Annotated in this window: 712 protein-coding genes, 4 rRNA genes, 31 pseudogenes, 5 CRISPR repeat arrays and 2 riboswitches (2 of these 754 only partly in view); of the genes and pseudogenes, 468 read left to right on the forward strand and 279 right to left on the reverse strand. The window is 44.8% G+C overall.

The genetic code is table 11. The features are described from left to right. Together rsgA and JOE49_RS15875 are read left to right on the forward strand one after the other, a co-directional pair. On the forward strand, nucleotides 1-675 hold the 3' portion of the coding sequence (rsgA, locus tag JOE49_RS15870) for a ribosome small subunit-dependent GTPase A (protein ID WP_209941809.1). The gene continues 423 nt to the left of window position 1, outside the view; only the last 675 of its 1,098 coding nucleotides appear in the window; its start codon lies beyond the left edge, outside the window; its stop codon occupies nucleotides 673-675. 82 nt (nucleotides 676-757) lie between these two features. Next, nucleotides 758-1,096 carry a L,D-transpeptidase gene (locus JOE49_RS15875; protein WP_023988260.1) on the forward strand — a complete coding sequence of 113 codons (339 nt, stop codon included), beginning with the start codon at nucleotides 758-760 and terminating at the stop codon, nucleotides 1,094-1,096. Nucleotides 1,097-1,214: 118 nt separating this feature from the next. On the opposite strand, the gene JOE49_RS15880 is transcribed toward JOE49_RS15875, so the two are convergent. Further along, nucleotides 1,215-2,234: a flagellar motor protein MotB gene (locus JOE49_RS15880; RefSeq protein ID WP_245248386.1), complete on the reverse strand. Its 1,020-nt coding sequence runs from the start codon at nucleotides 2,232-2,234 to the stop codon at nucleotides 1,215-1,217. A gap of 216 nt (nucleotides 2,235-2,450) precedes the next feature. On the opposite strand from JOE49_RS15880, the gene JOE49_RS15885 reads away from it, so the two are divergent. Then, the gene (locus JOE49_RS15885; RefSeq protein ID WP_023988262.1) at nucleotides 2,451-2,600 is read left to right on the forward strand and encodes a hypothetical protein; all 150 of its coding nucleotides are present in this window, start codon (nucleotides 2,451-2,453) and stop codon (nucleotides 2,598-2,600) included. 128 nt (nucleotides 2,601-2,728) lie between these two features. Here the strand turns inward: JOE49_RS15885 and JOE49_RS15890 are convergent, their stop codons facing one another. After that, a complete protein-coding gene (locus tag JOE49_RS15890; protein WP_013370782.1) occupies nucleotides 2,729-2,968 on the reverse strand; it encodes a hypothetical protein in 240 nt (79 codons plus the stop codon). 389 nt (nucleotides 2,969-3,357) lie between these two features. Between JOE49_RS15890 and JOE49_RS15895 the strand changes: the two genes are divergently transcribed. The 17 genes from JOE49_RS15895 (at nucleotide 3,358) to cas2 (JOE49_RS15975) (ending at nucleotide 24,892) form a co-directional block, all read left to right on the forward strand. Next, nucleotides 3,358-3,678 (forward strand): hypothetical protein, encoded by a 321-nt coding sequence (locus JOE49_RS15895; RefSeq protein WP_068940679.1) that lies wholly within the window; start codon nucleotides 3,358-3,360, stop codon nucleotides 3,676-3,678. A 67-nt stretch (nucleotides 3,679-3,745) separates the two neighbouring features. Further along, on the forward strand, nucleotides 3,746-7,741 hold the full coding sequence (gene essC, locus JOE49_RS15900; protein WP_071558844.1) for a type VII secretion protein EssC: 3,996 nt from the start codon (nucleotides 3,746-3,748) through the stop codon (nucleotides 7,739-7,741). Nucleotides 7,742-7,757: 16 nt separating this feature from the next. After that, complete coding sequence (locus tag JOE49_RS15905; RefSeq protein WP_209941811.1) at nucleotides 7,758-8,600, forward strand: hypothetical protein; 843 nt, start codon at nucleotides 7,758-7,760, stop codon at nucleotides 8,598-8,600. Between the two features lie 5 nt (nucleotides 8,601-8,605). Next, nucleotides 8,606-9,142, forward strand: a complete 537-nt coding sequence (locus JOE49_RS15910; RefSeq protein WP_209941813.1) for a WXG100 family type VII secretion target — start codon at nucleotides 8,606-8,608, stop codon at nucleotides 9,140-9,142. 248 nt (nucleotides 9,143-9,390) lie between these two features. Next, nucleotides 9,391-9,666, forward strand: a complete 276-nt coding sequence (locus tag JOE49_RS15915) for a WXG100 family type VII secretion target (RefSeq protein ID WP_013309990.1) — start codon at nucleotides 9,391-9,393, stop codon at nucleotides 9,664-9,666. Between the two features lie 200 nt (nucleotides 9,667-9,866). Then, a complete protein-coding gene (locus JOE49_RS15920) occupies nucleotides 9,867-11,912 on the forward strand; it encodes a serine/threonine-protein kinase (RefSeq protein WP_209941815.1) in 2,046 nt (681 codons plus the stop codon). Nucleotides 11,913-11,996: 84 nt separating this feature from the next. Beyond that, nucleotides 11,997-12,749 (forward strand): vWA domain-containing protein, encoded by a 753-nt coding sequence (locus JOE49_RS15925; RefSeq protein WP_013309992.1) that lies wholly within the window; start codon nucleotides 11,997-11,999, stop codon nucleotides 12,747-12,749. Between the two features lie 12 nt (nucleotides 12,750-12,761). After that, nucleotides 12,762-13,598, forward strand: a complete 837-nt coding sequence (locus JOE49_RS15930) for a hypothetical protein (RefSeq protein ID WP_023988268.1) — start codon at nucleotides 12,762-12,764, stop codon at nucleotides 13,596-13,598. A 265-nt stretch (nucleotides 13,599-13,863) separates the two neighbouring features. Continuing rightward, entirely contained in the window at nucleotides 13,864-14,673 is an 810-nt protein-coding gene (locus tag JOE49_RS15935; RefSeq protein ID WP_023988269.1) for an SDR family oxidoreductase, read from the forward strand. Between the two features lie 246 nt (nucleotides 14,674-14,919). Continuing rightward, nucleotides 14,920-15,493: direct repeats of the CRISPR family, unit length 32 nt; unit sequence GTCGCACTCTATATGAGTGCGTGGATTGAAAT. Nucleotides 15,494-16,348: 855 nt separating this feature from the next. Continuing rightward, the gene (locus JOE49_RS15940) at nucleotides 16,349-16,654 is read left to right on the forward strand and encodes a hypothetical protein (protein ID WP_209941817.1); all 306 of its coding nucleotides are present in this window, start codon (nucleotides 16,349-16,351) and stop codon (nucleotides 16,652-16,654) included. 84 nt (nucleotides 16,655-16,738) lie between these two features. Then, on the forward strand, nucleotides 16,739-19,222 hold the full coding sequence (gene cas3, locus JOE49_RS15945; RefSeq protein WP_209941819.1) for a CRISPR-associated helicase Cas3': 2,484 nt from the start codon (nucleotides 16,739-16,741) through the stop codon (nucleotides 19,220-19,222). A 113-nt stretch (nucleotides 19,223-19,335) separates the two neighbouring features. Next, nucleotides 19,336-20,055, forward strand: a complete 720-nt coding sequence (cas5c, locus tag JOE49_RS15950) for a type I-C CRISPR-associated protein Cas5c (RefSeq protein ID WP_023988272.1) — start codon at nucleotides 19,336-19,338, stop codon at nucleotides 20,053-20,055. Then, complete coding sequence (cas8c, locus tag JOE49_RS15955; protein ID WP_209941821.1) at nucleotides 20,052-21,992, forward strand: type I-C CRISPR-associated protein Cas8c/Csd1; 1,941 nt, start codon at nucleotides 20,052-20,054, stop codon at nucleotides 21,990-21,992. The genes cas5c and cas8c overlap by 4 nt, the downstream gene beginning before the upstream one ends. A gap of 49 nt (nucleotides 21,993-22,041) precedes the next feature. Then, nucleotides 22,042-22,917 carry a type I-C CRISPR-associated protein Cas7/Csd2 gene (gene cas7c / locus JOE49_RS15960; protein ID WP_076156845.1) on the forward strand — a complete coding sequence of 292 codons (876 nt, stop codon included), beginning with the start codon at nucleotides 22,042-22,044 and terminating at the stop codon, nucleotides 22,915-22,917. Then, nucleotides 22,904-23,563, forward strand: a complete 660-nt coding sequence (gene cas4 / locus JOE49_RS15965) for a CRISPR-associated protein Cas4 (protein WP_209941823.1) — start codon at nucleotides 22,904-22,906, stop codon at nucleotides 23,561-23,563. The genes cas7c and cas4 overlap by 14 nt, the downstream gene beginning before the upstream one ends. Then, complete coding sequence (gene cas1c, locus JOE49_RS15970) at nucleotides 23,560-24,591, forward strand: type I-C CRISPR-associated endonuclease Cas1c (protein ID WP_209941825.1); 1,032 nt, start codon at nucleotides 23,560-23,562, stop codon at nucleotides 24,589-24,591. Before cas4 ends, cas1c begins: the two co-directional genes overlap by 4 nt. A 10-nt stretch (nucleotides 24,592-24,601) precedes the next feature. After that, the gene (gene cas2 / locus JOE49_RS15975) at nucleotides 24,602-24,892 is read left to right on the forward strand and encodes a CRISPR-associated endonuclease Cas2 (protein ID WP_023988276.1); all 291 of its coding nucleotides are present in this window, start codon (nucleotides 24,602-24,604) and stop codon (nucleotides 24,890-24,892) included. Nucleotides 24,893-25,073: 181 nt separating this feature from the next. Next, nucleotides 25,074-25,578: a CRISPR direct-repeat array (repeat unit 33 nt; unit sequence GTCGCACTCTGTATGGAGTGCGTGGATTGAAAT). A gap of 591 nt (nucleotides 25,579-26,169) precedes the next feature. On the opposite strand, the gene JOE49_RS15980 is transcribed toward cas2 (JOE49_RS15975), so the two are convergent. The 4 genes from JOE49_RS15980 to JOE49_RS15995 form a co-directional block, all read right to left on the reverse strand. After that, the gene (locus JOE49_RS15980; RefSeq protein ID WP_068940699.1) at nucleotides 26,170-26,793 is read right to left on the reverse strand and encodes a hypothetical protein; all 624 of its coding nucleotides are present in this window, start codon (nucleotides 26,791-26,793) and stop codon (nucleotides 26,170-26,172) included. A 2-nt stretch (nucleotides 26,794-26,795) separates the two neighbouring features. After that, nucleotides 26,796-27,401: a hypothetical protein gene (locus tag JOE49_RS15985; protein WP_209941828.1), complete on the reverse strand. Its 606-nt coding sequence runs from the start codon at nucleotides 27,399-27,401 to the stop codon at nucleotides 26,796-26,798. A gap of 270 nt (nucleotides 27,402-27,671) precedes the next feature. Beyond that, nucleotides 27,672-28,493, reverse strand: a complete 822-nt coding sequence (locus tag JOE49_RS15990; protein WP_245248679.1) for a copper amine oxidase N-terminal domain-containing protein — start codon at nucleotides 28,491-28,493, stop codon at nucleotides 27,672-27,674. Between the two features lie 64 nt (nucleotides 28,494-28,557). Further along, nucleotides 28,558-29,262: a YrpD family protein gene (locus JOE49_RS15995; RefSeq protein ID WP_348635900.1), complete on the reverse strand. Its 705-nt coding sequence runs from the start codon at nucleotides 29,260-29,262 to the stop codon at nucleotides 28,558-28,560. Nucleotides 29,263-29,509: 247 nt separating this feature from the next. On the opposite strand from JOE49_RS15995, the gene JOE49_RS26805 reads away from it, so the two are divergent. The 13 genes and pseudogenes from JOE49_RS26805 (at nucleotide 29,510) to JOE49_RS16055 (ending at nucleotide 41,278) form a co-directional block, all read left to right on the forward strand. Further along, a complete protein-coding gene (locus JOE49_RS26805) occupies nucleotides 29,510-29,677 on the forward strand; it encodes a hypothetical protein (protein ID WP_348635863.1) in 168 nt (55 codons plus the stop codon). A 54-nt stretch (nucleotides 29,678-29,731) separates the two neighbouring features. Next, entirely contained in the window at nucleotides 29,732-29,833 is a 102-nt protein-coding gene (locus JOE49_RS26810; RefSeq protein ID WP_256703524.1) for a CRISPR-associated endonuclease Cas1, read from the forward strand. A gap of 216 nt (nucleotides 29,834-30,049) precedes the next feature. Then, on the forward strand, nucleotides 30,050-30,163 hold the full coding sequence (locus JOE49_RS16005; RefSeq protein WP_231517282.1) for a CRISPR-associated endonuclease Cas2: 114 nt from the start codon (nucleotides 30,050-30,052) through the stop codon (nucleotides 30,161-30,163). Nucleotides 30,164-30,388: 225 nt separating this feature from the next. After that, nucleotides 30,389-30,821: a CRISPR direct-repeat array (repeat unit 32 nt; unit sequence GTCGCACTCTATATGAGTGCGTGGATTGAAAT). 365 nt (nucleotides 30,822-31,186) lie between these two features. Further along, entirely contained in the window at nucleotides 31,187-32,671 is a 1,485-nt protein-coding gene (locus tag JOE49_RS16010; RefSeq protein WP_209941835.1) for an aminotransferase-like domain-containing protein, read from the forward strand. A 108-nt stretch (nucleotides 32,672-32,779) separates the two neighbouring features. Continuing rightward, nucleotides 32,780-33,709 carry a D-alanine--D-alanine ligase gene (locus JOE49_RS16015; protein ID WP_209943639.1) on the forward strand — a complete coding sequence of 310 codons (930 nt, stop codon included), beginning with the start codon at nucleotides 32,780-32,782 and terminating at the stop codon, nucleotides 33,707-33,709. 1 nt (nucleotide 33,710) lies between these two features. After that, entirely contained in the window at nucleotides 33,711-34,895 is a 1,185-nt protein-coding gene (locus JOE49_RS16020; protein ID WP_076294868.1) for an aminotransferase class I/II-fold pyridoxal phosphate-dependent enzyme, read from the forward strand. A gap of 484 nt (nucleotides 34,896-35,379) precedes the next feature. Then, nucleotides 35,380-35,745: a CRISPR direct-repeat array (repeat unit 32 nt). 137 nt (nucleotides 35,746-35,882) lie between these two features. Further along, nucleotides 35,883-36,445: pseudogene (gene cas1, locus JOE49_RS16025) on the forward strand (CRISPR-associated endonuclease Cas1); the annotation flags it as partial. 7 nt (nucleotides 36,446-36,452) lie between these two features. Further along, nucleotides 36,453-36,743, forward strand: a pseudogene (cas2, locus tag JOE49_RS16030) (CRISPR-associated endonuclease Cas2). A 180-nt stretch (nucleotides 36,744-36,923) separates the two neighbouring features. Beyond that, a CRISPR array of direct repeats spans nucleotides 36,924-37,891; the repeat unit is 32 nt; unit sequence GTCGCACTCCATGTGAGTGCGTGGATTGAAAT. Nucleotides 37,892-38,043: 152 nt separating this feature from the next. Continuing rightward, nucleotides 38,044-38,226, forward strand: coding sequence for a hypothetical protein (locus JOE49_RS16035; protein ID WP_209943723.1), 183 nt, complete (start codon nucleotides 38,044-38,046; stop codon nucleotides 38,224-38,226). A gap of 336 nt (nucleotides 38,227-38,562) precedes the next feature. Beyond that, on the forward strand, nucleotides 38,563-39,951 hold the full coding sequence (locus tag JOE49_RS16040; protein ID WP_209941836.1) for a helix-turn-helix domain-containing protein: 1,389 nt from the start codon (nucleotides 38,563-38,565) through the stop codon (nucleotides 39,949-39,951). 361 nt (nucleotides 39,952-40,312) lie between these two features. Continuing rightward, nucleotides 40,313-40,480 (forward strand): aspartyl-phosphate phosphatase Spo0E family protein, encoded by a 168-nt coding sequence (locus JOE49_RS16045; protein WP_019687040.1) that lies wholly within the window; start codon nucleotides 40,313-40,315, stop codon nucleotides 40,478-40,480. Between the two features lie 104 nt (nucleotides 40,481-40,584). Next, entirely contained in the window at nucleotides 40,585-40,779 is a 195-nt protein-coding gene (locus JOE49_RS16050; RefSeq protein ID WP_023988289.1) for a Rha family transcriptional regulator, read from the forward strand. 124 nt (nucleotides 40,780-40,903) lie between these two features. After that, nucleotides 40,904-41,278, forward strand: a complete 375-nt coding sequence (locus JOE49_RS16055; RefSeq protein ID WP_069080479.1) for a DnaJ family domain-containing protein — start codon at nucleotides 40,904-40,906, stop codon at nucleotides 41,276-41,278. 64 nt (nucleotides 41,279-41,342) lie between these two features. Here the strand turns inward: JOE49_RS16055 and gluQRS are convergent, their stop codons facing one another. Next, entirely contained in the window at nucleotides 41,343-42,338 is a 996-nt protein-coding gene (gene gluQRS / locus JOE49_RS16060) for a tRNA glutamyl-Q(34) synthetase GluQRS (protein WP_023988291.1), read from the reverse strand. 322 nt (nucleotides 42,339-42,660) lie between these two features. On the opposite strand from gluQRS, the gene hrpB reads away from it, so the two are divergent. From hrpB to JOE49_RS16090, 6 genes are all read left to right on the forward strand, one after another. Beyond that, a complete protein-coding gene (gene hrpB / locus JOE49_RS16065; RefSeq protein ID WP_209941837.1) occupies nucleotides 42,661-45,189 on the forward strand; it encodes an ATP-dependent helicase HrpB in 2,529 nt (842 codons plus the stop codon). A 117-nt stretch (nucleotides 45,190-45,306) separates the two neighbouring features. After that, on the forward strand, nucleotides 45,307-45,891 hold the full coding sequence (locus JOE49_RS16070; protein WP_028542417.1) for a general stress protein: 585 nt from the start codon (nucleotides 45,307-45,309) through the stop codon (nucleotides 45,889-45,891). 270 nt (nucleotides 45,892-46,161) lie between these two features. Then, nucleotides 46,162-47,334 (forward strand): acyltransferase, encoded by a 1,173-nt coding sequence (locus tag JOE49_RS16075; RefSeq protein WP_023988293.1) that lies wholly within the window; start codon nucleotides 46,162-46,164, stop codon nucleotides 47,332-47,334. 162 nt (nucleotides 47,335-47,496) lie between these two features. Next, a complete protein-coding gene (locus JOE49_RS16080) occupies nucleotides 47,497-48,135 on the forward strand; it encodes a CatB-related O-acetyltransferase (protein ID WP_209941838.1) in 639 nt (212 codons plus the stop codon). 264 nt (nucleotides 48,136-48,399) lie between these two features. After that, entirely contained in the window at nucleotides 48,400-48,762 is a 363-nt protein-coding gene (locus JOE49_RS16085; protein ID WP_013310011.1) for a replication termination protein, read from the forward strand. A gap of 19 nt (nucleotides 48,763-48,781) precedes the next feature. Continuing rightward, on the forward strand, nucleotides 48,782-49,786 hold the full coding sequence (locus JOE49_RS16090) for a Gfo/Idh/MocA family protein (protein ID WP_209943641.1): 1,005 nt from the start codon (nucleotides 48,782-48,784) through the stop codon (nucleotides 49,784-49,786). A gap of 92 nt (nucleotides 49,787-49,878) precedes the next feature. Here JOE49_RS16090 and JOE49_RS16095 read toward each other — a convergent pair whose 3' ends face one another. Next, nucleotides 49,879-50,448, reverse strand: coding sequence for a TraR/DksA C4-type zinc finger protein (locus tag JOE49_RS16095; RefSeq protein WP_053325293.1), 570 nt, complete (start codon nucleotides 50,446-50,448; stop codon nucleotides 49,879-49,881). Between the two features lie 144 nt (nucleotides 50,449-50,592). Here JOE49_RS16095 and JOE49_RS16100 point away from each other — a divergent pair, with 144 nt between their 5' ends. From JOE49_RS16100 to JOE49_RS16130, 7 genes are all read left to right on the forward strand, one after another. After that, nucleotides 50,593-50,970 carry a DivIVA domain-containing protein gene (locus tag JOE49_RS16100; RefSeq protein ID WP_023988297.1) on the forward strand — a complete coding sequence of 126 codons (378 nt, stop codon included), beginning with the start codon at nucleotides 50,593-50,595 and terminating at the stop codon, nucleotides 50,968-50,970. A 97-nt stretch (nucleotides 50,971-51,067) separates the two neighbouring features. Further along, the gene (locus JOE49_RS16105) at nucleotides 51,068-51,502 is read left to right on the forward strand and encodes an Rrf2 family transcriptional regulator (RefSeq protein ID WP_013310015.1); all 435 of its coding nucleotides are present in this window, start codon (nucleotides 51,068-51,070) and stop codon (nucleotides 51,500-51,502) included. A gap of 23 nt (nucleotides 51,503-51,525) precedes the next feature. Further along, nucleotides 51,526-52,026, forward strand: coding sequence for a metallophosphoesterase family protein (locus tag JOE49_RS16110; RefSeq protein ID WP_023988298.1), 501 nt, complete (start codon nucleotides 51,526-51,528; stop codon nucleotides 52,024-52,026). 35 nt (nucleotides 52,027-52,061) lie between these two features. Beyond that, nucleotides 52,062-52,388 (forward strand): (2Fe-2S) ferredoxin domain-containing protein, encoded by a 327-nt coding sequence (locus JOE49_RS16115; protein WP_076160164.1) that lies wholly within the window; start codon nucleotides 52,062-52,064, stop codon nucleotides 52,386-52,388. Between the two features lie 130 nt (nucleotides 52,389-52,518). Next, the gene (locus JOE49_RS16120) at nucleotides 52,519-52,797 is read left to right on the forward strand and encodes a hypothetical protein (protein ID WP_013310018.1); all 279 of its coding nucleotides are present in this window, start codon (nucleotides 52,519-52,521) and stop codon (nucleotides 52,795-52,797) included. A 106-nt stretch (nucleotides 52,798-52,903) separates the two neighbouring features. After that, nucleotides 52,904-53,506: a nitroreductase family protein gene (locus tag JOE49_RS16125; RefSeq protein WP_025722870.1), complete on the forward strand. Its 603-nt coding sequence runs from the start codon at nucleotides 52,904-52,906 to the stop codon at nucleotides 53,504-53,506. 236 nt (nucleotides 53,507-53,742) lie between these two features. Beyond that, nucleotides 53,743-54,666: an NAD(P)/FAD-dependent oxidoreductase gene (locus JOE49_RS16130; protein WP_209941839.1), complete on the forward strand. Its 924-nt coding sequence runs from the start codon at nucleotides 53,743-53,745 to the stop codon at nucleotides 54,664-54,666. 10 nt (nucleotides 54,667-54,676) lie between these two features. Here the strand turns inward: JOE49_RS16130 and JOE49_RS16135 are convergent, their stop codons facing one another. Together JOE49_RS16135 and JOE49_RS16140 are read right to left on the reverse strand one after the other, a co-directional pair. Continuing rightward, the gene (locus JOE49_RS16135; RefSeq protein WP_023988302.1) at nucleotides 54,677-55,006 is read right to left on the reverse strand and encodes a hypothetical protein; all 330 of its coding nucleotides are present in this window, start codon (nucleotides 55,004-55,006) and stop codon (nucleotides 54,677-54,679) included. Nucleotides 55,007-55,148: 142 nt separating this feature from the next. Beyond that, nucleotides 55,149-55,469 carry a winged helix-turn-helix transcriptional regulator gene (locus JOE49_RS16140; RefSeq protein ID WP_007430161.1) on the reverse strand — a complete coding sequence of 107 codons (321 nt, stop codon included), beginning with the start codon at nucleotides 55,467-55,469 and terminating at the stop codon, nucleotides 55,149-55,151. Between the two features lie 290 nt (nucleotides 55,470-55,759). Between JOE49_RS16140 and zwf the strand changes: the two genes are divergently transcribed. The 9 genes from zwf (at nucleotide 55,760) to JOE49_RS16180 (ending at nucleotide 63,880) form a co-directional block, all read left to right on the forward strand. Further along, nucleotides 55,760-57,262 (forward strand): glucose-6-phosphate dehydrogenase, encoded by a 1,503-nt coding sequence (gene zwf / locus JOE49_RS16145; protein WP_023988303.1) that lies wholly within the window; start codon nucleotides 55,760-55,762, stop codon nucleotides 57,260-57,262. Nucleotides 57,263-57,316: 54 nt separating this feature from the next. Beyond that, the gene (gene gnd, locus JOE49_RS16150) at nucleotides 57,317-58,210 is read left to right on the forward strand and encodes a phosphogluconate dehydrogenase (NAD(+)-dependent, decarboxylating) (RefSeq protein WP_053325295.1); all 894 of its coding nucleotides are present in this window, start codon (nucleotides 57,317-57,319) and stop codon (nucleotides 58,208-58,210) included. A 156-nt stretch (nucleotides 58,211-58,366) separates the two neighbouring features. Further along, nucleotides 58,367-59,041, forward strand: coding sequence for an SOS response-associated peptidase (locus JOE49_RS16155; RefSeq protein WP_023988305.1), 675 nt, complete (start codon nucleotides 58,367-58,369; stop codon nucleotides 59,039-59,041). A gap of 20 nt (nucleotides 59,042-59,061) precedes the next feature. After that, the gene (locus JOE49_RS26680) at nucleotides 59,062-59,187 is read left to right on the forward strand and encodes a hypothetical protein (RefSeq protein ID WP_256703523.1); all 126 of its coding nucleotides are present in this window, start codon (nucleotides 59,062-59,064) and stop codon (nucleotides 59,185-59,187) included. Nucleotides 59,188-59,421: 234 nt separating this feature from the next. Further along, on the forward strand, nucleotides 59,422-60,630 hold the full coding sequence (locus tag JOE49_RS16160) for an MFS transporter (RefSeq protein WP_209941840.1): 1,209 nt from the start codon (nucleotides 59,422-59,424) through the stop codon (nucleotides 60,628-60,630). Nucleotides 60,631-60,685: 55 nt separating this feature from the next. Next, nucleotides 60,686-61,132 carry an OsmC family protein gene (locus tag JOE49_RS16165; protein ID WP_013310026.1) on the forward strand — a complete coding sequence of 149 codons (447 nt, stop codon included), beginning with the start codon at nucleotides 60,686-60,688 and terminating at the stop codon, nucleotides 61,130-61,132. A 69-nt stretch (nucleotides 61,133-61,201) separates the two neighbouring features. After that, the gene (locus tag JOE49_RS16170) at nucleotides 61,202-62,287 is read left to right on the forward strand and encodes a lactonase family protein (protein ID WP_209941846.1); all 1,086 of its coding nucleotides are present in this window, start codon (nucleotides 61,202-61,204) and stop codon (nucleotides 62,285-62,287) included. 754 nt (nucleotides 62,288-63,041) lie between these two features. Beyond that, nucleotides 63,042-63,197, forward strand: coding sequence for a hypothetical protein (locus JOE49_RS16175; protein ID WP_023988309.1), 156 nt, complete (start codon nucleotides 63,042-63,044; stop codon nucleotides 63,195-63,197). 173 nt (nucleotides 63,198-63,370) lie between these two features. After that, the gene (locus JOE49_RS16180) at nucleotides 63,371-63,880 is read left to right on the forward strand and encodes a hypothetical protein (RefSeq protein WP_209941848.1); all 510 of its coding nucleotides are present in this window, start codon (nucleotides 63,371-63,373) and stop codon (nucleotides 63,878-63,880) included. 145 nt (nucleotides 63,881-64,025) lie between these two features. Here the strand turns inward: JOE49_RS16180 and JOE49_RS16185 are convergent, their stop codons facing one another. Continuing rightward, complete coding sequence (locus JOE49_RS16185) at nucleotides 64,026-64,652, reverse strand: FMN-dependent NADH-azoreductase (RefSeq protein WP_025723667.1); 627 nt, start codon at nucleotides 64,650-64,652, stop codon at nucleotides 64,026-64,028. Between the two features lie 240 nt (nucleotides 64,653-64,892). Between JOE49_RS16185 and murI the strand changes: the two genes are divergently transcribed. The 6 genes from murI (at nucleotide 64,893) to JOE49_RS16215 (ending at nucleotide 70,406) form a co-directional block, all read left to right on the forward strand. Next, the gene (gene murI, locus JOE49_RS16190) at nucleotides 64,893-65,747 is read left to right on the forward strand and encodes a glutamate racemase (RefSeq protein ID WP_076294858.1); all 855 of its coding nucleotides are present in this window, start codon (nucleotides 64,893-64,895) and stop codon (nucleotides 65,745-65,747) included. Nucleotides 65,748-65,839: 92 nt separating this feature from the next. Further along, nucleotides 65,840-66,688: a phosphotransferase gene (locus JOE49_RS16195; protein ID WP_209941850.1), complete on the forward strand. Its 849-nt coding sequence runs from the start codon at nucleotides 65,840-65,842 to the stop codon at nucleotides 66,686-66,688. A gap of 14 nt (nucleotides 66,689-66,702) precedes the next feature. Continuing rightward, on the forward strand, nucleotides 66,703-67,125 hold the full coding sequence (gene fosB, locus JOE49_RS16200; protein WP_209941851.1) for a metallothiol transferase FosB: 423 nt from the start codon (nucleotides 66,703-66,705) through the stop codon (nucleotides 67,123-67,125). 71 nt (nucleotides 67,126-67,196) lie between these two features. Beyond that, nucleotides 67,197-68,591 carry an MATE family efflux transporter gene (locus tag JOE49_RS16205; protein WP_023988315.1) on the forward strand — a complete coding sequence of 465 codons (1,395 nt, stop codon included), beginning with the start codon at nucleotides 67,197-67,199 and terminating at the stop codon, nucleotides 68,589-68,591. Nucleotides 68,592-68,784: 193 nt separating this feature from the next. Further along, nucleotides 68,785-69,762 carry a S8 family peptidase gene (locus JOE49_RS16210; RefSeq protein WP_209941853.1) on the forward strand — a complete coding sequence of 326 codons (978 nt, stop codon included), beginning with the start codon at nucleotides 68,785-68,787 and terminating at the stop codon, nucleotides 69,760-69,762. A 158-nt stretch (nucleotides 69,763-69,920) separates the two neighbouring features. Then, nucleotides 69,921-70,406 carry a tetratricopeptide repeat protein gene (locus tag JOE49_RS16215; protein WP_209941860.1) on the forward strand — a complete coding sequence of 162 codons (486 nt, stop codon included), beginning with the start codon at nucleotides 69,921-69,923 and terminating at the stop codon, nucleotides 70,404-70,406. A gap of 153 nt (nucleotides 70,407-70,559) precedes the next feature. Here JOE49_RS16215 and budA read toward each other — a convergent pair whose 3' ends face one another. Both budA and alsS read right to left on the reverse strand, forming a co-directional pair. Further along, nucleotides 70,560-71,306 (reverse strand): acetolactate decarboxylase, encoded by a 747-nt coding sequence (gene budA / locus JOE49_RS16220; protein WP_023988318.1) that lies wholly within the window; start codon nucleotides 71,304-71,306, stop codon nucleotides 70,560-70,562. Between the two features lie 162 nt (nucleotides 71,307-71,468). Then, entirely contained in the window at nucleotides 71,469-73,157 is a 1,689-nt protein-coding gene (alsS, locus tag JOE49_RS16225; RefSeq protein WP_209941862.1) for an acetolactate synthase AlsS, read from the reverse strand. A 210-nt stretch (nucleotides 73,158-73,367) separates the two neighbouring features. Between alsS and JOE49_RS16230 the strand changes: the two genes are divergently transcribed. From JOE49_RS16230 to JOE49_RS16245, 4 genes are all read left to right on the forward strand, one after another. Then, nucleotides 73,368-73,568 (forward strand): hypothetical protein, encoded by a 201-nt coding sequence (locus JOE49_RS16230; protein ID WP_209941863.1) that lies wholly within the window; start codon nucleotides 73,368-73,370, stop codon nucleotides 73,566-73,568. 210 nt (nucleotides 73,569-73,778) lie between these two features. Continuing rightward, nucleotides 73,779-75,203, forward strand: coding sequence for a glucuronate isomerase (gene uxaC, locus JOE49_RS16235; protein ID WP_209941872.1), 1,425 nt, complete (start codon nucleotides 73,779-73,781; stop codon nucleotides 75,201-75,203). Nucleotides 75,204-75,475: 272 nt separating this feature from the next. Next, complete coding sequence (locus tag JOE49_RS16240) at nucleotides 75,476-76,876, forward strand: MFS transporter (protein WP_023988322.1); 1,401 nt, start codon at nucleotides 75,476-75,478, stop codon at nucleotides 76,874-76,876. Nucleotides 76,877-76,963: 87 nt separating this feature from the next. Next, nucleotides 76,964-77,968 carry a LacI family DNA-binding transcriptional regulator gene (locus JOE49_RS16245; RefSeq protein WP_069079639.1) on the forward strand — a complete coding sequence of 335 codons (1,005 nt, stop codon included), beginning with the start codon at nucleotides 76,964-76,966 and terminating at the stop codon, nucleotides 77,966-77,968. A 99-nt stretch (nucleotides 77,969-78,067) separates the two neighbouring features. Here the strand turns inward: JOE49_RS16245 and poxB are convergent, their stop codons facing one another. Then, entirely contained in the window at nucleotides 78,068-79,792 is a 1,725-nt protein-coding gene (gene poxB, locus JOE49_RS16250) for a ubiquinone-dependent pyruvate dehydrogenase (RefSeq protein ID WP_023988324.1), read from the reverse strand. Nucleotides 79,793-80,106: 314 nt separating this feature from the next. Between poxB and JOE49_RS16255 the strand changes: the two genes are divergently transcribed. From JOE49_RS16255 to JOE49_RS16270, 4 genes are all read left to right on the forward strand, one after another. Beyond that, nucleotides 80,107-81,600, forward strand: a complete 1,494-nt coding sequence (locus tag JOE49_RS16255; protein WP_209941874.1) for a tagaturonate reductase — start codon at nucleotides 80,107-80,109, stop codon at nucleotides 81,598-81,600. A gap of 17 nt (nucleotides 81,601-81,617) precedes the next feature. Beyond that, nucleotides 81,618-83,117, forward strand: coding sequence for a UxaA family hydrolase (locus JOE49_RS16260; protein ID WP_209941876.1), 1,500 nt, complete (start codon nucleotides 81,618-81,620; stop codon nucleotides 83,115-83,117). Nucleotides 83,118-83,244: 127 nt separating this feature from the next. After that, nucleotides 83,245-83,691: a GNAT family N-acetyltransferase gene (locus tag JOE49_RS16265; protein ID WP_209941877.1), complete on the forward strand. Its 447-nt coding sequence runs from the start codon at nucleotides 83,245-83,247 to the stop codon at nucleotides 83,689-83,691. 185 nt (nucleotides 83,692-83,876) lie between these two features. Beyond that, nucleotides 83,877-84,734 carry a DNA-binding protein gene (locus JOE49_RS16270; RefSeq protein ID WP_209941879.1) on the forward strand — a complete coding sequence of 286 codons (858 nt, stop codon included), beginning with the start codon at nucleotides 83,877-83,879 and terminating at the stop codon, nucleotides 84,732-84,734. 197 nt (nucleotides 84,735-84,931) lie between these two features. On the opposite strand, the gene JOE49_RS16275 is transcribed toward JOE49_RS16270, so the two are convergent. Further along, nucleotides 84,932-85,822: a hypothetical protein gene (locus tag JOE49_RS16275; RefSeq protein ID WP_209941881.1), complete on the reverse strand. Its 891-nt coding sequence runs from the start codon at nucleotides 85,820-85,822 to the stop codon at nucleotides 84,932-84,934. Nucleotides 85,823-86,075: 253 nt separating this feature from the next. Here JOE49_RS16275 and JOE49_RS16280 point away from each other — a divergent pair, with 253 nt between their 5' ends. From JOE49_RS16280 to JOE49_RS16305, 6 genes are all read left to right on the forward strand, one after another. Then, nucleotides 86,076-87,038: an ABC transporter permease gene (locus tag JOE49_RS16280; RefSeq protein ID WP_209941883.1), complete on the forward strand. Its 963-nt coding sequence runs from the start codon at nucleotides 86,076-86,078 to the stop codon at nucleotides 87,036-87,038. A gap of 14 nt (nucleotides 87,039-87,052) precedes the next feature. After that, the gene (locus JOE49_RS16285) at nucleotides 87,053-87,940 is read left to right on the forward strand and encodes a carbohydrate ABC transporter permease (RefSeq protein WP_028542392.1); all 888 of its coding nucleotides are present in this window, start codon (nucleotides 87,053-87,055) and stop codon (nucleotides 87,938-87,940) included. A gap of 26 nt (nucleotides 87,941-87,966) precedes the next feature. Next, a complete protein-coding gene (locus tag JOE49_RS16290) occupies nucleotides 87,967-89,613 on the forward strand; it encodes a type 2 periplasmic-binding domain-containing protein (RefSeq protein WP_028542391.1) in 1,647 nt (548 codons plus the stop codon). Between the two features lie 46 nt (nucleotides 89,614-89,659). Next, nucleotides 89,660-91,624, forward strand: a complete 1,965-nt coding sequence (locus tag JOE49_RS16295; protein WP_209941885.1) for a sensor histidine kinase — start codon at nucleotides 89,660-89,662, stop codon at nucleotides 91,622-91,624. Further along, complete coding sequence (locus JOE49_RS16300) at nucleotides 91,596-92,384, forward strand: response regulator transcription factor (RefSeq protein ID WP_209941887.1); 789 nt, start codon at nucleotides 91,596-91,598, stop codon at nucleotides 92,382-92,384. The genes JOE49_RS16295 and JOE49_RS16300 overlap by 29 nt, the downstream gene beginning before the upstream one ends. Before the next feature lie 131 nt (nucleotides 92,385-92,515). Continuing rightward, nucleotides 92,516-93,328, forward strand: a complete 813-nt coding sequence (locus tag JOE49_RS16305) for a DUF3891 family protein (protein WP_023988333.1) — start codon at nucleotides 92,516-92,518, stop codon at nucleotides 93,326-93,328. Nucleotides 93,329-93,443: 115 nt separating this feature from the next. Here the strand turns inward: JOE49_RS16305 and JOE49_RS16310 are convergent, their stop codons facing one another. Beyond that, nucleotides 93,444-93,581, reverse strand: coding sequence for a hypothetical protein (locus JOE49_RS16310; RefSeq protein WP_023988334.1), 138 nt, complete (start codon nucleotides 93,579-93,581; stop codon nucleotides 93,444-93,446). A gap of 257 nt (nucleotides 93,582-93,838) precedes the next feature. Here JOE49_RS16310 and JOE49_RS16315 point away from each other — a divergent pair, with 257 nt between their 5' ends. From JOE49_RS16315 to JOE49_RS16340, 6 genes are all read left to right on the forward strand, one after another. Then, the gene (locus tag JOE49_RS16315; RefSeq protein ID WP_023988335.1) at nucleotides 93,839-94,984 is read left to right on the forward strand and encodes a glucose-1-phosphate adenylyltransferase; all 1,146 of its coding nucleotides are present in this window, start codon (nucleotides 93,839-93,841) and stop codon (nucleotides 94,982-94,984) included. Nucleotides 94,985-95,007: 23 nt separating this feature from the next. After that, a complete protein-coding gene (gene glgD, locus JOE49_RS16320; RefSeq protein WP_023988336.1) occupies nucleotides 95,008-96,111 on the forward strand; it encodes a glucose-1-phosphate adenylyltransferase subunit GlgD in 1,104 nt (367 codons plus the stop codon). 45 nt (nucleotides 96,112-96,156) lie between these two features. Beyond that, nucleotides 96,157-98,610 (forward strand): glycogen/starch/alpha-glucan phosphorylase, encoded by a 2,454-nt coding sequence (locus JOE49_RS16325; protein ID WP_209941889.1) that lies wholly within the window; start codon nucleotides 96,157-96,159, stop codon nucleotides 98,608-98,610. A 190-nt stretch (nucleotides 98,611-98,800) separates the two neighbouring features. Then, the gene (locus JOE49_RS16330; RefSeq protein ID WP_028542387.1) at nucleotides 98,801-99,352 is read left to right on the forward strand and encodes a DUF2062 domain-containing protein; all 552 of its coding nucleotides are present in this window, start codon (nucleotides 98,801-98,803) and stop codon (nucleotides 99,350-99,352) included. Between the two features lie 153 nt (nucleotides 99,353-99,505). Then, nucleotides 99,506-100,522 (forward strand): hypothetical protein, encoded by a 1,017-nt coding sequence (locus JOE49_RS16335; protein WP_209941891.1) that lies wholly within the window; start codon nucleotides 99,506-99,508, stop codon nucleotides 100,520-100,522. A 157-nt stretch (nucleotides 100,523-100,679) separates the two neighbouring features. Further along, nucleotides 100,680-103,355 carry a YhgE/Pip domain-containing protein gene (locus JOE49_RS16340; protein ID WP_209941899.1) on the forward strand — a complete coding sequence of 892 codons (2,676 nt, stop codon included), beginning with the start codon at nucleotides 100,680-100,682 and terminating at the stop codon, nucleotides 103,353-103,355. A gap of 96 nt (nucleotides 103,356-103,451) precedes the next feature. On the opposite strand, the gene JOE49_RS16345 is transcribed toward JOE49_RS16340, so the two are convergent. Beyond that, nucleotides 103,452-103,628 (reverse strand): hypothetical protein, encoded by a 177-nt coding sequence (locus JOE49_RS16345; protein WP_209941901.1) that lies wholly within the window; start codon nucleotides 103,626-103,628, stop codon nucleotides 103,452-103,454. Between the two features lie 132 nt (nucleotides 103,629-103,760). Between JOE49_RS16345 and JOE49_RS16350 the strand changes: the two genes are divergently transcribed. Beyond that, nucleotides 103,761-104,735 carry an aldo/keto reductase gene (locus JOE49_RS16350; protein ID WP_023988341.1) on the forward strand — a complete coding sequence of 325 codons (975 nt, stop codon included), beginning with the start codon at nucleotides 103,761-103,763 and terminating at the stop codon, nucleotides 104,733-104,735. Nucleotides 104,736-104,881: 146 nt separating this feature from the next. Here JOE49_RS16350 and JOE49_RS16355 read toward each other — a convergent pair whose 3' ends face one another. Continuing rightward, complete coding sequence (locus JOE49_RS16355; protein WP_209941910.1) at nucleotides 104,882-105,862, reverse strand: DMT family transporter; 981 nt, start codon at nucleotides 105,860-105,862, stop codon at nucleotides 104,882-104,884. A 191-nt stretch (nucleotides 105,863-106,053) separates the two neighbouring features. Here JOE49_RS16355 and JOE49_RS16360 point away from each other — a divergent pair, with 191 nt between their 5' ends. Next, entirely contained in the window at nucleotides 106,054-107,244 is a 1,191-nt protein-coding gene (locus tag JOE49_RS16360) for a GTP-binding protein (protein WP_209941912.1), read from the forward strand. A 2-nt stretch (nucleotides 107,245-107,246) separates the two neighbouring features. Here JOE49_RS16360 and JOE49_RS16365 read toward each other — a convergent pair whose 3' ends face one another. Further along, nucleotides 107,247-108,146 carry a LysR family transcriptional regulator gene (locus JOE49_RS16365; protein ID WP_209941920.1) on the reverse strand — a complete coding sequence of 300 codons (900 nt, stop codon included), beginning with the start codon at nucleotides 108,144-108,146 and terminating at the stop codon, nucleotides 107,247-107,249. Nucleotides 108,147-108,240: 94 nt separating this feature from the next. Here JOE49_RS16365 and JOE49_RS16370 point away from each other — a divergent pair, with 94 nt between their 5' ends. The 5 genes from JOE49_RS16370 (at nucleotide 108,241) to JOE49_RS16390 (ending at nucleotide 112,499) form a co-directional block, all read left to right on the forward strand. Continuing rightward, nucleotides 108,241-108,570 (forward strand): antibiotic biosynthesis monooxygenase family protein, encoded by a 330-nt coding sequence (locus tag JOE49_RS16370; RefSeq protein ID WP_025722950.1) that lies wholly within the window; start codon nucleotides 108,241-108,243, stop codon nucleotides 108,568-108,570. A gap of 240 nt (nucleotides 108,571-108,810) precedes the next feature. Next, nucleotides 108,811-109,830 carry a daunorubicin/doxorubicin resistance ABC transporter ATP-binding protein DrrA gene (locus JOE49_RS16375; RefSeq protein WP_023988346.1) on the forward strand — a complete coding sequence of 340 codons (1,020 nt, stop codon included), beginning with the start codon at nucleotides 108,811-108,813 and terminating at the stop codon, nucleotides 109,828-109,830. After that, nucleotides 109,827-110,642, forward strand: coding sequence for an ABC transporter permease (locus tag JOE49_RS16380; RefSeq protein WP_209941922.1), 816 nt, complete (start codon nucleotides 109,827-109,829; stop codon nucleotides 110,640-110,642). The genes JOE49_RS16375 and JOE49_RS16380 overlap by 4 nt, the downstream gene beginning before the upstream one ends. Before the next feature lie 61 nt (nucleotides 110,643-110,703). Continuing rightward, entirely contained in the window at nucleotides 110,704-111,378 is a 675-nt protein-coding gene (locus JOE49_RS16385; protein ID WP_023988348.1) for a response regulator transcription factor, read from the forward strand. Continuing rightward, nucleotides 111,375-112,499 (forward strand): sensor histidine kinase, encoded by a 1,125-nt coding sequence (locus tag JOE49_RS16390; RefSeq protein ID WP_209941931.1) that lies wholly within the window; start codon nucleotides 111,375-111,377, stop codon nucleotides 112,497-112,499. Before JOE49_RS16385 ends, JOE49_RS16390 begins: the two co-directional genes overlap by 4 nt. 87 nt (nucleotides 112,500-112,586) lie before the next feature. On the opposite strand, the gene JOE49_RS16395 is transcribed toward JOE49_RS16390, so the two are convergent. Further along, entirely contained in the window at nucleotides 112,587-113,456 is an 870-nt protein-coding gene (locus tag JOE49_RS16395; protein WP_068940750.1) for a DUF421 domain-containing protein, read from the reverse strand. A gap of 271 nt (nucleotides 113,457-113,727) precedes the next feature. Between JOE49_RS16395 and JOE49_RS16400 the strand changes: the two genes are divergently transcribed. The 33 genes and pseudogenes from JOE49_RS16400 (at nucleotide 113,728) to JOE49_RS16555 (ending at nucleotide 151,053) form a co-directional block, all read left to right on the forward strand. Next, nucleotides 113,728-113,997 carry a glutaredoxin family protein gene (locus JOE49_RS16400; RefSeq protein ID WP_023988351.1) on the forward strand — a complete coding sequence of 90 codons (270 nt, stop codon included), beginning with the start codon at nucleotides 113,728-113,730 and terminating at the stop codon, nucleotides 113,995-113,997. Between the two features lie 142 nt (nucleotides 113,998-114,139). Further along, nucleotides 114,140-115,480, forward strand: a complete 1,341-nt coding sequence (locus JOE49_RS16405; RefSeq protein WP_023988352.1) for an LLM class flavin-dependent oxidoreductase — start codon at nucleotides 114,140-114,142, stop codon at nucleotides 115,478-115,480. Nucleotides 115,481-115,497: 17 nt separating this feature from the next. Then, complete coding sequence (gene ssuE, locus JOE49_RS16410; protein ID WP_029519116.1) at nucleotides 115,498-116,028, forward strand: NADPH-dependent FMN reductase; 531 nt, start codon at nucleotides 115,498-115,500, stop codon at nucleotides 116,026-116,028. 108 nt (nucleotides 116,029-116,136) lie between these two features. Continuing rightward, nucleotides 116,137-117,027, forward strand: coding sequence for a LysR family transcriptional regulator (locus JOE49_RS16415; protein WP_013310069.1), 891 nt, complete (start codon nucleotides 116,137-116,139; stop codon nucleotides 117,025-117,027). Between the two features lie 160 nt (nucleotides 117,028-117,187). Further along, entirely contained in the window at nucleotides 117,188-118,036 is an 849-nt protein-coding gene (locus JOE49_RS16420; RefSeq protein ID WP_023988354.1) for a transporter substrate-binding domain-containing protein, read from the forward strand. 76 nt (nucleotides 118,037-118,112) lie between these two features. After that, complete coding sequence (locus tag JOE49_RS16425; protein ID WP_023988355.1) at nucleotides 118,113-118,892, forward strand: amino acid ABC transporter permease; 780 nt, start codon at nucleotides 118,113-118,115, stop codon at nucleotides 118,890-118,892. Further along, nucleotides 118,889-119,599, forward strand: a complete 711-nt coding sequence (locus tag JOE49_RS16430; RefSeq protein ID WP_071558820.1) for an amino acid ABC transporter permease — start codon at nucleotides 118,889-118,891, stop codon at nucleotides 119,597-119,599. Before JOE49_RS16425 ends, JOE49_RS16430 begins: the two co-directional genes overlap by 4 nt. After that, nucleotides 119,596-120,348: an amino acid ABC transporter ATP-binding protein gene (locus tag JOE49_RS16435; RefSeq protein ID WP_023988357.1), complete on the forward strand. Its 753-nt coding sequence runs from the start codon at nucleotides 119,596-119,598 to the stop codon at nucleotides 120,346-120,348. Before JOE49_RS16430 ends, JOE49_RS16435 begins: the two co-directional genes overlap by 4 nt. Before the next feature lie 15 nt (nucleotides 120,349-120,363). Then, a complete protein-coding gene (locus tag JOE49_RS16440) occupies nucleotides 120,364-121,380 on the forward strand; it encodes an LLM class flavin-dependent oxidoreductase (RefSeq protein WP_209941933.1) in 1,017 nt (338 codons plus the stop codon). A 56-nt stretch (nucleotides 121,381-121,436) separates the two neighbouring features. After that, on the forward strand, nucleotides 121,437-122,594 hold the full coding sequence (locus JOE49_RS16445; protein WP_209941935.1) for an amidohydrolase: 1,158 nt from the start codon (nucleotides 121,437-121,439) through the stop codon (nucleotides 122,592-122,594). Between the two features lie 187 nt (nucleotides 122,595-122,781). After that, on the forward strand, nucleotides 122,782-123,717 hold the full coding sequence (locus tag JOE49_RS16450) for a dockerin (protein ID WP_068940757.1): 936 nt from the start codon (nucleotides 122,782-122,784) through the stop codon (nucleotides 123,715-123,717). Between the two features lie 371 nt (nucleotides 123,718-124,088). Continuing rightward, nucleotides 124,089-125,495: a discoidin domain-containing protein gene (locus JOE49_RS16455; protein WP_209941936.1), complete on the forward strand. Its 1,407-nt coding sequence runs from the start codon at nucleotides 124,089-124,091 to the stop codon at nucleotides 125,493-125,495. A 215-nt stretch (nucleotides 125,496-125,710) separates the two neighbouring features. Continuing rightward, on the forward strand, nucleotides 125,711-126,646 hold the full coding sequence (locus JOE49_RS16460) for an ArsR family transcriptional regulator (RefSeq protein ID WP_209941938.1): 936 nt from the start codon (nucleotides 125,711-125,713) through the stop codon (nucleotides 126,644-126,646). A gap of 213 nt (nucleotides 126,647-126,859) precedes the next feature. Continuing rightward, on the forward strand, nucleotides 126,860-128,581 hold the full coding sequence (locus JOE49_RS16465; RefSeq protein WP_209941940.1) for an ABC transporter substrate-binding protein: 1,722 nt from the start codon (nucleotides 126,860-126,862) through the stop codon (nucleotides 128,579-128,581). An 84-nt stretch (nucleotides 128,582-128,665) separates the two neighbouring features. Beyond that, nucleotides 128,666-129,619, forward strand: coding sequence for an ABC transporter permease (locus JOE49_RS16470; protein WP_209941942.1), 954 nt, complete (start codon nucleotides 128,666-128,668; stop codon nucleotides 129,617-129,619). A gap of 15 nt (nucleotides 129,620-129,634) precedes the next feature. After that, nucleotides 129,635-130,561, forward strand: a complete 927-nt coding sequence (gene opp4C, locus JOE49_RS16475) for an oligopeptide ABC transporter permease (protein WP_209941944.1) — start codon at nucleotides 129,635-129,637, stop codon at nucleotides 130,559-130,561. Nucleotides 130,562-130,574: 13 nt separating this feature from the next. Then, nucleotides 130,575-131,558 (forward strand): ABC transporter ATP-binding protein, encoded by a 984-nt coding sequence (locus JOE49_RS16480; protein WP_209941946.1) that lies wholly within the window; start codon nucleotides 130,575-130,577, stop codon nucleotides 131,556-131,558. After that, nucleotides 131,551-132,519 (forward strand): ABC transporter ATP-binding protein, encoded by a 969-nt coding sequence (locus JOE49_RS16485; RefSeq protein WP_209941948.1) that lies wholly within the window; start codon nucleotides 131,551-131,553, stop codon nucleotides 132,517-132,519. The genes JOE49_RS16480 and JOE49_RS16485 overlap by 8 nt, the downstream gene beginning before the upstream one ends. Before the next feature lie 36 nt (nucleotides 132,520-132,555). Continuing rightward, nucleotides 132,556-132,705 (forward strand): annotated as a pseudogene (locus JOE49_RS26685) (MazG nucleotide pyrophosphohydrolase domain-containing protein); the annotation flags it as partial. A gap of 142 nt (nucleotides 132,706-132,847) precedes the next feature. Further along, complete coding sequence (locus JOE49_RS16490) at nucleotides 132,848-134,029, forward strand: alpha/beta hydrolase family protein (protein ID WP_209941950.1); 1,182 nt, start codon at nucleotides 132,848-132,850, stop codon at nucleotides 134,027-134,029. Between the two features lie 3 nt (nucleotides 134,030-134,032). Then, nucleotides 134,033-134,464 carry a MarR family winged helix-turn-helix transcriptional regulator gene (locus JOE49_RS16495; protein WP_209941952.1) on the forward strand — a complete coding sequence of 144 codons (432 nt, stop codon included), beginning with the start codon at nucleotides 134,033-134,035 and terminating at the stop codon, nucleotides 134,462-134,464. Nucleotides 134,465-134,777: 313 nt separating this feature from the next. After that, nucleotides 134,778-135,047: a 30S ribosomal protein S14 gene (gene rpsN / locus JOE49_RS16500; RefSeq protein WP_209941954.1), complete on the forward strand. Its 270-nt coding sequence runs from the start codon at nucleotides 134,778-134,780 to the stop codon at nucleotides 135,045-135,047. A gap of 248 nt (nucleotides 135,048-135,295) precedes the next feature. Continuing rightward, complete coding sequence (locus JOE49_RS16505) at nucleotides 135,296-136,288, forward strand: cation diffusion facilitator family transporter (RefSeq protein WP_209941956.1); 993 nt, start codon at nucleotides 135,296-135,298, stop codon at nucleotides 136,286-136,288. Nucleotides 136,289-136,495: 207 nt separating this feature from the next. Further along, complete coding sequence (locus JOE49_RS16510) at nucleotides 136,496-138,400, forward strand: heparinase II/III domain-containing protein (RefSeq protein ID WP_209941958.1); 1,905 nt, start codon at nucleotides 136,496-136,498, stop codon at nucleotides 138,398-138,400. Between the two features lie 28 nt (nucleotides 138,401-138,428). After that, entirely contained in the window at nucleotides 138,429-140,351 is a 1,923-nt protein-coding gene (locus JOE49_RS16515; protein ID WP_209941960.1) for a glycosyl hydrolase, read from the forward strand. Nucleotides 140,352-140,405: 54 nt separating this feature from the next. Then, complete coding sequence (locus tag JOE49_RS16520) at nucleotides 140,406-141,527, forward strand: glycoside hydrolase family 88 protein (protein WP_209941962.1); 1,122 nt, start codon at nucleotides 140,406-140,408, stop codon at nucleotides 141,525-141,527. A 517-nt stretch (nucleotides 141,528-142,044) separates the two neighbouring features. Continuing rightward, entirely contained in the window at nucleotides 142,045-142,779 is a 735-nt protein-coding gene (locus JOE49_RS16525) for an SDR family NAD(P)-dependent oxidoreductase (protein ID WP_014277674.1), read from the forward strand. A 75-nt stretch (nucleotides 142,780-142,854) separates the two neighbouring features. After that, a complete protein-coding gene (locus tag JOE49_RS16530) occupies nucleotides 142,855-143,454 on the forward strand; it encodes an NADPH-dependent F420 reductase (RefSeq protein ID WP_209941964.1) in 600 nt (199 codons plus the stop codon). Between the two features lie 1,078 nt (nucleotides 143,455-144,532). Continuing rightward, nucleotides 144,533-145,087: a TetR/AcrR family transcriptional regulator gene (locus tag JOE49_RS16535; RefSeq protein WP_209941966.1), complete on the forward strand. Its 555-nt coding sequence runs from the start codon at nucleotides 144,533-144,535 to the stop codon at nucleotides 145,085-145,087. A gap of 768 nt (nucleotides 145,088-145,855) precedes the next feature. Then, nucleotides 145,856-148,243: a D-alanine--D-alanine ligase gene (locus JOE49_RS26915; RefSeq protein WP_481856238.1), complete on the forward strand. Its 2,388-nt coding sequence runs from the start codon at nucleotides 145,856-145,858 to the stop codon at nucleotides 148,241-148,243. Between the two features lie 79 nt (nucleotides 148,244-148,322). Further along, a pseudogene (locus tag JOE49_RS26370) lies at nucleotides 148,323-148,502 on the forward strand (aminotransferase class I/II-fold pyridoxal phosphate-dependent enzyme); the annotation flags it as partial. 290 nt (nucleotides 148,503-148,792) lie between these two features. Continuing rightward, a complete protein-coding gene (locus JOE49_RS16550) occupies nucleotides 148,793-150,760 on the forward strand; it encodes an ATP-dependent DNA helicase (RefSeq protein WP_209941968.1) in 1,968 nt (655 codons plus the stop codon). Beyond that, nucleotides 150,754-151,053: a DUF6509 family protein gene (locus JOE49_RS16555; RefSeq protein WP_160790527.1), complete on the forward strand. Its 300-nt coding sequence runs from the start codon at nucleotides 150,754-150,756 to the stop codon at nucleotides 151,051-151,053. The genes JOE49_RS16550 and JOE49_RS16555 overlap by 7 nt, the downstream gene beginning before the upstream one ends. A gap of 119 nt (nucleotides 151,054-151,172) precedes the next feature. On the opposite strand, the gene JOE49_RS16560 is transcribed toward JOE49_RS16555, so the two are convergent. Continuing rightward, on the reverse strand, nucleotides 151,173-151,535 hold the full coding sequence (locus JOE49_RS16560) for a hypothetical protein (RefSeq protein WP_209941970.1): 363 nt from the start codon (nucleotides 151,533-151,535) through the stop codon (nucleotides 151,173-151,175). 255 nt (nucleotides 151,536-151,790) lie between these two features. On the opposite strand from JOE49_RS16560, the gene JOE49_RS16565 reads away from it, so the two are divergent. The 4 genes from JOE49_RS16565 to JOE49_RS16580 all read left to right on the forward strand — a co-directional run bounded on the left by JOE49_RS16565 (nucleotide 151,791) and on the right by JOE49_RS16580 (nucleotide 157,335). Then, a complete protein-coding gene (locus JOE49_RS16565; protein ID WP_023988377.1) occupies nucleotides 151,791-152,714 on the forward strand; it encodes a PLP-dependent cysteine synthase family protein in 924 nt (307 codons plus the stop codon). A 1-nt stretch (nucleotide 152,715) separates the two neighbouring features. Beyond that, on the forward strand, nucleotides 152,716-153,846 hold the full coding sequence (locus JOE49_RS16570) for a bifunctional cystathionine gamma-lyase/homocysteine desulfhydrase (RefSeq protein WP_025724184.1): 1,131 nt from the start codon (nucleotides 152,716-152,718) through the stop codon (nucleotides 153,844-153,846). A 135-nt stretch (nucleotides 153,847-153,981) separates the two neighbouring features. Then, nucleotides 153,982-154,320: a hypothetical protein gene (locus JOE49_RS16575; protein WP_023988379.1), complete on the forward strand. Its 339-nt coding sequence runs from the start codon at nucleotides 153,982-153,984 to the stop codon at nucleotides 154,318-154,320. Between the two features lie 258 nt (nucleotides 154,321-154,578). After that, nucleotides 154,579-157,335, forward strand: coding sequence for a PHB depolymerase family esterase (locus JOE49_RS16580; RefSeq protein WP_209941972.1), 2,757 nt, complete (start codon nucleotides 154,579-154,581; stop codon nucleotides 157,333-157,335). 146 nt (nucleotides 157,336-157,481) lie between these two features. Here the strand turns inward: JOE49_RS16580 and JOE49_RS16585 are convergent, their stop codons facing one another. Both JOE49_RS16585 and JOE49_RS16590 read right to left on the reverse strand, forming a co-directional pair. Then, nucleotides 157,482-158,399, reverse strand: coding sequence for a hypothetical protein (locus JOE49_RS16585; RefSeq protein ID WP_209941974.1), 918 nt, complete (start codon nucleotides 158,397-158,399; stop codon nucleotides 157,482-157,484). Further along, nucleotides 158,392-158,544: a hypothetical protein gene (locus JOE49_RS16590; protein WP_209941976.1), complete on the reverse strand. Its 153-nt coding sequence runs from the start codon at nucleotides 158,542-158,544 to the stop codon at nucleotides 158,392-158,394. Before JOE49_RS16590 ends, JOE49_RS16585 begins: the two co-directional genes overlap by 8 nt. A gap of 300 nt (nucleotides 158,545-158,844) precedes the next feature. Between JOE49_RS16590 and JOE49_RS16595 the strand changes: the two genes are divergently transcribed. The 13 genes from JOE49_RS16595 (at nucleotide 158,845) to JOE49_RS16655 (ending at nucleotide 176,596) form a co-directional block, all read left to right on the forward strand. Continuing rightward, nucleotides 158,845-160,647 carry a vWA domain-containing protein gene (locus JOE49_RS16595; protein WP_209941977.1) on the forward strand — a complete coding sequence of 601 codons (1,803 nt, stop codon included), beginning with the start codon at nucleotides 158,845-158,847 and terminating at the stop codon, nucleotides 160,645-160,647. A 24-nt stretch (nucleotides 160,648-160,671) separates the two neighbouring features. Next, complete coding sequence (locus tag JOE49_RS16600; protein WP_209941979.1) at nucleotides 160,672-164,061, forward strand: tubulin-like doman-containing protein; 3,390 nt, start codon at nucleotides 160,672-160,674, stop codon at nucleotides 164,059-164,061. A 3-nt stretch (nucleotides 164,062-164,064) separates the two neighbouring features. Beyond that, nucleotides 164,065-166,431: a transcription initiation factor TFIID gene (locus JOE49_RS16605; protein WP_076160259.1), complete on the forward strand. Its 2,367-nt coding sequence runs from the start codon at nucleotides 164,065-164,067 to the stop codon at nucleotides 166,429-166,431. A gap of 46 nt (nucleotides 166,432-166,477) precedes the next feature. Next, nucleotides 166,478-167,767: a vWA domain-containing protein gene (locus tag JOE49_RS16610; protein WP_023988389.1), complete on the forward strand. Its 1,290-nt coding sequence runs from the start codon at nucleotides 166,478-166,480 to the stop codon at nucleotides 167,765-167,767. Nucleotides 167,768-167,785: 18 nt separating this feature from the next. After that, nucleotides 167,786-168,439 (forward strand): beta-mannanase, encoded by a 654-nt coding sequence (locus tag JOE49_RS16615; protein ID WP_071558813.1) that lies wholly within the window; start codon nucleotides 167,786-167,788, stop codon nucleotides 168,437-168,439. A gap of 16 nt (nucleotides 168,440-168,455) precedes the next feature. Then, complete coding sequence (locus JOE49_RS16620) at nucleotides 168,456-169,721, forward strand: TRAFAC clade GTPase domain-containing protein (protein WP_023988391.1); 1,266 nt, start codon at nucleotides 168,456-168,458, stop codon at nucleotides 169,719-169,721. Next, complete coding sequence (locus JOE49_RS16625) at nucleotides 169,718-172,726, forward strand: GAP1-N2 domain-containing protein (RefSeq protein ID WP_209941981.1); 3,009 nt, start codon at nucleotides 169,718-169,720, stop codon at nucleotides 172,724-172,726. The genes JOE49_RS16620 and JOE49_RS16625 overlap by 4 nt, the downstream gene beginning before the upstream one ends. Nucleotides 172,727-172,955: 229 nt before the next feature. Beyond that, nucleotides 172,956-173,423, forward strand: coding sequence for a MarR family winged helix-turn-helix transcriptional regulator (locus tag JOE49_RS16630; RefSeq protein ID WP_023988393.1), 468 nt, complete (start codon nucleotides 172,956-172,958; stop codon nucleotides 173,421-173,423). 93 nt (nucleotides 173,424-173,516) lie between these two features. Continuing rightward, the gene (locus JOE49_RS16635) at nucleotides 173,517-174,899 is read left to right on the forward strand and encodes an MFS transporter (RefSeq protein WP_028542356.1); all 1,383 of its coding nucleotides are present in this window, start codon (nucleotides 173,517-173,519) and stop codon (nucleotides 174,897-174,899) included. A gap of 80 nt (nucleotides 174,900-174,979) precedes the next feature. Next, nucleotides 174,980-175,549, forward strand: a complete 570-nt coding sequence (locus JOE49_RS16640; RefSeq protein WP_053325330.1) for a hypothetical protein — start codon at nucleotides 174,980-174,982, stop codon at nucleotides 175,547-175,549. A gap of 68 nt (nucleotides 175,550-175,617) precedes the next feature. Next, entirely contained in the window at nucleotides 175,618-175,767 is a 150-nt protein-coding gene (rpmG, locus tag JOE49_RS16645; protein WP_007430271.1) for a 50S ribosomal protein L33, read from the forward strand. Nucleotides 175,768-175,862: 95 nt separating this feature from the next. Next, nucleotides 175,863-176,333, forward strand: coding sequence for a hypothetical protein (locus tag JOE49_RS16650; RefSeq protein WP_023988396.1), 471 nt, complete (start codon nucleotides 175,863-175,865; stop codon nucleotides 176,331-176,333). A gap of 17 nt (nucleotides 176,334-176,350) precedes the next feature. Beyond that, nucleotides 176,351-176,596 carry a type B 50S ribosomal protein L31 gene (locus tag JOE49_RS16655; protein ID WP_013310118.1) on the forward strand — a complete coding sequence of 82 codons (246 nt, stop codon included), beginning with the start codon at nucleotides 176,351-176,353 and terminating at the stop codon, nucleotides 176,594-176,596. A gap of 111 nt (nucleotides 176,597-176,707) precedes the next feature. On the opposite strand, the gene JOE49_RS16660 is transcribed toward JOE49_RS16655, so the two are convergent. From JOE49_RS16660 to JOE49_RS16670, 3 genes are read right to left on the reverse strand one after another with little or no spacing between them, the layout of a single operon-like run. Beyond that, a complete protein-coding gene (locus tag JOE49_RS16660; RefSeq protein WP_209941983.1) occupies nucleotides 176,708-177,811 on the reverse strand; it encodes a CobW family GTP-binding protein in 1,104 nt (367 codons plus the stop codon). Between the two features lie 18 nt (nucleotides 177,812-177,829). Next, nucleotides 177,830-178,807 (reverse strand): TIGR03943 family putative permease subunit, encoded by a 978-nt coding sequence (locus tag JOE49_RS16665; protein ID WP_071558808.1) that lies wholly within the window; start codon nucleotides 178,805-178,807, stop codon nucleotides 177,830-177,832. 8 nt (nucleotides 178,808-178,815) lie between these two features. Next, nucleotides 178,816-179,817 (reverse strand): permease, encoded by a 1,002-nt coding sequence (locus JOE49_RS16670; protein ID WP_068940793.1) that lies wholly within the window; start codon nucleotides 179,815-179,817, stop codon nucleotides 178,816-178,818. Between the two features lie 234 nt (nucleotides 179,818-180,051). Here JOE49_RS16670 and JOE49_RS16675 point away from each other — a divergent pair, with 234 nt between their 5' ends. From JOE49_RS16675 to JOE49_RS16745, 15 genes are all read left to right on the forward strand, one after another. Next, nucleotides 180,052-181,149 (forward strand): CobW family GTP-binding protein, encoded by a 1,098-nt coding sequence (locus tag JOE49_RS16675; RefSeq protein WP_209941985.1) that lies wholly within the window; start codon nucleotides 180,052-180,054, stop codon nucleotides 181,147-181,149. Further along, complete coding sequence (locus JOE49_RS16680) at nucleotides 181,146-182,255, forward strand: FecCD family ABC transporter permease (protein ID WP_209941987.1); 1,110 nt, start codon at nucleotides 181,146-181,148, stop codon at nucleotides 182,253-182,255. Before JOE49_RS16675 ends, JOE49_RS16680 begins: the two co-directional genes overlap by 4 nt. Then, nucleotides 182,252-183,040, forward strand: coding sequence for an ABC transporter ATP-binding protein (locus JOE49_RS16685; RefSeq protein ID WP_209941989.1), 789 nt, complete (start codon nucleotides 182,252-182,254; stop codon nucleotides 183,038-183,040). Before JOE49_RS16680 ends, JOE49_RS16685 begins: the two co-directional genes overlap by 4 nt. Nucleotides 183,041-183,104: 64 nt before the next feature. Beyond that, nucleotides 183,105-184,127, forward strand: coding sequence for an ABC transporter substrate-binding protein (locus JOE49_RS16690; protein ID WP_076160280.1), 1,023 nt, complete (start codon nucleotides 183,105-183,107; stop codon nucleotides 184,125-184,127). 217 nt (nucleotides 184,128-184,344) lie between these two features. Then, entirely contained in the window at nucleotides 184,345-185,052 is a 708-nt protein-coding gene (locus tag JOE49_RS16695; RefSeq protein WP_023988404.1) for a metal ABC transporter ATP-binding protein, read from the forward strand. Continuing rightward, nucleotides 184,998-185,846, forward strand: a complete 849-nt coding sequence (locus JOE49_RS16700) for a metal ABC transporter permease (protein ID WP_028542348.1) — start codon at nucleotides 184,998-185,000, stop codon at nucleotides 185,844-185,846. Before JOE49_RS16695 ends, JOE49_RS16700 begins: the two co-directional genes overlap by 55 nt. 52 nt (nucleotides 185,847-185,898) lie before the next feature. Continuing rightward, nucleotides 185,899-186,885: a metal ABC transporter substrate-binding protein gene (locus JOE49_RS16705; RefSeq protein WP_209941991.1), complete on the forward strand. Its 987-nt coding sequence runs from the start codon at nucleotides 185,899-185,901 to the stop codon at nucleotides 186,883-186,885. A gap of 333 nt (nucleotides 186,886-187,218) precedes the next feature. Then, nucleotides 187,219-187,581, forward strand: a complete 363-nt coding sequence (locus JOE49_RS16710; protein WP_023988407.1) for a response regulator — start codon at nucleotides 187,219-187,221, stop codon at nucleotides 187,579-187,581. 85 nt (nucleotides 187,582-187,666) lie between these two features. Continuing rightward, nucleotides 187,667-188,155, forward strand: coding sequence for a hypothetical protein (locus tag JOE49_RS16715; protein WP_023988408.1), 489 nt, complete (start codon nucleotides 187,667-187,669; stop codon nucleotides 188,153-188,155). A 66-nt stretch (nucleotides 188,156-188,221) separates the two neighbouring features. Beyond that, entirely contained in the window at nucleotides 188,222-188,605 is a 384-nt protein-coding gene (locus JOE49_RS16720; protein ID WP_023988409.1) for a VOC family protein, read from the forward strand. A 154-nt stretch (nucleotides 188,606-188,759) separates the two neighbouring features. Further along, nucleotides 188,760-188,954, forward strand: a complete 195-nt coding sequence (locus tag JOE49_RS16725) for a hypothetical protein (protein WP_013310131.1) — start codon at nucleotides 188,760-188,762, stop codon at nucleotides 188,952-188,954. Nucleotides 188,955-188,966: 12 nt separating this feature from the next. Continuing rightward, the gene (locus tag JOE49_RS16730) at nucleotides 188,967-189,302 is read left to right on the forward strand and encodes a YolD-like family protein (RefSeq protein WP_028542345.1); all 336 of its coding nucleotides are present in this window, start codon (nucleotides 188,967-188,969) and stop codon (nucleotides 189,300-189,302) included. A 121-nt stretch (nucleotides 189,303-189,423) separates the two neighbouring features. Beyond that, on the forward strand, nucleotides 189,424-189,768 hold the full coding sequence (locus tag JOE49_RS16735) for a cupin domain-containing protein (protein ID WP_053325339.1): 345 nt from the start codon (nucleotides 189,424-189,426) through the stop codon (nucleotides 189,766-189,768). Nucleotides 189,769-189,834: 66 nt separating this feature from the next. Continuing rightward, nucleotides 189,835-190,416: a TetR/AcrR family transcriptional regulator gene (locus JOE49_RS16740; RefSeq protein WP_245248388.1), complete on the forward strand. Its 582-nt coding sequence runs from the start codon at nucleotides 189,835-189,837 to the stop codon at nucleotides 190,414-190,416. Between the two features lie 60 nt (nucleotides 190,417-190,476). Beyond that, a complete protein-coding gene (locus JOE49_RS16745) occupies nucleotides 190,477-192,345 on the forward strand; it encodes an alpha/beta fold hydrolase (RefSeq protein ID WP_209941993.1) in 1,869 nt (622 codons plus the stop codon). A 49-nt stretch (nucleotides 192,346-192,394) separates the two neighbouring features. Here the strand turns inward: JOE49_RS16745 and JOE49_RS16750 are convergent, their stop codons facing one another. Beyond that, on the reverse strand, nucleotides 192,395-193,264 hold the full coding sequence (locus tag JOE49_RS16750) for an aminoglycoside 6-adenylyltransferase (RefSeq protein WP_209941995.1): 870 nt from the start codon (nucleotides 193,262-193,264) through the stop codon (nucleotides 192,395-192,397). 405 nt (nucleotides 193,265-193,669) lie between these two features. On the opposite strand from JOE49_RS16750, the gene JOE49_RS16755 reads away from it, so the two are divergent. Continuing rightward, nucleotides 193,670-193,960: a hypothetical protein gene (locus tag JOE49_RS16755; RefSeq protein ID WP_209941997.1), complete on the forward strand. Its 291-nt coding sequence runs from the start codon at nucleotides 193,670-193,672 to the stop codon at nucleotides 193,958-193,960. Between the two features lie 202 nt (nucleotides 193,961-194,162). Here the strand turns inward: JOE49_RS16755 and JOE49_RS16760 are convergent, their stop codons facing one another. The 3 genes from JOE49_RS16760 to JOE49_RS16770 all read right to left on the reverse strand — a co-directional run bounded on the left by JOE49_RS16760 (nucleotide 194,163) and on the right by JOE49_RS16770 (nucleotide 196,547). After that, complete coding sequence (locus tag JOE49_RS16760; RefSeq protein ID WP_209942000.1) at nucleotides 194,163-194,996, reverse strand: class I SAM-dependent methyltransferase; 834 nt, start codon at nucleotides 194,994-194,996, stop codon at nucleotides 194,163-194,165. Between the two features lie 155 nt (nucleotides 194,997-195,151). Beyond that, nucleotides 195,152-196,033: an Hsp33 family molecular chaperone HslO gene (hslO, locus tag JOE49_RS16765; protein WP_209942009.1), complete on the reverse strand. Its 882-nt coding sequence runs from the start codon at nucleotides 196,031-196,033 to the stop codon at nucleotides 195,152-195,154. 31 nt (nucleotides 196,034-196,064) lie between these two features. Continuing rightward, the gene (locus JOE49_RS16770) at nucleotides 196,065-196,547 is read right to left on the reverse strand and encodes an RrF2 family transcriptional regulator (RefSeq protein ID WP_023988417.1); all 483 of its coding nucleotides are present in this window, start codon (nucleotides 196,545-196,547) and stop codon (nucleotides 196,065-196,067) included. Between the two features lie 239 nt (nucleotides 196,548-196,786). Here JOE49_RS16770 and JOE49_RS16775 point away from each other — a divergent pair, with 239 nt between their 5' ends. The 8 genes from JOE49_RS16775 to JOE49_RS16810 all read left to right on the forward strand — a co-directional run bounded on the left by JOE49_RS16775 (nucleotide 196,787) and on the right by JOE49_RS16810 (nucleotide 207,220). Further along, complete coding sequence (locus tag JOE49_RS16775; RefSeq protein WP_023988418.1) at nucleotides 196,787-197,800, forward strand: LLM class flavin-dependent oxidoreductase; 1,014 nt, start codon at nucleotides 196,787-196,789, stop codon at nucleotides 197,798-197,800. Between the two features lie 263 nt (nucleotides 197,801-198,063). Continuing rightward, nucleotides 198,064-200,133 (forward strand): bifunctional aldolase/short-chain dehydrogenase, encoded by a 2,070-nt coding sequence (locus JOE49_RS16780; RefSeq protein ID WP_209942011.1) that lies wholly within the window; start codon nucleotides 198,064-198,066, stop codon nucleotides 200,131-200,133. A gap of 352 nt (nucleotides 200,134-200,485) precedes the next feature. Beyond that, nucleotides 200,486-201,706 carry an L-rhamnose isomerase gene (rhaI, locus tag JOE49_RS16785; protein ID WP_209942013.1) on the forward strand — a complete coding sequence of 407 codons (1,221 nt, stop codon included), beginning with the start codon at nucleotides 200,486-200,488 and terminating at the stop codon, nucleotides 201,704-201,706. Then, nucleotides 201,703-203,178 (forward strand): rhamnulokinase, encoded by a 1,476-nt coding sequence (rhaB, locus tag JOE49_RS16790; protein ID WP_160790248.1) that lies wholly within the window; start codon nucleotides 201,703-201,705, stop codon nucleotides 203,176-203,178. The genes rhaI and rhaB overlap by 4 nt, the downstream gene beginning before the upstream one ends. Nucleotides 203,179-203,198: 20 nt before the next feature. Beyond that, the gene (locus tag JOE49_RS16795) at nucleotides 203,199-203,957 is read left to right on the forward strand and encodes a DeoR/GlpR family DNA-binding transcription regulator (protein ID WP_160790247.1); all 759 of its coding nucleotides are present in this window, start codon (nucleotides 203,199-203,201) and stop codon (nucleotides 203,955-203,957) included. 269 nt (nucleotides 203,958-204,226) lie between these two features. After that, nucleotides 204,227-204,955, forward strand: coding sequence for a (Fe-S)-binding protein (locus JOE49_RS16800; RefSeq protein WP_025724218.1), 729 nt, complete (start codon nucleotides 204,227-204,229; stop codon nucleotides 204,953-204,955). Continuing rightward, nucleotides 204,952-206,472 carry a LutB/LldF family L-lactate oxidation iron-sulfur protein gene (locus JOE49_RS16805; protein WP_209942015.1) on the forward strand — a complete coding sequence of 507 codons (1,521 nt, stop codon included), beginning with the start codon at nucleotides 204,952-204,954 and terminating at the stop codon, nucleotides 206,470-206,472. Before JOE49_RS16800 ends, JOE49_RS16805 begins: the two co-directional genes overlap by 4 nt. Beyond that, nucleotides 206,465-207,220 carry a LutC/YkgG family protein gene (locus JOE49_RS16810; protein WP_075154143.1) on the forward strand — a complete coding sequence of 252 codons (756 nt, stop codon included), beginning with the start codon at nucleotides 206,465-206,467 and terminating at the stop codon, nucleotides 207,218-207,220. The genes JOE49_RS16805 and JOE49_RS16810 overlap by 8 nt, the downstream gene beginning before the upstream one ends. A 12-nt stretch (nucleotides 207,221-207,232) precedes the next feature. Here the strand turns inward: JOE49_RS16810 and JOE49_RS16815 are convergent, their stop codons facing one another. After that, nucleotides 207,233-208,210, reverse strand: a complete 978-nt coding sequence (locus JOE49_RS16815) for a LacI family DNA-binding transcriptional regulator (protein ID WP_209942018.1) — start codon at nucleotides 208,208-208,210, stop codon at nucleotides 207,233-207,235. A 154-nt stretch (nucleotides 208,211-208,364) separates the two neighbouring features. Between JOE49_RS16815 and JOE49_RS16820 the strand changes: the two genes are divergently transcribed. The 5 genes from JOE49_RS16820 (at nucleotide 208,365) to JOE49_RS16840 (ending at nucleotide 215,264) form a co-directional block, all read left to right on the forward strand. Further along, nucleotides 208,365-209,828: a glycoside hydrolase family 1 protein gene (locus tag JOE49_RS16820; protein ID WP_068940817.1), complete on the forward strand. Its 1,464-nt coding sequence runs from the start codon at nucleotides 208,365-208,367 to the stop codon at nucleotides 209,826-209,828. 17 nt (nucleotides 209,829-209,845) lie between these two features. Next, nucleotides 209,846-210,700: a DMT family transporter gene (locus JOE49_RS16825; RefSeq protein ID WP_028542333.1), complete on the forward strand. Its 855-nt coding sequence runs from the start codon at nucleotides 209,846-209,848 to the stop codon at nucleotides 210,698-210,700. Nucleotides 210,701-210,959: 259 nt separating this feature from the next. Next, on the forward strand, nucleotides 210,960-211,802 hold the full coding sequence (gene licT / locus JOE49_RS16830) for a BglG family transcription antiterminator LicT (RefSeq protein WP_209942020.1): 843 nt from the start codon (nucleotides 210,960-210,962) through the stop codon (nucleotides 211,800-211,802). A 116-nt stretch (nucleotides 211,803-211,918) separates the two neighbouring features. Beyond that, nucleotides 211,919-213,808 carry a beta-glucoside-specific PTS transporter subunit IIABC gene (locus JOE49_RS16835; RefSeq protein WP_209942022.1) on the forward strand — a complete coding sequence of 630 codons (1,890 nt, stop codon included), beginning with the start codon at nucleotides 211,919-211,921 and terminating at the stop codon, nucleotides 213,806-213,808. A 19-nt stretch (nucleotides 213,809-213,827) separates the two neighbouring features. Beyond that, nucleotides 213,828-215,264, forward strand: a complete 1,437-nt coding sequence (locus JOE49_RS16840) for a glycoside hydrolase family 1 protein (RefSeq protein ID WP_209942024.1) — start codon at nucleotides 213,828-213,830, stop codon at nucleotides 215,262-215,264. 65 nt (nucleotides 215,265-215,329) lie between these two features. On the opposite strand, the gene JOE49_RS16845 is transcribed toward JOE49_RS16840, so the two are convergent. The 4 genes from JOE49_RS16845 to JOE49_RS16860 form a co-directional block, all read right to left on the reverse strand. Next, the gene (locus JOE49_RS16845; protein WP_209942026.1) at nucleotides 215,330-216,436 is read right to left on the reverse strand and encodes a sensor histidine kinase; all 1,107 of its coding nucleotides are present in this window, start codon (nucleotides 216,434-216,436) and stop codon (nucleotides 215,330-215,332) included. Nucleotides 216,437-216,451: 15 nt separating this feature from the next. After that, nucleotides 216,452-217,153 carry a response regulator transcription factor gene (locus JOE49_RS16850; RefSeq protein ID WP_023988433.1) on the reverse strand — a complete coding sequence of 234 codons (702 nt, stop codon included), beginning with the start codon at nucleotides 217,151-217,153 and terminating at the stop codon, nucleotides 216,452-216,454. Between the two features lie 110 nt (nucleotides 217,154-217,263). Further along, on the reverse strand, nucleotides 217,264-218,454 hold the full coding sequence (locus JOE49_RS16855) for an acyltransferase (RefSeq protein ID WP_209942028.1): 1,191 nt from the start codon (nucleotides 218,452-218,454) through the stop codon (nucleotides 217,264-217,266). 317 nt (nucleotides 218,455-218,771) lie between these two features. After that, the gene (locus JOE49_RS16860; protein ID WP_053325353.1) at nucleotides 218,772-219,197 is read right to left on the reverse strand and encodes a CHRD domain-containing protein; all 426 of its coding nucleotides are present in this window, start codon (nucleotides 219,195-219,197) and stop codon (nucleotides 218,772-218,774) included. 168 nt (nucleotides 219,198-219,365) lie between these two features. On the opposite strand from JOE49_RS16860, the gene JOE49_RS16865 reads away from it, so the two are divergent. The 3 genes from JOE49_RS16865 to JOE49_RS16875 all read left to right on the forward strand — a co-directional run bounded on the left by JOE49_RS16865 (nucleotide 219,366) and on the right by JOE49_RS16875 (nucleotide 221,623). Further along, the gene (locus tag JOE49_RS16865; protein WP_023988436.1) at nucleotides 219,366-219,788 is read left to right on the forward strand and encodes a hypothetical protein; all 423 of its coding nucleotides are present in this window, start codon (nucleotides 219,366-219,368) and stop codon (nucleotides 219,786-219,788) included. Between the two features lie 232 nt (nucleotides 219,789-220,020). Continuing rightward, entirely contained in the window at nucleotides 220,021-221,181 is a 1,161-nt protein-coding gene (locus JOE49_RS16870; RefSeq protein ID WP_209942030.1) for a rhamnogalacturonan acetylesterase, read from the forward strand. 118 nt (nucleotides 221,182-221,299) lie between these two features. Then, complete coding sequence (locus tag JOE49_RS16875; RefSeq protein ID WP_023988438.1) at nucleotides 221,300-221,623, forward strand: MGMT family protein; 324 nt, start codon at nucleotides 221,300-221,302, stop codon at nucleotides 221,621-221,623. A gap of 156 nt (nucleotides 221,624-221,779) precedes the next feature. Here the strand turns inward: JOE49_RS16875 and JOE49_RS16880 are convergent, their stop codons facing one another. After that, a complete protein-coding gene (locus tag JOE49_RS16880; protein ID WP_013370989.1) occupies nucleotides 221,780-221,968 on the reverse strand; it encodes a hypothetical protein in 189 nt (62 codons plus the stop codon). Nucleotides 221,969-222,287: 319 nt separating this feature from the next. Between JOE49_RS16880 and JOE49_RS16885 the strand changes: the two genes are divergently transcribed. The 7 genes from JOE49_RS16885 to glpX all read left to right on the forward strand — a co-directional run bounded on the left by JOE49_RS16885 (nucleotide 222,288) and on the right by glpX (nucleotide 229,658). After that, on the forward strand, nucleotides 222,288-223,454 hold the full coding sequence (locus tag JOE49_RS16885; RefSeq protein ID WP_209942031.1) for a TolC family protein: 1,167 nt from the start codon (nucleotides 222,288-222,290) through the stop codon (nucleotides 223,452-223,454). A 13-nt stretch (nucleotides 223,455-223,467) separates the two neighbouring features. Next, nucleotides 223,468-224,928: an efflux RND transporter periplasmic adaptor subunit gene (locus tag JOE49_RS16890; RefSeq protein WP_053325356.1), complete on the forward strand. Its 1,461-nt coding sequence runs from the start codon at nucleotides 223,468-223,470 to the stop codon at nucleotides 224,926-224,928. Between the two features lie 6 nt (nucleotides 224,929-224,934). Then, the gene (locus JOE49_RS16895) at nucleotides 224,935-225,654 is read left to right on the forward strand and encodes an ABC transporter ATP-binding protein (protein WP_023988440.1); all 720 of its coding nucleotides are present in this window, start codon (nucleotides 224,935-224,937) and stop codon (nucleotides 225,652-225,654) included. Further along, nucleotides 225,651-226,862, forward strand: coding sequence for an ABC transporter permease (locus tag JOE49_RS16900; protein ID WP_023988441.1), 1,212 nt, complete (start codon nucleotides 225,651-225,653; stop codon nucleotides 226,860-226,862). Before JOE49_RS16895 ends, JOE49_RS16900 begins: the two co-directional genes overlap by 4 nt. Nucleotides 226,863-227,100: 238 nt before the next feature. Next, nucleotides 227,101-227,715: a helix-turn-helix transcriptional regulator gene (locus JOE49_RS16905; protein WP_223822107.1), complete on the forward strand. Its 615-nt coding sequence runs from the start codon at nucleotides 227,101-227,103 to the stop codon at nucleotides 227,713-227,715. Between the two features lie 13 nt (nucleotides 227,716-227,728). Then, nucleotides 227,729-228,532, forward strand: a complete 804-nt coding sequence (locus JOE49_RS16910) for a pyruvate, water dikinase regulatory protein (protein WP_025723337.1) — start codon at nucleotides 227,729-227,731, stop codon at nucleotides 228,530-228,532. A gap of 148 nt (nucleotides 228,533-228,680) precedes the next feature. After that, complete coding sequence (gene glpX, locus JOE49_RS16915) at nucleotides 228,681-229,658, forward strand: class II fructose-bisphosphatase (RefSeq protein ID WP_013310165.1); 978 nt, start codon at nucleotides 228,681-228,683, stop codon at nucleotides 229,656-229,658. A 351-nt stretch (nucleotides 229,659-230,009) separates the two neighbouring features. Here glpX and JOE49_RS16920 read toward each other — a convergent pair whose 3' ends face one another. Beyond that, complete coding sequence (locus tag JOE49_RS16920) at nucleotides 230,010-230,180, reverse strand: hypothetical protein (RefSeq protein ID WP_023988444.1); 171 nt, start codon at nucleotides 230,178-230,180, stop codon at nucleotides 230,010-230,012. A 670-nt stretch (nucleotides 230,181-230,850) separates the two neighbouring features. Here JOE49_RS16920 and JOE49_RS16925 point away from each other — a divergent pair. The 10 genes from JOE49_RS16925 to JOE49_RS16970 all read left to right on the forward strand — a co-directional run bounded on the left by JOE49_RS16925 (nucleotide 230,851) and on the right by JOE49_RS16970 (nucleotide 300,720). Beyond that, nucleotides 230,851-232,406: ribosomal RNA gene (locus JOE49_RS16925) — 16S ribosomal RNA — on the forward strand. 404 nt (nucleotides 232,407-232,810) lie between these two features. Further along, nucleotides 232,811-235,735: ribosomal RNA gene (locus JOE49_RS16930) — 23S ribosomal RNA — on the forward strand. Between the two features lie 146 nt (nucleotides 235,736-235,881). Continuing rightward, nucleotides 235,882-235,998: ribosomal RNA gene (rrf, locus tag JOE49_RS16935) — 5S ribosomal RNA — on the forward strand. A gap of 956 nt (nucleotides 235,999-236,954) precedes the next feature. Then, complete coding sequence (locus tag JOE49_RS16940; protein ID WP_028541396.1) at nucleotides 236,955-237,779, forward strand: thioesterase II family protein; 825 nt, start codon at nucleotides 236,955-236,957, stop codon at nucleotides 237,777-237,779. A gap of 216 nt (nucleotides 237,780-237,995) precedes the next feature. After that, a complete protein-coding gene (locus JOE49_RS16945; protein ID WP_209942033.1) occupies nucleotides 237,996-239,891 on the forward strand; it encodes an ABC transporter ATP-binding protein in 1,896 nt (631 codons plus the stop codon). Next, entirely contained in the window at nucleotides 239,866-241,731 is a 1,866-nt protein-coding gene (locus JOE49_RS16950; RefSeq protein WP_209942034.1) for an ABC transporter ATP-binding protein, read from the forward strand. The genes JOE49_RS16945 and JOE49_RS16950 overlap by 26 nt, the downstream gene beginning before the upstream one ends. 50 nt (nucleotides 241,732-241,781) lie before the next feature. Beyond that, on the forward strand, nucleotides 241,782-284,039 hold the full coding sequence (locus JOE49_RS16955; RefSeq protein WP_209942036.1) for a non-ribosomal peptide synthase/polyketide synthase: 42,258 nt from the start codon (nucleotides 241,782-241,784) through the stop codon (nucleotides 284,037-284,039). Nucleotides 284,040-284,205: 166 nt separating this feature from the next. Further along, nucleotides 284,206-295,419 (forward strand): non-ribosomal peptide synthetase, encoded by an 11,214-nt coding sequence (locus JOE49_RS16960; RefSeq protein ID WP_209942038.1) that lies wholly within the window; start codon nucleotides 284,206-284,208, stop codon nucleotides 295,417-295,419. A 265-nt stretch (nucleotides 295,420-295,684) separates the two neighbouring features. Further along, nucleotides 295,685-297,586 carry a serine hydrolase domain-containing protein gene (locus tag JOE49_RS16965; protein WP_209942040.1) on the forward strand — a complete coding sequence of 634 codons (1,902 nt, stop codon included), beginning with the start codon at nucleotides 295,685-295,687 and terminating at the stop codon, nucleotides 297,584-297,586. Between the two features lie 98 nt (nucleotides 297,587-297,684). Beyond that, nucleotides 297,685-300,720, forward strand: a complete 3,036-nt coding sequence (locus tag JOE49_RS16970) for a chitinase N-terminal domain-containing protein (protein ID WP_209942042.1) — start codon at nucleotides 297,685-297,687, stop codon at nucleotides 300,718-300,720. A 310-nt stretch (nucleotides 300,721-301,030) separates the two neighbouring features. Here the strand turns inward: JOE49_RS16970 and JOE49_RS16975 are convergent, their stop codons facing one another. Continuing rightward, the gene (locus tag JOE49_RS16975) at nucleotides 301,031-301,378 is read right to left on the reverse strand and encodes a hypothetical protein (protein ID WP_023988452.1); all 348 of its coding nucleotides are present in this window, start codon (nucleotides 301,376-301,378) and stop codon (nucleotides 301,031-301,033) included. A gap of 365 nt (nucleotides 301,379-301,743) precedes the next feature. On the opposite strand from JOE49_RS16975, the gene greA reads away from it, so the two are divergent. Further along, nucleotides 301,744-302,223, forward strand: coding sequence for a transcription elongation factor GreA (greA, locus tag JOE49_RS16980; RefSeq protein WP_013310174.1), 480 nt, complete (start codon nucleotides 301,744-301,746; stop codon nucleotides 302,221-302,223). A 133-nt stretch (nucleotides 302,224-302,356) separates the two neighbouring features. Here the strand turns inward: greA and JOE49_RS16985 are convergent, their stop codons facing one another. Next, nucleotides 302,357-302,896: a transcription repressor NadR gene (locus JOE49_RS16985; protein ID WP_028541390.1), complete on the reverse strand. Its 540-nt coding sequence runs from the start codon at nucleotides 302,894-302,896 to the stop codon at nucleotides 302,357-302,359. After that, nucleotides 302,893-304,047, reverse strand: a complete 1,155-nt coding sequence (locus JOE49_RS16990; protein WP_209942044.1) for an IscS subfamily cysteine desulfurase — start codon at nucleotides 304,045-304,047, stop codon at nucleotides 302,893-302,895. The genes JOE49_RS16985 and JOE49_RS16990 overlap by 4 nt, the downstream gene beginning before the upstream one ends. Nucleotides 304,048-304,213: 166 nt before the next feature. Here JOE49_RS16990 and nadA point away from each other — a divergent pair, with 166 nt between their 5' ends. Further along, complete coding sequence (gene nadA / locus JOE49_RS16995; RefSeq protein WP_209942046.1) at nucleotides 304,214-305,320, forward strand: quinolinate synthase NadA; 1,107 nt, start codon at nucleotides 304,214-304,216, stop codon at nucleotides 305,318-305,320. A gap of 43 nt (nucleotides 305,321-305,363) precedes the next feature. Here nadA and JOE49_RS17000 read toward each other — a convergent pair whose 3' ends face one another. Further along, complete coding sequence (locus tag JOE49_RS17000; RefSeq protein WP_209942047.1) at nucleotides 305,364-306,719, reverse strand: outer membrane protein assembly factor BamB family protein; 1,356 nt, start codon at nucleotides 306,717-306,719, stop codon at nucleotides 305,364-305,366. A 221-nt stretch (nucleotides 306,720-306,940) separates the two neighbouring features. On the opposite strand from JOE49_RS17000, the gene JOE49_RS17005 reads away from it, so the two are divergent. The 3 genes from JOE49_RS17005 to JOE49_RS17015 all read left to right on the forward strand — a co-directional run bounded on the left by JOE49_RS17005 (nucleotide 306,941) and on the right by JOE49_RS17015 (nucleotide 309,230). After that, nucleotides 306,941-307,270 (forward strand): hypothetical protein, encoded by a 330-nt coding sequence (locus tag JOE49_RS17005; protein WP_223830783.1) that lies wholly within the window; start codon nucleotides 306,941-306,943, stop codon nucleotides 307,268-307,270. Next, nucleotides 307,236-308,069, forward strand: a complete 834-nt coding sequence (gene yidC, locus JOE49_RS17010) for a membrane protein insertase YidC (RefSeq protein ID WP_025721137.1) — start codon at nucleotides 307,236-307,238, stop codon at nucleotides 308,067-308,069. The genes JOE49_RS17005 and yidC overlap by 35 nt, the downstream gene beginning before the upstream one ends. A gap of 486 nt (nucleotides 308,070-308,555) precedes the next feature. Then, nucleotides 308,556-309,230, forward strand: coding sequence for a phosphatase PAP2 family protein (locus tag JOE49_RS17015; protein ID WP_209942049.1), 675 nt, complete (start codon nucleotides 308,556-308,558; stop codon nucleotides 309,228-309,230). A 41-nt stretch (nucleotides 309,231-309,271) separates the two neighbouring features. On the opposite strand, the gene JOE49_RS17020 is transcribed toward JOE49_RS17015, so the two are convergent. Then, nucleotides 309,272-309,922 carry an undecaprenyl-diphosphatase gene (locus JOE49_RS17020; protein WP_160790687.1) on the reverse strand — a complete coding sequence of 217 codons (651 nt, stop codon included), beginning with the start codon at nucleotides 309,920-309,922 and terminating at the stop codon, nucleotides 309,272-309,274. A gap of 147 nt (nucleotides 309,923-310,069) precedes the next feature. Here JOE49_RS17020 and JOE49_RS17025 point away from each other — a divergent pair, with 147 nt between their 5' ends. After that, complete coding sequence (locus JOE49_RS17025; RefSeq protein ID WP_075154156.1) at nucleotides 310,070-310,780, forward strand: response regulator transcription factor; 711 nt, start codon at nucleotides 310,070-310,072, stop codon at nucleotides 310,778-310,780. After that, entirely contained in the window at nucleotides 310,780-312,156 is a 1,377-nt protein-coding gene (locus JOE49_RS17030) for a sensor histidine kinase (protein WP_209942050.1), read from the forward strand. The genes JOE49_RS17025 and JOE49_RS17030 overlap by 1 nt, the downstream gene beginning before the upstream one ends. A 46-nt stretch (nucleotides 312,157-312,202) precedes the next feature. Here the strand turns inward: JOE49_RS17030 and JOE49_RS17035 are convergent, their stop codons facing one another. Next, a complete protein-coding gene (locus JOE49_RS17035; RefSeq protein WP_028541384.1) occupies nucleotides 312,203-312,676 on the reverse strand; it encodes a C40 family peptidase in 474 nt (157 codons plus the stop codon). Between the two features lie 353 nt (nucleotides 312,677-313,029). Here JOE49_RS17035 and JOE49_RS17040 point away from each other — a divergent pair, with 353 nt between their 5' ends. Together JOE49_RS17040 and JOE49_RS17045 are read left to right on the forward strand one after the other, a co-directional pair. Beyond that, nucleotides 313,030-314,064 (forward strand): glycosyltransferase family 4 protein, encoded by a 1,035-nt coding sequence (locus tag JOE49_RS17040; RefSeq protein ID WP_023988465.1) that lies wholly within the window; start codon nucleotides 313,030-313,032, stop codon nucleotides 314,062-314,064. 5 nt (nucleotides 314,065-314,069) lie between these two features. Continuing rightward, a complete protein-coding gene (locus JOE49_RS17045) occupies nucleotides 314,070-314,813 on the forward strand; it encodes a succinylglutamate desuccinylase/aspartoacylase family protein (RefSeq protein ID WP_076295880.1) in 744 nt (247 codons plus the stop codon). Nucleotides 314,814-315,039: 226 nt separating this feature from the next. On the opposite strand, the gene JOE49_RS17050 is transcribed toward JOE49_RS17045, so the two are convergent. Beyond that, nucleotides 315,040-316,383, reverse strand: coding sequence for a sugar phosphate nucleotidyltransferase (locus JOE49_RS17050; RefSeq protein ID WP_209942055.1), 1,344 nt, complete (start codon nucleotides 316,381-316,383; stop codon nucleotides 315,040-315,042). Between the two features lie 61 nt (nucleotides 316,384-316,444). Then, the gene (locus tag JOE49_RS17055; RefSeq protein ID WP_023988468.1) at nucleotides 316,445-317,281 is read right to left on the reverse strand and encodes a DUF6492 family protein; all 837 of its coding nucleotides are present in this window, start codon (nucleotides 317,279-317,281) and stop codon (nucleotides 316,445-316,447) included. A gap of 208 nt (nucleotides 317,282-317,489) precedes the next feature. Here JOE49_RS17055 and JOE49_RS17060 point away from each other — a divergent pair, with 208 nt between their 5' ends. Next, nucleotides 317,490-318,353, forward strand: coding sequence for a YheC/YheD family protein (locus JOE49_RS17060; protein WP_209942057.1), 864 nt, complete (start codon nucleotides 317,490-317,492; stop codon nucleotides 318,351-318,353). Between the two features lie 87 nt (nucleotides 318,354-318,440). Here the strand turns inward: JOE49_RS17060 and JOE49_RS17065 are convergent, their stop codons facing one another. After that, nucleotides 318,441-318,923 carry a DinB family protein gene (locus JOE49_RS17065; protein WP_209942066.1) on the reverse strand — a complete coding sequence of 161 codons (483 nt, stop codon included), beginning with the start codon at nucleotides 318,921-318,923 and terminating at the stop codon, nucleotides 318,441-318,443. A 138-nt stretch (nucleotides 318,924-319,061) separates the two neighbouring features. Between JOE49_RS17065 and JOE49_RS17070 the strand changes: the two genes are divergently transcribed. Both JOE49_RS17070 and JOE49_RS17075 read left to right on the forward strand, forming a co-directional pair. Beyond that, nucleotides 319,062-319,610 carry a CGNR zinc finger domain-containing protein gene (locus JOE49_RS17070; RefSeq protein WP_209942068.1) on the forward strand — a complete coding sequence of 183 codons (549 nt, stop codon included), beginning with the start codon at nucleotides 319,062-319,064 and terminating at the stop codon, nucleotides 319,608-319,610. 195 nt (nucleotides 319,611-319,805) lie between these two features. Continuing rightward, the gene (locus tag JOE49_RS17075) at nucleotides 319,806-320,585 is read left to right on the forward strand and encodes an ABC transporter ATP-binding protein (RefSeq protein ID WP_209942069.1); all 780 of its coding nucleotides are present in this window, start codon (nucleotides 319,806-319,808) and stop codon (nucleotides 320,583-320,585) included. A gap of 17 nt (nucleotides 320,586-320,602) precedes the next feature. On the opposite strand, the gene JOE49_RS17080 is transcribed toward JOE49_RS17075, so the two are convergent. Further along, the gene (locus JOE49_RS17080; RefSeq protein WP_209942071.1) at nucleotides 320,603-321,529 is read right to left on the reverse strand and encodes an AEC family transporter; all 927 of its coding nucleotides are present in this window, start codon (nucleotides 321,527-321,529) and stop codon (nucleotides 320,603-320,605) included. Nucleotides 321,530-321,737: 208 nt separating this feature from the next. Continuing rightward, entirely contained in the window at nucleotides 321,738-322,631 is an 894-nt protein-coding gene (gene trhO / locus JOE49_RS17085) for an oxygen-dependent tRNA uridine(34) hydroxylase TrhO (protein ID WP_023988475.1), read from the reverse strand. A gap of 210 nt (nucleotides 322,632-322,841) precedes the next feature. On the opposite strand from trhO, the gene JOE49_RS17090 reads away from it, so the two are divergent. The 4 genes from JOE49_RS17090 to JOE49_RS17105 all read left to right on the forward strand — a co-directional run bounded on the left by JOE49_RS17090 (nucleotide 322,842) and on the right by JOE49_RS17105 (nucleotide 328,254). Then, nucleotides 322,842-324,131 carry a glycoside hydrolase family 27 protein gene (locus JOE49_RS17090; protein ID WP_209942072.1) on the forward strand — a complete coding sequence of 430 codons (1,290 nt, stop codon included), beginning with the start codon at nucleotides 322,842-322,844 and terminating at the stop codon, nucleotides 324,129-324,131. 225 nt (nucleotides 324,132-324,356) lie between these two features. Then, nucleotides 324,357-325,400: a carbohydrate kinase family protein gene (locus tag JOE49_RS17095; protein WP_023988477.1), complete on the forward strand. Its 1,044-nt coding sequence runs from the start codon at nucleotides 324,357-324,359 to the stop codon at nucleotides 325,398-325,400. 97 nt (nucleotides 325,401-325,497) lie between these two features. Then, nucleotides 325,498-326,193, forward strand: a complete 696-nt coding sequence (locus JOE49_RS17100; protein WP_076160904.1) for a P-loop NTPase family protein — start codon at nucleotides 325,498-325,500, stop codon at nucleotides 326,191-326,193. 321 nt (nucleotides 326,194-326,514) lie between these two features. Continuing rightward, nucleotides 326,515-328,254, forward strand: a complete 1,740-nt coding sequence (locus tag JOE49_RS17105; protein ID WP_209942074.1) for a proline--tRNA ligase — start codon at nucleotides 326,515-326,517, stop codon at nucleotides 328,252-328,254. Here JOE49_RS17105 and JOE49_RS17110 read toward each other — a convergent pair. Then, nucleotides 328,251-329,015, reverse strand: coding sequence for a spermidine synthase (locus JOE49_RS17110; protein ID WP_028541373.1), 765 nt, complete (start codon nucleotides 329,013-329,015; stop codon nucleotides 328,251-328,253). The genes JOE49_RS17105 and JOE49_RS17110 overlap by 4 nt on opposite strands. A 218-nt stretch (nucleotides 329,016-329,233) precedes the next feature. Between JOE49_RS17110 and JOE49_RS17115 the strand changes: the two genes are divergently transcribed. After that, complete coding sequence (locus JOE49_RS17115) at nucleotides 329,234-329,953, forward strand: YebC/PmpR family DNA-binding transcriptional regulator (protein ID WP_013310214.1); 720 nt, start codon at nucleotides 329,234-329,236, stop codon at nucleotides 329,951-329,953. 93 nt (nucleotides 329,954-330,046) lie between these two features. Further along, nucleotides 330,047-330,259 (forward strand): hypothetical protein, encoded by a 213-nt coding sequence (locus tag JOE49_RS17120; protein ID WP_245248390.1) that lies wholly within the window; start codon nucleotides 330,047-330,049, stop codon nucleotides 330,257-330,259. A gap of 29 nt (nucleotides 330,260-330,288) precedes the next feature. Here JOE49_RS17120 and JOE49_RS17125 read toward each other — a convergent pair whose 3' ends face one another. From JOE49_RS17125 to JOE49_RS17135, 3 genes are all read right to left on the reverse strand, one after another. Beyond that, nucleotides 330,289-331,479 (reverse strand): oxalate decarboxylase family bicupin, encoded by a 1,191-nt coding sequence (locus JOE49_RS17125; protein WP_202404205.1) that lies wholly within the window; start codon nucleotides 331,477-331,479, stop codon nucleotides 330,289-330,291. 88 nt (nucleotides 331,480-331,567) lie between these two features. Beyond that, a complete protein-coding gene (ybaK, locus tag JOE49_RS17130; RefSeq protein ID WP_160789993.1) occupies nucleotides 331,568-332,047 on the reverse strand; it encodes a Cys-tRNA(Pro) deacylase in 480 nt (159 codons plus the stop codon). A 17-nt stretch (nucleotides 332,048-332,064) separates the two neighbouring features. Next, a complete protein-coding gene (locus tag JOE49_RS17135; protein ID WP_068938727.1) occupies nucleotides 332,065-332,430 on the reverse strand; it encodes a ribosomal protein L7/L12 in 366 nt (121 codons plus the stop codon). Nucleotides 332,431-332,713: 283 nt separating this feature from the next. Here JOE49_RS17135 and JOE49_RS17140 point away from each other — a divergent pair, with 283 nt between their 5' ends. The 9 genes from JOE49_RS17140 to JOE49_RS17180 all read left to right on the forward strand — a co-directional run bounded on the left by JOE49_RS17140 (nucleotide 332,714) and on the right by JOE49_RS17180 (nucleotide 343,059). Continuing rightward, nucleotides 332,714-333,622 (forward strand): ROK family protein, encoded by a 909-nt coding sequence (locus JOE49_RS17140; protein ID WP_081391285.1) that lies wholly within the window; start codon nucleotides 332,714-332,716, stop codon nucleotides 333,620-333,622. Between the two features lie 35 nt (nucleotides 333,623-333,657). Then, a complete protein-coding gene (locus JOE49_RS17145) occupies nucleotides 333,658-334,266 on the forward strand; it encodes a DUF1349 domain-containing protein (RefSeq protein WP_013310225.1) in 609 nt (202 codons plus the stop codon). Between the two features lie 210 nt (nucleotides 334,267-334,476). Next, nucleotides 334,477-335,892, forward strand: coding sequence for a glycoside hydrolase family 1 protein (locus JOE49_RS17150; RefSeq protein WP_071559638.1), 1,416 nt, complete (start codon nucleotides 334,477-334,479; stop codon nucleotides 335,890-335,892). A gap of 285 nt (nucleotides 335,893-336,177) precedes the next feature. Next, nucleotides 336,178-336,765 carry a sugar O-acetyltransferase gene (locus JOE49_RS17155; RefSeq protein ID WP_068938728.1) on the forward strand — a complete coding sequence of 196 codons (588 nt, stop codon included), beginning with the start codon at nucleotides 336,178-336,180 and terminating at the stop codon, nucleotides 336,763-336,765. A gap of 154 nt (nucleotides 336,766-336,919) precedes the next feature. After that, nucleotides 336,920-337,471: a phosphodiesterase gene (gene yfcE / locus JOE49_RS17160; RefSeq protein WP_023988488.1), complete on the forward strand. Its 552-nt coding sequence runs from the start codon at nucleotides 336,920-336,922 to the stop codon at nucleotides 337,469-337,471. A gap of 118 nt (nucleotides 337,472-337,589) precedes the next feature. Then, nucleotides 337,590-338,621, forward strand: coding sequence for an agmatine deiminase family protein (locus JOE49_RS17165; RefSeq protein ID WP_209942076.1), 1,032 nt, complete (start codon nucleotides 337,590-337,592; stop codon nucleotides 338,619-338,621). A gap of 29 nt (nucleotides 338,622-338,650) precedes the next feature. Beyond that, on the forward strand, nucleotides 338,651-339,526 hold the full coding sequence (gene aguB, locus JOE49_RS17170) for an N-carbamoylputrescine amidase (protein ID WP_209942078.1): 876 nt from the start codon (nucleotides 338,651-338,653) through the stop codon (nucleotides 339,524-339,526). Nucleotides 339,527-339,926: 400 nt separating this feature from the next. Next, complete coding sequence (locus JOE49_RS17175) at nucleotides 339,927-341,948, forward strand: NAD(P)/FAD-dependent oxidoreductase (protein WP_209942081.1); 2,022 nt, start codon at nucleotides 339,927-339,929, stop codon at nucleotides 341,946-341,948. A 190-nt stretch (nucleotides 341,949-342,138) separates the two neighbouring features. Continuing rightward, nucleotides 342,139-343,059 carry an aminoglycoside phosphotransferase family protein gene (locus JOE49_RS17180; RefSeq protein ID WP_209942083.1) on the forward strand — a complete coding sequence of 307 codons (921 nt, stop codon included), beginning with the start codon at nucleotides 342,139-342,141 and terminating at the stop codon, nucleotides 343,057-343,059. Nucleotides 343,060-343,109: 50 nt separating this feature from the next. On the opposite strand, the gene JOE49_RS17185 is transcribed toward JOE49_RS17180, so the two are convergent. Then, nucleotides 343,110-343,541, reverse strand: a complete 432-nt coding sequence (locus JOE49_RS17185; protein ID WP_023988493.1) for a hypothetical protein — start codon at nucleotides 343,539-343,541, stop codon at nucleotides 343,110-343,112. Nucleotides 343,542-343,720: 179 nt separating this feature from the next. On the opposite strand from JOE49_RS17185, the gene JOE49_RS17190 reads away from it, so the two are divergent. The 4 genes from JOE49_RS17190 to JOE49_RS17205 all read left to right on the forward strand — a co-directional run bounded on the left by JOE49_RS17190 (nucleotide 343,721) and on the right by JOE49_RS17205 (nucleotide 347,349). Further along, nucleotides 343,721-344,170 carry an Imm63 family immunity protein gene (locus tag JOE49_RS17190; RefSeq protein WP_028541366.1) on the forward strand — a complete coding sequence of 150 codons (450 nt, stop codon included), beginning with the start codon at nucleotides 343,721-343,723 and terminating at the stop codon, nucleotides 344,168-344,170. Between the two features lie 132 nt (nucleotides 344,171-344,302). Beyond that, nucleotides 344,303-345,286 carry an ABC transporter substrate-binding protein gene (locus JOE49_RS17195; RefSeq protein ID WP_023988494.1) on the forward strand — a complete coding sequence of 328 codons (984 nt, stop codon included), beginning with the start codon at nucleotides 344,303-344,305 and terminating at the stop codon, nucleotides 345,284-345,286. Between the two features lie 33 nt (nucleotides 345,287-345,319). After that, entirely contained in the window at nucleotides 345,320-346,345 is a 1,026-nt protein-coding gene (locus tag JOE49_RS17200) for a FecCD family ABC transporter permease (RefSeq protein ID WP_025721067.1), read from the forward strand. Continuing rightward, nucleotides 346,342-347,349, forward strand: coding sequence for a FecCD family ABC transporter permease (locus JOE49_RS17205; RefSeq protein WP_023988496.1), 1,008 nt, complete (start codon nucleotides 346,342-346,344; stop codon nucleotides 347,347-347,349). The genes JOE49_RS17200 and JOE49_RS17205 overlap by 4 nt, the downstream gene beginning before the upstream one ends. A gap of 272 nt (nucleotides 347,350-347,621) precedes the next feature. Here the strand turns inward: JOE49_RS17205 and JOE49_RS17210 are convergent, their stop codons facing one another. Beyond that, nucleotides 347,622-348,197 (reverse strand): NAD(P)H oxidoreductase, encoded by a 576-nt coding sequence (locus JOE49_RS17210; protein ID WP_160790721.1) that lies wholly within the window; start codon nucleotides 348,195-348,197, stop codon nucleotides 347,622-347,624. Between the two features lie 233 nt (nucleotides 348,198-348,430). On the opposite strand from JOE49_RS17210, the gene JOE49_RS17215 reads away from it, so the two are divergent. Further along, nucleotides 348,431-348,802, forward strand: coding sequence for a winged helix-turn-helix transcriptional regulator (locus tag JOE49_RS17215; RefSeq protein ID WP_160790722.1), 372 nt, complete (start codon nucleotides 348,431-348,433; stop codon nucleotides 348,800-348,802). 101 nt (nucleotides 348,803-348,903) lie between these two features. On the opposite strand, the gene JOE49_RS17220 is transcribed toward JOE49_RS17215, so the two are convergent. Continuing rightward, complete coding sequence (locus JOE49_RS17220; protein ID WP_160790723.1) at nucleotides 348,904-349,332, reverse strand: VOC family protein; 429 nt, start codon at nucleotides 349,330-349,332, stop codon at nucleotides 348,904-348,906. Nucleotides 349,333-349,542: 210 nt separating this feature from the next. Between JOE49_RS17220 and JOE49_RS17225 the strand changes: the two genes are divergently transcribed. Together JOE49_RS17225 and JOE49_RS17230 are read left to right on the forward strand one after the other, a co-directional pair. Next, nucleotides 349,543-349,740: a DUF3934 family protein gene (locus JOE49_RS17225; protein ID WP_013310240.1), complete on the forward strand. Its 198-nt coding sequence runs from the start codon at nucleotides 349,543-349,545 to the stop codon at nucleotides 349,738-349,740. Between the two features lie 115 nt (nucleotides 349,741-349,855). After that, entirely contained in the window at nucleotides 349,856-350,548 is a 693-nt protein-coding gene (locus JOE49_RS17230) for a pseudouridine synthase (RefSeq protein WP_160789654.1), read from the forward strand. Nucleotides 350,549-350,655: 107 nt separating this feature from the next. On the opposite strand, the gene JOE49_RS17235 is transcribed toward JOE49_RS17230, so the two are convergent. The 4 genes and pseudogenes from JOE49_RS17235 to JOE49_RS17250 all read right to left on the reverse strand — a co-directional run bounded on the left by JOE49_RS17235 (nucleotide 350,656) and on the right by JOE49_RS17250 (nucleotide 354,655). Further along, nucleotides 350,656-351,756, reverse strand: a complete 1,101-nt coding sequence (locus JOE49_RS17235) for a GerAB/ArcD/ProY family transporter (RefSeq protein ID WP_023988502.1) — start codon at nucleotides 351,754-351,756, stop codon at nucleotides 350,656-350,658. A gap of 12 nt (nucleotides 351,757-351,768) precedes the next feature. Beyond that, nucleotides 351,769-351,996, reverse strand: a complete 228-nt coding sequence (locus JOE49_RS17240) for a hypothetical protein (protein ID WP_023988503.1) — start codon at nucleotides 351,994-351,996, stop codon at nucleotides 351,769-351,771. A gap of 6 nt (nucleotides 351,997-352,002) precedes the next feature. Continuing rightward, nucleotides 352,003-353,210, reverse strand: a pseudogene (locus JOE49_RS17245) (Ger(x)C family spore germination protein). Nucleotides 353,211-353,224: 14 nt separating this feature from the next. Continuing rightward, a complete protein-coding gene (locus JOE49_RS17250; protein WP_209942085.1) occupies nucleotides 353,225-354,655 on the reverse strand; it encodes a spore germination protein in 1,431 nt (476 codons plus the stop codon). Between the two features lie 309 nt (nucleotides 354,656-354,964). On the opposite strand from JOE49_RS17250, the gene JOE49_RS17255 reads away from it, so the two are divergent. The 4 genes and pseudogenes from JOE49_RS17255 to JOE49_RS26380 all read left to right on the forward strand — a co-directional run. Beyond that, nucleotides 354,965-355,540: a LysE family translocator gene (locus JOE49_RS17255; RefSeq protein ID WP_023988506.1), complete on the forward strand. Its 576-nt coding sequence runs from the start codon at nucleotides 354,965-354,967 to the stop codon at nucleotides 355,538-355,540. Between the two features lie 24 nt (nucleotides 355,541-355,564). Continuing rightward, complete coding sequence (locus JOE49_RS17260) at nucleotides 355,565-356,341, forward strand: AraC family transcriptional regulator (protein WP_023988507.1); 777 nt, start codon at nucleotides 355,565-355,567, stop codon at nucleotides 356,339-356,341. A 15-nt stretch (nucleotides 356,342-356,356) separates the two neighbouring features. Continuing rightward, a complete protein-coding gene (panB, locus tag JOE49_RS17265) occupies nucleotides 356,357-357,208 on the forward strand; it encodes a 3-methyl-2-oxobutanoate hydroxymethyltransferase (protein ID WP_028541360.1) in 852 nt (283 codons plus the stop codon). Then, nucleotides 357,189-357,278: pseudogene (locus JOE49_RS26380) on the forward strand (alpha/beta hydrolase); the annotation flags it as partial. The gene panB and the pseudogene JOE49_RS26380, both read left to right, overlap by 20 nt. Before the next feature lie 176 nt (nucleotides 357,279-357,454). Here the strand turns inward: JOE49_RS26380 and JOE49_RS17270 are convergent. Next, nucleotides 357,455-358,276, reverse strand: a complete 822-nt coding sequence (locus JOE49_RS17270; protein WP_028541359.1) for an NAD(P)H-binding protein — start codon at nucleotides 358,274-358,276, stop codon at nucleotides 357,455-357,457. Between the two features lie 131 nt (nucleotides 358,277-358,407). Here JOE49_RS17270 and JOE49_RS17275 point away from each other — a divergent pair, with 131 nt between their 5' ends. The 3 genes from JOE49_RS17275 (at nucleotide 358,408) to JOE49_RS17285 (ending at nucleotide 361,080) form a co-directional block, all read left to right on the forward strand. Further along, on the forward strand, nucleotides 358,408-359,232 hold the full coding sequence (locus tag JOE49_RS17275) for a MerR family transcriptional regulator (RefSeq protein WP_069080127.1): 825 nt from the start codon (nucleotides 358,408-358,410) through the stop codon (nucleotides 359,230-359,232). 262 nt (nucleotides 359,233-359,494) lie between these two features. Further along, nucleotides 359,495-359,947, forward strand: a complete 453-nt coding sequence (locus tag JOE49_RS17280; RefSeq protein WP_028541357.1) for a MarR family winged helix-turn-helix transcriptional regulator — start codon at nucleotides 359,495-359,497, stop codon at nucleotides 359,945-359,947. Between the two features lie 11 nt (nucleotides 359,948-359,958). Then, complete coding sequence (locus tag JOE49_RS17285; RefSeq protein ID WP_075154175.1) at nucleotides 359,959-361,080, forward strand: alpha/beta hydrolase; 1,122 nt, start codon at nucleotides 359,959-359,961, stop codon at nucleotides 361,078-361,080. 224 nt (nucleotides 361,081-361,304) lie between these two features. On the opposite strand, the gene JOE49_RS17290 is transcribed toward JOE49_RS17285, so the two are convergent. After that, nucleotides 361,305-361,904, reverse strand: coding sequence for a hypothetical protein (locus JOE49_RS17290; RefSeq protein WP_209942087.1), 600 nt, complete (start codon nucleotides 361,902-361,904; stop codon nucleotides 361,305-361,307). Between the two features lie 478 nt (nucleotides 361,905-362,382). Continuing rightward, entirely contained in the window at nucleotides 362,383-362,601 is a 219-nt protein-coding gene (locus JOE49_RS17295; protein ID WP_160789782.1) for a helix-turn-helix domain-containing protein, read from the reverse strand. A 110-nt stretch (nucleotides 362,602-362,711) separates the two neighbouring features. Between JOE49_RS17295 and JOE49_RS17300 the strand changes: the two genes are divergently transcribed. Continuing rightward, entirely contained in the window at nucleotides 362,712-362,990 is a 279-nt protein-coding gene (locus JOE49_RS17300; RefSeq protein WP_160789783.1) for a DUF6809 family protein, read from the forward strand. 189 nt (nucleotides 362,991-363,179) lie between these two features. Here JOE49_RS17300 and JOE49_RS17305 read toward each other — a convergent pair whose 3' ends face one another. After that, the gene (locus tag JOE49_RS17305; protein WP_094155172.1) at nucleotides 363,180-363,416 is read right to left on the reverse strand and encodes a helix-turn-helix domain-containing protein; all 237 of its coding nucleotides are present in this window, start codon (nucleotides 363,414-363,416) and stop codon (nucleotides 363,180-363,182) included. A gap of 339 nt (nucleotides 363,417-363,755) precedes the next feature. Here JOE49_RS17305 and JOE49_RS17310 point away from each other — a divergent pair. The 3 genes and pseudogenes from JOE49_RS17310 to JOE49_RS17320 form a co-directional block, all read left to right on the forward strand. Continuing rightward, a pseudogene (locus tag JOE49_RS17310) lies at nucleotides 363,756-364,724 on the forward strand (WXG100 family type VII secretion target); the annotation flags it as partial. Then, entirely contained in the window at nucleotides 364,711-365,031 is a 321-nt protein-coding gene (locus JOE49_RS17315) for a hypothetical protein (protein WP_237449070.1), read from the forward strand. The pseudogene JOE49_RS17310 and the gene JOE49_RS17315, both read left to right, overlap by 14 nt. Nucleotides 365,032-365,114: 83 nt before the next feature. After that, nucleotides 365,115-365,390 (forward strand): hypothetical protein, encoded by a 276-nt coding sequence (locus JOE49_RS17320; protein ID WP_160789785.1) that lies wholly within the window; start codon nucleotides 365,115-365,117, stop codon nucleotides 365,388-365,390. A 274-nt stretch (nucleotides 365,391-365,664) separates the two neighbouring features. Here JOE49_RS17320 and JOE49_RS17325 read toward each other — a convergent pair whose 3' ends face one another. Further along, nucleotides 365,665-365,898 carry a hypothetical protein gene (locus JOE49_RS17325; RefSeq protein ID WP_209942089.1) on the reverse strand — a complete coding sequence of 78 codons (234 nt, stop codon included), beginning with the start codon at nucleotides 365,896-365,898 and terminating at the stop codon, nucleotides 365,665-365,667. Nucleotides 365,899-366,488: 590 nt separating this feature from the next. Here JOE49_RS17325 and JOE49_RS17330 point away from each other — a divergent pair. Continuing rightward, nucleotides 366,489-368,384, forward strand: a complete 1,896-nt coding sequence (locus tag JOE49_RS17330; protein WP_209942091.1) for a carbohydrate-binding protein — start codon at nucleotides 366,489-366,491, stop codon at nucleotides 368,382-368,384. A 67-nt stretch (nucleotides 368,385-368,451) separates the two neighbouring features. Then, entirely contained in the window at nucleotides 368,452-370,479 is a 2,028-nt protein-coding gene (locus JOE49_RS17335; protein WP_348635864.1) for a beta-xylosidase family glycoside hydrolase, read from the forward strand. A 277-nt stretch (nucleotides 370,480-370,756) separates the two neighbouring features. Here JOE49_RS17335 and JOE49_RS17340 read toward each other — a convergent pair whose 3' ends face one another. Continuing rightward, on the reverse strand, nucleotides 370,757-371,869 hold the full coding sequence (locus JOE49_RS17340) for an alpha/beta fold hydrolase (RefSeq protein WP_160790262.1): 1,113 nt from the start codon (nucleotides 371,867-371,869) through the stop codon (nucleotides 370,757-370,759). Nucleotides 371,870-372,015: 146 nt separating this feature from the next. On the opposite strand from JOE49_RS17340, the gene JOE49_RS17345 reads away from it, so the two are divergent. Next, the gene (locus tag JOE49_RS17345; protein WP_160790261.1) at nucleotides 372,016-372,591 is read left to right on the forward strand and encodes a TetR/AcrR family transcriptional regulator; all 576 of its coding nucleotides are present in this window, start codon (nucleotides 372,016-372,018) and stop codon (nucleotides 372,589-372,591) included. Between the two features lie 169 nt (nucleotides 372,592-372,760). On the opposite strand, the gene JOE49_RS17350 is transcribed toward JOE49_RS17345, so the two are convergent. The 3 genes from JOE49_RS17350 to clpP are packed head-to-tail and all read right to left on the reverse strand — an operon-like array spanning nucleotide 372,761 to nucleotide 374,324. Next, the gene (locus JOE49_RS17350) at nucleotides 372,761-373,426 is read right to left on the reverse strand and encodes an MBL fold metallo-hydrolase (protein ID WP_209942095.1); all 666 of its coding nucleotides are present in this window, start codon (nucleotides 373,424-373,426) and stop codon (nucleotides 372,761-372,763) included. Nucleotides 373,427-373,473: 47 nt separating this feature from the next. Beyond that, nucleotides 373,474-373,680, reverse strand: coding sequence for a hypothetical protein (locus JOE49_RS17355; RefSeq protein ID WP_209942097.1), 207 nt, complete (start codon nucleotides 373,678-373,680; stop codon nucleotides 373,474-373,476). 59 nt (nucleotides 373,681-373,739) lie between these two features. Further along, entirely contained in the window at nucleotides 373,740-374,324 is a 585-nt protein-coding gene (gene clpP, locus JOE49_RS17360; protein ID WP_013310269.1) for an ATP-dependent Clp endopeptidase proteolytic subunit ClpP, read from the reverse strand. Nucleotides 374,325-374,524: 200 nt separating this feature from the next. Here clpP and JOE49_RS17365 point away from each other — a divergent pair, with 200 nt between their 5' ends. After that, complete coding sequence (locus tag JOE49_RS17365) at nucleotides 374,525-375,250, forward strand: RNA polymerase sigma factor (protein WP_068939465.1); 726 nt, start codon at nucleotides 374,525-374,527, stop codon at nucleotides 375,248-375,250. Between the two features lie 43 nt (nucleotides 375,251-375,293). Further along, nucleotides 375,294-375,497 carry a hypothetical protein gene (locus JOE49_RS26385; protein ID WP_068939464.1) on the forward strand — a complete coding sequence of 68 codons (204 nt, stop codon included), beginning with the start codon at nucleotides 375,294-375,296 and terminating at the stop codon, nucleotides 375,495-375,497. A gap of 286 nt (nucleotides 375,498-375,783) precedes the next feature. Here the strand turns inward: JOE49_RS26385 and JOE49_RS17375 are convergent, their stop codons facing one another. Further along, nucleotides 375,784-376,314 carry a DUF4303 domain-containing protein gene (locus JOE49_RS17375; protein WP_068939463.1) on the reverse strand — a complete coding sequence of 177 codons (531 nt, stop codon included), beginning with the start codon at nucleotides 376,312-376,314 and terminating at the stop codon, nucleotides 375,784-375,786. Between the two features lie 248 nt (nucleotides 376,315-376,562). Between JOE49_RS17375 and JOE49_RS17380 the strand changes: the two genes are divergently transcribed. Next, nucleotides 376,563-377,057 carry a DUF2798 domain-containing protein gene (locus JOE49_RS17380; RefSeq protein ID WP_209942099.1) on the forward strand — a complete coding sequence of 165 codons (495 nt, stop codon included), beginning with the start codon at nucleotides 376,563-376,565 and terminating at the stop codon, nucleotides 377,055-377,057. Nucleotides 377,058-377,273: 216 nt separating this feature from the next. On the opposite strand, the gene map is transcribed toward JOE49_RS17380, so the two are convergent. Continuing rightward, complete coding sequence (map, locus tag JOE49_RS17385) at nucleotides 377,274-378,020, reverse strand: type I methionyl aminopeptidase (protein ID WP_023988527.1); 747 nt, start codon at nucleotides 378,018-378,020, stop codon at nucleotides 377,274-377,276. A gap of 26 nt (nucleotides 378,021-378,046) precedes the next feature. Beyond that, a complete protein-coding gene (locus JOE49_RS17390) occupies nucleotides 378,047-378,769 on the reverse strand; it encodes a TetR/AcrR family transcriptional regulator (RefSeq protein ID WP_209942101.1) in 723 nt (240 codons plus the stop codon). Nucleotides 378,770-379,169: 400 nt separating this feature from the next. Between JOE49_RS17390 and JOE49_RS17395 the strand changes: the two genes are divergently transcribed. The 6 genes from JOE49_RS17395 to JOE49_RS17415 all read left to right on the forward strand — a co-directional run bounded on the left by JOE49_RS17395 (nucleotide 379,170) and on the right by JOE49_RS17415 (nucleotide 388,272). Then, the gene (locus tag JOE49_RS17395; RefSeq protein ID WP_160790939.1) at nucleotides 379,170-379,442 is read left to right on the forward strand and encodes a CD3324 family protein; all 273 of its coding nucleotides are present in this window, start codon (nucleotides 379,170-379,172) and stop codon (nucleotides 379,440-379,442) included. 456 nt (nucleotides 379,443-379,898) lie between these two features. Beyond that, a complete protein-coding gene (locus JOE49_RS17400; RefSeq protein WP_209942102.1) occupies nucleotides 379,899-380,870 on the forward strand; it encodes an alpha/beta hydrolase fold domain-containing protein in 972 nt (323 codons plus the stop codon). Then, complete coding sequence (locus tag JOE49_RS26690; RefSeq protein WP_256253353.1) at nucleotides 380,870-381,001, forward strand: hypothetical protein; 132 nt, start codon at nucleotides 380,870-380,872, stop codon at nucleotides 380,999-381,001. The genes JOE49_RS17400 and JOE49_RS26690 overlap by 1 nt, the downstream gene beginning before the upstream one ends. Before the next feature lie 98 nt (nucleotides 381,002-381,099). Beyond that, entirely contained in the window at nucleotides 381,100-383,166 is a 2,067-nt protein-coding gene (locus JOE49_RS17405; RefSeq protein ID WP_209942104.1) for a thioredoxin domain-containing protein, read from the forward strand. 400 nt (nucleotides 383,167-383,566) lie between these two features. Continuing rightward, on the forward strand, nucleotides 383,567-385,567 hold the full coding sequence (locus JOE49_RS17410; protein ID WP_209942106.1) for a methyl-accepting chemotaxis protein: 2,001 nt from the start codon (nucleotides 383,567-383,569) through the stop codon (nucleotides 385,565-385,567). Nucleotides 385,568-385,710: 143 nt separating this feature from the next. Continuing rightward, a complete protein-coding gene (locus JOE49_RS17415; protein WP_209942108.1) occupies nucleotides 385,711-388,272 on the forward strand; it encodes a hybrid sensor histidine kinase/response regulator in 2,562 nt (853 codons plus the stop codon). Between the two features lie 5 nt (nucleotides 388,273-388,277). On the opposite strand, the gene JOE49_RS17420 is transcribed toward JOE49_RS17415, so the two are convergent. Next, entirely contained in the window at nucleotides 388,278-388,964 is a 687-nt protein-coding gene (locus JOE49_RS17420; protein WP_023988534.1) for a response regulator transcription factor, read from the reverse strand. A gap of 592 nt (nucleotides 388,965-389,556) precedes the next feature. On the opposite strand from JOE49_RS17420, the gene ectB reads away from it, so the two are divergent. Beyond that, entirely contained in the window at nucleotides 389,557-390,819 is a 1,263-nt protein-coding gene (gene ectB, locus JOE49_RS17425) for a diaminobutyrate--2-oxoglutarate transaminase (protein WP_209942110.1), read from the forward strand. Between the two features lie 88 nt (nucleotides 390,820-390,907). Here ectB and JOE49_RS17430 read toward each other — a convergent pair whose 3' ends face one another. From JOE49_RS17430 to JOE49_RS17440, 3 genes are all read right to left on the reverse strand, one after another. Then, entirely contained in the window at nucleotides 390,908-391,426 is a 519-nt protein-coding gene (locus tag JOE49_RS17430; RefSeq protein WP_209942111.1) for an NAD(P)H-dependent oxidoreductase, read from the reverse strand. A 169-nt stretch (nucleotides 391,427-391,595) separates the two neighbouring features. Further along, on the reverse strand, nucleotides 391,596-392,720 hold the full coding sequence (locus tag JOE49_RS17435) for a GGDEF domain-containing protein (RefSeq protein ID WP_209942132.1): 1,125 nt from the start codon (nucleotides 392,718-392,720) through the stop codon (nucleotides 391,596-391,598). A 95-nt stretch (nucleotides 392,721-392,815) separates the two neighbouring features. Beyond that, nucleotides 392,816-395,251: a glycoside hydrolase family 94 protein gene (locus JOE49_RS17440; protein WP_209942134.1), complete on the reverse strand. Its 2,436-nt coding sequence runs from the start codon at nucleotides 395,249-395,251 to the stop codon at nucleotides 392,816-392,818. A gap of 225 nt (nucleotides 395,252-395,476) precedes the next feature. Between JOE49_RS17440 and JOE49_RS17445 the strand changes: the two genes are divergently transcribed. After that, nucleotides 395,477-396,211 (forward strand): thioesterase II family protein, encoded by a 735-nt coding sequence (locus tag JOE49_RS17445; protein WP_209942136.1) that lies wholly within the window; start codon nucleotides 395,477-395,479, stop codon nucleotides 396,209-396,211. A gap of 19 nt (nucleotides 396,212-396,230) precedes the next feature. Further along, entirely contained in the window at nucleotides 396,231-397,085 is an 855-nt protein-coding gene (locus JOE49_RS17450; protein ID WP_209942138.1) for a sugar phosphate isomerase/epimerase family protein, read from the forward strand. Nucleotides 397,086-397,177: 92 nt separating this feature from the next. Here the strand turns inward: JOE49_RS17450 and JOE49_RS17455 are convergent, their stop codons facing one another. After that, a complete protein-coding gene (locus tag JOE49_RS17455) occupies nucleotides 397,178-397,546 on the reverse strand; it encodes a DUF423 domain-containing protein (protein ID WP_209942141.1) in 369 nt (122 codons plus the stop codon). 316 nt (nucleotides 397,547-397,862) lie between these two features. Here JOE49_RS17455 and JOE49_RS17460 point away from each other — a divergent pair, with 316 nt between their 5' ends. The 20 genes from JOE49_RS17460 (at nucleotide 397,863) to JOE49_RS17555 (ending at nucleotide 440,756) form a co-directional block, all read left to right on the forward strand. Continuing rightward, nucleotides 397,863-400,811 (forward strand): glycoside hydrolase family 48 protein, encoded by a 2,949-nt coding sequence (locus tag JOE49_RS17460; RefSeq protein ID WP_209943647.1) that lies wholly within the window; start codon nucleotides 397,863-397,865, stop codon nucleotides 400,809-400,811. Between the two features lie 134 nt (nucleotides 400,812-400,945). Further along, the gene (locus JOE49_RS17465) at nucleotides 400,946-401,449 is read left to right on the forward strand and encodes a ferritin (protein WP_013310291.1); all 504 of its coding nucleotides are present in this window, start codon (nucleotides 400,946-400,948) and stop codon (nucleotides 401,447-401,449) included. Between the two features lie 289 nt (nucleotides 401,450-401,738). Then, on the forward strand, nucleotides 401,739-402,287 hold the full coding sequence (locus JOE49_RS17470) for a GNAT family N-acetyltransferase (protein ID WP_023988541.1): 549 nt from the start codon (nucleotides 401,739-401,741) through the stop codon (nucleotides 402,285-402,287). 57 nt (nucleotides 402,288-402,344) lie between these two features. Continuing rightward, nucleotides 402,345-403,463 carry an LLM class flavin-dependent oxidoreductase gene (locus JOE49_RS17475; protein WP_209942143.1) on the forward strand — a complete coding sequence of 373 codons (1,119 nt, stop codon included), beginning with the start codon at nucleotides 402,345-402,347 and terminating at the stop codon, nucleotides 403,461-403,463. A 216-nt stretch (nucleotides 403,464-403,679) separates the two neighbouring features. After that, the gene (locus tag JOE49_RS17480; RefSeq protein ID WP_209942145.1) at nucleotides 403,680-405,707 is read left to right on the forward strand and encodes a S9 family peptidase; all 2,028 of its coding nucleotides are present in this window, start codon (nucleotides 403,680-403,682) and stop codon (nucleotides 405,705-405,707) included. Nucleotides 405,708-406,320: 613 nt separating this feature from the next. Next, the gene (gene fabD, locus JOE49_RS17485) at nucleotides 406,321-407,544 is read left to right on the forward strand and encodes an ACP S-malonyltransferase (protein ID WP_209942147.1); all 1,224 of its coding nucleotides are present in this window, start codon (nucleotides 406,321-406,323) and stop codon (nucleotides 407,542-407,544) included. Next, nucleotides 407,519-420,193: a non-ribosomal peptide synthetase gene (locus JOE49_RS17490; RefSeq protein ID WP_209942149.1), complete on the forward strand. Its 12,675-nt coding sequence runs from the start codon at nucleotides 407,519-407,521 to the stop codon at nucleotides 420,191-420,193. Before fabD (JOE49_RS17485) ends, JOE49_RS17490 begins: the two co-directional genes overlap by 26 nt. A gap of 24 nt (nucleotides 420,194-420,217) precedes the next feature. Then, complete coding sequence (locus tag JOE49_RS17495; protein ID WP_209942151.1) at nucleotides 420,218-429,580, forward strand: non-ribosomal peptide synthetase; 9,363 nt, start codon at nucleotides 420,218-420,220, stop codon at nucleotides 429,578-429,580. A 12-nt stretch (nucleotides 429,581-429,592) separates the two neighbouring features. Continuing rightward, nucleotides 429,593-430,846 (forward strand): MFS transporter, encoded by a 1,254-nt coding sequence (locus JOE49_RS17500; RefSeq protein ID WP_209942153.1) that lies wholly within the window; start codon nucleotides 429,593-429,595, stop codon nucleotides 430,844-430,846. Between the two features lie 172 nt (nucleotides 430,847-431,018). Further along, nucleotides 431,019-432,122, forward strand: a complete 1,104-nt coding sequence (locus tag JOE49_RS17505) for a DNA alkylation repair protein (protein ID WP_209942155.1) — start codon at nucleotides 431,019-431,021, stop codon at nucleotides 432,120-432,122. Nucleotides 432,123-432,299: 177 nt separating this feature from the next. Next, nucleotides 432,300-433,889: an acetate--CoA ligase gene (locus JOE49_RS17510; RefSeq protein ID WP_071558766.1), complete on the forward strand. Its 1,590-nt coding sequence runs from the start codon at nucleotides 432,300-432,302 to the stop codon at nucleotides 433,887-433,889. 47 nt (nucleotides 433,890-433,936) lie between these two features. After that, complete coding sequence (locus tag JOE49_RS17515) at nucleotides 433,937-435,169, forward strand: aminopeptidase (protein WP_209942157.1); 1,233 nt, start codon at nucleotides 433,937-433,939, stop codon at nucleotides 435,167-435,169. Nucleotides 435,170-435,399: 230 nt separating this feature from the next. Then, on the forward strand, nucleotides 435,400-435,990 hold the full coding sequence (locus tag JOE49_RS17520; protein WP_023988547.1) for a TetR/AcrR family transcriptional regulator: 591 nt from the start codon (nucleotides 435,400-435,402) through the stop codon (nucleotides 435,988-435,990). A gap of 18 nt (nucleotides 435,991-436,008) precedes the next feature. Next, nucleotides 436,009-436,635, forward strand: coding sequence for an HXXEE domain-containing protein (locus JOE49_RS17525; RefSeq protein ID WP_023988548.1), 627 nt, complete (start codon nucleotides 436,009-436,011; stop codon nucleotides 436,633-436,635). Between the two features lie 120 nt (nucleotides 436,636-436,755). Beyond that, entirely contained in the window at nucleotides 436,756-437,451 is a 696-nt protein-coding gene (locus JOE49_RS17530) for a DUF4309 domain-containing protein (RefSeq protein WP_209942159.1), read from the forward strand. A gap of 150 nt (nucleotides 437,452-437,601) precedes the next feature. Continuing rightward, nucleotides 437,602-438,129, forward strand: a complete 528-nt coding sequence (locus JOE49_RS17535; protein WP_023988550.1) for a TetR/AcrR family transcriptional regulator — start codon at nucleotides 437,602-437,604, stop codon at nucleotides 438,127-438,129. 213 nt (nucleotides 438,130-438,342) lie between these two features. Beyond that, complete coding sequence (locus JOE49_RS17540; protein WP_023988551.1) at nucleotides 438,343-438,933, forward strand: sulfurtransferase TusA family protein; 591 nt, start codon at nucleotides 438,343-438,345, stop codon at nucleotides 438,931-438,933. Then, nucleotides 438,930-439,445: a DsrE/DsrF/DrsH-like family protein gene (locus JOE49_RS17545; RefSeq protein WP_209942161.1), complete on the forward strand. Its 516-nt coding sequence runs from the start codon at nucleotides 438,930-438,932 to the stop codon at nucleotides 439,443-439,445. Before JOE49_RS17540 ends, JOE49_RS17545 begins: the two co-directional genes overlap by 4 nt. 76 nt (nucleotides 439,446-439,521) lie before the next feature. Next, nucleotides 439,522-439,788 (forward strand): metal-sensitive transcriptional regulator, encoded by a 267-nt coding sequence (locus JOE49_RS17550; RefSeq protein WP_013310304.1) that lies wholly within the window; start codon nucleotides 439,522-439,524, stop codon nucleotides 439,786-439,788. Between the two features lie 287 nt (nucleotides 439,789-440,075). Further along, nucleotides 440,076-440,756 (forward strand): YetF domain-containing protein, encoded by a 681-nt coding sequence (locus tag JOE49_RS17555; RefSeq protein ID WP_028541320.1) that lies wholly within the window; start codon nucleotides 440,076-440,078, stop codon nucleotides 440,754-440,756. 25 nt (nucleotides 440,757-440,781) lie between these two features. On the opposite strand, the gene JOE49_RS17560 is transcribed toward JOE49_RS17555, so the two are convergent. Further along, a complete protein-coding gene (locus tag JOE49_RS17560) occupies nucleotides 440,782-441,222 on the reverse strand; it encodes a GerAB/ArcD/ProY family transporter (RefSeq protein WP_348635902.1) in 441 nt (146 codons plus the stop codon). Between JOE49_RS17560 and JOE49_RS17565 the strand changes: the two are divergent. From JOE49_RS17565 to JOE49_RS17605, 9 genes and pseudogenes are all read left to right on the forward strand, one after another. Further along, a pseudogene (locus JOE49_RS17565) lies at nucleotides 441,222-441,431 on the forward strand (IS3 family transposase); the annotation flags it as partial. The gene JOE49_RS17560 and the pseudogene JOE49_RS17565 sit on opposite strands and share 1 nt — an antisense overlap. Nucleotides 441,432-441,715: 284 nt before the next feature. Continuing rightward, a pseudogene (locus tag JOE49_RS17570) lies at nucleotides 441,716-442,566 on the forward strand (alpha/beta fold hydrolase). 319 nt (nucleotides 442,567-442,885) lie between these two features. Beyond that, entirely contained in the window at nucleotides 442,886-444,808 is a 1,923-nt protein-coding gene (locus JOE49_RS17575) for a BglG family transcription antiterminator (protein ID WP_245248394.1), read from the forward strand. A gap of 133 nt (nucleotides 444,809-444,941) precedes the next feature. Next, nucleotides 444,942-445,259 (forward strand): PTS sugar transporter subunit IIB, encoded by a 318-nt coding sequence (locus tag JOE49_RS17580; protein ID WP_023988560.1) that lies wholly within the window; start codon nucleotides 444,942-444,944, stop codon nucleotides 445,257-445,259. A 58-nt stretch (nucleotides 445,260-445,317) separates the two neighbouring features. Further along, complete coding sequence (locus tag JOE49_RS17585) at nucleotides 445,318-445,632, forward strand: PTS sugar transporter subunit IIA (protein WP_023988561.1); 315 nt, start codon at nucleotides 445,318-445,320, stop codon at nucleotides 445,630-445,632. Nucleotides 445,633-445,701: 69 nt separating this feature from the next. Next, nucleotides 445,702-446,994: a PTS cellobiose transporter subunit IIC gene (gene celB, locus JOE49_RS17590; RefSeq protein ID WP_023988562.1), complete on the forward strand. Its 1,293-nt coding sequence runs from the start codon at nucleotides 445,702-445,704 to the stop codon at nucleotides 446,992-446,994. Nucleotides 446,995-447,098: 104 nt separating this feature from the next. Continuing rightward, nucleotides 447,099-448,571, forward strand: a complete 1,473-nt coding sequence (locus tag JOE49_RS17595) for a glycoside hydrolase family 1 protein (RefSeq protein ID WP_197032078.1) — start codon at nucleotides 447,099-447,101, stop codon at nucleotides 448,569-448,571. Between the two features lie 516 nt (nucleotides 448,572-449,087). Further along, nucleotides 449,088-449,813: a YjjG family noncanonical pyrimidine nucleotidase gene (locus JOE49_RS17600; RefSeq protein WP_209942163.1), complete on the forward strand. Its 726-nt coding sequence runs from the start codon at nucleotides 449,088-449,090 to the stop codon at nucleotides 449,811-449,813. Beyond that, on the forward strand, nucleotides 449,810-450,355 hold the full coding sequence (locus tag JOE49_RS17605; RefSeq protein ID WP_209942165.1) for a GNAT family N-acetyltransferase: 546 nt from the start codon (nucleotides 449,810-449,812) through the stop codon (nucleotides 450,353-450,355). The genes JOE49_RS17600 and JOE49_RS17605 overlap by 4 nt, the downstream gene beginning before the upstream one ends. A gap of 121 nt (nucleotides 450,356-450,476) precedes the next feature. Here the strand turns inward: JOE49_RS17605 and JOE49_RS17610 are convergent, their stop codons facing one another. Both JOE49_RS17610 and JOE49_RS17615 read right to left on the reverse strand, forming a co-directional pair. Next, nucleotides 450,477-452,753 (reverse strand): alpha-galactosidase, encoded by a 2,277-nt coding sequence (locus tag JOE49_RS17610; RefSeq protein WP_209942167.1) that lies wholly within the window; start codon nucleotides 452,751-452,753, stop codon nucleotides 450,477-450,479. Nucleotides 452,754-452,835: 82 nt separating this feature from the next. After that, a complete protein-coding gene (locus tag JOE49_RS17615) occupies nucleotides 452,836-453,822 on the reverse strand; it encodes a LacI family DNA-binding transcriptional regulator (RefSeq protein ID WP_025723649.1) in 987 nt (328 codons plus the stop codon). Nucleotides 453,823-453,999: 177 nt separating this feature from the next. Here JOE49_RS17615 and JOE49_RS17620 point away from each other — a divergent pair, with 177 nt between their 5' ends. The 16 genes from JOE49_RS17620 (at nucleotide 454,000) to JOE49_RS17695 (ending at nucleotide 473,362) form a co-directional block, all read left to right on the forward strand. Next, nucleotides 454,000-455,808: a cache domain-containing sensor histidine kinase gene (locus tag JOE49_RS17620; protein ID WP_209942169.1), complete on the forward strand. Its 1,809-nt coding sequence runs from the start codon at nucleotides 454,000-454,002 to the stop codon at nucleotides 455,806-455,808. After that, complete coding sequence (locus JOE49_RS17625; RefSeq protein ID WP_028541314.1) at nucleotides 455,801-456,904, forward strand: response regulator transcription factor; 1,104 nt, start codon at nucleotides 455,801-455,803, stop codon at nucleotides 456,902-456,904. Before JOE49_RS17620 ends, JOE49_RS17625 begins: the two co-directional genes overlap by 8 nt. A 197-nt stretch (nucleotides 456,905-457,101) precedes the next feature. Beyond that, complete coding sequence (locus JOE49_RS17630) at nucleotides 457,102-458,403, forward strand: ABC transporter substrate-binding protein (RefSeq protein WP_209942171.1); 1,302 nt, start codon at nucleotides 457,102-457,104, stop codon at nucleotides 458,401-458,403. Nucleotides 458,404-458,497: 94 nt separating this feature from the next. Then, nucleotides 458,498-459,376 carry a carbohydrate ABC transporter permease gene (locus JOE49_RS17635; protein WP_209942173.1) on the forward strand — a complete coding sequence of 293 codons (879 nt, stop codon included), beginning with the start codon at nucleotides 458,498-458,500 and terminating at the stop codon, nucleotides 459,374-459,376. Nucleotides 459,377-459,404: 28 nt separating this feature from the next. Continuing rightward, a complete protein-coding gene (locus tag JOE49_RS17640; RefSeq protein WP_209942175.1) occupies nucleotides 459,405-460,247 on the forward strand; it encodes a carbohydrate ABC transporter permease in 843 nt (280 codons plus the stop codon). Nucleotides 460,248-460,735: 488 nt separating this feature from the next. Next, nucleotides 460,736-461,437: a response regulator transcription factor gene (locus JOE49_RS17645; RefSeq protein ID WP_076160469.1), complete on the forward strand. Its 702-nt coding sequence runs from the start codon at nucleotides 460,736-460,738 to the stop codon at nucleotides 461,435-461,437. Further along, nucleotides 461,434-462,420: a sensor histidine kinase gene (locus JOE49_RS17650; protein WP_023988572.1), complete on the forward strand. Its 987-nt coding sequence runs from the start codon at nucleotides 461,434-461,436 to the stop codon at nucleotides 462,418-462,420. The genes JOE49_RS17645 and JOE49_RS17650 overlap by 4 nt, the downstream gene beginning before the upstream one ends. 101 nt (nucleotides 462,421-462,521) lie before the next feature. Beyond that, complete coding sequence (locus JOE49_RS17655; RefSeq protein ID WP_023988573.1) at nucleotides 462,522-463,301, forward strand: ABC transporter ATP-binding protein; 780 nt, start codon at nucleotides 462,522-462,524, stop codon at nucleotides 463,299-463,301. Continuing rightward, nucleotides 463,267-465,279 (forward strand): ABC transporter permease, encoded by a 2,013-nt coding sequence (locus JOE49_RS17660; RefSeq protein ID WP_053325423.1) that lies wholly within the window; start codon nucleotides 463,267-463,269, stop codon nucleotides 465,277-465,279. The genes JOE49_RS17655 and JOE49_RS17660 overlap by 35 nt, the downstream gene beginning before the upstream one ends. A gap of 209 nt (nucleotides 465,280-465,488) precedes the next feature. Then, complete coding sequence (locus tag JOE49_RS17665) at nucleotides 465,489-466,592, forward strand: TolC family protein (protein WP_209942177.1); 1,104 nt, start codon at nucleotides 465,489-465,491, stop codon at nucleotides 466,590-466,592. A gap of 35 nt (nucleotides 466,593-466,627) precedes the next feature. Next, nucleotides 466,628-468,097: an efflux RND transporter periplasmic adaptor subunit gene (locus JOE49_RS17670; protein WP_053325425.1), complete on the forward strand. Its 1,470-nt coding sequence runs from the start codon at nucleotides 466,628-466,630 to the stop codon at nucleotides 468,095-468,097. After that, the gene (locus JOE49_RS17675) at nucleotides 468,094-468,831 is read left to right on the forward strand and encodes an ABC transporter ATP-binding protein (RefSeq protein ID WP_025723380.1); all 738 of its coding nucleotides are present in this window, start codon (nucleotides 468,094-468,096) and stop codon (nucleotides 468,829-468,831) included. The genes JOE49_RS17670 and JOE49_RS17675 overlap by 4 nt, the downstream gene beginning before the upstream one ends. After that, on the forward strand, nucleotides 468,828-470,042 hold the full coding sequence (locus JOE49_RS17680) for an ABC transporter permease (protein WP_028541307.1): 1,215 nt from the start codon (nucleotides 468,828-468,830) through the stop codon (nucleotides 470,040-470,042). The genes JOE49_RS17675 and JOE49_RS17680 overlap by 4 nt, the downstream gene beginning before the upstream one ends. Nucleotides 470,043-470,109: 67 nt before the next feature. Then, nucleotides 470,110-471,003 carry a polysaccharide deacetylase family protein gene (locus tag JOE49_RS17685; RefSeq protein WP_209942179.1) on the forward strand — a complete coding sequence of 298 codons (894 nt, stop codon included), beginning with the start codon at nucleotides 470,110-470,112 and terminating at the stop codon, nucleotides 471,001-471,003. Between the two features lie 40 nt (nucleotides 471,004-471,043). Beyond that, nucleotides 471,044-471,520, forward strand: coding sequence for an RNA polymerase sigma factor (locus JOE49_RS17690; protein WP_209942182.1), 477 nt, complete (start codon nucleotides 471,044-471,046; stop codon nucleotides 471,518-471,520). Nucleotides 471,521-471,760: 240 nt separating this feature from the next. Beyond that, entirely contained in the window at nucleotides 471,761-473,362 is a 1,602-nt protein-coding gene (locus tag JOE49_RS17695; RefSeq protein WP_028541305.1) for an alpha-amylase family glycosyl hydrolase, read from the forward strand. A 333-nt stretch (nucleotides 473,363-473,695) separates the two neighbouring features. Here the strand turns inward: JOE49_RS17695 and JOE49_RS17700 are convergent, their stop codons facing one another. The 4 genes from JOE49_RS17700 to JOE49_RS17715 form a co-directional block, all read right to left on the reverse strand. Continuing rightward, a complete protein-coding gene (locus JOE49_RS17700) occupies nucleotides 473,696-474,478 on the reverse strand; it encodes an HAD family hydrolase (protein WP_209942184.1) in 783 nt (260 codons plus the stop codon). Between the two features lie 29 nt (nucleotides 474,479-474,507). After that, nucleotides 474,508-475,557, reverse strand: a complete 1,050-nt coding sequence (locus JOE49_RS17705; RefSeq protein WP_071558755.1) for a zinc-dependent alcohol dehydrogenase — start codon at nucleotides 475,555-475,557, stop codon at nucleotides 474,508-474,510. Between the two features lie 33 nt (nucleotides 475,558-475,590). Then, nucleotides 475,591-476,832 carry an aspartate aminotransferase family protein gene (locus JOE49_RS17710; RefSeq protein ID WP_023988584.1) on the reverse strand — a complete coding sequence of 414 codons (1,242 nt, stop codon included), beginning with the start codon at nucleotides 476,830-476,832 and terminating at the stop codon, nucleotides 475,591-475,593. 113 nt (nucleotides 476,833-476,945) lie between these two features. After that, complete coding sequence (locus JOE49_RS17715) at nucleotides 476,946-478,154, reverse strand: MFS transporter (protein ID WP_028541303.1); 1,209 nt, start codon at nucleotides 478,152-478,154, stop codon at nucleotides 476,946-476,948. A 491-nt stretch (nucleotides 478,155-478,645) separates the two neighbouring features. On the opposite strand from JOE49_RS17715, the gene JOE49_RS17720 reads away from it, so the two are divergent. The 14 genes and pseudogenes from JOE49_RS17720 (at nucleotide 478,646) to JOE49_RS17785 (ending at nucleotide 532,940) form a co-directional block, all read left to right on the forward strand. Next, nucleotides 478,646-479,554 (forward strand): AraC family transcriptional regulator, encoded by a 909-nt coding sequence (locus JOE49_RS17720; protein WP_209942186.1) that lies wholly within the window; start codon nucleotides 478,646-478,648, stop codon nucleotides 479,552-479,554. A 117-nt stretch (nucleotides 479,555-479,671) separates the two neighbouring features. Further along, the gene (locus JOE49_RS17725; RefSeq protein WP_023988587.1) at nucleotides 479,672-480,736 is read left to right on the forward strand and encodes a Gfo/Idh/MocA family protein; all 1,065 of its coding nucleotides are present in this window, start codon (nucleotides 479,672-479,674) and stop codon (nucleotides 480,734-480,736) included. A gap of 429 nt (nucleotides 480,737-481,165) precedes the next feature. Beyond that, complete coding sequence (locus JOE49_RS17730; protein WP_209942194.1) at nucleotides 481,166-484,006, forward strand: alpha-amylase family glycosyl hydrolase; 2,841 nt, start codon at nucleotides 481,166-481,168, stop codon at nucleotides 484,004-484,006. 265 nt (nucleotides 484,007-484,271) lie between these two features. Then, complete coding sequence (locus JOE49_RS17735) at nucleotides 484,272-485,300, forward strand: helix-turn-helix transcriptional regulator (protein ID WP_209942205.1); 1,029 nt, start codon at nucleotides 484,272-484,274, stop codon at nucleotides 485,298-485,300. Nucleotides 485,301-485,458: 158 nt separating this feature from the next. Next, complete coding sequence (locus tag JOE49_RS17740) at nucleotides 485,459-486,253, forward strand: SDR family NAD(P)-dependent oxidoreductase (protein ID WP_209942207.1); 795 nt, start codon at nucleotides 485,459-485,461, stop codon at nucleotides 486,251-486,253. A gap of 93 nt (nucleotides 486,254-486,346) precedes the next feature. Then, nucleotides 486,347-486,649: a putative quinol monooxygenase gene (locus tag JOE49_RS17745; protein WP_209942209.1), complete on the forward strand. Its 303-nt coding sequence runs from the start codon at nucleotides 486,347-486,349 to the stop codon at nucleotides 486,647-486,649. Between the two features lie 527 nt (nucleotides 486,650-487,176). After that, on the forward strand, nucleotides 487,177-487,704 hold the full coding sequence (locus tag JOE49_RS17750; protein ID WP_028541297.1) for a GNAT family N-acetyltransferase: 528 nt from the start codon (nucleotides 487,177-487,179) through the stop codon (nucleotides 487,702-487,704). Further along, entirely contained in the window at nucleotides 487,701-488,411 is a 711-nt protein-coding gene (locus tag JOE49_RS17755) for an SAM-dependent methyltransferase (RefSeq protein WP_245248397.1), read from the forward strand. The genes JOE49_RS17750 and JOE49_RS17755 overlap by 4 nt, the downstream gene beginning before the upstream one ends. Before the next feature lie 432 nt (nucleotides 488,412-488,843). Next, nucleotides 488,844-489,629: an S-layer homology domain-containing protein gene (locus JOE49_RS17760; RefSeq protein WP_160790265.1), complete on the forward strand. Its 786-nt coding sequence runs from the start codon at nucleotides 488,844-488,846 to the stop codon at nucleotides 489,627-489,629. A gap of 630 nt (nucleotides 489,630-490,259) precedes the next feature. Further along, a complete protein-coding gene (gene fabD / locus JOE49_RS17765; protein WP_209942210.1) occupies nucleotides 490,260-491,480 on the forward strand; it encodes an ACP S-malonyltransferase in 1,221 nt (406 codons plus the stop codon). Beyond that, nucleotides 491,455-497,541: pseudogene (locus JOE49_RS17770) on the forward strand (aminotransferase class III-fold pyridoxal phosphate-dependent enzyme); the annotation flags it as partial. The gene fabD (JOE49_RS17765) and the pseudogene JOE49_RS17770, both read left to right, overlap by 26 nt. An 829-nt stretch (nucleotides 497,542-498,370) precedes the next feature. Next, the gene (locus JOE49_RS17775) at nucleotides 498,371-507,244 is read left to right on the forward strand and encodes an amino acid adenylation domain-containing protein (RefSeq protein ID WP_481856248.1); all 8,874 of its coding nucleotides are present in this window, start codon (nucleotides 498,371-498,373) and stop codon (nucleotides 507,242-507,244) included. Between the two features lie 23 nt (nucleotides 507,245-507,267). After that, nucleotides 507,268-511,893 (forward strand): non-ribosomal peptide synthetase, encoded by a 4,626-nt coding sequence (locus JOE49_RS17780; protein ID WP_209942220.1) that lies wholly within the window; start codon nucleotides 507,268-507,270, stop codon nucleotides 511,891-511,893. 14 nt (nucleotides 511,894-511,907) lie between these two features. Continuing rightward, nucleotides 511,908-532,940: a non-ribosomal peptide synthase/polyketide synthase gene (locus tag JOE49_RS17785; RefSeq protein ID WP_209942229.1), complete on the forward strand. Its 21,033-nt coding sequence runs from the start codon at nucleotides 511,908-511,910 to the stop codon at nucleotides 532,938-532,940. Between the two features lie 280 nt (nucleotides 532,941-533,220). On the opposite strand, the gene JOE49_RS17790 is transcribed toward JOE49_RS17785, so the two are convergent. Then, nucleotides 533,221-534,606, reverse strand: a complete 1,386-nt coding sequence (locus JOE49_RS17790) for an MFS transporter (RefSeq protein ID WP_209942231.1) — start codon at nucleotides 534,604-534,606, stop codon at nucleotides 533,221-533,223. 111 nt (nucleotides 534,607-534,717) lie between these two features. Between JOE49_RS17790 and JOE49_RS17795 the strand changes: the two genes are divergently transcribed. Beyond that, entirely contained in the window at nucleotides 534,718-535,605 is an 888-nt protein-coding gene (locus JOE49_RS17795; RefSeq protein WP_075154203.1) for a LysR family transcriptional regulator, read from the forward strand. A 170-nt stretch (nucleotides 535,606-535,775) separates the two neighbouring features. On the opposite strand, the gene JOE49_RS17800 is transcribed toward JOE49_RS17795, so the two are convergent. After that, entirely contained in the window at nucleotides 535,776-536,615 is an 840-nt protein-coding gene (locus tag JOE49_RS17800) for a helix-turn-helix transcriptional regulator (protein ID WP_081327480.1), read from the reverse strand. A gap of 149 nt (nucleotides 536,616-536,764) precedes the next feature. Between JOE49_RS17800 and JOE49_RS17805 the strand changes: the two genes are divergently transcribed. The 3 genes from JOE49_RS17805 to JOE49_RS17815 all read left to right on the forward strand — a co-directional run bounded on the left by JOE49_RS17805 (nucleotide 536,765) and on the right by JOE49_RS17815 (nucleotide 542,059). Then, nucleotides 536,765-538,825, forward strand: a complete 2,061-nt coding sequence (locus tag JOE49_RS17805; RefSeq protein ID WP_209942233.1) for a beta-galactosidase — start codon at nucleotides 536,765-536,767, stop codon at nucleotides 538,823-538,825. Between the two features lie 263 nt (nucleotides 538,826-539,088). Further along, a complete protein-coding gene (locus tag JOE49_RS17810; RefSeq protein ID WP_023988598.1) occupies nucleotides 539,089-540,018 on the forward strand; it encodes an ArsR/SmtB family transcription factor in 930 nt (309 codons plus the stop codon). Nucleotides 540,019-540,298: 280 nt separating this feature from the next. Beyond that, nucleotides 540,299-542,059 carry a glycoside hydrolase family 2 protein gene (locus JOE49_RS17815; protein WP_209942235.1) on the forward strand — a complete coding sequence of 587 codons (1,761 nt, stop codon included), beginning with the start codon at nucleotides 540,299-540,301 and terminating at the stop codon, nucleotides 542,057-542,059. Between the two features lie 365 nt (nucleotides 542,060-542,424). Here JOE49_RS17815 and JOE49_RS17820 read toward each other — a convergent pair whose 3' ends face one another. Then, nucleotides 542,425-542,766 (reverse strand): winged helix-turn-helix transcriptional regulator, encoded by a 342-nt coding sequence (locus tag JOE49_RS17820; protein ID WP_209942237.1) that lies wholly within the window; start codon nucleotides 542,764-542,766, stop codon nucleotides 542,425-542,427. Nucleotides 542,767-542,872: 106 nt separating this feature from the next. On the opposite strand from JOE49_RS17820, the gene JOE49_RS17825 reads away from it, so the two are divergent. The 4 genes from JOE49_RS17825 (at nucleotide 542,873) to JOE49_RS26390 (ending at nucleotide 546,992) form a co-directional block, all read left to right on the forward strand. Continuing rightward, nucleotides 542,873-543,787 carry an arginase family protein gene (locus JOE49_RS17825; protein ID WP_071558742.1) on the forward strand — a complete coding sequence of 305 codons (915 nt, stop codon included), beginning with the start codon at nucleotides 542,873-542,875 and terminating at the stop codon, nucleotides 543,785-543,787. A gap of 250 nt (nucleotides 543,788-544,037) precedes the next feature. Beyond that, the gene (locus JOE49_RS17830; RefSeq protein WP_209942239.1) at nucleotides 544,038-544,721 is read left to right on the forward strand and encodes a cyclase family protein; all 684 of its coding nucleotides are present in this window, start codon (nucleotides 544,038-544,040) and stop codon (nucleotides 544,719-544,721) included. A 596-nt stretch (nucleotides 544,722-545,317) separates the two neighbouring features. After that, a complete protein-coding gene (locus JOE49_RS17835; RefSeq protein WP_209943655.1) occupies nucleotides 545,318-546,358 on the forward strand; it encodes a glycosyl hydrolase in 1,041 nt (346 codons plus the stop codon). 529 nt (nucleotides 546,359-546,887) lie between these two features. After that, complete coding sequence (locus JOE49_RS26390) at nucleotides 546,888-546,992, forward strand: DUF6254 family protein (protein ID WP_023988604.1); 105 nt, start codon at nucleotides 546,888-546,890, stop codon at nucleotides 546,990-546,992. Between the two features lie 324 nt (nucleotides 546,993-547,316). Here JOE49_RS26390 and dapA read toward each other — a convergent pair whose 3' ends face one another. Beyond that, nucleotides 547,317-548,198: a 4-hydroxy-tetrahydrodipicolinate synthase gene (gene dapA, locus JOE49_RS17840; RefSeq protein WP_076160507.1), complete on the reverse strand. Its 882-nt coding sequence runs from the start codon at nucleotides 548,196-548,198 to the stop codon at nucleotides 547,317-547,319. Between the two features lie 102 nt (nucleotides 548,199-548,300). Between dapA and JOE49_RS17845 the strand changes: the two genes are divergently transcribed. The 5 genes from JOE49_RS17845 to JOE49_RS26825 all read left to right on the forward strand — a co-directional run bounded on the left by JOE49_RS17845 (nucleotide 548,301) and on the right by JOE49_RS26825 (nucleotide 552,020). After that, a complete protein-coding gene (locus tag JOE49_RS17845) occupies nucleotides 548,301-549,182 on the forward strand; it encodes a LysR family transcriptional regulator (RefSeq protein WP_481856249.1) in 882 nt (293 codons plus the stop codon). A 668-nt stretch (nucleotides 549,183-549,850) separates the two neighbouring features. Next, nucleotides 549,851-550,873 carry an NADH:flavin oxidoreductase/NADH oxidase gene (locus tag JOE49_RS17850; RefSeq protein ID WP_202404301.1) on the forward strand — a complete coding sequence of 341 codons (1,023 nt, stop codon included), beginning with the start codon at nucleotides 549,851-549,853 and terminating at the stop codon, nucleotides 550,871-550,873. 123 nt (nucleotides 550,874-550,996) lie between these two features. Continuing rightward, entirely contained in the window at nucleotides 550,997-551,389 is a 393-nt protein-coding gene (locus tag JOE49_RS26815) for an oxidoreductase (RefSeq protein WP_237449179.1), read from the forward strand. Beyond that, complete coding sequence (locus JOE49_RS26820) at nucleotides 551,350-551,694, forward strand: oxidoreductase (RefSeq protein WP_348635865.1); 345 nt, start codon at nucleotides 551,350-551,352, stop codon at nucleotides 551,692-551,694. The genes JOE49_RS26815 and JOE49_RS26820 overlap by 40 nt, the downstream gene beginning before the upstream one ends. A 20-nt stretch (nucleotides 551,695-551,714) precedes the next feature. Further along, on the forward strand, nucleotides 551,715-552,020 hold the full coding sequence (locus tag JOE49_RS26825; protein ID WP_319640947.1) for a beta/alpha barrel domain-containing protein: 306 nt from the start codon (nucleotides 551,715-551,717) through the stop codon (nucleotides 552,018-552,020). A 156-nt stretch (nucleotides 552,021-552,176) separates the two neighbouring features. On the opposite strand, the gene JOE49_RS17860 is transcribed toward JOE49_RS26825, so the two are convergent. Next, nucleotides 552,177-553,289, reverse strand: a complete 1,113-nt coding sequence (locus JOE49_RS17860) for a GerAB/ArcD/ProY family transporter (protein WP_023988609.1) — start codon at nucleotides 553,287-553,289, stop codon at nucleotides 552,177-552,179. Nucleotides 553,290-553,467: 178 nt separating this feature from the next. Here JOE49_RS17860 and JOE49_RS17865 point away from each other — a divergent pair, with 178 nt between their 5' ends. The 10 genes from JOE49_RS17865 to JOE49_RS17910 all read left to right on the forward strand — a co-directional run bounded on the left by JOE49_RS17865 (nucleotide 553,468) and on the right by JOE49_RS17910 (nucleotide 562,800). Further along, nucleotides 553,468-554,997 (forward strand): spore germination protein, encoded by a 1,530-nt coding sequence (locus JOE49_RS17865; RefSeq protein WP_028541285.1) that lies wholly within the window; start codon nucleotides 553,468-553,470, stop codon nucleotides 554,995-554,997. Next, the gene (locus tag JOE49_RS17870; protein WP_209942241.1) at nucleotides 554,978-556,201 is read left to right on the forward strand and encodes a Ger(x)C family spore germination protein; all 1,224 of its coding nucleotides are present in this window, start codon (nucleotides 554,978-554,980) and stop codon (nucleotides 556,199-556,201) included. Before JOE49_RS17865 ends, JOE49_RS17870 begins: the two co-directional genes overlap by 20 nt. Nucleotides 556,202-556,206: 5 nt before the next feature. Then, complete coding sequence (locus JOE49_RS17875; protein ID WP_023988612.1) at nucleotides 556,207-556,437, forward strand: hypothetical protein; 231 nt, start codon at nucleotides 556,207-556,209, stop codon at nucleotides 556,435-556,437. Nucleotides 556,438-556,540: 103 nt separating this feature from the next. Continuing rightward, nucleotides 556,541-556,684, forward strand: coding sequence for a hypothetical protein (locus JOE49_RS17880; RefSeq protein WP_160790025.1), 144 nt, complete (start codon nucleotides 556,541-556,543; stop codon nucleotides 556,682-556,684). Nucleotides 556,685-556,995: 311 nt separating this feature from the next. Beyond that, nucleotides 556,996-557,406, forward strand: coding sequence for a MarR family winged helix-turn-helix transcriptional regulator (locus JOE49_RS17885; RefSeq protein WP_160790024.1), 411 nt, complete (start codon nucleotides 556,996-556,998; stop codon nucleotides 557,404-557,406). Between the two features lie 73 nt (nucleotides 557,407-557,479). Continuing rightward, nucleotides 557,480-559,243: an ABC transporter ATP-binding protein gene (locus tag JOE49_RS17890; protein WP_209942243.1), complete on the forward strand. Its 1,764-nt coding sequence runs from the start codon at nucleotides 557,480-557,482 to the stop codon at nucleotides 559,241-559,243. After that, nucleotides 559,236-561,086, forward strand: coding sequence for an ABC transporter ATP-binding protein (locus JOE49_RS17895; RefSeq protein WP_023988615.1), 1,851 nt, complete (start codon nucleotides 559,236-559,238; stop codon nucleotides 561,084-561,086). Before JOE49_RS17890 ends, JOE49_RS17895 begins: the two co-directional genes overlap by 8 nt. A gap of 120 nt (nucleotides 561,087-561,206) precedes the next feature. Beyond that, the gene (locus JOE49_RS17900) at nucleotides 561,207-561,515 is read left to right on the forward strand and encodes a hypothetical protein (RefSeq protein ID WP_025723019.1); all 309 of its coding nucleotides are present in this window, start codon (nucleotides 561,207-561,209) and stop codon (nucleotides 561,513-561,515) included. 319 nt (nucleotides 561,516-561,834) lie between these two features. Next, complete coding sequence (locus JOE49_RS17905; protein ID WP_237449120.1) at nucleotides 561,835-562,137, forward strand: beta-xylosidase family glycoside hydrolase; 303 nt, start codon at nucleotides 561,835-561,837, stop codon at nucleotides 562,135-562,137. A gap of 243 nt (nucleotides 562,138-562,380) precedes the next feature. Continuing rightward, nucleotides 562,381-562,800: an ester cyclase gene (locus JOE49_RS17910; RefSeq protein WP_160790193.1), complete on the forward strand. Its 420-nt coding sequence runs from the start codon at nucleotides 562,381-562,383 to the stop codon at nucleotides 562,798-562,800. A gap of 115 nt (nucleotides 562,801-562,915) precedes the next feature. On the opposite strand, the gene JOE49_RS17915 is transcribed toward JOE49_RS17910, so the two are convergent. Further along, nucleotides 562,916-564,307, reverse strand: a complete 1,392-nt coding sequence (locus JOE49_RS17915; RefSeq protein WP_160790194.1) for an aminotransferase-like domain-containing protein — start codon at nucleotides 564,305-564,307, stop codon at nucleotides 562,916-562,918. Nucleotides 564,308-564,414: 107 nt separating this feature from the next. On the opposite strand from JOE49_RS17915, the gene azlC reads away from it, so the two are divergent. Then, nucleotides 564,415-565,146, forward strand: a complete 732-nt coding sequence (gene azlC, locus JOE49_RS17920; protein ID WP_160790906.1) for an azaleucine resistance protein AzlC — start codon at nucleotides 564,415-564,417, stop codon at nucleotides 565,144-565,146. After that, complete coding sequence (locus JOE49_RS17925) at nucleotides 565,127-565,459, forward strand: branched-chain amino acid transporter permease (RefSeq protein ID WP_023988622.1); 333 nt, start codon at nucleotides 565,127-565,129, stop codon at nucleotides 565,457-565,459. The genes azlC and JOE49_RS17925 overlap by 20 nt, the downstream gene beginning before the upstream one ends. A gap of 182 nt (nucleotides 565,460-565,641) precedes the next feature. On the opposite strand, the gene JOE49_RS17930 is transcribed toward JOE49_RS17925, so the two are convergent. Beyond that, complete coding sequence (locus JOE49_RS17930; protein WP_023988623.1) at nucleotides 565,642-565,995, reverse strand: winged helix-turn-helix transcriptional regulator; 354 nt, start codon at nucleotides 565,993-565,995, stop codon at nucleotides 565,642-565,644. Nucleotides 565,996-566,126: 131 nt separating this feature from the next. Between JOE49_RS17930 and JOE49_RS17935 the strand changes: the two genes are divergently transcribed. The 5 genes from JOE49_RS17935 to JOE49_RS17955 are packed head-to-tail and all read left to right on the forward strand — an operon-like array spanning nucleotide 566,127 to nucleotide 570,083. After that, entirely contained in the window at nucleotides 566,127-566,783 is a 657-nt protein-coding gene (locus tag JOE49_RS17935) for an ABC transporter permease (protein WP_209942245.1), read from the forward strand. Between the two features lie 9 nt (nucleotides 566,784-566,792). Next, nucleotides 566,793-567,704, forward strand: a complete 912-nt coding sequence (locus tag JOE49_RS17940; protein WP_209942247.1) for a glycine betaine ABC transporter substrate-binding protein — start codon at nucleotides 566,793-566,795, stop codon at nucleotides 567,702-567,704. A 14-nt stretch (nucleotides 567,705-567,718) separates the two neighbouring features. Beyond that, the gene (locus tag JOE49_RS17945; RefSeq protein ID WP_025723011.1) at nucleotides 567,719-568,489 is read left to right on the forward strand and encodes an ABC transporter ATP-binding protein; all 771 of its coding nucleotides are present in this window, start codon (nucleotides 567,719-567,721) and stop codon (nucleotides 568,487-568,489) included. After that, nucleotides 568,486-569,121 (forward strand): ABC transporter permease, encoded by a 636-nt coding sequence (locus JOE49_RS17950; protein ID WP_023988627.1) that lies wholly within the window; start codon nucleotides 568,486-568,488, stop codon nucleotides 569,119-569,121. Before JOE49_RS17945 ends, JOE49_RS17950 begins: the two co-directional genes overlap by 4 nt. Next, the gene (locus JOE49_RS17955; protein WP_160790824.1) at nucleotides 569,118-570,083 is read left to right on the forward strand and encodes a zinc-binding alcohol dehydrogenase family protein; all 966 of its coding nucleotides are present in this window, start codon (nucleotides 569,118-569,120) and stop codon (nucleotides 570,081-570,083) included. Before JOE49_RS17950 ends, JOE49_RS17955 begins: the two co-directional genes overlap by 4 nt. A 197-nt stretch (nucleotides 570,084-570,280) precedes the next feature. Here the strand turns inward: JOE49_RS17955 and JOE49_RS17960 are convergent, their stop codons facing one another. Next, nucleotides 570,281-572,197, reverse strand: coding sequence for a right-handed parallel beta-helix repeat-containing protein (locus tag JOE49_RS17960; RefSeq protein ID WP_209942249.1), 1,917 nt, complete (start codon nucleotides 572,195-572,197; stop codon nucleotides 570,281-570,283). Between the two features lie 118 nt (nucleotides 572,198-572,315). On the opposite strand from JOE49_RS17960, the gene JOE49_RS17965 reads away from it, so the two are divergent. Beyond that, complete coding sequence (locus JOE49_RS17965) at nucleotides 572,316-573,071, forward strand: helix-turn-helix transcriptional regulator (RefSeq protein ID WP_075154208.1); 756 nt, start codon at nucleotides 572,316-572,318, stop codon at nucleotides 573,069-573,071. Between the two features lie 980 nt (nucleotides 573,072-574,051). On the opposite strand, the gene JOE49_RS17970 is transcribed toward JOE49_RS17965, so the two are convergent. After that, nucleotides 574,052-574,945 carry a LysR family transcriptional regulator gene (locus JOE49_RS17970; protein ID WP_209942251.1) on the reverse strand — a complete coding sequence of 298 codons (894 nt, stop codon included), beginning with the start codon at nucleotides 574,943-574,945 and terminating at the stop codon, nucleotides 574,052-574,054. 352 nt (nucleotides 574,946-575,297) lie between these two features. Between JOE49_RS17970 and JOE49_RS17975 the strand changes: the two genes are divergently transcribed. The 3 genes from JOE49_RS17975 (at nucleotide 575,298) to JOE49_RS17985 (ending at nucleotide 579,172) form a co-directional block, all read left to right on the forward strand. Next, on the forward strand, nucleotides 575,298-575,738 hold the full coding sequence (locus tag JOE49_RS17975; protein ID WP_023988632.1) for a DMT family transporter: 441 nt from the start codon (nucleotides 575,298-575,300) through the stop codon (nucleotides 575,736-575,738). Nucleotides 575,739-575,759: 21 nt separating this feature from the next. Beyond that, entirely contained in the window at nucleotides 575,760-577,223 is a 1,464-nt protein-coding gene (locus tag JOE49_RS17980) for a glycoside hydrolase family 1 protein (RefSeq protein WP_209942253.1), read from the forward strand. Between the two features lie 86 nt (nucleotides 577,224-577,309). Further along, nucleotides 577,310-579,172 (forward strand): beta-glucoside-specific PTS transporter subunit IIABC, encoded by a 1,863-nt coding sequence (locus JOE49_RS17985; RefSeq protein ID WP_023988634.1) that lies wholly within the window; start codon nucleotides 577,310-577,312, stop codon nucleotides 579,170-579,172. A gap of 225 nt (nucleotides 579,173-579,397) precedes the next feature. Here the strand turns inward: JOE49_RS17985 and JOE49_RS17990 are convergent, their stop codons facing one another. Together JOE49_RS17990 and JOE49_RS17995 are read right to left on the reverse strand one after the other, a co-directional pair. Then, nucleotides 579,398-580,312 carry a dihydrodipicolinate synthase family protein gene (locus JOE49_RS17990; RefSeq protein ID WP_160790423.1) on the reverse strand — a complete coding sequence of 305 codons (915 nt, stop codon included), beginning with the start codon at nucleotides 580,310-580,312 and terminating at the stop codon, nucleotides 579,398-579,400. A gap of 218 nt (nucleotides 580,313-580,530) precedes the next feature. After that, nucleotides 580,531-581,175: a YczE/YyaS/YitT family protein gene (locus tag JOE49_RS17995; RefSeq protein WP_209942255.1), complete on the reverse strand. Its 645-nt coding sequence runs from the start codon at nucleotides 581,173-581,175 to the stop codon at nucleotides 580,531-580,533. A gap of 114 nt (nucleotides 581,176-581,289) precedes the next feature. Between JOE49_RS17995 and JOE49_RS18000 the strand changes: the two genes are divergently transcribed. The 4 genes from JOE49_RS18000 to JOE49_RS18015 all read left to right on the forward strand — a co-directional run bounded on the left by JOE49_RS18000 (nucleotide 581,290) and on the right by JOE49_RS18015 (nucleotide 583,223). Beyond that, on the forward strand, nucleotides 581,290-581,742 hold the full coding sequence (locus JOE49_RS18000) for a MarR family winged helix-turn-helix transcriptional regulator (RefSeq protein WP_160790592.1): 453 nt from the start codon (nucleotides 581,290-581,292) through the stop codon (nucleotides 581,740-581,742). Nucleotides 581,743-581,768: 26 nt separating this feature from the next. Next, nucleotides 581,769-582,287 carry a spermidine/spermine N(1)-acetyltransferase gene (gene paiA / locus JOE49_RS18005; protein WP_160790591.1) on the forward strand — a complete coding sequence of 173 codons (519 nt, stop codon included), beginning with the start codon at nucleotides 581,769-581,771 and terminating at the stop codon, nucleotides 582,285-582,287. A gap of 84 nt (nucleotides 582,288-582,371) precedes the next feature. Next, a riboswitch (guanidine-I (ykkC/yxkD leader) is annotated at nucleotides 582,372-582,470 on the forward strand. A gap of 93 nt (nucleotides 582,471-582,563) precedes the next feature. Further along, complete coding sequence (locus tag JOE49_RS18010; RefSeq protein ID WP_023988640.1) at nucleotides 582,564-582,905, forward strand: DMT family transporter; 342 nt, start codon at nucleotides 582,564-582,566, stop codon at nucleotides 582,903-582,905. 3 nt (nucleotides 582,906-582,908) lie between these two features. Further along, nucleotides 582,909-583,223 carry a DMT family transporter gene (locus tag JOE49_RS18015; protein WP_023988641.1) on the forward strand — a complete coding sequence of 105 codons (315 nt, stop codon included), beginning with the start codon at nucleotides 582,909-582,911 and terminating at the stop codon, nucleotides 583,221-583,223. A gap of 156 nt (nucleotides 583,224-583,379) precedes the next feature. Here JOE49_RS18015 and JOE49_RS26830 read toward each other — a convergent pair whose 3' ends face one another. Then, nucleotides 583,380-584,933 (reverse strand): helix-turn-helix domain-containing protein, encoded by a 1,554-nt coding sequence (locus JOE49_RS26830; RefSeq protein ID WP_160790662.1) that lies wholly within the window; start codon nucleotides 584,931-584,933, stop codon nucleotides 583,380-583,382. A 311-nt stretch (nucleotides 584,934-585,244) separates the two neighbouring features. On the opposite strand from JOE49_RS26830, the gene JOE49_RS18025 reads away from it, so the two are divergent. The 4 genes from JOE49_RS18025 (at nucleotide 585,245) to JOE49_RS26920 (ending at nucleotide 588,110) form a co-directional block, all read left to right on the forward strand. Continuing rightward, complete coding sequence (locus tag JOE49_RS18025; protein WP_209942257.1) at nucleotides 585,245-586,210, forward strand: flavodoxin family protein; 966 nt, start codon at nucleotides 585,245-585,247, stop codon at nucleotides 586,208-586,210. A 48-nt stretch (nucleotides 586,211-586,258) separates the two neighbouring features. Continuing rightward, on the forward strand, nucleotides 586,259-586,429 hold the full coding sequence (locus tag JOE49_RS18030; protein ID WP_202404242.1) for a hypothetical protein: 171 nt from the start codon (nucleotides 586,259-586,261) through the stop codon (nucleotides 586,427-586,429). Nucleotides 586,430-586,745: 316 nt separating this feature from the next. Beyond that, entirely contained in the window at nucleotides 586,746-587,507 is a 762-nt protein-coding gene (locus tag JOE49_RS18035) for an SDR family oxidoreductase (RefSeq protein WP_160790254.1), read from the forward strand. Between the two features lie 432 nt (nucleotides 587,508-587,939). Then, nucleotides 587,940-588,110 (forward strand): NAD(P)-binding domain-containing protein, encoded by a 171-nt coding sequence (locus JOE49_RS26920; RefSeq protein ID WP_202404241.1) that lies wholly within the window; start codon nucleotides 587,940-587,942, stop codon nucleotides 588,108-588,110. On the opposite strand, the gene JOE49_RS18045 is transcribed toward JOE49_RS26920, so the two are convergent. Then, nucleotides 588,107-589,810: a helix-turn-helix domain-containing protein gene (locus JOE49_RS18045; RefSeq protein WP_209942259.1), complete on the reverse strand. Its 1,704-nt coding sequence runs from the start codon at nucleotides 589,808-589,810 to the stop codon at nucleotides 588,107-588,109. The two genes, JOE49_RS26920 and JOE49_RS18045, sit on opposite strands and share 4 nt — an antisense overlap. A 197-nt stretch (nucleotides 589,811-590,007) precedes the next feature. Here JOE49_RS18045 and nikA (JOE49_RS18050) point away from each other — a divergent pair, with 197 nt between their 5' ends. The 8 genes and pseudogenes from nikA (JOE49_RS18050) to JOE49_RS18085 all read left to right on the forward strand — a co-directional run bounded on the left by nikA (JOE49_RS18050) (nucleotide 590,008) and on the right by JOE49_RS18085 (nucleotide 597,902). Beyond that, nucleotides 590,008-591,633, forward strand: a complete 1,626-nt coding sequence (gene nikA, locus JOE49_RS18050; protein WP_023988649.1) for a nickel ABC transporter substrate-binding protein — start codon at nucleotides 590,008-590,010, stop codon at nucleotides 591,631-591,633. Between the two features lie 19 nt (nucleotides 591,634-591,652). Beyond that, nucleotides 591,653-592,594, forward strand: a complete 942-nt coding sequence (locus JOE49_RS18055; RefSeq protein ID WP_025722474.1) for an ABC transporter permease subunit — start codon at nucleotides 591,653-591,655, stop codon at nucleotides 592,592-592,594. Nucleotides 592,595-592,598: 4 nt separating this feature from the next. Further along, the gene (gene nikC, locus JOE49_RS18060; protein WP_075154212.1) at nucleotides 592,599-593,480 is read left to right on the forward strand and encodes a nickel transporter permease; all 882 of its coding nucleotides are present in this window, start codon (nucleotides 592,599-592,601) and stop codon (nucleotides 593,478-593,480) included. Next, complete coding sequence (locus JOE49_RS18065) at nucleotides 593,443-594,258, forward strand: ABC transporter ATP-binding protein (protein ID WP_209942260.1); 816 nt, start codon at nucleotides 593,443-593,445, stop codon at nucleotides 594,256-594,258. The genes nikC (JOE49_RS18060) and JOE49_RS18065 overlap by 38 nt, the downstream gene beginning before the upstream one ends. A gap of 15 nt (nucleotides 594,259-594,273) precedes the next feature. Continuing rightward, the gene (locus JOE49_RS18070; protein WP_209942261.1) at nucleotides 594,274-595,137 is read left to right on the forward strand and encodes an ATP-binding cassette domain-containing protein; all 864 of its coding nucleotides are present in this window, start codon (nucleotides 594,274-594,276) and stop codon (nucleotides 595,135-595,137) included. After that, nucleotides 595,134-596,363, forward strand: a complete 1,230-nt coding sequence (gene cntE / locus JOE49_RS18075) for a staphylopine family metallophore export MFS transporter CntE (RefSeq protein WP_023988654.1) — start codon at nucleotides 595,134-595,136, stop codon at nucleotides 596,361-596,363. The genes JOE49_RS18070 and cntE overlap by 4 nt, the downstream gene beginning before the upstream one ends. 309 nt (nucleotides 596,364-596,672) lie before the next feature. Continuing rightward, nucleotides 596,673-597,538 (forward strand): annotated as a pseudogene (gene xerS, locus JOE49_RS18080) (tyrosine recombinase XerS); the annotation flags it as partial. Between the two features lie 151 nt (nucleotides 597,539-597,689). After that, nucleotides 597,690-597,902 (forward strand): zinc-binding dehydrogenase, encoded by a 213-nt coding sequence (locus tag JOE49_RS18085; protein WP_069080918.1) that lies wholly within the window; start codon nucleotides 597,690-597,692, stop codon nucleotides 597,900-597,902. On the opposite strand, the gene JOE49_RS18090 is transcribed toward JOE49_RS18085, so the two are convergent. Continuing rightward, nucleotides 597,816-598,031 (reverse strand): hypothetical protein, encoded by a 216-nt coding sequence (locus tag JOE49_RS18090; RefSeq protein WP_209943731.1) that lies wholly within the window; start codon nucleotides 598,029-598,031, stop codon nucleotides 597,816-597,818. The genes JOE49_RS18085 and JOE49_RS18090 overlap by 87 nt on opposite strands. Nucleotides 598,032-598,555: 524 nt before the next feature. Beyond that, entirely contained in the window at nucleotides 598,556-598,855 is a 300-nt protein-coding gene (locus JOE49_RS18095; protein ID WP_049828391.1) for an NAD(P)-dependent oxidoreductase, read from the reverse strand. 157 nt (nucleotides 598,856-599,012) lie between these two features. Between JOE49_RS18095 and JOE49_RS18100 the strand changes: the two genes are divergently transcribed. The 6 genes and pseudogenes from JOE49_RS18100 (at nucleotide 599,013) to JOE49_RS26930 (ending at nucleotide 603,123) form a co-directional block, all read left to right on the forward strand. Then, nucleotides 599,013-599,597 (forward strand): TetR/AcrR family transcriptional regulator, encoded by a 585-nt coding sequence (locus tag JOE49_RS18100; protein WP_028541261.1) that lies wholly within the window; start codon nucleotides 599,013-599,015, stop codon nucleotides 599,595-599,597. 159 nt (nucleotides 599,598-599,756) lie between these two features. Continuing rightward, a pseudogene (locus JOE49_RS26400) lies at nucleotides 599,757-600,025 on the forward strand (manganese catalase family protein); the annotation flags it as partial. Between the two features lie 91 nt (nucleotides 600,026-600,116). After that, on the forward strand, nucleotides 600,117-600,548 hold the full coding sequence (locus tag JOE49_RS18105; protein ID WP_160790872.1) for an RrF2 family transcriptional regulator: 432 nt from the start codon (nucleotides 600,117-600,119) through the stop codon (nucleotides 600,546-600,548). A 672-nt stretch (nucleotides 600,549-601,220) separates the two neighbouring features. Then, on the forward strand, nucleotides 601,221-601,871 hold the full coding sequence (locus JOE49_RS18110) for an FMN-dependent NADH-azoreductase (RefSeq protein ID WP_305953850.1): 651 nt from the start codon (nucleotides 601,221-601,223) through the stop codon (nucleotides 601,869-601,871). 749 nt (nucleotides 601,872-602,620) lie between these two features. Beyond that, on the forward strand, nucleotides 602,621-602,935 hold the full coding sequence (locus JOE49_RS26925) for a LacI family DNA-binding transcriptional regulator (protein ID WP_237449164.1): 315 nt from the start codon (nucleotides 602,621-602,623) through the stop codon (nucleotides 602,933-602,935). Between the two features lie 50 nt (nucleotides 602,936-602,985). Then, on the forward strand, nucleotides 602,986-603,123 hold the full coding sequence (locus JOE49_RS26930; RefSeq protein ID WP_237449163.1) for a hypothetical protein: 138 nt from the start codon (nucleotides 602,986-602,988) through the stop codon (nucleotides 603,121-603,123). Between the two features lie 210 nt (nucleotides 603,124-603,333). Here the strand turns inward: JOE49_RS26930 and rpoN are convergent, their stop codons facing one another. Continuing rightward, nucleotides 603,334-604,716: an RNA polymerase factor sigma-54 gene (gene rpoN, locus JOE49_RS18120; protein ID WP_209942263.1), complete on the reverse strand. Its 1,383-nt coding sequence runs from the start codon at nucleotides 604,714-604,716 to the stop codon at nucleotides 603,334-603,336. Nucleotides 604,717-604,989: 273 nt separating this feature from the next. Between rpoN and JOE49_RS18125 the strand changes: the two genes are divergently transcribed. The 7 genes from JOE49_RS18125 to JOE49_RS18155 all read left to right on the forward strand — a co-directional run bounded on the left by JOE49_RS18125 (nucleotide 604,990) and on the right by JOE49_RS18155 (nucleotide 615,186). Further along, nucleotides 604,990-605,811, forward strand: coding sequence for a Cof-type HAD-IIB family hydrolase (locus tag JOE49_RS18125; protein WP_028541258.1), 822 nt, complete (start codon nucleotides 604,990-604,992; stop codon nucleotides 605,809-605,811). A gap of 49 nt (nucleotides 605,812-605,860) precedes the next feature. After that, nucleotides 605,861-608,641 carry a sigma-54-dependent transcriptional regulator gene (locus tag JOE49_RS18130; RefSeq protein WP_209942264.1) on the forward strand — a complete coding sequence of 927 codons (2,781 nt, stop codon included), beginning with the start codon at nucleotides 605,861-605,863 and terminating at the stop codon, nucleotides 608,639-608,641. Between the two features lie 200 nt (nucleotides 608,642-608,841). Continuing rightward, nucleotides 608,842-609,261 (forward strand): PTS sugar transporter subunit IIA, encoded by a 420-nt coding sequence (locus JOE49_RS18135; protein WP_013309476.1) that lies wholly within the window; start codon nucleotides 608,842-608,844, stop codon nucleotides 609,259-609,261. Between the two features lies 1 nt (nucleotide 609,262). After that, on the forward strand, nucleotides 609,263-609,745 hold the full coding sequence (locus JOE49_RS18140) for a mannose/fructose/sorbose PTS transporter subunit IIB (protein ID WP_160790381.1): 483 nt from the start codon (nucleotides 609,263-609,265) through the stop codon (nucleotides 609,743-609,745). Between the two features lie 39 nt (nucleotides 609,746-609,784). Beyond that, a complete protein-coding gene (locus JOE49_RS18145; RefSeq protein ID WP_023988666.1) occupies nucleotides 609,785-610,555 on the forward strand; it encodes a PTS mannose/fructose/sorbose transporter subunit IIC in 771 nt (256 codons plus the stop codon). 28 nt (nucleotides 610,556-610,583) lie between these two features. Continuing rightward, complete coding sequence (gene manZ, locus JOE49_RS18150) at nucleotides 610,584-611,408, forward strand: PTS mannose transporter subunit IID (RefSeq protein WP_209942266.1); 825 nt, start codon at nucleotides 610,584-610,586, stop codon at nucleotides 611,406-611,408. A 163-nt stretch (nucleotides 611,409-611,571) separates the two neighbouring features. Beyond that, entirely contained in the window at nucleotides 611,572-615,186 is a 3,615-nt protein-coding gene (locus JOE49_RS18155; RefSeq protein WP_209942268.1) for a GH32 C-terminal domain-containing protein, read from the forward strand. Between the two features lie 266 nt (nucleotides 615,187-615,452). Here JOE49_RS18155 and JOE49_RS18160 read toward each other — a convergent pair whose 3' ends face one another. Continuing rightward, nucleotides 615,453-616,427 carry a carbohydrate kinase family protein gene (locus JOE49_RS18160; protein ID WP_209942270.1) on the reverse strand — a complete coding sequence of 325 codons (975 nt, stop codon included), beginning with the start codon at nucleotides 616,425-616,427 and terminating at the stop codon, nucleotides 615,453-615,455. 22 nt (nucleotides 616,428-616,449) lie between these two features. Beyond that, nucleotides 616,450-617,484 carry a LacI family DNA-binding transcriptional regulator gene (locus JOE49_RS18165; protein ID WP_209942272.1) on the reverse strand — a complete coding sequence of 345 codons (1,035 nt, stop codon included), beginning with the start codon at nucleotides 617,482-617,484 and terminating at the stop codon, nucleotides 616,450-616,452. A 506-nt stretch (nucleotides 617,485-617,990) separates the two neighbouring features. Here JOE49_RS18165 and JOE49_RS18170 point away from each other — a divergent pair. The 5 genes from JOE49_RS18170 to JOE49_RS18190 all read left to right on the forward strand — a co-directional run bounded on the left by JOE49_RS18170 (nucleotide 617,991) and on the right by JOE49_RS18190 (nucleotide 627,007). Then, the gene (locus tag JOE49_RS18170; protein ID WP_245248700.1) at nucleotides 617,991-618,875 is read left to right on the forward strand and encodes an ABC transporter permease; all 885 of its coding nucleotides are present in this window, start codon (nucleotides 617,991-617,993) and stop codon (nucleotides 618,873-618,875) included. Between the two features lie 14 nt (nucleotides 618,876-618,889). Continuing rightward, nucleotides 618,890-619,771, forward strand: a complete 882-nt coding sequence (locus JOE49_RS18175; RefSeq protein ID WP_013309484.1) for a carbohydrate ABC transporter permease — start codon at nucleotides 618,890-618,892, stop codon at nucleotides 619,769-619,771. Nucleotides 619,772-619,789: 18 nt separating this feature from the next. After that, nucleotides 619,790-621,409, forward strand: coding sequence for an ABC transporter substrate-binding protein (locus JOE49_RS18180; protein WP_023988674.1), 1,620 nt, complete (start codon nucleotides 619,790-619,792; stop codon nucleotides 621,407-621,409). A 72-nt stretch (nucleotides 621,410-621,481) separates the two neighbouring features. Further along, nucleotides 621,482-623,050: a glycoside hydrolase family 32 protein gene (locus JOE49_RS18185; RefSeq protein ID WP_280922065.1), complete on the forward strand. Its 1,569-nt coding sequence runs from the start codon at nucleotides 621,482-621,484 to the stop codon at nucleotides 623,048-623,050. Between the two features lie 3,192 nt (nucleotides 623,051-626,242). Continuing rightward, a complete protein-coding gene (locus JOE49_RS18190) occupies nucleotides 626,243-627,007 on the forward strand; it encodes a DMT family transporter (RefSeq protein ID WP_348635904.1) in 765 nt (254 codons plus the stop codon). Between the two features lie 107 nt (nucleotides 627,008-627,114). On the opposite strand, the pseudogene JOE49_RS26935 reads toward JOE49_RS18190, so the two are convergent. The 11 genes and pseudogenes from JOE49_RS26935 to JOE49_RS18240 form a co-directional block, all read right to left on the reverse strand. Next, nucleotides 627,115-627,531, reverse strand: a pseudogene (locus JOE49_RS26935) (IS30 family transposase); the annotation flags it as partial. A 374-nt stretch (nucleotides 627,532-627,905) separates the two neighbouring features. Further along, complete coding sequence (locus JOE49_RS18200; RefSeq protein WP_209942278.1) at nucleotides 627,906-628,898, reverse strand: LacI family DNA-binding transcriptional regulator; 993 nt, start codon at nucleotides 628,896-628,898, stop codon at nucleotides 627,906-627,908. A gap of 39 nt (nucleotides 628,899-628,937) precedes the next feature. Then, entirely contained in the window at nucleotides 628,938-630,026 is a 1,089-nt protein-coding gene (locus tag JOE49_RS18205; protein ID WP_160790318.1) for a glycoside hydrolase family 172 protein, read from the reverse strand. Nucleotides 630,027-630,039: 13 nt separating this feature from the next. Beyond that, nucleotides 630,040-630,873: a carbohydrate ABC transporter permease gene (locus tag JOE49_RS18210; RefSeq protein ID WP_209942280.1), complete on the reverse strand. Its 834-nt coding sequence runs from the start codon at nucleotides 630,871-630,873 to the stop codon at nucleotides 630,040-630,042. A gap of 1 nt (nucleotide 630,874) precedes the next feature. Continuing rightward, nucleotides 630,875-631,750, reverse strand: coding sequence for a carbohydrate ABC transporter permease (locus JOE49_RS18215; protein ID WP_209942282.1), 876 nt, complete (start codon nucleotides 631,748-631,750; stop codon nucleotides 630,875-630,877). 98 nt (nucleotides 631,751-631,848) lie between these two features. Next, nucleotides 631,849-633,186 (reverse strand): ABC transporter substrate-binding protein, encoded by a 1,338-nt coding sequence (locus JOE49_RS18220; RefSeq protein ID WP_209942284.1) that lies wholly within the window; start codon nucleotides 633,184-633,186, stop codon nucleotides 631,849-631,851. Nucleotides 633,187-633,240: 54 nt separating this feature from the next. After that, nucleotides 633,241-634,704 (reverse strand): GH32 C-terminal domain-containing protein, encoded by a 1,464-nt coding sequence (locus JOE49_RS18225; RefSeq protein WP_160790158.1) that lies wholly within the window; start codon nucleotides 634,702-634,704, stop codon nucleotides 633,241-633,243. Nucleotides 634,705-635,473: 769 nt separating this feature from the next. After that, nucleotides 635,474-635,989 carry a GerAB/ArcD/ProY family transporter gene (locus JOE49_RS26415; RefSeq protein ID WP_348635868.1) on the reverse strand — a complete coding sequence of 172 codons (516 nt, stop codon included), beginning with the start codon at nucleotides 635,987-635,989 and terminating at the stop codon, nucleotides 635,474-635,476. Continuing rightward, on the reverse strand, nucleotides 635,982-636,191 hold the full coding sequence (locus JOE49_RS26420; RefSeq protein ID WP_245248405.1) for a hypothetical protein: 210 nt from the start codon (nucleotides 636,189-636,191) through the stop codon (nucleotides 635,982-635,984). Before JOE49_RS26420 ends, JOE49_RS26415 begins: the two co-directional genes overlap by 8 nt. A 7-nt stretch (nucleotides 636,192-636,198) precedes the next feature. Continuing rightward, a pseudogene (locus tag JOE49_RS18235) lies at nucleotides 636,199-636,495 on the reverse strand (ABC transporter substrate-binding protein); the annotation flags it as partial. A gap of 535 nt (nucleotides 636,496-637,030) precedes the next feature. Next, nucleotides 637,031-637,414: an Ig-like domain-containing protein gene (locus JOE49_RS18240; protein WP_245248407.1), complete on the reverse strand. Its 384-nt coding sequence runs from the start codon at nucleotides 637,412-637,414 to the stop codon at nucleotides 637,031-637,033. Nucleotides 637,415-637,699: 285 nt separating this feature from the next. Here JOE49_RS18240 and JOE49_RS26425 point away from each other — a divergent pair. From JOE49_RS26425 to JOE49_RS26430, 3 pseudogenes are all read left to right on the forward strand, one after another. Further along, nucleotides 637,700-638,109 (forward strand): annotated as a pseudogene (locus tag JOE49_RS26425) (AraC family transcriptional regulator ligand-binding domain-containing protein); the annotation flags it as partial. Nucleotides 638,110-638,116: 7 nt separating this feature from the next. Further along, nucleotides 638,117-638,509 (forward strand): annotated as a pseudogene (locus JOE49_RS18245) (MFS transporter); the annotation flags it as partial. Between the two features lie 33 nt (nucleotides 638,510-638,542). Further along, nucleotides 638,543-638,766 (forward strand): annotated as a pseudogene (locus tag JOE49_RS26430) (aldo/keto reductase); the annotation flags it as partial. Nucleotides 638,767-639,581: 815 nt separating this feature from the next. Here the strand turns inward: JOE49_RS26430 and JOE49_RS18250 are convergent. Then, nucleotides 639,582-639,935, reverse strand: a complete 354-nt coding sequence (locus JOE49_RS18250) for a winged helix-turn-helix transcriptional regulator (RefSeq protein WP_061828404.1) — start codon at nucleotides 639,933-639,935, stop codon at nucleotides 639,582-639,584. A 480-nt stretch (nucleotides 639,936-640,415) separates the two neighbouring features. On the opposite strand from JOE49_RS18250, the gene JOE49_RS18255 reads away from it, so the two are divergent. From JOE49_RS18255 to JOE49_RS18275, 5 genes and pseudogenes are all read left to right on the forward strand, one after another. After that, nucleotides 640,416-641,543 carry an NtaA/DmoA family FMN-dependent monooxygenase gene (locus JOE49_RS18255; protein WP_209942288.1) on the forward strand — a complete coding sequence of 376 codons (1,128 nt, stop codon included), beginning with the start codon at nucleotides 640,416-640,418 and terminating at the stop codon, nucleotides 641,541-641,543. 38 nt (nucleotides 641,544-641,581) lie between these two features. Further along, nucleotides 641,582-642,547: an NAD(P)H-dependent flavin oxidoreductase gene (locus JOE49_RS18260; RefSeq protein WP_160789931.1), complete on the forward strand. Its 966-nt coding sequence runs from the start codon at nucleotides 641,582-641,584 to the stop codon at nucleotides 642,545-642,547. 36 nt (nucleotides 642,548-642,583) lie between these two features. After that, nucleotides 642,584-642,808: pseudogene (locus JOE49_RS26940) on the forward strand (SDR family oxidoreductase); the annotation flags it as partial. An 87-nt stretch (nucleotides 642,809-642,895) separates the two neighbouring features. Further along, nucleotides 642,896-643,636, forward strand: a complete 741-nt coding sequence (gene nfsA / locus JOE49_RS18270) for an oxygen-insensitive NADPH nitroreductase (RefSeq protein WP_209942290.1) — start codon at nucleotides 642,896-642,898, stop codon at nucleotides 643,634-643,636. Between the two features lie 119 nt (nucleotides 643,637-643,755). Then, nucleotides 643,756-644,181 carry a MarR family winged helix-turn-helix transcriptional regulator gene (locus JOE49_RS18275; RefSeq protein WP_160790819.1) on the forward strand — a complete coding sequence of 142 codons (426 nt, stop codon included), beginning with the start codon at nucleotides 643,756-643,758 and terminating at the stop codon, nucleotides 644,179-644,181. 359 nt (nucleotides 644,182-644,540) lie between these two features. On the opposite strand, the gene JOE49_RS18280 is transcribed toward JOE49_RS18275, so the two are convergent. Further along, the gene (locus tag JOE49_RS18280; protein ID WP_061828399.1) at nucleotides 644,541-644,969 is read right to left on the reverse strand and encodes a MerR family transcriptional regulator; all 429 of its coding nucleotides are present in this window, start codon (nucleotides 644,967-644,969) and stop codon (nucleotides 644,541-644,543) included. A gap of 169 nt (nucleotides 644,970-645,138) precedes the next feature. On the opposite strand from JOE49_RS18280, the gene JOE49_RS18285 reads away from it, so the two are divergent. Continuing rightward, nucleotides 645,139-646,260 (forward strand): NADH-dependent flavin oxidoreductase, encoded by a 1,122-nt coding sequence (locus JOE49_RS18285; protein ID WP_209942292.1) that lies wholly within the window; start codon nucleotides 645,139-645,141, stop codon nucleotides 646,258-646,260. 289 nt (nucleotides 646,261-646,549) lie between these two features. Here the strand turns inward: JOE49_RS18285 and JOE49_RS18290 are convergent. Then, a pseudogene (locus JOE49_RS18290) lies at nucleotides 646,550-646,861 on the reverse strand (Tn3 family transposase); the annotation flags it as partial. Between the two features lie 402 nt (nucleotides 646,862-647,263). On the opposite strand from JOE49_RS18290, the gene JOE49_RS18295 reads away from it, so the two are divergent. The 14 genes and pseudogenes from JOE49_RS18295 (at nucleotide 647,264) to JOE49_RS18360 (ending at nucleotide 665,971) form a co-directional block, all read left to right on the forward strand. After that, nucleotides 647,264-648,232 carry a LacI family DNA-binding transcriptional regulator gene (locus JOE49_RS18295; RefSeq protein WP_061828396.1) on the forward strand — a complete coding sequence of 323 codons (969 nt, stop codon included), beginning with the start codon at nucleotides 647,264-647,266 and terminating at the stop codon, nucleotides 648,230-648,232. A 304-nt stretch (nucleotides 648,233-648,536) separates the two neighbouring features. Continuing rightward, the gene (locus JOE49_RS18300) at nucleotides 648,537-649,490 is read left to right on the forward strand and encodes an ABC transporter permease (protein ID WP_245248409.1); all 954 of its coding nucleotides are present in this window, start codon (nucleotides 648,537-648,539) and stop codon (nucleotides 649,488-649,490) included. A 13-nt stretch (nucleotides 649,491-649,503) separates the two neighbouring features. Then, a complete protein-coding gene (locus JOE49_RS18305) occupies nucleotides 649,504-650,400 on the forward strand; it encodes a carbohydrate ABC transporter permease (RefSeq protein WP_061828394.1) in 897 nt (298 codons plus the stop codon). 125 nt (nucleotides 650,401-650,525) lie between these two features. Continuing rightward, nucleotides 650,526-652,151, forward strand: a complete 1,626-nt coding sequence (locus tag JOE49_RS18310; protein WP_209942296.1) for an ABC transporter substrate-binding protein — start codon at nucleotides 650,526-650,528, stop codon at nucleotides 652,149-652,151. Between the two features lie 24 nt (nucleotides 652,152-652,175). Further along, a complete protein-coding gene (locus tag JOE49_RS18315; RefSeq protein WP_209942298.1) occupies nucleotides 652,176-654,644 on the forward strand; it encodes a PfkB family carbohydrate kinase in 2,469 nt (822 codons plus the stop codon). Beyond that, the gene (locus tag JOE49_RS18320; protein ID WP_209942300.1) at nucleotides 654,641-656,914 is read left to right on the forward strand and encodes a GH32 C-terminal domain-containing protein; all 2,274 of its coding nucleotides are present in this window, start codon (nucleotides 654,641-654,643) and stop codon (nucleotides 656,912-656,914) included. The genes JOE49_RS18315 and JOE49_RS18320 overlap by 4 nt, the downstream gene beginning before the upstream one ends. Nucleotides 656,915-657,104: 190 nt before the next feature. Further along, nucleotides 657,105-661,106: a GH32 C-terminal domain-containing protein gene (locus JOE49_RS18325; protein WP_209942302.1), complete on the forward strand. Its 4,002-nt coding sequence runs from the start codon at nucleotides 657,105-657,107 to the stop codon at nucleotides 661,104-661,106. A 742-nt stretch (nucleotides 661,107-661,848) separates the two neighbouring features. Then, nucleotides 661,849-662,268 carry an SDR family NAD(P)-dependent oxidoreductase gene (locus tag JOE49_RS18330; RefSeq protein ID WP_245248411.1) on the forward strand — a complete coding sequence of 140 codons (420 nt, stop codon included), beginning with the start codon at nucleotides 661,849-661,851 and terminating at the stop codon, nucleotides 662,266-662,268. A 53-nt stretch (nucleotides 662,269-662,321) separates the two neighbouring features. Continuing rightward, nucleotides 662,322-662,585, forward strand: coding sequence for a muconolactone Delta-isomerase family protein (locus JOE49_RS18335; RefSeq protein ID WP_209942304.1), 264 nt, complete (start codon nucleotides 662,322-662,324; stop codon nucleotides 662,583-662,585). 301 nt (nucleotides 662,586-662,886) lie between these two features. Further along, on the forward strand, nucleotides 662,887-663,153 hold the full coding sequence (locus JOE49_RS18340) for a hypothetical protein (protein WP_192513325.1): 267 nt from the start codon (nucleotides 662,887-662,889) through the stop codon (nucleotides 663,151-663,153). 114 nt (nucleotides 663,154-663,267) lie between these two features. After that, nucleotides 663,268-664,314, forward strand: a pseudogene (locus JOE49_RS18345) (alkene reductase). Between the two features lie 206 nt (nucleotides 664,315-664,520). Continuing rightward, the gene (locus JOE49_RS18350) at nucleotides 664,521-664,841 is read left to right on the forward strand and encodes a transposase (RefSeq protein WP_160790967.1); all 321 of its coding nucleotides are present in this window, start codon (nucleotides 664,521-664,523) and stop codon (nucleotides 664,839-664,841) included. Nucleotides 664,842-664,881: 40 nt separating this feature from the next. Continuing rightward, on the forward strand, nucleotides 664,882-665,775 hold the full coding sequence (locus JOE49_RS18355) for an IS3 family transposase (RefSeq protein WP_348635905.1): 894 nt from the start codon (nucleotides 664,882-664,884) through the stop codon (nucleotides 665,773-665,775). Between the two features lie 37 nt (nucleotides 665,776-665,812). Next, on the forward strand, nucleotides 665,813-665,971 hold the full coding sequence (locus tag JOE49_RS18360) for a hypothetical protein (protein WP_014279385.1): 159 nt from the start codon (nucleotides 665,813-665,815) through the stop codon (nucleotides 665,969-665,971). 721 nt (nucleotides 665,972-666,692) lie between these two features. Here the strand turns inward: JOE49_RS18360 and JOE49_RS26845 are convergent. Continuing rightward, nucleotides 666,693-667,592 carry an SbtR family transcriptional regulator gene (locus JOE49_RS26845; protein WP_209942308.1) on the reverse strand — a complete coding sequence of 300 codons (900 nt, stop codon included), beginning with the start codon at nucleotides 667,590-667,592 and terminating at the stop codon, nucleotides 666,693-666,695. Nucleotides 667,593-667,849: 257 nt separating this feature from the next. Between JOE49_RS26845 and JOE49_RS18370 the strand changes: the two genes are divergently transcribed. The 7 genes and pseudogenes from JOE49_RS18370 (at nucleotide 667,850) to JOE49_RS18390 (ending at nucleotide 673,515) form a co-directional block, all read left to right on the forward strand. Beyond that, the gene (locus JOE49_RS18370; protein ID WP_209942310.1) at nucleotides 667,850-668,584 is read left to right on the forward strand and encodes an SDR family NAD(P)-dependent oxidoreductase; all 735 of its coding nucleotides are present in this window, start codon (nucleotides 667,850-667,852) and stop codon (nucleotides 668,582-668,584) included. 242 nt (nucleotides 668,585-668,826) lie between these two features. Beyond that, nucleotides 668,827-669,423, forward strand: coding sequence for an NADPH-dependent F420 reductase (locus tag JOE49_RS18375; RefSeq protein WP_014279381.1), 597 nt, complete (start codon nucleotides 668,827-668,829; stop codon nucleotides 669,421-669,423). A gap of 470 nt (nucleotides 669,424-669,893) precedes the next feature. Then, nucleotides 669,894-670,007, forward strand: a pseudogene (locus JOE49_RS26850) (DUF1349 domain-containing protein); the annotation flags it as partial. A gap of 35 nt (nucleotides 670,008-670,042) precedes the next feature. Beyond that, nucleotides 670,043-670,610: pseudogene (locus JOE49_RS18380) on the forward strand (flavin reductase family protein). A gap of 89 nt (nucleotides 670,611-670,699) precedes the next feature. Further along, nucleotides 670,700-671,266, forward strand: a complete 567-nt coding sequence (locus JOE49_RS26435) for a response regulator (protein ID WP_245248413.1) — start codon at nucleotides 670,700-670,702, stop codon at nucleotides 671,264-671,266. Further along, the gene (locus JOE49_RS26440) at nucleotides 671,263-671,739 is read left to right on the forward strand and encodes a hypothetical protein (protein WP_245248414.1); all 477 of its coding nucleotides are present in this window, start codon (nucleotides 671,263-671,265) and stop codon (nucleotides 671,737-671,739) included. Before JOE49_RS26435 ends, JOE49_RS26440 begins: the two co-directional genes overlap by 4 nt. A 613-nt stretch (nucleotides 671,740-672,352) precedes the next feature. Next, nucleotides 672,353-673,515, forward strand: a protein-coding gene (locus tag JOE49_RS18390) for an IS3 family transposase (protein ID WP_369127583.1) whose coding sequence is annotated in 2 segments (ribosomal slippage) — nucleotides 672,353-672,617 and nucleotides 672,617-673,515 — 1,164 coding nt in all. Because the reading frame shifts where the segments join, the coding sequence is not laid out codon by codon here. Nucleotides 673,516-673,818: 303 nt separating this feature from the next. Here JOE49_RS18390 and JOE49_RS18395 read toward each other — a convergent pair. Further along, nucleotides 673,819-674,304 (reverse strand): annotated as a pseudogene (locus JOE49_RS18395) (PhzF family phenazine biosynthesis protein); the annotation flags it as partial. A 311-nt stretch (nucleotides 674,305-674,615) separates the two neighbouring features. Here JOE49_RS18395 and JOE49_RS18400 point away from each other — a divergent pair. Then, nucleotides 674,616-675,584 carry an NAD(P)H-dependent flavin oxidoreductase gene (locus JOE49_RS18400; RefSeq protein ID WP_209942314.1) on the forward strand — a complete coding sequence of 323 codons (969 nt, stop codon included), beginning with the start codon at nucleotides 674,616-674,618 and terminating at the stop codon, nucleotides 675,582-675,584. A gap of 249 nt (nucleotides 675,585-675,833) precedes the next feature. Further along, nucleotides 675,834-676,904 carry a tyrosine recombinase XerS gene (gene xerS, locus JOE49_RS18405; protein WP_209942316.1) on the forward strand — a complete coding sequence of 357 codons (1,071 nt, stop codon included), beginning with the start codon at nucleotides 675,834-675,836 and terminating at the stop codon, nucleotides 676,902-676,904. A 306-nt stretch (nucleotides 676,905-677,210) separates the two neighbouring features. Here the strand turns inward: xerS (JOE49_RS18405) and JOE49_RS18410 are convergent, their stop codons facing one another. The 16 genes from JOE49_RS18410 to JOE49_RS18485 all read right to left on the reverse strand — a co-directional run bounded on the left by JOE49_RS18410 (nucleotide 677,211) and on the right by JOE49_RS18485 (nucleotide 695,828). Then, nucleotides 677,211-678,530: a TniQ family protein gene (locus JOE49_RS18410; RefSeq protein ID WP_209942318.1), complete on the reverse strand. Its 1,320-nt coding sequence runs from the start codon at nucleotides 678,528-678,530 to the stop codon at nucleotides 677,211-677,213. Then, entirely contained in the window at nucleotides 678,530-679,504 is a 975-nt protein-coding gene (locus JOE49_RS18415; protein WP_023988766.1) for an ATP-binding protein, read from the reverse strand. Before JOE49_RS18415 ends, JOE49_RS18410 begins: the two co-directional genes overlap by 1 nt. A 16-nt stretch (nucleotides 679,505-679,520) precedes the next feature. Then, nucleotides 679,521-681,056, reverse strand: a complete 1,536-nt coding sequence (locus JOE49_RS18420) for a hypothetical protein (protein ID WP_209942320.1) — start codon at nucleotides 681,054-681,056, stop codon at nucleotides 679,521-679,523. Nucleotides 681,057-681,067: 11 nt separating this feature from the next. Next, nucleotides 681,068-681,496 carry a hypothetical protein gene (locus JOE49_RS18425; protein ID WP_209942322.1) on the reverse strand — a complete coding sequence of 143 codons (429 nt, stop codon included), beginning with the start codon at nucleotides 681,494-681,496 and terminating at the stop codon, nucleotides 681,068-681,070. Continuing rightward, nucleotides 681,474-682,142 (reverse strand): TnsA endonuclease N-terminal domain-containing protein, encoded by a 669-nt coding sequence (locus JOE49_RS18430; protein WP_023988764.1) that lies wholly within the window; start codon nucleotides 682,140-682,142, stop codon nucleotides 681,474-681,476. The genes JOE49_RS18425 and JOE49_RS18430 overlap by 23 nt, the downstream gene beginning before the upstream one ends. Nucleotides 682,143-684,248: 2,106 nt before the next feature. Next, the gene (locus JOE49_RS18435; protein ID WP_209942324.1) at nucleotides 684,249-685,223 is read right to left on the reverse strand and encodes a cation diffusion facilitator family transporter; all 975 of its coding nucleotides are present in this window, start codon (nucleotides 685,221-685,223) and stop codon (nucleotides 684,249-684,251) included. Between the two features lie 517 nt (nucleotides 685,224-685,740). Next, complete coding sequence (locus tag JOE49_RS18440; protein WP_245248416.1) at nucleotides 685,741-686,490, reverse strand: class I SAM-dependent methyltransferase; 750 nt, start codon at nucleotides 686,488-686,490, stop codon at nucleotides 685,741-685,743. Between the two features lie 206 nt (nucleotides 686,491-686,696). Then, complete coding sequence (locus JOE49_RS18445) at nucleotides 686,697-686,945, reverse strand: DUF6250 domain-containing protein (RefSeq protein ID WP_028541584.1); 249 nt, start codon at nucleotides 686,943-686,945, stop codon at nucleotides 686,697-686,699. A 37-nt stretch (nucleotides 686,946-686,982) separates the two neighbouring features. Next, nucleotides 686,983-687,456 carry a PTS sugar transporter subunit IIA gene (locus JOE49_RS18450; protein ID WP_023988785.1) on the reverse strand — a complete coding sequence of 158 codons (474 nt, stop codon included), beginning with the start codon at nucleotides 687,454-687,456 and terminating at the stop codon, nucleotides 686,983-686,985. A gap of 45 nt (nucleotides 687,457-687,501) precedes the next feature. Further along, nucleotides 687,502-689,562 carry a BglG family transcription antiterminator gene (locus JOE49_RS18455; RefSeq protein ID WP_209942326.1) on the reverse strand — a complete coding sequence of 687 codons (2,061 nt, stop codon included), beginning with the start codon at nucleotides 689,560-689,562 and terminating at the stop codon, nucleotides 687,502-687,504. A 161-nt stretch (nucleotides 689,563-689,723) separates the two neighbouring features. After that, nucleotides 689,724-690,287: a 6-phospho-3-hexuloisomerase gene (hxlB, locus tag JOE49_RS18460; protein WP_025722481.1), complete on the reverse strand. Its 564-nt coding sequence runs from the start codon at nucleotides 690,285-690,287 to the stop codon at nucleotides 689,724-689,726. A 10-nt stretch (nucleotides 690,288-690,297) separates the two neighbouring features. Further along, nucleotides 690,298-691,350, reverse strand: coding sequence for a galactitol-1-phosphate 5-dehydrogenase (locus tag JOE49_RS18465; RefSeq protein WP_209942328.1), 1,053 nt, complete (start codon nucleotides 691,348-691,350; stop codon nucleotides 690,298-690,300). Next, nucleotides 691,347-692,012, reverse strand: coding sequence for a ribulose-phosphate 3-epimerase (gene rpe / locus JOE49_RS18470; RefSeq protein WP_053325504.1), 666 nt, complete (start codon nucleotides 692,010-692,012; stop codon nucleotides 691,347-691,349). Before rpe ends, JOE49_RS18465 begins: the two co-directional genes overlap by 4 nt. A 22-nt stretch (nucleotides 692,013-692,034) precedes the next feature. Beyond that, nucleotides 692,035-693,288 (reverse strand): PTS transporter subunit IIC, encoded by a 1,254-nt coding sequence (locus tag JOE49_RS18475; RefSeq protein WP_023988790.1) that lies wholly within the window; start codon nucleotides 693,286-693,288, stop codon nucleotides 692,035-692,037. A 14-nt stretch (nucleotides 693,289-693,302) separates the two neighbouring features. Continuing rightward, nucleotides 693,303-693,605 (reverse strand): PTS sugar transporter subunit IIB, encoded by a 303-nt coding sequence (locus tag JOE49_RS18480; RefSeq protein WP_049828419.1) that lies wholly within the window; start codon nucleotides 693,603-693,605, stop codon nucleotides 693,303-693,305. Nucleotides 693,606-695,087: 1,482 nt separating this feature from the next. Beyond that, on the reverse strand, nucleotides 695,088-695,828 hold the full coding sequence (locus tag JOE49_RS18485) for an SDR family oxidoreductase (RefSeq protein WP_028541588.1): 741 nt from the start codon (nucleotides 695,826-695,828) through the stop codon (nucleotides 695,088-695,090). A 177-nt stretch (nucleotides 695,829-696,005) separates the two neighbouring features. On the opposite strand from JOE49_RS18485, the gene JOE49_RS18490 reads away from it, so the two are divergent. Then, complete coding sequence (locus tag JOE49_RS18490; protein WP_068939620.1) at nucleotides 696,006-696,581, forward strand: TetR/AcrR family transcriptional regulator; 576 nt, start codon at nucleotides 696,006-696,008, stop codon at nucleotides 696,579-696,581. A 725-nt stretch (nucleotides 696,582-697,306) separates the two neighbouring features. Here the strand turns inward: JOE49_RS18490 and JOE49_RS18495 are convergent. Continuing rightward, nucleotides 697,307-697,969 (reverse strand): nitroreductase family protein, encoded by a 663-nt coding sequence (locus tag JOE49_RS18495; protein ID WP_023988794.1) that lies wholly within the window; start codon nucleotides 697,967-697,969, stop codon nucleotides 697,307-697,309. 190 nt (nucleotides 697,970-698,159) lie between these two features. Between JOE49_RS18495 and JOE49_RS18500 the strand changes: the two genes are divergently transcribed. Further along, nucleotides 698,160-698,750, forward strand: a complete 591-nt coding sequence (locus JOE49_RS18500; protein ID WP_023988795.1) for a TetR/AcrR family transcriptional regulator — start codon at nucleotides 698,160-698,162, stop codon at nucleotides 698,748-698,750. Between the two features lie 996 nt (nucleotides 698,751-699,746). Here the strand turns inward: JOE49_RS18500 and xerS (JOE49_RS18505) are convergent. Next, nucleotides 699,747-700,820, reverse strand: a complete 1,074-nt coding sequence (gene xerS, locus JOE49_RS18505; RefSeq protein ID WP_209942330.1) for a tyrosine recombinase XerS — start codon at nucleotides 700,818-700,820, stop codon at nucleotides 699,747-699,749. Between the two features lie 221 nt (nucleotides 700,821-701,041). After that, nucleotides 701,042-701,317, reverse strand: a pseudogene (locus JOE49_RS18510) (nitroreductase family protein); the annotation flags it as partial. A gap of 156 nt (nucleotides 701,318-701,473) precedes the next feature. On the opposite strand from JOE49_RS18510, the gene JOE49_RS18515 reads away from it, so the two are divergent. The 3 genes and pseudogenes from JOE49_RS18515 (at nucleotide 701,474) to JOE49_RS26950 (ending at nucleotide 702,115) form a co-directional block, all read left to right on the forward strand. After that, a complete protein-coding gene (locus JOE49_RS18515) occupies nucleotides 701,474-701,707 on the forward strand; it encodes an IS3 family transposase (protein WP_209942332.1) in 234 nt (77 codons plus the stop codon). Nucleotides 701,708-701,729: 22 nt separating this feature from the next. Then, nucleotides 701,730-701,864 (forward strand): annotated as a pseudogene (locus JOE49_RS26945) (IS3 family transposase); the annotation flags it as partial. A gap of 155 nt (nucleotides 701,865-702,019) precedes the next feature. After that, nucleotides 702,020-702,115 carry an IS3 family transposase gene (locus JOE49_RS26950; RefSeq protein ID WP_481856250.1) on the forward strand — a complete coding sequence of 32 codons (96 nt, stop codon included), beginning with the start codon at nucleotides 702,020-702,022 and terminating at the stop codon, nucleotides 702,113-702,115. 16 nt (nucleotides 702,116-702,131) lie between these two features. On the opposite strand, the gene JOE49_RS18525 is transcribed toward JOE49_RS26950, so the two are convergent. The 4 genes and pseudogenes from JOE49_RS18525 to JOE49_RS18535 form a co-directional block, all read right to left on the reverse strand. Further along, the gene (locus tag JOE49_RS18525; RefSeq protein ID WP_160790471.1) at nucleotides 702,132-702,362 is read right to left on the reverse strand and encodes a hypothetical protein; all 231 of its coding nucleotides are present in this window, start codon (nucleotides 702,360-702,362) and stop codon (nucleotides 702,132-702,134) included. Between the two features lie 183 nt (nucleotides 702,363-702,545). After that, nucleotides 702,546-702,902, reverse strand: a complete 357-nt coding sequence (locus tag JOE49_RS18530) for a copper amine oxidase N-terminal domain-containing protein (protein ID WP_209942334.1) — start codon at nucleotides 702,900-702,902, stop codon at nucleotides 702,546-702,548. 230 nt (nucleotides 702,903-703,132) lie between these two features. Further along, nucleotides 703,133-703,426: pseudogene (locus JOE49_RS26955) on the reverse strand (IS4 family transposase); the annotation flags it as partial. A gap of 43 nt (nucleotides 703,427-703,469) precedes the next feature. Next, nucleotides 703,470-703,814: a 2-oxoglutarate dehydrogenase E1 gene (locus JOE49_RS18535; protein ID WP_245248419.1), complete on the reverse strand. Its 345-nt coding sequence runs from the start codon at nucleotides 703,812-703,814 to the stop codon at nucleotides 703,470-703,472. Nucleotides 703,815-704,519: 705 nt separating this feature from the next. Here JOE49_RS18535 and JOE49_RS18540 point away from each other — a divergent pair. From JOE49_RS18540 to JOE49_RS18550, 3 genes are read left to right on the forward strand one after another with little or no spacing between them, the layout of a single operon-like run. Continuing rightward, entirely contained in the window at nucleotides 704,520-705,968 is a 1,449-nt protein-coding gene (locus tag JOE49_RS18540) for a spore germination protein (RefSeq protein ID WP_209942336.1), read from the forward strand. Between the two features lie 46 nt (nucleotides 705,969-706,014). After that, a complete protein-coding gene (locus tag JOE49_RS18545; protein ID WP_245248421.1) occupies nucleotides 706,015-707,091 on the forward strand; it encodes a GerAB/ArcD/ProY family transporter in 1,077 nt (358 codons plus the stop codon). Continuing rightward, nucleotides 707,088-708,191: a Ger(x)C family spore germination protein gene (locus JOE49_RS18550; RefSeq protein WP_209942340.1), complete on the forward strand. Its 1,104-nt coding sequence runs from the start codon at nucleotides 707,088-707,090 to the stop codon at nucleotides 708,189-708,191. The genes JOE49_RS18545 and JOE49_RS18550 overlap by 4 nt, the downstream gene beginning before the upstream one ends. A gap of 903 nt (nucleotides 708,192-709,094) precedes the next feature. Here the strand turns inward: JOE49_RS18550 and rrf (JOE49_RS18555) are convergent. The 8 genes from rrf (JOE49_RS18555) to JOE49_RS18590 all read right to left on the reverse strand — a co-directional run bounded on the left by rrf (JOE49_RS18555) (nucleotide 709,095) and on the right by JOE49_RS18590 (nucleotide 715,489). Beyond that, a 5S ribosomal RNA gene (gene rrf / locus JOE49_RS18555) occupies nucleotides 709,095-709,211 on the reverse strand. 361 nt (nucleotides 709,212-709,572) lie between these two features. Then, entirely contained in the window at nucleotides 709,573-709,905 is a 333-nt protein-coding gene (gene csaA, locus JOE49_RS18560) for a chaperone CsaA (protein ID WP_160789725.1), read from the reverse strand. A gap of 95 nt (nucleotides 709,906-710,000) precedes the next feature. Then, the gene (locus JOE49_RS18565) at nucleotides 710,001-710,324 is read right to left on the reverse strand and encodes a putative quinol monooxygenase (RefSeq protein WP_044785947.1); all 324 of its coding nucleotides are present in this window, start codon (nucleotides 710,322-710,324) and stop codon (nucleotides 710,001-710,003) included. A 111-nt stretch (nucleotides 710,325-710,435) separates the two neighbouring features. After that, nucleotides 710,436-711,533: an FAD-dependent monooxygenase gene (locus JOE49_RS18570; RefSeq protein WP_209942342.1), complete on the reverse strand. Its 1,098-nt coding sequence runs from the start codon at nucleotides 711,531-711,533 to the stop codon at nucleotides 710,436-710,438. Between the two features lie 12 nt (nucleotides 711,534-711,545). Then, complete coding sequence (locus JOE49_RS18575; RefSeq protein WP_044785942.1) at nucleotides 711,546-712,397, reverse strand: SDR family NAD(P)-dependent oxidoreductase; 852 nt, start codon at nucleotides 712,395-712,397, stop codon at nucleotides 711,546-711,548. Nucleotides 712,398-712,759: 362 nt separating this feature from the next. Then, complete coding sequence (locus tag JOE49_RS18580; protein ID WP_209942344.1) at nucleotides 712,760-713,335, reverse strand: TetR/AcrR family transcriptional regulator; 576 nt, start codon at nucleotides 713,333-713,335, stop codon at nucleotides 712,760-712,762. A 238-nt stretch (nucleotides 713,336-713,573) separates the two neighbouring features. Next, the gene (locus JOE49_RS18585; RefSeq protein WP_481856239.1) at nucleotides 713,574-714,686 is read right to left on the reverse strand and encodes an L-dopachrome tautomerase-related protein; all 1,113 of its coding nucleotides are present in this window, start codon (nucleotides 714,684-714,686) and stop codon (nucleotides 713,574-713,576) included. Between the two features lie 521 nt (nucleotides 714,687-715,207). After that, nucleotides 715,208-715,489 carry a hypothetical protein gene (locus JOE49_RS18590; RefSeq protein ID WP_044785939.1) on the reverse strand — a complete coding sequence of 94 codons (282 nt, stop codon included), beginning with the start codon at nucleotides 715,487-715,489 and terminating at the stop codon, nucleotides 715,208-715,210. A gap of 193 nt (nucleotides 715,490-715,682) precedes the next feature. On the opposite strand from JOE49_RS18590, the gene JOE49_RS26450 reads away from it, so the two are divergent. Beyond that, nucleotides 715,683-715,964, forward strand: a complete 282-nt coding sequence (locus tag JOE49_RS26450) for a spore gernimation protein GerQ (protein WP_245248707.1) — start codon at nucleotides 715,683-715,685, stop codon at nucleotides 715,962-715,964. On the opposite strand, the gene JOE49_RS18595 is transcribed toward JOE49_RS26450, so the two are convergent. The 10 genes from JOE49_RS18595 to JOE49_RS18640 form a co-directional block, all read right to left on the reverse strand. Further along, nucleotides 715,865-716,299, reverse strand: coding sequence for an alpha-amylase family glycosyl hydrolase (locus JOE49_RS18595; protein WP_245248422.1), 435 nt, complete (start codon nucleotides 716,297-716,299; stop codon nucleotides 715,865-715,867). The genes JOE49_RS26450 and JOE49_RS18595 overlap by 100 nt on opposite strands. 64 nt (nucleotides 716,300-716,363) lie before the next feature. Continuing rightward, a complete protein-coding gene (locus JOE49_RS18600; protein ID WP_023988798.1) occupies nucleotides 716,364-717,257 on the reverse strand; it encodes a carbohydrate ABC transporter permease in 894 nt (297 codons plus the stop codon). A gap of 13 nt (nucleotides 717,258-717,270) precedes the next feature. Continuing rightward, a complete protein-coding gene (locus JOE49_RS18605) occupies nucleotides 717,271-718,185 on the reverse strand; it encodes an ABC transporter permease (RefSeq protein ID WP_023988799.1) in 915 nt (304 codons plus the stop codon). 62 nt (nucleotides 718,186-718,247) lie between these two features. Beyond that, entirely contained in the window at nucleotides 718,248-719,984 is a 1,737-nt protein-coding gene (locus JOE49_RS18610; RefSeq protein WP_209942348.1) for a type 2 periplasmic-binding domain-containing protein, read from the reverse strand. A gap of 322 nt (nucleotides 719,985-720,306) precedes the next feature. Next, nucleotides 720,307-721,965: an extracellular solute-binding protein gene (locus JOE49_RS18615; RefSeq protein WP_245248423.1), complete on the reverse strand. Its 1,659-nt coding sequence runs from the start codon at nucleotides 721,963-721,965 to the stop codon at nucleotides 720,307-720,309. A 47-nt stretch (nucleotides 721,966-722,012) separates the two neighbouring features. After that, on the reverse strand, nucleotides 722,013-723,419 hold the full coding sequence (locus tag JOE49_RS18620; protein WP_028541594.1) for a response regulator transcription factor: 1,407 nt from the start codon (nucleotides 723,417-723,419) through the stop codon (nucleotides 722,013-722,015). Between the two features lie 2 nt (nucleotides 723,420-723,421). Next, complete coding sequence (locus JOE49_RS18625) at nucleotides 723,422-725,128, reverse strand: sensor histidine kinase (protein ID WP_053325510.1); 1,707 nt, start codon at nucleotides 725,126-725,128, stop codon at nucleotides 723,422-723,424. Nucleotides 725,129-725,675: 547 nt separating this feature from the next. Next, complete coding sequence (locus JOE49_RS18630; RefSeq protein ID WP_209942350.1) at nucleotides 725,676-726,008, reverse strand: hypothetical protein; 333 nt, start codon at nucleotides 726,006-726,008, stop codon at nucleotides 725,676-725,678. 255 nt (nucleotides 726,009-726,263) lie between these two features. Continuing rightward, nucleotides 726,264-726,971, reverse strand: a complete 708-nt coding sequence (locus tag JOE49_RS18635; protein ID WP_209942352.1) for a response regulator — start codon at nucleotides 726,969-726,971, stop codon at nucleotides 726,264-726,266. Next, a complete protein-coding gene (locus tag JOE49_RS18640; RefSeq protein WP_209942354.1) occupies nucleotides 726,964-729,660 on the reverse strand; it encodes a sensor histidine kinase in 2,697 nt (898 codons plus the stop codon). Before JOE49_RS18640 ends, JOE49_RS18635 begins: the two co-directional genes overlap by 8 nt. Before the next feature lie 795 nt (nucleotides 729,661-730,455). Here JOE49_RS18640 and JOE49_RS26960 point away from each other — a divergent pair. Continuing rightward, nucleotides 730,456-730,734, forward strand: coding sequence for a helix-turn-helix domain-containing protein (locus JOE49_RS26960; protein ID WP_209942356.1), 279 nt, complete (start codon nucleotides 730,456-730,458; stop codon nucleotides 730,732-730,734). 653 nt (nucleotides 730,735-731,387) lie between these two features. Here the strand turns inward: JOE49_RS26960 and JOE49_RS18650 are convergent. Next, nucleotides 731,388-732,536 (reverse strand): epoxide hydrolase family protein, encoded by a 1,149-nt coding sequence (locus JOE49_RS18650; protein ID WP_209942358.1) that lies wholly within the window; start codon nucleotides 732,534-732,536, stop codon nucleotides 731,388-731,390. Between the two features lie 137 nt (nucleotides 732,537-732,673). On the opposite strand from JOE49_RS18650, the gene JOE49_RS18655 reads away from it, so the two are divergent. From JOE49_RS18655 to JOE49_RS18665, 3 genes and pseudogenes are all read left to right on the forward strand, one after another. After that, a complete protein-coding gene (locus JOE49_RS18655; RefSeq protein WP_209942360.1) occupies nucleotides 732,674-733,579 on the forward strand; it encodes a LysR family transcriptional regulator in 906 nt (301 codons plus the stop codon). A gap of 1,265 nt (nucleotides 733,580-734,844) precedes the next feature. Then, nucleotides 734,845-736,753, forward strand: a pseudogene (locus tag JOE49_RS18660) (carbohydrate-binding protein). A 296-nt stretch (nucleotides 736,754-737,049) separates the two neighbouring features. Beyond that, a complete protein-coding gene (locus JOE49_RS18665) occupies nucleotides 737,050-739,215 on the forward strand; it encodes an amidase (protein WP_209942362.1) in 2,166 nt (721 codons plus the stop codon). 305 nt (nucleotides 739,216-739,520) lie between these two features. On the opposite strand, the gene JOE49_RS18670 is transcribed toward JOE49_RS18665, so the two are convergent. After that, complete coding sequence (locus tag JOE49_RS18670) at nucleotides 739,521-740,201, reverse strand: winged helix DNA-binding protein (RefSeq protein WP_025723225.1); 681 nt, start codon at nucleotides 740,199-740,201, stop codon at nucleotides 739,521-739,523. Nucleotides 740,202-740,320: 119 nt separating this feature from the next. Here JOE49_RS18670 and JOE49_RS18675 point away from each other — a divergent pair, with 119 nt between their 5' ends. Then, a complete protein-coding gene (locus JOE49_RS18675; RefSeq protein ID WP_245248425.1) occupies nucleotides 740,321-741,040 on the forward strand; it encodes an NAD(P)H-dependent oxidoreductase in 720 nt (239 codons plus the stop codon). Between the two features lie 395 nt (nucleotides 741,041-741,435). Here the strand turns inward: JOE49_RS18675 and JOE49_RS18680 are convergent, their stop codons facing one another. Beyond that, nucleotides 741,436-741,909 carry an ATP-grasp domain-containing protein gene (locus tag JOE49_RS18680; protein WP_025723224.1) on the reverse strand — a complete coding sequence of 158 codons (474 nt, stop codon included), beginning with the start codon at nucleotides 741,907-741,909 and terminating at the stop codon, nucleotides 741,436-741,438. Nucleotides 741,910-743,008: 1,099 nt separating this feature from the next. On the opposite strand from JOE49_RS18680, the gene JOE49_RS18685 reads away from it, so the two are divergent. Beyond that, a complete protein-coding gene (locus tag JOE49_RS18685; RefSeq protein WP_209943664.1) occupies nucleotides 743,009-743,581 on the forward strand; it encodes a DinB family protein in 573 nt (190 codons plus the stop codon). A gap of 473 nt (nucleotides 743,582-744,054) precedes the next feature. Here JOE49_RS18685 and JOE49_RS18690 read toward each other — a convergent pair. Continuing rightward, nucleotides 744,055-744,366, reverse strand: a pseudogene (locus JOE49_RS18690) (AAA family ATPase); the annotation flags it as partial. A gap of 335 nt (nucleotides 744,367-744,701) precedes the next feature. Continuing rightward, complete coding sequence (locus JOE49_RS26455; RefSeq protein ID WP_245248709.1) at nucleotides 744,702-745,121, reverse strand: SDR family NAD(P)-dependent oxidoreductase; 420 nt, start codon at nucleotides 745,119-745,121, stop codon at nucleotides 744,702-744,704. Nucleotides 745,122-745,464: 343 nt separating this feature from the next. Between JOE49_RS26455 and JOE49_RS18700 the strand changes: the two genes are divergently transcribed. Together JOE49_RS18700 and JOE49_RS18705 are read left to right on the forward strand one after the other, a co-directional pair. Continuing rightward, nucleotides 745,465-746,223 carry an SDR family oxidoreductase gene (locus JOE49_RS18700; RefSeq protein WP_028541604.1) on the forward strand — a complete coding sequence of 253 codons (759 nt, stop codon included), beginning with the start codon at nucleotides 745,465-745,467 and terminating at the stop codon, nucleotides 746,221-746,223. Between the two features lie 139 nt (nucleotides 746,224-746,362). Further along, nucleotides 746,363-746,980, forward strand: a complete 618-nt coding sequence (locus JOE49_RS18705; protein WP_028541605.1) for a TetR/AcrR family transcriptional regulator — start codon at nucleotides 746,363-746,365, stop codon at nucleotides 746,978-746,980. 519 nt (nucleotides 746,981-747,499) lie between these two features. Here JOE49_RS18705 and JOE49_RS18710 read toward each other — a convergent pair. Beyond that, nucleotides 747,500-748,159, reverse strand: a complete 660-nt coding sequence (locus JOE49_RS18710) for a TetR/AcrR family transcriptional regulator (RefSeq protein ID WP_025723220.1) — start codon at nucleotides 748,157-748,159, stop codon at nucleotides 747,500-747,502. A gap of 232 nt (nucleotides 748,160-748,391) precedes the next feature. Here JOE49_RS18710 and JOE49_RS18715 point away from each other — a divergent pair, with 232 nt between their 5' ends. After that, nucleotides 748,392-749,387: an aldo/keto reductase gene (locus JOE49_RS18715; protein WP_209942364.1), complete on the forward strand. Its 996-nt coding sequence runs from the start codon at nucleotides 748,392-748,394 to the stop codon at nucleotides 749,385-749,387. Between the two features lie 636 nt (nucleotides 749,388-750,023). Further along, nucleotides 750,024-750,437, forward strand: a complete 414-nt coding sequence (locus tag JOE49_RS18720) for a MerR family transcriptional regulator (RefSeq protein WP_068938818.1) — start codon at nucleotides 750,024-750,026, stop codon at nucleotides 750,435-750,437. A gap of 129 nt (nucleotides 750,438-750,566) precedes the next feature. Here the strand turns inward: JOE49_RS18720 and JOE49_RS18725 are convergent, their stop codons facing one another. Further along, nucleotides 750,567-750,788 carry a hypothetical protein gene (locus JOE49_RS18725; protein ID WP_025723218.1) on the reverse strand — a complete coding sequence of 74 codons (222 nt, stop codon included), beginning with the start codon at nucleotides 750,786-750,788 and terminating at the stop codon, nucleotides 750,567-750,569. 221 nt (nucleotides 750,789-751,009) lie between these two features. Between JOE49_RS18725 and JOE49_RS26855 the strand changes: the two are divergent. Beyond that, nucleotides 751,010-751,439: pseudogene (locus JOE49_RS26855) on the forward strand (LLM class flavin-dependent oxidoreductase); the annotation flags it as partial. Nucleotides 751,440-751,708: 269 nt separating this feature from the next. Here JOE49_RS26855 and ppsA read toward each other — a convergent pair. The 3 genes from ppsA to JOE49_RS18745 form a co-directional block, all read right to left on the reverse strand. Then, nucleotides 751,709-754,321 (reverse strand): phosphoenolpyruvate synthase, encoded by a 2,613-nt coding sequence (ppsA, locus tag JOE49_RS18735; RefSeq protein WP_209942372.1) that lies wholly within the window; start codon nucleotides 754,319-754,321, stop codon nucleotides 751,709-751,711. 619 nt (nucleotides 754,322-754,940) lie between these two features. Next, nucleotides 754,941-755,315, reverse strand: coding sequence for a hypothetical protein (locus tag JOE49_RS26470; RefSeq protein ID WP_226887811.1), 375 nt, complete (start codon nucleotides 755,313-755,315; stop codon nucleotides 754,941-754,943). A gap of 69 nt (nucleotides 755,316-755,384) precedes the next feature. Beyond that, complete coding sequence (locus tag JOE49_RS18745; protein ID WP_028541608.1) at nucleotides 755,385-756,038, reverse strand: GntR family transcriptional regulator; 654 nt, start codon at nucleotides 756,036-756,038, stop codon at nucleotides 755,385-755,387. A 160-nt stretch (nucleotides 756,039-756,198) separates the two neighbouring features. Between JOE49_RS18745 and uxuA the strand changes: the two genes are divergently transcribed. Together uxuA and JOE49_RS18755 are read left to right on the forward strand one after the other, a co-directional pair. Continuing rightward, complete coding sequence (gene uxuA / locus JOE49_RS18750) at nucleotides 756,199-757,275, forward strand: mannonate dehydratase (protein ID WP_028541609.1); 1,077 nt, start codon at nucleotides 756,199-756,201, stop codon at nucleotides 757,273-757,275. Continuing rightward, entirely contained in the window at nucleotides 757,276-758,883 is a 1,608-nt protein-coding gene (locus tag JOE49_RS18755) for a mannitol dehydrogenase family protein (RefSeq protein ID WP_209942374.1), read from the forward strand. A gap of 301 nt (nucleotides 758,884-759,184) precedes the next feature. Here JOE49_RS18755 and JOE49_RS18760 read toward each other — a convergent pair whose 3' ends face one another. The 10 genes from JOE49_RS18760 to JOE49_RS18805 all read right to left on the reverse strand — a co-directional run bounded on the left by JOE49_RS18760 (nucleotide 759,185) and on the right by JOE49_RS18805 (nucleotide 770,855). Next, complete coding sequence (locus JOE49_RS18760) at nucleotides 759,185-760,183, reverse strand: NADP-dependent oxidoreductase (protein WP_028541611.1); 999 nt, start codon at nucleotides 760,181-760,183, stop codon at nucleotides 759,185-759,187. Between the two features lie 178 nt (nucleotides 760,184-760,361). Then, a complete protein-coding gene (locus JOE49_RS18765; RefSeq protein WP_028541612.1) occupies nucleotides 760,362-761,441 on the reverse strand; it encodes an alkene reductase in 1,080 nt (359 codons plus the stop codon). Between the two features lie 47 nt (nucleotides 761,442-761,488). Further along, nucleotides 761,489-762,241, reverse strand: coding sequence for an SDR family NAD(P)-dependent oxidoreductase (locus JOE49_RS18770; protein WP_069080643.1), 753 nt, complete (start codon nucleotides 762,239-762,241; stop codon nucleotides 761,489-761,491). Nucleotides 762,242-762,551: 310 nt separating this feature from the next. Further along, nucleotides 762,552-763,124 carry a TetR/AcrR family transcriptional regulator gene (locus JOE49_RS18775; protein ID WP_023988821.1) on the reverse strand — a complete coding sequence of 191 codons (573 nt, stop codon included), beginning with the start codon at nucleotides 763,122-763,124 and terminating at the stop codon, nucleotides 762,552-762,554. A gap of 101 nt (nucleotides 763,125-763,225) precedes the next feature. Beyond that, nucleotides 763,226-764,263 (reverse strand): aldo/keto reductase, encoded by a 1,038-nt coding sequence (locus JOE49_RS18780; RefSeq protein WP_023988822.1) that lies wholly within the window; start codon nucleotides 764,261-764,263, stop codon nucleotides 763,226-763,228. Between the two features lie 747 nt (nucleotides 764,264-765,010). Beyond that, nucleotides 765,011-766,117: a Gfo/Idh/MocA family protein gene (locus JOE49_RS18785; RefSeq protein ID WP_209942375.1), complete on the reverse strand. Its 1,107-nt coding sequence runs from the start codon at nucleotides 766,115-766,117 to the stop codon at nucleotides 765,011-765,013. Nucleotides 766,118-766,354: 237 nt separating this feature from the next. Beyond that, entirely contained in the window at nucleotides 766,355-767,083 is a 729-nt protein-coding gene (locus tag JOE49_RS18790) for a ThuA domain-containing protein (RefSeq protein ID WP_209942377.1), read from the reverse strand. Between the two features lie 44 nt (nucleotides 767,084-767,127). Then, a complete protein-coding gene (locus JOE49_RS18795; RefSeq protein ID WP_023988825.1) occupies nucleotides 767,128-768,300 on the reverse strand; it encodes a Gfo/Idh/MocA family protein in 1,173 nt (390 codons plus the stop codon). 52 nt (nucleotides 768,301-768,352) lie between these two features. Further along, entirely contained in the window at nucleotides 768,353-769,408 is a 1,056-nt protein-coding gene (locus JOE49_RS18800; RefSeq protein ID WP_209435641.1) for a LacI family DNA-binding transcriptional regulator, read from the reverse strand. A 460-nt stretch (nucleotides 769,409-769,868) separates the two neighbouring features. Next, entirely contained in the window at nucleotides 769,869-770,855 is a 987-nt protein-coding gene (locus tag JOE49_RS18805; RefSeq protein ID WP_245248710.1) for an aldo/keto reductase, read from the reverse strand. Between the two features lie 505 nt (nucleotides 770,856-771,360). Between JOE49_RS18805 and JOE49_RS18810 the strand changes: the two genes are divergently transcribed. Further along, nucleotides 771,361-772,278, forward strand: a complete 918-nt coding sequence (locus tag JOE49_RS18810) for an AraC family transcriptional regulator (RefSeq protein WP_209942381.1) — start codon at nucleotides 771,361-771,363, stop codon at nucleotides 772,276-772,278. Between the two features lie 145 nt (nucleotides 772,279-772,423). Here JOE49_RS18810 and JOE49_RS18815 read toward each other — a convergent pair whose 3' ends face one another. The 3 genes from JOE49_RS18815 to JOE49_RS18825 are packed head-to-tail and all read right to left on the reverse strand — an operon-like array spanning nucleotide 772,424 to nucleotide 774,530. Further along, nucleotides 772,424-773,407, reverse strand: a complete 984-nt coding sequence (locus tag JOE49_RS18815) for an aldo/keto reductase (protein WP_209942383.1) — start codon at nucleotides 773,405-773,407, stop codon at nucleotides 772,424-772,426. Between the two features lie 22 nt (nucleotides 773,408-773,429). Further along, nucleotides 773,430-774,176: an SDR family oxidoreductase gene (locus JOE49_RS18820; RefSeq protein ID WP_209942385.1), complete on the reverse strand. Its 747-nt coding sequence runs from the start codon at nucleotides 774,174-774,176 to the stop codon at nucleotides 773,430-773,432. 24 nt (nucleotides 774,177-774,200) lie between these two features. Then, on the reverse strand, nucleotides 774,201-774,530 hold the full coding sequence (locus tag JOE49_RS18825; protein ID WP_023988831.1) for a carboxymuconolactone decarboxylase family protein: 330 nt from the start codon (nucleotides 774,528-774,530) through the stop codon (nucleotides 774,201-774,203). A 198-nt stretch (nucleotides 774,531-774,728) separates the two neighbouring features. Between JOE49_RS18825 and JOE49_RS18830 the strand changes: the two genes are divergently transcribed. Continuing rightward, entirely contained in the window at nucleotides 774,729-775,271 is a 543-nt protein-coding gene (locus tag JOE49_RS18830; protein ID WP_209942387.1) for a TetR/AcrR family transcriptional regulator, read from the forward strand. Nucleotides 775,272-775,314: 43 nt separating this feature from the next. On the opposite strand, the gene JOE49_RS18835 is transcribed toward JOE49_RS18830, so the two are convergent. Continuing rightward, on the reverse strand, nucleotides 775,315-776,307 hold the full coding sequence (locus JOE49_RS18835; protein ID WP_209942389.1) for a Gfo/Idh/MocA family protein: 993 nt from the start codon (nucleotides 776,305-776,307) through the stop codon (nucleotides 775,315-775,317). A 1-nt stretch (nucleotide 776,308) separates the two neighbouring features. Further along, nucleotides 776,309-777,328 (reverse strand): Gfo/Idh/MocA family oxidoreductase, encoded by a 1,020-nt coding sequence (locus JOE49_RS18840; RefSeq protein WP_023988834.1) that lies wholly within the window; start codon nucleotides 777,326-777,328, stop codon nucleotides 776,309-776,311. Nucleotides 777,329-777,509: 181 nt separating this feature from the next. Between JOE49_RS18840 and JOE49_RS18845 the strand changes: the two genes are divergently transcribed. Continuing rightward, complete coding sequence (locus tag JOE49_RS18845; RefSeq protein ID WP_209942391.1) at nucleotides 777,510-778,376, forward strand: MurR/RpiR family transcriptional regulator; 867 nt, start codon at nucleotides 777,510-777,512, stop codon at nucleotides 778,374-778,376. Nucleotides 778,377-778,483: 107 nt separating this feature from the next. Here JOE49_RS18845 and JOE49_RS18850 read toward each other — a convergent pair whose 3' ends face one another. Then, entirely contained in the window at nucleotides 778,484-778,789 is a 306-nt protein-coding gene (locus JOE49_RS18850; protein ID WP_075154246.1) for an ArsR/SmtB family transcription factor, read from the reverse strand. Between the two features lie 112 nt (nucleotides 778,790-778,901). On the opposite strand from JOE49_RS18850, the gene JOE49_RS18855 reads away from it, so the two are divergent. Then, a complete protein-coding gene (locus JOE49_RS18855) occupies nucleotides 778,902-780,071 on the forward strand; it encodes an MFS transporter (RefSeq protein WP_190299396.1) in 1,170 nt (389 codons plus the stop codon). Between the two features lie 154 nt (nucleotides 780,072-780,225). Here JOE49_RS18855 and JOE49_RS18860 read toward each other — a convergent pair whose 3' ends face one another. Continuing rightward, entirely contained in the window at nucleotides 780,226-781,353 is a 1,128-nt protein-coding gene (locus tag JOE49_RS18860) for an NAD(P)/FAD-dependent oxidoreductase (RefSeq protein WP_209942393.1), read from the reverse strand. Between the two features lie 149 nt (nucleotides 781,354-781,502). Between JOE49_RS18860 and JOE49_RS18865 the strand changes: the two genes are divergently transcribed. From JOE49_RS18865 to JOE49_RS18890, 6 genes are all read left to right on the forward strand, one after another. Then, complete coding sequence (locus JOE49_RS18865; protein ID WP_209942395.1) at nucleotides 781,503-782,210, forward strand: lantibiotic protection ABC transporter ATP-binding protein; 708 nt, start codon at nucleotides 781,503-781,505, stop codon at nucleotides 782,208-782,210. Nucleotide 782,211: 1 nt separating this feature from the next. Beyond that, nucleotides 782,212-782,943, forward strand: a complete 732-nt coding sequence (locus tag JOE49_RS18870) for a lantibiotic immunity ABC transporter MutE/EpiE family permease subunit (RefSeq protein WP_209942397.1) — start codon at nucleotides 782,212-782,214, stop codon at nucleotides 782,941-782,943. A gap of 1 nt (nucleotide 782,944) precedes the next feature. Continuing rightward, nucleotides 782,945-783,703, forward strand: coding sequence for a lantibiotic immunity ABC transporter MutG family permease subunit (locus JOE49_RS18875; RefSeq protein ID WP_209942399.1), 759 nt, complete (start codon nucleotides 782,945-782,947; stop codon nucleotides 783,701-783,703). 37 nt (nucleotides 783,704-783,740) lie between these two features. Beyond that, nucleotides 783,741-784,400 (forward strand): response regulator transcription factor, encoded by a 660-nt coding sequence (locus JOE49_RS18880; RefSeq protein ID WP_068938789.1) that lies wholly within the window; start codon nucleotides 783,741-783,743, stop codon nucleotides 784,398-784,400. Continuing rightward, nucleotides 784,391-785,788 (forward strand): HAMP domain-containing sensor histidine kinase, encoded by a 1,398-nt coding sequence (locus tag JOE49_RS18885; protein WP_069080638.1) that lies wholly within the window; start codon nucleotides 784,391-784,393, stop codon nucleotides 785,786-785,788. The genes JOE49_RS18880 and JOE49_RS18885 overlap by 10 nt, the downstream gene beginning before the upstream one ends. A gap of 495 nt (nucleotides 785,789-786,283) precedes the next feature. Next, nucleotides 786,284-787,246 (forward strand): aldo/keto reductase, encoded by a 963-nt coding sequence (locus JOE49_RS18890; protein WP_068938782.1) that lies wholly within the window; start codon nucleotides 786,284-786,286, stop codon nucleotides 787,244-787,246. Nucleotides 787,247-787,332: 86 nt separating this feature from the next. Here JOE49_RS18890 and JOE49_RS18895 read toward each other — a convergent pair whose 3' ends face one another. Beyond that, nucleotides 787,333-789,384, reverse strand: coding sequence for a stalk domain-containing protein (locus JOE49_RS18895; protein ID WP_209942408.1), 2,052 nt, complete (start codon nucleotides 789,382-789,384; stop codon nucleotides 787,333-787,335). 508 nt (nucleotides 789,385-789,892) lie between these two features. Here JOE49_RS18895 and JOE49_RS18900 point away from each other — a divergent pair. Further along, nucleotides 789,893-790,222: a DUF3817 domain-containing protein gene (locus tag JOE49_RS18900; RefSeq protein WP_071640935.1), complete on the forward strand. Its 330-nt coding sequence runs from the start codon at nucleotides 789,893-789,895 to the stop codon at nucleotides 790,220-790,222. A gap of 207 nt (nucleotides 790,223-790,429) precedes the next feature. Here the strand turns inward: JOE49_RS18900 and JOE49_RS18905 are convergent, their stop codons facing one another. Further along, the gene (locus tag JOE49_RS18905; RefSeq protein ID WP_023988845.1) at nucleotides 790,430-790,681 is read right to left on the reverse strand and encodes a YolD-like family protein; all 252 of its coding nucleotides are present in this window, start codon (nucleotides 790,679-790,681) and stop codon (nucleotides 790,430-790,432) included. A gap of 202 nt (nucleotides 790,682-790,883) precedes the next feature. Beyond that, complete coding sequence (locus tag JOE49_RS18910; RefSeq protein ID WP_023988846.1) at nucleotides 790,884-791,453, reverse strand: TetR/AcrR family transcriptional regulator; 570 nt, start codon at nucleotides 791,451-791,453, stop codon at nucleotides 790,884-790,886. A 126-nt stretch (nucleotides 791,454-791,579) separates the two neighbouring features. On the opposite strand from JOE49_RS18910, the gene JOE49_RS18915 reads away from it, so the two are divergent. From JOE49_RS18915 to JOE49_RS18945, 7 genes are all read left to right on the forward strand, one after another. Then, nucleotides 791,580-793,052 (forward strand): DHA2 family efflux MFS transporter permease subunit, encoded by a 1,473-nt coding sequence (locus JOE49_RS18915; protein WP_053325537.1) that lies wholly within the window; start codon nucleotides 791,580-791,582, stop codon nucleotides 793,050-793,052. A gap of 209 nt (nucleotides 793,053-793,261) precedes the next feature. Continuing rightward, complete coding sequence (gene nikA, locus JOE49_RS18920) at nucleotides 793,262-794,797, forward strand: nickel ABC transporter substrate-binding protein (RefSeq protein WP_209942410.1); 1,536 nt, start codon at nucleotides 793,262-793,264, stop codon at nucleotides 794,795-794,797. Nucleotide 794,798: 1 nt separating this feature from the next. Continuing rightward, nucleotides 794,799-795,743 carry a nickel ABC transporter permease gene (gene nikB, locus JOE49_RS18925; RefSeq protein WP_068938781.1) on the forward strand — a complete coding sequence of 315 codons (945 nt, stop codon included), beginning with the start codon at nucleotides 794,799-794,801 and terminating at the stop codon, nucleotides 795,741-795,743. Next, on the forward strand, nucleotides 795,740-796,594 hold the full coding sequence (nikC, locus tag JOE49_RS18930; RefSeq protein ID WP_209942412.1) for a nickel transporter permease: 855 nt from the start codon (nucleotides 795,740-795,742) through the stop codon (nucleotides 796,592-796,594). Before nikB ends, nikC (JOE49_RS18930) begins: the two co-directional genes overlap by 4 nt. Before the next feature lie 8 nt (nucleotides 796,595-796,602). Beyond that, nucleotides 796,603-797,439 carry an ABC transporter ATP-binding protein gene (locus tag JOE49_RS18935; RefSeq protein WP_209942414.1) on the forward strand — a complete coding sequence of 279 codons (837 nt, stop codon included), beginning with the start codon at nucleotides 796,603-796,605 and terminating at the stop codon, nucleotides 797,437-797,439. Then, nucleotides 797,432-798,274, forward strand: coding sequence for an ABC transporter ATP-binding protein (locus tag JOE49_RS18940; RefSeq protein ID WP_209942416.1), 843 nt, complete (start codon nucleotides 797,432-797,434; stop codon nucleotides 798,272-798,274). Before JOE49_RS18935 ends, JOE49_RS18940 begins: the two co-directional genes overlap by 8 nt. Further along, nucleotides 798,241-799,551: an MATE family efflux transporter gene (locus tag JOE49_RS18945; protein WP_209942418.1), complete on the forward strand. Its 1,311-nt coding sequence runs from the start codon at nucleotides 798,241-798,243 to the stop codon at nucleotides 799,549-799,551. Before JOE49_RS18940 ends, JOE49_RS18945 begins: the two co-directional genes overlap by 34 nt. A gap of 119 nt (nucleotides 799,552-799,670) precedes the next feature. On the opposite strand, the gene katA is transcribed toward JOE49_RS18945, so the two are convergent. The 5 genes from katA to JOE49_RS18970 form a co-directional block, all read right to left on the reverse strand. Next, nucleotides 799,671-801,128: a catalase KatA gene (gene katA, locus JOE49_RS18950; protein ID WP_028541635.1), complete on the reverse strand. Its 1,458-nt coding sequence runs from the start codon at nucleotides 801,126-801,128 to the stop codon at nucleotides 799,671-799,673. Between the two features lie 290 nt (nucleotides 801,129-801,418). Beyond that, nucleotides 801,419-802,021, reverse strand: a complete 603-nt coding sequence (gene cysC, locus JOE49_RS18955; protein ID WP_209942420.1) for an adenylyl-sulfate kinase — start codon at nucleotides 802,019-802,021, stop codon at nucleotides 801,419-801,421. A gap of 60 nt (nucleotides 802,022-802,081) precedes the next feature. After that, nucleotides 802,082-802,981 (reverse strand): TIGR02452 family protein, encoded by a 900-nt coding sequence (locus tag JOE49_RS18960; RefSeq protein ID WP_023988855.1) that lies wholly within the window; start codon nucleotides 802,979-802,981, stop codon nucleotides 802,082-802,084. 5 nt (nucleotides 802,982-802,986) lie between these two features. Next, nucleotides 802,987-803,469 carry an NADAR family protein gene (locus JOE49_RS18965; RefSeq protein ID WP_023988856.1) on the reverse strand — a complete coding sequence of 161 codons (483 nt, stop codon included), beginning with the start codon at nucleotides 803,467-803,469 and terminating at the stop codon, nucleotides 802,987-802,989. A 28-nt stretch (nucleotides 803,470-803,497) separates the two neighbouring features. Continuing rightward, on the reverse strand, nucleotides 803,498-804,403 hold the full coding sequence (locus JOE49_RS18970) for an NUDIX hydrolase (RefSeq protein ID WP_209942422.1): 906 nt from the start codon (nucleotides 804,401-804,403) through the stop codon (nucleotides 803,498-803,500). A gap of 292 nt (nucleotides 804,404-804,695) precedes the next feature. Between JOE49_RS18970 and JOE49_RS18975 the strand changes: the two genes are divergently transcribed. Beyond that, complete coding sequence (locus JOE49_RS18975) at nucleotides 804,696-804,998, forward strand: hypothetical protein (protein WP_023988858.1); 303 nt, start codon at nucleotides 804,696-804,698, stop codon at nucleotides 804,996-804,998. A 110-nt stretch (nucleotides 804,999-805,108) separates the two neighbouring features. Here JOE49_RS18975 and JOE49_RS18980 read toward each other — a convergent pair whose 3' ends face one another. Beyond that, entirely contained in the window at nucleotides 805,109-806,167 is a 1,059-nt protein-coding gene (locus tag JOE49_RS18980) for a DUF1835 domain-containing protein (RefSeq protein ID WP_028541639.1), read from the reverse strand. Nucleotides 806,168-806,302: 135 nt separating this feature from the next. Between JOE49_RS18980 and glsA the strand changes: the two genes are divergently transcribed. Next, the gene (glsA, locus tag JOE49_RS18985) at nucleotides 806,303-807,241 is read left to right on the forward strand and encodes a glutaminase A (protein WP_023988860.1); all 939 of its coding nucleotides are present in this window, start codon (nucleotides 806,303-806,305) and stop codon (nucleotides 807,239-807,241) included. Between the two features lie 73 nt (nucleotides 807,242-807,314). Here the strand turns inward: glsA and JOE49_RS18990 are convergent, their stop codons facing one another. Both JOE49_RS18990 and JOE49_RS18995 read right to left on the reverse strand, forming a co-directional pair. Further along, nucleotides 807,315-808,181 (reverse strand): VOC family protein, encoded by an 867-nt coding sequence (locus tag JOE49_RS18990; protein WP_209942424.1) that lies wholly within the window; start codon nucleotides 808,179-808,181, stop codon nucleotides 807,315-807,317. A gap of 49 nt (nucleotides 808,182-808,230) precedes the next feature. Then, nucleotides 808,231-808,644 (reverse strand): DoxX family protein, encoded by a 414-nt coding sequence (locus JOE49_RS18995; RefSeq protein WP_013310427.1) that lies wholly within the window; start codon nucleotides 808,642-808,644, stop codon nucleotides 808,231-808,233. Nucleotides 808,645-808,913: 269 nt separating this feature from the next. Here JOE49_RS18995 and JOE49_RS19000 point away from each other — a divergent pair, with 269 nt between their 5' ends. Further along, complete coding sequence (locus tag JOE49_RS19000; RefSeq protein WP_023988862.1) at nucleotides 808,914-809,453, forward strand: helix-turn-helix domain-containing protein; 540 nt, start codon at nucleotides 808,914-808,916, stop codon at nucleotides 809,451-809,453. A 122-nt stretch (nucleotides 809,454-809,575) separates the two neighbouring features. Here the strand turns inward: JOE49_RS19000 and JOE49_RS19005 are convergent, their stop codons facing one another. From JOE49_RS19005 to JOE49_RS19045, 9 genes are all read right to left on the reverse strand, one after another. Further along, nucleotides 809,576-809,947, reverse strand: coding sequence for a hypothetical protein (locus JOE49_RS19005; protein WP_237449160.1), 372 nt, complete (start codon nucleotides 809,945-809,947; stop codon nucleotides 809,576-809,578). Nucleotides 809,948-810,184: 237 nt separating this feature from the next. Beyond that, on the reverse strand, nucleotides 810,185-811,306 hold the full coding sequence (locus JOE49_RS19010) for a phosphodiester glycosidase family protein (RefSeq protein ID WP_023988872.1): 1,122 nt from the start codon (nucleotides 811,304-811,306) through the stop codon (nucleotides 810,185-810,187). A 221-nt stretch (nucleotides 811,307-811,527) separates the two neighbouring features. Beyond that, entirely contained in the window at nucleotides 811,528-812,994 is a 1,467-nt protein-coding gene (locus JOE49_RS19015) for a potassium/proton antiporter (RefSeq protein ID WP_023988873.1), read from the reverse strand. A gap of 198 nt (nucleotides 812,995-813,192) precedes the next feature. Then, nucleotides 813,193-814,581: a class II fumarate hydratase gene (gene fumC / locus JOE49_RS19020; RefSeq protein WP_023988874.1), complete on the reverse strand. Its 1,389-nt coding sequence runs from the start codon at nucleotides 814,579-814,581 to the stop codon at nucleotides 813,193-813,195. Nucleotides 814,582-814,746: 165 nt separating this feature from the next. Continuing rightward, the gene (locus JOE49_RS19025) at nucleotides 814,747-816,294 is read right to left on the reverse strand and encodes a 2-isopropylmalate synthase (protein WP_209942426.1); all 1,548 of its coding nucleotides are present in this window, start codon (nucleotides 816,292-816,294) and stop codon (nucleotides 814,747-814,749) included. A 98-nt stretch (nucleotides 816,295-816,392) separates the two neighbouring features. Beyond that, complete coding sequence (locus JOE49_RS19030; RefSeq protein WP_209942428.1) at nucleotides 816,393-817,094, reverse strand: FadR/GntR family transcriptional regulator; 702 nt, start codon at nucleotides 817,092-817,094, stop codon at nucleotides 816,393-816,395. A 154-nt stretch (nucleotides 817,095-817,248) separates the two neighbouring features. Beyond that, a complete protein-coding gene (locus JOE49_RS19035; RefSeq protein ID WP_013310435.1) occupies nucleotides 817,249-818,268 on the reverse strand; it encodes an aldose 1-epimerase in 1,020 nt (339 codons plus the stop codon). A 137-nt stretch (nucleotides 818,269-818,405) separates the two neighbouring features. Beyond that, complete coding sequence (locus JOE49_RS19040) at nucleotides 818,406-819,209, reverse strand: MBL fold metallo-hydrolase (RefSeq protein WP_209942429.1); 804 nt, start codon at nucleotides 819,207-819,209, stop codon at nucleotides 818,406-818,408. 126 nt (nucleotides 819,210-819,335) lie between these two features. Further along, nucleotides 819,336-819,632 (reverse strand): hypothetical protein, encoded by a 297-nt coding sequence (locus tag JOE49_RS19045; RefSeq protein WP_023988878.1) that lies wholly within the window; start codon nucleotides 819,630-819,632, stop codon nucleotides 819,336-819,338. 162 nt (nucleotides 819,633-819,794) lie between these two features. Here JOE49_RS19045 and JOE49_RS19050 point away from each other — a divergent pair, with 162 nt between their 5' ends. Continuing rightward, entirely contained in the window at nucleotides 819,795-821,027 is a 1,233-nt protein-coding gene (locus JOE49_RS19050; RefSeq protein WP_025722749.1) for an aminopeptidase, read from the forward strand. A gap of 75 nt (nucleotides 821,028-821,102) precedes the next feature. Here the strand turns inward: JOE49_RS19050 and JOE49_RS19055 are convergent, their stop codons facing one another. The 11 genes from JOE49_RS19055 to bcaP form a co-directional block, all read right to left on the reverse strand. Then, nucleotides 821,103-821,594: a hypothetical protein gene (locus JOE49_RS19055; protein ID WP_023988880.1), complete on the reverse strand. Its 492-nt coding sequence runs from the start codon at nucleotides 821,592-821,594 to the stop codon at nucleotides 821,103-821,105. Between the two features lie 154 nt (nucleotides 821,595-821,748). Continuing rightward, on the reverse strand, nucleotides 821,749-822,867 hold the full coding sequence (locus tag JOE49_RS19060) for a glycerol dehydrogenase (protein WP_209942431.1): 1,119 nt from the start codon (nucleotides 822,865-822,867) through the stop codon (nucleotides 821,749-821,751). A gap of 36 nt (nucleotides 822,868-822,903) precedes the next feature. Further along, nucleotides 822,904-823,911 carry a biotin synthase BioB gene (gene bioB, locus JOE49_RS19065; protein ID WP_209942432.1) on the reverse strand — a complete coding sequence of 336 codons (1,008 nt, stop codon included), beginning with the start codon at nucleotides 823,909-823,911 and terminating at the stop codon, nucleotides 822,904-822,906. 203 nt (nucleotides 823,912-824,114) lie between these two features. Beyond that, nucleotides 824,115-825,416 carry a hemolysin family protein gene (locus JOE49_RS19070; RefSeq protein WP_175405309.1) on the reverse strand — a complete coding sequence of 434 codons (1,302 nt, stop codon included), beginning with the start codon at nucleotides 825,414-825,416 and terminating at the stop codon, nucleotides 824,115-824,117. 388 nt (nucleotides 825,417-825,804) lie between these two features. After that, a complete protein-coding gene (gerQ, locus tag JOE49_RS19075) occupies nucleotides 825,805-826,260 on the reverse strand; it encodes a spore coat protein GerQ (protein WP_023988884.1) in 456 nt (151 codons plus the stop codon). Nucleotides 826,261-826,316: 56 nt separating this feature from the next. Further along, nucleotides 826,317-826,739, reverse strand: a complete 423-nt coding sequence (locus JOE49_RS19080; RefSeq protein ID WP_023988885.1) for a cell wall hydrolase — start codon at nucleotides 826,737-826,739, stop codon at nucleotides 826,317-826,319. A 120-nt stretch (nucleotides 826,740-826,859) separates the two neighbouring features. Next, nucleotides 826,860-827,609: an SDR family NAD(P)-dependent oxidoreductase gene (locus JOE49_RS19085; RefSeq protein WP_209942434.1), complete on the reverse strand. Its 750-nt coding sequence runs from the start codon at nucleotides 827,607-827,609 to the stop codon at nucleotides 826,860-826,862. Between the two features lie 134 nt (nucleotides 827,610-827,743). Then, nucleotides 827,744-828,139, reverse strand: coding sequence for a DUF2500 domain-containing protein (locus tag JOE49_RS19090; RefSeq protein WP_013371386.1), 396 nt, complete (start codon nucleotides 828,137-828,139; stop codon nucleotides 827,744-827,746). Nucleotides 828,140-828,327: 188 nt separating this feature from the next. After that, nucleotides 828,328-828,510: a hypothetical protein gene (locus tag JOE49_RS19095; RefSeq protein WP_023988887.1), complete on the reverse strand. Its 183-nt coding sequence runs from the start codon at nucleotides 828,508-828,510 to the stop codon at nucleotides 828,328-828,330. A gap of 153 nt (nucleotides 828,511-828,663) precedes the next feature. Then, nucleotides 828,664-829,914: a WD40/YVTN/BNR-like repeat-containing protein gene (locus JOE49_RS19100; RefSeq protein ID WP_209942436.1), complete on the reverse strand. Its 1,251-nt coding sequence runs from the start codon at nucleotides 829,912-829,914 to the stop codon at nucleotides 828,664-828,666. 163 nt (nucleotides 829,915-830,077) lie between these two features. Continuing rightward, nucleotides 830,078-831,469, reverse strand: a complete 1,392-nt coding sequence (gene bcaP / locus JOE49_RS19105; RefSeq protein ID WP_076295092.1) for a branched-chain amino acid transporter BcaP — start codon at nucleotides 831,467-831,469, stop codon at nucleotides 830,078-830,080. Nucleotides 831,470-831,701: 232 nt separating this feature from the next. On the opposite strand from bcaP, the gene JOE49_RS19110 reads away from it, so the two are divergent. After that, the gene (locus tag JOE49_RS19110; protein ID WP_013310450.1) at nucleotides 831,702-832,631 is read left to right on the forward strand and encodes an L-lactate dehydrogenase; all 930 of its coding nucleotides are present in this window, start codon (nucleotides 831,702-831,704) and stop codon (nucleotides 832,629-832,631) included. 118 nt (nucleotides 832,632-832,749) lie between these two features. Here the strand turns inward: JOE49_RS19110 and JOE49_RS19115 are convergent, their stop codons facing one another. Next, the gene (locus tag JOE49_RS19115; RefSeq protein ID WP_028541652.1) at nucleotides 832,750-833,853 is read right to left on the reverse strand and encodes a DUF3900 domain-containing protein; all 1,104 of its coding nucleotides are present in this window, start codon (nucleotides 833,851-833,853) and stop codon (nucleotides 832,750-832,752) included. Between the two features lie 389 nt (nucleotides 833,854-834,242). Here JOE49_RS19115 and JOE49_RS19120 point away from each other — a divergent pair, with 389 nt between their 5' ends. Continuing rightward, nucleotides 834,243-835,460 (forward strand): MFS transporter, encoded by a 1,218-nt coding sequence (locus tag JOE49_RS19120; protein ID WP_028541653.1) that lies wholly within the window; start codon nucleotides 834,243-834,245, stop codon nucleotides 835,458-835,460. A gap of 134 nt (nucleotides 835,461-835,594) precedes the next feature. Here JOE49_RS19120 and JOE49_RS26475 read toward each other — a convergent pair. From JOE49_RS26475 to JOE49_RS19135, 4 genes and pseudogenes are all read right to left on the reverse strand, one after another. Continuing rightward, a pseudogene (locus JOE49_RS26475) lies at nucleotides 835,595-835,798 on the reverse strand (ABC transporter ATP-binding protein); the annotation flags it as partial. Between the two features lie 187 nt (nucleotides 835,799-835,985). Continuing rightward, a complete protein-coding gene (locus JOE49_RS19125) occupies nucleotides 835,986-836,948 on the reverse strand; it encodes an alpha/beta fold hydrolase (protein ID WP_202404184.1) in 963 nt (320 codons plus the stop codon). 229 nt (nucleotides 836,949-837,177) lie between these two features. Then, entirely contained in the window at nucleotides 837,178-838,545 is a 1,368-nt protein-coding gene (locus JOE49_RS19130; RefSeq protein WP_209942438.1) for a sensor histidine kinase, read from the reverse strand. Continuing rightward, entirely contained in the window at nucleotides 838,542-839,216 is a 675-nt protein-coding gene (locus JOE49_RS19135) for a response regulator transcription factor (protein ID WP_023988895.1), read from the reverse strand. The genes JOE49_RS19130 and JOE49_RS19135 overlap by 4 nt, the downstream gene beginning before the upstream one ends. 789 nt (nucleotides 839,217-840,005) lie before the next feature. Between JOE49_RS19135 and JOE49_RS19140 the strand changes: the two genes are divergently transcribed. Further along, nucleotides 840,006-841,967, forward strand: a complete 1,962-nt coding sequence (locus tag JOE49_RS19140; RefSeq protein WP_209942440.1) for an endonuclease MutS2 — start codon at nucleotides 840,006-840,008, stop codon at nucleotides 841,965-841,967. Nucleotides 841,968-842,326: 359 nt separating this feature from the next. Here JOE49_RS19140 and JOE49_RS19145 read toward each other — a convergent pair whose 3' ends face one another. The 6 genes and pseudogenes from JOE49_RS19145 to JOE49_RS19170 all read right to left on the reverse strand — a co-directional run bounded on the left by JOE49_RS19145 (nucleotide 842,327) and on the right by JOE49_RS19170 (nucleotide 848,103). Beyond that, nucleotides 842,327-843,229, reverse strand: coding sequence for an ROK family protein (locus tag JOE49_RS19145; protein ID WP_209942448.1), 903 nt, complete (start codon nucleotides 843,227-843,229; stop codon nucleotides 842,327-842,329). 60 nt (nucleotides 843,230-843,289) lie between these two features. Then, nucleotides 843,290-844,096 (reverse strand): HAD-IIB family hydrolase, encoded by an 807-nt coding sequence (locus JOE49_RS19150; protein ID WP_209942450.1) that lies wholly within the window; start codon nucleotides 844,094-844,096, stop codon nucleotides 843,290-843,292. A gap of 532 nt (nucleotides 844,097-844,628) precedes the next feature. After that, nucleotides 844,629-845,006 (reverse strand): annotated as a pseudogene (locus JOE49_RS19155) (MFS transporter); the annotation flags it as partial. A 36-nt stretch (nucleotides 845,007-845,042) separates the two neighbouring features. Further along, on the reverse strand, nucleotides 845,043-846,044 hold the full coding sequence (locus JOE49_RS19160) for an ROK family protein (RefSeq protein ID WP_068942569.1): 1,002 nt from the start codon (nucleotides 846,042-846,044) through the stop codon (nucleotides 845,043-845,045). Nucleotides 846,045-846,492: 448 nt separating this feature from the next. Then, nucleotides 846,493-847,449: a tyrosine-type recombinase/integrase gene (locus tag JOE49_RS19165; protein WP_209942452.1), complete on the reverse strand. Its 957-nt coding sequence runs from the start codon at nucleotides 847,447-847,449 to the stop codon at nucleotides 846,493-846,495. 381 nt (nucleotides 847,450-847,830) lie between these two features. Then, nucleotides 847,831-848,103 carry a hypothetical protein gene (locus tag JOE49_RS19170; protein WP_209942454.1) on the reverse strand — a complete coding sequence of 91 codons (273 nt, stop codon included), beginning with the start codon at nucleotides 848,101-848,103 and terminating at the stop codon, nucleotides 847,831-847,833. A 169-nt stretch (nucleotides 848,104-848,272) separates the two neighbouring features. Here JOE49_RS19170 and aiiA point away from each other — a divergent pair, with 169 nt between their 5' ends. The 3 genes from aiiA to JOE49_RS19185 all read left to right on the forward strand — a co-directional run bounded on the left by aiiA (nucleotide 848,273) and on the right by JOE49_RS19185 (nucleotide 849,960). Beyond that, a complete protein-coding gene (gene aiiA / locus JOE49_RS19175) occupies nucleotides 848,273-849,028 on the forward strand; it encodes a quorum-quenching N-acyl homoserine lactonase AiiA (RefSeq protein ID WP_209942456.1) in 756 nt (251 codons plus the stop codon). A gap of 69 nt (nucleotides 849,029-849,097) precedes the next feature. Then, nucleotides 849,098-849,277, forward strand: a complete 180-nt coding sequence (locus tag JOE49_RS19180) for a hypothetical protein (RefSeq protein WP_160791029.1) — start codon at nucleotides 849,098-849,100, stop codon at nucleotides 849,275-849,277. Nucleotides 849,278-849,792: 515 nt separating this feature from the next. Then, nucleotides 849,793-849,960 carry a hypothetical protein gene (locus JOE49_RS19185; protein ID WP_007432475.1) on the forward strand — a complete coding sequence of 56 codons (168 nt, stop codon included), beginning with the start codon at nucleotides 849,793-849,795 and terminating at the stop codon, nucleotides 849,958-849,960. Nucleotides 849,961-850,077: 117 nt separating this feature from the next. On the opposite strand, the gene JOE49_RS19190 is transcribed toward JOE49_RS19185, so the two are convergent. The 11 genes from JOE49_RS19190 to JOE49_RS19240 form a co-directional block, all read right to left on the reverse strand. Beyond that, a complete protein-coding gene (locus tag JOE49_RS19190; protein WP_053325571.1) occupies nucleotides 850,078-851,124 on the reverse strand; it encodes a FecCD family ABC transporter permease in 1,047 nt (348 codons plus the stop codon). Between the two features lies 1 nt (nucleotide 851,125). Further along, nucleotides 851,126-852,190, reverse strand: a complete 1,065-nt coding sequence (locus JOE49_RS19195; RefSeq protein WP_025720646.1) for a FecCD family ABC transporter permease — start codon at nucleotides 852,188-852,190, stop codon at nucleotides 851,126-851,128. Nucleotides 852,191-852,414: 224 nt separating this feature from the next. Further along, nucleotides 852,415-853,365 carry an ABC transporter substrate-binding protein gene (locus JOE49_RS19200; protein WP_481856251.1) on the reverse strand — a complete coding sequence of 317 codons (951 nt, stop codon included), beginning with the start codon at nucleotides 853,363-853,365 and terminating at the stop codon, nucleotides 852,415-852,417. 68 nt (nucleotides 853,366-853,433) lie between these two features. Next, nucleotides 853,434-855,149 (reverse strand): ABC transporter ATP-binding protein, encoded by a 1,716-nt coding sequence (locus JOE49_RS19205; RefSeq protein ID WP_209942458.1) that lies wholly within the window; start codon nucleotides 855,147-855,149, stop codon nucleotides 853,434-853,436. Between the two features lie 32 nt (nucleotides 855,150-855,181). After that, complete coding sequence (locus tag JOE49_RS19210; RefSeq protein WP_209942460.1) at nucleotides 855,182-856,189, reverse strand: ABC transporter substrate-binding protein; 1,008 nt, start codon at nucleotides 856,187-856,189, stop codon at nucleotides 855,182-855,184. A gap of 220 nt (nucleotides 856,190-856,409) precedes the next feature. Continuing rightward, on the reverse strand, nucleotides 856,410-857,330 hold the full coding sequence (rbsB, locus tag JOE49_RS19215; protein ID WP_025720638.1) for a ribose ABC transporter substrate-binding protein RbsB: 921 nt from the start codon (nucleotides 857,328-857,330) through the stop codon (nucleotides 856,410-856,412). 33 nt (nucleotides 857,331-857,363) lie between these two features. Then, a complete protein-coding gene (locus tag JOE49_RS19220; protein ID WP_013310465.1) occupies nucleotides 857,364-858,332 on the reverse strand; it encodes an ABC transporter permease subunit in 969 nt (322 codons plus the stop codon). 1 nt (nucleotide 858,333) lies between these two features. Then, the gene (locus tag JOE49_RS19225; RefSeq protein ID WP_023988927.1) at nucleotides 858,334-859,815 is read right to left on the reverse strand and encodes a sugar ABC transporter ATP-binding protein; all 1,482 of its coding nucleotides are present in this window, start codon (nucleotides 859,813-859,815) and stop codon (nucleotides 858,334-858,336) included. 30 nt (nucleotides 859,816-859,845) lie between these two features. Next, the gene (gene rbsD / locus JOE49_RS19230; RefSeq protein ID WP_209942462.1) at nucleotides 859,846-860,280 is read right to left on the reverse strand and encodes a D-ribose pyranase; all 435 of its coding nucleotides are present in this window, start codon (nucleotides 860,278-860,280) and stop codon (nucleotides 859,846-859,848) included. Nucleotide 860,281: 1 nt separating this feature from the next. Continuing rightward, nucleotides 860,282-861,160 (reverse strand): ribokinase, encoded by an 879-nt coding sequence (rbsK, locus tag JOE49_RS19235; protein ID WP_068942581.1) that lies wholly within the window; start codon nucleotides 861,158-861,160, stop codon nucleotides 860,282-860,284. After that, nucleotides 861,153-862,181, reverse strand: a complete 1,029-nt coding sequence (locus JOE49_RS19240; RefSeq protein WP_209942465.1) for a LacI family DNA-binding transcriptional regulator — start codon at nucleotides 862,179-862,181, stop codon at nucleotides 861,153-861,155. The genes rbsK and JOE49_RS19240 overlap by 8 nt, the downstream gene beginning before the upstream one ends. Nucleotides 862,182-862,393: 212 nt before the next feature. Here JOE49_RS19240 and JOE49_RS19245 point away from each other — a divergent pair, with 212 nt between their 5' ends. Further along, complete coding sequence (locus JOE49_RS19245) at nucleotides 862,394-863,122, forward strand: DsbA family oxidoreductase (protein ID WP_160790117.1); 729 nt, start codon at nucleotides 862,394-862,396, stop codon at nucleotides 863,120-863,122. 94 nt (nucleotides 863,123-863,216) lie between these two features. Here the strand turns inward: JOE49_RS19245 and JOE49_RS19250 are convergent, their stop codons facing one another. Beyond that, on the reverse strand, nucleotides 863,217-864,005 hold the full coding sequence (locus JOE49_RS19250; RefSeq protein WP_023988932.1) for an SDR family oxidoreductase: 789 nt from the start codon (nucleotides 864,003-864,005) through the stop codon (nucleotides 863,217-863,219). A gap of 188 nt (nucleotides 864,006-864,193) precedes the next feature. Then, nucleotides 864,194-865,198, reverse strand: a complete 1,005-nt coding sequence (locus tag JOE49_RS19255; protein WP_209942473.1) for a copper amine oxidase N-terminal domain-containing protein — start codon at nucleotides 865,196-865,198, stop codon at nucleotides 864,194-864,196. Nucleotides 865,199-865,448: 250 nt separating this feature from the next. Between JOE49_RS19255 and JOE49_RS19260 the strand changes: the two genes are divergently transcribed. Continuing rightward, nucleotides 865,449-866,366, forward strand: a complete 918-nt coding sequence (locus JOE49_RS19260; protein WP_076159586.1) for an AEC family transporter — start codon at nucleotides 865,449-865,451, stop codon at nucleotides 866,364-866,366. 344 nt (nucleotides 866,367-866,710) lie between these two features. Here JOE49_RS19260 and JOE49_RS19265 read toward each other — a convergent pair whose 3' ends face one another. The 7 genes from JOE49_RS19265 to JOE49_RS19295 all read right to left on the reverse strand — a co-directional run bounded on the left by JOE49_RS19265 (nucleotide 866,711) and on the right by JOE49_RS19295 (nucleotide 878,032). Next, complete coding sequence (locus JOE49_RS19265) at nucleotides 866,711-869,782, reverse strand: X2-like carbohydrate binding domain-containing protein (protein WP_209942475.1); 3,072 nt, start codon at nucleotides 869,780-869,782, stop codon at nucleotides 866,711-866,713. 469 nt (nucleotides 869,783-870,251) lie between these two features. Then, nucleotides 870,252-871,424, reverse strand: a complete 1,173-nt coding sequence (locus JOE49_RS19270) for a M20 metallopeptidase family protein (RefSeq protein ID WP_075154263.1) — start codon at nucleotides 871,422-871,424, stop codon at nucleotides 870,252-870,254. Nucleotides 871,425-871,538: 114 nt separating this feature from the next. Beyond that, on the reverse strand, nucleotides 871,539-873,671 hold the full coding sequence (locus tag JOE49_RS19275; protein ID WP_209942477.1) for an ABC transporter ATP-binding protein: 2,133 nt from the start codon (nucleotides 873,669-873,671) through the stop codon (nucleotides 871,539-871,541). 45 nt (nucleotides 873,672-873,716) lie between these two features. Beyond that, entirely contained in the window at nucleotides 873,717-874,613 is an 897-nt protein-coding gene (locus JOE49_RS19280; RefSeq protein WP_209942484.1) for an ABC transporter permease, read from the reverse strand. 30 nt (nucleotides 874,614-874,643) lie between these two features. Next, entirely contained in the window at nucleotides 874,644-875,570 is a 927-nt protein-coding gene (locus tag JOE49_RS19285; protein WP_076265280.1) for an ABC transporter permease, read from the reverse strand. Between the two features lie 50 nt (nucleotides 875,571-875,620). Continuing rightward, complete coding sequence (locus JOE49_RS19290; RefSeq protein ID WP_209943668.1) at nucleotides 875,621-877,237, reverse strand: ABC transporter substrate-binding protein; 1,617 nt, start codon at nucleotides 877,235-877,237, stop codon at nucleotides 875,621-875,623. A gap of 285 nt (nucleotides 877,238-877,522) precedes the next feature. Then, on the reverse strand, nucleotides 877,523-878,032 hold the full coding sequence (locus JOE49_RS19295; protein ID WP_209942486.1) for a GNAT family N-acetyltransferase: 510 nt from the start codon (nucleotides 878,030-878,032) through the stop codon (nucleotides 877,523-877,525). Nucleotides 878,033-878,148: 116 nt separating this feature from the next. Here JOE49_RS19295 and xerS (JOE49_RS19300) point away from each other — a divergent pair, with 116 nt between their 5' ends. Then, a complete protein-coding gene (xerS, locus tag JOE49_RS19300) occupies nucleotides 878,149-879,249 on the forward strand; it encodes a tyrosine recombinase XerS (protein ID WP_023988943.1) in 1,101 nt (366 codons plus the stop codon). Between the two features lie 4 nt (nucleotides 879,250-879,253). On the opposite strand, the gene mobB is transcribed toward xerS (JOE49_RS19300), so the two are convergent. From mobB to JOE49_RS19350, 11 genes are all read right to left on the reverse strand, one after another. Beyond that, entirely contained in the window at nucleotides 879,254-879,802 is a 549-nt protein-coding gene (gene mobB, locus JOE49_RS19305) for a molybdopterin-guanine dinucleotide biosynthesis protein B (RefSeq protein WP_028541693.1), read from the reverse strand. Further along, nucleotides 879,799-881,076, reverse strand: coding sequence for a molybdopterin molybdotransferase MoeA (locus JOE49_RS19310; protein WP_209942488.1), 1,278 nt, complete (start codon nucleotides 881,074-881,076; stop codon nucleotides 879,799-879,801). The genes mobB and JOE49_RS19310 overlap by 4 nt, the downstream gene beginning before the upstream one ends. A 375-nt stretch (nucleotides 881,077-881,451) precedes the next feature. After that, a complete protein-coding gene (locus tag JOE49_RS26700) occupies nucleotides 881,452-881,583 on the reverse strand; it encodes a hypothetical protein (RefSeq protein ID WP_023988946.1) in 132 nt (43 codons plus the stop codon). Next, nucleotides 881,556-882,104, reverse strand: a complete 549-nt coding sequence (locus JOE49_RS19315; protein ID WP_076159567.1) for an accessory gene regulator ArgB-like protein — start codon at nucleotides 882,102-882,104, stop codon at nucleotides 881,556-881,558. The genes JOE49_RS26700 and JOE49_RS19315 overlap by 28 nt, the downstream gene beginning before the upstream one ends. Then, complete coding sequence (locus JOE49_RS19320; protein ID WP_076159564.1) at nucleotides 882,055-882,768, reverse strand: hypothetical protein; 714 nt, start codon at nucleotides 882,766-882,768, stop codon at nucleotides 882,055-882,057. Before JOE49_RS19320 ends, JOE49_RS19315 begins: the two co-directional genes overlap by 50 nt. Nucleotides 882,769-882,960: 192 nt before the next feature. Continuing rightward, nucleotides 882,961-883,413 (reverse strand): SRPBCC family protein, encoded by a 453-nt coding sequence (locus JOE49_RS19325; protein WP_209942490.1) that lies wholly within the window; start codon nucleotides 883,411-883,413, stop codon nucleotides 882,961-882,963. A gap of 186 nt (nucleotides 883,414-883,599) precedes the next feature. Continuing rightward, on the reverse strand, nucleotides 883,600-884,355 hold the full coding sequence (locus JOE49_RS19330; protein WP_025722664.1) for a DUF4247 domain-containing protein: 756 nt from the start codon (nucleotides 884,353-884,355) through the stop codon (nucleotides 883,600-883,602). Nucleotides 884,356-884,368: 13 nt separating this feature from the next. Continuing rightward, complete coding sequence (locus tag JOE49_RS19335; protein ID WP_007432513.1) at nucleotides 884,369-884,875, reverse strand: DUF4178 domain-containing protein; 507 nt, start codon at nucleotides 884,873-884,875, stop codon at nucleotides 884,369-884,371. Between the two features lie 24 nt (nucleotides 884,876-884,899). After that, the gene (locus JOE49_RS19340; RefSeq protein ID WP_013310484.1) at nucleotides 884,900-885,307 is read right to left on the reverse strand and encodes a DUF350 domain-containing protein; all 408 of its coding nucleotides are present in this window, start codon (nucleotides 885,305-885,307) and stop codon (nucleotides 884,900-884,902) included. A gap of 131 nt (nucleotides 885,308-885,438) precedes the next feature. Then, nucleotides 885,439-886,107 (reverse strand): PspA/IM30 family protein, encoded by a 669-nt coding sequence (locus tag JOE49_RS19345; RefSeq protein WP_013310486.1) that lies wholly within the window; start codon nucleotides 886,105-886,107, stop codon nucleotides 885,439-885,441. A gap of 87 nt (nucleotides 886,108-886,194) precedes the next feature. Beyond that, entirely contained in the window at nucleotides 886,195-887,217 is a 1,023-nt protein-coding gene (locus JOE49_RS19350; RefSeq protein WP_023988950.1) for an NADH:flavin oxidoreductase/NADH oxidase, read from the reverse strand. Nucleotides 887,218-887,522: 305 nt separating this feature from the next. On the opposite strand from JOE49_RS19350, the gene JOE49_RS19355 reads away from it, so the two are divergent. Further along, entirely contained in the window at nucleotides 887,523-888,329 is an 807-nt protein-coding gene (locus tag JOE49_RS19355) for a polysaccharide deacetylase family protein (protein WP_023988951.1), read from the forward strand. A gap of 198 nt (nucleotides 888,330-888,527) precedes the next feature. On the opposite strand, the gene JOE49_RS19360 is transcribed toward JOE49_RS19355, so the two are convergent. From JOE49_RS19360 to JOE49_RS19370, 3 genes are all read right to left on the reverse strand, one after another. Further along, nucleotides 888,528-889,196 (reverse strand): 3D domain-containing protein, encoded by a 669-nt coding sequence (locus tag JOE49_RS19360; protein ID WP_023988952.1) that lies wholly within the window; start codon nucleotides 889,194-889,196, stop codon nucleotides 888,528-888,530. A gap of 6 nt (nucleotides 889,197-889,202) precedes the next feature. Beyond that, nucleotides 889,203-889,371, reverse strand: a riboswitch (cyclic di-AMP (ydaO/yuaA leader). Between the two features lie 234 nt (nucleotides 889,372-889,605). Next, nucleotides 889,606-890,328 carry an amino acid ABC transporter ATP-binding protein gene (locus JOE49_RS19365; protein ID WP_013310491.1) on the reverse strand — a complete coding sequence of 241 codons (723 nt, stop codon included), beginning with the start codon at nucleotides 890,326-890,328 and terminating at the stop codon, nucleotides 889,606-889,608. Continuing rightward, entirely contained in the window at nucleotides 890,315-891,778 is a 1,464-nt protein-coding gene (locus JOE49_RS19370; protein ID WP_023988953.1) for an ABC transporter substrate-binding protein/permease, read from the reverse strand. The genes JOE49_RS19365 and JOE49_RS19370 overlap by 14 nt, the downstream gene beginning before the upstream one ends. A gap of 148 nt (nucleotides 891,779-891,926) precedes the next feature. On the opposite strand from JOE49_RS19370, the gene JOE49_RS19375 reads away from it, so the two are divergent. Together JOE49_RS19375 and JOE49_RS19380 are read left to right on the forward strand one after the other, a co-directional pair. Next, nucleotides 891,927-893,105 (forward strand): M20 family metallopeptidase, encoded by a 1,179-nt coding sequence (locus JOE49_RS19375; protein ID WP_209942492.1) that lies wholly within the window; start codon nucleotides 891,927-891,929, stop codon nucleotides 893,103-893,105. A gap of 42 nt (nucleotides 893,106-893,147) precedes the next feature. Then, entirely contained in the window at nucleotides 893,148-894,218 is a 1,071-nt protein-coding gene (locus JOE49_RS19380) for a glycine-rich domain-containing protein (protein WP_069080604.1), read from the forward strand. A gap of 88 nt (nucleotides 894,219-894,306) precedes the next feature. Here JOE49_RS19380 and glgA read toward each other — a convergent pair whose 3' ends face one another. Continuing rightward, nucleotides 894,307-895,749, reverse strand: a complete 1,443-nt coding sequence (glgA, locus tag JOE49_RS19385) for a glycogen synthase GlgA (RefSeq protein ID WP_076159558.1) — start codon at nucleotides 895,747-895,749, stop codon at nucleotides 894,307-894,309. A gap of 21 nt (nucleotides 895,750-895,770) precedes the next feature. Next, nucleotides 895,771-897,693 carry a 1,4-alpha-glucan branching protein GlgB gene (gene glgB, locus JOE49_RS19390; protein ID WP_053325593.1) on the reverse strand — a complete coding sequence of 641 codons (1,923 nt, stop codon included), beginning with the start codon at nucleotides 897,691-897,693 and terminating at the stop codon, nucleotides 895,771-895,773. 236 nt (nucleotides 897,694-897,929) lie between these two features. On the opposite strand from glgB, the gene JOE49_RS19395 reads away from it, so the two are divergent. Continuing rightward, nucleotides 897,930-899,156, forward strand: a complete 1,227-nt coding sequence (locus tag JOE49_RS19395) for a glucose-1-phosphate adenylyltransferase (protein ID WP_025722655.1) — start codon at nucleotides 897,930-897,932, stop codon at nucleotides 899,154-899,156. Between the two features lie 84 nt (nucleotides 899,157-899,240). On the opposite strand, the gene JOE49_RS19400 is transcribed toward JOE49_RS19395, so the two are convergent. The 5 genes from JOE49_RS19400 to JOE49_RS19420 form a co-directional block, all read right to left on the reverse strand. Next, complete coding sequence (locus tag JOE49_RS19400) at nucleotides 899,241-900,671, reverse strand: sensor histidine kinase (RefSeq protein WP_071641091.1); 1,431 nt, start codon at nucleotides 900,669-900,671, stop codon at nucleotides 899,241-899,243. Further along, the gene (locus JOE49_RS19405; protein ID WP_023988960.1) at nucleotides 900,668-901,366 is read right to left on the reverse strand and encodes a response regulator transcription factor; all 699 of its coding nucleotides are present in this window, start codon (nucleotides 901,364-901,366) and stop codon (nucleotides 900,668-900,670) included. The genes JOE49_RS19400 and JOE49_RS19405 overlap by 4 nt, the downstream gene beginning before the upstream one ends. A gap of 1 nt (nucleotide 901,367) precedes the next feature. Next, the gene (locus JOE49_RS19410; protein ID WP_160790034.1) at nucleotides 901,368-902,702 is read right to left on the reverse strand and encodes a hypothetical protein; all 1,335 of its coding nucleotides are present in this window, start codon (nucleotides 902,700-902,702) and stop codon (nucleotides 901,368-901,370) included. Beyond that, on the reverse strand, nucleotides 902,699-903,424 hold the full coding sequence (locus JOE49_RS19415) for a phosphonate ABC transporter ATP-binding protein (protein ID WP_209942494.1): 726 nt from the start codon (nucleotides 903,422-903,424) through the stop codon (nucleotides 902,699-902,701). Before JOE49_RS19415 ends, JOE49_RS19410 begins: the two co-directional genes overlap by 4 nt. 82 nt (nucleotides 903,425-903,506) lie before the next feature. After that, on the reverse strand, nucleotides 903,507-904,664 hold the full coding sequence (locus JOE49_RS19420) for an MFS transporter (RefSeq protein WP_076295076.1): 1,158 nt from the start codon (nucleotides 904,662-904,664) through the stop codon (nucleotides 903,507-903,509). A 437-nt stretch (nucleotides 904,665-905,101) separates the two neighbouring features. Between JOE49_RS19420 and JOE49_RS19425 the strand changes: the two genes are divergently transcribed. Further along, nucleotides 905,102-906,019: an ArsR family transcriptional regulator gene (locus JOE49_RS19425; RefSeq protein WP_209942496.1), complete on the forward strand. Its 918-nt coding sequence runs from the start codon at nucleotides 905,102-905,104 to the stop codon at nucleotides 906,017-906,019. Nucleotides 906,020-906,085: 66 nt separating this feature from the next. Next, nucleotides 906,086-906,850 carry an HAD family hydrolase gene (locus tag JOE49_RS19430; protein WP_028541704.1) on the forward strand — a complete coding sequence of 255 codons (765 nt, stop codon included), beginning with the start codon at nucleotides 906,086-906,088 and terminating at the stop codon, nucleotides 906,848-906,850. Between the two features lie 67 nt (nucleotides 906,851-906,917). On the opposite strand, the gene JOE49_RS19435 is transcribed toward JOE49_RS19430, so the two are convergent. The 8 genes from JOE49_RS19435 to pdhA form a co-directional block, all read right to left on the reverse strand. Further along, a complete protein-coding gene (locus JOE49_RS19435) occupies nucleotides 906,918-909,266 on the reverse strand; it encodes a type IA DNA topoisomerase (protein ID WP_209942498.1) in 2,349 nt (782 codons plus the stop codon). A gap of 527 nt (nucleotides 909,267-909,793) precedes the next feature. Continuing rightward, nucleotides 909,794-911,281 (reverse strand): glutamate synthase subunit beta, encoded by a 1,488-nt coding sequence (locus JOE49_RS19440; protein ID WP_209942500.1) that lies wholly within the window; start codon nucleotides 911,279-911,281, stop codon nucleotides 909,794-909,796. Nucleotides 911,282-911,519: 238 nt separating this feature from the next. Continuing rightward, a complete protein-coding gene (locus JOE49_RS19445) occupies nucleotides 911,520-912,008 on the reverse strand; it encodes a dihydrofolate reductase (protein ID WP_209942501.1) in 489 nt (162 codons plus the stop codon). Nucleotides 912,009-912,025: 17 nt separating this feature from the next. Further along, nucleotides 912,026-912,820, reverse strand: coding sequence for a thymidylate synthase (thyA, locus tag JOE49_RS19450; protein WP_013310507.1), 795 nt, complete (start codon nucleotides 912,818-912,820; stop codon nucleotides 912,026-912,028). A 254-nt stretch (nucleotides 912,821-913,074) separates the two neighbouring features. Next, nucleotides 913,075-914,496 carry a dihydrolipoyl dehydrogenase gene (gene lpdA, locus JOE49_RS19455; protein ID WP_013310508.1) on the reverse strand — a complete coding sequence of 474 codons (1,422 nt, stop codon included), beginning with the start codon at nucleotides 914,494-914,496 and terminating at the stop codon, nucleotides 913,075-913,077. Between the two features lie 3 nt (nucleotides 914,497-914,499). Further along, a complete protein-coding gene (locus JOE49_RS19460; RefSeq protein ID WP_209942511.1) occupies nucleotides 914,500-916,113 on the reverse strand; it encodes a 2-oxo acid dehydrogenase subunit E2 in 1,614 nt (537 codons plus the stop codon). A gap of 34 nt (nucleotides 916,114-916,147) precedes the next feature. Then, nucleotides 916,148-917,128: an alpha-ketoacid dehydrogenase subunit beta gene (locus tag JOE49_RS19465; RefSeq protein WP_013310510.1), complete on the reverse strand. Its 981-nt coding sequence runs from the start codon at nucleotides 917,126-917,128 to the stop codon at nucleotides 916,148-916,150. 100 nt (nucleotides 917,129-917,228) lie between these two features. Next, nucleotides 917,229-918,296 (reverse strand): pyruvate dehydrogenase (acetyl-transferring) E1 component subunit alpha, encoded by a 1,068-nt coding sequence (gene pdhA, locus JOE49_RS19470; protein WP_013310511.1) that lies wholly within the window; start codon nucleotides 918,294-918,296, stop codon nucleotides 917,229-917,231. 255 nt (nucleotides 918,297-918,551) lie between these two features. Here pdhA and JOE49_RS19475 point away from each other — a divergent pair, with 255 nt between their 5' ends. Next, the gene (locus JOE49_RS19475) at nucleotides 918,552-919,286 is read left to right on the forward strand and encodes an alpha/beta hydrolase (protein WP_209942513.1); all 735 of its coding nucleotides are present in this window, start codon (nucleotides 918,552-918,554) and stop codon (nucleotides 919,284-919,286) included. 144 nt (nucleotides 919,287-919,430) lie between these two features. On the opposite strand, the gene JOE49_RS19480 is transcribed toward JOE49_RS19475, so the two are convergent. Further along, complete coding sequence (locus JOE49_RS19480) at nucleotides 919,431-919,895, reverse strand: low molecular weight protein-tyrosine-phosphatase (RefSeq protein ID WP_053326574.1); 465 nt, start codon at nucleotides 919,893-919,895, stop codon at nucleotides 919,431-919,433. 149 nt (nucleotides 919,896-920,044) lie between these two features. Here JOE49_RS19480 and JOE49_RS19485 point away from each other — a divergent pair, with 149 nt between their 5' ends. Beyond that, on the forward strand, nucleotides 920,045-920,686 hold the full coding sequence (locus tag JOE49_RS19485; protein WP_209942515.1) for a thiamine diphosphokinase: 642 nt from the start codon (nucleotides 920,045-920,047) through the stop codon (nucleotides 920,684-920,686). Nucleotides 920,687-920,966: 280 nt separating this feature from the next. Further along, nucleotides 920,967-921,464, forward strand: a complete 498-nt coding sequence (locus JOE49_RS19490; protein WP_025724146.1) for a C40 family peptidase — start codon at nucleotides 920,967-920,969, stop codon at nucleotides 921,462-921,464. 73 nt (nucleotides 921,465-921,537) lie between these two features. Here JOE49_RS19490 and JOE49_RS19495 read toward each other — a convergent pair whose 3' ends face one another. Both JOE49_RS19495 and JOE49_RS19500 read right to left on the reverse strand, forming a co-directional pair. Then, entirely contained in the window at nucleotides 921,538-922,230 is a 693-nt protein-coding gene (locus JOE49_RS19495) for a response regulator transcription factor (RefSeq protein WP_209942517.1), read from the reverse strand. A gap of 138 nt (nucleotides 922,231-922,368) precedes the next feature. Beyond that, nucleotides 922,369-922,746, reverse strand: the 3' end of a protein-coding gene (locus JOE49_RS19500) for a ThiF family adenylyltransferase (protein WP_209942519.1). It continues 684 nt past the right edge of the window; the window shows 378 of its 1,062 coding nt (coding positions 685-1,062); its start codon lies beyond the right edge, outside the window; it ends in the stop codon at nucleotides 922,369-922,371.

Below are 922,746 nucleotides of genomic sequence, written 5' to 3' on the forward strand. Positions count from 1 at the left end.
TTAATTATGGCTTGGAACAGCGGGGTAAACCCGGTTGTCGTTTTGAGTAAGAGTGATCTTTGTGAAGATGTCGAACAACGGGTTGCTGAAGCGGAGGGAGTTGCCCCTGGTGTACCTGTTATCGTTATTTCTGCTTTGCAGAACGAAGGCAGAGAGCAACTGGAGGCGTTTCTTCAACCTGGCTGTACAGTTGCTTTGACAGGCTCTTCCGGTAGTGGAAAATCCACGATAGTAAACTGGCTCTCTGGGTCTGAAGTTCAACTGACACAGGATGTGAGGGAGGAAGACAGCCGGGGCAGGCACACAACCACTCACCGACAGCTTTTTCCCATCGCAAAGCAAGCCGTTTTGCTGGATACACCTGGTATGCGCGAGTTAAATCTGTGGGATGATTCCATGGGGGTCGCTCATACCTTTACGGATATTATGGAAACGGCGCAGCAATGCCGTTTTGCAGATTGCAAGCATAAGGGCGAAGCTGGATGTGCAGTGGAGGAAGCTATAGAGAGAGGGGAATTGTCGGAATCCAGAGTGAACAATTATCGCAAAATGCAGCGGGAACTGGAATATCAGGCGCGTAAGGAGGCAGACCGGCGCAGGAAAGATAGCCGTTCAAGCACAACCCCGGGTCGTAGGGATCAGCGAAGCGGCTGGCGACGGGATGTGGAGTGGTAAGCCGAACTGCAGTGAAGCATCAAGTGTAAAAATATAAGAAAATCTATGTTGTAGTCGGCATAGGGTATAAAGGGGTGAATATATGCCGAACTACAGCATTGTGGTGGATTTATCGGATCGTCGTTTATATTTGAAAGATGGAGATCAGATTGTTCTTAGTTATCCAGTCGGTATTGGCAAGCTGGCTACACAGACACCGCATGGGCAATTTACGATTATTAACAAACAGCCCAATCCCGGCGGCCCTTTCGGAGCGTTCTGGATGGGGCTGTCCAAGCCGCATTATGGCATTCACGGCACCAATGAGCCATGGTCCATTGGCAAGATGGTGTCACATGGCTGCATTCGAATGCAGAATAAGGATGTGCTTGAGCTTCAGGAAAAGGTAAGTATAGGCACGCCAGTCACGATACAGCCGTAGCGGCTAGACGACACTAGATTCTGTATCTACTCAGACGTGGATACCGCGTCATAGGCTGTATCTGTGAAGCGTATTTCATGGCGAACGGCCGTAACTTTAAGTTAGATGCTGTGTTTAGTTACGATTTGGGTTGGATAGGGATACGGGCTTCAATTTGTTTGGAGCCCTCTTTGTCGTCTGCGGATTTGACTAACGGTCCCGAAAGACGTTCTCCTTGTGTACCATACGCCTGTTTGGCGTTGGTCCACATATCTTCGTTTGGTTCGAAACTTATGACTATGGTGTAACGGTTGGCAAGGCTCGGCTTTTTGACCCTCATGCTGAAGGAGCCGTCAGGCATAACTTTGGTTTGATCATCGTAGCCAAACTGCCATCGTCCCGGAAAATCAATCGTGAGTTTGACGTTCGACCCTTCCAGCAAATTGCTGCGCGCATATACATGATAATAGTTACCTTCTTGCTTCACATCAGGCTTAATCCACACTTGAGGACTACCGTAGTCCTTAGGTTTGTTCCAGACGGGCTTAACTAAAGGGGTATTGCGTTCTTGTTCAGGATCAAATTCAGCCCCAATCCGAACTTCATGCAAAAGCTGTTTGTTTTCTTCGTATTGATATACATAAGGACCTTCCAATTTGTTGCCACCGCTGCCATACAGATTTCGTATCTCATTGTCTTGGTCATCCGGACGGAATAGAACAGTCAGATCCATACTGCCCTGTATTCCAGGGCGTTGCACTCGGAGTATAAAACTTCCGTCCTTTTGAATAGTGGTCTCATCCGTGTACCCAGTTAACAGGGAGTTTTTGACCGCAAGATTCCCTTTGATCCGTGCTCCGGCCGGGAGGTTGGAATGTCCTGTAACTTTCACGGTATTTTTATCAATGCTAACGCGACCTGATATTTCGACATAGCTACTGCCTTGCTGATGAATAGGTGTATGATTGGCAGCTCGTTCATCAAGGGATGATGCGCCTTGGTTGGGATTACCCGTTACGGTGTAGGCACGTGCTTCAGCTTCATGTTGGGCCATACTCCGGGTTGAAGCTTTTTCCCTGCTGCATGCAGCCAGCATCGTTAGGATTAAGAATGCACATAAAAGGTTCCAGCCTATTTTGGTAATCATGTGTTTACTCATGGTTTCTGCTCGCTCCTTGTCCATAGCTTCCAGTCTTAACGTGATAAAATTTTCGAAACTTTATGTATTTACCCTAATTAAAGGGTATGTAATCCCGCCTGCTTTATCCCTTAAGGAACGTACCTGTTTAAACAACGTACAGAATGGTTAAAAATGGATAGCCTGATCATCCCCTTGAAAAGCAGGGGCAGCTTGCTGTAAAGGAGCCTGAGTCATATGTCCATTGACCGTTTTATCTTAAAAAAGCTGGACAACTGCCGGGAAGAGCATACACGCGCTAATTTACTAGAACTGTTTAGAATACGGATTGAGAAGGCGCAGAATAAGGAACGAGGCGGTAAAAAAGGTTATCGCAGAATACTTTAAATAGAGTCTGATCAAATGAATAAGCTGCGGTAAGTCACATGTATCATGTTTCAAAGCTGCTGATATGGAGAGGGTGCTGAAATGCCCCTCTCTTTTTTGTGTCTAATGTGGACAAAAAAAAGTCCCTCTTAATAGAGGGACAATGCCAATGAATCATTTTCACTAACGCTATGCAGGATGGCTTCACAACCGACAATCTCTATACTGATCAAAGAGTTAAGACATTTTTGAAGGGCACGCTTGCCGCTGGAGATTTTATTCTCCAAAGTGTTACTTAGAAGTTTTAAAGTTTTTTGTACCGGTTGCTTATTTTCTTGATTGAAGTATACGGGAATACGTTTGTTTTGAAATGTAATTAATGTTCTCACAAAAATCACCTCGCCTGAGTTATTTCATGGCTTTATTGTAGTGCCCGTTTCTTAAAATTACCTTAAAAACACCTTATAAAAACATAAAGGTCTGAAAAATTTACAAAGTGTTCACAACAATCTAGGGAACAATCGAATTTAGTTCTAACTAATCGACAAAATGACGTATATAGCCGTATTAGAAACGATTAAATACATATTATTGATACCAATGACTCTACTAATGTGAGAGAATATGACTAAAGTCGCTGTTTAATTTTTAGAGTGGGTATTTTGTAACAAATTGACAGTCTAATAGTCGGATGCTACAGTTACGATAGCCATATTTCCGTTGAAATAGGCTTTTTGCGTGAACTTTGCTATATATTAAGGATCGGGAGGGATGACAGATGATCCTGACCGTGCTTTCAGGACGACAGGAAACAGAGTGGTTTGACATCGAGGTAGCTGATGAATACTCGGTGGAACATTTAAAGCTGATGCTGGGTGTGCGCATTTTCGGCGAACCTCCGGTGGAAGGCATGCAATATATTATGGAAGCAAAGTTCCCGGAAGGGCTTTGGTTCAGGGTGGGGGATAACCAGCTACTCACAGGATCAGGCTTGCGGGAAGGCTGTACTGTACGTATTCAGCGCGCTTTTTCGACAACTCAGGACGAAGCGCCTGTGTATGGAAGGCGTTCTCTGTTTCAAAGTGAAAAAAATGGGTAAATACACACATGAAATTATATGAAACCTTGGTAAAATGAAATAGTAAGCGAAAAGGGGGACTTTTGTCTTGAATGCATTATACCAGCGATCCCCGAGATTAAGGCCGGCGCTCCGAGAGGAGAAGCTGGAGATTTTACGGCCTCCGGCTGAGCCGAGCAAGCCGTCTTTTTCTATTATATCTATACTTATTCCGTTAATGATGACGTTGGTGACTATAGGCTTTTACGTATATATGAGCAAAACAGGCAAGATGGGTAACAGTAACTATTTGATGTTCCAGATGGTCACTGTGGTCATGATGCTTACATCTTATACGATTCCTTTTTTCGTCTATTTAAATAATAAGAAGGAATACAAGCGCAATCTGGAGGAACGGGACCGGATGTACCGGGAACAGCTTCAAAAGCATCGTGAAGAACTTGAAATGAAACGCGAGGAGCAAATTCGCACACTATATGAAATTCACGGTGACCCGCAAATATGCACTCAAATCGTCAAAAACCGCAATAGTTCACTCTGGGAACGATCACCGGAGGATGAGGACTTTTTGCAGGTGCGTATTGGGACTGGACAAGTTCCCTTTCATATTAAATTGCAAATTCCACGTCCAGATGGTTATGACCGAGATCCTTTGTTGGGAGCTGCGGATGAACTGGAAGAGGAATTTCGTCTGGTAGACGCTGCTTCCATTGCATTACCGCTGTTTCAATCCAAAGTGGTTGGATTGGTTGGCGACCGGGAGCATACCCTTGCTGCGTTAAGAGTCATTTTGGCACAGGTGACGGTTCGTCACTCGCCAGATGAAGTGAAAATTGCTTCCTTCTATGACGAGCGAGAGGAAAGTGAATGGACTTGGATGCGCTGGCTCCCACATGTGTGGGATGATGACCGCATCCAGAGAATGATGTCAGACCGCAGTAGCAGTGCACATCAATTAGCTGATTTTCTGTTTGCCAGACTGAACCGTCGTAAAAATAATCGCAATGATCGCCAGGGCAAAGGAATGGAAGTCCCGTGTTATATCGTTGTTTTATCTGACACCCAGCTGATTGAGGAAGAACCGTTGCTGCCGTTGTTACTGGAGGACGGTCGAGCCATTGATGCGTGTACGATTGTGCTGGCTTCTCGTAAAGAGGCTTTGCCGATGCAGTGTCAGCTGATTGTGGAGGCTTCCAAAGAGCAGGGCGTATATGCCCGCAAATCAGAATCGGCGGAGGTTGAACAGCAAAGTTTTAAACCGGATCGTTTGTCAAAAGAGGAAGCCGATGCATTGGCGAGGTACATGGCTCCTATTCGCTTGAAGCGTTCCTCTGCTTCTGACATTCCCGCTGTGCTACCTCTGTTTGATATGATGAGCGTAGCGAGTGTGGAAGAACTGGACGTGGCAGATCGGTGGCGACGTAACCGCCATCCCGATACCTTACCTGTGCCGATGGGCGTGCGAGCAGGCGGTAAGAGGATTATGATTAACCTGCATGATAAGATAGAGCGTCAAGGACATGGTCCCCATGGCTTGATCGCCGGTACAACGGGTTCAGGGAAGAGTGAGGTTATCCAGTCCATCGTAGCCTCGCTTGCTGCCGAGTTTCATCCACATGATCTTGCTTTTATGCTGATCGATTACAAGGGTGGAGGCATGTCCAACACGTTCGTTAACTTGCCGCATGTTGTGGGTACGATCACGAACTTGGACAATAATTTGATTGAACGTGCCAAAATATCTCTTAAAGCAGAACTGGTTCGTCGACAGAAGATATTGAACGATGCAGGCAATTTACAGCATATTGATGAATATTACAGACTACTCCGGCAGCGGCAGGAACAACCGCTGCCTCATCTGGTTATTATTATTGATGAATTTGCACAATTAAAGCGGGATCAGCCAGAGTTTATGGACGAGCTAATCAGTATTGCCGCGATTGGGCGGACATTAGGTGTCCATTTGATTTTGGCGACGCAAAAGCCCGCAGGTGTCGTAGATGATAAGATCTGGAGTAACTCCAGATTCCGCATCTGTTTACGGGTGCAAAGCGAAGGTGATAGCCGTGACATGTTGAAAATACCGAATGCCGCGTGGATTACGAAGCCGGGACGAGGGTATTTCCAGGTGGGTAGCGACGAGGTGTTTGAAGAGATGCAGTTTGCTTGGAGTGGTGCGCCGTATATAGGCAACAGCGATATTTCTTCTGCACTACCTGTACATGAAGTGAGATTGAACGGGAAACGTGAAGCGCTACTGACGGGCGGCGAACGGGCAAGCTCAGGCTTAAAAGGAGAAGAAGCCCCTAAACAGCTTCAAGTATTTATTGATTATATTGCGAATGAGGCTGCTAAGGCAGGGATCGAACGACTTCAGGGACCGTGGCTTCCACCGCTGCCTGAATTGCTGGATTTAACAAATCTGCCGGTATGCACCGAAATAGATAGTACATCATCACCTTTGGAGCTGAAGGCTCTTATTGGTCTGGTGGATGATTTGCCGAATCAGCGGCAGGAGCCAATTTATGCATCGCTGGATCATGGTCATTGGGCTGTGTATGGCATGCCGGGCATGGGAAAAACGACCTTTTTGCATACATTGCTGATGTCCACGGCTCAGCGTTTTGCAGCGAATCATTGGAACGGGTATATCATTGATATGGGTCGAACGATGCGCGACTTTGGGGAACTTCCCCAAATCGGGGCTGTTATGATGGCTGAGGAGGATGACCGGATCAAGCGACTGTTCCGTTATCTGTTCAAGATGGTGGCCGTACGCAAGGAAATGCTTTCCGAGGCTGGTGTCAAAACAATAAGCTCTTATCGACGTTCTGCTGTTGAGGATATTCCGCAAATTGTCGTAGTTATTGATGGATATCTTAATTTCCGTAATGCTTATCCAGATGAAAATGAACTGCTGGAATCTCTTTTGCGAGAAGGAGGCAGTCTAGGTATTACGTTTATCATTACAGCGAACCGGATTACCGATGTGTTTGAGAAATTCCGCAGTAACATACCGAATGCTGTTTCTTTTGAAATGTCCGACCCGAGTGACTATTACTATGCGGTAGGACGACCAGCCAAAACGCCAGGACCGTTAATTCCAGGCCGCGCTCTGGTTAAAGGGCATGTTCCTCCGCTGGAGTTCCAGACGGCATTGCCTTCACCAGGAGAAGATGAGGCGGAGCGATCAGCACGGTTACGCCGCAATATTGCTGGCATTGTGCAGGAATGGAAAGGCAAGCACGCACCAGCCATCCTCCCATTACCTGAGCGGATTCCACTGTCGGAACTGCTTCAGCAGTGGGATCGAACAAGTGGACCATCGGGTGCACTTCCTTATGAAGTACCTGTAGGTCTACAGAGTGACGATCTTGAGCCTTTTCTCCTGAATCTGAAAGAAGGGCCCAATTTTATAGTGGGTAGTCCAATGGAGGGTGGAAAAACCTCTTTTCTAATGAGCTGGATTATATCGCTTGCTTATTACACATCACCCGATCAATTGGAAGTCTATACGATCGATACACGCTATGGAGGCGGAGGACTATCTAGATTACGGCATCTTCCTCATGTTAAGGCTGCTGCCGAAAGCGAGGAAGAAATGGGACCTCTGGTACAGAAAGTGTATGATATCGTTCAACAGCGGAACAAGGAGGGGAATGATCCCGAATTGCTCCTGGTCATTGATGATGCGGATATGTTAAGCAAGCAACTGAACGATTTTATGATAAAGGATCAGCTCTCCGCCATTGTACGGTTGGGACGTGATCGCAATGTGCATGTCGTGCTCTCGGGTGTGCCATCTGATTTCCCTACCTTTGGTGTGGACTGGTTTAATGATGTCAAGGCAAGCCAAAGCGGTATGCTATTTGGAACACTAGATTCGAATGATCTATCGTTCTTTCGTATCCCTTATTCGGAGGCGAACGCCGCTGCTGGTGGCCTAAAAGTCCTGCCACCTGGGCAGGGATACTACGTACGGCGCAAATTTACCAGGATAAAAGCGGCAATTCCCTTCTCAGAGCAAGTGAGCTGTGAGGATTGGATAACGAAAATTCGTGACCGATGGCATGTTGTAGTTTGAAGGGAGGTGGCTCATAATGTTAACGTTTCAAGCTTCCAAGCAGAAGTTAATAACCCTCAAGGCGAAGGAACTGTTTTTTCTGGCAGGCGTACTGGGTTCTGACAGACTGCTTGGGGTGGAAGATCCGTTTAAGGGCTATCTAGCAGAGGAGTTGGCGGAAGAGTGGGAGCAGGTAAAAGCTACTCTTTTGGAAAAGGGGTATCTAAAGCGGATAGATAAGGGCAAAGAGCTAGCAATGCCTCCTACCGTTTTTTCAAGAGTCGCTATCGCGGGATTATCCAACAGGGCTTGCCGTATACGCTATGTGCGGGGAGGTAAGCGGTTTGAAGGCTATCTCCATTGCACGAACGAGCGTGTAGTGGAACTCGTGAAATCCGCTGATGAACCCGATGAGTATCGACTGTACGATCTGGGAAATGTGGAAAAGGCTTGCGAGACATTGATTGATAAAATGGGTTGGGTAGATCGACTTGTGCCTGAATCCCCCGCACTTATGTTCTCCAAGCAGGCATTTAATAAAATTTACGAGCAATCGGCAGGAGAAAGTGTGTCTCTGATCAGCAGTAAACTGACCGAGGCTAGCGGAGATGCAGAGGGGGCTGCAAGACTGGCTCAGTCTTTGAGTTCTCGTGTAGCCGAAGGAGAACTGCAATTGCTGGTATGGAACGGCAGGGAGTGGGAATCACAACGGGCAGCCTTTGTCCTGTGTCCTGCAATGAACTGGATATTTCGGATGAGCTCAAGTGGTAACGGAGACTGGCTGATTGCAGCTATGGCTTCAAGGGATCAGTTTGTGGATTTATTATTAAATTGGTTGAAACAGTCGGCAGTGAATGAAGAAGTGACAGAAGAAGGGTGATGGATATGCGCATTCGAGTTGAACCGGATGTGCTTCGGGGGCTTAGCGGGCAGCTACAGCATGCGGCGGAGCAAATTCAACAGTTAACAGCAGGTTTGGAGCAGGCGTTACAATCGCTGGATTGGGATGTATCTGCACGCGAGGCGATCTTGAATCATTGGATGCAGGCCAAGCGGATGTCAGAACAGATTCATGCTTACCTCCATACATCAGGTACACAACTGAACCGAAAGGCAGAGCAGTTTCAGTCTGTTGATCACAACTATCAAACGATTCTGTCATTTGCCAGCCAACCATTGGGACGACCCGTCACAATGCTCGATTGGTCGAATCAGCAATCACCGTCTATTCTGCCTGGGCAAGCTTCGGAAACAGGCAGTCTGATTTCAAACCCGCAGTCTGTCGTACATGCCATTGCTGGTGTACAGTCTTCGGATGTAGAAACGTTGCATCAGGATATTCTGATGCAGGCGTCTTCTAGCAGTCCGCAGGAATGGTATTTTACTGATCCGTCTACAGCAAGAGATCAGCCTGTCGCTTAGTTGGGATCGCGTTCCGGGACAATCTGGATCGACTGCAAAATTTACTTGATTCGTTTCGCAATTCCCGACTTTATGGGACTTATTAGGTGGTTGTTTTGTTAATATTATACTGTTAGATGCTGTTTTATAGTTAAAAAGTGGGATTGTTACAATTAGGTCCTTTGCCTTTTGTAGGGAATTAAATAGCCATAGTACAATTTGAACTAGATAAAACAAAAACATTTTTATCATCAAGGAGGACGCAAAAAATGGCAGGACGCATTTTAATTACCCCAGAACAGGTTGATCAGGTGGCTAACCAATTTAAACAAAGTGGTGAGCAAAGCCAACAGATCGTTTCCAGTTTGACACAGTCCATCTCAGGTATGGAAGGTCAATGGGAAGGTATGACTAAACAACGCTTCTTCCAAGAGTTTCAGGAAGCTAGCAAACAAATGCAAGCTTTCGTAACGACTTTGAACAGCATCAGCCAAGAATTGACAGCTATCGCTAACAAATTCCGTACGGTTGACCAAACGAAATAAGTTGCCTTGCCTGATAGGCATTAACTTGTCATATACCACTCTATAAGAAGCAATATGTGAGCCATTCCTCACGGTTTGGCACAGGATGTTCAGGAAAAACCGGGCGATCTTCGGATACCCGGTTTTCTTGCCATCCATAGATGTATATAATAAGGTGAGGAAAACTAGCATACTGAATGATGTAAGGAGAGGGATGTTTCATGTCTTTTCAACCGAATCCGGGAGACGAATTGATCATAAACGGCACAGCTTATGTGGTTGGACGACATCCCGCTGCACCCGGTTTAGCCTATGCTCAAGCAGGGCGGCAGGGAATTGTATACCAACTGAATGCCAAAAACGGAGCACCGCATGAGGCAAAAGCCCTTAAAGTGTTTTTTCCGAAGTTCCGCATCCCGGCTATGGTTTATCAATCTGAGCATATGGAAGCATACGGGGATATTCCCGGTTTGCAGGTATGCAAGCGTGATGTGCTCACTCCAGAAAGAAACGGAAGTCTGATCGCCGAGCAGCCTGATTTGCTGTATGCGGTGCTGATGCCATGGGTTCACGGTATGACATGGTTCGATTGTCTCACAGATCAGCGTCAGCTTGAGGCTTCCGATAGTCTGGCTTTAGCCAGAGCATTGGCAGGGATCGGTTCAGCTATGGAGCAAAAAGGATTGGCGCACTGTGATTTATCGGCGCCAAATGTGATGCTTCCGTTTTTTTCTGAAGTGGAACTGCCTCAAGGCACGTCAGCTGTGGAATTGGTGGACGTGGAACAAATGTATAGTACTAAAATGGATCGTCCAGACGCTCTATTGGCAGGTTCGCCAGGGTATGCCGCACATCGTACCGTCCACAGCGGGTTATGGAGTGCGTATGCAGACCGTTTTGCAGGGGCAATTATTATAGGAGAAATGCTGGGCTGGTCTGACCGTGTTGTAGTCGACAAAGCGTGGGGCGAGAGTTATTTTGATCAGCATGAAATGCAGACGCCTTGCGAACGTTATTTTATTTTACGAAAATCACTTGAATCCCGTTGGGGCAGCAAGGTGGTAGAATTGTTCAGCCGCGCCTGGGATAGTCAGGATTTAAGCAGTTGCCCTACTTTTGGCGAATGGCTGGTTGTACTTAATGCGGTTACTGAGCAGGAAATTCCAGTTGAGGCTATAGAACCGGAGCCTGTTGCGACAGAAACAATAGAATCGGCAGCGGTGGGCGGTCTTGCCAGTGAAGCTGCACCCTCTTTGTCAGCGCCTGCACCGCTCAAGGCTGAACAGGCTGCATTGCTAAATCAGGCTGCCCTGGAGCAGGGAGAGCGTGGGGTAACGGACAAGCTGTTCCGACAGGCACGTGATTTGGAGCAGCAGAACAAACCTGCTGCAGCGCTGGAAGTATACCGGTCGTTGTATCATTTTGTAGAAGACGGCAGTCCTCTGCATGTGGAGGTGTCGGCTGCGATCACAGGGCTAGAGGAGCAGTTGAATCCCAAGACGCCGGAGCAACCTGAAAAATCAAAAGCCTGGTATCGCTCCAAAGCGTTTATCGTGACAACTGCGGCCGCAGTCGTTCTGTTGGCAGCTGGAATCCCAGCCGTGAATATTCTTGCAGGTCAGTCCAATCAGCGGCAAATCGAGGCGGCCAAGCAGGAAGAGGCAGCGAAGGCTGCAAAGGCGGCCGAGGAAAAGCTGGCAGCCGAGCAGGAAGCCGCTCAAAAATTGCTGACGGAGAAACAACGCCAGGAAGTGGAACAGCAGGCCAAACAGCAGGTACTTGCCGCTCAAAAGCAACAGGAAGAGCAGAAGAGACAGCAAGCCCTTATCGATCAACAGGTTAAATATGAAGCTTATCTCGCCCAAAAGGAACAAAATAAGCAGGCGGCTGCCAAGTTAGCGAAGCAAAAAGCGTATGATCAACAGGCAAAGTATGAAAAATACTTGGCTTTGAAAAAGGAGCAGGAAACCCGTGCCGCCCAGGAAGAGGCAGCTCGTAAGGCAGCAGCCGAGGCGGAACAAAAGCAAAAAGAGTCTATGCATGCACGAAACAAGGAGAACGTTCTTCAGCTTATTTCCCTGTACAACAAGGCATATGCCTCTCAGGAAGGTGGAAGCGCTGCGAAGGCAAAGAGCTTTGCGAAGCGTTTTAGAACACTATATGATAGTAATCCTTCTTATTATCGTTCGGTAGGCGAAGTGGGATATCGGGCTTCCTCGATCTATAATTTTTTAGGCGATACGAATTTTAGACTGCCTAAAATTTAATATTTCATATGTTTATATATGGGCGGAATGATAGCTACAAAACAGATAAAGATAGAAGGTAACTGAGGGGAGCATGTACAAACCATGAATTATACAATACAGGCTTCACAACGCACTCCCGCCCTGATCATTTACCTGATTGACATCAGCGCGTCGATGAACATGCTGATGGAGGGGCGACGGCGTATTGACGTTGTATATGAAGCTATATCGTTGGCGATCCGGCAGATGGTTTTCCGATCAACCAAAGGAAATCGGCTGACAGCGCGCTATCGGATTGCAATTTTGGCTTATAGTGACGACGTGTATGACCTGCTGAATGGTGTCAAGGGAATTGATGAAATCGCGGCCATTGGTTCGTTGCCCGATTTGACACCCAAACGATTCTCAGATTCAGCAAAAGCCTTCCTGCAAGCTGAGCGTATTTTGCAGGCAGAATTACCAGGGATGCAGGACTGTCCTGCACCTTTGGTCTGTCATATGACAGATGGGGTTTCCACTGGCGATGATCCGGAACCGATTGCGAAGCGCATTATGAGCATGAGTGTACCGGACGGTAATGTACTGGTGGAAAATATATTTTTATCCGACAGGTTGCTGGAAACGCCTATTCAGGACCCCCGTCGATGGAAAGGTCTGACACATAATACGCCGTTGCAGGATGAACATGCTGTGAAATTGCGTGATATGTCTTCTGTACTGCCTGAAAGCTATCGGGAAATGCTATTTGAGGCGGATTATCAGTTAGGTGAAGGAGCCATTATGATGCTGCCCGGAACCTGTGCGGAACTGGTGTCCATTGGGTTCCAAATGTCGGCCGCAACGCCTGTACGGTAAGGAGGTAAAAGCATGAATCCACTGCTGTCCCTGCTCCCCGCGAGCAAAAAAAAGGGAATGAATGCAAGGCTGACTCAGCAATTTGCTTACATAAGCTCTCAGACAGGCGATCAGCCTTTATCATCTCATCACAGTCGTTTTATGTGTCGTTATGGCTATGGAAGATCTGCCGAATCTGCCAGTATGGGGGAAAGCGGACAGGATTTCGCCGCAGTACGTATTCATAAATCCGTCTGTTGTTTTGTCTTGTGTGATGGTGTCGGGCTCAGTTACCGAGGAGATTTTGCAGCCCGCTATCTGGGTTCCTCTTTACTGGATTGGATGGAACGGGGACAAGATCTGTCTGCTGATCAGTTGAGGGGGTATCTTGAACGTTTGGCAGGTACAGCGGCAGAGGAACTGGATCGGCAGCCTTTGGATCATGAATCAGGCTTAATGCGCTCGGTATTGGAAGATAAACGTCGTCAGGGAAGCCAGTCCATGTATATTTGCGGTAAAATCGAACTGCCGAAGCGTGGTAGCCGTGGCCGTCTCCGACTTGCCTGGCAAGGGGATTCACGTTTGCGACTATGGAACGGTGCCGAGGAAATTAGCGAGCTGTTCGATCATACTTTTTCTACAGCGGAGCGCTGGTCAACAAGTCGTGGGCCGATTGGTGGGAAGCCTCATTGGTACGAAAGAAGTATACCCGCAGATATGCCGATGAGATTACAGGTGTATACGGACGGTTTATCCGATTTGGACCCCATTCGCGAGCCTGTCCCTGATGAGCAGATACAGGTATTGCTGGACGCATCCCATACCGGGGGACTTGATGATGATGCTGCATTTATTGAGCTTCAGTGGTAAATGAATAAGCAAAAGGACGTATGCATCCATATCCATGGTTGTATAACGTCCTTTTTTTGATGAATACATAGAAAAATACGATTCGTTAAGATATTTATAGAATGTAACGAGGAGGAGAAGGAAATACGCGCTAATGCGCGTAATATTCGTCCTTTTCTCAAATATCGCAAAGGAATAGCAAAAAATGCGCAAAAATGGTGATTATAAAGTATATCCTTTTGGGTAATCTTGTGATTATACAGATTACTGAAAGGGAGCGATACATATGAGCTACACATATGCAGGAGGCGCACGCTTTGAAGGCAAAACGGCTCTGATCACGGGGGCTGGTTCTGGCATTGGCAAGGCAACGGCCATTCAAATGGCTAGAGAAGGAGCGAATGTCGCTCTTTTTGACGTAAGTAATGAGCGTATTTTGGAGACAGAAAGAGAAATTAATGCTATACGTGAAGGGTCGGCGCGGGCATTTGACGTGGACATTGCCGATCCGGTGCGTGTGGAAAAAGCAGTTCTGGAAGCGGTTGAATTATTTGGCGGTCTGCATATCATTTTTGCTAATGCCGGGATTAACGGGGTCGTCGGACCGATCGAGGATCTGAGCATTGAGGATTGGCGGCAAACATTGTCCACGAATCTGGATGGTACCTTCCTGACGGTGAAGTATACAATACCACATTTGAAAAAGAACGGTGGCGGCAGCATTATTATTACCAGCTCCATTAATGGAAATCAGCGCTTTACCAGCTTTGGAATGTCAGCCTATAGCACATCGAAGGCGGGTCAAACCGGTTTTGCTAAAATGGCTGCGCTGGAGCTGGCTAAGTTCCGTATTCGTGTGAATGTCATCTATCCGGGTGCCATTTCGACCAATATTGATGAAACCACGGAGAAATCGGAAGGGTTAAAACAAATTACCATCCCCGTCAAGTTTCCTGAAGGAGGACAACCGTTGGCTGATGGACCGGGTCAACCCGAGCAGGTAGCTGATTTGGTGACATTTTTGGCTTCTGATCATTCGCGTCACATTACTGGCGCACAAATTGTAATTGATGGGGCAGAGTCGTTATTGTTTTAGAAAATAGAGCATTCTCTGGGACAGAGAAATGTTTTGTGGTATCCTGAGTGTATTGTCTTGGTTACGGTGCGAATGTGAAGCTCACATAAAAACCCCGGGTCCTTCGCACCTCGAAATTTGTCGAAATGGATTCGGATTAGCTTTCTTCGTTAGAAGTCAATAGTCGATTCAAGCTTTTTTGGCATCGTTTTTTTCGAAAATGCATGGAATTGATATCATTAGGGTATGAATTCCTTCATTTTCGCTGTCGCACTCTATATGAGTGCGTGGATTGAAATAAAAATACAGCGATTTGAGAGTGCTTACCTTCCTGAGTCGCACTCTATATGAGTGCGTGGATTGAAATATTTCAGCGGTTTAACTCATTAATAGTAGTAACGTCGCACTCTATATGAGTGCGTGGATTGAAATCTTGTGCCATCGTCGTCCACATAATTAATGTAGTGAGAGTCGCACTCTATATGAGTGCGTGGATTGAAATATAATAAGTCGAACCCGAATATCTATGTTTGTTAGTCGCACTCTATATGAGTGCGTGGATTGAAATTATAAAGTAACAGTTGATGAGCTTTTTTTTACCCTGTCGCACTCTATATGAGTGCGTGGATTGAAATTACGACGTCTGCCTTTTCCACACCGCCAGATTGTGCCGTCGCACTCTATATGAGTGCGTGGATTGAAATCTCCGAGTCTTTTATGAGACGATCAAGGTAATATCGTCGCACTCTATATGAGTGCGTGGATTGAAATCATCCTGCTTATTTAAATAATTGGCTACCACATTCCAAGTCGCACTCTATATGAGTGCGTGAATTGAAATACATAGGGAGTAGGGGGAAGATGCTGTTAAGCCTCTCGTCGCACTCTATATAAGCGTAGGATTGAGGGGTGAGCGAGGGACAGGAATGTAGGGGCATATTCTGCTTAGAATCAGTAAATGAAATTAGGCCGAATATATTTCAGTTTTACATCAGATCATATATCCTACATATATCGAGAATCTTCAGAGATAAACTTCTGGGGATTTTTTTGTTTCTGTGTAATTTAGTTCATATAATAAAAATTTATGATATTTTATTTATTTGAAATTAATTTGTTAATAAATACAAAACAAACATGATATAAATGGGTCTTAGCTAAGAAAGCGCATTTATAGTATTCATCGACAGAGAGGTAGAGATATTCGGTTGGTGAAGGGAAGTTGCGCGTATTATGGTGGTGAGAATGGCACCCAGCATTTTATTGGATTATTTGCTTAAGAAGTTCAAGGTATAATTCTAAAAAGCGGTAACTGACTTGTATGTGTCTCCTATACAGCAGTATAGCAATATCTTAGGTAAACAGGAGGAAGAGAGTAGGACGAAGAAACGGAATTTATATTTTTTGAAAAATGAAAAAACCCGCTAAGGGCGGGCTTCTCTAATACAATTATATAATTTTCAATCCACGCTATACAGCGACAAGCCGAGTGTATCATAAATTGTTATTTTAAAGCAATTTTTTATTAAAGAGATAACCTATGCAAAATGTGATTATTGTTATTTTTTAGGGATATATGTTATTGTGTGATTTATATCGTTCTTATAGAATTTAATTAGAATTATCATTGGACTTGGGATGATATTTTATTGATAAACATTAATCAAGTATAACTATAAAGGAGTGACCAAAAATCGTGAGAAAAAGCAGTTCAAAAAAAGTGGATTGTCGGAACGAAATTATTATAGTGTTACCAGTAGATTTATTAGATCGAGATGAGCTATTGGATTATTTTCGTGCCAAAGGGATACTTGCCGACGAAATTGGAATTTGGAATAATATATGTGAACCAGATGCTAAAGAGAAATTTAAACGGATGGAAGAAGAACTTAGAGATACGAAGCGAAAATTAAGGGCGCTTGCTAATGAAGTCAAACGAAAGAATTGTGCAATAGCAGACATTATTACTCCGATAATACTTGGAGAAAAGATCAAATTTTAAAGATAAAACAAACTTAAAGTGGACTTCATTTGCGGTATTTAATTCAACAATGCTCATACCCCAATTGGACAAGGAGATTAAAAAATGCAATATATCGCCCACATACGGGAAAGCGACCAAGAGATTCAAACGGTTGCCGAACATCTATTGGAAACCCGACAAATAGCTGAAGCCTATGGAGACAAAATAGGTATTCGACATATCACCGGACTCGCTGGCATGCTTCATGACTTGGGGAAGTACACGGAAAAGTTTCAAAATTACATACGTTTGGCGGTACAAAATCCTGACAATCCACCGAAACGAGGAAGTGTAGATCATTCTAGTGCGGGTGGAAAGTTATTATTTAATCTTTTTCACATTCAACCTAAAGGCACATTCGATAAGCAGGATTTATTTATCAAATATGTATTGACCGAAGTTGTAGCAAACGCTATTATTTCACACCATTCTTATTTGCAGGATTTTTTAAACCCACAGCTGGAATCAAGATTTTTGTATCGGGTGCGTGACCTAGAGATAGAGGGGTTTGAAGATGCAGTAACGCTTTTCTATAAGCAGGTCATGGAGGAATCTACATTTTTTGATTATGTGAATCAAGCAAAGGCTGAGTTGGATCAATATATGAACCGAGATGATGAGGCAGATTTTGAACTCAAATTGATGTATTTATCCAAGTTTGTGTTTAGCGCTTTGATCGATGCAGATCGAACCAATACTCGCTGCTTTGAAGAAAATAAGAACACGGGCGATAAGATCGCAGTTGAAGCAATGAATTACCAAAAGTTATTTCATGAGTATTACGAAAAATTAATGATGCACATCAGATCCCTACAAGCAGCCAAGGATGCCAATACACCTATTAATCTACTTCGAAAAGAAATGTCCGAACAATGCGAACAGTTTGCAGAAAGGCCCTCTGGAATACATACGCTCTCGATCCCCACAGGCGGTGGAAAGACGCTCGCCTGCTTTCGTTATGCCTTAAAACATGCTGTAACATTTAAGAAGAAACATATTATTTATGTCGTTCCATTTACGACCATTATTGAACAAAATGCCCGAGAAGTTCGCGAAATAATAGTGGACGATGCGAATATTCTGGAACATCATTCTAATGTGGTCATGGACGATGTAGAAGAGGGAGAGAGTAATGAGCTTGAAGATGTAGTTGTGAGTACGCGCCAAAAATTAAAGCTGGCTAAGGACAATTGGGATTCGCCGATCATTTTCACCACAATGGTGCAATTTTTAAATGTTTTTTATGCTGGCGGCAGTAGAAATATTCGTAGACTTCACAATTTAAGCGAGTCTGTCATTATTTTTGATGAAGTACAAAAAGTTCCTACTCACTGTATTTCATTATTTAATCAAGCAGTGAATTTTTTGAAAACATATGCTCATTCAGGTATTGTTCTCTGCACGGCTACACAACCCGAATTGGATTTTGTACATAACAAGCTAGAGATCGAACCAGATGCAGAAATGGTGCATGACCTGAACCATGTTATAGAAGCGTTTAAGCGGGTTGAAATTGTGGATAAAGCAACGGATATGAAATTTAATACGGAGAAACTTGCCGACTTTGTTGAGGAAAGACTTGCTGATGAACAAAGCGTGCTCGTTATTTTAAATACAAAAACAGTGGTGAAAAACCTATATCACAGATTAAAAGAAGAAAGCGGTACAGTCCCGATCTACCATTTAAGTACATCCATGTGTCCAGCTCATCGCAATTCCATATTGGAGAAAGTTAAAAATCACCTGCAACATAAAGAGCCTGTCGTTTGCATCAGTACACAATTAATTGAAGCGGGAGTGGATATCAGTTTTAAGTGTGTCATTCGGTCCTTGGCTGGTTTGGATTCCATTGCTCAGGCGGCGGGCAGATGTAATCGCCACGGAGAAGATAGAATGAAGCAAGTATATGTCATTGATCATGAAGAAGAAGATCTCAAGCGATTAAAAGAAATCAGAATAGGTAAAGAGATTTCCAGAAAAATGTTCATTGACTTAAAACGTAACAAAACTTGCTTAGGCGGAAACGTATTATCAGCTCAGTCCATGGAAATATATTTTCAAAAATATTATTCCGAGTTAAAGACCGACTTAAATTATTTTATTCCTAAATTGAGAAAAAACATGACTGAACTATTATATGCCAATCGTATAGAAAATACTTATTTTCAATCTTATTGCAAAGAAAATGAGACGATTCTTCCCTTATTCTTAGCGAATAGCTATAGGACCGCAGCGGACAATTTTCAAGTCATTGAGGATCATACTACGGCGGTAATTGTTCCTTATGGGGATGGAGAAAAAGAAGGAAAGGAGATCATCGCGGACCTAAATGGACAGCAAAGCATAGAAGACCTTACCGATTTGTTACGCAGGGCACAGCAATTCACTATTAATATATTTAACTATGAGAAAGACCGATTAGATCAAAATAAGGGGTTAGTTTCTTTTTTGGATGGAAAAATATATGCACTAACCGATGGAGCTTATGATGACAGTTATGGACTTAACCTTGAAAATGATAGTCTGCATAGTAGATTTATCCTTTAAAAACACTTTAATTGGGTCTAGGGACTTATATTCTACATTGACTGACCCTGCCAAAAGTAATATTCTGGTACTGGGTTTAGAAAAAATAGTCATAGAAAGGAGGTAAATGCTAGTTGAGAAATGCGATCGAATTTAAAGTTTATGGAGATTATGCACTGTTCACAGATCCACTAACCAAACTTGGTGGTGAGAAATTAACTTATAGTGTCCCAACATATCAGGCGTTAAAAGGTATTGTCGAAAGTATTTATTGGAAGCCTACGATTATGATGGTAATAGACAAAGTTCGTGTTCTTCATGCTATTCGGATGGAATCCAAAGGCGTTCGCCCCATCGAATATGGCGGTGGTAATACCCTTGCTAATTATACTTACTTGAAAGATCCCTGTTATGAGGTTCAGGCTCATTTTGTATTTAATCCGCATCGTCCCGAGATGGAATATGACCGTAATGAGAATAAGCATCATAACATTCTCAAGCGATCATTACTTGCTGGTGGACGTAGAGATATTTTTCTAGGTACACGAGAATGTCAAGCTTATGTAGAGCCTTGTGAATTTGGTATAGAAGCAGGTTTCTACGATAATTATGGTGACATTCATTTAGGCAATATGGTACATGGGATTAACTATCCAGATGAGACAGGCAGGGATCAAATGGAAGTCCGTTTGTGGAATCCAGTAATGAAGGACGGAGTCATTGATTTTATTCGGCCGGAGGAATGCACACAAGTTCGCACAATAGCGAATATGCAACCTAAACGGTTTAATGAAAATAACGTTCAATCCGCTGATGAGCTGCTTGCGCAATGGGAAGGGTGGGAAATTAAATGAGCTGGTTGTTAAATTTATATGAAACGTATGAATCTAATCTTGACCATGTTGGTGTGATTGAGAAGAAACATAATGATCGTGAATATACATTGTTGCCTATTTCCCACACGACCCAAAATGCGCAGATCGAAGTCGAAGTTACAGAACAAGGTGATTTTCATTCAGCCAGGATATTGGATAAAAATGAGTTTAGTACATTGATTCCTTCTACTGAAAAATCCGCCAGTAGAGCCGGCTCTGTCATATCACCTTATCCGCTGCATGATAAATTAAGCTATGTTGCCGGAGATTTTGTAGCATATGGTGGAAAAATAAAAAAAGAAGAGCCGTTTTCTGCTTATATTCAGCAGTTAGAAGGCTGGGCTACTTCAGATTATGCCACTTCAAAGGTGAAAAGCATATATCGTTACTTAAGCAAGCGCCGCCTGATTAAAGACTTAGTAGACGAGTCAATTTTATATCTTGATGCGGATCAGAAATTAATAAGTACATGGGACAAGAAGTACGAACCTATACATGGGGAAAAACCACCTATATTTACAGCGGTTCCTGGTGAACAAGAGAGCGTATTCATTCGTTTTAATGTGTACTCTCCAGATAAAGTTTTAGCTAAAGTTTGGGAAGATAAAGAAATGTATGATTCATTTGTTGGTTACTATAGCCAGTTGCTGGGAGAAGAAGACATTTGCTATGTTACCGGAAGGCAGCTCCCTAGCACAGACAAGCATGCCAATAAAATCAGAAATTCCGGGGATAAGGCGAAGTTGATTTCCGCCAATGATACGAGTGGATTCACGTTCAGAGGACGATTTGCCCACAGTCATGAAGCTGCAAGTATCAGCTATGAAGTATCTCAAAAGGCTCATAATGCCTTAAAATGGCTCATTAACCGTCAAGGTAAAGTCATGGAGCAACGTGTTTTTCTAGTGTGGGGAAATGATGAACCGAGTATTCTGAATTTTACCGAAAATGATAATATCTTTGCAATGGGCTTGCCATCCAAGGCTAAAGAAATAAAAAGTCATACAAACGAAGAGTTTGCTTTTGAATTAGCCAAAGCGTTAACGGGTTATGCCAATACACTAGCTGTCAAATCTAGTTCCAAAGCAAAAGTCAATATTCTTGTACTTGACTCAGCAACAACAGGACGGATGGCTGTGATCTATTATCGGAATTTGGATAAAAAATTGTATTTTGAAAAGCTTATTCACTGGCATTCCACCTGTGTATGGCTTCATCGCTATCAGAAGGATGAGCAAGGTGAATATTTACAATTTTGGGGTGCTCCAGCAACGAAAGATATTGCTTTTGCAGCATACGGTTCAAAGGCTAATGATAAACTCGTTAAGGGTTTGATGGAACGAATGCTCCCCTGTATAGTAGATGGTCAAAACATTCCTCAGGATATTGTGAGGAGTGCTATTAACCGCGCCTCTAGCCCGGTATCCATGGACAAGTGGGAATGGGAGAAAACACTGAGCGTGACATGTGCTTTGGTTAACCAACGGGAGGGATACAATGTGGCATTAGATAAAGAAAATATGGATCGCAGTTATTTATTTGGCAGACTGTTGGCGATAGCAGATGTGATGGAACGAAGCGCATTAGACAAGGATGAGAAACGATCTACAAATGCAATCCGATATATGAATGCATTCTCACAACATCCAGAAAGAACCTGGAGGACCATTCAGAATGCCTTGCAGCCACATCAGGCCAGACTTGGTAAACGCTTAAGCTATTATTCCAATATGATTGATGAAGTGCTTCACAAAATCCCCTTCAACGAATTCAACAATAAACCATTGACCGGGAAATACTTGTTAGGACTCAGTAGCCAACGCTATGAAATCTACCATAATAATCATAAAAAAGATCTTGAGGGTAATAACGACAACAAAGAGAACAACACCTTAGACATGAATGAACAGCAATAATCCTAAGTAACTTTAAAAATATGTGGGTACATTAAAGGAGAGTAATCATATGTCCGTGTTGGATCACAAAATTGATTTCGCAGTTGTATTGTCGGTTACTAGAGCAAATCCCAATGGCGATCCCCTGAATGGTAATCGTCCGCGGCAAAATTATGATGGTTATGGTGAGATTTCAGATGTGGCTCTGAAACGGAAATTGAGAAATCGTCTGCAAGACATGGGAGAGTCTATTTTTGTTCAATCGAATGATCGTAAATCGGATGCTTTTAATAGTTTAAGAGAACGTGCAGATGCCAATCCTGAATTGGAAAAATTCTTCAAGGGCAAGGAAGGCTCAAGTGATGAATTTGCTAAAATTGCCTGTCAGGAATGGATAGATGTTCGTAGCTTCGGTCAAGTATTTGCGTTCAAGGCGGCGAGTAAGGGAGCAGGAGTGTCCGTTGGGGTAAGAGGGCCTGTATCTATACATACGGCAACCAGTATAGATCCTATTGATATTACAAGTATGCAAATTACAAAAAGTGTAAACTCCGAACCAGGGAAAGAAAGAGGTTCCGATACGATGGGGATGAAGCATCGGGTGGATTTCGGCGTGTACCTTTTCAAAGGAAGTATCAATACGCAGCTAGCTGAAAAAACAGGGTTTACCAACGAAGATGCTGGAAAGATCAAGGATGCGCTGATTTCGTTATTTGAAAATGATGTCTCATCCGCTCGTCCTGACGGTAGTATGGAGGTTCATAAAGTCTATTGGTGGGAGCACAATTCCAAACTCGGAAAATACTCATCTGCTAAAGTACACCGATCTTTGGAAGTGAAACCGAAAGAAAATGTAAGTGCAATTGACAAATCGTTTGATACACATTATGAATGTATATTAACACCGCTCGAAGGCTTAGAGGTCCAAGAGTATGCAGGGCTATAACGAAGAAGATTATTTGCTGCTATCCGGTTTACAGCATTTTAATTTTTGTAGAAGGCAGTGGGCGCTTATTCACATTGAGCAGCAATGGGAAGAAAACGTGCGGACGATTGAGGGCAATCATTTGCACAGGAAAGCCGATCAGCCCATGATTCGTGAAAAAAGAGGGGATAAGCTCATCGTACGCGCGTTACCTGTACATTCCAGAGAGCTTGGAATTACGGGAATCTGTGACGTGGTGGAGTTCATATGTGATCCCTTTGGTGTTCCGCTTGCAGGGGAGGAAGGTACCTACCTTCCTTTTCCTGTTGAATACAAGCGTGGCAAACCGAAACGAAATGACTCGGATCATGCACAATTGGTCGCACAAGTGATGTGTCTTGAAGAAATGCTCGTGTGTGAGATTTCAAAAGGCTACTTTTATTACGATGAGATCAAACACCGTGTAGAGGTCATCATCACGGCGGCTGACCGAGAGCGTGTGCGTACAAGCTTGCAGGAAATGCGGCATTATTTTGAACGAAATCATACACCTAAAGCCAAAGCGGGACCACACTGCCTGAGCTGCTCAATACATAACATATGTGTTCCCGAAATATTGAATAAAAAATCAGTTTCAAGCTTTATTGAAAGCAGGATAGCTGAATGAAAAAACTACTAAACACATTATTTGTGACCATTCCAGATACGTACTTGTCACTAGATGGGGAAAATATCGTGATCAAACAAGAAGAGTCCATTCTTGCACGGTATCCTTTGCACAATTTGGAGGCGGTTTGCACTTTTGGCTATTCAGGGGCCAGTCCAGGCCTCATGGGAGCTTGTGCAACACGCAATATAGACCTAACCTTTATGACACGAAGCGGACGCTTCCTGGCGAGAGTTACCGGGGAAAGCCGGGGAAATGTGGTACTGAGAAAAGAACAGTACCGGATTTCCGATGATGATAGAAGAAGTGCTCTTGTAGCCAGAAATATGATTATAGGCAAAATATATAACCATAAATGGATTTTGGAACGGGCAACGAGGGATTATCCACTTCGTATTGATACGGAACGCATGAAGAAGGTGACCGCTTCTTTGACAGAGATCATGAAGCAAGTCCGAGAAGTGGAGGAACTGGACATTTTACGCGGTTTGGAGGGGACGGCGGCAGTTCAGTACAATTCCGTGTGGGATGAGCTGATCTTGCAGCAAAAAGATGATTTTTACTTCCATGGGCGCCATAAGCGCCCGCCGCTAGATAATGTGAATGCCCTATTATCTTTTGCCTATACACTGTTATCCAACGATATGAAATCTGCACTGGAAGCTGTCGGTCTGGATGCTTATGTAGGTTTTCTGCATCGAGATCGTCCAGGGCGAGCCTCCTTGGCACTGGATGTGATGGAAGAGCTTCGAGGAGTATATGCCGACCGTTTTGTCCTTACATTGATTAATAAAAAATTGATTCATGGGAAAGGATTTTACAAAAAAGAAAACGGGGCTGTGATGATGGACGATGATACGAGGAAAATCGTATTGAAGGCATGGCAAGAACGAAAACAGGAAAAAATGATTCATCCTTATTTGAATGAGAAAATGTCTTGGGGACTGGTGCCCTATTCACAGGCTTTGCTCTTGGCTAGATATATTCGGGGAGATCTGGACGAGTACCCTCCATTTTTGTGGAAGTAGGTGTGAACACTTGCTCATTTTGATCACGTATGATGTAAGCACAGTAGACAGAGAAGGTAGAAAAAGACTGGCAAAGGTTGCGAAAAAGTGCGTAGATCACGGACAAAGGGTGCAAAATTCTGTGTTTGAATGTATTTTGGACTCGACCCAGTTCCGCAGTTTAAAGTATGAACTCGAAGAATTAATAGACCCAAAAGAAGACAGCTTGCGCTTCTACAACTTAGGAGATAACTACAAGAAGAAAGTAGAGCATATAGGGGCAAAGGAAGCTTACGATATGGAAAGCCCACTAATTTTATAAGGTGCGAATGTGAAGCTCACATAAAAACCCCGGATCCTTCGCACCGCGAAATTTGTCGAAAAGCAATTAAATCAGTTACCTTCAGTAAAAGTCAATGGTTGACTCAAGCCTTTTTGGCATCAGTTTTTGCGACAATGTGTGGAATTGATATCATTAGGGTATGAATTCCTGCATTTTCGCTGTCGCACTCTGTATGGAGTGCGTGGATTGAAATTCTTTCAAGAATGAAATAACTTCCGTTTCATCAGGGTCGCACTCTGTATGGAGTGCGTGGATTGAAATAAAACCTCCTTCCATATAATATTGTTCGGTAGCCGTCGCACTCTGTATGGAGTGCGTGGATTGAAATTTATCCCCTATGGGGCTAGAAATTTTTATTTGAAGTCGCACTCTGTATGGAGTGCGTGGATTGAAATCTCCTGGCTACTGCGGACATAATGGAGCTAAGCAGTCGCACTCTGTATGGAGTGCGTGGATTGAAATTGCAGCAACCTCTTCATCCGACTTCTCTTCGATTAGGTCGCACTCTGTATGGAGTGCGTGGATTGAAATGCAAAAAAGGAGGAAAAAGAGTGAGAGTTACAATGTCGCACTCTGTATGGAGTGCGTGGATTGAAATCATGTTGGTGTTTGCGAGCCGGAGAACGGCGCACGTCGCACTCTGTATGGAGTGCGTGGATTGAAATTAATGTTATCGAGACATAAACAATGTTTTAAGCGTCGCACTCTATATGGGTGCGTGTTGGAGACGTAGTATATTTCATAAGGAGGTTTTGTATTGGCTCCGGCGCATTATCGCTACTTTTTGGAGTAAGGAAGAAGACAATGACGCTTTTGAGGCAGGTGTTCAATCTCTTCTAATGAAAATCTCAGAACAATACAAACTAACGTATGGCGAAAAAACACAGCTGCTTGCTTCAATGATACTAGAGTATTCGAAATACGTAATAAGATGCGAACGTCACAGTACAATGGATGAAGAAGGAATGTGGGAGTAATTGAGACAAATGCGGCACTGGAGTTGAACGAACTGGACTTGATAGAGGAGAGGAGGAGAGAATGAAAACTTCTGTATGGCTACATAATTATACTCAATTCACAGCCCTAGGACCTATTAGCACCGAAAACAGTACCATTTTGCGTGGCTCTAAGGGGGGAAGAGCAGCCACCTTAGAGCCAGTACATCCCGCCAAGGAATTTAGTAGCAGGACGGCGTGTTTTTATTGAGTGAGTTAATTTGTCCGAAAAGGCACATATAAGTTATTACCTGCCAGTCATTATTTATATTTTTCTAATACACTTTTCTTCAGCTCATTATACTGATTATTAGTAGCTTGTAATGTTTTTTCTTCTGCATCACTCCCAGACAAATCATGCTTTCCTTGTTCTAAAGCATTAATCCAATATCCACCAAGCGGCTCACTCCATACTAAAAATAAGATGTATTCCTTCCCTTCTTGCATTGGTGTGTAATCTTCATAATTCATTCTAATACTGCCCTGTTTGTCTTGGATCACATAGGTAGGCTCGAATGCTACAAGTTCAGAACCGATTTCCTTTTTTATGGAATCTTTATATACTTTAGTTACTTTGACCTTAGTTTCTGTTCTACCTGAAGGCCCCCAATCAAAATTTTCAATGACATTTTTGCTTTCTCCGGTTGCAATGACTTTAACTACAGCATCGGATTGAGCTTCCGCATCATCTGCATTTGTGAAAATTGCATGGTTGGCTTCAATTTCACCTGTACGTAATATAGATGAAGGGTCTTTCATAGCAATTAGATTAGCATTATGTTGGGCTTGCTTACTTATTGCCGCACTATTTGAATATGAATAGGAGAAAATCCCCATCCCAAGTGCTAGAGAAGCAGCGACCGTCAATACCAGTTTTTTCCTCATGTTTAATTCCCCCATTTCTTAACCACATGTGAAGTATCTGTTGATGTAGGTGATGAGAGAGCATATCTACCTGATTTCATCCAATGTTCTCCTGCATGAGCAGGAGCATTTTGAAAGTGGTTTAAGCCAAGTACATGACCAAGTTCGTGACCAGCATTCATAAATCTTTCTGATTGTGACCAGCCGCTTGTCCAGCCTGCATCTAATACAACTCTAGCCACATCATAATTTGACCCATTTGTTATGGCTCCAGCGTCAACTTGCTGTCCGTTAGAAAGAAAGTAAGAGGTTGATCCGTAAGTACCTCCAGGAAGTGAGTAATTCCCGACATAAACTTTTAATTTTGCACTTGAGGAACTTCCAGAACTCCATCCAATTCTAGATGATGTTGCATCCCACTTACTTTTCGCATTGTCTACAGCACCAGTTTGGCCGTATGTTGAAAGAGATGAATCGTACCAATAGGAGATATTACTTGCCCCACCTGATATAGAACCAATTTTAATATGCGCGGCTCCAGTGTCAGCGCTTACTGTTGCTGCCATTAAAGATAAAACAAATGTCATTGAAGTGATAATCAATTTCGTTTTCCATTTCACTTTTCTCAATGTTTGTTCCTCCTATGGAATTTTTTATAAATCAACGATCAACTATATAGACGTTGTTATTCAGCAAAAAGTTTCCATATTATAATATTTATTGTCATTTTTTATTTCAGTAGCCTTGATAAGAGGAGGAGAATGAAAGCCTCTGTATGGCTACATAATTAGAATGGCAAAAGTAAAGCTGATCCCTTCTTGGATCAGCTTTACTTTTAACTCAATTCACACCCTACGACCCATCTGCAAGGAAAACAGTACCATTTCACATAAGGGATTCTATGGTTTTAGCGTTCTTCCCTTAAAGAGAATATACGACAGCTCATGTTTGATAATTTTATTATTCTCAATTGTTTTCACATAATCTATGTCATATTCGCGAGTTACAATTTCATCCTTATCTATATTGGGTCTTTTACGATTTCTATTTTCCCGGGCTGTGCTATTGTCAGAAAAAATAAAAGTAGTATTTAAATCTTCAATGCTCTCACTAATCTTTTTCCCTGTCACATTCTTAGCTGTAATGGCCAGATGAATTTTTTCTCCCATGGTCAATTTGTACGATAACAACTGGAATGCATTTTCATTTTCCACTTGTTCTCTAAAATGATCAGAATCTTCTACATTCTCCATCATAGGTGTCTTCATCAATTCTTTCCCAGAGAGGGAATACAGTTTATTTTGCTGATCCCATTCCTGGTGTATATCTAAGTGCTTAGTAAGTACCCCTAAAGGCACAAACATCGCATTTTTATAAAGTACAGGGACGGTATCCATCACGGACGTGTTCGAGTCGGTAACAATCTCAGTGGAGTTCATTTTAAACTCAACCTTGTGTGTTCCAAACTTAATTGTAGCCGTGTTAGAAGTTGGGTTAAACTTAGTCTGTCCTCCCAACAAATCATTAATGGATCTCAAATGCACCATATAGCGATTGTTCTGATCAATATAAGGTGCTTTGGGGGCTGTGAACAAGACATAGTAATTGTTAATCTTCAAAAATGGAGTGCTTGGAGCTATACTCTGAGCTGACATTTTTCCTGTATTGGGTTGAGAAAAACAAAAAAACAATGCACCTATAAGCATAATTCTGAACAACATCTTTCCCACAAAATTTCCTCCTTAAAAGAGAGGGGCGAAGCAGCCCCTCTCATAAAAATTCAGTCTAAAAATATACTGTCTGTTTCCTCTCCTCCATGCACGTAATCCACTTCAACTTTCTCCGTGGCATAGAACAATAATCATAGGTTTGACTGTTACGCCAAGGGATATTATCTTCTGAATTTGAACCGATATAGGATGTGGCCCAACGAACTCTTCTAATGTAAGATCCATCATTATAGTCTTGTCGATCTTGTATCTGCCCTATACTTGTCGTTCTTTTGATAAGGTTACCGTTGCCAGTAGCAGTCCAACCTGGGGCCGGCTCGACATAGCTCCTACTTATCTTTTCACCGTCTGCATAACCTGTTACAGTCAAGGCAATGTTACCGTCAGAAGGAACATAAAATTTCATTTGTACTTCCTGATCGGGTTCAAAACGTGGCTTAAAAGTATAAGGGTTCTTCACACCTTCAATAAGCATAAAAGGAGCCCAGTCATTATATTTTGTACTATGCTGCAAACCAACATCAACCGCCATATTGGTGTTACTCCAACCACCCATATAGATAAATCCTGTGCTTCCATTATAACCACTATTATTATCACGAATCTCTCTAGCACTTGGTAAATGAACCCGTGTACTAGCCCATGCAAACCCTATATGTGACCATACCGAACGATACGGCCCGTTTCTCAGGTCTCGACATTCAGGAAAGCTCGCGGAGTTAGTGCTAAAATCCATTGGTGTTAATGAGTGATTTCCCATACACGCTGGTTTAGGCTGTAATACGGGTAAAGTATATAACTGCCCCGTTGAATCTTTATACCTATTATTTTTATACGTAGTATCAGTTACGGATGTGAGGGATGAATTCGAATTCTTATACGTAACCTGACTCACTGGTTCCAGGGGGATAACTTCCTGCGTTAAACTTTCCTTGTTTACCAGCACTTATGATGTACATTCAATCTCGTATGATGATGATATAAACAGGGACTATTGAGGTATTTATATGAAAACTGGATTATATTATCATCCAGGCAGAATTAAATCTGACCAATATCCTGTCATCATGAACGCATGGCATCACAGAGAAGTGGAGGAGCTGGTGATTTTACGCTGTTTGGAGGGGAGGGAGGCGGTTCAGTACAATTCCGTTTGGGATGAACTGATTTTGTAGTGAAAAATTGATTTTTACTTCCATGGACGCCATAAGCGCCTGCCGTTAGATCATGTGAATGCTTTGTTATCTTTTGCCTATACACTGCTGCCCAACGATATGAAATCAGCACTGGAAGCCGTCGGCTTGGATGCTAATGTAGGTTATCCGGGATGAGCCTCCTTGACACTGGATATGATGAAAGAGTTTCGAGGCGTATGCCGGCTGTTTTGTCCTGTTTTTGATTAACAAGAAAATGATTAGATAAAGGATTTTACAAAAAAAGAAAATGGGCTGTCATGATGAAACGATGATATAAGGAAAATCGTAATGAAGGCATGGTACAATGAAACAGGATAGGATTATGTATCTCTATTTGAATGTATTTTGGATTTGACCCAATTTAGACGTTTAAAGTATGAACTAGAAGAATTAATAGACGAAAGAGAACTTAGCCTGCATTTCTACAATTTGGGTGATAGCTATAAAAAGAAGAAGAGCATATAGGGGCTAAGGAAGCTTCCAATATGGAAAGCTCACTGATTTTATAAGGTGCGAATGTGAAGCTCACATGAAAACCCCGGGTCCTTCGCACCTCGGAATTTGTCGAAAAGTATAGAAAATGCTATCAGTGAGAAAAAGTCAATGGTTAATTTAAGCCTTTTAGACATTGCTTTTTTCGAAAATGCATGGAAATGATATCATTAGATAATCAATTACTGCATTTTCGCTGTCGCACTCTATATGAGTGCGAGGATTGAAATTCCAGTAGCTTTTTAGTAGACCCACCCTTGCCTATGGTCGCACTCTATATGAGTGCGAGGATTGAAATGGTTTTGGTTGGCTGTACTGCTTCTGCATCTAAAGTCGCACTCTATATGAGTGCGAGGATTGAAATTATGACGAGATGGTACTTGTCTATCAACAACTTAACGTCGCACTCTATATGAGTGCGAGGATTGAAATCGTTACAAGCACGATATCCCCCGCCTGTAGATCTCCGTCGCACTCTATATGAGTGCGAGGATTGAAATTCCTGCATTGCTACTATTGCAACACAGAAAAAAAGTCGCACTCTATATGAGTGCGTGGATTGAAATCTTTTTGATCTTTAACTCTCATAAGCGCATTACGTCGCACTCTATATGAGTGCGTGGATTGAAATATGATGAATGGAGGACGTCCTCAAGAAAGAAATAGGCGCACTCCATGTGACAATTGACGATGCGGCAGGATTCACGGTCAGTCGTTACGGCATATGGTTTTGTTTGACTGGTATGCTTTGCATAGTTCTCAGGGCTTCAGCCGCAGAAGGAAGAAAATAAAATCGAAGTGAAACGATCTTTGTGATATGTACAATGCTCGCAATGGGCGCGATGAGAGGCAATGATGCGGGGGAATGAGGCAAGAATATGAGGGCGTACAGGGGATAAAATGCGGAAGAACCACCGAAGGATGAAAAATCCAGTGCGGTGGTTCTTTTTTTTCACTCGTCTTGTATGCCATCATTATAGGGGGAGGCGATGAAGAATGTTCCAGGATTTCAAGCTCGTAAGTGACCGCCCGGTCTCGATACAAGTAAAAGAATACGTCAATCGTTTAATTATAAAAGGGGCGCTTCAGGCGGATCAGAAGCTGCCTTCCACACGAGAAATGAGCGTTCTGCTTAAGGTGAGCCGCAATACAGTCATTGCAGCCTATGAAGGCTTGGAGGATGACGGATTTACGTATGCGATTCCCGGAAAGGGGAGTTATGTGGCCGCCATGGTGGGCCAGTCGGCCGTAGATAACGGAGGATCTGACGGTTCTGCCACCTGGGAGGTCGACTGGAAGGCAAGAATGAACGAGTATGCTGTATCGGCTGTTGATCTGGATATGATGAAGCAGGGCATTCGTGCCCAAAAGGGAACTATCTCGTTCACAAGCATCGCTCCGGATGAGCAGCTGTTTGATCTGGGGGATGTAAGGCGAGCTTTTATGGATCGGATGGCAATCGAAGGGCAGGTGCTGCTCAACTACGGCTATGCCAAGGGCTACAAGCCGCTGATTGATTATCTGATGCATTATATGGAGAACAAAGGCGTTGATATAATTGGCAAGGATATGCTGATTACAGGCGGGTTTACAGAAGGCTTTGACATTGTGCTGTCGGCTTTACGCCCTTCTGCACGCCGTGGAGCGGCAATTTGTGAAAATCCGACCCATCACACAGCGATCAAAAATTTGAAGTTGCAAGGATTTGAGATTACCGGCATTCCGATGGAGTGTGACGGTATTGATGTAGAGCGGCTAGAGGAGGTACTGCAGAACAATAGCTTCGATTTGGCCTATTTGACTCCTTCCTATCATAATCCGACAGGCATCGTCATGTCGCCGGCAAAGCGCAGCGCTGTTATGAAATTAATGGCACGCCATCAGATTCCGGTGATCGAGGATGGATTCAATGAGGAGCTGCGTTACTCGGGAGCGCATATTGCGCCCTTAATAGCGACAGCAGGCCAAGGGAACGGAGTAATCTATATTGGCAGCTTCTCCAAGGTGCTGTTCCCTGGCTTGCGTGTAGGCTGGGTGCTTGGAGACCGAGCACTGATTGACACTCTGGAAAGCATTAAGCGTGCGCGCACCATTCATACCTCAACAATCGATCAATCGATTTTATACCAATATATGCTTAACGGAAATTTCGATAAACATGTAAAAAAAGCACGTACAGAGTATAAGCGCAAATATGAGCTGACAAAGACATGCTGTGAAGTACATCTTCCTGAGGCGCAGGTAACTGGTGACGGGGGCTTGCATTTGTTCCTTACCTTCCCGACAGGCGTAAATACACGCCAGCTGCTAGAAGCTTGCAACGAACAGGGCGTCATTTTTACACCGGGAGACAAGTTTTTTATTCAAGAAGGCGAAGGGACGAATACATTGCGGCTTGGGTTTTCACGAGTAACGGATGAAAATATCGAACGGGGTATTCAAATAATCGGCAAACAGACACGTAACTTTCTTAAAGCATAATGGTTAGAAAAGAGCTACAGAGACGGAATATTGTTCTGGAGAAGCACCAGCGATCAAAAGAACAATCCGTAGCCACATAAAGATTTTGAAGAAAAATGAGGTGTCATGATGAAAATTGGCGTTATTATGGGCGGTATTTCCTCTGAGCGTGAGATTTCTCTGCAGACAGGTCAAGAGATGATCAATCATTTGGATCGCAGCCGTTATGAAGTGGTTCCAATGGTGATCGAGCAGCGAGCGGATTTAATCGCGCAGGTCCAGCAGACAGGCATTGATATCGCGCTGTTGGCACTGCATGGTCAGTATGGCGAGGACGGCACGGTGCAGGGAGCGCTGGAGACGCTGGGCATTCCCTACACAGGCAGCGGTGTCCTGGCAAGCAGCTTATGCATGAATAAGCAGTTGTCCAAGATGCTGTTGAAGGCAGCGGGTGTGCATACGCCTTCAGGCCTTTACTGGCAGGGGATGGACGATTATGATCCGCAGGTGGTGGAGCGTTTGGGCTACCCGGTTATTGTGAAGCCGAATACAGGGGGATCCAGCATTGGCATCCAGCTTGTACAAAATGAGAAGGAGCTGCTACCAGCTGTTCAGGAGGCTTGCAGCTTGGATCAAGCGATCTTGATTGAGCCCTATCATAAAGGGAAGGAGGTTACCTGCTCCATCGTAGATGGCGAGGTATTACCGATTATTAGCATTAGCTCCGCTCGTTCGAAGTGGTTCGACTACAAAGCAAAATACGAGGTCGGCGGCGCTGAGGAGAAGGTGGTCGAGCTTCCTCCTGTTATTGAGCAGCGTGTGCGCGAGGCGGCACTGGCCAGCTACCGGCTGCTGCAATGTAAGGTCTATGCAAGGGTCGATATGATTTTGTGTCAGGATAGACCTTACGTGCTGGAAGTGAACACATTACCGGGAATGACCGCCAACAGCCTGCTTCCGAAGAGTGCGGCAGCTGCGGGTATAACCTTTACACAGCTACTGGACCATATTATTGCCAGCTCGCTCCATGAGCGGAAACAGGAATGGGGGATGGCGTAATATGTTTAGTGAAAAGGGGACAGGGCGGTTTGTATCCTCGCGTGTACGGGATATTCGGCCATCGGGAATTCGCGCTTTTTTTGATCTGAATGCAGCAGGCGGAGGTACAATCGCCCTTGGGGTCGGAGAGCCTGATTTCGTTACACCGGAAAAGGTACGTGAAGCTTGCATTCAGGCATTGCGTGAAGGACAGACGAAATATACTTCGAATGCCGGCTTGATGGAGCTGCGGGAGGAGATCTCGGCTTATTTTTCCAGCAGCTTCGCGCTTTCCTATGACCCTGAGCAGGAAATGATTGTGACGGTGGGGAGCAGTGAAGCCGTCGACCTGGCGCTGCGAGCAGTGATCGATCCGGGTGACGAGGTGCTGATTCCAGCACCAAGCTATATTGCCTATGAACCCATTACCCATCTGCATGGCGGTAAAATTGTAGAGGTGGCGGCTACGGCAGAGGAGCAATTCAAGCTGACCCCGCAAGCGCTGCAAGCGGCAATTACACCTCATTCAAAGGTTTTAATGATCAATTATCCCTGTAATCCGACTGGAACAGTTATGACGGAGCAGGATTGGCTGCCGATGACAGAGCTCATTATCAAACATAATCTGGTCGTCATTTCGGATGAAGTGTATGCCGAACTGACTTACGGGAGAAAGCATGTCAGTATCGCCTCTTTGCCGGGCATGAAGGAGCGTACGATTGTCATCAGTGGTTTTTCCAAAGCATTTGCGATGACAGGCTGGCGGGTAGGCTATGCGTGCGGTCCGCATGAGCTGATTGCCGGCATGCTGAAAATCCACCAGTACACAGCCATGTGTGCGCCCACCATTGCACAGATTGCCGCGCTGGAATCATTGCGCCATGGCTTGGCTGCCAAGGATGAGATGATGGCGAGCTACAATGAACGTCGCAAGCTGTTTGTGGCCGGCTTGAATGCAATCGGGCTTGCTTGTCATGAGCCTGAGGGGGCTTTCTATGCCTTCCCTTCAATTACTTCTACTGGCATGTCATCTGAGCAGTTTGCACTTCGTATGCTGAAGGAAGCGAAGGTGGCGGTCGTACCGGGACATGTATTCGGATCAGGCGGAGAGGGCTTTATTCGCTGCTCATATGCAGCCTCGCTCGTCGATTTGGAGAAGGCGCTGGAACGGATGGGAAGGATTATGCAGGTAATGCAGCCGGTATGATGAACAGGATTAATAACTCAACTTTTGCCGAACGTTTTCATAAAATATTTTACAAATACCTTTATGATTTTCGAAAACATAAAGGTATTTTTCTGATCAATGTAGTGGATATTTCCGGATGTATTTACCCAAAGCCAGAACATTCAGCTTTGGTGTTAACTGGTGGGACCCTGCTTTTAAATGAGCTATCGATGAATTAAATATATTCGAATGTGCGCTTACTCCTTCACAGGTGGCAGAACTGGCAGAGGTGAAATAAGTCCAGGCAGGTATTTGTTGCTAAGCCAAAAAGCGAGTCTGTCCAGGTGCGAATGTGAAGCTCACATGAATTCTCCGAGAGATTCGCACCTCAGATTTTGTCGAATTATATCGAATGTGAACAAGTTTTAAACGATCGCAAGAGGATGAGGTAATATTAGATGCGTTTTTGCCAAAATAACGCTAGAATGGTACTTAAATAGGAGGCATTTGACCCATTTTCGCTGTCGCACTCTATATGAGTGCGTGGATTGAAATATATCCGTGTCGCCTGACGGCAAGGGCCGCTTAGTCGCACTCTATATGAGTGCGTGGATTGAAATCTATAAGGAGGGATATAACACATTGGATACATGGTCGCACTCTATATGAGTGCGTGGATTGAAATGCTCTTGGACGGAATAAAGCCGAAATGGAACGGGGTCGCACTCTATATGAGTGCGTGGATTGAAATCGCTCAGTCTGCTTCACTTGTTCACCACCTTGGGCTGTCGCACTCTATATGAGTGCGTGGATTGAAATTACGAGTAATACACGTTCAATCCTGCGCGCATAAACGGTCGCACTCTATATGAGTGCGTGGATTGAAATCTTCAACGACAAAAAAGGCTCATACCGAATAATTGTCGCACTCTATATGAGTGCGTGGATCATGACGGAGCAGCCGCCACTTGGTCGTACGAGTGGAGAGCGCCTCTTTATCCGAAATCATGAAGGGGTCCGTGAAGTGAGGAGCTGGAGATTTTACGTGGTTTGGAGGGAGACGGCGTTGGTTCAGTACAATTCCGTGTGGGATGATCTGATCTTACAGCAAAAAGATGATTTTTATTTCCATGGACGCCATAAGCGCCCGTCGTTAGATAACGTGAATGCCCTATTATCTTTTGCCTATACACTGTTGTCCAACGATATGAAATCCGCACTGGAAGCTGTCGGTCTGGATGCTTATGTAGGTTTTCTGCATAGAGATCGTCCAGGGCGAGCCTAATTGGCACTGGATGTGATGAAAGAGCTTAGAGGAGTAAATACCGACCGTTTTGTTCTTACATTATTAACAAAAAATGATTCATGGCAAAGGATTTTACAAAAAAGAAAACGAGGCTGTCATGATGGACGATGATACGAGGAAAATCGTATTGAAGGCATGGCAAGAACGGAAACAGGAAAAAATGATTCATCCTTATTTGAATGAGAAAATGTCTTGGGGGCTTGTGTCCTATTCACAGGCTTTGCTCTTGGCTAGATATATTCGGGGAGATCTGGACGAGTACCCTCCATTTTTGTGGAAGTAGGTTGATCTTGTTAATACTAATTACGTATGATGTAAGTACATTAGATAGAGAAGGCAGAAAAAGACTGGAAAAGGTTGTGAAAAGGTGCGTAGATCACGGACAAAGGGTGTAAAATTCCGTGTTTGAGTGCATTTTGGATTCGACCCAGTTCCGCCGTTTAAAATATGAATTAGAAGAATTGATAGACAAAAAAGAAGACAGCCTGCGTTTCTACAACTTTGGAGATAGCTATAAAAAGAAAGTAGAGCATATAGGGGCTAAGGAAGCTTACGATATGGGAAGCCCACTGATTTTATAAGGTGCGAATGTGAAGCTCACATAAAAACCCCGGGTCCTTCGCACCTCGAAATTTGTCGAAAAGTATTAAAATTACTATTTATCCGTAAAGTCAATAGTTGATCCAAGCTTATTTGACATCAGTTTTTGCGACAATGTGTAGAATTGATATCATTAGGGTATCAATTACTGCATTTTCGCTGTCGCACTCCATGTGAGTGCGTGGATTGAAATCCACAGCTTGCCCATATTAGCTCGGTGTACGATTTCAGTCGCACTCCATGTGAGTGCGTGGATTGAAATACCTTATCTATAACTTTGAAGATTATAAACAAGGTCGCACTCCATGTGAGTGCGTGGATTGAAATCAGTTAATGGAAAAACAATCGACAAAGCTATTGTGGGTCGCACTCCATGTGAGTGCGTGGATTGAAATAAGACAATCGAAGAATGGCGAGATATCGACACTGCGTCGCACTCCATGTGAGTGCGTGGATTGAAATTGTAGTTCTACTAGCTGAAGCTTACCGTCTTTATGTCGCACTCCATGTGAGTGCGTGGATTGAAATAATCGAATAGGCTGTGAGGTTGTAGCTTTCTGCGTCGCACTCCATGTGAGTGCGTGGATTGAAATTGTAGTTCTACTAGCTGAAGCTTACCGTCTTTATGTCGCACTCCATGTGAGTGCGTGGATTGAAATCAGGAGGAGGATATGTTAATAGCGGACGTGACGACAAGTCGCACTCCATGTGAGTGCGTGGATTGAAATTCTGCCTTCCGCCGTGTTATCAATCCGGTGATGACATGTCGCACTCCATGTGAGTGCGTGGATTGAAATAATCGAATAGGCTGTGAGGTTGTAGCTTTCTGCGTCGCACTCCATGTGAGTGCGTGGATTGAAATTTATCCATGGTTTAGACCTCCGATTAGTAGTTTAAGTCGCACTCCATGTGAGTGCGTGGATTGAAATTCATTAGGACGCTTAGCCTTTGCCTTGGTAGTTGTCGTCGCACTCCATGTGAGTGCGTGGATTGAAATCACATCGAATAGTTGAAATAATTTCTATTTTTTTGTCGCACTCCATGTGAGTGCGTGGATCGAAATATCAATTCCATCGGCGTGCCAGCTTTTCAAGATTGTCGCACTCCATGTGAGTGCGTGGATGGTATGAAAAAGAAGGCTTGTTTCGTGGCCTGCCCAGCAGTGAATAGGTGCAAATTTCTTCTTAACGGATTCCTGATTCGGAAAATTCCCCTTACTTTTATGCGACAATTAACTAACATTTACAATGGTTGAAGTATAAATTTAGGTGGGAGTTGCTTATGAGAATTTCCATGAGTAAGTTACTAAAACTCTATGCAGCGATTTTGTTGGGCTACGCAATAGGTATAGGGTTATTTTACGCTTTGGGATATAAGATGAGCGCTATGGGAATCTATGCAATTTTGACAGGAATGGTGACTGGAGAAATAATCAACTTCGCATTATCAAAGCGAGAGAAATGAACCTATGTATCCCTTGATTACATCAACATCAGGGGATTTTTCATGTAATTTAAAGGTCCAACAGAGTTTCTGCATGGGACCTCACCTCTATATCATTTACTGGTGAGAATCCACATGGGAAATGAATTAGTCATATCAACGCTGTGAAATCTTTACTTGAAACCATCCAATGATTCCAGGATGTCGCTTGTCCAACATGTCCCAATATGTGTAAGTTATGCTGAATTTTCGCTATAAACATTAGTTGCATAATATATTGACAGATGGTTAATTATGGAGAAGAATAGAGGGTGATTTTTAAAATAATGGAATTTTTATGTGAAGGGTGGTTATGACTTGAAGCATACACCTACGATTTCAGCGGAGTTTGAGGATTATCTAAAACAAAATGATATGACATTGAGTCAATTTGCCGAATATTCAGGAGTTCATCAAAGAACGCTTAGTAATTGGATTACTCAGCATCGTCCTATTTCCGTACAGCAGCTAGACCGAATTACTGCGGCTATGGATTTGCCAGAAGGCTATTTTTACGATCTATACATAGAAAATTACATCATTGACCTTTCTCCGAATTTTAGGCGAATCGAGCCATTATTGTATCGTTGTGCGGAGCTGGACAAGCTGGATGCAATCCGTCGAATGGTTGGACATATCATGGATAATCCGCTGTATGCGTCCAGGCTATTTGATGTTGCAGAAGCATTATTTGAACAGGGACGACATGTTGCTGCGCTGCCTCTCTATGAGAATGTCGCAGAAGTGGAGAAATATCAGCATTCTGAACGCTTGGCCATCTGTCAATATCGTATATTCTCGATTCAAGTTGGAGACGATCAGAGCCGTAATCTCAAGGCAGCAACGCTATTTGAACCCTTTGTGGAACGTCTGGATGAAATAGACCAACTTGATGCGCTAAAAGATTTGGCGAATGTGTATCGTTCTTTGCGCTTATGGGATCGACTTGATACGACAGCTCGAAAAATGAGAGATAAAGCGGAAATCCAATATTCGATGAAGCATCAGCAGAAGAAGCGAGAGGGTTCTGGCAAGAAAACAAAGTGTCCGTTATTCGCATACATTACTTATGCTGATTTACTGTGCGCCAGTGTCTGTGAAGCTCAAGGTGATTATCAACAAGCCCTACAATATACATACGCCTACGCAAACTTGGATTGGGTCATAGAAACGGATGAGAACACTCAACACTGGGTCAACTTGTACAAACATTGGTCAGAAGGTAATACGTATGTAAATAAACTATTGTCCGGAGATATGAGTGTGCTTCCTGATTATGTTGAATATATTAGTGTATCATCAAATACCACTAAAGAAATGGTTACTCAATTATTGAATATTATGATGGCGGCTAACCGATTTCAAGTTGATGTGGATGAAATACTTAAGCAGTTCGAAACGGAGATAGATTCGATCACCCAGCAGCAACCATCTGCTGATATGTACACTCATCAAGTGGTTCCAGAACAATCAACGCGTTTTAAATATGAACTGGCTAAATACTACTTAAATAAAGGCAATTACTCATATGGATTTAAATACTTACTAGACGTTTTATCTAAATCATTAGTCATTAACAAAGAAGCCTTTTTCATTAGCTGTATAAGATTATTTGAGCAGTTCAAACAATTTGCAGACTTTAGAATGTGTACAAAGTATGAAAGTTTAGTTAGAGAAGGGCGAAAAGAAAGATTATTTTATTATTAATAGTTATTAATCATTTCTCAGTGTTGATTCCAAGTTGAATAAAATAAAATATATATGGAAAACGAAGAAGGTAGAATGTTACTGTGCAAGTAAAGCGGTCGCTTTAGCCACGAATTTTAACCTTCATCGGACTTTTTTTAGGAAATCCGGTGGCGGTGGGAAACACCATCCGACTGCGCAGTGGAGCATAGGTAATTTTTAAGTTCAGTTTGAAGGAGTTTTCTTATCATTTACCAAGTAAACATAAAACGCCAAAAAAGTGCCTCTGGAATGCTCCAGAAGCACTTTTTTTGTCGAGCCAATTTTCAAAAAATCCAAAAGTTTACGTTTTGTATTAGGATATGACACAGAAGGGGGAATCATGCTGATGAATCCAGGTGTGACTTTACTTCGTGTCGAACGGGCCAGAAAAAGACTGTACCAAGTCCAGAAGAAATACGGATTTTTAACGCATCCCAAAGTGATTGAACAATCCATGAAACTGGATGAACTATTGAATCAATACCAAACCTGCAAAATGAAATCTTAGCTAATGTGTGTGCATGACGCGCTTTTAAAGGAAGAAGACGAACTCCAAACCCCAAACCCCAATCAAAATTCTAAATCCTATACTATGAAGAGGTGATAACGTTGTTGAACTTACGAAATCCTGTAACCCCTTTTGGATGGAAAATCAAAGAAAAGCTAGTCGAGAGGCAAATGGATCAGAGAACATTTTGTGATACCTACCATATTCCTGCTAGCCGCTTGTCCAATCTCATTCATGGAACACGTAAGGCCAAAAAATATAGAGTACAAGTATGTCAATTGCTTGGGATCGAAGAATAACCCTCTTTCTCCTTTATGTAAACAGGACATCCTAATGATATGTAAGCTACAGTGGCAAAGGGCTCCAGGTTTCTTTAATATAGATTGTACATAGGATGTTTAATACAAGGAGTGGAAAGGGGCGATGGGGATGTTCTCCAGAATGGCAGAGCAGAAGATTGCCGAGGCGATGGCCAAAGGTGAGTTTGATCATTTACCGGGAGCGGGCAAGCCACTGGTGATCGAGGATTTGTCACATGTTCCAGAGGAGCTGCGGATGTCGTACAAGCTGTTGAAGAATGCAGGCATTTTACCGGAAGAGCTTCAGTTACAAAAGGAATGTGTCCAGTTACGTGATTTGCTTCACGCTTGTCATGAGGCAGGAGAGCAACAACGGATCAGTCGCAGGCTGACTGAAAAATCACTTCGTCTCCGTATGCTGCTGGAGGAAAGAGGGCTAAATACGTCGTCTGTATTTTATGAATATGAGTCCGCTATGCGTAAGCGACTGGAGGAATAGAAGCGAGCGGAGCAAAGGGCGGAATGCCCTTGCCCGTACACTTTGATTTCCGCGCTTTACCTCATTACCGTTGCAGTGCAGATAATCTCATGAGGCATTGTTTCGTCAGGATGACGGGTTCTTTGGGCAGTTTGTCCAAATGAAAGTCATCGATTAAATCCACAGCCTTCACAGGCTCAGGTGAATCCAGCAGCCCGGAAAAATAGGCGAGCCAGCCAATGACTGCTTCCGGTGTGATACCTTGTCGGCGCATAGCTCGGAGTGCTACGCCACCATGTCGTTTGGCCAGCCTTCGCCCATCAGGGCCCAGGACAAGGGGAACGTGTGCGAAACGTGGCGACTGCAACCCCAAAGCTTGGTACAGCAATAGCTGACGGGGAGTCGAATCGAGAAGATCATACCCACGTAGTACGTCGGTCATATACATATCTGCATCATCGACAACGACAGCCAGCTGATAGGAAAACATGCCGTCCGCCCGTTTGACGATAAAATCGCCGCCCTCTGCCGCACCGAAGGTCACATGGCCTGCTACCTGATCATGAAACGAAATAACGGCATCTGGATTTTGCGGTACTTTAAAGCGAAGTGAAGGGAGTTTATGTTGTGCTTTGGCTACGACATCTTGAGAGCTAAGGTTACGACATGCACCTGAATATGCGGGTCCTTCACCAGACAGTCCATGTGGAGCATGGGCGGCAGCCACAATGTCGGCCCGACTACAAAAACAAGGATACAGCAAATCTTGCTCCTGTAGTATCTCCAATGCAGATTGGAAGCGTTCCAGCCGCTGGCTTTGAGTGTAGGGACCGTAGGGACCGCCTACGTCGGGTCCTTCGTCCCATTCCAGCCCGATCCAGCGCAAATCTTCCATAATCCCTTGCGCCAACTGGCTGCGAGCTCGCGTCATATCGATATCTTCCATGCGCAAAATATAGGTTCCACCCAGGGAGCGAACGTGCAGCCAGGATAATAAGGCGGTGCGAGCGTTTCCTAAGTGTATCCATCCCGATGGTGTTGGGGCAAATCGCCCTCTGATGGGTTGGGCCTGTAATTCCATACGAAAGTGACCTCGATTCTATATTCCGTCCTTCAGCAATCCATATCAACCATATTATAAAACGAACTTGCCGCGAGTGCATCTCGACAGGTATAGAAGCTAAACACGAAGCATACATAGCCGCGATGGCCAGACGGGAAATTTAAATATCTGTATAATAGGTTTAGAAGAATTATGCACGACAGACCGAAGAGAAGTCCCAGAGGGGCAGCTTAGCCTTTTCTATTCATTGCTCGATAATTACAGGTAATGAAAAATTCACAATAATAAAGGAATTAAAACTTAGATTCTACGCATCAAGCGTATCATTGGAGAGATTTCATTGACAGATAAACAACTGCCTATTATGCAAGTGATCCCCGAGCTTAAACATACACTGCAATCCCATTCGGCGGCGGTACTGATTGCACAGCCGGGAGCGGGGAAAACGACGGTAACACCGCTGGAGCTGCTGCATGAGCCGTGGCTGGCAGGGCAAAAGATGATTATGCTGGAGCCGAGGCGTTTGGCAGCACGTGCAGCAGCAGCGCAAATGGCGAAAGCGCTGGGAGAGCCCACCGGGAAGACCGTGGGTTATCGGGTTCGTATGGATACAAAAGTAGGACCAAACACGCGGATTGAAGTGGTTACGGAGGGTGTACTGACCCGGATGCTGCAACATGATCAGGCATTGGAGGGAGTCGGGCTGATTATTTTTGATGAGTTTCATGAACGCAGCCTGCATGCAGACTTGGGATTGGCACTTGCCCTGCAAAGCCAGGCGCTGTTGCGACCGGATTTGAAGATATTGATCATGTCTGCCACCCTGGAGGCAGAGCCTGTATGCAGACTGTTAGGGGATTCGCCATTGCTGGAATGTCCAGGCACCGTATTTCCAGTAGAAACCTTTCATATGTCCAAACCTTCATCAATCTCATTAGAGTCTTTTACGGCTGACACGGTAGAAAAGGCGCTTGATGTTCATGAAGGCGATCTGTTGGTGTTTTTACCAGGGGCTAGAGAAATTCATAGAACGGAACGAGAATTGGCTTCAAAGCATTTACCAGCACACGTCAAGGTAATTCCGCTGTACGGCAGCATGAAGCTGGAGCAGCAGGATGAGGCAATACGTTCATCGGCTTTGGGCAGTCGAAAAGTGGTATTGGCCACATCGATTGCCGAGTCCAGCTTGACCATCGCCGGGATTACGGTGGTGATCGATAGCGGACTTTCGCGGGAGTCGGTATTTTCCGCGCGAACTGGCATGAGCCGTTTGACTACCGTCAAGGCGTCCAAGGCCTGCGCCGACCAGCGGCGCGGACGGGCGGGCCGCCTCCAGCCGGGCGTATGCTACCGGCTGTGGAGTGCGCAGGAGCATGCCGCGCTCCACGATGCCAGCCGCCCGGAGATCGCCGCGGCGGATCTGGCCCCGCTCGCGCTGGAGCTGGCGGCCTGGGGCGTGCGCGAGCCCGCCGAGCTGGCCTGGCTGGATGCCCCGCCTGAGGCCGCGTACCGCCAGGCCACAGGTTTGCTGCATCAGCTCGGCTGCCTGGATGCAGCAGCCGACGGCACTACAGGCGGCATCACCGCGCATGGGCGCGAGGTGTCCGCCCTAGGCACGCACCCGCGCCTTGGGCACATGCTGTTGCGCGCAGCAGCCCTTGGCCTGGCCCCGACTGCCAGCCGTCTGGCTGCGCTGCTGCAAGAGCGGGACCCGTTCCGCGCTCATGGCGGAACGGATTTGCGCCCACGGCTGGATGCCCTGCGCGAGGCGGCCCATGCCCGCAGCACGCACAGCCTGCTGCGGGCAGTAGACGATACGGTGATTCGCCGTATCGTGCAGGAGAGCCGGCAGCTGCTAGCCACGCTGCCGACAGCAGCCGCAGCTCAGGACGAGCCTGACGGCTCCGCGGCTTGCGGGCTGCTGTTGGCCTTTGCGTATCCGGATCGGATCGCGCAGGGCCGGGGGGATGGCCGCTTTTTGCTTAGCGGCGGCCGGGGCGCGCGACTCCGACAAGTGGAGTGGATGTCGCGTTCGTCCTATCTCGTCGCCGCTGAAGTGGACGACGAGGGGGCAGACGGTGCCATTCAGTTGGCGGCACCAATTGAACTGCAAGAGCTGGTCGAGCATTGCAGTGAAATGCTGTTGGAACAAGCCAGCGTATACTGGGATAGCTCCGCCTCAGCAGTGAGAGCCCGTAAGGTACTGCGGCTGGGCTCACTCGTCTTAAAGGAAACGTCCTATGAGCGACCTCCGGCAGAGGAAGTAGCTGCTGCCTTGATGCAGGGTGTCCGTGAACGAGGTCTGAAGCTGCTGTCATGGAATCGGCAAACCCTCCAGTTGCAGGCTCGTTTGATTTTTATGCACTTCTCGGCGCCTGAGGACTGGCCGGACTGCACGGAATCGGCATTGCTGGATTCACTGGAATCGTGGCTGTTGCCTTTTGCTCTAGGAGCCAAAAATGTATCCGATTTGCAACGGCTGGACAGTGCTGCATTGCTGCTAGGCAGGCTAGATTGGGAACAGCGGCAGCAGCTTGATCAGGAAGCGCCGACGCATATCCGCGTACCCAGCGGTTCCCGCATTCCTGTCGATTATTCGAATCCTGAGGCACCAGCGCTGGCCGTACGACTACAAGAGTTGTTCGGTATGAGGGATACGCCTCGTATTGGACGCGGACGCGTACCCATTGTATTGCATTTACTGTCACCTGCCCAGCGACCTGTCCAAGTGACGTCCGACTTGTCCAGCTTCTGGAGCGAGGCTTATTTTGAGGTCAAAAAGGACCTGAAGGGTAGATATCCCAAGCATTATTGGCCGGATGATCCACTGGAAGCTGTGGCGACCAACAGAGCAAAGCCAAAGCGTTAAATAGAAGCTATTTTATGCTAATCGACTTTTGAATTTTCATAAAATCGTTTAAACGTCATAATGGCGGGGTAATGAAAGACGAACCACTCAACACCAAAATATTGGGAGGTAACTATTATGGCTAATAACTTAAACGATTATAATGAAAAGAAAATTGTTGGTGTTTTTGATACAGAGCAGGAAGCATCTCGTGCGATAGGACAATTGCAGAGCAAAGGAATCCCAAGCAGTGAAATTTCTGTGATCACCCGTGACCGTGACGAGCTAAGGACGATTAGTGAAGAGACAGGCACCAAAGCACCGGAGGGTGTAGCGACAGGGGCGGCTACCGGCGGTATTGTGGGCGGCGTTGCTGGCTTGCTGGCAGGCATCGGGGCCTTGGCTATTCCGGGTATCGGACCGATCCTTGCTGCTGGACCTATCGCGGCTACTCTTACCGGAGCAGCTGTCGGAGCGGGAGCAGGTGGCTTGGTCGGTGGACTGGTCGGGCTAGGCATTCCAGAAGATGATGCACGTCAATACGAGACATACGTCGATCAGGGCAAGATTTTAGTGCTGGTGGATTCTGCTGACCATCACAGGGATGTTTATGATATTTTCCGCACCAACCGTTCGCTGAATGCGGATCGTTACAGAACGTATGATGATACGGTGGCGGATACGCGGACAGATGCGTACACAGATACTAGAAGGAACCTGTAAACAACTAACGGCTAGTTGAGAACGTGATTTAACAGGCTTTCCTATCTCCTTTGTATATAGGTTGTTTCTACAGCAGCAGTCTCCCCGAGAGGGAAGACTGCTGCTTTTACATGTTAGTGAAACATAGAATAAACCTGAGATAAATGATGCTTTGCTTGCTGTTGGCACGTTTATCCTTCTATATATTTTTACAGAATTGTCGTTATAATAGATTTGAGGATTTTGAAAAATCCTGGATTTATAAATTGCTAGATGTAACAGGAGAGTGACATGAGTCAAAAAGAGAGAATTTCCGAAGTCGCTTTGCTAAGAGGGCTGGCTTTTGCCGCCGTTGTTCTTCAGCATTCCGTCGCACATTATGCGGTTGCGCAGGGGGCGCGCATCCAGGACGGGGTTTTGATGACACTTTTACTGCTGTGTTCCAAATTTGCAGTTCCGGTGTTTGTGTTTATCACGGGCATGGTGCTATTTTACAATTATGATGGGGTCTTAAAGTACGGAACGTTTTTACGTAAAAGATTCATGGACATCATCGTTCCGTATATCATATGGTCTCTTTTATACGAATTGGGAAATCAGCTTGCCCAAAGTGGTGGATATATTCACCCGCTGGATTTTTTCCAGAAGCTATTGAACGGGAAAAGCAGCTATCATCTATGGTACATCGTTATGATTATCCAATGTTATGTGTTATTTCCCGTGTTTCGTTATGCGGTCCGTCATTTGTCTGCGCTACTGCCGTCAAAATGGCGACCCGCTGCATTGGCTGGATTCGGCGTGCTATATATTTTGCTCATGTTCGCCGTTGGACCCGTATACCAAGCGATGGATAAGCTCCAGCTTCCGGTCATTACCTCTTGGTTTACCTTGTACGCTGACCGGAATGTGATCTACTTTTTCTTTTATTTTGTGTTAGGAGCGGCAGCCGGGATGAACGTCAAGCGTTGGAATGCTTGGGTAACCAAAGCACAGATGATATACTGGCCGTTGTTTATCGTGATTACAGGCTACTTACTGTACGAGATGATCGGTCAGTTCCAGACGCCGCGAGGTACAGTTCTTTCCTTTAACTATTTGTCTTTGCTGCGTCCGGTCATGGCTGTATATTGCGTCGCGTCTATTTTTGTAGCTTATCGGGTAGCGACGTGGATTGCTCATAAGGGGGGACGTGCGGCGAGTATGCTGACGGCCATCGGAACGTTGTCCTATGGAGCGTATCTCATGCATGCCTTTATGCTGCGTGTGACCTATTATTTTGACGAGACGTTTTTTGCAGACTGGAGCCACGTTCTTCGTACGCTGGCTTCGTTCGTTCTCTGTATGATCTTTTCCGTTGCCGGAACATGGCTACTGGCACGCTTGCCTCTGGGCAAATGGATCGTGGGGCTTCGGGTTCGTCCTCGCCCGACTGGAGGTCCGCCAGCCTTACAAAAGCAAGCCTGATTTGATAACCCAATCACATATGTTCACATGAGTATCCCAAAGCCAAGAACTAAGGCCAAGGGATACTTTTCTATCTACATTTGTTTAATAGTATGCATACTGATAGACTGGATGTTCCTTTACCAGTTAGGTGAAGGAACAACCATATGGGAGGGTCGCAAAATGAGTGGTCCAGATACAAGAAGCGTTTTTCCGATGAAAAATATTAGAAGTCTGTGTTTTTTGAACAATGTAGTGGTTAATCCATATATCGAAATCGGGGATTATACCTACTATGACGATGATGATAACCCTTTGGATTTTGAGAAAAATGTCCTTTATCATTTTGATTTTATAGGGGACAAATTAAAGATTGGTAAGTTTTGTGCGATTGCAGCCAAAGCCAAATTTATTATGAATGGTGCTAATCATAATACAAATGCATTTACGACTTTTCCTTTTGGAGCGTTTGGCGGAGATTGGGAAGTTGGTTTACCCAATTTAAGTGGGGGCTACAAAGGGGACACTGTGGTTGGAAATGATGTTTGGATTGGTTACAACGCTACCATTATGCCCGGAGTTCAAATTGGTGATGGCGCGATCATTGCGTCAAACGCCGTGGTGACTAAAGATGTTCGGTCATATTCCATTGTAGGAGGAAATCCTGCGAAGTTAATTCGTTATCGGTTTGATGAGGAAACTATAGCTATGCTACAAACCCTGAAATGGTGGGACTGGGACATCCAAAAAATAACAGAATATATTCCTGTTTTGACAAGTAACGATACGGAGGCCTTAAAACAATTAATCCAGTCTTCGTAATCTGTAACTCTATTTTTTTAGTTTTAATTACATTATTTCAACATATGAAAAATTCATAATAGTAAAAACAATAAAATCATTTCTCAGCGCTTCGCACACTACTCTATATCGCCTCATTCTATATCTCTCGCCATCTTAAAACAGGTCACAAGAGATGAAGGGTTCTCATACGCTCTCATATCATCAAAGGAAATAGTGTATGGACGCAGAGTGGTTTATAATGGAAGATAAGGTGCACGAATAAGGTGTGGAGGAGGCTGTGAAATGGCGTTTATGATATCCCAGCGGGCTTTTATCAAAATTTATCTGATCACAATGGTGGAGAGGCATCGCGGTTATGGATATCAGATGCTCGAATCGATGAAAGATGAGTTTAGTGGCTTTGGGTATGTTCCGCCTCAGAGCGAGGTTTACCGGGCGCTGCATGAGCTGGTACAGGAAGGTGTTTTTTACCGTACCAAGCGATTGAAAGGAACAGACCCGCGCGTGGATTTTCAGGAGATTGTACTCTATCACTTTACAGATGATGGGGAGGAGAAAGCACGATTGTACAAGAAGCAGGTCAAAGCTGATTTGGACCGTTGCTTAGGTATGCTGCATAAAGCGGAACAAGACAACTATTCCTAACCACGAAAGGATGAGAATGATGGGTAGAAAGCTGAAATGGGGAATTTTAGGCACTGCGGAGATCGCCCAAATCGCTGTAATTCCGGCAATTCAGCAATCCGAACGCGGAGAAGTGCTTGGGATTGCTAGTCGTAATGCGGATAAAGCCGCTGAGACCGCCCGGGAGTTCGATATTCCGAAAAGTTATGGAAGCTATGATGAACTGTTGGCTGATCCCGAAATCGGAGCGGTGTACATTCCGTTGCCGAACCATCTGCATGAAGAGTGGACCATTCGGGCAGCGGAGGCTGGGAAGCACGTTTTGTGTGAAAAACCATCTTCTCTTAGCTCGGCCGGGACAAGTCGCATGATTGAAGCATGTCAACGTGCAGGAGTGATCTTTGCAGAGGCTTTTATGTATCGCTATCATCCCAAACATCGAAGAATTAAGGAAATTATCAATAGTGGGGAAATTGGTGACATTCGCGGCATCCATTGCACGTTTACGTTTAACAATACCGATCAGGCAGATAATGTGCGCTTTAATAAAAACATGGGCGGCGGCTCGCTATATGATGTGGGCGTCTATCCGATATCAGCCGCTCGTATGTATTTGGATCGGGAACCGGAGGCAGTGACGGTACATGCCTTATTTTCCCCGGAGCATGACAACGTCGATATGATGGCTTCCGGTTTGCTGGAATTTCCGGGTGGAGTCAACCTTACTTTCGATTGTGGCATGTGGGCAGCTAATCGTTCCAACATGGAAATTCTCGGTAGCAAGGGTACGATTGCGATGCCCAAAATGTTCGGTTGGGAAAGAACGTCTGTTGTACCGCAAATTTTCGTCCACGTCGGTTCGGTCACGCGTGAGGAACGTCTGAAAGGTTTTAATTCCTTTGAACTGCAAGCGGATGCTTTTGCTAAAGCGGTGCTTGACGGTGTCCCGTTGCCGTATGAGCCAGAAGATGCGGTGAGCAATATGAAGGTGATCGACGCTTGTATTGAGTCAGCTCGCAGTCGGAAACGGATAGAAATTGGATAACGGGATCACTGTATTCCCGTAAAGACATAAAAAGCAGCCTGTCCAAAGGACAAGCTGCTTTTTTAGATGAACGAATACATAAGCATATAGCATTACATATTTTCATCATAATCAGTGACATCACGCTTGGCGGCAGTTGCAGGCGAGTTCGATGTACCGTATTTCTCCACGGCGTCCCATGCGCCCGCATCGTCAAATCGTCCTGCATTCCGTTGGCGAACCTCACCTGCACCCTTGGGCGGCGGAGTCATGACCTGTTCCTCTACAGGACGGTCATTCGATAATTCTCGAGTTGGCGTGTGCTCGACTGTATAGGCTGTATATGGAATGGCTTGCAACCGTTCAAAAGGAATTTCTTCCCCGCTCGCCACACATATTCCGTACGTCCCATCCTTCATCCGTTGAAGGGCTGCATTGACTTGCTCCAGCTCGTCTTGCAGCGAATCATTAATCGCCAGATCACGGGACCGTTCAAAGGTTTCTGTCCCTATATCAGCGGGGTGGTTATCATAGGACGAGAGCTCACCTGTGGAATCTGTCAGTGTTTCTCCCAATTGAGCGTTTTCCTGACCGTTTTGTTCAAAATGCTTTTCTAAATCCTTTTTCTGCTCCAGCAACATATGTTTCAGCTCTGCAAGCTGCGAATCGTTCAAATGGTTCATGATCATCTCTTCCCTTCGTGGTCTGTATAAGTGACACGTATGCTCTTTTATACCCGTTCATAGGGCCGGGCAATCAGCAGAGACTTTTATTCCCAGCCTAGAATGTGATATAAAAAGAATAGTGTGTTAAGGAGGGAATAACCGATGGATGAACATATGAAGCGTCGTCTGGATAAACAAAAGCAGTTGTTTAAACAACTGGGCATTCAGCTGGACGCGCTCTCCATTCATGAGAAACAGTTTAAGAATAAAATGCGCGGCTATGATCCGGACGAGGTGGATGCCTTTCTGGATGAAGTGATCAAGGATTATGAACGCTTTTATGCGAATATAGCCGACCTGATGGACAAGTGGCAGGAGCAGCAGGCAACCATACGTGATTTGAAAAATGCACCCAAGCCTGCGGCCGACCTTAATGGACTGGACCGTCGTCAACTGGAGGATATCGTTAAGCAGTTGGAATATAGTGTACGCCAATTAAAAGTGCGAGTACGTCCTGAAAATGACTATTTTCCGGAGTAAGGTGCAGTAAGCACTGTGTTGGTGCCTCTATTGTGGTATGATGGAAACAAGCATTTTTCCAAACATTTAATGAGGCACACACATAAAGGTGGTTAACATGAGTACCCATTTTTCCGTTAGTATCCATTGTCTGCTTCTTCTGGCTGAAGGGGCACCGGAGCGAATGACATCGTCACTTATTGCTTCCAGCATCAATACAAACCCAGTAGTTGTGAGAAGGATTATGAGCCGACTCAAACAAGCGGGTTTGGTGGATTCGTCGCCTGGAGCACGCGGCTTTCGTCTAAGCATGTCCAGTTCAAACATCAATCTGAAAATGATCTATGAGGCGACCAAGGATGAAGGTCCGTTGTTCGCCATCCATACCGACAGCAATCATAATTGTGAGGTAGGCAGGAACATAGACGCATTATTGGATGGTTTATATACCGTGGCAGAGCAGAAAATACAGGCGTTTTTCGAGACCGTTACGCTGCGAGATCTGGAGCAGGCACTTCAGCAGCGCGTGGGGCAACAAAGTTCATCCGTGTAAAGACGCTGGTAAGGAGAATTTATATGAAAATCATCGTACTTTCAGACACTCATATGCCGCATAGAAGCAAAGCGTTGCCTAGTCGGCTTGTACAGGAGTTAAAAGGCAGTGACCTCATTCTCCATGCCGGAGACTGGACGGATTGGTTCGTATATGAATGTCTAGCTGAATTTGCGCCTGTGCAAGGCATTGCTGGAAACAATGATGGAATGGACATCGTGGAGCGTTTAGGCTATCAGCGAATCGTTGAAGTTGAAGGCAAGCGGATCGGCATGGTTCACGGTCACGGCTGGCGAGGAACGACAGAAAATATCGCATTGAATACGTTTAAGGGAGAAACGCTGGATTGCCTGATTTATGGACATTCGCATATTCCGGTGGTCAAAACGATTGACGGTCAGCTTGTCCTTAATCCGGGGTCTCCGACGGACAAACGCGGCGAAGACGAATATTCATTTATCGTGCTGACGATTGAAGCTGGTCAGATGGAAGCACAGCTTGTTCTTTATCCAGATAAACATTGATTTAAAACCAACAACTGTTGATTAAAGGGGAAGCTATGGCTATTTTTGAATTAGAACCAATGAAGCATCATGTGTTGATCTGCAATGGAGGCACATGTATGCGACATGAGGGTGAAGAAGTTACACAGGCAATTCGGGATGAAATTCGTAATCAAAATGCAGAAGCATATATTCATACGACCAGAACTCGCTGTAATGGGCGTTGTCATGATGCTGCGGTTGTGATCGTATATCCTCAAGGGGACTGGTATGGTCAAATGACCCCCGACTCGGGGACTCAACTGGTGCAGAAGCTCGTAACGGGAGAGAAGCTGGAACCTCATCTTTTTCATGAGTGTACAGGTAAATCCAGCTCGGAATAATCCAATCAACCATCTATAAGAACATGAGTAGAGAAAATCTTTGCGGAGATTTTCTCTTTTTTGCGTTTAATCCTCGATGTGAAAGGTAAAAGTATACTGTGAACACCAATCCGATAGGGAGGGAAGTAAAATGGCCCCATTTGAAGATAACCTGCACGATCAGAATGAGCAGAAAGGACAGACGGGGAAAGGAACAACGGAGTCTAAACATCAGGAACAGTCGATCAATCGAGATCATGCAGAGCAGTATCCGACAGAGCAGGAAAGCTTGTTTGACCGTTTTGAGATTGAGCAGACGGTAGACGCCATTCCCGTAGAGGATTTGAAGATGGAAAGGCAGGAGGAGAGAGACAAGGATGCAACCAAGCACACCTCTTCCAGTGAGAAAAAATATAATGGTGGCGTATAATCATCAACTAACTGGTAATATTTAAAAAGAAATCTCTTGACTTTAAGATATATGTAATGTATATTAAGTTACGAAAAGTAATTAATTTTTCTCAGGAGGTAACAAAATGGCTAAAGACTTCTTCACAGCTCTGAAAGACAGACGCTCCTATTATGGTATTAGCAAAGAACAGGTCATTTCTGACCAACGGATTCAAGAGATTGTAGAGGAAGCTGTTAAGTATACACCTACCTCTTTCAACTCCCAAACTTCACGTGCTGTAGTGTTGCTCGGAGAGCATCATGATAAACTGTGGAATATTACAGAAGATATTTTGCGTGAGGTTGTAGGCAATGAGGAGCAATTCAAGTCTACTGCCGAGAAAATGAACGGTTTCCGCAGCGGATACGGAACAGTCTTGTTCTTTGAAGACAATAACGTGGTAGCTGGTCTGCAACAACAATTTGAAGCCTATGCGGACAATTTCCCAATCTGGTCCAACCAATCTAATGGTATGTTGCAATTGGTAGTATGGACGGCTCTGGAGCAAGAAGGACTGGGGGCATCCCTTCAGCATTACAACCCATTGATTGATGAAAAAGTGAAAAACGAATGGAACATTCCTGAGCATTGGAAACTGATTGCTGAAATGCCATTTGGTAAACCGACATTCCAACCAGGTGAAAAAGAATTCCAGCCTGTTGAGGAACGCGTAAAAACATTTAAATAATGTTCACGATAAAATGACGTTTCAGGTTCAGCCTGATTAGAGCACTGTGGTTATCTACAGTGCTCTTTGTCATTCTATTTTTAAGGCATGTAAGCTTTTGATATATACGGACACAGGGGTTAATTCATCCGTTAGTGGGTGATATTATGTTTAAAATTGGATGAGAAGTTTACATAGGTGTTATTGCGATTTTATGCAGATGTCTAGGATAACGCGCATTCAAAGGAGGAAAAGTGATGAACTATGATTGCATTATTGTTGGTGGGGGAATTGCCGGATTGCAAGCAGCGATTCAATTGGGGAGATACAGCAGTCATCGAGTTCTAGTGATAGATTCGGGCTATGGTCGATCTACGCTGTGCCACCAGTATCATAATATTTTGGGCTTTCCTGACGGAATTTCTGGTGAAGAGCTGCGACGGCTTGGACGTAGTGAAGCCACGAAACTAGGTACTGAATTTGTTGAAGGGAAGGCGGTAAAAGCCGCCAAAAGAGATGAGCTTTTTGACATTCAAGTGGAGGGAGGATCCGTGTATTCGTCAAAAACGCTACTGTTGGCGACAGGGCTAACGGACCGTTTTCCAAAGCTGGATGGGTTACAAGCCTGCTTGGGCAACAGTGTATATGTGTGCCCGGATTGTGACGGTTATGAGGTTCAGGATCGCAGTACGGTCGTTATGGGGGCAGGCAAAGCAGGAGCTTCCATGGCTCTGATTTTATCAGCGCGCACCGATCAACTTGTTTATGTCAATCATGAGCGTTCAGAGGTGCCGGACGAGCTGATCGTAAAGCTGCGGGAAAAAGGGATTGGCTATAAGGAAGCAGTCATTTCAGAGATTATAACCGGAGAATGGGGCTGTTTTGAAGGAGTGCGGCTGGCTGATGGACATGTGGTTCGAGCAGAGCGGGGCTTTTTAGCCTTTGGCAGCAATCACGTTCATTCAGAGCTGGCGGAGCAACTGGGTGTACATCTGCTGCATAATAAGCATATTGAGACTCATCCTCGCAGCAAAATGACAAATGTGGAAAATGTATGGGTAGCCGGGGACTTAGGAGCTCATGCCGAGCAAGCGACTGTGGCGATGGGAGAAGGAGCTATGTCAGCGATTTGGATACACAAGGTATTAACTGGTATTAGAACAAAAGAACCGCAGCTCTGAGAGCTGCGGTTTAGAACGATGGGTGTGTACTCGTTGGGAGTTGAAGTTCGAAGCGTTTTAATTGATCGCTCATGCCGTACTTACGTAAAATTTCCGTCTGTTTGTTGCCGATAAGATCAAAATGCGGATAGGGCTGACGCTGATGAATATATTGGGGGTTCAATCCGTTATGGTTGCACCATAAGCGCAGCTTGTCCAAATCAGAACATCCCACCTTGGTGACGGTTGTAATGCCTGGAAAGCGATCATCCAGCCAGTAATGTGTCAGGAAAGCAATTTCACCACGACTGACCTCTCTTTTCCAGGCCATAAGCTCCTGCCGGGTAATGCCAAATGCCATCGTTCTCATCCTTCCTTGGCTCATTCTGAAATCATGAGCTGTTGCGCGGTTGTTCCATTATTTTCGTACTATAGTTTGTATTATGATCCACATGGGGTAACACAATAACAGGAGACCCTGTGTGACGACCTCCTGTTAGCGGTTAAAGCCATCTCTCGGCCCAGCTCTCCACACCATTTAATGCATCACCTAGCTCTTTACCCTTGCGTGTCAGCGAATACTCGGTACGCACAGGCCGCTCTGTGATGACATTGCGAAGGATCAGGCCGGAAAGCTCTAGTTCCTTGATACGTTCGTTCAGCATGCGTTTACTAAGATCAGGTATGGAGACGTGAATTTCACTAAATCGTTTGGGATGTTCCATCAAAGTATGAATGATGAGAGCGGTCCATTTTTTGCTGATGATCTGAAAGGACTGTTCCACCTTACCGCACAAAAGCTTAGGCTGCCTGTCGTCGCTCATCTGAATCCCCTCAATTTCATTGTTGTTTTAAACAGTATACTAAAAGTAACTCTGTATACCAATAGTAACTATAACGCTTTGTATCAACTGTGACATATTTAACAGTTTTTTCTCTTTCCTTTCGTCAATCATACCACAGAAAACGTTATCATTACAGGATATATCGAATGTTCACGATTTCGCTAAAATTTGATTGACTTGCCCCTTATTTTGGGTGTATTATGGGTTACGTTAATTCCTCAGGTAACTTTTAATAACCTCATCTTTATAATGGGAAGAAGGAATATTTCATGGATTCAATGACATTTGTCTTATTTGGAGCGACAGGGGATTTGGCGAAACGCAAAATTTACCCTGCCTTGTATAATTTGTTTGTAGAAGGTAAAATTCCGGCTTCCTTTTCTGTAATTGGGATGGGGCGTCGTGAAGTGGCGGACGAGCAATTTCAAAGTAATGTAGAGCAATCCATTAAGGATTTTTCCAGACACGTGAATGAAGACCGTGCACAGATGGATCAGTTCTTAAGTGCTTTCCGTTACAGCGCATTGAACGTCAACCACCCGGAAGATTATAAAAAGCTGCTGCAGCTTGCTGAGCAACGTGAAAATGACTTGGGAATTCCGGGGAACCGCATGTTTTACTTATCGGTGGCACCGGAATTTTTTGATGTGATTGCCCTCAATATTCGGGAGAGTGGTTTAGCTGAAACAAAGGGTTGGAAACGGCTCATTATCGAAAAACCATTTGGACATGATCTGGAATCAGCACGTGAGCTGAATGATCGCCTGAGCAGAACATTTGCTGAGGATGAGATTTATCGTATTGACCATTACTTAGGTAAGCCCATGGTACAAAACCTGGAAGCCTTAAAATTTGCTAATCCATTGCTTCAAGGGATATGGAACAATCAATACATCGCCAATGTGCAAATTACCGCATCCGAGACTGTAGGGGTGGAGGAGCGAGCAGGATACTATGATCATTCTGGCGCTATTCGTGATATGGTACAAAATCACATGCTACAGGTGTTGATGATGACGGCTATGAACAAGCCGGGACATGTCACGGCTGACCAGGTGCGTGATGAAAAAAGCAAGGTGATGGACGCGCTTCGTGCACTTGATCCTTCCGATATTGCTTCCAACGTGGTTAGAGGCCAATATACCAACGGTGAGATCAACGGAAAAGCAGTTCCTTCCTATAATGAAGAGCCGGACATCGGTCCTGATTCACAAAATGATACTTTCATTTCAGCTCGCCTATGGATTGACAACGAACAATGGTCGGGTGTACCTTTCTATATTCGTACTGGCAAACGCATGAAAGAAAAATCTACTCGTATCGTTGTGGAATTCAAAAAGGACAGCACAGATCCTTATGCCGCTCAAGGGCAACCGACTGACCCGAACTTGCTGATCATCCATGTTAACCCGGATGAAAAGGTAACGCTGCGTCTGAATAGCAGAGACCCGTTAAACGCTGGTCAACTGGAAACGGTTCTGATGAATTATCATTCCGAGGCCAAGGATGTACCAGAAGCCTATGAGCGCCTCATCTTTGATGCGCTGCGCGGCGATTCCACCTTTTTTGCTCATTGGAACGAAGTTGAGCTTTCATGGGTGTGGGTTCAACCTGTACTGGAAGCTTTTGCTCGTGGTGAGGTTCCACTTCATACGTATGCAGCAGGCTCTTACGGTCCAGAAGCTTCAGATCAATTGTTGGAAGAGCAAGGCTTTACATGGTGGCTGGACGAAAAGTCCGAAAGCACTGAAAAAGCAGTCGTTCGTTCTTAACATCAATAAGAAAGTATATACAAAATATGTTTGCTACGGCAGGAGGCCTTTACAATGCAAGTAGGATTAATTGGTTTGGGAAAAATGGGCTTAAATCTCGGGAAAAATTTGATCGATCATAAGCATGAACTTGTGGCTTACGACGTCAATGCAGCCGCCATCCAAGAAATGAAGGATTATGGAGCTACAGGTGCTTCCACATTGGAAGAGCTTGTACAGGCAACTCAATCCCCTAGAGTATTGTGGATTATGGTTCCTCACCAAATTGTGGATTCTGTGCTGGATCAGCTTCAGCCGATGTTGTCCAAAGGAGACATCATTATTGAAGGTGGTAATTCTCATTACAAAGAGTCTATTGCTCGCCATGCCCGTCTTCAAGAATATGGTATCAGCTTCATGGATGCTGGAACCTCAGGCGGGATGGAAGGCGCACGCAATGGCGCTTGTTACATGATCGGTGGCGATCCGGAAGCTTGGGCGGTTGTTGAGCCTATTTTCCGCGACACAGCAGTGGAAAACGGATATCTGTATGCAGGTAAATCCGGAAGCGGACATTTTCTGAAAATGGTTCATAACGGTGTGGAATACGGCATGATGGCTTCCATCGGTGAAGGATTTGAAGTGCTGGAAAAAAGCAGCTTTGACTTTGATTATGAACAAGTAGCGCGTGTGTGGAACAACGGTTCTGTTATTCGCTCTTGGCTGATGGGCTTGACTGAACGGGCATTCTCCAAAGATGCAAACCTGGACGAAATCCGTGGGGTTATGCACTCTTCTGGTGAAGGAAAATGGACGGTTGAGGAAGCGCTGGACATTCAGGCTGCAACTCCAGTCATTGCTTTGTCCCTGCTGATGCGCTACCGTTCTCTTGATGCGGACACGTTCAACGGGAAAGTGGTTGCTGCGCTGCGCAATGAATTTGGCGGTCACGCGGTAGAAAAGAAGTAATAACGATATAAGCTAGTATCTATCCCCGTAGCTTCACAACTGCGGGGATATTGCTATATGTTTTGTCGTTTATTGGATGTTTGCAAAACCTGCATATGCATATTTTTCCTTGTATATCCGCACAATAGATGAAAAAGGCGGAAGGATGAATAGCGTATGTGCAAAAGGTTTTCGTTATCGGCTGATTTGGATGAGGTAAGGGATCATTTTGGTATACAACGGGTGATGTATTATTACAAAACACGCTATAACATGAGTCCCACTCAGCATGTTCCAATTGTGCTGCATCAGGATGGAGAACGGGTACTTGATGAATTTCGCTGGGGATTTATTCCCTACTGGGGCAAGGATTGTGTCAATGCAGACTTGAATACGGTTCGGGTAAATCCGAGTTATCGCAAGATGGCGGAAACCCGACGTTGTATTATTCCATGCAATGGATTTTATTATTGGCGCAAATTGGGTAAACGCATGTGTGCTGTACGGGTGGTACTGCCGGAACAGAAGATGTTTGCGGTCGCGGGACTATATGAAGTATGGCAGGATAGTCGTAAGGAGCCTTTACGCACCTGTACGATGATGACAGTTCATGCCAATACGGATATACGTGAATTCGATACCCGTATGCCGGCTATTTTGGAAGCTGATCATATAGATTCATGGTTGGACCCGTCTGTCCAGAACATAGATGAGCTGTTGCCTCTACTGCGCACGTATGAGCAAGGAGACATGAGTATCTATCCAGTGACCCCACTGGTGGCCAATGATGAACATGATAACCGTGAATGTATTCAGGAAATGGATTTGCAGTGGTCCTGGATTAAACCTTAAACGTATGGAGATTTTCATCCATGATTGATCATAAGCTTCCCGCCACCTGCATAGGTATGTATTGGGGAACAAGCGTCATGATCCGGGGAGAGGGGAAACGGCCGAAGGAGTATCTCATGTGGGATGGAGGCGATTGGAATGAGTAACGATACACTCATCCAGCTGCTAGTGCTCATGGTGACGATCATCGGTCTGGTCCAAAACCGGTAAGTGGCAGGTTCCAGAAGGCGGGAGAATTGCCGTAGGCAATCTTCCGTTTTTTTCTGTGTTAAAAAGCTCGCAGATTAAGGAAGCTTACGGTACAATAGATGCTAGGCTACAGGTGACAAGACACCTGAATATACGTCTACATACGATATATTTTTAAGGGAGAGCGAATCATGAGTGAATTAACTTCATTACCACCAGCCAAAAAAAGAAAATTGCTGTTTAGCGCAGGGCTCAGCTGGTTGTTTGATGCTATGGATGTGGGGCTGCTTTCATTTATAGTCGCAGCGTTGGCAAAGGAGTGGCATCTGGGATCTGAGCAAATTGGACTGCTGACTGCAATGAATTCGATAGGAATGGTGTTCGGAGCCGCTTTGGCGGGGATTTTGGCGGATCGTTACGGCAGACGCGCCATATTAGTGTGGACATTGTTGATCTTTTCTATTGCCAGCGGCTTATCAGCTTTGGCGACAGGACTCGGAATGCTGCTGGTGCTGCGTTTTATTGCTGGTGCAGGCTTGGGCGGGGAATTGCCTGTTGCTTCGACGCTGGTGTCAGAATCAGTGCCTGTAAAAGAACGAGGAAGAGCGGTTGTCCTGCTGGAAAGCTTCTGGGCGGCAGGCTGGATCCTTTCGGCTCTTATTGCTTATTTTGTTATTCCGAAGTATGGTTGGCAAATGGCATTTATTCTCGGCGCAGTACCTGCGCTGTACGCTCTTTATCTGCGCAGAGCTATTGATGATTCACCGCGTTACAAGCAGCAAAGCGTTAAACTTCCGCTGCGTGCACGATTGGCTTCGATTTGGTCGGGACCCCATCGCAAGTCTACGCTGATGCTGTGGATTTTATGGTTCACAGTTGTATTTTCATACTACGGCATGTTCCTGTGGCTACCGAGCATTATGTTTATGAAAGGTTTCGAACTGGTTAAAAGCTTTGAATATGTACTGATCATGACGCTTGCGCAACTACCAGGTTACTTTACCGCCGCCTATCTAATTGAAAAGCTGGGGCGCAAATTCGTACTGATCATCTACTTGCTGCTCACAGCAGTGTCCGCCATTTGGTTCGGCACCTCGGAAACGGCGGGAATGCTGCTAGCTGCTGGTATCTGCTTGTCCTTTTTTAATCTCGGTGCTTGGGGAGCCATGTACGCTTATACTCCGGAATTGTACCCGACAGCGGTCCGTTCTACCGGTGTGGGTATGGCGGCTGCGTTTGGCCGTATTGGAGGCGTTATCGGGCCTTTTGCGGTCGGTATACTCGTAGGACAAGGCGTAGCGTTACCATCTATCTTTGTGATTTTCTTCGTAGCTATCTTGATCGGAGCAGTGGCTGTATGGTTGCTGGGTACGGAAACCAAAAACCAGGAGATTGACTAACCTTTACATTCACCTGTGTAAAGATTCATAATATAAGAGAGAGGAGTGACCTGAAATGGAGCATACCTTTCTGCTCAAGGCAGACTGGAACGGGGGGCGCAACAGCGACGGCCGTATTGAGGCTGGACAGTTGCGGACTGCAATTTCGATCCCGGCTGAGATGGGAGGCCCTGGTGTGGGCACCAATCCAGATGAAATGCTGCTCGGTGCCGCCGCTACCTGCTATTTGATTACGTTGGCGGCTATGATGGAGCGCGCGAGTCTCCCGGTGGCATCACTGGCGCTGGAATCCGAAGGGATTGTCGATGTAACAAACAATATTTTTACATATCGCCGAATTGTGCATCGTCCGCAGGTTCAATTGGCCGCCGATGCGACAGAATCGCAGATCGAACAAGCATTGCGACTGGCAGAGCAGGCAGAAACCTCATGCATGATCTCGCGTGCCGTAGCGGGAAATGTGGCGTTGTCCACAGAGCCCGTGGTGGAGCGCGCCTCTTAAAGCGATATTTGTAACAGGAGCAATCATTCCAATTGCCCATCATTTTTTTAATCCAAGGAGGACACAACCATGACAGCACAACAAAAATTGCTCGTATTCGCAGGCTCTTACGCCGAATTGGAAGGTAACGGAGTTTATTCGTACACTTTTAATGAACAGACAGGAGCACTTACACTACAGGATGAGTTCTCCGGCTTGAAAAATCCTACATTCCTGAATGTGGACGTCAAAAATCGGAAGCTGTATTCCATTGGAGAGACGACTTCTGCTGCAGGAGCGAAAGTAGGCGAAGCCTCTGCTTTCGAAATTGACCCAGTTAAAGGAACATTTACATTGCTGAATCGTGCGGAAAACGTGGGTGCAACAACTTGCCACATTCAGCGTGATCCATCTGATCGCTACCTTATTGTAGTCAGCTACCATGGAGGTATGGTGGGACTGGTGTCTCTTACTGAGGACGGACGTATCGGTGAGTTGCTAGATGTTAAACAGCATGAGGGCAAAGGAGCGCATCCTGAACGTCAGGATCGTCCACATCCACATTCCAGTTTCTTTAGTCCGGATGGCCGCTTCCTGTTCGTACAAGATCTCGGTCTGGATCTGATCCGCGTTTACACCATTGATGACAGCAAAGGACAACTGGTGCTTCATGGTGAAACGAAAACCCATGCAGGTGCAGGTCCACGTCATTTGACGTTCCACCCGAATGGTAAATTTGCTTTTGTCATTAACGAAGTGGATTCTTCCATTACTTCTTTTGCATACGATGCAGAGGCTGGCAAGCTCACTGAGCTTGAGAGCGTACCGACATTGCCGTCTGACTTTACAGGTGAAAACACAACTGCTGAAATTGCGATTTCGGGGGATGGAGCTTATCTGTACGGTTCCAACCGCGGGCATGACAGCATTGTGGTATACGCTGTAGACGGAGCAAATGGCAAGTTGAGCTTGGTCGAGCATGTATCTGCCGAAGGGGAGCATCCACGCCATTTTGCTTTGACTCCAAATGGTGACCATATGCTCGTGGCCAACCGCGACACCAACAACATTGTTACGTTCAAAGTGGACAAGGCAAGTGGACGCTTGACCTACACTGGGGAACAAGTAACCGTGTCCAAGCCAGTATGCGTACAGCCTTTTTACTTTTCTGTGTAAAAGGAGCGCTACATTTATATCATGCGGAGTGGTTAAGTGATAGTGATGCGGATAATGGTCGCTACGAGGACGGATCATTCTTCCGATCGCTGTTGCCCCCAGATTTCTTGTTTGTATGTTCAAGGGTAGAAATCCGGAGACAAAGGCGAACGCTCCGCTTCTTCAGAACAATTCCGTCCTCTCCGCTGCTTTAGTGCTTTTGGCGACCATTTTTTTATGCAGAAACAATAACTGAATACGTATATGTTGATGGTACTGATAGATTAACCAAGCATAGAAAATTTTTTAGTGAAAACGGCTCGTAGGATAACCTACAGCCGTTTTTATTTTAGGGCTTAGTCATTTCAAAAGAAGTCACTACCTACAAAAATAATATAAAATTTTATGGTTACAAATAAGATACGAATAATCTCGGCAGGAAAAGGGTACATATGTTATAAGCGGGACAAGAATCTCTCAAGCACTCCGATAATGCAAATCTAGGACAAGCATTGTGAGTTCCATATAAGGGTTAGAGGCTTAAAATAAAAGTATTATATTTGGCCTAAGTATTAGTTTAGGTGGTTGGCTTTTTTAGAGGCAAACTCATGAAAAATGAGCAATGGCAAGGATAAACTGAGTAACGAAGCCGGCAGATGGATTTCGGAGAAGCGATCAAGCTCCAACAGCGATCGGAGAAACCATCTGATCGCGAAGTGGGACACACAAATCGACAGCCTTGGATTGCTCATATTTTACAGGAGGAGGAAACGAAATGAAAATTATCATTACGCAAAAGGAAGCCGTCGACAAAGGAATATGGACAGAGATCATGGGGATGTTTGCTGTAACCAAAGAGGACGAAGTATGGCAAAATGAAGAGTTTATTCTCACCGAAGAACAGGCACGTCAGGTCGGGTTATTAAGATAGCAAAGATAAATAGGACATGTTATCAAGTTTTAAGACCAAGTCTTAAAAAATCGTAACTTCTTTTTTATGTATCTGATACACTTTTTAACCGTGCAACGTTTATGATAAGTACACAAGGGTAATGAAGCTTACAGACACCGTGTACATACCCAAACGGCAAGGAGAGATCAGACATGATGAAACTAGCTTCGAAATGGACCGTATTGGCTTTAATGATGATGCTGATTACGACGGCAGGGGCAACAGCGCAAGGCTACACGCCTGTAGCAGCTGCTGAAAATCAGGAGACCGTATATATAAACCAAATGGAGATTCGTGACGGACAAATTTATTTGTCGGCAGACCCGATTGAATGGTATGAAGGCGCGGCAGCTGACAAAGCATTATTGGAGCATGAAGGAAATACAGGATTGGATGGAGCTCCAGACGGCTATTACATCGTAAACAATTCCGTGCAAAATGACGTGTATCAGGTTGCACCAGATGCTTCGGTAGAGGTGCAGATTTATGATCACACGGGTAACATAGAAGATACAGACGTGCAATGGAACGAATCGATTCCTCTGGCACAGTTTGAGAAAGATTTTGCTAAAAAGGACGTTCTGGACCTCAGTCAATTTCCATACCATATTACGCTTCGTGAGGGTAAAGTTATAAAAATCGTGCAGCAATTCATTCCTTAAAATAGAAGTAATCTCATTTCACAAACACGTGCTTTCACTTGATCATAGATCAGGGGAGCACGTGTTTTTTTATACTTTATAACAAAAAAAGAGGATATCCAGCCCATATAGGGCGCGGATATCCTCTTCTCTTCATAATATATGATTAGAACGATTTTGCTGTGTCTACTGCACGTTGTACAGCAGAAGCAACGATTTCTTGTGCTTGATCTGGAGATTGATTATGTCCTTCCAGAACAACTTTCACGATGTCTTTCACTCCGAAGAAGGATAAGATGTTGTTCATGAAGTTCAAAGACATTTCAGCTGCAGCAGCTGGTCCTTCGGAATAAACGCCGCCTCTTGCATTCAGCAGGGCTACTTTAGTTTCAGTTACGAGACCAACAGGACCTTCAGCAGTGTATTTGAATGTTTTACCAGCTTGGTTCAGGTAGTCAATGTACGTATGCAGTACAGCTGGAATCGTCATGTTCCAGAGCGGGAAAGCAAATACGACTTTGTCTGCTGCCAGGAATTGATCCAGGTAGCCATTAGCAATGTTTGCCAGGCGAGCTTCTTCTGCGTTCAGCTCCATGCCTCTAGCGGATTTGAACGTGCCGTTGATCATGTTAGCGTTCAAATAAGGAAGCTCGACGGAGAACAGGTCCAGCTCAGTGATTTCATCAGTTGGGTGGGAAGACTTGTAGCTTTCTACGAAGGCGTTATACAATTTAACTGTTGCAGATTCTTCAGCTGTACGATCATTAGCTTTAACAAATAATACTTTAGACATGATTTATTTCCCCCTAAGTAAGTTGAATAAGTAAGTTAAGTTAGTAAGTTACCAAGTAATATTACAATATAAAGATAATATCTGTCAACACTTTTATATTAAATTTACTTTGAAAAGCTACTTTATTTTTTACACTGAAAATTTTACGTGTTTCTTTTGCAAAATATCAGTTTTGCGGTAAAATTTAAATGTAAAGTTTAATGAAGAGAATGGTTTGAGTAGGCGAAGAAGAAAATGAACATGGTGCCAGCAAGATATAGCACAATAGTTGAACGAAAAAAGGTGAGTAGCTTGAAGATAGGTTTTTTTGATTCAGGATTAGGTGGAATTACAGTATTGTCCGAGGCACTAAGACGTTTGCCAAACGAAAATTTTGTATACATGGCGGATACCCTCCATGTGCCTTACGGGACGAAAACTCCCCAAGAGGTGCTTGGTTATGTCAAGGCTTCAGTACAAACGATTCTAAAAGAAGATGTTAAGGCATTGGTAATTGCCTGCAATACGGCTACAAGTATCGCGGTTGCGGAGCTAAGGAAAGAATATCCTATTCCGATTATTGGTATGGAGCCAGCAGTGAAGCCAGCGGTCGAGATGAACCGATCCAATGGTAAAAGAGTTCTGGTGTTAGCCACACCATTGACCTTGAAACAATCCTGTTATGCAGCGCTGGTATCCAGGGTTGACGATCATGGGAGCGTGGACTCACTACCTCTGCCGGAGCTAGTACATTATTGCGAACAGTTGAATTTTGATCGGGCAGAAATGTCCGAATATTTTAACCGTGAGCTGTCTTCGTTCAATCTCGACATATACGGTACGGTGGTATTGGGGTGTACCCATTATCCTTTTTATAAGGAGATTCTAAGGGAACTACTGCCTTCTCATATTCAGTTAATTGACGGGAGCCAGGGAACAGTTAGACGGTTGAAACAGGTGTTGTCTGAGCGTAATTTGCTGGAGCCTTCGCCAAAATCCGGTCCATCGCAGGAGGGACACATTACATTTCTATGTTCTAGTCAGGATGAGACCTATGTGCATAAGATGGAGCGGGCGCTTGAAATCTATGCGGAGCATGAAAAGATTTATTTTTAAAAGAAGAGCGGCTGGCGAACGTGTTGGATCTTAATGAAATATCCAAATCGCCAGCCGCATTGTCGATCAGACGCATGGAGGGAGGGCGTAAGATGGATGTTCAACTGATCTTGAATGAGCTTCACGAAACGGGCGTGCTTGAAAGCCATATGCGAAATCTCAAACCGCTGACCGGCGGAACTTCGAGCAAAGTGGTTGTTGTCATGGACGGAACTAAGCCGCGATACGTGATTAAGCAAAATGATCCCGCTGTCGTAGAAGCCGAGGCAGAATTCTTACATACCTATGTACAGGTTGAGAAACTATCGCGTTTGGTTTATGTAGATCCGTTGCACCGTTATTTGGTGTACACGTTTAGGTCAGGGCTCACACAGTATCATGGACGAAACAAAAGCGATTTGTTACTTCGTCTGGCGACGGAGGTGATCTCGCACTATAAGCCTTTTGGTGAGGAACGTCATTATGGTTATCCGGACCACCCGTTTGTGGAATGGAGAGATTTTCTGCTGCACAGAACGAAGGAATCTGAAAAGATCATACAAGACGTTTTACCCCCAGAGGATCATCGGTTCGTCCATACCCTTGTGGCCGGATCGCCGCAACGGAATATTAAATATTTGCTTCATGGTGACTGTGGAGTACATAATTTTGTGTTTGCCGAAAATGGTACGTTGACAGGCATTATTGATCCTGACCCAGTCGTGGGAGAGCCTCTGTATGATCTGATATACGCCTTTTGTTCTTCACCCGATAGGCTGACCGTCGATACTATTTTGCCTGCCTTAGAGAAGCTTGGGCCGGAGATGACAGGGGAATACGAGCTGAACAGGGAGGTACTACAAGGATTATACTTTCGTATTGCTACCTGCATTCGGCATCATCCGGGAGATCTAGATCAATATATAGAAGCGTGGACCTATTGGCTAGACAGGATTTGCTGAAAGGAATAGGGAACATGAGCATACAAGGGTGGAATCATATTTGCTTTTCGGTGTCTGATTTGGAGAAGTCTATACATTTCTATCAGAATATACTAGATGGAAAACTGCTCGTTAAAGGACGTAAGTTGGCTTACCTGGACTGCTTGGGAATGTGGCTGGCCCTCAATGTGGAGGAGGATATCCCAAGAAATGAAATTCATCAATCCTATACGCATATTGCATTTTCGGTAGCGGAAGCGGATTTTGAGAGCATGCTTAACAAGCTGAGAACTTTTAATGCCACCATTTTGCCCGGAAGAGAGCGGAATGAACAGGACAAAAGGTCGGTCTATTTTACAGATCCAGACGGACATAAGTTTGAATTCCACACAGGACAATTGCAGGACCGCTTGGACTATTATAGAAACGATAAAAAGCATATGACTTTTTATGTTTGAGTAAGTGTTATCGATATTGACGTGTAGGTATTAAGTAATAATTGGGTCGCATTTAGGAGGAATACGGAAGGATGTCACTGTCTCAGGAAAACGGTTCCAAGCAAGCACAAGCCGTTAAAACGATGACGGTTTTTGCCATCACTTGGCCGATCTTTATAGAGATGTTGTTTCACATTTTGATGGGTAGCGTGGATACGTTCATGCTAAGCCATGTTTCTGATGAGGTTGTATCGGCTGTGGGTGTATCAAGACAGTTGATTGAATTTACGATTATACTTTTCAATCTGCTTGGTCTTGGTGTAGGTGTGATCATTGCTCAGCTATTGGGGGCGCAAAAGCATGTGGATGCAAGCCGTGTTACGGCTTCGGCACTAACCTTTAATCTGGTGTTTGGTCTGGCGCTGAGTTTGATGTTTATTGTGAGCCGGGATTTTTTACTATCCTTTTACCATATTACCCCGACGATTAAGGAAAATGCAGAGATTTATATGATGCTGGCAGGGGGTTCGTTGTTTCTGGAAGCGCTCATGCTAACTGCAGGTCCGGTTATTCGATCGCATGGTTTTACTAAAGATACGATGATCGTGGGCATTGGTATGAATATATTGCATATCGTGGGAAATGCGCTGCTCATTTATGGCTGGTTTGGTCTGCCGCAGATGGGAGTGGCGGGAGCAGCGATTTCAACGGTTATTAGCCGTGCTGTAGCATGTGTCTGGATTTTTCTACTGCTGTACAAGCGTGTAAGTGCGCCGATTCGCATCCGGTATTATGTACAGCTTCAATGGAGTAAGCTGGTAGCCATCCTGAAGATTGGTATTCCTGCCGGGCTGGAATGGTTGTCTTATCAGCTTAGCCAAATGATGGTGACCCGGTTTGTCAGCTTTATGGGTACAACGGCGATCGCAACCCATTTTTATACGAATACAATTGTGTACTTTTTTATGGTATTTGGAATGGCTGTAGGTGAGGGGACAGAAATTATTGTTGCCCGCCTGATTGGAGCAGGAGACAAGGAAAAGGCCTATCATCAACTTTTACGGAGCCTAAAATGGTCTTTGGTCATTACGATTGCTGTGATCGTGGTAGTATCCTTTTTCCGATATGAAGTGATGGCGATCTTTACAGATGAGCCGGCGATCATTCAATTAGGGGCAGCAATTTTGCTCTTCTGTATATTGCTGGAGCCGGGCCGAGTGTTTAATCATGTTGTCATTAACTCCTTGCGAGCGGCGGGAGATGTTCAGTTCCCGTTGATGATGGCCATTATTTCAATGTGGGGGATTAAAATCCCGCTAGCATATGTGCTGGGCATTCATATGGGATATGGTGTGCTGGGAGTGTGGATTGCACATGCCTGCGATGAGTGGGTACGAGGCATTTTCCACTATTTACGCTGGAAGGGGCGGAAATGGCAGCACAAATCGCTGTTATCTAAGGCTGAACTTCAGGCGGAATCAGCCTAAGGCTGAAAGAGATTCTACAACAGACATTCTTCAAGCGAATTGGAGGATGTCTGTTTTTTTACAAAAATAAGCAAAATGGGGATGTTCAAACTTTTCAAAAATTGCTAGAATATAGTAACCTCGAATGTAGTAGAGGTTTTCAAAGTTTCAAAGACGGATGGTTTCCGATTGAATCCATGAAGGAGGGAATAAGATGGAACGTAAAGTGCATATCATTCCTTACCAAGTGATCAAGCAGGAGCAACAAGTGAATGAAATACCGCGAGGTGTAGAGCTGATTCAGGCTCCTGCGGTATGGAACCAGACTCGAGGCCGAGGCGTGAAGGTGGCGGTGCTGGACACGGGCTGTGATTCGGACCATCCTGATTTGAAGGCGCGCATTATTGGCGGCCGGAATTTCACGGATGATGATCAAGGTGATCCGGAAATTTTCAAGGATTACAACGGTCATGGTACGCATGTGGCAGGAACCATTGCAGCAGCAGAAAATGCGGATGGTGTCGTGGGTGTTGCTCCAGAGGCAGACCTGCTCATCATCAAAGTGCTAAACAAGCAGGGCTCCGGTCAATATGACTGGATTATTCAAGGCATCTATTATGCGATTGAGCAAAAGGCAGATATCATATCGATGTCACTTGGCGGTTCTGAGGATGTGCCAGAGCTTCATGAAGCAGTAAAAAAGGCTGTAGCTAGCCAAATCTTAGTCATCTGTGCAGCTGGAAATGAGGGAGATGGTGACGACAGAACGGACGAGCTCGGCTACCCCGGCTGCTATAATGAAGTGATTAGCGTAGGTGCTATCAATTTTGACAGGCACACCTCAGAATTTAGTAATTCTAATAATGAGGTGGATTTGGTTGCACCGGGAGAAGATATTTTATCAACCGTTCCGGGCGGCAAATATGCGACCTTTAGCGGAACTTCGATGGCTACTCCGCACGTAGCAGGTGCATTGGCGTTGATTAAGCAGCTGGCGAATGCGAGCTTTGAGCGTGATCTCACCGAACCGGAATTATACGCACAACTCATCAAACGCACGATTCCACTGGGCAATTCTCCTAAGCTGGAGGGCAACGGTCTACTGTACTTGACGGCAGTGGAGGAGCTTTCTCGTATTTTCGACGCGCAGCGTGTAGCGGGAATACTAACTGTAGGATCATTGAAGGGTTAAATAAACCGTAACTTCAATTAGGAAATATAGCGGCTCTCCTAAAGGGAGGGTCGTTTTTTTGGATTTCAAATCTTAGGAAAAACTCCATTTACATTGCATTCAAATGTCGGGTAACATATACCTCAAAGATAGGCATGAGTCAGAAGTGGAGGATGAATATGAACGATATCATGGCGCAAGCTGACGAGCATAGACGAACAGGGCAAGCAGAGAAAGCACGTAAGCTTCTTTTAAAGGCATTAGAACAGCAGCAAAATGATGCAGAATTGTGGTATCAGACAGCTTGGACGCATGATTCATTGGGCTTAGAGAGGGAAGCGGTTGCCTATTATGAAAAAAGCCTAGGTATGGCGTTATCCGCAGAATCAAGAAAAGGAGCCATCCTGGGACTAAGCAGTACATATCGTGTATTGGGAGATTACGCCAAGGCGAAAGCGTGGTTGGAAACAGGAATGAACGAATTTCCGGATTACAGACCGTTTCGGGTATTTTACGCGATGGTGTTGTATAATCTGGGGAAATACGGGAAAGCCATGCAGAAGCTGCTAATGGAGGTGGCTGAGACGACCTCGGATTTATCTACACAGGAGTACTCACGTGCCATTCAATATTATGCAGATAAACTGGATCAGATCGAGGCATAGGTGAACCGGAGTGAGAGCATAAGCAGTAACGTGTATATACGCTCGTAAATAAAAAGATCACAGTCAGAGAGCAATAATTCTCTCTGACTGTGATCTTTTGCTGTTTATTGTTTAGCTATGGGGTCCGTAACTTGATGAGTTAAATAACTGCGATTACTGTGCACCTTCAGTAACGGCGATTTCCTTCTCCAGGTTTTCTCTGGATAGGTTGGCCTTCAAGTAGTCCGGGGTATCGGGCAGGACCAGGTGCAGATTGGATTTTTGACAAATGCGGATGGTGCACTTTTCGACGATAAAATCAAAGACATGCCCACCTCCGGTGCGTTCATCGTTAATAAAATGCAGATGAAATCCAGCTACCCCAATACCTTGAGCATAGGCAGGTGTCCAAAAACCTGTAATCACGCCGGAAGCCTCATTAAAAGTGAAGGTAGGCTGTGACTTGGTCGCTTCGATAAACGGTTTGTATGGTTTAACTTGGTGAGGCACGGTCCGTGTCTTTACTTCACGAAAAGTACCATCCATACGGAAGGCATAAAACAGATTACGGCTTGGAAACAACGTTAACAGCAGAGCCTCCAGCTCTTCACGATGCATGGGACGGTCAATAGTATATGTGAAATCTTCATGAAAAAAGGTGACGGTGGAAAATGGAGTAGTTTCTTCTGGTTTTACGCGATGGGCCGTACCGTCTGGAAGCAAGTGATAAAATTCACCATCGAACGCGATCATCTCGCCATTGAGTTGATCAAAGGTACCGAGTCCGAAATCCCCGTGCTTTTGCAGTTCCTCGAACGCAACGACTCCGTCGTAAAGACCATCTAATAAAGCAAGCATGGTGGACGTTTGGTAAATATCATGATCAGTTTCTTGCTTGGTTTCCAATTGTGCAACGGTCATGGCAATACACTTCCTTTTGTAATTGTATGCATTTATTTTCTTTCTTTTTCAATAATAAACGTAAAATTTCAGTAAATAACATGAATAACTCAAAAAAATCATAAAAAAAACGTTATACTCCATAATTGTCATAAAGCCGTCACGAGTGAGGCATGGTTAAGGTTAGTTTAATTGGTTAGGCAGCAGTTTACGTCCCAATTGGATGTTATCCTGATAATCAATCGGAATATCGACAACCACAGGACCATCGGTATGAAGTGCCTGCTGCAATACACTTTCTAGTTCTTCAGGAGAGTGCACGCGTAATCCAGTGGCCCCGAAGCTTTCAGCATATTTCACTACATCAACATCTCCAAATTTTACACCAGACGTTCTTCCGTATTTAATCTGTTGCTGAAAAGCGACCATGTCATAGGAACCATCTCTCCATACGATATGCACCAATGGTGAGTTAAGACGTACGGCGGTTTCGAGCTCCATAGATGAAAAAAGAAATCCTCCGTCTCCGGAAATAGAAACGACTTTTTGACCGGGGTTGACGAGTGTAGCAGCAATCCCCCAAGGAAGTGCTACGCCTAACGTCTGCATCCCGTTGCTGAATAGAAGGCGACGCGGCTCATACGAACGGAAATATCGTGCCATCCAAATGTAGTGTGAGCCGACATCACAAGTGACTGTGACGTTATCGTCAATCAGGCTGCGCAGTGTGCGAATGAATTGTAATGGATGAATCAGATAGTCATGCTTGCGTACAGGTACAGCCTCTTGCTCGCTTAGATCATGGTGAAGACGTTTTAATTGGTTGCAGGAGGCTCTAGATAGCTTTAAGGTAGGCAATTCTTCTGCAAGGCTACTCACAATCAGGGCTATATTCCCGATAAGCTCGTAATCGGGTTGATAATCATGATCAATATCTGCTTGATGATCATCCAGATGAATGAGGGTTCGGTTTGCAGGAATGTTCCAGTTTTTTGGATCATATTCAATAGGATCATAGCCAATCGTCAGTACCAGATCTGCCGCTCCAAGAAGCATGTCACCCGGCTGATTATGGAACAGACCGACTCTCCCAAAATAGTGGCTTTCCAGCTCCCGGGAAATGGCTCCAGCGGCTTGAAAAGTTTCAACTACAGGCAAATCCGTGTTTCTGATCAGTGCACGGATGGCAGCTGTGGCTTCGGGTGTGCTGGCTTTCATGCCGAGGAGAAGTACGGGCAACTTGGCTTTTTTGAGTTGCTCTGCGACTTGTTTGATGAGCCCGGCGGGTGCGATTCCAAGCTGGGGAAGGGAGATCTTCTCAATAGCTGTTACTTCAGATGACGAAGTCAACACGTCCTGCGGCAGACTGACAAAAGTGGCTCCAGGCTGGGCTGAGGTCGCAATCCGAAATGCGTTAGTAATAGCTTCCGGTACATTATCAGGATGCTCTACTTCTACACTGTATTTGGTGATGGGCTCGAATAGTCCGGCGTTATCCATGGATTGATGCGTGCGTTTCAGGCGTTCGGATCTTGGAACGGCACCTGCAAGAGCGACAACAGGATCACTCTCTGCATTCGCGGTGACAAGTCCTGTCGCCAAATTGGATGCGCCGGGGCCAGAGGTGACAAGACATACGCCCGGCTTTCCAGTTAATCGACCGACTGCAGCGGCCATAAAGGCAGCATTTTGTTCATGACGGCATATGATTAATTCTGGGCCCCGATCTTGAAGAACATCAAAAACAGAATCGATCTTGGCACCTGGAATGCCAAAAATATGCGTCACCCCTTGCTTGATCAAACAATCGACAACAAGGTCTGCTCCTCTAGTATCGGTCTTTACTTGGACAGCTTGAACTTTGGTACTCAATGCTACCACCTCTTCTTTTCATCTTTGAAATAAACTAATGAAATACTTTCAATGTAAAACAATGGATGTATATGACAATTATAATACAATAACTGGTATTTTCAAGAAGGAAATTTTCTGAAAAAGATTGAAAATATATAAAGCGTTTTCAAAGTTTGATTCTTCGGGGAAAATAAAAAGTGCGGAGACTTGGAATGGGTTGCTATTGCAATGGCAGATGTGCTCGGCGGATGTGAAGGAAATGGCACCTATCACAATGAGTCTTTTAAAAATTCCTTTTTGGTGTTGGATGGTGCAGGACATAGACGAAATGCAAAACAGATCTGCCCCAAAGAGTGGAAGGTCGGTTTTTTTGTCCTCTCACATGATAAAAATCACTTTCCTCTACAAAGGATAGCGGTTACAATGTAATTGTTGTTAACGTAAACATTAAATTTAAGGTGAAGTAATCCAGCTTGAAATGATGTACAGGTATCGTATTACAGCTTTATTATCTTGTGTAATCACGAGATCTGCTATGTGATGGAGAATGCTATTGTTGAAAAACAAGTAGAGTTCGAACATTTTTGTTAACGTTAACAATTTATTAGGAAACACGATTATAGAAGGGATGAGAGAGTAATGACTAAAGCGTTTTTAGACGAAAACTTTTTGTTGAGCAATCCAACGGCTGAAATCTTGTACCATCAGTTCGCCAAGGATATGCCGATTATCGACTATCATTGTCATTTAAGTCCACAAGAAATTTATGAAAATAAAGCGTTCAAGAATATTACGGAAGCTTGGTTGTACGGAGATCATTACAAGTGGAGACTTATGCGGGCCAATGGGGTTGAGGAACGCCTGATTACGGGGGATGGTGAAGATTATGACAAATTTTTGGCTTGGGCCAAAACCGTACCTACACTGATCGGCAACCCGCTGTACCACTGGACGCATTTGGAGCTTCAACGATTTTTTGGTGTCTATGAGCTGCTGAATGAACAGAACGCACCAGTGATCTGGGAAAAGGTAAACCAAAAGCTGCAGGGAAAGGGCTTTGGCGCACGTGATCTGATTGTGAACTCGAAGGTAACTGTAGTGTGCACCACGGATGATCCGACAGACCATCTCGAATACCACAAACAAATCAGCAAGCTGACCGATTTCCCAGTGGCAGTGCTGCCAAGCTTCCGCCCCGACAAAGCTTTGGAAATTAATCGTGAAACTTTCCAGCCTTGGGTGGCTCGGTTGGGTGAAGTCAGCGGACTGGATGTTTCTGGCTTGGAAGGATTTTTGAATGCGTTGGCGAGCCGGGTGCGTCATTTCCATGCTGCCGGAGGCCGGGTATCTGATCATGCGCTGGATACTGTAGTCTATGAAGAAACGACACTTGAGGAAGCGGCAGCCATATTCAGCAAGGCGCTGGAGGAAGGCCATGTGACTCCTTTAGAGGAGGCGAAATATAAATCGTACGTTCTGGTTTTCCTTGGCAAACAGTATGCAGAACATGGCTGGGCTATGCAATACCACATTCACGCGCTGCGTAACAACAACACGGCTATGTTCCGTCATTTGGGACCGGATACAGGCTACGATGCCGTAAATGATGGCTCCATCGCTCGTCCATTGGCGGCATTGCTGGACGCACAGGAGCTGGCAGGAGGATTACCAAGAACCATTTTGTATTCGCTTAATTCGGTTGATTATCCAGTACTGGCAAGTCTCGCGGGCTGCTTCCAATCCGGTGGAACTGTAGGGAAAATCCAGTTTGGCACGGCATGGTGGTATAACGACCATATCGAAGGCATGCAGGAGCAGATGAAGTTGCTGGCTAACTACGGGGTGCTGTCCCGCTTTATTGGTATGCTGACGGATTCCCGCAGCTTCCTCTCCTACACACGCCATGAATATTTCCGCCGTATACTCTGTGACTTAATTGGGACGTGGGTTCAGGAGGGTAAGGCGCCTGAGGATCTGGAACTGCTCGGAGCAATGGTACAAAACATTTGCTACAATAACGCTGAGCAATATTTTAATTTCCCAACGGTCGTTCATAGTAAGTGAAGCTACCGCCTAAGGTGAGAACTCACTAACTTTATAAAAAATTGCTCTTGCCAGGAGCTTGTTTCAAACTCCCGGTAAGAGCAATTGAAAACAAAATAGTTATCAACTGAGGATTTTGCAAAAATCCCATAAGCGACTTCCAATGAACAAGATATAGATCGAAATGGTTTAGTTCGTCTGTATCTTGCACTTCGGAGCGACTGGAATCGAATTTTGCAAAATCCTGAACTAGATATGTGAAAATAATTACAAACATAGAGGAGTGTGTAGGTATGGGAGTGCCTATCGTGCAGGAGAGCGTCCAAACTGACAACAAGACAGGCGAGCATATTAGCCTGAAAGAAAAGATTTCGTATGGTATGGGTGACTTTGGAAACGGATTCATGTTTGATTTGGGGCAGTTGTATTTGCTGAAATTTTTTACAGATGTAGCTGGGGTTTCTGCAGGAGCCGCCGCAGGCATTTTCTTGGTCAGCAAGCTGTTTGCCGCCATCTGTGATCCCATTGTCGGGTCCTTTGTTGATTATCGCAAACATATCGGTGCACGTGGAAAATTTAGGCCTTTTCTTATCGTTGGAAGCGTTATCCTTGCAATTCTTACGGTTCTAACCTTTATTTCGCCGAATATTTCCCCCACAGGAAAACTCATTTACGCCTATGCGTCCTATATGATCTGGGGGATCGGCTACTCTATTGTAAACATTCCATACGGCTCGCTGGGTGCCGCCATTACGCAGGATACTCATCAGCGTGCTTCATTGTCATCTTTCCGTCAGGCGGGATCTCTGGGCGCATTATTCGTCACCAGTGTCGTTGTCATGCCGCTTATTTTACTGTTTCCTAACCACCATGTTGGCTATCCGGTTGTGATGGGGATTATGTCACTCATTGGTGTGATCGCTTTCATCATATGTTACCGAGGAACGAAAGAACGTATTATTAGCCAGTCCGGGCCAAAAGAGAAGCTATCTATAGGCGTTATTGTGCATACCTTTACGAATAACAAGCCTTTGCTGGTACTCGTTTTGATGACGATTTTCACCATATCCGCCTACAATATCAAGTCCGCACTGCTGATCTATTTTGCCGAATATAACTTGGGGCATGTAGAATTAATGGCTTATATGAATTTTATTATTATCGGTTCGTCGCTACTGGGTGTGTTATTCCTGCCCAAGCTGGTACGGCGCTTCGGTAAACGAAAAACAGCCATACTGGGGATGCTGGTTAGTGTCATTGCCGACTCCATTAACTTTTTTATGCCTTCCAATGTATACATTTTCACAATCCTGGCCAGTATTTCGTTCATTGGTATTAGTATTCCTAACGGGGTGACCTGGGCATTCGTGTCCGATATCATTGATTATGGCGAATGGTCATCCGGAGAGCGTAAAGAAGGGATTACTTACTCGTTATTTAACTTTTCACGTAAGTTGGCTCAATCCTTGTCTGGCTTTCTATCGGGTATTGGACTAGCGCTCATCGGGTATGTTCCGAATGTGGTTCAGTCCTCTGGAACGCTGCTTGGGATCAAGGCATTGCTTTGTCTCTATCCGGCTGTTGCCCTGGCTTTGGCCATGCTGGTCATCGGTAAAATGTACAAGCTGACGGACAGCAGACATGCAGAAATGGTTCAAGAGTTACAACGTCGACATGCGGATAACCGCGTATAATTTGTGAAAGTCTTCTTTTCCGGGCGGCTCCTGTGGTATGGTGGGTATATAATTTTTTTAGAGCCTCACTAAGGAAAGGATACGTATATGGCAGCTACCATTAAAGACATTGCCAAGTTGGCTAATGTTTCCCATACAACCGTCTCCCGGGCGCTCAATAACAGCCCGCTGATTAAAGAAGATACGAAACGCAAAATTATGGAGTTGGCAGAGCAACTCAATTACATTCCAAATTTTAATGCCAAAAGCCTGGTTCTCCAGCGCTCGCATACGATTGGCCTGTTTTTCACCAGTATTTCAGAAGGCACCAGCTCCAGTTTTTTTGCGGATACCATCCGTGGAGTTAATCATGTCATCGGGGTGGATTACAATCTGTTTGTGCGAGGGATTGACGATTACGCCGATTTTTCGGCCATTCACCGCAAGCGTTTTGATGGTATCATTCTGATGAGCCAGAGCGAGGCGGACAACCCTTTTATTTATCATGTGCTCGGTCAAGGCATTCCGCTTGTTGTACTGAATCGGCAGGTATCCGGGGCGGGGATTGTAAATGTGATTTCAAATGATAAGGAAGGGTCCTATGAAGCGGTCTCCTTTCTCGTTGAAAGTGGGCATGAACGCATTGCGATCATTGAAGGGGTAGAAGGCTTCAAGTCTACCCAGCAACGCCGCGAGGGTTTTATGAATGCGTTGATTGATAGTGGTAAGCCGATTCGACATGAATATATCGTGCAAGGCCATTATGATACTGAAAGCGGAAGCCAGGCAATGAAGCAACTGCTTTCCTTGCAGGAGCCGCCGACAGCGGTATTTTGCTCTAACGATGATATGGCTATTGGGGCAATGAATGCGGTATTCGAAAATGGCTTGAAGGTACCAGAGGATATCTCTGTCATTGGTTTTGACGATATCGGGTTCTCAATGTATACGACTCCACCGTTAACAACGGTCAAAAGACCGATTGAGCAGATAAGTGAGCGCGGAGCCGCCTGCATTCTGGAACGAATTCAGTCACCGTCCAATGAGGGTGAGCTTATATTTATGGAGACCGCGCTCATGAAGCGGAAATCAACGGCAGGCAGACCACGCTGAGTCTCGTTTAATTAACAGGCAGGCCAAAGGGGCAGAAACCATGCTAGATGTATGGTTTCTGCCTCTTTTAGGTTAAAATGTGCTCCGCTTCGTCTGTATTTAACGAAAGAGATTGGTTTTAGCTAGTTCTACAATCTCGTCACCGCGTCCGTTCAGCATCGCTTTCATCATCCACAGTGTAAATCCTTCTGCTTGTTTAAGATTAATTTTGGGTGGCATGGATAGCTCTTGACGGTTAACCACCACGTCTACCACAACAGGGCCATCATGAGCCAATGCTTGCTGAATGGCATCCTCCAGCATTGTCGGATCTTCAACCCGGATGCCCTTGAGTCCCATGGCTTGCGCTACAGCACCAAAATCAGGATTCACCAGTTCCGTGCCGTTTTCCAGGAATCCGGCCGCTTTCATTTCCAACTCGACAAAACCGAGAGCGCCATTATTGAAAACAATGACTTTAATAGGCAGCTGATGCTGCTTCAGGGTGAGCAGGTCGCCCATCAGCATCGTGAGTCCGCCATCGCCTGAGAGGGCAATCACTTGTCGGTCAGGCTCAGTGGCCTGCGCTCCGATCGCCTGCGGCAGGGCATTTGCCATCGTGCCATGGTTGAACGAGCCGAGAAGCCGACGCTGACCGTTCATCTGCAAATAACGCGCCGCCCATACAGTGGGAGTACCGACATCACAAGTGAAAATAGCATTTTCCTGCGCGGCGTCACTGATGACCTTGGCGAGATATTGCGGATGGATCGGCGTATGACCTGGTTTACCGACGGCAAGGTCATCCAACTCCTGGCGTACCTTGGTATAGTGGGAGACGGTTTTCTCTAGATGCTTGGAATCATGCTCCGACGTTAAATGTGGTAGCAGCATTTCCAATGTGGCTTTTACATCCCCGCATAAACCATACGTCAACGGAGTACGTCTGCCGAGATGGGCTGGCTCTATATCTACCTGTAGGACAATCGCATCTTCAGGGTAAAATTGTCTGTAAGGGAAGTCTGTTCCGAGCATAAGCAGGACGTCACAATCCATCATCGCATGGTACCCGGAAGAATACCCGATCAGTCCCGTCAATCCAGCATAATAAGGGTTGTCATACTCCAGATATTCCTTGCCTCGCAGAGCGGATACCATGGGGGATTTTAGCTTGTCACATAACTGCATGAGCAATTCATGAGATTGTGCACAGCCAGCACCGCATAGTAACGTAATTCGTTTGCCTTTATTCAAATATTCGGCCAGTCGGGAGATTTCGGAAGCTGACGGATGCACTACAGGTGCAGTGGGATGGTAGACATGTTCAGGCACGGGTACCTTTTCCGCCTCCAAAGCTGCTACATCACCGGGAAGAACAATGACGGATACACCTGAACGTGAAATTGCCTGTTGAATGGCCATGGTCACCGTTCTGGGAATTTGACGCGGTGTCGTAATCACCTCACAGAAGTGACTGCATTCTCCGAAAAGATGCTCAGGATGGGTAGCTTGAAAATATTCACTTCCGATTTCGTCGCTTGGAATATGAGCGGCAATAGCCAGTACAGGCACCCGATTGCGGTGGCAATCATATAAACCATTAATCAGATGTAAATTTCCGGGACCACTGCTTCCAGCACATACAGCAATGCTGCCACTAAGGTCAGCATCTGCTCCAGCTGCAAAGGCAGCCACTTCTTCATGCCTTACATGAATCCATTCGATTTGACCGTTGCTGCGAATGGAATCAACCATATTATTTAGAGAATCTCCAACAATGCCATAAATCCGCTTGACCCCTGCATTGACCAAAACTTGTACAATAGTATCTGCGATTGTCTTCATAGATGTTCCTCCTGCCTAGTAAGTAGTGTTATCCTGCCCGTGCTTTCTTGCGTCTATTCTTCTGAAATGTATATAAGAACAAGGTCTCGGGATAGGGTGATAGTTAGCCTTAACCGTCTTAGATCAGGTGCGAAACAACAGAAAAAGGACGATATACTTGCAGATTTTTATATAAACGTATATGTTAACGTGTTCATATTATTGTCATTATTATTTTTTTAAACTAAAAATGTTGATAAAACTATTTTGTTAACGTGTGCATTGTGATAAAATAACGATGAAATCATTATGGTAATTGTGGGAGGTTACTCCGGATGAAACAAGTAGATGAATTAGACCAATTAAACAGAAAAAGCTTTATCGTTACTGAACCACTTCCTGAGAGGGTGCTGCAATTCGGGGAAGGGAACTTCCTGCGTGCTTTTGTAGACTGGCAATTTGACAAAATGAATAAGCTGGCAGAATGGAATACGGGAGTTGTGATTGTACAACCGCAGCCAGGAGGCCTCGTGGAGAAGCTTAACGAGCAGGATGGCCTGTATACGGTTATTCTTGAAGGGATCAAGGATGGGAAGGCCATGAAGGAGCATACCGTTGTGGAGTGCGTCACTCGTGGGATTAATCCGTACGGTTCGGACTTTTTGGAGTATGAAGCATTATCCCAAAAGCCGGAGCTGCGTTTTGTCGTGTCGAACACGACGGAAGCGGGGATCGCTTATGCCCCAGAGGATCAATTGGGAGATCGTCCGCAAAAGAGCTTTCCAGGCAAGCTAGCCGCCTTTCTGTACAAGCGCTTTCAATTCTTCGGGGGCGATCAGAGCAAGGGACTGGTGATCATTCCGTGCGAGCTCATCGACCGTAATGGAGACGCTCTCAAGGAAATCGTACTGAAATATGCGGACCAATGGAAGCTTGGGGCTGAGTTTATTGCATGGTTGGAGGAATCGAATACGTTCTGCAACAGTTTGGTCGATCGGATTGTACCTGGTTATCCCAAAGACCGAATCCATGAAATTCAAGCAGAAATGGGTTACAAGGACGATTTGGTTGTTGTGGGTGAACAGTATCATTTATGGGTTATTGAAGGGCCACAGTGGCTTAAAGAAGAATTACCTGCGCATTTGGCCGGATTGAATGTACTGATTGTCGACGATATGGCGCCCTACCGTACACGGAAAGTACGCATTTTGAATGGAGCACATACGGCGCTTACACCTGTAGCTTATTTATATGGCCTGGACACGGTGGGGCAGGCGGTCGAGCATGAGATTATGGGAAACTTTATCCAGTCGCTGATTCGAGAAGAAATTATTCCGACGCTGGACTCGCCAGAAGCGGAATTGAATGTATATGCCGATGATGTTATTGAACGATTCCGTAATCCCTATGTAAGTCATTATGTTATGAGTATCGCACTAAATTCGGTGTCCAAGTTCAAGACACGGAACTTGCCATCTTTGCTCCAGTATGTGGAGCAACGTAAGGCGCTGCCTGTCAAAATCGTGTTTTCACTGGCGTCCTTGCTCGTATTTTACCGGGGTGACAGAAATGGCGAGTCGATTGCGTTGGCTGACGAAGCTGAAGTGTTGAGTACGTTTGGTGAACTGTGGAGTCAATATGACGGTACTCTTGCCGGGGCGAAGCAATTGACTGCGCTGGCACTTGGCCGGCAGTCATGGTGGGGTCAAGACCTGAATCAGATCGAAGGACTGACTGAACAAACGGCACAGCACGTGTATGAAATTACAAGCAGAGGAATGAAGGAGACGCTCGATTCTCTAACCGGGAACAGCGTGCCCAGAGCATAAGCAAGGAGGAGACCGGAATGCTGGAATTCATTCAAATTCATGATCAAGATAACGTGGCTGTCGCCTTGCGTGATTACAAGCAGGGAGAGACACTGGCGTGGGGAGCACAAGAAGAACAACGGGTGGAGCTAGCCGAGGATGTAGCACGTGGGCATAAAATCGCCTTGCAGGATATACCTGAAGGTGGGTATGTTCTGAAATATGGATATCCCATCGGTCATGCCATTCAGCCCATTCAGGCAGGTCAGCATGTGCATACGCATAATACGAAGACGAACCTGACAGGCGTGGAGGAGTACACTTATAAGCCTAAGCCAGCTCCTCATTTATATGAACAGGAGAGTCGTACGTTTCAAGGTTTTCGGCGAAAGGACGGTCGTGTGGGGATTCGCAATGAGTTGTGGATTGTGCCGACGGTCGGCTGTGTGAACGGGATCGCTGAACTTATTTTAAACCGTTTTAAGCAGGAAGCTGGAGATATTTCACCTTTTGAAAATGCACTTGTGCTCAAGCATAACTATGGTTGTTCTCAGTTGGGTGACGATCATGCACATACACGCACGATTTTGATCGATGCCGTAAAACATGCGAACGCAGGTGGCGTACTTGTACTGGGTTTGGGTTGTGAGAACAATGAAATGAAAGAATTTAAGGAAGCCATCGGGGAATATGATTCGGAGCGGGTAAAGTTTTTGCTTTCCCAGGATGTGTCGGATGAAGTAGAGGAAGGGGTAAGGCTGCTCCACGAAATTTTTGCGGCCGTGCAAGAAGATCGACGGGAACCTGTACCTTTGTCTGAGCTCAACATCGGCTTGAAATGCGGTGGATCTGATGGCTTATCGGGTATTACTGCCAATCCATTACTCGGACGATTGTCGGATTATATGGCCGCGCAAGGTGGAACAACGGTATTGACAGAAGTACCTGAAATGTTCGGGGCGGAGACGATTTTAATGGAGCGCGCTGCCGATGAGCAAGTATTTAATAAGATCGTACATCTGATTAACGATTTCAAACAATATTTTCTGGATTACAAGCAGCCAGTATACGAAAATCCGTCACCGGGCAATAAAGCAGGGGGCATCACGACACTGGAGGATAAATCACTGGGCTGCACGCAAAAATCCGGGTCTTCCACGGTCACTGATGTCATTCAGTACGGGGAACGTCTCAAGACGAAGGGACTCAACCTGCTCAGCGCGCCGGGGAACGATCTGGTGGCATCTTCAGCTCTCGCCGCAGCGGGCTGCCAGCTCGTCATTTTCACAACCGGACGCGGTACGCCGTTTGGCTCCTTTGTTCCGACGATGAAGGTCTCAACCAACTCGCCGTTGTATAAAGCTAAACCTCATTGGATCGACTATAACGCTGGTTCACTGGTGGAGGATGTCAGTATGGAAGAAGCGCTCCGCAACTTTGTCGATTACATTGTCGATGTAGCCAGCGGAACCTGGGTGAACAATGAGAAAAACAATTTCAGAGAGCTCGCTATTTTTAAAAACGGTGTTACGTTGTAAAAGGCTGTAGTGTAAGGGAGGCGGAATTATTCCGCTTCCTTTTTTGTGTTTGTATGCTTCAAAATAGGCATGTTAGACTTACTGCAAAACATGCAATATCGATTTTTAAATGAGGGGGGAAGTACAAGTGCAAAATGAAATTGTTGCTTATCGTGAAGAAAATCATGATCAACTCGTTGATATTTGGGAGCGGGCTGTACGCCGGACGCACACATTTTTGTCGGAAGAGGACATTCACTTTTATCATCATATCGTACGCAATGGTGTTTTAAAAGAACTTGAAGTTTGGATGGAATGGAATACAAGTCAAGAACCAACAGGTTTTATCGGGCTGGACGGATTGAAAATAGAGATGCTGTTTGTGGACCCTGAACGGCATGGGCAGGGCATAGGCAGCCGACTCATCCAGTATGCTGAAAAAATAAAAGGGAAGCATCTCAAAGTGGACGTGAATGAGCAGAACGAGAAAGCGTATGCTTTCTATAGACATTACGGCTTTGTACAAACGGGGCGATCTGCACTGGATGGATCAGGTAGGGCATTTCCTTTGCTTCACATGGAAATGAACAAGTGAACGATCGATCCACTTACATCGGTATTTTAAAAACTGGAATATATTATCATAATGCACTTGTCATATGCTTGAATTTATGATATAACTTAATTACGTAATAAATACGTAATTAAGTTATTTTCAGTTAGGATTTAGATCTTACTTTTGTTTGGTGAATATAAAAGTCGGATAAGGAGGCGGGAACGGTGGATGATCTTGTTCACTCCGACATCACAGATCTAGACACACTTGTTAACATGATTAAGCTGTCTTTTTCATTTGCGGATGGTGCCAATATGATTGCTTTATGCGACCGACTGTATAACCATGTCAACCAAAAGTATCAGGAATTGCAGCTCTACAAAGCGCGCAAGAAACCTATACAACCCATACATACCAAACGGCCGCTAGTCTACTACTACGGCTACAGTCATCTCATGAAAGGCATGGCTTTCCAAAAACAGGGCAAGTATGAGGCCGCTCGCGATTGCATTGAAAAATATTCAGAATTGGGCTGGTTTAATGGTCTCGATCAATATGGGGAAGCAGAGGTCGAATATTACCGCTATGCTGCCAGAGCTAATTTGTATGCCCTTGATATTTTGTCAGGCCATGCCGAAGTGTTGCAGGAATACATGCAATTTCTTCGTAATAATCCGGAAGAGCTGTTACCGGGGCTTCTTTCCATCGTTGAGGGAGCGTCGAGATATGACTATCCTTTAGAGGCTGTGCTTGAATCATTTGCCGAACAAATTGAAGGTTTTAAATATTTTGAAGAGCCCGTGAATGTATCTTATTATTTTCGCTTTTGCTATCAGTTGGCTCTTTATTATATCAAGCAACAACAGTTTACGGTTGCGTTGGGCTATATCCTGCAATCTCTCATGCTGTCCGATACCCTGGGTATGGAACATGAGCATGAGTTTAGGAAATGTACCGCTATATTTGAAATTTTCAGATCCCAAGCTACAGCAACACAGCAAGACCAATATATAACTATTTTAAAAGGAGTGTTAAAGGATGAAAAAATTGATTTCACGCCCTCTGTCGCTCAGTCTGTTTAGCTTGCTAGTGTTTGTTACAAGTCATGACCTCATCACGGTGTTTTATCATGGAGCCAATCATTAAGAAGGCAGAAGTAAAGTAGAAGTACACCCAATAGCAAGTAAGCTCATTAAGATCAGGGCTTACTTGCTATTTGGCGTATTATGAAGATCGATCATAACGCATATATATAACGTGGTACATGTCCCAAAATTATTTAAGCTGTCGTAGGTTTATGCAGCAAACCTTGTTCTGATGGGTGCAATGAAATTCTTGTCTGTTGGTAGCTCGGGAATGGTTCTTCCGTGCTGTATGATCTGCTTTTTAACGCTGCATCTAGTGCCCGTAGCAAGGAGCCTATGAATTGCTCTGGAGAAAAGAAAATGCTTTTCCCGACCATATGAATGTGAAGCTCGTTATGGTCACGGTTACTTACAGACAGCAATATACCTTGACCCTGAAAACCCGTACCGATTGCGCGTATTTTGTTTATACCCGAGAGCAGCATTTCCGTTTTAACCGCACGCCCCTGTTCCTCCACAAATACAGAAATCAGGCGTTTGTCTGTAACGATAACAATTTGGTTACCCCGAAACGTATGGCTCAGGTGTAGAAAATCTTTATATACCCCAATAGTCTGCTCATGCGGAGAAACAATCCCCATTCGTACAAACTCATCTAGCTCAGTGATATCGGGCTCCTGGTGATTTTTAATTCGTTTTTTGATACTGAACTGAATGGTTAGGATACCCAGAATAGCTATGAGAAAAGCGCTAAGTCGGACGTTAAATATAAAGAACATCAGGACAATAAGGCCGCCTACTAACCACTGTCCCCAAGTTAGATAGCGCAGCTTTTGTTGTACCGTACGACGATAATAACCGTAGCCCTTTCCCGGTTGATACTCCTTAGTAAACTTTGTCATACCACGCATCATGGTTAATCCATAGACGGATAAAATTGTCATCGCGAGCGCCAAGAGCGTCATAAGCCATTCCTGAGCTGCAATGCCAACTAAAGTACACAGGCCAAACATGATAAGCCCCGCCCAGCAGGCAACCTTTTTAATTCGAACCTGTTTCTGAATCGAACGAACCAATTCTTCCATTCTTAATCCTCCTGATCTAGGTATATAGGTAATGATTGGAATCACATATAGTCTTATCGTACCATCTGATAGTCTTCTTCGTAAATTAATAGATGTAAAAATCCAAAGGCTGGAAGAAAACTTGTGCGTATAGTCAGATCTCCACCTGAACTTTAGATACCAAAATCGAAAAATCCAGTACTACTCATTCGAAGCAGAAGCCTCTAAAATAATAAATGTAAGTGCTTACATTACAAAGAAGGGAGGTTTTCGTATGAGTACAGGATGGAAGAATCCGCAGACACAGCCGCCAGTTCGATCGGGGAGAGGGGCATCACTAGCGCGCAAATGGGTTCAACAAAGACATTTGCAGACCATGGCGCTGCTTGGGGTGGTTTGGATGATTATTTTCCATTACATTCCGATGTACGGCATTTTGATTGCTTTCAAACAATTTGACATCATTGGTACCCTATCAAGCGCACCTTGGGCGGGGTTAGAGCATTTTCGGGCCTTTTTGGAGGATGATAACTTTTGGTACATTGTCAAAAATACACTGGGCATTAGCCTACTCAAGCTGGCCATCGGGTTCCCGTTGCCCATTGTATTTGCTCTATTCCTGAATGAAATACGATCTACTCGGTTCAAAAAATCTATTCAGACCATTTCGTACCTTCCTCACTTTTTATCTTGGGTCATTCTTGGCGGGATCTTAACGACGTGGCTGGCAGATACCGGGATGATTAATCAACTGTTGCTAGCCTGGGGTTGGATTGACCAGCCGATCAGTTATTTGGCAGAGCCGAGCTATTTTTGGGCTATCGTCGTTAGCTCGGATATCTGGAAGGAGCTTGGATGGTCAGCTATTATCTATTTGGCAGCAATGGCGGGGGTATCTACAGACATGTACGAAGCGGCCACCATTGACGGGGCCGGACGGTTTCAGAAAATGTGGTACGTCACACTTCCCGCTATCAAGGGGACAATATCTATTTTGTTTATTTTGGCGGTTAGCGGCATATTGAACTCCAACTTCGATCAAATTCTCGTCCTGCGTAACTCGCTGAATGAAAGTGCAAGTAATGTAGTTGATATTTATGTATATCAGGTGGGCATTCAGCAGGGCCGTTTCTCGTATTCTACCGCGGTGGGTTTGCTGAAATCGGTTCTTGCTCTCGTTTTGCTGCTAATTGCCAATTCGGTGACCAAGCGGGTGAATAATACATCCCTATTTTGAAGGAGGACGGCTGCATGCAGCTATTGCAACGCAGAACAGCAGGCGAAGCGATATTCGATTTCATGAACAACGTCTTCATGCTGATCATTTGTTTTGTCACGTTGTATCCCGTGTGGTATGTGCTGGTGAACTCCTTTAACGAAGGAGCAGACGCTATGCGGGGCGGCATTTACTGGTGGCCGAGGGTCTTCAGTCTGGGCAGCTATCAGGCTGTGTTTGCCAACAACGGTATTATGACCGCGATGGGGGTGACTATTGCCAAGACGCTTATCGGCACGATTGTTCATGTGTTTTTTACTGCCATGATTGCATATGCATATTCCCGTAGGGAGCTGATCGGGCGCAAGTTGTATATGCTGATTGGCACCATTACCCTGTTTTTCGGTGGGGGATTGATTCCAACCTATTTGCTGATACGTGATCTTGGACTGCTGGACAGCTTTTGGGTGTACATCATTCCTGCGATGTTCAGTTTTTTTGACCTTATTATTTTTATGGCTTTTTTCCGAGAACTGCCGGATGCACTGGAAGAGGCGGCGAAAATAGACGGTGCGAATGATTTTGGTATCTTTTGCCGGATCGTGCTTCCTGTATCTATGCCGGTAGTAGCGACGATTGCGTTGTTTCATGGGGTATACCAGTGGAACGATTATTTTACCGGAATGATTTATATTAATAATACGGATCTTCAGCCGATTCAAACGTATTTGTACCGGGTTGTTGCCCAATCTAGCTCTAATCAGATGATGGCTGCTGCACCGGGAATTGTTGCCCAGTCCGTCACTTCGCAATCGATCAAGCTGGCGACGATGGTCGTGACGACACTGCCTATTGTACTGGTATATCCTTTTCTGCAAAAATATTTCGTCAAGGGTCTGATGATCGGCTCGATCAAGGGTTAGCACATCATCCAAGGGGGAGATTTATAATGAACATTCGCAAATGGCAGAAGGGGCTGTTGGCCTCTGTTCTGCTGGTGGGTTTGCTCGCGGCATGTACGTCCGGTGGAGGCGGTACTGTCACGGAATTGAAGGACGAGAAGACCAAGGCTACGGCAGATGCACCGGGATGGAAGGCGGATATGGAGCCGATTACGTTTGACTGGTATTTGAACTTTTCCTGGTTCCCGAACAAGTGGGGGACGGATATGACCTCGAAGTATGTTACGCAAAAGACCGGGGTCAGCGTCAATTTTATCGTACCCGCAGGGAATGAAAATGAAAAGCTCAACACCATGCTGGCCTCCGGCAAGCTGCCTGATTTTGTCACACTTGGTTGGGGAGAGGACGCGGTCAAAAAAATGATTGAGGGCAAGATGGTGCTTCCGCTCAACAAGCTGGCCGAGAAATACGATCCGTATCTGATTAAAATAGCTGATCCGGCGAAAATGTCCTGGTATCGCCAAACGGACGGGAATGTTTACGGGTATCCTAACGCTTCTTCTTCGCCACAGGATTATCAAAAATACGGCCAAAATTTTGTTTCCAACCAGACATTTATGGTTCGGAAGGATATGTACGAGGCGATCGGCAAGCCGGATATGAGAACACCGGAAGGATTTTTGAAAGCGCTTCAAAAAGTGAAAGAGAAATTTCCAGAGGTGAACGGTCAGCCTCTCATCCCGATGGGATTCCACGAATTTACGGATAACGGAAATTATTCTTTTGAAGACTATTTACTTAACTTCCTAGCCATTCCTCATGAAAAAGACGGCAAGCTATACGATCGTCGTTCGGACGAAGAGTATATTCGCTGGCTCAAAACATTCCGTCAAGCAAATGAGCAGGGCCTGATCGCCAAGGACGTATTTATCGACAAACGTCCGCAAATGGAGGAAAAGGTGGCACAGGGCCGATATTTTGCCATGTTATATCAGCGCTCTGACTTTGCCACACAACAGGTAATGTTATATGCGAAGGACCCGAACTCCGTCTATATCGCGGTGGATGGACCTTCGAACAGTAAGCTGGACCCGCCGACGCTGGCTGGGCCGGGTATTTCCGGCTGGACGGTGACGCTTATTTCGAAGGATGTCAAAGACAAGGAGCGGGCTATTGAATTTCTGACTTATCTGATTAGCGAGGAAGGAAACCGCGATCTGTATCTGGGGGAGCAGGGCAAGCTGTGGGACATGGTTAACGGTAAGCCAGCCTTCAAGCCAGAGGTGCAGGAGCTGCTGAACAAGGATCGTTCTGCTTTTGATAAAAAATATGGAGCCTCCTTCACCTTCTGGATGCTGATGGATACGAATATGAATTTGCAGTGGGCGCCGCCCAGCGTCGAGCCGTATAAGCAGCCAGAGGATTGGACGAAAGGCAAGACGAAAGGCTTCTCCCAATATGACAATATCAAACCGACCGGAACTTCGGCGGAGGGCATTGCGTCAGGCCAGATAGATAAAATTTGGGGCAAGACATTGCCGAAGCTGCTGCTGGCTTCCTCAGATGAGGAATTCGACCAGCTGTTTGCTCGCTTTTTGGAAGATCGCAGAAAAGCAGGATATGACAAAGTTATGGCCTATCAGCAAAAAGCCTATGAGGAAAACCTTAAGAAAATTGAACAGTTCACCAAATGATTTAATTCGATGACTTAATTTATTGAACCCCTAAGGATGTGATTTCATGCCAGGCCGTGCACGTTCACAGATGAAGAGCCTGCTGCGCCGCACTATATGGCAGTGGATGAAGGGGACGGCCGATCGGCTTGGCGGTTGCTCTCTTCAAGTTAAGCTCATTGTCGCGTATATCGGAGTCATTTTAATTCCGGTGGTATTGTTCTCGCTATATACCTTTCACCAACTGTACGAGAATACCATGCAAGACATTACCGTACAAAATCAGTATGTGTTGGATACAGAGCTGGCCCATATTCACAGCAATATGGAAATTATGGAGCGAACCGCACAGCTTGCGATCTCAGATCGCAACGTACTTCGTTATCTGACCGAGGAACGTGAAATAAGCAGCGATGAGCTGGTCCAATTCAACTTGAATGTGTTTCCAAATTTACAGCACTTGCTGTACAGTAATCCCAATGTAGAGAACATTCGACTGTACACGAGTAATCCTCAGGCACATGAAATATGGCCAATGATTTTTAATGAATCACGACTGCCTAAAGCTTCCTGGCTGAAAACGGCCCAACTCCGACAAGGGAAAATATGGTGGGAAATGTACAAGGGGCCGAAAAGCTTGCTTCTGGGGCAATCCCGGCAGGAAAGTGAGACAGTGCAGTATATGGCACTGCTGCGTGAAATTCAGTCTACCGGAGGAAGACACGCAGGGTTGGTAGAAACAAACATGAGGCTGGAGCTATTTTCACCTAGAGTATTTGGAATCCCACAACGTGACCGCGCATGGCAAATGTTCATTCTAGACGGCGACGATTCCAGCTCAAGGAACGCTGATAAACCAATGTCTTCTACCGATATAGCTACAGCTTCCTCTCAATCAGATTCAATTTCGATCCCTCTGTCCCATGTGCACCATCTGTTTCAGTCCCAGGTTCAGGGACCGGGTGGTGCTTTTGATTTTTCCTATGAGAATAAGCCTTATCTCGGCATGTACCGTTATATAGAAGGGTTGGACGCCTATTTGCTAAATGTGGTGGCGCTGGACGGTCCGCTGGGTGATCTCCGTCAGAAACGCAATGCTATGCTGCTCATTATTAGTATGCTGATTTTGTTTATGTCCGTCATTTCTTATACCCTGCATGCCTTCATTCTCAAACAGCTACATACACTGCGTGAATCCATGAAAAAAGTAGAGCAGGAGGGTGACTTTCAGCTTAGAATTCCAGTATATGGGCGGGGAGAAGTGGCTGAGCTGGCTCTATATTTTCGCAGTCTACTGAGTCGGATTAACGGACTCATTGCCGAGGCAGTACACAAGCAGGCCGCTGCTCAGGAGGCTGAACTGCTAGCGCTCAAGCATCAGATTGATTCCCATTTTCTCTATAATACATTGGAAAATTTAAAAATGATGGCGGAGATAGAACGACAGTATCCGCTGTCGGATGCCCTTACTTCCCTTGGCTCGATGATGCGTTATAATCTCCAATGGTCGGGATCGTGTGTTGCTTTGCGGGATGAAATCCGCCATATTCAGCATTATGTGGCCATCATGAACATTCGCCACGATAACCAAATTGGATTGGAAATTCATCTATCGTCGGCGTTTATGGAACTGGAGATGCTGAAAATGTCGCTGCAGCCTGTAGTCGAAAATGCTATCAAGCACGGTTGGAGTGCATTGCAAAGCCCATTCAGCATCACGATTGAAGTCTGCCCTAAGCAGGATATTATAGAATTGCGCATACAGGATAACGGAGTGGGGATATCTGAAGAAAGAAGAAACGCCATCATGGCTGGTCTAGCGCGAACGGAAATGGATTCCCACGAGCCCGGGATGAATGGGGGAATCGGTTTGTATAATGTGCATCGCCGTTTGAGTATGCAGTATGGCGAAGAGTATGGCATAAGACTGGACAGCATCCCCGGACAATCGACGACAGTGACCCTGATTTTGCCTAAACGTTACATGATGAGGGGGGCAGACCATGACGACCAAGCTGTTGATTGCGGATGACGAGAAAAATATTCGAATGGGACTTCAAGCTATGATCGAACGGGAATTTTCCGGTCTCTATGAATGTGTACTGGTCAAGGACGGAATGGAAGCCTGGCAGCATGTGAAGCAGTTTTTGCCCGAGTTGGTGATAACGGATATCCGTATGCCTGTTATGGATGGCATTATGCTGATGCAGCATATTCACGAGTTGGAGCCGGGTCGCAGACCTTTGGTAATCATTCTCAGTGGATATGACGAGTTCCAGTATGCGCGCGAAGCGATTCGCTGTGGGGCACGGGAGTATTTGCTCAAGCCAATCGTAAGGGAGGAACTGTTTGGTGCGCTGGCAGTTTTGAATGAGGAATTGAAGCAGAGGAACCACCTCATATACGATGGTGTTGTCAGCGTAGGGAAAGATAGACCAGCTGGCGCGAGTGCCATCGTCGATAGAAGCGGTAGCATGACACGTGCTATCCAATACATCCATGCTCATTACAGCGAGGATTTGAATATGGCAGTAGTATCCAATTCAGTATCCTTGAATTATACGTATTTTAGTCAGGCGTTCAAAGCCTATACAGGCCTTAGCTTTGTTCAATATGTAAAAAGGCTGCGCATTACAGAAGCCAAAAAGCTGCTGGAGTGCCAAGGGGGCAAGATTTATGAAATTGCCGCTAACGTGGGCTTTGACAATGCAAAGCACTTTAACAAAGTGTTTCGTGAGCTGGAGGGGATGACCCCGCAGCAGTTTCGAGTGCAGAATCAAAGGGGTAATTAGATATAAAGAGGCGGAAAACTTCACTGCCTTTTTAACCTTATCCTGATATAATAAACGTAAGCATAACCATCGCCTTCAATCAGAGAGTTTGTACACAATCACACGAATCGCCGAACGGAAGGGGAGAGCATATGGTTATTTATGAAACGGACCAAGCTTATATTATGACGACGCAGCATGACCATGCCCATATTTCAGGTGAGTTGGCTTCACAATGGGAAGAGAGTGCCTTCAAGAATAGACGTCATAAGCAGGATTTTGTATATGCAGCAAGGGAGCATGATCGGGGCTGGATACAGTTAGACGCTGCTCCTTTCTGGAATGATCATGTGTCTGCACCTTATACGTTTATTGATTTTCCGCTCAATCCTCGTTTTGTTTTCTATCGTCTTGGGATTGATGAAGTCGAACAAGGTAATACGTATGCGGCGTTGCTGTGTAGCTTGATGTACAAGGAGCTAGTCGGACGGACCGAGCATCAAAACGCTCAGGACAAGCAGATTACGCATGCTTATCAGGAAGCGGAGGCACAGCGTCGTCAGAGGCTCAAACAGGAGCTGGCATGTGGCGTAACCTTCGACCATCAAGTGCGGACGGATGTACGGAGAATGTTGTTTTGTGACGAATTGAGTCTGTTTTTGTGCAGCCGAGAGCCGGGTACGCCTACAGCAGATTATGAATGGTTTGCTGAAGGTTTAAGCTTCCCGGCTGTTCGACATGAAAGCGGGCGAGTTTGGGCCGAGTGGCTATCGGATCAGACTGTAGGTCTTTCCTTTTTTCCTTTCAGGGGCAAGGTAGGGATTACTCATACCTTTAAGAAGGTGGACAAGGAGAAGATTCGTACCTTTGGTCTCCTAGAGGCTTACCGTTCTTCTGAATGGACGCATCGAACCTTTACCGTTGAACATATCATGGAAGTAGAAGAACATAAGGAGAATGCCTGACCGTCTACGGATACAGCCTGGAACAATATTTTGTTCGTAGACGCAGAGAAAAGTCAGAGCAAAGCCTCCCTGAACCATGCTTCAGAGAGGCTCGCTTTTTTCTAGCTTTAACATTTTACGATTTTGCAGATGTTTTCGCACGATTGACAATAGTCTGTACCTTATTCAATACCTTATCGCGTGCCCCTTTATTTTTCATCAGATACGTAACACCCATTCCCAATGCGGCTACCACCCATTTTTTATTCTTCATGAATAACGCCTCCTTATGATCATGTTGTCATACACGCTTGCTTTAAAAGCATCCAAAATGTGAAAAGATGAACGGGATTTTACGATTTAGTGATTCCTTGCACTCGTTCCGCATAACTATGATTTTACCCTTCTCCATCAAATCTTACCCGTTCCTTCGCCAATGAAACGATTACGACTGTCTTTTCATGTTTAATGGATATTATTAAATATCCCGCCACAATTGCTTCAGACGCACATGACAGGGAGGTCTTTGTTATGAGAAAGAAGGAAGTGGTTGCCATGCTGCTCGCCGGCGGACAAGGCAAAAGACTCAAAGGACTTACCCGTACACTAGCCAAACCGGCAGTATTTTTTGGAGGAACTTACCGCATTATTGATTTCCCTCTCAGCAATTGCACTCATTCTGGTATAGACACCGTAGGCGTACTGACCCAATACGAGCCGTTGGTGCTTCATTCCTATATCGGCGTTGGGAGCGACTGGGATTTGGATCGCCTGGATGGAGGAGTTTTTGTTTTACCACCGCACGAGAAAGAAAATGGAAACAACTGGTACAGGGGCACGGCGGATGCAATTTATCGAAACCTGCATTTCTTGGATCAGTATGACCCAGAGCATGTACTCATTCTGTCAGGGGATCACATTTATAAAATGGACTACAGTCGAATGCTCCACTATCACAAGGAGAAGGAAGCAGACTGCACCATTTCTGTCATCAATGTCACGATTCAGGAAGCCAAACGATTTGGGATATTGAACGCCGATGATGATCTGAAAATATATGACTTTGAGGAGAAGCCTGATCAGCCGAAAAGCACATTGGCCTCCATGGGCATTTATTTGTTCAAATGGGAGGTGTTACGTCGCTATTTACTGGAAAGTGCAAGCGATTCTGAATCCTCACATGATTTTGGCAAGGATATCATTCCATTGCTGCTTCAGCATGGCCGGTCGCTGTATGCGTACCCGTTTGCCGGGTACTGGAAGGATGTAGGTACCATTCAGAGCTTGTGGGAGTCCAACATGGATCTTCTGGTTCAGGATCCGCCTTTGGATCTGAACGATCCTTTCTGGCGCATCTATACCCGCAGTCCCAATCAACCGGCCCAGTATATAACCCAACGGGCAATCCTCAAAAACAGCATTGTAAATGAAGGCTGCATGGTGGATGGAGAAGTAAGGCATTCTGTACTATTTTATGGGGTCGAAGTAGGTGAAGGGAGCGTTATTACCGATTCTGTCATCATGCCGAACGTAAAAATTGGGCGCAATGTACGTATCCACCGGGCTATCGTGAATGAGAACATCGTTATTGAAGACAACGCGTTTATCGGACCTGAAGATAGTTCTGATGAGATTATTTTGTTCGATCAGGAAAGCCAGCTTCATGCACGAATTTAACCCGGACAAGGACGGTGTCTGCTATGAGCCGACTCATTGGAGTTATCAACCTGGATCACGAACTGGATCAGTTGAAGGAGTTGACCTATTTCCGGTGCGGGGCCGCAGTTCCCTTTGCCAGTCGATATCGGCTCATTGATTTTACCTTATCCAACATGATGCATGCAGGGGTGCATGATATTGCACTGTTTATCCGCCGTAAATACCGTTCGCTGCTGGATCATCTGGGTGAAGGTCGGCCTTGGGATTTAGACCGCAGACGGGGCGGGTTGTTTATTTTGCCACCGGACTGGAATGATCCGACGGATGCATCACGTGGAGATTTGCAGCATGTGCACAACAATCTGGATTTTTTTCATCGCTCATCGGGGCAAACCATTGTTCACGCAGGAACTCAGCATGTCAATAAGGTTGATATCGAGGATGTATACCGTTATCATCGGGAGAAAAATGCAGATGTTACCCTCGTATATAAACCCATAGACCAGCTCGAATCTGAGCATGCTCCTTGTGCACGACTGGAGATTGATGAGAACGGACGGGTGACTGGTATTCATCAGGAGCAGGATCATCATAATATTTATCTGGAAATGTTCGTGATGGACAAAGGCTTGTATCTGGATCAGGTGAAGCATTGCATAGCCCATCAGGATAATCATTTCTTTCGCGATGCCATCCAGAAAAACCCAAGTGGGCTGCGCATTTATGCGTATCGTTATGAAGGTTATCATGCAGTCATTAATTCTATAGAGAGCTACTATAAAAATAGCATGAAGCTGCTGGATCAGGAGCAGTATCATGCACTGTTTCAGAATCAGCCGGTGCATACCAAAATCAAGTATGAAGCCCCGACCCGTTATACGCACAGCGCCGAGGTGGATCATTCACTTGTTGCCAATGGCTGCACCATTGGGGGCAAGGTCGAGAACAGTATTCTTTTCCGTGGAGTACGGGTGGAGGAGGGTGCGCGGGTAAGCAACTCGATTATTATGCAAAAATGCGTCATCCGTAAAGGGGCAGTTGTGGAGAATGTGGTTTTAGATAAAGATGTACAGCTTTCACCAGATCGAACTCTGATTGGAGACATTAGAGTTCCCTATGTCATTGCCAAGAATAGCGTAATTTAAAGGATATACTTAGCCATTAAAACGGAAATAACAGGAGGTACAACTTTGTTCAGCAATAAAGAAGCATTTAAGCAGGCTTTTCGAGAGCAACTGGTCGGAAGGCTGGGCAAACCGATGCAGGAGGCTCAGTCGGAAGACGTATATAAGGTTTTGGGTGGCATGATTCGTGAACAAGTCGGCAAGAATTGGGCAGAAACGAACCAAGCCTACAAAGAAGGACAAGAGAAGCAGATTTATTATTTTTCACTGGAATTTTTGATAGGTCGTCTATTGGGCAGTAATCTGCTGAATTTGGGCGTACTGGATATGGTTCGGCAGGCATTGGGTGAACTGGGCTGGGATCTGGAGGAAATTGAAGAACAGGAGGCGGACGCGGGGCTAGGCAATGGTGGTCTCGGCCGCCTGGCGGCTTGCTTCATGGACTCGCTGGCATCCCTTGGCTATGCAGGACATGGTTGCGGTATCCGATATAAATATGGTCTGTTTGAACAGCGTATTGTGGACGGCAATCAGGTTGAACTGCCGGATTACTGGCTACAGAAAGGGAATGTCTGGGAGGAACGCCGTCCTGACAAAAAGGTCGAGGTTCATTTTTGGGGAAGAGTGGAAACCCGTGAACAGGAGGGACGTCTTGTATTCGAGACACAGGATGTCGAAACGGTCTGGGCTGTCCCTTACGATATTCCGCTGGTGGGCTATGGTCATGCGCAGGTGAATACGCTGCGGATTTGGAGTGCGGAATCAGCGCTTGATCCCGTTCGAGGACCGATTCGAGGCGAGGGCGGTTATTACCGCTTTCTCGACTACAATCGATCGGTGGAATCCATCTCGGCATTTCTATATCCGGATGACTCCAATTATGAGGGGAAGCTGCTTCGCTTGAAGCAGCAGTATTTCCTGTGCTCGGCCGGATTGCAAAGTATTTTGCGTACGTTTGAGAAGCTTCGTTTACCTTATAGCCAGTTGCCCGATAAAATAGCACTGCACATTAACGATACACATCCGACGCTGGTTATACCGGAACTGATGCGTATTCTGATGGACGTGAAGGGCTTGGGCTGGGACGAAGCATGGGATATTACGACGCGAACCGTTTCATATACGAATCATACGATATTAAGTGAGGCGCTGGAACAATGGCCTGTCAATATGGTACGGGAGCTGCTACCTCGTATTTCCTTGATCATTGAAGAAATTAACAAACGTTATTGCGCTATGCTACTGGAGCGTTACCCAGGCCAGGACATCAAAATTGGTGAAATGGCGATTATTCACGGTGAACAAATCCGTATGGCTCACTTGGCAATCGTCGGCAGCTACAGCGTTAATGGGGTGGCTGCGCTGCATACGCAAATATTAAAGGAACGAGAGATGAAGTCGTTTCACGAGCTGTACCCTGACCGTTTTAATAATAAAACAAACGGGATTGCCCATCGCCGCTGGCTGATGCACGCTAACCCGGAGCTGGCAAGCTTGTACGATGAGACCATCGGCACACGTTGGAGGACCCGTCCAAGGGAGCTCATCGACCTGCTTCGTTACAGTGGGGATGAGTCGTTCAAAGAACGGATACAGGCGATTAAGCGAAATAATAAAGTCAGGCTCGCTGAGCATGCTTTTGCAAAACAGGGAGTACGACTGGATACGTCCTCCATTTTTGATGTACAGGTCAAACGGTTACATGGTTATAAGCGACAGCTGCTCAACATTTTGCATGTGATGCATTTATACAGTCAGCTTAAAAGTAATCCTGGCCTGGATGTGACGCCACGCACGTTTGTTTTTGGAGCCAAAGCCGCCCCCGGTTATTTTCTCGCCAAACAGACGATCAAGCTTATTAACAACGTGGCGGACACGATCAATCGGGATGTAGATGTCAAGGACAAGCTGAAAGTCGTTTTCCTTGAAAATTATTCGGTCTCGCTAGCGGAGCTGATTATTCCTGCGGCGGATGTCAGTGAGCAGATTTCCACGGCAGGCAAGGAAGCCTCAGGCACAGGGAACATGAAATTTATGATGAACGGTGCGCTCACAATAGGTACATTGGACGGAGCCAATGTTGAAATGCATGAAATGGTAGGGGATGCCAACATGTTCATTTTTGGATTGAAGGTGGATCAGATCGAGGCATATTACCGGGACGGCCAGTATTCGGCGCGCAAAACAGCCAATAGTGACGAAAGACTGCGTGAAGTGTTGGATCAACTCGTGAACGATGCTCCTTTTACGCGGCATGAACGGGAATTTGAGGCCATTTATCAATCCCTGATTGATCATAATGATGAATACTTTGTGCTCAAGGACTTCGCATCCTATGTGGATACACAGGTTCATATTGAACAAGTGTATCGGAATCCCTCGGAGTGGACTCGGCGTGCTATTGTCAATATGGCACACTCCGGTAAATTTTCTAGTGATTGTACGATTCAGCAGTACGCGGCTGAGATTTGGGACATTGTGCCTCTCCAAAACGATGTCAACAAGCGAATTCTGTCCTAAAACGGCGAAACAGGCGGAATAACATTGCTTTTCGAACGCTGAGGGTTATAATGACAGTATAGACATAAGTAAGGATGGGAGCTGTATTGACTCATTCCTGAACTTGAATAGTACTGTTGAAGGAGTCCTCCTATTGATAAAGCTCAATCCGAAAAGGCTCAAACCTCATAAATCGAAGAAGAAATATAATATGTTTCAAAATATATGGCGTGCGATTCGGCTGAATTTCATCAAGCTATTGCGCGCCCCTGGTGGAGTTAAAAAGATCTCTTTGGGCTTCGCCATTGGCTTTGCGCTGGAGATGATTGTGATTTCCACGGCTTCTCTGGTATACCTTGTTTTTTATCCGATTGTTCGTCTGTCCGGCGGCTCGTTGCCTGCGGCCATTGTGGGTAACGTTGTAGGTAAGCTAACCTTTTTGCCAATTGTACTGATGCCATTCGCTAAGCAAGTGGGGGCTTGGATTTATCCATCCCATTATCCGGTACATGTCAGGGGCGGACGACTTCACGAGCATTCTTTTATGGAGCTGTTTCACGGCAACTGGTCTGTATTCAGAGACTTGCTGCACGGAGGCTTGCACATCCTGATCGGCATGTCGATTTTCGGTGTGGTGCTGGGTATTATCTCGTATTTTGTCATTCAGGTTCTGTATAATCGTTCGCTGCACAAACGGTTGGAAAAGCGGAAGTTGCGTCATGGTGCAGCATTTTCGGCGGCCAGACTGCTGAAGAATGGATAACGATGCATAAGAAAGAAGCTCTTCGAGCCTATTTATTAGGTCCGAAGGGCTTCTTTGAGTTGGGGCAAGCAACTTTTATTTTTGTATTACGTCTAAGGAATATATGTATCCATTCTTTTAAGTCTCTTTTGAGACATCAGGAGGAATTGCCCCATGAAAAAATGGAATTCTATCACTGCAACAGTTGCGGCAATATCCATGCTTTTGGGAACGGCTCCAGTTGCATGGGCACAGCAGCCCGCCGCTGCCATAGCTCAAAACGCACAAACTTCTGTTAACTTGGACCCAACCGCCACTAAGCGTTTAACAGATGTGCTGAACACATTAGCGGGGAAACAAACAATAAAGTTTACAAGCGCTGATACTGCTTTTGACTCATGGACGGTAAACGGTACTTTGAGCGGGACAGCTAATGCTGATTTCATCCAAAATTACGATTCCAAAAAGGGAATCGTGCAATCCACCAGCATTATTTATGATGCGGCTGATCTCAACAAAGTTATGGACAATAATCTACGCAGCAAGGTTGCATCGTTCCTGAAAACATTTGATTCTGATGGAGTGTTTAAAACGGATGCTGTCTGGCGTGTATATTCCCCGGATGACGAAGGAGAACTCAAAAATTATTGGGTGCTATGGGGGCATGACCAGAGTCTCTACATTGACCTTGATCAAGGAAATAAAATAACGGCCAGCATAATGTATTCGCTCAAAGACGTTAAAGCTTCACTGTCCAACAAAGCGAATCGTTCGCTTAAAACACTTGGTATTGCTTCGAGCAATCCGTTTGAATATGTGTTTCGTCAGCATGAAGGCAATGATACCGTTTGGAATTTCCGGGACGATAATGAGTTAAACAACGTGTTGATTGGCGTGAAAACTGGTAAAGTGTGGGCCGTAAAAAACGAGCTTGGCATGGATTGGACGGGGGAAAAGGATTTTGTCAAAGCATTCGCTAAGCCAAAGCTCAGCCAAACTCAGGCTCTTTCAGCCGCGAAGTCGAAAGTGCAATCTCTTTTCGGAATTAACCTAAAAGGATATACCGTAAAAATTAAGGATAACGAGTATACGTTCTCCCAAAAAGGCGCGGTTACTGTGGTGGGAAAAATCAATAAAAAAGGAGCATTATATTCCCTAGAGGCTATGCCCGCGAATGGAGTTCGAAATTAAGCAGAATGATTTTATTGAAAAGCGTATGATCTCTATAAGAGGCATACGCTTTTTACATATTTTGTAACAGGATTGGCTTCATTCGCTCGAATCGTTTACAATACGTGTGCATACAACAATGGACGACAGGTTAATGTACATACAAGGAGTGATGAAGTTGCGGAAGATATGGCAAATCTACTTAACAGACTGGAGAAATGTATTCAAAGTATCGACCGGGACTTTATTAGTCATTGGCATCATTCTTTTGCCTTCTGTCTATGCATGGGTGAATTTGAAAGCGATGTGGGATCCGTATGCGAATACATCTGGGATTAAAATTGCAGTAACCAGCCAAGATCAGGGTGCAGAAGTGAATGGTAAAAAGATTAATATCGGCGATGAGGTTTTGCATAACCTTCAAAATAACAAGAAGCTGGGTTGGACTTTTGTCAATGAAGCGGAAGCACGAAAAGGTGTGTTGAATGGTGATTATTATGCCAGCCTGCTGATCCCGAAAGATTTTTCAGAGAAAATTACGAGTGTGCTGACGGAAAACCCGCAAAAGCCGGAAATTGATTACGCCGTAAATGAAAAAATTAATGCAGTAGCTCCGAAAATTACATCTTCGGGGGCAACCTCTCTAACGAACCAGATTAGCCAAAACTTTATAGAAACTGCCAGCCAGGCGGTATTGACGAAGTTGAAGAAAGCCGGAGTCAAGCTGGAGGAAGAGCTCCCGACGATTCGTAACATTGAGAACCGGGTGTTGGAACTTAATAATCGATTACCAGATATCGATAGGTTGGGCAAACAGGCATTGGAGCTGGAGCAAAATCTGCCCAAAATTAAGGCACAGGGACAAAAGATCATTGCATTGAAGGAGAAAATTCCTGAAATTAACCGTGCCGGTGACCTGGTGCTCAAAATTGACAAAAACATGCCTGAGCTGGACAAGGTAGCCGCTGTTATTTTGGATATCCAAAAAAGACTACCTGATATTCAAAAGGCCGGTGATCGAATTGTTGAACTAGATCAAAATTTCAGCAAGGTAGAAAGCGCACTGGCCACCGCCCTAGAGGACACGCAAACGGCTCTTAAAGTCATTAATGCTGCCCAGAAAGCACTGCCAGAAGTACAGAAAATAGCGGACACAGGCAAGGATTTTACAACCGGTTTACTCGAATTTCTGGACAAAAACGAGGGTGCGCTTGATTCGATTGGTACAGTAGTTAAAGAAGACTTACAACTGGTACAACAAATCGCGAATGAAGTTTCTCAGATTACAGACATTGTTCGTGGTGTGGATTTTGATCCTAAAGCAGCACAAGCTGCGGTGAATCGTGTCAGCGGTAGGCTGACAACTGCCGTGGGAGTGTTGGATCATATTTCTCAATTGCTGAACCGTGTGAACGGATACTTGCCAAGTCAACCTCTGGATTCACTTATTTCCCGTGTGAGCGGGGTAGAGGATCGTTTCCGTCGTCTGAATAGCACAGTAACTAGCATCGGGGATGCCATTCAGCGCGGCGAAAAGCCTGCGCAAAATCTGCTGGATGACACTGATCGCCTTGCAGGAGAAATCAGTAGCGGAATTGACAGCATTTTGGGCAATTATGATACGGAGTATGCACCCGCCATTCAAAAGGCGCTGGATCAGATCAAATCCGTTGCCCGCAATTCTGCCAATGTGCTGACTACAGCTCAAGAGCAGCTACCGAATATTGAAAAGCTATTAAATGACGCACAGGCTGCAGCAGAATTCGGTCAGCAAGAGCTAACACGTCTCCAGCAGGATCTGCCACAATACCGTCAAAAACTGCATGAAGCGGCGACGACGATTCAGGGGCGCATGGGCGAGTTTACGAATGCTGTGAACAAAGCGGCAGACTTTGTAAATAACGATTTGCCAGCGGTTAAAAGTAAAATTCATCAGGCAGCAGATTTTGTGCGTAATGATTTGCCTAAAGCGGAACAACAGTTTGTCAAAATGGCTGACTTAATAGAAAATAAATTTCCTGATGCAGAAAAAGCGGTACACCAAGTAGCCAATTTTGTAAGGACCGATCTTCCAGCTGCCGAGGATTCCATACGTCAGGCTGCAGACACAATTCGCAAGCTTAAGGGCGAAAATGCACTCGGACGCGCTATTGCATTGCTCAAGGGGGATGTGAAAAAGGAAAGTGATTTTCTCGGCAGTCCGGTATCGTTGAAGCAGGAGCGGATATACCCAATTCCCAACTATGGTTCTGCGATGTCACCTTTTTACACTACATTGTCGATTTGGGTAGGTGCGATGCTACTGGTCTCGATGTTCAGGGTAGATGTGGATGACCCGGAAGGACAATTTAAAAGCTACCAAGTGTATTTCGGACGGCTTATGACATTCTCCACGATTGGCATTTTTCAAGCGCTGAGCGTATCTCTCGGTGACTTGTTCCTGCTCGGGGCGTATGTGGATGCCAAAGTAGCTTTTGTACTATCGTCTATGCTGATCAGTCTGGTGTTTACGGCGATGACCTATACACTAGTTTCTGTGTTCGGCAATATCGGCAAGGGACTGGCAGTCATCCTGCTGGTGCTTCAATTCTCCAGTTCAGGAGGGACATTCCCGATTGCGACGAGTACACCGTTTTTTCAGGCGCTGAATCCGTTCGTACCATTCACTTATGCGGTTAGTCTGTTACGAGAGACAGTAGGAGGGATGTTGCCTTCAACGGTGATACGAGATGTGGTGATGCTGTTTGTATTTATTGGTGTTTGCTTCCTGTTTGGATTGGTGTTTAAGAAGCCGCTCAGCAAGCATACGAAAAAAATGGCCGAGCGAGCAAAAGAAACGAAATTGATTCCTTGATTGTAAAAAAAGAATAAGTTACGGTGGCTGAAGTGAGCCGCTCCGCGAAGGATTTGATCTTACGATCGCTGTTGCCACGGGATTCTTTGGATTGGATTAGGACATGACAAGGTAAGAAGCCCATGGCAAAGGCGAACGCTCCGCTTCTCCAGATTCAAATCCTCCGCTCCGCTGCAACCGCCGTAAAGTCACTATTTTTTCATATGGAGTAGGTAGTATGGTAGGAGATGCCTCGCGCTTGCTGCTTCGGCGGTGCGTGGGGCTTTTTTGCATGCGCTATCCAACCTTAAATTGCATTTGGGGTTGTTTCAATGTGGTTTTTTCTGGTGAATAAACGGAGTATGGTCTTTTTTGGCATGTAATTTTGCGGAATTTTAAAATCCTTAGGCAAAGGCGGGAAGCAGTATGGAGTATTCATACTTAGGAAAGTCAGGCTTGAAGGTTAGTCGGTTATGTCTGGGGACGATGAATTTCGGACCGGAAACCGAAGAAAAGGATGCGTTTAAAATTATGGATGCCGCACTGGATGCGGGCATTAACTTTTTTGATACGGCTAATGTATATGGCCATGATCGTAAAGGTTGGACAGAGGAAATTATCGGACGTTGGTTCCAGCAGGGCGGCGGAAGACGCGAGAAGGTCGTGTTGGCAACGAAGGTATACGGAGACATGAAAAATGAACATGACGGACCCAATGCAGGATCAGGCTTGTCTGCTTACAAAATTCGCCGTCATTTGGATGCGTCGCTGAAACGTCTTCAAACCGACCATGTAGAGCTATATCAAATGCATCACATTGACCGAAATGTGTCATGGGATGAACTGTGGGGCGTATTTGAGTCCGTGGTGGATCGGGGACAAGTTGATTATATTGGTTCCAGTAATTTTGCAGGCTGGCATATTGCGGTGGCGCAGGCAGAAGCGAAGGCACGGCGTTTTCTGGGGCTTGTATCCGAGCAGCATTTGTACAACCTGAACGAACGTTCCGCCGAGCTTGAAGTATTACCAGCAGCTCAAGAGCTGGGTCTGGGTGTGATCCCATGGAGCCCACTGGCCGGCGGACTGTTGGGACGGAATGCGTTAGCAGGTACTGGTTCTCGCAGCGCACGCGCCAAAGAAAAGGTGGAGCAGAATCGTGCGAAGCTGGAGCAATTTGCAGCATTGTCCCGCGAGCTGGGTGAAAAAGAAGACGTGATTGCACTGGCTTGGGTACTGTCCCATCCGGCCGTAACGGCTCCAATTATCGGACCACGGACCTTAGAACAGTTAGAGGATGCTCTACGGGTACCTGAGGTCAAATTGAGCGAAGATGTGCTTGCCAAGCTGAATGAGATTTTCCCCGGTCCGGGAAAACCTGCGCCAGAAGCCTACGCTTGGTAATAATACTTCGTACTCGTAATAAAACATCATTTTTTGTGAGAAATAATCGGCAAAAAGCAGCAGATCAGGAGCTTCCTCTTTGATCTGCTGCTTTTTTTCTGGTGCCTGATCCACACTTGAACGACCGTGACAAGAATAAATATGCGCTAAATGGGATCTATCTTTTTAGATATGATTTGCTGATTGGTTTTCTTATGATGTGTTGCATAACTGTGCAGAATCATGCCGAGGATGACGATGAACATACCCATCCATGATAAAAGAGACGGCATGGGGATAGACAAAAAGATTAATTCTCCCATTAATGCAAAAAGAACTTCCAGAGATTGTGTTGCTTCTACGGTCGCCAGCTTTTGCATATTTTCACGAACCTGATCTGTAGCTTTAAAAAATAAAACCGTAGCGATCACCCCTGAAAACACAGCCACCAAGGCAGACTGTATCGTCTGATCCTTACTCGGCATTCCCGCGCTGAAAACTCCATATAAGGAAAGCAATAACCAGAAGGGCAAGCTGGCTAATGTCATCCCGAGCACACGTTGATAGGCATCCAATCGTCCCGCACAGACTTCCATCATTTTACGATTACCTAATGGATAAGCGAATGAGGCGAGTATGACAGGCAGAATACCGAATAAAAAATCTTGGGTAGAAATGGATTGCGACTGTTCGACTTGCATAACAATAATGCCGATTAAAATAACGAGAGACATCAACAGTCCCTGGAGGGGGATTTTTCCTCGTATTTTGACAGGGCCGTTCTCCGTTTGGACAACCTCAGCAAATAAAGGGACAAGCAAAGAACCAGAAATGATGGTAATTTGCCAGGTTCCCGCGATCAACCACCCTGGTGAATAAGCCGATGCGAAGCATAACGGAGCATAAAATAAGCCAAATCCGATGAAGCTCCACCACAACCACGTTCCTGGTTGTTCCTTCATGACTTTCCAAAGAGGCTTAAGCTTTTGTTGGGTCATCACAATGACGACTAGAATAGGAACCATAAACAGGTATCGCAATGAAGCACTCCAGATCCAGCTCCCGCCAGACAGCTCCATAGACCGGTTCAGAACAAATGTAAAAGCAAAAAAGAAAGCCGCCAACACACCTAACCAGATTGAGCGCATAGCATTCACCTAATTCTTTAAGTATCGTTATTTCTCATATTAATAACTTTAGATCATTCAATTCAAGAGTTTCTTACAGTTGACAAGGTAAAAGGGATGCTGTATATTACTGAAAGTTAATATTAATAGTAATTGTTACGATTTAAAAAGAATGAAAATGAAAAGCCAATATTCAAGGGAGCGTAACGACGATGAATAAGAAAGCAATACCGGTAACAGTGTTGAGCGGATATTTGGGTGCAGGAAAAACAACGATTCTGAATCATGTATTAAACAATCGGGACGGAATGAAAGTAGCAGTCATCGTCAATGACATGAGTGAAGTGAATATAGATGCTGAGCTGGTTAAAAAAGAGGGCGGCTTGTCCAGAACAGAAGAAAAACTGGTCGAGTTGTCTAATGGTTGTATTTGCTGCACATTGCGTGAAGATTTATTGCTGGAGGTCAAGAAGCTGACGGAACAAGGCGGTTTTGATTATATTTTAATCGAATCTACAGGCATCAGTGAACCCGTGCCAATCGCTCAAACTTTTACATACGTTGATGAAGGAACTGGCATTGATTTGGCATCGCTGGCAAAACTGGATTGCATGGTGACCGTAGTTGATGCGAATCGTTTCTGGCATGATTTTGAATCAGGAGAAACGCTACTGGATCGCAGGCAGGCTACTGGTGAAGACGACACGCGTGATATCTCGGACTTGCTGATTGACCAGATTGAAACCTGTGATGTATTGATTCTGAATAAGTGCGATCTGGTTCAGCCTGCGGAGCTGGACAAGCTGGAGGGTGTACTGCGGAGATTACAGCCTGAAGCCCGAATCATTCGTACTTCCAAGGGAAAGGTCGCTCCTTCGGACATTTTGAATACAGGGTTGTTCAATTTTGACAAGGCTAGTCAATCCGCTGGATGGATTCGTGAGCTGGAGCTTGAAAGCCATACACCGGAAGCGGACGAATATGGGATCAATTCCTTTGTATATCGCCGTAGAAGGCCATTTCATCCTGCAAGATTGGCTGAATTTATGAACTACTGGCCGGAGGAGGTCGTTCGCGCCAAAGGTTTGGCCTGGATTGCCACCCCGCAGGATTGGGCAGCGAGTATTAGTCAGGCAGGACCATCTATTCAATTTGGCCCTGCGGGAAGCTGGCTTGCTGCGTTATCTGAAGAAGAACGGCAGGAGATCGTCGCAGCCGACCCTGAGGCTCTGGACCATTGGGATGAACAATGGGGCGACCGCATGAACGAAATCGTCATGATAGGTATCGGAATGAATCGACCAGACTTGGAAGAAGAGCTAGATGAATGTCTACTGAACGATAACGAAATGAATATGGACTGGTCCAGTTTTGAGAATCCGCTTCCTTGGTCGACATGCTGAAGCTAGTTGATCCATTCAGTAATAAAGTCCATACATTTTTTAGCTGCTGGAGAAACATTTTTTAAGGAAGCGGTAGCGATACCGATAGTACGGGAATGCCTTTCGTCCAAAGGTCGAATAGAGATGTCGTAAGGAATGTGAGACAGGATCATTTCAGGAAGAATACTCACGCCTAGGCCATTCTGCACCATAGCCATAATCGCATGGTCATCTTCTAATTCATATTTGATTTTAGGTGACATATTATGCTGTGGAAAAATATTTCTTACATCGGTGTCACAGCCTGCAACAGGCATAATGAAAGGCTCATCTCTGAGCTGTTCTACTCGAATTGAGGCTTGCTTTCCAAGAATATGATCGGAAGGAAGTAGACAAAGCATGCTTTCTTCTTTTAATGGCAACGCCTCTAATGTGTCTAACGTGGGTAGGTTCACAAAGCCGAAATCAGCTTCCCCACTGACTATCCAGCTCTCAATTTCATGGTAGTTCCCATCGAGCAGTTTTACTTCAATAAGAGGAAACTGCTCATTGAATTTTTTTAGAATACGAGGCAGCCAATGAATAGAGACGCTTGAAAATGTACCGATCTTCACGGTTCCGATTTCCAATCCTTTAATTAAAGCTACCTCTTGGTAAAGCTTTTCGTCCATTTGTACAATCTCTCTAAATCGCTTCATTAATCTTTCCCCGTTATTGGTCAATCTGATGCCTGAACGACCTCGGATCAGAAGAGTCAGCCCTAGTTCATGTTCCAACCCAGAGATCGCATGGCTGATTGCTGATTGTGTAAGATTTAAAACTTCCCCGGCCTTTGTGAAACTTCCCATTTCAACTACGCAAAGAAAAATCTTATATTTAAACAAATTCGTGTTCACTCCTATTTTTTTATGAAATATATTCATGCATCATATTAGATATATTCATTTTTTTTATTTAATATTTATGATTATAATCAAATTAAAGAAAGGTTATTTAATTTTATTTTAGGAGGAACATATGAACTCAATTGCTAAAACTCCTCGGCCGCCCTATTATGCAGCTATCTTTACTTCTGAACGTACGGAAGGAGATGGCGGTTATGGAGTGATGGGAGACAAAATGGTGGAACTGGCTGCCCAACAGCCTGGTTTTCTAGGTGTGGAAAGTGTTCGTGACCACAATGGAGTAGGCATTACAGTTTCCTATTGGGAGTCTCTGGACGCTATAAAAAATTGGAAACATAACGAGCTGCACAAGGTAGCGCAGGAAAAAGGGAAATCCGAGTGGTATAAAACATTTGGGTTAAGAGTGAGCAAGGTAGAACGAGATTATTTTTTTACAGTGTAAATAGGTTCAATATCAAAGTTAGTGCTTAGCATGAAGCCAAATCTGGAAATAAAGGTTTAATTCCATTATTCCATTAAAAGGATATCCATAAGTTGAAGCCAAAGAGGTCCCATATGAGGACTTCTTTGGCTTCTCTGTCAGAAAGGCATCGTCGACCATTTTGGAAAACGTAAACGGTTCTATTCATATTCAGTTCATAAACGTGGGTTATCCTCTCTATAGAAACCGTACAGGGAGGATATGAATGTGGATTATACAGACAGAAAAGAGACCTTGGCCATTGAAGCAAGGGGACTCGTAAAAGCTTTTGGTGACAAGCAGGCGGTTGACGGTGTCGACTTGAACGTGCGTGCTGGCACGATCTACGGTGTGCTTGGTCCTAATGGAGCAGGCAAAACGACTACCATCCGAATGCTGTCAACGTTATTGCGGCCCGATGGGGGATCAGCCCGTATCTTCGGGCACGATGCAGTAAAGGAGCCGCAGGTTGTGCGTCAGTTGATCGGGGTGACAGGCCAGTATGCATCGGTCGATGAGTCGCTTAGCGCTACCGAGAACCTGATCATCTTCTCCAGACTGCTTGGACTGGGACGTGCCGAGGCGCGTCATAAGGCAGCGGAGCTGCTGGAGGAATTTGGCTTGGCCGAAGCGGCCAAACGACCGCTAAAGCATTTCTCCGGAGGTATGCGCCGTCGACTGGATTTGGCCGCAAGTCTCATTGCCAAGCCGCCACTGATTTTCCTGGATGAGCCGACTACTGGACTAGACCCGCGCACGCGTGTCCAGATGTGGGACACGATCCGGAGTTTGGTCAAGACCGGTTCCACCGTACTGCTTACAACCCAGTACCTCGACGAGGCGGATCAACTTGCTGATCGAATCGCGGTGATCGATCATGGCCGGGTAGTCGCTGAGGGTACGGTGGATGAACTGAAAGCGGCAGTGGGGGCGTCGACTCTGCAACTCAAAGTGCAAAATCAACAGGACATCGAGAGAGCTGTTCAGATCGTTGAACAGGTGCTTTCAGTTAAGTCCAGCGTGTCAGTGGAAGCTGGAAAGATTATCTCTCCGATGGCCAACGCAGATCGGGTAACGGACCTGCTGATCGCCCTCCGTACCGGAGAGATTCGTCTAGCAGAGATGAGTGTGCAGAAGCCGACGCTCGACGAGGTGTTTTTGTCCATCACTGGTCATGGGGCACAAGTAAACAGACAGCAGACGTCCCAAGGAGCACATGCTGTGGAGGGGGCGAGAGCATGAAGAGTACTACTGTTATAACAGGTTCTGATCGCACATTGAAGAAGTCTGTGAGTTTCAGGCAGGCGTTTTTCAATTCCATGACGATGGCCTACCGGGGCATTCTGAAGATCCGGCATACTCCCGAGCAATTGTTTGATGTCACGCTCCAGCCAATCATTTTCACCCTTATGTTTACCTATATCTTTGGTGGCGCCATCTCAGGAGACGTGCAGCATTATTTGCCGGTTATTATTCCAGGCATCCTCGTGCAGACGGTGATCTCGACCTCCGTCGTTACCGGCGTCCAACTACGTGAGGATATGGACAAAGGAGTGTTCGACAGGTTCAAGTCACTCCCAATCGCACGCATTGCGCCTTTGGCTGGAGCTCTGCTGGCTGACAGTATCCGGTATACTATTGCGACTGTACTTACCTTCGCCATGGGGTATATTTTGGGGTATCGGCCAGAGGGAGGACTGCTGAGTGTCGCTATCGCTGCGCTTTTGGTCATCGTGTGTTCCTGGGCATTCAGCTGGATTTTCGCCTTCTTTGGCGTGATTGCCCGCACTGCTTCCAGTGTACAAGGCATCTCCATGATTGTTCTGTTTCCGCTCACTTTTGTTTCCAATGCATTTGTGCCTGTGGACACAATGCCTGGTTGGCTACAGTGGTTTGTAAACGTCAACCCGATTTCACATCTTGTGAACGCAGTCAGGGAGCTTGCGAATACGGGAACGATTGGCGAGGAACTGGCGATCTCACTGCTTGGCGCTACAGTCATTGTGGCGATCTTCGCGCCGCTTACGGTGCGTGCTTATATGCGTAAAGCATAAGATGGCGGTCTTCTTGACGAGGACGAGAGATTTAAGGCAGAGTTAGTTAGGGGGGATTGAAATGACGTGTGTATTAGTCGTTGATGATGATCCGCATATTCGTGAACTGGTCGGACACTTTTTGAGAATGGAAGGTCTGGAGGTAGTCGAGGCGGTGGATGGTTTGGACGCGATGCGCATTTTTGATCAAATCAAGGTCGATTTGCTTGTTCTTGATATCATGATGCCGGGAATGGATGGTTGGGAGCTGTGCCGTAAGCTGCGAGAGCAGACCGACCTGCCGCTGCTTATGCTTACAGCCAAAGGCGAGACGTCACAGATCGTGAAAGGCTTCGCGCTCGGAACGGACGACTATCTTGTTAAGCCATTCGACCCCATGGTGCTTGTCGCACGCGTGAAGGCTTTATTAAAACGTTATCGTATCATGGCTTCAAAATCAGTGACTGTCGGAGATCTTGTCCTGCGCAGCGATACATTTGAGTGTCGGGCTGGAGAGAAGGAGATTACCCTGCCGCTCAAGGAGTTTGAGCTGCTCTTCAAGCTGGCCAGCTATCCTGGCAAAACCTTTACCCGCGACCAGTTGATCGAACAGATCTGGGGTTATGATTATGAGGGAGACGAAAGAACAGTTGATGTCCATATCAAGCGCCTTCGGGAACGATTTCCGGAGGCAAGGCACTCTTTCCGGATCAGTACGATCCGAGGATTGGGTTATCGGCTGGAGGTAAGGCAATGAAGCGGGAACCGGGATTCCTCCATATCCTTGCGAGACTCATGCTGGTGTTATTGGTGCTGTATCTTAGCTGGACTGCCGCGTACTTTATTACGGCGGCGATCTATTCGCGCATGTCATGGGCTTTTCATGATTTGTTCGTCTTTCTTATTAATGCGACGCTTGGCTTTTTCTTCTTCGGTATTATCAGTATGACGGTAAGACGCTTCATCCAGCCTAGAGAGCAGCACGCTTTTACCGAAATGATCGATGCTTTAAAACGTATTTCGCAAGGAGACTTTCACATTAATCTGGATTGGGACCTCGGCGGGCGGAACGGAAAACATCGGAGGCCGCATCCTTATGTACAGTTGGTGGACAGTATCAATGATATGGCTGCAAATCTGAAGGCTATGGAAAAACTGCGGGAGGAGTTTATTTCGAACGTATCCCATGAAATCGGCTCACCACTGACCTCGATAATCGGATTCGCCAAGGCGCTGAAGGATGAGAAACTGGATCGTGAGCAGCGAGACCGGTATTTGACGATCATCGAGACGGAGTGTATTCGTCTATCCAAGCTAAGCGATAATCTCATGAAGCTGGCGATTCTGGATTCGGAGCGGCATCCGTTTCGTCCGTCCCTTTATCGGCTGGACAAGCAGCTGATTTCGCTTATTCTCGCCTGCGAACCGCAATGGGAGGCTAAAAAAATCGAGATGACTGTTGAGGTGGATATAGTTGAGGTCAACGCGGACGAGGATCTGATGGGCCAGGTTTGGGTGAATCTTCTTCACAATGCCATTAAATTTACACCACAGGGTGGAAGCATATCTGTTTCTCTTTCAAGTAACGGTGATCAGGCGGTTATCTGCATTGCGGATACGGGACAGGGCATCAACGAACAGGATCAGCAGCGCATTTTTGAACGTTTTTATAAAGCAGACCAGTCACGGGCCCGAACTGCTGGAGGCAGTGGCTTGGGACTTTCCATTGCTTATAAAATAACAGAGATGCATACCGGCTCTATCTCTGTATCCAGCAAGGTGGGAGAAGGAACGGTATTTACAGTTATGCTGCCGCTGCACCAGAAAGTAATGAAAGGCAGCAGCAACTGTGAAATGTACAACGGCACAGTAATTTAAAAAGGAGCGTCTTCAAAGCCACAAACGGCTGAAGGACGCTCCTTTTTAGTTCCCATACTTATACTCTTATGGCATATGCGTATGTGCTCAGGACTTAGATGTATTTACCGGCTTCATCTCCTGTATAGCTTCTTTCAAGCTTTGTGAGCATTGCTCATATAGCTGTTTTCTTTGTTGCTCACTGGAACCAGATGCGAGTTTTTGCAACTCCGTTGTGCATTGTTCCAGCAAAGTCAGCACGGTTTGATTCGAATCCTGCACCTTGTTTAGCTGTACATTGTCACTATATTGGTCAATGTACAGTTCTCCTTGCGGATCCACCTGCGCGAAAAACACATCTTTGACTGTTAAACTCTTTTCCTTTAGCTTGGCATCCAGCCATTGTTGAGTGATCCCCATATATGCCATTTGTTGCTCCATAAGTTGTCCATCCATAATGACTGCTGTTGGTTCCTTCTCCGGTAATTGCTGCATATTCAGATCTTTAAGTGTCACAGGCTGCTTGTCTTTGGTTAACAGCACATTGACTTCGCCACTGGTTTCCATAAGAGCAAATTCCACGTCAGATACTTTGAATACATTTTTGCTACGAAGCTGCTCCATGAGTTCATCCAGGGTGAGCCGTTCTTTTCTCAGATTATCCTCTAAAATTTTGCCGTCTTTGATCAGAATTGTTGTCCTTCCATCTGTTATATCTCTGATTTTCTTGCTTTTAATTTGCAAATATTCAATGCCAAGTGTTGTCAGTACCCATACTGACAAGGCTATGAGGCCTAGATACCAGGTGGATTCACGCTCCATAGGAATGGTAGCAGCCAGGTTACCTATCGTGATTCCTGTTATATATTCGAACAAGGAAAGCTGGGATACCTGACGTTTTCCAAGAATTTTGGTGATTAAAAATAATATAGCGACAGCCATTAATGTGCGTATAGCAACCTCGGCCCAATCCTGCATTTGCTCAACCTCATTTCATTTCGCCACAAGGACGCTACTATTCCAAGGATATCCGCGTCAAGGCACATTTAAACTCCAATTCCCCTAAATTTAAATAACCAAGCTGCCAATAAGCGATGAAATACAATATATAATTAAAATTTTCTATCGATGAATTATCATTGTCTATTGCACAAGCGATTGACGGAAAGGAGGGGGGAGGATACATTATAGATATAATTCTTATTTAATTCATCGGGATTATAAACATTAAGCTCACGGAGGTATGTATATGTCGTCCAAACCTAAAGTTGTATTGTGGAGTAAAACCGGCTGTCATTTTTGTGGAGAGATCAAATCGTACCTGGAATCCCAAAATCAGCCGTATGAAAATATCCAAGTGGACGGAAATGATGCGCTGCGTGACGTGCTGGAGACCAAATATGGTATTCGTTATGTCCCTGTCGTCGAGGTAGGCGGGGATAATAAATATGAAGCACTGCTCAACCCGGATCTGGAAGAGTTGGGTAAAGTGCTGGAAAGTTACAATCAAGTAGTATAGGCCAATAGGAAAAGGATCAGTTACTCCGCTGCCTATACAAAATAAGTAGCGGAGACTGCCCTACAAACCATTAGCAGCCTAGCTGCCCTAAAAAAATGATAGCCGTAGGATAACAATTATGTTCAAGAGAGGTGGAAGAGTTATGGCTAAGAATAGACAAATTAAATTTGGTGCGATTATTCACGGTGTTGGGGGAAGCATGACGACTTGGCGTCACCCTGAAGTACCTGCGGATGCGAGTGTTAACTTTGAATTTTATAAAACGCAGGCGCAAAAGGCAGAGGAAGGAAAGTTTGACCTCGTATTTATCGCAGATGGCCTGTTCATTAACGAAAAATCTATTCCCCACTTTCTGAACCGTTTTGAACCAATTACGATTCTGTCCGCTTTGGCTGGGGTGACGAAGCATATCGGACTGGTCGGCACACTGTCGACTTCCTATAGCGAACCGTTCACGGTAGCACGCCAGTTTTCTTCCATTGATCATATTAGCGGAGGTCGTGCAGGCTGGAATGTGGTAACTTCTCCGCTGGAAGGCTCTGCCCTTAACTTTAGCAAAGGCGAGCACCCGTCGCATCCGCAGCGCTATAAAATTGCAGAGGAATATTTACAGGTTACCAAAGGACTGTGGGACTCGTGGGAAGAGGATGCGTTCGTTCGTGATAAGGAGGCCGGCGTATTCTTTGATCCTGAAAAGCTGCATACATTGAACCATAAAGGTGAGTTTTTCTCTGTGCAGGGTCCACTGAACATTGGACGATCCAAGCAGGGACAGCCGGTTATTTTTCAGGCAGGTTCCTCGGAGGATGGCAAAAACCTGGCCGCCAAGGAAGCGGATGCTGTATTTACAGGACATGAAACGTTAGAGGAAGCGCAGCAGTTTTATCGTGATGTGAAAGAACGTGCGGTACGCTATGGTAGATCCGAAGAGGATATTGTCATTTTGCCGGGCATATCGCCGATTATTGGCAGCACGACGGAGGAAGCGGAACGTAAGTATGAAGAGATCACTAATCTGGTGACGATTGAGGCTGCGTTAAAATATTTGGGACGTTTCTTCGATCATCATGATTTCTCACAATATCCGCTGGATGAGCCATTCCCTGAGCTTGATGGTATTGGCAGCAATGCGTTCCGCAGCGGTACAGATAAAATCAAACGAGTAGCCAAGGAACAAAACTTGACCTTACGCGAGGTTGCGTTGCGTTCAGCTACGCCGAGAACCTCTTTTATCGGAACCGCTGAGCAGGTGGCGGATCGAGTGCAGGAGTGGTTTGAAAGAAAAGGAGCAGACGGATTCATCATTGGTTCTGATGTACCATCGGGTCTGCATGACTTCGTAAATCTGGTTGTGCCTATTTTGCAGGAACGCGGTATTTACCGTCAGGATTATGAATTTAGCACACTGCGTGAAAACCTGGGCGTGCCTATTCCTGAGAACCGCTATACAGCAGCCAAATCCAAAGTGAAGGTTGACGCATAACAGAAGGAGGAAAAAATATGTCCAAGGTTGTCATCCTATCAGGCAGTCCGTCTACACAATCCCGTTTATACGGCTTGATTAACTATACAACGGAGCAGTTGCAGCAGGCTGGAGCGGAGGTTACATTACTGAATGTGGTTGACTTGCCGGCGGAGGATCTGGTCACGGCTAACTTTAACAGCCCCGACGTCACAGCATCACTTGCGCTGATTGCAGCAGCGGATGCCGTTATTGTGGCTTCTCCAGTCTATAAGGCGTCCTATTCAGGACTATTGAAAATATTCCTGGATTTGGTTCCGCAGGAGGGGCTAAGAGGGAAACCTGTCTTGCCTTTATTTATCGGAGGTACGCTGGCTCACCTGCTGGTCATTGACTATGCCTTGAAGCCGGTTATTAATGCACTGGGCGGAAGACATATTCTTGGCGGGGTGTACGCAGTGGATCAGTGGGTCGAACGTCTGCCAGATGGAGCATACGGGTTGTCCGAAGAATTGGTTGCACGGTTGGAACGTTCTGTTAAAGAACTAAATGAGCTATTAAAATTATAGATATTTTCAATATTTCCATTGACAGGTCGTTCAGTGAGTTTTATGATACAAAAAAACCAAGTTAACATATTGGATAAATGTATATAAAACTTACTGGGGGACTTGCGTATGAATATCGAGAATATGGAAGCCTTTGTATACGTGAATCATTATGGGAGCTTTAACAAGGCGGCAGAAGCCTTGTTCTTGTCCCAGCCCTCCGTTACAGCACGGATTCAGACGCTAGAGCGCGAGCTAGAATGCAAGCTGTTCGACCGCCAAAGCAAGCAAACGGTTCTGACGGAGGATGGACGAAAGTTTCTTCCTTATGCGGAGCAGATGCTTCAGGTGCTGCAAAAAGGGAAGCAAAAGCTCCAACAGCGTAAGAAAGCCCCTCAGCAAATTCGAATTGGCTGCACGATATCGGTGTCGAACTACATCATTCCTGAAATATTAAAGCAGCTTCGTGCCCGTTATCCAGAGGTTAACTACAAAATTGTGACGGCTACGACGGATCAACTGGTACATAAACTGTTGAACCGTGAGGTAGACATTAGTTTTGTCCGTAAAGTGATGCATCCGGCTATCCGTACGCTTGCTTTTTATGAAGATCCGATTTCCCTGTATGTATACGACGGCCATCCGTTTATGAAAACAGGAAAGGCAAGCATACAGGATATTCAACGTGAAACACTGGTATTTTTCGAATGCGGATCACTAGATTGGATGAGGATTCATCGCGCTTTTGAATCACTGGAGCAGCCACCGGACATTGCTTTTCAGGTAGACAATGTGGTCACGGCCAAAAAGCTGGTATTGGAAGAAGCGGGTATTGCCTTTTTGCCGGATGTCTGTGTGAACCGTGAAGTGAAAGATCAGAAACTATTCCGTATCCATGTTCCAGAGGTAGCTGGGGTGTCTATGCAGATTAGCATAATAGCGACCAAAGAAGACTGTGCAGTGACCTCGGATTTTGCAGATGCACTGACAGAAGGTTTCCGGGGTGCTGTTTTGTTATAGGAATATTCTATAGCTTGGTGGATTGACGTATAGTTTTCCAGGTGTTAAATTAATCACATCCTAAAACCGATTAAGCTTATAGGAATTATAAATTATTGGATGTTGTAGCTACCATGTATGTCGCAAACTGCTGATATACAAAGAGATGAGGGGGATTCATATGAAAAAGTGGTTTGCAATATTGTCTGTTATGGCAATCATCCTGGTGTTGGCAGGCTGCGGTTCCTCAGATAACGCGTCTAGCGCATCAGGTTCAAGCGGAGACGTGAAGAAAATTATCGTAGGCACAGGTACTCAATTCAAAAATGTATGCTTTATTGACGAAAACGGAAACTTAACAGGTTTTGATGTGGAGCTGATTAAGGAGCTGGACAAGCGCCTGCCTCAATACGAATTTGAATTCAAAACGATGGACTTTGGAAATTTGCTGCTAAGTCTCGATGCCGGCAAGATTGATCTGGTATCGCATCAAATGGAAAAAAACCCGGAGCGCGAAGCCAAGTATCTGTTCAACAAAAATCCGTATAGCATTTTTCTGAACAGAGTCGCTGTAGCGAAGGATAACAATACCATTCATTCAATTGATGATTTGAAAGGGAAAAAGGTACTCACCAGCCCAACCAGTAATGCGGCGTATGTGCTGAAAGAGTATAACAAAACCCACGGAGATGCCCTGAATATCGTTTATACGAGTGGTGCAGCCAATGATACGGTGCAACAAATTACGAGCGGCCGTATAGATGCTACCGTTACGACAGACTTTGCGAACCGTTTTAACACCGATGAAAAAGGAGAAGTAGCTCTGAAAACCGTTGGTGATCCTTTGACTCAATCGGATGTACTGTATGTACTGAACAAAAATGAGCAAGGATTGGCGGATGACCTGGACAAAGCCATTCAGGAAGTGAAGGACGACGGTACGTTGTCGAAGCTGAGCATTAAATGGCTTGGAGAGGATTTCACTAAGTCTCTGGAAGATGTGAAAAAAGAAGGTAGCAGTAAGAAGTAAGGATAGACTTGGACATTTCAGCGGTCAGGGTACTCTATGTATTCTGACCGCTGATGTATAGAAAGGAGGCAGGCATATGAGCAGAGAGTTCAATATTGACTATGTTTTTAGCTTTATCCCGAAAATGCTGTCTTACTTACACATCACCTTGTTTATTGTGGCAAGCTCGCTTGTATTGGGGCTTATCATTGGTCTGTTGGTTGCGCTGCCTCGCATGTATAACATTCCATTTCTCAAACGTGTTTCTCAAGTGTATGTTTCCTTTTTTCGCGGAACACCTATTCTAATCCAATTGTTTCTGGTGTATTACGGCCTGCCAGAGCTACTAAAGCTGGTGGATATCAATTCCTCCAGATGGGATGTGCTGTGGTTTGCCGTAGCGACCTACGCGCTCAATAGTGGAGCCTTTATTTCCGAAATTATCAGGTCAGGAGTAGAGGCAGTAGATCGAGGACAAATCGAGGCTGCGCAGTCCGTCGGCATGTCAGGCTACCAGACCTTTACACGTATCATAATGCCGCAAGCGCTGGCTGTGGTGGTTCCGGTATTTTCCAATCTGGTGATTGGCAATCTGAAGGATACTTCGCTGGCATTTACGATCGGAGCGATGGAGATGACAGGGAAATCACAGACATTAGGGTCGGCTACCCAGCATTTTGTTGAAACCTATATCGCGTTATCCCTTATCTATCTGGTGATCAGTCTGATTTTACAAAAATTGTTCAAGGTGCTGGAAAATACGCTTCTCCGGCACGAGCATCGGGATGCAGTACAGAAAGAACCCGAGAAACGAAAAAGCTTTGTGGTGCGCTACCTGAGAAGTCCTCGTCTTAGTAAAGGAGGTAAAGGCATATGAGTCTGGATTTTGGATTTATATATACTGCCTTTTTTGGGTTGTTCTCCGCGCTGCCCAACACTTTAATTATTACGGTGGTTTCCGTACTGGCAGGGTTGGTCATCGGTATTATAACGGCACTGGCGCGAATCTATAAGGTTCCTGTGTTGTCCCAAATTTCTCACGGTTACGTTACCTTTATCCGTGGCACACCGATGCTGATGCATTTGCTGCTTATTTATTTCAGTTTGCCTTTGTTGATTGATGCGGGAGCGAAGCATTTCGGCTGGCCTCTGCATTCCAAAGATGTTCCTTATATGGTATTTGCACTCATTTCGTTTTCCATTACCAGTGGCGCGTATATGTCTGAGGTCGTCCGTTCTGGAATCCAATCGGTCAACAAGGGGCAAATCGAGGCGGCTTATGCCGTTGGTATGACGACGTGGCAAGTGCTGAGACGGATTGTATTTCCGCAGGCGTTCGTGGTGAGTTTGCCAAACCTGACGAATTCCGTTATTGGGATGCTTCATGGCTCTACCTTGGCCTTCACGGTTTCGGTCACAGAAATCCAGGCACAGGCTGAAATTCTGGCATCTACCAACTGGAAATATTTAGAGGTATATATCGCGGCTGCACTGCTATTTTGGGGCTTGACGGTATTAATTGAGCGAATATCCGGCTTGGTGGAGAAAAAAATCAATGTGTTTAATGGAGGTCGAGCATCATGATCCGTCTGCAAAATATTACGAAGTCGTTCGGCAAACATGAAGTGCTCAAAGGCATTGATTTGACCGTGAACAAAGGCGAGGTCGTCGTTATTTTAGGCCCGAGCGGTTCAGGCAAAACGACCCTGCTACGCTGCATTAATTATCTGGAAAAGCCGAATGATGGGGAAGTCAGCATTGGCGATTTTACAGTGAACTGCAAGCGACCTGCGAAGAGGGATGTTTTGGCTCTACGTCAAAAGACGGCTATGGTTTTTCAGCAGTACAATTTGTTCAAGCATAAAACAGCACTGGAAAATGTCATGGAAGGGCTTGTCGTTGTCCGCAAGGTCAAGCAGGAGGAAGCGAAAAAAATTAGCATTGAAGTGCTGGAAAAGGTCGGTCTGGGTGAAAAGCTGAATCATTATCCAAGCCAGCTATCCGGCGGGCAGCAGCAGCGTGTTGGCATAGCGCGTGCCTTGGCGCTGAACCCGGAAGTGATTTTGTTCGATGAGCCGACTTCGGCGCTGGACCCTGAATTGGTGGGTGAGGTGCTGTCGGTGATCCGCAAGATTGCGAAGGAAGGCATTACAATGATTGTCGTTACACATGAAATGGGCTTTGCGCGCGATGTTTCAAATCATGTGGTATTTATGGATGGCGGTCATATTATCGAGGAAGGCACACCGGACGACATTTTTAACCACCCCAAAGAGGAACGTACCAAACAATTCCTGAAACGGATTACACCGGAATATAACTATTCAATTTAGACGGGAGAGGGAGACATGAGTATTAAAATCGGAGTGTTGGATCAAAGCCCTATACACGAGGGGGAAACGGCAGCGCAGGCCCTTCGTAATACGATTAAGCTAGCACAGCGTGTAGAGGAATTGGGGTTTACGCGCTTCTGGGTATCAGAGCATCACGATTCCGAGCAGGTTGCGGGCTCTTCGCCAGAGGTACTCATTTCCCATTTGCTGGCACGCACTGAACGTATTAAAGTCGGTTCTGGTGGAGTGATGCTTCAGCATTACAGCCCTTATAAAGTAGCTGAAAACTTTAATGTGCTGTCCTCTCTTGCACCGGGTCGCGTAGATTTGGGAATTGGACGCGCGCCGGGCGGGTTGCCGAAATCCACACAGGCGTTACAACGAAACGTTCATGACGCGCCTTCTCTCGAAGAAAAAATTGATGAAGTAAGTCGCTATATTCATAATATTCCGTCTGAAGAAGGACCGTTAGCCGGGTTACAGGCGAATCCGATTCCAGAAACACCAGCGGATATTTACGTTTTGGGTACAAGTACAGACAGTGCTGGAATTGCTGCGCGTTTGGGGTTGCCCTACGTTTTCTCGCAATTTATCAATAGTAATGAGCAGGTTGCATTGGAATCATTCCGTACGTATCGGGCGTCTTTCGATTATAGTTATGGACGTGAGCCGAAAGCTCTTTTTGCGCTTTCAGTCATCGTAGCGGACACTTCCGAGGAAGCTGCGGAGTTAGCAGGGGAGCAGAAGCTGTACAAAATTCATCTGGCCAGTGGCAAGACGGCTACGGTGGGCACGCTGGAAAGTGCAGAAGAGTTCGGCAAGCAAACAGGTGAAGAATATACAATTGAAGCTACACAAGCGCAAATTAACAAAGGGAATAAAGACGAAATCTATGCTGTGTTGACGGAAATTCAAGCGAAGTATCAGGCCGATGAGCTAATTGTTACGACAGGAATAAGGGATATACACAAGCGCGTGCGCTCGTTCGAGTTATTGCATGAAGCTTTTGCCGGGTTGCCTGTGCAGTCCTAGATGTTGTTGGTCTGAGAGAATTGTAACTATTTTGGGTTCATGAAGGAGGAATAGGGATGAGTGGATCAACCGGGACGAAGGAGCAGGTTTTGGAGCAGAAGCTGGTGGACATTCGTCGCCATCTGCATCGAAATCCCGAGTTATCTAACGAGGAGGTTGAAACTACCGCCTTTATCCGCCGTCTGCTGGAAGAACAGAACATAACCATTCTGGATGTGCCGCTGCGTACCGGATTAGCAGCGGAAATCGGCGGACAGCAGGAGGGACCAACTGTCGCGCTTCGTGCAGACATTGATGCGTTGCCTATTCAGGAAGAGACGGGATTGCCTTATGCTTCGGTGCATCCCGGCAAGATGCATGCCTGTGGGCATGATTTTCATACCGCATCCCTGTTAGGAGCAGCCGTATTGTTGAAGCAGCGGGAGCAGGAGCTGAAAGGCACGGTTCGGCTGGTGTTCCAGCCAGCTGAGGAAAAGGCCAAAGGCGCTGCCCAAGTGCTGGACAGCGGTGCGTTGGCAGGGGTGCAGGCCATATTTGGCCTACATAACAAGCCGGACCTGCCCGTAGGCACGGTCGGCATCAAAGAAGGTCCGCTAATGGCAGCGGCGGATGGTTTTTACATCGAGGTGGAGGGTCTGAGCACACATGCGGCAGTGCCGCATGCAGGGATTGACCCCATCGTGGTATCGTCACATATCATTACGGCGCTGCAATCCATTGTGAGTCGGAGCGTTAATCCGCTGGATAGCGCGGTCATTAGCGTCACGAAGCTGCACAGTGGCAACGCCTGGAACATCATTCCTGACCGCGCCCATTTGGACGGAACAATTCGCACATTTGACGAAAATGTTCGCGCCCAGGTGATTGAGCGCTTCGAGCAGGTCGTAAAAGGCGTTGCCGATGCTTTCGGCACGAAAGCATCCATCCGCTGGATCGAGGGTCCGCCGCCTGTGCTGAACGACGGTAAGTTGGCCGTCATCGCGGAGGAGGCGGCAGAAGCGGTCGGTCTGGACGTAGTTCGTCCCATACCATCCTCGGCGAGCGAGGATTTTGGGTTTTATCAGAAGAACATCCCCGGTGTATTTGTCTTTGTCGGCACTGCGGGAAGCCAGGAATGGCATCATCCTGCCTTTGATCTGGACGAACGCGCGTTGCCCGGAACAGCGAAGCTACTGGCTTCACTGGCAGAATCGGCATTGATATCCATAGAGTAGGAGTGCGAGCCTAGTCTATGGATACTTATCCCCTCCTTGTAGAGGGGATATTTTTGTTTGACGCTATATCATTCCAATGATAGTATAAAATTGTAATTTTATTCAAAATCGAGAGTGGGTGTAATAAGAGAGTAGGCGTTGTCGTTTTAGATGTCTCGTAAAAATAAAAGGTATGGAGGTTAAATAAATGCCGAAGAAAAATGGAATGATCATGGCTTCTTTTTCATTGGTAGTGGCTGCTTCTTTACTGGTTGGCGGGGCTAACGTTGGTTCAGCAGCCTCAGATTTGGAAAGCACTTCCGATATAGAGTCGACAAATATTAATTTGGCTGCTGCTGATATACCTGCTAAATTTAAGCCATCGGTAGAATGGGTTTGGAAGAATAGAATGGTCAAAGAAGGCTCCACCAACCGTAAAAATTTGATTTTTGATCAAATCTATGCGGGAAAAGGAACGCTAAATTATGTAGTGCGTTGGCAATCCTCTAAAAATATCACTCTTCAGCAGCGTAAAGATATGGCTTCCATGCTGAGTCGCCAAATCAATAATTGGAATAAGCAGTTGAAAGGGTATGATGGCTGGCCTTATAACAATATTACAGTAAAAATAGTAGGCTGGGCCGTTGCGAATCCATCACAGATTCTTAACAAACAATCTAATGAAATCGTTTACACGGATACCATTACGGATGACTTAAGTAAAACAGACCCGAATATTCCAGCTAAACTTCCGGTTGCTCCTAACGCACTATCGAGATTTGAACATTTTATGGACCCTAACTATTCTTACCCAGGTGGCCTGGACAAGCGGTTTGATATGTACTTATGGGGAACGTCCAATTTTCAAGGCGGAGCCGGCGGGGATTGGGGGCAACGTATGCCTGATGATTATATCCTGAACACCTTGAATTCGGATGAAATCCAGATTACAGAGCACGAGATGGGGCATGGATTCGGCTTGCCTGACTTCTATGAAGAACATGAGCGTCCACCCGGTGGGTTTCCTGTGCCAACTATTATGTGGGCCGGAAATTCCCCCAAAATAACAGAGTGGGATACCTGGATGTTGCGTTATACCTGGAGCCAGGTTAAGAAGGATACCTCTCGTTTTCCTAACCGCTAAAAAATGCTAGAGTAGTGTGAAAAAAGCTTATAAATAGAGCCGTTTGTTCCAAAATCAAATTCTATGGTGGAATTGATTTAGTGAATAAACGGTTTTTTCATTTTATGAAATACCAGTTTTGTGCATGCAAAGATCAAGTATATGTTCCAAGATACGATTAAAATGACTAATTTAAATCATTAAGGAAAATATTGACGATGCAATAATCCAGTGATAATATGATTTGTGATTATTTACAAAAAACGACAAGGAGATTTGATAGTGTACTCTTAATCTCCTAGATTAGTTCGCAAACACGAAAAGAGAGGTGATAGAGATAGTTATTTCAAGAAAACTATTGCAATAATACAAATGGATATGGAGGTACATACATGTTGAACAGAAAAGGAATGATGATGGCTTCTTTTTCAGTAGTCATTGCTAGTTCATTACTGATGGGAAACGCTAGTTTTGTATCAGCGGATTCTCATCTAAACGGGGATTCTGTGGTTGCGGCAACGGGTGATTCGACGTTAGCTGATATGCCAGCTTATCTCAAATCCTCAGTGGAATGGGTTTGGAAGAATAGGATGTTGACTGAAGGCTCGACGGTTCGTAAAAATACGATTTTTGATCAAATTTTTGCGGGAAAAGGGACTCTTAATTATGTTATACGCTGGCAATCCTCTAAGCCCGTCACACTGAAGCAACGCCAGGATATTGCTAAAATGATAGATCGGCAGATGAACCATTGGACAGATCATCTTCAAGGATATGACGGTTGGCCCTATAAGAATATTAAAGTAAAAGTGGTAGGCTGGGCTGTTGCCGATCCTTCACTGCTCCTGAACAAGCAGCCTGACGAGGTCATTTATACGGATACCATTACAGATACACTAGCTTCTGAAAAACCGGAAATTCCTGCTGCGCTTCCAGTTGCGCCTAATGAAATATCCCGGTTTGAGCATTTTTCGGACCCGAACTATTCGTATCCGGGTGGAATGGATAAACGCTTTGATATGTATCTCTGGGCCACAGAAAATTTTGCCGGGGGAGCCGGCGGCGACTGGGGACAGCGTATGAATGATGAATACGTTCTGAGTACGGTGAACGCTGATGAGATTGAGATTACTGAACATGAAATTGGTCACGGATTTGGGTTAAACGATTTTTATGAAGAACATGAGCGTCCACCAGGTGGATTCCCAACGAACACCATTATGTGGGCCGGCAATTCCGATCATATCACCGACTGGGATGTTTGGATGCTGCGTTATACCTGGAGTCAAATCAAAAAGGATACGGCTCGTTTCCCAATCACGACTAAAGACGACGAGGGCCCAATTGAAACAGATCCTGATGAAATCGTGAACATAGCACCTGCGGCAACGGCTAGCAGCTCTTATACTTCATCTTGGGAAAATGTAAGCGCGCTAAACGATGGATTTGAACCTGCCAATTCCAACGATAGAAGTCATGCTGTGTATGGTAACTGGCCTGAGACGGGTACACAATGGGTCCAATATGATTTTGATCAAGAATATACGATATCCCAAACGGATGTCTATTGGTTTAAAGATGGCGCTGGCATTGATGTTCCTAAGTCTTACAAGATCAAGTATTGGAATGGTCAGGGCTGGTCTAATGTCAAGCAGGCCAAAGGGCTGGACACCGCGGTAGATCAATATAATACGACTACTTTTACGCCTGTAAAAACAACCAAAATAAGAATTGAAATGGTGTCCAAGGGTTCCGCATCTACCGGAATCCTGGAGTGGAAAGTTGCGGCTAAGCAATAAGTCATTCTAAAGGCTGTCTCTTGCGATATTGCAGGAGACAGCCTTTTCTAATTCATAGCTGGAACAACTGGAGTCTGATCATATCAGGCTTTTTTTGCATCTTGATTATGTCGCTTGTTTCGTTCATATTTGTATGCAAGGATCACAGGGAATGAACGGATGTACAATAATATGTATAATGAACGTCAGACATGATGAAAAGAGGACGGAAAGTGATGACCTACGACGTGAAAGCCCCATACGATGTACATGTGGGATTTGGACCGATGTTTGAGCTACTTAGCAGTTTGCATACCTTTATTTGCCGCAAGGCATACAAGAAGACGGATTTGTCATCCGGGTGGGCCGAGCAGGTACGTGGCAAGCTGTCGCCAGGTCTGTCCGAGCTGCTGGATTCCATGGAAATCAATGCAGACTGGAAGGTCATATACGGACTCGTCTGTATGCTTTCCGATGAAGGGGGCAGTGACGAGGTTATAGATCGTTTGGAGAGCCGGACAGCACGGGAACTGCATGAGCAGGCATTAGCCTATGGTATCCCGTTATCTGAGGATATGGAGAAGCTTCGCAGTCTTGCTTTACGGCTGCTACCTGGTTGGTATGAGGAATACTTTCGCTATACTGACGCTAACATTCTGATTGGGCTGGGACAGGAAGCCGAGCAGAGAAATAAGGAGAAGGATACCTATAGCACTTTGGAATGGGTGGATCGTATAACCAATGGCTTCCAGTTTGAGCCTTCCGATGGACTGACGCGGATACTGTTGGTACCGCATTACCATTTTCAGCCGCTTAATATCATTTACCGTTTTGGATCGCTCCTGCTGTGTCATTATTCGGCGGGCATTTATTTTCAGGAGGACGATTTTTTATCTCCACAGGAATACCGGATGATTCGAAGCTTGGGGGAGAAAAGCAGGCTTAAGATTTTAAAATATTTACACCAAAGTGATGCACCGCGCACCTTTATTGAAATTGTCCGTCACCTCAAGCTATCGAAGGGCATTACGCACGACCATATTTTCAAGCTGCGTGCCTCCGGCTTCATCCATGCCCACTTTGATAGCGAAACGTTGCTCGGTTATAGTTCAAGGCTTTCAGCGGTGAATGAAATACATAGCAGTATCCTCGGCTATATGGAACGGAAATAAGCTGCGGCGTATCCATAGACTTTAATACTTTAAACGAATAGACGTCGGTCACCTGGAGATGGAATCCAGATGATCCGGCGTTTTTTTGTCTAAATATAAAAAAAAGTCGAGTTCTCCCTTTACAGAACCGCATTAGATTCCTATAATGGGATTTATCTTATTAATTACAACTTGTTTGATCGGAATTTAACTAATTAACTCGGGGGGATTATTTTGAAAAAAGGAATCATTCTACTAAGCAGTCTACTACTAGCAAGTTCAGCCTTACTAGCGGCTTGCTCCAGCGGTGGATCGGACAGCGCTAACAGCGCCACTCCGCAGAGTAATGATGCTGCACAGACGGCTGCTACTGTACAGCCTTTGACAAGTCTGGTACAGGCATCCGATTTGACCAAGCTGCCGGATGTGTCCAAAAAGAGAAGCGATACAATTATTGTCGGTCTGACCGACCCGGCTGGGGTGTTCACTCCTTATTTCAACCAAAGTGGCTATGATGGCAACGTGATTTCACAGTTGTGGACTCCGCTGGTCACGGTAGATGAGAAAGGGCTTCCACTACCGAATCTGGCTAAGAGCTGGGATATCTCCAAGGATAATCTGACGTACACGTTTCATCTGGTTCCCGATACGAAATTCAGCGACGGTTCCCCTCTGACGGCAGAGGATGTGGCTTTTACATGGACGCTGATTTATGACAAAGCCTATGCCGGAGACAGCCCCATCCGCAAGCTGAACATCAAAGGCGGCAAGGCCTATACCGAGGGCAAATCGAAACAAATTGACGGGATCAAGGTCATTGATCCGCAAACGATCTCGGTAACGCTGGAAAAGCCAAACGCGTTGGCGCTGACAACTCTAGGCTCCGATGTCTTGTCCAAAGCCTACTACGGCAAGGATTACAAGTTCGGACAACTGGATTACTTTAAAAACCTGCACGGTAGTCCTTTGGGTAACGGCGCTTACAAGCTGGAGAAATTCATTCCGGGGCAAGAGGTTCGTCTGGAAGCCAATGATAACTTCTTCAAAGGCAAACCGAAAACACAGCATTTTATCTACAAAACCGCGGAAGGCGATGCTTGGCAGTTTATTGAGACAGGCGATACCGACTTTGCCCAATTCACCGCGACTCAGGAAAACATTGATAAATTGAAAGGGCTTGGCTTTTTGAACATTTTGCCCTATACCCCAAGCACTTACGGATATATTCAATTAAATCTGGAGAATGAAAAGCTGAAGGATAAGAAGATTCGTCAGGCGTTGACTTATGGTCTGGATCGCAAAACCATTTATGTAGATGCAGCGCAGGGTGCAGGAGCGGTGGCTAACATTCCGTCTTCTCCTATTTTTTGGTCCTACACGACAGACGGGGTAAATCCGTACAATTATGACCCGGAAAAAGCGAAAAAACTGCTGGATGAAGCAGGCTGGGTAGCAGGCAGTGACGGTATCCGTGAGAAAAACGGCCAGAAGCTGACCATTCACATGCTGACCTCCAAACGCCCGGAAACAAATACGTTTATTGCAATCGCGTCTGAAAATTACAAGGAGATTGGCGTTGATTTCCAACCGGAAATTTTCGCAGACTTTAATGCAATGGTCGCCAAGGTAGATGGTAAAGATTACGATATGGCATCCTTCTCCACCCCAATGCTGACCGACCCGTCTGACGGGATAGAGCAATTCGTCGATGGGGAAATCAAGGGGTATAACAATCCGAAGGTAAAAGAGCTGTATGAAAAAGGCTTATCCACGACGAATATTGAGGAACGCAAAAAAATATATAAAGAACTGTACTTACTGCTTAACGATGAGCTGCCCGTCATTTTCACGAACTATAAGAAAACAGTGTATGCCTACAATGGCCGCATGGAACATGTAAAGGTCAGTCCGTTCATTGGCTTGTCCGGCAATCTGTTTGAATGGTCCCTTAAATAAATCCACGCTTGCGAGCCCCTTGTGAAGAATCGACAGGTTTGGATCAAGGGGCCTCCCAAATGGGGTAAATGAAAGGAGTCTGCCATGAGCTCGTTTTTAACGAAAAGACTGACGTATATGGTCATTATTCTGTTGGCCGCTTCGATGATGATTTTTTTCCTGTACGCCATGACACCGGGAGATTTCATCAGCGGCGATCTCAAGCTGTCACCAGAAAGGAAGGCGGAGCTGAGAGAAATATATGGCCTGAACAAGCCTATTCTGGAGCGCTACGGAAGCTGGCTGTGGAATGCGCTGCATGGCAATTTTGGTTATTCACTTGCCCAGCAAAAGCCGGTGCTGACCCTGTTTAACGAATACATCTGGAACTCGTTTTTACTGGCGATTGTATCGACCTTCCTGACGTGGGTTATTGCTGTCATTATTGGTGTGGTTGCTGCTTATAAGCAGTATTCATGGTTCGATACCCTCGTTATGGTGGTGATTTTTGCCGCCATGTCTGTTCCATCCTTTTTTATCGGGCTGTATCTGATCAAGGTTGCAGCGGTCGATCTCAAATGGCTGCCGCCGGGCGGCATGCTCAATACGGGCAGTAACGCTACAGGCATGGAGTATGTGAAGGAGGTCGTTCAGCATATGACCCTGCCGGTGACCGTCATGACACTGCTGGGACTGGGTTCGCTGACCCGTTATTTCCGCAGCAATATGATCGACGTGATCCAGCAGGACTATATCCGCACGGCTCGTGCGAAGGGCTTAAAGGAAAGAAAGGTACTTTTTACACACGCGTTGAGAAATGCGTTGCTGCCTGCAATTACGCTGATTGGCTTCGAATTGCCCGCGTTGTTTGGCGGATCTCTTATTATTGAAAAGATTTTCAACTGGCCGGGAATTGGTCAGCTGTACATGCTATCCTTTTCGCTTCGGGATTACCCGCTGCTCATGGGCTTCACGATGCTGATTGCTATTTTGAGCGTCATGGGGACACTACTGTCCGATATTCTGTATCGTATCGCGGACCCGCGTGTAAAGGTGTAAGGAGGGGGCTATGGAATGTCATCCGTTAGCAGTAATTTGAGCAAAAGCAGCGGTAGACTGCGAATAGCTGCAAAATCTTCAATGTGGCGGCAAGCGCTGCGGCAGTTGTTCAGAAACAAGCTGGCTATGGCCGGGCTGCTCGTCGTTGTTTTTATGTTTTTGATCTGTTTTATCGGCCCGTTATTTTCTCCCTATGCCGATAACAAAACGAATATATTAATCATGAACAAGGCACCGAACCTTCATCACTGGCTGGGAACGGATAAGCTGGGAAGGGATGTGCTGACCCGCGTGATGCAGGCAGGCCAAATTTCCCTCACCGTGGGACTGGCTTCTATGGTATTGTCTGTCTTTTTGGGAGCTACGCTGGGCGTCATATCGGCGTATTTTCGTGGAATTGCAGATCAGATCATTATGCGGATCGCTGATTTGCTGCTGACCATTCCGAGTTTGCCGCTGCTGTTCATTATGGGCGCACTGTTGTCTGACTGGAAGGTTCCGCCAGATCAACGTATGTATATCGTTATGCTGATGCTCAGTCTGGTCAATTGGCCGGGGATCGCGCGGATGGTGAGAGGTCAGATGCTTAGTTTGCGGGAGCGTGAATTTATGCAGGCTGCAACAGTGCTGGGACTGTCGAACCGACGCAAGCTGTTCAAGCATCTATTTCCTAATATTATGCCATTACTGATTGTTATCGCCACTTTGAACATTGGTGGAGCTATCCTGAGTGAATCTGTACTTAGTTTCTTCGGCCTTGGTGTGCTTCCTACAACACCGACTTGGGGCAACATGATTGATGCGGCCAACAATGTGCTGGATTTTCAACAGCGTCCTTGGATGTGGATACCGCCCGGCCTTTCCATTTTTGCTACGGTCATCGCCATTAATATTTTTGGTGACGGACTGCGGGACGTACTTGACCCGAAACATAAGAGGTAGGTGATCATACACCATGAACAATTTACTTTCGATTGAGCATTTAAGCACTCATTTTTATACCGAAGAAGGCACGGTCAAGGCGGTGGATAATGTCAGCTTCCGTGTGAAGCCGGGCGAGACGGTATGCATTGTCGGCGAATCAGGCTGTGGCAAAAGCATTACCGCGATGTCAATCATGGGCTTGATCCAGAGTCCCGGCGGTAGAGTGGCAGGCGGAAGTATTCGCTTTGAGGATACCGATCTGCTGGGGCTTAGCAGAAATGAGATGCGCACGATTCGCGGTCATGAGATATCTATGATTTTTCAGGAGCCGATGTCCTCGCTGAATCCGGTCATGACCATTGGGGAACAGTTATCCGAACCGCTGATCGAGCATTTGAAAATGGGGCGCAAGGACGCGCACAAGCGGGCGCTGGAGCTAATCGAACAGGTAGGCATTGCCCGACCCGAGCAGATTATGAAAAGCTATCCGCATGAACTGAGCGGCGGAATGCTACAGCGCATTATGATTGCCATTGCCGTGTCCTGCGGACCCAAGCTGCTCATTGCGGATGAGCCGACTACGGCGCTGGACGTGACGATACAGGCGCAAATCCTCGACATGCTGCGTGAATTCAAGGCCCAATCCAATATGTCGCTGATGCTGATCACCCATGATCTGGGCGTTGTTGCAGAAATGGCGGATTACGTGATTGTGATGTATGCAGGCAAGATTGTTGAGGAAGGCGAAGTGGTACAGCTATTTGATCATCCCAAGCATCCCTATACGCAAGGATTGCTAAAATCCAAGCCCGTGCTGAACCAGCGGCAAAAGGAGCTGTATTCCATTCCTGGGCAAGTGCCTAATCCGCTGGAGCTCACCACATCCTGCTATTTTCATGACCGCTGCGGGCATTGCATGGACATATGCCGCGTGAAGGAGCCTGTATTAAAAGAAGTTTCAGCACAGCAGAAGGCATCCTGCTGGTTATATGAGGAGGCGGTTGTTCATGGCTGAGCCATTGCTGGAAATCGACCGCTTAAAAACGTATTTTCCGGTCAAGTCCGGGTTTTTGAACCGTACTACAGGGCATGTGCGGGCGGTGGATGATATCAGCTTTACGATCCGTCAGGGGGAAACCTTCGGTCTGGTGGGCGAATCGGGCAGCGGCAAAAGCACTGTGGGCCGCACGATTGTCAGATTGACAGACAAGACGGATGGCACCATTAAATACAAAGGCGTCGATCTGCACAGCCTATCCGCAAAAGGGATGCAGGAGCTTCGTCCTAAAATCCAACTGATCTTTCAGGACCCGTACAGCTCGCTGAACCCACGCGTGCGCATCGGAGATGCCATCGGGGAGGCGTTGCTGGATCACGGTATAGCGACGAAGGAGGAGGTCCGGCAGATTGTGCTGGACGTGCTCAAGCTATGCGGATTGTCGGAGTATCATATTGACCGTTTTCCGCATGAATTTTCGGGAGGGCAGCGCCAACGGATCGGCATTGCCCGCGCGCTGGCGCTCCAGCCGGATCTGATCATCGCAGATGAGCCAGTATCGGCGCTGGACGTGTCCATTCAGGCGCAGATTATTAACCTGTTCTCCAAGTTGCAGGCCGAGCGGGGGCTGACGTATTTGTTCATCTCGCATGATTTGAGCGTGGTGGAGCATCTGTGTTCTCGCATAGGAGTGATGTATCTAGGCTCCATGGTCGAAACGGCTTCGCGTGACGAGCTGTTCGGGAATCCGCTTCATCCGTATACGAAGGCGCTGCTGTCGGCTGTACCGATCCCGGTGCCGAAGCTAAAAAGAGAGCGGATTTTGCTCAAAGGGGATATCCCAAGTCCGGTTAATCCACCTTCCGGCTGCAAGTTCCATACCCGTTGTCCCTTTGCGATTGACCGCTGCTCCAAGGAAGTGCCTCTCTATCGTGAGGCTCGTCCAGGTCACTGGGTGGCTTGCCATTTGGCTGAATGAACAGAGCTAAGTCAGTACATTTTGAAGCCAAAGGGCTCATTTGAGGAAAACAAACAGGAGCTTATTGAATAATTAGGTGATGTATTAGGTAACCTAATTGTGATAGCCAATAAATATGACATTCCTTTAGAAGAAGTATTTCACTCCCATAAAATGAAACTTTCAGAACGGTATTTTAAAATTTAAATTCTTTAGTGAGGCTCCTGTGGCTCAAAGCTGCGGGAGCTTTTCTTGTAACTCCATTTGACAGTTTAATGCATAGCATGCTATGTTATTTTTCGATAGTATGCTATGTATTATTTATGATCTCTTGAGGAGGAGAATGGTTATGAGTATTTTCTTTGAAGACCAAGCTTTTGAGTTTGAAACTATCCGTACTTTGAACTATTATAATTATCAAGGTGCAGAGCTGGGAGAAGTACAAGGTGTTGCCAATCGCATTACAGAAGGAGATTTCGATAGCTGGTATAAAGAATGGTATGACATGGCAGAGAAGGTAAGCGCATTGGCTAACAAGTCATTACAAGGCAAGCATACAGTCAGTGCCAAAGAAGCTTTTCTGCGTGCAAGCAATTACTACCGCACAGCCGAGTTTTTCTTGAAAAATGACGAGCCGATCCGAATGGAGTGCTACAAAAAAAGCGTAGACACATTCAGACAAGCCCTGCAGCTCATGGATGAACATGGTGAGCCAATTAATATTCCTTTTGAAGACGGATATTTGAGCAGCTATTTATTTACCGTTGGCAAAGACGCACCAACCCTGATTTTCGTTGGCGGATATGACTCTACAGTGGAAGAACTGTACTTCGCTGGTGGTGCGGCTGCCCTGAAGAGAGGTTTCAATGTTTTGATTTTTGATGGTCCTGGTCAAGGAGAAGCCATTCGCATTCAAAAAACTGTAGCCCGATATGATTTTGAAAAGCCGATAAGTGCTGCTCTTGATTATTTGCAAGACCATACCGTAATAGATACGAACCAATTTGTAGCTTTATTGGGCATGAGCTTGGGCGGTTATTATGCGGCAAGAGCTGCTGCCTTTGAGAAAAGAATAAATGCTTGTATCTTGTTTGATGTATTTACTGATGTGTGGGAATCAATTAGTAAAAAAAATCCAATGATGGAAAAACTCGAATCCAGCCCGGGCACCATCACATTGGACAGCTCCAGGCTGGATGCGAATTCGCGTTGGCTGATTCAAAATGGATTTTGGGTGTTCGGTTGCAAGAAAATGTCGGAATTGCCGGCTAAAATCAAACCATTCACCGTGAAAGGGATTGCAAACCTGATTGAATGCCCGACGTTATTGTTGGTCGGAACACACGATCATTTTGTTACAGAGGATCAATTGACTTATTTGAAGGATCATCTGGGAGGGCCTTATGATGTTCATATTTTTGATACTACATTCGGCGCTCAAGAGCATTGCCAGGAAGGCAATCATTCCTATGCTCATCAAGTCATGTTTGATTGGACAGAGGAACAACTACTTAAATATAAGGATGCATAATGGATGAATTTATTTAGAAGCCATGGTTTTTTGCTGAATAGACTCGCACATATTGGGTCTAACCAACTGGAAAGAGAGCTATTGTTCCAATTTGATATTACATTGAGCCAGTGGGCGGTCTTGTCGATCGTATGGGAAGAAGAAGGTATTGCGTTATCTAGGATTCAGGAGGTATTGGATGTGAAGGTCTCAACAGCCTCCGGGGTCATCAAACGGATGGAGAAAAAAGGGCTGCTCCTTCGCAAACAAAATGAACATGACAAACGAGAAATTCAACTATTTCCCACCGATCAGTCAAGAAAATTGGAGCAGGATGTTATACAAACGGTTAAAGACTTCAATAACAAGCTTTTGGGTGGTTTTACCCCTGAGGAAAAAGTAATGTTTACGAGTTTTATTCAGCGCGGCTTCAACAACTTGAAGCAACATGAGTAGCAATATGAGTCATAAGGAGGCATCTTTCTTCATTGGAAAGGTTATCTCCGTGTGAACTGGGTCTGCCAGCTTTTGCTGGTTGGCCTTTTTTGCTGTACTGAATTACAGAATGGGAGCTTGCGAGGGTTTCTGATAATTACGAATGAGCAGTGTTGCCAATATGATTCCGCAATAGCAGCGGTAGTATGGAATTCTGATTGGGTTGACAACTCATCTGAAACAACGTTATATTAAATAGTAATCGTAATTATTACTATTTAAATCAATCATGTTTATGTCCATGATTGGCATATATAACAAGGAGGAACTTTACATGGCTAAGAAGTCGAAAGTAGTAAAAGAGAAGAAACGTCAGGAAACTGTAACTAAATATGCAGACCTGAGACGTGAACTGAAAGCAAAAGGGGACTACGAAGCATTACAGAAGCTTCCACGTGATTCTTCCCCGACTCGCCTGAAAAGCCGTTGCGAGCTGACAGGCAGACCCAGAGGATACTTGCGCAAATTCAAGCTGTCTCGTATCGCGTTTCGCGAGTTGGCACATAAAGGCCAAATTCCAGGAATTACGAAATCAAGCTGGTAAATAGGCACTCATGTCAATCGTCAGCGCATGGAGATTATCTGTGTTGTTAACCTGAGGGTATGTCTGATAGAAGGTTGTAACGGGAATGCTTCATGTCGTAGGGGACATGGGGCATTCCTTTTCCATGGAAAATATTATCGTTTGTATTGATTCTCCTCAGCTGGTTAGGTAGAATATGGACGGGTTAAAAATAATACATAACAAACGATGATATATCAGATTATGTATACCTCAGGAGGAGCTACAAGATGGAAGTGAAACAGAGAGAGGACTCCTTTTGGAGTATGGTCAAAAAAGGAAACAAATCCTCGGGCTCGGCGGCGTTAGGTAATACCGGCATTGCCTTGATTAAGGGGATTGCTTTTGCCTTGACAGGCAGCGGTTCTATGTTTGCTACGATGATGCATTCCATTGCGGATGCAGTGAATCAAATGTTTGTATTCGCGGGCAGTGTACTGGCAGAGAAAAAACCGACAAAACGCTTTCCTACCGGCTTTGGACGAGTGATTAACCTGTTCTGTATGGTTGCTGTTATTGTCGTAACGATTATGGCCTATGAAACCGCATTGGAAGGCATTCATTTGCTGCAGCATCCGGCTGAATCTACACATGGATTTTGGATTAATGTAATAGTGCTGATTTTGTCACTAGTGGTGGACGGATTTGTATGGAGCAAAGCGATGAAAGAAGTGCTGCATGAATCCAGAGTAGAAGCGAAGGGGTTAGGCATTTTCACCTCTGCGTTCCGCCATGTTGGGCGTGCTGCACCGCCAACCCGGCTGGTGTTTTATGAAGATTTGGTAGCAACAACGGGTGGAGTACTCGCTTTGCTAGCAGTGGTGGTCACATCGCTGACAGATTTTAAACTGCTGGACGGCATTTCAAGTATTCTCATCGGTTGTCTGATGGTCGGTGTTGCTTTCCGGGTCGGTTACGACAACATGGTAGGTTTGATCGGTGTATCTGCTCCTCCTGATATCGAAGAACGTGTGGCTTCCATTATTCTCGCAGATACGCATGTTACTGATATTTATCAAATGCGTATTTTACAGGAGGGACGCTATTATCACGTGGAAGGGTTGATTGAGCTTACGCCGGGCATGACGCTGGCAGATGCTGACGATATTAAATTTAGAGTCGAGGACGCCTTGCTGCGTGATCCTAATATCTCAGATGCAGCACTGGGTATTCTGGAGGATGACGGGATTAGAAAGTGGAAACAAGAGAAACCCACAGTGTAGAAAACATGATCAAAGCGAATCTGGATGGAGATTGGCACTAGTGTAAAACAAGAACTTCCATGACCACGGCAACGGGGCATAGAGGTTCTTTTATTTTTTCTCAATTGTTTTGCTACCCCTTTGAATTTACAATGATTGTTAGATACAATGAAAGCGTTAACAAAAAAAGAAGGTGAAACAAATGCTTCTCATGAGGAGGAAATGCAGATGAGTCTTCTGAGGGAGGCTTGGCCTGCTTCGCGGCTCGTTAAGGCGCTGGCTGGCGGCATGCAGGATTCAGCAAGGCAACGGTTAAGGAGTAATTGGACAAAAAGGCTGCGGACGACTGTCTCTGAGCCGATATACGCCGACCTTTGGATGGATGTTGAGCGTGTCTGTAAAGATAATCGGGAAGCAACATGGCCTGAACTGCCGTTGTCTCTGTTTCGGCAATTTGCTAATACAGGAGAGCGCAAGCCGTATGAGGATGTGTATTTTGAACGGCGTGGACGACTGGTTGCTATAGTGCTGGAAGCTGTTGTCAAGCCGGAGCCTCGAAAGATGAAAGAGGTGGAAAGCGGTCTGCTGGACATATGCAGTGAGTACACATGGGCGCTTCCTGCACATGTTAACGAAGAGGACACCGTAACACCGCCTTGGCAGCAGGTGGATTTATTCGCGTCCGAAACAGCACAAACGCTGGCTGAAATTTTATTGCTGCTAGGAGAACAACTGGCTAGCCATGTGGTCGCTCAAGTGCACGAAGAGATCGAACGTCGTGTACTGGAACCCGTTTTTTGGAAGCCTCGTCATTTTGGATGGGAAACCGCAGATCATAACTGGTCGGCAGTATGTGCTTCCGGTTGCGGAATTGCAGCACTGCTGCTGGTAGAAGATGACTCTTCCAGAGCGGTAGCCATCGAGAGTATGCTTGGCGCGCTGGATTGTTTTTTGGCAGGCTATAGTGAGGACGGGGGATGCCCCGAAGGCGTAGGATACTGGGTGTACGGCTTTGGTTATTTCATTTATTTTGCCGATATGCTGCGTGAATTTACCGAGGGAGCTGTGGATATTCTGAACTCGAAAAAGGTTAGGCAAATTGCAGCCTTTGCAGAGCGAGTTCATCTGTCGAATGGAATTTTCGCTAATTATTCGGATAGTAGTGAAACTGAACGATTGCCTTCCGGACTCATCTCTCATTTGAATTCATTGCAAGAACGACCATCTACACTCCCTTTCCGCGTACCTGGTCTGTTGGAAGACCCCTGTCGCCGCTGGGCTCATGTATTGCGCAACTTGGTCTGGACGAATTCTTTGGCATTTGGGAGCGGTGAAACCGTTGCCAATTATTTGCCGCAACTCGGTTGGCTGATGTGCCGCAGCCGCAGTTCCAGCCATAGTGGACCCAGAAGCCAAATGGGTGAACCAGGTGTCATGCTTGCTTTTTCAGCGAAGGCTGGGCATAACAATGAACCGCACAATCATAACGATCTTGGACATTTCATCCTTCATGGCGGTGGCGAAAATCTATTGTGTGATCTGGGAGCAGGCTTATACACGAAAGCCTATTTTTCACCGGGACGAGAGTCGATTATTAATATTTCCTCTAGTGGTCATTCCGTGCCTGTCATCAATGGGACTATGCAGCAATCGGGCGCAAAGGCAAAGGCGGTTGTGCTGGATATTGCTTTGGATGAGCAAGAGGAGGTACAGACGGGCACAAGGCTTAAGCTTGATTTGACATCTGCTTATCCCGTAGAAGAATTGGCGGTCTTCACCCGCTCCTTTATTTGGAATGTGCTGGAGGGAAACGAGGGGGCAAGGCTTACCGTCACCGATCATTTTGAGTTTGAAACGTCTGGCGTGAGCATGAAGTCATGGGATGTGGAGGAGTTTTTCATCAGTTGTATTCAGCCTAATCTGGGAACAGGCTTCGTAGAATGGAAGGGAGCGAACGCAGTCGTCAGGCTAGATTATGATGCCGGCGTGCTGCGGGCGGGGTTGGAGGCTGTGAAGCACATAGATCATGACGGAGCTCCCTTTGTGTTTTATAAAACATCGCTGCAACTAGACTCCAATCACTGGAGCGATTCTGCAAGCGTAGATTGCAATCTGTTTTTTACCATACATTAATTTTCATTTTGAATGGGAGGCAGACAGGATGAATAAGCTGCAGACAGGCAGCGTGTACCCTTGGCAGACGGAGCTGGAGGAATTTATAGAGCAGTTGGATGAACAGTTGGAAAACGGGCTGAATCGAGTGGATGACGGCTGGACTCACCAACGTAAGCTTGCCGTGCTGGAAAAGCTGGTTCGTGCTTATACTCCGCATCAGGATGAAAATGGGGCCATTATCGACCCTCATTCTGATAGTGAACGGTATTACTCGACTCCATCTTATGCTTTGGCAGCGGCGGTATTGGTCAAAGAAGGTCGGCATGACTTGCTCGAATCCGCTGCGGCGGCTCTAACACATAGCATAGCATGTGTGGTGGAGGAAAGGGCCCCGGATCACCATCCGGACTTTTTTCCGATCATGATGATGGGGGCGTATCGGCTGCTCAAAAACCTGCTGCCAGAGCAGGCCACAGCATGGAAGCAGCAGTTGAGCCGGATTCAGCCGGAAGACACCTACATTTTTACAATGAGCAAAATGAAAAATCCGAACCGGATGATCAACTGGAATGCGATTATGATTTCCGGCGAGTTTTTGCGTGCAACGGAAGGAATTGCAGCCGATTCGGAATGGATGGAGACGTATATCCGCAGCTACCATTTGCCTCGTTTTACCGGGTTGGGCCTGTATCAGGATGGTCCGTTGGATCGGCCCAATAGCCCATTTGCCTACGATATCGTTACACGTTTTCATCTGGGCGTGATGCTGGAGAACGGATATGATGGCAGCTGCGCACTCGAACTGCGTGACCACCTTCGCAGGGGGGCGCTCAGCACATTACTGGCGCTATCCCCACACGGGGAAATTCCGCCGCGTGGAAGAAGCGCGCAGCATCAGTGGAACGAAGCGGCAGCGGCCTTCGTTTTCACGACACATGCGCAGCAGGCTTTTGCAGCGGGCGAGCATGGGCTGGCAGGCGCATTCCGACGGGCAGCAGATCTATGCTGGCAAGCGATTAGCCGCTGGCAGACGGATGAAGGAAAGCTGCATATCGTCCGCAACCATTATTCGCCCGAGGCACGGCATGGCTTTGAGGTGTACTCGAATCATACCTGCTACAGTCTGTGGACGGCGGCTGTGCTGGCCCACACCCTTCTACATGGGGAGGAGATGGATCGCATTTCCCCAACCTTCATCCCGGCGGAGATCGGCAGCCGGGTGTTGGCAACGGATGGCTGGTTCCAGACTGTCATTGCAGCCGTAGACGGGCAGCAAATGCTTGTGCAAACATCGGTCAACGACCCGTACAATATTCCGGGCATCGTGCGTATTCAGCAGTCTGCGCTGCCGTCGCTGATCGGTCCGTCCTCAGCAGGTCATGCAGACCGCGGCTTTACAGGCTTCGCGGAGGGAGATATTTTCCCGTTGAGCTATACCCCGGCCTGGCAAACGGAGGACGGAAAGTGGCACAGCTTGTCGGAGGGCATTCCCGGTACGCTGGAGTTCGACCGGGATGGAGGCATTGATCCGCTGGACGGCGGAGGATCAGTACAGATGGAGCAAAGCTCCGCATCCAACGGAGCGACTGATTTTACATTGTTGTGGAAGGGTCCATTCCCGGGCGTATGGGAAATTCGAACGCATTATCGGCAGGTACCCGGCAAAATTGAAGTGACATATGAGCTTAAAGGCAATATTCAGTCGGTAGGGGCGCTTATTCCTTTAATGGCCTATGACGGCCAGGAACGCAGTACCATTCATCATGTGATGTCTACAGGTGAAGAGAAGGAAAGCATTCGGGTGGAGTACGCAGGTGCGAGCCTGGAGGTTATTCCAGCAACGGAAGGAACGAATGTTGTGTGGCCGGAAGAACTGGCTTCTGTGGCCTGTCGGAATGGTTTGCTCAAGGGAGCGCGTTTGGAATGCGAGGGTAGTCGTATTTCCTTTATCATTCATTTGCCGGCATAAATTAGGCCGGAACAATAGAGTTTTTAACATGTGGAAAAGGGAGGGTGAAGAGCAATGACTGAAACAGAAGCATGGCTGGAACAATCGTGGGAGCTGGCTTTGGATAAAACGCTTGCCTTGGCGGCAAGACTGGGAAACTCCTTTCCACATGTTGCAGAAGGTGGACGTTATGATCAGCGTGAGGAAGAATGGTGGACGGCCGGCTTTTATCCAGGTTTGCTATGGCTGATACATCGGGCGCGCCCTGATAGCGAAGCAGCCAGAATTGCACAGCAGTGCGAGGAACGTCTGGAAAAGGTGCTCTACAACAGTGAAGCCGTAGACCATGATCTTGGCTTTATTTGGCTGTTGAGCGGTGTGGCAGCCCATCGGTTGACTGGAGATCCAGAATCCAGAAGACGTGGGCTGTTAGCCGCTAACCTGCTGGCTGCTCGTTTTAACGTGAATGGCCGTTTTATTCGCGCGTGGAATTTCCACGCCAAGGACATGGATACACGGGGGGCAGCGATTATAGACAGTATGATGAATCTGCCTCTGCTCTATTGGGCTTCAAAGGAAAGCGGAGACCCGCGTTTTGCCGCTTTGGCTGTACAGCATGCCGATACCGTAGCGCGTGAGTTTGTCCGTGCTGACGGTTCGATTGCCCATGTGGTCGAGTTCGACCCAGAGATTGGAAAAAAACACGCCGAGCACGGCGGACAGGGGTTTGCACCCGGCTCTGCCTGGGCACGTGGCACGGCATGGGCTTTGTACGGTTTTACGCTTTCGTACGGGTACACACGCGATTCGCGTTATTTGAAGGTGGCCGAGAACACGGCAGATTTTTTCCTGTCCCAACTGGGCGATGCTTGCCTGCCTGTGTGGGATTTTAGAGCGGAGGAGGGGCACCGTGAAGCTTGGGATTCGTCTGCTGCTGCGATTGCAGCGAGTGGCCTGCTGGAGCTGGCAAAATACTCGACGCGTGCGGAGCATTTTACGACGGCAGCGAAATCCATTCTCAAGGGCTTGCATGAGACCTGTACAGCATGGGAGCAGGATCATGAGGGACTGCTCATGAATGGAACTGTGCACTATCCCGAGCAAAAATACATTAACGTGCCCATCATCTACGGCGATTATTTCTTTGTCGAGGCACTGGCAAAACTGCGTGGAGAAGAAGGCTTTTTTAGTGTGTAATGTAACAATTTGTTTTACTCCAAAAATCTAAAAAAATATGAGTACCGCAAAAAATTAGGCAGAGCTGGCCAACGAGTTACGCGGGGAGCTCGCAGGCTTGGAGGCTTGATCGAGTCATTTTATGCCTATCGAGCGAACCGGTTGGATTATTTAGCTGCCTCTCGATTCGTCCAAGACAGGTACGTGCACCTTCCCGGGTTAACCATTGCTCCACCAGGGATAATAATTTCCACATGTCGTTTTGAACCTGTCTACAGGCCGAAAAAAGCCGCATATCGTTTCGTCGTCTTCTCTATACAGAAGAAGTTACCCAGGGTAAGCTCTGCGACGACGTCACGCGCGACTGCAAGTAGATGACTCGCATGGTCGCCTTGACAAACGGATCAGTGATCCATTATAATTGGATCACTGATCCGAATATAGTAATCGGTGACTGGATCAGTGAAATCCACAAGATACAGCAATCTGTGCAAATGGGCCAGAGATGCTGTCCAACACAACGAAAGGGTGAAAATTCATGGGAAAGCTTGAAGGTAAGGTTGCAGTCATCACGGGGGGCGCTACCGGCATCGGCCGCGCCGCAGCAAAGCGATTCATCGAGGAGGGCGCCTTCGTCTTCATCTTCGGCCGCAGGCAGGAAGCGCTCGACGCCGCTGTGGCCGACCTTGGGCCCAATGCCCGCGCGGTGAAGGGCTCGGTCTCCGATCTGGCCGACCTCGACCGACTCTACGCGGCGGTGAAGTCCGAGCGCGGAACTCTCGACATCGTCTTCGCCAATGCCGGGGCGGGAAGCCAGCTTCCGCTCGGCGAGATCACCGCTGAGCACATTGACGAAATCTTCGACACCAATGTGAAGGGTTCGATCCTCACGGTCCAGAAGGCGCTACCGCTGATGGGCCAGGGCGGTTCGATCATCCTAACGGGATCGAGCGCTGGCACCACGGGCGCCCCGGCAATGAGCGCCTACAGCGCGAGTAAGGCGGCAGTGCGCAACCTCGCGCGGACCTGGGCGGAGGACCTGAAGGGCACCGGCATCCGGGTAAACGTGCTGTCGCCCGGAGCGACGGCAACCGAGCTCGCGAAGGAATCGCTAGGCGAGGAGGGCCAAAAAGTCTTCGCCTCGATGACTCCGCTCCAGCGCATGGCTGATCCGGCGGAGATCGGGGCGGTGGCCGCCTTTCTCGCATCATCGGACAGCAGCTTCATGACCGCCAGCGAGGTCGCCGTCGACGGCGGCCTAGCGCAAATCTGACACGCTACGCCCGGCCGGTCACTCCATTCGATATGCGGAGCCCGTAGGGCGTGGTAAACCAAAGGAGAAGAATATATGAGCTACGCAATTATTGGCTTCGGCAAGGTCGGCCAGGCTCTTGCTAAGGCGTTTGCCCGAAGCGGCATCGAAGTATCCGTTGCAACCACTCGCGACCCGGAAAGCTTTGCATCCGCTGCGGCCGCGATCGGACCAGAGATCATTCCCAAAAAATTGGCGGACGCCGTCAAGGCGGACATCATCTTTTTGGCTGTCCGTTTCGAGTCGCACCCGGATGTCGCGAAGGCGCTCCCCACCTGGCAGGGGAAGACCATCGTCGATGTGACCAATGCCTACGGTGTGCCCTCTGAGGAACTGGAAGGACAGCCTTCTTCCAAGTTCGTCGCGCAGGCCTTCACTGGTGGACGATTGGTCAAGGGCTTCAACCATTTAGTGGCTGCCGTCCTTGACCAAGATCCGGCCGTTCATGGTGGCAGGAGAGTCGTGTTCCTGGCGAGCGACGATGACGGCGCAGCAGCGGAGATTGGTGCGCTTGCGGAAAATCTCGGTTTCGCGCCGATCAAACTTGGCGGGCTTTCGGAAGGCGGACTGCTTGTGCAGGCGCGAGGAAATAGCTGGGGTCAACTGATCTTTAAGGATTTGGTCAAGCTCGACTGATGAATCGTGATCGCAAATTCCGATGCAATCCTGCCTCGTGGACACAGGGCAGCCACAGTTTGATTGAAGCGAGGGCGACGCCGGTAGACAGACGCTTGCCGATCATCTGGCGTGTGCGTGCTTGTGGGTCTGTCTGACGCCTTCCAGCTCGGGAAGCTGACGGGCATCGCACTCCTGCTTGCGCACCTGGTCGGGCTAAGGGGCTCGGCCCTCGCCTCCTTCGCCAGCGTTTGCCGCTGTGCGAAGGCGCTGCGCAGCTCGCGCATGGACGGTTTGAACGCCGAGACGATGAAGCTTCGGTCGTGGCCTGCACCCGTCGCGCTTGCGGCTGGCCCGATGGTATGAAATCAAGGAATTCAAGCAGATCGTAGAATCGACGGAAAACGCAACATACCTAGACCGCCTATTACCAACGCATCTACTCCAATACTGTTGGTGCATCTTTCGGGGTTTTTAAAACAAATTTACCTGCATCCGACTGGAACACCATCCGTGAACAAGTGCGAAATGATGTAATTGGACAAAAGTTGAAAGGCTATGACGACCAAGGAAGAAATGATGGAAATACTGACGAGGAAGATTGAATTTGATATAATGATAATGCAGCACATTGGAGTTGATATTGGATCATGGCTGGCTCCTTAGGGATTCGGCCTGCCCTCGATTCATAATAAAAGCCTGGCTTGTGGTTTACCACATGCTAGTCTTCGGTATTTTTAAGGGATAATGTTACGTAAGCAATACTAACGTTTCAATTTCGCTTGGCTGGGAAGAAATGGAAGGTCGCATCCGGCGGGAGGCTGAAAACGATAAATTGTGCATTACAATTTTTTCTACACTACCCACGCCCAAGAGCGTATACAGCAACGTCTAATTGATCAATACCGATTAGAAGAACAGTTAAGATCCATTCCCTTTGATACTGAAAGACATACTAGCTTTCGATGGAATGTCCCGAAAACAAATCTTTTTGTGGTTTTTACAGATCAAGTTATAACTAGGCGTATGCCGAGAAAAGTCGCGTACCGGGAACGTAGGGAAAATCAATGCGCATTCGCTATTTGAGTGGGGGGAAAACATGATGCGTGCCGACGCCAGAAAAAATTACAGTCATCTACTTGCAGTCGCGCGTGATGTCGTCGCCGAGCATGGTGTCGATGCGTCTATGCGAGATATCGCCCGCCGGGCCGACGTCGGGTTGGCCACACTGCTTCGTCATTTCCCGACGCGGGAAGCCTTGTTCGAAGCGTTGCTGCGTACGAATTTGGAGGCATTGACGCAGAAGGCAGGCGAACTCGAAACGTCGAATCCACCTGACGAAGCGCTCGTGTCCTGGGTTCGCGAACAGGTGGCTTTCGTCCAAAGCTATAGCGGCGTTGTCGCCTTGATGGCGAGCGCCCACGCGGATCCGGAGTCCGCGCTTTACGCTACATGCGCAGCGGTGCACTCAGCGGGCGAGCGACTATTGCTCCGAGCTCAGACCGAGGGAACGGCGCGCGCCGATATGAATGGGGACGACTTGTTCGCCCTGATATCGGCGCTCGGCTGGCTTGTCGGCCAACCTTCATTCGCGCCACGGACCGATCATCTCTTCAATGTTATCGCAAGCGCCATCTATGCTACCGGAAAATAGCACCCTCCCTGGAGGCCTTAGAGTCTTTCATTGTCGAAATGAAAAGCAAATTTAAACCTGAATAATGTCCTGCAGTTGGGGCATGCCTCCTTCAGATCGACGCATAAATAAAATCCCGCCTGTACTGGCGGGATTTTATTTTGCTAGGACGAAGCGCCATATTATTATAGCTGAATTGAATCTTTACTTGCGTAATTTTCGGTTGCGTCTACGATACTTTGTGTTTCGCTTTAAACTTCTTCTTGATGGCATGTTTAAATCGGGTGGACACAGAGGCAGCTGCGGCGGCTTAGGATCATTGTTATCGTCTTTAACAGTTTTTGCAAAGAGGATGGACTCCAGGCAGCTGCAGGCGAATTCAACCGTTTCTTTCGCACCCTGGAAACCCTTGGACCAAGGAATCCCCTTTCCCCATTCGACTACGTGATTCACCATTTCCATCCATTGTTGTTGTATTTATATTCCTCCTCATCCTTTTGAGCATCTCCGAGTCTGTATATTCCAGGATTCCATCGCTACTGTGTCTAACCATTCAGGAGCCTGTTTTTCCCGTTATCTAAATAAAGCGAAAATTTCAATGTCAATTCATAGTTGAGTAATAGGACATTAGGAATTAAAGTTTGATATAAGGTTCTCACATTTCCTTGAATAATAAAAATAATGTACTATTTAAATGCGATGTGTGCAAAGAACCACGAGGAAACATCTAGGTAGGTGGTTCTTTTTTTATACCTCACTCTGTGACATGATAGCTCTGGGGGCGATGTTGTGTTTCGTGATTTTGAACCTATAGGTGACCGTCCGGTCTATATTCAATTGAAAGATTACATGAAACTTATAATTATAAAAGGTTCCTTACAGCCTCATCAGAAGTTGCCATCTACCCGTGAACTGGGTGTACAGATGAAGCTTAGCCGTAATACGGTAATTTCGGCATATACTGAACTGGAAGAAGATGGATTTTCCTATGCTGTTCGGGGCAAAGGAAACTATGTGGCTGCTGTATCAGGTGGAACAGCGACTCAAGCTTGCCAGATCGATTGGCTGGATCGGATTAGTGATCATGCTAGACTGGCTGAGCAGCTCGACCTGATAAAGCACGGTATTCGTGCACAGAAGAGCACGATTTCTTTTACCAGTATTGCGCCAGACGAAACGTTGTTTGATATAGGTAATGTAAAGCGGGCGTTCATGGATCGCATGTCTGTGGAGGATGATGTACTGCTCAACTACGGATATGCCAAGGGTTATAAGCCGCTTATGGACTTTTTGTTGCGCTATATGCAGCATAAGGGAGTCGATTTGAAGGGCAAGGATATTTTGATTACCAATGGGTTCACAGAGGGCTTAGATATTGTGTTGTCGGCACTTGGAAAAAGGAGTGGCAAGGTGCTGTGTGAAAATCCGACCCATCATACAGCCATTAAGAATTTTAAGTTGCATGGATTTCAAATTACAGGCATCCCAATGGAGGATGATGGTATTAGCTTAACAGAGCTTGAACGGGCGTTGTCTGAACAACCTTACGATTGTGCTTATTTTGTACCTTCCTATCATAACCCTACTGGGATTGTAATGTCCCCGAAGAAACGACAAGAACTGATAAGCCTAATGAACCAGTACGGGATTCCTGTCATTGAGGATGGCTTTAATGAAGAGCTACGCTACACCGGATCGCATGTATCTCAATTAATGGCGGGGGCGGGCAACGGCAATAGTGTGATTTATTTAGGAAGCTTTTCTAAGGTACTATTTCCCGGTATCCGAGTGGGCTGGATATTGGCGGACGCTGAGCTGATTGACTATTTGGAGAGCATTAAGCGAGCGCGTACGATTCATACGTCAACATTGGACCAATCGGTTCTTTATCAATATTTGCACAATGGAAATCTGGAGAAGTACTTGAAGAAAGCACGTACTGAATATAAGCGCAAATATGAGTTGACCATGCAGTGCTGCAAGGAACATATCCCGTATGCTCAGCTTTCCGGTCATGGAGGACTGCATCTATTTGTCACTTTTGATATAGGATTTGATACACGGAAGTTGTTGGAGCTATGTTCAGAGCTGGGAGTAATTTTTACGCCGGGAGATATCTTCTTCACGGATAATCGTGGTAGTAATACGATGCGGTTGGGTTTCTCTCGTGTCACCGATGAGGATATTATCAGGGGAATTAAGATGATTGGTGATTACTGCCAGACAGTTAATGGAATGAGAGGTGTAGAGATGAAGTTAGGCGTTATTATGGGAGGATTATCATCAGAGCGTGAGGTTTCGCTTCAGTCGGGTAAGGAAATCATGGCGCATCTCGACCCGAATCGATATGAAGTTTATCCGATCGAAATAACAAGGCGTGATGAACTGGCTGACAAAGTGAAAGGTCTTGATATGGCTTTGTTGGCTTTGCATGGCTCCTATGGCGAGGATGGTACGATTCAAGGTATGTTGGAGACATTGGGTATTGCGTATACCGGAAGCGGCGTATTATCCAGCAGCCTGTGCATGAACAAGAATGTTTCAAAAAAGTTGCTCCGCTACGAAGGTCTTTTTACTCCAGATTGGCTGTGCTGGGGCAGTATAGGCGACTATTCAGCAGAAGCCGTAGAGAAGCTGGGTTATCCGATAGTTGTTAAGCCGAACTCAGGCGGATCAAGCATCGGAATACAGATTGTAAAGAGCAGCCAAGATTTGAGGGCGGCGGTAGAGGAAGCGTTCCGGTGGGATGTAGAAGTGCTCATTGAGCAATATATCAAAGGGGAAGAATTGACTTGTTCCATTGTAGATGGGAAACTGCTACCGATCATTGGCATCCAGAGCAAGGGCTCGGAGTGGTTTGATTACCATGCCAAGTATGAGGATGGCGGCGCAGAGGAGCAAGTAGTTCATCTGACGCCTGAGGTGGATGAGCGGGTGCGGTCCGCAGCATTGTTGAGTTACTGGACTTTGAAATGTAATGTGTATGCCCGCGTAGATATGCTGCTGAGGGATGGCATTCCCTATGTGCTGGAGATGAACACCTTGCCAGACATGACAAAAAATAGACTACTTCCCAAAAGCGCCCAGGAAGCAGGGGTGACATACAGTCAATTACTGGATGAGAACATATCTTTATCCCTTGAGAAATCTGGTGGAGAGATAGAGACCAGACCGTAACAATGAATTGAAATCAGGGAGTGCTGAGTTATGGGTAAGGGTGAATTTCTCCATTAGTGCGGGATATATCGCCATCTGGCTTACTGCTGAAGCAGTGAAGGAGAAGCTGACCTCCCGCTCAATAGTGTTGATGTTAAACTATCCGAATAATCCCACAGGTTCAATCATGACCTAGGAGGACGGGCTACCGATTGTAGAACTGGTCAAGGCACATAACCTAATTGTTATCTCCGACGAAGTATATAGTGAATTGACATACATGTCAGTATCACATCTCCCGTGAAGTAGCGGAGTGGTCGCCTTTGCCGTGGGATTCTAACCTTGAAAAGATTTATTATAATCAAAGAATCCCAGGGCAACAGCGATCGTAAGATCAAATCCTACGCGCAGCGCCCTCACACAGCCGAACCCCTGCGTCCTTTCTTTTATATAATTTCACGTCGAAATAAAAAAATGTAAGCTGTTCGCACAGTTTCCATGTTCTTTTTAGCTTGTTTTGCGTTATAATGAAAGGATGCACATTATGAACGAATTGGAGGCACAGCCCGATTGACTACTTATCCTTTTGCCTTTGATCCGTCCAAGCCGTTTATTGAGCAGGCAAGTGACTGGATTGCGGATGTATTTTATGAAGTTTTGCCTGAAGTCGGCTTTGAGGTTCGGGATGAACAAATTTATATGGCATTCCAGTTGGAGCGTGCCTATAAGGAAAAGAAAACGATTTTCGCGGAAGCAGGTGTGGGCACAGGCAAAACGCTGGTGTACCTCCTGTACGCTATTGCATATGCCCGGTACATGAGAAAGCCCGCGATTATCGCATGCGCGGACGAGTCGTTGATTGAACAACTGGTGAAACCGGAGGGGGATATCGCCAAGCTGGCGCGGCATTTGAGCCTGACGATTGATGCCCGACTGGGTAAGTCGCCAGATCAGTATATTTGTCTGAACAAGCTGGATAACGTACGAGGCGGATTGGATGATGACGCGGATGTGTTCCGTGATATCTATCAGGACCTGCCGGATTTTGTCCATTTTCCGGATACGCTACAATCCTTTACCCCTTACGGGAACCGCAAAGAGTATCCCGAGCTAACGGACGGACAGTGGAGCAGACTGGGCTGGGATGTATTTCAAGATTGTCTCGTTTGCCATCAGCGGCATCGTTGTGGACAGACGTTGTCCCGTGATCATTACCGCAAAGCAGCGGATCTGGTGATCTGCTCTCATGATTTTTATATGGAGCATGTATGGACCTATGAAGCGAGAAAGCGTGAGGGTCAGCTGCCGTTACTGCCGGAGCACAGTTCTATCGTCTTTGACGAAGGGCATCTGCTGGAGACAGCGGCGCAGAATGCACTTACTTATAAACTGAAGCACGCTCAATTCGAGGCCATTATTACCCGTCTGCTAGAGGGGGAAGTGCGAGAATCGCTGGCAATGACGATTGAAGATGCGATAACCCAAAGTGAGGTTTTGTTCGCTGCGCTCGATAAGAACAGTCAGCCTGTACAGGGTTCTAATCGCAAGGAGTTTACCTTGAATGAGTCGCTGATTCGAGAGGTAAACCGCTTTGGCGATCTGATCGGAACGATTGAAGAAGAGCTTGTATTTGAAAGCGGGTTATTCTCTCTGGATGAGTACCAGGTCAAAATCGTGGAAGAGCATCTGGAAATGATTCAGACGGCGTTGGCCTTGTTTAAGCGCCCGGAACTCCTGATTTCGTGGGTAATGGAGGATCAGGATGGATTAACGCTTGTGGTTATGCCCAAGATGGTAAAAGAGATTCTCAAAGAACGGGTATTTGCACAGCATATACCGATTGTATTCTCCTCAGCTACACTTTCCGTGGAGAACTCCTTTGATTATATGGCGCAAAGTCTCGGTATTGAGAATCCGCTCACGTTTTCCGTTGCTTCACCGTATGATTACAACGACCAGATGCAAGCGGCATTATATCCGTTGCAGGTGGGGCATGATCCAATCCAGAGAGCGCTGACACTGCTGGAGAAATCGCAGGGAAGAGCGCTTATCCTGTTTCCTTCACAGGAGGAACTGGCTGCATTCAAGAAGGATCTCGTTGCTTACCCGGAGGCATCAGCCTATCGTTTTCTGTACGAAGGTTCGGCTGAAATCAGCCATCTGATCTCAGCTTTTCAGAATGATGAGGAAAGTGTGTTGTGCGCTGTTACATTATGGGAAGGATTGGATATTCCTGGACCTTCTCTGTCGCACGTCATTATCTGGTCACTGCCATTTCCTCCGAATGATCCGGTTTTTACGGCTCTGCGCAAGGATGCAGCAGATCCGTTTATTCAGATAGATATGCCTCACATGGCACTTAGACTCAGACAAGGCATAGGGCGTTTAATTCGCTCGCGTAATGATCGAGGCTGGATATCCATCATGGGCCAGGATCTGAACCGCCAAGAAGTACGTACACAGGTTTTACAACTACTGCCTGCGGGCGTAGAATGCACTGTAATCGAAGGAAATCCGGAGGGAATGAAGACATGTTAAATTTTACATCGTACACGGTAGATCAGATTAAAGACGCTTTTGGTATTTTGAGTGGGCAGCGTTATGAATTTATAATTGATGTAGAGGTTGAAGAGGACGACGAGCTTTACACCGAAAACGGGCTGTATATCCGTTGTCTTTATTTAGTAGACGAAGAAAAGACGGGACTGCTAAAGTATGAATTAATTGAAAAAGTAACGAATCGTTACATTGATCTTGAACTTGAAGATGATGAGCTGCAAGCTGTTGCGAACTTCTGTAAAGAACATGTACAGGATGAAACAGTGAAGTAACAGTATAGAACACTTAGCTAGCACAGCTGGTGTATAGCTAACATATAATGAAGATATCAAGGAGTCCTGACATGATCAGGCTCCTTTTTTTATGGTCAAATGAAGAGAACTTATTTGCTCTAGCGCAGTCTATCCCACACATTCACCATAAACAGCATAATACCAGCCGCGAGTAACACCCACCCTATGGCGATCCAAACTCCAGCCTCTGGAATTTCGTAATTTTCACCTATAATTGCCAATATCAACACGGGCAGACCGATATTATGCATCCAAAAATGGATATGTGCCAGAATAGTAACTGAAAGTGCAGGAAAGCTCACATAGATCAGACCTATAATTCCAAGTGCAATCCAACCCAACAAATGGATATGAGACTGAACATTGGACAGACTGTAATCACCCGACACGCCAATAATTACACTAAGCAGCACACTGAGGGCAAAATATACGGCAGCTATCTTCAGAAATTGCTTTCCCATATATGAACTCCTCCTTATGTTGCACGGGGATATTTTGTGACATCTTCTCTATCATATCGAGCAAGCAGGCAGGGTGTGTGGGTATTGTGACTGGTCCATTTGACAAAAGCTTCAAATACACATAAAATCTTATTGCATCAATACTTACCGTATTACTGTGTTTTCTCGGAGATGATAGCGAACTTCTCCGACAATAGGCGTTAATTTTTGACCATTGGTTTATTTTGGATTCGCCATTAAAAGGAGCTTGAAATTATGAATGTATATCAAAATACCCTTGAACTCATCGGACGTACGCCATTAGTGGAGCTGAATAGCTATTCTCTACCGAGAGGAATTCGCCTGTTTGCGAAGCTGGAGTTTATGAACCCCGGCGGCAGCGTAAAGGATCGGGTAGGTAAGGCTCTAATTGAAAAAGCATTGAAAACAGGTCAGCTGAAGCCAGGGGGGACATTAATTGAAGCAACAGCAGGCAACGCAGGTATTGGTCTTGCGATGGCGGCGCTTCATTATAATATCTCAGTTATTTTCGCTGTGCCTGAGAAGTTCAGCCAAGAGAAGCAGGACCTGATGAAGGCATTGGGAGCACGCATCGTTCATACCCCGACAAGTGAGGGGATGAAAGGAGCTATCGAAAAAACAAAAGAATTGGCTGCTGAAATAAAAGATGCATACTTGCCACGGCAATTCAGTAATCCGGATAATCCCGAGGCATATTATACGACAATGGGACCTGAAATATGGAACGATCTGGACGGCAAAGTGGACGTATTTGTGGCAGGTGCAGGCTCGGGGGGAACGTTTATGGGAACCTCGCGTTATCTTAAGGAACAAAATGCAGCCCTTAAAACGGTCATCGTGGAGCCGGAAGGGTCCATTTTGAATGGCGGCGAGTCAGGTCCACATAAAACGGAAGGAATTGGCATGGAATTAATCCCTGAATTTGTGGATAAAGGATATTTTAATGCCATTCACACCATTAGCGATGTTGATGCTTTTGACCGTGTCAAGGAACTGGCTGCACGTGAAGGTCTTCTCGTTGGCAGTTCTTCAGGGTCTGCTTTACATGCCGCTTTACTGGAAGCCGAAAATGCACCGGATGGCGCACATATTGTTACCATTTTCCCGGATAGCAGCGAACGTTATCTGAGCAAAAAAATATATGAAGGCGGGATATAAAATGAAACGCAAAACAAAACTGATTCACGGCGGGCTTCCTACCGATCCCCATACAGGCGCGGTTAACGTTCCAATTTATCAGGTAAGCACTTATGAGCAAGAGGAAATTGGCGTCCATAAGGGATACGAATATTCGCGTACAGGCAATCCGACCCGGTTTGCTCTGGAGGAGCTGATCAAGGATCTGGAGGAAGGAAAGCGTGGTTTTGCTTTCGGTTCGGGTATGGCAGCAATCCATGCGGTATTTTCACTGTTTAATGCAGGGGATCATATTTTGCTGACCGATGATGTATACGGAGGCACCTACCGTATTGTAAGCAAAGTCCTCAGCCGTATCGGAATTGAGTCCACATTTGTGGATACGACTGACCTGGAAGCTATCTCCAAAGCAATTCGTCCGAATACGAAGGCATTGTATGTCGAAACGCCAACGAACCCGCTTTTGAAGGTTACGGATATCCGCGCTGTTTCGGAGCTTGTAAAAAAACATGATCTTTTATTGATCGTCGACAACACATTTGCTACCCCTTATTGGCAGACGCCAATTACACTTGGGGCTGATATCGTCATTCACTCTGCTACCAAGTATTTGGGCGGCCATAGCGATGTTGTAGCCGGTCTGGCTGTTGTGAACAGCGACGAGCTGGGAGAACAACTTCATTTTCTGCAAAACGCCATTGGTGCTATTCTCGGCCCGCAAGATTCTTGGTTATTGATCCGAGGTATTAAAACATTGGGTCTGCGTATGGAAGCGATTGAGCAAAATGCAAAGGAAATTGCAGCCTTTTTGGAAAAACATCCGAAGGTTAGCAAAGTGTACTATCCTGGACTGGAAAGCCATGCACAGCATGAACTGTCCAAAATCCAGGCCGAAGGCTTTGGCGGCATCATTTCCTTTGATGTAGGTAGCGACGCTAACGCGGTTGCACTTCTGAAAAAGGTGAAATATTTTACACTGGCTGAAAGCTTGGGAGCGGTTGAAAGTCTGATTAGTGTTCCGGCACGTATGACGCACGCCTCTATTCCAGTAGAACGTCGTGCAGAGCTAGGTATTACCGAAGGTTTGGTGCGGATTTCGGTTGGGATTGAAGATCTGGAAGATTTGATCGAAGATTTGCAGGCAGCATTGTAAGAAAATAATCGTAATGTTCAAGAGAGGTAGCTGAGGCTGCCTCTTTTTTTGTGTATTGTAGAATAAAGTATTGCTTTCCCTTAATAACCGAGTATAATACTTGGTAATAGATTGAGCCGAAAGGAGAGAGACCCTATGAAACAGATAAAAACACGCAGTTACCTGCAGGTAGATGACTATCTGGATCTTCTTAATTATGCGAAACAATTGAACGATATAGAGTGGCAACAGGAGCTCAAAGAAGCCCTGCGGCATCAATTGCTGGAGAATGGCAAAGAGACTAAAGATTCTGAGATTAATACGCTGTGGCGGCATTTTGATCAGATTAACGATGAATTGCTGAGGTTGTTTGATCTCTTACGAAATAGTAATAACGCGGCGGATCGAAACTCGTGGAGCGAACAGATTTGGGAGCTAAAGTTAGAACGCATTAAGTTGGAAAAGCAAATTCAAGCGAGTTATGCACATTTTTAAAATAGTAACTTATACCCTAGTATTGTTAGCAACAATCATGGCAGCATTAAATAGGTTTTTAGATATAGAAATTTTTAATAACGAAGTGAAGCACTCTGCTTTCTTCGTTTTTTTGTTTTATCATAGCTACTTTTTTGAGAAGAACAGAGGAGTACGTAGAGGTAATAACGAATAGTTTTATATAGTTAAATTGAATGTTAAACGGAATATAACCGCGACTACGTCTCTGAGGAAACAAAAACCTGGAGGGGGAATGTTATGAGGTTCACACATCTGGAAAAAGCAACAACTGTGCTGTCGGATCATCCGGTACGTCTGAGGTCTGCTTATGCAGTCGGTCCGGTCATGCTCCCGGAAAATTGCGGTGTGGGCAGGGAATGGACAAGTTATTTTGCCCATGAGGAATGGAATTTGGAAAAGGCTTGTGATGAAGAAGGAGTAGAGCTTTCAGCCGGAGGAAAGGCAACTTGCCGATTATTGACCGAGCTGGACCCTCGGACTGCCGAACTAAATCTAGGTGTTTTTCCGCCTTTGGCCGAACAAGAAAGGCTTTTGCTGGTTTCAAATCTTCGTTGTATGGCTGCACAGGAAGTGATTTTCAGACCCTTTGAAGGAACGGGACAAATTTGGATAGATGGCACACTGGTATATGCGGAATCCGGTCCATTTCGCTTGTATCTAGAGGAAGGCGATCACACGGTAGTTATCATTGCTGCGTTTATTCCCGAGGAGGCCCGTTCTATTCGTATCAGTGGAAATCAGGTATGCGACGAACCAGATGTGACAGAACTGCATCGTGAATTTGTAGAGCGTAATATACGTTTTCATATGGCTTGGTTAGAGGTTGAGAAAAGTGCTGGCAGGGAGGGTGAAGACAGCCCGATCTTATTTTATTTACTGCGTAAGGATCGGATAGATCTTCCCTTAGATCAAACGTTATGGGTCGAGGTAACGAATGATGAAGGCATGAAGCTGGATCGCTTTCCAGCACATTGGGAGCAGGAGCAAAGCTATGACTGGGACGAGGAAAAGGCCAGGAATACGGGAATGCTGCACTTCACCGTTACATATCGGGATCATGAGGCTGTGGAGCATCATTTTGTGTATTCGGCACTTGTGCGGCCTTTGTCAGTTGTCGTGGAGGGCTTGCAGGAAGAGTATGACCGGTACATTCAAGCCCGCGCTATAGATATTCTTCATTCTGCGCAGAAAATACAAATAGAGGGCCTGCTTGAGGAATTAAAAAGGTTAACGGATTTGCCGGAAGATCCTTTTGAAATCTGGGATTACCGGGTTGTACGTGAATATATCAAGCTATTAAAACAAATCTTCACGTGTGGACATACGGAACAGTCACACTCCCCATCCTTACTTCAAGAAGAACACATCTTTTTGTCTAATGACGGAATTGGGGAAGGATTTTTTGTCTCCCGTTTGGACAATAGTTTGCAACGCTATACCATTCAGCTTCCCAGAAGCTATTCGACTGACCGACAGTATCCTCTGATCGTTCTGATGCCAGGCAAGCGATATGAACTGGGCTTGCCGGATTTTCAGAATCGAGGTTTTGGGCAAGGCTGGGAAGAGGAAGCTATATTCGTTACTTTTTCATGCCGTGGTGTAACGTTGGGCAGTTATATTGGAGAAGCTGCTTTTTTGGAGGCGCTGGATGTCATACTGCAAGCGTACCGAGTGGACGAAGAGCGGATCTATCTGACGGGTTATTCGAACGGAGCATATGCGGCCTGGGCGATGGCACAGGCTTATCCTTCTCGGTTTGCGGCTATTGCGGTTATCTCTGGAGCGCCACATCCCAAGCATCTGATAAATCTGTTGAATATGCCAATATTGAATGTATGCGGAGATCAGGATTACTTATTTGCACAAGCATACACAGCCCCTGTAACAGAGCTTCCATCTGATCATTTTAAAGGTGTCGTAGAGCGGCAGTCTAATCACTGGGATACGCATGAGCTGAGACTTCTGGACGGCGTACTGGGTTGGCTTATGCAATGGAAAAGGGATGTCGTACCTCAGCGTATTGCCTATCGGACGGAACGGGGTAGACATAACCGGGCTTACTGGCTGGAACTGACGCGAATGGATGAAAATGAGGAATATGCCGAGTTGTACGGTGAAATGAGTGCCACAGGTGAGTTGGATATTGAGGCAGTTCACGCCGAAGAATTTATCATTCATCTTTCTCAAGAGGTCATGCCCTTGGAATTGGCCCAAGTTCGTATCGGAGCCCGTATTTTCGTGTTGGACTTGCGGGAATACAGCCGCTTTCGCTTTGTTAAAACACACTCACATAAACGTCCCTCACCTGAATACCGTTTGATTGCCGAACGGGAGGAAGAAAGCAGTGAATGCTTTTCAAAAGAATCGGATGCCAAAAAGGAAATTGTGGATTCGAAAAGCGTGGGAAGAAACGTTTTGAGCCATGGTATGGGTGTGCTTGACGTTTATATGGATCGTCTTCACATTGTCCTTCCATCCAGCTATGCTACACCGGAGGAAGAGCAGGCGGTGAGACGGACGGCGAACGCCTTGGCTAGCCCACGAACAGCGACTTGGAATCCGTATATCGGTGTTCATTATCCGGTGGTGTCTTCCAATGATATTACAGAGGAAGCACTGGCTGATAGCAACGTGATATGTGTCACTTCGGGCTTGTCCAGACATGAGCTGCTTCAGAAGCACCAAGCTGATCTGCAAATTACATGTACGGAGGAAGGGTATACATTGGGCGGCGATTTTACGGCAGGCGAGTATTGTCTGTCATATATTCAACCTAGCCCATGGTCTGCAACCCAGCAAATGCTTGTCGTAGCGACCAATTCCCCCCGTATGTTGGGTAAAAACCTATTTATGCGCAGACTGATTATGCCCGGATACTTTAATGGTCTACACCCGTATTTGAATAAAGAGATTATTGTGTATGATAGCAAGGGAGTGCGTGCTTTGAACTTTACTTCCATTAGACATTCGCAGCAAAAACTGCAAGGCCAATAGCCAATAAAAAAGTAACAATGTTATAATAATCAATAATTAAAAAAACCGTCCGGAGGCACATTGGCGATCCTGACGGTTTTTTGCTGATTCATTGCAGTGATTTGTGATCGGGATGACGTCATATAAAGAAGGGCATTGTGGGCAGCTTAGCTTTTATATTGCTCCATCAGGTACATGATCTTTACTTCATCGGCCAAATCTCCAAAGGGTTCTAACGGATTCTCTTGAATGATATGATATAAACGCTGGACTCGTTCCTTTGGCAGTTTGCGTACATATCTGGAAATGAAAGCGGCATGGGTGACTACGTAGCGCTTTTTACGGACAGCTGCACTGGCTACGCGGACGAGAATATCTTCGCCCCCTGCCAATTCCAGAATACGGCGCTCATAAAAGACTACGTATCGGAATGTCCGGTCCTTGATCAGCTCACGATTGAGTCTGGCAATCTCTCCGATATATCTGACCATAAGCGGCTCAAAGCTCTTGATCAGGAGAGGATCTAGCGTTAATTCCATGTCTTTACGGAGAACAAAAGATTGCAGCAGGGCAACCTGCTGGAGCCTTATCCGATCATTATGAATGAGTACAGCCATCTCACGCAGCATCTCATAGGAGACACGCTCACTGAGCTGCCGCAGGGCAACCGCGTTTTTATGATTAACGTTTAGCCCTTCCTGGATCTGTTCTATACGGCCTCTAAACAGACGTATAAGCTGCCTACGCTGCTCATAAGGATAAATACCCTGCTGTAGAAGCACTAAGGGCAGTAGAAGCAGCGCACCGACGATACCGCATAGAAACATTTGTTGCTGCGAGTGGCCGAAAAAGACAGTAGCGGCCAGCAGTATGACGCCGACGGCAAAGTCTTTACGAAAATAACGTTTGGCTCTAAGTTTGGCATATTGCTCTACAGGAACTAGTGTATCCCGACCACATGATGTACACTTCTCTTCCCAAAGGGCGGTAAATTGCCCACAACGTTTGCAGACTCTTAGCTTTTGGAAGGCGTGCTCTGTGCGGGTAAATGGGCGAAATTGTACAGTTTGTTTGGAACTATTCATTGCGCTCACTTCTCCGGTTCAGCAGTGCCAGAAGCTCGGTGTCGATTTGTGTAATCGACGGGGCGCGTTTTTTATGTATATAGTAAATTAGTGATTTGATGGCGACAAAAAGAAACATAATCACCAGACATCCGTATGAGATCATAGTGTACTTCCTCTTTCTACTTGGATTTTTACTTCAATATTTTACATGGGCGGGTTTCGCTACTGTCATTTTTGTCGTATAAAGGAGAAGGCTGGTGCCCGATTGCCCTTGTTGGGGTATAATTATATCATTACTGCAGGATATTGGTAAAATCACGCGGTATAACAGGCTTTTTGGTTGGATTCAGACCATTCGGGCAGTATTTTCAGCTGGCGCTCATGTAAAACTCATTATAATTTAATAGTAGGGGAGTACAACTGTAATTTAGAATGAGAATTAACCGGCAAAGGGGTACAAGCGATGTTTAGTAGAGACAGAAAATGGTTTTTGGTCATCGGAATCATATGTACAATGATCATGACCTCGATTTTGGCATGGCAGCCACAGATGGCGAATGCCGCTTCACCCTCTGCTTCTAAGGTGGATGCGGTGCTGGTCGTCGATGTAAGTAATTCAATGAACACCAGTGATCCTGGGAAAATTGGCAATGAAGCCATGAAAATGTTCATTGATATGCTGTCGACGCAAAATGACAAGGTCGGGATTGTAGCGTATACGGATGTCGTACAGCGCGAGAAAGCCTTGCTTAATATTACATCCGAAGCGGATAAGCAGGAACTGAAGACGTTTATTGACGGACTGAACCGGGGGGCGTATACTGACACCTCCGTGGGTGTCAAGGAAGCGATCCGCATTTTGCAAGATGGTAAAACAGCTGGACATGCGCCTATGATCGTCATGTTGGCCGACGGTAACAACGATTTTAATAAGACGACAGGCAGAGCCGAAAGCCAATCCGATCAGGATATGGCACAGGCTGTAGCCGAGGCTAAAAATAGCGGCGTTCCGATCTACACCATCGGCTTGAATGCAGATGGGAAGCTGAATAAAAAAAAGCTCGCCGACATAGCGCAGCAAACGGGCGGCAAGTCCTTTATTACAAGCTCAGCGGATGACTTGCCGAACATCTTGAGTGAAATTTTCGCCAGCAATTTGAAGTTGAAAGTGGTGCCTTTGCAGTCCATTACGGCAAACGGCGACTATCAGGATGTAACGGTAACCGTACCGAACGATAGTGTGCTGGAGGCTAACATTTCGATCATGTCCTCGAAACCGGTGGATGCGAGACTGATAGACCCGTCGGGCAACACCAAGCCGATTCCTTCGAGCGATGTGCTGCTGTCCAAGTCCAAAAGCTACTCGCTGATTAAACTGCTCAAGCCTGTGGCTGGTGACTGGAAGCTCCAAGTCAAGGGAGTCCAGCAGGATCAGATTGATATTAATCTGGTGTTTAACTACGATCTGGAGCTGAAAATGGACGCACCGTCCGCCAAATCATACAAAAAAGGCGATGCAGTTCAAATTCGTTCCTACCTGACGAGCAATAGCCAGCAGCTTCAGGATCAGGAATTGTATGCGAATATGAATGCTGTTCTGAAGGTCAAGGATCTGGATTCCGGTACAACGAATGAGGTGCCGTTAACCAATGCAGGGGATTCTTTTACCGGTAGCTATACGATTCCAGATGAGCATGACTACGAACTAACCGTTAGAGCAGAGGAGAAGAGCTTCTACCGTGAAACACAGCCTGTAACCATCAGTGCTAAAGCAGGGGCGACGAGCGGTACGAATACAGGCACAACGCAGCCAACAACACCTGCTGAAAAGTCCAAGCTAATGCCACTCATTCTTTTAGGGCTGGGACTGCTCATTCTGCTGGTTGCCGTATATTTCATCTGGAAGGCTGTCAAAAAGGCCAACCGTGGCTTTGTCGGTCAAATCGTACTGGAAATCCGGGATGAGAACACTGGCGAAAAAACGTATCCACAATACAAGAAGCTGAACACCTTCCGGGGCAAATTTAATCTGCACCAGTTGCTGCAACTGGCACCGGAATTTGCTGGAACCGACAAGGTCGTGTTCACACCAGCCAATCAGGATCGTATCATTGTGCGCAGTACCCCCGAGATTACGATTGAGAAATCCGGACGGGCTGTAGACACAGGCAACGGTCTTGAACTCAAAAACGGTGATCGTCTGACCATCCCGTTAGCCAGTGTGGACAAAACCATTTTACTGGAGTTTATTTCAGTAAACAGCTAAACGAACCCTTAGGAGGTCATATCTATGAAACCAGTAGTTAGAGAGCATATCCAACAATTAGACGTATCACTCGGCGGAGGGATCGTAAGCGATAAGATCAGAGTTGATACAATTGATAATCCTATTTTAATTATCGGACTCGGAGGTACGGGGATTGATGCCCTTCTTCGCTTGAAATATCAAATTAACCGTAGATTCAAGCTTCCAGCAGATCCGATCTCCAAGAAAAAGAGCGATAAACCGGACAATGTGGAATTTCTCGCTTTTGAAACGAATGAACAAGACCGCAACAAAAAATACAAGGGGATTGGTTTGGACCCCATCAATGAGTTTGTATTGCTATCCAATGCGGAAATCGGCGGATTGCTGCAAAACCGCAGCATTCTTGAGCCGTACATTACCGATTGGCTGTCTCCAGAGCTGAGCATTACCGATGGTATGAATGGGGCGGCAGGGGTACGTCAGGCAGGACGATTGCTGTTGTTCACCAAAATCAATCAGGTCGTACAAAGCATTGACAAAAAAATCAAAACCTTGTCTGAAGGCACCAACAAGAAGCTTATGGTGTTCCTGCTATCCGGTTTGTCCGGCGGTACAGGAAGCGGTACTTTCCTCGATATCTCATATATCGTCCGAGGAATTATTGAGCGTGACTATGGCTCTGCAGGTGTAGACCGTGTAAATACATTAGGTTATCTGTTTACACCGGATATTAATTTAGCGAACAAAAGCCTGAGCGAGCATACACGTGAATATATTAAAAAGAACGGCTATGCTGCACTGAAAGAGCTGGACTATTGGATGAATGTAGACAGCCGTGGTGAACGCTTTAAACAGCAGTACGGAAATATTTTGACCGTGAACTCGCCGCTTCCGCCGTTTAATCTGTGTCATCTCATTTCGGCCACGAATACGGAAGGCAAGCTGTTGGAAAATGCTTATGATTACTGCATGAATGTCACCGCCGAGAACATCACCAACTTTATGGCGAGTGAGGAAAAACAGTCAGGTGAAGAGTTTGCCATTCATGACTATATCAGCAATATCCGTACCAACATCGCACAAATGAATAAGGCCTATCCGGCAAACTACGATTACAATATTATCGGGGCTTCCTCGGCGGTACTGCCAATGGAGGAAATGACGACATATCTGGCCTATCGAATGTTTGGCAAAATGTCCAAAATGTTTGAGCAATCGCCAAATCAAGAGGATGTAGAGAAGTTTGCCCGCAAGCTGGGCGTGGATTTGGATAGCATGATCAAAAACTTTGAATCCCGTGTACCTGAGCCGCTTCCGGGCTTTGAAAACAGTGAACGGTTAAGTTATAGCAATGTTGTTAAAATGCAAGTTGTCAATATGGACACCGAGCTGGAGCAAACGTTCCTGACGCGTGCCCGTGAAGAGTATATCAAAGCGAAGAAACAGCTTCCTGGCGAAATTACAGGACAGTTTACGGACCAAATCCGCCGGATGTTTCTGCATCCTGAGCAAGGGCCGTTTTATGTATCCCGCATGATTTATACTGAAAAAGGATTTAGCTTGCTGAAAATGCTGCTGTCATATGTTGAGACGTTGCGTGAATCACTGCACCGTATTCCAACGGACATTGAATGGGCGCGTGAGCAGGCGAACGAAAAGCTGGGCGATGCCAAGAGCGCGTTTGTGTCCAAGGATAAAAAGAAAAATGCGTACATTGAAGCGAAAATTAACGAATATTGGCTGCGGGCTGATGTGGAACGTACAGAGCAGCTCATTGAATTTTATGAAGACCTGTATGACCTGTTGAACAAGGAAAATAGCCGCATTTATAATGTATTTACTGAAATTTTGAACGCATTGAGCGCGATTTTCGAGAAGAATGGCGATCTGCTGATTAACGGCGAGGAACAGTCCGATCACAAAGGTAATAAAACGTACTATTGGAATCTGGTAAGTGTACCGGATATTTCTGAAGTTGTGACCAAGCTGCTGGACAACCGCAACGGTGATGATTTGATTCGTGATTTTGCCCAAGAATTGCTGGAAAATTCAGATCAATGGGTGAAGGATCAGGATATGGACATCATTAGCTCAATCTCCAACTTCTTGACTGATAAGTTCGGTGATCTCATTACCCGTTCCATGGAGGATTTCCTCGTCATGAAATACGGGCAAGATGAAGCCATTGAAAAATTTGTGGAGCGCTACATTGCGAGCAAACTGGATGAGGAAGCTGTACCTGTGTTCCATCTGAGCAATAGCTCTGGCAACTTGTACTTCCCATCATGGGGATTCGTTTCAGTACCTGTACAGTCGCCTAATATCCTGAAAGGCGTTCGCAATTATCAAAATAATGCAATTGGCAAATCACACTTTACTATTAAAGAGAGTGAAGTTCGTAACCGGATTTTCTGGCTCAATACGCGTAATGGTGTTCCTCTGTTTGTATATACGCCGCTCAAAGTGTATGAAGAAAGCTATGAAAAAACGATTCTTGACCGCGAAGGTATTGGCCGTCATCTGGTGCAAACAGGTCAGAACAATTGGACTAATCTGCCGTCGCCGATTCCTGAAAAGTCATGGGGCGAAACTTACGTCAATTCGCGTGTGCAAGCTTACAATGCCCGCATTCGTAATGATTTTGACCGTGCCAAGTCACTTGGCGTGATTCGGGAAAAGGATGTCGATCAGAATACGAGCAGCCGCTTCACTGTAATCCGTTCACATGCGCTAGATCTGAATGCGATGCTGGCAGGCTACGATATGCGCTTGCAGGAATCCAAGCCGAATTTGGGTGAAGTAAAAAGAGCATGGACTGAGTTGAAACGTCTGCTGGCTGAAGGGCTGGAGCAGGCCGGAAGCAAGGACATCTTTGGCAGCATCAATGAAGAGATGGCGAAGGAAAACCTGATCCGTTCACCAGAATTAACACAGGTGGTTCGTGAAGAACTGGCGAAATATACACAAATTGAAGCGAAAGCCGCTGAATTGGAAGCTTTGCTGGGCAAATATCAGGATGAAGAAAAATGGCTGGATCAGTTCATTCAGGCACTCTATACGGACACGATTACGAAAAAAGGTGCTTTGTACGTCTATGATCGCGACGAAGAGGAAGAGGCTTGGGAGCCGTTTGCCAATGTCATGAAGAGCCGTAATTATGTGGAGTTTGAAGTGTTTACAAACTTCCGCGGTTTGGAAGAAAAGAAATTTGCTGCTCTAATGCGCAAGGCGGATCGCCGTGATGCTGTATTGACTTCATCTGAGGATATTACACCATTGCTGGCGAAGCTGGATGAATTGGCTGCAACTTACACAGAGGCCCGCAATCAATTGGAATATGAAAAGGTGGAGCTGGCTAACGGAGCGGAACTTTATGCATTCTATGCTCAAATGGCTGGAAAATTAAACGACATCCGCAGAAAGTTGAAGTAAAGTATGAGAGAGCAGCTGTTACGTTATGCGGCTGACTATGCAGCCGCAGAGGACCAATTAATCGGAAGCGGGGATGGACGCAGTAGCATCCATTTCCCGTCCGTGTTTCTTTTTATCGGTGATCGCATGAACCCGGTGATGAACACCATTGCAGATATCAACCGGACCAAGTGGGATAACAGCACGGGAGTAACGTATATTCAGATCCGCTCGCAGGAAGAACATGCGGCTGTAGATCGTTCGGTGGATGCTATTGTTCATACGATAGCAGTACCGAAGGAAAGTGGCCACCAAACGATACGCCGTGACTTGCACCAGGCTTTTTATACACATGAATCGCAGCTAATTGAGCTTAACACCGCGTTGCGCCGGGCTAGTGGACATTTGGCAGATTACGGTCGGTTGTATTCTTCGTTCGAGCGTGTTCATTTGTCGATTTTGACGACAGCGGATGACCCCATGAACGTATTAATCCCTGAAATTACGCTGTTGGCGGAGTATATTTTTGCACAGTCTTTTAAATCGGTACAAATGGATTTGTATGTGTTGGTGAATGAAAGCGATCAGGCTGTCCAATTCGGCTACAGTAGTGCAACGTCCGTTGCTTTTATGCGGGAGCTGGACTATATCCAGAGTCCAGAGTATACGTTTACGGCACCGCTTCATATGACTGAGGACAAATTGACCATTCCAGTATCCCATGCTCCATCACCGTTATTCGATCTCGTCTATGTGCTGTCCGACAAGAACGAACGCGGCGTAACGGTGCCGAATAGCCTGCGGGAAAGCTGTGACATCATTTGCCACATTCAGCTTCTTAAAAACCGCTATCAGGCAGGAGATTCCTATCGGTCACAGGATGGGGGATACAACAATACATCGTTTAAAAACAACATCATGACGGAATCCGGGCGGCAGGGTTATGTGTCGGCTGGATTTTCCCGAGTCAACCGCCCTAACCAGTCAATCGCACTTACGGTGCTGTATCATTTTTATGTGAAGCTGCTAGAGCGTATGAGAACAGAGCAGGAGTGGGACATACGCGATAAGCTGAATTATTTTGGTTTAGATACTGCTGAGCGCGGTCGCACGCGAAATGATCTCGTTCCTGGTAATGAGGCGATCACGGACATGAGCGCACTGATGACCAGCGGAGCCAGCTACGGCTCCTTGAAGCGAATGACATTACGTGAGGCGGAGGAAGCCTTGTTCGGTCAGGGCTGCGAAGCCTTTTTCCGCGATAACTGTGAACGGATTATGCACAAACGGTTGGGAGATTTTCAGGCGGAATCAGGTCTACAGTCGGCTGTGAATGCAGCTGCTAAGGAATATCCTGAAATCGGCTTATTCGAGTTGACAGACTGGACAGATGAAAATAAAACAGGGAATGTGCTTACGACCATTCGTGGACTGATTCGGGATACATCCAATGACTTGCAGATTAGTGCCGCTGAACTGGACACCCTGTATAGCGGGCGAGTTGAGGACCAACCTTTTCAACGACTGCCACTCATGGATAAGCATAATGTGCGCAGCTTGATTCGTTACCTGACCGAGACGGTTTACGGGCACAAACTGCACATGCTGCGAATTCAAGCCGATTTGGAGCTGCTTCGTCGCTATGAACTGGCACTAGAAAAATGGCATGCACAGGCGAAGCATATTACAGTACAGCTTTCCAGCCTGGAGCGTGAACTGCATCAAGCTGCAACGGATAGTATTCGGCAGGCTGATAGTTACACAGGTCAAAACCTGTTCGAGTATTACGAGCGTGTGACGGAGGATGTCATGCGTGAGCTGGAAAGCAAGCGGGGGAAATCTATATTCTTTGATACCCGGCATATGGGGCCTGTATCCGGATTGCTGGACGGTGGCCTGTCCGCATTGGTGGATCGACTTACGCAGACCTGTCGAACCTTGATTCTCAGTTCACAGCCGTTTAATCAGACCTTCGAAGAAGAATTATTGCGGCGTGCCAATGTAGCTGCTGCATATGAAAATCGGCTGGTCGTTCCGAAGGATGAGCTGTTTAAGAAACTGTATCAAACGTTAGAGGAACATGGTGGAATTAACGTACGTTTGCTCGACTATACCCATGAGCATCGGTATGAAGAAAAGTACTTCTTTGGTGACTACGAAGGCGAATTTCTTCCTTATGCGATGGATGTGGACATTACTTCGCGTATTTACAAGTTGGGTTTTGTACATGAGCGTCGCAGCAGCGGGGTGGAAAAGCTGCATTTGATGGGCGGCTTCCATCTGGAGGATCTGATGGTTTACCGCAACGGCAAAACGTATTATGAGACATATACTGCGAATGGTTTCGTGTTTCACGGAATCGACGTGGACCGGTTGCCGGAATTGCGGTAGCCACATATTCATCCTACTTTAATGATGGAAGGAAGCAACGATTCTTATGAAGCAACGTAAATTTAACGTTCTCCTATTACTGTTCGGCTTGTTGGGCGCTGTAGTAGGCTTCATCTTGGGAGAGCTTATTCTTCACAAATTGATAGGGCACTGGCCGCATATCGTCGTGATTGGGCTGTATTTTGGCATCATGGCACTGTGCATTGGCCTAGGTTGTCTGATTGGCGAACTAATTTCGCCACAGTTAAATGGGCATTCATGGCGGCAGCGCTACTCCGGGTTATCCTGGAAGTTACTGGTGCCTGCTACACTAGTGATGTTGTTCGTGGCAGGTCTGCTATTGGAGTTGGGCTATCAGGTTAACCCTGAAGGGCGCAAGAGCGTACAGGACCTCGTGCTTGTGATTGATAATTCCGGGAGTATGCAGCAAACAGATCCCGATAATGAGCGCCTAACGGCTGCCAAGAGTCTGATTGGCCAAATGGATGGAGACAAGCGGGTAGCCATTGTTTCATTTGAATCTGCTGCGCAGTTGGTTCAGCCATTTACTCCCATTGGCACAGATGCAGAGAAGCAAGCGGTTTATTCCAAAATCGATAGTATGCAGACTATAATGTCAGGCGGTACAGAGATCGGGCTTGCTTTGGACGAGACGATCAAAGAGATTGAAACCCAAGGTAATGCAGAAAAAGGTTCTCTCGTTATCATGCTCTCTGATGGCTTTAGCGATCTGGATACCCAGACAGCATTGGCTCCTTATATCGCCCGCCAGATTCCGATTAATACGATCGGGCTGAAACTGGCAGAGTCGGATGGTATAGCCTTATTGCAAAATATTGCTGACCTGACGGGCGGAACTTATTCTAATGTAGCCAATGCCCAAGGACTTACTCAGGCGTTCGGAAAAATATATAACAAAATCGGTGATCGCACACTGGTAACGGAGCGGACAGGTGAGTATGCCGACAGTCTGTATTTTGCCATTTATCGCGTAACGGCTCTAGTCATTATCGGAGCTCTATTGGGATTAGCTCTTGGGCTGATGTTCGATAACCGTTTTCTCGCACGGAATTTTGCGATTGGAGGAGTCCCGGCAGGCTTGCTCGCTGGTTTTATTTTGGAAAAGGGATTATCTGGATCGCCTATAGGTGACTTGATGATTCGTTTGGTGGCAGCGCTCGTACTGGCAGCCCTTATTGCTGTCTTTTCGCTTGTTTTGCCGATTGCGGAAAATACTCGCCGATCTTCCGGTGGAGGAAGTCAGGGTGCGCCATCAGGACGCCGGAGAGGGGCACCGGAAGCCCCGACGCGCAATCGACGCAGCAGTGGATTTTAGAACGGGAGGCTGGAACTTATGCAGTATAGGGAAGCACAGCCCGGTGATCCTATTATTTCGGAGCTGAGCCACAAAATTGATGACAACCGGGTTGTGTTACGCTGGCAGTGGCCTGAGGGCGCAGCCGTGGTATATATTGCGAAACAATCGGCCGATGCAGGTGTGAATGGGCAAAATGAGGGTGAAGTTTTGCCGCCTTTTTCAAGCCTAAAACTTTTTACACGCGAGGAGTATAAGGCTGCTGGCAGCTATCGTGACCGAATTGAAGGCATTGGACGCGTGCGGTATATCGTATATCCGGCTGTTCGGGAGGATGGAGACACTTACGTGATCCGTCAGCAAGACGGAGCCAACCAACTGGAGTTGAGCACCGGGAGGGCTAAAATCAGATATGCAGTTCACCATAAAAAAAGCTGGTTTCGCAGCCGCAAAACCGTCCAGATTCAGGTGACAGCCGAAGTTCCTGTCCCGCAAGAGGCGCTTTGCTACGTGAAGAAGCGCGGGGGTTATCCAGCAGACCGGGACGATGGAACCTTGTATCCGTTCACGGCACCTTTTGCCGCGGGACGGAATGTTTTACCCGCTGTTGAAGTGGGGGGAGATGAATATGTGCGGCTGTTTTTTACAGATGGCCAGAAATATGGCACGGTATATGAATTAGTCCCTGAATGAAAGGAGGCCGCAACCGATGAGTTTTCTTAGCAATTTATTCAGAAGAAAGCCACAGGCAGCGCCAAGGCCGTTATTTTATGATATTGTGTGCCCTTATTGCTTTAGTAAATTTTCCCCGGAGGAAGTGGTATTCCGTGCTTCTCATCACCGTGAAGATGACGAGGACTACGCTTTGGGTGAAGATGAGCTGTTGAACAAATATCGGGAGCGTTTTGGTTTGGACAGTGTGCATGATATGGAGGCGATTTTGCATCCCCATGATGTCCCTGAGGAACATCGATTGTATTCTGATCATGTACTGACAGGACTGACGGACCGTTATGGCGAGCTGACGCGTCACCGACTGTGCCCGCACTGCCATAACGAACTGCCCGTGACCGCGGGTAAGGTGCCTAGCAATATCATTTCGATCATTGGAGCTTCGCAGGCGGGGAAATCTGTTTATATGACCTCACTGATTCACACGTTGCAGCATGTTACGGCCGATCATTTTGACGCGGCTTGCATGCCGCTCAATGCAGAGATCAGCCGAAAGTTCCGCACCATGTATGAGGAACCCCTATTTGAACGAGGGGATCTGCTTACATCGACACAAAAAGAAAAGATGCAGGAGCCTTTTATCTTCCAGTTTGTATTTAAGGATGAGGAAAAGCCGCCACTGACGCTGGTATTTTTTGATGTCGCCGGTGAGGGAATGGTAGATCAGGACTATCTGGGACTGCATGGACAGCATATTAAGAATTCTGCAGGTATTCTCTTTATGGTCGATCCACTGCAAATCCGCTCTATTCGGGAGCGCATTAAGATTAACCTTGGCGATAAGCCGGGTGAATGGGTCTCACAATACGATGAACCGCGTGATGTCGTACTTACGATGTTCGGTGATTTTATCGCTTATCAGGAAAAAGGGAAAACGGATATTCCGACCGCTGTCGTCCTGACCAAAAGTGATATGCTTACTGCGTTGGCAGATGAAGAAGGCACATACATCAAAACGAACAGCAATATTTTTAATCCGATGGAGCATCGCAAATATATGGATTTGGATGAGTTCGCGAACATTGATGGCGAAGTTCGACGCTTCATCGAAAAGGTGGATAAGCCGTTCAAGGGCACGATGGATGTATATTTTACGGATACGGCCTATTTCGCAGTTTCCGCGCTGGGTAGCAATCCGGTGGAGCAAAAGCTGCAAGGGTTGGTTAGTCCGATCCGTGTGGATGAGCCATTCATTTGGCTGCTTTATAAGTTGAAGTACATTGAGGGGAGAGAATCACAGTGAGTTATTCTACCTCTCATTTAATACAACAGCAGATGTACACACGGGAACGGCGTGGTATTTTCCGTTCTACGGAAGGCTTCGATACAGTGGCTAATTCCAAAGGATTGGATGCTTCTTTTATTAAAAAGGTGCTCCATCCCTTATGTGTATATGATGCGCCTGCTGCTTTGACGGCGCGTGGTGAGAAACAGGAAAGCGTCTATCCGGAAGCTATACATCTGGTACGGACGGAGTCCGGGGATGTAGTGCTTGGCCGCAGTATTTATAAGGCCGCGGATTTTACTGGGCTGCGGAGCGCCTTTTTCACGCACAACTATGTGATTCCAGCCGGACATGGTGAATCTCCGTCTGACTATAAGCAGTGGCTGAACACATCCTTTGTTGATACCTATGATATTGAGCAGGGAACGGATTTGCCGGAATTGGAGCGTCTACCGGGTGGAAGTGTATTTCCGGCTGTTGACCCGTCTACAGTGCTGACTCAATTACAGCTGAGCGAAGAAGTGTTCAAACAGCTTTTATACGCAGTCATGATGTCCGCAGCAGGTCGCAAAAAGGTATATGTAGCGCTGAATGTTCCTGTAGAAGCGGTCGGATCTTCAGCCAAGCAGCTACTGGGTGTGCTGTATGCGGCACTGCCTTATGCATTTCGTAACAGACTCGGATTTCTTACATATGCACAGGAACCGAACAGCAGAAAAGGCATTCACTTGATGTTCGTTGAGCCTTTTAGTTTGCGTCCCGGTGATCGGAATGTGGAAAAGGACTTTGTATTTGACCTGTCTAACCATAGTCGAATACTTAATGTGGATGCAGAGCAGGTGAGACAGCCGTATTTTGACTGGATTGTTCGTACGTTGCTGAATGGTGAGACGCCGGACGATTTCTTCAAATTTGCCGAGCAAATGCTGACGGGTATGGAGGCCGGGCGTGATTTGACGCCATCCAGCTATCATGAGCTAATTACGTTGTACAGAATTGAGCAGGGAGAGCGGGCATTATACAACGAACAACGAATCGCTGTGTTACGAAGCTTGACTGATTATTTATCGCCACCCGATGCGCTGCCACGTAAAATGAGGCTGAATGATCTGTTTCTGTCGTTTTTTGATCATGAATTTGATCGGGTGAAGGATGGATATATTCCAGACGTAGGTCTAGTCGATAGTTTCAAGGACTATTATAAAGTTCATGCACGCAGCAGCGAAAATCGGTTGGTGGAATATTTAATCCGTTCGCTAAACAATGCTTATACTGCCAGAAATACGGAAGCAGTTACTTATATTTATCATACGATTGAAGAAAATCCATCATTAGGCAAGGCATATTTTACGAAAGTGTTGGGTAATCCAGCACTTACAAAAATGCTGTTCATTCCCTACATGGACAGTCAGATGAAAAGAACACCGGATGCCAAGGGACTGCTGGCTGTTGTGCACGAATGGGGCAGTCGGTATATCGAAGTGTCGGCGAATGCCGATTTTCAGCTTTTGGCAGAATCTGCGCTGATGGGCAGACTGCGTGCCGAAAGAAAACCAGTAGAGGCTGTGGCTGCCATTCACCAACGCTTGCGTCAATGGGACAGCAGCTCTGCCGTAGGCAAACTGTCCCCGCTGGAGCAATCTGGACTAACAGAGCGCTTGCAGGAAGCGTCGGATCGGTATTTACTTACTGAAGTAGAGCTAAAAGAAATATCACCCGATCAGGTCGTACAGATTCCCTTTTTCACACGGCCCGATTTGGTGCAGTGGGTTGGAAAGCTGCCTGCTCCTCTCAAGGGACAAGCAGTGCGATTGATTGCGGCTTACGATTGGTTTAATACGGAGGAACCGGAACCGTCGGTGCTGGACGGCCTGGAGCCTGGCGAAGTAGAAAAGGTACAGGATTGGGCTTATGGCTGGCTGCCCCAGCAGCTTGCGGAAGGCCATTTTGCCCGTCTGTTGCCTGCTTTCTATCGTTCTGACGGGCTGGGAGAAGGAATATTGGACTTCGCTCGCCTAGTCGGTTCGATCCGCAAATGGGCGAAGGATAACGATACGATGTACCGTTTTATCCGATGGTCAGAGGAACACCCCGAGTTTGCTACTCCACGTGGCGGTTTCGAACCGGCGTATCGACGTGCGCTACTTCTATTCTTCCAAAAGGAAGGACGAGAGGGATTGCACAAAAAAACGCTGTGGCGTCAATATTTTGAACCTGCAAAGCCTGCTTTTAAAAATTTCTATTTGGCAGCAAAGCGGGAGACTGACACGCCGTTGGTCAAAACACTTCGTCGTTTCCGTAAAGGTGGGGTGATTTCCGGGATTGTGCTGATTGTCATTGCAGGTACGCTAGGTGGCCTTAAAGCAACCGGGGTGATCGGATCTGGTGACACACCTGCGCCTGTTGCTGCCCCGAAGCCTGTACAACAGCCTGTAGAGCCTACAGTGCCCGTAAAAGAGGAGCCTACGGCCATAGTGACACATGTGCCTAATACCAAGTCCACTACGAAAATGGTCAAGCTGCTATTTGCGTTTCAGACATCGACAGAGCAGGCAGAATTTAAGCCGAAGAAGCTCGTCATTGTCGGGGCGGATCAACAGGAGCACTTATACGAAAATTTTACGCTTGCTGAACAGAACGACAAGGAAGCAGCCATTAAAGCGAACAATGATCCATCCAGTGACGTAAACATTGGGAATCCCACTACAAAAAGCACGACAGCAGATGGACAATCCACGGACAGTGGTTCCACAGCTCGTGGTGGTACATCCAGCGGAAAAAGCGGCGATCAGTCTGGAGCAGTGACAGACAATACGGACGGAGGCTCGACTTCAGAGATTTCTACTGAGGGTAGTGATAATGGAACCAACACAGACACTGACGCACCATCGGAGTATGATCTGAAGAAGTATCCTTATCGTACGCTGTTGACCATTTGGCAACGGCTGGAGCTGAATGATGCTAGTACGGTTACCGTTGATGGAGAAGAATATCCGCTAGTTCAAGTGAAAACTGCGGACTAAGCAACAATAAAACAGTAATGAATGATGAATGAAGTAAAAGACGGGTTTCCTTCAAGGGCTCGTCTTTTATTATGCCTATATTTCCATAAAGGATGAATTCAAAATTTGAAATTCACCTTATCTAGTAAAACATCATTTTACGAAAGTATTGACACCAAGTAGGCAGCTGATTAAAATTAGTTGGAATTCAAACTATTAAAATTAGATAGCTATGGAGGTTAGTAGTGAGATGGGAAGTGAGGTGTATCCCGTTTGTCTTCCTTGGGAGGAAGAGAGTACGATGTATTTAATTAAATGGATTTTCACTACCGTCCGGCGCGAAATTGAAACAGCACTGCGCCCTTTGGGGCTCACCTCCCCACAATCGCAGACGCTCTATATACTGGCGATGTCGCCTGGAGTCACCAATACGGATTTGGAAAAGCTATTGCTTATTGATAAATCAAGCGTTACCAGCCTGGTTAACGGGATCGTTAAGAAAAACTGGGCAGTACGCAAAAGTCACCCGGAAGATGCACGAATGAAGCAAATCTATTTGACTGAGGAAGGTTTGGAGATTCACAAGACAGCTGAACGTACCATTGAGGCAATTAAAAGCTCGGTAGGTGAAACGTTATCTGTCGGAGAATCGGAGACGCTGCGCGGCCTGCTTAAAAAAATTCTCCACGATTACCGTTATGCGAACACCCGCGTTTGAGCGGATATATAGAGAGTTTGCCCGGATAGGGATATTCAAAAGCAGTGAAATACGATCTTAGATAAGAGGTTTACAGGAGAGGGAGACAACCAAATGATAAATGAACAAACTTATCCCAATGCGGATAAGCTTATGCGTGTGTTGGCTTTCACACTTGTTTTTTCAGTGATGAACGCTTTTATGTTTAATGTCGTTATGCCTGTGATTCGGGAGGAGTTTCATATTAGTGCTTCCGATGTAAGTTGGCTGCTGACTGGCTATATGATCGTGTATGCGGTTGGCTCGGTGACCTACGGCAAATTGGCAGATAAATATCGTCTTAAGGATTTGCTGACGTTTGGGATTATCTTTTTTGCACTGGGTTCGCTTATTGGACTGTTGGCCAATCAATTTTGGATGCTCATTGTAGCTCGTTTGCTTCAGGCTGCAGGGGCTGCAGTTATTCCGGCAACTGCTATGATCGTCCCAGTCCGTTATTTCTCGGCTGAAAAAAGAGGACGTGCTTTGGGCGTCACAGCAATCGGCTTGGCGTTAGGTACTGCACTGGCTCCGATTATTTCCGGTTTGATCACAGGCTTTGCAAGCTGGCGTTTTTTGTTCGTCATTTCCATGCTACCACTGATCGCATTGCCGTTCTTCCGCAAATATTTGGACGATCAGCGTGGAGAGGATCAGAAGTTCGATTTTCTTGGTGGATTATTGCTGGGTGGAACAGTAGCCTTCTTGTTACTTTCGATTTCGCAAACCAATATGATGTTTTTTCTGCTCGGTATGGTGTTATTTGCACTGTTTATATGGCGCATTAACACTGCGCATGATCCATTCATCCAGCCGAAGCTGTTCCGTAACAAGCAATATTCATACGGGCTCCTTATCGCTTTTTTAGGGACGGGGATTAGCTTTGGATTGCCGTACTTGGCACCGCAGTTTCTGAACAGTCTCAATCAGCTTACGCCGGCAATAATTGGACTGGTTATGTTTCCGGCTGCTATTGCTTCGGCTCTATTGGGTAAAAGAGGGGGGCGTTTGGCGGATAGTAAAGGAAATTCGTTTCTCGTCTATACAGCTGTATCGCTTTTGTTCATCTGTTTTATCAGCTTGTCTACGTTTGTGGGTGCATCTCCATATCTGATTTTATTTTTGCTTATTTTCGGAAACGTAGGTCAGACCTTCATGCAAATTGCCATGTCCAACACGATTTCTCGTACCTTGTCGAAAGACCAGATTGGTGTTGGAATGGGGCTGCTATCTCTGCTGAATTTTATTGCCGGCGCGATCACGACAAGTATTTTGGGCAAAACGCTGGATAGTTCGTCGTCCTTTCATTTGAATCCTGTCGTATCTAATGTGCAGGTGTTCAATTTTAGCAATATATTTACGGTGCTTGCACTGATTGCGCTTGTGACGATGGGACTTTATGCGTTGCAATTCCGAAGGGGTTCACGCCGTAATACGCCTGCTGTTGAGCAAGGATAAACATTTGATGCAAACTCATGCCAAAACAAGGGTATAATATAGAAGGAAAAGTTCATCTATGGAAGGACGGAGTGTCCAGCATGACAAGAAACCTTCAATATGTGCCCTATGGTTATGAGCCTCCGATCGAGACGCATAAAGGGACCATGGTTTACTATGATACGTTCGAGCAAATTACAGCCAGAGAGCTGGAGCTTTTTGCGGAAACGGGGGCTGCATTATCTTTTACAAAGCTGGTGCTGTATCCGCTACATGAAGAAACCGTCAGAAGAATGTGGAAGCAGCCGGTACGTTCGTATTACAAGCGGGTGGACGAGCTGGGAGAGTGGCAGCGGGAGCAGGCTTTGAGTGCTGTTGTGATTGAGAGTTGGGAAGGTAAGCGTAAAAAGTATACGCCGATTGAAGCAGCCATCCGTTTTTTGGCGGAAAAGTATACGACCCCACTTTTTTTGTACATGAGTCCTGAAACTGCAAATTTGTGCGCTTCCTATGCATCGTTTGGAGAATGGATTAGAAATGTCAGATTGCTGCTTTCGAGCGAACCCCAGGAACTTCATCCGAAGCTTGCACAGTACCGTAATCGCTGGAACACGGTAGAAGAAGCGACAAACCGTGACTCTAAGGTTGACAAAGCGGAGCATGAATTATAGAATAGAACTAATCGTAAAAATTACTATTGTAATTGTATACCATGTATTCCAATTAAGGAGGAAGAGAAATGCGCGTAATTGTTACCTTGGCATGCACCGAATCCGGTGATCGCAACTATACAACAACCAAGAACAAAAGAAATCATCCGGAGCGTCTTGAAATGAAAAAATACTCTCCGCGTCTGAAAAAGTACACGATCCATCGTGAAACTAGATAATTTGAGGCTTGCTATATAGCAACCTGAATGATCCTGCATCCTGAACGGAGCCTGTAATTCTAATGAATATAGGGCTTCATGAAAGGAGCTGCGGCATGATCTCTCCAGTTAACGATGAAGAAATCGTGTTAAGTTTGCAAAAGCCTGCGTTATGGAACCGGCGAAAACTTGAATTAGTCCAGTGGACAGAGCGTCCAAAGTTAAAGCTTGCACCTAAGAAAACGGCTTTTTTTCAAGGCTGTATGATAGATGCCGAGCTACATGGCACGCTTTGCCTTTTGAATCGAAAGCACGTGGCTACCGAGTTCTCCTGTGCTGGTGTCAGCATTTGGGACGAGCCGGAGGACCATTCACTATATGCTTATATAACGATGAAGGCTGACGAAAGATCCGGAGCGTTCGTGCAATGGGCGATGCGATATATGCGGCATCGTTTGCTTGTCGTTTACGAGCTTGAGCGCAACCGTTATGATCTGTCGTCTTTTTTTCTGGGACATAACCGTTCCTTTTGCCAACTGATGGAGTATTGCGCCAGTACGTTTGAGTTTGAAACTAAAACTATATGAAAGATTAGGTGAAACTAATGAAAAAAGATATTCATCCAACATTGAACAAAGTTATCTTTTTGGACCCTAGCTGTGGATTTACTTTCCTGAGTGCTTCCACTAAATATTCGCAAGAAACGATGGAATGGGAAGATGGCAACACATACCCAGTTATCCGTGTAGATACTAGCTCCGCTTCCCACCCGTTCTTCACTGGTAAACAAAGAAACGTGGATATCGGTGGCCGTGTGGATCGCTTTAACAAAAAATATAACCTTAAGTAAGAAAAGTCGAGCGTTATGTTTATGGATTATGCTAATAATCCGTGAACATCGCTTTTTAAAAAACCTCCTGCATCTGCAGGAGGTTTTTTTGTCTTAATCTAGACCTGTCATTTATAGCGAAAGGAAGCACTGTTCCCATTGGTCGGTAATGGATGCTTTGTCGAGCTGCTCCCCAATTAGTGTGACATATCCCTGACTCACGGGAAGTGCAGTAGGCTGCCACTCCAAGTGATTTCCTGAAAATTGCAAAAGCATTGTACCTTCCTGAGGAAGCACGCAATAACCTTTCGCACGAAGCAGTGAGGAACCTAACCCGGTCAAAAAGTTTTCCAATCGTTGTTTTTCGAGTGGCTGAGGAGAATATTGATGCAGCGTTAAGCTCTCCAGACGGGAGAACGAATGAGGCTGCTTAGGATCGTGGTTATGACTGTGTGCCGAAATAACTTTGAAAGCCGTACTTCTGGAGACACTACTGGTGCTTCCGATACTTTTGACGGGAATGGGAACGGACGGTGCATCTGCATCAGTGAGCTGGACCTGTGCAGGTGCTGGTTGAGGTGTCTGTGCAGGTTTCGCGGCAACGGATGCAGAGGCCAGAACAGGCTCTAGTAGTGGTTCAAGGTCAACCCGGCTATATTCAGTAGTTTGCAGCTTGGCCGTATCGTTGAGCTTGCGGATGCTCTTGACGACCTTCGTCACTTCACGGCTGCTTGCTGTATCCGTCTTGTTCACCACAATGAAGTCTGCGGTGCGCAGCTGTCCGTGCAGGGTGCGAACCAGTTCTTTATCAGCCGTAAAGCGGCTGTTGTATTCATGGAACAGCTCAGCATCCACAACACTGATGCTGTGAACCAGATAAAGCCGATCTGCCAGTAGAGGGGAGCGAAGCTCCTCCAGTACTTGTTCGGGGTTGGCTACCCCGGTGGTTTCCATGAAGATCAGATCTGGCTCCTGGCTGAGCAGGGTATGCAGAGCCCCTGCCAGCTCATTTCTTTTGCTGCAACAAATGCAGCCTTCTAGCAATCCTTCTACTGTTACGTCAGGCATTTCCTCTGAAATTATAGCGCTGTCTACATCATATTCGCCCATTTCGTTCATTAAAACAGCAGCACGAAGGGGGATTTGACGAGTATGGGCTAATAGGCGCAAAAGCAGTGTTGTTTTGCCGCTTCCAAGAAAACCACTGATTAAAATAACAGGAACTTTATTCATCATTTTTCCTCCTTGGTGGGTTTAGTGTGCTGTGTTCAAGCGATCAAAGGTAGCTACCGAGTCTGCTTGGGTATAGACATAAGGGGATTCTGGCTGCTCGACAGCGGTTATTTTTTCGGATCGAATTTCAAGTACGGGAGCGTTGCCCTTTTGTGTGGCATGCAGTGTTCCTTCAATGGTCACCCAGGTATCCTTGTCAAAGGACGGGGCCTTCTGGGATTGGACGATGATCCCGAATGGCATGGCATCGGCAGTACAGCACATGACGAGGAATCTTCCTACTGCAAATAGGCCTTTACCCGGCAGGTTGTCGTCTTTATAGACAAAGCCAGTCACCTGTACTTTTTTTCCTTCAAAAGCTTGTTTATATAACTCAATGGCTCCAATAGTTTCGGAAAAAATCTCAGGCTTGATCTGTATGATAGGTTGCTGATACAGGCGTTTCGCCAGCTCGGCGAATTCTACATTGTACTTGTCAGGCGGAACGAACAGCTTATCCAGCGTTTCCTGACTCCATTTTCCCTCTGGAGGGGACGAAGTTGGGACGGAAGATGCAGTTGATAAAAGGGAGGCGGTGGATGCTTTCGTGGTCTGTGTATCTGTTTTTCGTCGGATATCCGGGTTGGGATACGTGAAGGACATGCCTTTTTTGGCGGCCATATCACTACCAAGTGCCTGATTGGGCAGCAGAGAACCGAACAGGAGCGGGATGAGCAGCATTCCATATACGAGTGTTTTTTTGAACCAGCTTTGCGGCAACGGATGCTCACAATCACATACATCCTCACCGTCCCGCTCCCCGATGATTCCGTGCCATGCCATCGCCAATGCGATGAACAAGAGTGGTACAGGACAGAGTAGGAGCAGCTTTTGCATATGGGGAGCCAAGTAGTAATGAAGTGCATTCGTGCGGCTTAATGAGACGATGTACACAGCCAATCCGATCAGGAGCAAGGAGCGCATGCCGTATTGCCAGCGAATGCTAAAGGTTGAATTCACGTTTGTATTCACCTCCCTAATAACCATTCAGCAGCTATAGAACCCACTAGGACGAGTGAAACAATGAGCAGGCCCAGGATGGCGACAAATTTGGTGCGGAAGGTGCTTAGCAGCATGAGCGTGCCTTTGAAGTCTAGCATCGGACCGAGTACAAGAAAGGCTGCCAGCGGACCCAGTGTAAAGGTATGTGAAAAAGCAGTGGCTACAAAGGCATCGGAGGTGGAACACAGCGACAGTATGTAGGCAAAACCCATCATAAAGGCGTACGATCCAACCGTTCCGTTGCTTAACGAAAGCAGTTCATCGCGTGGGATGAAGGTTTGAATGCAGGCTGTTAATAGTGCGCCGATAATGAGATATTTACTCATGTCCAAAAACTCGTCACCAGCATGTACAAAAAAGCCCCGCCATGTGCGACTATGCCGATGAGTCTGATTGTTCTGCTTTTGCTGGTTAAAAGAGAGCAACGACCGTTTGAGCGGATGCACTCGTACAAAGGCATACACGATCAGCCCGATGATCGCGGAGACGGCAAAAGCCAAACCCATTCGAACGGCAGTGACCTCGGGATGGGAAGGGAAAGCCATCATCGTCGCAGCCAGTACCACGGGATTGATAATGGGCCCGCTTAAAATAAAAGTGATACCCATATAGGCAGGCATTCCCTTGAGCATTAATTGCCGAACGACAGGGATCATGCCGCATTCACAGATGGGAAATAGCATACCTAGTAAGGAGGCCAGCAGGACACCCGGTACAGGATGCGCAGGCGCTATTTTGCGAATCCATGTCTCCGGTACAAGCCACTGCAAAAGGGATGAGACGAGCACACCGATAAGGAGAAACGGAACAGCTTCCAGAAAAATGCCCATAAATACCGTTTTTAACGGTTGCAGCTGCCCCATATCTAACAAACGAAGCCACTGGGGAGATAGCGTGACAAGCACAGGGATGAGAAAGGCAAACGGAATTATAAAAGGCAGCATCTTCAACAGCGTACTGTTTTTCATTCCACGTCTCCTTGAGAATAAGGGTTCTTATCTACATCCTATGTCTGTAGAGGGACAATCATGCCCGCTGGATTGTGCTTGTCTCACCTCCTATATTGACAATTCAAAGAGTGGTCATATATATTTATGTTTGTTATTAGTAATTATTACGATTAAATTTCGATAAATGATTGCAAGAAGGAAATTTTTACGGTACGATCCATATTAAATGTTGTAAAGACAAGGAGGGGTTATATGATACCGATTGTTGTTTTATCCGGTTTTTTGGGTAGCGGTAAAACCACTCTTCTTCAGCATGCGCTGGCTTACTACAAGGAGAAGGGCTTCAAGCCAGCCATTTTGATGAATGAGTTGGGTGATGTTAATCTGGACGGCAGTTTGGTGAATGGCCAGGCACCCATGAAGGAAATGCTCAGCGGTTGTATATGCTGTACCATTCGCGGGGATTTGGGCGTCGAGCTCATGAATCTTGCTGATGAATATAAGCCGGACGTGATTATTGTAGAATGTACCGGAGTGGCTAACCCGATGGAGATTGTAGATGCAGTGACAGACGCCTCCATCTATTCCTCTATGATTTTACAATCCGTTATCACGGTCATAGACGCGCATCAATTTCTGGACTTTGCCTCGGGGAACGAGAGAAGCAAGTCGCTTCGTTTGATGCAGGATCAGCTTCGGTGCGCTTCCAAACTGATTATTAACAAGACCGATTTATTGGCTGCGGGCGAGTTGCAGAAAGTACAGGCCCTCGTAAAAGAGTTAAATCCATATGCTCTGACTGTGAGCACGCAACGAAGTGACGTGGACGCGGGTATTTTTTTCTCCACTCAAGGAGAGGAGCGTATGGACGTTTCGCGGCATAAGGAATCCACAGTTGATATTAAGAGTAAACATTCTCATTCGGAAAATCATCTGCACACGTATGATCATGATGACCATACAGATCATGATGACCATACAGATCATCATGATCATGATCACCGTGATCACGCCCATGGCCACGAACATGGGGAGCATTATCATTCCTACGACCATGTAGTTGTTCACACGCATTTCTTTGGACAACCTGTGCCACGCTCCGAGTTTGAACAGTTGTTCCGCAGTTTGCCAGCTGAAATTTACCGGGCCAAAGGAATTGTGCGGTTTCTGGAATCAGAGGGCCAGATGATGTTTCAATTTGCCTATCGGGAGCTGGAAATCATTCCGATCCGCCCGCAAAAGCCAGTGAACGATGTAGCGGTTGTCATGGGTGAGAATTTCTCTGCTTCCGAGATCGAGGGACAATTGAGAAAGCTGGAAGCGGCCGAAAAGCCATTGAGTAGTTCATGACTTCGAGAACGAGCAACCTTAATCCATCACAACATAATTCTCGCGCACACCTAGCGGGCAAGCCTACTTGGGGATTTACAACAATTCTGCTGCTGACTGCTGGGCTGTTGCTTTCGGTCACACTCGCGGTTATGCTGGGTCCTGTAGCTGTCGCACCGGGGACGATATGGCGAATTGCACTGTCCCATCTTCCCTGGCTGGACCAGTGGATACCCGTGACATGGACCAAGCCTGAGCAATATATCGTTTGGGAAATCCGCTTTCCACGCGTGCTGCTAGGTGTTGTCGTAGGAGCAGGACTTGCTGTTACAGGGGCGACTATACAGGCATTAATTCGTAATTCGTTAGCGGATCCCTATATTTTAGGAGTCTCGTCTGGGGCTTCGGTAACAGCCACATTGGTGATTGTGTTCGGAGCTTTCGGATTTTTAGGACGACTTGCGCTGCCTTTATCTGCTTTTATAGGTTCGTTAACTGCAATGCTTATGGTGTTCGCGTTAGCCCGTGTGGCTGGGAGCATATCGACGACCCGCTTATTGCTGGCAGGGGTGGCGGTGTCTATGATGCTGTCGGCTGTGACTAGCTTTATCGTTACGATGGCCCCGAATGAAAAAGGCATTCGTGACGCGATGTATTGGATGATGGGAAGTCTGGCAGGTGCTCAATGGGATACGCTTTTTATTCCAAGCCTCATTGTAGCCGTTGGAACGGCTGTGCTCCTGACCCGATACCGTTCGCTGAATGCTTTGCTAACGGGTGAAGAGACCGCAGTAACGCTCGGTGTGAACGTACAGGCGTTCCGCGTATTACTGGTTGTTGTGGCGTCTCTTTTAACCGGAGCAGTCGTATCAGTTAGTGGCTCGATTGGCTTTGTCGGGCTTATGATTCCGCACATCGTTAGGCTGATAGTGGGATCAGATCATCGGCGTGTACTGCCTGTCAGTCTGTTGGCGGGAGCTATTTTTGTCGTGTGGGCTGATGTATGTGCCCGGCTCGTGCTGGCTCCACAGGAGCTGCCGATTGGTATTGTGACGGCTGTGTGCGGAGGACCCTTTTTTGTGTGGCTGCTGCGTCGTAGTTCCTACTCGTTTGGAGGCGAAAAATGAATATAGAAGTCGAATGCGTGACCTTCAGTATTCACGACAAACGGCTGATCGACGGCATCTGCCTCCAGGTAAAAGCAGGGGAGCTGGTCGGATTGATCGGTCCGAATGGCAGCGGGAAATCGACGTTGCTCAAAAATATGTATCGTGTGCTAAAGCCTGACAGTGGTTTGGTTACGTTGGATGGCCAGGATATGCTGCGGATGAAGTATAAAGAGACGGCCCGACAAATGGCAGTGGTGAGTCAGGATGCGCCGCAAACGTTTGATTTTTCAGTACGGGACATCGTGCTGATGGGGCGCCATCCGCATAAGAAACTGCTGGAAGCAGATACTGTCGTCGATCATGAACTGGTCGAGCAGGCGCTGGAGCGGGTAGGCATGGATGCTCAGGCGGATCAGGGCTTTGCCACCTTGTCCGGCGGAGAAAAGCAACGGGTATTGATCGCCAGAGCTTTGGCCGGGCAGGCGAGATTTCTTGTTTTGGATGAGCCGACGAATCATCTGGATATCAGGTATCAGCTGCAAATTTTGGATTTGGTCAAAACACTTCGGATAACTACGCTAGCTGCACTACATGATTTGAATTTGGCGGCATTTTATTGTGATCGAATGTATGTATTAAAAGAAGGCAAAGTGGTAGCCTCTGGCATAACGGAGGATGTGCTTCAGCCAGACCTGCTGTGGAGTGTATTCGGTGTGGAGACAGAAATCTGCATTCATCCAAAAACCGGGAAGCCGAATATTACCTTTTTACCGGATTCTCTCAGGAGAGGAGACTATCCATAACGTCAACAGAAAAGGTGATACGATGAGGAAAGATATACTACAAATAAAAGAGGAGACGGTACATATGAAAAAATATAGCAAGCCCGCGTTACCGCTGGTTATGCTCGCTTTGGCGATGATGCTGTTGTTATCAGCCTGCGCAGCAGGAAACACAGCTCAAACAAGCGATCCATTGGCAAACGGGCAGCAACCTGCCGCATTGCAATCGGCAACCAATAAGACGTTGGTAGAGCTTGAGAACATGGGCGTTAAAATGGTATTTCCCGAGGCGCCCAAACGCGCGGTTACATTGAACCAGCATGCGACTGAGGTTATGCTGGCTCTTGGACTGGAATCCTCTATGGTAGGAACTGCGTATTTGGATGATCAGATTTTGCCAAAATATAAGGCTCAATATGACAAAATCCCGGTACTGGCCGGACAATATCCGTCCAAAGAGGTGTTTATGGCCGCTGCACCGGATTTTGCCTATGCGGGCTGGAAGAGTGCCTTTAATGATAAAAATCTGGGTTCCCGTGAGGAGCTAGCCAAACAAGGGGTGCTGACCTATGTACAGGAGTCCTCCAATAAACCGGGTCCCACGTTAGAAGATGTGTATCAGGATATACTAAATATTGGGCGTATTTTCAGGGTTGAGGAGCGTGCAGAAAAGCTGGTAAATGACATTCGTGAACAAGTGCAGTCCATTCAGACTCAAATTGGTATTGTTGAACAGCCACCCAAGGTGTTTGTCTATGACAGCGGAGAAGACAAGCCCTTTACGGCTGCCAACAATTACCTAACGTCTTTGATTGAAAGTGTGAAGGCGAAAAATATTTTTGATGATATTGACAAAAGTTTTACCGAGGTAAGCTGGGAAGAGGTTGTGAACCGTAACCCTGATGTGATCGTCATCCTCGACTATGGTGATACTTCACTAGCTGATAAAGAGAAGCTGCTCCTAAGCAAGCCTGCGCTGGCTGGTGTGGAAGCGATCAAAAACAAACGGTTTATAGTACTGCCATTATCCGCAGCGGCTGAAGGCGTGCGCGCTCCGATCGCGTTGAAAACCTTGGCGGCAGGCTTATACCCGGACAAGGTGAAGTAAACAAACAAAAGAGTTTCCAAAACATTGACGAACCTTGCCTAAACTGTTAAACTTGCTAATGCGTAAAGGTTACGTTTATCAAACGCTTATTTTTTTATTACCAAATCGTAATAATTACGGTAGATGGTTTAATGATCATAAACGACCTGGAGAATCTGCGCAAATGATGATCGCTCAGATGGCTCCAGGCTTTTTAAAGGAAAAGGAGATTTGCGTCATGTTATTGGCCTCATTGGAACAGGTCACATTTGGCTACGGAGACGTTCCTAACTTGGTGGATGCCAATGTTGAAATTTTTTCGGGAGAATTTGTAGCTATTACCGGACCGAATGGTGCTTCCAAATCAACCATGCTCAAACTGTTGCTCGGCTTGCTTCAGCCTTGGAAGGGCAAGGTGTTCATGTCTAACCGTACAGGTGAAGGCAAAAAGCTCGTTGTCGGCTTTGTATCCCAACAAATTGCTGCATTCAATGGCGGATTCCCAAGTACGATCCTGGAATTTGTCCGTTCAGGAAGATATACTCATGGCTCTTGGTTGCGCCGTATGCGGCCTGAGGATCATGATCTGACTGAGCAGGCGCTGCGTCAGGTAGGCATGTGGGATTTGCGTCACCGTAAAATCGGAGAATTGTCGGGTGGACAGAAGCAACGTATTTGTGTGGCAAGAGCACTCGCTCAGGAATCGGATCTGCTCATTTTGGATGAGCCCACGACCGGAATGGATCAGGAAAGCCGCCATCATTTCTACGATCTGATGAATCAGCAGGTTAAGGAATATGGAAGAACTGTGGTCATGGTGACCCATGGACTATCGGAAGTGCAACATTATCTGGATCGAATTATTGAGCTTGAGAGGAAGGAAGATGGCGGATGGAAATGCTGCACTACGACTTCATGCAGCGGGCATTTTGTGCCGGTGGGGTAATTGCACTGCTGGCCTCGGTGCTTGGAGTTTATCTGATGCTACGGCGTCAGGCTCTCATGGCGGACATGCTATCGCATGTATCGCTGGCAGGGGTGGCAGCGGGTGCCTATTTAGGCATTAACCCAACGATAACTGGATTTATTGTTGCCGTAATCGGCGCGATTATCGTTGAATACGTCCGCAGGTCTTATAAAACATATAGTGAGATATCTGTGGCTATTATTATGGTAGGTGGCCTCTCGACGGCCGTTATTTTAATGAATCTGAATCAGAGCATCAACAAAGGGTTTTCCGCTTATTTGTTCGGTTCGGTAGTAGCGGTCAATCAGACAGAACTGATGTTGATGATTGTAGTGGCTGTGATCGGAGGTATTTTCTTTTTTGTATTCCGGCGTCCATTGTATCAGATTACCTTTGATGAAGAAACGGCGAAGACTAATGGTCTTCCTGTCAAGTCCATCTCATTTGCATTTAGTATTTTAACAGGGATGATTGTAGCTGCTGCAATGCCGATTGTCGGTGTACTGCTTGTCTCCTCACTCATCGTGCTCCCTGCGGCGCTGGCGATTCGAATCGCACCGAGCTTCGCGGCAGCCATCTGGATATCTATGATCACTGCATTGATCGGCGTATTTATGGGTTTAACGGCGTCGTATGAACTTAGTACACCCCCAGGGGGGACAATTGCCATGGTGCTGTTATTATTCCTGATCGTAGGAGCTGGTATTCAAAAGCTGGTCCGTAAGCTGGGCAAGCAGCAGGCTTCCCGACGGAAGAATGCGACAGGCCAGTGAGTGTAATTACAGTGAGAGTGACTAAAAACTAACACATAAAGGAGTAATGAATATGAATACATGGTTCAAAAAATCATTTGTATTGTCTGCGGGACTAGCACTTATTTTGTCTGGCTGCGGAGCCAAATCTGATAATACAGCTACAAATGCTTCCCAAACCGAGCCGAATGCGGCACAAACAGCAGACAAGCTGAATGTGGTCACCACTTTTTATCCAATGTATGAATTTACCAAGCAAGTTGCTGGAGACCATGCTAACGTAACCGCGTTGATTCCTGCCGGTGCTGAGCCGCATGACTGGGAACCGAGCGCCAAAGATATGGCACAGGTTAAGGATGCTGACGTATTTGTTTATAACGGTATCGTCGAAGGTTGGGCAGAACAGGCTTTGAGCAGCGCGTCCAACGATAAGCGTGTTGTAGTTGAAGCGAGCAAAGGGTTAAACCTGATGGAAGGCACTGCTGAGGAAGAAGGAGAAGAAGCACACGCAAAGGAAGGCCATGATCACGATCATGTGCTGGACCCTCATGTATGGCTTAATCCAGTCTTGGCCCAAAAAGAAGTAGAGTCCATTGAAGCAGGGCTTGTGGCAGCCGATCCGGCAAACAAAGCTGATTATGAGAAAAACGCTGATGCTTATATCGCCAAGCTAAAAGAGCTGGATAACGAGTTCAAAACAGGTCTGAAAGATGTAAAACGTAAAGACTTTATTACGCAGCATGCTGCTTTTGGTTATTTGGCTAAGCAATATGGTCTGACCCAAGTACCTATTGCCGGATTATCTCCAGAGCAAGAGCCTACACCAGACAAGCTGGCGGGTATTATCAAATTTGCTAAAGAAAATAATGTTAAAACGATTTTCTTTGAAACTCTTGTTGATCCGAAGGTCGCTGAGACCGTAGCTACTGAAATCGGTTCAAAAACCGATGTACTGAATCCGCTCGAAGGATTGACGGATGAAGACAAACAGAAGAACCTGGATTACCTTGGTGTAATGAAAAACAATCTGGAGGCTTTGAAAAAAGCTCTGAATGAATAAGGAATTCTTAAACGAATAAGTTTAAAAACTGACGTCGGAATGATACCGGCGTCAGTTTTTTTATAACTATCTAAGAAGATTGTACTTTCTGGGCTAGTGCTCTAGATACAGTAGATATATAGTCCTTTGTAATTTGCTTTTCAGAAATGATTTACGTCATTGTGAAACGTTTTTTTGAAAACTAATTCTGTAGTAGCTAGTTTCAAATTTCTTTTATAATTCATTGGTAGCGTTTTTATTTTTACAGATTCTTTCTATTAATATTACTAGTTTATTCACCGATATTGAAGTTTGGGCGTGCATATCATTTGACAACGGATTGGAGAGGTTAATTTGGCAACAGTTATAGTAGTGGATGACTCTTTATTTATGCGTTCTGTGCTTAAGGATATTCTTTTGGATTTAGGTCACGCTGTTATTGCGGAAGCAGAAAATGGGTATGATGCTGTTTTAAAATACGCACACTTTCGTCCCGATTTAATCACCATGGATATTAATATGCCTAAGATGGACGGACTTGAGGCTGTTAAAAAGATTGTAGAGCTTGATCCTCAAGCTAACATTTTAATGTGTTCTGCTTTGGGGCAGCAGGAAGCGATTATAAAAGCATTTCAGGCAGGTGCAAAAGACTTTATTGTTAAACCATTTGAGATGGAAAGGGTCGTGAATGCAGTCACAAAAATGCTGGGGAGTTAAGGAATCAAGATTTTTAATACATAAATATTGAACATGTTAAAGCGAGAATTCCATGCTTATTTTCACGAATATGGAGATGAATAGGATGAGCAATCGAGTGTTGTCTCAAAAAGTATTTATAGACGAACTGATCGCTACGATCAAGAATGGAGGGCTTGTCCCTGTAAATTATGAACACCTCGTCAGCGAACAAAGGGAAAGAATGGATGCTCTTAACAATGAACTTACCCTTCGTATTGAGGGATTAGAGACTGATTTGATCTCTGCTTCGACACATTCCATTCCTTTTGCCAATGGCGAAATTATGTTTCTTGCTCGCTATATTGTACTCATTGGGGATCATACCGAGGGATACTTTGTGTTCTATCGAGCAGAAGACTGTGAAAGTCCAGAGGAATATCAGTTTTTAACAAGCTCTTATCAACTTCCACATCTATTACTTGAATTATCTCTTTCTTTAAAAGAACATGGTACTAATGAGCCGCTTGATATTCTGACTTATTGGAATGGCCCTGTCTATCCGCTGAAAGATTTGAATAAAGAAGATATTAAGCTATCCACCTATGAATTTTAAAGTGAGGAGATGGGATTAGGGGCATCGAGGTTTGGTAATTACTTATACAAAGGAGTTGAAAAATCAATGATTAGTAAAGTCGGTCAAATTATGTTGTATGTAAATAACCAGGATGAGGCACTGGATTTTTGGACAAAAAAAGTAGGATTTAAAGTAATTTCTGAAGAAAATAATGGTCAAGGAATGAGATGGATTGAAATTGCTCCTGCAAAGGGTGCAGAAACAAGCATTATTCTCCACAATAAGGAATTCGTTGCTAAAATGTCACCTGAATTAAATCTCGGTACACCTTCTTTAATGTTTTTTTCGGAAAATCTTGATCAATTATATGACGACTTATCAAATAAAAATGTCAAAGTTGGAGAAATTGTAACTATGCCTTTCGGAAGAGTGTTTAACTTTGCAGATAATGAAGAAAATTACTTTGCTGTAAGGGAACGAACTAAATAATAAATTTTTGTAGAAGTTAAATTTTTAAGTTCAGATTACATTGTTACGAAATCCCTTGAGAGAGTCAAATCCCTCAGGGGATTTTTTTACATTGATAATCAAACGCATGTTCGCATATAATACAAACAAACGTTCTGATAAGGAGTGAAGGATCATGTTGGAAAAATACGTGGGGCAGATCGTGGAAATCGTGTATTTGGATCGGAAGGGCAAACTGTCTCATCGGCGTATCGAGGTGCATCGTGTGCAGAATGGCTTGATACGAGCCACCTGTTTACAGACAGGCCAGCCACGTGTTTTTCGATTAGATCATGTATTGGCATGGCATCCGGTAACCAGAACAGCATAGGAGGGGCTTACGATGGGGAAAAAGCTTGAAGGAAATGGCATATGGGAAAGCTCGCGCATGATTTTGCCTGAGCATCGGGAGGCATATTTAAGACTGATGAAGGAGCAAGGAAGGCGCGGCAAGCCAGCACTGGACGATCAGGAAATGCAGCAGATTGAACAGGCCATTATCGTATCCTATAACGAACGTAAGCCTATTACGCTAAAAGTGTTCAATCCATTTGATGATGAGGAGCTGCGTGGACTGGTCACAGTAATTAACACAAGTCGGCGAGAAGTGAAGCTATCCCGTGGGGAAGAGGATTTTAGCTGGATTAAGTTAGAGGAAATTATCGAGGCGCATATATAAAAACAGTCTGACTAAGTCGGAGTGTTTTTTACATTTGTCCCGCCGTTTTTTAAAATTAAGATTGTAGCTCTATGAATCCATATTTAAAATAAAACTGTAATTGCAAAAGGAGGAGTTCAATATGAAAATAAGTAAAAATAATGCTGAACATTATATATGGGGAGATCAATGTGATGGTTGGCGCTTGGTGAAAAATAATGATTTGAGCATTATTCATGAGCGGATGCCCGGAAATACACATGAGGTCAGACATTATCATCATCATGCGCGCCAATTTTTCTTTATTTTATCAGGTGCAGCGGTACTTGAAGTGGATGGTGAACGAATCCAATTAGGATCTCAGGAAGGGTGTGAGGTTCCTCCTATGGCGCCTCATCAAATGTTTAATGAAACGAATCAGGATGTTGAATTTTTGGTTATTTCTCAGCCTGCGAGCAGAGGTGACCGGGTTCTGGCCGAAAAATAATATTTTGGAGTAGACATGTTCCAGCGAAGGTTGACAAGTCTTTTTTAGTACCGTATAGTGCTAAATATGATGAAAAAAAATAAAATCACGAATCGGGATATTGTTCTGCGCATCGCCACCTCATTGTTTCTTACCCAAGGATATCATGCAACAAGTATGGATGAAATTGTGGCTGTGAGCAATGTGTCCAAAACGAACATTTACTATTATTTTAAAAGTAAAGAAGAGCTACTTTCAGCCATTCTGGATCAACTGATTCAAACGTATAATGAGATGATTTATGAAGTTGTTTCGCGTAAGGATCAGTCTGTTCAGGAACGTTTTGAAATCCTTCTTCAATTGCTGACAGAGCAAGAGACAGATTGTTTGGGAGGCTGTCCCTTTATTACTCTTTATACGCAAATGCCTCAAGATAGCGCCTTGTTTCGGAATAAAATAAGCCAGTTCTTCCAAAGCCAAATCACTACCGTAGAAATATTGCTGAACGAGGGAAGGGAAAGATTAGAGATTCAGGCTGAACTTCCTGCGAGGTCGACGGCCCAATTCATCGTCTCGGTCATTGAAGGTGCGCTCTTTCTGCAGCATGCAAGCCAGGACCCGAGCATACTCGAAAATTTAAAATTTACTTTAGCACTTCTGCTAAAGTGATTTTTTTAATCTTTATTAGTACTACGAAGTACTAAAAATTAAAAAAGGCAGGTTTCGTATATGGCACATATCTTTATCACGGGCGGCACAGGGTTTATCGGCATGCATACGTTACGACAACTTTCCAAGGAGGAACACACTATTACCGTCCTGGTTCGTTCGCAGCAGAAGTGGGAACAAATATGCAGGCAAATGGATTTGGACACAGCATGGCATATCGGGAAATTAACACCGGTTATTGGCGATTTGAGTATACCTGCTCTAGGATTAAATCCTGTTGACAGGCAACTCGTGGAGACAGCAGATGTGATAATTCATGCAGGAGGTCCGATGGATATTCTGCTGGGAGAGGAGGATGCGAGAGCAACTTTTCTACAAGCAGCAGAAGAAATGATAACGTTGGCTACACATATTCATGCGAGCAAAGGGTTACGACATTTTATCCATTTGGTTGGTTACAAAAGCCCTTTTAATGATCATAACTGGATTACTCCCGAGCCCATCATCGATCATTTGGAACAAGCGCCTCCATATGAACGGATGAAATTTTTGGCTGATTTGCGTATTCGTCAAGGAGCACACAAGGAAGGATTTCCGCTTTCGGTTGTCCATTTGAGCGTTGTCATAGGTGACTCAGAGTCTGGGGATACGCCCCAAACTGGTGGGCTAGGCATTCTCGTAGGTTCTACAGCGCGCAAGCTTATGGGACTTGTCCCCGGCGGAAAATCTCATTGGCTTCCCTTGGTCCATGTAGATCATGCAGCCGAATTGATCAGTGTTCTTACGAAGGAATCACATCCTGCTAGTGAAACATACTACTTGATGGATGACAGGCAGCAGAGTCCAACGATGATAGAGCTGGGAACGAATATGGCGAAGGAGCTTCGTGTCTGTAAACCGCTCGGTTCGATCTCGCCAGCTTGGCTAACCAGTATACTGGGTACTCCTCTGGGCCAAAAGTTAGGTATTCCGAAGGAATCACTCGATTTTATCGTGGATGTGGACTACCCACTGGATGCAGCACGAGAGATTCAACGTAAATACGGGTTGTCACAGGCGATGAACAAAAGCGTGTTCCCATTTGTCATTACTGATCTTGATTTCAGGATTGCTCATTCCACCATAGATACAGATGGATATGTCCGCAACAGACGTGGGCCATTAGCTACACTGGAGCGAAGGGTGAAGAATGGAAATCCAACGATCGTATTAGTTCACGGTACTTTCAGCGGGGCAGATTGTTTGATACCGCTGGCAAATCAATTTCCGGAATCCTCTGTTTGCTTGGTGGATCTTCCCGGTTTTGGCCGTTCCCCATACCATCATAAGGAGGATGTACTAGAAGGCCACATTGAATCGTTAGTGCAGGCTATTCAGGCTTTGGAAACGCCAATCTGCCTTGTAGGTCATTCGTTCGGCGGACTACTAGCTGCTAAGGCATGGGAACGCGTACCTGAGCGTATCAGTAGCTTACACCTATTGCAGCCTGTATTGCATACTGCTCCGCGCAGATATCGGAGCGCACGAATTACGGAGAGTATGCTAGGCAGATTCAGCGATTCAGGCTTACGCAAGCAATTGCTTGCGCAGACTTGTTTTGAAAGTATCGACGATATCCCGCCAGCATACATCACGTATGTTCTTGAAGAAATGCGTTCCCCACGCGTAAGAAAGACGACTGCGCAAGCCCTAGCCATGCTAACGAAGTCCGATAGCTTCCGGTCGGTTCCTGAGATATCCGAAAGAATGTATAAAGAGGAGGTTTCGATTCTATGGGGTGTGAAGGATCAGATCTATAAGTTGCCCGAGCCATTTCATGCCCTGCATACGCTGAATATTCCGGCAGCTCATCATTTTCCGATCTCGCAACCGGAACGAACAGCGCAATATCTAAAGCAGCACATAGGACAGAATAACGTTAGTGTATAAAAATAAAACCAGCCTAGCACATATAAATCAAGTGCCGACTGGTTTTTTATCAATAAATGTCCTTAGCATCTGCTGGGAGAGCTTTTACGTGATGGAGATAGTTCGTAACACGTTGATCGTCCAGAGTTGGATATTCGTAACCATAATGGTTCGCTACTTCCAACGCAACTTCTCTAAATAAATTTCCCATGATAAAAAGAGACTGCCACATATGTTCATAATCTGCATCCGCAAACGTTTGGATGTAGAGTGCCCAAAGTCCAGGTTCAAGGTGGTTCTCAAAATATTTTCCCTGTTTACCCGGGTCTGCCGCGAAGTCTGTTCGTATACCAATATGCCATTCCAGCATCAAGTGAAACGCATCTCTCACAGGCCGATCCAGCATAAATTTGGCATAGGGCAGTTCCTGTCGCCATAATCCTTTAGCCACATAGGTACTGACCCACCAGAACTCGTTGCAGGAATTCGCATAGACTTGGGCAGTTGGAGGTATCGTCTTATAATCTTGAAGACTTGGCGGTGGGAAAGGCTGCACAAGCCCGTCTTTATCCAGCAGCAGTACACTTAAGCTGTCTCGGGTCCAATTGGTGATGTTATTCGCAGGGTAGAGTGTAAGATCTATGCGATTGCCGTCTGTAAATAACATGAGAAAAGCAAAGCGATCACGGGGCATCGGAGCAGGTTCCATATGCTCATCGGGCGTCTGCATAATGATCAATTCACCAAAATGGTTGATCCAGCGACGTTCCTGAATAAAGCTGTCCATGGAGGATACGAGAAAGACGATATCATAATCCTGAAAAATGTCCCGTGGAGCATGTGGATTGGCGCGTGAACCATTCAGAATCACGGCACGTACCCGTTCGTCCTCTTGAGCAAAATGGAGAATGGTATGAAGCATTTCATGTTCACTTCTCATAATAGTTGTCTCCACAAGCGGTATCTAAAGGAGAAAAACGTGGACAAGGGAGCAATAGAAATAATGGCCACTAGCTCAAGGATCATCAAGGAAAACAACCTCCTGTAAGTTCTTTTATCTGGGAAAAGTCTCCTATCCTTACAATAGCCTATACACAGAAGCCATTCAATTGTGCTGCCGAGGCCTTCTTCATTACCAGAAGTTCACTTGACCGAATTGTATGTTTTATCCATAATGAAGCGAGGCATCAAGTACAGACCATCTTAGAGCCTAATCCTCTAATACGTTTAAAGGAGTGATGATGTTTGAATACGAACAAACAAAACAAAAAGCTTATGAGAGGTTTATGTATTTAGATGAATAAGAAAGAATCTCTCATAGGCTTATGGGAGGCAAATCGGACAAATGTGTGCTCATCACATGATTCAAGGAATGGAACTCGCGGAATCTTATTTTTATAAGGCATTCGGTCTTTTTATTACAATGAAGCATCACATATCGATTCAAGGTGTTATTAGCGGCACCATACCGGGTAGAATTTTTTTATCTAATAATGGGGATACCGCTGTATTGAGCAACCCCCAAGGCATTTTTCTGGGAGGAAGTCCGGACAATAAAGCCTTTTTAAAAGAAATCAACATGTTGCTTCAAGAAATCCTATTACCTCAACTGGCATCCAAAGGAGAATTAGACTAAGTGCTATATTACCCGGCAGATGAGAAGTGGGAAGCTGCTCTTGAAACCGTGATGAAGGATTTACGGCCTATGAAGAGTGGACGAATGACGTTTACTCAGCATTTGGACGGTATAGCTAACCCGCTTGGAGAGGATATCGTAGCAATAGATCGTGAACTATTAAAGCAGCGGCATCTGACCGTAATTGTAGAGGTGCTGAGTTTTAAGACTTGGTACCTACCGCAAGCATATGCGGGCTCATACCGATTACGGATTCCTGCTCTTCAACCTGCCGTGATATATCCAGCAAGCGGCTGCGATGGGAAGGAAGCACCCACTTTTCCTCAAATCCGGGTGCAATCCAGACGGGTCCTTCCACACCCAGTATACGAGGCTTCGGTAATCCAGCCGCCTGCCAGTCTGCGCGCAAAGCATCCGGTGTATGGAAGTAGGAGCGTGTGAGAAAAGAGGGATAAGCAGCAGGGCGCACATGCTGACCATCTGTTAGCTCCTGTCTGACCATATCCATGAACGCATCTTCCTCCACAATGGTATTGCACTCACCGTACACCGATAGCCCCCACAGTAGCGAGCCAAACCTGGAAATAGCTGAAGTAATCAGCGTTCCACCTTTTTTTAAGACACGCGCCGCTTCTTGCAGTGCTTTTACTCGTTCCTTCTGTTCCGTTAAATGATATAAAGGTTCCATCAATAGCACGATGTCCGCGCTTTCATCTTTACGATCAAGATTTCTGGCATCCGCGGTTTCCAGCTTGCTGATGATGGGTTTATTCAGTTGCTGCTGACGAGCGAATTCAATGGCTTGGGAAGATAGATCAAATAGATGAACTTCGTATCCCAGCTCCGCCAGCCACGAAGAGTAGACCCCTACACCGCCGCCGATATCGTAAATAACATGAGTAGACTCCCTGAGATAACGTGAAATGATTTCTTTTGATCTTTCCAGTTCTATTTTTCCTATGCCTCGCTCTAACCTGCCTATTTCTGCACCGCCATCATAATAAGCCAGAATTTCATGCGTATCTTTTTCGAGCATAGCGCACCTCATCTCAAGTGATTGGAATAATATAACATTATCACTTACATCATGAACAAGTCTACCGTGTTTAGGATTAAGAAACCATCGGAAGCATTGGGAAAGAAAAAAGCTGTTCCCCAGTAGCTAAACCTACTTTTTGGGAACAGCCATATTTAAATGATGTTTGTTTCCAGCATGCCCTCGAGATCTTCTTTGGTAAGATGGTAGTGTGCGTTACAAAAGTGACAATGAGCTTCAGCCTGTCCATCGGTATGGATCATATCTTCTATTTCCTTATTCCCTAAGCTGATAATGGCATTGGTAACGCGCTCTTCTGAGCAGGGACAATGAAATTGTACAGGCATGGTTTCCAGTATGTTTATGTTGCTTTCTCCTAAAATCTGACCCAGAATCTGCTCTGGTGTAAGACCTTCCATGACCATTGCGGAGATGCTTGGAATGCTCTCAATACGTCTCTCGATAAAACTGATAACCTCTTCTGGTGTATCTGGCATCAGCTGAATAATAAAACCTCCAGCCGCCTGTATAGAGTTATCTGGGTTAACAATAACTCCCGCTCCCACAGAAGAAGGAATTTGTTCGGATTGGACGAGAAAAGATGTGAAGTCCTCGCCCAGTTCACCCGATATGAGAGGGACCTGTCCAACAAACGGGTGTTTTAAGCCGATATCTTTGGATACAATTAGCGCTCCATCTGTTCCTACAGCTCTGGCGACATCCAATTTCCCTATCTGATTAAGCTCAAAATGGGTTTGTGGATTTTTTACATAACCTCTAACTTCACCTTTGGAGTTGGTATCGACAAGAATGGTGCCGATAGGTCCGCCACCGTTGATTCTGATCGTCAGTTTATCCTCATCCTTAAGCATGGCTCCCAGCATGACGCCGACCGTCATAGAACGTCCCAATGCAGCCGATGCTGTGGGCCAGGTATAATGACGCCGTTGGGCTTCACTTACCGTTTCCGTTGTTCTCACGGCATAAGCCCGTACCTGATTGTTGTAGGCAAGAGCTTTTACTAAATAATCGTTCATGTTCATATTCCTTTCTGTTAATTAGAGTTCTTTACAAGACCATTTTTTCCTGAATCCAGTTCTCTAAAGAAGTAATTTTGTCATCATATCCTTCTTTAAAAAAGTCAGCGGATAGTGACGCGATGGTTTCTCTTTTCAGAACGGCCTTCCAGGAGGCTTCCGCTTCTTCCATCAAATTTGCCAGTAAACAACACTGATCGTCTTTCTTTAATTCAAGCATTTCGTTGTATATACCACTGGAAGAATAAAGGGTTTGTTGTCCCTCAATCGCTAGATAAATATCAAATACCCGTATATCCTCAGGTTTTTTCTTTAATTTGAACCCGCCCTTGACACCAGGTACAGAAGTAATCAAATCGGAGCTAACCAATTTTCGTAACAGTTTATGAAAATAAGTAGGTGAAGCACCTAACTGCTGGCTGATGGCCTCCCCAGGTAAAACGGCTTTGTCCGGCAGCATCGTGAGTAGAAGAAGAGCGTAGACAGATTGTTCGACACCTGTTTTCATATGCACTAGCAATCACCTCAATATTTATAACCAGGCTAACGTGGATAAATATTATCCACATATATTGCATAATAGATGAGCTTATTATAAAAGTAAACTGTTTTTTGATAAAAACTAAAAATTTAAATCGTTTGCAATTCATAACGGAACACATTATCATAATTGACGTATCAATTGATGGGTCAAAGAATTAAGACGTTGAGGGAAATATGTAAAATAATATTTTGACAGGGGGTTTATATATAATGACTACGCGTAACGTTGCACTATCTATATTAGATCTTGCACCTGTCATTGAAGGCGGCACTCCTGCCGATTCCTTCCGCGACACGGTGGATCTTGCCCAGCATGCTGAACAATGGGGGTACCATCGGTACTGGCTAACGGAGCATCATAACATGCAGGCGGTCGCCAGTGCGGCTACGTCCGTGATCATCGGGCATGTAGCTGCACATACAGACAAGATTCGGGTCGGTTCAGGCGGTATTATGCTGGCTAACCATGCTCCACTCATGATTGCAGAGCAGTTTGGAACCCTAGAGTCGCTCTATCCGGGACGAATTGATCTGGGACTTGGCCGGGCTCCAGGCACGGATCAACCCGCGATGAGGGCACTGCGGCGAGGGCTTCACAGTACTGGGGAAGATTTCCCCGAGCAATTGAATGAGCTGCGTTCTTACCTGAATCCAGCGCTAAACGGAGCCGTTCCGGGAGTAAGAGCGATTCCTGGAGAGGGGCTGGACATTCCCATCTGGTTACTGGGATCAAGCGGATTCAGCGCACAGCTGGCAGGTCAGCTTGGGTTGCCGTTCGCGTTCGCCAGCCACTTTGCCCCGGCTCATTTGTTACAGGCTTTAGAGTTGTATCATCGCAATTTTCGGCCATCCAAAGCACTGGATAAGCCATATGTGATGGTCGGTGTTAATGTGCTTGTTGCAGATTCTGATGAGGAAGCAAAATGGCTCTTTACTTCACAAGAACAGCAGTTTCTAAATGTGCTGCGCGGGCACAGCGGAGGACTGAAGCCACCAGTGGATGACATGGAAAAGCTTTGGAGTGAGCACGAGAAGGAGATGGTTCGTGGTAATATGCTGGGGTATTCAGCCATCGGCAGTCCTGACACCGTCAAGCAAAAGATGGATTTGATAATCGACCAGACGAGAGCCAATGAGCTGATTACAACCTCTCAGGTATATGACCATCAAGCGCGCCTGCGCTCGTACGAGCTGCTAGCCAAAGTGATGCGTATAGTTGGGTAATTAGATGAGTTAAACAAATGAGGCTGTGCCAGAAAGGTTCTTATAACCGATTCTGACATGGCCTTTATTTTCTGCGTGGAAATGATCGTTTTACAATGAATATATCCGTTTTATAGATGGGTAAAAATTAAAATTTATTTTTGATTATTTTTGTATTACTTATTTTCAAATTAAAACAAAAGTGTTATAGTCTCCATAAACAAAGAATAACCACTTTAATAAAGCCTTTCAAAACTAAAACTAAACTTGGAGGTCTTTTTTCTATGGTACAAAGTCTGTGGATTTCTTCACAAGCATCTGAGCAGAAAAGCACGCTGGAACAGCTCGTATACCGTTCTAACCTGATTGGCACAGATAGGAGTGTGTGCAACTGGGGAGGCGGCAACACTTCGGTCAAAACGATGATACAAGATTTTCGTGGGCGTGAAGTAGAAGTGATGTACGTTAAGGGCAGCGGTTCCGATCTCGCAACAATGAAAGCGCATAACTTCACAGGGCTTCGTATGGAGGATATTCGTCCTTTATTTGAAAGGGAAGATATGTCTGACGAGGATATGGTCGCATATTTGGCGAACTGTATGATAGATGCCAAGCATCCACGGGCTTCAATTGAGACGCTATTGCATGCTTTTCTGCCTTTTAGACATGTGGATCATACACACCCGGACGCGATTATTAGCTTGTGCTGTGCGCACAACGGCAAGGAAATCGCTAAGGAAATTTTCGGTGACCGTTTTGTATGGGTGCCTTATATCCGTCCTGGCTTTAAGCTATCGAAAATGATTGCCCAAGGTGTACTCGATCATCCACAAGCTGAATTGGTATTGATGGAAAAGCATGGTCTGGTTACGTGGGGAGAGACATCCGAAGCGGCTTATGCGAAAACAATCGAAATCATTCAAGAAGCAGAAAGCTATATTAAAGCTCGTCAAGAGGAAAAGCAGGCATTTGGAGGCACAAAATATAAAGCGCTTACTTATAAAGAACGCCGTAGCATTGCATCCCAGGTCATGCCATCCGTCCGTGGTGCAGTCAGTGATGAGAAAAAGATGATCCTCACCTTTGATGTCGCGGAGGATGTGTTGGAGTTTGTGAACGGCCGGGATTCTGCTGCTTTATCCCAGGTCGGGGCTGCGTGCCCGGATCATCTGGTCCATACCAAGATGAAGCCACTCTATGTAGATTGGACACCGGATGTGGAGGATGTAGAGGGCTTGAAAGTTAAGCTTGCCGAGGGTATAGCAGCCTATAAGGAGCAGTATCAAGCTTATTTCGAGCGCAATCGGCATGAGGGAGATGTTATGTTTGAGGCTGCGCCACGTGTAATTTTGATTCCGGGTATTGGTATGATCAACACAGGAAAAAGCTGGAGCAACGCGCAGGTAAGCGGCGCCTTGTATCATCGGGCTATTGCTGTCATGCGAGGAGCAACGGCGTTAGGAGAGTTTGTTTCACTCAGCGAGAACGAGTCATATAACGTGGAATATTGGCCGCTGGAGCTTTATAAGCTGTCACTCGCGCCAGCAGAAGCTGAATTTTCCCGTAAAATTGCGTTCATTACAGGCGGTGCAGGCGGAATTGGCAGTGCAACCGCACGTCGTTTGGTGGATGAAGGCGCACATGTCGTACTGGCAGATCTGAATCTGGAAGGCGCGCAAAAGGTAGCCGCAGAGATAAATAGTAGCTACGGAGAAAATCGTGCCATCGCCGTAAAAATGGATGTGACGCAGGAGGAGCAAATTCAGGCTGCCTATGCAGAAACGGCATTGACCTATGGCGGTGTAGATACCATCGTCAACAATGCAGGCCTTGCTACATCCAGTCCGTTCGATGAAACATCGTTAAAGGAATGGAATTTAAATGTGAATGTGCTGGGAACGGGTTATTTTCTGGTTGCACGAGAAGCGTTCAAGCTCATGAAGGAGCAGACACTTGGCGGCAGCATGGTGTTCGTCGGTTCCAAAAACTCGGTCTACGCAGGAAAAAATGTAACAGCCTACAGCTCGGTCAAGGCGCTGGAAGCGCATTTAGCCCGTTGTATTGCCGCAGAAGGCGGTGAATATGGTATCCGTGTGAACACCATTTTGCCGGATGCCATTCTGCAAGGCTCGGCAATCTGGAACTCCAATTGGCGCAACGAGCGCGCTGCCGCCTACGGGATTGAGCCCGACCAGCTGGAGGAACATTACCGCAAACGGACGACGCTGCTGGTCAACATTTACCCGCAGGATATCGCCGAGGGCATTGCCTTTTTCGCCTCATCCAAGGCTGAGAAAACGACAGGTTGTATGCTGACCATCGACGGTGGCGTCCCTGCAGCATTTACGCGCTAGCCGAATTAAAATGAACCTATGTAAGCGATAGACTCATTTCAACGGCTCAACACTTAGGATTATAATGAACTAATTTAATGTACTAATCTATTTCACTAATCCAAGCCACATGACGATAGTTTCGAAGGGCTTATACACACTAACACTTTAAAAATAGAAGTGACTTTATGGGTGGTCAGCAGCAGAGCGGGCGGAATTGTTCTGAAGAAACGATGTGTTCGCCTTTGCAACGGGATTTTAACCTTATCATGTGTTATAAAATGAAAAATCCCGTTGCAACAGCGATCGGAAGAACAATCCGCACGCGAAGCGGCCTCCCGTAACTCACTTCATTTTCCAAGGAGGAACCACGATGAGTGACAAAGCGTACGCCTTATTCGAGGAGCAACAGCAACAACGGGGCATTGACCTGGAGCAAGTAAAGGCAAAGCTGAAAGCGCTTAGCATAGAAACACCATCCTGGGGATATGGCGACTCAGGTACACGGTTTAAAGTCTTTCAGAAAACGGGCGTGCCGCGTGATCCGTTCGAAAAGCTGGAGGATGCCGCGCAGGTTCATGCCGTGACAGGCTTATGTCCATCCGTTGCGATCCACATTCCGTGGGATACAGTAGACAATTACGGCAAGCTTCGCAGTCATGCCGAAAGCTTGGGACTACAGATTGGGGCCGTGAATCCCAACCTGTTTCAAGACGAGGACTACATGCTCGGCAGTGTCACCAATGTAGACCCGGCCATCCGCCGCAAGGCCATCAACCATTTGCTGGAATGCGTGGATATTGCGAAGGAAACGGGCTCTAACGATTTTAGCTTATGGTTCGCAGACGGAACGAATTATCCCGGCCAGGGGGACATTCGCAAACGGAAAAATTGGATGCTGGAAGCGCTCAGTGAAATGTATAAGGCGCTTACTCCTGACATGCGCATGTTGATTGAATACAAGGCGTTCGAGCCAGCCTTTTATCATACGGATATTGCCGATTGGGGTATGGCGTACAATTTCGCAACCAAGCTGGGGCCGCAGGCACAGGTGCTGGTGGATACAGGGCATCATCTGCCGGGAGCCAACGTGGAGCATATTGTCGCGTTTCTAATTGATGAGAAGCGATTAGGTGGTTTTCATTTTAATAGCTACAAATATGCGGATGATGATCTGATCGTGGGCTCCGCGAATCCGTATGAACTGTTCTTGATTTTTTATCAGATTTTAAATGCCGCTCAGGATGTAGATACGGATATTCGCCATACCGTCGACAAAATTGCTTATTTGATTGACCAATCGCACAATATTGAACCCAAAATTCCGGCGATGATTCGCTCGGTGCTGAATGTGCAGACTCAATATGCGAAGGCACTTCTGATCAATCATGCAGAGGTGGAGGAAGCGGCGAGTCGCCAGGATGTGCTGGGTGCGGAGGATGCCGTGCGCCAAGCGTTTGAGTTCGATGTGGCACCATTGCTCAGAGCGATCCGTGAAGAGCAAGGGTTACCGGCAGACCCGATGAAAGCCTACTTAGCGTCTGAGTATGGCACGCAGATTTTGCAAAGAGGCAAGGGTGGTGCAAGCTGGTGAGCATCCTCGCTTATGATTTGGGGGCAAGCAGCGGCAGGGTTCTACTCGGAGAATTGACAGATTCACGTATAGTGGTGGAGGAAATTTATCGCTTTTCGAATGATCCGGTCAAGGTTGGGGAGCGTCTGCACTGGGATCTGTTGCGTCTGTATCACGAGGTTCAGCAAGGATTGCTCAAAGCCAAGCATATGGGAGTGAATCCGTCCAGTCTTGCGATTGACTCCTGGGCGGTCGATTTTGGATTAATTGGGAAAACCGGAGAATTGCTGGGGAACCCTTATCATTATCGGGATTGGCACACCCACGGGGTGATGGAAGAAATACAGGAACGGCTGGGAAAAGACTTCATTTTTCAGCGTACAGGCATTCAGTTTTTGACGTTTAACACGATTTATCAGCTGGCTGCTATGCGAAATGCGAGTTCACCGTTGCTGGAGCAGGCAAAGCATTTCTTGATGATTCCAGATCTGCTGCGGTATTTTCTGACAGGTGAAATGTACAATGAGTTTTCGAATGCGACCAGCACGCAATTATATAATCCGTTGCAGCAAAAATGGGATGATGAGCTTTTGTCTGGAATCAATATTCCCCGTTCCTGGTTTGGTGAGGTACTGGAGCCAGGAAATGTTGCAGGAACTATCCGCTCGTCGGTCATGACCGATCTGGGTATTGGGGCGATTCCTGTAATTGTAGTAGCAGAGCACGATACGGGATCTGCTGTGGCTGCCGTGCCTGCGCTGGAGCACTCGTTTGCGTACTTGAGCTGCGGAACATGGTCCCTGATGGGAACGGAAACGGCACAGCCTGTAATCAATGACGATACGCTTCGTTTTAATTTTACGAACGAAGGTGGGGTCGGTCGAACTTACAGGCTGCTTAAAAACATTATGGGCTTGTGGATTTTACAGGAGGCGCGCAGAGAATGGGAGCGGCAGGGATACTCCTATTCCTTCCCCGAACTGGTTCATATGGCAGAACAGGCTCCAGCATTCACTTCTTTGATTGACCCGGACGATGAACTGTTTCTGCACGCCGGGGATATGAAAACACGTATTCGCCAATATTGCCGCAACACCGGGCAGCCATTGCCCGAGACGCCGGGTGAAATCACGCGCTGTGTTTTGGAGAGTCTGGCGTTAAAGTACCGTTACATTTTGGAGCTTACGGAGCAGGTGTCAGGACAACGGTTTAATGGTTTGCATATGGTCGGAGGAGGGATTCAAAATCGCTTGCTGTGCCAATGGACAGCCAATTCGATTCAAAAACCAGTGTGGGCGGGACCTGCAGAAGCGAGCGCAATCGGCAATCTTGCGGTACAATGGATGACACAGGGAAAGTTCGCCGATATATGGGAAGCACGCCGGGTCATCGCGGATTCTATTTCCGTGGAGGAATATGAACCTGCCGAGTCAGAAGCGTGGGAGGATGCCTACGGGCAATTCCGGCGGGTGGCGGGACTTTTTGTACATTAAAGATGTGGAGTGAGATTGCCATGCTGGTCGCAGAAAGATATGAGATGATTGTGCAGCTCGTTAATGAAAAAGGAAGCATACGGGTGTCCGAATTGAGTGAGTTGTGCAAAGTAACGGAGGAAACGATCCGCCGTGATCTGGACCGCCTGGAGCAGGCGGGACGACTGCGCCGTTCGCATGGGGGAGCGGTCAGTGTCAAAAACGAGCAGCCTGAAACGCCCTATGCGGTACGGGAAATTATGAACGCAGAGGAAAAGCGTAGGATTGCCGAGGAAGCGGTCAAGCAGATTCAGCCGAATGATCGTATTTTGCTGGATGCCAGCACAACCGCCTGGTATATGGCGTCAAGTTTACCGGATATTCCTTTGACAATATTAACAAATTCAATTCGGGTAGCTACAGAGCTGGCGGGTAAGGAAAAAATCGGGGTCATTTCGACGGGCGGGCAGTTGCTTCAACGCTCGTTGTCATTTGTAGGCCCGCTCGCAGAGCGTTCACTAGAAACCTATTATGTGGATAAATTGTTTTTCTCCAGCCAGGGGGTTCATCTGGATCGCGGTATTAGCGAATCAAATGAACTGCAAGCTCGTTTGAAGCAGAAAATGGTCAGCATTGCAGACCGTGTGATTTTACTGGCGGATGCGAGCAAATTTGGGCAACAGGCGTTTACGCACGTCGTGAACCTGTCGCAGGTATCCGAGATTATTACGGATTCGCGGTTGTCGGACCCGATTCGGAGTCAACTTGCGGAGCTGGCTATTCCAGTTACGATTGTGTAAAGCGGGGAGTTTCCAAGGTGAAGGCCGCTTTGCGTTTCATTTGGTCTTACGATCGCTATTGCAGTGGGATTCTTTGATGGTGTAAAAAAGTTATAAGTGAGAATCCCACTGCAAGCTTCTAAAAGTATCACTTCCCCAGATTTTTAGCATTGAGTAAAGAATCTGGGGGCAACAGCGATGGGAAGCACCATCTGACTGCGCAGCGGCACTATAGGTAACCTTTCAGTTATAAAGTAATAGCTATTCCATGGACGGAAGGGGTGTTCCGTATGAAGGTATCTTTATTTATTACCTGCCTGAGTGATGCGATTTATCCCAAGGTAGGGGAAGCAATGGCACGCTTGCTTGTCAGATATGGTGTTCAGCTGGATTTTCCGAAGATACAGACATGCTGCGGACAGCCATCCTATAACAGCGGCTATTGGGATGAAACGAGGGTTGCGGCTAAAACGATTTTGAAAGCGTTTAACGACAGCGATTTTGTCGTATCCCCCTCCGGTTCCTGCACATATATGATTCATCATTACCCGGAGTTGTTTAAGGATGAGCCCGAATGGCTGGACTCCGCACGGAGGCTGGAGCAAAAGACGTATGAGTTTACGCAATTTATGGTGCAGGTGCTTGGCGTGACCGATGTGGGCGCGTCTTTTCCGCATACGGTAACCTACCATCCGTCTTGCCATGGCACACGTTTGCTCGGCGTGAAGGAGGAACCGATGAAGCTGCTTGGCAGTGTAAAGGGGCTGCAATTAGTACCACTTCCCTTTGCTGAGGACTGCTGTGGCTTTGGCGGGACTTTCGCGGTGAAAATGCCGGATATTTCGGGAGCGATGGTGACTGAAAAAGTGGACCACATCAGGGAGACCGAAGCCGAGGTACTGGTCGGACTAGATATGGCCTGCTTGATGAACATTGCTGGAAATCTTCGGTATCGGGAGGAGCCAGTTCGGGTGATGCATCTGGCTGAGCTGCTGTACGAAGGGGTGAAGCACGCATGACCGCCGTACACTCACATTCCATGAACCAAAAGGTCAAAAAACGCGCAGAGCTGGCCCTAAATGATGATTTTCTGCGGAATGCAGTTCGTTTCACTACGGAGCGGCTGCGCAACGGCAAGCGGGTGGCTTCAGAACAGCACGGAAATTGGGAGGAATGGCGTGAACGGGGCCGTCAAATTCGTCTGCATACCATTGCCCATCTGGACTATTACTTAAATCTATTTGTAGAAAATGCCCGTGCCAACGGGGTGCATATTCATTTTGCCGATACAGCAGCCGATGCCGTACGTATTACACTGGATATTGCTGCGCATAGCCAAGCCCGCTCCGTCGTCAAATCCAAGTCGATGGTGTCGGAGGAGTTGCATTTGAATCAGGCGCTGGAGAGTGCGGGTATCGAGACGATTGAAAGTGACCTCGGTGAATATATTATTCAACTGGCAGGAGAGCCCCCGTCTCATATCGTCATTCCGGCGATTCACAAAAACCGCTATCAGATTGCCGAGCTGTTATCCAAAGAAGCAGGGGAGAAATTGTCCGCGGATACGACGATTTTGGCGGGCTTTGTCCGCAAAAAGCTGCGTGAGAAGTTTCTAGAAGCGGATATTGGCATGACCGGGTGTAATTTTGCCATCGCCGAGACAGGCTCCATGGTCCTGTTTGAAAATGAAGGCAACGCACGAATGGTATCCACTTTGCCCAAAACGCAAATTACGCTGATGGGCATGGAACGGATTATTCCATCCTGGACGGATTTGGAGGTGATGGCTACATTACTGCCACGATCCGCTACTGGACAGAAGCTGACCATGTACATGTCTGGTATTTCAGGCCCTCGGCGCAGCCAAGATGCCGATGGGCCTGACGAAATGCACATCATCATCGTAGATAACGGACGTTCACTACAGCTAGGCAATCCCGAGTTTCAAGAGTTGCTGAATTGCATTCGCTGTGGGGCTTGCCTGAATGCCTGTCCGGTGTACCGACACATTGGCGGGCATGCGTATGGCGGGACATATAGTGGCCCTATCGGTGCAGTGCTTACGCCTGCCCTTCATGGCAACATCGAAGAGTGGAACGATATTGCGAGTGCGTCCAGTCTGTGTGGTGCGTGTTATGAAGCCTGTCCGGTCAAAATACCGCTGCATGATATGCTGGTATATTTGCGTAGACGTAAGGTAGAGGCGGGACAAGGAGATAAGCTGGAAACAGTAGGAATGAAAGGTTTTGCGACTGTGGTTTCCAGCTCGAAGCGATTCGCAGCGGCGATTCGGCTAGGGCAGATTGCCCAGAAAGCGGTCGTTCGTAAGGGCAAAATTACCCTAAAGCTGGGCCCCCTAAAGGGATGGAATACGTACCGTGTGGCTCCCTCTTTGGCGAAAAAATCCTTCCGTCAGCAATGGAACACGCTGGAGCATAAGCTGGAGCAGGAACGCAACGTGATGCAGCCGGATGTTCTGAGCCGAATGGAGAAGATTTTGGCAGATAGAAGTAAAGGAGGGATGCAGCATGAGTGAACAGAGTAATCCTTCTGCGCAAGCAAAAGCGGCCCATGAAACGTGGCTTCATCAAATGGAAGCAGAATCCCGTGCCAAGCAGGTACGCTTTATGGACGGCATCGCGAAGCGGCTCAAGCGTCCACGACAAACGGAGCCGCCAGTTCAGCCGTTTCGCGGGGCACCTGCATTTTGGCACGAATTCGAATGGAGCACGGAGCAGCGCATCGAGGAGTTCACCGCCAACTTTACAAGTGTTGGCGGGCATGTCGTGCGTCTGCCGGATTTGGAGCAGACCGCAGACTGGATCGCGCACAAAGCGCGAGAGCTGGGAGCGGCCTATATCGTCCGGCAGAATGAGCCGGACCTGGATGCGCTCCAGCTGGAATCGGTGCTGCCGGAAGTCCGTTTAACGGTGTGGAACACCGATCCAGTCGAGGATTGGAAGGCCCGCGCCGCTGAGGCGGATATTGGCATCGTCATCGCCGACGAAGCGGCTGCTTACACCGGTTCGGTAGCGGTGTTATCCTCGCCGGAGAAAGGCCGTGCAGTCAGCCTTTTGCCAACTGCACTGATCATTCTTCTGCCAGTAGAGCGCTTGCGAACACGACTGGGCGAAATTCTAAACCGCTTTGACAAAGCCGGGCGTGAGCAATTGCCCGCAGGCATTCATTTTATTACTGGACCGAGCCGCTCGTCGGATATTGAAAATGATCTGACGATCGGTGTACACGGGCCGGGTATCGTCTATACACTGTTGATTGGTTAGTTTGTAGATGGATTAGCAGGTAGACTGGCGGACCTTCAATTCAAAAGCAAGGGAGGCTGGCTCCAAAGGCTGTCCGTTCAATTGCTGATATAATGTACGGAACATTTCCTGTCCGATTCGCTGCAATGGGTTCGTAATATTGGTCAGTCCCATGGCGTCGGCTACCTGACTTTCGTCAGCTTCAAAGCCGACCACTGCTAAATTTCCTGGAACCTTCCACCCTTTACTACGAGCAGCTGAGATAATACCGCATGCCACCAAATCATTGGTTGTCATGATGGCATGGGGACGTTCCTTTAAAGACTCCAGCTTGGCGAACGCTCGCATTCCGTCCTGCACCGTATGGATACCACTGAGCAACCATTCCTCATTCACTGGCAGCTTCCTTGCCGCGAGCAGGTCATAATAGGCCTGGAGTCTTCTTTGGCTGTTTACGCTGTTTTTTCTGCCTACGGTGCAGGCGATTTTTCTAAATCCCAGCTCGGCCAAATGCTCTAATCCAATCCGAAATCCTTCATAATGATCGAGATAAATGGATGAAATCTCTTTATTTTTTAATGGCTCGCAGGTCACAATCGGCCCATACTTGGTGTAATGCCTCACAGCAGACCAATCCAGCATACGCCGTAAAATGACGATCCCGTCCACTTTTTTCTGCCTCAAAAGCTCTAACGCCGCGCTTTCCAAATCCTGATTTTCCTCCGTCTGGTAGATCAAAACCTGATAATCTTGCTCTTTACCCGCATTGGATACTCCCTTGATGATTTGCATGTAATAATTGTTAATCGTTGGGGTCATGATCCCAATAACCTTGGTACGGCCTACTTTCAACTGCACCGCATTAATATTCGGAATATAATCCAGTTCCCGAATGACTTCCATCACCCTGGTCCGCGTTGCTTCACTGACATATGGATGATGATTAAGCACCCGAGACACGGTACTTGTCGATACCCCCGCAATTTCAGCAATTCTTTTTATATTATGCATGACATTCAACTCCAAAAATTTAGTTCTTGACCTGGAATGCATCCCAGATTGTAGCATGAAAGCATAAAGCGTATGCAGCAATCCGGGATGCATTTGAAGGACACGGGTTCCGCATACTTCTTCACAAATTATAACCTACTTGGAGGAATGCAACATGGAACAGGCAAAAGGTTTTCCCAAGAACTTTCTATGGGGCGGGGCAGCCGCTGCCATGCAGATTGAAGGGGCTTACAACGTAGACGGAAGAGGGCTCTCGATTTCTGATGTATTTACCTTTGATCCAGCACTCGACAAAAAGCATTGGCTGGATCAGTGGCATATGATGACCCATGCGCAGGTCAAGGAAGCTTTGGACCCAAACAGCACCAAAAATTATCCCAAACGTCGGGGAAATGATTTCTATCACCGTTATGAAGAAGATATTAATCTGCTGGCCGAGATGGGTTTTAGATGCTTTCGCACTTCCATTTCCTGGACACGTATTTTCCCGAATGGCGACGAGACAGAACCCAATGAGAAAGGGCTGCAATTCTATGACAAGGTTTTTGATGCCCTGCTGGCCAAAGGAATTGAACCTGTCATCTCGCTGACCCATTACGATATGCCTTTGTATCTTGTCACCGAATATGGTGGCTGGAAAAACCGGAAACTGATTGAATTTTTCGTCCGTTTTGCCGAGACTGTATTTACCCGTTACAAGGATAAAGTAAAGTACTGGATTACGTTTAACGAAATGAACTGTGTCAAACACCATCCGTTTGTCAGCGCGGGGATCATTGAAGAGAATCACCCGAATCTGGAGCAGGACAAGTATCAATCTGCCCATCATCAGTTTATAGCTAGCGCGCTGGCAGTCAAAGCCTGTCATGAGATTATACCGAACTCCCAGATTGGGTGTATGATCAGCTATCTGTTGCTTTATCCGAATACTTGCAATCCGGATGATGTGCTTGAATGCCAAAAGGAAGAACGAGTGTCCTTCTTTTTCAGTGATGTACAAGCTAGAGGGTATTATCCGTCCTATACCGCACGTATGTTCAAAGAAAAGGGTGTTGTTCTGCATAAAGAACCTGGCGACGATGAAATCTTGCGAGATAACCTCGTGGACTTCGTGTCCCTGAGCTACTATATGTCCAACAATGCCAGTGCCACTGCCGATCAGCATGCCAAAGCAAGCGGAAATCTGATTGGTGGCGTGAAGAATCCTTACCTCGAGCAGTCCGAGTGGGGATGGCAGATTGATCCTAAAGGATTACGTTATGCGCTTAATAACCTGTATGACCGCTATCAAAAGCCACTGTTCATCTCAGAAAACGGCGTGGGTGCGACAGATCAAATGAATCCTGACGGCACCATTAACGATGATTACCGTATCGACTATCTGAAAAAACATATCGAGCAAATGAGGGAAGCCATTGAGGATGGAGTGGACCTGTTCGGCTACACCGCCTGGGGTCCCATCGACATGATCAGTGCTTCGACCTCACAGGCATCCAAGAGATACGGCTTCGTCTACGTCGACCAGGATGATCTGGGCAACGGAACACTGAACCGCTACAAGAAAAAAAGCTTTGACTGGTATAAAAAAGTGATTGAATCGGGCGGAGAAGTGCTCTAAACGGAGGCGTATGATGCATGAAAGGCTTGAGCCTGCTCTTATGCCTGATCTGGGGCTTTAATTTTGTTATCATGAAATTGGGCAATGGAGCCTTTGAACCTGTTCAATTTGCGGCTCTCCGGTTTCTCACAGGGACGCTACTTCTGTTCGGAATTCTGATGTGGAAACGGGTTCCGAACCCTGACAGGCACACGATAAAATGGTATATACTCTGCGGGATTCTCCAGACTACCTATTTTAATATTGCGATTCAGATATCCCTGAACTACATTAATGCGGGCTTAACCTCCGTGCTTACGTACAGCATGCCGCTGTTTTTATCCATTATGGCTCATTTTATGATTCCAGGTGAGCGGCTGAATACACGCAAAACGATTGGAATTGCTACAGGGGTCCTGGGGCTATTATTTGCTATGGACATTCATTTGGGCGGCAATTTGTGGGCCATGCTGCTTGGGGTGAGTTCAGCGATTGCTTGGGCACTTTCGAACCTGATTATCAAGCTCAAGCTCCAGCATTGCGATAAAACCCAGTTCACGACCTGGCAGATGGCGTTCGGTGCGCTCGGATTGTTATTGTACTCCCTGTTGTTTGAGCGATGGGAGCCGAACTTTAGCGCTGCGTCGATCTTTTATATCTTATTTTCCGGCATTGTGGCGTCTGCTCTTGCATTCCTGCTGTGGACTCATATTCTCACTAGAATGGAAGCTAGTAAAGCTTCTGTTACGCTGTTGCTGGTTCCTATCATCGGTGTTGTGTCCGGCTGGATCTTTCTTCACGAGGCGCTCAAAGCGGCTACCTTGCTTGGCATTTTCTTAGTACTGGCGGGCATCTGGATTGTGAATCGTTCAGGGACTCCGAAGCCGCAGTAAGCGGATGGAAGGCTTTTTTTAATAAAGGGTTGACAGAAAAAAAGAAACTCTATTATAATGAAGCCAAGAAAACGATTACAAAAATGAATCTCATAATTTTCAGGGTGTTACTATTTTAGGCATAACCTGAATGGAGTTCCGGTAAATGGGCGATAACGTCTATGAAGCGGTATTCTGTTCAGGTTTTTTAGTGTATGCACATTTTTTAACAGAGTCTCTTTAAAAAATGGCCTTCCAGTAAATAAAAGCAGGTGGTCGCATGATTTTGAAGAAAGCGCTTAACAACAATGTCGTTTTAGCAGAGGAAGAGGACGCCCAAGAGGTCATTGCGACAGGAAATGGGATCGCATTCAACCTGAAACCGGGGGATACCATTGATGAGCGGAAAATCACGAAGCTGTTTGTAGTCAAAACTCAGGATTTATCCGCGAAGCTGGCGGATTTGCTGAAAGATGTGAAGATGGAATGTATTGAAATCGCGGATGAAATCGTGGAGTATGCCAGACCGAGATTGGCTGGAGACATTAGTGACTATATTTACCTAGCCCTGATCGACCACATTTCATTCGCCATCCAACGACATGAACGGGGAACACCGATTGAAAACCGGTTTCTATGGGAGATCAAGCGGTTTTATCGCGAAGAATTCGCGATCGGTAAACATGCGCTGGAGATGATTCGTAACAGGATCAACATCACGTTCGATGAGAATGAAGCCGGGTTTATTGCCCTGCATTTCGTCAACGCCCGCCTGGATAACCGGAAGCTTGATCTGACGCTAAAAACGTCAAAAGTCATCAAGGATATTATGGATATTGTAAAATACCACTTCAATGTCGAGATTGATGAAGATTCATGGAATTACAACCGTTTTGTAACCCATCTTAAATTTTTTGCCCAGCGGCTTTTTGCCCACGAATCGGCAGACCCGCAGTACATGAATTTGTTCGAAGACCTGAAAATCAAATTTCCAGAAGAGCACAGATGTGTACAAAAAATAGGGGTGTATGTGAATAAGCAGTTTGAGCAGAAATTAACCAATGATGAAATGATGTATCTTATGATTCACATTTCCAGATTGGTCAACAGAACTGAAAACTAACAGGGTGTTACCATTCATGGGCATTACCTGAGTGATTTCGATACTAAATTGCATTTTGGTATCGGGGATTACTCAGGTTTTTTTATATCAACCAGAGAGCATTGGAGGCAGGCATTATGAGCAAACATGATGAATTAGCGAAATTCATTGTAACTAATGTAGGCGGAGAAGAAAATATACGTGATCTGTACCATTGTATGACCCGTCTGAGATTTACACTTAAGGATAAGCAAAAAGCCAATAAACAGGCTTTGGAAAATTCCGACAGTGTCATTTCCGTGATAGAAAGCGGAGGGCAGTACCAGGTGGTGATCGGCAATCATGTTAACGAGGTTTATGATACGATTGCGAAGAACTATAACCTTCAGGTAAAAAGCGGCAACGAAAAGAAAGAGGATAATGCAAAGGAAGGTAATTTCATCAGTCGTGCTTTTACCGTCATGAGCTCTATCTTCCAGCCGATTGTACCTGCTTTGGCTGGTGCAGGGATGCTGAAAGCTATCCTGGTTATTCTTACACAGTTAGAGTGGTTGGACAGTGCCTCCAGTACCTATGCTATCCTTGCTGCCGCAGGCAACGGCGTATTTTTCTTCCTGCCACTGATGTTGGCGTTTTCAGCTTCGAGAACATTCAAGACCCAGCCTATCGTATCTGCTGCCATTATGGCCGCTCTGCTGGAGCCTAACTTCACCAAGCTGATGGAAAACACGGGGGATATTGCTTCCTTTATCCACATTCCCGTTGTCCTGATGAGTTATACGACATCCATTATTCCAGCAATTTTAGCCATTTGGCTGTATTCATATCTGGAACGGTTTCTGAAGCGGGTGGTTCCGAAAAGCATTGAATTGTTTATGGTCCCGCTTGTTTCCTTATTAATTATGGTTCCGCTTACCGCCATTGTGATCGGTCCACTGGGAGTGTACACCGGTAAAGGTATTGCGGATGGTATTGAATTTTTGAGTACGCAAAGCGGTCTCTTGACTGGAGCCATTCTGGGAGGCGGCTGGACCTTCCTGGTGATGTTTGGTTTACACTGGGGGATTGCACCTGCGATGATCAACAATCTTTCCCTCAAAGGGTTTGATACGATTCGACCTATGATGGCTTCTGCGACCTTCGCCCAATCCGGTGTCGCTCTTGGGGTCTTTCTGAAAGCCAAAGACAAAAAGCTGAAAGCTTACGCACTGTCATCTATTTTCCCTTCACTGTTCGCTGGTATTACAGAACCTATCGTTTACGGATTGTCCGTGAAGCTGAAAAGACCAATGATTGCCGCCGTCATCGGGGGAATGATCGGAGGGGCCATTGCCGGACATTTCCAAACGACCGTGCTTGCTTATGTGTTCCCGGCAATAACTACTATTCCGGCATTCTTTACGAATACAATTGCTTTTTATTTGATTAGTATCATCATTTCATTTGTGGTTACTACCGTATTGACTTATATTCTGGGCTTTAATGAAGGAAACGGGGCAACGGATGCGGAGACAGGAAAGACGGAAGCAGAAAAATCCGAGCCTGCCTTACAAACTGAACCTGGACATACCGAAGTCACCGAGAATGTCTATGCGCCTATCCATGGCCAAATTGTTCCGCTTCATGAGGTTCCTGATCCTGCGTTCTCTACAGAAGCGATGGGTCAAGGAATAGCCATTCTACCGAGTGAAGGAAAGGTATATTCACCAGTTTCCGGGGTTGTCTCGCTCGTATTTCGAACCGGCCATGCGATAGCCATCACCTCAGATAACCATCTGGATCTGTTAATTCATGTGGGACTAGATACGGTTAAGCTGAAAGGCAGCTATTTCACGAAGCATGTAGAACAAGGGCAACGGATTGAACGAGGCGATTTGCTGCTTGAATTTGATATTCCGAAAATCCAGGCAGCCGGTTATGACCTGACAACTCCAATTATTGTTACCAACAGCACTGCTTACCAAAAGGTTACCCAGACACAGCAAAAATCCGTAGATTTGCAAAGTATTTTACTCACTGTACATTAAATAAAGGAGGAAATGAGTTATGACAGCACAAATAGCCAAAAATTTTCCTGAGAATTTTCTATGGGGTGGTGCTATAGCAGCGAATCAAGCTGAAGGGGCATGGAACGAGGATGGTAAAGGGCCAGCAATCAGCGATGCATTTCGGGGAGGAATAGTAGGCGGGACGTTTGATGATACGATTGATGAAAACAAGTACTACGCCAGCCATGAAGCGATTGATTTTTACCATCGTTATAAAGAAGATATCGCCCTGTTCGCCGAAATGGGCATGAAATGCTTTCGGACTTCCATTGCATGGTCCCGAATCTTTCCGAATGGGGATGATGCCGAACCAAATGAAAAAGGGCTGCAATTTTACGATGATCTGTTTGATGAGCTACTGAAGTATGGAATTGAGCCGGTCATCACCATTTCTCACTTTGAGCTACCTCTGAATCTGATTCGCAAATACGAAGGCTGGAAAAGCCGCGAGCTGATTGGATTCTATGTAAAGTATGCGGAAGTTGTCTTCAAACGTTATAAAAACAAAGTGAAATATTGGATGAACTTCAACGAAATCAACCATTTCCATACCATTCCTTTGGCGGCAGGAGGCATTGTTGTTCAAGACGATGAGCACAAACTGCCGACTATTTATCAGGCTAGTCACCATGTTTTCGTTGCCAGTGCCCTGGCTACTAAACTGTGTCATGAAATTATCCCAGGAGCGATGATGGGCGCTATGCTATCCCTGAGTCCGATCTATCCGAATACCTGTAATCCGGACGATGTGTTTGAAGCCTATGAGCTGAGAAGAAGATCCTTATTTTATTCCGATGTGATCCTTAGAGGCTATTATCCAAGCTATGCCAAACGGATCTGGAAAGAGCATAACATCATGGTCCAAATGGAGCCCGGAGATGAACAATTACTGCGGGAGCATACAGCGGATTATTTAGGATTTAGCTATTATCGAAGTACGACACATAAAGCAGGTATGCCCATCTTGGGCAACACAGGGGGAATTATGGGACTCGACAATCCCTATTTGGAAAAAACGCCATGGGGATGGCCAATTGACCCGAAGGGCTTCCGCTATGTGTGTAATGAGATGTACGACCGATATCAGAAGCCTCTGTTTGTTGTAGAGAACGGCTACGGCAGTCATGATGAAATTTTGGAAGACGGTTCAATTCATGATCCCGGGCGGGTAGACTATCTGAACAAGCATCTGATCCAGCTGCATGAAGCTATTGAGGATGGCTGCGAAGTGCTCGGCTATACCTGGTGGGGTCCAATCGACATTGTCAGTGCGGGAACGGGAGAAATGAAAAAAAGGTACGGCTTTATCTATGTAGACAAAAACAACGATGGTACGGGTACGCTGGAAAGAAGAAAAAAGAACAGCTTCTACTGGTACCAAAAGATTATTGAATCCAATGGGGAAGTATTGTTTGAACAAAATAAAGGAAAATAGTCCTGTATTAAATAAAAGTCAGAAATGAACCGGCCAGAGATACAATCTTTGGCTGGTTCGTTTGTTTATGTGTAGGAGTAGAGGGGAAAACGGGTTTCAAAATCTGTTTGTCTGCGATTGCTCCTAACCGAAATGCAGCCATCATGCAGCTCGGTAATACTTTTTGTAATCGCAAGGCCCAGTCCGGTGCCTCCAGTTTCCTTGGAACGTGATTTGTCCACCCGGTAAAACCGTTCAAACAAGTGCGGGACATCTTCCGCAGGAATTGGGGTGCCGTAGTTAGTGCAGATTACCACCGCCTCGTCGTCTTCGCGTCCTATGGTGATATCGAGGCGTTTGCCGTCTTTTCCGTATCGAATAGCGTTGGAAAACAAATTTTCATACAGGCGTACCAGCTCGTCGGTATCGGCTAGAATCCGAACAGGCTCGACGATTCGGACACGGTAGGACATGTCCGCCTGTTCCAGCGAGGGTACAAATTCCTCAGCAAGCTGGGTAAGCAATTTGCCGAGATCTACAGGCTCCAGCTCCAGTGGCAGACTGCCACCGCTCACACGCGTGTATTCAAACAGCTCATCGATCAGCTTTTTAAGCGTCAATGACTTTTCATAAGCAATGTTCACATAATAGCGCAGCTCAATTTCATCCCGATAGCGGTCGGTTTCAATATATTCCAAAAAACCGATCACGGATGTTAGCGGGGTACGAAGATCATGAGATACGCCGGTGATCAGGTCGTTTTTGGCTTTGGCGGAAGCCCGTTCTTCTTCCAGTGAGAGACGGAGCTTGTCCGCCATGGTGTTCATATTTTTCGCCAAGGTACCCAGCTCGTCCGCTGAAGAAACAGGGATCGTATAGGACAGATCTCCATCAGCAAACTCCTGCATCCCCGTCGTAATTTCGCGAAGATAGCCAATCGTATTTTTGGTAAAAAGGAAAAAGAAATAAATATATAAAGGCAGCCCTCCAATCAGCATGATGAGTGGGGACCCAATATGATTCACGGTCCAGCGAATTAGACGAGTGCCAAAAAATGAACGGGAAGGGTTCAGCCATAGTAGCAAAGATGCTCCATAATAAAACACCATCAAAATCAGTCCGGTTAAAGTGAAGGCGGCAAGGCTAAGGGCTGCCAGCTTCCATCCCAATGTGTCATATCGTTTTGCCTTCAAGACGTGAATCCTCCATTAATCGAATTTTTCCATTTTGTAGCCGATTCCCCACACCGTTTTCAGGTATTTAGGTTTTCTCGGATCAGCCTCAATTTTCTCGCGAATTTTACGCACATGAACCATCAGCGTGTTGTTGGATTCCAGATATTGCTCCTTCCACACTTTTTCATAGATCTGCTCCATGCTCAGCACTTGACCACGATTACGTGCCAACAGCTCGACAATGGCAAATTCACGCGGGGTCAGCTTAATGGATTCTCCGGCGAGAGTGACCTCATGCGTAGCAGAATTAATGGAGAGTTCATCCAGTATCATTTCATGCTCCAATGCAGGGGAGGAGTGGGTATATTTCCGTACTCTGCGCAGCTGGGATTTGATGCGTGCCACCAGCTCCAACGGGCTGAACGGCTTAGTGACATAATCATCGGCTCCAACGCTGAGTCCTGTGATTTTGTCCATATCTTGTCCCTTCGCAGACAACATAATAATCGGAAAATGCTCGGTTTCTCTGATCTTCATGCAAGCTTCAACCCCGTCCATATTGGGCATCATCACATCAAGCACCATCACATCTATCGATTCCCGACTGACTTGCTCCAGCGCTTCCAGTCCGTCTCGTGCCATAAGCAGTCGATATCCTTCATTTTCCAAATAAATTTGCATCAGCTTAATAATTTCAGGTTCATCGTCTACTAATAAAATGGTTCCGTTATGCATGGTTGTGCACCCTTTCTGTTCTTTCCAGCAGTATACAATATGGGCGTATTATATACCTTTTTAAAGATGGAGGCTATGGACACTCATCTCAGTTCGCTTGCTTGGGGTCGTCAGCCTTTGGATAGTGCTGTTTCAGTTGAAGAAATACGGTTTTCTTGCTTGAATTGTCTTTTTTCTATTTCTGGTAGTTGACCGAACAAGATCCAAGCAAATGGCAGGAAACGGGAGATGATCGACACGACGAGCCAAGAGCAAAGAAGTACAAAGAAAAAACCTCCGGCATACCACGCATGAATAAGCTGCGGAGAACCGATATGTGGTGAAAACTGCCGATACAGGAGCAGGAAGAACGGATGAATCAGATACACACCAAAGGACAGTGTGCCCAGACATTCCAGTTTGCGAGTGACAAAGGAATCTTGTCGTCTGTACATTAAAAAGGAAATCTGTAGTATTACCAGAGTGCTAGACAGGCTGTACATATTATACATAAGTTCAAAAACTAGCGAATTGTACGAGATTCCGTACATTCTATTTTCGTACCACATATAGACATGCATGGTGGCTGAAATCAGCCATAAAGCCCAAATTGCGATCCATGTCAGCACTCCGGCAACACTTCGTTCCCCCTTACGCATCAGAAACCACGTTCTCAGCTGTGGGTAGTAGTAACCGAGAGCAGCACCCAGCATGTAGCAGGCTATATAAGACAGTGCCCAACTGCCCTTATTTTGAACCTGAAATAGAAATTTATTTCCAATAACAAATGACCACTGTACCAAGAGCCCAAGGACAATAGACCATTGTGGAAGTTGCTGACAACGCTGGAACAGCCACAGTACGAATGGAAATGCAAGATAGAATTGCATCATGATAAAAATATAATATAAATGAGTATACGCTTTGCCTGTGGCCAGCTTCAGAGCAAAGCTTTTCGCAAGTGTGATTATATTCCATGGTTCGGAGCTGCCAGCCATAAGGGACAGGATGAAATAAAATAGAGAGAACATGACGTAAGGTAAGAGGATGTACAGCAATCTCTGCTTATAAAAGCGGCTTAAGAGCTGTCGTCCCATCGGACGATCCTTGTAGTTGTAGAACAGTACCATGCTGCTAAGCGCGATAAATACGGGGGTTCCATACTTCATCAACACATTGAGCGCATTGTATACAACATAAAGACTGGAATTTGTAAGCTGAACCGTTGCATAAGAAGTGGCATGTACCATCAAGACGGCTAAAATCGCCATGGCTCTGCCCAACTGCAATTCGGGAATTTTTTCTTTGGTCTTAGGCTTCATAAGCTTCATTTCCTTTCAGGAGTGAACTGTATCTTGTTGAACTCTTTCTATTAAAAGATAAAGTTCTTAACAACCCTGAAGGGAAGGGCTTAAGAAACGCTTATGAACTTCTTAACTTTTGTTAAGAATTGAGGATTTTGCAAAAATTCCATAAGCGACTTCCAATGAACAAGATATAGATTGAAATGGTTTAGTCCGTCTATATATGCACTTCGGAGCGACTGGAATCGAATTTTGCAAAATCCTGAATTAAAAAGAACTTCCATAGCCTCAAAATGAGTGGCATGGAAGTTCTTTTTTATACTCATGATCATTCGTTATTTGCAGCGTTTGATAGGTGCGCGTCTAATTTGTCCACGAATGGCACCGTTCGGATGACGGATGGTGTGGACATTGACGTAGGCATTGCCCTCTCTGATTTGGCACACCAAATCATAAATGGTTCTGCCTCTGAGCGGACCGGTAAGATCACATGCACGTAGCACGCCGGTAACGACGCCTCTTCTAACGGTTATCCCAAATTTCGAAGGACCAAACAGTGTAGCAACAACAGGGCCATTTTCACCTCTTCGTCCCAGATGAATATGCGCTTCGGTTACCCGTGAGATATTGCGTACAGTCAGTTCAAAGCTTAATTGTTGGCTCGTTGGACGGTAACGAAATTCGGCTGTTCCCGTCGCATTTGTTCTGACAGGAGGCACTTCATTAGCCCCCCTTAAGGTGGCTCTAAACTTATTAGACATGACATCCCTCCTTTCCCAGTGTTGGTTTAGTGTATTCACAGGGCCAGGGAAAGGGCTGCACATTAGCCTATTCATCAGAAGTTGTGTGTTTTACAAGTTATTCAGTCCAAGCACAAAACAAACTTTTTCATAGTCTATGAGTATCTGGTAGAGAGAGGAGGGGAAACCATGGGAACATTTATTGATGGGAGAACATCCCAAAACGCTTCGACAGCTAACTCTATTGCCATTCCGATCACTCTTTTAAATACGCCTCAATTGTTTGGGCAGATCGGATTAAACACACTGGGAGCTACAGGTACGCCACGGGTTCTGCTTAAAGGAACCATATCGCTTCAACTTCCGCTTGCTTTAGTCGGAATAACGATCACTATTGTAAGAGGTACCCTGGTAACTGACCCTGTTGTTTATTCGGCTACGTCTACTTTCAGTTTGAGTTTATTAGCTCCACAGGTTATTGCGTTCTCAGCCGATGACTTTAACCCGCCGATTACACCACAATTGGTTTATACAGCTTTTGTTTCTTCTAACCTGCTGGGTACAGTACGAGTAGGTCCAGAGAGCTTTGACGGAATTTTGGTTGCGGATTAATGTAGTAATTTTGATATGACGAAATATTGCTTCATAAAGCTTCGCAGTTGTAACTGCGAGGCTTTTTTGTGTACAAGTACAAGTTTCAGCTTAACGAATAAACTACTTTTCTTTTGCATAAGAATTACATAGGCATAACCCTGCAACAATGGGTAGAATTTTATGTATGCGCTTACAAAAAATAAAATATCCTTTGCTTCGTACAATTAAAAATTTGGAGGAGGAATGAAGAATGAAGTGGAAAAAAGGATTGACTGGTATGCTTTTAGTAGCTTTTTTATGTGGTGCACCAGGTGGGGGCATAGCTACGCCGGCACATGCATCCGCTGGCGAGTACAAGTTTGATTTTGGCGGAGGTACGGTCGAAACGGGTTATACCGGTGTGAGTGCTTCGCTGTCCTATGACTCAGCACGTGGGTATGGCTTTCGTACCCCTGAGAATATGCGTAATGTCAGCGCTTCGGGGACTGGAGTGGCAAGTGATGCGGTACGGTTCCTGGCTACAGGTACGAAAAGCGAGAATACTTTTGACGTTGATCTTCCTCCTGGTTTGTATGAGGTGTCGGTTACTTTAGGAGATACCTCTCGTTCGAGTATTGCGGCTGAAGGGGTGTATCAGGTCATTAATATGACAGGGAATGGGGCCAAGGATCGCTTTCAAATTCCAGTGACAGACGGGCAGCTAAATCTGCTAGTTACTGAAGGCAAAGAGGGCGCGGTCTTCACACTCAGTGCATTGGAAATCAGGCAATTATCTAGCAATCCGGTTACGAATCGAACGATTTATATCGGTGGAGATTCTACGGTTTGTAACTATTATCCGCTAGATAGCAGCGTGCAGGCGGGATGGGGCCAACTGCTGCCAGAGTTTGTGAACACGAATACTTTTCAAATTCGCAATATGGCGTCAGGAGGCCAAATTGCTAGAGGCTTCCACCAGGACGGTCAGTTGGAGGCCATCGTCCAATATATTAAGCCGGGGGATTATTTTATTCTCCAATTGGGCATCAATGACACCAATCCAAAGCATAACGAAAGCGAAGCCGAGTTTAAGGACTGGATGAAGGATATGATTCGGCAGGTTAAGGCTAAAGGGGCGACGGTAATCCTGTCAACTCCGCAAGGACGAGCCACTGACTTTAATGCTAACAATGTACACAACGCAGAAAATAGATGGTATAGAAGCGCTATTTTGGCACTGGCTCAAGAGGAACAAACGCCTTTAGTCGACCTGAATGTTCTTAGCTCAGCTTATTTCACTTCTATTGGTAAAGACGCTACACTGGCCTTGTATATGAACGGTGATACACTCCATCCAAACTATGAAGGTGCAAGGGAACTGGCCCGATTGGTAGCACAGGATTTAAAAAGGCAGGGTCTGAGCGGATTCTAAATTTAAACGATGGGTTTTCCCCTGCTTCTTACATTCGTAGGAGCAGGGGTTTTTAGCCTCTGTTCAGGGTGCTATAATTATTGAAAAAAAAGCAATAGTAATACGGAGGAATTAGAACATGCAGCCTTTCACTGCCCGTGTGCTTCAAATTATACTGTTGATCCCTGAGGGAAAAGTAATGACTTACGGTCAAATTGCGGCAGAGGCCGGAAGCCCAAGAGGTGCCAGACAGGTGGTGCGAATTTTGCATACATTGAGCCAAAAACACCGACTTCCTTGGCATAGAGTGGTCAACCGTTTGGGGGAGATTGCTTTGCAGGAGGATGAGTCCGCATCCCTGCAGCGTCTGTATTTGGAGGAGGAAGGCATACGTTTTAATGAAAGCGGGCGTATTCCACTCGATCAATATCTCTATGATCCGCAGGCGGAGATGGAAGAATAGGAACGGAACAAGCTATGCGGTTTTATATTAGATTTGATTATCACAAAAATCCGGGACAAATCAATTATCGATTTGTCCCGGATTTTTTTCATCTAGCATATGAAGCAGATAACTAGAGGTAATCTGTTATTTATAGCATAAGATTCACTTGTCATTTTATCCGATAAGATGCTGCTGATCCCGTTGGGCAAGGTGAAAAGAAATGCTGTTCATCAGCGGTATATCGTTATTTTTCCGGGCTTCCCGGATCAGTTGTTTCTTTTTTTGTTCTGATTCACGTAAAAAGCGGGTCATCCACAAATCAGACGGTTCGTTAGTGGTTGTCATGCGAGATTCTTTTATCATCTATTAACCCTCCCAGTGAGCGGCTGTTATTCTTTCTCTAGTATATGTTCCAAACCTTAATAGATGCTGTTGGTTTCCTTAAAATTAGCTGAAAATTAGGTAAAGTTCAGGTAAAAATAGGTTGAATCAATATCTCATTGGACGAAAAGTAGTATAAAGCGAGTAATCAGGAAGTAAAGGTTACAAAAATGTATTGTTTTGACACCTTGTACCAACATAAACCTGAAAGTACAATTAGAATGCAAAGAGTTCGTGGAAGTTTATGTCGAAAAAAATGGAAAAGATTCGGGGAATGAACCGAAAGGGGAGAGATTCATCTATGAAGCAAAAAGCGGCTGTCGTGCTGCTTGTATTGTCCTTATCATCAGGATTGGCCTCCACTGTACAGTCTGAGAGTTTATCAGGAAATGTAGCATCAAGTACGTCGGTTAGTCCATCTACTGAGGCTACATCGAAGACATCATCCGTAACGGGTCAGGCTTTACCTATATTAACACTCAATCAGGCCGTGGAATGGGCACAGACGAACAGTTACAATACGCGTACCGCCGAACGGGATGTAGAGCGTCGCAGAATCGAACTGAAAAATGCAGAAAAGGAGCTAGGTTATACACCTGTTGATTCGTTTATAGAGGATGAGTTTTTTGATGATGAAACGTCATGGAGGAATTACAGTTCCTCTACGTTATCCTATCTAGCCAGTAAAAAGCAGGCGCAGTTCGCCAAAGACCAGATTTATTTTAATGTGATGAAAAGCTACCAAAGTGTGTTTATAGCAGAGAATCAGGTGAAAAATGATCTGGAAGCGCTTGAAATCGCCCAAGCGGAGGAAAAGATTGCACTTGCCAAATTTGCACGCGGCAAGCTTTCTGAGTATGCGAAAAACGAGAGTACACAGACCAGAAGCCAGGCTCAGCAAACAGTAGAGCAGGGGAAAATTGCGTTGCAAAAATCTAGGGATGCTCTGAACTTCCTCATGGGACAACCTAACGGAACAGCCTATGAATTGGTTGATCGGCCCGTGTACAAGGAACCGAAGAAGCTGGATATCGAAATACATATACAACAGCTGACAGACATGAATCCAAATTTATGGAAGCTGGAGGATAGTATCAAAACTTCGGAACTTAATGTGAGATACTTCGATTTTAACAGCGGCGCAGGTGCTTATGATCTAGCTAAAATGGATGTCGATACGGCTAAAGAGGAGCTCGACAAAGGTCAAAAGGATTTTGCCGAATCACTCCGTAATTTGTATGCCACGGTTAAGGAAAACCAAAAAAAATATGTACAACTGGAAGAAAGCTTGCGTACGGCAAAAGAGGCCTTGGAGTTAGCGCGCAAAAAGTGGGACAGAGGTCTAATTATCGAGATGGAATTGAAAAATAATCAGTTGAAAGTGAACCAGATTGAACGGCAAATGGAAGAGCTGGCGATCGAGTTGGATCAAAATGAGTATACGTTGAACAAGCCATGGAGCACATAGGGAGGAAAAGGCGTTGGCAGAAACGGTTTTAAATGATGCTTTAATCAAGTTACGGAAAAAACGGAGAAAAAAGTGGATATGGACTGCAATTGTTCTACTGGTTGTAGGTGGAGGCGGAACAGCAGTATATCTGAGTCTGCCCAAGGAGCAGGCGGCACCTTTGGTTCAGGATGAGACGCTTAAAGTAGAGCGCGGCGATGTGAGTGAGAAGCTGGACACGTCCGGTACCGTGCAAGCGTCCAAGGAAGTGAAGTTAAACTTCACGAGTGCAGGTGATAACAAGCTGGCAGTGGTAAATGTGAAAGCCGGGGACAAGGTGAAAAAAGGACAGGTGCTGGCTCTTTTGGACAGTTCAGAAATTAAAATGCAAATTCAGACTGCGTCTGATACTTTGGAAATATCCAAATCCAAGCTGGCTGAATTGGAGAAAGGTCCGAAGGCAGAGGATATTGAAATTCAGAAAACAAATGTACTTCGGGCCAAAATGGCTATCGATACAGCGCAAGAATCATTTGAGCTGGAAGAAGCCGAAAGTCAGAAGAAAACTTCCCAAAAACAGTTGGAACAGGCGCGAAAGGCATATGAAGACCAAAAGTTTTTACATGATGCCGGTGCGGTGTCCAACAGTGAATTGGAGCAGGCAGAGCAAGCACTGGATAAAGCACAGACGGACTATGATGGTCTGGATCTGCAGTTCCGCAAAATCATGTCGCAAAAACGTCGCACCATTTCAGAAGCTGAAATCGGATATCGTACGGCAATGGCAGAGCTTCGCAAAATTCAGGTTCCGGCTGATGCATCCAATATTCAAGCCTCACGGATAGAGGTTCGAAGACAGGCGACGGAACTGGAGCAGAAGAAAAATGAATTGAACAAGCTTCAGGTCACAGCACCTTGGGACGGGGTAATCTTGAAGGTGAACGGGGATGTAGGGACCAGTCCGACGGCTCCATTCATTGTCATGAATAACTCGGATTCCAACGATCTTAAGGTGGTTGTGAAGGTAAGTCAGACCGACATTGTCAAAGTAAAGAAGGGTCTTTCAGCCGTGTTGACTACCAATGCATATCCGGGTGAATCATTTCCAGGGAAGGTGCAATTCGTCTCACCGGAAGCCTCTACGGATGAAGGGATGACGACGTATCTGATGGAATTGTCTGTTCATGACCCGAAAGGCAAGCTCAAAACGGGAATGATTATGAATGTGGCCGTTATTTTGGGAGTACACAAAAATGTATTGTTCGTACCTGCTACTGCGCTGAGATCGGAAGGGGGACAGGATGGCGTGTATGTTTCCGCTAATAACGCTGCGAATCCAGGGGCGCGCACATTCAAACCCGTAGAACTCGGATTTTACACGCCAGATCGAGTCGAGCTCAAGTCAGGTGTAAAGGAGGGTGACACGCTTATTGTGCCTGCTCCTGAACCTCCGCCGGACCCTTCTGCTATGGGCGGCATGCAGGGAGGTTTTTAAACGGGTATGAGATACGTCATTCAGATTGAGGATTTGAAAAAAGTGTATCAGGTCGGAGATCAGGAAATTCATGCCCTGCGTGAGGTACAACTTGATATTGCTGACGGTGATTTTGTCGCGATCATGGGACCGTCTGGATCAGGCAAGTCCACGATGATGAATGTCATCGGCTGTCTGGATTTACCTACATCGGGACAATTTTATTTGGATGGCTATTCGATATTAGATGCCCGCGAGGATGAACTGGCTATTATACGTAATCAGAAAATCGGATTTGTATTTCAAAAATTCCATTTGCTCCCGCGAGCAACGGCTTTGGAGAATGTGGAACTGCCTATGATCTATGCGGGTATTCCTGCCAAGGAGCGTCGTTTGCGGGCAATGGAGGCTCTTACTAGCGTAGGTCTAGGCGATCGGATGAACAATAGGCCAAACGAATTGTCAGGCGGTCAGCAGCAGCGGGTGTCTATTGCGCGCGCACTTGTGAACAATCCGGTCATTCTCTTGGCGGATGAACCGACAGGCGCATTGGACTCCAAAACAAGTGTTGAAATAATGGGGATTTTTCAGCGTCTGAATGATCAGGGGAAAACGGTTGTATTGGTTACTCATGATCAGGAGGTTGCGGAATATGCCAAGCGTCTGATTCATTTTCGGGATGGGCGGATTGAAGAGGATCAGCCTGTTGGGAAACGAAGAATGGCGGCAGAGGAAGTGAAGGCATGAAGTTTAAGGAAATTATCCGTGTATCGCTCAACAGTTTGCGAACCAATATGCTGCGATCTTTGCTGACCATGGTGGGCATTATTATCGGAGTGGCTGCTGTGATTATGATTGTAGCCATCGGTAAAGGATCAACGGCTACGATTACATCTCAGATCAACAGTATGGGAAATAATCTGCTGATGATCTATCCTTATGCTCCATATGATGGTTCCAGCTCCATGTCGTTCAGTCAGACGAAAGGAATATCTCTGGAAGATATCGATGCGCTAGAGGAGCAAAAAGCAGTAGCAGAGGTAGCGCCAAGTGCCATGACCAATGCAGATATTACGTGGAGTCGCAATAAGGTCAGCGCGCAAATTGAGGGGACTTCGCTGGCATTCGTTCATGTGAGAAAGCTGTCACTAGCTCAAGGCAGGTCGTTTACCCACTATGAAGTGGATAAACAAATGAATGTGGCCGTGCTTGGGAGTGATGCGGCCCGTAATATTTTTGGTCCGGATGCCTCAAGAGCGGTCGGTGAGACGATCATGATTAAACAGCTTCCTTTTAAGGTGGTTGGTGTGCTGGCAAATTCCAATTCCAATATGAGTAACAGTGGTCAGCAGGTATATGTACCGATTACAACGGGGATGGAACGGCTAGGCAATATGAGTATTCAGCAGGTGAACGCCTCTGCAACAACAGAGGAGAAGATTAATCAGGCAAGTGCTGAAATTCGGCAGGTGCTACGTGCCAGACATGAGCTAAAGCCATCAGAGGGCGATGACTTTCAGATCATGACCCAGACGGAAATCTTAAAAACAGTGTCCGGGGTTGATCGGATTATGAATATGTTGCTGGCCGGTGTAGCTGCAATTGCGCTTGGCGTTGGAGGTGTCGGCATTATGAATATTATGCTGGTGTCCGTCACGGAACGTACGAGGGAGATCGGGATTCGTAAAGCGATTGGTGCGCAACGCAGTGATATTATGCTGCAGTTTGTGGCTGAGGCTGTTTTTCTCAGTCTGATGGGTGGACTGGTTGGCGTAATGGTGGGTCTCGGAGGTGCAAAGCTACTCGAGAAATTCGTCCAAATGCCGATTGTGTATTCGATAGAGCCCGTGCTTTACTCTTTTCTGTGCTGTATGGGGGTTGGAGTGTTGTTCGGAGTATATCCGGCGCGAAAGGCGTCGAAGCTGCGTCCAATTGATGCTTTAAGATACGAATAAGGGAGCGGGTGCTTCGCCTTACTCGAAAGAGCAGGGTGCAAAGTACCCGTTTTTTTGTGTTAAATAAGTGTTTTAAATGATAAAAAGACATGAATAACCGCCTTAATTTTATATATGTGATGTTTTATATGATTTTTAAGGTTGATTTATTGTTATATATGACGTATTATATTCAATATTAGATCGCAAGAAAAAAGGAGGGACGTTCATCATCGACCTTACGGCAAGACAAGTAGAAATTTTAAACATCGTACAAAAGCATGCCCCGATTACCGGGGATCAGATTGCGGAAATGCTTAATCTCAGCAAGGCGACCATTCGGACCGACCTATCCAAATTGGGCATTCTGAATTACATAGATGCAAAGCCCAAGGTCGGATATTTTGTTGGAAAGCGGGGCACGCCGAACCGGGAGGAAAAATTCCGGCTGTTGCAAATGAAGGTCGGCGATCTTCATGGGGTTCCAGTCATCGTACGAGAAACAACCACGATTCAGGAAGCTGTCGTAGCTCTCTTTTTGGAAAATGTGAGCAATTTGATCGTCACCGATGAAGACGGAGATTTGGCAGGGGTAGCTTCCCGCAAGGATTTGCTTAAGGTAACGTTAGGGAATCCCAATGCAGCAACCATTCCTGTCAGCCTTGTGATGACCCGACAGGCGAATGTTGTCACCGTTTCCCCAGAGGATACGGTATTAGAGGCAGCGCGCAAAATTATTGCCCGTCAAATCGACAGCCTGCCTGTTGTCGTCCCTTCCGACTCCGACAAGCCAGGGGAGCACTGGAAAGTTGTGGGACGCATTACAAAAACGAATATTATTAAAATGTTGCTCGATATGGTAGCAGAGGATTAATGGGAGGAATCGAATGGTTCAGGTGAGCAGTCATTTTATAGCGATCTGTTCAGACTCGATTGGCGAGACGGCAGAAGCTGTCGTACAGGCGACCATGCGCCAATTTGAGTTACCGGACACAGAGATCAAAAGATTTATGAACGTGAGGGATGAAGACGAACTGAGCCGGGTGATGGAGGAAGTTGCCGAGCGTAAAGGCTTCGTAGCTTATACGCTGGTACAGCCAGAATTGAGAGAAGCGATGAAAGAGGAGGCTGTCCGGCTGAATGTGCGGGCTGTCGACATTATGGGACCGATGATGCAGGCGTTTGCCGATACGTTCCATAACGATCCCAAAGAGAAGCCTGGTCTGCTGCACCGACTGGACGATAACTATTTTCGCCGTGTAGAGGCCTTGGATTTTGCGGTTCAATATGATGATGGTAAAGATGTGAGCGCCATTCTCAAAGCGGATATTGTATTGCTTGGAGTATCCCGTATTTCCAAAACCCCTTTATCCATGTTTCTCGCGCATAAAGGTTATAAAACGGTCAACATACCGATTGTACCGGAGCTGACACCGCCTGTTCAGTTGAAGGATGTTCAGCGTGGTCGAGTGTTCGGATTAACGATCGAGCCAGAGTTACTGTTGAAAATACGCAGTGAGCGACTAAAGGTTATGGGGCTTCCTAATAATGTGCAGTATGCTACAGCGATGAGGGTAGAAGAGGAAATAGCGTATGCACAGTCTTTGTTTAAAGAGCTGAATTGTCCGGTTATTGATGTTACAGATAAGGCGATTGAAGAGACGGCAGGTTTAATTATCAGAATGTTATAGAGCCTAGTAGCTGCTCATATAACTAAAAATTAAAATCGTAGGATACAGGAGTTTAATAGATAAATAGAAAGATTGCAGCAAAGTTGCCCTAAATAGTTCATTTGCTTAAGGGTAACAATTAATTTTTAGGAGAGGTGGAGGGATAGGTATGGAGAGTCAAATGGCATTGGAATTCGTTCGGGTAACAGAGGCAGCGGCACTGCAATCAGCACAATGGACAGGGCGTGGAGATAAGAATAGCGCAGACGAGGCGGCTACGGTAGCCATCCGCACTCATTTTAATGCGGTATCCATGGACGGCACGGTCGTCATTGGCGAAGGCGAAATGGATGAGGCTCCCATGCTGTATATCGGGGAAAGAGTAGGCAATCGCAGAGGACCGGCTATGGACATCGCTGTCGATCCACTAGAGGGAACCGAAACGGTAGCAAATGGTTTGAATAACGCTCTGTCGGTCATTGCTGCTGCACCTCGTGGTAGTCTACTCCACGCTCCGGATATGTACATGCAAAAAATGGCCGTTGGCCCGGCATTGGCTGGAAAGCTGTCACTTGAGGACCCAATTCCAACTACATTGTCAAAAGCTGCACGAGTACTCGGTAAATCCTTGTCTGATCTTACTGTGTCCATTCTTGATCGTACACGGCATGCCGGGATCATCAAGCTTCTGCGGGAAAGCGGCGTTCGAATCAAACTGCTTGGCCATGGGGATGTGATGGGCGCGATTGAAACATGCCTGGATAGCGGTGTAGATTTGCATATCGGTTCTGGTGGCGCTCCTGAGGGTGTATTGGCCGCTGCAGCGCTGAAATGCATGGGCGGAGAAATCCAGGGTCGCCTGCTGCCTCATGGTGAAGAAGAGATTGAGCGTTGCAAGCGTATGGGCATTACTGATCCCGGTGCGTTGCTCTCCATGGATGATATGGTCGGACGCCAAGGCGTGATGTTTGTGGCTACAGGTGTGACACCTGGGGAGTGGTTGCAGGGGGTTCGTTCTCTTCCTGGTCACAGAGCGGAAACTCATTCAGTCGTAATGCACTCAGAAACAAAAACGATTCGCTTCGTGCGGAGTATTCATCATACAGCGGATTCTTCCGGTACGCTTGCGGTAGCGGCATCCTCTTGAACATTGAAGTCATGGCTTCCTAAATCTGTTCCCACAGTAGGCGAAAGGTTCTTCTTCACCTTGCATCGTCCAGAGGTGAATTCAAAGCAGAAGTTTCGTATGCTGTAAACACAATACGGAGATTAAGTTTATCGTTTAACAAACAAGGAACGATAGTTCAAAAAAACAACGGTATCTAGGACTCATCCAAGGATACCGCTGTTTTTCATATTACGGGGTCAATCTAACTGTCATGGAACAGATGAAATTATCAACTCCATGGAATACGCATCGAGTATAACCTCACTTTCATTGAGTGACGTAAGCATAATTATTTTTGCCGTTTTTTGGTCCGTATTAGAAATGTGGTTTTCATTTACGTGCTTTTTTTATTAAACACACAGTCAGATAACCTAGTGCTACTACTCCTGTGCTTATAAAGCAAACTCTTAAACCATCTATTTCTACTTTTCGAGTAAGTAAATAAATAGCGAAGAGGCCAGTGAAAAATGTAAGGATTAAGTTCATGATAAATTTCTTCATAATTATCAACTCCTTCTGAGAAAAATGCATCCAAAAAGAATATAAATAGTATTACTAGCATCAACATCAAATGAAATACAAGAAGGATCAACCTTCGAAATCAGCCAAAAACTAATTGACAAAGCAAATCCTTATGTAAATTAGAATAAAACAGATTTAAGTAATACTTCCACCCATGGGGAGTATGAATCACTTTGGTGTATTATCTGTAGCTGTTTATCAGAAGGAATTAATTTCAAGTAGAATTAATTTGGTATACGTGTTAAAGTACTAGTCCAGCCGATAAAATAAGATAAAGAATCTTTATAAGTCTGAACAACCTGGAAATTTTTACAGGTAGACTTAATTGGTTTAAATTGATATATTATTATTCCAGCCCGAAAATGATTGTTAAATAGTAAGGTTTGGATAACCCACCTGGAATTATTTACAGGTTGATTAAATTAGATGAAAATGTTATATTATTTTTCTGGCTCAAAAAGCCACATGAAAATTTGATCTTTGAAAACTGAACAACGAGTGAGTACGGATTTTGTTTACAAAATCCAACGCTGAAATTTTGGTACATGCCGTCAGGCTGTATAAAATGGAAGCGAACAAGAGATATTTTTATCTCGTCAGTTTCAAAATGAGCTTATCGCTCTTTCTATAAACCAACTTCGGTTGGTCTTTAATGGAGAGTTTGATCCTGGCTCAGGACGAACGCTGGCGGCGTGCCTAATACATGCAAGTCGAGCGGGGTTGTTTAGAAGCTTGCTTCTAAACAACCTAGCGGCGGACGGGTGAGTAACACGTAGGCAACCTGCCCACAAGACAGGGATAACTACCGGAAACGGTAGCTAATACCCGATACATCCTTTTCCTGCATGGGAGAAGGAGGAAAGACGGAGCAATCTGTCACTTGTGGATGGGCCTGTGGCGCATTAGCTAGTTGGTGGGGTAAAGGCCTACCAAGGCGACGATGCGTAGCCGACCTGAGAGGGTGATCGGCCACACTGGGACTGAGACACGGCCCAGACTCCTACGGGAGGCAGCAGTAGGGAATCTTCCGCAATGGGCGAAAGCCTGACGGAGCAACGCCGCGTGAGTGATGAAGGTTTTCGGATCGTAAAGCTCTGTTGCCAGGGAAGAACGTCTTGTAGAGTAACTGCTACAAGAGTGACGGTACCTGAGAAGAAAGCCCCGGCTAACTACGTGCCAGCAGCCGCGGTAATACGTAGGGGGCAAGCGTTGTCCGGAATTATTGGGCGTAAAGCGCGCGCAGGCGGCTCTTTAAGTCTGGTGTTTAATCCCGAGGCTCAACTTCGGGTCGCACTGGAAACTGGGGAGCTTGAGTGCAGAAGAGGAGAGTGGAATTCCACGTGTAGCGGTGAAATGCGTAGATATGTGGAGGAACACCAGTGGCGAAGGCGACTCTCTGGGCTGTAACTGACGCTGAGGCGCGAAAGCGTGGGGAGCAAACAGGATTAGATACCCTGGTAGTCCACGCCGTAAACGATGAATGCTAGGTGTTAGGGGTTTCGATACCCTTGGTGCCGAAGTTAACACATTAAGCATTCCGCCTGGGGAGTACGGTCGCAAGACTGAAACTCAAAGGAATTGACGGGGACCCGCACAAGCAGTGGAGTATGTGGTTTAATTCGAAGCAACGCGAAGAACCTTACCAGGTCTTGACATCCCTCTGACCGGTCTAGAGATAGGCCTTTCCTTCGGGACAGAGGAGACAGGTGGTGCATGGTTGTCGTCAGCTCGTGTCGTGAGATGTTGGGTTAAGTCCCGCAACGAGCGCAACCCTTATGCTTAGTTGCCAGCAGGTCAAGCTGGGCACTCTAAGCAGACTGCCGGTGACAAACCGGAGGAAGGTGGGGATGACGTCAAATCATCATGCCCCTTATGACCTGGGCTACACACGTACTACAATGGCCGGTACAACGGGAAGCGAAATCGCGAGGTGGAGCCAATCCTAGAAAAGCCGGTCTCAGTTCGGATTGTAGGCTGCAACTCGCCTACATGAAGTCGGAATTGCTAGTAATCGCGGATCAGCATGCCGCGGTGAATACGTTCCCGGGTCTTGTACACACCGCCCGTCACACCACGAGAGTTTACAACACCCGAAGTCGGTGGGGTAACCCGCAAGGGAGCCAGCCGCCGAAGGTGGGGTAGATGATTGGGGTGAAGTCGTAACAAGGTAGCCGTATCGGAAGGTGCGGCTGGATCACCTCCTTTCTATGGAGAATCGTTTCCTGCAACGGAAACATTCAAATCAGCAGGTACAATGTACCTGCGACCGGATATTCAATTCGGTTCATCACGTTCGTGTGAATGAAATGAATATCCTTAACTTACTCACTCGTTGCTCAGTTTTGAGAGCTCAAACTCTCAAGCTTCGACGAATGTTTCATTCACACATCCGTGTGGAACCGAAATATTCATCGGGTTTCGCTTCGATGAAGCGAATTGCACCTTGAAAACTGGATACCGAAACGAAATTGCGTTTTAGAATATTCCTTTAAGCTGATCTTGTGTAAACAAGTGAAATAAAGGTAGCAGGTAAGGAAAGATCTTTTGCCTTTGGCAAAAATCATTCTTTATCGAACATCGACATTTTCTTTCTTTGAAAGAAAAGTCTAGGTTAAGCTACAAAGAGCACACGGAGGATGCCTAGGCGCCAGGAGCCGACGAAGGACGTGGCGAACAACGATAAAGCCTCGGGGAGCTGTAAGCAAGCTTTGATCCGGGGATGTCCGAATGGGGAAACCCGGCTGTCTTCATCGACAGTCACTTTCTGCTGAATACATAGGCAGAATAGAGGCAGACCAGGGGAACTGAAACATCTAAGTACCCTGAGGAAGAGAAAACAATAGTGATTCCGTCAGTAGCGGCGAGCGAACGCGGATTAGCCCAAACCAAGGAGCTTGCTCCTTGGGGTTGTGGGACGTCTCACATGGAGTTACAAAGGAACCGGTTAGATGAAGAGGTCTGGAAAGGCCCGCCAGAGAAGGTAAAAGCCCTGTAGTTCAAAACTTGTTCCCTCCGAGACGGATCCCGAGTAGTGCGGGGCACGTGAAACCCCGTATGAATCCGGCAGGACCATCTGCCAAGGCTAAATACTCCCTGGCGACCGATAGTGAAGCAGTACCGTGAGGGAAAGGTGAAAAGCACCCCGGAAGGGGAGTGAAATAGATCCTGAAACCGTGTGCTTACAAGAAGTCAGAGCCCTATTTATGGGTGATGGCGTGCCTTTTGTAGAATGAACCGGCGAGTTACGTTCCCGTGCAAGGTTAAGGTGAAGAGCTGAAGCCGCAGCGAAAGCGAGTCTGAATAGGGCGAATGAGTACGTGGACGTAGACCCGAAACCGGGTGATCTACCCCTGTCCAGGGTGAAGGTGCGGTAACACGCACTGGAGGCCCGAACCCACGCATGTTGAAAAATGCGGGGATGAGGTGGGGGTAGCGGAGAAATTCCAATCGAACCCGGAGATAGCTGGTTCTCCCCGAAATAGCTTTAGGGCTAGCCTCGGAAATAGAATCGTGGAGGTAGAGCACTGATTGGGTGCGGGGCCCGCAAGGGTTACCAAGCTCAGTCAAACTCCGAATGCCATAGATTTAGTTCCGGGAGTCAGACAGTGAGTGCTAAGATCCATTGTCGAAAGGGAAACAGCCCAGACCATCAGCTAAGGTCCCCAAGTGTGTGTTAAGTGGGAAAGGATGTGGAGTTGCACAGACAACCAGGATGTTGGCTTAGAAGCAGCCACCATTGAAAGAGTGCGTAATAGCTCACTGGTCGAGTGACTCTGCGCCGAAAATGTAACGGGGCTAAACACACCACCGAAGCTATGGCTTGATGCTTGCATCAGGGGTAGGGGAGCGTTGAATGCGGGTTGAAGGTGTACCGTAAGGAGCGCTGGACTGCATTCAAGTGAGAATGCCGGTATGAGTAACGAAAAGATCTGTGAGAATCAGATCCGCCGAAAGCCTAAGGGTTCCTGAGGAAGGTTCGTCCGCTCAGGGTAAGTCGGGACCTAAGGCGAGGCCGATAGGCGTAGTCGAAGGACAACAGGTCGAAATTCCTGTACCACCGTAATCCGTTATGAGCAATGGGGTGACGCAGTAGGGTAGTGACGCGGACTGATGGATGTCCGTCTAAGCAGTGAGGCTGGTGTGTAGGCAAATCCGCACATCGTTAAGGCTGGGCTGTGATGGGGAGCGAAAATTACAGTAGCGAAGGTCATGATCTCAGACTGCCAAGAAAAGCCTCTAGCCAGGAGAAGGTGCCCGTACCGCAAACCGACACAGGTAGGCGAGAAGAGAATTCTAAGGCGCGCGGAAGAACTCTCGTTAAGGAACTCGGCAAAATGACCCCGTAACTTCGGGAGAAGGGGTGCCTCGGTAGGGTGAATAGCCCGAGGGGGCCGCAGTGAAAAGGCCCAAGCGACTGTTTAGCAAAAACACAGGTCTGTGCGAAGCCGCAAGGCGAAGTATACGGGCTGACGCCTGCCCGGTGCTGGAAGGTTAAGGGGAGTGGTAAGCCTTCGGGCGAAGCTATGAACCGAAGCCCCAGTAAACGGCGGCCGTAACTATAACGGTCCTAAGGTAGCGAAATTCCTTGTCAGGTAAATTCTGACCCGCACGAATGGCGTAACGACTTGGGCGCTGTCTCAACGAGAGATCCGGTGAAATTTTAATACCTGTGAAGATGCAGGTTACCCGCGACAAGACGGAAAGACCCCATGGAGCTTTACTGCAGCTTGATATTGAATTTGGGTACGATCTGTACAGGATAGGTGGGAGCCGTTGAACTTTGAGCGCCAGCTTGAAGGGAGGCATCCTTGGGATACCACCCTGATCGTATCTAGGTTCTAACTTGGTACCGTAATCCGGTGCGAGGACAGTGTCAGGTGGGCAGTTTGACTGGGGCGGTCGCCTCCTAAAGAGTAACGGAGGCGCCCCAAGGTTCCCTCAGAATGGTTGGAAATCATTCGAAGAGTGCAAAGGCAGAAGGGAGCTTGACTGCGAGACCTACAAGTCGAGCAGGGACGAAAGTCGGGCTTAGTGATCCGGTGGTACCGCATGGAAGGGCCATCGCTCAACGGATAAAAGCTACCCTGGGGATAACAGGCTTATCTCCCCCAAGAGTCCACATCGACGGGGAGGTTTGGCACCTCGATGTCGGCTCATCGCATCCTGGGGCTGAAGTAGGTCCCAAGGGTTGGGCTGTTCGCCCATTAAAGCGGTACGCGAGCTGGGTTCAGAACGTCGTGAGACAGTTCGGTCCCTATCTGTCGTGGGCGTAGGAAATTTGAGAGGAGCTGTCCTTAGTACGAGAGGACCGGGATGGACGTACCGCTGGTGTACCAGTTGTTCCGCCAGGAGCACCGCTGGGTAGCTATGTACGGAAGGGATAAGCGCTGAAAGCATCTAAGCGTGAAGCCCCCCTCAAGATGAGATTTCCCAATTAGTAAGACCCCTTGAAGACGACGAGGTAGATAGGTTGGGGGTGGAAGTGCAGTAATGCATGGAGCTGACCAATACTAATCGGTCGAGGGCTTATCCTAAGAATAAAACGCAAATGAGTTTCGGATCCAGTTTTCAGGGTGTAAGTTTTGTATTGTATAAGCTCAAGTGGCTTATATGAAACAAGCGAACACACAGCATTTGGCGATGCTGATTCCTGAAAAAGAATTTACGATGTAAATTCATGTTTGGTGGCGATAGCGGAGGGGTTCCACACGTACCCATCCCGAACACGACCGTTAAGCCCTCCAGCGCCGATGGTACTTGGACCGCAGGGTCCTGGGAGAGTAGGACGTCGCCAAGCAAGATTAAAGAGCACAGCCTTAATGGGCTGTGCTCTTTTTGTATACCATAAGGCTTTCGCGTTTTGGAAAATATACAAGAAACCCATACATATACTCCATTCCACTAAATTAATATGATTGGGGGATAACTACAATAAAGCTTACAACACTCTGCATATCGACCGATAGTGAAGTCAAACATAATGAAATTTATAAAGCAGCAAGTCTCCAACAACAGGGAGCCTTGCTGTTTGCCGTTACTGTTTTTTGAGGGGGAAGATTAAAAGTAAGGCTATAAATTTCTAGAGAACAGGTACTTTTGAAGCGAGATAGAAACGTTTCTATTAGAGTTTGAAAAGAAAATTCATAGCTTTGGGAGAGAAAAACTCAATCCGAACTGAATTTTTTAGACGAAGAGTCAGAAAAAAATATGCAAAATATGGTCCTTTAGGACTATGAAATAACAATATTTATTACAAAATTAAAGAGTTATTAATTTTGGTTTATGTGAGCTTGATACAAATTCGATCCATTATTTAGGAGGTTAAAGAGAGTTGCGGAAAAAGGCGGAATTTGTCGGATGATATCAGGTTGAATTTGTTACATTTATGTTAATGGCATGTAAAGATAAAATTGTTGTAGGATAAGGGGTTGGAGCTTCAATGTAAATCATAATGAGTTTAGTTTTACAAAATTCGTGAAAACCAAAAATTTCGTTTTAAACTAAATTAACAGATCATGATTGACAGATAACTAATAAAAAAAGTGAAATTGTTGCTTTTGAAGTTTGGAAACAAATAACATAATATGGATTTTGTTTTATTTTTATGAGCTCCATCAATTTAGCCCTTTTGTCCCATGCCAAGCGGTTTTAAAGTTTGTATATTTAAAAACAGTTAGAAAGTGTTGGAAGAAAAAAAGAGATATAAGGATTTACTGTAAAATTATGAACTGCATAGAGGATGGAGGAATTCATTTGACAACTCGATCACAATCTTGGTTCGCAAAAACAGAGGTCCAACCGACTGCGAAGCTCCAACTATTTTGCTTCCCCTACGCTGGTGGTGGCGCTTACATATTTAACTCTTGGAAGTCTAGGTTCGCGCCTGATATTAACGTGTTGCCTATACAACTTCCAGGACGTGAAAGCCGCTCAACAGAAGCTCCAATGGATACTCTTCAGGACATCGTTCAATCGTTGATTCCCGCTATGGCCCCATACATGCATAAGCCGTTCGCTTTTTTTGGGCACAGTATGGGTGCACTGATTGCATTTGAAACAGCACGACAGTTGTACAGCAAAACTGGAAAGCTACCTGTGCATATCATCATATCTGGTAAATCCGCACCACATCTTCCATACTCCAAAAAACGACTCCATGATTTAGCAGACGATTCTTTCACCGAAGAGCTTCGTTTGATGCAGGGAACACCTGAAGAGGTGCTGCAAAATGCAGAATTGATGCAAATTATTATGCCTCGTCTGCGTGCAGATTTTAAGGTATGTGAAACTTATGTTTATCAGCCGGGAAATCCACTGGTATGTCCGATGACCGTTTTAGGCGGAATGAAGGATTTTGAGGTTAGCACAGATTCACTCCATGCCTGGCAACAGCATACGACATCACCTATGGATGTTCAGATGTTCGAAGGTAATCACTTTTTCATCCATGAACAAGAACAAGAAGTTATGAGCGCAGTCGAGAACATTCTTTCTACATCCTCGCCGATGGCCCACGCGGCGGCAGCTCATACAGCTTACAACACAAGCACCCTACAACCACGATTCAGACAGAGTTGAATGTCCCACACATCACGATACACTTCGTTATTACCATCTCAGCAACAATCGACAACCAACCCACAAACAAGATGCAAATTCCAGCATAGTTCAAAATCGCATTTTATTCTGTACGGATACTCATGCATCCAAACCCAGAGTTTATCTCAACGACGTCCACAGCCAATATAAAAAGTTCGCACTGAAAAAGTGTGGGCAACGAAAAGAGGGATGCCCTTGTTTCGATCAAATTCTGCTTTTCGGAGACTCGCACGTTATGTAAGGCCGTATAATCTATGGGTTTTCATAACGGTGATCGCCTCCTTGTGTTTGGCAGCTATTGACATTATTTTGGGTAAGGCTATTGAGCAAATGGCACAGGGGACATTCTCCTCTACCCAGAACATGATCTATCTGGTTGTTGGGATGACGCTAATTGGAATGCCCTGTAAGTTTGTGATGAGGTACGCTTCAGCGCGTTTTAGTGTTAGTGCTCTGCGCGACTTGAGAGGCGATCTCGTACATAAGTTTTGCGATTTACCGGTTTCCAGCGTGGAAAGGAAATTTACCGGAGATTTGGTATCCCGTCTAACCAATAATACGGCAGTATTACAGAACTTTTTTATCCAGCAGTTTTCCAATCTGTTTTATTTACCGCTTGTGTTTACGGCATCACTCATATTGCTTTTACTGACAAGCTGGAAACTGATATTGGCAAGTCTTGCGCTCATGCCAATAGGAATGATCATAACATCACTAATGAGCAAGCCGATTGAAAAATATTCCGCAGATCTTCAGGAGAAAATTGCTCATTTGAACGCTGTGGGGCAAGATGCAATCGGAGGAATCCCTATCGTCAAGGCATTCAATATGCAAGCTGTGCTGTTGAAGAAGTATATGGTGATTATGGAGGAGGTCGTCAAGCGCGGCTTAAGGCTAGAAAAGCGCTATGCAGCCATTACTCCAGTAGGTGTGATGATGCTGGCAACACCAATTATTTTGGTCATTGTATACGGAGGATACCTGATACAACATGGAGAGCTGAATGCTGGAGGCATAGTACTTTTTTTATACCTGATTTCGTTCATATTACAGCCGATTGCCATGCTGCCGACAATCATTTCGCAAATGAAGGAAGCGGGTGGAGCCGCAAAGCATTTGTTTGAGGTGCTGGATTGGCAGAATGAACGTCAGGACGGCGAAATGACCTTGGTAGATCAGAGGCGAGAGAATAGGGCGCCTCATTTGGAAGACGATGCAGATGGGGAAGCCAACCGAATGAGTGAAGGCGGAGCAGAAAGCGATGATGGCGTTGATGGTGTTGCTGTAGTCAGCTTTGAGCATTTGACCTTTGGCTACGATGAAGGGAACACAGTGCTGAAGGATATCAGCTTCCAGGCAGGGCAAGGGGATATGGTGGCGATTGTCGGTGCCAGCGGTGGCGGTAAAAGCACGATTTTCAAGCTGCTTTGCGGATTTAATGAACCTGGAGAGTATGCCGGAACCATTCAACTATTTGGAAAGAGTTTGACAGATTGGAATTTAACAAGCCTGCGCAGTCATATTTCGATGGTATCTCAGGAGTCGTCGCTTTTTCCGGCCACCATTGCAGAAAATATCGGATATGGACGTCTGGAGGCGACTCGGGAAGAAATTGTCGAGGCGGCGAAAGCGGCACATGCGCATGATTTTATTGTTCAACTTCCCGAGGGCTATGAAACCCTGTTGAGCGAGCGGGGAGGCGGATTGTCTGGCGGTCAAAAACAGCGTATTTCTATAGCAAGAGCATTACTGAAAAATGCTCCGCTGCTTTTATTGGACGAGCCGACTTCAGCACTCGATAGTCAGTCGGAGGCTCAGGTGCAGAATGCGATGAATGCGGTAATGCAAAACCGGACGGTACTGGTCATTGCTCATCGACTGTCAACCGTACGTCAGGCGAACCGTATTATTGTACTCGATCAGGGGAGCATTGTGGAATCGGGTTCTCATGAGGAGTTACTAGGTCGTGATGGTGTGTACCGAAAGCTGTATTTGAAAAATTTTGAAGAAGAACAGCATACGGCGGAAAACGGTAATTCGTTGCCTGAGGAAAGGAGTGAGCGTCGTGACCTTCAAGCAGGGGTTTTATGAATTTAAGCAGTTGATGTCCCTGATGAAGCCGCATCGAAAATGGTATTTTACCGGGCTGGTTGGCAATAGTCTGACCAATGCCAGCATCACGATTTTACTTTCTTTCGTGGTGCATTATTTGCTGAATTTTGCGGTTAATGGCGATGTACAGGAGCTATACCGAGCGGTCTATTTGGTCAGTGGTACATTTTTGGCATTAAGTCTTATTTCCCCCCTGTGCAGCTATATGTATAAACGGTGTGTAAAGCTGGCGATTGCCGATGTACGAATGAAACTATTTGGCCACATTGTCAAGCTATCGTACGAAAAAGCCGAAAAACACCATTCGGGTGATCTTGTATCCCGTATGACGAACGATGTACAGGCGCTGGAGCAGGCTTACACCGTTCATATCCGCTCGATTATACTAGAAATTTCGCTTTTCTTGGGCTCGTTGGTCATTTTGATGGTTCTGGATTGGCGATTTGGGATTATGGCGGTTTTACTTGGGCTGGCTTCAGCCTGGATAAACGCTCATTTCGCGAAGAAAATGCGAAAGACGAGTGAAGAGTTACAGGGACGGATGAGCAGGTTCACGGAACGATTGAGTGATTTGCTTTCCGGTTTGCAGACGGTGAAGTTGTTTGGGTTGAGGACAAAGGTAGGTGGACTTTGTAACGATGCAAGCGAGGACATAAACCGCATCAGCATTCGGCAGGGACGTCATATGGGCTTGCAGGATATGTGCAATTTTGTCATAGAGTTCATCACGCTGGGCGGTGTGCTTGTCGCCGGATTGATTCTGGTATCGCAGAAGCAAATGGAACTGGGGGTATTGGGACAGATTGTGCAGCTGCAAACCGGTATTTCAACGGTGTTTTTGGAGCTAGGGGCGGCTGTAACACTGTTACAAAACTCCTTGGCAGGCTTGGCGCGTATTCGCGAAATTCTGGATGAGTCGAAGGAAGAGGAGCAGTTCCCCGCGGCTAAAAAGAAGGGACCGCTGACTAGGCTTATCGATCCCGAGACGGCAGCTTTATCAGCCTGTGAATCTGAGAAATTCTATGGCGATGTTGAGACCTTGCGTTCAGACCACGCCATTGAACAGACTCCGGCTGCGCTGGAGCTGCACGACATCACCTTTGGCTATCAGCCTGACCATCCAACGCTGCAAAGGTTAAACTTGGTCGTGCTAGAAGGGCAGGTAACCGCGCTTGTCGGCCCGAGTGGTGGTGGCAAAAGCACAGTCATGAAGCTGTTGCTGGGATTTTACCCACCGGACGAAGGTGTGCTGCGGGTTCGTGGTCGCTTGGCAGAAGAATTTCCGTTGGATGAGGTCAGGGATTTAATGGCCTATGTACCACAGGAGGCTACGCTGTTCCACGGTACAGTAGCGGATAATATCCGTTTTGGCTCACCGGCTGCCACGGATGAAGAAGTAGAGGCTGCGGCCAAAACAGCCTATGCCAGCGGCTTCATAGGCGAGCTGCCAGAGGGGTACGACACGATTGTCGGTGAACGCGGAGCCAATTTGTCCGGCGGTCAAAGACAGCGGATCGCAATTGCCCGTGCTTTGCTCAAAAATGCACCGATTTTGCTGTTGGATGAAGCGACCTCGGCTTTGGATGCAGAATCGGAATATGAAGTCCAGCAGGGCTTAAATGAGCTGATGAAGGATCGTACGACATTAGTTATTGCCCATCGATTGTCTACGATTGAACGGGCGGATACGATCTGTGTCCTTGCCGATGGCGAACTGAAAGAGCAGGGTACCCATGATCAGCTCCTTGCCGAGGGAGGTCATTATGCAGAGCTGTATGAGCTTCAATTTCGAAAGCATCCCGAGGAACAAACCGCATAAATATGCGAATTTCCTTTTTACCAATATCTATTTTGCGAGGAGAGAAACGGATGACACAGCAAGATGTTCAATTGTTTTCGCTAAGCCAGCCACAGCAACGGATTTGGTATACGGAGCTTCTGTATCCTAATCGGAACACATCAACAATTATTGCAACAGTAAAAATCAGGGGAACTGTTCGTATAGATGCCTTGCAGCAAGCAATGAACCGGGTGATTGCCCAAAATGATTCTTTCCGTATCAAGATCACTGCTCAGGATGGGATTCCATATCAATATGTAGAGCCGTTTACGGCGGAAAATATAGAAACGCTCCAAGTTGCCCCGGAAGAAGCGAATGTATGGTTAAAGCGTCATAATCCACAGCCGTTCTCATTGTTGGATTCGCAGCTGTACCGATTTGTTATCTTGCAGCTCGGAGCAGAAGAAACCTGGTTTAATTTTAAAATGCATCATATTATTTCAGATGGCGTGTCCATGAATCAGGCCATTAATGAAATCACCGGACATTATATGGATATTGTGCATGGTACAGGTCAAGATGCACCGACCAAAGGCAATCCCTATCTGGATTTTATCCAGGTAGAGCAAAGCTATGAGCAATCAGACCGTTATCAGAAGGACAAAACGTACTGGACAGAAAAGTTTGCCGATTTGCCAGAGACTACAGGTTTGAAATCATATAACCCGCTGACACTGAGCACAGCTGCACGCCGGGAGAGCTTTATACTGGAACATGAGTTGTATCGTGGTGTTACGGCTTTTTGCGAGGAACATAAAATTAGTATTTTCACGTTCTTCCTGGCGGCTCTGTATATTTATTTGCATAAAGTGACGGGAGAGCAGGACCTAACCGTGGGGACACTCTATGCCAACCGTACGTCTAAGAAGGAAAAGGATACCATCGGTATGTTCGTCAGCACCGTGGCTACGCGTCTGTTGGTCGAACCAGAATCCGAACTGCTGACCTTCCTGCAAGGTGTAGGGAAGGAGCAGGCGTCCATTTTGCGGCATCAGCGTTACCCATACAACAAAATTATTCAGGATTTGCGTGAACAGCAAAGCAGTCTGGACATTCAGCGTCTGTTTGGTGCTTCCATCCAGTATCGTACATTGAGTTTCTCCCGGTTTGATGAAGCCATTCAGCAGGTAGATAACGATTTCTGCGGAGATACGGTGAACGACTTCGATATTCACATGGTTGAAATGCTGGATGACGATAGACTCGTGCTGTACCTAGATTATCGTACCGAGCTGTTTAGTGAACAGGAAATTGCTCGAATTATTCGACAATTTTTGAGTGTGGCGGAGCATATGGTGCAGGGCCCACACAAGCGGATACAGGAATTGTCGCTGATCAGTGAGGAAGAACGGGCACAAATCGTCGACGTATTCAATGCTACTGCGGTGGAATATCCACACGAAGCAGGCATTCATGAGTTGTTTGAGGAACAGGCTGAACGTACACCGAATCAGACAGCAGTCGTGTTCGGAAATGCCCGTTTAACTTATGGCGAACTGAATGTAAAAGCAAATCGACTGGCTCACACGTTGCGCGGACACGGTGTTACCGCCGAGCAAACTGTAGGTATCGTTGCTGAGCGTTCCACGGATATGATTGTCGGCATGTTGGCGATTCTCAAAGCGGGCGGCGCATATGTGCCGATTGACCCTGATTATCCGGCTGAACGTGTCCGTTACCTGCTGGAAGATTCGGGGGCGAAGTTGCTGCTGGTGCAGCATGCAGAACAGCAACTGGAGGAATACACCGGAATCGTACTGGATCTGAGCGATGCTAAGGTGTACGGGGCAGAGAATGACCAAGGCTTGAATACCGTACATTGGGAGCAAAACGAGGCTTATCATGCGGATTATACCGATTATACTAATCTGAAAAATGAGATTTTAAATGAATCATCCTCGTCTGTCGTAGACAGCACTGCTGGAGAACAAGAACGTAAATTTGGAAACCGACTAGCTTATTTGATGTACACTTCGGGCACGACCGGACAGCCCAAAGGGGTTATGGTAGAACATCGCAATGTCGTGCGTTTGGTGAAAAGTACAAACTATGCGCAATTAGATGCTGATACACGCATTTTGCAAACTGGCGCCGTTGTCTTTGACGCGTCCACCTTCGAAATTTGGGGTGCGCTATTGAATGGTGGACAGCTCGTGCTGGTAAGTCAGGATGTCATTTTGGACGCTCCAAAGCTCAAGGAAGCCGTGCGCAACCATGGTATCACGACAATGTGGCTGACTGCGCCGCTCTTTAACCAGCTATCTCAGCAGGACTTGGAGCTGTTCGAGGGGGTACAAGAACTGCTGGTCGGTGGTGATGTGCTGTCCGTACCGCACATTAACCGGGTGCTGGAGGCTCATCCGTCCCTGCGGATCATTAACGGCTATGGGCCGACAGAAAATACAACTTTTTCTACAACTCATGCGATTGCCAGCGTGCAATTGGAAGCGGTGCCGATTGGGCGTCCGATTCACAACTCCACAGCGTATGTCGTAGACCGTTCCATGCAGCTTCAGCCTGTCGGGGCATGGGGGGAGTTGATCGTCGGCGGCGACGGGGTGGCACGTGGCTACCGGAACCGTCCGGATTTAACGGCTGAAAAGTTTGTAGACAGCCCGTTCCGCAGCGGAGAGCGCTGCTACCGCACAGGCGATTTGGTGCGCTGGAATGAGGACGGGACGTTGGAATACAAAGGACGGATTGACGCACAGGTGAAAATCCGGGGCTACCGGATTGAGTTGGGCGAGGTGGAAGCACAGCTGCTGAAGCTGGAGGCGGTGCAAGAAGCCGTCGTCATTGCACGTGAGGATGAGCAGGGGCAAAAGCAGCTCTGTGCATATGTAGTCACCCTTGCGAATATCGCGGCTAGCGAGCTGCGAAGTGCCTTGAGCCAAGAATTGCCGGGTTACATGGTACCGTCATATTTTGTGCAGTTGGAGCAATTGCCGTTGACACCAAATGGCAAAGTGGATCGTCGGGCATTGCCGCAACCAGAAGGAAGCGTGGATTCCGGTGAGGATTACGTAGCGGCACGTAATGAGGTAGAACGTACGCTAGTGTCTGTGTGGCAATCTATACTTGGTATTGAGCATATTGGTGTGCTGGATAACTTTTTCCATCTGGGGGGCGACTCGATTAAGGCCATCCAGGTGTCTTCAAGACTGCTGCAAAATGGTTACAAGCTGGAAATGAGGGAGTTGTTCCAGTATCCGACGATTGCTGAGCTGAATGGACGAGTGCAGCGGGTGAGCCGTGTTTCCGATCAAGGAGAAGTCAGTGGAAACGTGGCATTAACACCGATTCAACACTGGTTCATTGAACAGCAGCCATCCAATCCTGAACACTATAACCAGGCTCTGATGCTGCATCGTGAGGATCGATTGGATGAAACGGCGCTTCGTCAGGCACTGCAACGCATTGTCGAGCACCATGATGCTTTGCGCATCGTATTCCGCCAAAATGCGGACGGTGGGTATGAAGCATGGAACCGTGGCGTGCAAGAAGGAGAACTGTACAGCCTCGAAGTAGTTGATTTTACAAATGAGTCTGACTTTGCTCATTTGCTGGAGAACAAAGCCAGCGAAATTCAAAGCAGTATCCGTCTAGATGAAGGCCCTTTGGTGAAGCTGGGTCTGTTCCGTTGCACCGATGGAGACCATTTGTTGGTAGCGATCCACCATTTTGTGGTCGACGGCGTGTCTTGGCGTATTTTGCTAGAGGATTTGGCATCCGGTTATGAGCAGGCTTTACAGGGCGAGTCTGTCCGTTTACCCAACAAAACGGATTCCTTCCGTCTGTGGGCAGATCAGCTATCCGCTTATGCGAACAGTGGAGCGTTGGAGAATGAGCGTGCGTATTGGGAGCAGATTGAGCAAGCAGGGAAGAGTCAGGCATCCTTGCCTAAAGATTACACTCGTAAATCTCAGGCTAAGCCACAGCTTCGCGATGATCGGACACTGACAGTAGCGTGGACGGTACAAGAAACGGAACAATTCTTGAAACAAGCTCATCGCGCCTACAATACGGAAGCAAACGACCTGTTGCTGACAGCTCTGGGCACTGCAATTCAGGAGTGGGCAGGCATCCGTCAGGTGCTTGTAAATCTGGAGGGTCACGGACGGGAAGCCATTTTGCCGGATGTAGACATTACGCGTACGATCGGTTGGTTTACCAGCCAATTCCCGGTTGTACTCGATATGGGCGAGGAACAGAATGTGGGACGGCGTGTCAAGAACGTCAAAGAAGGACTGCGCCGTTTGCCGCATAAAGGGATTGGATACGGGATTTTGAGATATCTTGCTGACAGGGAAGGGGAAGCACCTTTTATCAGCGAGCCGGAAATCAGCTTTAACTATCTCGGACAATTCGATCAGGATTTAAAGAATAATGCCTTTCGCATGTCTCCTTATTCCATCGGAGCTTCCATTAGTGACACGTTAACCAAGCGGTATGCTCTGGATATCAACGGCATGATCACGGACGGTGCACTGGAGCTGACGATCAGCTACAGCAACAAAACGTTCATGAAAAAGTCAATCAAAAAGCTGGCTGATCTGCTTCAGGAGAGCTTGCGTGAGGTATTGGCTCACTGTGTGGAAAAAGAGTTGCCAGAGCTGACGCCAAGCGATTTGTCCTTCCAAGGACTGACGGCTGGAGAGCTGGATCATATTGTAGAGCAGACGGCTGTTGCGGGAGAACTGGAAAACATTTATTCGCTCACACCCATGCAAAAAGGCATCCTGTTCCACGGCTTAATGGAGCCGAAATCCGGGGCGTACTTTGAGCAGGCGACATTTGATCTGCAAGGCAGCTTTCAAGTGGAGGCTTTTGCCGAAAGCTTAAATCAACTGGTGGATCGCCATCAAATATTCAGAACTAATTTTTATAGCGGCTGGAATGAGCAGCCTTTACAGGTGGTGTACCGCCACAAACATGCCGGGTTCCGTTTTGAAGATGTGCGTTCAATGGGACAAGGAGAGCAGGACGCATACATTGCTGATTTTGCTGAGCGTGACAAAGTCGAAGGCTTTAATTTCAACTCAGGCGAGCTGATGCGGGTGTCTGTTTTGCGTACAGGCGAGGAGTCGTACCGTTTTGTATGGAGCTTCCACCATATTTTGATGGACGGCTGGTGCTTGTTCCTGGTTGTGGGGGAAGCATTTAATACGTACTTTGCCATCCTCGAAGACCGCAAGCCGGAGCTTGTCCCGATAACGCCATACAGCGAATATATTGAATGGCTGGAGCGACAGGACAACGCGGAGGCTGAACGGTTCTGGAGTGATTACTTTGCTGGTTTCGAGCAGCAGACGGTATTGCCGCAGGCAAAACAGCTGGACGGTCACGCTAAAGAATATGAAGCGGACAAGCTTTCGTTTACACTGGGCCGCGAAGTGACGGAACGGATGAACAAGCTGGTTAAGCAAAAGCAAGTGACGGTCAACACCCTTCTGCAAGCAGCATGGGGCGTTGTGCTGCAACGGTATAACAACAGTCGGGATGTTGTATTTGGCAGTGTCGTATCCGGCAGATCAGCGGATATTCCGGGCATAGACAAAATGATTGGTTTGTTCATTAATACGGTTCCTGTACGGATTCACAGTGAGAAAGATATTACGTTTGCTGCGTTAATGAAGCAGATACAGGAGCAGGCACTGGCTTCCCGTGCTTATGAAACCTATCCGTTGTATGAAATTCAGGCCCTGACAGAGCAAAAACAGGACCTGGTGAACCATATTATGGTGTTTGAAAACTACCCAGTGGAACAGCGTATGGAGCAAATGGGTAGCCGTGGTGAGAATGGTTTTACAATTACAAATGCTTCCGTATCGGAGCAAACGAACTATGATTTCAACATTACGGTTGTGCCGGGTGATGAAATTCATGTCCATTTAGAGTACAACGCGCGAGTATTGGAACGTACAGCTATAGAGCAAATCCGCGGGCATTTGCTGCATATTATTGAAGAAGCGATTAACAGACCAGATGCGCTGGTAGATGAGCTTGAGTTGGTGACTGCTTCGGAAAAAGCGAAAATCATCGACGGTTTTGGATCAGTGGGCGTATCTGCATGGAGTGATGAAAAGCAATCAGAAGGGTTGTTCCACGCCTATGTGGAAGAACAAGCGCAGCTTGTGCCGGATCACGTGGCAGTTGTATACGAGGAGCGGCAGCTTACGTATCGCGAGCTGAACGAGCGTGGGAACCAACTTGCTCGTAGATTGCGGAATGAAGGCATTGGGCGTGAATCCATTGTTGGTATTTTGAGCGAGCGCTCGGTGGACATGCTGGTCGGCGTATTGGCGGTATGGAAAGCCGGAGGTGCATATGTACCTTTAGATGCGGATTATCCGTCTGACCGTATCCGCTTTATGCTGGAGGACAGCGGCGCTACGGTGCTACTGACTCAAACAGGTATGCAGGAGCGTGCCCAAGCATGGCTGAATGAAAGCCGATGGGCTTTGGCCGAAGGAAAGGCTGAGGGTGAGCTGGAAACGGCGGTTAGCATTGAAACGATGGAAAGAGACAGCCTTAATGAGGGATTAAGCTTGAAATCAGATTCGGAGTCTGATTGCGAAGCAGCATCCGAATCCGCAGCGAACTTGCGTCTGCACACCGTACTGGCGCTGGACGATGAGTCGTTGTACACCGGGGATGCCACGGATGTGGAACATATCAATGAGCCGCAGGATCTGGCGTATGTGATCTACACGTCCGGTACAACGGGGCGTCCAAAAGGGGTCATGATTGAGCATCGCAGCTTGGTGAATACGGCTGCGGCCTATCGCCGGGATTACCGTCTGAACCAGTTCCCGGTACGCCTGTTACAACTGGCGAGCTTCTCCTTCGACGTGTTCGTCGGCGATATCGCGCGGGCGCTCTATAACGGTGGCACGATGGTCATCTGTCCGAAAGATGATCGCATTGACCCAAGCCGTCTATACGGCTGGATTCGCGACTATCAGATTACGGTGTTCGAATCAACCCCGGCCTTGATTGTACCGTTTATGCAGCATGTGCATGAACACGGGCTGGACATGAGCAGTCTGGAATTGCTGATCACCAGCTCGGATAGCTGCAGCGTGACGGATTACCGGGTGCTGCAAGAACGATTTGGCGCGGATATTCGCATTATGAACAGTTACGGCGTCACGGAAGCGGCAATCGACTCTAGTTTCTACGACGAAGAACTGTCGAAGCTGCCAAGCAGCGGCAGTGTACCGATTGGCCAGGCGTGGCTGAACGCACGCTTCTACATTGTGGACAGCCAGCTGAATCCGGTGCCGATCGGCGTACTGGGTGAGCTGTGCATTGGCGGAGCCGGGGTAGCACGAGGCTACCTGAACCGTGCCGACCTGACGGCCGAGAAATTCGTAGCGAATCCGTATGTAGCGGGTGAACGATTGTACCGCACAGGTGACTTGGCGCGGTGGATGCCAGACGGCAATGTGGACTTTATCGGCCGGATGGATTATCAGGTCAAAATCCGGGGATATCGGATCGAGCTGGGCGAGATTGAAACGGCAATCCAGCGGGTGCCGGGTGTGCGTCAAGCGGTAGTCATCGACCGGACGGACGAACGCGGACACAAGTATTTGTGCGGATACATCACGGGAGAAGCGGAGCTGCGGATCGAGGAGGTACAGGCGGAGCTGGAAGCCGGACTGCCAGCACATATGGTGCCGGCACGCTTGATGCGACTGGAGATGATCCCGCTGACGAGCAACGGCAAAATCGACCGCAAGGCCTTGCCGGAACCGGAAGGAAGCATCCATACCGGCGCAGCCTATGTGGCTCCACGTACTACGGTAGAACAGGTTTTAGCTTCAGTGTGGGCCGGGGTGCTGGGTGCCGAAACGGTAGGCACGCAGGATAACTTCTTTGAACTGGGCGGCGATTCGATCAAAGCATTGCAAGTATCATCCCGATTGCTGCAAGCAGGGTATCGACTGGACATGAAGGATTTGTTCAGCAATCCGACGGTAGCGTCACTCAGTCCTTTGCTTCGTACAGATGGCAAGATTGCCAGCCAGGAAGAGGCAGTAGGCCAGGTAGATCTGACACCTATTCAACGGTGGTTCTTCGAGCAGCAGCCGGTTGATCTGCACCACAGCAACCAGGCGATGATGCTGTATCGAGCCGGGCGCTTTGACGTCGACGCGCTGCGCCGTACGATGGAACGTATTGTCCAGCATCATGACGCATTGCGCACTGTATTCCGTGAGACGGAGCAAGGCTATGCCGCTTGGAACCGCAGTGTGATGGAAGGCGAGCTATACACGCTGGACATCGTAGATTTTAGCGGAGTTGAAGATGAATCCACCGCAGTAGAAGCCAAGGCGAGTGAAATTCAAGCGAGCATTCACTTGAGCGAGGGTCCACTTGTGAAGCTCGGTCTGTTCCATTGCGCTGGAGGCGACCATTTGCTAGTCGTGATTCATCATCTGGTTGTGGACGGTGTATCATGGCGCATTTTGCTGGAGGACTTGGCAGCCGGATATGAGCAGGCCGTTGCAGGTAAAACAGGCACAGCCATCCGATTGCCGCATAAAACAGATTCCTACCAGGTATGGGCCAAACAGCTGTCAGCCTACGCAAATAGTGTGACGATGGAGCGGGAGTTTGCATACTGGCAGCATATCGAACAGGCGGAAGCCAGCCTCGCGAAGCCTCTGCCGAAGGATTTTGCGAATGACAATGCTCTGCTTGGAGACAGCGAGGTAGTGACAGTCAGCTGGACGAAGCAGGAAACCGAGCAGCTGCTCAAACAAGCTCATCGCGCGTATAACACGGAAATGAATGACCTGCTGCTGGCCGCACTCGGCAAAGCCGTGTATGACTGGTCTGGTTCCGAACGGGTGCTGGTTAACTTGGAAGGCCACGGACGGGAAGCCGTTGTACCCGACGTGGATATTACGCGCACAGTCGGCTGGTTTACGAGCCAATTTCCGGTTGTACTGGATGGAAGTCTGGGACAAGGTGGAAATACCGCTCGGCTGATTAAACGGGTCAAGGAAGGGCTGCGTCATATTCCGCAAAAAGGCATCGGTTATGGTATTTTGCGATACCTGTCAGATATGAATGTTCTGGAGAAAGCAGGCGTGCAGTTAAAGACTCAGCCTGAGATCAGTTTTAACTATCTGGGCCAATTCGATCAGGATTATAAAGGTAACGATCTGAAGCCTTCCTCCTATTCCATTGGTGTGCCTGTTAGCACGAACGCGGCTATGGATTTTGCACTAGATATCAATGGATTAATCGAGGATGGCGAGCTGATGTTCACTATTCGCTACGGTACCACACAATTCCGGCACGAAACGATTGCACGGCTTGGAGAACTACTGGCATCCGGCTTGCGTGAGGTGATTAGCCATTGCATTGCGCAGGAAAGAACGGTGTTGACCCCAAGTGATGTCTTGTTAAAACATGTAACGCTGGACGAGCTGGAGCAATTGGTGAAAGATACACAAGATATGGGTGAACTAGAAAATGTGTATGCTTTGACGCCGATGCAAAAGGGCATGCTCTTCTTCAGTCTAATGGATGAGAGTTCGGCAGCTTATTTTGAGCAGGCAACCTTTGAATTGAATGGATGTTTTGATGTGGTTGCTTTCAGCAAAAGCTTTGATTTGCTCGTACAGCGTCATGAGGCGTTACGGACGAACTTTATCAGTTCATGGAAGGATGAACCTGTGCAGGTCGTCTTCCGTAATCGTAGCGGGCAATTATATTATGAAGACTTGCGCGGACTAGAAAAAGAGGAACGAGAAGCTTGTGTTGAAGCTTTTGTCATCGAGGATAAAGCGAAAGGATTCAATCTTGCAGAGGATGCACTCATTCGTGTCTCCATTTTGCAAACCGGGGATGAAACGTACCACTTTGTTTGGAGCTTCCATCACATTTTGATGGATGGCTGGTGCTTGTCCTTTATGACACAGGAGGTATTCGGTAGCTATCTGGCACTGCGTGCGGGTCATGAGCCAACGCTGGAGCCTGTCACGCCGTTTAGTCGATTTATTGAATGGTTGGAGCGTCAGGACCGTGAGGCAGCCTTGCAATACTGGCGTGGGTATCTGGCGGACTACGAGCAGCAAATTACGCTTCCTCAGCAAAAAACACAGCCTAAATCGATGCAAGATGGGGAATATGTTGCTGAAGATCTGGAATGTGACTTCCAGCCGGAGCTGGTGGCTCAGATCGAACGGGTGGCGAAGCAAAATCAGGTGACGGTCAACACGTTGATTCAGACCGTATGGGGCGTTCTGTTGCAAAAATATAACAACAGTTCGGATGTCGTGTTCGGTAGCGTAGTGTCTGGTCGTCCAGGCGATATTCCAGGTGTGGAGCACATGATCGGGCTATTTATTAATACGATTCCAGTGCGTGTGCAGTCTGAAGAGGGCGAAGCCTTTAACGAGCTGATGAAACGAACACAGCGGCAAGCGCTGGCGTCCAATGCCTATGATGCGTTCCCGCTGTATGAAATTCAGGCACTGACCGAGCAGAAGCAGGATTTAATCAATCATATTATGATATTTGAAAATTATCCGGTGGAGCAGCAGGTAGAGCAGCTGGGAGGCCAAGGACAGGAACCGTTCACGATTTCGAATGTGGTGGCTACAGAGCAAACCAACTACGATCTGAACGTAGCCGTTATGCCGGGAGAAGGCATAAAGATTCGCTTTATGTATAACACGCTCTGTTTTGATCGGAAAGGCATTGAGCGTCTGTATGGACATTTCACCCGTCTCTTGGAGCAAATTTCGCTCAACCCAAATGTTCGGGTTGAAGAGCTGGAATTGGTCACAGCAGCGGAAAAACAACAGATTACAGCAGCATTTAATGACACTGCTTGTGCATTTCCGTCCAAACAGACGATCCATCAGCTGTTCGAGGATCAGGTGGAGTGTACGCCAGACCAAGTGGCATTGGTGTTTGGAAATCAGAGTCTGACTTATCGGGAACTGAATGAACGGGCAAACTCATTGGCTCGAATGCTTCAAGCCCAGGGAGTAGGACCTGACAAGCTGGTGGGTCTGATGGTGCAGCGCTCCGTGGAAATGATTGTAGGTCTCCTGGCCGTTCTCAAAGCAGGTGGTGCTTATGTGCCAATCGATCCCGAATTTCCGTCCTCTCGTATTGAATACATGCTGGAAGACAGCGAGGCCGCAGTGCTTCTGACCCGTCGTGAGCTGGCAGAAGAGCACCATTGCCATGCCAATACCATGTTTCTTGAGGATGCCGCATTGTATCAGGGAGAAAGTAGCAACCTGGAGACGATTGCCCGCCCAGAGCATTTGGCTTACGTCATCTATACCTCGGGTTCGACTGGAAATCCGAAAGGAGTTATGCTCCAGCATCGCTCGGTACTCAACTTTATTACCGGGATGCGCGAAGCCATTGACTTTGAAACGAGCCAAACCATTTTGTCACTCACGACCATTTCATTCGATATTTTCGTCTTGGAAACCATCCTGCCCCTGCTGGGTGGAATGTCTGTTGTGCTTGGCGACCGCCAGCATCAGGTGAATCCGCAGGCGCTTGGTGAGTTGATTACTCAACATTCTATTGAGATGTTGCAAATGACCCCATCCCGGTTGCAAATGCTGCTGGGTCATGAAGCAGGTTCCCGTGCGCTGCGAAACGTGAAGGTCATTATGGTCGGGGGTGAAGCCCTTCCGTCCAAGGTGCTCACAGCACTGCAAGAAATAAACGGTCCCCGCATTTATAACATGTACGGACCTACAGAAACGACGGTGTGGTCGGCCGTACAGGAACTGACCCATGCTCAAGACATTAATATCGGACGTCCTATCGCGAATACCCAAATCTATATCATGAATGCGAGTAGAGAGTTGCAGCCCGTCGGTGTGCCGGGCGAGTTATGTATTGCAGGGGAAGGATTAGCCCGTGGGTATTGGAAACGTGAAGAACTGACGGCTGAGAAATTTGTAAATAATCCATTTGCTGGTGGCAAGGCAGGCCATGAGCGGATGTACCATACAGGCGATTTGGCGAGATGGACGCCGGACGGCAACATTGAATATTTGGGGCGGATGGACCATCAGGTCAAAATCCGGGGCTACCGGATCGAACTGGGCGAGATCGAATCGCAGCTGTTGCAGGTGGAGTCGGTACAAGAAGCGGTCATCATGGCCCGTGGGGACGAAACGGGCCAAACACAGCTCGTGGCGTACTACGTCGCGAGTCAAGAGCTTGGCGCCGGTGAGCTGAGACATGAGCTGGGGCGGGAATTGCCAAGCTATATGATGCCGTCGTATTTCATTCAGTTGGAGCAGATGCCGCTGACACCAAACGGTAAAACCGACCGCAAGTCCCTGCCAGCACCGGAAGGCAGCCTGCAAAGCGGAGCGGATTATGTAGAGCCGCGCACTGCACCGGAACGGGCACTCGTAGCGGTCTGGCAATCCGTCCTAGGCGTGCCAACCGTCGGAATGTTGGACAATTTCTTTGACCTGGGTGGCGATTCGATCAAGGCGATTCAAATCGTGTCGCGTGCGTTCCAGGCAGGCTACAAGCTGGACATGAAGGATTTGTTCCGCTATCCCATCGTCGCAACCCTGGCACCGCATATGCACGAGGTCAGTCGTATGGCAGATCAGGGAGAAGTGAGCGGAGAGACGGCGTTGCTTCCGATCCAGCACAGGTTCTTTGCACAGGAGCAAGTGGATGCGCATCACTTTAACCAGGCCGTTATGCTGCACCGGGAGCAGGGCTTTGACGAAGCTGCTTTGCGTCAGGCGCTTGGCAAGCTGACGGAGCACCACGATGCTCTGCGGATGGTGTTCAGCAAGACCGAGCAAGGCTATAAAGCATGGAACCGCAGAATACAGGAAGGCGAGCTGTATCACCTGGACGTGCTGGACTTTAGCAATTTGACGGATGAAGTCATGCTCAGCGCGGCAATTGAAGCGAAATCCACCGAAATTCAAAGCAGTATTCAACTGCAAGAAGGGCCGCTGTTAAAGGCTGGTTTGTTCCACTGTGCCGATGGGGATCATCTGCTGATGGTGATTCACCATTTGGTGGTGGACGGGGTATCCTGGCGTATTTTGTTTGAGGATTTGGCTACTGCCTATGAACAGGCCGTTCATCAGGAAGTGCTTCAGCTGCCGAACAAAACGGATTCCTTCCGTTCCTGGTCTGGGCGACTCTCCGCGTATGCGAATAGCACAGCCATGGAAAGTGAACACGCCTACTGGGAGCAACTGAACGCAGCCGCTTGGGCTGACCAAGTGCGTTTGCCTGAGGATCAAGCGCAGGCTGAGCCATTTATCCTAGCTGACACGGATACAGTGGTCGTCCAGCTTACGGAAGAAGAGACTGAACGGCTGTTGAAGCAAGCACACCGCGCATATAACACGGAAGTGAATGATCTGCTTCTGACTGCTTTGGGCATGATGCTGTACACATGGACCGGCCATGAACGCAGCCTGATCAACCTGGAGGGACACGGACGTGAGGATATTTTGCCGGATACGGACATTTCTCGTACGGTAGGCTGGTTTACGAGTCAATATCCGGTATTGCTGGACATCGGTCGTGATCACGCTTTGTCGGGACGCATCAAACAGGTCAAAGAGAGCCTGCGTCATATTCCGAATAAAGGAATGGGCTACGGTATATGGAGATATTTGAGTGAATCCGGCCAAACGGTTGGTCAGCAAGCAGATGCACGGCACCTTGGTCAACATCAAGCTTTTGCCGAGCCACAAGTGAGTTTCAATTACCTCGGCCAGTTTGATCAGGACTTGCAAAACAGCGATATGCGTAGGTCTCCTTACTCGATTGGATCGGTCGTTAGCGACCGGACGAAGATGAAATATGCTCTGGATGTGAGCGGAATCGTAACGAACGGCATCCTGGAACTGGGCATTCGGTATAACGGCAAAGCCTTCCGTAAGGACACGGTCCACATGCTGGCTAATCTGTTAAAATCCAACCTGCTTGAAATGATCGAGCATTGTGTCACACGGGAGCGGACCGAATTGACTCCAAGTGATGTATTGCTAAAAGGTCTGACCCTGGAGCAATTAGAAACGATTAAGGAGCAGACCAAGACGGTTGGAGAACTGGAAAATATGTATCCGTTAACCCCCATGCAAAAGGGGATGCTGTTCCATAGTCTGATGAATGCAGAAACAGGCGTGTATTTTGAACAGGCGACCTTTGATCTGGAGGGCTACTTTGAACCGTCCCTATTCGAGGAAAGTCTGAAGCTGCTGGTTAGCCGACATGCTATATTACGGACGAATTTCTACAGTGGTTGGTATGGCCAACCGTTGCAGATCGTCTATCGTCATAAAAATCCGAGCTTCCGTTATGAGGATGTCCGAGGCCGTGAGCACGTTATAGCTGAATTTGTGGCCCAGGATAAAGCTCAAAACTTTGATTTAGGCAAGGATGCGCTCATGCGCGTAACCGTCTTCCGCACGGGTGATAGCTCCTACCGTTTTGTATGGAGCTTCCATCATATTGTGATGGATGGCTGGTGCCTGTCGCTGGTGACGAATGAAGTGTTTGGTGCATATGTTGCCCTGCTGGAGCACAAGCAGCCAGAGCTCGCACCTGTCAAGCCGTATAGTGACTATATCGAATGGTTGGAAGATCAGGATGCACAGGAAGCGACCCGTTATTGGAGTAAGTATTTGGCGGGTTATGAGCAGCAAACCTTGTTGCCTGGTGAGAACGCACAAGCTTCTGTAGTCGCACGGGATGAAGAACCAGACGGAAGCGGTGCGGGTTCCCATTCCGGCTATGTTTCAGAAAAGCTGCCATTTATGTTGGGTAAAGAACGGACCGCGGCATTGAACCAAATGGCCAAGCAACAACATGTCACGATTAACACCTTGCTGCAAAGCGTGTGGGGCGTTATTTTACAGCAATACAATAATCATCAGGATGTTGTATTTGGTGGTGTGGTATCCGGTCGTCCGGCAGACATTCCAGGCGTGGAGAATATGATCGGATTGTTTATCAACACGATTCCGGTACGTATTTGCAGTGCACCGGATGCTACATTTGCTGAAGTATTGCAGCGCACACAGGAGCAGGCTTTGGCCTCTGGTGTCTATGACACGTTCCCGCTATACGATATCCAGGCACTGACTGCACAAAAACAAGACCTAATTCATCACATTATGGTCTTTGAAAACTACCCGATCGGGCAACAGATGAAGCAGGTGGGTGATTCCGGTGAGACAAGAGCACAAAATGGCTTCTCTATTGCCAATGTGGCACTTGCCGAGCAAACCAACTACGATTTCAACCTGATTGTCGTGCCTGACGAGGATATCTCCATCCTGCTTGAATACAATGCTCTGGTGTATAACCGATCTGCTATGGAGCGTATCCAGGGGCATATCGACCATGTCATCGGGCAAATTGTGGACAATCCGAATATCCGTGTGAATGAGCTGGAATTGGTAACCCCGCAAGAACAGGCACAGATCGTTCAGGTGTGGGGAAATACGACGGCAGCTTATCCGCAGGATCAAACGCTAAGTGCACTGTTCGAGCAGCAGGTAGCGAACACGCCAGAGCAAGTAGCAGTGCTGTGCGGAGCGGAATCGCTGACCTACCGTGAGTTGAATGAGCGCGCGAACCGTCTCGCACGCACCTTGCGTGCCGAAGGTATTGAACCGGATCAGCCCGTGGGCATTTTGGTTCAGCGCTCGCTGGACATGATCGTGGGTATCTACGCGATCCTCAAAGCAGGCGGAGCTTACGTGCCCATCGATCCAGAATATCCGGCGGATCGTATCCGCTTTATGCTGGAGGACTCGGAAGCGAAGCTGGTGCTGACGCAATCGCATCTGGCGGAGCAAGCATCACTGAGTTTCGACGGCAAGGTGCTGTTGCTGGATCGCGAGGACATTTACCACGAAGATGGCTCGAATCTGGAGCCACTGGCCGGACCGCACCATGTAGCCTATGTCATCTATACCTCTGGCTCCACGGGAAAACCGAAGGGCGTGATGGTGGAGCACCATTCTGTGCTGAATCGGATTTTGTGGATGCATGATCGTTACGGCTTGAGTGCGGAAGATACGATCCTGCAAAAGACGGCCTTCACGTTCGACGTGTCGGTGTGGGAGCTGTTCTGGTGGTCGCTGGTCGGCTCAAAGGTGAGCCTGCTGTCAGTCGGCGGGGAAAAGAACCCGGAAGACATCGTCGACACGATTGCTCGCGATGGTGTGAGCACGATGCACTTTGTACCCGCCATGCTGCATGCGTTCCTGGAATATGTGGAGCAGCAGCCACGGGAAGTGATGCAAGCGAAGCTGGGTACGTTGCGCCATGTCTTTGCCAGTGGTGAAGCATTACCGCCACAGCATGTCGCACGGTTCCAACGGCTTGTGTCGAGCCTGGCTGGAGCGAAGCTGATCAACCTGTATGGTCCAACCGAAGCGACGGTGGACGTGTCGTACTTCGATTGCGAGCCGAATGAAACCTATGCGGTCATTCCAATCGGGAAACCGATTCAGAATATTCGTCTGTACATCGTGAAGGAAGGCACGGAGCAATTGCAGCCGATCGGGGTTGCAGGGGAGCTGTGCATCGGCGGTGTCGGCGTAGCACGGGGCTATCTGAACCGACCGGAGCTGACGGCCGAGAAATTCGTAGCCGATCCGTTTTCCGGTGGTGAAGCCGGGTATGAACGGATGTACCGCACAGGCGATTTGGCGAGATGGATGCCGGACGGCAACATTGAATATCTGGGCCGGATCGACCATCAGGTGAAAATCCGGGGTTACCGGATTGAGCTGGGCGAGGTCGAATCGCAGCTGCTCCAAGTGGAATCGGTACGAGAAGCCGTGGTCATGGCGCGTGCAGACGAAACGGGCCAAAAACAAATGGTGGCGTACTATGTCGCGGGGCAAGAAATGGGTGCCAGCGAGCTGAGAAGTGAGCTGGGCCGGGAGCTGCCAAGCTACATGGTGCCATCGTACTTTGTACAGCTGGAGCAGATGCCGCTGAGTCCAAATGGCAAAATCGACCGCAAGGCCCTGCCAGCACCGGAAGGCAGCCTGCAAACCGGAGCGGATTATGCTGAGCCGCGTACCGCGCAAGAACGTGCTCTGGCAGCGGTCTGGCAGTCAGTACTGGGACTACAGACTGTCGGTATTTTGGACAATTTCTTTGATCTGGGCGGCGATTCGATCAAGGCGATCCAAATCGCATCGCGTGCGTTCCAGGCCGGCTATAAGCTGGACATGAAGGATTTATTCCAGTATCCAACGGTTGCAACACTGGCACCGCATATGCACGAGGTCAGTCGTATGGCAGATCAAGGAGAAGTGAGCGGGGAAACCGCTTTGCTTCCGATCCAGCATTGGTTCTTTGCGCAGGAGCGCGAGCGTCCGCAGCACTTTAATCAGGCGGTCATGCTCTATCGTGCCGAGGGCTTTGATGAGACGGCGGTTCGCCAAGTCATGGATCACATCGTGAAGCATCATGATGCGCTTCGTACAGTTTTCCGTCAGACTTCCTCGGGTTATACGGCTTGGACACGCGGTGTAGATGAAGGCGCGTTGTATACGCTGGAAACCGCAGACTACCGTGAACAAGTAGCCTATGCGGAAGCGCTGGAAGCGAAGGCAAATGAAATCCAAAGCAGCATCGCCCTGTCCGCAGGACCTTTGGTCAAACTCGGATTGTTCCGCACAGCAGAGGGAGATCATTTGCTCATAGCCATTCACCATTTGGTGATAGACGGGGTGTCGTGGCGGATTCTGTTTGAAGATTTCTCGACTGGCTACGAACAGGCGATCAAGGGCGAGTCGGTACGATTGCCCTATAAAACGGATTCCTTCCAAACATGGGCACGGGAGTTGTCGTCTTACGCCAATCGTCCTGCGGAGGCATCGGATGAAGCCTACTGGCAGCAGCTGGAACAGGCCAAAGCGGAAGCGGCGCCGCTGCCGAAGGATTTTGCCTACGAAGGCTCCTTGAATGCAGACAGCGAAGTGCTGACGGTAGAGTGGACCGAAGCTGAAACGGAGCAACTGCTGAAGCAGGCCCATCGCGCCTATAACACCGAGGTCAATGATTTGCTGCTGACCGCGTTAGGATTGGCAATGCACAACTGGACAGGCGCGGGACAAGTGCTAGTGAACCTGGAGGGACATGGCCGGGAAGCGATCTTGCCAGAGGTGGATATAACACGTACGGTAGGCTGGTTTACAAGCCTGTACCCGGTGCTGCTGGATACAGATGTCAACCTGACGCTAGCCCAGTGGATTAAAGAAACGAAGGAAGGTCTGCGCCGGATTCCGTATAAAGGGCTGACGTATGGAACTTGGCGCTACTTGTCTCCTGCGTCCCATGCGTTTGCAGTAGAACCGGAAATCAGCTTTAACTATTTGGGACAGGTCGATCAGGATGTGCAAAACAGTGGAATCACATTGTCATCCTATAGCGCAGGGGAGACAGAGGATGCACATTCACCGTTACTTTACACGCTGGATTTGAATGCGATGATCTCGGAAGGCACGCTGCGCTTGACGATCGCTTACAGTCGTAAGCAGTATCGCAAAGAAACGCTGGAACGTGTGGCGGGACTGCTACAATCCGCTTTGCAAGAGGTGATTACACATTGTGTCGCTCAGGAACAGCCGGAGCTGACGCCGAGTGATGTGTCCTTCCAGGGTCTGACGACTGGAGAACTGGAGCACATGGCAGCGCAGGCCGCACATATAGGTGAGCTGGAAAATGTATACGCGCTGACGCCGATGCAAAAGGGCATGCTCTTTTACAATCTGATGGACTCGCAATCGGGAGCTTATTTTGAACAGGCCTCCTTTGATCTGCAAGGACATTTTAATATCGATGCGTTTGCGGCAAGTTTGGATGTATTGGTGCAGCGGCATACAGCACTGCGCACGAACTTCTACAGTGGCTGGAAGGATGAACCGCTGCAGGTCGTGTACCGCAATAAGCACAGTGAACTCTATGTGGAAGATTTGCGAGATATGGAGGAAGTGCAGCAAAACGAGTACATCCTCGAATATACGCGCAAAGACAAGCAAAGAGGCTTTGATCTGGCGCAGGATGCTTTGATGCGTGTCGCCGTTTTGCGCATAGGTGAGGATGCGTACCGTTTTGTATGGAGCTTCCATCATATCGTGATGGACGGCTGGTGCTTGTCGCTGGTGACCAATGAAGTGTTTGCAAGTTATTTTTCGATACTGGCCCATAAACAGCCGGAACTGGCCCCTGTAACGCCATACAGTCAATATATCGAATGGCTGGAGCAACAGGATCGTCAGGCCGCATCAGGTTACTGGAGCAAGGTTCTGGAAGGATATGAGGAACAGTCCCGCCTGCCACAGGCTAAAATTCAGGGCAAAACGGGGTATCAGGCGGATCGTCTGGATTTTGACTTGGGCGCGGAGCTAACGGCAGGCATTCAGCGCGTAGCCAAGCGTTATCAGGTAACGATCAATACGTTGATGCAGACGGTGTGGGGCCTTTTGCTGCAAAAATATAATGGCACAGATGATGTGGTGTTTGGCAGCGTGGTATCTGGACGTCCGGCAGACATTCCAAATGTGGAGCACATCATTGGTCTGTTTATCAATACCATTCCTGTACGCATCCGCAGTCAAGTGGACAGCTTATTCTCAGACGTGATGAAGCACACCCAAGAGCAATCCATTGCTTCCCATGCCTATGATACGTACCCGCTGTATGAAATTCAGGGATTGTCGGAGCTTAAGCAGGATTTGATCAATCATATTCTTATTTTTGAGAACTATCCGGTAGAGGAACAATTGGAGCAATTAGGCAACGGTGATGAGTCCAGCTTCAGCATCACAGGAGCTGAGTCTGTCGAGCAGACCAACTATGACTTTAACCTGGTGGTACTGCCAGGGAACACCATTCACATGAGCTTCGGTTATAATGCACTGGCCTTTGAACGGGAAAGTGTAGAGCAAATTCGAGGTCATCTGGTACAGCTGCTGGAACAGGTGACAGCGAAGCCGGACATTCGCGTACATGAGCTGGATATGGTAACCGCGCAGGAGCGTGAGCAAATCGTCGAGGTTTGGGGCAATACAACGGTAGCCTATCCAAACGAGCAAACGATTCATGGCTTGTTCGAGGCGCAAACCGCGCGGACGCCGGAGCAGACAGCCCTGTTCTTCGAAGGAGAGCAGTTGACCTATCGTGAACTGAATGCACGCGCCAATCGACTAGCTCGTACCTTGCGTAACCAAGGCGTGACGAAGGATCGTTTGGTGGGTCTGATGACCGAGCGCTCGGTGGACATGATCGTAGGTATCTTCGGGATTTTGAAGGCCGGGGGTGCATATGTCCCCATCGATCCGACGTATCCAGAAGAGCGTATCCGCTACATGCTGGACGACTCGGGTGCGAAGCTGCTGTTGACGCAAAGCCATCTGGTGGACAAAGCAGCTATCGACGGTCACGTGCTGGTGCTAGATGGGGAGCAAACGGTGTATCACGAGGATGATTCCAATTTGGAGCCGTGGTCCGGTCCGAATGATTTGGCGTATGTGATTTATACGTCGGGTACAACGGGGCAGCCGAAGGGTGTAATGCTCGAGCATCATGGGCTATGCAATCTGAAAACGTATTTTGATCAGACGCTTCGGATGAGCACGTCGGATCATGCGTTGCTGTTCGCCAGCTATTCGTTTGATGCGGCTTGCTGGGAAATCTTCCAAGCGCTGTTCTGTGGAGCCACGTTGTATGTGCCAACGTCAGAAACGATTTTGAACTACGAGCGGTTTGAGCAATATATGGCGGATCATCAAATTACCGTGGCCGCTTTGCCGCCGACCTATGCGGTGTATCTGGAGCCAGAACGGATGCCAAACCTGCGTATTCTGTTCACTGCGGGTTCTGCATCTTCAACAGAATTAGTGTACAAGTGGAAGGATCAGGTGGCGTACTACAATGGCTACGGTCCAACAGAAAACTCGGTGGCGACGTCCATCTGGCCGGTATCCGAGGATGAGAGAGCCGGACAGCTGATTTCTATCGGACGCCCTGTGCCGAATCACCGGGTATACATGGTGGATGTGCATGGACATTTGGCTCCGGTGGGCGTAGCGGGTGAGCTGTGCGTGTCCGGTCCGGGTCTGGCTCGGGGTTATCTGGATCGTCCAGAGCTGACGGCTGAGAAATTTGTATCGAATCCGTTTGCAGCTGGCGAAGCGGGCTATGAACGGATGTACCGTACGGGTGACTTGGCGAGATGGATGCCAGACGGCAACATCGAATATTTGGGCCGGATCGACCATCAGGTGAAAATCCGGGGCTACCGGATCGAGCTGGGTGAGGTCGAGGCACAAATTTTGAAAGTGGAGGACGTACAAGAGGTCATCGTACTGGCCCAGGCAGACGAGCAGGGGCAAAACCAACTGGTGGCGTACTATGTCGCTGAACAAGATGTAAGCGCGGGTGAGCTACGCAGTTTACTGGGTGAGGAGTTGCCAAACTACATGGTGCCTTCGTATTTCATCCAGCTGGAGCAGATGCCGCTGACGCCGAACGGTAAAATCGACCGCAAGGCCCTGCCAGCACCAGAAGGCAGCCTGCAAAGCGGAGCGGACTATGTAGAGCCGCGCACAGCGCTGGAGCAGACGTTGGTTTCCATTTGGCAGACCGTGTTGGGGACGAAGAGAGTCGGGATTTTGGATAATTTCTTTGATCTGGGCGGCGATTCAATCAAGGCAATCCAGGTATCTTCCCGTTTGCTGCAAGCGGGCTATAAGCTGGACATGAAGGATTTGTTCCAATATCCTTCTGTCTCGTTGCTGAGTGGTTATGTACACAAGGTCAGCCGTACAGCCGATCAGCGGGTGGTTTCGGAGGCAGTTAGATTGACCCCAATACAGCAATGGTTCTTTGGACAATCCTCAGCAGAGCCGCATTATTTCAACCAGTCGGTGATGCTGTATAGAGCAGAAAGGTTCGATATAGATGCATTGCATCAAACGGTGACCAAGGTAACGGAGCACCATGATGCGCTACGTATAGTCTTCCGTCAGACCGAACAGGGCTATGAAGCGTGGAATCGCGGTTTGAACGAAGGTCAGCTGTACAGTCTGGACGTTGTGGATTTGACGGATGTGCAAAACATTACAGATGTTGCAGCAGCCATTGAAATGAAAGCCAATGCCATCCAAAGCTCCATTCGTCTGGACGAAGGACCGCTGGTGAAGCTGGGACTTTTCCGCTGCATGGATGGGGATCATTTACTGATTGCCATTCACCATTTGGTGGTAGACAGCATTTCATGGCGGATTGTGTTTGAGGATTTTGCCACGGGATATGAGCAGGCGGTTCGTGGAGAAGCCATTCGTTTGCCATATAAAACGGACTCGTTCTCCACTTGGGCAGAGCGCTTATCACAATATGCGAATAGTCCGGCCATCGAAGACGAACGCGAATACTGGCACCGTCTTGCCCAAACGGAAGTCGCATCGTTGCCTAAGGATCATGAGAGAGCAGAGGGACAACATTCTCTAATCAGAGACACTGCGACGGTGAGCGTAGCTTGGAGCGAGCAGGAAACACGACTGCTGCTGCAGGAAGCACATCGTGCGTACCACACGGAGGTCAATGATCTGCTGTTAACCGCACTCGGCACAGCATTATATAACTGGAGCGGTCAGGAGCGCGTGCTGGTCAATCTGGAGGGACATGGCCGGGAAGCCATTGTTCCAGATATCGACATCACCCGTACCGTGGGCTGGTTTACAAGCCAATATCCGGTGCTGCTGGGTGTGGACGGAAAGGCAGAAGTAGGGCAGCGAATCAAGCGGGTGAAGGAAGACCTGCGCCATGTACCGCATAAGGGCATTGGCTACGGCATTTTGAAATATATGTCTCAGGATGATGCCCATCATTCCCTTGCCTTGCAGCCTGAAATTAGCTTTAACTATTTGGGACAATTTGATCAGGACTTGGAAAATGGGGATATCGTTCTGTCTTCACATCCAGGTGGAGAGCCGATGAGTGATCATACCGTACTGGAGCATCCTTTGAATGTGAACGGAATGATTACGGCGGGCGCGCTGACACTGGAAATTCGCTATGACAGTAAGGTATATCATCAGCAAAATGTAGAAAACTTTGCGCAGTTGCTGCAGGAAAGCTTGCAGGAAGTGATCGCTCATTGTGCCTCCAAAGAGCGGAGTGAGCTAACACCAAGCGATGTATTGTTCAAAGGCTTGACACTGGAGCAACTGGAGCAATTGACGGAGCAAACAGCTTCTGTGGGCGAGCTGGAAAATGTATATGCTCTCTCGCCAATGCAGAAGGGGATGCATTTCCATAGCTTGATGGAGCCGGAGTCAGGCGCCTACTTCCAGCAAGCGTCGTTTGATCAACAAGGGAGCTTTGATGTAGCTGTGTTCCGCAAGAGTCTGGATGTACTGACACAGCGTCATGAAGCGCTGCGGACGAATTTCCATATGTTTGAGACAGGGCACAGTCAGGAGCCATTGCAGATCGTGTTCCGTCACAAAGATAGCGACCTTTCCTTCCAGGATGTACGCGGCATGCGGGAAGCGGAGCAACAGGCGTATATCCAGGCGTTTAAGCTGGAGGACCAAGCTAGAGGCTTTAATCTCGGTACCGATGCACTCATGCGTGTACAGGTATTGCAGACCCATGAAGAAACGTATCATTTGGTATGGAGCTTCCATCACATTGTCATGGATGGCTGGTGCTTATCGCTCGTTACGGGTGAAGTGTTTGGTACGTACTTTGCGCTGCTGGAGCAGAAGCAGCCGGAGCTCGCTCCTATCACACCGTATGGCCAATATATCGAATGGCTGGGACGTCAGGATGAACGTGCGGCAAAAGAATACTGGAGCAGCTATTTGGCGGGCTTTGAACAGCAAACGTTGTTGCCGGGTGCAGATGCTTTATGGAAGGAGCCAACGCCGGACAGCAAGGAAAAAGAAAAGGAACATGTTCCATCCACTACAACAAGCGACACCAGCAAATATATCTCTGAAAAAATAACGGTAGATCTGGATCCAACATGGAGCGAAGCCATACACCGGATTGCGAAGCAGCAGCAGGTCACGATTAATACGCTGATGCAGAGCGTGTGGGGCCTTATTTTGCAGAAATATAACAACAATGAGGATGTTATTTTCGGTAGTGTCGTATCTGGACGTCCAACAGATATTGCCGGCGTAGAGCATATGATCGGTTTGTTCATTAATACGATCCCGGTGCGGATTCAAAGTGAACGGAATGCCACTTTTGTGGAAGTGATGCGGAAAACGCAGGAACAGGCACTGACCTCGGGAACCTATGACAGCTTCCCTCTGTATGAGATTCAGGCGCTGACGGAGCAGAAGCAAAATCTAATTAACCACATTATGGTATTTGAGAATTATCCGGTAGAGGAGCAAGTTGAGCAGCTTGGCGAAGTTCGTCCGTCTGCTTTTGAAATTACGAATGTAGAGGTTGTCGAGCAAACGAATTATGATCTGGACTTGATTGTGATGCCCGATGAGCTTTTCCGCATCATGTTCAGATATAACGCCAATGTATACGATCGGTCTACGATAGAGCGGATGCAGGGACATGTACTGCATGTCATCGAGCAAATTATCGACAATCCGCATATCCGAGTAAATGAGCTGGAATTGGTGACACCGGAAGAGCAGGCGCAGATCGTTCAGATGTGGGGAGATACGGCGGCAGCCTATCCGCAGGATCAAACGCTAAGTGCACTGTTCGAGCAGCAGGTAGCGAACACACCGGAGCAGGTGGCGGTGTTGTGCGGAGCGGAGTCGTTGACCTACGCGGAGCTGAATGAGCGAGCCAACCGTCTCGCACGCACCTTGCGTGCGGAAGGTGTTGAACCGGATCAGCCTGTAGGCATACTGGTTCACCGTTCGCTGGACATGATCGTAGGCATCTACGCGATCCTCAAAGCAGGCGGAGCTTACGTGCCCATCGATCCAGACTATCCAGCGGATCGTATCCGCTTTATGCTGGAGGACTCGGAAGCGAAGTTGGTACTGACGCAATCGCATCTGGCGGAGCAAGCATCACTGAGTTTCGACGGCAAGGTGCTGTTGCTGGATCGCGAGGACATTTACCACGAAGATGGCTCGAATTTGGAGCCACTGGCCGGACCGCACCATGTAGCCTATGTCATCTATACCTCTGGATCCACGGGGAAACCGAAGGGCGTGATGGTGGAGCACCATTCCGTTTTGAACCGGATTTTGTGGATGCATGATCGTTATGGCTTGAGTGCGGAAGATACGATTCTGCAAAAGACGGCCATCACGTTCGACGTGTCGGTGTGGGAGCTGTTCTGGTGGTCGCTGGTCGGCTCGAAGGTGAGCTTGCTGTCGGTCGGCGGGGAAAAGAACCCGGAAGACATCGTCGACACGATTGCTCGCGATGGCGTGAGTACGATGCACTTTGTACCTGCCATGCTGCATGCGTTCCTGGAATATGTGGAGCAGCAGCCACGGGAAGTGATACAGGCGAAGCTGGGAACGCTGCGCCACGTTTTTGCCAGTGGCGAAGCATTACCGCCACAGCATGTCGCACGGTTCCAACAGCTTGTGTCGAGCCTGGGCGGAGCAAAGCTAATCAACCTGTATGGGCCAACCGAAGCGACGGTGGACGTATCGTACTTTGATTGTGAACCGGATGAGGAATATGGAGTTATTCCGATCGGAAAACCGATTCAAAACATTCGTCTGTACATCGTGAAGGAAGGCACGGAGCAATTGCAGCCGATCGGGGTTGCGGGTGAGCTGTGCATTGGCGGTGTCGGCGTAGCCCGAGGTTATCTGAACCGTCCAGAACTGACGGCCGAGAAATTTGTGAAAGATCCGTTTGCTGGCGGGGAAGCAGGCTATGAGCGGATGTACCGCACAGGCGATTTGGCGAGATGGATGCCGGACGGCAACATTGAATATCTGGGCCGGATCGACCATCAAGTCAAAATCCGGGGCTACCGGATTGAACTGGGCGAGGTCGAAACGCAGCTGCTCCAAGTGGAATCGGTACGCGAAGCCGTAGTCACGGCTCGCGCGGATGAAACGGGACAAAAACAAATGGTGGCGTACTATGTCGCCGGACAAGAAATGGGTGCCAGCGAGCTGAGAAGTGAGCTGGGCCGGGAGCTGCCAAGCTACATGGTGCCATCGTACTTTGTACAGCTGGAGCAAATGCCGCTGAGTCCAAATGGCAAAATTGACCGCAAGGCCCTGCCAGCACCGGAAGGCAGCCTGCAAAGCGGAGCCGATTATGTCGCACCGCGGACGTGGGTGGAAGTGAAGCTGGCACACATTTGGCAGGATGTGCTGGGCCTCACGCAGGTCGGTGTGAAGGAAAACTTCTTCGAGATTGGCGGACACTCGCTGCGGGCGACGACACTGGCCTCGAAGATTCACAAGGAGCTGAACAAGCCACTTCCACTGCGCAGTATTTTTGAAGCACCAACCATTGAACAGTTGGCAACGGTGTTAGAAAGTCTGGATCAAGTAACATACGCGTCCATTCCGGTAACGGAAGAACGCAGCTTCTACCCGTTATCTTCGGCGCAAAAACGACTGTATGTATTGCATCAGTTCGACCCGAATGATGTGAACTACAACATGCCGTCGGTGCTGCAAGTGAGCGGCCCGCTGGATGTGAAACGAGTAGAAGATGTGTTCCGTCAATTGATCGATCGCCATGCAACCTTGCGTACCCGCTTTGAGCTAGTGGACAATGAGCCGATGCAATGGGTTGAGGACACCGTGCCGTTCAAGGTGGAATATACGAAGGTACAGGCAGAGCGTTCGACTTCGGATACAGATCAAGACACAGCTACAGATTTGGATACAGCTATGTACACGACGATCAACCAGGAAGCACAAGAACGGGTTCGGCAGTTTGTCCGTCCGTTTGATCTGCAAGCTGCACCGCTGCTGCGGGTAGGCTTGGTGGACTTGGACGTACAAGGAGCAGAGCAAGAACAACAGCATCTGCTCATGCTCGACATGCACCATATCGTTTCGGATGGTGTGTCGATGGAGGTACTGACCGATGAATTTGTCCGCTTGTATGGCGGTGAAGAGCTATCGCCATTGCGGATTCAGTACAAAGACTATGCGGTATGGCAGCAAAGCAAAGCCCATCAGGAGTGGATGCAGCGTCAGGAAGCGTACTGGCTCGACACCTTCCGGGGCGGAGTGCCTGTGCTGGATCTGTCAACCGACTTTGCCCGCCCGGCGGTGCAGAGTACGGCAGGAGATACGATCGAATTTGCACTGGAGCGTGAAGTTAGCGAACGCCTGAAAGAACTGGCTTCGCAAACCGGCGCAACCTTGTATATGGTGCTGCTGGCGGCGTACACTACGCTCTTGCATAAATACACAGGCCAAGAAGATATCGTAGTGGGAACGCCGATTGCCGGAAGACCGCATACGGAACTGGAGAGCCTGGTAGGTGTCTTCATCAACACGCTGGCAATCCGCAATTATCCGTCTGGCGACCAATCGTTCCTGGATTATCTGCAAGAGGTGAAGGAGCATGCGCTCAGTGCTTATGAGCATCAGGACTATCCTTTTGAAGAGCTGGTTGAAAAGCTGAATTTGACGCGGGATACGAGCCGAAATGCGCTGTTTGACACGATGTTTGAGTTGAAAACATTGGAGCAACAGGAGTTCCAGCTGGAAGGTCTGACCTTACATTCATATCCGCTGGAAAATAATACGGCCAAATTTGATCTGAGCTTGGATGCAATAGAGCAGCCAGAAGGTATTCTGTGCAGTCTGGAATACAGCACGGCGCTGTACAAGCCTGAGACTATTGCGCGATTGGCGCAGCATTTTACCGAACTCGTACGTGCAATTACACTGCATCCACAACAGCCACTGGCAGCTTTGGAGATGGTACCTGCCGAGGAAAAAGCACAAATCATCCATGGATTTGGAAATGTGGGGGTATCGGATGTTGCTGCTGTTGAAGCAGAAGCCTTATTCCATACCTTTGTGGAAGAACAGGCACAGCTTGTGCCGGATCACGTGGCGGTGGTGTACGAGGAGCAGCAGCTTACGTACCGGAAACTGAACGAGCGTGCGAACCAATTGGCGCGTAGATTGCGGAATGAAGGCATTGGACGCGAGTCGATTGTTGGCATTTTGAGTGAACGTTCGGTCGACATGCTGGTCGGCGTATTGGCCGTGTGGAAAGCTGGAGGCGCCTATGTGCCGCTGGATGCAGACTATCCGTCCGAACGTATTCGTTTCATGTTAGAAGACAGCGGTGCCACGGTACTGTTGACCCAAACAGGCTTGCAGGACCGTGCGCAGGTCTGGCTGGAGGAAAGTAAGGTCTCATCGGAACAAGTAAGCGGACTACATTTGCAGACGTTGCTGGCGCTGGATGATGAGTCGCTGTACATCGGTGATACTACCGATATCGAAGCTATTAATGAACCGCAGGATCTGGCGTATGTGATCTACACGTCCGGGACAACAGGACGTCCGAAGGGCGTCATGATCGAACATCACAGCTTGGTCAATACGGCTGCGGCGTATCGTCGGGATTACCGTCTGAGCGAGTTCCCGGTACGACTGCTGCAGCTGGCGAGCTTCTCCTTCGACGTCTTCGTCGGGGATATCGCGCGGACGCTCTATAACGGTGGCACGATGGTTATTTGTCCGAAAGACGACCGGATTGATTTTAGCCGTTTGTATGGCTGGATTCGCGATTACCAGATTACAGTGTTCGAATCGACCCCGGCCCTGATCGTACCGTTTATGCAGCATGTGTATGAACAGGGGCTAGACATGAGCAGTCTGGAACTGCTGATTACCAGCTCGGATAGCTGCAGTGTGACGGATTATCGGGTGCTGCAAGAACGATTTGGCGCAGATATCCGCATTATGAACAGCTACGGCGTCACAGAAGCGGCAATCGACTCTAGCTTCTATGATGAAGAGCTGTCGAAGCTACCAAGCAGTGGCAATGTACCGATTGGTCAGGCGTGGCTGAACGCACGCTTCTACATCGTGGACAGCCAGCTGAATCCGGTACCGATCGGCGTACTGGGCGAGCTGTGCATTGGCGGAGCTGGAGTGGCACGAGGCTACCTGAATCGTGCGGACTTGTCGGCCGAGAAATTCGTAGCGAATCCGTATGTAGCGGGTGAACGATTGTACCGCACAGGTGACCTGGCACGGTGGATGCCGGACGGCAATGTGGACTTTATCGGCCGGATGGATGATCAGGTCAAAATCCGGGGCTTCCGGATTGAACTGGGCGAGGTGGAAGCGCAGCTGTTGACCGTGGAAGGCATTCAGAAAGCCATCGTCACCGCCTGGGAAAACGAAGACGGAGACAAGGATTTGTGTGCGTATATCGTAGCCTCTGAGGCGCTGAATTTGCCCGAGCTGCGTAACATGCTGCAGCCCAAGCTACCGGGTTATATGATCCCGACGTATGTCGTACAACTGGATCATTTCCCGCTGACACCAAACGGGAAAATTGACCGCAAAGCGTTGCCTGCGCCGGAAGCGCGCCTCGAAGGAGGCACGGCGTATGTGGCACCGCGGACACTGCTGGAAGAGCTACTGGTACGTATTTGGCAAAGTGTTCTGAATCATCCGCAGATCGGTATTAAGGACCATTTCTTTGAAGTGGGAGGACATTCTCTGCGCGCCACAACACTGATGGCGAAAATCCATCAGGAGCTGAATTACAAGCTGGCCCTGCGAGATATTTTCCAATATCCGACGATTGAGCAGCTGGTGCAGGTGATGGGAGAAGATCAGACGCAGCAAACGTATGTATCCATCCCTGTGGCGGAGGAGCGTGCATATTATCCCGTTTCCTCGGCGCAAAAACGGATGTACGTGCTGAGTCACCTGGAAGGCGGAGAGGTTAGCTACAATATGCCGGGCGCTTTGATTATTGAAGGTTCCTTGGATAAAACGCGACTGGAGCAAGCCTTCCGCCAGCTGATTGCCCGTCATGAAGCCCTGCGAACCCGATTCGACATGGTGGATGGCGAGGTGATTCAACGGATTGAATCGGGCGTCGCATTCAACGTGGAGCATGTGCAGGCAAGCGAAGAAGAGACCCAGCAGTACGCACAGGACTTTGTACGTGCATTTGATCTCGCACAAGCACCGTTGCTGCGGGTTCAGTTGGTGGAAACCGGACCGGAGCGTCACGTCATGCTCTATGACATGCATCATATTATTTCGGATGGTGTCACTGAAGGAATCATCGTGCAGGAGTTCTCTCAATTGTATGAAGGCAAGGAACTGCCGTCCCTGCGCATCCAGTACAAGGACTATGCCGTTTGGCAGCATGCCGATATGCAAAGTGAACGTCTTCGTGAGCAGGAAAGCTACTGGCTGAACACGATGGCTGGTGACATTCCGGCGCTGGATATGCCAACGGATTTTGCAAGACCTGCCGTACAGCGTCTAGAAGGAGCTCGATTGGAATTTGCGATCAGCCTGGAGGACAGCGAGCAGTTGAAACAGCTGGCCGCGCAAACCGGCTCTACCTTGTACATGGTGTTGCTGGCCGCGTATAGCACGCTCTTGCATAAATATTCAGGGCAGGAGGACATCATCGTCGGCACGCCGATTGCCGGAAGACCGCATGCGGAACTGGAGGGCTTGGTAGGCGTATTCCTCAACACGCTGGCGATCCGCAATTATCCGTCTGGCGACAAAACGTTCCTGGATTACTTGCAAGAGGTGAAAGAGCATGCGCTCAGTGCTTATGAACATCAGGAGTATCCTTTTGAAGAACTGGTTGAAAAGCTGAATTTAACGCGGGATACGAGCCGGAATGCGCTGTTTGACACGATGTTTGAGTTGAAAACATTTGAGCAGCAGGAGTTCGAACTGGAGGGTCTGACCTTTAAGACGTATCCGACGGACAATAACACGGCCAAATTTGATCTGACCTTGGATGCAGTGGAGCAGCCGGAAGGCATTCTGTGCAGTCTGGAATACAGCACGGCGCTGTACAAGCCTGAAACCATCGCGCGATTGGCACAACATTTTACTGAGCTTGTTCGTGCAATTACACTGCATCCGCAGCAGCCACTGGCAGCTTTGGATATGGTAACCGTCGAGGAGAAGGCACAAATCATCTACGGTTTTGGAGATGTGGGAGTATCGGATGTTGCTGCTGTTGAAGCAGGAGCCTTGTTCCATACCTATGTGGAAGAACAAGCGCAGCTTGTACCGGATCACGTGGCGGTGGTGTACGAGGAGCAGCAGCTTACGTACCGCACACTGAACGAGCGTGCGAACCAATTGGCGCGCAGACTGCGAAATGAAGGTATTGGCCGCGAGTCGATTGTCGGCATTTTGAGTGAACGTTCGGTCGACATGCTGGTCGGCGTATTGGCCGTGTGGAAAGCTGGAGGCGCCTATGTGCCGCTGGATGCGGACTATCCGTCCGAACGTATTCGTTTCATGCTGGAGGACAGTGGTGCGACGGTGCTGTTGACCCAAACGGGCTTGCAGGAGCGTGCACAGGTCTGGCTGGATGAAAGCCGACAGGCCTCGACCGGAGGGCAGTCTGAAGGCGAGTTGGAAACAGCGGCTGGCGCTGAAACGATGGAATCAGGTACTCTCCATGGAAATCTGAATGGAACAGCAGATTCGCCATCTAATAGCGAAGCAGCATCCGAATCCGTAGCGAACTTGCGTCTGCATACCGTGCTGGCGCTGGACGATGAGTCGCTGTATACCGGAGACACCACCGATATCGAGCATATCAACGAACCGCAGGATCTGGCGTACGTGATCTACACCTCCGGTACAACGGGACGTCCGAAGGGCGTCATGATTGAGCATCGCAGCTTGGTGAATACGGCTGCGGCCTATCGCCGGGATTACCGTCTGAACCAGTTCCCGGTACGACTGCTACAACTGGCGAGCTTCTCCTTCGACGTGTTCGTCGGCGATATTGCGCGGACGCTCTATAACGGCGGCACGATGGTCATCTGTCCGAAGGACGACCGGATTGATCCAAGCCGTCTGTATGGCTGGATTCGCGATTACCAGATTACGGTATTCGAATCGACCCCGGCCCTGATTGTACCGTTTATGCAGCATGTGCATGAACACGGGCTGGACATGAGCAGTCTGGAACTGCTGATCACCAGCTCGGATAGCTGCAGCGTGACGGATTACCGGGTGCTGCAAGAACGATTTGGCGCAGATATTCGCATTATGAACAGCTACGGCGTCACGGAAGCAGCGATTGACTCTAGCTTCTATGATGAAGAGCTGTCGAAGCTGCCAAGCAGCGGCAGTGTACCGATTGGCCAAGCGTGGCTGAACGCGCGCTTCTACATCGTGGACAGCCAGCTGAATCCGGTGCCGATCGGTGTACTGGGTGAGCTGTGTATTGGCGGAGCTGGGGTAGCACGGGGCTACCTGAACCGTGCAGACCTGACGGCCGAGAAATTTGTAGCGAACCCGTACGTACCGGGTGAACGATTGTACCGCACAGGCGACTTGGCGCGGTGGATGCCGGACGGCAATGTGGACTTTATCGGCCGGATGGACTATCAAGTGAAAATCCGGGGCTACCGGATCGAGCTGGGTGAGATTGAAACGGCGATCCAGCGGGTGCCGGGTGTGCGTCAAGCGGTAGTCATCGACCGGACGGATGAGCGTGGACACAAGTATTTGTGCGGATACATCACAGGAGAAGCAGAGCTGCGGATTGAGGAGGTACAGGCCGAGCTGGAAGCCGGACTGCCAGCACATATGGTACCTGCACGCTTGATGCGTCTGGAGACCTTGCCACTGACCCACAATGGCAAAATCGACCGCAAGGCCTTGCCGGAACCGGAAGGAAGCATCCATACCGGTGCAGCCTATGTGGCACCGCGTACCACGGTGGAACAAGTATTGGCTGCGGTATGGGCCGGGGTGCTCGGTGTGGAAGCGGTAGGCACGCAGGATAACTTCTTCGAACTGGGTGGCGATTCGATCAAGGCGCTGCAAGTATCATCCCGATTGCTGCAGGCAGGTTATCGACTGGAGATGAAAGACCTGTTCAGTCATCCAACCGTGTCTGCATTGGCACTGAAAGTCCAAACGGTGACCAGATTGGCGGATCAGAGCGAAGTGGTGGGCGCTGTGAAGCTGACACCCGTTCAACAATGGTTTTTTGAGCAGAACCTGACGGATGCTCATCATCATAACCAGTCCATTATGCTGCATAGCAAGGACGGTTTTGATGAAACGGCCCTGCGCACAGCGATGGATCACGTCGTGAGCCATCACGACGCACTGCGTATCATTTTCCGTCCTACGGAGTACGGATATGAAGCTTGGAACCGTGCGGTTGGGGAGGGCGAGCTGTATACGCTGGATCGGGCCGACTTCAGAAATGAGTCTGAGGTATCTGCGGCGATCGAGGCCAAAGTAAATGAAATTCAGGCGGGTATTCATGTAAGCGAAGGACCGCTGGTGAAGCTGGGGCTGTTCCATTGCCCGGATGGAGATCATTTGCTGATGGCGATTCATCACTTAGTGGTGGATACCGTATCTTGGCGTATTTTGTTCGAGGATATTACGACAGCCTATGAGCAGGCATTGAACGGACAAGCGGCTCGTCTTCCGCACAAAACGGATTCGTTCCGCACCTGGGCTGATGGGCAGTCTCAATATGCGAACAGTCCGGCCATGGCAGCAGAACTCGCATTCTGGCAGGAAATTGAACAGGGAATGTATGAGCCGCTTCCAAAAGACGAATCCCATTCTCATTCCTTGAATAGGGACAGCGAGAACATTACGGTCACGTGGACAGCTCAGGAAACGGAGCAGCTGTTAAAACAGGCGCATCGTGCCTACAACACGGAGATGAATGATTTGCTGCTTACCGCATTGGGACTGACGATTTATCGCTGGGCGGGCCTGGAACGAGTGCTCGTGAGCCTGGAAGGTCATGGACGGGAGTCCATTTTGCCAGAACTGGATATTACGCGCACCGTGGGCTGGTTTACGACTCAATTCCCGGTTGTGCTGGATATGAGCGTGGGGCAAGACCTTTCACAACGCATCAAACATGTGAAAGAAGGACTACGCCGCATTCCGCAAAAGGGCATTGGCTACGGGATGTTGAGATACCTGTCCGCAGCACGTGAGCAAGAGCGTTTTGTAACCGAACCTGAAATCAGCTTTAACTATTTGGGACAATTTGACCAAGATATGCAAAATCAATCCATTGGCGTATCTCCTTACACTAGTGGTGCAGAGCTTAGCGCCCATGCAGCTAGAACGCACACGCTGGATATGAACGGACTGATTTCCGAAGGCGAGCTGCAATTGACGATCAGCTACAGCAAGCAGGAATATCGCCATGAAACGATGGAGCAGCTAGCTGAAGCGTTTAGAATCAGTTTGCAGGAAATCATTACGCATTGCACAAGCCGCAAACAGCAAGAGCTGACGCCAAGCGATGTCATGCTTAACAATGTAACCATGGCCGAGCTGGATCAGTTGGTAGAGCGGACTCGTGACATGGGGGAACTGGAAAATGTATATGCGCTGACACCGATGCAAAAAGGCATGTTGTTCCATAGTCTGATGGATGCAGAGTCAGGTGCTTATTTTGAACAAACGACCTTTGATTTGCACGGACGCTTCCAAGCGGATATTTTCCAAGATAGCTTGAATCATTTGGCGCAGCGGCATGAGATATTTAGAGCCAATTTCATCAGCGGCTGGCAGGATGAGCCTGTGCAGGTTATTTTCCGCCGCAAGGATGTTGGTTTTAGATGTGAAGATTTGCGTTATCTGAATGAGCAGGAACGTGACGCGTATGTGCAGGAATTTATTCGCAAGGACAAGGCAGCCGGATTTGATTTGTCCCGGGATGCGTTGATGCGCGTGGCGATTTTACGAACAGGTGACGAGGATTATTATTTTGTGTGGAGCTCTCATCACATCTTGATGGATGGCTGGTGTGTGGCGTTAGTCACGGATGAGGTGTTTGAGGCTTATTTTGCAGCCGTGGAGCATAGAGAGCCGAAGCTTGCCCCCGTTACTCCATATAGTCAGTATATTGAGTGGCTTGAAGCACAGGATGTAGGGGCTGCAGCTTCCTATTGGAAGGATTATTTGCTCGGCTATGATCAGCAAACTTCGATTCCGACCGGAAAAGTAGGCGTGAAAGCGGACGGTGCACAATTTGAGCATATCCTGTGCGATCTGGGCAAGGACTTGACCGGACGTATGGAAATGGTGGCCAAGCAGCACCACGTGACCCCGAATACATTGCTGCAAACAGCTTGGGGCTTGCTGCTCCAAAAGTACAACGGTAGTGACGACGCTGTTTTTGGCGGTGTAGTGTCTGGTCGTCCAGCGGATATTCCGGGGATCGAAAATATGGTGGGCTTGTTCATTAACACCATTCCAATACGGATCCGCAGCGGGGCTGAGGACACCTTTGCCGATATGATCAGAACGAATCAGAAGCAGGCGCTGACTTCTCAAGATTATGAAACGTATCCGCTGTATGAAATTCAAGCCTTGAGCGAGCAAAAGCAAGATCTGATCAACCACATTATCGTGTTTGAAAACTATCCGGTGGAGGAGCAGGTCGAGCAACTTGGTGAAGGTGCAGAGTCGGATTTTGAAATTCGCAATGCGGGCATGATTGAACAAACCAACTATGATTTCAATCTGGTCGTTATGCCGCAGGAAGCGATGAAAATCCGATTTGAATACAATGCGAAGTTATATGATTGTGAAGCCGTTGAACGGACTCAGGGCCATCTGATACAGCTGTTGGAGCAGGTGGTGGCGAAGCCGGACATTCGAGTGCAGGAGCTAGATATGGTAAGTGAGCAGGAGCGCGAGCAAATTCTCAGCGTATGGGGAAATACAGCTGCTGAGTATCCAAGCGAGCAAACGATCCATGGCTTGTTCGAGACACAAACGGCACAGACACCGGAGCAGGCAGCTTTGTTCTTCGAAGGAGAGCAGTTGACCTATCGCGAGCTGAATGAACGTGCGAATCGTCTGGCTCGTACCTTGCGTAGTCAAGGCGTGACGAAGGATCGACTGGTGGGTCTGATGACCGAGCGTTCGGTGGACATGATCGTAGGTATCTTCGGGATTTTGAAGGCCGGTGGCGCGTATGTCCCCATCGATCCGACGTATCCAGAGGAGCGTATCCGCTACATGCTAGACGACTCGGGTGCGAAGCTGTTGTTGACGCAAAGCCATCTGGTGGACAAAGCAGCTATTGACGGTCACGTGCTGGTGCTAGATGGGGAGCAAACGGTGTATCACGAGGATGATTCCAATTTGGAGCCGTGGTCTGGTCCGAATGATTTGGCGTATGTGATTTATACGTCGGGTACAACGGGGCAGCCGAAGGGTGTAATGCTCGAGCATCACGGGCTATGCAATCTGAAAACGTATTTTGATCAGACGCTTCGGATGAGCACGTCGGATCATGCGTTGCTGTTCGCCAGCTATTCGTTTGATGCGGCCTGCTGGGAAATCTTCCAAGCGCTGTTCTGTGGAGCCACGTTGTATGTGCCAACGTCAGAGACGATTCTGAACTACGAGCGGTTTGAGCAATATATGGCGGATCACCAAATCACCGTGGCCGCTTTGCCGCCAACCTATGCGGTGTATCTGGAGCCGGGACGGATGCCAAACCTGCGTATTCTGTTCACTGCGGGTTCTGCATCTTCAACAGAATTGGTGTACAAGTGGAAGGATCAGGTGGCGTACTACAACGGCTACGGTCCAACCGAAAACTCGGTGGCGACGTCCATCTGGCCGGTATCCGAGGATGAGAGAGCCGGACAGCTGATTTCTATCGGACGCCCTGTGCCGAATCATCGGGTATACATGGTGGATGTGCATGGACATTTGGCTCCGGTGGGCGTAGCGGGTGAACTGTGCGTGTCCGGTCCGGGTCTGGCTCGGGGTTATCTAGATCGTCCAGAGCTGACGGCTGAGAAATTTGTATCGAATCCGTTTGCGGCTGGCGAAGCGGGCTATGAAAGGATGTACCGTACAGGTGACTTGGCGAGATGGATGCCGGACGGCAACATCGAATATTTGGGCCGGATCGACCATCAGGTGAAAATCCGGGGCTACCGGATCGAGCTGGGTGAGGTCGAGGCACAAATTTTGAAAGTGGAGGACGTACAAGAGGTCATCGTACTGGCACAAGCGGACGAACAGGGGCAAAACCAACTGGTGGCGTACTATGTTGCTGAACGGGAAGTGAGCACTGGTGAGCTGCGCAGCTTACTGAGCGAGGAGCTTCCAAACTACATGGTGCCTTCGTATTTGGTGCAGCTGGAGCAGATGCCGTTGACACCGAACGGTAAAATCGACCGCAAGGCACTGCCAACACCGGAAGGCAGCCTGCAAAGCGGAGCGGATTATGTAGCACCGCGGACATGGGTGGAAGTGAAGCTGGCGCAAATTTGGCAGGATGTGCTGGGTCTGGCACAGGTCGGTGTGAAGGAAAACTTCTTCGAGATTGGCGGACACTCGCTGCGGGCGACGACGCTGGCCTCGAAAATTCACAAGGAGCTGAACAAGCCGCTTCCACTACGCAGTATTTTTGAAGCGCCAACGATTGAACAACTGGCAGCGGTCATGGAAGGTCTGGATCAAGTGGCGTATGCGTCCATTCCGGTGACGGAAGAACGCAGCTCCTACCCGCTTTCCTCGGCGCAAAAACGACTGTATGTGCTGCATCAGTTCGACCCGAATGATGTGAACTACAACATGCCGTCAGTGCTGCAAGTGAGTGGCCCGCTAGACGTGAAGCGAGTGGAGGACGTGTTCCGTCAACTGATCGCCCGTCATGCAACGTTGCGTACCCACTTTGAACTGGTGGACAGTGAGCCGGTGCAATGGATTGAGGACACCGTGCCGTTCGAGGTGGAATATACGAAGGTACAGGTAGAGGGTGCGACTGCGGACACAAGGGTCAGCCAGGAAGCACAGGAACGTGTGCAACAGTTTGTACGTCCGTTCGATCTGCAAGTCGCTCCGCTGCTGCGGGTAGGCTTGGTAGATTTGGGTGTACAAGAAACCGAGCAGGAACCGCAGCATTTGCTCATGCTCGATATGCACCATATCGTCTCGGATGGTGTGTCCATGGGAGTACTTACCGATGAATTTGTCCGCTTATACGACGGTGAAGAGCTTTCGCCAATGCGTATACAGTACAAGGATTATGCGGTATGGCAGCAAAGCGAAGCCCATCAAGAGTGGATGTTGCGTCAGGAAGCGTACTGGCTGGACACCTTCCGGGGTGAGCTGCCAGTGCTGGATGTACCTACGGACTTTGCCCGTCCGGCGGTACGAAGTACCGCAGGCGATACGGTGGTGTTTGGACTGGAACGTGAAGTCAGCGAACGGCTGAAAGAACTGGCGGCGCACACAGGCTCGACGCTGTATATGGTGCTGCTGGCAGCGTACACCGCGCTCTTGCATCAATACAGCGGGCAAGAGGACATTGTAGTCGGCACGCCGATTGCCGGACGACCGCATGCAGATTTGGAACCGATCCTCGGGATGTTCGTCGGTACGTTGGCATTGCGAAACTATCCGACAGCGGAACATACCTTCCGCAGCTACGTGGAAGAAGTGAAAGTTTGTGCTCTGCAAGCCTATGAACATCAGGACTACCCATTTGAGGAACTGGTGGAAAAGCTGAACGTGAAGCGGGATATGAGCCGCCATCCGCTGTTTGATACGATGTTTACCCTGCAAACCACCGAGGAAGGCGAACTGCAACTGGCAGATTTGAGCTTCCGTCCATATGGCTTGGAACAAACGCCAGCGAAGTTTGATTTGACGCTGGAAGCCAGAGAGGAAGAGGCAGGTATCCAGTTCGGATTGCAGTATGCAACTGCGTTGTACGAGCGCGAAACGGTAGAACGGATGACGCGTCACTTTGTTCGCTTGGCCGAAGCCGTCGCGGCGAACCCGGATGCGAAGTTGGGTGAGCTGGAGTTGATTACGGCAGAAGAAACCGAGCAGATTCTGAAGGTGTTCAATGATCCGAATGCGCACAGCCTGCTTGGAGCATTACAAGGCCGTTCGCTCAGCGAACGCTTTGAAGAGCAAGCGAAGCGCAACCCTGAGCGGATAGCAGTTGTGTCTGGGGCCACCGCGCTGACCTACACTGAGCTGAATGAGCGTGCGAACCAATTGGCTCGTGTGTTACGAGCGGAAGGGGTCGAAGCAGATCAACCGGTTGGCGTATTGCTGGAACGTTCTGCGGATATTCTGGTGAGCATTCTGGGGGTACTTAAGGCCGGAGGCGCATATGTACCAATGGATACGGTGTATCCACAGGAGCGCATCGACTACATGCTCCAAGACAGTGGGGCCAAGGTCGTGATTACAAGCAGAGTCGCCAACCTGTCGCTCAGCTTGCCATCCACAGTTCGAGCTGTAGTCTTGGATGACGAGGAAGTTCAAGCTCAGTTGGGAGCACAGGATGCGGGCAATCTGATCCCTGTCGCCGGCCCGCACAACCTGGCCTATATGATTTACACGTCAGGTACCACCGGTCAGCCGAAAGGGGTCATGATCGAGCAGGGCAGTGTTAGCAATCTGGTAGATGCTTTATTGGAACGAGTATACAGCCGTTATGAACAGCCGCTTCATGTCGCATGGCTTTCGGCGTTTGTATTTGACGCTTCAGTGAAGCAAATCTTTGCCAGCTTGCTGTTAGGCCACACCCTGCATGTGGTGTCCCGTGACGTCAGTCTGAGCGGAGAGCATTTGATCGCCTACTACCGCACGCACCGGATTGATCTGTCGGACGGCACACCTGCGCATCTGCATATTTTGAACGAAAGTATCAGTGTGACGGAAGCGCCGGAAGTGAAGCATTACCTAATCGGTGGCGAAGCATTATCCGTGCAGCTGGTAAATGTGTTCCTGCACAAGTGGTCTGGGTATCGTCCAGTCATTACGAACGTGTATGGCCCGACCGAAACGACGGTAGATGCGACCGCTTATACGATTGAAGATGTGGAGTCCCTGAACGTACTGCTGGAAAAAGGGGAGCATACGGTATCCATCGGAACGCCGATAGCGAACCAGTCGGTGTACATCCTGAACAGCCAGCAACAGCTGGTACCGATCGGTATCGCAGGTGAGCTTTATATCGGAGGTGCAGGCGTGGGACGAGGGTACCTGAACCTGCCGGAGCTGAAGGCAGAGAAGTTCGTCCTGAATCCGTTCGCTGATGCGGCAGCAGCCGATCAAGCGGACAGCATTCACGCAAACCGGATGTACCGGACGGGTGACTTGGCACGGTGGTTGCCAGACGGCAGTATTGAGTATTTGGGCCGGATCGACCACCAGGTGAAAATCCGGGGCTACCGGATCGAGCTGGGCGAGGTGGAAGCGCAGCTGCTGACCGTGGACGGCATTCAGAAAGCCGTGGTCACAGCATGGGAAAACGAAGACGGACACAAGGACCTGTGTGCCTATATCATAGCTTCAGAGTCCCTGAGTTTGCCGGAGCTGCGCAATGCGCTGCAGCCGAAGCTGCCGGATTACATGATCCCGACGTATGTGGTACAACTGGATCGTTTCCCGCTGACACCGAACGGGAAAATCGACCGCAAGGCGTTGCCGGCACCGGAAGCACGCCTCGAAGGAGGCCTGGAGTACGTTGCACCGCGGACACCGCTGGAAACCAAGCTAGCCCAAATCTGGCAGGATGTCTTGAAGCTGTCCAGCGTAGGAGTCACCGACTCATTCTTTGACGTGGGTGGACACTCCCTGCGGGCAACGACGCTGGTGGCCAAAATCCATCAGGAACTGGACAGTCGGATTACACTGCGTGAGGTGTTCCAACACTTCACGATTGAGCAGCAAGCCCAGCTCATCGCAACGCACGGTACAGACACCTATACTGTGATCCCTGCGGCGGCGCAACAGGCGTACTACCCGGTTTCCTCGGCTCAAAAACGACTGTACATTTTGAGCCATCTGGAAGGTGGGGATCTCAGCTACAATATGCCGGGTGTATTAACCGTGGAGGGACCGCTTCAGGCCGATCGGCTGGAGGATGCGTTCCGTCAGTTAATAGCCCGTCATGAAACGTTGCGGACTTCCTTTGAAATGCTGGAAGGCGAGGTCGTTCAGCGGATTTACGATCAAGCGGAGTTTGCAGTAGAGCACCTGCAGGCCAGAGAGTCCGAAGCCGAAGCCTATATCGAGTCCTTTGTACGCAGCTTTGATCTTCGCCAGGCACCACTGCTGCGTGTCCGTCTTATTCAAACCGGACCAGAGCGCCATCTCCTGATGTACGACATGCACCATATTATTTCAGACGGTGTATCGTCTAACAATATCGTGCAGGAGCTGGTACAACTGTACGAAGGGCAGGAATTGGAGCCGCTGCAAATTCAGTACAAGGACTATGCCGTATGGCAGCAGCAGGAGACGCAGCGTGAGTCATACCGACGCCGGGAACACTTCTGGCTGGAGCATTTAGCTGGAGAATTACCGGTACTGGATTTGCCAATTGCTTATCCTAGACCTGCTGTTCGCAGCTTCGAGGGTGCGATGTATGAATTTACAGTGGACGCGAATGTATCTGAGCAACTGCGCCGAATTGCGGCACAGACCGGAAGTACGATGTACATGGTGCTATTGAGTGCCTACACCGTTCTGCTGTCCAAATACAGCGGTCAGGACGATTTGATCATCGGTACGCCGGTAGCAGGCCGCTTGTTGCCTGAACTGGAGCCACTGATCGGAATGTTCGTCAACACGCTAGCCATCCGGCATCAGCCGAAGGGCAACCAAACGTTCCACAGCTACTTGCTGGAAGCCAGAGATCGTACGCTGCAAGCCTTCGAGCATCAGGATTATCCACTGGAAGAGTTAGTGGAAAAGCTGGATATAGCACGGGATGCAAGCCGTAACCCGTTATTCGACACTATGTTTGTACTGCAAAATACGGAGTCACAGGAAGCGCAGCTTGAAACGCTGTCCTTCAGCCCGTATGTTCAAGAGCATCGTATCTCCAAATTTGATTTGACCTTGTCCATGAGTGATGAAGATGGGGAAATCAAGGGTTCCTTTGAATATTGCACGAAGCTGTTTGGAGCCGACGCTATTGAGAGATTAACCAGAGATTTGATAGCGATCCTGTCCCAGATTGGAACCGACCCAGATTTGCTGTTAAGCGATATTCAGGTGAACACGGACGAGCAGCCAGAAGGCTTCTCGCCGGATTCCATCGACTTTGTTTTCTAAATCCGTTTTCTAAGATGCAATGATTTCACTTTGCGTGTGCAGAGGGCGGCGGCTTATCCGACTGCCCTTGCCTGCAAAGTATTATTTTTTCGATACAACGCTCATGTACGTAACAACGCACCATTCCAACCGGGGGAACAGGCCCCATGAAGCAGGAGGGATGTCATTGAAAGCCTTATTTGAGAAGGAAAAAAATTACTGGAGTCATAAACTGGAATCTGAGGATCATATCATCTGCCTGCCATACACCAACCATGTGTCCAGAAGTACAACTGTAACGAGTTTAAATTCCCATACGTACACACTCACATTTCCAACTGAAATTTCCCAAAGAATATCATCTATAACAGGTGGCGCTCCATGGGCCGTGTTTATGGTCCTGCTTGCTGGAGTAGAGAGCTTATTGCATAAATACACAGGTGAGGAACGTGTGCTGCTGGGCATCCCGGTAGCCAAGTCTGGCAACGGTGCTACAAAGCCGATCAACCATCTGCTTTTATTGAAAAATACGCTGGATTCCAGCACAACCTTCAAAGCTTTGCTGTCTCAAATCAAAACCTCTGTCGGCGAAGCTATTGAACATCAAAACATTCCTTTTTGGAACTATTCTGAATTACTTGACATTCAACGTAATGAGGATGAAAAGCCTCTTATTCACACCACAGTATCCTTGCAAAATATTCATATTTCTGATTTTTTAAATCACGTACAATCTGAACTGGATTTCCAGTTTCAATGGGAACATGAAGCGGTCTCCCTGAACGTAAAGTATAGTAGCGACCGTTATAGCGAGACGACGATTGAGCACTTTGTTGAGCAGCTTCTGCGGCTGTACACTATTGTTTTGCAGCAGCCAGAGTTGGCGATTTCCACAGCACAAGTACTGTCAGAGCAAGAAGTAGAGCAGCTGGTCCATACCTTCAACGATACAACTGTGGATTATCCACGTCATGCGTCTATTCATGAATTGTTCGTGAAACAGGCGAAGCAGGCACCACAGCAGGTGGCGGTAGTGTGTGGGCAAGATAGCCTAACCTATGCAGAATTGAATGAAAAGGCCAACCGACTGGCTCATTCTTTACGTAAGCAGGGAATCCGCACTGAGCAGACGGTCGGCATTGTAGCTGAACGCTCGATTGAGATGATTGTCGGTATGCTCGGAATTCTCAAAGCAGGTGGAGCGTATGTACCCATTGATTCTGATTACCCGGATGAGCGTATACGCTATTTGCTGCAGGATTCCGGTGCGGACATACTGCTCGTGCAGCGAATGGAACATCGGCCCACTGATTTTAAGGGAATGGTGCTTGACCTTAGCGATGCTGCAATTTATGGAACGGATGATGCTGATCGTTACGATCCAATTTTACCGAATGATCACGGGACGAATACTGATCCGGGATACGTGGACTGCCTAGATCCGTTCTACTCCATTTTCGCCAGTCCCGAACTTGCTTTTACGACAACCATACAACCAGAAACCATGCAACCAAAAGCTACGCAATCAGAACAAGCAGAACAAATACAGCAGGCTTATGCGGCTGGAGAACAACCGAAGGCGAGCGCAGCTGGTCGTTTGGCCTATATTATGTACACCTCAGGGACTACAGGCCAGCCCAAAGGGGTTATGGTGGAGCACCGTAATGTCGTGCGTTTGGTGACAAACACAAATTATGCACGCTTGAATGCCGACACGCGCATTTTGCAGACCGGGTCTGTTGTCTTTGACGCGTCGACCTTCGAAATTTGGGGTGCGCTATTGAACGGCGGACAGCTGGTGCTGGTGAGTCAGGATGTTATTTTGGACGCGCCCAAGCTCAAGGAAGTTGTTCGCAATCACGGCATTACCACGATGTGGCTGACCGCACCACTCTTTAATCAGCTATCCCAGCAGGACTTGGAACTATTTGAGGGGATGCGGGAGCTGTTGGTTGGTGGTGATGTGCTGTCCGTACCGCATATTAACCGGGTATTGGAGGCCCATCCGAATCTACATATCATTAACGGCTACGGTCCGACGGAAAATACGACCTTTTCCACCACACATGCCATTACCAGCGTTCAATCGGCATCTGTGCCCATTGGCAGCCCGATTTATAACTCGACGGCATATGTCGTGGACCGTTCGATGCAGCTCCAGCCTATTGGAGCGTGGGGGGAGCTGATCGTCGGCGGTGACGGGGTGGCTCGCGGATATCGCAACCGCCCAGACCTGACGACCGAAAAGTTCATCGACAGCCCGTTCCGTGGCGGCGAACGCTGCTATCGTACAGGGGACCTGGTGCGTTGGAATGCGGACGGGACGCTGGAATATAAGGGACGAATCGACGCGCAGGTGAAAATTCGAGGCTACCGGATTGAGCTGGGCGAGGTGGAAGCACAGCTGTTGAAGCTGGAGGCAGTCCGAGAAGCTGTTGTAATTGCACATGAAGATGAGCAAGGGCAAAAGCTGCTCTGCGCATATGTGGTCACCCATGCGGAAGTAGCGAAAAGTGAGCTGCGTAGTGCTTTGAGCCAGGAGCTACCGGGCTACATGGTACCGTCGTATTTTGTACAGCTGGAGCAATTGCCACTGACGCCCAACGGCAAGGTGGATCGCCGAGCGTTGCCACAGCCAGAGGGAGGTGTAAGCTCAGGCGCAGAATATGTACCTCCTCAAAATCAATTACAAGCACAACTGGCTAGCATCTGGAAAGATGTGCTGGAGCTTGAGCGCATTGGGATTAAGGATAACTTTTTTGAGGCAGGAGGACATTCCCTGCGGGCGACACATGTCATATCACTCATCTATAAGGAATTGCATAAAAATGTGCAGCTAAAGGATTTGTTCCAGCATCCGACAATTGAACAGCTGGCGCAGGTTATTGAAGCACTGGAGCAAACCACCTATGAATCCATCCCTGTTACGGAGAATAAGCCATTTTATGCGGTCTCTTCGGCTCAAAAACGGATGTATATCCTCAATCAGCTTGATGGAGCGGGAATTAGCTATAACATACCTGGTGCCCTGACTCTGACCGGTTCACTTGATCACAAGGCACTGGATAACGCGTTCCGTCAGCTTATTGAACGCCATGAAACATTGCGCACAAGTTTTGAGACCATGAACGGTGAACCTGTCCAGCGAGTACATGACGAGGTTCCTTTTCGCATGGAATTGACCTATGCTCACGGAGCTGCCTCAAAGGAAACGGATGAGCTGGTACATAACTTTGTTCAGCCGTTCGATCTGGGGCAAGCTCCGTTATTCCGAGTTGGTTTGATTGAAACAGACCCAGAGCATCATATTTTGCTCATAGATATGCATCATATCATTTCGGACGGTACCTCTATAAATGTACTGATTCAGGACTTCATTCATTTATATGCAGGCGACACGCTGCCATCGCTGCGCATTCAGTATAAAGACTACGCCGCTTGGCAACAGAAGCAGCAGCAAAGTGAACGCTACCGGGAACAGGAAAACTACTGGCTCAATACCTTCGCAGGAGAGCTACCTGTGCTTGATCTACCGACTGATTATTCACGCCCAGCGGTGAGAAGCTTTGAAGGAGATGTGCTGGAATTTACGCTTGACCAACGACAAAGCGAAGGCTTAAAAAGCATTGCGGTGCAGACGGAATCGACATTATATATGGTGCTGTTGGCTGCCTATTCGGCTTTGCTTAGCCACTATAGCGGGCAGGAAGATATTATTGTCGGTTCGCCAATTGCAGGGCGGCCCCATGCAGATCTTGGCAGTCTGATCGGGATGTTCGTCAATACACTGGCAATTCGTAATTATCCAGAAGGCGGGAAAACGTTCCGCGATTATGTGTTGGAGGTCAAGGATAACGCGTTAAAGGCTTTTGAACATCAGGATTATCCGTTTGAAGAGCTGGTGGAGAAGCTGGGCGTGGATCGAGATTTAAGCCGTAATCCGTTATTTGACACCATGTTTGCACTGCAAAACCTAGAGCAAAAAGAGCAGCAGCTGGCGGGGCTGCAATTGGCATCTTATCCAAGTGAACAAACGGCGGCCAAATTTGATTTGAGTCTGTTCGCAGTGGAGGATGGAGAACAAATTTCCTGTGCTCTTCAATACGGAACTCGGCTGTACAAACGGGAAACCATCGAACGACTGACTGAACATTTGCAGCAGCTTATCAATGCGGTTATAAAACAGCCGGATATCGTTCTTTCGGCTATTGAAATGGTTTCGGCCCAAGAAAAAGAGCTGCTTGTGCAGAGATTCAATGATACGGTAGAAGACTATCCGTATCCACGAGATCAAGCACTGCATGTGCTGTTCGAGGAACAGGTAGTGCAATCACCAGATCGGCTGGCCGTCACCTTTGCGGACACGCAGCTTACCTACCGCGAGCTGAATGAACGTGCCGACCGTCTGGCACGCATACTCGCTTCCCATGGGATACGGCGCGGGTCCGAGCCAGAGACACAGCGAGTAGGGATTATGGCTGAACGCTCCATTGAAATGGTCGTCGGTATGCTGGCGATTTTGAAGGTCGGAGGGGCTTACGTTCCCATTGATCCCGATTATCCTGAAGAGCGTATCCGTTATTTACTGGAGGATTCCAGTGCGGGGCTGTTACTGTTACAGCGACGTGAGCAGATGCCTTTTGAACCCGGCATTCCGGTCATCGATTTGAGTGATGAACAACGATGGAATAGCAAATCTGAAGGTGACGCTTATACCAATGGAACAATTGCGATTACAACAGGGGGATCTTCCTCGGATCTTGCGTATGTGATCTACACCTCTGGCACGACTGGCAAACCGAAGGGCGTGATGATTGAGCACCGTAATGTCGTGCGCCTAGTGAAAAACAAAAGCTATGCCATGCTTGATGAAAATACACGTATGCTGCAATTGGGTGCAGTTGTGTTCGATGCCTCCACATTTGAAATTTGGGGAACGCTGCTGAACGGGGGACAACTGTATGTGGTAAGTCATGACACTATTCTGGATGCCTCCAAGCTCAAGCAGGCGATTGACAAGTATCGTGTTAACACGATGTTCATGACCACGGCTTTATTCAATCAGTATTCGCAGCAAGAAATCGGAGTGTTTGCGTCCTTGAAGGAGTTGCTCGTGGGTGGTGATGTATTGTCTGTACCACACGTCAATCGTGTGTTGAAGGAGTACCCGCAGCTTCGCCTGGCCAATATTTATGGGCCGACGGAGAACACCACCTTTTCCACCATCTATGACATTACAGAACCGCAAACCCAGGCTATTCCCATTGGACGTCCAATTGATCACTCGACCGCTTATGTGGTCAATCGTTCGTTGAAGCTGCAACCTATCGGAGCCTGGGGAGAGCTGATCGTCGGTGGCGACGGCGTTGGGCGAGGATATCTGAATCGGCCCGAGCTTACGGCGGAAAAATTTATTGAAAGTCCATTCCGGTCTGGAGAATATTGCTATCGTACAGGGGACTTAGTGCGTTGGCGTGCTGATGGTGTACTGGAGTACAAGGGAAGAATGGATGAACAGGTCAAAATTCGCGGCTACCGCATTGAACTGGGTGAAATTGAAACCCGTTTGTCCACGATTCCAGGTGTGAAGGAATCGGTTGTTACCGTGCGGCAGGACGATCACGGACAAAAGCAGCTGTGTGCCTATTTTGCAACAGACAGTGAATTGAGCGCCAGCGACTTACGTAACATTTTGTCGCAGGATCTGCCTAGCTATATGGTGCCGTCCTACTTTGTGCAGCTCTCCAGACTGCCTTTGACGCTGAATGGCAAAGTAGACCGCAGGGCACTGCCCGCACCTGAGCAAAATCTCGATACAGGTATGGATTATATGGCACCCGAAACGGATGTTCAACAGGCACTGGCTACGGCTTGGGGAGCCATTCTTGGTATCCCGAAAGTTGGAATTCAGGATAACTTTTTCCATTTGGGTGGTGACTCCATCAAGGCCATCCAAGTATCGTCCCGCTTGTTTCAGGCTGGATACAAGCTGGAAATGAAGGACTTGTTCAAATACCCGACAATTGCGGGATTAAGCACATATATTCAGCCTGTTAACCGAATAGCCGAGCAGGGCGAGGTTACAGGAAATGTAGTGCTTACACCGATTCAGCGCTGGTTTTTTGAACAGCCAACGGGAGAACCACACTATTTTAACCAATCTGTCATGCTCTATCGTCAGGAAGGCTATGACGAACAGGCACTACGGCGGGCGCTCCATCAGATTACATCGCACCATGATGCATTGCGTATGGTTTTTAGTTTGTCGGAGAACGGATGTACAGCATGGAACCGCAGTGTAGAGGAAGGCGAACCGTACCATCTGGAGTGCTTTGACTATAATGACAGCGATGTAAACAAGCAAGATTTGGCGAAGATAATTGAAGCGAAATGCAATGAAATTCAATCTGGTATTTCCCTAAGCGAAGGTCCGCTGATGAGACTGGGGCTGTTCCGTTGCCCGGATGGAGATCATCTGCTGGTCGTGATTCATCATTTGGCGGTGGACGGAGTATCCTGGCGCATATTATTCGAGGATTTGGCGACTGCCTATGATCAAGCCTCCAAGGGTGAACAGGTGATTCAGCTGCCTCATAAAACAGATTCGTTCCAAACGTGGGCCGAGCAGCTGCACGCTTATGCCAACAGTCCAGCTATGGAACGTGAGCGAGCGTATTGGGGGAAACTTGCACAAGCGGAACTGGCTCCTTTGCCGCAGGATTACGGGCATAACGAGCACGAAAAGCCATTGATTGGCGATAGTGAGTCGGTTACTGCTTTGTGGACACATGCAGAGACAGAGCAGCTGCTCAAGCAGGCCAATCGTGCCTACCGTACAGAAATTAATGACCTGTTGTTGACGGCGGTAGGAATGGCATTGCAAGCATGGAGCGGACATGAGCGTTTCCTGATTAATCTGGAGGGACATGGGCGTGAAGCCATTTTACCAGAGGTGGACATTACCCGAACGATAGGGTGGTTTACAAGCCAATATCCTGTTTTGCTCGAAATGCCGGAAGAACTGGCACTTTCGCAACGGATTAAGCGTGTGAAGGAAGGACTGCGCGGCATCCCGCAAAAAGGGATTGGCTACGGTGTACTGAAATATTTAGCCGACCGCCAGACACAGGCACCGGAGGCATCTCCAGCCATATTTACGACAGATCCCGAAATCAGCTTTAACTATTTGGGACAGTTCGATCAGGATATGAAAGGGAACGACTTGCAATCATCCTCATATGAGGGTGGGATGCCGTTGAGCCCGACCATGGCTCGAACGTATACGCTTGATTTTGGCGGCATCATTTCGGGAGGCCAACTGGGTCTGACGATTAGCTATAGCCGTACGAGCTATAGAGCGGAGACGATCGAGCGATTGGCGAAATTTCTAGAATCGAGCCTGCGTGAAATTTTGGCGCATTGCATCCATAAAGAACACCCGGAGCTTACCCCAAGTGATATTTCCTATAAAGGAATGAGTGTGGAGGGCTTGGACAGCCTCTTATCTGAAATGGGTGCTGCGGGTGAGATTGACAATGTATATGCACTGACCCCGATGCAGAAAGGGATGCTGTTTCACAGCCAGCTAGATAGTCAAGCAGCTGCGAATGACGCGTATTTTGAGCAGGTTTCTTATGATATGCGAGGTCAGATGGACATTCGGGCTTTTGCAGAAAGCCTGAATATTCTGGTTCGGCGACATGAGGCGCTGCGTACACATTTTTATTTTGGCAGAAATACGGAACCGTTGCAGGTGGTGTATCGAAATCGGGATTGCGGCTTTCAATATGAAGATTTACACCATCTAGATGAGGATGAAATAGATTCCTGGGTGAAAAATTTCAAGCTACAAGATAAAGCACGGGGCTTTGATCTGCGTCGGGATGTCCTGCTGCGTGTAGCGATTTTACGTACCGGAGAAGACAGCTATCATTTTGTATGGAGCTTTCATCATATCGTCATGGACGGCTGGTGTCTGTCCCTTATAAACAAAGAAGTGTTTGAAAGCTATGCAGCACTTCAGGAGGGCAGAGTACCAGAACTGGCACCGGCAGTGCCGTACAGCCGCTTTATTGAATGGCTGGAAGCACAGGATCGCAAGGCGGCAACCGACTACTGGAGCAGCTATTTATCCGGATATGAGCAGCAAACAGCGTTACCAGCTGTAAAATCCGGTCGCAAGAGTGAAGGCAACACGGCTAGTGATTGGGTGACGGTTTTGGAACGTGAGTTGACCCTCCGGGTGGAGGAGACGGCTAAGCGATATCAAGTGACCATGAATACGTTATTACAAACCGCATGGGGGATTGTGCTGCAAAAATATAACAACCACAGTGATGTCGTATTTGGCAGTGTCGTCTCAGGCCGTCCATCAGATATTATCGGGGTAGAGGATATTATCGGCTTGTTCATTAATACCATTCCCGTTCGCATTCTTAGTGAGGCAGGGGAATCTTTTGCAGAAGTTATGAAGAAAACGCAGGAGCAGGCGCTGGCTTCTCATGCATATGATACGTATCCACTGTTTGAGATTCAGGCATTGACCGACCAGAAACAGGATTTAATTAACCATATTATGGTGTTTGAAAATTATCCAGTAGATGAGCAGGTCGAGGAACTGGGAAGTGACGGGCAGGATACATTCCCGATTTCCAATGTGGTGGCTGCAGAGCAGACTAACTATGATCTGAGCTTAGTCGTTATGCCGGGAGAATGCATCAAGATTCGTTTTATGTATAACGCGTTAAGTTATGATCAAACAGGCATTGAGCGTCTGCATGGACATTTTGTGAACCTGTTGGAGCAAGTTTTGCTTAACCCGAATGTTTGCGTAGAAGAGCTGGAACTGGTTACAGCGGCGGAAAAACAACAAATTACAGGAGAGTTTAATGACACTGCCTCTGCATATCCAAGCAATCACACGATCCAAAAACTGTTTGAGGAGCAGGCAGAGCGCACGCCGGATCATATTGCCGTAGCTTTGGGTCATCAATCATTGACCTATCGGGAACTCAATGAGACAGCCAACCGTTTAGCGCATACGCTGCGTGATGCAGGGGTGAAATCCGATGAACCTGTGGGCATTTTGACGGAGCGCTCACTGGATATGATTACAGGAACACTCGCTATTTTGAAGGCTGGTGGCGCGTATGTACCGGTAGACCCTCAATATCCGGAGGACCGTATCCGTTATATGCTGGAGGACTCGGGAGCCAAGCTGCTGCTGGCTCAGCAGGATTTACTGGATCGTTGCTATTTTGACGGACAGATTGTCAATCTGAATGAGGATACGTCCTACAGTGCAGATGCTTCCAATCTGGGTATAGATGGAGCGGGTAATCATGCTGCTTATGTCATTTATACCTCAGGTTCAACAGGTAAGCCTAAGGGTGTCGTTGTTGAGCATCAAAGTGTCGTGCGCCTTGTCCGCAATACGAATTATGTGCCATTTGATGAATCGACCCGAATGCTGCAGACTTGCGCGTTTGTATTTGATGTATCTACGTTTGAAATTTGGGGCGCGCTGCTGAACGGTGGTCAGCTTGTTCTTGTGCATAAGGATGATCTATTGGACGCGGCCAAGCTTAAAGAGACGATACGGGATCATCGCGTCACCATGATGTGGCTAACCACACCGTTATTTAATCAGCTTTCACAGCAGGATAGTAAACTTTTCGGCGATGTGAAGTATTTGCTCGTTGGTGGTGATGTTTTGTCTGCACCCCATATTAACCGGGTTCTGCGCGATAATCCGGACATCAACATCATTAACGGCTATGGGCCAACGGAAAATACAACCTTTTCGACGACGTATCACATTACGGAAGAACAGCTGGATTCTGTGCCGATCGGACGCCCCATCCGCAATTCGACGGCGTATGTTGTGGATTCGTCATTTAACCTGCAACCGGTCGGAGCTTGGGGTGAGCTGGTTGTCGGCGGAGACGGAGTTGCACGTGGTTATCTAAACCGTCCTGAGCTGACGGCTGAGAGATTTCTTGCTAACCCGTGGGTGGACGGAGATCGCCTGTACTGTACGGGAGACCTTGTTCGCTGGCGTGAAGACGGCATACTGGAATACGCTGGACGGATTGATCAACAGGTTAAAATTCGCGGTTACCGGATTGAGCTGGGCGAGGTGGAGGCGCGGCTGGCAAGTGTACCGTCCGTGCGGGATAGCGTTGTTATCGCTTTGCGGGATGGAGCAGGTCAGCAGCAATTATGTGCTTACTTCACTGCCGATGAACAGCTGACCATCCGTGAGATTCGAGCTGCGATGTCGGCCAGTCTGCCGAGCTATATGATTCCATCCGCATTTGTACAGCTGGATCGGTTTCCGCTGACGACAAACGGCAAAATCGACCGCAAAGCTTTACCTGTGCCGGACAAAGGGCTGCACACGGGTATAGAATATGTCGCACCGCGAACCGATGTGGAACAGTTGCTGGCAGCCATTTGGCAGGAAGTACTTGAAATTCCACAAGTGGGTATCCACGATGACTTTTTCACGTTAGGTGGACATTCCTTAAAAGTACTGGAGCTTATACGCAAAGTTCACCTTGCTACAGATATTGAGCTTCCCATCCGTAGTGTTCTGGACTTCCCGACTATAGAAGCGCAGGCGTTCACATTATTGAAAGCCGATCTGCAGTACAAGGCCGATAGTCCAATCATTCGGTTGAATGAACACGGTCCGATCTCCATCTTCTGCTTTCCTCCTATGCTTGGATACGGGCTGTCGTTCGCGGAGCTTGCGAAACAACTGGATCAGGACGCAGTCGTGTATGGGTTGGAGTTCGTAGATGATGCTGCGGATGAGCAGGCCATGCTGGCACGTTACGTTGATTTGATCGTCAGCACGCAAGCGCAAGGTCCGTATGTGCTGCTTGGTTATTCCATAGGTGGTAATCTGGCGCATAAGGTTGCTGACACACTGGAACGTCAAGGTCATACTGTATCCGATATTTTTATGCTCGATTCGGTCAAAAGGGCGGAAGCCCTGCCCTTCACAGTTGAAGAAACAGAGCATGAAATTCATGACATGCTGGAACAAGTTCCCTACTCCTACCGTGAGCTGTTGAATGAAACGTACCAACGTAAAATGATCGCTTACGCGGTATATGGCAACCAGCTTGTGAATACAGAGAGCGTTCAGGCGAATATTCACGGCTTTGTCGCCGTTGGATCGGAAACGGTCAAGGGTACAGGAGATAATCGACTTTTATGGAAAGACGCTACACAAGGTAGCTATGAAGAGCATAGCTTGATTGGCAATCATTATGAACTGCTGGAACCCGGATTTATCGAGGAAAATGTAAAAAGTATCCGTGCCACCATACAAAAGATAACTCGGAACACGGACAAAGACATGACACAAGACTTGGCACATCATAAATCTTGAAAATCTACGGTCGATGATGTAACGAACTGAATCACTAATTTTTAATCTGTAACACATGAATCCTGATCGACAGGTAAGAAGCCTTCTGCTTACGCGACTCGATCAGGATTCGCTTTATTATGTGCACTCCCGCGATGGGAAGTGCGATGATTCCATAGCGCCATGCTGATGGCTTCCATATGGAGTATAAATATCTGCTCGCTATGCAATCACCGCACGGTTCAAATCATTAAATCAACTTCATACGTAAGGATGGTACTTCAATATGAAGAATAAAGGCATTTGCTACCTATCCGCTTTTTTAGCAGCGTTGTTTCTCTCGAACCTGCTCATTGCTTCGGCATGGGCAACAGACAGCATAACACCTGATTCATTGGAAAAAACAGTGGACAATATTATGAGTACAGAATTGGAAAAATTGCATATTCCGGGGGCTGCAGTCGTCGTGACCCAGGAAAACCAAATCCTTTTTAGTAAAGGCTATGGATATGCAGATATGGAGCGGAAAGTGGCATTCGATCCAGCGAAGACCATTGTTCGTGTCGGCTCTCTAACCAAATCATTTAGTGCAAGCGCCACGATGCAACTGGTTGAGCAAAACAAGCTTGATTTGAATGAAGACGTGAACAGCTATCTCCACAGCTATAAAACTACGCAATACCAAAATCAGCCTTTCAATTTGCATCAGCTTTTGACACATACCTCAGGATTGGATGAAGCGCTGTACGACATTAACAGCTCGACTCGGGCAGGCGTTTTGCCCACAGAGCAGTATCTCAGTGCGTATTTTCAAAATCAGCCTCCCATCCGCAAACCTGGAATTCAGTATGATTACAGCAATGTCGCCTACGGTCTGATCGGTAATATCGTGGAGCAAGTAAGCGGTCAGAGACTGAACGACTACCTCCGTACACATCTGTTCCAGCCGATGAATATGCCCAGCGCGACGCTGGAATTGCCGTTAAATCATCCGGCACTGGCCCAATCGTATCAGTGGAAGGATGGAGCGTATTTGAAACAGCCTTTGTCATATATCAATCTGCCGGGAGCAGGAGCGTTGAACGTCACACCCAACGAGTTTTCCCATTATCTGATCACTCATTTAAACCAGGGCAAGTATGAGGGCAAAGTGGTGCTCCAGCCACATACGGTAAAAGTGATGCATGCGCAGCAATTTGCAGTCGATGCACGCCTGGATGGCGTAGGCTACGGATTTTTCCGTGGTCATTTGGAGACGGGAGTACCTATGCTGTGGGCTACCGGGGAAATTGATGATTTTATTTCCGAAATGGTACTGATTCCGTCGCAAAAGATCGGTATTTTTGTGATCATTAATTCAGCTGACACGGACACCCTGCTTCATGGAAAAGTCATCCATGCGATAGCCCAAATGCTGCCCTCAGAGCCGAAGGCCGTTTCGCAATCACTAGCTCGTTCTTCCACCCAAGTGAAGCTTTCGCCAGAGATTGAGGGCGTATATCAGGTGGATTCTAATCCTGTTCATGGGTGGGGAAAATGGATTCGGATACTGGGAAGCATTACATACACCGTGCGAATTCAAGATGATCATACGTTAATTGTTAAAGGAAAATATCCAAATGAGAATGAAGCAACAGACAAAGTTTTTCAAGCAGCAGACGATGGATTGTTTGTGGAAAAGGGGGGCCAGCTTAAAATTTTGCTGTATCAGGAAAACGGTACGTGGATGATGGTTGCCCCGGATAGTAAGACCATGAAGCAGACGACACTTTGGCACCGTACCTGGACCCTGCTCGTCAGCTACGCTGCCGCATCCTTATTTTTCATCACAACCTTGCTAATTTGGATCGTAAGATATGTGATCAGAGATATCCGTAAAACGAACAATCACATTTCGTCCAACCTTGCATTCATTGCGTCACTAAATACGATTTTTCTCGGGGTGCAGGTCATCTATGGTAACAATCAGATCGTGTATGGCTATTCCGCGTGGTATATCTGGGGAATTTGCACGCTGCCACTCATTTCAGCACTCATTGCCGTGTGGGTATTAATCGTGAATGGCGCAAAGCTGATTACAGGGGAAAGAAGAACCCGAGCTGCCGGGAAAATCCTATTTGCGGTACTCACATTGCTGCATACGGTGTATCTTTTTTATTGGAATTTCCTTCCTATTCATTATTCCTAAAGATTTACAAAACAATGCATATTCGAACATAAATGAATGCTAAAATTTGTATCTGATGCCCCCAGAGGGGCTTTAAACCAACAAACAGGAGGGAAAGAATGGGAATCTTTCGTCGCTTTACATCCCGTAGCTTCAAATACGCAACTGCTATGGTTTTCACTTTATCGTTGTACGCTGGTGTTGCGGGCAGCATACAACCGGCACGGGCAGAAGGTCCGGCGGACCCAGCCCCCTTCATTGCAGCGAAAGTGGTCAATGAGAACGCTGGTAAAAAAGTGCTGTTTGATAATACACATGGACAGACAGCTGGCGCAGCAGATTGGGTGATTGATGGTGGATTTTCAGACTTCGGCCAAGCCCTCGCGAGTAATGGCTATGATGTACACGAGCTTCGCCAATCTACGCCTATTACTTACAATGATCTAAAGAATTATGATGTATTTGTTACGGCAGAGCCAAATATTCCTTTTAAACAGAGCGAACAGGCTGCAATGGAGCAGTATGTAAAAGCAGGCAATAGTATTTTTTTCATTGGAGATCATTATAACGCGGACCGCAACAAGAATCGCTGGGATGGATCGGAGAGCATTAATGGCTACCGTCGTGGTGCATGGGAAGACCCTGCGAAGGGAATGAGTGCAGAAGAAAAAAGCTCGGCAGCAATGCAGGGCGTAGTCAGCTCAGATTGGCTGGGCAGCCAGTTTGGTGTGCGCTTTCGCTACAATGCATTAGGCGATATCACGGCTAATCAGATTGTCGAGCCAGCGCAGGCGTTCGGCATTACAGCTGGAGTGAGTAATGTGGCAATGCATGCAGGATCAACACTCGCGATTATCGACCCGGCGAAAGCCAAGGGAATCGTATATCTCCCTAAAACCAATCAGGCTTGGGGCAACGCGGTAGATCAGGGCGTTTATAACGGAGGCGGCATTCCAGAAGGACCTTATGCAGCTGTATCGAAAGTAGGGCTAGGCAAAGCTGCTTTCATTGGGGACTCGTCTCCTGTTGAAGATGCAACGCCAAAATATTTGCGCGAAGAGACAGGAACCAAGAAGACAACGTATGACGGCTTTAAGGAGCAGGATGACGCCGTGTTACTGGTCAATATCGTAGACTGGTTGTCCAACAAGGAGGAGTATACCAGCCTGACGGAAGTGAAAAGCTTACAGCTGGACCAGCCGACGGCATTACTGCCTTTTGAAGAGCCACAGACTTCCACGGAACCACAAGCCGAGCCTTGGTCCGCTCCCGCAGCCGGCTACAAATGGTGGGATCAGCGAACATTCAAGGCAGGGTCCTATGGCGGATCTACAGCCAGTGCGCAACCAGTGTACAGCATCGTTCGTCAAGAGCAGCTGCCCAATGCAGAGCCTTTTCAAATTCGAGTTACTGCCGACCAACTGGCTCCTAACAGCACGATTAGCGGATTTAGCACAGGTATTTATGTAGCGGGTGGCAATCAAGTAGCCCAGATTCAAAATCCGGATGGAAGCTGGCCAACCACATACGGCTATAGCGGAACATTTAGTCTGGAGTCCAACGGCAAAGGGCATGCCTATAAGGACTTGACGGTGCGGATCAAGCCGGGAACCAGTGGTTCAGCTAATCTTAGACTGAGGCTAAACGGCAGCAATCTGCTGACCCAACCCGTCGTGCTGGCTGATGTCCCGGCCCAGCCGTTGCCCGAGGAAGGCAATCCGATTCCAGCTCGTATCAGTGTCGCAGAAGCACGGAGTCTCCCGGCTGGCAAAGTCGTGACCTTAGAGGGTGTTGTGACGACAGAACCAGGTGCATTCGGCGGTCAAGCCTTTTACATGCAGGATGAAAGTGGTGGGATTTATGTATATCAGAACCAAAGCGGCTTTCACCAAGGTGATCGAGTAAAGCTTACAGCAAGCTTGGCACTGTATAATAATGAGCTAGAGTTAACCGATCCAGTGGCAATTGAAAAAACGGGAGAAGGACAAACGCCGGAAGCTGTACAAGTCACCGAACTCAGTGATGCGAACCAAGGACAGTTAGTTGAGCTTCCTACGGCAATGATTCGTAATGTGATAGACGCGACTCCCGTAGGTTCGTTTGAATTTGATGCAGTATCTGGTGAAGTAAGTCACCATGTGCGCGTCGATGCACGTACAGGCTTAACACGGACAGCTTTTCCATATCAAGAAGGACAGCAAGTGAAGCTGAAGGGAATTTCGGCGATTTTCAAAGGGAATTATCAGTTAAAACCGCGTGGACTGGATGATTTTTCAGCTCAGACAGGCGCAGCATTGCAGGAAGTAGAGCTTTCACTGGATCCAACGACCCTCAACATTGGGGATACGGCAGCGACACATCTCAAGGGTACGCTGACAGATGGCAGCGAAGCTGATTTAAGCCGCGCTTCTGTTCAGTATATCAGCAGTCATGAATCCGTTTCACTGGATACGTATGGAGAACTTAAGGCCCTAAAAGAGGGGAGCGCGGAGATTACAGCCAGCGTCACCTTGGACGGTCAAACAGTGGTATCCAATCCTGTAGCCGTTAGAGTCAAAAAGACTGCTGTAGGTGAAGTGCCAGGAAAACCTGTGCTGTCGCATGATAACGGGCAGGACACCGGGCTGAAGGATGGCAACTACAACATCACCATGAATCTGTGGTGGGGTACGAATGGTGATGAGCTCAAGTTGTATGAAAACGACAAGCTGATTGGCACCCAATCGTTGCAAGCCGCTTCCCCTGGAGCACAGCATGCAGTCATTCCTGTTACAGGCAAGACCAATGGTACCTACACGTATACTGTAGAACTGATCAACGCTTCTGGTAAAACGACCAGCGACCCGTTAACTGTTGAAGTGACCGATGCTTCGCCTGGTATTCCAGTGCTGTCTCATGACAATTGGGACGGTGACGGCACCTACACCCTTACAATGAACATGTGGTGGGGCACGAATGCGACAAAATACAACTTATATGAAAATGGAGAACTGATCGACGCCCAGGATCTTCCAAGCCAAAGCCCGCAGGCCCAAAGTGCAGTCACCAACATCCAAAATCAAAAGCCGGGTACATACGAGTATCGGGCCGAGTTAGTCAATGCTTCAGGAGAAGTTTCTAGTCAAACGATAAGTGTAGAAGTAAAGGGCCATTAAGTAGAAAGGATGGTCCGTTAAAAAGTAAGAGCATCTATTGACCTTCGAGAGTCTATAGATGCTCTATTTTATTTTTACGATATGTCTGCCACTATGGTGTTCTGTCGAGCTGTATTTATATAAGAGAGAAGCATGAAAAAAGTACCCGCAGCGGGTACTATCATTTTAGGATTGTGTTGGTTGAGCAGACAGTCCCTCTATATCTGAGGAGCCATAGAAGAACAAGGCAACTAGTATCACAATAATGACAACCTCTGCAAAATATTCTCCATCAAACTCACTCACCACAAATATCTCCTTTCGCCACTTGTTAATTGTTTACTTTCTGTGAAAAGGCCTGTATTACCTGGTCCAGTGTCATGTTCCCGTTATCATTTAAAAATTTCACCATATTATCGACATTGGAAGGAGTAGATGCTAATGTTTTGTATTTTCCTGTGAGTCCCAAAAACAATGTTGCTTGTCTGTATAAAGTCACGGAATCGACGTTTAGTTTTCCTGTTAGTAGGAGGGCTGCCACTAAGACCTCCACATTTTTCCCTTGAAGAGCAGAAAAGATAGCCGAATTACTGTTTAATCCATTTTTCTTTTGACCGTTGGGGGGGGATTTGGATTTACGATTCCCATTCCCATTACCATTCTTTCCTAAGGAAGCCATTGAATCTTCCTCCCGCCATATACTGCTCCTGCCTGGTTTTCACAAAATTCGGGACAAGGACAGCGGCACTGCATGTGCTCATCAATATACGTTATGATCATACGATATGCGAATAAGAGAGCATTGGTTACTATAAGAATCACCCTGGCTGAAGGTAGTTGGCTACTATTATCAGTAATTTATTTCGCATGTTGGTCCGATTTAGAGTAAACTACAATAAAGCAAGCCAAATGAGCAATTTGCATACATCCCAAGAGCGTTTCCAATCAGCAATGTTTAGACCGAAACGGTTTAGTTCGTTTATTGTATTTTTGAGCGTTGAATTGGAATTAAGCAAATGCTGAAATAGGAGTTGTAGATAAAATATGTCGAATGAAGAAGTATTGTTAACTAAAGAGGGATTGGCCAAGCTAGAGGATGAGCTTAAGGAACTGAAGACCGTAAAACGTAAGGAGCTAGCCGAACGGCTTAAGTTGGCTATCAGCTACGGTGATTTGAAGGAAAATAGTGAGTATCACTCAGCCAAGGACGACCAAGCATTTATGGAAACCCGCATTCTCATATTGGAGAAGATGCTGACCAAAGCCCGGGTCGTGGACGAGAGTAATTTAGACCTTAGAACCGTTAGTATCGGATCGACTGTCATTCTGAATGACATCGAATTTTCGGAGAAGATGGAATACAAAATTGTAAGTCCTGCTGAGGCGGATGTTCTGGATAACAAAATTTCCTATGAGAGTCCTTTAGGCAAGGCACTTTTGGGGAAAGAAGTGGGCAGTATCATTCATGTGGATGCACCCATGGCTGTAATCAAATATGAGTTGCTTGAAATTAAGCTCACATAGTTCATTCCCGATTCCCTTATATGAGGGGGCCGGGATTTTTTTATTTCTCGCTACTTACATACCGTCCATGTGGAGCACAGTTGCACTCCACATACTGGACAGGATTTTCTTTACTCCGCTATAGCGCACTAAGTTAGTCCGTCATCAGGAAGCCTGCTTGCTCCAGTGCAGCGCAGGCATCGTTAATTTTATCTTCATCCGAGGCATTCAAGGTATGCAGGTGGATGCCTCCCGTCAGCTGGGACAAATAAGTGGCCTGGGTGGAACTGATTTTACGGATAAAATCGTCCACTTCCTTGCGAGTTCCAACCCGTATCGGAGCAGTTAGATCCCCGTATACCGGATGCTCAACAATAACATCCTGCACACTTACACCGTAGTCCACAATCAGCTTTAGTTCCTCTTCTGTCTGTTCAGGTCGATGTTTACACACAATAATACGTGAGGCTAAGGGGGCTGTCTGACCCGCAGGCTCCATATAAATATATCCTTGACTCGTTGCAAGGATAGGCTCTTGGCTTGCTTTTAACAGGGAAATATCCTGTACAATTACTTGTCTGGAAACGGAGGATCTGCGTGCCAGTTCGCTCCCGGTCAGCGGTGATTCGCTCTTCAGCCACAACAGCAGCTGCTCGCGGCGATCCGTACCTGACCGCTTTAAAGATTCAGTCAACGGGATAAGCTCCTTTCTTGTCGATGCGTCAGGTCTGTCAAAATATCTACCAGTACATTCAATTCCTCGATGGTGGTTGCCCTTCCGAAAGAAATACGGATAAATTGTAATGCTTCACGGTCGGATGCTCCAAGCGCTTGTAAGGCAGGCGAAGGATCGTGGTGTCCGGCAGCACATGCGCTTCCGGTTGATATACAGACACCTCTGCGATTACATTCAAGCATAACATATTGCCCCTCGTAACCGTGAAAAAAACATCCTACGATATGATGAAGCACTGCTTTATTCTGGCTTTCCTGTACGACCCAACGTAACGGAATAGATCTTTCCTGAATTTTCGTAATAAAGTGTCTTCTCAGGGTAGCATATCGCTCCTGATGCGACTCCATCTGTTCAGTCATCATTTCTGCCGCCGCGACAAAGGCTGCAATTCCGGGAACATTAACCGTTCCAGGACGGAATCCGTTTTCGTGTAGCGTATCAGGGTACACGGGACGCCACGGGGTTCCGGGTTTGAGATATGCAGCACCGACACCTTTGGGGCCATACACTTTATGGCTCGATACAGAGAGTGCATCTACTCCCATGGCTTCTACATCTACAAGAATATTCCCAAATGTCTGTACTGCATCACTGTGCAGCAAAATACCCCGTTCGCGTAGCAGGGGAGATAAGGCAGCAAGGTCCTGAATCAGTCCCGTTTCCGAATTGGCGTGTTGTACGGAGACAAGTCCGGTGTTTTCTCTCAGGTGAGGTAAAAGAGCTTCGCGAGTCATTCGTCCTTCCCGATCCGGTTGCACAATGGTCAGTTCATAGCCCTGCCGTTCCAGCAAAGTAGCAAGGTTGTACATCGAGTGATGTTCCAAAGCGCTCATGATCCAATGCTTTTTATGCTGTGGCAACCCGTTCAGGATTGATTGCACAATCAACATATTGGATTCTGTTCCCCCGGTTGTAAAATAGATGCCTTCCTTTTGCCCGCCAATCATATTTGCTATTCGTTGCCTGCTGTAATCCAGCGTGTAGGCTGCTTGACCGCCCGCATCATGGAGGCTGCTGGCATTTCCGAACATTTCCTTATTTAATACGTTATACATATTTAAAGCTTCGTCACACATAGGTGTGGAAGCGGCATAGTCCAGATAAATCACAGCAATTCCTCCCTGCTTAAAAATAATTCCATTCAAAAACTCTTGAGATTATTGTAGGCATGTGTAAATATAAGTGTCAAGACACTTGTAAACAGTTATGTACACAAAGCGGTTATCTGTTCGTGAGAGCGGAAACGATCAGCCGCATCGATATGGAGGGATTCTAATGTCTATGCTTGACATTTTACAAGGAAATAGAGGGCTTATACCAGAGCATTATAAGACACTGACGGTTGCTGACATGGAGCAGCGAGTGGCCGAGCTGAAACAAAAATGGGGACCCAAGCTGCTTATACCAGGCCATCACTATCAGAAGGACGAGGTTATTCAGTTTGCTGATATAACAGGAGATTCTCTACAGCTTGCTCAAATGGCTGCACAAAATCAGGAAGCGGAGTTTATTGTATTTTGTGGGGTACATTTTATGGCGGAGACAGCGGATATGCTGACTACCGATCGACAGACTGTTGTACTGCCGGATATGCGCGCAGGCTGCTCAATGGCAGATATGGCGAACATAGAGCAGACAGAACGAGCATGGAAGCATTTACAGGAATGGGTAGGAGATACGATCATACCGTTAACGTATGTAAATTCCACAGCAGAGATCAAAGCCTTTGTAGGGCGACATGGCGGGGCTACCGTGACCTCTTCGAATGCCAAACAAGTGCTGGAATGGGCGCTTAAGCAAAAGGAACGTATTTTGTTTTTGCCGGATCAGCATTTGGGCCGCAATACAGCTTACGATCTTGGAATTCCGCTGGCTGAAATGGCCGTGTGGAATCCCATGACCGATCAGCTGGAGACTGAACAGGACCCGGCAACCGTAAAAATTATTTTATGGAAAGGGCACTGTTCAGTACATGAAAAATTCACGGTAGATCATATTCGCAACGTCCGTGAGCGTGATAAGAACATCCGGGTCATCGTTCACCCCGAATGCTCTTATGAGGTCGTACAGCTCGCAGATTGTGCGGGCTCCACAAAATTCATCATCGATACCATTCGCGCGGCAGAGCCGGGAACCCAATGGGCTGTTGGCACAGAAATGAATCTCGTGCAACGAATCAAACAGCAGTACCCTGAACAGCAGATTGAATCGCTCAATCCCGATATGTGTCCCTGTCTGACCATGAACCGGATCGATCTTCCCCATTTGCTGTGGGCAATGGAGCAGTTTGATCGGGGTGAGCCTGTGGGTGTGATTCGTGTGGATGCTCAGATCAGACAGGATGCTGTACTAGCATTGAATCGTATGCTTGCTATCCGTTAACCTTTTGCTGTTCCAGCGAGAATGCTGCTTAAAATCTTTGGTCTTATTTTAAAGAAGCAGGGAGCTTGACCCCAAGCAGACGGTTTCCGCTTTGAATAAATATCATTCCACCGGATTTGAGCGTTGGACCGAAGGAACGTGAGCCTGTGTTGACAGTAAACACGGGCTTCAAGGTCATCAGGTCATAACCATGAAATACGCCATCCGATTGCCCGACATAGACTCCTTTGCCAAATACGTCAGCTTGAACGGTCGGATTATCTCCACCGTAATGAATGAATTGACCTGAGGTCAACTTCATGGCAGTCAGTATATCTGAACTAGAATTTTCGTAGAAAATGCGACCTTCATGGATGGAAGATAAAGAAGAGAGTTGTTCATAGCTATCTTGCGCCCACTTGCGAGCAGGTTTGCTGTCTGGTTTATAGTTCCAGAAGTCATAGGAAGCTAGTATCTTTCCCTGAAAGACATAAAGGTCTTTACCGTACAAAAAAGCAGAACCGTATATGCCTCCAGATCGGTAGACACCGTCTTTATTTTCAGGCTCGGTCCAGCGATACTGACGATCTCCTTTGGATTTACCTGTCTTGAGGTCGTACTGTGCGATCGTAACTTTATGGTTTACCGGGTCATCATCAATCATAAACGTGTTGGTTACAGAGTACACGATTCCGTCTTTAACCGCCAGTGGAAAAGAACTTCTGAAGCTGTCCCAAAGCTTTTTGCCGGTTTTAGCGTCATAGGCATTAATCTGTTCAAAGGTCAGGCTACCCTGTACATTATAGTTGCGGATAAGCACACCGTCAGTTTCCATTATTTCGCCCAAACCACTGTATGAGTTCTTATCCTCACTGATTTTCCATTTGAGTTTGCCGCTAGCAGCATCAATGGCAGCGGTCTGCTCCGACTGTGTAATGTATACTGTAGAGCCGATTTGATGAATATGATCTGCCTTCGTAAATCCTAACGAAGTGGTCCATAATTTCTTTCCTGATGCTGTAACCGCATAGATAGAGCCGCTTTGTGTCATTCCGTAGATGAGGCCGTTGCTATGAATCAAAATAGGGGTAAGCTGATCACCATATTGCCACAATTTTCGACCCGAACTGGCCTCAAGGGCAACTAGTCTATGGTTCGAGTCAACCGCGAACACCTTACCATTTTCCGCTATTGCTACCGCCTGATCTAGATATCGGTTTCTATCGATTGGGATAACGGGAAAAGACCAGGAAGGTTTGATCACAGGTGCTTGGATTGCGGTGCTATAAGCGGCGTTACTCATGGAAACTGCAGATTGCTCTGCACTTGCCTTTTCAGTGAATCCATCGCTGATTAAGGGCAACCCAATGCTGGCTAACGCCAATCCTGTAAACAATGTGCTGTGTATCATTTTTCTCATACGTGTTGGCTCCTTTAATGGTTAATAGGGGGGAAGGCTTTACAGAAAGTCACCTTTGATTAGACTGTAAATAAATCCAAAAGTTTCATGTTGTGTTTTCGTTTCGATTGTTTAGCATACATAATTAAATTCAGTTGCTTGTGTTCCAACTTGTATCTCTAATTAAAGATTAGTCGCTTGTTCGGTTTTCGTGCTATAATTGTAACAACAAACCGAAGGAGGTGAATCCCTTGTTTGAGCTCCAGGACCTACTCCCTTATTTATTTACAATCGGCTTGCTGTGTACAGTGACTTATACATATCTCGCTCATTTGCATGGCAATGTACCCGAATGCTGGGTCGAAGGCGGGCCCGTAAGGTCTCATGCTTCTCCACAGATGCCGATGTCTGCCCGTGGACAGGACATGCCTGTCCGGCTGGCCCGACATATCCGGCGTAAGGAAGCGCCGGATGAAGATGCATCCGATTGTTCTCCCTCGTTGAACGATGGCACAGCCAATCAACGAGGAGGAACATATGAAACGATTCAAGGGATTCACCTTTTGGGGTAAAAAAGAACGGATATTCGGATTAATGGTAGCGTTGGCGGTAGTCATGCTGCTGTCTGGTTGTGGTGCGAATGCTGCGGAAATAAATGCACAGACACCCGGATTTTTTAATCATTACGTGGTGTTCCCGCTTTCTTGGCTTATACAGCAATTGGCGCAATGGTTTGGTGGAAGCTTTGGGCTGGCGATTATGACTTTGACATTCATTGTCCGGCTGGCCTTACTGCCTCTTATGATGCGTCAAACGCGTGCCCAGCAGGGGATGAAGCGTAAGATGAGCGCCATGCAGCCTGACTTGGACCGAATTAAGAAGAAGTATGAAAACAAGAAAGATACCACCAGCCAGCAGAGTATGCAGCAGGAAATGATGTCGCTTTACAAAGAGCATCAATTCAATCCGCTTAATATCGGTTGTCTGCCTATTCTCATTCAGCTCCCGATCTTGAGCGGTATGTACACTGCAATCCGCTTAACCCCGGAGCTGGCGTCTCACTCCTTCCTATGGTTCCGGCTCGGACAGCCGGACTGGATTTTGGCAATCGTCGTCGCAGTTGTATACTTGGCACAGGCCAAGCTTTCTCAGCTTCAGATGACGCCTGACCAGCGCAAGCAATTTGCGATCATGGGCTATCTTTCACCGATTATGATGGCGGTATTTTCCTTTAATGCCCCTTCTGCCATGCCATTATATTGGACAGTAAGCGGCACCTTTTTGTTGCTTCAGTCGCTGTGGTTCCGTAGACGCTATCCAATAGAGGAAGCAGAGAGTAAGGTTAAACTTGGAGAAGTCACACCAACCTAAATAGAAGATGATGTTTGTTTAACTTGGGAAGTACGTTTGCAGTACGTTACGTGTAATGATAGGATGTCATTCGAGCCGTTTATAAGGCTTAGAATGGCGTCCTTTTTTGTTGCTGCTTTTTCGCTACATTCCGCTCGGGATTTTGTAGTCAATATGAAATCCTTATATTATAAAATGATTCTTAAAGTTGGGAGAGGCTATATGAGAACTCCAACCACGTCCATAGAATGGTATGATAATCAAATAAGGGAGGACGGATGCTATTGCATGAGAAGCGTGCAAAAAGCACCGGGCTATATACCAACAGGGATGCCTCATGGGTGCCCGATCCCGACCTTTTCAAAAAAATGGGTTTCAACATGTGGAGGATGCACCTAGTCTTTGAATGAAATGATAACAGAAAAATGGGTAAAGTAAGATATATACGAAAGCTAATGCTGGACTTTGTTTTATCACGCAATGGATGTTATGGAGGAACTATAGAAAATGAAGCAAACACCAACAAAGTTGCCCATTTCCTTAGCACTGCTCACATGTATAGTATGTGCGCTCGGTTTTGGCTTAATCGCATTATGGGTGAGCGACCATCAAATACGGCATTTTGACCAGAAAATTATTACGGCTATTGGACAGCTGGAGTCGCCCGCCATGACCCGTCTAATGAAATTTTTCACCATGATCGGCAGCGGGATTCCAGTTCTGATCATCATTTTAATTGCCATGTTCGTGCTCTATAGAGTATTGGGACACCGCAGAGAATTGCTTTTTTTGGCGGCTGGCGTGTTGGGATCGGTAATGCTGAATACGATACTGAAATTGATTTTTCAGCGTGCGAGACCGGAGATTAACCGTATTATTGAAGAGAATGGATACAGCTTTCCGAGCGGACATTCCATGACAGCTTTCAGCATGTACGCGGCACTGACATTTTTAGTGTGGAAGCATGTTCCTTCTAAGCTGGGGCGTATCCTTCTTATTGTACTCAGCAGCCTACTGATTGTAGCAATCGGGACGAGCCGCATTTATTTGGGCGTACATTATCCGAGCGACGTTGTGGGTGGCTATTTTATGAGTGGCTGCTGGATGGCGGCTTGTATTTGGTTTTATCAGCGGTACGAAGAACGACGAATGCTGCCACTTCGCTCCAAATCAACAGCATAACGGGTAGCATAAATAATAAAGCTTATAAAAAAGCAGACGCTTTAGCGTCTGCTTTTCATTTGGACAGAGGAAGTGTGTTCAGTCATCTTAGTTCTGGCCTGTTCACCAGGCTTGAGCCCCAGCTTCTTCTCCCATTTTTCATAAAATATAATAGCCGCCTGCATGAAGATGCCAGGAAGCTTCCGGCTTCGAATGAATTGATGAACGCCGACGGCACAACCTGCACCAATAAGCGCACCTGCCAAAATATCCGAGGGATAATGCACTCCGGTCCACACGCGGGATACTGCGATGAGTACAGCTAAGATAACCCAGAGAACACGATATTTTTGATGATGAAGCCATAAAATGGAAGCCAGAGCAAACGCTCCAAGTGCATGGTTACTTGGGAATGAAGCATTAGGATCATGGTGAACAAGCTGAATGACTGAATGTCCGACAAAAGGTCGATCTCTGTAAAACAAATGTCCAAGGCCCCAACTAATTACAAAGCCGAAACAAACTGTTATAACGGCTTCTAAAACCATCATCCGATGCGGCATTTTAAAAGTGAACCAGTAAATCAGCATAGCCACTCCGAATAAATACGGTGCATATTGCGCCAAGAAACGCATGGTTCCATTTAAAAAGGCGAGGGAATTAGCCAGTTCATTGATCCAGTGAAATAAAGCATAATCTACATTAATTAACATGAATAAATTACTCCTTAACATCAAAAAATTGAATAACAAAGTTATATTATAGAGCGACTACACGGATAAAAGCTTAAAATCAAATAAAAAATGAATGTCATTTCCATTACTCATTTGTTTTTTCTATAGAAAATAGGTGGTTTTGCGATGGAAAAGTCGGTGCTGGTCATTGATGATGAAGAGAAGATATCCAGATTGCTTCAGTTGGAGTTATCCCATGAAGGATATGCAGTTGAAATCGCACAGACGGGCAGAGAAGGATTGGAAAAAGCTCTAGCACGTACATGGGATATCATCATTTTGGATGTAATGCTGCCGGAGATGAACGGGGTCGAGGTACTGAAGCAGATTCGAAAAGTGGACAATCATACACCAGTAATTATGGTCACTGCACGTAACACGACTCCTGATAAGGTTTCAGGTCTGGATGAAGGTGCCAATGATTACATTACGAAGCCTTTTGAGATCGAGGAGTTATTAGCGCGGATGCGGGCCAGTATGAGGCATCAAATGGAGCCAACAGCTACCGCTTTACAAGAAGAGGACAAGCCGCCGTCTAGGCTCCAAGTGGATAGTTTGGTGTTGGAACGCAAAACCAGGTCAGTAGTGCGGGAAGGAAACCGAATCGAACTGACGCCAAAAGAATATGATCTGCTTCTTTATCTGATGGAGCACAAAAATCAGGTATTGCAGCGGGATCAAATGATTCAGGACGTGTGGGGATTTGATTTTGTCGGTGATACGAATGTCGTAGATGTGTATATCCGGTATGTTCGCAAAAAAATTGATCATGGATACAAAAAGAAATTGATAAAAACCGTGCGCGGTGTTGGGTACTTCATCCGGGAGGAAGACTAGTGAAGCTTCGGACCAAAATCACCCTGCTCAGTTCTATTTTAGTGATGTCGATACTCCTGTTTGTGGATGTTACAGTTCACCTATTGTTCGTCAAAATCGCTACGCGAAATGAAAGAGAAGTGCTGCAAAATAAGTGGACTGAAATCATTGCCGAAACCGGACCCACGATAATTCTGAAGAATGCATGGGGCCCCAAACTGAAAGATGAGCTTTCTGGAGATACCATTTTGAGGGTATTTGATCAGCAATCCCGACTTTTGTATGAAGTAAGTCGCCAGTCCCGCTTTAAGCTGGGCGATATACGTTTTAACACTTCTCAAAGCTCTCAACTGACAGATGTACAGGGTCATAAAATTCTGGTTATCCATCTGCCTGTGCTTTCTCTGGAGGGCAATCAGAAGGGGACGCTGGAGATCGTGGAAAAATGGGATGCACTCGAAACCAATCTTGATATTTTAAATACGATTCTCATCACATCGACTGTAGGGGCTATGTTGCTAAGCTTGGTAGGAAGCACGATTTTGGCGAATGCCATATTGCTGCCGATTTCCAGTAGTATTCAAACGATGCAGGAAATTGAAAGAAGCTTGAAATTTAAAAAAATCCCCGCTGGCAGTCATAATCAAGATGAATTGTCCCAAATGACCGCCACTTTTAACCGAATGATGGAGAGATTAGAAGAAAGCTTTCAGAGCCAGCAGCAGTTTGTTTCAGATGCCTCACATGAGCTGAACACCACTCTTATGATTATTGAGGGCTATGCCAACATGCTGCGGCGGTGGGGCACGCGTGACGAGGACATTCGTAAGGAATCCATTGAATCGATCTATGAAGAAACTCAGCGAATGCGTACGATGACACAGCAGTTGCTGACTCTTGCCTCCTCACAGCAGAAAGATCCTGAGCCGCATGAGCGGATAGAAATGATCGGTTGTTGTCAACAGGTGGTAGCGCATCTCAAGCCTGTACATGATCGTCAAATTTCTATTTTAACAGAAGAGAACGAAATTTGGCTGGATGCCAATCTGACAAAAATAAAGCAGTTGCTAGTGATCCTGCTGGATAATGCATTAAAATACAGCTCGGATGAGATCGAAATAGGGTTATCTACAGATGAAAAGGATGTCTATATCCAGGTTAAGGATTATGGGATCGGAATACCTGAGGGCGAGATCAAGCGGGTCTTTGAACGATTTTATCGGGTAGATAGCTCCAGGCATCGTAAAACCGGAGGAACGGGGCTGGGGTTGCCAATTGCCAAGGCAATTACAGATGCCCATCAGGGTACGATACGCATGGAGAGCGTAGAAGGAGAAGGAACGGTAGTCATCGTCACGCTGCCCCAAAGACAACAGGAAAGGCTGTTCCTCCAGTAGATATATCTACTAGCGGGACAGCCCTTTTTATCATCTAAAATTTATTCTAAAGGACACGACGTGCTGTTGTGTAATTGCGACTCCACCATCCGGAATTTAGATCTGTAACCGTTACGCCGCCTTTACCATACGTATGCAGAATTTTGCCGTTCCCCATGTAAATGGCTACATGATGAATTGGTGCATAGAAAAAGACCAAATCGCCTTTTTTCAGCTGACTACGCGGTACAAAAGTGCCAACAGTTGATTGCTGTCTAGACGAACGTGGTAGCTTAATGCCATTTTGTGCAAATACATATTGAGTGAATGAAGAGCAGTCAAAAGAGCTTGTATTGCCAGCTGGGGCTCCATGCTCATAACGCACGCCCATAAACTGGGAGCCTTTAGAAATAATCCGATCAGCTTTACTTGCCGAAGCAGCATGAGTGGTGGCTGGTCCAACGACGAAGCTCCCTGCGCTCAATGCCAAAGTCATAGTAAAGCAAATACCCATCCACAATTTTTTAGAAGTATGTTTCATATATAAATTCCTCCGTTATTCGTATTGTGTTGATGTCCTGAAATGACAATAACACAAATAAAATATCCGGAATTTACCACTCATGGTTACAAACCTGTTACCCCAACGCTTTGTCCTCATTTATTAGAAAACGATGAGAATTTTCTCCTTAATTTTGGCTTGACAAATTGTATAGACTCCACTTATAGATAGGCTCGTATGACAAAAAGCGACTTGCAGACGATTGGCACAAGCAATCACGCAAAATATACATACCTATATACTACAATTTATAACTTGTACGGGAGTATGCTCTGATTCCCGTTGACATTGTAAGGATCACACCGTATTTCCGGTCAGGAAGGGGAATTCGTATGGCTTCAAAGCAGAATAAAGCACTCAAAAAACGGCGTCTAACCATTGTTCAGGTCATTTCCAACTATCCAGATGCACAGCCGGTACCCTCCAACAAGGGCGGAACGGAAAAGGTCGTGCATGAATTAACTGAGGAATTGGTGAGACGAGGGCATCATGTATCTCTTTTTGCCGCTCTTGGGAGCAGGAGCAGTGCGCGGTTGATTACCTATCCCAAGGGTTTGAAACATAGTCAGATCCCCCAATATGTACTCCGGCATATGCCTTCCGACACACATATCATTCATGATCATACCTTTCGTTCTGCTGTAGGGCGTAGGAAGCTGCCTTGTCCATCAGTATGCACCGTTCATCTTCCAGTGAAGAGACACGGTAAAAACCCGGTATATGTCAGTAAACGAGCACGTCAGCTGATGGGCAGGGGCAAAGGATTTTATATCTATAACGGCATTAACACACATGAATACGAGTTCAGCAGTGAGAAGCGTGGCTACTTGCTGTTCATGGGCAGAATTATACGAAATAAAGGTGTATTGCAGGCCATTCAGGTTGCAGAACGAACAGGAAAAAAACTGCTTATTGCAGGTCCTATCAAAGCTCCAGAATTTTTCCGCAAAGAGATTCAGAAACGAATTCAGCGTAATCCGAATATACGCTATGTGGGGGCAGTTGGAGGCGATCAGAAACAGAAATTGCTGAAACATGCAGAGTGTCTGTTGTTTCCGACACTGTGGGAAGAGCCATTTGGACTCGTTATGGTTGAGGCCATGGCTTGTGGAACACCAGTGCTGGCATTAAAAAACGGCTCCGTTCCCGAGGTGCTCTCGGGCTTTCCACAGTTGATTTGCAAATCGGTTAGCCAAATGGCACGAAAAGCACAGCAAAAAAACTACCCGTCACCAGCGAAGCTGCGTTTGTATGTGACTCAAAGATTTACCAACAAACAGATGACCAGTAACTACTTAAGACTATACCGTGAAATCATCCGTCGGAGAGAACAAAAGAGAGGACAACGACAGCCTACACGGAGGTGAGGGGAATGCAGGTTAAACGGTATATGCTCGGAAAGGGCTCTTGGGCAACTCCTTATTATATAGCCACAGGGGCACAGAAAGGTCCGTGTGTGATGGTGGTGGCGGGAATACATGGTAAAGAAATAGCAAGCATACGAGCTGCTGAGAAACTGGTAAAGCTTTTGAATCAGCAAAAACTGCGATTTAGCCAGGGTAAGCTTATAATTGTACCGATTGTAAATCAAGAGGCTTACCGCAAACGGATTAGAGGAATACCTGATCTTAATCGAACCTTTCCGCGCAAAAAAAAGCAGCTGGCAACACAACCACTTTCCGCTGCTCTATTCAAATTAACACAAAAGCATCAACCTGAATGGTATCTCGACTTGCATGAGGCTAACGGATTGTCACAAAAGGATGCCAAGGTGCTTGGTCAAACGCTAATCACCAACAAAGCCAATCCGGTGGTTCCTGCGGTTCGCCGGATTATTAAGCGAATGAATCGCTCCATCCAGGTGAGCGACCGACATTTCAACATTCGGCTGCATGAGCTCCCAGGTTCCTCCCGCACTGCTGCAGCCCGCATTTTAGGTGCACGCGCGGTTACCGTGGAAACGGGTTGGAGCCTGCCCAAGAAAGTACGCATACACTATCAGTTAGAGATCGTCCGGCATTTTTTAAAAGAAGCCGGAATAGTCAAAGGCAACGAGGTATATTTATCTGCCAAGGTTAGAACTATTATCTCAAGAAAATATGGCATCACAAAATAAAATCGCTTCTGGAGCAAGGATTTTTTCACCTTGCTCAGGAGCGATTTATTATGTGCGACCTCCGTTCAGAATCCGTAGCGTGCTATGTTATATCTGAGGATTTTGCAAAAAATCCAATAAGCGACTTCCAATGAACAATATATAGATCGAAATGCTCTAGTTCGTCTATATATTGCACTTTGGAGCGACTGGAATCGAATTTTGCAAAATCCTGATCTATGTGTTGTCAGGCCTCGGATTTATAGAAGGCATTCACCAAGCTGTTCCCCAGACGTACCTCAATCAGCTCCAGTGGTGTATCCTGATCGGCACGGATCGTGTGATACGTATCAACCGGTATGCTAAATACAGAACCGCTTGCGGCAGCAAAACGTTCTCCGTTCAGCATGACCTCTCCACGACCGGACACAATCGTCCATACTTTAAGTCCACTGCCGTGAATACGGCCATTCAAGCGGTGATCTGGCAGTACCGTCAGCCGTATGGCCAGTATATCGTTCAGACTCCGATGATCAAATTCGTCCAGCACCCGGTAACTGCCCCAAGAGGTTTCACCATGCATAGGGTGAAGTTGAAGTTTACCTAGCTGCTCCTTGATTACGTGGGCATGGCTCTTGGACGCAATGAGAATGCCGTCGGGACTCGCAGCAGCAATAATATCTTCCACGCCAATGACATGAATTGGATAGGGCAGCTCATTGACGATGTGCGTACCAAGAGTCTGACCACTAATCTGTCCACGCCCGATCACTTGGCTGCTTAGCTGCTCTGTTAGGGCCTGCCAGTTGCCGATGTCGTGCCATTCGCCATCGTAGGGCAGGACGATGGCATGTTCGGCACGCTCTGCAATCTCCTCATCAAAACTGCGAACCGGGAGGCTATCATACATTGCGCATAATGCTTTATCGTTCAGCGGCAAATAACTTCGCTCCATACAGGACAGCATATACCGTAATGTAAAAGCGTAAACACCACAGTTCCACAGCGCGCCCTGATGAATAAGCTGTTGTGCCCCGGAGAGATCCGGCTTTTCTGTGAAGCGGGCAACTTGCGCATAAGAAGTTTTCCCTTCCCGTATCATTTGCAGACCCGGAACGACATAGCCGTATTGGTTGGAGGGATGAGTAGGCCTTGTCCCAAGCATAGCCAGATCGGCTCCGCTCTCAAGCAATAAGCCGGAGAGCGCTGCTATGCTATGGAAGAAATCCTCCCCTGCATACATGTCCGCTGGAGCAATGCAGAGAACTTCATCCAGCCCCGTGCCTCTGGTGTGAAAATAAGCAGCCGCCAGTGCAGCTGCGGTGAAGGTTCCCCGTTTGGCAGGCTCGCCTAGAACGGGCAAACGACCTTCTGTATGGCGAAAGGCTAGATTTACCTGACTCCGATGAGCCAGAAGCAGGGCTGAGGAATCCAGCCCGGCTAAGGTGAGCTGACGGTACACCCGGCTGAGCATAGATTCCTTTCGCCCGTCAGGAGCGGACAACAACCGGAGAAACAGCTTCGACCGGATTTCGTTGGATAGTGGCCATAGCCGTTTTCCGGCACCACCGCATAACAATACGATGCGCACGGACGTTTCCTCCTTCAATGCAGATCCATTTGGAATGCATCATTTTGCAGGATTTTAAGAACTATTTTAGCGATGATTCAATCTTTGTTTTTGGAGCAAGCTGGTACACCTTGCGTTGATGAAAAGATAAGGAGCGATAGCTCTTGGCCAACACATCCAATTGTTTTTGCGACAGGGAAGAAGCCCGACTATGAAGCGCTTTATTCAATGACTTGCGCAAAATCATCCGAGAGGGTTGATTGCTGTATAAATAGTTGGCATACGTTTCATATTCGGAAAACCCAAACTGTTTTGTCCGGTCTATACTGTGGATAATTGCGCTGTACCAAGGTTTTCCATGTCGGGCCTCGATAACTTGCTTGAGCTGGGTAAGCCGAGCTTTTTCAAAAAGCATATAGTGAGTAACAAAGGACTTTGGTGAGGGAGCTTTAACGCCTATCAGCTTGTGATAGGTGCGAAAATACTCAGGCTGGCTCCAGCTGCGGTAGTAAAAAATCGTTTTTCCGTCTTTACGGAACGTATGTGGACGAATCAAAATCGTGTCCGCGTCAATGACGAGAAAAAAAGAGGCCTTACTGATTTTGTCGCCATTCATTTTGAGCAATTGTTGATACAGCCAGCCTGAGCGGTCCCAGCGCGTTGTCCCGTAATGAATATGTTTTTTGGTGATGGGCAGCACCGTTTTTTCGTCTATAAATGTACATTTCTTGTTTACGCACAGACGGCGAATCCCGGTGCTTTGCGGTGAAACGATATAAATAGTTCCAATTCGGTGCTGCACGTGACGGCGCAGACTGTCAATCACCAGCGGTAGTGTGGCAATATCTTTATCAATTGCGGGAATCAGAATATCGATTGTAAGGGAACCCTCTCGTGGCCCATCCGATTGCGCTGACATGTTATTCACTCCCTATATGTGCAAATATACGCTCCCAGCGTCTCCCAATATCGTATGCTTGGACAGGCGTTTTCGACCGGGCAAGGTCAAACGTCCATTTCTATGCAGGACAGGGCTGATGAAGCTTCGAATGGGGAGTTAGCGCATACGATAGATTGATCTTTTTTAACAGGAGCGTTCTACCTGAGAGTAGAGAGGAGAGGGGCAAGTGAATTCTTCACAAGCGCAGGCGTTGCGCAGCAAATGGTATAAAACCCAATTGTTGCTCCAGCATGGCAGCATCAAACCTTATGTACCCGAAACCCGCAAATATAACAAAGCAAATTTGAAGTCAATGCTGGAGAAGTACAGTATGGTCTATGTAAAACCCGAGCGAGGTACCTTTGGTAAAGGTGTAATGAGAGTAGAGCAGGAGGCCGGCCAGCGTTTCGCCTATCAATATGAGGAAACGCGTCAAGAATTTAAACATTTGGATGCACTATATACCAGTCTATCGAAACATACGGGGAAGAAAAGTTATCTCATTCAAAAGGGAATCCATTTACTACGCCATCAAATGCGATATTTTGATATTCGGGTCATGGTGCAGCGTAATGAAAAAGGGCTATGGGAGTCTACCGGAATTATTGGACGTCTTGGTCATCCCCGTAAAATCGTGACTAACTATCATAGTGGTGGTAAGCCGATGGCCTTGGAGCAGTTACTAAAATCCCATTTATCGCAAAGCAAACAGGCGGAGCTGGTCAAGAAACTAAATGAACTGGGTCTTACCATCGCCAAACAACTGCAAAAAACATATCCGAATTTCCGGCAAATTGGTGTGGACATTGGACTGGATCATCGCTTTATCCCGTGGATCATTGAGGTGAATACGAAGCCGGACCCATATATTTTTAACCAATTAACAGATAAGTCCATGTACCGTAAAGTGTTAAGCTATTGGCGAATGGCTAATGAAAAAAGGAAAGTCTCCGTCCCAAGCAAAGATACAAATAAAGACAAAAATAAAGATAAGAGTAAAGATAAAAATAAGAATGTAATTAAAGATTCAAAAAAAGAAAAAATATCTTGACCAGTAGATTGCTTCATTGCGAGCAGCTAATACAGAAAAAAGGATGAATATTTCATAATTCATCCTTTTTAATTAGGATATTTATTTTTAAACGCGCCAAGTACCCAGTTGTTTACGTATAAGTACGATTTGTCCACTATGATATGCATCGTGCAGCGTCCACCGCGATAATTCTGCACCGAGAGTTTCGGAACCGAAAGGCTTATCCAGATCAGCATCAGTCAAAGCAGTAATGGCGACAAGCAGTTGGTTTACAAGAGCTTCTGCTTCTTTCAGTGTCTTTTGCCATCCTTCATGGTCCTCAGCATTCCCCGGCGGACCGAATGTCTCATCGTTGCTTATTCCAGTTGAGCTTACAGGCCGGTCAGTTAAACGTCTCAAAATACGCTCATTATAATAATTAATGTGACGAACCGTTTGCCAAATCGTGTTTCCTCCACCTGGTGGTGTCCAAGTGGCTTCCTGTGTATTCACACCGTGAAGTGCTGCGGCAAGAGGAACAATCCATTCTTCCTTATCCCATGAATTTTCTCTTTGCAATACCAGCATATTTACTCGATCTCGGCTCACCTAACCCAACTCCTTTTGTAGGGATGTAACTAGCTAAATGTAGAATAAATCGTTACAATTAATAATGTAGCATGACAAAATAAGATTTGCAACCAGTTAAAATGATTTTAGTGGTTACAGGCGGTAGGGGGAACTCTTTTGAATACACTTTGGACTGATTTTGTAAACAGCGAATGGCATGACTGGAGAGGTAGCGGGCGTTCAGAAGATCGTTTGTTGAAGCCGGAATGGCAAAATGACTTTCTCATACAGTGGCAATTTTCCGCTCCGGTCCCAGCCAGTGCAGAAGATATCGAAGAAATGCAAATTCTCCGGCGGGAATTGCGTAGCTTCGCTGAGCACCTGACTTCCGGAGGACAAATGACATCTGATCTGGTGGATACGATTAACCGAAAGATGATAGAAGGGGGGCCGGTCACTCGCTTATTAAAGCAAGAGGATGAGCATTTCAACATTGTGCTGGAACCTGTGGCAAATGGTTGGAAAAAAGTGCTGGCAGAGGTGGTAGCCGATTTTGCCCAGGCATTCGTCAATAGCGGCGGCTCCAGAATTCGTATTTGCGATAACACCGATTGCCGATGGGTGTTTTACGATGATACCCGAAATCGGTCAAAGCGATTTTGCGACGATAAGATGTGTGGTAATTTGATGAAGGTACGCCGTTTTCGCGAGCGTAAGAAAAATTAGATGGAGCAAGAGAATTTACATGAGCAGTACATGTTGAGCCCACTCCTATATGAACAATGGAGTGGGTTATTTAAAATTGAACAACCTGTGACCCTGTGCTATGCTTACATAAAAGAGAAGCTAGACGTACTAACGATGATCTTTACTATGCGTATAAACATCTGATGATACGACGAATAGAAAGGGTGTACAGCCATGAATTCTGTCATTGAACTTAATAATGTAAGCTGGAAGAGAGATAACCGTACCATACTGGACCAAATCAATTGGCAGGTAGCTGAGGGGGAGCACTGGGCTGTACTCGGCTTGAATGGATCAGGTAAAACAACGATGCTCAATATGATTAACGGTTACATATGGCCAACCACAGGTAGTGTCGGTGTATTGGGCCATACCTTTGGGGATGTGGATCTGAGGGAGTTGCGCAAATCTATTGGTTGGGTCAGTTCCTCTTTACAGGAAAGAATTAATGGGAGTCAGCGTACGCAGGATGTTGTCATTAGCGGCAAATTTGCCTCCATTGGACTTTATGATCAGACGACGGATACAGAGTATGAACAGGCCATTCAGCTTATGACGCAACTGGGGTGTGCTCATCTCGTGGATCGGTTGTATCAGGGATGCTCACAGGGAGAAAAGCAAAAAGTGCTTATCGCCCGCGCATTAATGGCCTCGCCCAAGCTACTGATTTTGGACGAGGCGTGTAATGGTTTGGACTTTTTCTCCCGGGAAGCATTGCTGGATAGCATTCGCCAGTTATCGGAGTCGCAGGCTTCCCCGAATTTACTGTATGTTACACATCATATCGAAGAAATTCTACCGATGTACACGCATACGATTCTAATCCGCCGGGGCACGGTATTTGCCAAAGGTAAAACGACTGATATTCTGAGTAGTGACACACTTAGTGCTTTTTTTGAAACGCCTGTACAAGTAGAATGGAGACAGGATCGTGCATGGCTCTCTATGGTGTAGAGAGTCTTTTTTGCTCGCTAACCTGCTACCAACATAATCAGAATAGGCAATATCAGGAATGAGGCAAGCGTGCTCCACAGGATGCAGGTGGAAACCAGTTTTGGCGATGCATTAAATTTTTCTGCTAAAATGACAGCATTCACAGCAACCGGCATCGAGGCCAAAATGAAGAGAACGGAGAACAAAAGGCCTGAAATTCCCAGTATCAGCATAGCAAGACAAGCCGCAAGCGGAGAGAGCAAAAGGCGAATTGTTAGTCCGGCGTAGCTGGCTTTTTTAATAGACGACTCCAGTTTGAATATTTTTACATAAGCCATCTGGGTACCAAGGATCGCCAGCACGACTGGAGAATAAGCGGCAGCAATCATCGAGACGCCCGACTGAATGCCAGAGGGAAGATGCCAGTTCAGCAGCCGCAGTCCCATGGCGAGTAGAGCTGCATAGATCGCAGGAAGTGAAAACACCGACTTAACGGCACTTTGAACAGAAAACTCAGAGCGGGCTGCAAAGTAAACGCCAATGGTATTGACCATGATTATCTGGATGACGACATACACGGAGGCTTTATCCAGACCGAGCTGCCCAAAGGCAAGTAAAATAAGGGGCAGGCCATAATTTGCACTATTGGTCAGCGTCGAGATTAAGGTAAGTCCAGCCGTTTCCGGAGTGCTCAGTCTAAAGATTTTCCCCGCTAATTGTGCAATTCCCCACAACAGCAGCAGGTTCAGTATTGAAAAAGCGGCAGTCTGCGCTACATCATGCCAAGAAAGCTGTGCTTTGAGTAGCGTGTCCAGAATCATGGCGGGGCTTAAAAAATATAAATACAAAGTCGAGAGCGGTTTCGTTTCCAGCTTCATGAATTTTCCGAGTAAAAATCCGGCGATCACTGGAATGGACAGCGGAACGATAACGGATAATAGAGTTGAAAGTACGATTTGTATCATGAATTCCACCCATCCTTTCTGTAATGACATTTTCCATTATAAGGCGCTACTTTCGAGCCCGTCCAAGATGAAAACACAATCAAGGTCATAGGTATATACTATGAAGCCTTCGACACTTATTGTAAAACAATAAAAGGGATGCCCTATTAGCCGTTTATCATGGCTGTGGGCATCCCTTTTATTATAATGAACCAATGATACTGCCGATTTATGCAGTAGCCACGGTTTCCGCTTTGATTCGGCAATCGTCAGAGCAATAGTGCTGATGCTGTTCTTCGCAATCCGGACATACGATATGCTGGAGATTGCACACCGGGCAATTGATATAATGATCGCTCGGCGTTTCACAATGGAAGCACTTGCCGACAATGACGTCCTCATCCGTATGATTGATCGGAATCGAGATTCGTTCGTCAAATACGTAGCATTTACCGTCAAACAAACGTCCTTGTACTTCCGGGTCCTTACTGTAAGTCACAATGCCGCCATCCAACTGGCCTACATCGTTAAATCCTTCTTTGATCAAAAGACCGGACAACTTTTCGCAACGGATACCTCCGGTGCAGTACGTCAGGATTTTCTTGTCCTTGAACTGAGTCATATTGTCGCGAATCCATTGTGGAAATTCACGGAACGATTCGACTTCGGGGCGAATAGCCCCGCGGAAATGACCGATGTCATATTCATAGTCATTACGTCCGTCCAGAACAACTACATCTTCATCTTGAAGCTGTTCATAAAACTCCTTTGGTGACAGACGCTTACCGCTAATTTCATTAGGGTCCAGCTCATCTTCATGACGCAGCGTAACAAGCTCCTGACGATGGCGTACAAATATTTTCTTGAACGCATGACCGTCAGACTCATCTATTTTAATAACGATATCGTGGAATTTCGGATTGGCGCGCAAATCACGCATATATTGCTCCGTTTGCTCTACTGTACCAGACAGTGTTCCGTTGATTCCTTCCGCAGCAATCAAGATTCTTCCCTTGACGCCCAGCTCCTTGCAGTAAGCCAGATGCTCTGCCGTAAAGGTGGCAGGATCTTCAATGTTGACATATTTGTAAAACAACAAAATTCGATAAGCATGTTCACACACGTAAAATCACCCTCTGATTCAAGTCAAAGTTTTTTAACAAGCAATTTTAAATGTACCACATTCTTTAAGTTAGTCAACTTAAATGTATAAAAAGTGGAAATGGAAAAGATGACGAGCGACAAAAGTAAGGGTTTACATTATAATAGTAACGTAGTGATGAGGAGATTTTTAGTAGCAGGATGAGTTCTTCTAGATGAGAGGATGAATGAAATGAAACATCATTTGACAGCGCATACACCACCTATGGGGTGGAATAGCTGGGATTGCTACGGTGCAGCAGTACGGGAAGAGGAAGTACGGGGAAATGCTCAATATATGGCGGAGCACCTGAAGGAATATGGTTGGGAATATGTCGTTGTAGATATTCAGTGGTATGAGTCAGGAGCAGTATCTTCACAGTATCGCCCGTTTGTCCCATTGGAAATGGATTCATTTTCACGTCTTATTCCAGCGGTGAATCGTTTTCCTTCGGCAGCAGATGGACGAGGCTTCCAAGCTCTTGCGGAATATGTACACGGACTGGGATTGAAATTTGGTATACATATTATGAGAGGCATCTCCCGTCAGGCGGTGCACCAGGATACCCCGATTTTGGGAACTACAGCCACGGCGAGACAAATTGCGCACCCCAACTCTATTTGTCCTTGGAACACAGATATGTATGGGGTAGATGCATCCAAGGAGGGCGCACAGGAATACTATAATTCATTGTTTGACCTGTATGCGGAATGGGGTGTGGATTTTGTCAAAGTAGATGACATTGCTGCATCACGTCTCTATGGTATTCATTTGGCGGAAATTGAATTGATTAGGCGAGCTATCGCCCAATGCGGACGTCCGATGGTGTTGAGTCTATCGCCTGGTCCGGCACCGCTGGAGCAGGCATCCGATTTAATCGCAAACGCGAATATGTGGCGTATGACGGATGACTTCTGGGATGTATGGCCTTTACTGTATGGTATGTTTGAGCGCTGCGAAAAATGGGCGGAACATGTAGGTCCAGGTCACTGGCCGGATTGCGACATGCTACCACTGGGTCATCTGGGTATTCGTTCGGTAGATTCGGTAGATTCCGGCAGCCATGACCGATGGACACGCTTTACGAAGGATGAGCAGCTAACGATGATGACCTTGTGGAGCATTTTCCGATCTCCACTGATGTTCGGGGGGGAACTGCGGGATAATGATGCATGGACCCTTTCCTTGCTAACTAATGAAGAAGTGTTAAATGCTCATCACAACGGTTTGAATGCGCGGCAGGTGTATAGAAAGGATGAACATATCGTTTGGACTTCACATAACGAGGAAGGTCATGTATATGTAGCTTTGTTTAATGCTGGAGATGAAGCTTCAAAGGTGCGTGTATCCTTAAAAGACCTTGGTATTGAAGGGCATCCAAATGCCAGAGATTTATGGAACCATGTAGATTTAGGTGTTTTAGCACAAGAACTGTCCGCAGATTTACCTCCTCACGGAGCAGCGCTATTTATTTTGAAATAATGTAAGGAAGAACTATGCGCAGTTCCAACCCAAGCACCTTATCGTAAAAGTGGAAGGCATCTTTACGATAGGGTGTTTTTTTGCATGTGTAACTTTAGGATATTTTAACGAACTCGACATTATTCTTGGGAATATGACATTTGGAACGTGTTAATTTTATATAGTGCCTATTTCTGTACAAATTTAAATCATTCTAACGAATAGACTCGAGAAAGGAGTCAAATGATGAAATTAAAAAAAATCCACAAAAATGAACAGGACGAGCCTTGGCCCTCTAGCAAACCAATATTATGTATCGGGGGGGCCAATCTGGATCGTAAAATCATGATTAAAGGTACATTTCAGCTTCATACCTCCAATCCGAGCAGTACAAGGCTGCAATCTTGCGGTGGGGTAGCACGAAATGTAGCCGAAAATTTAGGGAGGTTGAGTCAGCGGGTCAGCCTGCTAACTGCGGTTGGGGACGATGCGGAAGGTGAATTTATTATCGAACAATCCAGCCGTTACATGCACGTGGTTCCTCTACAAGTCAAAGGTGAACCGTCAACTGGGGTTTATACTGCCTTGCTGAACGAGCGTGGTGAACTGATTGTAGCGACAGCAGAAATGGAGATTTATGATCAGATTCGTCCTTCAGTAATTTTTGAAAATGCTCCTTTAATCGCCTCGTCCCGACTGGTTCTGCTGGACACTAATTTCTCTATGAACGTAATTGCGGCCACCATACATGTCTGCCATGAGCATCGGGTTCCGATTGTCGTTTCTTCGGTATCAGCCTCCAAGATGAGAAAGCTTCCCCGAAATTTGCATGGGGTGGAATGGCTGGTATGTAAACCGGTGGAGGCTGAAGCCTATTTGGGGCTAGAACTTACAGATGATCAGCATATGTTGGATGCCACCCGGATTTTTCACAAACTTGGGGTTCAAAATGTCATTTTTATCTGCGGTGCTGATCGTGTTTTGTACGCCTCTCAGGATGGAACTCATGGACAAATTCCTATGCATCCTGTTCAAGAGGTCATTGATGTCACAGGCGCAGATGATGCTTTTATTGCCGGGATGATTTATGGTATTACCCAAGGTTATCCTATGGAGCAAGTGTGCCAATTTGGAATTAGCTGTGTCGACTTGACCCTGCAAACGGATCGGACGGTTTCAGAGACCCTTTCTATGAATAAACTCCATTCTAGGTTTCAGGAGCTGTATGGCACACATTCGCAAAATTTTGTGTTTTTCAAGGGCGTGTATTTTAAAAAGAAAGATACATAAGTAATCAAGAGAACTCTACCCTACAACAACGCGTATTTGGAGCTTCACGTACGTAATGGCCTCAATTATTGAATTTGTAAAAGGAGCATGTTGTCTGATGGACAGTGTGAAATACGTAATTGTTTTTCTGCCACTGTGCCTCCTTTATTTGCTTTTAAAGGGAGGTTCTTTGGTAGTAGGTTTACTCTATCGATTGATCTATTCCATGCGGCCCTTACATGCAGGACAGGATAACGAGTTTCGTGCTGTGCAGCACGCTAAACGTATTATCGTGATCGGCTCGCCGGGAAGCGGTAAGACTTTTTTGGCCAAACGTCTTTCCATGTGGACTCAATTGCCGTATATCTCTTTGGATGATTTGTATTGGGGCCCGGAGTGGAAGCGGAGCACTGACAAACAATTTCTCAAACAGCTGGGTGAAGTGCTCCAAAGGGAAGAGTGGATCATCGAAGGGAATTATCATGAGCGTTATTTTACCGAGCGACTCCAGCGCGCCGATACGATCATTGTAATGGATGTTAGTACGCTTGAAGCAATAACAGGCGTTATCACACGTTCGCTCAACCGTTTTCTGTTTTCCAAGGAGCTACCTAAAGGAGTGAAGGAGGAAGCAGTTCGTATTTGGGATATTTCGCCTCGCTTTGTCCGTTTTGTTCTGGGTTTTCGCAGGCGTATTCGTCCTAAAATCTGGCCGCTCATTATGCAATATGGTAACCAACGGAATTTGATTATCTTGAAATCTAAATATCGTTCATGTCCCTGGACAGCTCCAGATAGACGATCATCTCCTTGACTAGAACTTACGTTTCGTGTAAAGTGGTGAAAATTGTAATATATAGGAATAGTGTAGACCAAGGATCAAAGGTTCAATACCCGCTGTACAGAGAAGAAACTCATGGGCTGAAAGGTTTCTCGCCGCGAATGAACGTTTCCCTGCCTTGCGAGCTGTAGCGGTTTGTAAGATAAACCGTTACCGGCTAGACGCCGTTATCTGATGAAGGACCGTTCCGTGTATGGTTACGGTCAAATTAAGGGTGGTACCACGACACATTCGTCCCTGACGGATGTGTCTTTTTGCGTACATTTTATCGTCCATACAAGGAGGTAGCTACACATGCGCCAAAGCCAATTATTACTGACAACCTTGCGTGAAGCACCCGCAGAGGCCGAAGTGATCAGTCATCAGCTTATGCTGCGGGGAGGATTTATCCGCCAACTGGCGGCTGGAATGTACACCTACATGCCACTGGGCAGACGGGTGCTCAGAAAAGTAGAGCAAGTCGTACGGGATGAAATGGATCGCGTAGGGGCTGGGGAACTGCTGATGCCTGTATTGCAGCCAACGGAGCTGTGGCAAGAATCAGGGAGATACGATGTTTACGGTCCTGAGCTGATGCGTTTGCAAGATCGGCATGATCGTGAGTTTGCTTTGGGGCCTACACATGAAGAGGTCATTACGTCTTTAATACGAAATGAAGTGAATTCTTATCGCAAATTGCCTGTAACCCTGTATCAAATTCAAACCAAATTTCGGGATGAACGACGTCCTCGATTTGGCCTGCTTCGCAGCAGAGAATTCTTAATGAAGGATGCCTATTCGTTTGATGCACATTGGGAAGGACTAGATCATACCTATTGGATCATGTTCCAGGCATATCATCGTATTTTCACCCGCTGTGGTCTAAATTTTCGTGCTGTAGAAGCAGATGCGGGTGCCATTGGTGGCGAAGGTGAAACCCATGAATTTATGGCTCTAGCTGATATTGGAGAGGACACAATTGTAGCATGTACCTGCTGTGAATATGCAGCTAATCTTGAAAAAGCCGTGGCGCGGTCGACGGGGGAAATAGAAATAGCCCCAGTCTCAGATGAAAATGAACATGTCAGCCATCCTTCTTTCGGTACAGCTAAAATGGAAAAATTCCATACTCCAGGTCTGCGCACAATAGATCAACTGGTTGAATCGCTTCACATAGAACCTGAAGAAATCATCAAAACACTGATTTATATGGCTGACGATCAACCTGTTGCTATAGTTGTCAGGGGTGATCATGAGGTCAACGAAGTGAAAGTTAAACATATTTTAGGTAGTGAAAAATTCGAAATAGCAAGTGCAGACACCGTATCAAAGGCGACTGGAACCCCCTCGGGGTTCATAGGCCCATGCGGATTGACGATCCCTGTGTGGGTAGATTACGCCGTTGTCCAAATGTCCAGCGGTATCGCAGGCGCCAACGAGCTGGATTATCATTATCGACATGTGAATCCAAGGCGCGATATAGATCTTCGGCATGTGGCTGACTTGCGGAATGTCATAGAAGGGGATAGATGTCCTCGATGTGACGAAGGGGAATTGAAACCTCATCGTGGGATTGAGATCGGACACGTATTTAAACTAGGCACCAAATATAGTGAGAAGCTGGGTGCGACTTTTCTGGATGCTTCCGGAACTGAGCAAGCGATGATTATGGGCTGCTATGGCATTGGCGTATCCCGGATCCTTTCCGCCATTGTAGAGCAAAATCACGATCAGAACGGAATGATATGGCCTTATGCGCTGGCCCCATTTCAAGTTCAAATTATTCCGATTTCTGTGAAAGACACGCTTCAGATGCAAATAGCCGAGAAATTATATAACCAGCTGCAGGATCGTGGTGTGGAGGTGCTGCTGGATGATCGGGAGGAACGGCCCGGGGTTAAATTCAAAGACTCCGATTTAGTAGGTATTCCCGTGCGCATCGTCGTTGGTAAAGATGCCGAACACGGGAAAGTAGAGTTAATGGAACGAAAAAGCTGCAACAAAGAGACGATTCATATCGAAGATGTAGAGAGACGAATATTGGAACTACACTAAGCATCTGTATCCCGTAGAATATGACCTTCTCCAAGTGTAATCTCATGAAAGTCCGCCATCTGACGTGCCTGAAACCGGATGGGCTTGTCCCGACCAATCATAATGATATTTTGAATGTCGGCAGCGCCTTCCGAGGGGAGCGAGAAAGTTGTGACATAGGCGAATTCTTCACGCAACGTTGTGTGAATGGCATTGATCAGGTGGTCGTGTTCACTTTTGCCCATTAAATTCATGATCAGGGAGCCTTCGGAATCCAGCTTTTCTTTGGTCATCTTGAAAAATTCCCAGGATATTAAATGCAAGGGTGTACCCTGCTCCGTGAAGGCGTCCAAAATAATATAGTCATAAGCATCCGGCGCTTCCTTCTCCAGAATGCGTCGTCCATCGCCAACAGTCACATTATCCTGATCGTATCCAAAGAATGTTCGGCTGAACTCTACGACTTGTGCATCCAGCTCGGCAATCTTAAAGCGTTTATCTGTAAAATGACCCGCTATTGTACCTATACCGTGCCCAATAACAAATACATCTTCAAATGACGGATCGTTCAGCTCCATGAGATGGATGATTGCTCTCGGATATTCGAACACAATGCGTTGCGGATGATTCAAGTCCACCGCGCCTTGGACGGCTGTATTTGAAAACTGCATTACTCGAAATAATCCCTTTTCACCATACAGCTCAGTGGTTTCGTATACTGTGATTTCATGATTATGGCTCAACTTTTTGTACAAGACATCCAAGTGAATGATCTCCTTCAAGTCAGACTTCCTCCTCATCTTAGAGATTGATAGGGGGATTGTCCATAGATGAGGAGAATTGAAAGTTCACATTTCCAAGCATCCCTAATTAGGTAGAATTGTTTATTTTTCCATAACGGAGTTGTTTGAACTTGTTCGTATGTCCTTTAGGAGATATAATATACAAGGATATAATGAAGTTCGTTGTGTATATTCATACAGGAAGAGAGCGGGATATTATGGGACGTAAGTGGAATAACATTAAAGAAAAGAAGGCATCCAAGGATGCTAATACGAGTCGTATATATGCTAAATTTGGCGTGGAAATTTATGTGGCAGCCAAACAGGGCGAACCTGATCCTGAATCCAATCGGGTATTAAGAGTCGTTTTAGAACGTGCAAAAACGTACAATGTACCCAAAGCGATCATTGACCGTGCTATTGAAAAAGCAAAAGGTGCTGGCGATGAAAACTACGTAGAGCTTCGTTATGAAGGTTTTGGACCGAACGGTTCCATGGTCATTGTAGATGCACTGACCAATAACGTTAACCGTACAGCATCAGATGTGCGTTCTGCTTTTACTAAAAATGGCGGTAGCTTAGGCGTGAGCGGATCTGTAGCCTACATGTTTGATTCAACAGCAGTTATTGGTCTGGTGGGTAAAACCGCAGATGAAGTGCTGGAGCTGCTGATGGAGGCAGATGTAGAGGTACGTGACATCATTGAAGAAGATGAAGCCGTCATCGTCTATGCAGAGCCCGATCAATTCCATGCTGTGCAGGAAGCTTTCAAACAAGCAGGAGTGACTGAGTTTACCGTTGCGGAGCTCACTATGCTTGCCCAAAATGATATTTCTCTTCCAGAAGATGCACAGGTTCAATTCGATAAATTGATTGATGCATTAGAAGATTTGGAGGATGTTCAGCAGGTTTACCACAATGTAGACTCTGAGGAATAGTCTTTGTTAATTAGTTTATAAAAACACCGTATTCCGATACGGTGTTTTTTTTGTATAGTCATCGCCGGACCTCAGTCGCTAATCTTTGGCGGAGTGGCTGAGATTATCGGGAAAGTAACAGGCCAACCGATTCAGCATATCTCGTTGTCTGATGAAGAGTTGGAAGTGGGAATGGTTCACGCTGGAATGCCTGAAGAGTATGCAGATATGTTGGCGGGATTGGATAGAAGGATACGTGAAAATGGAAGTAATAATGAAGGGGGGCAATTGAATCAACCCGTCATATTCAAAAAGAAGGTTCACTGATCTAGTGGCGAGCGTGATACCGTTCCCGGTTATTTCTTTTTAGGGTCATAAGAATAACCAGGATATTTGACGACGGGCCATTTTACCTTTCGTAAATTAGAGATCACATCAGTACCTACATGTAAATTACTCTGAATCAGTTCTGTGGGGGTAAGAGCCATCCATTGATTTAGTGAAACATCCGCAAAACGGTCACTCTTAAACATTTCAAGAAACCATAGTGAGCTAGAGCCAGTATTTTGAATATAATGACCATAAGCAAAAGGCACATATCCGACATCTCCGGCTCTAAAATCAAATGTGCGGGCCGCGCCATTACCACCAAAGACAGTCATCCGTCCTTGCCCTGTAAGATAGTATTGCCATTCGTCATTATTGGGGTGCCAGTGCATTTCTCGCATGGCTCCGGGCTCAATCTCAACAAGGGCGGCTGCAATGGTTTTGGAAATCGGAAAATTGGAGGAGTCAACGATTCGTACGCTTCCGCCCGGCGTTTTGATTGGGGGCTGGGCTAGTAATTCATGCTTGAAGGAGTGGGGCAATGTCCCGTAAGGAGAGGGAACAGCTTGGCTTTGGATTGAACCGGGAACGGAATCCTGATAGATGTATACTTGATCTTGAGGAATCGCTGCAAAATCAGCTTCTGGTACACCAAAATTTGCAGAAAGTACGTCTTTGGGAGTATGTGCGAACCAATCCGAGATGGATAGGGTGTTCAGATCGGAGAAACTGCCATCATCAAAAACCAGCAAAAATTCGCACCCATCCTCAAGCCCCTGTATAGAGTGCGGAATGCCAGGAGGAAAATACCAGAGATCCCCGGGACCCACATCAGCAATAAAATTACGTCCATTTTGGTCAACTGCCGTAATGCGAGCACTTCCCAACAGCATATATGACCATTCCGCCTGCTGATGCCAGTGAAGCTCACGTACACCACCCGGTGTTAAACTCATATTCACCCCGGCAAGGGTTGTAGCAATAGGTAATTCCCTTACTGTTACTTCTCTTGACCACCCACCATGATTAAGCTGCATATGAGCATCAGAAAAAGAAAATCTCATATTCGGAATGAGACCATTGTCCGTTACGGGGGGAACCAGCATATCAGGATTCTGTAGATCCCTCATCACATCACGTGGACCCTTGTCGATACCCCCAGCACCATCACTTCTGATGGGTTGGGGGATTCTTGCATTTTTCGGGCAATCATTATGCATCATTAGTTCTTCCTCTCCAGGTTGAAGCTTGATGAAGTATGGGATAAGAGAAAATACGCATAAAGATTTTATGATCATGTGGTAAGTTTTATGCTGAATGCGTCAGATCTGTAAACTGTGCCTGAATGATTTGAGCTAAATCGTGTGGATTCAACTCCAGTTGGGTCCCAATTTTCCCACCGCTCACAACGATGGCTTCCAGTTCCAATGCAGGCTGGTCGATAAAAGTAGGATAGAGCTTTTTCATTCCTATGGGGGAACAGCCACCGCGAATATATCCCGTATACTTTTGCAAATCCTTAACTGGAAGCATTTCAATTTTTTTCTCTCCCGCGGATTTGGCTGCTTTTTTGAGATCAAGCTCTTTATGTACAGGAATTACAAAAACAAACAGATTTTGTTTGCCATGTGCAACCAAAGTTTTGAAAACCATTTCCGGGGCTCTCTCGATTTTCTCAGCCACATTCATCCCGTCTATTTTTCCGTCTTGATGATCATAACTCAAAATATTGTATTGTATATGTTGCCCGTCCAATATGCGCATGGCGTTTGTTTTGCTGGCACTCATCTTATTTCTTCCTTTCTTTAGAGTTTTTCCAAGTGATCCACATAATCCTTTGCATCCTTAAGGGAAAGATCCTTAGCGGTTCTCAGCTCTTTTATGGCTTGAATCTTTTTACCTTCCCTAATTAGCAGGAGCAACCTTTCATTGATATCTTCTGAAGCTCCTGCATCTAGAATATGTGGAGGAGTGGCAGCGATGGTACCTGACAGCGATGCGCCTTGTATTCCTGAACGATTTTCAAGACGCTCCACGTCGGATTTCAAGTCATTAAGCCGAGATTGAAGGCTGTAGACCTTAATTAAAAGTATGACGGAGAGGAGCAACGCGATTATTGCTATATACTCAATAGCTGACAACAGAATCCCCCCAATTTCACTTAGTTTCATCGCAAAGATGCCGCACTAAAAATTTGATTCTTATTTCTAGTATAGCATGATGATCGAAGAGAAGAGGAAAATGTGTACAAATTGACTTTTTGCAGGCAGAGCGTTATATTACAACTTATTATAAACCTTTTAATAAATACTGGAAAAGGAGTGTATTCAAATACAACCAGTCTCCAATAATACCATTCGGGTTAAACAAATTAATGTAGAGTTAGTTAAAAACACACTGAAATCCAAGGAATATGCAACCAAGTCATCCATAGCCAGTATCACAGGTCTTAGTGTGGCAACTTGCGGAAATATTCTGAATGAGCTTCTTCAAACCGGGGAGGTATTAGAGACGGAATTGGAAGAGTCGAATGGCGGACGTCCGGCTAGACGTTACAAATATAACGCTGACTATTCTTATATTATCTGTTTAAATGTGAAAACGGAAGGCGGTATACATTCTCTTACTTATGCTGTTGCCAATTTGCTTGGTGATATCATCATCGAGAATACTTCCAATGTGCCTCATATTGATTATGAAGTCATAGAAACCCAAATTGGAGAGCTGATTAATAACTATGGAAACGTCAAAGCCATTGGGATTGGCATCCCCGGGGTTGTTCATCAAGGGATTATCGATGTTTGTGATCTCGACCTGCTCATAGGAGTCCCTGTAGGTCCACTGCTTCAAGATAAATACGGATTAGAAGTTACCATTGAAAATGATATGCATTTGACAGTCTACGGATTTTATAACATGCAGAATTATGATGAGGATAAAACCTTTGCTATTGTTACGTTTCCCAAAGACAATTTCCCCGGCGCGGGTTTTATTGTCGATGGACATTTGTTAAAAGGAAATACCAAATTTGCTGGGGAGGTTTCCTTCTTACCCTTTGATTTAACAAGAGAGGAACAGCTTAAACAGTTAAATAGCACAGAGGGATTTGTTCCTTTAGCGATCAAAACGATAACTTCCATTATTGCGATTATAGATCCTGTATCTATCGCTTTGACTGGAGAGTTATCCAAGCCGACTCTGTTGGACGATATTTATAACGGCTGTCTAAAAGATGTACCCAAAGAACATATGCCCGAGATTTTTGTGAAAAACGATACACATGATGAATACATGCGTGGGTTGATTTCGGTGACCCTTGAAAGTCTGACGTACAATTTGCAATTGGTGGAGAAAAGGAAATAGGACATCGTTCAATAAAGCATGAGAGGATGAGATTAATGACTCAAAAATCGATTGCATGGACTACAGGGACATGGACTAATCACCCTGTATCATCCATAGAAGAAGATCAGTTCCTTAAAGTTGAAACCAGAGAAGGAAGCGACTACTGGGAAAAAACTTTGTATGGATTTGAACGCAGTAGCGGACATTCCCTGCTTACAGACTGGGAAGAAGGCTCTGCCATCGAAGTCACGTTTCAATTAGGCTCATTTACGGAGCTCTACGATCAGGCCGGTATAATGCTGTATCAAGGACAGCAAAAGTGGATTAAAGCCGGAATCGAATTAAATGATGGAATTCCTCAACTGGCAGTCGTAGTCACGGATGGCTATTCCGATTGGTCATTAGCTCCTGTACCTGATTGGGTAGGGAAAAATGTGACGATTCGTGCTTCACAGCTACAGGATGCAGTTATCATTAGAGCCCGAACCGAAAATCAAAGCTGGCGCACCGTACGTGTAGCACGTTTTCCTTATGAAACGGGACAACAGGCGGGTCCTTTTGCCTGCGCGCCGACTCGAGCCGGTTTTCAGGTTATCTTTACTCGCTGGGTAAGCACTGAACCAGATAGAGACATTCATGTAGATCCGCCATTTGAAGAATAGCCATTTTACTCAATAATAGAAGAGTTATAAATATGGGGGTAATTATTGGAGATAATACAATTATAAGCTCTGGAAGTTTTTAAAATAATACTTGACATGAAACGCGTTACAAACCTTAAGATTCAGTTAGAAGTACTTTATAACACATTAGCATAGAGGTAACGTATTTCTATCTAGTTAATGAAAAACATCAGCAAAGGCGGAGAAAATATGAGTACACAGTTTCCAAAAGATTTCCTGTGGGGCGGAGCAGTTGCTGCTAATCAGCTCGAAGGCGCTTATCAAGAAGATGGAAAAGGCTGGTCCATTCAGGATGTAACTCCTCGTGGTGGCTGGGGGCCCGTTACGGATGTACCAACAGAAGATAACATGAAGTTGATCGGTATTGATTTTTATCATCATTATAAAGAAGATATCAAACTTTTTGCGGAAATGGGCTTCAAAGTGTTCCGTACTTCTATCGCATGGTCACGTATTTTCCCTAAAGGTGACGAACTGGAGCCTAACGAAAAAGGCTTGCAATTTTATGATGATTTGTTTGATGAACTTCACAAATATGGAATTGAGCCACTCGTTACATTATCTCACTATGAAACACCTTTACATTTGTCCAGAGAATACGATGGTTGGGTAAACCGTAAGCTTGTTGATTTTTATGAGCGCTATGCTACAACTGTATTTAATCGCTACAAAGATAAAGTTAAATACTGGTTGACTTTCAATGAAATCAACTCCATTCTTGAAGCACCATTCATGAGTGGAGGAATTAGCACACCAAAAGATCAACTTAGTGAGCAAGATCTTTATCAAGCTATTCACCATGAGCTTGTAGCGAGTGCAAGAGCAGTAAAAATCGGTCATCAGATCAACCCTGATTTCAAAATTGGCTGTATGGTGCTGAGCATGCCTACTTATCCGCTGACACCTAATCCGGACGATGTGATTGCTGCGATGGAATTTGATCACAGAAACATGGCATTTGCCGATATTCACGCAAGAGGTCAATACCCAGGTTACATGAAACGTTTCTTTAAAGAAAACGGAATTTCTATTCACTTTGAACCAGGTGATGCCGAAGATTTGAAGCATACCGTTGATTTTATCTCGTTCAGCTATTATATGAGTACTTGTGAGACAGCTGACGAAGCTAAAAAAGTCAAAGGTAAAGGTAACATCCTTGGTGGTGTCAGCAATCCGCATCTCGAGGCAAGTGAGTGGGGCTGGCAAATTGATCCGCAAGGTCTGCGTTATGTCCTGAATACGTTCTATGATCGCTTCCAAAAACCACTGTTCATCGTTGAAAATGGCCTGGGCGCCGTTGATGAACTGATCACGAATGAAAAAGGCGAGAAAACGGTTGAAGATGACTACCGGATCAACTACCTGAATGATCATTTGGTTCAAGTTGGAGAAGCTATTGAAGACGGAGTAGAGGTTTTGGGCTACACGTCTTGGGGATGTATTGACCTTGTCAGCGCATCGACCGCTCAGCTTAAAAAACGTTATGGCTACATTTACGTAGACCGTCATGATGATGGCAGCGGTACACTTGAAAGATATCCGAAGAAATCGTTCCATTGGTACAAAGAAGTTATTGCTACGAACGGTGAAAGCTTGAAACGTTAATTTATAAATAAACCAGTGATTAAGTATTAAATTTAAAATGAAGGCTTATAGATAGCGATCGCTTCTTCTCTTTTATGAAGCGGTCGCTAATTTTTTAGGGGTATTAGCAACCGGGTTACAAGCTGAGGACGAAAGAGCTTTCATGAATGATTCGTAAGCGTTATTTATTGGTAATTGATGATAAATAGATTGGACAAATATTAATCATTGAGTTATATTAATACTTATTAAAACATCAATAATAACTATGTGATATCTAAGTAAATAAGCAAAGCGAGGATGGACATGACAGAAAAAGAAAGATCACAACTAGGACTCCTATACAATGCTAATTATGATGAAGAGTTAATTGAAGAACGTTTACACGCTAAAGTTCTCTGCCACGAATATAATCAGCTCCATCCTAGAAATATCGAAGAACGAGAAACACTCATCAAAACTTTACTTGGGAAAACAACTGATAGATTCTTGATTGAGCAACCTTTCGTATGTGACTATGGCTATAACATTGAAATTGGTGAAAATTTCTATAGTAACCATAATCTAGTTTTGCTTGATGGGGCAAAAATCGTTTTTGGTGATCATGTGTTTGTTGCTCCTAACTGCGGATTTTATACTGCGGGTCATGCTCTTGATGTAGAACAACGTAATGAGGGATTGGAGATTGCATTTCCAATTACAGTCGGTAATAATGTGTGGATCGGTGGTAATGTCAGCGTTCTGCCTGGTGTTACTATAGGCGATAACTCCATTATCGGTGCAGGAAGTGTTGTTACCAAAGATATCCCTTCTGGTGTGATTGCTGCTGGAAACCCTTGCACGGTAATCCGTAAAATCTCCGAAGATGATAAGACCAAGTATAAAAGGAACTAACAATAAACTACAGCTCACTCGGAGCTGTAGTTTATTTTCTTAAAAGAGTATTATCAAACGAGAGAAAATTTTTGCACAGATTTGTTCAGGGAATAATGCAATAATGTACTTAAGTGGAATGTTTTTTAGCCTATTCAGAAAGGAAAGAACAATCATGAAATTGATGTTTATTTCAGATATTCACGGCTCGCTGCACTGGTTGCAATTGGCACTGGAAAAGTTCAGGGAGGAGAAAGCCGATCGTCTTGTCTTGCTCGGAGATTATATGTACCACGGACCACGTAATCCGTTACCAGAAGGGTATAATCCGGCAGAAGTGGCCGCTCTGCTGAATAAGTACAAGTCCCACATTGCGGTTTCTGTGCGCGGGAATTGCGATGCAGAGGTGGATCAGATGCTACTTGAGTTTCCTATGATGGGTGATTATGCTTGGCTGTACCATGAAGGACGGAGAATCTATGTCACGCACGGACATGGCTTTAGTATCGGAAATTTACCACCACTGGAAGCGGGAGATGTGTTCATCCAGGGACATACTCATATTCCGGTAGCGGATGTGGAAAATGGGGTCTTTATACTGAACCCCGGTTCGATCTCGCTGCCAAAAGATAACTATCCATCCTCTTACGGTGTGCTGGAGGGAGCACATTTCACTGTGAAGGATTTTGATGGGAATACGGTGAAAGCAATCACGTTTTCAAAGTAATTTACCCAAATGTGATTGTAAATTATTAAAACTTTTCCGCTTCGATTGAGACAAAGATCATATTATTGTATGATAGGAGCGGAGTCTACATTATGAAAAAGAAAGAGAGCTTCAATACATGCAAATTAAGGATTCACATTATAAGATGCCGCCTGAATGGGCGCCACATGAACGCACGTATATTTCTTGGCCTGTAAAATCTTCAATGGTTTACCCGAATATGCATGCTGATGTATGCAAGGGCTATGCCGGAATTGTACGCGCCATGGCGGAATTTGAACCAGTTACTGTGGTCGTAAATCCGGATGATCTGGAGAGCGTTAAGGCGCTTGAACTTGGGGAACGTGTAGAACTGCTGCCGATTGAACACAGCGATGCGTGGCTGCGTGACAATGGCCCTACTTTTCTCACAGACGAGCATGGTCAGCTGGCAGGTGTAAACTGGAAGTTTAACGCCTGGGGTGGTAAATACGCTCCATGGGACCTGGATGATCAGGTTGCGCCGCAAATTCTAGACAAACTTGGAGTTCCACGGTTTGATGCACCGCTTGTGATGGAAGGCGGCTCACTGCACGTAGATGGCGAAGGCACACTGATTACAACCGAAGAGTGTTTGCTCAATTCCAACCGAAATCCGGAATTAAGCAGAGAAGAAATTGAACGGTATGTATGTGAGTATACAGGTGTAGAGAAAATAATTTGGCTAAAACGTGGTCTTAGTGGCGACGAAACAGACGGCCATGTGGACAATATTGCTTGCTTTGCAGCTCCTGGCAAGGTCATTATGCAAGTATGTGATGATCCTGAGGATGAAAATTACGAAATCACGCAGGAAAATCTGCGTATTCTGGAGCAAGCAACGGATGCCCAAGGCCGTAAGCTGGGAGTGATTCGGATCGGTCAGCCGCCGCGTGTGGATTATGAAGACAGCCGATTGACACTGAGCTATATTAACTTCTACTTTGTGAATGGCGGTATCATTTTGCCAGTGTTTGGCGGCACTGCCGCTGAGAGCGATCTTGCAGCTGAGCAAGTGCTGGCAAATGTATTTCCAGATCGCACCATTCGGACTGTAGACGGTATGGCGGTCATCCGTGAAGGCGGTAACGTACACTGTACGACCCAGCAGATGCCTGCTTTAAAGCGTTGAACGATACAACATCTAAAAGGAGGACTAAAGTGAGAAAAGTAAAAGTGGCAGCGACTCAAATGAGCTGCTCTAACAATATCGAAGAAAATATAAGCAAAGCAGAGAAGCTAGTACGTGAAGCGGCTGCGCAGGGCGCACAAATTATTTTGCTGCAGGAGTTGTTCGAGACTCCATATTTCTGTCAGAAGGAAAAGTCTGATTATTATTCATATGCAACTGAGCTGGAGCACAACAAGGCGGTTAACCATTTTAAGAAGATCGCCAAAGAATTACAGGTTGTACTGCCCATCAGTTTTTATGAAAAGAAAAACTACGCGCGCTACAACAGTCTTGCTGTCATTGACGCAGACGGTGAAGTGTTGGGTAAATACCGCAAAAGTCATATCCCAGACGGTCCTGGGTATGAGGAAAAATTTTATTTTAATCCGGGCGATACCGGTTTTAAAGTATGGAATACACGTTATGCCAAAATTGGGGTAGGCGTGTGCTGGGATCAATGGTACCCTGAGGCGGCCCGCTGTATGGCGCTTATGGGCGCAGAACTTTTGTTCTATCCGACAGCTATTGGCTCGGAACCGCAGGATTCTGCCATTGATTCCAAAGATCACTGGCAGACTTGCATGCTGGGTCATGCTGCTTCCAATCTGATCCCAGTCATTGCTTCCAATCGGATCGGAACTGAAACAGACGAGGACTCCAGTATTACATTCTACGGTTCATCCTTTATTGCCGGGCATCAAGGTAACAAGATCGCAGAAGCGGGTCGTACTGATGAGGAAGTGCTTACTGCTGAATTTGACCTGGATGAGCTGGAAGTAGGACGGATTGAATGGGGCATTTTCCGTGACCGTCGTCCTGAACTGTACAATATGATTGCCACCTATGATGGTGATTTAAAAGTATAATCTAGACAAGTCTCCCTTGACGTCAAGCTGGGGTGTTTCCTTTCATTGGATTCACCCGGCTTTTCGGACAGGGGATTTTGGAGCGTGTACCCAACGGTTTCAAAAGAACGGATCGGTAGGTGGTCCGGAATATAAGCATGATTTTTTCACACAAAAGGGACATTCCTCACAGGTTTGTTCTTTTTTTATGTCTCAATCCAGTTAATCCATAGACTGAAACTATGATTCACTACATAAAATAGCATTAGAATTTATGAATTAGATGATATAAAATCAAATCATAAGGAATGATCGTACTAAATAACATCTCGATATTCCCAAAAGTGAAAAAAATCACATATGAGAATGCTTTAATGGAAGCTTGAACATGAAATTTGTAAACTCGCAAGGAGGAAGAACAATGAACCACTATCCTGCTATCTTTGAACCTCTAACCATACGACGCATGACCTTGAAAAATCGGATTGTTATGCCCCCGATGGGAACTAACTTTGCTGCCATGGACGGAAGCTTTGTTCAGGATCATATTGACTATTACGTGCAACGGGCCAAAGGTGGTACCGGCTTGATAACAGTAGAAAATGTTTGTCTGGATTTCCCGATGGGTACAAACGGAACAACCCAGTTGCGTATGGATAACGACCAGTTTATTCCCGGACTGTTTAGATTAACAGAAGCCCTGCACTCTTATGGAGCCTGTGTTTCTGTACAAATTAACCATGCGGGTGCTTCGGCTTATGCGGGACGACTGAACGGAGTTCAGCCTGTATCTTCTTCGAATATTCCTTCTAAAAAGGGCGGAGCTATTCCAAGACCTCTGCAAAAAGAAGAAATTTACGCCATTGTGCGCAAATACGGAGAAGCAGCGGGAAGAGCGCAACGAGCAGGATTTGACTGTGTTGAAATTCATGCGGGACACTCCTACTTGCTGAGTCAGTTTCTTTCACCGATGTATAATAAACGCACGGATGAATTTGGCGGAAGCGCAGAAAACCGTACTCGTTTTGCCAGATTAGTCATTGATGAAATTCGTTCAGTGGTCGGCCCATTTTTCCCTATTTGCTTACGTTTTAGCGCGGAAGAGTTCACAGAAGGTGGGAACACACTGGAAGATACACTCGAGTTATTGGAGTATCTTAATGATGAGGTAGATATTCTGAACGTTTCTGCTGCTTTGAATGATTCCATCCAGTTCCAGATTGACGGGATGAACCTGCCGGATGGTTGGCGCTCATATATGGCTAAAGCGGTAAAAGAAAAATTCGGGAAGGTCACGATGACCTCAGGTAATATTCGGAGCCCACAGGCTGCGCAGGATATTTTGGAGAGAGGTGACGCTGATCTGCTGGCTATGGGTAGAGGGTTGATTGCAGAACCGAACTGGGTGCTTAAAGTGCAAAACGGCTACGAACATTTGCTTAGAAAATGTATCTCTTGCAACATTGGTTGTGCCGATCATCGTATCTCCAAAAGTAAACCGATTTGCTGTACGGTAAATCCGGATCTGTTCAAGGAAGCTGAATATCGGAAACAACGTGTTAAAAACAATGTTCAGGTTGTTGTTATTGGTGGGGGCACTGCCGGCATGGAAGCAGCATGTACGGCAGCCGAAGTAGGCTGCAAAGTAACCCTCTTTGAGGAGAAACCAGAGTTGGGCGGCTTGGCTCGTGATATTGCCCGCTTGCCGGACAAAACACGTATCAATGATTTCCCTGATTATCTGATTCAACGCACCAAACAGTTAACCAATCTGAACATTGTAACAGGGACCCGAGCCGATTTGGCGATGATTAGTGCCCTGAATCCTGATATTATTGTCAATGCGACGGGGTCCACACCACTTCTTCCGCCAATTGCAGGTTTGCATGAACAACTGGGCAAACCGGGCACAAAAGTGTTCTCCATCTTTGATCTTTTGCACAACATGGAGAAATTCCAGGAGTTTGAAGGTAAACGCATTGCTGTAGTTGGTGGCGGAGCTGTGGGACTGGATGTCGTCGAATATTACGCAGAGCGTGGAGCAGAAGAGGTTTCCATCATTGAGATGATGCCGCTACTGGGTAAAGACCTGGATATGATTACTCGCATTTCCATGATGAAAATGGTAGAGGAGCGGGAAGTGAACGTCCATACGGAAACAGCTTTGACAGAAGTGTGTAGCGACCGCTTCAAAGTAAAGCATGGAGAACAGGAGTTTGAGATTCCTTTTGACCTTGGATTCGTATGCTTGGGTATGCGTTCATACAGTCCGCTGGTGGACAGCTTGCTCGAATATGGTAAAGAACATCAAGTAGAAGTTATTAATATCGGGGATAGTAAACAAGCTCGTCGTATTATTGATGGCACACGTGAAGGTCGCAATATTCTGAAAACCATTCAACGGGTTGACGAATTTAAACATGAGTTTTCTTATTCTTACTGATTTGACAATACAAGTGATGGGTGTTCACGATGGCAACTCAGTGAATATTGAGGTTGAAGAGACGGCTTGTCTTTTCAGCCTTTTTTATTTGAGTTTTTCCTGGAAGAAGATTGATTCCTCTGTCATTTCAAAGGTAAACTATGGAAAGCAAATATAGTAAGTAAGGCTATCTTAACTTGGGGGGATGAGCGTGAATCGACTCTTTAGTGAAATACCGGGTGCCAGCATGTGGAGCAGCGTGGAAGAGATTCATAAAGGCTGGTCTAGTGACAAAAAATATTATATTCAAACCACTGACGGTAGGGAATTGCTGCTAAGAATGGCGAATATGGTTCATTATGATAAAAAGAAACGCGAGTTTGAAGCTGTAACAAAGCTGGATCACGTGGAGAATCTGTTCATGTCCCGGCCGCTTGAATTTGGGATTTGTCATGATGGTCAATCTGTGTATTCTCTGTTCACCTGGATCGAAGGGAAAGATGCTGAAGAGATTATCCCCACGTTAACTGCAGCACACCAGTATCAACTCGGAGTTCAGGCAGGAGATGCACTAAAAAAAATGCATGAGATTCATGCGGAGCAAGATCGAGTCCCATGGGCTGAACATTATAATGCCAAAATCAACAGATATATTACAAACTATAAGTCATGCGGTATTCCCCTAAAGGGAGCAGATCAAGCCATAAGCTTTATTGAGAAAAACCGCCATCTATTAGAAAATCGTCCCCAGGCTTTTCAGCATGGGGATTATCATGTGGGCAATATGGTGGTTGCCCCATCCGGTGAACTGGGTATCATCGATTTTAATAGAATGGATTATGGTGATCCTTGGGAGGAATTCAATAGAATTACCTGGTGTGCAGCATTAAGTCCTTTATTCGCTTCGGGCCGTATCCACGGTTATTTTAATAACCATGTACCTGATTTATTTTTTAGATTAATGGCTCTGTATATTGCAAGCAATCAGCTTTCATCGATTCACTGGGCCATTCCATTTGGCAAAGAAGAGGTAGACGATATGGTGCAACGAGCTGAAGAGGTTTTGGAAGCGTATAATTATTTTCAAACCTATATACCGAAATGGTACGTGCCCAGTTACAGCGACTTGTAAAAGCGAAGACCGCCGCTCCTGGGGAGTGACGGTCTTTTTTTAGCATTCTATTATTGTTTCTTAATCTTGTACGTAAATTCCCAAACGGCTTGATGACCTGAATAACGTCCACGGTTTTCAGTAACCGTCACTCCTAACTTAACGGTAGAACCTTTAGCAGAAACCGAGGAGACCTTTACATTCTTGGTGGCTTCGCCTTCATCAGGAATTTTGTCTTGTTCCTCAGCGTACGCATACAGCTTTATGCTACCATTCGATTTGACCTTCACCTTCACGCTGTTACCTTCACTAATGGATTGATCTGCCACCTGGGCAGCAATGGCCCATTCATTGCCTACGTGATCGTTGGATACCAAGGTTGCTTGTTGAAACGTAACGATATACGTTGATGTTGCCGAAGCTGCGAGTGCGTACGTTCCGTTGAATATTAAGGATACCACTACCAATAGAATAGCTGATGCTTTCGTCCATACTCTATTCATTCGCCTGTCTCCTTCAGTTGGATATATTGAGGAAATTCCCTCTATTCTAATTATCGTTTGCATCAAACAGAATTGTTAATGGTTGGTAAAAAAAGAATTTGACTTCTTATTGCATCACTTGTGATCTAACATGATTATGACTTGAATTTATTTAGTAGAGAAAGGGAAGGGAAAATCTGATGAAAAAAATATATAGCGAACAAGAACTCATAGATATGACTATTAAACAGCTTGAACAAACTTCAATATATGAAGACCAGTATGAGCAATATGTAAGACGACCTTTCCGTACGGATTTTTATGATGATCTGAGCCCGTATGTGCAAGTGGGCAAGCGGGGTTATACGCTCCAGATGTATGAAAGAGGCATACAGATGCTGAACAAGCTTACGAAAGAGGAAGAGGATGTGATTTATTGGATCATCGAAGATACAATTCACATCATTGCTCATCTAAATTTGCTTCGCAAATATAAAGTGGATAACATAAATACTCATTTAAAATATACCAAGGAAATCACGAAGGAGCTGACAACTGCAATGAACAAAGCATTTTATGAAATTGGAGGAATCTACCAGGAATGGCATGAAGCGAATAGAAGGGGAGCACTGGAGAACCCATTAAAGTAAAACAAAAAAATAAAGAAACAGTTGACAATCACTAATATAAAATTTACAATTTTATATTAGTGATAATGATTATCAATATCACTAATTTTAAGTATGTTTTGCACTTACTATATTTCAAAGGAGATTTACAACATGCATCGTATGATGAACAAGAAATTTCACATGATTTTATGTGCACTATTCGTAGTGATTTTTGTTATTTCAGGTTGTGGGAATGCTGGCAGTTCCTCTGATTCATCTGCTAAACCCGCGTCGCCCACGAAGGAAGAGGTAAGCAGTGATTCTGATACGCGTACAGTCTCTACGGTAAAAGGAGATGTGAAGGTGCCCGCTAATCCTCAACGGGTAGTAGTGAACTGGTATGTTGGCGATGTATTTACACTAGGGATTAAGCCGGCCGCAGTCATGGGGTGGAAACAAGAAACGATGCCTTTTTACGATAAGTTTAACGACATCCCCAATATCGAAAAGTGGGAAACTGAGGAAATTATGAAGTATGATCCTGATCTCATCATTACATATGATACAAAGGATTATGATAAGCTCTCTAAAATTGCGCCTGTTCTTGTGATACCTGAGGATAAAATGACCTCCCTAGAACGTTTGAAATTTCTTGGTCAGGCCACAGGACATGAAGCAGAAGCAGACAAAGTGATTTCACTGTTTGAAAGCAAGCTGAGTCAGGCCAAAGAAAAACTAAATTCCGACATATTCAAGGACAAAACGTTTAGCATTTTCGAGGACTGGGGCAGTGGCTCCTATGGAATTTATTATGAAACAGGCTCACGTGGAGGAACGTTGCTTTACAATTATCTTGGACTTCACAAACCGGAAAAGCTCAACACATTGGTTAAAAGCTCCGGAGAGCGTCGAGGTTCTTTATCCTACGAGGTAGCTGCTGAATACTTTGGAGATTATGTCCTTTGGTTTAAGCAGGAAGGCAAGGAATCCGAATATGCGAAGACAAAAATCTGGAGTAGTATTCCAGCCGTTAAAAACGGACATATCATCGAAATTCCAGCGAAATATGCAGGACTGTTCTATTATTCGGACGTTGCTAGTATGACGGGGCAGCTAGATTATATTATTAGCAAATTGCTGGAACAGACTAAGTAACGTTGCATAATTGACCAACTAAGGGTGTAATCGATGTCTACTCACAAAGAACCAAATAAAAAAGGAATATTTCATTTTATAGGCTATATGATCATGGGCGTGTTCCTGCTCCTGGTGGTTACCGCAGCATCTATTACCTTTGGTGCTGCGGAAATGAGCTTGAAGCTGGCGTGGGGGGCTATATTTCAGTTTGATCCCAACATTACGGAACATCAGATTATTCACACCTTGCGTTTTCCACGCACCGTGGCAGATATCATAGTAGGGTGCAGCTTGGCTGTGTGTGGGGCAATTATGCAGGGAACCACTCGTAATCCACTAGCGGATTCGGGACTCATTGGCATAAGTTCAGGCTCGACATTTGCTATTGCGTTATGTATGGCCTTTTTGCCTGGTCGCACCTACGGAGAAACCATGCTGTATTCTTGCCTAGGTGCAGCAATCACTACTGGCATCACGTATTACATCGCTTCTATAGGCAAGCGAGGAATGACGCCTCAGCGACTGGTGTTAGCAGGAATGTCCATCTCCATGCTTTTTGGTGCGTTTAGTACGTTTATCGCTATTAAGTATGAGATTGGCCAAGCCCTTGATTACTGGTCTGCTGGTGGTACAGCCAGTGCCAAGTGGGGCGAATTAGCTTTCATTGCGCCACTGTTTGTAGTGGGTTTGGTCTGTGCCATCGCGCTTTCTCCCTCGATTACGATTTTGAGCTTCGGGGAGGATGTGGCATCAGGCTTGGGTATTCGTGCGAATAGGATTAAGCTGTTTTCAACCTTAATTGTATTAATTTTAACAGGGTTATCGGTTATTGTGGTCGGCCCTGTTGGCTTCGTTGGTTTGATCGTGCCACACATTATGCGCCATCTGGTCGGAACGGATTATCGGTATATTATCCCGGCCTCAGCTTTGTATGGAGCAGTCTTTCTGTTGGCGGCGGATTTACTCGGACGACTGATCAATCGCCCTCACGAAACACCCCTTGGCATTATTTTTGCCTTGGTGGGCGTACCCTATTTTCTCTACCTTGTGCGCAAGCAGAGGAGGGAGTTTAGTTGAAACTGTCCCGTAATACCAGGGGGATTAGCATTATTTTACTGTTAGTAGTGCTGACGCTGCTAGTGGCTGTACTCAGTATGAATGTTGGGAAAATGAACCTTTCTCCACTCGAAGTTTTCAAGGTCATCATTGGCGAAGGAACGAGCAAACAGAACCTGATCGTGTTTGACTTTCGACTGCCACGTATTGTGCTTTCTATATTGGTAGGTATTGGCATGGGGATATCAGGCTGTATTATGCAAAGCTTGCTCAAAAACGACATGGCCAGCCCGGGGACACTCGGCATCAGCTCAGGCTCAGGGTTATTTGTACTTATGTATATTACGTTGTTCGCTAGTGAAGGATTGCTATCGCCTATTCTTCTTCCTGGGCTGGCTTTTGCAGGCGGCCTTACGGCAGCATTTTTGATTTTTATGTTTGCTTTCAGGCGGGGAAGAGACATCTCGCCTACGGGCTTAATTTTAACCGGTGTCGCTATGGGCAGTGGCTACAGCGCATTATCTCTGATGTTGACACTCCGGCTAGACAAGCAACAGTATGACTTTGCTCTGAGATGGCAGGCTGGAGACCTGTGGGGGGACGACTGGAGCTATATTATGGTGCTGCTCCCGTGGGTGCTTATCATTTGCTTTTACGTTTTTTACAGGTCGAACACACTCAATACGTTGAATTTGGGGAATCAGACAGCATCGGGGCTCGGCGTAGCAATTAAAAGGGAGTTTATCGGCTTGACGATTGCTGCCGTTGCGCTCGCTTCTGGTAGCGTGGCACTTGGCGGAAATTTCTTTTTTGTAGGCATGGTCAGTCCCCATCTAGCACGCAAGCTAGTAGGACCCAATCATAAGCTATTGCTACCTACGACGGCATTAGTTGGTGCACTCGTCATTTTGATTGCTGACACACTTACTCGGACGATTAGTTTTGGAGCTGATATTCCAACCGGAATTATTATCACCATACTGGTTACCCCTTATTTCCTTTACTTGCTGTCGAAAGCCAGTTAAATGCATAATGAAAAGACGCTAACCCATGTCCATGCAAAATATGGCTGGGTTAGTATCTTTTTTTGTTACTACTTAGGTCTCCTTGTGGAAAAACAATTCTTTCTCACATTCTGTTAGGATTTCCGGCCTTCGTGTTGAAGGGTGGGGATTGTAAAAAATTGATTTGCTATAAAGCTGAACAATTATTGTAGGAAACACATTATCATTGTAGGAGTTTTGATACGTTGGGCCAATAAGTTGTCACGATTGTTCAAACTCAGCCTACTTAAAGCCTAATCCTTGGCATAATTCAAACCCAAGTGATAAGCATGGTCCAGCAGCATTTCAAAATGACCGGAATTTGAACTCAGGGTCTCATATAAGAATTCAACCTTGGAATTGGAAACCCCGCAATAATCTGCAATTCCCACATTCAGCAAATGAGTAATCATTTCATCATACTTACGCTTTTTCATCTGTTCCTTCGAAACTCCGGCCAAGCCAATCCACAAGACATGCTGATGATGCAGGTAATTCGAACCGTACGCAAACCCATTGTTCCATACACGGTCAATATAACCCTTCAGCATAGCTGGCAAATTCCACCACCAAAGAGGAAAAATAAATGCCAATGCATCATGCTCCTTCATCCGCCTCATTTCCATTTCTACTTCAGGGGAAAAGGACTGTTCCGCAACTGTCAAATCCGGTTCATCTACTCCTTTTAAAATAGGATCAAAACCAATCTCATGCAAATCCAATATCTCATAATCGTGGCCTGCATCGGCAAGACCCTGTACGAAACGATCAGCAACCTTAAAGGTCAAGGAATCTTTTCTCGGGTGTGAAACAACGGTTAATACTTTCATGCTTCTTCACTACCTTTCTCAATAGTTTACTTCTGGGAATGCTCAATGCTTGATGCTATTATATACAGTAGGAAAATAATCTGGAAGTACGCACTTTCAAGTTCTATAGGATGATACAGGTGCCATAGGAACATGGAAGTGCCCTAGGTAGATTCCCTAGAAACTGATCTGAGTAATGAATTGAAGTGATGGTTGTTCTGAGCAAACGAAGCCTTCTAAAGGAGGATTAAGAAATGACTGAACAGATAAAAAATAGGGTTCAAAAGAAGTATCAAGTTGGAGTGGAAGCGGCTTTAGAGGTGATGGGAGGGAAATGGAAGCCTTTAATTATCTATCATCTGATGACAGGACGGAAACGAACGTCTGAGTTTCGTCGGTTAATACCCGGCATTACACAAAAAATGCTGACTACTCAGCTCAGAGGCCTAGAAAAGGATGAGATCGTTACACGAAAGGTTTATAATGAAATCCCTCCTAAAGTGGAGTATGAGTTAACGGACTACGGCTGGGGATTAAAACCCGCGCTAGACCATTTATGCTACTGGGGAGAGGATCACCTGGATAAGATCCATGGAGACAAATCCAAGGTCTTGGAAGAATTCTAAGGCTGCTGTATAGAGTAACTTCAAGCTAATATTAAGCCCTCACAATGCATTCAATCAGAATAGCTTTCGAGGGCTTAATTGTCGTATAACAATATTAAAGACTAACTGTTGGTCATTCCGTTATCATAACTTAATTGCCATTCAATTCCAAACTTATCTTTAAGGCTACCGTAGCATTTGCTCCAGAATGTTTCTTGAAGCTCCATGTTTACGGTCCCCCCTTCTTTTAACTTATGGAAGTACGATCGAATTTTCTCTTCGTCCTTATTGACGATGGCGAGGCTGATGTTGTTTCCGGCTACGAAAGGCATCCCAGGAAAAACGTCTGAAAACATGACATTACTACCATCAATTTGAAGCCGCGTGTGCATGACCAAATTTTTGGCTTCTTCTGGTAGAGGATAATCGGGATTGGGTGGTGCTTCACCGAACGTCATGATATGTGGTTTCTCAGTCCCAAATGCCTCTGCGTAAAACTCCGCTGCTTCGCGACAGTTTCCATTAAAGTTAAGATAAACATCAACAGACATGTGTTTCACTCCTTCAAGAATCATAATTTTTCCATACTATACGATCTTATTTCATTATTTACCTGCAAACAAACAAAAATACAATAAGATCCGTTTTGCGAAAGTATTTGCGGCTTAACATGTTCAATTTTTAAAACAAATGGGCATTATGATCAAAGTAATGGTATGATAGCTTAGTTAAATCTGAACGACTAGTAATGGAGTGATCATATGGGTGGAAAAAGCAAGGGCGGCGGAACCGGCAGAGGTACAGGTAGTAAGGGCTGGACACGCTGGAACAAAACTGCGAAGCCAGTAAGGACAAAAAGTGCTTCTACAAGCGCACCGGGAAGCAAAGCGGCAGGTGGCACAAAAGGCGGCACTGCCAAACCAACAAGGAATAAAAGCGGCGGTAACAGTAGCAAATAAGCCGGGAAAGTATACGTTGTCGTAAACGGCGAACATCTGATTAAGCAAGAACAATCAGGTGTTTTTTTAATTATTTTACTTAAACTCGCATATTATAATCAGAAGCAGGTGAATCGTGAGAATTAACAAGTACATCAGTGAGACAGGATTCTGCTCACGTCGGGAAACCAACAGGCTGATTGCAGCAGGACGAATTACGATTAATGGAAATGTTTGTGAAGCGGGCGCAGAAGTAGAGCTACAGGATATCGTGCTAATTGATGGGGAAGTTATTCCGCTTAATTCCAGTGAACCTGTATATTTGGCTCTGAATAAGCCTATAGGCATTGTTTGTACCGCAGCAGAGCAAGTGGCTGGCAATATTATTAGTTATGTTAACTATCCTTCGCGGATTTTTGCCATCGGCAGGCTGGACAAAGCGTCAGAGGGACTCATTCTATTAACCAACGATGGAAGCATTGTCAATCAAATGATGCGTTCCGAGCATGGTCATGAGAAGGAATATATAGTGACTGTAGACAAACCTGTTACAAACGAGTTTATGCAAGCCATGTCTCGTGGCGTTGAAATATTGAACGTCATTACCAAACCGTGCAAAGTTGATCGTACAAGCGAATACGAGTTCCGCATTATTTTGACGCAAGGTCTGAACTTGCAAATTCGCAGGATGTGCAAGGCTTTGGGGTACAGGGTGCTAAAGTTGGAACGTGTTCGAATTATGAATATTACCTTGGATCATCTGGAACGGGGCCAATGGAGACATCTTGAGAGGGAGGAACTGGAGTTACTTCTTGCTAAATTGCAATAATGATTACAACAAGAGCAAGTCCCCTAGCCCAATAGGCGTCTTCCATGTCCTTTGGACGTGGTGGAGAGGCTGGAATTGGACAGTATGTTCATACGGTCAATGCAACTTTAGTGATACTTTTTACGGAATTTCAACGAGCCGCCTACCTTACCCACCAGCCATAGCACAATAGGAAACACGATACCGAAAATCATGGCGTAAAAAGGCCATACTGAAAAAAACTTGATTAAAAATTGCATATTTGGCCAAATAGAATGAACCATTGCCATTGCGATTAGGATCAGAGGAACTAAGAGAGAGTTAGCGCTTCGAAGACGAAAAGCATCTGCAAGCCCTTGCGCTGAAACATATAAAAGCAATGCGAGTCGGAAAAAAATGGTAACAAACCAGAACACTGCAACGACAATTTCAAACCGTTGAAGAAACTCCCCGTTACTGATTGTTCGGCTAATAAAATAAGTAGGAAACGTCAAATTAGATACAACACCTTCACTCATCACGGCGATTATTTGTAGAACCATGAAAAAATACATGCCGCCGCTAATCAAAGCACATGTAATCACTGTCTTTCTCCACTTCTTTGGATCGGGAATGTACTGTGCAAAAAAAAGATACAGAATTGCTTCAAGGTAGGGAAAGGCAAACAAATTGAACGAAGCGAGAACGATAGGGTTCAAACCATACTCAAAAATAGGGAGCACATTATTTATGTTGGTCTCAGGAAGAAGGGTAATCCTGACCAAAAGATATAGAACCAGAAGGAAAAAAAACAGGATTTCCGCACAACGGCCAATTACAGCAGGGCCTGATCGAACGGCGAAATAAATGACTATAAGCATGATGAAATATATCGCGTCGGAGGGAGTTTCCGGCATAATATCTATTGTGATAAAGTCGCCTAGATTTCGAAGCGTCATGATGAACACAAGAAAGGGAAAGAAAAAAATGAAAACGATGCTAATCGTCCCGCCCAAGGGACCGAAGAGGCAACGGAGATGCTCTACGAAAGATTTCCCCTGTATTTGCCTAGCGATGGAGGCATATAAAGGTATCAATAACAGATGGAAACCTAAGGAGACTGGGATGGAGAGCCAGGCATCTTGTTTAGCGGCAGCAGTAATTGCCGCTGGGAGCACCAGATATGCGCTTCCTATTTGATATAATGTAAACCACATAATAGCTTGTCTAACGGTCAAGTTGGAATTCATTCCAATGCCCCCTTAAGATAACATTTCTATAAGTAACCGGCTTACTGGTTGGAATAGGATTCGAATGCCCGTCAGTGGAGTCGGCAATTCAATGTTGGCGATCCGTAGGATAATCAATATAACGCCTATAGTCAACAATACCGAGCTGAATACAATTTCACGCACATATTGTTTCTTCTTGAATTTTTTAAACTCATACAGCGATGTTAAAATGGAACTTACGAGAATCACATAAAGCATATGTATTCACTCCTGATTGTGTAGTCCCATATCGATTGGACTGGTGATTTCTCCGAACCGGATCAAACGATAATTGAGCTGAATATCCACTTTAAGCGTTTGAAATTTTTGTGACCAATCCTCTTTCCATCTATGCCATTCACGTGGGAACTTGCGGTGGAAAGCTTCTCCAAACCCGAATATATCGGAACCGATGTGTTGTGCATTTCGAATGCCTTCCTTCAAAGACTGTTCCAGATGCTCTTTAGCTGATTTTTGAAGATCTCTAAATGTCTCTTCATTCTTAAGGTTGGCATTGCACGAGACCGTTCCGACATTGGATTCTGTATCCACAATAAGAGAAATGTGCGGCTCATGGTCTATTATTTCTGGACGCATTTTTACTTTGGAACGGATTACTTCAACAACAAATTTTCCATTGGAATACGGACAATCGATGGAAGCTACGGTGCTGGAAACACGGTTGGATATATAGGTAAAGGCTTTACTTTGTGAATCATCCATCCAATTGAGAAGTCGATCGCCCTTGAAAACACCAATTCCAGTGAAAAAATATTTAACATGTTGGGGCGACTTTGTCACATTATCAATAGTTAGACCTTTTTCTAGGTTTGTCAGTCGAATACCGGTGAGGACTGGTTCAATGCCATCCTCCGTAAATTTCTGCAAAAGATCTTTTACATTGACCGCGGAAGTTGGAGCCCATGCTTTTTCAGAAAGCTTTAATGCCTTATACATATCCATTGCAGGCAAGATCTCGGTTGGAGCTACAAAAGTAACGGCCTCCTTTGCCGAGTTTTCTCTGACAACCGCCAAATAGAAATCAGGCCGAACTTCATGATCACGGAATAGAAAGTCCAGCGGCTCCTTGATTCCTTTTTTGCTGTTTTTTCATCAAAAATTACAAATTTTAAGTGGGACATATACAATTTTCGGGAGGATTCCGTTGTTAATTTTCGAATAGCTTCAAATATGGTATCGGCGCGTTTGGAAAAAACGATCGTTGGCGTCCGTTCCATGGGGGAATTCCGAGACATTTGCGATGGGTCAACCACTTGTAGACTGACTTCATATTGGTCATCCACTGCATCAATACCCATAGCCATCACGACGGAAATTGCACCCAATTCCTTATTGTTCCAGCAACCCGTAAGAAACACCATTAGCCAGGTGCACATTAACAGTAACAAAATGGTGGAACGGTACGAGTTCATGATGGTCTACTCCTTTAGTTTTTGCGATGTTTTTTTTTAGTTCTATATGGAAAACGCAATATTGCGTCCTTCTGCTCCGACGATTTGTAATTGGCAAAGGGGCTCAAATACGGTACACCGAATGAATAAAGTCCATTCAGATGCACAAAGAGCATGAGGATACCAACAGTCAATCCGTACACACCAAACATAGCGGCTATTCCTATGAAAGCGAAACGTAATATACGGATAGGAATGGCAAAGGTGTACGAGGGAATGACAAAGCTCGAAATGGCAGTTATTGCAACAACAATGACCATAACAGCCGAAACGATGTTTGCTTCTACAGCTGCTTGGCCAATTACTATTGACCCGACAATAGAAACGGCTTGACCGACCGTCCGTGGCATACGAAGACCTGCCTCCCTCAGAATTTCAAAAACCACTTCCATGATCATCGCCTCAATAAATGCTGGAAACGGAACTCCTTCACGTTGCGCGGATAAGCTTAATAACAAAACTGTTGGAATCATATCCTGATGGAATGTCGTTAATGCGACATAAATGGAGGGAGCCAACATACAGATTGCCAGGCAGATATACCTTAATATTCGAATGATACTACTGTAAATAAAGGATTGATAATAATCTTCTGCGGATTGAAGGAAATCTACAAACACCGCAGGTGCAAGGATGGCGAAGGGAGATCCATCCACAAATATCGCAATTTTCCCCTCCATAATTCCTGCTGCAATAGAGTCTGGGCGATCAGAATTATAAAAGAGCGGAAATATCGTGAGTTGTTTATCTTCTTGGAGACATTCTTCCAAATATTCGCTTTCAAGCACACCTTCTACATGCATGTCCTTTAACTTGGATATCATGTCCTGCACCTTTTTTAGGTCAGCCACCCCATGTAAATACATGACCGATATATCGGTCTTGGTTTTTTCGCCAACTTTTATGGTAGTTAGACGTACTCTTGTATCCTTCACCCTTCGACGAACCATAGTCGTATTCGTACGTAAAGTTTCTGTAAACGACTCTTGCGGACCTCTGACCACAGGCTGCGTCTTTGAGTCCGTAATGCTGCGTTCTTCCCATCCAGGCAAAGAAATGACCAATCCTTCATCCGTATCGTTCAGTAGTAGGAGAAGACCACCTGAGAGGATCTGTTCCAAGGCATCTTCAAAGTTTTGAGTAAAGCTTGCTTCACCAATGTCCAAAATTGCGTTTTTCAATAACGGTAAAGTGATCTCGTCAGAGGAAACACGATCATGCAACGGACGGATCACGTTGTCCTGTACCTTTTGCATGTCAGTCATTCCATCCAAATAAAAAAGAGCGGCGTGTTTATGGCCAGTCGTGATCTCACGAACAATAAAATCCGAACTGTTTCCCATGAAGTCACAAATGAGATCGATATTCTGGCATAATTGTCTTGAAAATTTGGTATGTAACTTCATTTTCACCCTCCTCAGATACGTAGTATTAACAATAATCCGAAATAATACCACAATAATCCATGATTATGTTTGTTGTCGGTAAGGTTAAAAACATCTTTAACGGTAGAGGATTCGGGCTAAGTAATTTTTGAAGACAGCTACGGACAACAAGGAACTGACAATGCAACTCTTGGATAAGGGAAATTTTGATATAGCAAACAGCGTAGAAGAAGGGGGACTACGAAGGGTACAATACCTGCAATAATATACTATATGCCATTTATCTTAAGATGTATTATTTCATGAGAATACGTTAAAGGAGTTTTCCTCATGAATATTACATCTGTTTTAATTTACTGTTTTATTGCCACTTTTACACCAGGTCCAACTAATATCGTTATACTATCTACAGTCCATAATTTTGGGGCAAAAAAAGCAATGAAATATACGTATGGAGCAACTCTAGCTTTTGGTTTATTACTTGTTATTTCTGCTATTTTGAATACGATGCTTATAACGATCATACCGAAAATTTTAATTGTTATGCAGATAATCGGAAGCTGTTATATGTTCTATCTCGCCTATCAAGTTTACAAAATGGATACATCCAATCCAACCGTCAACCAATCAGCTACCTTTATGTCAGGCTTTCTTATGCAGTTTCTAAATCCAAAGGTAGTACTATTTACAATGACTGTAATTCCTAGTTTTATTATGCCCCACTATATCGCAATACCTGCGGTGACGATAAGTATTGTCGCTATAACGCTTATTGGTTTTTTAGCATTTGTGACATGGGTTCTTTTCGGTGCAATCTTCAAGGAGTTTTTACAGAAGCATAAAAAGACTGTTAATATAATGATGGCCTTATTTTTAGCCTATGCGGCCATAATGATATGGATGTAGGTAAGCTTGTTAGGGGTGATTGAAATGGACAAATTTATCTATAAGAAATCAGCAGGTATTACTGCATTATCAGCAAGTCTTTCTGAATTTAAGTATAAGAAGCACTCTCACATGGAGTATGCAATAGGCGTAACATTGCGTGGAATTCAAGAGTATACCTTGGATGGCAGCTTACAGTTATCCTATCAAAATGGTGTGATGCTTTTTAATCCAGAACAGGCGCATGACGGAATGGCACATAATAAGGTGGGGCTTGATTATGTCATGCTATATATTGAGCCACAATTGCTTTTAGAGATTATTGAGCACAAGGATATCGTACGGTTTTCAACGCCAATTGTGTATGACTATAGCCTTGAACAAAAAATATTAAGTCTTTCTAAGGCTATCTTAAGCGAAAAAGATGAGGCTTTGTGTAGCGAATTACTTTTATCCTTGACGGATAGCCTTTTTCAAACCAATCTTTCTACAGACAATAAGAAAGAGAACGTGTTAATTCGAATAGCGAAGGATATGATTCATACCAACTTAGAACATGTACTTAAACTTGACGAGATATGTAAAGAGCTTAATTTATCGAAATTTCAGTTTATCCGATTATTCAATGCTCATACTGGAATTTCACCATACCAATACTTTCTTAACTGCAAGATCGAACGTGCAAAGCAGTTAATAGAAAAAAATAGAGATATTTATTCAGCAGTAGCAGAATGTGGTTTTGTTGATTTAACCCATTTAAATAAACACTTTAAAAGTGTATATGGAACAACAGCATTTGAATATATGTCACATTTAAATTGAGGAGGAGGGTATACGTTGAAACAAACTACAGATTTGTTGAAAATGAAGCAAAACAATGAAAAGATTGTCATGTTAACAGCCTATGACTATCCTTCTGCAAAGCTTGCAGAACAAGGGGGCGTTGACGTCATATTGGTTGGTGATTCGCTTGGAATGGTGGTTCTGGGTTACGATTCAACAATTCCAGTTACAATCGAAGACATGATTCACCACACGAAAGCTGTTAAACGAGGAGCGAAGGATACATTTATCATTACGGATATGCCGTTTTTAACCTATCATTTGTCTGTTAGAGATACATTAATCAATGCTGGGGAATTAGTTCAAGATGCCGGTGCCCATGCGGTGAAGCTGGAAGGTGCCGATGAAGTCGTCGAACATATCGCCGCCCTGACAAGAGCAGGAATTCCTGTCTGCTCCCACCTGGGACTGACTCCGCAAACTGTTGGAGTTTTAGGCGGATATAAGGTGCAGGGAAAAGATGCATTAGCCGCTAAAAAATTGCTGGAAGATGCTAAGAAATGTGAAGCGGCTGGAGCATTTGCTCTTCTTTTGGAATGTGTTCCAAGACAACTTGCAGATGAAGTAACCAAAGCCCTTTCAATTCCGGTGATTGGAATTGGTGCTGGATTGGATGTGGATGCCCAGGTTCTCGTATATCATGATATTTTAGGCTATGGTGTTGAACGTGTTCCTAAGTTTGTAAAACAATACCATTCGCTGAATCCGTTTATTTTGGAGTCCATTCAAGCTTATACTGCTGATGTGAAGAATAAACGGTTTCCTGAAGAAAAACATACTTTTACGATGAAGGAAGAGGAACTGAAAGTACTTTATGGAGGTAAGGCTGGTGATTCACGGTACTGAAGATCCGATTATCCCTTATGAACATGGAAAAAATTTGGCTAACGAAATTACAGGTGCGGTTTTACTGAGTTCAATAAAACAGCGGCAGTCTAGGACTTTATTTTTCCGTCCATGGCTGCCGCTGTTTCTATTACTTGGATCATCAGTCTAATGTAGTATCGTTTTACTCTTTGCCATTCCTCGTTCAACTAGTGTTAGGTTCAACTAGCGTTTTCCGTTAGGTAATTAGTAAAAGTACATAAAGGGTTATACAAAATAATGCTTGTTTTCATTAACCCATTGAGTAAATGTTCTGGCTGGCTTGCCTGTAACTTGTTCTACTGTCGGTAGAACGGTATAGGCTCCTTTAGGAGGGTTTTTCCCAATCCCTATAATAAAGTATTCAATAAATTCATTGTCATAGCCTTTGCTTTTCCAATCTTGTTTTACTTGTTCTTCTGTAATTTCAACAAGATCAATGTATTTATCTATAACTACAGAAATTTGTTTAACCATACTTCTTGGAGACAATGCTTCTGGTCCTGTCAAATCATATGTCCGCTTATCATGGCCTTCTTCTGTCAGTGCCTTTACTGCGACATCAGCGATATCAGCTTCATGAATTCTAGCGCTTAAACTATCAGGGAAAGCCGTACGAATAATCCCTTCTTTTTGGATTGATTCTGTCCAACCACTGTAAAGTGCATTCTTCATAAATTCCACTGGCTTTAGTAAAGTCCATTCCATTCCACTATTTTTAATAACGTCCTCAATTGGGTTTCCTTCAAAATCTAACAGGGCTACAATTCTTGCAACATTAGCTTGTTTTGCCATCTGAATAATTCTTTTGTTTTTTATAAATTTTTCGTCCGATTGTTCACTCTGAGTGATCAGAAACAAGCTATCTATAGTATGGAGATGTGCTTGTATAGTCTCGGGAATATCAAGGTCACCTAGAACTACTTGTGCTCCTTTAGGTAAGTTGCTTTCCTTCCTTGACAATGCCTTTACTTCTATATCTTTTGCAACTAGTTGTTCAACAATATGACTCCCCACACTTCCTGTTGCTCCTGTAACTAGAACTTTCATTCCTTATATCCTCCCAAGATTAATTATTTAGGTATTACTTTCGATTAGATACTCCTCATGGTCTACTGCTATATGAAGGTTACTTGGTTATAATAAAGTGTGGTGTAACACCATAGTCAAGGAGGGATTTCATGGAGAATAATGTTCAAACTCATTTAACGTCAGGACAATTTGCAAAAGTGATGGGTATTAGCAAGGATACTTTATTTCACTATGATCGACTTGGAATTCTTTCTCCTGAATTTAAAGCTGAAAATGGGTATAGATATTATTCAATTAATCAAATCGATGTTTTTAAAGTGATTTCAATACTTAAAGAATTAGAAATGCCATTAAAAGAGATAAAAGAGTATTTAAATAAAAGGTCACCTCAGGAGCTCATTGTCCTACTTGAGAAAGAAGAGGCAATGCTGAATTCTAAAATTAAACAACTGCAAAAAATGAAAAATATAATATCAGAGAAGAAACGAATTACCCAAGCAGCAACTGAGATCGTTACAACTGATATTATTATTGAGGAAAAAAAGGAGGAGTTTTTGGTAGTAACAGAGGCTGATCCTTACACAAATGATAAAAGCATTTACGATTCTATGATAAAACACGAAAAGTACTTGAACATTTATAGTATTGATGCTTCCCATACAGTAGGCTGGATGAGAGATACTAAAAGAGTCTTAACAAATGAAACATTCAATTATGATTATCTTTTTACTAGAGTTAGTAAAAAATCAAATTATTCAAATTTTAAGCGAGAAAAAGGAACATATTTAATCGCGTACCATACAGAGGGATACTCAAGCGTATGTGACACTTATGATCGAATAATAAGTTATGCTAAAGATAAGAGCATAGAATTACAGGGATTTTTTTATGAGGATGTTTTGTTAGATGATCTTTCAGTTAGAGGTTATGAAGAGTATTTAATTGAGATCTCTGTTCAAATTTTAAAGATGTAGATTAGAAAACAAAGAAGACCCATCAAGGTAAATCAAACTTTCCTGCTGGTTAAACATCCATGCATCCCAATAAAACATTTTCCTCGCTGTAGTGAATGCCTAATGTCTGTTGAGCCGTACTTACTACTATTAATTGGGGTGATCTACAGATCGCAAGAGATAATGAATGCAAACATTCAAAAAATACAGGTTGAAAATAGTACCATATCGAACTATAATATTAGTACGATATGGTACTTTTTTTGAGAAAATGGAGGTGCACATGGGAATTATAAAAGGAAGATCTGTTTTTTTATCAGCATCCATAGATGCATTGCTGGCTAGAATAGTTTCAAGAAAACACAGGGAATCTGAGGTTGATACTTTAACAGCAACTCAAGCAAGGATTTTGTTTTATCTTTGGACGAAAGACGAAATACCTATACATGAAATCTCAAGGGTTACCAATCTTCAAAAGTCAACTTTAACGAGTATATTAGCTAAGTTGGAAAAAGCAGGACATATCAGTTTTATGCCTTGCCAAACAGACAAACGGAAAACAATAGTTAAAGTAGTGAACAGAAATGAAAAATTAGTGGAATTGAACAAAAAGATTATTGATGAAGTCGGAGAGATTTTTTACAAGGGATTTAGCGAGGAAGAAATAGCATTGTATCAAAGTTTCTTAATAAGAACTTTAGATAACCTGATAGAATGCGAGAATGAAAAAAAGTGAGGAGAGAGAGTATGAATAAAAAACTAAGAATGGTATCCTTCGTACTTTTAGCAACATTGGCTTTTGCCACACAAAAGGAAAGTTTCGTAGCTGCTGAAAGTCCTCCTACAGATGTGATTAGTATGGCTCCTACCTATAAAGATGTGGTGTATGCAACCGTAACTAATGACGATGGAAAGAAAAAAGAGTTAAAAATGAACATCTTTAAGCCGGAGGGTGTAACCGAAGCAACTCCTGTCTTGGTATATATTCATGGTGGAGGATGGGCTATAGGGGACTATCAGGGCGATGATGCGCCTAAAGATGCAAAGAAGGAAACAGCCGCGCCACCAAATCGACCAGCACAAATGACAGGTAGAGCTACAGATCAAGTGGCTACAGATTCAGCATATCAAGTTTTCAAAAAAGTATTAGAAGATAAAATTGCTTTCGTTTCCATAGATTATCGGCTAAGTGGCGAAGCTATTTTTCCGGCTCCCATTTATGATGTTAAGGGCAGTATCAGATATCTGCGTGCACATGCCAAGGAATACGGTATTGATCCAGAAAAAATTGCAGTAGCAGGAAATTCTGCAGGTGGACATCTGGCTACCGAACTCGCTGTTACTAGTGATATAAAAGAGCTTGAAGGTGATGTTGGGAGCAATCTTGAGTATTCAAGCAAAGTAATGGCTGCAGTTGATTTTTACGGTCCAACAGATATGTTTACCATGGGCCCTGAGATGGACCCAACCCTGCAATCTCCTGAGGAGGCAGCCGAAACACATGACTCTCCACGAGCAGCTGAAGCCAAACTTCTTGGATTTGATAAAGAAGGACAAGGTGTGGCAGTCCTGAGAGATATTCGGGATAAAAAACAAACCAATTCTCCTTATTGGGAAAAAGTAAAGTTGGCAGAATTGGCAAGTCCTATAAATTATGTATCTTCAGATGATCCACCCATGTTTATTGCACATGGAGGAAGTGACAGTTTAGTATCTATTCAACAAAGTTTGAGACTTAGAGATACTCTTAACCATGCAGGAGTAGAAAATATTTTTATGTCTAACTCTAAAGCTCCCCACGGTGGCCAGGGTGAAGATGTCAATAATGCAGCTATAACCTGGGTAACAAAAAAATTGCTTAATAAATAAGCTATTCTAAATATTTATGTTATTTTATTAAAAAAAGGGAGCCCTATTATGGAGGTTCCCTTATTCTTGTAGTCTAGCATGGGCATCATTTTCTAGGTCGAAAGTCCCGAATGAGGGCTGGCGAACGCCTAGAAAAAATGATAGTCTAAAATACCACCTGAGAAGAGTATTATTATAAAAGTCTCCACTTAAAGACATCACGCCAAGTTTCCTTTCTTACAGATTTAGTTTCTAGGAAGTATTGTCACAACATCAAGCAATAAAAAAGAGGGACTACTACCGCCATTTACCCTAATCTCCAAATCAACGTTAGATTGCCCATTCACATCTGCATCGGAAAAAAATATGCTAAAAGGCTGATAGCTTGTATAAGGTAAAGTGTTTAGAGGCATTGTTCTAGATACAGCAGTATTCAATAGGCTTATCTGCAACACGCCGCTGTTATTGTTACGATCTACAAGTACGTAATAGGTTAGACTATATCCGTTAGAGCCCGGTTGTCCTAGAGTAACTCGTTGCCTGAGATAAGCGCTCCTACCTGGTTGTACAGCAAAGAAAGCAGATTGTGGACCGGTGTAAGGGCGAAGCGTCGATAAATATACTGCTCCTTCTGCCTGCCAAGGGGAAAAATTCGGCATATCAAATCCATAATTTACAACTCGACTCACACGATATTTTCTACTATTAAGTCCTTTTTTTTGACTTGGTTCTTTTGTTTGGAATTTGAGCACTGGGTTTATAAGTGGGGGATTTTTTTTCTTTTTAACATGATTATTTCGAGTGAAGCTTGTCTTTGATTGTTTAATTTTCGATCTTATTAACATGATACCACTCCTCCAAATCATGATGAAATAATATACACAAGAAATTATGAACAAGTGTTAGTCAAAAGTCTCGTTTTTGTTAATGTTTTTCTTATAAATTCAAAATGAGCACAGAGCAGGGAGAAACGGAGAGAAAGATTGGAAATGTAGGAGCGATAGCGACCGCCTATGTTTTTGGATTTCAGCTGTGAGAAGGGTTATGATAATAAAATAAATCCAAAAACAACAGCGACAAAAAGTGCAATCCTTTTTCGGAGAATCGCTTAAGGTCTCTCATGCAAATCTTAAGTTCAATTTAGTTGCTTTTCACTTGAACGGCTCGATAGAAAGCTAATAAAAAAACAAGCTGACTCCTTATTATAAGGAAACAGCTTGTTTTTAGTTAGAATGTTTCGATTTCATCCTCAACCAGTCGTTTCAATTCAGATGCTTTTATGTCGAGGTCATAGGCTTAAAAGTATTTGGTATTTTCTAGGTTCTATCCTGCGGGGTAAGGATTTTTTTGATTAGTTCTATTTAGTAAATAGTCTGTGCTCGTATGATGAAAGTCGGCCAATTTAATTAAAATCGTCGTTGGAATATCTACATCTCCACGTTCATAATTGCTATATATCCGCTGGCTGCAATTCAGAAAATCTGCCATATGAGTTTGAGTCAAATCCTTATCTTCGCGTAAATTTCGAATTCGTGGGTACATCTTGCTCACCTCAAAACAAGAATACCCTAGCGAAATATTCGCTATTGATATTTAGCGAATATTTCGCTAAAATTATTTAGAAACTAATACATATGAAGAGGGGGAAGAAGGTGAGTATCTTGGAGGATTTATATTATGGAAAATGTAACCCAAGTGAACGAGTAAAACCGAAAGATCCCGAATTTGAACTGGTATCGCAGAAAATATCCAAAACTATGGAAAGCCTGAAAATAAAAATACCAGAACACGAGTACAAACTAATTGAAGAATTATCCGATTTACATGATAATTTGATCTCCATATTATCCGCTTCGGCTTATATTGACGGATACAAGATGGGGGCTTTAATGATGGTTGAATTATTTGACGGAAAAGAAGGGATTATATAGGTATTTGAACAATGACATAGTAAGTAGGTAAAGGATTAAAAGGGGAACGAATAATAAGATAAAAGAAGGAGAACGTTTTGTAGAAAAGACGATTCACAATAAAGGAAACAATATTAACTAAAGACTTTGAAAGGTAGCTCTCGTTAAACGGAGTTACCTTTTTTGTTTTTATGAGCACAGGGGGGCAAATCATAAACTTGAGTTATTCTGTTCTACCGGGTAAGCCTTTTTTTCATTAGTTCTATTTAATAAATAGTCTGTACTTGTGTGATGAAAATCAGCTAGTTTGATTAAAATTTTCGTTGGAATGTCTACATCTCCACGTTCATAGTTGCTGTAAATACGCTGGCTGCAATTTAGATATTCAGCCATTTGTGTTTGGGTCAAATCTTTATCTTCCCGTAAATCTCGGATTCGTCTATACATCCTATTCACCTCTAAGCTAAGAATAGCCGAGCGAAATTATCGCTATTCATTTTTAGCGGTAATTTCGCTAAATGTAGAAGGGGACTATTACAACTAGAGCGAGATGGAGTATCATGGCGTCTCCCTTAATTTTGATAGATAATAGCCAACCGTATAATTAATTTTTTATTAAATACTTAAATAAGATATATAATGAGAAAATTAATTACTTGATAAGGAGATTAAATTAACTTTATTGAGTTAATGATAAACAAGGCCTGTTAAATACATAAGTCTGTGGTCTTAGGTAGAAATCCATGTTATTCATATAACAATTAGGAGTAGAGATGGTTTTCCATAATGGAGGATGGGAATCTAGACCCAGGTTGCTTGCCACCTCCACCGAATACTTGCGCAGTTCCTGTTACAGATACACGAAATGCGCTCCAGAAATCGGCGGATAGCTTAACGGAGCTTGGGCAGGATTTTGTAGCAGCTAATTCAGAACGATATGAGAAAAAATTTGATTCAGTCTGGAACTTCCTAGATTATATGTCGTACGGTATTCCGAAGGGAATGTATCAAGGGTACATGGAACGGGCAGCTAAACAAAACGATTCATGGAATGACATGCTCAATTTCGGTACATTTGGAGTATCGGGCATGATTCAGGGAGCATTTAATCCCACAAATGCATGGTCAAAAGAACACTGGGCTAATATGATCGGTACAGCAGGATTATTTGGAGGAGTTAGTTCAGTAATCAAACCTAAGATTAGTTTGAAATCATCGGTTAAGTATGAGGGGGCAGTGGACTTACGACAAATTTCTTCGGACGGTTTGCGTAATGAATTGCCATTAACAGATGTCCAGAAAACGGAGATTATTCAGTATACTAAATCGTTGGATTTTCCCGAAGATAATATAATAATGAGTAGACCTGGTTTTTATGATGAGTGGAATACAGGTATGATGTACGATAGATTTATTATAAATACAGATGTATTACCAGCAGAGCATACAGGAGTTGGAACCTTAAGTGCTAACTCACGTGTGTCAGCCAAGGCAACGATTGCACATGAAATTGTGGGACACTATGAGGCATATAAGGCAGGGAGAGCATTTGAATTATATGATGTTGCTCCAGATGCATTTAAAAGAAATTTTGCTCTAGATGAAGCCCAAGCTAGTATAAGAGCTGCAAGGTTCGCTCCCGATTTAACATCAATAGAAAGGATGACGCTACTGAGGGATGCCATAACCCGATTAAAAAGTGCTGATTTGCGTATAGGTGATGTTAAGGGAGAACTTTATATTGAAGAACGATAAAGGGGTAACGTTTAAAATGGAAAAAATAATGGATGTTAGTTTAACTTTTGAGTCAAAAGATGAAGGTACAATTATAGTAGGAACAAACAAAGGATTAGACCATTTAACCTACCCAGAAATAAAAAAAATCATAGGTGATAAAATTCTTATTAAAAATGCAAATCAAATTGAGACGGTATTAAGCGTTAGCTCTGTTCAAATTTCAACTTCAATGGCTGAAAGGAAAAATATTGGAATATGCATTGGCAAGTTAGCATCTCCTGATCTTGTTCAAGTTGGGGCGAGTATTTACAGTTTAGAACATTAATTAATATCTGTTTAAAGGAGGAATAAAATGAATATATTAAAAAAATTGAAGAAGGAAAATGTTCAATAGATGAGTTAGAAAATTTGCTAGAAGAAAAGAACCCCATAGTTTTATATCATGCAATGACACATATCGGAAAAGAAGGTATTCGTACAGAGGAAATATTTAAAAAATTAAATGGATTATCTTTAAAAAGGGAACATCAAGATAAGCTGATAGGTCATTATAAAATAGGAGACTTAGCAATAGCTACTATGATAAAACTTGGAGAAAAAGAAGATGAGATAACTGGGTTTAAGATATTAGATGAATTTGAAAAAAAGATGCGTTTCCGTCTTTTTGAAGAAGTCGATTGGTAAATCTCCTGTTCATCTGGATAAATGTACTCAGTTAAAAACTTATTTCACCTCGAACGCTGAGGAGAAATAAGTTTTTTTATATCTAAATATAAAAAAAGTGTGGAAAGGGCAAGAAATAAAGAGGAGGCTCGAATAAAAATAGAGAATGCAAATGCAAATTTATTGCTAATTTCAGGTAATCGCATAAAATGGCATGAATATAAGCTTCGCAACAGCCTGGAATTATTAGCATACTCCACAAGTTGCAAAGCTGTCGCCCAATTTGAACGATCTGTTAAAGGCCAGAAGCCGACACTTCTTGTTGTCGATCTTGGCATTTCCCCCCGGCAACGATTAGAATCGCATGCTTTGCTCTCCCCGGAAGGATAAAGCCTTGGCGAACCATGCAGGAATGATGCCCAATAGTATCGACCACTTGTTCCAAAGTGGCGTTTATGGTATTATATTCCTGGATATCGTTTTCCCGACTGCGTAGCCTAAAATTCGCTTCCACGCTTACTAACGACATAATATTCCTTTGTAATTATGTAAAAGCTTTCAAGTTCAACTCTAAAGTTAAAGTTTTCAATCGGTACGTGAAATGAAAAAGAAGGGAGGGGAATTTGGGAATACGATCGGTAGTTCGTCAATATACAGGGTTGCCTATGAACCAGACACTATATTTGAGCACCTTGAACTTTGGGGATTGACATTTGAGCACAAACAGCTCGAAGAGCACCATCTTGCATGAAGACGACTGTTATGGCTTGCCATCGGTGAATTAAGGCGCTGATATCCAAAAGAATACCTGGAACCCGTGCAACGCAGTTTGCTGTATGTACCGTAACCAAGGTAATTATAAAAAGCCATTAACTGAAATTTATTGGGCGAAAATAAAAATGATGAACTGGCTAATTCGGCTTGATTAGAGTCCTCACCGTAAAAATGAAAGCGGTTACAAATTTAGGGGGGAGGCTATAACATCTGCTGAAAATGTTACAAGTCCAAGTTTCGGAGCACCAACCTTCAAATAGGATACAAAATTACTAATTAAATCTATGCATAGGCAATTTGTGAACTTTTAATAGACATGATATATAAAAATGGAGGAATATGTTTATGATTAAAAAATTTTCGGTGTTTTTATTAGCTTTTACATTATTGCTGAGTTGTTTACCAATGGTACCTGTACATGCTGCTAACAATGCAATTGCAAAGCTTCCAGGGAATTCAAATCCTCTTATGGATCATAAATTGGGGGCAGATCCCTATGCGTTGGTCTATGATGGAAGGGTTTATATCTATATGTCAAGTGATGCATATGTATATAACAGTAATGGAACGGTGAAGGAGAATGATTTTAGTGAACTAAATAAAATATTCGTCATATCTTCTGCTGACATGGTGAACTGGACAGACCACGGTGCAATTCCGGTCGCAGGATACAATAACGAAAATAATGGAAAAGGTATTGCAAAATGGGCATCACTCTCATGGGCACCGACCGTTGCACATAAAAAAATAAATGGTAAGGATAAATTCTTCCTTTATTTTGCAAATGGTGCCTCAGGTATTGGTGTGCTAACTGCAGATACTCCGATAGGACCATGGACAGACCCACTCGGAAAGGCTCTTGTTACACACAGTACAACTGGAATGTCTGGAGTTACATGGCTTTTTGACCCGGCAGTATTGGTGGATGATGATGGTACAGGATATCTGTATGTTGGTGGAGGTATACCCAATACTTCGGACCCAGCTTCAATTGCAAATCCTAAAACAGCCAGAGTTTTAAAACTGGGCGCTGATATGACCAGTATTATTGGAAGTGCAGTAACCATTGATGCTCCTTACATGTTTGAAGACTCAGGAATTCATAAGTATAACGGCAAATATTATTACTCTTATTGTATCAATTTCTCCGGTACACACCCGTCAAATTACCCAGCAGGTGAAATAGGCTACATGGTGAGCAGCAGTCCTATGGGACCCTTTACTTATACAGGACATTTCCTGAAAAATCCACAAGCATTTTTCGGAGTTGGTGGAAATAACCATCATTCGGTGTTTAACTTTAATAACCAATGGTATGTAGTGTACCATTCCCAAACTGTCAGCAAGGCTCTGTTGGGAGAAGGGAAAGGATATCGTTCTCCTAATATTAACAAGCTTATCCATAATACGAATGTAACGATACAAGAGGTTCAGGAAAATATGGCAGGCGTGCCTCAGATAGCCAATCTTAATCCATACAATAGGATTGAGGCTGAAACAATCGGGTGGAATGCAGGGATTACAACCGAGGCGAGTCAAGCATCAGGCGGACCGACAAATAATCTTAATGTGACAAACGTACACAATGGAGATTGGATCGCTGTAGGAAATGCCGACTTTGGTAGCGGTGGAGCCAAGACGTTTAAAGCAAACATAGCATCCAATGCAGGCGGTAAAATAGAAATACGTCTGGACAGTGCAACGGGTCCTCTGGTTGGAACTCTTAATGTCAGTTCTACTGGAGGAACACAGACCTGGAAGGAAGTCGAAACCACTGTAAGCAATGCAACAGGAGTCCACAAGGTTTTCTTAGTGTTTACCGGAACAGGGACTGGTAACTTATTTAATATTGATTACTGGCAGTTTACACCCAATACTACTGGAACAAGGGTTGAAGCTGAGGATATGACTCTCGGTGGTACTTACGCTGGGAAGATCAGTTCTCCTTTCAATGGGGTCGCTTTATACGCCAATGATGATTATAGTGCATACACTCAGTATTTTGCCAACTCTATTCATAGTATTTCAGTCAGGGGTGCTTCGAATAACTCCAGTACCGCCAGAGTAGACTTGCAAATAGGAGGAACCACAGTTGGTTCCTTTTATTTTACGGGAACTACGCCGACGGTCCAAACCTTGTCTAATATCACCCATGTAACCGGAAATCAAGAGGTCAGACTGATCGTAACCACCGATAACGGGACTTGGGATGCCTATGTGGATTATTTACAATTTAATTAACTAAAACAAAAAGCTTTTGAACCTATCAAAGATTAGGGGCGATTCTAATATGTATAGGAGGATAAGTGTGCTTTTATTAGTTTTACCATTATTCATGAGTATGATGTCCAATACTTCTGTATTTGCAGCTACTACTTTTACAAATCCGTTTATACATGCTGATTCTCCAGACAACGATGTTATCAGGGTAGATAATACTTTTTATATGACTAGCACGACCATGCACATGAATCATGGAGTTCCGATCATGAAATCTTATGATCTCGTCAATTGGGAAATCGTAAATTATGTTTACGATACGTATGCCAACAATGACGCACAAAATCTTAACAACGGGCAGAACGAATATGGAAAAGGCTCGTGGGCAAGCAGCCTTAGATATTATAACGGCATTTACTATGTGTCCTTTGGCTCCAATTCTACCGGCAAAACATACATCTATCAAACCAGCAATATAGAAACTGGTCCATGGACATCATCAGTGCTTGGCAACTATTATCATGACGCATCGCTGCTGTTTGATAATGGACGTGTATTCTTGGTTTATGGCAGTGATAATATCAGCATTATTGAGCTTACTGCAGATGCAAAGGCTATCAAGCCAGGGGGACTTAATCAGGTGATTATTTCCGCTGCCAGTAATATTGCCGGTTCCAGCTTTATAGTCAAGGCTGAAGGCGCGCACATACAAAAGATCAAGGGAATGTACTATATATTTCTTATATGCTGGCCATCGGGAGGCAACCGCACACAATTAACCTATCGTGCAAGTAGCTTGACAGGACCCTATACAGGTCAGGTGTCATTGAATGATTCAGGTATTGCACAGGGGGGAATTGTTGATACTCCTTCTGGCTCCTGGTATGCTATGCTGTTTAAAGACAGCGGAGCAATTGGACGTATGCCGTATCTTGTTCCGGTTACATGGTCAAATAATTGGCCGGTATTCGGTGTTAACGGTAAGGTTCCTCTTACGATGGATGTTCCTGTTGAAGGTTATCCCGAAAAGAAGGTCTATGCGTCTGATGAGTTTTCATCTTCTCAAGCCTCCAGTCAGCTTATTGCAAACGGTGGATTTGAAAATGCCACCATAAACCCGTGGACCAATAATAACACTGCAATTGTTGCAGCAACCACTACAGACTATTACATCGGCTCAAAAAGCTTGTTTGTCAGCGGTAGACAACAAACAGCTGCTGGTCCAAAACAAGTAATTACCGGAAAAGTAACAGCAGGCGGAATGTATAATTTTTCTGCAAAGGTTAAATACACTGAAGGTCGTGCCACTAAGCAATTTAATTTTGGTATTCAAAATGGTCCAAGTTACACAGGTATATCGATTCTTGGGTCCACCACGCTAACTAAGGGCCAATGGGGCACAATTCAAGGAACATATACACTTCCGGCAGGTGCCGACCTCTCACAAACGTTTATTTTCATTGAGACACCCTACAGTTCAACCCCAGACCCAACAAATGATTTGATGAATTTCTATGTGGACGATGTTTCGTTTACAGGAACCTCGTCTTCTGAAGCGACTCTTAAAAAGGAGTGGCAATGGAACCACAATCCTGACAATACTCATTGGTCCCTTACACAGCGTCCTGGATTTATGAGAATGACTACAGGGAAAGTGAGTAAAAGTATTCTGGATGCCAGAAATACGCTTACCCAAAGGACATTTGGACCGAAAAGTACAGGAATCATTGCAATGGAAACAAGCGGGATGAAGGACGGAGACTATTCCGGTCTTGCAGCTTTTCAGGCTAATTATGGATTTGTAGGCATAAAGATGATCGGGACCTCCAAATCCATTGTTATGGTGAATGCCAGCTCTGGAGCAATGACCGAAGTGGCCAGTGTCCCTTTCACCCAGAACAGAGTATATCTTAAGCTTATATGTGATTTTACAAATCAGATGGATAAAGCATATTTCTACTACAGTCTTGACGGCACAAATTGGACGGCTATAGGCAACACACTTCAGATGTCATATACAATCCCTCACTTTATGGGATACCGTTTTGCTTTGTTCAATTATGCTACTAAATCAACGGGTGGTTTTGTTGATTTTGATTATTTAAACTTGCAGTGACAAACAAGAGGGTTTGAAGCTGTGGATCTAAGTTCGTTTCTTGCGCTCCTTCAAGGTTCTTCGGTTTGAAAATCTAACCATGCTAGGCCGCATGAATTGAAAAGTTCAGAGGAAATTACGGACTTCTCCATTGAGATAACAGGGGGAAATGAATGGACTAAACCGACTCCATAATTGGAGTCGGTTTTTACTTGCCAATTGAATAACAACGATTGAAGCTATGGAACTACGATTTTGATGGGCATGTTGCGCATAAAAAAATATATATTTACAGTTGTTATAGGAACTTCTTCATTTCATTAAATGCTAACTCTCTGTGACCTGCTTGGCAATGTTGCTCACCGCCCGTTTCTTTAGTAAATACTTTGGTTGTAATGGACGCAGCATTGATTAATTCTTGTTGGATTTGTGCGAGTCGGCTAATAGGTACGTATTGATCATCTTCTCCAGCTAATAAAAGAACATCTTGATTAATGAATGCTCCAATGCCTTGCATCGTGTGCTTTTCGAAATTTTTAATGAGATCAAAAGGCGTTGCTACACCGGTGTTTTCCATCCCTTTGGTAATCTTCCAATGCAAATCAATATTGTGAGTCATCATCTGTTCCAATAATGAATTCACTTGATCTACTTCATTACGATCGACTAGCTGCACTATGCTCTGGTAAGTCTCTTCTGACATTCCCATTTTTAAGGCATCTAAACCACAATAGAAAATGTTAAAAGCAACTACTTTATCGATTCTCTTTTCGAAGGCTGCCGCACGCATAGCTAAATATCCTCCCCAAGAAGCACCTACGAGACTAACATGATCTAATTTGAAATAATCAATCACCGTTGATATGGGCTTTTCCCAGTTATGAATGAATTTTAGGCCGTTTTTTAAAGCAGTTCCTTGGCCAGGGCCATCGAATACAATAATATTGTAATCAATTCCCTTCATAAATCTCATCATTTTAAGCATCTCTTCCATGTAAGAATCATACCCACCAAAGACAAGTAATGTCTTCGTAGCTCCAGGTGTCAATAATTTTACAGCAGGAAGATACGAGTCTTCATAGGGAATCTTGTAGGATTCATAATCAAAATCATGAAAGCCTTTATAGAACATTTCTCTATATTTTCGATACATTTTTTCTTTATTGGGGTCTGTAGTTGCAAGATAAAATTCTGCAGCTTGATAGTAGACTGAGGATAAGTCATAGTCCTTGCTGTCTTCGCGTTTCTTTGCAAAATTGAGCCAAGCTTCATACCAGCTATGGGTGTCTTTTAATTTCGGAATCATTTCTTCCAAGTCAGCTTGTGCTCGATCATCTTCTTGATAATAATCATTGATAAAACGATTGATTTGAAGATTGAACTGTTCGTTATTGACATAGGATTTAAACATATATTGTCCTCCTTCAATTTGGGTATGTGCTTACTATAGAGTATAGTTACTACATAAAAAATAATTAGTATCGCATAATCTGTAGGATATCTTACACGGTATATATAAAGTGTTCGAAAACTTACACATAAGGAGCAAGTGGTTAAATGAATGAAGATATCAGAATTTATAAAACAAAAATAGCTATTGAGCGAGCTTTAATAGAATTACTCCAACAACATGATTTTAAAGATATTACGATCAAAAAAATCTGTGATCAATCTCTTATCGGACGTTCTACCTTTTATAGTCATTATTTGGATAAGTACGACTTACTAGAAAAAATAGTTAAACAGTATGCTTCTGATTTTAAAGTTGAAATTGAGCAGCGTTTTGATTCCACGGAAGATGGCAAGGTGGCAAACGCCATAGAACTTGTAACCGATAATATGATTAAGAATAAGCTCGAAATTTCAACATTGTTAGCCGTTCATGAAGTAACAGCAGATCTACGTAAGGAATTTGAACAAATTTTGTTTAGGACTTGCTTAGATTATTTAAAGCAACAGAATTCTTCAACTTCGATCGCATTAGAGTATTTAGCAGAACTATATGCTGCTAACTCAATGATGTCTATTCAGTGGGTTTTGAAAAATGGCAAAGATGCTAACATCATTCTTCTTTTAGATCAAATGCAAGAATATATTTTTTCTCAGTTAAAGTCTGATCTATATACAAGTTAGCACGCGTGAAGTGAGGTTTTTATGACTGATATATCATCAGATGGGTTGCAGGAATAAGCTTTAAAGAAGGGGTCGAAGGGAGGAAACAGTAGAAGAATTGAAGCACTGGTTCAATTCTTCTACGCTAACAACATCGTTCCACCAAAGGTAACTTGCTGGAACTTTAATTTTATAATCCTTGGGTAAGTCCTAATATCTGATCATTCACATGTACATTACTTAATCCCCCGTGATAACAAACTACGGATGCAATGTCGAGATCCAAATACTTTTTCAATGAGAGATGAGCTGCTTTTATATCGGGTGTGGTCGGGACATGAATTCCCGCGAGAATCCCGTTTACACTGTACATCGAATCCCCGGCAATAAGAGTTTTACTTTGCCTTAAATAAAGGCTGATATGACCCGGAGTATGCCCAGGCGTATGGATGACTCGAATCCTGCTGCAAAACGGAAGTTCCTGGCCATCTATTAAGATATCATCCACTTTGCCCTTCGGGGGATTCACAAGGTGACCATCTTTTAAAAGAGGGATCTCCCCCTGAATATACGGCTTATCCAGTTCGTGTGCATAGACTTTAATATGACTGCCACACTCCTGCAAAATCTCAGGAAGACTTCCTATATGATCCACATCTTGATGCGTCAAAATCACAGCTTTTAGTTGGTCGAACGACACGCCTACCTTTTCCATAGCCACGCGTAAATCTTCCATTTGCCCAGGGAATCCTGTGTCTATTAAAACAGCCATTTCTCGATCCCACAAAAGAATGGGGTGAATCATATTCCCATGAAAATCTAGCTGAAGCATTTCTACTCCCTGTGAAATTTCCATAATATCGGGCCTCCGTACATGTAATTTCCACCCATGCTAAAATAGGTTCATGGGGCGAATCCAACTCTGTAGCGTTGCCGTTCCTTAATGTCAATGGATACGGTGCGAATGGATGTAATAGGAACAACAAGCGTCTGATATTGCGTAACGTATTTAACGAACTTGTCGTCAATCTGATCCAATATCCCGTCGCATACATTTGTCCCATCTATAAAATGAATAGTTACTTCCTTGCCTTGTAAGTTTGCTAACATGATATCACCTCGTATTATTTCTTGAAGTTTCTTGCAGATCATTAGGTTTTGAGCATACTTTACAAAGAAGTTATCACTTGATCAATAACACCATATTCCAGTGCCTCCTGAGCGGACATGTAAAAATCCCGGTCCATATCTTTTTCGACTTTTTCAAAAGATTGCCCGGTCCGTTCAGCTGTGATACGGGTTGCCTTTTCACGAGTCCATAAAATTCGTTTTGCGCTGATCGCAATATCGCTAGCTTGACCTTGTGCGCCGCCGTGCGGCTGATGGATCATGATTTCACTGTTCGGCAACGCCGAACGTTTCCCTTTGGCGCCCGCCAGCAAAAGGATCGCGCCAAACGAAGCAGCAAATCCCGTACATATCGTGTGCACATCGGGTTTGATGTACTGCATCGTATCATAAATGGCAAATCCTGCGGAAGTAGAGCCACCCGGGCTGTTGATATACATGTAAATTTCTTTTTCCGGATCTTCTGCCGCCAGGAACAATAATTGAGCAATAATACTGTTAGCCAAATGGTCATCAATGGCTGCCCCGACAAACACAATACGATCCTTTAATAGTCTGGAATAGATATCGTACGATCTTTCACCTTGAGCAGTTTGCTCGACAACATAAGGCACATAAACACTCATTTTTTATACCCCCAATTTCCTGTTTCCAGTTGATTTCTCCTTGTAAACGAACCGAGGCCGTAAAAAGATACGGAGGCTTTAATGGGAAAACGATTTACGTAAATGGTGTAACTTTTACAACCACTTGTTCGTTTACATTGGAGGTAGCAAATGGTTTTGCTCTAGGAAAGGGCAGAATAAGACCGTGGAGGAGAGGACCTATGCGCATAGATGATTCTATACAAATGACAGATAATATAATAAACATCGAGAACTTGGAGGAATTACAGGCGGTCCTGAAACGTTACTGTCTGTCGCTTACGAAATCAAATTGGGATGCGGAAGAACTGGCTCAGGACACTTGGATCAAAGCATTAGGTAAGTTAAATAGCTTCGAGCATACAAATCCCGAAGCGCTTTTGCTACGGATTGCTAAGAACACCTGGATTGATGACATACGGAGAAAAGCAGTCTACACTCGGATATTGAATAGGGAACAAGCGAAAGTAACTGTACCCGATCATGGATCTTTTGAAATCGAGATAGCGCTGCATTCCTTAATGAATCATTTATCTCCGCTTCAGAGAACTGTTTTTTTGCTGCGAGATGTGTTTGGATATTCGATTCGTGAGACATCCGACATGCTTGAAACAACGGAGGGAGCGGTAAAAGTTGCACTCCACCGGGCACGAAAATCGCTTGGAGCAGTCAGGGAGGATCTTCTCAAAGGAGAGTTATCCTTACCGGAAAGTGAAAACTCGAAAACTTTTCTGAGAGCGTTGACGGCGGCATATCAGATGGGAGATATTGCAGCAATGGTTATGCTCTCCCATCAGGATGAAATGGAGCCGGACGTGGTGATCGGAATCGTCAATCATAAGCTGCACCGGAGTCTCGCTACAATAAAACAAACGGATTCCCATACCATGAGTATGATAGCGGCGTAGTTTGCGAAAAGAAATGCAGAGCTGATCATAGTGGTTGTTTCTGATGAAACAAGCTCCCGGTCATTCCAATTTACAGCTCTTAGCTGGGATTAAAATGAAGTATATTAAAGAAGATAGCGGAAGGGGGAAGGTTCAAATAGGTGAATTAGAAAATTTGCTAGAAGATAAGAACCTCATAGTCTTATATCATGCAATGACACGAATCGGAAAAGAAGGCTTCCGTACAGAGAAAATGATAAAAAAATGAAGTGAATTATCATTAAAAAGGGAACCCCAAGATAAACAAAAGAAGAAATATCTGGATTTGAATTTTAGATGAATTTGAAAAAAAGATGGTTTTCCGATTATTTGAAGAAGTCGAATGGTAAGAATTCCTGTTCATCTGGATGAATGTATTTAATTTAAACTTATTTCAACTCGAACCATGAGGAGAAATAAGTTTTTTCATACCTAATGGAGATAAACCAAATGAAAGGATGCGCAATCAATCGGCGCTGGAGAACGAAATGAGTGTAATATTTCAAACTGTACTTCTATTGATAACGATGCAAGAAGTCATCAACTAATTTGGCGTTTGTCATCTGTATTACGGACTGATTTTCCAGTTCCTCGGCCATATCATCATCCGTCATGGACACGAAAAAAATAATATCTTCTTTGGATTGGCCGAATTGATTAAAAAGTACATCGTCTGTTTCCTTAACTACCTTGGCCATAATTTTTATCACTTCATCTTTATAGTCAAACACATTTTCGGTTGCATACAGAAATTTGCTAATATGATTGAGATGTGTTGTATCGCCATATTGATATTCGCTTAATCCCCATCTATAATAATTTTCATCTTCCTTGCTGTTGCACAGGCCTTGGGCTTTCATGTTTGTGATATGTCTAACAAGTGATTCCTCCGTATTAACAGCAAGAAACAAGGTGATAAAATCGCTGTCTGTGCCAAAAGCACAAGCGTAAACCCGCTCATTCTTCACTTCTTCCAGTATGCTTTTAAGATCATCCAAAAATCCTGCCCTAAATCTTTCCTCAAATTCACTTAGAAAATTGCTCATCTGATTCATATACTCCTTAATGTCTCTTTTGATAAACTTAGATTATCAGATTTCTCTAATTAAAGTTAGCTGGAGTTTGTTCAATTAACTGGAAAAAATGTTTTATAAACCCTTTTATTTGTTTAAAAAAAGTTGTTATAATTGTTAGATCAGTGTGTAGAGATATTGGTACTAGTTTTAATGACCAAAAATATATGTCGCATGATACGTCTACCATCTGAAATATTTTTATTTCGGAGGGAAACAATATGTATAAGGAAGAAAGACTGCCTCAAAACGCAAAAGAAGGTATATTATTTTTATTGATTATTTCAATTATTTCAGTAAACACGATCGCCCCAATTATTATGGGATTGGAGCGCGGCTTTAGTAAAGAAAATTATTTAGAAACGCTAAAGATTATTCCGTTTATGTGGATTATCGTTGTTTTGTTAGTAAGATTGGTTGCGGGACCGTTAGTGGGTAAAGTGATACCCAAATTCGTAGGACAAACAGATGGATTTAATGCTAGAGTTTTATTGAATACTTTATTGAATGTTACGGTCTTATCTGTTCTTCTAACCATTATAGGAACTTGGGTTGGTACGAAACAAATAAGCCTAGAACCTTTTCAGAACTTCTTTCATAGTTGGTTTAGAAATTTTGGTGTAGCATTTTGGATTGAGCTATTGATTGCTCAGCCAATAGCAAGATTTGCAATGAAAAAAATACACGCAAGACAGGCTAGCCAAGAGAGAGTGTAAATCCGTAACACGATACCAAAGTCATAATAAAAAACCGCATAACAATGTGGTTTTTCGTAAATCGGTAAAGTTACAAACCATATAAAAAAAGCGCTGGTCCCAGGCTGGAACCAGCGCTTTTTCGCGTTTCAGATTACGAACTTTCGTCAAGCCAGGCAGGCCGGGTTGGCGACTTATTTCCTAAAATGACGCATTGCCGTCCGTTCGCCTCTATTCTTACTGGGCCGTTAAAATCAGTGGTCCGTCCGACGTAACTGCGATCGTATGCTCATATTGCGCTGACAACTTGCCGTCGGCCGTTCTCGCCGTCCACTGATCGTCGTCGATCGTGATACGGAACGTACCTTGGTTGATCATCGGTTCAATCGTAAACACCATGCCTTCCTTTAACCGAATGCCTTTGCCGGCTACGCCGATATGCTCGTAGCTTGGCTCCTCGTGCAGGCTTCGCCCGATCCCATGCGCCAGCAGATCGCGTACGACCGAAAACCCGTTTGATTCCGCATGCTGTTGAATCGCCGACGTTATGTCGCCGAGCCGGCCCCCCGGGAGTGCCCGGGCGATCCCCAGATCCAAGCATTCCTTTGTCACCTTCATTAATTTTTGCGCTTCCGGCCGGATATTGCCCACCGCATAGCACCAGCACGAATCGCCAAACCATCCACCGTATTCCACGACGATGTCGAGCTTCAGCAAGTCACCGTCCATAAGCGCCTGGTTCGAAGGAATGCCGTGGGCCACCACATCGTTGACCGAAATGCAGGTTTCGGCGGGGAAACCGTTGTACCCTTTCGTAAACTGCTTGCCGCCCAGCTTGGTGATGTGTCTGGCAACAAAGTCATTGATTTCCCGGGTGGTGATCCCAGGCTCGATCAGTTTGGCCACCTCGCGGTAGCAGTCCGCAACGATTTGGCTCGCCGGCTTCATCTCTTCGATTTCCCTAGGTGATTTTAGAATGATCATCTTTGTCTATTCGCTCCTTATCAATTCTATAATTTTAAAAACCGGGCGATATCCATGGCCTCCTCGTGCAGCTTTCCGCGGCGAAGCGAAAGCGAGGCGCAGCCGACCAAGGCGGCCAGCAGCATTTCCGCGCGCTGTAGCGGATACGGCGGCTCCGCCGCGTTTCCGCCGGAAGCGGCAGTCCCGTCCGTCGCACGACCGGTTTCCAGCAGCGCGGCAAGCGGCGCGAGCACCTCCCGGCGAAAGGCGGCCGAGAGCGGGGCCGAGCGCGCTTCAGGCAGCGAGGCAAAGCCCTCACCGGCCAGCTTATGCAGCAGGTACAGGGCGTGGTCCTCCGCCCAAAGCTGTAGCAGCCGAATGCCGGCGGCAGCGACGGGGCCAAGCTCTGCGGCAGCGGCCGTTTCGCGGCTTCCGCTTTGGGAATCCGCGGCAGCCGAGTTCCCGGTGTCCGCCGCAGCAGCCAAGCCGAAATCCCCGCCCGCCGGCGCCTCCCCCGAAGCCGAAGCGCGCGGGGCCTCCAGCCATCCCCCGGCCCGCTCCAACGCGTCCCATAGCAGATCGTGGAGCAAATTGCCCTTATTGCTGTAATAATGGTATACCGTGCCATAGCCGAGTCCCGCTTGGACGGCCACATCGCGGATTTCCAGTAAAGGCCCTTTATTCAAAAACACATCGGCAGCGGCTTTCCGGATTTGCGCCAGACGCCGCAACCGGATCTCTTCGTTTTGTTCCTTCGTGCGTGGAGACATCTCGTCCGTCACCTCTTTTATTTTTGACCTGCTCTTATGTCAATATAAAACATCGGCTTGCAAATAACAAGAGTCGGGCAAACAAAAGTCCCGGCAACACCTCATAAACGATATGAAGATCAGTTATATATCAGCTCAATTTTAATAGTTTGATTGTACTGATATCATGTAGCTGCTCCCAGGTGAGCAGAAGTTATGCTATACTTGCGAAGTAAAAGGGGGTGCCTACTGATGGAGAATCTATTGGGATTGTCTGTGACTTCTTACACTCATGCAAAGCCAATTATTAGGAAAGCGTTACTTTGTATGGGGCGAAACAATTTTTAACGCTGAACAAGCTTTTTTAATATTTTTGGCTTTGCACCTTATTTTAAAGAATCAAAATAAGGGGCGAGCAAAATTGAAATATACGAATGCTACAAAAGTTTTACCTCAAAAACTAATTATGGAAATTCAAAAATATGTTCAAGGAGAGACTCTGTATATTCCAAAGCCAAAAACGGAATATATGGATTGGGGCAGTTTGAGTGGGGGGAGAAGGTTGCTTGAACAGCGAAATGCCGCAATCAGAAATGCTTTTCAAAATAGCAGTAGTATCGAGCAATTAGCTAAGGAGTTTTTCCTCTCTACCGAAACTATTAAGAAAATTGTTTATTCACATAAAAATACCTAGTTTGCAAAGTGGCGTGGTACTCTACCCGCATAAATGAATTTAATTTTGGCTTCATAACGTGGTGAGCTTAGGGCGTGATCGGATGATCGCTGTGAACGACCAATCCGTCACGTCTTTTTTATTTGGCAAAAGTTTTGATGTGTGTTTGCATTACCTCCCACATCCAGATTCCGAAATACGTTTTTGGCATTTCATTTTCTCTCTTGAACTTTTTACATACCGTTCTTGATCCCAAAATTCCGCTCACCCTCCCTCGATGATCCAACAGACCCATTCTATTTCAAAGGCTGTACATCATTTTTTCATTATTGTTTTTATGCCAAAAATGATTCTAAATCGTTGTTTTCATTTATAAAGCTTATTTTAATCTTTAAAATATGAATATAAACGACAGCAACAATTGAAATATGTATTGATTCATTGTCTTTAAAACAAGAAAGCGGGGAAACGATTACTATGGGGGAGCAAAAAAGTAGAAGTAGACATCTGATTGATCCAGAAATTATCAGTGCAGTTGATTTAATATCAACAACCGATCTTACCGAATCTACACTAATGGAAGCACGTAAAAATCAATCTCAAATGATGCAACAAATAGATGTAACGCAGATGTTTCCTATTACATTAGAAAACAAGGTTGTGCCAAGTTATTTTAGGGGTCCAGATATTCAATTAGAAATCATTAAGCCCAAACAATCAAAGCATCATAAGATGCCTCTATATTATTCGATACACGGAGGCGGGATGGTCTTAGGAAGTCCAGTCGTGGATCGTCCTGCTAATGCATCTCTTGCTTCACAACATGGTTTTTGTTGTGTATCTGTGTACTATCGCCTAGCACCAGAGCATGTACAGCCAAGTCAGTTACAGGATTGTTATTCGGGCCTAAAATGGTGTATTGAACATGCGGAAGAGTTAGGGATAGATACTCAGAAAGTTGCCGTAGGGGGCAGCAGCGCTGGCGGCGGATTGGCGGCTGGCCTAGCCTTGTACATTCGTGATCAGAAGGAATTCGAAATCCATCATCTAAGATTAATGAGGCCAATGCTAGATGATCGCACAAGCACCGCACCAGAGCATCCATACGCAGGAGAGTTTATCTGGACAAAACAAAGTAATTATTTTGGCTGGAAATCTGTATTAGGTGATGAACCGGGTCAGGAGGAGGTAAGTGAGTATTATGTGCCGGCTCGTGCTAAGTCATTGGCCGGGTTACCACCGACTTATATAAATATAGGTACCCTTGATTTATTCATTGATGAAGCCTTATTTTTTGCAAAACAACTGGCCTTTGATGGTATCTTAGTGGAATTACATGTCTATCCCGGGTACCATCATATGTCTCCCGCGTTTCCGGATGCGCATTTTTCAAAAGAAGGGGCTAGAACAAGTGAATACGCCTTACTGAAAGCTCTGGAGATGTTCTAATGAGTATAATGTTAAACTCCTCTAATAAGCTCCGACCTCAGCGTGTCAATGTCGCCAAGGTGATTGCGTTAAAACTCAAGTTGATCGTGCTGGATGAGCCGGTGAGGGAGAGGGATACTGATATATTCTAATCTGATATTATCTTTTTTCATCCCTTCCGACTTTTACCATTCATTTAGGGTAAAATAGTACCAAGCATAAAATCCAACTACGGAAGTGGTGATGTCCCATGACAACGAGCAGCAAACCGAATAGACTAGCCAAGGAAAAATCACCTTATTTGCTACAGCATGCTCACAATCCAGTAAATTGGTTCCCTTGGTCAGATGAGGCTTTTGAAACTGCTAAGCGTAATAACAAGCCTATTTTCCTATCTGTCGGCTATTCCACTTGCCATTGGTGCCATGTAATGGGGAGAGAATCTTTCGAGGATGAAGAAGTAGCTGAGGTATTAAACAGGGATTACGTATCCATTAAGGTGGATCGTGAAGAACGTCCAGATGTGGATCATATCTATATGTCCATCTGCCAGACGATGACGGGGCATGGAGGCTGGCCACTGACGATATTGATGACGCCGGATCAGAAGCCTTTTTTTGCGGGGACGTATTTGCCCAAGGAGCAGAAATTTGGCCGTGTCGGACTGTTAGAGCTGCTGGACAAGGTGGGTACCCGGTGGAAAGAACAGCCTGAAGAGCTGGTGGAGTTGAGTGAGCAGGTGCTTACCGAGCATGAGCGGCAGGACTTGCTTGCAGGTTATCGCGGTGAACTGGATGAACAGAGTTTGAATAAAGCTTTCCATGAATTCAGCCACACCTTCGATAAGGAATATGGCGGCTTCGGGGAAGCTCCTAAGTTTCCTTCTCCGCATAACCTGTCTTTTTTGCTGCGATATGCACAGCATACGGGGAATCAACAGGCACTGGAAATGGCAGAGAAGACGCTGGATGCGATGTCCCGGGGCGGAATCTACGACCATATAGGCATGGGGTTCTCACGATACTCCGTGGACGAGAAATGGTTGGTGCCGCATTTTGAAAAAATGCTGTATGACAATGCTCTGTTGGCTATCGCGTATACAGAGGCTTGGCAGGTGACAGGCAAGGAACTGTACCGACGGATTACAGAACAAATCTTTACATATATCACAAGAGACATGACGGATGCAGGTGGTGCCTTTTATTCGGCGGAAGATGCAGATTCCGAAGGAGAAGAGGGGAGATTCTACGTCTGGGACGATTCCGAGGTAAGGGCTGTATTGGGCGATAAGGATGCCGCCTTTTTCAACGATTTGTATGGAATTACACCTTACGGAAATTTTGAAGGCCACAACATTCCAAACCTGATTGATATCAATCTGGAAGCCTATGGGATCAAGCATGACTTGACTGAGCAGGAACTGGAGCAGCGGGTTAGTGAGCTACGCGCCAAGCTGTTTGCTGCCAGAGAGCAACGTGTTCATCCTCACAAGGATGACAAGATTTTGACCTCGTGGAACGGGTTGATGATTGCTGCTCTGGCGAAGGCGGGACAAGCTTTTGGAGACACGAGATATACAGAGCAAGCTCGGAAGGCTGAGACGTTTTTGTGGAACCATTTGAGACAGGAGAACGGACGGCTGTTGGCACGTTATCGGGACGGAGAAGCAGCTTATCCCGGTTATGTAGATGATTATGCTTTTTATGTGTGGGGCTTGATCGAGTTATACCAGGCGACCTTCGATATAGAGTATCTGCAACGGGCGTTGACGCTCAATCAAAATATGATCGATTTGTTCTGGGATGAGGAACGGGACGGATTATTCTTTTATGGGTCAGATAGTGAGCAGCTCATTGCCAAGCCTAAAGAAATCTATGACGGTGCGATTCCGTCGGGTAACAGCATCGCGGCCTATAATTTTGTGAGGCTTGCGCGGCTAACGGGTGAATCTCAATTAGAGAACTATGCAGCCAAGCAGTTTAAGGCTTTTGGCGGTATGGTTGCTCATTACCCGTCAGGCCACTCAGCGTTGCTCAGCGCGTTGTTGTATGCGACGGGAACGACGAAGGAGATTGTGATTGTAGGTCATAGGGACGATCTGCAGACCGTACAGTTCATTCAGGCAGTTCGAGCTGGGTTCAGGCCGAATACGGTCGTTATTTTGAAGGATGAAGGACAGTCGGAGATTGCAGAGACGGTTTCTTATATCCGTGATTACAATCTTGTGGAAGGCAAACCAGCCGTATATGTGTGTGAGCATTTTACCTGTCAGGCACCTGTTACCAGGCTTGAAGATCTGAAGGTGTTGTTGGATTGAACTGAATAAAGCGATCAAACTTAATCCCCTTGGGGGTAGTAAGCATATGGTGATTATCGAAAATGACCCTATGTTTGCTACATTCAAGGGGATTATTTTCATGTTAAGAGGTAGGTATAGTGAAATGAAACTAATATTTTCTTAACATGTGCTACGCATTTTTTTTAATATTTTTTAGGTATATTATATCAAAGAACCGGTTCCGACCAGCCTTGCTGTTTTCGAAAATAAGTACATATACCTATTTAACTAGCGTGTTTATATCTTTTATGTCCAAGCGTTTTAGCAGCAGATGTGAAAAATGTGAAAGAGAGTCTGTCGGGTGATTGTCATCATCGGCAAGACGAAGAGGTTCACCATAGGTTAGGAAATCTAGGTAATGAAATGGAGATGTTTATTAATGAAGAAGTTATCGGGAAAAAAGTGGCTAGTCGCAAGGATGCTCAGCAAAAATTTTAAAACGAAGCTAATGGTCGCCTTTATTGCCTTTCTGATTTTACCGTCCATGATCGTGGGGGCTTTGTCGTTTGTGAGCGCCAGTCAGCAGATTCGAAACCAGATTGAAGAAAGTGCCGAGCAGGCTATCATCCGCACTAATTTTATTATTGATAGTACTATCGAACCCAAGGTACATGACGCAGAATATTTTGCAGAAAGACTAAAAGGCAATCGGGTAGAGACGGAGGAACAAGCGGCCAAACTGGAAGAGTTTTTTAAGCAATATGCTGCACTTCATCCTGAAGCAGAATCCATCTCTTATGGTACGAAGGATGGTAAATTTACAACCTATCCACAGAAGCAATTACCGGACAAATATGATCCACGGGTCAGACCTTGGTACGATGAAGCGATAAAAGAGCAAGCAAAGACAGCAATTAGTTCTCCCTATCTTTCGGCAAGCTCGAAGCAAATGACGGTTACGGTGTCCCGGGCAACGTCAGATGGATCAGGTGTTATTGGCATTGACCTGAAAATTAGTGGTATTAAAGAGACGTTGAACAATATTAAAGTAGGTCATGAAGGTTATGCCATATTGCTGGACAGCAACCATACCTACATTGTACATCCGACGAAGGAAGCAGGCACCAAAATTACAGATATTGAATCACGCATGTTTCAGAGCGATACTGGTGAATACGAGTATGAGTATGAAGGCCAGCCCAAATATATGAACTATGCGACTAACAAGCTGACTGGCTGGAAGATAGGCGGAACGCTGTATTTGTCTGAAGTCGATGAAGCAGCAGGACCGATTTTGATCAGCACTTTACTAACCATCGTCGGTTGTCTTGTGATTGGTATTATCATTGTTTATTTCCTGATTCGTTCCATCATCAAACCGATTTTAAAGTTAAAAGAACAAGCGGTAAATGTGAGCGCCGGAGATCTAACACAGGACATTCAAGTAAAGAGCGAGGACGAGATCGGAGAATTAGGAGTGGCTTTTCAAAATATGCAGAATAACCTGCGATCTGTCATTCAGAACGTAGGGAACAGTGCAGATCATGTCGCAATTTCTTCGAATGAACTCACAATAAGCGCGGAACAAACCAGTGCTGCAAGTGAGCAGGTGTCCCAGGCTGTGCAAGAAATTGCCAGTGGTGCAGAGAAGCAGACTACAGGGCTGGAAAATAATTCGGTGGCCCTGGATGAAATTGCACAAGGGATCACCCAAATTGCTGAACGATCGATTTTGGTAGCTGATTTGGCCAAACGATCTGCCTTGCAAGCCGAGGAAGGACGAAAGTCTGTTGAGCAGACAGGCGAGCAAATGAATTCCATTCATCAATCAGTAGAGCGTTCCAACCAGATGATTCAAACCTTGCAAGCCCGCTCTCATGAAATCGGTGAAATTACGAAAGTTATCGGTGATATCTCCAATCAGACAAACCTGCTGGCATTGAATGCAGCTATTGAGGCAGCCAGAGCGGGTGATCATGGAAAAGGCTTTGCCGTCGTTGCTGATGAGGTGCGTAAGCTGGCAGAGCAGTCTCAGACATCCGCCACACAGATTGCCACCTTGATTGCCGAAATTCAGCATGAAACCGAAACAACAGTGAAGACGATGGACAGGGTCACGACTGAGGTGCAGGATGGACTGCAGATTTCCAAAGCAACCATTGTCAAGCTGGGTCATGCGATGGAAGGCATTCGAGAGACAACGCCTCAGGTAGAGGAGGTCGCTGCGATTGCAGAGCAAATATCAGCCAGTGTACAAGAAATTGCAGCGACAGCCAACGAGCTGGCGACGATTGCAACCGGTAATGCCGCCACATCTGAGGAAGTTGCTGCCTCCTCACAAGAGCAACTGGCTTCCATGGAGGAAATATCAGCTTCTGCACAGTTGCTTTCAACGATGGCTGCTGATTTGAAGGTAATGATCAGTCGTTTCAAATATTAAAATGAACTTGAACCCTATGGAATGTATAGTACAATGAATGCTCGGGACAGTTCTTTAAGCCTTATGGCATAAGGAATCTGTCCTGAGTTTTTTTATATTTTCGATATCTCACAAAACATGGAAGATTATAAGGGGGCGAACACTTGGTTCGAGATTTAGTGCTATATGCTATCTTGATTTTATTGTTAGTTTTGATTTTTCAGCGGCAGCTTGTTCGTCAGGCGATTACAGGTGTTTTTTATGGAGTGGCAGGAATTCTGTTCTTATATTTTGGCATAAGTGATAAAACACTGCTGACCTGCGTGCTGGAGCTGGGGATGGGTCAAATGTTCATGACGCTGTTTGTGCACGCTTTAACCACCGCTAAGAATTCATATGGACAACGTTTGTTAGACAAAGATCGTGATCTGCTGAATTTACTTCGGGTTCAACCTGGCTTTACCTTTAGGCTGGAGAAAAGTGGTGATGAATTTTATTATAGGCTGCTTGAAGGTGAATTGCTGGAGCGCGTGGGTCTGAATCTACAAGTCAACTACAATAAAAGGGAGCATGTGAAGCGTCTCGGGGACATTTTGGAGCTTTCCTCTGAAACGATGGAGCAGCTAAGTCAATACTACAAACAGGCCTGGTTCGGTGATCGGACCGTATTTGAATTGGAGTTTTGGGAATATTCGGCTCTCATTACCTTACATCCGGTTAGGGAGGACGGGAATACCAGGCATGTTATCGGTCACGTGTTGGATATTACAGAGTATAAAGCCTCTGAGCAGAAGCGAAAGGAGATGGACGAGGCTAACCGTGCGAAAAGCACTTTTTTGGCTCATATGAGTCACGAAATTCGCACCCCGCTGAATGGAATCATCGGTCTGTCAAAGCTGTTAAATAAGACTGAACTGACTGCCGTTCAAAGAGATTACCTCCACAAGCTTCTCGCTTCCTCTCGTACCCTTTCATCCATGCTCAGTAACGTATTGGACTTTTCCAAAATGGAAGCCGGCAGTCTGGAACTGGAAAAGGTAGAATTCGAGCCGGAAAAAATGCTTCGGCATCTCGCAGATACCGTTGGAACTTTACTTGAAGATAAGGAAATAGAGGTCGTATTTATAACGGACCCGGCGTTACCGAAAAGCTTTAAGGGAGACCCGCTTCGAATGGAGCAGGTGCTTTCAAATCTTCTGACCAACGCCATCAAGTTTACGAATCAGGGACATGTATTGTTACAGGTAAAAATGCTAAGTCAGCAGGAAGGGCGAGTAGGCGTTTCTTTTATGGTAGAAGATACGGGCATAGGAATTTCCGAGACGTGTATAGACAAGCTGTTCGTCCCTTTTATCCAGGCGAGTACATCAACCAGCCGCAGATATGGGGGCTCTGGGCTGGGTTTGGCCATTAGCAAGCATTTGGCTGAAGCTATGGGCGGGAAAGTAGAGGTGAAAAGTCGATTAGGAGAGTACAGTCAATTTTACTTTAATGTCGAGCTGGAAACTGGGGAATTGAATGCAGGAAGCACACGAATAGAAAAACAAATCAAAGGCAAAGCCTTAATTGTTGCGCAGCATGAACTGGTGAGGTACAGCTTGAACGAACTACTGCAAGACTTGGGATTAAAAACATTCACTAATTCATCCTTCCAAGAAAGTGTGGACGCTTTTCAAAAGGGTGAGCATTTTGATTATGTTATCATCGATATGGGGATGGAAGGTTTGAGAGAACTGGACTCCCGGAGGCAGTGGCTTCAAATGCTGGATAGGCAGATAACTCAGATTATTGGACTTACAACCGTGTTTCAGATGGAAACAATAGCTGCAGGGGACATGAATCATAGTGTGGATGCCTTTTTGTCCAAGCCCGTTACCCGAAACGCTCTGCTGGAGGTTCTCTGCTGGAAGAAGGAACAGTCAGTGCCAGCAGATGGTAATACTCTGGAGACTCATGCGACGATGAGTTCCCACAATGAGATAGGGGATACAACACAGAAGTATCAAATTCTCATAGCAGAGGATAACGAAATTAACCAGGTGGTGATTACCGAGTTTTTAGCAGAGCGTAACTTTGAGGTAACGATGGTCACGAACGGAAGAGAACTAATAGCGTTACTGGAACTGTGTTACTGGGATATGGTGCTGCTTGATTTGCATATGCCAGAGATGGATGGTTTTGAGACGGCGAGGCATATTCGGAGAAACAAAGCTTTTAACAGGCTTCCCATTATCGCTTTTACCGCTGATGCTGTGCAGCATGAACAGGAAGTTTGTCTTCGTGCTGGTATTAATGCCGTGTTGTTCAAGCCTGTCCATGAACTGACCGCTGCTAGAGTATTAACTAGCTGGATTAATTTAGCGTGGCTGCAAGATTTACATGGTATTCACGCTGAGCAGTCGATAGCAGGCATGGATGGCAAGGTGTATATTTTTCAATTTGCCCTTTACAAATGGGTACAGGAATACCAGTATCTCGATAAAAGAGTTGTGAGAAAAATGGACAATGGGCAGTTATCTTCTGCTCTTCGATTAATCCACTCACTTAAGGGAGGAACGGGGAACCTATGCGCGCCTGAGTTGCTGGCAAAGGTAATAGAGCTGGAAAAGGCATTGAAGCGCAGCAATGAAACCTCAACAGGAGCACTGTATCCAGACTGGAAAAAGCATCTGAGCACGGTTCAGAAGGATATTAACCAAATCAAGTCATCACTTCCCTGGAGCTGACCGTGTTATTGCATAAATTTGTAGCCGATTCCCCAGATGGTCTTGATTAATTGCGGTTTCTTAGGGTCTTTTTCGATTTTTCTGCGTAAATGGTTAATATGTACGTCCACAGCCCTTTCATTAATAAAGGAGTCTGTGCCACGGAGAGCCTGAATCAAAGCATACCTGCTGAATACAATTCCCCGGTTCAAATAAAAAAGCTTCATGAGCTCAAATTCTGAATATGTTGTCTCCACATTCTGTCCGTTAACGGTAATCATTCTTCTCGCTAGATCCAAAGTAATGCCGGTTTCAGGTTCAGGTGCTCTGCCTCTTCCTTGCAAGCGCGTGATTTCAATACGACGGAAAAGAGCCTCCATCCGTGCTTTTAGCTCTTGCATACTAAAAGGCTTGCAAATATAATCATCTGCTCCCAACGTAAGTGTACGAATACGCTCTGATATGTTGTTTTCTGTAGAAATCACGATGATGGGCACGTCCGTATGCTTGCGTATGAGTGGGCAGGGATTTACCCCATCCAAATCTGGAAGCAGCAGATCCAGCAAAATAATATCGGGTTGTACGATCTCAAGCCGGGCAATACCCTCAGACGCTTGTTCCACTCGAGTAACGTTGTAGTCTTCTCCTGTTAAATACAAGGAAAGGGTCTCTCCCAACATATTGTCATCTTCAATAATTAAAACATTAGACATGATCATATTTCCTTATCTTTCTATCAAATTCGAGCCAAATAGTTAGGATCACTGCAATGTTTACAACAAGTTTTTGGCAGGTCCTGTTGATAGAGTAAACTCCTTTGGACAGTCTGTCAAAAGATCAGGTTTGTTGTGGCAATCCTGTGGACAATTAGTCCAGATATATATCTATTTGATATGGAAATGTACTATTTTTGAGATTTATTTCTATAATACGACATTTTTCGTTTCATTTTAACAATATACTACAAGTCATTGATGATAAATTACAAAAATTTAACAAAACACCTCAGAAACATGCATTGACTTAAATGAAAATTATGGTATTTTATTACATAGGAGTTGACATCCTCTGATAGGCCTCTTAGAAAAACCCACTATTTAATCTTCTGCTAACTTACTCTCAATATGCTATCTCTGTATTTAATTTTCGTACTTTAATTGTTCTTGCGATCATACTTATGATTCTTTGGTGTGGATATCCCATTGTGAATTCAGACTGTCTACTCATTTAGATTACATATTTACATTTTTTTGCTTTCCATGCTTGTATTTTTTTAAAATCAGGTCAGCGGGAGGACGAGAGATCATGAACACATTCGAAGTGCTGGAGTCCAATGTAAGATCCTATTGCAGAAGTTTTCCAGTTGTTTTCAACAAAGCTAAAAACGATGTACTGTACACGGAGGAAGGCAAGAGCTACATTGACTTTTTTGCCGGGGCAGGGGCTTTGAACTATGGGCATAATAATGATTTTATGAAAAACCGGCTATTGGATTATTTAAGCTCCGATCGGATTATGCACGGTCTGGATATGTACACGACGGCCAAGCAAGAGTTTATGGAGTCTTTTTCAGAGCGTATTCTCCAGCCCAAGGGCTTGAATTATAAGCTGCAATTTTGCGGACCTACCGGAACCAATGCAGTGGAAGCAGCACTGAAACTTGCACGCAAGGTGAAAAACAGAAATGGTATTTTTGCTTTTATGGGTGCGTTCCACGGGATGTCGCTGGGCAGTTTATCTATTACTAGCAACAACTCCATGCGAGAGAGCGCAGGGGTTCCCCTGAACAATGTTACCTTCATACCTTATAACAGCACATTTAACGGAATGGATACCATTTTATATATGGAGCAGCTTTTAACAGACACCCATTCGGGTGTGGAAAAGCCTGCCGCGATCATTTTGGAAACGGTACAGGCTGAAGGCGGTATTCATATTGCAGATACCGAATGGCTGCGTGATTTGCGACAGCTGTGCGATGATCATGATATTTTGCTCATTGTTGACGATATTCAAGTCGGTTGCGGCCGGGTTGGATCGTTCTTCTCATTCGAGCGGGCAGGAATCGTTCCTGATATGGTTGTTTTGTCCAAATCGATCAGTGGATACGGATTGCCAATGTCTCTGTTGCTACTGAAGCCAGAATTGGATATATGGAGTCCGGGTGAGCATAACGGCACCTTCCGTGGAAATCAGCTTGCTTTCGTCGGGGCAAAGGCTGCGCTGGAGTTCAGAGATACGGTAGAGCTGGAAGCACAAGTGAAGGAAAAAGAGGCTTTTGTTCAGCAGTTCTTGCGTGAACATATCCAATCAATAGATCCTCTTATTGAAATTCGCGGCATGGGATTGATCTGGGGGATTGATGTATCTCATCTGGGAGAAGCGTTCGCCAAGGAGGTAACGACTCTCTGCTTTAGTAGGGGACTCATTGTTGAGCGTGCTGGGCGTAACGATACAGTAATTAAAATTATGCCAGCGTTAACGATAAGCTTGGAAAACTTGCGTAAGGGCTGCGACATTATTAAAGAAAGTATGGCACAGGTAACCAGTACCTTGGTTACAGTATAAATCGATCAGTAAAGCCCCTTGGCTGGAGCTGCCGTCTGCTATAAAGCAGCTATGGCAGGCACCGTCCAAGGGGCTTTCTAGTAAAAAATTAAGAAATAACCGTTTGCACGTATTGTTGTGCGGATTGCTCTAGTTGCTCATCGGTCAATACTGCAGCACCATATTGTACGAAATAAGGAAGCAATTTGACACCAATCATATGGCCTGTAGCTTCCAGAGGTCTCAACAGCTCTTCGATCGTATACCTGTTCCGTCCGTCATGTTGGTAATTTTCCTCAACGCTGGCAGCAGACAAGGCGATCAACAACTCTTTGCCCTGTAGCTTGCCACCTTCGCTTCCATAAGCCCAGCCGTAGGTTAGAACCTTATCCAGCCATTTTTTCAGTAGGGAAGGAGTGCTGTACCAGTAAAAAGGGAATTGCAGAACGATACGGTCATGCTGCTCTAGCAGTTCCTGCTCCTGGGCGACATTGATTTGCTCATCAGGATATACTTCATACAGGTTGTGAACGGTCACGTCAGATTGTTTCTTGAGTTCTTGCACCCATCTTTTGTTAATGCGAGATTCCGCAAGATCAGGGTGAACGACAATAACGAGGGTTGACATTTAAAAAACCATCTCCTTCGAACTTATTTATTGTTAGTAAATAACCAATACATATGTAACTATTTTAGTTTCAACTTATGGAATTGTCAACTCTATTACATTTTAAGTTCTATATTCAAAAGACTCCGGCAAGCTCATGCCGGAGTCTCATCAAAGAAGTGTTTTTACATTAAGCGATATGATTAAGAGCAACAATTTTGTTTTTCCCGGAGCGCTTAGCTTGATACAGATAGTCATCTGCTTGCTGAAAAAATACATCTTTATCTTTGTTCATTTCCTCTGTATAGCTTTTCAGTCCAATGCTTACGGTTACAGAAACGAGTTGCAATTTCTCCTGAAAGGTCATTTTCTCCACTTCACGACGGATGTTTTCGACGATCTGATAAGCTTCTTCGAAAGTATGCTCGAACATCAAAATAGCAAATTCCTCACCGCCATAGCGAGCCGCAATGTCATTTGCGGTAATCTGTTCTGTAATGATTTGCGAGATGCCTTCCAAAATTTTATCTCCGAACTGGTGTCCGTAAGTATCATTGATCTTCTTGAAATTATCAATATCCACTAACGCCAGATGGATGATCGCGCCTTGTTCGGCATATTCGAGTGCTTTTTCATAAAAGTTTTGAAAGGACAAATGATTGTACAGCTTTGTCAAACCATCAGTCATTGACATTTTGCTGATAATCGCGTTACTGATCATTAATTCCTGTTGGGCGCGCTTTGTTTTATACAAATCCACTAACAAATCGCGGCCGCTGGCCTGAATAATGAGAGCAATAAAGGTGGACATAATCAAAAAGGTTGGAATCGCCACGATATCAAAGCCTGACAAATAGGTACGAAATGATGCATCCACTGCCAGCAACAGAAAAAAGACGACTACTTGTAATACAAAGGAAAGCCATATTAAGCGACGATTGAAGAACAGGATAGAAGAGAAAATAGGCAACAAGCACAACGCTGTAATAATCCGGATATCATAGTTTAGGCGAATAATCATCCAGCAAATGACGGTACTTGCCATAAACAGAATCACAAAAGAATACCTGTTAAATTTAAAATGAGCCAACTCTGCCAGTAAGTTGGAACCACTCATGATTAGCGTGGGAACAATAAGGGTTCCGACGTAAAATTCATAAGGCGAAGCGGAGTAATCAAGAAATAAGTAACTGCCCAGCTGGACGATAAAATGTACAGCTATAATCATCCAATACAGTAATAACATTTTGCGTACCCAGCGGGCTTGCTTTGTTTTGTAATCCATGGTTTGAGTAAGCCGTTTTGTCTTGTTCATGATGTCACCACACTTAATGTATCTTTAGCCATTCTCGTATTATAAGATACTATGTGATGAAGTTGAAGCTAATTTTTTTGAAGGCCATGAACTTGTTAGCCTAGCAACACCTTTACTTGATGGATAGCCCCGTCCCCTGCAACTGGCAGAATATTATTCGTAAGGACGGTGCCATCTACGGTAACTGTGACTACACCCTTGGAGACATGCTGTGGATTCGTGATATGAATCACGTAGGTATCACCGCGGAAGACACGGGTGACTGTAAATTCGTCCCAGGCTGTAGGAATGCACGGATCAATACGCAGACCATCCCATTCGGGCTGAATACCGAGAATGGATTGAGTAATAGCTACAAAGTTCCATGCCGCTGTACCCGTCAGCCAGGAATTTTTAGCTTCACCTGCACGAACAGCATCCTTGCCTGCAATCATTTGAGCGTACACATACGGCTCGGTGCGGTGAATGTCGCTAATGTCCTCTAGATAGGCGGGGGCAATTTTGCTATATAGCTCGAAAGCGCGATCCCCACGTCCTATTCCGGCTTCCGCCATCATAATCCAAGGGTTATTGTGACAGAAAATACCGGCATTTTCCTTATACCCGGGAGGGTAAGATGAGATTTCGCCCAGATTGATGTAATAGCGAGAATATGGTGGATTTTGCAGCACAATGCCGTAGGGAGTTTCTAACCGATCACGTGTAGAATCGAGAGCTTTTTGAGCTAGACCTTCTTCAACGCCAATTCCTGCCATGACACAGAAGCCTTGAGGTTCAATGAAAATTTGGCCTTCCTTACAATCCTTGCTTCCTATTTTGTCTCCATAATGGTCATAAGCACGTAAGAACCATTCTCCGTCAAAACCATGCTCCAATGTGGCTGTTCGCATACGATCCACATATGCCTGAGCGGTTGCTGCTTCTTCATCCAGTCCTCTGCGCTTGCAAAGCTCAATAAAATCCGGTCCCGTATATACAAATAGTCCGGCGATGAACACGGATTCGGCTATTCGACCCTCCAGATTCTGAGTTGTCTGATAGGACTCATCTGGTGTAGCAGAAAAACAGTTGAGATTCAGACAGTCGTTCCAGTCAGCCCGGCCAATGAGTGGAAGACCATGCGGGCCCAGATTACCCACAACGTGGTAAAAAGAACGCTTCAAATGTTCAAACAGCGTAGCCGTACGCTCTACATTTCCGTCAAAGGGCACTTGTTCATCCAGTATGCCAAAGTCTCCCGTTTCTTTGATGTACGCTGCGGTACCGACAATAAGCCACAACGGATCGTCGTTAAAGCCACCGCCAACCTCGTGATTTCCTTTTTTGGTTAACGGTTGGTACTGATGATAAGCTCCGCCGTTTTCAAATTGAGTAGAGGCGATGTCGATAATCCGTTCTCTTGCCCGCTCCGGTATTTGGTGGACGAAGCCGAGCAAGTCCTGATTCGAATCCCGGAAGCCCATTCCACGCCCGATACCAGATTCAAAATACGAGGCGGAACGCGACATATTGAACGTAACCATACACTGATAAGGGTTCCATATGTTTACCATTCGGTTCAGCTTGTCGTCGTGGCTTTGAAGGGTATACTTGGACAGCAGATTATTCCAATAGGTCCGCAGCTCACTCAACGCTCGTTCTACATCAGCTTCATCCGCAAACTGCTTAATCATGGCATGTGCTTGTTTTTTATTAATAACACCGGGCGACTCCCATTTTTCTTCCTCGGGATTTTCCACATAACCGAGTATAAAGTTACAGCTTGTTTCTTCGCCTGGCTCCAGCGTTACCTCAATGCAATGTGATCCGACAGGGGACCATCCGCTGGCAATAGAGTTCGAGGCTTGCCCAGCGGCGACCGATTGAGGCTGATCTAATCCGTTGTAGAGCCCCAGAAAAGCTTCACGGTCTGTATCATAACCCGCTAGCGGACGATTAGCAGAGAAAAAAGCATAGTGATTGCGACGTTCACGGTATTCCGTTTTGTGATAAATGACAGAGTCTTGTATTTCAACCTCGCCGGTGTTCAAGTTGCGCTGATAATTGGTCATATCGTCGTAGGCGTTCCACAGACAAAATTCCACGAATGAAAAGAGTTTGATCTTTTTGGTTTGTAACGATGTGTTCTGAAGCTTAACCTGATGGACCTCGCCGTCAAAGGAAAGGGGCACAAAAGCCAGCTGGGTGGCCCGAATACCGCTGCGTTCTCCCATAATTGAGGTATAGCCAAGTCCATGGCGGCATTCATACTGCTCCAGCTCCCGTTTGACTGGCATCCAACCTGGAGTCCAATAATCCCCATCATCATAAATATAAAAATAACGACCATCGTTATCGACAGGAATATTGTTGTACCGGTAACGTGTTAAGCGACGTAAGCGAGCATCCCGGTAAAATGCATAGCCGCCACTTGTATTGGAGATTAGTCCAAAAAATCGTTCATTACCTAAATAATTAATCCAGGGATAAGGGGTTTGAGGGGTGTGGATGACATATTCTTGATTGACATCATCGAAAAAACCGTACTTCATGGCGCAGAACTCCTTTCGATTTGAAAAAAATAAAAGACCCAACACATGATTATATTCAAACATAGAGCCGTTCTTTCTTTAGAAAGACATTTCCTGCCTTATATAAAATGTGCTTGATTTTCTCAACCTTTCTTCTGGAATTTGCAAAATATTTGAAATGGGTAAATATACCTTTTTATGCTAAAATGAAAAAGTTAGAACTTAGCAAGGCAGGAGGTTGCAAGAATGGCACCTATCACATTATTTTTCATCCCGTATGCAGGCGGATCGGCGTCGGTCAGCTTCAAATGGAAAAAGTTGCTGCTTCCGCAGATTAAGCTTGTTCCACTGGAATTAGCGGGCAGAGGTATTCGTTCTGGGGAACCGCTAAAGGAAAGCATTGAGGAGATGAGCGAGGATCTGTTGCACAAGATCAGCAAAGAGATAGCCCCCGGTGATCCTTATGCCATATACGGCCACAGTATGGGGACGATGATCTCATTCGAGCTGTACTACAAGCTGGTGAACGGTGGATATGGCAAGCCTGCTCATCTGTTCGTTTCGGGTGGACGGGCACCGCATGTCCCAAGAAATTCCCCGTGGTTACACGATCTGCCCGCAGATCAGTTCAGGACGCATTTGCAGCGGTACGGTCAGCTTTCGGAAGCGATTTTTGACAATCGGGAATTATACGACTATTTTATGCCAGTGTTAAGAGCGGATTTCAAAGCTGTCGAGTTGTATAGGTACATGGCTAAAGCCGCACCTTTACATTGTCCTATCACCGCTTTGACGGGAATGACCGATAACACGGTGACCTTACAAGATGCGGAGGCATGGGCACACCATACGGATCAGCAATTTCGTATGTTTACCTTTGAGGGAGGACACTTTTTTATTCATGATGAAGTGGAACGGATTACGAACATCATCAATGAGACCTTGGAGCAGAGTACAGTAACAAGTAGCATACAACAATAAAAATAAGAGGTGATTTTTAGTGACAGTAGGTGTATTGGCACATTTGTTTGGCAAGTTGCCTTATCGTGAATTGGCTGCAAAGGTAGGCGCAGCGGGCTTTACTCATGTTCAGCTGGCTCCGTGGAGAGCGATCAGTGATGTGGATTTTAATAAACCGGGTAAGTTCAATCCGGGATTGGCACTGTCTATCGCAGAAGAATTTCGTAAGCATGGTGTATCCATATCGGTGCTCGGGTGCTATTTACATTTTTTTATACAGGATGAGGAATTGCTGCGTGAAAATGTAGAGCGCTTCAAAGAGCTGATCCGATATGCGGGTCTGTTAGGAGCACCAATGGTTGCAGCCGAAGTCGGACGTAATGAGGATGGTACCGCCTATACGGAACGTGACTGGAGAGTTGTAAGGGAAGTAGTGCGTGAATTAGCAGATGAAGCGGAGAAGTGGGGCGTATTCGTAGGATTGGAAGCTGCAAACGATCACTTGGTCGGAACTGCCGTAGAGTTGGCTGCCTTTCTGGAGGAAGTACCTTCTTCACACATCGGTGTTGTGATTGATCCGGGTAATCTGCTGAAAACGGAAAATATGGCGCAGCAGGATGAGATCATCCGCGAAGCTTTCCAACTGCTGGGCCCTCGGATTATCGCAGCGCATGCCAAAGACCGGCGGTTGTCATCGTCAGGTGAAATTGAGACGGTGCCGCCAGGTTTTGGTGACATGAACTATGCCCTCTACATGGAACTGCTGGAGCAGTACAAGCCGGGGGTTCATATTATTATGGAAGCTGCTCAGGAGCATGAGATGGCAGAATCGAGACGTTATATCGAAGGTCATCGGATAGCCGCTCAGAAGGCGCAACAAGTGCAGACGAAATAATGTATTCTTTCATATACTCAGGAATGCTACGTCAATAATTCGAGAGACTTGGAAGCGCCTCCTTTTCCAAGTCTCTGTTCCTTTATCCTTGTTTAACCTTGCACAACCGCCACGATCACAATGACCCAGCTTGCCAAAAAAGCCAACCCGCCAATGGGGGTGATTGCCCCAAGCTTTTTCACACCAGATATACTAAGGGCATACAGACTGCCGGAGAACAGGAGAATACCCACCAGCATAACCCAGCCTGCGGTAACGATGAGAGAAGAATGGACAAGGCTGTCAGCAAGAACTCCAAGCAGCAGCAAACCCAGTCCGTGAGCGATTTGATATTGAATTCCTGTCTGGAATATGCTCATCATGTCTGCGGAAAGTCTCTTTTTCAATGCGTGTGCGCCGAACGCTCCCAGAGCTACGGCTAAAAACATCACGATACAACCAAGCAATAGCAAAATTTTCATGTTTTAACGCCTCCCTGTGAAATAGTACCGATTCCAATCGATTTCGTCAATTTTCCTTGTGAATCTCTAAACTTATAGAATTTTTCGACTCTCATTTGGCGCCTAGTGTGGTATATTTTTTCCAGGGCCAATGCGAAGCATTTGGAGCAATAGACAGCGTGTCCTCCACCTTTTTTATGGGAAAGTGAGGTGATGATGCTGTCTTTTTGTGCTGTCGTTTTTCGGAATAAAATCTTGTGTAAAGCCAAAATTGATAATGGAGAGGATGAATGCAAAAGTGATCAGCAGAAAATCAGTGTTCAGGAAATCTGTCTCTATGGTCATGTCAGCCATTTTGGTACTTCCGTTAACCTTGGGCTTATTTCAGGCAGGACCCGACCGTGCATCAGCCGCAACACCGGAATCGACACGCTTTTTACTATTGTATAAACAGCTGAAGGATCCGGCTAGCGGATACTTTTCAAAAGAAGGCATCCCTTATCATTCCGTTGAAACGCTTATGAGCGAGGCTCCAGATTACGGACACTTAACGACTTCGGAAGCGTACAGCTACTGGATGTGGCTGGAAGTGCTGTATGGTCATTATACCGGGGATTGGGGGCATTTGGAATCCGCATGGGACAACATGGAGAAATATATCATTCCTGTTAATGAAGGCGACGGTAAGGAAGAGCAGCCGACAATGAGTAACTACAACCCGAACAGCCCCGCCACCTATGCCGCAGAATACTCACAGCCGGATCAATACCCAAGCCGTCTGAGTGGACAGTATGGTGGTGGCAAGGATCCACTGGACTCTGAGCTGAAGGCAACCTATGGCAACAACCAGACTTATCTGATGCACTGGTTGTTGGACGTGGATAATTGGTACGGCTTCGGAAATCTTCTGAATCCGTCGCATACAGCAGCCTATGTAAACACCTTCCAGCGCGGGGAACAGGAATCGGTCTGGGAGGCTGTACCACATCCATCGCAAGACAATCAAAAGTTTGGCAAGCCTAATGAAGGCTTTATGAGCTTGTTTACCAAGGAAAATAATGCCCCGGCACAGCAATGGCGTTACACGAATGCCACCGATGCAGATGCACGGGCAGTTCAAGCGATGTACTGGGCTAAGGAATTGGGATATGACAACTCCGTATATTTGGATAAAGCCAAAAAGATGGGAGACTTTTTGCGGTACGGCATGTACGATAAATACTTCCAGAAAACCGGAAGCGCTTCCAATGGAAGTCCAATTGCTGGTACGGGCAAGGATGCCAGTCTTTATCTGATGGCATGGTATACAGCCTGGGGCGGCGGACTTGGCCAAAGCGGCAACTGGGCTTGGCGTATTGGTGCCAGCCATGCACATCAGGGCTACCAAAATGTCGTCGCAGCGTATGCGTTGTCCGATCAAGATGGTGGATTAATACCGAATTCACCAACGGCGGGACAGGACTGGGCGACCTCGCTGAAGCGCCAACTGGAGTTTTATACTTGGCTGCAATCCGATGAGGGGGCCATTGCAGGCGGAGCGACGAATAGCTGGGATGGTGCCTACAAGGCTTATCCATCTGGCACAAGTACCTTTTATGGCATGGCTTATACAGGGGCTCCTGTATATAACGATCCACCCTCGAACAACTGGTTCGGGATGCAGGCTTGGCCTGTCGAGCGAGTTGCCGAGCTGTACTACATTTTAGCCAAGAAAGGGGATACTTCGTCCGAGCAGTTTAAAATGGCTAAACAAGTGACGGAAAACTGGATAGCGTGGTCCAAGAGCTATGTATTTGCCAACGAACGGCCTGTGAGTGATGCGCAGGGATACTATTTGGACGCTCAAGGTAAGCGTATTCTAGGTGGTAAGAATCCGAAAGTAGCTACTACAGCGGCTAAAGGTGAGTTCTGGCTGCCGAGCAATCTGGAATGGAGCGGAAAGCCTGAAACCTGGAGCGGATTTGCCAATCATAAAGGGAATACCAATCTCCATGTGGTAACAAAGAATCCGGGGCAGGATGCCGGAGTGCTGGGCAGCTATGTTAAAGCACTTACTTTCTTTGCTGCTGGAACGAAAGCTGAAAAAGGAGACTATTCCGAGTTAGGCAAGGAAGCTAAGGATCTGTCTAAAGCTTTGCTTGATGCTGCATGGGGTTATAACGATGGTATAGGCATTACAACGAAGGAAGCGCGCGAAGATTATTATCGTTATTTTACCAAAGAAGTGTATATCCCGAGCGGCTGGAGTGGTAAGACTGGGCAAGGCAACACGATCCCTGGCACCGACGCTACACCGTCTGATCCGTCTAAAGGTGGTAATGGTACGTATTCCAGCTACAGCGATATCCGCCCTAATATCACCAAAGATCCGCAATGGTCCTATCTTAAAGATAAATACACGACTTCATGGAACAAGCAGACCAAAAAATGGGATAAAGGCGCTCCAGAATTTACGTATCACCGTTTCTGGTCCCAAGTTGATATGGCAACGGCTTATGCCGAGTATGACCGTCTCATTAACGGTAGTGGACCAACCGAGCCTACAGCTCCCAAAGCTCCGGCAAATGTGAAGGCAAACGCAGGGGATGCTCAGGTTACACTGACCTGGAGCAAAGCGACGGGTGCCGATAGCTATACGGTCAAGCGCTCCACAACCAGTGGTGGCCCATATACTACAGTAGCAACAGTAACAGACAGCACTTACAAGGATACAGGAGTGGTGAATGAAACCACTTATTATTATGTGGCAAGTGCAACAAATTCTTTAGGAACCAGCCCGGATTCTGCCGAGGTCAGTGCCAAGCCTACGGCAGCACCCATTCCAGCAACGGGAGATGTGATTGCCCAATACCGCGTGGGCGACACCAACCCGGGAGATAACCAGATTCGGCCACTGTTCCGTGTTGTAAACAAGGGTAAAGAGGCAGTTGATCTGAAAAATGTCAAGCTGCGATACTACTACACCGTAGATGGCGACAAGTCACAGGAATTCCATTGTGACTATGCACAGTTGGGCAGTAGTAACGTTCAGGGACGTTTTGTGAAACTGGATAAGGCCGTTACAGGCGCAGATTATTATCTGGAAATCTCCTTTGGAGCTGGTGCGGGAAGTCTGGCAGCAGGGGAAAACACAGGGGACATTCAGATTCGCATGAACAAGACGGACTGGAGCAACTATAACGAAAGTGATGATTTTTCCTATGATCCAACCAAGACATCTTATACGGATTGGGGCAAAGCACCATTGTATATAAATGACAAACGTGTCTGGGGTCTGGAGCCTTGATTGTAAACTAATTGTAGAGATTACGGGCGGAATGTGAGATCATTTAATTCACTTCCGTCCGTTTTTTTGTGATCGGATTCGTGGTACACTATGATCGTTACATTATTACATACATGACCGAGGTGACCTGAGACATGAATGACAATTTGGCACAGGCTCTGAATGAGCAAATGAACTTTGAATTTTACTCCGCTCACGTATATCTGGCGATGGCTGCTTATTGCTCCAGTGAAAGTCTGGATGGGTTTGCAAACTTCTTCCTGGTACAAGCTGAGGAGGAACGGTTTCATGCCATGAAACTGTATAAATACATTAATGACCGTAGAGGACGCGCCACATTGGCTGCATTGCCGGAGCCAAAAAACAGCTACGATTCCATGCTGGACGTATTTGAGCATGGCTACAAGCATGAGCAGCAAAACACGCAAAAATTTTATCATCTGGCTGACTTGGCCCTCGATGGACGCGAGCATGCAACGATCCATTTCCTGAAATGGTTTATTGATGAGCAAGTCGAAGAGGAAGCTCTGTTCGACAGTGTTATCCAGAAGCTTAAGCGCATTGAAAGAGACAGCAACGCCTTTTATATGCTGGACAGCGAGTTTGCCAAACGCAGCTTTACTGCCCCTGCGGAGTAATACAGCATACATGGTGTGTTTTGAATGCCGGAGATATGGCCAGCATTTTATTCGTCTAGAAAGTAAAAAAGCCCGATTTTCGGGCTTTTTTGCGTTGACTTTAATTAACGAATTCCCATCTTTCTAGGGGCTATTGTTATTTTAAATGGAGTTATAGAAAAAATTAATTTGTCGCTGGATGGTGAGCATGCTACAGTTATGTTAACTTTTATATCTCATTAAGTAGATAGGATTAATTATTTTGGTGATTCACGAGCATTATAATAACACTATAGGGAGGCGGGTTAGTATGAGTGAAATCTATCGTCTGGCACTCCAAGAGGATGCAGAAAGATTGCAGTATGTGACGTATGAGGCGTATGAAACAATTCGGCAGTTGGAGCTTCGATGGCCTGCCGCTCAGGCAGATGTTGCTCTCATTCAAGAAAACATTAAAAATAATGATTGCTATGTGCTGGAAGTAGACGGTGTCATTCAGGCTACCGTTAGCCATCTCAAAAATAGAGCCCTTAATTTTATAACCGATCTACCGTTTGTGATGTGGTTTGCTGTAGACCCGGCTGCCCAGGGCAAAGGATATGGGAAAAAACTGCTGAATTGGGTAGAGCAAACGATTATTCGTGACAAGGTCGGTGCTCCTGCTGTGACACTGGCGACTGCGGAAAAGCATCCCTATTTGCTATCCATGTATGAGCGTTGGGGGTATGAACGTATCCATGCTTTTGACCATGGAACAGGGGACGGGACGATGCATTTACTGCGTAAAGTGGTGAATCCTGAATTATTCTCCACCTACATTCGTGAAAAAAATGAAGCTGAGACAGCTAACCGAAATTAGACGCGACCATAGGGAACGGACGAAGCCGATTCGTTCGCAGAAGGGGGGCAGGAGCGAATGAAGTTTGTATTGTTCAGCCTAATGGCTAATCTGCCTAATGCGATTACCGGAGAAGCCTGGAGTTCGCAGCAAAAATTCCAAAATGTAATTAAGCAGGCTGTGCTCGCAGAGGAGCTTGGTTTTGATGCGTATGGTGTGGGGGAGCGGCATGGTGCGCCTTTTTTGTCGTCTTCACCTCCACTCGTTCTGACCGCTATAACAGCGAGAACGGAACGGATTCGTCTGCTGACGATGGTAACGGTGCTTAGTATTCTTGACCCGGTACGCGTAGCTGAGGATTATGCGACATTGGATCATTTATCGGGCGGAAGATTAGAACTGATTATCGGAAAAGGCAATGATCCACGCCATTATCCGTTGTTTGGAATTACGGAGGAAGAGCAGTGGGAATCGTTAGCAGAACGCTATCGTCTGCTCAAACGGCTATGGAGCGAGGAAGAGGTTACGTGGAAGGGCAACTATCGGCCCCCGCTGTATCAGGTCACGACACAGCCACGCCCGTATCAACAGCAAATTCCGATATGGCATGGAAGTGCCTCCAGTACATTATCGACGGAGCTGGCTGCACAATATGGAGAGCCGTTATTTTCCTCAAATTCTTTCCATCCTCAGGCCAAGTATAAAGGCTTAATTGATCATTACCGTGAACGGCTGGCTTATTACGGTCATGACCCGGCTCAGGCTGTAATTGGTGCCGGAGCCGGGAGCTTGTATCTGGCGGATACAGACGAGGAAGCGATCAGACGCTATCGCCCGTATTATGATGCTTACCACTCGACGGCGGCGGCTCAGCATAATCAATCCCCGTTTACAAGTTTGGAGGATAACATCCGCAACGGTCCAGTTCTGATTGGTTCTGCGGACAGCGTTCTCGAAAAAATACGGAACTATTATACTGCGTTCGGCCATCAGGTACTCAGCATAAGCGTGGATGGGCTGGGAGAGCAGGAGCAGCTTGAACAGCTGCATCGGTTTGCCGAGGATATCATTCCTGTGCTGCGGCGAGAGATTCCCAGCACTATTTGGCAGCAGGTGCCGAACCTACACAAAGAAAATGGATCACTGGCTGCTATTCCTAATGGGGCTCCCTCCATTTCTCCTATTTTCCAATTGTGATTGATGAATAACGTTACCCTCTCTCATGAAAGCAACCGAAGTAGCGGTGTTTTCGGGTCGATAGCGACTGAGAGAGGGTCTTTTTAGTTTTAGACAAATTGACAGAGATAAATAAAAAGAGTAACGTAATTGTATATTCATTTAAATCGCATAAAATTAATCGGATTAATTGAAATTTAAAGATGTGGAATCTAATGATATAAAGGAGGAATTTTTTTGAGCGACTCACAATCTAGTACGACCAAGCGCTGTATAACAGCCGAGGATTTATATCGACTTCACTGGGTTAGCGATCCAGCTATTCATCCTATTAGTGGTGAAATCGCTTACGTAGAACAGTATATTAATAAAGAGTGGACAGATTATAACTCAGGAATTTGGCTATTATCGTCCGAAGGCGCTAGCGCATTACCCTTTACATACGGACCGAAAGATGAAACGCCTGTCTGGTCACCAGATGGATCACAACTAGCTTTTCTCCGTACAACAGACGGCAAGCGCCAGGTGTGGATTATTCCAGAACGCGGAGGGGAGGCACGACAGCTTACACACGTAGAGAACAATGTTCGTTCATTAGCCTGGTCTCCTGATGGGACTTGCATATCGTTTGTAGCTAAAACGGCCGAGAACCCGTCAAGCCCTACATCCGATGGAGGAACTCAGGAGGCACAACTTAAGGGACGAGTCGTTAATCGAACGAAAGCTAAATCCGACGGATATGGACTGTGGGATGATACTCGTGATCACTTGTATGTAACTGATGTGACTTCGGGGCACACAGTTCAACTGACTTCCGGCGCTTATGATGTGGCGGAGCCTGTGTGGTCACCGGATGGTCAACGTATTTTATTCGTCGCCAGAATAGCAGAGCATTCGAAAGAGGATACGGATTTACGTAAGCAGAATGATTTGTTTACGATAGCTCCTGCAACTTCAAATGGTGATGCAGCAGCACCGCTTAAGCTGACCCATTCTGAACTGCACATCGAGAGTGCTGCTTATTCTCCTGACGGTTCAACGATTGCCTTTTACGGTCATGATCGACATGCCAAAGGCGCTACTCAGACCCGACTGTACACGGTTCCTTCCAGTGGGGGGACGGCAGTATGCGTTAGTGAGACGCTTGACGCTCACCTCGGTAATGCGGGTATGAGCGACATGCGTTCACATCTTCATATAGGACCACCACGCTTCAGTGCCGACGGTCAATCCCTGTATACGCTAGTAACTCTTGAAGGGAATGTACACGTATATCAGTTTGCGCTTGATGGAACTTTTAAAATTTTAACGCAAGGAGATCGGGAAATTTATCAATTTGAGCTTACTTCGGATGAGCAGCATATCATTGCTGCTTCCACTGATGTGGCTTTACCAGGCGATTTGTTCCGAATTGCGATCCATTCAGGAATTGAGGAACGGCTGACCAGAGTGAATGACTCTCTGCTTGATGAGATTGAGATCAGTGTGCCTGAGAGCTTCTGGACTGAGGTTGAGGATGGCCGACGGGTGCAGGGATGGGTGATGAAGCCTGCTGGGTTTAAGGAGGGGGTATCCTATCCTGCTATTTTGGAGATTCACGGTGGTCCTCATGCCATGTATTCCAATTCTTTTTTTCATGAATTTCAGTTGCTGGCGGCTCAGGGGTATACAGTCATCTACACGAATCCTGGAGGAAGCCGAGGGTATGGACAGTCTTTCACCAATGTCGTCCTTGGAGATTACGGCGGACACGATTACACCGATCTGTTGAGTGCAGTGGACGAGGCTATACGTCAATTTCCATTCATTCATCCGGAAAGGCTGGGTGTAACAGGAGGCAGCTATGGTGGTTTTATGACAAACTGGATTGTCGGCCATACCGATCGATTCCGCGCAGCTGTGACCCAGCGCTCCATATCTAACTGGCTGTCCATGTATGGAGTGAGTGACATAGGGTACTCGTTTACTGAAGATGAAGTCGGCGGGAATCCGTGGGACGATTGCGAGCTCTTATGGAAGCAATCTCCGCTGGCTTATGTGCAGCAAATCAATACACCGCTGCTCATATTGCACGGGGAGCAGGATCTGCGATGTCCTATAGAGCAGGGAGAGCAGCTGTTTACAGCATTACGTCGCTTGGGGAAACCTACGCAATTTGTCCGTTTTCCAGCTTCAAGTCACGAGCTTTCACGAAAAGGGCACCCGCAGCTTCGCGTGGAACGACTGCAACGTATTACTAATTGGTTTGTCAAGCACCAGATATAACACATTATGCGTTTCTTGCACTTACGACACAGAAATTTTTACAAAAATCATTAAAAATTTACAAACAATGCCTAATTTTTAAACAAAAAAGGGTATTGTTTGTGTGTATAATATTTTTATACATTATAACGTCATACTTTAATTTTTTGTGTTTATAATAACACAAAAAATGACATATACATTTTTTTCTTATTAAAGGAATTTAAAAATATTGACATTTTTATAGTCCATATTTATTATGTAAATAAAATATTTCACATTTAATAATTACTTATGGAAAAACATCCTGTATGACCTCAGCAATTTCTCACCACATTCATCTTTGATGCTGAATTTTAGGTTCCAAGCCTGAAATTCCAGTATACTCCAAGGTTTTTTACACTTCCAAGTCTACTCACACACCTGACTTTTGATCTCAATCACACCACGAATGGAAACTCCATAACCAATTCACTTTTACAAGTCGATTACTGTTTTTTTGGAAATCCGTTTTGTTTCTTTTTGCTGCATCTATCTCTACATCTCGATGTCTCCATACATATGTACATTAACACCTGAATCGTAAAAACATTTTTGTTTTGCCACATCTTTGTGGGGAGGAAAGGGGTTTGGTATGAATCGCATGGCTTTGGTTTTTCCAGGACAAGGTTCTCAGTATGTAGGAATGGGAGCGGCATGGCATAGCGATTTTAATGAAGCGGATCGTTTGTTTGAAGAGGCTGCTGATATTTTGGGATATGATCTGAAAGCTTTATGCATGGCAGGTCCGATTACCCAGCTATCCAGAACATTCTATACTCAGCCTGCACTGCTTACGATCAGCGTCATTGCATTTCGGCGTTATATGCATGAAATCGGGATGATCCCTGAATTTTCAGCAGGTCATAGCCTGGGTGAATATTCAGCGCTGGTAAGTAGCGGTGTTCTAGCCTTTGGCGACGCTTTACGACTGGTACAAGAGCGGGGACGCTTCATGGAAGCAGCCGCAGAGGCCGGTCTGGGCAGCATGATTGCCATTCGCGGAGCTGAGTTGAACGCCGTGGAAGAATTCTGTCGTCTGCACTCCACAGTCGATCAGCCTGCTGTCATTGCTTGTTACAATTCGCCCAATCAGTATGTCGTCTCTGGTCATCATACGTCGGTAGCTATGGTAGCTGGCAAGTTAGAACAGCGGGGAGCCCAAATTACTCGCTTGCAGGTTAGTGGTCCTTTTCATAGTCCGCTTATGCAGCATGCTGCGGACAGGCTGACCATCGAGCTGCAAAAATACACTTTCCATGAAGCGCTGTGGCCCGTGATCTCCAATGTGACCGCTCTGCCATACCCCGATGTTGACAGCATCCGTCAAGGATTGATTTTGCAAATGACTCACCCGGTTCGCTGGATTCAAACCATGCAGTATATGGCGAATCGTGGCGTGGAACAAGGCATCGAGTTAGGTCCACGAACGGTGCTGAAAAATTTGGCGAAGGAAATAAACACTACCATTGAATTTCTGTCCGTGGATAGAGACTTGGATCGCGTTGAACTGGAACGCCGCTTCTCAATTCGTGATTGGGTTGCTCGTTCCCTTTCACTGGCGGTATCTACCCCCAATGCCAATTGGAATGAAGATGATTATCGAAAGGGTGTTATTTTACCTGTTCAAAGACTGGAAGAATTACTTCAAAGCTCTGAATCAGGGAGCGGTTCACCTCCTGCTTTTGAGCAAAGACAGGAGATTTTGGAGTGTATTCGCCTGGTGTTGCAAACCAAACAGGTCTCCGAAGGAGAGCAGAAAGTAATGCTAGAGCAATTGAGGAGGGATCAGGATGGAACAGTTTCAAACTTTAATTGAAATCATTCAAGACCGTGCAAGCCGGGATGAGAACGGAATCACCTTTATTTCTGGTGATAAACAAGAGGAATACGTATCCTACTGTAAACTTCTGGAGCAAGCATCACAGGTACTTTATGAATTACAGGAAAAAGGGATACAGCCTGGCGATGAGCTGATCATGCAGATCGACGACAATCATACCTTTGTGAATGTATTTTGGGGTTGCCTACTCGGTGGAATCGTCCCTGTTCCTGTAAGCATAGGGAATAATGATGAGCATAAAATGAAATTGTTTAAAATCTGGAATACACTTTCCCGCCCTTATATGATTGCAGATGACAAGGTATTGGAACAGTTAGAAAAATACTCGCACCAGCACGAACTGCTGGATTCCTTTGAGCCCGTTAAAAAAGCGACTTTTTCAAGCCATATATTCGATTATTCCAATCAGAGTAAAGGTGTTGCCCATATACCCAAACCGGAGGATTTAGCTTTTATCCAATTTTCCTCAGGTTCTACAGGTGATCCCAAAGGAGTCATGCTGACGCATGAAAATTTGGTTTACAATATTCGGGATATTGCAAATCAAACGGGCATGAGCTCCAAGGATGCTTATTTGGGCTGGATGCCGCTTACGCATGACCTGGGATTGATCGCATTTCATTTAACCTGTGTGATCGCTAATGCCAAGCAGTTGATTATGCCAACGGCACTTTTTATCAGACGCCCGTCTTTATGGCTAAAAAAAGTATCGGAGCATAAGGTGACTCAAATATGCTCTCCCAATTTTGGATATAAATTTTTTCTCGATCAGTATAAACCCGAAACAGCAGCTAACTGGGATTTGTCAAGTGTCCGTATGATCTTAAATGGAGCTGAGCCCGTATCTGTGGAGCTTTGTCATGGGTTTATGGATGCAATGAGTGTTCACGGTTTGAATAAAAATGCGATGTTGCCTGTCTACGGGTTGGCAGAGGCAAGCGTGGGCGTTTCCTCTCCACCTCTGGACAAAAGTACCTTTATCCCCATTCATTTGAATCGACAGCAGTTACACGTAGGTGAACCTATAGAAGAAGTGGACAAGTCCGACAAGCGGTGTCTTACTTTTGTGGATTTGGGGTATCCGCTGGCTAGTACCTCTGTCCGCATTTGCGATGAACAAAATCAGGTGCTCGAAGATGGGGTGATTGGACACACACAGATCCGCGGCAAAAATGTGACATCCGGATACTATAACAATCCAGAGGCTACCACGAAGGTCAAAACAGAGGATGGCTGGCTTATCACCGGCGATTTAGGGTTTATGCGGAACGGCCGCCTGACTATTACCGGTAGAGCCAAGGATATCATTTTCGTGAACGGACAGAATGTCTACCCGCATGACATCGAGAGGATTGCCGAGGAACTGGATGGCGTGGATCTCGGGAAAGTAGCTGTGTGCGGTGTACATGATGCGCAGACCAGGCAGGATCGTATTGTTGCCTTTGTGATGCATACGAAAAAGATAGAGCATTTTGTACCGCTTGTCCAAAAGCTGAAAAGCCATCTGAATTACCGGGGAGGCTGGAATATTCAGGATATAGTTCCGATACGGCGTATTCCTAAAACAACCAGTGGAAAGGTTCAGCGCTTCAAATTAGCCCAGAGTTATGAGCAGGGCGAATTTAATGAGATATTGACAGCACTGGCTGAGGCCACTCAAACCGTGCAAGCAGCTGAGCGTGCAGTCTTGCCTCAAGGAGAGATAGAACAGAAGCTGATTGGAATCTGCCAGGATATTTTAAATGTAAAATCGATCGGGACGGACGATAGCTACTTTGATATCGGAGTGACTTCCTTGCAGCTCGTTCAAATTGTGGACGTGTTGGAGGATCAATTAGGGATTCATATTGAGGTGACGGACTTCTTTTCCTATCCGACCATCGCCAAGCTTGCTGCATATATCTCTAGTCAGGGCATGAGCAGCGATCCGGCTGCAACAGCACAGTCCGAGGCCAAGGAGGAAGCAAATGTCCGGGATATAGCCATCATCGGCATGTCAGGCAAGTTTCCTCAAGCGGAAACATTGGAGCAGTTTTGGGCGAATGTGGCATCAGGGGCTGACAATATCGGCCCGTACAGCGATGAAAGAAGAAAAGATGCCGAAGATTTCATTTCCCGTCTGAATACGAAAGGACGGAATATGCAAATTGCAGAAGGCGGCTATTTGGATGAAGTAGACAAGTTCGATTACTCCTTCTTTAAGCTGACTCCACGGGAAGCCTCACTCATGGACCCGAATCAACGGTTATTTCTACAAACAGCCTGGAGCACGATTGAGGATGCGGGGTATGGGGGTAAGCAACTGGCAGGCCAAAAGGTCGGCGTGTATGTTGGCTTCTCCAAAACCAGCTTCGAATACGAGCGTTTGTTGTCCGAGGTGGAACCGGGCGCGCTGCCGAACTTTGCCATTGGTAATTTATCATCCATTATTTCCAGCAGGATTGCCTATTTGCTCGATCTAAAAGGTCCGGCGCTAACCATTGATACAGCATGCTCTTCATCACTCGTGGCAGTGCATTTGGCCTGCAAATCCATCCTTAGCGGAGACTGCGACATGGCCTTGGCTGGTGGAGTGAAGACCATTTTGCTGCCGCTGAAAGCGGGCATTGGCATGGAATCCTCCGATGATCGAGCACGCGCCTTCGACGACCAGTCGGACGGAACAGGCTGGGGTGAGGGAGTTGGAGCCGTTTTCCTGAAGCCGCTGCGCAAAGCGGAACAAGACGGTGACAACATTTTAGCCGTGATCAAGGGAAGTGCTATCAATCAGGACGGCAGCACGATTGGTATTTCCGCGCCGAATGCGCTGGCTCAGGCAGAAGTGATTTTGCAGGCGTGGCGCGATGCACGGATTGATCCTGAAACGATAAGTTATATCGAAGCACATGGCACCGGAACCAAGCTGGGCGATCCGGTTGAGATTGACGGCATTACCAAGGCTTTCCGCAAGCATACACAGCGTAAGCAGTTTGTGGCGATCAGCACGGTCAAAACGAATATCGGTCATTTATACGAAGCCGCCGGAATTGCGGGCTTGATCAAATCCGTATTGTCCATGAAGCACCAACAGATTGCACCGCTCGTTCATTTTCGCACACCAAACCAGAAGATCCATTTTGAGGAATCCCCGGTATATGCCAATACGAAGCTGCGGGAATGGAAGACGAACGGTTTCCCGAGAAGAAGCGGGCTGAGTTCCTTTGGATTCAGCGGGACAAACTGCCATGTGGTGCTGGAGGAATATATAGCGAAGACGGAATCAGAGCAAGCCTCAACGGACAGCAACAATAGATCATCACCACTGCTGCTGACCTTGTCAGCGCGGAGTGAATCCGCTTTGCACGAGCTGGTCGGGCAGTACGCAGAACGGTTCGGACGTGCGGAAGAACTCGTGATGCAGGATGTATGCTATACGGCTAACACAGGCAGAAGTCACCTGAATCACCGGATTGCTGTGACTGCCTCAGGGGCGGATGCGTTGAAAGCGAAGGTGCTTCAGTTGCACGAACAAGGCAGAGTCGTCGAAGGCGTATACACCGGGAAAGCGGATAGTACAGGTGGCGCAGAGATGGTCACTGGAAGCTTGGACACGTTGCAATCACTGGAGCAACTGGCTGCCAAGTATGTGCAAGGAGCGCAGATCGATTGGAATGCCCTTTATGCAGGTAAGCACTATAAAAAGGTTTCTCTGCCTACGTATCCATTCGAACGGAAAAGATGCTGGATTAACGTACCCGAACAGGTTCGAACGGAACAGAAGGTACCAGTTCATGAGAACTCAACAGTAAAGGAGTCTGGAATTATGGGGAACGAGTATTTAGCGCCAGCATCTGCTACCGATCAGCACAAATCATCTATTCTTCAAAAGTTAGCGAAAATGATCGGTAACGTGTCCCAACTCAGCCTGGAGGAACTGGAGCCACAAACACATTTTCTGGAGCTTGGGCTGGATTCCATTAATTTGTCCCAGGTTCGCCACAGTATCAAGGATACCTTCGGACTGGACGTTCCAATGAACGAATTTTTCGAATCGTTGACCACGCTGGAGCTGTTGGCCAGCTACGTAGCCGAGCGGGTGAGCATTTTCACTTCCGCTGAAACCCCGGTTCAATCTGTGGAAAATCGCCCAGAAACAACTCTGAATCAGGTTGATCATGCAGCTTTCCCGTTAACCCAACCGTCTCATGAATCCGCTGTTCCGGCTGCCACATCCGTTTATGCCATAGATACGGCTGGGCAAACACGGGCTCAAAGCTTTCCAATCGCTACAGCTTCTGCGGCTGTAGAGCGAATTTTGGAGCAACAGCTACATCTGATGTCACAGCAGCTCGATGTTCTCCGGCAACAGCCATCTGCATCCGTAATAGCTTCCGAGCCATTTAACCCGGAAACGGGCGTTTTGCTATCATCAAGTAGTGAAGGTGCGCAGATCATCCGTACCGAATCCAAGCAGAAAGTCGCGGCTGCATTAGCACCAGCACCATCCGTAAAGGCTGTTTCCAAGCAGATAGGCAATGAAGCCAAGCCGTATACGCCTTATAAAAAGCTGGATGTTAAAGCACGTGAATTGCTTTCGCTCCGTCAGGAACAACACCTGCAAGAGCTGATTGAGCGCTACACGGCCCGTACGCGTAGCACCAAACAGTACACCCAGCAGTATCGCTCCGTATACGCCAATAACCGTAATGTGGCTGGTTTCCGGCCTGTTTTGAAGGAAATGGTGTATCAAATTGTATCCCAACGTGCAGACGGGTCTAAAATCTGGGATCTGGATGGCAATGAATATGTCGATTTGACGATGGGCTTTGGTGTAAATCTGTTTGGACATAATCCAGCCTTTATTCGTGAAAAAATTGAGAAAGAACTGAAGAACGGCATGTGTATTGGCCCCATGTCCAACATGGCTGGGCAAGTCGCCGAGCGAATGTGCAAGATGACCGGTGTGGAACGGATTGCCCTGTATAATTCCGGCACGGAAGCCGTCATGGTCGCGCTCCGTTTGGCACGTGCTGCCACTGGACGAGCTAAAGTCGTCATTTTTGCTGGCTCGTATCACGGTACATTCGACGGGGTGCTGGCACTGGGGAGCGCGGGTGATGACAAGGAGCATTCGACACCTCTAGCTCCAGGTATCTTGCAGCATATGGTGGACGATGTCGTCGTGCTTCATTATGGGGCGGACGATTCTCTGGATTATATCCGCACCCATGCGCATGAACTGGCCGCGGTTATAGTGGAGCCGGTACAAAGCCGCCGACCAGATTTTCAGCCTAAAGCCTTTTTGCAGGAAATTCGCCAGATAACGGAGCAGTCGGGTACTGCCTTCATTTTTGATGAAGTCATCACAGGCTTCCGGATTCAGCCCGGAGGAGCCCAAGCGTGGTTTGGGGTACAAGCCGACCTCGTGACCTACGGTAAAATCATTGGCGGCGGGCTGCCCATCGGCATCGTAGCCGGAAAAGCTGCCTTTATGAACGGGATCGACGGAGGCACGTGGAGCTTCGGAGACGATTCCTATCCGCAGCATGAGCAGCAGCGAACCTTTGTGGCAGGAACCTTCTGCCATCATCCGCTGGCAATGGCTGCATCCTTAGCGGTGCTGGATCATTTGGAGAAGCATGGCGAGCAACTGCAAAATCGCTTGAACAGCCGCACCTCGGCGTTAGCAGCGGAGCTGAACAGCTATTTCACTGACGAACACGTACCTATGAAGGTCGTTCACTTTGGCTCCCTATTCCGCTTCGTGCTCAAAGGCGATTTGGAGTTGTTCTTCTATCACATGCTGGACAAAGGCATCTATATCTGGGAGGGACGAAACTGCTTCTTGTCCACGGCCCATACCGAGGAAGATATTGCGCGAATCGTAGAAGCGGTCAAAGATAGCGTGAACGAGCTGCGTAAAGGGGGATTTTTACCGGACCCGCCCCCGAATGGAAACGGCCCGGGACCGGGAAAGCAACCTGTAACCGTACCTCCAGAGGCTGAAGCAGCAGAAACTATTATTGCGTTAACTCCAGAGCAAAAGCAGCTTTGGTTCGCTTCTGTTTCAGATCGAAGTGACTCTCAATCTTTACACGAAACCGCCTTGTTGCGGTTTCGTGGTCCACTTCAGCAGCAGGCGTTCAACCAAGCTGTCCAGACCATTGTAAACCGTCATGAAGCCTTACATATCTTTATGAGCGGCGATGGGGAAACTCAGGTGTTCGCTCCTGTGATGAAAGCGGAAATCCCGCTTCATGATTTTACCAGTTATCGCCCAGATGAACAGGAACAACATATCCGGGCATGGATGATCAAGGACAGTGAAACCCCATTTGCCATGACGCCAGGCGAGCCATTATTCCGGATTCATCTGCTGAAAATATCGGATGAAGAGCATCTGGGTGTTTTTACGTTTCATCATTTTATCGCGGATGGCTGGTCAATCAGTGTATTCATTCAGGAATTGGAACACATCTATTCTGCGCTTGTCCGACACGCTGACTACAACCTTCCCGATCCAGTACCTTTTTGGAATTACGTTGTTTGGCAGCAGGATCAATTGAAAGCAGGGAAAAAAGAGGCCCTTGCTTTTTGGTCGGCAGTGCTAGAAAAGCAGCAGCCTGTCCTCCATCTGCCATCTCCGGTGAGGGGAATACAAATTCCGTCTTCCAGAGGAAGCAGACATACCATAATGCTCGAAACGAAGCTCGTTAAACAATTGAGATCTGCCAGCATAAAGCTAGGCAGCAGTCTTTTTATAACGCTGCTGTCCGCCTTTCAGATTTTTCTACATCGCCTGACAGGGCAGCAGGAAGTAACGGTGGGGGTTCCCACCGCAGGACAATCCCATATGGACGCCTTCTCTCTGATCGGCAACTGTGTCAACTTGCTTCCGATGATCAGCGAAGTGCGTCCTGATGCTACTTTTACGGAGCATGTCCAAACGGTCAAAAAGCGCATGAATGAACTGGACAGATTTCAAAAGTATAGCTTTGCCGGACTCGCTGAGCTGGGGCTGAGGCATTTGCCTGTCATTAACGCTGTATTCAATATGGATCGACCGATTCCGCGTTTTCAATTCCATGGACTGGAAGCAGAACTCGTTGAGAATGAGGTGTCATTCAGCAAATACGAGTTGTTTTTGAACGTGACAGAGGCGCAGAAACAATTACGTCTTGATTTCGACTACAATTTGGATCTTTTTCAGCCAAACATTATCGAAGCCTGGTCAGGATATTTCCTGAATCTGCTGCATTCCATTGTAGAGGAAGAAGGGGCTCGCGTTTCTACGCTGACTTTACTCCGTGCGCCGGAGAACGAACAACTTCGAGCTGCATGGGCAGCAAATACCGATGCCAACGGAAACTATCTTTGCGTCCTCGATGTCTACAAGCATTTGGCACCTGTTGGGACAGCAGGGGAGGTGTATCAAGCCTCAGTAGCAGGTCTGTTGGGAACGACCCGGGAATGGGCTTACGTGGAAAACGATGGCAAGCTGCGGCATATTGGCAATTTGAATCGGACTATCCACATTCGCGGACATCAGGTTAATCTGGGGCAGTTGGAGAAACATCTACTGCAAACTTTCCAATTGGAGTCCTGCGCCATTACACCGCAAACGGACGAAGCTGGAAAAGTCTCATATATAACCGCCTATGTGGTCGCAAACGCATCGAAGCCATGGGAAGAAGACGCACTGAAAAAGGCTGTAATCGAAATTCTTCCAGATTATACGCAGCCTCGTTTTTGGATTCCTATGGATCATATTCCTCTTCTGCCGGATGGTCAGTCTGATCTACAGGCTTTGCCAGAGCCGGGACAAGCAAGTGTATTCACTAAAACACACACCGCTTCTGAGAACCACGGCGTAGAAGATCAACTCGTGAACATTTGGAAGGACGTTCTGAATGTAACGGATATCAGCTATGACGATAACTTTTTTCAACTGGGCGGTGATTCACTAAAAGCGACGGTCATTCTGTCGAGAGTCAATAAGGAACTGGGTGTACACATTCCACTTAGCCACATTTTTGAGCTGCAAACGATTGCAGAGCTGGCTACATATATTGCGGGTGGAACAAAGAAGACCTACGAACCGATTGTATCTGTGAAATCGCAAGCCTTCTATCCGGTATCTTCTTCCCAAAAGAGAATGTACGTGCTGGATCAGTTGGGAGGTGGAAAGGCCTATCATGTACCAGGTCAGCTTTTCATAGAGGGAGATCTGGAGGTTCCCCGCTTCATTGAAGCCGTTAGGGAAGTTATTTTGCGTCATGAATCCTTTCGGACGTATTTCGATCTGGAAGACGGAGAAGTGGTACAAAAAGTTCGGGACACGATTCCATTCGACATCCCGTGTACCCGCATTTCCAAGGAAGAAGCAAAACAGGCTCGGACCTTGTTTGTTCAGCCTTTTCACCTAGGAACAGCTCCTTTATTCCGCGCCGAACTGTACGAATTTATCGAAGGTGGCTTCATACTGTTAGTGGATATGCATCACATCGTGTCCGATGGTTTCTCCATGGCCGTGCTGCTGGATGAAATCATTCAACGGTATCAGGGCAGACAGCTTGCGAACATTCAGCTTCATTACAAAGACTTTGTTGCTTGGCAGAAGCAGCAGATCACTGACGACGCATTGCAAGCGCATGAATCATATTGGCTCCAGACCTTGAATGGCGAGCTTCCTATACTGAATATACCTACGGACTTTTCACGTCCACAAACACAAAGCTTTGAAGGTGACAGCTTGACCGTCACCTTGGAATCCAAACTTACTAACACACTCTACAAATTGGCCCAAGATACCGAATCTACGATCTTTATGGTACTTTTGGCGGCTTATAATGTCCTGCTGGGCAAATATTCTGGTCAAGAGGACATTATCGTGGGTACACCTGTTGCCGGAAGACGACATGTGGATACGCAAACGATGATTGGCATGTTCGTCAATACGCTGGTTCTTCGCAATCAGCCGCGATCTTTTTTAACGTTCCAATCCTTTTTGCAGAAGGTTAAGCAAAACTCGCTGCTGGCACTGGAGCATCAGGAATACCCGTTTGATGAGCTTGTAGACAAACTGGAACTGGTACGCGACGTAAGTCGAAACCCGGTGTTCGATACGATGTTCAGTTTGCAAAATGTCGGCACAGATGTTTTGGAAACAGGAGGAATTCGTTTTAAACCGGAAGAATTCAACGCGGGTATATCCAAGGTGGATTTTTCATTGCATGTGACCGAGGAAAAAGAACGTTTGTCCTTCACTTTGGAGTATGGCACAAAGCTGTTTAAACCGGAGACCATCCGACGGCTGGCAGAGCATTTTGTGCGAATTTTGGAAACGGTGACGCAGGATTTCCGGGTACGGTTGGCCGATATTACGATCGTATCTGATGAAGAGAAGCAATTGCTGCTAACCGGTTTTAATGATACCGTCGTACCTTTCCCGTACCATGAGACAGTCCACGGGCAGTTTGAAAAGCAGGTCGTACAGACGCCGGATCATATAGCATTGGTGTTCGGAAATCAGCGGCTGACCTACCGGGAGTTGAACGAACGCGCTAACTCACTGGCACGGGTACTTCAAGCGCATGGTGTAGGACCCGATAAGCTAGTTGGTCTGATGGTGCAGCGTTCGGCGGAAATGATTATCGGTCTGCTGGCCGTGCTAAAAGCGGGTGGCGCTTATGTGCCTATCGACCCTGAATATCCGTCAGCCCGTATTGAATATATGCTGAGTGACAGTGAGGCTGCCGTACTCCTGACCAGTCGCGATCTGGTAGGAGAACACCATTACAGCGCCAACACCCTGTTTATTGAAGATGAGGAAGTATATCAAGGGGAAAGGACCAATCTGGAAGCCACTGCTCAGCCGGAGCATCTGGCTTACGTCATCTATACTTCTGGCTCAACCGGAAATCCGAAAGGAGTTATGCTCCAGCATCGCTCGGTGCTGAATTTTATTACAGGAATGCGTGAAGTGATCGACTTTGCAACGAACAAAACGATTTTATCGCTAACCACTATTTCGTTCGATATTTTCGTTTTGGAAGCGATTCTGCCGCTGCTAGGCGGAATGACCGTCGTGCTAGTCGACCGCCATCATCAGGTCGATCCTCAGGCACTTGGCGAACTGATTACTGCACATCATATTGACATGCTGCAAATGACGCCATCCCGGCTGCACATGCTGCTGAGTCATGAGGAAGGCTCCCGTGCGCTGCAAGGTGTACAGGAAATTATGGTTGGGGGAGAAGCGCTTTCACCCAGGCTGCTGGAGGCATTGCAGAAATTGAACGGCCCCCGTATTTATAACATGTATGGACCTACGGAAACGACGGTTTGGTCGGCAGTGCAGGAACTTACCCATGCCAATCAGATTGACATTGGACGCCCCATTGCGAATACGCACATTTATATCATGGATGCGCAGAACAGATTACAGCCAATCGGTATACCGGGCGAGCTATGCATTGCAGGGGAAGGGCTGGCCCGTGGCTATTGGAACCGCGAGGATTTGACGGCAGAAAAATTTGTGGATAATCCATTTTCAATAGGGACACGAATGTACAGAACGGGTGACCTCGCTCGCTGGAAAGTAGATGGAAATCTGGAGTTTATCGGCCGAATCGACCATCAGGTGAAAGTACGTGGATTCCGGATCGAACTGGGTGAGGTTGAAAATGCTTTGATGAGCCATTCTGCAATTCAAGAGGCTGTCGTCACTGTATATCAAAACAAAGAGCAAGAATCCGTCTTGTGTGCCTACATTGTATTGCATACAGAAGAAACACCAAGCTTAACGGTCATTCATGAACATGCCGCCAAGTTGCTCCCGTATTATTCGGTTCCGTCTTACTTCGTGTTTCTGGATCGGATACCGTTGACACCGAACGGAAAAACCGACCGAAAAGCATTGCCGGAGCCTGAAAAGCTATTCCGACCGGATGTGGCCTATGTAGCGCCGCGAAATGATGTGGAAGAAGCTTTGGCCGCCGTATGGCAAGATGTTTTGGGACGCGATCAGGTGGGCATTCAGGATAACTTTTTTCTGCTCGGAGGCGACTCGATTAAAGCAGTTCAAGTCATCGCACGCATGCGTCTCCACGGGTATTTACTGGATATCCGACACATACTGGAGCATCCGTCCATTGAAATCCTGAGCGGCTATGCAGAAACATTGTCCCGTCCGATAGAGCAAGGTCCGATAGATGGAGAAGTACCACTGACACCGATACAACGACATCTACTCGATGGGTTTGAACGGCATCCAGCATCCGAGGCACTTCCTGCCGCAATGTCGGTACTGCTGTTGGCAAAGTCGGGCTTTGACGAGCAACCATTGCGAGCCGCATTGAAGAAAATCGTAGAGCACCACGATGCTCTGCGTCTTGGCTTACTACAACAGGCTGACGAGTCGGTTACGCAAGCTCACAAAGGACTGCATGAGGAGCTAATCACGCTGGAGGTACTGTCGCTTACGGGAACGGAAAGCGAAGCACGCAGCCACATGGAAGCTGAATGTCAACGGATTCAAAGCAGCCTGCGGCTGTTTGAAGGACCACGAGTTCAGGCAGGGCTTTTCCGTCTGGATAGCGGAGATCATCTTTTCCTTGCTGTAGACCCACTAGTGGCTGACGCCATTTCATGGAATATTTTGCTCGAAGATCTGGCAACAGGCTACGGACAAGCTCTGGATGGGGAAACGATTGTTTTACCGGACAAAACGAACGCTTACCAAACGTGGGCAGAGCATCTTGAGCATTATGCGAATAGTAAAGAGCTGCTCAAGGAGCAGGACTATTGGAACAAGATAGAGTTGTCAGAGTGGAGAACGCTTCCCAAAGACCATGAAGTCATTACGGATTCTGGGTCGGAGAGACAAACACATCAGCTCCACCTGCAATTATCAACTGACGAAACCCAGCATCTGATGACACAGGTCAATCATGCCTATAATACCGTGCCGGAGGAAGTACTGCTGTCCGTACTGGGGCAAACAGTGTCCGAATGGTCAGGACAAGAACGGATTGCACTCTACGTGGAGAACCCTGGCCGAGAGCAGGCTGAAACAAATTCGCTGGATATCTCCAGAACGGTAGGGCAGTTTACGTCCGTGTATCCAGTTGTACTGGACATCAAATCTGCGGATGATATAGCGCTGTTGCTCAAGCGTGTGAAGGAAACGGTTCGGCAGGTTCCAAATCACGGATTGGGCTACGGTGCATTGAGATATCTGACCGAAGCCAGCAATCCAACGGATTCTAAACGTTTTCGTCATCCGGAAATTGGTTTCCGTTATATAGACTCCCCACACCCGGAATCGGTTTATTTTTCAATATCGCCGCTGCAAGCTGAAATTGGACCAGGTACCAAGAATGTGATTAATGGTTCATCTTATGCTCTTTATATGGATAGCCGGTTGGAGGACGGAAAATTAAGTATCCGTATATCCTATGACAGGAATGCATATGAAGAACGCACGGTCAAACAACTTTTCTCCCGCTTCGAAACACACCTGTTGAATACCATTCGTCATTGCCTTGATCAGTCCGGTCAGGAACTGACACCAACAGACGTAGGGGCAGATGATCTGGATTTGGAAGAGTTCGAAGAGATGAAGCATTTTTATGAAAGCCTATAAATATTCGATTGAGGGGGAAATCCGATGAGTAAAAGGCTTGAAATCGAAAAAGTGGCCAATTTAACGCCTTTGCAGGAGGGGATGCTCTTTCATACAGTGATGGAGCCGGAATCACAAGCGTACTATGAGCAAGTACGAATGACCATCCGGGGTGAACTGAACCTGGAGGCTCTGCAAAAGAGCTTCGAGACTCTGGTGCAGCGTCACGAAACGCTTCGTTCGAATATTTATCATAAAAGTGCTTCCCGTTCGCGGCTCATCGTGTTTAAGGAGCGAAATCCAAGGCTTCGTTACGAGAATCTGACGAATATTCCCGAGGCAGAGCAAGCAAAGGCCATTCGCAGCTACGCAGACGCAGACCGAAACCATCGTTACGATCTGAGTAAGGATTTGCTCATTCGTCTGGCTGTGCTTCAAACCCAAACGAACGCATATACGCTGCTTTTAAGCTTTCATCATATTATTATGGACGGCTGGTGCCTCGGCATCGTTATGGACGAGCTGTTCGCGGCTTATGAAGCGCTGAAAGCGGGTAAGACCGTACAACTGCCAACACCGCAGCCCTATACTGGCTATGCCCGCTGGCTGGATAAGCAGGATAAGGAGGCGGCGAAGGAATACTGGCGGTCCATCCTGAACGGCTATGATCAGCCAGCCGTGCTGCCAACCCTGCCAATAGCCCATCCGCTCCAGCCAGATACCGGGTACTTGCTGCATGAGCATAAAATAACACTCACGGATGAAACAACCCGTCAATTGCGGACGGTGGCTGAACGCAACGGAACAACCCTTAGCAGTCTGTTTCTGGCTGCATGGGGAGTGGTGCTTGGAGGATACAACCAAAGTGAAGACGTCGTCTTCGGCACCGTTGTTTCCGGCCGACCGCCGGAACTTGAAGGTGTTGAACAGATGTTGGGACTTTTCATTAACACAATACCGGTACGAATCAAATTGGATGCAGATCTGCCATTCTCAGGTCTGCTTCGTGAAGTGCAGCGCAGCGTGGTTCAATCACGGGCGTATGACTATTTTTCACTCGCTGAAATACAGTCCCAGTCAGCGCTCAAGCAGCAACTCATGGATCATTTTGTTGTATTTGAAAACTACCCGCTGGAGGATATGGTTGGCCGGCCTGATCTGAAGGAACGGCTTGGATTCGTCATGGAGGACGCCCAGCTGTCCGAAGAAACACCTTACCACTTCAACATCGAAGTGGAGGACGGAAAAGCGCTGAGCTTTATGCTGTCCTACAACAACCATGTCTACAGCGATGAAGGGATGACACGGTTAGCCGGGCATTTGGAGCATGTACTCGTCCAGATTGCACGTACACCAGAACTCCTGCTGCGGAACATTCGTCTGCTGACCGCTACAGAAGAGGCGGAACTCACCAATGTATGGAGAGGACCGATTGCCGACTATCCTACCGGAACATTTCATGGAATATTTGAGGCACAGGCAGAACGTATCCCGGAACAGACCGCTGTCATCTACGAAGATACTGCACTGACCTATCATGAGCTGAATGAGCAGGCCAATCTGCTTGCTCAAGCATTACAAAACCGCGGGGTCCAACGCGAACATCTCGTCGCCGTGATGCTTGAGCGTTCAGCAGACATGATTATCGCTGTGTTAGGGATTATGAAGGCGGGAGCTGCCTACGTACCTGTCGATCCGACCTACCCGAAAGAAAGAATTGCTTACATGCTTCAGGACAGCGGAGCTACGATTATGCTCACGCAGTCTTCCTTGACTGAACTATTGGCCGATGTGGATTTTGCGAGTGAAGTGCTGGACTTGCCAGCGTTACTTCAACAAGCTTCACAAGCGGAGCATTCCCATCAACAAGCGCCTATCTACGCACCTATTTATGATCCTGAGGCTTTGGCCTACGTCATTTACACATCGGGAACGACGGGCAACGCCAAAGGCGTGATGATCGAGCATCGCCATTACGTAAATACGGCGTGGGGCTATAGAGAAGCTCACCAGTTAAAAGAGTTTCCCGTCAAGCTCCTTCAGATTGCCAGTATGTCGTTCGATGTCTTTGCCGGTGATCTGGCCAAGACATTCGTGAACGGAGGCACCATGGTCATTTGTCCACAGGATGTGCGCAACGATCCTCCAGCTTTGGCCCAGTTTCTCGAACAGCACGAAATTACGACGTTTGAAGTTCCGCCAGCCTTGTTGACGTTGCTTATGGCCTACGTATATGAACACGGTACAGATGTCAGTGCCATGAAGCTGCTTACTACAGGCGCGGACAGCTTTGGCGTTGAAAACTACCGGACGCTTTTGAATCACTTCGGCGATACGATGCGCATCATGAATACCTACGGTGTAACCGAAGCGGCTATTGATTCCAGCTTTTATGAAGAAACAGCTGAACGTCTGCCTCCGTCAGGTATCGTCCCGATTGGAAAGGCACTGCCGAATCATAAAGTATATATCGTGGATGAGGCTTTGCGTCCGCTCCCTGTCGGCGTAGCCGGGGAGTTGTGCTTGGGCGGCGCTTCTGTGGCCCGCGGTTATTTGAACCGTCCTGACCTGACGGCGGAGAAATTTGTACCGAATCCTTTTGTAAAGGGAGAGCGTCTGTACCGCACCGGAGATCTGGCACGCTGGCTGCCGGATGGCAACATTGATTTCATCGGTCGGATTGACTTTCAGGTGAAAATTCGTGGCTACCGGATCGAACCTGGTGAAATTGAGTCGGCCTTACTCCAATTGGATGAGGTACGCCAAGCGGTGGTCACGGATAGAACGGATAAAACCGGACAAAAGTATTTGTGCGCCTACGTAGCAGGTACAACCGACAAATCCTTCTTGCGGACAGAGCTTGCCAAGCAGTTGCCAAGCTATATGGTGCCCGCACATATTATCGTGCTGGATCAATTGCCTTTGACCCATAACGGTAAAATTGATCGACGTGCGCTTCCAGAACCCGAAGATTTTGTGCTGACCGACGTCGAGTATGAAGCGCCGCAGAGCGAACTGGAGCAAACACTCGCTTCCATCTGGGAGGAAGTCATTGGTGTTAAGCCGATTGGTCTGCGCAACAACTTTTTCGAGCTTGGTGGTGATTCGATCAAAGCGTTGCAAATCGCAGCCCGATTGAACGCGAAGGGCCTCAAAATGGACATGAAGGATTTGTTCCGCCATCCGCAGATTGATTTGATTGCTCCTTATATAAAAAAAGTAATTCGGACCATCCCGCAGGGGGCGGTACAAGGTACAGTGGAGTTGACACCGATCCAATGGGAATTTTTTGAGCATCATCGAACAGAACGTCATCATTACAGTCAGGCTGTCATGCTCAAGAACCCCGAAAGATGGAACGAAACCTTGCTGCGAAGCGCCGTGGACAAGCTGACCACGCACCATGATGCCTTGCGCATTACCTTTGATGAACGTGAAAAAAAACCTGTCGCCTATAACAGAGGCACAGCCGAAGGTGAACACTTTACATTGGAAAGCTACGATTTTTCACATGCTGACCAGCCTGAGGAAGAAATCGCGCAGCTCACTGACGCGTTACAAAGCCGTTTTGATTTGCGTAACGGCCCGCTTGTGCGTTTGGCTTTAATCCGGCTACAGGAATCCGATCATTTGTTAATCGTCATTCATCATCTTGTCGTAGACAGTGTGTCGTGGAGAATCCTGCTGGAAGACTTGGAAACAACCTACCAACAGTTAGCTAACGGTGAAAAGCTACAGTTACCTGCCAAGACCGATTCCTACAAAGAATGGGCAACACGTCTGTCCAAGTATGCGCAAAGCGAACTGGCGCGTCAGGAAATCAGCTATTGGAATACGGTAGAAGCTCGTGAAATACTTTCGCTACCAAAAGATCATGAGGTTCCAGATAGCCTGATCCGTGACGGGCGCAGATCCGCAGTGACACTCAGCCGGGAAGAAACCGAAAACCTGCTGAAACACGCGCACCATGCTTACAATACAGAAACAAATGATATTTTACTGACGGCGCTAGGACTGGCTTACCGGGAATGGAGCGGACATGCTGAAATTGCAGTTCAGGTGGAAAGTCATAGCAGGATGGAATTGATTAAAGACATTGACGTATCCCGTACAGTTGGCAGGTTTACGTCCGTGTATCCGTTTGTGGTAAATGTGAGCAAGCCCGAAGATTTGGCCCATCAAATCAAGCTGGTTAAGGACAATTTGCGACGTGTACCCAACAAGGGTGTCGGCTATGGCATTTTACGCTACTTGACCGACAGGGAGCAGCAGGATAGGGCAGCTCTTTTTTCTGCCAAGCCACCTGAGATCAGCTTTAGCTTTGACGGAGAAGCCAGAGAAGGTACGACATGGCGTACCTCGCCACTATCCACGTTTGCTGGTACTGAAATCAACCCTCTGACTGAAAAAGCGTCCAGCTTTGATATTCATGGTGCGGTGACTGACGAAAGACTCCGCATTGTATTCGAATACAACGGACGTGAATATGAAGCATCGACGGTGGAGCGACTTACAGCCAGCTTTAAGACTCATCTGATCGAACTTATTCGCCATTGCTGTGCCAAGGATACAGCAGAACAAAGCCCGACGGATTTTACATATGGGCAATTGTCTCTGGACCAGTTTGAAAATATTGCAAATCGCTTATCAAATAAGGTGTTAAACCACCAAGTGAAAATTAAAGACCTCTATCCGCTATCCCCGATGCAGGAGGGAATGCTATTTCATTCCATACTTGATGAAAAGTCAGAGGCTTATTTCGAACAAACGATTATTACCATTCATGAAGCTATGGATACCAACCTAATCAGCCGAAGCTTACAAAAGCTGATTGAGCGATATGATATTTTCCGTACGGTATTCATGTATAAGGAGATGGATCGTCCGCTTCAGGGTGTACTGGAGGAACGATTAGCTGCTCCTGTCCATACCGAAGATGTGCGTAGTCTACCGGATGCGGAAAAGCACAGACGACTTCAAGCCATTTTACAGGAAGAGCGGCAGAGAGGTTTTGATCTGGAAAAGGGGGTTCTCATCCGGTTAGCGCTTGTACAGTGGGATGAGGACACCTCAAAGCTCATCTGGATCTCTCATCATATTATTATGGACGGCTGGTGCCTGCGGACGGTAGCCAAAGATTTTTTTGATATTTACACATCACTTCGGGACGATACTCCTTTAAAATTAGAGCCTGTCTATCCATTTAGCAGCTTTATTCAGTGGTTGGAAAGACAAAATAAAGAGGAAGCAGCAGCATACTGGAAACAATATGTGACTGATTTTGAAAATGAAACCGTCGTGCCCGGCTATACTCGATCCGTCGATCCTTCGTTTCAGGCAGAGCAACTCATATGCACATGGGGAGAGCAGCTGACCCAAGGCATGGAACAAATCGCCAAACAAAACCGTGTCACCGTCAGCACCTTATTTCAAACCGTTTGGGGCTTATTACTACAAACGTACAACAACAGTAAGGACGTCATTTTCGGGTCTGTCGTATCGGGCAGACCTGATGAAATCCCCGGTATTGAAAATATGGTCGGATTATTCATTAATACCATACCTGTACGTGTTAAAAGCTCCGCTGACCTGCGGTTTTCCGACTTGCTTACGTCTATACAGGATTCCTTGATGGAGTCCAATCGGTATTCCTATTTTTCCTTGGCTGATATTCAAGCCCATAGTGTACTAAAACAAAATCTGATCCAGCATATTGTCGCCTTTGAAAACTTTCCCGTTTCGGAAGAACTTACGGGCCTGGAAAAAAATCCTAAAGCCCTCCGTGTTGGTGAAATAGAGGATATTGAACAGACCAATTATGATTTGAATGTAATCGTCGTGCCTGGCCGAGAGCTGGAAATCAAATTTAGCTATAACGCGCTGACGTATAACAAAAATGCGATCAAACAATTGGCTGCTCACCTCATCCAAATGATGGAGCAAGTTATTCAAAACCCAAATATCCGGGTTTCGGAGATTGATCTTTTGACAGCGGAGGAAAAACAGCAGCTCTTGTTTGATTTTAATGATACACGGAGACCGTATACATCGGACCACACCATACATCACGGCTTTGAATTACAGGCAGAGAAAACACCGGATGCAGTAGCTATTGTATTTGAAAATCGTGAGCTAACTTACCGCGAGTTAAATAAAAAAGCTAATCAACTGGCTTCGAAGCTGCGGAAACTGGGTGTTACGCCGGATACCATCGTAGGCATTTTGACTGAACGTTCACCAGAAATGATTATCGGTATTCTTGGTATTTTGAAGGCGGGTGGAGCCTACTTGCCACTGGAGCCTTCTTATCCACTGGAACGGATTATGTTTATGCTTCAGGATAGCGGTAGCGAAATTCTGCTAACCCTATCCAACAAGGGAAGACAGATGAACACTTTCGATTTTTCCGGTACTGTTCTGGATCTGGCCGACATCAGCTCCTACGACTCCGACGACTTCATTTTTTCCGAATCGACAACGGCAGACGATCTGGCCTATGTCATGTATACATCCGGCTCGACCGGGCGTCCCAAGGGTGTCATGATTGAACACCGGAATGTCATACGGCTGGTGAAGAACACCAATTACATGCCATTTGCCGAGAACGAGCGCATTTTGCTGACCGGGGCGCTCGTGTTCGATGCCTGTACCTTTGAAATTTGGGGAGCTTTGCTGAACGGATTGCGCTTGTACATTGTACCGGAATCCGTAATCTTGGATGCTGTTCAGCTTGGTGAAGCGCTGAATCGATATCATATTACAACGATGTGGCTGACATCGCCCTTGTTTAACCAACTCACTCAGCATAAACCAGATCTCTTTGCTTCGCTAGAGCACCTACTGGTGGGCGGGGATGTGCTTTTACCTGGGATCATTAATACAGTGAGAGCACATTCTCCGGGGCTGAACATTATCAACGTCTATGGCCCGACGGAAAACACAACATTTTCTACTTATTTCCCGATTGATAAGGAATATAATCGCATTCCTATTGGTCGTCCAATTGGCAATTCAACTGTTTATATTTTGGACTCTTCAAGCAGGCTGCTGCCTATTGGTGCTCAAGGAGAAATATGTGTTGGCGGGGATGGTCTGGCACGTGGCTATCTGAACAGGGATGATCTGACCCAGCTAAATTTTGTCCCTAATCCATTCATTCCGGGCGAAAAAATGTATCGGACAGGTGATTTGGGCAGATGGCTACCGGATGGCAATCTGGAGTATCTCGGACGGATAGACCAGCAGGTTAAAATCCGCGGATATCGTATTGAGCCTGGGGAAATTGAAACCCAGCTCATGAGGCATGATGCAGTTCAGGAGGTGCACGTAGCCGTAAAAAGCACAAACGATGGTCAAAAAACGCTCTGTGCTTATATCTCAACCGACGTACCGCTATCTAAGAGTGATATGAAGACCCATTTGACTGGCCAGTTGCCGGATTATATGATTCCTGCCCAGTATGTGTTCCTGCCAGCGTTTCCTCTGACAACGAACGGTAAAATCGACCGCCAAGCATTGCCTGAGCCAGAAATGACCAGCGGTTCCGATATGGAATACGTTGCTCCAAGAAATGAAGTGGAACAACAGTTGGCGGACCTGTGGCAAGCAGTGCTTGGCGTTGAAAAGGTCGGCATTGACGACGGCTTTTTCGAGCTTGGAGGTCATTCATTGAAGGCCATTCAACTGGTATCCAAAGTACAGGAATCGAACATTCCGCTGGATATACATCAATTGCTTCAATATCAGACGATAAGAAGCTTGTCTGATCTTTTACAACGTGGTGAAGAGGGCGGAGTGAACGCGGATACGCTCATTGCGAAAGCTCAGGAGGTTGAGCGGGCTATTACAGAAGCGTTTGGTGTACAGGTCTTGCTTCAGTCCGTATCCACCGATAAGCAAAACTATTTGTTCCTGCAAGTAGAGCCTTTTTGTGTAGAACAAGTTCAGGCAATCTCTGAATTTATCCAATCTTATATCCATCCAGACCTGCACCCGCATTATATCGTTCGCTGGGGAACCGACGAACCAGATAGAATTCTCGGAGCTACACCGATACACGAAGAACAAGAAACCTTACTTAAACAACAGGCCGATGTATGGCTTGCTAGCATTGCTGAGTTAAATACAGAGTGGAATACCAATATACTAAGTCTGAATGCTATTGGGCGCTATCCGCTTGCACCAGCTCAGCATTACCATTTGCAACATTTTACAGGTTCGGGTATGGCTGTGCAGTTAGATAGCTACTTGGACACCGAGCGTTTGACCGTAACAATTCAGCGGCTTATTCAACGCCATGAATTGCTAAGAAGCGTACTTGTTCAATCGTCCGGAGCATGGGAATGGGAGTTGCGTCCAGTTCCAGAGCATCTTTCTTTACCGACTGTTGATCTCTCGGATCAGCCGGTACAAGCACAACGCAGGCTTCTTTCTTCCATTGCCTCTAACCTATTTTTAGAACCTTATGAACTTGCACAGTCGCTGCAGTACCGGATCGTCCTGATTCGCTTAAATTTGCGGGAACATCTGCTATTGCTCCCTTGCTCGCACATCATTTTTGATGCTACGAGCAGTGACATCCTGCGCAGACAACTCCTTGATGAATATCATCGTCCGCAGCAGACGGCACATGCGACAGAAGAGGTGCAATACGGGGAATATGTAAACCATATCCGCCAAGGCCCTCAAGGAATCGGGGATCAGGAAATCAGCGAGCAATTCAAACTCCAGACGTTTGGTGAGAATAATGATCGTATCCATGTGCTGACCGAAGAACGCAACTATGCGGACACTACCAGATATCGTTGGGAGCTGAATTTAAGCGACATTTCAGAGCAGCACAGCGCTGCGAATATGTGGGATATTTCGCTTCAAATGGCTGTACGTTTTTTCAGCAGCTATTTCCAACTCTCTGATGTTCCGCTTTGGCTTACTAATTATGGAAGACAATATGGCGACCGAAACTATTTTGGAACCGTAGGCGAGTGTATTGATCATATACCCGTTGTACTGCAGGAAGATGACACTGAATCCTATGAAAAGAGTATCCATACCCACCTGGGCTTTGCTTCACGCTATCATTTGAACTTTTTCAATCTGATCTTCAATGCTGAAATGGAGAAAGCTTACCCGGTATCCAGCAGCATTTTGAAAAAAGGACTTGAACAGCTGCCTATCGTATTCAACTATTTGGGTGAGGGACGAGAGGATGCAGAATTGCTCGACAATCTGCATACCGAAGGCACACAGGCCAATGTCAACAAGGTTATTTTCTTTGAGTCAGAGCATGTAGGGGATATTCTGAAAATCTCACTTACCATTCCATATCATGAGAACGACCAGTATATCCATCAAATCTTCCAGACTGCTAGTGACAGGCTCTTGAATGCTTTGACCATTTTGCAGTAAGGAGATGAAGATGTGAATCTATTGTTTAAGGATAGCCGTTTTATCCGTTTTTTTGCATCTCGTACTTCTGCCAATATCGCAGACAGCATTTATTCTATCGTCCTGCTGTATTTTGTTCAGCAATCGACACAGTCGGTGGCGATGACCAGCTTCACGTATACGGCCGTATCTGCGGCGTCGATTTTTAGCTTTCTCGTGGGTCCTTTGGTGGACCGTTATTCACCGCCTTTGTTAGCCAGCATCGCCTTGTTTACGCAGGCTGTGCTCATTTTGGCCGTCCCGTTTCTCATTCAGAACGGGATGGTCAATCTGGTCGCTATCCTTGTTATTGTATTCATTGCATCCTGCTTCTCCACACTCTTTTATCCGGCCAACAGTAAAATGCTGCCGCAATTGGTAGGCTCGCCGGATTTGATTGTCCGGGCGAATTCCATGATTTCGTCGACGGATCAGGTTATTAATATCGCCGGATATCTGGCTGGAGCCTCGCTCATCATCGCAATGGGGATGAAAAATACGTTTTTTCTAGCCAGTGCGATGCTGTTTCTGTCAGGCTTTGTGTACGTCAGGCTCAACAAGCAAATTGATTCTCCTGCGGTGGAAGACACTAACGGTAGGGGTTCACTGAAGCTGGGGTACTATCTGAAGGAGTTGAAAGAAGGGTATCTTTTTGTAAAACAGCACACCTTCCTGAGAATCATGCTTCCATTTTTTGCGCTGACGAACTTTTCGATGGCGATCTTGGTCATTGCCATGCCTTCCATCGCTGTATCCTATGGCTCACCGATCTATTACAGCTTGCTCTATGTAGCCTATTTTATCGGTATTTTTATCGGTTCCTTTCTGGTCAGTGTACTGAAAAAGAACGGCATTACCATCGCGGTTTCCTGGGTAGCTATGGGGCTGGCAATCTATGTGTTTTCCATTGTGCCGGAGATGTGGATGAAGCTGCTGGCAGCTCTGTTATTAGGCGTTTTTACAGGCATCATCAATGTACTGCAAACGTCTTTGATTCAAATTATTACACCGCTGCCGTTACTGGGACGTGTTACAGCCTTTCTTAACACCTTGTCGAGCGCGGCTCTGCCATTAGGGGCCTTGATTGGAGGGGCGTTAGCTTTACGGTTTGCTCTGAGTGAGGTCCTTTTTTTCAGCGGACTGATTACTGGATTGTGCGGATTGGTTATGTTCCTGGTCAAGGATATTCGCCAGTTTGAGATTCCATCAGAGGAGATTGGAGGAGTAGCCCCTTTCCACAATTCATAAGCCACGCATGCAAAATGTCAGGTCCTCATCACAGGGTCTGGCATTTTTAGTATGTCTGGCTTCGCCACGTTTAGGCTGACTATTTTGGCGCTGGTGTTGGAGCGCCGTTTATGGTTATCATAGACGAAGATATCATTCGTAGTTTACATTCACATACAAAAGGAGATATATAATGGCCGAGCCCTTAAAAAATATGTACACGGAGAATTTTCTTCAACTATTCGGTGAAAAAGTACAGTCTGCGTACAGGCCGTTCGATACCAACGGATTCATCCATCAAGTGATGGATAAAAAATGGGATGAGCTGGAGCTAAAAGAACGAATACGGCGTATTTCGTTAACATTAGGGGCATTTTTGCCCAGTAAATATGAAGAAGCTCTGGATATTCTTTTTGCTATAGACGAGCATTGCAGTGGTTTTCCGTACTTGTTTTTCCCCGATTTTGTGGAGGTATATGGGCAGGGAGAAGAGCATTGGGACCTGTCCATGAAGGCACTGGAGCGATTCACCTCTAAGTCCTCTGCGGAGTTCGCCGTGAGACCCTTCCTCCTGCGTGAACCGGAACGGATGATGCGGCAGATGACGATCTGGGCGGGACACCAAAGTGAGCACGTTCGCCGTCTTGCCAGCGAAGGCTGTCGTCCACGGCTGCCCTGGGGACAGGCGTTGCCTGTGTTTAAACGCGATCCTGTTCCAGTTTTGGCCGTATTGGAATTACTGAAGGCCGATCCATCGCTGTATGTACGTAAAAGTGTAGCTAACAACCTGAACGATATTGCCAAGGATCATCCTGATGTGGTCATTGCTACGGCTCAACGGTGGAAAGGAACACATCCTGACACCGACTGGATTGTGCGTCATGGCTGTCGGACCCTGATTCGCAAATCCATCCCCGAAGTGATGGCAATGTTCGGCTATGCGGATGAAACAGACGGGGCGCCGTTAGTCACGGGAGCCTCTTTCACCACAGACCCTGCCATGCTAAAGCTTGGTGATAGCTGTGAGTTGAGCTACGCGCTTCAGCTTCGTGAAGGTGACCCGGTACGAGTCCGCATCGAGTACGGCATCGACTTTGTGAAGGCGAGAGGACAAGTCTCACGTAAACTGTTTTTGCTATCTGACAAAACGGTCCCTGGAGGAACCCATCTTACAGGTACACGGACACACCGTTTTGCAGACCTGACAACTCGTCGCCATTATGCGGGAGCGCACCGGATTGCACTGCTCGTAAACGGTCAGGAAGCGGCTTCTACAGTGGTAGAACTCCAGTTGTAAATCACGATAGTAGTGAAGAAAAAGAGCCTGTAATTAGGCTCTTTCTTTTTGTCGTTCGCTTTACCAAATTTATTTTTTTCCAAAAAAATGATTCTGGTATTAGAACCTGGTACTAAGACGTGTTATACTACAGTAAGAAAGTGGATCTCATCTTATGTATAAAGGGGAAGGTATAATTTGACAGATCAACAACAATGGCTTGCGCCTGAATATTACAATATGACTTCGGAAATGGAACACCATGATGCTGGTAAAACCGCACTCAAGTGGCTGAGTGAGACAGGAGAATACGAAGAAATCACCTACGGAGAGCTGTTGAAAAAGGCTAACCGACTGGCTGGAGGACTCGCAAATCTGGGATTTAACAAAGGTGACAGAGTTCTGGTCGTAGTACCACGGCGTATTATTGCGTATGTAATTTATCTGGCCTGCTTGAAGCTGGGGCTTGCTGTCATTCCATCTTCAGAAATGCTACGTGCCAAGGATATTGCATTTCGTCTTCGCCATTCAGAAGCGCGCGCAGTCATTGCCTGGACCGGAGTAACAAGCGAAGTGGACAAAATAAATGATGATTTGCCTGCTCTGGATTATCGCATCGTGGTCTCCGGGGACGACACGGCAGATGTATCTGGCTGGCTCGTGCTGAATGAGCTGATGGATGGACAGGAAGATACTTTTGAAGCTGTGAAGACGCACCGTGACGACATGGCCATTCTGGCCTATACTTCCGGCACCACAGGAAATCCTAAAGGTGTTGTACATAGCCATGGCTGGGGATATGCTCATCTGCGGATAACATCACCATGGTTGGATATTCAAGCTTCAGATATAGTATGGGCTACAGCTGCACCGGGATGGCAAAAGTGGATTTGGAGTCCGTTTTTATCCGTACTAGGAAATGGAGCGACCGGATTCGTATATAATGGTCCGTTTCGTCCAGGTCGGTATTTGCAGTTTATGCAGCAGTATGGAATCCAAGTGTTGTGCTGTACGCCGACAGAATATCGGATTATGGCGAAAACGGATGGTTTGGATCAATATGATCTATCCCAATTGCGCAGCGCAGTTTCTGCGGGAGAGCCTCTCAATCAGGAGGTCATTAACAAGTTTCAGGAGCAATTCAACATTACGATTCGTGACGGCTATGGTCAAACGGAGAGCACATTAATTATTGGTAATTTAAAGGATGCACCTCTGCGTACAGGCTCGATGGGCAAATCCATTGCACCGGGACTCGTTGAGGTCGTAGACGAGGATGGCATTCCGCTGGCTCCGGGGCAAGTGGGAGATATTGCAGTGCGTGCCGATCTGCCGGCATTATTCCATACGTATTACCATGATCCAGAACGCAAATTAGCTAGTGTCCACGGAGATTATTTTGTTACGGGAGACCGGGCTCGCAAAGACGAGGATGGATATTTCTGGTTCGAAGGACGTGGTGATGATATCATTATCAGTTCTGGCTATACTATTGGTCCTTTTGAAGTAGAGGAAGCGCTTATGAAGCATGACTCCGTGCAGGAATGTGCTGCCGTAGCCAGCCCTGACGAAATCCGTGGACATGTTGTAAAGGCTTTTGTCGTACTCAAAGCTGGGGTAGAAGGATCACCGGCGTTAGTGAAGGAACTGCAACATCATGTGAAAACATGGACGGCGCCTTATAAATATCCACGAAAAATAGAGTTTATTCAAGAGCTTCCTAAAACCAGCTCGGGCAAAATACGAAGAGTGGAGCTGCGTGAACTGGAGAAGCAATCCGTACTGTAGTGATGAAATCATTCAATATAATCAAAACGGAACAGGAGCGTGGAAAAATGAGTACGTTTGAATCATTGTTGGAGCAATACGCAGAACTGGTCGTAAGAGTAGGGGTTAACATTCAGCCCGGACAGGTGTTTTTGGTAACTGCACCACTGGAAACTGTTGAGTTTACACGCCTGATTGTCAGCAAAGCCTATGAAGCAGGCGCTAAATATGTACAGGTAGAGTTCGAGGATGATTCCATTACACGTAGTCGTTTTGAACATGGTGACGAAGCCAGCTTTGATTACTACCCTGCTTGGAAGGCAGAAATGATGGAGAAATTTGCCGAAGAGGGTGGAGCCACACTAACGATTAAAGTGCCGAACCCGGATTTATATCAAGGCATTGATCCACAAAAGGTATCTCGTGCGACTAAGGCGGCAGCTACGGCGAGAGAAGGTTTTTCCAAATATACCCGAAATCATAAAATTAGCTGGTGTTTGATTAAAGCGCCGACGAAGGCTTGGGCCGATAAAGTATTTGCAGATGTAGCAGAAGAGGATCGTATACGTGTCATGTGGGATACAATCTTCCAAATGAACCGTGTAGATGGCTCTGATCCTATTCAGAATTGGCAGAAACATTTGAAAAACCTTGAACAGGTACAAGACAAGCTGAATCATAAAAAGTATAAAAGCCTCCATTATCGTGCACCAGGAACAGATTTGAGAATTGAACTGGCTGACGGTCATATTTGGCGCAGCGGTGGTGGTGAGAACGAGCACGGAGATTATTTTGTCGCGAATATGCCGACAGAAGAAGTGTTCACGATGCCTAAGCGTACAGGTGTGAATGGTCATGTCACAAGTACCATGCCACTCAATTTAAATGGACAACTGGTGGATCGCATAACGTTTACCTTTAAGGACGGTAAAGTCACTGAATATACAGCAGAATCCGGCGAGCAGCATCTGACTCATTTGCTCACTACGGATGAAGGGGCCCGCTATTTGGGAGAAGTTGCACTGGTGCCGCACGATTCACCGATTTCCAATCTCAATCGCATTTTTTACAATACAGGTATCGACGAAAATGCCTCCTGCCACTTGGCTCTAGGCAGTGCGTATCCATTTAATATGGAAAATGGGACACAAATGAACCGGGAGGAGCTGCTCCAGAACGGTGCCAATGTCAGCCTGACTCATGTGGACTTCATGATCGGCTCAGCTGAACTGGATATTGACGGCGAATTGCAAGACGGAAGCAAAGAAGCCGTGTTCCGCAAAGGAAATTGGGCTATTTAGGCCTTTTTTCAATCTCCATTCAATCGACCCGCAAACGATCTCATTCGTTATGCGGGTTTTTCTATTCCCTAAATCTCAAATTGCTCCTTGTTTTGTGAAATATAAAGTGCTAAACTGAGTTCAAACAGTAATTTAAACAACGTTTTAATTATTGTTTGAAAAGTCATTTACATAAAATCGTCCCATTTCATTCATCCGTTATGATTGGACGAAACAGGAGGAGGAAGAACATGAATCACCCAGACAAAAAACAACAAACCAAAGAAAAAATCTTAGACGCTACGCTGGAATTTATTCAAAAGGAAGGTTTTGAGGCGGTTACAATCAGAAAAATTGCCGACCTGTCTGCTACTAATATTTCTTTAGTTAATTATTATTTTGGCTCCAAGGAAAATCTGCTCAGTGAAGCTATTGAAGTGATATTAAATGGCTTTCAGCACACCTTTTCTATTTTGGACAATACAGCGATGCCCCCCCAAGATAGACTGAAACAATTTTTACTTAACTATCTACAGGTCATTCGTCAATATCCAGAGCTTCTTTCGCGAATTATTGCCATGGGCAGCACGCCCTTTACATCTCAACAGGAATACGGAAGGTTTTTAAACATCATGGGATTTCCAAAGGTTCAGAGCACGATCAAGGAGCTGACAGGTGAGCAACAGCCGGAGCGCTTGTTAGCGATGATGCTGCAAATATTTGGAGCTATTTTTCTGCCTGCACTGATGAGTCCGATTCTTGAATCAGGGGCAGTTGTGGAAATACCTTCAATAGAGGAACAATTAAATCTGCTGTTCGAAAGATATTTTGATCAAAAATAAATCATAGGGGTGACTAATATGAATTTTTTAAGAAAATATTGGCAAGATGCAGGGGCTATAATCGGTGTGGTTGTATGTATTGTTTTACTTATGAATCCAGCTATCCTTTCGGATATAACAGGCATGTTATGGTTGAGTTTTGTAGCTATATTATTTCATCAATTTGAGGAGTACCGCTGGCCTGGATATTTTGCTGGTTTATTTAACAATGTTATGTTTAAAAGTGATACACCGGATCATTACCCCTTAAACACTCAATCAGCGATGATTATCAATGTGGCAATTGCCTACGTGTTTTATCTGCTCCCCGTATGGTTCCCGCAAGTAGTCTGGCTTGGACTCGCACCAATTTTTATGGGATTCTTTCAGGTCGTTTGGCACGGTATCGTTGTCAATATTAAAGCAAAAACCTTATATAATCCTGGCTTGTTTACGGCACTTCTCCTGCATGTTCCAGTCGGAATCTGGTATATTCATGAAATAGTACAGCGAGACATCCCAACGGCAATAGACTGGATTGCGGGTACGATCTACTTTGTTTTTGCTGTATACATCTTCATCATTAAAGGGAATATATGGTTGAAGAAGAGTGACTCTCCTTACTCCTTTTCTAAACAACAGCTGGGAGCTTATGGTCGTAAATAGGGTATGTTAGAAAATCATCAATGTCCTTGTTTACAAGTTGGATACAAGTAGAGGTATTCTGGAAACGAGGTTCGGTTACACTTGCTTTGTACCCATGAACAAGGAAAGAGTGATCTTATAATGAAGCATACACATCAATCTTATGATCGTAAAAAGTTGGCTTGCAAGCTAATCACCACTAGTGCTTTCTTGGCTATAGGTTTTGCTGTGATGACAGGATGCAGCAATAGCGGGGAAGTAAAATCAACTGCTCCTACTAAAGCAGAAACAGTCACACCGCCTGCTAGTTCTACAGATCAAAACACGGATCCCAATACTAATGGGCAAGGCACAACCTCTACCCATCAAGAACCTGCCAGTAGTACAGCTTCATCTCACAGTAAACACAGCTCCGCAGCCGCTATATTCAGCGCAGCCAAGCAGGGAACCTTACCGAATTTGCCTAAAGGTCTTGGCTTGGGAACTAGCAGCGATCTGTTATTTGAGCTGTGGGGGAAATCCGAGTCAGGTTCTACAGGTCCTATGAGAAGCTACGCTAAGTATCATACAGACATCGTGCTGGATGGAAGCGATAAAGTTACAGAAATTACATCTTCCGATCCAGACTATAAGAAGTTGCTTATCAAACAAGTTGTTGACGAATTGGGCCAACCTACGGAAACCGTTGACACCTCTAGAGACATACCTGACACAGCAGAAGCTAATTATACGATCAATAACACATCAGGACTTAGTTATTATTTAGTATTTTCCTATCAAACCAAAACGCAAAAGGTCAATTATATCCGATTATATTTTAACTCTAAGACGCCATAATTGGATGTATATAACAGAGTCGTTTCCGTCAGAATTGCGGAAGCGACTTTGTTCAAACTCATTGCATTTTTAGGTTATGTCGTTTATACTGATTTGTAATTGATTAATCACTAATCAGAAAACTGTGCTAAATAAAAGGATGAAAAAAACATGGCTAAAGCTACGTCAACATCTATAAATCGCCAAAAGGAAATCATATCTGCTGCCATTGAAGTGTTTGCAGAGATGGGCTACTACCGAGCTACAACAGCCAAAGTTGCGGAACGGGCCAATATTTCTCAGCCTTATGTCTTTCGTTTTTTCGCTACCAAGGAAGCGTTGCTTGTTGAAGCTCTGAAGGTTTCATTTGCACGTATCATAGACTCTTTTCACAGAGTCATTCATTCGGCCTCATCTGAACAGCTCGAGCAAGAGCTAATTGCAGCCTATTCGCAAATTATGATGGAATACCGCAATGAAACACTTTTGCAAATGCAGGCGCAGACGATCCGCGAGGACGAGATTGTAAGCGTGATGCAGCAAGGATTCCGTGAAATTCATACGACGGTTTATGATGCTTTCCGACGGGCAGGTATTGAACAAGCAATGGAAAGAACGATGCTTTTTCTCGCCAGAGGTATGCTGTGTAATATTTCGATGTCGCTGGATCTGCCAGAACTGATGAAAAAAGACGATTAATTTTGGTTTATGCATTAGAGTCGCGTTTTTGCGCGGCTTTTTTTGCTTTTAATTTTATTTTGTTCAAGACATGATTTCATTTGCTTCTGAGAAAAAACGGCCAAATAAGTTGACAAGAGAAGCGAGTCTCGTTATTCTAATACCCATAGGGGTATATGTATAAAGAGATTTAACTAAACTAAGTCCCCTCAAAAAAAAGACGGAGGTTATAGAATGTCATCAACTAACAATATCCAAGCAGATCATATTCTTGATTGCAAAGGGCTAGCTTGTCCTATGCCTATTGTAAAAACAAAAAAGGCTATGAATGAGCTCGTTCCCGGAAAGATTATAGAGGTTCAGGCGACTGACAAAGGTTCATTAGCCGATTTTCAGAGCTGGGCTAAAAACACCGGACATCAATATTTGGGCACCCTCCAAGAAGGAGATGTAATGCGACATTATTTACGCAAAGCAAATCCGGCTGAAGTGAAGAAGGAGCAAATATTTTCTTCTACGATAAGCCATGAAGAGCTACAAGCAAAATGTTCTGGAAAAGAGAACTTCATTTTGCTTGATGTTCGTGAACCCGCTGAATTTGCGCTTAAACATATCCCTGGATCTAAGCACATCCCTCTTGGCGAACTGGAGAACAGACTTTCTGAGCTGAACTTGGAAGAAGAGATCGCAGTGATTTGCCAAGCTGGAGCACGCAGTGAAATGGCTTGTCAGTTCTTAGTTTCCAAAGGCGCTAAAAAAGTCAAATCTGTGCTTTCAGGCATATCCGAATGGGCTGGAGAAACTAAGGGAAGCGAATCCATATGAGTACGACAGCAGGAATTTATACAAATAATCAAGAACATGTTCAGTCCAAAACAACGATTGTATTATTCAGCGGGGAGCTGGATAAGGCGATTGCTGCATTCATTATTGCGAATGGAGCGGCAGCATATGATCATGAAGTAACTATTTTCTTTACTTTTTGGGGGCTAAATACGCTGCGCAAGGATGAAATCGTGAGCACCAATAAGGGAATGCTCGAAAAAGCCTTTGGCTGGATCATGCCTCGTGGACCCAAAAAGCTTGCACTATCCAAAATGAATTTTGCCGGACTCGGTCCACAGATGATCAAGCATGTCATGAAAAAGCACAATGCGCTTTCCTTGCCGCAGCTTATAGAGTTGGCACAAGAGCAGGGGATCAAGCTCGTCGCCTGTACCATGACCATGGATTTGTTAGGACTGCAGCAAGAAGAGCTAATCGACGGTTTGGAATATGCTGGAGTAGCCGCCTACTTGGGGGATGCTTCGCAGGGGAAGGTGAATCTATTTATTTAGGGTATCCTATTTATTTTTTTGGTTTATAATATACCTATACGTGTATATGGTAAGTCAAAAAAGGAGTGCATTACTTATGGATTACAATTACAGTGATGAACTGAAAACGCGCCTGAGGAGGATTGAGGGACAGGTACGTGGGGTACTTCGTTTAATGGATGAAGGTAAATCGTGCAAAGACGTCGTTAGCCAGTTATCTGCCGTACGTAACGCATCAGATAAAGCGATTGCCCAAATTGTAGCAGAGAATCTGCAACGATGTATATTGGAAGAGCAAGAGGCAGGAGGAGACACGGATAAGCTGGTTAAAGAAGCGATTCAGCTTCTTGTGAAAAGTAGATAATCATGTCTCCAGAGTCCATGCTAGCGGGCAATGATGTTACTATGTACAAAATTACGGGAGCTGGCATACTGCCTTTACCCAGCCACATATATTGGACGTTGTTAAGAAGTTTTTTGATAAACATCTGAGAGATTAAGATTATATACTAGCCATAATTAAAGTTCGCTGCCTCTAGTTGGTAGCGGGCTTTTTTAATCGGACATTTTAGGAATAACCCTCTGTTTATGCTGAGGTAGACAGGTGTAAATAACACATAAGGAAAACAACTTCTTCCGGGAGGCCTATTTATGGAGGTATTTGTTACGATTGGTGTCAAATTGATCATCAGCTTTTTTGGCTTGTGGATCATTACTTTTATTACAGGTCGAAAAACACTCAGTCAGTTAACACCACTCGATTTCCTAACATCATTGGTGTTAAGCGAAATTGTGGGAAATACGTTATATGACGATAAGGTGACCATTGGGCAGCTTTTGTTTGCATTGGCACTATGGTGCGCGCTGGCCTACTTTTTTGAAAAGGCGACGACCCGTTTTGTGAAATTTGGATATATGGCAGAAGGTCGAACAGTGCTGCTCGTGGATAAGGGCCAGGTCAATCAAGAGATGCTTGAAAAATATGATATAGAATTTACCCAGCTGCTCTCCATGCTACGCCAGCAAAATATTTTTTCTCTTCGTGAGGTCTGGTACGCCACGTTAGAAACGAATGGTTCATTGTCAGTCATGCGCAAACCCGAATACGAGCCACCCGCCGCTCAGGATATGGGAATAGATGCACAGCCTGACCTTTTTTCTGTAACAGTCATTGATAAAGGAAAGCTCCTGAACGAATCTATGCGTGGGAAGTCAATCGATATTGAAGAGATTAAAGTAAAGGTGCGCGAGCAGGGATATGATAGTATCGACGAAATCGCCTACGCAGAGTTTAGCGAGGATGGAACAATTCACATCGTGCCGATGAAATAGAAAATGTACAGTAAAAGAGGCTGAATTACGAAGCAGGCTGTTTTTTTAGCTTCTTTCTTTTTCTAATAACTATTACTATAAAAAGCAATAATGGGAGGATAAACTGAAAAACAGGAAACCAAAAAGTAACCACAGTCTTCCGACCCGTCATAATATGATGAGTGTAGTTAGGGGATAGAAATGAAAGCCCATAAATGAGAGCCCCGAGAGGCAGACCCCATTTTTTAAATCCAATTTTAGTTATTCTTTCAAGCCCTATCACAGCACTATTAAAAAATGCGACCATTTTAATAATTAAGCCAAGAAAGAGGAGCAAGGTGAAAAGTGCATCCATGCGTTCGAACACTTCTGCCAATTCAATCAACTGAACAGTTTCCAAAAGAGGCAGTGTGCTGCCTGCGGCGATCTTGGGACCCAGAACAAAAATAATTAGTTGATTAATAAATGTCAGGGCAAGAGCAGTAATCAAGGCGTGGAAATTGCCTAGACAATGCCTGTATAGAATCCTTCTTTTCCCATCTTAAAACAGAGAAGATTTATTTAACGAAACCCGGAACCCTAGCGGAGGTAGAACAACACGTACGGGAGTACATTTCATTTTATAATGAAAATAGATTTCAGAAAAAATTAAACAACCGTTCCCCGATTGAATACCGAGAAACGGTTGCTGCTTAAAGATGTCTTTTTTGTTCTGTCTACTTGACAGGGGTATGACCATTATCGCGTTTTTTTTGTTTCACAAAAGATGTGCTTGTCAAAAATCCAGTATGGATCCCATAAGTCAAGACAAGTAAGACAAAAATAACCCAGTTTTGTTTTTGAAAAAACCATGTTAAACTTTTCTCCTAAAAATAAATGTACTTTCTGAGGTGAGTTGAAGTGTTGGAACGTTCTATGGAGAATACAAGGGAATTACACAAAGGAAAGGGAGTGATTTAAAAAAGAAAAGGAGATTATAAATGAGCACTTATCAAACAGTTATTAGTGATGGATTTGAGCTGAAATATGCTATAACAGGTAACGGAAGGCCGATATTGGTGATCGGCAGTAGTGTATATTATCCTCGCTTATTTTCAGACCATTTATATAAAAAGTTTCAGTTTATTTTTCTGGATCATAGAGGGTTTGCAAAACCGACTCGAGCTTTAAAACCAGAAGACTATACTTTGGATAAAGTTATTAATGATATAGAAACAGCAAGACAATGCCTTAATCTAAACGAATTTATCATATTAGGACATTCCGGGCATGCCTTTATGGCTTTGGAATATGCTAAACAATACCCGGACTATGTTCAAAAAGTGGTGCTTTTAAATTCAGCACCTACGAACAGCCAGGAAAGACAGCGGCGAAGCGCTTCATTCTTTTATGAAACGGCCAGTCCAGAAAGAAAGGAACGTTTTGAAAAGGACATTGTTTTATTAGAGGAAGATATCAAAAGAGACCCTGATGGAAGATTTGTTCACATGTGTATACGAATGGGAGCCAAAGCTTTTATGATTATGCCTATGATGCGGCTTACACGTGGAATGATGTGTACACGAACATGCCTATCATTGATTATTTATGGGGGGAAGCTTTCGGTAACATGAATTTGATACAATCCCTGGCGGATATCCATAAACCCGTATTTATTGGTTTGGGAAGGTATGATTATTTGGTTGCACCTGTTTCATTATGGGATAGGGTCGATGACACCTACGAGAACGTGAAAAAGGTGATTTTTGAACATAGTGGGCATAACCCGATGTTTGAAGAAACACATTATTTTGATCAAACATTAGCCAAATGGATTAATGAAGATCACTAGGATTTTAAACGGTCGATTCCTATTTAATAAGGAGTCGACTTTTTTGATGTTAACAAAGATCATAACTGAGCTTAGGAAAGGCGTATAACATGGAGTTGAAGAAACTTGTAATCACGTTTAATAAGGTCATTAGCAATTGACTTCATGCTGCGCCCAAACAGAGCTTATATCGAGTATTTTCTTCGGATGTCACTGCCATGTTCGGTGAGTTTGTTTGACAGAGAATAAAATTAGTAATACTGTGAATTCTAAATGACACTCCGTCTGTCATTTCCATGACTTAAATTTAATAAGTAAGTTTAAAGAAAGAGGGATAAGATTGTTTTCAAAACGGCAAAAAGAAATACTCTTATACTTAATTAGTTCTAATCATCCTGTTACTGCTGCATGGATTTCTAAAGAATTAAATGTTAGTGATCGAACCATACGTAATGATTTGAAATATATACAAATTAAGTCTGCTTCATTGGGTCTAAATTTAGAATTGATTAGGGGAAAAGGATACGACATAAAAATTACCGATAAAGATTTGTTTAATCAAAATTTCAATGACTTAACTAATGATAAACTCAGTCATTCTACAATTGACTTTTCTGAACAAGATAACCGAGTTATTTATTTGTTGAGCCGTTTCTTGTTAGAAAATAGCTATATAAAATTAGTGACTATTGAAGAAGAAATGTTTGTATCTAAATCTACAATACAAAACGATTTAAAAGAAGTGCGAAAAATACTGGAAAAGTACAACCTGAATTTAGTAAATCGCCCCCACTACGGCTTGTATATAGAGGGTGATGAATTTATGAAACGAACATGTTTATCAAATTATTTATACAAAAGAGAAGAAAACTTCGATCAATCTCATGAGGAATTTCCTTTATTTGATAAAAAGGAATACAAGAAAATTAAAGAAGTAATAATCGAAAAAGTAAACAAATACAAAATTGAAATATCAGATATTTCTTTAGAAAACCTTGCTATTCATTTAATTATTGCTTGTAAGAGGATCGAAGAGGGATTTTTAATTGATAATCCGTCGGTATATTTACAAAAAGACTACCCTTTCGAAGAAATAGTGGCCCATGAAATTGTCAAAGAAATAGAAGACATTACAGGATTGCTATTTCCTGATTCGGAGATCAATTATGTTATTACCCATTTGGTAGGTACTAAATTGCTTCCAAAAGAAAGTTTGTCAGAGTACAGTAAGTTGGATGAAGTCGGATCCATTGTGAGTTGTATTCTGAATAAATTACAGAAAGAATTAAATTGGGATTTCAATCATGACGTTGAATTCATTCAAGCACTCACACTTCACATTAGGCCTGCAATGAACAGACTTAGGTACAAAATGAATATTAGAAACCCCTTATTAAATGAAATTAAAGTAAATTATCCAGCGGCATTTGAAGGAGCTCTTATAGCCAGCAAGTGTATTAACAATTTTTTGAATTTAGAAGTTGGAGAACATGAGGTGGCTTTTATCGCTTTACACATTGGAGTTGCTTTAGAAAGAATGAAAAATAAAAACAACAAGATAAAAAAAGTGATTATTGTATGTGCTTCAGGTGTCGGAAGCGCAAAATTACTGTATTATCGATTGATTAATTTATTTGAAAATAAGTTACAAATTGTAAATACAATCAGTTATTATAAATTAGCAGAAGCCGATTTATCCTCTATAGATTTTATAATCAGTACAGTTCCGATCAAAGAGGATATAGGGATACCCGTCTATGTAGTAAATACCTTTTTAGATGATAAGGATCTAAATCGAATCAGGAACCTCTTATCCTCTTCAGAACAGCAAAGAGAAGCTCATACTTATCTTGAGCCATCCCGGGTGTTTGTGAAAAAAGAATTAACAACAAAGGAAAGCGTTATTCATTTTTTAAGTAGTAAGTTGGTTAAACAAGGTCTTGTACCTGATGATTATGTATCTTTAGTATTAGAAAGGGAGGCATTGGCTCCAACAAGTTTTGGTAATCTAGTAGCCATTCCACATCCGACTCTTCCCGTTACGACAGAAACTTTCTGGACCATATGTACGTTAAAACGCCCAATTCGATGGAATGATAAGCAAATGGTACAGTTGATTTGTTTGTTAAACATTAAAGAAGGAAACAATGTCGATTTAGAAAACATGTATAAGAAACTCGGTTCGCTTATAGAGAATAAGGAGATTGTCCAACGAATTCTTGCCAAAGACTCCGTGGAAGAAATCATGCAGTTACTAAACTGAAACAACAAGGAGCCGTTTTTTACACCACAAACGTTTCCTATTGTTTTTGGAAAAAGGTTCGGTTAAAAAGAAAGCGATTTAATTGTAAACTTAAGTTGTTCAGTAAATGAAGGAATTTAAGGGGGAAAAGATTATGAATACAATTATGTTAGTATGTGCAGCAGGAATGAGTACAAGTTTATTAGTAACGAAAATGCAAAAAACAGCTGAGGAAAAAGGCATAAAAGTAGATATTTTTGCCAAATCGGCTTCTGAAATTGAATTTACTTTGAAAGAGAGAAATGTAGACGTCATATTATTAGGGCCTCAGGTGAAATATTTGAAAAAGCAATTAGAAACTAAATTGGCAGATAAAAATATTTTTATTGAAGCTATTAATATGCAACATTACGGTATGATGAACGGTGAAAAAGTGTTAGAAGATGCATTACAGTTAATAAAAAGCAAATAACAAAGGATTTGAATTAAGAATTTGTTACTAAACAATAAAAGGTAAGAGGGGAGAAGTTATGGTAAAAGAAGAATACTATACGGTGGCGTTTAACATTATTAGTAACGTAGGTACAGCTAAAAGCTTAGTAATTGAGGCACTTTATGCGGCAAAAGAAGGAGAATTTCAATTAGCAGAAGGAAAGTTAGAAGAGTCAAAGCAATTTTTTAGAGAAGGACATAGAGCGCATTCTTCATTAGTAAAAAGAGAAGCAAATGGAGAGCAACTTGATTTCTCACTGATATTAATGCATGCAGAAGATCAACTCATGAGTGTAGAAACCATTTCACTGCTTGTTACAGAAATGATCGAGCTATATAAGCGTTCAAAATAGAGATTGTTCAAGCCAAATAGAAGTGGCATCGCTACAAGAAATTACATCTTCGGGAGAGGACACGATGTTATGGGTAAAATAACTGAGTTTTTAGAAGAAAAGGTAATGCCAATTGCAGGCAAAATTGCTGGTCAACGGCATTTACAAGTACTTCGCGATGCAATGGTTCTAACAATCCCATTTATTATTATCGGTTCCGTGTTTCTAATCTTAGCAAATCTGCCAATTCCAGCTTATATAAACTTCTTAAAAGCTCATCCAGATATCAAAGCAACCTTACTTTATCCTTACAATGGTACATTTAATCTGGTCGCATTAATTGCTACCTTTGCTGTCGGATATAGGCTAGCTGAGAGTTATAAAGTGGACCCACTTGCTTCAGGGGCTGTAGCATTATGTTCGTATTTTGTTGTCACGCCTAATACAACTTTTACGGTAGATAAAGTGGTCACAACAGCAATGAATGTTAATTACTTTTCGAGTCAAGGCTTATTCGTAGGATTGCTTATTGCAATATTCTCGACAGAAATTTACCGTAGGGTCGTTCAAAAGAATATTGTTATCAAAATGCCAGATGGAGTTCCGCCCACTGTTGCAAAATCCTTTACAGCAATTATTCCAGGTTTTATTGTCATCGTGAGTGTATGGGTTATACGTTTACTTGTTGAAAACTTTACTCATTTTGAAAACGTTCACACTATCGTCGCAAAACTTCTACAACAACCTTTAACCAATGTTGGTACAAGCCTAGTTGGTACAATCTTTGTATTCTTATTAATCAATTTGTTATGGGCGATTGGGTTACATGGTTCTACAATTGTAGGTTCTGTCATGTTACCTATCTGGTTACAGTTGACATCAGAGAACGCAGCTGCCTACGCAGCAGGATTACCCGTCGATAATATTGTTACGGCAGAATTTAGATATCTTATCTTTATCGGTGGATCCGGTGCAACACTTGGTCTTGTGCTCGCAATGTTTTTCTTTTCTAAGAGTAAACAATTGAAGCAAATGGGACGACTAGCCATTGGACCCGGACTATTTAATATCAATGAACCGTTAATCTTCGGTATGCCAATCGTATTAAACCCAATCATTTTGATTCCGTTTCTTATAACACCAGTTATTAGCGTGTTGATAACCTATCTATCTATGTATTATGGATGGGTAGCGAGCCCCATTGGTGTGTTGCCTCCTGGGACAATGCCAATACTTATAGGCGGATATCTGATGACTGGTAGTGTCTCGGGGATCGTCTTACAGCTTATTTTGTTTGCTGTATCCTTTGTTATTTACTTCCCGTTCTTTAAGATCATGGACAATCAGAAATATAAAGAAGAACAGAAGGCGCTTGCAAGCTAAGATGAGATCATCAATTAAAGCCTGTTAGAGTTTCTTAATGCATTTCTGTTCATAAAAATAATAGTTTGTTGACATAGGATCTATGTACTAATAGGAGGGTTATCATGTTTCAAATGAAAACAAAATTTCCAGAAGATTTTTTGTGGGGTGGAGCAACGGCTGCAAATCAACTAGAAGGAGCAAGTGATGTTGGCGGCAAGGGACTTTCTCTGGCTGATGTATATACGTTTGATGAAAAGATGCCGAAAGAGCAATGGTCAGATCAGTGGCATTTAATGACTCATAAGCAAATAGAAGAAGCTCAAGATCCTGCAAGTAAAAAATATTATCCCAAAAGACATGGGATAGACTTTTATCATCATTATAAAGAAGATATCGCATTATTTGCAGAAATGGGCTTTAAAGCTTATCGCATGTCAATTGCTTGGACTCGTATTTTTCCGAATGGTGATGAGTTAGTACCCAATGAGGAAGGATTGTCGTTTTATGATCGTGTTTTTGATGAACTGAATAAGTATGGAATAGAGCCTGTTGTTTCCTTATCTCATTATGAAATGCCACTACATCTTTCAACAAAGTATGGTGGCTGGGTGAATCGTAAACTAATAGATTTCTTTGTTCGTTTTGCTTCAACTGTATTTGACAGATATAAAAACAAAGTGAAATATTGGATGACTTTTAATGAAATTAACTGTGTGACCCATCACCCATATGTAAGTTTAGGGGTTATTGAGGAAAATCACCCTAATATTGAACAAGCAAAATTTCAAGGCGCTCATCATCAATTTGTAGCAAGTGCTCTTGCAACCAAAGCATGCAAAGAGAGTAATCCTAAAGCAATGGTAGGATGCATGGTTAGTTATCAGTTGCTTGTTCCTTATAGCTGTGATCCAGATGATGTTCAAGCTACAGTAGATAAACAGCGTACCTCATTGTTCTTTACAGATGTTCAGGCAAGAGGCTATTATCCTGCTTACACAGCTAAAATGCTTGCAGAAAAGAATGTAGTACTGGAAACAGAACCCGAAGATGAACAAATTATGAGAGATTATCCGGTTGATTACGTGTCCTTTAGCTACTATATGTCTAGCGCAGTCAGTGCACATCCAGAAAGAATCGAAGGAGCGGTAGGAAATCTACTTACAGGAGGAGTTAAAAATCCTTATTTGCCAACAAGTGATTGGGGATGGCAGGTTGACCCTAAAGGTCTACGAACTGCTTTAAACCAATTGTATGATCTTTATCAAAAACCATTATTTGTTGCTGAAAATGGATATGGCGCTTTAGATGTATTAGAGGAGGGCGATAAAATTGAGGATGATTATCGTATTTCTTATTTAAAAGAACATATTAAACAAGTAAAAGAAGCAATTGCAGATGGTGTAGATGTATTTGGCTATACGAGCTGGGGCTGTATCGATATGATTAGCGCCGGAACTAATCAAATGTCAAAACGCTATGGATATATTTATGTAGATCAGGACGATATGGGCAGAGGTACAAAACGTCGCATAAAGAAAAAATCATTTTATTGGTATAAAAATGTTATTGCTACGAATGGAGAACAATTAGACTAAATTTTTAAAAGGAGAATGGTTACCTATAGGCTTGTCTCATCAGGGGCAGCTTGAGGAAGCATTCTCCTCTTTTTATAAATCGATATGTCAGCGGCTTGTCAAAACGCATGTGCTTCTCACTAGCTCAAATCATCAATCAGTTCATGTTCGTCACCAATATCCAACTTTAGCGAAATATTGTTATCATAAGTTCCAACGGTAATCTTTTAATTTCAATTAGGACAGCCAGAAAATCAAAAACATATAGAAGATGATAAACAATAAACAAGATTGACGAAATATTAGAAGAAAGATACGATCTCGATTTATCTGATAAAACAAACAATGTAAATAAACTGTTGGGTAATATTACTTCATCCTGGTTGTCGTGACTTGACGGCTTAACCAGGACCTGTATAATAACCGGGAGATCATGTTACATTGATAGTTTAATTCCCGTTTTTTATGCCCTATCAGAAACAATTCTAAGACTCATAGAACTGAACAATTTAGTAAAGCAATGATATGGAGGTCGTTATGAAATACGAAATTATTTTGTTTGATGTTGATGACACGCTGTTTGATTTTAAAATGGCAGAGAGTCATGCGCTACATAATACATTTACCCAATTTGGATTGCCACAAGGGGCCACTGAGTATAAAGCCAGTTATGATGAAATCAACGGCGCGTTGTGGCGAGAGGCAGAGGAAGGACACATTACCTCAGCGCAACTGCGTGTGGAACGGTTTAAGCGATTATTTACTATTCATGATCTAGATTTCAATCCAAATGCCTTTAGTGCAGCATATTTACGTTATTTGGGTGAAGGTGCTTTTTTGATGGACGGAGCGGTAGAATTATGTGATATGCTGTCTGATTGTCGTTTGGCGATTATTACGAATGGAATCAAAGAGGTGCAAACCTCCAGAATTCAGCTTTCACCGCTGCGTGATGTATTTGAGCAGGTAATTATTTCAGAGGAAGTGGGTTGCCAAAAACCACAAGCTGGTATTTTCGATTATGCATTTACTAAGCTAGCCATTTCAGATAAAAGTAAGGTTCTCATGGTCGGTGATTCTTTGACCTCGGATATTCAAGGAGGGAACCAATACGGAATCGATACCTGCTGGTTCAACCCTGCTGGGAAAACAAACGCGTCTGGTATTCAACCCACTTATGAAATAAAAAGCCTGATGGAGTTATCGAATCGTGTGCTTTCAAAGCGTCTCGTACTGAATCGTACATCGGCTGAAATTAGATGAATAATGTCGAAATCAGAAGGCCAGAAATTAAGGACATCGAAAAGATAAATGAATTGTTTAGAATTGTGATTACAGACACGTTTGCTAAAGAAGGCATTGGTCATATGCTGGAAGACATAGATGAGGAAATTGAGACTAAGAGGGTATATTTGGAACGTGACTTTGAGAGTCACGGTGAACAACGATACTTCTTAATCGCTGTAGATGGGAATCATATAATAGGTTCTATTGAATATGGACCAGTAAGTGAACTAATAAGTAAATCTACCAATGCTACATTTAAAAATTTGTGCGAGGTAGGAACTGTATTTGTTCACCCTGACTACCAGAAGATTGGGGTAGGGAATTTATTATTGAAATCAATGTATCTGACACTGAAAAATAGAGGAGTAGAAGAATTTTGTTTAGATAGTGGATATCGTATTGCGCAGAAAATATGGAAAAAGAAATTTGGAACTCCTGATTATTTATTAAAAGATTATTGGGGAGCAGGCTCTGATCATATGATATGGAGAATCAAAGTCAAGGATGCTATTAAATGATCAATTGCTTGGCAATCTCTTGTGTGTCTTTAATCTACAAGGACCAAAGTTATAAAACAAGGCAGGCCGGAAAATCGGCCTGCCTTGTTTAATTTTTTTATCGTCACTGGCTGGTCCATGACTAGCAGGAGACAGCTTTAAGGCGGAAGGTAGAGCTGGCGAAATCCCCAGTGAGATCGGAGACTACAAGCCCAATTCTCATTAGGCGGTCACCTCCAAAAATTTCGCCATCAAATGCTACGCGGAAGGGGGAAGCGCCATCTCCCACTAAGGTATTACCCGTATGGACTGCAGTGTTGCCCGTCGCTCCGTGTTCGATTATATACTTTTTATCTGGGTCAAGTCCTTTTAGAGTTAGTCGCCGGATGGGCCCATTCGGTTCAGCTAGTACACGGAAGTAAGCGACAAAAGCATCTGACTGGTCCTCGCTAACGAACATCCAGGCCGTGTCGCCTCGGCCCTCAAATGGACTAAGGAGTCGATACATATCTCCCTGCTGTACAAGGGAACGAATTTCCTTATACTGGGCGATTTGTTTGGCAGCGAGCTCCTTTTCTTCATTTGTAAAGGCAGTTAGGTCAAGTTCGTAGCCAAAATTCCCGCTCATTGCCACGTCGCCGCGTATAGCGAGAGAGGTGATTCGCCCCACCTGGTGATTCGGTACATTCGATACGTGTGCGCCCATGGTACTGGCCGGATACACGATGCTTGTGCCGTACTGGATAGCCAATCTTTCAATGGCATCAGTATCGTCACTGGTCCATGTCTGCGGCATATAGTAGAGCATTCCGGGATCGAATCGTCCACCGCCTCCGGAACAGCTTTCGAACAAGATGTCCGGGAACTGGGAGGTCAGACGTTCCAACAGATCGTAAAGTCCGAGCATATAACGGTGCGCTGTTTCCTTTTGTCGTTCGCTAGGAGCTGTAGCCGAAGCAATCTCCGTCATGTTACGGTTCATGTCCCATTTAACATAAGATATCGGAGCGATCGAGAATACGGAGCTAAGCGTCTCGTACAAGTAGTCGCATACTTCCTTGCGGGAGAGATCGAGCACCAGTTGGGATCGGCCTTCCGTCCGCCGCCGACCTTCCGCATGCAGGCACCAGTCGGGATGGTTGCGGTACAGTTCACTATCAGGTGATACCATTTCCGGCTCAACCCACAAGCCAAACTGTAATCCTTGTTCATTAACCCGTTTGGCCAGGTCGGCAAGCCCGCCAGGCAACTTGCGACGGTCTTCAAACCAGTCCCCAAGCGAATTGTCGTCGTTGTCGCGCTTACCAAACCAACCGTCATCTAGAACAAAGAGCTCAATTCCAAGGGGGCCTGCTTCCTTGGCAATCGCTTCGATTTTATCGGCGTCGAAGTCGAAATACGTGGCTTCCCAATTGTTCACGAGAATAGGACGCTCTTTGTCACGGTAAGTCCCCCGGCAAAGACGTGTGCGATAGAGTCGGTGATAGGTGCGTGACATGCCCCCAAGACCTTCTTCGGAAAAGACCAATACGGCTTCAGGGGTCTGGAATGACTGACCCGGCTCAAGCCGCCAGGAGAAGTCAAAAGGATTGATTCCGATACTTACACGAGTCTGATTGAACTGCTCTACTTCTGCCTGTGCGACGAAGTTGCTGCTGTAGATTAGACTGAAACCGTACACATCCCCACGATCTTCAGTCGCATCAGGACGAAGCAGTGCCAGAAATGGATTCATTTGGTGACTGCTGGAACCCCTTCGGCTCTCGAGCCGAAGGGAGCCGGGTCCGAGATCGCGGCGTTGGATATGTCTTTCCCGAACCCAGGCTCCAGGTAAGTAGAGAGCTTGGTAGTTGGAATCGGCGAAGTCGACAGAGGCGCTCATGGCGTGTTCAATATTTATGGTAGCGCTTCCCTTTTGTTCAAAAAGAGTAGACCTAGCAATGGCACTGTGATTCGCAAATACAGTATAGAGCAGTGTAGTCTTAAGCCCAGAGTATGGATCCTCAAGGATCAAAAAGAGGGTTGTGGCTTCATCATCCGATTCGGTATAGACGGAAGGAAGTCCTTCGAGCTTTGGTTTACCCGGTTCAATACGGTAACCACTATATTTCAGCTCCGTAGTCCGAGTCCCGTCCGCAAGTGCAACCTGGTAAGCTGGTTGACGAAAGTCGCTTGTTCCATACTGGGGGTATTCCTGTGGAAGCGTGTCCAAAGAAATTGTACGGCTAGAAGAAACGGGAGTGGGAGAGAAGGAGCAACGCTCCCTAAGCTCCAATATACTTGCGAGACTTTGGTCATGATGAAGTTGAGCTCCCCAATAGACATGTGCGGGATATCCTTCTACAAGCTGGATAATATAGCTGCAATCCTTGGACTGCAAATGAAACAAACCAAGCGCCTCGTTAACATGAATGTTCATGATATTCACTCCTTAGGGGGTTATCATTATTGTTTTACGTAAGGATACTGATCAATGACAATAAGGCTCTCAAGTACTGATTTTAGCCTTTTTTGCATGAGCTCTCCCGAATGACAAGCTTAGTCCCGATCACGCTATACGCAGGTGGTTCACGCCCCTCAAACCGTTCAGAGAGCAGTTGCACGGCAGCCTTTCCCATCTGTTCAGGATAGGCACGGACGGTGGTTAGCGGAGGCTGCACGAAGGCTGCCATCTCAATGTCGTCGAAGCCGACAACAGCCATATCCTCTGGTACCTTGACTCCATGTCCATGAAGGGCGCGGAGGGCACCAATAGCGAGCGGATCGCTTGCAGCGAAGCAGGCCGTCGGTCGTTCCTGTTGGGTTAGAAGCTCGTTCATCATGAGATAACCATCCGCGGTACTCCAGGCACCTATACGGACGAATTGAGGATTGTACAACCCCTGTTCCCGCATGAATCGTTCAAAATAATGCGCTCTTCGCTCACCGTCGCTCTTACCGCCGATAAATCCGATTTGTCGGTGGCCAAGCTCAAGTAGATGTCCGAGTGCCTGATCAACAGCTTGCCGGAAATGAAGTCGTACAGAATCATACTCCAGCTGTTCATGGTACTGGTCGACAAGGACAATGGTGTTCTTGTCAGGATGAAGTTTGAATACCTCTTCAGGATCAACGCCGCCCACAACAATCAGACCGTCCGCCTTCTGCAGGGTGCCGATGGATGAGCGGCCTCGCAAGGTCTGGCCCAACGTCAGTCCAAGCTCTTCACAGCGCAGTTCGATTCCACGGCGGATCGAGGCGTAATACGGATCGTCTCTTTCCTCCTCAATAGAACACCACAGCAGGAGGGAGACCGTTTTCCCAGCACGTTCCGTATTCTGCTTTAATTGCCTTAGCCGGGTAGGCTTATACCCGAGTTGCTCGGCAACCAAAAAAATTCTGCTTTTGGTGTCTGGGCTTACGGACAGTGACAGATCGTTATTTAAAACCCTTGAAACGGTTGCGGCAGACACACCCGCTTCGCGGGCAATGTCTTTAATGGTTGCCAAAAGAGCTCACACCTTTTTAGTTAATAATTTTACTAAAAATCGACTTTATCCTAACACATCTTTAAAGCACTTTCAAGATGGACGATTGAATTTTTTTAACATTATTTTTGATCTACTACTGTAGAGATTGTTTGTGTTAACATGATGAATATTCTCTTGATGACGGAGGGGTCCTAGTTGAATATTCTGTCACTAGCTCGTAAGTGGTTTGGTCGACTTCGCTTTAAAAGCAAGGTTATAACGGTATTTCTTCCGCTAATTATTGTTTCTCTGCTTACTCTTGGACTGTTGTCCAACCAGCTTTTCAGCCGTTCTTTGATAGACCGAACCACCAGCAACGTGGTCGATGAGTCTCAGCTTATCTTGTCTCGGACCGATTACATATTCAGCAGTGTGGAAACAGCGGCCAATATTATGGTGACGAATATTAACCGGATGTATGATTCATACGGTGCCAAACCTGGTACTGCGATGGAGTCTATTCAGTTTGGAAACTTGATGCAGAGCCGCCTATCCATTGATTTGTCAATCTTTCGTGAGGTGGATGCCGCTGTATTCATTGATAATGAAGGAACAATTTTCGCCTCTTATACCGAAAGCGGGGATGATCGCAAGATCTATAGCATGCTTAAGCGGGTAAGGGAATCCGAAAGTTATGGACAGGCACTCTGGTTTGATATGGAGAAGAGGGATTTCCTAACACCAGATCCGAACTCTCCGGTTTTGACGTTGGGGAAGACGGTCATTAATATAGACACGGGCGAACCCTATGGAACCCTTTTTTTGTTAGTGAAGGAAGAAGGTTTGTCCGATTACTTCCGTTCCAGCGATCCGGATGCGCCCAAATCTTATTATTTTTTAGATAACGGAATGCGCGTGGCGGTGGCAGAAGACAATGAGATGCTGATGAATCCGGTGAATCCACAGCTAGGTGAGGCCATCCAACGTTGTGCGCCTAATGCATCCCAAGGAACGTGCTCATTCAAGTATGAGGGTAACCTGGTAACGGTCACTGATTATAACCGGATGGAGTGGAAGTTGGTCAATATCGTATCTCTTAGCCTGCTTACGGCTGATGTCCGGCAAAATGTTAGATTGTCGCTCTTAATCGGCGTATTGTGCCTTGTTTTTTCCTGGCTGGGCGCTAGCTTTCTATCCAAAATGGTCGTTAGCCCACTCGAACAACTGACTAGGGCCATGCGAAAAGTAGTAACTGGTGACTTGCAAGCGGTTACGACAGTCCGCACAGAGGATGAGATCGGTACGATTGCTGAAGCGTTTAACTTTATGGTAAGACGAGTTCGGGAGCTGCTGGATGAGGTAAGGCAGGAACAGAACCGTAAGCGTGAATATGAGCTCGCACTGATAAGCGCCCAAATTAAACCGCATTTTCTGTACAACACTTTGGATACCATTTATGCACTCAATGAGTTAGATCGTAATGATGAGGCTAGAGATACTACAAAAGCGCTGGCAGATTTTTATCGAATGGTGCTGAACAAGGGACGGGAATTAATTACTTTAGAAAAGGAAGCTCAGATTACTGATGATTACCTGACGATTTTGCAAATCCGTTATCCCGATGTGTTTCGCTATGAAGTGGATATCCCTCCCGAGCTTGCAGGTACACCTATCCCGAAGCTCTCGCTTCAGCCGCTTGTCGAGAATTCGATTTACCATGGTCTTAAGAAGAAAGGAACAAAAGGTTTTATCCGTATTTTTGCCTTTAAACAGGGCGATATGGTGATCGTTCGGGTGGAGGACAACGGTGTGGGGATGGATGAATTCCAAGTTCAGACTATTATGTCCAGACATTTACCGAAAGAAGGAATACGATCAATCGGTACCTACAGTGTTCAGCAACGACTGAGTCTGTATTTTGGCGAGGAGTATGGGATATCCGTTCAAAGTATTCTCGCGGAGGGAACAACTGTTGACCTGTCGTTGCCGATGCTGCCAAAGGGGAGTGAACACCAAGATGTATAAAGTGATGATTGTCGATGATGAGCCGCTGTTCCGAGACTTTCTGCGTATAAAGATAGATTGGGAAAGTCATGGCTTTCGGGTTTGCTGCGAAGCAAGGAACGGACAGGAAGCACTTCAAGAAGCCGAGCGGCATCAGCCGCATCTCGCCCTCGTAGATATCAATATGCCCTTCATTGATGGAATTGAATTAGCCGAGAGGTTGAAAGTCAAGTTCGAACGCATCGTTATTGTATTCATATCTGGACATAACGAATTTGAATACCTACAGAAGGCGGTTCGAACCGGAGTGCAGGATTATTTGTTGAAGCCGTTCAATGCAGAAGAAATGCTCTCGATGTTGGAACGTATTAAGCCGAAACTACCGGTGTTTCTGCAGGAGAGCGAAAGTACCGAGTGGGGTCATGGTAGCGAAGCGTTGCACGGCAGAGCAAGTATGCCTGATTTGGGCCATCTGCGTGATGCAGTCGTGCTAGACCTTCGATTGAAAGACAGTGAAACGTTAGAGGAAGTCCGTAAGGCAATCCAGCAGCTTAGTATATATAAGTGGGGGGATGAATACGCGGACGCGATGCTTATGGGAATCGTATCTCTAGCACTTTCCTTTGCAAGTGAACGCGGCATTCCTTATGATCGGCTATGGGATGAAGGTTTGAACAAGTCTCCTTACGACCGGCTCCGGGAGTTAGATTCCTGGGAGGCTGCTGAAGGATGGATGCTCGCTTTGTACCGCAGGCTGATCCAATTGATGGAGAATATGCACTCTACGAAGGCTTCCAATCTTTTTGCTGCGGCGATCACCTATATCGAGGAGCATTATGCAGACACAGAGTTGTCTGCTGAGCAGGTTTCGTGCGGGGTTTTCGTCGATCCCAGCTATCTGCGGCGCGTCTTCCGCAAGGAGTCCGGCTTCTCCATAGTGGATCATATTACACATATTCGGATGAAGAAGGCTAAGGAGCTCTTACTGAACAGAAATCGGAAGTTGGCGGAAATCGCTGAAAGTGTTGGATACAGTGACCCCAATTATTTCAGCAAATGCTTCAAGAAACGCTTTGGCATGACACCGACTGAATATGAGCAACTCCAAAAAAGGTAGCTCTTGTCCTGCGAGGCAGAACAACATCGATTTAAGCCTGGCGGTTTTCCTATATGGAGAACCGCTGCTCTATTTGTCCCGTTTTTTACTGATTATGCCCGTTTTATTCCTTAATCAAGAAAAGAAGCGGGAGTATACTGTAGTTATGAAAATGAAAGCGCAAACATAAAACACACTGCATAAGGGGGATTAAACAAATGAAAAAAACTTACAGAAGTTGGGGTGCAGCTTTGCTAGTGCTCACCATGTCTATTGGATTGGTCGCTTGTGGTGGAGATAAATCAGCTTCCTCCCAGGGCGGGACGGGAGACACAAAGATCAAATTGAAGGTATATGCGCAGCATTTTGACGCCGATACCACCAAGCCGTTCGATTATGCGGTGGAAGAACTCAAAAAGGACATGCCAAACGTTGAGATTGAACTGGATCCTGCCGTTCAGGACGGATACCAGAAGCTGAAGACTTATGCAGCGACAGGAAACATGCCGGACATTTATTTCACGGATTGGCCAACTCTGCAAACTTTAGCAAAATCGAAAAATGTCGAGGTGCTGGACAACTATGAGACAACGGCTAAATTCAAGGAGAATCTTAATCCGGGTGTTGAATCTCGTTTAGTAGCTCCAGATAATCATGTGTATGCTTATCCGGATACAGGCATTGAATTCCAGCTTATCTATTACAACAAGTCGATTTTTGAGAAGGCGGGGATCGAAACGCCGATTAAGACGATTGATCAGATGGGCGAAGCAGCTAAAAAGTTGAAAGCTGCAGGTTATGTGCCCATGTCGATCTTTGCCAAGGAAAAGTGGATTACGACTGCTTTTTATAATGGGCTGGTCACAAGAGAGCAGCCGCAAGGATTCGGAGCACTTGATCAGAAAGGTGTAAAAGCATTGCCAGAAGCGTTTGTAACGGCAGCACAGCAGATGAAGCAATTGCAGGAAGCCGGATTGTTCGACGCAAATGCCACGAACACCAATTATGATCAGGCATCGTCCCTGTTCTATCAGGGAAAGGCTGCCATGTTTGTGAACGGACAATGGGAAATTTACAGTTCACAGGAAAAGCTGGGCGACCAGGTCGACTGGATGTACTGGCCAGCAAAGGATGAAGCAACCTACGAGAAGTCCAAATATTTTATCGACGGTGCAGGTTCGCCACAGGGTTACGCAGTATCGTCGAGTAGCGAGAACAAGGAAACTGCCGTAAAGGTAGCAGCATTCCTTGCGACAAAGTCAGCCGAGTACAAATATACCCAACTCGGAAGTCCTATCGTTTCGCCGAAAGTGGATAAGCAAATCGCCTCCAATGTTCCAGCAATGATGCAGCGAGTCGCCAAAGAGTTGCTGCCAAACGCCAAGGAATATGCTCAGCTTCTGAGCAATACCAAAATTCAGAACACAATCAATGACAATACCCAGAATCTGATGGTGGACAACTTTTTGGTAGAGGGTTTTGTGAACAATCTGAACAGTACATTGGAGAAAGAAAACTGAGGAGAAAGAAAACTGATAATCCAGGGACAAGCAACCTCTGGCGACATAAGTCGCTGGAGGGAGCCGTCCCGAAAATAAGGGGTGGAAGCAACACATGAATAAATATTTGGGGAACAAACCGGCGCTGGCACTGTTTCTGCTCCCTGCTTTGATCCTGTACAGTGTGATCCTGATTTATCCTGTTCTGCAGACCGTTCTTCGTAGCTTTTATGAGTGGGATGGCCTTAGTACGCCGATCTTTTCGGGATTGAGTAATTACCGGGAGCTCTTTTCCGATCCTTTACTTTCCACTTCGCTTAAGAACGGATTGATATTCGCAATTGTACTGGTGGTCTTTCAGATTGGACTGGGAACGCTATTGGCGCTGATTTGTGCAGACCCGCGTACACGCGGGCGGAAAATACTGAAAACGGCTTATTTTATTCCGGTTGTTCTGTCGGTAACTGTGGTGTGCCAGCTGTGGATCGCCATTTACGACCCGACCAACGGACTGATCAACCGGCTGTTCGATCTTTTGAATATCTCGTATCAGCAAAATTGGCTGAGCTCCCCGACAGAATCAATTATTGCCATCGCCTTTGTTAATGCCTGGCAGTTTATGGGGTATCAATTCGCGCTGCTATATGCAGGGGTTAAGTCAGTACCTGAGGACTACTTTGAAGCCGCCACGATTGACGGTTGCAGCAAATGGAGAGCGCATCTGCATGTTACACTTCCTCTGATGAGGGAAACGTACAAATTCTGCTTCATTATCGCGATTACCTCTGGGATAGGCGCCTTTGTGCAGATGCTGATTATGACCAACGGGGGACCTGGTACTACAAATTATACAATGACATTCATGATTTACCGCTATGCTTTTATGGAGAGCAACTATGGCTATGCGTGTGCTGTATCTGTGCTGCTTGTACTGATCTCGCTGCTGGCAACTTTAGTTATCAATAAGCTGTTCGATCGCGGACAAACCGCCTGATGAGGTGCGTATTGAAAAGGAGAACGAAATGAGTAAAACCGCTGTGAGCAAGTTCAGACAAGCTGTCCTGCAGATACCGCTGTGGTTGTATATGATTGTTTCGATTTATCCGTTGTTCTGGATGGTTTCCTACTCGTTGAAGAACAATGATGAGATCTTTGTTACCAACCCATTCGGACTACCAACGCATTTTCGTTACGAAAATTACATCAATGCTTGGACGCAATTTAATATTCCTCGTTACTTTCTGAACAGTCTGGTCGTATCAACGATTTCGACTCTGTTCATCCTTTTACTGGCACTGATGTTTGCCTTTGCAGTGGCTCGCATGAGATGGAGGTTTCGTTCTGCTGTCCGAACTTATATGATCATAGGAATGTTTATGCCGCTACAGGTTATTATGATACCGCTGGCGATTCTGGTTCGCGATTTTCATCTTACGAATACGTATGGAGCTCTTATTCTTCCCTATATCGCAATTGGCCTTCCTTTCTCGTCAATGATTTTCTATGGGTTCCTGACAGGAATTCCTAAGGAGATTGAAGAGGCGGCATGTATGGATGGAGCTAATATTTATAGACTGTTCCTGAAAATCATTATGCCGCTTGCAATGCCTGCAATTGCAACTGTAGCCATTTTTCAGTTCTTGAACAACTGGAATGAGTTCACTTTAGCCTATATTCTGATTTCTGATGAGAATATGAAGACCTTGCCGCTAGGCTTGCTTTTCTTCCAGGGCTCCTACAGCACGGATTGGGGGGCCATGGGAGCTGTTATGACTATCGCTTCCCTACCGATGGTACTAGTCTATCTGTTCTTGAGTGAACAAGTGGAACGGGCAATGACGGTGGGTTCCGCTGTAAAAGGATAGAAAGGATAAAATGCCCGGCTTGAGAATCAGAAAAAAGATTCTCTAGCCGGGCATTTTTGTTATGTACATACGCTAGTTTAATCTGACGATGGTTTGTGGCTAATCAGAAACCTTACAACAAAATAAAGGTTTTTGTAAGTTTCAACTGTTGTTCATTATGTAGAAGCTGTTATGCTGGTAAACAGCTAGGCAAGGAAAGAAGTGAGCAGATTTTGAAAGATCCAAAGCAAAGTTTCAATGAAACATTAAAAATTCCTAAAAGAACCATTATAACAGTCACCGTTATCGTTATTATAATTATATTGTTAATCACTCTGGTGCTCGGCACCATGCATATTATTCGGGATTCAATATACACCACCATGAAAACCTCCTAAATCTACAACCAAGGGGGTTAGATTGTTGTTATTGCTTGAACGATTGAATAAAGGCATTATATAGAGAAATCAGTTGTTAAAAATTCAAGCACTAAGAAGGTAAAAAACACGATGCAAAAGATATTAATAGTAGAGGATGATCCTCAAATCAGTTCCTTGCTCCAATCCTATCTTGAGAAATATGGTTATCAAGGGATTAACGTTTCAAATTTTGATCAAGTTCTGGCTATCTTTCAAGAGGTAAAGCCTGATTTGGTACTACTTGATGTGAATCTACCTCGCTTTGATGGATTTTATTGGTGCAGGCAAATACGGACTCAGTCTACATGTCCCATCCTTTTTGTGTCTGCACGCGATGATAAAATGGATCAGGTCATTGCTTTGCAAAACGGAGCAGATGATTACATTACGAAACCATTTTATCCCGAAGTACTGTTAGCCAAAGTAGAAAGCAATCTGCGACGTGCCTATGGCTCTTATGCTGTTGCCCCAAAATCACGTTCCTTAAAAGTGGCAGATTTGACGCTATATCCCGATATTATGGAACTTGTATTCCATGACAAGCAGGTAGAAATTAGCCAGAAGGAAGCAGCACTGCTAGAGCTATTGATGACGTATCCTAAGCAGGTTGTGGGTAGAGTTCATCTCTTAGAGGCTTTATGGGATGATCACCAATATGTGGGCGAAAACACACTGAATGTTTATGTCACTCGGGTCCGCAAAAAGCTGAGTGAGCTGGGACTAGGGGATATCATAGAGACGGTTAGAGGGGCTGGCTATCGGCTTCACTTGACTGAGGAGGAAGAACGGTGAAGCTTTTTTGGCGTGACCATTTTTCGCTGGTGATTTTTAATATCATTCAACTTTTTCTTGTGTTAAGTATCTATTGGATGGATGGTTACCGTAACTGGTCGACGGCCCTGTATTCCGTCTTTTTTGGGGCCTCCATATTGCTGGTTTATTTGCTCTTCCGGTATGTCATGTACTCTGGTTTATATCGCATATTATCCACTGCAAACATTAGAGATTTAGATGAGCTTATTCAGATGAAGGTACTTAATCCGTTAGCCTCTTCTTTGCAACATTTGCTTTTACAATATTATCGATTGTATCAGTCCCGAATTCATCAGTTAGAGCATCAGCAGCGCGATCATATTACGTTTATCAATCAGTGGGTTCACCAGATGAAAACTCCTCTTTCTGTTATTCATTTAATCCTTAAAGGAAAAATAGATCCCGAATCGGATCAGATACACGATGAGATTGATCGAATGGGAAAAGGACTGGACATGATTTTGTATATGTCACGATTGGAATCCTTTGAACCTGACTTTCATGTGGAGCCTGTTGTATTACGAAAACTGGTTAGTGATGTGATTTATGATAACAAAAGATTATTGATTCGCAACGAAATTTATCCTTCCAATGAAGTGGACGAGCAGTTGAGTGTGATTACCGATGCCAAGTGGCTAAGATTCATAATTAACCAATTGGTGACCAATGCGGTGAAATACTCTTCAGGTCATGCCCACAGTCTGAAACTAATGTCTGACGTAAGAGAGCATGTCATTGTGTTGGAAGTACAGGATGAGGGGATTGGTATCCCTAAAAAAGATGTAGAACGGGTATTTGAGGCTTATTATACAGGTGAAAATGGGCGGAAGTATCGTGAATCAACCGGGATGGGACTCTATTTGGTGTCTGAAATCTGCAAAAGACTGAATCATGATATTCAACTGAAATCGACAGTTGGTGAAGGGACAACGGTTCAAATCCTGTTTTCAATTCACAAATGAGAAACCTTACAACACATTTAAGGTTTTTGTAATGTTAATCGATCGCTTCACTTGTCTGGATGGATTATGATCATAACATAGAAAAAGGAAAGGAATGAATTATGGAGATTGTACGAATGGATCAAGTCACCAAAATATATTATGGCAAGGTTCCCTACCGAGCCCTTAACAACATCCATTTAACGATCAAACAAGGTGAGTTTGTTGGTATTATGGGGCCGTCTGGTAGTGGGAAGACCACATTATTAAACATGATTTCGACCATTGATATGCCGACTTCTGGCGAGGTTTGCATTAAAGGGGAAAATCTAAATCAGCTCAAGAAGGATAAGCTGGCTTTATTTCGTCGCAAAGAGCTGGGACTTGTATTTCAGGACTTTAATTTGCTGGAAACCCTCACTTTGGGAGAGAACATACTGTTTCCTCTGATGCTGAATAAAAAAGGATTAAAGGAAATGGAGCTTAAACTGGAAGAGGTAGCGAAGAAACTGGATATTTTTGATGTTTTGGATAAACGGCCTTATGAGGTGTCAGGGGGACAAAAGCAACGGGCAGCCATTGGTAGGGCTATTATTCACTCTCCTTCACTCCTGCTCGCAGATGAACCCACTGGAAATCTCGATTCCAAGTCTTCACGTGTTGTGATGGAAATGCTGGGACTTATCCACCGTGTAGATTATTCCACAATCGTGCTGGTAACACACGGTGCAATGGAAGCCAGTTATTGTGATCGGGTAATTTTTATAAAAGATGGTGAGTTATATAATGAAATCCACCGTAGTCATAGTCAGCAAATATTTTTTCAGGAAATCATAGATATGCTCTCCTTTTTGGGGGGAAGTAGACATGCACATGAGCTTTCGTCTGTTAGCATGGAATAATCTCAAACGCAATGTACGTGCTTATGTACCTTATTATTTAAGCAGCTCATTGATGATTTCGATTTTTTTCGTATATGCGATATTTATTTTTCACCCGGATGTCTCAAATGCAATCACAGCAGCTAATGTAAAAAAAGGATTACAAGTTGCTGATCTGTTGATTTTTGTATTTTCCTTTTTTTTCGTATTATACACAAACCATATCTTTGTTACTGCACGTAAGAAAGAATTGGGTATACTGACCATTTTAGGGACACATCACAGACAAATTTATTTTTTGGTGGCATATGAAAATCTAATTATAGGTTTTTTATCATTGATTACCGGGATTATCGGAGGATTTGTTTCAGCGAAATTCTTTCTGCTTTTGGGCTCCAATGTCATAGGAATGTATTTAACGTTTTATTTTCCTTGGAAAGCACTGGCTTTCACAGGAATTGGCTTTATGTTTTTGTTTATATTGATCTCACTTGTGTCTGTTTTCTTCATACGCCATTTTAAATTACAGCAGCTTTTTAACAAGGTTCCACAGCTCAAAAAGGAATTAAAAGCTTCATGGAGTCTTTCCTTTCTTGCAATAGCGTTAATAGGAGCGGCTGTATATTTAATGAAGCTTGATTTTCCACCATACATTTATCTGGCACCGTATCGTTTAGGGACTCTTTCTTTTTATATATTGCACTATTCGGTTGGAGACACATTTAAATACACAATTGTAATGGGGTTTATTGGTACTTACTTATTTTATACTCAATTATGTGTACTATTCATTCAACTGCTTAGAGCTAACAGGAAATGGTCTTGGAGCGGAACACGTTTGTTATGGTTATCTGAGATCACATACAAAATTAGGAATAATGCTGGGTTATTTTCATTGATTACCTTAATTTCTATCATTTCCTGTGTAGGAGCAGCGTCAACTTTTGACTCCATGCAGCAGCAAAAAAGATTTCTAAGGGAGCAATCTTATTCATTTGCACTTTCTTCTGATGTTGTAAGTTCTATAGAGCTTGAAAAAGAGATTGACCAAAATCTTTATACGGCTGGGGTGGATTATTCGAAAAGTGAAATACTGATCTTTCCCTTTCGTGAACAGTTCGCACCTGTGATGAAACAATCCAACTATGAAGCTCTTACTTCCAGGTTTAAGGAACTAAAACAGACAGCCGCACTTCGGGATCATCAAGGCTTTTTCATTTTTGATTCTAATGGAATGTCTTTAGAAGAACAGAAAACCTTTTTTGAAAAAAAGCTAACTTACAATCAAGAAAAATCTCAGATTATGAATATTCAGATTATGGATACTCAGAAGATAGACCACAGCACAAAGTTTGTTGAAAACATCATCTCTGAACTAGGAAGGTTACTTGTTGTTTCAGATCGAACTTACGACCATTTAGTTGAACAACGGTACTTCAATGTTCCATTAGCATACAAATCTGTTTATTATTTTGTGCCAAAATGGAAGAATGGTCAACTTTCATTAGAAACTTCTGAAACTCAACAGGAGATATGGTTGTATTCCGTGTTGGCCAACAAGGTGAACAAAGGGGTACTTAACTCTAGAGCAGTGGATTATTTGACATCGGAGATGGACCTGAATATTAGTGAATTTATTGGCGGATTTATCGCCATTATTATGTTGGCAAGCACTGTAAGTCTGTTGTATTTCAGATTGTATGTAGATCTTCAACGGGATGAGGAAATATACCGAGCTTTATCGAAAATCGGATTAAACTCAAGGGAAATGAGACGAGCTGCATCCAGACAAATTGCTTTCCTATTTCTTCTGCCATTAGTCGTATCATCCGTAGGAGTAGTGCTTTGTTTATTTATGTCAGAACCATCTGGAATAAATGTAGCACCCTTTCATCTTACGCTTATTCAGATTATGCTTTGCTTTTGGGCAATCCAATTCTTTTCCTTTCTTATTGTACGTTTCCTGTACCTTCGTCAATTGGATTTAAAGATGCTGTAAAGAGCGATAAGCCGTGTGTGAAAGAATAGCAGGAGGGCAGGATTATACCTCCCTTCTGGAATCTGCACGGATGATAGAAGATGCAGTTCTCAATTCATGACATCCTTGATGGAGAGTTGTGCAAAGAAATTGTAATGAAGAGGAAGAATCAAAATTCATATAACAACGTATTTATTAGACTTAATGAAACTTAGAAAGAGGGGGGTTCTATGAAAAAACGTATGTTCATTTTATTGTTGTTGGCCTTATCGGCCAGTTCATTTTCAGAGTCCTTTGTTCATGCAGAGCGGCAGCAGGTTTCCAATGCAAGTGTGAAAATAACACTGAGTCAAGCACAGCAATGGGCACGATCTAATAGCTTTAGCTTGAAGGAGGCTCAGCAAGCGATAGATCGTAACCGGATTAACCTAAAAAATGCAGGTAAGAATCTGGATTTCATCCCAGCAGGTGCGGGCAACGGTGAAGAGGACGCGGCTAGTAGTTCAGCCTGGAAAGGGTATGCCTCATCGACGGTTTCTTATTTGGAATCCAAAAAGCAAATCGAACTTGCCCAAGATCAGGCGGATTACTCTGCAATGAAGAATTATTATGACGTACTTCTAGCTGAAAACAAAGTAAAGAGCAGTGAGGATGCACTTTCGCTCGCACTACTGGGAGAAAAAGCTGCTGAAGCGAAGGCCAACCGTGGAAAAATTTCTCCAGGTGATCAAAGCACGATTATTCAGACTCGTATAGAGGCTCAAAAGAATGTAGACATTGCAAAGGCTGCACTGCAAAAAGCGATGGATTCACTAAATACGCAAATGGGCCAACCTCAAGGTACGGTGTATGAACTGGTGGATCGACCTGTTTACCGGAAGATGGATAACACGAATTTAGATACGCTTGTGACGCGTGCCATCTCGGCGAGTCCTTCGGTATGGAGACAGGAGGAGGCAGTCAAGCTAGCAAAAATGGAAATTAAATATTACACGTGGAACTCGGGAACTGACGATTATGAAATTAAACAGATTGATGTAGACTCAGCGGAAGGCGGATTGGAAAATACCAAGGATCAATTAGCAGAAACACTGAAGAATATGTACTTTAACTTACAGCAGAGTTATGAACAATACGAACAAATGCAAAGTAATCTACAGAACGCTAATAAGGTATTAGATATATCTCGTAGAAAAAAGGAACGGGGATTTGCTACAGGTACGGAGATTGCCACGAATCAGTTAAAAGTGAAGCAAATTGAACGGAATAAGGATGAACTAATTGTTCAAATGACGCTGCTGCAACATGCTTTAAACAAACCGTGGAGCGTATAGGTTTTAGAAAAAATACATTTTAAGGGGATGTAACATTGTCGGAAACAGAAAAGAAAGATTCATTGCAAGTGTTAAGAAGGAAAAAAAGATTGAGAGGGATCATAGGTATTCTTGTCTTGATCATTATAGCGGGAATTGGAAGTTTTGTTTATATGAAAAAGGGGCAGGAAAAGCCCGTGGAGAGTCCTGCGAACCAGATTGTACAGGTACAGAAAACAAACATGACGGATTCGCTTAAAGTGACTGGGACCGTTCAGGCTTCCAAGGAAGTAAATATTAATTTTACAAATGTCGAGGGTGCCAAGCTCATCGCTGTCAATATCAAAGCAGGAGATAGTGTCAAAGCAGGTCAGGTTCTAGCACGATTAGATGATTCGGATGCCAGGCTGCAAATTAAGGATGCCGAATCCAATGTCGCGATTGCAAGGGCCAAGCTGGAGGAAGCCAAGCGCGGACCCAAAACCAATGATATCGAACTCCAGAAAACCAATGTCTTAAAGGCACAAATGGCGATTAAAACAGCCAAGAACGATATGGAGTTAGAGGAAGCCGCTGCACAAAAGGTGGCAGTCAAGGTGACTTTGGATAAGGCCCAGAAGGATTATGATGACCAGGCTTATCTGGTTCAGAATGATGCGGCAGCAGAAAGTGACCTGGCGACAGCCAAGCAAAATCTGGATAAGGCAAAACTGGATATGAGCAATGCGGAGCTGCAGTACAAGAAGGCACAGACCAAACAGACTGAGGCAATTGAGGAGGCAGAAATGGGCTTTAAAACAGCTTTAATACAATTAAAGGCTGCACAGTCCCCGCCTGAAGCTTCCAACATCCAATCTGCACAGGCTTCTTTACAGCAGGCTGAAACGGCATTAGAGCAGAAGAAAAGTGTCCTGAGCAAATTACAGGTTACGGCACCGTGGGACGGGATCATTTTGAAGGTCAACGGCGATGTGGGTACTAGTCCTACTGCACCTTTTATTGTAATGAATAACTCCAATACAGGCGTTATGAAGGTTCTTGCCAAGGTTAACGAAAGTGATATTGCTAAATTGAAGACCGGACTTCAGGCTACAATGCACTCGAATTCATTCCCGGACAAACAATTTAAAGGCGAAGTACGCTTCGTTTCTCCAGAGCCGGTGACGGAATCGAATGTGACTACATACAAAATTGAATTGTCTTTGGATAGCCAAAAAATAAGGCTGCAACCGGGGATGAACATGGATGTATCACTCCTCTTGGCTGAACGTAAAGACGCGCTGTCCGTTCCATTGTTTGCATTGAGATCCGAAGGTGGAGTGGACGGAGTATATGTAGCGAAGAACCCAGCAAACCCTGCAGATTATGAATTCAGACCTGTGAAGCTGGGTGTTTATACAGCGGATCAGGCCGAAATCAAGTCCGGTGTTAAGGAAGGCGAGACCATTATTATTCCGCCTCAGGACGGTGCTGGTTCGAATGGCAGTCAAGAGGGCCAGGACCCTGATGGGGGTCAGGCACAATGAACGAAGTCCAATTAAATAAAAACGTTATTGAAATTAAAGCATTAAAAAAAATATATGAGGTAGGCGGACAGGAGATTCAGGCTCTACGTGGTGTGAATTTATCTATTAGCGAAGGTGAGTTTGTTGCCATAATGGGTCCCTCTGGTTCGGGTAAGTCCACCATGATGAATGTCATTGGTTGCCTCGATCATCCTGATACCGGGAAGTATTATCTGGATGGGTATTCCATATTGGATGCTCGTGAGAACGAGCTTTCCGAGATTCGAAATCAGAAACTGGGTTTTGTGTTTCAAAAATTCTATCTACTTTCCCGAACTACAGCATTAGCAAATGTAGAGCTACCTATGATGTATGCAGGTATACCTGCCAAGGAACGCCGGGAACGAGCCGTGGAGGCGCTTCGAAGTGTAGGCCTTGCAGAACGGATGTACAACAAACCTAACGAGCTTTCTGGCGGTCAGCAGCAACGTGTCTCTATTGCGCGTGCGTTGGTGAATAATCCTGTTATTTTGCTGGCGGATGAGCCAACGGGGGCACTGGATACGAAGACGAGCGTCGAGATTATGGAGCTGTTTCAGGGTTTGAATGAGCAGGGGAAAACCATCGTCTTGGTTACTCATGAGCTGGAAATCGCTGAATATGCCAAGCGGTTGATCAGCTTTCGGGATGGAGATATTGAGCGTGATGAAAGCATTACCAATAGAAGAATTTCATCAAGGATGGCGAGCCTATGAATTTGATGGAAACGATCCGTGTATCAATTAATAGTTTAACGACCAATAAGCTGCGCTCTTTTTTAACGATTCTCGGTATTATTATCGGGGTGGCAGCGGTTATTGCCATTATGGCGATCGGAAACGGCTCTACAGCCCGCATAAAAGCAGAAATTAATAAATTAGGGAATAACGTATTGATGGTTGCTCCAGCTATGACAATGGTCGATGGTGAAATAGATTTGGACAACACGCCCTCGTTTACTTGGGCTGATGTCGAGGCGTTGGAACAAAAGAATTCTATAGATGCATTGATGCCAAATATATCGAGCAATTCAAAAGCTGCGTGGGGGCGATATAACTATAACGCTACTATTGTAGGGACTTCCACTTCATTCTATAAGGTCAAAAAGTTTTCCTTTGCTGAGGGCAGAACATTTACCAACGATGAGATGGATAAACGCATGAATGTCGCCATTCTTGAAAGCCAAGCGGTTCAACGTCTTTTTGGTGGAGATACCCAAAATGTATTGGGACGAACGTTTCAAATTAAACAGATTCCTTTCAAGGTGATCGGAGTATTGAATACTCAGCCAGTTACGAACTTAAGCTATAGTACTAATGAACAAATTTACATCCCTGCTACAACCATGATGAACCGTCTGGGTGAGAAAAACATTACGGGATTGGACGTGTCTGCCAAGTCACCAGCTTTGATGGATCAGGCTCGTCTAGACATATTGGAAAGCTTGCGTGTGACGCATCAGCTAAAACCCTCGGAACCGGATCAATTTCAAATTATGAGTCAGTCAGAGGCAGCAGGTGCAGCTTCCGGTGTAGATAATATCATGACCAGCTTACTGGGTGGTGTAGCCGCGATATCGCTCGTGGTAGGGGGAATCGGAATTATGAATATTATGATGGTTTCGGTTATAGAGCGTACAAGAGAAATCGGTATTCGGAAAGCCATTGGTGCCAAGCCGAGAGATATTATGATTCAATTCCTATCTGAAGCGGTCATCTTTGGTCTGTTAGGAGGTACAATCGGGGTTGTAACAGGCATAGGAGCGTCCAAAATAATCGAAGCAACGACACATATGACCATTGAATTTACGATCTCGCCTATTATATATTCGTTTCTTAGCTCTGCGGGCACAGGCATCCTATTTGGAGTATACCCGGCTTATAAAGCAGCAAGTTTAAAGCCTATAGATGCATTGAGATACGAATAATTTCAATTGGCACATGGTCGCAAAATGAAACGTAAACAGCTTCTAGATTTTTGGAGGAACATATACTATGGAAAAAAGCTATACGCATAATAGAACCAGAGCTCATCGGATGAAGAGAAATAGAAGAAGACTACTGTTTATTATTATCATTTGTATTGTTCTAATTATTTTAAAACTCTTTGATATCTTTAGTAGTAAACAACAGCCGGTATTAAATAACGAATCCAAAGGGAGCGAATCACCTCTAAAAAATGTTTCGGGTGTTGAAGATGCAGCATTTGTTGAAAAATACTTGAATCAGCAAATGCAAGGACATCGGCCTGAGGGGATAGACGGTAAAAAAGTAGTCTATTTATCTTTTGATGATGGCCCATCGGTCACCGTAACGCCTAAGATATTGGATGTTCTTAAAGAAGAAAATGTGAAAGCAACGTTTTTTGTGGTAGGAAAGGCAGTAGAAGAAAATGAAGTGGCTAAAAAAATAACAAAAAGAGTAGTTAAAGAAGGACATGCTATCGGAAATCATACCTACTCACATGACTACAGTTATTTATATCCTAATCAAACTGTGAATTCGAGCATTTTTATGAAGGATATTGAAAAAACAAATCAAGTTTTAAAGCAAATATTGGGGCAGAATTTTTCCACAAGAGTAATTCGTTTTCCAGGCGGCCATATGACATGGCAGAGAAATGATCCCGAGGGTATGGAAGTGCTGGACAAAGCTCTACAGGCTAAGGATTATCATCAGATTGACTGGAATGTGTTACCTAAAGATGCAGAAGGTGCACCTAAGAATGCTGAACAATTAATTCGCGAATTCATAAGGAACATGGGGACTAGAGAAAAAGCAGTGGTACTCATGCATGACACTTATGGGAAAGAAGAAACTGCCAAAGCCTTGCCTGAAATCATAACATATTTAAAAAAGCAGGGATATGAATTTAAGACTATAAAGTGACTTACCGATTCCAATCAAAACAGAAGGGACAAGCAGTAATATGGATATTAAAGATGTGGAGGATCTATATTTATCTTGCAAATCAGATCTCTTTGGCTATCTATTAAGGATATTGCATAACAAACAGGATGCCGAAGATTTGTTGCATGAGTGCTTTATTCGGTTTATAAGAGCTTCACCTGACTTGCCTCAAGATCGTATTCGGTTTTACCTTTTGAGAATTGCCAAAAATTTAGCTATAGATTTAATCAGAAAACGAAAAAAGATGGATGAATACAACTTACGCAAGGAACTGCTTTATTATCACTGGGATATCCTCGATTTTGAAATTCAGGAGGAGGTCAATCGAATTCTTTTGATGGCAAGTAATACTGAGCAAAGGACGGTACTTGAATTGCGTTTAGTCCGAGGATACTCCATAAAAGAAACGGCTAGAATCTTAAACAAGAGTGAAAATTCAGTAAAGTCTTCGCTGCACAGAGCTTCAAAACGCATTAAATTAAGATATATTTCCTGAACTGATTTGGACGACAGCAGACAATCTTTTATTCAGCAAATCGAAAGTACTAAATCTAAGAAAAAGAATAATTTCCGAAAGAGGAGTAGACATAGAGTCTGCTCCTCTTTCGTTCGATACAGAGATAAAGCAATAAGATCGATATTTTCCACCATAATAGATAATAAATATCCCCTTTTTTTGGATTGTTTCTATTTATAATGAAAACGCACCCATAACAATCAAAGGAGCTGATTTGTTTTGACACGTAACAAACGCTTAAGAAGATTGTCCACCGCCATGTTAACGGTGCCTATGCTCACGATGTTCGCTTCAGGTGCAATGGCAGAGCAGGAAATGAACGGACATAAGCCTCCGGTTTCTACTGGAAGCGGCGTATTTTATGAAATTTATATCAATTCTTTTTATGATTCGAATGGAGACGGACACGGTGATTTGAAAGGAATCACACAAAAACTTGATTACTTAAACGATGGCAAACCCCATTCGGGTAAGGATTTGCAGGTCAGCGGCCTCTGGCTTATGCCCCTTAATCCATCTCCAAGCTACCATAAATATGATGTAACTGATTACTATCAGGTGGACCCGCAGTATGGGAGTCTAAATGATTTCCGCACCTTGATGAAAGAAGCGGACCGAAAGGGCGTCAAGGTGATCATGGACCTTGTTATCAATCATTCGAGCAGCGAGCACCCATGGTTTAAGGAGGCCAGTGCCAACCCACAAAGCAAATACCACGACTATTACGTATGGGCGGATGAGAACACAGATCTGGAAGAAAAGGGCTCGTGGGGTCAGCAGGTATGGCATAAGAACCCGAATGGCGAAGGGTATTTCTACAGTACATTCTGGTCGGGCATGCCGGATCTGAACTTTGACAATCCCGAAGTCCGCAAAGAAATGATCAAAGTCGGCAAGTATTGGCTGCAGCAGGGTGCAGACGGGTTCCGGCTTGACGCGGCGATGCATATTTTTAGAGGACAGACGAAGGATGGTGCGGATAAGAACATCGCATGGTGGAATGAATTCCGTTCTGAGATGGAGAAGGTAAATCCAAATGTATATCTGGCAGGAGAGGTATGGGACAAACCGGAGACCATAGCTCCTTATTACGGACCGCTCCATTCCCTGTTTAATTTTGACCTGGGTGGAACGATTTTGAACTCCGTGAAAAACGGCCGAGATCAGGGTATCGCGGCATTCGCCGAGAAAACGCTGCAACTGTACAAATCGTATAATAAGGCGGCACTCGATGCTCCGTTCCTGAGCAACCATGACCAGACCCGTGTCATGAGCGAAGTGGGCGGAGATGTGCGAAAAGCCAAGCTGGCTGCTTCCATTCTTTTGACGCTTCCGGGTCAGCCGTTCCTCTATTATGGGGAAGAAATCGGCATGAAGGGAGAGAAGCCTGATGAGTATCTTCGTGAGCCTATGCGCTGGTACAAGGGAGATGGCCCTGGTCAAACGACGTGGGAGAAACCCAAATACAACACAGGCGAGGTATCAGTGGAAGCGCAGCTGAGGGACGATGATTCCCTGCTGGAAAGCTATCGCACACTCATCCGTCTGAGGGAAGAACATGAAGCTTTACGCAGCGACAGTCTGCAACCTATACAAGCAGGTTCTGCCAGCGTGACCGCATTTAAACGTACTTCAGGCAAAGAAACACTATATGTATATCATAACCTGTCTGGAGAGCCGGTTACCCTGCAGATGAAAGATTTCGATAAGGGTAAATGGAAAGTGGTCTTCTCCACCTCAAAGAATGTAAAGGTGAAGAAAGGAACAGTTACAATTCCGGCTTACAGTTCTCTAATTACCGAAGAAGACAGAAAGAGCTGAATATACGGCAAAATTACTGTTCAGATGAAGCAGGATATATATCGATGAATCCAGTTTGGGGTGTTAACAGCACCCCATTTTTCTATATAAGTTTTGCTGCATACGAATAGAGGATTTAAAACCGTCAGGAGATCAGTTAAATGTCAAAAAGACAGTTTTTACGACGATTGTGTGTTGAACCGGGAAAATTACTCGTTTCAACTAGACCACTTCGATGTAAAGCACGCCCCTTAGAGTACACACAGGGAAGGATAAATGCATTCTCCAGTGTATATTCCAAGGGGCATTATTTAATACCCTCAATCATAGTAAAGATTGGACGATTCCATATGATTATAAAGGGGGTATGCCTTCCGGTACATTTCGGCTCTTGCTCTTAGCAAGCAACTGCTCATCAAACGGCAGATTCTCTCTGATCGCCCACAGGTCGTCATAGCTGAGAATCCAGCGATCGGCTCTAGACAGATCCTGCCGGCCGGAGCCGGGGTTGTGGAAGCCGATGCAGTGCATTCCTGCACTTTTGGCTGCCTGGACCCCGTTCTGTGAATCTTCAATAACGATGCAATGGGCCGGTGCAATGCCTAGCTGTTCGGCGGCGTATAAGAAGATGTCCGGTGCTGGCTTACCCTGCAATACCTCTTCACCGGTGATTCGAATGTCGAAGTAACGGCCAAGTCCTGTCTTTTCCATAATGAGATCAATTAGCGCCCGTGGAGAGGAAGAGGCTACCGCGACCGGAATCCCCTTCTCTTGCAGCCAGTCTAGCCACCGTTCCAGTCCGTCGATCGCCAAAAGGCCCTCGTGTGCAATCATCGTCTGCATCACGTTTTTTCGGTGATAGGACAGGGCCTCTTCCACCGTATTGGTGAGCTGATGTCTGTCCAGTACCTGACGCCACATAGATTCGAGTGTCACTCCAACATAGGTATGGTGCTCTTCTTCCGTCATGGACGCACCGAAATGGGCAAAGGAATTACGCTCGATCTCAAAATAAATCGGTTCGCTGTCTACTAGGACCCCGTCCATGTCGAAGATGACTGCCTTGACCGGAACGGACGCTGATGGGCCTCCCAAGCATTCATTATTTGGCTGCGCATCATGATGAATGGTTGTCATGTCCATTCTCCTCCTTGTTCGTATCTGGATTAGTTACCGGAGCCGTTCGATTGCAGCACAACCTTGATTGCCTGTGAAGAAGGCTGAAGGGTCCGCTCGTTGATATTGCATCCGAGGGTCAGAAAAGCCTCACGGTAATCTTCCAGCGGATAGGAGTGGGTAATGATTTTTTTGGCGGGAACGATCTGCTGCTCAATCAGGTAATGAGCCGTGGAGAACGTTCCTAGGGAATCAATCGAGCCGATGATTTTAAGGCTACGGTCAACTACCTCTTTCGGATTGAACGTGCTTGTCCCATCTCTCAGCCCCACCAGCATCAGATATCCGCCGCTTGTAAGCTGGGACAGTACCTGTGTACCGACCACGCCTGTGGTATCCACAATCATGTCTACCTGATTTTTTAACGGTGCCAGCTCATGAATGGCTGATTCCAGTGTGGCGTGCACGGACCACCGATCAGGGGCCACGGAATCCGCTATGGCGAGCCGTTCCTCCGAGATGTCAACGAGGCAGCCTGTGACACCTTTGGAAGCAAGAGCATAACTGTACAGAATTCCAATTGGGCCTGCACCAAGAATGATGGTTGTGAAGTTCGGCAGCAGGTGAATCTGGTTGATTCCGGTCAGCATACAGCTCAGCGGTTCGGTCAGTGTTGCTTCTTCGTAGCTGATATGATCCTTCAGCTTGTACAGAAAACGATCCTCCGTCACATAATAATCGGTGAACGTCCCGTCGGCGCTGACTCCGGTCTCGGTTACGGATTTATGTGTGCAATGATTCTGTCTTCCTGTCCGGCACATATCACATTGACCACAGTAGTACGTTGGATCAATCACGACCCGGTCCCCGGGCTGCATTGAACTGACGGCTGATCCTACAGCGATTACTTCCCCCGCTGATTCGTGGCCCAGGATAGTGGACGACACGGCATGATATTTGCCACTGATGATGCCTAAATCCGTACCGCATACGCCTGTCGCCCGGATCCGGACGAGTACATCGTTATCTTTTTTAATCTCCGGGACAGGTCTTTCCTCAAGTGCGACATCCCAAGCTGATTTGTATACCAGTGCAAGCATAAATAGTCCTCCTTTTGCCTGTTAGGCAGATGGTTAGTGTAGGGTGGTCAGAACAGTGTCAAGCCGCTTAACAATTTCGACAATCTCATCTTCCGTAGCCGTGAGGGAAGGTCTCACTTTGACCACATTGCCATAACCGTAACGGGAGCCTCTGAGAATTAGCTGCTGTTCGGCAAAAGCGCGGTCGATAATCGCATTGCTCTTAACTGCATCTGGGGCATTATCCTCGTCGACAATTTCCAGTCCCCACATCAATCCGACGCCGCGAGCCTCACCGATGATGCAATCGTGCTTGTCGGCCATCTCCGTCAGCAGGGTTCCGAGCAGGCTTCCTTTGGACCGAACGGCTTCCAGAAAACCGGGCTCAGATACAACCTCCAGCGTGGCTTTGGCTGCCGTAACCGAGATTAGATTGCTGCCTGAGGTGAAGGAGTGCTCGTGCTTCTCCAGGACATTAAGCCGAGACTGCATTAATACCGCTGCTACCGGTACACCAATGCCGCCGAGACCCTTGGCGAGAGTAATGATATCTGGCTGGATATCCAACAACTCACTTGCGAACATGTAGCCTGTCCGCCCAATCCCGGTCTGCACCTCATCAGCGATCAGGATCAGCCCATACTCGTTGCACAGCTGACGGAGCCGCTTAAAATATCCTGCAGGTGGGATGATATTGCCTCCGTTGCCCAAGATGGGTTCAATAATCATGCAGGCCACAGAGCCTGAGCTTGCATACTCAATGGCATCCGATATGGCTTCGACGCATTGATAACCACACTTGTCAGGCGAAGAATTAAACGGGCAGCGATAGCAGTAGGGAGCAGGTACATGCAGGGAATTTGCTGCAGCCGAGTTGGGAAATTTCCTCCGCCGGAAGGCGTTGCCGGATATGCCTGTTGCGAACTGGGTCTGCCCATGATGGGATAGATACAGGCTGATTATATCGAGCGCTCCGGTATATTTCTGGGCTAGCTTCACAGCGCATTCGTTCGCCGTGGAGCCGGTAATATCTCTCATCCATCCCGCGTCGATGCCGTTCGGCGTATACTGGATCAGATGATCCAGGACTTCCTCGACGTAAGGCTCGGTAAAGGATGAGGACATGTGGGCAAGATTGGCGACTTGTTCCTGTACTTTGGTGACGACATGAGGGTGATTATAACCGAGCGATAGATTGAAGGTGCCAGACACGCCATCCAAATATTCCTTACCGGAATCGTCAATCAGAGTAATGCCTTTTCCGTATCTGAAGCGTTCTTTGGTTAAGGTATGCACGATGTTTCCCTCCATATCAGAATATACATTTTCATTAAGTACATCCTTAAAAAGTGTACTGCCCTGTTACAACATAACGCGGTGGGCCTCACCTCCCCCAAGAATAAAGAATCTCATCCTTCCTTGCCCTGATGGACAAGGGAGTCAACTACCCGTCTGCTCCTGCCATTCCACAGATGCGAGAGAATGACTGCCAGCAGTAAAATTAGGCTGAAAGCCGCCAAAATCCAAAGGGTAGTCGTCACCGACCATTCGCTCATGCTCCAGCCTGTTACATATTGAAGAACTGCTCCGCCAATTCCGCCTGACGCAATCAGAATGCTGGTCGTTCTCTCGGTCATTCCCGGAATCAGCAGGTTCGCATAGACGAGGGCAATACAGAAGAGACCGGACATGAATAACCCTGCACCAAAAATCAGAAGGTATGTAGCCCACTGACTGGATACAAACGCCATTGCAACCAGAAAGCAGAAAGTTCCGATTCCGCTCCACAGTAGGAAAGGAATATATCCTGCTGACTCAGCAATCTTCCCTGAGAACATGCGGCCGATGATCATCGCAATCCAGAGTATGCTAACACCCAACGAGGCTACGGATTCCCGAATCTGCAGGGTCTCGATCAGAATAGAGGGCAGGAAGTTCATGAGCCCCAGTTCAAGCCCCATGTAAACAAAGAAGAATACAATGAATATTCCCAGTAACACACGGTGCTGTACCGAGTACCGGGCTTGTTCGACCGATCGCTCAGAGGTTTGGAGATCTGCTTGGATAAGGTGGGAAGAGGAGGAAGCAGGCATGGTAATCCAGAACAGTCCCAGAATAAACGTCAGAAGGGAGATGGTGTAGAAGGTCAGATACCACATTCCAAGCCAGATATACAGGCTTACCACTGCGGGAATGAGCAGTGCACCAAGTGCAAAATAGACATCCAGCTTGGACATGGCTACGGCTTTCTGCTCTTCGGTGAACTCAATCGTGAACGCTCCGATGGACGACTCAATGATGCCTGAGCCGAAGCCAACCCAGATGGTCATCACGATAACCCAGGTCCATGAGGGGAGTACACCCAAGAAGGCATACCCTGCCACGATACTAACCAGAGCAATGGACAGCATAGACTTGCGACCGATGTGTAGAGCCATGAAGGGGGAGAACAGAACGCCGACAAGAAATCCGAAAAACTGAAGGAACAACAATAATCCGCCATCGCTGTACCCCCGTCCATAGTAAGGCAGTAGAACCGGCAGTAATGCTCCAAGCACCACACTAGTAATGCCGATTAGCAGATAGAAAGCACAACTTAAAGCGAATAGTCTCTTCAAGGTCCGTCCCTCCATAAGTCTATATTTTTTATATGGATTCTGTTGCTTTACTAGATTATACCTTTTTATTGGAAATGTATATATCTATTTATATAAAAAATGTAAAAATAATCGTACGACAATTTTACACGTATTTGCTTAATCTAGTTAAGGCGAAACTTGGTTATCTGAAGAAACTGCAAGCGGAAGGGAGAAATAAGATCAGCCCAAATTGTTTTCGGGCGCCAAACCGCTCATAATTGAGGCATAACTTTGTGTTTGCAAAATTAGGTTAGTAAGGATACCTAACAGTGGTTTTACTTAATACAACTATGATTGATAGGGTAGGAAAAAGAATGTTAAACGCTTACAATTCAAAAGGAAGAGGGAATTTTATTCAAAAGTTGAGAAGGAGAAAAATGAAGAGGAGAAGAAGGAATGCAGTGCAGCATAATTATCAATAGTCATGTGTACGGCTTTTTTGAACTTTACAACAAAAGGAGTCTACCAAAATGAATTTTTATTTGGAAATCCCGGAGCTTGACCGACATTTTCCTTTCCGGAGCTTTATTAATAAAGGCGACGTGCTTTGCTATCCTCATTGGCATAAAGAAATTGAAATTATATATGTGACTCAGGGAACCTTGGATCTGGGAATTAACGATATTTCGATACGGATGAAACAAGGTGAAGTTCAGTTTATAAATGGGGGTGATGTTCATTATTTTTTGGCTTCTCCCGATAGCGAACGGGTGGTTATTCAATTTGATCTGAGCTTTTTTCAAGAGGTTTCCACATTAAGTGATCAGAAACGCCCTCTTAGATATATATTTACGGAGATGGAGCAATCAAGCTGGAACTGGCCAGAAGAAACAGCAGCTAAAATGCTTCCTCTGATTCAAAGCATTTATGATGAGAACGTCAACCACCACGAAGGTCATGCTTATATGATCAAAGCCAAGCTGTTTGAGATGTTGACTCTTATTATGCGTGAAGTGCCGAGAAGCATGACGCCAAGGCTTCCTGAAATCTCTGAAAGAACCTTAACACAATCAAAGGACACCCTTTATAAACTGGAACGTATTTTTGAGTATGTGGAATGCCATTATCATGAAACCATCTCGCTGAAGAATGTCGCTGATTATATGGGTTTCAGTCCCTATTATTTCGCCAGACTGTTTAAGAAGAATACGGGGATGACCTTTGTAGCATTTTTGAATGATTACAGACTGAATAAGGCAAAATGGATTTTGTTGAATGAAAACAATCCGATCACTGAGGTCGCAGAGGCAGCAGGATTCAGTAGTGTAAAGACGTTTCATCATCTCTTTAAGGAAGCGACAGGAACATCACCATTGAAATACCGCAGGACAATATTCGGGAATAATACAGCAAGAAATGAGGAGGAAAGCTTTTCATGAGATTTGTATGATAGAGCTATCCGACGAAGTGAAGGGAGAGTTACGAGGACATTGAAATTTATGGATCTATGAGCAACCGCTTGATATGCGGTAGGCTTAAATCAGAAGTGGAGGAAGATGAAAATGGGCAATCGTATATACAATGTAGTCATTATCGGTTATGGAGGCATGGGAAGCTACCATGTTCAATTGATCGAATCTAATCAGCAACTTGCCGTTGGCGGTGTATATGATATTGTTGATTACCGAATGGAACTGGCTGCGGCTGCTGGCTATAAAACCTACGCTAGCCTGGATGCCGTTCTGGCCGATCAGGCCGTGGATATTGTTTTGATAGCAACACCTAATGATGTTCATAAGGAAATCGCGATCCAGGCGCTACAAGCTGGAAAACATGTCATTTGCGAAAAACCAGTTACGATAACGAGCGCGGATTTCTTGGATATTGTTGAGGTGGCGAAGAAAGAAAATCGTGTGTTTACGGTACATCAAAACCGTCGATGGGATGAAGACTTCCGAATTATCAAAGATATAATTGGCAATAAGACCGTAGGCGAGCTTTTCCAGCTGGAATCGCGAGTTCAGGGGGCTAATGGGATTCCAGGTGACTGGCGGCAACTAAAGGCGTATGGAGGAGGAATGCTGCTGGATTGGGGAGTACATCTATTGGACCAGCTGCTTCAGATTACGGACAGCAAAATAGAAAGCGTAGCTGCTACCCTAAGCTATATTTTGGGGACTGAAGTGGATGACGGCTTTACCAGCTTTATTGAGTTCAAGGACGGCCTGAAAGCAGTCATTGAAGTGGGTACAACCAATTACGTAAAGCTGCCGCGCTGGTATATTAAAGGAACCGAAGGAACCGCAGTGATTAGGGATTGGGATTTGAGCGGAGAGATCGTCACCCGAAATCCAGATGTCGCTCACGTGGAACCCAAGCCGATTCAAGCAGGTCAAGGATTGACGAAAACGATGGCGCCGCCGTCTGAGGAATCCACCCTTAAGTTCCCGATTGAGAAAATACCTGCTGCTGCAGAAAGCTTTTATGAAAATTTTGTCTCCACCATCGAAGGAAAAGCGGAGATTGCAATCAAAAGCGAAGAAGTACACCGTGTATTGGTGCTGATTGAGACGATTTTTGAGGCGGGGGCAACCAAAAGCGTGATTCGAAGAACTATTTAGATCTGCTGCTTTATTTTCGATCCGTCATAAGAGAGATATATAGGAGCCTGGAGAGAACCAAACAGATTTATTTAATGAAATTTTGGGATGCATTTAAGTAATCAGAAACCTTTGAAATGGTGAGCAAAATAATTTTGCCCACCATAAAACACAAGCGGGTATCGCTCCACAACCGAATTCTATTGCTTGATCATTTTTAAGTTGCTGAGATTTTGAATAGGTTTAATTTACACGAAAAAGAAAAAGATGTTTTACATAAAATCCGCTATTTCCTCCTTATAAATCAACATATTCCACTCTAAATTCTTCCATAAAAACATAAAATAATCCATGAAAGTGCTAGAATAATCATTTGTATGAGAAAGAGGAAGGGAGAGATCGTTTATTGTACTGTGCGACCAGAAGAATATAGATGAAGGGACGTAGAGAATGAGGAGTTATAAACGAAGATCTTGGAAACGCTTATTTTTACTCATGATCACGGGGATACTTGTATTAGCATCAGTAAGTGTTGTTACGCCGATCAATGCTGATGAATCGCCTAAAAACGTTACAAGTACATCAGTAAAACTTTCATGGAAAGCCTCCGAAGACATCTCCAATGGTAGTAGAGTATCAGATTACGATCTCTATCGCAACGGTTCTCTCATCAAGCAGAATATCTCCGATGCAACATATGCCAATCTGCCGAAGAACCTTGATTTGACAGCCCTTCCAGACAACCAAGCGATAGTTTACTATTTTAAGAAAAGCCGTGGCTGGAGCGATGTAAATATCCACTATGCTCCCGATGGTTCATCCTGGACATCCCCGCCGGGTATCAGCATGAATGAAAACGCTTGCTTGGATTGGGCCAAAAAAACTATTGATCTTGGCTCCAAAACATCGATGAAAGCAGCATTTAACAACGGCTCTGTCTGGGATAATAATAAAGGCGCTGATTATCATTTAGCTGCTGGTTTAAGTACCGTCAAAGACGGTATCGTCACAACAACCGGAGCTAAGAATCCGTGTAACCCTCCGGTTATTGATTTAGAAGCACCTTCTATACCTCAATTATTGATAGCCAATGCCGATGGACTACGAATCCAATTAGAATGGGATCCTTCTGTTGATAATGTTGGTGGAAGTGGAATCGGCGGGTATGAGATCACTCGCACAGGAGGAACTAAAGGCAAAAAGGTCTATACGACGACCCGTACTACCTTCCAAGATTCATTATTGGAGGGGAAAACGACATATACGTATACAGTTAAGGCATACGATAAAGCAGAACCAGCCAACAAATCGGAAAGTAGTATTGAGGTGAGTGCAACAACAGGAACTTCATCACCTCCTGCTTCAAAGGGAAGTCCGATCGGAACAGATATGCGTGAAGATTCAATTTACTTTGTGATGACTGCCAGATTCTATGATGGGGACCCTTCGAACAACCGAGGTGGTGCGAATCATGTTTCAAGCGGCAATGCAGCCAACAGTGATCCAATGTTTAGGGGCGATTTTCAAGGGTTAATCAATAAACTGGATTATATCAAGGCTCTTGGCTTCTCAGCGATTTGGATTACACCAGTTGTATTGAATCGATCTGACTATGACTTTCACGGCTATCATGGTTACGATTTTTTTCGAGTGGATCCCAGGTTAGAGTCACCAGGTGCAACATACCAGGATTTGATTAATGCTGCACACGACAAAGATATTAAAATTATACAGGATGTTGTGTACAATCACTCTAGCCGCTGGGGTGCAAAAGGTCTATTCACGCCAAAAGTATTCGGTATTCGAGATAATCAGTGGACCTGGTACTATGACGAACCTCAAGAAGGAATCGAGTACGATGGCCTTCAGCAGAATGACGCAGGCAAGCCGTATAACGGTGACCTATGGTCAACGAAGGAACCGGAGGGCAACACCTGCCGGAATTGGGGAATCCCAATGAACTCAAAAACCTACAATTGCCAATGGCCCAACCCCACCTCTGGCATGTTTCCTTCACAGTACTATCACAGTTGCTGGATCGGCAATTGGGAAGGGGAAGATTCACGGAGTTGTTGGCTGCATGAGGATCTGGCTGACTTTAATACAGAGTCGAAGCCTATCCAAGATTATTTAATTGAAGCGTACAATCGATTTATAGATATGGGTGTAGACGGGTTTAGGATAGACACCGCTGTGCACATTCCACGCGTTACCTGGAACCGTCATTTTCTTCCTGCAGCGCAGGAGCGGGCGATTGAGAAGTTTGGTGAAAAAGGACGTAATTTCTATATGTTCGGTGAAGTGGGTGCTTTCGTTAACGATAAATGGAACCGAGGTTCTGTGAATCATTCGGCTCAATTCTTCACCTGGAAGGAACGCAAAGAGTATAGCACCAATGATGAAGTAGCAGCGTTGGAACAATATCAACACGAAAATAATCTTGGTACAGCCAATCAGCCTTTATCCGATAATGCATTCCTCAAAGGGAATTTGTATCATGAACCGGACCATTCGCAATCCTCCGGGATGAATGTAATTGATATGAGGATGCATATGAATTTTAGTGATGCAAATAACGCATTTTGGAATGGCAAGGATTCGGATGACAGTTATAACGATGCGACCTATAACGTAGTGTATGTAGATAGCCATGATTATGGACCTAACAAATCATCGACCCGGTATACGGGGGGCACGGCTGCATGGGCTGAGAATATGAGTTTAATGTGGACTTTCCGTGGAATTCCAACATTGTATTACGGCTCAGAAATCGAATTTCAGGCAGGAAAGCCAATCGACTGTGGTCCAACATGTCCATTAGCAACCACAGGACGTGCTTACTATGGAGATCATATTGAAGGTACAGTAGTAGCCTCCGATTTCGGACAGGTAGCTTCTGCTTCAGGTTCGGTTGCTCAAACCCTGCAGCACCCACTTGTAAAGCACATTCAGCGACTGAATCAAATTCGAAGAAGTATTCCTGCCTTGCAAAAAGGACAGTATTCTACAAAAGATGTAAGCGGACAAATGGCGTACAAGCGACGTTATACGGATTCATCAAAAGGCATAGACAGTTATGCTTTAGTTACTGTTAGTGAATCAGCTGTTTTTCGGAATATTCCTAACGGCACTTATAAAGATGCTATTACCGGAGACGTCAAAGAGGTCACGAATGGGACGCTCAATCTGGCAGTTTCGGGCAAAGGAAACTTAAGGGTATATGTACTTGATCTCCCGGGTAATCCTGCTCCTGGTAAGATCGGTGAAAACGGGCCTTTCTTGAAGCCTTAATTTTTAAATATAAGAAGCATGGAGGGAATGACATTCCTAGGAGTGTCGGTGGTTTGAGGTTTTAAAAACACACTCATAAACATATGGGTGTGTTTTTTTGGTGTTAAAGTAGCACAGATACCAAGAAGATGTAACATTTGCCGCAGCTTAGTACGTTAATGTAGACACCTTAACGTACTTAAGAGTATTCTTATGTGTACTTAAGAGGGACCCCATTGCAACCAAAACTAATGAATATATAAGTATATAAAGGAGGCCCATATGTATGAAGTCTCATACCTCTGACCGTATTAATATCCCGCCAGGATTGTGGGCAGGATTATGTCAATTAGGATTTGGCGCTCACGACGTCGCTCGCAAAGCACGATTGCCGATAACCATTGTTACTGAACCAGTAGTCACCACCGCCCAATATTTCGCGATCTGGCAGGCATATTCTGATCTCATTGGTGACACTGCCCAAGGAATCATCAAGCTTGCGACCGTCTTTGATACAGCGAAGTACCCACCGACCGTCTTAGCGACTTACCACGCTCGGGACTACCGCGACGCTCTAAACCGAATGGCTCGGTACAAACAACTGTGTCCCCCGGAAAGCCTACATATCACTGAGGAGGGCGAGCACTGCACAATTGATCTGGAATGGCTGTCTCCCGAGCAATCTGGTCCGCCGATGCTGGTTGGTATCACGCTGGCTTGTCTTCTGGAGATTGGACGCCGGGGCACAGGTCAACCTTTGACCGCGCAGCTTGTTGAATTTTCCCACTCCATGGGTGATGTACAGGCGCTTGAAGCTTACTTCGGCTGTCGTGTCCGGATTGGTGCAAAACGTAACCGATTGACGCTACATCGAAGAGATCTGGGCCGCCCCTTTGTCTCGTACAACGAAGAGCTGCTGGAGATCCTGACTCCTGTTTTGGACCGGTCGTTGGATGAACAGCAGCGCCACCGCTCAATTACCGAGATGGTCAAATGGATCATGAAACGTAGCCTTACAGGAGGGCGCCCTGACATTCAGGCTGTGGCGAAGGAGCTCGGTATGAGCGATCGTACCTTGCAGCGCCGGCTTACTGACGAAAACACGAGCTTCAAGCTTCTGTTGACACAAGCTAGACATGAGCAGGCACGAAAGTACTTGGCAGACCCCTCGCTTGATATTAAAGAGGTGGCATTCTTGATTGGATATGAAGACCAGAACTCGTTTTACCGCGCCTTCCGCCTATGGGAGGGTGATACACCTTCAAATTGGCGGACTGAACATCAAGGTACAAACTCGATATCAGGAGCACGCTAGGACTGCCGACTATTCATTGATACAATTCCTAATGAGTTTTGTTATTTGGCGTGTTAAACAAGAACTTTGGCGCATTATACTAGTTACTGGACAATCCAGACAAGACAATATAATCACTATCCGGAGCACAAGACTGTTTTAAAAAGGAGAAGTGTATTATGGATATGGGATTAAACCATAAAACAGCTTTAGTTACAGGATCAACGAAAGGTATAGGTAAAGCAATTGCCATTGAACTAGCCAAAGAAGGTGTTAATGTACTAATTAATGGACGAAATTATGAAGAGGTAGAACGAACTGTAAATGAAATTAAGTCAGATTTCCCAGCTACCTCTCCTCAAAATGCCACAGCCGATATTGTGGATATTGGACAAAGAGATGCTTTATTCCAAAAATACCCAAATATTGATATTTTAGTTAACAATACGGGTGTTTATGAAATTATGCAATATGAGGACATAGACGATGAAGTATGGGAAAAATACTTCCGCACTAACGTTCTTGCTGCAAATGGATTATCAAAATTTTATTTACCTAAAATGTTGAAAAATGATTATGGCCGCATTATTTTTATTGCGAGTGAAGAAGCAATTATGCCTTCAGGACAAATGCCGCAGTATTGTATGACAAAATCTATGTTGTTATCATTGTCAAAAAGCTTATCTAAATTAACAATAGGAACAGAAGTTACAGTCAATACGATCATGCCAGGACCAACACTCTCTGAGAATGTGCACCAAATCATTGAGAGTATGTATCCTCATGAAGATATGACTTTTTCAGAAAAAGAGAAAGATTTTATGGTTACCAACCTGCCTCAATCTGAAATACAGCGATTTATCAAGCCTATTGAAATAGGTAGACTAGCTACATTTGTATGTAGTCCTTATGCATCTGCATTTAAAGGTTCTCCAATCCGTATGGATGGAGGAATGGTACCGACTATTTTTTAGCGCTTGTGGAGAAGCTTGCTGAAATTAGCGCTGACATTGCGGAACATTATGATAAGATGAAGTCAAACATCACTCGAGGGTAGGATGAGGATCATGAACCATTTTGCTATGTATGGAAAGTTGACGGCACGTCCAGGGCAAAGGGACGCTCTTGCAGACATCTTGCTAGAAGCGGCCGATCTGATGAAGTCGAATAATGACTGCTATTTGTATATAGTCAATGTGTCAGACGACGACCCGAATGCGGTGTATGTGACCGAACTGTGGAAAGATGCAGATGCCCATGCAGCCAGTCTTAAGAACGAAGAGGTACTGGCGTCGATACAACGCGGCCGACCGTTAATTATCGGAGCGGAGCCCATTAAACTGCGTGCTCTAGGGGGAAAAGGCCTGTAGGGTCATGATGCAATTGCTGCTACCACAGCAGCCGATCACTCGGTTGCTTTTAAGCTAACCAGCAGGATAGTCCTAATGAAACGCTTTTGTAACATGTGAAAGGTTGGCAGATAAAATTGGCCCTGGTATAATAAGGGTAATTCACTAAGGAGAGATTTTTTTGTCTGGAGCTGTTCTTTACTAATCCAATTCCATAAAAAGAGGTTTTCATGCACCTACTATTCGTCTGCCCAATTTTTGTATTACGGGTGGGATTTGAAAGCTTCGGAATTAGTTAAGAACAACGGATATTACCAGATCCTTAGGGATACCTGTTATAATGAGTCCAATCCGTGCTGGTTCAGCGCGGATTTTTTTTATGGCTCAAATAGCAGGTGATATGAGGGTAGGAATGACGTATGTTCATTCCTGCCCTTTTCTAATTTTTAGCAAAGGGGGATAGAAGGGAATTACTCCAATTTGGTCAAATACATCCAGACTTCTTGAATGAAAGATTCAATCTAAGTAAATAGAAAGGTGGACAATACATGAAACTTCAAACGAATCGGCTCATATTAAAAACACTTGATCTTAATTTAATCGAAGCAGCAGCCCGACGTGATATAGGTGCTATTGAAGCTTTGGGTTATAAAACCAGTGATGAATGGCCGGGTCCTGATTTCTTTGAAGCTTTACCTTATTTTCGAGAACTTTTGATAAAAAATAATGGCACTAGAGGTTTTGACTCTTGGATCATTGTGGAGAAGGATACCCAAGAAATTGTTGGAGGGATTGGTTTTTTAGGAGATCCTGATCAGAACGGTATGATTGAGATCGGTTTTGCAACGAATGAAAGCCATCGCCGCAAAGGCTATTGCTATGAAGCCGCTCAAAAATTAATAGAGTGGTCCTTAAATCATGAAGAGGTCCAAATCGTAACGGCAAGATGCGTACCTGACAATATCAGCTCTAAGAATTTGTTATTGAAGTTAGGATTTCAAATTGATCACAAAGATGAAGAATTGCTTTATTGGAAATATCAAATGAAGAAAGTAGGAGGGGGTCAGCAGAAATGATCCGTCGAGATCTAGATGACGTAGATTTCATAAGAGCAAATTTAATGGGGCCTAGTTCGATTATCATGCTCGAGGAGCTATCGAAAAATTTGCCTTTGCAGAAAGGAATGCGAGTGCTGGATTTGGGCTGTGGGACTGGACTTACTTCTATCTATCTGGCGCAAAAGTTTGGCATAACCGTGTTTGCTGTCGATTTATGGATTAGTGCAACTGAAAACTTTAGAAGATTCAGAGAGTTTGGTTTGGAAAGCCAAATTATCCCCATCCATGCAGATGCCTGCCACTTGCCTTTTGCGGAACAATACTTTGATGCAGTTATAAGCGTAGATGCGTATCAATATTTTGGAGCGAATGAGCAGTACTTAGATGACCATCTTGCGCCGCTAGTTAAAGAAGGAGGTAAATTGGCTATAGCAATGCCAGGGGTAAAGATGGAGTTTGATGGGGTTATACCCGTGGAACTGCAGCCGTTCTTGTCACTTAGTGAGGTTGATAATCAGTGGCATACATGCGATTGGTGGCGGAAATTATGGGAACAGTCGCCAAATGTTTACGTTGAATCGGTAAGAGAAATGAGATGCTTCTCGAAAGCTTGGTATGAATGGCTTCAGTGTAACAACGATTATGCACGTGCTAATAATGCATTGCTGAATGCAGATGACGGGAAGTATATGAATCTAATCTCGCTTATTGCTACTAAGAAATAGCGATATCCGGGGACAAAAGTTCCCAGTCCTATGGGCTGAAATTCGCTAAAGTAACTGAGAACGATAGTTCAACTCTACCAAAAACAGCCGAGCGCTCGGCTGTTTTTTTAACTAGTGGGCAGATTACATGAAGTGGTTAATCGATGCCAGGGTCGAACTTACAGGCTTAGGTCGGAAGAGTAATACAGGAGAAATTGGCCCATGAAGGCCTCCACAAGCTTTCTCAATTCCCGACGGGCTACCCGAATATGGAGAGGCTTTAGAACTTGTATCCATAGCATTTTTCAAATACTGATTGTCGATATTCCAAAATACTGTTTAACAGTACTTTTTTTCTCTCTAATATCATCATTTTCTTTTGAAATGCCGATATAAAATTGAGTCTTGAGAACTATTTTATACATAAATTTTACCTAAAGGAAGTGTGAAGAGATGTTGAAAAAGAAATGGCTTATCACCCCGTTGGTTGCGACGACACTGTTTTTCGGTCAATCTGCATTCGCGGCAAACACGTTTTCAGATGTGGAAGGAACAAAATATGAATGGGCTGCCGAATCGATTCGTTCCATGGTCGACAAGGGCGTTGTCAAGGGCTATGCAGATGGGACCTTCAAGCCAAGCAAAACTATAACGAAAGCGGAATTTGTACATATGTTTCACAAGCTTTTTCCAGAAATCGATCATTCTTCCGGCAAATCTTCCGACTTTGTGGATGCGCGTAAACACTGGGCGAATAAAGATTTTGCAGCAATATTTAACGGTGACTATGTTTGGCCGTATGCTGAAAGTGTTGGGGGGAAATATCCAAACTATCAATTCTATGTCAAGCCTGACAAACCATTGACCCGCTGGGATGTGATGATGATTGCCTCTCTTCGGACGGATTATACCAATCAGACGCTTCATCCTGAGATTGAGGAAGTGATTTCCGCAGCTGCGCAGTACAAGGATATGAAAGTTCGTCAGGCCAATTACAATGACAATTTCTCGGCCTACTATCCGGTGCTGTACATCGACAAGACTGGAGAAGAGTACTTCTATGATGGCGATTCCCAGGATCAAAAGGCAGAAGCATTCTACACCCTAACCAAGATGGGGGTCCTTACCGCTAATGAAGGATACCTTCGCCCCAAAGCGCAAGTCACACGGGCTGAAGCTGTTACCCTTTTACAGCGTTTGAACGAAGCCACAACGAAGTCAGTGGAGGATCGACAGTAGCCGCTTGCACATTGTAGCTATTAAGGAAACTGCATAAGGAGATAAATCGCTTTGGAGTTCGCTACTTAATTAGTTACGTATCTATGACGACGCCTAACCGTCGATTACTGTCGAAGGACAACAACTATGTATAATAAGTCGCCAAATTGGCGGCTTTTTTTGTTTTAACGATAGATGCCAGTCAATAGTTTAGAATACGAAATTTTCATGTAAATTCATTAAAAAGCTGAAAACAATTCCTTTTTTTAAACAAAAGAGGATATTCTTTTGGTTTATAAAATATATGTAGTATATATCACTGTACTTTAATTCATTTTAATGTTTATAATAAATTAATAGCCTTAACCTATGTCTTACACTCATCTATGATGCTGAAGTTTCTAAGTATCAACTCTGAACTTCCAGCACACTCCATTTTTTTACACTTCCAAGTCTACTTACACACTTTTATTTCTGATTACATCATGAAACTCAAAAACGATTTACTTTAACATGTCGATTACTGTTTATTTGTGGCAAGACATTTTGTTGTTTTTGCTGTATCTATCTTAAATACATAGGAATGTGAACATCTGAATCCCATAAAACATTTGTTTTACCGCTTTTTTATGGTGAGGAAAGGGGTTGGACATGAATCGCATGACTTTGCTTTTTTCGGGACAAGGATCTCAGTATGTCGGGATGGGAGCGGCATGGCATGACGGTTTTTCAGAGGCAGGTCACATTTTTGAAGAGGCTGCTGATATTTTGGGGTATGATTTGAAAACTTTATGTATGAAAGGACCCATCTCCCAATTATCCAGAACATCCTACACCCAGCCTGCACTACTCACAATTAGTGTAATCGCATTCAGACGTTACATGCACGATGTTGGGATTATTCCCGAATTTTCTGCAGGGCATAGTTTGGGTGAGTATTCTGCATTGGTAAGCAGCGGAGTCTTATCGTTTGGCGATGCTTTGCGGGTGGTACAAGAACGGGGACGCTTTATGGAAGAAGCTTCAGAGGCCGGAGTGGGTTGCATGATTGCTGTTCGAGGGGCTGATTTAAATCTGCTAGAAGAGCTGTGCGATCACTATGACGTAACCAGTCAGCCTATTTCCATCGCTTGTTATAACTCCTCCTATCAATACGTCGTTTCTGGTCATCATGCCTCTGTTGCTGCGGTGGCGGGACAATTAGAGCAACGTGGGTTCCAAATTACCCGTTTGCAGGTAAGCGGCCCTTTTCACAGCCCGCTTATGCAGCATGCTGCTGACCGATTAGCATTGGAGCTGCAAAAATATATGTTTCATGAACCGCTGTGGCCTGTCATTTCTAATGTTACAGCACTGCCATATACGGATGCCAACAGCATTCGTCAAGGTTTGCATTTGCAAATGATCCATCCAGTGCGGTGGATACAAACGATGCAGTATATGGAGAAACATGGGGTGAAGCAGGGAATTGAATTAGGACCGCGAACGGTGCTGAAAAACTTGGCGAAGGAAACAAACATTGATTTTGAGGTGCTTTCCTTGGACAGAGACTTGGATCGGATTGAGCTGGAACGTCGTTTTTCGATCCGTGATTGGTTGGTCAAACTGCTGGCGGTGGCGGTGTCTACACCCAATGCCAATTGGAATGAGGATGAGTATCATAAGGGGGTTATTTTACCTATTCACAGGTTGGAGGAGTTACTCAAAAGCATAGAATCGGGCAAATCTTCTTCTGCTTATGAACTAAGACGCGAAGCGCTGGAGTGTATTCGCCTGATATTGCAAACCAAACAAGTATCTGCAGGAGAGCAGGAGGAAGTTTTAGACCTTTTGAGGAGGGATCAGGATGGAGCAGTTTCAAACTTTAATTGAAATCATTCAGGACCGAGCCAGTAGAGCTGAAAATGGAATTATTTTCATTTCGGGTGATACACAGGAGGAGTATGTAAGCTACAGTCAGCTTCTGGAGCAAGCACTGCAGGTACTTCATCAATTGCAGGAAAAAGGAGTACAGCCTGGCAATAAGCTAATTATGCAAATTGAAGACAATCATACCTTTGTGAATGTGTTTTGGGGCTGTCTGCTCGGCGGAATCGTCCCCGTACCTGTAAGTATCGGGAATAATGATGAACATAAAATGAAGCTATTTAAAATCTGGAGTACCCTTACTTGCCCTTACATGATTGCGGATCATAAAGTATTAGAGCAGTTAGAAAAGTATTCTCATCAGCATGAGATGCTGGATTTCTTTGATTCTGTGAAAGAAGCGACCTTTTCTAGCCATGATTTTGATTATTCCGATCAGAACAAAGGGACCATTCATCAATCCAGACCGGAGGATTTGGCGTTTATTCAATTTTCCTCTGGTTCGACAGGTGATCCCAAGGGAGTCATGCTGACGCATGAGAATCTCGTATACAATATTCGGGATATCGCCAATCAAACGGGAATGACTTCAAGTGATGCCTATCTAGGCTGGATGCCACTCACACATGATTTGGGATTGATCGCTTTTCATTTAACTTGTGTCATCGCCCATGCCAAGCAGCTCATTATGCCAACAGCTCTTTTTATAAGACGTCCTTCATTATGGCTAAAAAAGGTGTCGGAGCATAAGGTGACTCAAATCTGTTCTCCTAACTTCGGCTATAAATTTTTCCTTGATCAATATAAATCCAAAACAGCGGATAACTGGGATTTGTCAAGTGTTCGCATGATTTTAAATGGGGCTGAGCCCATATCGGTGGAGCTTTGCCATGTATTTATGGAAGCCATGAGTGTACATGGATTAAAAAAAAATATCATGTATCCTGTATACGGCTTGGCAGAGGCCAGCGTAGGTGTCTCCACTCCACCTTTGGATAATGATAATTTTGTTACTATTCATTTAAATCGGCAGCAGCTGCATGTAGGTGAACCTATAGAAGAAGTAGATTCATCCGATAAGCGTTGTCTTACGTTTGCGGATTTGGGCTACCCCATGGCCAGCACCTCTGTTCGCATTTGTGATGAGCAAAATCAGGTACTAAAGGACGATGTAATCGGATACACCCAAATTTGCGGCAAAAATGTGACTGCCGGGTACTATAACAATCCTGAGGCTACCGCAAAGGTCAAGACAGAGGATGGCTGGCTCATTACCGGAGATTTGGGTTTTATGAGAAACGGACGACTGGTGATTACAGGCAGAGCCAAGGATATCATTTTCGTGAACGGCCAGAACATTTATCCGCATGATATCGAAAGGATTGCAGAGGAACTGGACGGGGTGGATCTGGGGAAAGTAGCTGTCTGCGGTGTACATGATGCACAAACTAGACAGGATCGTATTGTTGTTTTTGTGATGCACACGAAAAAAATAGAGTTATTTTTGCCAACAGTCCAAAGGCTGAAAAGCCATTTGAATTATCGGGGAGGATGGCATATTCAGGACGTAGTTCCAATCCGCCGTATTCCCAAAACAACTAGTGGAAAGGTTCAGCGCTACAAGCTGGCTCAGAGCTACGAGCAGGGAGAATTTGATGTAGTTTTGGCATCCCTAACCGAGGCCGCTCGAAATATACAGGAAGCGAACGATGCCACTGTACCTCAAGGTGAGATCGAGCAAAAACTGATTGGGATTTGCCAAGCTATTTTAAATGTACAGTCAATTGGGAAGGAAGATAGCTACTTTGATATCGGCGTAACATCCTTACAACTCGTTCAGATCGTGGACCAATTAGAGGAACAACTCGGGATTCATATTGAGGTAACGGACTTTTTCTCTTATCCGACTATCGCCAAGCTAGCTGGATATATATCCAGTCAGGGCTTAGGTCATAAGGTGAACACAGCACCGCAATTGGAATCCAAAGAGGAGATAGAGGACCTGGATATTGCTATCATTGGCATGTCCGGTAAGTTTCCTCATGCGGATACACTGGAGCAGTTTTGGGCGAATGTAGCTTCCGGTACAGATCATATCAGTCCATATAGCAATGAAAGAAAAAAGGATGCCGAAGCTTTTATTTCCCGTCTGAATATGGAAGGCCGAAACATGCAAATCGCCGAAGGTGGCTATCTGGACGAAGTGGATAAATTTGACTACGCCTTCTTCAAGCTGACTCCACGTGAAGCTTCTCTGATGGACCCGAATCAACGTTTATTTCTGCAAACTGCTTGGAGCACGATTGAGGATGCAGGCTATGGAGGAAAACAGCTGTCGGGGAAAAAGGTGGGGGTGTATGTTGGATTCTCCAAAACCAGCTTTGAATATGAACGATTGTTGTCCGAAGTGGAGCCAGGAGCGCTTCCAAACTTTGGCATAGGCAATCTTCCGTCCGTTATCTCCAGTCGGATTGCGTATTTGCTTGATTTAAAAGGCCCAGCACTGACCATTGATACGGCATGCTCCTCGTCACTCGTAGCGGTACATCTGGCGTGTAAGTCGATTTTGAATGGAGACTGTGAGATGGCTTTGGCCGGTGGAGTGAAGACCATTTTGCTGCCGTTGAAAGCTGGCATTGGCATGGAATCCTCCGATGACCGGGCACGAGCATTCGACGATCAGTCGGACGGCACAGGCTGGGGCGAAGGCGTTGGAGCCGTTCTCTTAAAGCCGCTCCGCCAAGCGGAAAAAGACGGAGATCACATTCTGGGTGTGATTAAAGGAAGTGCAATTAATCAGGACGGCAGTACGATTGGAATTTCTGCGCCTAATGCGCTGGCTCAATCAGAAGTCATTTCGCAGGCGTGGCGTGATGCACGGATTGATCCTGAGACAGTGAGTTATATTGAAGCTCACGGTACCGGCACCAAGCTGGGCGATCCCGTTGAGATTAAGGGCATTACCCAGGCTTTCCGCAGATTTACACAGCGCAAGCAGTTTGTGGCGATAAGCACGGTCAAAACGAATATTGGGCATTTATACGAAGCTGCTGGGATTGCGGGATTGATCAAATGCGTGCTGTCAATGAAACATCAGCAGATTGCACCGCTCGTTCATTTTCGCACACCCAACCGGAACATCCATTTTGAAGAATCTCCGGTGTATGCCAACACTAGACTGAGGGAATGGAAGACAGACGGATTCCCGAGAAGATGCGGGGTGAGTTCCTTTGGCTTCAGCGGAACAAACTGTCACGTGGTGCTGGAAGAATATATAGCGAAAAAGAGTGCGGACCAAGAAACCACCGACCGAAAAAATGGATCATCGCCATTGCTGCTGACACTGTCGGCGCGAACTGAAGGAGCTTTAAGTGAGTTGATTGCACGGTACGTGGATCGCTTTGAACGTGAGGAAGAATTGCCGATGGAGGATGTCTGCTATACGGCTAACACGGGCAGAAGCCACTTGACATACCGAGTGGCTGTGATAGCCGAAGGAGTGGAGGCCCTGAAAGCGAAATTACTTCAGCTTTATGAGCAGGGCAAGGCCATTGAAGGTGTATACATTGGAAAAGTAGATAGCAGTGGTGGTACAGAAACAGCCGTCGGAGGCTCGGACACTTTGCAAGCACTGGAGCAAGTAGCAGTGAAGTACGTACAGGGGGCACAGATAGACTGGGACACGATATACGCAGGTCACCCGTACAAAAGGGTTTCTCTGCCTACGTATCCGTTTGAAAGGAAAAGGTGCTGGGTTCATGTTCCAGAACAGGTTCGAGCAGAGCAGACTGCGCCCGTTTATAAAAAACCAATAGTAAGGGAGTCTGAAAATATGGGGAATGAGTATTCGACTTCAGCGTCGTTTACTGAGCAGCATAAATCTTCCATTCAACAAAAGCTAGCGAAAATGATCGGTAATGTGTCACAGCTTAGTCTTGAGGAACTGGAACCGCAAACACATTTTCTAGAACTAGGGCTGGACTCCATTAATTTGTCCCAGGTCCGCCACAGCATCAAGGATACATTCGACCTGGATGTCCCAATGAATGAATTTTTTGAATCGCTGACCACGCTCGAACTGTTGACTAGCTACGTCGCAGAACAGGTGAGTATTTCCGTTTCTGACGAGGCAGCAGTTGGTGCTGTGGAAATCCAACCGAAAATACCCCTTAATCGAGTAGATGCTACTACAGTATCAACCTGGACAGGGCAGGATTCCAGCGCAATTGGTACATCGCCTCATGGAATAGTCACGTCCGGGCAAGACCCATTTCAAAGCACATCAGTTATAGCGACTTCTGCTGGTATCGAGCAGATTTTGCAGCAGCAGCTGCACGTGATGTCACAGCAGCTTGATGTGCTCCGAACTCAACCAACTCCTCCGACATCCGTTTCCCAATCATTTCAACCAGAAAGGGATTTGTCGTCAGCAAATAGAGGAAGCGCAGAGAGCTTTGAAACCAAACAGGAGGTCGCAACTGCATTAGCGACAGTTCCACCGGTACTAGCTGTTCCGAAAAAGGCAGGCCATGAAGCAAAACCCTTTACGCCTTATAAAAAGCTGGAGGTCAAAGCCCATGAATTGCTTTCACAACGACAAGAACAACATCTGCAAGAGCTGATTGAGCGCTATACTGCTCGGACGCGAAGCACCAAGCAGTACACTCAGCAGTATCGGTCTGTCTACGCGAATAACCGTAATGTAGCTGGCTTCCGGCCTATTTTGAAGGAAATGGTCTATCAAATTGTATCTCAACGTGCAGATGGGTCCAAAATTTGGGATTTGGATGGGAATGAATATGTAGATTTGACCATGGGCTTTGGTGTTAATCTGTTTGGACACAATCCAGCCTTTATTCGTGAAAAAATTGAGGCAGAGCTAAAGAACGGCATGTGTATCGGACCTATGTCCAACATGGCAGGACAAGTCGCCGAGAAGATTTGCAAGCTGACCGGTGTAGAACGGATTGCTTTGTACAATTCCGGCACCGAGGCGGTTATGGTTGCCCTCCGTTTGGCGCGTGCTGCCACCGGGCGAGCCAAAGTAGTCATTTTTGCTGGCTCCTATCATGGTACGTACGATGGTGTGCTTGCGTTGGGTAGTACTGGCAACAATAAGGAGCATTCCACACCTCTTGCGCCTGGCATTTTGCAGCATATGGTGGACGATATCGTTGTACTTAACTATGGAACGGACGAATCGCTGGATTATATACGTACATATGGGCAGGAGCTGGCTGCTGTGCTAGTAGAGCCGGTGCAAAGTCGTCGTCCTGATTTTCAGCCGAAGGTCTTTTTGCAGGAGGTTCGTAAAATCACGGAGCAATCCGGTACAGCTTTTATTTTTGATGAAGTGATTACAGGCTTCCGAATTCAACCGGGAGGCGCTCAAGCGTGGTTTGGGGTACAAGCTGACCTTGTGACCTACGGTAAAGTTATTGGCGGCGGGATGCCAATCGGCATCGTAGCAGGGAAAGCCGCCTTTATGGATGGGATTGACGGAGGCACCTGGAGCTTCGGAGATAATTCCTATCCTCAGAATGAGCATCGGCGAACCTTTGTAGCCGGTACGTTCTGTCATCATCCGCTGGCGATGGCGGCATCCCTAGCAGTGTTGGATTATTTGGAAAACCACGGCGAACAGCTGCAAAATCAGTTGAACAGCCGTACTTCGACGTTGGCAGCAGAGTTAAATAGTTACTTTACCAACGAGCAGATACCCATGAAGATTGTTCACTTTGGTTCACTATTTCGCTTCGTTCTCAAGGGTGATCTGGAGCTTTTCTTCTATCACATGCTGGAAAAGGGTATTTACATCTGGGAAGGGCGGAACTGCTTCTTGTCGACCGCTCATACAGAGGAAGATATTGCGCGGATCATACAAGCTGTCAAGGACAGTGTAGATGAGCTGCGTAAAGGGGGATTCTTGCCTGATCTGACCCCGAACGGGGAAGGCCCAGGTCCAGGTAAGCAAAGTGTGTCTATAGCCGACCTTTTAGAAGTATCGACAGTGGACGTGGATAAAATGGTCATCCCACTAACCCCGGATCAAAGGCAGTCCTGGTTCACTTAATGTCAAGAAACGAAGTGACTTCCATCTTGATACGCGAACGTATATTAATGTGAGACGTTAAGTGAACTGTCCAATCCAGTATTGATTTTACCGAAAAATTGAGAAAGTGCCCTTCGGCGTCTTTACGCTCCAAATTTGATAAAATGTCAGGTTCTATTCTTAGGACTTGGCATTTTTAGTAGTGTGGGCATCAGTTATGAAAAAGCCAGTCGGAGAGGAAGAAAATCGAAAGTGGGCCGTGAGGCTGCGCTGAATCGACAGGAGTCAACAAAGGTCATATTTTGCAAGTGGTTGTAATCGCTCGCAAAGGGAAGAGCAACCATATTCAAGCTTACTAGCGCAGACATAACTTTATTCGTCATCGTGAATTCTTACAATGCGTATAGCTTCATCGAATTAAATTGTCATAAATTAGATGATGAATTCTAACATTTACTTTTAAATTGAGTCTTTAATTTAAGCTTTGAGTATCATAACTTTTAAACTTTATGAGGACGCATGTCATCGAGTAAAAGAAAGGACTTGAGTTTTTAAGAATCAATACTGGAAAAAAACTATATCCTGCATAATAAGTTGAATAAAAGAATTTAGCCATTAATGGTTTAATAAAACAAATTAGATCCTCGTTTTACCAGATGGATAATTATATTTTATTAGTATAAGGATGGTTCCTTATACAGTGGACCGTTCATATTTACCTTCCTATGAGAACTTTATCTTGTATCCCTAGCTAGGTTATATCGTGCTTTTAGGCTAGCGTCACAGTTGGAAAGGATAAAATTAATTCCTTGAATACCCCATAGTAAAGGAGTCTGAAAAGATGGTGAATGAGTATTTTTCGACGGAATCTGCTTCCAATCCCCAAAAATCTACGATTACTAATAAACTGTCAAAAATAATCGAAAGTGTATCCCAACTCAGTCCAGACGAATTAGAGTCGCAAAAACATTTTTTAGAACTTGGTTTAGACTCTATTCTTCTGTCTCAGGTTAGACACAGCATTAAAAGTACGTTTGGCTTGGATATCCCGATGAACGAGTTTTTTGAATCACTGACTACGCTGGAGTTGCTGACAAACTATATTGCTGATAGGATAGCCTCGACCTCTGAAGAATTGTTCCAGAATTCGGAGGAGCATCAGCTGGCTGTGTCGTCTAGTATCACTTCTTCGGTACCTTCCGTTTTGTCGGGCTGGAGTCAAAAATCTACTATCCCTATAGAAGGTCCCGCACCACAAGAAAGCAAGCTATCAAATAAGGATGTATTTGCGGGGAGAGAACGAATTTTAGAAATGCAACTTCAACTCATGTCGCAGCAGATGGAAATACTGTGTCAATCTCGGCTTGCACCAGTGGCAATGCCTGAATCGCTTTCACTACAAACTGCTGTCGAACCTCAGACATCCGCGATGAAGGAGGTAGCTGCCACAGTTACTTCTGTTTCCCCCGTACAGGCTTCCGTGTCAGCTGTTTTGCCAGACAGAAAAAAATCGAAAGCATTTGTTCCCTATCAAAAAATAAATGTACAAGCCCATAATTCACTTTCACTTAGGCAGGAAAAGCATCTGCAAAAGTTGATTGAACATTACACGATGCGCACACGAAAGACCAAAGAGTATACTCAGCAATACAGGTCTGTATACGCCAATAACCGGAATGTGGCCGGATTTAGGCTTGCTCACAAGGAAATGGTGTATCAGATTATATCCCAGCGTGCAGAGGGTTCTAAAATTTGGGATCTGGATGGTAATGAATATATTGATTTGACGATGGGGTTTGGGGTCAATTTGTTTGGTCACAACCCATCCTTTATTCGTGAATCGATAGAAAAGGAAATACATAACGGAATGTGCCTTGGACCGATGTCCAATATGGCCGGGCAGATTGCCAAAAAAATTTGCCAAATGACAGGCATGGAACGAATTGCGCTATATAACTCGGGGACAGAGGCGATTATGGTTGCCCTTCGGTTAGCACGGGCTGCCACCGGGCGGGAAAAAGTGGTGATTTTTTCTGGTTCCTATCACGGTACCTTTGACGGAGTATTGGCATTGGGCGGAACAACGGATGGCAGGGAACAACATTCCACTCCTCTCGCACCTGGTGTACTACAGCACATGGTGGACGATGTCGTTGTGCTCAGCTATGGAACGGACGAGTCACTCCAATATATCCGCTCCCATGCCCATGAACTGGCTGCTGTTCTCATAGAGCCAGTGCAGAGTCGTCGCCCTGATTTCCAGCCCGCAGCTTTTCTGAAGGAAGTACGCCAGATTACGGAGCAATCCGGGGCCGCGTTCATCTTTGATGAGGTAATTACGGGCTTCCGTATTCAGCCGGGGGGTGCGCAGGCGTGGTACGGCATTGAAGCCGACCTTGTAACTTACGGTAAAATCATTGGCGGCGGTCTTCCCATCGGTATCGTGGCAGGGAAAGCATCGTTCATGGATGGAATTGATGGAGGAATGTGGAACTTCGGAGATGACTCTTATCCACCGCATGAGCAACAGCGGACGTTTGTAGCGGGAACTTTTTGCCATCACCCCCTAGCTATGGCAGCTTCCCTAGCCGTACTAGAGCAGTTGGAGAAGGACAGGGGGCAATTGCATAACGAGCTGAATAGTCGTACGAAGGCGCTCGCAGCAGAACTGAATCGCTATTTTACGGAGGAACAGATACCTATAAAGGTCGTTTACTTCGGTTCCTTGTTCCGCTTCGTCCTTAAAGGTGACTTGGAACTATTCTTCTATCACATGCTGGATAAAGGAATTTATATATGGGAAGGCCGGAACTGTTTTTTGTCAACGGCTCATAATTCGGAAGATATAGAGCGGATTGTACAGGCAATTAAAGAGAGCGTTGATGAGCTGCGCAAAGGAGGGTTTCTGCCGGATCTGCACCCTCATGCAAACGATCTAAATAAGGCTTTTTTTCCTGAAACTGCAACTGCAAACCTTAAGGAATCGACGATTAAGCTGACTCCGGATCAGAAGCAATTATGGTTCGCCTCAGTCTCGGATTCAAAGGAATCGCAGTCGCTTCATGAGACTGTTTTACTGCGTTTCCGGGGTCCGCTACATGTTAAGGAATTTAATGAGGCTGTCCATCGCATCGTTAAACGCCACGAAGCCTTACGCACCTTTATGGGGGAGGACGGAGAAACGCAGATCATCGCCCCGGCAATGGCTGTCAGCATTCCGCTACATGATATCAGCAGTCTTTCTGTAGAGGAACAGAAACATGATATCCGTGCTTGGATGGATAAGGACAGGGAGACCGTATTCCCAATAAGTGCGGGGGAACCTTTATTCCGTATCCAGCTTTTAAAAACGTCGAATGAGAAGCACATCGCTGCATTTACATTTCATCATCTGATTGCAGATGGCTGGTCCATAGGTGTGTTTTTCCATGAATTGGAACGATTTTATTCCGCTTGTGTACGGGGGGAACACTGCACGCTTCCCGATCCTGTTCCGTTCCGAGATTTCGCAGCATGGCAGCAAAACCAGTTAGAGGCAGGTGGAGCGGCTGCCCTTGCTTTTTGGTCAGATGTACTTGCGAAGCCATTGCCCGCCCTTGACTTGCCGTCTATCCAACGCAACATCAGTTCTCCTTCTTCGCGCGGAGCACGGCACACCATTGTGGTGGATGCGCCTCTGGTGAAGCAACTGAAATCAGTCAGTATTCGGCTTGGCAACAGCTTATTTGTGACTTTATTGTCTGCTTTTCAGCTTTTCTTGCACAGACTGACAGGCCAAAATCAAATAATGGTAGGTATTCCAACCGCAGGGCAATCTCATATGGGTGTGTCCCCGCTAATTGGCAACTGCGTTAACTTGCTTCCAGTGATTTGTGAGGTAGACTCTGGAGCAACGTTCACGGAATTCACACAGACGGTTAAGCGAGTAATGCATACGCGGGATGCTTATCAGAAATACAGCTTTGCCGGACTTGCCCAGATAGGATTAAGCCATTTGCCCGTCCTTAAAGTATTGTTCAATATGGATAGGCCCATTCCAGAGTTTCACTATTACGGACTGGAAACAGAATTGTTGGAGCATGAAATATTGTCCTGTCAATATGAGTTGTTTCTGAATGTTACGGAGTCTGGTCAGCAGTTGCGGCTTGATTTTGACTATGCTGCGAGTCTTTTTCAACAAGACACTATGGAAGTATGGGCGCAATACTTTGTACATCTGCTGAGCTCGATTGTGCAGGAAGACGGAATGCGTGTATCTGCGCTGTCTTTGCTTCGAAGTACGGAAAGGAAGCGGCTTCTGGAAGTGTGGGCGACATACGCGGATTCTAAAGGGAATTATCCTTGTGTCCTGGACAAATATAAACATCCGTCTCCTACGGGTACCATCGGACAAGTATATTTGGCCACATCCGCTGGTTTACTGGGAACGACGTTGGAATGGGCTTATATCGAGGTTGGAGGGAGAATTCGACATATCGGTGCAGCCAACCGAGATGTTCTTATTCGCGGGCATCACGTGAATCTTGAGCAGATAGAGAAACATCTTTTGCAAGCACTGGATTTGGATGCCTGTGTTTTGACGGTACGGAAAGACGGTGAGAGCAGTAACTCTTCGTATCTAGTGGCTTATATAGTGGACAATAATTCTAATTCGTGGGATATAGCGAAGCTGAAAGAGAGTGTTAGCTCAATACTTCCTGATTATGGGCAACCTCGTTTTTGGGTTCTGATGGATAGCATCCCTCTTTTGGCTGATGGGAAGCCGGATTTTCAATTATTGCCGAAACCAGAAAATATCAGGATAGAGGACTCGCAGAAGCAGGTTTCTGACGGCAATATGACTGAGGACAAACTGATATCTATATGTAAGGAAGTTTTGAATGTATCTGATATCGGATACAACGATAATTTTTTTCAAATGGGTGGAGACTCTTTAAAAGCGACTGTTCTTCTAAGCAGAATTAACAAGGAATTCGAAGTATATATTCCGCTGGTACAAATTTTACATTTGCAAACGATTGCACAACTGGCGGCACATGTAAAAGGAGGACGAAAGCGAAAGTTTGAGCCGCTTGTTCGGGCAGATTTACAGCCCTTTTATCCGGTATCTCCCGCTCAAAAAAGAATGTATGTGCTGGATCAACTGGGTGGAGGTGCAGCGTATCATGTATCAGGTCAACTGCATATAGAGGGAGAGTTACACGTTTCCAGGTTCATGGATGCAGTGAAGGAGGTTTTTTCACGGCATGAATCCTTTCGGACGTATTTTGAGATAGTAGACGGGGAAACTGTGCAGAAGGTACAGGATATGCTTTCACTGGACATTCCTGTTACTCCAATTTCTGAAGAGGATGTTAATCACGCCCGTGAACTGTTTATTCAGCCATTTGACCTGAGTAAGGCTCCTTTAATTCGTGCTGAGCTGTTCGCAATCCATCGTGACCAGTTTATGTTGCTGATCGATATGCACCATATCATTTCAGACGGCTTCTCGATGGCAGTATTAATGGATGAGATCAGCACACGGTATCAGGGTATGCCACTTGTCCCCGTTGACGTTCACTACAAAGACTATGTCGTTTGGCAAAAACAACATTATGCCGGAGACAGTCAAGCAAAGGATGAAGCATTTTGGTTAGACACGTTGGATGGCGAGCTCCCTGTATTGGACCTGCCAACTGACTTTGCTCGTCCGTCAAGTCAGAGCTTCGCAGGGGACAGCCTTACCTTCATTGTGCAATCCAAGCTGACGGATAGACTTAATCAATTGACAAGAGACACGGGAGCAACGCTCTTTATGGTGCTTTTGGCAGCTTATAATGTGCTGTTAAGCAAATACTCCGGGCAAGAGGACTTCCTCGTAGGTACACCGGCAGCGGGTAGAGGGCATGCGGATACGGAAGCAATGATCGGCATATTTGTGAATACTTTAGTTCTCCGTAATCGACCGCTGGCATCCCAGCCATTCAGTGCTTTTCTGGAGGACGTCAAACATAACACTCTGCTTGCATTGGAGCACCAGGAATATCCATTTGACCAACTGGTCGACAAACTGGATCGAGTACGCGATGTAAGCCGCAATCCCATCTTTGATACGATGTTCAGTCTGCAAAATAAGGGAACAGAGGTCATTGAACTCGGCGGACTTCGTTTGCAACCGAATGAGTTTAATTTAGGTGTATCGAAGTTCGATCTTTCATTACATGTAACGGAAACTCAAGACCAGTTAACTTTAACCTGGGAGTATGCGACCAGCCTATTTAAGTTGGAGACGATTGAGCGATTTGCCCTCCATTATATAAAAGTGTTGGAAATCGTAACTCAAGATGTCGGAATTCGCTTGGCTGACATGGATATGCTGACAGAAGAAGATAAGCACTTATTACTATATGAGTTCAACAACACCTCTGCCTATTTTCCGCGGGATGCAACGATTCACGGAAGGTTTGAGCAGCAGGTTAGCAGGACTCCAGATGACATGGCAATCATATTTGGAGATAAGTGTATGACTTACCAAGAGCTGAATGAGCTGGCGAATCGTTTAGCGCGAACGCTGCGGGCGGATGGAGTGGGACCGGATCAGCCGGTGGGGATTATCGCTCAGCGTTCACCTGAGATGATGATTGGCATCTATGCAATTCTAAAAGCAGGTGGAGCTTATGTACCCATTGATCCGGGATACCCACAGGAAAGAATTCAATATATGCTTGAAGATTCGAGAACACAACTGGTGCTGACACAACCACAGTTTGCAGAACAGCTGAAGCAATATGCGGACTGCAAGGTAATGGTGTTGGATTATGCTCCCACGATCATGGTTTCTCAAACGTCCAGATCGACGGAGCCTACGACCGACTGCATGAGTAGCTGGCATGAAGATGCCTCCAACCTTGCGCCTGTAGCAGAACCAAACCATGCGGCCTATATCATCTACACATCCGGTTCCACAGGGAAACCGAAAGGGGTTATTGTTGAGCACCGCTCAGTGGTGAATCGGCTCTGCTGGATGCACAATAGATATGGGCTGAGCGAAGAAGATACGATTTTGCAAAAAACTGCCTTTACTTTTGACGTATCCGTATGGGAGTTGTTCTGGTGGTCGATGGTGGGCTCAAAAGTAAGCTTGTTGCCAATCGGCGGAGAAAAGTCTCCCGAACAGATCCTGAACACGATTAATGAAGACAAGGTGAGCACCCTTCATTTTGTACCCGCGATGCTGCATATTTTTCTGGAATATCTGGAGCAGCAACCAAGGGAAACGGTGCAAGCACAATTGAAAACGTTAAAACATGTATTTGCCAGCGGTGAAGCATTGCCTCCTCAGCAGGTGGCGCGTTTCTATCGAATTATGTCAGGGATTGGAAGCGCAAAACTAATTAACTTGTATGGTCCAACAGAAGCTACTGTAGACGTTTCATTCTTTGAATGCGAGCCTGTGGAAGAGCACTCGGTGATCCCGATCGGTAAACCGATTGATAATATTCAATTGTATGTTGTACAGGAAGGTACGGAGCGATTGCAGCCGATTGGAGTGGTGGGAGAACTTTGTATCAGTGGTATAGGAGTAGCCCGTGGCTATCTTAATAGACCGGAATTGACCAAGGAGAAGTTCGCTGCCAATCCGTTTAACAGCGGAGCGGAGGATTATGAGCGGATGTACCGCACAGGAGATTTGGCGCGTTGGATGCCTGATGGCAACATTGAGTATCTGGGTCGGATCGATCAACAGGTAAAAGTGAGAGGATATCGTATTGAACTGGGCGAGATCGAAGCGCAGTTGCTGTCTATAGACGGAATCCAATCAGCAGTAGTCGTAGCGCGGGAGAACAAAGACGGCTACAAGGATTTGTGTGCATACTTTGTGGCTTCTGAGCCATTGAGTCCGCTGGACGTGCAGAATGCGCTCAAGCAAAAGCTGCCGTTTTATATGATTCCAGCATATGTGGTGCCAATGCAGCAGCTTCCTCTTACATCCAATGGAAAAACGGACCGAAAAGCGTTACCTGAGCCGGACCGACATGACTCTTTGCAAACGGATTATGTTGCTCCGAGAAATGATGTGGAAAAGGCGTTGGTTATGGTATGGCAAGACGTTTTGGGAAGTGATCATATAGGCGTTCGAGATCATTTTTTTCTGCTTGGCGGCGATTCTATTAAGGCTGTTCAGGTGGCCTCACGCCTGCGTCAGCATGGTTATTCCCTTGACATTTCTCTTTTGATGGAGCACCCGTTCATTGAGGATCTCAGCAAGCTTGTGACAACTTTGTTCCGCTACACAGACCAGAATTCGATACATGGAGAGATTCCAATAACATCGATTCAGCGGCAGTTGAATGAACTGGGCACATTTTACACCTTGCGGACGGCAACATCCATGCTATTTGCAGGCAACCCGGACTTCGATGAGGATCTGTTACGGTCTGTGCTGCAAACATTAACTACTCATCACGAGGGATTACGGCTTGGTCAGGCGTCGATCGACGAACCGTCAATCCTTGTATACCGAGATGAAAATGAAGAATTGTTCACACTTGATGTGTTCTCTCTAGTAGATGATGACCATGAAGCTAGCAAGCAATTACAGAGCGAATGCTTCCAGATTCAAAATAGTTATGGAATGTTTGAGGGACCCAGAGTACGCGCAGGCTTATTCCGGATGTCGGGCTCCGACCAGTTCTTCCTTTCTGTAGATCCGCTAGTGGCTGATCCCACATCTTGGCGTATCCTGCTTGAGGATTTCACAACTGCCTATGAACAAGCTCTCAACGGGGAACCGATAGTGCTTCCTGACAAAACAGATTCTTACCGCTCCTGGATGCGGTGGCTAGAAGACTATGCAGACAGCAAAAAGCTGGCCAAAGAGAAACTCTACTGGCTGGATAAGGTTAATTTTGATGGAGAATTTATACCGAAGGACCATAAGACATCTGCACATTCCGAAACACTTCGTCCAGTAGAACATTGCATCATACAGCTTTCGGACGAGGAAACAAGCCAACTGTTGACACGGGCTAACCAAACCTATAATACAGTGACCGCTGAGTTACTGCTTGCTGCATTGGGACTGACTATAGTGGAATGGTCCGGACAGTCTAAGATTTCCATTGGATTTGAACATTATGATCGGGAGCAACAAACTGTGACTTCGGACAAACCGGACCTTTCAAGAACCGTAGGCCAATTCGGTTCCATATATCCGCTTGTTTTGGACATGGAGCCTGGGGAAGACAGTTCTCTTTTGCTCAGAAACGTAAAGGAGACGGTCCGGCAAGTGCCCAACCAGGGTTTAGGATATGGATTACTAAAATATGGTTCTGCAACCTCCGGCAGATCGGAATTTAATGCTAAGTATTACCCGGAAATTGGCTTCCGCTTGATTCATTCTGAATCGGTCAGTTCCTCTCACTTTCATACATCGCCTATGGATGTTGAATTAGGGTCCAGCCAGAATTGTAGCATTTCAGATTTAGCCTATCCCCTCTATCTGGATGGGCGGCTGAAAGACGGTAAGCTTTCCATCTGCATGCTTTATAACCATCACGCGTATGAAGCAGATACTATCCGAATGCTTCTGTTGCGTTTTGAACATCATTTGTCGGGCATTATTCAGCATTGTCTGGACCAATCCGAACGGCAACTAACACCATCAGATGTGGGAGCACGTGGTTTGGATCTGGATGAGTTTGAAGACATGAGGCAGTTTTATGAGAATCTATAACGATTCGTACGAGGAGGATATCCATGATCAAAGGACTTGAAATTGAAAAAGTGGTCAACTTGACTCCCTTACAGGAAGGAATGCTCGTTCATGCGCTGATGGAACCAGAATCACAGGCTTATTACGAGCAATTACGTATTTCTATTCGGGGAGATTTGGATTGGAATGCCCTGCAAAAAAGCTTTCAGCTACTGGTTCAGCGTCATGAAACGCTGCGCTCGAACATTTATCATAAATCCGCTTCTCGTTCGCGGCTGATTGTCTTTAAAAAGCGAAACACGGCGATTACTTACGAAAATATGACAGAGCTGACCGGAAAGGAGCAAGCCGACGCTATTCGTAGATTTATGGATGTGGACCGTAACACCCATTACGATTTGAGCAGGGATATGCTCATCCGGATGGCTGTACTCCAAACGGATAAAGATGCTTATACGTTGCTTTTAAGTTTTCACCATATTATTATGGACGGCTGGTGTCTTGGCATCATAATGGACGAGTTGTTAACGGCCTATGAGGCCTATCGTACAGGCCGTTCCGTTCAATTGCCTGAACCACGACCTTACACCGGGTATGCCGACTGGCTTGAAGAACAGGATCAGGAGGCGGCCAAGGACTACTGGAGTTCTGTATTACAAGGTTACGAACAAACGGCCGGACTTCCGATGCTAAAAACTTCAGCTACAACTCCTGAAAAAGGTGGCTATCTGCTGCAGGAATATAGAACGACGCTGACGGAAAAAGAGACCAGCACTTTGCGTGCGATTGCTGAATGCAATGGGACCACGCTCAGCAGTCTTTTTCTGGCCGCCTGGGGAATTGTACTTGGCCGTTACAACGGAAGCAAGGACGTAGTTTTTGGCACGGTGGTATCTGGCCGCCCGTCGGAATTGGATGAAGTAGAGCGAATTGTGGGATTGTTCATTAACACTATTCCATTACGAATTAGATTAAATGAAGAAAAGAGTTTTGTTGAATTGTTGCGCGATGTCCAGAGAGCCTCTGTCCAAGGAAGGATGAACGGATACTGTTCACTTGCTGAAATCCAGTCGCAATCTGCACTCAAGCAACGCTTGCTTGATCATATCGTTGTATTCGAGAACTATCCGCTGGAAAACATGATCGGGAGACGGGACTGGCAAGACAAACTTGGATTCATTATTGAGGACGCCCGGTTATTCGAAGAAATACCGTATGACTTTAATATTGAAGTTGAAGACAAGAAGGCAATGAGTTTCATATTGTCCTATAACGGCAAGGTATACAACAGTGAAGCGATGAAGCATCTGGCCCATCATTTGAAGCATGTCTTCCTCCAAGTTGCCAGCAATGCAGATGTTTGCCTCCGTGACGTTCGGCTGTTAACAACCGAAGAAGAGGCTAATTTGACGAAAATATGGAGCGGACCCGCTGTCCAGTTTCCTGCACTTACTTTTCACGGGCTATTCGAAGCGCAGACGGAGCGTACACCAGAACTAGCAGCCGTCATATATGAAGATACGATGCTCACTTACAGACAACTCAATGATAGAGCGGACGCTCTTGCCCATTTTTTGCAGAAGCGTGGAATTACACGGGAGAGTCTGGTCGCTGTCATGGTTGACAGGTCTGTTGAGATGATAGTGGCGGTGCTGGGAATTATGAAAGCCGGAGCTGCTTATGTGCCAGTAGATCCCGTGTATCCAGAAGAGCGTATTGAATATATGCTGCGTGACTGTGGAACGACGATTGTGCTTACGCAATCTCACCTGACGGGCTGGCTGAAAACAATGGATTTTATGGGCGAGGTAGTCGATCTCGCTACCTTGCCACTCCAGCCCGAGATGGATTCGAACAAGCAGTATATCTCCACATATGAGCCCAGCTCTTTGGCGTATGTCATTTATACATCGGGTACCACAGGTAAGCCCAAAGGCGTTATGGTTGAACATCAACAATATGTCAACACCGCACTCGGTTACAGACACAGCCAAGGATTTAAAGATTTCCCTGTTAAGCTACTGCAAATTGCCAGCATGTCGTTTGATGTGTTTGCATGCGATTTGGCCAAGGCATTTGTCAATGGAGGTACCTTGGTCATTTGTCCTGAAAACGTGAGAAATGATCCAGCTACCCTGGCTACACTGTTGGAGCAGCAGGAGATTACTACGTTTGAGACGCCTCCTGTGCTTTTATCTCTGCTATTGAATTACATCTATGAGCATGGTACAAATATCAGTTCCCTAAAGCTGCTTACTACTGGAGCAGATAGCTTGGCTGTTGCAGATTACCGTAAGATGTTGACACGTTTTGGCAGCAAGATGCGGATTATTAATACGTATGGAGTTACCGAAGCCGCAATCGAATCTAGCTTTTATGAGGACGAGCTGGAAAAATTGCCGCTGTCCGGAATTGTCCCTATCGGCAGAGCTCTACCGAATCATAAGTTATATATTGTTGATGAAAGGATGCGTCCGGTCCCTGTCGGTGTAACGGGCGAGCTGTGTATTGGTGGGGCTTCTGTAGCGCGGGGATATCTGAACAGACCGGAGCTTACAGCGGAGAAATTCGTGTCTGATCCTTTCTCGCCCGGTGGACGCTTGTATCGTACGGGGGATCTGGCACGCTGGCAGCCAGATGGGAATATAGATTTTATCGGGCGAGCTGACTACCAATATAAAATTCGCGGATACCGGATTGAGCCTGGAGAAATTGAATCTATTTTGCTCGAAACGGAAGGAGTACGCCAGGCGGTTGTTGTTGATCGACTGGACACGGCGGGACAAAAGTACTTATGTGCCTATGTTGCAGGTGCAGCTGAGAAAGACATGCTGCGAGATAAACTGGCTCAGCAGTTACCAGTCTACATGGTTCCAGCCCAAATCATTGTATTGGAACAGTTGCCATTGACCCATAACGGGAAAATAGACCGATCCAATCTGCCCGAACCGGATGAAATAGCACTGTTGGATAGCGTGTATGAGGCACCACAGGATGAATTGGAAAAAACAATCGCTTTGATCTGGGAAGAAGTGATTGGCGTTAAACCAATTGGATTACACAACAACTTTTTCGAGCTTGGCGGGGACTCGATTAAAGCCTTGCAAATTGCAATCCGCTTAAATGCCAAAGGCCTGAAAATGGAAGTAAAGGACTTATTCCGTTACCCTGAAATTCACTTGATAGCACCGTTTATAAAAAAAATCACCCGTATCATTCCCCAGGGGATTGTAGAGGGTGAGGTAGAATTGACACCCATTCAACTCGATTTTTTTCAGCATCATCGGAGAGATCGTCACCATTATAATCAGGCGGTCATGCTACAAAATGACGGAGGATGGAATGAATTATGGCTGAAAAACGCTATGGACAAGCTGGTAGCCCATCACGATGCATTACGCATCATTTTTGTGGAAGAGGAAAAGGGAGCCCCCGCCTATAACAGGGGAGTGAACGAAGGTGAGTTCTTTACATTAACGAGCTATGATTTGACACAATCAAGCCGGCCTGAAGAAGAAATCCGACACATTGGCGATGAGCTGCAAAGCAGTTTGGATCTGCAACGAGGTCCTCTCATATGTTTGGCTTTATTCCATTTGTCCGGTGAAGATCATCTGATGATCGTTATCCACCATCTTATTGTAGACGGTGTGTCTTGGAGAATTTTGCTGGAAGATTTGGGCACCGCCTATGATCAGGTAGCTTGCGGTGAGATGCCGAATCTGCCTGCCAAGACGGATGCTTACAAAGAGTGGGCTTCAGGACTGACTACTTACGCCGAAAGTGTACAGGTACGCCAAGAAATCAGCTACTGGAACAATGTAGATTCACGCAGGATGCGTCGATTGCCAAGGGATCATGAAATCGCGGTTAGCCTGATACAGGATCGACGCCTAGCGGAGGTGGTACTCGGCAGGGATGAGACGGAAAAGCTGTTGAAGCATGTACATCATGCCTATCATACGGAAATGAATGATCTGTTACTTACAGCCTTGGGTCTGGCTTTTTATGATTGGAGCGGTTACAACGAAATCCCGATTTTGCTGGAGGGGCACGGCAGGGAGGAGATCATTAAAGATTTGGACATCTCTCGTACAGTCGGCTGGTTTACCTCCCTGTATCCTTTTGTAATCGAGGTCATCAGACCCGAAAATTTGGCCTATCAGATCAAAATGGTTAAAGATAAGCTGCGGCGGGTGCCTAATAAGGGCATCGGTTATGGTATTTTACGTTATTTGACCAAAGACCAGACTAAATCCGCTTCTCTAGTCGCAGCACCATTCCCGGAAATTAGCTTCAATTATTTGGGACAATTCGACGAAGAAAACAGCGCAGACATGCCTTGGCGTATTTCTCGATTAGCAGACTTAGCCAATGGTGAGAGAAGCCCGCGTACGGAAAAGACGAATACATTTGACATTAACGGCATGATCACAAACGGAATCCTTCGGTTTGGATTTGAATATAACGGGCTTGAATATGGTGCAGCGACGGTAGAGCGATTAACGATCGGCTTTAAAAAACATCTATTGAATATTATCCATCATTGTTGCACTAAGGATCAGGCGGAGCGCAGCCCTACGGATTTTACATATAATCAATTGTCTATGGGGCAATTTGAACAAATATCAAGCCGATTATCAGATAAGCTGGGAAATCTGTTGAAATAAAGGATATCCGCAAGTTGAAACTCAAATTCTGCATGGATAAAGGAAAGGTGAACGATTTGGCACAGGTAAATATTAAAGATATCTATCCGCTGTCCCCGATGCAGGAGGGAATGTTGTTTCATTCCATCCTCGACGCAAAATCAGAAGCTTACTTTGAGCAGACCGTTATTACCTTTAATGAAGTGCTGGATGTTCATCTGGTTCAGCAAAGCTTGCAGCAGCTCATGAATCGATATGATATATTCCGTACCATTTTTATGTATAAAGAAACAGAACGTCCGCTTCAAATTGTCTTGGAAGAACGTGATGCGTTGCCGGTTCATTTCGAAAATATCAGTGTTTTTCCTGAAGCTGAGAAAAGGGGGCATTTTACTGACTTTTTAAAGACAGAGCGTCAAGCGGGTTTTGACTTGGAAAAAGATGTTCCGATTCGGCTTGCCCTGTTTCAATGGGATGATGACTCTTGCAGGCTTGTCTGGAGTGTTCATCACATTATAATGGATGGTTGGTGCATGGGAACGGTAGCCCAGGAATTTTTCACCATCTATACTTCCCTTCGGTCCGGAGTGCCTGCACAATTGGATACGGTATATCCGTACAGCAGTTTTATTCAGTGGCTGGAGCAACAGGACAAGGAAGAAGCGACAGCCTATTGGCAGGGGTATTTAAATGGGCTTGAAAATGAAACGATTTTACCGGGCTATAACCGTCCATTGAATCCAATCTTCGAAGCAGACCGTTACACATGCAAGCTGGGGAAAGAATTGACTCAAGGAATGGAGAGAATAGCTAAACACTACCACACGACAGTCAGCACTGTATTTCAGACGGTATGGGGATTATTGCTTCAAATGTACAACCACAGCCGGGATGTTGTGTTCGGGTCCGTAGTATCCGGCAGACCAGATGAAGTTCCGGGAATTGAAAATATGGTGGGATTGTTCATTAACACAATACCAACACGCATAACCAGTGATGTGGACCAGAGATTTTCGGATCTGCTTATATCTGTGCAAAACTCCAACATCGAGTCTACTCAGTACTCTTATTCTTCCTTGGCAGATATTCAGAATCACACGGATTTGAAACAAAATTTACTCCGTCATATTGTTGTTTTTGAGAACTATCCTTATTCAGAGGAGCTTATTCATGCGGAAAAAGGTCCTGATACACTTCAGGTCACCGACGTGGAGGATATTGTACAGACCAACTATGATTTTAATGTGATTGTCGTTCCTGGATCACAGTATGAAGTTACTTTTAGTTACAATCGGCTGGTTTACGTTGAAAATTGGATTAGGCTAATTGCAGCTCATCTTAAACGGGGACTGGAACAGATTGTTCAACAGCCGGATCTACTGATTTCCGATTTGGAATTTCTGACGACGGAAGAGAAAAGTCAGGTTTTATCCCAATTTAGCGGAGTACAGATCTCATATCCTTCTAGTGATACCATCCATCTTTGTTTTGAAAAACAAGTAGAAAAGACACCGAAGACAATAGCGGTTGTCTGTGAGAACTCCAGTCTGACTTATGCTGAGCTGAATGAACGTGCTAACCGACTAGCTCGTACCCTACGTAGTTACGGCACAACAACCGATCGGCTGGTTGGACTCATGACTGATCGTTCTATAGATATGGTGGTCGGCATCCTCGCTATTCTTAAAGCAGGAGGGGCATATGTACCCATCGATCCGTCATATCCAGAGGAACGTATCCGTTATATATTTGACGATTCCGGTGCAGACCTGCTTTTGACGCAAAGCCATCTTGTGGAAAAGGTCAAAGAGGCCGCTTTTGGAGGAAAAGTCCTAGTATTGGATGAAGATCCAACTATATATCACATGGAAGGGTCAAATCTGGAGGCTGTATCAGGAGCAAACGATCTAGCCTATGTCATATACACTTCAGGTACTACAGGACTGCCTAAAGGTGTAATGCTGGAGCACCATGGATTGTGTAACCTGAAAACGTATTTTGATGAAACATTGCAGATAAGTCCGTCAGATCGTGCCCTACTGTTTGCGAGCTACGCATTTGATGCTGCCTGCTGGGAAATATTCCAGGCGCTATTTTGTGGCGCGACACTTTACGTGCCTACTTCGGAAATCATACTGAACTACAACCAGTTTGAACAGTACATGGCGGATCATAAAATTACGGTGGCAGCATTACCTCCTACCTACGCCGTGTATCTAAACCCAGAACGAATGCCGGATCTGCGTATTCTGTTCACCGCTGGTTCCGCTTCCTCGATGGAGCTCGTAACCAAGTGGAAGGATCAGGTCTCCTATTTTAATGGTTACGGACCGACAGAAAACTCGGTAGCAACGTCCATTTGGCCGGTGTCGGAGCACCCCGGAGCAATCGATACCATTTCCATAGGACGTCCCGTACCCAACCACCGGGTGTACATGATCGATGCTCTTGGTCATCTTTTACCTGCTGGAATAGCAGGGGAGTTGTGTGTATCCGGCCCAGGACTGGCACGCGGTTACCTGCACCGTCCGGAATTAACGGCTGAACAATTTGTGACCAATCCGTTTGCAGGTGGGGAAGCGGGCTATGAACGCATGTATCGGACAGGCGACCTGGCAAGATGGTTGCCTGACGGCAACATTGAGTACATGGGCCGGATTGACCATCAGGTCAAAATTCGCGGTTACCGGATTGAACTGGGCGAAGTTGAGACGGCTATGCTGAAGGCAGATCGCATGCAAGAGGTCATCGTACTGGCACATGCTAACAGCCAAAACCAACACGAACTGGTTGCCTACTACGTGGCGGAACGGGAAGTGACGGGGAGCGAGCTTCGCAAGCAGTTGAGTGAAGAACTCCCGAATTATATGGTTCCCTCGCACTTTGTTCAGATGGAGCAAATGCCGCTCACACCCAACGGCAAAATCGACCGCAAGGCATTGCCGGCACCGGAGCAGATTTCCCGTTCCACGCAGGAATATAGTGCTCCACGGACGGCAGAGGAGCAGGTTCTGGCTCGTGTGTGGGAGGCTGTACTGGGCGGCGGTCCGGTCGGATTGACGGATCAATTTTTTGATCGGGGCGGGGACTCGATCAAGGCGATTCAGGTATCCTCACGCCTACTGCAGGCAGGATACAAGCTGGATATCAAAGACTTGTTTAAGTACCCTGAGGTTGCTGAGCTAGCTACGCACCTGCGTGTGTCGGATACCCAATTAGCTGATCAGGAAGAGGTCAGCGGAGCTGTGCTGCTGACACCGATTCAGCAGTGGTTTGTGGAACAAGAGCAGCCTGTGCCGGACCACTTTAATCAGGCGGTTATGCTTTACCGGGAGCAGGGATTCGAGGAAGAGCCGCTACGCCAGGCACTGACGCAGTTGGTGGTGCACCATGATGCGTTGCGGATGGTGTTCCGCAAGGCGGAGCAAGGCTGGGAAGCGTGGAACCGCGGAGTGAAGGAAGGGAAGCTGTATGATCTGGAAGTGGCCGATTTCAAAGACGTGCCGATCGGTCCCACATTGGGTCAAGCTATAGAAGCCCAGGCCAGCACTATTCAGAGTAACATCCGACTGGATGAAGGACCTCTGCTGAAAGTGGGCCTGTTCCACTGCGCTGATGGGGACCATCTGCTACTGGCTATTCATCATATGGTGGTAGACGGCGTATCGTGGCGGATACTGTTGGAGGATTTGTCGAATGCCTATGAGCAGGCTGTACGTGGAGAAACCATACAGCTCCCGACGAAAACAGACTCCTTCCGGGTCTGGTCGGAGCGGTTGTCAGCCTATGCCGACAGCCTTGAGATGGAAAGTGAGCACGTATACTGGGAGCAATTGAATGAATTGACGGCATACGAGTCTTTAAAACTTTCAGAATTGCTGGAATATAATAAAAAACCATTGACCATAAATAACACAGCTACTTTGAGCTTGAAATTCACGAAAGAAGAGACTGATCAACTGCTAAAGCAGGCCCATCGCGCGTACAACACAGAAGTGAACGATCTGTTGCTGACGGCGCTCGGCATGACGTTAAGCACTTGGACTGGCAGTGATCAGGTTGCAATTCTTCTGGAAGGCCATGGCCGGGAAGATATCATGAAGGATACGGATATATCACGAACGGTCGGCTGGTTTACGAGTCAATACCCGGTGCTGCTGCGGATTAATCGGGAAGATGATATCTCCGGGTACATCAAACGGATGAAGGAGATGTTACGCAGCATTCCACATAAAGGGATTGGATACGGCATCTGGAGATATCTCAGCCAGAACGGACCGTCCGGGGCAACATACGCCGAGCCACAGATCAGCTTTAATTATTTGGGTGAATTTGATCAGACGCTGCGGCACAGCGAAACGCGCATGTCACCGTACTCCAGTGGAGCAGATGTTAACGAACAGACCAGAATGCCGTGTTCCCTGGATGTGGGGGGCATTGTAACAGATGAAATGCTCGAGCTGGATATTCGTTATAACACAAAAGTATTACAGGAAGATAATGTAATAAAACTAGCCAGGGAACTCAAGCAGAACGTGCTGGAAGTGATCCGCCACTGTGTATCACGGGAGCGTTCTGAATTGACGCCAAGTGATGTGCTGCTTTCGGGTCTTTCGGGTCTAAGCCTGGAAGCATTGGACCGGATGGTGGAGCAGATTCAGCCTGACGGAGAGCTTGAGAATATATACCCCATGACGCCGATGCAAAAAGGCATGCTGTTCCACAACATGCTGGATTCCCGGTCCAGTGCGTATGTGGAGCAGTCCACCTTTAAACTGAAGGGAACGCTGGATCTCGTAGCGTTTGCTGCCAGTCTGGACTTGCTGGTGCAGCGTCATTCAACACTGCGGACTAACTTCCGGAGCGATTTGCAGGATGAGCCCTTGCAAGTGGTATACCGGAGTAAACGCGGAGATTTGTACGTGGAGGATATACGTGAGAAGGAGAAGGCGGCGCAGGAGCAGTATATCGAGGAGTTCGCGCGTCGGGATCAGCAGAAGGGGTTTGATCTGGCAAAGGATACGCTGATGAGGGTATCCATCTTCCGTACATCAGACGATTCATACCATTTTGTATGGAGCTTCCATCACATCATAATGGACGGCTGGTGCTTGTCACTGGTCACCAATGAGGTCTTTGGAGGATATACCACCCTTACAGAAGGAAAGCCACCGCAATTCCCTGTGGTAACACCATACAGTCGATACATCGAATGGCTGGAGGAGCAGAACCGTCAGGAAGCAGCGGAGTATTGGAGTAGTTATCTGCAGGGCCATGAGGAGACGACGGTCTTGCCTCAGGCCAAAACAGGGAAGGCGAAGGGATATGAGGCTGAATATCTGGAATTTGATTTAGGTATAGACCTGACGGCGGAACTTCAGAAGCTGGCAAAGCAAGAACAGGTGACGATAAATACGCTGATGCAAACAGCCTGGGGTGTTTTGCTGCAAAAATATAACCGCACAGAGGATGTCGTTTTCGGTAGTGTGGTATCGGGACGTCCAGCGGACATTGCGGGAGTAGAGCAAATGATCGGACTTTTCATTAATACCATACCAGTCCGTATTCAAGGTGGACCGGCAACTGCATTTGCTGAGTTAATGAAGCAAACTCAGAGGCAGGCGCTTTCTGCCAATGCCTATGACACTTTCCCGCTATATGAAATTCAGGCACTGACCGAGCAGAAGCAGGATTTAATCAAGCACATTATGGTATTCGAAAATTATCCGGTGGAACAGCAGGTAGAACAGCTGGGAAGTGATGGGCAGGAACCATTCACGATTTCGAACGTGGTGGTCACAGAACAAACCAACTACGATTTGAATGTTGTCGTGATGCCGGGAGAAGGCATCAAGATTCGTTTTATGTATAACGCATTGAGCTTTGATCAAACCGGGATTGAGCGTCTGTATGGACATTTTGCCCGTCTGCTGGAGCAAATTTCGTTCAACCCGTATATTCGCGTTGAAGAACTGGAAATGGTGACAACGGCGGAAAGACAACAGATTACAGGCGAGTTTAACGACACGGCTTCTGTATATCCGCGCAATCAGACAATCCAAAAGCTGTTTGAGGAGCAGGCTGAATGTACGCCAGATCACGTGGCCGTCACTTTGGATCATCAATCGTTGACCTATCGGGAACTCAATGAGAAGGCTAACCGATTAGCGCATACGCTACAGACTGCTGGAGTGAAGGCCGATGAGCCTGTCGGCATTCTAACGGAGCGTTCGTTGGATATGATTATCGGAACGTTGGCTATTTTGAAGGTTGGAGGCGCGTATGTGCCGATAGATCCTCAATATCCCGAAGATCGTATTCGCTATATGCTGGAGGATTCGGGAGCCAAACTGCTGCTGACTCAACAAGATTTACTGGATCGTTGCTATTTTGATGGACAGATTGTCAATCTGAATGATGATACGTCCTACAGTTCGGATGCTTCCAATTTGGGGATAGATGGAGCGGGCGAACATGCTGCTTATGTCATCTATACCTCGGGATCAACTGGCAAGCCTAAGGGCGTCGTTGTTGAGCATCAAAGTGTCGTGCGATTGGTACGTAATACGGATTATGTGCCGTTCGATGAATCAATTCGAATGTTGCAGACTTGCGCATTTGTATTTGATGTGTCTACGTTTGAAATTTGGGGGGCGCTACTGAACGGTGGTCAGCTTGTACTCGTGCATAAGGATGATCTTTTGGACGCAGCTAAGCTCAAGGAGACCATACGGGATCATCGCATCACCATGATGTGGCTGACTACACCGCTATTTAATCAGCTTTCGCAGCAGGACAGTAAATTGTTCGGAGATGTGAAGTATTTGCTGGTCGGAGGCGACGTGCTGTCTGCGCCGCATATTAACCGGGTGTTACGGGATAATCCGGACATGAATATCATTAACGGCTATGGACCAACGGAAAATACTACTTTTTCGACGGCTTATCATATTAAGGAAGAACAGCTTGATTCTGTGCCGATCGGGCGTCCTATCCGCAATTCGACGGCGTATGTGGTCGATTCGGCGTTTAACCTGCAGCCGATTGGAGCATGGGGTGAGCTGGTTGTTGGCGGAGACGGAGTCGCACGCGGTTACTTGAACCGTCCTGAATTGACGGCTGAGAGATTTCTTGCTAATCCGTGGGTGGACGGAGATCGCCTATACTGCACGGGAGACCTTGTTCGCTGGCGTGAAGACGGTACATTGGAATACGCTGGACGGATGGATCAACAAGTTAAAATTCGCGGCTACCGAATTGAGCTGGGCGAGGTCGAGTCGGCTATGCTGAAAATAGATCGTATCCAAGAGGTCAGCGTACTGGCCCATGCGACAAACCAAAACCAACACGAACTGGTTGCCTACTACGTGGCGGAACGGGAAGTAATGGGGAGTGAGCTTCGCAAGCAGCTGAGTGAAGAACTCCCGAATTATATGGTTCCCTCGCACTTTGTTCAGGTGGAGCAAATGCCGCTCACACCCAACGGCAAAATCGACCGTAAGGCATTGCCGGCACCAGAACAGATTTCCCGTTCTACGCAGGAATATAGGGCTCCACGGACGGCAGAGGAGCAGGTTCTGGCTCGTGTGTGGGAGGCTGTACTGGGCGGCGGTCCGGTCGGATTGACGGATCAATTTTTTGATCGGGGCGGGGACTCGATCAAGGCGATTCAGGTATCCTCACGCCTACTGCAGGCAGGATACAAGCTGGATATCAAAGACTTGTTTAAGTACCCTGAGGTTGCTGAGCTAGCTACGCACCTGCGTGTGTCGGATACCCAATTAGCTGATCAGGAAGAGGTCAGCGGAGCTGTGCTGCTGACACCGATTCAGCAGTGGTTTGTGGAACAAGAGCAGCCTGTGCCGGACCACTTTAATCAGGCGGTTATGCTTTACCGGGAGCAGGGATTCGAGGAAGAGCCGCTACGCCAGGCACTGACGCAGTTGGTGGTGCACCATGACGCGTTGCGGATGGTGTTCCGCAAGGCAGAGCAAGGCTGGGAAGCGTGGAACCGCGGAGTGAAGGAAGGAAAGCTGTATGATCTGGAAGTGGCCGATTTCAAAGACGTGCCGATCGGTCCCACATTGGGTCAAGCTATAGAAGCCTGGGCCAGCACTATTCAGAGTAACATCCGACTGGATGAAGGACCTCTGCTGAAAGTGGGCCTGTTCCACTGCGCTGATGGGGACCATCTGCTACTGGCTATTCATCATATGGTGGTAGACGGCGTATCGTGGCGGATACTGTTGGAGGATTTGTCGAATGCCTATGAGCAGGCTGTACGTGGAGAAACCATACAGCTCCCGACGAAAACAGACTCCTTCCGGGTCTGGTCGGAGCGGTTGTCAGCCTATGCTGACAGCCTTGAGATGGAAAGTGAGCACGTATACTGGGAGCAATTGAATGAACTGGCGGCATCCGAGTCGCCCCAACTTCCAGTGTCCCAAGAGCATAGCGATAAGTTTATGCAGCAAGACATGGGTATCGTAAATGTGAGGCTTACGAAGGAAGAGACTGATCAACTACTGAAGCAAGCCCACCGCGCGTACAACACAGAAGTGAATGATCTGTTGTTGACGGCACTAGGCAAGACGTTAAGCGCTTGGACTGGCAGTGAAAAGGTTGCGATTCTTCTCGAAGGCCATGGCCGGGAAGAAATCATAAAGGATACGGATATATCACGGACGATTGGCTGGTTTACGAGTCAATACCCGGTACTGCTGCGGATTAACCGGGAAGATGATATCTCCGGGCACATCAAACGGATGAAGGAGATGCTGCGCAGCATTCCACATAAAGGAATTGGGTATGGCATCTGGAGATATCTCAGCCAGAATGGACCGTCCGGGGCAACATACGCCGAGCCACAGATCAGCTTTAATTATTTGGGCGAATTTGATCAGACACTGCAGCATAGCGGCATGCATTTTTCTCCATATTCCAGCGGAGCTAATACTCATGAATTGACCCAAATGTCCTGTGTTATGGACGTGGGAGGACTCGTTACAGATGGCATGCTGGAACTAAGTATTCAATACAACATTAAGGCACTCCAACAAAATGCTGCTGAGCAACTAGCAGAGCAATTCAAGCAGAACGTGCTGGAAGTGATTCAGCATTGTGCATCTCGGGAGCACTCCGAATTGACACCAAGTGATGTGCTGCTTTCGGACTTAAGCCTTGAAGAACTGGACCAGATGGTGGAGCAGATTCAGCCTGACGGAGAGCTTGAGAATATGTACCCCATGACGCCGATGCAAAAAGGCATGCTGTTTCACAACATGCTGGATTCCCAGTCGATCGCCTATGTGGAGCAGTCCACCTTTGAATTGAAGGGAACGCTGGATCTCGCTGCATTCGCCGCCAGTCTGGACTTGTTGGTACAGCGTCATTCAGCTCTGCGGACCAACTTCCGGAGCGATTTGCAGGACCAGCCGCTGCAAGTGGTGTACCGGAATAAACGCGGAGAACTGTACGTAGAGGATATACGTGAGAAGGAGAAGTCGGCGCAAGAGCAGTATATCGAGGAGTTCACGCGTCGAGATCAGCAGAGGGGCTTTGATCTGGCAAAGGATGCACTGATGCGTGTATCTATCTTGCGTACATCAGATGATTCATACCATTTTGTATGGAGCTTCCACCACATCATAATGGATGGCTGGTGTTTGTCGCTGGTTACCAACGAAGTCTTTGGAGGATATACCGCCCTAGCAGAAGGGAAGCAACCGCAATTGCCTGTGGTAACACCCTACAGCCGATACATCGAATGGCTGGAGGGGCAGAACCGTCAGGAAGCAGCGGAGTATTGGAGCGACTACCTGCGGGGCTATAAGGAGACGGCGGTCTTGCCGCAGGCCAAAACAGGGAAGACCCAGGGATATGAGGCCGAATATCTGGAATTTGATTTGGGTATAGACCTAACAACGGCCCTACTGCAATTGGCAAAGCAAGAACAGGTAACGATAAACACGCTGATGCAAACGGCCTGGGGTGTTTTGTTGCAAAAGTATAATCGCACAGAGGATGTCGTTTTCGGGAGCGTGGTATCTGGACGTCCAGCGGACATTGCCGGAGTAGAGCAGATGATTGGACTATTCATTAACACGGTCCCCGTACGTATTCAAGGCGGGCAAGCAACTGCATTTACAGAGCTGATGAAGCAAACTCAGCGACAGGCGCTTGCTTCGGGATCATACGAAACGTTCCCACTCTATGAGATTCAGGCACAGGCAGAGCAAAAAGTGGAACTGATTAATCATATTATGGTATTTGAGAACTATCCGGTGGATGAACAAATTGAGCAATTAGGTGAAAGGGAGGAAGCTGATTTTAAAATAACCGGAGCAGGAGCGGTTGAGCAGACGAATTATGATTTTAACATCGTGGTGTTACCGGGAGAGACGCTACGAGTTCATTTTGGTTACAATGCCCAGGTATATGATTATGAAAGGGTAGAGCAGATCCAGGGGCATTTGCTGCAACTGCTGGAGCAAATCAAGATCAATCCAGCTGGCCGGATTTGCGAGCTGGATATATTAACCGCGCAGGAACGCGAGCAAATGCTGGATGCTTGGTGTAACACGACAGCAGCATATCCACGTGAGCAGACGATTCACGGGTTGTTTGAGGAGCAGGTCTTGCGAACACCGGAGCAGGTAGCTGTATATTTTGAAGGAGCGCAAGTGACCTACCGTGAATTAAATGAGCGAGCGAACCGTCTGGCGCGTACTTTACGCAGTAACGGTGTGATGGCAGACGACCTAGTCGGCCTGATGACAGAGCGATCGATTGACATGATTGTCGGCATCTTGGGTATTTTGAAGGCAGGGGGCGCCTACATTCCGATCGATCCGACTTATCCGGAGAACCGCATCCGTTATATGCTGGACGATTCAGGTACGGAACTGCTGTTAACGCAGCAGCATTTGGTTGAAAAAGTGGAATTTAGGGACAAGGTACTGCTGTTGGATGCAGAAATGGGCGAAGGCAGTGCGGATGCAAGTACGGCTGAGGCAAAAGGAAAAGCTATATCCGCATATCACAGGGATGGTTCGAATTTGGAAGCCACATCCGGTCCTCATAACCTAGCGTATGTAATCTATACGTCTGGAACGACAGGCCAGCCTAAGGGAGTCATGCTCGAGCATCGTGGACTCTGCAATCTGCATACGTATTTCAGGGAGACATTGCGAATCAGCAGTTCCGACCGTGTTGTATCGTTCGCCAGCTTTTCCTTTGATGCGGCATGCTGGGAAATGCTTCAGGCGCTCTTCAATGGGGCCACTTTATGTATCCCGACATCAGAGACCATTCTCAGCTATGACAAGTTTGAGCAGTATATGGCGGATCATCACATTACAATTGCAACGCTGCCCCCAACCTATGCCATATATTTGAGCCCAGAACGAATGCCGGAACTACGCATCCTGTTCACGGCCGGATCGTCGACCAGCACTGAGCTGGTTACTAAATGGAGAGACGGTGTGACCTATGTTAACGCCTACGGTCCAACGGAAAATTCCATAGCAACGTCTGTCTGGCCTGTACCGAGAGGTCCCGAAGCAGGGGGGGCTATATCAATCGGACGCCCTGTACTGAATCACCGCGTGTACATGGTCGATGCACATGGACAGCTTGCACCATCTGGAATCCCCGGTGAACTGTGCGTATCCGGCCCAGGACTGGCACGCGGTTACCTGCACCGCCCGGAATTAACGGCTGAACAATTTGTGGCTAATCCGTTTGCAGATGGGGAAGCGGGCTATGAACGCATGTATCGGACAGGCGACCTAGCAAGATGGATGCCTGACGGCAACATTGAGTACCTGGGCAGGATTGACCATCAGGTCAAAATTCGCGGTTACCGGATTGAACTGGGCGAGGTTGAGGCGGCTATGCTGAAGGCAGATCGCATGCAAGAGGCCATCGTACTGGCACATGCAAATAGCCAAAACCAACACGAACTGGTTGCCTACTACGTGGCGGAACGGGAAGTGACGGGGAGCGAGCTTCGCAAGATGTTAAATGAAGAACTCCCAAATTATATGGTCCCTTCACATTTCATTCAGTTGCAGAATGTACCTCTTACACCGAACGGTAAAATTGACCGTAAGGCGCTGCCGATACCAGAAGATCGTTTGGCCGACCATGTTGCACCGCGAACATGGATGGAAATAAAATTAGCAGATATCTGGCAGGATGTACTGGGTCTACCGCAAGTAGGCATCAACGAAAATTTCTTTGAAATTGGTGGTCATTCGCTACGGGCGACGACACTGACTTCTAGAGTTCGCAAAGATTTAAATAAACCGATGGAATTGCAAAACATATTTGAGGCACCGACGATCGAGCAATTGGCGGCCTTGCTTGAAGAACAGGATCAAATCACATATGCATCCATTCCTGTGGCTGAAAAACGCGACACTTACCCGCTTTCTTTCGCACAGACACGGATGTATGTGCTTCACCAGCTGGATCCTGATGGAATAAGCTATAACACCACATCAGCACTGAGAGTAATCGGTCCGATAGATATGAAACAGGTGGAAGAGGTATTCCATCAATTAATTTCACGTCATGCGGCCCTACGGACAAGCTTTGAACTGGTGAATGGTGTGCCGATGCAGCGGGTGCACGATACGATTCACTTTGAGTTGGAATATGCCACAATATCAGAACTGCGGACAGAATCCAATGAACTTATGCTTGAGAATTTAGCAAAAGAACATACCCGTTCCTTTGTGCGCCCATTTGACTTGAGGATCGCTCCGTTGCTACGTGTAAAGCTGGTCAAATGGGGATTGGACGAAGAAGGACAGGAGCCGCAGCACTTATTGCTGCTTGATATGCACCACATCGTTTCAGACGGGGTATCCATTGAAATATTAGCTGGTGATTTTGCCCGCTTATATAGCGGTGAAGTATTATCTCCGCTGCGTATTCAATATACGGACTATGCTGTGTGGCAGCATAGCAAAACTCAGCAGGAGCGAATAAAGAGTGAGGGAGAGTACTGGCTGAATAGATTTAGTGGTGATTTGCCTCAACTGGATTTGCCAACTGATTTTGAGCGTCCGGCAACACGATGTACGAAAGGTGACGCTGTTGAATTTGAAATGGGACAGGAATTGACCCAGTCTTTAAAAGAACTGGCGGTGCACACGGATTCTACGCTGTACATGGTACTTATGACTGCATACACAGCATTGTTGCATTATTACACAGGGCAGGAAGACATCATTGTCGGTACTCCGATTGCAGGTAGACCGCATGCTGACCTGGAGTCTATGCTCGGTATGTTTGTCGGCACGCTCGCATTACGTAATCATCCTCACGCTGAACAGACGTTTTATAACTGCATTGAGGACGCCAAGACATGTGCACTGCAAGCATATGCGCATCAGGATTATCCGTTTGAGGAGCTGGTGGAAAAGCTCGACCTGAAACGAGATATGAGCCGTAATCCGTTGTTCGACACGATGTTTGTATTGCAGAATGTGGAGAAAAAAGAAGTGAAGTTGGACAAGTTGTTCTTCCGCTCTTTTGGCATAGAGCAGGTTTCTGCGAAATTCGACCTGACGCTTGAAGTCAGTGAGGAGGAAGCATCTATCCAGCTCCAATTTCTGTACACTACATCTTTGTTTAAACGGGAAACGATAGAAAGTATGGCAAGGCATTTTGTACAGTTGGTCAAAACCGTTGTAGCCGATCCCAATACTAAGCTGGGCGAATTGGCGCTGATTTCGGAAGAAGACAAAGGGATTCTAAAAAAACATAGGGACACCCTAAAGGCTTCTCGCTACTGGAGTACTCTGCTCGAAGGCTATGAAGAAGCACCTCAATTGCCATATGCCAATCTGATGGGGCGCAGTCCATATCAGACAGAGCATCTGGAGATTAATTTGAATGTTGAACGAACGGTGGCGCTGCAGCGAATTGCACTGAATGAGCAGGTGACGATAAATACGCTGCTGCAGACAGCCTGGGGAATTTTATTGCAAAAGTATAGCGGTACAGATGATGTGGTGTTCGCTTGCTCCATATCAAGTCCCTTGACAGATATATTGGAATCGAAGCATTTAATTGGACTGGGCAACCACACCTTACCAGTTCGCATTCGAACCCAAGCAGGAGCGAACTTTATCGGGTTGATGAGAAAAGTGCAGCAGCAAACCGATGAATCTGCGGTACATGAACATTTTCCAATGTCTGAAATGGTTACAACGAAAGTGCAACAACTGGCACTCTTTGGCCATAGAATGGTGTTTGAGACTGCTTTAGAAGAGGCCAATACTGAGCAAGAAAGCTACGATTTAAGCATCATAGTATTTCAGGGAGATACGCTACGGATTGATTTTACCTATAATGCCCAGGTATATGATCATCTGAGTGTGTCGCAGATTCAAGGACATCTACTGCAGTTGCTGGATCAAATTATAGCGAATCCGGATAGTTTAATTGAGGAAATGGATCTGTTGACTATGCAGGAGCGGGAGCACATCATCCAGGTGTGGGGAAATACCACGGCAGAGTATCCGCGTGAACAAACAATTCACGGACTGTTCGAGGAACAGGTTTTGCAGACTTCGGATCAGACAGCGGTATATTTTGAAGGTCAACAATTGACCTACCATGAATTGAACGAGCGCGCTAACCGGTTGGCCCGTACTTTACGCAGCTATGGCGTGAAAGCCGATAGTCTGGTTAGTCTGATGACAGAGCGTTCCGTAGATATGATTGTGGGCATATTGGCAATTTTGAAGGCGGGGGGAGCATATATCCCGATAGACCCAACCTATCCGGAGGAACGCATCCGCTACATGTTAGACGACTCAGGTACCGAACTGTTGTTAACGCAACAGCACCTGATGGAAAAGGTGCTGTTTGGAGGCAAGGTGTTGGTGCTTGACGGTGAACAGGACGGAGTTGCTTCCGATACAAGAAAAGCGGATGTACGCGGGGAAATGCTGTCCGTATACCATCAAAACGGTTCGAATTTGGAGGCTGTATCGGGACCAAACGATCTAGCATATGTCATCTACACGTCCGGAACGACGGGTCAACCTAAGGGAGTCATGCTTGAGCATCATGGTCTTAGTAATCTTAAAACCTACTTCGAGCAAAAGTTGAGTATTGGCTTGTCCGATCGGGTTGTCATGTTTGCCAGTTATTCGTTTGATACGTCATGCTCGGAAATAATCCAGTCTTTACTATGCGGAGCGACATTGTATATACCTTCCTCCGAGACTATTTTGAATTATGAACGTTTCGAGCAATACATGGCTGCCTGCAAAATTACAATTGCAACGCTGCCGCCAAACTATGCTGTATACCTGAACCCGGATCGCATGCCTGATTTGCGTGTTCTGCTTACAGCAGGATCGGCCTCTACCGCAGAACTGGTGTCCAAATGGAAGGACCGGGTGGCTTATTACAATGCGTATGGTCCTACCGAAAATTCCGTTGCAACGTCTCTTTGGCCGGTATCGGAAGAAAATTCTGAGTTAGGTGGAATCATATCCATCGGGCGGCCTGTATCTAATCACCGCGTGTATATGGTGGATATACACGGAAATCTTTCACCTGCAGGAGTCCCTGGTGAGCTGTGTGTATCCGGTCCGGGGCTGGCACGCGGCTATCTACACCGTCCAGAGCTGACAAAAGAAAAATTCGTAGCCAATCTGTTTGCAGCAGAGGAAGTTGGCTATGAGCGAATGTACCGTACAGGTGACTTGGCACGATGGTTGCCAGATGGAAACATTGAATATTTGGGTAGGATTGACCATCAGGTCAAAATCCGCGGGTATCGGATTGAGCTCGGTGAGATTGAAGCGCAAATTATTAAGGTGGACGGTGTTAAAGAATCTATTGTCATGGCTCGTGCAGATCAGCAGGGAGACTATCATTTGGCTGCTTACTACGTAGCTGAAAAAGAAATCAGCGGCAGTATGATGTTGAATTTGCTGAATGAAAAATTGCCGAACTATATGGTACCGTCGTATTTTATACAACTGCAGAACATGCCGCTGACACCGAACGGGAAAATTGATCGCAAGGCACTGCCGGCATTCGAGGAACATGCTGATTTGACTGCAGAATATGCAGCGCCGCGCACTGCCATGGAAGTGAAGTTAGCACAAATTTGGAGAGAGGTACTCGACATTCCGTCCGTCGGAATTCATCATAATTTCTTTGCCATTGGCGGACATTCACTTCGTGCGACAGCGTTGGCCGCAAAAATTCACAAAGAACTGAATATCGAGTTACCGTTGCGTTATGTATTTGACTTTCCAACAATTGAGCAAATGGCGCAGGCTGTTTATGAATTGTCTCCAAATCCATTTGCAGCGATTCCTGTTGCCGAATTGAGAGACAGTTATCCAGCATCTATAACTCAAAATAGACTATACGTTTTGAGCAGCATGAATAACTACAATATGTCTGCCATGCTTTTGATGGAAGGGGAACTGAATTTTTTAAGATTAGAAAGAGCGCTTAAGCAATTAGTTCAGCGTCATGATACATTGCGAACCTCTTTTGAATTCGTAGATGATAAACTGGTACAACGGATTCACGACCATGTCGATTTCACTTTGGAGGTTATGCAGGGACACGGCGAGAACGAAGCAAGAGCAATGATGAGACAATTTATCAGACCTTTTGATCTTGGGAAGGCACCGTTACTTCGAGCTGCTCTTTTGCAAGAATCTCCACAGCGTCATTGGTTTATGTTTGACATGCATCATGTGATTTCAGATGGTGTATCCATGAGTATATTGCTGAACGAGCTGCCCGCACTGTATGAAGAAAAAACGTTGCCCGCCTTGCGAATTCAATACAAGGATTATGCGGTATGGCAGCAAGGAGATATTGGTAGCTCATGGATGGAAAAACAAGAAGAATACTGGCTCAAGCAAATGAGCGGCGACATTCCGATTTTGGGTATTCCAGTCGACTTTGAAAGACCTGCAACACGTAGCACCTCGGGCAGCACCGTTTCCTTTGCCATTTCACATCAGGACGTGAGCGGTTTGAAACATATCAGTTTGCAGGCGGGAGCTACCTTATTTATGGTATTACTGGCGGCCTACAAGACCCTATTGTTCAAGTACAGCGGTCAGGAGGATATCGTTGTTGGAACACCTATTGCAGGTAGACAGCATCATGATTTGCAGCCAGTCGTCGGGATGTTTGTCAACACGATTGCATTGCGGAGCTTTCCTGAAGGGGATAAGTCTTTTTACGAATATGTTCAGGAAGTGAAGGACCAGGTGCTTGATGCCTTTGAGCATCAGGATTATCCGTTTGAATTGCTGGTGGAGAAGCTGAATGTACAAAGGGACCTGAGCCGAAATCCGTTATTCGATACTCTTTTTGAGCTAGATAACATGGACTCTGGTACGACGGAATTCCAAGACTTGCAGGTTACTCTGTGCCCGGGCGAACAGAATATGGCAAAATTCGATTTGACACTTACGGCCATGGAAAGCTCTGAAGGTTTGGTTTTCAGTTTCACATATGCCGATAGCCTGTACAAGAGAAGCACGATTAAACGAATGGCCGATCACTTTCTCCAGTTGATTAAAGCTGTTGTAGATGAACCACAGACAAAACTTTCTGAAATTGAGATCATTACGTCACAGGAAATCGAAATGATATTGGATGTCTGGGGAAATACCGCGGTGAAATACCCAAGTGAAAAAACCATTCATCAATTATTCGAAGAACAGGTAGAGAAGACTCCAGATCAAGTAGCTGTAGTTTTTGGAGATAGCCAGATCACATATAACGAATTAAATGTGCGTGCAAACCAACTGGCTCGCGTGCTAAGAGCAGAAGGAGTTCAGGCGGATCAATTGGTCGGAATGATTATGGAGCGCTCTATCGAAATGATTGTAGGGATTTTTGGTATTTTAAAAGCTGGTGGGGGATATGTGCCTATCGACCCTGAGTTTCCGCAGGAACGTATGCTCTATATGTTACAAGACAGCCATATTAAGCTTATGGTTGCCATGCCAGAAATGGCCGCGAAGGTACCGTCGGATGTGCTGGTCATTTCACCTGATAGTCACAGGCTATCTGCAGAAGACTGTTCCAACTTGGCTGAAGTTTGTGACCCTGGCCATTTGGCTTATGTGATGTATACCTCAGGTACGACGGGCAAACCCAAAGGAGTGATGATTCAACACTCTAATGTCGTGAATATGACAACCGCATTTAGAGAACAAGTATATAAGAAATACAAATCGCCAATGCGGATGGCATGGCTATCGCCGTATGTATTTGATGCATCAGTGAAACAAATTTTCCCATGCCTGCTTCTCGGGCATGCGCTTCACGTGGTACCGAGAGAGATTAGCACCAATGGTCATCGTTTGGCTGACTATTTCAGATCCCAACGGATTGATTTTACTGATGGTACACCGGCACACATGCATATGCTGACGGAAATGCAAGACTCCGTTGCAGACCTGAATGTACAGCATTTTATTTTTGGGGCAGAGGCGCTGCCCGGTCATCTCGTTAAAACATTTTTGAGCACCCGGCCCGGATATCGTCCGCAAATAACTAATGTTTATGGTCCTACCGAGTGCTGCGTAGACACAACTGCGTACGACATTGACGGGGAGACGATGACAGCTTGGACACATACGGTGCCGATTGGCAAGCCAATGGCTAACCAGCACGTATATATTATGGATATGAATCGGAAGTTGGTTCCGATAGGAATTGCAGGCGAAATCTACATCGGTGGTGATGGAGTAGGGCGAGGTTATATGGGAAATCGTGAGCTGACAGATGAGAAATTTATAGCAGACCCCTTCAAACCAGGAAAACGTATGTACCGCACAGGAGATTTGGCGCGATGGATGGCAGATGGAAATATTGAATATTTAGGCAGGATGGATCATCAGGTGAAAATTCGGGGTTACCGAATTGAACTTGGAGAAGTGGAAGCGCAAATAATGAACCTGCCTGCGATCCGTAAAGCGGTGGTTATTGCTCGTGAGAATGAATCAGGACAAAAAGATTTATGTGCTTATTTTGTGGCTGATAGGGATATGACCATTCAGGAACTTAAAGCAGCGTTGGTTCCCAATCTTCCGATGTACATGCTGCCAAGCTATTTTGTTCAATTGGAGAAAATGCCGTTGACCACTAACGGAAAAATTGATCGTAAATTGCTTCCTGTGCCGGACGGAGACATTCAAACAGGTGTTGAATATGCAGCACCGCGAAACGACATGGAACGACAAATGGTAGATATTTGGAAACAGAATCTGGGTGTCAGTATTGTTGGCATTGATGATAACTATTTTGATTTAGGCGGACACTCCCTAAAAGCCATTCAATTGGTTTCACAGGGTCAGGCTGTTGGCATTGAAATAGGGATTAATCAGGTGTTTCAATATCAGACTATTCGCCAAATGTCAGAGTATATGCGAGCAGACACTTCGATGCCGGATATGTTAACACGTGATATTGCCGAGGCAATCGACATCATCGAAAAGGCTTATGACGTATATGCTCATTTCCAATCAACAACTGTTGAAGGGCGAGATCAATTAACTTTGCACATAGATCCTTTTGATTCTATACAAGCAGAGGCCCTAAAGAAAGTCATTTTGTCACGCCTTCATCCTGACCTTCATCCACATCATTTGCTTCCTTTTGAAGCAGCTGCTCAAGTACCTGACTGTGAAAAGCTGTACACAGATACGATGGTAGACGATGAAGCTGTGAAGCGGCATGCTGAGGAATGGCTGGAACATCTGCTGCGGATGAATGACCAATGGAATAGCACGATGCTGGCAGGAGAGCCTTTACAACGCTATGCGCTTGCTCCCGCTCAACATTATCATTTGGAGCATCCGCAATCCTCAGGAGGTGTCATTCCTTTTGATAGTTACCTGCTGGATGTAGAACGGTTATCTGCAATCATGCAACGTCTGATAGAGCGCCATGAACTCTTTAGAAGTGTGTTGGTCCAAACGGATGTCGGATGGGAATGGGAAATGTTGTCCATGAAGGAGCGCATGGACATTCCAATGATAGATTTATCGAACTACGGTGCAGAGATGCAAAATCGTATACTCTCACATATATTGCCTGCATTCTTTATGAACCCTTATGAAATAACCGGAAACTTATTATATCGTATTGCGCTTGTCCGCCTCAATTTAAGGGATCATTTGCTGCTGCTCCCTTGTTCACATCTCATCTATGATGGCATGAGCGGAGAGGTCGTTAAGAGTGAGTTGTACCGTGCATATGATGATATGAGCAATGTAAAAGGGCAACTAGCAGGAAGCTACCGTGATTATGTGAGTCAGGTCCGCAAAGGACCTCAGGGCATGGGTGATCAAGAGATTGTTGACAAATTTCACTTGTCCGCATTTGCTGCTGCTTCGGATGCTGTAGTCCTCGCAATTGATGAGCGCAACCATACAACGGGCACAGATGTGACAGTAGAACTTGCAGATTGGAATGATTCTGACGCAATCGGACACATGTGGGACTTGGCTATACGCCTAGCTAACCGCTTTTTCCGCAGATATTTGCAAGTGGACGAGATTCCTATTCTTCTCACCAATTATGGACGGGCATACGAGGACAAGCAGTATTTTGATATTATAGGTGAATTTATAGACCAAATCCCTGTACTGCTTACAGATGCGGATGAACATGGGCATGAGATCAGAAACAGTATGCAGTTGGCCGTATCGCGTAACCTGAATTTTCTAAATCTCATATACAATGATGAAATGGCTTCGTTGTATCCGCAGTCTAACAGGTATCTGAAGCATAGCCTGAATAAGCTACCTATTGTCTTCAATTACCTTGGCGAAGCGTCAGATAAATATCAGCTGTTTAAAAATATCGAGCCAGAAGAGAGGGACATCTATCGGGATCCAATCATTTTCTTTACTGTTCAGCATGTGGAAAATGTATTGCAAATCTCACTGGAACTTCCTTTTGAAGAAAATCCAGAAACCGTTAAAGCGTTGTTGGAAACAGAGCTAGCGAATTTACTAGTAACAGACGAAAATGGAATAATGTCCACCTAATTTTCACTCAAGGCATTAAAAACAAGCTCCGAGTTCAAAATAGGGAAACTGGGCCCCAAAGCTTTCAAATGGCTTTGGGGCAATCTAAACAAACCACAAAAGCCGCAAGTCTCCAATAACCCCGGAGATTTACGGCTTTTGTGGTATGAATGTAGCGAAGTTTTATGTAGCAATGTCGCTGAATTAAAACTTGTTGTAATAGATCTTTATGCCAAATAAATGACATTTGGTGTATGCTGATGGGTGCCGCGCAATGGTTTGAGATATGAACTTAGTGAACCTACGACTCATGCAATTGTGCTGACTCTCGGTGCCGCCGACTCATGAATACCAAAGACAATGCAATTACCGTAAGGATGATCCCAAGCATTTGAAATCCCTTGAAGCTAAACGTACCTCCCATTACGATAGCTATCAATAATGAAGAGATAATGGTTCCCAGATATCTGGATGTGTTAAATAATCCGGATGCTACACCGATTATTTCTTTTGGAGAACTTTGGAACAGGGCTGCTTGCATACCTACATTGTTCAAACCGTTGCTAATTCCGAATGCAGCTAAAGCCAAACACACGCTGATAACCGGTGAAGTTGGATTCAATGTCACGAGCCACACTGACCCCAATGTCATCAGAATTGCGGACACCAGCAATGCCGGTCTGGGTCCTGATTTATCGATCCATTGTCCTGCAATTGGAGAAGTAATTAGCGAGCACAAGCCTAAGCTTAGCATGAGAATGCCTGTTTGGAACTCGCTGACATGACGTACCATTTGCAAGTAGGACGGAAGCCCGAAAAAGAGCGAGTAATATAGTACATTAACGAGCATGAATTCAACATTCACCCAAGTCATTGCAGGGTACTTGGCGAATGTGCGTAAAGGGATAAAGGGTGATGTCGCTTTTAACTCATGTCGTACGAATATCCCCAGCGCAACGAGACCTATCAGCCCGACAATGACATTTCCTAATGAGATATGTCCAAATGATTTTGCTGAGAGTAATCCAACGAGTAGGGTAACCAAAGCCACTGTGAAGAGCAGAATCCCTGATGCATCAATCAATTCAAACCATTTACGAAAGGACATGTTGCGTGCTAAGGATGTTGGCAGTTCATCCTTAGGAATATTCCTCCAAGCCAATACAAAGCTGGCCACCACAAACGGAATATTGATGAAAAAGATAGCAGGCCAATTCCACCAATGAATCAAGACTCCGCCAATAAAGGGGCCAATTGCTGCTGCTCCAGATAGGAATATGGACAAAACAGACAACGCAGTTGCTTGTTTTTCTGTAATATGAATTCGAACAATAGCCATTCCAACCCCAACCATCATGCTTGTTCCGATGGATTGCACAATGCGGAACACGATGAGCCACCCGAAATTTGGTGATAATGGAGCCAATAATGATGCAATGAAGGCTACAACAAGCCCGGTAAGAAATATCTTTCTACGACCGAATAAATCGCTGGCTTTTCCCATGACAGGTTGAGCGATGCTACTTGCAATGTAGAAAGAAAAAATAATCCAGGAAACACCTGTAAAGTCAAGTTGGAACACTTTTTGCAGACTTGGAATAGCAACAGAAACCATCGAAGAATTTAATGGGTTCAATAGTATCCCTAGACCAACTGAAATCATTAACCACCAGCTGCGAACGCTCATTTCTGGTCCCCCCATAGCGAATTAATGTCATCGTACTTGAAACCGATTATTTATTCCAACGCATTTGATGTTATAATCTCATTGACTTGGGGGAATGAATGGGGGATCATAATGGAACTTCTTCAACTGCAATATTTTCTGACGGTAGCTCGTTTGGAACATGTGACCGAAGCTGCACGAAGTCTGCACGTTACTCAATCGTCGCTGAGCAAAACGATTCAGCGCCTGGAGGAAGATCTGGGGGTTCCTCTATTCGATCGAACAGGGAGGAAACTGCGATTGAATGAGTTCGGAAGCAGATTCCTTCACCGTGCAGAGAGGGCTTTATTTGAATTGGAGCAGGGGAAGCAGGAGCTTAGTGATTTATCCAGCCCGGAACATGGCACTCTCGAATTGGCGGTGACCACCGCTAGCACATTACCCAATATCCTTCGAGAGTTTCGGAAAAAGCGACCCTATATTCAATTTCATGTGCAAATGCTGACTACGCAGGAAATGGTAACGCTTCTTCATAGAGGCGAGGTCGATTTTTGCTTGTCCTCACCTCCAATAGAGGGAGATGACATCGAATGCCAAATCGTGTTTATCGACCCAATCCTTGTAGCTGTTCCAAAGGGACATCGGCTGGCAGATCGAAGCAGTGTAACGTTGACAGATCTAAGGGATGAATGGTTTGTCGGTGTAAAGAGAGGCTACGGTACTCGCGATTTAGTGGACTCTATATGCAAATCGGAAGGTTTTATACCTAAGTATGTGTATGAGGGGGATGAACCTGCAAGGCTTAGTACGCTTGTGGAAGCTGAAATTGGCATAGCCTTCATACCAAGCACGGCAAGAAATTCACGGGAACATCTTAAATATCTCCAAGTAGAAAATCACGAATTGGTACGGGAGATCGCTTTATTATGGCACAGGAGTCGGTATATTTCGCGGGCTGCTCTGGAATTCCGTGAGGTAGTTGTAGAATATTTCGGAGCGATATCCAAACAGACAAATTAATCCCAAATATAAGCGAAATAAAAAACATTAACAAAAGCGGTAGCGTAGGACATGTTAACCAAACGTCCTAAGCGGCCGCTTATTCTTTTATTCAACTGCATAATTTGTAATTTCGATTTGTACGCTGCCATACACACACGCCCAGCTATTGAAGGAGTTTTTGGATTGTACTAACCCATCTTTCTCAGCTGGCGAAACTGCTCCGGCGTGATGCCTGTATGCTCCCGAAATCTCTTGATAAAATAGCTGCTTTGATGAAAGCCGGTTTCCAGTGCAATCTGCTTTACAGTGAGTGCCGTAGATACAAGCAATTGTTTGGCCAGCGTTATTCGGCATTGGAGCAAATATTGAGCTGGAGTACTACCCATGATCTGATGGAAGAGTCGGCTAAAATGAAAGGAGCTATAACCTGACGTCGCAGCCATTGTCTTCAAATCGAGCATGTTTCGACAATGCATACGAATATATTCCGCCGTATGACGAATCCTCTCATGGACGGTGCCGCCGGGAGAGGTGCCGAAAATTTGGTGGGAATGATGGACGATCTCCAGAAGGACTTCATAAAGCAGGGAAGAGATCTGTACATCATAGTCGTGACGGTAAGTTTGGGCAAGTTGCAACATTTCTTCCATCAGCGGTTTTAAACGTTCTGGCCGGTGGAGCGAGAACAGATACGGTTCGTGCATGCTTCGACCTTGTAATAGCGAATCTACATCCTGCCCGTCAAAATGAATCCATCGGACATCCCAGGGATCCTCGGGTTTAGTTCGATATTGCTGCGTCGTATGCTTGCCGAAAAGAAAGCCCATGCCAGGGGTAAGCTCGATTTCCTTCCCATCATGCACAATAGCGCCTTTGCCTGCAAAAATGATATGTAAATTGTAATCTTTCAGTAATCCTGCATTCCTTCGCTCCCCATGATTGGGGAAGTTCTTGTAATGTCCTAACGATTCGGGAAACAGTATACCTTTTAGAATGGGTGAAGGAAGATAACAATCTATTTTAATCATGTATCCATCTCCTTGAGTAAGTTAGCAAAAAAGTAATTCAATTAGCAAAATCGAGTTATTCTAATCCTTTTATTCTTATATTACAATAGATACGATTATCAGATAATCACATTTTTGTACTATCACTTCTACTGAAGGAGAATTGGAGCATGCCGAAATCCTTATCTTTAGATCGCTTTCATTTAGGAGCTTGTTATTATCCTGAACACTGGGACGAATCGTTGTGGTCGGACGATCTCATAAGAATGAAGGAACTGGGCTTCAGCATCATTCGGATTGGAGAATTTGCTTGGTCGATCTTCGAGCCGGAGGAAGGAAAGTTCGAATTCACGCTGTTTGACCGTTTCTTGGAGCAGGCAGACGCGAACGGGATTCAAGTGATCATGGGCACACCAACAGCTACGCCACCGGCATGGCTTACTTATAAGTATCCCGAGGTGCTGAACGTATCCATGGAAGGGGTCACGTTCCAACACGGTCAGCGTCGGCATTATAACTACAGCAGTCCCGTTTATTTGGAGCTTTGCGCACGTATTACAAGAGAGATGGCACAACATTACAAAGATCATCCGGCCATCATTGGGTGGCAAATTGATAATGAGCTGAACTGCGAGATAAACGTCTTCTATGCCGAGGCAGATCATCAGGCTTTCCGGCGCTGGCTAGAGGCAAAATACGGTACGTTGGAGCAACTCAACAAGGCCTGGGGGGCTGTATTCTGGAATCAAACTTACGACAGCTGGAATCAGGTCCATCTAACTCGTCCGACCGTATCCGGGTCAACGAATCCTCATCAGGCTTTGGACGAGAAGCGATTTATATCCGATAACACCATTTCGTTTGCCAAGCTACAAGTGGACATTATTCGGTCAGTGGCGCCTAATCAGTGGGTGACAACCAACGGTGTATTCGGGCATTTGGATAGCCATAAAATGACGGATCAACTGCTTGATTTTTTCTCGTACGATTCTTACCCTCAATTCAGTACCATTTATCCGGACCAAGGGGAGAAGCCATTGCTGGATCGCAAGTGGGGGCTTACTTTAAGTAACGTCAGAGGGATGTCACCAAATTTCTGCGTGATGGAGCAGCAATCCGGTCCAGGAGGATGGGTGAACAGGATGGAGATGCCATCTCCGCGCCCGGGGCAGATGCGATTGTGGACCTACCAAAGCATTGCTCACGGGGCAGACATGATTTTGTATTTCCGCTGGAGAACGGCAACGTTTGGTACGGAAATGTACTGGCATGGAATTAATGATTATCACAATCAGCCGAATCGTCGGGTCGCAGAAGCAGGCCGCGTCGGAAAGGAGCTGCAAAAGGTTGGAGGGCGGATTCTTGGCAAACGTTACGTGGCAGAGGTTGCTCTACTTCGTGACTATGATAACGAGTGGGATGGCGAGTTGGATAAATGGTATGGTCCCTTGACAAAGCAAAGTGAGCTCGGCTGGTACAAGGCACTGCAGTATGGACATATACCTTCGGATATGGCTACAATCCGTCCGGGTATGGAATCAGAACAGCTGCGGGAACTGGCCAATTACAAGGTGCTGGTATACACGCATCCGGCGATCCTACGAGACAGTACGGCAGCTATGTTACAGAAATATGTAGAGGATGGGGGCATCCTGATCTTCGGCTGCCGCACCGGTTATAAGAACGAGTTCGGTCACTGCCGCATGCAGCCACTCCCAGGCCCTGCAGCCGCAATGAGCGGCGTCCACGTAGAGGACTTTACGATGATAAATGGGACGGCATCACCTGTATCGGTGCGATTTAAGGATCAAGCTCTTGATTTTTGGGCTCCAGGCTTCAACGATATATTGAATGTTCATGCTGATACGGTAGAAGTACTCGCAGAGTACGCATCAAGCTACTATGAAGGGAAACCGGCCTTGACCGTCAACCGTGTCGGCAAGGGACTGGTCTACTATTGGGGTGCAGCTTTTGACCTAGCATTAGCGGCTGAGCTCCTAAGACAGCTGCCGGTGACATCTCCGCTTGCGGGGTGGTGCAAAGCTCCTTCGACGGTAGAAGTCGCTATTCGTGCGGATGTACAAGAAGAGCTGGTATTTCTACTGAATTACAGCGGAGAAACGGCTCAGGTTAAACTGAGTGTTGAGACGGAGGAACTCCTTTCCGGTAGGTTGCTTACTGGTACCGTACCATTGGAACCGTATGGAGTATGGGTATTAAAGAAAGTTTAAAATGAAGAGAGCATCAGCCGCTGATCTTAATCCGAAGATCAGCGGCTTTTTATTGCATAAAGCAAAGGAATAACGTGTTGCATTTGTATACAGGGTTCCGCTCAAAAATCGCTGTCTTTCCTATGGGTTCTTGAACCAGAGAAATCGGACATGATCGGCATTTAATACAAAATTAATAATTTAATACAAGTTTATTGACTCCTTCAAAGCATACAAGTAAACTAATTGTAATATAATCACAGTAAATTGAGATGGGTGATGCAATGCTTGAGCTTAGTTTTGATGATCCGGACAAGCTGGTAACGGTTACGCATGCTTTATCCACCCGTTCCCGAGTTGATATTCTCCGCCTCTTGATTTCTAAAAACCTTAATATTGTAGAAATAGCGGAAGCTCTTCAACTTCCGGTGTCTACGGTAGCCAACAATATCAAGGTTCTGGAGGCTGCTAGACTGATTAATACAGAGCTGCTGCCTGCCTCTCGCGGCGCGATGAAGATGTGCAGCCGCAATTATGATGACATTCATATTGCGCTAAATCTTGAAAAAGCAGTACCCAAAGGGGATGTACAGATCTACGAAGTGGACATGCCGATCGGTCATTATAGCGATTGTGAGGTTTCACCGACGTGCGGTATGGCCAATGCAGACGGGATGATCATACGCGAGGACGAACCGGCGAGTTTTTTCCACCCGAAGCATATCGGAGCCCAGATGATATGGTTCCGCAAGGGCTATGTCGAGTATTTAATGCCGCTCGAAATACCTGCAGGAGCGCGCATAGAATCGCTTGAGCTATCGATGGAAATGTGTTCTGAAGCACCAAACTATGACAACAATTGGCCTTCTGATATTTCCTTGTGGGTTAATGGCGTGGAGATTGGCATGTGGACGTGTCCCGGTGATTTTGGAGACAGGCGCGGCAAGCTGAATCCTGCCTGGTGGTATGAGTGGTCTACCCAGTATGGGTTGCTCAAGACCTGGCGAGTAGATAAAGAGAAGACTGCGCTGGATATGGAGAAGGTTTCCTCGGTTACACTGGATCAGCTCAACCTGCAAAACAGCCACAAATTGCGTTTGCGGATCGGAATTAAGCCAGATGCGGTGCATCAAGGTGGGCTCAACCTGTTCGGAAAGCAATTTGGAGATTATGATCAGAATATCAAAATGACTGTGAATTATGTCATGGATTGAGATATTGGTGAAATGGATAGGCTTTAGTTGCAGGTGCTCTGTAGCTAAAGCCTTATTCAGTTTATTAGTTACATAAAATTAACTTGAAAGCGTTGACATTAAAAATGCATCACTATATAATCCCCTAAAGATACAATAATAGTGTAACAAATCGATTTTATTGTTTGTATTTCGAAGCGGAGGTAAAGGATGACGATCGGACCTACAGATGATAGCAATGCACTGTAAAGTCATCAGGCTAAGGTGACTAATTATATATCAAAAGATAGGTGGAAACTGTATGACTACAAACGCTTATATCAAAAATTATCCAAGGCCGCAATTTGTCCGTAAAGAGTGGCTGGATTTGAATGGGGTGTGGGATTTCGCCTTCGACGACGGCAAAGTGGGTGAAAGCGAGCAATGGTATCATCATTTTTCGAAGGGAGCCAAAATCCTCGTACCTTTTACTTATGAAACCAAGGCAAGCGGGATTGGAGTCGAGACCTTCCATCCGGTGGTCTGGTACTGCAGGAGCGTGAAGGTCCCACAGGAGGCAATAGCGAAAAGGACAATTCTACATTTTCAGGGTGTAGATTATAAAGCGAAATGCTGGGTGAACGGATTTATGGCTGGTGAGCATGAAGGAGGTTATGCTGCGTTTTCTTTCGACATCACACCCTATATCACTTACGACTCGGAGAATAGCATCGTGCTTAAAGTGGAGGATAGTCAGAGCTGCACGCAGCCCCGGGGAAAGCAGCGTTGGGTGGATCAAAACTTTGAATGCTTTTATGTACAGAGCACCGGAATCTGGAAAAGTGTGTGGATTGAATATGTGAATGAGGTAAGAATCAATGAGGTCAAGATAACACCGGATATCGACCGTCATATGATCCGCTTTGACTTTCAGCTCATGGGTATCGAGGGTAAAGATAATTTACGCCTAGAGACACGGATTGCGCTGAAAGGACAGCAAGTGAAAAAGGTCAGCTTATCTGCCGACAGGCCCTGGATAACGGTAGAGGTCCATGTATTTCATGAAGCCGGTGGTCCATGGAAGCAGTGCTTGTGGTCACCGGAATCGCCAAACTTGTTCGATGTAGAGTTTATTCTGTATGAGGATGAGAAAGTGAGCGACAGGGTGTATTCTTATTTTGGCATGCGGAAAATATCGATTGAAAACGGGCAGGTTCTATTGAATAATGGCCCTCTTTACCAGCGGCTGATTCTGGATCAGGGCTACTGGCCGGAAACTTATCTGACTCCGCCGTCTGAAGAAGCCCTTATCGAAGATATCGGTAAAATAGCCGCGATGGGATATAACGGGGTTCGTAAACATATGAAGCTGGAAGACCCTCGCTTTTTATATTGGTGTGATGTGAAAGGCATGCTCGTCTGGTCGGAAATGGCGGCGACCTTTGAGTTCAATGATCAGGCGGTTAGCCGCTTTACGAAGGAATGGCTGGAAATCGTGCCGCAGCAGTACAATCATCCGAGCATCATAACTTGGGTCCCGTTCAATGAATCGTGGGGCATATCGACCATTGGACATGATGTAAGGCAGCAGCAGTTCACGCAAACCATCTATCATCTGACGAAGACGATTGATCCGTATCGTCCGGTGATTACCAATGACGGATGGGAGCATACAGTCTCGGATATTTTAACCCTTCATGATTATGTGGAGACGGGCGAAGAGTTTTTGGAGCGATATCAGGACAAGGAAAGCATTGTAAACAACAGCATCTCCTTTAACAATTGGAAATATGCCTTTGCAGAAGGATATGCCTACCGGGGACAACCAGTTATCATAAGCGAATTCGGCGGCATCGCCTTCCAGACGGACATGGGCTGGGGATACGGAAACCAGGTGAATTCAGTCGAAGCTTTTATCGAACGTTTCCGTGCAGTCACCGGAGCAATTAAAGCGACCCCCTATCTCTCGGGCTATTGCTATACACAGGTAACCGATGTACAGCAGGAAGTCAACGGATTGTTGACGGAAGACCGAAAACCGAAGGTTCCGCTTGAAGTGATTCGGGAGATAAATCTGGCTTGAAGCGATAATTAAGATAATAGAATTTCTAGAACGGCTGCATGCTGATGTCCAGTCATTGCTGCATTCACCTGTCGTACAAGGTTTTTTGTTACACACAGCTGACGGACGTGGAACAGGGAATCAACGTTCTGCTGACGCACGATAGACACCCGAAGATGCCGACCGAACAAATCAGAGCCATTATGGAAGGCCGCCTTTCCTCTTCGGTTGGAGAATAAGAGGAAGTATATGAATACGGCATCTTCAGCATTTAGAGCTAAATAAACAAAGTGTCACTGCTGTTAACCATAGAGTTTAACTTGGGATAGCAGTGTTGGAAAACAGGACAATTTTTCGCATACAGGATTTTTAGTAGAAAACTGGATTTAATTATTTTGGTTTTTTGTTCCCCACTCACATAACCCTTCCAAAACAGGTAATAGCGTTTCTGCTTTATTTGTGAGACTGTACTCGACTTTAGGGGGGACTTGAGGATATTCTTTTCGATTCACCAGACCATCTGCTTCCAATTCTTTTAGTTGTGAACTCAATGTTTTATAAGTAATAGCCCCTATCTGTCTTTTCAGATCATTAAAGCGAACTGTTCGGTTTTCGGCTAGGAGATAAATAATAACCATTTTCCATTTACCACCAATCAATGAAACTGTATAACCAAAAGGTGTATCTTGAATATTTTTAACTTTACCTTTAAATTCAGCCATACTCATGTTTACACTATCCTTTCGGGTAGTACCTATCAAAATAGTGCGTACTACGTTTTTATTTGTGTTCAGTTTATACTAACCTTACTTTTGAAGTAAAGGAGAGAAAAACATGACTAAAAAAACAATACGCCTGTTAATGCCACAATGGCAAGGGGGAAACAATCCTAATTACTCTTTTGGAGCCGAACTGCTTGCTTGGCTAGCTCCGGATAATGAACAACCTCTTATTCATGTTCCAGTTCAAGCTTATAAGGGTACTCCGCTTGAAAACGAAAACGGTATGAATGGGAGAAAACAGCTACTTGAACAGTTAGAGGCTGCTCAGCATATCATTGATGCTCATAAGCCAGATCGCATTGTAATGTTTGGTGGTGACTGCTTAGTGGAACAAGCTCCATTTGCCTATTTGAACGAACGATACGGTGGGGAATTAGGTTTAATTTGGATCGATGCTCACAGTGATTTAGTTAGATATGTGGGCTATGATAACGGTCATACATTACCGCTCGGAAATCTTTTGGGAGAAGGAGATGAGGAGTTCACAAAACATGTGAAAATCCCACTAAAACCTGAAAATGTCTTTATCGCGGGATTAGCGGCTCCTACAGAACAAGAATCAGAAGTCATTTCAGAAGCGTTTCAAAGACTAGATATAGCTCCTGTAGAATCAGACACAGAAATGATTCAAAGACTAGGAATTAAAACTGCAGGGACCAAAGAGTTAACGAATAGTACTGAATCTATAAGAGAGTGGATTAAAGAAAGTGGCATTAAGCACCTAGCTATTCACCTTGATTTAGATGTGCTTGACCCAAAAGCATTTCGTTCTTTATTATTCGCCAACCCTGAAGCACCTTATAATTTTTCTCCTGCGGGAACAATGCAAATGCCTCAGCTACTTAATCTGATTAAAGAACTATCTGAAGAAACAGATGTAGTTGGATTAGGTATAACGGAGCATATGCCGTGGGATTCTATTAACTTAAAGAATCTGCTTGGAGAGATACCTATTTTAATATCTTAGGATAATCGTTTATTATTTTTATATTATCTTTCTTAAAAGGACAATCAAGGAGAAGTGGTCGTACGATTTCAGGAAAGATAGGGCGATTGAATATAAAATATAAATTAAAATGAGGGAGTTGACCTGTAGGGGTATGGTCTTTTTATCAGTTTGTCTGTTTGTACTCCGCTTATACTTTTCGGAAGCTACACATTAGGCGAATATCCCCTATAATGGATTCTTAAAACTAAAATTACAGGAGCATCTTAGTATGTCAAAATACGTTGAAATCGGTTACCCAATATATGAAGGAATGCCTGTTTATCCAGGAATGCCAGAAGTGAAGTTAGAGCCTAGAGAGCGTTTGGACAAAGGGGATGCCTGGAATGGAAGTGTGTTAAGTATGTATCTTCATGTCGGCACCCATGTCGATGCACCGTGGCATCATTTAAATAACGGTAAGGGAATAGATGCTGTTCCGATAGAATTCATCTATCGAAAACCGCTATTAATTGATTGTCCTCTTGATCCGAACGGCTTTATTACCATTGAAATGCTTCAGGAATATGAAGAGCTGCATGAAGCGGATATTCTCATCTTTAATACAAGCTATTGGAAACACCGAGATACGGATTTTGAGAAATACGCTAATAATTTCCCAGCCGTCTCTCCCAAAGCAGCGGAATTCATCCGTAAAAATTTGCCGAACTGCAAAGCTGTGGCCATTGATACCATGAGCATTGAAAATCTGGAAGAAGCCAAAAGAAACGGCTATTTTGTTCACCATGCCTTCTTAGACCATGAAAAATATGAAGAGCCGACAATGCTCATTTACGAAGACATAAACCCTTCACCATTAATTGGTAAAAAGATATTATCTGCTTTCACAGCACCACTTCGCATTAAAAATCACGATGCATCTATGGTTAACATCATTGTTGAAGTTGAAGAATAAAAGCTAACGAGGAACAATAGGTTTATCGAACACAGGTGCAGACTTCAGCACTGCAAGGAGAGACAACAACATATACGCATAAGAAGTCGCCATTTTGGCGGCTTTTTTTGTTTTAGCGAAAATCTACGCTAAGCCTTCAGATGTAATCAACTTATTTTGATAGACGTTGGTTAGCCGCTATTTATTTCTTTTGATTTTTATAACATGGCGTGTCAAATGTGCGGGCATAAAGTCTTCTATATAGCACATAATAACAATAATTTGAAAAGAATATTTTCATAAGAATGAAAAGGAAAATATTACTTTAAGCATATTCTTATCTCTAACATTCTTTGTGAAGTTGAATGATAGTTGTTATAAGAACTATTTTTTACTCTTTTAGAACTATTTTAATCTATTCATTTGAGGTCGATATAATTGAGCTGCTTTTATTCGTAAAAGTAAAATTTTCTAGGAAGTTGGTATCAACTTCCTAGAATGAAAAATAATGTAGCTTGCAATCAGAAGTGTCATAGGGAGAAATATCACAGTGAAATCAATTAAATGAATACGATGGTAGAAATCGACCAGCCGTTCCTTTAGAGAGGAGGTGGTACATAAGAATATTGGGGATTCTGTTAATCGCTTCGACTTTCTCACAGACAGCATCTGCACATACGGTGAATCCTAATGGACAAGCCACAACCAAGGAAGTGATGAACTGGCTCGCTAATCTGTCATCGGAAAATCGCGTAGTGTCAGGAGCATTCGGCGGGTACACAAATGCGTCATTTTCTATGACCGAAGCTAATCGAATTGAAAATGCAACAGGACAGTCCCCTGCCGTGTATGGCTGTGATTATTCAAGAGGATGGATGGAGACTTCTAATATTGCCGATTCGATCGATTATAGTTGTAACACCGATTTAATCTCTCATTGGAAGAACGGAGGTATACCTCAGATCAGTATGCATCTGGCTAACCCTGCGTTTAACTCTGGAAATTATAAAACCCCAATCTCAAACAGTCAGTATGAAAGAATCCTAGACTCATCAACTGAAGAGGGCCAGCGATTAGACGCTATGTTAAGCAAAATTGCCGATGGCCTTAAGCAGTTAGAAGATGAAGGTGTTCCTGTTCTTTTCAGACCTCTTCACGAAATGAATGGAGAATGGTTCTGGTGGGGACTCACCGACTATAGCCAAGAGGATAGCGAACGTATCACTTTTTATAAAAAAGTCTATCATTATATGACCGATACAAGAGGATTGGACAACCTGATATGGGTATACGCACCAGACGCCAACCGAAACTTTAAGACAGACTTTTACCCTGGATCTTCATATGTTGATATTGTTGGATTAGACGCTTATTTCTCAGATCCTTATTCGATTCAAGGATATGACGAGCTAACAGCTCTTGATAAGCCTTTTGCTTTCACAGAAGTCGGTCCGCAGGCAACCAATGGTAGTATGGATTATTCTTTATTTATCAATGCCATCAAAGAAAAATATCCGAAAACCATTTATTTCTTAGCTTGGGATGAGGGATGGAGCCCCGCGGCTAATAAAGGTGCCTACAATCTTTATAATGATGGTTGGACACTGAATAAGGGGGAAATGTGGGAAGGCAGTTCACTTGCATCATTTGCTGAATAATTGATCAATAGTTCATTAAACAGGACTATGAAGAATGCAAGTTCTTCATAGTCTCTTAAAAAACATGTCCTTTAGGGAGTTACAATAACAGCTAATGTATGAATTTTTTATCACTTACATAACTATTTCTCGGAAACTAGCGGTTCAGCCGATAAGTAGCCTTCTTACACACCTTCCAATCTTTCGGGCGCATCACCGATATTTCTGATTATTTGTGTTGTATTATATGTACTAAATCCTCTTTTCGGAAGGCAAAGGCCGATTTCTAGTATGTTAAGGAGAAATCGGCTGTTTTTTTAAAAATTGTTCCCAGTGCAGCGCTTGAGTTAGCGCCGTTTGCTCAATTAATGCAATCTCCAGCAAACCCAGAATACATGAAGCCATGCTCCCAGCTATTCCTTTGAAACGGTTTGGAACCCCTGAATTATTACAAAAATCCAACGAATTTAGTTTTATGAATGAACAGAGCTGAGAAATGACAACTTAAGAAAGTAGTATACATCACAATTTCCAAAGGAGGATATCTGTTATGGCTCACCAGAAGAAAAGGAAAGAAGCAGCCTGGAAGTCACGAAAGCAAGAACAGCATCCCCATGGTAAAGTCAAATCGCTCAAGGAGCTGTCCAGCGAATAGGAGTGAGGATTATACTGCTTGGAAGAGAAGGACTGTCGGTGAAATTCACCGGCAGCCTTCTTTTTGCAATAATTTCGCTTACATAAAGAATTACCTTAATGCTGCAACTGGATTTACTAACAACCATCTAGCTATTGCTTGTAAGCTTTTCAGATTGCGGACCTCATTAGGATGAAAACACCGATACAGCGTTCTACCATAGAGAGTATCTTCTTAAATTCGTTTTTCTGAAGGTTGTCAGTTCCGGCTAAAAATTGAAGCATCTCCTGTCCAGGAGATGCTTCTTCTACGTTATGATTGGGTAATCTGAGATAAGCTGATTTATCAGGATACGATTGAATTCAGGAGACCCTGCTTCACCTGATCCGACAGTGGCATAAGTGGCAGACGCAATTGCTCGGCGGCAATAATCTCTTGCTGGGTAAGCCACCACTTGATCGCGGCCGGGGCTGGCTCTGCAAATACATGCTGGATCACCGGTTCCAGTAGCATGAAACTGTCTCGCGACCCGTTCATGTCGCCAGCCACAAAACGTTGGTATATATCCACATACTCCTGGATATTGAGATGAGCGGATGCAAGCATACCACCGGCAGCTCCCTGGCATAGCATGGCATGGAAATAGGCATCCTCTCCGCAGAGGACAGGCTTGGTCTCGTACTGGGTCAATTTTAAAAGCAGATCAAGACCGCCCGTGCTGTCCTTGAGCCCAATTACGCCATCCAGGTCCAGCACTTTGCGTATTGTATCTATTGTCATGCGACTGCCCGTGCGAACCGGAATCTCATATACAAGCACAGGCAGGCCTACACGAGATACGACACGGAAATGCTCCAAGATTCCTTCCTGCGTCGGCCGGTTGTAATACGGAGTGACCACCATGGCTGCATCCGCTCCTAATTCAGCCGCCATTTCCGTCCGATGCACCGTTGAATAAGTGTCGTTCGTTCCCGTGCCAATGACGATCGGAATGTTTTTGTTCATGCTCTTCAAAACATCCTGCGTCACCTGAACCATTTGCTTCACTTCATCCCAGGATACGGTTGGCGACTCTCCTGTCGTACCGTTAACGACCAGACCCTGGATGTCATGGCCTGCAAGATAGGTAACATACTTCCGGTACGAATCGATGTCCAACTTATAGTCACGCGTAAAAGGTGTAATCAGCGGTATGAAAATCCCATGAATATGTTGTTCGTTCATCATCATCAGTTATCCCTTCCCGTTGAATTAAATCTAATGTAACATAGGAGACAGCATCAGAGTTATCTATAATAAACGATGATTCTAATCAAAATTTCCGATGGGGTGGCCAGATTGGATTTCATTTATCTTCAAACATTTCGGGAAGTTGCCATTCGTGAAAGCTTTACAAGAGCAGCAGAAGTGCTCGGTTACGCACAATCCAGCGTCACGACCCAGATTCAAAAGCTGGAGAAAACGTATCAAGTCAAATTGTTCGAGCGTTACAGCAATAACAAGATTCGTCTTACCTCCGCCGGGGAAGAGCTATTCAAGCTTGCCGGACAAATGCTGGAGCTTTTTGAGCAATCGAAAGAAAAATTGGCTAAGCAGGGTGGGGGCTCCATGACGATCGGTACTATGGATTCCATCGCTTCGTATTTTCTGCCGCCGTATATGCAGGCGACTCGCAAAGAATACCCTGATCTGAACATACGATTGCATACGGATCGCGAAGAGATGATTTTGCACCAGGTCAGGGAAGGGGAGGCCGATGTCGGGCTGATCCTCGCGGACGATTCAAGCAATCCAGCCTTGCAGTGGATTACGATTCGAGAAGAACCGCTTGTGCTGATTGTCCATCCAAACCATCCGCTTATCGCTAAAGAGCGAATCAGCCTGGATGATCTGGTAGATGCGGAGTGGATTATGCCCGAGCATACGTGCAACTACAGACAACTGTTGGAGAGAGTGCTTCGAGCAAATGGAATCACCTATCGCGTGTGCCTGGAGCTGGGTAATCCGGAAGCGATCAAACGGAGCATCAAAACTGGAGAGGGTATATCCATTCTACCTCTAATGGCTGCGCTGGAGGAGATTGAACGGGAAGAGCTAAAGGTGTTACCCTTTGAGCATGCCGAGCTCAAGCTGGAAATTCAGCTTGTTCTTCATCCCAAGAAGTGGGTGTCCAATGCATTGAGCTTTTTTATGGAGAGCATGAGAATGTAGATTTACCTCCACATCCAAATTAATATACAGTACGAGCGCTTCCTAGTGGATACCAGAAGCGCTCACAGTTTAACGTGCCGAAAAGGATGAGAACTTAGAATGAAAAGAGAAAGCAAAGTTTATTCAAATCATCCACGTATTTTTTTGAAAAATAAGCAATCCATATTTGCATTCAAAACTTGACAGCAAGTAATTTTTTCACTAAATTAAATGCATGCGCATGTTTTTTAATTTGGTAATGTGCTAAACCATTCGGTTACTTAATATTTAATTAGAACAAGATGTCAATGCAGAAGTTCAGTCATTGGTGAATTTCACCATAGACCATTTGGGCCGTGCAGATACATTAATTAATTGCGCAGGCTGCTGCGGAGAATATCACCTATGGCAGTATCCCTCGTAAGGATGTAGCCCGTGCCATTGTGGCAGCTTTAGATGTGAAGAACACATACAAGCGAGCTTTTGATCTGATTACTGGTGACGATTCAGTTGTTGATGCATTGCAAAAAATCTGAAGATGAGGACCAACGAGTAAATGGCGTATTTACTTTGAAGTTTTGAAATCATACCTAAAGTTGACAAATGAAACAAACATGTTAATATATATGCGTGTGCATGCATTTGATTGATGTATTTCATAATATACCTCAGAGAGGAGTCTTTCTCACATGAAAGATTTATTTAGTCCCTATACAATTAAAGGTTTGGAATTGAAAAATCGCGTAGTTATGCCTCCAATGTGCCAATATTCGGTTGACAAAAAGGATGGGGTCGCCACAGATTGGCATTATATACACTACGTTAGCCGAGCGGTAGGCGGAGCTGGTTTTATCATGATTGAAATGACAGATGTAGAGCCGGATGGTCGTATCTCCGATTTTGATCTTGGTTTATGGTCAGATGAGCAGATTCCTGCTCTCAAACGGATTGTAGATGCTTGTCACAGCTACGGTGCCAAAGTGGGAATCCAGATCGCGCATGCCGGACGCAAGGCGGAAGATGCTGAAGTTCCTGTAGCGCCATCTGCCATTGCATTTGATGAAAATTCAAAACAACCTCGCGCGCTTACAACAGAAGAGGTTAAAGGACTAGTTGAGAAATTTCGTGCTGCTGTAGCTCGCGCTGTCAAGGCTGGATTCGACACCATTGAAATTCATGGTGCACATGGCTATTTGATTCATCAATTTCATTCGCCGCTTACGAACAAACGGGAAGATAGATACGGTAAAGACCTTACCCTTTTTGGTCGGGAGATCATTCAGGCAGCGAAGGGCGAAATGCCGGAAGATATGCCGCTCTTGATGCGTATTTCTGCCAAAGAATACGTAGATGGTGGATATGGTATTAAGGAAAGCATTGCTTTTGCCAAGGAATATCAAAAGGCAGGAGTAGATATGTTTGATATTTCATCTGGCGGTGAGGGACCTATAGCTGCATGGGGCAGACCAGGAACTCACGCAGCATATCAAGTCCCCTTGGCAAAAGAAATCAAAGAAGCTCTGGATATTCCGGTGATGGCCGTTGGAAGACTAGAAGATCCAATTTTGGCGAATGCAGTTATCGGAAATGAAGAGGCCGATCTGGTTGCTGTGGGTAGAGGGATGTTGAGAAATCCTTATTGGTCACTGGAAGCCGCTTCAAAATTGAAAAAAGAAACTGCAATCCCTACACAGTATACTACAGGGTTCTAAGATCGACTGTATGCATTATTGGTTGATCCTGCTTGGGTCAGCAAAATTCGGGGCGGAAGATTGGACGATTTAATTTTGTAGAACTAAAAAATAGTGCTGAAAAATCGATTAGGTGTTGCACCTATGACACGCACGAGTGCTTCTCCAGAAGGCTTTGCAACGGATCAAATGGCACAATACTATGCTTCATTTGCACATGGCGGATTTGGTTTGATTATTGTTGAGGGAACCTATACAGATGAGCTGTTTAGTCAGTGTTATTTCAACCAGCCCGGGATGGCCACTGACGAACAGGCTAAATCGTGGGAAAAGGTGGTGGAAGCTGTTCATAAGGCTGGCGGAGCAATTATTGTTCAGTTAGAACACGCGAGTGCTTTATCTCAAGGTAACCGATTCGAATCAAATATATTGGCTCCATCAGCAGTGCAACCACAAGGAGGCAACTTGCGTTTTATGGCGGTGAAGGAGCTTTTCCGATGCCTGTGGAAGCAACGAAGAAAGATATTGAAAACGTAATTCAGGGATTTGTGAATGCTGCTGTTCGTGCCAAATCAGCTGGATTTGACGGCGTAGAAATTTACGGTGCAAATGGTTATTTACTGGATGAGTTTCTTACGGACTATACAAACCAGGGAACGGATGAATACGGAGGTTCCCTCAGCAATCGTGTTCGTTTATTGGTTGAGGTATCGAGTGCAGTTCGGCAAGCCGTAGGAGAAAACTTTATAGTTGGGATTCGAATCTCCCAAGGGAAAGTAAATGATTATGAGCATAAGTGGGCTGGTAAAGAAGAAGAGGCAAAAGTGATTTCCAACAGTTAGGACAGTCGGGGCTTGATTATATCCATGTCACGGAATATGAGGCTTGGCAACCAGCCTTTCCAGACAGTAGTAGACAATCTCTTGCTGAGCTTGCCAAGAAGTATGGAAACATTACAGTGATGGCTAATGGACACCTGGAAGACCCATCTAAAGCAAGTCAGATGGTCGAAAATTGTACAGCCGATATTATTACTTTGGGCAAAGGAGCTCTTGCTAATCATAATTGGCCTGTCAAAGTTAAAAATGATGAACTGCTAGCTATATTTGACCAGGAAAAGATTTTAAGACCGAATGCAACAATAAAGGATTTTGAATTGGTCGATTAAGAAAAAAGTACGTCCTTTAGACCTTCTGTAAAGTACTCTATCAAGGTACTCTACAAAAGGTCTAATTGAATGAACTCTGCGATCACGGAGAGCATGGAAGAAGGTTTGCAATTGTGGAGGGAGAAGTGCGTAAGATTGCCGAATATGCCCCGAAAGTTACGTTAGCTGGTTGTTGTGACTGATACGTTTCCTGATATGATAAACAACGAGCAGGATTAACGGGAAAGCGATGGCATGGGTAAAATCCCAATCTACCCAGTAGGCTGGGATCTCCTTGACGTAGAAAATAATATTTTTTGCAATCAGATGCGACAGTCCGTAAATCAGAAATGCCACTGGAAAGATCAATGGCCGATAGGATTTTAGCTTTAGTAGCTGAGCTGTCCCCAAAACAAATGCGTAAAAGAAAAGCGCTGTTTTGAAATAGGTGCTAATGATCCACGTGGTGGCCATTAAAGCCTCAATCCGCTGCAAAAAATTAGCAATGTTGATTCTCTGGGCAAGAATATAGGCAGCGTAAAATTCGTGTTCTGAGAAATATGCCCCGAGTACTGTTAGGGAGAGAAACAAAATGAGGTTGAGTCCAACAGCTCCGATCAACAAAGAAATGAATATATTGCGGCTCGTATTGCTTTGTTTTTGGACATAGGGATACACCATGAAGAACACGCACATTTCTCCAAAGGGATAAAATACACCGAACATAATGGTGTGCAGCATGTCAGGAAACGATGTATTCAAAATAGGATGGATACGCTCCATCTTGACATCGGGGAACAGGAGAACGATTAGGCAAATCAGAAAAAACGCAAAGAAAGGAAAAAAAATCTGGGCTGCTCTGCCCAGCGTTTCAAGACCCAGCCGCAAGCCATACACCAACAGAAAAATCGCCATGAAGCGAATGACCCCGCCGGGTGTCCCTTCGTAAATCTGTGTGCACATGAAATCTTCGATTTCTCTGATATAGGTGGAGGCTGCAATCAGGAAAAAGAATAAATAACTCAACGCTACAGCTCCACCCACCCATTTTCCTAATACTTGTAATGAAAGCTCAATAATCGTTTTAGTTGGATCAATATTTGATGTAGATATCATCAGCTTTACGCATGCAAGTCCTAGCGGAATACTAATCAAGGCGGCAATCCACGCATCCTCGTGGGCTCCGGTTGCCATTGCTGCAGGATACACAAGTGCCATTTCCCCGATTAGCGAGAAAAGTCCAAGTAACATCATTTGAGCCGTACTGATCCGGTCTTTTTCAAGATTCATGAGATTCCTCCAAATCTGCTGCAAACTGCCCCTCAAGTTTTCTTTTGTCATTTCCTTTAGTATGTGATTTTATAACATAATTATTAATTGATAGTCGAAAAGGAATGTTAAGGGGATAATTATCAAGTTCTTCTGTCATACTATTTGTAGTTTGCTCACGGAATGCGGAGGTTGTGAGATGAAGGATACAATTACTGGCACATTATCACACCGCTTGGAGGACAATTTGGTGCAGTTGGTTCAACTGCTCGGGACAAGCACCGATTTGATCACTAAAAAGCTGGAATTGGATGAGTCTACGCATATCGCTTTGCTTTATATTGATGGTCTTGTGGATACACAGGTTCTGCATAACTCCATATTATTTTCGCTTCAGGAACGTTGTACCCCTGACCAAATGAGAGATCTTGATGCTAATCAGAAGATTGAGCTTTTGCGAAAACGTATGCTGATTGCGGGGGATCTATCCGTCACGCATGACCTTGGGCAATTTGTTCATGAGCTGTTATCCGGTAATATCATGGTGCTGGTTGACGGAACATCCAGCGCCCTACGGATCGGACTGCCTGGATGGGAGGACCGGAATGTAGGCGAACCAAGCTCACAATCAGTTGTACGTGGGCCGATGGAAGGGTTCACGGAAAATATGCGGACAAACACGGCGCTGATTCGAAGGAAAATTAAAGATAGCCAGCTATGGCTAGAAACCTTCCAAATTGGTAAGGTGACTCAAACCAGTGTATCCATTATGTATCTCGCCAACATCGCTAATCCTGACCTGGTGCAGGAGGTGAAGCGCAGATTGGCCAAAATAGATACGGACAGTATCCTGGAGAGCGGATATATTGAGGAGTTTATTCAAGATACGGCTGCTACGCCGTTCCCCACGATCTATAACAGCGACCGGCCGGATACTATCGCAGCGGGAATCCTGGAAGGCAAAGTGGCGATTCTTGTGGATGGAACCCCCTTTGTCCTGTTGGTGCCTACCTTTTTTGTCGCTTTTTTTCAATCTGCCGAAGATTATTATCAGCGGGCCGATATTGCCACCTTGCTACGGTTCATCCGTTTTCTTTCCTTTTTCATTACGTTGCTTGCGCCTTCATTTTATGTGGCGGTTACGACCTATCATCAGGAGATGATCCCTACCAATCTGGTTATCAGCCTTGCCGCACAGAGAGAAAGCGTTCCTTTTCCTGCATTTGTGGAGGCAGTACTCATGGAATTAACGTATGAGATTTTGCGGGAGGCGGGAGTGAGGATTCCAAAAAATATAGGGCAGGCGATATCCATTGTTGGAACACTTGTAATAGGACAGGCGGCGGTTGCCGCGGGCTTTATCTCATCAGCAATGGTTATCATTGTATCCATTACGGCCATATCCAGTTTTGTGATACCAGAGACGGGCATGTCGATCGCTGCAAGAATCATTCGCTTTGTTCTTATCGGACTAGCTGGCTTTATTGGACTATACGGAATACTATTCGGTATCTTTTTAATCGTGCTGCATTTGGCGAGTCTGCGTTCTTTTGGCATGCCCTATATGAGTCCGATCGGTCCATACCGTTCAAATGATCTGAAGGATTCCATCTTCCGCTTTACCTGGCCGCGTTTAAAGACAAGGCCGGCAGAAAGTATGATTCAAAATCTTGACCGTCAAAGCACAACCAAGCAAAAGGAGTCGGCAGATGAGCCCAAAAAACCGTAAAACTGTTTCGCGACTGCTGCTTACCCTTTTGGTCCCTATGCTGCTCAGCGGGTGCTGGGAAAGACAGGAGTTAAATGAAATGGCCTTTGTGCTGGGAATGGGGCTAGATAAGGCTGAATCTGGCTATAAGGTTACACTGCAGGTGGTTATTCCTTCAGCAATTGCCTCGCAGGCGGCGGGAGGGACGGGAGGTGCAGGGGTGCCAGTGATTGTATCTACCTTTACGGTCCCAACGATTTATGAAGCCCAGCGCAAGTCCAGTCTGGAAAGTGCGAGAGCTGGCTACTATGGGCATATCCGTATACTGGTGATTGGAGAGGAGCTTGCCCGGGCCGGAATTAGCGAGGCACTTGATATGCTGAAGCGGAGCCGAGAGCCGCGTAATGATTTCTATGCCATGGTCGCCAAAGACACCACTGCCGAAGATGTTCTGAAGGTCCTTACCCCGCTAGAGAGATTACCGGCAAGTAAATTATATAATTCCCTGGACAAATCTTATAAGACATCGGGCAAAACAGTCGCTGTTTCTTTGAACCAATTTATTGAAGATTTGTTGTACGAGGGGAAGAATCCGGTGCTAACTGGAGTGAAGATGTCAGGCAGTGTTAGTGAGGGCGAAAAGAAGAGCAATGTGGAAGATAGCTCGCCCACAGCCAAATTACAGTACAGTAATATAGCTGTATTTCGGAAGGATAAGATGATCGGGTGGTTAAGCGATAACGAGACGATTGGCTACAATTATATCACCAATAACGTTGTCAAAAGCTCAGGTCCTGTAATAGGAGACGACGGACGGCCCATCGTCATTGAAGCACTTCATACAGACACCAAACGTAAAGTCAAGATGATTGACGGTGAACCACATATTTACATCCATGTAAAGGCCCTGTGTAATGTTGAAGAGGTAATGAGCAAAGATAATCTGGAAGCAGAGCGCGTGATTACAGGGCTGGAAAGGAAATCGGAAGAACGAATTATCTTGCGGATGAAAACTGCAGTTAAGCAAATTAATGAGCGCTATAATGTGGATATTATGGGCTTTGGACAGTTGATCTACCGTGCCAACCCCCAAGCTTGGGCTAGGCTACAACAGAAAAAAGGGGACAATTACCTAAAATCGCTACCTATCCATTACAAAGCCAGCGTGTCGATTAACCGAATTGGTATTACAGACAAATCTTTTATTGAAGATATCAAGGAGTGAGCGCAATGGTGTTACTGCTTTTTCTGGCAACAGCAGCGGTTTGTGCGGTCATCGATGTGCCTTTGCTGACACGAGGAAGCAGGCGCCGTGACCTTCTGGTCTGGGGCTTGTTTTGGATCACGGGCATTGGTGTAGTGGTCTGCTCCTTGTACAAAATCAATGTGCCGAGCCCATTGCTTCTGGTCATGATGATCTATAAACCGGTTAACAATCTGTTTACATCCTGGTTTTATTAGGTTGTAAGGAAATTCACCTTTTGTACCTCGGAAAGCGCTCCGTTCCTAATAGTTTGATCTTGTTGATATCATGGGTCACAGTTGAGTGGCGGGAGATGGTTGCTTGAACAGCGAAATGCTGCTATCAGAAATGCTTTTAAAAATAGTAGTATCTTTGATTTTAATGGTAGAAGTGAATGTTGGTAAAAGCAGCAGCAGTCTAAGACTTTATTTTTCAAGTCCTAGTGAGCTGCTGCTTTACTTTTAGAAGCAGTCTCTTACATATCCCCGATAAGTGAGAAAAGCCCAAGTAATATTATTTGAGCCGTACTGATCCGGTCCTTTTCAAGATTCATGAGATTTCTCCATATCTGCTGCAAACTGCTCCTCAAGTTTTCTTTGGTCATTTCCATTGGACTTTTGTGTAGAAAAATTGGTAAAAATACAAGCTGGTTACGAAGGTTTTTTTGTATTCCATATTTTCTCTAATTGACTTTGTAACCCGACATTATTATTATCTTATACTATAAGATTAATTATCTCATACTATAAGGTATTAGGGAGAAGGTGTTGTGACCATTGGATTATAAAGCATTAGCGAAAGAACTATTCGAGTATATCGTCAAATCGCGGAAACCAGCATTAGAGGAACGAGGGCACTTTTCACGTGGCGAAATGGGGATTCTCATTTGTCTGAATTTCAATAAGGACGGGGTTACCTCTGGCCACTTGAGCGAATACTTGTCCGTTAGTACGGGACGGGTGGCAACGGCACTGAAGAGCCTGGAGAAGAAAGGACTAGTTGTACGGCGTACTGATGTCAACGACAAACGTAAAGTGATTGTATTCATTACGGATTCAGGTAAGCAATTTATGATTGATAGGTATAATGAAGGAATCGCATGGACCGAGAATGTTCTTCGAAAGTTAGACGAAGAAGATGCCAAAGAACTGATCCGACTCATTAAGCTTATTGTCTCTAGAAGCTGAATTTCTATGCAGAGCAGGATGCACTATACTTCACCAAACATCAAAGACTATCAGATAAAAGGAGAGCAACAGAATGCTAAAGATATTCAAATATCTCAAGAAAAATGAATGGATGCTTGTGGTTTGCAGCCTAGCCTTCATCGTTGTGCAGGTATGGCTTGATCTGAAGCTACCTGATTATATGGCGGAAATTACGACCAAGCTGCAAACGGAAGGAACGCCTGTGTCCGAACTGCTGATTCCCGGCAGTTACATGTTGTTTTGTGCCGTCGGCAGTATGATTGCATCTATTATTGTGGGATATTTCGCGGCAAAGGTGGCTGCAGGGCTGGCTATGCGTCTGCGTGCGATGGTCTTTGACAAGACCTTATCCTTTTCAATGGAAGAGATGAATAACTTTTCGACGGCAAGCCTCATTACCCGCTCCACGAACGATGTTACGCAGATTCAAACGGTGGTTGCGCTGGGGCTGCAGGTGATCATCAAGGCACCGATTCTGGCCGTGTGGGCCATTGTGAAGATTGCGGATAAAAACTGGCAGTGGACCGCCTCCACAGGAGCGGCCGTGGCTGCTCTGATCCTGATGCTAAGTGTCATTGTTGTTTTCGCTCTTCCAAGTTTCCAGAGAATCCAGCGTCTCACCGATAATCTGAACAGGGTAACACGTGAGCATCTGATCGGACTTCGGGTAGTACGCGCTTATAATGCAGATCAGTATCAGCAGGAGAAGTTCGAGCAGGCTAACGTCGAGTTGACGAATACAAACCTGTTTGCGAACCGTTTAATGACGATGATTGGCCCAGGTATGACCTTTATTATGTCAGGTCTGAGTGTCTCTATCTATTGGATCGGCGCTTACCTGATTAACGGGGCGGCCGTACCAGACCGCATCACGTTGTTCTCCAATATGGTCGTATTCTCCTCTTATGCAATGCAGGTGGTTATGGCCTTTATGATGGTAAGTATGATATTCATCCTGATGCCTCGCGCCTCAATCTCTGCCAAACGGATCATGGAGGTTTTGAATACCGAATCCAGCATCGTTAATGGGCATGAGACGACTGGAGAAGAGAGCGTTATGGGGCAAGTGGAATTCCGTAATGTCAGCTTCAAATATCCGGACGCGGAGGAGGCCGTGCTTCGCAACATCAGCTTCACGGCGAAACGAGGCGAGACGGTTGCCTTTATTGGCGCTACAGGCAGTGGCAAAACCAGCGTGATCAATCTGATTCCCCGTTTCTATGATGTGACCGAGGGAGAGGTACTCGTGGACGGTGTGAATGTCAGGAACTATAATCAGCAGGCACTCCATAACAAAATCGGGTATGTTCCTCAGAGAGCTGTACTGTTCAACGGTACGGTGATATCCAACGTTTCGTACGGTGATAACGGAAGAGCAGGAGCTTCGGAGAAACTTGTCAAAGAAGCCGTTGGTATTGCTCAAGGAACGGAGTTTGTCGAAAAAATGGATGGTCAATATCAGGGTAGAATTTCGCAAGGTGGAGCGAACGTGTCCGGTGGTCAAAAGCAACGGCTGTCCATTGCGCGTGCCATCTACCGTCAGCCTGAAATTTATATTTTCGATGATTCCTTCTCGGCACTAGACTACAGAACAGACCGGATTCTGCGCTCCGCTCTCAAAAAAGAAACCGGCGACGCTACGACACTTATCGTTGGTCAGCGCATAGGTACGATCAAAGACGCTGATCGGATTATCGTGCTGGACCAGGGAGAGATTGTAGGGAGCGGCACGCATGAAGAGCTGATGACGAACTGCAGCACCTATCAGGAGATCGCATTTTCGCAGCTTTCGAAGGAGGAACTCATACATGGATAAGAATGAACACACCGTCGACAGCCAGCAAATGAAAATGAATCAGGGAGGTCCCATGGGTAAAGGCCCTGCGGGGGGCAAGGGTGCTGGTGAAAAAGCGAATAATTTTAAAAAGACCATCAGCCAGCTTGTATCCTACAGCAAGGCCTATGTGCCTATGATTGTACTAGCTATGGTACTGGCCCTGGTCGGCTCCACCCTCAACGTGATTGGCCCGGATAAGCTCAGTGATATTGCCAACCTGATTCAGGAAGGAATCGTAACCGGGATTGATGTAAGTGCTGTTCAGAAGATTGTTCTTGTATTGGCGCTTTTATATGGATTTGGTCTTATCTTTAACTATTTCCAGGGCTTCATTACAGCAACCGTCTCACAGCGTCTTACAAAGAAGATGCGGACAGAGCTGTCTCGAAAAATCGATCATATGCCTTTGAAGTATTTTGACTCTACGAGTTACGGTAATGTGCTTAGCCGCGTAACCAACGATGTCGATACCATCGGACAAACGTTAAACAACAGTCTCGGCACGCTTGTCGGTGCACTGGCTACCTTCGTGGGCGCCTTGATTATGATGCTTTATACAAACTGGATCATGACCATTACCGGAATTGTAGCTACGCTGATCGGCTTTTGCCTGATGAGCGTGATTATGAAGCATTCACAGAAATACTTTGTAGCACAGCAAGCGGAGCTTGGCCAGATCAACGGTCATATCGAAGAAACCTATGCTGGTCATAACGTAGTCAAGGTATATAACGGGGAACAAGCAGCCAAGGAAGTGTTTCATGGCATTAACAGCCGCCTATATACAAATGCATGGAAGTCCCAGTTCATGTCTGGTCTGATGATGCCAGTCATGATGTTCATTGGAAATTTTGGTTATGTCGCGGTTTGTGTCGTGGGAGCTTTGCTGGTCAACCAACAGACTATAACTATCGGAACTATTGTCGCCTTCATGGTGTATATTCGTCTGTTTACACAGCCCTTGTCGCAGCTGGCACAGGCCGCAACCAATCTGCAGTCGGCGGCTGCCGCCAGTGAACGTGTATTCGAATTTCTGGGTGAAGAAGAATTGGCAGATGAGCGTCACAAGACCATAAAGATGGACACCGCCAAAGGGGATGTCGAATTCAAACATGTCCGTTTCGGCTATAATACAGATCGTATGATTATCAAGGACTTCTCCATGAAAGCTGAAGCTGGTCAGAAAATTGCCATTGTTGGTCCGACAGGTGCTGGTAAGACCACGCTCGTGAATTTGCTCATGCGGTTTTATGAGCTGAACGATGGAGAAATCTACATTGACGGAACCCCGATCAGCCAATTAACGCGTGAGAATATTCATGAATTATTCTGTATGGTGCTTCAGGATACCTGGCTGTTCGAAGGAACGATTCGTGACAATATCGTCTTTTCCAAAGATCATGTTACCGATGAGCAGGTGGAAGCTGCTAGTAGAGCGGTGGGGCTGCACAGCTTCATTAAAACACTGCCGCAGGGCTATGATACAGTGCTGGACGACAAAGCCAATCTCTCCGCCGGTCAAAAGCAATTGATTACCATTGCAAGAGCGATGATTGAAGATTCACCCATGCTCATTCTGGATGAGGCCACAAGCTCGGTTGATACGCGTACGGAATTGCTGATTCAACAAGCGATGGACCAGCTGACTGTGGGGAAAACCTCCTTTGTGATTGCTCACCGACTTTCGACGATCAAGAATGCGGATCTGATTCTGGTCATGAAGGATGGTGACATTATCGAAATGGGTAACCATGAGGAATTGCTGGCTAAAGGCGGCTTCTATGCTGATCTATACAACAGTCAGTTTGAACATGCATCCTAAAAGTAACTGCTTGAAAACATAATAAATATCCATATAGTTCCATCAGCATTGACATCAGCATGTGGACATTATAAGGTATGAAAGCCAGAATTTCTTAATCATAATTGTGGAGGCAGATCAATGAACCAGCGTTTTCGAATCACCCGTTCCATGCAGGAAAGTCCGGTGGAGCAATCTATTTCCCTGGAGGAGTGCAAAGATTACTTTGCATCCCAGCCAGACTTTTCGTATTCACGAGTGCTTATCATACAAGGTGCTGAGAGCACCATGTCGATCGAGGGAGATTTTTTCATGTGGAAGTATGCTGACGTAGAAATACCTTTTCGCCATTACATGGGGGATGTGTATGTGGCTATTTCCGATGAGGCTGTCGTGCCTAAGATGATTGAAATTGCAACAGATTTGCAAGCAGATGTGGTGGATGGGTGAAGAACTATTCACTATTTTTATTCTGCTGAAGGTTATTGACTTCGTAGTGTATCTTTACAGCAATGGACAGTGCTGATTTCTGAATGCTGACATCAAGTTACATAGATGTCAGCATTTTTTGTTAACCACGCAACTGCAGTGGACATAGTAAAGCTACAAAATGATAGACTTCACCCGCTGATTGCCTCTTATTAGCAGATGTGAGGAAAACGGAGGACCTGATATGTCAATATACTGGGAAGAACAATCCATAACCACAAAATAAATATTCATTGGCTGGATGCTAAGAGACTTAACAGCTGGATCAACGAAAGGGGAGTTGACGGTAAACCCCCAGGATGTGGACCAGGCAGCGAACAATCCGATTACGTCCTACAGCAATATTGCGTATACACTTCGCTTTTATGCAGGAACACATTTTCAGTCGCTCAGGAGTTATGACGGTAAAGAATATGAAGCTATTGTAAATGGCTTAGATACCACGATATTCTCTGATGAATATATCAAGTATGGTGAGTTTACAGGTAGTTTTGTTGGCTTGACCTGTGCCGATCGTGTTAAACATCAACAATATGCTGATTTTGATTTTTTCGAATATAACGTTGATGAAATGAATGAATAAATAAGTATTATTAGTTACCAAATGGTTACTATAGAACATTAAGGTGCCTACTTCACAAAAAACACGAGCGTACTTATTATGAATTTGAAAACCTAAGTTAAATTAATATCGTAACTTTGAAGTCTTTAGTTATCAATTATGATATTGATGTGAGGGAGATTTACTGATCAAGCAGGAACCTTTTACTTCAATGGTGATGGGCACGAAACGAAAAGGATAAAAAATTTTGAAAGGAATTTGAGAATGACAATTGAAGCGAATAAACAACAGATGCACCGGTTTACAGAGTTTATAAATACGGCTAGCGTAAAGCAAGCAGAAGAACTTATTGCCCCAGATGCGATTTTCTATGTCCCAGCACGGGAAGATGCGATGAAGGGACCGGATGGATATCTTGCAATTATCCAAATGATGCGAACTGGCTTCCCTGATATCCAATGGACACTGAAGGAGATGGTTGCTGAAGGCGATAAGGTGGCTGCGCGATTCATTATGCGAGGTACGCACCAAGGCAGTTTCTTCGGTTTTCCTCCAACAGGGAAAACCATCGAGGTTCAAGCGATGAATTTTTATCGATTCTCTGGTGGACAAATTGTAGAAGAATATGGTCAACCCGATATGCTTGGATTACTTCAACAAATTGGCGCTGTTCCAAGTTCGTAGAGGTTCATTTCAATACGACCACTGTTTGTGCTGTGAACATTCGTACTTTGTTATGAAATATAAATAAAATAATGCCTGAGCCTTTGAATGTAGCTATACGCATCAAGACATCAATTCATTCGAGGCTCTCTCTTAAAATCTCTAATCCTCTTCTTAATTCCTCTAAAGAACTAGTGGATGAAAGCGCTACTCTTAGATAATTTTCTTCTGCATTCCCACCGCTCAGAAATCGATTGGAATGAAATACACGAACCCCTTTTTCCAGAAAAAAACCTTCAGAATAAGCTTCGTGCATAACTTTTGGTAAACGTAGCCATCGATAAAAACTCAGTGGATGTCCCCCGTGGAGAGTATTTGGGAAGAATTCAGCAAATAACTGGTTGGCTGTCTCGGCCAATTGTTTTTTCTTCGTAACAATCATATTTGCTTTTCCTGACAGAATCAGCTCAGTTACGATCTCTGCGTCCAAAGAGGATGTTTTGACGTTGACGTTGTATATGGCCTTCATCATTGTGTCTTTGAATGCTTCGTTAAACACGATATAGGCCACTCGAAGACCTGAGCAGATGGATTTGGCGGTGCTACAAATATAAACCGTTTGTTCAGGAAGCAGCTGATACATCGGCTGACCATAATGATCTATAATGTTCGCTGACAAAAAGGCATGAATGTCGTCCTCAATCAGGATCAAATGATGTTTTTGAATGACCTGAGCTAATTCTTTTTTTCGCTTTTCCGGAATTATAATGGTCGTGGGATTAGCGCAGGAAGGCATTAAAAACACACCATGTAAATTCGATTGAGAACATTGGTCTTCCAGAGCTTCAGGTAACATACCATACTCATCCCCTGAAATGGGAACTAGTTTGATACGAAACATTTTGGAGACTTCAATAAAATTGGCATACGTATACTGGTCAACCGCAATTCGGTCCCCGGGTTCAAACAGTGCTAAGAGTGTAATAGCTAATGCATTTTGGGCTCCTGAAACGATCGCCATATGTTCAGTATCGGCCTGGATGCCAAAAGCCTTCATCCAATTGAGAGCAGCCATTTTATGATGCGGGATACCTGCAGGATCATTGTAATTCAATAGCTGTTCCAAATAACTTTTCTCTACCACGTGCTTTAAGGCCTCAGTAACCAGATCATTGGTTTGCTCAAATGAGGCAACAAAACCAAGGTCAATATGTACGTTTGAGGATGGATCTTTTGAAATGGTGACCGACCGAGCCGCGTTGGCTGAAACAAAGGTACCGTTTCCGGTCACACCATGAATTAATCCTTTAAGCTCGCAAAGCTTGTATGCGCGTGTAATCGTTGTGAAGTTCACATCCAAAAAATCGGCCAGCTCCCGCTGAGGGGGAAGTTTTGTACCCGGAGCCAAAAAGCCATGTCTGATGTCATGTTCCAGCAATAGGGCGAGAGAGCGATAAAGCGGTCGTTGCAATCTATCCCTGTCAGGTTTCCACGACATCGGATAATGTTCAAACGAATTAAATGGCATAGCACACCTCACAATATTGTAATCCATACAATTGTATCATTGATTGTATGGATTTACATTGCTAAACTAACGAAGAAATGTAATCTTGTCAAGGAGATGTAGCAACGATGATACACAGAAGTAAGCTTCAATTGGCCTTTAAATCAGCTTTCCCTTCCACACTTCCCATACTGGCTGGATTCTTGTTTCTAGGGATTGCCTACGGCATTCTTATGAATATATCTGGCTTTGGTGCGGGGTATGCGATCCTTATGGCCCTATTTATTTTTGCCGGATCCATGGAATTTGTTGCAGTGCATTTACTGCTCGGTCCGTTCAATCCACTAGGTGCCTTGCTAATGGCCTTAATGGTGAACGCCCGGCATTTATTTTATGGCATATCCATGCTTGAAAAATACAGAGGCACCGGATTCAAAAAATTCTATCTAATTTTTGGACTATGTGATGAATCGTTTTCAATTAATTACACAGCAAACATCCCCAAAGAAGTCGACAAGGGATGGTATATGTTTTTCGTAACCCTGCTTAATCATAGCTACTGGGTATTTGGCGCTGCCATTGGTGGATTTTTCGGATCTCTGGTGCGCATTAATATGGAGGGGCTTGAGTTTGTGATGACGGCGCTCTTTGTTGTGATCTTTATTGAACAATGGATGAAAGAGAGCACACATCATAGTGCATTGTTGGGTTTGGGAATTTCGATCCTTTGCCTGCTTATTTTTAATAGCGAAAATTTCATCGTTCCATCTATGATAGGTCTTCTTATCGTGCTCTCCTTCATGAGAAAATCACTAGATAGAATGACAGGTGAGAGACACGATGTCCATGACTTTGTTTGAAAACATCACAACGATAGGAATGGTCGTCTTGGGAACGATAATGACCCGATTTATTCCATTTATTTTGTTCCCTTCGGGACGTCCCACACCTAAATATGTACAGTATCTCGGCAAAGTGCTTCCCTCGGCAGCTTTAGGACTGCTGGTCATTTACAGTGTTAAGGATGTCACTTTTTTCTCTGGGTCTCATGGTGTGGCCGAATTGATTTCCATTGTCGTCATTATTATGCTGCATCTCTGGAGAAGAAACATGCTGATATCCATCGCTGGCGGTACACTGCTCTATATGTTCCTGGTCCAATTTATATTCTAAAAGTTGATCATCTCCGTTGTTGCAGGTTAGCTATTGAAACTTTACACAAAATAGTTGGAGTGACCATCAGTTGCACGAACAATAACCAAGAGGACTAATGTTAACCTTAGTCCTCCGTTGTTTTTAAAATATTCAAAGGCTTGTCATTCTCGTCCTCAAAACACTTAATCGGGCTCAGTTTTTTAAGAATCCTTCATGTTACGAGGAATTTCCTCATTGAGCTTATGATATTCCAAACCCCACGTTTCCATAACATTAATGATGGGTCTTAAAGTATTCCCTAAATCACTCAAGCTGTATTCGACTCTAGGTGGTACTTCGGCATACACGGTTCGAATGACGATACCATCCTCTTCCATAGACCGCAAATTTTCTGTTAGAACTTTTTGACTGATTTCTGGAATACTTTTACGAAGTTCACCAAAACGTTTGGTTCCTTTCAAAAGGTCTCTCATTATTAGCAACTTCCATTTATTTCCTATAAGTCCAACCGTTGTCGCCACCGGACAAAGAGGCAACTCTTTTTTTGTAATCATTCGGTCTAATCCTCCAATAGTTACTTTTTGGTTCCTATCTAATAAAAAGGTGCCTACTTTCAAAACGATTATATTGCTTATATTATAAAGCGGTCGAGGAAAAAGCAAATTAAACGAAAGGTGGAGAAACCTTGAATGACAGCTTATGGATGCAATTAACAGCCTACTTTTCAAATAACATGCATGTTTTTTTAGCAACTGGGAAAGAGCATATAATAATAAGTTTACTAGCTTTACTCTGCTCTGCCTCCGTTGGAATTGTGTTGGGTTACGTAACCTGTAAGTACAAACGAACAGAGAAATGGATCGTATCCTTGTTCCAAGTTCTAAGAATTATGCCTAGTTTAGCTGTTCTACTCCTTCTAATCCCTATTATGGGGACGGGAACAAAACCAGCTTTAATTGCCCTGGTACTGTTGGGAATTCCTCCTATATTAATGAATATGATAGCCGGTTTAGAGTCTGTTCCCTCTTTTTTGCTTGAAGCTGCTCATGGAGTGGGTATGTCAGAACAACAGGTAATGTGGCGAGTCAAATTCCCATTAGCTGCGCCAATTATTCTGACAGGGATTAAAATAGCTGCCATTGAGGTCATTGCAAGTGCTACCCTGGCTGCCAAAATAGGAGCGGGTGGATTAGGGGAAATCATCTTTACTGGTTTAGGACTTAATCGAGTGGATTTACTTTTGATTGGTGGGTTTTCGGTGGGAATTTTAGCAATTACAGTCGGGGTAATGCTTGATATGTCCGAGCGTATTTTGTTTAAATATAGATTTTTGAAAAGGTAGGTAAAAGATATGTCTAGAAACAAGAGAAAACTGTATTTTTCAATTTCAATTTTTCTTGTATTGTCGCTCATTTTAAGTGCATGTGGTGATAAAACAGAAAATGCTGAAGATAAAGCAGCAACGATACGGATCGGTACGAAAGATTTTACTGAGAATTTGATTGTGGGTGAACTTTACGCTTTGGCTTTAGAGGGTGCGGGATATAAGGTAGAGCGAGTACCCAATATTGCGGGCTCCGTTATCCATTCATCTATTGTTAACAACGATATCGATATGTATCCAGAATATACAGGTACCGGTTTATTATCCATATTGAAAGTAGATATGCTCACTGATCCTGACACGGTTTATAAGAAAGTTAAGGGAGAATATAAAAAGCAATTTAAAATTACTTGGCTAGATTACTCTAAAGCAAATGATGGAGCAGGACTTGTTATTCGTTCGGAAGTTTCTAAAAATCTAGGAATTACTACAATTACTGATCTACAAAAACATGTAAGTAAGCTTCGATTCGCCTCACAAGGAGAAGTTGACCAACGTGCAGACGGAATTCCAGCTCTAGAGAAAGTGTATGGTAAGTTCAATTGGAAGTCATCTAAAGTATATGATAACAGCTTGAAATATGAAGTGCTTAAAAACAATGAAGCGGATGTTGCCCCAGCTTACACAACAGAAGGGCAACTAGTTAATAAAGATCAGTTCACACTGTTGAAAGATGACAAACAAGTATGGCCTCCGTATAACTTGGCTCCTGTTGTTCGTGATAATGTGCTGGATACAAATCCAGAGATAGCTGAGGTTATTAATAAGGTGAGTGCGGCGCTGGATACGGAAACGGTAACCGCCTTGAATGCAAAAGTGGACGTGGATAAAAAAGAATATGAAGATGTGGCAAAAGAATTTTATGACTCAATTAAATGAGTGTGGGGGATAACATGAGTCTTATAGCAATTGAATTCCAAAATGTGTGCAAAACATACGCAAACTCCAATGACTTAGCTGTTGATCATGTCAATCTGTCTATTAGGGAAGGCGAATTTATAACCATACTGGGTTCGTCCGGATCAGGAAAAACCACACTATTGAAAATGGTAAATCGTTTAATTGAACCTACCCAAGGGAAGATAAAACTATTTGGTGATGACATTGCTGAAATTGATCCTGTAGCGCTACGGAGAAGGATTGGCTATGTTATTCAGCAAGTGGGTTTGTTTCCTCATATGACCATTGGACAAAATATTGCTACTGTGCCCCGGCTTTTGAAATGGGAAAAAACGAAGGTGGATGAAATGGTGCACAAATTGTTACTTTTGGTTGGGTTAGATCCAGTAAACTACCTAAATCGTTACCCTTCTCAACTATCGGGAGGTCAGCAACAGAGAATTGGACTAGCCAGGGCCTTAGCAACAAATCCTAATACAATGTTATTGGATGAACCTTTTGGAGCCATAGACGCCATGACTCGTCTAAATTTGCAGGATGAACTTCTGCGGATTCATGGGGGAGTTAAGAAAACCTTCCTATTCGTAACGCATGATATCAATGAAGCATTTAAGCTGGGAACCAGGGTAATAATCATGAATCAAGGTAAAGCCTGTCAGTTTGATACGCCAAGAGAAATTGTTGCTCATCCCGCAGATGAATTTGTCGCATCGCTTATTCAATCTTCAAGAGAGCAAGAACGTTTCTGGGAGGGGTTAAAGTGATCGAATATGCCATTAAGCATCCGGATAAGTTAGGAATTGCATTACTGGAGCATGTGGAGATGTTAATTGTGATCATGCTGATCTCCATTGTCGTCACAGTACTCTTAACAATTTTAGCCCTGACTTCAGAAACGATATCCAGGTTACTCATTTATATCTTTTCGATTCTTTATTCAATTCCCAGCTTGGCCCTGTTCGCAATCATGATCCCCGTGACAGGTTTGGGTAAAACGACAGCGATTACCGTGCTCATAGCATATAACCAATATATCCTACTACGTCAGTTTATTGCAGGTTTGAATCATGTTGAACAGTCTATTATTGAGGCAGCCACTGGGCTTGGTATGAGCCGTATTCAGGTATTGCTTCATGTTCGTGTGCCTTTGGCCATCAAAGCTCTTTTTACAGGATTAAGGCTAGCATCCGTATCTACGGTTGGAATGGCGACTATAGCAGCATTTATAAATGCAGGCGGATTAGGCTCGATATTAAATGATGGCTTACGAACCATGAATATAGATAAGATTCTGTGGGGAAGTGTATTGTCAGCGTGTCTCGCTATTGGAACGAATGCAGTATTCATTCAGTTTGAAAAACGAATCTACATTGGATCGGGGAGATCACTTTTATGAAGGCTGTTGTACTGGAAAGGGCCTGTAAACCTGAAGAACTAAAGATAAAAGAAGTTCCAATCCCCAAAGTTAAACCAGGTTGGGTACTTGTTAAGATCAAAGCTTTTGGAATAAACCGCTCTGAAATGTTTACAAGACAGGGACATTCCCTATCCGTCAAATTCCCACGGATTATTGGTATTGAATGCATAGGGCAGATCGAAGATCCATCTGACAGCACATTTCAAAAAGGGGAGCGTGTTGCTTCATTAATGGGGGGATTAGGCCGAGAATTTGATGGAAGTTATGCTGAATATGTTTTGATTCCTTCAAAACAGGTTTATTCCATTCCAATTGAAATGAAATGGACTGAGCTCGCTGCAATTCCAGAAATGTATTATACGGCGTATGCGTCCTTATTCGAATGTCTCCAATTAACTGCTGACGAAGTGCTTCTCATTCGCGGTGGGACGAGTTCTGTTGGTCTGGCTGCCCTTCAGCTAGCAAAAAGTACAGGCGCCACAGTCATATCAACCACTCGGAACAACGGAAAGCTAGCATATCTTCAGCAGGCTGGAGCAGACTTTGCTTTACTCGATGATGAGTATTTTACAAAAGAAGTTTATAAAATCGCTCCAAATGGCGTAGACAAGGTCCTGGAGTTGGTCGGTACCGTTACAATAAAGGAATCATTGCAACTGGTTTCAGAGCAAGGGACCTTATGCATGTCAGGGATACTGGGAAATGAATGGACACTTGATTCCTTTGAACCGTTAATTGATATACCGACAGGTGTTTATTTTACGGTATTTACAAGTGAAGTTATCAAAGAAAACGTACTAATCGACCTGTTCAATCATATTAAAGAACATGGAATTGTTCCGCCGATTGCTAAAGTTTTCAAGCTAGAAGAAATCCGGGAAGCTCATCTTTTAATGGAGAGTAATGATGCGAATGGTAAGATCGTAATTTTGAACGATTAGTTCAGAAGATTAAGATTTCAAGGGTAGTGACACATCGTTATTGATGTTCTCTAGAACGTGATGCAAGCCTAAATGTGCCAGATCATTAATAAAATTAAATTCAAAAATCTTATGTTTGAAAAAAATATTCAAGCGATATCAGTGAAAGAGGCCTTACACCATAATTTATAGAGGTGTAAGGCTTTTTCTATAAGGGATTACCAAACTTTAATATAATTTTTACCTTTTTTCAAAAGTGTAATCGGCCCTATTGGAGACTTTTCTACTCTCTGCATATCCAACAAATCAGTATCCAGGATCACTTCACTACCATCGGGGCGCTCAAATTCAGCGTCAACGATACGTACCCGTGCTAATGTTGCTGTTGAATGTACTTCACCTAGAAAAACATCGAAATTTTCCGGTAATTCACAGGAAAGATAAACTTCTTCTCCCTTATCAACTATTCTAAAGTTTGGATGAAAGCTTTTGTCAACTATCTTATCTTTTTCTCTTTCAAACGGTTCTGCTCCGGCCAAATACGCATTGTTATTAATATAAACAGGTTGTTCCACCAAGTTAAATATTTCAGCGTCTCCGGGATTTTTGTGTACGTTTTCAATATACTCTTCTAAAGAAGCCGTGTGGTTTTTATAATGGGACGTTCCGACACCTTCTAATCCATCAGCTCCAATGAAAATATTATTATAAAAACGGTCATCACCGCCGTAAATAAAAGAAAAACCTGCGATTTTGGTGCTGTGGGGGAGGTGATACTGTGTAGAACGTGTCATTTCTTTCCAATGATTCATCTTACCGCAGATTAGGTTGTTTATGTAAGCTCCACCCTGTGACACATTGTCCAGAGAATATTCAGAAGCCATTATATTGTGATCAACGATATATGGCCCATGGCTTACTTCAACAAACAAATCGCGATTATTGCTATAAAATAAATTCTTACTAATCCTTGTTCCCTGTGTCTGCCAATCTGACCATAATCCTAAAGAGCAGTCATGGATACGGTTATGGTAAATCTGGACATCTATGGCTGCATGGAGCTTGATTCCTGCAATTTCGTGACCGTAGAATTCACGTTTCAGAGCAATTTTATATATATGGTTGTGATGAATTTCACTAAAGACACCGCCCAAGTGACCCACAATTCCATTTTGACCGCAATCATAAATCGTATTATTACGGATAATATGGGAGCCGATTTTTTCCTTGCACCAGCCATTACGTTCAGCAGAAAAGACAGATTCAAGCTGGTACTGGTATCCGGGTTTGTCTTTCCGGACGGAGCGATAATTATGCCCGGTGGAGGCTTCTTTACCAATACTGATGGCGCTGCATTTTGCATCGTGAAGGATATTGTTTTCAATAATCCAACCCTTGCTCCAATTGGCGCCAAGCAGTCCAGGCTGATCCGCTGTCGGAGGTGCCCATGGTGTTGCGGCCTGCGCCATTTCAAAGCCTCTTACTGTAATATAATCAATCCCTGTATCTTGGGGATAGAAACAAGATCTGCGAACGTTAACCTCAACAAATTCTTTGTTCGGATCAGCGCCTTGGAAATTTGCATATATGGTTGTATTATCAGCATTCACTTCTGCAAACCAGACATATTTTGTCTGTTCCTGATTATGAACAGGAACCATTTTTCTTGTCCAGTGGTCCAATACTTCTGTTGTAACCTTCGGATCGATCAGTTGTTCAAAGCGGCTGACTTCATAAAAAGACATACCGTTTAAATAAACGTCTCCTAAATGCTTGGTTTCCTCAATTGTTACGAGCCAATCTCCGGACACTTCAAGAGCATATGGGTTATAGTTACCAAAAAACTCATTCGGCAACACAACCTTCCAAATATTCTCTTCTGCATGCTGCCAACTTTGAATATGCTCTGAGCCTTTAATGATTACTTTTTCACCTTTTGCAGCTTGATAAGTAATTCTTCTCTTGGTGCTTAATCCTTTAAATTTTGGTTTTACCCATTCACGATATACCCCTTCATGGACAATAACCGTGTCTCCTGCCACAGCAGCAGAAGCTGCTTTATTGATTGCCAGAAATGGATCTTCCTGACTCCCCTGGCCGTGATCTGAACCAGTTTTTGCTACGTGATACTCCATAGTCTTATATCCTCCTTTAAATTCAATTTATTTTATTATAGGAAATAATATTTGTTAATTCTATCCAAAATATAGTACACTTTAAGACAATATTAGTGTTCTGGCAAAGGAGAGTTGTATGGTCTTATTTGAAAAACATGGAATGGAGGGGGAAGAATTCTTTCATTTTTTTCCATTGAAGAATTATAGCTTTCCCCTTCATTTTCACCGAGCATATGAAATGATCTATGTTAATGATGGACAGCTATATGTATCCATTGATCAAAAAGAGTATCTTTTGAAGGAAAATGATCTGGTCTTTATCTTTATAAATCAAATGCATGAATTTAAGACCATCGATTACTCTAATATTACAATCATCCTTTTTTCGCCAGAGTTGATCGGCGACTTTTTTATGAATTTAAAAGGCTTAATTCCAAATGACAGTGCATTGCATTTGGAGAGAGCTATTGATTTTAGTAAGCTGAATTCAATCTATAGCCAGAAAAGTTTTTTATATGCTGTTTGTGCTGATCTGATAAATCAGAAATCGTTTACCCTAGTTAAGCAATCACCTCAGACAAAGGTGCTCTATAAGATGCTGCTTTATGTAGAGGAAAATTATTCTACTGATTGCACATTAAAAGACATTGCAAAATATCTGCAGTATGACTATCCTTATCTATCAAAGTTGTTTGTCCAACAAATGAACATCACCTTCACGGACTACTTAAATCATTATCGGATTTCACAGGCATGCTATTTGCTGAAAAATTCCCAGCAGGCGATTGGTGAAGTTGCAATCAAGTGTGGTTATAACAATTTAAGAACCTTTCATCGTAACTTCAAGGAAATAACCAGGAGAGCGCCTAGAGAATATCGAGCAATGGACTAAAGAAGAACGGCATAAGCATAAGGTGAATGCGTTGAGCACTTTGTTGACCTTCAGCTTAAACTAGCTGGTGATTATGTTGAAAATATAATCATTAATTCTCAACAATCTTCAGATCATAATTTACGATCCTTCTAATCCAAAGTTTTGCTAGCAATAAATTAGAAAATCCATAAACGCAGCCATCCAATTACCAAGAATTTTTCTACATGACGCACACCATTTTAAATCGGTTAATGTGAACAGCTGCGGCAATCCCTTGTCATCTAAAAGCCGTGATTTACGAGGGCTTATCAGGATATCTGGTGAGTGGTTTCAAAGGTTTCGTTTCCTGTCTGGTCACAGGGCAGAAGCTCACTCGGTTGTGATGCGCTCGGCAACAAAAACGATTCGATTCGTACACAGTATACATCACACAACAAATGTTTTCGGTACGTTTGCTGTGGCAGTATTCACTTCATTCTTAAGGGTCAAGTCGCCAAAACTTAAAAATAGCAAGTCTCTTGCAACTTAGAGACTTGCTATTTTGTGTTTTCGGTTCATTAAATTTTGTGAAAAAAAATAGTTCCAAAGTTATGAATTTTCTAAAAATTTATACTTTTAACAGCAAAGGGCACTGCGGTTGGTACGTCATGTCGGAACGAGGAGATTGATTCAAAAAAATTGGTTGGTAAACTTGAGCTTTGAGTTAATAAAAAAATGTCGGATGACAAAAGCCATGTTGCATTAGGAGCCGCCTAAATGACGGCTTTTTTGTTTTAAGAAATCAAGTTCATGCTCCGAGCCAAGGACAAGAACTTGATTATTCCATTGCCGATTAGATATCTACCTATTTAATGCTCACTATACCGACCATCCAGTTGTCGCAGGAGCAGACGACCTCATTCTGGAGCGGTTGAAGCGAGGTTCGTTGACTGTCAAATAAGAAGCCCTTAGTGAGCTTTTTTTAGACAATTCTTTAATAGATAACCCAATTTATAAATTTATACTGTGCAGCTTTGAAAAAGCTCAATAAACTTCTGAGCTGCTGAAGAAAGGGGCAAGTCTTTTTTGATAGCAATACTTAAAAACCTTTTAGGTATGATTTCTTGGATGGGCACTATGAATAGCTGTTGTTGATCCAAATCGCTGCGAACAAAATCCTCGATTACACACGATATGCCCAAACCTTTTTTAGCAAACTCAATTAACAGTTCCATGGTACTCAGTTCTATTTTAGGTATTACTTTTAAGCCATATGAAGTGAAAAAGTTGTCAATATATTTTCTTGTATTAAGTCCTTTCTGCATGAGAATGATCGGGTAATTTACTACTAGTTCTTTTAAGAATATTGGATTATCACATATTTCTTTAAATCTCTCACCTACTACAAAACAATCTTGTATTTCTATTTTTCCAATCACCGTCAGAGAATCTCTGCTTCCGTTCAGATTGATGATTCCTATGTCAACTTCGCCTGACTCTAGCTGCTTAATTGTAGAATGAGTAGATTGATCTTTGATATAAATCTCGATATTAGGGTAAGCCAAGGAGAATGTCTCTAGGTATTGCATCAAGAAGTTACTACAAGCTGTTGTGCTTACGGCTATTCTTAGTTGGCCAGCATCTAAATTCCTTAATTCCAAAAATTTTCTTTCAGCCGCCTGTAATAACTCATAGCTTTGTTCTACATATTGATATAATATCTCTCCTTCCGCAGTAAGGGACACTCCTTGTGCCCTTCTATGGAACAACTGTCCACCTAGCTTATTTTCAAGCAGTTTTATGGACTGACTAACTGCCGATTGTGATGTAAATAGTTCCTTTGCCGCATTAGACATACTTCCAGCTTTTACTGTGATATAGAAGATCTTATAGAGTTCATAATTAATATCCATATAAGTATTTAGTATACCTCCTATACTTATTATTAATTTTACTTATTATACTGCGTGAATTATACTCGGGTTGTCAATGATTAATCGATAAATTGAGAAGGTGATCAATCTAGTATTCCCATATTTAAGATATATTATTGACTCATCTGTAGGAGATATTCAATCTTCAGAATTTGAGAGGGGATAATACTGTGAGGCGGGATTACTTTTGCAATGGACACACTTGAAACCGTTCTTTTGGTATTTTCTTTTTTCGTGGTTCTAAAATCGGATAAACGATTTATTGAAGCACTTCATTCAATTTCAGATTGGCTAATTGATCAAAGTAAAAGTAAGAGAAAGGGGAAAATACATGGCTATCATATTCATAATTTTCGCATTATTGGCAGGAATGGCCTTGCCTACACAATTTAGTGTTAATGCGCAGCTAAGGACGGTGGTGGGATCACCTATTGTTGCTTCGGCCATTTCTTTTACAGTAGGTGCCATCTCATTAATAATCATATCTTTTTTTGTAAAAGGATCGTTGTTCAAAAAAGAATGGTTTGAAGCTCCCTGGTGGATGTGGACAGGAGGACTACTGGGTGCTTTCTATGTATTGGCGACAACCATTCTCATGCCCAGAATAGGAGTAGCAGCTACGGTTGGATACGTTTTAGCTGGACAAATAATCGTGTCGGTGATCATTGATCATTTTGGATTAATTGGTGCTAGTATGCACACTTTGAATATTCCTCGATTATTGGGAGCTCTTTTGGTTATTGCAGGAGTCTTTATCGTACAAAAATTTTAAATACATTTGGGGGAAACGTACATGAGCAAAATAAGAAAAGACTTTCTGTGGGGAGGAGCTATTGCTGCTAATCAAGTAGAAGGTGCACATCGCAGGGATGGAAGAGGGTTAAGTACCGCTGATATTCAGCCGTTTATTCCAGGAGCTGATCCTATTGATCTACATTTTAATAACATGGATTCAGAAACATACGAAAAATACAAACATGGGACATACTATTTCCCTAAGCGCCAAGGAGTACATTTCTACGAACGATACCGTGAGTATATCGATGCGTTAGCAGACATGCATGTAAAAACATTGCGGTTGTCTATTTCTTGGAGCAGGATTTTTCCGAATGGAGATGATACCGTTCCAAACGAGCAGGGTTTGGCCTTCTATGATCGATTATTTGAGTACATGAAAGAAAAAAATATTGAGCCAATCGTCACGATTTTCCATTATGAAATGCCTTTAAATTTGGTTGAGCAATATGGCGGTTGGACAAACCCGAAACTGATTGATTTCTTCGTGAAGTATGGGGAAACCGTCCTGCAAAGATATCATCAAACCATTAAATATTGGATCATTATCAATCAAATTAACCTTGTCCACAAAGAGGCATTTGCCTCCCTTGGCATACTGAAAGATAAAGTTGATCATTACGAGCAGTCTCAGTTTCAAGCGGTTCATCACCAATTCGTTGCTTCTGCAAAGATTACTGAGTATGGGCACAAGCTAAATCCATCCCTTCAAATGGGAATGATGTTGGCCGATACGTTAACCGCCCCTTATTCATGTGAACCTGCAGATGTCGAACTGAATTTCAGACGGAATCGAATGCAATATTTCTACAGCGATGTTCTGATTCGAGGAGAGTATCCAGAATATGCATTGACGTATTTCGAAGACCATGACATCCAGCTGGAAATTACGGAATCGGAGAAAGAGTTGCTTTGGAACAATACAGCCGATTTCCTTGCAGTCTCTTATTACTGGTCAAATACTGTTAAAGCTAGTGAGAATACGATGGACCCTAATTCTACTGTCAAAAATCCCCATTTGAAAGCGAATCGCTGGGGCTGGTCTATAAATGCTTCAGGATTATATCTCTGCATGTCTAAGTATTGGGACAGGTATCATGTTCCCATGATGGTGGCTGAAAATGGTCTTGGATTTAAAGATGTTTTAACAGCGGACAATAAAGTTCATGACGATTATCGCATCGAATACCACCAGGAGCATATTGCAGCACTGAAAGAGGCAATACATGAAGGGGCAGATGTTTTTGCCTATTGTACCTGGGCGCCTTTCGACATCATCAGTGCAGGTACTGCTGAAATGAGCAAAAGATATGGCTTTATTTATGTGGACTATGATGATGAAGGTAATGGAAATGGGCAATTCCATTATAAAGATAGTTTTTACTGGTATAAGCAAGTTATTGATACAAACGGCGAGGATCTTCATAGAACACCAACGATTAGGATGAGAATCACTAAATGATGAAGGCACCCCCGGATCATTTTGTATCGTTTCAGTAGTACGGTATGTGGAAAATGGTCCGGGCATTTATAATAGGGGGGACAACTATGAGTTATCAAAAATTGGCAAAGGATATTCTGGATGGCGTAGGAGGAAAAGAGAATGTAAATGCGGTGTGGCATTGTGCCACTAGATTGAGATTTAAATTAAATGATGTGAGTACTGCAGATACCAAAAAGATTGAAAACACAGATGGGGTCATTACCGTCGTCAATAGTGCCGGACAGTATCAGGTGGTTGTTGGTAATTCCGTTGCTCAAGTCTATGATGCACTAACATCATTACCTGGAATGGCATTACATGCTTCTAGCAACAATGAAAGCGCTTCAGAAAAACGAACTGGGAAATTTAATCCTGTCAGTCAGTTGATGGATTTTGTTTCGGCCGTATTTACGCCATTTCTGGGAGCCTTGGCTGGATCCGGAATTTTGAAAGGCATTCTAGCTTTATTTACAACAATGAACTGGATATCGACTGACAGTGGTGCGTATAAAATATGGAATGCAGCAAGTGATGCCATTTTCTATTTTTTGCCGATTTTCTTGGCATTTACTGCGGCCAAGAAGCTTAAAGTCAACCCATTCGTAGCCGTTTCGTTAGCTGGTGCACTCATTCATCCGTCTTTAGTAGAGATCGTATCCAATTCACAAACGATTGATTTCTTTGGCATACCGATCATACCAATTACGTATACGGCGTCTGTGTTTCCCATTCTGTTGTCGATTTGGGGCCTCTCTTACTTGGAACCTTTGTTGAACAAATTCTTTCCGGAATCAATTCGTAATATGCTAACCCCTCTAGTTTCTCTAGTGATTATGTTGCCTTTAACTTTGGCTGTTATCGGCCCTCTAGGCACAAAGATCAGTGACCTGTTCGCCATGGTATTGTTAGCAATCTTTGGTTTCTCCCCATTACTTGCTGGGTTGGTTTTAGGAGCGTTCCATCAGTCGATTGTCATTTTCGGAGTCCATTGGGCGCTGATTACGCTGATGATAAACAATGTCGCTAATCAAGGATACGACCAATGGTTGCCAATTGTATGTGCAGCCGTACTTTCTCAAGCAGGTGCTGCTCTAGGCGTATTTTTGAAAACCAAGGATGCCAAAATCAAAGGCCTATCGGGTTCTGCAGCAATCACAGCCATTTTTGGTATCACTGAACCGGCAATTTACGGCGTAACCCTTAAATTAAAGCGTCCATTCTACTGTGCAATGATCGCTGCTGGTATTGGAGGCGCTGTTATTGGATCGTTTGAAGTACATGCATCCACATTTACATTTCCTAGCTTGTTGGCTATTCCAACTTATTTAGGCCAAGGTTTCATTGGAGAAGTCATCGGATTGATTATTGCATTCTTTGGAGCCGTCATTTTAACTTATTTCTTCGGTGTTTCGAATAAGAGTGTGACGAATTTGAGTGATCAAGCAAATCCAAACGAGGTTGTGGTACCTGTGAATGGCCAAATTGTTCCTTTAAGCAGTGTAAGCGATGAGGTGTTTGCTTCTGAAGCGATGGGTAAAGGAGCAGGGATTGTTCCAATTAGCGGAATTGTTACAGCTCCGGTAAACGGAACGGTAAGCAGCGTGTACAAAACCGGGCATGCGATTGGCATTGTATCTGATTCCGGTATAGAACTTTTGATTCATATCGGTATTAATACTGTGAAATTAAAGGGACAACACTTTAAACCATTGGTTAAGGAAAATGATAGAATTGGCATTGATGACAAATTAGTTGAGTTTAACTTGGAGCAAATTAAGGCTGCGGGTTATGATCCTACGGTAATGGTTATTGTTACGAATTCATTTAATTATGATCAAGTGCATGTGAATCTGGAGGATCCAAATTCAAAACAGTTATTACATGTGATTCCTGCAAAACCTAGCGTTTCATCTTCAAATTTGGTTTAACACAGGACAGCATGGATTTGATCTTGGAAGTAAATTGAAAAAACGTATAACAGCCAGCTATAGCTATTATAGCTGGCTGTTTTTAGTAGATAGTTCTGTTGCTAACGAAGAAAAGGATTAAGAAATTACGAATGCTTGGGCAGTTCAGCATCTGTTCTTCCTCCAACACTCATAACGAAAAATTTTACTGCAAACGTGCTTAGTAGTCTCCCCTTCGAAAAGGTATTAGCCGAATGGTGAACAGAATGTTTCTGTAGACTGAAGATCCTTTAGTATGAATTTCAAGTGTTCTCTAGCTGATTGATTCAATGGTTGTAAGGGCAAAGGAAGACTGGGACTTGAGATCAAGCCACTTATTTCTGCTGCTGCTGAAATAACGCGAAGGCTGCCATATTGACGAAATAACGACCAAAGCGGTTCAAGTAGCGCCGAGAGTTGTTTCGCTTCTTCAGCAAAACCGGACTGGGCCAAACGGGTCATTTTTTGGCACGCCCTTGGAAACAAACCACCAAGAACTGAGTACCATACTTCACAGCCTGCATCCAAGCCAGTGACTGCGGATGAGTCTCCACTTACTCCTATAGTTACATGGGGAGGAATGGCCGTTCGCAGTTTTCTAATGCGTGCCTTGGCTGCTTCAGGATCAGAAGGCACTCCAGGAATCTTGATAGAACGAACGTTAGGCAGCTCAGCAATCCGACCGTGCAACTCATCACTGAAATGAAAATGTGTAGTCCCCGGATTATCATATACGCAGAGCGGAATAGAGAGCGAGCTTGTCACCTGTTCATACAACGAATATACCTCTTCATTTGTTAATGCCTGGTAAGAAACAGGAGCTAACAGCACTGCGCTTGCTCCTGCTCTTTGTGCATCTTCCGCTAATCGAAGTACTTCAGAAGTACGAATCGCACTTATACTTGTCATCACGGGAATCCCCTCAGATGAATGGACAGCAAGTCGAAGCACACGTAAACGTTCTTCTCGATTAAGATATGCATAATTTCCAGTTGAACCCAATGCACCAATTGAGTCTACACCAGCTGCAACTAATCGTTGAATTAGTGTCACAAATGCTTTTTCGTTAATACCTGTCTCGTTAACTGGCGTGAGTGGAAAAGCAGATAATCCACAGAACATAAAGCTACACTCCTTTATTAATTGACCTTCAAAATACAAACACATTATAAAAATGAATTAGACACAATTAAAGTACCAATTGAGAGACAAATAACAGTACCAATTCTTCTAGAGAAACTTAAGATCGAAACAAAGAGATATGAGCATCAAGCTTCAGTATCAACTTGGATATTACATCTTTTAACAGATCAGGTTAGTTGAGAAAGATAAAAAGCATTCTATATAGAATGCTTTTTATCTTTCTCATGATTTAGTGATGTATGAGAGTGTGTTAATATGCGGTCAAGTACTTTTTCAGTAAGTGGCATAAAGTAATTGAGTATTAACCCCCCTAAACAAACGGTTAACAAAGTTCCAATGCCAATGGGGCCATTTAAAATGACTGCTATGATCAAGAATATAAGATAGATGAGTGTTCTCGAAAAAAATAGATTTGTTCTAGTTAATTCTTGTATGATTAATGTTAATCGGTCAACTGGAATTGGTGCAAAATTTGTCTGTAAATATGTTGCAGTTCCTAATCCTACAACAACTAAACCAATTCCAAAACAAACAACTTTGCTGTACCATAGTTCAGGTGCTATCAAATTGTGTAATAAAAAAAGCCACATATCAATACCAATACCCGTTATAAATGCTGTTAACAACCCCAAAACTTCAGGTCTTTGTCTTTTTAAAAGCGAATTACAACATATCAATATTATAGCTATTATGATTTCCCAACTTCCCACAGTAAGCCCCACATTTATGGACAGTCCTACCAAAAGTGCATCAAAAGGTGAAGTCCCAAGGTCTGATTGTATAGTGAACGAAATTCCAAGGGATAATATAAAAATTCCTAATACAAAAAAAATATATTTCACTTTACTCGACCTCTTTAATATATTTTTTTGTTGCAAATGCAATAAAAATAAGGTAAATTCAATATATATCATTTTTATTGCATTTGCAATAAAATAGGGGCAAAGGAGTTAACTATGAAGGAAGTGCTTCGTGAAATTGGAATGATCGCAAGGGCATTAGATTCTATAAGTAATATAGAATTTAAAGAATATGACCTTACAAAAGGGCAGTATTTGTACCTTGTGCGAATATGTGAAAACCCAGGAATCATTCAAGAAAAGTTATCCGAGATGATAAAAGTAGATCGAACAACTGCATCTCGTGCTATAAAAAAACTTGTAATTAATGGCTTTATTGAAAAGAAAGAAGATAACCATAACCAAAAAATTAAAAAACTCTTTCCAACAGAGAAAGGGAACAATGTTTATCCTTTTATAAAAAGAGAAAATGATTATTCCAATAACATTGCATTAGAGGGATTTTCGGAAAGAGAAGTAGAAACCATTTTCAATCTTCTTCAAAGAGTAAGAGAAAATATAGGGGATGACTGGGAATTTGTAAAAAAGGGGAACAAAAGAAATTATTGATTTACATGAAGGAGAGATGCATTAAAGTGACTGTGAAAATAATAAAGTGCAGCCGTGAAGATTTACAAATACTCCAAGAAATAAGTATTGAAACATTCAACGATACTTTTAAAGATCAGAATTCACCTGAAAATATGAAAGCCTATTTGGAAAGAGCATTTAACTTTAAACAGTTGGAGGAGGAATTGTCCAACGTCTCTTCAGAAATCTTTTTCATCTATTTCAATGAAGAACTGGCTGGATATTTAAAGGTAAATATGAATGACGCCCAATCCGAAAAAATGGGTGATGAGTCGCTCGAAATTGAGAGGATTTATATAAAAAACAAATCTCAAAAACATGGGCTTGGTAAATATCTGCTAAATAAAGCTATGGAAATTGCGATTGAACATAATAAAAAGAAGATCTGGCTCGGTGTATGGGAAAAAAATGAAAACGCCATTGCTTTTTATAAGAAAATGGGGTTTGTTCAAACTGGCGCACACTCTTTTTATATGGGTGATGAAGAACAAATTGATTTCATAATGACCAAAACAATAATATAAGTTTAGGGTGATATACGAATTCTTATTAATTTTTATATTGTAATTTATTCACTAATATGTATAATGTTAACTATAACTGAATTCAAAAATGTTTTCTAGGGTTCCGCGATGTAATATCGGCTGGTCCGAGAGAAAACTCACAGTCGTCGTACTGTGCCACGGAGGGATAAAAGCCTGGGAGAAAAACTGCTGTATGCAGTATTCTCTCAGGCTTTTTTTTTGCTGCTATAAATCCATACTACATTTGCAGCATTATCAAAAAGGAGGAAGCACAGAATGAACAAGACATGGTTATCTGTTGTAATTGCGGCATTATTTGAAGTTGGATGGGTCATCGGCCTGAAACATGCCAGCGGATGGTTAGAGTGGGGGGGCACTTTAGTTGGAATTTTAGTAAGTTTCATACTCATGATTATGGCTTCCCGTACGCTTCCGGTAGGTACGGTGTATGCAGTGTTTGTCGGCTTGGGAACGGCCGGCACTGTATTGGCAGAAATTTTGTTGTTTGATGCTGAGGTACAGGGATCTAAATTGTTGCTAATCGGGGTGCTTCTGCTCGGAGTTGTAGGGCTCAAAATACAGAGCAAAGAGAAGAAACAAGGAAAAGAGGTGCACTGACGTATGAACTGGGTATTTCTAATTTTGGCAGGCGTATTTGAGATGATGGGAGTTCTTATGATTAATAAGCTCCATAAAGATCGGAATTTCCTGTCTGCTTTTTACTTGCTTGCAGGCTTTGGATTGAGCTTCTTGTTTCTATCCCTGGCCATGGAAACACTACCCATGGGAACGGCCTACGCTGTCTGGACCGGTATTGGGGCTTCTGGCGGGGCCATATTGGGCATGATCTTTTACAGTGAACCGCGTAATACCGCGAGAATTCTGTTCATTGCGATGGTACTCGGTTCAGCAGTTGGCCTAAAGCTGGTAAGCTGATTAATGATGGAATTAGACATACTGGTCATCTTAGAACAGCAGCGAACTATCTGAATGCTTATGGACTATCATTAAATTTAAAAATAGATAGAAAAGACCAGCGTGCAGACAAAGTATCGATAAGAAATTTTGTCTGCATGTTTTTTTTGCATTTGCTTATCCTTCTATACTCTGATCTTTAGGATCGCCGCGTTGTGTTTTCAGTTTTAGAAAATGAAGAGTCATTTGAAGCTTCAGACGAATATCACCATCGCTTAGATCAATCTCGAAAAGCTCACGTATCCTGTTGATTCGATAGAACAAAGTATTTCTATGAATAAAAAGTGTTTTAGCAGCAATATTTGGAGTGTCCACATATTGAAGATAGGCTTCAAGGGTAGGTAGCAAACTTGTTTTGTGGGCATTGTCATAAGCAATTAACTTTTGGATAACTGGATGGCAGAAGTCAGCGAGATCGTTCTGTTCCGATATGATCTTTCCAATATGCTCGCAGAGATAGTCCTCATACATATACACTGGCTTGTTAGAATGAAGTTGGAACCCAATCTCGATGGCGGTTAGGCATTGCTTATAATATTTTCGCAAAAAGGTTAAATGACTAAAGCAGTCACTCAGCGAAGCAGTTAGGCCGTTTACTTGGAGAAATTCCAGAATTCGTTTGTCTTCAGCAATGATTTTACAGGATGAATCAACAAGGGAAATGAGAAATACAATACGTCCCTGATATACGATCCAACGGCTATCCGGAAGTAATTGGATCATATGCTGTGCAACCAGCTGAACTTTCCCGTCAAAAAAGCCGTTCTTCAGGTCTGTCAAGGTCAGCACTCTCAGGTAAGGTGTAAGCGTCCATTCCAGATGAGCCAGTCGCATTGCGATGACATTAGCATCATTGAGCTCGCCTGTAAGCAGTTCGGAAAGCAAAAAACTATGCATCATTCCTTGATTGCAATTATAAAAGTCGTTCTTTTGCAATTCTACCGAAACTAGCTCACAAAGAAATTGTACGAGTTCAAAATCAATATCTGTAAATTTACGATCCAGTTCCATAACACTGACCTGCGCGAATTCTATACCATGTACGTACACAAAAGCTGTTATCCAACAGTCGTTGGTCTCGGGATCGCGTGAATAATAAGGAATAAGAGCCATACGGGTCAGTTCGTACAGATTGGATTTCTTCATGCTCTCAATATTACTGTCAAGAATATAACCCAAATTTCGCTGCTGTTCGATATCAGGTCGGCTGGGGATGGGGGCCTGACACATAGCGAGTAACTTATAGCCTGCGTCGACAATGATTACCGGATTACCAAAGATGCGGGAGGCCTCGTTTGTCAAGTATTGTAAACCTTTGTTTGAGTAAAGTGCGGATATCAGAGTGTGCATATGCTCAATGAGCCGATTCTCATGAGCAAGTATAGATGAAATCTTTCCCGAAAGATCCAGCAGATCCAGTCCATTTGGCAGAAGGGTAAGACAAGTATAAGAGTCTACAAGTGCATCACAATCCTGAATGCAGAAAAGAGGAGTGTCTGTAGGAAAGTCCTTTGGCAAATCCGAAAGCTTGCCTATATAAGCTGTGTCAGCCTGGAAAATGGAACTCAACCGCAGGATAGTAAATTCACTGATTTCTTTTGTTTGCATGGCCTCTTCGGGCAAGGAAAGATAACAGTCGCTAAGTTTTCTGATTATTTTTTGAATTTTCACGAGAGCAGCCTCCAAAAGCTTTTTAATCCTTGTGCAATATTACAAAACATCGTCACTATATTGGACCATATTTAAATTCCAGCACATGGGATATAACGTTTTTATTATATATACTGAAATTATTACACGCTGCAATAAATGACACTTTAATCAAAAAATGAGTAATATTGTTTAAAATCAGAACTCTGTGAGGGAATATTTTTGGAATTATGTGAGGAAATTTATGCGAAATTAGTGGAGAAAGCTGAAACTCTCGCATGGATTTGCTTCAGGATCTATGCCTAACAAATACAAATTGCAGGAGGATATTAATGAAAATTTTAGGGATCAGTTGCGGTAGAAGGATGAGTAATTCAGAAATCCTTGTCAAGGAAGCTCTGATGGGTGCTGAAGAACTGGGTGCCGAGGTAGAGCTTATACGTCTTAATGACCTGCAAATTAAACCTTGCACCGGTTGTAATGCTTGTGTAGTCAGCCTGCTTGAAAAGTGTGGCTCAGGAGATTGTGTGATAAAGAACGATGATTATGGATTTATTGAAGAAAAAATAATGGAATGCGACGGGTTAATTGTGAGCTCAGTCATTTATGAGAAGAGTCCGAGTGGACTGTTGAAGACTCTGAATGACCGGATGGGCCCTTCCCATGACATTGCCTTCCGAATGATTGCCAAGAAGCAACGCGAAGAAAGAGGAATAACTACTGGTAAAGGCCCAGATGAAAGAAGCTTTAAGCAAAGAGTGGCTTCTCTTATAGCTGTAGGAGGGAGTGAGTGGGACGCACTTGCACTGCCAATGCTCCATCTTTTCACGCTGCCGATGCAAATCAATGTTGTAGACAAAATGCTGGTCAATTGGGTTGGCTTGCCTGGATCAGTAGTCTTCAAGGAAAATGAATTGAACAGAGCTAGGCAATCTGGTCGTCATGTGGCTGAAACACTAATGAACCCGAATACGGAAGCGAAATATATTGGCGAATCTGGTTTATGTCCAATCTGTCATTCCAAACTCGTTGAAATCAGGAATCATGATGATAATTATCCTGCAATATGCGGAATTTGCGGTGTAAAGGGCACTTTGGAGGTTGAACAGGGCAAAGTTAAATTCAATGTCGCGGAAGAAGATAGAGCGCATTCTCATGTTCTAATCTCCGGGAAATTCGAGCATGCGGATGAATTATATAAAGTTTCATTAAAACCTAATTCCAAGGCTGGCGAGTTGCCTGAAAGATTAAAAAAATACAAAAACTATTTATCTTATTCCAGACCTGCTCGTAATTGATATTCCGGATAAAGTGCTTATTCTTTTTTTGAAAGGCTGAGAGCGAATTTGGCTGGTAAGATGCTTGCTGAAGCAGGCAAGGTTGGAGCTGGTCTAAACGGCGTCAGTTTTTCATCTTACACACTCTTTTGGTTTATAGGACCTAAGATCATTAATGATAATTTAGTTGTTGGGAAAACTTCAAAAAGTATCACTCTGGAATATTACTTACTTATGTAAAGACCAGTCAGATGCAATAAGTTTCTGAACATAAATCCTTTGTTGCTGTAACTAACCGCATCACCTGGATCAATCCCTAAAAATTGACCTGACACTAATCGTTAAACTCCTTCGAAAAGATTCATCAGACTAGCTCCAATACGTGAACTAATCACCTACACAGTTCTTCAGGGACTTTCATGAGGCAGCCTTTTGAGGTGCTCGTTCTTGAGATTCCCCCGTTCGGGCGTGTACTTTCGTACAATTGACTTTGATTTAGAATTTGATCCATACTTCAGATGAACGGTTGTTCAAAAAAACATTGGAGGGATTTTTCATGCGTTTGGGAGGAAAAGTTGCGGTCATTACAGGCTCAGCATCAGGAATGGGGAAAGCGATTGCAGAATTATTTGCAAAAGAAGGCGCAAGTGTTATTGTTTCAGACCTGAACATTGAAGGAGCTGAAGCGGTTGCAGCAGGAATTAAATCAGCTGGCGGAACCGCCGTCGCAGTAAAAACCAATGTTGCTGATTTAAATGATATTCATGCTATGATCGATACTGCTGTTAATGAATTCGGAACTCTCGATATTTTGGTTAACAATACGGGTGTTATGGATAACATGGCGCCTGTAGGAGATGTGGACGACGAGACATGGGATTTTATATTCGATGTTAACACAAAAAGCGTTATGCGTGCGATTCGCAAAGTTATCCCGATCTTCCTGGATAAAGGGAATGGAGTGATTATAAATACGGCATCTACGGGCGGCTTCAGCGGCGCGCATGCGGGCGCTGCTTACACTGCCTCAAAGCATGCGGTAATCGGTATTACGAAAAACACGGGGTTCATGTATGCTCAAAAAGGTATCCGATGCAATGCCATTGCGCCAGGAGCGACAGCCACAAACATTACTTCAACGATTCATAACTTAAATGAGTTTGGCGCGTCCAGAACGAGGGTTACACAAGGCGTAATTCCTCGCGTAGGGCAGGCGGAAGAAATCGCAAAAGTAGCCCTTTTCCTGGCTTCAGACGAATCGAGCTTTGTGAACGGGGCTGTTATAGCTGCAGACGCGGGTTGGACGGCAGGCTTCTAATCCACTGTTTAACGAGCACACATGCTTCAAAATATATAATCATCGAAGTAAGATCCTTGCAAGGTTAAAGTAATATTCAATTGAAAGAGATGTAATGTCAAAAATAATGTTATAAAATGACAGGAGCGTTGACACACGATCCCGTCATTTTTTAGTTATATTTAGATATCATTATCATGAATGTGAGCTGCATGTCGTTTTTCTCGTTATTTGCGATCGAATAAGGAAACAATAGTCACCGCATGATCCCCGAGATTTGTGCGAATATTATCTGAATACATACTACAAGGATGTCGAGGGACAAGAACAAGGTCCCATTGAAAGTCGCTATTTTATCGGCTTTTTTATTCTATCGGTACAGTTCTTGTCCCAAGCCAAGATAATCAATAAAAAACTTACAGTGAACAAACATCAGACGAGGAACATTGACATATGAAAAAAACCATTGGATTTATTGGAGTCGGTAATATTGGAAGTACGATTGCTTGTTTTGCAGTGGCTGCAGGATATGACGTTGTAGGAGATAGGGATGTAACCAATCGTAGTAAGAGGCGATTGATTACATCCCTATTTTTGGCGTGGAGAAATCAATGTGGTCATTAGTGACTTTTCTTCAGAATCATCTGAGGAAGCTCTAGCAACAATCTGTCCATCGTGAGCGGATCATCGAAATTGTACTTGTTCTCGGTAAGAATAATACGGTCGATGCTTTTCGAGTTCCAGTATGGTAACTGCATCAGTCTTCTGTATAACCGGATCGTACGGGGATCGTTATCCATGAGAATAAAATGGGTATCGGCTTCATAGCTACAGGCATGTTCCGGTCGCGTCAGTTGAAAAGGAATGCCTGCCCGGATTAGTTCCTTCACCTTCGGAGGAGGCTGCATGCCGTCAGGGTGGTATACAGTAACTGCAAAGCCTTTCATGCTCATGATGTAGAGATTGCCCTCAACGATGGAAAACACAGCTGCTGTTTGCTTAACATCTATATGCTTCGCCAGGCCTATCCACATTCGTTTACTTGCAGCGCGATGCCGATAAATCCATTGTTGTGCAAGCTTCTGCCGATTCATTAGCTCTGCTGTTTGCATGATTCTTGAATAGACGTGTTCATAGCGATCGATGAGGACGGTTGGGGCAATGGATGCCAATTCTTCGATCCAATCTTGACGGAAACCAGAATGAATGATCAGGTCAGGAAGAAGCTTACGTATTTTGCCCGGTTCACCCAGTAATCCAATATCCTCAATACCATTGATGGAATCCCAGTACAGACCTCTTTTACCTATGATCTCCACATCTGCGCCTATCGGCGTGATACCCAAGGACAATAGATCGCCCAGCGAATAACCAACGGCAACGATCCGTTTGTAAGGAACCTCTGGCATGAGCACGGGAGATGAGCTGACTGAAGCAGCCTCCTCGTACTGGCGGGGAGTGATCCCTTCCGTTTGTCTAAACTTGCGCGAAAAGTAACTCTCATCCTTGAATCCCACGGCTTGGGCAATCTGTGCAATCGTGTCCTCGGTCTGTAACAACAGCCGCTTGGCGTGTTTCATACGAATATCCAACACGTAGTCCAACGGTTTTTTTCCTGTAATGGACTTGAATAAGGTACTGTATTGCCATTTAGCCACACCTGCGATGCTGTACAACTGGCGGGCCGTAATGTTTTGCTGATAGTGAGATTCGATATAAGTGACGGTATGCTTCACCGCTTGAATGTTATCGGATATTTCCGTATTCCGTCGAATGTTTTCCATCAGGAACAGGAGTAGTTCCTGCAACGCAATCTGCTGTTTCAATCTCGACTCTTCGGGGACGGGAGTGGGGCGCTTCAATGAGAGGTCGAGCGTTCCTGCCAAATCAAGTAACCTTGATTCGTCAGTAATGTTCATGCGCGTCTCGTACGGAATCATGGACAGTAATTCATTGGCTGGTTTCGACTCTCCAAGCCGGTATACACTGAACACGATGACGATGGCCGCCGCGGTATTCAGCTGCGTGGCGGACGATGAAGCCCCCAATGTTTCTTCGTGCGGATCGACGAATTGAATGCTGGCCTGCGCATCAGGTGCAAGCAGTAAGACATCGTTTTTTTCGGTCTGTACGAAATGCTTCCTCAAGTGTAACACACCGGATGTCGACTTAAACACGACGAGGCGATGCGCCCCAGGCGAGCTCGGGATAAGCTGTTTGCAGGACAGCCTGCGGAAAAGTCTCACGCTTTGAGGGATGTATATGTCGTATCCTTCATTCGGCAAAAAGGAAATTTCTTTTCCGTCAATTGTTGAACGTTCCATGTTGTGCTCCTTAACCAAATGTATTTTGAACCGCGGTTCCAAGCAAGACATGCATAGACAAGTCAATTGTCGCAAGCCCGGTTCTGTTTTTTGTGCTATAAAAAATCAGAAATATATCCATTGTTCAATCATACCAAACTCCTTAACATAAATTGAAGATGATTTTCATTCTCATTAATGTTTTAGGGGGCTTTACCATGCGAAAGAGAAAAATGTTCCAAGGCATACTTGTCATGCTATTTATGCTTCTGCTTGCTGTAACAGCGGCATGTTCCAAAAAAGAGGAGGCAGCACCATCTGCGTCAGCTAACGGGGAACAGGAAAGAGCTAAAGAAATAACGGTTTCATGGATGAGGGATTTGGGTCCATCTAATCCGCACGCGTACTATCCATCACAGCTGTTCTCACAATCCATGATTTACGAACCGCTGGTTGAGTACGGCGAAGGGGGAAAAATCAAGCCTCATTTGGCCACCAGTTGGGAGATTAGCGAGGACGGCAAAGAATATACTTTCCATCTTCGGGAGGACGTCCAATACTCGGACGGAACACCGTTCAACGCCGCTAGCGTCAAGCGTAACATAGACGCGATCCTGCAAAACAAGACGACGCATAGTTGGCTGGGAACGGCCAAATTGCTGGATCACCTCGAGCTTGTTGACGAGTACACCGTCAAGCTTGTCATGTCAGAGCCGTACTATCCGGTTTTGCAGGACTTAACGACCGTGCGTCCATTCCGCTTCTTGGCCGATGCAGGCTTCCCGGAAGGGGACAATACGCTGGAAAGCATTCAGTCTCCCATCGGCACGGGGCCATGGATGCTTGAAGAATACAAGCAGGATGAATACAGCGTATTCGTGAAAAACCCGAACTATTGGGGCGAACAGCCTGAACTGGACAAGATCACGGTCCGTATCATACCGGATGCCGAAACTCGGGTACTAGCCTTCGAGAAAGGCGATCTTGATCTCATTTTCGGAGAGGGTTCCATTAGCCTTGACGAATTCACGCGCCTGCAAAAGAACGATGCATTCGAAACGGAAGTATCGGGCCCGTTGGGCACGCGAAACTTAATCCTGAATACGCAGAATGAAAAGCTGACGGATATGCGAGTAAGGCTTGCATTGCATCACGGATTTGACAAGGCTGCGATGGTCAAAGGCATCACGTCTGACGTGGAACAGCCTGCGACGCAGGTGCTAACGACCGATTATCCTTACGTTAGTCAGACGTTCCCTGGATTTGCATACGATGCCTCCAAAGCAGCAGCTTATCTGGACGAGGCAGGATGGAAGGTTCCGGCATCGGGCGGTACCAGGGAAAAGGATGGCGAGAAGCTGTCGTTTGAGCTGATGTACGATACAACTGACCGCATCCAGAAAGCGATGGGCGAGACACTTCAGGCCGAATGGGCTGGACTTGGCGTTAAACTTCAGTTGACGGGACTTGAGCTGACCGAACAGACCAAACGTTTCCGTGAGGGAGACTATGACATGAACTTCTGGTTCAACTCCGGAGTGCCTTACGATCCACATACATTGGTCAATGCGGTAGCGGAGCCTACCTTTGGCGTTGCAGAGGCACATCTCAATATTGAAGGCAAGGCAGAGCTTGACGAACAGATCAGGCAAGTACTGGCTTCCGTTGACGAGAAACAGAGACAAGAGCTTTATGATCAGATTTTACAAAAAGTTCAGGAAGAATCGGTTATTATACCCCTGTCCTATATTCGTCAATATAACGTATACCAGAAAACACTGGATAACGTTTCATTTCCGGAGAGCAGATGGGATCATCCATTTAATAGCATTCACCTAAAATAAAGAAAAGGAAGGGCCACTCATGGCAGGTTATATTTTTAGAAGAGCACTGACGCTGGTTCCACTCGTGCTGTTCGCCACCTTCGTAGCTTTTGTGCTAATGAGGCTCTCTCCGGTTGATCCGGCCGAGGCGTACTTCTCGGCAGCTCATATCAAGCCTAACGAGCAAATGCTACAGGAGAAGAGGGGAGAACTGGGGCTGGACGATCCCTTTATGTCTCAGTACGTGCAATCTGCTGTTCGCATGCTACAGCTAGACCTCGGGACGTCGTACCTGTCCTCCAAGTCTGTCTGGGGAGAGATCTGGCAACGGTTGCCCGCAACGTTGCAGTTGACGGGGAGCAGTATGTTGATCGCTTTCGTAGCTGTTGTCACACTAGGGTATCTCTCGGCCGTGCACGCCGGGCGGTGGGTAGATTATGCGGTGCGCATTCTTTCCTACATCGGCGCATCCTTACCGCAATTCATGCTGGGTTACTTACTGATCTATCTGTTTGCCCTCCACTGGGACTTGCTTCCCGTGGAAGGAAAAGGCACATGGCAGCATTTGATTTTACCATCATTGACTCTCTCTTTGGCACTTGTGGCAACCTATGCCCGACTGTTTCGCGAGAGTATTCTGGAGCAGATGAAGCAGGCTTACGTGGACTATGCGCATACACGAGGACTAAAGCCGCGCAGCATCATGCTCAGACATGTGGTTCGACTGGCCATCCTCCCCATCATTACCGGATTCGGTATGAATCTGGGTAGGCTTATCACGGGAACGATTGTGGTAGAACGAGTATTCTCCTGGCCCGGTTTGGGGCGGTTTTTCGTGGAATCCATTTTCAACCGCGATTTACCAGTCATTCAGGGCTATGTTTTTTTTGCTGCCTGTCTTTACTTATGTACAAGTCTCCTAACCGATCTTCTGCACATGGCTGCTGATCCGAGGCTTTCCTTGCAAGAAAGGAGCAGGTAGGAATATGAAATTGAAAAGTTTGTTTTTTGGCAAGCGGCTGGTCGTAGGCTTGTGCCTGTTCTTTTTGTGTGTTTGCGCAGTAACAGCTATCTTTGCTCCATGGATAGCTCCCCATGATCCGAATCAGATACGAATGGCTGACAAGCTCGTTCCATCCTCGGCTGAGCATTTACTGGGTACCGACCATTTGGGCAGGGATGTGTTGTCCAGACTCATCTATGGTGTCCGAATTACGTTTGGACTGGTGTTGGGTGTCTTTTCCATATCTGTGCTGGTTGGTGTATCGATTGGCATGTTATCCGGTTACGTAGGCGGTTGGCTGGATCAGCTATTAATGCGGATTTGCGACGGCATGCTTGCATTTCCGAACCTCGTCCTTGTGCTTGGCATCGTTGGTATGCTTGGACCAGGGATATATCAGGTCATTATAGCACTGCTGCTGGTACAGTGGGTGTACTATGCACGTATGACCCGGGGTCTGGTGTTGCATCTGCGTTCCGAGCCGTATTTGCTGGCTGCCCTCATTTGCGGTTCCAGCCGGTTAGCGATCCTGAGAAGACACGTTTTCCCGCATATTTTCCCGCAAATTGTGGTGATCGGTACGCTAGAGATGGGGTGGGCCATCATGGATATTTCAGCTCTTTCCTTCCTGGGACTCGGCATTCAGCCGCCTACCGCGGAATGGGGAGCGATGATTAATGAAGGACGCGGCTATTTGCGCGAACACCCTTCCCTAATGCTATATCCGGGATTGTGTATTTTACTTGTAGTCACCGCGTTCAATGTACTGGGGGAGTCGCTCTCCCAACTGCTCGGCGTAAAGAAAGTGAAGGAGAGGAGCACCCGCAATGTTCGAAGAACATCACGTCAGATCGGCAACTCCTGAACCATTGCTTGCACTTCATAATGTCTGTGCCGATGTGATCGAAGACGGCGCTTCTCAACGATTGCTGCATGATGTTTCGTTTTCGTTGCAGCCTGGACGCGTCGTAGGTCTTGCAGGACAGAGTGGCAGCGGCAAAACGCTAACCTGCCGATCGATTCTTCAGCTACTCGATCCTGCCATCCGCATAAACGGCAGCATCAGACTGAGAGGTGATGAACTGAACGGCATGACTGAAGAGCAGTTACGCACCATTCGCGGAAATGATATTGGATATATTGTTCAAGATCCAATGAATGCACTGGTTTCTGTTCATACCATCGGAAGCCAGTTTGTCGAAACGATCCGCACACATGCCCGGTGTAGTAAAAAGGATGCGTTGACACTGGCTGTGCAGGCACTTGAAAGTGTAAGGCTGCCTGATCCGCCGGAACTTCTCAAACGATATCCGTTCCAGCTTAGCGGAGGCATGCTGCAACGCGTGTTGATTGCGCTAACGATGTGTCTGTCACCCTCCATCGTCATTGCGGACGAGCCCACCACAGCCCTCGATACCATTAATCAATACCATGTATTGGAGGAACTAGAGAGACTGCGGATAAACCAGGACGTTGCCATCCTGCTTATTACGCATGATCTTGACGTCATCGCAGAGATGGCAGACGAGGTCATCGTGATGCATGAAGGACGGATCGTGGAACATAACGACGTATTATCCATATTCAATCGACCACAACATTCCTATACACAAGAATTGCTACGCAGTCGGTTGAATGAATGAACGGAGGGAAGAATAATGGCACTGCTAGAACTTTCCGGCGTCACTCACACGTATGATTCTGCGAACAACTCTTGGTGGAAATCGAAACAGAAGTTGCAGGGAGCTGTCGTGAAGGATATCTCCATGACGCTGGAGGCAGGACAATGCATCGGTTTGTTGGGGGGGAGCGGTGCAGGCAAGAGTACACTCGGCAAAATCATGCTTGGCTTGCAGCGCCCTCAACGGGGCTCAGTACTTATTGATGGTAAGGATATGTATGCTTGTGACAATCGAACGAAGAAACAGTTACGGAAGCATGTACAGGCCGTATTTCAGGGTTGTTATTCTTCGGTAAATCCCAAGATGACGGCAGCACAAATCATCGGGGAGCCCCTGGACAATTTCGAGCGACTAACGAATGGGGAAAAGGATTACCGCATCGGCGAAGCTTTGGACATCGTCGGACTACCTGCAAGTGCCATGAACAAGCTGCCAAGACAATTCAGCGGTGGACAACTACAGCGCATTAACATTGCACGCGCCATGATCTCCAGACCCAGCTTTATCGTGCTCGATGAAGCTGTCAGCAGCTTGGATATTGCCAACCAGGTACATATTATCGATGTTTTACGCGATTTAAAGAAACAACGGGATATGTCCTACGTATTCATCACGCACAACCTGAAGGCTGCTTTTGCACTATGTGACCGATGGACTGTATTAGATCAGGGTAGCTTATGCGGTAGCTTCTCGACGATAGCCGAGATGAAGGTATCCAGGGAACCAGCAGTTAAGCTGTTGTTAGACGCCTCATTATCCGGACATCCGGAGTTGGGTACAATTCGGAAGGATAGGCCTTTCTATGTTGACGCAGGGCAGCGTAAAGGCGCCTGGGCATGAATCGAAGCAAAGATTTGCCATACGCTCGCAACGGGGCATTTTCCCCCGTGTTGCTACGCCTATATACCCTCACTTTTTTGTTTTATAGTGCTAACGCCTTCGTTCAGATGATATTGCCTCTCTATACGCAAAGCATTGGCTATGGAAACGACAAGATCGGTATGATCGTGGGGATGTATTTGCTAGTTAGCATGCTGCTGCGACCATGGGCGGGAATCGTCGTTGAACGATTCGGGATTGCCCGCATTCTACGTTTTATTCTGGCGGGACATCTGTTAGTTTTACTATTGTTTGTATGGCAAGGCAACGTTTCTTACATTATTGTCCGGGGTTTGCAAGGCGCTGTCGCCGCATTCTTTTCGTTGACCGTGCAAATGGCTGTTATGGACCTGTTGCCCGAGCGTGACCGTGCTCAGGGATTATCTCTATACTTGTTGTTTGGTTTGCTACCCTCGGTTATGATGCCTGCACTGGGATGGATCGCCTGGGAAAAAGCTGGACTGAACGGATTTTACGCAGGACTTTTGGTTTTGGGCGCATTGACGCTCATCTCGGGCTATGGAACAGGAAGAGCCACGCAGCACATCAAAGCGGCAAAGCGTCCCGCGGAGCAAACGACAACCAAGCATGAAATAGATAGAAGCGCACGATCCACGCTCTGGAACCGTCACTTCATGCTAAGCAGCCTCGTGATGATGAGCGCAACGATTGGGTTTGGCGCGGTAACGGCGTTTCTTGCCTTGTATGTGATACAGACCGGAATCGGCAATGCGGGGGTGTTTTTTGCTATTCAATCGGGCGTGATCGTGACAGCAAGATTTGCTTTCCGTAAGAATCTGCCTTCGGACGGGAACTGGCATTCCGTATATGTCGGCATGCTGTTGGTTTCGCTCACGATAGGTCTGGCACTTGTAGCTTTTGCCCCAGTAACAGGTAATGCATGGATGCTGTACGGGGGCGGTGCGATGATCGGCTATGGCATAGCTAATGTGTATCCTGTGCTTGCCGCTTACCTGAGCATCACACTCGGAAAAGAACGTCGAAAAGTATGGATGGGGTTATTTATCTCCATGTCCGATTTTGGAACCGTGATTGGTAGTCTCGTTCTAGGCCTGGTGGCAGACTCCGCCGGTTACAGAGCCATCTTCTGGATTTCTGCCAGCGTTTCTCTCTGCGTTGCCTTGTTTGTTGCCTTGAGTAGCCGCTGGATGAAGGCCCAGCCGTAAGATTAAGAGAACATACACTTACCTGATCAAGAATCGAGTTTAGCATTGGCATCGTTGAGAGATGGCAAGCTGCCAGTCATCGGTGTAAGTTAGATATGGGGTAGGGCTTAAATCGTTCTTGGACGATTTAAGCCCTGTTTTGTTCGTCGGCAAATAAGTCTTGAACGTTCTTGAAGTGAATATCGCTAAGAACGCTCGATATTTTTTCTATGGATAAACGGTCCTGTTTTTGAACCCAGTAATGAATAATGCCTGTTATACCAGAGAGCAAATATTCAAGCGAAATCTCGAATCGTTCCAGGGTAGAATTTAGCTACTTTAGAGAAACTAACCATTCGTGAAGTGGAGAATTTTTTATCTTTTTTGGAGTATCAACTCGACAATACTAAGCTAACCATTAACCGTAAATTGTCCTCACTAAAATCCTTATTTGATTACTTACAGAATAAAGCTGAAATAAGTGACCTAGAGCCATATATCCAGCGCAATGTTATGGCCAAAATGGATTTAAATGTAGTTAAAGAAAGCCAAGAGACGATTGCCAATCGTATTGATGGGAAAATTCTTAGAGAAGACGATTTTGAGTCGTTTAGGTTATTTGTAGCCCATGATTACGGAAAGATTAATAAAGAGAATAAACATATTTTCAATTTCCATCAATTTAATCGTGAACGAGATACAGCCATTGTTTCCCTCATTTTAGGATCCGGTCTTAGGCTCTCTGAGGTTGCAGGCATTAACCTTGAAGATCTGGATATGAATAAAGCTTTAGTAAGTGTTATCCGTAAAGGTAAAAAAGAACAATATGTGTATTTCAGCAAGCAAGCTTTACTGGATTTAGAAAATTATCTGCAGATCAGAGAATCAAAATATAAACCAGAGAAAACTGAAAGCTTTTTGTTTATTGCTGCTCTATAGGTCGTAAAGGAAAAAGCCGACGCTTAACTCAGCGATCTATAGAGAAACTGATCGAAAAATACGCTACAGCTTTTGGAAAGCCAGCTTTAACCGTGCACTCTCTGAGGCATTCATTTGCAACGCGTTATCATTTAGAAAACAATGATGTGCCTAGATTGAAAAACCAATTAGGACATTCCTCAATACAAACGACTATGATTTATACTCATTTAACTGATGAAGAAATGAGGAAAGCAGTTAATAATATGGATAAGTAATAAAGCTTCGTCATGTAATCACACAAACTTTGTCCCTTTCGAGGAGAATGACACAAAGTTTACCCTGTTCAAGGGGGAATGACACAAAGCTTCTCTATAGCGACTTAGTACCAGCTGTCATTGAGTGAAATAGGGGATAAACTTGTTGTCAATGTACAATTCTTTAGCACGTAAGAATCAAAATGAATATCGCTTTTTATTTGTGCAATCCAATGGAAGTCAATTACAAGAAATCACTAAACTTGTTGAAAAAGAAAATATCAAGCCCTCTATAGATTCAACTTATACGTTTGGGGACATTAACAAAGCGTTGATTAAAGTGTCGACGGGTCACTCCCAAGGCAAAGTTGTTGTGACCTTCTAAATAATAATCGAGTCCCGCTTCATCCGGCATTTTGGCCATTTGCAAAATAGCTGTAACCCGCTCAGCCGCTTCGATCCTTCGCTTGTGCTGTTCCGCAATCAATTCGCCCAGCGAATAAATGTTTTCCACCCATATTTGACATTTTGGGCAGCCTTTCTTTTAGTTAATTAATAGAGCAGGAACAGCGGTACGAAAGGCAGGATACAGAGAATAATAATCGTCGTCGTTTCTAAGGCCGTCTTTTACCCGAATATGAGTCATGATACTGTAATACCCAAAAGGAGTGCGCCGGCTGCGGCAAAGCCGCTTTTCCAGAATCCCGCGTCTGTTAATTCTACAGAAACATGGCTGCCAATAATCCTTGTATAATCCATATTGTAATTGTCATTTTTTCTCCTTATTTATTAAAAACAATCGGCATTTTTTTGTATATAGGCAGATTTACAAACAAAATCGTACAAGCATTTCGCAACGTTTTCCCGAGATACATTCATGCCTGACTTCGTATCACCGAACGAAATTCCATAGCTCTTGCCGTCTTGTTTGATATTCGGATTGATAATGCGTACGACAGTCCATTCTATGTTTGATTTGTGAACGGTCTTCTTTTGCTTTCACGGTAGGCGTCCCCAGTGTGACAAAACGTTTTTTATTTAAAGCCTGCATGGTTTGAATGATGGTTTCATGAGCCCGGGGATCGACAAATCCTTCACTTTTCTGGATTTATCCTGCGCCGGTCCAAGCGCGCTGATCACGGCGTCTGAATTTGTAAACGCATCTTTCATTTTGCGGTGGTCATCCAGGCTACCGACAACCACTTGTAAATTCGGGTGATTTTCAGGCAGAGCATCCGCTCTTCTTACATAAGCCACTACCTGGTCGCCGTGTGTTAAAGCTTCTTTTACGACCAACTTTCCTATAGCGCCGTTGGCGCCAAAAATTGTAATTATCATAACGTAGCCTCGTCTTTCATACATCTATTATTTCTACAACACTTGTTGTATAGTTATATTGTAAGTACTGGTAGCTACTGTTCAACCGATAAAATTACGTTTTTATCGGATATACGACATATGCAGTGAAATGTCTAAAAAGTGGAGGTGAGATGAGATGACGGAAAACAGGCTCGATCCACGTTTTGTACGTACACGCAGATTAATTATGGATGCATTTCTTCTCCTCTCAACGAAAAAGGATTTTAAGAATATCAGCATTAAAGACATTACATCTGAAGCAACGATCAACCGTGCCACCTTTTACTATCATTTTATGGATAAATACGATCTGCTCGAGAAAACACTGGAAGAACATCTAATGACGAACGTAATGAGAGAAATTTCAATACATGACCAGCTCAATGAAACGACGCTTGCCAGTGTATTTATGTCGGTTACTCAATTTCAATCTTCGCTGGCTTCCCAATGTCGAAAAAGCTTCGAATCATTTACTTCTGTAATAGAAGCGATAATTAAGAAAGAACTTGAGCAAGTATTTTTCGAGATGATGATGAATCAGAATGCAGGAGTCCGTGAGGAATCCGTTCGAATTGCATCTGTAATGTTAAGCTGGAGCATTTACGGGGCGGCCGTTAACTGGCAATATAACGATACAAGGCCAGCTGAAGAATATATCCAATTGGTGATACCTTATCTTTCTCAAGGGCTGAAATTTTTTATTGAGGAAGGTGTACGTTAGTTGTTCAATCAGACAAAGTAACGCTCTCTCTAAGAGAGATCTTCTTATGCCGAACAGTCTTTATTAAAGGGGAACTTAATCTAGGGACATATAGTCAACAAACAGGTCATTATGCTAACTGGGTACGTTAGTTAATAAAGCAGCGGCAGTCTAGTAGTCTTGTTCTACAACAGTGCAACAGGGGTTCCGTTCATCACGACCTACACGCGGCTAGAGGTGATCCACTGGCAGATTTGTATGAGTAAATAGCCGCCGAAGAAAAGGCCCAAGCTACATACCAGTGGCTGATTGACAAGACGGATGATGTGGATCTGTAAGACAGCCTCAAGTTTCTGCGGGAGCGGGAGATTGTGCATGCGCTGCGGTTTAAGGAGTCGGTGCAGATTATTATTGAATATACGGGAAAGAAAAAGGTATATATTCTTTAGCAGAACGAATTGAGAATATTTAAAGCTTATTATCAGTTCCAATTCAGTTTAAATAACCAATAATAACTAAACAGAGAAAAGGTGTGTTCATATGAGTACAGCAAATCGCGGAATCCACATTGGTCCTCCCCGTTTTAAAATAGCCGTTCATTCTGTCGTATGGCTAGCAAAAAGTAACAGCGTTTTATCTAGTGCAATGATTGCGAGTCAAGTTAAATCACATGCTACATTCATGAGAAGAGTCATGCAGTCTTTAACCGTTGCAGGTATCGTGGAGTCAAAAGGTGGACGTGAGGGGGGCTACATTTTACGAAAAGCTCCCAGCCTAATTACTTTAGGTGATATTTATTATGCAGTAAATACGGATATATCAGAATCTGATTTTGATATCGATTGTGGAGATGCCGCTAAACAGCTTGATCTTGAATTGGAAAAAATTCTGTATGAAACTGAACAGCACACTATAAAATATTTGAGTCAGTTTACAATCGATGATGTCGCTAAGCGTATAGATTTACTTTAATTAGTAAAAAAATAAAAAAACAGGCATAAATTTGTAATGTGCTGTTTCAAAGATGCATCTCAAAAGCTTTAACCAATGATGCTGCCTTAGTGGTTAAGAGTTAAAGATGTCGCCATATTGGCGACTTTTTATTTTCTTGCTGGATTTTGTTATAACAGTACACTGATCGCTCATCCCCACAATTGCGCATACTTGCAACTATTGTATATAGAGAACAGCACTGGTATGGTAATACCGGTTAAAGTATTAAAGGATACTACCAGAATAGACCCGTTCCCAATATCTTTTAGATAGTCATATAAATTTTGATGGTAAGTTCAATCAATAGACGAAAGTAAGTTATTTAAAACCCTAGTTGTAAGAAAAATGTTTAAAAGTATACCTTCTCATCGATCACGGTTAGTCATCTATAGATGTATTCAGATGATAGATATATATGGTTACGAATACTGTGAAAGGGCTCCCCCTCAAAACGCCATTGCTTCTACTGACCAAACAATCAGGTGTCACTCCTGTACTACAACGTTATAAAGCATATTTTGTAACCTAACATTCGTACAGAAATAGAACTTGAGATTAAGGAATAAATGAATTATAATGTGCTCATCGAAGTTGCATTTAAAAGTCTTAAATGTGCTTAAAAAAGGCACAATATGAAATGGACTGAGATAAATATCTTACTATAAGGGAGAAATTACTATGTCCAATGTACTTTTTATTAAAGCGAATGATCGTCCAGCAGATCAAGCAGTAAGTGTTCAGATGTATGAGACTTTTCTCAAGACTTATAAAGATACCCATTCGTCTGATGTAATTACTGAACTTGATTTGTTCGTAGAGAACCTTCCTACTTATGGGAATACTGTGATCACAGGCATCTATAAATTAAGTCAAGGTTATGAACTTACGGCAGAAGAGTTGGAAGCCACAACAACGTCCAATCGTTATCTGGATCAATTCCTTGCCGCAGATAAAGTAGTCATTGCCTTTCCACTCTGGAACACCATGGCACCTGCACCGTTGGTCAACTACATCGCTCATATCTCCCAGGTTGGCAAAACATTTAAATTTACTGCTGAAGGTCCTGTTGGTCTTGCCGGTGATAAAAAAATCGCATTGCTAAGCGCACGTGGAGGAATGTACTCGATAGAGCCGATGGCATCCTTCGAATCAGCGGTTAAACCAGTGAAGATGAATCTTGGCCTTTTCGGAATTCAAACTACCGATGTTATTATTGAAGGACATAATCAGTACAAGGATCGTGCAGAAGTGATTGTAAAAGAAGGACTTCAAGAAGTGGCCAAAGTAGCATCAACGTTCTAAGACACTTTCCAGGAAGGCTTTACCTGTTTGGCACCAGCGGCTCTATTGGGCAAATGTTGATACGGCAAGCACTTGAGAAATGTGCTCTAGTAAGGCCTATATACGCGAATCTGCAAGCCTATTCTAGAAGATAAGAAATATAATTTTGCAAACACTATTTAAACGTAAAGGCAGCCGATTATCGGCTGCCTTTACAAATTTAACGTGATCTCTTCGATAAATTGGCAAATGGGACTAAAGAAACGGTGGGCACGTAACTTTTAATAACGCTATTCGTGTCTTTCGGGGGAAATTTAGGATTAACCACTAAAACAAGAAGGATAGAGATGAATATGAACAGATGTAGAGGACAAGGACGTATATCTAATGGAATCCACACTGGCGCTTCAGCTCGGCAGGGAAGATAAAAAGCTTTTATAAAGGCCGTGGGCATTTGTAGTCATGAAAAGGGCAAGCTCGAGAGCAAATCATTTTTCTGACGGATGTACTGGAGAGAACGCTTGAGCAAGCGTAGGCATATTTCCGGAACAAAAATTGATACAGATTTTAACCGTTCTCTCTAATGATAATTTTCATCACAAGCCTTGTTTTTTTAGATCCGCATACAACTGACAATAGAGCTTCATTAAAGCGGCGACATTCTTTAGGAAGCATGAAAACAGTCAGCAAAAAAAGCGTTTCAAACATAATTGAAACGCTTCCATCTTAGTGTTATTATAATATTCATAAAGAGAGATAGGGGGAGGGAGATGCCAAGTATTAAAGATGTAGCTAACATAGCTGGCGTAGCTGTGGGAACGGTGTCCCGCGTTATTAACAACTCGGGCTCTGTAAAACCAGAAACACGCAGGAAAGTGGAGAAAGCTATACAAGAACTGAATTATTTTCCTAATGAAGTCGCTCGAAATTTCAAGATGAGGAAATCCAAGATGGTAGCCTTGCTGCTTCCAAGTATCTGGCATCCTTTTTTTTCTGAACTGGCTTATTACATTGAGGATGAGTTGGATCGGGAAGGTTTTAAGCTCATGTTATGTAATAGCGGCGGCAAGCCCGAGAGGATGTAAAGGTTATCGGCTACGACGGGATTCAGGATCATCCTTATTTTCATCCGATATTGTCTACAATCAGGCAGCCAGTGGAGGAGATGGCACGTTTGACAATCAGACTACTGTATCAAAAGATCGATGGTATAACTTTAGATCAGCAAGTGTATCGTCTCCCCGTTGTCTTCAAGCAAGGCGAAACCACATGATTTTATTGAAAAATATTAGCCTCATTCTTTCGATTCATAGTGTGGATCTACTAACTGACGTTTTTCTTACAGCAAATTGGAAACGTTTCAAAAGTGAAAACATCCTAGTTCAAGAAAGGGGGTGTAATGGTGAATTCAAGAACTAGCGAGTCGGATCAAGCTTTCCTGAGACGTTGCCTGTCTTGCTGCATCGCCACTATCTTTAACCATTCAAACTTCAAACTTTTTTCTTTTGGCAGAAGAAAGATACCTTAGTTCTTCTCGATATTTCGCCACGGTTCTGCGTGATAAATGCAAACCTTCCTTTCCCAGCAGGGTAGTAATAGCCTGATCCGATAATGGTTTTTGCTTGTCCTCATCATCTATCAAATTTTTGATACGCTTTTTTGCACTCTCCGATGAAGCAGCATCTCCGTCCGCTGACGTCAAGGAGGAAGTAAAGAAGAATTTGAGTTCGAACAATCCGCGAGGCGTCTGTATAAATTTATTACTGACCGCCCTGCTGACCGTGGATTCGTGTAAGCCCGTCTTTTCGGCAATCTCCTTTTGGGTGATTGGTTTGAGGAAAGACACGCCATGCTCAAAAAAATCCTGCTGCTTTTCCACAATGGCCTTGGCAACCCGTAGAAGGGTCAGCCGACGTTGCTTCAGGCTATTGATCAGCCATTTTGCCGTATTCATCTTCTCATGGATAAAAAGTTTGGTTTCACTATTCGGTAGATCCCGCATCATTTGCTGGTAAAAAGGGTTGATCTCAACCCGCGGCGCACTAATGTCATTAATCAGGACAAGATATTCGCCGTTGGCTTTTTCGACCGTGATATCTGCTATGATGTATTGCTGCTCTTTATGAGCAAATGCTGCGCCCGGGCATGGATTTAGCTTGCGAATTCGATCGGCCATCTGTATAACCTCTCGCCTACCGATTACAAGAGCATCCGCAATTTTTTGTATCCGATTGTTTGCCAGATCAGCCAGATGGTTGCTTACCATTCTGACTATGCATTCATCATCCATGCCAGCAAGCTGGAGCTGGAGAAGAAGACACTCTTCCAAGCTGTAAGAGGCGATCCCCGGTGGATCAAAACTCTGTATCACCAAGAGCATATCCTCAATTTCGGCTATGGGAACGTCCACTAGTGAGGCGACTGTTGGAACATCAAGTTCTAAATATCCCATTTCGTTCAAATTGCCAATGAGGTACCGTGCCACCATACGCTGTGAATTTGTAAGCCCACATACCAGTCCAAGCTGCCTGTTCAGGTGTTCAAACAGGGTATCATTCGGGTTGGGGACAAAGTCCAGAAATGTAACGGGGGTTGCTCGCTGGACCGATGGATATTTTTCTCCGCCACGATAATGTTCAATCAGCTCTCCTTGATCTTTCTGTGAAAACTGCTCTGCTTCTTCTTTGATACCGCCAATGGACATATTAAACTCCGGCAAATCAATGACTGGATTATTGTTCGCCTGTTCATGCAGAAAGGATATTAAATCAGCCGAAGAATATTGCAAGATCGTGATTGCTTGTCGCAGTTCGGGCGTCATAACCAGCTTGAATCCTTGTTCCTGTTGTAATCCATATCGTATCATTGACTTATTCAAACTCCTTTTCCATACATTTCCGGCACAAATTCACAGTCAGTCATTTATGAAAGATCTACTTCTCTAAGCCTATGCAATTCTCCTGCCTAGATGTTAACGTTCCCGAGTAATTTTATCTGATAGAAACGATTCAAAACAAGCCAAAGCTTGTCGTAATAAGTAACAGTTATTATGTGTGTTGTATTTTTGGTTATATACACTATCTTTCTTGTATACTCATTCATTGAATAACAAAATACACTGGAGCTGGAGGAATCATTTATGGAAACTTATAAAATTGTCTGCATTGATATTGACGGGACGCTGCTTAACTCGGCGCATCAAATCACGAAAGCAACCAAAGAAACCATTCTCCAGGTTATAAATGATAAGCAGATTCCAGTGGTTCTTGTCTCTGCGCGAATGCCAAAAGCAATTATTCCATTGCAGAAGCATCTTGGTATTTCGGAGCCTCTCATATGCTACAGTGGGGCACTTGTTATAGATAAACACGGGAACAAGCTGAACACCCGTTATATAGATAAGAAAATGACACAGCGTTTGCTTGACAGCCTGGCTGCCTATGATCTTCACGTAAGCCTGTATAAGGATGATGAGTGGTATATTGAGCAATTGGATGCATGGGCGCTTCAAGAACGTGACATCACCAATATCGAGCCTCGCATTTATAGTTTTTCTAAGCTTACCAATGGTTGGAGGGAAGAGACTGATGGAACCAGTAAAATTTTGTGCATGGGTGATCCCGAAGAGATCAGACGCGTCCTTCAAGTATTGCGACCCGTATACGGCGAAGAAGTAAATCTCTACTTATCCAAGCCTACTTATCTGGAAATCATGTCAAAAAAGGCTTCCAAAACCGCAGCCATTCAAATTCTGCTAAAAGAGTACCAACTGAAACAAAGCGATTGTCTGGCTATTGGTGACAACTACAATGATATCGACATGCTGGCCTTTGCGGGACTTGGCATTGCCATGGAAAATGCTCCCCTTGAGGTCAAAGCTGTTGCCAACACCGTTACTCTCTCGAATGACGAGGATGGAGTAGCTCATGCGCTGAAAAACCATATTCTGTTCCCTAAATAAGCAGGTTGAAATCAATTTCCAATGACTGATTCAGGCTGGAGGAATACAGGTGAAAAGAATAGATAAGATTTTAGAGTATATTGCCGAAAGCACCAAGAAAATTTCCAAAGAGGCTTTATTTGCGGGGGAAGGGATTACGGCTGCGGAAATTGCTGATGATCAAAAGATGTTGAGAAACAATGTGAGCAAAGAGTTGAATAATCTGCTGCGTGACGATCTAATCCTTAAAATCAAAGGAAGACCGGTCAGATTTCTGCACAAGCAGATTATCGAGGACACCTTTCGGGTTCGGCTGAAAGAGAAACAAATTGAGGTCAAAAGCATCAAAGAGGTATTGCTGCCTGACGAACAGGTCGATCCTTTCCATGCCTTGATCGGTTTCAGGGGCAGCATGCGTAACCAGGTTGAGCAGGGGAAGGCAGCGATTCTGTATCCTCCTAGAGGTCTGCATACCCTGATAGTCGGGCAGACGGGTGTTGGAAAAACTATGTTTGCCAGGTTGATGTACCATTATGGCAAGTATATGAAGCGGTTTTCAGAGCATGCGCCATTTATCGTTTTTAACTGCGCTGATTATTTCAATAACCCCCACTTGCTACTTTCCCACATCTTTGGTCACGTTAAAGGGGCGTTTACAGGCGCTGATCATGAAAAAGCAGGGCTGGTGGAGAAAGCTGACGGAGGCATCCTGTTTTTGGATGAGATTCACCGTTTACCCCCGGAAGGCCAGGAAATGATTTTCTATTTCATGGATACTCACACCTATAACAAATTGGGCGAAACGGATCGAAAAAGAGATGCGAGTGTGTTATTGATTGGAGCTACGACGGAGGATCCCGGATCATCCATGCTAAAAACCTTCATTAGGCGCATACCCATCACAATCAATATCCCTTCCCTTCAGGAACGTGCTATTGAGGAGCAAATGCTGATTTTGAAGCATTTGTTTGCTAACGAGGTCAATAGGGTAAACAAGCCGATTAGGATTGAACCAGAGGTAGTAAGAGCACTGATCGGCAGCGTCACCTACGGCAATATCGGCCAGTTAAAGTCGAACATCCAACTGGTATGCGCTAAAGGTTTTTTAAACAGCATACATGAAAACAAAGAAGAAATAGGACTTGATTTTAAAAACCTGCCGGGAAATATCCGAGATGGTTTGTTTAATATTGATAAAACGCAATATAAGATGAAGGAAATCGGATGTATTTCCTCGTGCCTATACATTACTCCTGAAGGAAGAAAAGCTTTGGAGGAAGAGGTTGTTTCCGAGCTGCCGTTTAACCTTTACAAACTAATTGAAGACAAGATTGGCATGCTGAAGGAAGAAGGGCTAGACGACGCCTACATCCACAGATTTATTGCTACGGATGTCAATATCCATATTAAAAGCTTTTATAACCGTTTTTATAAAACCAAGGGGAGCAGGGAACGAATTCTGAAAATTGTGGACAAAGACATCCTTGAATTCTCCGAGCAGATTAAGGAAATGGCCAAAAAGGTACTAAACCGAATTTACAGCGAGAGATTCGTGTATGCTTTCAGTCTTCATTTAAGCGCCTTTTTCAAGCGCACCAGAGAGAAAAAATACGGTGATGCACGAATCTATGAACCGATGAATGAACATGATGAAGAGTACAGACTGGCCCAGACTATCAAAAGTTTGATCGAGTCTAAGTTTGGTGTACATGTACCGGAGGCCGAAATAACTTATATGGCGATTCTTCTGAAATCTGTTGAGGAAGAACGACAGGGTAGTGTGGGAATTATAGTGGCAGCACACGGTACCAGTACAGCGAGCAGCATCGTCGGCGTCGTAGACAGCTTGCTGGGCAGTTCTAATCTTTGTGCTGTTGATATGCCCCTCGATGTCAGTCCTAGGGAAATTTTGGAGCTTATTATCGATAAAGTAAAGAGCATTGACCGTGGTAGAGGCGTGTTGCTGCTGGTTGATATGGGCTCTTTGCTCAATCTTGAAGAAACTATTATGGAACGTGTTGGAATCAATGTAAAGACTATTGATATGGTTTCAACTCCGCTCACGCTGGAGGCTGTCCGAAAGGCCAGTGTTTTTGACATGGGGATAGAGGAGATATACCAATCGCTAAAGGATTTCAGGGGATATAACAATAGCAGCGCCGCAGTGAAAGTAGTTCATAAGGCAATTGTGACGGTTTGCTCCTCCGGCAAAGGTGCAGCGGTCAAATTGAAAGAGTTTGTAGAGAAAGTTGTCTGCGATTTGACGGATGAGGAGATACTGGTTGTCCCGGCAAACGTAAGAGAGTTGGATAAAGTGGTCCAGGATATGCGGTCTAAGCGAACAATTCTTGCCGTGATTGGAGTAAAACGGCCAAGCGAGCCGGAAATCCCGTTTATTCCCTTGGAAAAGCTGATTGAAGCGAGCGGTGAGCAGACATTGAGAGAGCTACTGCTGAATAACAAGCAGATCCCTGCTGTGGATCAAAGTGTAGTCGTCAGGGAGTTATGCGAGGAAAGTCTGAAAGAATTTATGACTTATTTGAATCCCCACAAAATTCTGGGAATGGTGATGAGATTTGTGCAAGAGCTGGAACTTGGATTAGAAGTCAAATTTGATTATGCAACAAAAGTCCAAATTTCTACTCACACAGCTTATGCGCTGGAACGTATGGTTATTCGCGATGGACTTGTTTATCAGGGGGAAGTGAAACAGCTCGACCAGCACATATTCGAGGTGGTAAACCGTTCATGCAGCATATTTGTTTCTGGTATGAATCTTATACTTTCTGAAGACGAAAAATATTATATTTGCGAAATGTTGAGCGAAGTATATAACTTTATTCCACAGTAATGGCCAAAGAGTATAAAACGCTTTCATATGTGTATGAAAGCAGTGGAGATTGATAAATAATGATCTGTTCAGACTGGAAAAAAACCTCCGACGCAACGGGGGTTTTTTTGTTGTTTACAAAATTTCCTCTGATCTATACAGAAGTTTGGCACAGAACTTGCATCATAGATATGTGGAGAGAAACAAAGGGGGTGAGACAGATGATCGGTGTAATTGTTGGGACACACGGGAAATTTTCTGAAGAAATACTGAGGTCAACAGAAATGGTTTTCGGCCAATTGGATAATGTGGCAGGTGTTACGTTTGAACCAGGTGAAAGTGTCAGCGGACTTGTAGAGAAATATAAGGCTGCGTTGGCATCGCTGGATTGGACGGACGGTGTTATCTTCCTTGTTGATCTATTCGGCGGCAGTCCTTATAATGCTGCCAGCCGAATTGCAGTTAACCATGAAAAAATGGATATTGTGACAGGAGTAAACCTGCCAATGATCGTTGACCTTCTTGCAAACAGAGGAATTGAACAAGTGGAGAATTTGGTAAATTTAGCGATCCATGCAGGGCACGATTCCATGATGTCTTTTCGTGCCATTCGAAACAGTCAATTAGAGGAGGAATTATAGAATGGAAATTGCATTAGTTCGTATTGATGACCGTCTGATTCACGGTCAGGTGGCGACCGTTTGGGTGAAAGAAGCGAAGTGCAATAAGATTATCGCCGTTAGCGATGAAGTCGCAGCGGATACATTACGCAAAACCTTATTGCTTCAGGTGTCGCCGCCTGGAATTAAGGCGTATGTCGTAACGATTAACAAAGCGATAGAGGCTTATAATAACCCCAAATACAGTGATTTTAAAACATTGTTTCTCTTTACCAACCCTACGGATGTACTGCGGGTTGTGGAAGGGGGAGTACCCATCCGCTCGGTGAATGTTGGAGGAATGTGTTTTAAGGAAGGAAAGACGCAGATTACCGGGGCGGTATCCGTAAACCAACAGGATGTAGATGCATTTCGAAAGCTGCATGAAAAAGGCATTGAGCTGGAAATCAGAAAAGTAGCCAGTGATCCGAAAATCAACTTGATTACCAAACTGCAGGATATGTGATCGTAAATACCAGGCGGCAACTAGAGAGGAGTTATAGAAATGACTGTTTTTCAAATTGTAATGGTAACACTGGTAGCGGCCATATGTGGCATGGGTAGCGTTCTAGATGAAGGGCAAACCCATCGTCCTCTGATTGCGTGTACGTTGATTGGCCTTGTCCTTGGCGATCTCAAAACTGGCATTATACTTGGCGGTACTCTGGAATTAATGGCTTTGGGATGGATGAATGTAGGAGCATCCATGGCACCAGACGCTGCTCTAGCCAGCGTGGTTTCAACCATTTTGGTCATCGTCGGCCATCAATCGATCGGCGCCGGAATTGCCGTTGCGATTCCAATTGCAGCCGCCGGACAAGTGCTTACCATTTTTGTCAGGACGATTACTGTCTTCTTCCAGCATTTAGCTGATAAGTATGCGGAATCTGCAAATTTCAAAGGAATTGAGCTATGTCACTTTATTGCCTTACTTTTGCAAGGTCTGCGCGTTGCTTTGCCCGCTGTTTTGGTGGCAGTTGCCGCAGAAACGGGCCTGGTGACTGCTATGCTTAACGCAATTCCGGAGGTTATCACCAGAGGACTACAAATTGCGGGCGGCTTTATCGTAGTCGTAGGGTATGCGATGGTCATTAATATGATGGCAGCCAAATACCTGATGCCATTCTTCTTTCTGGGCTTTGTCATTGCAGCTTTTACCAGCATTAATCTGGTTGGTTTTGGGGTCATTGGCGCGGTTCTGGCTCTGCTTTACATCCAGCTGAGCCCAAAATACAACCAGCGTAATGAGAAGATGGAAGAAATTGAAGAGTTATAGTAACTACCTGAAGGGAGAGGAGAGCACTATGAAAGAAAAGAAGCTGACTAAAAGTGATTTAAATAAGATGTTTGTCCGTTCATGCTTCCTGTTAGGCTCGTTCAATTTTGAGCGAATGCAGTCGATCGGTTTCTGTGTCACCTTGATCCCTGCGATTAAGCGGCTGTACAGCAAGAAAGAAGATCAAAAAGAGGCATTGAAAAGACATCTGGAATTTTTCAACACTCAACCGTTTATCTCGGCGCCTATTATGGGTGTAACGGCTGCGATGGAAGAGCAGAAAGCAAGCGGCCAGCCGATTGACAATGCCACCATAAGTGGAGTCAAAGTCGGTTTAATGGGACCCCTTGCGGGAGTGGGTGACCCCATTTACTGGGGGACTTTACGCCCGGTTCTGGCTGCACTCGGAGCCTCAATCGCCTTATCCGGCAGCCTTGTCGGACCGATTCTTTTCTTCCTTCTCTTTAACACTGCACGCTTGGCAACGAAATGGTACGGTCTGAAATACGGTTATCACAAAGGTACGGAGATTGTCTCCGATATGTCTGGAAACCGGTTGCAAAAACTCACGGAGTCAGCCTCCATACTGGGGCTTTTCGTTATGGGCGCACTTGTTTCCAAATGGACCACCCTGAATGTGCCGCTGGTGGTATCAAGATATGTGGGAACGGATGGAAAAGAGGTTATTACGACCGTTCAGATGATTTTGGATCAATTGATGCCCGGACTTTTACCACTATTATTGACATTTTTATGTATGAGGCTACTGAAAAAGAAAGTGAACGCAATCGCTCTGATTTTTGCTTTATTCGCGGTAGGCATTATTGGGTACGCATTTGGTGTTTTGGCTTAAAACGTGCCGGTCAGGGAGTTATCCTTGGCCGGACCTCGTCGGATTTTTGTGACCAAAGCAGCGTAAACATAAGAAATTGAGTTATAGAGATAAATGTAAACGCTTTATTTGTGACGTTAAGAATAACACTAGGTGTTCAAAATATTAAAAGAGGATGTGAAAGATGGTGAAGAGGAAGTTAAGTATGCTGCTTATTTGCTTTATGGTATTTAGTTTACCATTAACTCCCGCCTTTGCAGCGGATCTTGGTTATTACGATGAACCTTACCGTAATCAGATTCATTTTTCGCCTGAGGCTAACTGGATGAACGACCCGAATGGAATGGTTTATTATAAGGGTGAATATCATCTTTTTTACCAGTATCATCCTTATGGGACGAAATGGGGACCGATGCATTGGGGGCATGCGGTGAGCAAAGACCTTATTCATTGGAAACATTTACCGATTGCGTTGTATCCAGATGAAAACGGTCAGATTTTCTCGGGAAGTGCTGTGATCGATTGGAACAATACAGCAGGGTTCGGAAAAGAAGCGATGGTTGCGATCTTCACTCATTCCGGGGATAACGGCCAGGTTCAAAGTATTGCGTACAGCTTAGATAGAGGCAGAACCTGGACCAAGTATGAAGGAAATCCGGTAATGCCGGATCCCCCGATATCGGATTGGCGAGACCCTAAAGTATTCTGGCATGAAGACTCCAGACAATGGGTGATGTCTTTGGCCGCAGCGAATAAAGTAATGTTGTATACTTCCCCCAATTTAAAACAGTGGACCTATGCAAGCGAATTTGGTGAAGATAATGGAATACAGGCCAACAGTGTGGATACCACTTCGTACGCTATGTCTTCACAGGAAGGCGGTTCATTCACCTATGAGGGAGATATTACCCTTAATAAAAAGAATGGCAGGGAAGGCTCAGGAGGTCTGGTTTTTCGTGCTGACAAGAATGCGAAAAACGGTTATGTCGTCAGCCTGGATGCCAAAAATGATGTCGTTACTTTAAATAAGAATGTCGATGGATCGAATACAGAAATTGCAAGCAAGTCTTTAACCCTGGGAACCTCATCAACTTACAACGTGCAGGTAGACGTATATGGTCATGACATTCAGGTGTTTGTAGATAATCAGTCTGTAATTAAAGAAACGGATACTGAATTTGATTATGGTTATTACGGTCTGACCGCCTGGAATTCAACAGCTTCCTTCCGAAATGTGAATTTCAAGAACACCTCTAACTTTGCAACCAATCTATCTAATTGGACAGCTGTAACCGGTCGGTGGGAAGATACCATGGAGGGGAAAAACGGTACATCTGCAGATGATGCTTTTATCATAAGTGGTAAGACTGGGGACAACTTTATATATAATGCGATTATAGATTTGTCAGAGGGAGGAGATGAAACAGGATCACTTGTTTTCCGGACGGATGCTGATGCGAAAAATGGATATATGGCGAGTATCGATGCTTTAAACGATAAAGTGAAAATTGTGAAACTGGAAGACGGGAATAAAACGGTTCTGGCTGAAACCACAGTAACGCTGGATACTTATCAAAGTCATGATTTAAAAGTGAGCACATTTGGAACAAATATAAAGATGTATCTGGACGGAAATCTCATTCATGATATCGATGATGCAACCTTCCTGTCCGGCCATTTTGGATTACATCTTTTGCACTCTTCTGCGATATTTCAGGATGTTCAACTGGGTAGAAATATCATGACCGATGAGAAAAAAATCATCAATCATGATTTTGAAACAGGCGATTTAACCGGATGGACGGTGACCCAGGGTGATACTTTTTCGGATGATCATGTATCCAGTGAAGCGACTTATTGGGGTGGACCCTTCGGACATGAGGGGAATTATCACTTGTGGGGATATTCCAAGCTTCACGAGGGAGATGAAGCAACGGGTGAACTGCATTCCTCCTATTTTAAATTAAGCGGATCCGGAGAAATCAATCTGTTACTAGGAGCAGGCGATGATGGCGACAATACCTATGTATCATTGGTCAGAGCAGCCGACGATCAAGAATTGATCCGCCAGGCCAATATAAAATTTAATGAAGAAAAATATTCAAAATACGTATGGGACGCGTCCAAATATATTGGTGAAGTATTATATATCAAGGTAGTAGACCATGCCAAAGATGGTTACGGTCATATAAATGTTGATGATGTTAATGTTTATAATGAAGGGACCATATCGGATAAAGTTGACCAGGTTGCAAAAGAGCCGGAGAAAACAGATATGAAACAAAGCGGTCTCCTCACAGATTGGTCCGCTGTTTCTGGACAGTGGATTCCTTCCACAAACGGCAGCATCGGAGGAGTATGGGAATGTCCTACGTTAGTCGAATTGCCGGTTGATGGCGATCCTTCAAAAAGAAAGTGGGTCCTACAGGTAAGTATAAATGATGGTGCTCCGGCAGGCGGATCGGGCATGCAGTATTTTGTAGGCAGCTTTGACGGTAAAACGTTTAAAAATGAAAATACTTCCGATAAAGTGTTATGGACTGACTATGGCGCTGATTTTTATGCTGCTGTGGATTGGAGTGGAGTAGAAGGGAAGAATGGTGAGAAATATTGGCTCGGCTGGATGAGTAATTGGAAGTATGCCAACGATACACCCACCTCAACGTGGAGAAGTTCAACAACACTGCCGCGGAAGATGGAGCTCACTCAAACCACAAAGGGTCTACGTTTAAAACAAACCCCTATTTCGCTAAAAAGCATTCGTGACAGAGGGGATCGTATATCGTATACCAATAAAATGATATCGGGTAACAGCCATCTTCTTTCTAATTTATCAGAAGATACATTTGAACTGATCGCTTTGTTTGATGTATCGGATACTAAGGCAACAGAATTTGGCTTCAAGATCCGTGAAGGAAGTGAGCAATATACTACTGTCGGTTACGATGTCTACAACGAACAATTATTTGTAGACCGGACTCATTCAGGAGATTTCGATTACGGAAGTAGTGTAGTTGGCAAGCATGAGGGACCATTACAGGCAAAAAACGGCACGGTTAAATTGCAGGTAATTGTTGATAGATCAGCTGTAGAGGTGTTCGGTAATGATGGTACGACCGTGATTACCGATCAGATATTCGCGGATTCTGCAAGCAAAGGATTAAAAATTTATAGTAAGGGCGGAAATGTGAAGCTGAAATCTTTGGACCTATATCCTCTAAAGAGTGTATGGAAAGAAAAGAACTCTTCTTTTAAATCAAACTTATCAGGTTGGACCATCGTTAACGGGAAGTGGGCGGACACCATTCATGGAAAACAGGGACAGAGTAAGGGAGATGCTTTCATAGTATCAAAAGTGACCGGCAGGAATTTTGTATATGAAGCCAATATAAACGTGCCAGTTACAGATTCCCACCCCGGTAATTCTGAAAAAGATTTGATAGATAACTCCATTGGAGCAGGTTCATTGGTTTTTCGTTCTGACTTAACTGCAAAGAATTCGTATGCAGCAAATGTTGATATAAAAAATAATATTGTAAAATTAATTAAATTTGTTGATGGAACCGGATATGAAATTGCGACATATAACAATGATGGAAAACTGGATTTACAGCCAAATACAGATTATCATCTCAAAGTAGAAGCGCAAGGCGACATCACTAAGGTTTATTTGAACAATAAATTAGTTATAGACACAAAAGATCAAACTTATAAAGAAGGAAACTTTGGTCTCAATGTATGGGATACAACGGCTTTTTTTAATGAAGTTAAAGTGAAACTAAAACATAAAGATGAATGATTAAAATCAGGCTAAGTGTAAATTGACTTAATGCAACCACTCTATTTGTATAGGCTTGGTTGCACAATTTTTGGTACTTCGCGAATAATTTTTTCTTTCATTTGCGATATAAAAGTTTTCATTTTCATCGACCAAGCTTTTCGTCATTCATTGGAAGGTGCCCTGATCAGCAGCATCTTTCCAATGAACGACGGATCTCTACATAAAAAGATGTCCAGCGACCTTAGAGATCGTCGGACACCTTTGCAGTTCTTACGTTCCTTGATTCAACCTTGCGCTACGAAACGATTAACTTCTTCCAACGACGGCAAGGCTGCAATCGCTCCAACTTTAGTGCACACGATGGCGCCAACTTGATTGGCAAGTGTCACAAATTCCTGCTGCTGCTTCGCGTTAGAGGTAAATGCCTTAGGCTGACTCAACTGGCTGATTTGATACAGCATTGCTCCGACGAAGGCATCTCCGGCACCAGTAGAGTCGATCGATTTGACAGCAATGCTGCCGACTAACGAACGGGAGGCACCACTTGAGATGAGGGTTCCTTCTTTCCCTAAGGTAACTGCCACCGTCTTGGCTCCCAACCCATGCAAAAGATCCAATGAAGCATCGCGGTCAGCCAGCCCTGTAATGATGTTTAATTCCTCTTCGCTTACTTTTACCAAATCCGCATTGTGTATTCCTCTTCTGGACAGTGTGATAAATTCCTCCTGCCTGTCTTTCCAGAGGTCCCCCCGGTAATTGGGATCAAAGGAGGTGAATTGCCCGTTGGCCTTCGCTCCATCCAATAAAGACAAATACGCTTCTCGGAAAGGATCGGCGAGCAAGGCCGTTGCCGAGCCAAAATGCAGAATGGCTGCCTGCCGGGTCCATTCTCTATCAATGTCCTGCAGAGACAGTTGACGGTCAGCTCCGCGGTTGAACACGAAATCCCGTTCGCCGTTAGAGGCAAGGGAAACAAAGGCCAGTGTAGTCGGCGTTGCCGGATCAAAAAGGAGCATGCACGTATCCACATGCTGCTCATCCAGAGTTTGCTTCAGGTACATGCCAAAGGGATCAGCCCCGACTTTCCCCAAGAATGACGCTTTTCCTCCGAGCTTGGCTACGGCTGCGCTTACATTTGCGGGAGCGCCGCCGGCCTGCTTGGAGAAATGCTGACCCTTGGCAAGATTAACATCAATATCCGTGCAGAAAAAATCAATGAGCAGCTCGCCCACACAAAGAACCGTTCTGTCATTTTTCACTTTGATTCACCTCTTGGTAGATTTAGTTTAGAACAGGGGTCGAGTCCCGGTATACGATATCCGTTGCAACATGAGTCACTCGGTATGGCATGTTATTGTCTTTGATTCTGGACAATAACATTTCGGCTGAAATAATACCCATCTGACTACTATAAATATGCACGGTTGTAAGATGAGGCTCGACAACCCGGGATTCCGAAGCATCATCGAACCCGCAGACAGCAACATCTTCCGGAACTTTAATCCCTTTGTTTTTCAAAGATTTGATCACGCTGATGGCAATGAAATCATTGGCACAAATAAAGACGGAGGGACACTCCCTCAGGGCATCCAACTGCTGTTCCATCCAGTTCTCCTCTATAAAGAAGTTGCGGTCAGGCGCTACAATGCTATGAGCAGGATCTACGGCGATTCCTGCTTCAGCTAAGGCCTTATTAAATCCGGTCCAGCGTTCATTGAAGCTTTTGCAGTGATTGTAATCGCCTACAAAACCGAAGCTTTCATAGCCATGATTAATTAATTTCCGGGTAACACAGTATGTGCTGTGTTCATTTTCCATTAATACCAGATCCGCCTTCAATTCTGGATACATCATATCCGCAGCGCAATCAATAAAAATGGTTGGGATGCAAAGATCTGTGATCATCTTGCTGTATTCCTTGCTGAACATTTCGATGCAGAAGATGCCAGCCACATTCGAAGGTTCGAAATTGCCGGGCAGGGTCATCGAATTGATATCGTTCTCACGGACAAAGTAAATGGATAATGTATAGCCCTGGTTGCTGATTTCCTTCTCCAGCCCGCTGATCAGTAGCGATCCAAAGTGTGAACTATTGGGAAGATTACAGGTCAAAAGTGCGATATTGCCCTGTTTTTCAGAGGCTGTTTCCATATAAGAAAATTGTTTGTATTTAAGCTCCACTGCCTTTTTGATCACCTTGTCCCTCGTTACGGCAGGAATATTCTCTACTCCATTAAGCGCCTTGGATGCAGTGTTTCTAGAAATCCCCAAGGCATCAGCGATATCTTGTATCGTAACCTTTGACTTTCTCGTCATTTTGTTCACCTTATTCTCCGAATTAAGATTCTCCATATTTCTAAATATATAGTATTTTCATGTTTTTAACAATGAATTTATTCAAATGAACAATAAAAATTTACATTTGTTTATTTATATCGTGTGTTTTTGATGTATTTTTGCTAAAAACATTATAATTATCTTGAAATATGCTTTTTGAATGAATTTATTCACCCGAAATATATTGACTAATTAAATATACATCTGCTAAATTGTAAGAGTAAAAAGTGTTCAAATGTAAATTGTAAACCCATTCATTTTGGGGATGTGTAAAATTCTAGTTCTGTTGGAGGTGTGGATATTACAAGCAAGTATTTGAAAACATCTTGGTGAATTATGTCAGAGAGGTGACATAACATGGCTTATATTTTGTGTCGTATAACAAGCCGTGAACAGTAGGAGGGAAAACATTGGGGAATTCGATCGTTCAAAAAAGGGGACTAAAGGCTTCAGAAACAAAAAAAAGAAACCATTGGTTAAGCTACATGGTTCGAAATTATATATTGTATTTGTTTCTGCTTCCGTCCATAATTCTTACCGTCATTTTCAAGTATATTCCCATGTACGGCTCGATCATTGCGTTTAAAAATTTCAGCCCAAGAAAAGGAATCATGGGCAGCGAATGGGTTGGATTTGAACATTTTCAGCGCTTTCTTTCATCACCAAATTTTTATGACATTTTAATGAATACGCTTAAATTAAGCGCTTACGGTCTTATTCTCGGTTTCCCAGTACCGATTATTCTGGCCTTAATGCTAAATCTGATCAGAGGAGCGAAGCTCAAGAAGAATATTCAGCTTATTGTATACGCACCTAACTTCATCTCGGTTGTTGTTGTTGCCGGTATGCTGTTTGTTTTTCTATCGCCAGCTGGAATAGTGAACGCTTTGGTAACAACCTTCACCGGCAAGCCGATTTCTTTTATGACTGATCCCGCCTATTTCCGAACGGTATATATTTTGTCCGGTATATGGCAAACAGCGGGCTGGTCCTCTATCATTTATGTGGCCACCTTAGCCAATGTGGACCCGCAGTTGCATGACGCTGCAACAATTGATGGCGCTTCATTGATGAAGAGAATCTTCCACATTGATCTGCCAGCTCTTAAACCCGTCATGGCCGTCCTGTTCATTCTCGCTGCAGGAGGTATTATGTCGATCGGCTATGAAAAGGCTTACCTGATGCAGACGGCTCTGAACACACCAACCTCGGAAATCATCGCGACTTACGTATACAAGGTGGGGTTGCAATCCGGCGATTATGCTTATTCTACGGCAATCGGGTTGTTCAATTCCGTAATTAATGTATTCCTGTTGATTTTCGTAAATACCGTCGTCAAGAAGCTGAACGAAGGAGAAGGGCTGTATTAAAGAAGGAGGTATTTATGGATATTCATTACACCGGGAAGGACCGGATTCTGCTCATCATCAATTATATTCTACTTGGTTTGTTTGTTCTCGCTATTCTGTTACCGCTGGTCTATGTGGTGCTTTCGTCCTTTTTAACTCCAAATACCCTGATTACCAAAGGGTTTGCCATTACATCATCAGACTGGACACTCACGGGATATGCCAAAATCCTAAGCAACAGTGCCATGATCCGCGGTTTTTTTAATGCTATTTTTTATTCAGCAGCCTTTGCGTTCGCAACCGTATTATTTTCCGTCTTCGCGGCTTATCCGCTTGCGATTGAAGAGTTGGTAGGGAAACGGTCCATTATGATCTTTTTCCTGATAACGATGTTTTTCGGTGGCGGTCTGATTCCTACCTATCTGGTGATTAAGGATTTAGGCATGTTGAATACGGTCTGGGCCATTATTCTGCCCGGCTCGATCAGCGTATTCAATATTATTCTGGCAAAGACTTATTTCCAGGGACTTCCGAAAGAGTTGTTCCAGGCGGCGAGTATAGACGGAGCTTCCGAGCTCAGTATTTTCTTTAAAATCGTCCTGCCGCTTTCCAAGCCTATTATTTTTGTTCTAGCTTTATACGCTTTTGTCGGACAGTGGAATTCTTATTTCGACGCCATGATTTATTTGGATGATCCGAAGCTGTTTCCGCTTCAACTGGTACTCCGCTCCATTTTGATACAGAATCAGGTTCAGCCCGGCATGATTGCCGATGCGATGGCACAAGCGGAGCTTAAGAAATTGTCTGAAATGATTAAGTACTCTGCCATTGTCATATCAAGTTTGCCTTTGATTGTGATGTATCCATTCTTCCAGAAGTATTTCGAAAAGGGTGTCATGGTAGGTTCGATCAAATAAAAAACCGGGGGTATAGAGATGAAAAAAACATTACTAACTTTGTCTGTGTTGGTACTTTCTACTTCACTGCTTGCCGGATGTGGCGGTTCAGGCAATAATTCCGCGGCATCCGAAGATTACAAGCTGGAAAATGTTACTCTGCCGCTTAAAGAGAAAGTTACTTTGCATTTTATGACTCAAAGCTCGCCGCTGGCACCTTCCGATCCAAATGAAAAGTTGATTTATAAAAGACTGGAAGAAAAAACAGGGGTGCATATCGATTTTACCAACTTCACCTCCGATTCCTTCATTGAAAAAAGAAACCTGGCTGTTGCCAGTGGAGATCTTCCAGATGCCATACTGGATGCCGGCTATTCCGACTATGATTTGTTGAACCTCGGACAGGATGGAACCATTATCCCTCTGGAGGATTTGATTAATAAATACATGCCGAATCTACAGAAGGTATTGAAGGAAGCGCCTGAGTACAAATCCATGATAACTGCACAGGACGGGCATATTTATGCTTTTCCCTGGATTGAAGAGCTGGGGGCCGGGAAGGAGAGCATTCATTCTGTAAACGATATGCCATGGATCAATGTGGAGTGGCTGAAAAAGCTGGGACTTAAAATGCCAAAAACCACCGAGGATTTAAAAAAAGTTCTGCTCGCATTTAAAAATGACGACCCTAACGGAAATGGCCAGGCGGATGAAATCCCGCTGTCCTTTATACTCAATAACGGCAATGAGGACCTGAATTTTCTGTTTGGATCATTTGGTCTTGGGGACAACGGCGATCATACTGTAGTGACCAATGAGGGGAAAGTGGTCTTCACTGCCGATCAGGACGGTTATAAAGAGGGGATCAAATACCTTAATGAGCTTTATAAGCTGAACCTGATTGACGAAGAGTCATTCGAGCAGGATTACAATACGTATCTGGCCAAAGGACAGAATGAAAAATATGGTCTCTATTTTCAATGGGATAAGGCGAACATTTCAGGAGACAACGATAAATATGAATTGATGAATCCGCTCGCGGGGCCAAGCGGTGAAGTCAATGTGACCCGCACGAACAATCTCGGCTTTGACCGGGGGAGAATGGTGATTACCAGTGACAACAAAAATCTTGAGCTTACAGCAAAATGGATTGACCAACTGTATGAACCCATCCAGTCCGTACAGGACAACTGGGGCACCTACGGCGACAAAACTCAGCAGAACATTTTTGAATACGATGAAGCGAGTCATATGCTGAAGCATCTTCCGCTTAAGGGAACTGCGCCAGTCGAGCTGCGTCAAAAAACGAATATCGGTGGTCCATTGGCAATTCTTGACGAATATTACGGAAAAGTAACGACCAAGCCCGACGATGCAGTGGGGCGGCTCGAGCTCATAAAGAAAAGACTCGTTCCTTATATGAAGGCTGACCATAATTTCCCGAAAGTCTTCTTCTCGCTGGAGGATCAGAAGCAGATCTCCACACTGGAGACCGATTTGTTTGCTTACGTTAACCGCAAACGGGCAGAATGGATCAAAACAGGCAAAGTGGAAGAAGAATGGGCGGAATATAAGGCCGAGCTGTCCAGACTGGGACTAGACAAATGGCTGGAAATCAAGCAGAAAGGCTACGACCGATATCTTAAAGATCAAGGCTGAAATATATAAAAGGTGGTTGGGCTGTTAAACACCTTATCAACAATCAATAGGAGAGTGGATACCATTAAAGACATGTTCCTAACGGGCGACAGTAGCAGCAGAAAAGGATCACGAAACAGTTATTATAGGGAGACATACAGGCCTCAATTCCACTATTCACCTGAGAAAAATTGGATGAACGATCCAAACGGCTTGGTTTACTATGAAGGAGAGTACCACCTGTTCTACCAGCATACGCCCCATGATACGCAGCCTGACTTTGGCCGCATGCATTGGGGGCATGCGGTAAGCAAGGATCTAATACATTGGGACGAACTCTCACCGGCAATTCCGCCTGGAGAGGACGGAGCGATCTTCTCGGGAAGTGCGGTGGTGGATAAGAACAATACAAGCGGATTTTTCAACGAAGAAGGATCAGGATTGGTTGCAATTTATACGAATGAGGGCAACAGGGCTCAGCCCGGCAAGCCGCAGGTGCAAAGCATTGCTTACAGCAGGGATAAAGGTCGAACCTGGACAAAATATGAAGGTAACCCGGTTTTATTCCCAATGGAAACGCTAGACTTTCGTGATCCGAAGGTGTTTTGGCATGATGAATCGTCGATGTGGATCATGGTCCTTGCCGTAAGAGAACGTGTAGAATTTTACACATCTCCAAACCTGAAAGAATGGTCTTTTGCAAGCGAATTCGGTTCTGACATTCCGCATATCCACCGAGGGATATTTGAATGTCCTGATATACTTCAAATCCAAGTGGATGAGGATCCTAATACCACGAAGTGGATTCTGATGCTAAGTGTCGGGGATAGAAATGGTGTGAATCCAGATGATCCGGAACCACCGGCAGGTGGTTCTGGCATGATGTATTTCATAGGCAACTTTGACGGTAAGGCATTTGCTCTGGATGGAACGTTGGAATCTTTCGATACTATTAAATGGGTAGACTACGGATCAGACTTTTACGCGGCCGTGACCTGGAATGGGATTCCAAACGAGGACGGTCGAAAGATTTGGGTCGGCTGGATGAACAATTGGCGTTATGGTACCACGCTACCTTCAGAGGAATGGCGTGGCAAGATGTCAATTCCCCGTGAGCTACAGCTTAGGACTTATCCGGAGGGACTTCACTTAATCCAAGCACCCATAAGTGAATTAAGTCAGCTAAGAAAACCGATTTTGTCTCTGCAAGACTTGACGATTAAGCCAGGTATGAACGTGTTGTCTGATTTCTCTGCTGCAAAGGCAGAAATTATTGCAGAATTTGAAATCAGCACTGCCGTGGAATTCGGGTTCAAAGTGCGGAAGTCTTCTAATCAGGAGACGATCATCGGATACAATAGCTCGAATGGGGAGTTGTTCGTCGATCGGACGAAGTCGAGCGCCATTGATTTTCATTCCGATTTCACAGCAATACACAAGGCCCCTATGAAGCCAGAGCATGGACGGGTACAACTGAGTATTTACGTGGATTGGTCAAGTGTCGAGGTCTTCGGAAATCATGGAGAAACAATCATCTCAGACATGATTTTCCCGGACTTGGAGAGCAGGGGGCTGGAACTCTATGCCATTGGCGGAGAACTAAGGGTCGTATCGCTTCAAATCAATGATCTAGTAAGCATTTGGGGAAATGAGAATGTTTAGACGTTAACTATTGATATCATTCAAATTTTAATTATCTCACGACGGAACTCGTTAAGCATTGGCTTGATTCGACGAAGTGGTTACAGCCCGGTTGCGTGCATCCGTATCTGAAACTTGGTCCTCAAAACCAATTAAAGTAACATTTTTCTGCCTGGACACGTAACACCCGGTCGGCTCACAACCGTATCGGGTGTTTTCATATCCTTGGAAAGTTAGCAGAACTCGAAAGACGACCATGGAGCAATCTCATTAAAAGTGAATAAGGGCTATTGCTCTGCAGTGGTGAAAGGCGTAAGAATCTGTCCGTGCATGCCCTGGTCAATTATCCTCAATTATAATTTCCATAAGAGAGAGAAGATTATAATTGATGGTCTTGAGTTCTTTGAACTATATACTCTAGCTGATGGAACGGGAAAGAAAAAGAACGATATTTAGAAGTGATTTCGTGTATCAAATGAAGATCAAACATGGAAATTAATAAAACATGATTTTATAAGGTTATATGTTTATAGAATATGGGGTGGCAATACAGTCTCCCAAGTTAGAATAATTCGCCACGTTTAAAATCCCCATTACTGCAAGTTGAAAATGCATCTCATACATAAGGCTGCTTAGGAAATGGCTTAGCAGTTAATACAGATAATTAACCCTTCCGTATGACCTAGCTCAGGCAAATTGTGCTCCAATATGTGTTATTCCATATCTATTACCTCTATTAGGTAGTATCACCTAAATAAGAGATATTAATTTCTAAGTAGTGTTAGTAGAGCATGTTTTTATGTTTAGATTTTCTAAGAGCAGTATTGGTGATTTGAAGGAGATAAATTAATAGGTTTTCTAATTTAAAAGTGACTTTTCAAGGGGGATAACAGCTTGGGAAGAGATGCTGTACGCAATTAAATAATGGTCAAGAAACATCCAGACAGAATTAGACTTATTTTAAATTTATATACTATATACAGTATACAAAATATATATAAACACATTATATAGGGTATTTAGGAACGTATTTTTTATTTTGCAATTGGCTTTTACTATAAATCGGACTAAGCTTGAAATAAAAAAGGGCTTATAGCTATGTTTTTTATAGTCTATCTATAAAGAAGAGTTAAACTTGGGGAAACTAACAGAAAGTAACAGACAATTGCATAGTGTTGGAAAAATTTAAACACCTTCAAGATAATACCCTATTTATGAGAGAGATCGGGAATAATCTTGGAGGTGTTGTAGATTAATCACACTGATTCGCTATATATAAAATTTCTCTGGGTGGAAGTACCGCCAAGTAAGGGCTGTGGGAAAGCATCCCTGGCCATACTCGTGATGCCTCGCTCGAACTAACTATGACTTTCAGAGGATGATATTAAGAGTGGTAAAGGTTAGTAGAAAAATCTGGCGTTGACGTAATCCTCGCCAGGTGGCATGGAAAGTTGCAACATATGGTTTGTAGGACGCCTATTAATTGTCTCTTACTTGTCTGAGAAGTCTTATTTTAGCTAAAAAAATCATGTCCGTAGTAAGTGCAGCACAACAAAAATGTTGATGGCTACACAGCCTTACATTGAATTTGATAATTGACGTTCATTTGAGCAAAATGTTAGAATCACATACAATTCAGACAAGCGTAGTGATCAATGGAGACTTGTCTTTTTTTGATGCTTTTTGAACATTGGAGAAATTTTAGCAGCTTATAAATCCTCAAGCTTTCCAAATAGGAGTCCCTAAAGAACATGCGGAGTGTTATTTACATTCCGTTTTTTTTGTACCCTTACCCCTTTTTTTCCCTAAAGTACATTCACCTGCTTCCCTAAAGTACGATTTATCAATTTTTATTTGAATTTATAATGATATTAAGAAAAAAGATAAAAAGGGAAGAGGAGTAGCGAAGTTTTTTTGTATCCGCCGTCATGCCTTGCTTGGCATTTCAGAATGGTATTTGCCGAAATCGTTGGAATGAATGCTTCCGACTCAGTAAATTGAAAGAAAGTCAGTTATGACAGATATTAAACTCCATTTTAAGAATAGTTACAGCATAAGGGGGACATTTCTCTAAAGAATAAATCAAAGAAGGGATAAGAAAGTGGCTTCTGTGTCAGGTTATATTCAGATGTCTAATCAAGCTATAGCGAAAATCGCAAGCTCAGCTATATGGAGCTCGAGCGAAGTAACAGCCATTGCTGATCATATAAAGAAAAGGACAGACAAACATAAATTTTATAAAAGTATTACTGTTCAAATCAAGGAGGGGGGAAAGATTTCAATCTGCTTAGCCATTATTACTACCTTAAGGACTCCTTTGCATCTGTTAGCCGCTTAACTTCAAGCAAACATAAAACGTGAAGTAGAACTGTACACCAATCTGAAGGTTGAAAAGGTCGATGTTATAATCTCAGGAATTAAATAGCGCATTATGAATCTTGGAAAATGGAAGGAACACGAATTTATTTTTTTCGTGTTCCTTAATGATCTCGATATTCGTTAAGGTAACCCCATAAAGATTTTTGTAAGAGGAGCCATAAATTCAAGATTACTACTGACTCCGGCAATTTTAGGATCATAATACGTAACAGATAAGCCACTCGCTCGATTCGTAAGTCATGGAGGTTCAGTAGATTGCAACGCTTTAGACCTTCCACAAGCGAAGTATTCCTTTTCTGGAAGCAGTTTTTACTTGCTAAACGTATTGAACGAAGTGAGATCCTAAAATTGAATTTTAATTCGATATCAGAAAAACACTCGCGAACTAATTAAAGTTGACGGTGTTTGTTTTCTAGCGATGAATTCCGTAAGCACTGAGATTTCATAACATGCTGGGGCGTTTTTGGCCTTGACATCCATTTTAGTGTGGCTTGCTTAAGTTTGAAGACACGGCCTAGTAAATGTAGTTAAAATTTGTGTACCTGATAAAGCTAGTTTGTTGTAAAAGTTTGAAAGGAGCTGAAAGCTGATGATGTATTCACCACTTTTCGAAAATGATGTACCTGTAATTATTCTCCCTTAACGGAAGAGTAATTACATCTCCGTTAAGGACATAAATAAATGTCTATAAAACGGAGGGCAACAATGAAAAATACCTTACTTGGTTCTTTATATTTATCGCTCGCCGCTAGCATTTGGTGCGGAATGTATGTTGTCGTTAAAGTCGTGGTCGACATTGTACCACCACTTGAATTAGTATGACTCCGCTATGTAATTGCTCTTTTAGCATTATTAATTATCGGAGTTATAACAAAACAATCATGGCGTGTCGCGAAACGTGACTGGCTATTAATTATTTTGATTGGGTTAATTGGGAATACGATTTCCATAGTAACCCAAGAGGTTGGAACTATGCTTTCCTCTGCACAAATGGGAGCCATTATTACATCAACGACACCTGCATTTATGGTCCTGTTTGCACGAATTATCCTTAAAGAAAAAATTACTGCAAAGAAAGCAATCTCTATTGTTTTAGCAACAATTGGTGTTTGTGTTATTGTTGGAAATGCTCAAATCGATACCTCAAATCAGCTGGGTGGTATATCACTGATTATCGCAGCACTAACGTGGTCACTTATGTCTGTTCTTGTAAAGCGTGTACCAGGGCAATATTCGCAAATTGTCGTAACAAGCTACAGTATCCTTGTAGCAGTTGCCTTTCTAACGCCTTTTACACTTGGGGGATTAACTAAACTTGATTTTCTAGCGATAATGCAACCTTCTATTTGGAGAGGCCTGCTATACTTGGGGGTCGTATCTACTGCGTGTGGCTTTTTGTTGTGGAATCGAGGCTTGCAAAAGCTTAGTGCCTCCAATGGAGGATTTTTTTTCTTCTTCCAGCCGATAGTTGGTACTTTTTTAGGTTGGTTATTATTAGATGAACAGATTGGTTTGTCTTTTTGGATGGGTACAACATTTATTTTTATTGGGGTGCTATTAGTCATTCGCGACGATAAACCCCAGAAAGAAAAGCCATAAAACGTATTAAATAAATAGTAAAGCTGACAGAAACAGCGAGAGTCTAGAACTTTAATTTCTCTTCTTGGATTGTCGCTGTTGTTCTTTGATCAGGTTAGGACGAATTGTCAAACCAAGTGCGACAGTTTCTCTGTAAAGGATTCATGAGCAGTTTTCCAACCCAGACATTTCCGTGTTAGATCTAAAGTACGTGCCAGTTCTACGTCTTCCCTTGCGCGAAATCGGTCCCCTAGGGAAAGAATTCTCGCAGTAGTCCATTGGCGTTTTCATTTCGAGCCGCGTTGCTAGGAAGAGTAGGGATCAGCAAATTAGACCTGAATCCCATACGTAGCATCCAAACTTGCATAACAGGCAAACTCCTTGCCTCGGTCAGCAGTTGCTGTTTGGAAGGCTTTCGCAGGGTACTGAGAAGCAGCTACGCCAAAGGCAATTTCCATCCGGCATCTGAATCGCAGTGGACAGACGCGAGTTTTGCGTTCAACCAATGTAGCGACGCAGCCCTTACTAACGACCGTATCCAGTTCCTTGATGATGGAGGATTCTAACTTACTACGTTGGACCATGCTAAGATGAGTGTAGCTCATGGTGGATTCTCCTTGTGTGATTGTGGGTGTAGGAACTTGCATTCTACACGAATCCAGCTATGGGCCCTTTTTCATTTACTTCCAGCAGGTGTCGAACTTCATATTACAATTCGTCAACGACAGTTCAAATGGAAAAAGTACTTAATATGTGCAGAGAGGAGTAAAATCGTTTGAGTTAATGAATTAGAAGGAGAAGGATAATCTGTGTAGCGAATGCGAATAGCAGACAAAGGGGGTATAAAAAAGTCGAGCAAGAATTCAATTTATCCTTGTGCTCGACTATTTTAGGACCTTTCTAAAAGCGCATTACAATATTAACTGGTGCGCCGAACCATTAATTCCGTAGGAAATATTTCTTCGACAGGTGCGATGTGCTGCCCGTCAGACTCAATGGATTCTATCATCAACTTAGAAGCGGCCTCGGCCAATTCGTTGATAGGATGCCGGATAGTCGATAAGCTCAGTAGCTCGGAGACGGTCGGCATATCATCGACACCCAAAACGGCAAGGTCTTGTGGAACGGACAGCTCCAAATCTTTGCAGGCCTTTAAGACCCCGATGGCGGAAGTATCGCTTAAACAAAACAACGCTTCCGGTAGCTGGTTGGTTTGGGCCAGATTTTTCACGGTATCGTAACCGAAATTCTCCGTCATATCTCCTGTGATAACGGTCATTAGTTTTCCGTTTTGCTGCAAGGTATCGCTAGCACCGTTTAGGCGGTCGTCGAATCCGGGCACATGACCGTGCGGATAAGTCAAAATAACCAGATTATGAAAACCTCGGGATAATAAGTGATTCACCCCGGTCTGACCGCTTTGGTAGTCGTTGACGCGCAATACGTGTGCTCCATAAGATAAATTGTGGCGTCCAATAGTAATGACTGGTACGTTCAGATCCATCAATTTGGGCATGAATTTTTCTGTACCTATGGTCGCTTTGACGATGATCCCGTCAACCATCTGGATATTCATGAAGATTTCTTCAAAGTCCAACAGGATTATTTTATATCCCAGCATCTTTAACTGCTGCTTAATAACTTTGGCAAAATGGAGGAAGTATAGGTCCTCAAAATAACCGTCATAGGTACTGTCGGATAAAACGAGCCCAATCGTGTGCATTCTGCCGGTAATGAGGCTTTTCGCAACAGGGTTCACTTGGTAACCTAACTTTGTGATCGAGAGACTGATCTTTTCTTTCGTCTGCAAGCCCATTTTCTGAAAGTTGCCGTTCAGAAAATGGGAGACTGTCGCGGGCGAACAGCCCGCGTCTTTTGCCACTTGAACTAAGGTAACCCTTTTCTTAGCCATTTTTTACCTCTACTTTTTTTATTGCGGCTTTTCCTATGATTAGCGAGGACGTCTTTCCAATACGCCAGGCAGTGCGGGAAACACTTGATGCGGTTCAGTCTGGTACCAATAGCATACGGAACTCACGTCGTCACTTCTTTCAAATAACGCTTTTCCATCATGCCCGATCTGTTGAACGGTGACACGTAAATCCTCTTCAAACAAAATGGGGTCAAGTATATGCCAACGATAGAAGCCGCGCATCGGACAAGCAGCTCCATCATAAATATGCGATCTGGTGTTGTCTGTCACCTGGAAATGCGGAAAGCCCATAAAGGGAGTCGAGTACGTCTGTTCCTGCACCGGGTTCCCGTTGTCGTATTTCACAAAGCCCCAAGCGCCGCCGAAGTAATCCTCCGTACCTGTTCCGCAGATGGTCGGCCAATCCAGGTCGCCATCGAGATAAAATTTCACTTCCCCTTCGCCGTACCAGTAACGTGATAAAGAAGTCCATGCCATATAGGTGCCGACATATTTGCCTCTTCCTTTAATTCCATCTATAATCGTATAATCCTGCTTGAGCTTGGTAGGATTTTCTCGGCGGAATTGGGCGTGGAAATACTCCGTATCCTCAGGGAGTTCATCAACCAGTACGTAATCAAACTGGTAGAAGAACGCTTCGATCTCCTGGGGATGCTCATTCGTAATGGTTACTTTGGCGGCTTTTTTGAACGGCATCGCAAAGTAACTGTTCATGCCGCCGACCGGGTTCACCACGATCGGCAAGGAATTGACGATCGCTCTGGCACCGAACCCATTGCAGAAGAAATCGCCCAGCGGAACTTCCACGGAGGGGGCCTCTTCATTGTCCCAATACATCCGCAACACCAGATCACGCAACACGAACCACCCAGTCTCGGTTTGGTCGGTCACGGTCATCCAGATGTGCTGGATGATGCCCGGACCTTCGATATCGACGAGCGTGGCAGTTTCACCTTGGGCCAGCGAGATAAAGGCTTTGCCTTTTCGGGCAATTCCCAAGGAACCCGTGGCTTTCCCGCCTTCTCCTTTCAGGCCTCGTGGGTTTTCCGCTGTGATCGCTCTGCTTTTTCCTCTCATTTTGCCAAAAAGGTGATTCATGGATTGCATAGTTGATCTCTCCTTATCCTTTAACTGCTCCGTCAGAAACGCCGGACATCAAGTATTTGTTTAAAAATAAATATATGATAATGATTGGGATGATGCTGATGCTGATAGCCGCAAATGTCTGCCCCCAATCCGTCGCTCCGAAAGCCCCGATGAACTCCTGAAGCCCCACCGCGATCGTTTTATATTGCTTGTCGTTCGTAAAGGTGTTGGAAAAAATAAAATCATTCCAAATGAGAACGAAATTGATCGATGCGACCGTGATCGTCGTGTTGATGGTAAGCGGTGAAATGATTTTATAGAACACCTGATAAATATTGCACCCGTCCATGACAGCGGCTTCAATCAATTCATTGGGCACGTAACTGTAAAAGCTGGTGAAGATCAAAATCGACAAAGGCAAGGCAAATCCAACTTGTGGAAGGATTAGCGCAAGATACGAGTTCAGTAGTCCGAAGTCTTTGTACATAATAAACAACGGGATTAAGGTGACTTGAATCGGAATCATGATACCGACCGTAAAGAACAGCAGCAGTTTCGAATTTAATTTGAAATTCATTTTGACGAGAGCAAAACCCGCCGTTGAGCTTAAGAAGATGATCAGTAGTAGGCAGCTGAACGTAACGATGGCTGTATTTTTGATATACAGCAGTAGATTACTTTCCCTAAACACACTCCCATAGTTTTCGAACGACCATAACGTCGGCAGCGAAAAGGGTTTTGTCGTCAGTTCGATGCTTGATTTGAAGCTGGACAGCATCAGCCAGACAACCGGGTAGATCTGCACGATCAGGATCATGATGACGATAAAATAGAGCAGGAAGGACCAAGCTGTTTTTTTGGATCGCATGTTATGCTTCTCCTTTCCTGGAATTGAATATGGCCCGGATAAGAAGAACGGCAAGCAGGCTTTCGATCACGATAAATACGGCGATCGAGCTTCCATATCCGTATTGATTGGTTGAGAACGCTCTTTTGTACATATAAGTCGTGACCAACTCAGTCGTCGAACCCGGTACACCGATGATATAAGGGATATCGAAACCTCTTAGCGCACCGGTAGTGCACATGATAAGGGCCAAACTCAGCACATGCTTGATACTCGGCAATTTGATATATCGAATCAGCTGCCATCCATTAACACCGTCTATGGTTGCAGCCTCCTCGATCTCTTTCGGAATCGCGATCAGGGCCGCATAAAAAATAACCATATACATGCCTGTAAAGCGCCAGCCTTCGGGAATGGATACTGCGATCAATGCGGTGTGCGGATTGGATAACCAGGCACTTTGCAAGTGGCCCAATCCGATCCAATCCAGGAACATGTTTAGCAAGCCCAGCGGCTGCAGGGAATAGAAGTTACGGAACATCTGCGCGATAGCGACGGTGACTACCACGGCTGGCAAATAATACAATGTTCTGAAAATGCCGGCTCCTTTTTTGATGTAAGAGAGCAGTAATGCGAAAAACAAACCGATAAACACTTGCATGAGTACCACGATCACGACATACACCAAGTTATTTTGCACGGAATTCCAGAAGTAGGGGTCTTTAAACATTTTGATATAGTTGCCCAGACCAATGTACCTGGCATCCTTTATTCCATTCCAATCTTGAAAGCCGTAATTCAGCGACTGAATGATTGGGACAAAGACGGTTCCTAAATAAAATAGCAAGGCTGGCGTGATAAAAATTAACCATGCCTTCTTGTCCTTGAGTACATTCATATAGAATCTCCCCATTTGTTTGTATTGACAGACTGAGTGAAAGGTAGCCACCCGGCCCTGAATGACCGGGTGGCTGGCAGTTTGTCTGCATGTAAAGACTAGTTGGTGACGTTTTGGGCAATGGTGTCGTCGACTTGCTTGGCGAATTCTTTCGGCGTCGTGGCCCTCATCGTCAATTTGATGATTAAATCGCTCATGACGGAGTTCGTATTGGCATCCAGCAAGGTATCCCAAGGCTTGGCAAATTCTGAACCGTAGTTATCCATATCCTTTTTAATCCGGAGGAACAGTTTGGAGAATTGGGACTCGTCTTTAATCGTAAATTTGAGCGGTGACATCTGCTGTTTAGCTACGTAGACGTCACTGTAATTTTTCAAGACATAACTTAGGAAGTCCTTGGTGGTTTCGTCGAATTTGCTGGTTGTGGCAGCAAGGCCGATCCCGCTGTTTCCAAAAAACTCGTTATCCGGCGTTTTGGCGTTATCAATGGTTGGCAGGTAGAAATAGTCGACGTTGCCTTTAAGTTTTTCCGGCAGATTTTTGTCTATGAAAGACGGGATTTCCCAGGTACCCATGTTATACATAGCAGCTTCACCGTTGAGGAACATGTTCTTGGCTGTCGTATAATCCGTCGTGGCAAACCCTTCCTGAAAGTATTGGCCGATCTCGTAGGCAAAGTTCGCCGCTTTCATTCCGACCTCGTCGGTCATTTTGGCCTTACCTTGGCTCAGGTTACGGGCAAATTCATTTCCGGTAGCTCGGAAAGGAATCATGGCCGCATAGCGCAGCAAGGGCCAAACATCAACGCCATCAACGGCGATCGGGGTAATCCCCTTGTCCTTAAGCGCCTTACTAACCGTGAGCATCTCATCAATGGTTTTGGGAACGGTAAGGTTATTTTTCGCGAATATTTTCTTGTTATACCAAGTCATTTCCAAATGATACTCCAAAGGGAGAAGGTACAGGCTTCCATCAGGTAATTGCTGGTATTTCAGCGCAGGTTCGTAGAACTGATCGTACAATCCTTGTTCATTCAGGAATTTCTTCATATCAACCAGCATTCCGGCATCTGCCAATTGTTGGGCGTACGGATCGGCGTCCATATCAATAAATTCTGGAGCTTCGCCGGAAGCGACGAGCGTTCTCAGCTTAGTTAAATAGGAAGGTCTATCGGACGTCACTTGAATATCCAGCTTGAATCCGGAATGATCTTTCGTATACCGGTCTGCCAGCTCTCGGATCGTTTGGACGATCGCTCCGTCTGCTGGACGAGCCGACAACCATGTAATCGTTTTGCCGTTGGAGGCATCTGACGAATTTTGCTGCTTGCCCGCGTTAGTTCCGGAAGCCCCCCCGCAACCTGCGAGAGTAGTTGCAATCAATGCAAAAATAGTGAGAAGTGAGACGATCTTCGACACTTTTCTTATTTTCTCCATTTTAAAACCTCCATTATATATATCATTACAAATATTTTTTGAAGATTTGTAATTCTAACCTTTTGCTGCCGTCTTGAGCTTGACATCATAGACTTTAACGGAGCCTTCGTTTGCAAAAAAACCGATGTGGCCCGTTTTGAAGTTATAGACCCGTGTTGTCATTGCAATGACAGCGTTGACATACAGACACAGGATGTCATCCTCCAAAATCAGTTTTATCGTAATCCGGTCGTGCTGGCTAAACGGAAATGGTCTTTCCAGTTCGATCATTTGCGGTTTATCACCAGCAATTTGCCATTGGAAAAAACCGGGTTCGGTTCTTGGCCACATATCGAATGCAACTCGATTGTGGAATGGATCAAATTTGATGAAATATCCTATGTCGAGAGTTTTGTCAGTTCGCAGCGCGATGCCGAAGTCTTTGGTCTCTTTCCAGTCCGTAAACGAAGCTTCAATCAGGACTTGGGAAGGTAATTCATTGAATACGCTGTAAGCCAGTCCATCGGGAGACTCTAGTTCGAATTGGCTTCCAGTGTGGCGACAGTTTTTCTCCGCTTCAGGAATAATGACTACTTCGGTATTAAAATGCTCATAAATCGACTGAGGCATCCTTACGAGCAAATCGCCGTTATCGTTTGGATAAACCTCATGAACGACCAAGGTTCCGGCCCATTCCCAGTCACTGTAATCGCTTGCACCTTGTTTGGAAGGAACCCAGCCAAAAGCGTATCTTTGTTGGCCATCCGAAGCCGTTTTCGCCGCATAAAACCCCCTGCCGTCAAAAGTATCCAGAATAGGGGAGGTATACACGCCTTTAATGCTTTTGTTTTTTTTGTAATGTGTCACAAACTTTTCACTGAACGTCGAGTAGACCAGATAGTGCCAGTCTCCCATTTTGAAATAATCCGGACATTCCATAGTGATGTACTTGTCCGGGTTGTAAAACGGCTCCCGAAAACGCCATTGTACCAAATCATGTGAAGTGAGAAGAGCAATGCAACCGCCTCTCTTTTCGGAAGAGTTCATTTGCCTCGCAGTGACGAGCATCCAGTACTCTTGCCGTTCTTCGTTGAAAAACACAAACGGATCGCGCCAATCGAATTGCTCATAAATAACTGCGTCTCCATAAAGCTTAAAATTTTCATCCTTCGTCCAATGGATTCCATCGGTGCCGGTTGCCTTCAAAATGACTTGTAAAGGCTTTCCATCAATGCAAAACTCAGCGCTAGGATTGTGCCCGGTGTAGAAAAGGTGATAAATGCCATTCGGGTCTTTAATCACTGAACCGGTATATGCATTCCGGTCGGGATCGGCTTCGCTTCCGTTGGGCAGAACTACTCCATAATCTTCAAAATCCAAGCCGTTTTTGGTTGTGAGTAGGTTCCACGTCGTATGATTTCCGTAATCTCCGCCAACTCTTTGATCATGGAGATAGTAGAGCTTGTACTCTCCATTGTCATAGAACGGGATCACATCTCCAACCCATCCGTCTTTCGGTTTGTAAAATACTTTTTTCATCACATCATCTCCATTTAGTAAAACGTTTTACAAACACATAATATCATAAGTTATTTAAATGTCAACGCTTACAATACTATTATAAAAAGAATATATAAGATAGTTTTTTGAAGATAAATTGATATAGTAAAACGTTTGCCTAAAAATAAAATAATAATAAAAACACTTACCATTCAGGGGGATTCAAAAATACAATAGGTGCGATTGAAGTAGGGGCACGAAATTGACGGGAATAGAACGGTTCTGGCTGAAACCACAGTAACGCTGGATACTAATTATCACTCGTGGGAATATTCCAATCTTCTCTTAAAACACCAAGCTTCCCGTAATTCATTGAAAGGTTGTTCCAATCAGTAGAACCTTTCAATGATAACGGATCTCTACATAAAAAAGTTGTTCAACGACCTTTGGGATCTTTGGACACCTTTTGCTGTTCATACACTGCAATGCTTGATTCAATGCGTTACGAAACGATTAACTTCTTCCAAAGACGGCAAGACTGCAATCGCTCCAACTTTAGTGCACACGATGGTGCCCACTTGATTGGCAAGTGTCACAAATTCCTGCTGCTGCTCCCCTTTGGAGTAAATGCTTTAGGTTGACCCAGCTGGTTGATTTGAACTGTATGCTGCAGATGTTTCTGAGGTACTAATAAAAAAAACGCTCAAAAAATGAGTGTTCCTGGGAAAGTCAGTTGTCTTCCTCATTTTTCGTTGAAATTTCTTAAGACCTGTTTTGTTTTAACGGCATTTCTTCTTTGCCCCGAGGGTTACGTTAGCTGTTTGTTGTGACTGATACGTTTCCTGATATGATAAACAACGAGCAGAATTAGAGGGAAAGCGAAAGCATTGGTGATTTCCCAGTCTAACCAGTAGGCCGGGACCTCCTTGACGTAGAAAATAATATTTTTGGCAATCAGATGTGACAGTCCGTAAATCAGAAACTCCACTGGAAAGATCAAGGGTCGATAGGATTTAAGCTTTAATATCTGAGCTGTCTCCAAAACAAATGCGTGGAAGAAAAGCACTATTTTGAAATAGGTGCTAATGATCCACGTGGTGGCCATTAACGCCTCAATCCGCTGCAGAAAATTAGCAATGTTGATTCTCTGTGCAAGAATATAGGCAGCGTAAAATTCGTGCTCTGAGAAATATGCCCCGAGCACTGTCAGGGAGAGAAACAAAATGAGGTTAAGTGCAACGGCCCCAATCAACAGGAAGATAAATATATTGCGGCTTGTATTGCTTTTTTTTGGACATAGGGAAGCACCATGAAGATCACGCACATTTCTCCAAAGGGAAAAATACGCCGAACATAATGGTGTGCAGCAAGTCAGGAAACGGTGTATTCAAAATAGGATAAATACGCTCTATCTGGGCTTCGGGGAACAGGAGAACGATTAGGAAAATCAGAAAAAATGCAAAGAAAGAGAAAAAAATCTGGGCTGCCCTGCCCAGTGTTTCAAGACCCAGCCGCAAGCCATACACCAGCAGAATCCTCCAGAGGGATAATGGTTCCATCCTGTCCGAGGTTTAACAAATCATGGTCGGAATAGCCGGCATCCAGTATGGCATTTGGAAGATCTCCGTTGGCAACAGCTAGGTTTCTTTTTTCCGTGAAGGAATCTGAGGTGAAATTGGTAAAATCGATATGCACACCTGTTTTTTCTTCCAGTCTTTTATAAATCAGCTTTTCATTTGGATCGGAAGGTGCCAGCGGCGAGCTTTGAGTCATAAAATGCAAAGTAACTTTCTCTTTAAGCGGCAGAGTGACATTTTCCAGCTTGTAATCTTCGGATTCTGCAGATAATGATTCTTATTATCAATATATAAAGTGTAGTAATTACTACAAAAAATGCAAATACACAAATCGCGAACGCTATATGTAGGATTATCTAATCCAGCCTTGCTGTGTGATTATTTATGATGATCTAATTTATGTGTGTATGCAGAGGGAGTCACACCGAAATTATTTAAATACTTTTGATCTTGAACTTAAATTCTATTTCTTTTAGATGATAGTAAAGTCTATGAATTAATCCGTTTCCTTGGTTAGATAGGATTAAGCAATTGTTTCTATTCAACAAATATCCAAATAGTGATTGAGCTATCGAAAAACGATAGTTCGATGAACAAGACAGCAAGGCTATAGCATGCCAAGTTGCATTAGAATTTAAAGAGCTGGAAGTTGCAGCTTCATCTGCCCAACCTCCAGCCCGCCAAGCTCAACTATCCCGTCGCTCAGGCCAGCTGCAGCGAGAGCTTTCCTAATGAGAACCTTACGGTCATGGAACCCACAATTATAGTGAGTTCTATGATGTCCTTCGTTATTGGGGTAAAGTGACAGACTTGACTTGAGCAGAGGTATTTCCGTAAATATCCTTGGCCAGCACGAGAATATGCAGCGTATCGGCTTGGGAGGAACCACCCTGTTTGTATTTAGTAGTTGGAAGCGTTGCTGACCAATTGGCTTTACCTTCTGTAATAACGACACGAATGCCATTGACATAAACTTTAAGCTGTGCGATATCGCTTTGATCTGTGACTGAACCTTCCAAAGTGAGAACATCATCCGTGATTGAAGCATTCAACTTAAGTTCAGGGGTTCCTGTTTCCTTGCGTTTAGAGGGTGGGAGAGCAGTTTGCGGGTTATAGGAAAAGGTTTCATCCTCAAGCGCTGGCGTGCGTGCTGCAATAGGACGGTTTAACAAACGGAGTTTAACGAAAAGGGATCAGCGATGTTACACGTGAAAAAAACGGCCTCTTTTGAATGATCCAGCATGAAGGCCGTTTATTTATTGTCCTCCGAATACCATTACTCAGATGTCATTTCCTTATCTGATACGACATGTGGCACCCTTTATTTTTTATGACTTTTTACAATTTAGGTCTTGATAATAAAGCTTGAGATGTTTTGTGAAAGCAGAGAGGAGGCAAAAGACGATTGACAACTCATACATTTGACCGTATTAAAATTCCGTCAGGATTTTAATTGGGCTTACGTCATCTCAACATCGCAACTGCCGCCGAGTATTATGGCTCCGTATCATGCTCGAAACTATCGCGATGCCCTAAACCGAATGGTTCGGTACAAACAATTATGTTCTCCTGAACGGATTCAGATGACCGAGGAGGGTAAGTTCTGTACGTTCGAACTTATGTGGCTCTATTCCGAGCATCTGGAACCACCGATGCTCGTCAGCGTTACCTTAGCCTCATTGATAGAATTAGGCCGCCGCGGAACGATAGGCCATTAACGGCGCACACTGTCGACTTTTCTCTCCCTATGGGTAAACTTCCGGCACTTGAGGCTTTTTTCGGTTGCCCTGTCCGGGTTGGATCAGGACGAAGCCGATTAACTCTCCACCGAAGCGACCTTGATCGTCCTTTTATCTCCTATAACGAAGCTGTATACGGTGGCTTTTATTGTGACGCTTCACATCATTCTGATGATCGGATTGGCCATGGTATGGGTTCCTGCTCAAACAAACGGCCTCAATCAATTGCCGTCTAAATTGTATCCGCACGGAACGGCGGTTATGAATACTGTACAACAAGTCATCGGAGCCGTCGCTACAGCCGTCTCCATCAGCATTCTGTCAAGCGGCATGGATCATTATTTACATACCTCTGCTGAAACCTCTGCTGTGTCGAACCAGATGGCGGAATTGGCAAATGCAATGACGGTGGGGTCGGAGCATGTGTTTTGGTTTGCAATGATCGTAGCGGTGATCGGTCTGGTGATCTCGTTCTTTATCCGCCGAGTGATTGTAAGCCAAGCTTCAGCGGTAACTTCACCGCATTAATCATTTTTATTCAATCGGAGGAAAGTAGCCTGGGCGCTAGGAGATTTGATTCAGGCGGAAAAAGATAAACATTGGGGACTGTCGGAGGCGGGCGTGGGAACCATTCGACGCGCGCATTCCGTTCAGCCGCTCACGGCCATCAAGAGCGATTCGTTGTGGTGGAGATGTCCGGAAGACGAACTGCTGCCTACGTTAGAAGAACTCAGTATTGGCTTCGTGCGTACAGCCCATTGGGAAAGGGTTACCTGAGCGGAACTTAGCGGCTTTTTTGTTTTGAGGAACCAAGTTTTTTTCCGAGTTGAGGACAAGAACTTGGTTCCTTTGCCGAAAAGGGAACTCGGTCCGATTACCGACTTGATTAACACCTAATAGCAAACAAGCCAGGAAGACTGTAGGAAGAGACGATAGCGTGATGGTATTCATACTCGTTGCAGAAAATTTTAGGATGATTCGTTGAAATCATGGAACTAATGTCATTCAGTGGGTCGACAGTTGTTTTACATTGAAGGGTCACGTTGTTCTCAATTGGATCGCGCCCCATCCGAAAGCTATTCACTGTTGCTTTTATATCTGCAAATGCAAAAGGAATCCTGAAATAGTAATTTGAGTTCAGAGATACAAAAAGAACTTCTCGTACCGGCTGACGAAAAAGCCTAATGATATCTATAGAATACCAGTTATCCCAAGTGTCTCAAGCGCCAGCAGAAATGACTGACCATACATACCAATACTTACTGCAACACGCACATATCTATGAATGAGGGCATGAAAAAGAAAGCGGTATAGGAATCATTGAAAAAAAATTATAATTTTGTGCTGCTGAATGCTGGCACCCTTTATGATTTTACCGCGCTATTCTTTGTGACGCATAAACATAAACAGCTTCCATGCACTTTTTTGCGTTCACCATATAGACCGTAAAAGGCAACTATATCAACTGTGAAATCGGTTGTATGATTCCCTTGCTCATTCGCACGGATTGCGTAGAAGAAGTTTGGACAAAGACTTAAATAAAAATGTCTTCTTTGGATTCAAAATTTCGGTAATAAGCCTGTTTGGAAACTTCATCAGATTAAGGTTTTTCGCCGTATTCTTTACCGAATTCCTCCATCTTCTCAAGGATCGGTAGTAATTTGATTCCCTTGCCTGTTAATGAATACTCTACTCGCGGAGGAACTTCCGGATAAACATTACGTTTAATAACTCCATCGTTCTCCAACTCTTTAAGCTGCTTTGTGAGAGAGCCTTGTGATAAACCTCCAAGAAATTTTTTTATATCCGTATAACGGCGTGTTTCTCCTTTTAAATACCATAATATAAAATATTTCCAACGTCCTGAAAGAACATTTTGGGTAAATGCTATCGCGTACATATCCCTTTTTTCATCCATAAATTCTTTATCAAATCCTTCATTACAGACCCTCATTGATATCACTCCTAATCTTAAGGTACAAAAAGTTGTACTATGTTCATTTATATTGCCCTCTTTGCAAATGGACATAATGACTTTATGATTGTGTCAACAAACCAAAACAATTAATTTTAATTAACCTAAAATGCGAAAGGATAATGTTCTTGTTTTCGTTTTATAGTTTAATAGGGTAACTAAGATTACGTATATTTAGTAAGCTAAATAAATATAACACAGAAAGGAGTTACTGATAAGTGAATACAGGAAATAGACTACAGCTTTCGATTTTAGACTTCGTTCATGTCTATAACGGAAGTGATGCTAAGAAAAGTCTCCAAAACATTAGGACTTCTGCAGCTGATGGCTGGACCATGTGGGCATTGCTAAGGTCCAGAGAATTATTGGGGGAAATGATTTTCCAGAGCAATTAGATAACCTTCTTTCCTTTTTTGACTGTAACTTTAAAGAACCTCATGAAAGGGAGATCATTCAACAATGGAAGGAAGAAAGTTAAAAATAGGAGGGATTATTGATGGCGTTGGTTGGAATTACACGGGATGGAGACACCCCGCTATTCCAGCAGATGCCAGTGAAAATATTGATTACTACGTTCAAAAAGCCAGGCAACTTGAACAGGGAAGGTTCGACCTCATCTTTTTAGCAGACGTAAGTCATATTGGACCTGGCATGATACCACACTATCTAAGCATGTTTGAGGGCGTATCTATTTTGTCTGCATTGAGTATGGTGACTCATTCCATTGGCTTGACCGCAACAATAGCTACTTCATATGCTGATCCATTTACTGTTGCTAGACAAATAGCCTCACTCGACAAGATTAGCAAGGGCCGAGCAGGATGGAATGCGATCACCTCTAATCCGGGAGGGTTAGCCAATTACAGTCGGTCCCATTTAAGGAAAGCAGATCTTTATCCCATGAAAAAGGAGTTTTTAGAGATTGTTGAAGGCCTCTGGGATTCGTATGAAGACGATGCCTTTATACGTGACAAGAAAAGCGGAGTATTCTATGACCCGAGTAAGATGCATCCAATAAATTATACCGGGAATTACTTTTCAGTGGAGGGACCATTAAATGTTAGTCGATCTCGACAAGGCAGACCGGTCATCTTTCAAGCCGGTACTTCCTTGGAATTCATGGATATAGCTGCACAGCATGCCGAAGTCATCATGGCTCCTGGAGACCAGTTTGAATATCTTAAGAGATTCACTACTGAACTTAAAAGAAAAGTGCAAAATCAAGGGCGTTCACCAAACGATCTACTGATTATGCCTTCACATAGCCCCATCGTTGGTGAAACGGAAAAAGAAGCCTTAGAAAAGCTAAGAGAAATCGAATCATGGATGCCTAAAGGTTATAGATTGCCAAAGCCTCAATTGATGGGAGCTGCGGAGAATGTTGCAGAAAAAATAGAACATTGGTATCAAGAAGGCGTCATGGATGTCTTGCTGATTAGACAAGATTATCCAGCAGGATTTGAGGACTTTATTAAATTGGTTGTACCCATATTGCAAGATAAAGGCATATTTCGAAAGGAATATGAGGAGAACACACTTCGGGGGAATTTAGGGCTACCTTACCCTGAAAATAGGTATAAGAAGTAATAATAAAAAAATCAATTAAACTAGAGGTGAAATCATTGATGAAAAACCGAATTACAGAACTACTGGAAATAGAGTATCCCATTATTTCAGCTGCTATGACATGGGTCACTTCCGCGGAATTTGTTGCAGCAGTATCCAATGCAGGTGGACTGGGTGTGTTGGGGCCAAATGCTGGCCAAACGGAAAAAGCAACGAGTGCAGAGGATATGGCAGATCGACTAAACAAGGAAATTCGCAAGGTTAAAGCATTAACGAATAAACCATTTGCAGTAAATTACATTTTCCCAATGGGAGGGACTTCAGAAGACCCATTTACTAATGCAGTTTTTGATGTATTGGTTAAAGAAAATGTCAAAAACGTTATCGCCATTGGACAACATGTGGTCGATCGTGAACTGAAACGACTTAAAGAACATGACATTAAAGTCGTTTACAGAGACTTAAGTCCGACTGTAGAAAAGCTTGTAGAAGCTGAGAAAACAGGAGTGGATGCCCTTATCGTTACAGGTTATGAGGCTGGTGGTCATATGAGTGATTATAAAATTAGTACGCTTTCCCTTGTTCCACAAATCACTTCTCTTGTAAAAATCCCTATAATTGCTGCCGGAGGGATTATAGATGGTCGGGGAGCGAAAGCAGTACTATCTATGGGTGCAGAAGGTGTATATATGGGAACAAGGTTTATAGTGACCAAAGAAAATCCGGCTAGTATGGAAACAAAGAAAGCCATCATTAAGGTAAAAAGTGAAGAGTTTATTGAATTTAAATCAGGTACAGGACATTTGAGAACCATTCCTACAGAAGCGGGCAAAAAAGCGTTAGAACTCATTAATCAAGGAAAGCCTGCAGAAGCATACAAATATTATGGAGAAGGGTTCAAAATAGGAATGTTAGATGGCGATCTGGTTAATGGGACCGTAAGTGTATCCGAATCAGCCGGTGGTATTCAGCAAATTCTAACGTGTCAAGAAGTAATTGATGAAATTGTTAAAACCATCGGATGAAGATCTCAAAATAATTTTTGACTACAGTTTGCCCCTGATCAAATTCGGATAAATCTAATTCAACCAGGACCTATACAAACAAACATTGTATCTAAAGCTCTAAGTGAAAAAGAAATTGAAGAACGGGTACAAGAAGTTCCCATCAAAAGATTAGGGCAGTCTCAAGAGGTATCTAACCTTGCTTTGTTTCTTGCGAGTGATGAAGCCTCTAATATAACGGGTGCTGATCATGTAATTGATGGAGGATTGTCTGTGATGTGACGTAACATTGAATTGAGTTAGTATATGAGGCCATCTATGCTTGCTAACTCTTTTTATTTAGATAATAACATTGGAGGAGATATTCATATGAATAATACCCTTGAATTACTTCATAATCATACGTCCATACGTTCCTATACAAATCAACCATTGTCACAAGAACAACGAGAAGTAATCTTTAAGGCAGCTAATCAAACATCATCATTTAGTCTTTTACAGGCCGTTTCTATCATTAGAATTACAGATCCAGATCTTCGAAGAAAAATGATGCAACTTTCGGTTAATCAACCTTATATTGAAGAAGCCGCAGAGTTCTGGATTTTTTGTTCAGATTTCCACCGGAATCATCAAATCGCCCCTGAAGTTGACCTTGAATATATAGAATTTCTTTTAATCGGTTCATTTGATGCCGGGCTTATGGCGCAAAATGCTTTAACCGCAGCAGAATCTATTGGACTTGGTGGCGTTTTTATTGGTGGTGTGAGAAGTAACATTAATGAATTATCTGAAATTTTGAATTTACCGAAGTATGTGATTCCTTTGGTGGGACTATGTATTGGTAGTCCATCTGGAAATAAACCTGAACTCAAGCCAAGGTTGCCTAAATCCATGGTTTTACATGAAAACCAGTATCAAACACTCGATAAACTGAAATTAGCAACTTATGATAAGACCATGTTGAAGTATTATGAAAATCGGTCTGTATGCGCGCCTTTCACAGTGAAAAAAGTAAAAGGATGGAGTGATCACATTCATGATCATCTCCAAAGAAGCATTCAGCCACAAATGATGGACTATCTCCACAAACAGGGATATGCCAAAAAATGAAGCAGGGAAGAAACTTTTTTGACCAGAAGGAAGTTCATCATAAATTAATTTGACACATCAAATTCGTCGTGATATAGTTAGCCCGCTAAATAACATTCGAGTCGAGGGATGATGAATTAATGACAGATCAAGTGGATTGTGATATTCGTCAGTCGTTAGATCGAATCTCCTCCCAAATGCGTCGAAATTATAGTGAATCTCTCAGGGAACTTAACCTTTATGTAGGGCAAGATAATTTGCTGTATCGTCTGTGGTTGGGTGATGGGGTAACACAAATGCAACTATGTGAACACTTAAAATGCGAACCGCCTACGGTAACGAACATGGTTAAATCATTGGAGCAGAACGGATTTATATATCGTAAACGTGATGAACAAGATGCAAGGATAATGCGCATTTTCCTAACGGACAAAGGCAAAGAATTAGAGACACCGGTTGAGATAAAATGGAGACAACAGCAGGAAAAACTACTTCAATCCATTTCTACGGAAGATCGGCTGATATTAAGACAATTAATGCAACAAATGGAGAATAATCTATCATGAGTTCTCCATCTTTTTTAATATATTTAGCAAGCTAAACATTGCTGATTTAATAACACAACGAGAAAGGGTGCATTATTATTGGCTGCATCCCTATGTGTAATCATCCGAAGAAGGGGTAGTACCAGCGTCGCTGTCACAAGGGCAAAGTAGATGGATAAATATGTTAAATGTAAGTTCTGGGAATTTCGCTATGATTGGAGAAATACCAGCGTCTCAAACGTATGGAATAAACCTACATTTATCTTGTTGGGTTGTTTACGTTAATGTGCAAAGACAGAGCTAGGCTGCCGACATTGATCGGCAGCCTAGTCTTAGTTGGAGATTGAACTATCGTTTCCTGTTAGCGCAAATACATTACATTAATTCACCGTCTTAATCTCCAGGCCGTGACCGTGACATTTAAAGTTATAGTTAGGGTTTTTCATAACCTCTTCTTTCTGAAGTTCATACATGGCAATTTTATAGTTTATTTCTTCCATGTGTTTAAAACTTTCGTCAATTTTCTTCTGAAGTTCCAATTTATGCTGTATCAACATCTCCTCTCTTTGCAAAAAGGTGCTATTTCCCAATTCATAAAGTTCCTTGTAATCCTTGATTTTTGAAAGAGGCATTCCTGTCTCTTTGAGACAACGAATAAAAGAAATCCAATCTATTTGTTGTTGGTTATAAACTCTACGGCCTTTTTCGTCACGAGATATATTTGGTAATATCCCCTGCTCTTCATAAAACCTAAGTGTTTTTGCAGATACATTTAAATTCTCCACTACGTATGTCATTGAATACAACATCTACTTGTCCCACCTTTAGTTACAGTTACTGTAACTAAATATATATCATAAAGAGAATGAAAGCACAACAATTCTATATGTAATCATATAAAAATAAATCCTTGACCTACTGTAACGGTAACCAATTACACTGAAACAGAAAATAAAATATGATAGCGAGGTTAAAGAAATGAATCAAAAATATAGTAGGTTATTTGAATCCTTCACATTCAGAACTGGAATAACAATGAAGAATAGAATTGTTATGGCACCTATGACAACCTGGTCAAGCAATGACGATCTTACCATTTCGGATGACGAAGTAAAGTATTACAAACAAAGAGTGAATGGAGTAGGACTCGTTATTACAGGGTGTACTCATGTTACACCGAATGGACAGGGTTTTACGAATGAATTCGCCGGGTACAATGATGAATTTACTCCAAGTTTACGAAAATTAGCTGAGGCAGCGAAAAGTGGAGGCTCTCCAGCGATCCTACAGATTTTTCATGCTGGCAATAAAGCTTTGCCCGATTTGGATGCAGTTAGTGCGAGTGCATTGCAACCCGAAATTACTAATTTAGGTTCAACGCCAGAAACAAGAGAACTATCACATGAGGAGATTTTGTCGATTGTACGTGCTTTTGGAGATACAACAAGACGAGCGATTGAAGCCGGATTTGATGGCGTCGAAATTCATGGGGCACATGGATTTTTAATTCAAAACTTCTGGTCGCCAGCAACGAATCAACGGACGGACCCATGGGGAGGATCACTTGAAAATCGCTTGCGTTTTCCATTGGCGATTATTAACGAAATCAAAAATGTCATTGAAAAACATGCTGCAAAACCATTTATGATTGGTTTCCGGCTTTCCCCTGAAGAATCCCACAAAGTGGACGGATTACGTATGAAAGACACGTATGAATTAATTGATTTCCTTGTTGAACAGGATTTAGATTATATTCATGCTTCATTAGATAATGTGTCTTCAAAGCCAGTAGATAGTCAAGATGAAAAAACACGGCTTGAATTAATTCTTGAAAGAGCAAACGGTAAGATACCTGTGATGGCTGCTGGTTCCATACTAACACCGGATGATGCTCTTCAAGCTGCGGAATTAGGATTGCCGCTAGTCGCCATTGGGCATGCGTTAATTATGGATCCTAACTGGGTTGAAAAGGTCGCAAATGGACGTGAAGCCGAGGTAGATTCTGAGTTGAACGTTTCGAAACTCAACCAGCTTAATATTCCAGAAAAACTTTGGAATGTAATTCAAGCAATGCCCGGTTGGTTTAATATTGGGAAATAAAAAGTAGTCCTAAAGGCTACTCAGATTGACGAGAAACCCACGTCTTTTATGAGACTTCGGGTTTCTTTTGCTAATTCTTAAGTGCTCCGTCCATCCGTAGTTCGTTAGGGCAATTCTTACTGTTGCGGACACACATACTGCGAATGTTTCGATCTTGAAGGGGTACCACCAGCAAAACGCAGATTTACAACGCTAAGGAATTCTGAGTACAAAAATAGCCGGTTTTCACACGTTAAGGGTGTAACCGGCTTTTATGCTATCCTTGGTTCAGCGGACGTAATGATTCTAAGATACTAGGCGTTGCATCAGCCATTTTTGTTAAGCCTATATTGGTACCCATAGCCATGAGCGATGCCAGAACAATCGGTTTTTCTTCGGATTTAGGTTGACGATTGGTTGAAGCATGAATGTATTGCTCGTCAAACCCAGTCCAACTTGCTACTTCTAAAAGTAGGTCTGGTAGCTTTACCCGTGGCAACATGCCGTAGAGAGCAGCGCTATATTGTTTCGCCTCTTCTGGAACATCTTTTTCAAGCCGATTAATATGTAGTCTACCTTTTTCAACGTTTACTCCATCAAGCGCATCGATGTTGTCACCAATCTTAAACCGGAAGAGCTCGAGAGAAGAATCGGTCTCTAAAAGGAGATTTTATTTTTTTTGAAGAAGAAATAATAGATGTGATTATCTATTTTACATTGCGGTGGCGGTCATTTTGACCGCCGTTTCTAATACAATAAAGAGCTACAGTTCGCATCAACTTAATCTGAAATAATTAAGTTTTAATTTTATAGAGTTGCCATACATGTTTGTGTCGCTTCGAAAAGTACATTGTGTAAGTTTGTAAAAAAATATAAAAAGCGAATAGGTGTGATTGAATCAGGTGGCACGAAATTCATATGCGGGGTAGGCAATGAAAAAAGTCAGAAAAAAAGCGCTTCAAAGATTATTGAAACGTTTCCAACTTCATGCTATTATAATTCCCATAAGAGATGGGGGGGTTAAATGCCAAGTATTAGAGATGTAGCTAAGATAGCTGGTGTTGCTGTGGGAACGGTGTCCCGTGTTATTAATAACTCGGGCTCTGTAAAACCAGATACACGAAGGAAAGTGGAGAAAGCTATACAAGAACTAAATTATTTTCCTAATGAAGTCGCTCGAAATTTTAAAATGAGGAAATCCAAGATGGTAGCCTTGCTGCTTCCAAGTATCTGGCATCCTTTTTTTTCTGAACTAGCTTATTACATTGAGGATGAGTTGGATCGGGAAGGCTTTAAGCTCATGTTATGTAATAGCGGAGGCAAGCCAGAAAAGGAACTGTATTACCTGGATATGCTACGGCAAAACAAAGTAGCTGGTATTGTCGGCATTACTTACAATGATATAGAAAATAGCGTAAGCAATGACATTCCGATTCTAAGTATTGATAGGCATTTCAACAAAAAAATCACTTGTGTAACCTCAGATAATTATGAGGGAGGCCGTCTAGCTTTGAGGGAACTTGTTAAAGCAGGGGCCCAGAAACCGGCTTTTATGGGAAGTGTAACTTCCGTTTTTAGTGAAACCATGAATCGAAGAAAAGGTTTCATTGATGAGGCGAAAAAATTAGGTGTAGACTATGTTGTATACGAGAAACCAGATCCTATTGTGGACGACGAAGCCTATTTTGGCGAATTTCTATCTAAGCATCAGGATGTGGACGGCATTTTCGCTATTACCGATATGTTTGCCGCCAAATATATAGAAAGAGCAGGTAGGCAGGGGATTCGTATTCCCGAGGATGTAAAGGTCATCGGTTACGACGGCATTCAGGATCATCGTTATTTTCATCCGATATTGTCTACAATCAGGCAGCCAGTGGAGGAGATGGCACGTTTGACAATCAGACTACTGTATCAAAAGATTGATGGTATAACTTTAGATCAGCAAGTGTATCGTCTCCCCGTTATCTTCAGACAAGGCGAAACTACATGATTTTATTGTAAAGATATTAGCTCGTAAAGTCGGATCACAGTCTGGATATGCAAACTTGACTTTCTCTTATAGAAAATTGGAAACGTTTCATTTGACAATCAGACTACTCTGTTAAAAGATCGAAGGAATAAGTTTGAATCAGCAAATGTATCATCTCCCGTTATCTTAGGCAAGTTTTTTTAGATTGGAAAAACTTCAGCTCATTCGGTGGATTTATGGTATGGATCACCGACTGACGTTTTTCTTATAATAAATTGGAAACGTTTCAAAAATGAAAATATCCTTTTACAAGAAAGGGAGTGTAATGGTGAATTCAAGAACTAGTGAGTTGGATCATTCCACGATCAAGCCAAATCGCAAAATATGGAACCAGGTCAAACGTGATTATGAACTGTATCTGTTTTTGCTGCCAATCATTATTATTTATCTCGTATTTAAGTACTATCCGATGTATGGAATACAAATTGCTTTTAAGGATTTTTCACCAAGTCGGGGAATCTGGGGAAGCGAGTGGGTAGGCTTTAAGCACTTTATTGATTTTTTCGATTCCTATAACTTCTGGACGATTATGACGAATACACTTACACTCAGTGTTCTATCGCTTGTGTTTAGCTTCCCAGCTCCGATTATTATAGCGATTATGTTGAATCAGATGTTGGCCAAAAGATACAAGAAAATTGTACAAACTGTAATTTACGCACCACACTTTATTTCTACCGTAGTGCTCGTCGGTATGCTTAATGTTTTTCTGTCTCCAAACAGCGGAATCGTGAATCACATCATCACCTTGTTCGGAGGAGACCCCATTATGTTTTTGGCCGACGAAGGTTGGTTCCGTCCTTTGTATATTTTATCAGGGGTTTGGCAAGAGACAGGTTTTGCTACCATCATTTACCTTGCTGCACTGGCAGGGGTCAATCCAGAATTGCATGAAGCCGCGATTATGGATGGAGCAAGCAAATGGAAGCGCGTAATGCATGTGGATATTCCAAGCATTTTGCCGACGATCGTCATCTTATTGATTCTCGCACTCGGTAACATTATGGGCATCGGTTTTGAAAAGGCTTTCCTTATGCAGAACGATTTGAATTATTCCACTTCCAATATCATTCCGACCTATGTTTATGAAATCGGGATTCAAAAGGCACAATACAGCTTTTCTACGGCAATTGGACTGTTTAATTCAGTGGTAAATATTATCCTGATAATCACCGTCAACCGGATCGCCAAGAAGTTGACTGAAACCAGCCTGTGGTAAGGGGGAGTTCATTTTGAATCAATTATTAAAGAGAAAAAGCAAGGGAGACATGTGGTTTGACATCGTCAACTACTTCATGTTGACCATAGTTATGCTGCTTGTATTATTCCCGTTGTATTTTGTGCTGATTGCTTCACTTAGTGACCCCAATCTCATCTACTCAGGAGAAGTATGGTTTTTTCCAAAGGGTTTTACGCTGGATGGATACGGGCGGATATTCAGTGATTCATCTATATGGATTGGTTATGCCAACTCGATTTTATATGCGGGTCTAGGAACATTAATCGGAGTAGCCGTGACCGTATGTGCAGCTTACCCGTTAGCTCGTAAAGGACTGGCGGGAAAATCGGCGATTATGTGGTTTTTACTGATCTCCATGTTTTTTAGTGGAGGGCTGATCCCAACCTATTTGCTGATAAAAGATCTTCACATGCTGAATACGATCTGGGCACTTGTTATTCCTGGAGCGGGAGGTGTGTTCAATGTCATTATCGTAAGGACTTTTTTTCAGTCGACCATCCCAGATGAAATGTGGGAGGCAGCTTCGATCGATGGTTGTTCCAATACCAGATTTTTTTGGAGCATTGTATTGCCTTTGTCTAAGTCCGTTATAGCCGTAATGGTACTATATCATGTTGTCGGCTTCTGGAATGGTTTCTTTGACGCTTTGATCTACTTGAACGATGAAAACAAGTATCCGTTGCAACTGGTTCTGCGCAACATTCTTGTCCAGAATCAGGCCAACTCGGGCATGATGATAGACGTGGAATCTTACGCAGCGAAGATGCGCGTTACAGAGCTTATCAAATATGGTGTCATCATGGTATCCAGTCTACCGTTGCTGATTTTGTATCCTTTCCTGCAAAAATACTTTGTTAAAGGCGTGATGATCGGCTCGATCAAAGGCTAACATTGTCATGGTGCCTGAAAGGGGGAGTGTGCAACAGAATCGATAGATCCAGCATTCAGACAAATATATAACAAAGGCAAGGGAAGTTTTCAGCTTGTGGAATGACATAAAGGAGGTTATGTACGATGAAATTATTCAAAAGTGCTGGAATTCTAATGTTGGCCGGAGTGTTTGCACTTAGCGGATGTTCGGGAGGCGGTGGCGAGTCAAAAAATCAGATGGTAAATCCGGATCAGGATGCGAATTTTAATAAAACCGGTCTTCCGATTGTTAAAGAACCGGTGACCTTAAAGATGGTCTCCCCGAAAGCTGCTTTAGCGCCGGATTACTCGAAAATGGAAATTTTTAAGCGGCTGGAAAAACAAACAAACGTAAAGATTGACTGGGAGAACATTCCAGACACTGACTTTGCAGAGAAGAAAAATTTGTTGTTGGCCAGCGGAGATTTGCCAGACGCATTTTACGGAGCCGGATTCACAGATTACGATCTAATCAATTACGGTAAAGACGGAACCATCATTCCGCTGGAGGATTTAATTGATAAATATGCGCCTAACTTGAAAGCGCTTCTCGATCGTCGACCCGACATTAAATTAGCCATCACAGCGCCGGATGGACACATCTACGGACTGCCGTCGTGGGAAGAGAATAAGCTCGATACCAACCCCTTCTTTCACGTCATCAATAAAAATTGGCTCGATAAGCTGGGCCTGAAAATACCTCAGACGCTGGATGAATACACTCAGACTTTGATTGCCTTTAAAACGAAGGATCCGAACGGCAATGGCAAGGCTGATGAAATCCCATTAAGCTTTATGCATATGCAGTGGTGTAGTGACATTGCCGGCATATTCGGAGCTTTCGGTCTTTCGGATAATTTGGAACATCGGATCGTCCGCGAAGGTAAAGTGATCTTTACCGCTACGCAACCTCAATATAAGGAAGCATTAAAATATATTCACAATAACTGGTATAAGCAGGGCCTGATTGACCCTGAATCGTTCACCCAGGACGCTGCTCAGTATTTAGCAAAAGGCAAAACACCAGATGAAACGCTTGGCTCCTACGTTTGGTGGGAAGTCGAAGAGGTTGTCGGACCGGAGCGTAGTAAGGATTATGCTTTGCTGCCCCCGCTTAAAGGCCCAAATGGAGATCAAATGATCGGCCGCAGCAACGGCGGCGGTCCGGGACGAGGTGGCTTCGTGATTACAAAGGAGAACCGTTATCCGGCAATGACGATGCGTTGGATCGATCAACAGTATGACCCTTACATGGCGGCTCAAATTCACTGGGGTCCGTTGGATGTCGTATTCAAGAAGGACGAAAAAGGAAAATTGGTGAACCTGCCGCTTCCCAAGGGAGTGTCCGCAGGTGAATTCCGTCAAAAAGTGGCTCCAGGCACGGGAAATCCGGGCGTCATTACTTTCGATGACTTCGGAAAAGTTGTTGATATGGAACCCCGGGCTCAGAAGCGTGCTGATTATTTGGAGAAATATTACACTCCATATATGACAAAGGAAAACTATCCGAGCATCTTCTTTGAACCGGATGAACTAGATAAAATCAATCGGATTGAGCCAGAACTTATTAAATATGTAAATACCCAAAGAGGCAAGTTCATCGTCGATGGCGGCGTGGATGAGCAGTGGGACCGCTATGTGAAGACACTGGAGAAGATGGGTCTGAACGAATTGATGGAGATCTATCAAAAAGGGCTGGACCGTTATAATGCAAATTTAAAAAATAAATAATCAAAGGATAGGTGGGGAGAAACTGTGCTTGATGTAATAACCATTGGGGAAGTATTGATAGACTTTACTCCATCAGGTCGTACAGCGGGAGGCAACGAGCAGTTTGAATGCAATCCTGGAGGGGCTCCGGCTAACGTAGCAGCTGCTCTATCCCGCTTAGGAGCTAGAGCGACATTGATTAGCAAAGTTGGGGATGATCGATTCGGTTCCTTGCTGCACGATACCTTGATGAACGGCGGCATCGACGTGTCTGCGCTTTCGTTTACAGATGAAGCCAATACAACGCTGGCATTTGTCCATCTGGATGACAATGGAGACCGATCGTTCAGCTTCTACCGGAAGCCAGGAGCGGATACATACTTGCGCACGCAGGATGTCCCGTTTGATAGGATTGAAAACTGCCATGCACTGCACTTTGGTTCTGTGTCGATGACCCATGAGCCGGCAAGTACGGCAACAAGAGCGGCAGTTGTGAAGGCTAAAGAGGCAGGAGTCCTACTTTCATTCGATCCGAACATCCGGTTTGCTTTATGGGAGAGTAAAGAGGAAGCGAAACAGAATATCATTTGGGGCATGAAGTATGCCGACATCCTGAAAATATCGGAAGATGAGCTCCACTTTATAACGGGTACAACTGATGTGGAAAAAGGCTCGTTAGAGCTGCAACAACAATTCGGCATCGCCTGGATCGTCGTAACTTTAGCGGAAAAAGGCTGCTATTACCGGTTGACTGGTCATGACGGCTATGTGCCGGGTTTTCAAGTGAAGGCCATCGATACGACGGGAGCCGGCGACGCTTTTCTGGGCTGCTTGTTATATAAGATACTGGAAGCCGGTATTTCTTTGAATCAGCTGACCAAACAGCAAATCATCAGCATGCTAACTTTTGCCAATTCCGGCGGTGCATTAGTAACCACACGAAAAGGAGCTCTTCAATCTATGCCGACGACAGATGAGATTAAACAGATGATCGAGACAAATAAACAGCAAGATGATGATAGATTAAGACCGGGTTTTCATTTTTCACCTCACTCCCATTGGTTGAATGATCCGAACGGATTAGTCTATTACGAGGGAGTCTATCATCTGTTTTATCAGCACCATCCTTATAGCAATCAGTGGGGACCGATGCACTGGGGTCATGCCGTAAGCCCAGACTTGGTTCATTGGGAGCATATGCCTATCGCTCTGTTCCCGGATGAGCATGGCGCAATTTTTTCCGGTTGCTGTGTGGTTGACTGGAATAATAGCAGCGGACTGTTCGATGGTTCCCATGGATTGATCGCGCTCTTCACTCATGCAGACATCTGTCCGGAGACCAGACAACCTCGCCAGCGGCAAAGCCTGGCTTACAGTAGCGATAAAGGACGAACTTGGCACAAATATGAGGGGAATCCAATACTCGCCGAGTATGATATGGTTGACTTCCGGGACCCCAAGGTGTTCTGGCATTCGCCAAGTGAGCGGTGGATTATGGCTCTTGTCGCGGGAGACCACGTTCGGTTTTATCGTTCGGACAATTTGCGTGAATGGTCGTTGTCAGGCGAATTCGGAAAGAATGAAGGCTCGCATGACGGAGTTTGGGAATGCCCTGATCTCTTTGAATTGCCGATTGATGACAGCGGGCGTTCCAAATGGGTACTTATCATAAGCATCGGAGATGATCCGAACTGTCCGGAAGGCTCACGCACGCAATACTTTATCGGAGAATTCGACGGAAATACGTTCATCAATGACAATCCGGCCGATCATATCCTGTGGCTGGATTATGGCCGGGACAATTATGCGGGGGTCACTTGGTCGGATATAGCTGAGCAAGACGGACGGCGCGTGATCATCGGATGGATGAGCAACTGGAAATATGCCAACCAAACGCCTACCGGAGCCTGGAGAGGCGCAATGACTCTACCTCGCGTCTTATCATTGACCAGCCGAGACGAGGGCGTAGTTCTGACTCAAATGCCTGTCCGGGAAATAGAGCAGCTGCGAAAAGGAACGCTCTGCTGGAATGAGGTCAAGGTTACGCCGGTGGTGCCGTTTACGCAGAAAATGAATGATGTTCTGCTTGAGATTGAAGCGGATATCGACATTCGTTCCGGGGATGAGGTTCATATCAAAATGAAGTCCTCTGGGCAAAGTGAGACTATTATCGGATATGACCCTGTGCGCCAATGGCTATTCATCGACCGTTCGAAATCGGGCCTGACTGACTTCCACCCGTCGTTTGCGTGCAAGCACGGTGCTAGAATGGTTCCGGAGAATGGAAAGATCAAACTGCATATCTGGCTGGATCGCAACGCGGTTGAAGTGTACGCGAATGAGGGTTTGGTTGCACTGACGGATCAAATATTCCCTGATGCTCCGATGGATCGTATTGAGATAAGTACGAAATCAGGGGAAGTTGTACTGAACTCGTTTCATATGCATGCTCTTAACTCCATTCATATTCCCAATGGTCCAACGGAGCAGACATCAAGGAGGGTTGAGGTATGAGCCATGCAACCGATAATCGGGGATTGATCATGTATTGGGCGTTCAATGAAGAAACCGGTTCAAGCGCTCTGGAGAGCGTATCCCAAGTCCAGGATAATATCCAGTACGTATTTAACCAAGCGGAGTTTACTAAACCTTGCTCTCCACGGTGGAGACAGGGAGTAATTGGAAATGGGCTCCTGTTCGATGGTTATTCGACTTACATTGCGCATTCGTTCGATGAGGGAAATCAGAACACCGAGCCAGAGTATCGATCAGCGCTAAGCATTGGAGTATGGGTAGCCCCACGCTCTTATGAATGGGGGGATGATGGCAAATTGTCCGCCATTGTGAACCGCTACAATCTGGATCGTAAGCAGGGTTATCTGCTCGGTATGTTCCGTCACGGTTCCTGGTCCTTCCAAGTCGGGCTGGAAGGAGGGGACTGGAAGGAACTTTGGTCGCCGGACGGCCATGAATTGCCCAAGAATGAATGGTCATACGTAAATGCAGTGTTCGATGGGAACCAAGGCGAAATCAAGCTGTATTTGAACGGTAGTGAAATTGCTTCGGCAGCCTTGCCTCGTGGTTCCCGCCTAGCTGAGGCGACGGACTTGGATCTTCTTATCGGCAAGAATAACCATAGCAGCCTGCTGGCGGAAGTGTTCAGCCTGCACATGTTTAGCGGTATCATTGATGAACTCAAGATTTATAATCGGGCGCTGAGCGCGGAAGAAGTGGCCGCTTCTTATCGGCATGTGCTGGATACCTTTCACGAAGGTATCCGGCCGCAATTAAACTATGACGAGATCAAGCTGGACCGGACGCCACTGCTGCTTGATCGGCACAGACCGCAATATCATGTTAGCCCGCCAGCCCATTGGATGAACGAACCCCATGCACCGATCTATTTTGACGGGCAATATCATTTGTTCTATCAGCATAACCCGCATGGGCCGTTCTTTCATCAGATCCATTGGGGACATTGGGTAAGTCAGGATTTGGTGCATTGGCGTGATCTTCCCGTGGCCCTGGCGCCCGAAAAGGATCAGCTCGCACCGGACGGGATCTGGTCGGGAAGCGCAACCTATGATGAAGACGGCCTGCCTGTCTTGTTCTTTACGGCAGGTAATGACAGCGCTTCGCCGAATCAGAGCGTGGCGCTTGCCCGAAGCACCTATACCCTTGACGGAAACCCGGATCTGGTTCACTGGGTCAAACATCCGGAGCCGTTGATCGTGCAAAAGAAGGGAATGGGCGCATTTGGGGATTTCCGGGATCCGTTCGTATGGAAGGACGATGACGGCTGGTATGCTCTGGTCGGGTCCGGAATCGAAGGCGGAGCAGCACTGGCATTTGCGTCACAGGATATGCTGAATTGGACGTATAAAGGGCCGTTTTTTAAAGCAGATATTCAGAAGTTTCCTTACCTTGGACCCATCTGGGAGCTCCCTGTGCTTCTTCCCCTTGGCAGTGACAAGCAGGGGGTGAACAAACATCTCCTGCTTGTCAGCCCTGTGGGGAAGGGAGCGGATGTCGAGGTGTTCTATTGGATCGGGCAACTTGACAAGCAAAATCTTTCGTTCATCCCCGATCAAGAAGAGCCTCAATTGATTGACGTCGGGGATTTCCATTTTACCGGACCGAGTGGAATGGTTGATCCGAAGACCGGCAGAAATATCGTCTTTACGATAGCCCAAGGCGACCGGACGTCCGAGATGGAATATAAGTCGGGCTGGGCTCATAACGGCGGCTTGCCGTTAAGCGTGTATTTGAGGGATGACGGACGTCTGGGAATAGAGCCGATTCAGGAGCTTCAATCGCTGCGTGGCGCCAAGAGGCTATCACTTCGGGACCAGTCATTGGCTGAAACTAATGTACAGCTCAGGGATGTTCATGGTGACATGCTTGAGATTCAATTGGAATTGGAGCCCGGCAGCGCCAAACAATTCGGAATCAAGGTCCGTTGTACGCCGGACGGAGAGGAAGAAACTCTGCTGTATTATGATTGGAATCAAGCGATGCTCGTGGTTGACCGGTCGAAAACGACGCTGTATCCGGGAGAAAAGTGCAGAGGGGTTCAGGGCGGTAAGCTGGAGCTACTTGGGGAGAATCTGAAGCTTCATATTTATTTGGACCGCTCCATGGTCGAAGCCTATGCAAACGGATTGAAAAGCCTGACAACCCGGGTGTACCCGAGCCGTATGGATGCTTTGGGACTTGAGATTTGGGGAGATGGAGAAGCGTTTGTTAAATCCTTGGATATATGGGATATGCAGTCCATTTGGTAAGACGATTGCTTAGGCGCTCCTTACCAATCGGGTCATGCAGCAAATGATCAAGTAACTTTGCATTCCTCCGATTGGAAACGTTTCATTCATATTCTTCCTTCTTCATGACTATTCACTTTGTACAAGGAGAGCATTTCGAAATGAGGTATCGATGTTCGCAAGTATAACAAGTTTCGAAGGAGGCTCGAGAATGAGGAAAGCCAAAAGAAGAAAATCTTGGATATCGGGAATGGTTATATGGGCTATGGTTCTCCAGCTTGTTGTTCCGGGAATCTCTGCCGCATCCGAATCTAAAACTGTTGCTGGAGAAACGCCCATTCCTAAGAATGATGTGAGATCATCGGTTACGGATGCGGTTTATCAAATCAAAAATATTCCTAAGAATGACGTGGGATTGTCAGTTACGGATTCGGTCTATCAAATCCGGAATCCTGGATTTGAAACAGGAGATTTGACGGGATGGACTGTTGTCAAAGGCAATGCGTTCGGTCCGAATAGCGTAACCGACGAAACGACTTGGTGGGCGGAAAAAATACCGTATAACCAGGAAGGCGCTTACCATTTAAACGGCTGGAAGTATGACGAATCTGCAACAGGTGTACTTCGTTCCAGCACTTTCGAGCTGGGCGGAAGCGGTTGGATCAGCTTCAGGCTTGGCGGTGCGAAGAACCCAGACAAGGTATTTATAAATATTGTGGAAGTCGATACGGGACAAGTTATTGCCCGATACGGAAATAGTGCATTCGCCGACGTTGGCTTCCCGGATCCCGCGCTGGGCATGCGGCTTGCCAATATGGTGCAATACAAGGCTGATCTTTCCACACATTTAGGCAAGAAACTGTATGTGGAGGTCGTCGATAATGCAACCTCGGATTGGGGAATCATTTTTGCGGACGCATTCTCCATGTACCATGAATCGGAGCCAGCTGAAGGAATTGTTGCGACGGATATCAAGCCAGATTTCAAACGCTATGAAATCGATAATCCCAGCTTTGAAACCGGAAATCTCGATGGCTGGACGGTTGAGGGAGATGCTTTTGAAGTGACCGATGAAGCTCATGCGAGCAAAGAAGGGAACTTCTATACCAAATCCTCCGTGCAAGGTAAGGGCTCCATCACCTCTAATACTTTCACGCTTCAGGGAACTGGAACAATTAACTTCACTATTTTGGATATCCTCAAACCTGGGAACGCCTATGTCGGACTTTACGATGCGAATAGCAACACATTGCTTATGAAAACCGGGAATGTCAGTGCGAACGAGAAAATCTCATGGAAAGTGCAGGAACACTACAACAAGAAGCTTTATGTAAAGGTCATCGATCATTCCAATGAAGCCAGCATTGCCGTTGATGGGTTCCAAGCAAGTGGTGTGGGTACCATTTTCTACTTAAACCTTGATGAGGGCGCAGGAAAGAAAGTGTTGGAGAATGTACGCAATCTTAAGCATGATGTGAACTATGTATTTAACAACGCCAGATATATGGAATCGAAGGATCCAAGATGGACTCCGCGTGGAATAAAAGGCGGTGCCTTGTTACTCGATGGATACTCGAATTATATTGAAGTCAATGCAAAGGATACTGTGCCTATAAGCGACGCGTTAACCATCGAAGCTTGGGTTGCACCGCGGAGCTATGAATGGGGAGACGGAAACAAGCTATCTGCGATCGTAAACCAATCCGATCAGGATAAAGCGGAAGGCTTTTCTCTTGGAATGTATCGGCACGGTACATGGTCGATGCAGGTAGGCATTGGCGGCCAGTGGATTCAGGTATGGGTAAAGGACCACCCGTTGGAAAAATACAAGTGGAATTATGTGGCCGCTACTTTCAGTAAAGAAGATGGAAAGATTAAGTTATATCTAAACGGTGAGGAAGTGGCTTCCCAAGCAACCCCCGTCAACGTTCCGATCACACCATCTACTGAAAGCCTGATCATCGGAAAAAATAATAAACCAGTAGAGTTGGCAGGGTTGTTCTCCTTCAATATGTTCAGCGGACTCATAGATGAAGTGAAGCTGCATAACAAAGCTCTTACGAACCAGGAGATACTTGCTGGATATGAGAGCGTGAAGGCGCTTCACGGGGGTTCGGTTCCGAAAATTCCGAATGCGGACATGGATGAGGATCCAAGTGTGTTTGACGGAGATCAGCACCGTCCCCAGTATCATGCAATGCCTCCGCAAAACTGGATGAATGAAGCACATGCACCGATTTACTATAACGGCAAATACCATTTATTTTATCAACATAACCCGCAAGGTCCATACTGGCATCAAATCCACTGGGGGCATTGGGTGAGCGACGATATGGTGCACTGGGAAAATGTAAGGCCTGCTCTTGCGCCCGAAGCGGGCACCCTTGATCCGGACGGCACGTGGTCAGGTAGTGCAGCGTATGATCGAAACGGCAATCCCGTTCTGTTCTATACCGCCGGCAACGACTCCCTGTCGCCGAACCAAAGAACCGGGCTGGCAACTCCGGCGGGTTTGTCCGATCCCTATTTGGAAAAATGGGTGAAATATCCTAAACCGGTAACGGAGCAGAACGGAAAAGGCATCCACAACGAGTTCCGCGATCCATTTGTATGGTACGACAAAGAGGTGGACAAGTGGTATCAGTTAGTGACGTCTGGCCTTCCAGACTTCAGCAGCGGCACAGCTTTGGTGTATGTATCCGACGATATGTACAATTGGGAATATAAGGGTCCTTTATACGTTAGTGACAGAAGCCGTTATCCGGAGTTGGGTACGGTATGGGAGCTGCCAGTGTTATTGCCGGTAGGCACGGATAGTACGGGCAAGCAAAAATATATTTTCATGATTAATCCCCATGAAAAGCCGGAGCATGTTCCTCCAGCGAACGATGTGCAAAGAGATGTTGAGGTCTTTTACTGGATCGGGACCTGGGACCGGGATAACTTCAAATTTATTCCTGACCAGGAGGCACCCTCCAAAATGGATGTGGGTGACGGCTATTTAACCGCAGAAAGCGGTCTGGTCACACCTGACGGAAGAACGGTCGTATTCTCCATGGTGCAAAATGTAAGAACACCGCAAGCCGAATATCAATCCGGATGGGCTCATAATTTATCTTTGCCAGTTTCCCTAAGCCTCGATAAGCATGATAAATTGCATATCGAACCGATTAAAGAACTGCAGAGCCTTCGAGGGGAAAAACGGGTTGATTTTTCGGACAAAAATTTGGAGAGTGCCAATCAATTGATTAAAAATGTCAAGGGCGACATGCTAGAGATTGTGATGGAGATTGATCCGCGTGAGGCTCAGAAATTCGGTCTCAAGGTGCGACGCTCGGAAAAAGGCCAAGAAGAGACGCTCATTTACTACGACAAGAAGAACGGGACATTCAATGTGGATCGAACCAAGAGCAGCATTGATCCGGATGTGCGTGTGGACGGCATTCAAGGAGGATATGTAGATCTTGACGGAGAGAACTTGAAACTCCATATCTTTCTCGATCGCTCGGTCATTGAAGCCTTTGCAAATTACAAGAAGAAGCTGACAACTCGTGTCTATGTAGGCAGATACGACTCCTTGGGCTTGCAGATCTGGGCCGATGGCGATATCACTGTCAAGTCTATGCAAGTATGGGATATGAATGCCTTAACGGGTAAAAAGGCTGCTCCGGTCTATGTGCCCGATAACTGGGATAACTCCGTGTATAAGGATATTACAGAGCTGCCTAACCATGATTTTGCTACGGGCGACTTAACAGGATGGATTACGGAAGGAGACGCCTTCCAGAATGTCCATGTGACCAATACCCAGTTCTTCTGGGACACCATTTACTTCAACCCGTCGCATAAAATTCCGGGCGGCTACCATTTATGGGGCTTCAACGAGCAAGCCGGCGGCGACAGCTTGACAGGAGCGCTAAGATCTCAAAATTTCGTCCTTGGTGGGAACGGTAAGATCAACTTCCTTATCAGCGGCGGCCGGGATATAGACCGTCTGTATGTTGCGCTGGTTCGGGCGTCGGACGGCAAAGAGTTATTTAAAGAGACAGCGACCAATTATGAAGAATATCAACGGAAGATTTGGGATGCGTCGGATTATATCGGCGAGGAGCTTTACATTAAGGTGGTTGACCACTCCAAAGGCGGGTTTGGACATATTAACGTCGATGATTTCAACGTACCTGTTCAGGTAAAGAAGAAGACCAACAACTGACCTTGTCAATACAGAACACCCGTGAGTCCTGCAGTCACTCCAAGGAAACCGAATAGTCAGAGCAGCTTGTCATTCGAAATGGCAAAGGAGAACGGCAGGTACTTGTAAAACGAAGCTGAATCAATTTTATTTGGATGGGAGATAAAAATGTATTTAATTTAATGATTCGGTGTAGCAAATGACGTGCTTTATAACTCTGGGATTAAAACAAATAATCAACAAAAGCCTATAATCCCTTGGCGGAGCCAAGGGATTATAGCTTGGTGAGCGCACATTAATGAAGAAATAATGACTTCTAACCTTAGTCAGAGAAAGGTTTCATGATATTGTTTAATATTCAGCTGAAGGATATGCCTTTTTTGCTAATCGAGAAGAAGGTTCGTTCCGGGTAAAGCATGAGATTTTACGTGAAGTTCTAAACACATAACATCGTTGTTTTTCTCATTCTGATCTTGATCATCATGCAGTTTTACTCGGTTCCACACCTCTCATTATTATGACGAATGTTTACCTAGGAGTAGCAGGAGGAGTGCTTGGTAGCTTTATTACAGGTATGCCAATCGGCTTTGCCATCCCCAGTTCGAGGCTTTATAGATACGGGTTATTTAATCCTCTCACCAGGTTGTGGCAGTCTTTTCAAGATGTTCGGGCTCCGCACTTGAAATCATGGACATGTAGTAAGTGAAGCTGACAAAGCACACTGCCCCTGCCATAAGTATTTCGATAGCTGGACGATATTCATTTGGAATTCGACACTAATGTTTTCGGTACACTTTCAATGGTTCGCACGTTTGCACCAGTGATTGAAAAGAATGGGGGAGGTTCGATTCTTAATATTTTATCTGCGTTATCTTGGATCAATATAGGTAACTCAGGCGCATATTCAGCTGCAAAATCTGCTCAATGGGGAGTGACGAATGCATTACGCTTAGAATTAGCTCCTAAGAACGTTCGGGTTGCCGGATTGCACGTAGCATTCATGGACACGGACTTGACAGCAGGCATTCAAGCACCTAAGTCATCTCCAAAGGACATCGCAAGAATTGCGATAGATGGAATCGAAGCGGGTCTCTACGAGATTGTTGCTGATGACACAAGCCGGAATGTGCAACAAGGCCTTTCTGGTGGGATTTCTTCTCTATATCCGCAATTATTCCAATAAAATTACACAATATGCGTTAGAAAATATTATGAAAATATTAGGAGTGGTACAACATGCGTTTTCTCTCTCATGTCAAAATTAAACCAACAACAACGGAGGAAGAAATTAATGAACTGTTACCGGCGGAACAAGCTCGATTTGCTGAATTAGTGGAACAGGGACTGATTAAATCGTTTTACCTTTCCCACACAAGGGACGAGCATTGGTCTATTTTAATTGGAGACAGTTTAGAAGAGGTTCGAGTTGCTGTGGAGTCATTGCCATTTTATAAATTTATGGAAATAGAATACACCGAACTGGTCGACGAGGAGATCTAGGTACAAACGAAGTATGTAATGGTTTGTTGTTGCGTTCTATCGTCATCAAACGGAGGAAACTATATAACGACATAGCAGATTTCGGGGAGAGGGGCGTGATCTTTGTTGTCAGGTTAAGCGGCTAGAGCCTCCGCCTCTTTGTATTCGTGTGCTTATAAGCCTTACTCTGTTTGTCTCGTGAATGTTCGATTTTTGACCACAGGGGCGATATTGCGCTTGAGTTCTTCCAGAAATCGAGCATAGAGGATATCCTTTTGCACGTCGACTAGAGTAATTACTGGAGCAAATTCAGGAATCGGTAATGAGACTGCGTTGGCGTTTGCTGCTTGGGGAAAAAATTGATCATTGTTGCCAGAAGTTAAAGGCGAAAATCTTAACACCAGCTATTACGGAGTCAGAATTTGCACAAAAATCAATAGATACTGAAGCTTTTGATTTTGAAGCAAACATGCCTAAATATCATACTGCTAAGCAAATGGCAGGTTTCATGGTGAACCTATATGATAGCAACGAAGTGGTAAGAATTGTAGATCGAAATTATACCTTCAATTTAAAGAGGAAAAATTAATCCAGTTATTTTATAATTTTAAATCTATTTGTAAATATGTAGAATTCAATTTATCTCACTTAAATAGGAGGAATAAAGATGGCGAGATTATGGAGTAAAACAAAAATTGGAAACATGGAATTGCCTCATCGACTAACCATGGCGCCAATGACACGCAGTAGAGCACAAGAAGATGGTACACCTGGAGAGTTGGCTGCACTTTATTATGCTCAACGTGCCTCCTTGGGACTTCTAATTACGGAAGGTGCACAACCATCAGACGATGGTCAAGGATACTTAAAGACACCTGGGATCTATACAGAAAAGCATATTGAAGGGTGGAAAAAGGTTACAAGTGCTGTGCATGAAGCAGGCGGATACATCTATATTCAATTAATGCATGTCGGTCGTGTATCGCACCCTGATAATACACCACATCATCGGCAGCCGGTTGCACCATCTGCAATTGCCCCAGGAGTAGAAGCGTTTACGGCTACAGGAATGCAGCATATCCCTGTACCACGTGAGCTGAGTAAAGAAGAGATTCAAACAACCATTCAAGATTATCGAAAAGCTGCAGCTGCAGCTATTGCAGCAGGCGCTGACGGTGTTGAAATTCATGGAGCAAATGGATATTTAATTAACCAATTTATTGGAGAAAATTCAAACACGCGGAGAGATGAGTAGGGTGGTTCTATAGAAAATCGTGCTCGCTTTGCGATTGAAGTAGCCAAAGCCGTCGTTGACGAGATTGGACCAGAGAGAACTGGTTTCCGTATTTCTCCAGGAACCCCTCTTGGCGGAATTCAAGATGGTGAACAAGGGCCAGATCTTTACCGTTACTTGACGAAAGAATTAGCTAAATTGAATTTAGCTTATCTTCACGTAATGCACCTTGGAAATGATGAATTGCTTCAAGACATTCGTTCCTTATGGACTAATCCGTTGTTAGTCAATCGGGCTGGACGGACAATAGACAATATCAGTGTTGATATTGATAGTGACCTTGCTGATCTAGCTCCTGTTGGAGTATGGTCATTATCTAATCCGGATTTTGTGGAACGACTTAAAGCAGGCGCTCCATTAAATGAAGCAGATCCTGCAACATTTTATGGCGGCGGGAGCAAGGGATATACGGATTATCCTACATTGAAAGAATTAGAGCACCAGGAAAGTAAGTAATTGGCTTCAAATTAAAATTAAAAATTATAGAAATAGAAATGCTCAAAATGGCGTACAACTGAAAAATTGTACGTCATAAATTCATCTATTAGTAAACGTCTTAAGGAACAACTTTCTAAAGGAATCCTATCTATTTAGCCCCTATTTGAACTTGGACAGTACACCCCTTACTCCGATACAATAATATTGAGGCGGAGGGGAACGAAATGAAGAAGAAACAGTATGATCTAAATTTCAAGAAGATGGTGGTTGCCAAGGGGAAGGAAATCGGCAATATGACCGCTATAGCAAGACAACATGAGCTTGATCCAAAGATGGTATTGCGATGGGCCAGAGAATTAAATCGTAAGGATCTAGATACACTGGATGGTTCTAGTGTAAAGCAAGCGAAATTTGTGCCGACTTCAGAAGATTATGCAGAGCTTGTGAAAGAGAATGAGAAACTTAAGAAGCTCTTTGCAGAGCAAGCCTTAGAGAGGGATATTCTCAAAGACCTACTAAAAAAACGAACCCGCACTTGCGGATAAAATAGAAATCGCCCAGAAGTATATTACACGAGGGCATAGCATCAGCTTTGTACTGCGTGTGCTAGAGGTAGAACGTTCAACGTTTTATGCATACGTGAATAGGCCAGAGCAAGCCCAAGAAACAATCCACAGGGCCGGTCGTCCTGCACCTGGTTTATCTTATACACAAGATGGTGAGCCAATCAGTGATGAGCAGATTTGTGAATGGATCATGGAGTTCTTAGCAGGCGAAGGCGCGAACTACGGCTATCGTAAACTGACCGTGCTTTTACGCCGCCGCCATCAACTGAAAATTAACAAGAAGAAAGTTTACCGTCTATGCAAGCGGATGGATGTGCTTCGTCCACAGCGGAAACTCAAGATTAAGCATCCCAAGCGACTTGCCAACAATCGCGTCATAACGGCCTCTAATCAACTGTGGGAGACTGACATTAAGTATGGATGGGTCCAAGGCGAGCAACGGTTCTTCTTCCTTATGAGCATCTTAGATGTGTTTGATCGCGCCGTAGTTACTTATCACATTGGATTGACGTGCGAAGCGAAGCATCTCGTTCAGATCATGCAGGAAGCACTGATGAAACGTCAGCTCTTTGACAAGGCAGAAAAGCCTGTCATTCGTTCGGACAACGGTCCGCAATTTATTAGCAACCTGTTTGAGGAAGCTTGTAACGAGTTTGTCATGATTCACGAGCGCATCCCGCCAAAAACGCCGAATAAAAACGCGCATATCGAATCGTATCATTCGATCATAGAGGCGGAGTGCTATCAGCGGCATGAGTTTGAAACATATCCACAGGCCTATGAAGTCGTAAGTCAGTTTATACAAGATTATAATCGTATCCGCATCCACGGCAGCATTTACGATTTGTCCCCGTATGAATATATGGAAGCGGTGAAACAAGGCACTGTGAAGCCAAAGCAGATTAAGGTTTAATCTTAAGCCGCTATAAGTAAAGAAAGGAGCAACACACATGAACGAGTACAGCCAACAACTACAAGACGGAATCGACGAGATGGAAGCAACCATCGAACGTCTGCGTGAAGAGATTCAACACCTTAAAGAGCAACGCGATGCCCTAGAGAAGGGCAATTTGGAACTTTATCGAAATCTAACCGAGCCTGACTTTTGATTACGGGTCTCCCCCGAAGTGTGGAGAAGAACGTCAATTCGGGCGAGAAACAAAGCAAATTAACGAAATTCTACATCTGATATCGAATAAGAGGTGTATTGTCCTGTCTAGCCTGTCCAAAGCGATGGCGAAACCAGGAGGGGCCACAATTGTCGCGAAGTCCGATTTCTGAGTTTCTCCGCCGCGCGGTGATTCGGCTGTGACCGTCTTTCCCCATCTCTCCTTAGGCATGTCCGAGTCATACTGAGCGAGAGCCTTTATAAACGGCCAGCTCGCTGAGATGATAGCGATTCCCATCACCAGGCCACGCATCATTTTCTCCTGAAGTCGGCAGGGCACAAATGCTGGCGCGAGCTATCTATGCAGAATCGGGGCGCTCTCGCTTACTGTACGTTAGGTGAGGCTCCGTCACAACGCAATCCCGCGCCCTGTGTCGCGCGCGCCAATGTCCCGTCCGGGTCCGACAGCGGCTATGGGCGGGCTTCGCAAGTTTCCGACAGAAATGTAATCCAGTGTAACTGTTACGCAACAGTTGGCCTAGGCGACATGCTGAGCCGACTTTCGCCCCCGATGTGAAGGCGAGCATCCGGTGTCGGCCAGGAGCGGCCAATCGATCAAGTGCGGTAATGACCTTCGAGTGTCGGCTCCAGTCAGCTTTCCGCCGTCTGGTTCGAATCCCCGGGGCTTTCCTGGTAGGAAAGTATGCGTCGGCAAATCTGATTCAACACGTTGCCTTCTTGACACCGTTGCTAGGCCGATTTATCAGGATGGCGCTCGTAATAACGTGAAAGAGATGATCCCCCCGTGGCGCGAATCCGGGCTGGCCGACGAGCCAGCCGAGCGCCGACATCAGGGCGAACAGGTCGACCCCATCCATATCGGCGCGCGCCGTTCCCTCGGCCTGAGCGCGGAGCAGTAGTCGCGCGCCCGCTGACCGCACCGCTGAGCTTGAAGCGTGAAGCGCGGAGTCCGGGTCCGCGTGGGCGCTCGCCATCAAGGCGCAAACGCCGCTATAGCTATGAAAGAATGCCACCCCTTCGCGAAACCAGGACACCAGCGCTTCGTCAGGTGGCTTCGACGTTTCGAGTTCGGCTGCCTGCTGTGTCAGTGCGTCCACATTCATACGCAGCAACGCTTCGAACAAGGCTTCTCGCGTCGGGAAATGGCGGAGCAGTGTGGCCAACCCGACGTCGGCCCGGCGGGCGATATCTCGCATGGACGCGTCGGCACCATGCTCGGTGACGACGTCACGCGCGACTGCAAGTAGATGGCTGTAATTTTTTCTGGCGTCGGCTCGCATAAATCGCCTTGACAATGGCTGCTCGGTAATCTCGCCCAGTGGGCCGGCTTCGCCCGTGACAGCGCTCGCTCGGAAATATTTTCTAGAATCTGAGTACTGGCCGCTGTATTCTTCGTTAATGCGACCTAATAAAAAGTCTATAGAAACCCCAAAAAGAGTGGCAATCTTATCGATCGTTTCCTTCCTTGGTGTTCTGCCTTTTTTGTCAGACTCGTATCCAGCTATGGTAGATCTAGATATTTTCAATCGTTCTGCAGCTTGCTCCTGCGTCCATCCTCGCTCTTCACGAAGCATTTTAAATCTCTCGGCGAATGTAGCCACCTAAATCACCCCTATTAATATATTACATTATAAATGTTCCTTTTGGAAACATTCTATCAAATATTATTTCTAATGTTCCGAAAGGGAACTATAATTAAATTGGCTGTATGGCGTCGGCTCGCATAAATCCCCTTGACAATGGATCACTGATCCATATATGATGAACCTGTATCTGAATCAGTGATCCACAAGATACAGCACATTTGTGCAAATGGGAACCGAGACACTGTCGGACATCACGAAAGGGGAAAGAAGTCATGGGAAAACTTGAAGGTAAGGTTGCAGTCATCACGGGTGGATCGAGCGGCATGGCGCTGGCGAGCGCCATGCGGTTCGTTGAAGAAGGCGCCTATGTTTTCATCACGGGCCGGAGGCAGGAGGCGCTCGACGAGGCCGTCAAGCTGATTGGCCGGAACGTGACCGGCGTGCGCGGCGACTCGGCCAATCTCGACGACCTCGACCGCCTGTTCGATACAGTAAAGCGGGAAAAGGGCAAGATCGATGTCCTATTCGCGAGCGCTGGCACGGGCGAAGCCGGCCCACTGGGCGAGATTAGCGAGCAGCACTTCGATGCGACCTTCGGCCTGAATACGCGCGGAACGCTGTTTGCGGTCCAGAAGGCGTTGCCGCTGTTCAACGATGGCGGATCGATCATCATGACCGGGTCAGTTACTTCGGTGAAAGGTTTTCCTGGTTTCGGCGTGTATGCGGCGAGCAAGGCGGCGTTGCGCTCATTCGCACGCACTTGGCTCAACGAACTGAAGGGCAGGAATATCCGGGTTAACGTGCTGAGCCCGGGGCCGATCGCCACACCGATGCAGGACCAAGCTATCGACGAGGAGACGAAGCGGATGTTCGAATCCCTGATCCCGCGGGGAAAGATGGGCCGTCCTGAGGAAATTGCGACGGCCGCGCTGTTTCTTGCTTCAGACGATTCGAGCTTCGTGAATGGGGTGGATTTGTCTGTCGACGGCGGCTTATCGGCCATCTGAGATCACGCCGAAAAGCGTGTGGGGGGTCTGTCAACTTGACGAAGATGATCCGAGTTGTGTCGATAAGTATGGAATCCTGATTAATAAGCGGAATTTATTTCGGTGATTGTCCAGCGGGTATTGTCTCGCGTGGCGCATCGCGGGCAGCGGGCCGCCTAACGCGGGCAACGGTCCCGCACGCCCGGTTACCAATTAACATGGGTCCGTGGTTGATCAAAACGTCCCCTGAATGGAGAGTTAACATGAGCTATTCGATTATTGGCTTTGGCGCGGTAGGCCAAGCACTCGCCCGAGCATTTGCAAGAAAGAACATCGATGTGACTGTCGCCAGCCGGCGCCCTCCCGTGACGTTGATGCAGCAGGCACGAGCGATCGGCCCCACCGTTGTCCCTAGGACGCTACAGGATGCAATCGCGTCCGACACGATCTTCCTGGCGGTTCCGTTTTGGGAACATCGCGAAGTCGCGAAGCAGATCACAACCTGGCAGGGCAAGACGATCATCGACGCGACAAATACAAATGCTCCCGTTGAAGACCTGGATGGTCAGCCGTCGTCCGCAGTTGTCGCCAAAGCGTTTACCGGCGCCAGGTTCGTAAAGGGCTTTAACCATCTGCCCGCTGCCGTTCTGGCCGCTGATCCGAGCGTGAATGGCGGCAGCCGCGTCGTGTTTTTGTCAAGCGACGACGAAAATGCGGTGGCGCCGGTCGCGGTTCTGGCCGAACAACTCGGTTTCGCGCCGATTGCGCTAGGACCGCTCAAGGATGGCGGCTCGCTCGTCCAGGCCAGGGGCAATACCTGGGCTGAACTGATCTTCCAGGATCTCGTCAAGTTCAAATAGCGGCGCGTCACAACAAAGTCACAGCCGCTACGCGCATAGCCAAACGCGTGCTGGTGATCTGACCGAGATTCAGTTAGTGCTTCTGCGCGGGTGCATCATGGCCGCTAGACTCGCCGGATACCACTCGAAATATGTATCATGTAATAATGCTTAACGATTGTTCGTTCAACATAAAGGACTATTCAATGACAATAGGTGCATAAAAAGGCGTGCCATTAAACCAATGTCATTAAGTTAAGGCGCAAGGCTAAAAATCAAGAAAAAGAGCAGGTTATCGAAAAGATAGCCCGCTCTTTTTTTGGTGTCTATTTTGGTACAGCCTCTTGGATCAGCCAAAAGATCAGTGCTTGACATGTGAATTGTATTATACTAAAAAGTATTTTCTGCTTTGAGGAACTGCTCCATGTCGTTCTAAAACCTGATATTTGCTTCATTAAATTTGGCTCAACCTAATAATCAGTGCTTGACAGCAAGCCGGTCCTTATACTTGTTCACCCACTCGTGAGGGCTTCGAGGCTACGTTTACCCGCTGGGACATTACCACTCCAGATCAAGACCTCCATATCGATCCTCCAATAGAATAAACGCCTAAGTATATACAGAAAGGAGTTGTCAAAGAGTGAGAATACCTATAGATGAAGCGTTGTGGTATTCCTACCCCGGAATGGTGGCGCTCGTCACAGCACGTTACAACGGAAAGCAAAATATTATGGCTTCAGGTTGGCATACGTACATCGGATCTTCGCCCGGGATTTACGGAATATCACTTCGTAAGGAGACCTACACCTATTCCCTGATTGAGAAGAGCGGTGTATTCGGTGTACATTTTATGCCTGGCCATTGCACAGAAATCATTCAAGCGGTTGGAACGTTTAGCGGGTTTCGTCTGGGACAAGTTCACCGAGTTCAATATCAGCTATGAAGAAGGTCTCAAGGCGGACATTCCTGTACTTTCGGATGCCTATTTTGCCTATGAATGCCGAACGATCAATATCACAACCTATGGAGACCATGAATGGATTGCAGGTGAGATTCTGCAGTGCTATCGAGACAATAATTATTTTATGGACAATGGACTTCTAGACTTGACGAAACTAGAAATTCCACTGTATCTGGGACGCTCTACCTACCGGTTGTTGAATAAAGATAGCAAAGAGAAAGATCATCCTTTTTACCTCAACAGATAAGGCTTTGCAGGATGAATTCTTGATGGATGTATGTGGACATTCGATAGGGATTTATTCTATATTAGTGTTTGATGATGGTTGCAAAAGAGGTGTTTATCATTAACCAAATCACCAACAATTCGATTCGCGTAAAGAAAATCAATCAAGAGCTCATTAAGCAGGCGCTGAAAATGATGGGACAGGGAACGAAATCAATGATTGCGAACGTCACGGGCCTTAGTGTGGCTACCTGCGGTAATATTCTAAATGAATTTCTAGAGACAGGTGAGGTGATCGAAACAGAATTGGAAGAGCCCAACGGTGGAAGGCCGGCCAGGCGTTATGTATACAATTCAAATTTTGCCTATATTGCTTGTCCCTATGCCAGTTCTGAAGGTGGCCAACATTCCCTGACCTATGTAGTGACAAATTTAATCGGGGAGACCCTAGATGAGGGATGTCAGAAAGTGTCTCTAGCCGACGCATCCGCTATCGATGGTATCATTGAAAGCCTGGTTGATAAGCATCCGGATATCAAAGCGCTTGGCATAGGAATTCCCGGTTTCGTCCATCAAGGAGTTATTAATGTGTGCGATATCGCCGAGCTGATAAACATTCCACTGGAGGCACAGTTGAGGGAAAGTATGAGCTTGAGGTTACAGTCGACAATGATATGAATCTGACTGTCTATGGTTTCTATAAAAAACAGAACTATGATGAAGACAAAACGATTGTTGTCGTAACCTTTCCAAAGAATAACTTTCCTGGCTCTGGGATGATGATTGACGGTCATATTCATCGAGGAACGACTCAATTCGCAGGAGAGGTTTCCTTCCTGCCTTACGGGATCTCGCGAGAGGAGCAATTCGCCCAGCTTCATCGCCAAGATACCTTTGTCGCACTGGCGGCGAAGACCATCATGTCTCTGATTGCAATAGTAAATCCTGAGACTGTAGCGTTAACAGGAGAGCTGGTAAGAGAGGAACATATCAAGGGAATTTACAACCAGTGCAAGGGTGTAATACCTGATGAACATATGCCGCAGATCATGGTATTAAACCATCCCCATGAGCATTATATAAACGGTTTGATTGCTGTCACACTGGAGAGCCTGAGCTATAATTTTCAACTTGTGGAAAAACGTCACTAATTCGAGGAGATTACTCCATTAAGCGAAAGACAAAAATAGTAACAATAAGAGGCATCCTGACTCTGATAGCTCAAAGGGAAGGACGCCTCTTATTGTTACACTAACACGAGATAAAACGGAGCAAGTTATCTTTTTATATCATAAGTACGTTTGCTTGTCGTATTGTTGGTTTTCTTCAACTTTATGTGTTCCATCCCTGCAATAAAAATAAGCAACGATCATAAGAATTTTTTTGAAAAAAGAGGTAATAAGTCCGCGTTAAGTGTGTTTTAAAATAATGTTCATTATTGACCAATTCCGTAAAGTTCCTTATATATAAAGGCTAAACGAGATCTCAATGTATCTGAACCAGTCATTTGGTATGATAGTCCTAACAGTCAGAGGTAGAGTTAACATCCGGCACCACGGCTCATAGGGGCCGGATGTGTATTTTTTTAACTTATATTTTTTCCGATAAAAAATGGTGTTATTTAGTGTATGACACTTTTGTCGGTGGACAAAAACATAGTCCCATTGAAAGTCGCTAAAATGGTATTATCCCCTTTTAGTAGACAAGAGAAAAAAGACATCTGTTAAGATGGACTTAATCTTGCCTAACGAAGGGGATTTTTTCATGGCTAAAAAAGGACAAACTTACCGGCGGTACTCCTTGGAATTAAAATTGGAGGCGGCCCGGCTGGTCAACGAAGAACATATGAGTATACGTGAAGTAGCGAAACGATTGGATATTCAAAATAAATCTCAAGTACAAGTATGGGCGGCGAAAACGAAACGTGGAATGAGCCTAGAACCTGCCACTTCCAAACGGGGACGCCCCCGAACGAAGTTTTCCAGTATGGAAGAAGAGATGGCATACTTGCGAGCGGAGATTGAATATTTAAAAAAGCAGTATCCAAATCTACACAAGGAGTGACGAGTAAAGCTGCTAGATTTCAGATCATAGAGGACTTGCGAGTACGCCATTGTCTTGTTTGGCTCTTGAAGTTAGCCGCGGTTTCCCGTTCAGGCTATTACAAGTGGAGAAAAAGCTGGCAAGCGGCAAAAGAACGTAGACAAAAGCAGCATGAATTGGAATCGCATCTGCTTGCCATCCATCGTATTCATCCCTACTTTGGTTATCTTCGAATGACGGTAGCTTTACGGAGGGAAGGCATTAGGGTCAACCACAAAAAGGTGTATCGGTTAATGAAACAATTAGGAATCTGTTCTGTCATTCGAAAGAAGCGTCGATTCTATGGAAAACAAGCTTCCGTGGTGAATCCGAATCGGCTTCAGCGCCAGTTTAAGGCGGATACGCCACGAACTAAACTGGTCACAGATATTACCTATATTCGTGCTGGAGAACAATTTGTGTACCTGTCTGTGATTCAGGATTTATACAATAACGAGATTGTAGCTTGGCATCTTTCGGAACGAAATGACCTCGCTTTGGTTCATGAAACGCTGGATAGACTCCGTCAGCACGTGGATGTGAGTGGCGTGATCCTACACTCGGATCAAGGATTTCAATACACGTCAAAGCCATTTAACCGTAAACTGAAACAACTCGGCATGCTAGGCAGTCACTCTAGGCGAGGAAATTGCCTGGACAATGCCTGTATCGAGTCTTTCTTCTCTCATTTAAAAACCGAGAAAATATACTTAAATGAGGCAGCTAACAAAGCTGAGGTTGAACAGCAAGTGAGTGAATACATTCTGTTCTATAACCAGAACCGATTCCAGAAAAAATTAAACGACCGTTCCCCGGTAGAATACCGGGAAACGGTCGCAGCTTAAATCATGTCTTTTTAGTACTGTCTACTTGACAGGGTTATGACCATTTTAGCGGCTTTTTTATTTTTATCGGTACAAGTTCGTGTCCCGAGCTAAGGACAAGAACTTGTACCGATTGCCGGAATGGACAAGAACATAGTCCGATTACCGATTAGATGAGTATCTAAATGAAAAGCACTGTATAAGTAGCATAATACAGGGCAGTTTTCACATTCTTATGGAAACAAAGACTCGATAAGAAAAACACGGGCAGCTAGGGATTTCAAGGAGCGTAATCCATAATTCTTTAATTATTTTGTTTTATTTTCATTTTATACGTACGCCTTCCAATTCTTCGATTTGCAAATCAGCAATGGAATATAAGACAGCTCTGCCAGCCATTTTCACACGATCATTTTCAAGTTTGCAGTATAAAGTTCCACCACGTTTAGAAAGCTGTCTTGCTGTTAACTCTTTTTTACCCAACCGTTTTGCCCAGTAGGGAATAAAGTTACAGTGCGCGGAACCGCATACTGGATCTTCATTTACGTTTAACTTTGGAAAAAAGCTTCTAGATGCAAAATCGAATTTTTCGCTTTTCGCTGTAATGGAGACACCAAGACCGTCTGGTAACTCTTTCAGTTTAGAGAAATCAGGTGTAGCAGTTTGAACCGCTTCTTCACTTTCCAATACAAACATTAAGTCACGGCCTAAATACGTTTCTATAGGGGTAACACCAAGCGCTTCAACCATTTGCTCTGTTAAAGAAAACTCTTCTGGCATTCTGCTCGGAAAATCCATCTCATAGAGGTCATCGTTTTGAAGGTAATTGAGTAAAGGCTTTTGCGTACATATTTCTTTTTCATCATCAATAAACTCTTTTTCAAATCCTTCATTACATACCCTCATGATATCGCTCCCAGTCTAAAAGTACAAAAACATGTACTATGTTCATTTAGATTGCCTTCTTTGCAAATGAAATGTACGGACTTATGATGGTGCCAAGGCTGCTAACTAATTTATATAATTAGCAGGCTAGTGATTATTGTAACATAACCCGTAGAGGAGACTAATTAAGCTTTGCAGTATTGCGACTATATGGTGCTAAAGAGAGGATAATAATTATGAAAAATCGTGTAACAGATATTCTTGGTATTGAAAAACCCATTTTACAAGGACCTATGAATTGGATTACGAATGCTGAATTTGTTGCTGCCATGAGTAATGCGGGCGGTTTAGGGATTCTCGGTCCTAATGCCGGTCAAAAGACAGTTACAGCCTCTCCAGAGGAAACCGCAGAACGTATGCGCCGTGAGATCCGTAAGACAAAGGAACTGACGGATAAACCATTTGGTTCAACTTTGATTGTTGGTGGAGATTTGAAATACACTTGGCCAATTTTAGAAATTGTCATTGCAGAAGGTGTGCAAGTTGCTCTTCTAAATGGCGTTGAAGGAACGCTAACTGAAAAGATTATTACCCCGTTAAAGGAAGCGGGAATTAAGATTGTTTACCGTCCGTTGAATCCAACTATTGAAGATGCCAAGGCTGCTCAAGCTATGGGTGTTGATATTTATGTTGTTACTGGGTTTGATGAGGGTGGAACATTGCCATCAAGTATCATTGGTACGTTTACAATAACACCTATGATCGTTGACGTGCTTGATATTCCAGTTATTGCAGCTGGTGGAATTGGTGATGCTCGCGGTGTTGCAAGCGCCTTTGAATTGGGGGCAGAAGGTGTCTTTTTAGGAAGTCGTTTTATTCCTACTGTTGAAAGCCCGGCAGCACAATCAGTAAAGCAAATGATTGTGGATTCATCTGCTGCAGATTTATTGTTGTACCGTACTTTGCCAGCTTACTACCGTTCGTTGCCTACACCATTTGCTGAAAAATTGGTAGCTATGGACAAACAAGGCGCATCCCGTGAAGAAATTGCTAAACTTGAGGGTGGTTCTGGTGCACTCCGTATCGGTATGCTTGAAGGTAACGGCGAAGGTGGTATTATCACTGTCGGTACCGGGATTACGTCAATCAAGAAGATCCAAACTGTACAAGAAGTGGTTGATGAGTTGGCAGCTGGTATTAAGTAATCGGTAAACTCCAATCGTAAATACTTTCTTATCGTAGGAAGTATCACTATTGATTATAAATGCATATGAGAGATTTAGCCCTCGTTTGACTTGAGCGAGGGCTTTTAGCATATACAAAATATTATATAGCCTGCCTGATAATAATGATTAGTTAAACAGGCTAATACGACGTTACATATAATTACGTAAAATACTGTTTTGACGAATATTTATAGCTGAAGTATAATAATTTACGGAGGTTATACATATATGGATAAACAAATGAAAATGCATTACATGAATCGAATCGATGATAAATTGTCTGATCTTCCGTGGTTTATTACGGAATTTATTGATAGCAGAAAACGAAAACTTTCTCCCACAACGCTTCTGAACTATTGCCATGACTATATTATTTTTTTTGATTGGTTAGTTGCAGAAAATTTTACTGAAGATAGCCGTAAAAACATTAAATTAGCTACTTTGGAGAAACTAACGATTCGTGAAGTGGAAAATTTCTTATCTTTTTTGGAGTATCAACTTTGCAATACCAAGCTAACCATTAATCGCAAGTTGTCCTCACTGAAATCCTTATTTGATTACTTACAGAACAAAGCTGAAACAAGTGACTTAAAGCCATATATTCAGCGCAATGTTATGGCCAAAATGGATTTAAATGTGGTTAAAGAAAGCCAAGAAACCATTGCCAATCGTATTGATGGGAAAATTCTTAGGGAGGACGATTTTGAGTCATTTAGGCAGTTTATAGCTCATGATTTCGGAGAAATCAATAAAGAGAATAAGCGTATTTTCAATTTCCATCAATTTAACCGTGAACGAGATACAGCCATTGTTTCCATCATTTTAGGTTCTGGTCTTAGGCTATCTGAGGTAGCAGGTATTAACATTGAAGATTTGGATATGAATAAGGCTTTGGTGCGTGTTATACGAAAAGGCAATAAAGAACAATACGTGTATTTCAGCAAGCAAGCGTTACTAGATTTAGAGAATTATCTGCAGATTAGAGAATCCAGATATATCCCAGAAAAAAACGAAAGCTTTTTGTTTATTGCAGCTCCCATAGGTCGTAAAGGAAAAAGCCGACGCTTAACTCAGCGATCTATAGAGAAACTGATCGAAAAATATGCTACAGCTTTTGGAAAGCCAGCTTTAACCGTGCACTCTCTGAGGCATTCATTTGCAACGCGATATCATCTAGAGAACAATGATGTGCCCAGGTTGAGAAACCAATTAGGTCACTCTTCAATACAAACGACAATGATCTATACACATTTAACAGATGAGGAAATGAGGAAGGCAGTCAATAATATGGATAAGTGATGTAGAGCGCGTCAAGTAAGTGACACAAAGTTACCTACTTAGCTTGATAAATAAAAAAAATGACCTCATTCGCTTGGAGAAAAAGAACTAAGTCACTCAAAAGTATGATTTAACTACTAAAGTAGGGAACTTTGTGTCATTTTAGTAGGGAATTTTGTGTCAACGTACAAGAACGGCAAAAACCTTAAAAACAAGGGGTAAAACCGATTTATTTACATATGTACAAAATACGAGTTTTGTGAATATGTTTATAGAGAAACGCATAACAGTACGATTTTCCTCTCGTGATGTCGGATGACAAGAACTTTATCTCATAAATGACAAGAATCTTATCTCATTTCCCAAAATGATTTCGATCTTTTGTTTCTGACTCACATCAGAGTTGTGTTTAAGAATTGCTATAGGAATACTATTCTGTAACATAATATCTAATTTATCTCGATTCGGAACACTAATTTGTTCGGCTCCTTCCACCGCTATTTTAAGCCATTCGTAAAAATAATTGAGACATAGTTCAGATGTCACACGATTTATTACCCAGTGAAACATTTCTCTGCTATCATATATAGACAGATTGGTATGAGCAAAGAGCCTATTTTTGTAGTCATCTATGATGTCCTCTATAAGTTCAGTTGCAACAGTTATACCGGGTCTTCTTCTAGAAATAACTAGATTATTGTAAAAATGCTCTCTCCCTAATAAAGTTTGCTTCCAGAATACATATGCATAGGCATATGGACAAATGGGAGGAAACTCTTCATTTTCATTTTTTCTAAGTTCTTGAAGCATTAGTATACATTTAAGATGTTTTTTGATGAATTTCTTTCTAACATAATGATCTATAGTTTTGAAACATCTACAATTTTGCTTATATAAATCATTTTTAAACTCATCTCTATATGAGTAATCTTGAGTTGAGGTAACTTTCACATTAAAAAAACACTTAGATTGAATTTTAGGTTCCAGAGTAAAATGTTGGATTGAACTAACTAGAGGTGAAAAAAGCAACCGATTAGAATCATCTCTCTTCCCTTGTGCTATCCATTTAGAAACTGGAACATCCGCTATCTCTACCTTCATTTTCCATTGTGACCAAGGGGTGCTACCGATATCGGCTAGCTTAAATCCACACTTACAGGTAAATGGCTCGTTTAGTGCTAAATCGCTAAGTAGGAAAGGAATCCGATTTAAGCACTTTGGACACGAACTCAATAGTTTAATTTGATGAATCGGGCAACAATGAAACAACGAGAATTGATGTAACCAACTATGATATCCTCCTTTAATACATTCTGGACACCAATTTAGTGATTGAGGAAACCAAGTAGAAATAGGTTCTTGATAATACTCCACTGGCTTTAGAAGATTTGATATTACAGATTTGTTGAGAACGGATAAATCTACTCCCAAATATTGTTTCAATGTGTTTAAATCAAATCCACTTAATTTAATTAGTTCTCTTCTAGAATCAGTCAAAACATTTTTTTTAATCTTTTTTACTTCTGCATTACCCAGCGTTTTCAGAATTTCAGTGCGGTTTATATGATTGGCTAAACTTACTTTTTCAAATATTGACCAAGGTGACTCGTATTCATTCATCCATTCTTTTCTCCATACAATGAACATTAATTAGCCTTCTTTCTGGCCAAGGCCATATAAATTTCAGATTCGATATAACCAGATCTGTTAATTGCTTCTCTCCACTGATGCATTGAGAGCCATTCGGAACCTTTACCGTTAGAGCCATTAATTTTCAATGCATTTTCGACGGTAAATGCTATATACTCCATGGGTATTTCAAACTTACCGGAGAGGCCAAACTCTTGCCGTATTTCTAAAAAGAGATTGAACAAACTAGATGAAAACTCAGACAGTCTTCTCCCTGAGTTAAAAGCCTGGGGAAAGTAATACTTAGTGTAGTACCAGCCACTGTCTTCCGGAAACTCGGATTCATCATAGCTCTGTAATACAAACTCCATCTCGGTTGAAGCCTGAACTCCCTTAAAACGATACTCAGATGCCATAAACCGGCCTACAATATGTGCTTTTTCATTAGCCAGAAAAAAAGATCTCCGATTGACCAGTTGTTCTTGTCCAATCGATATTGTAGTCATTCTAATATTCCTACGTACTAGTTGATTAGAGATATCAATTAAGCAATCATATTGCCATTCCGTCATTTTTTGAGCTTCATCCATAATCAAAACAATTCTGCGAAGGTTTGAATGTTCAGCTTTTTCATGCATCAAATTCACAATTTGATTGCGTAGCACAATTTCATCTTTTTTACTATTAAAGCCAAAGGAGAAGTCTGACAACATGTCTCTAAAAAACTTTTCTGGACTAGGTACTCTATAGCTTTTGCAGTCTGCAACAAGTACAGGAATCGGGGTTTCCAATTCTGATGGTAAATAGTTAACAGCGAACATTGTTGCTCTAGTCTTCCCTAAACGGGGGCGACCATAAACAATCATTCCCGGCCCACCATCTTTAATAATCTGAATAATCTTATCCATCAACCTGGTTATCTCAATGGTAGGAAGAACATATTGCCCCTGCTCAATTGGATGTGTTCCAGGTATAATATTTGGTCTTTTCATTGTTAAGCACTCCTTTCTAATAAGTAATGGTTTTGTACCTTTTTGTAGAGGTTGATGTTTTTTGGACCAGAATCTTTTCTTGTAATTCTCTTGCTTTATCTAGTTCTGCTAAATTTTTATGTTCTTGAGCTAATAACTTATTTTGATTCGGGGAATTACTTTCTTCTACTGCTTGTCGAATAACTTGTTGGACTTTTGCTATTCGATTTCCTGAGCCTTTCTTCTTTTCCGTTTCTTTTGCGATTAGATATTCATGGTAAACAAAAATCGGATCGTCCCACTGTGTAAAATGAATGAGTTTATTCTTTTTTAGCAGATTAATGGCTTTTCGTATCTGTAAAGTATGCGGTGTTAATGACCATTTACCAGCCGCAACGAGCTCTCCAAACTCACTACCATCTGGGAGAAACACTCTGATCGTACGAAGATCATCTACATTTATGTGTACATTAACCTTTGTACCAATTAAATGAGCAGATTTTACTAGTAATTCATTACGGTATTCAACTCCCATATATTCGATGTAAGGACGCTTTCCCGAGGAAATACTACCTCGAATAGTTCTAGGTTGTTCGACTTGTGTAAACAGAAATTCTGTACGCTTTGATTCATTTAACAATCTGGGTTTCATTCCTTTCTTGAGTCTTTGATCCAGTGCTTCAAGTGGTGAATTATAAAACAATGCCCCGTGTGGAGTGCCATTATAATTTGAAATAACAACATCGACGATTTCCTCTAAATGTTCAAATGTCATTTCATAACGGATGGCCATTTTTTCAGGATCTTTCCTACGGGGATCTTTTGGATGACTTCCGGTGGTATTTGCCATCCGTTGAATACTACTGGAAGTAAAGGTATTATGAAATCTTTCAATGAAAGAACGTCTCATTGGCCTATCAACTGCACCAATACAAGTTGTACATCCTATTAAATTGCTTAAGCGTTCCCTAACCATTTGAGCAAGATGAGATTTGGCATTGTCAAAATAAATGACATCCCATACCGCCCATTCAATCTCAGGAAATTGTTCAGATGGGTATCCCCCTGTTGGCTGATATGACAGACCGTCTATTGTTAAATTCTTTTTCTTAAATGGCATAATCGCTTTTTTGGCAGCGATCATTACATCACTTGCGTTATACTCCTTGTTAAGACAAATGTGAGGTCTTCCAATAACGTTTCGAGTTGCGCGGTCTGTAAAACTCAATAGCCAAAGTCTGTCTAAAGTTAAAACTGCGTCATCTCCTTCCAATGTTTTCACCTTTATAACAAAAATGCCGTCAATTCTATGGCCATCAAACTCAACCTTTTGATAAGGGGTTATATTTTGAGGATAATTCTGTTGGCCTACCCCCGAATTTTTAGCTTTTTGTTCAGCATCATGTCCGAATCGCGAAGCAGCCTTGCCAAAGTGAATATCCCTAAGGTTCTCTAAGTATCTACATAGCGATCTATACCCCAAAGTATCAGTGTTAAATGGATAAGAACTTCTAGGAATACCTGCTTCTTTGCATCTATCCACAAATTTTTTATGTATGTATTTAGGTTTCATAACTGGTTCAGTTAACTTTTTTTTCGACCAAAAAACAAGTCATCTATTTCATCTCTAATTTGTGGATATTTATCAAGTAATAACTTGAATTCCCCTGTTTTTCTTGATACATTACTTTTTTTAGATAGTGGGTCTAATTCATATTTTTTTATATTTTTGCCCGGTATCAGGGCTCTATACCCCCATGGAAGAGCATTTTCATCGTAAGAAATACAACGATTATATAAACGTATCAAATTTCTACGATCGATACCCGTGCATGAAAAGATTTCCTTCAGACTCTTCTCATTGTTTACATAAAGATCGATTGCTTCTTTTCGCTTTAGAAATAATATTCTTTTCTCTTCGTTAAGCAACGTCTCATCTACTTTAAACCAAAGGTCACGATCCATTTGAGTTTGTGACAAGCCGCCTCTATCAAAAACTTTCACTCGACTCATTCAACTGCACCTCCGTTTGCGTGGAAATAATACATTCATTAATATTTACATCAATAATTCCTCTGTAAAAAAGCCATATACATGCATCATGAATATCTTTAAAGGGGATGTTGGACTGCTCAGTCAATGTTTTTAAGCTTAGCCGCTCAGAAGTTAAAATTTTTATGATCTCCTCGGTACATTTAGGTTGGGCGTTATTTTTCACGACAGAGATAATCTTTAATCTATTTTCCAACTCTAAGTAGTTCTTTCTTAGATCTTTGTCTGTAACAATTTCATGCAAAATTCCATTATTATCGCACCAAATTTTCTGTGCCTCTATTTGTTTCAATGTTCGAGAGTTACGTGGATTTTCAGCATTTAACTCGGATTCATATTTAACCTCACAACATTTTATAGTTCCATTTTTCATCTGAACCCACATATCAAAAATACTTGTATGTAGCTCACCATTAAAAACATAGCTGATTTTAGGATATTGTTCACAATAAGTTTCCACATCTGGCGTAGTTTCAATTCGTATCCAATGGTCAAATTCTAGATCACTATAAAGCGTGACCTCCCTCATCCCCACTTTAGGTCCGAGTGAAGTCCAATAATTATTACCGTATTTAGAACTCCGGGGTACGATATTTGGTGTGTACATTATATCTAATCTTTATATCTCAGAATAGAACTTAAGTTCAATTTACAGCACCTGTATTACTTTCCCGTTTAAACTACTAAGTCTATTTTGTTCTTAAACCAAAAATCCGAAGACCTTTTGATTTATATCAACGGCTAAAGATTCAACTTATTTAAGATTTTAATTAACTAGGGCGTGTCTTCAAACTCAAGTAATCCACACCATATTGCTGCCAAGATTAAATAAAGCCCATATGGAAAAAAAAGATAATAACCGCCCTATTCCACAGCCAAGGAAAACGGAGCTACTGGCTTTGGTTTATCTGGTATACCCAGACTTTTAGGATCCAGATGAAGTGATCAAACTCCCTAATCTTCGCCTGGATTCTGAGAAATGGGTTCGTATTCATTTCTCAGAGGACAAAGAAACGATACCCGAGTTAGTAATTGGATTTATTGCTAAGCTTTACGATAGCCCGCTTCGTCCCTTTTTACTTAGCAATACTGGCGAGAGATTGTTGTAGATCTGATTTAATCTTTTGCATACGAGGTTAACTTCTCCTGCAGGTCTAAACTATGGTGACTACTTGTAGAAACAGGCTCTTGAGCAGCAATTTAGCCTGCTTCTAGCGGTAATTTTCGTTATATTTTCTTTGTAATAGCCTCCAATTTAAACATTTTTCCGCTCGTGAAATAAGATAAATCACAGAATCAAATCCCAAACTGGGAACTCATCTGTGATTTTGCTTTTCTTGAATATTTCGCTTTGGCATGTCTATTTATTCATGTAGAACGATATTTCAATTACGCTGAAATGAAACCACCCACTGGTCTTAACATCTTTCAATCTGTTACTTTTTCAATATCCTCATGTTGTTTTGAATAATAAGTCTCTGAGCACCACTTAATTTTAGGCTCTCTATTCTTCTCATAAATTTTTATTAGTTGGTTTAAAACAAAAATCTTTTGTACAATATTTTCACAAAAAAAGTTGAGCTGTCGTTTATAAAAATTAATATCCTTTTGATAAGGATAGCGATCCTGTTAGTTCCTCTCATATATATCAAGAAGCTGAATATGTAAATTGTATATATCTTTATAATTAATCTTAATCTCCTCCCTTTTCATTTTCGTCATCATTATACCCGTATATGAAAAAACTGATGGACACTTTTTCATCCCAGCTTAACAAATACAATAAAAAACAGGCTTGTTAATTATCTAAATATCCCCGAAAGCTAAAGACAAACTTTTCCTGAGTATCGATGGATGTAGCTTCCAAATAGCAGAAAGAGATTTGAATGAGGGCAACACTCCCCCAAAAACGGTTCACCATTTCACCTACCATCAATAACGTAAAAACAGCCCCGAATTAGGAGATTCCTGCAAACCCTCGCTTATATAGTTATGAAAGCTCAGACAGGAAAAATGGATACGATGAGACGAAAAAAGTAGCCCATCCTCTACCCGAAGATGGACTGCTTTTACTCTATTAGCTTCACCTCCGTTTCGCGTTTACAACGAACTTGGTGAGGTAGGATTGTAATCACATACGAAAGAGACCCTAGTACCTGGGGCTGTATCCATACCGAATCTCTTCACCTCCACGTTTTTGTGTTGAATGATCGGCCTGCGCTTGATCCATTTCTTGAACGTATCTCTAAGGTCAAACTCGATCTGTCAGCGGATCCTCCGGATTAATCCGATGAACCACTTGTAAGCCAGATTCACTTTGGCTTCCTAAATCATTCGGTTATCCAAGAGATTGTATAGGATCTGCAAAAACAGCAAGCGAAACAGCAGCTCCAGCTTGTTTACTGGCCTGCCGTAATACTCGCAGTAGTATGGGTTATAACATCCTTTGAGACTGAGTTTTTATAACATTCCAGTTAGATAAAAGTACTTTTTTTATTACACTGAGATACTATTTTAGTAAGAATTAGTTCCGAACTTGAATGTAGGCCAGACACCTTTTATTAAAAACTCATTATACAAGTCATCTTAATTTGATTGACTTTGTTTCCATAAGTAGCAGAACAGCCTCATCACACTATGGAGTGGAGAGGCCGCTTGTGGGGGAATAAATTCATTTCGTCTACAGCGGTTGATGTTGACGATTCCGTGTCCATCAATGGTGATGATGAGCATGCGCATCCGTCACATCGGCTTTGACGGTACATAAAATCGAGCTATCGTGAGCATGCCGTTCGGACATAACTTGTAAGGTCACGTGCCAGATTTCTTTGTGTTCCAGCATGTGTTTGATTTTTTTTAGAATCACTTCGGTTTCATAGATCGATTTTTCTCCGTTAACGACAACATGAGCAGTAAGAGCGTTCATGCTGCTTGTAATGGACCAAATGTGTACATCATGGACTCCCTTAACACCATCTACCCTTCGGATCGAATTGACAATTTCGTTCATATCAACATTTTCGGGCGTCCCTTCCATCAAAACATGCAAGGACGATTTTGTGACAAAGTAACCGCTACGTAAAACAAGTCCCGCGACAACGACACTAGCAAGCGGATCTGCCCAGCCCAAGCCAAAAAACATCATCATAAGAGCTGCGGCAATGGCGCCAACTGACCCCAGCATATCACTGAGTACGTGCAAATAGGCACTGCGCATATTCAGGTTTTCCTTGGTGTCACTTCCACGCATCATAATCCACGCAACCAACAGATTTATAAGCAATCCGATGGTACTGATAATCAACATGCCAAATGTGGCTACTTCCGGAGGATTCATAAACCGCTCAATCGCCTCGTAAAAAATGTAAAGTGAAATGCCGATCAACGTAACACCGTTAAGGGCTGCAGCTAAAATTTCAAATCTCCTGTAGCCGTATGTTTTCCCTGTGTTTACAGCTTTGGAGCCAAATGTGAATGCAAGCAAAGCCACCCCTAAAGCGATGGAATCGGACAACATATGACCCGCATCGGAAAGCAGAGCCAAACTGTTGGTAATCACACCTCCAACCGCTTCGATAATCATATACACCGTAATAATGATGAATGAAATCAGGAGTACTTTTTTATTGTTGGTATGTACATGCTTATGGTTATGTCCATGGTCATGACCATGATTGTTTACGGACACCGTTATCCTCTCCTTAAACTAATTGAATGGTTTGTCATAATACCTTTCCACTGTTTCGATCGACTTTTCATTCCCTCTCTATACAGTTTGAAAGAAACGAATTGAATTTATATAAACATATGATCAATTGTTCATGTGTTTTGATTAGCCTTATTATATTTGTTCCCGATATAGGTGTCAACCCTCATTCTTGATTGAACAAAATCTAAGCCTAAGGTGGAAATTATATGGGACAAACACGCAGAAATATGCCGAACTGCATCGGAGTTGGGCAAGGTATCGCTCTCATAGGTAACCCCTTCAGATCTCGTTGGCAAGTTCTTTACCGTCACCAACCGAGGTAAAGAACTTTCAACGAAAATGACTGACTGAAGGTAAGAATATATATAATCACTTTACAAATGAAAACTTTTATATCGCAAATGAAAGGAAAAATTATTCGCGAAGTACCAAAGATTGTGCAACCAAGCCTATACAAATAGAGTGGTTGCATTAAGTCAATTTACACTTAGCCTGATTATTTTCTGATTTTGCTGATGAAAAACGGATATTCAAGGAACACTTCGTATACAGTTTTTTGCACAATATGATACTTAGTATTACTTATGTATTCCTCTAACATTTCAACGGGTGTATATTTTAAACTTGCCATAAACATCAAATATCCCCCATGCTTGATTAAACTAAAACACGAATCTAAGCATTTTTTGAAGTCCCCTGTTTCATTAATAGCGGACCCAATTAGGGTTACAATATCAAAGGCTTCTTGAGGCAAATCGGAATCGAATATACTCCTGCATAAAACTTTTGATGGATTCGGATGCTGCTCCCTCTGTTGTCTATACTCAAATATCTCGCAAATACTTTCGTCAATATCAATGCTGGTTAAACCACCTCTTCCCTTAAGCCAATATCCAAGGTAATCGTCCCAATCTCCAGTTCCGATACCAACATTACATACTTGGATTTCATCAAAAATATCGAATGTCTTCTTTACGTAATCTCTTGTCACCAACTGTGTGTGAAGGCACTGTGGAGAAGAGTTCCATTCCCCCGCATTCGGACCTTTGAGTTCCAGATAATATTGCAGTAATTTCTCATCTTCCTTATTCATTGATAATGCCCCCATCATTAAGTTATGTTTGGTTTGTTCAATTCGATTAAATACAAACAAAAATTGCTCTTCCAACTTTATGCCTTTCTCACTTGATATTTTGCTTACAATGCATTCTTCACCCCATATATAGAAGGTATCGTCTTCAATCATAACCGTTTCTGCAAATTTCCTGCTTAAGCTTGGATTTTATAAGGTAGTTTTGATTGGAAACTTTGTGTCGATGTACATTGAATCAAACAGGATTAAGTATTCTGTCTCTGAAAATGGATCAAATAATTAAAAAAAGTTTGTGTCGCTGTGCGGCGACACAAACTAAATCCATAGAGATACAAATATCATTATTTAACTTTTCTTAATCATTCATCTTTATGTTTTAGTTTCACTTTAACATCATTAAAAAAAGCCGTTGTATTCCATACATTGAGACCAAAGTATCCTTCTTTATAAGTTTGATCTTTTGTGTCGATAACTAATTTATTGTTCAAATAAACCTTAGTGATATTGCCTTGCGCTTCTACTTTGAGATGATAATCTGTATTTGGCTGTAAATCCAGTTTTCCATCATTGTTATATGTCGCAATTTCATATCCGGTCCCATCAACCAATTTAATTAATTTTACAACATTATTTTATGTGTCTCTATTAAAGCAACTTCAAGAGTATTTCCTCGATCTCGGCAGGATTAGTTGCATTTTGAAAACGTTTAACGAATTTTTCTTCTTGAAACAAACTTGTTAAGTTCTTTAAAAATGAGATGTGCATCTTAGGATTTTTTACTACAAGTACCATTACAATTTCTGCGTTGACAGTTACATCAGATCCCCCCATATCCTCGAACTCTATGCTATTATCTAAAACTGCAACGGCAATAGCAGTTTCGTTAACGAATTCTTTATTTGTATGTGGAATTGCTATTCCAATTGTCCCCATGTTGATTCCGGTCGGATATTCGATTTCACGTTGAAGCAAAGATTCTGTATATCCTTTTTTGGCATAATTTTTCTCTTCTATCTTTTTTCCAAAGCTTTTGATAAGCTCTTCCCTCGAATCGTAACGTGCGTGCAGTTGAATTAAATCCTGATCAAACACGAGTCCATTTATCGTTTTTGCGCTCATAATAATTACTCCCTTTTATAAAAATCGGAAAACATAGATATCTTTTTAATAATCCGTACCATATTTTTTGATGATACTATGGATATCCATTGCACTTTGGGCTTGAATGATAGCTTCACAATCATCTTTACTTTCAACAAGTTTCATTAACTGAACCAATGCCCTTAAGTGCTGTTGTTTATCGACAGCGGCTATGATAATAACGATGTTTATCGGCCTATTTCTTGCAAATTCAACGCCTTGCTCTAAACGGAGCAAGCTCATAGCTACTTCGTTTACCCCACTTTCGGGACTATCATGAGGAATTGCCACATTTGGGCTAATAATGATATACGGATCTTCCACATCGTAATGTTGGATCATAGCTTCTACATAAGAAGGTTGGATACTCCCTTGAAGCAGCAGCGGTAGCGCCCCTAATCGTATAGCCTCTTCCCAAGATGATACTGAAGGAAGCAATGTAATATTCGCCGGCGTTATCAGGTCATGCAAATTTGTCTTTTGTAATTCGGGTTGTGATTTGAAAGACAACGAGTGATGGCTTGTAAAGTAGTGTTGTAATTCCTTTGCAAGAAGTTGCCTGTTCTGAACGGTTGCATATTTCTCAACGATCTCCAGAATATTTTTCAAACTTAATTCAGATGGAGTGAATCCATGCAATAATTCCATCACTTGTTTTCGTAGAGAGATCTTTTCTTCCTTTTGTAATATTGGCTTGACTATAAATAGTCGTTTGTTCGTTTGCAGATATACGGAAGAAAAAACAATGTCATATTCCAAATCATACATCTTGAATTCTCTCACAGATAAGGAATCCAAAAAAATGAATTCAGGAAATAAATCATTCAAAGTAATTAGTAAAAGCTTAGAAACGGATACTCCGTTAGCGCAGACCACTACTGCTTTTGTTTTACTCAGAATGCTGTCTCCTTGCTTTGTTAACCAACCGCCTATCAGCATCGTTAAATAAGTGCATTCACTATCTGGAATATCACAGCCAATGTAATCAGCTAAAGGTTTTGCTGACTTTTTTACAAGGTGGTGCAGTTCTATGAATTCACTATTAATTGTTTCTTGTAGTGGATTAGTAATAGTAAGTTTGTATTTAATGCGATAATATGCAGGTTTTATATGCAGCATGATCATATGCAACAACTGCTTTTTGTCTTGTAAGAGGATGCAGGACATTTTCTCAAATCGCTCCAGCATCTTTTTCAATGCCTGATTTAAATCTGATACAATGTCTTCCCCAAGGAGCTCAGATGAGGAAACATTCGTCGTAAGAATTTGCAGTGTGATGAATAATCTTTCCTCGGTCGGGATATGCACCAAATCCGATAGTAGTTCTTGAACCGCTTGGTACTCCTTGGTATCCGATAATTCTTCATAGCTAATATGAGAGGAATTTATTGTTTTCCCAAGTTTGATTCTTCGCAGCAAGATCAGTAGGATATGCGGCAAAGTTTTCATCTTATCATCTGTAAATTTCAAGCTCAGATGGCTTTCAATCTTTTCAAGACGTTCATGAATCTGTTGCACTTCTTTTTCAGTGATCTCTGCTAACTGTTGAACCCATTTTTCCCCATTGTACATGTGATGAATTTTGTTAACGACATCAATCAATAACTTTCTTTTTTGAAATTCAACACCCTCAATTGAGTAACCAGATAACCGGGAATAACGGATACTAAGATCATAAGGTTCGACTAATTCTTGTGCTGCTTTTAGATCATTTAGTATGGTATTCTTGCTTACGTAAATGGAACTGGTAAAATGAAATAAAGATAATTCTTCACTACGACTCAGTAGGATCAGAATAATAAGTTCTACTCGCTCTGCTTCAGAAAAAATATATTTTTTTGTCGAAGGCTTGTTTACTTCATTAGGCACAGCAGAGAAGAGAGTAGCATCAACAATAAAAACACCCTGTTTATTCCGTTCAATTTTTGGTAGGCGTTGGCCCTCTAACCAGTCATTGATTTTTTCAAGGCTGTAACTGATTTGCCTGCGGCTTAAACCATACTTATGTTCCAAGTTCTTACTCTTCACACTTGGATTTGATAACAATTCTTGCAGCAAGCTGCTGCTTCTATCATCAAGCTGCATGGCTCTCTCTCCTCCTTCCTTGTTAATAATAATATTGACAGCTCCAGAGGATTATATAAGAGGCTTCAAGTTTAGGTCGTATTCAAATTACTCAATTTAATCTTTGCTCTTGGAGGCGCTCTGTGAAGAATCGAAATTTTGTTCTGCCTCAAATCAAACGTTTATTCCAAATTAGCATGTCTTAATTTCATGTCATCATAGGTTTCATTAAAATTAGCTACCCATTCCAAAACAATCGCATCATACAAGAGAAGACTTAATTGCTCAAATGCCGATCCCATTGGTTGAATAGAAGATTCCATTAAATCAGTATCCGTTTCTTTATTGTCAACATTAATTAAAAGCATGTAATCAGCTAGTTTCCCCAAAGTCGACTGCGAATTCGTTGTATTAAGAATTACCTTTGCTCCTGATTGCTTTGCTTTTTTTGCATTTACTATTAGACCAGCGGTTTCTCCTGAACCAGAACCAATAAATAAAATATCCTCTGCTTGAATGCTTGGAGTAGTAATATCACCAACAATATAAACCGTTTTACCTAAGTGCAACAGTCGATTAGCGAAAGCACGGATCGCTAAACCTGATCTCCCTGAACCAGCAAGGAAAATCCGCTTTGTATTATACAAGACTTGTAGAATTTGTTCACTTTCACCAACATTCATTAAGGAAATACTTCTTTCTAATTCTTTCATAATGACTTCCATTTGTTTAATTAATTTGTCCATAAGTTCACCTTCAGCTTTCTGGATACATGATTACCTTGCCGATAAGTTCTTTTCTTTCCATTAATCGTTCAAACATTTCTGAACCTTCTTCAAGCGGTATACGATGTGTAATCATTTTTTTAGTATTTAATCTGTTATTGTGCATAAAGTGAACAGTCGTTGCCCATTCCTTACCTGGGAATGGTGCGGATACACAACTCCATGATCCCCACACGGTTAACTCACTTCTTAGGATTTTTTCAAAATAAAATCTTTCCATCGCAACGTCTGCATAAGGGATACCTAGGAACACAACTCCGCCGCCTTTTTTGGCGTAACCAAACACAGTTGCTGCTGTATGGGGCGTTCCAGCTGCTTCAACTACAATATCTGCATTCATGCCATCCGTATATTCAGCGACCTTTGTCAGAACATCTTCATTCAGAGAATTTATCGTATAATCGGCGCCTAATTCCTTCGCAATTTGAAGTTTTTCATCATCAATATCAACCGCAATTACTTTTTTCGCGCCAAATATTTTTGCCCATTGAACAGCAAACAACCCAATGGTTCCCCCTGCTCCAACAATGACCACATCGTCGCCCACCGATAGATTGGTTCGATAATACCCATGTAAAACTACAGTAGAAGGTTCTACCATAGAAGCTGATTCGAAATCCAAATCATCAGGTACTTTAACTAAATTCTTCTCTGGGAGTTTAATGTATTCGGCGAATCCACCAGGTTCCTTAGCACCTATTGCATGCAATGAATTCGCTCTAGCTGGTTGACCTGCTCGATAATAATAATCATCTTCTTCAATTAGTGCTGGACATCCAGCAACATGGTCTCCAACTTTTAGATCTGTTACTTGATCGCCAACTTGTTCTACAACACCTGCAAATTCATGTCCCCATACCTGACCAGGTGTGACTGCACCCAATTTTTTATATCGAGAGATATCAGATCCACAAATGCCACATGCTTTTATTTTTACAATGACATCTTTTCCATCCAGTATTTGAGGTTTTTTCGCTCCTCCAAAACGTATGTCTCTGGCACCATACAGTTTTAATGATTTCATTTTCTCTCATCCTTTCTCTCTCCATGTTCTAGACTTTTCAAATTCTTCACATGTGCTTTGTTATTCGAAAATAAATATGATCCGATGACAACCAAAGATGCTCCAGCTTCGATACATTGACTAGCTATACTCTCATCGACTCCACCATCAACTTCGATCTGAATATCTCGTTGACCTATCATTACTTTCAGTTCTCTTATTCTATCAATCGTTTCTTCCATAAAAACTTGATTAGGTCTTCCTGGATTGATCGACATAACTAGAACATAGTCAATGATGTTTAGAAAAGGTTTCAATAAAAAGGTGTCCGTCCCAGGATTAATGACGATCCCTGCTTTCCTTCCATGTTGCTTAATCTGATCAATGACAAAACGAATATGAGGAGTTGATTCATAGTGAACTGATATCATTTCTGCTCCAGTGTCCAACACACTCGCTATATGCTGCTCTGGGGCTGATACCATCATGTGAACATCTAATTTCATATTCACTTGTTTTTTTATATTTTTAATTTGTTCTGGACCAAATGCGATATGAGGGACGAAATTTCCGTCCATCATATCTACATGAAGTACTTGAAATCCTTCTTCATATAAAACATCGCATTCACTTTTTAAGTTCATTAAATCTGCAGCAAATATTGAAGGTAAAATCAGATTCATTATTTTTCCTCTTCTCTAGTCTTTATTTAACTAAAGTGCTTACCCAATAAATTAATAAGTTCCATATCTCAGAAAAAGTAACATCTGTCCCTAAACCTTTTAACTCGACACCTGCGCTGTTAAGCATCTGTGTTGCACCTGGTGCAACAAATCCTGCCAAATAAAATGTGATAATACAAAATACTACTGTCGACACAATAGAACGGAATAGATTTCCTTTACTTGTTAACGTACACATTACAGAAATATAGGTAACAGACATTAACAGTCCTATTGGAAAGAACTGAACTCCAGGTAAAATGAGTGCCAATAACATAACAATTGGAATAGAAACGACTGTAGTTGTAATAGTAGTCGGATCGCCTAAGCCTAGCGCAATATCCATCCCCACATTTAGATTGGAGTTATTCCCCATGCGTTTAATCATAAAGTCTTTTGCCGATTTCCCAATTGGAGATAGCCCGTCCATCATCACTCCAACAACTTTAGGCATTAATACCATAACTCCAGCTATCCCTGTGGCCATAGTCACAATCTCTGTAACAGGTCTTTTAGTAATTGCCCCTAAAACTAATCCAACAATAAATCCAATAATAACTGGGTCCCCGAGAACGCCTATTTTTTTATTAATTTTACTCAGAGAAAACTCCAATTTATTTAAACCAGGAATGAAATCAATGATTCTATTTACCAGCCAGGCAATCGGATAACCCCAAGCTGAATAAATAATAGTTGTGCAGGTTGTACCTTCTAAACCAAAGTATTCTTGCCATTTTGAAGCAATTAAATCACCAACGAATAGAGCAATAACAGACATCACCAATGTTACTACCAACCCTAACCAGAAACTGTCAAAAAGAAAGTAAGCCAAAGCTCCTGGAATTAGAAAATGCATGTAATTCCATATATCCACATTTAACGTTTTTGTCCATCTAAGTCGAACTAATACTAGATTAATAATTAAACCAAGAGGAATTGCTAATGCTGCAAAAGGAGGCACCCAAGATGCCGCCCCTACAGCTGGCCATCCAATATCTGCAATTGTAAATCCAGAACCGATTTTTGCATAATAATCAACTGCCGGTTTTAGGGAGGAATTGAGCAAGCCAACAACTAATGTTAAACCTAAGAAGCCTACCCCAACTAAAAGGCCTGATTTGATAGCGTTTCCAATTTTCATTCGAAAAACTAGACCTAATACGGTGATTATTATTGGTAAAATAGCTGTTGCTCCCATATCAGTAATAGATTTAATAATATTATGCACAGTATCCATTATGATCTACCACCTTAACTATTTTTTAAATCCAGCAGTTTTTCAGCCAATTGATTTTTCAATTTTTCTTCATTAAGCCCTGTTACAAATCCCATGATGTTCATATATGGCTTTTCATCGGTTTTAAAATTATTAGTTGTCAGAACAATATCGACGTTGTCAATAATATTCGGTAATTCCGCCATACTCGTTTTAATGATATCGTAATGTTCAATTCCTGCTTCTTTTAATACCTCTTTCACTCCATCTGCTGCGATAGTAGAAGTTGCTACTCCGCTTCCACAAGCTACGGCGATTTTAATTTTTGAATTTGACATGTTAATTCCTCCTGGTATGTTAGTTTTCGAAGCTAGTTTTAAATCCATTTCCAATCCCAAAGGGTTGAAAAAATCCTCCTTGCAAATTGTTTTATATTTCCTTTTACTCAGCAGGATTAACTTCTTTCTTGCTGTGGATTCATAATAACATGATGAATTCAATTGTTGTATTCGTTTACATCCCACTTTATAGACAACAGGTTGTACAATATAGTGATGAAAAAAATGATTTTCCCTCGATATTTTTCAGGTTAAAATCCATCTATTCCAATGAATTCAATCGTATCAACGAGTTCCGGGTTGGGTACAACGGTAGACGAGGCTGAGCTGCAACATGTAGACGTGAGAGGTGATGAATTCTGGTACATGACGTCCTATGGAGAGGAACCCACATCTGCCACAACGGAGGAAATGACACTTAGCAGTGCAGATTTGGTATTGCCCGGGTTGATTCCATTTTGTCTCACTCGTATATATGACAGCTCCAGGTTTGCTGAACTACAGCTACATTTCTCCAATCCCCCCTCGAAACCAAGAATTTTATTAATTGTTAAGCTTATGTCAAATTACATCAATTCGATTGACGATCATTTTCGCAGGTTGTTAAAATGTGCTCGAAAAACCACTTGGAATCTGATGATGGTTGTTACTGTGGGTTAAAGACATCATTATTCAAAATCCACTCCTTGATCAATCTTATTCGATGTTTTTGATGCGAGGGTCAGTTAATATAGAGAATAGATATGAAGGTGCATTAAGATCACTAAGTGCTCCACGACCACTAACAGGCATTTTTCAGATCGACTTTAAGCATTCCTTTTTCTTAAACTAAATTACTTAAATTACTTTTACTTCAATCTGAAGTGGTCTGTTTCTTTCACTGCGGTTTTGTAGTAAAGCTTCTAGCGCTCCTGCAGATGGCAGTAGAAGAGCATTTGGGGCGGATCAGGGGCAATCGTCTCCCCACTGATGAAATTTAAAGTCTTACTCTGAAATTTCTGAGGTAAGCATAACGACATTTGCTATTTTACAAATGTATAGATAAATGTCTAATTGTTAATTGGATCATGTTTGTGTTCATTACGGCAATCGGGACAAGAACCTGTACCGATAAAACAAAAAAGCCGCTATAATAGTGACTTTCAATGGGACCATGTTCTTGTCTCCCGATTAGACTGGATGTTCTTATTCCGCGCGGCTTTTTGAATTGTCATACCGTCAGACTCCATAAAATAAGTTTTAGACTTACCCTAGAAATTGAAACAGCGACAGAAAATAAAGTCCTAGACTGTCGCTGTTTCATTGAACTAACGTTCCCAGTTAGTTCAAAAAACAATTTAACATGATAGCTCTTGTTATATATAAAGTAAATTCATCTTTCCGTTATCAGCTTACAGTTGGATAATAGCCTTAGATGGTGGATGACCAGTATTTTGATTTTCAGCCATAAGGAAAATTCCCTATCATCTTGTTTGGAAATGTTCAAGGCAACGCGGTCGGCCTAACCATAATTTCACTGATTAGGGTGTCATCAGGTTCATTAATGGCAAACGCGATGGCTCTAGCAATACTGTAAGGAGAAATCCCTATGCCGCTTATTTGATTGGCGATCGTCTGCACTTCCGGGCTGGTAATGCTGTCAAAAAGTTCGGTCTTCGTCAGACCAGGAGCAATCAAGGTAGATCTAATACGCGAAGTCGAAGACTCTTCCAAGCGCAGCCCTTCCGAGATGGCTCTAACTGCGAACTTGGTGGCCGCGTATACGGCATTTGTAGGGGACACATGATAACCGGCTGTAGAGGATAGGTTAATGATATGACCGGACTGCTGCTCCCGCATGGTAGGCAATACCGCTGCGATACCGTATAAAACGCCTTTGATGTTCACATCGATCATTTGATCCCACTCTTCTACTCTTAATTCATTCAGCCTGGAACTCGGCATGACCCCTGCATTGTTCACCAATACATCAATTCGGCCATACACACTTAAGGTAAACTTGGCCAAATTCTGCATATCTTCGGCAGAAACGACGTCTGCTTTTACAGAAACGGCCTCGCCGCCACCCTGTTTAATTTCATTAGCAATCGCATGCAGACGTTCCTCTCTTCTGGCTGCCAATACCACCTTTGCGCCATTTTGTGCCAACAACTTCGCTGTAGCTTCCCCTATTCCGCTGGAGGCTCCAGTTATAATCACCACTTTATCTCGTATATTTTCCATTGTTAAATGCTCCTTTACCCAAAATTTTTCTTGGTGACGTGTGTTGAATATTTAACGGTCGTTGATTAATATTATAGACAGAAGCCCCGATTACTCAATGGTTAATGGATGCGTATTTGTTTTATATACAACAACACCCTAAGAATTGTTGATTAACTGAAGGAGGTAACGAAAGGAATGGAAAACGCTGTTAAAACCGACCGACGCATTCTCCGAACCAAGCAGTCCATAACGAAGTCGTTTCTGGAGCTTTTTTCGGAAAAAGATTTTGAACAAATCACTATTAACGAGATAGCGGAGCGTGCCAATGTTAACCGCGGCACCGTTTATCTGCATTACAGTGACAAATACGACCTTTTGGATAAATGCATTGAAGATCACATCAACGAATTGATTTCGTTGTGCAAGAAACGGGAGGCCAATCCGCTTAGCCAAGGAATGGTACAAGAGCCCAAACCGGTTTTTGATTATTTGCGTGACAATTTCCAGTTTTTCTCTGCTATGTTTTCCAATCAAAGAGCCTTTCTATTCCGGGACCGATTGCTGAATTTCATCTCAGTCAATCTTATGAATAAAATGGAAAGTACTGACAATAAGCCCGTTATCGACAATGAGTTAAAAGCCCAATTCATGGCCTCTGCTTTTATTGGCATTGTGGAGTGGTGGGTACGTCATCAAATGCCGCATTCCACACAATTTATGGCCGATCAGGTTAGGAATTTATTTGAAAAGAATCAAGTTTATCCGAAGTAGCATTGAATGTATCTCAGAACTTTATCCTTTCGCTTTTACGCAAACGCTACCTAATGGGGTTCGGCAATTCTAGGCCACGGTTATGAAGTGTTCCCTTCTTTACATTAATTCCACTAACCTGCCCATAAGCGTAATGAAAAGATCAGCCGATCGTTTGGCCGGCTGCGCTAACCTGGTTAGCTTAATAAAAATGGAGCAGCTGCCAACTGGCAAAACTGCTCCATACTGTTGTACAACTAACGTTTCGCGTTAGTTGTATGGACTAATTACTGAGTGAATTTCATACTATCTTGACTAGCAACAAATCCAAGTCGTTTATTGAATCTGTAGCATCTTTACGGTGTGTATGGTTGTCAGTTAGATTATTTCGTAACCCATTGTTTTAGCCTCATTAATAGTATAACAAAATGGGGACTCTCCAATTCCTTTGCCATAATAATCCTGTCTACACGAACACCCTCAATTTAACCTCATGTTGTACCTAATCTCGAAAACCTCGGAATAATTAATTGTAAGCTGAATACCACCAATAACTTCGTTGTTATTCGAAAGGAACGATTACAACATTAGCATCTGCTGTTCAATCTTTGCGAGCGCTTCAAGCTGGTATCTTTTTGTACTACCGTCCCGAGCAATCGAGCAAAACAAGAATTGAAATTAACGATGGTATCCCTCAAGTCTCTGCTGGCCGTTGATTATGCGGGCGCCAAGTCTTTTTCATTTTGTTATTCTCTAGGCATTTCGTTAAAGAAAGCTACATCATCAACTGCCAGCCTCACCGTCGGATGACCGGGCTTCGCCGCCTTGCCGATGGCGATCAGCATAATCGGAACGTAGCGTTCTGATATCCGGAACGCTTCCATGAACTTTTGTTTGTTGTAGCCGCCCATCGATACCGTGTCGTAGCCTTTAGCGCGGGCGACAAGCATGAGTTGCATCGATACTAGCCCGCCGTCGGTATAAACTTTTTCGCGGATGGCCTCGGGCGGCATACTCGAATACATCCCGGTATAGCGTTCCACGAACGATTTAGCCGTCTCTGCAGGCATGTAACCCGCATCGACCGCCATTCCGTAGATTTTCTCGGCCGATTTATAACACTCCAAATCTCCGAGTAGCGCAATGACAGCCGAAGCCTCGACCACTTGCTGTTGAGTGAATGCGATCGGAAGCAGCTTCTGCTTCAGCTCCGGCGAGTCGATAACTAGAAAACGCCACGGCTGCAGGTTAGCGGCTGAAGGAGCGAGCGTGGCTTGCCGCAATATTTCGGTCAATTCCTCCCGCGAAATCTTGATCTCGGGATCATAGCTACGAACTGACCGGCGTTCTCCAATAACATCAAAAAAAAGTTGGTGCTCCATCGTTAGTGACGGTTGTGAAACCGACATGGTTCTCTCCTCCTTTTGGAAAAGCAGCATTCTGCATTTTGTTTCAATACAACATTAGTAGTTTGAACAACACTTGTTGTATTTATATGTTATAATACCAACCGAATGGTACGCAATCATCAATAACCATAAACCGTTGTATAGACAACACCATTTCTATAATGTCGTTTTATTAGGGGAGATCTTAACGATGACCATTAAAAAGAATGAAGCTGATCCTCGTGTGATACGTACACGGCGACTCCTTCAAGACGCTTTTGCTTCATTAATTCAAGAAAAAGACTTTGAATCGATAACCGTTAGGGATATCGCAGAGCGGGCTACTGTTAACAGAGCGACTTTTTATGCGCACTTTGTAGATAAATTCGAAATTCTTGAGGCCAAACTAATGGAATCATTTATGACAATCATAAATCGTAGAATAAACGGTCACGAAGTTCTAAATGAAGAAACAATTCAGAGTATTTTTCTGGGTGTGTGCGATTTTCACAAGGGTCTAAGCACGATGTGCAAAAGAAGGTATACATCGCTTGGACTTGTATTCGAAATTCAAATAAAGGAAAAAATTCAAACGATACTTCTTTCCTTTATAGACAAAGACAAGATGCCATCGAGTCCAAACGCGCACTTCTTAATAAATACAGCTTCTATCATGTTAAGTTGGGGGATGTATGGGGCTGCTTACGTTTGGAACAATGAGGGGTGCCCAATAAGTGCGGAATCATTTGTTAAACAGGCTATGCCCTTAATGATGAACGGAGCCAAAGAACTACTGGGATAGGTCTTGTCGCTATTGCTCTATCCTGCCCGTTCAGATGAAACCAAGCCTGTTGTGCCTGAAGAAAGCAAACGTTGGATTGTATAGTGGCTCATCTTGGAAGAAGGTTTCACCCGTATATTAATGGGCTTACTGAATTGAACATTTTCCTTTGGAACCCACCTGTATTCGCTCGTCTCATCAGAAATAGCCAACTCTCCACCCAGTTTTACACACGAAAATCAAACATGACCTTCGAATGAACATCAGTTTGTGTGTTGTGGTGAATAGTGGACTGTAAGTTATCTGTTTAGATCATCATCAAATCGGCAATCGGAACATGTTCTTGTCCTTGGCTCGGGACAAGAACTTGTACCGATAACATAAAAAAGCCGCTAAAATAGAAATTGCGACAGAAGATAACAGGCACGTATCTTATTGTAAAAATGTATAAAGTCTTCAATTCGTCTATGTGCTTCTCAATACTTCCGATGATGATCCTAAGATTATAGATCTTCCACTTTCGGCTGTGAACGATCAAGCCCGTGACTCAAGGGGTGCTCCTATCGTGAAATGGTACAATAACCCGAATTGGTTTGTTGGAAATGGGATAATATTCTTGTCAAAATCGGTGATGAGATAAAGTTCTTGTCATTTGGTTTTGACAAGAACTTTATCTCATAAAATAAAAAAGCCGCGATTTCCGCAGCAATTAATGAGATAATGTTTTTATCATCCGACACGTGATATGTCCAGTGACACAAAGCTTACCTCTTTTTTGACACAAAGTTTGCCCCTTTTGAATTAATGACACAAAGTTTATCTGTTAGCTAGAACTAGGTCGATATAGAGAAACTTGCGCTATTACATCTTGTAAGGGGCAAACTTTGTGTCATTTTCCCTGCAAGGGATAAACTTTGTGTCATTCTCCCCGCAAGGGATAAACTTTGTGTCACAAAGTAATGAGTGAAAAATTATATTATTAGTAGTTTCAAGACCACCTTAAATTTGAATTATACATCACTTATCCATATTATTAACTGCTTTCCTCATTTCTTCATCAGTTAAATGTGTGTAGATCATTGTTGTTTGTATTGAGGAATGCCCTAACTGGTTTTTCAATCTGGGTACATCATTGTTCTCTAAATGATAACGCGTTGCAAATGAATGCCTCAAAGAATGAACCGTCAAAGCCGGCTTTCCAAAGGCTGTTGCATATTTCTCAACAAGTTTTTCTATAGAACGTTGTGTTAAACGTCTATTTTTACCTTTGCGTCCTACAGGTGCTGCAATAAACAAAAATCTTTCATTTTTTTCTGGGGTATATCTTGTTTTCCTTATCTGCAGGTAATTCTCGATATCTAGAGATGCTTGGCTGCTAAAGTAAACATATTGCTCTTTTCCCCCTTTTCGGACTACTCTTACAGATGATTTCGTAAGATCTAAATCCTCAAGATTGATTCCGGAAACTTCAGATAATCTTAGCCCTGATCCTAAGATTAATGAAATTATTGCTGTATCTCGTTCACAATTAAACCGATGGAAATTCATGATACGTTTGTTTGTTTTATTTAATTCGCCATAATCGTAAGCTACAAACACTCTAAAATCTTCAAAATCATTTTCTCTCAGTATTTTTCCTTCCATACGATTCGCAATCGTTTCCTGACTTTCTTTTACTGCATTTAAGTCCATTTTAGCCATAACATTTCGTTGTATATAGGGCTTTAAATCAATTGTTTCGGCTTTATTCTGTAAGTAATCAAATAAGGACTTAAGAGAAGAAAGCTTACGATTTATTGTTAGCTTATTATTCCCAAGTTGATACTCCAAAAAAGACAAAAAGCTTTCTGTTTCACGTATCGTTAATGTTTCTAGCGTGGATAATTCAATTTCTGTTCTTTTTTGAACTGTGGTAAAGTTCTCTGTAATCAGCCAATCAAAAAAGATTATATAATCGTGGCAGTAATTAAGAAGTGTTGAGGCAGAAAGCTTACGCTTCTTACTGTCAATAAATTCAGTAACATACCAAGGTAAATCACTCAACTTATCGTCAATTCGACCCATAAGGTGTAATTTAGCTTGTTTATCCAAAAACAACCACCCCCAAAAGAATATAACTTCTAATTAATTATTCGTCAAATTATTATTTTACGTAATTATATTAACTTTAACTCAGTATTGCCCCTTCAGCAATCTTCTTGTAACCTCGAATAAATTTATCTTTTTCATTTGTCCTTGCTTAATGATGCTTATGAAACAATCGTTTCTGTGAGAATCATATCCAAAAAGGAAAATTCACTTATATATTTCAATCATTCCCATGCATTATGGTGTATTAGATTATTCAGATTTCGACGTATCTCCCAATTTACTTGCTCTAGGATTGGTTTTATAGCATAAAGATCCGTATAACCTAATGAAACCAAAGCAATAGGATCAATATGTGGTGGAATATTTAGTATTTTCCGTACGTCTGTTTTCTTGTAAAAACTCAACCATCCCATAGCTATTCCTTCTGCATAAGACGCCAACCACATATTTTGGATACAACAGGCGACGGATAGAATATCTGTTTCAGGAATAGAATTATAGTTACTGTCATCTATGAGAACATTCTGACCGCTTACATTCCCTTTTGCATTGTAAAAAGTATAGGTATGTGATAAAAGCTTCCCTTGCTCTGTACCTTCGTAGTTTTTTTAGTTAATACAATGCGCCCTCTTCTTTGGTGGATATTGGAACTGGTGTATGCAAATAACATTCCTGTTTATCAGATTGATCGCGATGCAAAGGCGAAGAAACAGGTGCTTCAAATTTATCAGCGATATGCAGGGAAATATGGCTATCGGCAGCTTCAGTTGTTCCTTTGGCAAGATCATGGGATTTGGATGAACCACAAGAAGGTGCTTCGTCTTATGCAAACGCTCGGTATTCAATCCCGAATTCGTCGCAAACGATGTATATCTATCGGCAATTAAGGATCTGTTTAATAACGAGATCGTGGCTTACGAAATCGGCGAACGCAACGACAATGAACTCGTGCTCCGCACATTCAGCAAAGCGTTTGCTAAGCAGAAAGACGTGACCGGACTGATCGTTCACAGCGATCAGGGATTCCAGTACACGTCTCGCGCTTACCAGGACATGCTACCAATGGTTGGCGCTCAAATCAGCATGTCTCGTCAAGGAAATTGTTATGACAATGCCTCTATGGAGAGTTTCTTCTCGCATCTCAAAACGGAAGACTCTACCCTTATCATATCCGAACGGTTACCGAAGCACAAAGCAAAATTGAGAAATATATTCGTTTTTATAACCGAAAACGGCCACAACGAAAACTAAAAAAACTGACGCCGGTAGAGTACCAACGCCAGTTTGCGGCCTAGGGTCTTTTTTCAATGTCTAGAAAATGGGGTCTTGACCATTATTCAGCAGGGTGTTTAATTCATTATTATTGTGTTTCGCAGGTATTGCTGCAATAATGTCTTTCCCTTTATTAGGAAGAGCTTTTTCGCCTTCATAGATGATATTGCCATTTTCATCATATGTTCCAAATTTAACTTGCTTTGTTTTCCACAAGTCCTTAAAGAAATCTATTTTTCCTGTGAAGATTGGTTTATTTGGCCTTCCCATTTAACCCAAGCAGCCCCATCTATAACCACAGCATATTGTGCTATTTCTCTATAGACATAAATAAAGTTGTTGCTCTGTTTGTTGAGGAAGTAATAAGTTCCTCCATCCCCTCCTTCTTCAGTGCTGGCGAGTTCCTCATGTAGAGAAATCCTTGGTAATTGGATAGCTCGTTTCTGGATTCTTCTAGTTTATTGCTGGCATAGCGTTGGGAGTTTGACTAGGCTTATAAGTAACAACTGTTTTAGAATCAGGATGCCACAATACTTTTGCATTTAGTGCCTCCCCTATAAAACGAAAAGGTACATATACAGCGCCTTCTTTAACAGTAGGATTTACGCCCACAGAAACCTTCTTATCGTTGACATACGCACTATTACTACCTACGGTTAGATTCAGTTTATTTTTCGTATCTGAATCGGTCACCATAACCGTCTTGCTTTTGTTGTCCCAGTCCACTTTTAGATTTGGAATAAGAGAAACTGTTCGTATTGGAACCAATGTTACATTGTCTATAACAATGGGATTCTGTCCATTGGCCATGCTACCATTAATATTTAAAACGTGCGAAGCTCTTCATTTTTCTTGGACGGTTTATCCCCCATATACCACGTACCTTGACCGATCCGGGGCAAAGACGTACCATCAGAAAGGTTTACCACGCGCCCACCCCCTTATTTTTTTAATTTGATTTTTCTCGCAGAGCCCCGTCCTATTCTCCATAACGAATATATTGGGTGGTGTTTTTGCAGTGGTCTCCCATACATTCTAACTCAACTTTCGCAGCATGAAACAAGGCTTGATGTAACTGGTCAAAGTGGCAATCCATTGCTGGAGTTGACGCCGAATAAGAACTGAAATCTTCTTATCGGCTTTTAGGGCTACTTGGTTGATCAAATCCGCAGCTGTTGCAGGGCAACGACCCAATCGAGCGTACCGACTTCGTTGCACAACAAATAAAACAATCTGTCAAAGGAACGCGCATCCGTGCTTTTCCGATGATGCCACGCCAGCAGTATGTATAGGGAAAACACAATCGTTGTGTGGCTGGTCAGCAAATTGCAGGACGGACTGAAGTCAGAACCTCCATTAATTAATTGTTTACATAGGTCATATCATCAACTCTTCGTCTATCCGATGTTCCCATAGTCCCAGTTTACCCTTCGCTGGAATATAGGGCTTCAGCAGACGGAAACCCGCTATTTCCCACGCAAAATAACCTGGACTGTAATCGCCTAACAGGAAGTCCTCACCCGTCACAACCTTCCCGCAATCCAGAATGGCTGACGTATGATTAGCGTCGATAACTTGATAACAATTTGTAAACTCGCAAGTAGCAAGGATAACCCCCGTAGGAAGGCTTTGTTCCGTATAGCCATTCTTGGCGAGTAAAGAACGTATGAGTTCATATTTGCAGGCCTGCTTATCGACTTTCTGGCTTGCATGAATAGCCAACGGTCCGCGGTACCGGGTCTTCCAGGATCTGGTTTCATATAGGGTCTCGCCTTGGACAAGCAGAGTCGCTCATGGTTGAATCATGGATAATACTTTCATTCCTCTACGCTCCATTACTGTCATAATGAATTACTATTCCCCAAACATTCTCGAGACTTTCCATTCCCGCATAAAAAGGACGCATTCCCTCCGTTCGCAATAGACCTTTGGGGACAACCTCTGTTTAGCACGCTCGATTAAGCCTGAATTTCGTTTGCGATTTGACGCATTCCCTCTTCGAGTGACGTGGTCGGACCTCCTTCCAAGCAGCTTCTGAAGATCATTGCTCTCGATTTCCAATGCGCCATCGCGGATTGCACTCTGAATTCCAACCAGTCGGAACGATCGGTTCAGGTATAACTACGGTGCTCATTATTCTGGCATAAGTTTCGTCATCCGCTTGTTGAACGGGAACTTCCTCCAAGACACTTCCGAAAGGTGTTACACGCCTTTGAATGGATTGCATTATCAATTTATCTTTCATCTAACGTCACTCCTCTCGTTAAGCCCGATTATTTCTTCCAACGTTTGCACAGACGCGGCTCAATTCATGCGAGTCCCTTCTCATTCAAAGCACTTAAATTCAACTAAGAAGAACGGATGATTTTCCAATCAAATGCCTATAATAAAGCTTAATGAAAAATCCATAAAGATAATGGTGATTACATGTGGAAATCTTCCGAAATAAATACCTATCCGTTAACCCTTGATGTTTTAAAAACGATGCTTGCCGGCATATCAGAAGCCAGTATCATTGAACGTTGCCCACCTTCCGGAAATCCGATTTGGATTATATATCTGGATACGCTGGTCGATGAGGCACGCATCAATGAATCCATCCTGAAGCCATTGCTTACTATAAATGACAGACCGGTTCCGGAGCGTATTCTAAACTGTAAATTCACAGAAATTCATACACTTAAAGATGCAGAACAGCAACTGATGCGGGCAGCGGTGATCGTACATGAGCCTGCGTTAAATCAATGGTGGACCACTCTTCTTCCGATTACACTGGGTCGTCCTGTAGGAAAATCAGAAACGGAAACCATTATTTACGGGCCGCAGGATAGTTTTACGGAGCAGATTGATCAGAATATAACTTTGATTCGCCGGCGGCTTCCTTTAAGTACATTGAAGTCGGAACAGTTCACAGCCGGTTCGCTTAGTTCTACTTCAGTCTCTCTGCTATACATTGAGGGTTTAACCAATACTAACCTTATCTCTAACACTAAAGAGAAGTTAGTTGCCTTGAACTATGATATATTTCTTGATTCTGGCCAAATCGGAGTTTTTATCGAAGATCACAGCAACAGCCTCTTTCCGCAGCTGCAGCAAACGGATCGACCCGATCAATGCGCTTATTCGCTGGCCATGGGCAAGGTCGTGATCCTGGTAGACAATTCTCCATTTGCTCTGATCGGACCTATAACATTTTTTCATCTTTTCCAATCGCCCGAAGACTATATCCACCGCTGGATAGTCGCTAGTTTTTTGCGTTTACTCCGGTTCTTCAGCTTTTTTCTGTCGCTGATACTAATTCCGGTATATGTTGCCTTAACGGCCCACCACTACCAGATGATCCCCCTGCCTCTCCTCTTTGTCCTGATTGAATCCCGAAGCAAGCTTCCATTCACCCCATTTTGGGAGGGTTTGATCATGCTCGTAATATTGGAAATTATTAAAGAGGCAAGTTTAAGGATGCCGAACAAAACGAGCCAAACTTTAGGTGTCGTAGGCGGTATCGTTATTGGACAGGCAACGGTTGAAGCCGGTTTTGCCAGCAAAGTGCTGATCGTTCTTCTAGGTGTATCGGGGATCGCCTCTTTTCTGTCGCCGAATTACCAGATATCCAAAGCAAACACGGTCATCCAACTGACTCTTCTCTGTTTAGCCGCTTATTTTGGCATCTTCGGAATCATATTAGGTTTAATCGCTCTGCTGGCGCATTTGAACGGATTAACTTCACTGAGAGAGCCGTATTTGGCTCCTCTGACTCCCCTTTATTTTAAGGACTGGAAAGATTTTATAATCAGGGTAAGCCTTCATTGGATGGAAACGCGACCTTCCTATTTGAAACCTTTGAAAAAATGGCGATACAGCCGTAGGAGACGATGACATGTCCGCATTCACGCTGTTCGGTAAAAAGGAAACGCTTGGAAACTTGTATGCCGGGCTGCTCATAAACAGACTTCAAATGCTTTATTATTTTCTCATCATGCCTATGTACCTGGCCCATTTCTATATGCTTTGGGTGATCCTGGGACTGGGACTTCTCTCTCAGCTGATGCTGTGGATGTTGTGCAAGTGGCTGACCTCTCCCTGGGCGACACGGGGACTTGAAGGCTTTAAGGAACTGTTTGGTCCCAAAACCGTTCGTCTGCTGGCTGCGGTCGGGCTGATTCCGCTGTTCCTCAAAACTTCTGTGATCGTACTGGGATATAGCGGAATTGTACATGATTATATTTTCCCCGTGATGAATAAGACTGTTCCGTTGATCGCCATTCTATTGATGAGCTGTTACGTAGCCTCTCATGGAATGGAAAGAACTCTCCGTTTCATTGTAATTACTTTTCTCGGTACCATATGGCTCACCCTCTGCTATCTTCCTTTTTATTTCCCGCCGGTCGCAGATTATAAACAACTGTATCCCTTGATACCGCTCCACCCGCCGCTGGACTCCTGGAGAGGTATTGTCATCTGCTGGTCGGCATTGTCGGGTCCGGAGTATCTTATCTTTTTAGTGCCATGGCTGAAGCCGGATCGAAAAACGATTAAACACCTGACCATCGCTAATCTATTCACTATACTTGAGTATTTGCTTTTTTTTGTTGCCACTGTCCTCTATTATGGACACGAGTATTTGAAAACGGCCGGGTATTCGGTAATCAATATGATCAGTTACCTGCAATCACCTATATTCGAACGGATTGAAATCCTTCTAATTTCTTTTTTTATGTTTAACGTCGTCTTTGCCGTCTCGCTGTTTCTGTTGATGTTCTATGGTGCCCTGCAGATCACGGCAGGCAAAACTCTCGAAAAAAACAGCCGGTTCGGATATTTAGCAAGCTGCTTCCTTATGGGCACCCTCCTTGTCATTGCAAACGAAAAGCTCTGGAAAGCCGATACACTCCAGAACCTTTGGCCCGGATTTTTTATGTACTCAGAAGCGGCTACCTTTCTTTTGGTTCCTATACTTTTGCTGATTGCAATGCGGCGGAAAGGAAATACATATATATGAAACTACGGAAAGCATCGCTTATCATCCTGACATTGTTATTAAGCTTGCCGCTTATGACGTCTTGTGCATCGCTTACCGAGAACAATACCATCGAAGAAATTGCCCCTGTGACCTTTCTTTCTCTCAGCGAAGGCAGCGAAGGTAAAATCAAAATCAGCACACTGGCACCTCCGCTTACCCATGATTCCAAAAAGCTGGTTACTAAAGAGGTGCATATGCTCGAAGAAGGCAGAAAGTATCTCAGCCTTAATTATTTCCGCGAATACAAGCTCGGGCAGCTGCGGATGCTCTTTATCAGCGAATCTCTTGCCCGCAAGGGAATTGCGTCAATAGTTACCTCTCTTTTATTGGACCCGGAAACAACACAGCGATTATATCTTGTTGTTGTCGACGGAAATTTCGATGAATATATCATGACTAATATTGAAAAACAGAAGGATTTGGAGTATTTTTTGTATCGTATGTTTAAACATTATGAAAACAAACAGCAGGGTACGATGACGGTCATCAATCTGCACCGCTTTTTGCAAAAATATCATAATCCTTTATCCGATCCGGTCCTACCCGTTTTTGAAGCAACTCCGGATGATTTTAAGTATGAAGGCACCGGCCTCTTCCAGAAGGATAAAATGGCGGGAAAACTTTCCCTCCGGCAAGACCACATCTTTCAGCTGCTGGATAATGTAAATTATATTAAACTTTTGCCCCTCCCTGAGTTTTCCATTCTTCTCGGCCAGGTTCGCTCAAAAGTAGACCTTCATTGGAACCGCGGCGACAGCATTTACGCGGTGAATGTCAATTTGTACGCCAGACTGGTGGAATATCAGGGAGATCGTTATTTAGGCGATACAAACAACCTGATGGAATTGCAAAGTGAAATTGAAAACTTTCTGAAGGAGCGTACAACGGAACTTCTTCAGCAAATGCAGAAGTGGGATGTAGACCCGTTATCTATGGGATATGTAGCACTTCATCCATTCTCAAAGCCTATTTCCGGAGAAGAGTGGCAGAAAACAAAAAGAAGTCTAAATTATCAGGTGAAAGTTCACCTTACACTCAACCCGCTCCCGGCAATTCCTTCTTATCAAAATCATCGTTAGTACTTGCTGTGTGTCAAAATCCCCTCTTTAGGTATGTATGGGAAATTTAAGGGGAAATTAAATGGGGCCCTGCAGAAAGTAAGGATTCTTTAAGTTGCACCAACGAGATGACCTTATCAGATTCATCTACGATGCTTATAGAACCCATATTTTCATCGTAGAAGGCTTCCATTTTATCGGCAATAGTACCATGTTCTTGTCCATTATAAGCAATGGGATCAAGTTCTTGTCCTGCGCATAGGACATTCATGTAAATTTTGTAAGTCCACCGAAGAGTTAAGTTATTTTAAGGGTTCTCTTATTTGTAAAAGCTGTACCTGTATGCTCAAGATTCCTCCTACAAACAAACAGGTTTTACAGCCAAAAGAGATTATGGCCCAGCCAACTCATACAAAAAATGTTTAGCCCACAAGTGATAGGGTATCGTTCGGAATTTGAAGCAAATACCTGAATGGCCATGAGCTGTACGGGTATCCATAAAGTTAATTCTTAGATTCAATGGGTTTGATCACCTATTGAGCGAAAAGCGCATTTTCCAAACCCGAACAGAGAATTCCCCGTGAAAAACGGGGATTCAGGTTGTTGAGAAAGTCTCAACAGCTATTCTTATTTCTACGTAGTTTAACACGACATCGCGTTAATGTTGAAACAAATAGCGAAGCTTCACTGAGGCTAAACAGCTCACGACGTTTTGGACTGCGTAATGCGACAGAACAATTGCTCATGGCTGCTAACCAAGAAGGTCGCCTTCCATCTGGAAAGGAAAGCGAAGGATGCCTGACTGGCGTTTATTTCACCCGAAAGAACGGATTAAAACCAAGAGAAACCCATGTCTTTTCATCAGACATGGGTTTCTCAACAATCTGAAAGCGTATCCCGTTAAGGGGTGTGCTTTTTTGTCTTGCTTGGCGGCGTCCTACTCTCCCAGGACCCTGCGGTCCAAGCACCATCGGCGCTGGAGGGCTTAACGGCCGTGTTCGGGATGGGTACGTGTGGAACCCCTCCGCTATCGCCACCAAACATGAATTCACATCGTGAATTCTACCTTTAAGGTGTTACACCCTGAAAACTGGATCCGAAACTTTATTGCGTCTTATCTTTAGGATAAGCCCTCGACCGATTACATCTCTTTCTCGAATATTCCCTTTGTCGAACTCTTTCTAAGGATTTCTCAATGCTCTTCAAGTCCATATTAAATTTTGACAAAAAACTGCACCTCCGATCTGTTAGATGGTGTCCAACAATTGGGGTGCAGTTCACACACTACTCAGCTGCTTTCTTAATTGTATTGAGTTAACGTCTACGCGTTGTTCAATCAAAGAGCGACTGTCGACGTCGATGACATCATATCGGGAATGTTATCAAGTTCTCGTCATCTAACTTATCCAATAGGAGTACCGTTAGGTATTTCAGTATCCGGTTTTAATAGAATAACATCTCCTTTTTCCGGGACTCCTCCCAAAACTAATACCTCCGATTTGAATCCAGCAATGCGCCGAGGAGGAAAATTAACGATTCCTATAATTTGCTTTCCTACCAATTCTTCAGCCTTATACCGCTTAGTTATTTGTGCACTTGAGGATTTCAAGCCGATCTCCGTTCCAAAATCAATCTTAAGCTTTATCGCAGGGATCTTTGCTTCTTCAAAAAACTCCGCTTCCTTAATCGTTCCGACACGGATATCTAGTGCTGCAAAATCATCGATCGTTGCCAATCTTTTACCTCCCCCTCTAAAGTCTTTAGCCGCTCTCAAAAATATCTCTCACGCTTTCCCGACAGAACTTAATGAATTCCGCTCGGTGTTGTATTTTACTGCGCTGGTCGAAACGGCTTCAGGAGTCGAATCCCTTCCTCAATGGATCCCTCCATCAATTCCAAGAGCTGGGGTACCAGTTTCTGCATCCGGGGGGCGTTCAGGTGCCGATCGAGAGCATCCTGGTCTTCCCAGCGTTCGTAGATGATGAATGTGCCAGGCTTGCCTTCTACCTCGTGAGCCTCGTAGTCAATGTTGCCCAGGTCGTTGCGCGACGGGGTGACAGCAGCCGTCATGAATGCCTTCATCTCAGCTTCTCTTCCTGCCTTAGCTCTCGCCTCCCAAAGTACAGTAACGTAACGGTTCTTTGTATCGTTCATGCTAATTCCTCCTAATTTATATACTTCGTAATTTTGCTTTAGCATTTTCTCAAATGGAATTGCCTATTTATGCATGAAATTCTGGTGTATCAATGGCTTAGCATAATGCTGTTATAAGCAACCAAAAGAACGATTAAAGCCCTGGCCCGCAAGAACATCTTGACGAGCCACATCTAAACCACGTATTTGGTATTCACTCAAAGCATTTATTATCGAATTCGGATACTTTTTAATCGCGTCCATGATGGCAACCGTATCATCATCAAGTGAGTCATTAAAGCCTGCGCCCGACATTGGCGACATGGTATGAGCTGCGTCTCCAATCATGGCTATTCTTCCTTTTGACAATATATTAGGGATGTATTCATTAACAGGTGCCCCAATTAAACTGCGATCCTTGATCGCGATTTGCAAAATGGCATCATCTTCTTTGCTCCAATGGGCTTGGCTGGTTTGTGATAGTTCTTCCAGCAGCGAAACCGGAATAGCTTCACCGTATAAGGAATGCTGGGTAGTCCCATCCTTTAACACACCTAATTCAGACAGCAATTGATTATGCGGATGATCAAACCAGCAAAAATCTATCCATCGCTGGCCAGGATTGGTTCTCCCCTCTATCCCTGGCATCATCGCAGTAGTCAATGTACCGGCAGCACTATCATTGAAATAAGCGTTCGAAAGCTGACGTTTTTTCCAGTCTTTCTTCTGCAGCAATTTTTTCTCCACTTTCCCTACCCAAACCAAATAGCCAGCATAATCTGCAAATGGTTTGTCAGGGCTTAAATAACGGCGGACAATACTGCGATATCCATCTGCGCCAATCAAAAAGTCTCCTTTAAACGTCTGCTCCTTTTCACTAGTAGCCCAAGCAGAAGATTCATTTTGCCCAATACTAACAATTGGTGTATGGTGCTGAAGGGTAATACCAGGTTCCTTAGCGACCGCATTGAGCAAACGTTCTTGAATGGCTGACCAGGCTTCAACATTGTTGTTACCATTGGATGCCAAATTACTTAGTTCTCGTTCAATTTCACTATTAGAATAAGGCTTTGTGTGTAGGCGAATAAAAGCACCATTCCTTAATGATGAATCTGCACGTTCAAGAATAGTCACTGCATAACCAGAACGGGACAACGCAAGTCCCATCATTAGTCCACCTAAAGATCCACCAACAATAATGGCATGTTCAAACTGTTGTTGTAACATCATTTCATACTCCCATTACTGCAGCTTCATCTGGCTGCGGAGCATCCGGTCGAGGAGTTTATCCGGGAGAATACGAACCAGTCGGGTCAGCAGTGCCGAATCGCGGCCGGCCGTATAGCGGGTGCGCGGCTTACTTTCGTGGATGGCTCGTGAAACCACTTCTGCCACTTTCTTAGGAGGGATACCGTCCGTTGCCCATGATTCAGCCTGAGCCTTCACGGCGTCAAAAAGACGATCATGGCGTCTGTGCTGATCGGGTGTCATCAACTTGGACAGCCGATCGGCTGTCGTAACCCCTTTCTCCGACAGGCTGGTGCTGACACCGCCCGGAGTAATCATGATGACCTTGAGTCCGAACGAGGACATCTCTCTGCGGAGACTGTCATTGATCGCTTCCATCGCGTACTTTGCAGCCGAATAAATTCCGAAACCGGGCATTGAGATTTTGCCGCCAACGGATCCGATATTGACTACGCGTCCGCCGCTGTTCAGCAAGGCTGGAGTAAGCGCCTGAATAACTGCGACCTGCCCGATCACGCTGACTTCGATCTGACGGCGAAATTCATCCAGCGGAACCATCTCAAGAGGTGCATTAACGGCAATGCCGGCATTGTTGACCACGGCGCGCAAAGGGCGACCAAGCGGATCTTGCTCCACTCGTTCGGCCAGCGCCCTTAGTGTGTCGATAGCGGTAACATCGAGAATCACCGGTTCGATATTTTTTTGTTTGATTTTGTCGGCATCTTCTTGACGGCGAACCCCAGCTAAAACGTGAAATCCGTCAGCGGCGAGCTTCTCCGCGGTAGCCCTGCCGATTCCACTTGAAGTACCTGTGACGACAACCATTTCTTGAGTGTTATATGGCATTGTAAACCTCCTGAGTTTGATAAGTTATGGATCGCTGTATAGCACTGTTATACGGTTATTATAGCACCGCTATACAGAACTGTCTATAGCGGTGCTATACATTTTTGCATAGTGTTGTCCTCTCGCGACCTGAACATCATTTTTGGCGGGCGCAACGTGACGTACTTCGACGCTCACGAAATACCGTGCCGTGAGGAATAAGCTCATCAAAACCCTCTGAAAATGAAAAAGATCGCCATCCTGCTTGGATAGGCGATCTCTCTTATGTGCCACTATTTGTGGTGCTTCATCTCTTTACCATGAAACAAGACAAAGCCCCAATGGGGCTTTGTCCGGAGTCTCCAGGTTCTGTCATCGATCCCTCATTTTGAACCCTCGTCCGGCCTTAGGATCAAAATGATCTGCATTACGCTTTCCCGAATGAGATCAACGACGTCGGGCTGGGGGGGAGGTGCCTTGCGAATTTGGGCCGTCACATACAACCATGAGGCCGTGTTGGCGGAAGCCCAGACCAGATCTGCCGCAGCTTCGGCTGAAACAGCCAGTTTTCCTTCGGCGGCGACTCTTTGAACATTTTGCACCAGTGCTTGGTACGACTGATCTGCCGCCTCGATATGGGCACCCTCGAGCAGCCGCCCCATCATCGCCGCATAAATCCGTGGACGGGCTGCCGCAAAGCGCACATAGTCATCCCATCCCTGACGAAGCGCCATTTCTGGAATAGGGGACTCGACTGCAGTAATTTTGCTTTCAAATAACTGTTTGAACGCTTCCACTATAGCTGCACTCAGGAGTCCATCGGCATTACCGAAATGGTGGTAGAGTGTAGGAGCCGTAACCTGTGCGATCGAAGTGACAGCTCGCGTCGAAAATTGGGCTCCGCCCTCTTCTTCGAGTACCTTAAGAGCAGCTGCTAATATTTTGTCATATGTGTTCATACATCTATTATAGCAGTGCTATATAGGTATGTCCATGACGAGGGTTGTACTCGTGTGACCATGTCATCCCGTTTGAGATCACAACATCGTAAAACACTGCCTCTTTTAGTTTTATTGAGCTATCGTTCCCCTTAATTCAGTAGACAGCCGTTCGGAAGCCTTTAAATTCTTCAAAATAATAAAAAATAAAATGCATGATCTACGCAATAGAGTCAATTTGAACAATGGGTTCTATTTATCAAAAGATAGGTGCAGGTAATTCATCAATTTTCAAACGTAGTAAACTATACGGTTTTTTTCGCAGGTCTTTTCCATAATGAAATCTTGCCTGTCTATGTAATTGGTTCACAATTACATATAAGTATTGATCCGGACCAATAGAAAAAGTATCTGGCCATAAAATTCTGGGATCATGGGCGATGGTTTCCATGATTCCATTCGGCAATATCTTTCGAATACTATCGTTTTCATAATCTCCAGCATAAACGTTTCCTTTTGCGTCCGTGATCATCCCATCAGATGCCCCCTTCTCTCCCCAATACTGCACAAGATCACTTAACTTGAAATCCGGAATCGTTCTGTCTCTTAACGATTCTGTTGAGATTGAGTATAGCTGGCGACTGGTTAATGGACAATAGAATAACATTTTTCCATCAGGGGAAATGGCTATACCATCAGAGGCCAATCGAAAGGGAGATGTCGAACCATCCGCGTTTCGATTCATCAAAATTTTGCCTTCCACTTTCGGTACAAAATACGGATCGGGTGAGGTTGAGCTGGCTCCATGCAACCGTCTATACGCATTTCCGTTTTCTAAATTTACGACGATAATAGCGCCTGGACCATTGGAAGAAGAATCCGTTATATATGCGTAACCTGCTTTACCTACACGAAAGTCAAATCGGACATCATTCAAATACGTTGTCGGCAAGACTACATCATCTGCAAATGTATATACTTTTCTTATTGTATTTGTTTCTAAATCTACCGCGACTAATTTTGCCCCTCCTTTAATTGGCTCAGAAAAATTTGGTGCAGCCGTATCCAGTATCCACAGGGTTCCCCTTCCATCTGCAACAACACTTTGGACACTGATGAAGGACATAGCGATATTCAATGGGTTGATCAAATTCGTTTCTAAATTAGGATAAGGCTGCAACTGACCCTCAACAATTTCCGCTACTGTAAATCTAACGTCATCTCCCCATTTCGGAAAGCAAATGAAGATACGCCCGGTTTCTGACACACTAACGCCTGTAGGCATAGGCCCATAAAATGAATAAACGAGTTCTAACTTACCGAAATATTCTTCCATAGGTAACATAGTTTTTTTTGATATCCTCCCCACCATATTTGAACGGATATTACCTATAATATGTTTAAAACTTTTTCTAATTCCTAGCTCTTAATGATTCTTTTTCTAACCAAAACATAGACGCAGAGTAGAGTAACCCTCTGCTGGTTGTTGCGCCTCAATTTTATGATGCCGACCAGTTTGTAGCTGGTTAGTCATCAACATCCGTGCAGGTAAGTGCATCATGCGACACATTGGCGATGTGGATTTCACTTTGCTGCCTGTAATACTAGTCTTTTGAATGAGTGTGCGGTGCTCAAATACGGAGATGAGCTAATTTTTTGTCGATATAATTTCTAAAATGAAGATAGGCTAACTTCAGGAAGAGATCAAAGCCGGCATATTGTATAAATGGGGATTCACTGCTTAATAATAACGAATTTAATTAAGTTTTTTGAAAATGTCCAAGACATCTCAAAAAACAAAAGGCTTCGGCGCAAGCCGAAGCCTTTTGACGGTGACTCTCCGTTGTCTTTGGCAAGTAGTTCGTCTGAAAGTCTAACTGAGCCAAGAGCATTTTATTGTTGGTCCGGCAGACGTAATGCGTTTGCTGAAGTTTGCGCTTGATCTAAAAATTCCTCTGCCTGAGTTAATTGCCGCCGGGCCGTCTCCAAAGCTTGTGAATTTGTTGCCGCGTTAGGTTTACTTATCGAGTTCATCGCCTGATTTAAAGCCGTTTGCACCTCAGAAACCGCGTTAGAAGCATGTTGCTCCAGCGTATTGCCGCTCGAGTTAAGTGCACTTTCTGCCGGTTTTCTTGCACCTTCAGTGGCTAGATCAATTTTGTTTCCATTAGGCAAGGTGTGTCCTCCTCCCTTAAGCAAAGATCATTAATTTAAACATTAATAAGTATGCAGTTGATATTTTGTTTGTATTCCTGCAACTAAATAGGAGTATATGGATCACACAACAATTCCAGCAATCAATTTTAGTATAAGATGCGATGCGTTGGAAAATCTAACTTTGGTGAAAAAAGGAGGTGAGAATTTGTCAATGAATACTCCAGCGTTAGCGCCGCACGAATCGATGGAACTGCATGAAGCGTTAAATTTTAAAACGCTCTGCCTCGCTAAGTCAAAACTTATGCAGGGCTTGGTCTTTGACCAAGAGTTAAAAGCGTTAATGCAGAAAGACGTAATTCAATCCACACAACAGATCGCTGAGCTGCAAGCAATCTATGCAAGAGCTCCTTTCCAAGCGCCCCATTCCTTCAACGCCATCTCTCCAGACATAATAGTCATGGTACGGATTTTCTTTACTTTTTTTGCTTCTTGAAACCATGGATGCTCTTCGGAAGTATGGTTCAACACCAAATCCATTATGATTCGAATGTCACGTTTCCCAGCTTCATGAATTAACATCCCCATATCATCCAAAGACCCGAACATCGGATCAATATCCCGATAGTCCGAAATATCATAACCGAAATCATCCTGAGGGGATTTACAAACTGGTGATAGCCAAATCGCACCGACACCGAGTTGCTGCAAATAGTCCAGACGGGAAACAATTCCTTTCAAATCGCCGATTCCATCACCATTACTATCTTGAAAGCTCCGTGGATATATCTGGTATACAACGATTTCTTTCCACCAATTTTTATTTTCCATTGTTCATTACAACCTTTCCAATAGACGCATAGTGTTTTTATCTTAATCAAGTCACATCATACAATTACTCTTTTACCGATCCTACAACAATTCCAGTCACAAAATATTTTTGAAGCAGCGGATAAATCAGCAGTAGCGGGATGACAGCGACTACGATTTTGGCCGCATTTAGATTTTTGTTTGAAATTTCAGTCAGGTTGCTGAGTTGTGCTGAGTTGGTGCCGGATTGAAGAAGTTCGGCAATATTCACGTTAAGGGACTGAATATAAGTCATTAGCGGATAATTGCTGACTTGGGTCATATAGATCAAACCGCTAAAGAAATCATTCCACGTTCCCACGATACTGAATAGTGCTACCGTCGCCAGCGCAGGGATGGACACGGGAACATATACTTTGAACAGAACCTGGAGCGGATTCGCCCCATCGATGAATGCTGCTTCTTCTAGCGCCTTAGGTACAGCAGAGAAGAAGTTCATGACAAGGATGACACTGAATATAGGGACAGCTCCCGGTAGAACAAGCGACCAAATTGTATTAAGCATATCGAGGTTTTTGATCAGTAGATAACTCGGGATCATCCCGCCGCTGAACAACATGGCAAAAATCATAACATTCATATAAATGTTTCTGCCCCTAAATTCCCTTTTCGACTTGGAGAGCGGGTATGCCATTAAAATAATAAGAATCATGTTGAGAATAAGTGTGAGCACAACACGTAGAACAGATATGCCAAAGGAACGCCAGAACTGAGCATCATCGATAATTTTCGTATACGCTGCTGTTGTAAAATTGACCGGTACGAGACCTACAGCATTAGCTGACACGGCCTCGCTGCTGCTGAATGAAATCGCAACGATATTCCATAACGGAAGAAGGCAGATCAATGCCAGCAATATGACGATGGCATTGATGACAAACCGGCCAATTCGATCTTTTAGGCTTACAGAATATGACATAGGCTTTGCCTCCTTAGAATATTTTTCGGTCGGTGTATTTCTTGGCCAAATGGTTGGCGGACAATAGCAAAACAATACCGATCACTGACTTGAACAGGCCAACAGCCGTACCGAAGCTATACTGTCGCCCAACGAGTCCAATCCGATATACATAAGTATCCAGTATATCTCCCGACTCATAGACAACCGGATTATACAGATTATAAATTTGATCGAAGCCGGCACTCAAAATATTGGTCAGACTCATCACTCCCATGAGCAGGATAATAGGCAGCATACCTGGCAATGTAATATGCCATACTTTTCTCCACCAGCTGGCTCCATCCATTCCTGCCGCTTCATACAGACCCGGATCAATCGAAGTAATTGCAGCCAAATAGACGATGGAACTGTAACCGAACTCCTTCCACACGTCTGTCCCAATAATCAGCGGCTGGAACCAAGTGTTGCTGCCGAGAAAATTAATATTCTCCAGACCGAAAAAAGCCAAAATTTGATTCACAATTCCATCCAAACTGAACATGTTAACAACCACGGATGCTAGAACTACCCAGGATAGAAAGTGTGGCAGATAAACAATTGTCTGTACGGATTTTTTAACGAATTTGATGCGGATCTCATTTAACAAAATGGAAAAAATGATAGCCATCATTGTTCCCAATAGAATCTTGGCAATGGCAATCACCAACGTATTACTAAAAACCTGTGCGATGTCCGGCAGCTTAAACATATAAATAAAATGCTTCAGCCCTACAAATTTGGAGCCAAACATCCCCTTGGCTGGTATATAATCCTGAAACGCCGTAATGACACCGACCATCGGAACATAGCTGAATACCAGTAAAAATAAAATTCCCGGAAGCATCATCATATGATACATGGCACCCGTGCCCAACCGAACTTTTGCTCTATCATTTCCCTGTTTCATGGATGGACCCCTTTCCTGAAGAAAGGCTGCTTATCGCGGCCCTTCTAGCAGTTCATGATTGTTTATTTTTCGGATGCAGCCTCGTCTTCAATTTCCTGAATTACCTGGTCCCCACCTTGTTTCTTCCAATTGCTAACGAAAGTATCGAAGTAATCCAGAGATTCTGCACCAGTCACGATTTTGATGAAAGATTCCTGCTCCATCTTGGTCAGATTAGCCCATGTCTGTTTCATGCTTGGTGTAGTGCCAGAGAAAGCGGGTGTCATCCAGACGAATTTGTTTTCCCGTGTCAGTTTGTCGATGAGTCCCACTCCGTTGATACGCGAGTGATATTTCGCCCAGGCTGTTACGTTATCCGTATCCATATCGCTCAAGTAGGTTTGGATACTTTCAATATTGTTCTTTGATTCGGTTGTCCGGACCTGATCCAGACTAATCTCCCCTTTAATCCCGCGAACAACGTCAGAGTAATCATCCAGCAGCGAGGTAGCCGAGTTGACTTCAATATTAAAAGGTCTGGTAGAACCGTCTACGCCGTTCTCTTGATACTTGGCGGCTTCTGGCATAGATGTTTCCACATTTTTATCATTTGCCAGTTTATCGTAGAAAAGGTTTACTATTTTAACGGCAAGTTCCGGGTGTTCATATCCTTTTCTCACAACGATAAACTGATTGGCTGGATTGGCGTGTGCCACGTTTACCTTTCCGTCTGCATCCTCCAAAGTGTAAGCCGTGAATTTCGCATTCTTATCCATCTGCTTCACGCTGCTCAGACCCCAGTCGGGAATATGCCATGGTCCAAAAGCAATACCGCTTTGGCCGTTGGTGTACAGTGCCGTAATATCATCAAATGTGCGTGTTCCAAATTGCGGGTCGATGATGCCTCTCTTGAACCAATCTGCCATGACGCCTAACACCTGCTTGGTTTCCTTTGTTGTCGAGCCATAAACAATGCTGCCATCCTTTCCCTTCATCCAGTATTGAGGGAATGCACCCTTGGTGGAGGCAACTCCCAGCATGGTATAGGCGGAACCATTATAGTCACTTGTATTAAGGGTGTTCACAAAGGGGATACCTACCGGTTTCCCGGATTGGCCAGGATCTCTTTTCAGGAATTCCTCGGCCGTTTTCTCCACATCATCCAGCTTGATGGCCCCGTCTCCGTCTGCGTCAAGTTGGATACCCAGTAAATCCAGCCAATCCTGACGAACCCAGACCATGGTTGGCGCGGAATCTAGGGAAGTAGCCGGAAGTCCCATTAAACGTCCATCTATCGTCGCATTATCTAATGCACGGCCCTCATAAGATTCGTAAATGTTCTTGATGTTATCTGTGGCATACTGCTTGTAAATTTCCGTCATATCTTCAATCAGATCATTATCAACCAGTTCTTTGAGTTCATCCTTGGAATCGACACGCATCATGTCAGGCAGTTCCCCAGAGGCGATGGCGAGAGAAACCTGACGGCTGTAATCTTCTCCGTTGGCTTCAAATTGGTCTTTAATCTGAGCGTTAAATGTTTCTTTGACCAGCCGAGTATACGCGTTGTTCTCATACGTATCTCCAGCCGGCAGTTTCGGGTTGGCTGTAGTCACACGACCCATCGTTACGGTTATTTCGTCTTTATAGGCACTGAATGGGTCTCCCGGTGTTACCTCATACTTGCCCGCTTCCTCCGCAGTGGGAGGGTTGGAGGAACCCCCACAGGCTGCAAGGGTTGAAATCATCAGGGCAGACATCGACAACACGGCCAGACGTCTCGTCAACATGTTTCTTTTTATGAACCATTTAGTTCTCATCACATTCGATTCCCCTTCGTTTTGAATATTTCTCTATCATTGTTGTTTGCGCTTTCATTATAAGACTCGGAGAAGACAAATCGAGATAGGGATTGAACGTCTGTTTGGATAGAGAAATGTATACGGTTTCATTCGGGATCATGAAGCCATAGTTGGCTTGTAAGCATTTATCCTACCTACCGACATACATTTGTCTATCCTTACTTACAAATCAAAGTGAAGAACAAAAAACCGGCAGCTCCTGAAATAGGAATCGTCGGCTTGATTAATGGAATTTTAAGAGTGTCTTATAGAATTTATCGTATCACATTCATAATGGTCTTCAGCGATGATTATGGGGTGCAGTCACCTCCACAGTCACTTGATCGCCCCCTTGTTCCTTCCATTCCTCGACAAATTGATCAAATGAATCGATCGGTTCAGCGCCTAAAATAATTTTTAAAAATGTATCATGTTCCAGTTTTGATAGTTCACCCCAAGCCTTCTCCATCGTTGGAGTTCGTATATAGGTAAGGCTTCGAACTTTATGGATGTTTGGATCGAAAAAATTTCTTCCGCCTACAAGAAGCGAATACCCCCGCATAAAGCTGTCGCTGTGTTCATTCCAATAGGAAATACCATATTGATCATAAGGCTTCAATTTGGTTTGTTTTATTGTCGAAACTAAGTTTTCCAGCAATTTGTATTCAGACTTGTCCTTGAAATCGGCGGGTGTTTTGGTTCCCATCAGAATATCCTGCGCGGCCTTCGATTCATATCGTGCTTCATCTGCCGGAGCAAAGAAATTGCGGCCCAGCATAAAACGCGTACCGTACTTGAACTCATCACGAAGGTACAGATTGTTAATTTTAATGATCGCTTCGGGATGAGCATATCCTTTTCGTACCACCAAGAATGAACTTGACGGATTATCCACCTTCACATGGTATGCTCCGTTTGCATCCAGCGGGAGTGCGTATGCTTGCCAGTTCGCCTCCGGCTCGTTCTGCCAAGCGCTCGGAAGGGGCCAGTACCCAGCATAAAAACCTTGAAAGAACATCCCCGCCTGACCGTTAATAACTGTTTCTTCCGCTTCTTTGCGGATACCCAGTTCTGGATCGAGAAGGCCTTTGGCGTACATTTCACGCAGTTTGACCAAGGCCTCCTTCGTTTCCGGTAGAACCGAACCGTATACAGGTTTTCCATCTTTGCTCAGCCAATATCCCGGGAAAGATCCAAATGCTGCGAAGATTGGGGTTAGATCAAAAGAAAAAGCACTGTTGTTGAAATCGTTATACAGTCCAGTGCTTGAAGCAAGGCCAATCGTATCCCGCTTACTGTTTCCATCTGGGTCATTCTCTACAAAGGCCTTGGCGATAGCTTCCAGATCATCTACCGTTTTCGGCGGCTTCAGTCCAAGACGGTCCAGCCAATCCTGTCGAATCCAGAGCATGCTGAAGTCTTCCGCTGTCACAGAAGGAACAGCCATCATCTTGCCATCGAAGGTCACTTGTTCCATAGCCAATCCGTTTGTGCTATCAATAATTTTTTTTATTTCCGGTGATGCGCTACTATTGTATGCCTCGGTTAGGTCTTCAATTTCTCCAGCCTTGATCATCTCGTTCAGCTGCAGCTGATTTACAATCATGGCATCCGGCAGATCATTGCTGGCGATAGCCAGATCAATTTTCTGACTCAGATTTTCCTTCGACACCTGCCATAATACCTGGACATCAATGTTAAGGTTTTGTTTAATCATCGTTTTCCATATATTCTTCTCAAGTGTTTCTCCTCCAGAGAGATCCGCGCCTGTTGGATCTACCACATATCCCAGTCGGATGGAAACGGGATATTCATATTTCCCCAATGGATCGGCAGCGGCAGTGTCCGAGATTGTTTTCGTTGGTCCCATTGGCGATTCCCGGAAGTATGGGTTGCTGAAATATACTGTCACTGTAATTAAGCTGACGACAAGAACACATGCAGCCATCTTCTTAATCATCGCTTTCCCTTCTTTCGCCCGGATTATTGGTCATCTGGGAGAGTACGCTATTTATCCCCTCTGCCGAGCTGTCGATATTCGCTTGGCAACAGACCTGTCAATTCGCGAAAAATTCGGCTGAAATATTTTTCATCCGTATAACCCACTCGCTCCGCAATCCAGAAAATCGTGTTGGTTGTATTCAATAAATACTCTTTAGACTTCTCTATTCGTATAAATCGGGAGTACTCATTAAAGGTTTTCCCCATCAAATCCTTGAAGCATTGACTGAAATAGCTTCGGCTGATGTTCAGTTGTTGGGACAGACCTGAAGCTGTAAAAGCTTGGTCCAAATTATTTTGCATGATCATAATCGCTTTTTTCACGGCGTCTACAATTTCTTGTGAATACGAAGTCTGTTCATCTGCCTTACGAATGCCCACAGAGGTCTGCTTGATCCAATCTTCTACCTCGTACCAGGATTGAAAAGAATGGATCATTGAGATTCTACCCAGCGTAGTCTGAGCAAAAAGGTGATTCCATTCCATAACTATAGAGTATAGCAATCCCATCAGCTGGCCTTTATGCAGTCTTAGTGATTTGAACTGTTCAATCAGTTGGTTGTAATAACTGTCGTTGTGGGTCCATGGTGATAGGAACCAACTTTGCCTAATACGATCCATGTCTTCATCCTGCGGTTCTATTGGAAATGAGTCCTCCACATTCATCGAAACGGAAATGACAGGATCATAAGGATTGTATGCATAGAATAAGGACGTTTCTGTATAATTCATAATCCAGTTTTGGATTTGCGACCATGTTCGCTCTTGTACATCGGACATAACCAGCAAGGCGACTTGGGGAACTTGATCCAGGGATTCCTTCAGTTTATGGAACAGCTGATCCTCTACGTCCATGGGTGCCGTCCACATCCAGCTGTTCCGTTCAACCTCCCATCGGATCTCGTCTACATTGGATGTCAGTTCAATCGGCCAGCTCTGTCCTGACTTGCGATCCAGTGAAACAAGTGCATACACATGGCGATAATGGACATTGGTCTCACTTAGCAGAGGCAGCTTTCGTCTTGTATTCGCCAGCTCGTCAATCCGGGTATGTATTCGATGCAGCACGTGTTCGAATTGCTCCTTCTCGAGCTGAACTTTGGCTATATAGTCGATGGCTCCAAGTCTGAGCGCTTCCTGGATATAATCGAAATCTTGATGCAGTGTTAATACAACAATATGTAGTTCTGGATAGAGCTGCCTTGCAGCTCGCATCAGTTCAATACCTGACATCACCGGCATCGCGAGATCTGTCAGCATCAGATCGACCGGTTGGGCTTTCAGAAAATCCAGTGCTTTCAACCCGTTACTTGCTTCTCCTATAACCTCCATATTGAACTCGTTCCACGGCATCGCGGAGCTTATTCCTTTTCGTACTAATTTATCGTCATCCACTATCAATACCTTAATCATCCTCAGACATCTTCTCCTTTGATAGGAAGTATGAGCAGTATACTTGTCCCTGTACCCAATTCACTTTCGATCACCAGTTGTGCTTGATCTCCATACTGTGCCCTCAACATGCGGTGGACATAATTGAGTCCGATGCCCATCCCTACTTTTTTATGTTCAGCTATACGATTATTCAGAAGTCTTTGAATCGCTTCCTCGGTCATGCCTGCTCCATTATCCTGTATTAAAATATTCAGCGTTTTGGCAAGTGTAACTTCAATTTGAATAAAACCTTCGTCACTCAGTCCATGATAAAGTGAATTTTCAACCAACGGTTGCAGAATAAAACGAGGCACAGGTATTTGAAGAACTTGATCATCTGCTGAAATACGCACGTCAAATTCAAAGTCATATCGAATTTGCTGCAGGATTAGGTACTGTCTTAGCGCATCAATTTCCTCTTCCATCGTGGATACTTGCCCTAATTTACCCAAATTGTAATACAACAGCTTGTTTAAGGATTGCACCAACTTGTCAATCTCTCCTTGTCCGTTCATGACGGCCAGCCAGTGCACAGTATCCAGCGTATTCATTAGAAAGTGAGGATTGATCTGATATAACAATTTTTCCACTTCCAAATCTGCACGAATCTTCTCTTTCTGCTGCACTTCCTTGAACAGGTCGCCGATTTGATGCTGCATATTTGAGAATTCTCCCAACAGAAAATCAAACTCGGGAATTTGAGTGCGGGTCTGGCTTCCTGCCTTTTGTGGATTCTGAGACATTCCGTTAATTTCCGAATGGAACAGACCTAGTGGTTTGTAAACCATCTTCCACAGAAGCCAAGCCAGAAATACGGTAAAGCCGAGAAAAAATAAAGCGACCAGTAATATTTGAAGCAACCATTGGTTTTTCTCCTGTTGATACTTAGCCTGCGAAATTACCGATATGACGCTCCAATTCTGACTGGAGTCCTCCTTAAACCAATGGTAATCACGGGATATTCCATCTTTTGCAGTACCTTTCGATATGCTAGAGAAATTCTCTCCGACCTTCATCGCTTCTGGAATTTCACTGTAAACAATGTTGCCCTCACCATTCAGGATTAAATGCGATAAAGCTCCTTTGTATTGATTGTAACCCAGTATATCCTGTGTAAGACGAAAGCCGGATTCGACGTAAATATATACATCGTCCCTTTGAGGCAGCTGTACCTTTCGCATAGCAGATAAAACAAGCTGATCATCAAATCGGTTCATACTCATATGGGGACCATAGTACGCAATGCCATATGATTTGGAAAGCACAGGCAAAGACTCGGGAGAAAAACGATCTTTGATGGGAAAGTTAGCGAACTGTGTAGTGCCTTCTTTCTGGAAATAGTATAAGGTCAGACCTATATTCGGATTAGTAAACGTTACGACATTTAACTCATTCTTTAATTCATCTCTAGCCTCAATCAATTCAAATATATTGGAGGAAGGCTTCAAGACTTCATCCAGTTTTTTTCCTAATGTACCACTATATGATAATTGCTGAGTAACATGATTCAGGTTGGTAATTGAATTTTCCAGTGATGAAGTTACCTGCTGTAGATTGCTCCGAATTCCATCATTGATTTTATTCGCAAAAATGGAATCAATGGTATAGTAAGAAATTGCAAATATACTGATAAAGGGAATAAACGCGCTGAGAAAAAACAATAAAAAGATTCTTTTTTTAAGTGTCATTCCGACCCATTCTCCTTAGGTAAATGAAAGAGCAAGCCCCTGGTTATGAAGCTTGCTGTTTATGAACAACAGCTCTATCAATTATCGTATTCCTCATAGGCAGCGACCTATTTGAAAATTGGCGACATCTTAATCCGATTCAGATTGAAAAAATCAGGATACTTGCATCTCAGTGAGGTCCAATTCTGTTCATAATTATAGATTGATATTCAAATATGTCAAACGCTTTCATGGAATTTATAGAACTTATTCTCCCTTCCTCTTTGCATATATGACTTGCCGTTTTTAATTGCTTATTGTAGTTGAATTTTCTGCATGTAAAAAAGGCTCACTCCGTCTTCAACAAGTGGAATAAGCCTTCTAAGCTTTCAATAACATTTTCTACTCCTAATTCTTACAAATGGTGTTGTTGATCAGGATTGGATGCCAAAGCAACAAATAATTTTTCTTCTTCACTCAGCGCTTGTAGAAATTGTTCTCCGGCCAGATTGGGAGCAAACACCAGGTAACGCGGCCTGACGATTCATATTTTTCCTTCTTTCGGAGTTTAGCTATAAACCTCTTGTTCCAGCACCCGATTTACAGCCTTGATAAAGGCAAGATAACCACCATCGGTATCGTTCCGATGAGGAAGAGCCAAAAACATTGTCTCTTCAACCTGGTTATCGTCTAACTCATAGCTGTTTGTCAGGATTCCTCTGATCTCATCGACGGGTGTACCGAGAGCAAACTTCTGAGCTGCTTTATAGATATCATAGTTCTCATAGAGATCCTTCCGTGTCACCTTCTGCAAATCGATAAAATCATATATTTTTTTAACGGAATACAGCACCGCCAGCACAATTGAGATCAGACCCGCACTTGTTAAAATTTCATTCATTCCCCATACCTCTTTCCCTTTCACTCAGTTGACAGCTTAGCCGATGAAACAGACGAACAAGGTAGTGCCCATCTCACATGCCGATCCTCCTTATCCTCTTTACTTCAGAGTTCAGCGTAACATTTTCACCATTAGTTTAGGATTAGGGTTTTCATATAGGTATAAAGATCATCTTAAGATTTAGATGGCAGATGAAAAATAAAGAGACCATGCTCCATAAGAGCATGATCTCTAATTACATAATGGTATTGTTACCTAGCCATCATCTCCAACCTGAAGCATACGGTAACCAACTCCGATATGTGTTTGAATAAACTTAGTTTGTGATGATGTTTTTTCTATTTTTTTTCTCAGCGTTGCCATAAACACACGCAGGGCAGGAATGTCATAGCTGTGGTTGCCCCAGATTTCATGCAGGATAAAATTATGGGTCAGTACTTTGCCTACATGTTTTGCCAGCATGCAAAGCAGTTTATATTCGCTTGGGGTCAGGTGAATTTCTTCTTCACCAATCCATACGCATCCTGCTGCATAATCAATTTTCAAATTTCCATTAATAAAGCTGGAAGCATCCTTCAGGAGCTTATCACTGTCATTTCGAATTCTTCGTAAACTGACTCGAAGTCTGGCCAGCAGTTCTTCTACACTGAAGGGCTTTGTTAGATAATCGTCCGCTCCGGCATCCAGCGCATCTATTTTATCCCGATCTTCGCTGCGTGCGCTGACCACGATAATAGGCATATTCGACCATGCACGAAACTTTTTTATGATATCTACACCATCCATATCCGGCAGCCCCAAATCCAGAATCATTAGATCCGGCTGCTTGGATACTGCTTCTAAAATCGATGCTTCCCCTGTTTCAGCCGTATGATATTTATACCCCTGTGTCTCCAGCGTTGTCGTAATCAGCTTGCGGATGGGTTTATCGTCCTCCACAACAAGAATAAAAGGTTTATTCATGAACATTCACTTCCTCAGCTTGCAGGGTAAAATAAAAAACCGTCCCTTTAGGGATATTGTCCTTAACACCAATAGTACCTCCATGAGCATTCACAATTGATTTGCACAGAGAAAGCCCCAATCCTAATCCACGACGTCCGTCCCCATGAATGTTGTCTGCCGTATAAAACATCTCAAACAGTCTAACCTTGACTTCTTCTGAAGAAATACCGGGGCCATCATCTGAGATTTCTACAATGACTATATGTCTCTCGCGTCTTGCTGAAATTGTGATGTGAGAGCCATCTTGGGTATACTTGATTGCATTATCAATCATATTGATCAATACCTGAACAATAAGTCGGGAGTCCATTCGAGCCATCATCAATTCATCATCCAGTTCCGTCTGAATGACATGCTTCACACTGTTGCGATTCACATGAAGCAGAGCCTCCGAAATGACTTCCTCCATTAATTCTGCCTGAAAATTCAGATTTAGAGTACCACCTTCGATTCGACTAATAGACAGCAAATTTTCTACCAAATTGATTAACCACATGGAATCGTCATATATATCCGTATATAGACCTTTTTTCTGTTCCTCGTTTAGTACCTCTGGGTTTCCAAGAAGAATCCCCGCATTGCCTGAGATGCTGGTAAGTGGAGTGCGTAAATCATGAGAAATGGACCGAAGCAGACTGGCACGGAGTTGCTCCTGCTGGATTTGCATGGAAATCTCTTGTTGTCTTTCGTTCAGTTTTTCTTTCTCTAGCGCCAGCGCGCATTCTCCCAGCATGGCAAGCATTAGGCTATTTTCAAAAACTTCTAAAGGTTCTTCCTCATCCATTACAATAGCTGCCACCGCAAGAACCTGTTCTCCTCCACGCACCGCATGATATAGACACTTAGCGCCAAAAAAAGTATCCGTCGTTGCTCCTGCACGCTTGTTGTTTTTATATACCCACTCTGCAACTGCACGTTCGTTGCCTCCTGTGTAGACCCCTAGATCAACTGCAGATTCTTTCTTTGGAAAAAACTGCGGCGCCAACAGTACCCCTTGGTCAACTGAATAGAAAATGACCATTCTGTCCAACAACTTTACCATTTGATGTGCCATTTCATTAATAATAGCCGGAGAGTCTTTGGCCTGTTGCAATTTCCGGCTTGTTTCCAGAAGCACCTCGGTACGGTAAGCTTTTTGCGCGGATTGCCGAGCCTGCTCTCTTACTCGCATAGTTAGTGTACTCGTCATGAAAGAAGCAGCCAGCATGACCAGAAAGGTGACCGGATAGCCTGAATCATAAGCCTGTAAAGAATAATAAGGCTCGGTAAAAAAATAATTAAACACAAGTACACTCATAACCGAATAAATGGCGCTATACATTCTGCCCTTGGTCACAATTGCATTTAACAAAACTCCCAGAATGTACACGGTGATAATGTTAGCTTCTCGGAATTCCAAATACTTAAACCACAAGCCAATAATTGTGCACACAGCCAAGATAGCAATGGTCTTGATAGTATCTGCCAACGACAGCAATGGGTATTTTTCGTAAAAAGGCAATCTTTTATAGAAGGAAGACTGAGTATAGGGGATAATATAGATTTCAATATTAGGAAGTAAGGCCGTTAGTTTATCACTTACATTGGATTTTGCAAGCCCTCTCCTCTTGTAAGGGGAGCGTCCTAGGACAATTTTCGATACACAGCTTGTTTTGACATATTCGGCAATCTGTCCTGGAATATCGTCTCCATACATCGTTGCGATTTGTGCACCCATTTGCTCAGCCAGCCTAAGGTTCTCCCTTAACTCCGCTTTATTTTTTGATGTCAATTCTCTCGCTTCTGGTGTTTCCACAAACAACGCGGTGAAATGACCATGAAAAGCTGCCGCCATTCTTGCTGCTGTTCGGATCACTTTCTTATTGGAAGCAGCCGAAGACAGACAGACCAGAATATGTTCTTTCGTATCAAATTCATTTCTTTTCGCCTGCTCACTGATTTGCTCCGCGATTCGGTTTAACTGACTTGCTGTATTACGCAAAGCAATTTCACGTAGAGTCGTCAGCTTCTCTTTGGTAAATAAATGAGCCTGTGTATTCTCCTCCTCAGGGTAAATCTTTCCCCTATTCAAACGTCCTATTAAATCATCCGGTTCAATATCGACTAATTCCACCTGATCAGCACTGTCAAATACACTGTCCGGTATGCGTTCGTCAACGGAAATGCCAGTAATGGAGTAGACAATATCCGTTAGACTTTCGATCTGTTGAACATTCATCGTCGTATATACATGAATTCCTGCGCGAAGAAGTTCCTCCACATCCTGATATCTTTTTTTATGTCGGCATCCTGCCGCGTTGGTATGGGCCAAATCGTCCAATAAAATAAGGTCAGGACTTCTCTGGAGCGCTTGGTCCAGATCAAATTCCTTAGTTGAGGATTCTTTATTTGAAATTTTGATGTAAGGAAGAAGTTCAAGTCCTTCCAACAACGCCGCAGTGTATGGCCGGGCATAATTTTTAATATATCCAACTACGATATCTATACCCTCTTTTTGCTCTTCGTGAGCGTCGCTAAGCATTGCACAGGTCTTCCCAACACCTGGTGCATATCCAACAAAAATTTTCAGTCTTCCTCTACTTTTTCTTACTGGCAAGTCAGTAATTCGATCAAGTATGGACCCGGCATCGTTCTGTTTTGCTGCCATCTTGTGCCCACCCTCTACTATATTCTCTCTCAATCCATAGTATATCATGAGCAAAATCAGTACCGTATTACGAATTTGCCTACAGCATTAAGATTGTATTAAGATCCGCTTTTATGTAATAACATCCTCAAAGAAGCCTCAGAATCCTGATTCTGTCCTAGCTTTCTCAGTGGAAGGATAGCAGCACAAAATAATATAAAAAGCTTTCACAAGCTGGTTCAGCCTTTTCTCATATTCACGGCATAGAAGATTGAAAAACAAGGATTCAATGCTTTGGCTTCATCTGTCATAGCACGTTTAGACATCTTCTCCTTCCTTTTCAAATTTCATTGTTAGAATTTCCTATATGCTTGGTAATTGTAGAGCTGGCAGCAGACGCAGGCATCTCAGAAATGCAAATCGACACAAATGCTAGAACTAATAAAAACAAACTACATTTCTTCCATATCAATTCTTCCTCCTTAAGTCAGAGAAACGAATGAAAGTACCCTGCCAAGTAGACATAGTTTCTTCTTCATGTCTGACTGACAGGGTACAGTTCATTCTTTATAGCTTTTGCTTATTCTTGTATTCTCCGGCTGAGACACCTTATTATGGTATGCTCATGTTGTGCCACAAAGCTATTGTCGGGTACACATAAAGTCCATCCATCCGTATGCTCAACGACATACCCTGCACCTGTAAATAAAAAGGGCTCGATTGTAATTACCAAGCCCTCTCCCTCTTCCAATACCGTGGGTACACAAATTCTTATTTACTAGGAAGAAGATAAAGAACTTACAAAAAGGTTTATAAATGTGTCAGAAGGATCTAGCTAGAGATGTTGGAACCAGAGGTTACATTAGTCAAATTGAGAAAGGAAATGCGATGCCCTCTTTTGAGATCATTAGCAAGCTTACGGAGCGATTAAATTGCTTTATTAGACTGTGCCCCCGAGTTTCATCGCATTTATTTTTTCGAATAACCCCCTCTTCAGTTTTCCTTTTCACCCATATATCGATCAAGGCCTTATCAGGTTTTCCAAAGTATGAACTGTACACTTTCCGGAAATATAATAAAATCTCTCATCTTTAGTTCGGGCAGTCGTTCCAAAATATAAAAAGCCGCTAAATAAGCGACTAATTAAATGGTCAATGTCCTTTTTTTCTTCGATAACTAGACGCAAAGCCAACGACATGAGCTTTTTATTGCGCATTGAATTATTCCAAGCTCTCTTTGCCCTGTAAGTTCATAGAGTACTGGTTATTTTGTTGGATCATCTATGCTCCTTTACCTTGAGATTAGTGAGTGATACTGACGGTTTCGATCAGTTTTATTCATATAACAATATCGAAGCTGGTAGTATGGTTGAGGTTGTGAATATACTTGGCTGAATTATCATTAAGAGAAGTATGGATAAATGTATCTATTTAAGTGTATACACCCCGATATTTTTCTCATTTTATATGGACTAATATGTGAACCTACCGTAGCGGAATAAATCTCATAAGTGATTTCGTAGAAGAATAATGGGTTGTGTTACCGCTTTGCATTTACATATTTTACAGTAACACAAAATTTGCCCCTTTTCACATGATCTTAGTAGTCAGGTCAACTCCAGTTACACTGTGGTAATCTCTAAGACAAAGTTTGAGGGCCAACTTTGTGTCCATTCCCCTTTAAGGGGTAAATGTATGTCTGGTAAAAAATGTACTGGTTGTTCATAACCCTCTTAAGGATAGAGACGATCAGATGCTTAATGAATGAAAAAAATGATTTAGATGTTCGGCAAACAATTTAGGATTTTCCATAACGGCAAAATGACCGCCTTTATTCGCTTTCTCCCAGTACGTAATATTATAGACGCGTTCTACCCAGCTTCGGGGAGGCGTGGGCAGCTCCTTGGGAAATAAGGAAACCCCTGTTGGAACAGTAACACGCTGACCTTCGGTGAAATGCAGTGGCATTTTGCTGCCTTCAGTATATATTCGCATGGAAGAAGCAATCGAATTGGTAAACCAGTAAATCGATATGTTAGTGAGGATATGATCAAGTGAGAAAGACCTTTCGATATCCCCGTCACAGTCACTCCAACCTTGAAATTTTTCTACCATCCAGCTGGCAAGACCGGTTGGGGAATCACTTAGTGCAAAAGCCAGTGTTTCCGGCTTCGTTCTATGAAGGGCGCTATAAGCACCTTCTCGGTCCAACCACTCAGCTACGATGTCTAAGTAAGCTTGCTCTTCTTCGCTAACAGATGGTGTATTCGGAGTGAGGGGTGGCTTGTAGCTTCCTGGAATATAATTGAGATGAAGTCCCATCACCCGTTCAGGGTACATGAATGCTAACCATGTTGAGACCCCTGCTCCAATATCCCCTCCCTGAACCAAATACCTTTCATAATCCAAACGATCCATAAGTTTTGCCCAAAGCGTAGCTACGTATTTGGACCCCACTCCCGGTCGTATGGGTTTACTTGAAAATGCAAAGCCTGGCAATGAGGGAATAATCACGTCAAAAGCCTCTTCAGCATGTCCACCATATAGTGATGGGGTTGTTAGATAAGGGATTAGTTCTAACATCTCTACAAATGATCCTGGCCATCCATGAGTCAACAACAGTGGTCGTGCGGATGTGCCTTCACCCCGAACGTGTACAAAGTGTATATCGAAGCCATCCACATGTTCCATAAACTGCGGGAAACGGTTTAACCATGCTTCCTGTTCACGCCAGTTGTATTCCGTGCTCCAATAATCAACTAATCTCTTCAAAAAGGAACGGTCTGTCCCCAGAGCCCATGGTTCTACAGAGAAATTCGAAGGCCATCGAACCTGTTTTAGTCTGATAGACAGATCATGCAGTTGTTGCTCTGGAATTGAAATTTTGAACGGTTCCATTCATTGTTTCCTCCCTTATAGATTAATTTACGATCAGAAGGATTCCATTGTATGATGGATCTGTTCATTAATAAAATTGAAATATTCAAAATCATTATCATTTTTATCGATAGAAATTAAACCTAAGGAGAACATCGATGGAAATTAGACACCTTATTACATTTCAGACGATTATCGAAATCGGAAGTTATACAGGGGCTGCATCGCAATTGGGATACACTCAGTCCACGATCACTGCCCATATACAGTCGCTTGAAGAAGAGATTGGCGGGGAGCTTTTCACTTACGAAAGAAGGCACTTGAAACTTACTCAATTAGGGAGAGAATTAATACCTCTGGCAGAAGATCTACTGGCTACTCATGACCAGATTAGAAATATACGAAGCAACCAGGAGGTTAAAGGTGCTATAAAGGTGGCTGCACCAGAGTCTTTAACAATTTCTAGATTAAGCCCGATTATAAGGGAATTCTCTTTGAAATATCCTCATGTCAAATTCATCCTTATCAACGGTACATGTGAACAAAACCAGGTTGACTTAATCAGTGGACGTGTAGATGTGGCTTTCATGGTCTACCCGGAAATACATCCGGAAAAATGCATTCATTATTCTTTGGCCCAGGAGAACATTGTTCTGGTGTGCAGCAATGACGGTCCAGACCATTTCGATGAATATAAGCGAGAGAACACCAACCATTTTTTTATTACGAATGAAGAAAGCTGTAGTTATCGGACCATGTTTGAAAGATATCTTGTAAAGCATGATATTCACCCATTTCAAACCATGGAGTTATGGAGTATTGAGGCGATTAAACAAACCGTTATGAGTGGGCTTGGATTTTCTTTTTTGCCTTATATTACAGTTAAAGAAGACGTGAATAGAGGAAAACTTAAAATCGTAAGTCATTCCGAAAAGTTCGATCCGATATACTCCCATATGCTGATTAAAAAAAAAAAGTGGTTATCTCCAACAGTAAAAGCTTTCTCTGAATTTGTGATAAAGTCGATCCGTGAAACGGATAACGAACTCGAAAGTTCAAGATGACTACCATTTATTGGATAATTGGTAATCGGGCCATGTTCTTGTCCCTCGACATTCCTTCCATGTCTCGTCAGCATATTGATCAAACAATTCGCCGGCTTCCACAAATTTGTCAGAGATTCAATCAGTTCTCGAACCAAATTAAATTCGCCGCGATATGAAATAATATCAGCAAGTCAGCGCTTGATACAAGAGACAAACGCAGTTTGTCTTAAATGCATTGTTTGTGGATGGAGAAACCTACTGATTTTTCAACTCGATTCCCAGCTTTTCTTTTGTCCATTTGGTATGATTTCTCCTGGTTTGAACTTAACATCTGGACCCCATGGTCACAAATACGTAATTGTTACCGGTTGATCGTATTTACCGTTCTTATCTCCAGCCTGGCACATGTAGTTTTTGTGTCACCCGGCTTGTGACCGCTCGCTATTGCTGCTACACCCGTTCAACACGGCCGACATGTCAACACACCTACCATCAGCAGACTGCCGATCCGTCTTCTTTTTACTTTCGTTCAACTTTGTCACCCCACTCTAGGTAATGTAGATTACAGCATTTATAATAATGAATGAATCAGGTAACTGCCCATACTAACTTTACAACATTTATTGCACTAATTTAGGATACTGGAAATTGGATATCAGTGTTGCATTAATGCAATCTCCCCTGTACAGGCAAAAGCATCCCTGCAGGGCTGCCTCTTCTGCTGCAATCATTCATACTAATTACTCGTATATTTTATCCAGTCATGTTCAGCATACAACGTATGGACATAGTGTGTTTAACTAATGCCAACTTAAAGTTTCACCTGTCGATTGCGCTTGCTTGGAATAACAGGTCGGATATCTCGATTTTGCAAAAGGTCCAGCATGCCATTGGTATCGTAATTTACGTTCCTTTCGATTCGCTTTTTTTAGAAAATAGAATGATATTGTTATTTTTGATAGAACATGTTATGATTGCGCCAAATAAAACCATTATTTGCAATCAATTTACATATTAATATTTAATAACCCAATGTTTATGATTACTATACTTTCTCCAACACATAACTGGAGTTGTCAATAAATGAACAGAGACCAGTATATGGTGACTCTCCTCTCGTAGTTCACTTTTAAATTCAATAAATGTAAGCGATTTCATGTCTATTTCTCGTGCCCTCTTCACAGCAGTTCTCCTTACGGGTAGAGGTCTGAGTATATTCTTGAGTTTGATAAATTTACGAATAGCTCGGCTTTGGACCATATAAAAAAACGGAGGTTATTGTTATGATTAGAAAATGTCTAGCTTTATTTCTCTCCTTCACTTTATTGCTTGGTGTCTCTCTCGTGCTAAGTGTAGATGCTGCCAATCGACCACTGGCTAAACTCCCTGGAAATTCCAACCCTCTAGTGGATCATAAATTGGGAGCTGATCCCTATTCATTGGTATATGGTGGAAGGGTGTATGTCTACATGTCAAGTGATACGTATGTTTATAACAATGATGGATCGATTAAAGACAATGACTTCAGTGCACTGGATCGCATCCAGGTCATTTCCTCCGCGGACATGGTGAATTGGACGGATCACGGAACGATACCGGTCGCAGGTGCCAACAACAAGAACAACGGTAGAGGCATTGCCAAATGGGCCTCTAACTCCTGGGCCCCAGCAATTGCGCATAAAAAATTGAATGGCAAAGATAAATTCTTTCTTTATTTTGCCAATGGTGGGGCAGGAATTGGAGTCCTGACAGCAGACACGCCGATCGGACCTTGGACAGACCCCCTCGGTAAAGCGCTTGTGACACATAGTACGCCTGGAATGGCTGGCGTGACATGGCTTTTTGATCCGGCTGTGTTGGTGGATGATGATGGCACAGGATACCTGTATAGCGGTGGGGGAATTCCTAACGAATCCGATCCCGCTTCCATTGCTAATCCTAAAACAGCTAGAGTGATCAAGTTGGGGGCCGATATGATAAGTGTTGTTGGAAGCACAACCACCATTGATGCACCTTACTTATTTGAAGATTCCGGTATTCATAAGTACAATGGCAAATACTATTATTCCTACTGCATTAACTTTGCCGGGACACACCCGCCACAGTACCCTGCAGGTGAAATCGGCTATATGGTCGGCGATAACCCGATGGGCCCCTTCACTTATAAAGGCCATTTCCTGAAAAACCCCTATACATTCTTCGGCGTTGGCGGCAACAACCACCATGCTGTATTTAACTTTAAAAATGAGTGGTACGTCGTGTATCATGCCCAAACGGTCAGCAAGGCACAAATTGGAAATGGAAAAGGCTATCGCTCTCCTCACATTAATAAGCTGGTGTACAATACCGATGGAAGCATCCAGGAGGTACAAGGGAATATGACTGGAATAGCTCAGCTATCCAATCTAAATCCATATACCAGAGTTGAAGCGGAAACCATGGCGTGGCAGGCGGGTATTACGACCGAGCCCACTCAAGCCACTGGCGGTCCGGTCAGTAATCTGAATGTGACCAATATTCACAATGGGGACTGGGTCGCTGTCGGGAAGGCTGATTTTGGCTCTACCGGAGCAAAGACGTTCAAAGCCAATGTTGCTACAAATGTCGGTGGTAGTATTGAAGTACGTCTTGACAGTGAGACAGGCCCTTTAGTCGGCACCTTAAAAGTACCTTCAACTGGAGGTATGCAGACCTGGAGAGAAGTAGAGACCACGATCAATAATGCAACTGGGGTTCGCAACATTTATCTGGTGTTTACTGGGACAGGAAACGGCAATCTATTTAATTTGGATGCCTGGCAGTTTACCCCCAACACGGGGAGCAATACGGGGACAAAGGTTGAAGCTGAGAACATGAACATTGGCGGCACTTATGCGGGCAAGATCAGTACACCTTTTGACGGGGCTGCTCTGTATGCCACTGCTGACTATGCATCATACTCACAGTATTTTGCCAACCCTACGCATAATATCTCAGTACGGGGGGGCTTCAAGCAATGCTAGTACGGCCAAAGTGGACTTGGTTATTGGAGGAGTAACTGTGGGTTCCTTTTATTTCACGGGCAAAACGCCGACTGTCCAAACTTTATCCAACATTACTCACGCTACCGGAGATCAGGACGTCAAACTCACCTTGACGAGCGATGACGGAACCTGGGATGCCTACGTGGATTTCATTGAATTTTCATTATGATCGCTCGTATTTATCTTAGCCAAATGTTTACTATATTGAGAATGTCTGGGTGTTTCATCCTCAGTGACTTACAAGTGTAACCCATGGAAAACGCCCTCTGGTGCTCGGGATTTGCTAGGGAAGCTCCCTAGTGTAATCTCGGGCACCATTTTACCTTAAATGGCTCCCTTTATATCCGTATTACAAAAATTGACATTTCGTATGAAAATAAGTAGTATAATTAGAAACATTTATTAATTTCTCGTTCCTCTCTATTCAAATTCCTGATCCTATCTAATTTAAGGAGTGAAAATGCTATGTGCGCACGAATGCTAAAAGCGAATGCAAGGAATGTAATCGGTAATTATTGCAAATGGATCGCGACTGGTATGATTTTAACTCTCACGGGATGCTCCCTTGCATCCGCCACCCCTTCGCCCTCTTCCTCAAGTAAAACCAGTAGTGAAGCCGTCTCCTCCCTAGTTACATTTCAATTGCAAGAGGCTACGATTGCTCAGATGCAGGACGCGATGAAGTCAGGAGCACTGTCGAGTATCGAGCTCACCGCCCTGTACCTTAACCGCGTATATGCCTATGATGCTAGTGGCATTCGGCTGAATTCCATCCCTGTTCTGAACCCCGACGTACTGAAAGAAGCCGCTCAGGCTGATCAACTAAGGGCACAGGGTATTAAGACCGGTCCTCTGCAAGGCATCCCCTACACGGTTAAAGACAGCTACAAGGTTAAGGGCCTAACTGTCGCTTCTGGATCTCCGGCTTTCAAAAACCTGATGGCAAAGGACGATGCCTTTACAGTAGAGAAGATACGTAAATCCGGAGGGGTGCTCATTGGTAAAACCAACATGCCGCCAATGGCAGCAGGGGGAATGCAAAGAGGCGTTTATGGCCGTGCTGAAAGTCCGTACAATCCAAATTATTTGGCTGCAGCTTGGTACTCTGGCTCCTCTAACGGATCTGGCGTATCAACAGCCGCCAACCTCGCTGCCTTCGGTATGGGGGAGGAAACGGTATCCTCTGGAAGATCACCAGCATCTAACAATGGTTTAATTGCCTACACGCCATCGCGGGGCCTAATCTCCATTCGGGGGAATTGGCCGCTCTTCCCTATACGGGATGTCGTTGTCCCACATACGAGGACTGTCGAGGACATGCTCCGCTTGCTTGACGTGATCGTTGTAGAAGATAAGATCACCAAGGGCGATTTCTGGCGAGAGCAGAAAATCGTTCGGCTCCCTTCCGTCAACAGTGTCCGTCCCAAATCCTATCTAGAGCTGCGAGACATTCAAGCTTTGAAAGGCAAGCGCATTGGCGTTCCGAAAATCTATATTGGTAAGGACCATGAAACCACAACTCCGATCAAATTCAGACCTTCGATACAGGCATTATGGGAAAAAGCTGTAAAGGATTTAACTGCTCTTGGAGCTGAGGTTGTGGAAGTTGACTTCCCCTTGCAGGCGAACAGCGAGAAAGACCGGGCAACAGCAAAAACACCTGAGGAACGTGGTTTGATGCCGGCAAAGTGGGTTGAAAAGGAATTCGGATTGCTTAATCCTTATGCTGCTGAGGAATTCCTTAAAAGTGTGGGCGATCCGAATTTCCCGTCATGGGCTAATATCGACCCTGCAACCGTCTTCCCGAATCCGCCCGGTTCGGTAGATGCCACACGTGGTAGAGACCTTGGCCACTATGACGTATTCATTGAAACCATAAAGAAAGGCGTCACTCCTTACGAACAAATTCCTCAGTTTCAGGAAGGTCTGAGGGGGCTTGAAAATGTACGAAAGATTGATTTTGAAGATTGGATGAAGCAAAACAACCTTGATTTTATTGCATTCCCGGCAAATTCGAATATCGGCAAAGCTGACTCCGATGTGAATGAAACATCCTATGAGGAGGCTTGGGAGAATGGCAACTATTTCTCCAATACGAATTTCATTCTACGCGAGTACGGGATCCCAAGTGTGTCTGTGAGTATGGGCGCTATGAAGGATACCGGAATGCCCGTTAATCTGACGATGGCAGGTGCCGCATACAGCGATAATGACCTGCTTCGTTACGCTTATTCCTATGAGCAGGCGACCAAAAACCGTCCTATTGCAGCACGCACGCCAGCGCTTGAGGATGAAACCTTTTCCTATAACCCGCAAACTGCTCTCCCACCCTCTAAACGCAAGGAAACAGGAACCCCTGAACTTAAGTTGAATGCTTCAATCACGGATGATGTTCTCGCTTTGGAAGGTTCAGTCACAGATCAAAGCGATATTGCACAGCTTAAAGTTTATGTCAATGGCATTCGTGTCGATATTACAGAAGATAAAGCCAATTGGTCAGCAACGCTTCCAACTACTAAATACAAACAGGGTGGTTCCTCCCAAGCCGATACGCTGCATATTCTCGTGCTGGCCAAGGATATTTACGGAAATACCTCTGCTCAAGTCAAGTCTGTCACTTTACCCCAATAACGAAGGACATCATAGAACTCACTATAATTGTGGGTTCCATGACCGTAAGGTTCTCATTAGGAAAGCTCTCGCTGCAGCTGGCCTGAGCGACGGGATAGAGTGTAATATCCTATTCCTATTGCTGTTGCAATCCCGCTTCCATTTAATTGCTATTTGAAGGGAGCGGGCTGTAGCCCAGCTATCACCAAATAACTTATGGTCGAGAGTACAGAATTCTTAGGAGACCTAAGAATTTTTAGTGCCTTCATGCATTTTTTATAAGAGTTTCTCCATAAACCCTAAATTTGATAGAGACAAGGTATTAGTCAATCCTCAAGAAAGGCAATACGTATCAATTCTTTTACTCTGCTCAACTTCTTCGAATCAAAATTCTGCAACATACTTAAGATTTCATTTTTTTGTTGTAAATCTATAGGTGAGCTAATCTTGTTAGTAGATAACTTGTAATCTTCGTGTTCATCCTCTGCTTCAACAGGAACCATTTCTGATCCAACCCATGAAGTTTCCAATACTTCTCTCATTAATTCTGAAAGAAAGCGTATCTGATCGAGGTTATAACGACTTAGAAAAATCCTAAAATTATCATCCATATGTTCATGAAGTTGCTGGTGCAATTTGAAAGCTTGCTCACCAGATGGAGTTAAACGAAATAATACTTCTTTTTTATTGGAAGATAATGATTCAGCATGTATAACTCCTAGTTTCACCAGCCGCTGAGTTATTTTGGATACGCTACCTCTAGGAATACCAAAATGCCTAGAAATTGTAATGCCATTGACTGGCTCTAATTCTCCTATAGCATCCAAGACATGGAGCATCTGAACAGATGCTTCCTTTAAAAATTCGATAACGACCGATTCAGTAGCATTTTTAATCATCCATCTTCTTTCTTCATCTTCGCCTTCTGACTGAAATCGCTTCTGTACAGCAGCAATGTGACCTATTATATCTGTTATTAAAAGCGTTTGTTCAACATTATCATTCATTTTTACAATCTCACTCTCTTACTTTTAAGATTTTATATTAGAGGATAAAGAAATATTCTCAGATTTTATATTTCTAGTATACCAAGTGATTATAAAAAATAAAATACAAGGAAACATTATTGACAACAGAGAAACAAAAATATATTATTGTATCCATAAAAACAATTTTGTTTCCAAGAAAACAAAGTACAAGAAAGGAATTTTATATGAATATTCTTATTATATTTGATCATCCTTATGGAAGTGGTGCTTCAGAAAATATTCTTCACAATAGAAGTTATTCAGCCGCCTTGTTGGCAGCTACCATAAGAGGTTTGCGTTCAAGTGGTCACCGAATCGATTTGATTGATTTGCATAAAGACGGCTTCAATCCTGTTATGTCTGCTTCTGACCTCGCGTCTTGGCGAACAAAGGAAGTAATTGATCCTCTAATTGCAGATTATCAACAGCGACTACTTGAAGCAGATCACCTTATTTTTATCTTTCCTATCTGGTGGGAAGGAATGCCAGCAATGATGAAAGGTTTCTTGGATAAGGTATTCGCAAAAGGAATCGTGTACAGCGAGCCTAAACCAGGGCGTTTATTTAAGTGTCTGCTTCCTCGTTTGAAGGGTGCTTCTTTACTAACTGTTATGGCAACTCCAACATATATTTATCGATGGCTATTTGGAAATCCAATCACCAAAATGATGTTTCGTGGAACTTTTCGAAAAATGGGTATAAACTCACTTAAATGGTATAATTACTCAGGTATGGAGAAGCGAACTCTTGAACAGCGCCAATTGTATCTAATGGAAACGGAAAAACTTTTCGCAAAACGTTGGAATACTACTTATTGACTATTGCACAATAAATAGGGTGAATCGCTACATTTATCACTAATATTTTTGGTAAGTTTCATCTTCCGAAACGGCTTGCAAGCTTTCAGGAGTTCCCACGACTCGGCCTAAAGAGAACTTTCTAAGCATGTTTGACATGTGTTAATCCTCCTGCCAGTCTTGGATTTTGGGTTGTCAAAAGAGCATTTGGGACATTGCCTGCCGCATGGCCTATATCCCTCAAAGGGAAAAAAATGCTTTCCATTAAAAGAATCGGCGCCTGCCGATTCTCTCCTTATTAAATCAAATAGTCCGACTGAGTTTATTAATGATGACGTGGCATTTGTCTCCCTCTGCATATACGCATAAATTAGATCATCATAAATAATCACACAGCAAGCCTGGATTTGATAATCCTAAATACTAGCATTCGCGATTGCATTTTTTGTAGTAATTGCTACACTATATATATTAATAATGAGAATCATTATTAAAGGTGCGGGTAACAGGTGACCAGCCTCAATGAAATAAGGCATTACCACCTCTTTGGTTGTGATTGCAAGCACTTCGTGCCTTCCATTAGTCGTCAGCACCTCAACGCTGTATTCTTCCCCGTCGTCTATATACTCCTCAATCACCAGCGTACCATCCAATATATATTCATCCTGCTGAATGCTATGACGCAACGCGTCTTCAATCTGTTCGAAAGAGCGGATTATTGAAATATTAAGGCTTCCCTGTCCGGAGACTGGTTTCAAAATTACAGGTGTCTGCCATTCCTCCAGACAGCTCACAATATCTTCCCTTGAGTTGTAGTGCGGTAGCGGTTGAAAGGAAGATTCATAAATAAAGAACAATAGATTAATCTCATTTTTAAAACCAAGAAACATTCCATAACAAATACGGCGACTTCTCTCCAGTGGATTCCAGAGAAAAGTCGCTATTTGGTTTTAAGTTTCGATAAAGGGTCTGGTTTAGCTACCCCAAAAAGGCTTTGCAATCTGCTGACCTTGATCAATCTTCGTCCTTACTCGTCTTCACAGGTTGTTTTAGCAAGCTTCCAGTCACTCACAAGTTGCTAAAAGTTAGAACACAACTTTATTGTCTGTACACAACTTTCTTCGAACAATAAGGTTGTGTACTAGCGAGTCAACTACAAATATTTTCACCTGTGCGATATGCAATAAAGTTGTGTACCAAAATCCAATATTTGTGATTTATATTTTTTATTAAATTCTAAAAATATGTACTTTAAATCCTTATAAATTGTTCTCCTGTCTTTAACTTTTCTAATATTTCTTTACCTTAATATCGCTCTCTATTTAAACCAAAGCAACCGTCCTGATTTTAACAAAGCCTGATGACACTTGTTCATCAGGCTTTTGATTTTACTAAAAGTGATTCTTTTATTATGTTTCCTTAATATTTAGTACACAACTTTATTGCCTATTTCTCGATTAGTACACAACTTTATTGTCTGTAGACAATGACACCACACAACAATTGTGTGGTGTCATAATTAATGAGAAAACAACAAGCTGAATATATGATAATTCAACGATCATTTTCATAATTAGTGAGAACTCAGTGACTCGAAGTTATTCGGTCCACCCTAATTTTTCAAATTTATGAGAATATACGCAACTCTAAAAATGCGTATTTATACAATCAATAAGAAGTTGTACTACTTCTTCATTGTCAATTGTTAGTGAATAATAATGTTTTAGACTAAACAATAAAGAACTAGACTGAGATAACAAAGTTATAGACTGGCGACGCGTGGCCCGCATGCACAGCTGCATTTGCGCTCCCGACTCTTCCGGAATGAAGTCAGCTTTGCGATCAGCGCGCTAGCGACAGCGGCCGGTGTAATTAGAAAATATAGTCTTAGACTGGTAAATAAAGTATTAAAGATATAAACTACGAATATGCTTTTTCTTGAGCCCTCTCATATGATGAGAGTAATTCAGTATTCGAGGAGATGATCTTCTGAATAAGAACATAGGGATTAAGGATATTTTGGTAAGGTTCGACGAGATTTTGAAGCATTATGTTCGGGAGCTGGACAAGTATAGTCTGGCGGAACTGTGTCGCAAGCCAAGCGAGAACGAATGGTCGCTTGGTCAAATGTACCTGCATCTGCCCCATTCCACGCTGAACTTGCAGCTCCGTCTTGCGGAGGAGTGCATGGCGCTCGGTGGCGGCAACGAGGAGGGCGGCGGGAAGACGGAGGCCGGCCATGCCGTGTTTGAGCAAGGGAGCTTCCCATCGGTTCGCATTCAGGTACCGGCCGACTTGCAATATACGCCTCCACAGCCAGAAAGCAAGGAGCAGCTTGTCGCCAAGCTGGAGGAAGCAAGGCGCCGCATGCATGAGATTGGGGCGTCGCTGCAGAACATAGACCCAGAGCGGCTGCAGCGAAAGGCGACTCATCCGGCCGTAGCCTTCGGCGCGTTAAACGCGGTCGAATGGTTCACGATGGTGGAGATGCATTACCGTCATCATCTTCTTCAAAAGGAGCGGCTGGACGCTTTCTTACAAACTGCAGAGTTATTAGGCTAACAGGACACGATAGCTGAATGTTGACCACAACAGCGGCCAGTCTAGGAATTTATTTTCGCGTCCTTATCTGCCGCTGTTGCATTTGTCGGATCAGTCTAAAACTTTATTTTCTTCGGACATCAAATATGATTATTATTCTCGTTCAATCTGTAAATTTTCTCACTAATTATGACACCACACAACAATTGTGCGTTGTCATAATTAGTGAGAAAAAGTCATCAAAAAAGCTTATGCATCAATATACATTTTCATATTTAGTGAGAAAAAGCAAAAACTCACTTTGCATCTTTATGCATGATAATGAATACGGATTTTCGCGATATCTTCATCTTAATTATACACAGCAAAAAGACCACTATCTAGTATTAGATAGTAGTCTCAGTTTAAAATACTCTATTCACTTAAATTAAAATCATTTCGCCTTCTATTCTTCTACAGAAACATAAATACTTAATCCAGATTATGTAGTATTAATAAGCCAAGTAAGCAGAATTCGATTTGGGAGCCAGGGTCAGATAAATAACGGCTTGTGTTAAATGAACATCACACTCTGACATCCCTATAAATTGACATGCTTGAAACACCGAAACAGTGATTTCTAACGCCCTATTGTCTGCCAGACCTACGTCCTCAATTGCAAACCTAACGAGCCTACGAGCGATAAATAAAGGATCTTCACCTGATTCCAACATTCTTGACAACCAATAAATAGATGCATTCACATCACTATTTCGCATGGAATTATGCAATACAGAAATGATCGGACTATGTTCTTGTCTATTTCGGCAACCGATACAAGTTCTAGTCCTTCACTCGGGTACCGATAAAATAAGCCGCATAGCAAATTTAATGGCAGTCACTAAATTAGTCCTATCATTTTATTTATTTTTTGATTAATTGCATGATTCCTTTAGGAAAAGTTTCCTCTGCCTCTGTTCTTTTATCATAAAGACTGTACCAAGCATCTGACACTTGATCAGGATCAAAACTTGTGCCCTGCTTGATTAAAGGACTAATGGATAAATGGCCCACAAATACTCCAAGAGGAAGCAAACGCTCGTGTTATAGTTCCGGAGTCCTGACATGGCGATACCTGAATTTCCAAACATCGGGCTTGGACTCATTGCGGAAAGATCGCTTGTAAAAAGAAGCGCCCCTTCACCCCGTTCTGTCTTTCTGGAACGACTTGTCTGGCTGTATTTATAGCTCCAATGACAACATTGTTGAAAAATTGAAGTGCGCTCTCATCTGTCGTTTCCAGAACAGATGTCGTAGTAACATTTCCACTATGCGGATTAAACTCCATTACATCGATTGTACCGAACGTATTCTTAATTTCTTGAAAAGCCCTGATAAGTTGCATTTTGTTAGTGATATCGGCAGCAAAACCCTGAGCTTCAATGCCCATCTTACCAAGCTGCTCTGCATATTGGTCCAATTTCTCCTGTGTTCTTGAAACGAGTGCGATACGAAAACCGTTTCTTCCAAAAGTCTTGGCTAGTGAGAAGCCTAGACCAGGTCCTGCACCGATAATAAGCATTGTTTTCAATTCATACTCACCTTCCATAGAGACATTGATCTTCTTGATACAGTCCATATTTACCTTAGGTAACTGCTCTATTTTTTTATATACGCATCAGTAGACCTTCATTGAATCGACATCTTGGATTTGTCCTTCCAACAAGGTTTGAAGAAGTTTGCGTTCACGATTCGAGTCGGAAATCTCCCCAGCGGGCTACTTCTTCCTCATTTGTGTTCACTGTCTCCTGTCCACGTAGTGATCTTATCACACATCAATAAAAATATAAAGCTGAGTTACTTGACTTTGGTTGATTCCCCCCTTATATTTGTCCTTGTAAGTATCTTGCGATGGAGGTTTTAACATGACTAGACTTAATGGTAAACGAGCACTTATTACGGGTGGCACCAGCGGAATTGGCTTGGAGACAGCCAAACAATTTCTGGCTGAAGGCGCTGAATTGATTGTCACCGGAGTAACCCCGGCAAATGTAGAAAAAACACAAAAGGAACTCGGAAATCAAGTCCTTGTGCTTCAGGCAGATTCCCGAGACCTCAACGCCCAACGTCAACTGGCTGAACGTGTTGAACAACATTTTGGCAAACTGGATATTGCCTTTTTAAACGCAGGCGTATCTGACTGGCGTCCATTCGAGCAAATCGATGAAGAAGCCTTTGACCGCTTGTTTGCCATCAACGTAAAAGCTCCATTTTTCTTAATGCAGGCATTAACTCCAGTGATGGCGAACCCATCCTCTGTCGTTTTAATGGGATCGAGCAGTTCTCATGCCGGATATGCACATTCCAACGCTTATGCGGCTACTAAAGGTGCCATTTCCACCCTGACCAAAGCCTGGAATTCCGACTTATTATCGTCTCACGGAATTCGCTTCAATACGGTGAGTCCTGGACCGATTGATACCCCGCTTTACGATAAGAACAAGCTAGGCGTGTCTGACGAAATTCGTGAGATGGTTATTAACCGCATTCGTGACGGGATTCCGGCTGGACGCATGGGTACTGCCGAAGAGATTGCCAAAGCTGTTGTCTATCTGGCTTCGGATGAGTCACGCTTCACCATTGGCGTTGACTTGGTTCTGGATGGCGCTCAAACGATTCTCTAATATGTTAGCCCTATTGCTGCTTAAGCCCTCCGAGGGTGCTTAGGCAGCTTTTTCTTTTAGAACACGATCAACTGTTGTATAGTAGAGAAAAGGGTGCTATCCCTCTGATAGGACTTAAATCCAAATTTGGAGTGGGAATATGGGAACAAAATCAACTTACCATGAACGTATAAAGGAAGAAAAAAGGGCATGTGCTATTGCCGCTGCAGAAGAACTGTTTTTTGAAAAAGGGTATGCGCGCACCACGTTAGCTCAAATTGCAAAACTTGCTGGTCTCTCTACAGGAACATTGTTCAATCATTTCCCGACCAAGGAATTGATCTTCGAAACCATCGTCAAGCATTTTTGGGAACTTGATCCCGAATGGGACTTTCCACCGGTACTAGGCTCTCCCTTGCAAGGATTAATTAAGTTCGGACGAGATTACGCATGCGTGCTGACTCGTGATGGAATGGCTCCTTTGTTTCGGGTCGTCATTGCAGAGGCCAAGCAGTTCCCCGAGCTCAGTCTTTTTCATTATGAATTGGGTGAAGGTGCTGTTCATCAGAAATTGACGCAATATTTATTAGATGAAGTTCAATTGGGTAATATAAACCTGCCGGATGCGGCAAAAACGGCCAACGAATTTATGAGTATAATTGCTGGGCAGGTGCTATGGCCCAAAATGTTGCTGCTTGATTTCAGTATCTCCCGAGAGCAGGCTTTTCAAATAGCGGACGAGGCTGCACATATGATAATAAATAAGTATGCTCGCTAAAACAGACGAATACGAGTGATCTCCTATAACGGGAGTCCCTCGTATTCGTCTGTTTTACGTTCTAGTCTTAGACGCACTCTGTTTATAAAAAATGAAGAACAATCGGGTTTTTCCCATCTTATAATCGATGTTCCCCCTCTTACCTCATTATACTTATATACAGGTTACTTAGTTTTTCTGATGAGAAATCCTTCAATCTCATATTTTTACTAGCGGGGTTAATACCTAAAAATACTCTCATGACACCAATTATAATCAAAGTATGAAAAGAGTATCGATAACACACTCATTTCATTATTGGTATATTATCACATCAATGATTGTTGATCTAATCAACCTATTCATGTAATAGAAGAAAAGGCGAGAAGAGGAACACCCCGGTCATGTGCCGCCGTGCGTTTCATTCACGCCTTTTTCTATGCTTCTAATGTATCATGGAAAATCCGTCATATGATGCCCAACTTAAGCTTAAAGTGTGTTCACTTTAAAAATAATTTGGATTATTCTAAATTGCTAAGTTTAATATAAGTTTTTTGAAATCTTTTGTGCCATATACTCAATTCTAGGAATCATCAAGTTGTCATCTATCATTTTCATTTTATCAGGTTTAAACAACTGAATTTTTTTTAGATTGTAATAGTCAAATAGCACTTGATACACGGTCAATTGGTTCTCCATCAGGTACTTTACATCTAAAACATTATTTAGAATCTCATCTTGCATAACGATAAGTCTACCCTCAATCTTATTAAAAACCCCACTTTTAATCCCTTCATCATAGAAAGCCAATTCCTGATCTACTCGTTGCTTCATAGCTTCTTTTAGGGACTCATAGGTCTCAGGATAACTACTTTCAAGATCCCTTAGGAAAATGTCTGTGATGAACTCTTTTAATATGATTGTTTGTTCAAATGTTTGCTGAAATCGCTGAACAAATACTTGATCAGCGTCAGAATCTTCAATAATTTCGTGGATGTATTCGATAGAAGCACTCACAAGAAACGTAATAATATCTTCTTTGGTAGAGAAATATTTATATAAAGTCGCCCTGCTTACATCCATAATCCTTGAAATTTCGTCCATTTTTAAACTTTGAAACCCATATTTTCTAACGTGCGCTGACAATCTATTAGTAAGTTTTTGCCTCATCTGATGTTGTCTTTCAATCTGCCGTTCCATCTAAATGCCCCCTTATAAATTATATTATAGCTCATAATCATCATTTTAAACAAACTAAACAACACAGACACTTTAAATACTTTTTGTTTACTTTATTCATTTTTCATAATATTATGTGTTTGTTCTTATGAATAACAGTGATGAAAATTCATATTGAACGAGCTAAGATTGGATACCTTTTAATCTAGGCTTTAAACACTTCGGTGATAAAATTATTTAAGGAGGAACAAAAATGCAAACTCGAAGTCTTGGTCAACAAGGTTTAAAAGTTTCTTCTATTGGTTTAGGTACTATGGGGATGACAATGGCATACGGTCCTTCAAATGAAGATGAAGCAATAGCAACTATTCGTCGAGCTTATGAGCTTGGAGTTAACTTATTTGATACAGCAGAATTATATGGATATGGAAATGGTCACAATGAACAGTTGCTGGGTAAAGCTGTAAAGGATTTTCGTGAAAAGGTAGTACTAGCTACCAAATTCGGTTTTGATATGACGGCCGAGCAGATTGGAACACGTTTTAACAGCCGGCCAGAAAATATTCGTAAGGTAGCTGAGAACAGTCTTCGCTATCTGCAGACTGATTACATTGATGTGTTCTATCAGCATATCCCTGATCCTGATGTTCCTATCGAGGAAGTAGCTGGGGTCGTTGGAGATCTTATCAAAGAAGGCAAAGTTAAATATTTCGGTTTAAGTAACACCGGTTCAAAAACAATTCGTCAAGCTCACGCTGTTACTCCGGTTTCTATGCTTCAAACTGAATACTCCATATTTGAACGCGAGATTGAGGAAAACAATATACGAGAGACTTTGAATGAATTAGGCATAGGTTTAGTGCCTTACGCTCCTTTAGGCAGAGGGTTCCTGACAGGTGCTGTTAAACCAGCCCAAGAGTACGCGGAAGACGATATGCGCCGTTACGACGAGCGCTGGGAAGGCGAAAATTATATCTACAATCTACGAGCAACAGAACAACTTAATGAACTGGCTTCTAACAAAGGTATTTCTGTAGCCGAATTGGCACTGGCTTGGATTCTCGCCCAGGGAGAAGATATCGTTCCGATCCCGGGTACACGAAGTGCTAAGCGAGTTGAGCAAAACGTTGCTGCTGCTAACGTCAATCTTACAGAAGCTGATCTTCAACGTATCAAAGAGATCCTTCCACACGGATCAGCCGGTAGCCGGTATCCAGCTGGAGTGTTGGAGAATTTCACAAGAGATTGATAATTTTGTTTATAGAATACTAAATTTAAATATAAAATAAAAAAGCAGTTGACTAGAATTTCTTCATAGTCAACTGCTTTTTTAATTGACCACTTAAAACTCTATATCGCTCTGTTGAATAAACCTATAATTTCTAGTGTATGTTTTCGATGCTTTTCAGTAATCTACGTGGGAAAGTACTGCTGCTAAGATCACGCCGAAAGGACAAAAAGTTTCTTTGCGCGAATACCCTTGAATGCATCTGCAATCATTCGCTTTATGGGCTTCTTCGTTTTTGATTAACCATTGTACTCTTTACGGCCAGTGTGTGTAGAGATCATATATGGGTAGAACTATCCACCTTGTGTAGGCTCACCGTAAATGTCTGCCCCATCGTAGGTAGGAATATTTCCTTTGAGGCAGTTATCACATTTCACCCCAGAAGGGTTCATACATCCGTTACAATCGCGGCAATCTCGTGTCCAGGAACGAATGGATAATTCAAGCGCCCCCCTCTAGTTAACTCTAGGTCAAATGTTTATCTTATTTTTTATCTTCGATGCACTTTGACATGCATTTATAGCAAGGTAGAATTCACTCGGATCAATCCTAGAGTTAACCCGAAGTATACTCCTAGTAGAAAGGAATTCATTGTACATGACCTATTCAATCAGTGAAGTTGCTAAAAAATTAGACCTTACGGTATATACATTGCGTTACTACGACAAGGAAGGACTCATGCCTTTTGTAGAACGTACCACGAGCGGAACACGCTTGTTCAAAGACTCCGACATTGACTTTCTTAAGATCATTCAATGTCTGAAACTGACTGGGGTGTCTATTAAAGACATTAAGGACTTCGTTGAATGGTGTTCTGAAGGGGACTCCACACTGAAGCAAAGATATGACATGTTTACGGAGCGAAAAGCTATTGTGGAAGGACAAATGGAGGAACTACGAAGAACCATGGAAGTCTTTGAGCACAAATGTTCTTACTACGAAACTGCTTTGGAAGTTGGAACCGAAGAGATTCACAAAATTAAATCGATAGAAAATGCCCTCACCAATTGATGGCACGCACAAAAAAAGTAGCTTGAAATCCTTTAACGGATTCCAAGCTACTTTTTTGGTAAGTCTCTGCTCACCATATTGAATAGCACTTCAGGAATGCTCATTCTATTACTTGTAGAAGTAGCTGCATCATGTTTCCAAAAGCTTCAGTGCGCCCAGCTCCACCGCAGAGTTTACGATTAAGTAACCTGATGGCGTGTCCTCTACCTCACTGATCATAACTTCGAAAATTTTATACAGTGCTTCCACTGCTGTCTTGGACGCTTTAATTTCTGCGAGTAAAGTGTTGCTGACCTTACCTCTGTAACGATCCATTGCCTGCAAAAACAGCGAATGTTTGTCATCAAACATATCATAAAATTTTCTTGGCCAAAAGTTAAAGAAAACTTCTGAAAAATTCTTTTTTTATTCTTGAAAACAATTGAAAGTAGAATCAGGCCATTTCAACTATTTGAAATCTATTCAAATTAGGAGAGTTCATCTGAGTTAATTTCGTTGTATAGGCTATATCCTTAAGTATTCTACCACCTGAAATACGCATTTCAACATTTCTTATTTGAAGCTGCTACTGAGCACATGCGCATTTGAGTATGGAGCGCAGACATGCACTGCTCAAGTCAGTGCTTGGCCTTGATTTAAGCAGCTTTGCTTTGGAACATCGCGTAACTGCCGATATGCTTCCCGATCCGAATCACCCAGTCCGTAGCCGGACACATGCTGAGCTTTTGCGCTGGTATATTATAAATCATCAGCCTACAGTGGAAGATGTGTTGGCAAGACCCGAGGTCGTCGGATCTGCTCATTGGGTTTCCGTTGGAACAGTTGAGGACGTATTGAACGATATTATTGAGCGGGGCTATTGACGGATTTATAGCTCTTCCAGGCGGTTCAGAAGAATCTATGAAAATATTTTTTGAAAAACTAATGCCGCAGTTGGTTGAAAGAGGCTTGTTCAGAAGCGAATATGCAGGTTCGACTCTGAGGGCACATTTGGGTATTTAACACCCGATACTGTCGAGAACAAGACATTAAAAGCCGCTATTTTAGCGGATTTTTTGTTCTAACGGTACAAGTTCTTGTCTCAAGTCGAGGAAAAGTACTTGTACCTATTCCCGTAAAGGACAAGAGATTTAGATTATCGGGTCAGCTATGTATAAATCATTTTGTGTCATGGATAAAAGGACGAACAGGATAACCGCCCTTTTATCCATGACAGGTTGCATTTAATGCCGTCCATTATGACAGAGGCTATTACTTAGCGTATTCAGCCATTACAATATTTCGATATACCCTTCTGTTCCATGCACACGAATTCGTTGCCCATCTTTTATCAGCTTGGTAGCATTTTCCACTCCGACAATAGCGGGTAAGCCATATTCACGTGCGATAACGGCTCCATGAGTCATCAGTCCACCAACTTCGGTGACTAGGCCTTTTATGGATACAAACAATGGTGTCCAGCTGGGGTCAGTAAAGGCGGTGACTAATATATCTCCATCCTCCAGATCAGCATCTTCCATGTTTAAGATGACACGTGCTCGTCCCTCTATAACTCCGGTAGAAACAGGCAGACCTACAATCGCTTCAGCTGGGAGATTTTCTCGTTTGTACTCACCCGCAATGATTTCACCATCAGACGTGATTACACGCGGGGGAGTTAGTTTTTCATATAATTTGTAATCGTCTTTTCGTTTACTGATGATCTGATAATCCAGTTTATTTGTGCGTACGACTTCGTGAAGTTCTTCAAAAGTGAGATCGTATATATCTTCTTTTTCGTGAATAATGCCAGCTTGTACGAGTTGTTCGGCTTCTTTTAGTAAAGCCTGCTTATAAACGAAGTAGCGATTAACCATGCCGTATTTGGGATATTCACGATAACCGATGAAATTCCTGATCAGATCGATCATCCGTTTTGTTTCTTTGGCTTTTTGTTCACCATCCGGTAATTGCTTCAATCGATCTAATAACTCTTGTTCTTTTTTCAAAGCCTCTTGTCGCCCCTGCTCAAATTTCCAATTGCCAGCATTAGGCTCAAAGTTTTTGATATTACTGAGAATCATGGGGACAAGTATAATTGGTTTTTCACTCCAACGAGTTCTCGAAATATCGATTTCACCGGCACATCGCATTCCGTATTTATTGAGATAAGCATAGATAGCGTCTTGAGTTTCCTGTCCACCATCCAACTTAACCATTTCATCCAAAAAATTATCATCTTTTACATGTTGTAAATAATCAATTACCTCCGGATAAGGACGAATCGCATCTGCGACATCCAATAGCGCCAGACCCATTTCCGAAGTAATGTTGTTTGGTACAGATTGAGAAAGCGTATCTGCTGCGTTTTTTTCACCTAACCACTCATACATTTTTTCATTGATCCATGACGAAGCATTCATAGCAGTCATAAAAACCTTTGAACTTTGTGGGTCAAATAAGATCTTCTTTAATTCTTGGAGATCTTCCAGAATAAAATCAAATAAATCTGCTCCTGATTTCGTTTGGATGTTTTGTTTTAATTCTTCTATCGATGTTTGACTGTTCTTAATCAAATCAGAAACGATTGCCGGATCGTTTTCGATTTGTGCTTGAAAACCTGCAGACGACCTACCTTTACTGCTATTACCGGGACTCTGTTCTGTTCTATCATCTGGTAACGATTTTATAAAATCTCGCTCTATTAGGGTCATAAATGCGTCTTTTATGAGCGGATCAGATTGTCCCAGGGTATTTAAGAAAGTTTCTCTACTGACAGGTGAAGCCAGCATATGTGTAACATCAACAAACAACCTTCCACCGGCTATACGCATGGGTGCAGGAGTTATTAACAGGTAAAAAGACAATCCCAATGGTTTTATCGGGTCAGTCATCATTTGTTGATGACCGACAGATACGTAAACGTGATTTTCTTGATCGTTCGCTTCAGGGATCGGGTATAAAGTCGTGATTGGACGACTCTGGACAATATAAAAAGTATCATGGGCCAAACACCATTCGATATCTTGCGGGTAACCAAAATAAGCTTCGATCTGTCTTCCGATGCGTGCCAGTTGCAAAATTTGTTGTTCAGTAAGGGTTTGAGTCTTTTGCTGATCGGGGTCGATCTGCCGGGTCTCTGTTCCGCCTTCTCTTCGTCCATAGACAGCCAATTCTTTGGTTGCTATCCTCTTATCGACGATTTCCCCTTCCTGTACTTTATAACAATCGGCAGAGACCAAGCCAGAGACCAGTGCTTCTCCAAGTCCAAAACTAGCTTCGATCGATAGCAGCTTCCGGTTGGATGTAATCGGATCAGCGGTAAATAAAATTCCTGAAGCCTGCGGGAAAACCATCCTTTGAACGATAACGGATAAATAAACTTGACTGTGGTCAAATCCATTTTGCATACGATAGATAACCGCGCGATCCGTAAATAGGGAAGCCCAACATTTGCTGATATGCTGCAAGATTGCTTCTTTGCCAATGATATTTAAATAGGTGTCTTGTTGACCAGCAAAAGAGGCATGTGGTAAATCTTCAGCAGTCGCACTAGAACGCACTGCGTAAGCATGTTCCTCTCCAAACCGGGAGAGATAGTGAGTAACTGCTTCCACAACATCGGAAGGAACTTCTACTTCCATAATCATTTGTCGAATCTGCCTGCTGATTTCACCAATTTGAGCTCGTTCTTCTGCTTTTAGCCTTGTTAGTCGGTCCAACAATGCATAATACGTTTCTTTTTGTTCGATGGCTTTTTGATACCCCACTGTTGTAACACAAAAACCTTCTGGTACAGGTATTCCTTCAATTTTTGATAATTCCCCTAAATTTAACCCTTTTCCGCCAACCAGCAAAAACTGCGTTTTTTCCATTTCCTGAAAACCGAGAACCAAAGAACTCATTCAATATCTCTCCTAACTATTAAATTGAGAAAAAAACATTTGACAAGAGTTTAGCGGCATGGTAAAGTTAAATTGTAAGATGTAATAATTATGTCCATAAAAATTTACGAAGTCGTAATCTGATTATATCATCGTGTCTGTTTTATATGCAATATAAAAGAACCTGATAAAACTATCCAGGTTCTTTTTTGATTTTCCACTATCATTAGTCACATCAAAAACCATGGCTCGAGCCGAACTCAGTTACTGCATAGTTCCCTATCGCTCCTATGTAGCCTAAGGAAACCCTGAAGTTGCGTCGGGTTCTTATTGAGCTAACCTGCCCGTTAGTTCAGCGAACGAAGCGCGTATAGTGAACCTCTTATATTTTTTTTCGGGCATGTTCATCTTTGCACTTGGGAAAATGGGAAAGCATGAAAGTTTCTATAATTCACTTCATCTCAAATGTGATTCTATAGGCTCTTCTTTATGATAACTAAAAAGAAGATAATTTATTTCATTCTCTATTCCTGGCTTACACTTACTGTGAAACACTGTGATATGTATTAATATATCCAGGATATGTTTGTTCCAATTGCCAAATTTACTTTCACTTACGTTTGTTATAAGCCCGCGTCAACTAGCTCTGCAAAAGTCGGTACAGCAGCGCCTCTCTCTTATTCTCAAACGTTCGCTGTATCTCCAGAAATTCAGGTACCTCCGACAGCCGGGAGGGTCTGTACCCGGGGCCGCCGCAGCCGCAGGAGTGGTAAGCGTATCCTTGTTGATATAGTAGCTCCACCTTTTTCCACTGCTTAATATCCGTTTGCTTCGGGGCCTGAAACATGTATACAAGGCTGCAAACTCCTGTGAGGATTCCTCCAGTTTGACCACCGCCTGACGGTAAATAACAATGCTCACGAGCAAAAATGGAATGACACAGGCCGGCACGTTTCCGCCCATAAATTTGCTGCAGTCTCGCGTTTATTACTCGCTCTATCACCGACATATTCAACTTGTAGAACAGCCTCCATGAATTACCCACTACTTTAAAATTCATACATGTTAATTTGAGCTAGCTGCCTTATTTCTTGATATAATCAGCGAACTTCCGGAGAAAATCGAGCGAATGGATATCCTCTCTGAGATGATGATGAACCAGATCATCCATTTTGGTTGTTTCCTTATTCAGCATGTATTCAAGCATAGCTTGGTGCTCATGCCAGATGCCCATCAGCTTCCCTGTTTCCAGCATATGCAGCTTGCGATATCTGATATAGTGAACATTCGACTGCTGAATGAGCTGCCAAAGAAACCCCCGTCCCACCAATTGGAACATGGTTTGGTGAAACTGATCATCCAGACTGAGAAATTGATCCGTAGCATGATCTTCTTCAATCACAGCTCTCTGTCTGTCTAGAATATCACTCAACTTCTGTACATCGCTTAATGTAATTTGCGAAGAAAGCTCCTTCATAATCTCCTTTTCCAATGCGCTTCTTAAGTAAATAATTTGTTCAACGGACTCTAGATCAATATAGGACACAATGTTCCCCTTTTTGGGATAAATATCAATGTAGGACTCAAGCGCAAGCCACTTCAATACATCGCGTAGCGGAGTTCTGGACAGCTGGAAGCGTTCTGACAAGGTCGTCTCACTGAGAAGAGTACCCGGCTTTAAGGTCAGTGACAAAATATCTTTTTTTAACAGTTGCATGATTTCTTCTTTTGTAAACATATCATTCCTACCTTTACTTTATAAATCTAGTTATATTATAAAGCATTTTGAGCTGACGAACCCCTCTGAAATTATCATTGACAAGAACAAACCCTATAATTTATGATCAACTCAATCTTGTATACAAGACAAACGAAATACAATCAGGGAGGGTATCGTTATGAATATGACCTGGAGATGGTATGGTGAAAACAACGACAATATTACACTGGATCATATCCGGCAAATTCCGGGAGTTATGGGCATTGTCTGGTCTTTACATGATAAGGTAGCCGGTGAAGTATGGGAAATGGAGCGAATTCAGGAGGTAGCTGATCAGATTACGAGCAAGGGCTTTAGTACGGCGGTCGTAGAAAGTGTAAATGTCCACGATGATATCAAAATCGGCCTGCCATCCCGCGATCAATATATTGACATTTATATCGACACCATTCGAAAATTAGCCAAAGTGGGAGTCAAGGTGATTTGCTATAACTTTATGCCTGTCTTTGACTGGACAAGAACGGAACTGTATAAGGAACTGCCTGACGGGTCCAACGCCCTCTTTTATGAAAAGGCTGCCATTACCGATGATCCACGCCAAATGGTGGATCGGATTCTCGAGGGAGCCGGAAAGTTCACCATGCCTGGCTGGGAACCGGAGCGGTTGGCGAGACTGGATGAACTTTTTGCTGCTTACGCGGATGTCACAGAAGACAAGTTGTTTGGCAACCTGAAGTATTTTCTTGAGCGCATCATCCCGGTCTGCGAGGAGGTTGACATCAAGATGGCCATTCATCCTGATGATCCGGCATGGCCCATCTTCGGATTGCCGAGAATTGTCCGTAGTCGTGAGACCATCCAGCGCATCCTAGATGCAGTGAACAGCCCATATAATGGTCTAACCTTCTGCACAGGCTCACTGGGGAGCAATCCTGAGAATGATTTGCCAGCCATGATTCGGGAGTTTCATAATCGTATTCATTTTGCTCATATTCGTAATGTCAAGGTGTTTGAGAATGGCGACTTTATTGAAGTGTCACACCGCGGTAAGGACGGAAGCGTCGATGTTCCGGAAGTAGTTAGAGCTTATTACGAGAACGGCTATCAGGGATATGTACGCCCTGATCACGGCAGACATCTATGGGGGGAAGAAAAGAATTGTCGGCCAGGCTACGGTTTGTATGACCGTGCACTGGGAGTTATGTACTTGCTGGGTGTCTGGGATAGTCTCGCTCAAGGCAAAGGAGTGAAATAAATGCTCCAACTTGACCGGAAAGGCCTTTCAGAAAAGGCGGCCTGGGGAGCAGCAGGCATCGAACTGCCAAAATATGATCTGGAGCTTGTAGCCAATAACACCCGAGTTAGACCACAATGGGTGCATTTCGGCGCAGGCAATATTTTTCGAGGGTTGATAGCCAACGCGCAGCAACAACTGCTGAATAAATTGAAAGCGGATACAGGTATTATTGCGGCCGAAGCCTTTGATTTTGAAATGATCGACAAAGTCTATAAGCCTTATGACAATCTAACCTTACTGGTGTTGATGAGTGCTGACGGAAGATTTCACAAGAGCGTGGTCGCAAGCATCGTTGAGGGACTCGCAGCAGAGCAAAATCGTCCAGACGACTACCTCCGTCTGATTGAAATATTTGAGAATCCGTCCCTGCAGATGGCCAGCTTTACTGTCACGGAAAAAGGATACGCCCTGACCGGGCCCGACGGCAAGTATCTGGCTGTTGTGGAGAGGGATTTGACGAATGGTCCTGAACAACCGATGCATGTGATGAGCATAGCTACTTCGCTTGCCTATCGGCGTTACCTGAAGGGGCGGCATCCAATGACCTTTGTGAGCATGGATAATTGCTCCCATAACGGCGATCTGTTAAAGGATAGTATGATTGCTATCGCCAAGGAGTGGACTCGCAGAGGCCTGGTAGAGGAAGGATTTGCAGACTATCTGCATAATGAGGAGAAAATAACCTTCCCCCTGACCATGATTGACAAAATCACCCCCCGCCCTTCCTTGCAAGTACAGTCTGCTCTTCGGGGGCTGGGGTTAGCCGACATGGAGATGATCGTTACCTCAAGGCATACGTATACGGCTCCCTTTGTCAATGCTGAGATTAGCGAGTATTTGGTCATTGAAGACAAGTTTACGAACGGGAGACCTGCACTGGAGGAAGCTGGCATCATCTTCACGAATCGGGATACGGTGGACAAAGTGGAGAAGATGAAAGTCACTACCTGTCTCAATCCGCTGCATACAGCGCTGGCCCTAGCTGGGTGTCTGCTTGGATATGAGCTTATTGCAGATGAAATGAGGGATCACACATTGCGTCGTCTGGTGGAAACCATTGGCTACAAGGAAGGTTTGCCTGTTGTAGTTGATCCCGTTATTATCCAACCGAAACCATTTATTGACGAGGTATTGCAGGAACGCTTCGCCAATCCCTATATTCCGGATACGCCTCAGCGGATTGCAACAGATACCTCTCAAAAGATGAGCATCCGTTTTGGTGAAACCATAAAGTCTTATGCTAGCACAGCAGGACTTGATCCTGCGAACTTGACTGCTATTCCCTTGACCATTGCGATCTGGTGTCGCTATTTGCTGGGAGTGGATGATCAAGGAGCACCCTTCATACTCAGTCCGGACCCGTTACTAGATACATTACAGGGATATTTGCAGAATACGAAGCTGGGCGATCAGACCTCCGAGGTTCGCTGCCTCCTCGAGGATGACAAACTGTTCGGTGTCCGATTATATGAGATTGGTCTGGGCGACAAGATTGAAGCCATGTTTCATGAGATGCTGGCAGGTCCTGGTGCAGTCCGAAGCACGATAGAGAAGTATGTGAACTAGAACTTACATTAACGCAATCCCCCTACCAGAAACTTTGGTCAGGGGATTGCGTTAATGAGAACCAATTTTTTAAATAATCAACATCCACATGACTAAGTATCTGTTCTTCTCCCCTTTTTTGGATTCACAAAGTAATATTAAATCCCGTGTCGCTTCACCTGTTGTTACGTTTCCAGCAATAATCGTTTATTTAGGTCATCTCGGAACGGCGTCTATAATATTAGATGTGCTTACTTCGGCCTACAGTATAATTTGTTTATTCTCAGAACACGCAAGCAACATCACATAAGTTGCTTATTATTTAGAAGGTCACAATCACTTTGCCTTGAGAGTGGCCCATCGACACTTTAATCAGCGCCTTGTTAATGTCCCCAAACGTATAAGTTGAATCTATAGAGGGCTTGATATTTTCTTTTTCAACAAGTTTAGTGATTTCTTGTAATTGACTTCCATTGGCTTGCACAAATAAAAAGCGATATTCATTTTGATTCTTACGTGCTAAAGAATCTAAGCGAGCACCCACTAGACCAAACAATGCTTTTTTCCACAACGGAAAATGATTGTCAACCGCAAAGCGATAATTAGGTCCGGCTTTCAATGATACCAATTTCCCTTGTGGTTTTAAAATGCCCAGTTCAGCTTTGATCTCTTTGGCACCCAAGGTGTCGATCACATAATCGATATCGGACAGTATGTTAGCATAATTCTCTGCCTTATAATTTATGAATTGATCAGCCCCGATCGACAGTGTACGTGATCTGCCTCTTTCACTTCCACTTGTAATAACATGTAATCCCATTGATTTGGCAATGGGAATTGCCATAGCGCCAAATCCTCCGGTTCCTCCAGGAATGAATAGCTTTCTATTCGGCTGGGCATGGAGTACATCGTGCAATGCTTGATAAGCAGTCAAGGCAGTAAGGGGTACCGCAGCAGCTTCAATAAAAGATAGATTTTCAGGTATGATGGATAAAGCATCTTCATTTACGGCCGCATACTCAGCAAAAGCACCGATTTTATTAAGCGGCAACCTCGTATAAACAGGGTCACCAACCTTAAAATTCAAAACATCATCACCAACGGCTTCAATAATGCCGGATAGTTCATTCCCTAAAGTTAATGGCAACTTATAGTCAGCAATCATCCGAACACTGCCATTCAGATTAAGAATGTCCAGTGGATTTACACCTGCAGCTTTTACTTTGACAAGAACCTCATGGCTATTGATCTGTGGTATGTTAACATCATTTAATTCCACTTGGATTTTTTTTGAATATTTCTGTATTTGTGCTGCTCTCATGATTCATCCTCTTCCTTTGCTAATTTTGGGGTAGCACACCATGAATGCAATCACTAGTTACGAGTGTAGGTGGATCAAAATAAATATTTAGTTCTTGGCTAATAAAATCAAGGTAGAGTAGATAAATCATGGCGTACAACTTTCAGTCGCACGCCATGATTTACCATATTCACTATTGTTACCCCTCTTGGGATTCTAATTCTTCCATCGTAGGATAATCCGTGTAACCTTTGCTTCCCAGACCAAAGAATGTTGTCGGATCTGCTTCGTTCAATGGCGCACCTTTTTGAAGTCGTTCCACTAAATCTGGATTGGCTAATGACCACACACCAACGGGCACCAGATCAGCAAGGCCACGATCTATATCCACGCTAAGATCTTCCAGAGCTCGTCCAGCACGATTGACTAACAATGGATTCGTCCAGATTGAGCGAATGTCTTGGAGCAGCTTTTCATTTCCAAGATGCATGACATGGAGGTAAGCTAAATCCAATTTAGCTAATTCTTTTACAAGATAACGATAAAGTTCAGGACCTTGTTCACCATCTTGAATCCCACCAAGAGGTGTCCCTGGCGAGATACGGAAGCCTGTTCTTTCTGCTCCAATTTCTTCGACTATGGCTTTCGTTACTTCAATCGCGAAGCGAGCACGATTTTCTATAGATCCCCCGTATCCATCTGTCCGTGTATTCGAGTTTTCTCCGATAAATTGATTAATCAGATAACCATTGGCTCCATGAATTTCAACGCCATCCGCACCTGCTTTAATAGCCGCTGCTGCTGCTTTCCGGAAATCAGCAATGGTCGTTTGAATGTCCTCTTCACTTAACTCACGAGGAACGGGAATGTCCTGCATACCTTTAGCAGTAAACATTTCTACACCGGGCGCGATTGCAGATGGCGCAACAGGTTGGCGATGATGTGGTGTATTATCAGGGTGCGACATGCGACCAGCATGCATTAATTGGATATACATATATCCACCTGCTTTATGCACTGCATCTGTAACCTTTTTCCATCCTTCGATATGTTTATCCGTATAGATCCCAGGTGACCATAAGTAACCTTGCCCATCATCAGAAGGCTGTACACCCTCAGTAATAATGAGTCCCATTGACGCTCGTTGAGCATAATAAAGGGAAGTTAGCTCTCCCGGTGTACCATCTTCTTGCGATCTACTACGTGTCATTGGTGCCATTGCTAAACGATGAGGTAATTCCATTGTTCCAATGTTTGTTTTACTCCACAATTTTTTCATTCGGATACTCTCCTCTTTTAATGTATTCAAGGATATATGAATTGAATTTAAAATTCTGAAATGATTGGATAGATTTCGCCTCTCAGATTGAAATCATAGTTCTGGTCTACAATCCCTACCACCTCGTTGCTATCATAAAGATCCAACATGAAGCCCGCCATTTGTTTGGCAGTGTGGTACTTAGGCATGTTTGCTTTGTAATCAAATTCTTCAGTATCTAATGATTTCTTAACGAATTCCGTTTCTGTTATAGCTGGTGCTAAAACCTTAGCTTTTAGTTTTGCACCTTTCATTTCTAGTTCTTTTGCAAGCCCTTCTGTGAAGGCACTAACGTAATATTTAGATGCAGAATAAGCAACACTCCCAACAGCAATGGCATATCCGAGTGCGGATGAGACGTTAATTAGCTGAGTTCCTTCTACATCAGCATAATCTCGTACATATAGTGTAGAAAGGATCGTCAAGGTTTCAATGTTAACACGTAGCATAGTTTCAACTTTATCTAAATTCTGTTCTGCTACAAAAGAAGCTTCACCGAGCCCCGCATTGTTAATCCAGGTCTCAATTTGGTATTCCTTTAAATTGTTATATAGTGTGTAGGCCTGATCTGTAACAGACAGGTCACTTGTACGAACAATAACATTTATAGTAGGATCCATATCCAGAATTGCTGATTTGAGTTCTTCTAATTTATCCAATCTTCTAGCTACCAAGATTAAGTTTTTGCCACGTGCAGCAAACGCCAATGCCGTTGCATATCCAATCCCTGAACTTGCTCCTGTAATAACTGTATACTTCATAATATTCTCTCCTTCATAACATGCAGATTAGTGTAAATGAGTTTTAAAGACGATTTTAGAACGATCATTCTTATTAGGGTGAAAAAACAGTTAGATCTAACTTGCTATTAGCATATCAATTTTAGAACGAACAGTAAAGAATTTTTTTATGACTAAGATTTTAATTTTGGAGCGGTATTCCTTGACTTGTTTGAGGCATGAGATACAAGTTCTTTCTTTCGTTAGAGGGACAAGAAAAAACTTGTATCACGGAAACAAACAGTCCTCCATTTAGGTGACTCCTTTTGCCTGTCATGCTGTAATTCCACTTTTAATCCAAAGCGGTCAGTGTCATATCAATAATATTCTTTAATTTTTGCTGATCCGTTGTTGTCTTAACCAACGTACGTAGCCCCAACCACGCATTCATTAAATAATGAGAAATAACTACAGGATCCAAGTCATTCTTGAACTCACCCGATTGTTGACCCTTCAGAACAAGGTTAGTCAAGAGTTCCTCAGTTCGCGAATAACTCTCATCAACTAAGGATGCAACTTCTGGATCCAACACGCCGAGTTCCACGCCTGAATTCACGAGAAAACACCCTAGAGGTTCTCCTTCATTTCTTACTGTCGCCTCAAACAACTCCCGAATTAATTCTTTGATCGGTTTTTGTTTTTCAATCAGAAACCTCATTTTGCTGGTCTGCTTCGTTTCATATCGTTCGAGAGCTTTCATAAATAAGGCATGCTTATCCCCAAAGGTATCATAGATACTTCTTCGGTGAATGCCCATAAACTCAACCAAATCTTGCATTGAGGTTTTCTCATATCCTTGTGCCCAAAATAGGTGTATTGCTTTATCTAATACTTCATTAACTTCAAATTCTTTTGATCTTGCCATCGTCATCACCTCGAATAATCATTATACAATTTAGTGAAGGATCGGCAAACTAGATTTAAAATAAGTGAATACATTACAGGTATGAGGTCTGTCTTACATATTTAACCCAGGATTCTTCGTTTGTCTGCTTGTAACCAATCAGGCGTCCATCCTTTTTCCAGGGCATCCAGGGTTACTCCTGGCGGAACGATAGCATCTATCGCATCCAGGATATCAGTGCTTAATCGGATGTCGCTGCCTTTTAACGTTTCACGAAGTTGCTCAATTGTTCTTGCCCCCACTATAGCAGAAGTAATTGACGAATGAGCTTGTGTAAATGCCATGGCAAGATGAGGCAAAGTTAATCCTGCTTCACCTGCAAGGGTTTGGAGCTTAGCAACGGCTTCGAACTTGATGCGATTTTCTTCTCGATTCGGATCTACAACAGTTGAAAGTTTCCCTAGAGAACTTGCTGCTCTTGAATCTGGGGCAACAGCTTCTCCCGAGCGGTATTTTCCCGTTAGTAGACCACCCGAAAGTGGGCTCCAAACCATTACACCCATTCCGTATTTAGCGGTTGCAGCAAGCAAATCGAATTCGATACTTCGATTCAATATGGAATACGGGGCTTGCTCGGATACAAAGCGTGCGGTATTTTTGCGTTCGCTAGTCCATTGTGCTTCGGTCACTTGCCATGCCTGAAAATTGGATGTACCAATATAGCGAATCTTCCCTTCACGAACCAGGTCCGTAAGTGCGTCAAGACTCTCTTCAATGTCAGTATGGAGATCCGGCTGATGTAGTTGATACAAATCGATATAGTCCGTTTGCAACCTTCTCAAGCTACCCTCTACTGCACGCTTAATCCAATATTTCGAGTTACCGGATTGATTAAGCCCACTGCCCATGGGCATTCCGCCTTTCGTGGCCAGAATAACATCCTGTCTGCGTCCTTTTAGGATGTGACCCAGAATTTCTTCGGATTGACCACTTGAATAGACATCCGCTGTATCGATCAGATTAATGCCTCCAGCCAAAGCCTCATCCAACATGACTGCAGCTTCTTTCTCCGTATTGTTCCCCCAAAAACCAAAAGTACCTGTACCTAATACAAAACTGCTTATTTTAAGGCCTGTATTTCCTAACACACGATATTCCATGTCAATCCATCCCTTCTCCATCTTTTACAATAAGAATGATCATTCTAATATGCGTAGAAGAACTCCACGGCAAGATCTCACACCACTCCTCATAACTCTTGGCTTCTTATCCGTGTATTCCTCCCACGCCAACAATATAACATATTTAGAACGATCGGTAAAGAATGATTTTATGACCGAAATTAAGATCAGGTCTTTTGGGAGCATAAACCGACCACGCCAGAGATGATCGATGAAGAATGCAAATTGAATGGCTGTCTGTATGACGGCGATCCGGAAAATGTAGCGGAGAAAATGTTCTTCGTTCGATCTAACTGTTCGGCACTAAGGCAGTCCCAATTGTGCGTAAAGAAAATCCGTTTCAGTTCATCATATTTTCGATTATTGACTCCTCGTCAGTTTAAACCTAGGTTACCAAGTGAACCCTCTCATTACCCGTTGAATGCACACGTGAGCTTTTCTTATCCGCCGTACCTATGACGGTTACTTTGCTTTGTCTTTCCTCTTTTAGTCTTTGCACTATAATCTTTTATGAAAGGACTTCCACAACTTCTCGATCTGTCAAATTCCCCGAAAATTGAACTGAGAAGACTCCAAAGCCGCGGTCAAAACGGAGCTGGAGTCTTCTTTTCAATAGAAATGAACATTCAAAGCAGAATGTAAAAAAAACAAAAACTGACTTTTGGGACATGCCCTCCAGTCTTGTAATTTTTGAATGCTGCTGACTAGCACTAGGCTGACCTTTGTTTACGTATCTAACGTGTACAAAGGCAGGTTTTCCGGTAAAGCCGCTGGACGCAGACATGTGCTTTGCATTGGATAGAAGGTCTGCTGATCGGAGGAATCGTGGAACGCCCACATCGCCTCCAACACATGATAGGCCAATTCACCACTGGCGCGGTGAGGCCGTCCGCTGCGGATAGCGTAGGCCATATCGGCAACACCGATGCCCCTTGTGTTCTCCTGGTAGCCCGACAGCAGCGGTACCTCTGTCCATTCTTGCTCGCCTAGCACCCTATAGCGAACTGGCCCTCCGAACGTGTTCGGGTCAGGCACCTGTAACGTGCCATGAGTGCCGTATACCTCGATCGGTGGCAGAGTGCTTCCACCAAAGATGTCAAAGCTGGTAATTAGCGTGCCGACAGCCCCCTGCTTGAAGCGCAGCAATCCGGCCACATGGGTCGGTATATCGACGGGGATGGTCTGGCCTCTCTTTTTCTCGCTCGTAATCATTCGTTGATCCATCGCCTTGCTTGTCATGCCTGAAATGGTAGCAATCGGACCAAGCAATTGCACCAGAGCCGTCAAATAATAGGGGCCCATATCAAACATTGGACCGCCGCCGACTGCATAATAAAATTCAGGATCAGGATGCCAATGTTCATGTCCACGGCTCATCATGAAAGCCGTAGCGGCTACCGGACTCCCAATGGCTCCGTCTTCAATCAGCTTCAATGATGTCTGTATACCGGAACCGAAGAAGGTCTCCGGTGCGCAGCCGACAAGCAGTCCCTTTTGATGAGCAAGATCCAAGACAGCCTGCCCTTGCTCACGGGTGACGGCAAGTGGCTTCTCCACATAAACATGCTTGCCTGCCTCAAGAGCTCTGAGACAAACGTCAGCGTGAACGCCCGGAATGGTCAAATTAATAATGAGTTCGATCTCCGGATCAGCCAAAATCTCATCTACCGAGTATACATTCGGAACGTTAAACGCTACCGCCTGCTCCTCTGCCCGACCTTGGTCCAGATCCGCTACTGCGTACAGCTCCAGAATGTCGAAACGATGGCAATTTTCCATGTAAATTCCGCTAATTTTACCACACCCGATAATGCCTACTTTCATTTTGTTCATGCCTGGACTCCCTTCTTCTTCAGAAAAAATGGATAATGGCATTCTTTTATTTCATCGGATACTATTAGAGACTGGCAATACGAATTCAATCAGGACATCATTGCATAAGGGCACACGCCTAACGGTATTACTGTCCGTGTTGTCTGTTCTCCTTCTGTGCTCTGTCCCTTTCTGACCATGGTGAGTTCAGGTGGTCAAACTCTTTGCCAGAGGTACTACCAATTCATCCGATCCACGCTAACGCTGCTGGTTGTCTGTCATGCCTGTATAAGCCTCTGCCAGCGAGCTGCCCTGGGTGGCCACCGCCTGTTTGCCTGCGGCTGCCCACAGAAACCCGCTGCGCATCATCTCGGTCACTTGAGGCATATCTATGATATCTGCGTGATGGCCCAGCGAATTGTAGAAGACGCGTCCGTTCCCCCAGCGCTTCGTCCATACAACAGGCATATCCACTGGCCCATTGGCTGAATGGGGACCTGGTACGACCGGGAAGCGTGTGGTTGCCAGCACTTCAACTGCCGGGTCTACGTGGAGGTAATACTGCTCGCTTTTGACCTGAAAATCCTCAATGTGCTCTAGAAGTGGGCTGGAGCCGCGCTTCATGTTCACCATGTACTCCACCCCGTCATTGCCGGGATGCGCAACCCATTGCCCGCCTGTCATGAACTGCCAATCCACGTTGTTCCGGAAGGCATCACACATGCCGCCATGGCAGCCTGTGAGACCTACGCCGCTTTGAACGGCTGCTGAGACATTATTGACTAGTTCCTGCTCAATCTGTCCCATGGTCCACATTGGAACGATTAAGTCCAGGTCAAGCAGTTTCTCTGCATCCTGGTAGGCTTCAAGGGTATTAGACACCCCCACCTCGAACTGCTCTTCCTTCAAAATGCGTTCAAAAATGGCCGCCACCTGCTCCGGCTCATGTCCGTTCCATCCACCCCATACAATCAGTGCCTTGCGCATCTGTAATCCACTCACCTTTCGGAATGTATTGTTATACTACATTTCTACATTTCTTCAATGGATACCCAGCGGCGTTCCTCTATGGAGCGTTCTACCGCTTCAAGCACAGCCTGACAAGCGACACCGTCGTGGAAGTTCGGCGAAGGTTGTCGTCCTTCGGAGATGGCCCTCAACATCTCAAGCATCTCGTGGGTGAAGGTATGCTCGAATCCAATTGTATGTCCTGCAGGCCACCAGGCTTCAGAGTACTTATGTGCCGGATCGGTGGCGAGTACGCGGCGAAAGCCCTGAACGTCCTCCTCATCCTGTGTGAAATACACTTCCAGTTCGTTCATTCGTTCAAAGTCAAACCGCACGCTCCCTAGGCTACCGTTGATCTCGAATGAATTTGTGCTCCGATGTCCAGCAGCAAAACGTGTGGCCTCGAAGCTGCCCAGCGCACCTCCGGCGAAGCGTGCCAGGAACAGCGTGGCATCATCGACTGTCACTTCTCCCATCGGTGCATTTGCCTCTGCGCTCCTTTTGGAGCTCAACCCGCTCATCTCCAAAGCCAACGGGCGCTGTTTGATGAATGTCTCGCTCATGCCGATCACTTCATGGAACTCGCCGACCAAGAAGCGAGCGAGATCAATCAGATGGGCGCCAAGATCACCATGAGAGCCAGAACCGGCCACTTCTTTTTGCAGCCGCCATACCAGCGGGAAGGACGGGTCCATGATCCAGTCTTGAAGGAAGAAAGCACGGAAATGATAAATTTTGCCTAGGCGACCGCTCTCGACTAGCTGCTTTGCCAGCTGGACAGCCGGAGAAAAGCGGTAGTTGAAGCCTACCATATGTCTGACCCCTGCTTCCTCTGCTACCTGCAGCATGTCACGGGAATCCGCCAGCGAGAGCGCAAGCGGCTTCTCACAGAACAGATGCTTGCCCTGGAGGGCAGCCTCAACGACAATTTCCTTATGGGCATTACTCGGGGCGTTAATATCAATGAGATCAATATCGTTACGTTTCACTAGATCACGCCAATCCGTAACACTTTCGGTCCAGCCGAACTGGCGGGCAGCCGCCTGAACCCCCTGCGCGTTGCGTCCACAGATAACGGACATCTCTGGCTGCAGCGGGGCATCTGGGAAGAACATGGGTAGACTACGGTAAGCGTTGCTGTGAGCCTTGCCCATAAATTTGTAGCCAACCATTCCGATACGAAGACGATTAGACATGTCGTGATCCTCCTTATGGGTCTGAGTTTCAACGAGTTTTTGACGATTGGTGTTATGGACGAATGGATGACGCCCTGATAATCAGCTCTGTGGACAGGAGTTCTCTTATCGAGTCGGACCCGGTCAGTTCCAGGGCTGGAATAAGGTCCAGAGAATCGGGTATAAGCTTCGAGGCTGCAAGCTCTCCCATCTCATAAAAAGGAACGCGGACACTGCTTAGCGGCGGAACAGCCATCTCAGCCGCATCCGAATCGTCATAGCCTACAAACGCTGGGAACTGGTCAACTGGCAGTCCGCGCTCACGGAGACCCTGCATTACCCCGAGGGCCATCCGGTCGTTCGCCGCAAATACGGCATCAATATCATTCAATTTGTCTGCTATTGTGGCTGAGGCTTCGAGCCCGCTTCGACGGCTATAGTTACCTTCCAGAAGCAGATCGTGGTCATATTCAATACCGGCCTCCTGAAGCGCGGTACGGTAACCCTTCATTCGCTCAGTACTATTGGAATAGATATCCGGGCCGTTGAGAAAGGCAATCCGTTTGTATCCCTGCTCGATGAGGTGACTTACAGCCGCTCGGCTGCCTTCTACATGGTCTGCATCCACTTCACAGAACGATTGCCCTTCAAAATGGTGATTCATGACGCAGAACGGACGCCCTTCTTCCTGAAGTCTCTTTAGAGCTTCCACCTCATCGTGGTCATCCCTGGCTCCAAGGATGATACAGGTATCGATCCTTTGCTGGCGGAAAAGACTGCTGTAATCAATCCGTTCCCCCGGCTTCCGGAACAACAGAAGCAGATCGAGCCCGCTGTCTCTGGCCTTGTTTCCGATACCGCTCAGCATCTCAGAGAAAAAATAGGCTGAGAACAGGTGCGCCTTCGGGACATAAGGCATAACCACACCAAGATGGCCACTCTTGCTTCGGGCAAAGTTACGGGCCAGCGCACTGGGAACATATCCAAGCTGATTGGCTGCGTCCAGAACCCTTCTCCGCGTATCCTCTTTGATAGGACCTACTGCATTTAAGACCCGGGATACCGTCGCTTCAGACACGCCGGAAAGTTCTGCTACTTCCTTGCGCGAAACGATATTACCCACCTCCAAATCATTTTATGTACGCGCGTACATTTTCTCATGCAGCCATACCTCTGTCAATCCCAAAAAGTGTGCTTCAAAGATGAATAAGCTCATTTCTCTACTAAAAGGACATCGTCTCGCGATCCCTGCTTGCCAGCAGATTGAACGGAATATCCCAGCCCCAGCAGTCGGTGCCGCGAACAAATAAATGTTTATTAACTATTGCGCAAACGGATACGAAAGTTCAATAAAATAGCGGCAGTTCTAGGACTTTATTTCCTCGTCCATGACTGCCGCTATTTTGATTTTTGGGATGATTTTAATGCTATTTTACCAGCAGCGAGTTAATGAACATCGGACTTTACTCACTCCGCCTCATAAGGCAGGACAGGATTTTAATATCGCGGAGAAATACGATTTCTCATCTAATTATTTACTTTAACAAAAGAGATTTCCTCATGATTGGGATATGACTTGAAGAATTAGATCAAAGACCCGTTCTTCTCTCCAGTTCCTCCGTATATCTGGCGCCCATCAAAGTGATCTGCGAGGCTGCGCTGTTAATATTGCGCACATCTTCGGATGTGAGCTTAATGTGGACTGCGCCTAGATTTTCTTCCAGACGGCTTAATTTCCGTGTGCCCGGGATCGGAACGATCCACGACTTCTGGGCTAGCAGCCAGGCGAGTGCGATTTGGGCTGGCGTTGCTTTTAACTGCTCAGCCATCTCTTTAAGCAGGTCGACCAGCACCTGATTGGCCTCCAGCGCTTCTGGAGTAAAACGTGGAAGAATACTGCGGAAATCGTCATGGTTGAATGTCGTGTTTGCGTTAAAACTTCCCGTCAGGTAGCCCTTGCCCAAAGGACTGAACGGAACGAAGCCAATACCGAGCTCTTCTAGGGCAGGGAGGAGTTCCTCTTCGGGACGTCTCCACCACAGGGAATATTCACTCTGAATTGCAGTGAGTGGCTGAACCGCGTGTGCACGACGAATGGTCTTCACTCCTGCTTCAGACAATCCCCAGTGCTTCACCTTTCCTTCCCGGATCAGATCTTGCACGGCTCCCGCTACCTCTTCGATCGGCACATCTGGATCGACTCGGTGCTGATAGTACAGGTCGATGGCTTCAATCTTGAGCCGTCTAAGCGATTCTTCGGCAACTTTCTTGATATGCTCAGGGCGACTGTTCATCCCGGACTGCTTGCCATCCTGAATATTGAAGCCGAACTTCGTGGCAATCACGACTTGGTCTCGAACGGGAAGAAGAGCTTCGCCCAAGAGTTCTTCATTCGTGTAGGGTCCGTATACTTCGGCGGTATCAAAGAAAGTCACGCCGCGCTCGACCGCTTCCCGAATGACCGAGATCATTTCCTTTTGGTCCGAAGCCGGCCCATAACCGTAACTCATTCCCATGCATCCAAGTCCGATTGCGGAAACTTCCAGACCGCTATTTCCCAATTTACGCTTTTCCAACATACATCTTCCTTTCTTAATATCATTTTATTCTTTATCCAGTAGGAGGGTGGGTATGATAAATGTTCATTATTTTTCTTTAGTTAATTGGCTTACGATCCTATCAAGAGAACTATTATATAATTTTTTGAAACATTCATGCTCTTCAAACTCTATTAATGTGATAAGCCTTTGAACCAATAAGTTCCTAAACCAACGATTCAAATAATTCATCTCCTCCCTTTTTTAAACTTGTTCTTTGATAATGTCGTTTGCTTGCGGTAGTGGCTTCTGTCACTCCCTCCACCGACAGAGCACCCGTTCTCTCTTCTTATTCAGCCGCTTCAGCTATTCCGTTGTTCCCCCCCTTGCTTGATTCTGTGAGCTTAGTCTTATTATGCCGAACAGAAAAAGCGAAGCGATATCTCATTCGTCTTAAATGATTGCCCAATCCTATTACGGCTACTGTTGCTACAGGCGGATAAGTCTTATAATGGGACCAGACAAACCTGCAAGGAGGATTTGAATGTCCGAGAACCTTATTCAACAGCAACAGGAGCTTACCGGATTAATTGAGCGTCACTCGCTTCAGAATAGCGCCAAGGAAACGACGATCCCTTCCCTATTTTTCTATCAGCATTCCAGCATAACTGAGCCCGCTTATCGGGTTTACAAGCCTTCTTTTTGTGTTGTCGTTCAAGGTCTGAAAGAAATTTTGCTGGCACAGGAGAGATTTGAATATGGACCGTCCAATTATCTGATCGCTTCCATGAATCTGCCTGTGATCGGTCAAATTATAAAAGCGTCTACTGACTCTCCTTACCTGAGTCTTAAGCTCGAATTTACACAGAACCAGATCCTTGAAGTGCTGAACGATTGTGATATTAAGGTCACGTCAAAAGATAATGCCAAGCGTGCCCTGTTCGTCGGCTGGATGGAATCGTCCATTCAGGACGCCGTGCTCAGGCTTGCCCGTCTGCTGGACACCCCGGGAGAAATCCCATTTCTCGCCCCGCTTTACACGAGGGAGATTCTGTACAGGCTGCTGCAGGGGCCCTATGGAGTCGAATTGGCTCAGATTGCAGTCGAAGGAAGCAGCACCTATCGGATCCGGGAAGCTATCGACCATATTGTCCGAAATTGGGACCAGTCTTTTCGGATCGAAGATCTTGCAGACACCGCCAGCATGAGTGTTTCTTCGTTCCATCGGCATTTTAAAGAGGTAACCGCCATGAGCCCAATTCAGTTCCAAAAACAGCTGAGACTTCAGGAAGCTCGCCGCATCTTATTGGCTGAATCGGCGGACGCCGCAGACGTCGCTTTCAGGGTTGGTTACGAGAGCTCTTCCCAATTCAGCCGTGAATACTCCCGCACGTTCGGTGCTCCTCCGAGAGCGGACATCAAGCGATTGAAGGAAAAATACGACCAGGTCATGAATGACTAAGTATCTAGACTGATCGGCGAAGAAGCAAAAAGGACGACCTTAGGCCGTCTCTTTTTCGGTATGATACGTTTAACTTCCAGCGTCATTTCCTATAAAACGAGAACACCACCGACTTCCCCAACATCATTTAGACGGTCTTCGGTCTTCAAGCCCAGTTCGGCAGTAGCGTCTCGCCCCGGTCTGTAGCAGGCGCGGGAGTCACCGAAAGTCTGGAAATCTCATCGCGCCACTCTGGAGTCATCTCTACATCGACAGCGCCCAGTGAGTCTTCCAGCTGCGCGAGGTTTCTTGCGCCAATAATTGGCGCCGTGATCATAGGATTGGACATCGCCCAAGCTACCGCAAGCGTCGAGGGCTTCACACCTCGTTCTGCTGCATGTGCAGTAAAGCGGTCGGCGACGGCAAAATTCATTTCATCCGCATAGCGGTCCGTATACCGCTGCTCTTCGACCAGCCGTCCTTGCTCCGGTCGTTTGTTCGTTCCGTATTTGCCCGTAAGAATCCCGGCTCCCAGAGGGCTGTACGAAATGACCCCAATCTGCTCGGAAGCGGCAAGAGGCAGGATTTCTACCTCAGCCTGACGTTTGACCAGGTTATACATCGGCTGGATCAATTCAAAGCGTGCCAGCTCCTCCTTGGCAGAGATGCCGACCGCTTTGGCAATCTGCCAGGCCGACCAGTTACTCACCGCTGGGTAAAGGATTTTGCCCTGCGCTTGAAGATCGTCGAGTGCACGAAGCGTTTCCTCCATTGGCGTATTTTCGTCGAACATATGCACGAAGTAGAAGTCGATGCGGTCCGTCTTCAGGCGTCGCAGACTGTTTTCCACTTCAAACATGATATGACGACGGGAAAGCCCCCTAGCATTCACGTCCTGTCCCATCGGATAGAAAACTTTGGTGCTCAGTACAATCTCATCCCGACAGTCCTCGATGCACTCGCCCAGAATTTCTTCGGAGCGACCGTTGCTGTACACGTTTGCTGTATCGAAAAAGTTAATGCCAGCTTCGCGGGAGCGGTTGAACATTTTTTTGGATGTTTCTTCATCGGCATTTCCGCCGAAGGACATCGTGCCAAAACATAAATTTGAAACCTTGATTCCTGTTTTTCCTACTGTACGATAATTCATCGTCATTCCTCCTGCTGTTGACTTACGCCTGTTGTGTGGTTGGGCGAATAATCATTTCATTGATCGCAACATCTCCTGGCTCTTCAATCGCAAAAGCAATCGCACGTGCGATACTTTCCGCTTTAATCGCTCCTTGATATAACTCATCGTAGGCTTGTTTTAACTCTGCATCCGTGATTCCCTCCGTCAATTCAGTGCTGACAGCTCCTGGAGAGATATTCGTTGTACGAATCTGGGTACCACTGAGCGCCTCTTCTTGACGTAAACCTTCCGTAATCGCCCTTACGGCATGCTTGGTCGCGCAATATACAGTGCCGCCGGGGTAGACATTATGTCCGGCAATAGAAGACAGATTAATGATATGGCCAGATTTCTGTTCCCGCATCGCAGGCAGAACAGCAGCAATCCCGTACAAAAGGCCCTTGATATTAATATCAATCATCATATCCCATTCATTAATTTTCTTCTTAAAGAGAAACGATTGCGGCATGACTCCGGCATTATTGATAAGTACGTCGATTTTCCCAAACTCTTGAAGTGCATACGAAGCCAACTCCTCCACTTGTTCATGCGATGTCACATCGGTTACTTTGTAGATGGCTGTACCCCCGCTTTGTTCAACTTCTTCTTGCAGCTTTTGTAAACGGTCTTCACGGCGAGCCGCCAGCACAAGCTTCGCACCTTTAGATGCCAGTTCTTTGGCCGCTGCCTCTCCGATTCCGCTGGAAGCACCTGTAATAATAACGACTTTATCTTGAATATTGGACATAGAGAATGAACATCCTTTCGAGACTTAGTTTTCTTTTGCGAATAGTTCTTTGGCCACTGTAATAGCGGACATCGCCTTCGGCCAGCCCGCATAAAAGGCAAGATGGGTAATGACTTCGATCAGTTCCTCTTCCGTCAGGCCGTTGTCTTTGGCTTTACCCAAATGAAAGCCCAGTTGTTCGGAATTCCCTCCGGTGATCAAGCTTGCTACGGTAATGAGGCTGCGGTCGCGTGGGGCCAGCTCTTTGCGTTCCCAAACGTCCCCAAAAAGCACCTTGTCGGTCAGCTCGACAATCTTTGGTGAGAAGTCCCCAATCGTTCGCTGTGCAGCCGTAAGTTTTTGAGTATCTGACATGTGATATCTCCTCTTTCTTTGCATTGATCCTTCATATAAATGCATCTATAATTGAAAAAGATACATTATTGAACTTGTGTCTATTATTATAAGCTGATACAGAATGCTTGCAATTGTTAAATACGCTTGATTTGTTCATTAATAGACATATAAGTTAAAACAGTCAATTATCATTTAGAAGTTTAGGGGTTGAACACAGTGAAAGTGGACAGGAGAATACTCAAAACACAGGAAGCCTTGAAAAAAGCATTAACGGAGTTGATGGCCGAAAAGAGTTTCGACCATATTACGATTCAGGATCTATCCGACAAAGCGAATGTAAGCCGGGGAACCATCTATCTTCATTACGTGGACAAATATGATTTGCTGGATAAGCTGATGGCCGCACACATCAATGAACTTCGAAGATTATGTATTGAATCGGCTCATTTGAGCTTTACAGAGGCCGAAATTGTTTGGTTTGAATATTTTGAGGCTAACTATTTATTTTTCTCCACGATGCTGGTGAGCAAAGGCGCCCCTTACTTCCGCACTCAGTTTCTTGAATTTATGATCGATGAACTTCGGGAAGAGGTCGACATGAATGAAGCAAGAAATCGGGGACTAAACGAAGAAGTGGTTGTCCGTTATGCAGCGTCCGCTGTGGTAGGGATTATGGAGTGGTGGTTTTTGAATGATAAACCTCTCCCTCCTGTCGAGATGGCAGAGCAAATAGGCATGCTGTTGGACCGGAAATTGTGAATCTGATGAAAAAAAGAGTAGCAGGCTACTATGTCTGCTACTCTCAAAATGGTTTATCAGGGCCAAATACAAGATTGGCGGACTGCTTGGCTTTCTCAATGACATTCATGACCTTCTCGCTATGTTCAAGCATATTCGAGACTTTTCCAAAATCTTTTTCTTCGATGATACGATCAAACTCAACGAATTCGTCATACATTCGATGCGAATGATCTTTTAGATCCACCCGAATTGGCGTTTTCTTATTCGCAGTGTAATCAAAGCAGTCGCATATATTAGCTGAACTTGCCATGTGTAAATAGCCCTTATTGCCTTGAATGTTCACGGCATTGGGGGCCGTACTATCTTTTGAACCTATGCAGACACACTTGAAATCACCGTAATCAAGCAGCATCATACCTGAAGTATCAATTCCACGCTCCATGTTCGCCCAATACTCCACTTTCTTTGGGCTACCGAAGAATCCAACAACAAAATGAATATTATATAAATTAATATCCATCAAGGCTCCACCAGACATTTCCGGATTAAACGCAGGCTGGATTATTCCCGCTTTGAAAGCTTCATATCGAGATGAGTATTGAGAATAGTTGCATTCAACTATTTTGATCTCACCAAGTTTAGGTAGATACTCCTTCATTGACAAATAATTTTTCAAATATTGATTCGTTATGGCTTCCACCAATACCAGTTTTCTTTGCTGAGCAATTTCTTTTAGCTCTAGAAATTCTTGCAAATTGGAAGTAAACGGCTTCTCACAAATGACATGTTTACCACTCAATAATGCTTCTTTGGCATATGAATAATGAAGATGATTAGGCAACCCGATATAAACTGTATCCACATCACGGTTCATCAGCATCTCGCTGTAATCCGAATAAATCTGAGATATTCCATATTTATTTTTCAAATCCAGTAATTTCTCCTGGTGGCTAGGTCTAGAACAAATGCCCTTTAATAAAATGGTCGGGATTTCCTGAATAAAGCTCAATAGATCCCCTACGATCATCCCTGCTCCGACAATTCCCAACTTCATTTTAGTTGCACTCCTCTATACCTTTTTCAAGTATTTCCATACAAATTATCGTTTCTTCGTCTTTAATCACTTTTTCTTTACCAAATACGATCGACTGATAAATATCGTCATACACTCGGGCATAGTCTCCCTTTTCAGAAACGACTTTTTCTTCATGATACTCGCCTTTATCATCCAAATATGTTAAGATGCCGTAATGCTCGGGCAGGTCGATGCCGAAATCGGCGTGTCCCTTAGGCAGATAGTATAATTTCAGATGCTCCTCCTGACGATCCTTCGTTTGCTTTATAAAAACGCCTTTTTTGCCGTATACAACAAAACTCGGCCGCTCTTTTAAGCGAAAAAAGCTGGATTTGATGGATACCTTGAGCGAGGGATAATAAAAATCCAGATCAAAGTAATCATTCATTCTCCCAGAACCCAGCAATTGACGAACATCGTAACGAATTGTGTCCGGCTTCCCAAAATAGGAAAGAACCTGGTCAATGGTATGAACGCCATGTCCGTATAGGTAACTGTTATACTTGGAAAAATGAGAAGTGGAGTTCGGGATCTCAGGGCGATAATAATCGTAATGCATCTCCACTTCCAGCAAATCTCCAAGTTTTCCTGATTCAATAATCTTCTGGGTAGTGAGGAAATCCGAGTCGTAACGTCTATTCTGATAGCATTGTACAACCAGATTTTTCTCTTTAGCATATTGGAAGATCGACATGGCTTCTTCTTTGGTTAACGTAAAAGGTTTCTCAACAAGTACATTTTTCCCGTGGTCAAGCGCCATTTTCGCATAGTCGTAGTGGGATTCTACAGGTGTACAGATAACAATCAACTGAATCTCCTTATCGTTCATTAGAGATTCAATATTATCTGTATACTGCACGTCAGGGACTTTTTTCCACTCCCCTTTATCTGGATTACGTGCGTATATCGTCTTCACTTTCAAATCAGCTCTGTTCAATGAAAAAGGAAGATGATAACGGTTCGTGCTTTTCCCATTTCCAATATAACCGATGGTAAGCATATTATTTCCCCCTTAGGCTCTTTTTCATTTATTATAGAAGAAGAATGTTGATCGTAAAGGATTTGCCGCCAAAATGGTACATTCAACCGATTATTTGTCAACATGGCGGGTTGTTTTTAAACAAAATGTTTATTTTATATCCTTTATCAAACGTTATTTCAATTGAACCGGAGTGAACCTGTTGAAAATACTGATGCAATTATCCGAAATGCAAAACTTTACACCAAACGAAAAAAGCATTGCATCCTATATTTTGCTTCATAAGGAAAGTATCCTGCACTTAAATATTCAGGAGCTTGCAAAGGCAACATATACTTCGCATTCCGCGATTAATCGATTAACACATAAACTTGGGCTATCTGGTTTCAAGGAGTTCATAATCAAACTTGCTCGGGAATTTCAGCAGAATACCCAGAACATTTCCAATGTAGACCCCAACTATCCTTTCGGTTTTGATGAATCCCCACTTCAAGTAGCGAAAGAAATTGCAGAATTAATGAAAGAAACGATTGAAAAAAACTTTACATTCATGGATGATGATTTATTGTCGCAAACAGCCCTACTGCTGGATCAAGCGAAAAGAATCTTTATATATGCGTTAGGTGATTCACAAATCCGTGCGAAAAGTTTCCAAAATAAATTGGTAAAAATAAACAAGTATGTGGTTATAGCCACGGAGCTGTCTGAGTGGGCTTACCATACGGCTAATCTTACGACACAGGATTGCGCTGTTTTTTTAACTTACCACGGAAAGTCGCCGATTTTTTTAAAAGCAGCACGGCATTTCGCACATGAAAATATCCCTTTTATCACAATTACAGCAACCAATCAAAGCGAATTGGCCAAACTCAGTAATATCTGTATCCAGGTGCCTAATGACGAAGTAAAACATGCCAAGATTGGTACATTTTCATCGCAGATTGCCTTTGACTATGTATTAAATGTGATCTATTCCTGTATCTATAAAATCGACTACTTGAAAAACATTCAAACCACAACACAATCGTTGGAGAATTCGCATCTCAATGACATGATGAATGACGTATAGAGTGATTGTTCTTCCTCTAACTACAAAATAAGCGGAAACTTATGATTTTCTATCGTTACCTCCGTCTATAAAGGTCTAGTCAGCATCATGCTAACTAGACCTTTATTTTATTGCTTCAAGCCCATCAGTACAGCCGCTAGCAATCCCGGAAATCGTAAATTCACATCGTCGTACCGGATTGAAATAAAGCGTTGGGTACCCTCTATTCTTGTATGGACGACTCCTGATTCCCGAAGAGCCTTAAAGTGATGGGACAAGGTTGACTTTGGGGCCGAAATATCTATCGAGCTACAGGATTGCTCTCCCTTTTCGTCCAAAATCTTGATGATATTAAGCCGAATCGGGTCACTTAGGGCATATAAAACTGTAGATAGAGTAATTTCATTAACGCTAGGATGATACAGTGTTCTCAAGATCCGTTCACCTACCTGAATAAAGAATTATAGTTGCATTATAACATATTGCAATGTTATATTTCTATTGTTCGAAAATTATCGAACAATAGAACAAATGGAGGAATTAGTTTTGAATAAAATTATCACCTTGTTTTTCTTTATCATGTTTTTCATCGGCACAGATACGTTCATTGTATCGCCTCTTTTACCTATTCTTCGTGAAAGTTTCGGCATTTCTATCGAGCAATCAGGCTGGATCGTTTCGGCCTATGCTTTAGGTTATGCTGTGTTTGCCTTAATTGCAGGACCTTTGTCAGATGAATGGAATCGAAAAAAAGTACTACTGTTCGGCTTGCTTGGTTTTGGTATCTTTACTTTACTTTGCGGCTTTGCCACGGATTTTTGGACCATGTTTGCTTTTCGCTTATTGGCTGGGATTAGCGCCGCTTTCGCGTCGCCTCAAGTTTGGGCTGCCATTCCTCAGCTGGTTCAACCACATAAAGTATTAAAAGCCATGGGGGTTGCTACTGCAGGATTGGCCGTTTCCCAAATGCTGGGTGTGCCCATCGGCAGCTATCTCGCTACCACAGGGTGGCAAACACCTTTTATTATGATTGGTTGCTGCACCTTCTTGATCGTTATTTTGACTGCAGTTCTCTTGCCCTCCTTACCTGCTTCTGTACAGAAGCATAAGGCTTCCTCTATTGGGAGTAGATATCGTTCATTACTACGCGGATCAACACCTAAGGTCGCTTTTCTTGCCTATCTCCTATTCCAACTCGGAAATTTTGCTGCTTTCTCTTTTATTGGCACATGGCTTTCCGATAAATTCAGTCTCAATGTTGCAAGTATTGGTACGGTAATTCTGTTCCTTGGTTTAGGAAATACGATCAGCAGCTTATTTGGTAGTAGCCTAGTTAATAAAGTAGGTGCTAGACACTCTTTGAAATATGGCATAATCTTCATCGGCCTGCTTTATTTACTTCTTCCATATCTACCTAGCGTAACTTATGTCGAAATTACATATTTCCTGATCTTCCTCATCCTTGGAATGATTTTTCCACTTATGATGAGTTTGCTTCAAACCCTGTCTGCTACAGCACGAGGAACAATTTCATCACTTGCCAATTCTTCTATGTATTGTGGTACGGCGGTTGGCTCTTTCACAGCGGGAATGCTATATGCACACTCTGGTGGTTTTATTTCCGTTAGCCTGTTTACTGTGATTTGTTTTAGTATGTCACTTATCTTGTTCTTACGTAGCGGAGTTTTGAACATTAATATGAGTCAATCTCTATAAACTGCTCAACGGTTAGATGGTTATCTAATCTTTAAAATGGAAACCTGTAATTGCCCTTTTCAGCTAGCGATATAAGTTCACTTAAAGTTGAGAAAAAGAACTTATATCGCTAAAAAAGCCGCCATTGTGGCGACTTCATTTCTCCGGTCAAGAATCAACTTTCATCTATTGCTTTTCGAATATCATAATCATTGATATCGATATCTAAATTCATTCCAAGTGCCAACTTTGCCAGCTGATTTCCAATAAAGGGGCCCATGGTCAACCCGGATGCTCCAAGCCCATTTGCCGCTATAAGACCATCCCAGCCTGGAACAGCTCCGATCACTGGTAGAAAACCGGGTGTAAAAGGACGGAAACCAACTCTTACCTCCTGAAAAGTGCTGTTTGCTAAATCAGGAGCCAATTCTAAACCTTTATCCAGAATTTCCTGCATCCCACCTGCTGTTACTCTCGTATCGTAACCTTCGATTTCATTTTCGTGAGTCGCCCCTATTACGATCTTCTGTTTATCAAAAGCCAGCAGATATTGATCAGAAGGCGGTATGACTACAGGCCAAGTGCCTGTGTCTTGCCTATTAGAAACCTGCAAATGCATAATTTGTGCTTTTTGATAACTAACCTTAAAATGAATGCCCAAAGGCAACAGTAGTTGATTTGCCCATGCACCTGCACAAACAATGACCTTGTCAGACGAGAAGCTTTGTGCACCGACCACTACTCCCGTTACATGGTCGGACTCATATTGAAGCGTAGCATTTCCTTGTATAAGGACCGCCCCGTTTTTTTGTGCTGATCGGACCAACGCATCCCGCAGCGCACGCCCATCTATTCGGGCGGCACCGCTAATATGAACAGAATGATAACCTTCTACTAACAAAGGAAACCGTTCATGGGTTTCTTTTTCATTTAGCCGGATAATTTCACCGATTTCCGGTGCATCCGCTTGTCGTAAGTGTGCCCGCTCCTCCATTTTTTTGATTTTCTCCAAATCATCATGAATACTGAGAGCCCCCACTTGAGCATAGCCAGTTTCTGTTTCTCCCTCGCTTTTGAGTTCTTCAATCAACCCAGGGTAAAAACGCGCTCCCGCTTTGGCTAGTTGGTACCAAGCCTGATTGCGTCGCTGTGATAGCCAGGGACAGATAATGCCAGCAGCGGCATCAGTAGCCTGTCCTTTATCTTTACGATCTACAATAATGACATTAGAACCCATTTTTGCTAGATGGTATGCTGTCGATGCCCCCAGAATTCCTGATCCGATTACGATGACCTTCTTCATGATTACATCCCTTTCCTAAATCACTGTATCCATTATAGCGAATAGTGCATGAATGCATAAAGTTTGAAATTAATATTTTAAATCCTTATAAAGTTCTTAGAATTGATCTTTAAAGTAGTTGTCAGAACAAATGAAAAGGATGAACTGATATGGATAACATTATTTTACAGACTAAAAATCTCTGCAAAACCTTCGGACGACAACAGGCGGTGAACAACGTCACACTGTCTATTCAGGAGAATTCCGTCTATGGACTACTTGGCCCAAATGGGGCTGGAAAATCAACTACCTTAAAAATGTTAACCGGTATGCTACGCCCGACATCCGGTGAGATTTTATTTCAAGGAAAACCCTGGTCCCGAAAAGATCTTGCTCAGATCGGCGCACTGATCGAATCCCCTCCACTCTATGAGAATTTGACAGCTAGAGAGAACCTCAAAGTTCGTACAACGTTGCTGGGATTGCCTGATTCGCAGATTGATGAAGTGCTGAACATGGTTGATTTGACCCATACCGGGAAAAAGCGCTCGGGCCAGTTCTCGATGGGTATGAAACAGCGGCTGGGCATTGCCATTGCTCTCCTCAATCATCCCAAGCTATTGATCTTAGATGAGCCAACCAACGGACTAGACCCCATTGGTATTCAGGAGCAACGCGAGTTGATTCGCTCCTTCCCGAAGCAAGGAATTACCGTAATTCTTTCCAGCCATATTTTATCCGAAGTCGAACAAATCGTTGACCATGTCGGTATCATTGCCGGCGGCGTATTAGCTTATCAAGAGGCGGTCACTCCAAGACAAAGCCTGGAATCGTTGTTCATGCAGATTGCACAGGAATACCGAAAAGGGGATGAGTAGGATGCAGCAATATATAGCCGCCGAACATCTAAAATTAAAGCGTACCTTCACAAAAAAGTTAGTCTGGCTTGCCCCCATCGCTACTCTTCTTCTGTGTACCGTACTCATGGGAGGACGTATGCTCCAAAGCGCCAGCTACAATTGGTGGTATTTCATGCTGCTGCCAGGTGCCCTCACCTTAATGTGCTCAGGAGTGATCCAAAAGGATGGCAAGAAGCTGAAATACCGTGCTGTCCTCGGCATGGCTGTAGATTTGGCTCAGGTATGGTACGGTAAAATCGGGGTTTGCGTAAGACTCTTAATGGTTTCCTTTATTGTCCTATTTATAGGGATAACTCTTGGCGGATTCGTATTCTCAACTTCTGTGACACTAGCAGGAAGCGTTGCTGCAACTCTAATCCTCTTCATCACCTTTTTGTGGCAAGTTCCACTTTGCCTGTTCCTGACGGACCGAATAGGCATGTTTGCCACTCTAATTATTAATATGCTGGGCAACGTATCCTGCACCATTCTGTTCGCTACGTCCTCTGTGTGGTGGGCGGTCCCTTATGCTATTCCAGCCCGATTAATGTGCGCCGTCATTAAAGTGCTACCTAATGGGCTTGCCGTTCCTTCAGGAGATCCGCTTTTGGATAAAGGCGTGATTGTGCCCGGCCTAGTGATCACAATCTGCCTGTTTATAATTCTGTCGATACTGACGGCGATGTCCTTCCGCAAGCGGGAGGCTAAATAAGATGATTTCTTTTTTCCGCTATCTGAAATCCGATGTGCTTAAACTTAGAAGGCAGCCCTTACTGCTTGTGCAGCTGTTTGTGCCGCTTTTAGGCATAGCAATCTTTCTAGCCTATTATTCCTTTACTCCGTATTCACCGATTTCAAAGGTGGACGGCTATTTGCAGGTCTTGGCCGTGGTTCTTCCTACCATGATTGGTATTGTCTGCTCCATTGCTGTTGAGCAGGAGGCAGTCGCTGGCAATTTCCAGCAGCTATTGATCTCGCCAGTGAAGCTGCTACCTTTCCTGAGCAAGCTCAGCCTGCTCCTGATCTTGGGATTTGGCAGTGTGCTGCTTGCCTCCGGTGGCTTTGGGGCTGGCTATATATATCTTATGAGAGAGTCACCGTATGGCTTGAAGTTTTATGTGTTGGCTGCCTGCATTCTGTTTATGTCCAGTGTATTCCTCTATTTTCTGCATTTTTTCATTAGTTTGCGGTTCGGCAAGGGAGCTTCCATCGGTCTAGGCATTATGGAGAGTCTATTGTCCGCTTTGCTTCTTACAGGGCTGGGTGATCATAATTGGATATTCATCCCCTCTGCTTGGGCTGCCCGGTTCATCACGATCTGGGTGCATTACGATATAAACTCAGCAGTATCTATTCCTGAAGCTATACGGCTTAATTCGGGAGTCAGATATTGCGTAGTAGGGACCGTAGTCATCATGGTATTATTAGGATTATGGATTTGTCGTTGGGAAGGACACAATTCGTCGGAATAAAGACTAGAGTAAAGAAAGCAAGGGAAGTGAATTAAGCATGGCAAACTTGTTGGCCGTTGATGATGAACCCGCCGTTTTGGCACTCCTTCAAAATATTTTGCAGAAAGATGGCCATGTTGTCACGGTGGTCTCCGACTCCCCACAGGTTCTCACTATGCAGCTTGGAGCCTTTGACCTCATCCTGCTTGACGTGATGATGCCTACCATGGACGGGTTCACACTCTGTCGGGAAATTCGCAGCAAAATAGACTGCCCGATCCTGTTCCTCACCGCAAAATCCATGGAGAACGATGTGATGTTAGGGCTTGGGGAAGGGGCGGACGATTATATTGTCAAGCCGTTTGGTGCTGGAGAGTTGCGCGCAAGAATCAACGCCCATCTCAGACGGGAGAATCGTGAACGGCGTAATGTATTCTGCATCGGGGAAGTTCATTTCAATCTGTCCGGCAAGGAAATCACCGTTCAGAATGTTGTAGTCCCGTTTACCAAAAGCGAATATGAGATATGTAAGTTTCTAGCCCTGAACTGGGGACAGGTGTTCCCTAAAGAGCAGATTTACGAAGCTGTCTTCGGCTTGGATGGGGACAGCGATTCCGCCACCATCGTGGAGCATATTAAAAATATCCGAGCCAAGCTTGGCAAAGTAGAGGTTTCGCCAGTGGAGACGGTTTGGGGAATCGGGTACCGATGGAAGTAACCAAAGTACAGCAAGCATGCAAGACAACCAAACTACGAACCATTTTTCTGGGTTATTTAGTTATGTTCTGTATCGGGACGATTGCGCTCGCTCTGTTCTTGGTTCTCATCTTCTATGTCCTGATGTCTTGTGGGACCATTCTCCCCGCGAACTATGCTGAGAATCAGGTGCGGGCGGACAAGACAATCATTGAAGCTGGCAAGACCCTACAGCCGGATTCTCGGCAGAAACTGTATAAATACGCATCATTCACTTCGGAAGGCCGCCTCAATGAGGGAAACCTTTCTGAAAAGCAGGCTCAAACTGCTTGGAGTGTTACGCAGCAGAACGATACTGCTTATCAATTTCCCTATAACTATGTAAAAGTCTCACATCATGATAAAGTTACTGTGATGCGCTATTCTGTCTCGGCTCAGTTTGAACTTCCTATCCTGCGTCAATACCTGCCGAACGCGGAATTGTCCTTTTTTGCCGTGTTCTGTATCGCCTTTCTGGGGGGAGGTGCCTTGCTGGCTTCCTCCTTCGGACGAAAGCTGGCACGTAAGATGAGTGGGTTGCAGCAGGCCACCAAACAAATTCAAGCACAGGATCTGGACTTCTCAATCGAATTCAGTGGCGTGATGGAGATCGATCAGGTGCTGCATTCCATGGATAAAATGAAAGAAACTTTAAAGACTTCGCTTCACAAACAGTGGAATCTGGAAAGATCACGTCGCGAGCAAATATCCGCCCTGGCACACGATGTCAAAACACCACTCACTATCGTTCGTGGAAACGTAGAGCTGCTGTCCGAGACCGATCAGTCCGAAGAGCAAAAGAACTATACGGATTATATATCGGAAAGCACCAGGCAGATGGAGCAGTATATTAAGACTCTTATTGAAATTTCAAAAGCGGAAACGCTTGTCACCCTGCGGGCGGAAACGATGGATTCTGACTTCTATTTAACGAAAGTGAAAGATCAAATAATAGCCTTGGCTGCTGTCAAAAAAATATCTGTAGCATTCGCTGCATATAACCTCCCTAAGACGCTGTATGCAGACCCAGTTCTACTTGAGCGCGCCATTATGAATGTTGCTTCTAATGCGGTAGATCAGGCACCTGAGTATAGCGAGATCCAGGTGATCGTAGAGTCTGTGGAAGACGGCATTCAGTTCAGCATCTTAGACGAAGGCTCGGGCTTCTCTACAGAAGGTCTCAAACAGGCCGCCGAGCAGTTTTATATGGGTGACTCGTCCAGAAGATTAAGCGGGCATTACGGGATGGGCCTGTATATAACAAAATCCATTGTCAACCTACATGGCGGAAAGCTGATTATTGCCAACTCCACCCAGACAGGCGGCGGACAGGTAAGTATTAAAATTCCACTCAGGTCATTACCGATATGATCGTCAAATTTTAAAAAAAAGATCATCTACTATCTAGGTTAGTTCGATTTCATCAGGCATACGCCTCTTCCTTGTTCTATGCTTAAACGATATAAAACGCTACTGACATTTATATATCAGTAGCGTTTTATCATTTTGCATCGGAATGAAGACACTCCTGACACAACCAATGTCGCTGAAGGAGTTAAAACCTATTATCCAGCTTCAATTAGATGAGAGCAACATATTAAATATTGAATGGTACGATAGGCTTTACGATTACCAAAAAAAGATAGATCAGCAACTAAAAGAAATTCAGGAAATTAAGTATATGATTGAATTGAAATTGCAAACGGGGCAAAAATTTGGCCATAACTTTTTGCCACTTGAGACCCAAACTTAATCTGTTTTCGATTCCTGATCACTCTACTTGACCTAGTGTTTACACCAGGTTGTAAGATGTGCATTAGAGTCCTTCCTAGGATTCCACATCATACAAAAGAGGAGCTTATAAACATGAACAATACAATAGCAATAGGAAAAACAGGATTAAAAGCATTTAAACTTGGTTTTGGGGCAGGTGTGGTAGGTAATTCAATGATGTATTCAAAAGTCGATGATACTCTAAGCCGACAATTAATTAGGACTGCCCTTGAAAAAGGGATCAATTTCATTGATACCGCATTTCTGTATGGAATGGGCCACTCTGAGGAGTTAATCGGTGAAGCCATCCGGGATTATGGTGGCCGTGAACATCTTGTAATCTCTACTAAAGCTTCTTCTAATCCCCAATTTAATCAAGGTCATCTGGAAGTCGACAACAGTGCAGCTGCATTACGTAAGGCTGTGGATGACAGCCTAATGAGATTACAGACAGACTATGTTGACATTTTCTTTCTTCATTTTCCCGATAGCCGTACCCCGCTGGCTGAAGCTGCTGACACACTTGCAGAGCTGAAGAAGTCAGGGAAAATCAAAGCCATTGGCGCTTCAAATTTAAGCTTTGAGCAGCTTCAGGCTTTTAATGCTAATAAGCACTTGGATGTTCTTCAAGCTGAATACTCACTACTGGTTCGTCATGCAGAAGCCGACGTTATTCCTTATTGTCTAGAGCACGAAATTTCACTGATTCCTTTTTTCCCGCTCGCATCAGGTCTGTTGGCCGGTAAATATAAGAAGGATGATGTTTTTAATGACACTTCACGAATGAATAATCCTTTATTTCAAAAAGAAGCATTTCTCGCAAATTTGGAACGCGTGGATCGCTTCAAAGCATTCGCGAAAGACAAGGGTGCAGATCCTGCACAGATTGCGCTAGCTTGGCTATTAACGCGTCCAGCCGTTGATCTAATTATTCCAGGTGCAACCAAGCCTGATCAAATCGAGTCCAATCTTCAAACTCTGGGTGTTCGACTAACAAGTGACGAGCTTAAGCAACTCGATATTCTTTTCAATCAAGATAACTTGTTTACAGAGTAACAGATTGTCATTGTTTTACATACACTTCCTAATACACAAAAAGGGTTCTAAAGTGAAAACTCTAGAACCTTTTTTTGCAGAAGCATTTATTTTGTAATCGTAATTTGTTTGGATGCAGTATTATAGTTCACCTGATACCCCGAAAGCTCGCTAATCACTCGTAATGGAACCAGTGTGTAGCCGTTAACAATAACCGGAGCTGTGATGTTCGTCGAATAACTCCGTGAGTTGTTTAACTCATACACGGCAAGGGTCGAATTCTTGACTTGAAGCACTACTTGTTTGCCGTCTGTAGGTCGAGTCAGAATGATCTTTTTGGTCGACTTTTCATAATTTACCTCGTAACCTATCCGTTCACTGATAAAGCGCAGCGGGACCATCGTCGCCCCATTTATGATTCGCGGAGCCTGAGCCATCGTCGTAGCACGACCATCGACATAAGCTGATTTAGCTCCTGGTGTCAGGGTGAACGAAGTTGAATATGAGGAAACCGCATTGTTAGGGTATGAGGACGTTGTACCAGAAGTTGTTGTTGTAGAACTCGTCCCGGATGATGAACTACTGGTACCAATCGCTCTATTGCGAATAGCTTCTAACCGATCCAGCAAATCGCTTTTACGGGTTCCGCTCGGCAGATCACTGATTGCATCTCTGGCAGAACGCCAGTCCGAGGCATTCAGACTGTTTTCTGCAATTCGCATCAAATCTCTCGCTTTCTCATAATTCGATGAACTAGATGACGAAGAAGAATAGTAACCATCCGAATCCGTGCGTTCTGATATCTTTACACCGCTAGATTCTCTTCCATTACTATTGACAGTCACGACCTTAATCTCATACCAGCGTCCTTCTCGCAAATCCGTGATTTTATAGGACTCAGAGCTTGTAGTTCCCTCATAATCTCCATCAACATATATCTTCACCTTGTCGGCTTTACTCGGCATATCGTAGGTGATTTTGATCCAGGTATCACTTTTGCTATCTACTTCAAGATTGGACACTTCTGACGAATTGGAGGACGTACTGTCCGTTGTGGCAGTCAGTCTCACACCGGAGGACAATGCACCTGTGCTTCGCTTGGACCTAATCGTGAACGAATAGGCCTGCCCTGAAGAAAGATTGTTGAATGTATAGGATGTTCCTGATGAATCGGTTACCAGTTGCCCGTCCTTATACAGACTGACTGTACTAATTCCGCTGGGTCTCGTCCAGGAAACAGTGACGCTATAGTTATTAACTGATGTCACTGAAGCTCCTGTCACTTCGGGCACGGTATCAACGCTGAGCGCTGAGGTCGTAACCGGAATACTGATTCCTCCAGAGATGTTGCCGGATTTGTCAATAGTCTTGACCAGAACTGTATAATTTGTGGAGGCAATCAATCCACTGAACGTATAGGACGTCCCTGTAGTTCGCTGCACTTCCTTACCATTTAAATAGATGATCGCTTGGCTCAGGTCAGCATCCTTAGGCAATATGTAATTTACGGTAAAAGCATTATATCCGACATTCGTCGCTGTCAGCCCGCTTACCTCTCCTGGAGGTGTCTTATCTACAGGGACATCAATGGAAGCCGTTTTGGCCTGTACTGTCGTACCTTGTGATTCATCTCCGCTCTTATTCACCGTCTTCACTCGAAAGGTATAGGTCGTATTCGGCTGTAAACCGCTCAACATATAAGAGTTACTTCTAATATTATCTACATACACATCGTTAGTGACACCAACCACTTTTACATGGTCGAAATTAAGGTCCGACGGATTGGTCCAGGACAAATTTACTTTTGTTGTTTCTGTAGGAACCGCTGTCAGATTGCTTACCTCTGCCGGCGCGATATTCGCAGTAACCATTTGGCTCGACATTACTTTTAGCATTTGGTTGAGATAGGTGTTCTGACCATAACCTTTTGTTAACGTAGTCACTTTCGTGCCTGAAGTAACCGGCACATGACGACCTTGAGCGGTTGCTAATTTGGTATGTAACTGTGCTGTATTCAGTCCTGTCAGATTTGAGTTATGCCTCTCAGTCGGCAACGCGCTAGCCACTGCATCGGGGGCCAAAATGCCATATCCCGTATTTAAAATCAGTGTAGCCGTTGCGAACGGAGCCATCCATTGACGCAAACGTTTTTTATTCATGATCTATGCTCTCCTTGATACCAGTATGTGAATTTTATTTGTCAAAACTAATAAGTTAAGCTTATAAACCCTTCTGCTGCCATCCAGCTTTTAAAATTCACACTATAATGTACACACGTTCATTTAACTGTTATCGGAATTTGCATACAAAATGTTTAGGCTTCACACTAGCATTTTTACTGATAGGGTCGCGCAAACAACTTGTGCTAAGCCTTCGAACTTGATCAGCTTAGTGTTTTTTCTTACTTCAAGCCGTCTTTTTAAGCCCTATTGTTTGTTTCAACAATTTAAACGAAATTACGATTATCGTTTCCGGGCACGCTAAGCTGTGGTACGTTGGAATCAGCGAAATGAAGCATTTGATGGGAGATACTTCAGTCATGTGAAAGCTCTGACATAACCTTGGGATTCAGCTGTAAATATTCGATATATCGTAACTTTCTACCGTTTAATAACATTGCATTATAGGATATATTAAATTTTAAGCAATAGGAAAAGGAGGTGTATTATGTTCAAAAATACCTTTAAGATGTTTGGTGTCATTGGTAATATTGAAGCGATTTCATATCTACTGCTTGTGTGTATCGCTATGCCGCTTAAATACGCAGCTGGAATGCCGCAAATGGTAAGCTGGGTGGGTATGATCCATGGGGTACTGTTCGTGGCTTATGTCATAGCTACTGTGGTCATGCTGATTCTGCGGAAAATAACGCTACTGCAAAGTCTTGCAGCCTTGATTGCATCGCTGTTGCCGTTTGGCCCCTTCATTTTTGATCGTAAGGTGCTTAAGAAAGCCGAAGCACGTGCCAGTCATACCAGCCCGATAAAAGCTACATAAGCATGTACAAGGGAAAGTGCCAACACAATAACGCGGCTTTCTCTTCCCACTCATGCAGCAGTATACAAAAACAACCGATGGCTCTAAACCACTCGGTTGTTTTTGTATACGCGAATTGTAAATTGTTACTTTCCCACAGCAGTAAGGGAGACCCTAACTTTGTCATTCTTTTCGTCCCTTTCTGCTATATTTATGTAATCACAACAACTAATCTCTCGGGTAATTTACACTCATAATATCCATAAAAGGAACTTTTTCTGTTTCTCCATTACTCTCCACATGAACCTTTCCCGTTCTCGGGTCCATTTTAACGATCTGTCCGCGGGTTGTTTCTTGGCGTCCCCATACGGTCAATACGATTTCGGATTGCTCACGTTGTGCTTCTACAAGCTGATTCCCGATTTCCTCCAGTACAAATTCATCCCGAGTAGGCCGTTTGGCTACCTTCGCTTTTGCCATTTGCTATCACCCTTCCTTTCGTGCAAAATCAAAATCAAATTCATTCCATTTTACCATACTTTTCATCATTTGGTGCTGGTAATGTGAGTAAAATTACGTCTCAGAACCACTAAAAAGCCAAGTTCTCAAAAACGAGAACATCGGCTTTTTAAAGTTGCTTGTTGGAGCTCATTAGGAGCTATTGAAAATCGAAGAGACAGGATTATTTGACCAACTGTGGAATGTAATCCACGATATTATAAATAGGAGCACTGCTCTGTTGCGTAACAGCCAAAATTAATGCACCTTCGAGCATCGAAATGATAAGTACCGCCAGACTGTGTGCCTTTTCCTCTGTCCAGCCCGATTTCTGAAGACGCTCCATATAAATGCGTTGCCAATCTGCAAATGTATTCACACAAGCATGACGTAGCGATTCGCTAATACAGGAAGTTTCCGCAGCAGCCCAGAAGCCAATCGGCATGAAGTCGTTAAAGCCGGTACGGTCTGCCTCCTCAGCTGTATTGCGAATAAAATTCTGAATGGCTAGTACAGGATTATCGTTTTCGTCCAGTGTCTGTTTTAATTTTTGCTTAATAAATTCATTCCCTCTTCTTATGCACTCCAAAGCTAATTCTTCTTTACCACGCGGAAAATAATAATAAAGTGAGCCCTTCGGTGATCCACTCTCCGCAAGAATCTGATTCAGTCCAGTTGCGTGATACCCCTGATGAAAAAAGAGCTTCGATGCGGTTTGTACGATATTCTCGTATGATTCAGGTTTAGCAGCCATATACAGCATCCTTCATTATATATTATTTATAATTTACTTTGACAAAAAAATAACAACATGTTTATTATATATAGACCGATCGTTATAATTCAATACCCATTAATTTATTGGAGGAACAAAAACAACATGAGTACAAAGAGTCAAACGAGTTCACCCTCTGAACCCAAAACGTTCAAGGTGCTACCTATTATGATTGCCCTGCTCCTTAGTGGCTTTATTGGAATGTTCAGTGAAACGGCACTTAACATTGCTCTGAATGATTTGATGCAGATTTTGCATATTACAACTGCAACAGCCCAATGGCTGACGACCGCTTACCTGCTGACACTCGGTATTTTAGTACCTGTATCGGGATTGCTGATTCAAACCTTTACGACAAGACAGCTGTTTGTTACATCGTTGCTGTTCTCAATAGCTGGTTGCCTCGTTGCTGCACTTTCACCTACTTTTTCAGTGCTATTGATCGCTCGTATTCTTCAGGCCATTGGTACAGCGCTGTTATTGCCGTTGATGTTTAACACCATCTTGATCATTTTCCCGGCTGAAAAGAGAGGCGCGGCTATGGGGATCATCGGATTGGTAATTATGTTTGCACCTGCGGTGGGACCTACCATTGCAGGACTGGTACTGCAAAATCTGTCTTGGCACTGGATCTTCTGGATTTCTCTTCCTTTTTTGGTTCTCTCGCTGATTTGCGGTATTTTATTTATGCAAAACGTTTCAAAAACGACCAAGCCCAAAATTGATCTTTTATCTATCCTCCTGTCTTCCATTGGCTTCGGCGGTGTCGTGTTTGGTTTCAGTAAATCTGGAGAAGGTGGCGAAGGTTGGGCTAGCCCGATGGTTCTGCTTCCTGTGATCGTCGGTCTGGTATCGTTGATACTGTTCTCTGTACGTCAATTGAAAATGAAGCAGCCAATGTTGAATTTGCGTGTGTTTAAATATCCAATGTTCGTTATCGGCGTTATTATGGTGTTCCTATGTATGATGACGATCCTTTCTACGATGCTGATTCTTCCACTCTTTTTGCAAAAAGGGCTGGCTCTGTCTGCTCTAGCAGCAGGTTTGGTACTTCTGCCTGGTGGGATTATCAACGGTCTCTTGTCTCCCATTATGGGCTCCCTATTCGATAAATTTGGTCCCAAATGGCTTGTTATTCCAGGCCTTGTGATTGTGGCCGCTGTTTTGTTTTTCCTGTCCGGCATTACAACAACTTCAACTCTCGTACTCATTATTGTGCTTCATAGTTGCTTGATGATCGGCATTTCCATGATTATGATGCCAGCTCAGACAAACGGCCTAAACCAGCTCCCTATGGATCTATACCCAGACGGAACGGCCATTATGAGCACGCTCCAACAAGTTGCTGGTGCTATCGGTACAGCCGTAGCGGTAAGCATTCTCTCGAAAGGCATGGACAGCTATTTGAGCCAATCCAGTATGCCTGAATCCGTAAATGAAATGGCAAATGCCATGGCAATCGGATCACAAAATTCATTTTTCTTTGCGATGATCATCAGTGTGGTCGGTTTGATCCTTGCGTTTTTCATCCGCAGAGTTCATGTTGAACATGGCACTGCCAAAGCACCCATGCATTAATTCATAAATTTTTTTCCATCCCAAATTAAAAATTTCTAAATATACTTAAAGGCTGCTAACCATCTCACTATTGGTTATGCAGCCTTTTTTCATATGAATTTACATACACACTCATCAATTACATATTTACAAAGCTCCTTCATTTGGTTACGATATGATTTATGCATTAAAGCGTAAAAATTACGATTACTATTAAGGAGGACTCCCTGTTGTTTAAGCGTTCGTATTTTAAACTATTTATACCTGCGGTAATTGCGGTGATGATGGCAGCCTGCGCTTCATCTCCGTCAGCTTCACCCTCTCCATCTGCTGCACCACAAGATAAAAGTGTCACCTTATTATTCAATGTGCAAAGCCCTTCTATAGATCCTCATGCAGATGTAAATTACACAGCTGTTCGTGCTGGAATAAGTGAAACACTGATCAAAGTGAACAAGGATCTTAAGCTGGAAGCTTGGCTTGCAGAGAAATGGGACAGCAAGGACGGACAGCACTGGACCTTCAACATCCGACCAGGTGTGAACTTCCACAGCGGTAAAGTCGTCAATGCCCCTGCTGTCAAAGCCTCCTTGGAAAGAGCGCTAAAGCTCAATCCATCGGTCAAAAATGCGCTACATATCCGTGATATTCATGCGGATGGACAGATTTTGACCATTACGACAGACAAGCCTTTCCCGGAATTTGTGTCCGAGCTGGTTCATCCGAATACCGCTATTATAGACACCACAGTTACAGATGACTTCCCATCAGGAACGGGACCGTTCAAGGTTGCCAGTTTCCGTGCTGGAAGTGAACTGAATTTAGAGCGCAATGAACAATATTGGAACGGTGAAGTAAAGTTGAAACATGCTAAATTCATGTTTAACGAAGACGCCAATGCACGTCAGCTTGCTTTTCAAGCCAAAACTGCTGATATTGTGTATCGCCCGCCAATTGAAAGCCTGGAGCTATTGAAAGCTGATTCTACCGTTAAGGTTGACTCACTTCCTAGTTTGCGAACGCATCAGCTTATTTACAATATGAACAATAACGATCTGAAAAAGACGGCTGTTCGTAAAGCATTTGATAACCTGATCAACCGGGATGAGATCGCCAGTGGTATCATGTCTGGTCAGGGAACCCCTGCTCAAGGCCCGTTCTTGTCCGACTTTCCTTTTTCACCGGAATATATTACGAAACAGTTTGATTTGAATGCTGCCCGAGAAGGCTTCAAGCAAGCTGGATATACAGTACAGAACGGTAAAGTTGCGAACCCCGACGGCAAGCCGCTTCATCTTACATTGCTAACTTACCAGTCGAGAGCGGAGCTTCCACTCATCTCTCAGCTTATTCAGGCTAACGCTAAAGAACTTGGCATTACGATTGATATCCGTCAGGTTGATAATATTGACGAATATCTTGCCGCTCATCAGGATTGGGATTTAGCGACTTATAGTAGCATTACAGCCCCGCGCGGCGATGCAAGCTATTTTCTGAATGCGGCTTACATGCCTGAAGGAGCACTGAATTATGGGCGTGTGCATGTACCGGAACTCACGGGTATGATTTCACAACTGAACACCACCGTGAATGAGGAAGAACGCAACAAGCTGGCTCTGAAGGCTGTCACGCTGATTGACCAAGAAAATCTGCAATCCTTTCTGGTCCATCCAAACAACGTAGTGGCCTATCGCGATTACGTACATAACTGGGTAACTAGCCAAAGTGAATACTACTTGCTGACCCAGAACCTGGATGTGAACTAGCATGTTTAAATCCATCGCCAAAAAGTTTCTTGAACTGGTCTTGTTCTTTCTTATTCTTTCCTTTGTGAGCTTCTGTCTGCTTAAGCTTGTTCCGGGCGATCCCGTCCGGAGCATTCTCCGAGTCGACGATGTAGCTGTGTCCAATCAGCAAATTATGGATATGCGCAGCCAACTGGGGCTGGATCAACCATTACCTGTGCAATATGGTAAGTGGTTGGTTCAGTTGCTTCAGTTTGATTTTGGACAATCTTATTTAACCCATCGTCCAGTATTCACAGAGTTTATGGAAAAACTGCCTTATACACTGCTGCTTACCGGAGGGTCTCTGTTCATTATGCTGCTGATAGCTCTCCCGTTGGGAACGATGGCGGCGCTCTACCGTACCCGCTGGATTGACAGAGCCAGTCGTGTGTTTGCCTTAATCGGCTCCTCAATTCCTAGCTTTTGGCTAGGGCTTTTGTTTATCGAATGGTTTGCAGTTAAATTACGTATTTTGCCGTCTATGGGTGAAGGAACCGCTTTTCATTTGGTACTCCCTTCTCTTACCTTGGGATTGGCAATGGCGGCCGTTTATGTACGAATGATCCGCGCAAGTCTGATTGAAAGCTCGGGGCAAGACTTTATCAAAGCGGCGCAAGCGCGTGGAATCAGCCCCATCCGCATTTTTTTCAGACATATGCTCCGTCACAGTCTTGTTCCACTCATTACGGTATTCAGTGAGAGTATAGGCAGCCTACTGGGAGGCACAGTCGTGATTGAAGTGCTATTCGCCTATCCAGGGCTGGGCAAATGGATTGTGGATGCCATCGCTGCAAGGGATTACCCCATTATTCAGGGCTATACCGTATTTATGGCTGCATTCATTGTATGTATCAATATTTTGGTAGAGCTGTCCTACCGTTGGGTCAATCCTGAAATCGCTTTGAAGGAGAAACGTTTATCATGATAAAATCCGTACATGCGGAAAACAGGCAGCTCACTAGAACGCGCTTGTCCAATACATGGATCGTGTCGCTCTCCGTTCTGCTCATTCTTGCAGCAATTACAGTCGTTCCGTTTCTTGCTCCGCAAGATCCGTATCGTATCCAGATGGGGAATCGACTACAATCAATCAGCGCTACACACTGGCTGGGAACTGATCATTTGGGCAGAGATGTACTATCGAGAGTGATAGCTGGACTTCGGACGACTGTCGGAACCAGTTTATTGATTTTGGCCGTTTCGCTGGTTGTCGGGGTCCCTCTTGGTCTGCTTTCAGGGTTTATTGGAGGCTGGATGGATCGTGTATTCAAACGGGTGGTCGATGCCTTCATGACATTACCTGATTATATTTTTGCCATTGTACTGAGCGGTTTGCTCGGACCAGGCTTAGTAAATCTTATTTTCGCGGTGACTGCGGTAAAATGGGTTGGTTATGCGCGCCTGGTGCGTAGTACCGTTCTGGCTGAAAAGCAAAAGGATTACATTTCGTTATCCATACTGGCGGGTACCTCCTCCCTGCGGATTGTCATGCGGCATATTCTTCCCCATGCAATTGGGAATGTTCTTGTGCTAGCTACGCTGGATATCGGCAAAATCATTTTAATGATTGCCTCCCTATCTTTTTTGGGCTTAGGTCCACAGCCACCAATTCCTGAATGGGGTACGATGCTGAATGAAGGACGAGCGTATTTTCAAATGGCTCCCCACCTGATGCTTGTTCCAGGGATAGCTGTCGTGCTAACAGTGCTACTGGCGAACGTATTTGGAGACAAGCTGCGCGACCGTTATGATGTTAAAACCCGGACAGAGGAGTGAACTGGCACATGCTGACTATTGAAGGCTTAACGATTCGGACAAATGTAAAAACGATTGTAGAGCAACTGAAGCTTGCCGTTCGTCCGGGGGAATGGTGTGCTCTAGCCGGCGAAAGCGGTAGTGGCAAAAGCATGACGGCGTTCGCTATCGGCGGCCTTCTCCCCTCTTCTGTTGCAGCGGAAGGAATTATTGCCTGGAAGGACAATAATTTGCTGGATCTATCCGCTAAACAAAGACGTTCTTTGCTTGGTAGTGAAATATCTTACATTTTTCAAGACTACCATGGGGCTTTCACCCCCTTTCTGCGTGTGGGCAGCCAACTGGACGAGCTGATGCGCGCCCATGGCAATCAAGATCGCAAGGCGCGCAAACAGCGCTGTATCGAGGTGCTGGAGCGCGTACAGCTTCCCGCCGAGCGTGTGTACCGCAGCTATCCGTTTCAGCTCAGCGGCGGTCAATTGCAACGGGCAGCTATTGCGGCTGCACTGCTACTGGAGCCGAAGTTGCTTATTGCCGACGAGCCTACAACTGCGCTGGATACGCTCACAGCTCATCGGGTGCTTCAGCTCATTGACCAAATCCGGACGGAGACGGGTATTTCCGTCTTGTGGATCACTCATGACCTGCGTCATGTACGCAAGTATGCAGATCGAATCGCAGTAATGCGCGAAGGTTTCCTGGTTGAAACTGGTGAAACGCAAGCGGTGCTGAACCATCCGGTCCACCCGTATACTCGTCGTCTACTGGCGGCTATTCCGCCCCTGTCTCCGGGCGCTCCAGCACGTTTGCCTTACAACAGCACTGAAGAACAGAACGCATTGGAAAGGAGCGCTTTACATGAATAATCAAGCCGCCTACGCTCAGCAGCAAGACACGTCTAATGCTGTCGTGACCGTCTCCGGTTTGACGAAGGCTTACGCTGGAGGTAAAACGGTGCTGCAAGATGTTGCTCTGTCGATCTCCCCCCGAGAATGTCTGGGTATCGTCGGGGAAAGCGGCAGTGGGAAAAGCACACTCGCTCGCTGTATTTTGACATTGGACCCGTTTGATCAAGGTGAGCTTAGACTGGATGGACAGTCTATCCGTGGGCTAAAGCGGAGCGAATTAAAACGGATTCGTAGCAGGCTGGGTGCAGTATTTCAACATCCATCCGCGGCTTTGAATCCCAGACTAACCATCCTGCAATCCCTGCTGGAGCCACTGGACCAGCTTAAGTACTATGTTCCTTCCTTTATGGCGGGTAAGTCCTCAGAACGTCGGGATACAGCAGAACATTTGCTTGAGATGGTAAAGCTTCCAGCCAGCTATCTGGATAAGTTTCCACATCAGCTCAGCGGTGGGGAAAAGCAGCGTGTAACCATCGCACGTGCTATCAGCACAGAGCCGGATTTTATCGTATTGGACGAGCCAACAGCAAGTTTGGATGTGACCACACAAGCCACCGTTTTGAATCTGCTCAAGGATTTGCAGGATGAACTAGGACTGGCTTATCTGTTTATCTCACATGATCTGGCGGCTGTGCACTTTATGAGTGATCGAATCATGGTCATGAAAGAAGGCAGTGTGCTTGAGCATTTTCCCAAGGAAGCATTATTTCATTCGGATCGCCATCCCTATACACAATCATTACTGGAGGTTTTTTCAACATGTTGCCTTCCCACCGAGCCTATCTTGCTTTAGCTATCCCTTTAATTATTTCGACGATTACAACCCCGCTGCTCGGTGCGGTGGATACAGCTGTAATCGGTCATTTAAGCCATTCCGCGTATTTAGGCGGTGTAGCGGTGGGCACTCTTATTTTTAATACTTTATATTGGTTGTTTGGCTTTCTGCGAGTCAGCACATCAGCTTTCACGGCACAAGCCGCAGGGGCACAAAATAACGACCAGGGCATAGCTGCTCTCATGCGCCCACTGGCCATTGCTTTACTCATTGGTGCGGTATTCATTGTGTTGCAAAAGCCAATTCTGCTGGCTTCTCTCCAGCTAATCCATCCGGCGCAGGATGTGGCAGCGCAGGCAGCGATTTATTTTAACATTCGTATTTGGGGAGCACCCCTTACATTGGTGAACTATGTGCTGCTAGGCTGGCTGATGGGATTGTCCCGTGTGAAGGCTACATTATTTTTGCAAATTTCAATGAACGTAATCAATATGGTATTAGCTATTGTATTTACACAGATGATGCATTGGAATGTCACGGGTGTGGCAAGCGCTACTCTGATTGCGGAAATTCTTGCATGTGTATTGGGTCTGGCGCTGGTGTTCCGCTCATCGATTTGGAGGGAATGGAAGCAAAGCGGACAGATGAATTGGCGAGGTTGGTTTGGAGCTTCAGAGTTGAAAAATGTCATGGCGACAAACCTTGATCTCATGATTCGCACAGCCTGTCTGCTGACAATGTTTAATCTGTTTACGGCACGCAGTGCGAGCTTTGGAACCGATCAGTTGGCGGCGAACGCTATTTTGTTGCAGATCCATTATATTATGGCTTACTTTTTTGATGGGTTCGCCAACGCCAGTAGCATTATGACGGGTCAGGCTAGGGGTGCCGGGGATCGTAAAATGCTGCAAAGGGTTATTCACTTGTCCTGGTTCTGGACACTGGTGACCAGCGTAGTGACGGGAGGATTGTATTTCGCACTGAAAGAGCCGCTTATCTCGCTATTTACGGATAATGCTACAGTGATTAGCCTTACAGGCCCTTATAATGGATGGCTTGTGGTCTTTCCGCTGGCAGCCGGACTGGGACTGGTGTTCTATGGTGTGTTTACGGGGATGACAGTAACGTATCCGATCCGTAATTCGATGCTGATCTCATTGCTCTGCTTTTTGATCGCTCTCTTCTGGTGCGTTCCCCATTATGGGAATCACGGACTTTGGCTGTCCTTTATTGTATTTGCCCTAGGACGGTCGCTGTTTCTTGTAATCTATTTACCTCGCTTGCAGAGGATATAGCAGCACCTGATTTACATCGCTCTCAAAACAAAGGATGTCCCATCCACCATGTACGTGGTGTTGGGACATCCTTTTATTATATATTCATACGGCTTTCAGGTTAGAGTTTGCAGATACCTCTACTCGCCTTGAGGAACGGTCAAGCCCAAACCTTCGGCTACACGACGTCCATATTCAGGATCAGCTTTATAAAAATGACCGATCTGACGCAGTTTGATTTCATCACTTTCTACGGGCTTCATCGCATTTACGATGTTTCGGACCAGACGTGCACGCTCTTCTTCACTGAGCAAGCGGTACAGGTCGCCTGGCTGTGTGTAGTGATCATGATGATCGTAGGCTACACTTTGCGCTTCGCCAGACACTTCAAAAGGAGCAATTTTGTGCGCAGGTGATTCTTTGGGTCCACCGAGACTATTAGGCTCGTAATAAACAGATCCTCCGCCATTGCTGTCACTGCGTAATGCACCATCGCGTTGGTAGTTGTGTACTTCTGCATGCGGACGGTTGATCGGCAACGAATTATGATTTGCACCTACACGGTAGCGATGTGCGTCGCCGTAGGCAAACAGGCGTCCTTGCAGCATTTTATCCGGGGATGCTTCAATTCCAGGAACAAATGAACCCGGAGAGAATGTCGCCTGCTCTACCTCAGCAAAGTAGTTCTCAGGATTGCGATTCAGCACCATGCGCCCAACCTCAATCAGCGGATAATCCTTTTGAGACCATACTTTTGTCACATCAAATGGATCAAAGCGGTACGTATCTGCATCTTCTACCGGCATAATCTGCACATGAAGTTTCCATGCAGGAAAATCACCTTTTTTGATGGCATTAAACAAGTCTTCTGTATGATAATCAGGATTTTCACCGGCAATTTTCGCAGCCAAATCCACATCAAGATTTTGCACACCTTGCTCCGTTTTAAAATGATATTTCACCCATACTGCCTGTCCTTCGGCGTTGACCCACTTGAACGTGTGACTACCGAAACCATGCATATGTCTAAGTGTAGCTGGAATACCGCGGTCAGACATAAGGATACTTACCTGATGCAGCGATTCAGGAGATAAGGACCAGAAATCCCAGACCGCATTCGGGTTTTTCAGATGGGTTTGGGGATGACGTTTTTGCGTATGAATAAAGTCAGGAAATTTAATGGCATCCCGAATAAAAAACACAGGTGTATTATTGCCCACGAGATCATAGTTGCCTTCTTCTGTATAAAACTTCACCGCAAAACCACGCGGGTCGCGTACAGTATCGGACGAACCCAGCTCACCCGCCACAGTCGAAAAGCGAATAAACATTGGTGTACGCTTGCCCACCTCAGACAAGAAGCTTGCTTTTGTAAATGCAGACAAATCATTAGTGACTTCAAAATATCCGTGCGCCCCTGCACCTTTTGCATGAACGACACGTTCCGGCACACGCTCCCGGTTAAAATGCGCCAATTTCTCCAGCAGATGCACATCCTGAATTAGTGCGGGACCTCGCGAGCCTGCTGTGATCGAATTTTGATTATCTCCAACAGGAGCGCCCCAGCTTGTAGTCAGGTTCGTTGGTTGGTTACTCATGATTGACATCACCTCTTGAATGAATTGGTTGACTATGTGCCTTTCACTATAAATTGTGCACAAACAAAAATCAATACTTTTTTATAATTATTATAATCTAGGATTTAGAATTAGTTTAAAATCATAAACAAAAAAGCAAGCCCCATAAGGCTTGCCGTATATGCAGTATTGTATTTATTTACTAATAGGTATGCTTCAATTTTCACGTTCTGTAATGATTACTTAGATCGCTTCTCGAAGTTTTGCCATGGAGGCTTTCAGACAATATTCACCTAGAATTCATCATAAAATCATAAAAGCAGCTGCTTCCTATCAAGAAAATCCAAGATGTCCTGAACCGACTGAATTACCTCCCGACCTTCAGTCGATACGATTAAATCCGGTTCCAGCGGTACTTCATAGGGAGCATCAATCCCCGTAAAATGATGAATTTCTCCGGCACGTGCTTTCTTGTACATTCCTTTTGGATCGCGTCGCTCACATTCCTCCAAGCTGCACTGTATATAAATCTCATAGCAACCTTCCTGCTGTAAAATGTCCTTTACCATTTCACGATCTTCACGATAAGGGGAAATGGTGGCGCAAATCGTTAGAACACCCGCATGTGCCATTAGCTTTGCAACTTCAGCAATACGGCGGATATTTTCTTTACGGTCAGCGGGCAGGAAACCTAGATTCCGATTTAAACCGTGCCGAACATTATCCCCATCCAAAATAAACGTGTGTATGCCTTGTGCGTATAACGCTTTTTCAAGTGTGGAGGATACCGTTGATTTCCCCGAACCAGACAGCCCCGTAAACCAAAGCACCGGACTTTTATGTCCATTCAAAAGCTGACGCGCTTGCTTATCAACATCGGACACATGCCAGGTTATATTCGAAGATGGATTCATTCAGCACCTTCCTTTTTCATGAGATATTATAGTAAACAGTTTTTATGCACAGCTCAAGCTTCAGGATAGAGCATTTTTAAAGCTGTTTAAAGTACGCTGCTCTGCTTTATGATCCAACACTGCAAAAACAATCCGGTCAAACAACAAGCCATATCCTTCATCTACAAGTACTTGCTTGAACCAGAGGGCAACCTCTTCCGGCTTATTGCGGAATACTCCGCAACCATAGGCTCCCAGCACAAGATGTTCTACGCCGTTTTGCTTAGCCATTCCAAGAATGTAACGAATCCGCTCCAGCATCACTTCACCAATCCGATTCACCTGCTCTGGTTCCCGTTCTCGCACAACTCCAGCATTTACAGCAGGTGCGGTCAGGAAATCGACTTGATACGGCTTCTCCAACAATGTCCCCTGATCATCCCGAAATACCGGAACTTCAGGCGAATAAATCATATAATCTGAATAAAAACAGCTCCGCAGCTTCCGATTATGTCCATACATCTCTTCCATTTGTGAAATGCAAGGATACAATGCTGACGAACGAGCCAAGCTTTCTTCTTGAGCCTGGCTGCCTCCGAGAAATCCACCTCCCGGATTTTTGGCTGATGCAAAATTCAAACACGCCACGTGGGCCAGCTTCTCCTCTACCTGGAGTCTGTATGCCGCTTGTAACGTGCTTTCTCCCGTAATTTCCAATTTTGCAATGATCGTCTGTTCGTCTATACGGGAAGAAGGCCCCAATATACTTTTTATTCTTTGCTCTGCCTCTTGTTTTACAGCTACCAGCTGAGAAGGTGTATATAACTTCGAGCCTGTGACCGCATTTCCTATCTCTTTTGTCATATTTACTTGAACCAGTTTGATATTCGTATAATTCCCATGTTCCAAAATGGATAGTGTTTCCTGCGCCATATGCGATCGGGCATCCCGGTTGCTCCGGGAATTCATTGTATTTTTCATGATGACTATTCCTCCTTTTGCAATACATCCTCACGTAAATTTGTCAATATTTCTCCTAGCCAGTTCGTGCCACGCCATAGCTTGCGGTTCCGTATACGAGCATCGCTCTCAGCTAAGCCTACACCCCAAATGGTGTCGGTCGGACTAGCCTCAACCAGAGTGGTTCCTTTCGTTTTAAGCAGGTGCTTGAGCAAATTCGGATTTTGTGTAAACTTGGCGTAATTACCGTCATATACAAATTGCCGGCAATTGGCCTCCCACAAGGATTGGTCAAATCCGCGCACACTGCGGCCCCGGGCTTTTTGCTCCCTTGGGGTAGGGGCTTGCATAATTTTCAAGGCCGCCTCTTCATCCCCAAAAAGCTGTGCTTTTTTCAACATCATATATTGCTCGGCACAGTTAAACTCCAATCCATCCACGACAAAATCAGAAGGATACCATTGCGAAAATGGCGAATGACTGCGATAAAAAAATGTAAACTTTTCCATGAAGATTCCTCATTTCATATTCCTTATGCTACATAAAACGCGACCGAGGCTTAAATCGGTATAACTTGGACGGACGATGTCCAGCCGCCTTTCTATACTCATTGGTTTCTTCCACGAGATCAGCTATTTTGCGACGAAAAGCTGCGGCCAACAGCTCCTTACCTAGAATAATTTCATACACCTGCTGAAGCTCACTCAGTGTAAATAGAGCTGGCATCAGGTGAAACGCGATATCTGTGTATTCTATTTTGCTGCGCAGACGCTCTATACCGTACGCAATAATTTTGGCATGATCAAAAGCAATTCCTTGTGACTCCAGCACCTCTCGCTTGATTTCAATGGTTCTTCCCTTAAGAATTTCAGTTATTTTTACTTTGGCTGATAGATGGATGTCCCCATGCTTCAATGTGATGTCAATGTCTTGTTCCCATGTGTAACCTTCCGGCTGATTCGTCCGCGTCTCCTGAGCTACGCTGTAATCCAGCTCAAACCATTGGGCATCAGCGGCATCATCCCCCGCCTGTACCTCCAAGGAATCGTGGTCCACCAATGCCATGTAAGCGCAGCTAATTACCCGCATACGAGGATCACGTGCCACATCTCCCCAAGTATATAGCTGCTCCATATAAATCTGATCCACATTCGTTTCCGTTTTAAGCTCGCGTCGTGCAGCCTCTTCCAGACTTTCATCTATACCTACAAAACCACCCGGCAACGCCCATTGCCCTATATAGGGATGCTCCCCTCTTTGGATCAAAAGAAGCTGGAGGGTCTTCTCCGGTAGCTTCCGGTAATTTTGTTGGAGCTGATCCATTACCGTAAATAGCAGCATATCTACCGTTACGGATGGGCGCTCATATTCCTTCGCATCATAAGCGGCCAAGAACTCCTCTTCCGTCAAGCCACTGTGATTATGTTTCGATCCATCTGTCACTTGCGTCACCTACCTGTTCATATATGGGTCATTCGTCGCTTTTGATTCAAAAGTGACGAATGCTTTCTGTGATTTTTAATTTGAATCAATTGATAAAAACAAAATGTTAATATCAATACAATAATATATAAAAAGTGCTTCGTCAATAGGGTGTATAGACCTATTTTCAATCGTTTGATAGTACTATTAGACTGTTTACTGAATTTTACTTGTTGCTTATTGTCATATCATGTATGATGTTTTGGTCAATATAGGAAATACAACATACTAAACACGTAGGGAGAAGATCTAATTGACTAACCAGTTTAACCCGCAAAACAATCAGCAAGGAGCACCATCCAGGCCAGCCCCTGTTTACCCGCCTCCTGTATCATTCAAGGAGTGGATGATCAGTTTACTTTTGATGGCTATACCGGTAGTTGGACTTATTATGCTGTTTGTGTGGGCATTTAGCGGCTCGACTAATCCGAGCAAAGCTAACTATGCTAAAGCAGGCCTTCTTTGGGCCGCTATTGTAATCGTGATCTATATCATTATGGCTGTTGCTCTGTTGCCTGCTATCATAAGTTCATTGAATTCAAGCAGCTACTATTGATTCCAAGTACATAGCAAAATAACCTTCTGATGAATCAACCTGATACATCAGAAGGTCTTTAAACTAAACTGCCGATCCCATCGGCAGTTTTTATTTGATCACTTTTTGCTTTACTCCTTTATTCTCACAGCATAACGATTCATCATTCCCGGCATCCCCTGAAAATCAAGTTTGCCATGGGCGATCAAATATTGAATCCGGTATTCCAAAAAAGTATCGCTTCTTGGCTGCGACCATTGCGTTAAAGCTTGACCTATTATTTTTCCGGTGTTCACAAATCCCAGATTATCCGCTAACTGTATCTTGCTAATCATATCCAGCAAGGCCTGATCCAAATAATCCTCCGGCACATGGACAATACGGTCATTGTCCCATAATCTCAGGACACTATCTTGCTCGCTAAGCTCCAACCACTCCCGTTCGTATCGACGTCGGTCTTCCATACACACCACATAAAGTTCATCTTCACTTCGCTTAATGAACCGTTCGATTTCTTTCGAATGCACCACGCCCATGGATAAAGGGAATGGACTCTCATTATATAAATGATCATCCGGCTCCCGCTCCAAGGTATCCGTGACATTAATGACCCGAATAGGTGTAGCTCTTTTGCGCAAGAGATATAATACAAAGCGTAATCCGACCTGCTCGTCAGCATTAGAGCCACACCAAATCGTGATCGACTTCTCATCTGGAATTTCACTTAGGGTAACCATCATCTGTTCAATACGGTGCTCCCAATTGGCGTAATGGAAAAACTCATAATGCATCATCCGTTCAGCCAACCAGCCGTGACGGTTTTCTTGTCCTTCTAATGTTTCCAGCCTCCACAATGGTCCTATGGAAAACTGATCATTAAAAGACAGCACGATACTCTCAAGCCGCAATCCTGCACCTGAAAGTCCTCCCTTCATCGAGCCTGCGGCAGACTGAGAAAACAATAGATGCACATGCCTCTCCCGGGTGCGCTCATGCTCCAGACGCTCATTTCGGCTCGTTTCCACATCATTTGCCCACTGCTCTAATATAGGATTAGCCCATTCAGGATTTTTGTCTGATAAGGCTGCAACCTGCTCCAGTACACTATGTACAAAACCTCTAAGTCTTCGACCCTTAATAACCTCATCGTAGTCTTCATCAAAATTCGGTTCATTATGAGATAACAACAAGTCACTGCCTCCTTTTATCTAATTCAATTCAAACTTGTCTTTCGACCAGAAATATCTTTAGAATAGGCGTATAGCTATCACTTCTTACTCTACAATAAAATACCACAGATTGCTTACTTGACTGGAGGAAAAGAAATGACATCGGAGTGGCAGAGATTACAGACCAAACTGCCGGAATGGGTAGAACAAAGCCGTCATGAGTATATTCATGGCAAGGTAGCAGCATATATTCCCGAACTGTCCAAAGCACCAGCCGACGCGCTTGGTGTTGTTGTAATGAACGGTGTGGGTGAAACCGTGGTAGCCGGGGATACGGAAATCCAATTTACGATGCAAAGTATTTCAAAGGTATTTACGCTCATTCTGGCCTTGATGGATAATGGAGAGGACGTTGTCTTCTCTAAGGTGGGTATGGAGCCTACCGGAGACCGTTTTAATTCCATGCTAAAGCTAGAACTGGTCGAGCCGGGTATTCCGTTTAACCCACTGATTAACGCCGGAGCGATCGCAGTCTCCTCTCTGATTCGCGGGAACAGCCCAGAAGAGAAGTTTGCCCGTGTTCTCCAATTTTTCCGTCTGCTTACCCACAATGACACATTGGAATATGATCAGGATGTCTACGATTCAGAATCTGCCACAGGCCATTTGAACCGTTCCCTTGCTTATTTTCTAATGGAAAAAGGAATTTTAAGAGGTCATGTGGAGGATGTGCTTGAAGTTTATTTCAGACATTGTGCTGTCAAATTGAACTGTACAGATTTAGCACGTATGGGACTTGTACTAGCTTACAACGGCCGTGATCCGGTGACAGGTATACCGCTGATTCCCCGCCGCTATGTACAGATCGCCAAAACATTTATGACGACATGCGGCATGTATGACGCTTCAGGGGAATTCGCCATTCAAGTCGGACTACCTGCCAAAAGCGGCGTATCAGGCAGTATTATGACGATGGTACCCGGACGATATGGCATTGGACTGGTTGGACCTTCTCTGAACCGTATGGGCAACAGTACAGCCGGTGTACACTTGCTGGAGAAGATGTCTCGGGATTTGGACTGGAGCTTGTTCTAAGTATACGGAAAAAAGGGTATTCCCAGCCTTTACGGCTCATAGGAATACCCTTTTTTGTTGCGTGTCTTCTATGTTACGAGATTTGACCGTTAATCAGTTTAATTTGAATGCGGAACGGATCAGCTACATACTTGGCGCCATCGCGTTCTTGCATTCCATAGCCTGCTGCCTCTAAACGAGCGACAATGGCATCCAGTTCCTTCTGATCCGGTACGATCAATTCAAAATAATCCAATCCTGCAGCGTGCTCAGGAGCTGGTGGTGCTCCTTCACCTGCCCATATATTCAAGCCCATATGGTGGTGGTAACCACCTGCGGAAACGAACAAGGCTGAAGAGCCATACCGGCACGTAATGTCAAAGCCAAGCACATCGCAATAAAATTGCTGTGCTTTGAGCAAATTAGACACATGGAAGTGGACGTGCCCGATTACCGTTCCCTGCGGTAGTCCCTGCCAAGGTAGATTTTCGGAAATCGCAACCAAGTCTTCTGCATCCACGGGATCTGTTCCCATCATGTAAAATCCATTTGCATCCTTTTTCCACTGATCACGGGGACGATCTGCATAGATTTCGATTCCGTTATTATCAGGGTCATGGATATATAGAGCTTCACTTACATCATGGTCTCCCTGTCCGATTTCAATCTCATGAGCCAGCAGATTACGTAAAGACAGGCCCAGAGCTATACGGTTTGGGAGAAGAATAGCAAAGTGATATAACCCGGCAGCAGATTGACGCGGCAGAATAACTGCATTTTCAATATAGTTAAGGATCAGTAGCGCATGCTTCCCATCGACAGTCAATTCAGCGGTATCCGCCGTTTGACGCAGCAGCTGAAAGCCAACGACCTCTGTATAAAATTGAATAGAACGCGCCAAGTTACTAACCTTTAATGAAACCTGCCCGATTTTGGTGTTGTCATGAATATGTGCTGTCATGAGTTTTCCCTCTTTCTACATGGATTGGAGGACTAAAGCTAATCAAAAATTATTGTTTGGTTGACTCACGACGGCTGAACAAAGAATCCAGAGACAATCGAGTCGTTGGAGCAAATACCAGATGAAGAGCTACCAGAATAAAAGCAATATCCAGCTCATAGCCAGCGCCTTGACCATTCCCCATCAACCCGCCGGACAATTTTGCTGTAAAAATGGCGCCGATCAAAACAATAACCAAAAGCCCAGATACATAGCGAGTGAGCAATCCAAGAATCAATGCAATCCCACCGACCAACTCAATCACCGCAACGACATAACCTAAAAATCCTGGAACGCCAATGCTGGAAAACCAGCCTGCTACATTACCCAACCCCATTTGGAATTTAGCAATTCCGTGTGCCAAAAACAAAATTCCCAGCGCCACCCGCATAATTGTAGAAATGTTTTTGCTTGCTGAACTCATGTTTATCTCTCCATTCTGTTTGTTTATTACACTCATACAAGTGCATATGAATAATTAATTTATATTACTAATAATTTGGTTGAAAAAATAATACTGTCTGAATCTCTGCCGCACCACATTAGTGTGAATCAAACTTGAATTATTAGTAATAGAAATAATTATTTTGTAATGTGAATTTATCATAAGAAACTGTAGTCTGTCAACAAATTATTTGGTATGATAAATATTAAATTAGTATACATTATATTCCCTTAAAGGAGGAACGCTCTATGGGTATAGGATGCAACATACGCGCCGCTCGTAAACGTAAAAATTTATCCATCCAGCAAATATGTGAACGAACCGGACTATCGCAAGGGTTTATGAGTCAAGTAGAAAATAATAAAACCTCCCCTTCCATCGCAACATTGGACAGTATCGCAAATGCGCTTAAGGTTCCCCTTGCTTTTCTGCTTCTCAAAGAAGAGGAACGGATGCAAGTGATTCGTAAGGACGAGCGTCGTAAAACGTTATATGGTAAAAACAACCTCCAGGTTGATCATTTGGGGGGACAAGGAAACGTTAAAATGATGCTGGTGGACATGCCGCCAGGCTCATCTACAGAAGAGGAGCATGCTCATGCGGGGGATGAGATTCATTTTATCTTGGAGGGCACGGTATACGTGGAGCAAGGCGAGGATTCAGCTACTTTGGAAGCAGGAGATTCCTTTAGCTGGAGGGCAGCTATCCCCCATTATGCCAAAAACGTGGGTGAAAACAACGCCCGTATCCTGATTTCCGTATTTCTCGAAGCAGAAAATGACGCCTAATAGATACTTAAGCAAGCACGAAGCAACAAAAGTACAAATTCCATCAAAAAAAAGCGCGTACCGGGAAGTCAACTTTACTTCAACGATACGCGCTTTTTAAATTTTCCTTACTATTGCTGCTCTTAACTTATTCCATCGCCTGCTGGGGCATCTGTACGCGATTCCCACGGCAGCTTGAAGGTTTTCATAATTTGTTTGGTATTAGCCGGGAGTCCAGTTACGGGATCACCCGTAGTACCCAGCAGTTCTTCTTTATTTAGCGTAGTAATACGCCCATAGAAAGTAGTACTGCTGTCTCCCCATCCTGTAGTAAACTTGTAGATCAGGGGCTTATTTATTTTCGGATAAGTTCCCCACTGATTTTTGGCTTTATTCACCAAAAAACGCTCCAGCGGATCGTATTCCATTGTAAATGTTTTATCAAAGGGAGCACCCACATACCCTTGATAGGTGACAACTGGAAAACCGTCCTTCACTTCAACTAGACTCAGCACATCCCCACTGTAAAATAGCGCAATGCTTCGCCTTGAGGGAACATATAGACACTGGACAGAAGCTCAGTGTTAGGATTATGTGCTTCTATATAAGGATGGACTGTTCTGCTGTCTAAACGGATTAGCGCTTCGCGTGCTGTCGCCAGATCTCCCTCGTATATTTCTTCTTTTAATTTACCATGAATCTCTGGCTGGTCATCAGTCTCCGTTCACTTAATGAACTTGTTCATTCCTGATCTATCTCTTTTTGGCTGCGTCAATGTCTCCAGGATTCAGACCTTCCCATATGTTCGGGATACTAACAGTCTCTGGATGCTCAAATACGAGAAACGCAGTCGGCAAATACCGCTCTCCGTATTCAGAAGAAGGCTTGTTCACAATGGCATTATCCTTGACTAGCACCGTTGAAGAACCTCCATCCAGATTAGCACCGATAACCGCTCCGTGTTTAAGCAAAATATTTTGCATATCATACAAGTTGGCACCAATACTGTACCCAGGCTGACGACCGTCGATGGTCACGAATATAATGGCCCCGTCTGCTCTTTGCCCCATTGCGGTACGAGGAGCAATTCCCCACCCCTCGCTTGCATTGCGAATCAGACCTTTCCCATTCACGATTAGGCGTGGTTGAAAAGTAACCGCTTCTTGCACATTCATTTTGGACAACTCGGACAACGAATAGTGACCGGCTATCATTTTTCCCTGTTTATCAATACCTACGATTTGAACAGAGGCATTTTTACCCATATCATTGTAGTATATCTCACCCTGGGAAATGACAACGCCAATCGGTTTAAAACCATTCCCATTCCAGTTGGGATCGGCAAAGCCACCGCCATTTACGCCAGCAACAGCCCCTAAACGCTCGACCATACTAGATACCCTTTCTCCTCGGCCGACCTTGGAAGGAACCCCGAGCCGGATTTTAGTGGGGTCATGCACCGTCATAACATAGCCATGATAGTTACGGCCCGATACCTCTTCCACTTCAACCAGCGGCGTTTGTTGTACTTTGGTCGGTATCAGATCAGGTAGATTGATTGTATGTCTGTCCTTCTCCTCACCCATCGCTTCAAAACGGGCCGAATATTCAGCCACACGTTTTTTCGCCTCTGCTTCACCGATAAAGTACTTCGCCCAGTGACGATGTTGGGTCGTGATCAGCGTATCGGCAGCCAAATAGCGCATGTCCTTGCCAGATGACGTTAGGAACAACCACGCACCACCCCCTATTCCTGCTAACAGGAATACAATAAAAAGTCGCAGTATAAAGCGACCGAATTTTCCTTTTCGTTTCTTTTTTCTATTTTTCTGCCTGCGAGCTGCTGCACGCTGTGGCAAGACTTCCGGTTTCATTCATCATCTCTCCTGTTATTGGTGACTTCTATCTTATTCATCACTATTGCCCATCAAATGATCCGTAACGATAGGCAGCGACATCTAACGACAATATCATAAACTAATTTTGTAGAATGATAGTGTCAATTTTTTAACAGATTCATCCACTCTGAAAAAAATACAGGAAAAAGTCCTCCACATGAATGTGAAGGACTGTAATTAAGAGTACCCTACGCTTTTTACGGAGCAGCCTCTGGTTCGAGTAGCATGAACAGTTCTTTCATCTGCTGACGCTTGAGTTTGGGACTAAGCACATACAATGTATCGCCAGGTTCAATCACCGTCGTGCCTCTCGGGGCAATAATTTGCTCGTTCCGAATTATGGCTGTGAATAAAATATCTTCAGGCAACTGTATATCCTGAATCGCTTTGCCCGCTATCGACATCCCTTTTTGTACCTGAATGTGGTTGATTTCCGAAGTGGTTTTCCCCAGAGAAACTAATTCCAGCAATGAAGGAGATGACGTCTCGTTAGGGTCCATCAAGCCAAGCTTCACCGCTAGCCACGAAATAGTTGTACCTTGAATGATCGCAGAGGTGAGCACGACGAAAAATACAACATTAAAAAACAAGGGTCCTACATCCATCTCATCCAGTAAAGGATAGGTTGCTAGTACAATAGGTACCGCCCCCCGCAGTCCTGCCCAGGATAACAGTGTCTTCTCGCGCACAGAGTACCTGGAAAAAAGCAAGCTTAGGAACACGCCTATTGGACGAGCCACGAGCATGAGGATGAAGGAGAGCGCCAAGCTTTGCCACGCAATGCCCAGCAATTGATCAGGAAAGACCAATAGGCCGAGCAGGACAAACATCATAATCTGCACCATCCAGGCGAAACCATTGTTAAAATGAATAATGGATCGTTTGTAGGTCAAGTCGGAATTTCCCAAGACAATGGCCATGACATATACCGCCAGCAATCCGCTTGCCTCCAGTAACGATGCCGCCGCATACGTCAAGACTGCAAATGCCAGCGCCATTACAGGATACAAACCGGATGAATCAAAATTCATTTTATTAATCGCATATACACCTATACGTCCAAGTACAAAACCAACGACTAAACCAAAACCCATTTCCCATAAAAACAACAAGATATGTATCCAAATGGATTGCTCAGGGTGATGTATCAGCTCAATCAATGTTACCGTGAGAAATACAGCCATCGGGTCATTACTGCCGGATTCCGCTTCGAGCGTCGAGGTAATTCGTTTTTTGATGTTTTTACCTCCTAGAACGGAAAACACGGCTGCCGCATCCGTCGATCCGACAATAGCGCCAAACAGCATGGATTCCATCCAGCTTACGCCTAAAATAAACTTGGCGCATACGCCAATGACTACGGTCGTAATGATGACCCCTAACGTTGATAATGATAACGCAGGTCGAATAACTGGCTTAACGTCTGCAAACTTTGTCTGCATCCCGCCTTCAAACAAGATTACAATGAGCGCGAGAATGCCCACCAACTGTGTGATAAAGGCATTATCAAAATAAATAAACTGACTAAGCACCATACCTACGGCAATAAACAAAACAAGCGCAGGCATACCGAAACGGCTGGAAAATTTGGTAGTCAGCACACCGACCAGCAGCAAGCTGGACAGCAAAAGCACAATCAAATTTATAAGGGTTGTCTGTTCCATACGCTTCTCCTATCTTGAAAATGGATGTTCAATTTTTCGCCTTCTATCTATATACCCTCAAATCACACAGAATACTAATCTTAAGTAAAAAAATATATGAGAAAACAAAAAATCCAGCTCATGGTCTGTGCTAAATCGCACTCGATGAGCTGGTTTGTATATTTTTTATAAGGCTTAAGCAGAGACAATCGTCGTGCTTTAGGCTTTAGGATGAATCATATGCGCAGGTACAACATATTGATCGAACTGTTCTTCAGTCAACAGTCCGCTGCGGAGTGCCGCTTCTTTTAAAGACAGTCCTTCTGCATGTGCAAGTTTGGCGATTTTAGCGGCATTTTCATATCCGATATGTGGATTCAATGCCGTCACCAGCATCAGCGAATTATTCAAATTGTGCTCAATTTTAACGAGATCAGGCTCAATGCCGATCGCACAGTTGTCATTAAAAGCAATCATGGAATCGGCCAGCAGATGAACAGACTGCAAAAAATTGTAGATGATTACTGGCTTAAACACGTTCAGTTCAAAATTACCCTGACTCGCAGCAAAGCCGATAGCTGCATCATTACCCATTACTTGAGTAACGACCATCGTCAGTGCTTCGCTCTGGGTCGGATTCACCTTACCGGGCATGATAGAGCTACCTGGCTCGTTAGCAGGGATCGTAATTTCCCCCAAACCGCTACGCGGACCACTCGCCAGCCAGCGAACATCATTGGCGATTTTCATCAAATCGGCAGCGAGCGCTTTGACTGCTCCATGTACGGCCACCACTTCATCGTGGCTGGTCAATGCATGAAATTTATTGGGTGCGGAAGTGAACGTTTTGCCAGTGAAACTGGAAATTTCCGCAGAGGTTCGGGAGCCAAACTCTGGATGAGCATTAATTCCTGTCCCCACCGCTGTACCGCCAATCGCCAGCTCCTTCATGTATTGAACCGTGTCGATGATAATTCGCTTGCTCTTGTCCAGCATGGCATACCAGCCGCTTATTTCCTGGCCCAGCGTAAGCGGTGTCGCATCTTGTAAATGGGTTCGTCCAATTTTTATAATATCCTTGAATTGCTCTGACTTCTGTTGAAAAGTCTCTTTCAGCTTATCGATGGCAGGCAACAAACGATCCTCCACTGCAATGACACCCGCTACATGAAGCGCTGTAGGAAACGTATCGTTTGAGCTTTGCGACATGTTCACATCGTCATTGGGATGCAGCTTCGTATCTTTTCCCTGCTCTTGTAACCATTGGCTTCCCAGATGAGCAATCACTTCATTCACATTCATATTGGACTGCGTACCGCTCCCTGTCTGCCATACAACCAATGGGAAATGGTCATCAACTCGCCCTGCGAGAATTTCATCTGCTGCATAAATAATGGCATCCTGCTTCTCCTGTGATAGCTTACCCAGCTTATAGTTACTGATCGCCGCGCTCTTTTTAAGCACCGCGAACGCCTGTATGACCTCTAATGGCATTTTCTCCGAACCAATCGGGAAATTTTCCTTACTGCGCTGTGTTTGCGCTCCCCACAGACGGTCTGCCGGTACTTTGATTTCGCCCAACGTATCCTTTTCGATGCGGTAGTTCAACTCATTTCCTCCTCTTGGCCTATGTAATTCAGACAAAATATGGTGATCTCTCTTGCCTATTATACATTAAATTTCAAATGTTATCATTTATTTTGCAAGCGCTTTTTTACGATGAGGCCAGAGGAGGCAAAAGGAGATTTCGGCTACTATCCTGGGTCACTAAGTTCAGCTAATGGTGATATTTCTTTTGCCATGGACTTCTTTTCTACTCAGTAGCTTGTTCAGCGCATCGATGTAAGCTTTGGCGCTAGCTTCCAAAATATCAGTACTTGTGCCTCTTCCCAGTGCTGTGTACTCACCTTGCCTCAAAATGGCGTGTACTTCCCCCAACGCATCTTTGCCATATGTTACAGATTGGATCGAATAATCCTCCAACTCCACCTCTTCTTCACCACTGGCCTTGTCTATAGCATGGAAAATCGCATCTACAGAACCGTTACCCATTGCTACTTCATCAATTGCTGTCCCATCTTGTTTACTCAACCGAATGGATGCGACTGGAACCGACTGATTGCCATAGGACACCTGAATGGAATCCAGTGTGTACATTTGAGGCGAGGCATTGCGGCTTTCATCCATCAGGACGAGCAAGTCTTCATCCAACACCTGTTTTTTCTTATCCGTCAAGGCCTTGAATTTGCGGAACGCCTCTTGCAGCTGTTCCTCCGTCAAAGCTTCAAACCCCATGTCCGCCAGTTTTTCTTTAAATGCATGTCTACCCGAGTGCTTGCCCAATACAAGTTTACTTGTCTTCAGACCAATACGCTCAGGGGACACGATCTCATACGTTGTACGCTCTTTAAGCATTCCGTCCTGATGTATACCAGACTCGTGCGCAAACGCATTGGCTCCAACAATGGCCTTGTTTCCCGGTACCGACATCCCCGTACGTTTGCTCACCAGGCGACTGGTGGCATACAGCTCCTCCAAAACCAGACTCGTTTGTGCACCATAGAGCTCGGTTCTAGTGTCAAGGGCCAGTGCAACTTCCTCGATAGGTGTATTTCCGGCTCGCTCACCGATGCCATTGATGGTACCTTCAAATTGGTCTACACCATTACGGATAGCCGCCAGCGTGTTAGCTGTTGCCATACCAAGATCATCATGACAATGTGTGCTAAGTTGTATTTTTTCGATACCGGGCACTTGTTGTTTTACAATTCTAAACATTTCACCGAACTGGTCCGGCGAGGCATATCCCACCGTATCCGGTAAATTGACGACTGTCGCTCCAGCACGAATCGCCATATCCACGACCTCACAAATAAAGTCCAGCTCGGTACGACTGGCGTCCTCTGCTGAAAATTCTACCTTGCTGAAATACTTGCGTCCATAACGAATGGCAGCTGCAGCGGTCTCTAATACTTTCGCTTTATCCATTCGCAGCTTATGTTGGCGGTGAATGGGCGAGGTAGCCAGGAACAAATGAAGACAGGCATCCTCAGCTCCTTGTAGCGCCTCTCTGACTGCATCAATATCCTGTTCCTTCGAGCGTGCAAAACCAACCAGTGTTGCTTGGGTAACCTGTTTGGCAATCTCCTGCATGCTGATAATCTCACCAGGCGAGGTTGCTGGAAAGCCAGTCTCAATCCGATCTACGCCTAATTTTTGCAGCTGAAGAGCAATTTCCACCTTTTCTGTGCTGGTTAAGCTAACTCCTGGTGATTGCTCTCCATCTCTTAACGTTGTGTCCAACACCCATATTTTGCGCATACAGATACCACCTTTGGTTTGATTTTAGGAGATGCTCAAGTAAAAGGCTCAAAGATCATCATATTCATCTGATCATCTGATGTTTAAGTATAAAAAAATTATAAACTTCCCATATGCTTTTGCAGCTCCAGCTTGGTGCCGTCCAAATGCTGAATGCTATAAAGTTCGGCAGCCTTGCCATCCTGATCCCGGATTGCTTCATATATTTTTTCATGTTGCAAAGTAAAATGATTTTGCATCGCTGGATCGGTAATGAGATTGTTCAACGCCTTGCGAATGGCCTCTACAAAGCTGCCATATACGTCTGTAAGCACCTTATTGCGTGTAGCTCCGGCAACAGCCAAGTGAAAAGTGATATCCGCATCTAAGTACCCAGACAAATCTCCAGCGGCCAAAGTTGCAGCACGACGGTCCAGCGCCGCACGCATTAAGTGTAAATCCTCGTCATTACGACGTAATGCAGCCAATCTGGCAATCTCTAGTTCCAACACACTCCGCACTTCATAAACCTCAATAATTTCAGCACGGCTTAGACGGTAATCCAATGGCTCTTGAGAAGTTGTCGGTTGGCAGACAAAAGTTCCGTGTCCTTGCTTTTTCTCTAATAGACCGGCATGTACCAGAACGCTAACCGCTTCACGTACTGTAGATCGCCCAACTCCGAATAGCTTCATGAGCTCAGGCTCGGTTGGAATCTTTGTGCCCACATTCCATTCACCAGCAGCAATTTTTCGTTGCAGCTGTTCAGCCACTTCATCGGCGATTTGCTTGCGTTTGACGGCTTGAAAAGGAAAATTCATCTGATCATCTCCTGTTTCGTATCATACTACGACTGCTTGTCATTCTGCAACCTTTTTCGTCCTCCTTCCCCATTGGTCCTTACCTATGCTTACATACCCAAATAAAGCCTGCACCGTTGGACACGATACAGGCCTATAAGGATAAATTTAAATGTTAGGATTTCGATTTATTAGGTGTTATACAATACAAACGGCTGGTTGCTTCAAAAATATGGCCTGGAGCCAGTGCAATCAATCCGATCTCCTCTGCTGGCAGGTCCGGACGATTCGGTGCATTGATCATGTTCATTTGCGGCTCAGGACAGATGAATTCCTTGTTCGCTTTGTTATTCCAGATCATCCAATGCTTATAAGCTGTGCCTACATCGTATACGAGGGTAGCACCTGTCTTACTGTGTGTCAGTTCCATGTAGTTGCGTCCATTTTGCGGAGCTGCCGTGTAATGATTATCCATAGAGGCAAAATAAGGACTAACTCCCGTCGTTTTCAGCAGTTCCTCTTCCGGAGATAAAGGCTGGAACTGACCTGTGGCCAACAACCGTTCCGTCAGCTCACGACGCTCACCGATTGTGACCTTAATCTTGTAATCCTCAGGCGAGCTATCGGGTACGAACGGAACGCGAATCGCTGTGTGAAAGGCAAATAAGTTGGGGATCGGTTGATCGCCCTCGTTATGGATCACATAACGCTGATGCAGGCCAAATTCGTCCAGGCTGTACGTTAACTTCATGGTAAAGGTGAAGGGTAAATAGCGGAACATGGGATGTCCTTCCCTTACATGCTGATTCATTACCACATAGCTACCTTGCTCCCCGGAACCGTAGTCCTCAACCTCCCACCGAACAGTGTGTAAAAAGCCGTGCAGATGGTTGTGGGTCGCCTCTTCATTTATCGGCAGCTCATATGTAACACCATTCCACAGGAATTTTCCATCCTCATACCGATTCGGAGGGAACAGGAAAGGAATTCCGTAAACGGACGGGCTTTGCTTAAAAGCCTCTATGCTCTCAGCATCTGGCTCACGCAGAAAAGAATATCCCGTTTCATTGTCACGAAAAGAAATCAGATTTGCGCCGTTTCCCGGCAGGGCAACCGCTTCATATCGTCCAAATTTAAGACGAATCGCCGGTATTCCATAATAAAGATCACCAATTGCAGCATGTTGTTGTGTCATCAAAAAATCCTCCTTGATGAAATGACGATGTTTAATGAAAGCGTTTAGCTTTTGGCTTGACTATACCATGCTGAGCAAAAAAATTCCACGTCCACACAAAAAACGATGCCCCGCAAGGCATCGTCCTTCACACATCACTACACATAACGGCCCTGTTTGGGTATAGCCATGTGCTCAAAATCTCCCGCCAGTCGCTCCAGCTGATCTGTCAGCTCAGCACCACGCATGTAATGGCCATGTCCTGTAACTGCAATCTCAGGCTTTAACTTGGCCAGCATTTCCACCGAACGCTGCGCAGCTTGCCAATCTGTTGTAAAATACGCAGGAGGCCCATGTATTTCTTTTTCCTGTAAAATAACGGCCAGTGCCGATTCCTGTTTCACCGTAATAAAAGCATCACCGGCCACTATTAACCTTCTTCGCTCATGAAAAAGCGATACATGACCAGGCGTATGTCCTGGCGTATGCAGCCACTTCCAACCAGGGGCACCGGGGACACTGCCATCTTGGGGCAGGGATGTGATGCGATCATCGAGATCTATAGCATCATTGGGGTATAAGAAGGAAATGCCCGACATTAAACCTCCCCCTACACTAGGGTCAGGTTTTTGATAATCCTTCATTCCCGTCAAATAAGGTAATTCCAAAGGATGTGCATAAACAGGTGTACCCCAATGCTGTACCAACTCAATAACCGAACCTACATGATCAAAATGACCATGTGTAAGCACAATAGCGATTGGAGGGCCAGCGAACCGTTCCTCTGCCAGGCGTATAATCGAGTCTGTAAATCCTGTCATCCCCGTATCCACCAGCACCCAGGAGCGGCTTCCCGGCTCTCCAATAAAACACATATTTACAAACAGCGTCCGTAAGCTCAGGAGATCGGGAGCAGCCTCTTCATTTGCCGTCATTCCTTCGGTGAACAGATGATTTGCCAAAGCTTCACCCTCCTATTCACATGGAATTTCCTGTTAATATCGACCTTTAGGCTTCCCCCATGTCAGCAGATTATGCGGACACTGCTAAATATAATCCGCTTGTCACGAAAATAGACCATGTTTACATTACTCGGGTAATTTACTCCATGCCGTATCTAGCAAATAGTCGAACAAATCATCATTCTCTTCAATCCAGCTATCCATTTGCAGCATCTCTTCCTCCACCCGTGGCTCTCCCGCAAAATGGAGACTGTAATCCCATTCCTTTCCCCTTTTACTGTGGAATGTGATTTCATATACAGAACTCTGTCCGTCTACTCCAAATACCACTTGGCCCAGATAAGCACCATTCTCATCTCTTGTCATTTGTGCCTGTTGAATATGTACTTCTTTCACTTCCTGAGGTGAATTTTGCTCTGTCATTCATCTATCCGCCCTTTCATTTTCACTAAATAGTACCAAAACTGATTTGTGAACCTTTTCGTTACATTGTACAATATATAAGCTATATGTGGAATTTGCAAAAAAACTGTGCAAGTTACCCAAGCCTTGTTTAAGGCTTTTCGTGAAATGGAGGAAAGTTACATGTCAGATTTTCAACAAAAATTGCAAAAATATGCCGAGTTAGCCGTTCGGGTCGGCGCCAATGTACATCCTGGGCAGACACTCATCGTTCATGCGCCAATCTTGTCCGCCGAACTCGTGAGACTTATCGTCAAATCAGCGTATACTGCCGGAGCCAAGCTGGTTACAGTAAAATGGAGTGATGAGACCATTACTCGATTACAGTATGAACTAGCTCCTGATGAAACTTTTAATATTGCTCCCAAATGGTACGCAGCCGAAATGACTGAAGAGGTCGAAAATGGCGCAGCTGTACTGCATGTCATTGCAGAAAATCCGGATTTGCTTAAAGGGATTCCGTCCAGCCGAATTACTGCTGCCCAGCGCGTGCGTTCACATGAATTACGTCAATACCGCGAATATCAAATGGCCGACAAATTCAGTTGGTCTCTGATTGCTTATCCTTCAGCAGAATGGGCTGCCAAAGTATTCCCTGATCTGCCAGCTTCAGAGCAAATGGATAAACTGTGGGATGCCATTTTCAGCACCGTGCGTGTGGATTTGGATAACCCCGTGGAGGCGTGGAAAGAGCATTTGAAAACCCTTTCCAGCAAATCTGATATTTTAAATGCCAAACGCTATAAAAAGCTGCATTATCTGGCTCCAGGCACAGACCTCACCATCGAATTGGCAAAAGATCATCTGTGGGTAGCAGCCGAAAGCGTCAACCAACAGGGACATACTTTTGTAGCCAATATGCCTACTGAGGAAGTGTTTACAGCTCCGCTCAAAACGGGAGTGAACGGTAAGGTCAGCAGCACCAAGCCACTTAGCTACAGCGGAAATATCATCGACAACTTTTCATTGACTTTTGAAAATGGACGTATTGTCGATGTACAGGCGGAGACCGGTTTGGAAACTCTTCAGCATCTCGTAGAAATGGATGAAGGTTCACACTATCTGGGTGAGGTTGCTCTCGTACCTCATAAGTCACCTATCTCTGATAAAAATATTTTATTTTATAATACGTTGTTTGATGAAAATGCCTCTAACCATTTGGCCATCGGTAATGCCTATGCATTTAACCTTAAAGGCGGCAAGGATATGACTCAAGAGCAGTTGGCTGCCAACGGCCTGAATTCCAGCCTGACACACGTCGACTTTATGATCGGTTCAGGTGAAATGGACATCAACGGCGTTACCGAGGACGGTACTGAGGAACCTATCTTCCGTAAAGGAAATTGGGCGATCTAACACGGCAAAAAGGCTCTCACCGCTTCATGCGGGAGAGCCTTTTTGCTTCATCCTATAGGCTATGTTAGATCTATTTTACAACGTGTTAATCCAAGAATTCGCTGCAATTCCAAAAACAATTTGTATCACGCTGATGATGAAAAAGACAATAAGACAATTTACAACTCTTCGATTGGTGGTTTGATGCATGGATAAAGATGATTTCACATAAAACATACTGCCTAATATCCCCAAACACAGACCAAAGATGCCAGCAAATAGCCATCCTATAACTAAACTGACCACGACAAAAGCCCAACTCCAGCCGGGAACTTTACTCACAGGAACATAAGGTTGATTGGACCCAAGATACACACCGTCCACGGCTAAATCTGCTTTGTTGCCAATGACAACAACATTTACAGCTTTTTCTTTCAATCTAATTGGAAAATCAATCAAGTTCAAAAATGCGTTCTGGCTTTTAACCTTCTGCTCGCTTCCATTTACAATAATTTTTCCGCCAGTTAAGCTACGCTTGTATTCAATACTATATTGAGTACCTTGATCTTCTACATTCCATTTTGCCATCGCTAAACTCCTCTCAAATTTTAGGGGATCCATAAATATACTCCCGGCATTTCCTGATTATGTACCATAAAAATCATAACATAAGCTGCAAGTTAAATAATGGGAAAAAGGCCGCTGATCAGCGACCTTTGATTCTACTTTATTTCGTATGGGGTTAGTTTCTATGTCCAATCTTAGCCTTGTAGGCAAGTGAATACTGGTCAGCCGCTAAAATCGCATCAAGCACATCATCCGCTGTGACAGCAAATGGTAGATTGTGAGCAGTTTCGCCTTCTTTGGTAGCAGCCTGAGCTACCCGGTACAAATCCTCTCGGGAAGCTTTCTGGAGCTTAATGTCTTCCAGCGTGACAGGCAGATCGAGTTTTAGATAAAAGTCAATATACCGCTCCACCTCGGACAAAGGTCTTTTTTCCAAGGCAAGCTGGACTAAGGTGCCAAAAGCTACCTTCTGACCATGTGTCAGGTGATGAATGTCTCCTTCCAGAACGGTAAAACCATTGTGAATCGCATGTGCGCCTGCCAAACCGCCGCTTTCAAAGCCCAAACCGCTTAGCAACGTATTGGCTTCCACTACCGCTTCAAGCGCAGGTGTGACGACTTTGCGTTTCACGGATTCGTAAGCCTGCAGTCCGTAATCGAAAAGAACTTCCTCACACTTGGACGCAATAGCTTCTGCCGCCAAGGTTGGCAAACCACCAGCCATTGTCGTTGCGCGAGCTTCAATGACCGCACGGGCTTCAATCCACGTTGCCATAGCATCTGCAATGCCTGAGGAGAGGAACAAAGGCGGTGCTTGAGAAATGACTTTCGTGTCCACCAAAATCAAGCTCGGATTTTTACTGAAAAAGGAATAGGTATCAAATGCACCCTCATCGGTGTACAAAACGGATAGTGCACTGGTGGGTGCATCTGTAGAAGCGGTTGTTGGAATAATCACAACCGAGGAACCGAGTAGTTCATTAACAGCTTTGGCAGTATCCAGCGTTTTACCACCACCTACACCAATGACAATGCCGACCTGGGCGCTTCGTCCCTGATCCGCAATACGGTTGACTTCATTTTTGGATGCTTCCCCTTGAAACTCAATTTTAACCGCCGCAATATCAGCCTGTTCCAGACTTTTTACCACGCGGTCGGCTGCAATCTCCCAAACCAGCTTGTCCGCAATAACCAAGGCAGTATGACCAAATGGCTTAACATACTCACCAGCTTTATCAATCACATTTTTCCCTTGCACATATTTACCTGGACTAATAAATACTTTTTCGCTCATCGTTTAACTCTCCCTTCCAAGTTTGTACAATTTCTATTATACGGCTGAAAGGGCACACATCTCAATTTCGAAACCAAGATCTTCAATCATTTGATGATCAAATGTGACCTCTTGGCCTTCTGTCGTTAAATAATCTCCTACAAAAATTGAATTCGCTGCATACAGGCATAGCGGTTGTAACGAGCGTAAATTCAACTCTCGTCCACCTGCAACGCGTATTTCTTTGGATGGACAGATGAAGCGGAACAGTGCCAGCACCTTCAAAGCTTGGATAGGTGATATTCGCTTTGCTCCCTCCAACGGGGTTCCAGGGACTGGATTCAAGAAGTTAACCGGAATAGAGTCAGCATCTAACTCCCGTAAGGCATAAGCCATTTGAACGATTTCCTCATTCGTTTCCCCCATCCCGATAATAACGCCAGAGCATGGAGACATTCCGTGAGATTGAGCCATTTTCACAGTTTCGACGCGTTGATCGTATGTATGTGTGGTTGTAATCGAGGGATAGTTGGCCTTACTTGTATTTAAATTATGATTGTATCGATGTACCCCAGCCTCTGCCAACCGCCGTGCCTGATCTCCCTTGAGAATCCCTAAGCAGGCGCAAATTTTGAGCGGCATCGTGCGATTAATTTCTTGTACTGCCTCAATCACCTGATCCAGTTCTCGATCTGTTGGACCTTTGCCGGAAGCTACGATGCAATAGGTCCCTGCTCTCCGCGCTACTGCTTCCCTAGCTCCAGCCAACAGTGATTCCTTGTCCAACATACTGTACTTGCTCACAGGCGCCGTGGATACGATAGATTGTGAGCAATAACCGCAATCCTCCGGGCATAGGCCACTTTTGGCATTAATGATCATGTTGAGCTTTACTTTTTTTTCATAAAAATGATGCCGCACCCGAAATGAAGCTTGCATAATCGGTAATAATTCCTCATCGTCGGCTTCCAGTACCGCTATGCCTTCTTCCAGCGATACACGGCTGCCTTGGATTGCTTTTTCAGCCAACGAGTCCCATTCTATAACCTTGTTTAGTAAATTCATACTTCTTGCCTCCCAAAATTTAATGATCATGTAAATGGATAAGATGTTCAGCGTAGAGGAAGTTCTTTTTTATTGTCAACCTAAAACGATATAATTAGGTTGACAATTACACGAACATCATATCAATTCATGTCCATTCTGTAAAGAAGACAAATTAAAAAGCGACCCCACATCGTTCAAGGTCGCTCTCTAGATTTATTCCGTTATGAGACTCCTGCTTCTTCCACGATGATAGGCTGTTTTATCAGCCGAATACGTGAAATCCGCTTGTTTTCAACTTCTTCTACCGTGAACATACATCCCTCAAACACTACAGACTGGCCAGGCAGTGGGGGAATAACCTCGACATGTGAGTATAGCCAGCCCCCTACCGTATCATAATCCTCATGATCAAGATCCAGTCCAAAGCGATCGTTCACTTCATCAATTAATAACATGCCGTCAATGGAAAATTCCTCGTCATTAATCTGCTCACAACTCGGACGTTCCTGATCGAACTCATCCTGAATTTCACCAACGATTTCTTCCATAATATCTTCCAGTGTTACCATACCCGATGTACCGCCATATTCATCAATCAAAATTGCGATTTGCGTCTTGCTACGCTGCATACGTTTGAGCAGATCACTAATTTGCGTAGATTCAGGGACAGCAAGAATCGGTCGAATCATCGTACGGGTATCCAGTGTGTTCGCCCGTAGAAGGTCCTTAATATGGATAAAGCCGATAATATGGTCCTTATCTTCGGCGCAGATTGGATAACGGGTTCTCATGCTTTCCGTCGCAATCGCGAGATTTTCTTCTGTGGACTCATTACTGTATAAGCAGATCATCTCAGTTCGCGGAATCATGATTTCCCTGGCGGTCGTGTCGGTAAAATCAAATATATTATCAACAAGCGCCAATTCCGTATTATCAATTAGTCCGCTCTTATTGCTTTCTTTCATCAGAATGCGTATTTCATCTCCGGTATGCGCGGAATCGTCATTCTCGGATACCGGCTCCAGACGGAATAAACGCAGCAGGCTGTTCGCCATTCCATTCAACGCCCATATGAATGGATACATCAACTTGTAAAACCAAGTCATCAGCATGGCTGAATACAGCGTAATGGTCTCAGATTTACGAATAGCTATCGTTTTGGGCGCCAATTCACCCAACACAATATGCAGAATCGTAATGACAATAAATGCAATAACCACGGCAGTACCGTGCACATATACCGCTCCTAATCCGGCGGCTGTAAATACAGGTTCGATCAAATGTGCGATGGCCGGCTCTCCGATCCATCCTAGTCCCAACGATGCTAGTGTAATACCCAACTGGCAGGCAGACAGATAAGCGTCCAAGTTGTGTAACATATTGGCGGCGTACACGGCCTTTTTATTGCCCGCTTCCACCAATGTTTCAATACGGCTGCCTCTGACCTTCACCATGGCAAATTCCGCAGATACAAAAAAACCATTCAATAGTACTAATGCAAAAACAATAAATAAGTTAAACATACTCGGTAAAGGGTCACTCAATATGCTCCCCATCAGCCGTCATTACGGCAGACAGGCGCACCTCCTTCGGATAGTTTCATCATAGACAGAACGATAACACATCATAAGCAGCGTCAACTTCCCAACACATTCACTCCTTCCGGCTTCCAAAGCCATATTCCGCATAAATGATTAGATCATTCATCAGCTTATATTTAATTATATAACTATACTCTATACAGTCAAACCACAAGCAATGTCAGAAAAAACAGCTCCTCTATCATTTAGGTTGTAAAGCTCTCGTTTTCGCCGCTTACCATCAAGAAAGCTACTATATTTGAGAAAGATTATAAACAAAATACATCCCCTGCCGTCTGGCAGAGGATGTAGACTCATATATATGAAGGCATCAGCGAACCGGGGATGCACCCGGGTTCCCGATGACGCCGGGATATTGGTACAACAACGGCTCATCAAATGTTGCATAGTCCAGGTTTAGCATTAGTAGAATGGTCCGTTTGCCCGTCGCCGGATCACTAATAATAATGTGGTCCCGACCTGCTGCTTCCAGAATGCCTTTGAATATTTTCGCATTCCATTCCCGGTTATTTTCATAGGTCATATAAAAAGTTCCCGTTTTTCCTAAGTTCAAGCGTAAAATATTTTCGATGTATGATTGCTCGTATTGCGGAGTCTGAACCTGCACTACGGTACCCGTTGGTGTCATAGGGCTGCCACTACTTACTTGAGGTGGAAAGCCAGTCATAGGCTGCATGGTTCCGATTGGAGTCATCCCTCTTGGCCATTCGGGATACCCATTGCCGGAAGCATAAGATACGGGACGGTAAGCTTGCTGTGAAATCATGTAAATTCCTCCTAAAATGGTTTAAATTTAATTCTTCAAGCCATTCTGTAAATTGTCTAATATACATTAGGACAATCCTGTACAGTCGGGCTAAAAAAGCAGTGGGCTTTAAAACGTCCGGTATTGACCTGGCTATACCAGGTATCTGGGCAGTCTCCGGCAGGTCTGAAAAACCATAATGAATTGGATGCCGGACGTATTTTCTCTCCATTGATTACACGCTGGGCAAGTCGAATGTCCCGATCACGGGCTTTCTGATAAAAATACCCCTTCTGAGTAGCCTCAAACCCGCCGGGGCTTTGAAACACCATGTCATTCATCATACGTATGCCCTGGAAATCCAGGCAATTGGATAAAATCCGGTTCACCCCAACATTACCGACCATGAGCATTCCCTGCTCTCCTTCGCCTTCGGCCTCAGCCCGCATCAGTCGGGCGAGGGTCCTTACATCCTCTGAGTTGGTCTTGATTACAGCCACCGCGTCCCCTCCTCGCTTCTCCATCACATACCCTATCGTATGGTACAAATGCCCAATGGGTGACAGTCCAGAAAAACAAAAAAATAGCCCCAAGACTGGGACTACTCATTTAGGCTTTTATTATGGCTCATAAATCATTTTGCGCGTCATGCCACCATCTACTACCAGATTCGTGCCTGTTACAAAATCATTGCCAGGTTGTGTCAAATACAGACAGGCCCGTGCGATGTCTTTAGGGGTTCCTACTCGCCCAGACGGATGCTGTTGATGGTCTTCTGCACGCAGTTGCTCATAATCCCCGGTTTCAATCCACCCTGGACTGATGCAATTGACCTGAATCCCGTCCTTTCCTAGCGACATAGCCATCGCGTGTGTAAGGGCCGCAATGGCTCCTTTGGATGCCGCGTAGGCTTCTGTATCCGGCTCTGACATGAAAGCTCGTGTAGAGGTCATATTGACCACAGAGCCACCTTCTACGTTTCGTTTCATTACCTTAGCCGCTTCCCTAGTGACAATAAAACAGCTGCGTACGTTTGTATTCAAAATGTCATCCCATTCTGCTATCGTTAACTCATATGGAGATTTCCATTTGGACACGCCAGCGTTGTTAATTAGCGTATGAATCGTACCGTATTCTTCTTCCGTGGCACGGATTAGGGCTACAATATCCTCTTCCTTCCGCACATCACAAGGAATAAAAATGGCCTGATAGCCCTCGTTCCGGGCTGCTGCAGCGGCTGCGGCACCCTCTTCCTCATTGTGGTCCGCAAATACAACATGGGCACCCTGAGCAGCGTAGGCAAAAGCAACCTCTTTCCCGATGCCATGCGCCGCTCCTGTTACAATGACAACTTGTCCCTCAAATGACACAAATCATTCCTCCTCTGAACTACTCTGTTCTAGTATATATGTACCAAAATGTGCTGTACAAGAAACATCTACAGCCCCCTATCCTGATTTCTCGCAGAAGGCTGTAAATGAGTCCAAGAACATTAGACTGAATTCTACATTTTAACCTGTTCCAAGCTATAGCGATTAAGACGCTGAAACCCGATATACCTTGTACCCTGAAAAGTAAGCCGTCCCTCATCACCTTCAGCGCATTGACCATATTCTTCCCCAGATACCTTGAACTCCATCCGGTCGCCACTCTCCACCTCGAAGGTTACGTAATAGAAAGTATAGGTACGAGTCCCTTGTTCCTCCTGCCGCCTCTGTTGGAGATGTGTCCTTCTGGCTGTAATTCGGGAACCGACCGTCAATACAGGCTGTCTTTTATTCCGACTCCATTCCATGACTTCCCTGCCTGCAGACAACACGACAATTCCCAACACGACAACGAAAAATACGGGCAGTACCGTGCCCAGCCAATCGAACATCCATAATGACTCAAATCCCATGCACCGCACTCCTCTCCGCCAGGCATTCCACAGGGAAACTACCGGGCATCCTGACCTGACCTAAGCTTTCTATAACAGTATATGTATGTTCCTGCCCAAATTTGATAGCAACTCTCAAGAACGCCAAGAGCCCCCACGGAATAATCCGGGAGGCTCAAGATATGGCGATATCAGAATGATGCATCGATTTACACATGTACAAGCTGGAGATAACGTTGTGTTTCATTCAGAACTTCATGATCTTCGTCTTCAGCGTAACGCTCTGCACACTGCTTGCAGTCCTCTTCAGTCGTGCAACCATAGGCATCCTGGCAAGTATAACAAAATTGAAGGTAGTATTGGGTTAACATATGATCCTGATTCGCTCTCATGATTATCACTCCTATCGTTGTTTACAGGTTTAGTATAACAGCGGCTTATTCGTTGGTTTGTGATTTTTTTCACATATAGTCGTATAAAATTTAAATTTTTTAAAAATAAAACGCCCTGGGAAAAACACCCCAGGGCAATCAGCTTTATAGCGATTATAAAATTCTCCAGTTCGCACCGCCGTCCGTCGTCTTCAGCAGCAGTGACTTCTTATCATCAAGGCGTTCCAAAAGGAGCCAACCCACCGAAGAAGAAGCGAAACGGAGCTTAACCGATCGTGGGTAGTCTTTTAGCTTCAAAGGTAGCACTTTGTTGCCTGTGAGACTTGTCCACGTCTTCCCCCCATCCATTGTACGGCTCATTCCGGTCTCGGTTATGATCCACCCTTCCTTTTCATTTAGAAACGTACGGCCAGGGATAATAGAATTAATGTTGCTACTCAGACCCAAAGGCACACCGTTCCATTGTGTCCCTGTATCGTTTGTAAACAGTCCGTTATATTTTATGGCCTTATCCCCATAGCAAAGAACCGGAATCCAGTACGAGGCACTGCTCCCTTTCAGAGACTGCTGGGCTTCTGCTTTGGCCTGAGGGCAGCCCTGTATTCTGTTAGCTACCGGAGTCCAGGTTTTCCCTTGATTCAAAGTCTTGTACAACTTAACACTGTTATCCAGATTGATCGCTACAAACCCCTGATTGTTGGAAGAAAAGCTCATCCCCGCCAGGCTGCCCCGATCGGGTAAACCTGAGCCTGATTTGTTGGATGTCATACCCGAACTTTGCGCAACTTTATTCCATGTGGCTCCCCCGTCAGTGGTGTGATACAACAGTTTTTGTTGATCCTGCTCATTCAGATTTACATATGCCATGATCCAGCCAGTAGTTGGATTTACATATTGAATCGAGCTCACATGGTCCCCGCTTGGAAGCGCTGAAACATCCCAGCTCTGTCCTCCATCTGCTGTTCTCAGAATGACGGTTGCTGTTTTGTCCAAATTTTGACGGACAACCCAACCGTGACGAGAATCAGTGAAACTGATGTCCTTCCCATATTCAAGCTTGTCTTGAAATTGGACGTTTTCGGAGGGGGAAATATTATTCCATGTCTTTCCGCCATCATGAGTATCATAAAGCCGGAGCTCATTATGGGTAACTCCCCAAACTAGCCCTTTATTGTTATCAATTAAATGAAAATCCGCTATTCGCGTCTGTACTACATATTTGGCGTTGGGATCGCCCACCTTTGGAGTCACTGGTGGATTAATTGTAATCGTCTGACCCTGGTCATCAGGTTCCTCAATCGGAGGTTTAGTTAACGTATCTGGGGCTTCAGCAGAACAGGCAGTCAGTAGAATGCCCGTCAGCAGCAGTACTCCCCCCAAGAGCGCACGCCAGCGCAGTTTCATATAAAATCCTCCCTCGATGGCATGCTGTAATCACGTGCCAAAAGCTTATCTGAAACAGAATTATACCATAAACGCCTCTATGTGACACTTTTCGCGTAATGTCAAAAAAAACCGGACCCTTCACAAAAGTGCAGGATGCCGGCTTTTTTTATACTAGAATTTATTAAGATTTACGGTTCAACAAACTTTTGTGGTATCCATAGAAGAAATAGATCAACAATCCAAGCAGGAGCCACACAATGAATCCAATCCAGGTGCTAATATGAAGCTGAAGCATCAGACCGATGCAAACCAAAGCACTTAAAAGTGGGAGCAACGGAACCCACGGCACGGTAAAGCCTCTTTTCAAATCAGGGCGTTTCTTGCGCAGAACGATAACTCCTACCGATACCACAGCAAAAGCGAATAGGGTTCCAATACTCGTCAGATTGGTCAGTGCATGTAACGGGAACAATCCACTAGCCAATGCGATAATGCTGCCCACCAGCCAAGTGCTTCGAATTGGCGTTTGAGTTTTGGCATTTATTTTAGATAAAAAAACGGGTAAAAGGCCATCACGTGACATGGAGAAAATTAACCGCGTTTGACCATACAAGAGCACCAATAAAACGGTCGTCATCCCCGCAATCGCACCGACTGAAATCAATCCGGCTACGAAATCCTGATGAATAAAGCGGAGAGCAAACGCAACAGGATCACTTACCCCCAACTGCGTATAAGGTACCATTCCCGTTAGCACAACTGAAACCGCAATATACAGTACTGTGCAGATCGCTAGAGAAGAAATAATACCGATGGGCATATTCCGTTGCGGATTGCGAACCTCTTCGGCTGCAGTTGAGATGGCGTCGAAACCCAGATAAGCAAAAAATACGATTGCCGCAGCACTCAAAACACCAGAAAATCCATAAGGCAAAAATGGTGTCCAGTTGTCAGGCTTAACATAAAAGATACCGATCCCAATAAATAGCAATACAACTCCGACTTTAACACAAACCATTATTAAATTGAATCGGACCGTCTCCTTGGCTCCGAGACTCAGTAACAATGTGATGAGCATAATGATGCACACGGCTGGTAGATCAATAATGGTCCCCTTAGTTGAATCGAAGGCTGCGGTTAAAGCCAGCGGTAAATGTACATCAAATCCAGCCAGCAAGCCTTGAAAGTAAGCAGACCATCCACTACTCACAGAGGCGGCCGCCACTCCATATTCCAGAATTAGGTCCCACCCCAGTACCCAGGCCAAAATTTCTCCAAATACAATATAACTATACGCATAAGCGCTCCCAGCTGCGGGAACTGTAGATGAAAGCTCCGCATAGCACAAGGCTGCTAGTACGCAGGCAATACCTGCAATAACAAAGGAGAGCATCAATCCAGGACCTGCATTTTCTGCTGCTGCCTTGCCAGTAATAACAAAAATCCCGGTACCGATAATACATCCTACACCTAGCATGGTGAGATCAAAGGCACCCATTGTTCTCTTTAAGCGACCTGTAGATCCGCTTTCCTCATGCGGGAGCAGTCCTGTTTTTTTTCGAAATAAGTCCATATGCCGAATCCTCTTTCCATAATTTCATGCGTCAATATCGGTGCTGCAACGCTTTAGTGCGTGTTCTTATCATTCGATTAATTATTAGCGAGCTCGCCTTTGAAGTCAAGGAAAAATGTCATATTTCTTTGCGGTGGGTTAGTATATAGGGTACACTGAGTTGGAAAGATAAATTTTTAAGTAATATCCCAAAATGAAAAGGTATACAACCCGAGAAGGAGATGAGGATTTTATGAGCTTAAAACCTTACAAACGAAGTAGAGTGGCTATTGTCGGCATGGGAGCGGTTGGCACAACAACCGGCTACACCCTACTGCTGCGCCAACGCATGTCAGAACTTGTCTTTATTGATGTCAACGTCAAAAAGGCGAAGGGGGAAATGCTCGATATGAATCATGGGCTTCCCTTTCTCGGTGGTGTCAAAGTGTGGGCAGGTGATTATGAAGACTGCCGTGATGCAGATATCATTATTGTTACAGCGGGCGCTTCACAAAAGCCGGGAGAAACGCGCATTGATTTACTGAAGCGTAATGCCGAAATTTTTGAAAGTATTATTGATAATATCGTCAAGGTCAATACACATGGCATTTTGCTGATCGCAACCAATCCAGTGGACATTCTCTCCTACATCTCTTGGAAACGCAGTGGTTGGCCTTCAAGCAGAGTCATTGGATCAGGAACGTTGCTGGACAGCGCACGCTTCCGCTATCTGATCGGGAAGCAAAAGGGCATCGATCCACGAAGCATCCACGCCCATATTATTGGAGAACATGGTGACTCTGAGTTACCTGTATGGAGCACAGCCAACGTAGCTGGAACTCCACTGGAACTGGGTGAAGAAACGAAAAATGAAATTTTTGAAAATACCAAGAATGCTGCCTATGAAATTATAGATGCTAAAGGCGCAACTTCTTATGCTATCGGGCTGGCTCTCGACCGAATCGTAGCCGCCATTCTCGGGGACGAGGGGTCGGTACTTAATGTGTCCACCTTGCTGGAAGATTATAACGGAGTATCTGACGTATATTTAGGTGTTCCAAGTATCGTAGATCACAATGGGGTACGTGAAATTTTGGATCTTCCGCTCAATGACGAGGAACGTGCAAGGTTGCTTCAATCTGCGGACAAGCTGAAAGATCAAATTAGCAAAGTTCATATGTAGATCGCGAACATAAATACTAAACAAAACTGGCCTCCACAGCGGTAATATCCGTTGAGAGGCCAGTTTTTTATTCATTATAATGTAAAAGTTCAGTTTGTCGTCCTGCTATGCATTCGAATTACCAAGGTGGCGTATCGCCATCCACGTCCTCATTTTCATGTTGGCGTTTCTCTTTTAGCCGCTCAGCCACCGTTTCAAACGATTCAGGTTGGAGCAACTCAATCGGTGAAAATCCCTTTTCAAACGTAAATGCATCACCTTCAATAATAAGTGCATATCTATCATGAAGTTTCGTGATATGCAGCTTGGCGCCAAAGTCGGACAGTAGCCCACGCACGGCCGTATCATCTAGTTTGAAACGAACTTCAATTTCTGGTTTCAGCTCGACAATATGCTGTGCAGCCTCTACGACCTGAAGGGGTTCCCATTTCCCTTGCAGATCCCGTTTTTCGCTAGCCGCCCACAATTCCAGATCGCGCTCTTCCTGCTGTCTTTCCTCATTAGATGCATCCGGCCATTTGGTTTCTACATAGTTCTGAACGAAGCCCATGACATGCTCATTGACGATTTCGGGCATGGATTGCTCATACGTCACGAATTTCAAAAAATCTTCAAAATACCGGGCATGCGAAGACTGGTGAATTTTAAGCTCCCACTCATCGTTCATTCCTTCCTCAAGCATGTAAGGATACATGATGGATTTCATATTACGGGCAGAAATAGCCATTTCGACCTCACTCACCAGACTGCTTTCAGTAATTCTGGCAATTTTAGGTTCGAAATCACATTTAAGCACAAAAATAAACGGATCATCCGAGTGTGTATTCAAGGTAGCCTGTACAATGATCAGCGCTCCGCCGCGTACTGCGCTTGTATCCAGATACATCCGCACCAGATCGTCACAAGCATTTTTAAAATCTTCCTTATCCTCTGCTGCCCGCAGTCGGGCGAACATATTAAAATTCGGATTACTGCTCAATTCATGCTCCGGTTCGACGATAAAGCGGCCGATTTTGGTCGGTGCCTGCTCTGTGCTGGGGTTTTTTTCAACCTTTCGCTTGCTAATACGAGCAAATTCCCCGTCCAGAAATTTTTTTACATCGCTTTCGTCATAATCGTAGTCGTCCATTGTAGCGTAATGCTTATAGGACTTACCACCCTGTCCTTCTTTTCCATCTACCTGAATTACAAAAAAAGATAAAAAATCCACTTGAAAGTTCATTTACGTTCCATTCGCTCCTTTTCAGGCATGTACGCGTAATTATATCACTATGATTTTAAAAGGTACATCGGATTCAGATCCCTATTACTAGATAAACATTTTAGTTAACATAATATTTATTATGTTGATCATTTTTTCGTTTAGTTATCATTCCCAATTCACAAGTTTAAAGTGAGTACTTTTACCACTATTCTAATTCACGTCCTTAAGGATCATTGACCTCTTTATTTTCCATGCTCTACTTTCTTCATGATTTCAAAAAACATTTGACTAATCAGTAGTCAATTTATTATATTATCTATTATTATATAGACAAAAATATATTTTGTTTATATAAAATGATATTTCAAGGGGGTTGCGCCCTGAAAACAGGAAAGGAGAGTTTGTTGTTGTTTAAAAATCCATATATAAGGACCATTATCGCCTCCAATGCGCTGCTAAATTTGGGCATTTGGGTGCGCAACTTTGCCATACTGTTGTATGTAACAGATTTGACTAATAATGATCCCGTATACGTATCGCTCATTTCGGTTGCTGAATTCATGCCTATTTTTCTGTTCGCTATCATTGGAGGAACATTCGCGGACCGTTGGCGGCCCAAACGGACCATGATTAGTTGCGATTTGCTATCCGCGGCCTCTATTTTTATTGTTTTGTTGGCATTATGGTACGGGTCATGGCAGGTGCTTTTGCTGTCCACTTTCTTTTCAGCCATTCTATCTCAATTTTCTCAGCCGTCTGCGATGAAGATATTTAAGCAGCATGTAGCACCAGAACAGCTACAGGGAGTGATGGCCCTTTTTCAATCTCTCATGGCATTATTTATGGTTATCGGCCCTGTTATCGGTACATTTATTTATCAACACTTTGGAATTTTCACTTCAATGTCTATAACCGGAATATTGTTTCTCATCTCGGCGCTTGTTCTGACTCGCATTCCACAAGATGAACAATCACTTGAGATAGATGATCAACCCACTCATTTCATTCAAGAGCTTAAAGAAGGAATACGTTATGTATGGAATAACCGCACACTTCGCACGCTTGGGGGAACATTTACCGTAATTGGGCTGGCGGTCGGACTTATTCAACCATTAATGGTTTTTGTCGCCATCGAGAACCTTGGACAAAACAAGGAATTCCTGCAATGGCCGTTAATGGCGAACGGAGCGGCTATGCTGGTGGGAGGCGGCCTGATTATGGGGGTTGCCAAAAAAGCACAGCCGCAATTGCTGCTGGTGGCCGGACTTTTGGTCAGCACACTGACAACCTTTGGTGTCGGATGGTCACACAATATTGTGCTGACCATGGCACTACAAGTTTTCAGCGGCCTATTTTATCCTTGCATTCATATCGGTATCAACACAATGATGATGAAAAACGCCGAAGCTGCTTTTATCGGCCGCGTCGGTGGTGCCCTCTCTCCCCTGTTCTCCGGGATGATGGTCGTCGGTATGAGTATCGGCGGAACACTCAAACACGAATCCTCCCTGAACACCGTATATACCGTGAGCGCCGGCTTGTTTTTGGTCGGAGCGATGCTGTTGTTACCATTGCTTCGTGACAGGCAGCCCGTACAAGCTGTCATAGCTGATGATTCTAAATAACAGCACAAGAAACCGCCCCTGGAGATATGATATGGCATCCTCCGGGGGCGGTTTCTTAATGTTTGTATCATGAATTCATACAGATTATGACTCTCTTCCTTCATGCTGTCTTTTCCACAATCGTGCATACAGGCCGTACTTTTTCCGCTACCAGAAGGACCTACAAGCGCTGTGAAAGAACGGAATGGCATAAGCCTGCTCACATCCCGCAGTACAGGCTGGTCACCATACCCAAAACTTATGCGCCTCAGCTCAATGTCGTGTCTTTCCGAAGGCAGCTGGTCACCCAGCATCACTGGCTCGTTCAGCAATTGGACGATACGCTCACCTGCCTGTTGTTGTCTCTACTTTTATAACTACGAGTGATTTCAGTCTTAACTCAAACAGCGCGCACCGATTGAGTATCCGCACGCGCTGCTGCATAGCTTTTTTCATCTGTCTACTTGACAGGGATATGACCAAAGGACGGTTTTTATATCACTTATACATTTGTAGAAAATAGTGAATGTGCCTTTTTCAGTGCACTTATTTTATTTCTTTCATAAAGCTCCTGAAGTTTTCAACGATTTCCTTTGATTTGGTATGGTGTAAATAATGTTCTCCTTCAAGTGTCATTACTTTTCCATGAACAGAATTTTTGACTTGCTCTTCATGTAGTGGTATCCATCTTTCCACATCTGTATTATTCGCTTGTATAAAGAAAATAAGGGGCAGATTTTTTGGGAATGTTAAATTTTTAGCTGCTTTAAAATTAGGATAAATATTTTCCATTTCGTTTGAGGTGCTGGAATTATACATGTTTTTGAGAGAAAGAATTCTCATTTGTTCTTTTGTTTCATCATCATAGGGTAGTCCAGCATATGGGTCACCAGTAAGTTTCATTACCAATCTGGCTAAACCTGATTTTTTGAGAAATTTAAACGTTTTTATTGGTAATTCAGCATCCATACCACCTTGCGTTGGAACACTGCTATCAATCCCGACAAAAGCACTCACTTCGTTTTCATATTTGTTCACATAATCCAGTCCGTAAATGCCTGCAATGGAATGACCCATTAGAATATATCGGTCAATTTTAAGACTCTGTAAAGCTTCATGAATTTCACTTACAATATTCTCTGTGTTTCGTTCCTTTTCGGTTAGATCACTTAATCCATAACCAAAAGGCTCAATAACGATGACTTTGTAAAATGGAGATAGCTCTTCTACTAGCGGTTTAAAATCAAGTGCTGGTGCTGCTGTTCCATAACCTGGTAGTAACACGACGGTCTCTTCGCCTTTTCCTTGAATCAAAACATTCATTTTTTTCCCATCTACAGGTACGAACTGACCATAGGATTGTATTTTTCCTTGCTCTGATTTGCTGCTGATAATATTAACTGTATAGACAACGGCTAGAAAAAGCACGATTGCTATAATTATTGTTCCTATTATTTTAAGCAAAATGCTTCGTACTTTATTTGTTCTCGTTCCATTCCTCATTTTCATTACCTCTCTTCGTTTCACGCTCAACTTCTCCTGTCCCCATTCTGTTTGTTGGGCTACCTTAACGAGCCGCTAATGAAAGCTTAACGAAAGAAGATGTACTCCCTATGACGACAATATGAACGGAGTATGAACAAGCAAAAAAATGCTACGTTGTCCAAGGAAACTGCACATTATGCTGTATCATGGAAAATGCGGCTTAGATAATCCGAATGATACCCTATGAATCTAACTAATCTGGTGGCGTTGTGATTGGCAAGGTGACAATGACGGTCGTTCCTTGGCCGGGTTCACTTTCCACTCGAATGTCGCCTTCATGAAGCGATACGATCTGTTTAACGATGGCGAGTCCCATACCGCTACCGCCATATTTACGACTGTGGGAACGATCAGCTTTAAAAAATCGCTCGAATATACGCTTCTGGTCCTCAAGGGAAATACCAATGCCCGTATCGGATATTCGGACTGTTACGCTTTTGATATCTTGCTTGATGCTTACGTTAATAACGCCGCCATCCTTGGAAAATTTGATGCTATTACCGAGTATGTTCGTCCATACCTGGTTTAATTGATCTTGATCCGCCAATAGGCGAACGGTCTTCAAATTGAGCTTGAAACGGATGTTGCGAGCCGACCATTGCGGCTGGATCGCGACGATGACTCGTCTGATCTGTTCATCAAGGCTGAACGTGACCAGCCGCATCTGCTGTGACTGCGATTCAAGCAAACTCAGCTTTAGCAGGCTATCGCTCATCTTGGACATCCGATCTGCTTCCGCGATGATGATATCGAGATAACGACTTCGCTCGTTATCTGCTATATCTACTTGCTTGAGTGCTATAGCATAACCGGATATCGAGGTGAGCGGCGACTGAACTTCATGCGACACATTCGTGACGAACTCCCTACGCATCTGCTCAAGTTGCTGTAGATCATGCATCATTTCTTCAAAGCTGCGAGCCAAAGTACCTAGCTCACCCTTTTGCTTAATATTCAGCTTGACGTTGAAATCTCCAACTGCTATACGTCTGGTCGCTTTTGTCAGTTTTTTGATCGGTCTGACTAGGAATATAGAGGCAACCAAAATCAATAGACTTCCTGTTACCAACGAATAGGTCAAAAAAGTAAATAACCATTTTTGGGCAAAAGAGACGGAAGGATACATAAGCGGCTCCACAAACATCGCTTTCATTCCCATTTCCGTTTTCAACCTCAGTCCCAAGAGGTTCATTGAAACACTACTCGGATTAACTTGAACAACTTCTCCACCCAATACTTTCCTTACTTGATCCATCGTCACAGTAACAGGTTTTTGTCCGTTAAGCGTTCCGTAAGACTGGAACTGCCCCGTTTCATCAAAAATTCGAATATAATAGGAATCGAGTTGTTTCATTCCAGTTACGAATAAGTCCGCTTCACGTAACGGAATGGTTTCGTAAACCCGGACAATGTCCTGACCAAAGTTAAATAAGGTGGTTTGCAAATTTTCGTTCAATTTCTCTTCAAACACCCAAAATGTTACAAAAAAAGCAATGATCGTGCCCGCGAGGACGGAGACCAGAAATGTCAGGACAACACGTGTATATAAGGATCTGATCATTCGTAAACCTCAAGCCGGTAGCCAAGTCCACGCACCGTCTCGATACGAAAATCGGGTGTTGTAGCGAACCGTTCGCGCAGGCGTTTAATATGTACGTCTATCGTTCGATCATCTCCAGTATAATCGATCCCCCAAATTTGATCGATCAACTGCTCGCGCGTATACACTTGTCCAGGTGTTCCAGCGAGCTTATACAGCAATTCGAACTCCTTGAGCGGCAACGTGAGCGACTCCGTCCCTCTCATCACCTTATAGGTCTGCCGATCAAGGATGACGTTGCCGAACTGGATCATCTGCGTGGTGCCAATCCGATAGCGTTTCAGCAGTGCTCTGACCCGAACTGTCAATTCCAGTGGATCAAACGGTTTCGTCAAATAATCATCTGTTCCAAGTTCGAAACCTTTCACTTTCTCCCATGTTTCGCCTCTCGCAGTCAGCATAAGTAAGGGAAGATCAGGATTGGCTCTTCTGAGCTCCTTGCATAACGTCCAACCATCCATTATCGGCATCATAATATCGAGCACGACAAGATCGACATGCGTTGTAGCGTAGACGGTCAGTGCTTCCTTGCCGTCTGCGGCTTCGGCTGTTGCGAATCCGTCGTTGCGTAGAAATAAACAGACGAGTTCGCGAATGTTCGCATCGTCGTCAGCAACCAGTATAGTAGGCATTCGTTTCCTCTTTCCCTGTTTTCATCCCATATTGAAGTAACCATTATACTATAAATAAAATTGAATCGCTCCTATTCTTCCTATAATTTTACAGTGTTATTCCTCCCGGTTTCCGCAGGTCTCAGAGCCCTCATCATGGCCCTGTTGTCCTGACAAGGTGCGGATTCTTCTGAAAAGGGCGGGTACTGCGGACGTCTTAAATCCCTACCTAGGTTAACATAATATATATTATGTTATTATTATGATCACCATTGTATCGAATTAAAGAAGTCGGCCTTGACTTCAATGCCTGTCCAATCGTATAGTATGGTTATATCTTCAATTAAGGGAGAGATTTTGATGTCGGTGAACGTTCTTAACTAAGCAATTGCATATTCAGGGAGTATCATCAGGCGCTTGTACCCTTCGGGGACAGGTTTGTTTGTTGCTTTGTTGTTACCCTGATATTAGTTAAGAACATGCGGATATCATAAATCGCCTTCGGGATTATCTTCATCCAGGCCCTATTCCGTGCTGTGTTCAGCGCGGTTTTTTTGTTTTCAGATTTTGTAACTTCCCTTTAAACGTCTTCCATTCGATCCAAATAGCTTAGAAAAGAGCTGTTGCGTGAATAAATTGGAAACACGGAACTCGGAACTACAAAAGCTGCATAACAGGCTTATTTGATGATAAATTCCCTCTTTCTTTAAGGGCGGAGAATGAACGTTTTGTTCATTCTCCGCCCTTTTTTATTTTAACAGCAAGGTTTCCAAAATCCTGACACTACACAACTAAAGGAGCGATTTATTCATGAACGAAACTACAATGCTGCGTTTGGAATATGATCAAATTAAAACAAGAGTTTCCGAATGTGCTTTTTCTTACCTGGGTAAGCGTCACGCTGCTTCTATGCGGCCAATTGCTGATATCCGTACAATTAAGATTCGTCTTGACGAAACGAACGAAGCCTTACAGATCATTCGCCATGGAGCAAGCGTCCCTGTTCCTTCGTTGGAAGGAATGGAGCACATTCTTCATCTGCTCGGAACCGGGTATATGTTCAACGAGCTCGATTTTTCTCATATGGCCCAATTCATTAGAAGCTGCATTCAACTAATAAAATATATGCATTCCAAGGCGGACGCTGCTCCAACCGTCAGCGCTTATGCATCTTCCATGTATAGCATGGAGCCACTTCTATCCGAAATCGAAAGATGTATTCATTCGGGACGTGTGACGGATATCGCCAGTAAAGAACTAGCTAAAATTCGCAAAAAAATTGCGGTTACTGAAGAACGTATCAAGAGAAAACTTGACTCTCTCACCAGCCGTCACCGATCCATTATGCAGGAAAATATGATTAGTCAGCGCAATGGCCGTTACGTGCTTCCAATCAAAAAAGAATTCCGTAAACAAGTGAAAGGCAATGTACTGGATGAATCGGGAAGTGGTCAAACGGTTTACGTTGAACCTGCCGAGATCACGAATCTGCAATTCGATCAGAGCGCGAACATGACAGAAGAATCAAAAGAAGAAATGAAAGTGCTGGGAGACCTGACGGCAATGGCTGAGTCATACAACCGGGAACTAAGCATCAATACAGAGACGGTAGGTGCACTGGATTTTTTATTGGCAAAAGCCAAATACGCCATGACTCTGGATGCTGTCCCTGTCGAACTTAACCTTGACGGGATTATAGACATCCGAGGTGCACGTCACCCGTTGATGTCCAATACCATGGTGCCGCTTGATTTCTCAATTGGTGAAGGATATTCCTCACTCATCATCACCGGACCGAACACAGGCGGAAAAACGATGGCCCTCAAAAGCGTCGGTCTATTAACATTAATGGTGCAATCTGGGCTACTGGTACCTGTTTTGCATGGCAGCCGAATGGCAGTATTCGAGGAAATTGTGGTTGACATCGGGGATGGACAAAGCATTGAACATGCTTTGAGCACCTTTTCTGCACACATCCGCAACATGATTAGCATTTTAGAAACGACGGGCAACTCTACTCTGATCCTGATTGACGAGATGGCATCTGGTACCGATCCGGGAGAAGGGGTAGGCCTCTCTATCGCGTTGCTAGAAGAATTCCACCGTCGCCGGGCGACAGTAGTGGCTACAACCCACTTTAGCGAAATCAAGCATTTTGCTGAAAACACACCGGGATTTCAGAATGCTCGTATGGAGTTTGATACCGAAACGCTACAACCTTTGTATCGACTTCGCATTGGAGAGGCCGGAGAAAGCTATGCATATGCGATTGCCTTGAAGCTGGGCATGTGGACACGTATTATCGAGCGTTCTGAGGCCATTTCTGCAGGCAGAGTGTCTCGGAAAACACAGGAATCGTTTGTTATTCCCCCTTCTGTAGATGATGAAAAGTCTGATGATGCAAATAAGCCTCTCCCTAAAAAAGCAGCTTTAGACGGTACAGTCACAAAACGGGGGAAACAAGAAATTCCTCTCAAAACCAAGCCATTTGCCCTTGGTGATAGTGTTTACGTAGGCTACCTGGATCGAACTGGAATTGTATACAAAACCGAGGATGAACGGGGGAATGTCGGGATTTTAATCCAAGGACAGAAGCTAACCATAAACAAAAAGAGGCTCGCCCTTCACATCGCTGCTACTGAATTGTATCCTGACGACTATGATCTGGATATTGTTTTAGAAACCAAGGAAAACCGCAAAAAACGAAAACTGCTGGGACGCAAGCATGTCGAAGGAGTGATGATTGAATCTCCCCCGGAAAATGAAATATAGACACATGCGTATATTCTCAATATAAAAAATAAGTTATTTTTATATGGTCAGTGAAACTTGAATCTGCAAGTGGACACTTGATAAGAGTGATCCACTTGCAGATTTTACCACACAAAAAACATAATATATATTATGTAAACTTAATGATTCCTTACTAGAGAGGGACAAGATAAATCAGACATCCAAAGTTCATGTAAAACTCGGCTTCTAACCTTCAATCCAGCTTCATTATATAAAGCTCCTATATCAAACATCTGTAATGCAAAAAAGGCGTGTCCAAAGTTAAGGCACGCTCTTTTGTTGTTTTTTATTTGTTTGTAATACTCAATCCCGCACTCATCGAAATATAACTTTAGTTATCATTCAAGATGATAGGATTGTTTGTAGTTATATATAGCACCTTGCAAATTCGCTTCATTGCCTAATCTACTTTGTTCAATATCTGCACACACAAAATTATAGATAGAATCCTTATAAAGCTTTTCTAGCTCTTCCCTAATGGTAATAACCAATAAAGGATTTTCAGATATGCCTCCCCCAATTACAAACTTTTCAGGATCAAGTATGGATTGCAAATTAATGATTTGTGTTGCGATGTTCCTACAGTATTCTCGAAAAATCGTTTGGACCGTGCCATCACCTTCTTCAATGAACTTGAATATCTTTTCACCTGTCATAGAATCTGCAGGAAGGTCTTTGGCTTTCGCAACGGTTTTAGTTAAAACAAAACTACTCCCTTGCATACCAAGCAGATAATCATCATTGTCTGCATTTTCGTTGTTCGTTCTAATGAAGGAGAACTCTCCAGCTGATAAATGATGGCCCTTCAGCAATTTCCCTTGAGAGATGATTCCACCGCCCATCCCTGTTCCAACGACCAGAACGACACCATCGGTAATCCCTTGTAATGAACCACGCCATGCTTCTCCAAGAGCAGCACACTTTCCATCATTTTCAATCGCTACAGGTTTGTGAAACGCTTTCTTAAAAACGTCAAGCATATTTATATCATTTATATATCTTAATGAACCGCCATGCACCATGTGACCGCTTTCCGAATTCACAATACCTGGCATGCTGACGGCTATACCTTCACATTCATCCATAAACTGATTATGAATTTGCTTCAAAGCTACAAGCAGATTCTCAAGTGAGTCCAATGGAGTTTTAACTTTCCCCTTGCACATAAATTCACCTTGAAAATACAAACTAAATTTAATAAAAGAGCCACCAATATCAAAAACCAGTATTTTATTTTTCATGCTACGTATAGTCCTTTCATGAGGCAATTTGGGGTCTTCTCTCCATAACGATAATTAATATTATTGTTTTTGTAAATCCATCATTTTTTTTATCGTTAATAAGACACCGTTTTCTTCGTTGGATTTAGTGATAAAACTGGCAGCATTTTTAGTATTCTCACATGCGTTTTTCATAGCAAAACTATATTTTGCTATACTCATAAGTTCCACATCATTTTCACCATCTCCAAAAGACAGGGTCTCATCCTCAGTAACCCCCAATATCTCTTGGAGTTTTCTTACCGTCTCCCCTTTATGGGTATGAAGTGCTGTAATATCCAGCCAATTTGCTTCAGAATCAACAATATAAATTTGATCCATTAGAGTCTTTTCAACATGTTTTCTTAATAAGGAACTTTTTCCAGATGGATCATATACAGTTATTTTAAGAAAGCTACTGTTGATTTGATCAAATGAATCAATCTTAATCACTTCTTTGTACGAGCCTTTCACAATTTTATAGTATTCGTCTTGAATATAAGAATGAACAAATGCTGCTTCCGTTGTACATGCTATGATAATGAAGTCATTGGAAAAACTTTCGATATCTCTTATCGCTTGTAATGCTAAATTGCGTTCAATCGTAAACTCTTTGACGACGACTCCATCCTTTTTAATCCGCGTAGCACTGTCCCCTAAGATCCAGATCCCTTTTCCGTGCTCGCCAAATAATTCTTCTACTCTTTCACACTGCTTGCCTGTACAGGCTACAAAGGAAATATTATTTTCTTGCATTTCTCCATACACCTGATTAAATAAATCGACATCGAAAGTGCTACTATTATTCAGAAAAGTACCATCCAGATCACTTACCACCAGTTTAAACATCTATAAATCCTCCCTTAATATATAATGATCTTTATTAGCCAGTTTAATTTACGGCTTTTCATTTTCTTTCCATGGATCAACATCAAAATCTCTATTAAAATCTTCAAACATTCATTTAATAGGTGCATTACATACCCTGTACACTTATTAAACCATTTAATTAAACATATTAATAAAGTGAGTAAAAAAAGTTCCTTTATTAAGTGGACATACAAAGTTATTCAAAAAAATCATCGATGGAGCGGTAAGGTTTTACTTCCTTAGGCTGCCCGGATAATGTTAAGCACCAATAAGTACCAATCCATATGACTGAGCAAAGTAAAATCAGTGAGATCATAGAGTGCCCTCGCTTTCTCTTTTAGGTTACACGTTTACTTTAGCTGATGAAACGCGTTTCAGGTCAAGTGATAATTTATAGAAAAGCACGTTATTGTCATGGGTGTTTATGATTTAAGATATAATCTTGGGTTAACCGTTCAAAGTTCTCTTTTTCAATGTACGATTCACTTGTTCTGAACTGAACAGCATAAAAAGGAAGCAACAAAATGAGTCCTCCTGTAATTGCAGTAAGTTGGCCAGCCAGAATTAACATACGATTATTTATTTTTAAAGTTACGAACCCCGTAATAAGCCTGCCTATCGTAATTCCACCGTAGTATAAGGATATCCAGCCAGCTGCAGTTTCGGCTGTAATGTTTCTGGCCCCTACCAAATAGCTGGCTCCCCATAAGCCCACCATGGCTTCCACACCACAATAAAACAAAAAAGCAATAAGCGTGTCCTTAACTCCTTTCATTCGAATTAGCTTTTGTTTGGGGATGTTCTTAACTTGTACAGTATTGTGATCTCTCTGTGAGTAGTCTGATTGGATTTCGGTTATGGGATTTTGTATCGCGGCAACACGTTGCCATCATTTCTCTCCCTCTCTTCACTACACATATATACATTATTTAAAGACAATGATTGGACGTTCCAATTCTTTTAGAGTTAACCCTCTCAACCCTGTTTTAAAATCTTCATAAAATAAATCTGAGAAAATAACCTTAGGATACAAAGGCATCTTATGTTTAGATTTGTAGGATTCTAAAAAATGAAAGAAAGACACTTCTTCTATATTCTCTCTATAGATCACAATTCGATCAGGATCAAATACAGATTGTAATATTTGAATAATTTCACATATACTATTGAAGAAAACTTCCGTTCCCTTGCTCTCATCCCAAACTATCGACGGAAGGAATTTGATTTCACCAGCTAATCCATGTTTGCCTTTTAAAACCCCATTTCGCAAATAAATCCCCATTCCTGGTGGAGAATTCTCAGGAAAATAAATAGCCAGTACACATTGATCTTCATCTATTTGTTCTCTATAGACGTAACCACATACAGCGGCATTTACGTCATTCTCCACAATAACCGGCAAACCAAATTTGCTTTGCACATCCTCTGCCAACCGAATTCCATTTAATCTTTCATGACTGCTGACTGTAATTTCTCCATTTACAGATTGTCCCGGGATTCCTATTCCAATAACTTTAATGGAAGGATAGAGGGAAATGATGTCTTGAATCGTGGAATAAAATTGTGTAGCATTAAAAATTTGAAAGGGATGCTCTTCTTTCATCAGAGCATCCTCATTTAAATTCACTACCGTAGTACACACTACATCTGTCCCTTGTTTTTCGTTAATATGTATAATCAGTGCTAGACTATACTCATAATTAAAACGATAGGTTAACGCATGCCTGCCTCCGTTTGAAGGGACGATTTCATCTTCAAAGATCTCTCCATTATTAAGCAATTCCTGCATAAGGGTATTGATAGTTACCACACTTAAATCAGTCAATGCGGCTAGTTGGGGTTTTGTTGTCTTACTGATCTGTTTCAATACTTTGCGAACCAGGTTCAGATTTATTTCTTTAATTAAATTTGTATTAGCTTTTTCCATACATAGCACCTTCTTTTTATAACATCATAAAACAACTTTATAAACCATATTTATAAATTTGTTTCACTAATTTTGCAGTAAAATATTACCTTTGTCAAGGTAATATCGTACTAACCTTTAATTCACTATTGCTTTCCAGCTTATTCTGAATTATTCTCATGCTTAACATAAGATGATCGCTAAAATAAGGAGGCTAATCTATTGAAGAATGCTGTTGAAGAACCACAATCGAATCGTATGCGCAAAATGATTGGGTGGCAGCTAATCAGTATCAGGTTGGAGCAAATCAATCAAAAACAAAACTAACGCTATGAAAAAGAATACTACGTTCATGATTGTAATGACCTAAAGCCGTTGATGTGATTTTCAAGTCAGAATGTAATTCCGCCCAATGAGTTTACATAATCATTATTATGTAAACTAATTTCTCTCAACTTTCATGCTATACTTACAATCTTGATATTGGTATCTGAATATCCAGCTTATCCATTGCTTTTTCTTTTTCCCGATCAGTGACATGTGTATATACTGTGGTTGTCTGAATGGATGAATGCCCTAGTAGCTCCTGTACGGTACGCAGATCTGCTCCCTTACGTAATAGCATTGTCGCAAATGTATGTCTCAGCTTATGGCTGGAATAAGCCTCCCGGCGATCTATACTCTTATCTTGCTGGAATCGTTCGAACGTTTCTGTAGCGATCTGTTGAATGGTGCGCACTGCCAGACGGCGGCCTTTTTGGGATACGAACATCGCATCCTCTTTACCTCTCCACGGCGTCAATCTTTCCTCCAACGCATGCTCTACAAAATCACATACGGCTTCCGGTACCGGGAGAGTACGCCACTTACGTCCTTTACCGAACACATCTAAGGTACGTCTTTCTCGGCTGTAATCCGAGACATTCAATGAATGAACCTCCCCCACCCGCAATCCCATGTAGACCATCAGCAGAAAAATAGCCATATTACGATTTGCATATTTCCCCTCCACCGCGAGCAAAAACGGATGAATATCCTTTTCATCCAGATAGACGGGCATACGATTCTTTTCAGTTTTTGCTTTTTTAATTCCCGCTGCCGGATTTGTGCTGCATAACTCAAATTCCTGTAGCGCTTTAAAAAAACTGTTCACCGCTGCATGCTTCCGGTTCCGCGTACTATCTCCGGCGCCTCCCTCCCGCGCTTTAGACAAATACGACATAACATGAATCTTCTTCACCTGATCGAGTGGTTTTTCACGCAACGTGCGTAAAAATTGCTTTACATCCCCCATATAATTTTTTTGCGTATGTATCGTATATCCCCCATCCTTCATCCAGATCAAAAAAGCTTCCAGCTCCTCAGTATATATTTCATCAGTTTCTTCAGTTGTATCGAGCCCCACATGTCGTAACTCTTTTTTCATCCCGTTCGCCTCCAATTCAGTTCATTCCGAAATATACTGTAAAACGATCATTTTCGTCTGATTTTTATCGACAATTCAATCGACATCTTATGCAGGAGAGATTCTAAAAGTCGTTTTAAACCTAAACAGCGTATAATTTATATTATACGCTGTTTTTTAAGCGCTTTTTAAGTATAAATAAAGCGCTCCCCTCTTGTCCAGCCTGGTACCGCCTTCAAGCAGACATTTCAAAGAACTTAACGGGGTGGCATAGGGTCAGAGGGGGTCGATCCCACAATGTAGACAAATTAAAACACGCTCAAGAAAAGTTCTCCGAATGTAATTCATTCATATCCAAAACAAAACTAAATAGCCAATAATCTTGCATGCAGCACCACTTCTCTACTTCATCAGCAAGCTGGGGCGCTGCTCTCGATCGGTAGCAGTCAAAATCGCCATAGTGGCCAAAACATGAATATCATATGCAGTTTCCAGCTCGCTATCCGGATCATCTTCCGGCGCGTGTACCATCTCCATATGATAGCCTGCTAGCTGATTGTAATTTTCACCCAATAGCAGCAGTGGATCACCAAGAATTTCACCGATTTTCGAGATGATGACCGTGTGATCCAGCTTCTGGGCAATTTTCTGCTGGACGCCTACATGCCTTATCATTTAAACTATTAAAAATTAATTTTCAAAAGAGTGAGATTACAACGACAGCATGAGGCTCCAGCACCCGGATCTTACAAACGAAAATACAAACATCACTTTCTGTCAGCCGAAACCCTGATTCATAACTACATAATAATTATTATGTAAACTAAGATTGGAGGATGATTGTATGATTAACAAATTGTACTGGTTACCGATCGGTCAGCTTGATATTGACCGCTCCTCACTCAACCATCATGCACAGCCCGGTGAACTGGTGCGCCTGCAAATCTGGTCGTATCTGCTGGAGACAGATCACGGTCCGATTCTCATTGATACCGGTATGCCGGATTCGTTTATCGACAATCCAAATTATTTTAAAAGTACACCGTTTGAAGGGCGCTTCATTCCCCATATGTCAGCCGATGATAGTATCGTGGCTGTACTGAATCGGATCGGCTATCAACCGGACGATATCCATGCCATCGTAATCTCTCATATGCATATGGATCATGCTGGAGGCAATCCGCATTTTCCGAATACACCGATTTATGTGCAGCAGACCGAAGCAGACGCTGCGATCGGTAATCTGGAGTATGCGCCACCGGAATGCGTGCAGGCGGACTTGAATTACCGACTGCTTCAAGGGGATCATGAGCTGGTTCCAGGTTTGCAACTGTTCTATACTCCGGGTCATTCGCCGGGTCATCAGTCCGCGCTGGTCACAACAAAGGAATCGGGTCCGGTCATGCTGACGATTGATGTTGCCTACACGCAGGAGAATTACGCAAACGACGTGCCGTTTGACGGCTTTGACCGTGAACAGGCACGCCAGTCAATCACCCGCATTCAGCAGATTGTGCAGGAGGTTAAGCCGAATCTGTTGTTCTTCGGTCATGATCCTGAGCAGGTAGCCGTTCAGCCGGTATATCCACAATACAAATAATGATAATAAAGCAGCTATTTCTCCACCATTCCGGATCTTTTCGGTCCGGGGTATAAAGAAATTGGTATTATGAATGCACACAAAATAGACGTATCCAGAGCCGTGCTTCATTCGGATCATGGCTTCCAGTATCCGTCTACGGCGTACACACAGGACTTGAAAAGTTCGGCCTCAAAGGCAAGTGGTGCGGACTGGCAGAATAGTCGTAATTCGGCCAGCTCCCCTCATGATCTCAATTTCTTCATTTGATTTTTAAATAATCATTAATGTATCTCCTCACTTCCAAAATGTTATAGCCTCTTATTCTTTTCTTTTCATTAGGTAGTTGTAATGACTCCGACATTTAGAACTGCAAAATTTGGTTAACTGAGCTCGCTGATATGGAATATACCAATGATTGCATTGAATACACCTTTGCAGTTCTAGTTGCTCCCCTCCATAGCTTTCAGCAAAATTTTAAATGGATTAATACACTAAATCCGTTTATATCAAAAAACATGAGCTAGTCAAATTATATACATGAAGTTAATTACGTCTAATCTCCTGTTATCGCCAGCATCAGGAAGTATATCTAAGAACTCATGGGGTGAGTCGCTGTCGACACGGCATGGATGATGAGAAAAAGTAATTTGCAGTCTCGCTCCGTTTTCCCTTGATCATCTAGCACGATATACTTAAAGAAGTCGAAAGGCAAACTTATATTCAGCCTATGCTCATTTCAAAAATGTAGGTTTATTCATGACAAAGGGAGTGTTCATTTATTTATGAGTACCGAAATGCTGGAACGTCGAAGTGAAATTCTAAAACGAAACATCCATCAGTTGCTGGTTCAGGAAAATCAACACGGCGTGACACGTCAGGAAAATTACACGTTACATAAAATGATCAGAGAGCTGCATCAAACCTCTCATGCCTTGAATACTTCCCGTTGAGATGAAAGGCTGCTAAATCAAATGAAAAAAATAACCTTCAGCCCCACTTCCTTAGTGGTGTTGAAGGTTATTTGTTGTGTGTATCCTTTAATTGACAGGTGGTATCCTTTCGTGATGTTACCCTTTGGAGCGACTCAGCAGATATAAAAAGTATGGCGCACCAATGATGGCTACAATCAAACCTGTCGGTATTTCTTTCTGTAAAGGTAAGGATCGTGTGATCGTATCCGCTACAAGTACCAGGAGTGCTCCGACTAAAGCACAGGTTACCAGCAGCATTTTATGCTTCGGACCCACCAGCTTTCTCGCCAAATGTGGAGCCACCAAACCGACAAAGCCGATACCGCCGCTAACCGAAACACTAGAACTGGCCAATCCAACCGCAGCAGCGAGAAGGAGAATACGTTCCTTTTCGATAGGTGTACCCAACCCCGATGCCGTCTGATCTCCCAGATTAAGCACATTCATCACATTTGCTTTGTAGTATGCGAAAGGAAGCAATACAATCAGCCAAGGCAACAGAGCCATTACGAATTTCCAGTTTGAGCCCCAGATGCTTCCTGCTAACCAATTAGCTACAAACGTGTAGCTTTCAGGTGTCAGCTTAAGAGTCATAATGATCATCGCAGCACTGATACCCGCCGCTACGCCAATTCCGCTCAGCAGTAGCCTTGTCGGGGAAATTCCTTCGCCTTTCTTGTAAGAAAGCGCGTAGATGAGAATAGCAGCTGCTCCTGATCCAATCAGCGCAAGAGCGGGAAGTAAAAACAATGAATTCGTAGTTTGCATAGATGGAAAAAGCAATACAAACAGCATGACCATCAGCCCGGCGCCCGCATTAATCCCCAGAATACCAGGGTCCGCTAGGCCGTTACGTGAGACCCCTTGCATGATGCAGCCAGAAACAGCAAGACCTGCACCGATTAGAAGAGAAATAACCATTCGCGGCAATCGGAATTCAAAGAGGATTAATTCCTGCTGTGGAGTCCCTTGTCCAAACAAGGTTCTAAATAGCTCCATTGGCGAAAGCCGGATGGTTCCCGTATTCGCGCTTATGGTGAACGCAGCAATGAGCAATACGAGCAGAATAATTACAACCATCCAATCATGGATTTTTTTACGATGACTAGCTTTGGCAATAGCCCCATTCGTAACGTTATTCATCTTACAGCGCCCTCCTTTCTTTACGTGCCAGATAAAGGAAGAATGGAACCCCAATTAAGGCAATAAGTACGCCCACTGGTGTTTCCTCAGGTGCGTTAATCATACGGGCTGCCAGATCGGCAAACACAATGAGTAAAGCTCCCATAATGGCCGAGCATGGAATAATCCAGCGATAATCGACGCCAACCAGCTTGCGGGTTATATGGGGAATAATTAATCCCACGAAACCTATAGAACCAACCAACGACACCGCTGCACCCGCCAGAATCAGAACAAGAATCATCCCGACTACCTTTACCACCCCAGTTCGCTGACCAAGACTTAACGCAATTTCATCTCCCAGACTAAGCAGCGTAATAGAGCGCGACAACATGAGAGCGCCGATAAAAGCTGCCACAACCCAAGGCAAAACTATACCGAGCTGAACCCACTTGGTTCCACTAAGCCCTCCGGCATACCAAAAGGCTAAATCCTGTCCAACATTAAAGTACAAACTAATTGCATCTCCTAAGGCAGACAGCAATGCCGTGACAGCTGCGCCCGCCAATACAAGACGAACTGGCGTAAGACCTGATTTGGAGATGGAGCTTGTACCATATACCATCACAACAGCCAGAGCTGCACCAACAAAGGAATACAACATTAACTGTAAAAAGGAAGATCCGGGAAAAAGGGCAAAGCAAATCGCCATCGCCAAGCTGGCTCCCGAGTTCAGTCCAAGCAAGCCCGAGTCAGCAAGCGGATTTCGAGTCATACCTTGCATAATTGCACCTGCTACGGCAAAGCAAACTCCGATTAAAACCCCACCCAGAATCCGAGGTAGACGGATTTCCCAAATAATTTGATGGTTTTGCAACTCGGGTTTAAAATGAAAAACGGCGTTCCACACCTCTTCCAGCCTAATAGAGGCTGCACCAAAAGATAGGGATAGCGCGATACCGAACGCTAAAAGTCCAAGCCCAGCTGTCAGGATAAGCGAAGCTGCCCATGGTCGCGAGTGGAATTGAGTCGGCGACTGGTTATGATTGCTTTGAGCGGGGCTATCCGATGATTCTGATAATTTCATAACTATTGTTCACCCTTACTGTTGAATAGTATGTAGCTATCACGAACTGTGTTGAAGATGATGTTGATAATGAGAATTATTATCATGCAATCTTTACTATTGTAAATTAATGTGGCAACGGCTTCAATAGCAAATTTCGAGGAATGCCTAATGATCTGCCCTATTGTGAAAAAATAAAGCCCTTCGGCATAAATACCAAAGGGCTGCCAACAACACCGAAGCGACTACTTCTGTGCGGCGTTCTCTTTATTCCGCTGGACGATCATATCTGCGATTTCTTCAGCTTGCCCTACAATAGCGATGGGATCGAAGTACCAATATCGATCCTCTTGGAGCTCAAAAACCTTACCTTGCCGGACTGCATTCAGTGATTTCCATATGCTGTCTCCTTCGTAACCGCCCAAATCCTTGTTAACCGTCAGAAAGATATAAGAGCCGGCATATTGATTAATGACTTCTTTTGACACCGATTTCCATTGAGTCTCACCTAATAATTCTTTTTGGACAAGCGGCGGAGGTGTCAAATTCAGTCCTCTGTATACCGCCTGTCCTCCTCTGCCAAAATTATCACCATAGACATAGTATTCTTTTTCCGAAGCTTCCATTACGGTGAAAGTATCTCCAGACTGAACAATTCCCTTTAGCTTGTCACGTGCAGCCTGCATTCGCTGATCGTATTGAGCAAGCCATGTTTTGGCTTCCTGTTCTTTTCCAAGCAGTTCACCAAAAGCTGTCAGTTCCTCATGCACATTCTTGTACGTTCCATAAGGAATCACGATGGTCGGAGCAATTTTACTGTATTTTTCATATTCAGAAGCATCTTTGGAACCAATCAGAATCAAATCCGGCTGCAGAGTCAATACTTTCTCAATGGATACACTTCCGCGGTCTCCAATGCTTGTAATTCCCTGTACAAGATCCTTCGAAAACGGATTATCCAGATAATATTTAACACTTCCCACAGGTTTAATTCCTAGTGCTAATAAATCATTCAGGTACAAATCCACTACAACCCGCTGAGGGTGAACCGGTATCTTAATATCTCCATGAATCGTTTTGACTGTTTTCGTTTCCTCTGATTTTTGTTCACTAGAACTTTGATTCTGCTTTTCATCCGGCTGCTTTACGTTTCCACCACAGGCGGTAAGAACTAAAATGACTGACAGAAGCATCATCACAATCCACATTTTCTTTGTCAAACTCGTTCATTCCTCTCTCTATTTACGGCGTCATATCGACCTATTTACGTTCCATATTGAGCTTGGTGCAGGCGGCTATATGCCCCTTTTACTGCTAATAACTCTTCATGTCTGCCTTGCTCGGCAATCCCTTGATCTGCAACTACGATAATGCGGTCAGCATTTTTGATCGTTGCCAAACGATGCGCAATAACGAGTGTCGTACGGCCTTGGGATAGCTCTGTCAGCGCCTGCTGAATCGCGGCTTCTGTCTCTGTATCCAATGCTGATGTCGCTTCATCTAAAATGAGAATTGGCGGATTTTTAAGGAACATCCGGGCAATAGACAAACGTTGCTTTTGACCACCGGAGAGCTTCACACCTCGCTCACCGATCATTGTATCCAGACCATCCGGATATGAGCGAACAAGGTCTTCAATCTGAGCTCGACGAGCAGCATCCCAGATTTCTTCTTCCGAAGCATCCAGCTTACCATAAGCGATATTTTCACGAATCGTTCCATCAAAGAGGAATACATCCTGCTGTACGATACCAATCATGGATCGCAGCGATTCCAGCTTCATTTCACGGATATCCATCCCATCAATGGTAATGCTGCCTTCCTCGACATCGTAGAAGCGAGGCAACAAACTGCAAAGTGTCGTTTTACCTGCTCCTGAAGGACCCACAAGTGCTACGGTTTCACCCGCATGGATAGATAGGTCCACTTTGCGTAATACCTTATCTTTGTTCTCGTAACCAAACGTTACACCTGCAAATTGAATATCTCCGTTAAGATGGCCAACCGCCTTGGCCCCAGGCAGATCTTCTACATCCGATTCACTTTCCAGCAAATCCAGATACCGTCGGAAGCCGGCAATCCCTTTCGGATACGTTTCGATGACAGAATTAATTTGTTTAATCGGCCCCAGGAATACATTAGACAGCATCACAAATGCGATAAATTCCCCGTAGGTCATCTGTCCTTTGATAACAAACCATGTTCCACACACAAGCACAAACAATGAAACCAGCTTCATTAGTATAAAACTAATTGAGGAATTCCAGGCCATAATCCGGTACGCGATCAGCTTCGTTTTACGGAAACGTCCATTATTTTCAGCAAAACGCTCCATTTCATGAGCTTCGTTGGAGAACGCTTGAACAACGCGAATCCCGCTGACGTTATTTTCAATACGAGCGTTGTAATCCGCAATATCAGAAAACATACGATGGAAAGCAGCAGACATTTTTCGGCTGAAATAAAGAGACAAGTAAATCATGAGGGGTACAATGATGAAAGTCAGTACAGCCAGCTTCCAGTTAATACCGAGCATGATACCAAAGGCTCCCCCCAGTGTCATCAACGCGATGAACAAATCTTCAGGTCCGTGGTGGGCAATTTCCCCAATATCCATTAGATCGTTGGTCATACGTGAAACGAGATGCCCTGTTTTGTTATTGTCAAAAAAACGAAAAGATTGCTTTTGTACCCGATCAAACAGCTTTTTACGCATGTCCGATTCGATGTTAATGCCCAGCTTGTGCCCCCAATAGGTAACCACGTAATTCAGCGCAGCACTTATGACATAAATACCGAGTAGAGCTAGACAGGCATATAAAATCCATTTCCAGTTCCCGCTGGGCAGCAAATCATCGACCACCCGGTTGACTGCAAGCGGAAAAGCCAGCTCCAGCAGTGCAGCTAGCAAGGCACAAGAGAAATCAATGATGAACAAAGTCCGGTAAGGACGGTAGTATTCAAAAAATCGTCTAAGCATAGTCATGACTTCTCCTTTCTAATTTCGAGTGATTATTTAGGATCGACGGAAAGCATGTTAACGGCTTCATCCAGCGATTTGTCAATAGCAAGCGGCGAGTAGGTAAACCACGGGTCAGCTTTGATGAAATACACTTTGTGGTTCTTGACAGCCGGGAGATTTCTCCACAATGCACTTTGCTCAATTTGCTTAAGCATTCCGTCCTTGCTCGCTTCATCATAAACCAGCATAATAATTCGGTCTCCTGATAGTTCAGGTAACTTTTCCATTGAAATAACATCATAAACATAATTAAATCTCGGGTCCTTCGCCAGCTTCTGGCGTATGTACTCAGGAGGATTCAATTCCAGTGAACGGTAAATGACATGTCCTACATTTCGCGCTCCATATACTCTTAGCACATCCTTACCGTAGGTCATATAAATGGTAACCGTTTCATCTTTTTTGAATTTTCCAGCCAGCTTCTTTCGACCTTCTTCAGCCTTTTTGTCGAAACTAGCGATCCACTGCTCGGCTTCCTTGTCCTTACCCAGCACGGCTGCGATATCCCGCAGTTGCTTAAATACATCCCCATCTCCAAACAAAACGACTACGGTTGGAGCAATTTTATCCAGCTGCTCTTTCACTTCTGGCGTGGTATCTTCTGTTGTGATGATCAGGTCCGGTTGTAGCTCCAGCACCTTTTCTACATTTGTCGGGTTCCCAATATCCGCAACTCCGTCAATCTTACCTTTTAAATATTCTCCTTCTAACAAATGGGAAGCAGCACCTGCAGGCTTAACTCCCAAGGCCAGCATAGCATCCAAATATTGTGTTGTGACGACTCGCTGTGGATTTACAGGGATACTGATCTTATTGCCAGTGGCATCAGTATATTCGCGCATGACAACCGTTTTGGATTGCCCGGAAGGATCATTAGTGCTGGTCTTATCGTTTGTCTGGTTGTTGCTAGCTGTGTTTCCACATGCACTCAATACAACCATCAAAAGAACCACAAGACAAAGCGTGGATTCCCATTTTAATCTGTACCTTTGTTGCACAATATACGTCCTCCTTAGATATATACAATTCATAATATGATAGTGATTCTCATTATCATATAATTGTTATTCTATCTTTTACCGTCTCTTCTTACAATACAAAAATTAAAAACTTCCATTTATGTGGTATGTATCATCATCGTAGATTAGTCAAAAAAAGGACTGATGCGTATGTTTTGCATCAGTCCGAAGGCTTAATATGTCGGGTCAAGTACCCATTTTATTTCGATTGGTCCACCAACTCCAGCTTAGCAGGAATTGATGTTTTCACAGTTTTACCTTGAAGTACATCCTTGGCTGCCTGCACCGCCAATTGTCCAATAAGCTCGGGTTGCTGAGCTACAGTGGCTGTCAGTTTCCCTTCCTTAATTGATTTAAGCGCATCCTCGTTACCGTCAAAACCGATGACTGGAATGTTCTTACCTGAGCTTTGGATTGCTTCGATAGCACCCAACGCCATTTCATCATTGTGGGCAAATACAGCCTGTACGTCCGGGTTTCCTTGCAGCAGATTTTCCATCACGTTCAAACCTTTGGTCCGATCAAAATCGGCCGATTGTTTTGCTATGACTTTCAGATCCTTATCTGCTACTTCATGGAAGCCTTTCCCACGTTCACGGGTAGCGGATGCTCCTGGAACACCTTCCAGCTCAATCACTTTGGCACCTTTTCCAACTTGATCAATCACATATCTGGCAGCCATTCGTCCTCCCTCTACGTTGTCTGAAGCGACGAGTGCTTTTACGTCTCCTTTGTCAGCAGAACGATCCAGTGTAATAACCGGGATGTTCAATGCATTCGCTGATTGTACCACAGTGGAGATGGCCGACGAATCTGTCGGATTAATGAGTAACGCGTTTACTCCCTGTTGAATCAGATCATCCACGTCATTACTTTGTTTCGCCGAATCATTTTGTGCATCCACAACAATGACCTGCATTCCTTGTTTTTTGGCCTCTGCCACAACTCCGTCTTTGAGAGATACGAAGAATGGATTATTCAGTGTTGAGATCGACAAGCCGATTTTAATGTCCTTCAGGTTCGCGGCCGCTTTAGGTTTCGCCCATTCGGGCGGTTCCAAGGAACACCCTGTCATGAGCAGGAGCAGCAAGGCAGTCATGATTAATGTAAGCTTTTTCATATTTTGTGTCTCCTTCTACGCAGATTAGGTGTATTATGCGGATTTTTTACGGTCAATCAGTACAGCAATAGCGATGACTATCCCTTTTACGACCATTTGATAAAAAGAATTAACCCCCAGCAAGTTCAAGCCATTGTTTAGTGTACCGATGATAAGCACACCAATTAACGTACCTACGATTCGTCCGCGTCCTCCCGAGAGACTTGTTCCACCTAATACGACAGCCGCAATGGCATCCAATTCATAAGAAGTACCTGCTGTCGGTTGCGCCGAGTTCAAACGTGAAGTCAAGATAGCACCCGCCAACGCGGAAAGCATTCCAGCCAGAGAGTAAATCCAGATTTTTACACGCGGTACTTTAATACCGGATACAATCGAAGCCTTCTCGTTACCACCAATGGCATACGTTTTGCGTCCAAATGGTGTTTTATGCAAAATGATCCATAAAACAGCAAAGGTAATGAGCATCGTAATCGCTGGAACCGGAATACCGAACTGATAGCCACGTCCGAATAATTGAAATACCAGACTGTCTCCGAGTCCTGTAATAGGGTTACCATTGGTATATACGAGTGTCAATCCTCTGAAAATGGTCATGGTTGCTAGTGTAGCGATGAACGGAGCCATTTTACCTTTCGTAATCATCAAGCCGTTGACCATCCCCATCACGCCACCCAATGCACAGCCGATGATAATCGCCAAAATAGGATCGAACCCGGCTAGCATCATATTTGCGACAAAAGCACTGGATAGTGCTAATATGGAGCCGACTGACAAATCAATTCCGCCTGTGAGAATAACGAAGGTCATACCGAACGCAATTAACGCATTAATGGATACCTGGCGCAATAAATTCAAAATATTAAGCGGTTCCAAAAAGCTGGGATTTAAAACCGATACGATAATTACCAAAATAATGAGTCCCAACAACGGGCCAAGCTTCTGTGTGATTTGTGACATTTGAAAGCCTTTGCTACTTTTTGATTCATTCATAGTTGTCATATTACTGTCCTCCTGTAGCTAGCGTCATAATATTTTCTTGTGTGGCTTCTTCCCTGCTCAGCTCTCCGCTGATCTTTCCCTCGTGTACCACGACAATACGATCGCTCATGCCGAGTACCTCAGGGAGTTCCGAGGATACCATGATAATCGCGACTCCACGTTCGGTCAGCTCGTTCATCAACTGGTAGATTTCCCGCTTGGCTCCCACATCCACACCTCTCGTCGGTTCGTCAAGAATGAGCACATTTGGACCAATACCTACCCATTTGGCAATAACCACCTTTTGCTGATTACCACCTGACAAACTGCGAACCGTTGTTTCGCCAGATTGGGTTTTAATTTGTAAGCGCTTAATTAAAGTATTAACAAAATCTAGCTCTTTTTTACCTGAAATAAATCCTTTTGAAGTAAAGCTGAACAGATTTGGCAGCACCATATTTTCCCGGATGGAAAAGTCCAGCACCAAGCCCTCATCTTTTCGGTCTTCTGTAATGAAGCCAATCCCAAGTTTCACCGCATCATCCGGCTTACGAATAGACACTTTTTTTCCACGCACATGAATCTCACCACGATCCAAAGCATCCAGTCCAAATAACGCCCGCATGATCTCGGTCCGTCCCGAGCCCATTAAGCCTGAAAAACCTACAATTTCCCCAGATCGTACAGTGAAATTCACATTTTCAAATAACCCTTTATGCGAAGCATTTTTGACCTCCAGCACCACTTCTCCCAAAGCAGGCGTTCTTACCGGGTAGCGTTCAGTCAGCTCTCTACCCACCATTTTCCGTACAACTTCATCAAAATGCGTATCGGGAATCGCCTGAGTATCCACCGTTTTCCCGTCACGCATGATGGTAATCCGATCACAGATCGCGAATATCTCCTCCATCCGATGTGAAATATACACAATCGAAACACCATCTTTTTTCAAGGAAGTAATAACCTCGAACAGCTTCTGAATTTCTCGTTCGGTTAAGGCGGCTGTCGGCTCATCCATCACGATAACTTTAGCATCCGTCATGAGTGCTTTGGCAATTTCAATCATCTGCTGTTGACCCACTGAACAATCGCCTGCTTCACCGTTCAATGGAAGATTTACCGAAAGCTTGCTGAATTGTTCATTTGCTAGCGCTTTCATTTTAGAACTGTCTAGCAAGCCCCACTTGGATGTCATTTCCTTGCCGATAAATAGATTTTCCAGCACGGTCATCTCCGGCCACACATTCAGTTCCTGGTGAATAAAAGCAATTCCTTTTTGCTCCGCTTCTTTGGGGTCGGCAAAATAGGTTTCCTGACCGTCAATGATGATCGTTCCCTCATCTCGCCGATGCAGTCCGATTAAAATATTCATCAGCGTTGATTTGCCTGCACCATTTTCACCCATGAGGGCATGTACTTCTCCTTCACGAAGATCAAAGTCAACACCACTCAGTACCTGATTGGTTCCAAAGGCTTTGTGAATTCCTTTCATTTGAATCTGCATGCTGTACCCTCCTTTTTATTCAACATTGATTTATCCAAAATGAACTCCTGCCTGCAAAATACAATTGGCAAACGGCTTAGCCTCTCCTGTACGAATGACCGCCTTCGCATACCGGGTCAGCTCCTTGAATTGTTCATGAGGGCAAAACTCAATGACGGCTGCCTGCTTATTAAGCTGTGGCTGTTCTAATTGCTCCCCTGCAAAGGTGCGCATAATATACTGTAATGCTTGTTCATTTTCTTGTTTGATTTCTTCGGCCAGCGTTACTTTTTCGATCACCATATCTGCTGCAATGACATCAACGACATCCTGAAAGGATGGAACACCCAGTTTAAGGGCCAAATCAATTTTGGTAACGCCTTCAGGAACAGGTAAGCCGGCATCAGCCACGACAATATAGTCTGTGTGGCCGAGATCCGACAGTATTTTGGATATATGACTGTTTAGGATTCCATGTTTCTTCATATTATATTTGCTCCTCCACTTCACGACGGGTTGGCATTCCACCTTGGGCTCCAAATTTGGTTACGGACAATGACGCAGCACGATTAGCAAATTTCACACTGTCTGCCAGCGAATTCCCTTCAGCCAATGCCACTGCAAAAGCAGCGTTAAACGTATCTCCTGCACCTGTTGTATCAACGGCTTCTACTTTATAAGTAGGAACCACGACTTCCTGTTCTCCGTCGAAGAATCGTACACCGTTGCTGCCCTCAGTCACAAACAGCTTGTTGGGATATTTGCGCAACGCTTCTTGCAGGCTCATATCCTTAAACATAATGGCAGCTTCATGCTCGTTTGGCGTAATATAGGTCGCATTCGCAATTACGCTTTCTTCCACTTCACGGGCCGGGGCTGGATTCAGCAACAAGGGTACCTGGTACTTCGCACAAATTTCGCTTACATAAACAACCGTTTCCGACGGTATTTCCTGTTGAATTAACACAATATCCGAACTTCGAATGACGTCAAGTGCTTCTTCCACATAGGCGGGTGTCACTTCATTATTTGCTGCTTTTACCACGACAATACTGTTATCACCTTCAGCGAGTACAATATGCGCTGTACCGCTTTCCATATGTGTAACCGGTTTCACATAGCCAGTATGAACATGATTTTCTTCAAAATTCCGTAAAATCTGTTCTCCAAAATGGTCATCCCCTACACGTCCAATCATCGTAACGTCTGCTCCGAGTCGTGCTGCGGCTACTGCCTGATTGGCTCCTTTACCTCCAGGTACGGTTGTAAAGCTTTCACCCAATACCGTTTCACCAGCACCGGGACGTTTGGACGAAGTAACTACGAGATCCATAGAACTGCTTCCGATAATCGAAATTTTAGCCATCATGATCCACCTTTCTTGTCGTTTCCCGTTCTATAAATTTGACGGGCAATTGTATGCTTGAATAGGTAAGTACTTTCGAATGAAGATTAGGTACGCTTGACTTCGTTACTTGCGACTGCTCAATCAACTGAATGAGTAGCCCTGCTGCTTCCCAGCCCATTTCATAAGCAGGTTGTCGGATCGTTGACAAAGGCGGGAATAACAAACTACTTAATGGTATATCATCAAACCCGATTATTTGAACATCATCCGGGATTTTCTTTCCTAATCTATGTGCCTCATGCATCACCGCTGTAGCCACGATATCGTTACTTGCGATAACTCCGTCTGTATCCGGGTACTTGCTAAACAGCTCTTTGGCCCACGACTCGGCCTCCTTGAACGAAAAGGAAGTTGTCTCGACCACATGGTAAGCAGTTCCGGATTGCTGAAGCTCTTCAACCGCCCCGCGAAAACGGTCTTGTGCTGGACGAATATGTGCAGGGCCCTGCATGACTGTAATTTGTTTGCTGCCGCGGGCAACCATTTCTTGAGCAGCCAAGCAACCGCCATGAGCTCCATCTGCATATACGGAGAGGCTGTCACTGGAAGTTCGATCGAGAAAAACGACCGGGATCTTCAGTTTGGCATAACAATCGGCATCGGGATCATTGGTAGAAGAAATAACACCAACGACATTATTTTGAACAAAAGTATCCATGTAATCCAATTCTTTTTGGCGATCTTCATCACTATTACCGAAAATAATCCGAAAATCATTTTCCTGCATTCGATCCTCCACCCCACGAGCTAACAAGGGAAAGTAAGGGTTCGTAATATCCGGCAGCAGCAGGCCGATTAATCTGGATTTCTTTTTATACAAAGAACGTGCAACTTCATTAGGCTTGTAATTTAACTGCTTCACTGCAGCCTCTACCTTTCGCCGTGTATCCTCATGTACATATCCAGTTTCATTAATAACTCTGGATACGGTCGCTACGGAAACACCTGCAAAGCTGGCGACTTCTTTAATTGTTGTCATAGTGTAGGTTCAACTCCAATGTGTAACCGGTTACACATATAAAATATCACAGCATTAATTTTTTGACAAGCATTAATTATTTGCACGTTGAATGCTTTAGCTTTATAATTCTTATTGTAACTAATGAAGTTCCACCTTAATACACATTCTAAAGGGGGGAGCACCACTCCCAGTTACTCAATAAAATACGTATACATGGAGGCTTTTTCCTTATGAATATCGAAGTTTGGTCTGATTATATGTGTCCATTCTGTTATATCGGCAAACGCCGTTTGGAGCAAGTATTACAGCAATTCCCACATCGCAATGAGGTGCAATTGACATTCAAGAGTTTCGAATTGAACCCGAATGCTGTGAGAGATAGTGGTAAAACGATCAATGAAGAACTATCAGCTAAATATGGGGTCAGTCTGCAAGAGGCTCAGGCTATGAATGATCGAATGAACGAAAACGCACGCTCTGCGGGTCTTGATTATAATATTCATGCCATGGTGCCGACGAACTCTCTTGATGCTCACCGCTTAACACTTTGGGCTCAAACACAAGGCAAAATGCTGGAGCTGAGCGAGCGTTTATTCCAAGCTGTTTTCATCGAAGGCAAGCATACAGGGGATCATGAAGTGCTGGTAGCGCTGGCTACTGAGGTTGGTTTGGATCAAAAGGAAGCGGCTGCTATATTAGCCAGTGATCGTTTTACCGACGAAGTTAGAGCTGATGAATCCGAAGGCGCTGAGTTAGGTGTTCAGGGTGTGCCATTCTTTGTATTTGATCGAAAATTTGCTGTTTCTGGTGCCCAGCCGGAGGAAGTATTTCATGATGCGCTTCAAAAAGCATGGGATGAACGCTCACCTTTCACTATGATAAGCGGCAGCTCGTCCAAACAAGATGCAGGTGGTATGTGTACCGATGAGGGTTGTGAGCTTCCAGGCCGTGAGGGCTGAACAGTCCGTGAATGAAGATTTTCTACTTCCTAAATAAATTTTAAAAAAGCGTGCCAGCACCCAATTAAACCTGAGGCTGGCACGCATCTTTATTTTATAACGATTTAATCATTCCGCCATCCACAAGGATGGTACTCCCTGTCAAATAGGATGAAGCTGAAGACGCCAGAAAAGCAACAACTTTACCGAACTCTTCAGGCTCTCCATACCGTCCCAATGGAATGCCCTCTTCTGCTTGTTTGCGAACCTGATCCGTCGTTTGCTGGGTTTTCTCAGCTCGATGCTCGTCCAAGCTACGCACGCGATCAGTTGCAATTCTCCCCGGTGCTACAGTATGTACCAGAATATTATGAGGAGCTAATTCAAGAGACAATGTTTTTGCCAATCCAGCAACTCCAGTACGCAGCGTATTTGAAATGATTAACCCCGGAATTGGCTGTTTAACTGAGGAAGAAGCAATATTTAAAATCCTACCACTTTGTTGTTTTTTCATATATGGTAACACTTCACGGATCAACCGGATATGACTAAGTAAATTTTGTTCAAAGGCCTGCATCCACACTTCATCTGTAAAATCATCAAAGGTACCGGCAGGAGGTCCACCCGCATTGTTAACCAAAATATCCACGGTGCCAAACAAATCAGCTGTACGGCGGATGGCCTGGGAGATATGTTCTGGTTTTGTTACATCGCAAACTACATATTCAACGCGGCCACTCGCTGTTTCCAGTAATTCCGCCTGCGTCCGCTGAAGCTCTGCTTCGTTCCGTCCTGAAATGACGACATTCGCACCCTCGCGTGCCAGCTCCCGTGCGCTTGCCTTGCCGAGTCCTTTACTGGAACCTGCAACAAAGGCTGTTTTTCCCGTTAATCCTAAATCCATCTATGACACTCCCTTTTCTAAGCGTTCTCTATTTAATTGTACACATGACCAGCACATAATGCGAATAGCTTGGTAGTATTATGAAGGCTATCTATCTTCTCACCATTAAAAAGAATACGAAATCATTAATTGCAAGGTAAAACAAAAAGGCCTGACAGTTAGTCAGGGCCCTTTTTGTTTACAGCACGTTATGATGTTGATGCAGGTGTTGTTGTTGGCTGCTCGTATACAACAACGGACTGGCTCTCAGGCTCCCATTTAACATTTGTCCCCAAGGCCTCTCCGATTACCCTTACAGGTACCATTGTCGTCCCATCCACTATGGATGCTGGCTGCTCGATAGAATACGGCTGACCGTTAATATATGCTTTCGGACTGTTAACAAATAATTTGACGGACACGCCGTTACGGGTGACAGTAACAGCCTTTTCTTTCGGATCCCAGGAAACCTTTGCATCCAAAGCTTCGGAAGCTGTTCTAAACGGAACAAGTGTGGTCCCATTACGGTTAATCGGTTTGGCATCGTATTTTTCACCATTCACGAACAGCTTCATACCCGACGGCCGTCCGGCCTTCTTCGAGAATTCACCCAGCTTTTTGTAGCTGTCCAGATCGGACACATTAGCCAGTACCGCCTCCTCTTGCATGTAAACGGCATCAGTCACATTTCCGTTTTCAGCCAGTAGCTCAGCTGCCTCAGTCAGTGCTTTACCAGAATTCCGGATCAATTCAAGTTCAGCAACCTGCTCCGGAGTCAAACGGTTTGGGTATTTCGTAAGCAGCAGATTCGCAATAACCGCTCCTGCCGGCTTATCCTTCGTATTTTCTACCGCGTGAAGTAGACCCTTGTAACCGTTGCGTCCCTTGTGACCATTATGGTCTTTAGACTCCTCGTATGTATCATCCGTTACTGCAACAGGTTCGGTTTTTCTGATTTCTGCGTGTTTTTCTTTTTTACTGTTTTCATCCTTTTTACCGGTTGCTTTGTCCTTTTGTTTTTTGGACTGATCATTGTCTGAGTCATGGGGATTGATTAGCTCCTCCCCGCTCTTTTCATTCCCGTCTTTAACAGACGTCTTTGCTTCCTGTTTGTTCTCCTGATCATTTCCGCGTCCCTGCTTGGCTTCAGCGGTTCCCGCTGCCAATCCCAAGACCAGTATACACGCTAGTAAGGCTGTCCAAGTGTTTCTCATGATGCGATTCCTCCTTATAGTAAAGACCAGGCTCAAATGTCCCTAGATGTATTAACGGCTTCTCTAAGCTGATTTTTTATCTTTTCTTATCTAATGTGTGAGACACCAATATAGCTGCAGTCTATAATGTCAAAATCACTATAAAATTTTATTATACGCCTAACCTATTTACACAGTATAATGAGAATTACACATGCATTTTTAAGAATCAGCCATTACATTCGCATAATAGAAAGAAGATGAAACAGACATGTTCGGCACCATTCTTTTGGACGTTGTTTTACCTATTTTTGTACTTATCGGTTTTGGTTGTATCATGCAATATTATTTTCGACTGGATTTGTATACCTTAGCTAAAATCAATTTTTACTATATCACCCCCGCAGTTGTGTTTACAGGTCTTTATAACTCGGAAATTTCTTTAATGCTCATGGGTGAGGTTTCACTTTTTTATGCTTTGTACATAGCTATTCTGTACGTAATCAGCACTACCGTCGCCAGATCTCTGAAATACAGCCCCGGAATGCGTGGAGCTTTTACAAATAGTGTAATGCTAGATAATTCAGGGAATTATGGTCTGCCAATCAATCAGTTGGTGTTCAAAGGTGACCCGTTGGCCATTTCCGTTCAAGCTCTGATTATGACCTTTCAAAGCTTTGTCACATTTACATACGGCACTTTTGTTGTGCAAAACGGCAAGGCCAATACTCGAAAAATATTAATTAATTTTTTTAAAATGCCTGTTCCCTATGCGCTTGCGCTAGGTTTGCTCCTAAATCTGCTGCATAGTCCATTGCCTAATTTACTGGCTGAACCTTTGAATTATATTAGTCAGTCGATGGTTGCCGTGGCTCTGCTTACTTTGGGGGCACAAATTGTGCAATATCCCTTTCGTTTGCGCCGGACAGCCGTGTACATCAGTATGGTACTACGCCTGATTGCTGGTCCAATGGTCGGTTTTATGCTCGTCTTGCTGCTGGGTCTTAAGGGGATTCCGGCTCAAGCCTTGCTCATTGCATCGGGTATGCCTACCGGCGTTAATACAAGTATTTTGGCGGAAGAATATAAAAATGAACCCGATTTTGCCGCACAAACAGTATTACTTTCTACGATTGTGAATGTCATTACGATGACACTGTTAATTTCAGCATCTCGGCATCTTATTTGAGGTGTATGATAAATATAAAAAATGGATTAGAGACGCTTTTTGTCTAAGGACAGGAGCGTTTCTTTTTCAAGATGAAGGGAACGTGTGTTCGTGTTATTGTTTCTTTTTTCTACTTAAAGTGGTGTGTTTGTTTTGTGGAGATCGTATGCGAGAAAGAGTTTTTTTCTATTATGAATTTTTCATATAGTGAAATAATCATACAATTTAATTTGAATCTCTATTAGTTGCTGTTTTCAACTTGTCGTTGCTTTTTCCCCAAAAAAAGAATGCGGGACAACAGGTCGTCAAAAATAAAGCCAGCTCACTCATTAGAGTGGCTGACTTAGGATTATCCTTATTAAGGTTTAGGGCTCAATTCCCCATTGCTTGCTTCCAGACAGGTAAGCGGTTATTTTAGCAGAATCTTGTAAACTGTTTGCTGTGGGATTAAATGAATAATCATCGGTTTGTGTGTAACTGCTCCAGTCCTCTTTGGATATCCGGGTTTGCAACTCCACACTTTGACCGAGTTCTAAAGAACCCGCAGCCGATTTAAACCCGATTTCTGCATAAGAATCTGCCCCTGGCTTCGCATTGGATAATGTTTTGAAGCTAGCAATCACATTCCCTGTACCGACGCTCGACCAATCCGTGAAGAAATTTTGTACTTTCTCCCCGTTAATGGTGTAATAATAACGCAATGTCACGTCTGCTAGGGAAATTGATGAGGTTCCCGTATTGGTTATTTTAAATTTGGAACTGATTGTATTGCTTGTGGCGGATACATTCCCATTGAAGGTTTGCACCTTCAGAACGCCCTCGCCTGTTCCCGGCTCACTTGGCGTATCCCCTTTCACCGTAATCGTAAACAACACATCATTACCTGTACTAAAATGGAAGTTTAGTGCTGTCTCTCCTTTAGGAAGTTTAGATAAATACTTGTTGGTAAGAACGACTGTTTCTTCACTAAGCGTATAATCTTCACCTTTGTTCAACACCACACTCCCCTGCTTGATAGCTTCTAACGTATTGCCGTTAAGTGTTAGCTTGACAGTAAGATCCGTATTGCTGTTATTCAATCCATAGGTTGCAGTCGTTGGTGTAATACTTGCTTGCCCGGTAGATGGCTGATCACCACCCACACGATCTGCCACCAGAATGCCACGGCCATTCGTTCCCAGATAAGCACGTCCATAAACCCGAGGGTCCCCAATAATTTTGGTCACTCGAGCATATTGATGCTTGTCATCATTAATGCGCGCCCAGTTTGCGCCAGCATCGTCCGAACGGTAAAATCCACGTGTACCATCAATTTTACCAACGATAAATACCGCTGCATTCGTACGGTTCGGCGCTGCCTTACCAAAGCCTACAAAATCCGCTTCCTGCACATTAGAGAGCTTGGTGAACGTAGCGCCGGAATCATTGGAATGCCATAAGCCATACGGCCCTCCATCCTCGGAGCCTCCGGCGAACCATACATCTCCTTCTGCTCCTCGTACAGCATCAATATCAGCATTGCCTGCTGTCGGCAAGCCAGTTACCGCTGATGGCGTAAAGGATACGCCTCCATTGGTGCTCACATATATTTTCCCGGAGGCAAATGCGTAATATTTATTAGGGTTCACTCGGTCAGAGACGATCTTTGCATTCGCTGGAATCCCTGTGCTTGCTGTCCATGAGTTGCCGCCAGTTTTGGAGTAGAACACACCTTTGTCTGATGTACTCCACAGCAAGCCATTACCATCTGCTGCTACGGCGATGCTGCCTCCTCCTGCTGTACCGGAAGGCTCGCTATTTGCTTTATACCAGTTGGCTCCTCCATCATTGGAAAAACCGATGGATTTGGCATTTGGATCTTTTTTATAATCCGCTTTACCTACTCGGGCCATAAAAGAAGGATTCAGCTCGGCATAATCAATGCTTTCGCTGCTTGTAAAGGTCGGATTATCCAGCATTTTAGCTGGAGCCTTGAATAAATCGTCATGTCTGAATCCAGAGACATCACCTACTGCGCTCACCAAAGGCGCGCCGGTTGGAGGGCTCACCAGATCCAAAATTGCCGTTTCCTCTACCCCTTTAGCGGCTACTGAAATATCCAGCTTTCCGCCTTTATCCCAATTGGTCAGATTTTTAGAGCCATAAATCGTAGCTCCGGTGCCGTACAACATATGGTCTGAATTAAATGGATCTATCTCCAGATCTCCAATCATCCACCCCAGCTTGGGCGATACTTCCGGTGGAGCAGGGTTGGCATTGAAAGTCAGCCAAGGCGCACCGCTTATATCCAGATTGTATTTTAGCTTACGAGACGGATAACCATCAAATTCCCAAATAGGACTCCAAGTTGCCCCACTATCAGTGCTGCGATAAATCGTTTCATCCGGCCACCAGGCATTCAACGTAGCAACCATGACTGTACCTGGCTTCTGGGCATCCACCGTCAGTCCACCATATCCAAAATGATTGTCCGCACTACTGCTACCTATGGGGCTAATGTTAGTCCACTGCCCGCTTGCTGTATTCAATTTCCACAGTTCACCCTTTGATCCATCATATGGACCTGCTCCATCGCTATAAGAAATATATAGATTGCCGTCCGGTGATAACACACCGTGATGTGGCAAATAGCCCGTAGGCTGTCCCGCTATAGCAGACCAGGTTGTCCCGCCATCTGTACTGCGATAGACACTTTGCTTTTTATCTGCAACACCTACATAGATCGTCTGCGTTGCTTTATTGGAAGAGCCTGTTTTTTTGTCAAAGGTGATCCACGCTAAACCGACAATGTCGCTGGTATATTCATTGGAAGGGTCCTGTACATACGTCCCTGGATTCGGGAAACTGCTTACCTTGCTCCAAGTTGCTCCAAAATCAGAGCTTTTCCATAGTCCATTACCACTTCGAGCTCCAAAGAATAAAATATTATTCTTATTTGGATCAATCGTCAGACGTTCACCCATTGAACGCCCCGGCATATTGCCCCCCACCTTAAAAGGAAGCTTGGTTGTCTGCCACGTATTGCCCCTGTCGGTGGAACGCATAATTTGCCCATTTTGTTTATCCCATGAATTAGTATACGTACCTGTAGCTATATATACACGATTCGGATCAACAGGATCAGTCGCTAGTGCATCGACACCATTTTTGTTCCAATCCTCCCAGCCCACAGAATCCGTCAGCGGAATCCAACTCTCATTGGCAGCATTCCAGCGGTAAGCTCCTCCAATATCTGTACGGGCATAGATCAGGTCTTTTTCCGTTTCATTAAAAATAATGCCAGGTACAAAACCACCTCCTCCACCCGTAACCACACTTTTCCAACTGTAATCGTCACTTGGAGCAGCATGAGTCGGCGCTATCATTCCTGTCCAGGAAGCACCCGCTACCACAAGCGCCAAACAAGCAATTCTCAACCTGTTTTTTGCCTTAGTCAATGAATTCAACCTCCTTCTTCATTATCAATTGAATATGCGAGTCATTTTGAGATCAAAGTAATCAGCCGATTCTGAATTCGTTCCTATCGTTATCGTTGCTTCTCACAAATATGACAAGTGTATTCTTGGCTCACCCCCATTCAACCAATATATATGGTGCAATACTCGTTTTGTTAGCGCTTACATGGGTGTCTTGCTCAATAGATTCGTCATCTTTTTCCCATTTCCTTGTGCGAAAAATCAAGATAATACAATTTTATCTCCTGCTCCGCAGCTTATAATAGGAGGTTTGAACTTCCTTCAGAGTTAATACCTTTTATTTAATTCTATTATGAATTTTTCATATAGTGAATTAATTACTTGATTTTCATTCTTTATGGGTGTCAAAATACTTTGATTTACAACAAAAAACCGCGCTATGCGCGGTTCCAGCTTCGTTAATATGTCCTCAGTCATAAACATATGCCTATTATTGCAAGTATTCAAGCGCCAGTGCTAAAAAAATATGCCCTGAGACGAGCAATGCCCGCTCATCAAAATCAAAGTGAGGATGGTGATGAGCAAAATGCGTTCGTTCATCCTCATTGCGTGCACCCACATGAATGAAGGCTCCCGGTCGTTGCTCCAAATAATAAGCAAAATCCTCTGCTCCCATGACCGGCTTCAAATCCAAAAAAGCGTCTGCTCCATACAGTCTGCCGATGAGCTCGCGTACACGTTCCGTTTCGGCTTCGGCATTCACCAAAGAAGGATAGCCATTCAGATAGTCAATTTCGTATCCGGCATGATAAGCCTCAGTCAACCCCTTGACGATACTGCGAATTTCATTCTCGACTTCCTTACGCACTTCCTTATTAAACGTACGTACGGTGCCTTCAATTTTAGCCTTATCTGCAATCACATTAAAGGCAGTTCCAGCTTGAAATACCCCAATCGTTAACACTGCTGATTCAATAGGGTCCACCCTGCGACTAACCACCTGCTGCAACCCGTTCACAATTTGACTGCCGATAACAATAGAGTCCACCGTCTGATGCGGTCGTGCGCCATGCCCGCCTTTACCGTTGATCTGGATCGTAAACGCGTCGACAGCCGCCATCGCAGGCCCACTCTTTAATCCAATTTTACCAAAAGGAATTTCAGATGCGAGGTGAATACCATATACCGCCTCTACCCCATCCAGACAGCCATCCTCAATCATAAACTTGGCTCCGCCAGGCGGTTTTTCTTCCGCATGTTGAAAAATAAACACAAGCTTTCCCTTCAGCGCCTCACGGTTATGGCTCAACACGCGTGCCACTCCAAGTAACGCAGCCGTGTGACCATCATGTCCGCAGGCATGCATAACACCCGGAACGGTCGATTTATAAGGCACATCCTTTTCATCCTGAATGGGAAGTGCATCAAAATCAGCACGAAATGCAATCGTTCTACCTGGCTGACCGCCTTCTAAAAACCCGAGCACACCGTTTCCACCCACATTCGTTCTTACCTCAATACCAAAAGAGCGCAATTGATCGGCGATAAATGCAGACGTATTCGTTTCTTCAAAAGACAGCTCGGGATGCTGATGTAGATGTCTTCTCCACGCAATCAGCTCTTGTTCATCATCTTTTAATTCCTGAACCCATTTATCTAGCATAATACCCTCTTTTCCTATTGAATTTATATACTTCTATCCTTATCTTACCATGAACGGCCTGTAGAATGTAGCTCTCTTATCATGCCGATAGCAGATCAAAGGAAGGGGTTGAACCTAGGCCGGGTAATGACAAGCGGCATAATGTCCTGTGCTAATTGCTGTCAGCTCAGGTGCTTCCTCACGACAACGCAAGGTCGCTAGTGGACAGCGGGTATGAAAACGACAGCCGGATGGCGGCTTCGCAGGCGAAGGAATCTCACCTTGTACCGTAATTAGCTCCCGACGGTTTTTCGGATTTGGGTTAGGTATCGAGGCAACAAGCCCCCGGGTATACGGATGGACAGGATGCCTGAACAACTCGTCACTTGGCGCAATTTCTACAAGTTTCCCCAAGTACATAACCCCTATCCGATCTGAAATATGGCGGACAATGTGCAATCCGTGTGCAATAAACAAATAGGTTGTATCCAGCTTACGCTGTAAGTCCTGAAGCAGATTGACAATTTGCGCCTGAACGGAAACATCCAAAGCCGACACTGCCTCATCCGCCAAAATAAACTGCGGTTGCAGAGCAATGGCACGGGCTATCCCGATTCGCTGCCGCTGTCCTCCCGAAAATTCATGCGGAAACCGCGTAACCAGCGAAGGTGATAATCCAACAGCGCTCAGGAGTTCTTCCACCCGTTCCTGCTTTGCCTTGCCATACAACCCTTCATGAACCGCAAGCGGCTCCCCTATGATATCTCCCACATTCCACCGTGGATCAAGTGATCCGTAGGGGTCTTGAAAAATCATCTGCATATCACGGCGAACGGATCGCAACTCAGAATTTCCTAAACGTGTCAGCTCCCGATCCTGGAACCATACCTGCCCTGAGGTCGGACGTTCCAGCTGCATCAGCAGCCGGCCTAAAGTAGACTTACCGCTGCCGGATTCTCCGACCAATCCAAAGGTTTCGCCCTGCCGGATTGAGAACGATACATCATCCACCGCCCGGATCGAAGCACCCGTCCGACCGGGAAAGCTTTTTTTCACCGGATAATACTTGCGAATTCCATCCACTCTAAACAAGTCCTGCTTGTTCTGGACGGTTTCCGTGATAGTCTCATTGGATTTAGGGGAGTTCTTTACCTGTACGCCATGACTGCTCACCTTAGCCCCATCAACAGCAGATACGTTCGTCAATTCTTCCTTTACTTCGGTTGCCTTTGCAACAGCATCTGCCGTGATCTGCCCTTTCACCGATAGCTCTGTAATATGCCACTCGTCGGACGCAGCCAATTGCTCCGAATGCCAGCAAGCTACCTCGCGTTCATCCTTGGCTACCAGCGGTGGCGCTTCGTTTTTGCATTGATCTGTCGCATGCGGGCAACGCGGGTGAAACAAGCAGCCGGAAGGCAATGCACTCAGGCTCGGAATTGCCCCCGGGATCGAAAACAGCTTGCTGCTGCGATCTGTATCCAGTGTTGCCACCGAACGAAGCAACCCTCTAGTGTAAGGGTGCAATGGCAGCTCGAACAGTTCTTCCGTTACTGCTTGCTCCACAACTCGACCGGCATACATCACAACAATTCGATCCGCAACCTCTGCCGCAATACCCAAATCATGCGTAATCAACAGAATCGACATGTTGAATTCTGTCTTTAATTGCTGAAGCAATTGCAAAATTTGTGACTGAATCGTTACATCCAGCGCCGTTGTTGGTTCATCCGCTATTAGCAGCTCAGGGGCACATGAAAGTGCCATTGCAATCATCGCCCGTTGCAGCATCCCACCGGACAGTTCTCCGGGGTACTGCTTCATACGAATTTCCGGTTCAGGAATCCCTACCCTGTTCAGCAAATGAACCGCATGAGCCCATGCTTGCTTTCGTGTCTTCCGGTCATGCTCCATGATGATTTCTATCAGCTGATACCCGATAGTGTACACCGGATCAAACGCCGACATCGGCTCCTGAAATACCATCGCCATCTTTTTACCACGAAGTGAGCGTAATTCCTGCTGTGACAAAACGGTCAAATCTATGCCCTGCAACCGTATTTGTCCTTGGGCAATTCGTCCGTTCTCATAATCGATTAGCCGCATAATCGCCTTGGAGGTAATCGTTTTTCCGCTGCCAGATTCACCGACGAGGCAGACCGTTTCTCCCGCCCTGATCGTCAGTGATACGTTGTCGAGTGCTTGCAGCAAACCTTTTTTAGTATGAAAATCGACCGACAAATGTTCAATCTCCAGCAATGATGACAAACGAACTCCCTCCTTCTATAGCACTTAAGAATAGGCTTCCTGATGCTAGTTTGCGTTCTTTTTCGGGTCCAACTGGTCTCTCAGCTTGTCGCCCAAAATATTGACTGACAACACAAACAACGTAATGGCTAGGCCAGGAAAGGTACATATCCACCAAGCTACTGTCAAATATCCTCGTCCTTGAGACAATACTGTTCCCCAATCTGGAATTTCCTTTACCGTGCCAAGTCCCAGAAAGCTTAATCCCGATCCGGCCAAAATAGCGCTACCGATGCCAAGCGTCGCCATCACGAGCAAAGGGGACAAGGAATTAGGAAGCACATGACGCCAAAAGATGCCGAAAGGTGTAACTCCGATGGAACGCGAAGCAATGACGTAAGAACGTCCTTTTATACTTATAATTTGGCCTCGCATAACTCTTGCATAACCGGGGACAGCAGATATGGCTACCGCCAGCACAATATTGAACAAGCTTGGGCCAAGAGCCGCCGCAATCGCCAAAGCCAGCAGAATTCCGGGAATAGTCATCAAAATATCAATAAATCGCATCAGTATCGAATCCACTGTACCGCCAATGTAACCTGAGAGCGCACCAATAATTCCACCCACCAGACCGCCGACGAGTACCGACATGAAGCCAATAAACAGAGAATCCCGACTTCCGTGAACAACCAGACTGAATACATCCCGCCCAAAATAGTCCGTTCCGAACCAGTGAGAAGCACTTGGGACTTGTAAAATATGGTCGCTTAACATTTCTGTGGGTGCATAAGAAGCAATCCATTGTGGAAACGCCGCACAGACGATTACGAACACAATAATCAGTCCCGCCGCATATACGAACCCATCCGACACTCCACCGAGCCGCCACCTTCCAGTTTGCCGAGCTACCCGCAGCTTTCTTTCCTTCCAAATTGTTTTGGCAGCCATTGTTTCTCTCAACCGACTTCCTCCTCCCTGAATCCTTCCAGCTTACGCCGAGCGTCTAACCCTTGGATCAATGAACGTATACGATATATCCACCAGTAGATTTACGATCACATACATGATGGCAGAGAACAATACAACTCCCTGCACAACTGGTAAGTCTTTAGCCATAATTGCGTCCGCAATTAAACGTCCAATGCCTTGCCGTGAAAATACCGTCTCACTCACAACTGCTCCGGCCAGCATTTCTCCCATTAGCATCCCGATCATCGTTATCGCTGGAATCAACGCATTGCGTAGCGCATGGCGATACATAATAACCTTCTCAGACAAACCCTTGGAACGGAGCGTTACGATGAACTGCTCATTAATGACTTCCAGCATACTGTTACGCACCATTCTGACAATGAACCCTGCACCGACAATGCCCAAAGTGAGAGACGGAAGCACAAGAGTTTTCCAACCGCCCGAGCCCATAGCAGGCAGCCATCCCAAGTGAATGGAGAAAATAAGCAACAGCAGAATGCCTGACCAGAATGTGGGCATAGAAATGCCGAACAATCCAACGATTCGTGCGATGATATCAATCGGCTTATCCCGATGAATGGCCGACAGCACTCCGAGCAGGACACCGATAATGACCGAAATAGCAGAACCGGCAAGCGTCAGCGCCAGTGTAGGCGGGAGATTGACCCATATTTTAGGCAGCACCGGATCAGCATTGAGCAGTGATTTTCCAAAATCACCTTGTAGCAGATTTCCGAAATAGTTCAAAAACTGAACATGAAAAGGCTGATCCACTCCCAGCTTATGACGCAAATTGGCGATCATCTCTGGCGTGGCCGTTGAAGGGTCAAGAATCGAATCTACCGGGTCCCCCGGGAGCAGATACAAAATGCTGAATACCAAAATACAGGAACCCAGAATGACCAACAAAGAAGTAACCAGTCTTTCTGCAACAGCTCTGATCATAGCCCACACTCCTTCCCTACTGGATGGTCCCCAGAAATTACTTAGCAATACTATTTTTGAATACGCACATCGTTAAAGAGCGGATAACCCACTAAATCGAATTTGAGACCCTGCACTGACTTGGCTGCTCCAACCGTATAAGGGAAAACATAAATCGGAATGATGACGGCCTGATCACGTATTAGCTGTTGCACCTTTTTATAAATCTCCTCCCGCTTGGCATCGTCCTGTTCAATAGCTCCCTGCTCCAACAGCTTGTCGACCTCTGGATTGGAGAAGTTAGGCAGTGTAGGCCGCTGATTTGTTGCCGCTGTGTGGTAAAAAGCATATAAAGCGTTCGGGTCCACATTGACCTGGCTATTTCCGTAGAAATCATAGTTTCCGTTCGTATATACAACTGTTGCAATATCCTTGGTAATTTCAATCTTCACATCAACACCGATTTTCTTCAGCTGCTGCTGAATAATGGCTGCAATGTCGTTCCGTTTTTCACGGTTCGGAGTGCCGTCTACATAATGCAGCGTAAGACGTTGTCCATCCTTCACCCGAAAACCATCCGTTCCCTTATTCCACCCCAACTCATCCAGTAACTGATTGGCCTTGTTAAGATCAGGCTGCAAGCCGTTTTCCAGTGATTTATCATATCCAAAAATACCTGGAGTGAGTGGCGACCAAGCCTGTTCATAAGTTCCTAGATACAGCGTTTTGACGATCGTCCCCACATCAATACCATATTGCAATGCCTGCCTCGCCTTTAATTCATTCCACGGTGTCTTCTTTTGGTTAATGAACAGTGTATATGGCAATCCTAGGGTATTGACCTGCAACAATTGGAAATTAGGGTCACTCTTCAACGTCAAAATGTTCTGCGGTGGGACGGTTTCAGCGGCCAAAGCCTGCCCGCTCTGCACACTGCCGATCCGGGTCGCCTCCTCCGGAACAATTTTAAAGGTCACGCTGTCCAAATACGGCGCTCCCTGATTCTCAATAGTTTCCGGTGCCCATTTGTAATCCGGATTACGTTCGATTTTGATTTCTGCATTTTCGTCCCATTTTACAAACTTAAAGGGCCCTGTACCCACTGGATGCTTACCGAATTGATCTCCATATTTTTTAACTCCTGCCGGTGAAACAATGGCTACTGCCGGAACACTTAAATTGCTCAAAAAAGCCTGCGATGGTCGTTTCAGATTCAATTTAATCGTGTATTCGTCAATCACCTGTGAGGATTCATAGGGAGCCAGCAAGTTAGCGGCATTACCTACTACGGCTTGCGGATCAATAATTCGATCATAGCTAAATTTAACGGCTTCCGCATTGAACGGGGTTCCGTCATGGAACTTAACATCCTTGCGCAGCTTGAATGTATAGCTTTTGCCATCCTCGGAAACACTCCATTCGTTTGCCAGCCAAGGCTTAATCGTATTGTCCGGTAGCTTTACCACCAAGTTATCGAATATCGCACGATATACCCGAGATGCTACTGCCAATCCACTCTTATGCGGGTCCAGTGAATCCGGCGATGTTGCCAGTGCATAGGTAAGATCTCCACCTTCTGCAGCTTGCCCGCCTCCTGCTGCATTCGCCTCAGTATTCGTAGAATTGGCCCCGCTATTACTCGAGCATGCCGATAAGACCAGCACCATCGACAGGGTTACAGCTACCATTTTTGCAAATCGACTTGTTCGTTTCACCTAAAAACACTCTCCGATCTGATGGGTGATGTTATGATTACATTGCATTTTTGGAGCCTATGCTTCATTGTTGATAATTCCAATCAGATATATATGAATTATGTTAATAACTGTATACCTGCGTTTTTATAGTGTCAATGCAGGTTCTAATTGGAATGCTCTATAGATGGATAGAAGACTTGAATTGACAACAAAAAAAGAGCCGATAGGATACTCTCCTCGACTCTTTTTCATTACTTACTTTCTATTTCGAATTTTTCAGGTATTGAAAAACTGACTGATATTCCCTCTTACCGGATGTGTCTGTTCCCTGTACTCACCTTTCGTATAGCTTCCAATCACCTTACGCCAAAAGGACTGTGCCGGCCTATTCGTGCTCATTTGGGTCACCTTCCAACGTCCGTTAAAACGTCCAAACAGCTTATGAGCCGCCCAAGTCCCAACCCCATTATGCCGATAAGGACGAAGTACAAAGAACTCAGCCATGTAGTAGTCAGCTTCTCGATTGCTGGACATTCGGTCAACGAGTGCAAAACCCACAGGAATATCCTGTCTCCAAATCAGAAAAGGTAGCTTCTGTTCACCGCTCGTCCAATATTGATACAAGTCTGGATAAGCCGGGAATGTCCCCTTCTCAGTGACATCAATTCGAAGATAGGCTGTAAAATCATATAAATAAAATTGCATGAGCTGTACAATAATGTCCTTTTGCGACTCCGGTACACTCTTAATAGACAGCTTCAGTTCCGATTTGATATTATACCCCATACTTTCACCTCTCTTGGCGGTTCAATCTGTTCTTTAACTTCGAATTACATCCCATCCAGTGCTGTTCAAAATATGCTAAAATACATATATATTATGACCGGACGAGGTGGAACTCAATGAATATACAAAAGATCATCGACCGGCGCAAACTAGATGAAAAAATGCCGGGATTACCATGGTACGTGCAGCAATTTATGGATTATAAGCTGCCCGACCTGTCCCCTTCCACATTACTAGAATATGTGCGGGATTACGAAGCTTTCTTTTCATGGCTTCGCGCGGAAGGCTTGTCCACCGGAGAAACGAATGCCCAAGTTACACTGGAAGAGTTGGAGACACTTCATATGGACAGTATTACAGGCTTTCGATTATTCCTGTCTACTAAGCGCGAAGGCTCCAACTCCCGTATTACCATTTCACGTAAGCTATCGTCTCTGCGTTCGCTTTTTCATTATTTAAGTCAGATCGCTGAGGATGAAAATTTTTATCCGTTGCTCAAACGCAACATTATGGCTAAGGTCGAAATCAAGCGTATACATAAACCCAAGGATACGGCGGCTAAGCTTAAAGGTAAAATACTGGAAGAGGAAGAACTGCTTGAATTCATCGGTTATATTTATGAAGGCTATGGTCAAGATTTGGCCGATAACAAGCAGGCTTTATACTCCTATGAACTAAATAAGGAACGGGATGCCTGCATCGCCAGCCTCATTCTGAACTCAGGCCTGCGCGTATCTGAAATCGTCAATCTGAATCTGGACGATTTAGACATAAACAATAAACTATTATATGTGTACCGCAAAGGCAATAACGACGAAACCTTTAAAACGCCGGTGTATTTCCGCGAGCAATCCAAAGATGATCTCGTACTTTATTTGTCCCTGAGACATACCCGTTACCGCGCTCCAAAAAAAGAAAAGGCTCTCTTTGTCACACGTCCTAACGGCAGTACAGAAGGCAAACGAATGACCAAAAGAGCGATTCAGGCAATGATCATTAAGTACGCCAAACGGTTCGGCAAGCCTTACCTTACCGTGCATAAGCTTCGTCATTCCTTTGCTACTGACTATTATTTACAAAATGATATTTACAAAACAAAGGAACAGCTGGGGCACGCTTCGACAGAAACAACAGAAGTGTATGCTCACCTGACTGACAAAACCATGTCTCAGGCGATCGAACGGCGGGTAGAGACTCTAACCGACTCAGCCGATTGATGTCTCACCCCTGCTCATTCCTCATTCCTTCTATCTGCTTTTGAATCTGTTCGAGTAGCCAGCGGCCTGCGGGTCCGTTGGCCTCGGCAGGAAATATCTGTATCATTTCATCTGAGTAGTGACCTTGAGCCCAATCCATTTGATGCTCCCAAACCGCTACTCCCTGTACATTTGTCAGCTTATCGGTAAGCTGAGCATCCGATTGTTCCCGCACCATGACCAGCTTCGGATAATCCTCTTGCTTGAAGCCTTCTAGCAACACACAATCATAGGCCTGAAAATGCCGGATCAGTCCGGTGACAGGCTGACTATTCTCCTCTAAAATGGCTGTTCTTCCAGCCGAAACAATAGCTATGCCTTCAGCACCCGCCTGTCGGTGCTTGAACGTATCTGTACCCTCATGATCCATTTCAAATTCATGTCCATCATGCTTAATCACTGCTACGCGTAGACCTGACTTCTGCACATAACGAATCAATCCTCCGAGAAAGGTCGTTTTTCCCGTATTTTTGAATCCGACGATTTGACATACAAATGGATGTTTCGTATTCACGTCACCTGTCCACCTTGTAACACCAGTACACGCACCTCTTCACCTTCGCGTAATCCTTCTGTTGTGGGAGGAATCACGATCAGACAGTCGCTGTCCTTAATGGTCACCATAACACTGGATTCATCTACTCGCGCAGGAATCGCGTATACTTGTCCACCACGTATCTCCAGAGAGCTGCGTACAAAGCGTGTATAGTTGTTTACCTTCGTATAATCTGCGCCTAACTTCGCCGTCCAGGTTTGTAAATATGGATGTGCCGAAGATACCATCATTTGGATCGTCGGCCGTACAAACAGCTCACAGCCTACAAAGCACGCACCGGGGTTGCCTGAAAGCGCAAATAACAGCTTGCCGTCAATCACTGCGGCTGTGGTCACACTTCCTGGACGCATCGTAACCTTGTTGAACAGCATATTCACATCTTCCTGTCGTACCAGATCACCCATAATATCAAAATCCCCCACTGATACTCCTCCACTCGTGACCACGATATCATAGGCAGCTATCGCTTCACGTACAGAAGTACGGGCAAGGCTCAAATCATCATGAATGGCTTGTAAAATAAACGGCTCTCCTCCTGCCTCTCTAATTTGAGAAGCCAACATATATGTATTACTGTTTCGAATTTTCCCCGGTTGTAACGGCTCATCCACTGCAAGTAATTCCGATCCTGTAGAAAAAACGGCCACCTTTGGCTTCCTGTAAACAGGTACCCGGTGTACTCCAAAAGTAGCCAGTACCGAGATGTGCCCTGCTCCCAGGCAGGTTCCCTTACTAAGCAAAAGCCGACCTTCCTGAATCTCATGACCAATCTGTGTCACATTTTTGCCAACTTCTATACGCTTCTTCAAGCCGACATATGTCTGTCCGTTTTCTTCACGCAGCTGTGTCGCTTCCAGCATGACAACCGTGTCCGCTCCTTCAGGTAATTGCGCTCCTGTCATGATGCGGGCAGCCATTCCAGTCTCCACCCGCTTGTCCGATACGGTGCCACAAGGAATTTCATCAATCACATGTAGCCAGATTTCCTGACCGGACGAACACACTTCGGTGTCCGAGCCTAGGATCGCATAACCGTCCATACCTGAGCGACGAAAACGGGGATACGGGTGTGGTGCGGTCAAATCCATCGCCAAATAACGTCCATGCGCCTGCTCCAGCTCTACGTCTTCCCTTTCACCCTGTTTAACATAGCTAGCTATCCTGCTTTGTGCCTCTTCCACCTGAACTGCTTTACGCTGGAATTTTTCTGCGTTTAATGATGTATGATTCATAATCTCACTCCGTTCTTCTAAAATGCCCTCTTTCTGTTATAACGCTAAAACCGTTATCTGGCAAATCCGGGCGGAGTTTAGAACGTCAAACTCGGCTGCTTTTCCCCGTGCTGTTGCGTGTTTTGGGCTTACTATATAAGTATGTTGGCAATAAAATAACCCGTGAATTCCACGGGTCATTTCCATAACTTTATAAGTGCTTTAAGCTTATTATGAGACATAGAGCAAGTGAAGTCAGATTCTTCGAATCGTACCTCCAAATGCGTTAGACTCGATCTCACAAAACCAAGTCGTGATAGCTGAAAAGCTTCCTTACAAGCCTGTGCAGTTACCCCGATCGTATAAGAACAATGTCTAGAGTAACGCGGTACATAATCAGTTCTTTTCTTTTTTCTTGAGCTCTGCCGGTATCGGTTTAGCGCCAAATACTGTTTTTTCGTTTTTGGTAGATTCGTTAGCGTATTTTCCCAGTCTTAAATTTAAAGCTCTCGCCAATTTCTTATCCATTTTCGTTCACCTCCTTTCCATAAAGGAAGAATACTGAATGCTTGAATAGCTAAAGATAAGCATATTATGTGGGATTGTACAAAAAAATTCACCGCACAAATCAAAACACATACCGTTTTATAATATTTGTGGTTATTGGTCTTATGAATATAAATAAAATGATTGGGTGCATAAACTAAAAACACTAATACTGAACAAGCATTAATAATCAAAATCGTTGATAAATTTAAAGAGACGAGAGGTATAGTTACACATATTGCCGTTGTAAAACAGACACAAAATGTAAGATTACTGAAGTGTGCCCCTCCTGAAAATCTTCTTACAAACATGATAGTTACTAGAGCTAATAACGACCCCAAAAAATGCCCAGTCATCCAAGCTATAATCGCAACCATTAGTATCGAAGACACTTCGGTAATTTTTATACCAAGCGCATATTCCATCACTTCTACACTTGTTGGACCATCAGGATCAGCTTTTTTTATTTCCGTTGCGATGTACCGTGATAGCGCTTCTAGCATCCTCATAATCTCCTCTCTCTGAAAAGAAATACGACACGCCGAAAGTAAGCAATGAAATGGATAGTAATCCTATGGTATTTGAGCTATAGAGCATATACAAAGTAATAAAAATGGTGACAGCTGATATTAAAGCACCTAGAATCAACATTTTATTTAGGGATGATAAGTAATTTTCAGCTCTTAAAAAATCATGTGGAGGCTGAATTATAAACGAGAAACCAAAGTTATATTTTCCCATTATATAAGAAATAAAGCACGCAATAATAATAGAAGTTAACTGAATAACGTAAATAGAAGAGCCAGAAGTATCATTAATAGCACCTGGTTCTGCTACTCCAAAAAAATACGCAAACAGAAATACAAAAAGTTGTAAATTAATGTAGGCCGTTAGACCAGAACCAGCAGAAAAAGCTGCTAGATGGGTTTTGATCCCTAAACCAAATCTAAAAAAGATAACCATTAACAAATACTGAAGCGGCAAATCTAATTTAGGCAAGCCTATAACTTCCCTCATTAGAAAGGAAAACAAAGCTATGCCAATTGCATAAAATAATATTTTTCTACGATATTCCCTCACGGGAAGCATATAAAGCTTTAAGACCAAAATAACAGCGGCCAAAGCATCGAATACACCAAGTGATATATATAAAAAAGCAGATAACACAGATACACCATCCTCTTATTTCGCCTGTTGTAATTGTATATTTTACTATTAGATGTGGCAATGAAATAATCTAGTAAACTGGTAATATTTGTTTTTATGTAAGGTAAATATTTATTTTTGTCATCAAAAAATATAAAAAGAACGATTTTAAAATCGTCCTCTTGTTGCAGTTTTAGCCTGGAACCTTCTGAATTATCTATCTGGCATCATCCTTTTGTCGAGCTGCTCAAGTACAAGCGGCCAAGCCTGCTCATGTTGGTTTCTTGAATTCTCGTCTGGTAAACCTGCATGCGTTAAGTAAAGATGCGTGCCATTACCGCGAGGTTTAAGCTCAACAGTGAGAACTGTTTCAGCTCCCTTGGTACCGCCTTCGCCAGTAACCCAAGTCAGCTCGATAAGTCTGTTTTGCTCAAGTCTTAGAAATCTTCCGTAATGTGGATGACGCTTCCCCTCAAAATGCGTTTCGAAAAAGAAGGTCGTGTTCACTTCAGCCTCCATTAATACTGATTCTGGGGCTGCAAACCAACTGTCAAACTGCTTCGTCCAAGCCTGATACAGGACATTCGGAGAACACTCCATTTTTCGTTCCACCATTAGATTAAATGGTCTTTGTGAAAGATCTGGCCAAGAAATAGATAGTACCATTTAATTTTCAATCCCTTCAATCAAACAAAGTTTTGATTATCTCTACATTATTATATCCATAAAAGTGTAGGTTTGGCTGTGCCGCTAGATGATCACCAACATCATCTCTAAAAATAAAAAAAGGAACTGTGCATCAGTACCACAGTTCCGCAAATCTTTTGTTTTCAAATAAATTGACGATACCCGTCATCGTCGACTTCGTCGGCTGATTTTACCTGAACCACTACGTGTTTTGGGCTTACTATAAGATTTACGCGGCGAATCAAATATGCTGGAACCGCCGCTGCCGCTCCGGTCACGTGAAATCGAGCCTCTGCTCGGTGAACTGCTGGACCCTCTGTCGAACAAACTTCCGCTTGATCCAACGCTAGAATCCGAGTTCTTTCCTCTACGGGTAACCGAACCTTTCCGCTCCACCGTAATTGGCGGAATCGCCTTTTTCTCCTGCACCGTAGGAGCACGATATTGGCCCTGAGAAGGTCGGTATACATCTCTGCTGGAGTAGCCTCGATAGGAGCCTGAACCACGCAACGAATCAAACAGAGCATCTAGCACAGTTGCGGTTAAGTATCCTTTTAGAAAGCTTGAACTGTAATTTTGTTCGACATACTTTTTACTGTCAATTTCAATGAGTGTATCTTCCTTCTTAGCTGGATCTTGCTGCAAATGGTACCACTCATCGCTATATACCAGAAACATCCGCTCATTGCTCTGCGGTGACATTTGTTCCGGTGTACGCTGTTCTTTCAATTCCTCCGCTACTTCCGGGACTGTCTTGCCAGCTGCCCGGTATACATACGAGGTCGAGTTTCCGCTGCCACTAACCGATTCCAGCGGATACGTATCTTTTACACTTGGCGCGCCGCAGCCGCTTAACACGGATACGAACAAGCTCAGCGCCACAATGACCTTTAATGCATACTGCCAGGTGCGTTTGCTCATGTGTAACCCTCTCCTAGCTTGCCCGAATAACCTTGACGTCTCCGGTAATCACTTCTTCTCCTTCATAAAGCATAAAGCGACCGTCCTGCCACTCTACTCGCAACAGATGGTAATCATCAGACTGGTACTGCCACACATGCTGCTCTCCACCCTGTCGGAAAGGAGCACGGCCCATGACGGTAACATGCCCAGAATACTGCTCCTCCAAATGATACGTTGTATCATCCAACTCTAAAATGGTCGGCACTTCCTCAGGGTTGTCAAGTCTGCCGTCGATGGCCTGATATAGTCCAAATTGCAGTGTTTCCCGTTCCTCAATATGAAGATAACTGACTTGATTACCATCCTGAAGCGTCAAAACAACGGCATTCCGGGCACGATTATGTACACGACCTACCACTTCATAGGTGACAAGCGACACTTCACAGATATCACCTGGATTTAAGTGAAGCATGCTTTTCTCTGCTTTCGGCGGCTCCGGCTTAGCAAATAGATTTGAAATTCGTTTCCACACACCCATGGTTATATTCCTGCCTTTCTTAGCCTAGAAGCATGCTGTAATGATCAAGGCGCCAACCAGATGCAGCGCTCCTGAAAACAGACCGAAACCAATTTTACCTTCCTGTGTCCCTTTATCCAGATCAAACTGAGCCCAGTACCGCAACAGCAGACGTACAATAACTTCCAAAACAAGCAGGATGACAAAGGCAATCACAGAATACACAAGCGCTTCGAGCAAATTATTAGCTGTAGCGATAGAGCCTGACAAGATATAGCCTTGTGCAACTAACTTCATAATCATTCGTACCGTTACGGCCATATTTCCAGCCTTCACTTCGGCAAAATCCTTATACTTCGTAAATAAAGAGTCGACATACATTAATGCGAAGATCAAAATAGCCCCCGCACCAGTCCATACAAGCATTGCTTTCATCGTTTCTAAAAAATGCATTTCATACCATCCTCCACATCTTCTTGACCTTCATATAATGTTTTACGCCTCCAGGCAGGGAAAAGCGAAGGAGAAAACGTTTCTCCTTCGCTTCCTGAGCAATCACCCTTGGCGGCACTGCTAAAATGTTCTTATTTATTTTCGTATTGCTTCAACAAAGCGGCAAGCTCATCGTCCACGGCGCTTTTCTTATCCAGCTCCTTGAACTCCTCATCCAACGATTTTTCCTTAGAAGACATTTCGTTGCTCGCTTCGGCACGTGCTTCTGCTTGCAGCATTTTTTCTTCCATACGCTTCAATCCGGCAGTTGCCGTATCAGAGCTAAAACCGTTCATAGCTTTGTTAATTTCAGTTTGCGCTTTAGCTGCATTATAACGGGCAACCAGTGTCTCGCGCTTGTTTTTCATTTCTGTCAGCTGTCTGCGCATTTCATCCAGCTTGCCACGCAGGTTATCGGCTGCAGCTTTGTTCTGTTCGTAACCAGCTTTGAACTCATTCATTTTTTGTTCAGCAGATTTCTTTTCTTCCAGCGCGCGACGAGCCAGATCTACATTTTGTGCTTTTGCAGCGGTATGTGCCTGTTCTTCGCGTTTCTTTACCAAAGCAGCCTGTTCTTCGTATTGCTGTTTGAATCTCTTTTCAATAGCAATTTGAGCGGCTACCGCTTTCTCTGCATCTTCCAGGTCCTCTTGCATATCACGAATGTATTGATCCGTCATTTTAATTGGATCTTCTGCCTTGTCAATAATGGCGTTAATGTTGGACATCGTAAGATCTCTTAATCGTTTGAAAATAGACATGTGAAGTTCCTCCTAGAGTTGAATGCTTAAATTTTAAGCTCTGTACACATGTTTACGCAAGCTTTGCAAAGAGGGTTTCAAAAATATCTAAAAGCCGCGCAAATAAGGCTCTGGGATGTCGGCCTGTACTTTTAGCTCCCGCGATGCATGCAGCGCCCAATAGGGATCACGCAGCATGGCACGGCCTATTGCTACCAGATCAGCTTCTTTCTGCTGAACAACCCGACGGGCGTCCTCATAATCATCCAGTAAGCCAACAGCAATTACAGGTACATTCAGCTTTTCACGGATGGTATGAGCCAAATCCACCTGATAGCCGGCACGCGCAGACGGGCCTCCGCCAGAACCAATCGGACCCTCACCACCAGAAGAGATATGGAAAATGTCCACACCCGCATCACGATATCGTTCCCCTACGCCTGTTATGTATTCCACATTATATCCATCCTCGACGTATTCTTTGGCAGATATCCGCATAAGCACAGGCATATCAGCAGGAAGAACCTCTTTAACAGCATGTATGACCTCAACACCGAACAGTGACAAATCCTGCCCATATTCATCTTCTCTGGCATTTGTTAAAGGCGAATGAAATTGATGGATCAGATAGCCGTGAGCGCCATGTATCTCGACCGTGTCAAAACCTGCTTCCACCGCGCGGCGCGCGCCTTCTTTGTATGCCTGAACCAGTTCCCTGACTTCAGCTGTCTTTAAGGCGTGCGGCTCTTTAAAGCGTTCGCTAAAAGGAATCGAGGAAGGACCTACAGGTTGCTCAGCATCTTCAGCCTTGCGTCCAGCGTGGCCTAGTTGAATGCCAATTTTGGCACCATACTTGTGAACTTCCTCTACAATCTTACGATATGCAGGAATATGTTCGTCACTCCAAATACCCAAATCACGATCTGTAATACGTCCATCTGGATGGACCGCTGTCATTTCCACAATAATAAGTCCAGTGCCTCCTACTGCCCGGCTCACATAATGGACATGATGCCAATCCGTTGGATTTCCGTCCTTGGCCTCCACGCTGTATTGGCACATCGGGGGCATGACAATCCGATTTTTTAAAGAAAGCCCCTTTAATTGATAAGGAGTAAACAAGTCGGTCACTTTTATCCATCCTTCCTTCAATTCCATGTCTGTATAATTATGAATTGCATCCCCATTATACACCAGCTGTCACGGTATACCGAATTCGTTGTAAGGCTAAAACTTGCGAAAATGCTCCTGTTTTCGGTCATGTTTAAGAGAATATGTGCGTTTAGCTCCATCATCTTCATTGATAATCGTTTCATCGTGGACTTCTTTCCAGTCGTTTATGAGCCGAACTTGGTAACCAGCATATTTTTAATAGGACAGGTACATAATAGTCGAGAGCACCACTAGGTATCACTGCACGGAAAGGGGGGATACATATGCCGTACAGGGGAGTGTTGCCAGGCTTGGCACTGTTACTAGCATTTTCAAGTTTACCCGTTCACGCGGATGCGCCTCCCAACATCGGAACGCCCCATCCCAAGGAAGCAGCTGTTGCTTCTTCTGTACAACAGAGCACAGATCGAGCAACTCCTACATTAGCAATGCTGCGAAAAAAACATGCGGACATTTTTAAAATGTGCGGCCCACACACCCGCCAAATTGCCCTAACCTTTGATGATGTGCCCGATTCTAGGTATACGCCGCAGGTTTTGGACGTATTACACGCCAATGGCATCAAAGCTACATTTTTCATCGTCGGTCACCGTGCGGAAAAGCATCCGGGGATCATACGCCGTATTATCCGTGAAGGCCATGCTATAGGAAACCATTCCTATACTCATCCGGATTTTAGGAAGGCCACACCAGAACGCTTTCGCAACCAGATTACAAAAACAGAACGTATTTTACAAGCCAGCGCAGGTTTTCGCCCCAAGTTGATTCGTCCACCCTACGGTGAAATCACGGAGCCTCAAATCCAGTGGGCACGTCGTCATGGCTACATGATTGTCAATTGGAATGTAGACTCTCTCGACTGGAAGGGACTAAGTAAAACACAAATTCAGCGCAATGTGATCCCAGCTACTGGGCCTGGCTCTATTATTTTAATGCACGCAGGTGGAGGTCAAAGTTCCAACTTGCAAGGCACTGTCCAAGCTCTGCCGGGTCTAATTCACTCTCTAAAAGCTAAGGGCTACAAATTTGTGACAGTCCCCCGGCTACTCCACACATCGGAACAGAAATAACCATATGTTTATGATTGAGCTACAAGCTAAAGCAACGTAAAAAGGCTGTCTTACCAGCAGAAGTTTTCTGCTCGTCAAGACAGCCTTTTTTATGGATAGGACCTGATAAGAGTCTGACCTAGTTATATGCGGTAGGATACAGGCATTAAGTTTACATAATATATATTATGTTTAATTAAACCGTATATACGTATAATGCTATTTATCAATAACGTATAGCTTCACATTTTGAAATCCAAAGTCGTTCACAAATGATTTGTTGCCAGGAATAAAGATATCAATCCGTTTTCCTGTAATGGCGCTGCCCTGATCGCGAGCGACAGCTACAAAAGAATGATCCGGCAAACCTGGGTGGGAATAGCCTGTAACCAGCACTTTCGTGCCCATCGGAATGACGTTCGGGTCTACCGCAATTGTACCTAGTTTAAGCGGATTGCCGTAGTAGTCCACTGCTCCCCATTTACCATTCTCATCGGCTGCGGCAGAATACGCAGTAGCCTTAACGTCAACTATTTTGCTATAGTTAAATGTTTTGCCCCACGCTTCAATCGTTGGCCCCTCATTCGCTGGTGCTTTCTCCGTAAGAAGCTGAGGCTTCGAATCCGAAGCTGCATTCACACTTTTTTCACCAGGTACCTTAATTTGCAGACCTGCATATATATTGTTAGAGGCAATGTTTGGGTTCGCCTTCGTCAGCTCGTCCACTGATACTCCATAACGTTGAGCAAGCAAAAAGAAGGTATCGCCATCTTTGGCAGTATGAAGCGAAGCAGCATCCGCTACTCCAGCTGTCTGTGCCAGCCCTGCAATGGCTGCGGCAAGCACCGCAAATTTCATGGTTTTTCCAATATGTTTTAGATGTTTCAAAGATATGTACCTCCTCTGTTATGCCTGCGAAGTTAGCTGTCGGATTCGGACTCAGGAGAAGCCCTATGCTTGTGCAATTCACCCCTAGGCATATTCCATATCGTCTTATGACGTTTCGGAAAGACTGCCGTTGTTACGTCCCCCGCACTTCCCATAGTTTGGGCCCAGCATTCAGCGTTTGTCATAACCGCATGCTGTCCCGGTAAGTTTTGGCTTACTGCATAATATCACAATTTTGTAACCTTATCCGCATGAAAATGTTGGGAACCTTGAACATCATACTATACTCGTTACAATTTTGTCACCAAGAAATCGATATTTGTTACGAAAATATGGTGAAATGGTGACAAAAAAAGAAAAAGCCCTCCGTCAAACGGAGGGCTTTTTTATAGCTCATATCAGCACTTTCTTACAATACTTTGGCAAGAAAATCACGGGTGCGATCATGGCTTGGAGTACCAAATACCTGCTCTGGTGTACCTTGCTCTACAATTTGACCGTTATCCATAAAGATAATTCTATCGCCTACCTCGCGGGCAAAGCCCATTTCATGCGTCACGATTACCATGGTCATGCCGCCTTCGGCGAGCTTCTTCATTACATCCAGAACCTCTCCAACCATTTCAGGGTCCAATGCAGAAGTCGGCTCATCGAACAGCATTACGTGCGGCTGCATGGCCAAAGCACGCGCAATCGCAATACGTTGCTTCTGACCACCGGATAGCTGGTTCGGATAGGTATTCTTCTTATCCTCAAGCCCTACGGTACGCAGGAGTTCTAGCGCAATTTTTTCCGCTTCCTTCCCTGACTGTCTTCTAACCTGCGTTGGTGCAAGCGTCAGGTTCTGCAACACTGTTTTATGCGGGAACAGATTAAAATGCTGGAACACCATCCCCATCTTCTCCCGGGTTACATTAATATTATGACCACGAGCTGTAATCGGCTCGCCCTCAAACAAAATCTCCCCGTCCGTAGGCTGTTCTAGCAGATTCATACAACGCAAAAACGTACTCTTCCCCGAACCGCTGGGACCGATGATGACGACGACTTCACCTTTGGCGATATCTATATCAATGCCTTTTAAAATCTCATTCTTGCCGAACGATTTACGCAGTTGTTTAACGGTGATCACTGGCTCTCAACTTCCTTTCCCATAAACCCAGCAGCTTAGACAAGCTGAATGTCATTACAAAATAAATAGCGGCTGCGATTACGAACGGACTTAATCCTTCGTAGGTAATGTTCTTAATGACCTGGGCCTGATACATAATATCCACCATCCCAATGGTCGAAATAATGGATGATTCTTTAATGATCGTAATAAACTCATTACCGATAGCAGGCAAAATAGATTTAAACGCTTGCGGCAAAATGACATGACGCATAGCTTTGCCTCGTCCCATACCCAATGAACGGGCAGCCTCCATCTGTCCACGGTCTACTGCCTGGATACCTGCACGGAAAATTTCAGCCAGATATGCCGAGCTATTCAGAGACAATGTGATTATACCAGACTGGAGTGGAGTAAAATTGACACCCAGCGTCAAAGCAACCCCGTAGTGAATAATCATGAGTTGCACCAGCATAGGTGTGCCACGCAGTATCTCTACATAAGTGGTACCTAACCACTCAATGATGCGTACTCCACTCATACGTAGCAAGGATATGATCAGACCAATGATGAATCCGAACAGTACTCCGAGCGCAGACAGCAACAAGGTGTAGCCGATACCCGTAGCGTATAAACTGCGGTATTTCCAAAAAATATCTACAATGTTATTAGAAGAAACCTGACGATCCGCAGAAAGTGCACTCGCTTCCGTGGAAAACTTCTCAATCGACCCGTCTGCTTTCAGGCGAGCCAACGTTTTATTTACAGAAGCAAGCAATTCTGCATTCCCTTTACGGATACCTACAGCTGTTTCTGCTCCCGCATCCTCAGGCACAGCCTTGGCAAGGGTTACGGTACCGTCTAACGTGTATCCTTTAGCAACCGTATCTTCGATCACGACAGCGTTCACACGCTGGGTCCGCAGCTGGAGTACCAGGTCAGATATTTTATCCAGTGAAGTTACAGAGGCATTGGGCACTTTTTGAGCAATCTCTTCCTGAATACTTCCCTTTTGTGCTCCGATCTTCTCGCCTTTCAAAGCATCCATCGTCGGATATTTGTCTTTATCCTCTGGGCGTACCATGATGACTTGCTTGGAGCGATAGTATACATCCGAAAAATCAATACTCTTTCTGCGTTCATCCGTTGGTGTCATACCGGACAGTACCAAGTCTACACGACCACTTTGCAGAGCAGGCAGCAAAGAGTCAAAACTCATGTCTTCAGGGACCATCTCCGCATCCAAATCTTTGGCGATTTCCTTGGCGATATCCACATCGAACCCAACAATGGTATCCTTACCGTTAATGACTTTATGAAACTCATACGGCGGAAAGTCGGCACTCATGCCCACTACAAGTTTTTTCTGTGGCTTTGCTTCCGTTCCGTATGCATTGAGCATGGGAAGACCAGTCAACAGCAAGATAACCGCCGTCAAAACCAGGGCGGTAAAACGATATGCCTTTTTCAATCTTTTTTTCTCTCCTTAAATTCTTTATAATAAATAAGATTGTGTCATTATAAATGAATATGCATGATTATGCAATGAATGTTATAGTACAATTTCAGCATACCTAACGCAGTACCTACATTACAGCTTATATAAAGGAGTTTTCAGCATGGATTTTAAACAGACCATTCAACAGACCATCGAGCAGCATGCCCCACGGTTTAAGGACATTTCGTTATTTATTGGCGCAAATCCTGAACTTGGAAACGAGGAATTTCTGGCCGCTGCCCGTTTAAAAGAAGAACTGGTTTTTCACGGATTTGAGGTCCAGGCACCTGTATTGGGCATTGAAACAGCCTTTATTGCAACTTACAAAGCTGCAAAACCCGGGCCGGTTGTCGCTTTTCTGGCAGAATATGACGCTCTGAAAGGTCTAGGACACGCCTGTGGGCACCATTTGATATGTATGATGAGTACTGGTGCTGCCGTCGGCCTCAAGTCGATCATCGACGAAACTGGTGGAGAAGTACGGGTATATGGCACACCTGCCGAAGAAACACGCGGTGCAAAGGTCCCTATGGCCGCTGCCGGATTGTTTGATGATTGCGACATAGCACTTATGACGCATCCTTATGACCGTTACGAAAAATCAGGCAAATCACTGGCGATTGATGCTGTACAATTCGAATTTTTTGGTCAATCTGCTCACGCGGCTGCCAGCCCGCACGAAGGCATTAACGCGCTGGACGCTGTGATTCAAACGTTCAATGGCATCAATGCGTTCCGTCAACAAGTAAAAAGTACAGTGCGTATCCATGGGATCATTAATCAGGGTGGGCAAGCAGCCAATATTATTCCTGATTACGCCTCAGCCCAATTTTATGTGAGAGCCACTACACGTCAAGAACTGAACCCGCTGACTCGCCGTGTTATTCAAATTGCTGAAGGAGCTGCTTTACAGGCCGGGTGTCGTTTGGAGACCTCCAATTATGAGACTTCTTATGATGAAATGGTCACGAACCGTGTACTTTCCGATGCGTTTACCGCAAATTTGGTGCAGGCTGGCATTTCACAAGAAGATATAACAGAAGGCGAAGATCACGGCTCCATGGATATCGGAAATGTATCGCTTCATTGCCCTGCTATCCATCCTTACATTCAAGTTATTGACGAGAAGCATGCCTTGCATACACCAGAATTCCGCGATTTGGCGATGCAGGACCGGGCCATGGAAGGAATGCTGCTGGCTGCGAGAACTTTGGCATGGACTGCTTGCGATGTAATCACGAATCCTGAACTGCTAGCCCGGATAAAAAAAGAATTCGCTCTGCTGAATAACGAACGCTAAATCTTAATTCCGTGTTCTTTCAGAAAGGAGTAGTCAGCCATCATGGATAGTATGAGCAGCTTTTGGACGTTGTTTATTGTGGTGATCCTCTTCATTTTTTGGTTTATATTCCGTGCAATACGCAGAAACCGGGGAAACAGAAAAACACGGAGCCGGAATGCTTTTTTCCTCAGCTCCCCATCCCCTTCGTCCCTTGCGCAGGAGCGTCATCCAGAGATTACAGAGCTAATGCAGCTACTGGAGCAATCCATTCCCGCCTCCTATGCTCATAGCGTAAGGAGTCGTGTAATCGAAGCCCACCCTGAGCTGACGGAGCAAGAATATGATTGGCGCTGGCATGAGCTAAAACGATATTTTATGCTATGCGCGATTATGAATCGAGTGCCTATGTTCAGTAGCGATATGGATGAATTATGGCACGAAATGTTGATGTTTACCCGCGAATATCAGCAATTCTCGGAAGCTTTTTTTGGTCGTATGCTTCACCATGCGCCTCATTCCGGCGGCTCTCAGCCGATGCCTGAGGAGCGGGCGTGGTTTGACTGGTTGTATGTAGAATGCTTTGGCTGGAACCGCTATAGCGCCAGTTTGTGGGGAACTTTTTTTAATCATCCATTACCGAGCGACGAGCTTTCGCGCTATTACAAACTCACAACTTCCGTGCAGCCAGCAGGTGACCGCTGGAATACGCAGGAGGATATAGCTATTTCACAGCAGGCCCAACAAGCGGTTCATAAGATTGTACAACATCTGCACGAGCGGGTGAATAAAGCGGTGGATGATCCTGAGGGTAAGCAATTGCCTAAGGTCAACTATTTACAGGTCGACTATTTGTTATTAGCTGTTGTGTGGTATTCATGGTATCAACCTGAACAATTTTCCATACACATGCACCCGGATGCTTCAGGTAATGCCGTATTAGCTAGCTCATTCGGCTGTAGCTCGGCAAGCGGCTGTTCAAACTGGGATACACATCACTCGCACCATCATTCCTCCCATGACAGTTCTCATCATGGAGGCTCTTCTCATCATGATTCAGGCGATTCTGGTAGCCATTCTTCGTGTAGCAGTGGCTCTTCATGTGGAAGCAGCTGTGGTGGTGGGGGCGACTGATCATAGTAAAAAAGGGAATTCCTCAGCCAGAAAACTTGGCTAAAGGGATTCCCTTTTTCATTAACATGACTGGGGTGTTCCTATTTGTTCAGTCCGTTTTTGTTAGCAAATAGTAAATATCCATATACGCTTCGGCTGAAACATCCCAACTATATTCTCCTGCAAAAGCCGTCTGTGTAAGCTTCGACCAATGCTCAGATTGGCGATAAAAATGAACAGCACGACGAATGGTGTTCAACATATCATGTGCATTGTAGTTCGTGAAACTAAATCCGTTTCCTTCACCTGTGGATTCATTGTAAGCCTGCACAGTATCATTAAGGCCCCCTGTTTCTCGTACAATAGGGATACTTCCATAACGAAGTGCCAGCAGTTGGCTGATCCCACAAGGTTCGAACCTTGATGGCATAAGATACATATCGCTTGCCGCATATATTTTTCGTGACAGAGGTTCGCTAAAAGCGAGCTGCGCCGACATTTTCAGTGGATAGCGTCCCGCTGCCTCACGGAACCAATGCTCAAAAGCCGGATCCCCTGTTCCCAGCACGACAAACTGGATATCATCATAATACAAGATTTCGTCAAGCACTCTCGTTACCAGATCTAGCCCCTTCATATCTACAAGCCGGGTTACCATGGCAATCATAGGTACGTCTGGCCGCACCGGCAGACCCAGCTCCTTCTGCAGGCCAATTTTGTTTTCCTTTTTCTTTGTCAGATTCGTTCGGTACTTCGTATAAATACGATTGTCCGTGGCAGGATTGTAGCTTTTGGTGTCAATTCCGTTCACAATCCCCGTTAAGCGACCCTGATCTCCCAATTTACGAAGCAGACCCTCCAGCCCATATCCGTAAAATTCCGTTTGAATCTCCTCTGCATAGGTTGGACTTACGGTCGTGACATGATCCGAGTACGTCAGCCCACCTTTCATAAAATTCAGTCTGCCATGATATTCCACACCCTCGGGGGTGAAATAGCTCCCATCCAGGTTGAGCAGCTCAGTTAAGACCTCATACGGAAAATCCCCCTGATACAGCAGATTATGTATCGTAAACACTGTGCGAATATCACTGTAGAAGGGCAAATGTCGATAATCAGCATTCAGAAGCAGCGGGACCATCGCCGTATGCCAATCATGACAATGCAAAATATCCGGCCGAAAGTTCAGTTCAGGCAGCACTTCTAAAATCGCCCGGTTAAAAAAGGAAAAACGTTCGCCATCATCCATATAACCGTAAATACCGTCACGACCGAAGTAATACTCATTGTCAATAAAATAAACCTTGATTCCGTCTAATGTCAGTTCCTCTATTCCACAATATTGATTACGCCAGCCTACGGCTACTTGCTTCACCGCTACCGGACGCAGAGACTTTTTATAAGTATCGGGAATCCCCGCATATTTAGGTAAAATGATTCGGACGTCGCACCCCGCCTGACGAAGTGCCTTCGGCAGTGCGCCAATGACATCAGCCAACCCGCCTGTTTTAATAAATGGATGTGCTTCTGCTGCCGCAAACAAAATGTTCATATGTGCTTCCTCCTTATGTGTTTAATCTGCTTTTTTAGGCCTCCGAGGCGCTTTCTTGAGTATAACGATGCTCAGGGGTGGTATGGTCACCTCCAAGCTGTGAAGCTGTCCGTGGCAAGGGATGGGGGCGGTCCGTATTATTCCCGTATTCAGCTGGTCCCTTCCCCCAAAGTCCTTATGATCACTGTTCAGCAGTTCGATATAACTCCCGGCCTTTTCCAGCCCAATTCGGTAGTTCTCTCTGGGCACGGGCTGAAAGTTAATAAGCACGACCAGTGTATCTCCCGGCTTTTTACTTTTACGTAAATACGTAATTACGCTCTGCCCACGGTCCTCCGCCTCAATCCACTGATATCCATCCCACGAATGATCCAGTTCCCATAATGCCTTTTCCTGAATATACAAATGATTCAGCGCTTTCGTAAAAGCGTGCAGCGAACGGTGACTGTCATAATCCAGCAGAAACCAGTCAAGCTGCTCCTCATCCTTCCATTCGATGAATTGGCCGAATTCCCCTCCCATAAATAAGAGTTTTTTGCCCGGTGAGGTGATTTGGTAACCGAGAAGCGCTCGAAGCCCGGCAAATTTTTGCTCATAGCTACCCGGCATTTTATCAAGCAGCGACTTCTTACCATGAACAACCTCATCGTGCGACAACGGCAGTGTAAAATTCTCGCTGTACGCATAAGCTATGGGGAATGTCAGCAAATTATGGCGCTCCGGCCTCTGATCGAAATCCGTTTCGATATAATCAAGCGTATCGTTCATCCAGCCCATATTCCATTTGTAATTAAAACCGAGTCCTCCATCGCTTACCGGGGAAGTCACCATCGGCCAGGCACTGGACTCCTCTGCCATCATCAGAGCATACGGATAATAGCGGAATACTGTTTCATTCAGTTGTTGAAGGAAGGCAATAGCCTCCTCATTTTCAATGCCTCCTTTAGAGTTAAAACGATATTGACCGTCCTGCTTTTCAAAATCCAGCCGTAGCATACTCGTCACAGCATCTACGCGCAGGCCGTCAATATGGTATACATCCATCCAGAATAGCGCATTAGATATCAGGAAAGAACGCACCTCCGGCTTGCTGTAATCAAACGTCAGTGTTCCCCAGCCGGGCTTTTCCGCAATCAGCGGATCCGCGTATTCGAACAAGGGCGATCCGTCAAACAGCCTTAATCCATGAGCATCTTTTGCAAAATGGGCTGGGACCCAATCCATCAGCACTCCAATTCCCGCCTGATGGCAACGATCCACCAAATACATAAAATCATGCGGTTCTCCATACCGGCTTGTGAGTGCAAAATATCCGGTGAGCTGGTAGCCCCAGGAAAGATCATACGGATGTTCACTCAGCGGCATTAGCTCAATATGTGTATACCCCATATCGGTCACATAAGGCACAAGAAGCTCAGCTATTTCCCTGTATGTATAAAACGTACCATCTTCTTTTTGCTTCCAAGTGCCCAGATGAAGCTCGTATATGTGCAGAGGCTTTCCATAAGGTGCTCTACGTTTTCGGCGCCAAATCGCATCGTTCCAAGCATAACCATCTATAGAAGCTACCACAGAAGCCGTTGCCGGTCTCACTTCAGCACGTACCGCGTAAGGGTCTGCTTTCAGAAATCGTTCACCGTTTGCACCCGTAATGTCGTATTTGTAAAAAGTTCCTTGGGATATCCCCGGAAAAAAACGACTCCAAAAACCGGATTTGGGAACCCTATATAAGGAATCCTGTTCCCCATTCCAGTTGTTGCGATCTGTAGCAAGCCCGACATGGAGAGCATGAGGAGCCCAGACCGTAAAGCGGACGCCCTGTTCTCCGTTCTCCACAGTAAGGTGGGAACCCAAAGATCGGTAGCTGTGATAAAGCGTTCCTTCATGAAACAAATAAATATCTTCTGATGAAATAGCCTGTTGCGGAAGAGTTTGGTCTGTCATCACGTCACCACCCTTATATGTTTTGTAGGTAAAAATGTATGAATCGGTAATGCATTCGCTTTTGGGTCAAAGCTGACCTGAGTTATTACCCCATTCTAGCCACAATGAACAGAAAAATGACTAGGAAAAAAATAAACCTTAGTTTTGGGGGAATCTTATATACCTTATGGTTTCAAGAGTACCCCATACCGTTTATGTATGTACTACACTGACAACTAAACCGGGAGGGAAACGAAATGTTTAATAAAGAATGCATTGCCATGCTGCTGGCAGGCGGAGAGGGACGCCGTCTTGCTCCCCTTACTTCAACGATTGCAAAACCCGCCGTACCTTTTGGCGGTCATTACCGGATCATCGATTTTCCTCTCAGTAACTGCGTAAATTCAGACATTGATACTGTAGGTGTACTGACGCAATATGAGGCAGAATCCTTGCACGAACATATCGGGGATGGAACACCATGGGGTCTTACAAAAACAGATGACAAAGGAATTACCCTGCTTCCATCTTATAATACAGGTAACGCTGAATACTTAGGAACGGCAGATGCTATTCATAAGAATATCGAATATATTGACAGCCAAAATCCGGAGCATGTGCTTATTTTATCCGGTGATCATATTTACTATATGAATTATCGTGAAATGCTGAACCACCATAAGGAAAAAGGAGCTGCGGCTACCATTTCTGTCATGGAGGTACCTTGGGATGAAGCACACCGTTTTGGTGTTATGAGTGCCGATGAAGATCTGCGTGTCACAGAATTTGCAGAGAAACCGGAGAAACCGGAAAGTAATTTGGCCTCTATGGGGATTTACCTTTTCAAATGGGATTACTTGAGAAATTACCTGTTAGAAGACGCACAGGATGCTCAATCCAGTCATGATTTTGGTAAAGATATCATACCTAAAATGTTAGCGGACCAAGAATCCTTGTACGTTTATGAATTCCAGGGCTATTGGAAGGACGTAGGTACCGTTAAAAGCTTATGGGATTCACACATGGATTTGTTACAGGATGATTGTGCTATCGACCTTCAACGCAAGGACTGGCCGATGTATACACGTGAACGCCGCACAAGGTTGAGCGCACAAAAGGTACCTAACCGTCAAACACAACCATTGGGCAGCTTGTTGCATGATTCCTGCCAAGTAGAGGGCCGAATAGAACGCTCCGTTGTATTTAGTGGTGTCGAGGTAGGTAAAGGATCAGCCATCAAAGAAAGTATCGTTATGCCTGACACACGCATTGGACGTAACGTCCATATTGAACATGCGATTATCGGTGAAGGTGCTGTGATTCGCGATGGTGCTGTCATTAAAGGTAATCCGGGCGAAATTATGGTTATCGGACCCAATGAAGTGGTATTTGGTAAAATGGCGGTACGACCGCAAACTACGCGTATGCTGAAAGAAGCTTACGAGCGCAATACACGCTTGCGTGCCGAAGGTTTTACTTCATAACGTTACCCCCAAATTAAAAACAGCCAGCCCTCCCGATTTGAGAGGACTGGCTGTTTTTCTAGTTAAATCTATACAATCGGCCTTTTAAATCAGCCCTTCAGTAAGTTGTGATGGTTCCACGGACTGCTCTGCTTGCAGAGCAGGTAATGAAACCGTAATGGTAGTTCCAGCCCCCAGTTCACTTCTAATGAGCATCTGACCATGATGACGCTCGATAAACTGTTGCGAGATTGCCAATCCCAGTCCAGTACCACCGTTTTGGTGGTCTACCTGGAAAAAGCGGTCTCTGACTCTGGCAAGATTTTCAGCACTAATTCCAATCCCTGTATCTTGTACGGATATCTCGATATTGCCATCAATTCGTTGTAGAGACAGGAAAATAATTGAGCTTTCATGCGAAAACTTGATAGCATTGTCCACAATGTTCAAAAACACCTGTTTTAGACGGTTACCGTCTCCATGGACGAGATATGCCGTTTCCTCCGAATCCAGCTGAAGTTTTATCTGCTTCATTTCTGCTTTGGCCCATACGTTCAGCATAATTTCCTGCAAAAGCTCCCGTAGATCCACCGTTCCCATCACAAGCTTCATGGCATTTTGCTCCAGCTTGGAAAAATCGAGGATTTCCTCCACCAAGCCAATCAGTCGATCCGTCTCTTTAGAAATAATCTTCATCCCGATTTTCGTCTCTTCCGGGTCATAACCGCCAGAATTTAACGTTTCACTCCAACCCTTAATAGATGTAAGCGGAGTACGCAATTCATGAGATATGGATGATATAAAATCATCCTTGATTTGATTTGTTCTGACAATTTCCTGTGCCATATAGTTCAGAGTCGAAGCCAGTTCACCCAACTCATAGCGATAATCGCCTTCAATGCGTGCATCAAACCTCCCCTGAGCCATCTGAGCAGATACATCGCGGATATTATTAATTGGTCTAACAATGGAATTCGCGAGCCCTGTACTGACCACAAATACAATAACCAGTACAGCTGCCATGATGCCAAGAGAAAACAGCGTAATCGTAAACAACTTATCATTTACCAATTCCAGCGAAGTCGTATACCGAATAACATACACCTGGTCTCCGACGATATTGTCCAGTTTTTGAGATACCGCCATCACCTGCTGCCCCGTACTCGGTTGCTTTCCGATCCATTTGCCCGTATCTCCAGCTAATGCTTGTGTCACATCACTTGTTTGCACACTTAGATCTGCTGCAAAATTCGTCGAGTTATCAATTACATTTCCCTGTTCATCAAGCAACTGCAGTTCAGTGAAGGGCAGAGAAAATGTATTTAACAAATACGATTGCAAAGACTGTTCCGGCTCTTTGAATTTGGGTGCAAATTCACTTACCGATTCGATACGGCTTTCGATATGTTTGTAAATGGAATCGTAATAGTACGACCGGAGTGCAAACATAAAAATGACTTCTACTAACAGAAGCGCCAAGAACACTACGAAAAAATAGTGAAGCACAATCTGTCGGCGAATCCCCTTTTTGATCATTGAGACTGACCTTTCCATTTATATCCATGTCCCCACACTGTTTGTAAAAAAGCTGGCTCAGATGGATTGTTTTCAATTTTCTGCCGCAGACGTCGGATATTCACATCTACAATTTTCGGATCGCCCATATATTCCTTGCCCCATACGTGATCAAGTAGAACATCTCGGCTGAGCGGCGTGTTTTCTTTTTCCAGAAAAAATTGAATCAGAGAAAACTCAGTCGGTGTCAACTCGATCAGCTGCCCGCTCTTCTTAAATTGCTTAGCAATCAAATCTAGCGTAAACGGTCCAGACTGGAAGGACACTTTGGCTGCTGTTTCACGATGTACATTCACCCGACGCAATAACGATTGAATACGTGCAATCAGCTCCGTCGGGCTAAAAGGTTTACTCACATGGTCATCGGCCCCTACAGACAAGGCATACACCTTATCCTGCTCCTGTACCTTCGCTGTGAGAAAAATAATGCCGATGCGCTCATTCGTTTCCCGGATTCTCCGACAGACTTCAAAACCATCCATACCGGGTACCATTACGTCAAGCAGTGCAATATCAATATCCCGCACCGTGTTCAAAATATTCAGAGCCTCATGCCCTTCCGACGCCTCCAGCACCTCAAAACCGTTACGTTTCAAGTTAATGACGATAAAACTGCGAATGGATTCCTCGTCTTCCATGATTAAAACTTTACTCACTCTACTCTACCTGCCTTTCCCCCATCTTGTTTTTTATGGTTTTACGCGGTTCCAGCTCACTGGATCGCTTAATGCCAATGACCTGCGCATTCGTTCGCCACAGTTGGCTATACCCTTCGTTGTTTCGCTCCCATTGTGACAACGAGAAAAATTTAATTTCCGCTATCGTTTTGTCTGTATCATCCAAAATGAAGCGCAAATAGCTGTCCTTCTTCGAAACTTTCGGATCAATCGTCACCTTGCCATGCAGCTCTTTCGGCAATCTGAAGTAGACCTGTTCATTAGAATCACGATACTGCTGCTGCTTAAAAATCGTCCCTTTCGCCCCGTCCCACTGATAAAACGACACAAAATATGGAACCTCATCCAGTGGTTTGTTACTCCAACCTTTTGGCTTCTCCAAATTACCAAATTCCAGAATACCGTCACCATCCACATCACCACTGGCGATGGTCGCATCCTTGAAAGTGACATCCATAAGATTAAGCTTCCTGAGCTTGCCGTGATCCATCACAATGACATTGGAGACGGTAGTGGTCTGGGCAATTTTGGTGTCTATAACAATCCCCTGTCTACCCTCGGCTACCTTGCCAGCAACGACATTATAGACACCTAAGACCTGACTGTCCAAATCCAACGATCCGATTTCCTTAAAGGTTCCCCCACTGAATTGAAATGTTTTAACTGTAAAGAATTCATTACGTCGCAGCGTGATAATCGTCAAATCATTCAAATTATCCCCGTTCAAGTCCATCTTGTTATGGTTAAAATCATCTACGACGAAGTCCGTATAGCCTGTAGCATATATTTTCTCCAGAGTTCCTCCGGTATAGGAATACACGATGAGTCCCTTCTGATCCCCGCCATCGCCACTATCTCCACTGGAAAAACCCGCTACAATATCGAGTGTTCCATCATTCGTTAAATCCACGAGCTTAAATGACTCTAGCACAGTGCCTTCCCCATCAAACGTTAGCTTCTTTACCCACGTTCCGCCCTGATCTTCAAACAAGGCACCATGTATTTTTACACTCTCATCTGGCGTTTCATAAAAGAGCACTGCTTCGTCTGTACCATCATTGTTCAGATCACCCGTCCGAATTGGCGTCGGGTCATCTGGGTCATTCGGCCTTAAAGGCTGTACCGCCCCTAGTTGCGTATTCACTGCACCATTCAACTGCTGTTTCTCGTCAGACATCGTCGGTGTCTCCATCAGCGAAATGGGATCGCTAATAACATTACAGCCGCTTAAAAATCCAGCAAGGAGCAGCAAGGAACAGCAGGCAGCCACCATTCTCAACAGCATTATTTTCACTTCTCTTGCCGTCCCCTTCACAATTTGTTCTTTTCTGCTTGTGTCAATCGTCTTCCCTGAATATCAAACACCAATTCACCATCATTCAACCCCCATATACGGGAAGCAAAGCGTTCAGCCATTTCCAGCGGCAATACAGTAATGATTGTCACCCGCTCGTCAGAACACAGCTTGCGAAAGGTCTCCAATACATGCGCTGCCGAAGCTGGATCAAGTCCATTTACAGGCTCATCAGCTAAAATAACTTTAGCTCCGTGCACGAGAGCACGCGCAGTCGCTACCCGCTGCCGCTCGCCACCGCTGAGCTTGTCGCATTTATCATGCGCCTTATCCAGCAGACCCAGATCCTCCAGTACGTCCATCGCTCCCATGTAATCGTCGGAACGCACCATACCGGTCACCATTCTCCACATTGGAGTTTGACCGGATCTGCCAATGAGCACATTTTTAAGAGCGGTTCGATTCATATTTAGATGCGGGTTTTGCTCCAGGTATGCCCATTCCCGCTTTATTTTCATCTTGCCCGTCCACCCGGATTTCAGCACATCATTGCCAGCTACAATTAAACTGCCTTCATCCCATGGCTCTAGTAAAGCAAGACAGCGAAGCAGCGTCGTTTTGCCGCTTCCACTTGGCCCTACTATGGCAATGAATTCGCCCTGATGAATTTCAGCATCAATTCCTCGAAGTAGCTGGGTCCGTTCAGGCCCCACTTGCTTGGTCAGCTTCCGAATTTTAATCATCTAAGTGATTCCCCTTTGCGCGCCATCAATACTGTTTATATTTTATAGTAAATGTGAAACAAATACCATGCAAACCGCAGTTTTAAACCGCCGGTACTCTTTTTCTGGAAAACAGACCTAACAATCCGAAAACAACGTAACTACCTCCAAGGACAAGAAACATGCTGCCTTGAGTTCCATAGTCCAGCAATCCTCCGCTAATATTAGGTCCGATCACACTTCCCAGATTAAAGTGAAAGGATGCCAGTACATTCGCGGCTGCTAAAAATGATTTGGGCAGCAGATCAGCGGCATAGGCCAAACCGAGGGAGAAAAAGGAGCCTACTAAACCACCTGCTAGGGTCAGCAATATCAAAGTGAACATAAAATGATTACCGCTCCATGGTAGCAACATAAAGGTCATTCCCCCTGCTATACCTACGCTCATTAGCACCTTTTTACGTCCCCAACAGTCACTCAATATCCCTAGCGGTAGCTGCAGCACTAACCCTCCCAAACTGACGAACGGCAGCAAGGCGGCGATTTCATCGGTATGAAAGCCAATACGTAGGCCATAGACTGGAAAGTTACTGTTCAGGCTCGCTTCCATATAGCCGTATAGAAATGCTGGCAAAAGAGCGTACCATGCCCAGCTGTAACTGCGACGAAATCTTTGAGTGGGACGTGCCTCGGACTCCAGCTTCTCCGGTCTGGAGTCCGGCAGCTTAATTAACACCAACAGCAAGACAAGCAAGCACAATAAGGCCAACGCAGCGAATGGAACCAGCATTCCATAATCGAGTAGCCATAATCCCAATGGTCCTAATGCAAAACCCAGACCGTATGACATACCATAAAAGGAAATGTTGCGGCCTCGCTTCTCTGCTGGAGTCACCAACAATATCCATAGCTGCGCAGAGTAGTGCAGTGCACTGTCACCAATACCTACTAGCAGACGCAGTACGAACCATACCCGAATATCAGGGATTAGCGGGAACAGCAGTAGCGTAATGAGCACTAGCACAAGCCCTCCGGCCATCAGCTTTTTGAACCCCAACAAGCCCAATGTCCGTTCTGCCACCAACGTCATTGCGAATGAACCAATATACAGGGCAGCCGCATTCATTCCGTTTAGTGAAGATGAAACTCCCATTTGTTCCAACGAGATAGACAGAATAGGTAATAATAAACCTTGGCATAATCCAGCAACAATAATAACAGCAATTAAAATAAAATAATGAACCCGTAACGACGACGACATCCTAGCTCCTCCTGATCGAACAAATAAAATAATTAAAATTAATGTTAAGAAATGATTTGCATTTGATTCCATAATCAATAATAATTCTTATCACTATGTATTCCATACCGTCCTGCAAAACCGACAAACACATACAAATTCAGGTGTAATTAGTGTATTAAAGAATAGAAGAAAAAAATCGCCATCTGAGATGACGATTTTACGGAAAGAGCTTGTCTGGTATGTATCCGACTCCTTTGGTTAAGGAGCCTCGTATGTTCAATCCGAACCCATTCACGTCACAACGCACTATTTCATATTATAGTGGACAATCCCTGGCAGAACAAGCCATAATAAATAAGTGAGCAATTATTAAAATGCTCATGTTTTGCTTATGGACGGGCTTAATTACGTTCACCGCTCTGGGCTAGAAGACAGAATAGGAGGCATTGGGTTCCATGAGTTATCAAATTAAAATAGACACTTCTCCAATTTATGAATTGCTCGGCAGCTTCATGGCCTATGTGACTAAAAAGTGGGTCCAAGATATGGACTTGGGCCATGAATGGATCGACAAGGTGGATGCACGACTACAACATGAAGTTCGTACTGAGCTTACTACAGCTCAGGATTGCCCTTTTAGCGATTATGACGCACTCTATGCCTGGGCGTTACTTCGACCGGAATCGGATGAAATATCTGATTATATCTCTTATTTGGACCACGGTCCGGATAAAGATATGTTTGAGCTGCTCGTTCCGCATATCCCTTTTTTAACCTTTGAAGAATCTTTACGCATTCGTAAGGTATACGCACCACTCCTCAAATTGTGGGATCGTGATTATTTTCGGGCCTTGGAAGGCGAACTACGTGTGTTGGCAGAAGAAGACGCTGCGGAAAAGCGCATGCTACTGAGTAAAATGGAGCCGGAAGCACTGGTTGAGTATGCGACAGCTGGACTAGTCGTGCCACACATGGAAGACCTGGATACAGTAGTCCTATTTCCGGTTGTCCATAATCGCCCGATTAATTCATACTGTTTTTATACCCGCACACTGCTGATCCAGTATCCAGTAGATATTCCCGAGGAGAGCGAGGAAGAACCGCCTACGCTTCTGCTACGGCTCACTCGTGCGGTCAATGATCCGCAGCGGCTGCGAATTCTGCGTTATGTAGCTCAAGGTCCTAAGTCTCTCGAAGATATGCGCCATGATTTGAGCCGTTTGGAAGATACACTCATGTCTGATATGATGATTTTACGAGTGGCTGGTCTGCTCCGTATTCACATCGGACGTTATCATAAGGAAAAATTCAGCATCCGTCCCGATGGCGCGGCTGATTTACAGGTGTTTTTGGAATCCTATATTGGATTGTAATTTGAATTGTACTTTTAGTTATAACCAAAGCAGCGTTAAAGCTTTGGCTTGGAAGGAGTATGCATCATGTCGTATCCGAAGCAGCACATTTTATTTGATCTTGATGACACCTTAGTCCACTGCAACAAGTATTTTGACCTTATCCTCAACCACTTTTTTGATTTGCTTCAGGAATGGTTTGCAACTCATAACCTAACGAAAAATACGATTCGTGAAAAACAAATCGAAATTGATGTGGCCGGAGTTCATCAAGTGGGCTTTGCCAGCGAGCATTTTCCACAATCTCTGATAGATACGTACCAATTTTTCTCGGAACAATTCGGACGCCGTCTCGATTTTCGGGAAGAGCAGGAGCTTCGCTCTCTTGGCCGAAGTGTGTACGAACAGGAAATCGAACCGTATCCAGGCATGGTCGAAACGTTGAACTCCCTCCAAAAAGCAGGGCATTCCCTCCATCTTTATACTGGGGGTGAGCAGATCATTCAAGAAAGAAAGATTGAACAAATGAAACTGGCTACCTACTTTAATGAGCGCATCTACATTCGCCAGCATAAAAATGTCGAAGCACTGGAAGAAATCATCCAGATGAATCGCTTGGACCGAAGCATCACCTGGATGATCGGGAATTCTCTGCGCACTGATGTATCTCCAGCCCTTGCCGCAGGTATTCATGCTGTATATCTCAAGCAGCCAAAGGAATGGATTTACAATATGGTTGAATTGCAAAAAAACGTGAACTCCGTGATGTATACGATACAGAAGCTAACGGAAGTACCACGGGTTATCCACGAAAGCATACAATTGCATCAACAAAAAAGGACCCTCGGATAGGGTCCCTTTTTTGTTTTTAATGTTATTCAACCTTTGATTCAGCCAAAATAGTGGTCTAAACCCTGTCTCAGGATTCCTCTCGAACGCTAAGTTGTCCTGTACCTGGTTCATTCAGAACAATTCGCGCTTTGACGGTCGATCCATCTTTACGCTTAAAAGACAACAATTGCGTCTGTCCCTTCGTCAACAGAGATTTGAGCATCGTTCCGGTAATCTGCTTTCCAGCATATTCCTTCCAGACGACAAAGCCACAGCCCTGCTTGTAGTGGCTGCACCCATACCCTTTGCGGCCTTCTATAATGCTTCCGCCGCAATTAGAGCGTGGGCAGCTACCCAAAGCTTGCCTTTGGCTCACCGAAAAGCCTGAGGCTCCTTCGGAGGAGCTGCGTGCAGCGGAACCCGCTGTTCCCGCAGCACGACTTGCTGGTGCTGCTGCCTGCTCCAGCGTTGCGCTTCCACCGCGTCCTGATGAAGCACGCCCCACCCCTTTAGCGGCGGTGCCTCCACTCGCGCGTGCATTACGTGCGCCTTCTTTTCCAGCTGCACGCTTTCCCCTTGCTTCCTCGCCAAAGGCATTTGCCGGAGCCGGTGGCTGCTGCCTCACCTTGTCAATGATGGACAACGTAAATCTTTTAACGTTATCCATAAACTTCTCTTGAGCCGCCTCTCCTTTGGAAATTTGGTGTAGACGACGTTCCCATTGACCAGTCATCTCCGGCGAGGCTAATAGATCAACCCCAGCATGACGGATCAGGTCAATAGCCATCTTTCCCTTTTCCGTAATAAGAATCTTTTTGCCCTTCATTTCAATATAGCCAACCTTTTTCAATCGTTCAATTGTGGCGGCCCGCGTCGCAGGTGTGCCTAAACCGGCGTCCTTCATGACCTCACGCAATTCCTCATTCTCCATCTGTTTGCCCGCGCTTTCCATCGCCTTAAGCAATGTACCCTCCGTGTAGCTTTTAGGGGGCTGAGTCGCCTTTTCTTTCATCTCGGCCCGAACACAATCCACGGGACGCCCCGCATCAATCTCAAACTTCTTATCCGTCCACTCGTCCGTTTCCTCTTCATCCTCTTTTTTCGGTGATTTGCTCTTTTTACCTTTATCCTGATCAGCCTTACTCAAAACCACTTTCCATCCCAAGGAAAGAAGCTCTTTGATATTTGTTTTAAACAGATGCTTGTCCACCTGTGTCATTACGGTATGCATTTTGTATTCAGCAGGTGGGAAAAAATGTGACAAAAACCTGCGAATAACCAGGTCATATACATTTTGCTCCTCCTTGCTTAACGTTCCTGGCCTTTTTAACGTCGGCAGAATAGCATGGTGATCCTCAACACGAGATGGATTGCAGACCGATTTATTCTGTTTATGGACCAAATTGGGGTTGGCTTGTTGTACCAGATCAGCATAAGGACCTGTCCCCAGCATCCGTAGTGCCTTGTGCATGCCGTCTATATTTTGCTCTGTCACATAGTTAGAATTGGTACGCGGATAGGAAATGACCTTGTGTCGCTCATAAAGCGCTTGTGCCACATCCAGTGTTTTTTTGGCCGAATAACCGTACTTGGCATTCGCCTCGCGTTGAAGCAGCGTTAAATCGTACAATTTAAAAGGATACTCTTTTGTCTGCTTGGTATCATATTTGGTGATTTCACCTGTTTTTCCGCGCACGGCCGCAGCGATCGCCTCAGCTTCCTCTGGCTTCGTCAACCGATCCCCCTGCCACGCACCTTTGTACTTGATCTGTTCTTGCTTAAATTCAGCCCACACATCATAGAAGGTTTGAGACTGAAATGCCTCAATTTCCTTTTCCCGGTCATGAATCAGTGCCAGCACGGGAGTCTGCACCCGTCCTACCGACAGCAGTGTATTATGTCGTGTTGTGAACGCTCTGGAAGCATTCATTCCGATCAGCCAGTCCGCTTCACTTCGTGCCCGCGCAGCTTGAGTCAGAAATTCAAACTCCGAAGCATCTCGCAATCGTTCAAAGCCTGTCGCAATACTTTCCGCTGTCAAATCTGAAATCCACAGTCGTTTAACTGGCTGATGCAACTTCAATTGCTGTTGAATCAACGCAAAAATATATTGCCCTTCCCGTCCAGCATCACAAGCATTTACGATGGCATTGCAGCGTTTAGCCAGTTCACCAATCATTTTCAGCTGATCTTTTGTTTTCGGATTCGGTACAATTTTGAACTGCTCAGGGATAATAGGAAGATCCTTAATATTCCATCGTTTGTACTTATCATCGTATGCATCCGGCTCAGCCAAACCCAACAAATGTCCGATCGCCCAGGTTACAATGTATTTCTCACCTTCCAAATAGGTACGGTTATTTTTAGCCCGCGGCTCCATAACAGCGGCAATCGTCCGTCCCATATCTGGTTTCTCAGCAATAATCAACGTCTTCATTCATACTCCATTCCTTCCTGACGGCCTTCTGTTTCTCCTCCATGAATCATACATATACATGGAATGTTAATGAAAACACAGGTATCCCGGCCTCATGCAAAAGGAGCCTTCTCCCGATGAAAGCTCCTTTGTAAATTCATTTAGTCAAACGCTTCAACAATATACGTGTATTATACCATAGATACCATGGTTCTCTCAGGTCATGATTTTAAACAGTCAACGAAAGTTATGTATATGTCAATTTACATTACATAAATATCGGATTTTATCTAATTTTCTTGTAGATTAATTCTTTTTTCTATAAAAATGCTACACTAAACACCTTTTTTTATGTTATGATCAATATAGATAAGAAATATATGGGGAGATAATTAAATAAAAGTTATATTAACTAACATAAAATTCACAATGTTTCACCGCTTAATAATCATTTATTCATTTTTCGCCTCTGACAGACTCAGCTTGAAATACAATAAAGCCCCATCCGAAGATGGAGCTTTGACTGATCCGTTACATGAAATTTTTAATTACACCAAAACGGTAACGCCCATGAGGTATTTATCAACCTCTCGTGCAGCTTCGCGACCTTCATTAATAGCCCACACGACAAGACTTTGTCCGCGACGCATATCACCTGCAGCAAAAACCTTATCTACATTGGTGACATATTTTCCATAACGTGCTTTAACGTTGGAGCGACGATCCGTCTCCAAACCAATTTGCTCTACAATCGTTTGCTCAGGACCATCAAATCCAATGGCAATAAGAGCAATTTGTGCAGGGAATACGCGCTCCGTACCTGGAATCGGTTGATAGATTTTGCGGCCGGTTTCATCAACAATCCGTTGAATTTGAATGGTGTGCAGCTCTTTCAAATTACCGTCCTCATCACCTACAAATTTGGTCGTCATGATGGAGAACTCACGCGGATCTTCTCCGAACAACGCCTTCGCTTCTTCCTGTGCATAATCGAGAGAATACACGTTTGGAAATTGCGGCCAAGGATTGGCAATCGGGTCACGCTCCATAGGCGCTTTGGTGTGAGTGCCAAATTGAGTGACACTCCGACAACCATGACGCAAAGAAGTAGCTACACAGTCCGAACCCGTATCACCACCACCGATTACAATAACGTCCTTACCGTGGGAGGACAAATAGTTGCCATCTTCCAGGTTGGAATCCAGGTAACTTTTGATGGTACCATTCAGGTAATCCATCGCATAATGAACACCCTTCAAATCACTACCTTCAATGTTGAATTCTCTTGGCTTCGTAGAACCACCACATAGGACAACCGCATCATATTCAGCAATCAACTGATCGGTAGGGATATCTTTGCCGATTTCCGTATTTGTGATGAATTGAATACCTTCTGCCTCCAGCAAATCCACACGCCGCTGAACAACCTTCTTATCTAATTTCATAGATGGTATGCCATACATCAATAATCCACCCACACGATCAGCACGCTCATACACAGTCACGCTGTGCCCTGCTTTGTTAAGCTGAGCAGCTGCAGCCAAACCTGCCGGACCCGAACCAACAACAGCCACACGTTTGCCTGTACGCTTTTCTGGCGGATTAGGAACGACCCAACCCTCCTCAAAGCCTTTTTCGATAATAGCTTCCTCAATGGTTTTAATTGTAACAGACTGTCCGATCAGGCCGACTGTACACGAACCTTCACATGGCGCAGGACAGACACGACCTGTGAATTCCGGGAAGTTATTCGTTTTGTGCAGCCGCTCTAGCGCTTCCTTCCACAAACCACGATATACGAGATTGTTCCATTCCGGAATGAGATTATGAACCGGGCAGCCTAAAGTTGCTCCCATGACATCCATCCCCGTATGACAATAAGGAGTTCCGCAGTCCATACAACGCGCCCCTTGGGTACGCAGCTCTTCTTCAGACATATGCTTATGGAATTCTTCCCAATCCTTTATACGCTCTGCCGGGTCCCGGTCTGTAGGAAGCTGTCGTGTGTATTCCATAAATCCAGTTGGTGTAGACATGTTACGTTCCCCCATCTCTTCGCTTATGAACCCCGATCATCCATTCAGAATTTAAGTCAAATTCGAATTTGTCTGTTTGTATTATGAAAGGGTCTGTTCTCGTTGAATTTGATTTATTGTATCACAATACAGCGTAAAAGTGATGAAAACTTATGCAACTTTCTGCATCAACAGCCAAAAGGATTTTTTATATGGTTTATTAATTTTTCAAATGAGTAGGGTCGGATACAGTCTATTCTTATTCCGTTCTCTCGTAAACAACAAAATGATACTCATAGGGATTTCTTTCATCCTTGATACCCGGGGTTTCACTGACTATATTCCAGCCGTTCCAATCCTGCTCAGGAAACGTTGTATCGCCTTCAAAAGTCTCCTCAATCCGAGTCACAATCAGCCGATCAGCATGTGGCCAAAACAGTGAATAAATCTCCGCTCCTCCAATGACCATTAGTTCCTCCTGCTTAGCTAATTGAAGCCCTTCTTCCAATGAATGAATCACTTCCGCACCTTCCGCCTGATAGCGTTGATCTCGAGTCAAAACGACGTTACGTCGGTTTGGCAGGCTTTTTCCTCCAAAGGATTCCCACGTCTTGCGTCCCATGAGTACCGTTTTATTAATAGTCTGCTCTTTGAAAAAGGCCATGTCTCTAGGGAGGCGCCAGGGAAGTTTGTTATCCCGGCCAATCACACCATTTTGTGCCATAGCCCATATCATTGAAATGCCCATTTTCCCACCTCCTCTAATCAGATGGCGACAGGCGCCTTAATCCCTGGATGATACTCGTAATTTTCAAAAGCAAAATCGTCGTAGGTATAATCAAAAATCGAATCCGGCTTGCGCAGAATTTTCAACTGAGGCAACGGATAAGGATCACGTTCCAACTGCGTATGCACTTGTTGCATATGATTTGAATAAATATGCACATCGCCGCCTGACCAAATAAATTCGCCGGGCTCCAAACCGCACTGCTGTGCAACCATATGCGTTAGCAATGCATAACTTGCGATATTGAACGGCAACCCTAAAAAGGTATCCACAGAACGCATCGTTAGCATACAGGAAAGCTTCCCTCCAGCTACATAGAACTGGAATACAAAATGACATGGCGGCAACTTCATCGATTCGATTTCAGCCACATTCCAAGCACTGACGATGTGTCGACGTGAATCCGGATTATTTTTAATAGCCTCAATGACATTCGCAATTTGGTCAATATGTTGTCCATCTGTTGTTTCCCACGAGCGCCATTGTGATCCATATACAGGCCCCAGATTGCCCTGCTCATCCGCCCATTCATCCCAAATGGTAACTCCGTTCTCCTTCAGATAAGAAATGTTGGTATCTCCCCGCAAAAACCATAACAGCTCATGAATAACGGATTTCAAATGTACTCTTTTGGTGGTCACCAAGGGGAAGCCCTTGGCCAGATCAAAACGGAGTTGTCTTCCGAAAACAGATAGTGTACCCGTTCCTGTACGATCCTCTTTTTTTACTCCATTCTCTAAAATATCCTCCAGCAGTTCCAAATAGTTACGCACGTTATTCCTCTCCTTTGAGCATGAATAAAAACCTGGCATCGCCAGATTCTAATCTTTAAAATTCTCTTTCTGCACTAATATTTATATTTAGTTTATCATGTACGGTGCTTCGTTGACCATGTACTGTGTGAATTTTCATGGTAGTCCTGAAAATCCTAAAGTTTGAAAAAAAAGAGACAAAGAGCGCAAATATAGCGCTCCTTGCCTCTCTTTGTCATGTATGAAAACCAAAAACGAGATAATGAAAAATGGTATTAGCGACGTGGTGCCAATGCGTGGATCGGATGACCCAGCACGACTTCCGCTGCTTCCATAACGATTTCGCCCAATGTAGGGTGAGCATGAATAGTCAAGGAGATATCTTCGAGTGTAGCACCCATTTCAATCGCCAGACCCAGCTCAGCAATAAGGTTGGAAGCTTCCAGACCTACGATTTGCGTACCCAGTACCAGACCTGTGTCAGCGTCAGCTACGATTTTCACAAAACCCTCAGCAGCGTTCAGGGAAACCGCACGACCGTTTGCTCCATAAGAGAACTTGCCAACTTTGACATTGTAGCCTTTTTCTTTGGCTTGTGTTTCTGTGTAGCCTACGCTAGAGCATTCTGGATCTGTGAAAACGACAGCTGGCATACATTTGTAATCTACTACAGACGGCTCGCCTGCGATTGCTTCAGCAGCCACTTTACCTTCGTAAGAAGCTTTGTGTGCCAGAGCAAGACCAGCTACGATATCGCCGATTGCAAAGATGTGAGGAATGCTAGTACGTCCTTGGTGATCAACTTTCACCATTCCACGGTCATCCAGTTCTACACCGATAAGATCCAGACCCAGTTCACCGTCAGTGTTTGGACGACGTCCAACAGTTACAAGCAGATAATCAGCAGTTACTTCTTTGCTTTCGCCGTTAACGGAGAATTTCACTGTTACGTCTTTATCTGTTTGCTCTGCACTTTCCGCTTTAGCGCCAGTGAAGATTTCGATGCCAGTTTTCTTCATGCTTTTCGCAACGATTGAAGTCATATCTTTGTCGAAACCAGGAAGTACTGTATCCATACCTTCAATAATCGTTACTTTGGAACCGAATTTGGAGTACATTTGTCCAAGCTCTGCACCAATGTATCCACCACCGATTACGATCAGGCTTTTCGGAATTTCAGGCAGGTTCAATGCTTCTGTAGAAGACAGAATGCGTCCGCCAAATGGAAATGGTTTCAGTTCGATTGGACGGGAACCTGTTGCGATAATTGCATTTTTAAAACGGTAACGTGGTGATTCATGTTCGTTGAATACACGCGCTTCGTTTTCATTGATGAACATGCACTCACCATTGAAAACTTCAACTTTGTTGCCTTTGAGCAAGCCACTTACGCCGCCTGTCATTTTCTTAACAACACCGTTTTTGAATTCTTGTGTTTTAGCAAAGTCTACTTTTACGTTCTCAGCCGTAATACCGAAAGACTCGCCATGTTTAGCTGCTTCGTATTGATGAGCTGCAGAGATCAAAGCTTTGGATGGAATACATCCACGGTTCAGACAGACACCGCCCAGCTCAGATTTGTCAACGATCAATACGCTTTGTCCCAATTGTGCGGCACGGATGGCAGCTACATAGCCGCCAGGACCCGCACCGATAACCAATGTGTCAATATCCAGAGAAGCGTCTCCTACTACCATTGATTACACCTCCATAACAAGCAACTCAGGGTTAGCGAGCAGCTGTTTGATATAGTTCATGAAGTTTTGAGCAGTTGCACCGTCAATAATACGGTGGTCAAAGCTCAAGGAAAGAGCCATTACTGGAGCAGCTACAATTTCACCGTTTTTCACGACTGCTTTTTCACTGATGCGGCCAGTACCCAAAATCGCAACTTCAGGGAAGTTAATGATTGGAGTAAAGAACATACCGCCTGCGGAACCGATGTTAGTGATGGAGATTGTGCTCCCTCTCATCTCATTCGCAGCCAATTTTCCATCACGACCGCGCACAGCCAGATCACGAATGGAATCAGCAATCATCCAGATACTCTTACGATCAGCATCTTTGATAACAGGAACGATCAAGCCGTTGTCTGTATCTGTAGCGATACCGATGTTGTAGTATTTTTTGTAGACAATTTCGTTTGCTTCTTCGTCGATTGTGGCATTCAGAGCCGGGAATTGACGGGAAGCAGCAACCAAAGCTTTTACGATGAATGGCAGGTATGTTACTTTTGTGCCTTTCTTCTCAGCAATTGGTTTGATACGAGTACGGAAAGCAACCAGTTCAGTTACATCTACTTCATCCATAATCGTAACGTGCGGAGCCGTATAAGCCGATTTAACCATAGCATTGGAAATAGCCTTGCGGATACCTTTAAATGGTACGCGCTCTTCCTCAGCACGTGGATCAGCTGCTGGTGCGGATGATGCTGCAGCTTTCGCTTCTTTCTTAGCAGGCTCTTGTGCTTTTGCAGCTTCTTTCGCCACTGGCGCAGCCGCTTGACCTCCACCATTTTTGAAAGCTTCTACATCTTCTTTGGTGATTTTACCATTTTTGCCGGAGCCACTCACTTGAGCGATGTTTACACCTTGCTCACGTGCAAATTTGCGGACGCTAGGTGTAGCCAGCACGTCTTTGTTAGAAGCAGCAGGAGTTGCAGCTGGTTTAGTGTTAGCTCCGCCTTGTGCAGCATCCTGTTCTTGTTTCACAGCAGCTGGTGCTTCTTCTTGTTCAGGAAGTTCACCTTCTGCAGCGATTACAGCCACAACTTGACCTACATTAAAGATGTCGCCGTCTTTGGCAAATACTTCTTGTACTGTACCATTAACTGGACACGGAACTTCAACTACTGCCTTATCGTTTTGTACTTCCATGATGATATCTTCATCTGTTACTGTGTCGCCGGGCTTGATGTGCATCTTGATGATTTCGCCTTCGTGAAGACCTTCACCCAGCTCTGGGAATTTATATTCAAATCTAGCTGCACCTGCAGCTCCGCCTTGTGCAGCAGCACTTGGTTCAGGGCTAGCAGCTGATGCTTCTGGTGCATCTTCTTGTTCAGGAAGTTCACCTTCTGCATCAATTATAGCTACGACTTGACCAACGTTAAAGATGTCGCCGTCTTTGGCAAATACTTCTTGTACTGTACCATTAACCGGACAAGGAACTTCAACTACTGCCTTATCGTTTTGTACTTCCATGATGATATCTTCATCTGTTACTTTGTCGCCGGGCTTGATGTGCATCTTGATGATTTCGCCTTCGTGAAGACCTTCACCTAGCTCCGGGAATTTATATTCAAATTTAGCCACGTTTAAAACCTCCCAAATTTACGGTGTGCTTTAATTAAAATTCCAATACTTTATTAACCGCATCAATGATACGTGTTGGCGTTGGCAACCAAGTATCTTCAATTTGAGCAAAAGGATAAACGGTATCCGGACCTGCTACACGCAGAACGGGTGCTTCCAGATGCAGGATTGCTTTTTCGTTAATTTGTGCAATAACTTCAGCAGCTACACCGGAGCTCTTTTGCGCTTCTTGAACAACGATGGCACGATTGGTTTTTTGAATAGAAGCAACAACGGTATCAATGTCAATCGGGCTAATGGTACGCAAATCAATGATTTCTACTTTGATACCTTTTGTTTTTTCCAGCTCATCAGCAGCTTTAATCGAAGTGTGTACCATCATACCGTAAGTAATGATCGTCACATCGGAACCTTCACGAACTACATTAGCTTTGCCCAGTTCAACTGTGTAATCATTCTCAGGAACTTCAGCGCGGAATGCATGATACAGGTTCAAATGCTCCATGAAAAATACTGGATCATTGTCGCGAATAGACGCGATCATAAGACCTTTTGCATCGTAAGGGTTGGAAGGAACAACAACCTTGATACCAGGTGTTTGAGCCAGAAGACCTTCCAAGGAATCTGTATGCAGCTCGGCTGCCTTAACACCGCCACCAAAAGGTGTACGGAATACGATTGGAGAATTGTAACGTCCACCGGAACGGTAACGCATACGGGATGCTTGAATTGCCATTTGATCGAGTGCTTCAAAGATAAAGCCTACGAACTGGATTTCAGCTACAGGACGGAAGCCTTGAATACCCAGACCCACAGCAAGACCCCCGATTGCGGATTCCGCCAGCGGAGTATCGAATACACGTTCTTCGCCAAATTCTTTTTGCAGACCTTCCGTAGCGCGGAATACGCCACCTACATGACCTACGTCTTCACCGAAAAGCAAGACGTTAGGGTCGCGTTTCAACTCTACGCGCAGTGCGTCACGAATCGCTTCTTTCATGTTCATTTGTGCCATTTGCTTCATTTCCTCCTTAAACATTGACAGATCAATTTCAGTTCAGGTCAATCGAAAAGCAGACCGGATCGGGTTACCGCCCGGTCTCTTTTAAGTTCAATTATTTAAAATCAGCTTTTTGTTCTTCCAAGTGCTTAGGCGTTGTTTCGAACATGCTATCAATCAGGCCAGGAATTGTCATTTTCTCTGTTTTCTCGGCTTTTTTGATCTCTTCGTTCACTTTTGCCTTAGCTTCTTCTTTTACGCGAGCTGTATCTTCTTCAGTCCAAAGACCTTTTTTCTCAAGGTATTTCGCAAAGCGGGCAATTGGATCTTTCGCATTCCATTCGCCTTCTTCTTCTTTAGAACGATATTTTGTTGCATCATCAGAAAGGGAATGCGGACGGAAACGGTACGTTACGGCTTCAATCAATGTAGCACCTTCGCCATTACGTCCACGCTCTGCAGCTTCTTGAACAGCTTTAATAACTGCAAGCACGTCCATGCCGTCAATTTTCACGCCTTTAATACCAGCAGCTACTGCTTTATGAGCGATCGAAAGAGCAGCCGTTTGTTTTGAAAATGGAGTCGTGATTGCGTAACCATTGTTTTGCACAAAGAAAATAACTGGCAACTTGTATACACCAGCATAGTTCAGGCCTTCGTAGAAATCACCTTCAGAAGAACCGCCGTCACCTGTATATGTAATGGCGACTTGTTTTTGCTTTTTCAGTTTGTAACCCATCGCAATACCCATAGCATGCAAAATTTGCGCGCCAATGATGATTTGCGGCATCAGTACATTAACACCGTCCGGCACTTGGCCGCCGTGTTGATGACCACGGGAATACAAGAAAGCTTGGTATAATGGCAGGCCATGCCAAACGATTTGCGGAATATCGCGGTAGCCTGGAGCAATAAAGTCTTCTTTTTGGAGTGCATATTCGCTACCAATCATGGTTGCTTCTTGTCCGGATACCGGAGCGTAGAAACCGAGACGTCCTTGACGACCTAAGTTAACGGCACGGTCATCCCAAGTACGTGTAAATACCATTCGATACATAATTTCTTTCAATTGATCATCTGTAAGTTTAGGCAACATATCTTTATTGATAATTTCACCATCCGGAGAAAGTACGGACAGCGCCTCAACTTCCTCTGTGTAAACTTCATAAGGAACCTTGCTCATTTTCTTCACCTCAACAAAAAAATTTGAATATCAAGTTCCGCTGTTATAGGATTATTATACACCTGTTATATCGCTCGCGTCAAAGATTTAGTTATTTTTTTTGAGTTTGCCACATTTTTGTGTGTGTAACAGGGTATGTTTTTTACTATAACAGCTTAGTACATGATTGAAATTTTAAACATCTATTGCAATCAGGGTAATCTTAACTTATTGTGATCCCGAATGCAAAATAATACCCAAGAAAGGTGACGAAAAATGACGGATTCTCGGTATTTAAAACGAACCATCCTTAAAGACGAAGTAGACAGCCGCTTTCTTGGCGAGACCAGAACTCTCCGGATTTATTTGCCGCCAGGCTATAATGAAATATTGAGCTACCCGGTCGTATACTGTCAGGACGGAGAAGAATTTTTCAATTTTGGCCGCATTGCAACTCACGCCAACCGCCTCATTTTAGATGAGGGCGTCGAACCCTTCATTATTGTAGGAGTGGAAGTGAATACCAAAGTCAGAACTCAGGAGTATGCTCCCTTTGGCAATCGTTTTGAGGCGTATACCGCCTGCTTTGCAGAAGAAATTATTCCCTATGTAGAGCAAAAGTATCCTATAAGAAAAGATGCAGCGTCCCGCATTTTGGCGGGGGATTCACTGGGAGGCAGTGTGTCTCTGCATTTGGCTTTGATGTATCCTCAGCTGTTCAACCGCATTATCAGCCTCTCAGGTGCTTACTATGAAGCTTCGCAGGAAATCATCGCCCGTGAGAAAGATCTGTCTCATCTGCGGGTGTGGATGACGGTTGGCCTTCAGGAAGATGCATTTGAGAGTGATACTGGCATTTACAACTTTGTAGAGCTTAACCGTCAATGCGCAGATTTGCTGCGCGAACGGAACGCTGAAGTTTCTTACCGTGAAAAGGATGGCAAACATTTGTGGGGCTTTTGGCAAAACGAGTTGCCTGACGCGCTAATGTATTTTTTGGATCGCGCCTGAGTAAATATTCTTCCTGGTAACTAAGGGGAATGAGAGCATTGACCTAATAGGTCATAAAGCTCCTTCCTCTTTTTCATAATTTGGTTACGCTTTCAAAAGCGTATAACGAAAAACGGCAATTATTGCCGTCATCTTTCGTTCACATTATAGCTTTTCTTCTATGATCTTGTCCAGCAAGGCATCGCATCCTGCGTCCATTAATCGATAGGTCTCTTCAAAATTCCCTGTAAAATACGGGTCGGGTACTTCTCTCAATTTTTCTTGAGGGAGCAAATCCATGAATTTTAGAATATCAGCCTCCGCTCCACCTGCAATCTTACGCATGTTTTGTTCATTGGAGTCATCCATACACACAATATAATCAAACGCGTCAAAATCGCGGCCCGTTATTTGCCTCGCCTGTATGCCTTGTTCGCTGATTCCATGCAGTTTAAGTTGCTTTAGTGTTCCCTCATGCGGGGGATTTCCGATGTGCCAGTCGCCTGTCCCGGCCGAGTCCACCCCGATTTCTGCACCCAATCCCCGTTCCTGCGCTTTATGCCTCAGTATCGCCTCCCCCATCGGAGAGCGGCAAATATTACCCAAACATACAAACAAAACGTTTATCATTTCGTTCTCCTTCCTATTACACGTTACACTTCCTTTTTTTCTGTTTCATTGTAGCCGTGTCCTCCAAAATTGTGCAAGCCATATTTAACGCGGTATACTTAAAAACGATGGTATATATAGGATCGTATCAGAAAGAAGGGATGTTGATTATGACAAAAAAACGAGCGATTGTATTTTCAGGCGGTCATCTTAATGAAGAAGATTTACATCAAATACAACCCGATGATTTTATTATAGGTGCAGATAAAGGTGCTCTTTTCCTGATCGAGCACGGTATTACACCACATATCTCTGTAGGAGATTTTGATTCGATCACACCAGAGGAAAAACAAAAGGTAGAATCAGCAAGCCAACGTATGATTGCGTGCGACCCAGTACTTAAAGACTTAACAGATACTGAGCTTGCTTTGGAAATCGCTATGGACGAGCACGTAGATCATGTACTGTTGCTTGGTGTGACTGGCACCCGGATGGATCACACATTAGCTAATGTTCAAATATTGGTACGCGCAATGCAGCATCATATTAGCTGCGCTATTATGGACGCACATAATTATATTGAGCTCACCGGATCAACGCTTGAGATCCAGCCTATGGGTTATACATATACATCGCTGCTTCCTATGACTACCGAAGTAACAGGCATACAACTGGAAGGATTTATGTATCCGCTACATAATGCCACCCTCAAAATGGGACAATCACGTGCTGTCAGTAATAAGCTAACGGCTCCAAAAGGTACGATTTCCATCAAAAGCGGTCTACTACTCGTTATTCAAAGCAAGGATTAATTATGACATTGTTGTAACCATTTTTCAGATTGTTTTTTCACTCAAAACCCTTGATTAACAAGGGTTTTTCCGTTTATAGAGATCTATGAATCGATATATTTTTTACAAATTGTAATTTTTAATCGTTTTTTAATAATCGCTGTGTAAGTCTTGTCCCTCAAGCGTTTGAGAGTTCTTTTCCAACTATTAGGCGGCTTCAAAACTGTTATACTCAACGCTGTCAGTTAGTTAGCAACTCAGCAAATTATTGCACAAATCAATTTCTGGAGGTACTTACAACATGAATATGCAGAAAATCATAAAAAAGGTAATTATAGCAGGGGTCGCAGCCACTATCGGCTTTGGTACTTTTGCAATTGAGGGAACAAATACGGCACAAGCTGCCACTACTACTTCAGTAGGCCAAAAAGTAATTAACTACGGTGAAAAATATATGGGAACTCCTTATAAGTTTGGAGCTTCCACGAGCACTACACGTAATTTTGACTGTTCTTCTTTCATGAAGCACATATTCAAGAAATACGGAGTGAATTTGCCGCGTACTTCTGTTCAACAGTCCAAAGTCGGACATGCCGTATCCAAGTCCAATTTGAAAAAAGGTGACTTAGTGTTCTTTTCAAGCGGTAGTCGTGCTACAGGACGTAACATTACCCACGTAGCAGTCTATATGGGCGGCGGTAAAATTTTGCACACTTACGGCGGACCTGGTGTGACCATCTCCGATTTGAACTCCAGCAACTGGAAAAGAACATACATTAAAGCACGCCGCGTGCTGTAGTGCTGTAGCATGAAACTCATTTTGAAATATGCGAGCCGGGACGAAAAGTTCCGGCTTTTTTATATGCCTTGTGCTATTCTGATACGGTTGGTGTTCTGAGTGAATAACCAATACCTCGTTCCGTACGGATCATTTTAAACTTATACCCTTTATCTACTTTAAGCCTCAAATGTCTGATATAGACGTCTACTACGTTCGTATCAACGATATAATCATGTTTCCAAACATCCTTTAGAATTTGCTGTCTGCTACAAACTTGGTTAAGATGTATCGCCAGATGAAGCAAAAGATCAAATTCTTTCGGAGTTAATTCCAGCTTTTGTCCCCCTCTGCTCACCATTCTGCTTGCATTGTCTATATGTAAATCACCCGCTTCGATCGCCCTTTTCACATCACGTTCAATACCAAAAATCCGCAATAAATTAGCCACTCTTGCCTGAAAAACTCTAGGATAAAAGGGCAGAACGATCACATCATGTGCCCCTTGTTCAAAGCAGGAAACAATATGGTCCTCCTCATCTGATGAAGTCATTGCAAATAGCGGGACATGAGGATGGTTTTGCTGCAAAATGCGAATCAAGCCTTGTGTATCCGCCTGTTCATCTCCTATGTTCAGGAGTAGCAAATTCACCGGATTGTGGGCTGCATAAGAGCTTGCATCCGATGTATTGCTAACATGTACCACCTGATAACCTGCCTGCTCCAATGGAAGAACAATTACGGGAGACGCTTCATTTACATCCACAAGTAAAATTAACGGGCTCATCTTTTCACCCACCTGGTTTGGACATAGCATTACATTGGATACGAACAAGTTTGTTATAAGCCATTAAAGCATATTAATATTATTGTAACAAAAAAGCAGAAAATCATTCTCCAAAGAATGGCTTTCTGCTTTTATGGTTTAACCCAAATAGCGATGATACAGACTTCTTGCTTTTGCCACGTCCTTTGTCCCATGGATCAACGCTCTGCCATCTGCAAAAACAACTAAGCGATGCTCGCTTGTACTAAAGGAAACCAAAAACGGATTCTGCTCTACTTTTCCTTCTCCCAAAGAAGCAAATCTATCTGCTATTTCCGCAAGATTCAGATGTGTCGGGTTTGCTGGTCTAATTTGAACGGTATCCCTGCCGCACAAAACATCTGTTTTCTGCCGATGAGAGGCCGACAAGTAGGGATACGTCGGTTGGTTGCCGCAAGAAGGACAATTCTCCTTTTTAACGCTATCTACTGCTATCGTTACATACTCATTTTTCCACAAATCAAACGAAAGCAGATT

It is taken from the genome of Paenibacillus sp. PvR133 (assembly GCF_017833155.1).
In the GTDB taxonomy this organism is placed as follows: domain Bacteria; phylum Bacillota; class Bacilli; order Paenibacillales; family Paenibacillaceae; genus Paenibacillus; species Paenibacillus polymyxa_B.

Coding starts and splice junctions, on each gene's coding strand:
- JOE49_RS17700 (WP_209942184.1), bottom strand. CDS start 474,478: ATGACAACCATTCATCATGATGCGCAGCCAAATAATGAATGCTTGGGA.
- JOE49_RS19195 (WP_025720646.1), bottom strand. CDS start 852,190: ATGAAATTATCAGAATCATCGGATAGCCCCGCTCAAAGCAATCATAAC.
- JOE49_RS16735 (WP_053325339.1), top strand. CDS start 189,424: ATGAAAATAAGTAAAAATAATGCTGAACATTATATATGGGGAGATCAA.
- gerQ (WP_023988884.1), bottom strand. CDS start 826,260: ATGATTTCACAGCAAGCTTACCGTCCCGTATCTTATGCTTCCGGCAAT.
- JOE49_RS16910 (WP_025723337.1), top strand. CDS start 227,729: ATGGTTCAGGTGAGCAGTCATTTTATAGCGATCTGTTCAGACTCGATT.
- JOE49_RS16605 (WP_076160259.1), top strand. CDS start 164,065: ATGAGAGAGCAGCTGTTACGTTATGCGGCTGACTATGCAGCCGCAGAG.
- JOE49_RS16240 (WP_023988322.1), top strand. CDS start 75,476: ATGGGAGTGCCTATCGTGCAGGAGAGCGTCCAAACTGACAACAAGACA.
- JOE49_RS17960 (WP_209942249.1), bottom strand. CDS start 572,197: ATGGAGTATCACGTAGCAAAAACTGGTTCAGATCACGGCCAGGGGAGT.
- JOE49_RS17200 (WP_025721067.1), top strand. CDS start 345,320: ATGTCTACTCACAAAGAACCAAATAAAAAAGGAATATTTCATTTTATA.
- JOE49_RS19355 (WP_023988951.1), top strand. CDS start 887,523: ATGCCGTACAGGGGAGTGTTGCCAGGCTTGGCACTGTTACTAGCATTT.
- JOE49_RS16165 (WP_013310026.1), top strand. CDS start 60,686: ATGGAGCATACCTTTCTGCTCAAGGCAGACTGGAACGGGGGGCGCAAC.
- dapA (WP_076160507.1), bottom strand. CDS start 548,198: ATGATGAACGAACAACATATTCATGGGATTTTCATACCGCTGATTACA.
- JOE49_RS18785 (WP_209942375.1), bottom strand. CDS start 766,117: ATGAACAAAATGAAAGTAGGCATTATCGGGTGTGGTAAAATTAGCGGA.
- nfsA (WP_209942290.1), top strand. CDS start 642,896: ATGAATAATACCCTTGAATTACTTCATAATCATACGTCCATACGTTCC.
- JOE49_RS18500 (WP_023988795.1), top strand. CDS start 698,160: ATGACCATTAAAAAGAATGAAGCTGATCCTCGTGTGATACGTACACGG.
- cas4 (WP_209941823.1), top strand. CDS start 22,904: ATGCAGGGCTATAACGAAGAAGATTATTTGCTGCTATCCGGTTTACAG.
- JOE49_RS19465 (WP_013310510.1), bottom strand. CDS start 917,128: ATGGCACAAATGAACATGAAAGAAGCGATTCGTGACGCACTGCGCGTA.
- JOE49_RS18620 (WP_028541594.1), bottom strand. CDS start 723,419: ATGATTAAGGTATTGATAGTGGATGACGATAAATTAGTACGAAAAGGA.
- JOE49_RS17675 (WP_025723380.1), top strand. CDS start 468,094: ATGAACGAAGTCCAATTAAATAAAAACGTTATTGAAATTAAAGCATTA.
- JOE49_RS19190 (WP_053325571.1), bottom strand. CDS start 851,124: ATGAATAACGTTACGAATGGGGCTATTGCCAAAGCTAGTCATCGTAAA.
- JOE49_RS17095 (WP_023988477.1), top strand. CDS start 324,357: ATGAAATTAAAAAAAATCCACAAAAATGAACAGGACGAGCCTTGGCCC.
- JOE49_RS16565 (WP_023988377.1), top strand. CDS start 151,791: ATGAATGTATATCAAAATACCCTTGAACTCATCGGACGTACGCCATTA.
- JOE49_RS16095 (WP_053325293.1), bottom strand. CDS start 50,448: ATGAACCATTTGAACGATTCGCAGCTTGCAGAGCTGAAACATATGTTG.
- JOE49_RS19225 (WP_023988927.1), bottom strand. CDS start 859,815: ATGCAGATTCAAATGAAAGGAATTCACAAAGCCTTTGGAACCAATCAG.
- JOE49_RS17420 (WP_023988534.1), bottom strand. CDS start 388,964: ATGTCTAATGTTTTAATTATTGAAGATGACAATATGTTGGGAGAGACC.
- JOE49_RS18945 (WP_209942418.1), top strand. CDS start 798,241: ATGTTGCCTTCCCACCGAGCCTATCTTGCTTTAGCTATCCCTTTAATT.
- JOE49_RS18100 (WP_028541261.1), top strand. CDS start 599,013: ATGACGGAAAACAGGCTCGATCCACGTTTTGTACGTACACGCAGATTA.
- JOE49_RS16440 (WP_209941933.1), top strand. CDS start 120,364: ATGAGTATTAAAATCGGAGTGTTGGATCAAAGCCCTATACACGAGGGG.
- ectB (WP_209942110.1), top strand. CDS start 389,557: ATGAACACATTCGAAGTGCTGGAGTCCAATGTAAGATCCTATTGCAGA.
- JOE49_RS19095 (WP_023988887.1), bottom strand. CDS start 828,510: ATGAGAGCGAATCAGGATCATATGTTAACCCAATACTACCTTCAATTT.
- JOE49_RS19090 (WP_013371386.1), bottom strand. CDS start 828,139: ATGGGATTTGAGTCATTATGGATGTTCGATTGGCTGGGCACGGTACTG.
- JOE49_RS17550 (WP_013310304.1), top strand. CDS start 439,522: ATGGATTACAATTACAGTGATGAACTGAAAACGCGCCTGAGGAGGATT.
- JOE49_RS16370 (WP_025722950.1), top strand. CDS start 108,241: ATGAACTCAATTGCTAAAACTCCTCGGCCGCCCTATTATGCAGCTATC.
- JOE49_RS16975 (WP_023988452.1), bottom strand. CDS start 301,378: ATGGCTTCCTTAGGAAAGAATGGTAATGGGAATGGGAATCGTAAATCC.
- JOE49_RS17545 (WP_209942161.1), top strand. CDS start 438,930: ATGAGTACGACAGCAGGAATTTATACAAATAATCAAGAACATGTTCAG.
- JOE49_RS17175 (WP_209942081.1), top strand. CDS start 339,927: ATGAACCACTATCCTGCTATCTTTGAACCTCTAACCATACGACGCATG.
- JOE49_RS18155 (WP_209942268.1), top strand. CDS start 611,572: ATGGTGAAGAGGAAGTTAAGTATGCTGCTTATTTGCTTTATGGTATTT.
- JOE49_RS18900 (WP_071640935.1), top strand. CDS start 789,893: ATGTTCAAAAATACCTTTAAGATGTTTGGTGTCATTGGTAATATTGAA.
- JOE49_RS17910 (WP_160790193.1), top strand. CDS start 562,381: ATGACAATTGAAGCGAATAAACAACAGATGCACCGGTTTACAGAGTTT.
- JOE49_RS19185 (WP_007432475.1), top strand. CDS start 849,793: ATGAGTACCGAAATGCTGGAACGTCGAAGTGAAATTCTAAAACGAAAC.
- JOE49_RS17220 (WP_160790723.1), bottom strand. CDS start 349,332: ATGTCTGTTGATGTTTATCTTAACTTTAATGGAAACTGTCGCGAAGCA.
- JOE49_RS16520 (WP_209941962.1), top strand. CDS start 140,406: ATGACTGAAACAGAAGCATGGCTGGAACAATCGTGGGAGCTGGCTTTG.
- JOE49_RS17530 (WP_209942159.1), top strand. CDS start 436,756: ATGAAGCATACACATCAATCTTATGATCGTAAAAAGTTGGCTTGCAAG.
- JOE49_RS16635 (WP_028542356.1), top strand. CDS start 173,517: ATGATAAATGAACAAACTTATCCCAATGCGGATAAGCTTATGCGTGTG.
- JOE49_RS16825 (WP_028542333.1), top strand. CDS start 209,846: ATGAAAGGCTTGAGCCTGCTCTTATGCCTGATCTGGGGCTTTAATTTT.
- JOE49_RS18825 (WP_023988831.1), bottom strand. CDS start 774,530: ATGTCAGATACTCAAAAACTTACGGCTGCACAGCGAACGATTGGGGAC.
- JOE49_RS26455 (WP_245248709.1), bottom strand. CDS start 745,121: ATGCTTATTATCGGTGCAGGACCTGGTCTAGGCTTCTCACTAGCCAAG.
- JOE49_RS19050 (WP_025722749.1), top strand. CDS start 819,795: ATGTCAGATTTTCAACAAAAATTGCAAAAATATGCCGAGTTAGCCGTT.
- JOE49_RS18475 (WP_023988790.1), bottom strand. CDS start 693,288: ATGGATACTGTGCATAATATTATTAAATCTATTACTGATATGGGAGCA.
- JOE49_RS17100 (WP_076160904.1), top strand. CDS start 325,498: ATGGACAGTGTGAAATACGTAATTGTTTTTCTGCCACTGTGCCTCCTT.
- uxuA (WP_028541609.1), top strand. CDS start 756,199: ATGAATATGACCTGGAGATGGTATGGTGAAAACAACGACAATATTACA.
- JOE49_RS16135 (WP_023988302.1), bottom strand. CDS start 55,006: ATGGCATTTGGCATTACCCGGCAGGAGCTTATGGCCTGGAAAAGAGAG.
- glgB (WP_053325593.1), bottom strand. CDS start 897,693: ATGACAGACCAAACTCTTCCGCAACAGGCTATTTCATCAGAAGATATT.
- JOE49_RS16365 (WP_209941920.1), bottom strand. CDS start 108,146: ATGAATATATTTCATAAAAAAATAGGAGTGAACACGAATTTGTTTAAA.
- JOE49_RS17460 (WP_209943647.1), top strand. CDS start 397,863: ATGGTCATGTCAGCCATTTTGGTACTTCCGTTAACCTTGGGCTTATTT.
- JOE49_RS16355 (WP_209941910.1), bottom strand. CDS start 105,862: ATGCGCTCAATCTGGTTAGGTGTGTTGGCGGCTTTCTTTTTTGCTTTT.
- JOE49_RS17660 (WP_053325423.1), top strand. CDS start 463,267: ATGCACATGAGCTTTCGTCTGTTAGCATGGAATAATCTCAAACGCAAT.
- rpe (WP_053325504.1), bottom strand. CDS start 692,012: ATGAATCTGATTTTACCTTCAATATTTGCTGCAGATTTAATGAACTTA.
- JOE49_RS18085 (WP_069080918.1), top strand. CDS start 597,690: ATGTACAATTCTTTAGCACGTAAGAATCAAAATGAATATCGCTTTTTA.
- JOE49_RS17080 (WP_209942071.1), bottom strand. CDS start 321,529: ATGATACAAATCGTACTTTCAACTCTATTATCCGTTATCGTTCCGCTG.
- JOE49_RS17535 (WP_023988550.1), top strand. CDS start 437,602: ATGGCTAAAGCTACGTCAACATCTATAAATCGCCAAAAGGAAATCATA.
- JOE49_RS17665 (WP_209942177.1), top strand. CDS start 465,489: ATGAAAAAACGTATGTTCATTTTATTGTTGTTGGCCTTATCGGCCAGT.
- JOE49_RS18665 (WP_209942362.1), top strand. CDS start 737,050: ATGTGCGCACGAATGCTAAAAGCGAATGCAAGGAATGTAATCGGTAAT.
- ppsA (WP_209942372.1), bottom strand. CDS start 754,321: ATGAGTTCTTTGGTTCTCGGTTTTCAGGAAATGGAAAAAACGCAGTTT.
- JOE49_RS17440 (WP_209942134.1), bottom strand. CDS start 395,251: ATGAAGTACGGTTTTTTCGATGATGTCAATCAAGAATATGTCATCCAC.
- cas1c (WP_209941825.1), top strand. CDS start 23,560: ATGAAAAAACTACTAAACACATTATTTGTGACCATTCCAGATACGTAC.
- rbsD (WP_209942462.1), bottom strand. CDS start 860,280: ATGAAGAAACATGGAATCCTAAACAGTCATATATCCAAAATACTGTCG.
- JOE49_RS16350 (WP_023988341.1), top strand. CDS start 103,761: ATGGAGTATTCATACTTAGGAAAGTCAGGCTTGAAGGTTAGTCGGTTA.
- JOE49_RS18140 (WP_160790381.1), top strand. CDS start 609,263: ATGGAAATTGCATTAGTTCGTATTGATGACCGTCTGATTCACGGTCAG.
- JOE49_RS16885 (WP_209942031.1), top strand. CDS start 222,288: ATGAAGCAAAAAGCGGCTGTCGTGCTGCTTGTATTGTCCTTATCATCA.
- JOE49_RS18180 (WP_023988674.1), top strand. CDS start 619,790: ATGAAAAAAACATTACTAACTTTGTCTGTGTTGGTACTTTCTACTTCA.
- JOE49_RS16755 (WP_209941997.1), top strand. CDS start 193,670: ATGTGTGCTCATCACATGATTCAAGGAATGGAACTCGCGGAATCTTAT.
- JOE49_RS17305 (WP_094155172.1), bottom strand. CDS start 363,416: ATGTATAGACGAATCCGAGATTTACGGGAAGATAAAGATTTGACCCAA.
- JOE49_RS17540 (WP_023988551.1), top strand. CDS start 438,343: ATGTCATCAACTAACAATATCCAAGCAGATCATATTCTTGATTGCAAA.
- JOE49_RS17345 (WP_160790261.1), top strand. CDS start 372,016: ATGAATGAAGATATCAGAATTTATAAAACAAAAATAGCTATTGAGCGA.
- JOE49_RS26450 (WP_245248707.1), top strand. CDS start 715,683: ATGAATACTCCAGCGTTAGCGCCGCACGAATCGATGGAACTGCATGAA.
- JOE49_RS17555 (WP_028541320.1), top strand. CDS start 440,076: ATGGAGGTATTTGTTACGATTGGTGTCAAATTGATCATCAGCTTTTTT.
- JOE49_RS16750 (WP_209941995.1), bottom strand. CDS start 193,264: ATGAGAAGTGAACATGAAATGCTTCATACCATTCTCCATTTTGCTCAA.
- JOE49_RS17815 (WP_209942235.1), top strand. CDS start 540,299: ATGACTACAAACGCTTATATCAAAAATTATCCAAGGCCGCAATTTGTC.
- JOE49_RS18450 (WP_023988785.1), bottom strand. CDS start 687,456: ATGAGCGCAAAAACGATAAATGGACTCGTGTTTGATCAGGATTTAATT.
- JOE49_RS17115 (WP_013310214.1), top strand. CDS start 329,234: ATGGGACGTAAGTGGAATAACATTAAAGAAAAGAAGGCATCCAAGGAT.
- JOE49_RS19480 (WP_053326574.1), bottom strand. CDS start 919,895: ATGATAAACGTTTTGTTTGTATGTTTGGGTAATATTTGCCGCTCTCCG.
- xerS (WP_023988943.1), top strand. CDS start 878,149: ATGAATATACAAAAGATCATCGACCGGCGCAAACTAGATGAAAAAATG.
- JOE49_RS15885 (WP_023988262.1), top strand. CDS start 2,451: ATGTCCATTGACCGTTTTATCTTAAAAAAGCTGGACAACTGCCGGGAA.
- JOE49_RS19055 (WP_023988880.1), bottom strand. CDS start 821,594: ATGGCAAAATGGAATGTAGAAGATCAAGGTACTCAATATAGTATTGAA.
- JOE49_RS17790 (WP_209942231.1), bottom strand. CDS start 534,606: ATGAGCGTTCGCAGCTGGTGGTTAATGATTTCAGTTGGTCTAGGGATA.
- JOE49_RS18045 (WP_209942259.1), bottom strand. CDS start 589,810: ATGGAACGTTCAACAATTGACGGAAAAGAAATTTCCTTTTTGCCGAAT.
- JOE49_RS18360 (WP_014279385.1), top strand. CDS start 665,813: ATGAACGAGTACAGCCAACAACTACAAGACGGAATCGACGAGATGGAA.
- JOE49_RS18070 (WP_209942261.1), top strand. CDS start 594,274: ATGGCACTGCTAGAACTTTCCGGCGTCACTCACACGTATGATTCTGCG.
- JOE49_RS18810 (WP_209942381.1), top strand. CDS start 771,361: ATGTCCGAGAACCTTATTCAACAGCAACAGGAGCTTACCGGATTAATT.
- JOE49_RS19340 (WP_013310484.1), bottom strand. CDS start 885,307: ATGCATTTTTTAGAAACGATGAAAGCAATGCTTGTATGGACTGGTGCG.
- JOE49_RS16485 (WP_209941948.1), top strand. CDS start 131,551: ATGGCTGAGCCATTGCTGGAAATCGACCGCTTAAAAACGTATTTTCCG.
- JOE49_RS18170 (WP_245248700.1), top strand. CDS start 617,991: ATGGTTCGAAATTATATATTGTATTTGTTTCTGCTTCCGTCCATAATT.
- JOE49_RS16835 (WP_209942022.1), top strand. CDS start 211,919: ATGAGCAAACATGATGAATTAGCGAAATTCATTGTAACTAATGTAGGC.
- JOE49_RS18755 (WP_209942374.1), top strand. CDS start 757,276: ATGCTCCAACTTGACCGGAAAGGCCTTTCAGAAAAGGCGGCCTGGGGA.
- JOE49_RS16600 (WP_209941979.1), top strand. CDS start 160,672: ATGAAACCAGTAGTTAGAGAGCATATCCAACAATTAGACGTATCACTC.
- opp4C (WP_209941944.1), top strand. CDS start 129,635: ATGTCATCCGTTAGCAGTAATTTGAGCAAAAGCAGCGGTAGACTGCGA.
- JOE49_RS16535 (WP_209941966.1), top strand. CDS start 144,533: ATGATGCGTGCCGACGCCAGAAAAAATTACAGTCATCTACTTGCAGTC.
- JOE49_RS16175 (WP_023988309.1), top strand. CDS start 63,042: ATGAAAATTATCATTACGCAAAAGGAAGCCGTCGACAAAGGAATATGG.
- JOE49_RS18775 (WP_023988821.1), bottom strand. CDS start 763,124: ATGGCAAGATCAAAAGAATTTGAAGTTAATGAAGTATTAGATAAAGCA.
- clpP (WP_013310269.1), bottom strand. CDS start 374,324: ATGAGTGTTTATGTGCCTTATGTTGTCGAGCAAACTGCTCAAGGTGAA.
- JOE49_RS16385 (WP_023988348.1), top strand. CDS start 110,704: ATGACGTGTGTATTAGTCGTTGATGATGATCCGCATATTCGTGAACTG.
- JOE49_RS16055 (WP_069080479.1), top strand. CDS start 40,904: ATGGGGATGTTCTCCAGAATGGCAGAGCAGAAGATTGCCGAGGCGATG.
- JOE49_RS18770 (WP_069080643.1), bottom strand. CDS start 762,241: ATGAAGTATACAGTTATTACAGGAGCAAGTTCAGGGATTGGATATGCA.
- JOE49_RS16045 (WP_019687040.1), top strand. CDS start 40,313: ATGCTGATGAATCCAGGTGTGACTTTACTTCGTGTCGAACGGGCCAGA.
- JOE49_RS18375 (WP_014279381.1), top strand. CDS start 668,827: ATGAGCTATTCGATTATTGGCTTTGGCGCGGTAGGCCAAGCACTCGCC.
- JOE49_RS16080 (WP_209941838.1), top strand. CDS start 47,497: ATGAGTGGTCCAGATACAAGAAGCGTTTTTCCGATGAAAAATATTAGA.
- JOE49_RS16425 (WP_023988355.1), top strand. CDS start 118,113: ATGAGCAGAGAGTTCAATATTGACTATGTTTTTAGCTTTATCCCGAAA.
- JOE49_RS16140 (WP_007430161.1), bottom strand. CDS start 55,469: ATGAGCGACGACAGGCAGCCTAAGCTTTTGTGCGGTAAGGTGGAACAG.
- JOE49_RS16690 (WP_076160280.1), top strand. CDS start 183,105: ATGAAAAAATATAGCAAGCCCGCGTTACCGCTGGTTATGCTCGCTTTG.
- JOE49_RS18625 (WP_053325510.1), bottom strand. CDS start 725,128: ATGACACTTAAAAAAAGAATCTTTTTATTGTTTTTTCTCAGCGCGTTT.
- JOE49_RS18480 (WP_049828419.1), bottom strand. CDS start 693,605: ATGTCAAATTCAAAAATTAAAATCGCCGTAGCTTGTGGAAGCGGAGTA.
- JOE49_RS19045 (WP_023988878.1), bottom strand. CDS start 819,632: ATGACAGAGCAAAATTCACCTCAGGAAGTGAAAGAAGTACATATTCAA.
- JOE49_RS18995 (WP_013310427.1), bottom strand. CDS start 808,644: ATGAGTTCAGCAAGCAAAAACATTTCTACAATTATGCGGGTGGCGCTG.
- JOE49_RS16415 (WP_013310069.1), top strand. CDS start 116,137: ATGAATATCGAGAATATGGAAGCCTTTGTATACGTGAATCATTATGGG.
- hslO (WP_209942009.1), bottom strand. CDS start 196,033: ATGAACGATTATTTAGTAAAAGCTCTTGCCTACAACAATCAGGTACGG.
- JOE49_RS18650 (WP_209942358.1), bottom strand. CDS start 732,536: ATGGAACCGTTCAAAATTTCAATTCCAGAGCAACAACTGCATGATCTG.
- JOE49_RS17505 (WP_209942155.1), top strand. CDS start 431,019: ATGGCCGAGCCCTTAAAAAATATGTACACGGAGAATTTTCTTCAACTA.
- JOE49_RS18960 (WP_023988855.1), bottom strand. CDS start 802,981: ATGAAAAATACAATGAATTCCCGGAGCAACCGGGATGCCCGATCGCAT.
- JOE49_RS16010 (WP_209941835.1), top strand. CDS start 31,187: ATGTTCCAGGATTTCAAGCTCGTAAGTGACCGCCCGGTCTCGATACAA.
- glpX (WP_013310165.1), top strand. CDS start 228,681: ATGGAGAGTCAAATGGCATTGGAATTCGTTCGGGTAACAGAGGCAGCG.
- JOE49_RS17860 (WP_023988609.1), bottom strand. CDS start 553,289: ATGAATCTTGAAAAAGACCGGATCAGTACGGCTCAAATGATGTTACTT.
- JOE49_RS16125 (WP_025722870.1), top strand. CDS start 52,904: ATGGCTAAAGACTTCTTCACAGCTCTGAAAGACAGACGCTCCTATTAT.
- JOE49_RS17795 (WP_075154203.1), top strand. CDS start 534,718: ATGGAACTTCTTCAACTGCAATATTTTCTGACGGTAGCTCGTTTGGAA.
- JOE49_RS17865 (WP_028541285.1), top strand. CDS start 553,468: ATGAAGGATACAATTACTGGCACATTATCACACCGCTTGGAGGACAAT.
- JOE49_RS17680 (WP_028541307.1), top strand. CDS start 468,828: ATGAATTTGATGGAAACGATCCGTGTATCAATTAATAGTTTAACGACC.
- JOE49_RS18210 (WP_209942280.1), bottom strand. CDS start 630,873: ATGCGATCCAAAAAAACAGCTTGGTCCTTCCTGCTCTATTTTATCGTC.
- JOE49_RS16315 (WP_023988335.1), top strand. CDS start 93,839: ATGAGAAAGAAGGAAGTGGTTGCCATGCTGCTCGCCGGCGGACAAGGC.
- rpoN (WP_209942263.1), bottom strand. CDS start 604,716: ATGATACGATATGGATTACAACAGGAACAAGGATTCAAGCTGGTTATG.
- JOE49_RS16170 (WP_209941846.1), top strand. CDS start 61,202: ATGACAGCACAACAAAAATTGCTCGTATTCGCAGGCTCTTACGCCGAA.
- JOE49_RS18710 (WP_025723220.1), bottom strand. CDS start 748,159: ATGGAACGGCAGATTGAAAGACAACATCAGATGAGGCAAAAACTTACT.
- JOE49_RS16110 (WP_023988298.1), top strand. CDS start 51,526: ATGAAAATCATCGTACTTTCAGACACTCATATGCCGCATAGAAGCAAA.
- JOE49_RS17605 (WP_209942165.1), top strand. CDS start 449,810: ATGAATAATGTCGAAATCAGAAGGCCAGAAATTAAGGACATCGAAAAG.
- JOE49_RS26700 (WP_023988946.1), bottom strand. CDS start 881,583: ATGGATAAGAAATTGGCGAGAGCTTTAAATTTAAGACTGGGAAAATAC.
- JOE49_RS16780 (WP_209942011.1), top strand. CDS start 198,064: ATGGTACAAAGTCTGTGGATTTCTTCACAAGCATCTGAGCAGAAAAGC.
- JOE49_RS18575 (WP_044785942.1), bottom strand. CDS start 712,397: ATGCCATATAACACTCAAGAAATGGTTGTCGTCACAGGTACTTCAAGT.
- JOE49_RS16860 (WP_053325353.1), bottom strand. CDS start 219,197: ATGTCTAATAAGTTTAGAGCCACCTTAAGGGGGGCTAATGAAGTGCCT.
- JOE49_RS18605 (WP_023988799.1), bottom strand. CDS start 718,185: ATGAAACAGGGAAATGATAGAGCAAAAGTTCGGTTGGGCACGGGTGCC.
- JOE49_RS18400 (WP_209942314.1), top strand. CDS start 674,616: ATGAAAAATCGTGTAACAGATATTCTTGGTATTGAAAAACCCATTTTA.
- JOE49_RS16610 (WP_023988389.1), top strand. CDS start 166,478: ATGAAGCAACGTAAATTTAACGTTCTCCTATTACTGTTCGGCTTGTTG.
- JOE49_RS17600 (WP_209942163.1), top strand. CDS start 449,088: ATGAAATACGAAATTATTTTGTTTGATGTTGATGACACGCTGTTTGAT.
- JOE49_RS18025 (WP_209942257.1), top strand. CDS start 585,245: ATGAAAATTTTAGGGATCAGTTGCGGTAGAAGGATGAGTAATTCAGAA.
- JOE49_RS16695 (WP_023988404.1), top strand. CDS start 184,345: ATGTTATTGGCCTCATTGGAACAGGTCACATTTGGCTACGGAGACGTT.
- JOE49_RS19290 (WP_209943668.1), bottom strand. CDS start 877,237: ATGGTAGCTGTAACCCTGTCGATGGTGCTGGTCTTATCGGCATGCTCG.
- JOE49_RS16815 (WP_209942018.1), bottom strand. CDS start 208,210: ATGCATAATATAAAAAGAATTGCTGAAATTGCGGGGGTATCGACAAGT.
- JOE49_RS19110 (WP_013310450.1), top strand. CDS start 831,702: ATGAGCTTAAAACCTTACAAACGAAGTAGAGTGGCTATTGTCGGCATG.
- JOE49_RS16130 (WP_209941839.1), top strand. CDS start 53,743: ATGAACTATGATTGCATTATTGTTGGTGGGGGAATTGCCGGATTGCAA.
- JOE49_RS19025 (WP_209942426.1), bottom strand. CDS start 816,294: ATGCGCAAAATATGGGTGTTGGACACAACGTTAAGAGATGGAGAGCAA.
- JOE49_RS18700 (WP_028541604.1), top strand. CDS start 745,465: ATGACTAGACTTAATGGTAAACGAGCACTTATTACGGGTGGCACCAGC.
- JOE49_RS16405 (WP_023988352.1), top strand. CDS start 114,140: ATGGCTAAGAATAGACAAATTAAATTTGGTGCGATTATTCACGGTGTT.
- JOE49_RS17090 (WP_209942072.1), top strand. CDS start 322,842: ATGAAACATCATTTGACAGCGCATACACCACCTATGGGGTGGAATAGC.
- JOE49_RS19165 (WP_209942452.1), bottom strand. CDS start 847,449: ATGAAAAAAGAGTTACGACATGTGGGGCTCGATACAACTGAAGAAACT.
- JOE49_RS16805 (WP_209942015.1), top strand. CDS start 204,952: ATGACCGCCGTACACTCACATTCCATGAACCAAAAGGTCAAAAAACGC.
- JOE49_RS26690 (WP_256253353.1), top strand. CDS start 380,870: ATGAGTATAATGTTAAACTCCTCTAATAAGCTCCGACCTCAGCGTGTC.
- JOE49_RS16795 (WP_160790247.1), top strand. CDS start 203,199: ATGCTGGTCGCAGAAAGATATGAGATGATTGTGCAGCTCGTTAATGAA.
- JOE49_RS16855 (WP_209942028.1), bottom strand. CDS start 218,454: ATGAAGCCTAAGACCAAAGAAAAAATTCCCGAATTGCAGTTGGGCAGA.
- JOE49_RS16685 (WP_209941989.1), top strand. CDS start 182,252: ATGAATATAGAAGTCGAATGCGTGACCTTCAGTATTCACGACAAACGG.
- JOE49_RS16970 (WP_209942042.1), top strand. CDS start 297,685: ATGGGAATCTTTCGTCGCTTTACATCCCGTAGCTTCAAATACGCAACT.
- JOE49_RS16100 (WP_023988297.1), top strand. CDS start 50,593: ATGGATGAACATATGAAGCGTCGTCTGGATAAACAAAAGCAGTTGTTT.
- JOE49_RS16700 (WP_028542348.1), top strand. CDS start 184,998: ATGGAAATGCTGCACTACGACTTCATGCAGCGGGCATTTTGTGCCGGT.
- JOE49_RS17475 (WP_209942143.1), top strand. CDS start 402,345: ATGAAGTTTGTATTGTTCAGCCTAATGGCTAATCTGCCTAATGCGATT.
- JOE49_RS17195 (WP_023988494.1), top strand. CDS start 344,303: ATGCATCGTATGATGAACAAGAAATTTCACATGATTTTATGTGCACTA.
- JOE49_RS16390 (WP_209941931.1), top strand. CDS start 111,375: ATGAAGCGGGAACCGGGATTCCTCCATATCCTTGCGAGACTCATGCTG.
- JOE49_RS16620 (WP_023988391.1), top strand. CDS start 168,456: ATGAGTTTTCTTAGCAATTTATTCAGAAGAAAGCCACAGGCAGCGCCA.
- JOE49_RS16495 (WP_209941952.1), top strand. CDS start 134,033: ATGAATTTATTTAGAAGCCATGGTTTTTTGCTGAATAGACTCGCACAT.
- pdhA (WP_013310511.1), bottom strand. CDS start 918,296: ATGAGCAAGGTTCCTTATGAAGTTTACACAGAGGAAGTTGAGGCGCTG.
- JOE49_RS16420 (WP_023988354.1), top strand. CDS start 117,188: ATGAAAAAGTGGTTTGCAATATTGTCTGTTATGGCAATCATCCTGGTG.
- JOE49_RS18300 (WP_245248409.1), top strand. CDS start 648,537: ATGGTGAATTCAAGAACTAGTGAGTTGGATCATTCCACGATCAAGCCA.
- JOE49_RS17355 (WP_209942097.1), bottom strand. CDS start 373,680: ATGTTAGCAAACTTACAAGGCAAGGAAGTAACTATTCATTTTATAGAT.
- JOE49_RS17055 (WP_023988468.1), bottom strand. CDS start 317,281: ATGTCAGCGCAATCGGATGGGCCACGAGAGGGTTCCCTTACAATCGAT.
- JOE49_RS18880 (WP_068938789.1), top strand. CDS start 783,741: ATGGCAAACTTGTTGGCCGTTGATGATGAACCCGCCGTTTTGGCACTC.
- JOE49_RS16675 (WP_209941985.1), top strand. CDS start 180,052: ATGATACCGATTGTTGTTTTATCCGGTTTTTTGGGTAGCGGTAAAACC.
- JOE49_RS18280 (WP_061828399.1), bottom strand. CDS start 644,969: ATGTTGTATTCAATGACATACGTAGTGGAGAATTTAAATGTATCTGCA.
- JOE49_RS15910 (WP_209941813.1), top strand. CDS start 8,606: ATGCGCATTCGAGTTGAACCGGATGTGCTTCGGGGGCTTAGCGGGCAG.
- JOE49_RS26805 (WP_348635863.1), top strand. CDS start 29,510: ATGAAAACTGGATTATATTATCATCCAGGCAGAATTAAATCTGACCAA.
- JOE49_RS16575 (WP_023988379.1), top strand. CDS start 153,982: ATGAAACAGATAAAAACACGCAGTTACCTGCAGGTAGATGACTATCTG.
- JOE49_RS18615 (WP_245248423.1), bottom strand. CDS start 721,965: ATGATTAAGAAGATGGCTGCATGTGTTCTTGTCGTCAGCTTAATTACA.
- JOE49_RS15875 (WP_023988260.1), top strand. CDS start 758: ATGCCGAACTACAGCATTGTGGTGGATTTATCGGATCGTCGTTTATAT.
- JOE49_RS16260 (WP_209941876.1), top strand. CDS start 81,618: ATGCTGGAATTCATTCAAATTCATGATCAAGATAACGTGGCTGTCGCC.
- JOE49_RS17020 (WP_160790687.1), bottom strand. CDS start 309,922: ATGTTAATTAATGTAGATTATGCTTTATTTCACTGGATCAATGAACTG.
- JOE49_RS16760 (WP_209942000.1), bottom strand. CDS start 194,996: ATGCTCGAAAAAGATACGCATGAAATTCTGGCTTATTATGATGGCGGT.
- lpdA (WP_013310508.1), bottom strand. CDS start 914,496: ATGGTAGTAGGAGACGCTTCTCTGGATATTGACACATTGGTTATCGGT.
- murI (WP_076294858.1), top strand. CDS start 64,893: ATGGTGCCAGCAAGATATAGCACAATAGTTGAACGAAAAAAGGTGAGT.
- rpmG (WP_007430271.1), top strand. CDS start 175,618: ATGCGCGTAATTGTTACCTTGGCATGCACCGAATCCGGTGATCGCAAC.
- yfcE (WP_023988488.1), top strand. CDS start 336,920: ATGAAATTGATGTTTATTTCAGATATTCACGGCTCGCTGCACTGGTTG.
- JOE49_RS16400 (WP_023988351.1), top strand. CDS start 113,728: ATGTCGTCCAAACCTAAAGTTGTATTGTGGAGTAAAACCGGCTGTCAT.
- JOE49_RS17755 (WP_245248397.1), top strand. CDS start 487,701: ATGATCCGTCGAGATCTAGATGACGTAGATTTCATAAGAGCAAATTTA.
- JOE49_RS16515 (WP_209941960.1), top strand. CDS start 138,429: ATGAATAAGCTGCAGACAGGCAGCGTGTACCCTTGGCAGACGGAGCTG.
- JOE49_RS18780 (WP_023988822.1), bottom strand. CDS start 764,263: ATGGAATATCGTGTGTTAGGAAATACAGGCCTTAAAATAAGCAGTTTT.
- katA (WP_028541635.1), bottom strand. CDS start 801,128: ATGAGTAACCAACCAACGAACCTGACTACAAGCTGGGGCGCTCCTGTT.
- JOE49_RS18220 (WP_209942284.1), bottom strand. CDS start 633,186: ATGGAGAAAATAAGAAAAGTGTCGAAGATCGTCTCACTTCTCACTATT.
- JOE49_RS19295 (WP_209942486.1), bottom strand. CDS start 878,032: ATGGGGTATAATATCAAATCGGAACTGAAGCTGTCTATTAAGAGTGTA.
- JOE49_RS16880 (WP_013370989.1), bottom strand. CDS start 221,968: ATGATAAAAGAATCTCGCATGACAACCACTAACGAACCGTCTGATTTG.
- yidC (WP_025721137.1), top strand. CDS start 307,236: ATGAAACGATTCAAGGGATTCACCTTTTGGGGTAAAAAAGAACGGATA.
- JOE49_RS17410 (WP_209942106.1), top strand. CDS start 383,567: ATGAAGAAGTTATCGGGAAAAAAGTGGCTAGTCGCAAGGATGCTCAGC.
- JOE49_RS18915 (WP_053325537.1), top strand. CDS start 791,580: ATGAGTACAAAGAGTCAAACGAGTTCACCCTCTGAACCCAAAACGTTC.
- JOE49_RS19140 (WP_209942440.1), top strand. CDS start 840,006: ATGAACGAAACTACAATGCTGCGTTTGGAATATGATCAAATTAAAACA.
- JOE49_RS18335 (WP_209942304.1), top strand. CDS start 662,322: ATGCGTTTTCTCTCTCATGTCAAAATTAAACCAACAACAACGGAGGAA.
- JOE49_RS17250 (WP_209942085.1), bottom strand. CDS start 354,655: ATGAAGTTACATACCAAATTTTCAAGACAATTATGCCAGAATATCGAT.
- JOE49_RS18570 (WP_209942342.1), bottom strand. CDS start 711,533: ATGATGTTACAACAACAGTTTGAACATGCCATTATTGTTGGTGGATCT.
- JOE49_RS18860 (WP_209942393.1), bottom strand. CDS start 781,353: ATGAAGAAGGTCATCGTAATCGGATCAGGAATTCTGGGGGCATCGACA.
- JOE49_RS17285 (WP_075154175.1), top strand. CDS start 359,959: ATGAATAAAAAACTAAGAATGGTATCCTTCGTACTTTTAGCAACATTG.
- JOE49_RS16820 (WP_068940817.1), top strand. CDS start 208,365: ATGGAACAGGCAAAAGGTTTTCCCAAGAACTTTCTATGGGGCGGGGCA.
- JOE49_RS16715 (WP_023988408.1), top strand. CDS start 187,667: ATGAGCAATCGAGTGTTGTCTCAAAAAGTATTTATAGACGAACTGATC.
- JOE49_RS15880 (WP_245248386.1), bottom strand. CDS start 2,234: ATGAGTAAACACATGATTACCAAAATAGGCTGGAACCTTTTATGTGCA.
- JOE49_RS16870 (WP_209942030.1), top strand. CDS start 220,021: ATGAAGTGGAAAAAAGGATTGACTGGTATGCTTTTAGTAGCTTTTTTA.
- JOE49_RS16900 (WP_023988441.1), top strand. CDS start 225,651: ATGAAGTTTAAGGAAATTATCCGTGTATCGCTCAACAGTTTGCGAACC.
- JOE49_RS18425 (WP_209942322.1), bottom strand. CDS start 681,496: ATGAGTCGAGTGAAAGTTTTTGATAGAGGCGGCTTGTCACAAACTCAA.
- JOE49_RS18325 (WP_209942302.1), top strand. CDS start 657,105: ATGAGGAAAGCCAAAAGAAGAAAATCTTGGATATCGGGAATGGTTATA.
- JOE49_RS17730 (WP_209942194.1), top strand. CDS start 481,166: ATGAGGAGTTATAAACGAAGATCTTGGAAACGCTTATTTTTACTCATG.
- JOE49_RS19160 (WP_068942569.1), bottom strand. CDS start 846,044: ATGGAAAAAGCTAATACAAATTTAATTAAAGAAATAAATCTGAACCTG.
- JOE49_RS17635 (WP_209942173.1), top strand. CDS start 458,498: ATGAATAAATATTTGGGGAACAAACCGGCGCTGGCACTGTTTCTGCTC.
- JOE49_RS18585 (WP_481856239.1), bottom strand. CDS start 714,686: ATGGTGGGGAGGATATCAAAAAAAACTATGTTACCTATGGAAGAATAT.
- JOE49_RS18640 (WP_209942354.1), bottom strand. CDS start 729,660: ATGGCAGCAAAACAGAACGATGCCGGGTCCATACTTGATCGAATTACT.
- JOE49_RS18105 (WP_160790872.1), top strand. CDS start 600,117: ATGAGTACAGCAAATCGCGGAATCCACATTGGTCCTCCCCGTTTTAAA.
- JOE49_RS18320 (WP_209942300.1), top strand. CDS start 654,641: ATGAGCCATGCAACCGATAATCGGGGATTGATCATGTATTGGGCGTTC.
- JOE49_RS16670 (WP_068940793.1), bottom strand. CDS start 179,817: ATGAAAAACAGTACGCTGTTGAAGATGCTGCCTTTTATAATTCCGTTT.
- JOE49_RS15895 (WP_068940679.1), top strand. CDS start 3,358: ATGATCCTGACCGTGCTTTCAGGACGACAGGAAACAGAGTGGTTTGAC.
- JOE49_RS19330 (WP_025722664.1), bottom strand. CDS start 884,355: ATGAGCAAACGCACCTGGCAGTATGCATTAAAGGTCATTGTGGCGCTG.
- JOE49_RS17780 (WP_209942220.1), top strand. CDS start 507,268: ATGATCAAAGGACTTGAAATTGAAAAAGTGGTCAACTTGACTCCCTTA.
- JOE49_RS18250 (WP_061828404.1), bottom strand. CDS start 639,935: ATGAGGGTCTGTAATGAAGGATTTGATAAAGAATTTATGGATGAAAAA.
- nikC (WP_075154212.1), top strand. CDS start 592,599: ATGAAATTGAAAAGTTTGTTTTTTGGCAAGCGGCTGGTCGTAGGCTTG.
- JOE49_RS18870 (WP_209942397.1), top strand. CDS start 782,212: ATGCAGCAATATATAGCCGCCGAACATCTAAAATTAAAGCGTACCTTC.
- JOE49_RS17325 (WP_209942089.1), bottom strand. CDS start 365,898: ATGTCGTTAGTAAGCGTGGAAGCGAATTTTAGGCTACGCAGTCGGGAA.
- JOE49_RS16160 (WP_209941840.1), top strand. CDS start 59,422: ATGAGTGAATTAACTTCATTACCACCAGCCAAAAAAAGAAAATTGCTG.
- JOE49_RS16510 (WP_209941958.1), top strand. CDS start 136,496: ATGAGTCTTCTGAGGGAGGCTTGGCCTGCTTCGCGGCTCGTTAAGGCG.
- map (WP_023988527.1), bottom strand. CDS start 378,020: ATGATCATTCTAAAATCACCTAGGGAAATCGAAGAGATGAAGCCGGCG.
- JOE49_RS26820 (WP_348635865.1), top strand. CDS start 551,350: ATGCCTGTGGAAGCAACGAAGAAAGATATTGAAAACGTAATTCAGGGA.
- cas7c (WP_076156845.1), top strand. CDS start 22,042: ATGTCCGTGTTGGATCACAAAATTGATTTCGCAGTTGTATTGTCGGTT.
- JOE49_RS17895 (WP_023988615.1), top strand. CDS start 559,236: ATGGATAAGAATGAACACACCGTCGACAGCCAGCAAATGAAAATGAAT.
- JOE49_RS16395 (WP_068940750.1), bottom strand. CDS start 113,456: ATGCAGGATTGGGCCGAGGTTGCTATACGCACATTAATGGCTGTCGCT.
- JOE49_RS19395 (WP_025722655.1), top strand. CDS start 897,930: ATGTTTAATAAAGAATGCATTGCCATGCTGCTGGCAGGCGGAGAGGGA.
- JOE49_RS17800 (WP_081327480.1), bottom strand. CDS start 536,615: ATGATTAAAATAGATTGTTATCTTCCTTCACCCATTCTAAAAGGTATA.
- JOE49_RS17380 (WP_209942099.1), top strand. CDS start 376,563: ATGTATAAGGAAGAAAGACTGCCTCAAAACGCAAAAGAAGGTATATTA.
- JOE49_RS18655 (WP_209942360.1), top strand. CDS start 732,674: ATGGAAATTAGACACCTTATTACATTTCAGACGATTATCGAAATCGGA.
- JOE49_RS18840 (WP_023988834.1), bottom strand. CDS start 777,328: ATGCTTACCATCGGTTATATTGGAAATGGGAAAAGCACGAACCGTTAT.
- JOE49_RS18635 (WP_209942352.1), bottom strand. CDS start 726,971: ATGAATAAACCTTTTATTCTTGTTGTGGAGGACGATAAACCCATCCGC.
- JOE49_RS15915 (WP_013309990.1), top strand. CDS start 9,391: ATGGCAGGACGCATTTTAATTACCCCAGAACAGGTTGATCAGGTGGCT.
- JOE49_RS18225 (WP_160790158.1), bottom strand. CDS start 634,704: ATGAAAAAAGTATTTTACAAACCGAAAGACGGATGGGTTGGAGATGTG.
- JOE49_RS19475 (WP_209942513.1), top strand. CDS start 918,552: ATGACGGATTCTCGGTATTTAAAACGAACCATCCTTAAAGACGAAGTA.
- JOE49_RS17585 (WP_023988561.1), top strand. CDS start 445,318: ATGGTAAAAGAAGAATACTATACGGTGGCGTTTAACATTATTAGTAAC.
- JOE49_RS18485 (WP_028541588.1), bottom strand. CDS start 695,828: ATGGAAAATATACGAGATAAAGTGGTGATTATAACTGGAGCCTCCAGC.
- JOE49_RS18670 (WP_025723225.1), bottom strand. CDS start 740,201: ATGAATGATAATGTTGAACAAACGCTTTTAATAACAGATATAATAGGT.
- JOE49_RS16720 (WP_023988409.1), top strand. CDS start 188,222: ATGATTAGTAAAGTCGGTCAAATTATGTTGTATGTAAATAACCAGGAT.
- JOE49_RS26440 (WP_245248414.1), top strand. CDS start 671,263: ATGAATCTGACTGTCTATGGTTTCTATAAAAAACAGAACTATGATGAA.
- JOE49_RS19445 (WP_209942501.1), bottom strand. CDS start 912,008: ATGGGCATTTCAATGATATGGGCTATGGCACAAAATGGTGTGATTGGC.
- JOE49_RS19415 (WP_209942494.1), bottom strand. CDS start 903,424: ATGATTAAAATTCGGAAGCTGACCAAGCAAGTGGGGCCTGAACGGACC.
- JOE49_RS15905 (WP_209941811.1), top strand. CDS start 7,758: ATGTTAACGTTTCAAGCTTCCAAGCAGAAGTTAATAACCCTCAAGGCG.
- cas8c (WP_209941821.1), top strand. CDS start 20,052: ATGAGCTGGTTGTTAAATTTATATGAAACGTATGAATCTAATCTTGAC.
- fabD (WP_209942147.1), top strand. CDS start 406,321: ATGAATCGCATGGCTTTGGTTTTTCCAGGACAAGGTTCTCAGTATGTA.
- JOE49_RS16210 (WP_209941853.1), top strand. CDS start 68,785: ATGGAACGTAAAGTGCATATCATTCCTTACCAAGTGATCAAGCAGGAG.
- JOE49_RS16580 (WP_209941972.1), top strand. CDS start 154,579: ATGAGGTTCACACATCTGGAAAAAGCAACAACTGTGCTGTCGGATCAT.
- JOE49_RS18540 (WP_209942336.1), top strand. CDS start 704,520: ATGTGGAAATCTTCCGAAATAAATACCTATCCGTTAACCCTTGATGTT.
- JOE49_RS18370 (WP_209942310.1), top strand. CDS start 667,850: ATGGGAAAACTTGAAGGTAAGGTTGCAGTCATCACGGGTGGATCGAGC.
- JOE49_RS18610 (WP_209942348.1), bottom strand. CDS start 719,984: ATGAGAACTAAATGGTTCATAAAAAGAAACATGTTGACGAGACGTCTG.
- JOE49_RS18215 (WP_209942282.1), bottom strand. CDS start 631,750: ATGAATGTACTCAAGGACAAGAAGGCATGGTTAATTTTTATCACGCCA.
- aiiA (WP_209942456.1), top strand. CDS start 848,273: ATGATTAACAAATTGTACTGGTTACCGATCGGTCAGCTTGATATTGAC.
- JOE49_RS17655 (WP_023988573.1), top strand. CDS start 462,522: ATGGAGATTGTACGAATGGATCAAGTCACCAAAATATATTATGGCAAG.
- JOE49_RS17210 (WP_160790721.1), bottom strand. CDS start 348,197: ATGAAAGTATTAACCGTTGTTTCACACCCGAGAAAAGATTCCTTGACC.
- JOE49_RS17830 (WP_209942239.1), top strand. CDS start 544,038: ATGTCAAAATACGTTGAAATCGGTTACCCAATATATGAAGGAATGCCT.
- JOE49_RS16460 (WP_209941938.1), top strand. CDS start 125,711: ATGACCTACGACGTGAAAGCCCCATACGATGTACATGTGGGATTTGGA.
- JOE49_RS17980 (WP_209942253.1), top strand. CDS start 575,760: ATGAGCAAAATAAGAAAAGACTTTCTGTGGGGAGGAGCTATTGCTGCT.
- JOE49_RS17900 (WP_025723019.1), top strand. CDS start 561,207: ATGAACCAGCGTTTTCGAATCACCCGTTCCATGCAGGAAAGTCCGGTG.
- JOE49_RS16180 (WP_209941848.1), top strand. CDS start 63,371: ATGATGAAACTAGCTTCGAAATGGACCGTATTGGCTTTAATGATGATG.
- JOE49_RS17255 (WP_023988506.1), top strand. CDS start 354,965: ATGAATATTACATCTGTTTTAATTTACTGTTTTATTGCCACTTTTACA.
- JOE49_RS16505 (WP_209941956.1), top strand. CDS start 135,296: ATGGAAGTGAAACAGAGAGAGGACTCCTTTTGGAGTATGGTCAAAAAA.
- JOE49_RS17075 (WP_209942069.1), top strand. CDS start 319,806: ATGAATTCTGTCATTGAACTTAATAATGTAAGCTGGAAGAGAGATAAC.
- JOE49_RS15920 (WP_209941815.1), top strand. CDS start 9,867: ATGTCTTTTCAACCGAATCCGGGAGACGAATTGATCATAAACGGCACA.
- JOE49_RS17915 (WP_160790194.1), bottom strand. CDS start 564,307: ATGCCATTTAATTCGTTTGAACATTATCCGATGTCGTGGAAACCTGAC.
- JOE49_RS17965 (WP_075154208.1), top strand. CDS start 572,316: ATGGTCTTATTTGAAAAACATGGAATGGAGGGGGAAGAATTCTTTCAT.
- JOE49_RS17640 (WP_209942175.1), top strand. CDS start 459,405: ATGAGTAAAACCGCTGTGAGCAAGTTCAGACAAGCTGTCCTGCAGATA.
- JOE49_RS18720 (WP_068938818.1), top strand. CDS start 750,024: ATGACCTATTCAATCAGTGAAGTTGCTAAAAAATTAGACCTTACGGTA.
- JOE49_RS19035 (WP_013310435.1), bottom strand. CDS start 818,268: ATGACACAACAACATGCTGCAATTGGTGATCTTTATTATGGAATACCG.
- JOE49_RS18580 (WP_209942344.1), bottom strand. CDS start 713,335: ATGAACACATATGACAAAATATTAGCAGCTGCTCTTAAGGTACTCGAA.
- JOE49_RS17375 (WP_068939463.1), bottom strand. CDS start 376,314: ATGAGCAATTTTCTAAGTGAATTTGAGGAAAGATTTAGGGCAGGATTT.
- JOE49_RS17990 (WP_160790423.1), bottom strand. CDS start 580,312: ATGTTCTGTGGATTATCTGCTTTTCCACTCACGCCAGTTAACGAGACA.
- uxaC (WP_209941872.1), top strand. CDS start 73,779: ATGACTAAAGCGTTTTTAGACGAAAACTTTTTGTTGAGCAATCCAACG.
- JOE49_RS18205 (WP_160790318.1), bottom strand. CDS start 630,026: ATGCAATCCATGAATCACCTTTTTGGCAAAATGAGAGGAAAAAGCAGA.
- JOE49_RS19335 (WP_007432513.1), bottom strand. CDS start 884,875: ATGGGTGTGTGGAAACGAATTTCAAATCTATTTGCTAAGCCGGAGCCG.
- JOE49_RS16245 (WP_069079639.1), top strand. CDS start 76,964: ATGGCAGCTACCATTAAAGACATTGCCAAGTTGGCTAATGTTTCCCAT.
- JOE49_RS16650 (WP_023988396.1), top strand. CDS start 175,863: ATGATCTCTCCAGTTAACGATGAAGAAATCGTGTTAAGTTTGCAAAAG.
- JOE49_RS18715 (WP_209942364.1), top strand. CDS start 748,392: ATGCAAACTCGAAGTCTTGGTCAACAAGGTTTAAAAGTTTCTTCTATT.
- JOE49_RS19070 (WP_175405309.1), bottom strand. CDS start 825,416: ATGTTTAACTTATTTATTGTTTTTGCATTAGTACTATTGAATGGTTTT.
- JOE49_RS16205 (WP_023988315.1), top strand. CDS start 67,197: ATGTCACTGTCTCAGGAAAACGGTTCCAAGCAAGCACAAGCCGTTAAA.
- JOE49_RS17810 (WP_023988598.1), top strand. CDS start 539,089: ATGCTTGAGCTTAGTTTTGATGATCCGGACAAGCTGGTAACGGTTACG.
- gnd (WP_053325295.1), top strand. CDS start 57,317: ATGCAAGTAGGATTAATTGGTTTGGGAAAAATGGGCTTAAATCTCGGG.
- JOE49_RS19420 (WP_076295076.1), bottom strand. CDS start 904,664: ATGTCGTCGTCGTTACGGGTTCATTATTTTATTTTAATTGCTGTTATT.
- JOE49_RS19170 (WP_209942454.1), bottom strand. CDS start 848,103: ATGATAAGGCATGTAGGCGTCCAGCAGAAAATTGCCCAGAAGCTGGAT.
- JOE49_RS17630 (WP_209942171.1), top strand. CDS start 457,102: ATGAAAAAAACTTACAGAAGTTGGGGTGCAGCTTTGCTAGTGCTCACC.
- JOE49_RS17760 (WP_160790265.1), top strand. CDS start 488,844: ATGTTGAAAAAGAAATGGCTTATCACCCCGTTGGTTGCGACGACACTG.
- JOE49_RS17750 (WP_028541297.1), top strand. CDS start 487,177: ATGAAACTTCAAACGAATCGGCTCATATTAAAAACACTTGATCTTAAT.
- JOE49_RS18275 (WP_160790819.1), top strand. CDS start 643,756: ATGACAGATCAAGTGGATTGTGATATTCGTCAGTCGTTAGATCGAATC.
- JOE49_RS17925 (WP_023988622.1), top strand. CDS start 565,127: ATGTCCATGACTTTGTTTGAAAACATCACAACGATAGGAATGGTCGTC.
- JOE49_RS17515 (WP_209942157.1), top strand. CDS start 433,937: ATGAGTACGTTTGAATCATTGTTGGAGCAATACGCAGAACTGGTCGTA.
- JOE49_RS17820 (WP_209942237.1), bottom strand. CDS start 542,766: ATGAGTATGGCTGAATTTAAAGGTAAAGTTAAAAATATTCAAGATACA.
- JOE49_RS16375 (WP_023988346.1), top strand. CDS start 108,811: ATGAATGTGGATTATACAGACAGAAAAGAGACCTTGGCCATTGAAGCA.
- licT (WP_209942020.1), top strand. CDS start 210,960: ATGATTTTGAAGAAAGCGCTTAACAACAATGTCGTTTTAGCAGAGGAA.
- xerS (WP_209942316.1), top strand. CDS start 675,834: ATGGATAAACAAATGAAAATGCATTACATGAATCGAATCGATGATAAA.
- JOE49_RS18055 (WP_025722474.1), top strand. CDS start 591,653: ATGGCAGGTTATATTTTTAGAAGAGCACTGACGCTGGTTCCACTCGTG.
- JOE49_RS26815 (WP_237449179.1), top strand. CDS start 550,997: ATGACACGCACGAGTGCTTCTCCAGAAGGCTTTGCAACGGATCAAATG.
- JOE49_RS17940 (WP_209942247.1), top strand. CDS start 566,793: ATGTCTAGAAACAAGAGAAAACTGTATTTTTCAATTTCAATTTTTCTT.
- JOE49_RS18165 (WP_209942272.1), bottom strand. CDS start 617,484: ATGACGAGAAAGTCAAAGGTTACGATACAAGATATCGCTGATGCCTTG.
- JOE49_RS18185 (WP_280922065.1), top strand. CDS start 621,482: ATGTTCCTAACGGGCGACAGTAGCAGCAGAAAAGGATCACGAAACAGT.
- JOE49_RS18095 (WP_049828391.1), bottom strand. CDS start 598,855: ATGATAATTACAATTTTTGGCGCCAACGGCGCTATAGGAAAGTTGGTC.
- JOE49_RS18565 (WP_044785947.1), bottom strand. CDS start 710,324: ATGAACGATACAAAGAACCGTTACGTTACTGTACTTTGGGAGGCGAGA.
- JOE49_RS17520 (WP_023988547.1), top strand. CDS start 435,400: ATGAATCACCCAGACAAAAAACAACAAACCAAAGAAAAAATCTTAGAC.
- JOE49_RS19145 (WP_209942448.1), bottom strand. CDS start 843,229: ATGAAAAATAAAATACTGGTTTTTGATATTGGTGGCTCTTTTATTAAA.
- JOE49_RS16285 (WP_028542392.1), top strand. CDS start 87,053: ATGCAGCTATTGCAACGCAGAACAGCAGGCGAAGCGATATTCGATTTC.
- JOE49_RS15990 (WP_245248679.1), bottom strand. CDS start 28,493: ATGTTGTTCAGAATTATGCTTATAGGTGCATTGTTTTTTTGTTTTTCT.
- JOE49_RS16595 (WP_209941977.1), top strand. CDS start 158,845: ATGTTTAGTAGAGACAGAAAATGGTTTTTGGTCATCGGAATCATATGT.
- JOE49_RS17105 (WP_209942074.1), top strand. CDS start 326,515: ATGCGCCAAAGCCAATTATTACTGACAACCTTGCGTGAAGCACCCGCA.
- JOE49_RS17805 (WP_209942233.1), top strand. CDS start 536,765: ATGCCGAAATCCTTATCTTTAGATCGCTTTCATTTAGGAGCTTGTTAT.
- fosB (WP_209941851.1), top strand. CDS start 66,703: ATGAGCATACAAGGGTGGAATCATATTTGCTTTTCGGTGTCTGATTTG.
- JOE49_RS16430 (WP_071558820.1), top strand. CDS start 118,889: ATGAGTCTGGATTTTGGATTTATATATACTGCCTTTTTTGGGTTGTTC.
- JOE49_RS17740 (WP_209942207.1), top strand. CDS start 485,459: ATGGATATGGGATTAAACCATAAAACAGCTTTAGTTACAGGATCAACG.
- JOE49_RS19125 (WP_202404184.1), bottom strand. CDS start 836,948: ATGAAAATGAGGAATGGAACGAGAACAAATAAAGTACGAAGCATTTTG.
- JOE49_RS16360 (WP_209941912.1), top strand. CDS start 106,054: ATGAATAAGAAAGCAATACCGGTAACAGTGTTGAGCGGATATTTGGGT.
- JOE49_RS18035 (WP_160790254.1), top strand. CDS start 586,746: ATGCGTTTGGGAGGAAAAGTTGCGGTCATTACAGGCTCAGCATCAGGA.
- JOE49_RS19485 (WP_209942515.1), top strand. CDS start 920,045: ATGACAAAAAAACGAGCGATTGTATTTTCAGGCGGTCATCTTAATGAA.
- JOE49_RS18935 (WP_209942414.1), top strand. CDS start 796,603: ATGCTGACTATTGAAGGCTTAACGATTCGGACAAATGTAAAAACGATT.
- JOE49_RS17725 (WP_023988587.1), top strand. CDS start 479,672: ATGAAAATGGGCAATCGTATATACAATGTAGTCATTATCGGTTATGGA.
- glsA (WP_023988860.1), top strand. CDS start 806,303: ATGACATCGGAGTGGCAGAGATTACAGACCAAACTGCCGGAATGGGTA.
- JOE49_RS19135 (WP_023988895.1), bottom strand. CDS start 839,216: ATGCCTACTATACTGGTTGCTGACGACGATGCGAACATTCGCGAACTC.
- JOE49_RS17435 (WP_209942132.1), bottom strand. CDS start 392,720: ATGAACAAGACAAAACGGCTTACTCAAACCATGGATTACAAAACAAAG.
- JOE49_RS17490 (WP_209942149.1), top strand. CDS start 407,519: ATGGAACAGTTTCAAACTTTAATTGAAATCATTCAAGACCGTGCAAGC.
- JOE49_RS16745 (WP_209941993.1), top strand. CDS start 190,477: ATGGCACATATCTTTATCACGGGCGGCACAGGGTTTATCGGCATGCAT.
- JOE49_RS18630 (WP_209942350.1), bottom strand. CDS start 726,008: ATGAATGAAATTTTAACAAGTGCGGGTCTGATCTCAATTGTGCTGGCG.
- JOE49_RS17280 (WP_028541357.1), top strand. CDS start 359,495: ATGGGAATTATAAAAGGAAGATCTGTTTTTTTATCAGCATCCATAGAT.
- JOE49_RS16865 (WP_023988436.1), top strand. CDS start 219,366: ATGGGAACATTTATTGATGGGAGAACATCCCAAAACGCTTCGACAGCT.
- JOE49_RS19495 (WP_209942517.1), bottom strand. CDS start 922,230: ATGAGCCCGTTAATTTTACTTGTGGATGTAAATGAAGCGTCTCCCGTA.
- JOE49_RS17290 (WP_209942087.1), bottom strand. CDS start 361,904: ATGTTAATAAGATCGAAAATTAAACAATCAAAGACAAGCTTCACTCGA.
- JOE49_RS18175 (WP_013309484.1), top strand. CDS start 618,890: ATGGATATTCATTACACCGGGAAGGACCGGATTCTGCTCATCATCAAT.
- ybaK (WP_160789993.1), bottom strand. CDS start 332,047: ATGAGTGCCAGCAAAACAAACGCCATGCGCATATTGGACGGGCAACAT.
- rbsB (WP_025720638.1), bottom strand. CDS start 857,330: ATGAAAAAGCTTACATTAATCATGACTGCCTTGCTGCTCCTGCTCATG.
- JOE49_RS15930 (WP_023988268.1), top strand. CDS start 12,762: ATGAATCCACTGCTGTCCCTGCTCCCCGCGAGCAAAAAAAAGGGAATG.
- JOE49_RS16255 (WP_209941874.1), top strand. CDS start 80,107: ATGAAACAAGTAGATGAATTAGACCAATTAAACAGAAAAAGCTTTATC.
- JOE49_RS17270 (WP_028541359.1), bottom strand. CDS start 358,276: ATGAAAGTTCTAGTTACAGGAGCAACAGGAAGTGTGGGGAGTCATATT.
- JOE49_RS17930 (WP_023988623.1), bottom strand. CDS start 565,995: ATGATTACAAAAAAAGAGTTGCCTCTTTGTCCGGTGGCGACAACGGTT.
- manZ (WP_209942266.1), top strand. CDS start 610,584: ATGAAAGAAAAGAAGCTGACTAAAAGTGATTTAAATAAGATGTTTGTC.
- nadA (WP_209942046.1), top strand. CDS start 304,214: ATGTCTATGCTTGACATTTTACAAGGAAATAGAGGGCTTATACCAGAG.
- JOE49_RS17235 (WP_023988502.1), bottom strand. CDS start 351,756: ATGAATTCCAACTTGACCGTTAGACAAGCTATTATGTGGTTTACATTA.
- JOE49_RS19310 (WP_209942488.1), bottom strand. CDS start 881,076: ATGAATCATACATCATTAAACGCAGAAAAATTCCAGCGTAAAGCAGTT.
- nikA (WP_023988649.1), top strand. CDS start 590,008: ATGCGAAAGAGAAAAATGTTCCAAGGCATACTTGTCATGCTATTTATG.
- JOE49_RS16705 (WP_209941991.1), top strand. CDS start 185,899: ATGAATACATGGTTCAAAAAATCATTTGTATTGTCTGCGGGACTAGCA.
- JOE49_RS16525 (WP_014277674.1), top strand. CDS start 142,045: ATGGGAAAGCTTGAAGGTAAGGTTGCAGTCATCACGGGGGGCGCTACC.
- JOE49_RS18530 (WP_209942334.1), bottom strand. CDS start 702,902: ATGGCCAATGGACAGAATCCCATTGTTATAGACAATGTAACATTGGTT.
- JOE49_RS18135 (WP_013309476.1), top strand. CDS start 608,842: ATGATCGGTGTAATTGTTGGGACACACGGGAAATTTTCTGAAGAAATA.
- JOE49_RS17000 (WP_209942047.1), bottom strand. CDS start 306,719: ATGAGAAAAATGATACACAGCACATTGTTTACAGGATTGGCGTTAGCC.
- ssuE (WP_029519116.1), top strand. CDS start 115,498: ATGTCCAAGGTTGTCATCCTATCAGGCAGTCCGTCTACACAATCCCGT.
- JOE49_RS19430 (WP_028541704.1), top strand. CDS start 906,086: ATGTCGTATCCGAAGCAGCACATTTTATTTGATCTTGATGACACCTTA.
- JOE49_RS18820 (WP_209942385.1), bottom strand. CDS start 774,176: ATGTCCAATATTCAAGATAAAGTCGTTATTATTACAGGTGCTTCCAGC.
- JOE49_RS19115 (WP_028541652.1), bottom strand. CDS start 833,853: ATGAACTTTCAAGTGGATTTTTTATCTTTTTTTGTAATTCAGGTAGAT.
- JOE49_RS18410 (WP_209942318.1), bottom strand. CDS start 678,530: ATGTTCATTGTATGGAGAAAAGAATGGATGAATGAATACGAGTCACCT.
- JOE49_RS17870 (WP_209942241.1), top strand. CDS start 554,978: ATGAGCCCAAAAAACCGTAAAACTGTTTCGCGACTGCTGCTTACCCTT.
- JOE49_RS19100 (WP_209942436.1), bottom strand. CDS start 829,914: ATGAAACTGCGCTGGCGTGCGCTCTTGGGGGGAGTACTGCTGCTGACG.
- JOE49_RS19345 (WP_013310486.1), bottom strand. CDS start 886,107: ATGTCTATTTTCAAACGATTAAGAGATCTTACGATGTCCAACATTAAC.
- JOE49_RS16810 (WP_075154143.1), top strand. CDS start 206,465: ATGAGTGAACAGAGTAATCCTTCTGCGCAAGCAAAAGCGGCCCATGAA.
- JOE49_RS17745 (WP_209942209.1), top strand. CDS start 486,347: ATGAACCATTTTGCTATGTATGGAAAGTTGACGGCACGTCCAGGGCAA.
- JOE49_RS17470 (WP_023988541.1), top strand. CDS start 401,739: ATGAGTGAAATCTATCGTCTGGCACTCCAAGAGGATGCAGAAAGATTG.
- JOE49_RS17975 (WP_023988632.1), top strand. CDS start 575,298: ATGGCTATCATATTCATAATTTTCGCATTATTGGCAGGAATGGCCTTG.
- JOE49_RS16955 (WP_209942036.1), top strand. CDS start 241,782: ATGACACAGCAAGATGTTCAATTGTTTTCGCTAAGCCAGCCACAGCAA.
- JOE49_RS17970 (WP_209942251.1), bottom strand. CDS start 574,945: ATGGATATTAATTATGAACTCTATAAGATCTTCTATATCACAGTAAAA.
- JOE49_RS19030 (WP_209942428.1), bottom strand. CDS start 817,094: ATGAATTTTCCTTTTCAAGCCGTCAAACGCAAGCAAATCGCCGATGAA.
- JOE49_RS16840 (WP_209942024.1), top strand. CDS start 213,828: ATGACAGCACAAATAGCCAAAAATTTTCCTGAGAATTTTCTATGGGGT.
- JOE49_RS16730 (WP_028542345.1), top strand. CDS start 188,967: ATGGGGAAAAAGCTTGAAGGAAATGGCATATGGGAAAGCTCGCGCATG.
- JOE49_RS18455 (WP_209942326.1), bottom strand. CDS start 689,562: ATGCAGCTTGATGATAGAAGCAGCAGCTTGCTGCAAGAATTGTTATCA.
- JOE49_RS16015 (WP_209943639.1), top strand. CDS start 32,780: ATGAAAATTGGCGTTATTATGGGCGGTATTTCCTCTGAGCGTGAGATT.
- JOE49_RS16480 (WP_209941946.1), top strand. CDS start 130,575: ATGAACAATTTACTTTCGATTGAGCATTTAAGCACTCATTTTTATACC.
- JOE49_RS18885 (WP_069080638.1), top strand. CDS start 784,391: ATGGAAGTAACCAAAGTACAGCAAGCATGCAAGACAACCAAACTACGA.
- JOE49_RS19490 (WP_025724146.1), top strand. CDS start 920,967: ATGAATATGCAGAAAATCATAAAAAAGGTAATTATAGCAGGGGTCGCA.
- JOE49_RS19400 (WP_071641091.1), bottom strand. CDS start 900,671: ATGATCAAAAAGGGGATTCGCCGACAGATTGTGCTTCACTATTTTTTC.
- JOE49_RS16120 (WP_013310018.1), top strand. CDS start 52,519: ATGGCCCCATTTGAAGATAACCTGCACGATCAGAATGAGCAGAAAGGA.
- JOE49_RS17455 (WP_209942141.1), bottom strand. CDS start 397,546: ATGAAAATTTTGCTATTGCTTGGTTGTATCGTGATGTTTTTAGCCGTA.
- hxlB (WP_025722481.1), bottom strand. CDS start 690,287: ATGGACAAATTAATTAAACAAATGGAAGTCATTATGAAAGAATTAGAA.
- JOE49_RS16085 (WP_013310011.1), top strand. CDS start 48,400: ATGGCGTTTATGATATCCCAGCGGGCTTTTATCAAAATTTATCTGATC.
- JOE49_RS19000 (WP_023988862.1), top strand. CDS start 808,914: ATGGGTATAGGATGCAACATACGCGCCGCTCGTAAACGTAAAAATTTA.
- JOE49_RS18065 (WP_209942260.1), top strand. CDS start 593,443: ATGTTCGAAGAACATCACGTCAGATCGGCAACTCCTGAACCATTGCTT.
- JOE49_RS19315 (WP_076159567.1), bottom strand. CDS start 882,104: ATGCTAGAAGCGCTATCACGGTACATCGCAACGGAAATAAAAAAAGCT.
- JOE49_RS16300 (WP_209941887.1), top strand. CDS start 91,596: ATGACGACCAAGCTGTTGATTGCGGATGACGAGAAAAATATTCGAATG.
- JOE49_RS16920 (WP_023988444.1), bottom strand. CDS start 230,180: ATGAAGAAATTTATCATGAACTTAATCCTTACATTTTTCACTGGCCTC.
- JOE49_RS16965 (WP_209942040.1), top strand. CDS start 295,685: ATGAAGAATAAAGGCATTTGCTACCTATCCGCTTTTTTAGCAGCGTTG.
- JOE49_RS17955 (WP_160790824.1), top strand. CDS start 569,118: ATGAAGGCTGTTGTACTGGAAAGGGCCTGTAAACCTGAAGAACTAAAG.
- JOE49_RS16450 (WP_068940757.1), top strand. CDS start 122,782: ATGCCGAAGAAAAATGGAATGATCATGGCTTCTTTTTCATTGGTAGTG.
- JOE49_RS19285 (WP_076265280.1), bottom strand. CDS start 875,570: ATGATCAGAGCTGTTGCAGAAAGACTGGTTACTTCTTTGTTGGTCATT.
- JOE49_RS19220 (WP_013310465.1), bottom strand. CDS start 858,332: ATGACAACTATGAATGAATCAAAAAGTAGCAAAGGCTTTCAAATGTCA.
- JOE49_RS17875 (WP_023988612.1), top strand. CDS start 556,207: ATGGTGTTACTGCTTTTTCTGGCAACAGCAGCGGTTTGTGCGGTCATC.
- JOE49_RS17890 (WP_209942243.1), top strand. CDS start 557,480: ATGCTAAAGATATTCAAATATCTCAAGAAAAATGAATGGATGCTTGTG.
- JOE49_RS17985 (WP_023988634.1), top strand. CDS start 577,310: ATGAGTTATCAAAAATTGGCAAAGGATATTCTGGATGGCGTAGGAGGA.
- JOE49_RS19240 (WP_209942465.1), bottom strand. CDS start 862,181: ATGACAACAATTAAAGAAGTCGCCAGCTTTGCAGGTGTTTCCGTAGCG.
- JOE49_RS16115 (WP_076160164.1), top strand. CDS start 52,062: ATGGCTATTTTTGAATTAGAACCAATGAAGCATCATGTGTTGATCTGC.
- JOE49_RS17340 (WP_160790262.1), bottom strand. CDS start 371,869: ATGTTTAAATCCTATGTCAATAACGAACAGTTCAATCTTCAAATCAAT.
- JOE49_RS17390 (WP_209942101.1), bottom strand. CDS start 378,769: ATGTCTCCACGCACGAAGGAACAAAACGAAGAGATCCGGTTGCGGCGT.
- JOE49_RS18125 (WP_028541258.1), top strand. CDS start 604,990: ATGGAAACTTATAAAATTGTCTGCATTGATATTGACGGGACGCTGCTT.
- JOE49_RS19010 (WP_023988872.1), bottom strand. CDS start 811,306: ATGAAACCGGAAGTCTTGCCACAGCGTGCAGCAGCTCGCAGGCAGAAA.
- JOE49_RS17735 (WP_209942205.1), top strand. CDS start 484,272: ATGAAGTCTCATACCTCTGACCGTATTAATATCCCGCCAGGATTGTGG.
- JOE49_RS16875 (WP_023988438.1), top strand. CDS start 221,300: ATGCAGCCTTTCACTGCCCGTGTGCTTCAAATTATACTGTTGATCCCT.
- JOE49_RS17465 (WP_013310291.1), top strand. CDS start 400,946: ATGAATGACAATTTGGCACAGGCTCTGAATGAGCAAATGAACTTTGAA.
- JOE49_RS16775 (WP_023988418.1), top strand. CDS start 196,787: ATGACTACGCGTAACGTTGCACTATCTATATTAGATCTTGCACCTGTC.
- JOE49_RS18550 (WP_209942340.1), top strand. CDS start 707,088: ATGAAACTACGGAAAGCATCGCTTATCATCCTGACATTGTTATTAAGC.
- JOE49_RS18745 (WP_028541608.1), bottom strand. CDS start 756,038: ATGTTTACAAAAGAAGAAATCATGCAACTGTTAAAAAAAGATATTTTG.
- glgD (WP_023988336.1), top strand. CDS start 95,008: ATGAGCCGACTCATTGGAGTTATCAACCTGGATCACGAACTGGATCAG.
- JOE49_RS16075 (WP_023988293.1), top strand. CDS start 46,162: ATGAGTCAAAAAGAGAGAATTTCCGAAGTCGCTTTGCTAAGAGGGCTG.
- JOE49_RS17240 (WP_023988503.1), bottom strand. CDS start 351,996: ATGCTTTATGTGATTCTCGTAAGTTCCATTTTAACATCGCTGTATGAG.
- JOE49_RS18895 (WP_209942408.1), bottom strand. CDS start 789,384: ATGAATAAAAAACGTTTGCGTCAATGGATGGCTCCGTTCGCAACGGCT.
- JOE49_RS15995 (WP_348635900.1), bottom strand. CDS start 29,262: ATGGGAAATCACTCATTAACACCAATGGATTTTAGCACTAACTCCGCG.
- JOE49_RS17025 (WP_075154156.1), top strand. CDS start 310,070: ATGGAAAAGTCGGTGCTGGTCATTGATGATGAAGAGAAGATATCCAGA.
- JOE49_RS16640 (WP_053325330.1), top strand. CDS start 174,980: ATGACAAGAAACCTTCAATATGTGCCCTATGGTTATGAGCCTCCGATC.
- JOE49_RS16850 (WP_023988433.1), bottom strand. CDS start 217,153: ATGCATAACGGAACCATTTTATTAGTAGACGATGAACCTGAAATTATT.
- JOE49_RS18015 (WP_023988641.1), top strand. CDS start 582,909: ATGAACTGGGTATTTCTAATTTTGGCAGGCGTATTTGAGATGATGGGA.
- rpsN (WP_209941954.1), top strand. CDS start 134,778: ATGGCTAAGAAGTCGAAAGTAGTAAAAGAGAAGAAACGTCAGGAAACT.
- celB (WP_023988562.1), top strand. CDS start 445,702: ATGGGTAAAATAACTGAGTTTTTAGAAGAAAAGGTAATGCCAATTGCA.
- JOE49_RS17625 (WP_028541314.1), top strand. CDS start 455,801: ATGTATAAAGTGATGATTGTCGATGATGAGCCGCTGTTCCGAGACTTT.
- JOE49_RS16020 (WP_076294868.1), top strand. CDS start 33,711: ATGTTTAGTGAAAAGGGGACAGGGCGGTTTGTATCCTCGCGTGTACGG.
- JOE49_RS18835 (WP_209942389.1), bottom strand. CDS start 776,307: ATGAAGTTGGGAATTGTCGGAGCAGGGATGATCGTAGGGGATCTATTG.
- JOE49_RS17040 (WP_023988465.1), top strand. CDS start 313,030: ATGGCTTCAAAGCAGAATAAAGCACTCAAAAAACGGCGTCTAACCATT.
- bioB (WP_209942432.1), bottom strand. CDS start 823,911: ATGAATTTACTAAACAAGGTTATAGAATGGGACTCGTTGGCTGAAAAA.
- JOE49_RS19060 (WP_209942431.1), bottom strand. CDS start 822,867: ATGAGCGAAAAAGTATTTATTAGTCCAGGTAAATATGTGCAAGGGAAA.
- JOE49_RS18440 (WP_245248416.1), bottom strand. CDS start 686,490: ATGATTGAAGACGATACCTTCTATATATGGGGTGAAGAATGCATTGTA.
- JOE49_RS16330 (WP_028542387.1), top strand. CDS start 98,801: ATGTTTCAAAATATATGGCGTGCGATTCGGCTGAATTTCATCAAGCTA.
- JOE49_RS19205 (WP_209942458.1), bottom strand. CDS start 855,149: ATGCTTAGACGATTTTTTGAATACTACCGTCCTTACCGGACTTTGTTC.
- rhaI (WP_209942013.1), top strand. CDS start 200,486: ATGAGTGACAAAGCGTACGCCTTATTCGAGGAGCAACAGCAACAACGG.
- JOE49_RS17705 (WP_071558755.1), bottom strand. CDS start 475,557: ATGCTTGCACTGGTATACAAATCAGCTTGGGATGTCGCACTTGAGGAA.
- JOE49_RS19015 (WP_023988873.1), bottom strand. CDS start 812,994: ATGGAACAGACAACCCTTATAAATTTGATTGTGCTTTTGCTGTCCAGC.
- JOE49_RS16470 (WP_209941942.1), top strand. CDS start 128,666: ATGAGCTCGTTTTTAACGAAAAGACTGACGTATATGGTCATTATTCTG.
- JOE49_RS18705 (WP_028541605.1), top strand. CDS start 746,363: ATGGGAACAAAATCAACTTACCATGAACGTATAAAGGAAGAAAAAAGG.
- JOE49_RS18495 (WP_023988794.1), bottom strand. CDS start 697,969: ATGTCGGTTTCACAACCGTCACTAACGATGGAGCACCAACTTTTTTTT.
- JOE49_RS19380 (WP_069080604.1), top strand. CDS start 893,148: ATGGATAGTATGAGCAGCTTTTGGACGTTGTTTATTGTGGTGATCCTC.
- JOE49_RS16585 (WP_209941974.1), bottom strand. CDS start 158,399: ATGAATAGTTCCAAACAAACTGTACAATTTCGCCCATTTACCCGCACA.
- JOE49_RS15925 (WP_013309992.1), top strand. CDS start 11,997: ATGAATTATACAATACAGGCTTCACAACGCACTCCCGCCCTGATCATT.
- JOE49_RS16530 (WP_209941964.1), top strand. CDS start 142,855: ATGAGCTACGCAATTATTGGCTTCGGCAAGGTCGGCCAGGCTCTTGCT.
- JOE49_RS17720 (WP_209942186.1), top strand. CDS start 478,646: ATGAATTTTTATTTGGAAATCCCGGAGCTTGACCGACATTTTCCTTTC.
- JOE49_RS16195 (WP_209941850.1), top strand. CDS start 65,840: ATGGATGTTCAACTGATCTTGAATGAGCTTCACGAAACGGGCGTGCTT.
- JOE49_RS17645 (WP_076160469.1), top strand. CDS start 460,736: ATGCAAAAGATATTAATAGTAGAGGATGATCCTCAAATCAGTTCCTTG.
- JOE49_RS18600 (WP_023988798.1), bottom strand. CDS start 717,257: ATGTCATATTCTGTAAGCCTAAAAGATCGAATTGGCCGGTTTGTCATC.
- JOE49_RS19180 (WP_160791029.1), top strand. CDS start 849,098: ATGAATGCACACAAAATAGACGTATCCAGAGCCGTGCTTCATTCGGAT.
- cysC (WP_209942420.1), bottom strand. CDS start 802,021: ATGAATCCATCTTCGAATATAACCTGGCATGTGTCCGATGTTGATAAG.
- JOE49_RS19440 (WP_209942500.1), bottom strand. CDS start 911,281: ATGTCTACACCAACTGGATTTATGGAATACACACGACAGCTTCCTACA.
- JOE49_RS19245 (WP_160790117.1), top strand. CDS start 862,394: ATGAATATCGAAGTTTGGTCTGATTATATGTGTCCATTCTGTTATATC.
- JOE49_RS16570 (WP_025724184.1), top strand. CDS start 152,716: ATGAAACGCAAAACAAAACTGATTCACGGCGGGCTTCCTACCGATCCC.
- JOE49_RS18255 (WP_209942288.1), top strand. CDS start 640,416: ATGGAAGGAAGAAAGTTAAAAATAGGAGGGATTATTGATGGCGTTGGT.
- JOE49_RS17150 (WP_071559638.1), top strand. CDS start 334,477: ATGAGTACACAGTTTCCAAAAGATTTCCTGTGGGGCGGAGCAGTTGCT.
- JOE49_RS19435 (WP_209942498.1), bottom strand. CDS start 909,266: ATGAAGACGTTGATTATTGCTGAGAAACCAGATATGGGACGGACGATT.
- JOE49_RS17595 (WP_197032078.1), top strand. CDS start 447,099: ATGTTTCAAATGAAAACAAAATTTCCAGAAGATTTTTTGTGGGGTGGA.
- JOE49_RS16615 (WP_071558813.1), top strand. CDS start 167,786: ATGCAGTATAGGGAAGCACAGCCCGGTGATCCTATTATTTCGGAGCTG.
- JOE49_RS17015 (WP_209942049.1), top strand. CDS start 308,556: ATGAAGCAAACACCAACAAAGTTGCCCATTTCCTTAGCACTGCTCACA.
- JOE49_RS17365 (WP_068939465.1), top strand. CDS start 374,525: ATGCGCATAGATGATTCTATACAAATGACAGATAATATAATAAACATC.
- JOE49_RS17295 (WP_160789782.1), bottom strand. CDS start 362,601: ATGTACCCACGAATTCGAAATTTACGCGAAGATAAGGATTTGACTCAA.
- JOE49_RS17035 (WP_028541384.1), bottom strand. CDS start 312,676: ATGAAACATACTTCTAAAAAATTGTGGATGGGTATTTGCTTTACTATG.
- JOE49_RS19260 (WP_076159586.1), top strand. CDS start 865,449: ATGTTCGGCACCATTCTTTTGGACGTTGTTTTACCTATTTTTGTACTT.
- JOE49_RS16655 (WP_013310118.1), top strand. CDS start 176,351: ATGAAAAAAGATATTCATCCAACATTGAACAAAGTTATCTTTTTGGAC.
- JOE49_RS17850 (WP_202404301.1), top strand. CDS start 549,851: ATGAAAGATTTATTTAGTCCCTATACAATTAAAGGTTTGGAATTGAAA.
- JOE49_RS19325 (WP_209942490.1), bottom strand. CDS start 883,413: ATGGTACTATCTATTTCTTGGCCAGATCTTTCACAAAGACCATTTAAT.
- JOE49_RS15935 (WP_023988269.1), top strand. CDS start 13,864: ATGAGCTACACATATGCAGGAGGCGCACGCTTTGAAGGCAAAACGGCT.
- JOE49_RS16660 (WP_209941983.1), bottom strand. CDS start 177,811: ATGATGAATAAAGTTCCTGTTATTTTAATCAGTGGTTTTCTTGGAAGC.
- JOE49_RS18465 (WP_209942328.1), bottom strand. CDS start 691,350: ATGAAATCATTAAAACTGTATGGTGCCAGAGACATACGTTTTGGAGGA.
- nikB (WP_068938781.1), top strand. CDS start 794,799: ATGTTTAAATCCATCGCCAAAAAGTTTCTTGAACTGGTCTTGTTCTTT.
- JOE49_RS18725 (WP_025723218.1), bottom strand. CDS start 750,788: ATGTTTGATGACAAACATTCGCTGTTTTTGCAGGCAATGGATCGTTAC.
- JOE49_RS16800 (WP_025724218.1), top strand. CDS start 204,227: ATGAAGGTATCTTTATTTATTACCTGCCTGAGTGATGCGATTTATCCC.
- JOE49_RS18990 (WP_209942424.1), bottom strand. CDS start 808,181: ATGACAGCACATATTCATGACAACACCAAAATCGGGCAGGTTTCATTA.
- JOE49_RS17225 (WP_013310240.1), top strand. CDS start 349,543: ATGGGTGGAAAAAGCAAGGGCGGCGGAACCGGCAGAGGTACAGGTAGT.
- JOE49_RS26680 (WP_256703523.1), top strand. CDS start 59,062: ATGATTGATCATAAGCTTCCCGCCACCTGCATAGGTATGTATTGGGGA.
- JOE49_RS26920 (WP_202404241.1), top strand. CDS start 587,940: ATGAAAAAAACCATTGGATTTATTGGAGTCGGTAATATTGGAAGTACG.
- JOE49_RS16435 (WP_023988357.1), top strand. CDS start 119,596: ATGATCCGTCTGCAAAATATTACGAAGTCGTTCGGCAAACATGAAGTG.
- JOE49_RS17155 (WP_068938728.1), top strand. CDS start 336,178: ATGACAGAAAAAGAAAGATCACAACTAGGACTCCTATACAATGCTAAT.
- nikC (WP_209942412.1), top strand. CDS start 795,740: ATGATAAAATCCGTACATGCGGAAAACAGGCAGCTCACTAGAACGCGC.
- JOE49_RS17610 (WP_209942167.1), bottom strand. CDS start 452,753: ATGAACATTCATGTTAACGAGGCGCTTGGTTTGTTTCATTTGCAGTCC.
- JOE49_RS19425 (WP_209942496.1), top strand. CDS start 905,102: ATGAGTTATCAAATTAAAATAGACACTTCTCCAATTTATGAATTGCTC.
- JOE49_RS17125 (WP_202404205.1), bottom strand. CDS start 331,479: ATGCATAATGATTGCCCGAAAAATGCAAGAATCCCCCAACCCATCAGA.
- glgA (WP_076159558.1), bottom strand. CDS start 895,749: ATGAACATTTTGTTTGCGGCAGCAGAAGCACATCCATTTATTAAAACA.
- JOE49_RS17945 (WP_025723011.1), top strand. CDS start 567,719: ATGAGTCTTATAGCAATTGAATTCCAAAATGTGTGCAAAACATACGCA.
- cas3 (WP_209941819.1), top strand. CDS start 16,739: ATGCAATATATCGCCCACATACGGGAAAGCGACCAAGAGATTCAAACG.
- JOE49_RS16590 (WP_209941976.1), bottom strand. CDS start 158,544: ATGATCTCATACGGATGTCTGGTGATTATGTTTCTTTTTGTCGCCATC.
- JOE49_RS15980 (WP_068940699.1), bottom strand. CDS start 26,793: ATGAGGAAAAAACTGGTATTGACGGTCGCTGCTTCTCTAGCACTTGGG.
- JOE49_RS19200 (WP_481856251.1), bottom strand. CDS start 853,365: ATGATGCTTCTGTCAGTCATTTTAGTTCTTACCGCCTGTGGTGGAAAC.
- JOE49_RS16560 (WP_209941970.1), bottom strand. CDS start 151,535: ATGGGAAAGCAATTTCTGAAGATAGCTGCCGTATATTTTGCCCTCAGT.
- JOE49_RS18260 (WP_160789931.1), top strand. CDS start 641,582: ATGAAAAACCGAATTACAGAACTACTGGAAATAGAGTATCCCATTATT.
- JOE49_RS16275 (WP_209941881.1), bottom strand. CDS start 85,822: ATGGAAGAATTGGTTCGTTCGATTCAGAAACAGGTTCGAATTAAAAAG.
- JOE49_RS18765 (WP_028541612.1), bottom strand. CDS start 761,441: ATGAAAAAATTGTGGAGTAAAACAAACATTGGAACAATGGAATTACCT.
- JOE49_RS16455 (WP_209941936.1), top strand. CDS start 124,089: ATGTTGAACAGAAAAGGAATGATGATGGCTTCTTTTTCAGTAGTCATT.
- JOE49_RS19130 (WP_209942438.1), bottom strand. CDS start 838,545: ATGATCAGATCCTTATATACACGTGTTGTCCTGACATTTCTGGTCTCC.
- JOE49_RS18000 (WP_160790592.1), top strand. CDS start 581,290: ATGAAGGAAGTGCTTCGTGAAATTGGAATGATCGCAAGGGCATTAGAT.
- JOE49_RS18430 (WP_023988764.1), bottom strand. CDS start 682,142: ATGTACACACCAAATATCGTACCCCGGAGTTCTAAATACGGTAATAAT.
- bcaP (WP_076295092.1), bottom strand. CDS start 831,469: ATGGACTTATTTCGAAAAAAAACAGGACTGCTCCCGCATGAGGAAAGC.
- JOE49_RS18815 (WP_209942383.1), bottom strand. CDS start 773,407: ATGAATTATCGTACAGTAGGAAAAACAGGAATCAAGGTTTCAAATTTA.
- rbsK (WP_068942581.1), bottom strand. CDS start 861,160: ATGGCTAAAATTTCGATTATCGGAAGCAGTTCTATGGATCTCGTAGTT.
- JOE49_RS16105 (WP_013310015.1), top strand. CDS start 51,068: ATGAGTACCCATTTTTCCGTTAGTATCCATTGTCTGCTTCTTCTGGCT.
- JOE49_RS16725 (WP_013310131.1), top strand. CDS start 188,760: ATGTTGGAAAAATACGTGGGGCAGATCGTGGAAATCGTGTATTTGGAT.
- JOE49_RS19255 (WP_209942473.1), bottom strand. CDS start 865,198: ATGAGAAACACTTGGACAGCCTTACTAGCGTGTATACTGGTCTTGGGA.
- JOE49_RS17185 (WP_023988493.1), bottom strand. CDS start 343,541: ATGAATAGAGTATGGACGAAAGCATCAGCTATTCTATTGGTAGTGGTA.
- JOE49_RS17445 (WP_209942136.1), top strand. CDS start 395,477: ATGGCACCTATCACATTATTTTTCATCCCGTATGCAGGCGGATCGGCG.
- JOE49_RS18415 (WP_023988766.1), bottom strand. CDS start 679,504: ATGAAAAGACCAAATATTATACCTGGAACACATCCAATTGAGCAGGGG.
- JOE49_RS26385 (WP_068939464.1), top strand. CDS start 375,294: ATGAAACAAGCTCCCGGTCATTCCAATTTACAGCTCTTAGCTGGGATT.
- JOE49_RS17165 (WP_209942076.1), top strand. CDS start 337,590: ATGCAAATTAAGGATTCACATTATAAGATGCCGCCTGAATGGGCGCCA.
- JOE49_RS19150 (WP_209942450.1), bottom strand. CDS start 844,096: ATGTTTAAACTGGTGGTAAGTGATCTGGATGGTACTTTTCTGAATAAT.
- JOE49_RS26925 (WP_237449164.1), top strand. CDS start 602,621: ATGCCAAGTATTAAAGATGTAGCTAACATAGCTGGCGTAGCTGTGGGA.
- JOE49_RS16290 (WP_028542391.1), top strand. CDS start 87,967: ATGAACATTCGCAAATGGCAGAAGGGGCTGTTGGCCTCTGTTCTGCTG.
- greA (WP_013310174.1), top strand. CDS start 301,744: ATGTCGAATGAAGAAGTATTGTTAACTAAAGAGGGATTGGCCAAGCTA.
- fabD (WP_209942210.1), top strand. CDS start 490,260: ATGAATCGCATGACTTTGCTTTTTTCGGGACAAGGATCTCAGTATGTC.
- cntE (WP_023988654.1), top strand. CDS start 595,134: ATGAATCGAAGCAAAGATTTGCCATACGCTCGCAACGGGGCATTTTCC.
- JOE49_RS16215 (WP_209941860.1), top strand. CDS start 69,921: ATGAACGATATCATGGCGCAAGCTGACGAGCATAGACGAACAGGGCAA.
- JOE49_RS16335 (WP_209941891.1), top strand. CDS start 99,506: ATGAAAAAATGGAATTCTATCACTGCAACAGTTGCGGCAATATCCATG.
- JOE49_RS16185 (WP_025723667.1), bottom strand. CDS start 64,652: ATGTCTAAAGTATTATTTGTTAAAGCTAATGATCGTACAGCTGAAGAA.
- JOE49_RS17045 (WP_076295880.1), top strand. CDS start 314,070: ATGCAGGTTAAACGGTATATGCTCGGAAAGGGCTCTTGGGCAACTCCT.
- JOE49_RS26960 (WP_209942356.1), top strand. CDS start 730,456: ATGTGTCAGAAGGATCTAGCTAGAGATGTTGGAACCAGAGGTTACATT.
- JOE49_RS16555 (WP_160790527.1), top strand. CDS start 150,754: ATGTTAAATTTTACATCGTACACGGTAGATCAGATTAAAGACGCTTTT.
- JOE49_RS16090 (WP_209943641.1), top strand. CDS start 48,782: ATGGGTAGAAAGCTGAAATGGGGAATTTTAGGCACTGCGGAGATCGCC.
- JOE49_RS17495 (WP_209942151.1), top strand. CDS start 420,218: ATGAGTAAAAGGCTTGAAATCGAAAAAGTGGCCAATTTAACGCCTTTG.
- JOE49_RS17400 (WP_209942102.1), top strand. CDS start 379,899: ATGGGGGAGCAAAAAAGTAGAAGTAGACATCTGATTGATCCAGAAATT.
- JOE49_RS18595 (WP_245248422.1), bottom strand. CDS start 716,299: ATGGAAAATAAAAATTGGTGGAAAGAAATCGTTGTATACCAGATATAT.
- JOE49_RS16380 (WP_209941922.1), top strand. CDS start 109,827: ATGAAGAGTACTACTGTTATAACAGGTTCTGATCGCACATTGAAGAAG.
- zwf (WP_023988303.1), top strand. CDS start 55,760: ATGGATTCAATGACATTTGTCTTATTTGGAGCGACAGGGGATTTGGCG.
- JOE49_RS18865 (WP_209942395.1), top strand. CDS start 781,503: ATGGATAACATTATTTTACAGACTAAAAATCTCTGCAAAACCTTCGGA.
- JOE49_RS16445 (WP_209941935.1), top strand. CDS start 121,437: ATGAGTGGATCAACCGGGACGAAGGAGCAGGTTTTGGAGCAGAAGCTG.
- JOE49_RS16295 (WP_209941885.1), top strand. CDS start 89,660: ATGCCAGGCCGTGCACGTTCACAGATGAAGAGCCTGCTGCGCCGCACT.
- JOE49_RS17685 (WP_209942179.1), top strand. CDS start 470,110: ATGGAAAAAAGCTATACGCATAATAGAACCAGAGCTCATCGGATGAAG.
- JOE49_RS18490 (WP_068939620.1), top strand. CDS start 696,006: ATGGAAAACGCTGTTAAAACCGACCGACGCATTCTCCGAACCAAGCAG.
- JOE49_RS18790 (WP_209942377.1), bottom strand. CDS start 767,083: ATGCGCAAGGCACTGATTGTATGGGGTGGATGGAACGGACATGAGCCG.
- JOE49_RS17690 (WP_209942182.1), top strand. CDS start 471,044: ATGGATATTAAAGATGTGGAGGATCTATATTTATCTTGCAAATCAGAT.
- JOE49_RS16155 (WP_023988305.1), top strand. CDS start 58,367: ATGTGCAAAAGGTTTTCGTTATCGGCTGATTTGGATGAGGTAAGGGAT.
- JOE49_RS18905 (WP_023988845.1), bottom strand. CDS start 790,681: ATGGCAAAAGCGAAGGTAGCCAAACGGCCTACTCGGGATGAATTTGTA.
- JOE49_RS18350 (WP_160790967.1), top strand. CDS start 664,521: ATGAAGAAGAAACAGTATGATCTAAATTTCAAGAAGATGGTGGTTGCC.
- JOE49_RS16230 (WP_209941863.1), top strand. CDS start 73,368: ATGGCAGATGTGCTCGGCGGATGTGAAGGAAATGGCACCTATCACAAT.
- JOE49_RS16280 (WP_209941883.1), top strand. CDS start 86,076: ATGAGTACAGGATGGAAGAATCCGCAGACACAGCCGCCAGTTCGATCG.
- JOE49_RS18890 (WP_068938782.1), top strand. CDS start 786,284: ATGAACAATACAATAGCAATAGGAAAAACAGGATTAAAAGCATTTAAA.
- JOE49_RS19250 (WP_023988932.1), bottom strand. CDS start 864,005: ATGGATTTAGGATTAACGGGAAAAACAGCCTTTGTTGCAGGTTCCAGT.
- JOE49_RS18340 (WP_192513325.1), top strand. CDS start 662,887: ATGAGACTGCGTTGGCGTTTGCTGCTTGGGGAAAAAATTGATCATTGT.
- JOE49_RS17145 (WP_013310225.1), top strand. CDS start 333,658: ATGACTCAAAAATCGATTGCATGGACTACAGGGACATGGACTAATCAC.
- JOE49_RS18145 (WP_023988666.1), top strand. CDS start 609,785: ATGACTGTTTTTCAAATTGTAATGGTAACACTGGTAGCGGCCATATGT.
- JOE49_RS19375 (WP_209942492.1), top strand. CDS start 891,927: ATGGATTTTAAACAGACCATTCAACAGACCATCGAGCAGCATGCCCCA.
- JOE49_RS16035 (WP_209943723.1), top strand. CDS start 38,044: ATGAGAATTTCCATGAGTAAGTTACTAAAACTCTATGCAGCGATTTTG.
- JOE49_RS26390 (WP_023988604.1), top strand. CDS start 546,888: ATGGCTCACCAGAAGAAAAGGAAAGAAGCAGCCTGGAAGTCACGAAAG.
- JOE49_RS16895 (WP_023988440.1), top strand. CDS start 224,935: ATGAGATACGTCATTCAGATTGAGGATTTGAAAAAAGTGTATCAGGTC.
- JOE49_RS17330 (WP_209942091.1), top strand. CDS start 366,489: ATGATTAAAAAATTTTCGGTGTTTTTATTAGCTTTTACATTATTGCTG.
- JOE49_RS18200 (WP_209942278.1), bottom strand. CDS start 628,898: ATGGCTAAGAAAAGGGTTACCTTAGTTCAAGTGGCAAAAGACGCGGGC.
- budA (WP_023988318.1), bottom strand. CDS start 71,306: ATGACCGTTGCACAATTGGAAACCAAGCAAGAAACTGATCATGATATT.
- JOE49_RS17580 (WP_023988560.1), top strand. CDS start 444,942: ATGAATACAATTATGTTAGTATGTGCAGCAGGAATGAGTACAAGTTTA.
- JOE49_RS16345 (WP_209941901.1), bottom strand. CDS start 103,628: ATGCAAAAAAGCCCCACGCACCGCCGAAGCAGCAAGCGCGAGGCATCT.
- JOE49_RS18420 (WP_209942320.1), bottom strand. CDS start 681,056: ATGAAACCTAAATACATACATAAAAAATTTGTGGATAGATGCAAAGAA.
- JOE49_RS18940 (WP_209942416.1), top strand. CDS start 797,432: ATGAATAATCAAGCCGCCTACGCTCAGCAGCAAGACACGTCTAATGCT.
- JOE49_RS18285 (WP_209942292.1), top strand. CDS start 645,139: ATGAATCAAAAATATAGTAGGTTATTTGAATCCTTCACATTCAGAACT.
- JOE49_RS17405 (WP_209942104.1), top strand. CDS start 381,100: ATGACAACGAGCAGCAAACCGAATAGACTAGCCAAGGAAAAATCACCT.
- JOE49_RS18795 (WP_023988825.1), bottom strand. CDS start 768,300: ATGTCTAATCGTCTTCGTATCGGAATGGTTGGCTACAAATTTATGGGC.
- JOE49_RS16305 (WP_023988333.1), top strand. CDS start 92,516: ATGGTTATTTATGAAACGGACCAAGCTTATATTATGACGACGCAGCAT.
- JOE49_RS18010 (WP_023988640.1), top strand. CDS start 582,564: ATGAACAAGACATGGTTATCTGTTGTAATTGCGGCATTATTTGAAGTT.
- JOE49_RS17350 (WP_209942095.1), bottom strand. CDS start 373,426: ATGGAAATTTCACAGGGAGTAGAAATGCTTCAGCTAGATTTTCATGGG.
- poxB (WP_023988324.1), bottom strand. CDS start 79,792: ATGAAGACAATCGCAGATACTATTGTACAAGTTTTGGTCAATGCAGGG.
- JOE49_RS17190 (WP_028541366.1), top strand. CDS start 343,721: ATGAAAAAAATATATAGCGAACAAGAACTCATAGATATGACTATTAAA.
- JOE49_RS18760 (WP_028541611.1), bottom strand. CDS start 760,183: ATGAGAGCAGCACAAATACAGAAATATTCAAAAAAAATCCAAGTGGAA.
- JOE49_RS18875 (WP_209942399.1), top strand. CDS start 782,945: ATGATTTCTTTTTTCCGCTATCTGAAATCCGATGTGCTTAAACTTAGA.
- JOE49_RS19270 (WP_075154263.1), bottom strand. CDS start 871,424: ATGCTAGATAAATGGGTTCAGGAATTAAAAGATGATGAACAAGAGCTG.
- JOE49_RS16680 (WP_209941987.1), top strand. CDS start 181,146: ATGACTTCGAGAACGAGCAACCTTAATCCATCACAACATAATTCTCGC.
- JOE49_RS18295 (WP_061828396.1), top strand. CDS start 647,264: ATGCCAAGTATTAGAGATGTAGCTAAGATAGCTGGTGTTGCTGTGGGA.
- JOE49_RS18310 (WP_209942296.1), top strand. CDS start 650,526: ATGAAATTATTCAAAAGTGCTGGAATTCTAATGTTGGCCGGAGTGTTT.
- JOE49_RS16070 (WP_028542417.1), top strand. CDS start 45,307: ATGGCTAATAACTTAAACGATTATAATGAAAAGAAAATTGTTGGTGTT.
- azlC (WP_160790906.1), top strand. CDS start 564,415: ATGATACACAGAAGTAAGCTTCAATTGGCCTTTAAATCAGCTTTCCCT.
- JOE49_RS16630 (WP_023988393.1), top strand. CDS start 172,956: ATGGGAAGTGAGGTGTATCCCGTTTGTCTTCCTTGGGAGGAAGAGAGT.
- gluQRS (WP_023988291.1), bottom strand. CDS start 42,338: ATGGAATTACAGGCCCAACCCATCAGAGGGCGATTTGCCCCAACACCA.
- JOE49_RS18680 (WP_025723224.1), bottom strand. CDS start 741,909: ATGTTTCTTGGTTTTAAAAATGAGATTAATCTATTGTTCTTTATTTAT.
- JOE49_RS17135 (WP_068938727.1), bottom strand. CDS start 332,430: ATGAAACTAAGTGAAATTGGGGGGATTCTGTTGTCAGCTATTGAGTAT.
- JOE49_RS17525 (WP_023988548.1), top strand. CDS start 436,009: ATGAATTTTTTAAGAAAATATTGGCAAGATGCAGGGGCTATAATCGGT.
- JOE49_RS17275 (WP_069080127.1), top strand. CDS start 358,408: ATGGAGAATAATGTTCAAACTCATTTAACGTCAGGACAATTTGCAAAA.
- JOE49_RS17825 (WP_071558742.1), top strand. CDS start 542,873: ATGACTAAAAAAACAATACGCCTGTTAATGCCACAATGGCAAGGGGGA.
- JOE49_RS17260 (WP_023988507.1), top strand. CDS start 355,565: ATGGACAAATTTATCTATAAGAAATCAGCAGGTATTACTGCATTATCA.
- JOE49_RS17430 (WP_209942111.1), bottom strand. CDS start 391,426: ATGTCAACCCTCGTTATTGTCGTTCACCCTGATCTTGCGGAATCTCGC.
- JOE49_RS16490 (WP_209941950.1), top strand. CDS start 132,848: ATGAGTATTTTCTTTGAAGACCAAGCTTTTGAGTTTGAAACTATCCGT.
- JOE49_RS17215 (WP_160790722.1), top strand. CDS start 348,431: ATGACTGAACAGATAAAAAATAGGGTTCAAAAGAAGTATCAAGTTGGA.
- JOE49_RS16310 (WP_023988334.1), bottom strand. CDS start 93,581: ATGAAGAATAAAAAATGGGTGGTAGCCGCATTGGGAATGGGTGTTACG.
- JOE49_RS18525 (WP_160790471.1), bottom strand. CDS start 702,362: ATGGGAAGGCCAAATAAACCAATCTTCACAGGAAAAATAGATTTCTTT.
- JOE49_RS18965 (WP_023988856.1), bottom strand. CDS start 803,469: ATGGAAAAGTTTACATTTTTTTATCGCAGTCATTCGCCATTTTCGCAA.
- JOE49_RS16740 (WP_245248388.1), top strand. CDS start 189,835: ATGATGAAAAAAAATAAAATCACGAATCGGGATATTGTTCTGCGCATC.
- JOE49_RS18910 (WP_023988846.1), bottom strand. CDS start 791,453: ATGGCTGCTAAACCTGAATCATACGAGAATATCGTACAAACCGCATCG.